Raw genomic sequence first — 922746 nt, 5'->3', positions numbered from 1 at the left:
GCATGCTCCAGCCCGGCCATGATGCGCAACAAGGTGGTCTTGCCAGAGCCGGACGGCCCCAGCAGCGCCAGCAACTCGCCCTGGCGCACGTCCAGGGTGATGTCGTCCAGTGCGGTGAAGCTTGCGAACTGCTTGCGCAGATGGCTGATACGGATGCCCATGATCACCTCAGTGGCGGTGGTTGGCGGCGAGCGCATCGCCATGCCGCCATTCCAGATATGTCTTCACCGCCAGGGTCAGCAGCGCGGTCAATGCCAGCAGCGAGGCGCATGCAAACGCAGCGCTGTAGGCGTATTCGTTGTAGAGAATTTCCACGTGCAGCGGCAGCGTATTGGTGCGCCCACGGATATGCCCGGACACCACCGACACCGCGCCGAATTCGCCCATCGCCCGCGCCGCACACAGCAGCACGCCATACAACAGGCCCCAGCGGATATTGGGCACGGTTACGCGCCAAAACATTTGCCAGCCGTTGGCGCCCAGGCTCAGTGCCGCCAGTTCCTCGTCACTGCCCTGCTGCTCCATCAGCGGCATCAGCTCGCGCGCGATGAAGGGAAAGGTCACAAAGGTTGTCGCCAGCACGATGCCCGGTAGCGCAAACACAATGCGCGGCAGCTGGATCAGCACCACGCCCAGTGCCGGCAATTCCACCCGCCAGCCTTCATAGATCAATGGCCAGGCCCAACCGTTGCGGCCGAAGATCAACACGAAGATCAAGCCCGCCACCACCGGCGACACCGAGAACGGCAGGTCGATGAGGCTGATCAGCAGGCGTTTGCCCGGGAACTGGTGCTTGCTCACCGCCCATGCGGCGGCCACGCCAAACACCAGGTTCAGCGGCAATACCACCGCGGTGACCAGCAAGGTCAGCTTGATCGCCGACAGCGCATCCGGATCGACCAGCGCGTGCAGAAATGTCGCCCAGCCACCACGCAGCGCCTCGGCGAACACCAGCACCAGTGGCAGCAACAGGAAGGCCAGCAAGAATCCCAATGCGCCAAGAATCATCAGCCACTGCACCCAGCGCGGCTCGCTGGTGGCCGACTCGGTGATGCGGCGTGCCTGTCGGGCGGTGGCAGTGCTTTGCAGCATGGTGGGCAGCGGCGAAACGGCGTCGGTCATGCGCTGCTCCGTTGATAGCGCAGCAGGCGTGCCTGCAGTGTATTGACCACCAGCAAGATCACGAACGACAGCAGCAGCATCGCCGCGGCAATCGCAGTGGCGCCGGCGTAGTCGAACTCCTCCAGGCGAATGGTGATCAGCAGCGGCGCGATCTCGGTCGCGTTGGGCAGGTTGCCGGCAATGAAGATCACCGAGCCGTATTCACCCACGCCACGCGCAAACGCCAGCGCAAAGCCGGTCAGCACCGCCGGCCACAGTGCCGGCAACACCACCCGCCAGACCAACTGCCAGCGCGAGGCACCCAGCGTGGCCGCGGCTTCCTCGATTTCGCGCTCGCTCTCGGCCAGCACCGGCTGCACCACCCGCACCACGAACGGCAGCCCCACGAACACCAGCGCAATCACGATGCCGAGCTGCGTATAGGCCACCTTGATGCCAATCGCTTCCAGCCAGCGGCCCACCCAGCCATTGCCCCCATACAGCGCCGTCAGCGCGATACCGGCCACCGCGGTCGGCAAGGCGAACGGCAGGTCGATCAACGCATCGAACAGGCGCTTGCCGGGAAAGCGGTAGCGCACGAACACCCAGGCCACCCAGGTGCCCATCACCGCGTTGAACGCACCGGCCGCGAATGCCGTGCCGAAGCTCACCCGCAGCGCCGACAGCACGCGCGGCTCGCTCCAGACCCGCCACAGGCCATCCCAGCCCAGCCCGCTGGTCTTGATGAAGACACCCAGCAGCGGAATCAACACGATCAGCCCCAGCCAGGTCAGGGTGATGCCCAGGCTCAGTCCAAGACCGGGCATCACGCGTCTGCGCGATGCCCGCGCCGGAGGGGGTGCAACCGACATCTGCATCGCCTACTTGCTGGCCTGGATCTGGTCGAACAACCCACCGTCGGCGAAATGTTCCTGCTGCGCCTTGTCCCAGGAGCCAAATGCCTCCTGGATGGTCACCAGCTTGATGTCCGGGAACCGCGCCAGGTCATTGCGGTCGGCAAATTCCGGATGGCGCGGGCGGTAGAAGTGCTTGGCGGCCAGCTTCTGGCCTTCGGGTGCATAGAGAAACCGCAGATAGGCTTCGGCCACATCGCGGGTGCCATGCTTGTCGACGTTCTTGTCCACCAGCGCCACCGAAGGCTCGGCCAGGATCGACAGCTTCGGCACCACGATCTCGAACTTGTCCTTGCCCAGTTCCTGGCTGGCCAGCAGGGCCTCGTTCTCCCAGGCCAGCAACACATCGCCAATGCCGCGCTGGGCAAAAGTGGTGGTGGCGCCGCGTGCGCCTGTATCCAATACCGGCACGTTGCGGAACAGCGCGCGCATGTAGCGCAGGGTGCGCTCGCGGTCGCCCTTGAAGATGTGGTCCGCGCAGGCCCAGGCCGCCAGATAGTTCCAGCGTGCACCGCCGGAGGTCTTTGGGTTGGGCGTCACCACCGACACGCCGGAGCGCAGCAGGTCCGGCCAGTCCTTGATGTTCTTCGGGTTGCCCTTGCGCACAAGAAACACAATGGTCGAGGTGTACGGCGCACTGTTGTCGGGCAGGCGCTTTTCCCACGCGGTGTCGATCAGCTCGGCCTTCTGCGCGATCGCATCCACGTCGTAGGCCAGCGCCAGCGTGACCACGTCGGCCTCGATGCCATCGATCACCGCGCGCGCCTGCTTGCCGCTGCCGCCGTGCGAGGTCTCCACACTGACGGTGTCTTGCGGATGCTGCTGCTTCCATTGCGCAGCAAAGGCCGTGTTGTACTCGCGATAGAACTCGCGGGTGGGGTCGTAACTGACGTTGAGCAGATTGATCTCACGGGCGGCAGCCGGGCCGGCCAGGGCCAGCAGCGTGCCGAACACCGCGGCAATAAGGCGGAAGCGGGAATGGGTCACAACGATCTCCTGGCCGATGGGGCGCAGCCTGAACAGCAAGCATGCCATGCTGCGCAGCGGCACGCGGCCGGTGAAATGACATCCACGCCGGCGCTTATGCCAATTTTGCATGACGTAGTGGTATGCCACCGTGATCGTTAAAATTGCGCCTCTTCCTGCCACTGCGATCGCCATGACCAACGCTCCCGCCGCGCTGACCGCCCATTACGCCGCCGAACTGGAATCGATCCAGTCCCAGGGGCTGTTCAAGTCCGAGCGCATCATCACCGGCCCGCAGTCGGCACAGATCACGCTGGCCGACGGCCGCAGCGTGCTGAACTTCTGCGCCAACAATTATCTTGGCCTGGCCGACCATCCGGACATCATCCAGGCCGCCAAGGATGCACTGGACACCCACGGCTTCGGCATGGCCTCGGTGCGTTTCATCTGCGGCACCCAGGACCTGCACAAGCAGCTCGAACGCACCATCGCCGACTTCTTCGGCACCGAAGACACCATCCTCTACGCCGCCTGCTTCGATGCCAACGGCGGCCTGTTCGAGCCGCTGCTCGGCGAGCATGACGCCATCATTTCCGATGCGCTCAACCACGCCTCCATCATCGATGGCGTGCGCCTGTGCAAGGCCAAGCGCTTCCGCTACGCCAACTGCGACATGGCCGATCTGGAAACACAGCTGCAGGCCGCCGACGCCGCCGGCTGCAAGACCAAGCTGATCACCAGTGACGGCGTGTTCTCGATGGACGGCTTCATCGCCCCGCTGGATGAAATCACCGCGCTGGCCCGCAAGTACAACGCGCTGGTGCACATCGACGAATGCCACGCCACCGGCTTTTTGGGCGCGACCGGGCGCGGCTCGGCCGAGGTCAAGGGCGTGATGGACCAGATCGATATCTTCACCGGCACGCTGGGCAAGGCAATGGGCGGCGCGTTGGGCGGCTTCACCACCGCCAAGCGCGAAGTCATCGAACTGCTGCGCCAGCGCTCGCGGCCGTACCTGTTCTCCAACTCGCTGCCGCCGCACGTGGTGGCTGCCGGCATCAAGGCCTTCGAGATGCTGGACGCGGCCGGCGAGCTGCGCACGCAGCTGGTGGAAAACACCCGCTACTTCCGCGAGCGCATGACCGCTGCCGGCTTCGACGTGAAGCCCGGCGTGCATCCGATCAGCCCGGTCATGCTGTACGACGCACCGCTGGCGCAGCGCTTTGCCGAGCGCCTGCTCGAAGAAGGCATCTACGCCATCGGCTTCTTCTTCCCGGTGGTGCCCAAGGGGCAGGCGCGCATCCGCACCCAGATCAGCGCCGCGCACACCCGCGAGCAGTTGGATCAGGCGATCGACGCCTTCACCCGGATCGGTCACGAGCTCAAGGTCATCGGCGGCTGAGCATGCGCACGGTGCTGCGCCAGCGCCTGCTGCTGGCTGCGCAGACCGATGCGCAGGCCCAGTTGCAGGCAGGCGGTTGGGAAACCCGCTGCCTGCACTGCCGGCGGCGCCTGTCGGTGCGCGCCGATGGCGAACCGCTCGGGCACACCACGCTGGAACACGTGGTGCCGCAGGCCTGGTTTGGCCGCCGCGCGGCAGCGCCGCTGTGTGCCCAGGTGGGAGACGACCCCAACGACGCACGCAACCTGGCGCTGGCCTGCGCCAGCTGCAATCACGCCAAGGGCCGCCGGCACGATGCCAACGGCGCAGGCGACGCACGGGCCGTTGAGGTGGTGACGGCCTTGCTCAACGCGCGGCTGGCGCGCTGGCGGCCTGTGCCGCCGGTGCCAATGCCCTGACTTCGGCAGCGCTGAGCAGACGCCAGCTGCCCTTGCCCAGCTCGCCCATCGCCAACGGGCCGATCGCCACGCGCACCAGGCGCAAGACACCAATCTCCAGTGCTGCGAGCAAGCGACGGATCTGCCGGTTGCGGCCTTCATCCAGCACGATTTCCAGCCAGGCATTGCGCTCACCTTCGCGCAGCACACGCACCTGCTTGGCGCGCAGCAGGCTGCCATCGCTCTCGGGGTCGGTATCGGCCACGCCGTCGTGCATGCGCGCCAGCTGCAGCGCATCCGGGCGGCAATCCACCTGCACGTGATAGGTCTTGTCCGGGCCGGTCGCCGGGTCGGTCACGGCGGCGGCCCATTGCGGGTCGTTGCTGAAAAGCAGCAGCCCCTCGCTGGCCTTGTCCAGCCGCCCCACCGGTGCCAGCCATGGCAGCCCGGCGCCGTCGAAGCAGCGGTAGACGGTGTCCCTGCCCTGCTCGTCGCGCACCGTGGTGACCACGCCACGCGGCTTGTTGAGCATCAGGTACAGCCGCGCGGGTCCGGCCAGGGGCTGACCATCGATGGCAATGCCGTCGTGTTGATCCGCGCGCAGCGGGAACTCCGGATCGCGCACCACCCGGCCCGCTACGCTGACCCGCCCATCGGCAACCCAGCGCGCAGCCTCGGTCCGCGAACACACGCCCAGCTTGGACAGCACCCGCGCCAGACTATGCCGCGGCGTGGGTGTGGCGCTGCCTGCACCAGCGCGCGCGCCAGCGGGCGCCTTGCCAGCACGGCGTTGCCGGGATGCTGCCGGCGCATGTCGCCGGGGCATCGCGTCCGCTCCGGGGCTTACTTGTTCTCGACCGGCTTGGCGTCGGCCGCCGGGGCCGGCGTCGCTGCTGCAGGCGCTGCGCCGGCAACCGGACGCGCCTTGACCACGCGCACGCCGCGCGCCTTCATCCAGGCGTCGAACTCTTCGGCCGTCATGCGCTTGCCGTTCTGGCTCATGTCGAAGCGCCACGGGGTGTTATCGAACGCGGTGGTGGCCTTGTAGGCCGCCGGATCGTTCGGATTGACGGTGCCGCCCGCCGGCATGGCCTTGGCCAGGTCCTGGCAGCCTTCCACGCGCAGACGCAGCAACACGCGGTCCACCGACTGCTCGCTGGTGTAGGGCTGCGCCAGCACGCCGGTGGGCATGCCCAGCTGCACGCTGCGGGTGTAGAACTCGGCGGCCGCCGGTGCGATCACGGTAGCAGGCAGCGGCAGTGGCTGGGACACCGTGCTGCCAGTGCAGTTCGGAGCGGCGTAGGCGGCGGGAATCAAAGCGAGACAGAACAGTCCTGCCGTAGCGGTACGCAGCATCGTGAATTCTTCCAATGGGTGGTATGTCGACGCGGCGAGTGTAGGCAGCGATGAACGCCGTTTCAACCGGAACCGTGCCTGGATCGCAACACAGACAGGATTTGCGCCGCAGGGCGGCGCGATTGCCGGCCCCACAAAGACAAAACCCGGCACGAGGCCGGGTTCTGTATGAAGCAGCTAGCAGTCCAATTAGTTCTGGACGTTCAGCTCGGTACGACGGTTCTTCGCACGGCCTTCCGGATTGTCGGAACCATCCGGGTTGGCGTTCGGAGCAATCGGACGGCTCTCGCCGTAGCCGATCGGGCCAACCAGACGCGACGCATCAACGCCGTTCTTGGTCAGGTAGTCATACACGGTCGTCGCACGACGCTCGGACAGCTTCTGGTTGTACGCGTCGGTGCCCTTCGAGTCGGTGTGACCGGCAACCTCGACCTTCAGGTCGGGGTAACGCTTCAGGATCTCGGTCGCTTCGCTCAGGATCGACACAGCATCCGGACGCAGGGTCGACTTGTTGAAGTCGAAGTTCACGCCCTTCAGGTCGATCGACACAGGCACCGGGCAGCCGTCCGGACCGATGGTCTGGCCAGGCTGGGAGGTCGGGCACTTGTCGTCGCAGTTGTTGACGCCGTCACCGTCGTCATCCAGATCGGCGCAGCTCGGAGCAACCGGAGCCGGAGCCGGCGGCGGAGCCGTCGACGGAGCAGGTCCCAGCGGGATCACGACGCCGACCGAAGCCAGCACGTCGCCGAACCAGTCTTCCTGCGGAGCAGCAACGCTCTGGTCATTGAAGTCGGCGCGGTAGGCCAGTTCTGCACGCACGGCAACGCGCTTGTCGAAGGTGGTCTGCAGACCGACACCAGCCTTGGCGGCAAAGTTGCCGTCCTTCTGCTGGCCCGGCGAAACCGGGTTCGGGGTGGCGTCGAACTCTTCTTCCGAACGCTGATAGCCCAGACCGAACAGCAGGTAGGGGTTCCAGCCGCGGCCTTCGGCGATGAAGTGGCGACGCAGGTCGAACGAGATGCCGTACTGGCTCCAGTTCTGGTCCTGGTTGGCATCGAAGTTCGGGTTCTGATAGTTCAGCTCGCCGTCGATCGACCAGTTCGGGCTAACGAACTTGCCCAGACCCAGGGTGACGAACGGAGCATCATTGGTCAGACGATCGCTGTCCTGGAAGTTGAAGCCAGCGCTACCGGTCAGGTACCAACGGTCATCGAACTCCTGCGCGGAAGCAGCCTGGGCAACCGCCAGACCGCCGAGCAACGCGGCAGTGAGAATTTTCTTGTTCATGTATACAGCTCCTTCTTTGGGAGATAAACCGATAGAGGCGTTGTTCTTGGTAAAAGATGCTCGTCACATCCAGAGCCATCGGGGCGCAGATTAAGCCGGGCTTAGTGAAGATCGCGTTAACGGTCATATAACATGTGAAAGCAAATGCCGCCCGCCGCAAACGCTGCTAATCCTACGTATACAGCTTTATGAGGAGTGCGACCGGGCGCCCAGTTCGGACATGCAGTGCAGATGAACGCCACCCCAATTTACCCAGTTGAATACGTCGGTTGAACGCCTTGGGCAGGTGCGTGAAGACCGTGTCCAAGTGCACGTTGGTGAACGGAAAGGCCCGCCCGACCTGAATTGTGGGGTTGGTGGTTGCGGGGAACTTCCCACACAACGCACCCTGAACTCCCCACTAGGAGCGCTCCGATGAAAGCCGTCGCCCTCACCCATTACCTCCCGATCGACGACCCCGCGTCCCTGCTTGACATGGACCTGCCAGCGCCATCCGCACCGGCCGGGTATGACTTATTGGTACGTGTCGAAGCGGTGTCGGTGAATCCGGTCGATACCAAGCTGCGCGCGCCCAAGGCGCAAACCCTTGCCGCACCGAAGGTGCTGGGCTTCGACGCCGCTGGCGTGGTTGAAGCCGTGGGCCCGGACGTCACCGCGTTTGCGGTCGGCGACGAGGTCTATTACGCAGGAGATAGCGGGCGCCAGGGCAGCAACGCCGAATATCACTTGGTGGATGCGCGCATCGCCGGCTGCAAGCCGACGTCGCTGAGCTTTGCGCAGGCCGCCGCGATGCCACTGACCACGCTTACTGCGTGGGAGTTGCTGTTCCAGCGCATGCCGTTCGCGTTCGACGGCGCGCGCAACCGTGGCAAACACCTGTTGATCATCGGCGGCGCGGGCGGCGTGGGATCCATCGCCATCCAGTTGGCGCGGCATGCGGGCTTCACCGTCATCGCCACCGCGTCGCGGCCGGAAACCGTTGAGTGGGTCCGGCAGATGGGCGCGCAGCATGTGATCGACCACCACCAGCCACTGCACCCGCAGTTGCAGGCGATCGGCCTGGACCAGGTGGACGCGGCGCTCAACCTGGCCGATACGGACCGCTACTGGGCGCAGCTGGGCGAGCTCCTGGCGCCGCAGGGGCATGTGGGGCTGATCGTGGAGCCACGCGGCCCGTTGCCGATTGGCGACCCGTACAAATCCAAGTGCATCGGCATCCACTGGGAGCTGATGTTCACCCGTGCGCGCTACGCCACGGATGACATGGTTGAGCAGCATCGCATTCTCAATCGCGCGGCCAGCCTGATCGATGCCGGCGAGCTGCGTACCACCCACACCGAGACACTTTCGCCAATCTGTGCGCAGACCCTGCGCGAGGCGCACCGCCGCCTGGAAAGTGGCAGCACCATTGGCAAGCTGGTGGTGGCTGGTTGGTGATGGCTAGTGCGCTTGGTGGGTGGAGCTGCGGCGGCGATATGAGCCTCAGCTACGCGCTTATGGTTGCGGGTTGCGGGTTGCGGGTTGCGGGTTGCGGGTTGCGGCATGAGCGTGCCCTCCCGCCCGACAAAAGAACCGGTATCGCGACCTAATTTTTGCCGGTCATGCGCTGGCTTGTTTCGATCTGTGGCAGCCCCGAGTAAAGGCGTTCGCGCCCAGGTGCGCTCCTACGTGGTCCAGATAGCCTGACGACAGCGAGCGGTGGCCAGGCCTCGACGGAGGACGCGGCGAATGATCGACACCGTAGCGATGTGCGTGCGCTTGGCTGGCTCAACCAGACGCGCTCCACGTCGTAGGAGCGCACCCGGGCGCGACCGGCAGGAATGGCCGGCCAGGTTTGGCTGGATGCACAGCACCCTTCCGCCACCCAACATCTTCACGAGCAACACCAGCAGCGCCGCTCAGACGCAACTTCCGACAACCCGCGCAAGGCATGCAGCCGCACGCTGCCGCGGAAGATCGAGACAAGCCCGCCTAAACCCTGCCCACGCGCCTCTCCGGCACTGCCGACAGCCCCACACCCGCACCCAGGGCTTGCCGACGCGGCCGTTTGCCTGCATCGTGCGCACTCCGTACGCCAGCGTATCCATGTTATGTCGCCCGCCACCGGCCTGTCCGACTCCCCTTTCCCGCACCTGTTCGCCCCGCTCGATCTGGGCTTCACGCAACTGCGTAACCGCGTCCTCATGGGCTCGATGCACACCGGGCTGGAAGACCGTGCGCGCGACTTCCCGAAGCTGGCCGCGTATTTCGCCGAACGTGCGGCCGGCGGCGTCGGGCTGATCGTCACCGGAGGGTTCTCGCCAAATGTCGTGGGGTGGCTCAAGCCGTTCGGCGGCAAGCTGTCCTGGCCGTGGGAAGTACGCCCGCATCGGCAGGTGACCGCGGCGGTGCATGCGCACGGCGCCAAGATCTGCCTGCAGCTGCTGCACGCCGGGCGCTACGCCTACCACCCCTTGTCGGTGGCACCTTCAAAGCTCAAGGCACCGATCAATCCCTTCACGCCGCGGGCGTTGTCGGCTGGTGCGGTGGATCGGCAGATCGGTGCCTATGCACGCGCCGCGCGGCTGGCCCGCGAGGCCGGCTACGACGGCGTGGAAGTGATGGGATCGGAAGGCTATCTGATCAATGAATTCACCGCCACGCGCACCAATCAGCGCAGCGACGCCTGGGGTGGCGATGCCGCCAAGCGCATGCGGTTTGCGGTGGAAATCGTGCGCCGTATCCGCGAGGCCTGCGGGCCGGACTTCATCATCATCTACCGGTTGTCGCTGGTGGATCTGGTGGACGGCGGCAACCAGTGGCAGGAGATCGTGGCGCAGGCGCAGGCGATCGAGGCCGCCGGTGCAACCATCATCAACTCGGGCATCGGCTGGCACGAAGCACGCGTGCCCACCATTGCCACATCGGTACCGCGCGCGGCCTTTGCCGGCGTCACCGCCAAGCTCAAGCCGCACGTCGGCATCCCGGTGGTGGCGACCAACCGCATCAACATGCCCGAAGTGGCAGAGCGCATCCTGGCCGATGGCGCGGCCGATATGGTGTCACTGGCACGCCCGCTGCTGGCCGACCCGCAATGGGCCAACAAGGCCCGCGCCGGGCAGCCGCACACCATCAATACGTGCATCGCCTGCAACCAGGCTTGCCTGGATCACGTGTTCGAAAACAAATTGGCCAGCTGCCTGGTCAACCCGCGTGCCGTGCACGAAACCGAACTGGTCTACACACCGACCACCGCACCCAAGCGCGTGGCCGTGGTCGGTGCGGGCCCTGCGGGTCTTGCCTGCGCAACCGTGGCAGCCGAGCGCGGCCACCAGGTGACCTTGTTCGATGCGGCTGATGAAATCGGCGGGCAGTTCAATGTGGCCAAGCGCATCCCGGGCAAGGAAGAGTTCCAGGAAACCCTGCGCTATTTCGACCATCGCCTGCAGGCCACCGGCGTACAGCTGCGGCTGCGCACGCAGGTGCAGGCAGGCGACCTGCAGGCATTCGACGAGATCGTGCTGGCGACCGGCATCGAGCCGCGCCGCGTGGATTTCCCCGGTGCGGATCATCCGATGGTGGTCAGTTATCTGGACGTGGTGCTGGGCCGGCATGTGGCGGCCGACAAGGTCGCCATCATCGGCGCGGGCGGCATTGGCTTCGATGTCGGCGAGTTTCTGGTGCACAGCGGTGTGTCGCCGTCGCTGGACGTGGCGCGCTGGATGGCCGAATGGGGTGTGGACCCCAGCTTCGAAACGCGTGGTGCACTGGCCAAGCCGCAGCCGGAACCGCCGGCACGCCAGGTCTGGCTGTTGCAACGCAGCCCGGGGCGCCCCGGCGCGCGCCTGGGCAAGACCACCGGCTGGATTCACCGCGCCGCCCTCAAGGGCAAGGGCGTCAAGATGCTCGGCGGGGTCGAGTATCTGGGTGTGGACGACACCGGCTTGCGCATCCGCGTGGATGGTAGCGAGCAAGTGCTCGACGTAGGCACGGTGGTGGTGTGCGCGGGACAGGAGCCACGCCGCGAGCTGCTCGCAGCCCTGCAGGCGCTTGGCAAGCAACCGCATCTGATCGGCGGTGCCGACGTGGCCGCGGAGCTGGATGCCAAGCGCGCGATCAACCAGGCCAGCCGGCTCGCGGCGCAGCTGTAGCGCTGCACGCCCAGTACTTCGCGCTGCCGCGTCGTGCCTCGACGCGGGCGGGCGAGCGGGCATTCATCGGCTGCCGCTAGGACACTGGCGCGGCAAGTCGCGCAGTTCTTCTTCCTGACGCTTCGCTGCGCTATAACGCCGGCATGCACGCGCACCGTCCCCTGCCCTTGCTGCCGGCTCTACCGGCGGCAACACTGCGCGCCTATGCCGGTGCGCACTTCGGCAAGAGCCTGCTCTGGTACACCGGCGAGCTCCTGCTGATCTTCGCGCTCACTGAGCATGCCGGCCTGGATGCAATCGCAGCCGGCTGCGCGGTGGCAGCTGGCCTGCTCCTCAGCGCGGCAATGGGCCTGCTCGCCGCGCGACGTTGGGGCGCGGGCACCAGCCTGGCGTGGGCGGGGCGATCGCAATGGCGCGGCATCGCGCTGGCGGCACTGAGCTTGTTGTTGCTGTTCCTGGTGCCGCTGCTGCCGGCCAGCACGCGCCTGGGCTGCGTGCTGCTGCTCAGCCTGCCCTTCCGTGCTGCCTACGCGGTGGGCGACGTCGCACAGAATGCCTTGTTGGGGCTTGGGCGTTGGCCCTGGCGCGGCGCGCGCGGCGTCAGCGCACTACGGCTGATCGGCAGCGGCCTGGCAGCAGTGTCGATCAGTGCGGCGATCGGGCTGGTGCTGCAGAGCCACCAGCCGTCAGCACCCTGGACCGCGTTGATGGTGGTTGCGGTGGTCAGCAGCATCGCGCTGTTGTCGGCTGCGTGGCTGCGTCAGGCATTGCGTCCTTACACCCAGGCGCTTGCCCCAGCACCACGCACAGTGCCGGTGACAGCTCGGCAGGCCGATCAGCTGTCGACGTTTGCAGTGATGGCGCTGCTGTGCTGTGCCCTGCCCACCTTCACCAAGTTGGCGCCCTATCTCGCGCAATCGCGCATCGGTGCGCCAGGCTGGTGCAGCGCCATTCTGATGGGCTACGCACTGGGAACAGTTGCTGTGCAGCCACTGGCCGCACGCTGGCGCACTAACGCACTGCCGCGTCTTGCAGGCAGCGGCGCGGTGCTGGCGGCTTTGGGGACGAGCTTTGCGGCGGGTGCAGGTCATGCGCTGTGGCTGGACACCGCCATGGCCTTCGGCATGGGGATGGCAGGCGGCAGCGCCGGGCAATGGGTCTGGGCGCGCCATGCCGAACTGTCGTGCCAGCAGCCGGCACAGCATGCCGCCGGCGTCGCGCGACTCACCGCCTGCGCGCAGGTGGCATTGGCAATGGGCAGCATCTTGATCGGGCTGATGCTCAATCTCGGGGACGGCCACGGGCGTGGTCACGTCGACCTGGCCTGGGCCATGGCAGCGGGCCCGATGGTGTGCGGAACCGGCTGTCTGCTGCTGGCGTATGCCAACGGGCTACGCAATCGACTCAACCGAAGACCGCTTGCAAAATCGGGGCTCGCGCCGCGACGTGGTTGGTCGCTGATCGCACTACCCTGTGGCAGGCATTGCATACGAATTCGTAGCTAGCTACTCAGTTTACTGCCATGCGCCTGATTGGTCAGATAGCTCGCTTGGCCTTAGCAAGCGGCATCCATTGCAGCAGCGATCAACGAAACATGCACGCTGGATCTGCGGAGTGATTGCATGGCACGCAACACATGCTCTCTCATCGCTGCGCCGTGCAGCGTAGGCGACATGCCGAGTTCTCCATCGCCGCAACTGCCCAAAGACGAGGAAAACTCTTTACTTCGATTTCGTTCTCGCCAACCGCAACGAGTGCAGCGACCGCACCTTTCGCCCAGCGCAGCGGACTTACATCTACTTGAAGCTGGCTTCTTTGCGTCGAGCGACACGGTGTTGATGCGAACCACTGCCTCTTTGGCTGCTGCATTTTTGAGCACACTACAAAGCGGGCAGTTCGCCTGAGCAATGCGAGCAACCTGCCGAACCAGATTGCGATGTACACGCTGACGGTTTGGACAGACGACTCACCTCGAGCAATGATCCGCGTGCGGCTTCTTCTCACCTGTGTCATGGCATCTCATTGCTTGGTTGCCAATGAGCAAGAACCGTTGTCGACATTCAACGCAGTGCCCATCGCGTGAATTCAGAGCCAGCAATCTGGTTCACCTGGGACCAGATAAAACGATGTCGACTTGCAAGCACCAGCATGCAGAAAGGACGTCGTTTGTCGCCGCACTTCGATCAAGCTTCGATTGAACACGCCGCAAGCGCTGCACGCGCCAGACATTCCAGAGCATAAATCATCATCTGGACACAGCAACCCCGCTCACCATGGGAAGTTGCTAGGCGACTTCGTACGACAACCCAACAACACTGACGAAATCTGCGATCGCGTGATCGGCAACATTCGGTCTGCGCGTGAAGCACGCACCTACGACGCTCATCACTTCGAACGGAAGAACAAGGCCGAAGCGACAACATGCAGCTTCAACATCGCCACGCCAGACCGTCGATATGAGTCAATCAATTGCTCGCTACCAAACAACCCGCACCGCGCCGCATAACGAGAACATGATCGGAGCACACGCAACACACATGCCCGACTAGCCAAGAGATGACGTCCTGCTGCAGTCGTCGCCGCATAACGTACTGGCCACTGAAAGGTGGCAAATCGCTGCGCGCGGTTGCAGACATCTCAATGCACAACGTTCTGCAGAGAACAGGCAAGCTACAGACGACATCAACAGAGACATTGGCTGCACCTGCTGGCAGCAGCGCAACAGCGCACACCCCGCACCACAGTTGCCTTACCGCATAACCTCAGCAAATCACGTCACTACATAGCTCGTAAGCTTCACAGCAAACCACATGTGCAGCCAACGTGAATTCCCGCACGTCATCGGTGTGATTTCGCGAAGACATCTGTGCAACGCCAACAAATTATTTGCATCAGCACCGCGTCGCTACAGCAATGCGACGCGCACTGCGCGCTGCGGTGCAGAGACGGTCATCGCCACATCGCTGATCCAGCAAGCAATGACCGCCGTCAACCCCGCCCATTCAGCCAAGATTGTGTGATCGGCGCCTACCTTGCGCCAACTTTTTGACCCGCCTGATTCGGCGGGCACCTTCGGCAGATTCTTCCTTTCGCCGGAGACCGGGCGGCCCGTGACAGGTCGCCTCCCCATGACGCCAAGCCTCCCGCACTGGTGTGTTCGCATTGGACACCCTGTGGATGGGCCCATACGGAGCAAGGAGTTCTATGAAACTGGCCTGGATACTTTGGCTGTCGCAATTATTGCCGCAGCCTGCAGCAGATTCGTTGTGTTTGAGTACCACCGTGTACCTGGAAGCGCGTGATCAGACCTTGCGTGGTCAGCAGGCGGTTGCGGAAGTTGCACTGCGTCGCCTGGACAGTGGTCTGTGGGGCGATTCGATGTGTCAGGTGGTGACCGCGCGCAAGCAATTCGCGCCGACCATCGTGTCACCCGGCACCCAGCTGAAGAACGACGATGCCTGGAACAAGGCGTTGGACGTGGCGCTGGCTGCGGAACGCAATTGGGCGCTACCGGTAGGCCAGCGCAAAGAAATCGTGCCAGGCGCAAGTCACTTCGCTGCCAGCGCCATTGCTACCCCGAGTTGGCGCAATGCGTATCAGGTGGCCACCATCGGTGACCATACGTTCTACCGCGTGCAGAAACTGCGGCCACGCACCGCGTCCTGACGCGCGCCACGCAGCACGCGATGCCGCTAAGCTTGCGTCTTCGCTCCTGTGTGGACTCTCCATGAAGCTGTATACAAAACCGGGCGCCTGCTCGCTCGCAGATCACATCGTATTGCGCTGGTCCTGCCTGCCGTTCGAGCTCACTGTGGTCGACGCGGCCACGATGAAGTCGCCTGACTATCTACGCCTGAATCCGGCCGGCGCGGTGCCGCTGCTGGTGGTCGACCAATGGGCACTGACCCAGAATGCGGCGATCCTCAACTATATCGCCGACACCGCACCGCTGACCGGCCTGGGTGGCGACGGCACCGCGCGTAGCCGCGCCGAGATCAATCGCTGGATCGCCTTCGTCAACGCCGATCTGCATCCGACCTTCAAGCCGCTCTTCGGCAGCACGGCGTATCTGCAGGAAGACGCGCTGATCCAGCGCAGCCACGAGGATGCGCGCACCAAACTGCGCACGCTCTACACGCGTGTGGATGCGCATCTGCAGGGCCGCAATTGGTTAGCCGGCGACACGCATACCGGCGCCGATGCCTACCTGTTCGTCACCTTGCGCTGGGCGCACAAGGCCGGCGTGGACCTGTCCGGCCTGAGCGCGCTCGATGCGTTCTTCCAGCGCATGTTGGCAGATGCAGACGTACAAGCCGCACTGCAAGCCGAAGGCTTGAACTGATCACGCGTGCAGCAACTGCACGTGATCGTGCACCCAAGGCAGCACGCAGAACGCCGTGAACTAAATGAGGGACAAAAAAAACGCCGGGCAATGCCCGGCGTTTTTCTATCTCATTGCAGCAATCACTCAGCCCAGCAGATGCGACACGCCGCTGCGCTCTTCTTCCAGCTCGGCCAGGGTCTTGTCGATGTACTTCTGGCTGAAGTCGTCGATCGGCAGATCCTTGACCAGGGTGTACTGGCCGTTCTCGGTCGTGACCGGGAAGCCGAAGATCACGCCTTCCGGAATGCCGTAGGAACCGTCGGACGGCACGCCCATGGTGACCCACTTGCCATTGCTGCCCAGCACCCAGTCACGCACGTGATCGATGGCGGCATTGGCAGCCGATGCGGCCGACGACAGCCCGCGCGCTTCGATGATCGCCGCGCCGCGCTTGCCCACGGTCGGGATGAAGGTGCCGGCGTTCCATTCCTGGTCGTTGATCGCATCGCCGATGGACGCGCCATCGGAGGTGGCGAAACGGTAATCCGGGTACATGGTCGGGCTGTGGTTGCCCCACACCACCAGCTTCTCGATGCCGCCGACCGGCTTGCCGAGCTTGAGCGAGAGCTGGCTCAGCGCACGGTTGTGGTCCAGGCGCAGCATGGCGGTGAAGTTCTTCGGGTTCAGATCCGGCGCCGACTTCATCGCGATGTAGGCATTGGTGTTGGCCGGGTTACCGACCACCAGCACCTTGACGTCACGCTTGGCGACCTTGTTCAGGGCAGCGCCCTGCGCGGTGAAGATCTTGGCGTTCTCCAGCAGCAGGTCCTTGCGCTCCATGCCCGGGCCGCGCGGACGCGCACCGACCAGCAGGGCGACGTCGATGTCCTTGAACGCCACTTCGGCGTCGTCGGTGCCGACCATACCGGCCAGCAGCGGGAACGCGCAGTCTTCCAGCTCCATCATCACGCCCTTGAGCGCGGCCTGGGCTTTTTCGTTGGACAGTTCCAGCAACTGCAGGATCACCGGCTGGTCCTTGCCCAGCATTTCGCCGGAGGCAATGCGGAACAGCAGGGCATAGCCGATCTGGCCGGCAGCGCCGGTCACAGCAACACGAACGGGTGCTTTCATGGGGTGTTTCCTCTGCTAAAAAGCGTTGGTGGGGTTGCGCGCTGGCGTTGCACGGGGCCTGGCGGCGCTTTGACAAGCGAACGGCCGCACGTGGCGGCCGTTCGGCGGGGTGAGATCAGGCGGCGAGGATCTTGTTCCACTCCGCAACGCGGTCGGCCTTGGCGGCCAGCACGGCGTCGGTGTCGCCTTCGATGGTGAGCGTGTTGATGGTGTCGCCCTGGGCAACGCTATCCACCACGTCCAGGCCCTGGGTGACCTTGCCGAACACGGTGTGCTTGCCGTCCAGCCACGGGGTGGCGGTGTGGGTGATGAAGAACTGGCTGCCATTGGTGTTCGGGCCGGCATTGGCCATGGACAGCACGCCGCGCTCGTGACCGACGCCATTGTTGGCCTCGTCTTCGAAACGATAGCCCGGGCCGCCGCGGCCGGAACCTTCCGGGCAACCACCCTGGATCATGAAGTCGGCGATGACGCGGTGGAAGCTCAGGCCATTGTAGAAGCCGCGCCTGGCCAGATTGACGAAGTTGGCCACGGTCAGCGGTGCCTTCTCCGGATACAGCTCAACAACGATCGGGCCGCGGGACGTGTCGAAAGTGGCGATCAGGGACATGGAAATCCTTGCAGGTTCTGAGGTGATCAATAGCCCATTAGGATACACCCGGGCGCGTGGACGACCGCGCGGTTACGACCATGGTCCAAGGCCGTCGCCGGGTCGGCAATCGAGCCGCCATCACGCTGCCTGAATGGGTGGTCTGAATCGACTTGCGCCAAACCGCAACGGCACGGCAACGAAACCGCTATAATGTCGGGCTTACCTCATCTCAAGACTGGCGCCAGACAGGGGCCCTTTCCGCATGTCTATCGAAAAACTCCGCAACATCGCCATCGTCGCGCACGTCGACCATGGCAAGACCACTCTCGTCGACTGCCTGCTGAAGCAGTCCGGCACCCTGTCCGAACGCACTGTGTTGGCTGAGCGCGTGATGGACAGCAACGATCAGGAAAAGGAACGTGGCATCACGATCCTGGCCAAGAACACGGCCATCACCTGGAACGGCAACCGCATCAACATCGTCGACACCCCGGGACACGCCGACTTCGGTGGCGAAGTCGAGCGCGTGCTGTCGATGGTGGACTCGGTGCTGATCCTGGTCGACGCGATGGACGGCCCGATGCCGCAGACGCGCTTCGTGACCCAGAAGGCGTTCGCGATGGGCTTCAAGCCGATCGTGGTGGTCAACAAGATCGACCGTCCCGGCGCACGTCCGGACTGGGTGATCGACCAGGTGTTCGACCTGTTCGACAAGCTCGGCGCAACCGACGAGCAGCTGGACTTCCCGATCGTCTACACCTCGGCACTGAACGGCTACGCCAGCCTGGATTCCAACGTGCGCGACGGCGACATGACCCCGCTGTACGAAGCGATCATGCAGCACGTCTCGGCACCGGACGTCGATCCGGACGGCCCGTTCCAAATGCGCATCAGCCAGCTGGACTACAACAACTTCGTCGGCGTGATCGGCATCGGCCGCATCCAGCGCGGCGTGCTGAAGAAAAACATGCCGGTCAGCGTGATCGACCGTGAAGGCAAGAAGCGTCAGGGCAAGGTGCTGCAGGTGCTGGGCTTCCTGGGCCTTGAGCGCATCGAGCAGGACACCGCCGAGGCCGGCGATATCGTCGCCATCTCCGGTGTGGCCGAGCTGACCATTTCCGACACCGTCTGTGCGCTCGACGCGCCGGAAGGCCTGCCGCCGCTGACCGTGGACGAGCCGACCATCTCGATGACCTTCCAGGTCAACAACTCGCCGTTCGCCGGCAACAAGGACCTGTCCGGTGGCAAGTTCCTGACCAGCCGCCAGCTGCGCGACCGTCTGGACCGCGAAAAGGTGCACAACGTTGCACTGAAGGTTGAAGAAGGCTCCGACGCCGACAAATTCCTGGTCTCCGGCCGTGGCGAACTGCATCTGTCGGTGCTGATCGAAAACATGCGTCGTGAAGGCTACGAGCTGGCCGTGTCGCGTCCGGAAGTGATCATCAAGGAAATCGACGGCAAGCAGATGGAGCCGATCGAACAGCTAGTGGTGGACATCGAAGAACAGCACCAGGGCGGCGTGATGGAAAAGCTGGGCACCCGCAAGGGCCAGCTGAAGAACATGGAGCCGGACGGCAAGGGTCGCGTGCGTCTGGATTACATGATCCCGGCGCGTGGCCTGATCGGCTTCCAGAACGAGTTCCGCACCCTGACCCAGGGCTCGGGCCTGCTGTTCCACGTGTTCGACCATTACGGCCCGAAGGAACAGGGCGCCATCGCCAAGCGCCAGAACGGCGTGATGATTGCCAACGCACCGGGCGCAACGCCGGCCTATGCGCTGGGGCCGTTGGAAGAGCGTGGCCGTCTGTTCGCCGCTGAAGGCGACAACGTGTACGAAGGCCAGCTGATCGGTATCCACTCCAAGGACAACGATCTGACCGTCAACGCGATCAAGACCAAGCCGCTGACCAACATGCGCGCTTCGGGCAAGGACGACGCGATCAAGCTGACCCCGGCGATCAAGTACACGCTGGAACAGGCCCTGGACTTCATCGAGGACGACGAGCTGGTGGAAGTCACCCCGAAGGAAATCCGCCTGCGCAAGAAGTTCCTGACCGAAAGCGACCGTAAGCGCGCCGGCCGTTCGGGCTGATCGTTTAGGCCTACGGTCGTGAGCGACACGCCCTACAGCCCGGATCCGCGTGCGCATCCGGGGCTGCACCTGATCGCCTTGCTCGAGGCGGTCAAGGGCATGCTTGCGATCCTGGCGGCGACGGGCCTGGAAATTCTGGGCCCGCTCCCGCTGCAACATGCGGTCAGTACGCTGATCCGCCGTTTCAGTCTGGACCCCGACCACGGCGCACTGCCGTCGTTGCTCAAGACCATCAACCCCGACGCGGTGCATCTGGCCGCCGCCGCCATGCTGGCCTACGGCCTGCTGCATGTGGTGGAAGCCTGGGGGTTGTGGCGTGCCAAGGCCTGGGCCTCCGTGCTCGGCTGCCTGTCTGCCGCCATCTATTTGCCATTCGATATCTACGCCATCGTCCGCCATCCCGGCTGGACCGCCTGGGGCGTGCTGGCGATCAACCTGATCGTGGTCGGCGTGCTGGCGCGCGACCTGGTGCGGCGCCGACGTCGCTGACGCCACCGCTCACTGCGATACCCGTTCGACACGTTGTCACCCCGCCGCAGCGCCGCTAGCCTGCGAAGCTGATCCTTGGGGAAACCGACGATGCGCACACCCATCCTGTCCCTGCTTTCCCTGGCCGCGTTGAGCGGCTGCGCCGTTGCTGCCGACAAGCCCGTTGTCGCCGACGCATCCGTGCCGTCTGCGCCTGTCGAAGTGGTCGAAGCCGATATTGCGGCCCTGCAGGCCCGCATGCAGGCCGGCCGGTCCAGCAGCGCCCAACTCACGTACGCCTACCTGCAACGCATCGCCCGCATCGACCGCAGCGGACCACGCCTAAATGCAGTGATCGAACTGAACCCGCAGGCCGAAGCCGACGCCGCCGCGCTGGATGCCGAACGTCGTGCCGGCCAGGTGCGCGGCCCGCTGCACGGCATCCCGCTCCTGCTCAAGGACAACATCGACGCGCTGCCGATGGTCAACAGCGCCGGGTCGCTGGCGTTGGCCAGCTTCCGTCCCACACAGGATGCGTTCCTGGTGCGGCGCCTGCGCGCGGCGGGCGCGGTGATCCTGGGCAAGACCAACCTCAGCGAATGGGCCAATTTTCGCTCTACCCAATCCAGTTCGGGCTGGAGCGGCCGCGGCGGGCTGACTCGTAATCCGTACGCGCTGGACCGCAACCCATGCGGCTCCAGCGCCGGCACCGGCGCGGCGATTGCCGCCAGCCTGGCGACGGTAGGCATCGGCACCGAGACCGATGGCAGCATCACCTGCCGGGCTGCAGTCAATGGCCTGGTCGGGCTCAAGCCCACGGTGGGTCTGGTCAGCCGTGACGGCATCATTCCCATCTCGGCCAGCCAGGACACCGCCGGGCCGATGACGCGCAGCGTTGCCGATGCGGCCGCGGTACTGCAGGCAATTGCCGCACCCGATCCGCAGGATCCGGCCACGCGCACTGCGCCGTCGTCCACACCGAACTATCTCGCCCACCTCAAACCCGATGGCCTGCGCGGCGCGCGCCTGGGCCTGTTGCGCAATCCACTGCGCGAGGATCCCGCGATCGCCGCCGCGTTGGATCGCGCCGTACAGACCCTGCGCGCGGCAGGCGCCACGGTGATCGAAACCCGCCTGGCCACCGATGGACAGTGGGATGCCGCTGAGCAGACGGTCCTGTTGGTCGAATTTAAGGCCGGCTTGAATGCCTACCTGCGCAGCCACGCCGCGCCGGTCAAAGACCTGGATGCGCTGGTTGCCTTCAATCGCGCCAATGCGCAGCGCGAAATGCCCTACTTCGGCCAGGAGTTGTTCGAGCAGGCGCAGGCTGCGCCGGGCCTGGAGGACCCGGCTTATCTGAGCGCGCGCGCCAGCGCCAGACGGCTCGCCGGCGAACAAGGCATCGACGCCGCACTGAAGGCCGACCGCCTGGACGCGCTGATCGTCCCGACCACCGGCCCTGCCTGGGTTACCACGCTCGGCAAGGGCGACACGTTTCCCGGTGCCGGCTACGGCGCCGCGGCAGTGGCCGGATATCCCAGCCTGAGTGTGCCGATGGGGCAAACCCAGGGCTTGCCGCTCGGATTGCTGTTCATGGGCGCCGCGTGGAGCGAGCCGCGCCTGATCGAACTGGGCTACGCCTACGAGCAACGCAGCCATGCGCGGTTTGCGCCCGGCTACGCGCCAAGCGCACCGCCGGCGGCGACACCGGGCCCATCGCAACCGAAGACGGCCGACTGACCGCACCGCAAGGAAGCGTGGAGGCGATGCAGGCAGCGACATCACCAAACAACATCACCAGGATGTCGCGCTACTTGCAGCCCAGGCAGCTGCGCACTGCCAGCCGTGTCGGTGCACAGCATCGCGAACCGATCGGCCGCCAGCACATACCTCGGCGGCCAAGCGCCTTAGCAGGTAACGCTAGATCGACGCTGCAGGCTCGCCGTCTTCCGCTCCCGGCGAGCGCACGCTTTCCGGCGCGATCGGCTGCGGCGTACGGGACGCGGGCTTTTCTTCGCCGGTAATTTCGGCACGGATCCTCGGCAATGCGTAGGCGTGCTCGCGGGTCAGGAAATCGATCATGCGCTCGCGCACCAGGCAGCGCAGGTCGAACGCGTCGCCGGAATTACGCGCACTCACCAGCAGACGCACCTGGATGGTGTTGTCGCTGGTATCGGTGATCTGGGTGACGCAGACACGCCCGTCCCATAGCGGCTCGCTGTGGCAGATACGCTCCAGCTCTGCGCGTACCGCGGCGATCGGCGTGCGGTAATCCAGCCACAGGAACGCGGTACCCAGCAGGTCGGCGCTGGCACGCGTCCAGTTCTGGAACGGGTTCTCGATGAACCAGGTCAGCGGCACCACCATGCGCCGCTCATCCCAGATGCGCACCACCACATAAGAGCTGCCGATCTCCTCGATCCGCCCCCATTCGCCTTCCACAATCACCACATCGTCCAGGCGGATCGGCTGCGTCAGCGCGATCTGCAAACCGGCGATCAGGTTGCCGAACACCGGCTTGGCGGCGATACCGGCCACCAGGCCGATGATGCCCGCCGAGGCCAATAACGTCTTGCCGATCTGGCGCACCTGCTCAAAGCCCAGCAGCACCACCGAGATACCGAGCAGGATCACTGCACCCATCACCACCCGGCTCAGCACGCGCGTCTGCGTCTGGATGCGTCTGGCGGTGAGGTTATCGGCCACCTCGATCGGGTTGCTGCGCAGGATCGCCGCCTCGCCGGCAGCCACCGCGCGCACCAGCAGCCAGGTCACACAGCCGACGATGCCCACGTGCAGCAGGTGCTGCACAGCGGCCAGCGCCTTTTCCGACAACGGCGTGGCTTCGGTGGCAACGCTGAGAAACAGCAGCGGCAGGATGAAGGCCGCCGGCAAGGTGACCACGCGGATGATGCGTGCGCGGCGATAGTCGCGGCCCTGCATGCGGCGGAACAGCCACAGCAGCAATGACCAGGCCACCAGCCCCGCCAGCAGTGCAGCGCCTAGCGGGATGGCGTATTCGCGAATGACGTTCCAATCGGCAGTCAAACCGTTCCTCCTGTGGGGGGAAAGAGGGATGGCTGCAGGAGCATGCCGCAAGCGGCATGAGCATCACGTCATGCGCACGCGCGTTTAGAGCGGCTAACAAAACGTAGCGAGCAGCCGTCAGGTGGGTGCGGACGGCGCGGAGGAACCGGCGTGTACGGGGTACATGCCGATTCCGAGCACCGGCCGCGCCCGCCTGGCGGCTGCGCAGTCGTTTTGATCGCTGCTCTTAGCCGCCCAGCGGCTGCGCGGCCACCTGTTGCTGTTTGCGTACGATCGCCATGGCGATCTCCAGCGACTGCTCGTAATTCAGGCGCGGATCCACGCTGGACCGGTACGCACGCTCGAGGTCGCGTTCGGTCAGCTCACGCGCGCCACCGGTGCACTCGGTGACATCTTCGCCGGTCAGTTCCAGATGCACCCCGCCAAGACGCGTGCCTGCGGCGGCGTGCAGGTCGAACGACAGTTCCACCTCGCTACGGATGTTGTCGAACCGCCGCGTCTTGTAGCCGTTGCCGGTGCTTTCGGTATTGCCATGCATCGCATCGCACACCCACAGCACGCGCCGGCCGTCGCGCTTGACCGCATCCAGCAGCGGCGGCAATTTCTCGGCAATCTGTGCGGCGCCCATGCGGTGAATGAAGCTCAGGCGGCCTGGCTCGTCTTCGGGATTGAGCACATCCATCAAACGCAGCAACTGATCCGGCTGCACCGACGGCCCCACCTTGATCGCGATCGGGTTACGCACGCCGCGCAGATATTCCACATGCGCGCCATCGAGCGCCGCGGTGCGCATGCCGATCCACGGGTAATGCGTACTGAGGTTGAACCAACCCCATTGGCGCGGCACCTGCCGGGTCAGACCTTCTTCGTAGGGCAGCAGCAAAGCCTCGTGCGAGGTGTAGAAGTCGATGCGATTGAGGTTGTAGACCTCCGCTCCCGACAACGTCTCCATGAAGCGCACCGCATCGCCGATCGAGGACACCATCTTCTGGTAGTCGGCTGCCAGCGGCGAATAACCCACCCACTGCAGATTCCAGTATTCGGGATGATGCAGGTCGGCGAAGCCGCCATCGATCAGCGCCCGCACGAAATTCATCGTCATCGCCGAGCGCGAATGCGCGGTGATCATGCGGCGCGGATCGGGCACGCGCGCGGCTTCGGTGAAGGCCGGCGCGTTGATCACATCACCGCGGTAGCTCGGCAGCGTTACGCCATCGCGCGTCTCGGTATCGGCCGAACGCGGCTTGGCGTACTGGCCTGCAAACCGGCCCACCCGCACCACCGGCAGGCGCAAGCCATGCACCAGCACCAGGCTCATTTGCAGCAGCACCTTCAGGCGATTGGAGATGGTGCCCGATTCGCAATCGCTGAAGTTCTCCGCGCAGTCGCCGCCCTGCAGCAGGAAGCGCTTGCCCTCCTGCGCTTCGGCCAGCTGGCGCTTGAGCGCGAAGATTTCCCACGACGTCACCAACGGCGGCAATTGGCGCAGCTCATCGAGCGTGTGCTCCAACGCCGCCGCATCCGGATAGGTCGGCATCTGCAGCGCCGTGCGTTGGCGCCAGCTTTGCGGCGACCAGGCGTCCGGCTGGTGGTCGGTCGAGTGGGAAGAAGCGGACATCGTGTACTCCAGAAGATCGCAGACGCCGGCCGCAGCCGGACCCATCAGAACAACTTGCGCGGGCCGCGGTGCTTGAAGCCCGCATACAGCGCCCACAGCGCCAGGCCGACAAACCAGACCATGCTCCACATCGGCATGCTCAGCCCCAGAAAGCGCCAGTCGATATTGCCGCAGTCACCGGTGCCCGTCAGCACCGTGCGGAACACTTCGAACGGGCCCATCGTTTCGCTCAGAAAACTCAGCGGCGGCCCACACGAAGACATCATGTCCTTGGGACGGATCTGCACCCACACATGCCGCGCCGCAATGCCCATGCCCACGCCGGCAGCAATGAAGGCCAGCACGCCATACGCCTTGCGCCCACCGGCCCCACGTGGGCCATGTAAGGCGCCCAGCAGGAACAGCAAGGCCAATGTGGCAAACGCGATGCGCTGGAAAATGCACAGCGGGCATGGTTCCAGGCCCAGATGCAGCTGCACGTAGATCGCATAGGCCAGCAAGCCGGCACAGGCCAGAAAGCCCAGCAGGAATTGCGCCCGAAAACCCCAACGGAATGGATTCATCGTTACCGCTTGCCAAGGACCAAGATGCGGATTATCTGCCATCCCCGGCCCGCTGACCACGCATGCTCGGGGCCGCTGCGGCAATCCGTGCCGATGCTGCGCTTAACTGACACCCGCTTCGCTTGATTGCCTGCAACCGCGCGCCGCTTTCGACCAGAGCAGCCTGGCGCAGGAACCGCTGGTGGCGACGCGCGGCAGCATCGCAGCCCGTTGATACAGGCGCTGGGGCACTACCAGAACACAGCTCTACAGCAGACGTGAATGAGGTTATCGGCCCTCGCCGCTTACGTCCTTTCGCATCCGCACCCGAGGCAAGCAGATGGCGTACGCCGGTGGTGTGGACAGCAGCGCCGGGTGCGCGTGAACACGCCAGGACGGCATCGCTACTGCGATGGCATCAGCGCGCTCTTCAAGGGCCGCAGTCCACCGTGGACGTTACCGATGCCCAGCTGCCGCCTCTTCCGCGCACCGGCCGACACCGCTGGTCCAGCGCATGCAAGCCAGCACACACCTCACCGCTGGTCCACAACGAAAAAGCCCGGCATGGGCCGGGCTCCTTCAAGAATCTTTGCGACGAGACGATCCGATTATTCGGACACTTCCTCGGCGACGACCGGACGGTCGACCAGCTCCACATACGCCATCGGCGCATTGTCACCGGCACGGAAGCCAGCCTTCAGGATGCGCAGGTAGCCGCCGGGACGGGTCGCGTAACGCGGGCCCAGCTCGACGAACAGCTTGCCCACGGCTTCCTTGTCGCGCAGGCGGGCGAACGCCAGACGACGGTTTGCAACGCCATCGACCTTGCCGATGGTGATCAGCGGCTCGGCAACACGACGCAGTTCCTTGGCCTTCGGCAAGGTGGTTTTGATCAGCTCGTGCTTGAACAGCGAGGCTGCCATGTTGCGGAACATGGCCTCGCGGTGCGCGCTGGTGCGGTTGAACTTACGACCGGATTTCTGGTGACGCATGAGTGTGATTCCTATGGAATATTGAGACTACTGAGAGACGTTGTCGCCATCCTGGCGCTGTTGAATGGACTGCGGTTGGTCCGAGCCGGTTGTCCTTGACCGGGTGCCACCGCGGGCTTTGGCCCGTCGATGTAAAAAAAGCATGGGCGCCCGAAGACGCCCATGCGGTGTTGCATTAACCAAGCATGCCGTGCTGAGCGACACCGGCCGGCGGCCAGTTCTCCAGCTTCATACCCAGTGCAAGGCCGCGCTGTGCCAGCACTTCCTTGATTTCGGTCAGCGACTTCTTGCCCAGATTCGGGGTCTTGAGCAGCTCGACTTCGGTCTTCTGGATCAGATCGCCGATGTAGTAGATGCTCTCAGCCTTCAGGCAGTTGGCCGAACGCACGGTCAGCTCGAGGTCGTCGATCGGGCGCAGCAGCACCGGATCCACGCCGCTGGCAGCCGGCTTGGCCGCACCGCGATCGCGGTGGGTGAAATCGCCGAACACCGACAGCTGATCGCTGAGGATGTCGGCGGCGGTGCGCACGGCTTCCTCGGCATCGATCGTGCCGTTGGTTTCGATATCGATGACCAGCTTGTCGAGGTCGGTACGCTGTTCGACGCGTGCAGCTTCCACGGCATAGGCAACGCGACGCACGGGCGAGAACGACGCATCCAGCATCAGACGACCGATGGTGCGGGTCTCTTCGTCCGGACGACGACGCGCGGCAGCCGGCTGATAGCCAAAACCACGCTCGATCTTCAGGCGCATGTTCAGCGCCGTGTCCTTGGTCAGGTGGCAGATCACGTGGTCGCCGTTGATGATCTCAACGTTGTGATCGGTCCTGATGTCGGCCGCAGTGACCGTACCCGGACCCTGCTTGGACAACGACAGCGTGGCGCTATCGCCGCTGTGCATCCGGATTGCCACATCCTTCAGGTTGAGCAGGACGTCAAGCACGTCTTCCTGCAGCCCTTCGACCGTGGTGTACTCATGCAGCACGCCGTCGATCTCGACCTCGGTGATCGCAAAACCGGGGATCGACGACAACAGCACACGACGCAGGGCATTGCCCAGCGTGTGCCCGTAACCGCGCTCCAACGGTTCGATTACGACCTTTGCGCGGTTGTCGGTAAGACGTTCGATCTGCGGACCGCGGGGGCGCAGAACCTGGTTGGCGGTAACCGTCATGTTGCGGGGTCTCCTGCGAACCTCCGGCGGTGCCGGAGGCTCTCCAATGTGAATTACTTCGAATACAACTCGACGATCAGCGCTTCGTTGATATCCGAAGGCAGGTCGGCGCGATCCGGAACGGCCTTGAACACGCCGCTGAACTTCTTCGAATCGACTTCGACCCACGACGGTGTCATGTCGTGCTGCTCAGCCACGGTCAGGGCTTCCTGCACGCGGAGCTGCTTCTGTGCCTTTTCCGACAGCGTGATCGCATCGCCAGCCTTGATCTGGTACGAAGCCAGATTCACCGACTTGCCATTGACCAGCACGCCACGGTGCGACACCAGCTGGCGCGCGGCCGGACGGGTGACGGCAAAGCCCATGCGGTAGCAGACGTTGTCCAGACGGGTTTCCAGCAACTGCAGCAGGTTCTCGCCGGTGTTGCCCTTCTTGGTCGAGGCCTTCTTGTAGTAGTTGCGGAACTGACGCTCCAGCAAACCGTAGATGCGCTTGACCTTCTGCTTTTCACGCAGCTGGGTAGCGTAGTCGGAGAGCTTGCCCTTGCGAGCCGCGCCGTGCTGGCCGGGCTTCTGCTCAAGCTTGCACTTGGAGTCCAGCGCACGCGCCGGGCTCTTGAGGGAAAGGTCGGCACCTTCACGGCGCGCGAGCTTACAGGTAGGACCGATATAACGAGCCATTTCTTATCGCTCCCTTTAGACGCGACGCTTCTTCGGCGGACGGCACCCGTTGTGCGGGATTGGCGTCACGTCGATGATGTTGGTGATCTTGTAGCCCACGTTGTTCAACGAACGCACGGCCGACTCACGGCCCGGACCCGGACCCTTGATACGCACTTCCAGCGACTTCACGCCGTAGTCGAGCGCAGCGCGGCCAGCCTTTTCGGCGGCAACCTGAGCAGCGAACGGGGTCGACTTGCGCGAACCACGAAAACCGGCGCCGCCGGACGTAGCCCACGACAGCGCATTACCCTGGCGATCGGTGATGGTGACGATGGTGTTGTTGAACGAAGCGTGGACGTGAGCGACGCCGTCAGTGATGACGCGCTTGATCTTCTTCTTCGTTTTCTTTTCTGCTGGCTTTGCCATGATCTATCCCTTACTTCCTGATCGCCTTGCGCGGACCCTTACGGGTGCGGGCGTTGGTACGGGTACGCTGGCCACGCAGCGGGTGACCACGGCGATGACGCAGACCGCGATAGCAGCCCAGATCCATCAGTCGCTTGATCGCGATACCGATTTCGCGGCGCAGGTCGCCTTCGACGACATACTTGCCGACTTCGGCGCGCAGGCGCTCGATTTCGGGTTCGGACAGATCACGAATCTTCGTGGTCGAGGTGACGCCTGCGGATTCGCAGAGCTTCTTAGAACGGGTACGGCCGATGCCGTAGATGCTTTGCAACCCGACCCAGACGTGCTTCTGGGCTGGCAGGTTGACGCCTGCAATACGCGCCATGACGCGATTCTCCAACTGAGTGATGGCCCGACAGCGCCCAAGCGCCATCCGGCAGGATGGATCAAAAGTGAACTGGGAATTGTAGCAAGGCCTCGGATTGCTTTGAAGCCCGTGGAACCAAAAGTTCCATGGACCCGGCGTGGGGAGTGTGCCCTCGCTCCGGCGCCGGACGGTGTTGATCCAGAAAACTGCTCCGAATCGCCTGTGCTACTCCCGCACAGGACCACCCCGTCACACCCGCGCGCGAGACGTCGCGCGAGCCGCCCTTCTGATCGGAAGATCGTGGCCCGGGAACCAGGCCGTCTTCACGTAATGAAGAACTAGTGTACCACTTAACCGCGCGCCAGACCGCCGCGCGAGCCGCCCTTGAGGTTGGCCTTCTTCAGCAGGCTCTCATACTGGTGCGACATCAGATGCGCCTGGATCTGCGCAATGAAGTCCATCACCACCACCACCGCAATCAACAGCGAGGTGCCACCGAAGTGGAACGAGGTGCCGAGCTGCGTGCGCATGATTTCCGGCAGCAGGCAGACGATCACCAGGTACAGCGAACCGGCAGCAGTCAAGCGGGTCAGCACGCCGTCGACATAGTCGGCAGTGGCCTTGCCCGGCCGGATACCCGGAATCAACGCACCCGACTTCTTGAGGTTGTCGGCGGTTTCCTGCGAGTTGAAGACCAGCGCGGTATAGAAGAATGCGAAACCAATAATCAGCGCCGCAAACACCAGCATATGCACCGGCTCGCCAGGGCCCAGGGCATTGGCAACGCGCTGCAGCCACGAACCCACGCCACTGCCGGAGGCAGCCTGACCCGACCACATCGACAGCGTGGCGGGGAACGCCAGGATGCTGGATGCGAAGATCGGCGGAATCACGCCGGCCATGTTGAGCTTGAGCGGCAGGAACGAAGTCTGATTCATGTACGCGTTACGACCACCCTGGCGACGCGCATAGTTCACCGTAATGCGCCGCTGACCACGCTCGACGAACACCACAAACAGCGTAAACGCCAGGATGGTGATGACGATCAGCAGCAACGAGATGAAGCTCAGATTGCCTTCGCGGAATGCTTCGACAGTCTGGATTGCGCCCGACGGAAGCCCTGCGACGATGCCGGCAAAGATGATCAACGACACACCGTTACCGATGCCGCGCTCAGTCACCTGCTCGCCCACCCACATCAGGAAGATGGTGCCGGCAGTCAGTGCAATTACTGCAGTCAGCACAAAGCCCATGCCCGGCGCGTATACCACCGGAGCGCCACCCGGCGCGGTCTGATTCTGCAGTGCCAGCGCGATACTGCCGCCCTGCACCACCGCCAGAAGCACCGCACCGATGCGCGAATACTGGGTGATCTTGCGTCGGCCGGATTCGCCTTCTTTCTGCATCGCCTTGAGCGCGGGAAAGATGTGCGTGGCCAGCTGGATCACGATCGATGCCGAAATGTACGGCATCACGTTCAACGCAAAAATACTGAAACGGTGCAGGGCGCCGCCCGAGAACATGTTGAACATGTCCACGATGCCGCCACCCTGCGCCTGCATCAACGAAAGCATGGCATCGGGATTCACGCCAGGCACCGGCACGTAGCAGCCGATGCGATAGACGATCAATGCCCCGAGGACGAACAACAGCCGCTGACGAAGTTCCGTGAACTTGCCAAGCCCGCCACCGAGGTTACCAATGCCAGCCTGCGCCATCTGCCGATTACTCCTCTACGCTGCCGCCAGCAGCTTCGATTGCTGCCTTGGCACCTGCGGTTGCCGCAACGCCCTTCAGCACGAACTTCTTGCTCAGCTCGCCCTTCAGCACGATCTTCGCCTTCTTGGCGCGGCTCGGTACCAGATTGGCCGCACGCAACGCTGCAAAGTCGATCTCACCGGCTTCCAGCTTATCCAGCTGATAGGACAACACTTCAGCGCTGTCACGCGCCATCTTGGAGCGGAAACCGATCTTCGGCAGACGACGCTGCATCGGGGTCTGGCCGCCTTCGAAGCCAGCCTTGATCTTGCCGCCGCCCTTACGTGCGAACGAACCCTTGTGGCCGCGGCCGCAGGTCTTGCCCAGGCCGGAGCCGATGCCGCGGCCGACGCGCGTGCGCTCGGTACGGGCGCCGTCAGCGGGCTTGAGGTCATTGAGATGCATAGTCATGGGATTAGTCCTCAACCTTGACGAGGTAGTGAACCGTATTGATCAGGCCACGCACCTGCGGGCTGTCCTTGAGTTCACGCACATCGTTGATCTTATTCAGGCCCAACGCATGCACCGACAGGCGGTGACGCGACTGGGTACCACGCAGGCCACGCACCAGGCGCACCTTCACAGTCTTGCCAGTGTCCTTAGCCATGGTTGAGCTCCTCCACCTTCTTGCCGCGCTTGGCCGCAACACGCGCCGGCGACTGCACTTCCGACAGACCCTTCAGGGTTGCACGGACCAGGTTGATCGGATTACGCGAACCAACCGCCTTGGCCAGCACGTTCTTGACGCCGACCGCCTCCAGCACAGCGCGCATGGCGCCGCCTGCGATGACGCCCGTACCTTCCGACGCCGGCTGCATGTAGACGCGGGCTGCGCCGTGACCGGACTTGACGGCATGCCACAAGGTGCCGTTGTTCAGATCAACCGTAGCCAGGTTCTTGCGCGCCTGCTCCATCGACTTCTGGATAGCGACCGGCACTTCGCGCGCCTTGCCGTAACCAAAACCGACCTTGCCCAGACCATCGCCGACCACGGTCAGCGCGGTGAAGGTGAACTGGCGACCGCCCTTGACGGTCTTGCTGACGCGGTTGACCGCGACCAGCTTCTCGATCATGCCGTCGTCGACTTTCTCTTCGCGGTTACGGTCGCGATCACGACCCCGCGGCGCACGTTCTTCTGCCATCTTGATTCCTTGAGTGATTAAGTATGTACGGCTCGAGGCCGCTTATGGTTGTGGAATACAGCAGTGTTCCCGGCGCCATTGCAGAAGAATGGGACGGCCCGGCAGACCCTGCCGGCGGTGGACGTGGAGACGACGCGAGGCCGCCTCCACAGCAGTGCTTTAGAACTGCAGGCCGCCTTCGCGGGCTGCATCGGCAAGCGCCTTGATGCGGCCGTGGTAGCGGTAGCCCGAGCGGTCGAATGCGACCTTCTCGATACCCGCAGCCTTGGCGCGCTCGGCGATCAGCTTGCCAACCTTGACGGCGGCGTCGCTGTTCTTGCCATTCTTCAGGCCGTCCTTGACGTCGGCCTGCAGGGTGTTCGCGGCTGCGATCACCTTGGAACCGTCGGCAGTGAAGACCTGCGCATACAGGTGCTGACCGGTGCGCAGCACCGACAGACGGGCGACGCCCAGTTCGCGGATGTGCGCACGGGTGGACTTCGCGCGACGCAGACGGGCAATGTTCTTGTTGATGCTCATGGTTTAATCCTATGAAAGCTGAAGGAAACAGGCTTCGGTACGAACCCGACCACGCATGGCCGGACCCGCAGAACGACCTGCATTAAGCCTTCTTGGCTTCCTTGCGAATGATGACTTCACCGGCGTACTTCACACCCTTGCCCTTATAGGGCTCCGGCGGACGGAAACCGCGGATCTTGGCGGCGACTTCGCCGACGCGCTGCTTGTCTGCGCCCTGGACCAGGATTTCGGTCTGGGTCGGGGTCGACAGCGTGATGCCTTCCGGCGCCACGAACACCAGCGGGTGCGAGAAGCCGAGCGCCAGGCTCAGATCCTTGCCCTGCATGGCGGCACGATAACCGACGCCCACCAGCTCGAGCTTGCGCTCGAAACCTTCGGAAACGCCCTTGATCATGTTGGCGAGGATCGCGCGCACGGTGCCGGTGATGGCGATCTGCGACGGATCATTGGCCGACAGGGTTGCAACGTCGCCGTCGATGGCGATTTCAACGCCGACCGGCTTCTGCAGGGTCAGGGTGCCCTTCGGGCCCTTGACGCTGATCAGCTCGGGCTGGACGTTGAGCTCAACACCCTTCGGAAGGGACACAGGCTTCTTGGCTACACGGGACATGTTCGATTCCTTCCCTTAGGCCACGAAGCACAGGACTTCACCACCAACGCCGGCTTCGCGAGCCTGCGCATCGGTCATGATGCCCTTCGACGTGGAGATGATGGCGATACCCAGGCCACCCAGGACCTTGGGCAGTTCGGTCTTGCCACGGTACTGGCGCAGACCCGAGCGCGAGAAACGCTTCAGGGTCTCGATGACCGGACGGCCTTCGAAATACTTCAGCACGATTTCCAGCTCCGACTTGTTGTTCTCGGTCGCTGTCACGCGCAGGTCAGTAATGTAACCCTCGTCCTTCAGGACTTGGGCGATCGCAACCTTGATCTTGGATGACGGCAATTTCACCGTCTGCTTACCAACCGCGGCCGCATTCTTGATGCGAACCAGCAGGTCGGCGATGGGATCAGTCATGCTCATATAAGTACCTTTGAGTGCACCGATATCCGCTTTCGCGAAAATCTTGTGTTTTCCTGGGGATGGGCCAGGACCCTTGAACGCTTCACCCCACCCTCACGGGCAAGACAGAAGCGGAAGTATACGACAAAAGAGCCCGACTTGCGTCGGACTCCCTTGTTGAACAGAACAAACCTGTTCCAACCGGCCGCGAGCGGCCGAATTGTGATTACCAGCTGGCCTTGCGCAGACCCGGAACGTCACCGTTCATGGTTGCCTTGCGCAGCATGTTGCGACCAAGACCGAACTTGCGGTAGACACCGCGCGGACGACCGGACAGCTCGCAACGGTTGCGGTGGCGGCTCGGCGACGAATCGCGCGGCAGCTTCTGCAACTTGGTCGACGCATCGATCTTCTCTTCGTAGGACGCATCCTGACTGGAGAGGATCTTCTTCAGCGCATCACGCTTGCCGGCGAACTTCTTTGCCAGCTTTGCCCGCTTGATGTCGCGGTGGATCATGGAGGTCTTTGCCATTTCGGATGTCCTCGACGGTCAGTTACGGAACGGGAACTTGAACGCTGCCAGCAGCGCCTTCGCTTCCGCATCCGTCTTGGCGGTGGTGGTGATGGCGATATCCATACCGCGAATCGCGTCGACGGCGTCGAAGTCGATTTCCGGGAAGATGATCTGCTCCTTCACACCCATGTTGAAATTGCCACGACCGTCAAAGGAGCGACCCGAGACACCACGGAAGTCGCGCACGCGCGGCAACGAGATGTTGATCAGACGGTCCAGAAACTCGTACATCTTGGCGCGACGCAACGTGGTCTTGCAGCCGATCGGCCAACCGTCGCGGATCTTGAACGATGCGACCGAAACGCGCGACTTGGTGACCACCGGCTTTTGACCGGAAATCTTGGACATGTCGGCGACCGCATTTTCCAGGATCTTCTTGTTGGTTGCCGCTTCGCCCACGCCCATGTTGAGCGTGACCTTGACCAGCTTCGGCACTTCCATCGGATTGGTGTAGCCGAATTCCTTCATCAGGGCCGGCACCACGTTTTCCTTGTAAAACTTTTCGAGACGAGTGTTCATGATCTCATTCCTCAGGCGTCGAGCGCCTCACCGCTGGAGCGGAACACACGCAATTTGCGTCCATCCTCCAGCACCTTGAAGCCAACGCGCTCGCCCTTGCCCGTTGCCGGGTTGACGATATTGACGTTGGAGATATGGATCGACGCTTCACGCTCGACCACGCCGCCGGCGACACCCGCCTGCGGGTTCGGCTTGGTATGGCGCTTGATGACGTTGGCGTTGGAGACGATCACGCGATCGCCCTCCACACGCACCACTTCACCCTGCTTACCCTTGTCCTTGCCGGTGTTGATGACGACCTGGTCGCCCTTCTTGATACGGTTAGCCATGTGTATGTCCTCCGCTCACAGCACTTCGGGAGCGAGCGAGACGATCTTCATGAACTTCTCGGAACGCAGCTCGCGCGTCACCGGCCCGAAGATGCGGGTCCCGATCGGCTCCTGCTTGTTGTTCAACAGCACAGCGGCATTGCCGTCGAAGCGGATCAGCGAACCGTCGGGACGGCGCACACCCTTGCGGGTACGCACCACGACGGCGTCGTAGACTTCGCCCTTCTTGACCTTGCCACGCGGGATGGCGTCCTTGACGGTCACCTTGATGATGTCACCGATGTGTGCGTAGCGGCGCTTAGAGCCGCCCAGCACCTTGATGCACATCACTTCCTTGGCACCCGAATTGTCGGCCACATCGAGGTAGCTCTGCATCTGGATCATGATTCAGATCTCCCTTAGACGGCCGCACGGGTGACGATTTCGACCACCCGCCAGTTCTTGGTCTTGGACATTGGCGCAATTTCAGTCACGCGCACGACATCGCCTTCGTTGCAGGCATTGTCGGCGTCGTGTGCGTGCAGCTTGGACGAGCGCTTGATGTACTTACCGTACAACGGGTGCTTGACCTGGCGCTCCACCAACACGGTGACCGTCTTGTCCATCTTGTTGCTGACGACACGGCCTTCGACCGTGCGCAGCGTTTGCTTTTCGTTGTTGTCGCTCATCGCGGCCATCCTTACTGGGTGCTGCCGAGCAGGTGCTTGACGCGAGCAATCTCGCGGCGCACCCGGCGGGTTTCGTGGGTCTTCGGCAGCTGGCCGGTGACCTGCTGCATGCGGAGCGAGAATTGCTCCTTACGCAGATCGGTCAGGTGGGCCTTCAGTTCGTCAGCCGACTTCTCGCGGAGTTGTTTGATATCCATCAGCGCACCGTCCGGGTCACGAAAGTGGTGGTCACCGAAAGCTTCGCGGCGGCAAGGCGGAACGCCTCACGTGCGATGTCCTCGGGAATACCCTCGATTTCATAGATCATGCGGCCCGGCTGAATCTGCGCGACCCAGTACTCCACGTTGCCCTTACCGGAGCCCATGCGGACTTCGATCGGCTTCTTGGTGATCGGCTTGTCGGGGAACACACGGATCCACATCTTGCCGCCCTTTTTGACGTGGCGGCTGATCGTACGGCGGGCGGCCTCGATCTGACGCGCGGTCAGCTGACCGTGCGCAGTGGCCTTGAGGCCGTATTCGCCGAAGCTGACGGCGTTTCCGCTCCATGCCAGGCCGTCATTGCGGCCCTTGTGCATCTTGCGATATTTGGTTCGCTTGGGTTGCAACATTGCCGTTACCTCGCTTCACGAGCCGGGCGCGAAGGACGGTCACCACGGTCGCCGCGATCGTTACGATCGTTGCGCGGGCTGTCGTCCTGCTTCTCCTGGCCAACCTGGGAGAAGTCAAAGACCTCGCCCTTATAGATCCAGACCTTGATCCCGATGATGCCGTACGTCGTGGACGCCTCGGCAAAACCGTAATCGATGTCGGCACGTAGCGTGTGCAGCGGCACGCGGCCTTCGCGGTACCACTCCGAACGGGCGATTTCTGCACCGTTGAGGCGGCCAGCCACATTGACCTTGATGCCCAGGGCACCCAGGCGCATCGCGTTACCGACCGAGCGCTTCATTGCACGGCGGAACATGATGCGACGCTCCAGCTGCTGCGCGATCGACTCGGCGACCAGCTGCGCGTCCAGCTCCGGCTTGCGCACTTCGGTGACGTTGATGTGGGCAGGAACACCCATCATCTCGCTCACTTCCTTGCGCAGCTTTTCGATGTCCTCACCACGCTTGCCGATCACCACGCCCGGACGGGCAGTGTGGATCGTCACGCGGGCGGTTTTGGCAGGGCGCTCGATCAAGATCTTGCTGATGCCTGCCTGCGCGAGCTTCTTGCGCAGCATTTCACGCACTTTCAGGTCGGCTGCCAGATAAGCGGCGAAGTCGGCCTTGCTTGCGTACCACTTGGAATTCCAGTCCTTGGCGATGCCGAGGCGGATTCCAGTCGGATGAACTTTATGACCCATGGTCTTTTCCTTTCCGCTTACTTGGCGGCGCCCACAACCACAGTGATGTGGCTGGTGCGCTTGAGGATGCGGGTACCGCGGCCTTTCGCCCGCGCCATGAAACGCTTCAGGGAGGGACCTTCATCAACCATGATGGTCTTGACCTTCAGCTCGTCGACATCCGCGCCCTGATTGTTTTCGGCATTGGCAATTGCCGACTCCACGACCTTTTTGATCAGGTGTGCAGCCTTTTTGTCCGAAAACTTCAGCAGATTGACCGCACGTTCGGCGGACAGTCCACGCACCTGGTCAGCGACCAGGCGGGCCTTCTGCGGGGAGATGCGCGCGGTGCGCAGGATTGCTTTCGCTTCCATCGTCATCTCTCCTTACCTGCTCGACTTCTTGTCGCCACCGTGACCCTTGAAGGTCCGGGTGACGGCAAATTCGCCGAGCTTGTGGCCGACCATATTCTCATTGACGAGCACCGGAATGTGGTTCTTACCGTTATGCACGGCGATGGTGATGCCTACCATTTCCGGCAGGATCATCGAACGGCGCGACCAGGTCTTGATCGGCTTCTTGCTACCCGCAGCGGACTCCACCTTCTTTGCAAGGTGGTGATCGACGAACGGGCCCTTCTTAAGTGAACGTGCCATGGTCGATTAGCCCCTACGATCGCGGACGATGAATTGCTGGGTGCGCTTGTTCTTGCGCGTCTTGTAACCCTTGGTCGGAACACCCCACGGGGTGACCGGATGCGGATTACCCTGGCCAGCCTTGGCCTCACCACCACCGTGCGGGTGATCGTTCGCGTTCATGGCCGCACCGCGAACGGTCGGGCGAACACCGCGCCGACGCTTGGCGCCGGCCTTGCCCAGCTTCTCGAGGTTGTGCTCGTCGTTGCCGACTTCGCCGATGGTGGCGCGGCACTCGACCGGCACCTTGCGCATTTCGCCCGAGCGCAGACGCAGCGTGGCATAGATGCCTTCGCGAGCGACCAGCTGGACGGCTGCACCGGCTGCACGTGCGATCTGAGCGCCCTTACCCGGCTTCAGCTCGATACCGTGGACCGTCGTACCGACCGGGATGTTGCGCAGCGGCAGCGCGTTACCGGTCTTGATCGGTGCGTTGGCACCGGCGATGACCTGGTCACCCGCCTTCAGGCCCTTGGGGGCGATGATGTAGCGGCGCTCGCCGTCGACATAGCACAGCAGGGCGATATGAGCGGTACGGTTCGGATCGTATTCAATCCGCTCCACACGCGCCGGAATGCCTTCCTTGTTGCGCTTGAAGTCGATGATGCGGTAGTGCTGCTTGTGGCCACCACCGACGTGACGCACGGTGATGCGGCCATGGTGGTTACGACCACCGGACTTGCTCTGCGAGTCGAGCAGTGCCGCATGCGGCGCGCCCTTGTGCAGATCGGGAGTAACCACGCGCACGGCGGAACGACGGCCGGGAGAGGTGGGTTTGAACTTCATCAATGGCATGGGTTGGACCTCAGGCCTTGGCCGTTACGTCGATGGACTGACCATCAACCAGGCGGACGTATGCCTTGCGCCAATTGCCACGGCTGCCAGCACGGTTACGGAAGGACTTGCTTTTACCCTTCACATTGACCACGTTGACCGCTTTGACCTTGACGTCGAACAGCTGCTCAACCGCGGCCTTTACATCGGCTTTGGTGGCTTCGTTCGAAACTTCGAAGACATACTGGTTGGAGATTTCCTGCAGGCGCGCGGTCTTTTCGGAGACTCGCGGAGCACGCAGCACGCTGAAGATTTTTTCGTTGCTGCTCATGCCAGCCACTCCTCGACCTTCTTGACCGCGTCAGCGGTGATCACGACCGTGTCGGCCCCGACCAGAGCGACCGGATCCAGACCCTGCACATCACGCACCTGCACATACGGCAGATTGCGGGCGGACAGATACAGGTGCTCGGAGGCTTCTTCGGTGACGATCAGCGGGCGCTTGCCCACATCCATCCCCTTCAGCTTCTCGATCAGACCCTTGGTCTTGGTTGCTTCGATGTCGAACGAGTCGACGATCATCAGACGACCCTGACGGTTCAGCTCGGAGAAGATCGCGCAGATGGCCGCACGGTACATCTTGCGGTTGACCTTCTGCTCGAAGCTGCGCGGCTTGGCCGCAAAGGTCACGCCGCCGCCGACGAAGATCGGAGCCGTCAGCGCGCCATGACGCGCACCGCCGCCCTTCTGCTTCTTCGACTTCTTGGTCGTGCCCGCAACTTCCGAACGCGTCTTCTGTGCCTTGGTGCCGGCGCGGCCGGCATTGCGATAAGCGACGACAACCTGGTGAACCAGATCTTCGCTGAATTCGCGACCGAACACGGCATCGGAGACCGAGACCTTGTTGTTGCTACCCGTGATAACGAGTTCCATCGTCATCTCTCCTTATGCCTTGCTCGCCGGACGGACGATCACGTCACCACCAGCTGCGCCAGGCACGGCGCCGCGGATGGCAATCAGACCACGTTCGACGTCGACCTTGACCACTTCCAGGTTCTGCGTGCTTTGCTGCACGGCGCCCATGTGGCCCGACATCTTCTTACCCGGGAAAACGCGACCCGGGGTCTGGCGCTGACCCAACGAACCCGGCGCGCGATGCGACAGCGAGTTACCGTGAGTTGCATCGCCCATACGGAAGTTGTAGCGCTTGATGGTGCCCTGGAAACCCTTACCCTTGGTGACGCCCTGGACGTCGACCTTCTGGCCGACCTCAAAGATGTCCGCCTTGATTTCGCCGCCGACGGCGAAATCGCCGAGCTGCGCATCTTCAACGCGGAATTCCCACAGGCCGCGACCCGCTTCCACCTTCGCCTTGGCGAAGTGACCAGCAGCCGGCTTGTTAACCAGCGCGGCGCGACGGGCACCAACGGTAATCTGCACGGCGCTGTAGCCGTCAACTTCGACGGTCTTGATCTGCGCGATGCGGTTCGGAGTTGCTTCGATCAGCGTGACCGGTACCGAGCGGCCGTCTTCAGTAAAGACGCGGCTCATACCAGCCTTGCGGCCCACGAAGCCCAACGAATATTTCTTCGTCATGGTCGTAGTCCTCAGGTCAGCTTGATCTGGACGTCGACGCCAGCCGCGAGTTCGAGCTTCATCAGCGCGTCCACGGTCTTGTCGTTCGGGTCGACGATATCGAGCACACGCTTGTGCGTGCGGGTTTCGTATTGGTCACGCGCATCCTTGTCGGCATGCGGGGATACGAGGATGGTGTAACGTTCGATCTTGGTCGGCAACGGGATCGGGCCACGCACTTGCGCGCCGGTCCGCTTGGCCGTTTCGACGATCTCGCTGGCCGAACGGTCGATCAAACGATGATCGAACGCCTTCAGCCGAATCCGGATCTTTTGGTCCGCCATGACGGTGGGTTCCTTCGTTAAAAGAGCGACGGGCAAGGCCTCTGGGATACCTGCCCCGATATTCCTGCGTAGATGAAATCGCCGTGCATCCTGCCGACGAGGGCACTTCCTCCGCCCAAAAACTGGGGCAGGCCGGCAAACCGGTCTGCCCAGACGGAAAAGTATAATGCGCAACAAGAGCACGGTCAACAACGTGAGTTGCTGAGTGCTCCATGCGACGCGACCTTCCCGGTCTGGCGAACACGAGCGGCGTCCTGCCGTTCTTTTCGCTGTAACTCAGCGCCCTACCCAGGAACGCCGAGCCGCGCATTATAGCCACGTGATTTGGCCCGCGCAAGCCTTGCAGGATCAATCCCCGCAACGCGCCCCCGCTTCACTGCACAATAAAAAAGGGCCGGCTTGCGCCGACCCTTCTCTCTACTTTCCGGCGACCGAAGTCACCGGATTGCAGGCACTTACTTGACGATCTTGGCGACCACGCCGGCGCCGACGGTGCGGCCACCTTCACGGATTGCGAAGCGCAGACCTTCGTCCATCGCGACCGGGTTGATCAGGGTCACGACCATCTTCACGTTATCGCCCGGCATCACCATTTCCACGCCTTCCGGCAGCTGGCATGCGCCAGTGATGTCGGTGGTGCGGAAGTAGAACTGCGGACGGTAGCCCTTGAAGAACGGGGTGTGACGGCCGCCCTCGTCCTTCGACAGCACGTAGACTTCGGCTTCGAACTCGGTGTGCGGCTTGATCGAACCCGGCTTGCACAGCACTTGGCCGCGCTCCACGTCGTCACGCTTGGTGCCGCGCAGCAGCAGACCGGCGTTGTCGCCTGCCTGGCCCTGGTCCAGCAACTTGCGGAACATTTCAACGCCGGTGACCGTGGTCTTCTGCGTGTCGCGGATACCGACGATTTCGATTTCATCGCCGACCTTGATGATGCCGCGCTCGATACGGCCGGTCACCACGGTGCCACGACCCGAGATCGAGAACACGTCTTCGACCGGCATCAGGAACGGACGGTCGACGTCGCGGGTCGGATCCGGAATAAAGGTATCCAGGGCTTCGACCAGCTTCAGGATCGCCGGCACACCGATGTCGCTCTGATCGCCTTCCAGCGCCAGACGGGCCGAACCGTGGATGATCGGGGTGTCGTCGCCCGGGAAGTCGTACTTGCTCAGGAGCTCACGCACTTCCATCTCGACCAGCTCAAGCAGCTCGGCGTCGTCGACCATGTCGGCCTTGTTCAGGAACACGACGATGTGCGGCACACCGACCTGACGCGAGAGCAGGATGTGCTCACGGGTCTGCGGCATCGGGCCGTCAGCGGCCGAACACACCAGGATCGCGCCATCCATCTGCGCAGCACCTGTGATCATGTTCTTGACGTAGTCGGCGTGGCCGGGGCAATCGACGTGCGCGTAATGGCGCACTGCGGACTCATATTCAACGTGCGCGGTCGAGATCGTGATACCACGCGCCTTCTCTTCCGGCGCTGCGTCGATCGCGTCGTACGCCTTGAACTCGCCACCGAAACGCTCGGCACCGATCTTGGTCAGCGCAGCGGTCAACGTGGTCTTGCCATGGTCGACGTGACCGATGGTGCCGACGTTAACGTGCAGCTTTTCGCGAAGAAATTTAGCTCTTGCCATGACTAACTACCTCTAAATTGGAAAATTTTGTGAAGCGGCTGAGCGAACTCAGCCCTTCTTGGTGACGGCGTCGGCGATGTTGGCCGGTGCCTCTTCGTAGTGGTCGAATTCCATTGAGAACGTCGCGCGACCCTGGCTCATCGAGCGCAGCGAGGTCGCGTAGCCGAACATTTCACCCAGCGGAATCATCGCGTTGATGATCTTGCCCGACGGGCTGTCGTCCTGACCCTGCAACACGCCACGACGGCGGCTCACGTCGCCCATCACGTCACCCAGGTAATCCTCCGGGCTGACGATTTCGACCTTCATGATCGGCTCCAGCAACACCGGGCTGGCTTTCGCGAAGCCCTGCTTGAACGCCATCGACGCGGCCAGCTTGAACGCCATTTCCGAGGAGTCGACGTCGTGGTACGAGCCGAACACCAGCTTGACCTTCACGCCCACCACCGGGAAGCCGGCGATCGGACCACTGGTGATCGTTTCGCGCAGACCCTTTTCAACCGAGGGGATGAATTCCTTCGGGATGATGCCGCCGGTGATGTCGTTGATGAAGAGGAAATCGTCCTTGACGCTATCGTTCTTGCGATCTTCTTCGGTCATCGGCGACAGCTCGATCACCACGTGACCGTACTGACCCTTACCACCGGACTGCTTGGCGTGCTTGTAGTCGGACTTGACGTCCGACTTGCGGATCGTTTCGCGGTAGGCCACCTGCGGCTTGCCGACGTTGGCCTCGACATTGAATTCGCGACGCATGCGGTCGACGATGATGTCCAGGTGCAACTCGCCCATGCCCGAGATGATGGTCTGGCCGGATTCTTCGTCGGTCTTGACGCGGAACGAGGGATCTTCCTGCGCCAGACGGCCCAGGGCCATGCCCATCTTTTCCTGGTCCGACTTGGTCTTCGGCTCCACCGCCATCGAAATCACCGGCTCCGGGAACACCATGCGCTCCAGGGTGATGATCTTGTCCTGCGCACACAGGGTGTCACCGGTGGTGACGTCCTTCAGGCCCACAGCCGCGGCGATGTCGCCCGCACGCACTTCCTTGATCTCTTCGCGATTGTTGGAGTGCATCTGCAGGATGCGGCCCACGCGCTCTTTCTTCGACTTGACCGGGTTGTAGACCTGGTCGCCGGAGTTCAAGGTGCCCGAGTAGACACGGAAGAACGTCAGCGAACCGACGAACGGGTCGGTCATGATCTTGAACGCCAGTGCCGAGAACGGCGCGGTGTCCGTCGCATCACGGGTGTCTTCCTTCTCGTTCTCGTCGATGCCCTGCACCGGCGGACGATCGGCAGGCGACGGCAGCAGGTGCACGACGCCGTCGAGCATGGCCTGCACGCCCTTGTTCTTGAACGCCGAGCCACAGAACACCGGCACGATCTCGACCTTCAGGGTGCGCTCGCGCAGACCCGACAGGATCTCGTCTTCGCTCAGGTCGCCGTCGTTGAGGTACTTGTCCATCAGGGCTTCACTGGCTTCAGCAGCCGCTTCGACCATGAACGAACGCGCCTCGGTCGCCACATCGACCAGATCGGCCGGAATGTCGCGGTATTCGAAGGTGGTGCCCTGCGAAGCGGTGTCCCAATGGATCGCCTTCATCTTGAGCAGATCGACCACGCCCTCAAAGCCGTCTTCGGCGCCGATCGGCACCTGCATCGGCACAGCATAAGCGCCCAGACGGGCCTTCAGCTGCTCGACGACCTTGTCGAAGTTGGCACCGGTACGGTCCATCTTGTTGACGAAGGCCATGCGCGGCACCGAGTACTTGTTGGCCTGACGCCACACGGTCTCGGACTGCGGCTGCACGCCACCCACGGCGCACAGCACGAACACCGCACCGTCGAGCACGCGCAAGGAACGCTCCACTTCGATGGTGAAGTCGACGTGCCCGGGGGTATCGATGATGTTGAAGCGGTGCTGCGGCATGGACTTGTCCATACCCGTCCAGAATGCGGTGGTCGCAGCGGAGGTGATGGTGATGCCACGCTCCTGCTCCTGCTCCATCCAGTCCATCACTGCAGCGCCGTCATGGACTTCGCCGATCTTGTGACTGACGCCGGTGTAGAACAGGATGCGCTCGGACGTGGTGGTCTTGCCGGCGTCGATGTGCGCCATGATGCCGAAGTTGCGGTAACGCTCGATGGGAGTGGTACGGGCCACGGGGAGCCTCTCAATTTCTTGGATTTCGGATGGCCGAACGCCGCCTTTCGGCGGCCTTCGGATTGGATGCGACGCTTTGCGCGTCGCAAACAGCACTCATATGGTGCTGAAGGGCCCCGTTACCAAGGCCCCCGAGGTCACCAGCGGTAATGTGCGAACGCCTTGTTCGCCTCCGCCATACGGTGAGTCTCTTCGCGCTTCTTGATCGCGCCGCCACGGCTTTCCGAGGCGTCCAACAGTTCTGCAGCCAGCTTGCGCGGCATGGTGTTCTCACCACGCTTGCGCGCGGAATCGATCAACCAGCGCATTGCCAGCGCCATACGACGGGAGGAGCGCACTTCGACGGGCACCTGATAGGTAGCACCACCGACGCGACGCGATTTGACTTCGACAGCCGGGGCCACGTTGTCCAGTGCTTTCTGCACCAGCTCGACGGCATTCGGATTCTTTTCGCCAATGACGTCCATTGCGCCATAGACAATTTTCTCAGCAACCGACTTCTTGCCACTTTGCATCACCATATTGATGAAGCGGGCAATGGTTTCGCTGCCATGCTTTGGATCAGGCAGGACGGTGCGCTGCGGAGTAGAACCTTTACGGGACATTGGTGTATTTCCTTAGCTCTTCGGGCGCTTGGCGCCGTACTTGGAACGACCTTGACGGCGCTTTGCGACGCCGGCGGCGTCCAGCGAACCACGGACGGTGTGATAACGCACACCGGGAAGATCCTTGACGCGACCACCACGAATCAGGACCACGGAGTGCTCCTGCAGGTTGTGGCCTTCACCACCGATGTAGCTGATGACCTCTTCCTGGTTCGTCAGGCGCACCTTGGCGACCTTACGAAGGGCCGAGTTCGGCTTCTTCGGGGTTGTGGTATAGACGCGTGTGCAAACGCCACGGCGCTGCGGACACTTGTCCAGTGCCGGGGAGGCACTCTTGTAGGTGGTCGCCTGCCGAGGCTTGCGGACCAGCTGATTAATCGTTGCCATCAGTCGATTCTTCTGATTGGAGGCCAAAAAACGGCCTTGCATGAAAACGAAGGCAGGCCGAATAACGGCCCGCCGAGACAGGGAAGTATAGCTGGCAGGACGAAACTCCGTCAACTTCACGGAAATCTAACCCTGCTGGCCCATCCAAAGGCCGGAAAACGGAGGGCCTCCTGCCCTCCTTTTCGCTTGGCTACCGGCGGCCTTGCGGCCGCCGTCGGAGCGCTTACTCCTCGTCCGCACCAGCGTCGGCCACGGTCGCGACCGGTTCAACCACTGCCGGCTTGCCGGACAGCGTTTCCATTTCCGAGTCGGTCAGACCCGATGCCTTGCGGCGACCGGCGTGATACGCCAGACCGGTACCGGCCGGAATCAGACGACCCACGATGACGTTTTCCTTCAGACCGCGCAGGTTGTCGCGGGTGCCGCGGACGGCAGCCTCGGTCAACACGCGTGTGGTCTCCTGGAACGACGCCGCCGAGATGAACGACTCGGTGGCCAGCGAGGCCTTGGTGATACCCAGCAGCACCGGGTCGTACTTGGCCGGCAGCTCGTTGCGCGTGACCAGGCGTGCATTTTCCTCGATGACGCGCTGGCGCTCGACCTGCTCGCCGTTGAGGAACTTGCTGTTGCCCTGATCGGTGATCTCGACCTTACGCAGCATCTGGCGAGTGATCACCTCGATGTGCTTGTCGTTGATCTTCACGCCCTGCAGGCGGTACACGTCCTGAATTTCCTTGACCAGATACGCGGCCAGCGGCTCGACACCCAGCAGACGCAGGATGTCCTGCGGGCTCGGCTCGCCGTCCACCACGGTCTCGCCCTTGGTCACGTGCTCGCCTTCGAACACGATGATCTGGCGGTACTTGGGGATCAGCTCTTCGTGTTCGCTGCCATCGGTGTCCTTGATGATCAGACGCTGCTTGCCCTTGGTGTCCTTACCGAAGCTGATGATGCCCGAGCGCTCGGCCAGGATCGCAGGATCCTTCGGCTTGCGTGCTTCGAACAGATCGGCCACGCGCGGCAGACCACCGGTGATGTCGCGGGTCTTCGACGCTTCCTGCGGGATCTTCGCCACCACGTCGCCCACGCCGACGGCGGCGCCGTCCTGCAGGTTGACGATCGAGCGCGGCGGCAGCAGGTACTGCGCCGGCAGATCCGTGTTCGGAATGGTCAGATCATTGCCCTTGGCATCAACGATGCGCACGATCGGGCGCAGCTCCTTGGCCTGGGCACCACGACGCTTCGGGTCGGTGATTTCGCGCGACGCCAGACCAGTCAGTTCGTCGGTCTTCTCGATGACGGTGACGCCGTCGACGAAGTCGATGAAGCGAATGAAACCGGCCACTTCCGACACGATCGGGTGGTTATGCGGATCCCAATTGGCCACGGCCTGACCGGCCTTGACTGCATCACCATCCTTGGCGGTGATGGTGGCACCGTAGGGCAGCTTGTAGCGCTCACGCTCACGGCCATGGCCATCGAGCACGGACAGTTCGCCCGAACGCGAGACCGCAACCAGTGCGCCGCTGGCATGCGCCACCGACTTGAGGTTGTTGAACTTCACCGAACCGGTGGTCTTGACGGTGATGTTGTCCACCGCAGCCGCACGCGATGCCGCACCACCGATGTGGAACGTACGCATGGTCAGCTGGGTACCCGGCTCACCGATCGACTGCGCGGCGATGACGCCGACCGCTTCGCCGATGTTGACCTGGTGACCACGTGCGAGATCGCGGCCGTAGCAGCGTGCGCACACGCCGAACGAGGATTCGCAGCTGATGGTCGAACGCACCTTCACCGACTGCACGCTGGCGTCTTCCAGCTTGGCAACCCAGGCTTCGTCGAGCAGCGTGTTGCGGGTGACGATCGGTTCTTCGTCGTTGCCCGGCAGGTACACGTCCTCGGCCACGACACGGCCCAGCACGCGCTCCTTCAACGGCTCCACCACGTCGCCGCCTTCCACGATCGGGGTCATGATCAACCCCTCGGTGGTGCCGCAATCGACTTCGGTGATCACCACGTCCTGCGCCACGTCGACCAGACGACGGGTCAGGTAACCCGAGTTCGCCGTCTTCAACGCGGTATCGGCCAGACCCTTACGGGCACCGTGGGTGGAGTTGAAGTACTCCTGCACGTTCAGGCCTTCGCGGAAGTTCGCCTTGATGGGCGTCTCGATGATCGAGCCGTCCGGACGCGCCATCAGGCCGCGCATACCGGCCAGCTGACGGATCTGCGCCTGGCTACCACGCGCACCGGAGTCGGCCATGATGTAGAGCGAGTTCATCGACTTCTGGTCGATGGTTTCGCCCTTGGCATTTTCGACCTTCTCGGTACCGATGGTGTCCATCATCGCCTTGGCGATGCGCTCGCTGGTACGCGACCAGATGTCCACGACCTTGTTGTAGCGCTCGCCGGCGGTGACCAGACCGGACTGGTACTGCTCCTGGATTTCCAGCACTTCGGCTTCTGCCTCGGTGAGGATGCCCTTCTTCTCGTCCGGAATCAGCATGTCGTCGATGCCGATCGACACGCCTGCGCGGGTTGCGTAGGCATAGCCGGTGTACATCAGCTTGTCGGCGAACACGACCGTGTCCTTCAAGCCCAGCAGACGGTAGCTGGAGTTGATCAGACGCGAGATGTTCTTCTTGGTCATCTCGGTGTTGGCCAGCTGGAACGGCAGGCCTTCGGGCAGGATTTCGCTCAGCAGCGCACGACCGACCGTGGTATCCACGATCGAGGTGCCGCTGGTGCGCTTGCCATCAACGGTGTCGACGTCCACCTGGGTGATGCGGACCTTGACCTTGGCGTGCAGTTCCACCACGCGGTTGTCGTAGGCGCGCTTCACTTCGCTGGTGTTGGCAAACACCATGCCCTCGCCCTTCTTGTTCTCCAGGGCGCGGCTCATGTAGTACAGGCCCAACACCACGTCCTGCGACGGCACGATGATCGGCTCGCCGTTGGCCGGCGACAGGATGTTGTTGGTGGACATCATCAGCGCACGCGCTTCCAGCTGGGCTTCCAGCGAGAGCGGCACGTGGACGGCCATCTGGTCACCGTCGAAGTCGGCGTTGAACGCGGTGCAGACCAGCGGATGCAGCTGGATGGCCTTGCCTTCGATCAACACCGGCTCGAACGCCTGGATGCCCAGACGGTGCAGGGTCGGCGCACGGTTCAGCAGCACCGGATGCTCGCGGATCACCTCTTCCAGGATGTCCCAGACTTCGGCTTCTTCGCGCTCGACCAGCTTCTTGGCGGCCTTGATGGTGGTGGCCAGGCCGCGACGCTGCAGCTTGGCGAACACGAACGGCTTGAACAGCTCCAGCGCCATCTTCTTCGGCAGGCCGCACTGGTGCAGCTTGAGGTACGGACCGACGGTGATGACCGAACGACCAGAGTAGTCCACGCGCTTGCCGAGCAGGTTCTGACGGAACCGGCCCTGCTTGCCCTTGATCATGTCGGCCAGCGACTTCAGCGGACGCTTGTTGGTGCCGGTGATCGCACGACCGCGCCGGCCGTTGTCCAGCAGCGCATCCACCGATTCCTGCAGCATGCGCTTTTCGTTGCGCACGATGATGTCCGGAGCGTTGAGCTCCAGCAGGCGGCGCAGACGGTTGTTGCGGTTGATCACGCGGCGGTACAGATCGTTCAGATCCGAGGTCGCGAAGCGGCCACCATCCAGCGGCACCAGCGGACGCAGGTCCGGCGGCAGCACGGGCAACACGGTCATGACCATCCACTCCGGACGGTTACCCGACTCCAGGAAGGCTTCGATCAGTTTGATGCGCTTGGTGAGACGCTTGAGCTTGGTTTCCGAACCGGTGCTGGCGATTTCTTCGCGCAGACGGGTCATTTCCGACTGCAGGTCGATCGTGCGCAGCAGCTCGTACACGGCCTCGGCGCCCATGGCGGCGTCGAAGTCGTCGTTGTACTCCTGGCGTGCGGTCAGGTACTGCTCTTCGGTCAGCAGCTGGCGGCGCTCGAGCGGGGTCAGGCCCGGCTCGGTGACGACATAGGCTTCGAAGTACAGCACGCGCTCGATGTCACGCAGGGTCATGTCCAGCATCAGGCCGATGCGCGACGGCAGCGACTTGAGGAACCAGATGTGCGCGACCGGCGAGGCCAGGTCGATGTGACCCATGCGCTCGCGACGCACCTTGGCCAGGGTGACTTCGGTGCCGCACTTTTCGCAGACCACGCCACGGTGCTTCATGCGCTTGTACTTGCCGCACAGGCACTCGTAGTCCTTGATCGGTCCGAAGATGGCGGCGCAGAACAGGCCGTCACGCTCGGGCTTGAAGGTCCGGTAGTTGATGGTTTCGGGCTTCTTCACTTCGCCGTAGGACCACGAACGAATCAGGTCCGGCGACGCCAGCGCGATCTTGATCGCGTCGAAATCCAGCGTCTGGCGCTGCTGATTGAAGAGATTGAGCAGGTCTTTCATTTGATATCTCCGGGTCGGAGGAATTTCGTATCTGAGATGAAACAGGCGGTCATGCGGGAGGACACCGGGCGCCGCGTGGCGGCCCCCGGGTCCTGTCCGATCACTCTTCCAGTTCCATGTTGATCGCCAGCGAGCGGATTTCCTTCACCAACACGTTGAAGGATTCCGGCATGCCCGCGACCATCTCGTGCTCACCATCGACGATGTTCTTGTACATCTGGTTGCGGCCCTGCACGTCGTCGGACTTCACCGTCAGCATTTCCTGCAGGGTGTAGGCCGCGCCGTAGGCTTCCAGCGCCCAGACTTCCATCTCACCGAAGCGCTGACCACCGAACTGCGCCTTGCCGCCCAGCGGCTGCTGGGTAACGAGCGAGTACGGGCCGGTCGAGCGGGCATGCATCTTGTCGTCGACCAAGTGGTTCAACTTCAGGTAATGCATGTAGCCAACCGTGGTCTTGCGATCGAACGCTTCGCCTGTACGACCGTCGTACAGCTGGGTCTGACCGCTCTGCGGCAGTTCGGCCAGTTCCAGCATGCGCTTGATTTCCGCTTCGCTGGCACCGTCGAACACCGGGGTGGCCATCGGCACGCCATCGATCAGGTTCTTGCCCAGGTTGAGCAATTCCTCATCGCTGAACTGCGACAGGTCCACGCGCTCGGCATTGATCGCGCTGTCGTGGTTGTAGATGTCATCAAGGAACTTGCGCAGCTCGCTGACCGCGGTCTGGGCTTCCAGCATGCGCTGGATCTTGCGACCCAGGCCCTTGGCTGCCCAGCCCAGATGCACTTCCAGGATCTGGCCGATGTTCATACGCGACGGCACGCCCAGCGGGTTCAGCACGATGTCGACCGGCTCACCGGTGGCCATGTACGGCATGTCTTCGACAGGCACGACGTTGGAGACCACACCCTTGTTGCCGTGGCGGCCTGCCATCTTGTCGCCCGGCTGGATGCGGCGCTTCACCGCCAGGAACACCTTGACCATCTTCAGCACGCCCGGTGCGAGGTCATCGCCCTGGGTGATCTTGCCGCGCTTGTCGGCGAAGCGTGCTTCGAATTCCTTCTCGTGCGCCTGGATCTGCTTCTGCGCGCGTTCGATCGCATCGGCTGCGTCGTCGTCCTTCATGCGCAGCTGGAACCAGTCGGACTTCTTCAGGCCGTCCAGGTACGCGTCGGTGACGTTGTCGCCCTTCTTCAGGTTCGGACCGCCATTGGCGACTTTGCCCACGATCTGGGACCTCAACCGTGCGTAGATGGCCGCTTCAAGGATGCGAAACTGGTCGTCGAAGTCCTTCTTGACGCGCTTGATCTCGGATTCCTCGATCTGGCGCGCACGCTTGTCCTTCTCGATGCCGTCGCGGGTGAAGACCTGCACGTCGATGACGGTGCCGTCCATGCCCGGGGGCACGCGCAGCGAGCTGTCCTTCACGTCGGAGGCCTTCTCACCGAAGATCGCACGCAGCAGCTTTTCTTCCGGGGTCAGCTGGCTCTCGCCCTTCGGCGTGACCTTGCCGACCATGATGTCGCCGGCGCGCACTTCTGCACCGATGTACACAACGCCGCTTTCATCCAGACGGTTCAACGCCTGCTCGGACACGTTCGGGATGTCGGCGGAAATTTCCTCCGGCCCCAGCTTGGTGTCACGCGCAACGCAGGTCAGTTCTTCGATGTGGATCGTGGTGTAACGATCCTCTTCCACCACGCGCTCGGAGAGCAGGATGGAGTCTTCGAAGTTGTAGCCGTTCCAGGGCATGAAGGCGATCAGCATGTTCTGACCCAGCGCCAGTTCACCGATGTCGGTGGACGGGCCGTCGGCCAGCACGTCGCCGCGCGCGATCACGTCACCCACGTTCACCAGCGGACGCTGGTTGATGCAGGTGTTCTGGTTGGAGCGGGTGTACTTGATCAGGTTGTAGATATCCACGCCGGCATCGGTGCCGCCGCCAATTTCTGCCTCGTTGACCTTGACCACGATGCGTGCGGCGTCGATCTGTTCGATCACACCACCACGGCGGGCATTCACGGTCACGCCCGAGTCGCGCGCAACCGCACGCTCGATACCGGTACCCACCAGCGGCTTCTGCGAACGCAGGGTCGGCACGGCCTGGCGCTGCATGTTGGCGCCCATCAGTGCGCGGTTCGCGTCATCGTGCTCCAGGAACGGCACCAACGCCGCGGCGACCGACACGGTCTGCATCGGCGAGACGTCCATGAAGTGCACTTCAGCCGGCGGCTTGAGCAGCGACTCGCCCTGGAACCGGCACGGCACGAACTGCTCGGTGAGCATGTTCTTGGCGTCGGTCAGCGCATTCGCCTGTGCGATCACGTACTCGTTTTCTTCGATCGCCGACAGGTACTCGACGTCGTCGGAGACCTTGCCGTCCAGCACCTTACGGTACGGCGTCTCAAGGAAGCCGTACTGGTTGGTGCGGGCGAACACGGCCAGCGAGTTGATCAGGCCGATGTTCGGGCCTTCCGGTGTTTCGATGGTGCAGACGCGGCCGTAATGGGTCGGATGCACGTCGCGCACTTCGAAGCCGGCGCGCTCGCGGGTCAGACCGCCCGGGCCCAGCGCGGAGACGCGACGCTTGTGCGTCACTTCCGACAGCGGGTTGTTCTGGTCCATGAACTGCGACAGCTGCGAGGAGCCGAAGAACTCCTTGATCGCAGCAGCCACTGGCTTGGCGTTGATCAGTTCCTGCGGGGTCAGACCTTCCGACTCCGCCATCGACAGACGCTCCTTGACCGCGCGCTCGACGCGGACCAGGCCCACGCGGAACACGTTCTCGGCCATTTCGCCGACCGAACGCACGCGACGGTTGCCCAGGTGATCGATGTCATCGACCACGCCGCGACCGTTGCGGATCTCGGTCAGCACCTTGATCACTTCCAGGATGTCGGAGGTGTCGGCGTGCTCGGCGACCAGACGCTTGGATTCTTCGTCGTTACGCTCGGCAAAGTACTTCTTGTCGTACAGCACCGACTCGCCCAGCACTTCCTTGCGGCCGACACGGCGGTTGAACTTCATCCGGCCGACCGTGGACAGGTCATAGCGCTCGAAGGTGAAGAACAGATTGTGGAACAGGTTCTGCGCAGCTTCCTTGGTCGGCGGCTCGCCCGGACGCATCATGCGGTAGATCTCGACCAGCGCTTCCAGCTGCGTCTTGGTCGGGTCGATACGCAAGGTGTTGGACAGGTACGGGCCACGATCCAGGTCGTTCACCCACAAGGTGCCCACGGCATCGACGCCGGCCTTGCGGAACGCAGCCAGCTGGTCTTCGCTGATTTCGTCGTTGGCATTGGCCAGCAGCTCGCCGGTCGAGCCATCGACCACGTCGTGCGACAGGATGCGGCCGACCAGGTAGTCGTCCGGCACGGCCAGCGCGGCAACGCCGGCGGCTTCCAGCTGCTTGACGTGACGCGCGGTGATGCGCTTGCCGGCTTCCACGATGACCTTGTCGCCATCGGCCAGGTCGAAGTTCAGCGTTTCGCCACGCAGACGCTCCGGCACCAGCTCCAGCTGCACGCCTTCATCGGGATTGATGTGGAACGTGTTGATCTCGAAGAACTCGGCCAACATCTCTTCGTTGTTGTAGCCAAGCGCACGCAGCAGGATCGAGACCGGCAGCTTGCGGCGACGGTCGATACGGGTGAACAGCGCATCCTTCGGGTCGAACTCGAAGTCCAGCCAGGAACCGCGGTACGGAATGATGCGGGCGCTGTACAGCAGCTTGCCCGAGCTGTGGGTCTTGCCACGGTCGTGGTCGAAGAACACACCCGGCGAACGGTGCAGCTGCGAGAAGATCACGCGCTCGGTACCGTTGACGATGAAGGTGCCGTTTTCGGTCATCAGCGGAATTTCGCCGAGATAGACCTCCTGCTCCTTCACGTACTTGATGGCCTTGGTCGACGACTCGCGGTCGTAGATCACCAGGCGCACGGTCACGCGCAGCGGCGCGCCATAGCTCATGCCGCGCTGACGGCATTCACGCTCGTCAAACACGGGCTCGCCCAACTTGTAACCAACGTATTCCAGCGCGGCGTTGCCGCTGTAGCTGGAAATCGGGAACACCGACTTCAGAGCCGCGTGCAGACCGAGGTCCTTGCGCTTGTTGGGCTCCACGTCTTCCTGCAGGAATTCGCGGTAGGAATCCACCTGGATGGCAAGCAGGAACGGCACTTCGAGAATCGAGCGCTGCTTGCCGAAGTCCTTGCGGATACGCTTCTTTTCGGTGAACGAATAAGACGTCATGAGGTCTTCCACCCTGGGCTGCGGGGGCCGCGTTGCAGCGGCCCTGAGATAACAAAAGTTGTCAGTTGGAAGTCGCTGGTATTGCCGGCACCAGCACGCCTTCTCCTGCTACTTCCAACTACCAACTCCTTGAGACTGCGAGTTGGATTTGGCCATCCGAAAATGACACCTCTCCGGAACGGCCAAAGGCCGGGGGCTTTACGCCCCCAGCCTTCAGTGCATCACCATGAAACGCGGGCGATGCAAGATGCCGCTTACTTGACTTCGACGGTCGCGCCGGCTTCGGTCATTTCCTTCTTGATCTTCTCGGCTTCATCCTTGCTGACGCCTTCCTTCAGGATGCCGCCGGCTTCGGTCAGATCCTTGGCTTCCTTCAGACCGAGACCGGTCACGCCGCGCACAGCCTTAATCGCGGCAACCTTGTTGGCGCCGGGGCTGGTCAGCACCACGGTGAACTCGGTCTGCTCTTCGACCACGGCAGCCGGGCCGGCAGCAGCTGCTGCGACCGGGGCAGCGGCGGAGACGCCGAACTTCTCTTCGATGGCCTTGACCAGCTCCATCACTTCCATCAGGGACTTCTCGGCGATGGCGTCGACGATCTGTTCGTTGGTAAGGGACATTGTGATTACCTTTAAATGATTTTCTGGATTGGGGTTCTAGCGAACGCTAGGACATCAAGCTTCGGCAGTCTCGGCGACCGGCGCGGCGGCTTCGTCGCCACCACCCTGCTTGTCGCCAACGGCCTTGACGGCACGGGCGAACATGGCAGCCGGTTCGGACAGCACGCGGGCCAACATGGCCAGAGCCTGGTCGAGGGTCGGCAGCGATGCCAACACGTCCACATGACTGGCCGGGAACAGTTCCCCGCCGATGGACACGACCTTGGCCTGCAACTTGTCGTTGCCCTTGGCAAATTCCTTGATCAGGCGACCGGCAGCGCCGGGCTCCTCCATCGAAAACGCATACAGCAAAGGACCGACCAGCTTGTCAGCAGCGACAGCGAAATCAGTACCTTCAACAGCGCGCACGGCCAGGGTGTTCTTGACAACTTTCAAGAACACGCCGGTTTCGCGAGCCTGCTTGCGCATCGCGGTCATCTGAGAGACCGTGATGCCAGCGTATTCGGCGGCGATCAAGGAGTGGGCCTTGGCGGCGATGTCTGCCAGCTCGGCGACTACTTCTTGCTTCTGAGACAGATTGAGAGCCATTGCACTCCTCCGTTAAAGCCGGGACTGGTGATTCGTGACCGGTGATTCGTCGAAAGCCATGAAGCAGCTCCTGCAAATCCCCAACGCTGAATCCCTCATCCCCGCTTCAAACTACTCCGCTCGCGGCTCCTGCCGGTTGCGGTCCAGGGCAGCCTCCTTCCTGGAAGCCGGGAACATCGACCGATGTTCCTTTGGTGGCCGTTCTAGACCTGGAGTGGGCTCGATCCGGGTTGCCCCAGAAGCGCGTTAACCAGAAAACTCCAGAAGGGCGACACCATCTACGCCGGCCGGCTCTGACGAACCAATCAAGCGATCCCGCTGTCTCGACGGCGACTCCATGCCAGTGCGAGCATCCCTGCCCGTCGTCGATCTGCGCTGACCGCGCCTGCGGTCTTTGACGGCTACCGCCGGCAGTACCGGCGATCGCCTTCAAAATGTCCGTTTCCCCAAAGGAGGGAACGGACTCCCAGCACACGGTGACCCGGGCCGGAAAAACAATGCATTACTGCAACACCACGTCAGGCGTGTGACACGCCCGACGTACTGCATTACTTCAGCGACAGGCTCGACTGATCCACGGTCACGCCGGGACCCATGGTCGAGCTGACCGACACCTTCTGCAGGTAGGTACCCTTGGAGGTGGCCGGCTTGGCCTTGACCAGATCCAGCAGCAGCGCCTGCAGATTCGACTTCAGCGCTTCGTCGTCGAAGCTGGCCTTGCCGATGGTGCAGTGGATGATGCCGGCCTTGTCGGTGCGGTAGCGCACCTGACCCGACTTGGCGTTCTTGACCGCTTCACCCGGGTTCGGGGAAACCGTCCCGACCTTCGGGTTTGGCATCAGGCCGCGCGGACCCAACAGGGTGCCGAGCTTACCGACGACGCGCATGGCGTCCGGGGTCGCGATGACCACGTCGTAGTTCAGATCGCCGGCCTGCATCTTCTCGGCCAGGTCGTCCATACCCACGGCTTCGGCGCCTGCAGCCAGGGCTTCGTCAGCCTTGGCGCCAGCCGGTGCGAACACTGCAACGCGCACGCTCTTGCCGGTACCGGCCGGCAGCACGGTGGAACCGCGCACCTGCTGGTCGGACTTCTTGGCGTCCACGCCCAGGCGCACAGCGACGTCGATGGACTCGACGAACTTGGCCTTGGTGGAGGTCTTCAGGATCTTGATTGCGTCTTCGAAGGCATAGGTCTTGCCCGGAACGACAGCGGCCGCAATGGCCTTCACGCGCTTGCTCTGTGCCATGTCTTAGCCCTCCACCGTCAAACCCATGCTGCGGGCAGAACCCGCAATCGTGCGCACTGCCGCTTCCAGCTCGGCCGCCGTGAGATCGGCTTCCTTGACCTTGACGATCTCTTCCAGCTGCTTGCGCGTCACCTTGCCCACCTTGTCGGTGTTCGGGCGCTTGGACCCGGAGCTCACGCCGGCAGCCTTCTTGAGCAGCACGCTGGCCGGGGTGCTCTTGGTGATGAAGGTGAAGGTACGGTCCGAGTACGCGGTGATGATCACCGGCGTCGGCAGGCCCGGCTCCAGCTTGGAGGTCGCGGCATTGAACGCCTTGCAGAACTCCATGATGTTCAGACCGCGCTGACCCAGCGCAGGACCGACCGGCGGCGCAGGATTGGCCTGTCCGGCCTTGACCTGCAACTTGATTAAAGCAACTACTTTCTTAGCCATTTCAATACTCTCCGGGTGCTAGCGCCTGAACAACAGGCTCCCCATCGGACCGGGAGAATCACGCGTCCCGGCTTCGCGTTTTGACAATGCGCAGATGGCCGCCGTACGGCAGCCATTGGTCCCCGGCGGTCGCCAGGTGAGCGAGCCGCGCACTATAGCAGTAATTGGCAAGGGTGCCTAGCAGGCACCCGCCAGGGTCAGCCCTTCTCGACCTGGCCGAACTCGAGCTCGACCGGCGTGGAGCGACCGAAGATCAGCACCGCGACACGCAGCCTGCTCTTCTCGTAGTTGACTTCTTCCACCACGCCGTTGAAGTCGTTGAACGGGCCGTCGGTGACACGCACCATCTGGCCAGGCTCGAACAACACCTTCGGACGCGGCTTTTCGACACCGTCCTGCACACGCTGCAGGATCGCATCGGCTTCTTCATCGCGAATCGGCAACGGACGATCGGCGGTGCCACCGATGAACCCCATGACCTTCGGGGTTTCCTTCACCAGATGCCAGCTTTCGTTATCGATGCGCGGAATACCGGCCTCGTCATGCGTCTCGATCTGCACCAGCACGTAGCCGGGGAAGAACTTGCGCTCGGAGCGGCGCTTCTGCCCGGCGCGCATCTCGATAACCTCTTCGGTCGGCACCAGCACGTCGCCGAAACGCTCTTCCATTTCGGTGCGTGCGATGCGGTCGCGCAGAGCCTGCGCAACGGATTTTTCGAAGCCTGAATAGGCGTGAACGACATACCAACGCTTCACTGCTTGATTCTCCTTAACGAGCCAGGAACCACTGCGTGAGCTTCTGGATGACGAAATCGAAGCCGCCCAACAGCAAACTCAGAATGATTACAACAACAATCACGACCCAGGTAGTACGGATGGCTTCCTGGCGCGTCGGCCAGACCACCTTGCGCAACTCGAACCTGGATTCGGACATGAATTCACGGGTTTCACGGCCTTTGCCGGTCCCCAGAAACACAAACGCACCCGCCGCCAACCCAACGATCACAGCCAGCGCGCGCAATTGCGGCGTCCAGGCTCCAAACTGGGTTGCACGTTCAGGCGCAGAAAACCAGAACCACACAAACAACCCCGCAATCACCAGGAGCGCGGAGAGGACGTATTTCACGATATCAGCGCTTGCAGCAGACGCGCTTTTGGAAGGCTCGATTTTGCTATTCATCCGGCTCTAGTTACCGATCTGACCCGAATTACTGGGCCGGAAAGAGGAGTGGCACGCCAGGAGGGACTCGAACCCCCAACCTGCGGTTTTGGAGACCGCTGCTCTGCCAATTGAGCTACTGGCGTATGTACTCGTTTACCGCACACCCTAAGACAACGAAGGCGGACCGAGGTTCAGCCGGCCCGCCATTCGCTTGAATCCAGCCGCCGCGAGGCGACTGGATGCAGGCACTTACTTGATGATCTTGGCAACCACGCCGGCGCCGACGGTACGACCGCCTTCACGAATCGCGAAGCGCAGACCTTCGTCCATCGCGACCGGGTTGATCAGGGTCACGACCATCTTCACGTTATCGCCCGGCATCACCATTTCCACGCCTTCCGGCAGCTGGCATGCGCCAGTGATGTCGGTGGTGCGGAAGTAGAACTGCGGACGGTAGCCCTTGAAGAACGGGGTGTGACGGCCGCCCTCGTCCTTCGACAGCACGTAGACTTCGGCTTCGAACTCGGTGTGCGGCTTGATCGAACCCGGCTTGCACAGCACTTGGCCGCGCTCCACGTCGTCACGCTTGGTGCCGCGCAGCAGCAGACCGGCGTTGTCGCCTGCCTGGCCCTGGTCCAGCAACTTGCGGAACATTTCAACGCCGGTGACCGTGGTCTTCTGCGTGTCGCGGATACCGACGATTTCGATTTCATCGCCGACCTTGATGATGCCGCGCTCGATACGGCCGGTCACCACGGTGCCACGACCCGAGATCGAGAACACGTCTTCGACCGGCATCAGGAACGGACGGTCGACGTCGCGGGTCGGATCCGGAATAAAGGTATCCAGGGCTTCGACCAGCTTCAGGATCGCCGGCACACCGATGTCGCTCTGATCGCCTTCCAGCGCCAGACGGGCCGAACCGTGGATGATCGGGGTGTCGTCGCCCGGGAAGTCGTACTTGCTCAGGAGCTCACGCACTTCCATCTCGACCAGCTCAAGCAGCTCGGCGTCGTCGACCATGTCGGCCTTGTTCAGGAACACGACGATGTGCGGCACACCGACCTGACGCGAGAGCAGGATGTGCTCACGGGTCTGCGGCATCGGGCCGTCAGCGGCCGAACACACCAGGATCGCGCCATCCATCTGCGCAGCACCTGTGATCATGTTCTTGACGTAGTCGGCGTGGCCGGGGCAATCGACGTGCGCGTAATGGCGCACTGCGGACTCATATTCAACGTGCGCGGTCGAGATCGTGATACCACGCGCCTTCTCTTCCGGCGCTGCGTCGATCGCGTCGTACGCCTTGAACTCGCCACCGAAACGCTCGGCACCGATCTTGGTCAGCGCAGCGGTCAACGTGGTCTTGCCATGGTCGACGTGACCGATGGTGCCGACGTTAACGTGCAGCTTTTCGCGAAGAAATTTAGCTCTTGCCATGGGTGCGTGTCTCGGTAATCGTTTGGAGTTGAAGACGATTGAGTAATGGTGCTCACGAAAGGAATCGAACCTTCGACCTCCTCCTTACCAAGGAGGTGCTCTACCGACTGAGCTACGTGAGCGAGTTTTGCATTATGCCATGCATTTACGTTCAATGGAGCGGGAGACGGGAATCGAACCCGCACCATCAGCTTGGAAGGCTGAGGTTCTACCGTTGAACTACTCCCGCGCCGGGAACTGCAAGACACAACATGAAACTGGTGGAGGGAGGTGGATTCGAACCACCGAAGGCGTAAGCCAGCAGATTTACAGTCTGCCCCCGTTGGCCGCTTGGGTATCCCTCCAGCTTTTACTACCGGACCGGGGCGCGATAAAGCGATTCGGTTCGGGGTGAAGCAGCCCACTATTTTGTTGTGGGACGCATGCGGTGTCAACAAAAATTTGGAGCAATTTCACCGAAGATGGCGCACGCCCCTGCGGGCCGCGCGCATCGCCTCAGACGTTGAAGCGGAAATGCAGCACGTCGCCTTCCTTGACGCGGTATTCCTTGCCTTCCAGACGTAGCCGACCCGCGTCGCGCGCACCGGATTCGCCGCGATACTTGATGAAGTCATCGAAGGCGATCGTCTCGGCGCGAATGAAGCCCTTCTCGAAGTCGGTATGGATCACGGCGGCCGCCTGCGGCGCAGTGGAACCGGCCTTGACCGTCCAGGCACGCACTTCCCTGACGCCCGCAGTGAAGTAGGTCTGCAGCCCGAGCAACTTGTAGGCAGCGCGAATGACGCGATTCAGGCCCGGCTCGTCGAGACCGAGATCGGCCAGGAAGGTGTCGCGGTCGGCATCGTCGAGCTGGGACAACTCTTCTTCGATCGCAGCGGAAACCGGCACGACCTCGGCGCCTTCGGTGGCGGCATGCGCACGCACGGCATCCAGGTGCGGATTGTTCTCGAACCCGTCTTCGAGCACGTTGCAGATGTACATCACCGGCTTGAGCGTGAGCAGGAACAGATCGCGCACCAGCGCCTTCTCTTCCTCGTCCAGACCAGCGGAGCGTCCTGCCTTGCCGTCGGCAAGTGCCGCCTGCAACTTGGCCAGCACCGGCTTGCGTGCTGCCGCTTCCTTATCGCCACCCTTGGCACTGCGCTCGGCACGATTCAGGGCTTTTTCCACGCTATCCAGGTCGGCCAGCGCCAACTCGGTATCGATGGTTTCGATATCGGCGATCGGGTCGACCTTGTTGTTCACGTGGATGATGTCGGCATGCTCGAAGCAACGCACCACGTGGGTGATCGCATCGACCTCGCGGATGTGCGCAAGGAACTTGTTGCCCAGCCCTTCGCCGCTTGCCGCACCCGCCACCAGGCCGGCGATATCGACGAACTCGACCGCAGTCGGAATCAGCTTCTGCGGCTTGACGATCTCGGCCAGCTCATTCAGACGCGGATCCGGAACCGGCACCACGCCCACGTTGGGCTCGATGGTGCAGAACGGAAAATTGGCCGCGGCGATGCCGGCCTTGGTCAAGGCATTGAACAGGGTCGACTTGCCGACGTTGGGCAGGCCGACGATGCCGCATTTGATACCCATGGGTTGTCCAGTGAATGGAGAATCGGGAATGGGGAATGGCAGAGCAGCGCTCCTACCATTCCCCATTCCCCATTCTCTATTTTTTTGGGGTGTGCAACCGCTTCATCGCCTCGTTGAAATTACCGTCCAGTGCCAGCGGCAGCGCATCGATGGCCGCATCCACTGCCTCGCCGATCGCCATGTCGTCGTCGCGCCCGGCACGACCCAGCACCCAGGGCACCACGCGGTCCTTGTGACCAGGGTGACCGATGCCGACCCGCAGCCGGTGGAACTTGCCATGTCCGAGCAGACGGATGGTGTCACGCAGGCCATTCTGGCCGCCATGGCCGCCGTCGAACTTGAGCCGCGCCGTGCCCGGCGCCAGGTCCAGCTCGTCATGCGCAACCAGCAGCTGCTCAGGCTCGATCTTCCAGAACCGCAGCGCAGCAGTGATCGACTTGCCACTTAGGTTCATGAAAGTGGCGGGTTTGAGCAACCACACCGTGTGGCCGGCGATCTCGGCCTTGGCGGTTTCGCCGAACAGCTTGCTGTCCAGGCCCCACCGTGCGCCGGTGCGCTCGGCGAGCGCATCGACGAAACGAAACCCGGCGTTGTGCCGGGTTTGCGCGTGTTCGGGACCGGGATTGCCCAGCCCGACGATCAGACGTAATGCAGACATACGGTATACCGGAGCCGGTGCTGCGCAGTGACGCAGCACCGGCCAGCCGATTACTTGGCGTCGCCTTCAGCGGCTTCGTCAGCCACGTCGTCGGCTTCCACCTGACCGTGCTTGGCGATGACCACTGCCACGTCGTGTTCCTTGCCCAGCTTCAGCTCGGGAATCTCCACGCCGGCCGGCAGGGTAATTTCCGACAAGTGGATCACGGCGCCCACTTCCAGCGTGCTCAGATCGATCTCGATGAACTCCGGCAGGTCCTTCGGCAGGCAGACCACCTGGACTTCGTTGAGCTCATGGGTCACGACCACTTCACTCGACTTGCCAGCCGGCGAGATTGCTTCGTTGATGAAGTGCAGCGGCACCGAAGCGCTGAGCTTCTCGTTGGCACTGACGCGCTGGAAGTCGATGTGCATGATCAGCTGCTTGAACGGATGGCGCTGCATGTCACGCAGCAGTACCTGCTGCACGTCGCCATTGAGGTTCAGGTCGAGGATCGACGAGTAGAACCACTCGTTCTGCTGCGCAAGCCAGATCTGCTCGTGGTTGAGCTGGATGCTGACCGGCTCGAGTTCGCCACCGTAAACGATGGCCGGAATGACGCCAGCGTGACGCAGGCGGCGGCTCGCACCCTTCCCCTCGTCTGCGCGGCGCTCGACCTTGATTTCATGAGTCTTTGCCATTGGATTTCACTACCTAGTTGGAACACCGCCTCGCGGCGATGAAGCGTCTCCCCCGCGACCAGGAGAGACGGATTGCGGCACCCGGACATCCGGATGCCGAAGAACCTGTCAGTCGACGTAGAGCGAGCTGACCGACTCGCCAAAGGCGATGCGGTGGATGGTCTCGGCCAGCAGTTCGGCCACGCTCAGCTGGCGAATCTTGGGGCACGTGCGTGCCGCCGCGCTCAGCGGGATCGTGTCAGTGACCACCAGCTCGTCGAGCTGCGAATTGTTGATATTGTCCACCGCCGGGCCGGACAGCACCGGGTGGGTGATGTAGGCCACGACCTTGAGCGCACCACGCTGCTTGAGTGCAGCAGCAGCCGCGCACAGGGTGCCGGCGGTATCGACCAGGTCGTCCACCAGCACGCAGGTCTTGCCCTGCACGTCACCGATGATGTTCATCACCGTGGCGACGTTGGCGCGCGGGCGACGCTTGTCGATGATGGCCAGGTCCGCATCGTCCAGGCGCTTTGCGACTGCGCGCGCGCGCACCACACCGCCCACGTCCGGCGAGACCACAATCAGGTTGTCGGTGCCGTAGGCGCGCCAGATGTCGGCCAGCAACAGCGGCGAGGCGTACACGTTGTCGATCGGCACATCGAAGAAGCCCTGGATCTGGTCGGCATGCAGGTCGACCGTCAACACCCGGTCGGCCTCCATCGCGCAGATCATCTTGGCGGCGACCTTGGCGGTGATCGGCACGCGCGAGGAGCGCATGCGGCGATCCTGGCGCGAATACCCGAAATACGGGATCACTGCGGTGACGGACGCGGCGCTGGCGCGCTTGAGCGCGTCGATCAGCACCAGCAGTTCCATCAGGTTCTCGGCGCTGGGCGCGCAGGTCGGCTGGATGACGAACACTTCCTGCCGGCGCACGCTCTCTTCGATCTCGACCTGCACTTCGCCATCGGAGAAGCGCGTGACCAGCGCCTTGCCCATGCGCACGCCCAGCTCCTTGCAGATGCTTTGGGCAAGCGGTTTATTGGCATTGCCGGAGAACACCAGCAGATTACGTTGGTCTTGCATGAGATCTCTCGGGCGGCGGCAAAGAGCGTGCGGGTCGATGGCGGAGCGGGACAACGGCGCGCCAAGCCAGGCTTTTTTGGATCCGCACATGCTTTCCCTCACTCCCGCATAAGATGCGCGGGCGATTGCAGAGGGATCTGCAGGTACGGCGCGTGCAGAGGGATCTGCATCGATTCTCAACAACTGGCAGGGGCGGTAGGATTCGAACCTACGAATGCCAGGATCAAAACCTGGTGCCTTGGGCCTCTTGGCGACGCCCCTGCATCAAACCTGTATCGCGTCCAGTGCGTCGAGCAATGGCGAGTGCGCTGCACCCTCCACGACCCACGCCCGCAGGTTGCCCGGCAAATGCGCCATGGCCTGCTCTGCAGCAGCGCGCGTGGCGAATTCGACGAAACAACCGCTCCCCGACCCTGTCAAACGTGGCGTTCCGATCCTGGAAAGCGCCTGGAACACGGCCTCGATGGCAGGTTCCCGGCGCCGCAGGACCGGCTCGAACGCATTGTCGAGCAGAGAACCGGAAGCGAAGTCCGCTATTTTCGCGGGCGCAGCATCCCGCGTCAATTCCTGTGATTGAAACAGGACCGGCGTGGGCACGTGAATACCGGGGTCGACCAGCACGTAGGCCGCCTGCGGCAGGCTGATCGGGGTCAATTTTTCGCCCACACCTTCGGCCCAGGCGTTGTGCCCACGCACGAATACCGGCACATCGGCGCCGAGGCGCAGGCCCAGTTCGGCCAGGGTGTCGACCGGCAAGCCCAGGCCCCACAAGGCATTCAGGGCCACCAGCACGGTGGCGGCATCCGAGGAGCCGCCACCGAAGCCACCGCCGGCGGGGATGCGCTTGTCGACCCGCAACTCAGCCCCGAGCGCGGTGCCGGCATGAATTTGTAGCGCGCGCGCCGCACGCACCATGAGATCGTCGTCTTCGGCGACGCCCGGCAGGCTGGCGCCAATGCGCTGGATCTGGCCGTCGGTGCGCAAACGAACATGAACGGTGTCCCCCCAGTCGAGCAGGCGGAACACGGTCTGCAGCAGGTGATAGCCATCGGCGCGGCGCCCGACGATTTGCAGGAACAAGTTGAGCTTGGCCGGCGCAGGCCAGGCCGACCAGGCAGGGTTCGACGCAGACATCAGGGCGAGAGCGTCCATTGGTCGACCAGCAGGCGCACCTTGGCGTCGCCATTGCGCGCTTCGATCCGACGCGGCAGTTCGGGCTGGGCTGCGCTGGCGGGCGTCCATTCGAGGAAATCGATGGTCCAGCCGTCCTGCTGCACGGTGCGCGGCCGGCCGTGTTCGTCCAGGTCCACGCGCGCGGCGCCGGCGTCGGCGATGCGCAGGGCGCGTACCCAGTCGGGCATCTGATTGACCGGAATGGTCCAGCCAGTGGCCTCCAACAGCACCTGTTCGGCATCGGCGCCAGCGCGCGGCCCGCCGTCCAGGCCTTCCAGGCGACCTGCGCCCGTGGTGGTGTCGCCGGTCAGCACCCAGCTCTGCCGGGTCACCGGCGCACTCAATTGCACGTGGTAGCGCGGGCCATCCTGCTGCCAGTCGAGACGGCCACTGCCGCCATCGCGGCCCTTGCTGATCGCCACCCGGCCCTGGAACGACCATGCCGGATGTGCCTGCAGCCAGGCCTGGCGAGCGGTTTCAGCCTGCTGTGCGGATTCGCTCACCTGCCCCACAACCGCCGGCGCGGCACCGCCCTGCCCGCGCGGCACGCTGACGCACCCCGACAGGCCGGCCAGCGCCAGCCCGGTGAGGGCCAGCGTCCTGATCACCTGACTCATAGACCGAACTTCTCCACCGCACGCTGCAGCGCACGGTTGTCCGGGTCGAGCCGGCGTGCTTCGTCGAAGTAACGCCGCGCTTCGTCCTGCTTGCCGCTGACCCACAGCACTTCACCCACGTGCGCGGCGATTTCCGGGTCCTTGACCAGGGCCCAGGCGCGACGCAGCTGCACCAGCGCTTCCTTGGTGCGGCCCATGCGGTAGAGCACCCAGCCGTAGCTGTCGACGATGGCCGGGTTGTCCGGCGCGGCCGTGCGCGCGCGATCGATCAGCGCCAGCGCTTCCTTGTAGCGGGTGGTGCGGTCGGCCAGGGTGTAGCCGAGCGCATTCAGGGCGGCGACGTTTTCCGGCTCGGCGACCAGGATCTTGCGCAGATCGGCCTCGGCACGCGGCACATCGTCACGGCGTTCCCAGGCCAGGCCACGCGCGTACAGCAACGCGCCGTCGTCCGGGTAGGCCGCCAGCCCGCGGGCAAAGGCGTCCAGTTCGCCCGGTGCATCGTTGGCGCGCTGGTGCAGCTCGGCCTCCAGCACGTAGGCGTCGCGACGGGCGTCGTCGTCGGCACTGGCATCGCCCTGCAAGGCACGGGCTTCCTTGAGCGCTTCGGGTTTGCGGCCGAGTTCGTACAAGGCGCTGGCCGCGCGCAGGCGTGCCTCGCTCAGCTGCGGGCCACCCGGAACGCCGCGGTACCACTCCACTGCCTCGTCGTAGCGCTTGAGGAATTCGGCGATCTTGCCCAGCAACAGGCGGCGGTCCGGATCGGGCTTGGTCGCGTTGCCCTTGAGCTCGTCGTACAGCGCGGCCAGCGCGGTGTTGTCCTTCTCTTTGGCCAGCATCGAGGCACGCAGCCCGTAGGTCTGGGTGTCTTGCGGGCCGGTGGACAGCACCCGTGCCGCCGCTTCGGTCTGGCCCATCGCGTCATAGGCGAACGCCAGCGCGCCGCGCAGTTCGGAGTCCTTCACCGCCTGCGGCTCGACATTCTTCAGCAGCGCCAGCGCTTCGTCGTTCTTGCCTTCCTGCTGCAACTGGGTGGCGTGCAGCAAGGCAACGCGCGGTTCTTCGGGGAAGCGGCGCACCACTTCGTCGACGATGCGCTTGGCCAGCGCCGGGCGCTCCATCCGCAGCGCGAGCCGGCCGAACTCCTGCCAGGCCTCGATCTGATTGGGAATGGCGCCGGCCTTGACCAGGTCTTCGAGCACATCGGCTGAAGCGTCCGGCTCGCGTCCGCCGTTGGCCAGGGCGATCAGCGCGAAGCGCCAGCCGCGCGGGTCGGTCTCCTTGAGCAAGCCGAGCAGATCGCGGCGTGCGGTGCGCAGATCGTTGCGGCGCAAGGCCAACGAGGCTTCGGTGCTACGCATTGCCAGCGACGACGGCGCACGGGCACGCCACAGGGCCAGGGCCTCGATGGCGCGCGCGTCATCGTTGGCCAGCATGGCGATGCGGGCGGCCCGCTCGGCCAGCCCGGCATCGCCGGCTTCGGCCTTGGCGGCATCCAGGTAAGCGCGCGCTGCTTCGTCCAACTGCCCGGCCTGCAAGGCGAATTCGCCTGCCAGGACTGGCTCCAGCGAGGCGCTGCCGGCAGTGGCTGCCGGGGGGGCGGGCGGTGCTTTTTTCGGTGCTGCGATGGCGCTGGTCGACACTGTGGCCAGCAAAAGAACACTCAGGATGCGAATCGGTACAGGCATCGGGGGCAACCGGGCCGTAAAATGGGGCCCTGAATGGCCAGCAGCTTATCGCAAGCAACTGAACAATGACGTTGTGGGTGCTCGGACTGAATCACCAGACCGCACCCGTGGACCTGCGCGAACGCGCGGCGTTCGCGGGTGACGCGTTACCGCGCGCGCTCGATTCGTTGCGCATCCTGCCGCAGGTGCGCGAGGCCGCGCTGCTGTCCACCTGCAACCGCACCGAGCTGTATGCGATGGCCGACGACCCGCAGACGCTGGTGGCCTGGCTGGACATGCACGCGCCCGGGCTGAGCGGTTATCTGTACCAGCACCGCGATGCCGAGGCGGTGCGCCACCTGTTCCGCGTGGCCACCGGGCTGGACTCCATGGTGCTCGGCGAGCCGCAGATCCTGGGCCAGGTGAAGGACGCCTGGGCGGTGGCACGCGCGCACGGCGCGCTGGGCAGTGGCCTGGACCGGCTGTTCCAGCAGACCTTTTCGGTGGCCAAGCGCGCACGCACCGACACCCGCGTGGGCGCCAACCCGGTGTCGGTGGCATCCACCGCGGTGCGGCTGGCGCAGGAATCGTTCGCACGCCTGAATGAATCGACGGTGCTGCTGGTGGGCGCCGGCGAGACCATCGAACTGGCGGCCAAGCATCTGAGCGAAGGCCGCGTGCGGCGGCTGTTGATCGCCAATCGCACCCTGGCCCACGCACAGACGCTGGCGACCCAGCATGGCGGCGTGGCGCTGCCGCTAACCGAGCTGGATCGCCACCTGGCCGAGGCCGATGTGGTGTTTTCCGCCACCGCCGCGCGCGAGCCGGTGGTGACCCGGGTGCAGGTGGAACAGGCGCTGCGCACGCGCAAGCGCAAGCCGATGCTGCTGTTCGACCTGGCGGTGCCGCGCGATATCGAGGCCTCGGTGGCCGAGCTGAGCGACGCCTACCTGTACACGGTGGACGACCTGGAACGCGCGGTGGAAGACAACCGCCGCAGCCGCCGCGAGGCGGCCGACCAGGCCGAAGCCATCATCGACCTGCAGGTGGCGCGCTATGTGGAAACGCTGCAGGCCAATGAGCGCCAGGCGCCACTGAAACGGCTGCGTGCCTTCGGCGACAGCACCCGCGACGAACTGCTGGCCAAGGCGCGGCAGCAATTGAGCAACGGCAAGCCGGCCGATGAAGTGCTGGAACAGTTGGCGCATGCGCTGACCAACCGCCTGCTGCATCCGCCAACCGCCGCACTGCGCGATGCCGCGCTCAACAACGACCTCGACCTGACCAGCGCGGCCGACCGGCTATTCCCCGAGAAACCCGGTTACCGCCATCCCCCTGTAGCTACCCCGATCGTGAGGACTGATGACGCCAACCCTGCGCCGTAAGCTCGAAGCGCTGGCCGAGCGCCGCGAAGAACTGCAACACCTGCTCTCCGATCCGGAGGTGGTCAGCAACAACGACAAGTTCCGCAGCCTGTCGCGCGAACTGTCGCAGCTGGAACCGGTGGCGCTGGCCATGCAGGAAGAGGCGCGCGCCAAAGCCGATCTGAGCGCGGCAGAGGCGATGCGTAACGATCCGGAAATGCGCGAGCTGGCTGAGGAAGAAATCCTCGCCGCACAAGCGCGACTGGACGAACTGGACGCGCAACTGGCGCTGTTGCTGGTGCCGCGCGACCCGCGCGATGAAGGCAACCTGTTCCTGGAAGTGCGTGCCGGCACCGGCGGCGACGAAGCGGCGATTTTCGCCGGCGATCTGTTCCGCATGTACGCGCGCTACGCCGAGCGCCAGGGCTGGAAGGTGGAGATCGAATCCGACAGCCCCGGCGAGCACGGCGGCTACAAGGAAGTGGTGGCGCGGGTGGTCGGGCGCGGCGCGTATTCGCGGCTGAAATTCGAGTCCGGCACCCACCGCGTGCAACGCGTGCCGGCCACCGAATCGCAGGGCCGCATCCACACCTCGGCCGCGACCGTGGCGATCATCCCCGAAGCCGATGACGTGGAAGAGATCGTGATCAATCCGGCCGACCTGAAAGTGGATACGTTCCGCTCCTCCGGCGCCGGCGGGCAGCACGTCAACAAGACCGAATCGGCGATCCGCATCACCCACGTGCCCAGCGGCGTGGTGGTGGAATGCCAGACCGAGCGCAGCCAGCACGCCAATCGCGACAAGGCGATGAAGCGCCTGAAGGCGCAATTGGTGGAAGCAGAACGCAGCAAGGCCGCGGCGGCCGAAGCACAGACGCGCAAGTTGCAGGTAGGCAGCGGCGACCGCAGCCAACGCATCCGCACCTACAGCTTTCCGCAGGGCCGCATCACCGACCACCGCGTCGAAGGGCTGACCTTGTACGACCTGCCCAACATCATCGAAGGCGATCTGGATGCCTTGATCGCCCGCTTGCTGCACGAGCATCAGGCCGACGAACTGGCGCGACTGAGCGAGGGCACGTGACCGCCGACGGCCCGCGCGAGCTGTTGCAGCTGCGCGCGGCCGTGCGCCATCGCCCGCAGGATTTCGTGGCCTGGCTGATGCTGGCCGACGCGGAGCTGGGCATGGGCGACACAACTGCCGGCGAGATGGCGGTACAGCGCGGCCTCGCGCTGCACCCTGGCCATCCGGAGGCGGTGGCGCGGCTGGGCCGCGTACGCTGGACGCAACAGCGCCATGCCGAGGCCGCCGTCCTGCTGCAGCAAGCCTCCGATGCTGCTCCAGAACACCCCGGTATCGCGTTGTGGCTTGGGCATGCGCTGGAAGATGCCGGCCAGGCCGAAGCCGCTGCCGCCGCTTACACGCGTGCGCATCAGTTGTTGCCGGAGGAGCCGTACATCACCGCGCAACTGCTCAACTGGCGGCGCCGGCTGTGTGACTGGCGCGCGCTGGATGTGCTCTCCGCGCAGGTGCGCGCCGCCGTGGCGCAGGGCGTTGGCGCGGTGGAGCCGTTCGCGTTCCTCAGCGAAGATGCCAGCGCCGCCGAGCAACTGGCCTGTGCGCGCACGCGTGCGCAGGCGATCGCCGCCAGCGTGCGGCCGCTTGCGCCCACGCGCGTACGCAGCAAGGGCCCGCTGCGAGTGGGCTTCGTCTCCAATGGCTTTGGCGCGCATCCCACCGGCTTGCTGACCGTAGCCTTGTTCGAAGCGCTGCAGCGGCGCCAGCCGGACCTGCAGATGCATCTGTTTGCGACAAGCGGTGACGATGGCAGCACGCTGCGGACGCGGCTGGCGCAGGCCAGTACCTTGCACGACGTCACCGCACTCGGGCATCTGGCCACCGCAAAGCACATCCGCCACCACGGCATCGATCTGTTGTTCGACCTGCGTGGCTGGGGCGGCGGCGGGCGCCCGGAAGTGTTCGCGTTGCGCCCGGCACCGGTGCAGGTCAACTGGCTGGCGTATCCGGGCACCTCCGGCGCGCCGTGGATGGATTACGTGCTGGGCGATGCGTTCGCGCTGCCGCCTGCGTTGGAGCCGTTCTACAGCGAGCACGTGTTGCGCTTGCAAGGTGCATTTCAGCCGTCGGACACCTCGCGCGTAGTTGCCGAACCGCCTTCGCGTACGCAGTGCGGCTTGCCCGAGCAGGGCGTGGTGCTGTGCTGCTTCAACAACAGCTACAAACTCAACCCGCAAAGCATGGCGCGCATGCTGGCCGTGCTGCGCGAAGTGCCCGACAGCGTGCTGTGGTTGTTGTCCGGGCCGGGCGAGGCCGATGCGCGTCTGCGTGCATTCGCACACGCGCAAGGCGTTGACGCGCAGCGCCTGGTGTTCATGCCGAAGTTGCCGCATCCGCAGTACCTGGCGCGCTACCGGCATGCGGACCTGTTTCTGGATACGCATCCGTACAACGCGCATACCACCGCATCGGACGCGCTATGGACGGGATGCCCGGTATTGACGACGCCTGGGGAGACGTTTGCTGCGCGGGTCGCTGGCAGCTTGAATCATCATCTTGGGTTGGATGAGATGAATGTGGCGGACGACGCCGCGTTTGTTGCCAAGGCGGTGGCGTTGGCGAGTGATCCGGCGGCGCTGACGGCGTTGCATGCGCGGGTGGATGTGCTGCGCCGTGCGTCCGGGGTGTTTCATATGGACGGGTTTGCGGATGATTTTGGTGCGTTGTTGCAGGCACTCGCGCGGCGTCATGGTTGGTTGGGAATTTAGCGCGGACTTTTTGCGTTCAAAATAGATGGCTGTCTTCCGCCGTACCCTCACCCCCAACCCCCGCTCCACGCCCCGGCCCGCGCTTGCGACGCGGGCGCTCCAAGGCACGCGCGCGCATGGCGCGCACGCTGTGCCTGCTCGCCCCAACGGGAGAGGGGCTCCAGACAACTTCCTCACTATCGCGTTCAAACTCCTCGAAGTCACCGTAATGAAGTGCCGAGGCGGCAGCGTGGCCGGGGATTGGCGGAGAGCCGCACAGGGATGTGCCGCGGCGGCGAGTCAGACAGGATGTCTGCCGAGCCGAGGAGCCGATCCCCGGCCGCGCTGCCGCCCCCTCACCGAAGCTAGCGTCTTGCTTCGCCGTACCCTCACCCCAACCCCTCTCCCGGAGGGAGAGGGGCGTCCAACCTTGCGGCGTGGGCGCTCGGCGGCACGCGCGCCCATGGCGCGCAAGCTGTGCCTTCTCGCCCCCAGGGAGAGCGGCTTATCGATTTGCCACGAACTGTCAGTTGCTAATTGCCAGTATCAGCGGACCCTCGACTGCGACTGACGTTGTGCGGCTTCACGCCGTGGTGCTGTACCCGGCCGTCCAGGCTCGCTAGGCTGGCGTCATGCCTTCCAATCTCGAATTCATTCCCTTGCACCTGTGCGTACTGACGGTGTCCGACAGCCGCACCCTGGCCGATGACCGCTCCGGCGATTATCTGGTCGACGCGCTCACCCACGAGGGCCACGTGCTGCATGCGCGTGCGTTGTGCCCGGACGATCGCTATCGCATGCGTGCAATTGTCTCCGCCTGGATCGCCGATGCGCAGGTGGACGGCATCCTGGTGACCGGTGGCACCGGCTTCACCGGGCGCGATTCCACGCCCGAGGCGATCACCCCGCTGCTGGACAAGCTGATGCCGGGCTTTGGCGAGATGTTCCGCGCCATCAGTGTTGCGGAAATCGGCACCTCGTCGCTGCAGTCACGCGCGTTTGCCGGCCTGGCCAACCACAGCTTCGTGTTCTGCCTGCCCGGTTCCACTTCGGCCTGCCGCACCGCGTGGGAAAAGATCGTGCGTGCGCAGCTGGATGCGCGCACCAAGCCCTGCAACCTGGCGACACTGCGTCCACGGCTGAGCGAATAGCCTGCGCGCTCCATCGCTGGCGGAACGCGCATGTCGCACCTCAAACGCAAGGCCTACAAGAAACTGCTGGAACCGCTGCAGCTGGAACTGGTCGGCATGGCACGCTGGCTGCAGCACACCAACCAGCGCGCGCTGGTGCTGGTGGAAGGCCGCGACACCGCCGGCAAGGGTGGCGTGATTCAAACCATCGCCAGCCATCTCAATCCGCGCCAATGCCGCGTGGTGGCGTTGCCCAAGCCCAGCGATCGCGAAAGCACGCAGTGGTATTTCCAGCGTTACGTGACGCATCTGCCGGCGGCCGGCGAGTTGGTGCTGATGGATCGCAGCTGGTACAACCGCGCCGGCGTGGAGCGCGTGATGGGCTATTGCACCGACGCGCAGTACCAGGCGTTTCTGGAGCAGGCACCGCGCTTCGAACAATTGCTGGTCGACGACGGCATCCTGCTGTTCAAGTACTGGCTGTGCGTGGATCAGGCCGAGCAGGAAGAACGCTTTGCCGAGCGCCACGCAGATCCGCTCAAGGGCTGGAAACTGTCGCCGGTGGACCTGCAATCACGCGCCAAGTACGACGACTACACCGCCGCGCGCGAACGCATGCTGCAGGCCACCCACACTGCGCAAGCGCCGTGGACGCTGGTGGATTTCAATGACCAGAAGCGCGGGCGGCTGAGCCTGATCCGTGATCTGCTGGACCGGCTGCCGGATACCTCGGTGCCGCAGGAGCTGCTGCCGCTGCCGCCACTGGACGGCAAGCTGCACAAGGAGCATTACGGCGTGCTGACCCCGATCGACGATTACGCCGGCCAGTCCTGAGAGACTTCATCGCTGGCGGCAGTGGCGCGCGGCAGCGGATGCACGCCCGCCTGGCCTTCGACCTGCTCGGCCTGCACCACCAACTGGCTCAGGCGCTGGGCGAACAACTGCATGAAACCGCGGTGCAGCGGGCGCATGGCCTCAATGTAGTCGACATCGTCGGTCTGCGGCCCGAGCGGGCTGCAGGACGCCAACAGCACTTCGTCCAGGCGCAGCGCGGTGTCGGGCAGGCGCACGGTGGCCGCGCGGCGTAGCCAGTCACGCATGCCCTGGCGGTATTCGGCGGCCAGGATGTAGGCCACTTCCACCTGGTCCAGGTCCACGTCCGGGTTCCAGGCGAGCACCTGGATCACCTGCGAGCGCTCGTCCAGCACGCGGCTTTCGGCGATCAGGGCGTGTAACTGCTGCAACAGCTGCCATTGCGCGAGCGCACCGTCGCGCTGCGGCGAGGGCATCGCCTCGATGGCCAGCACTAGGCGGCGGGCGAACAGGGCCGGCACGTCGGCCAGCACCAGCGGGCCGGCGTCGGCGCCCAGCAACAGGCGTTCGGTCCGCAGCGCGGCGGTGTCGGGCAGATAGCCGTCCTGCAGCGGGCGCATCACGCCGTGATCGAGCAGCGACAGCACCACATCCAGCCAATAACGGCGTTCCTGCTGCTGCGCGCGGTTGGCGCTGGCGTTTTGCCAGGCGGGACGCAGCTCGTCCAGGCGCGCGATGCAGGCCTGGCTGTCCAGCGCATCCCACGGCGCGCGGGTGGCGTCGTTCGGATCGAAGGCGTCGACGTTGAGCATGCCGCCGCCGAAGCGGTGCCAGGCGGCGCCACGCAGCGCGTTGGCCGGATCAGGCTTGGCCGGGGCGAGCGGTGCTGCCGTGGCCGGCCGCAACAGCGCGGCGTAGGCATCGGCCCAGGAATCGGGAAGACGGGCAGACAACGGATAGCTGGCCGACGGCTCGCCCAGGCCGCGCCGCGCCAGGCGCAGGCTCCACAGCACCGCACCCAGCACGATGCCCGCGAAGACCCAGGCCAGCAGCCAGCTGGCGGCGGCCTGCTCGGCGCGCAACACCCGCGTGGCCGGGTGCATGAACAACAGCCAGCCGCTGCCCAGCAGCGCGCCCAGATACAGCCACGGCGCCAGCTGCGCCGATGCACTGCGAGGTTCGGGCAGGTCGCGCCCACTGTTCTGGTCTTGAGATGGAGCTGCCATACATTTCCCCTGCACGCCTGATCGCGTGGACATCCAGGTTATCGGCGAGGAAACGCAAGTCTGTTGCCCTGCTCAGGCAACTTTTGGCTAGCCGGTTACAAATGCTTCAGTCGTCGGAATCGCGCATGGCGTACGCGTGACAGACGCGACCTTGCTCGCTGGCGAGCCCTGCCAGAGCCAGTGTTCAAGTGCCTCCAGTGCTGCAGCGGAACCGGCGGCGACAACCTCCACGCTGCCGTCCGCCTGGTTGCGCGCATGTCCGCGCAGTTGCAGCGCCAGCGCCCGCTCGCGCGTGGAGGCGCGGAAGAACACGCCCTGCACGACGCCGGTGAAGATGAAGCGTGCCGCCTGCATCAGCCGGCCTTGCCGGTGATGCCCACTGCGGTCTCGATGTCGCGCGCGGTGACCGGGCCGAGGAACTGCTTGGCCACCTTGCCATCGGGGCCGATCAGGTAGGTCATCGGCAGCCCGCGCGGGGTGGCGAAGTCCTGCGGCGGCTGATACGGGTCCAGGATGGCCACCGGATACGACACCGGGTGATCCTTGAGGAAGGACTGCATGTCGGCGGTGGTGATGTCCTCGTAGGCCAGGCCGACCACTTCGATGGAGTCGCGCATGGTGTGCAGCGCCGACAGCTCGGGCATCTCCTTCAGGCACGGCGCACACCAGGTGGCCCAGAAGTTCACCACCACCCACTTGCCGCGGTGCGCAGCCAGGTCGTAGGTCTCGCCGGACACGGTGGGCAGCGACAGGGTCGGCATCTCGGCAGTTTTCTGCACCACCGAACTAGTGGTGGACACAGCGGCCGGGTCAGTGCCGGCCGGCGGGGTCGCCGGCGCCTGGTTGGCGGGCGTGGGTGCCGGTGACGCCGTGGTCGATGTGCCCTCGCCGGTGGGCTTGCAGGCGGTGAGCAGGACCAACGGCAACAGCAGCGCGCAGGCGCCGCGCATCAACGAACGCAGGGTCATGGAGGATCTCCCGGAAGGTGGGTATAGAGGTCGCCGACCGGCTGCGCCAGCACGCTGCGCAGCGGTTGACGCAATTGTTCCAGCGCGGCCGCGGCGGCCTGGCCATAGGGGTCGTCGCGGCACGGCAAGGGACGGTCTTCGACCGGCACCCGCAGCTGGCAGCTTTCGTACAGCTCGGCCAGCGGCACCACGTCCAGATCGCGCGCCAGCAGCCAGTTGCCGCGCTCGTCACGGCGCAGCAGGCGGATACGTTTGAGCTCGCACAGCAGCTCCTGCATCAAGGTGTCGGTGAGCATGGGCTCCAGCGCCAGGATGCGGTCTTCGTCCAGCCCGTTGCCGTGCAGGCGGGCCTGGCGGAAGCGCCCGAGCAGGCGCAGCAGGCCGTAGATCTCGAACCCCGGCGGCAGCCGCATGGCCTCGGGCTGGTAGCGGAACGCCGACATCGACGACGCCAGCGAGGCACCCAGCAACACCGACACCCAGCTCAGGTAGATCCACAGCAGCAGGATCGGCAGCGCCGACAATGCGCCATAGATGCGTTGATAGGTCTGGAAATTGCCCAGGTAAAAGCCAAAGCCCCACTTGACGATTTCCATCAGGATCACCGCCAGCAGCGCGCCCGGCAGGGCATGCCGCAGCCGCACCGCATGTTGCGGCACCACGCGGTAGATCAGCACGATGCAGACGAACTCCACCGCCATCGGTGCCAGCCGCCAGGCGAATTCGGCCAGCCATTGGCCTTCGGTGGTGCGGAACAGCGGCAGCGCGAACACATACGCAGCCATGGCCATCGACGCGGCCGCCAGCATCGTGCCCAGCGTCAGCACCGTCCAATAGATCAGAAAGCGCGTCACCTTGGGCCGGGCCGCGGCCACGCGCCAGATGCTGTTGAAGGTCTGCTCGATGCTGTGCAGGGTGATCAGCAACGAGGCCACCAGCGCCACCATGCCGGCCACGGTGAACTTGCCCAGATCCTCGAGCGACCGGTTGAGGTAGTTCTGCACCGAGCGCGCCGCGCCTGGCACAAAGTTATTGAAGATGAAGTCGGTGAGCGCGTCCTTCCACTCGTTGAACGCCGGAAACGCCGACAACACGCCGAACACCACGATCGCCAGCGGCACCAGCGCAAACACCGTGGTGTAGGCCAGCGACGCGGCGGCCTGGAACAGCCGGTCGTCCAGGAAACGGCGCCACAGAAAACGCCCGAAGCTGGCCGTGCGTGCACGGTCCCGCAGGCGTTCCTTCCACTGATGCATGGTGTTCACACGCGACATCGGGCAAGGGTAACCGAAGCGTCGTCATCGCGGCCTTGCCGCACCTGCGGCGTGCAGCCAGGCCACGCCATCGCCGATACTGCGGCCACCTCACACAGGCGGCAGATGCGCGATGACGGAAATTCTGGTGCTGTACTACAGCCGTGGCGGTTCGGTGGCGCGGCTGGCGCGGCAGATCGCGCGCGGCATTGGCGAAGTGCCCGGCATGAGCGCGCGGCTGCGCACGGTCCCGCCGGTGGCGGCGGTCACCCAGACCAGCGCCCCGCCGGTACCCGACGAAGGCGCCCCGTATGTGGACGCTGCAGATCTGGCCGAATGCGCCGGCGTGCTGCTCGGCAGCCCGACGCGCTTCGGCAACATGGCCGCGCCGATGAAGCACTTCCTCGACAGCCTGGGCGCCGAATGGGCCAACGGCACCCTGGCCGGCAAACCGGCGGCGGTGTTCACTTCCACTGCCTCGATGCACGGCGGCCAGGAATCCACGCTGCTGTCGATGCACCTGCCGCTGCTGCACCACGGCTGCCTGATCGTCGGCATCCCGTTTACCGAAACAGCCCTCAGCCACACCACCAGCGGCGGCACGCCCTATGGCGCCAGCCATGTCTCCGGTGCGGGTGGCGACCCGCAGCCCAGCGACGAGGAAGCTGTGCTGGCACGCGCCCTGGGCCGGCGCGTCGCCGATATCGCCCGGCGGCTGGTAACCCCGTGAGCCGGCGCGCCGCGCACTGGCTGCTCACCGCCGCCTTGCTGGCCCTGTCAGCATTGTTCGTGGCGTGGTTTCACGATGACCGCCATCGCGTCGCCGCGTTACTGGTGTTCGCGCTGCCGCCGCTGCTGATGGCCATGGGCGCCGTGCGCAGCGCGCGTGCGCGCTTCTGGGCCGGCGTGTTTGCGCTGGGCTGGTTCAGCCACGGCATCATGGCCGCCTGGAGCGCGCCCGGCGTGCGTGGGCTGGCCTGGCTGGAATTGCTGCTGGCCCTGCTGGTGGTGGCGCTGGTCAGCGGCCATGGCGTGGCCGCGCGGTTCGGCAAGCGCCGCGCTCCTCGCTAACGCGGGTTGCGCAGGCGGCCAGTGGGGCGGACGAACTGCCCGCCCCACTGGCCGTGGACTCACACCGTCACGGCGAGGTCATTGCCGTGGGCAGCGCACTCAATTGCCTGCCACCTTCACCGCAGCACCCGCCTGTCACTGCCCCACCAGCGTGGCGATGCTCTGCGGGTCGATATACAGCGAGGTCTTGCCGCCGCTCACCGTGTACGCACCGGCATAGCCGGCGTTGAGGCTGGATGAGGTGGTGTATTTGACGAACTGCGTGGCCGCGCCGGCCGGCACGGTCAGATCCAGCCGCTGGTGGGCGGTGCCGGTGTTGACCGCCACCACCACGATCTTGTTGTCCGGCGTGCGGTACGCCGTGGTGGACACGTCCGCATACGGGTGCTCGGTGGCACCGATCCGGACCGACCCTGGCCGCACGAACCGCGCGAACTGCGACATCACATACCCGCGCTTGCTGACCGAACCACCTTCGCTGATCAACCCGTAGCTGCGGCGGATGTACCACCAGATGTAGGCGTTGTAGTTGGCGACCATGCTCTGATGCAGCTCGCTCGCAACGCCCAATGCCGACGGCCACGCATTGCCATCGCTGGTGTCGGTGTAGTGCTCGGTCATCCAGACCTGCTTGCCCTTGCTGCGCGCCAGTGCGTAGTCCTTTGGCTGCGCGCCGTACAGATGCCCGGCAACGATGGACGTGGCCTGGCTGGCCTTGGCGTTGTTGAGCACCGGGTCGGTGATGGAAAAGGTGAAGCCAACCGATTCGCCCACGATCACCTTCAATGCGCCGAACTTCCCACCTTCCGCGTTGAGATAGTTGACGAAGTCGCTGCCATTCCAGTCTGCGGATTCATAGTCTGGATGCCAATCCGGCTCGTTCTGCAGCGAGATCGCGTACAGCGGCGCATTGCGCGCCGAGAGGTAGTTGGCGAAATCCAGCAGATGCGTGGTGTAGGCGGCGTACGAGGTGGACAACAACTTGCCGCCCTTGACCAGGCTTTTGTTGGACTTCATGTACGCCGGCGGCGACCACGGCGTGGCGAACAATATGCCACCCAGCGCGCGCACGCGCGCGGCGGTGGGAACCTGCAGGCTCCAGCCACTGCTGGAGGGGTCGATGCGCATGCGCAGGATCGACAGGCCGATCTGTCCGTTGCCGCTGCCATAGGCAAGATCCACCTGCGCGGGGGTCAGATTGTTGATCCATCCCGCACCATTCATCCCGCCGAATCCGCGCACCGTCTGGTACGTCTGGTTCGGGTTGACCGTGACGGTTTGCGCAGCGGCAGTGGCGGTAAGGCACAACCCGATCAACGGCACTACGGCACGCAGCAACACGGAAGGCTTCATGCTTCATCTCAAGAATTGAACGAAGGCGCCAACCCAACGCATCGACGACCGTGCGCGCACAGGCAGCCGTTGCACAGCGCGTTGGCATTGCTGCCTCGCAAGGCCGCGCAACAAAGCGATCGCGACCAGTGAAACGGCGTGTGGAGTGTGCGCGTGGCCGATGACACTTAATGGGCATGGCATCCCAGAACGCGGCACTGTCATGCAGTGGAAGGATGGCGCAGGAAAGCGTGCGTGCGGTGACGCACGCGCCCGCGTCACCGCCGCGGCAGTGCACCACGCCTCACGCTGCCGCGCCCTACATCGGAATGCGCCCTGCCCTGCCCGGCCATCGCCTGCACCGCTGGCGCCAGCGCCGTATCATGGCGACCCTCGCGCGGCCTTGCACCGCGCCGGCCCTACAGGACCCGCAGCAATGGAAGACCTCCTGATCGTCACCACCGGTGGCACGATCGACAAGATCTACTTCGACGACAAATCGGACTACCAGATCGGCGACCCGCAGATCGGCCAGATCCTCAAGGAACTGGGCGTGACCTTCCGCTTCACGGTCATCCCGATCATCCGCAAGGATTCGTTGCACATCACCCAGGAAGACCGCGAGCTGATCCGCGCCACCATCCAGGCGCAGCCCGCCCGACAGGTGCTGATCACCCACGGCACCGATTCGATGGTGGAAACCGGCAAGGTGCTGCAGTCGATCGCCGACAAGACCATCGTGATGACCGGCGCACTCAATCCGGCGCGCTTTCGCGGCTCCGATGCCGAGTTCAACATCGGCTGCGCGGTCGGGGCCGTCCAGACGCTGCCGGCCGGCGTCTACATCGCCATGAACGGAAGGATCTGGAACCCGGAAACGGTGCGCAAGAACGTGGCGGCCAACCGGTTCGAACCGGTCTAAGCGATGAGCAAGGCCACCCGCGCAACCCGTGCACTGGATGCGGCCGGCGTGGCCTATGTGCTGCATCCTTATCAGTACCAGGCCGATGCCGACGCCAAGGGCCTGCAAGCTGCGCAGGCGCTGCAACTGCCGCCGCACCAGGTGCTCAAGACCCTGATGACCTGGGTGGACGAGCACGCGATCTGCGTGGTGATCCCGTGCGACCGCCGCTTGTCGTTGAAGACCCTTGCCAGCGCCTGCGGCGGCAAGTCCGCGCGCATGATGGAGGTGGCCGATGCCGAACGCCGCACCGGCTACAAGGTGGGCGGCATCAGCCCGCTCGGGCAGCAGCGGCCCACGCCGGTGCTGATCGAATCCAGCGTGCTCGACGCACCTGCGTTGTGGATCAACGCCGGCCAGCGTGGCCTGCTGCTGGAACTGGCCGGCGCCGAGATTGTGCATGTCCTCGGCGCGCGCGCTTACCCGCTCTGCGAGTGAGCCTGCCACGCCCGAAATAGCGCAGGTAAGCCAGCCTTGCGTCCGCCATACATAGAAACGCGCTGGCGCCTTGCCTCAGGCACCAGCGCGTCACTGCCTCGCACGGCCAGGCGGCTGCCCTGCTATCAGTACGTCGCCACCAGGTTGACCGCGGAGAACGCCAGCGTTCCTTTCAGTCGCACGTAATACGTGCCTGCCGCAGGTGCGGTCAGTGTGCAGGCTTCGGTGTTGCCGACCAGCATGCTGCGGCAGCCAAAGGCAGCGTCGGTGGGCAGTGCATTGGCGCGCAGTGACAGGTCGGCATTGCCGCTGCCGCCGCTGAGCGTGACCTTGAGCGAGCGCGTGCCTGCCGGCACCTTGACCTGGTAATACAGCGAATCGCCGATCGCCGCGCTCAGGCCAGTGCGTACTGCATTACTGGTCAGCAGCGTGGCATTGATCACCGCCGCCACCGCGCCATCGGCATTGACCAGGCCCGCACCGCAGCCGGGAGCGCACGCCACCGGCAACGGGCGTGCACTGCTCTTCAGCAGCGCCTCCACCGTTGCCGGCGTCAGCGGGTTAAGTGCCACCGACTGCATCAACGCCACCACGCCGGCCACATGCGGCGCCGCCATCGAGGTGCCGCTATACACCGCGTAGGCCGGATTGGCTGGAACCGTGGTGCCGCTATTGAGCGTGGAAATGATCGCCTGGCCGGGCGCGGCGATGTCCACGCCCTTGCCGAAGTTGGAGAAGCTGGCCTTGGCGCCGGCCGAGGTGGTTGCCGCCACCGCAATCACGTTCGCGCAATTGGCCGGCATGCTGGTGGCCACATCCATGTTGCTGTTGCCGGCCGCCACTACCACGGCGGTGCCGCGCGTGACCGCGCCGGTGATGGCATTGCCGATGATCGTCGAGCAGCTGCCATAGCCGCCGAGCGACAAGTTGATCACCGTGGCGGGATTCGGATTGGCCGGCACGCCGGTCACCTTGCCGCCAGATGCCCACACGATGGCATCGGCGATATCGGACATGTAGCCACCGCATTTGCCGAGCACGCGCAACGGCAACAGTTTGGCGTTGAAGGCAGTGCCGACCACCCCGGCCGCGTTGTTGCCAACTGCGGCAACGATGCCGGCGACATGGGTGCCATGCCAGCTGGAATTGGACGCCGACGCGCCCGCACCGCAAGCGTTGGCCGCGGACCAATCGCCCTGATCGGCGGCATTGTTGTCACGCCCGTTGCCGTCGCCTGCGACGGTGGGGTCGGTGATGAAGTCGTAGCCGGGCAACACGTTGGCGGCCAGGTCCGGATGCGCGGTGATGCCGGTATCGATCACCGCCACCACGATGCCCTTGCCGGTGGTGCGGTCCCAGGCCGGGCGGACATTGAGGCTGGCGGTGGTGGTTCCCATCGCCCACTGCTGTGGCAGGCCGGGGTCGTTGGGCGCCAGCAGCGGCCGCATCAGCACGTCCACTTCCACCCGCTTGACGGTCGGGTCGGCGGCAAGCCGGCGCATCAGGCTTTCCGAGTCGACCCGGTCCAGGCGCCGATCGGCCACCAGCAGCATCGGGCCGGCACTGAGCCGACGCATGGCCGACAAGCCCAGCGCGCGCCCTTGCCGCCTAGGGACGGCGCGGGCGATCTCGCCCCACGGAGCCGACAGCCCGGTCGCGCGGGTGCTGCCTACGCGGTCCTTGTAGCTGACGATGAAACGCTGGTGGCTCGAGCCCGATGCCAGGCCCTGCAGGTTGACCTCGCCGGCCGATACCTGAAACACACACGCCATCGCACACACACACGCCGCGTAGCGCACTGCGCCAACCGTTGACTGCCTCATGAATCGCCCTCCCCAGGATATCGGTACTCGGATGACGCGCAGCGCAGGGACTGCAACGCCGCGTCGGATGCGCGGGCATTGCATGACGCAGCCCCCACGTGACGAGGCTATCGGCGAACCCGAATGGCGCTGAAGCCAGGCAGCATCCGCCCACTTGCGTTCGTTCAGCTACCCCTGGCGCACGTCCCGGCCCATGCAGCGCGCGCACAAAAAAGCCCCGCCTGGGCGGGGCACAAGAGAGAGAGACAGGCACCGACAGCCGCGTCGGGAGCGCTCTGACAGACGCCGGCACTGTGCGCTGGGGAAATACGCGTTACGGCGTCGCGTTACGGCGTCTGGCTGACCGCGCCGGCTGCGTTGACGATGCCGGCACCGCAACCGCCCGAGCAGGCGCCCGGCAACGGCCGGGCGGTGTTCTTCAACAGCGTTTCCACCGCCGCCGGGGTCAACGGACGCGACGCTGCCGACTGCACCAGCGCGACCACGCCGGCCACGTGCGGCGCCGCCATCGAGGTGCCATTGTAGGACGCGTAGCTGGCGCTGCCCGGGGTGGTGGTGCCGCTGTTGAGCGTGGACAGGATCGCCGAGCCCGGACCGGAGATATCGATGGTGGTGCCGAAGTTGGAGAAGCTCGAACGCGCGCCGGCCGAGGTGATCGAGGCCACCGAGATCACATTGGCGCAGCTGGCCGGGGTGAAATTGGCCACGTTGGCATTGCTGTTACCTGCCGCCACCACCACCGTGGTGCCGCGCGACACCGCGCCGTTGATGGCGTTCTGGTAGGTATTCGAGCAGGTGCCATTGCCGCCGAGCGACATATTGATCACTTCGGCCGGGTTGGCATTGGCCGGCACGCCGCTGACGGTGCCCCCGGAAGCCCACACAATCGCATCGGCGATGTCCGAGGAGGAGCCGCCGCACAGGCCCAACGCGCGGATCGGCACGATGCGCGCATTGAACGCGGTGCCGGCCACGCCGGTGCTGTTGTTGGTGACCGCGGCAATCGTGCCGGCCACGTGCGTGCCATGCCAGCTGGAATTGGCCGCTGCCACGCCGGTACCGCACTGGTTGGCCGTGCGCCAGTCGCCCTGGTCGGCCGCGTTGCTGTCACGGCCGTTGTTGTCGCGCGCACGCGCCGCATCGCTGATGAAGTCGTAGCCGGGCAGCACGTTGGCGTTGAGGTCCGGATGGCTGGTGATGCCGGTGTCGATCACCGCGACCACCACGCCGGTGCCGGTGGCGGTGTCCCAGGCCGGGCGCACGTTGATGCCCGATGCGGTGGTGCCGAAGCCCCACTGCTCGGACAGACGCGTGTCGTTCGGGGTCAGCGTCGGGTACATGATCTGATCGATTTCCACGTATTCCACGCTCGGGTCGGCGGCGATGTGCGGCGCATCAGCGTCTCGGCTTCGGCGCGGTCCAGACTGCGGTCGGTCTTGAGCACTTCGGAGCCCAGCGCGGTGCGACGCACGTGGTTCAGGCCCAGCGCGCGGCCGGCGCGTGCCGGCACCGCAGTGGCCACCGAATTGAGCGAGGCGCGCATCGAGGTCGGGCTCACCGACGCACTGCTGCCGTCGCGGTATTTGACGATGAAGCGATCCAGCGTCGGCTGCGAATCCAGCCCGGACAGATTCACCTGCCCGGCGAAGGCCGGCACCGCCAGCAGCGAGGTCAGCGCGGACACACCCAGGACTACCAGCGCGCGCGTAGGCGCACGACGTTGCGACACATTGGACATCGATCGTTCCTTTCAGTGATGAGGTGCCGCAGATGCGGCGTGATGGCCGGACCCCATCGCGCGCTGCGATGGCAGGTCTGGAAGTGCACAGGCAGGTGCCTGTCGAAACGACTGACCGGTGTCCGTCCCGGCCACGCGGCAACACATTCCCAGCGCCTGCCGAATCGGCAGGCGTGGAGTGGATTGCAGATGAGGAGCGCGCCCTGGCGCAGTGCCGGGGCGCGCGTGACGCGCGGTTAGTAGCTGGCGCGCAGGGTGACGCCGGAGAACGTGCTGTAGGCCTTCAGACGCACGTAATACGTTCCGGACGGTGCGGTGATGGTGCAGGTCTCGGCATTGCCGCTGCGGTATGGGCGGCAGGTGTAAGCCGAGTCGGTCGGTGCACTGCCGGCGCGCACATACAGGTCGGCATCGCCGCTGCCGCCGCTGGTGGTCACCGTCAAGGTGCCGCTGCCGGCCGGCACGGTGATGGTGTAGTTCAATTCCGCGCCAGTCGCCGCGCCCAGGCCGGTCACCGGAGTGCCGTTGGTCAAGGTGTTTCCACCACCGCCACCGCCGCCGCTCCCGCCATTGATGGCCGCAGTGACCGCGGCATCGGCGTTGACGATGCCGGCACCGCAGCCGCCCGAGCAGGCGCCCGGTAAAGCACGCGCGGTGTTCTTCAACAAGGTTTCCACCGCTGCTGGCGTCAGCGCGGTCGGGGCGACCGACTGCACCAGCGCGACCACGCCGGCCACATGCGGCGACGCCATCGAGGTGCCGTTGTAGGAGGCATAGCTGGCGCTACCCGGCGTGGTGGTGCCGCTGTTGAGCGTGGACAGGATCGACGAGCCGGGCGCCGACACATCGATACCGGTGCCGAAGTTGGAATAGCTGGCCTTCGCGCCCGCCGAGGTGGTGGCGGCCACCGCAATCACGTTCGCGCAGTTGGCCGGCAGCGAACCGGACACATTGGACGCATCGTTGCCGGCCGCGACCACCACCGTGGTGCCGCGCGACACCGCACCGTTGATGGCGTTCTGCATGGTGGTCGAGCAGCTACCGCCGCCGCCGAGCGACATGTTGATCACCTCGGCCGGGTTAGCATTGGCCGGGATGCCGCTGACGGTGCCGCCGGAGGCCCAGACGATGGCGTCGGCGATATCCGACAGCGACCCACCGCACTTGCCGAGCACGCGCACCGGTACGACCTTGGCGCCGTAGGCGGTGCCGGCTACGCCGGTGGTGTTGTTGGTCACTGCCGCGACCGTGCCGGCCACATGGGTGCCGTGCCAGCTGGAGCTGGCGGCGGGAATGCCGGCGCCGCATTCGTTGGCGGCGTACCAGTCGCCTTCGTCGGCGGCGTTGCTGTCACGGCCGTTGCCATCGCGTGCGGTGGTCGCATCGCTGATGAAGTCGTAGCCCGCGAGGATGTTGGCGTTGAGGTCGGCATGACTGGTGATGCCGGTATCAATCACCGCCACGACCGTGCCGCTGCCGGTGGCCTTGTCCCAGGCCGGGCGGATGTTCAGGCCGGCGTTGGTGGTGCCGAACGCCCACTGCTCGGACAACCGGGTGTCGTTGGGGGTGAGCGTGGCATGCAGGATCTGGTCGACTTCAACGCTCTGCACGTTGGGATCAGCGGCCAATTGCCGCATCAGGGTTTCGGCCTCGGCGCGGTCCAGGGCGCGGTCTGCCCTTACCAGTTCCGGCCCCAACGCCAGGCGGCGCACCGAGTTCAGGCCCAGCGCCTTGCCGGCTTTGGCCGGCACCGCGCGCGCAGCAGTGCGCAGCGAGGTGGTCAACGCGGACGGGCTGGCCAGCGCGGTGCTGCCGTCCTTGTAGGTCACGATGAATTTCTGATGGGTCTGTGCGGTGGCCAGGCCATCCAGGTAGACCTCGCCGGCAAAGGCCGGCATCGCGAGCAGCAGCGAGGTCAGGGCGGACGCGCCCAGGATGGTGAGCGAGCCAGTACGCTTGCGGAGAGACGCAGTCGACATCGAATTCCCTTCCATATCAAGAGAACCGCCGGAGCGGTGTTATCCGGCGCCGCCTTCCGTAGGTCAGCGCCGAGGTCCCCGGATCGCCCCTGTTATCGATCCGTTCAGCGAACCTACCGCAATCCAACCGAACTGGACAATAAGAACTTCGCACTTTCAAAAAATTAAATATCAGATTTGTGACACCGTACGGCACCGTTCAGTCTCGCGATGACATGCGGCGACACCAAATGACACGCACTTGCTGCACTGCGCGCAAAAAAAAGCCCCTGCGCTGACGCGCAGGGGCCCTGATTTGGCTTGACGTGTTGGCTTAGGACAGACGCACCAGCCAACCGTGGCGGTCCGGCACGCGCCCGTACTGGATGTCGGTCAGCTCCTGGCGCAGCGACATCGTCACCTCGCCCGCCGGTGCAGACAGGTCGCCGACCGCAAAGCCATCGCCCTTCAGCTCGCCGATCGGGGTAACCACAGCCGCCGTGCCGCAGGCGAACACCTCGCTGATCTCGCCGGAGGCCACGCCGTCCTTCCACTCGTCGATGGACACCTTGCGCTCCACCACCTGCATGCCGCGGTCACGGGCCAGCTGCAGGATGCTGTCGCGGGTGATGCCTTCCAGGATGCTGCCGGACAGCTCTGGGGTCACCAGCGTGCCGTCCTTGTAGACCAGGAACACGTTCATGCCGCCCAGTTCTTCAATGTATTTGCCTTCCACCGGGTCCAGGAACAGCACCTGCGAGCAGCCCTGCGCGTAGGCTTTCTGCTGCGGCAGCAGCGAAGCGGCGTAGTTGCCGCCGCACTTGGCCGCGCCGGTGCCGCCCTTGGCTGCACGTGCGTACTCGGTGGACAACCAGATCGACACCGGCGCCACGCCCTTGGCGAAATACGGACCGGCCGGGCTGGCGATCACGTAGTACGAGGCCTTGTGCGCCGCGCGCACGCCCAGGAACGCCTCGTCGGCGATCATGAACGGGCGGAAATACAGGCTGGTTTCCGGCGCCGACGGCACCCAGCCGGCATCCACGGCCACCAACTGGCGCAGCGACTCCACGAACAGGTCCACCGGCAGTTCCGGCAGCGCCAGGCGGCGCGCGGAGCGCTGCAGGCGCTCGCCATTGGCCTGCGGGCGGAAGGTCCAGATCGAGCCGTCGGCATGCCGGTAGGCCTTGATACCTTCGAAGATCTCCTGGCCGTAATGCAGCACCGAGGCGGCCGGATCCAGCTGCAGCGGGCCGTAGGCACGCACCTGCGCATCGTGCCAACCGAGCTCGTTGGTCCAGGAGATGGCGACCATGTGGTCGGTGAAATGCAGGCCGAACCCCGGCGCAGCCAGGATCACGGACAGTTCGTCGGCGCTGCGCGGCGACGGGGAGCGGGTGGAAGCGAAGGACACGGACACCGAGAGATTCCTGTAGAGCGGAAGGAAAGACGCGGCGCCACGTGCAAGACATGGCGCCTGATGGTCAGAGCATGCCGGTCTCGAGACGGGCCGCTTCGGACATCATATGCCGGCCCCAAGGCGGGTCGAAGACCAGCTCCACGTCGGCCTCGGCAATGGTCGGGATCATTTCCACCTTGCTGCGCACGTCGTCGACCAGGATCTCGCCCATGCCGCAACCGGGCGCGGTGAGGGTCATCTTGACGTCCACCCGGCGCTGGTTGTCTTCCTCACGATGGCTGACCACTGCCTCGTAGACCAGGCCCAGATCCACGATGTTGAACGGAATCTCCGGGTCGAAGCAGGTGCGCAGCTGCTGCCACACCAGCGCTTCCACTTCCTCGTCGCTGGCGTTCTCCGGCAGTTCCAGCCCCGGTGGGGCCTCCTTGCCGATCGCATCGCCGTCCTTGCCGGCAATACGGAACAGGTTGCCTTCGACGAAGACGGTATAGCTGCCACCCAACGCCTGGGTGATATAGCCGTAACTGCCTGCGGGCAGGGTCACCGAATCGCCCTGCGGCACCATGACGGCATCGCAATCGCGTTCGAACTGGACGGGTTCGCTGCTACGGGAATACATGGGCTGGATATGGGGCCGCGACGGGAGCGCGCAAGTCGGCCATTCTAGCCGACCACGGCGGGCAGGCTGCCGATTGCGGCTTGCAGCACGGACGACGCTGCATTCCATCCGCCAGCGCTGCACACCGCAACGGCGGCACGCGCTCTATCATGTGCGCACTGTCAGGAGTTCCAATGCCGCCCACCTCTGCGCCCGCCAGAACCGCTCACTGGCTCTGGCCCCCGCTCCTGCTGCTGGGATGCGTCACCGCCCTCATCGCCTGGATCCTCGTTGCGCTGACCCTGGGCCATCAATCCGGCTGGATGGCGGTGCTGGTCGCGCTGGAAGTGGCGTGGATGCTGCGCCTGGGCACCTTGCCGGCTGGCACGCTGCGCGTGGGCATCACCCTGGTGTCGACCGTGGCGCTCATCGTGGCGGCCAACTGGGGCATTGCGTCGGCACAGCTGGGCGGCGCACTCGGCCTGGATCCGTGGACCTCGTCGCTGAAGATGGGCGCCGGCCTGGCCTGGACCCTGCTGCAGCTGGCCAATACCGGGTTCGACCTGGCCTGCTATGTGGCCGCGCTGGGACTGGGCTGGTGGGCCAGCCGCTAGCTGGCGTTTCCCCGTGCCTACGCGCGGTGTGCTGGCAGTGTGGGCTGTGATGCTTCGCTCGGACCCGCCGGCGTTGGTGCCTACCGCTTGAACGGAGCGGTGGCCGTCTCTTTGGCTTGTTTGCGAAGCAGGCGGATCAGGCTCCAGTTCGGCCAATCGCTGGCGTTGGTTTCGGCGCGTCTAGTCCCGCCGCGGTGACACACATTACAGGCGTCGGGCGCTTGGCGGCAGGCACCCCGCCCGCCGCGATTCTTGCCGACCTCCCGTGCCCTGCCTTGTCCGTGTCATCGCGTGTCAACCCGATGCACGCACGTGCGTTGACGGCATATCGTCTTCGCGGAAGCTACGCTGTGCTGGTGGGAACCCCTTTCGATCCGCAACCTGCTGCACCGGCAACGGCGGCGCCTGTCTCGCTGGACGCGTTCCTGTCCGGGATCGGGCCGCGCGCGTTCCGCTTTGCCGAGACCGGCCTGCGCCATCGCGAGGACGCGCTGGACGCGGTGCAGGACGCCATGGTGCGGCTGCTCGGTTATCGCGATCGTCCTGCGGAAGAATGGACCCCGTTGTTCTGGAGCATCCTGCGCAGCCGCATCATCGACCTGCAGCGGCGGCGCAGCTTCCGGCTGAAGTTCTGGGCCCCGAACGAGCGTGCCGACGACGAGGGCAGCATCGATTGGCTCGATCCGGGCATTGGCCCGGCCGGCGAACAGCAGCAGCAAGAGGCCTATCAACGCCTGGTCGAAGCGCTGCGCACATTGCCGGCACGCCAGCGCGAAGCCTTCACGCTGCGCGTGCTCGAAGACCTGGACGTGGCCACCACCGCCAAAGCGATGGGCTGCTCGGAAGGCTCGGTCAAAACCCATTTGTCGCGTGCGCGCGACGCATTGCAAAAACAGTTCGAGGATTTCCTGTGAACCGCTCCCACGACCCGGCCCAGTTCGATGCGCAGATGCGCCGGCTGCATGCCACCGCACTCACCACCTTGCCGCCGGAGACACTGGCCCAGCTGCGCCAGGCACGCCATGCGGCCACCGCCCAGCGTTCGCGGCGCCTGCATTGGCTGCTGGCCACCGCGTGCTCGGCGCTGCTGGCGGTAGGCATCGGTGTGCAGTTGCGTCCCACCGAGCAAGCACCGGCAACCACGACCACGCAGGTGGCGACCACTACACCGGCCGCCACGAGCACCGACACCGATGACCTGCTGACCCAGAACCCGGACATGTTCGTCTGGCTCGGCTCCGATACCGCCCTGGCCATGGAATGAGCACGATGACCCGCACCACGCGCCTGCTGTTGACTCTGTTGCTGTGCGCCTCGCCTTGCGCGGCGCTGTGGGCACAGGACCGCCCACCCGGCCCGCCGCCGGGACCGCCACCGCACGATGGGCCCGGCCCGCGCGGCGCCGAGACGCCGATGCCCGAATGGGACACGTTGAGCGCGCAGCAACGCCAGGTCTTGATCGATGCCCTGCGCGAGCGCTGGAACGACGCGCCGGACGAGCGCCCACGCATGTTCCGGCACGCACGCCGCTGGCTGGACATGACCCCGGAACAACGCAAGCAGGCCAAGGCCGGGATGGACCGCTTCCGCAACATGAGCCCCGAGCAGCGCCGCGAGGCCAAAGCCCTGTTCGAGCGCATGCGCACACTCAGCCCGCAACAGCGCAACGAACTGCAGCAGCGCTGGCAGAAAATGAGCCCGGCCGAGCGCAGCGCCTGGCTCCGCGCGCATCCGCCGGTCGATGATTGAGCGCATGCGCCGCGTTGGCGCGTGCGCGTAAGCGTTCGCTGGGCTGGCGGTATCGGAACCCGGAGACGCTGCACCTGCACCGTCCATCGCGAAGACGTCCGGCCCTCCCTGCTGCAGCGTCATCGCCTCGCCAGGCAGAGCAACCGCACCTAAAACACGCGCTGAGGATGCTCGATCCAAAGACGCGCATCGAGAGAATCGTCGTTGCCGATGCATGTGCATCCCCTCCTTCCGCGTACGTTGGCAACGCGTGCTGCACTAAACATACGCAGAACACGCTTCGCGCAATGCCTGCACGAGCACTCGGCCAACCCGATCGGCATCCTGGCGAGCGAGTAGTCGCCACCTGCAATGCGGTATCGCACTTAGCGTGTGCCGGCGGCCTATTGCATTAAGAGCAGCTATCAAAACGACTGCGCAGCCGCCAGACGGGCGCGGCCGGTGCTCGGAATCGGCATGTACCCGCATACACTCCGGTTCCTCCGCGCCGTCCGCACCCACCTGACGGCTGCTCGATACGTTTTGTTGGCCGCTCTAAATCAAGTTGATCCCCGCGTTGGTCGCCTGGCGATCGCTGCGACGTCGGCTGTCGTCAAACGACGCAACGAGCGCGATCCCTGCGTCAAACATTGCATCCGGCGCACGCAGTCTCCCACTCCGGTACTGGCTCGCGACACACCACTCTCGCTAGCTGCTGGTGGTGACTCACTGCGACTGCCTATTTTTGCTGCTTGATGTTTGCTGATCGCTGTGTCTGATTGCTACCAGCTGCCTGCTACTTTTTGCCTGCTGTCCGCTGATCACCGCCTGCGCTCCCAGCCGCTAATTGACGATTGCCGCCAACTACCAGCACAGCTCCAAGGCGACCCCGATTGCTGCGTACGTCATTACGCCAGGCTCGCCGCCATGAAGAACAGCCAGCCTGCAATCAGGGCGCCAGCAGCGCCGGGATCAGCGGCGCGAAGATCAGCTCTGGCGGGAATAGCGGCACCGACTGCGCAGGGTGGTCGATCGCCAACGCGGCATACCCATGCGCCGCGCTCCAGGCCAGCAAGGTGCGCTGCTGCAGCAGCTCGGCCGGCGGGGGGCTGCCGTGCTGCGCACTCCAGGCGGTCGACAAGGCATTGCGCAGGCAAGCGCGCGCCGCCTCGCTGGCCTGGGCCAGGCGCGGCAACGGATGTGCGCGCAGATCCAGACTGAGCATCAACCGGAAATGCTGTGGAAATTCGATCGCAAAGCGGATGTAGCCCAGCCCGCAGCCCATCACCGGGTCGCTCACGTCCTGCTGGGTGGCCGCGATGCGCGCGACCATGCGCTCGTAGCCGTCGGCCACCATTTCCGCCACCAGGCCATTGAGCGAGCCGAAGTGGTGCGCCGGCGCGGCATGCGACACGCCGGCCCGGCGGGCGCAAGCGCGCAAGGTCAGCGCGCGGGCGCCCGACTCGGCCACGATCTCCCACGCGGCCCGACGCAATGCAGCGGGTAAATCGCCGTGGTGATACGTGCCGGGCGCATCTGACGGCGTGGCGGTAGCACTCACGGTGCGGTCCTCATGGGGCAATTCTCGTCTGGCGCGCGCATGTGGCATGCGTTTCTCTCGTGGCTCTCATCATGAGACCAGGGCAGTGAACCACTCAATCTTGACGGTGACAAGATGGAGCAGGCAGACTCGGCCATACCGACTCATCGGCACCGCCTGGCTGGATGCCTCCCTTCCGGATTTCTTACATGCGCCCGTCCCGCCCTCCCCTGCGCCTTCGCCTGCTCCGCACCGCCCTGGCCACCGCCAGCCGGCTCGCACCCGGCCCCACCGGCCGCTATCTGGCCAAGCGTTTCGTGACGCCGTTGCCCGCAACGCGCCGTCAGGCCGCTGCGGCGCTCGCCAGCCTGCCGGACACGGCCCGCCACACCCTGCGCATCGCCGACACGGATGTGACTGTCTATTGCTGGGGCGACCCGGCCGAGCATCCGTATGTGCTGCTCTCGCATGGCTGGTCGAGTTTCGGGCTGCGCTTTGCCGCCTGGGTGCCGCGCCTGCAGGCGCTGGGGTATGCCGTGGTGGCCTTCGATCAGGCCGGCCACGGCGCCAGCAGCGGCCGTCGCAGCAATTTCCCGCACTTTGTCGAGGTGCTGCGCCACATCGGCCGCCATTTCGGTCGGCCGGCGGCCTTCATCGGCCATTCGATGGGCGCCTCGTCGGTGGTGTTCGCCGATGAAGCCAGCTGGCGACCGGCGCGCTATGTGCTGATCGCGCCACTGCTCACCCCGGCCAAAAGCGCGGAACGCCAGTTTGCCGCCGCCGGCATCGCCGCACGCACGTTCGCACCATTCGAACAGTGGCTGTCCGAGCTCACCGGCAAGCGTTTCGCCGACTTCGATGCCAGCGAACGTCTGCCGCACTTCGATCGGCCCGCGCTGATCATCCACGACCGCCGCGACCGCGAAACGCCGTGGGAAGAAGGCGCACGCTTCGCCGCACTGTGGCCGCGCGCGCAGCTGGTCAGTACCGAGGGACTGGGCCACAACCGCATGGTCGATCACGCCTCGGTGATCGATCAGGCACTGCACTTTGTCGGCCCGGCGCCTCGCTGAGGCTGGCAACGGGTCGCCGCGCATGCCGCAAGGTCATGGCGACCGTGCGGGTGTGCGTAGAGCCGCGAACACAGCGGAACGGTTAATCGTCAGGTTGGTGCGGACGACGCGGAGGAACCGGAGTGTCCGCGGGCACATGAGGATGCCGAGTACGGGCGGCACGCACTTGGAGGCGACGCAGCCGTTCTGAGAGCGGCGCTTAGAGCGGGTAACACAACGGAGCAAGCAGTCGCCAATGGGTGCGAACGGCGCGGAGGAACCGGAGTGTCCGCCAGTACCTGAGGATTCCGAGCATCGGCCGCGCCCGCCTGGCGGCTGCGCAGCCGTTTTGACAGCGGCGCTTAGTGCACGGTGCCGTTGTTGAGCGGATCCAGGCGGTCAATCACGCCCTGCATCGCGCTGTCGAACGCGCCGTCGTTGATGTGTTCGCGCAGCCGCCCCAGCCGCACCATCACTGCCAGTTCTTCCGGAGAAGCGACGCAGAAGCGCACGCCACGCCGGTTGACGAACAGCAGCCGCGAGGAGATCGGGCTCACCCACGACAGCTTGCCCGCCTGCACCTTGCCGTCCTTGTCGACGAAATCCAGCCAGGTGCCGATGTCCATTGCGCGGAACCGCTCCGCATCGGCGCTGTCGATGCTCTGTGCCACGGCCTCGGCGCCCAGCACCACGCTGACGCTCTCGGCCGCCGGCGGTGGCAGGTTCACCTGCGGCAACTCCGGCAAGGCCTTTTCCAGCTCTGGCCGCGCCTCGGCAATCGCCTGCAAGGTGTCGTGCAGCGCGGTGATCGCCACCACCACGGCATCGCCATGCAATCCCACGCTGGCAAACACGCGGTGCAGCGCCGGTTGCCAGGCCTGCAGCCACGGCTTGCCGGTGATGTGGCGGCGCGCCTCGGCCAGTTCCTCCAGCACGCCGTCGGCCATTGCCAGCGCCTCGACGGTTCCTGGGCCTTCGTCGCCGTCGCGCAGGATCGCCATGGTCAGGTGATGCAGCCACGGCTGGCGCAGGAAATCTTCCACGGCCTTGGGCAATGGCGCGCCGGCCTGCACGCGCTGCTCCAGTTCCGACAGCGCGCGGGTGCGCGCCAGTTCCAGCTTTTCCTGGCCACGCTGGGTTTCGGTAGCGCGGCGTTCGGCAATTTCCACCCGGCGCCGGTGCTGCGACAGGAAGTCGCGGAATTCTTCTTCCAGGGTGAGAAAGATCGCTAGATTCTCGTTGAATTCGGCCACCAGACGGTCGACGATTTCTTCGACCTTGCCCATCAGCACGCGCTCGGCAGCGCTGTCGCCGTTGTTGCCTTCGCAGGCCTCTGCCAGCGAATTGAGCAGGCGCCGCGCCGGATGGGTCTTCTGCACGAACATCTTGCGGTCCAGCAGCGCAACCTTGACGAAGGGCACCACCAGCCGGCCGATCATCTCGCGCGAGCGGTTTTCCAGGTCGCGCTCGTCCAGCATCACGTCGAACAGCATGCCGACCAGATCGATCGCATCCTCGTCCATCGGATCCAGCTTTGCGGTGGCCGGGTCCACACCCAGACGCGTAGCGCTGTTGAGCACTTCGTTTTTCAGACGCTGCGCAAGCGATTCGTCGTCGTCGCCGATCGCCGCCTGCAGCGTGGCACTCGGCGTGGCCTGCAGCAGCGACAGCACCGACATCATCTCGCGCTGGCTCAGCGGGCGTTGCTGCCCCACCGCTACGGATGCGGCGGATGCGGCGTTTTCGCGCACGTTGCGGGTCTGCTGGAGCAGCTCGTGCAGGGCGTCGAGCAGCATGCCCTGGCTGCCGCCCGGGTGATCGGCGTCGCCGTCTCCACCCGCATGGCCATCGGCGCTGCCGCGCTGCGCGGCCGCCTGCATGCGCCCGCGGCTATGCGCCCAGCGATCCAGAAACCGGTTGGCCCAGGCCGGCGCGTACTGCTCGTTGGGGTCTTCGCCAGCGGCCTCGCCATCGAACCCCTGGCCGTCGGCGGCGCTGCGTTCGCCCTGCGCATCGTTGCGCGGCTGCATGCGCGGTGGCGCACGCTTGGGCTGGGAAATCTCGGGCATCACCCCGGCCTTGGCCAGGGTCTCGTCCAGGCGGGCGTATAGCTTGCCGATCGGCTCAGCCAGGTCGCGCTCGCACAGTTTGATCAGCACCAGGCGCACTTCCGGCGCCAGGTCGCAGGTGGCAAAGGCTTCGTGGATGGCTACGCCCAGATGCTCGGGGCCCACCGGGTTGGTATCGGCCACCAGCTCCAGGCCGCCAGCGATCCAGCCCAGGCGACGATCGATGCGCGCCAGCACCTGCTTGAAATCCCGCAGCAGCACGGTGGCCAGATTGCGCACCGCCAGCCGCGATTCCAGCACGTGCTCGGGCACCAGGCTCAGCGGACCGGTACCCATGTCGCCGGCCAGCACCACCTCCGCCGACAGCGGCGTGCCTTGCAGCAAGGCCTGCCAATCGGCCTCGAGCTGCTGGCGGAATTGTGAAGAGACCTCGTCGCGCTTGCGGCGCAGTTCGCGCATACCATCGAGAAACAGCAACTGTGACGCGCCCGCGGATTCGGCGCGGTCGAACAGGACATCATCGAAATGTGCCACTGCAGCTGCAAATACCTGCGCGATCGGCGGCACGAAGACAGCGTGCGCCTGATCGAGCAAGCGTTGGTCACGGCCCGGGTGTCCCGACGGACTGGGCTGGAAGGTCATGCGCAAAGGCTCCCCGCCTTTGCAGGCGTGAAAATTCTCGAACGAGGAAAAACAGACGCGGCCCCAAATTCCGCCCTCGCATGGTAGGCGGTTCGTACGCGCGATAAATGTGACGAAGTTCTCACTTTACTCGTGACCGCCCAGGGTTTGCATGGCAGTCGTACATCGTAGCCCCTGCATTGCAGTGGAGCTTGCCAGAATCGGCCGGGCGGCGGCCAAGGTTAAGCATGCGCGGCGCCGGAACCATCCAGGCGGTCCACCACCCCTTGCATGGCGCTGTAGAAGGCATCGTCCTCGCGGTGCAAGCGCAGCCGGTCCAGCCAGACCATCATGGCCAGTTCTTCGGGCGAGGACACGCACAAGCGCCCGCCACGGCGGTTGACGAACATCAGCCGCCCGGAGATCGGGCTGATCCAGGACAGCTTGCCCGGCTGTACACGCCCGGCGCGGTCGATGAAGTCCAGGCAGGTTCCCAGCGGCAACCTGCGGAAGTAATCGGCGGTGACGCGGTCAAATTCCACCTCGGCAGAGGCGTCCAGCATCGGGGTCAGCGGTTCGGCCACCGCATCGGCGGGGCTGGCGCCAACCCGCAAGGTCGCCAGGATCGGCGCGGCCGCGCCCTGCCCGGCCACCAGCGCGTGCTGCAGTTCCTGCAGCGCCTGCTCGGCTTCGCGCTGGGCCAGCCCGGCCTGGGCAAACGCCTGCAGCAGTGCCGCGCGGTACGGCTCCAGCGCTTCGCCGCCGCCGGCCTGGCTCAGCTGCGCCAGCACCGCGTCGCCGAGCGCCAGCGCCTCTTCGAGCAGCGGGCCGGCGCCATCGTCGCGCAACGCCGCCCGCTGCACCGCCGGGTGCCAGACGCGGCTGAAAAAATGCTCCACCACCGGCGGCAGCGCGCCACGCGCCAGCCGCTCGGCCAAGACCTGTGCGGCGACGCCGCGCGCACGCTCGCGGCGTTCTTCGGCGCGCTGCAGTTCGTTGGCACGGCGCTCGGCGATTTCCACCCGGCGCCGGTATTGCTCGTAGCTGGCGCCGAACTCGGCCTCCAGCGACAGAAACACCGCCGGGTGCTCGTCGAAATCGCGCACCACCTCGTCCACTGCGGCCTGCACCTGCGCCAGCAACGCCTGCTCGGCCGAGGTTTCGCCACCGTTGCCGTCGCAGGCCTCCACCAACAGGTTGAGCAGGCGCCGTGCAGGATGACCATCGCGCACGAACAGGCGGCCGTCGAGCATGGCCATCTTGGCCATCGGCACCAGCAGATGGCCCAGCAAGGCGCGCTGCCAGTCGGACAGATGGCTCTGCACCAGGATCGCTTCGAACAACAGCGCCACCAGATCCAGCGCGTCTTCGTCGTCAGGATTGAGGCGGGCGGTGGCCGGGTCCACGCCCAGCGAGGCCGCCGCACGCATCACCTGCTGGCGCAGCCCGCGCGCCAGGCCCAGCTGCAGCCCGTCGATGGCCTCAAAGCCGGCCTTGGGCATGGTCTGCAGCAATGACAGGGCCGAGACCACTTCGCGCGGCGACAGCAACCGTTGCTCGGTGGAGACAGTTGCCTGGCCCGGCTCGCGTTGCCGGCGGGCATGCTGCAGCAACTGATGCAGCCCGGCCGGCAGCACGTCTCGGCCGGTGCGCAGATGCACGTCGATGACCTCCACTCCGACCAGCGCACTCTGGCCGCCGGACCAGTCGGCGAAGAAGCGTGCGATCCAGTCGGGCGCATCGCCGCTGTCTTCGCCCACTGCCTCGCCCTGGCGCGGAATCCCGCGCCGGCGGCTGCGTGCCTTTGGCAGGTCGCGCAGGCGCGCCACCTGTGCCAGCGCCTGTTCGAGTTCGCTGTAGCGTGTGCCGACGCGGTCCATCAACTGCTGCTCGCACAGTTTGATCACCGCCAGATGCACCTTCGGCGCCAGGCTCACGCCCTGGAAGGCTTCGTACAGCGCCACGCCCAGGTGCTCGGGGCCAAACGGATTGCTGTCGCCGTCAATGCGCAGGCCGCCGGCAATGAAGCCCAGGTAGCGGTTGAGCCGCATCAGCTCCGGGCGCCACTGGTGTTGCAGGGCGCCCGCCAGGTTGCGCACCGCCAGGCGCACCTCCAGGTCGTGTTCGGGCAGCAGGCTCAGGCCCGCGCCGCCGCGCGCCAGGGTGCGGTCGGCCGACAGCGGGCGCCCGGATTCCAGGCCTTGCCAGGCCTGCGCCAGATGCCCACGGAAGCGCGCGGTGATCGGCTCACGTTGCTGGCGCAACGCCTTGATCGCTTCCATGAAATCGTTCTGCGCCGGGCCGGCATCGGCCGCCAGCCGGAACAGCGACTCGGCCAGCACGTCCTGCACGTCCAGGAAGGCGTCGGCCAGCGGCACGAGCACCACCTCGCGCACCTGATCCAACAGTTGCGGGTTGCGGCTGGGAAGCGCATCGGTGGGCAGGAACTGGGTCATCGGACGACGCGAAGGGCACGCATGAAGAAGGATCTGCCATGGCAGGCGGACAGCGCCCGGCCGGCCATGGTGCAACGGGCGTTGGGAAGGGCCCGTCTATAATCGAGCACCCCCGCCGTGATCCGGAATTATGCACGCACCGTATTCGCTCCAGGCGCTGGACGCCCGCCGCTCGGTTCCCTCCAAACAACTCGGCGAGCCCGGCCCGGACGAGGCCACCTTGTTACGCATGCTTACCTCGGCGGTGCGCGTGCCCGACCACGGCAAGCTGGTGCCGTTCCGCTTCCTGCGCATTGCCGGCGATGCACGGCAGGCGCTGGGCGAGTTCCTGGCCGAACGCACCCTGGCAGGCGATCCGTTGACGCCGCCAGCGGCCGTGCAAAAGGACCGCGAACGCTTCAGCCAGGCGCCACTGGTAATTACGGTTATCGCCACGCTGCAGCCGGAGCACAAGGTGCCCGAGCAGGAACAGTTGATGACCGCAGGCTGCGTCTGCTTTGCGCTGCTGCAGGCTGCGCAGGCGCATGGCTTCGGTGCGCAATGGCTGACCGCCTGGATGGCCTACGACCCGGCGGTGGCCGGGTATCTGGGGCTGGGCGAACACGAGCGCGTGGTCGGCTTCATCCACATCGGCACACCGCGCATGCAGGTGCCCGAGCGCGAGCGCCCCGACCCACGCGCACTGCTGCGCGACTGGACGCCGTGACCACGCCCGCGCCCCCGCTTGCCACCGCGCCGCTTGCCGCGGCGCTGCGGACGCCGCGCCCGGTGCCGCTGTATCTGGTTGATGCCAGCCTGTACGTGTTCCGCGCCTGGCATTCGATCCCGGACGAGTTCCAGGACGCGCAGGGCTGGCCCACCAATGCGGTGCATGGCTTTGCCCGCTTCCTGCTGGATCTGCTCGAACGCGAGCGCCCGCAGCACATCACCATCGCGTTCGACGAAGCGCTGGACAGTTGTTTCCGGCATGCGATCTACCCTGCTTACAAGGGCAACCGCGAGCCCGCGCCGGACGCACTGCGCCGCCAGTTCGCGCATTGCAAGGCACTGTGCGCGGCATTGGGGCTGAGCGTGCTGGCCCATCGCGAATACGAAGCCGACGACCTGATTGGCAGCGCGCTGCACAGCGCGCGTGCGCGGGGCCTGCGCGGCATCATCGTCTCGGCCGACAAGGACTTGTCGCAGCTGTTGTTCGAACACGACGAACAGTGGGACTACGCGCGCAATGTGCGCTGGGGCATGGACGGGGTGAAGGCACGTCATGGCGTGCACGCGCACCAGATGGCCGACTACCTGGCGCTGTGCGGCGATGCGATCGACAACATCCCCGGCATCACCGGCATCGGCGCCAAGTCCGCAGCGGTGCTGCTGGCGCACTTCGGCAGCCTGGATGCCCTGCTCGAACGGCTGGACGAGCTGCCGTTCCTGCGCTTGCGCGGCGCTGCGCAAATGGCGCTGCGGTTGCGCGAACAGCGCGAGCACGCCTTGCTGTGGCGTCAGCTCACCACCATCGCGCTCGATGCGCCGCTGGAACTCACCGAGTCCGGCTTCACGCGCGCCCCCGCCGATACCGACATGCTGACCGGCCTGTGCGACAGCCTGCGCTTTGGCCCGCTCACGCGCCGGCGCCTGCTGGCCGCCAGTGGCGGCGCCGTGTTGCCGCCACCTCCCGCTTCCCTGTCCCAAGGTCCCTTTCCATGAATCGACACGACACTCCGCCCACCGTGGTCTACGAAGGCAAGTACCAGCGCATGGTGGTTCGCGGCACCTGGGAATATTCCGAGCGCGTACATGCCGGCGGGCTGGCCGCGATCATCGTGGCGGTGACGCCGGACGATGCAATGCTGTTCGTCGAACAATTCCGCGTGCCGTTGCAGGCGCGCACCATCGAAATGCCCGCCGGGCTGGTGGGCGATATCCATGCCGATGAATCCATCGAGCTATCGGCGATCCGCGAACTGGAAGAAGAAACCGGCTGGACCGCCGACCATGCCGAAGTGCTGATGATCGGCCCCACCTCGGCCGGCGCCAGCAGCGAGAAGATCGCCTTCGTGCGCGCCACCGGCTTGCGCAAGGTCGGCGCAGGCGGCGGCGATGCAAGCGAAGACATCACCGTGCATGAAATCCCGCGCGCACAGGTGGGCGCGTGGCTGGTGCAGAAGATGGCCGAGGGCTACCAGATGGACCCCAAGTTGTGGGCCGGCCTGTACCTGGTCGACCACGCACTGGATGGCACGCCGCGTGGTTGAGGTGGCCGCCCCGCTGCTCGGCCCGGATGACCCCGCGCCGTTCACGGTGCGCAACGCGCAAGGCGCATCGCCGTGGTTGTTGATCGCCGATCACGCCGGGCAACGCGTGCCGGCGCGCTTGCACAACCTCGGCCTGCCGCAGCACGAACTCGACCGGCATATCGGCTGGGACATCGGCATTGCCGAGGTCACGCGCCGGTTGGCCGAGCAGCTGGACGCGTTTTCGATCAGCCAGACCTATTCGCGGCTGGTGATCGACTGCAACCGCCCGCACGCTGCCGCCAGCCTGATGCCGGAGGTCAGCGACAGCACGCCGATTCCAGGCAACGCCGGGCTGACCGCCAGCGCGCGCCAGCAACGTATCGACGCCATCTTTGCGCCGTACCACGCGCGCATTGCCGCCGAACTGGACGCACGCGCGGCACGCACCCAGCCCACGCTGCTGGTCTCGATGCACAGCTTCACCCCGGTGATGGCCGGGATCGCACGGCCCTGGCATGCGGGCGTGCTGTACAACCGCGACACGCGCCTGGCGCATCGGCTGCTGCAGGCTTTGCGCGCGGAACCTGATCTGGTGGTGGGCGACAACCAGCCGTATGCGGTGAGCGATGCCACCGACTACGCGATTCCGGTGTACGGCGAAGGCCGCGGCCTGCCGCATGTGGAGCTGGAAATCCGCCAGGACCTGATCAGCGACGCCGCCGGCCAGGCCGCCTGGGCACAGCGGCTGGCGCGGCTGTTGCCGCCGCTGGCGGAGGGTTTGCCGGGCTAAGTACCGCGCTGGTTTGTTGAGCTAAACGCCGCGATGGTTTGCCGGGCTGCAAGCGACGTAGGAGCGCGCTTGCGCGCGATGGGGCGTTATCGGTAAATCCCCTCGCGCCGCAAGCGCGCTCCTACGTAGTGGTCGTTGCCTTAGCGCATTGCATCGCATTGCATTGGCGCGTTGCATTCGGCAACGCATCTACTGCGGCAGCTTGGTCAGCGGCCGGACATGCCGGCCGCTCACCGCGCGCCTTCTCAGGCGAAGCTGTCGGTCGCACGCACCAGCGCGTCGACAGTCTCCGGCTCGAAGGCCGAGTGACCGGCCGCCGGGCTGATCTTCAACTCGGCCTTCGGCCAGGCCTTGTGCAGCTCCCACGCGCTCTGCATCGGGCACACCACGTCGTAGCGCCCCTGCACGATCACACCGGGAATCTCGGCGATGCGGTGCGCGTCGCGCAGCAGCTTGTCTTCGGCATCGAAGAAGCCGCCGTTGACGAAGTAGTGGTTCTCGATACGTGCAAAGGCCAGCGCGAAATGCGCGTCCTCATGACCGGTGACGAAATCCTCGTCCACATGCAGGAAGCTGGTGGCGCCTTCCCACACGCTCCAGGCCTTGGCGGCGGCCAGGCGGGTGGCTTCATCGGTGCTGGTGAGGCGGCGATGGAAAGCGGAGATCAGGTCGTGCCGTTCCTCTGCGGGAATCGCGGCGATGTAATGCTCCCACGCATCCGGGAACAGCCGGCTCGCGCCTTCCTGGTAGAACCACTCCAGCTCCCAGCGGCGCAGCAGGAAGATGCCGCGCAACACCAGCTCGGTGACCTGCTGCGGATGGGTCTGCGCGTACGTCAGCGCCAGGGTCGAGCCCCAGCTGCCGCCAAACACCTGCCAGCGGTCGATCCCCAGATGCGCACGCAGCCGTTCGATGTCGGCGACCAGATCCCAGGTGGTGTTGTCTGTGAGATCGGCATGCGGCGTGGAGCGGCCGGCGCCACGCTGGTCGAACAGCACGATGCGGTACTTGGCCGGGTCATGGAACCGCCGCATCTTGGTATTGCAGCCGCCGCCCGGGCCACCATGCAGCATCACCACCGGCTTGCCCTGCGGGTTACCGCATTGCTCGAAGTAGAGGGTGTGGCGGTCGTCGACCTGGAGGGTGCCCTGGTCGAAGGGCGTGATCTCGGGATAGAGCGTGCGCATGCGTCGGTCCTGCGGGAAAGCCCGCATTGTATCGGCTGCTGCCAGAGGCACGCCGCGCGGCGATGCGCAGGGACATGGCGCTGCGCGCAGGCACACAGCTTGGTGTGGAATCCGTCCTTCAGGGCAGTTGCTTGCTCGACAGTGCAAACAGAACCGCTGCCGCATGCGCCGGGATCACCCCGCAGCGTGCGGCCACTGCCCCAGCGTGACGCGGTCGCGCTGCTCCAGGTCCTGGTGGGTCGCCACCGCTGCAAACCCACGCGCGATCAACAGCGCGGCCACCGCCTCGCCCTGGTCCCAGCCGTGCTCGAGCAGCAGCCAGCCGCCTGCCAGCAGATGGGCGGGGGTATCAGCCACGATCAAACGGATGTCATCCAGGCCGTCGCTGCCGGAGGCCAGCGCGCTCGCCGGCTCATAGCGCAGATCGCCCTGCTGCAGATGCGGGTCCGCAGCGGCGATGTAGGGCGGATTGCTGGCGATCAGATCGAACCGCTCGCCGGCCAGCGGTTGCAGCCAGTGGCCTAGGCGGCACTCCACGTTGTGCAGCCCATGCGCGTGCGCGTTGTGCCGGGCAATGGCCAGGGCATCGGCACTGGCATCGGTGGCGATCAGTTGCGCCTGCGGCCGCTCGCTGGCAATTGCCAGCGCGATCGCGCCGCTGCCGGTACCCAGATCGACCACCCGGACGCCGGCGGTCAGCTCCAGGCGTTCCAGCGCCAGCTCCACCAGCGTTTCGGTATCGGCGCGCGGGATCAGCGTGGCGGTGGAGACCGCCAGGTCCAGGGTCCAGAACCCGCGCGAGCCGGTCAGGTAGGCCACCGGCTCTCCCTGGTGACGCCGCTCCACCAGCGCGCCGAAGCGCTGCGCCTGCTCAGCCGGCACCGGATCGCGCCCATGCGCGAACAACCAGGCGCGGTCGCGCCCCAGCGCATGCAGCAGCAAGGGCTCCGCGTCGCTGCGCGCAATGCGGATGACCGCCTCGCGCAGCAGCTGTTCGGCGGACATGACGGCGGGAGCCTCAGACATGCGGCAACTTCACTTGTGCGAAACATCGGCCGACCATTATCGGGGATGGCAGCAGGTGCGCACGCCAGAGCCAGTCTGACGTTTTGATAGCCGCAGCCTATCTATGCAATTCCATCAATCGATTTGAGATATCTATTGATCCTACCTACCATGGCGCCTGTTCCGTCCCCCAACCCCCTTCACCGCAAGAGGAAACTCAATGTCTCTCATCAACACCCAGGTCCAGCCCTTCAAGGCGAACGCGTACCACAACGGCAACTTCATTGAGGTCACCGAAGCAAGCCTGAAGGGCAAGTGGTCGGTGCTGATCTTCATGCCGGCCGCCTTCACCTTCAACTGCCCGACCGAAGTGGAAGACGCCGCTGACAACTACGCCGCGTTCCAGAAGGCCGGCGCCGAGGTGTACATCGTCACCACCGACACGCACTTCTCGCACAAGGTGTGGCACGAAACCTCCCCGGCCGTGGGCAAGGCGCAGTTCCCGCTGATCGGCGACCCGGCCCACAAGCTGACCCGCGCGTTCGGCGTGCACATTGAAGAAGAAGGCCTGGCCCTGCGCGGCACCTTCATCATCAATCCGGAAGGCGTGATCAAGACCCTGGAAATCCACGACAACTCCATCGCCCGCGACGTCACCGAGACGCTGCGCAAGCTGACCGCGGCACAGTTCGTGGCCAACAATCCTGGCCAGGTCTGCCCGGCCAAGTGGAAGGAAGGCGCCAAGACCTTGGCTCCGTCGCTGGACCTGGTCGGCAAGATCTAAGCCGCCTCGCATCCCTGGCCCGGTTTCCGGGCCGGGGGTGAACCGGAGCCGGTGCCGGGCTGCCCGCCAGCCACCGCCAGCACGCACCCCGCCTTCGCGCCGGCTGCGGTTCATCCCCTTCCTCCCCAGGCGACCTGCGCATGCGCAGCGACGCCATGCCCTCCCCTTGCCCATTCCCAGGAGTTTTCCATGTTGGATGCCAATCTCAAGACCCAGCTGACCGCCTACCTGGAACGGGTCACGCGGCCGATCCAGATCCATGCTTCGATCGACGACATCCCCAAGGCGCGCGAAATGCTCGAGCTGCTCGAGGATCTGGTGCTGCTCTCGGACAAGATCAGCCTGGACGTGCACCGCGACGACAACCAGCGCAAGCCCTCGTTCGCGCTGACCACGCCGGGCCAGGACATTTCGGTGCGCTTTGCCGGCCTGCCGATGGGGCACGAATTCACCTCGCTGGTGCTGGCGCTGCTGCAGGTTGGCGGCCACCCTTCCAAGGCCACTGCCGAGCTGATCGAGCAGGTGCAGCACCTGGATGGCGACTATCAGTTCGAAACCTATTTCTCGCTGTCGTGCCAGAACTGCCCGGACGTGGTGCAGGCGCTGAACCTGGCCGCGGTGCTGAACCCGCGCATCAAGCACGTGGCCATCGATGGCGCGCTGTTCCAGGACGAGGTGGAAACCCGCCAGATCATGTCGGTGCCCACCGTGTACTTGAACGGTGAACTGTTCGACCAGGGCCGCATGACGCTGGAACAGATCGTCGCCAAGCTCGACACCAATGCCGCCAAGCGCGATGCCGCCAAGATCGCCGCCAAGGACGCCTTCGACGTGTTGGTGGTTGGCGGTGGCCCGGCCGGCTCGGCAGCAGCGGTGTATGCCGCACGCAAGGGCATCCGCACCGGCGTGGCTGCAGAGCGTTTCGGTGGTCAGGTGCTGGACACCATGTCGATCGAAAACTTCATCTCGGTGCCGGAAACTGAAGGCCCGAAGATGGCTGCCGCGCTTGAGCAGCACGTGCGCCAGTACGACGTGGACATCATGAATCTGCAGCGTGCCGAGCAGTTGATCCCGGCCGGTGCCGATGGCCTGGTCGAAATCAAGCTGGCCAATGGCGCATCGCTCAAGAGCAAGACGGTGATCCTGTCCACCGGCGCGCGCTGGAGGCAGATGAATGTGCCCGGCGAAGACCAGTACAGGAACAAGGGCGTGGCCTACTGCCCGCATTGCGATGGCCCGCTGTTCAAGGGCAAGCGCGTGGCGGTGATCGGCGGCGGCAATTCGGGCGTGGAAGCGGCGATCGATCTGGCCGGCATCGTGGCGCATGTCACGCTGGTGGAATTCGACGACAAGCTGCGCGCCGACGAAGTGCTGCAGCGCAAGCTGCGCAGCCTGCACAACGTGCGCATCATCACCAGCGCGCAGACCACCGAAGTGCTGGGCGATGGTCAGAAGGTCACTGGGCTGGTCTACAAGGACCGCACCGGTGGCGACACGCAGCACATCGACCTGGAGGGTGTGTTCGTGCAGATCGGCCTGCTGCCCAACACCGAGTTCCTGCGTGGCACGGTGGAGTTGTCCCCGCGCGGCGAGATCATCGTCGACGACCGCGGCCAGACCAATGTGCCGGGCGTGTTCGCGGCCGGCGACGCGACCACGGTGCCGTACAAGCAGATCGTGATCGCGATGGGCGAAGGTTCCAAGGCTGCATTGAGCGCGTTCGATTACCTGATCCGCTCCAGCGCACCGGTCAGCGCCGACGTAGCCCAGGCTGCGTAAGCGTGAGCTCAGCCAGCGCCCGGCCCGCCCGGGCGCTAAGCTGCGGTTGGTCCAGTCCGTTCCACGTCACAGCCACGAGGGCTGCTGCACATGAATCTGCGTGACCTGAAATACCTGGTAGCCCTGGCCGACCACAAGCATTTTGGCCGTGCCGCCACTGCCTGTTTCGTGAGCCAGCCCACCTTGTCCACCCAGATCAAGAAACTGGAAGACGAGCTCGGTGTGCCGCTGGTCGAACGTGCGCCGCGCAAGGTGATGCTCACCCCGGCTGGCCGCGAAGCCGCCATGCGCGCGCGCAGCATCGTGGCCGAAGTGGAACAGATGAAGGAAGCCGCCCGCCGCAGCCAGGACCCGGAAGCGGGCACCGTGCGCCTGGGCATCTTCCCCACCCTGGCACCGTATCTGCTGCCGCATGTGGTGCCACGCATCCGCGAGCGTTTTCCGCGCCTGGAGCTGTTGCTGATCGAAGAAAAAAGCGACCAGCTCATCCACCAGTTACGCGAAGGCCGCATGGACGCCGCACTGCTGGCCCTGCCCCTGCAGGACGAGCAGTTGCATGCCGAATTCCTGTTCGAAGAACCGTTCGTGCTGGCGGTACCGGAAGGCCACCCGCTGTCGCGGCACGACAGCATGACGCTGGACGATCTCTCCGAGCAGCGCCTGTTGCTGCTGGAAGACGGCCATTGCCTGCGCGAACAGGCGCTGGACGTGTGCCATCTTGCCGGCGCGCTGGAAAAGTCCGAATTCCAGGCGACCAGCCTGGAAACCCTGCGCCAGATGGTGGCGGCCAATGTCGGTGTCACCCTGCTGCCGATGCTGGCGGTCAAGCCGCCGGTGGCACGTTCGGAAAACATTCGCCTGATCCGCTTCCGCGAAGACAAGCAGCCCAACCGGCGCATCGCCATGGCATGGCGGCGCAGCTCGGCAATGACGGCGTTCCTGGAGCAGCTCTCGCAGATCTTCAAGGAATTGCCGGACAGCCTGTTCACGCTGGACCAGCCGGCAAGCGGCCCGAAAGCTGTCGCCGCCTGAAGGCCGTGCACTGCCGCGGTCGCTTCACAACGCAATCTTGTCGACAATGGACGAAGGCGGCACGTAGGTGTCGCCTTTTGCTTGTCCACTCTTTACCGCTGATGCCGGCGCCTACGGGCAACGCGTGATCGGTGCGATGTGCCCGCCTGCATTGTGGTCACGCCGCGCCGCCCTCACCTGTTGTTGGAGGGCGCACCGTGCGTCCGCTGCCCTTGTCAGGAGATTGCCATGACCTCGCAACACCACAGCGGCTTGCCGCCATCCATTCTGGTGTCCAGCCACGACCTTGCCCGCCTTGAAGCGATGCTCGAGTCTTCCGCGTTGAACAACCATCCGGCCGCCGCTGCGCTGGCCGACGAACTGGGCCGCGCACGCGTCGTGCCGCCCGACCAGATTCCCGGCGATGTCGTCACCATGCACTCACGCATCGAATGCGAAGACGAGCTGCACGGCGAACGTCACACGCTCACCCTCGTGTACCCGCACGAAGCCGATGTCCAACACAGCCGCATCTCGGTGCTGGCGCCGGTGGGCACCGCCTTGCTCGGCCTGTCGGTCGGCCAGTCCATCGATTGGCGCGCACCCGGCGGACGCGACCTGCGCTTGCGCGTGACCGCTGTGCACGACCAGCCCGAAGCGGCGGGCGACTTCCGTCGCTGAGCGCGCTAACGTAACGCGCTGCGTCCTATCCCCGACCCGTTCCACGATTCGAGAGAACCCGCATGACTGCATCCCCCTCCAAGCTTGCCCAACTGCGTGACCTGTCCGTTGTCGTTGCCGATACGGGCGACTACGACGCGATCAAGCGGCTCAAGCCGGTCGATTGCACCACCAATCCCACACTGGTCAAGAAAGCCCTGGATCTGCCGGTGTATGCCGACCTGATCGAGCGCGAGCTGGCCTGGGGCCGTGCGCACGGTGGCGAAGACCGCAACAGCACCATCAACGAAGTAGCTGATCGCCTGACCGTCGGCGTGGGCACCATGTTGTCGGAACTGGTACCCGGCCGCGTGTCCACCGAAGTGGACGCGGACCTGGCGCACGACACCCAGGCCACCATCGCCAAGGCACGCAAGTTCATCGCGATGTATGCCGAGCGTGGCGTGTCCAAGGACAAGATCCTGATCAAGATCGCCGCCACCTGGGAAGGCATCGAAGCCGCACGCCAACTGCAGCAGGAAGGCATCGACTGCAACCTGACGCTGATCTTCAACCGCTCGCAGGCGCTGGCCTGTGCCGAGGCCGGTGTGTTCCTGATCTCGCCGTTTGTCGGCCGCATCCTGGATTTCTTTGTCGCCAAGGGCCAGACCCCGGCCAGCATCGACGAAGATCCGGGCGTGGTGTTCGTGCGCGGTGTCTACGACGAGTTCAAGCGCCGCGGCTCCTCCACTGTGGTCATGGGCGCCTCGTTCCGCTCCACTGCGCAGATCGAGGCGCTGGCCGGCTGCGACCGCCTGACCATCTCGCCGGACCTGCTGGAGAAGCTCGACGCCGACCACGGCGACCTGCCGCGCAAACTGTCGCCATTGAATGCGGACAACGCGGCCATCACGCCGATCAACAGCGACAGCTTCGCCACCGACTTGGCCGCTGACGATATGGCCACCGAGAAGCTGGCCAGCGGCATCGACACCTTCGCCAAGGACCTGGAGGCGCTGCGCAAGACCATCGCCGACAAGCTCGCTGGCTGATCGTTCCCGTTGTTGCGTCACCTCCAACGCCTGCGGCATGGCCCGCAGGCGTTTTTGTTTGTGGCATTAGCGGCTGATTCGCAGCGCGCACAGACCGCCACCGACCGATGAGCTGCAGCCCAGCGCGACCTGCCACTGCCGCGTAAGCCTCCAGGCGCGTGCCGCCCCGGCGGCGCGGAACCCCAGCAACCGGCGCGTTGCTGTTTCGACAACACGCTCACAACATCTGACGGGCCGCTGCCTAGAATCCGGATTCCTCAACGGACGAAATGGACAATGGCAAACATCGCAGTGGTGATGGTCGACGGTGTCGCCGACTGGGAAATCGGCGTGGTCCTGCCTGCGGCGCGCGAGTGGTTCGGCGACCAGGTCGCCATCGCCAGCATCGACGGACAGCCGGTGCACTCGATCGGTGGCTTGCGCATCACGCCGGAATTTGCGCTCTCGGATTTGGCACCGCTGGACGCCGATCTGTGGATCCTGCCAGGCAGCGAACGCTGGCAAGCCGGCGAGATCCCCGGGCTGAGCGGCGTGTTATGCGAACGCGTGCAACAGCAGCGCCCGATTGCGGCGATTTGCGGAGCCACCATCGCACTGGCGTATGCGGGTCTGCTCGACGAGCGGCCGCACACCAGCAATTCGCTGGCGTTCTTGCAGGAGCACGTGGTGCCGTACGCCGGCGCTGCGCATTACCGGCACGAGAAAGTGGTCAGCGCCGACGGCGTGATCACCGCACCCGGCACCAGCCCGGTGGGGTTTGCGGTGACCTGCATGCGTACTCTGCATCCGGAGCGCACAGAATTACTGGCACAACTGCGCGGCATGTTCTCGGGCGAATTCGTCTAGCCGAAGCGCTTGTTCGCGTAGCGCAGGACACGCCCTTCTGCGATATACCGGCACCGAGTTTGTGGGCGGCTCGCCAATCAGCGAGCACTGCGCCTTCCCACGGCGGGGGAGGTTTCGTGCCACGCATGTGCGACATGTGCGCACGAGTGGTGGCATACCGGAACGCCGTGGAAACGCAGTTGCTGCTCGCGTGCTGGAGACTTACCAGCACGTCGCACTCAAGCCGCCGCGACTACCACTCAATGGCGTTACCGACCTCTGCGTCCACGCGCCCGACGCCGGTGCGTGACGCATGCGCCTGCAGGCGGCGTCGCGCACCAGCACGGAACCAGTCTTCCGCAACTGCGGTCGGCCACCGCAACTGGCACACAAAAAGATGGCCACGCCGTCTCCGGCGTAGCCATTGCAAGTTGCCTGGCATGCACTCCCATGCGCTGCCTGATAGTGAAAACGCTGCCGGTCACTATGGCCATCGGCACGCCACGATCACATGGCAGCGCTTGGATCCGGCCTCGCCTTTCCGCTCAGGCATCCAGCCCGATCGGGCAGCTCACTCCCGTTCCGCCAAGCCCGCAATAGCCATTGGGGTGCTTGGCGAGATACTGCTGGTGATCGTCCTCGGCGTAATAGAACGTGGGCGCCGGGTAAAGGATCTCCGTGGTGATGTCGCCATAACCGGCTGCGGTCAATTGCTGCTGGTAGGCATCGCGGCTGGCAATGGCCGCGTCGTATTGCGCTTGCGTGCTGCAGTAGATCGCCGAGCGGTATTGCGTACCGACATCGTTGCCCTGCTGCATGCCCTGGGTTGGATCGTGGCTTTCCCAGAACGTGCGCAGCAATTGTTCGAACGACACCGCCTGCGCGTCGTACACCACCAGCACCGCCTCGGTGTGGCCGGTCTGCCCTGAGCAGACTTCCGAATACGTCGCGTTCGGTGTTTTGCCCCCGGCGTAACCCACCGCCGTGGTGTAGACCCCAGGCACGTTCCAGAACTTGCGTTCCGCGCCCCAGAAGCAGCCAAGCCCGAATTGCACCTGGGCCAGGCCGGTGAACTCACCACGCAACGGGTGGCCGTTGATCAGGTGCGTGTTGTGCAGCGGCAACGCCTGGGTACGTCCCGGCAGTGCTTCGCCGGACCGTGGCATGCGTTGTTTGAAGGCGCCGATTCCCAACATGGTGCAACTCCCGCGTGTTTGAGGGTTGCCTGCTGGATGGCGCCGGTGGGAGCGGCTTTCAAGCCGCTCCCGGCGATTGCACCTCACTTCGCCTTGGTGACCGCAGCGGTGGCGGTGGCGGTATCCACTTCCGGCATGGCCGAGCTGTGGTGGTTGATGATCAGCCACTTGCCGTCGCGCTTTTCGTACACGAAGGTGTAGCGGGCCTGCACATCGCTCTTCTTGCCGTTCTTGTCGGTGAGCGTGAAGGTGTACACACCCGCATCCACCGCGCTGTCGTCATCGAGCAGGCGCACGGTGCGGTAGTTGATGACGCCCTTCGGCTTTTTGGTCAGGAACATCTCGAAGTAGTTTTCGATCTGCTCGCGCGAGGCGCGCACTTCGTTGGAAACCGTCGGCAGCAGCACGCCGTCCGGGGCGTACAGGTCGGCCACCTTGTGCGGGTTGCCGGTGGCCAGGGCCGCGTTCCAGGTGTCGAACAGCGCAGCCACTTCGCGCGCTTCGCCATCGGCGGGCAGCGCGGCCTTGTCGGTGTAATGCATCACGCCGCCAGCCAGCGCCGGGGTGGCAGCCAGAGCCAGAACCAGAGAGAACAGGGGGCGACGCATGGGGTATCTCCGTTGAGTGATGGGGGTTGCCTCAGTGGGCGAGCCCAGTATCGAAATCCAGCGAGCCCAACAATTCCGCCGAGTGGCATATACTCAAATATGCTGATCGGCCTAGAGCTCGGATATGGAAACCCCAACCAATGCAGGCGATTGGCGCCTGGCGTTACGTCGCGACGCCTCCGACAGCGCACGCTGGCAGGCGCTGCAGGAGGCCAGTGCGGCGCTGCGCAGTGCCAGTACGCCCGAACAGGCTTGCGATGCAGTGCTGGGCCGCGTGTTGCTGCTGCTGGGGCTGGAAGATGGCGCGGTGCTGGCGCAGCGCGGGCCACGCGCGCAGGTGTTTGCCAGCAGGGGCCGCGCCCTGCCGCCCGGCGCCAGCGCCCCCGGTGACAGCCATGAAGCCACTTGGCTGATGCCGCCCCGCCCGGCCGAAATGCGTGATGCAAGGCTGCCGATCCAGCTGCTCGGCACCACACTGGGCATGGTGTGCGTGGCCTGGAACGACGGCCGCCTGGCGCCGGGCAGCGACGACCTGCAGGCATTGCAGGCCTTTGCGCTGCTGTTGCCGGCGATGGTCGCCGAGCCAGCCAGGCCGGTCGCCACGCGGCGGCGCAAAGCGGTGCAGGACGATCGTCTGAGTGCCCTGAGCAAGCGCGAAAAACAGGTGCTCTCGCTGCTGCCGCGCGGGCTCACCAACGCGACACTGGCAGCTGAACTGGGGATTTCTCCCGGCACGGTCAAAGTGCACGTCGAGCGAATCCTGCAGAAACTTGAGGTAAAAGATCGCACCCAGGCCGCGGTGTACGCGGTCCACGCAGGACTTGCGCAATGAATGCTCTGGCGGTGCGATGGAACGATTGGCCGATCACCCGCAAGAGCCTGGCGGTGGTCACCCTGCCGCTGCTGCTGCTGGCCGTGGCCTTGATGGCGATCTACAGTGTGGAGCGGCAGAACATCGCCGCCGAAAACGATGTGCGGCAGACCCTGGAAGTGCTGAGCGATCTGTACGAAGCGCACGCACTGCTGGCCGAAACCGCCGCCGGTGTGCGCGGATATCGGCTGGTGCGCCGCGATGAATTCCTCACCCCGTACCGCGACGCGGAGCCGCGCCTGCAACGCGTGGCCGAGCGGCTGTCGCAACGCATTACCGACCCGGTGCAGGCGCAGCGTTTTGCGCGCATCAAACCGTTGTTCGCCGAAAAGATGCAGGGCTGGCGTCGTCTGCTTGCGCCGGATCTGAGCCGCGAGGAAGAGATCCGCCAATTGTGGGACGGCAAGTACAAGCTCGACATCCTGCGCGCTGAATTACGCGAACTGCGCAATTACGAAACCGCGCAACTGCAGGTGCGCACCGCCAAGGCGCAGGGGCTGCGCCAGCGCAATCTCATCATCACCCTGAGCGCAGCGATGCTCGGCGGCCTGGGCGCGGTGTTCGCGGTGGCGTGGTTCGCCTCGGCCTTGTCCGGGCGCCTGCGCACGCTGGCCGCCAATGCCGACCGGCTCGGCGAAGGGCTGCCGCTGGCCGCACAGCCGCGTGCCGGCGATGAACTCGGGCAGGTCGGCCAACGCCTGGCACAGGCCAGCGAACTGCTGGCCGCACGCGCCAACGAAGCACAACTGGCCCGCCGAGAGGCCGAGACCGCCAACCGCGCGAAGACCGAATTCCTCTCGCGCAGCAGCCATGAATTGCGTACCCCGCTCAACGCGATCCTGGGCTATGCGCAGGTGCTGGAGATGGATTTGCCCGAGCCGGGCCACCGCCGTCACCTGCAGCACATCCTGGGCGCCGGCCGGCACCTGCTCGGCCTGATCACCGAGCTGCTGGACATCGCCCGCATCGAAGCCGATCAACTGGATCTCAGCCCCGAACCCATCGCGGTGCGCGCCGCCGTGCACGAGGCACTGGGCCTGATCGCGCCGGACGCCGACAAGCACGGCATCAGCCTGCAGCCGCCGGCCATCGATGGCCCCTGGACGGTGCGCGCTGACGCGCAGCGCCTGCGCCAGGTGCTACTCAATCTGTTGTCGAATGCGGTCAAGTTCAATCGCACCGGCGGCCAGGTGCAGGTGAGCGCACAGCCGGATGGCGATCAGGTGCGCATCGTGGTCGCCGACCAGGGCGCCGGGCTCACAGCGGCGCAGATCGAACGGCTGTTCACCCCGTTTGAGCGGCTGGGCGCGGAACGCTCGGCCGTGGAAGGCACCGGGCTGGGGCTGGCGCTGAGCAAGCGCCTGATCGAGGCCATGGGCGGGCAGATCGGCGTGGACAGCAGCCGTGACGGCGCGCGTTTCTGGATTTCCCTGCCGCAAGGCGAGCCGCAGAGCGCCGAACCTGCGCGCACGCTGCTGCCGCTCAGCAACGCTGGCAGCGGTGTCTGCCGCCTGCTGAGCATCGAAGACAACCCCTCCAACCAGGCGCTGATCCGCACGCTCACCGAACGGCGGCCGCAGTGGCAGCTGCTGGAAGCGGCCAGCCTGGCGCAGGCGCGTGCGCTGCTGCAGCACGAGGTGCCGGACCTGATCCTGCTCGACCTGCACCTGAGCGATGGCAATGGCGAAGAACTGCTGCGCGACCTGCAGGCGCAGCCGGCTACTGCCGCGGTGCCGGTGGTGGTGATCAGCGCCGACGCGACCTCTGCCACGCTGGCGCGCGTGGGCAACCAGGGCGTGCGCGCCTATCTGACCAAACCGCTCGATGTGGCGGAATTCTTCGCCGTGATCGACAGGCTACTGGCATGACACGCGACGACATCCTCGCCTCCCGCATCCTCATCGTCGACGACGAGCCGGCCAATGTGCGGCTGCTCGAAGACCTGCTGCAACGCGAAGGCTTCCAGCAGGTGGTCGCCACCACCGACCCGCAACGGGTCATGGGCCTGGTGTCGGCATTCGCGCCGGACCTGATCCTGCTGGATCTGAAGATGCCGGAACTGGACGGCTATGCGTTGCTGGAGCAGCTGGCGCGCCTGTCCGACCCGGGGCAGTTCCTGCCGGTGATCGTGCTCACCGCAGACCCCAGCCGCAGCGCCCGCCATCGCGCGCTCGGGTTGGGTGCCAAGGACTTCCTGACCAAGCCGTTGGACACCTTCGAGGTGGCGTTGCGGGTGTGGAACGTGGCCGAAACCACGGTGTTGTTCAAACGCCTGCGGGCATTGGCCTCGCCCGATGCCGCGCCGCCGGGCTGGCGTCAACCGGAGTAATCGCGCCCCTATTGTTGCGTTCGCGATCGTCGTCGGAGCGCACCTGGGCGCGACCGGCGTTGCCTGGGAAACCTCATCGCGCCCGGGTGCGCTCCTACGAGCAGCACAGGACACGCACAGGGACCGCGCACCGCTACAGCGCGCGCGTGACCTCGCCGCACAGGCCGATCTCGGCCAGCACCGCTTGCGCCTGGCTCAGATGCATGTCTGCCACGCAGACCTGCAACACGCCGAAGGCCGGCAGTTCGCCTGAGCCGCCCAGCAGCGATTCGCCGAACACGAAGGCGGTGATGCCAGCATCTTCCAGCGCGTGCTTGGCCAGATGGGCATCGATGATGTGACTGGCTCGGTAGGCGATCTGCATGTCAGCCGCGCCCCAGCCGTTCGCGTTTGGCATCCAGTTTCCACTCGCGCAGTGCGGGCAGGCTGTCGAGCGCGGCCAGATAATCGCCGGCGGCTTCGAATAGCGGCACACCGTAGCTGGCAAAGCGCAGTGCTACCGGCGCGAACATCGCATCGACGATGCCGAAATCGCCGCACAGGAACGCACCACCCTGCCCGTGTTCGGCGCGCAGGCTGGCCCACAGCGCCTGGATGCGCGCGATGTCGCGCTCGGCGGTGGCATCCCAGTGAGCGGACCCAGGCACACGTGCCAGATCCATCGGCAGCTGGCTGCGCAGCGCGGCAAAGCCACCGTGCATTTCGGCGGCGGCGGCGCGGGCCTGCGCACGCACTGCCGGGTCGGCCGGCCAGCCGCGGCCATCGAGCCAGCGCTCGTTGACGTATTCGCAGATCGCCAGCGAATCCCACACATGCAGCGTGCCATCCCACAGCACCGGCACCAGCCGGGTCGGCGAATAGCCGGCGATACGGGCCTGGAATTCGGGCGTGTTCAACGGCAAGGCGACTTCTTCGAACGGCACCTGGAAATGCCGTAGCAACAGCCACGGCCGCAACGACCAGGAGGACAGGGTCTTGTCGCCGATCACCAGGCGGGGCAGTGACATTGCGCAGCTCGCTCGAAGGAGTGCGCGCAGCGTACGCGTCGGGCGCGACGCCGGCCAGCGGCCGATGGCCGAGCCGATGAGCCGGTTGCGCGCCTGCCCCGGCCACCGCAGGTGCCAAGGCGCTCTGGCACTGCCCCGCACGTGCCACCAGGCCGCCACGTGCGCCGCGCCTACCCCTAAACCGGTGCCACCGCCTAAACTTGCGGTTTATCCGATACCGATGCCCCGCATGTCCGAGATTCCAGCCACCGACGCCACCGCCCCGGCGGAGAAGAAAGACTTCATCCGCCAGATCGTTCGCGAGGACCTGGCCAGCGGCAAGCACACGGCCATCCGCACCCGCTTCCCGCCCGAGCCCAATGGCTACCTGCATATCGGCCATGCCAAGGCGATCTGCCTGGACTTCGGCCTGGCGGCCGAGTTCGGCGGGCTGTGCAACCTGCGCCTGGACGATACCAACCCGGCCAAGGAAGACCCCGAGTTCGTGGTCGCCATCCAGGACGACGTGCGCTGGCTGGGCTTTGAGTGGGCGCAGCTGCGGCATGCCTCCGATTACTTCGAGGTGTACTACCTGGCGGCGGAAAAGCTGATCCGCGACGGCCATGCGTTCGTCTGCGACCTCTCGGCCGAGCAGGTGCGCCAATACCGCGGCACGCTGACCGAGCCAGGCCGCAACTCGCCGTTCCGCGAACGCAGCGTCGACGAAAACCTGGACCTGTTCCGGCGCATGCGGGCCGGCGAATTCCCCGATGGCGCGCGCACGCTGCGCGCCAAGATCGACATGGCCAGCGGCAACATCAACCTGCGCGACCCGGCGCTGTACCGCATCAAGCACGTCGAACACCAGAACACCGGCAACGCCTGGCCGATCTACCCGATGTATGACTTCGCGCATTCGCTGGGCGATGCGGTGGAAGGCATCACCCATTCGCTGTGCACGCTGGAATTTGAAGACCACCGCCCGTTGTACGACTGGTGCGTGGACAAGGTGGACCTGAGCGGCCATCCCGAGCTGCTGGCGCCGCTGCTGGGCAAGGGCTACCCGAAGGAAGCCGCCAAGCCGCGCCAGATCGAGTTCTCGCGCCTGAACATCAACTACACGGTGATGAGCAAGCGCAAGCTCACCGCGCTGGTGGAAGAACAGCTGGTGGACGGCTGGGACGACCCGCGCATGTACACGCTGCAGGGCCTGCGCCGGCGCGGCTATACGCCGGCGGCGATGCGTCTGTTCGTGGACCGCGTGGGTATCAGCAAACAGAACTCGGTGATCGATTTCTCGGTACTGGAAGGCTGCCTGCGCGAAGACCTGGACGCGGCCGCCGCGCGGCGCATGGCAGTCATCGACCCGCTCAAGCTGGTGCTGACCAACCTGCCCGAGGGTCACACCGAGACGCTGCAGTTTTCCAACCACCCTAAGGACGAGAGCTTCGGCACGCGTGAGGTGCCGTTTGCGCGCGAGCTGTGGATCGAGCGCGAGGATTTTGCCGAAGTGCCGCCCAAGGGCTGGAAGCGGCTGGTGCCGGGCGGCGAGATCCGTCTGCGCGGCGCGGGCATTGCGCGCGTGGATGAAGTGATCAAGGACGCCGCCGGCGAGATCGTGGAGCTGCGCGGCTGGCTGGATCCGGAATCGCGCCCGGGCATGATCGGTTCCAACCGCAAGGTCAAGGGGACCATCCATTGGGTCAGCGCCGTCCATGCGGTGGAGGCGGAAATCCGCCTGTACGACCGTCTGTTCTCGGTGGAAAAGCCCGACGACGAGTCCGAAGGCAAGACCTACCGCGACTACCTCAACCCCGAGTCCAAGCGCAGCGTGCGCGGCTATGTGGAGCCGTCGGCGGCGCAGGCCGCACCCGAGCAGGCGTTCCAGTTCGAGCGCACCGGCTATTTCGTGGCCGACCGTCGCGACCACAGTGCCGCCACGCCGGCGTTCAACCGCAGCGTGACCCTGCGCGACACCTGGGCCAAGTGAGGCTCCGCCGCGCCGCTGCTCGCAACGGCGCGGCCCTGCTGCAATGACCGATGGCGCCCTGCATCTACGTCAGTATGGGCGTGACGGGTATCGCCACCGCCACGCCCATGTGCAGGTGGTGCTGCCGGTTCGCGGCACGTTGGAGATCGAGGTTGGTGGACGCGGCGGGCGCGTCGATCACCGGCAGGCGGTGGTCATCGCACCGCACACCGATCACGATCAGGCCGCGCACGACGACAACCGTTTTCTGATCCTGGAATGCAGCGACGCTGACGTGGGCGCCCATCGCGTGGAGCAGCTGCAACAGCGGCCATTTGTGGCCACCACGCCGCGCCTGCTGGCCATTGCCAACTTCATCGACCAGCACTGCCGCACGCGCGATGCCGTACCTGCCCTGCTGCGTGGCCATTGTCTGCCGCCCCTGCTGCACGCCCTGCGCGCCGATCCTGCACCACTGCAGCGCCTGCAGCAGCTGTGCGACACGATTACCGCAACACACGCCGAGCCCTGGCCGGTGCAGCGCATGGCCGCGTACCTGGGCATGGGCGCAGGCCGCGTACACGCGCTGTTTCGCGACACCTTCGATCAAACGCCGCAGCAATGGCTGGGTGCGTTGCGGCTGCAGCGCGTCTGCCTGCAGCTGGCGCATACCGATGTGCCGATCGCGCAGCTGGCACTGGTGCATGGCTGGTCGGACCAGACCGCACTGACGCGTGCGATGCGCCGCATCCTGGGCATGACGCCGGCGGCGTATCGACGCCGCCAGCAGCATGCCGGCACGCGCTGAGCGGCATGCCGTGGGCGGTGTGATCCCCGCACACAGCGGCGGCCAGGCTGAACGCCGCACAAGAGCCCGGGTCAAGCCGCCCCTGCACACACGCGGCATGCTGCACGCCTGGAAGGAGGTGTGCGATGCGTGAGCGGCTGATGGCAGGCGTGGCCAGTGGCATGGGCGCCGGCGCGTTGTGGGGGTTGGTGTTTTTGGCACCACAGTTGCTGGCGGCGTTTTCGCCGTTGCAACTGGCGTTGTCGCGCTACCTGGCCTATGGCGCAGTGGCCGCATTGGTGCTGGCGCCGCGCGCGCGGCGCACCGCCGCCCGGCTGGGCCGCGCCGAGTGGTGGGCGCTGGTGCGCCTGAGCCTGCTGGGCAACCTGATCTACTACGTGCTGCTCGGCAGTGCCGTGCAATGGGCCGGTGGTGCGGCCACCGCGCTGATCATCGGCCTGCTGCCGGTGGTGGTCACGGTGATCGGCACGCGCGCCGCCGGTGCGGTGGGATTACCGCCCCTGGCCGCGCCGTGCGCGCTGTGCGTGGCAGGCGTGGCGCTGGTGGCCGTGGACACCTTGCAGCGCGACGGCGGCGCGCAAGCGTCGGATCTGGGCACCCGCGTCGCCGGGCTGTTGTGCGCGGTGGGCGCGTTGATCAGCTGGTCGGTGTATTCCATCGGCAATGCCCGCTGGCTGCGACGCCGCGCCGACCTGTCCAGCCAGGACTGGTCGCTGCTGACCGGCGTGGTCACCGGGGCACTGGCGCTGCTATTGGCCCCGCTCACATTGCTCGACACCACCGTGCATGCGCCGCTCGACTGGGCCCGCTTCTGGGCCATTGCATTGGTACTGGCGGTGCTCGCCTCGGTGATCGGCAATGGCCTGTGGAACCGCGCCAGCCGGCTGCTGCCGCTGACCCTGGTCGGCCAGATGATCGTGTTCGAAACGGTGTTCGCGCTGCTGTACGGCTTTGCCTGGGAAGCGCGCCTACCCACCGGGCTGGAGCTGGCCGCCATTGCCTGCCTGCTGGTGGGCGTGCTGTGGTGCGCAGCGCTGCATGGCGAAACGAACTGACTCACCGCCGGCACCACACCAGGTGCCTACCCTGCGACATTGACCTCACGCAATGCCCATGCATATTTCCCTATCCCTACGCTGCGCGTTGGCTTGCCTGATGCTTGGTCTGGGCGCCTGCACAACCCAGCCCGCTGGCCCACAGGCGAGCACGCCGCCCAGCGGCCCCTGCGATGTGGTCGCAGTGCCGCCGAACTACGACATCCCGCCGGCACGGCTGGACGAAACCATGCAGCAGCTGGCCCACGCCACCCGCTGCGCGATTCAGTTTTCCCCGCCCACCGACCGCTCCTTCGATGCGGTACCGGTCAATGCGGTGCACGGCCAGGTGAGCATCCGCCAGGCAGTGCGCCAGGCCATCGCCGGCACCGGGATCGTGGTCCAGCAAGAAACCGCCGATTCGATCACGCTGAGCCGCTGACCGGCCACAGCGGCGTGCGGCGTGGGCAGGAGGGCTACCATGGCAGTCCTCCGCCCCTTGCAGGACGCCCGCATGCCCCGTACACATTCCTGGCTCCTGAGCACCGTGCTGCTGATCGCGCAGGCCTTGCTGATCGGCTGTGTTGCTCCCGCACCCACCGAAGCGGCCACACCGCCCGCATCGGCCTCACCCATCAAGCGCATCCAGGTCAACACCACCTGCCGCACCGATGCCGATTGCACGGTGAAAGACGTGGGCAACTGTTGCGGCGCGTTTCCCGCATGCGTCAACGTCAACAGCGCCACCGACCCCAAGGGCGTGCTGGCGCAATGTCAGGCCAGCGGCACGATGAGTGTGTGCGGCTTCCGCGAGATCAGTGCCTGTCAGTGCGTTTCCGGCCAATGTGCCGCAAGCGATGCACAGACCGATACACTGCGCCGCCCCGATTCCTCTCCTGCACCGGTCCAGTGATGCTCTACGCGCAAGTTCACCTCACCCTGCCCGCCTGGATCCACGACCATGTGGACGCTAGCCGCGCCTATCCTGGCGACGCCGAGAAAGTGGCGCTGGCGATCGATCTGTCGCGGATGAACGTGGAAGCACGCAGCGGCGGCCCGTTTGGGGCGGTGGTGTTCGGGCCCGACGACCGCATCATCGCCGCGGCGGTGAACCGCGTGGTGCCACAGAACACTTCGCTGGCACATGCGGAAAACATGGCCTACATGCTGGCCCAGCAGCGCCTGCAGACGCCACGGTTGAACGATGTCCTGTCGCCGGTGACCCTGGCCACCTCTGCGCAGCCGTGCTGCCAGTGCTACGGCGCCACCGTGTGGGCCGGCATCGACCGCCTGCTGATCGGCGCGCGCGCCGAAGACGTGATGGCCTTGACCGAATTCGACGAAGGCCCGCTGCCGGCCGACTGGGTGGGCGAGCTGACCCGTCGCGGCATCGAGGTGGTGCGCGATGTGCAGCGCGAACAGGCCTGCGCGGTGTTGCGCAGCTATGGCGAGGGTGGCGGTGATCATTATTGACCTCCCACGGCAGGCACTGCGATGAGCGGGCTGCTGTGCTATTGCCGGCAGGGCTTCGAGCCGGAACTGGCCGCCGAACTCAGCGCCCGCGCAGCGTTTGTCGGCATTGCCGGCTATGCGCGCACGCAGCGTAACGATGGCTATGTGTTGTTTGTCTGCGACGAGGCCGCGCAGCTGGCCGCCAGGCTGCAGTGGCGCGAGCTGATCTTCGCGCGCCAGAAACTGGTGGTGCTCGCCGAACTCAAGGGCCTCGATCCCAAGGACCGCATCACCCCGATCCTGGCGGCGCTGGACGGCCAACCGCGCTTTGGCGATCTGTGGGTGGAGCATCCGGATTCGGACGCCGGCAAACCACTGGCCGGCCTGGCCCGCAGCTTCGGGAATGCGTTGCGGCCTGCATTGCGCAAGGCCGGCCTGCTGACCGACAAACCACAAGCGCGACTGCCACGCCTGCACATCTGTTTTCTGGATGGCGACCACGCACTGCTGGCAGTGGCCGACAGCAGCGACAGCGCGCCCTGGCCGCTCGGCATTCCGCGCCTGAAATTGCTGCCGGAGGCGCCATCGCGCTCGGCACTCAAGCTCGACGAAGCACTGCTCACGCTGCTGACCCCGGAAGAACGCGAACAGCTGGTCAAACCCGGCATGCGCGCCGCCGATCTGGGCGCCGCACCGGGCGGCTGGACCTGGGTGCTCACCCGCCAGCACGTGCACGTGACCAGTGTCGACAACGGCCCGCTACGCGAGCATGTGCTGGCCACCGGTCTGGTCGAACATCTGCGTGCCGATGGCTTTCACTGGAAGCCCGCGCAACCGCTGGACTGGATGGTCTGCGACATGGTCGAGCAGCCGCGCCGCGTGGCCGAACGCATGGCCACCTGGGTGCGCGAAGGCTGGTGCCGCCACACCATCTTCAATCTCAAGTTGCCAATGAAAAAACGCTGGGACGAGACCCGGCTGTGCCTGGACCTGTTCGAGCAGCAAGCCGAGAAATCACTGACGGTGCGAGCCAAGCAGCTCTATCACGACCGTGAGGAAATCACGGTGCTGGCGATGCGGGGCTAGGCGCTGGGATTCGGGAATCGGGATTGGGGAATCGTAAGAGCGGGGAGTGGTGGTGTTATTGCTACTCGCTGGCGGGCACTCGCTGACCAAGCGTGACGTTTCACTCGCGCGCGTTGGTAGTTTTTGGCGGGCGGTCGCGCTTTCGGTCACCGGTAGTAGTGCTGCTACATGTTTGTTCGCACTGCACGCATCGTTGCAGGCTGGTTTGCGCCAGCCTGCTCGCTTGATTTCAGCGGCCGCTCCGTCGATAAAAAGAGCGGGCTGCGGTTACAGCACGATGCGCTTGCTGCCCTCGCGCGCAGAGCGGTAGATCGCATCCACGATGCGGATGTCGCGCAGGCCTTCTTCGCCCGGTGCACGTAGCGGCGTGCCGTTGAGGATGGCCAAGGCATCTTCGTCCATCTGCAGTGCCTGTTGGTGCGGCACCTTGGCGTCGAACACGCGGCCATCGCTGGCCTTGCCGGTGACGCCCTGGTAGGCCTGAAACGGCGACAACTCGTACCAGCCACGTTCGCACTCGGCACGCAGCACATTCATGTTGGCACCGAAGCTGGTCTTGCATGCGGCACGCACGGAATTGGGAAATTCCAGCGTGAAATCCATATGCTCGTCGACTTCGTCGAACAGCTCCGGGCGATCGGTCCAGCGCTTGGCGGTCACGGCCACCGGCTCGGCACCCACCGTATAGCGCGCGGCATTGAGCGGATACACGCCCATGTCGTACATCGCGCCGCCACCGAATTGCGAACGCAGGCGCCACGGCCGGTCAGCCTTGGTCGCATCGTGATAGCCGTTGTAGCCGGCTTCGGCACGCACGCGCTGCATGGCTCCAAACGGCTTCTCGCTGGCCATCGCAATCAGGCGCCGTGTGTTGGGCTCGTGCTGCATGCGATAGCCAATGGTCAACGCCACCTTGTTGCGTTTGCATGCAGCGATCATCGCCTCGCACTCGCCTGCGTTCATTGCCATCGGTTTTTCGCACCACACGTGCTTGCCGGCCGCGGCCGCGCGCAATGTCAGCGGCGCATGCAGATGGGTGGGCGTGACGATGTAGACCACGTCGATGTCGCTGTTATCGGCGATCTGGTCGAAATTCTCGTAGTTGTAGACGTTGCGATCGGGAATCTTGTACTTGGATTGCCACTGCGGAATCTTCGAGGCCGTACCGGTCACGATGCCGGCGAGCCTGCAGTGCTTGGTCAAGGCCAGGCCCGGTGCGAGCTGTTCGCTGGCATAACTGCCCAGCCCGGCAAGCGCGACATTGAGCGGTTTTCCTGGCGCTTTTTTCGGCAATGCCCAGGCAGGTGCACCGAGCAGGATGCCTGCACCGCCGAGGGCGGCAAGCAAGCGGCGACGCGTTACGGATTCCACAGACATGCAAACCTCCCTCGCAAGACTAGGCCAATACTGCTCGCGCACCTTACTTGATCGGCGGCGATCACCGCCATGGTTGCAACGCACGTTCTGGCACACTGCGGCGCACCCTCTCGGAGCCTGTCGCATGATCGCTGCCGCCTGTGTTCGCTTGTTGCCGTTTGCGCTTGTCTTGTCCAGTTCGCTCGCCATCGCGGCCGATGCGCCCTTCGTTGCACGCGACCTGATCGGCGATGGGGCCTTCACGAGCAATGCAGAGGGCCCGGCCGCCGGGCCGGACGGTGCGATCTACGCGGTGAATCTCGGCAAGGACGGCACCATCGGCCACATCACGCTGCACGCCGATGGCAGTGCCAAGGCCGAGGTCTTCCTGACCTTGCCCGAAGGCAGCCGCGGCAATGGCATCCGTTTCCGCGATGGCGCGATGTTCGTGGCCGACACGCTTGGCCGCAAGATCCTGCGCGTGGATCTGCGCACGCGCGCGGTGAGCACTTTCGCCGCGCTGCCCGCCTCCAACGGCCCCAACGATCTCGCGCTCGCCCCCGATGGCAGCTTCTACACCAGCGATCCCAACTGGACCGACAACAGCGGCCGCCTGTGGCAGGTCAGCCGCGATGGCGCCGTGCAACTGCTCGAAGACGGCATGACCACGCCCAATGGCCTGGATGTGAGCCCGGATGGCAAGCACCTGTACGTCAACGAGAGCATGGCGCGCAAGGTGTGGGTCTATGACCGCGTGGACGGCGGCCTGCGCAATAAGCGCGTATTGATCGAATTCCCCGATTTCGGCCTGGACGGCATGCGCTGCGATGCCGACGGCAATCTCTACATCGGCCGCTACGACGCCGGGCAGATTGCGGTGGTGTCGCCGCAGGGCAAGCTGCTGCGCACCATCGCGCTCAAGGGCCGCAAGGCCAGCAACGTGGCGTTTGGCGGCACCGACGGCAAGCAAGTGTTCGTCACGCTGCAGGACCGGGGCGCAGTTGAAACGTTCAGATCCGACCGCCCCGGCCGCGAAACCGGACGCTGAAACTGCTGCGCACGTCGCAGCGGTTCTCAGGCCACGCAACGGCGTCCTGGCATGCTGCATGTCACCTGTGGAGGACTCCTCATGCAACCGATCGAACTGAAGGACGCGGCCGCCTTTGGCAGCGAATTCCTGCGCCTGACCTTGCTGCAAGGCTTCCAATCGCTCACCAAGCGCGATCTGGAATTGTTGATCTTCGTGTTGCTGGAGCGCGATGGCGCGATCTCCCGCAACAGCTCCAATGCCGCGGTCGCACTGCAGCTGCGGGTGACCTCGGCCAAAGTGAAGGCGCTGCGTCGCGATGGCTACGCACGCTGGCGCGCGTTGGTGCCCGAAGAAGGCGACGCGGCCATGCAGCGCATCGTGGCCAACGTACTCACCGAAGACAATCTGCGATCGGGCGCAAAACATGTCAGCGAACGCAGCCGCAAGGAAGGGTTTCTGGCCGTGCGTATCGAACACCCCGATGATGCACAGCAGTTCGAGCAGGCCATTCTGGATGTCGGCGCGCTGCCGGTGTACGAGCGCAATCGTGAAGTGGTGGCGGTGCGCTTCGACACGCTGCTGAAGATCGCCGAACGCTGGGGCTATCTGCAGCCGGACCCGCAGGCCACCGTGCGCGAACTGCAAAAACTCACGCCTACCGCCGAAGAAGTGTCCGACCTGCTGAAGAAGGACATCACGCAGGTGCGCTGGGAAGATGTGCGGCGCGCGCTCAACAGCCTGGGCGCCAAGGCCGTGACCAGCACCGCCGAAGGCGGCCTGAAGGGCTTGCTGAAGATCGTCTTTCCCTTCATTCCTGGTTGAGTGCACGCACGGCGTTGCAGGCACGCACTCCTGTAATGTCGATGCGCTGGTTGGCGGCTTTGCTGCGACAACCAGGCACCACCGCATGGATGCACAGGCTCAACACGCATGCGGATGCCGCGTCCACCACAGGAATACAGCGCGCCTGACGACTGGCCGCACCAGGAATGGCTCGCAGCCGCCCGCCATCGGCGCTAGGCTTGCCGGCTGTTCCACATCAGGGGGATCTGATGACCACGCTCCGTACCGTTACCTGTTTTTTGCTGCTGCTCGCCAGCGGCACTGCCTGGAGCCAGCAGGCGCCCACGCCCGCCAGCAGCATGCCGTTGATCGATGTGCCTAGCGCCATCCGTACCCAGCCGCTGGCCAGCGGCGAAGTGACCCACCAGGCGCAGCTGGAGCGCCCGCGCGGCGAATCCAGCGTGATCGTGCGCTCCATCCAGCCCACCAGCGTGGTGGGCAGTTACCGCATCGATTTCCAGGCGATGGACACCGATGGCGACGGCCGCATCAGCCGCGCCGAGGCGCAGGCCAACCCGGCACTGGCCGATGAATTCGACGCACTCGATACGCGCCACAGCGGCGCCCTCAGCCGCGAACAGCTGGCTGGCTGGCTGATCCAGTAACTGCCTGCGCTCCTTGCGCAGCGGGCCGTGCGCGCCGCCGCACGGCCACGCGCACAGCCGTTCATGCGGCGGCCGTCTTTACCTATTGCAGGGTCCGCTTGGGTCGGCTAGATTGTATTTCATGGATACAATCTGGACATCCCGATGACCGCTCGCCTGGCCCTTGCTGCCGACCTTGGCTATCAACTGCAACTGGCTGCCCTGGCTTCCGGGCATGCCGCGCGGCAGGAACTGGCCGAACTGCATCTCACCCCGGCGCGGGTCACCGCACTGATCCACATCCGCGACCAACCCGGTTGCGATCAGACCGAACTTGGCCAACGCCTGCTGGTCAATCGCGCCGCCGGCATGAAGATCGCCAACGCGCTCGCCGAGCAGGGCCTGATCGAACGCCTGGCCGGCCGTGACCGGCGCAGCAAGGGGCTCTATCTCACGCAGATGGGCGAACAGACGCTTGTGACCGCGCAGGGCTGCCTGGCGCGCGCCACCGAACGTACCTGCAGCGATCTGCAGGCTGGCGAACGCCAGACCCTGTTGCGCCTGCTGTGCAAATTGAACGCCAGCACTGTCCTGCAACCGGCAGACGCCGAAGACGCGCTGGCCGAATCACTCTGACCCGCTACATCCCTCACTGCTAGGAGAGGCCGCTTGAACGAGCATGACGTGGTATCGGTGCATGTGGAAAACCGCATTGCGTGGGTAAAGTTTGCGCGGCCGGACAAGCGCAACGCGATGAGCCCGGCGCTCAATCGCCGCATGCTGGACGTGCTGGACGAGCTGGAATTCGACGACAACGTCGGCGTGCTGGTGCTTGGTGGCGAAGGTACCGCGTGGTCGGCCGGCATGGACCTGAAGGAATACTTTCGCGAGACCGAAGCACAAGGCCTGCGCGGCGTGCGCCGATCGCAACGCGAATCCTATGGCTGGTTCCGCCGGCTGCGCTGGTACCAAAAACCCACCATCGCCATGGTCAACGGGTGGTGTTTCGGCGGCGGCTTCGGCCCGTTGTTCGCCTGCGACCTGGCCATCGCCGCCGACGAGGCGCAATTCGGCCTGTCGGAAATCAACTGGGGCATCCTGCCCGGTGGCGGCGTCACCAAGGTGGCGGTGGAATTGCTCTCCATGCGCGATGCGATGTGGATGACGCTCACCGGCGAACTGGTCGACGGCAGGAAGGCCGCCGAATGGCGCCTGGTCAACGAAAGCGTGCCGTTGGAACGGTTGGAAACACGTACGCGCGAAGTGGCCGAGTTGCTGCTCAAGAAAAATCCGGTAGCGCTGAAATATGCCAAGGATGCGGTGCGTCGCGTCGGCACCATGACCTACGACGAAGCCGAAGACTATCTGGTACGCATGCAGGAAGCGGCCAACTCGTTCGACAACAACGCGCGCAAGGAAGGCATCCGTCAGTTCATCGATGAAAAGCGTTACAAGCCCGGTCTGGGTGCGTACGAGCCGGACGCCGGCACCAACTGAGCAACGCCTTCGGCGCGTGAGCGGCCCGTGCAACGCACGTGCCGCCCATCGCTGCCGCCAGTGGTCTTCTGCACCGAGGAGGGAGTATGGAAGCCTTAGCCGCGACCCTGCGTGGCATCGCCGCGCGTGGACCGTGGGGTTTATTCATCGATGGTCAGTGGCGCGCCAGCACCGGCAGCCAGACGCTGGATGTCATCGCGCCGCACACCGAAGAACGCCTGCTGCGCTACACCGAACCATCGCATGCCGACACCGAGGCCGCGGTTGCCGCGGCGCGCAGAGCCTTCGATAGTGGCCCCTGGCCGCAGCTGCCGCCGCCAGAACGCGGCGCCGCGCTGAAGCGCATTGCCGAGCATTTGCGGGCGCGCATGCCGGAACTGGCAGATGCATGGACCGCGCAGGTCGGCGCCACCATCGGTTTCAGTCGGCGCGCCTCCAAGCAGGCGCCGGATCTGTTCGACTACTACGGCGACCTGATCACCACCCACCCGTTCGTCGAGCCACGCACGCGCTCCAGCGGCGGGCGCGTGCATGTGGTACAGGAACCGGTCGGCGTGGTCGTCGCCATCACGCCGTGGAATGCGCCGTTGGTGCTGCTCTGCTACAAGGTCGCCGCCGCGCTGGCGGCCGGCTGCACGGTGGTTGCCAAGCCGTCTCCGGAAACGCCGATCGACGCCTATATTCTGGCCGAATGCATCAGCGCCGCCGGGCTGCCGGATGGCGTGTTCAATCTGCTACCGGCCGGGCGCGAGGTGGGTGAACAGCTGATCCGGCACCCTTCGGTGGACAAGGTGAGCTTCACCGGCTCCACCCAGGCAGGGCGATCGATCGGTGTGGCCTGCGCCGAGCGCCTGGCGCGCGTCGGGCTGGAGCTGGGCGGCAAGTCGGCGGCGATCGTGCTGGAGGATGCCGACATCGAGAAAGTGCTGCCCAGCCTGGTGCCCTACTCGATGCCGATCACCGGCCAGGTGTGTTTCGCGCTCACCCGCATACTGGTCCCCGCGCATCGGCGCGAGGCCATCCTGCACGCGTATTGCTCGGCGCTGGCCACGCTCAAACTCGGCGACCCGTTTGCCGCCGACACGGGCATGGGCCCGCTGGCACTCGGCCGCCAGTTGGAACGTGTGCAAGGCTACATCGCCCAGGCAGCGCCGAAGGCGCAAAGCTGGTCATGGGCGGCGGGCGGCCAGAGCACTTGCCACGCGGTTTCTTTCTTGAGCCGACCGTGTTTGCAGGTGTGACGCCGGAGATGACCATTGCCCGCGAAGAAATCTTCGGCCCCGTCGTGAGTTTTATCGACTATCACAACGAAGAAGATCTGATCGCCAAAGTCAACGACAGCGATTACGGCCTGCATGGCACCGTCTATAGCGACGATCCCGAACGCGCCTACGCGATTGCGCGACGCGTGCGGAGCGGCAGCCATTCGATCAACGGCATGTGCGTGGATATCGAGATGCCGTTCGGTGGTGTCAAACACTCCGGCATCGGCCGCGAAGGTGGCATCGAAGGCCTGCACGGGTTTCTCGAAACCAAAACGATCTATCTCGGCTAACACCGTTTAACGCAGTCAAAAGCGTGCAACACCGATCACGTTGCCAACATGCGCAACGCGCTGCGTCATGCGTCGCGTTGCGCTCGCTGCTGCAGCTTGCTTGCCAATGCTGTGGTGAACGCGCACTGCATACAGATGCATGTACTTGAACCTTCTTGCCACCTCCGTCGCACTACACGCCCGTCACTCCCTCATCCGTACCGGAAGACAGCGCCTTGACCATGCCGACCGACTCGATATCGTTCCATGCCCGCCTGACACCGCAGCGGCTTGCTGCCCGCGACCTGCTGCTGCAACAGGAATGGACCTACGCCGAACTGGACGACCTGATCGGTCGCCTGGCTGCCGTGCTGCAGACACGCGGCTGTGTCGACGGCGAACGGCTTGCGGTGCTGGCGCGCAATTCGGTCTGGCAGGTTGCGTTGCATTTTGCCTGTGCGCGGGTTGGTGCAATCTACGTACCGCTCAACTGGCGGCTGAGTGGCACTGAGCTGGATGCCTTGTTGCAGCGTGCAGAGCCTCGCTTGCTGCTGGGCGACGATGTCGCTGCCGGACGCGCGCAGGTGGAAGACTTCGCCCGCTTCATCGACAACGCCAAGCAGCTTGCGCCTGCCGAAACACCCTACATTCCGCCCGATCGGGTCAGCCTGATCCTGTTCACTTCCGGCACGTCCGGCCAGCCCAAGGGCGTGATGTTGAGCGAGCAGAACCTGCAACAGGTCGCGCACAACTTCGGCGTCACCACGCGGGTGGAAGCGCACAGCAGTTTTCTGTGCGAGGCGCCGATGTTTCATATCATCGGCCTGGCCACCAACGTGCGCCCGGTGCTGGCAATGGGCGGCTCGATCCAGGTGTCAAATGGCTTCGAGCCCAAACGCACGCTGGGCTGGCTGGGCAATCCGGCACTGGGCATCACCCATTACGTCGGCGTGCCACAGATGATGCAGGCCTTCCGCAGCCAGCCAGGCTTCGATCCTGCAGCGCTCCGTCATCTCACCGCGTTGGTCAGCGGCGGCGCGCCGCACGCCAGCGAGGACCTGCTTGGCTGGCTGGAGGATGGCATCCCGATGGTCTGCGGCTTCGGCATGAGCGAAGCCGGCACCGTGTTCGGCATGTCGGTGGATTGCGAGGTGATCCGCAGCAAGCTCGGTGCAGCGGGAATCTCATCACCCACCGTGCAGACGCGGGTCGTGGATAACGAGGGCAACGACTGTGAGGTGGGCATGCCGGGCGAGTTGCTGTTGCGCGGGCCCAACCTCAGCCCCGGCTATTGGCGCGACCCGCAGGCCACTGCCGAGATGCGCGATGGCGCGGGCTGGTTCCGCACCGGCGACATCGTCCGACGCGATGCCGATGGGTTTTTCTGGGTAGTCGACCGCAAGAAAGACATGTTCATTTCCGGGGGTGAAAATGTGTATCCCGCAGAGATCGAAGCCGTGCTGGCCGACCATCCAGAAATCCGCGAGTGCGCCGTGGTCGGCATGGCCGACGCGCAATGGGGCGAAGTGGGCTATCTGGCGATCGTGCCAGCCACTGAAACCCCGGACCTGGAGCGGATTCGCAGCTATCTGAGCGAACGCCTGGCCAAGTACAAGGTACCCAAGCACCTGCGCGTGGTCGCGGCGCTGCCACGCACTGCCACGGGCAAACTGCAAAAAGCGCGCTTGAAGGATGCACTGGCGAACGAGGCCTGATGCAGGCCAGCGGGCCATCGAACAGGCGGGCGCGCGTATTGCGGCCCGCTTCGTTCTTGTCATTCCGCACTACCCACGCATGCACGGTACGCGACGCAACAAGACGCATAGATCCAAAGAGAAGACGCAGCTGCGCTCAACCGGCGCAGCGAGCCGCACGCCGGCTCACCACTGTGCAACACCACTTCCGGACAGCACTGCAGCAGATACACGGACACGGACACGACCGCGACGGACACGATCGCGATCGAACGGAGACCGGCACCCAACACGGGCGTGCCCAGCCGTCCCGTTCAACCACGCAGCATCACGCGCGCGCAGCAACCCTCAGCTACGCAGACGCATCCATCAGCACGTCGTATTCACCGGCCTGGTCATCGACCCACACGGCGCCCTGCTCGGCCATGGTCTTCAGCTGACGCTCCAGCTCACGCATCAACAGCCGCACGCCCGGCTTGAGGATCGCGCCGCTGTCGCGGTAGATCACGCCACCGGCGCGCGCCTGCGACGGCTGCTGCAGCTGAAACGCGCGTAGCTCGCCACGTGCGATATCGCCGGAGACCATCATGCTGGGCATTACCGCGATGCAATCGGTGCCGAGCAGGATCTCGCGGGTAAAGCTCGCCGAGCTGGAACGCAGCTGATCGCGCGTGGCCAGCCCGTGCTCGCGCATCACCTGCGCCACATCGCGCTCGACATGCTGGCTTAAAGTTGGCAGTACCTGGCGATACGCCGCGGCCTCGGCGATACGCACCTGGCCATCGGCGAACAACGGATGGTCGCTGCGCGCCACCAGGGCGATCGGGTCCTGATACAGCACCTTGCGCACCAACGCGTCGTAGCGCGCCAGCGGATACAGCCGTCCAACCACCAGATCGATCTCATTGCCGGCCAGCTTGGGCAGCAGCTCGTCGGTGCGCCCATGCAGCAGGCGCACACGCAAAGTCGGCTCAGCGCGGTACAGCGCCGCCAGCACTGCAGGCAGCAGCCCGCTGGCGGCCACGGGCAGCGCGCCGACGGTGATGGTGAGCGCGTCGTCCTGCAGCAGCCCTTCGAACGTATCCTGCGCGCGCCGCAGTTGGCCCAGCACCACGTGCGCGGTCTGTACCAGCACCTCGCCCATCGCATTGGGACGCACCCCGCGCGAGTGGCGCTCGAACAGCGGCGCACCGACGATCTCTTCGATCTCCTGCAATGCGCGCGTCAGCGCGGGCTGGGTAACGTTGAGCACGCGCGATGCGCGCAGCAGGCTCTTTTGCCGGTCCAGCGCTTCGATGACGCGCAGATGCCGGACCTTGATGCGGTGTTCGAAGAACACGGAGGACATGGTCATGGGGACGACCTTCAGTAGGGAAAAACAAAAAGGCCCGCGCAATCGCGTGCCCTGGACGTGCGTGAGGTGGGATCAGCGCGCATCGGGTACGCGTCGCGTCTGCATGAAGGCTTCAAAGGTCTCGCCGCGCATGATGGCGTAGACCTGCAGGTTGGTCATGCGCACCACCCGGGCGAACTTTTCGATCACGAAGAAGTTGGCGCCGTACTGCACCAACCCCAGCCAATCGCGCGCGCGGATCAACTCTTTTTCCTGCTCGCTGAGGTCGGCCTCCTGCATCAACGCCTCGGCATCCTGCAGGAAGCGGTCGCGCCACGGCGCGCGAATCATGTGCCAGAAAAAGCGGTTGATCCGCAGCGCGCGATTGCTGGTGCGCAGATCGAACACATAGGTGCCGCCGAGTTGGTCCATGCCTTGCACTTGTGGATTCATGTCCGATCCTCAGGCTGCATTCGCGTTTGCGTGCCCAAGCCAGTCGGCAGAGCGCGGGGCATCGGCGCGTTCTTCGCCGGGCTCGTACAGCACCACGGTCATTGCGGTGGTGGTCATCAGGTAATAGTTCTGGTGCAGCTTGCGGATCGGCCCACCCATCGCGCCGCGCATCGCCAGCCACATGATCTGCTCCACGCTTTCCGCGCCGCCCAGGCGGACGTAGTCGGTATGCGTCAGGTCGGTCAGCGTTTCCGGTGCGTGCTGGAAGCGGTCCAGAAATTCCATGTCCCACTCGGTGTTGTTGAAGCCGGTGCGCTCGCCATGGATCTGGTGCGACAACCCGCCGGTGCCCACCACCACCACCTTGAGATCTTCCGGATACGACTCGATCGCCCGCCGCAGCGCCTGGCCCAGGCGGTAGCAGCGGCGCGCGGTCGGCAGCGGGTACTGCAGGACATTGATGGCGATCGGTACCACCGTGCCGGGCCAGTCAGGCACGTGCGGCCACAGCAGCGGCAGCGGCGCGGCGCAGCCGTGGTCGATGGGCTTGTCCTGGAATACGGTCAGATCGAATTCGTCATTGACCAGGCATTCGGCGATGTGGGCCTGCAGCTTGACGTCGCCCCGGATGGGCGGCAGGTCCCGCAAGCCGGCGCCCTCGTCGGCGATCGGGAAACGCTCGCCGACGCCCAGTGCGAAGGTCGGGTACAGGTCGAAGAAGAACGTCGTGCAATGGTCGTTGTAGAAGAACACCAGCACGTCCGGCTGCTGTTCGGCCAGCCAGTTGGCCACCGGGGTGTAGCCGTCGAACAACGGCTTCCACAGCGGATCCTGCTGTTTGCCCTTGTCGTAGGCCACGCCGATGGTGGGCACGTGCGAGGTGCCGATCCCGCCAATGATGCTTGCCATGCTGCACTCCTGCGAGGCGAGCGGCCGGACCGCGTCATGCGGAACAGCGCGCGTCAATGTGGGTGGGATCGATGGCGCTTGGGATCCCAAACTCGATCAACCGGGACGGCTTCGCCCCGAAACGGTATCCTTGGGATCCAAATTGCCATCAAGCGACCTCATCCGCAAGGTTTTTGTGCGGGCTGCATCGAGTTTTGCCACTCGGGCGGGCAGGCAGCACGGTTAGGCGCGAGAGAATGGAGCCCATGGCGAACAACCACCGATTGCAAGCGGTCCAGCAGCTACGCGAACTGATCCTGTGCGGCACCTTTGCGCCAGGCGAGCGCATCACCGAGGCCGCCCTGGCCGAGCGCCTGGCGATTTCCCGCACCCCCATCCGTCAGGCGCTGCCTGCGCTTTGCCAGGAGGGTTTGCTGGTGCAGGCGGGCAACCGCGGCTACGCAGTGCGCCGCTTCAGCCAGCAGGAGAGCCTGGACGCGCTGGCGGTCCGGGCCCTGATGGAAGGTATGGCTGCGCGCGCGGTGGCCGAACAAGGCGCCTCCGCCACCCTGCTCGCCGCACTGCATGGCTGCCTGGACGAGGGTGACCGCATCCTGGCCAAGCGCACCCTGGATGCCAGCGACGAACTGGCCTACGGCGATATGAACGCGCGGTTCCACCGGATGATCGTGATGGCGGCCGACAAACCGATCCTGACCGAGACAGTGGACCGCTGCACGCTGGTGCCGTTTGTCAGCCCCACCAACGTGGTGTTCGGGCAACGCTCGCCGACGCTCGCCTACGACGATCTGTTCTACGGCCACCGCCAGCACGGCGCGATCGTCACCGCCATCGAGCAACGCGATGGCGCGCGCGCCGAACTATTGTTCCGCGAGCATGCCAACACGCAACGCCACAGCATGGGGATGTAAGTCTGCGGCTCGGCTGCGTTTGCATCGCAGCCAAACCGCGAAAGTAGCCTGCGTCAATACTCACGCGCGTGTCCACCCTGTCGTTGCGCAAGCGCGCAGTGCGAGTTGCGCCCCTCCTGCACTCCACGTCACGTGCATGCCGGCTTTGCGCCCGCATGCACGCCGTAGCGCACGCTACAACGAATGCACGTACATCAGGTTCACGCTGTTACCGGCGACCGAATTCTCCACGTCCAGCGGGATGTACAGATTGAGGTTGAACAGGTTCTTTGCATCCACGCGCCAGGACAGCCCAGGACCCAGATACAGCTGCATGCGCTTGCTGTCGGCCACGCGCTCACCGTTGGTCCGGTTGTCTTTGAGCTGCTGCAGGAAATAGCCGTTCACACCCACGCGCAGTTGCTCGCTCACTTTCACCGAGCTGGCAAAGTTGACCCAGACCGCATCGCCGGCCTGGCCGTTGCGAAACCGGAACCCCGGGATTGGTGGCACGCCACCGGCGCGATCGGTGCGGAAATTGTAGAGATAGTTGATGCGCGCACTGATTTCCCAATTATCGGTGGGCTGCACCGTGAATGCCCACTGCGGTGCGATCGACCAGAAACCGGTGCCCTGGTTGATGGCGATGTCGCGATCAAACTTACCGACCGGTGCGAACAGATCCAGCGCAAAGCGCTGAAAGAAGAACACACGCCCGTCCCGCATGACCGGCGGCATCTGCAGCGCCGGACCGAACGAAATATCGCCCATGCCAAACCCATTGCTGCGCAAGCGCACCGGGCTGTCGGCTGCGAACGAGGTGTCGTAATTCACCAGCGGGATGATGGTGTTGAAACTCAGCGAGCCGCGCCCCAGCGAATACGGGGTCACGTAGATCAACTGGGTCAGCAACGCACTGACCCCGACCTGCGGGTCGCGAAACGCAGGCGAGTTATCCCCGCGCGCATTCTTGATCGCATCCAGATCGTAGTAGCGCAGGTATTCCAGCACCGTCCAGCCAGGCGTGGTGGAGCCGAAGCCATCCATGAAACTGGTGCCGCCCAGGTTGATGCCCTGCGGCATGGCCACTGTGTCGGGCGCTGCCTGCGCAAGGACGACCGCCGGTGCCAGCGTGCCGAGCAAGAGGGCCAGCCTGCCCGCATGCTGGCGGCGCGACCGGGACGATGAAGGACGACGACCAACAGACAAGCATGCGCGTTCCACCAGGCGATTCTCCGATAAGGATGGGCGATTGAGGCAACGCGACAGGGGGGAGGAGCGGTGGTGCAATGCCGCCCGGGTTCGTCGGCGGCATCGGTGAACAGCGGTGGTAGGTGTCTAGTGCGCTTCCACGCGCACCAGCAATGCGCCGAGGCGTTGCTTGAACAGCCAATGCTCGTCCTGGCGCACTAGCACATCGTCGAACGTGCCAATCAATGCCGGCGCCTGTGCGGTCCACGGCGGCGGCGTGGTGGCCTGTGGTGCGCTGTACAGCACCACGTAGCTATGCGCATGGGCCAATGTGTCAGAGTGCACGCTGACCAGGGTATTGAGCATGAGATGGCAGGTACTACGCGGCGCACGTGCACGGAATGCCTCGCGAATCGCCTCACGCCCATGCACGGGTGTATCTGGCGCGCTCGGCCGTGCAAACACGCCATCGGCGGTGAACAATGCAGCCAGCGCGTCATGTTCATGGCGATCGTTGTGCAAGGCGAATCGGCGGATCAGCTGTTCGCAGGCAACGGTGATCGAAGCGTCTGGGGACACGCGGTGGCCTCACTGGCAATGGGTGCTACGGATAAAAATGCGGCGGGCGACGCTGACGTCAGCGCACGTGCATTGGCGAGCCGATGGGTCTGCCGTCGAACGGGGAGACGGTGGTCATGCAGCCAGCCAATCGCGCAGCGCGGCGCTGACCGCAGCAGGCGCTTCCACCGGCGTCATATGTCCGCTGTATTCGAACACCACCAACTGCGCGTGCGGGATCTGCCGCGCCATATCCTGGTGGCGTTCCAGCGGACTCCAGCTATCTTGCCGGCCAACGCCCAGCAGCGTCGGACACTGCACCTGCGCCAGCACGGGCGTGGCATCGGACCGGTTCAGTAGCGCGGTCACCTGGGCGGCATAGCTCTGCGGGGTCTGCCGCATGACCATGGCCACCAGCGCGTCCATCAGTTCGGCATCGTCGTGGCGGTCGGGGTGCAGCATCGGCGGCAGCCACTGCCGGGCCAGCACCTGCATGCCGGCACGGTGCGCAAGCTCCACCAGCGCACCACGCTGCGCATGCTCCTGCGCGTGCGCCGGATGCACGCCGGTGTCCAGCAGCGCCAGACGCTGCACGCGCTCCGGCGCCTGCCGCACGATCTCCAGCGCCACCCGGCCGCCCATCGAATGACCGGCCAGCGCAAACTGGTCTGGCGCGGCGGCCAATGCCTGTGCAGCCATCTGCTGCACGCTGTCGATGCCGGGAAAATCGAGCACCTGCACCTCGGCGATATCCGCCAGCGCCGCGCGTTGCGCGTCCCAGATGCTGGCATCGCACAGCAGCCCGCTCAGCAGGAGCAGCGGCGGGGTGAGGTGTGCTGAAACGGAAGTCATGGCCCGACTGTAGCCAGCCCGGGCGCATCCGTCGTATGGAACATGCGGCCTTCGCTATTAGCGCTTGAACATAGCGGCCAGCAGAATGTCAGCGCAGTGCGCCTACGCGTTGCCGGACGCGCGCTTCCACAGCAGGTCCACCAGCGGTGGCAGCTTGCCTGCCGCCCCCAGCACCGAGCCGCGCAGCAGGGTTAGATGCATCTCGTCGTTGGAGAACACGCGGTTGATGGCGTCGAACCCATACGCAGCGACGGTATTTTCGCTGCGACGCGTGCGCGCCCAGCGTTGCAGCCGGTGCGGCGCGGCCCAGTCGGCGCGACGCGCCAGAGCGTCGTGCGCCAACGTTCTCAACGCCGCGACATCGCGCAATCCCAGATTCACGCCCTGCCCGGCCAGCGGATGCACCACGTGCGCGGCATCGCCCAGGGTCAGGACGCGGCCGCTGACGTACTGCTGCACCAGTTGCCGCTGTAGCGGGAACGCCGCGCGCGGCGAGCTCACCTTCACCGCGCCCAGACGGCCAGCAAAGGCCTGGGTCAGCTCGCGCGAAAACGCAGCATCGTCCAGATCCAGCACGCGCTCGGCATCGGCATCGGGCAAGGTCCACACGATCGAACTGCGGCCATCGGTGAACGGCAGGAAGGCCAGCGGGCCGGTGGTCAAGAAGCGCTGCCAGGCCGTGGCCTGATGTGCGTGTTCGGTGTCCACGAAGGCGACCACGCCGCGCTGCGCGTAAGGGTGCCGCGCGACCGGCAGCCCAGCCAACTCGCGCAGCGTGGAAGACGCACCGTCGGCGGCGATCGCCACCGCGGCTTCCAGCCGGCTGCCGTCATCCAGGCGTAGACGCACGCCGGTGGCGTCCTGTTCCAGCTCGACCACGCGCGCCGGGCAATGCAGCGCGATGCCTCGGGCATGCACGGCCGCCCACAGGCGATCGACCAGCAGATCGTTCTCGACGATCCAACCCAACTGTTCGCGGCCCAGCGTATCTGCATCGAAGCGCAGTTCACCGCCGCCACCGGCATCCCACACCCGCATGCGGCGATACGGCTGCACGCGCGCGCCGCGCACGTCCTTCCACACGCCAAGGCGCTCCAGCAGCGCGGCGTTGTCGGCGGCAAATGCGTAGACGCGCAGGTCCGCAGAATCGGCACGCCAGCGCGGTGGCTCGCGGCCCTCCACCAACGCGACCTGCAAACCGGCATCGGCCAGCGCCAGTGCGCACGCCGCACCGACCACGCCGCCGCCGACGATCACGGCATCACGTCCCAAGCGCCGGCTCATGCCTGGCTCCGGCAGAGCTGCGGCACGTCGCCACGGAATCCCATCGCCCCACCGACCAGCATCGATTGCAGCGGTGCCGCCTGCGAGGCGGCCAGCAGCCCCAGGCTGCGCAACGGGCGTAGCAGCGGCGCCGGGTTGCCGGTGAGCCGTGCCAAGCCGCTGGAAAAACCGATGGTGTGGTCGCGATCCACCCGCCGCCGCGCCAGATACTCCGCCAGCAACGGCGCTGCGCCGGCATCACTGCGGTCGGGTTCGATCAGTTCGGCCAGCGTGAGCGCATCGCGCAGACCCAGGTTGAAGCCTTGCGCGCCGATCGGGTGCAGCGTTTGCGCGGCGTTGCCCAGCAGCACCACGCGCTCGGCCACCACGGTATTTGCCAATATCTGCACCAGCGGATACGCACTGCGTTCGCCACTGGCAACAAAACGCCCCGCACGCCAACCGGCGGCGCGTTGCAGCCGCGCCAGCCAGCCAGCCTCATCGAGCGCTGCAACCGTCTCGGCCTCGGCCCGCGCCACACAGTGGATTGCACCGTAATGACGGTCGCCACGCGGCAACAGTGCGGTCGGCCCATGCTCGCCGAAGCGCTCCCAGGCCGTGCCATCGGGCGGGCGTGAGGCGCGCACGCGTGCTACGAACAAGGTCTGCAGGAAATCGTGTTGTTCGGTGCCGATATGCAGCAGTTCGCGCACCGCGCTATGGCTGCCATCGGCGCCGACCACCAGCCGCGCACGCACCAGCTGCTCGCCGTCGGCAGTGGCCAGGCGCACCGCGCGAGAGCCGTCCTGCACCGGTTCCACGCCGATACAGCGCGCCGGGCGGTACCGCTGCAAGCTACGCAACTCATCCAGGCGCGCCTGCAGGGCCTCGCCGAAATCCCGTGCCACCACCACCTGCCCGAAGCTGTCGCGCCCGTAGTCGGCAGCGTCCAGCTGCACCCGGCCAAAGTCGCCGGCACGGCTCACATGGATGCGCCGGATCGGGCCCGGCGCGGTGCGCAACTTGGCCATCACACCGAGCGCGCCGAGCGCGTTGACGGTCGCGGCGGCGAAACTGAGGTTGCGTTGATCGAACACCGCCGGGGGTGCGCCGGCCGGCGTGGCCTCCACCAGCCCCACATCCAGGCCGATGCGGTCCAGCGCAATGGCCAGGCTCGAGCCCACCAGCCCGCCGCCAACGATCAAAACGTCATGTGCGTGTATCATCGCCACATGATAAGCCTTCGACCCTGGCCCGTTGCCGCCCCCGGGGTGGGACACGTTGCCGCGTCTGCTGCGGAACCCTGGCCCATGGCCTCGACCGGCGTCCCCGCAGGTGGCGACCACGCGCTCGCCCGGCGCGGGCATGCCGGGTTCCACGCTACACTCGCGAGTCTGTAATCCGGCCACTTCCGCGCATGACGCCTCGTTCGCACGACACCCTGGTCCTGAGCCTGCTCGCCGTCCTGATGGCGGCCACGCGCATCCATCATTTCGGGCAGGTCCCGGACGCCTCCTGGGCCGTGTTCTTCCTGGGCGGATTCCACCTTGCGTCGCGCACCAAACTGGCCTTCCCATTGCTGATGGGATTGGCGGTGGCGATCGACTGGCTGGTGATCACCCAGCAGGGCATGAGCTTCTGGGCGCACTACTGCGTCTCGCCGGCCTACTGGTGCCTGATCCCGGCGTACTTCGCGCTGTGGGCCGGCGGCACATGGCTGCGGCGGCACTACCACGGCGCGCAGTGGAGCGCGCTGGCCAAGCTGGTGCCCGCGCTGCTGATCTCGGTGGCGCTGTGCCAACTGATCGCCCAGGGCAGCTTCTACTGGATCAGCGCCAGCGTGGCCGAGCCAACCCTCGCCGGCTGGTTCAAAAACTACACCGACTGGCTGTGGCCCTACCTGCGCAGCGCAGCGCTCTACGTTGCCGCCGCAGCGGTGATCCAGGTGGTTGCAGAGCGCCTGACCAGCCCACACGGCCAGGCGCAGGCCGGCTGAGATGGGCAACCGGCTCTCCCGCATCTATACGCGCACCGGCGACGATGGCAGTACCGGCCTCGGCGACGGCAGCCGCACCGGCAAGGATGCGCTGCGCGTCAACGCCTACGGCACTGTCGACGAGGCCAATTCGGCAATCGGCGTGCTGCTGGCCGCACCCAACGTGCCTGAGCCTGTCGCCGCCCTGCTGACCACCGTGCAGCACCAGTTGTTCGACCTGGGCGGCGAGTTGTGCATCCCGGGCCATGCGGCCATCGACGCCGACGACATCGCCGCGCTGGAACGGCAGTTGGACCATTTCAATGACGACCTGCCCGCGCTGAAGGAGTTCATCCTGCCAGCCGGGGGCGAAGCTGCCGCGCGCTGCCATCTGGCGCGCACCATCGTGCGCCGCGCCGAACGCGAAACCGTCGCGCTGTCGCGACAGGAGCCGGTGCGCAGCGAGGCGATCGGCTATCTCAACCGCTTGTCGGACCTGCTGTTCGTGCTCGCCCGTGTACTGGCACGCGCCGATGGCCAGCAGGAAGTGCTGTGGCGGCATGACCGCCGGCGTGGCTGACCGTGCGCATTACCGCGCGGACAGGCTAGATTGCTCCCATGTTGGTCTTCACCCATCCCGCCTGCCTGGGCCACGACGCCGGCCCCGAGCATCCCGAAAGCCCCGCACGGCTGACCGCCGTGGTCGAGGCCCTGCGCGACGCGTTTACCGACCTCGACTGGCGCGAAGCGCCGCTGGCCAAGCTCGGCGACCTGTGCCGCGTGCACGAGCGCGAACAGGTCGATGCGGTACTGGAGACCAATTTCCAGGGCTACCACCAGCTGGACGTGGATACCTTGATGTCGCCGGGCTCGCGCGCCGCCGCGCTGCGTGCGGCCGGGGCCGGCATTGCGGCGGTGGATGCGGTGATGCAGGACGGCGCAGGCACGGCCTTCTGCGCGGTGCGCCCGCCCGGCCATCACGCCACCGGCCAGGTCTCGATGGGCTTTTGCCTGTTCAACAACATCGCCGTGGCCGCCGCCCACGCCCGCGACCGGCACGGGCTGGAGCGCATTACGGTGGTGGATTTCGATGTCCACCATGGCAATGGGACCCAGGCGATCTTCGAACGCGACCCAACCGTGCAATACCTCAGCACCCACCAATCGGGCCTGTACCCGCACTCGGGCAGCGTGCATGAGCGCGGTATCGGCAACATCCACAACCTGCTGTTGCCTCCCGGCAGCGACGGCCTGCGCTTTCGCAATGTGTGGGAAGACGAGATGCTGCCGCTGATCGACGCCTTCCGCCCGCAGCTGGTCCTGATTTCCGCCGGCTTCGATGCGCATCTGCGCGACCCGCTGGCCGATCTGATGCTCGACGCCGACGACTTTGCCTGGCTGACCGGTGCGCTCCGCGCGCTGGCGACCCGGCATGCGCGCGGCAGAGTGGTATCGATGCTGGAAGGTGGCTACGACCTGCAGGCACTGCGCGAAAGCAGCGTGGCCCACGTCGGCGCGCTGCGATGAATCCGGCGGCCCAGCGCGGCGCCCGGACACCATGGCGATGAACCTCGCCCCCCTTCCGCAGGGACTCTTCATTGCCCCTATGCGGGCTATACGGCAAGCTAGCCGCCATTTTACTGGTTGAACTTCACGCGTGCGCCGAGCTCTCCGCCTGCTGCCCCTGCCCTTGAGCATTGCCATTTGCCTGCCGGCAATGGCTGCCGACAAGCCGTTGAACTGGGGACTGTGCCCGGCCGTGGACCCGCTGCCAGGCTTCGACGGCGCGCCCGCCGCCGATCCCAAGGCCGCAGAAATACGCCAGCAGTTGCCCACCGACATCGAAGGTGACCAACTTTCCGGCACCAGCACCACCCCGCAGTACCAGGGCAATGTGGCGCTCAAGCGCGGCGACCAGTTCCTGGGCGCGGACAACCTGCGCATGGACACCGAGACCGGCAACTACATCGCCGAGGGTAATGTCCGCTACCAGGACACCTCCTTCCGCATGGTCGCCGACCGTGCCGAGGGCAACCAGGACACCGACAGCCACAAGGTCACCAACATCCAGTATCAACTGGTGGACCGGCGCGGCAACGGCGGCGCCGAATCGGTGGACCTGCAGGGCCAGGTCGGGCAGATGCACCGCTCCACCTACACCACCTGCGACCCGTCGCAGCCGATCTGGCGCGTACGCGCTCCCGAAATCGACGTCGACAACGACGAAGGCTTCGGCACCGCGCGCAACGCCGTGCTGCAGATCGGCAAGGTGCCGGTGCTGTACTTCCCGTGGTTCAAGTTTCCGATCGACGATCGTCGCATGACCGGTCTGCTGTTCCCGCAGTTCGGCCTGTCCGGCCGTAACGGCTTCGACTATCTGCAGCCGATCTACCTGAATCTGGCACCGAATTACGATGCCACCTTGCTGCCGCGCTATATGAGCAGGCGTGGCTTCATGTTCGGCACCGAATTCCGCTATCTATACGACGGCGGCCGCGGTGAGATCACCGGCAACTACCTGCCTAATGACAATCTGCGCAAGAAGGACCGCGGCAGCGTCTTTTACAGTGGCTACCACAACGTCAACAGATATTGGCAAGCGCGTAGCAGCATCTCCTGGGTCAGCGACACGCGCTACGTGGAAGATTTCACCAGCCGCATCAACGGCATGGGCTCGGCGTCAAGCATACAGAGCACCGTGGGCATCTACGGCACCGGCGAGACCTGGACCGCAGGCCTGATGGCCGACCGCTGGCAGCTGACCGACTACACTCTGGACGAGCGATCACTGCCTTACAACCGGCAGCCGCGCGCATATTTCACCTGGGAAAAGCCGTTCGGCATTTTCGAAGCCGGCGTTTATGCCGAGGCGGTGCGCTTTACTCATGACGACTCTTATTTAGTCCAGCCTCCCCGTGACGGGAACACCAACGGCGACGACGGGGACGATTACGTCCGCACCAACATACGCAATCAGGAATACGGCAGCGGCTCGCGTCTGGATCTCAAACCGTATATCTCGATGCCATTGTCCGGCTCAGCCTGGTTTTTGACGCCAACTGTGGCGTGGCGCTATACGGCATATCAGCTGGATTCGACGTTGGCTAACACGGCGCCACTGACCGGTGATCGCTCGCCGACGCGCAGCCTGCCGATCGCCTCGTTAGATGCCGGGCTGTATTTCGACCGCGAGACCTCGCTGTTCGGCACCAAGTATCTCAATACATTGGAGCCGCGCGCGTATTACCTATATGTGCCTTACCGTGAGCAAAACGACTTACCCGTATTCGACACACGCCCGTTCACCTTCAGCTATGGCCAGCTGTTCCGCGACACGCGCTACACCGGTGCCGATCGACAGAATGACGCCAACCAGTTGACCCTGGCTGTGACCTCGCGTTGGTTGCGTCAGGACGATGGCCGCGAAAAACTCTCGTTGAGCGCAGGTCAAATACTGTATTTCAACGATTCGCTGGTAACGATCAATAACAGCACCAATGCCGCCGCTGGCAGCGAGCAGACCATCGAACAAGGAAAGTCTGCGTGGGTAGCCGACGCCAACTACATGATCAACGACCGCTGGTCGATGGGCGCCACCTATCAGTGGAATCCCAACTCGCGCAAGGAAGATCTGGCCAGCCTGCGCACGCGTTATCTGCTCAACAACGACGGCATCATTAATTTGGCGTATCGCTACCGTCGCAACCTCATTGATGAAAGCGACCAGCTCAAGCAGGCCGACTTCTCCTTCCTGTATCCGATCAATCCCACCTGGAGTGCGGTTGGTCGGTATTACTACTCGCTGCTGGACCGCAAGCCGCTGGAAATCATCGGCGGCGTGCAGTGGGACAGCTGCTGCCTGGCGGTGCGCGCCCTGGTGCGCCGGTTCGTGCGCAACCGCGACGGCGAGATGGACAACTCCATCCAGTTTGAGTTCGTGCTCAAGGGCCTGAGCTCGTTTGGCCAGAACACGGACCGCACTTTGCGCCGTGCTATTCTCGGCTATTACCGCGACGACCTCTACCTGGTCCCGCCCAGCAACACCACGACTAATCCGGACGATTACGATCCGAACTTGATTCCATGACCAAGCCTTTCTCTGTACTTCTCGCCTCGCTGCTGGTGATCACCAGCACGGTCTCGCCGCTGGCCTCGGCACAGCAATCCCAGCCGCTGGATCGCATCGCTGCCATCGTGGATGAAGACGTGGTGTTGCAGAGCGAGCTGGATCGCGCTGTGCGCAACGTCAAGTCGCAATACGCCGGACGCGACAACCAGCTGCCGCCGGACGACGTCCTGCAGCGGCAGGTGCTCGAGCGCCTGGTGCTAGTCAAGTTGCAGGTCGGTCGAGCAGAAGGCAGCGGTATCCGCGTCAGCGACGAGGAACTGAACCGCGCCATCGCCAGTATCGCCCAGCAGAACGGCACCTCCGTGGACGGCCTGCGCCAGAAGCTGGCGGCTGACGGCATGGGCTATGCCGATTTCCGCGCCTCGGTGCGCGATGAAATCATCGTGCAGCGCCTGCGCCAGAGCTTTGCGCAGAGCCGCATCAGCGTGAGCGAAGGCGAAGTGGACACCGCACTGGCCCAGCAGGCCACGACCGGTAGCCAGTACCACCTGGCGCATATCCTGGTCGGCCTGCCGGAAGGCGCCACGGCCGAACAGATTGCCACTGGCCAGAAGAAGGTCGACGGCGTCAAGGCCTTGATCGACAAGGGCGAGCTGGACTTCTCCGCAGCTGCAGTGCGTTATTCGGATAGCCCGAATGCACTGGAAGGTGGCGACCTGGGCTGGCGCAGCCTGGACGAGATTCCCAACGCATTCGCCCAGCTGATCCGCGACATGCAGCCTGGCCAGGTTGCCGGGCCGCTGCGTGGCCCCAGCGGTTTCCAGTTGCTCAAGCTGGTGGAAATGCGCGACGCCAATGCAGGCGGCGAAAAGAAGGTCCTCACCGAGTACAACGCACGGCACATCCTGGTGCGTATCGGCGACAACCAGACCGAAGCGCAGGCCAAGGCCAAGATCGACACGCTGCGTGCGCGCATCGTGGGCGGCGCTGATTTCCAGGCAACGGCGAAGGAGTCCTCCGAGGACACCAACAGCCGCGGTCAGGGTGGCGACCTGGGCTGGTTCCCAGCCGATGCGTTCGGCCCGGACTTCGGCAAGCAGGTTGAAGGCCTGACCGATGGCGCGGTGTCCGAGCCGTTCCGCACCCAGGCCGGCTGGCACATCGTGCAGCGTGTTGGTACGCGCCAGACCGATGTCAGTGCGGAAAACCAGCGCGCCCAGATCCGCGAGACGATCGGTCGTCGCAAGCTGGAAGAAGAGTACAACCGCTATCTGCAGGAACTGCGTGGCGAGGCGTTTGTGAGCTTCCGCACCGGCGACCGTGCCGACGCCGATGCCACCGCAGCGCCTGAACCGGCGGCTGCACCTGCTGCACCGACGCCGCCGCCGGCCCAGCCGACGCGCTAAGCCGATGGTCCCCTCGCTCGCGCTGGTGCCAGGCGAGCCGGCCGGGATCGGGCCGGAACTGTGTATCCGGCTCGCCCAGCAGCCGCGCTCGGATGCCCATCTGATCGCGTACGCCGATCCTGACACCCTGCACAGCGCCGCCAAGGCGCTGTGTTTGTCTGTCCGCCTGCTCGATCCCGACCAGCACGCACGCCTGCCCGGCGATCTGCCGCTGCATCCGGTCCGTCAGGCCGCCCCCACCCGCTTCGGCACGCCCGATCCCGCCAATGCGGCCGCAGTGATTGCCGGCTTGCTGGGAGCAGCAGGCGACTGCCTGTCTGGCAAGCTGCAGGGCATCGTCACCGGCCCGGTACACAAGGCCGTGATCAACGCCGGCGGCATTGCCTACACCGGCACCACCGAGTTGCTTGCCGCACAGGCCGGCTGCCCGGTGGTGATGATGCTGGCCAACAGCATCGTGCGGGTGGCGCTGGTGACCACTCACTTGCCACTGCGCGCGGTGCCGGAGGCGATCACCGCCGAGGCGCTGGCGCGCTGCCTGCGCATCACCGCCACTGCCATGCAACGGGACTTCGGCCTGGAACATCCGCGCATCGCCGTGCTCGGTCTCAACCCGCATGCTGGCGAAGACGGGCTGCTCGGCCGCGAAGAACTGGACGTCATCATTCCGGTGCTCGATCAATTGCGTAGCGAAGGCATGCAGCTGATCGGCCCGCTGCCGGCCGACACCGCCTTCCTGCCGCAGAAGCTCACCGACTTCGATGCGGTGGTGGCGATGTACCACGACCAGGGGCTGCCGGTGCTCAAGTACAGCGGATTCGAGCAGGCGGTGAACATCACCCTCGGCCTGCCCTACCCGCGCGTGGCGGTCGATCACGGCACCGCGCTGGAACTGGCCGGGCGTGGGGTGGCCGATCCCTCCAGCCTGCTTGCCGCGACGGCGCTGTGTGCACGCCTGGCAGCACGCAGCTGATTCGAAAGATCGGTGCCGCGCAGCGGCAGACCCGGTTCAGCACGTGAGCGAATGCCGCCGCGTCGGCACCGCGCTTCACCGCCACCACCAGCCATGCGTTTGTTGCTGTGCCACTCCGGCCTGAGGTCAACGTGGCATTAGGGCCGAGGGTCATCGCGTTTGCAGGCGAGGCATCGCCGGCATGTTCAAGGTGATTTCCGTCAGCGGCCTTTACCGTGCGGACACCTGTGCGGAACGTGATGCACTGAATGTCAGGCACAGCCGCGCTCTACTTTCGCGTGTCGCAAACGCCGCACCCAAAGTGGCACACCGCGCCCTCCCGTATTGGATTGGCGATGTGTGCAGCGAACGCTCGCTTGTTAGAGAGCCGATTGCCAGCTGCGCCTATCTACATCGGCCAGTAGTTGGGGGTGGCACGTCTGTCGCCACGGATGCTGCTTTGGCGCTCACCCGCAACTGCGCGAATCAGCGCCAGGCCAAGGCCAACAGCGCCAAATCAATCAGCTCTTCGGTAGACGCACCAGGCGCGTGCCGCGGGCATGCCCGCGCTCCGTTAAACTCTGCGCATGAATTCCTCTTTCAGCGCACCGGCCAAGAAGTCGCTCGGCCAACACTTTCTTGCCGACCGGTATTACATCGACCGGATCGTCCAGGCAGTGGACCCGCGCCCCGGCCAGCATCTGGTCGAAATCGGCCCCGGCCAGGGCGCGATCACCTTTCCGCTGCTGCGCAAGCACGGCGCATTGACCGTGATCGAGTTCGACCGCGACTTGATTGCGCCACTGACCGACGCCGCTGCACCGATCGGCCAGCTGCAGATCATCCACCGCGACGTGCTCGCCGTGGACTTCACCGCAGTGGCCGATGGCACCCCGATCCGCTTGGTCGGCAACCTGCCCTACAACATCTCCTCGCCGATCCTGTTCCATGCGCTGGACCATGCCGGCGCAGTGGCCGACATGCACTTCATGCTGCAAAAGGAAGTGGTCGACCGCATGGCGGCCGGCCCGGGCAGCAAGGTCTATGGCCGGCTGAGCGTGATGCTGCAGGCCTATTGCGAGGTGACCGCGCTGTTCGTGGTGCCGCCGGGCGCGTTCCGCCCGCCGCCCAAGGTGGACTCTGCGGTGGTGCGGCTGGTACCGCGCGATGCGGCCAGCGTGTTGATCAAGGACCGCAAGCGCTTTGCCGATGTAGTGCGCGCCGGCTTCGGGCAGCGCCGCAAGACCTTGCGCAATGCCTTGTCCACGGTCTGCGAGCCAGCGCATTTCGAGGCCGCCGGGGTGCGCCCGGATGCTCGCGCCGAGCAGCTGGAGGTTGCCGATTTCATTCGTCTGGCCAATGTCGAGCTGGCTTGAATCACCACGCCCGACGCGGCGCGAGACAGACCGCACGCACTCACCTCAAAGTACAGAACACCCTCTAAACTTTCCCCATGCAAGATGATCCGCGCTACCGGGTCGAGGTCGAGGTGTCACCACGCTTCCTCGCCCATCAATCGACTCCGGAAGAAGGCCGCTACGCCTTCGCTTACAGCATTCGCATCCAGAACGCCGGCGCCGTGCCAGCGCGACTGATTGCGCGCCACTGGAAAATCACCGACGCCAACGGCCGCACCGAGCAGGTGGACGGCGAAGGTGTGGTCGGCGAGCAGCCGCGGTTGCGTCCGGGCGAGGCCTTCCACTACACCTCCGGTGTGCTGCTGGAAACCGAACAGGGGCAGATGCAGGGCTACTACGACATGGTGGCCGACGATGGCACCGAATTCACCGCGCCAATCGCCGCCTTCGTGCTGAGCGTGCCGAGGACGCTGCACTGATGGATGCTGCATTGAGGGAGCACGCGCGATGAGCGTCTGGGCAATTGGCGATCTGCAGGGGTGCTACGATATCACCCAGCAGCTGCTGGAAAAGATCCGGTTTGACCCGGCCCAGGACACGCTGTGGTTCTGCGGCGATCTGGTCAACCGCGGTGGGCAATCGCTGGAAACGCTGCGCTTGGTGCACTCGTTGCGCGCGCATAGCGTAGTGGTGCTTGGCAATCACGACCTGTCGCTGCTGGCGATCGGCGCGCGCTCGGAAGAAGAACAACGCAAGGTCAACCCGGACCTACAGCGCATCGTGCTGGCAGAAGACCGCGACGTGCTGCTCGACTGGCTGCGCATGCAGAAGCTGGCGCACGTGGACCGCGAGCTGGGCTGGATGATGATCCATGCCGGGCTGGCGCCCAAGTGGACCACGCAGATGGCCGAGAAGCATGCGCGCGAAGTCGAGCAGCAGTTGCAGGGCGGTGGCTATCGCAAGCTGCTGCGCAACATGTACGGCGATCAGCCGGGCTGGTCGCCTGGCCTGAGCGGGTACGACCGCAGCCGCGCGATCATCAACCTGTTCACCCGCATGCGCTATTGCACGCCACGTGGGCGCATCGCCACCGACGACAAGGGCACACCCGGCACCCAGGCCCAGGGCCTGTACCCCTGGTTCGAAGTGCCGGGGCGGGTGGAGCGCGATCTCAAGATCGTCTGCGGCCACTGGTCGGCGCTGGGGCTGACCATCACCCAGGGCGTGCATGCCATCGATACCGGTGCGGTGTGGGGCGGCAAGCTCACCGCCTTGCAACTGGATACCGACGAACTGCGCGTGGTGCAGGTGCCCGGTCGTGAGGTCACTGCGCCGGCAACGGCGCCGCGTGCACCGCGTCGCCCGCGCGAACGCCAGGGCCGGCAACGCGCACGCGGTGGGCGTGGTGGCGGCAATGGCAATGGCAATGGCGGCAATGCTGCTGCACCCGCTGCAGCGCCGGGCGACGCGCCCCAGGAGTGAGCCCATGCGCGCGTCGGTGCCACCGGGCCCGACGCAAGGAGCCCATCAGCGGCGCTGGTAATCCACGAAACTGAAAGCGAAGGCGTGCCGCGCGTCTGCCGCATGCGCGCTGCGCTCTGCGGGCACCCACACCGCCGGGTCGATCGGAGGGAAGTGCGTATCGGCGCCCTCGACGGCCGTGTCCACTTCGGTAACCGCCAGCAGATCGGCGCGCTCCATGGTCAGGCGGTACACCTCGCCTCCCCCGATCACGCACAGCTCCTGCGCACCTTCCTGCGCCGCGCGTTCGATCGCCTCGTCTACCGAAACCACTGCATGCATGCCCTCGAAAGGCACCTGCCCCGAGCGCGTCAGCACCAGATTCAGGCGCCCTGGCAGCGCACGGCCCAGTGACTGCGCGGTCTTGCGCCCCATCAGGATCGGCTTACCCAGTGTCAGCGCCTTGAAGCGCTTCAGGTCATCGGGCAGCTTCCACGGCAGATCGTTGTCGCGGCCGATGGCGTGGTTGCGGTCGAAGGCGACGATGAGCGAGAGTTTCATGAGGGCAAAGACGTCCGTTCAAACAGAGCGTCAGCGTAGCGCAGCGCCTGTCGAGACCCTGCGCTGTCGTGCTCACACCGCCACCGGCGCCTTGATCGCCGGATGCGGGTCGTAGCCGTCGATCGCGATGTCCTCGAAACGGAACGCGAACAGGTCGGTGACATCCGGGTTCAGGCGCAAGGTTGGCAGCGGACGCGGCGTGCGCGTGAGCTGCTCGCGGGCTTGTTCGAAATGGTTTGAATACAGGTGCGCATCGCCCAGTGTGTGTACGAAGTCGCCCACGCCCAGGCCGGTGGCCTGCGCCACCATGTGGGTCAGCAACGCATAGCTGGCGATGTTGAACGGCACCCCCAGGAAGATGTCGCCGCTGCGCTGGTAGAGCTGGCAGCTGAGCTTGCCGTCCACCACGTAGAACTGGAACAGGCTATGGCAGGGCATCAAGGCCATTTGCGGCAACTCGCCGACATTCCAGGCACTGATCACCAGCCGGCGCGAGTCCGGGTTGCGCTTGATCTCGTCCACCAGCCACTGCATCTGATCGATCTCGACGCCGTCCGGACCGGTCCAGCGTCGCCACTGCTTGCCGTAGACCGGGCCGAGGTCGCCGTTGGCATCGGCCCACTCGTCCCAGATGCGGACCTGGTTGTCTTTCAGGTACGCGATGTTGGTATCGCCCTGCAGGAACCACAGCAGCTCATGGATGATCGAGCGCAGGTGCAGCTTCTTGGTGGTGACCAGCGGAAACCCGGCATTGAGGTCGAAGCGCATCTGCCAGCCGAACACGCTGCGCGTGCCGGTGCCGGTGCGATCGGACTTCTCGGCGCCGTACTCGAGCACGTGCTGCAGCAACTCCAGGTACGGCTTCACTTGGCCGCCTCCACACCTGCTGCAGCCGGCACCACCGGCTGCAGGACCGGCGCGCGGCGCGACAGCGCCAGCAGCACCAGGCCCACGCCGATCAACGGCAGGCTCAGGATCTGCCCCATCGTCAGCCAGTTGAAGGCCAGGTAGCCCAGCGGTGCATCCGGGACGCGGACGAACTCCACGATGAAGCGGAACACGCCATACAGCAGCGCGAACAGTCCCGACACCGCATAGCGGGCGCGCGGCTTCATCGAGAAGGTCCACAACACCACGAACATCACCACGCCTTCGAGCGCGGCTTCATACAGCTGCGACGGATGCCGGGCGAAGCGGTCCAGCGCGCCGGCCGCGTACTGGGCCTGGAGTTGCGCGGGCGGCCAGTCAGCCAGCTCCGGCGCATGCGGGAAGATCACGCCCCAGCCGGCCTGGGTGAACTTGCCCCACAACTCGCCGCCGACAAAATTGCCCAGCCTCCCGAAGCCCAGGCCCAACGGCACCAGGGGCGCGACAAAATCCATGACATCGAAGAAATGCAGGCGGTGCCGGCGCGTCCACAGGCCGCAGGCGATCAACACGCCCAGCAGCCCGCCGTGGAAGCTCATGCCGCCTTCCCACACCTTGAACAGGATCAGCGGGTTGGCCAGGAAGGTGTCGAAGGCATAGAACAACATGTAGCCGATGCGCCCGCCGAGCACCACGCCGAGCATGCCGTAGAACAACAGGTCGGAAAATCCGTCCATGTCCACGCCGGGCAGGCGACCGCGCAGGATGCGCGAGCGGCCCAGGGCCCAGGCGGAAAAGAACGCGGCCAAGTACATCAACCCGTACCAGTGCACCTGCACCGGGCCAAGCGAGAAGGCGATGGGGTCGATGGCGTGCAGATAGATCATGCGGACCGCGGATCACGAAAAAGCGAGGCCGCTATTCTGACATCTACGGCGTCCTCAGCCGAGGATGTGCGGCCGATTGGGCAGCTCGTCTTCATGCTGGGCCTGGGCAGCGGCCGGAAAATGCGCGCACAGCAGTTCGGTCACCGCCTCCACCCCGGCCAGCACGGCGGCCTCGTGCTGACCATCGCGCAGGAACTGCTGCATGCGTCGGCAGACCTCGGCCCAGGCCGCGTCCGGCACCAACGCACGCAGCCCACGGTCGGCCACCACTTCAATGGCATGGTCCGCTAATAGCAGATAGATCAGCACACCGTTGTTGGCTTCGGTATCCCAGGTGCGCAGCTGTGCGAACGCCTGCTCGGCACGTTGGCGAGCGCCGTGACCGCGCCAGAGCGCCGCCGCCGACAGATCCGCCTCCACCGCCACCATCACCTGACCGGTGTGCAACTGCTCGCTGGCCGCGATCGCCGCGGCGATGCTGTCCATGCTGCGCGGCGGAAAGCTGCGGTGCGCCGAGGGCGCAAACATGTGTCTGATCCAGCGCATCACCAGCTCCCCGAGGCGCCACCGCCTCCCGACGACCCACCACCCCCGCCCCAGCCGCCACCGAACCCGCCGCCGCCAAAGCCACCGCCGCGCCCGCCGCCACCGAAACCACCAAATCCGCCGCCCCAACCGCCACCACCGATGGAGCGGCCGCCGGAACCGGACGCCAGGCCAACGACCAATCCGGCAACCGCCGCGCCGATGCTGGCAAACACCAGTGAGGTCAGCAGCAACGCGGCCGCGCCGGCCGCTGCACCGCTTAGCACTCCGCGCACCGGCCGCGGCAATGCCCGCAGGAACACCCGCGCGATCAGCGCGACGAACACGCCGATGAACAGCGCCATGACCCAACTACCGCTGTCGCTATCGCTCAGATCCGACGCATGCCCGCTCACCGGCGCGGGCAAGGCCTCGCCTTCGATCAGCCCGGCCAGCGTGGCGGTGGCGTCACGGATGCCGCCGCCGTAATCGCCCTCGCGGAACCGCGGCGCCAGGTACTCCTGGATGATGCGGTTGGCCACGATGTCGGGAATCGCCCCTTCCAGGCCATAGCCCGGTTGAATCCTCACCCGGCGGTCGTCCTTGGCCACCAGCAGCAGCACGCCATCGTCCACGCCCTTGCGGCCAATCTTCCATTGGTCGAACACGCGCTGGGTGTATTGCTCGATCGCCTCCGGCTGGGTGGTCGGTACGATCAGGATCTGCAACTGCGCGCCCTTGCGTTGCTGCAGGGCCAGCGCCTGTTGTTCCAGCTGCTGGAGTTGGGTGGCATCCAGCGTGCCGGTGGTATCCACCACCGGCGAGCGCAACGGCGGGATGGCGGCCAGATCCTGCGCGACCACCGTGGCCGGCAGCAGTGCGCAGAACAGCCACAGCATCCACAGGGCATATCGACGCTGGGGCATTACAGACTCCAAAGGGCGGCATTGCCCATCGACATAACTGCCACGTTTTCAGGCACATGGCGCGTGGGGCCTGGCGCCGCGCTGTCGAACATGGCCGCATGCCACCGCAGGCAATAACGAGACAGAAACGGCGAGCCCTGCGTGGCGGCTGACCTGGTAACAGTGTTTGACCCAGAGCGTTCGTCGATGCAACCACTGCGAAGTCGCGTAGCAGCGCGCGGGGCATTGGCGTCACCGCACACACCTCTGACGCAATGCCTGGCCTCCATCACAGCGACGTGCGCGCCGCCGCCAACGGCCGGCCGCCTCATCGACGGCCAGCCATCTACTCGCTGCCCACCACTGCGCCGCATTACTGCGCAGGCTGCGGTTGCTGCTGCGGTGCCGGCTGCGTGCCGAAATTCACCTCCGGCGCGCGCGAAATCTGCGCCTCGTTTTCCACGCTGAAATTCGGCTTGGGCTGGTAACCGAAGATCTTGGCGGTGATCACCTGCGGGAACGAGCGGATGTAGGTGTTGTAGTCCTGCACGGTCTGGATGTAGCGGCCGCGCGCCACGGTGATGCGGTTTTCGGTGCCTTCCAGCTGCACCTGCAGATCACGGAACGATTGGTCGGACTTGAGCTGCGGGTAGTTTTCGCTGACCACCAGCAAGCGCGACAGCGCACTGCCCAGTTCGCCCTGCGCCTGCTGGAACCGCTTGAGCGAGGCTTCGTCATCGGCATTGACCTGGATCTGGCCCACCCGGGCACGCGCGTTGGTCACTTCGGTCAGCACCTGGCGCTCCTGCTGGGCATAGCCCTGCACGGTACGCACCAGGTTGGGAATCAGATCGGCGCGGCGCTGGTACTGGTTGAGCACCTCCGACCACCCCGCTTTGACGCCTTCTTCCTTCTGCTGGATCGCGTTGTAGCCGCAGCCGGACAGCGAGGCGGTGAGGACCAGCAGCACCAGGGCGCGAATCAGGACGGGCATGCAGGCGATTCCATGACAAGGGACCGCGAGCATGCCACGGCGCCAGTCAAGCCGGCATGCACATCCCGGCATGCGGTGCGGCGAGCCGCTTGACAGCCACCACCGCGCTGCCGCGCTCAGAACAGCCGCGGTAGTAGGACTAGGCCCCAGCACAGCAAAACGTTGATCAGCAGCACGAACACGGCGGCCGAGCCCATGTCCTTGGCGCGCCCGGCCAGCACGTGGTGTTCCGGGCCATACCGCTCGATCACTGCCTCGATGGCCGAGTTCAGCAACTCCGCGGCCAGCACGATCAGCAACGGTGCAATCAGCGCGATGCGTTCCAGCCCCGAATTCCCCAGCCATAGCGCCAGCGGCGTCAGCAGCGCCGCCAGGCAGACTTCCAGGCGGAACGAGGATTCATGCAGCCACGCCGCACGCAGACCCTGCCACGACCAGACCGCCGCCTTGAGCATCCGGCGCGGGCCGCGCGGCACGTGCCCCAGTTGATCGGCCATCCGTCAGCGCATCCGAACGCTGGTGCAGGACAAGGATTGGATCAGGGACATGGGGAGGCCGTAGCAGCGGAAAGTGGGAATCTTGCCACCGCGACGGTTCCGGCCGCCAGTCGCGCCCGGATTTGCCGCTGCAGCCGCGCTGCCGCACCATGCGCAGTCCGCTCCACGTTGACAGGTCTGCCCGATGAAACAACTGCCCTTGCGCGCGCTGTTGTGCGCACTCGCCATTGCGTCCAGCCCCCTGCAGGCCGCCGCGCCGCCTGCCACGCCCCAGGTGCCGGCACAGGTCTCCAATGCGGCATGGGAGCAGGACATGCAGCGCTTCGCGGCCAGCGATGCGCAGCAACCGCCGCCCCAACACGGCATCGTGTTCGTCGGCAGTTCGTCGATCCGTTTCTGGGAAACACTGGCGCAGGATTTCCCCGGCAAGCCGGTGATCAACCGTGGCTTTGGCGGATCGGAAGTGCGCGACAGCACCTGTTACGCCGACCGCATCGTGATTCCCTACGCGCCGCGCCAGGTGGTGTTGTATGCCGGCGACAACGACCTCAACAGCGGGCGCAGCCCGGAGCAGGTGCGCGACGATGTGGTGGCTTTCGTCACACGCATCCGCGCCGCACTTCCCGAGGCACGCATTGGCTACCTGTCGATCAAACCCAGCCCGTCGCGTGCACAGCTGCTGCCGGCGATTGTGCGCGCCAACCAGCTGATCAAGCAGGCATTGGCCAACGTGCCGCGGACCGACTACATCGACATCTATACGCCGATGCTGGATGCCACCGGCAAGCCGCGCCCGGAGCTGTTCCGCGAGGACATGCTGCACATGAAGCCGGAAGGGTACGCACTCTGGCGCAAAGCGGTGGCGCCGGTGCTGGATCGCAAGTAACGCTGGTCCTCAGGCAACGCCCCTTGCGACGGGCGTTGCTGGAACGACTCGCTGGTCCGGTCCGCAATTTGGCGTTGAGAGCATGCACTGTTAACTAGGTACGCCTGAGCCACGCACAGCAATCCTGAGCAAGCACGGCAACCGCTGCTTGCTCAAACGCGCTGCATTTACTTCGTGCTTCGCACTGTCGAGATGCTCACCGGTCAACGCAGGCCAGCACCTTCCTCAGGCTGAGGCACTGACACAGCGAGGATGCGTGCCCCGGGCATCTCGCTTTCTTCTGTAGCCATAGCGCGTTCGCTAAACCACTGCAGCGACGCATACACGGTAGCGATAAGCAGATTTGCCGCTATTTCCTGCGGACCAGCGTCAGACCCACCTACGCCACCACGACTGCAACAGAAGTACCGACACCCGCCTCGCTATGCAACTCGATGCGCCAGCCGAAGCGGTCGCACAGCCGGCGCACGATCGATAGCCCCAGTCCGGTGCCTTGCGGCCGGGTCGGGTCGGCGCGGAAGAACGGATCGAATGCACGCGCCCGCGCCTCCTCGCTCATGCCGATGCCGGTATCGCGCACCACGATGCGGTCCTGGGTGACTTCCACTTCGATGCTGCCGGTATCGGTGTAGGCACAGGCATTGCGCAGCAGGTTGCTGAGCACCACCCGCATCACCCGTGGCGGCGCAAACATCTGCAGGCTGCGGTCGCCCACCATGTGCAGCGAGACCGGCTTGTCGCCCAGCAGTTCGCGCGCATTGTCCACTTCCTCGCTGGCCAGTTCGGCCGCATCGAAACTTTCGCTCTGCGGGTCGATCTCGGCTTCGCGCGCCAGGATCAGGAAGGCATCGATCACCGCTTCCATGTCGCGTCCGGCGCGCTGGATGCGGCGCAGGCTACGTTGCGTGCGCGGTGCCAGTTCTTCATCGGCCAGGGCCATGTCGCTGGCGACCCGGATCACCGTCAGCGGCGTGCGCAATTCATGGCTGGCATCGCGGGTGAAGTTGCGTTCGCGCGCGACGTGGTCGCTGACGCGGCGGCCCAGCTCGTGCAAGGCAGCGGCGAGCTGCCGGGTCTCGCCCTGCATTTCCACCGGCAACCGTTCGGGCGAGAGCTCGTCCACATCGGGTTGGCGCGGATCCCACTGCGCCACGCGGCGCGCCAGCCAGGTCACCGGCGACACCAGCTGTTTGGAAAGACGGTAGGTAAACCACGACACGCCATAGATCGCCAGCAGCACCAGGATCGCCGGCACCACGCCGAACCACAGCGTCAGATGCGCCGCACGCGAGCGTGGAAACACCAGGTACAGCCGTCCTTCCGGGCGCTGGTCGACGTACACAAGCGCATCGGCGGCGGCCACTTCACGGAAGCCCGGCGACAGCAGACGCAGCGACTGCGGCACGTCATCACTCGCAGGGCCGGCAGGATCGAAATAGCCGCGGATGTTGCGTGTATCGGGTGGGCGATGATCGGGCGCGCTGCGGTACATGCGCCAGAAATGCACGGCCTCGTCGGCCAGCACGGTACGCACCAGGCTGTATTTGATGACCAGCGAGATCAGATAGCCGCCCAGCATGATCGCCAGGCTCGCCAGGACGACCTGCAACAAAAATGCGATGCGGATTTTTCGCGGGAGCCCGTGCGGCATTGCGGCATCCAGGAAGATCGCCGAAGTATAGGCAACACTTCCGTGAGCCCGTCGTGCAACCAACCGGCAGCACGCGGTGACGAGCGGCGCGTGGGCGCCTTGAGGAACAGCCGGCTGCCAGGCGGCAGCCGGCCAGCGACATCAGGCCATCGGCTGTGCGATGTCGGCAATGCGATAGCCGGCGCTCTGCACGGTGTGCAGCAGCGGGCGGTCGAACGGCTTGTCGATGATCTTGCGCAGGTTGTACAGATGGCTGCGCAAGGTGTCCGAGTCCGGCAGGCCGTTGCCCCAGATCTCGCGTTCGATTTCCTGACGCGTCACCACACGCGGCGATTCGCGCATCAGGATGGTCCGCAGGCGCAGACCGATCGGCGACAGCTGCAGCTCGGTGCCGGCGCGGGTGGCGCGCATGCTCACCGGATCCAGCACCAGGTCGGCGACCTTGAGCACTTCCGAACCCACCTGGCGGCGCTCACGACGGATCAGGGCACGCAGGCGTGCTTCCAGTTCCTGGATCGCGAACGGCTTGGTCAGGTAGTCGTCGGCGCCGAAGCCCAGACCGGTGAGCTTGTCGTCCAACGTGTCGCGTGCGGTCAGCATCAGCACCGGGGTCGACTTGCGTGCGTCGTTACGCAGGCGGCGGCAGACTTCGATACCGTCCAGCCGCGGCAGCATGAGGTCCAGCACCACCACGTCATAGCTGTTTTCGGCGGCCAGACGGTAGCCGTCCAGTCCGTCCACGGCATAGTCGACCTCGAAGCCGCGGCCTTCCAGGTACTCGCCGATCATTTCTGAGATATTGCGATTGTCTTCGACGACCAGCACGAGGCCGGACGTTTCCTTGGTCTGACGCATGGACTTTCCTCGGTCTTCAGCTTTGTGAAACATGCCGGATTGGCGGTGGAAATGGCGTGAAGACTTCGCGTCGGATTCGGGTCGCTCGAGGCCGCTTACTCAGGGTTTGAGCAGCGGCTGCAGTGCTGGCCAGACCGTTTCCAGCACCTTGGGCTGTGCGGCGGCGGTGGGGTGCAGGCCGTCGGCCTGCATCAGGCCCGGCTGCAGGGCGACCTTCTCGAGAAAGAACGGCACCAGCGCGGTCTGGTATTGCTTGGAGAGGTCGGCATAGGTCGCCTTCAGCCGCTCGCGATAGGCCGGGCCATAGTTGGGCGGCACATCGATGCCCAGCAGCAAGACCTTCGCGCCCGCCTGACGGCTGAACTGGATCATCTTCTCCAGGTTGCCCTTGAGCTGGGCCGGCGTGAGGCCACGCAAGGCATCGTTGCCACCCAGCTCGATGACGACCACGCCGGGGCGGTGCTTTTGCAGCAGCCCAGGCAGCCGGGTCAAGGCGCCGGAGGTGGTTTCGCCGCTGATGCTGGCATTGACGACCGGCGGTGGCGTCGCCATGTCACGCTTCAGGCGCTGGTCCAGCAGGGTGACCCAGCCGGACTGCACCGGGATGTTGTGCGCGGCGCTCAGGCTGTCGCCCACTACCAGGATCGGCGCGGCAGTGGCCGGACTTTTGGCAGAGGCAATCCCCGGCGCAAGCAGGGAGAGTGTCAGCAGCCACAGGCTCATCACGCTGTACCGCAGTGTTCTTTCACGCATTCGGAGATTCCTCATCGACAGTCTGGCCCCCCACTCCAGCACCCGCACCGCCATCGACGTCCGCGAGGTCGGCAAGTCCGTCAGCGGACCGGAGGGAACACTCCACATCCTCGACAACATCAGCTTGACGGTCAGTGAAGGCGACAGTATCGCCATCGTCGGCGCCTCGGGGTCAGGCAAGACCACCCTGCTCGGCCTGCTCGCCGGGCTGGACCTGCCCAGCCGCGGCAGCATCGCGCTGGCCGGGCAGGACCTGGGCCAGCTCGATGAGGAAGCACGCGCGGCCCTGCGCGCCCGCGAGGTGGGCTTCGTGTTCCAGAGCTTCCACCTGCTGCCAGCGCTGACGGCCGAAGAAAACATCGCGCTGCCGCTGGAACTGGCCGGGCGCGAAGATCCGGCGCGGGTGCGCGAGGTGCTGCAGGCGGTTGGCCTGAGCGCGCGTGCGCGGCATTACCCACGCCAGCTCTCCGGCGGCGAGCAGCAACGCGTGGCACTGGCGCGCGCGTTCGTGGCCAAGCCGCGCATTCTGTTTGCCGATGAGCCCACCGGCAGCCTGGACCAGGCCACCGGCGCGCAGATCAGCGACCTGCTGTTCGCGCTCAATGCCACCAGCGAGACCACGCTGGTGCTGGTCACCCACGACATGACCCTGGCGCAGCGCTGCCGCCATATCTACCGCATCGATGGCGGGCGCCTGCACGCACAGCAGCCCGGCGCGGCGGCATGAACGTCCTCAAACAGGCCGCACGTGCGGTGCGCCGCGAGTTCCTGGCCGGCGACCTGCTGACCGTCTTTGCCGCGCTGGTGCTGGGCGTGGCGGTGATGACTGCCGTGGGCACGTTGGTGGACCGCGTCACCCTGGCGCTGACATCCAGCGCGGCCGAGGTGCTGGGCGGCGACCTGGGCGTCACCGGGCGCCAGGAGATTCCCGCCTCCTTTGCCGACGAAGCGCAGCGGCGCGGGCTGCAGACCACCCGCCTGGTCAGTTTCCCCAGCGTGTTGTTCCATGGCGAATCCAGCCAGATGGCCAACATTCGCGGCGTCGGCGCCGGGTATCCCCTGCGCGGCGAGCTGCTGGTATCCAAGGACGCGGCCGGCACGCAAGCGCAGGCATCTTCGGCACCGCCGCCGGGCCAGGCCTATGCCGATCCACGCCTGCTCGACGCGCTGGGCCTGCGCGTTGGCGAACAGCTGGAATTCGGCGCCGGCCATCTCACCATCACCGGCGTGTTGCGTGCCGAACCCGATGCCTCCGGCGAGCTGATGCAGCTGTCGCCGCCGTTGCTGGTCAACCGCGCAGATATCGATCGCGCCGGACTGCTCGGCCCGGGCAGCCGCGCCTCCTACCGGTTGATGTTCGCCGGTACGCCGCAAGCCATTGCCGACCTGCGCGCCTGGCTCAAGCCGCGCGCCAGCGAATACCGGCTGGTGGGCATCGAAGACACCCAGCGCGGCATGCGCGCCGCGTTCGACCGGGCAGGCCGTTTCCTGGCCCTGTCGGCGTTGCTGGCGGTGTTGCTGTCGGGCGTGGCAACCGCGCTGGCAGCGAACCGGTTTGCGATGCGCCGCATCGACACCGTGGCCGTGCTGCGCTGCCTGGGTGCGCGCCAGCGCGACATCCTGGCGATGCTGTCGCTGCAGTTGCTGTTGACCGCGATCCCCGCCTGCCTGGTCGGCATCGGCCTGGGCATGCTGGCGCAGGAAGGCCTGGTGCAGGCACTGGGTAGCCTGATCCCGAACCGGCTGCCACTGCCACAGGCCACCCCGGCCCTGGCGGGCGCCGGCATCGGTTTGGTGCTGCTACTGGGCTTCGGGCTGCCGCCGCTGTTGCGGCTGCGCAATGTGCCGCCGATGCGCGTGCTCAACCGCAGCTTTGCCGCGGTGCCGCCGAGCTCCTTGCTGGTCTACGCCGCTGCGTTGGCGGCGACCCTGGCGCTGACCGTCTATGCCACCGGCAACCTGGTGCTGGCCGGCTGGGTGTTGGGCGGATTGGCGGCACTGGCCGTGGTGGCGATGCTGCTCGGCCTGGGCCTGCTGGCGGCGCTACGGCCGATCCAGCACCGCCTGCGCGGCGCCTGGAAGCTGGGCCTGGCCTCGCTGACCCGGCGCCGTGGGCTGAGCGTGGTGCAGCTGGTGGGGCTTTCGCTGTCGTTGTGCGCGCTGTTGCTGCTGGCCGTCGTCGGCCCCGGCCTGCTCGGGCAATGGCGCGACCGCCTGCCGGTGGACACGCCCAACTACTTCCTGATGAACATCCAGCCCGAACAGACCGAACCGGTGCTGCAAACCTTGCGCAGCCTTGGCGTGGAAGGTGCAGCGGTGGAGCCGTTTTCGACCGGGCGGCTGGTGGCGATCAACGACAAGCCACCGCTGCGCGGCGATCGCGATCCGCAGGACGATGGCGACGGCGACAACCGCCCGGTGAACTTCTCCTGGCGGTATGCCTTTCCGCCGGCAAACACGCTATTGCAGGGGAAATTCTGGAGTGCCGACAGCACGGCGCCGGAAGCCTCGGTGGAAGAAGGCTGGGCGCAGCGCTACCAACTCAAGCTGGGCGACCGCATCACCTTGTTGCTGGGCGAACAACAGCGCAGCTTCACCGTGACCAGCATCCGCAAGGCCGATTGGGATTCGTTCCGGGTCAATTTCTTCCTGCTACTCAACCAGGGCGCCGTGGGCGATGCGCCATACAACCTGATTTCCAGCTTCCACCTGCCGCCGGGCAACGCGCCCAAGCTGGCCACGCTCAGCCGCGATTACCCGAACATCTCGGTGCTGGATATCGACGCCATCCTGGGCCGGGTGCGCGAGGTGATTGATCAGGTGGCGCAGGCGGTGCAGTTGGTGATGGGCTTCAGCCTGCTGGCCGGCGTGCTGGTGCTGCTGGCGGCATTGCAGGCCACCGCAGGCGAACGCCGTTACGACAGCGCCGTGCTGCGCACACTGGGCGCACGGCGCGGCCAGTTGCGTGGTGCGGTGCTGGTGGAATTCGGTGCGTTGGGCCTGCTGGCGGCGCTGTTGGCAGTCACGGCCGCAGCGGTGATCGGTGCAGTGGTCGGGCAGCAGGCGTTCGAGATCGCGCTGACTCCGGATTGGCCACGCCTGCTGATTGGCGGCGCGTTCGGCCTGGCGCTGAGCCTGCTCGCCGGTTGGTCCGGGACGCGGCGCATTTTGTCTACGCCACCGGCGTTGGCCTTACGTACGCAGTAACACTCGGGCGGACACGGCCGCAACGCGTGCGCGTCCGCCGTCGCTGCATATATCCGCAGCGCATGACGAAGTTGCCAATGGTTGGTTCGCAGCCTGGCAACGACTGCCTAGAGTGAGGTGTCTGGTCGCCGGCATGCCGGCGGCCCTTCATTGCCTCCGAGGTGTTCGTCATGGCCAGTGCCACATCCGCAGCGCGCGCGCCCAACCCGCACGGCCACGCGTCCGGCGTGCAGATCGTGCCCTTCGACGCGCCCCTGGGTGCGGAAGTCATCGGCCTGGCGTTGTCGCAGCCGCTGGATGCAGACACGTTCGCGCGCCTTCACCGCGCGCACCTGGACCACCACGTGCTGGTGTTCCGCGATCAACGCATCACCCCGGCGCAGCAGGTCGAATTCAGCCGGCGGTTCGGCCCGTTGCAGATCCATGTGCTGCGCAATTTCCAGCTGCGCGGGCATCCGGAAGTGCTGGTGGTCTCCAACATCAAGGAAAACGGCCAGCCCATCGGGCTCGGTGATGCCGGCCATTACTGGCACTCGGATCTGTCGTACAAGGAAACGCCGAGCCTGGGCTCGCTGCTGCACGCGCAGGAGCTTCCAGCCGAGGGTGGCGACACCTTGTTCGCCAACCAGCATCTGGCCTGGCAGACCCTGCCCGACGCACTCAAACGCGCGGTGGAAGGCCGGCAGGCCGAGCACAGTTATCTCGCCAAGTACGAGGAACTGCGTGCGCGCAACCCGTGGCGCCCAGCGTTGACGGCCGAGCAGATTGCCGAAGTCACACCGGTGCAGCATCCGATCGTGCGCACGCACCCGGCAACCGGCCGCAAGGCGCTGTTCGTCAGCGAACACTTCACCACCCGCATCGTCGGCTTGCCGGACGACGAAAGCCACGCATTGCTGCAGGCGCTGTTTGACCACAGCACGCGCGATGCGCTGGTGTATCGCCACCGCTGGCAGCCGCACGACATGGTGTTCTGGGACAACCGCTCGGTGATGCATCTGGCGGCCGGCACGCCAGACCATCTGCGTCGCCGGCTCAATCGCACCACCATCGAAGGCGACGTGCCGTTCTGACCTGCACGCACGCCGTTTCCCTCTCCTTCCCCACTGGAGCGTCGCATGCGCTTGACCGTTGTTGGTGACGCCATCCCCCATCGCCGCAAGGCGCCCCGCATGGCCTGGTTGTTGCTGGCCGCGTTGCCGCTGCTACACAGCGCGCACGCGCAGGCCGAAGGAAAACTGCGCATCGCCAAGCAATTCGGCATCGTGTATCTGCTGCTGGACGTGGCGCAAGACCAGAAGCTCATCGAGCAGCAGGGCAAGGCCGCCGGCGTGGACATCGATGTGCAGTTCCTGCAGCTGTCTGGCGGTGCCGCCGTGAATGATGCGTTGCTCACCGGGTCGATCGACATTGCCGGTGCCGGCGTCGGCCCGTTGTTCACCATCTGGGACCGCACCCGTGGCCGCCAGAACGTGCGCGGCGTGGCGTCGCTGGGCAACTTTCCGTACTACCTGATCAGCAACAATCCGCGTATCAAGAGTATCGGCGACTTCACGCCACAGGACCGCATCGCGGTGCCGGCCACCGGCGTGTCGGTGCAGTCGCGCTTCCTGCAGCATGCCTCGCAACAGCGCTGGGGCGACAAGGGCACCCATCAGCTCGATCCGCTGCAGGTGGCGTTGCCGCATCCGGATGCGGCGGCGGCCATCATCCGTGGACGGACCGAGATCACCGCGCACTTCGCCAGCCCGCCGTTTCAGGAACAGGAACTGGCGCGCAATCCGGCCGCGCATATCGTGACCAGTTCCTACGACATCGAAGGCGGCCCATCGTCGGCCACGGTGTTGTACGCCACCGAAAAGTTCCGCCGCGACAACCCCAAGACCTATCGCGCTTTTGTCGCTGCGCTGGATCAGGCGGCGAAGTTCGTTACCGCGCACCCGGAACAGGCCACCGATATTTTCCTGCGACGCAACGGCTCGGGCATCGACCGCGCGCTGGTGCTGCAGATCCTCAAGGACCCCAAGGTGCAGTTCACCGTGGTGCCGCAAAACACGCTGAAACTGGGCACCTTCATGCAGCGCAGCGGTGCGATCAAGCAGGCGCCCGCGAAGGTGGGCGACTACTTCTTCGACGACCCGTTGATCGCGGGCGGGAGCTGAGTGATGACCACCGCCGCGCCACTGCTGCAGGTCGATAACGTCAGCCTGGAATACGCCTCCGCGCAGCGCGTGGTCCGTGCCACGCATCGGGTGCGTTTCGACGTGCACGCGGCGGATCGCTTCGTGCTGCTTGGTCCGTCGGGCTGCGGCAAGTCCACCTTGCTCAAGGCGGTGGCCGGTTTCGTGACGCCACGCGAGGGCCAGATCCGGCTGGATGGCGCAGCCGTCACCGGACCGGGGCCGGACCGGGTGGTGGTGTTCCAGGAGTTCGACCAACTGGCTCCCTGGAAGACCGTGCGCGAGAACGTGGTGTTCGGCCTGCGCGCCACCCGCACCCTATCGCGTGCCGAAGCACGGGAGCGCGCCGACGAGAGCCTGGCGCAGGTGGGATTGACCGGTTTTGCCGATGCCTACCCGCACACCTTGTCCGGCGGCATGAAGCAACGCGTGGCCATTGCACGTGCGCTGGCGATGCGCCCGCGCGTGCTGCTGATGGACGAACCGTTCGCCGCACTGGATGCGCTCACCCGTGCACGCATGCAGGAGCAGGTGCTGGAGTTGTGGGAACAACTGCGCTTCACGCTGCTGTTCGTCACCCATTCCATCGAGGAAGCATTGGTGGTGGGCAACCGCGTGCTGCTGTTGTCGCCGCATCCCGGCCAGGTGCGAGCCGAACTCAACGCGCATGCGTTCGGCCCGCAGAGCGCCGGCAGCGTGGCGTTCCAGCAGACCGCGCAGCGCATTCACCGCCTGTTGTTCGACCTACCCGATGCCGCCCTGGACGATGCCAAAGTGGCGCCGCTGCGCAGGCCGGCCGTGCGTCAACGCGAGGCCTTGCCATGAGCACGCGCGGCACGGCGTTGCCGGCAACCCCGCCGGTGCGGCCGGAATACGAGGTCGCGCTGCAGCCGCTGGATCCGGCGCTGCTGCAGGTGCATGCACAGGCGCGTTGGCAGGCGCCTGGCTGGTTGCGCAAGGCGCTGGTGCTGGCGGTGCTGGTGGCCGCCTGGTACGTGGCCGCGCGCGTGGTGGCCGACGATCTGATGCTGCCAAGCCCGTGGCAGACCGCGCAGGCGTTCTACACCGGCCTGCTGTCGGGCGAATTGCTGCGCCGGGTCGGCACCTCGTTGCGGGTGCTGGCACAAGGCTACGTGGTGGGCGTGGTGCTGGCCTTCGTGCTGACCGCGTTGGCCGCCTCCACGCGCTGGGGCCGCGATCTGCTCGGCACGCTGACGGCCATGTTCAATCCGCTGCCGGCGATCGCGCTGCTGCCGCTGGCGCTGCTGTGGTTTGGCCTGGGCACCGGCAGCCTGGTGTTCGTGCTGGTGCACTCGGTGCTGTGGCCGCTGGCGCTGACCACCTACGCCCGGTTCCAGGCGGTGCCGGACACCCTGCGCATGGCTGGCCGCAACTACGGCCTGCGCGGCCCGCGCTACGTGGTGCAGTTGCTGATTCCCGCGGCCCTGCCGGCGATCCTGTCCGGGCTGAAGATCGGCTGGGCATTTGCCTGGCGCACCTTGATCGCCGCCGAGCTGGTATTCGGCGCCACGTCCGGGCAAGGCGGGCTGGGCTGGTACATCTTCCAGAACCGCAACGAGCTGTACACCGACCGCGTATTCGCCGGCCTGGCCATGGTGATCGCGTTGGGGCTGCTGGTGGAAGGCGTGGTGTTCCAGGCGATCGAACGACTGACCGTACGCCGCTGGGGCATGCAACGCTGAACCCTGCTATGGCCTAGGCCGGCATGGTCGCGTGCGCTTAACGAGGCTGGCTTATGCTGCCGGCCCCGTCCTGCCGCCGCCTGCCGTCATGCCTACCGCGCCCTTCACCGCCTACCTGTATCCGATCCTGCTGCTGCTCGCCAGCAACGTCTTCATGACCTTCGCGTGGTACGGGCATCTGAAGTACAAGAGCACGCCGCTGATGATCGCGATCCTGGTCAGCTGGGGCATCGCCTTCTTCGAATACTGCCTGCAGGTGCCGGGTAACCGCCTGGGCAGCGCAGTGTATTCCGCTCCGCAGCTCAAGGGCATGCAGGAAGTGATCACCCTGCTGGTGTTCGCCGGGTTCTCGACGTTCTACCTGGGCCAGTCGTTGAAGTGGAACCACTGGGCCGCGTTCGGGCTGATCCTGGTCGCAGCGTTCTTGATGTTCAAGGAATAAACCCGTCTTGCACGTAGGAGCGCGCTTGCGCGCGAGGGCCATTCTCGGGAATGCCCGTCATGTGTAACCCACAACCTACGACAGCTGCATGCCTGGCTGGCTGATACACGCCTAGTTCGCTGGTTCCACCCCACTGTGTGAGAACCACATCGATGCAGTGAAATTACAGGGCCGCGTTCGGGCTGATCCTGGTCGCGGCGTTCTTGACGTTCAAGGAATACACCTGCCTTGCACGTAGGAGCGCGCTTGCGCGCGAGAGCCGTTATCGGCAATGCCCTTCGCGCGCAAGCGCGCTCCTACGACACCGGCATGTTTGATTCGCGGTGTGCCTAGTTCGCCGGTTCCACCCCACCGTGTGAGAACCACATCGATGCAGTGAAACCACTGGGCCGCGTTCGGGCTGATCCTGGTCGCAGCGTTCTTGATGTTCAAGGAATAAACCCGTCTTGCACGTAGGAGCGCGCTTGCGCGCGAGGGCCGTTCTCGGGAGTGCCCCTCGCGCGCAAGCGCGCTCCTACGACAGCTGCATGCCTGGTTGGCTGATGCACGCTTAGTTCGCCGGTTCCACCCACTGCATGAAGACCGCATCGATCTGCGCATCGGTGACGCGTTTGCCGCCCTGCACCGTCTCGGCCTGTTCGAACATCGGCATGATCATCGCCATGCCGTCCGGCTTGGTTTTCAGATGCAGGCCCGGCGGTGTGTCGAGGAACTTCGCCCAACGCGCACGCACCTTTGCCCAGTAGCCCTGCGTGCCCTTCCAGTATGCATAGGCCGGTGCGAAGTCCACCTCGGTGGTCTTGCGGTACTCGTTGAAACCGAACTCGCGGGCGATGGCGTCCTGGCTGCCGTCTGGCTTGCGCAGCACCTTGGTGTTGAACTGTTCGTGGGTCCAGCCGTTGGGCGTGAGCGTGTGCCGGTTGATGACCGACAATGCGTTGTAGTCGCTGCGTTTGGTGTACTCGCGACGCGGCAACGGGCGCCAGCTCAGGTCGCTGGTCCAGGTGGGATGTCCCTCGGCATAGTCCCAACGGCCAGTGCCGCAGTAGCGCGGGGCATCGCTGACTTCGAACACGCATTGCGTCCACGCTCCCTGTGTCACGGCCGCAGGCAGCGCGCGCACCTGCCAGGTCTGTTCGGCGCTGAACTCGAAACGTTGTGGTGCTTCATAGGTCCAGTCCTGCCGCCAGTGCTTGGTCACATGCTTGGTTTTCTCGTCCACCAGCAGATGCTGCAGCACCACCTTGCGCGGCGAATCTTCCACCACGATGACCACTTCGTTGGCGCCACTGCGCATCGCCGAGGCGCGTTCGTAGCCCGGCTTGAGCAGCACGGTTTCGTCGAAGGCAAAGTCCACGGCGTACTCGCCCTGCATCGCCAGGATGCTGGCACGGTCACGCTGGGCATCGGCGGCAGCCACCAGCGGCAACAGCGCCAAGGCCGCGGCAAGATAACGGGGAAACGCTCGGATCATCGGAAGGCTCATCTGTAAAGGGTGAACGTCAGCGGCGCAGCCGCAACAAGGAGGCCGTCATGGCCTGCGGATCACTGCCGGTGCCCGGCGCAGTGGCGCTGGCAGCAGCATGGCGCAGGGCGGCGGCGCGTGCGCAGCAGCAATCATCCACCGCCACGCGGCCGTCGATGCCTTCTTCGCGCGCCAGGCGTGCGGCCACTTCCGCGCCGAGCGCAGAGACACTGGCCAACGTGGCGCCCAGCGGGCGATCACGGCTACTACCGGCATGCAGCCGCAGCGCGCTCAGCCGCCAGCTGTCGCCACGCATCCGCCCGGCCATGCGCCGCCACAGGCGCTCGCCCACGCCTAGTTCCTGGCCGTCGATCGGCAACGCCGGCAACCGCGAGACCAGGCGATCCCAGGCCAGAAAATCGCTGTCGGGCAGCAGGCACAGGCGCCAGCAGCTGCTGCCGCCAGCATCGAAGAACCAGATGCTTTCGCGCAGGCCATCGCTGTTGACCTGGCGGAACGCTGCCGCCGACACCGCATGCTGCCAGCCATCGCGTTCATCGCCGAGCGAAGGGCGATAGACGCACAGCACTGTGCCCAGGGCCATCAGCTGCCGTGGTTGCGGCAAGGCGCGATGGGCAGTGCGCGCATGCGCGAGCGGCATTGGGTGGGCGATCGGCATGGCCGCTACCAGCTCACAGCGAGGCTGACCGAGGCGGTACGCCCGGCGCCGGTGAAGCGATCGAGCACCGTGCTGCTGTCCAGCGTGCCGTTGGGCAGCGCGTTCCAGTCGACATAGCGGCGATCGGCAAGATTGAAGATGCCGCCGGTGACCTTGGCACCCGGTGCGAATTCCCAGTGGCCCATCAGGTCCAGCGTGGCGTAACCGGCAGGCGTGTAATAGCTGGCCAGTTGCGGGCGGCGCTTGCGCGCCACGAACGTGCCGATCACTTCCGCACCCCAGCGCTCGCTGTCGAACGCCACGCCCAGCGTGCCGCGCAATGGGTCAACCGAATTGAGCGGCGTGTCGTCGGTGAGGTTGTCGCCTTGCGAATACGCCACCGCGCTATTGACCGACCAGCCCTGCCAGCCGGCCAGCGCGCCCAGGTCGACACCGGCACGCGCCTCGGCACCCTTGATCACCACATCGTCCACGTTGCGCGACTGGAACAGCAGCAAGCCTTCGGCGTTGACGCCGGCCGGTGCATACGATTCGATGAAGTTGCGGTAATCGGTGTAATACACATTGACGCCGAGGTAGCCGACGGTGTCATTGAAGCGCAGGCCCAGCTCGCCACCGCGGCTGGTTTCCGATTTCAGGTCCGGATTGGCGATGGCGGTGTAGCGCGCCTGCAGATTGGTGAAGCCGATATTGACGTCGTTGTACGGCGGCGCGCGAAACCCGTGCGCATAGTTGGCATACGCCGACCACGCATCCGAGAACCGCCACACCGCGCCGAACTTGGGTGACACCTGCTGCTCGTCGATGGTTTCGGCGGCCACGCCCGGATTGTCCTGGCGGAAGATGTCATCCACGCGCGGCGACAGCCGGAAATAATCCACGCGCACGCCGGGAATCAGCGACAACCGTCCGTCCAGCAGCCGCATTTCGTCCTGCGCGTACGCGCCCAGCTTGGTGGTCTCGCTCATCGGGAAATCGCGCACCGGGAACACGTCCTGCCCCACCAGCTTGCTCACCGCGCCGTTGGCCAGGTTGAGCGAATACCCATCGCGCTTCTCGCGGGTGTCGGTCCAGGAGCCTTCCAGCCCGTAGGTAATGTCGTGCCGCAGCGTGCCGGTGTCGATCGCCTTGTGCGCATTGACCAACAGGCCGTAGACGCGTTGGTCGAAGTGATGCTCGTTGTGCCGGCGCGTGTTGTTGCCGCGCAACTCGTCGGTGCGCTGCAGGCTTGCGCTGTCCTGGCGGTAGAGCTGCCAGAACAGGTCGTCGGCGAGCGCGGTATCAAGCGCATCCAGTTCGTGGCGCAGCGACACCCGCGCGCGGGTCTGATGGTCGCGGCCGTCCTGCGACAGGATGCGTTGCGATGCGCTGGGGCTGCGCGCATCGATACCGCTCAACGCCTCGATGCGGCCGTCGTCTTCATTGCCCTCCACGGTGAGCTTGAAGCGCTGCTGCGCGTTGGGCGCGTACACCAGCTTGCCCAGCACGCTGCGGCCATCGACCTGCTGCGGATTGGGTGCGGTGCGGGTGTAGTTACGGCTGCGGTTGTCGCCCTGGTTCTGCGCTTCCTGACCCTGGCGATGGCTCACCGCGACCATGCCGCTCCAGCGCTCGCCACCGAATGCGCCGGTGGCGCCGGCGAACAGGCCGTTCCAGTCGCCTTCGTAGCCGAACTTCAATCCCACATAGCTGTGCTTGTCGGCGCTGAGGTAATCCGACGGATCCTTGGTCACGAAGGCCACCACACCGCCCAGTGCATCGGAGCCATACAGCGAACTGGCCGGGCCACGCACCACCTCGACCCGCTTGAGCGTTTCCAGGTCCACGAAATTGCGGTTGGCGTTGAGATAACTGCCGAAATTGAAGGTGTCCGACACCGGCACGTTGTCGACCAGGATCGCCACGCGGTTGCCATCCAGACCGCGGATGCGCACGCCGCTGGCACCGGTGAAGCGCCCGCTGGTGCTGGTGACCGACACGCCGGGCGTGTAACGGAACAGATCCTTGAGCTCGCGCACCAACTGGTTGTCCAGCTGCTCGCGGTCGATCACATCCACGGTGCCCGGCACCTCCACCAAGGCGCGCTGGGTGCGCGTGGCGGTGACCTGCAGACGGTCGAAGTCATGCACGTCGCGCGCCGCGGCAGCGCCGGCATCGGCTTCGGCAGCAATGGCGCACAGGGGAACAACGGGCAGCGCCAGTGACAGCGCAACCACCAGCGGATGCAGGCGGATCATCGGTAACCTTTGGGAGAACCCTCGGCCACGCAGACGGCAATCGCCGCGACCGTTAGCCGAGGGTGGAGAGAGAACGCACGGACGGCGATGGCAACGCCCGTGGCAGGCAGCGGAAGGCGCGCGCAGGCGCGGCCTTCGCCAGGACTTACTTGGTCAGGATCAGCTTGTCGTTGCTGGTGTGGCGCAGGCGATAGATGCGGTCGCCATGCTGGATCAGCACTTCGCGACGGCCCTTGAGCAGCGCCTCGCTGCTGAAGAGGTCTTCGGCAGGAACGGCACGCGGCGCAGCGCGGTCGCGCAGGTTGACCGGTTCGGAGCGGAGCAGCACGGGATGAGCGGTCATGATCTGGATCTCCAGTCGGTTGGCCAGACAAATAATAACCATTCTCATTTATTGATCAAGAGCCATTCTCATTTGGATGGCTGGATCTTTGCATTGGGTCATGTTTTCGATTGGAACTGTCAATCGAAGCTCGGCATTTTGGCGTACGTGTGCGCAATGAAGCGCATCTCGTATGCCCCATCGGGCTTGCGGCGACGAGACCTGGATGGCGGCAGTGCGCAGGCAATGACGCTGCCCCCGGACTTGGCTTCCTTGCGGTCATGGCCACCTAACTGTGGCAACGATGTACGGCTTGTCATCGATGCGGCGCGCAGCGCTCGCACCAGCTGACCGGCACAGCCGCTCAGCGCCGGGTCTGCGGGCGGAATTGGGGACGCGCGCAGGCCGTGCGTGCGTCCAAACCGGCCTGGGCGGCACGATGCGCTCGACGCCAGCGGCCAAGCCGTTCCGGAAACAAACCACCCGCTCGCCAGGACCCCAACACCGCCACCAAGCGCTGCGACGTCTCAGCCGTGCCGCTTCACCGCGTCGCCGCGTCCACCTGCGCCCAGCCGGCGGCATCCACCTGCTCCAGGGTCTGCAATGCAGCCAGGTTTTCTTCCAGTTGCGCGACCCGGCTGGCGCCCAGGATCACCGTGGACACATGCGGGTTGCGCAGGCACCAGGCGATGGCAAGCCGCGCCGGCGACTGCCCCAGCTCGGCCGCCACGGCGCTGAATGCACGCGCGCGCTCGAGCCGTCGGCTTTCCGGCGTGCCCAGCACTTCGTCCTGCAGCCAGGCATTGCCGGGCTGGCCCAGGCGGCTGTCGGCATCCACGCCGGCGTTGTACTTGCCGGTCAACAGGCCAGAGGCCAACGGCGACCAGATCGTGGTGCCCAGGCCGGCCTCGCACAGCGGCGCGTATTCCTGCTCCAGGCGGCTGCGGTGCAGCAGGTTGTACTCCGGCTGCTCCATCGCCGGCGCATGCAGGTGTTCGCGCGCGGCGATCTCCAGCGCAGTGCGCAGCTGCTCGGCGCTCCACTCGGAGGTGCCCCAGTACAGCACCTTGCCCTGGCGGATCAGCGCGTCCATGGCACGTACGGTTTCCTGGATCGGGGTGTCCGGGTCGGGCCGGTGGCAGAAGTACAGGTCCAGGTAATCCACCCGCAGCCGGCGCAACGCGGCATGGCAGGCGTCGGTGACGTGCTTGCGCGACAACCCGCGCTGGGTGGGCCGCGGGTCGTCCACCGCACCGAAGAACACCTTGCTGGACACGCAGTAGCCATCGCGCGGCAGCCGCAGGTCGCCGATCACATCGCCCATGACCTCCTCGGCGCGCCCGCGTGCATAGACCTCGGCGTTGTCGAAGAAATTGATCCCGTTGTCCCACGCTGCGGCGATCAGGTTGCGCGCCTCGCTGCGGCCGATCTGCTTGCCAAAGGTGACCCAGGCACCGAACGACAAGGCCGACAATTGCAGCCCGGTGGATCCCAGACGACGGTAATGCATTGGCAGACTCCAGCAGCCTCCGGCGCACCGCGCCCCGGACCGGCGTGCGCAGTGTAGGAGATGGCGTTGGATTGGGGATTGGGGATTGGGGATTGGGGATTGGGGAATCGGGAATCGGGAATCGGGAATCGGGAATCGGGTGCAGCGTTGCAGCTTGGCTGCGAGCCAGCCAGGCATGTGACGAGGCGGGGCTGCCCGGATGTGTGGGCAGCTTGGTGGCCAGCAGGCGGACGCCGCCTGGATGTGGGTCCGGGTTGCACGCATGCGCGGCTGCCGGCATCCACCTCCACTTCTTCCAGGCGTCACCTCGGCGCTTCAAGGCATTTCGCTTGATTGCACACATGCTCCGCTCACTCGAACGCACGCTCTTGGAGGCCATCAGCGCGCCGCATTCCCCCCTTCACGCCATGCGCCAGCACCCGCAGCGTACCGGCCGATTTGCGCACAGCCGCCGGCACCGCGGCACGGAGCGCGATCGCCCTGCCCGATGCGCCACGCTCTGCGGCCGGCGGCGGCGTCTGAACACCCCTCGCCTTGCCCACCGACACCCCCTGCTCTAGGCTTCCCGTTTTGCCGTCAGCAGCCCGGGGATTGGAATGGTCGAAGGTTTGGGGAGGATCGGGTTCGGCCTGTTCGGTCTGGTGGTGCTTATCGGCATTACCTGGCTGTTTTCGACCAACCGCCGTGCGATCGACTGGAAGCTGGTCGCCACCGGCCTGTTGTTGCAGATCTCGTTCGCCGCGCTGGTGTTGCTGGTGCCGGGTGGACGCGACGTATTCGACTCGCTGGGCAAGGGGTTCGTGAAGGTGCTGAGCTTCGTCAATGAGGGGTCCACCTTCATTTTCGGCAACCTGATGAACATCGACAGCTACGGCTTCATCTTTGCGTTCCAGGTATTGCCCACCATCATCTTTTTCTCCGCGCTGATGGGCGTGCTCTACCACCTGGGTGTGATGCAGGTGATCGTGCGGGCGATGGCGTGGGCGATCACCAAGGTGATGCGCGTGTCCGGCGCCGAAACCACCAGCGTGTGCGCCAGCGTGTTCATCGGCCAGACCGAGGCGCCGCTGACGGTGCGCCCGTATATCCCGAAGATGACCCAGTCCGAGCTGCTGACCATGATGATCGGCGGCATGGCGCACATCGCCGGCGGCGTGTTGGCCGCGTACGTGGGCATGCTCGGTGGCAGCGACCCGGCGCAGCAGGCGTTCTACGCCAAGCATCTGCTGGCTGCCAGCATCATGGCCGCGCCGGCAACGCTGGTGGTGGCCAAGCTGCTGGTGCCGGAAACTGGCACCCCGCTGACCCGCGGCACGGTCAAGATGGAAGTGGAAAAGACCACCAGCAACGTCATCGACGCGGCCGCGGCCGGCGCGGGCGATGGCCTGCGCCTGGCGCTGAACATCGGCGCGATGCTGCTGGCCTTCATTGCGCTGATCGCGCTGATCAACGCACCGCTCACCTGGCTGGGCGAGATCACCGGCGCGGCCGCCGCGCTGGGCCGCCCGACCAACCTGTCGACCATCTTCGGCTACGTGCTCGCACCGGTGGCCTGGGTGATCGGCACGCCGTGGGCGGACGCGACCACGGTCGGTTCGCTGATCGGGCAGAAGGTGGTGATCAATGAGTTCGTCGCCTACACCGAGCTGTCGCAGATCGTGAAGGGCCAGGTACCCGGCGTGCGCCTGAGCGAAGAAGGCCGGCTGATCGCCACCTATGCGCTGTGCGGCTTCGCCAACTTCAGCTCGATCGCGATCCAGATCGGCGGGATCGGCGGCCTGGCACCGGAACGCCGTCACGATCTGGCCAAGTTCGGCCTGCGCGCGGTGCTCGGCGGTTCGATCGCCACGTTCATGACCGCTACCATTGCCGGGGTGCTGTCGCACTTCGGGTGAGGCGGCGCCGGTTCATCGGCGTGCCGGTCTAATCACTGCACGCCACGTGTCATCTTAGTCATTCAAGCAAGCAGGTATTTATGAGTTCGGTCGTCGTTGTCGGGTCCTTCAATGTCGATCACGTGTGGCGCTGTGATGCCCTGCCCGCGCCGGGCGCCACCATCGCCGGTCGCTACAGCACTGGTCCCGGCGGCAAGGGGTTCAACCAGGCCGTTGCAGCCGCACGTGCCGGCGCCAAGACGCACTTCCTGTGCGCGCTGGGCGACGATGCCGGCGGTGCACTGGCGCGTTCGCTGGCCGCGCAAGACGGGTTTGCGCTGATCGCCGAGCCCAGCAATGAGCCCACCGGCACCGGCGGCATCTATGTCGACGCGCATGGCCGCAACACCATCGTGATCGGTGCCGGCGCCAATTCGGTGCTGAGCGCCGGGTTTGTCGACAACCAGCGCGCGCTGGTGACCTCGGCGCGCGTGCTGCTGGCGCAGCTGGAATCGCCGGCCGAAACGGTGGAATCGGCGCTGGCGCTGGCACGCGAATGCGGTGTGCTCACCGTGCTCAACGCCGCGCCGGCCAACGCGCCGACCTCGATCAGCCTGCTCAAGCTCTCCGACGTATTGACGCCGAACGAAACCGAGTTTGCTGCGCTGCTCGGCCGCCACGTTGGCGAGCGCATCAACGCCGACGATGTGGCGGCGCTGGACGGCAATACGCTGCATTCGCTGTGCCGCAAGCTGCTGCCGGGCGGCACCGTGGTGGTGACGCTGGGTGCGGTGGGCGCCTTCATTTCGCACGCCGAAGAACAGCTGCGCGGCGACACCCAGGCGCATTACCGCGTGGGCGCGGAAAGCGCGCAGACGGTGGATACCACCGGTGCTGGCGATGCCTTCAACGGCGCGCTGGTGGCTTCGCTGGCGCACTCGCCCAATGCAAGCTTCATCACCCACGTGCGCTTTGCCACGCGCTACGCCGCACGCTCCACCGAAGTGGAAGGCGCGGCGACCTCAATGCCGCGCATGGTGCCCGAACCGGCGGTGTGAGCCGCACGCTTTACGCGACGACGAAGGCGACCGCAGCGATGCGGTCGCCTTTTGCGTTCAGGGCATTGGCCTGCATGTTAGAGACTGTTTTTGATTGGCGAACGGCATGTTGAGACCTGTCTGCCGACGGATGCTGCGAACCGCGCTCCCAGCGGAACTTCGGTCTTCTTCCTCGGACAGTCGCTCGGGTAAGGAGGCGAGGCATGATGCAGCGTCGGGCGCCCGTACCCTCATCCGGCGCTGACGCGCCAGCTTCTTCCGAGGGGAGAAGGATGGAGAAGTCCCTCTCCCCGCGGGGCGAAAAGGCGCTGCTTTCGCGCCAGTGGCGCGTGTGCCTTGGAGCGCCCGCGCCGCAAGCGCGGGCAGGGGCGCGAAGCGGGGGTTGGGGTGAGGGTACGACGGAAGACAGTCAACTCCACAGCACAGTTGGAGTGAGGTACGGCCAACCAATACTCCCGCCACTGTCGTCCTCTACACGTCGCACTTTGCCAATCACGCCGACATCGCTCGAACGACTCCTAGCAATCGCTCAGGCCGAAGCCCGCAAGCGCTCTTACGATTCCCCAACCCCCATTCCCGACTCCCTTCCCCACCCCAGCTACAATGCCCGCATGCAGATCGGCCCCTACACCATCGCCCCCAAGGTGATCCTCGCCCCCATGGCGGGCGTCACCGACAAGCCGTTCCGCTTGCTGTGCAAGCGGCTGGGTGCGGGCCTGGCGGTGTCGGAGATGACCATCTCCGATCCGCGGTTCTGGGGCACGCGCAAATCGCTGCATCGCATGGACCATGCCGGCGAGCCGGATCCGATCAGCGTGCAGATCGCCGGTACCGAACCGCAGCAGCTGGCCGAAGCGGCGCGCTACAACGTCGACCACGGCGCGCAGCTGATTGATATCAACATGGGCTGCCCGGCCAAGAAGGTCTGCAATGCCTGGGCCGGCTCGGCGCTGATGCGCGATGAAGACCTGGTGGCACGCATCCTGAGCGCGGTGGTGCGTGCGGTGGATGTGCCGGTGACCTTGAAGATCCGTACCGGCTGGGACTGCGACCACCGCAACGGTCCGACCATCGCACGCATCGCGCAGGATTGCGGCATCGCCGCGCTGGCCGTGCATGGGCGCACCCGCGACCAGCATTACACCGGTACGGCCGAGTACGCCACCATCGCGCAGATCAAGGCCGCGCTACAGATTCCGGTGATCGCCAACGGCGATATCGATTCGCCGCAGAAGGCCGCGCAGGTGCTGCGCGACACCGGCGTGGACGCGGTGATGATTGGCCGCGCTGCGCAGGGCCGGCCGTGGATCTTTGGCGAGGTAGCGCATTACCTGGCGACCGGCGCGTTGCTGCCGCCGCCATCGCTGGCCTTCGTGCGCGACACCTTGCTCGGGCATCTGGAAGCGCTGCACGCCTTCTACGGGCAGCCGCAGGGCGTGCGCATCGCGCGCAAGCATCTGGGGTGGTATGCGAAGGATCATCCGCAGAGTGCGGACTTCCGCGCAGTGGTCAATCGCGCCGAAACACCCGAGGCGCAGCTGGCACTGACCCGCGATTACTTCGACGCCTTGATTGCCGGCGTGCCGCCGCCGCTGCACGCTGCTGCCTGAGCCAGTTCACCGTGTTTGCGGTCGCCGCGCGAAGACCACGCGGCGCACACCAGCAGGCTAGTCACCTTTCCGCAAATGCAGCCACACCTGATCGCATCGTCATGCATGGCACATCGCAGATGCGCCGCGCAGCCGCATAAAGCCGTAGCGCGAGACCGGTGTTATTGCACCTTGGCCGAGGCCGGCGCAGCGCTGTCATCCAGATCGCCGGTCAGCGCCTTGCCAGTTGGCGCGTGCCAGATGCGGTACCACATCTGTGCCAGCACCGCGCCGATCTGGTCGCGCGCCACCGGCGCACGGTACGCCGCCTGGACCTGGCGCGGCACGATCGGCTTCCATTGCCCACCATCGCGATGGGCGACCACGAAGTTGAAGTTGTAGTCCGGCTCCAGGCCCATGCGCAGGTCACTGAGCATCAGGTCGTCGTCAACCAGCCGTGCGCGCATGAAGCCGCGATTGAACCAGGTGAGCCGGCGCACCGAGTCGAACGCAGCCACCTCGCCCAGCGCCTGGGTATTGCTGGAAAAACCGCGGAACTGCATCGGGCCGCTATCGGCCACCAGCGAACGCTCGCCAATCACGTAGCCATTCGGGGTCATCGCCACCACCCGCCACAGCAGCGTGTTGAGCGGCATCGGCACCGAGAAGCGCGGCGCATCGCCCAGCCCCAGCGCAGCGAGCGCGCGGTCGGCCTCCTGGTCGACCAGCTGCTTGGCCAGCAGCGACCAGCCCAGGTAGGCCGAGCTCAGCACCAGCCCGGCAACCAACGCACGCTGGGCCAGCGGCCGTGCGCGCGCAAACCAGGCCACCGCGCAGGCCAGCAGCAGCCACAGCGTGTAGGCCGGGTCGATGATGAACACACTCGACCACATGGCCGGATGCGGGTGTAGCGGCCACCACAGCTGGGTGCCGTACACGGTGAAGGCGTCCAGTAGCGGATGGGTGATCAAGGCCAGCTGGATCGCCCAGAACCAACGCTTGGGCGCACCGGCCACGCGGCCGTCGCCATAGCGCCGAAACAGCCACCAGATCAGCCAGCCCACCAGCGGCAGCACGAACAGCGAATGGCTGACACTGCGGTGCACGGTCATCAGGGTGACCGGGTCGTCGGTGAGCGGCAGCAGCGCCAGCGAGTCGAGGTCGGGCAAGGTGCCCAGCGCCGCGCCGGCCAGCAAGGCCGCGCGACGCTGACCGGCCGGCGCGATGGCGGCGGCAATCGCGCCGCCGAGTACGATCTGGGTCAAGGAATCCATCGCCGGATGCTAGCAGGCCGAACCTGCTTGCGCGGTGCCGCCGAGGCCCGACGCGGGGATGTCTGACACCGGCCCCGCATGCAGGTGCAAATCACCTACCCTCGCCCTGGCCGCTGCGGCCAATCGACGTGGCTTAACCCCACCGATGCCCGTTCAGGCGCACAATGCAACGGTCACCGTGGGCGTGTATCATCCGCACCCATCTTTTCATCCGAATTAAGGGATATAAGCCTGATGTCCAGCTACCTGTTCACCTCCGAATCGGTCTCCGAAGGCCATCCGGACAAGATCGCCGACCAGATCTCCGACGCAGTGCTGGATGCCATCCTGGCCCAGGACAAGCGTGCCCGCGTGGCGTGCGAGACGATGGTCAAGACCGGTGTGGCGATCGTTGCCGGCGAAGTGACCACCAGTGCCTGGATCGACCTGGAAGCGCTGACCCGCAAGGTGATCCTGGATATCGGCTACAACAGCTCCGATGTCGGCTTCGACGGCGAGACCTGCGGTGTGCTGAACCTGATCGGCAAGCAGTCCCCGGACATCAACCAGGGCGTGGACCGAAAGAACCCAGAACAGCAGGGTGCCGGCGACCAGGGCCTGATGTTCGGCTATGCCACCAACGAGACCGACAGCTACATGCCGGCGGCGATCCACCTGTCGCACCGCCTGGTCGAGCAGCAGGCCAAGATCCGCAAGAAGAAGAACTCGGCGCTGTCCTGGCTGCGTCCGGATGCCAAGTCGCAGGTCACCCTGCGCTATGAAGACGGCGTTGCGACCGCGATCGATGCGGTGGTGCTGTCGACCCATCACGATCCGGGCGTCAAGCAGAAGGACCTGATCGAAGCGGTGCGCGAGGAAATCCTCAAGCCGGTGCTGCCGGCCAAGTGGCTGCACAAGGGCACCAAGTTCCACATCAACCCGACCGGCAAGTTCGTGATCGGCGGCCCGGTGGGCGATTGTGGCCTGACCGGTCGCAAGATCATCGTGGACACCTACGGCGGCTGGGCCCGTCACGGCGGCGGCGCGTTCTCGGGCAAGGATCCGTCCAAGGTCGACCGTTCGGCAGCCTATGCGGCGCGCTATGTGGCCAAGAACGTCGTGGCGGCCGGCCTGGCCGACCGTTGCGAAGTGCAGGTTTCCTACGCCATCGGCGTGGCCGAGCCCACCTCGATTTCGGTCACCACCTTTGGCACCGGCAAGATCGCCGACGAGCTGATCGAGAAGCTGATCCGCAAGCACTTCGACCTGCGTCCGTTCGGCATCATCCAGATGCTCGACCTGATTCACCCGATGTACCAGCAGACCGCCTCCTACGGTCACTTCGGCCGCAAGCCGAAGGACTTCACCTACACCGACGGCACCGGCGCGCAGCACAGCGCAACGTCGTTCTCGTGGGAAAAGACCGACCGTGCAGAAGCGCTGCGCGCTGCTGCAAAGCTGAAGTAAGCCGGCTGCTTCCTCGGGAGCGTGCTTGGTAATGCAAATGGGCCGCTGATGCGGCCCATTTGCGTTTTGGCGGCATGGACGCCGCTGGTGAACTTGTAGCGATGGAGGCGCGGCGTGTCCCCGTCTTCGGATGCCGTACACCGCACAGTCTTACGCGCGACGCCTGCAAGTGATGTGCGACGGCTTCGGATAGCGAAGGCGCTTGCACGCATGCCGGCATGGGACACGCCGCAAGTACGTCCATGTAGATTCCCATGCGGGACCCATGCCGCATAGGATCCCGCGCCGGCACGCGCACAAGCACCGCCGGTTGTGGTCGATGGCGGAAGGAACGGCGTTGCCGGGTTTCCAGGCGATCGCCAACGTAGCGTCGTCACCGGCCACACATGTCGCGCTAATGGCGGACAGCCTGTTGGCGCAGATCGATCTGTTCCGTATCGGCGTAGCGATGTTCGGACCGTGACCTTCATTGACGATAAAAAATTCGCCTCAATGCCGCCCCTAATAAACGGCGGAATTCGGATATCTCCGCTCGCTTGAAAAAATGCTCGCGGTGCGATCAGCCATGGTACGGCTTGGCAGCGCGGCGTCGCGTCCGGGAGCGGGACCGTGTAGCGGCATGGATGCCGCTACCGAGCCTCCATGGACGGATTCACGGCGTGTCCCGCTCCCGGATGCGGCGCCGCGCGTATCGACCAAAGTCGCGCACGGGAGCTACCGGGGCGCGCGCATCGGTCACTGGGACGCCCGCGCGTGGAAAGGGCTCGATATGCCACGTAAGTCCTTGCAGGCCCCTACGCAGCCCCTACCCAGCAAGAGGTCCGATACCGACACGCGTGCGCGCACCAGTAGCTCTCGTTAGCAGCCGAGGCTAAAAACGCGTACGTCCTCCATTTGCAAAATGCTTGCCACGCAGCACCGCCCCAAGAATGCGACCACACAGCCAACGCAACTCCATCACCTCACGGCGAGGGCTGCAGCTGCCGCTCCAGCGCCTGCGTAAACGCCGGCAACGGGCACGCCATCCGCTGCTCACCAGCGCAAACGCCTAACGCCAACGTCTGCTGCAACGGTGGGTGGTCCAGATCCAGCGGTGCCACTGTGCGCAATTGCTCCAGCGATTGCGCCAGGTACTGCGCGCGCACGCTGCGTTGGCCGTCGGGCGTGCGCCACAAACCCAGCACCAACGCGCCACCCGGCGGTGGGTCGTCTGCGCCATAACCGGGTAAATGAAAATGCACGCCCAACAGACTGCTCAACGCCGCGATATGCGTGTCGCTGCCGACGAAGACAGACACCTTCGGCGCGCCCGCGTCGCCGAAGCGCTGCAGCACCTCGCGCGCCAGCGGCGCACCCGAGCGCGAGGCCATGTAATGCGGCCGCGCATAGATGTCGAACAGCAGCGCGTGCAGGCGCGAAACTTGCGCCAGGCGCTCGGGAGTGGCGCGCCCCCAGCCGACCTGCGACAGCGGCATGCCTTCGGCGTATTGCAGCAGCAGTACTTCACCGGTGCCGGAGGCCAGGTCGATCGGCCCGCCCAGCGCCAGGCCGCGACCGTCCGCCGAAGGTTTCAAAGTGGATGGCATGCGTGCGAATTCACAAGGCGTTTTGGTGCAGCCCAGGATCTGCTGCAAGGCCTGCAATTCCGCGCCATGCCCTTGCAGCAAGGCGGCCGGGCCGCCGGTTTCACGCTGGATCGCTGCAACCGCTGCGTTCGCATCGAAAGGCACGGCACCGGCTTCGATCGGCCGGAACAACGGATCGTTACTCCCGACCGCGCGATGTCCTGCCTGCACGTTGCAGCCAGGCGCCAGGGCGTCGGCCAGCAACGCGCCACTGTCGATGGTGCGTTGGTCGGTATTGGCCCAGACTGTCAGGCTGCCCCGCGCCGGGCAGCCATTGCGGGGCAGCAGCGCCTGTTGCATCAACCACTGCCGCAGATACTCGCCACTCAGCTGCACCGCCTTGCGGCCATGCGGGGTGACCAGGCTCGCTGGCGTGGACCATTGCGGCCAGGGTGCGTCGGCGTAATGCGCCGCGGCCGCTTCCCCTTGCAGCGGCGCACGTACGCCGTGCCGGAACACCACCACCACCCGTTCCAGGGTCGCGCTGGCAGCTGACGCCGCCGGGGTCGGCCGTGGCGTACAGCCCAGCGACAGCGCGGCCACCAGCAGCACGCCGAGCGTTTGCCAGCGCAGAGGAGCTGCAGCTGCCCGCGGCCGCGCTGGCCTGCGCGCGAACGTCTGCAGTGACTTCAACTCTGCAACCACCACTGCAGCGGGATCAGAACACATACTTGGCCGTCACCAGACTGGTCATGCCGGAATCGACGATGTCGGAGATGGCTGTGTTGTCGTGGCCCACGTGCGCCCAGTAGCTGTGCTGCCTGGTGAGGTTGGCCACGGACAGGTCCACGCGCAGATGGTCGGTGGGCGCGTAGCCCACGTGCAGGTCCACGCGGGTGATTGGCTTGATCCACAGGTTGTCCCAACGCGCGCCCTGGTTGAGGTAGTCGTAGACCGACACGTATTCGCCGGAATAGTGGTAACTCAGATTCACCGACCACGGGCCTTTTTCGTAGAACACCTCGGCGTTGGCGAGCAGGTCCGGCGCGTTCTGGATGCGCTCGTGCGCGAAGCCTTCCTCGCCCAGATCCACGCGCGTGGTCTGGCGCGTCACGTTGCCACCGATGCCGAAGCCGTCCAACGGTGCCGGCAGGCCCTGGAAGGTCTGCCGCACCGCCGCTTCCATGCCGAGCACGCGGCCGTCGCCACCGTTTTGCGGGCGCACGAAGCGCGTGCTGGCGGTTCCACTCTCGCCGGCGTTGGCGGCATCCGAACCGCTTTCGTAGATGTAGTCGGTGAGGCGCTTGTAGTAGCCGGCCAGCATGGCGTGGCCGCCCGCATCGTTCTGCCACTCGCCGGACAGATCCACGTTGAGCGACTTGATCGGCTTCAGATCCGGGTTGCCTTCGGTGATGGTGGTCTGGCCATCGGCAGAAATATCGGTGGAGCGGCCCCCGCCGAGTTGTACGAAGGCCGGGCGCGTGTAACTGGTCCACACCGAGCCGCGATAGACCGCGCCATCGCCGTCGGGGCGGTAATTCACGAACACGCTGGGCAGCACCACGTTGTAGCGGGTCTGGTTGTTGGCGAAGGCGCCCACCTGCTCCACGCCGCCCACAGCGGCTGGCTGCGCCCAGAAGGTGTTGTCGATGCTGGTGTGCTCAAAACGCAGGCCGGGGAGGATTTCCCAGTTGCCGGTGCGCAGCGTGGCCATCACATAGGCCGCGCTCACCGCTTCGGTGGCGCGCATGGTGTTGCAGTTGAGATTGTTCACCGCCAGCCGCCCGCAGCTGTCGAAACTCTCCGGCGTGAGCGTGCGCGCGATCAAGGCATTGAGGGCATCGTTGCTCAGGCGCAGCGTGGGCAGCGCGTACTGGCCCGGGTACACCGCATCGTAGCGCTGCGCCACCAGGCCGGTATCGCGCAGCAAGGTGCCATCGGTGTACTTGGCGTTGGTCCAGTCGCGGTCGGTGAAGCTGCGCGAGCTGTCCACATACTTCACGCCGAATGCAATCCGGCTCAGCACGCCGTCGTCGAAGTCGTAGCTCACATCGAGCTTGCCGCCGCCCTTGTCCTGGCCGCTGTATTGCTTGGAGATCTGCCCCGTCCGCCGTGCAAACAGGCTGCCGACATCCGAGGCCTGCGCCTGCATCGCCGGCGTCAGCAACGGAATCGGGAAGCCGTCGCCGTCGTAGCTGATGAAGCGGTTGGCACCGTAGGCAAAGTTGGTGGAGCTGTATTGATCGTTGCGCGCGGAAATTTCCACATGGTCCGGGCGATCGTTATTGCCGGTGCCGTAAAACACATTCGGTGCGAACGTCCAGTGCCCCAGCTGTTTCTCGGCACCGAACTGGATGGTGGCCAGGTCTGCTTCTTCCGGGTTGGTTTCGTACCAGTAGCGCACGGCCACGCGATTGATCTGCGGCTGGTAGATGCCGCTGGTACCGATCTGCGTATAGCTGACATTGGCCGGCACAAATTGCGTGTAGCCGGTGTTCTGTTCGGTCTTGGCAAACGCGTAGGTCATGCGGGCGTACAGATGCAGGCTGGGGTCCACGCGCCAGTCGAATGCAGCGTTGCCACCGTAGCGGCGGGTATCGCCTTGCGAATAACCGATGTTCACGCCGGTGCTCTGCAACGCGTCCTGCGAATCGGTGCCTGCCGCCAGCGCGCCACTGGCATCGGTGCGGGCAAATTCCCAGGAGCCATCGCTGCGCGCGGCAGAGGCGCCGGCCACTTCGCTGTTCACGAAATGGCGCTCGTCGTAGTACGCACTGACGGCCACGCCGAATTGGCCATCGGCGCCGAAGCGCGCATGCCAATCGCCGGCGGCACCACTGCCCAGCCCGGACTCGCCGTAATCACGCGCGCGGCTTTCCATGCGCCCGCTCAGGGTGATGCTGCCGCCCCGGCGGTCTGGCGAATCGAACGCACTGGGGGTGCGGTAATCGATGGTGCCGCCGATCGCATCGCCATCCATGTCGGCGGTGGAGGTCTTGTTCAACACGATGGTCTGCAAGCCGGAGGGCGGCAGCAGGCTCAGTTGCACGCCGCGGCTGTACGGCATGCCTTGCGCGACGTTGACGCCGTTGATCAGGTTGACGTTGTATTCGGCATTGAGGCCGCGTACCGAGGAGAACATGCCCTCGCCACGCGCGGCACCGTCGATGCCGCCGAAATACGATTGCCCGGTGTTGATGACATTGACGCCCGGCATCAGCCCCAGCGCTTCGGCCACGTTGTGCACCGCGGTGGTCTTGAGGTCGTCGGCAGAGAGCACATTGACGGTGTTGGTGGCGGCCATCTGCATGTCGGTCGCGTTGTAACGCGTGGCCGCCACGGTGACCTTGTCCAAGGTGGCCATCTGGCCCTGCGCGGGCGCGTTGGCCTGGGTGTCTTGCGCAGCGGCATGGCCACCCACGATGCACAACGAAAGGCACAGCGCCTGCGACAGGCGCGAGGGACGCAACAACACACAACGACGCATCATGAAAGATCCAAAAGTGCAGCGGCCTGCCATGCCTCTACATGACGACCACCGGGAAGTGGGGGCATTCGACGCGACCGGCTCCTCGGCGCGCCACCTGCAAGCAGGCGCGGCGCATGGTGGCCGGGGCATATTTCAGTGCGGTGACGCGTACGCGATGCGGTGCAAACACGCGCGGGTGATGCGGAATTGCGCATAGTCGAGGGCGCGGCGGGTGGCGTGCGCCGTTGAAGTGCGCGAGCGGTCACGCTGGCATCGCTCCTGCAATGAGAAAGACCGAATCGCCGGTTTGTGTGCATGAATCTTTATGACTACCAGGTCTCTATTTTAGGAATTCGGTGCGGCGACGTGATTCGCAGCTGCATTGCGTAGTGGATGCGCTGACGCACCGCCGCCGCGTGCTGTCTGCTGTCTGCTGTGTGCTGTGTGCTGTGTGCTGTGTGCTGTCTGCTGTCTGCTGTCTGCTGTGTGCTGTGTGCTGTGTGCTGTGTGCTGCTTGCTGCTTGCTGCTTGCTGCTTGCAAGACAGAAGAGCATCACCGCGAGCATGCGCAACGCCGGCAGTGCCTGCAGGATCAGTCGTGAATTCCCATGACAGCGCATGTGTGCGCTTCCGCATCACAGCCGGTCTGATGCAAGTCAGCCTTGGGAACCTGCAATCCGCTGTGATCGCACGCAGTGATGCCACCAGACACGCATCGAAGCCGAGTCAGGCAAAACGTGCCCACCGCTGCCACGCAAGCGATGCGTGGCGTGGCGTAGTCCACTAAGAGTGGCCAACAAAACGTAGCGAGCAGCCGTCAGGTGGGTGCGGACGACGCGGAAGAACCGGAGTGTCCGCCAGTACCTGAGGATTCCGAGCATCGGCCGCGCCCGACTGGCGGCTGCGCAGGCGTTTTGATCGCTGCGCTAAGTGCGCAGGAACAACTCCACGCGCCGATTCAACTGGCGCCCGCCCGGATTGTCCTGCCCTTTGACGGTATTGGGCGCCAACGGCTGCGACTCGCCATAGCCCTTGGCACTGGCAGACTGCGCGGTGCCGCGCGTGCGCAACGCGGCGAGCACCGCGTTGGCGCGGCGCTCGGATAGCGCCTGGTTGTAGTCATCGCCGCCCTTGGCATCGGTATGCCCACGGACTTCCATCTGCGCGACGCTGACCTTGCCGAGTGCAGCCGCCAGCGTGTCCAGCACGCGTGCCGCGTCCGGGCGGATGTCTGCCTTGTCGAAGTCGAAGAGGATGCGGTCGCTCAGGGTGATCACATACCCGCATGGCGCACCGGGCGGCGCGAACTTCTGCAGCAGCGGGAACCGGCCCGCGGGCGGCACCTTGGGCAGCGGCGGCATCCGTACCTGCCGTGGCGGCGTGCCCACCGTGCCGGTGCCATCGCCATGGTTTTGCACCAGGCCATCGGGGCCGTTCCACAGACCCGAACCGTCGGCGTTGATGGTCACCAGGCCACGCGGCCCGTTCCAGGTGCCGCTGCCGTCGCCGTGGTTATCCACCAGGCCGTGCTTGCCGTTCCAGGTGCCGGCGCCCTTGCCGTCCAGGCTGATCAGCCCGGCCGGGCCGTTGTAGGTGCCCGCGCCCGACGCTTCGACCTGGATCAATGCGCCCTCGCTCTGGCCGTCATCGGCGCTGTTGATGGTGCCGCTGCCATCGGCGTTGACCTGGACCAGGCTGCCATCGACGTTGGCGGTGCCACTGCCGTCGGCCTTGAGCGCGAACAGGCCAGCCGCACTGTTGCGCAGCAGATTCCCATCGGCATCCACGCTGGTAATGCCGGCATCGTTGATCAGCGTTCCGCCGGTGTCACAGCGCGCCGGCGCCACGCGCACGCCGTCGATCGGGTCGAGGATGTCCTGCAGCGACGCTTCCAATGCGCGCTGCGCCGGAGTTACGCCGGCGATGTCGGGCACCACGATCTGCGGAATGGCCGGGAACTCGGGAACTGCCGGGCTGCTGGCTGGCTCAGCCGCCGGAGCTGGTGCGGACGCAGACGCTCTCTGCGCCGTTGGTGCAGATTCCGGCACGGCAGCTGCCTGATCCTGCTGCCCCTCCCCGCGGCTGCAGCCCAGCAGCAACATGGGCACCCACAGCACTGCCAACAGCGTCTTGCGCATCGCACCTTCCTTGTTCGAGGAACCGCCTGATAGCACGGGTGCGGTAAACAATGCGCTAAGCCGGGCCTGCGGCCCTGCAGGCATGCACTGAAGCCTGCGTTGCTGGGGCGCCGACGCCGTGCGACCCGTTGCAGCACACCATCACTCAACGACCGCCCAGGCAATTGCGCAGCCGTGACAGATCGTCAGTGCGTGGCCAGATCAGTCGGTGCGTCGGTAGCCAATTGGGCCGAAGCATCGGGCGGTGCATCCGTCGCGGATTGCACCGCCGCGGGCACCGGCGACGATGCCGCACCCTGCAACTCTGCGTGCAGGATGCGGCGGATCTCCAGGATCGCCTGCGGCGTTTCCTGCACGCTATGCCAGGACGTCACCACCAGTTCGGAGGCGGCGCCGTCCAGATGCGCGCTGCGATACGGCACCAGACCGTCGTCGGACATGGGTAGCGGCACCTGCGGTTTTTCGCGGCCGATGATGGTGTGGTAGCGCACCGAGGGCGCGATCGGCAGATCCGCGGCCGCGCGCACGAACGGGTCGGTATCGCGCAGGTTGTCGATGCTGGTCGGCGGCAACAGGCGCCGCTTGCGTTGCGGCTCGCCCGGTGCATCGCGCTCGCTGTTGGCCAGGTCCTGCAGCACATCGCCGAACCGATCCAGCAAGGCGATCGGCAGGCGCACCAGGCGGCCGACGAAGCGCCCCAGCCCGCCTTCGGCCAACGGCGTGCCGCGGTGCGGCGCGGCGATGAAGATCGCGCGGTCGATCTGCGGCATCGGCGAAAAATGCAGCAGCGGCGACAGCTTCTGCCGGATCCGCGCACCGCGCTCGCCTTCCAGCCGGTAGTCGGCCAGCAGGCTGCTCCAGATCTGCTCGCCAGACGAGGACACCAGCAAGCGGCCGATCACCCCGCCCATGCTGTGACCGATCAACACCATGTCGTGCGAGGCCGGCGCATCACCCTGCGGGTCGAAATGCCGCAGGCTGCGTTGCACCAGTTCCTGGATTTCGGCGCGGTTGACCGCCAGCGGCGCGTTGGTGGGGTAATACACCTGCCAGATCTGATAGTGCTGCCGCAGCGTTTCATCGCCCATCACTTCATTGGCGACATTCACCCAGGCCTCCGGGCTGCTGGCCAGGCCGTGCAGCATCAGCAGCACGCGCCGGTTCGGGTCGTAGGGCTGCATCAGGTATAGATGCGGGCGATCGATGCCGCGCGCGCGGCCCAGCATCGAGCGCAGCGATTGCGCGGCAAAGCCCGACTTCGCAAGCCACAGGCCGTACGCCGCAGTGAAGTTGGCCGCCAATGGCACGCGCTGGCCATGCAGCATCACTGCGGTCTGGCGATACGGGTCGTAGGGCGCGACCGTGGCGCTGTCGGTGTGCAGCACCGCATCCAGCGTGTCGCCTGCAAAACGCAGCAGGACCGTGGCCGGTGCATACGGCATCTCGCTGAAGGTGGGCAACGGCCGCTGCGGGTCTTTTGGCGCGGGCAGCGCCTGCTGCACGGCCAGGCCGGCAGGGTCGCCGACCACCGCCGGGTCTACCTCGGCCACCAGATCTGCACCGAAGCCGTCGCGGCGATAGGTGCTACGCAGCCCGCCGAAGCGCAGCGACGATGCCGCGAACAACGCACGCGGCGTATTGCCATCGCCGGGCAACCGGTAGGCGGCCAGATCCACATTTACGCGCCAGCGGCCCACCGTGGTGGCTGCAGGTGCGCTGGCGCCGGCCTGCTGGGCGCGCACGAACAGGCGTTCGACCACCTGCTGTACGGCGTAGTTGTAGTAATCGCGCACCTGGGTCTGGCGGTTTTCGAAGGCCCGCTCGCTGGGCGCGCGCGTGGTGAAGAACAGATACGCGTACGCATGCCGCGCCGCTTCCAGCCATGCTTCCAGTGCCGCGTCGCTCATCTGTGCGGGGGTGCGCCCGCTCAACGCAATGGCCTGCGTGGTCCACAGCTCGGCCTGGGTCGCCAGCCGGCGCTCATCGCCGATGCCGGCCACCGTGCGCAGCTGTTCGATGCAGGGCAGTGGCGTCTTGCGGCAGGTTTGGGGATCCAGCCCGGCCACCTGCAGCGTCTCGCTGCCGGCCTGGCTGAGCGTGCCGGCACTGAGGATGTCGCCGCGGGTCTGGGCGATGTAATCGCCGCTGCTGCGCGCCTTCACCGTGACCATGGCGCAGCCGCTGAGCCACACACAGGCCAGCACGGCCACGCCTGCCACGGCGCGCCGCGCCCAGGTGCTGCGGCTCATCGGTGTGCGCTCGCTGCAGATGCCGGTGCCGGTGCCGGTGCCTGCGGCATGCCTGCACGGATGCGCGCGGAGAAATCTTCGGCGCGGTCTGCGGCGTGCGCACGCGCAGTGAAATGCCCACGTTGCTTCAGCGTGGCGAAGTCATAGCCCGGCATCAGCCCGTGATGGTCGAAGGCGTATTCGTCCGCATAGCCGGACAACAGCAGGCGATGATCCAGCGGCAACGTCGGCCGCAGCTGGCGCACCAGCGCAAACACAATGGTGGTGCAGTTGCTGGTGAGCGTGTTGTAGAACGCCGGCGCGCGGTTCAAGTCGTTGGCCAGCCCCACATAGCCCATGAACATGCGGCGCAGGCCGGCCTTGGGAATGTTCAGGCGATACAGATACATGTCCTCGCCACGCACGTTGGTGCGCACGCGCAGGATGTCGCGCTCGTCGGCGGCCACCAGGGTCTCTTCGAAGCTGCGAAAGAAGCCACCCAGCGCGGAGAACGATTCGCCGCGTTCCTTGCGGATCTCCAGTGAGAACACCACATGCGAGCCATCGTCGAAACCGAACGATACCAGCGTGTGCGCAATCGCCGGGCCCATCCAGTACGACAGCGCCAGATCCGCGCTGACCAGGTGATCCAGATCGTACTGACGCGTTTCCCAGCGCGGCTGGTAGTCGGTTTCGCTATGCCAGTCGAAGTTGCGCACGTTGTGCAGCGTGACCAGGTTGCCGTGCACTTCCGGGCGCAGACGCTGGGCGACATCGTCGGCCCAGTCGCGGTCCTGGCTGGGCTGCATCAGCCACCACGCCGTGCCCAGCGCCACGAAGGCGGTGGCGAAGATCCCCACCAGCGCCCAGTTCTCGCGCCGGCGCCGCAGGCCCCACAGCGCAGCGAGCGCCATCGCGCACCACGAGGCCACCCACCCGGCGCGCACCACGCCATTGCCGCTGAGCGCGAAATAGATCGCCAGCCCGCCCCACGTGGCGGCCACCACCACCGCAAGCCGCAATGCCCAGCGGCCGATGCGCGCACGCGTGGCCGGTGTCATTGCGTGCCGCCAACCGGTACCGGCATGCCCAGCGCGTGCATCAGCAGATCGGCGGAGCGGTGTGCCAGACGCTTGCGCTCGGCTTCGTCGCTGCCACGCAGGCAACTGCCCAGCATGTCCATCACCAGGACCAACTGCTCTTCATCCAGATCCGCGCGGCACAGGCCGGCCTGCTTGGCGCGCTGTACGAACGGTAGAAAAATGCCGACCACGCGCTGGTCGACCGCTTTCACTGACGGATGCGCGCGCTCGATCGAACGCCAGAAATCCACCATCGGTGCGGACTGGGCGATGTGTTCGGCCACATCGTGCAGCAGCACGGCCAGACCGTCCGGGCGATCGCCCAAGTCGGCCGCCAGCCGCTCCAGTCCATCCAGGCCGCGCTCCATCAGCGCGGTCATCAGGGCCAGGCGGTCGGGGAAATTGCGGTACAGCGTGGCGCGGCCAAGGCCGGCACGTTCCACCACCAGTTCTAGCGGAGCGTTGACGCCGTGTTCGCTGAAGACTTCGTCGGCGGCGTCGAGAATCTGCCGGCGGCGGAGCGCGGCATCGGGGCGGGGAGCTGTCATGCCGGCATTATCGGACAGATTTGTCCGGTTGCGCCAGAGCCCGCTTGCCGAATGCACGCACTCTCCGACCAACGGTCGGATCAGCCGGTGTTCTGCACGCCCTGCGCCACTCCGTTGACGCATGCCACCAGCGCACGCAGCAGTTCTTCGTCTTCGCCATCGGTGGCACGCCAGCGCTGCAGCAGATCCACCTGCAACACGCTGATCGGGTCGATGTACGGGTTGCGCAGCCGGATCGACAACGCCAGGCGCGGGTCGTGCTGCAGCAACGAGCGCTGCCCGAGCAAGGTCTTGACCCAGTGCTTGGTCAGCGCGAGTTCGTCGCGAATGCGCGGGAAGAAACGCGCGTGCAGCGGGCCAGCCAGGCGCGAGAACAGCTCGGCGATATTGAGATCGCCCTTGGATAGCACCATGGCGATGTCGTCCAGGAAGGTGCGGAAGAACGGCCAGTCCTGCGCCATCTCGCGCAGGCTGTCTTCGTGCCCGGCCTCCACCGCGGCCTGCAGGCCACTGCCCACGCCGTACCAGCCGGGGATCACCGCACGCGCCTGGCTCCAGGCAAACACCCAGGGAATCGCGCGCAGGTTCGACAACGCCGCGTCCTGGCCCAGCCGGCGCGAGGGGCGCGAGCCCAGCGTCATGCGTTCGATCACATCGATCGGCGTGGCCAGGCGGAAGTACTGCATGAAATCCGGCGCGCCGACAAAACCGCGATACGCCACCGTGCTGCGCTCGGCCACCAGATCCATCACTGGCCGCCAGGCGTCTTCGCGCGGCTCCGGCGCGCGCGGGCGCAGGCTGGACAACAACACCGCGCCGGTCATCTGCTCCAGCGAGCGTAACGCCAGCGCGCGGATGCCGTACTTGCGATGGATCACCTCGCCCTGCTCGGTCACGCGCAGGCGTCCATCCACGCTGCCGCGCGGCGCTGCATCCAGCGCGCGGGTGGTCTTGCCACCGCCCCGCACGATCGAACCACCGCGGCCGTGGAAGAAGGTCAGGCGCACGCCGAGTTCGGCGGCGGCCTCCAGCAGCTCCACCTGGGCGCGTTGCAGGCCCCAGCGCGAGGCCGCAATGCCGCCGTCCTTGCCACTGTCCGAATACCCCAGCATCACCATCTGGGTGTCGCCGCGCGCGCGCAGGTGCTGGCGATACACCGGGTCGGCCAGCAGGTCCTGCACGGTGCCGGTGCCGCCGCGCAGATCGTCCACGGTTTCGAACAGCGGCACGATGTCCAGCGGCACCGCACCGGCGTCATCGACCAGGCCACCACGCCGCGCCAGCGCTAGCACGGTGAGCACGTCGGCGCGATTGTGCGCCATCGAAATGATGTAGCTGCCCAGCGCATCGGCACCATGCCGCGTGCGTGCATCGGCGAGCGCGGCGAACACCGCATCCAGCCGCGCGTTGCCTTCGTCGTCCACCTGCGGCAACGCCTGCTCACCCGAGGCATATGGGCCGAGCAGACCGGCACGGTGGGTGGCGTCCTGGCTGTCCCAATCGGCTTGCCCCAATGCATCGGCCACCGCGCGCGCATGCACGCTGGATTCCTGGCGCACATCCAGCCGCGCCAGATGGAAACCGAAGCTGCGCACGCGCCACAGCAGGCGGCGCACTGCGAACCAGCCCGCGTGCAAGCCCTTGTTGACCTCCAGGCTGTCCAGGATCAGTTGCAGGTCGTGTTCCAGCTCGGCAGGCGCGGCGTAGGCGCCGTCGGCATCGTCCAGGGTGGCCTGCAGGCGCGCGCGCATCAGGTCGTTGAGCAGGCGGTACGGCATGTCGCCGTGGCGCGGCCGCGAGCGTGCGGCGGCGTCGGGCAGCAGCGCCTGGTAGCGTTCCAGCTGCGCGCTCAGCGCCGGGCTCACCGCCACCAGCGTGGTGGATTGGCTGAGCAGGCTCGCCAGCTGCCACAACTCGTTGAGATAACGGTCCAGCACCGCGCGCCGTTGCGCGTCCAGGGTGCCGGCAATGGTGTGCGCATCCACGTTGGGATTGCCGTCCATGTCGCCACCGACCCAGGTGCCGAAGCGCAGCAGGCGCGGCAACGCCAGCGTGCTGCCGTAGGTTTCTTCGATGGCGTGTTCCAGGGTTTCGTACATCACCGGGATGACGCGGTAGAGCACCTGGGTGAGATAGAAGCCCACGTGCTCGCGCTCGTCTTCCACGGTGGGGCGCACCGGCGAGGAATCGGCGGTCTGCCAGGACGCGGTCAACGCCATGCGGAACCGCGCCGCATCGGTGGCGCGCTCATTGGGCGTGCGCATGCCATCCAGGTTGTCGACCAGGCTGGCGACCATCAGCTGTTCTTTTTCGAGCAAGGCGCGGCGCACCGCCTCGGTGGGATGCGCGGTGAACACCGGCTCCACGTCGATGCGCGGCAGCCATTCGCTCAACTCGTCCAACGTCACGCCCTGCGCCTTGAGCCGGCGCAGCGCATCGTGCAGGCCTTCCGGCTGCGGGGTGTCGGTACCGCTGCGCTGGTAGTCGCGCCGGCGCCGGATGCGGTGCACGCGCTCGGCGATGTTGACCACCTGGAAATAGGTACTGAAGGCACGCACCAAGGCCTCGGCGGCGCGCGGTTCGCGGCCTTCCAGCAGCGACAGCAAGCCGGCGGGCGGCGTATCGCTTTCGCGGCGTGCGATCGCGGTGGTGCGGATGCGTTCGATTTCTTCAAGAAAGTCCGCAGACACCTGCTCGGCGAGCAGGTCACCGACCAGGGCACCGAGCCGACGGACATCGTCGCGCAAGGGAACGTCGGGGGTAGCGAAGACAAGACTGCTGCGGTACTCGTTCATCGGAAACGCACACCCTCTTCAAGCGCAAAGTCGTCGAAGACTAACCCAAAAGGATTAGATGATCGCGACAGACGCGACGGTTTCACCTTGAACCATCGCGTTGACGGGCGCTTGATGTCTTCGTCGTAGCAGCGCGCTTGCGCGCGATGGGCGTTATCGGCAATGCCTCATCGCGCGCAAGCGCGCTCCTACGTGGAGCCGCCGTGCGTGTGCGGTGTTGCGCAGCGATTGCGCGGAGTGGCTGGCGCGTTGGCCTCACCCAGCGTCATCTTCAACCACTGTTCGCTCTCGGCCAGCATGTGCAGGATCGACTGCCGCGCACGGTAGGCGTGCGCTTCGTTGGGCAGCATCACCAGCCGCGCGTTGCCGCCCAGACCCTTGATCGCGGTGAACAGGCGCTCGCTCTGGATCGGGAAGGTGCCGCTGTTGTTGTCGTCCTGGCCGTGGATCAACAGCAGCGGATCCTTGATCTTGTCGGCGTAGTTGAACGGCGACATTGCCTGATACACCGGTTGCGCCTGCCAGTAATTGCGTTCCTCGGCCTGGAAGCCGAAAGGCGTGAGGCTGCGGTTGTACGCGCCACTGCGCGCGATGCCGGCCTTGAACAAGCGCGTGTGCGCGAGCAGGTTGGCGGTCATGAACGCGCCATAGGAATGCCCGCCGATGGCGATGTGCTCGCGGTCGGTCACCCCACGCCGCACCACTTCATCCACCGCGGCCTGCGCATCGGCGATGAGCTGCGGCAGGTAGGTGTCGTTGGGTTCGGCATCGCCTTCGCCCACGATCGGCATGGCCGGGTTGTTGAGCACCACGTAGCCGATCGCCAGAAACGCCTGCGGGCCCCAGTAGCTGATGGCATTGAAGCGATACGGCGAGTCGGTGACCTGGCTGGCGGTGTCGGCGCTTTTGAACTCGCCCGGGTAGGCCCACATCAACAGCGGCCGCGGGCCATCGCGTTTGGGGTCGTAGCCGGGCGGCAGCAGCAACGTGGCGGTGAGGTCCACGCCGTCATTGCGCTTGTAGCGGATCTGCTCCTTCTGCACGCCGCGCAATTGCGGCAACGGGTGCGCAAAGCGGGTCAGCGCCCGCGGTGTGGCCGCCGCGTCGCCCAGTGTCTGCACGTAGTAGTTGGCCGGCTCCTCGGGCGATTCGCGGCTGAGCAACAGCTGCGTGCCCTGCGTATCCAGCAGCGCGATCGGTGCGGCATAGGTGGGCGCCTTTGAGTGGAACAGCCGCGTGGTGCGTTTGCTCTGCAGATCGAAGCGGTCCACGAACGGGCGGTCGCCTTCCGGCGAAGCGCCCTTGCCAAGCAGGAACAGGCTGTTGCCATCGGCACCGGTCTGCAGCAGCGCATGGCCGTTGCCGTCGGCGATCAGCGCCGGCGTTCCGGGGTCGTTGTAGCGGTCCTGCGAGGAGCGGTCCCACAGCAGTTCCGGCGCGCGCTGTGGTTGGTCCGGTGCGATGCGCCACTGTTTGGTGCGGCGGGTCTTCCACCAGCTCTCGCTGATGATGGCCAGGTCGCCCCGGCCCCAGTGCACGCCCTCGAACCGGCTGCCGAGCTTGGCCAGGGTGACCGGCGCACGGTTGAAGGGCGCGGCCTGCATCAGCAACGCATCACGCACGGCGCTGGTGCGCGCCGGGTCGCCGCCGTCCTGGGCTTCGGCCCAGACCAGGGTGGCCGGCGCATCGGCGCGCCAGGCGATTTCGCGCACGCCGGTGGGTACGGCGTCATTGCCGGTCGGCAAGCCTTCCACCAGCGGCAGTTGCGCGACCTGGCGGACCAGCTTGCCCTGCAGATCCAGCACCTCGATGCGGCGCGCGAACGCGTCCAGCGGCGCCAGATACGAGAATGGGCGCTCGCTGCGCTCGCTCAGCACGTAGCGGCCATCCGGCGACACCGACAGGTGCAGATAGATCCCGGGCGCGGCAATCGGCCGCACCTGCCCGTTCACCCCAACGATCACCGGCTGCGCGGTGGCGTAGTACTCGAACAGCCGCGCATCGGCTTCGTTGCGGAGCAGATCCTGATAGGTGCGGATCGCGCGCACGCCGGCATCGGCGCTGGTCTGCTGGATTGCCGGGCCCGCCGGCACCGCGTCGCGGGCGGGCGGTGCGGTCTGGTCACGCAGTTGCTGCTGCACCAGCAACCCACTGCTATCGGGCAGCCAGTGCAGTTCGTCGTTGATGCTGGTATTCACGTCGGCCAGCAGGCGACGCGCCTGCCCCGCCGCCACATCCACCACCCACAGCTCGTTGGCACCACTGGCCGCATCCTCGCGGCGGAAGGCCAGAGAGCGCTGGTCGGGCGACCAGGCCAGGTCGGCCAGCGACAACGGCGCCGGCAGGCCTGCGATCTGGCGCTCGCTGCCATCGGCCACCGACAGCAGCCACAGCTTGCTGGCGAAGGAGAACCGGCTGGCGGCGTGGGTCTTGGGATGGATGCGCACGCCGGCCAGCTTGAGCTCGGGCTGCGCCACCTCGGCAATGTCCGGCAGCGCCGGCAGCTGCAGCATGGCCGCCAGGTCGCGCCGTGGCGACAGCTGCAGCAACGGCGCGCGCGGCGCGTCCACCACCGCCTGCAGCGCCTTGGAGGGCAGCTGGTAGCCGGTGGTCGGCAAGGACGTCGGCGGGGCCGCCGGCTGCGCCAGGGCCGGGACGCTCAGCGCCAGCCAGCCCAACACCACCCAGCCCCGTTGCCACCCCTGCCGCCTGGTGCGTCTCGCCTGCATGCCCTTCCCCGGTGTCGAATAAGGCTTGGACCATAGCAGCCGGGCGGCCCGGCTCCCCCTGTCGTTGGTTGGGGTGGGCGGCAATTCATGCCGGACGGGGGTGCTGCCGATATAATCAGACCCTCGTCGAGGGGCGCTGCGACCGGTACGGCAGATTCATCTGCCACCTGCACGAAAAGTGCGGGCAACAACGGCCAGGCTCGACAGGGATTTTTCGTGAAACGGCGCCCGGAATTGCAGACATTCGCCTGCCTACCGGAGCAACTGATGAACGCTGTCGCAAAAACCGTTCCACACACCGATTACAAGATCGCCGACATCTCCCTGGCCGATTGGGGCCGCAAGGAGCTGGACATCGCCGAGCACGAGATGCCGGGCCTGATGTCGATCCGCCGCAAGCATGCGCAGACCAAGCCGCTGAAAGACGTCCGCATCACCGGCTCGCTGCACATGACCATCCAGACCGCCGTGCTGATCGAAACGCTCAAGGACATCGGCGCCAATGTGCGCTGGGCCTCGTGCAACATCTTCTCTACCCAGGACCACGCGGCCGCCGCGATTGCCGCCACCGGCACGCCGGTGTTCGCCTGGAAGGGCGAGACGCTGGAAGAGTACTGGGACTGCACCCTGGACGCGCTGACCTTCACCCTGCCCGACGGCACCCTGACCGGCCCGGAGCTGGTGGTGGACGACGGCGGCGACGTCACCTTGCTCATCCACAAGGGCTATGAGCTCGAAAACGGCAGCACCTGGGTCGATGAACCTGCCTCCTCGCACGAAGAAGGCGTGATCAAGGCGCTGCTCAAGCGCGTGGCCGTCGAGCGTCCGGGGTACTGGGCGCGTGTGGTCAAGGACTGGAAGGGTGTCTCCGAAGAGACCACCACTGGCGTACACCGCCTGTACCAGATTGCCGAAGCCGGCAAACTGCTGATCCCGGCCATCAACGTCAACGACTCCGTCACCAAGAGCAAGTTCGACAACCTCTACGGCTGCCGCGAGTCGCTGGCCGATGGCCTCAAGCGCGCGATGGACGTGATGCTGGCCGGCAAGGTCGCGGTGGTCTGCGGTTACGGCGATGTCGGCAAGGGCAGCGCCGCCTCGCTGCGTGCCTACGGTGCCCGCGTCATCGTCACCGAGATCGACCCGATCTGCGCCCTGCAGGCGTCGATGGAAGGCTTCGAGGTCAACACCATCGAATCCACCCTGGGCCGCGGCGACATCTATGTCACCACCACCGGCAACAAGGACATCATCACCGTCGAGCACCTGCAGGCGATGAAAGACCAGGCCATCGTCTGCAACATCGGCCACTTCGACAACGAGATCCAGGTCGATGCGCTGAATGCACTTAAGGGCGTGGAGAAGATCAACATCAAGCCGCAGGTCGACAAGTATGTGTTCGGCAACGGTAACGCGATCTTCCTGCTGGCCGACGGCCGCCTGGTGAACCTGGGCTGCGCCACCGGCCACCCGAGCTTCGTGATGTCCAACTCGTTCGCCAACCAGACCCTGGCGCAGATCGACCTGTGGGAAAAGCGCGACAGCTACGAGAAGAAGGTCTACATCCTGCCCAAGCACCTGGATGAAGAAGTGGCCCGCCTGCACCTGGAGAAGATCGGCGTCAAGCTGACCACCCTCACCAAGGACCAGGCCGACTACCTCGGCGTGGACGTGGCTGGCCCGTACAAGCCGGATCATTACCGCTACTAATCCATTGGCAAGACATCGCCATGTAGACAAAAACGGGCGCCGCAAGGCGCCCGTTTTTTGTTTGAGGACATTGCCGAGAACAGTGCGCCGCAAAGCGGTTGAGGTTCGGGTCACACACACTTGAACCGCGTGCTTCGCTCGCCTTGCAAGCGTGGCTGCCAACTCAGCACGTTCGATGCTCGACGCATTGCTCAGTCCGTTGCATCTGGACCCTTGCGCTCGACAGGCTGCACACGCCGGCGGTAACGTACCGGCCCGGGCGTCGCCCCTGCCTTGCCTGCACGCGGTTGCGGCAGAACGCGCCGGCTCTTTCAGCCCATCTAAAAAGGACACCGCATGGGTAGCTTCAGCATCTGGCATTGGCTCATCGTTCTTGTGTTTTTCGGCATCATCGCTGCCGTCATCAGCGCGATCGTCTGGCTTGCCAAGCGCGCTTCACGCAAACCCGGTGCATCTGCCGCAGGCACTACAGCGGCACTGAAGACCACCGAATCCCGGCTGGCCGAACTGAATCGGCTCAAGTCTCAGCAGCTGATCACCGACGCCGAGTACACCCAGCGACGCACTCGAATTCTGAGCGATCTTTGAGCGGCTGCACCTGCCGGTGAATCATGTCCGCGCGGTGATGGAACATCAGATCCATGTCACCTGCGCGCCAGGCGCCGCGTATCAAACGCTACTGGCGCAAGGGGCCGCGACAAGCGACGGGATCGTGCTGGACGTCCGCACACCAGAGCGACTGGCCAAGACGTTCAGCCTGGTGCAATCGCTGCAGCTTCCGTTTGCCGATGCGCCTGCAGGCTGGCCGCCCGCCGCGGTCTTTGCGCAGCTCAGGGAGCAAGGGCTGGTGCACGGCGCCATCATCACGGTGACGTGGACGGCCCCCGAGATGCCCGTGCTAGGCGCCGGCTAACGCTGCTTGAGCGCGGTGCGTGAACGCCGGTCGCCTGCAGGCAGTTGACGAAGACGAAGGCGCAGGCCCATGTGCAACCGCTACGCCCAACGCCTCGCGTCAGGGGCGCCAATTCGCGTTGGCATCCCAGAACGCCACCGCGCGGCGGTAGGCATCGCGATCCAGCGGCACGCCGGAACCGCCCTCTTGCACACCCAGCGCATTGCGCAGCATGGTGATGGGGGTCATGGGAATTTCGTCTGGCTCGGCGGTGTACAGGCAACCAACCACGCCCCAGTCCGCGTCGATGGGGCTGCCCTCCTTGGCCAGCTGATCGCGGCTGTAGAGGATGGGCAGCAAGTAGGTAGCCAGCGGCGGCTCCACGCCTTCGAACCAGCGCACCAGGACTGGTAATTCCTGCGAATTGCGTGCCTCGTAGCCGGAGCGCAGCTGATGGCGATTGGCATCGGTGATGGGGACGGTCAGGCAGCGTGTCGAGGTCCAATTGCGATGCGCATGCAGCCGGCAGAATGGCGCGTAGCCTTCGATCACCCGCACTGGCGTTTCATCGTTGAGGCGCTGGATGAACTGCTCGGGCGTGCAGTCCTGGATGGCGTTGCGGCGGCCATCGCGCGGAAACAATCGCGGGCGGGCAAACGGGGTAAGAACAATCGACATGGCGCGTGCTGGCAGCGGTACAGCGTGCAAGGGTAACGCGGGCGCATCGTTCTCACGCAAGCGCTCCTCCCGCGCCTTGGTCTGCGGTGACCCGCCAGATGTGCTGGCAGCAGTACATCGCCCTGCTACCTGTACGCGCGTTGCCCGCCATCGACGCGGCGCGCACGCATCACGGTGCCCGCATCCGGCTTACCAGATCAGATCGTCCGGCACCTTGAACTGGCTGTAATAGTCGTCGTCGCTGTCCGGCGATGGTGGCGCTGCGGCGCGGCCATGATCCAGCACCACCACGGTGGCATCGCGGCTGTAGACCTTCTCGGCCGCGGCACGCGGAATCAGTTCGAAACCCTCGCCGTAGCGCGCGATCACCAACGCGCCACTGGCCAGCTGGCTGCGCAAGAGGGGGCTGACCAGCACGCTGCGAATGACGCTGCCATCGTTGAAGCGGTAATCGATCTCGCCTTCGCGCTTGACGCGGCTGGTCTCGATGATCTGGCGGACCTGCGCCACCAGTTCCTGCTGCCGCAGCTGCGCGTTGCGCTCCTCGGCCAATGCGCGGTCGCGCTCGGCGCGCTCGGCTTGCAGGCGGGCGGCATCCACCTTGTCCGGGTCTGCTGCGGCCGCCGGTGCACCCTTGGCATGGCGCTGCTTGTTCTGCTCGCGCGCCACCTTGTCCACCTGGGCTTTCTTGACCAGGCCTGCCTTGAGCAGTTGTTCTTGAAGAGGATTGCGCATGCGAGAAGACCAACCGGTGACGTGCACACAGTTTAACGCGGCCGGCGTGGTGGCCGCCCTGGTGCACGAGGTGCCGCTGGCCAGGAGGCCTGAACCAGGCTGTTCAGGCTTAGCGCCGCTATCAAAACGCCTGCAGGCGCCAGCCGGGCGCGGCCGGTGCTAGGAATCGGCATGTACCCCCATACACTCCGGGTGCTCCGCGCCGGCCGCACCCACCTGACAACTTGCTCGCTACGTTTCGGTAGCCGCTCTTCATACCGCTGAGCCATTGTGCACGCGCTGCTGCACTGGGCTGCCGTCGTTGCCTGTAGCGCGCAGGTTGCGCACCGAGCCCGGCCTGCTGGACGTCACGGCATCCATACCGGCAACCACCGCCGCCATTCATCAGCACCGCGCGCAGTGCATCGGTGCGAGTGCGACCGTGCACGCCCTCGGCATCGAACCGGCCGCACGTTTCGCGGCTGTTGTGCAGTGAATACGTATGCACAGGGTCAATGCTGCGCCGCGATGCGCGCTTAGCATCACCGCGCGCCGCACGCCGTGGGGCGCGCTTTCCGGAACAGGGGCCGGAGGGCATTGCTGCATGCATCGCTGTGCGGGATGCGTGCGTCCACTGATCAGGAGACACACCCGATGCACGCCACCTCTCGCCCCTGTCCACGCACGTTCTGGCAACGCGCTCACCAGTTGCTGTTGATCGCGCTGACCTTGTTGCTGACCACCGCCAGCGCACAGGCCGACGTCATCCTGCATGCGTTCAACTGGCCCTACGCCACGGTAGAAGCGCGCGCCAAGCAGATCGCCGATGCCGGGTATCGCAAGGTACTGGTCGCACCGGCCTATCGCTCCGAAGGCAGTGCCTGGTGGGCGCGCTACCAGCCGCAGGATATCCGCCTGATCGACAATCCACTCGGCGACACCACCGCGTTCGCGCGCATGGTGCAGGCACTGGCAAACAACGGTGTGGAAACCTATGCCGACGTGGTGTTCAACCACATGGCCAACGAAGCAGCAACGCGCTCGGACCTCAATTACCCCGGCAGCGCGGTGCTGGCGCAGTACGCAGCCAATCCTGGGCGCTACGATGCACTGCGCCTGTTCGGCACGGTGCAGTCCAACTTTTTGAGCGCCAGTGATTTCGGGCCGGCGCAATGCATCAGCAACTACAACGATGCCTTCCAGGTGCGCAATTACCGCATCTGCGGCGGCGGCAGCGATCCGGGCCTGCCGGATCTGCTCGGCAACGATTGGGTGGTGCAGCAGCAGCGCGCCTACCTGCAGGCGCTCAAGGGCCTGGGCGTCACCGGCTTCCGCGTGGACGCGGCCAAGCACATGACCTTCGACCATCTCAACCGCGTTTTCGATGCCGGCATCCGCTCCGGTGTGTACGTGTTTGGTGAAGTGATCACCGGCGGTGGCAGCGGCAATGGCGACTACGACCAGTTCCTGGCGCCGTATCTGCAATCCACCCCGCATGCCGCCTACGATTTCCCGCTGTTCAACGCGGTACGCAATGCCTTCGGTGTGGGTGCGAGCATGCAACAGTTGGTGGACCCGGCGTCCACCGGGCAGGCCTTGCCGGGCAATCGCGCAGTCACCTTTGCCGTAACGCATGACATCCCCAATAACGCGGGCTTCCGCTACGCGATTCTCGACCCGGTCGATGAAACGCTGGCCTATGCGTACTTGCTGGGCCGCAACGGCGGCGTGCCGATGGTCTACACCGACAACAACGAAAGCGGCGACAACCGCTGGGTCAATGCCTATCTGCGCGATGATCTGCGCCGCATGATTGGCTTCCACAACGGCGTGCAGGGCAGCGACATGCAGGTGCTGTCATCCAGTGCCTGCCACATCCTGTTCCGCCGCGGCAGCCTCGGCATCGTGGGCATCAACAAGTGCGGCAACCCGGTCAACACCACCGTCGCCATGAACGGCAGCGTGTTGTTCTGGAATGCGGATTACGTCGATGCACTGGGTTCCGGCACCGTGGTGCGCATCTCCAGTGGCTCGTACACCTTCACCCTGCCGGCGCGGCAGGCGCGTATGTGGCGACGTTGATTTTGCAGACGCGCTGCGTTTGCAGGAGCGCTGCAGCACGGTCTGTTTTCCGTAGGTGCCATCCAGGCGACTAGGTAACATCAGCGGATCCCGCTGAGTAGCAAGACCGACGCCTTCATGGGGGCAGCCCGCATGAAGGCGTCGATGCGTTAGGCAACCGAAAAAATCTACAACGACGCATCTTTTTCATTGCCGGCGGCATCTCAGCACCAAGCGATGACGCGCACGGTTACCAGCAGGCGCCCTCGCGCGCATGCCAACCAAAGATGAACTGTCCGCGCACCGCAACCCATCAATGCAACCCGTTCGCACGGCGCGCGTACCTACGGGCGGTCGCTGCAATTGCTTCCTTCTGCTGCGCGGCGACCATCGTGGCGAGCGCCATGCGAGCACTACACGCATGACATCGCCCTCCCCCCATCGATGGTGCACGCCGGAGCATGCGATGCCTCTCTACTTTGTCCGCCATGGGGAATCGCTCGCCAACGAACAGAACTACTTCGCTGGTTCCCAGAATTCGCCGCTGACCCGGCTGGGCCGGCGTCAGGCGCAGCAGGCCGCGCTACGTGCAGCAACGCGCACTGCACTTCGACCAGGTGCATGTCTCCACGCTGGAGCGCGCGCAGGCAACGGCAGCCATCATCCTGCATGACGTTGCGCCCATGCCCGAGGTCGTTTCCAGCGCGGCACTGGTGGAACGCAACTTCGGCATCTTCGCCGGCAAGAACAAGACCTTGATCAAGAAGTCGGTCGGCCATGCGGTGTTTGAACGCTACTTCCATGATGCCGATGGCGCGCCACCGGACGGCGAACACTGGATGGATATGTACGCCCGCTGCAAGACCTACTACGAGACCGTGCTGGCGCCGCTGGATCAGCAAGCCAAGCACGTGCTGGTCGTCGCGCACAAATACATCGTGGAAGTCTTAGCGCTGATCGCATCCGGGCTGCCGCCAGCGGAGTACATCGACTTCCGCTTGCCCAACTCGCGCCCGCTGTCATGGGACGAACTCAAGCAACTGACCGCGCGCAGTTCGTCACACCTCAATACGCTGGGCGAATTGACGGAAATCCACCTGCTGCGCTGGATGCTGCTCGCCACGCTCGGTGGTTTGCACTGTCGTGCATGGGCGCAGCGCTGCCACCTGCGTTAGCCAGCGTTGCGGTGATCGCCTTGCTGGCAGTGAATGCGTTCTTCCTGTCGCTCCGGATCGAGCCCGGGGCACTGCGCCTGACCAGCGGCCCGGAGAACATCGCATTGGGTGCGCTCAGTGTGGGGCGTGTCTTGCTGGCAATAGCCCTGCTGGTTGGCACGCAGAACGCGTGACTGCATGTCCTGGGCCTGTTGCTCATTGTGCCGCCAGCGTTGTCGGTGCCCACGTTCTCGCTGGCACGTGGGGGCGACTATTTCTTTGCCGCGCGCTACACGCTGGTCTTGTCGATCGTGCTGCCGCTGCTGCTATTGGTACTGTTCCTGGACCATCGCGAAGTGCTGGGCAACGCGCATGCGCTGGAGCGCTTCTTCGTGGTACTGGTGCTTGCCTTGGCGCTGCCTTGCCTGCTTGGCCAGGCCTGGCGCCACGCGCGCCCCATCGCGGCCGGCAAGCTCGCCACCTATTGGAGCTGGGTCGGTGCGCTGGCGATGGTGCCACTGGCATTTCTGGTGTCGCTGCGCGCGGCCGGCGATGCACTGCCGGCCACCCTGCGCCACGGCGGCTGGCATGCGTGGGCCGCGTGGCTGCTCCCGTTCTGCGTCTTTGTGGCCAGCCGCTTCTCCAGCGCGCTGTATCTACGGCTGCACCAACGGATGACCGGCAGGACCATTCATGCCGCGATCGTGGCCGATATCCATCTGCTGCAGACCTCGCCGAATATTTTCCTGTGGCTCAGCCTGCTGTTACCCGGCACGTTCCTGCATGCGCCGACACTGGTGGCCGGCTCCCTGTTGGGCTTCTTCGTCTTCGCCTACCTGGATGAAGCGCTGATCGTCAGGCGCTTCCGCGCACAGATTGCGCCCGCTGTGGCAACGCCGGTGCGTGCTGCGACCGACAGCATCGGTGACGCGCAAGCGGTGGATGCACAGGATCAATGCACTGTGCTCGACACGCGGTAGGTCAAGACGCGCCTGTTCTCAGACGCTCTAGCAATGGCGTCTCGGCGGCGTTCCATGCACTGGAACGCCGTGAACGGGCGCATGGCGAGCCTGCCAACGCTGCGCCTTACGCGCGCACCGTCACCACGCAAACGGCGCAGCCACCTGCCGTTCGCCTAGTAAAAACGCATCAGCCACATGCACGAAGGGCGTGGTGTCCACCTCGGACTCGCCCGCGCGCACCAGTTGCACGAAACGCGCGTACAGCCCGTCGTATTCGCTGGCCGCAGGCACGCTGTGTGCGACGCCATCGATGTGCAGCTTGGCACCGCCCTCGCTCAGCACCAGCGCTCCCTGCGTGGTCTCCACCGCGATGTCCCAGCATTGGTGGCCGGTCTGCAGGAAATCGAATTCCGCAGTCACCGGTACGTCGTCGGTATCGGCGAAGGTAAGCGTGGCCGCCAGCGGCGCCTGCCGATTACTCGGTGTGTGCAACGTGGCTTTGCGCAGCGCGAACGGCCGCGGCAGCAGATGGGTGACGATGGACAACGCATTGATGCCGGGGTCGAACACGCCCATGCCACCGGGCTCCAGGATCCAGTCCTGGCCGGGGTGCCAATGGCGGATGTCTTCCTTCCAGGTGATGTGCACGCGCACCAGCTGCTTGCCGGCCAGCCACTGCCGTGCCGGCTCCACGCCGGCCGCGCAACGCGAGTGCCAGCTGGTGAACAAGCTGCGCTGCGCCTGCCGGGCGATCACGCGCAGGTCGTCGATCTCCGCCAGGGTGGCCGCCGGTGGTTTTTCCAGGAACACATGGCGCCCGGCCGCCAGCGCAGACTGCGCCAGGGCATGCCGCCCCACCGGGGGTGTGCACAAGGCCACCGCCTCGATCTGCGGATGCGCGGCAAACGCCTCCTCCAGCGTCTGGAACGCTGGCACACCATCCACCGTGCCATGCCGGCTCACGGTGGCCACCAGCTGCACGTCGTCGCGCGCGGCGATGGTGGGCACGTGCTGGTCGCGGGCGATCTTGCCGATACCGACAAGGACAATGCGCAATGCGTCTGGATGCTTCATCGAAACCTTCGTGCTCATGAGGAAGTGACGGCCGACAGATGACGCCGGCAACCCTGCGTCGTCGTGCGCACGGCTGCGTGGCGAGAGGTGTCGCAGCCACGGCGGCTACGCGCAACCGGCGCAGTGTACGGTCAGCACAGCGGCCGCTGCGAGACATCGCTACCGCTTGTTTTGCTATACCTCGTGGCAGGCCGCAGCCGCGCGCATCGTGCAAGGTTGGGCGACCGATCTACGGTTGACGGCACGCGGGTCAGCAGCCAGCATCGCGCCGCACACTCCGTGCAGTCATCCCCTCGGGCGCATCGCCATGCTGCATCACCTCTCGCTGGGCGTCAGCGCCATCGACACGTCCGTCACCTTCTACGATGCAGTGCTGGGCGCACTGGGCTATGTGCGGGTGTGGTCGGACCTGGCGCCTGGCACCGATGACCAGGCAGTGGGCTATGGCTGGGCCGGTGGTGGCGACAAGCTCGCCTTGAAGCAAAGCACGGCCGTGCCGCTGGCCGCGGGCGCCGGCTTCCATCTCGCCTTCAGCGCAGCGAGTACCGCTGCGGTGGACGCGTTCTACGCCGCAGCGCTGCAGTACGGCGGCCGCTGCAACGGCGCGCCGGGCCTGCGGCCGGACTATGGCGATGACTACTACGCCGCCTTTGTGATCGATCCCGATGGACACCGCATCGAGGCGGTGCACAACCAGCCTGCCGGCTAAGAGCAGCTTTCAAAACGACTGCACAGCCGCCAGGCGGGCGCGGCCGGTGCTCGGAATCGGCATGTACCCACGTACATTCCGGTTCCTCCGCGCCGTCCGCGCCCACCTGACGGCTGCTCGCTACGGTTTGTTAGCCGCTCTAAGTGTTGCTGCGGGTGATCGCCGGTGGCGCGCTGTCTTCGAGTCGCGCAATGCCACCGATGCGGCCGCACGCGCACCGCTCAAGCAACCGCACAGGCGCGCCCGTGCGACAGGCCCGCAGCCTAAGGTGCAGGCCATGTCCGCACCTGCAGTGCCGCTACATTTCCAGCACCACCTTGCCCAGATGGCTGCCCTGCTCCAGATAGCGATGCGCGGCGGCGGCCTCGGCCAGCGGGAAACATTGATCGATCAACACGCGCACCTTGCCTTGCGCAATCCAGGGCCACACCACGCGTTCCACTTCCGCTGCCAGCCGCGCCTTTTCGTCGGCGTTGCGCGGGCGCAGGGTCGAACCGGTGATGATGGCCTGCTTGCGCATCAGCAGCGGGATCGGCACTTCCAGCGTGGCGCCGGCCTGCGAGGCGATGTAGACGATGCGGCCACCCGGATTCAGTGCTTCCAGCGTATCGGCAAAGACCGAGGCGCCCACCATGTCCAGCGCCACGTCCACCCCGGCGTGCGCCTTGGCGGCGGCCACGAACGACTCGGTGGTGGAGTCGATCGCCACGTCCGCGCCCAGTTCGCGTGCCTGCGCCGCCTTGCCGGCCGAGCGGGCCGTGGCCAGCACATGCGCGCCGGCGGCCTTTGCCAGCTGGATCGCGGTCACGCCGATGCCGGAGGTAGCGCCGTGCAGCAGCAGCCATTCGCCTGCCGCCAGGCGGCCATGTTCGAACAGATTGGCGTAGGCGGTGAAGATGGTTTCCGGCAATGCAGCGGCCTGCACCAGCGTCATGCCTTCAGGAACCGGCAACACATGGCGCGCGTCCACCGCCGCGTACTGCGCGTAGCCACCGCCGCCGAGCAAGGCGCATACACGGTCGCCAACCTTCCAGCGGCCAGCGGCCACCACGACCTCGCCCGCGACCTCCAGGCCCAGCGTCTCCGGTGCACCCGGCGGCGGCGGATAGTGGCCCCCACGCTGCAGCAGGTCCGGCCGATTGATGCCGGCGGCATGCACACGGATCAACACCTGGCCCGGCGCTGGCTGCGGGCGCGCTTGCTCAACCGCATGCAGTGCATCTGCATCGCCCTTGCCGTTGCGGATCGCAATGGCCGTCATCGTGGTCTCGCTCATGGGGACGCTCCGTAGAAAGTGGGCACCAGTGTAGGCGCCGGCCCGTCAACGTTTGGCACAGAAGCGACGTGTGCCCGGCGTAGCGTCGCGAGAAATGCGAACCGTCGTTGGCGTCACCCTACATCCCTGGGCGACGTGACTGCTTTGTGCATTGATCAATGCCTGCATCAAGAATGCCTTGGCCCTCGAGCATGCGCTGAGCGTTCGAACAGCTGCTGACCGAGGCAGTTTCACGCTGGCACTGACGCGAACAGGGACTAGCTGCGCGCTGCTAAGCCTGCGCTGCGAGACATCGTCGCGCGCTCTCGGTGATACCAAATCCATCGTTGAACTCGCGCTTGGCGTGCGTTTGCAGTGTTCACGCTGCTCCTGCCGCCATCCGCGGCACCACACGGCCACACACGTGAGCACTCCGACCACGACCACTTCCCCACACACGCCGCAGACGGTCACCACACGTCGCAGACGCATCATCGTTTCGCTCTGAGCCACCACAGCAGCAGTCACCAACTGCCAGCCACTTGGGCGAAACGATCACCAGCAGTCCATCCCAGCTGTCGCCATGCCGAAAGTTCAACGTGACGGCACCACGCTGCACCGTGACACCTCGCACGCCGCCTAAACGACACCACCACCATCGCCACGCCAACAGCTGCGCGCCCACGTTTCCGCAGGCGCGCAGGCAGCCAGTTACTCGGCGTCGTCTGCCACCGCGTCCTGATCCAGGTACTGGCGGATCGCCTCGAACACCTTCGAGGTCCCGTCATCCTGGCCCGAGGGCAGGCGCGCGGCGAAGTCGCGCAACAACTTGTCGCCGTCCACGCCGGGCTGTTCGGCCATCGCGAGCGCGAGATCGCCCACGCTGCGCGCCAACGCGACCCAGATGCGGCCCAACGACTCAGCGATTACGTCCATTTCCTGCTCTTGCATGTCGCGCTCCGATCAATTGCGTGGGGTAGCGCCCAGCTTACCGCGTGCATCGCGCAATGACTGCGTCACCGGCAAGCAGCCCCAAGCATGCCGCGACCACGATCACATCCAGCGGCCCTGCCACATCTATGATTTGCTGCATTCGGCAGCGGAGGCGGCGCATGCGGTATCGATGGCAGTGGTGTCAGTTGGTGGCGGGCGCCCTGCTGCTGGCCTGCAGCGCAGCGGCATGGGCCGCGCAGGTGCGCATCGAACACCGCGATGACGGCTATCGGCTGCTGGTCGATGGCGCGCCCTTCGTGATCAAGGGCGCGGGCTTGGGCAATGGCAGCATGGAGACGCTGGCAGCACGCGGCGGCAACGCGCTGCGCACCTGGCGCGTGGATCCGGACCCGCAGCGCCAGCGCGCGTTCCTGGACCGTGCGCAACGCAATGGGTTGAAGGTCGCCGTCGGCATCGAGGTCGGCAACGAGCGACACGGCTTCGATTACAACGATGCCGCAGCCGTGCGCCAACAACTGCAGCGCATTCGCACGCAGGTGCAGCAGTCGGCCACACATCCGGCGGTGTTGATGTGGGTGGTCGGCAACGAGCTCAATCTCGACTACACCAACCCCAAGGTCTGGAACGCGGTGGGCGCGATTGCTGATGCCATCCACGCAATCGATCCGGACCATCCGGTCACCACCACCCTGGCCGGCTTCGACAAGCCCTTGATCGACCGCCTCAAGGCACGTGCGCCGTCGCTGGATCTGATCGCCGTGCAGCTGTACGGCGACATCGATGCGTTGCCGCAAAAACTGCACGACAGCGGCTGGCGTGGCCCGTATGTGGTCACCGAATGGGGCCCCACCGGCCACTGGGAATCGCCGACCACCGCCTGGGGTGCGCCCATCGAAGACAACAGCGCGCGCAAGGCGGTGCTGCTGGAGCAGCGTTATCGCCAGCGCATCGCCAGCGATACGCGGCAGGGGCTGGGCTCGTTCGTCTTCCTGTGGGGCAACAAGCAGGAGCGCACGCCCACCTGGTACGGGCTGTTCCTGCCTTCGGGCGCGGCCACGCCCAGCGTGGACACGCTGCAGGCGCTATGGACCGGGCGCTGGCCGGCCACGCGCGCGCCGGCCGTGTCCACGCTGACCCTGGACGGCAAGCAGGCACTGGACAGCGTGACGCTGCGCGCAGGCCACACCGCCACTGCCACGCTCACGGCCAGCGGCGCCACCGCGCTGCGCTACGTCTGGCAGGTACGCACCGAAAGCACGGCGCGCAGCATCGGTGGCGATGCGGAAGCACTGCCAGCGCAGATCGACGTTGAGCTGCGCTCCGATCAAGCGGGCGATGACAGTCGCGTCCGCCTGAGGGCACCGGCGCCGGGCAATTACCGCTTGTTCGTGGAAGTCCATGACCAGCAAGGCCGCGCCGGTTACGCCAACCTGCCGTTCCGGGTAGAAGCGCCTTAGCGCGGCATGCCCCGCGCGGATCGGGACACTCGCAACCAAATATGCATTCATCGCGATGAAGCGATATTATGACCGCACGCTCTGCCGGACCTGCCGCGATGACGCATCTCAGCTTCGAGTTCTACCCGCCCAAAACTGACGACCAACGCGCGCAGCTGGACCGGACTGCGGCCAAGTTGAAGGCCTATGCGCCCGAATACGTGTCGTGCACGTTTGGTGCCGGCGGCTCCACGTTGAGCTACACCTCCGAGACGGTGCGTCACCTCAAGCAGAAGCACGGCTTTGAAGCGGCGCCGCATCTATCCTGCGTGGGCGGCAGCCGCCAGGAAATCCGCGAACTGCTCAAGCTCTATCGCGCCATCGGCTGCACCCGCATCGTGGCGCTGCGTGGCGACTTGCCGTCTGGCATGGGCCACCCAGGCGACCTGCGCTACGCCTCGGATTTGATTGCCTTCATCCGCGCCGAGCATGGCGATGCGTTCCGCATCGAGGTGGGCGCCTACCCGGAGACCCATCCGCAGGCCATCGATGCCGACAGCGACCTGAAGTACTTCAAGGCCAAGGTCGATGCCGGCGCGGATGCGGCGATCACCCAGTACTTCTACAACGCCGATGCGTACTTTCATTTTCGCGACGCAGCGCAGCGGCTGGGCGTGGAGGTGCCGATCATTCCCGGCATCATGCCGATCTCCAACTTCTCCCAGCTGCGCCGGTTCTCCGAGCAATGCGGTGCAGAGATCCCACGCTGGATCGGCAAGAAGATGCAGTCCTACGGCGATGATGCCGATGCGGTGCGCGCGTTCGGCGCCGAGGTGGTCGCCGGGCTGTGCGAACGGCTGATTGCCGGCGGCGTGCCGGCGCTGCACTTCTACACGCTCAATCTGGCCAAGCCGACCACACAGGTGTTGCAGCTGCTCGGGCGCTGAGGCAAGCCGTCCAGGGCATTCTCTCCACAGGCATGCCGTTCCGGATCACATCCCTCGCACGCACGCGGGTGACCGGCGCGCGCGGTGCAGGCCTGTGCGGCATTGCTGTGTTGTTCGCCGGCTCACGCGTACACTGTTACGCTGCGCCGATGCCTCGCCTCCTGCTGCCGTTGCTGCTGTTGTTCTGCCTTTGCCCCGCCACACGCGGGCAGGCGCAGGAAATCCGTCGCTGCGTGTCGCCGGACGGGCAGACCATGTTCACCGACCGCCGCTGCGAAGACGTAGGCGCGGTCAGCCGCCTGCCGCCGGCCACGCGTGCGCAGGGCAATGAAGGGTTGTATCGCTACGGCTGCCCTCGTCGGCTGAGCGAGCTGGTGTCGCTGCTGCAGCTGGCAGTGGACAGCCGCGACGTCAACCGGCTATCCAGCCTGTATCTGTGGAGCGGGCAGTCCGACGCCGCCGCCAATCAGGTGCTGAGCCGGCTCGAAGCCATCGTGCAACGCCCGTTGCTGGAGATCGCCCCGATGTATCCACAAAGCGATCCTCCGGCCTGGGAGGCAGACGCAACAGCCTCTGCGGCCGCACCTGCCAGCGATCCGGATGGCGGCGCGGTCGACGCGCCCCTGCCGCCGCCGGCTACCCGTCCGCGCCCATGGGGACTGCGCCTGGAGCAGGCACTCGCCAGCGGCACGCCGGCGCGCAGCGTGTTGCGCCTGCGCCGGCAATACAACTGTTTTTGGGTGACGTTCTAGCGTCAGCCTCGCCGCCCGCCGTGCAGAGGCGGAAGCCGGCAACCAGCAGCGATCAATTGCACCGGCGTGCGCAACGCTAACGCGCCATGCCGCTTAGCGCGTGCGGCCGGCGAACTGCACGAATCAATGGGTGTGAGGTCGTTCGCACATGGCCCGGGCGACGCACGACTGCTGCTTGCCGTGCCGCCTGCGCACCTCAGCGCACCTCAACAGCGCGACGCTCAACCACCGCATCGCCATCTAGCCAGCCAGGTGTGCAGTGATTGCCGCCACCGCCTGCTCCGGGCTCAGCACTACACTGTCGAGCAGCAGATGCGGCTGCGTCCACGCCGCATAGTCATGCGCCAACACTGACGCCCATTCCGGGCAATCGCAGGCCCGGCACCTCGCTCTGGCGTGTCTCCACCCGCTGCCGATGCAGGTCTTGGTCGCTGCAGATCACTTCGATTTCCAGCACGCGGCTACCGGCATGCGCGGCAACATCGCGCCAGGCCTGGCGCGTGACCGGCAAGGGATTCACGCAATCGGCAACCACCGTCAGGCCGTGGTGCAGATTGCTGCGCGCCAGCGCATAGGCAGCCAGGTAACCGGCCGCGCCAACGTCGCCGGCAAGCATGCCGCTGTCGCGCAGCGCCTGCTCGATCGTATCGATGCGCAAGTCCACCGCCCCGCACTGCGCCACCAACTGCTGCGCAATGGCGCTCTTGCCGACGCCAGGCAATCCACCGAACACCACCAACCAGGGCGACCGCGCAGCAATCGCGCCTGCTGTCACGCTGGCCACAGCCCGCGAATGGCGGCGATGCCCTGCGCGCCATGCGCGCGTGCTTCGCGCACGTCTCCGGGCTGCATGCCGCCCAACGCGTAAATCGGTAGCGAGACCTGCTCGCGCAAGGTCTCAAACCCCTCCCAGCCCAGCGGCGTGGCGCCCGGGTGCGATGCGGTGGCCTGCACCGGCCCAAGCACGGCGAAATCGCAGCCGAGCCGCTGGGCATGGCGCAGGTCCTCCAGCCCGTGGCAGGAGGCGGCAACGGGCTGGTCGGCCGGCAATGGGCGCTCAGTCAATGTGGCCAGCTGCTCCGATCCCAGATGCACGCCGATGCCGAGCTCGCTGGCCAGGCCGATGTCGCGATTGAGCAACCACTGCGCACGCTGACGCCCGCGCAGCCCCATCACTTGATGCACGAGGGCGCGCCAGCGCGCAGGATCCACCGCCGGTGCGCGCAGCTGGATGCGGGCAATTTCTTGCTGCAGCGCCTGCTCCACGCCATCCAGCCACGCGGCATCGTTCTGCGGCTCCGGCGTGATCAGGTAGCGATCCGGCTGGCGCAGCACCCCCACCACCGGCACATCGGCCGGCGGCATCGAATAGCGCGCCAGCTTGTCGGCGGCCACCCAGGTCATGGCCTGGCCCTCGCGCCCGCGCGGGCTGCCCTTCCATCCAGTGATCTCCCGCACTTCCAGCCGCAGCCGCTTGTCCGGGTACAGCTGCGGCACGTCCATCACCCACGCGCCCACGTGCGCATCGATGCCGAGTTCTTCGTTGAGTTCGCGCACCAGCGCCTGTTCGGAGGTTTCGCCAGGCTCGCGCTTGCCGCCGGGGAATTCCCACAGGCCAGGCATGTCACGGGTTTCGGTACGGCGGGTCAGCAGGATGCGGCCGCGGGCGTCGGTGATCACGCCGGCAACGACGTGGATGGATCTGAGGGAATCGGGCATGGCGCAAGAGTGCCGCGAGTGAGCGGTTCAGCGCAATCGACTGGCGGTTCAAACAGAGAACGCCGTGCACCAGCTGCCATCTGCACTGGTCAACGCACAGCATTGGAACAACGAGGCCGGCGGCAACCGGCTACGCAGTCCGCTCCAACCAATCTCCACTTCCCAATCCCGACTCCCGCCCTACAGCGGATGCCCGATGCGCCAGAGCACGCCACTGGGGTCGTGCAGGGTGAAATCGCGCGCCCCCCAGGGGCGGTCTTCCGGCGCGCTGCAGGTCACCTGAAAGTGCATGGTCAGTTCGCTGTCGTGCACGTGCTGCCACCACGCATCGGCATCATCCACCCACAGGTGCAGCATCAGGTTCTCGGCCAGCTCGCGCACGTAGAAGTCCTGCAGCAAAAACGCACACTGCGCCCCATGCCGGAAGCAGGTCACGTGACCGACCTCGTCTTCCTGCAAAAAGCCCAACGCCCGATAGAACTGTTGCGAGACGGCGTAGTCGCGCGCAGGCACGAACACTTTCAGTTGCTGGCTGGCTAGAAGCGACACGACCGCACTCCAGTGAGAACGTAGGTCGAGCATACGCCTCGCAATGGCACGGGCGGGGAAGCCTGCATGCAGCGCGGGCGCAGGGCGCAGTTGGCGCCGGTGCGCAATGGACAAGCGCATGGCGAACCTGCAGGGCCGAGGCTTACCGGGAAAAAAGCGCATCGAGCTGGTCGAGCTCTTCTGGGGGCTATACCGCGATTTCCAGACGCCGTCTGGCAACGAGGCAGGCCACGCCGTTGGCAGAGAGCTGGCACAGACGCGATATCTCGGCTGTGGCATTGCGCCCAGCATTCGGCATTCCATGCCTGAGCCTCAGGAGCCCCAACCACCTCCTCCGTAAGTGCAGCCCCCTTGGTAAGGAGGGTGCGCCAAAGGCGAGGGATCGAAAGCAAGGACCGTGCACCCAGCGTCCTGCGCGGACGTTGGGTTTGCAGCCCGCGTCACGGGCTGCACCACGGTCACCAAAGGATCAGCTGAGCTGACCGTGGCAGTGCTTGTACTTCTTGCCGCTGCCGCACGGGCAGGGATCGTTGCGGCCGACCTTGGGCTCGTCGCGGGTGACCTGCGAGACCGGTACCGGCGCGTTGCCGCCCTGCATCTGCTCCACTTCTTCGTCCGCACCGTAGCCGCCGGCATCCTGGTGCTGGAACTGCGAGGCCAGCAGGCGGGCTTCGGCCTGGCGACGCTCCTGCTCTTCCAGTTCGGCGACTTCTTCTTCGCTGCGGATGCGCACGCGCGCCAGCAGGTTAATCACCTCGCGCTTGACGTTCTCCAGCATCTCGGAGAACAGCTCGAAAGCTTCCTTCTTGTATTCCTGCTTGGGTTGCTTCTGCGCATAGCCGCGCAGATAGATGCCCTGGCGCAGGTAATCCATCTTGGCCAGATGCTCCTTCCAGCCCTGGTCGAGCACGGTCAGCATCACGTGCTTTTCCAGTGCGCGCATGGTGTCTGCGCCCACGGCCGCTTCCTTCTCGGCGAAGTGCGCATCTACCGCGGTCTGCACTTTGGCGGCGATCTGCTCGGCGTCCAGTTCTTCCTGGGTCTTGGCCAGCTCGCGCAGTGCCAGCGGCATGCCCAGTTCCGATTCCAGCGTGGCTTCCAGGCCCTGCAGGTCCCACTGCTCGTCCACCGAGTTGGGTGGCACGAAGCGAGCGACCAGGTCGTAGATCACATCGCCACGGATGCCGTCGACGTTGTCCTTTACCGACTCGGCATCCAGCAAGTCATCGCGCTGTGCGTAGATCACCTTGCGTTGGTCGTTGTTGACGTCGTCGAAATCCAGCAGGTTCTTGCGGATGTCGAAGTTGTGCGCTTCCACCTTGCGCTGCGCCTTTTCGATCTGCCGGCTGACCAGGCGATCTTCGATGACGTCGTCTTCCTTCATGCCCATCATGCGCATCGCCTTCTGGACCCAGTCCGAGGCGAAGATGCGCATCAGGTTGTCTTCCAGCGACAGATAGAAGCGCGAGGAACCCGGGTCACCCTGGCGACCGGCACGGCCACGCAGCTGGTTGTCGATACGCCGCGATTCATGGCGTTCGGTACCAATGATGTGCAGGCCGCCGGCGGCCTTGACCGCATCATGGCGGCGCTGCCAATCGGTCTTGATCTTGAAGCGGGCCTCTTCGGTCGCGTCTTCGCCCAAGGCGTGATATTCCGCTTCCAGCGAGCCACCGAGCACGATGTCGGTACCGCGACCGGCCATGTTGGTGGCGATGGTCACCGCGCCCGGCTGGCCGGCATTGGCCACGATGGTCGCTTCGCGCTCATGCTGCTTGGCGTTGAGCACTTCGTGCTTCACGCCGGCCTTGCGCAGGTGCTCGGAAAGCATCTCGGAGGTTTCGATCGAGGTGGTACCCACCAGCACCGGCTGACCGCGCTTGGCGCAGTCTTCGATATCGGCCAGCACCGCATTGAACTTGCCCTTGCGGTTGAGGAACACCTGGTCCGGATGGTCCTTGCGCACGGTGGGGCGGTTGGTCGGAATCACCACCACTTCCAGGCCGTAGATGCTCTGGAATTCGTAGGCTTCGGTGTCGGCCGTACCGGTCATGCCGGACAGCTTCTTGTACATGCGGAACAGGTTCTGGAAGGTGATGCTGGCCAGCGTCTGGTTCTCGCGCTGCACCGGAACGCCTTCCTTGGCCTCGACTGCCTGATGCAGGCCATCGGACCAGCGACGTCCGGACAGGGTACGGCCAGTGAATTCGTCGACGATCACCACCTCGCCATCGCGCACGATGTAGTCCACATCCCGCTGATAGATCGCATGCGCACGCAGCGCGGCGTTGAGGTGATGCACCACGCTCAGGTTCTGCGCGGCATACAGGCCGTCGTCGGCGTTTTCCAGGATGCCGGCCTGCAGCAGCAGCTCTTCGGCGTGGCCCATGCCCGCCTCGGACAGATGCACCTGCTTGCCCTTCTCGTCGATCCAGTAATCGCCCTCGCCTTCTTCGCTTTCCTGCTTGGTCAGCTGCGGCACGATGCGATTGACGCGGATGTACAGCTCCGGCGATTCGTCGGCCGGGCCGGAAATGATCAGAGGCGTGCGCGCTTCGTCGATCAGGATCGAGTCGACTTCGTCGACGATCGCGTAATGCAGCTTGCGCTGGTAACGGTCGGCCCGCGACAGCGCCATGTTGTCGCGCAGGTAGTCGAAGCCGAATTCGTTATTGGTGCCGTAGGTGATGTCGGCAGCGTAGGCGGCGTGCTTGTCGCTATGCGGCATGCCCGGATACACCACGCCCACGCTCAGGCCCAGCCAGTTGTACAGCTTGCCCATCTGCGCGGCGTCGCGGCGCGCCAGGTAGTCGTTGACCGTCACCACGTGCACGCCCTGGCCTTCCAGAGCGTTGAGGTAGACCGGCAGCGTGGCCACCAGGGTCTTGCCTTCACCGGTGCGCATTTCGGCGATCTTGCCCAGGTGCAGCACCATGCCGCCGATCAGCTGCACGTCGTAGTGGCGCATGCCCAGCACGCGGCGGCTGGCCTCGCGGCAGACCGCAAAGGCTTCGGGAAGGATCTTGTCCAGGGACTCGCCGGCGGCAAGCCGCTGCTTGAACTCCGGGGTCTTGGCTTGCAGCTCGGCGTCGGAGAGCTTCTCGATCGTCGGCTCCAGCGCATTGATCTGGGTGACGAGGCGGTTGAGCTGGCGCAGCTGGCGTTCGTTACGACTGCCAAAGACACGGGTAAGCAGACTGTTGATCATTGAAGAAACCGGTTGAAAAGGAACGGTTTGACCGACGCCGGTCCCCACAGACCCGACCGCCGTAAACGAAACAGGGCGCACTGCGCCCTGTCGATGGCAACACCCTATTGTAGCTTGGGGCGGGGCTTCACGAATCAAGCACCGCCCGCTGCCGCCATTAGCCGCGCCCGCGGCGTCCCACCGGGGTGTTGGTATCGCCCAGGAACTTGCGCGGATTGACCACGCGGCCGTCGGCCCACACCTCGAAGTGCACGTGCGCACCGGTCGAACGGCCGCTGGACCCGGCCTTGGCCACCTGCTGGCCGGCACGGACCAGATCGCCCACCCTCACCACCAGGCGCGAGTTGTGCGCGTAGCGGGTGACGTAGCCATTGCCGTGATCCACTTCCACCACGTTGCCGTAGCCGCCGCGCACACCGGCATAGCTGACCACGCCGTCGGCCACCGACATCACCGGGTCGCCCACATTGGCGTGGAAGTCCACACCCTTGTGGAAGGCGGAGCCACCGTCGAACGGATCGGCGCGGCCACCGAAGCCGGAGGTGATGTAGGTGTTGCGGATCGGCATCCGCGACGGCACGGAATTCTGCTCCAGCTGATGATCGAACATCAGCGAGGCGAGCACGTTCAATTGCTGGCCGGAGGCGGAAAACTGCTGCTCCAGCTGCCCCAGATCCTGCTTGAGCGACTGCACCGGCATGTCGTTGACCGGCTCATCGCCGCCACCGACGCCGACCGGCTCGTCGAAGTCGAACTCGCCGTCCTTCAACTTGCCCATCTGGGTCAGGCGCTCGCCCAGGGCGTTGAGCCGGGTGGCTTGCGCCTGCAACTCACCCAGGCGTGCCGCCAGGGCGTTGACCTGGGCCTGCGAAGCGCGCTGCGCCTGCGCAAGCTCGGTCTGCTGCTGCGCGACCTTGGCCTGCAGCGCGGAATTGGTCACCATGCCGGTGGCGGTGCTCGCACCGACGCCGATCAGCATGCCCAGGCCCAGTACCGCACCCAGCACCACCATCGGTCGATCCGCGGCAAAGCCCTGGAACTGTCGGGCCAACCGCTGGGCCCGGGTCTCGCAAGATTTGATTACGACTTTCTTTAACGCCATATGAGTGTCATGTCCAAGCCCAAGTCCAACGCACGCAGCCCATCCGTTCCGCAGCAAGCCGTCGAGGCCCTGCTCGGGGAAAAGGCTGGCGACCCTCTGCGCCGAGCGTTGTGGCTCGACGCGCTGGATCGGCAGTTGCGCCCCCTGTTACCGCCCCATCTCGCCACCCGTTGCCGGTTGGCCAATGTCCGAGGCGAACAGCTCGTTTTTCTGGTTGATTCGCCGGTCTGGCATGCCAAGGTGCGGCTTGCCGAAACCCAATTGCTCGATGCCGCCCGATCCATCGGACTGAAGGTCACCGCGGTGACCGTCAAGACGGCCTCTGCGCCGCTGCATTCCCCAACACAGCAACACCGCGACCGCCCACACACGCCGGTATCCGAGGCCACGCGTAACGGCTTGCGTGACGCACTTGCGTCCTTGCGCGACGTGCCATCGACCAACAAAAAGTGATGTCCATGCCGCTGCAAGCGGCTGCCGGTGCGTGAAGAAATTGCGAAGTACCGCACACGACCCGACGCATCCTAGCGGTCATGGACGCCGCAGGAGTTAGGGAAAGCTTAAATAAACGTTAAGAATGGACCGGAAATCCGACGCAGTTCACACTTCGCGGCCGTGCCAGGGAAATCCCTGACATCAGGCATAGACGGGGCTGGCGTAGGTCACCGGCGGCTGCTCGGTGCCTTCCGGGAAGCTGACCCATTCCCATGCGGCCTGGTCCGCCAGCAGCGCACGCACCAGCTTGTTGTTGAGCGCATGGCCGGATTTGAAGCCTTCGTAGGCACCCAGGATCGCGCCGCCGGCCAGGTACAGGTCGCCGATGGCGTCGAGGATCTTGTGGCGGACGAATTCGTTGGTGTAGCGCAGGCCGTCTTCGTTGAGCACGCGGAACTCGTCCAGCACGATGGCGTTATCCATCGAGCCGCCCAGTCCCAGGTTGCGCTCGCGCATGTACTCCAGGTCGCGCATGAACCCGAACGTGCGGGCGCGCGAGATTTCCTTGACGTAAGCGGAGGTGGAAAACTCGATCTCCTGGCGTGACTGCTTGGCCGGGATCATCGGGTGATTGAATTCGATGGTGAAACCGAGCTTGTAGCCCTCGTACGGCTCAAAGCGCGCGACCTTGTCGCCCTCGCGCACTTCCACCGGCTGCTTGATGCGGATGAAGCGCTTGGCCTTGTTCTGCTCGACGATGCCAGCCGACTGCAGCAGGAACACGAACGGGCCGGAGGAACCATCCATGATCGGCAATTCGGCCGAAGACAGCTCCACGATCACGTTGTCCACACCCAGGCCGGCCAGTGCCGACATCAGGTGCTCCACGGTCTGGATCTTGGCGCCGTTGCAGGTCAGCCCCGTGCACAGCGTGGTCTCGGTGACCAGCTCGGCATCGGCAGGAACTTCAACTACTGGCTCCAGATCGACGCGACGGAACACGATGCCGTGATCGACCGGTGCAGGGCGCAGGGTCATATAGACCTTGTCGCCGCTATGCAGGCCGACGCCGGTGGCGCGGATGGTGTTCTTGAGAGTGCGTTGCTGGGTCATGGGCGAAGTCTGTATGAGCAATGCAGACAGACGCTGAACCGGCTGTCTAATCGGGGGAGATTAGCCGAATTTTAACAAATCACGCGTGACGGAGACTGTAACGCACCATACACGCCGCTGCAAAAGCTGCCGGGTCGGCACCGACCCGGCAGAAAAGGACAGGACAGGCGCCCCGGCGGCTGCCGGGGCATTGCCGCTGCGCCGAACCGCGCGCAGCGTGGGGCGGTCAGTCGGCCTGGCGGCGCAGGAACGCCGGGATATCCAGGTAGTCGTTCGGCAGATCTGCGGCGGCCGGGGTGGACGCGCCAGCGTTGCTGCTGCCGGCCGAGTCGCTGCTCGGACGACGCAGGCCCAGGCCCATGCTGCCGCCGACGGCCTTGGACACCGCGTCACCGCCAGTCTCGAAGTCGCCAAATTCCGGCTGGCCGGTGGTGGCATTGCGCACCAGCTTGATTGGCGCGCGCTGGTCCGGGCGCTGGGTCTGCCGCGCAACGGCACGGTTGAGGCCCGTGGCCACCACGGTGACGCGTACTTCGTCCTGCATGTCGGGGTCGAGCACGGTGCCGACGACCACGGTCGCATCTTCGGAGGCGAACGCTTCGATGGTGCGACCGATCTCGTCGAACTCGGCCATTGTGAAATCCGGGCCGGCGGTGATGTTGACCAGGATGCCGTTGGCACCGGCCAGGTTGACATCGTCCAGCAGCGGGTTCTGGATGGCGGCTTCGGCCGCGGCCTGCGCGCGGTCATCGCCACGTGCCGACCCGGTGCCCATCATGGCCAGGCCCATTTCCGACATCACGGTGCGCACGTCGGCGAAGTCGACGTTGATCAGGCCCGGACGCACGATCAGATCGGCGATGCCCTGCACGGCGCCCTGCAGCACGTCGTTGGCAGCGCGGAACGCCTGGATCATGGTGGCGTTGCGGCCCAGCACGGTGATCAGCTTTTCATTGGGAATGGTGATCAGCGAGTCGCAATGCTGGCTCAGTTCCTCGATGCCCTTGAGCGCAACCTGCATGCGGCGGCGGCCTTCAAACGGGAACGGCTTGGTGACCACGGCGACGGTCAGGATGCCCATCTCCTTGGCCAGCTGCGCGACCACCGGAGCGGCGCCGGTACCGGTACCGCCACCCATGCCGGCGGTGATAAAAACCATGTCCGCGCCCTGCAGTGCGTCCATGATGCGCTCGCGGTCTTCCAGCGCGGCCTGACGGCCGACTTCCGGATTGGCGCCTGCGCCCAGGCCCTTGGTGACGTTGGTACCCAACTGCAGCTGCAGCTTGGCGCCGCAGTTCTTGATCGCCTGCGAGTCGGTGTTGGCGGTGATGAATTCCACGCCATCGACGTTGGTGTTCACCATGTGCGCAACCGCGTTGCCACCGCCGCCGCCGACGCCGACGACCTTGATCACCGCGTTGGGAGCCATCTTTTCGATCAGTTCAAAATGTGCCATGTCAGTGTCCTCTTTGATGCCGTGAATGGGGAATCGGGAATGGGGAATCGGATTGCTCCGTTCGCCAGCCCGACACCCGCATGTCGGCGAATGTTGTTGTTTGAATGCCGGGAATGGTGAGTTGGGAATGGGAAATCGCAACCGCGACTCACCTTCACGCCAACCACCGCTTCCTCAGCGGAACACAAAAAATTACGCCCTGCCCGCTCTCACCGCTCTCTACTCATACCTTGCCGCAACCGCCTTGCTTTTGCTTTAACCGATTCCCGATTCCCGATTCCCGATTCCCGATTCGTCAGAATTCGCCGCGATACCAGTTCTTCAATTTCTTGAACAAGCTCCCCGCGCGCCCGGTCGGGATCGACGGTCGGCGCGGGTGTTCGATCTGGCTGCCCATCAGCAACAGGCCCACGCCGGAGGCGTGTACCGGGTTGCCCACCACTTCGCCCAGGCCGGTGACGTGCTGCGGAATGCCCACGCGCACCGGCATCTGCAGCATTTCTTCGGCCAGCTCCACCACACCTTCCATCTTCGAGGCGCCACCGGTGAGCACCATGCCGGCGCGCACCATTTCCTCGAAGCCGGAGCGACGCAGTTCGGCCTGCACCATCTCGAAAATTTCTTCGTAGCGGCCCTGCACCGCCTGCGCGAGTGCATGCCGCGGCATGCGACGCGGCGGGCGATCGCCCACCGATGGCACCTGGATGCTTTCTTCGGCGGTGGCCAGCTGCGCCAGCGCGCAGGCGTAGCGCACCTTGATCTGCTCGGCTTCCGGCGTCGGCGTACGCAGCATGTGCGCGATGTCGTTGGTAACGTGGTCGCCGGCGATCGGCAGCGACGCGGTGTGGCAGATCGCGCCCTGCACGTACACGGCCAGGTCAGTGGTGCCGGCGCCGATATCTACCAGCACCACGCCCAGCTCGCGCTCGTCGGCGGTCAGCACCGCGACCGAGGACGCCAGCGAGGACAGCACCAGATCGTCCACCTGCAAGCCGCATTTCTGCACGCACTTGGTGATGTTGGCCGCGGCCGACTGTGCGCACACCACCAGGTGCGCGTGCACCTCCAGGCGCACGCCGGTCATGCCGACCGGGTTACGGATGCCTTCCTGCGAATCGTCCAGCACATACTCGCGCGGAATTGCATGCAGGATGCGTTGATCGGCAGGAATGGCCACGGCCTTGGCGGCGTCGAGCACGCGCTCCAGATCGCTCCAGGTTACCTCGCCATCGCGGATCGGCACGATCCCGGGCGAGTTCTTGCACTGCACGTGGTTACCGGAGATCGAAGCGTACACCGAGCGGATTTCGCAGCCGGCCATCAGCTCGGCTTCTTCGACCGCGCGCTGGATCGACTGCACGGTGGATTCGATATCCACCACCACGCCACGCTTGAGGCCGCGCGACTCGTGCGAACCGATGCCGATCACTTCGATCGGATTGCCGGGCGAGTACTCGCCGACCAGCGCGACCACCTTGGAGGTGCCGATATCCAGTCCAACGATGAGGGATTTGTCGCCTTTGCGGTTCATGTCTTAAAGCCGGGAATAGCGAATGGGGAATGGGGAATGGTCAATAGCGGTGTACGGAGGCGCAGAGAATTAAGGACCAGCGCGTGCGGCGCAGCAGGCGGAACCGGCTTTGGCTTTTTATCCATTCCCGATTCCCCATTCTCCATTCGCCGTTCGACCGTAAAGCCGTTGGTGTAACGCAGGTCGGCGCGCGCGATCGGACGTTGTGGATCAGTCAGCTGCGGCAGTACCCGCGCGAACCGCTGCAGGCGTGCGCGCGCATCGTCGCGGCCGATCACGATCTGCACGCCGTTGCTCAAGCCCAGCGACCAACTGCCGCGCGCATCCATTTCCAGACGCTCCACATCCAGGCCGGTCGGCGCGAACAACGCGCGTGACTCGTTGTACAGCGCCACCACCTCCTGGGTCTTGGCATCCGGGCCACCGAGCTGCGGCAACTTGAAATCCTTCAGCAACGGCGGTGTGCGAAACAGCCGGCCCTGCTCGGACAACATGCGATCGGTGCCCCAGCGGGCGAACGGCTTGTGTTCGACCACATGCACTTCCAGCACATCCGGCCAACGCTTGCGCACCTGCGCACTTTCCACCCACGGCAAGCGCGCGATGGCGTCCTGTGCGTCCTGCAGCTTCACCGCAAAGAATCCCGAGCGCGCATACGGCAACACCACCGCACGCAGCTCCTCGGCCGGCACCCGCTTGAAATCGCCGGAAACACGCAGGCGCGCCAGCGGCCACCGCTCGGCGCCCACCCAGCCATTGAGCACGGCCACCACCGGCAACGCGACCAGCGCCACCGCGATCAACCAGGCCAGGATGCGCAGAGTGGCGTTCATGGGCGCGCTCCGCGCGCGGGAATGGGGAATCGGGAATAGGGAATCGCAACGGCAACAGCGCAGCCGCTGTTACCCATTCCCGATTCCCGATTCCCCATTCCCCGCTTCACAGCGTCTGCTCCAACACGCGCCAGACCAGCGCTTCGAAGTCGATGCCGAGTTGGCGGGCGGCCTTGGGCACCAGCGAGTGGCTGGTCATGCCCGGGGCGGTGTTCACTTCCAGCAGGTACAGCTGGCCGGTGCTGCCATCGCGCATCACGTCCACGCGGCCCCAGCCGCTGCAGCCGGCGGCGCGGAAGGCGTCCAGGGCGAGCTGGCCGATCTGTGCTTCTGCGTCGCCATCAAGTCCCGGGCACAGGTACTGCGTGTCTTCGGCGATGTACTTGGCGTTGTAGTCGTACCACTGGCCCTTGGGCACGATGCGGATCGACGGCAGCGCCACATCGCCGAGCACGGCGACAGTGAGCTCGTCGCCTTCGATCAGTTGTTCCATCAGCAGCGCGCCGTCGTAGCGTGCGGCAAGCGTCACGGCCTCGTCGAGCTGCGCCTGGTCGAACACGCGGCTGACGCCGACGCTGGAGCCTTCGTTGGCCGGCTTCACGATCACCGGCAAGCCGATCTGCTCGGCAGCGGCGTGGATCTGCTGCGCGCTGGCGCCGGCGGCAAGCCGTGCGTAGCGCGGCGTGGACAGGCCCAGCGACAGCCAGACCTGCTTGGTGCGAATCTTGTCCATGCTCAGCGCCGAGCCGAGCACGTTCGAGCCGGTGTACGGCACGCCGAAGGCTTCCATCAACCCCTGCACGATGCCGTCTTCGCCGCCGCCGTTGTGGCCGTGCAGCACGTTGAAGACGCGGTCGAAGCGCTGCGCGACCAATGCCTGCGCCAATGCCGGAATGCCATCGACCGGCTGCGCATCGACGCCGCGCGCGCGCAGGGCGTCGAGCACGTTACTGCCGGAATTGAGCGAAACCTCGCGCTCGGACGAGGTACCGCCCAGCAGCACTGCAACGCGGCCGAAGGCGGCCGGGTCGCTGATGCGCGCGGGAGCGATCTGCGTACTCATGCCGGCGCTCCGACAAAGCCATCGGTGACGATCTGCTGGGCGACATAACCGATGTCGCCGGCGCCCATCATCAGCAGCAGGTCACCGTCCTGCAGAACGTCGGGCAACACTTCGGACAGACCGGCGACCTGGCCGACCACCACCGGCTCGCTACGGCCGCGTGCACGGATGGCACGCGCCAGGGCGCGGGAATCGGCGCCGGGAATCGGCGCTTCGCCGGCCGGGTAGACCTCGCTCAATACCAGGGCGTCGACGGTGCTGAGCACTGCGGCGAACGCGTCGAACTGATCGCGGGTGCGGCTGTAACGGTGCGGCTGGAAGGCCACCACCAGGCGCTTGTCCGGCCAGCCGCCACGGGCCGCGGCGAAGACTGCTTCGAGCTCGCGCGGGTGGTGGCCGTAGTCGTCGACCACGCGCACGCGCGCGCCGCTGGCGGTGGTGACTTCGCCCAGATCGTTGAAGCGACGGCCGATACCGGCAAAGTTTTCCAGCGCGCGCGCGATGGTGTCCGGCGCCACGCCCAGCTGCCAGCCGATGGCCGCAGCAGCCAGTGCATTGAGCACGTTGTGACGGCCCGGCAGGGCCAGCGTCACCGGCGTGGTGGTGCCTTCGGGCAGGCGCAGTGTGAAGCGCATGCGCGGGCCGTCCTGCACCACGTCTTCGGCGCGCACGTCGGCGTTTTCGCTCATGCCGTAGCTCATCACATGGCGCGGCGTCTTGCCGGCCAGCGCTGCCACTTCCGGGTCGTCGATGCACAGCAACGCCAGGCCGTAGAACGGCAGGCGCTGCAGGAACTCGGCAAACGCCGCCTGCACGCGGGCAAAGTCGTTGCCGTAGTTTTCCAGATGATCGGCATCGATGTTGGTGATCACCGCCATCAGCGGATTCAGGCGCAGGAAGCTGCCATCACTTTCATCGGCTTCGGCCACCAACCATTGGCCACCGCCGAGCTTGGCGTTGGCACCGGCGGCCAGCAGTTGGCCACCGATTACGAAGGTCGGATCCAGGCCACCTTCGCTCAGCACGGCCGCGGCCAGGCTGGTGGTGGTGGTCTTGCCGTGCGTGCCGGCCACCGCGATCCCGCGACGGAAGCGCATCAACTCGGCCAGCATCGCCGCCCGCGGCATGATCGGAATGCGCTGGCTGCGCGCTTCCATCAGTTCGGGGTTGTCTTCGCGGATCGCGCTGGACACCACTACGCAATCGGTTCCCAGCACGTTGGCCGCCGAATGGCCGCGCATCACGCGCGCACCCAGCTTGGCCAGGCGCCGCGTGGCCGCGTTGTCGGCATTGTCCGAGCCGGAGACTTCATAGCCCAGGGTCAGCATCACCTCGGCAATACCGCTCATGCCGGTGCCGCCGATACCCACGAAGTGCACACGCGGGAACGCGCGCACCAGATCGCCACTGTCCTGCAGACGGCGGATCACTGGGCACCTCCTGCGGAAGTGCGAATCGGGAATCGAGAATCGGGAATCGGGTGAAGCGAAGCGCTGGCTGCGTCGAGCGCCTGATCGGTGCGCTTGTTTTGGTGAATCACAGTGTGTTCCTGAAGTTGTTCTGCGCTCTGACCATTCCCCATTCCCGATTTACCATTCCCGGCCTCTTGCAGAATGATGTCGGCGATGCGTTCGGCGGCGTCGGGTTTGGCCAGGGTGCGGGCGGCCTGTGCCATGGCAAGGCGGCGGGCGGGGTCGGCGAGCAGGGTCTGCAGCACCTGCTGCAGGCGCACTGCCAGGGTGTCGTCCTGCTTGAGCAGCACGGCGGCCTCGGCACTGACCAGGTATTCGGCGTTACGGGTCTGGTGGTCATCCACGGCGGCGGCGAACGGTACCAGCACGCTGCCGACACCGGCCGCGCACACTTCGGCCAGCGTGCTGGCACCGGCGCGGCACACCACCAAATCGGCCCAGGCGTAGGCCGCGGCCATGTCGGCGATGAAGGGTTCCACGCTGGCGTTCACCGCTGCCTGCGCATAGGCGGCTTCGGCTTCGGCGCGCAGCTTTTCGCCGCACTGGTGACGCACGTCAACGGCCGGGTGGCCAAGCGCAGCCAGTGCGGCCGGCACGGCATTATTGAGTGCGCGAGCGCCCTGGCTGCCGCCGAGCACCAGCAGCCGCACCGGGCCACCACGGCCGACCAGGCGCGTGGCCGGTGCCGGCAGTGCGGCGATTTCCTCGCGCACCGGGTTGCCCACGGCTTCTTCGCCAGCGAAGCTGCCCGGAAAGCCGGTCAGCACGCGGCGCGCAAAACGCGACAGCACCTTGTTGGTCATGCCCGGCGCGCGGTTCTGCTCGTGCACCAGCAGTGGCACGCCCAGCAGACGCGCTGCCAGGCCGCCCGGGCCGGCAGCAAATCCACCGAAGCTGATCACCGCGCGCGGCTGGCGCTTGCGCAGCACGAAGCCGGCCGCGCGTACTGCACGCATCACCCGCACCGGCGCACCGAGCAGTTTCACGATGCCCTTGCCACGCAGGCCACTGATGGCCAGCGTGTCGATCTGGATTGCGTGCTGCGGCACCAGGCGCGTTTCCATCGCGCCGTCGGCGCCCAGCCACGTCACCGGCACGCCACGCGCGCGCAGCACCTTGGCCACGGCCAGGCCCGGAAAAATATGCCCGCCGGTGCCGCCGGCCAGGATCATCACCGGTCGCACTGATGCCGCGGCATGTGCAGGCTGCTGCACCGGAGTCGCATGCTCAACGCTCACGCGATCCTCCCGAACGTGGGTTCGACGCGTGGCTGCATGCGGCTGGTCCCGCGCAGCACGGCAGATGCCGGCGCGACGGAGGCCGGCATGACCGGTGCAGGTGCGGCAGCCGCGGTTTCGCGCTGCGGCTTGCGCACCGGTGCAGGCGCCGGCGCTGGCTCGGCAGACGGCTCGACCGGTGCCATCGGAGCAGGCGCGGCACCGTGCGGCGACAACTTGCTGCGCAGGCGCTCGGCACGGTCCATTTCATAGGACACGCGCAGCAGCAGGCCCATCGCCACGCAGGTCATCAGCACCGACGAACCGCCCGAGGAGATCAGCGGCAAGGTCAGGCCCTTGGTCGGCAGGATGCCCAGGTTCACGCCCACCGAGACGAAGCTCTGCAGGCTGATCCACAAACCGATACCGAAGGCGATGTAGCCGGAGAAATGACGCTTCATTTCCACACAGCGCATGCCCAGCCAGAACGCGCGGCCGACCAGCAGCGCGTACAACGCCACCACGCTGCACACGCCGACAAAGCCGAGTTCCTCGGCGATCACCGAAAAGATGAAGTCGGTATGCGCTTCGGGCAGGTAGTTGAGCTTCTGTACCGAAGCGCCCAGGCCCACACCGGTCCACTGCCCGCGGCCCACCGCCATCAAGGCATTGGACAACTGGTAGCCGGAGCCAAGCTGGTCGGCCCACGGATCCAGGAACGAGGTGATGCGGCGCAAGCGGTACGGTTCCAGGATCGCGATGAACGCAAACACCGGCAGGCCGAACACGATCGGCATCGACATCCGCGGCAGGTTCACTCCGCCCAGCACCAGCATGCCGGCGGTGATCGCCAGCAGCAGCGTGGACGAGCCGAAGTCCGGCTGCATCAGCAACAGGCCAACCAATGCGATCGCCACGCCCAGCGGCTTGAGCATCGCCGGCCAGGTCGCGTTGACCTCGTCGCGGAAACGCACCAGGTAGCTGGACAGCCACACGATGTAGAGCACCTTGACCGCTTCGACGGTCTGGAATTTCGACACGCCCAGGTTGATCCAGCGCTTGGCGCCGTTGACGCTGCTGCCCAGCCCCGGCACGAACACCACCATCAGCAGGCCGAAGCACGCCAGCAGCAACACCTGGTTGTACTGCTCGATGGTCTTGAGCTCGGTGCGCATCGCCCAGAACGCCAGGCCCACGCCGATGCCCAGGAACAGCAGATGGCGGGTCAGGTAATAGAACGGGTTCTCCGACAACTCGATCGAGCTGGAGGCCACCATCACCACGCCCAGCGATGCCAGCGTGGCAGCCGCGCCGAGCAGCCACGGGTCATAGCGGCCGCCGATGGCGTCCAGTCGCGTGGCCTGGCGGGACATGTCGTTCATCAGCGCACCTTCAACGTGGCAAGGCCGATCAGCACCAGCACCACCGAGATGATCCAGAAGCGCACGATCACGCGCGGCTCCGGCCAGCCCTTGAGCTCGAAGTGGTGATGGATGGGCGCCATGCGGAACACGCGCTTGCCGGTCAGCTTGAAGCTGGCGACCTGGATCATCACCGACAGCGTTTCGATGACGAACACGCCGCCCATGATCACCAGCACCAGTTCCTGACGCACGATCACCGCCACGGTGCCGAGCACCGCGCCCAACGACAGCGCGCCGATGTCGCCCATGAACACCATCGCCGGGTAGGTGTTGAACCACAGAAAGCCCAAGCCTGCCCCGGCAATCGCCGAGCAGATGATGATCAGCTCACCGGCGCCGGGAATCAGCGGGATCTTGAGGTATTCGGCGAATACCACGTTGCCCGAGGCATAGGCGAAGACGCCCAGCGCGCAGGCGACCAGCACGGTCGGCATGATCGCCAGGCCGTCCAGGCCGTCGGTCAGGTTGACCGCGTTGGAGAAGCCGACGATCCAGAAATAGGCGATCACCACGAAGCTCACGCCGGCCAGCGGCAAGGCGATGGCCTTGAACATCGGGATGTAGAAGGTGATCGCGGCCGGCACGTCGGCCGTGTAGTACAGGAACAGGCCCGCGGCCAGGCCGAAGATCGACTGCAGCAGATATTTCCAGCGCGACTTCAAGCCGTTCGGGTCGCGCCGCACGATCTTGATCCAGTCGTCGTACCAGCCGATCGCACCGAAGCAGATCATCACCGCCAGCACCAGCCACACATAGCGGTTGCGCAGATCGCCCCACAGCAACACCGACAAGGTGACCGTGAGCAGGATCAGCGAGCCACCCATGGTCGGCGTGCCGGCCTTGGAAAAATGCGTCTGCGGGCCGTCCTGGCGAATCGGCTGGCCGCCCTTGAACTGCGCCAGCTTGCGAATCACCGCCGGGCCCATCCACAACGACAGGAACAGCGCGGTCAGCGCTGCCAGGATGCCGCGGAAGGTCAGATAGTTGAACAGCCCGAACAGGCTCTCCAGTTGCTGTAGCCAACGGGCCAGCTCAAGCAGCATGGGAGGCATCCTCCGACGGTGCGAGCAACGCGGCGACGATGCGGTCCATGGCGCTGCCACGCGAGCCCTTCACCAGCAGCGTGGGCGGCGCGACGGAGGCAGCGGCCCGCGCCACTGCACCGGTGTGTTCGTGCATCAAAGAAGAGTCCTGCGTTTGAGTCTGCGAAGCAGCGGCTGCCAGGTCCGCCTGCAAGGCCGCGGCCAGCGCGGCATGGGTGGCGAACACACGGCCGCCGTCGCCGAACGCCTGTGCGGCGGCGGCGCTGAGCGCGCCCAGTGCATACAGGCGCGCGAGCTTGGCGTTGCGCGCGCGGCGGCCGGCCGCAGCGTGCAATGCCGGCGCTTCGGGGCCGAGTTCGCGCATGTCACCCAGCACCAGCCAGCCCTCGCCCGGTGCGGCGGCCAGTGCATCGATGGCCGCGTCCAGCGAACCGGGATTGGCGTTGTAGCTGTCGTCGATCAGCACCGCGCCGGTCGCCAACGTGTGTGCAATCTGGCGCCCGGCCACCTGCGTGGCCTGGGCCAGACCGGCCGCAATGATCGGCAGCGCAATGCCGGCGCCCAGCGCCAGGCCGGTGGCAGCCAGCGCATTGAGCACGTTGTGGCGGCCCGGCAGCGGTAGCACCACCGGCGCTTCGCCCTGCGGGGTCGCCAGCACGAACTGCGCGCCGGCGGCATGCAGGCGCAGCTGACGCGCGGTGATTTCAGCGCTTGCGTGCAGGCCGTAGCGCAGCACGCGGCGGCCCTGCAGCGGCTGCGCCAGCAGCTGTTGTTCGAACCAGGCACCGAAGGCGTCGTCGGCATTGATCACGGCCACGCCATCGGCCGGCAGCGCGGTGTAGATGGCGCCCTTGGTCTGCGCCACCCCGAGCAGGCTGCCCATGCGCTCCAGATGTGCCGGCGCGATGTTGTTGACCAGGGCCACGTCAGGGCGCGCGATGTCGGTGAGATAGGCGATGTCGCCGGGCTTGCCTGCACCCATTTCGTAGACCGCCAGATCGGCATCGTCCGGCGCGGCGATCACCGCCAGCGGCAGGCCGATCTCGTTATTGCGATTACCCGGGTTGGCGTAGGCGGTGATGCCGTCGACGCGGCCGGCTTCGGCCAGAATCGCCAGCAGCAATGCCTTGACGCTGGTCTTGCCGTTGGAGCCAGTGAGCGCAATCACGCGCGTGGCGCGGTCGCGCTGCATGCCGGCGGCGATGCGCGCCAGGGCGAGTTCGGTATTGGCGACCACTACCTGCGGCACGTGCAGTGCCGGCAGTAGGCGGTCCACCAGCAGGCCGCTGGCGCCGCGCGCCACCGCATCGGCGGCAAAGTCGTGGCCGTCGAAACGCTCGCCGCGCAGCGCCACATACAGGCTGCCGCTGGCCAGCGCACGGGTGTCGTTGCCAACGGCGTCAATCATGGCGTCGTCGCCATGCAATTCGCCGCCAGCAAAGTGGGCAATCAGCGACAGCGGTGTGAGTTTCATACCCGCACCCCCAGCCCGGTGCGCGGCAGCAACGCCTGCGCAGCCACCGCTGCATCGTCGAAGGCATGCCGCACGCCGGCCACTTCCTGATACGGCTCATGGCCCTTGCCGGCGATCAGCACGATGTCGTCCGCGCCGGCCATGCTGATGGCCTGGTGGATGGCGGCAGCACGGTCGCGCTGCACGATCGCCGCATCCGGACGCGCAAACCCGCGCAGGATGTCGGCAACGATCACATCGCCATCTTCGCCGCGCGGATTATCGTCGGTGACGATCGCCACATCGGCGGTGACCTCGGCAATGGCAGCCATCTGTGGGCGCTTGCCGGTGTCGCGTTCGCCGCCGCAGCCGAACACGCAGATCAACCGATCCTGCGCATGCGAACGCAGGCTGGTGAGCGCCTGTTCCAGTGCGTCAGGCGTGTGTGCGTAGTCCACCACCACCAGCGGCGCGCCATGCGCACCACCCAGGCGATTCATGCGGCCGTGGATCGGCTGCAAGCGGCCCAGCACTTCGGCGATCTGCGCCGGTGCGATGTCGAGCGCGTGCAGCGCGCCGGCCACGGCCAGCAGGTTATCCACGTTGAAACGGCCCAGCAGCGGCGAGCGCACCGGGTGCGCCGCTTCGCCGATGTGCAACGTAAACTGGATGCCGTGGTGATCGAGCTGCAAATCCTGCGCCTGCACCGTGGCACCGGCCTGCGCACGCGAGCTCACGCCGATGGCGTGCAGTGCCGGATCCAGCGCCGCAAACAACGTGCGGCCGAAGGCGTCGTCCAGGTTCACGACCGCTGCGCGCAACCCGGCGCGTGCGAACAGCTTGGCCTTGGCCGCACCGTACTGCGCCATGTCGCCGTGATAATCGAGATGGTCGCGAGTGAGATTGGTGAACACCGCCACGTCGAACTGCACCGCATCCACGCGGCCCTGATCGAGTGCATGCGAACTGACTTCCATCGCCACCGCCTGCGCGCCGGCATCGCGCAGTTGCGCGAGCTCGGCGTGGGTCTGCAACACCAGCGGCGTGGTGAACCCGGTCGGCACCGCAGCGCCGTACAGGCCCACGCCCAGCGTGCCAATGGTGCCGGTGGGGGTGCCGAGCAGCGTCAGCGCCTGCGCCAGCAGCTGCACCGTGGAGGTTTTGCCGTTGGTGCCGGTGACACCAATCATGCGCATCGCCTGCGACGGCGCACCGTGGAAGTGGTCGGCCAGCACGCCCAGGCGCGCGCGCAACCCCGGCACGGCGATCGCGTCGGCCGGCACTGGCAGGTCGGCCGGCGCCGGCGGTTCGAACAGGATGGCGGATGCACCGCTGGCCAGCGCCTGTGCGGCAAATCCCAGCCCATGCGCACCGAAGCCGGCGATGGCCACGAAGGCATCGCCCGGGCGCACGGCACGGCTGTCCATCACCAGGCCGGACACCTGCACATCGCGTGCAAGCGCCACGTCCGGGAGCAGCTGCGACAGTGCCATGGCGCGGCTCACTGGCGGCTCTCCTGCAACGGCGCCGGCTGCGCGGGCGTGGCGCCCGATGCCAGTGCGGTCGGGATGCCGGCGGACACTTCGTCCACCGGGTCCGGCACCAACGCCGGGTCGAGATCGGCCGGCTGCGGCTTGACCACCGGCTGGCCGGTCTTGCCGGCCGCCTGCGCGGCCAGCCACGACTGGATGTCGTCCGGCGGCACGTCCATCAGCCGCAGCGCGCCTTCCATCACCCGGTGGAACACCGGCGCAGACACCAGGCCGCCGTAATACACCTTGCCCTGCGGATCGTTGATCACGATGACCGTGGCAAAGCGCGGCCGGGTGGCCGGCACCAGGCCGGCGAACAGCGCGTTGTAGTGCCCGCGCTCGTAGCCGCCAGCGCCGTTCTTGCGCGCGGTACCGGTCTTGCCGGCCACGTGATACCCCAGGATCGCCGCACCCTTCGCGCCGCCCTGGGTGACCACGGTTTCCATCATGTCGATGACCTGGCGCGCCACTTCCGGCGTCACCACCTGGCGTGTTTCGTTGTGCTGGCCGCGCACGAAGGTGGGCGGGGTCAGCTTGCCGCCATTGCCCAACGTCGCGTACGCCTGCGCAATCTGCAGCGGCGTCACCGACAGGCCGTAACCGTAGGACATGGTGGTCTTGGACGGGCCACTCCACTTCTGCGGCTGCAGCACCATGCCGGACGATTCGCCCGGAAATCCGCTCTGCGGCGCGCTGCCGTAACCGAAGTTGCGGATCGACTGGTAGAACGTCTGGTCCGGCACCTTGGCCGCGATCTTCGCCGCGCCGATGTTGGAACTGCGGGTGATCACGCCGGTGACGTTGAGCACGCCGTTGTTGCGCGGCACGTCGCGGATGGTGAAGCGCCCCACGGCCATGTAGCCGGGGTTGGTATCGATGATGGTGTCCTTGGTCACCACGCCGGCAGTCAGCGCGGTGGCCACGGTCAGCGGCTTCATCGTCGAGCCCGGCTCCACCAGGTCGGTGACCGCGCGGTTGCGGCGCGCCGACGGGTTGATGCCGGTGACCGAATTCGGGTTGTAGGTGGGCAGGTTGACCATGGCCAGCACTTCGCCGGTGGCCACGTCCATCACCACCATCGAGCCGCCAGCGGCCTTGTTTTCGACCAGCGCGTTGCGCAGCTCCTTGTAGGCCAGGAACTGGATGCGGCGGTCGATGCTCAGCGTCAGGTCTTTGCCCGGCTGCGCCGGACGCACCAGGTCCACGCTCTCGACAATGGCGCCGCGGGCATCGCGCACCACCTTCTTGGAGCCCGGCTTGCCGCGCAGCCATTCGTCGAAGGCCAGCTCCAGGCCTTCCTGGCCGCGGTCGTCGATATTGGTGAAGCCCAGCACGTGGGCCATCGCTTCGCCTTGCGGATAGAAGCGGCGGAACTCGCGCTGCGAAAACACGCCCGGGATCTTCAGATCCACGATCGCATGCGCCTTGTCCGGGTTGATCCGGCGCTTGAGGTACATGAATTCCTTGCCGGCCTTCTGCGCCAGCTTGGCGTTCAACTCGTCCAGCGGCTGCCCGAGCGCGGTGGCCAGCTCCGGGATGCGGTCCGGGTTACGCAGCAATTCCTGCGGATTGACCCAGATCGATTCCACCGGCGTGGACACCGCCAGCGGCTCGCCGTTGCGGTCGGTGATCATGCCGCGCGAGGTGGCGATCGGCAGCTCGCGCAGATAGCGGGCCTCGCCCTGGCGCTGGTAGAAATCGCGATTGACCAGCTGCACGTAGGCCGCGCGGCCGATCAGCGTCACCGAGCACAGACCCAGCGCCACGCCGACCAGGGTCAGGCGGCCGCGCAGGTTGAAGTTGCTACGGGGGCGGTTGCGGCCGGCTTTCATGGCGCACATCCCTGTGCGCGGCTTGCCAGTGCGAAACGGCTGTCGTGCCAGCTTGTCATGGGCGGATCACCACGATGTCGCTGGTCTCCGGGAACTTCATCCCGATGCGCTCACGCGAGACCTGATCCACGCGATTGCTTTCCGCCCACGTGGCCTGCTCCAGCTGCAGCCGGCCGAATTCGATATTCAATTCATCGCGGCTGTGTTCGAGCTTGGACAACTGCACGAACAACTTGCGATGCATGTGGCGCATGTACACCACACCGATCGCCGAGGCGATGCTGCAGGCGAGCAGCACGATGAGCAGCAGGCGGCTCATGGGGCGTCTCCGTTGGGAGACGTCGGGAATCGGGAATCGGGAGTGGGGAATCGAGAAGCAGCGGCGCCGTGGCCTTTGCCCATTCCCGATTCCCGATTCTCCATTCCCAGCTTTTCAGCCACCCGCAGCACCGCACTGCGGGCGCGCGGGTTGACGGCCAGCTCGCTGTCGTCGGCCTTGATCGCGCCGCTGACCAGTTGCAGGGTCGGCACGAACGGCTGCGCTTCGGGCAGACGGCGGTTGCTTGGCGGGGCCTTGGCGTAGCGGGCCATGAACTGCTTGACGATGCGGTCTTCCAGCGAATGGAAGCTGATCACCGCCAGGCGGCCACCCGGCTTGAGCGCGCCCAGGGCAGCGTCCAGCCCGGCTTCCAGGTCGGCCAGCTCGCGGTTGATATGGATGCGGATCGCCTGAAAGCTGCGCGTGGCCGGATGAGTCTTGCTGTCGCCGCGCGGCATCACCGAGGCAATCAGGTCGGCCAGTTGCGCGGTGCGCAGCAACGGCTGTTCGCCACGGCGCGCCACGATCGCCCGCGCGATGCGCCGGCTCTGGCGTTCTTCGCCGTAGGTCCACAACACATCGGCAATCTCGCGGTCGGTTGCCTGCGCCAGCCAGCCGGCGGCGCTCTGCCCGCTATCGGGGTCCATACGCATGTCCAGCGGGCCGTCCTTGCCGAAACTGAAACCGCGCCCGGCCACGTCCAGTTGCGGCGAAGACACGCCCAGGTCCAGCAGGATGCCGTCGACGGTTGCCGCGGCGACCACCTGGCCGAGCCCGGCGAAACTGCCGCGATGGATGGACACGCGCGCATCGCCACCGAACGTGTGTTCGGCCACGGCAATCGCTTCGGGGTCCTTGTCCATCACCAGCAGTCGACCTCCCGGGCCAAGGTGTTCCAGCACGCCGCGTGCGTGTCCGCCACGCCCGAACGTGCCATCGAGATAGGTTCCGTTTTCGGTCACCTGCAGGCCTTCGAGAACCTGGGTGTACAGCACCGGCACGTGGGCCGCCGGCGGCTGCGACACCGGGTGACCGGGCTGCGCTTCACCGCGCATCCGGGCACCCCGGCTCACAACCTGAGATCGAGCAATTCATCGCCCAGATCCCCGTCAGACAATGTCTGCTGGATCAGTGCGCGATGTGCCTGCTCGCTCCAGAGTTCGAACTTGTCGCCCATGCCCAACAGCACGGCCTTCTTTTCAATGCCGACCGCATTGCGGTGGCTGGCGGGGATGCTCAAACGGCCATTGGCGTCGAGCTCCAGCACCGCCGAAGAACCCACCAGCTTCTGCTGCAGCGTGCGCACCACCCGCTGGGTATTGGGCTTGGACATCACATCGTCACGCACCCGCTCCCACTCCTTTTCTGCATACAGCCACAGGCATCCGGCTTCGAACGGGTTGTAGGTGAGCACCAGGCGATTGCCGCTCACGCGCGCAACCAGGTCGCGATATGCGGTTGGCACCGCCATACGCCCCTTGTCGTCCACCGTGATGGCCGTCTCGCCCTGAAACACCGAATGCAACCTCGAAAATCCGCCTGGGGGATCATTGAACCACGAAAAACCACAAAAAGCCTGGTTTTCCCTCCGTTGCCCACCTTAGCAGTGCGTCAAAGGTTGTCAACAGTTTTCAAAGGCGCAAATCGCTAGTCACATCAATGAGTTGCAGCACTCTTTAGAGACTTGTTCAAAGCTTATCCACAAGTTGCTGTTTCGTCTCAGATTTTGAGATTGAACAAAAATTCAGGGGCGTGAAGGCCATGTAAACCCGACCACTGTCTCACTTCACGCTGCGCCAGCTGCAGACCTCAACTGCGCAAACGGGCGACAATAGAAGGCATGTGCCTGGTCGCTCTTGCCTGGAAAACCCACCCGCGCTGGCGCCTGCTGCTGGCCGGCAACCGCGATGAGTTCCACGAGCGCCCCACCGCGCCACTGGCGCAATGGGCGGCGCCGGCCGAGCGCGTACTGGCCGGCCGCGACCTGCGCTCCGGCGGCAGCTGGGTGGGCCTGGGGCTGGACGGCCGCGCCGCCGTCGTGACCAACGTGCGCGACCCGCTGGCCACTGCCTCCGGCCGTTCGCGTGGCCACCTGATTGCCGATTACCTCTCCGGCAGCGCGGACGCGGCCACCTACGCGCGCGAACTGGCGGCTGCCGGGCAGGAGTTCCCGCCCTTCAATCTGCTGCTGTGCGACGCCGAGCGCTGCGAGCACCTCAGCAACCATCCAGCGCTGGCACGCGCCCTCGCCCCGGGAATCCACGGCATGTCCAACGGCCCGCTGGATGCGCACTGGCCCAAGACCACCGCGCTGACGCACGCACTGGCCGCCTGGTGCGACAGCGGCAGCGACGACCTGCAGCCGTTGTGGACGGCCTTGGCCAACCCCGCTACTGCCGCAGATGCTGACCTCCCGCACACCGGCGTGGACCGCGCCACCGAACGCCTGCTCTCGGCGGCCTTCATCCGCGGCGCCAGCTATGGCACCCGCGCCAGCACCATCGTGGCGGTGGACCACCACGGCCACGGCTTCATCCACGAACGCCGCTTCGGCCCGGATGGTGTCTTTCAGGGCGAGACACGACTGGACGTCGCCGGCATGCATTGACAATGCGCATTCATGCGCATAGCGTGCGCATGAATGACGGGATGCCAATCATGAGCCGTTACTACGACACTTCCGCGCAAAAAAAGCCGCTGAACCTGACCATCAACTCGGACTTGGCCGCGCAGGCACGGGCGATGACCGGCAACCTGTCGGCAAAGGTCGAAGAACTGCTGGCCGACTACGTGACAAAAGAGCGCGACAGCCACAGCGCCAGAGCGATGGAGCTGCAACGCGCCGCAAGCGAATGGAAGACCTTCACCGACGCGCACGGCTCCTTCGCCGACGAGTTCTCCACGCTATGACCGACCAGTTCGATGTCTACGCGAACGTCGGCCAGAACAAGAACATCCCGTACGTGGTGGTCGTCCAGTCAAAGATCTTCGACGCCTCACCTCGCCGCGTCGTCGTGCCCCTGGTCCGAAAGTCCACCCACTCCCCGACCCCATCCCGCTTCACCCCGGAACTCACGGTGTCCGGCCACAGCGTCATCCTGCAGCCCCTGGAAATGACCTCGGTGCCGCTGGCGGCGCTCAGCAAACCTGCCGGCTCCCTGAAAGACCAAGGCCAAACCATCATCGACGCCCTGGACGAACTGTTCACCCGCTCATTCGGCTAAGCGCCAAACACGGCCGCAGGGGAAACACCAACGCGTCGTCGGCCACGAGGGCGAAGCCCAAGCCCCAAAAACGATCAAATAGACCGCGAAGGCGAAGCCCAAGCCACGTAACGATGACCGCAGCAACCAGATCGCATTGATCGCAGCCAAGGCAAAGCGCCCAGCAGTGCACCCAAGTGCAAGCCCCCTTGAGTCAAGGGGGCGCGGCGACAGCCGCGGGGATTTGGCATGCCCGGAGCGGGACCCGCGTTTTGTACTGCCGCAGGCGGTACGAAGCGTGGGCGCCTTAGCTTTGGGCGATGCCCAAAGCAAGGCGGCGGAGCCGGCCGATAAGCCGGGTTCTGTCGTGGACAGTCATTCGTCTAGGCGCTACGTCACCGCAGCGCTCAAGCAACCTACCCGGATCCAGCGCGGGCCACGCCAATGGATCCCTATTTGGTCTTGCTCCAGGTGGGGTTTGCCGTGCCGGTCCGTTACCGGACTCGCGGTGCGCTCTTACCGCACCATTTCACCCTTACCGGCTCCCCGAAGGGAACGTAGGCGGTATCTTTCTGTTGCACTTTCCGTCGGCTTGCGCCGCCCAGGCGTTACCTGGCACCTTGCCCTATGGAGCCCGGACTTTCCTCGGCACTCTTGCGAGTGACGCGACTGTCTGGCCGACTCCGCCGGGGCGCATTCTACGCTATCGCTGCCGTGCAGAACGGCGCGGCAAGTTGGCTGGCCGATGCAGGGAGCGCGACTGCGCGCAATCAGGGCTTGACCGAGAACGCTCCATCGCGCGCAAGCGCGCTCCTGGGACAACGACATCAGCCACCGTATAACGCCTTACGCGGCGCACCAGTCAGCTCAGCGGCCAGCTTGGCGGCGGTGGATGGTGGCAGGTGTTCGGCAAGCTTGGCGTAGACGCGGCGGCCTTCGGCAAGTTGGCCGTCGGCGGCATCGGCGGCGCCCTGCACCATCACCACGAACTCGCCCTTGCGCTGGTTGTCGTCGGCTTCGACCTGGGCCTGCAGGTCGGCCAGGCTGCCATCGAGCACGGTTTCGAACAGCTTGGTCAGCTCGCGGGCGATCACCGCGGGGCGGTCGTCGCCGAAGGCACTGCGCAGGTCGGCCAGCGATTCGACGATGCGGTGCGAGGATTCGTAGAACACCAGCGTGCGCGTCTCGCCGGCCAGGCGTGACAGCCGCTCGCGGCGCGCAGCGGATTTGGCCGGCAGGAAGCCTTCAAAGCCGAACCGGTCGCTCGGCAAGCCGGCAACGCTGAGCGCGGCGATGGCGGCGCAGGCGCCCGGTACCGGGCTGACCCGGATGCCGGCCTCACGGGCGGCACGCACCAGCTTGAAGCCAGGGTCGCTGACCAGCGGGGTGCCGGCGTCGCTGACGATGGCCAGCGATTCGCCCTCGCGCAGGCGGGTCACGATGCGCTCGGACATGGCTTCTTCGTTGTGGTCGTGCAGGGCCAACAGCGGGCGGTCGATGCCGAAATGGCTCAACAACTGGCGGGTATGGCGGGTGTCTTCGGCACAGATGGCGGCCACACCGCGCAGCGTCTCCTGGGCGCGCGGCGACAGGTCGGCCAGGTTGCCGATCGGCGTGGCGACCACGTGCAGGGTTCCGGGGGACGTCATCAGCGGCATTCTCAAGGGCAAAGCGTAGAATCGTAGCGTTTTTAACGGTCCGCCCTGGCGGCCCCTGTCCAATGGATCTGAAATGAACAAGCGTGTTGCAAGGATCTCCGCCCTCTCGCTGATGGTCATGCTGGCCGCCGGTTGCGCGACCAGCAGCGTCACCCAGACCGCTTCGCCGACACAGAGCGCGGCGCTGGCGCTGTTGGACCAGGGCAAGCCGCGCGAGGCCGCGCAGCAACTGGAAGCCGAGGCAGCCAGCGCCAGCGGTGCGCAGCGCAGCCGCCTGCTGGCTGCGGCGGCGTTCGGTTGGCACGATGCCGGCGACGACGCACGCGCCCGTACCTTGCTGGGCCAGGTCACCGCGCGCCACCTCACCGGCGAGGACCGCGCGCGTTTTGACCTGCTCACCGGCGAGCTGGCGGTGATCGACAAGCAGGCCGCGCAGGCACTGCAGGCCTTGGGCGACAGCCCGCAGGGGCTGACCCAGCCGCTGCAGACGCGCTGGCTGGTGGCACGCGCCGCCGCGCTGGAAGCCACCGGCGACCTGTTCGGTGCCGCGGCCGACCGCGCCCGCGCCGACGCCAGCCTGACCGGCACACCGCGTAGCGAGAACCAGCGCGCCATCGTGCGCCTGCTTGCCGCGCTCGACGACGCCACGCTCAAGGGCCGCACCGCCGCGCTGCCGGCCGGCGACCCGCTGTACAACTTCGCCGGCCGCGCGCTGATCAGCCGTGGCCTGCCGCTGCCGCGCGCCTTCGAACGTGACGCGCAGTGGGGCTTCGACACCAGCAAGCGCCCGCCGGCCGAACGCGACGGCTACCGCCCGCCGGTGAAGCTGGGCGTGCTGCTGCCGCTCAGCGGCAACCTGGCCACCGCCTCGGCGCCGGTACGCGACGGCCTGCTGGCCGGCTATTACGCCGAGACCCGCCGCCGCCCGGAACTGCGCTTCTTCGACACCGCCGGCACCGCCGCCGGCGCCAATGCCGCCTACGACAAGGCCGTGGGTGCGGGCGTGGATTACGTGGTCGGCCCGCTGGGCCGCGACGAGGTCAGCGCGCTGTTTGCGCGCGGCCAGCTCGCGGTGCCGGTGCTGGCGCTCAACCGCCCCACCGACAACAAGGCCCCGCCCAGCGGCAGCGCCGGGTTCTCGCTGGCGCCAGAAGACGACGGCATCATGGCTGCCGAATACCTGCTCTCGCGCGAACGCCGCAATGTGCTGATCGTCGGCACCAGCGACGACAACGGCAAGCGCACCATCAAGGCCTTCCGCGACCGTTTCAGCGAACGCGGCGGCACCATCGCCGGCAGCATCAGCGTGGCCGATGTGCCAGGCGACATCGGCGCGCAGTTGCGCAATTACGGCACCGCCGATGCGGTGTTCCTGGCGGTGCGCGGCAACACCGCGCGCGCGTTGGCGCCGCAGTTGGCATTGAGCGGGTTCGCCGGCAAGTCGCGCGTTGGCACCTCGCAGCTGGTGGCCGGCACCGGCAAGGTGGAAGACGACCTGGCGCTGGACGGCATCGTCTACCCCAGCGAGACCTGGACCGCCCTGGGCGTGTCCGGCCTGCCGGCAGCCAGCCAGGTCGCCAGCACCCTGCCCAGCGCACGCGGCCCGGCGGCACGCCTGTTCGCGTTCGGCTACGACGCCTGGAAGATCAGCGCGTACCTGGAAAAGCTCGCCACCGGCAGCGACGGCGGCCTGCGCGGCGCAACCGGCACCCTGCATCTGGATGGGTTCGGCAATGTGCTGCGCACGCCGGCGTGGTCCACCTTCAACGGTGGCCGGCCGGTCCCGATCGCCGACGGCCGCTAAGCCCATGCCGGCGGCCCGCCAGCAGCGTGGTGCAGCGGTGGAAGCCGCCGCACGCGCGCAGCTGGAACAGGCCGGGCTGCGGCTGGTGGCGGGCAACGCCAATTACCGCGGCGGTGAACTCGATCTGGTGATGCGCGACGGCCCGATGCTGGTGTTTGTGGAAGTGCGCTACCGTCGCGACGCACGCTTCGGTGGCGGCGCGGCATCGGTGGATTTCCGTAAACGCCGCAAGCTGGTACTGGCCGCGCAACTGTTCCTTGCCGCCCACCCGGCGCTCGCGGCGCTGCCGTGCCGCTTCGATGTGGTCGAGGCCAGCGGCGAGCCGCCGCTGCTGCACTGGATCCGCGACGCATTCCGTCTCGACGACTGCTGAGCAACGAGCCCGTTCGATGCCAACCATCATGACCCACGCCGCGGTGCCGCTGGCGCTCTGGTGTGCCAGCGAGCGCGGACGCATCAGCCCGCGCCTGCTTGCCGCCGGCGTGGTGGCCGCAATGCTGCCCGATGCCGACGTGGCCGCTTTTGCGCTGCACATCCCGTATGCCGATGCGTTCGGCCACCGCGGCGCCAGTCACTCGCTGCTGTTTGCCATGTTGACGGCCGCGCTGGGTGCCGGCGCGCATCGCCTGCTGCGCGCCGATGCACTGCAGGCCGCAGTATTTCTGTTGATCTGCACCGCTTCGCATCCGCTGCTGGATGCAATGACCTCCGGCGGCCTGGGCGTGGCCCTGGCCTGGCCGTGGAGCGATGCGCGCTGGTTTGCGCCGTGGCGGCCGATTCGGGTCTCCCCGTTTGCCGGCAATTTCTTCAATACGCGTGGCCTCACCGTGCTGCTCTCCGAGCTGCGCTGGGTGTGGTTGCCGCTCACCGTCGCGGCGCTTGGGTGGCGATGCCTCCAACGCGCGACACCACAGGATCACGCGTCATGACTGATGGACTTCCCACCGCGCTGGCCGACCTGCTGGCCGCACGGCTTGGACCGGAAGGCTGGCTGACCGGCGCAGACGCGCGGCGCCGCTATGGCGAGGACGATTCGCGGCGCTGGGCATTGCCGGGTGCGGTGGCGCTGCCGCGCGATACCGATGACGTGGTGGCGATCGTGCAGGCGTGCCGCGCGCATGGCGTGCCGATCGTGGCGCGCGGCGCGGGCACCGGCACCACTGGCGCGGCAGTGCCGTTTTCCGGCGGCGTGGTGGTATCGATGGCGCGCATGAACCGCATCCTGGCGTTGCGCCCGGCCGACCGCTGTGCGGTGGTGCAACCGGGTGTGCTCAATGGCGATTTGCAGCAGGCCTTGCAGCCGCACGGCCTGTTCTGGCCGCCGGATCCATCGAGCGCGGAGATCTGCAGCGTGGGCGGCAACCTGTCGACCAATGCCGGCGGCCCGCGTGCGGTGAAATACGGCGCCACCCGCGACAACGTGCTCGGCTTGGTCGCGGTGACCGGCACCGGCGATGTCATTCACTGCGGTGGCGCGTACACCAAAAATTCCACTGGCTACGACCTCACGCATTTGCTGGTCGGCAGCGAAGGCACGCTGGCGATCATCGTCGAAGCGACGCTGAAGCTGACCCCGCGCGCAGTCGCGCAAGCCGGCGTGCGTGCGCTGTACCGCGATGCCGCCAGCGCGGCGGCGGCGGTGTCGCGCATCATGGCGCAACCCACCACGCCGACGATGCTGGAATTCATGGATGCCAGCGCGATTGCGCTACTGCGCCGCAATGGCAGCGACGTGCCCGATGCCGGCGCGATGCTGTTGATCGAAGCCGATGGCGATCACGACACCCTGCCCTACGCATTGCAGGCCCTGCATGACGCGGCCGATGGCGATGGCGTCCTCAGCCTGGACATCGCCGCCGATGGCAGCGCGCGCGACAAACTATGGGCGGCACGCCGTGCGTTGTCGCCGGCATTGCGCACCATCAAGCCGGGCAAGATCAACGAGGACGTGGTGGTACCGGTCTCGCGCATTCCTGAGCTTGTCGCTGGTGTGGAAGCACTGGCGGTGGAATTCGCGGTGCCAATCGTTGCCTTCGGTCATGCCGGCAATGGCAACCTGCACGTCAACATCATGTATGACCCGGACGACGCCGATGAAACGGCGCGCGCGCAGGCGGCACTGCCGCGCGTGTTTGCGCTGGTACTGGCGCTGGAAGGCACGCTCTCCGGCGAACACGGCATCGGCGTGGCCAAGCGCGATTTCATGACCCAGGCCTTCAGCGCACCCACACTGGCGGCCATGCGCGCGATCAAGGCCGCGCTGGATCCGGATGGCATTTTGAATCCGGGCAAGGTGCTGCCCACATCGCCCGCAGAGTGAAAGTCCGATAGATACTCATTCCATGAACCAATTTCTTCGGAAAGCGCTCGATCCGCACCGCAACCAGGCAATGGAACGGCTGCTCATCGCACGCGATGCGTTTCACTACAGCGCCGCCGGCTATGCGCTGCTGACCTCGCCGGAAACCGGCCCGGAAATAGCGCGGCATTGCATCCATATCACCGAATCGGGCTTCACCATTACCCAAGGCGACACTTCTCCAGAGCCGGAAGGCAACGGTTACCGCGTCACCTTCAACGCCGCCGTACACGCTGGCCTGGCGCGTTCGACGATGGACGCGGCCTATGCGCGCATGCTCTCGGAGAGCGTGGCCGCTACTGGGGGTTACGCTACGGCAAAGCAAGAGTTCAAGAAGTTGCGTGACCAGGACTGGTTCGCCTTCGCGATGCACCTGCGCAACGCCTTCAGCCACAACAATGCATGGAACTTCGGCAACAAAAGCAAGCTTCCTGTCCAATGGCGCAGCTTTACCATCGACGCTGCAATGGCTGGACTTCCACTCAACGATTTCCTTCCCTGGTACCACGGGTTGCAGCTGTGCGCGCAGATGATCCTGTACGTCGAAGGCATCGTCGATTACCGGCAGCAAAGCGTCCCCTGATACAAGCGGTCATCCACATCTGGCGCACCAGACACGCTCAGCGTGTGACCCCAATAAACCGCAGCCCCACACCCGGCTCGGTCACGATGTAATGCGGCGCCGCCGCATCATCGTGCAGCTTCTGGCGCAGCTTGCCGACCAGGATGCGCAGGTAATGCGTGTCTTCTTCATGGGTCGGGCCCCACACCTCGCGCAGCAACTGCGGCTGCGTCACCACGCGGCCTGCGTGCTTGAACAGCAGCGCGAGCAGTGCGTATTCCTTGCGGCTGAGCGGCACTGCTTCGCCATCGAGCGTGACTTCGCGCAGGCCAAGGTGGATATGCAGGCGGCCATCGTCGAACACGCTTTCCTCCACCGTGTTGCCGGCGCCGGCCTGGCGCAGCAGCGCGCGGATGCGGGCCATCAGCTCCTGCACGCCGAAGGGCTTGGTGACGTAGTCATTGGCGCCGGCGTCGAGTGCGGCGACCTTCTCGGTTTCGCCGGCGCGCACGGTGAGCATGATCACCGGCACGCTGGACCACTGGCGAATCTCGCGCAGCACCTCGTGGCCGTCGCGATCAGGCAGGCCGATGTCCAGCACCACCAGCTCGGCGCCCTGCCCGGCCAGCGTGGCCAGGCCTTCTTCGGCGGTGCCGGCCTGCAGCACGCGGTACCCCTGCGCACGCAGGCTGATGTCGAGAAACCGGCGGATCTGCGGCTCGTCGTCGATGATGAGCACGCGCGCGGGGGGAATGGCAGTCGGGTCAGTCGGCATCGGGGCGAGGTGACGCGGCAGGAACGAGCAGCGGCAGCGTAATGCGGATCGTGGTGCCGTGACCATGCGGGCCGGCCAAGGCCTCCACGCTGCCGCCATGCGCACCGATCATGCCCTGGCAGATGGTCAGACCCAGGCCGGTGCCGTGGCGGCCGCGATCGCCGCGCTCCACGCTGTAGAACATGTCGAAGATACGCGCGCGCTCGTCTTCGGGAATGCCCGGGCCCTGGTCGCCGATCTCGATCTGCAAGGCGCCGCTCTGCAGCCGGGCCTGCACCGTCACCGCCACGCCCGGCGGCGAGAATTTCGCTGCGTTTTCCAGCACGTTGAAAATGGCCTGCTCCACCAGCGCCGGATGCACCCAGATCGCCGGCAGCTCCGGCGCCAGGTCCAGCTGCAGGCGCACCTGCGGCTGGTAGCGCTGCAGCCGCCGCGTGGCCGAGCCGATCAACTCGTCCACGCCGATCCAGTCGCGCTTCAAGGTCAGCCCGGTATGGCCGAGCCGGGTCATGTCGAGCAGGTTCTGGATATAGCGGTCCAGCCGCTCGCCTTCGAGCTGGATGGTCTCCAGCAGGCTGCGGCGGTCGGTGGCGTCCATCGCCTCGCCATATTCGGCCAGGCTGCTGGCCGAGCCGATCATCGAGGCCAACGGCGAGCGCAAATCGTGCGAGACCGATGACAACAACGCCGAGCGCAGCCGTTCGGTTTCGCCGCTGACGCGGGCGCCTTCCAGATCGGCAACCAAACGCGTGCGCAGTGCGGCCTGGCCAATGTCTTCCACCATCGCCTCGGCCAGGCGGCGCTGCTCCAGGCCCGGCCGTTGCAGCTGCTGGCGGAAGCGCAACGCCGCCACGCCCAGCGTGCCGCGCTCATGCCGCACCGGCAGGCACCACCACTGCGCGCCGGCCAGGGTGTCGGTGAAGCGGCCGGCCGGCTGGCCGTGGCGCTGGGTCCAGTCGGCGGCGTTGCGGTCCAGTGCACTGAAACTGGTGGGCGCCTCGCTCTCGCACTGTTCCAGCCGCAGCCAGACCTCTGCATCGAGCGCACTGGCCAGCGCACGCCGGCCGGCCTCCAGCACCTGACCCAGATCGGCCGCGGTGCTGAGCTGGCGGGCCAGCGCCTGCAGCGCGTTGGCGTGCGCATTGGCCGCGCGCAGGGCGAGCACCTGGCTGCGCAGGCGCGAGGCCAGGCGCCCGGCCACCAGGGCGGCGATCAGGAACAGGCATACCGTCACCACGCCCTGGCGCGCACTGATGTGCAAGGTGAAACGCGGTTCGATGAAGAAGAAGTTGTAGGCGACAAAACTCAGCAGTGCGGCGATCACCGCCGCGGCCATGCGCGTGCGCGAGGCCACCAGCACCACCGCAACGATGAACACCATCGACAGGTCATCGATGTCGGTCCAGCGCTGGATCACCCAGGCAACCGCCACCGCGGCGGCGGCAGCGATGGCGGCATAGGCCAGGTCGTAACGCTGCAGCCACTGGCCTGGATTACGCCAGCGCTGGCGCGCGCGGGCGCGCGCATCGCCCGAGCTGACGATGACCAGTTCGTAATGTGCGCCGCGCTGTAGCAGTTGCTGGGTCAGCGTTCGGTTGAACATGCGTGCCAGCGGGCGCTCGCGAGTGCGGCCCAACACCAATGTGGAGACGCCGTTTTGCGAGGCGAAATCCAGCAAGGCATCGGCCACGTTGGCGCCATGCAGCAGCGCCGTGTCGCCGCCGAGCCGGCGCGTCAACGCGAACGCGCGGTCGATCTCCAGTTGCCAGGCGGCATCGGCCACGGTGCGTGTCTGCACCGTCACCACAGTCCATGGCGCGTCGCGGCGTTCCGACAGCCGCCGCGCCACCCGTACCAGATAATCCGAGCTGCCGCGCCCGTCGATTGCCACCACCACATGCCGCCGCAACGCCGCCGTGCCCGGCAGACCGCGCGCGGCCTGGGTGTCGCGCAGATCGCTGTCCACGCGGTCGGCGGCGGTCTGCATCGCCAGCTCGCGCAACGCGGTGAGGTTGGAGGGCGAGAAGAACGCCTGCAGCGCCTGGCTGGCCTGCTCGGGCAGATACACCTTCCCCTGCTGCAGCCGCTCGATCAGCTCACGCGGTGGCAGGTCGACCAGCACGATGTCGCGCAGGCGGTCGAACACCGCATCTGGCACGGTCTCGGACACGCGCACGCCGGTGATGCGCAGCACGATGTCGTTGAGGCTTTCCAGGTGCTGGATATTGACGGTGGTGTAGACGTCGATGCCGGCGTCCAGCAACTCCACGGTGTCCTGCCAGCGGCGCTCGTGGCGGCTGCCGGGCACGTTGCGATGTGCCAACTCGTCGATCAACGCCAGCTGCGGCTTGCGCGCCAGCAGCGCATCCAGCGCCAGTTCTTCCAGCGCATGCCCCTGGTAGCTCACCTGCACACGCGGCAGCAGCGGCACGCCATCGAGCAACGCGGCGGTCTCGCTGCGGCCGTGCGTTTCCACCACCCCGGCCACCACATCCACGCCCTGGCGCAGCCGCTCGCGCGCACGCGAGAGCATGGCGTAGGTCTTGCCCACGCCAGGCGCTGCGCCCAGGAACACGGTCAGCCGACCGCCGTGTTCGCGCTGCAGTTCGCCGATGAGGGCATCGGCTTGTTGGGTACGGGCGTCAGACATGCGGGAATCGGGAATCGGGAATCGGGAATCGGGAATCGGGAATCGGGAATCGGGAATCGGGAATCGGGAATCGAAGAGCCTACCCTGGCTTGGTGTACTAGCGCTGTTGCTCTACGCCATTCTCCGTTCCCGGCACTCCATCTCCGGCGCGATCAAGCGCCAGATTCAGCGCGAGCACATTGATTCGCGGCTGCCCAAGCAAGCCGAACTGCGGCTGCTCGGTGGCGGCCTGCAGCAGCGCGGCCACGCGTTGCTCCGGCCAGCCGCGGGCGGCGGCGACGCGGCGCAGTTGCACCTGCGCACCGGCCGGGCTCAGGTGTGGATCCAGGCCGCTGCCGGACTGGGTGAGCAGCTCGCCGGGAACTGCATCCGGCGCAATGCCATCGCGCTGTGCAATCTCCGCACGTGCGGTGGCGATCCGCGCCAGCAGCTCTGGATTGGAGCGCGCCTGGTTGCTGCCGGCCGCAGCGGTGGGGTCGTACTTGGCGGCGGATGGACGCGGCTGAAAGTAGCGCGCGTCGGCAAACGGCTGCGCCACCAGCGACGAGCCGATGACCCGGCCATCCGCCCGCAGCAGTGACCCATGCGCCTGATCCGGCATCAACGCGCTGGTGATGCCGGTGGCCACCAACGAATAGCCCAGGCCCAGCCCGAGCAGCACGAACAACGCGAGGGCGAAGGACGCGCGCACCGCGCCATCGTCGCGCAATGGCAGGGAGGTAGACATGGTCGTGCTCTTGGAAGAAGTGGTCATGACTCAGGCACCCAGGGTGGCGACCAGCGCCAGATCGATCAGTTTGATGGCGGCAAACGGCAGCAACACGCCGCCCAGGCCGTAGATCAGCATGTTCCGGCGCAATAACGCCGTGGCGCTGGAGGGACGGAACCGCACCCCGCGCAGTGCCAGCGGAATCAATGCAGGAATGATCAGCGCATTGAAGATCAGCGCCGCCAGCACCGCATGCCGCGGGCTGGACAGGTGCATCACGTTGAGCGCGGCCATCGAGGGAATGGCCGCAGCGAACAATGCGGGCAGGATCGCGAAATACTTCGACACGTCGTTTGCCAGCGAGAACGTAGTCAATGCGCCGCGGGTGATCAGCTGCTGCTTGCCCACTTCGACCACCGCCAGCAGCTTGGCCGGATCCGAATCCAGATCGACCATGTTGCCGGCTTCCTTGGCGGCCTGAGTGCCGGAGTTCATCGCCAGGCCCACGTCAGCCTGTGCGAGTGCCGGGGCGTCGTTGGTGCCGTCACCCACCATCGCCACCAGTCGCCCGCCGGCCTGCTCGGCGCGGATGCGCGCGAGTTTGTCTTCCGGGCGCGCCTGCGCGATGTAGTCGTCCACGCCGGCTTCGGCGGCAATCGCTGCGGCGGTGAGCGGGTTGTCGCCGGTGATCATCACCGTCTTGATGCCCATCGCACGCAATTGCGCGAACTTTTCCTTGATGCCCTGCTTGACCACGTCGCTGAGTTCAACCACGCCGAGCACGTGGCGGCCTTCCGCCACCACCAGCGGGGTGGCGCCGCCGCGTGCCACTTCTTCGATGCGCCCGTTCAACTCCGGCGACACTGTGGCGCCTTGCGCCTGCACATACGCCACGATCGCATCGCCCGCACCCTTGCGGATGTTGCGCCCGGCAAGGTCCACGCCAGACATGCGCGTTTGTGCGGTGAATGCAATGAAGTGCGCGTCTTCCGGCTCCACTGCCACTGCGCCTTGCTGACGCGCCAGCTTGACGATGGACTTGCCTTCCGGCGTCGGGTCGGCGAGCGAGGCCAGCATGGCGGCATCGCGCAGCTGTGCACGGTCGATACCGGCCAACGGATGAAACACGGTGGCCTGGCGATCGCCGTAGGTGATGGTGCCGGTCTTGTCGAGCAGCAGCACGTCCACGTCGCCGGCCACTTCCACCGCCTTGCCCGACTTGGCCAGCACATTGGCCGACATCGCGCGGTTCATGCCGGCAATGCCGATCGCCGGTAACAGCCCACCGATGGTGGTGGGAATCAGGCACACCAGCAACGCGATCAGCAGCAACGGATCCAGCGTGACGCCGACAAAGCCGGCAATCGCCGGCAGGGACGCCACCACGATCAGGAAGGTCAATGTCATCGCCGCCAGCAGCAGCGTCAGCGCAATTTCGTTCGGCGTCTTCTGCCGGTTGGCGCCTTCCACCAGCGCAATCATGCGATCGAGGAAACTCTGCCCCGGCTCGGCGGTGACCTTGAACACGATCTCGTCGGACAACACGCGCGTGCCGCCGATCACGCCGCTGCGGTCGGTCCCGGCCTCGCGCAGCACCGGCGCGGATTCGCCGGTGACCGCCGCTTCGTTGATGGTGGCCAGGCCACGCACGATCTCGCCGTCGGCAGGCACAAACTCGCCTTCGGACACCAGCACGAAATCGCCCGGGCGCAATTCGGCCGCCGGCACGCGGGTTTCGCGCCCGCCCAATGCGGTTTCCACGCGCCGCGCCACCAGGTCCTTGCGTGCGCGCCGCAGCGACGCGGCCTGGCCGCGACCGCGCGCCTCGGCGATGGCTTCGGCAAAATTGCCGAACAACACGGTGACGAACAGGATCGCCGTCACCGCCCAGCCGAAGCCGGCATTGCCATGCCCGCTGGCGGTGATCACCGCTGCCAGCAAGGTGCCGCCCATCACCACCGCCATCACCGGACTGCGCAGCAGATGCCGCGGCGTCAACTTCAAAAATGCCGCGCGCATCGCCGCCAGCAGCACCGCGCCATCGAACAACTTGGCGTCGGCGCGCTCACGCTTTTCAATCACAGGAATCGTAGACATTGCTCGGGAACTCTCAGGACGCCGCCAGGGCGAGGTGTTCGGCGATGGGGCCCAGCACCAGTGCGGGCATGAACTGCAGCACGGTGAGCACCAGCACGATGGCCATCAGGGTCAATGCAAAGGTGGGGGTTTCGATCTGCAGGCTGCCGGACGATTCCGGTGCACGGCGTTTGGTTGCCATGCGCGCAGCCACCATCAGCGGCAGGATCAGCGCCGGATAACGCCCCAGCGCCAGCACCACCGCGCAACTCAGATTCCACCAGTACGTGGCATCGCCCAGGCCTTCGAAACCGGAACCGTTGTTGGCGAATGCCGAGGTGTACTCATAGAACACCTGGCTGATGCCATGGAAGCCGGGGTTGGAATTGGCCGTCCACGCCGGCACCGACAACGCCACCGCGGTGAAGCCCAGCACCACCAGGGGCTGCAGCAGGATCAACAGCGCCAGCAATTGCACTTCACGCGCTTCGATCTTGCGGCCGAACAATTCCGGTGTGCGCCCGGTCATCAGGCCGGCCAGGAACACGCTCAACAACAGATACACCACGAACTGCTGCAGCCCGCAGCCGACGCCGCCCCAGATGGCGTTGATCAACATGTCCACCAGCGTGACCAGCCCGCTCAACGGGCTGAGCGAATCGTGCATCGCATTGACCGAGCCATTGGACGTCTGCGTGGTCAACGCGGCCCACAACGCCGAGGCGTCGGCACCGATGCGCACTTCCTTGCCTTCCATCAACGCGGGCGATGCGGCGCTGACCGAATGCGCTTCGGACCACAGCAGCAAGCCGGTGGATGCCGCCGACATCAGCAGCATGGTGCCGAACACCAACGCGGTCAGCCGCTTGCGCCGTGTGAGATAGCCGACCATGAACACCACGCTCATCGGCAGCAGCACCAGCGCCAGCGTTTCCAGCAGATTGCTCAGCGGAGTGGGGTTTTCCAGTGCCACCGAACTGTTGGGGCCATACCAGCCACCGCCATTGGTGCCGAGCTGCTTGACCGCCACCATCGCTGCCACCGGCCCGACCGGAATGGTCTGCGTGGCCATGCCGGCACTGCTGTCCAGCGGCGTCGCCGTCGCTGCACCCTGCAAGGTCGACGGCACGCCCTGCCAGCCCAGCAGCAGCGTCCACAGCAGGCACAGCGGCAACAACACCCGCACGCTTGCGCGGATCACATCGGCCCAGTAGTTGCCCACGTCTGCATCGGGCAACGGCGCGCCTGCCGGTATTGACGGCTGCGTCTCGTGCGTAGCCAAGCTCGCTGTCGCGTCCTGCAACGCGGTGGAGTGCGGGCCGCTTGCCGTTGCTGCAACGTCGTTGGCATTCGCAACCGCCCGCCCACCAAACAGCGCGCGCAAGGTTGCTACCGCCAGTGCCAGACCCATCATCGGCGTCACCACCTGCAGGCCGACAATGCCGGTCATCTGCGCCAGGTACGACAACTGCGCCTGGCCGGAGTAATGCTGCTGGTTGGTGTTGGTGAGGAACGACACCATCGTGTGCAACGCGGTGTCCCAACGCATGTTGGGAATGGCATCGGGATTGAACGGCAGCCAGGCCTGGGTCATGAACACGCCCCAGGTCAGCACGCCCACTACCAGATTGCTGAGCAGGAACGCGGCGACGTAGCCGCGCCACGACATGCCTTGCTGCGGGCGCGTGCCAAGCGCTGCGTAGAGCGGCCGTTCGATCCAGCCGAACACGGCGTCGCCGCGCATGGGCGCACCGCGCATCACCGCCGCCAGATAGCGACCCAAGGGCCACGCCAGCACGATGGCCAACGCATAGACAAGCAATGTTTCAGTCATTGGAGCGCACTCGCATCAGAAGTCTTCGGGCCGCAGCACCACGTACAACAAGTACGCGGCCGCCACGAACACGGCCACGCCGCACAGCAGGGACAACCAGGCAGGCATGTCGATTACTCCGTGGGTGCGCAACGCGGCGCAAGCGAGATAACGCCCGCGCTTGCATGCGGCAGGGACGAACCAACAAGACAAGGCGCTGCCGCACCGGGCGCACAGCGCCGATGGGGCAGACAGGAAAGAGCGTGCATCGGGATGTCCACGGCGGAACCGCTCCGCCAATGCGCGCAGTCTCGTCCTGCGCTGCGTAAAGTCGCTATGGACCTGGTGGGGCGGCCGCGTAAATTCCGCATAAAACGCTGAATTGGCTTGCTTGTTTCGGCAGCCGGGCCCAATTGGCTTCAGCGCTATGGCGCTAGGCAGGTGCTGGAGTTCCTGCGAGTCCAAGCAGGGTTGGTCGCGGGCGGCCTGCCCTGACCGCTTTCGGGACACGCTGTGAATCCATCCATGGAGCAACTGTGATGTTGGAGTGGCTACGGCCATTCCGAGGACCGGGCAAGCGCAGACGTGCCGCCTCCAACACCACAGTTGCTACAAGGACGTACTTGCGGCGTGTCCCGCGATGGTGGGCGGGCAAGGGCCCTGCAACGCAATCCCAGTTCGCGCCGTGCAACCAACGCAGACGAAGCGATGAGACACACACTGAAAGCAGGACACGGCATGCGCGAAGACAGCATCAGTCACGAGCACATGCATGCACTCCGACACAAATCCTCCGCAACCCAAAGCACCGATCAATCGACAGCCATCTGCCGGCTTATCGTCTTATGCACGCGAAGCTGCACTTCGCACTGAAGTCCTGCCCACACGCCCAAGCACGCTCCCATCCGACGAGTGTCGGCAGCCTCCTGCCGCCGAGTCTCTTCAGTGTCAAAACAAGCTCACCGCAGCGGCACATTCAACACCGATGGCGTCGCCACCGGCGACGTAAAGGTCAGCGTGCCGCCGCCGCTGGCATCGGTGTAGCGTGCGTCGCGCGTGTCGACCACCAACACCAGGCGCTGCCCGGCCGGGATCTCTGCTGCGGCGGCCTGCAGCGCCCACTCCAGCGTCACCGGCGTGCCGGGCGTTGCGCCGCGCAGCGAATACGGCGCGTGGGTCAGCAGCTGTGCAACGCCCAGCGCATCCATGCGGTACAGATAGGCGAACAGGCTCACCTGCGTCTGGCTGGACACCACGGTGACCCGCAACGATGGACTGCCGGCCAGGCGCCGCACTCCGCTCGACGGTGCACCCACCCACACCGCCGCACCGGCCCGGTTCACCAGCGGGATGGAAGTGGTCACCGGCAGGCCGATTCCCTGCAACAGCCCACTGGCCAGCACCACGCCAGACTCGGCGAGCGTCGGCACGTCGGTACCAATGCGCGACTGCCAGCCGCTGGCAGTGCCGTTGATCAAGCCGCCCGTGGGGCTGAGCAGCCCGCCCGGCGCGGAGAGCCCGAACCGGGTGGCACCCTGTTGCACCGCCGCCCAGTCCGGGTAGTCCAGCCATTGCCCGGCGCGCGGCGACAGCCGCACCGGCGCTTCGTCGTCCACGCCATTGCGCAGCTGCTTGAGGTGGCGGTCGAACCAGCGCGTGGTCGCCGTGTACACCGCGTTGGGCAGCCCGAGCGCGCCCGGCAATTCGGCGGTGGCATGGTCGCCCTGGCTGAGCAGCAGTTGCTTGGGGCCGCGCAGTTGGTTGTAGAACGCGATGGTCTGGTTGGGTGGAAATAGGCCGTCGTTGAAGGCATTGCCCAGCAGCACCGCGGTGCCGCGCGCATTGAGCACCGCCACATCGCTCGCGGGGCTACGCGATGCGGCCTGCGGCAGGAAGCCCTGCACCGCGCCGTCGTAATCGCCAGCCGCCACCCTGGCGCCGATCCTGGCCAAGTCCGGCCCCGGCCGGCCGGTCAACGTACCCGCCCCTACCAGCAGGCCCACGCCCTGCTGGCTCACCGTGCGATTTGAGTACAGCGAGGCTTCCAGATCCGCCCACCCGCTGAGCGCGGCCACCGCCTTGATGCGCGGGTCGCGCTCGGCCGCCAGCAGGCTGATGCCCGCACCATAGGAAATGCCCGAGGCGCCAATCGCATCGGGATTGGCCGGCGTATGCGCCAGCGCCCAGTCGATCACCGCGCTGACGTCTTCCACGGTATCCGGCCCGGCGATGTCGATCTGCCCAGCCGAATCCCAGAACCCGCGTGAGGTGTAGCTGACCACCACATAGCCATCGCTGGCCAACTGGGTGGCGCGCCCGAGGTATTCCAGATTCGGCAGCGACCAGCTGGCCGGCATCACGATCAGCGGAAATGGCCCGCTACCCTGCCCTTGCGGCACCAGCACCAGGGCGCCCATCTGCGCGCCGTCCCAACCCGGAATCCGTTCGTAGGTCTTGCTGAAGGCACCGGCCAGAGCTGACGCCGATGACAGCAACAACGCCATGGCGGCAAGACCGCCCATCCAACGCTTGTCCATCGTGTTCTCCCACGCGAGGCCGGGCCGGGATAGCCCAGCGGCAACTGCGATGCATCCGTGGTTCGGGGGAGAACGTGGTGAACGTACCAGCCGGTACGGTATGGCTCAAGGGTTGGGAATCGGGAATCGGGAATAGGGAGTCGGGACGAGCACCGGTTAAGCCGCAGGCAGGCGGTTAGATTGTTACTTCGGATTGGCCGACGCAGCTGCGCCCGAATACGTCGGATCAATACGTTTGCCGATTCAAAGGCGCTGTAGCACTGCACATTCGAAAATCACGCTCGCTGCGCAACCCGCAATGGTGCTAATCGCATGGTCATTACAGTCGAATGGACCATCAAAGCGAACGCGTAAGACTCACCCTGCGCCTACCCCACCCGCAGTACACAGCGCCAACCGACTCAGCCGACGAAGTGCTGGTAGCCGCGTTGCGGAGGTTGCCATGGGTTGCCGCTGGCATCGTGGACCACCACGCCGGGCGCGGCGACGATGCGCCCGATGCGGGTGGCGGCCACTTGTGCGAATTCCAGTGCCTGCAGCACCGCATCGCGATGCTGCACGGCAGCGGTGAAGCACAGTTCGTAATCGTCGCCGCCGCCCAGTTGCCACGCGCTGTACTGCGTGGCGGTGACGCCGGCGGTGGATGGCATCTGCGGCAAGGCAGCCAGCGCAAGTTCCGCGCCCACGCCGCTGCGTTCGCACAAATGCCCCAGATCGGCCAACAGACCATCGGACACATCGATGCAGGCATGGGCAAGCCCACGTAGGCGCAGTCCGGCCTGTACGCGTGGCTGCGGGCGCAGCAGGTGCTGTCGCCACTGCTCCTGCACGGCGTCAGTGGCCGGCACCGTCACGTCCAGGTCGCCGGCCTGCCACAGCGACAATGCCGCCGCCGCCTCGCCCAGCGCACCGGTCACCCAGATGTCGTCGCCGACGCGTGCGCCATCGCGGCGCAACGCCGCGCCTGGTGGCAGGCTGCCGATCGCGGTGACCGCGCACGACAACGGCCCGCACGTGGTGTCGCCACCGACCAGAGCAATGCCGTGCAGATCGGCCAGCGCAAAAAACCCATCGGCGAACGCATCCACCCACGCGGCATCGTCGTGGGGCAACGACAGCGACAAGGTGCACCAGCGCGGCTGCGCGCCCATCGCGGCCAGATCGGAGAGATTGACCGCCAGCGTCTTCCAGCCGAGGTCGGCGGCGCGTGTTTCCAGCGGGAAATGCACGCCGGCATTGAGCGTATCGGCGGTGATCGCCAACTGCTCGCCAACCGGCGGCTGCAGCAGCGCCGCATCGTCACCGATGCCCAGGGGCACATCGGCCCGCGCAGCAATGCGGGCACGCAGGCGGGCGATCAGATCGAATTCGGGCATGAGGACGGGAATCGGGAGAGGGGAATCGGGAATCGCAAAGGCGCGTCAGGAGATGTCGGAAACGTTGCTCTTCCGATTCTCCATTCCCGACTCCCCATTCCCGCGGCGCCTCACGCGCCGCTGGCGCCCGATTCCATCTTGCGCCACTCCACGGCTGCGCGGTCCAGCACGCCGTTGACATAGGTGTGGCCGTGTTCGGAACCAAAACGCTTGGCGGTTTCGATCGCTTCGTTGATCACCACGCGGTACGGCACGTCCTGGCGATACAACAGCTCGTAGGCGGCCAGGCGCAGCACGGCGCGCTCGATCGCATCGACTTCTTCCACGCCACGGTCCAGGTACGGCGTCAGCGCGGTATCCAGCTCGCTGCGGTTGCTGAGCACGCCTTCCACCAGGCTTTCGAAGTAGGCCAGATCGGCCACTTCATGCGCTTGCTCGTGGGCAAACTGAGCGATCACCTGCTTGGCGAACCCACCGGCGATCTGCCAGGCATACACCGCCTGCAAGGCGCGACGGCGTGCGCGCGAGCGCAGCACCGGGTCGATGCCGTCACGACGTCCGTGGCGGGCGTGTCCACCGGGCTTGCTCATGGCAACAGCTCCATCAAATTGACCAGTTCCAGTGCGGCCAGGGCGCATTCTTCGCCCTTGTTGCCGTGGCTGCCGCCGGCACGTGCCTCGGCATCTTCCACGCGCTCGACCGCCAGCACGCCGTTGAGCACCGGCACGCCGGTCTGCAACTGCACGCTCATCAGGCCTTCGGCGCACAGGTCGGCGACGTGTTCGTAATGGCGGGTATCGCCACGGATGACGCAGCCCAGCGCGATGATCGCCGCATGCTGGCCGCCCTGGGCGACGCGGTTGGCGGCCATCGGGATTTCCCAGGCGCCGGGCACGCGCACCACGTCGATGGCGTCTTCGCCGATGCCGTTGCCGGCCAGGCTCTGACGCGCACCGGTCACCAGGGCGTCGGTGATACGGGCATTCCAGCGGCTGGCGATGATCACAAAGCGCGCGGTGGTGGGGCGAAGATCGCCTTCGTAGTGGGTCATGCGGGTCGGCAACTCGAGGGGGCGGGAAGTTTAACAGCAGCCGGGCAATGCGCCCGGGCTGCACGCCACGGCCGGGCCCGCCTGCGCAGGCCTGGCCGTGGCGGCCGCCGGCTCAGGGCGCGGCGGCCACGCGCGAGGCGGCGCCCGGATGGCATTCCAGAAACTCCACCACCTCCAGGCCGAAGCCGGCCAGGCCGACCTGCCGCCGCGGCGTACCCAGCACGCGCAGCTTGCCCAGGCCCAGGTCGGCCAGGATCTGCGCGCCAGCACCGTTGCGGCGCCACTGGCTCACATCCTTGGCGTTGGCGGCCACCTCCGGCTGTTGGCGCAGGCGTGCCAGCAGCGATTCGCTGTCGCGCGGGGCCGACAGCACCACCATCACGCCCTGCCCTTCGGCAGCAATCGCGCGCAGCGCATCGGTGGCGGCCACGCCGAAATCATCGCGCTGCCAGTGCAGCAGATCGGCCAGCGGGTTTTCCACCTGCACGCGGACCAGGGTTGGCGTGGTCGGATCCGGGGTGCCACGCACCAGCGCGAAATGCAGGTCGTGCGCGATGCGGTCGCGGTAGGTCACCAGATGGAACGGCCCGAACTCGGTTTCGATCTCACGTTCATCCACGCGCTCGACGGTGTGTTCGTTGGCCAGCCGGTAGGCGATCAGATCGGCGATCGAGCCCATCTTCAGCCCATGCTCGCGCGCGAACACCTCCAGCTGCGGGCGGCGCGCCATGCTGCCGTCGGGGTTGAGTACTTCCACCAGTACACCGGCCGGTTCCAGCCCGGCCAGCATCGGCAGATCGCTGGCCGCCTCGGTGTGCCCGGCGCGCGTCAGCACGCCACCCGGCTGCGCAATCAGCGGGAAAATGTGCCCCGGCTGGCTGAGATCGTGCGGTTTGGCATCCGGCCGCACCGCGGTGCGCACGGTATGCGCGCGGTCGTAGGCGGAAATCCCGGTGGTGACCCCTTCGGCCGCCTCAATGCTGACGGTGAAGTTGGTATGGAACTGCGCGGTGTTGTTGCGCACCATCGGTGCCAGACCGAGCTGCGTGCAGCGCTCGCGGGTCAGCGACAGGCACACCAGGCCACGTGCGTGGGTGACCATGAAGTTGATGTCCGACGGCTTGACCAACTCGGCCGCCATGATCAGATCGCCTTCGTTTTCGCGGTCTTCGTCATCGACGATCACCACCATGCGGCCGGCGCGCAGCTCTTCGATCAATTCGGGGACAGGCGCGAAATTCATGCCGCACCTCGCGTGCCAAGCAGGCGTTCGACGTAGCGCGCCACCAGGTCGATCTCCAGATTCACCGCCGCGCCCACCGCCGTTTCCGAAAACGCGGTATTAGCCACGGTATGCGGAATCAACGCGACCTCGAACCCGGCATCGTCCACTTCATTGACGGTGAGGCTGACACCGTCGACGCAGATCGAGCCCTTCTTGGCGACATACCGCAGCACCTGCGGCGGCGCCGCAAAGCGCCAACGTTGCGCGCGTGCATCGCCATGCACCGATTGCACCTGGCCCAGGCCATCCACATGCCCGCTGACCAGGTGGCCACCCAGCCGATCGGTGGGCCGCATCGCGCGTTCCAGGTTCAACACCGCGCCTTCCTGCAAGCTGCCCAGCGTGGTCAGCGACAGGGTTTCGGTGGACGCATCGGCCTGGAAACTGGCCGCATCGAATGCAATCACGGTCAGGCAGACGCCGTTGACTGCGATGCTTTCGCCGAGCTGCACCGCCTCGAACGGCAGGCTGCCGGTGGCGAAGGTAAAACGTACATCGCCGCCCTGCGGCTGGCGCGCGGCCAGGCGGCCAACGCCTTCAATAATGCCGGTGAACATCAGCACGCTCCTGTGGGCAATGGCCGCAAGGCGCGCGTAGAGCGCTGGACTGGCGTGCGGTAGCACGCTGGATGACGCATGGTGGACATAGCCGTTTCTCGCAAAAAAGTTGAGCGAAAAACGCCGCAAGGCAAACAGGCGCGCGCGCAGCCGCAAGGGCTGCGCGTTGGCCGTCTTCTTTCATCCGGACTATACCGTCGGCCCCGGCATCGCACCGGATCTGCTGACCTTCACCGCCGTGCTCTCAGCGAGAGATCGGCAGCGAAGCGCTCGCGGGCTCACACGCTTGCGCATGCATACCGCCGGTGGGGAATCGCACCCCGCCCTGAAGACGTTCGTAAGTACCGGCGAACCGGCGCGTCAATTCTACAGGGCGGCTTCCGGCGATAGCTGACTGCCAAGACATGCCTGGCAGGACGCTGCGTCATGTCGGGAAATTCCCCATAGCCAGAATCGTGAAGGCTTTGTTAAAGTGCGCGCCGCGGCGGGAGACGTCGCTATTTTCGCCCCGCAACGGGACGAAGACACGGACATCAATTCGGAGAGAAACACCCCATGCGTAACACCCTGATTCTGGCCGCCCTGCTGGCAGCCGCACCGTTTGCCGCCTCGGCCGAAGGCCTGAGCTATTCCTACGTGGAAGGTGGCTGGAACCGTACCGAGATCGGCGTCAACGGCGAATCCGACGACATCGACGGCGGCTACGTTCGCGGGTCCTGGCAGATTGCACAGCCGGTGTATGTGTTCGGCGGCTATGAGCGTGCCAACAAGGACTTCAACCTCGGCGGCGGCTTCGTGCTCGAAGGCACCCTGCAGCAAGCCACCCTGGGTATCGGTTACCGCCAGGAAATGACCGAGCGCGTCGACTTCACCGCCGACATCAGCGTGCTGCGCACCAAGGTCGAATCCGACCTGCGCCTGCGTGGCCGCTCGCTCGACGACTCGTCGGACTCGAGCAACCTCGGCTTCGCCAACCTGGGCCTGCGTGGCAAGCCCTCGCCGCGGACCGAAGCCTGGATCAAGGCCGGCTACATCGATGGCAGCGACGTGGACGAAGGCGAGTTCGTCGGCACCCTCGGTGGCCAGGTGAACTTCACCCCCACCTGGGGCCTGGTCGGCGAAGTCCAGTTCATCGACGACGCCAACCAGTACAAGGTCGGCGTGCGCGCAAGCTTCTGATCCAGCGCGCTCAAGACGTAGAGGCCCCGCATGCGGGGCCTTTTTATGCGGCGTCAAACGCACCGCACAGTAACTACGCAGTAGCAACCGGCGCATAGCGCAGTCGCAAATCCTGGCCAATGTGGCGGACATCGAGCAGCTGCAATGCATGCCGCTGCGCCATGGTGTCGATGCCGAGCCCAGCCAGCAGCGGCCGCGCAGTCTCACCCAGCAGCACCGGCGCCATGTAGACCAACAGCTCATCGACCAGGCCGGCCTGCAGCAGTGCGCCGCTCAACGTGGCGCCGGCTTCCACGTGCACCTCGTTGATACCGCGCTCGGCCAGCGATGCCAGCACCGCGGCCAGATCGAAGCGACCCGCATGCAACGGCATCGCGGCAAACTCCGCGCCGTCGAACGCCGGCGCCGTGACATCGGCGCCGTGCAGATACAAGGTGGGCGCATCGCCCTGGCGAATGTTGGCGCACGCCAGCGTGCGCAAGCCGGCATCGAGCACCACCCGCAGCGGCGGCACGCACGGCGTGTCCTCGCCCAGCCGCACCGTCATCGATGGGTCATCGGCCAGCACCGTGCCGGCACCGGTCAGGATCACGCCGGCACGTGCGCGCCAGCGCTGCACATCCGCGCGCGCATCGGCGCCGGTGATCCACTTCGATTCGCCGCTGGCCATCGCGGTGCGCCCATCCAGGCTGGCACCGAGTTTGACCCGCACCCATGGGCGGCCACGCTCCACGCGCGACAGAAAGCCCTGGTTGAGCGCGCGTGCCTGCGCTTCCATCACCCCGCTGTGCACCTGGATCCCTGCATCGCGCAGCAAGGTGAAGCCACCACCATTGACCTGCGGAAACGGGTCCGCCATCGCCGCGACCACGCGTGTGACGCCGGCCGCGATCAAGGCCAGCGCACACGGCGGCGTGCGCCCGTAATGCGCGCAGGGCTCCAGGGTCACATACGCCGTTGCACCCCGCGCCTGTTCGCCCGCCGCACGCAGCGCGAACACTTCTGCATGCGGGCCGCCGGCACGCTGATGAAACCCCTCGCCCACGCACGCGCCATCGCGCACGATCACGCAGCCCACCATCGGATTGGGACGGGTGGTGTAAGCGCCGCGCTCGGCCAGGCGCAGTGCCTGTGCCATCCAGCGGTGGTTGTCTGCGCTCACGCTCACCGCACTACTGCCGGTTCGATCTGCATCACTACGATCTGCAGTGGCCCCAGCAACAATTCGGCATGCGCCTGCCAGCCCAGGCGCTGGTAGTACGGCACCAGTGCGGGCTGGCAGTACAGATACAACGCCGCCACGCCCAGATGCGCGGCGGCCTGCACGCAATGCGTCACCAGTGCCTCACCGATGCCCTGCCCGCGCGCCTGCGGCTGCACGTACAGCGACGCCAGCCACGGCGACCATTGCCGGATGCGCGCATCGTCGTTCTCCAGCAGGCTCACCGAGCCGAGCCACTGCGTGTCATCCAGTGCCACCCACGTGGTGGGAATCACCCCGTCGCGGTCGTGGCTCTGCAGTTCTTCCAATGCCTGATCAAAATTCCAGTCCGGCAGCAAGGCGCCGAAGGCCTGGAGATGTGCCTGCGCAATGACAGGCAGGAGGTCCGGCGTGTCGGCAACGCACGCGATGCGCATCACGCTCAACGCTTGCCGGGCTTGCCGGCGCGTTCCAGGGCTGCTTCCAGCAATGGCAGCTGCTCGCTGCCGACCGGGAGTTCGCGTTCGAGCTTTTCGATCTCTTCGCGGAAATCGGCCACGTCCTGGAAACTGCGGTACACCGAGGCGAAGCGCACATAGCCGACATGGTCGAGCTTGCGCAGCTCCACCATCACGTATTCGCCTACCCGCAGCGAGCCGACTTCGCGCTCGCCGGACATCCGCAGCTGGTGCACCACCGCACGCACCGCCGCTTCGATCTGTTCTTCGGACACCGGCCGCTTTTGCAGCGCGCGGTCGAAGCTGGTGCGCAACTTGCGCGCATCGAATGCCTCGCGCCCGCCATCGCTCTTGACCACCGTCGGCAACTTCAGCTCGATGGTTTCCAGGGTGCTGAAACGCTCGCCGCACGCCTCGCATTCGCGACGCCGACGGATCGTCGTCCCGTCTTCGGACACGCGCGAATCGATCACGCGGGTGTCATTGTGCTGGCAGAAGGGGCAATGCATCAGACGTCCGGGAATAGGGAGAGGGGAATAGGGAATCGGAACAGCGGGGCTATCGCAGCGTTGCTTTTACCATTCCCGTCTCTCCATTCCCGATTTCCGCATCAGCCATACACAGGATATTTCTTGCACTGCGCGGTCACTGCATCGCGCACCTTGGCCAGCACGGCGTCGTCGGCCGGGGCGTCCAGCACGTCGGCGATCCAGTTGGCCAGGTCCACGCAGTCCTGTTCCTGGTAACCGCGGGTGGTAATGGCCGGGGTGCCCAGGCGCAGGCCCGAGGTAACAAAGGGAGAGCGCGGGTCGTTGGGCACCGAGTTCTTGTTGACGGTGATGTGCGCTTTGCCGAGCGCGGCTTCTGCGTCCTTGCCCGAGACATCGCGGCCGATCATGTCCACCAGCATCAGGTGGTTCTCGGTGCCACCGGAGACGATCTTGTAGCCGCGCGCGATCAGCGTGTTCGCCATCGCCTGCGCGTTCTTGACCACCTGCTGCTGGTAGGTCTTGAACTCCGGCTCCAGTGCTTCCTTGAACGCAACCGCCTTGGCCGCGATCACGTGCATCAGCGGGCCACCCTGGATGCCGGGGAACACGATCGACTGCAGCTTCTTGACCAGGTCCTCGCCCGCGCCCTTGGCCAGGATGATGCCGCCACGCGGGCCACGCAGGGTCTTGTGCGTGGTCGAGGTGACCACGTGCGCATGGTCCATCGGGCTGGGGTACACACCGGCGGCCACCAGGCCGGCCACGTGCGCCATGTCCACGAACAGATACGCACCGACGCTGTCGGCAATGGCGCGGAAGCGCGCCCAGTCGATCTTCTGCGAATACGCCGAGAAGCCGGCAATGACCATCTTCGGCTTGTGCTCGGTGGCCAGGCGCTGCACCTCGTCGTAATCGATCAGGCCCTGCTCGTTCACGCCGTACTGCACGGCGTTGAACAGCTTGCCCGAGGCATTGACCTTGGCGCCGTGGGTGAGGTGGCCGCCATGGGCCAGGCTCATGCCCAGGATGGTGTCGCCCGGCTGCAGCAGCGCGAGGTACACCGCCTGGTTGGCCTGCGAGCCACTGTGCGGCTGCACGTTGGCGTAGTCCGCACCGAACACCTGCTTGATGCGGTCAATGGCCAATTGCTCGGCAATGTCGACGAACTCGCAACCGCCGTAGTAGCGCTTGCCCGGGTAGCCTTCGGCGTACTTGTTGGTCAGCTGGCTGCCCTGGGCTTCCATCACCAGCGGGCTGCAGTAGTTCTCGCTGGCGATCAGCTCGACGTGATCCTCCTGGCGGCCGGCTTCAGCGGCAATGGCCTTGGCCAGTTCGGGGTCGTAGGTTTCCAGTCGGACGTCGCGCGAGAACATGCAGAAGCTCCGGGGGGCAGCTGTGGCCAGTAAGACCGCCGATTGTAAGCCTCCGGGGAACGGGTGACCAATCGACCAGACTGGCCTTGCGACGCAGCACACCGGGGCCCAGGAACGGGACCCACAAACGCCATGGGCGCACCGAAGTGCGCCCATGTGATGCCTGTGGCCTGACCGGGCTGCCCGGTCGGGCGCTGCCAGCTAGGGGCTCAGTTGTTGAGCACCAGATCGGCGATCACACCGGTTGCGATCGCCACCAGCAGGAAGTTGCCGGTGTTGTCGCGCTGCCAGCGATAGCCATACGGCGGGCGACGCAGGTGGTGACGGTCGTAATCGTTGATCACATACACCGGGCCGTTGTAATAGCCGCCACGCACATAGCGCGGGCCGCCGTAATAGGCCGGGCGGACGGGCTGGTAGGTGTAGACGCGGCGATCGTTGTAGCGGTCGCGGTAGCGCGCGTCCTGGTAACCCTCGCGGTAGCCATTGTTGTAGACGCGGCGGTCCTGGCGCCACTCGCGGCGGTCATCGCGGCGACGGCGGTCATCCCAGCGCTGCTGGGCCTGCCAGTTGCGGTTGTCGTGACGGTCGTAGTCGCGCCGATGGTCGCGGTCGCGGTCATGCCCACGGCGGTCGTGGTCGCGGTCCCAATCCCCGGCAAATGCGGCCGGTGCAGCGAAGCCCAGCGCCAAGATGGAGGAAAGCACAACGGTGACGATGCGTTTGCGGTTCATGGGATTGCTCCTGTGTGCGATGTCGCAATTGCATTAAGAGGCTGCCCGGCTTAACGCTTTCTTGCTGGAATCGGTTACGAAAACACCCATTCAGGTGGGAAGTAAGCTGCCGTTTAGCCGCATCTGCGGTCCGGCGGAGGTGAATACTTGCCGGTATAATCGGCGCAATCCCTTTTCCGCTGCCTCCGGCCTCGGCCGGCGGGCTGCCTGCGTCCACGGAGTCCCCATGTCGCAATACATTTACACCATGAACCGCGTCAGCAAGGTGGTCCCGCCCAAGCGGCAGATCATCAAGGACATCTCGCTGAGCTTCTTCCCCGGCGCCAAGATCGGCCTGCTCGGCCTGAACGGCGCCGGCAAATCCACGGTGCTGAAGATCATGGCCGGCGTGGATACCGACTTTGAGGGCGAAGCCCGCCCGCAGGCCGGCATCAAGGTCGGCTACCTGGCCCAGGAGCCGCAGCTCAACCCCGAGCACACCGTGCGCGAGGCGGTGGAAGAAGGCGTGGGCGACGTGCTGCAGGCCCAGGCCGCGCTGGATGCGGTCTATCTGGCGTACGCCGAAGAAGGCGCCGATTTCGATGCGCTGGCCAAGGAACAGGAGCGCCTGGAGGCCATCCTGGCCGCCGGCGATGCACACACCCTGGAAAACCAGCTGGACGTGGCCGCCGATGCGCTGCGCCTGCCGCCGTGGGACGCCATCGTCGGCAAGTTGTCCGGTGGTGAAAAGCGCCGCGTGGCGCTGTGCCGCCTGTTGCTGCAGAAGCCGGACATGCTGCTGCTCGACGAACCGACCAACCACTTGGACGCCGAGTCGGTGGAGTGGCTGGAGCAGTTCCTGGCGCGCTACACCGGCACCGTGGTGGCGGTCACGCATGATCGCTACTTCCTCGACAACGCTGCCGAGTGGATCCTGGAACTGGACCGCGGCCGCGGCATTCCGTGGAAGGGCAACTACACCGAGTGGCTGACCCAGAAGGACGAGCGCCTCAAGCAGGAAGACAACCAGGAAAAGTCACGCCAGAAGGCGATCCAGAAGGAACTGGAATGGTCGCGGCAGAACGCCAAGGGTGGCCGCACCAAGGGCAAGGCGCGTCTGGCCCGCCTGGAAGAGCTGCAGTCGGTGGATTACCAGCGCCGTAACGAGACCAATGAAATCTTCATCCCGCCGGGCGAGCGCCTGGGCAACTCGGTGATGGAGTTCAAGAACGTCTCCAAGAAGTTCGGCGACCGCCTGCTGATCGACAACCTGTCGATGATCGTGCCGCCGGGCGCCATCGTGGGCATCATCGGCCCCAACGGTGCCGGTAAGTCGACCCTGTTCAAGATGATCACCGGTGCGGAAAAGCCGGATTCTGGCGAGATCGTGATGGGCCCGACCGTGCAGCTGTCGTACGTGGACCAGAGCCGCGACAAGCTCGAGGGCAACCACAACGTGTTCCAGGAAATCGCTGGCGGCCTGGACATCCTCAACATCAATGGCGTGGAGATCCAGTCGCGCGCCTACATCGGCCGCTTCAACTTCAAGGGGCAGGACCAGCAGAAGATGGTCGGCTCGCTGTCCGGTGGTGAGCGTGGTCGCCTGCACATGGCCAAGACCCTGCTGCAGGGTGGCAACGTGCTGCTGCTCGACGAACCGTCCAACGACCTGGACATCGAAACCTTGCGTGCGCTGGAAGATGCGTTGCTGGAGTTCCCGGGCAACACCTTCGTGATCTCGCATGACCGTTGGTTCCTCGACCGTATCGCCACGCACATCCTGTCGTTCGAAGGCGAGTCGCACGTGGAGTTCTTCCAGGGCAACTACCGTGAGTACGAAGAAGACAAGCGTCGCCGCATGGGCGATGACGCCGGTCCCAAGCGCCTGCGCTTCAAGGCGTTGAAGTAAGCCAACCACGGCGCCCGGATGAGGGCGCTGTCATGAGGCTGGATGAAAAAAGGGCGCCTTGAGGGCGCCCTTTTCCTTATGCGCGTTGCGCCGCGACGCCTGCGCTGTGGGCGTCGCACTACAGGTCGTAGGACAGCACGTCTTCGAAGCCGAAGGTGTCGAAGTTTTCGATGCGCGAGGGATACAGGCGGCCAACCAGATGGTCGTATTCGTGCTGCACCACGCGTGCATGGAAGCCTTCGGCCTCGCGCTCGATGGGCGTGCCGTCCGGGGCAAAGCCGGAATAGCGGATGACGCGGTGGCGAGGAATGACCGCGCGCAGGCCGGGGATCGACAGGCACCCTTCCCAGCCGTTTTCCATCTCATCGGACAGCGGTTCGATCTGCACGTTGGCCAAGGCGGTGCGTGGCACTGCCGGTGCTTCGGGATAGCGCTCGCTGGCCTCGAAACCGAACACCATCAATTGCAGGTCCACCGCGATCTGCGGTGCGGCCAGCCCGACACCGCGCGCGGCATCCATGGTTTCAAACATATCGGCCACCAACGCGTGCAACTCGTCACTGCCCAGGTTGGTGACCGGCGGCGCCACGCGCAGCAGGCGCTTGTCGCCCATGCGGATAATTTCGCGAATCATGCGGGTGCTCCAATCAACGATGCGCCGATGGTAGAGCGTGGCGCGTGGTGTGAGGTGAGCAAACCTAGCCCGACAGACCCACCCCAGCCAGCACCGGTGCGCAGTGGCTGCGCTACTGCGGAACCGGAACGGCTCCCGGAGGCGCAAACCCTGCGCTGTCGGGTGCGTGGCGGCGCCGTTGCGCACGCGGCCACGACCGCAGCGGTGTCATCGGCAGGCGATGCTGCTGGGTCCTAGCGCGTTGCCCGCATGACCTCACTGACTAACGCGGCGCCCGGCCTCGTCGAGCACACGTTCGCCGTCTTCCTTGATGAAGCCGCTGGTCGCCGCCGGCAGCAGTTCCAGCACCTGCTCGGACGGCCGGCACAGCCGCACTCCGCGATCGGTGCGCACGAACGGGCGGTTGATCAGGATCGGATGCGCCAGCATCGCGCTCAGCAAGGCGGCATCGTCCAGCGCGGGGTCATCCAGCCCGAGTTCCAGATAGGGCGTGCCCTTCTGGCGAAGCGCATCGCGCACCGACAGGCCGGCCTCGGCAATCAGTGCCTGCAAGGTCGCGCGCGTTGGCGGGTCGCGCAGGTACTCGATGATCTGCGGTTCGATGCCGACATGGCGGATCAAGGCCAGCGTGTTGCGCGAGGTGCCGCAGGCAGGGTTGTGATAGATGACGGCGTGCATGGGCAACCTGAGGGCGTCACGCCGATGGCGTGGAGGACGGGAGGCCAATGGTAGTGGCGTGCACACTGCAGCACGAGCGGTCTCAGCGCCTGCCATCGAAACGCGAAACGCAAACCGTCTGCCGCGCCTGACCAAGCGACTAACGTTGTGCTGCACGCGCGGCGATGTGGCCCCTGCGGTTTACGCCACGTAGCACCTGCACTCGCTGCACGTCCGCCTGCGAGCTGCGCATCCGCGCGAGGCGCGGTGACTGCAACTCCTTACGAAACCACTCCGCTCTCCAATTTGGTAGCGATGGCAGCAGCGCGCGTTCGCGCCGACCAACCTGCAGCGCATCCGATGGCGTGTGCGATGTCGCCGCGCCTGTCTGGGCGATGCCACGCCAACTCCCGGCAGCACCTGCAACGCGGCATCTCCGTCTGCCGTACGCCCTTCAGGTCAGGCCCGTCGAAAACGCGGAAGCCAACACCTGTGGGGGCATGACAACGCTAAGCACTCGCACCTCGTGCGCCAGCTAGCCCTCTCCACCTGCCGTAAGCAATCCGATCGCATCCCTCGGAGCTCGGAACAGGCAGAGCACTCAGGCCAATTCGGCATCCCGCGCACAATGCAAGCGCAGACATGACTATTTCAGGCAATGACTTCGCATTCATGGGCCCATGTGTCAAAAAGTTGACGCGCATCACGGATTCATGATTCAGTCATGAACAGACTGGAAATGAAGGATTGCCCCGAGCGCCGGTGTCAGTGCGGCGTATTTCCCCTGTTGGACCCAAGGAAACCCCAACGATGATGAGCTTTCGCAAGCCCGGATGGATGCTGTCCGGTGTGTTGTGTCTTGCCTGCCTGCCGGCACTTGCCGCAGCCCAGGATGCAGGAACCAGCAGCTCCAAGGTCGGTATCGACCCGGTCACCGGCAAGTTGCGTGCGCTGACCGCCGAAGAAAGTGCCGCGCTGGACCGGCAGGCCGCCGCAGCCCCGGCTGCGCGCAGCGCCCAACGCAGTGCAGTCCCGCAGACCGAGGCGGCCGCCCTGGCCACCGAGCGTCGCCTGCCCAACGGCACCATCGCGCGCAAGTTGCCGGCCACCCAGATGAGCTCCCTGGTTGCGACCCGGCAGGCCGATGGCCGCCTGGTGATCGAGCACAGCGAGGACGCCACCACCCCACCTGCCCACGCCGAGCACGGAGCGCTGCCGCATGAATAAGCCCCTGTTGCTGTTGTCCCTGGGCATCGCCGCCGCGCTGTCGCCGCTGCACGCCTCGGCCGCCAACGTCACCCTGATCAATGGCGATGCCGGCACCAATGTCGGCTTGAACGACCCCACCGCCGCTGCACCGCTGGGTGGCAACCCCGGCCGGTCGGTGGGTGAGCAGCGACGCATCGCCTACCAGTACGCCATGGACATGTGGGGCGCGGTGCTGCAGAGCAGTGTCGAGATCAAGGTGTACGCCTCGTTCGCGCGGCTGACCTGTACCGCCACCGGCGGCACCCTGGGCCAGGCCGGCCCGAACTGGATCGTCAACAATTTCCCCGGTGCCAAGGCCAATACCTTGTACCCATCCGCGCTGGGCGATGCGATCGCCGGGCAGGATCTGGTACCCGACCCGGCCGATCCGGCCGACGTGTTTTCGCAATTCAACGGCGACCTGGGCAAGGACGACTGCCTGGCCGGGTCGGGCTGGTACCTGGGCCTGGACGGCAAGACGCCCGAGGGCCAGATCAACTTCCTCAACGTGGTGATGCACGAGATCGGCCATGGACTGGGCGCGGCGGGCTTCCTCAACAAGACCACCGGTGTGCTCGGCTCGGGCTCCGGCCTGACCGACGTCTATACCGCGCAGGCCTTCGACAACGTGCAGAACAAGCGTTTCGACGACCCCACCATGACCAATGCGCTGCGTGCCGAAGCCATGCGCACGCCCGGGCGGACGGTGTGGGCCGGTACGCGCGTCAACCGCGAGGCGGCGTTGATCCTGGATCCGCGCACGCTGCTGCAGGTGAGCGCGCCCGCCGGTGCGGCCGGCAAGTTCGAAGTGGGCTTTGCCAGCTTCGGGCCGCTGGCCAGCGCCGGCAATTTCCCGGCGCGTTCGGTGGTGACGGTGGATGACGGCGTGGCCGCTGCCTCGGCCAGCGACGGTTGCGAAACCCCGTTCGTCAATGCGGCGGCCGTGGCCGGCAAGGTGGCCTTGATCGACCGCGGCACCTGCGCCTTCGCCATCAAGGTCAAGAACGCCCAGCTCAATGGCGCGGTGGGCGTGATCGTGGCCAACAACGCGGCCGGCGTGCAGACGATGGGCAATGCCGCACCGCCGATCACCGACATCACCATCCCGGCGATCATGGTCTCGCAAGCCGATGGCGCGCGCCTGAAAGGCAGCGCCGCGGTGGTGGCAGGGCTGTACGAGGACCCGGAACTGCTGCAGGGCACCGACAGCCAGGGCCGCACGCGCTTGTACGCCCCCAGCGTGGTGGCCGGCGGCTCGACCTTCTCGCACTTCGATACCGACCTGCAGCCGAATGCGCTGATGGAACCGTTCGATACGCCGGAAGTGCAGGCGCAGCTCAACATCGACCTGACCCCGGCGATGTTTGCCGATATCGGCTGGACGTTGAATCGCGGCCTCACCAAGCTGGGCAGCTGCAGCACGCTGGTACCAACGGTGGAAACCGGCGGGCTGATTCCCGGCGCCAACATCCAGGCCGAGAGCAGCCTGTGCAAGACGCAGAACGCAGGCAACCGCCTGGGTTACCTGACCTGCATGGACGAGCACGTGCGTGGGCTGCAGGACCAGGGCGCGATCAGCCGCCTGCAGCAGGCGTCGGTGTTCGTGTGTGCCACCAAGATGCGCCCGTAACCCGGACGCACGGCGGTCAGTCATGGTGTGACCGGAACGGCGCCGCAAGGCGCCGTTCTTCATTGCCGCTGCAGCCCAGGCGTGCAACGTGCCCGGCGCGCGCACGCATCACCGCACACCTTGCGCACTGCACTGCGTTGGCTCAGTGATCCGCCGCGTACGGCGAAGTCAGTACCTGCGGCGCGCGGCCCAGCGCGGAACCCAGCCGATCCAGCACGAAACGCAGATAGAGATTGCTGCTGAACTGGTTGTAGTCGCGCGCGTTGTTGAAGGTCATGCGCCCGCCCAGGAACAACTGCGGTGCCACCTGCCATTCGGCCGCGCCACTGAGGTTGTAGGACACGCCGGTGCGGCTTTCGCCCGCGTACACCGGATCGGTATAGCGGTTGACCAGGCCCAGCAACGCCGCGACCGAGGCGGCATCGTAGGCGGCCTGCTGCAAGGTGGGATCGGTCGGGAAATACGGCGTGGCTTCGGTGGTGAAATGCTGCACACCGATGTTGGCGTCCACCTTCCAGTTCACCGTCTGCCCGGCGCTGCGGCCGCTCCAGTGCACCGGGAATCCCAGGTCCACATAGTCCTGCGGGCTGAAGTAGCCACCGTGGCCGTAGGTGAAACCGCTGAGCGTACTGCAGGCGGTCTTCGGTACTCGGGGTGGCGCCGGTGACCAGGCGCTGGGCCAGGGTCAATGCGCGCGGGGTGTTGCCGGCGTCGGCGTGCGCACCGGCCAGCGCTGCCAGCAGTTGCGGGTCGTCGAGCTGATTGCCGAGTGCGGCTTCAGTGCGCGCCAGCAGTTGTTGCGCTTCGCCCGCCCGCCCCTGCTCGACCAGCAAGCGCGCCTGGCGCGCCTGCAGTTCGATCCAGGCGGTGTTGCGCAGTTGGGTCATCTCCTGACAGCAGTGCCCGAGCTCCCGACACCGCCTGCCGCTACACGTCAGTCACTGACGCGCTGGGTCACCCGCTTCCGGCATCGGCGGCAGGCCGAACACATCGCGCAGGTAGCGCAGGTAGCCCAGGTCTTCGCACATGCTCTTGCCCGGCGAATCGCTGAGCTTGGCCACCGGCTGCCCATTGCAGCGGACCATCTTGATGACGATCTGCAAGGGCGTCGGGCCCAGGTCGTTGGTCAGGCTGGTGCCCACGCCGAACGCCAGCCGGCAGCGCGGGCTGAAGTGTTCGTACAGCCGCATCACCTTGTCGATGTTCAGCCCGTCGCTGAAGACCAGCACCTTGGTGCGCGGATCCACGCGGTGCGCTTCCAGATGCGCGATCACCCGCTCGCCCCAGTCGAACGGGTCGCCGGAATCGTGGCGCATGCCGTCGAACAGCTTGCAGAAATACAGATCGAAGTCGCGCAGGAACGCGTCCAGGCCCACCACATCCGACAGCGCAATGCCGAGGTCGCCGCGGTATTCGCGCGCCCACGAGTCCAACGCCGCGACCTGCGAATCCCGCAGCCGCGGGCCCAGCGCCTGGAATGCCTGCAGGTATTCGTGCGCCATGGTGCCCAGTGGGGTCAGCCCGTATTGCTTGGCGAAAAACACATTACTGGTACCGACGAATTGCTCGCCCAAACCATCGCGCAGCAGCGGTAGCAGTTCGCCATGCCATTGCCGCGAATAGCGGCGGCGCGTGCCGTAATCGGCGATCTTGCAACCGGCCGGCATGCTGCGCAGGCTGCGTACCTTCTCGCGCAGGCGGCTGCGGCCTTCTTCAAAATCCGGCTCGGAGGTGTTGCGGAACCACACCTCGTTGATGATCGCCAGCAGCGGCACTTCGAACAGGATGGTGTGCAACCAGGGCCCGCGGATGGTCAGCTCGATCTCGCCCGGGTGGGCGGCCGAGGCGGCCAGGGCCAGGTATTTGCGGTCCAGGTGGAACAACGCGAGAAAGTCGGCGAAGTCCGGCTTGATGAAGCGCAGGCTGCGCAGGTAGTCCACCTCGTCCTCGCGCAGGCGCAGCCGGCACAGCGCGTCGATCTCACGCGAGATCTCGTCGATGAACTGCGCCAGATCCACGCCGGGTGTGCGGCACTTGAAGCGGTAGTCCACCTGCGCGGCCGGGTGCTGATGCAGCACCGCCTGCATCATGGTGAACTTGTACAGATCGGTGTCGAGCAGCGAATGAATGATCATGCTGCCGGATTATGCCCGCAGCGGCGGGGCGGGTGCGTGTCGTGGCATTGAGACACCGGTGAGCGCAGGCAGTGTTCCCCGCTGCAGACGAACGCAACAGCAGACGCATACGGCGCTGCATCCGTCAGGCCGTTCAAGCGGGCTCAGTGCGTACAGGACGCGGATTTGCGATCACGCCGAGGGCTGCGGGCGACGCGTTGTGAGCAGCCGCGAGGTTGGAACGCACTATCCATGTGCTCCGCAGCGGTCACGCCTGTCTGGCGCGTGTCGTTCGAGGACGCGTGACGCAGCACCGACTCAGCTAGCGGGATCGTATCGACGGAAATCCGCGCGCATCTCGACTGCATGTGCGCCGAACTCGCAGCGCACAGTCATCGACTGCCTAAGAAGGCAGCGCACCGCGCGCATTTCGAAGCAGCATATCCACGCGCCCACTTGGAGCTGCTGACAACGCGTAGCGAGCAATCGTCAGGTGGTCGGGGACGGCGCGGAGAAACCGGAGTGTTCGGGGTTAGATGCCGATTCCGAGCACGGCCGCTTTCGCTTGGCGGCTGTGTCGTCGTTCTAATAGCGGCGCTTACTCCGCCAGCACTCGTTGCGCCGGCTTGCCCTGCACGGTGAAGTCGCTATCCCCGGGACCGCCGGCCTTGGGGTCGGTGTACCAGCACCACAGCGCGATGCCTTCCACGCCATGCGCCTGCAACACCGCGCGCCACTGTTGCAGCACCTGCAATTGCAGTTTTGTATCGACCGCCGCGGTGCGCTGTTCCGGGCTCTCCCATGGCGCCGCCAGGCTGCCGCGTGCCGAACGCAGCCCCAGCTCGGCCACCCACACCGGCTTACCGACGCGCTTGCCCAGGTCCTGCAGGCGCTGCGCGGCGGCCTCCATCTCCGGGCGCCGTTTGGCCGCCGCTTCAGACAGACGCGGATACAGGCTGGTGCCCACCGCATCGAACAGCGACCAGTAGCGGAATGTTTCCGCGTGCTCCATGCCGTCGGCAACGTACAGCAGCTTGCCGCCGTAGACAGCGCGCACCGCCGCCACCAGGGCCGGCCATTGCGGTGCGTCCTGCAATTGGCGCAGCTCGGTGCCGATCACCAACGCCTCGGCGTGCTCGTCTTCGGCAAGCCGCGCCAGCGGCAGCAGCGCGCGCTGGTAGGCGGCAAACCACGCTGCCTGATCGGCCGGCGCAGCATCGCCGGCCCAATGCCCCGGAATCCACAGATGCACCTTGAGCGTGGGCTGCAGCCCGGCCGCGTGGCTTTGCCGCAACGCTGCGCGCATCGCGGCCAGGCTGCTGTCGCTGCCCAGCACCGGGTCGTTGGACTGCGGCGTTGCCTGCCACGCGAAGGCGATCAACAAGGCCTTGCTCGCACCGGTGTCAGCCAGCGCATTCAACGATTGCGCTGCCGCGTCGCTTTCCCACGGCGCGTTGGCCGACACCTTGACGTTGGCGCCCATCCAGGTCGATGGCGCCGCGTTGCAGCCGGATGCAAGCATGCAGATCGCCAGCATTAGCCAGGCGTTTAGAACGTGCTTGAGCATGCGGCAGACCCCTGATTCGACGACAGCGCCGACGGTTGCGTGCATGCAGTTGCGCCGGAGGGTGCGGTGCGCCCGTCAGCCGCCGCAACGGGCTTGGCGACCGCGGGCAATGCATCAGCGCCGGCCGGCGGCGCAATGCGCGCTGCCACAGCAGACTGCCCGTCCGTCATCGGCAGCGCCGCCATCGCGGTCACCACGATCGGCTCGCCGTGCGCCTGTGCCTGTTCAGCCGATGGCGCCTGCATCCAGCGGCCCCAGCCCTGCGGCTGCACCCACGCCGCACCCAGCACGCCCAACAGCAGCAGGCCGGCGGCCTGGCCACGTTGATCGGCACGCAGCGCGCGCAGCAACAATGCGGCCGGCACCCACAGCAGCAGCAAGGCATCGAAACCGGCCCAGCCGAACGCGAACGACAGCGCCGCCGCGCAGATCACCGTACCCGCACTGGCGAGCACGCCGCGCGCCAACACGCCGCTGCGGCTGCGCATCACCAACGCCAGCAATGGGAAACACGCCACGGCCGCCACACCCCAACGCAGCGCCGGCAGCCAACCGTCGGCATGCGCCTGCAGCGGCAACGGCAGCGGGTGCGCAATGGCGGCGGTGCTGGACAACGTCGGCCACGGCGCATTGAACATGGTCAGATTGATGTAGGCCCACATGCCGACCAGGAACACGAACGGCAGATAGCACACCAAATAGAACGAGCCCGGTGCCTTGCGCAGCATCTGCGGCGGCATCACCAGCAGCAGCCAGGGCGCGACCATCGTCGATAGCGCCAGGGTCTGCAGATCCAGGCACAACAGGATGCACAGCCAGCCGGCAATACGCAGGTAAGTGAAGGCCTCCACCGGCGCCTGCAGGCGGCGCAGCGTGCGGCACAACCCGTAGAACGCAAGCAGGCCAACTGCCTGGCTGCCACCGGCGGCAATCGGCAGCAGGAACAGCGGGTTGCAGCCCACCAGCAAGGTCAACCCGCTGGCCCAGCCGCGCCCGAACACGCCGGCCAGATCGCGCCATAGCAACGACAGGAACAGCGCATTGGCGGCCACTGCCACGAACGGCCACACCTGGAACGGCAGGTTCCAGCGGTGCGCAGCGACATCGATCAGCCAGGTCAGCAAGCCGGTCGCCGGCAACCCCACCGTGGGCGCCACCGCCGGTGCCGCGCTGCCCAGCGACTGCACCAGCAACGGCTGGCTCAGCAGCGACAACGCCACCACCGCCACCAGGAACGCCGGCAGCCCGCTGTCGCGGCGCACGGCGCCCGGCTCACTCTTCGAGTGCGGCGCGGCGCTCTTGTTCGGAATGCTTGCTGATGCCATGCGTGGTCTTCTCCCAGTAGAACGGATTGCGGATCAACTGCCACAGACCCTTGTAGGCCGCGATCGACTGCAGCAACCAATAGAACGGCACCGTCAGCGCATACGGCGCGAGCTTGAAGTAGTCGCGCTTGAACGCGGCCACCAGCGTGACGTAGATAAAGAACGCGTTGGCCAACAGCAGATTGACCAGCGAGATCGTGGCCAGCCACGGTGGAAAGGTCGCATCAAATATGCGTGCACCGCTCAGCATGCTGATCAGGCACAGCGTCCACATCACCGGCACACCCAGTGCGATGAAAAAATTACCGCCAATGAAGAACTGAAAGCCCCAAAACCCCTTGAACCCGGTGCTGCGGTACAGATGCACCGGGTCGCGCATGTGCACCAGCCAGGTCTGCATGTAGCCCTTGAGCCAGCGCGAACGCTGCCGGATCCAGTTGGGGATGCTGACGTTGGCTTCTTCGAACGTGGTGGAATTGACCACGTTGACGCGGTAGCCGTTCTGGATCAGCCGCACGCCAAGGTCAGCGTCTTCGGTGACGTTGTACGGGTCCCACGCGCGCACCTGCCGCAACACGTCCAGCCGGAAGTGATTGGAGGTGCCGCCCAGCGGAATCGGAATGCGCAGGTATTCCAGCGCCGGCAGGTAGAAGTCGAACCAGAGCGTGTACTCCAGCGTGAACATCCGCGTCAGCCAGTTTTCGTCGGCGTTGTAGTAGTTCAAGCGCGCCTGGATGCACACCACGTCTTTTTCCGCCTTGCGGAACGCAGCCACCACGCGCTTGAGCTGATCCGGCTCGGGCTTGTCTTCGGCGTCGTAGATGGTGAGCAGTTCGCCGCGCGCAAAATGCAGCGCGTAGTTGCAGGCCTTGGGCTTGGTCTTGGGCTGCGACGGCGGCACCCGGATGATTTCGAAGAACGCTTCCAGGCCGAGTTTCTTGGCCGCTTCGATGGTGTCGAAATCGTCGGCTTCCAGCACCAGTTTCACGTCGAGCTTGCTGATCGGGTAATCCAGCTTGCGCAGCGCATTGGCCAGGATCGGCAGGACTTCCGGCTCCTTGTACATCGGCACCAGCACGGTATAGACCGGCAGGTCGTCATCGCGCAGCGCAGCCACTTCGTCTTCGGTGACCTTGATGTCGATGCGGTGGCGCGAGCCGAACCACACCAGCAGCAACTTCAGGCCGAAGGTCGCCAGAAAGCCCAACGCCACCAGCACATTGATGGTGATCAGCGTAATGATGGGGAACGCCGCGATCGCCGCCACCAGCACCGCGGCAATCGCCCACAAGGTGAACTTCTGCCCGCGGGTGACCACCTGGCGTGCGGAATAGGTAGGCGCGTGTGCGGCCAGCAGGTTCAGCGCATTGTCGGTGAGCTGCTCGTCGGCGTAGCGCTGCAGGCTCCAGATGATGTCGAACTTGGCAGTGCCGACGAAGCGCACCTGCGCCCCGTAATGCTCGCGCGCCCAGGCGAACAGCGCCGGGTCCGGGTCGGCCACGGCCAGCACCAGCACACCGTCCTCGCGCCGCCACGGCAGGATCAGCCGCTGCGCATACACATCCAGGTCGGTGGCGGTGAGCAGCTCGGGGTCCGGCGGCTGTTGCACCAGGTCGACGAACTGCAGCCCGAAGTGCGCGGCCACGATGGCGTAGAACCGCTGCGCCGGCACGCCGCGCTGGGCCAGGATCACATCGCCCAGGCGCGAATTCCAGCGTTGCTGCAAGGCAAGCGCGGCGCGCAGTTGCTCGTCGGTGATGACGCCGGCAGACACCAGCGAACGCCCCAACAAGCCGCGTTCGCGGCCGATGTCCGGCGCCCGTCCCAGCGCGTCCATTTCGCAGGTGACCGTCATTGTCGGCCCTACCCTAGAACCGCCACCAGGCGGCCACGAATGGCCCGCCGGCAGCACCGGTATTGCGGCCCATCACTGGCTGCTGGTAGCCCACCTGCCACTGGCTACCACCGGGGGCGGTATACAGCGTGGACAGCTGCAGCTTGGTGAGGTCGTAGTTGGTGCCGGTGGCGACGAAACTGACGCCACCAGCAGAGCCGGGCACGTCGAAGTTGTTACGCCCGTTGCCCAAGCCCTGGATCACGTTGAGTTCGCCAAGCACTAGCCAGCTGGGGGTCAGACTCAGGCCAGTGGAGGCATCCACCCGCAGTTCGTCGGAGGCGGCACTGCCGCGCAGACGCACCGCACCGCCGAGATCAACATAGCCATTGCGCCCACCCAGCGTGTATCCACGCCCGCGGCTGTAGCGCAACTCCAGACCATAGTCACCCAATCCCAAGGCCGGGTCGGAATTCGCACCAGGGGTGTTCGGGTGGTAGGTCTTGCTGCGGCCATAGGCTGGGATGCTCACCAGTGCCTGCACTGAACTGCGCCAGACATCGTCCTGCGCACTCGGCAGCGCGTAGCGCAGGCCGATTTCCTGATCGGCGAAGCCGGTGGTGCTGGCGCGGGTGCGGCCGTCTCCGCCGTGATTGCTGAAACCCACGTCGGTGAAATAGAAGTTGCCGATGACGCTCAGTTGGTCAGTCAGGCCGTGCTCGACGTAGACATTGAGCTGGTCCTGGCGGCTACGCCCGTTGCCATCGAACTGCTGTCCATCACCGAAGGTGGTGCGGTGATGGCTGTCATCGAACCAACCGCGTCCATCGCTATGCAGCGCCTTGACGATCACCAGAGTGTCGCCTTGCGGCTGGGTCCAGGCACCGGCCATGGCAGTGTCGGGCAGCGCGGCGATCAGGCAACCCACCGCAAGCAGTGACATGGCCGCCCGCTGGAGGGGACGCCGTTGGGGCTGGCTGCACGCTGACGCCCGCTCAACCGAGCCGGACCGTGAGGGGGTGGCGCACGGCTGACGTACCCGCGAGCGCGGGTCGTTCTGTAGGGACATTGCAGATTTCCTGGTGGGGGACCCGGAAGGGACAGGAAGCAATCGACTTTGATCACATTTCTAAGAGAACCGTATCACAGTTCCGGACACTATCGCATCACGGATTTATCACAAATTTAACGCGACGAACTAGCGTTGGCGTAGCAGCCGGGGTACCTGCGCCGCCGCATGGGTCCAGATCGCCGCCCAGACCCCGAGCCGCACCAGCAGCCCGCGTTGCGCGGACTCGAATTTGCAAAAATACCGCCACAGACCGCGGTGCTTGTGCCATTCCACAAAAAACGGGCGCGAACGGCTGGAGACCCCACGCACGTGCACCACCTGCAGGTCATTGGCCACCGCCACCAGTGCGCCGGCCTGGCGCGCACGCCGGCACAGGTCCAGGTCCTCGGCATGCAGGCGGTAGCCGCCGTCCCAGCCGTCCAGGCGGTCGAACAGGCTGCGCTGCATCAGCATCAGGGCACCGGAGATGGCGTCCACCGGCTGCAGCGCCAGGGCCGGGTCCGCAGGCACGGCCAGCTGGGCAGCTGCACGGGGCGCACGCAGCATGGCGGCAAAGTCCGGGTCACGCCGGCGTACCGCAGCGTCGGGCTGGCCGTGTTCGTCCACCTGCTCCACCCCCAGCAACACTGCGGCATGGCCGCCAGCGCGCTCGCACAGCCGGCGCAGCGTGTCGTGCTCGACCATCAGGTCGGGATTGATGAAGACCAGCCACGGCGCCTGCGAGTCGCGCGCGCCCTGGTTGCAGGCGGTGGCGAAGCCCGGGTTGTCCGGGTTGGCGATGAACTGCACGCGCGGATCGGCCAGCGCATGCCGCTGCACCACATCCAGGGTGTCGTCGCTGGAGGCGTTGTCGACCACGCGGATCTCGCTGACGCCCTCGGCCGCGCGCAGCCGCGCCAGACACGCGTCGATCGTGCTGCTGCTCTGGTAGGTGACAACGACGGCGGCGATCGAAAGGGAAGTCATCCAGCGATTATCCCGTGCCGCGCGCCCGCAGCGCCATCGCCGCAGCGGCCGGGTGCATGGCGGTCGGCAAACGCAGGGGGCATACTGCGCGCCCGGAACCGCCATGCGGCCTTCCGTGGACGCCGCCCTGCGGCGCACCTCCCACTTTTCAGCTTCGAGATGACGGCCAGCGACCCCACGGTTTCGCGCTGCCCTTTCACTCCCTGCGTCGCGGCTGCCTGATGGCGCCTGCGCTGCAACGACGGCCTGGCAGCGCCGTCTTGGATCTTGCCGGCAGGCACGCCGGGCCCCGACGATCGGCCCCACCCTTCTGGTCTATACCAACCCCGCACGCAAAACCGCGCGCGGTTGCCGGCGGGCAGCCATGAACGGACCGCATCACGTCCATGGCATGGGCCTGGAACTGGCCTTGCCGGATTGGCCGGTGCTGCGCGCCGACGAGATCCACCATGTGCTGCAGCGGTTCGCAGGCAGCGTCGGCACTGAAGCCGTGCGCTGGCATAGCGCGCGCCCGTTTTCCGCGGCGGCGTGCGTGGACACGGCGGCCGGCACGGTCATCGTCAAACGGCATCACCACCGCGTGCGCACGGTGGAGACGCTGCGACAGGAGCATGCCTTCATGGCGCATCTGCGCTGGGCTGGCGCGCCGGTGGTCGAAGTCCTGCACGACGCACAAGGCCGCACTGCGCTGGCCGAGGCGGAGTGGGTCTACGAAGTGCAACGCGTGGGCCGCGGCCAGGACGTGTATCGCGACGCCTTGTCGTGGACCCCGTTCTGCAACGTTGCGCATGCGTTCGCGGCCGGCGCCGCGCTGGCACGCCTGCATGTGTGCGCACAGGGATTCGACGCGCCGCCGCGCCAGACCAGTGTGCTGGTGGCCAATCTGGCGTTGTTCACCCAGCAAGACCCGCTGCATGCCTTGGAACAGGCGCTGGCATCGCGTCCCGCGCTGGCGGCCGATCTGCGCCATCGGCCATGGCGCGCCGACATCGCCACCCACCTGCTGCCCTGGCATGCGCAGGCCTGGCCGTTGCTCTCTGCGCCGGGTGCGCTGCCGCCGTTGTGGACGCACGGCGACTGGCACGCCTCCAATCTGTTGTGGGACACCGATGCGGGCCACACCGAGGTCAGCGCGGTGTTCGACTTCGGCCTGTGCGATCGCAGTTTCGCGTTGTTCGATCTGGCCACGGCGATCGAACGCAATCTGATTCCATGGCTGAACCTGGACACCGCGCAGCGCGCCGAGCCGCAGCTGGAACAGCTCGACGCCTTGCTGGACGGCTACGCGCAGCACTGCCCGCTGGATGCGGCGCAACTGCGCCTGCTCGCGGCGCTGCTGCCGATCGTGCATGCGGATTTTGCGCTCAGCGAGATCGGCTACTTCGCCGGCATCACCCGTTCGGCCGACAACGCCGACATCGCCTATCACCGTTATCTGCTCGGCCACGCGGACTGGTTTGCCAGCCCCGAGGGGCGTCGCCTGCGCGAGCATCTGCACGCGCGTGCGCGCCGGCTGCGCTGAGCGTCTTTCATCCTTTCTTCGAGTCTTGCGCATGTACGCACCCTGCCCTTCCTTGCTGTCCCGTCGTCCGCTCGCCTTGGCGCTGGCGCTGTGCATCACCTTGCCTGCCCTGGCACAGCAACAACCGGACGGCGCGGCCGTCCAACTGGATGCGGTCAACGTGCGGGGTGAGCGCGCCGATGCCGCCACCACGCTGAGCGGCTTCGGCGCCACGTCGCTGCTGGATGCGCCGGCGTCGATTGCGGTGATCGAGCGCCAGCAACTGCTCGACCGCCAGGCGCGCGTGCTCAGCGAGGTATTGCGCGCCGATGCCTCGGCCGGCGATGCGTATGCCCCCATCGGTTATTACGAAAACTTCGTGCTGCGCGGCTACTCGCTCAACGCCGCCAACAGCTACCGCATCAACGGGCTGAGCGCGGTGGGTGAGCAATCGATCGCGCTGGAAAACAAGCAGCAGGTGCAGATCCTCAAGGGACTGGCCGGGCTGCAATCCGGGGTCAACGAACCGGCGGGGCTGATCGACTACCGCACCAAGCGCCCCGAACATGTGCGTAGCGTGACCCTGGGGACCGACGAACAAGGCTCGCGCTACATCGCGGCCGATCTGGGCGACTGGTTCGATGCCGATCGCACGCTGGGCGTGCGCGTGAATGCCGCGCGCGAAGATTTCCGCAGCTATGTCGACCATGCCGATGGCTACCGCAATTTCCTGTCGCTGGCCGGCGACTGGAAACCCACCGCGCAGTCGTTGTTGCAGGTGGATGTGGAATACCAGCATCGGCAGCAGCGCTCGGTGCCCGGGTATCAGTTGCTGGGCGGCACGCAGGTGCCGCGCAACATCGACGTGCATCGCCTGCTCGGGTATCAGCCATGGTCGCGGCCGGTGGAGATGGATTCGCTCAACGCGCAGCTGCGCTATACCTACCAGTTCAACGAGGTGTGGCGCGCCAGCGTGGAAGCCTCGCGCAGCCGCTCAACCATCAATGACTTCTCCGCGTTTGCCTGGGGCTGCTACGGCGCGGCCAGCTGCGCGGACATTGCCACGCCGAATTTTTTCAGTGCGCAGGGCGAATACGACGTTTACGACTACCGCAGCCCGGACGACACTCGCGTGCACGACCAGCTGCGCGCCAGCCTGGATGGCCGCGTGACCACCGGCGCGCTGGACCATCAGCTGAGCATCGGTGCCGATTGGTTGCGCCGGACCATCGACCGCTACGGGTCGGTGAATGAGTTCGTCGGCAGCGGCAGCATCGATCGCGACCCGGAGGTCTTCGCGCAGACCGATGTCGCGCTGGACCCGAAACAGCGCCGCCTGGACAGCCGTCAGCGTGCCCTGGTCGTGGCAGACCGGATTGGCTTCGGTTCGCAATGGGAGCTGTCGCTGGGCGCGCGTTATGTGCGCCTGGACGAGCGCGCCTTCGACCGCGATGGCGTGCTGGAACGCCGCACCCGCAAGGACGCATTGCTGCCACAGGCAGCACTGCTGTTCAAACCGCAGCAGCAGGTCACCGTGTATGCGAGCTACGCCAAGAGCCTGGCTGCCGGTGGCACCGCACCGTGGTTCGCCGACAACGCCGATGAAATCCTGACGCCGACCAATGCCTATCAGCTGGAAACCGGCGCGAAATGGCAGCTGCAGGGTGTGCGCCTGGGCGCTGCCGTCTTCGATATCCGCCAGGCCTATCAGTTCACCCAGCCGCAGGCCGACGGTGGCCTGCTGTACGTGCAGCAGGGGCGGCTGCACAACCGTGGCCTGGAGCTGTCTGCCGATGGCGCGGTGACCGGGCAACTGCAGCTGTTTGCCAGCGTGGCGGCGATTCGTGCGCGTGCCGAAGACACCGGCATCGCCGCCTACGAAGGCCACCAGGCCATCAATGTGCCCAAGCTGCGCGCCAGCGTGCAGGCCGACTACCGCGTGCCCGGCATCGACGGCCTGGCACTGCTGGCGGGCGTGCAATACAGCGGCCGCAAGTTTGCCGACCGCCTCGGCAGCGCCAGCGTCCCGGCCTACGCGGTGGCCAACCTGGGCACGCGTTACGCCACCACGCTGGGCGGGCTGGCCACCACCTGGCGCTTGAACGTGGACAACGTGTTCGACAAACGCTACTGGCGCGATGCGGGCGAATACCAGGGCGATGCCTATCTATTCCCCGGCGCACCGCGCACCGCCCGGCTGACCGTGCAAGTGGATTTCTAACCCGTAATCGCTGCGCTGCGCCGTGTTCAGCGGCGCAGCGCATGAACCTGCAGCGCGCTGCAGGCTCAGCGATCACGCGCAGCGCCATGACGGCACCCGCACCACCGTGCACGTGCGGCTGATCGGCAGCAATCACATAGCGTCCTGCACACCGTCCAGCCACATCGCATCTGCCCTCCAGGCCACCATGTCCTTGCTCGAATCCATCGCCGTTGTGATCAACCTGCTGGGCGTGTGGCTCACGGCGCGGCGCATTCGCTGGTGCTGGCCGGTGGGCATCGTGGCCGTGGCGCTCTACGCCTGGCTGTTCTACCAATGGAAGCTATATTCGGACATGTTGCTGCAGGGCGTGTACGTGCTGACGCAGTTATATGGGTGGTGGCAGTGGCAGCGCGGCACTGCGCTGGAGACGCGCATCCGCCCGCTGCCAATGCCGCAACGTGAGCTGTGGCTGTCGTTGGGTGTTGGCGCCGGCTTCGCTGCCGCGTTGGGCGCCTACATGCACCACCGCACCGATGCGGCGTTGCCGTGGCTGGACGCGGCGCTCGCCAGCTTCAGCCTGGTGGCCAGCGTGTGGGCCGCGCGCAGGCGCATCGCCAACTGGGTGCTGTGGATCGTGCTGGATTGCGTGTATGTGGGCGTGTTCGTCAGCAAGGCGCTGTACCCCACCGCCCTGCTCTACGCCGGCTTCGTGGGCCTTGCCGTGTACGGTTGGCACAGCTGGAATGCCCAACGGCAGCGCACCCCGGCAAACGCACAGTGACCTGAAACAGGTTTGTGGCCGCATTCTTCATTACCATCGGAGCACTCGTCTTTTCGGTCATCTCCCCGCACATGCTGTGTGTCACCCGTCGGCGGATCGCCGCATGAACGTCTCACGCCAGTCCGCCATCACCGATGCCATCAGCGCGCAGATCGCTGCGGGCGAATGGGGCCCGGACCAGCGCCTGCCAGTGGAGCGCGCGTTGGCCGAGCGTTTCGGCTGCACGCGCATCACCCTGCGTGAAGCCCTGCAGCAACTCGAAGCCGAAGGCCGCATCTACCGCGAGAATCGGCGTGGCTGGTTCGTCAGCGCACCGCGCGTGCGCTACGACCCCACCAGCATTGCCGGCTTCATGCAGTACGTGGCCGCGCAAGGGCGCAAGCCGCGCACCGAGCTGTTGAGCGCCACCCTGCAGCCAGCCGGCGCGGCGTATGCCGCCGCGCTGCGCCTGCACCGCCTGCAAGAGCCGGTGTTCGTGCTGCAGCGGCGGCGCTGGATCGATCGCCGCGCGGTGCTGCTGGAAACCAACGTGGTGCTGGCCGCCTGGGCACCCGGCCTGCTCGAGCATGATCTGGCCGGCTCACTGTCGAGCGTGTTCAACCAGAAACTGGGCCTGTTCCTGAGCCGCAGCCAGTTGTCGATGCACCCGGCCGGCCTGGATGCGGCGCAGGCAATCCTGCTGCAGTCCACCACCGGCACGCCGTGCTTTCGCCTGCAGCGGGTGAGCTTTGCCGAGGACGGCAGCGCGGTGGAACTGGATATCGAATCCTGGCGCCACGATGCGCTGGATGTGGTGGTGCGCACCGAGGCGCCGACGCATTCGGCGCTGTAGCGCCGGGAATCGGGAATCGGGAATCGATGGTGAGCATCGCGCGTTGCGCTCTTCGTTGCGTTAGCGAGCCTAAACGCGGCGAACAACGCGTCGCGACCGATTGAGGGTGCAGCACGCTAGAAAAGCGGTTTATTGCGTATTGAATGGCAGCTGCGCTGCGCTCGTCTCGCAACCGCAAAGACGTTCTTGTCAGTGGCTTTTATGCATTCGGTCGCGACTCCCGCCCTGCACACCGGGCAGACTCGGTCGCGATCGAGCTACGCGTCGAACAAGGTGCGCTGCGGGTCCGGCGGCGGCAGGTCGGCCAGCAGGTGCGTCAGCTGCTCGCGCTGCGCACGCAGCGGGTCGTGCATCAGGAAGTTGGCCAGGCGCGCATGCCAGGCGGGCCACCGCGTGGCCAGTGCGTCCATGTCGCCATCGGCCGGGCGGCCTTCGTGCGGGGACGCGACGAACGCGGTGTCGCACAGCACGTTGCGCCAGCCCAACCCGGCCATGCGCAGGCTCAGATCCGTCAGCGCGGCGTACCACGAACCATAACTGCTGGCATCCAGCCCGCCCGCCTTGCGACGTGCGCTGCCGCGCAACAGCACCGCATGGCCGGCGGCCGACGGCAATTCCGGATGCAGCGGCGGCATCGCCGCGCAGGCGGCAGCCAGGCGTTCGGGTGCCTCCGGCAGTGGATTGATTTCGCCCAACCGTGGCCAGGCACAGGCCTCGCCGGCATTGCTCCACGGGGTGGCGGTGGCAATCGCGGCATCGCGCGCAAAGCAGGCCTGCAGTTGCCGCAGCCAGCCTGGCAATGGGCGCGCATCGATGCCGAGCACCACCACATCGGCATCGCCACAGGCGGCGAGCATTTCATCCAGATGTGCCACCTCCCCCAGCATGCGCTGGCGGCGGGTGTGGTGCGCCTGCAGCTGCGTGCGCGCCAGCCAGTGTTCGATTACCGCGCGCCCGCGTTGGCCGGCCTGCGCATCGTCGGCCAGCCACACCCGCGTGCCGGCGGGTGTGGCCGCATCCAGTGCGCCCAGACAGGCATCCAACGCCTCGTCGTCGGTGCCTACAGGAACCAAAATGACAGGATCCATTCATTCCTAAATCGATATTTCAGCCTAAAAAATATAATCCAATCAAATTTTGAGCAACTCAGAGTACATACCAAAGAGCACCCTCATCTCTGAATTACTAAATCTCCCGGGTGCAGGTAACCGTTGCAATAACTGTCAGCCCCCTGACAGGATCCTGCCACCAAGTATAAGATGTCAGCGGACATGTTTCAGCCGACTTTGCCGACTCCCCCCAACCATCCCTGCTGAAGTAGGCATTCATCATTGCATGGCCGGTAGCGATATTAAGCGCGTTTGAAAGCGGTATGCCACTATACTGAGCGCTATACGACACACTAAAAGGAACTGCACTAGCACTCCCCGCTATAAACGGAGCAAGTAAAAAAAGGCGAGAAAGAAATACCTAAATGGTTTTTTGATGCACATTTCATTTTCTCCACCTATTTTAATCTAGCGAATTATTTATGAACATCCATTGGCCTCATAGACTTAAATTTTGAGCCATACTCGTCAGTTAAGTCACGCGCATCTTGAGGATTACGGACTATCGATGGCGTGATGAGAACGATAACCTCTCTGCGATCACTGTTTTGTGTCTTACGTCCGAAAAGTGCGCCAACAACTGGCAACTTACTAAGGAACGGTATGCCATTACTTCCGTCAGTTGTACTGTCGTCGATAAGACCTGCCAGCATGATGGTGTCGCCATTTTGAACAGCCGCCTCCGTTTTAACGCGTCGGGTGTTGATGTCGACATTGCATGCGGCACTGTTAACCGTTGTAGTGGCTGCAGCTGTGCAAGCAGCTGGTCGAGCACCAGGCGTACTAACCTCCTGAACAATATCGAGAAAAACCATGCCATCCTTCGTCACACGCGGACGCACCTTTAGAATCACACCTGTGTCTATGTATTGCACAGATGAGAAGCTGCTATCACTACCCAACCCAGTATTGATTGAAGTGGAATTTATGGGGATCCGCGACCCCACATTAAGCGTCGCCTCCGCGTTGTTACGCACGAAAACAGATGGCGTTTGCAGAAGGCGCAGATTAGTTACCTGATCTAGCGCACTAATAATCGCAGCTGCATTTTTTCCAAGAAATGTCCAAGCGACGCCATTGCTCGTAACGCTACCCGAAACATCCCCCCAAATTCCCCTGCCAGCAGCCGAGGGTAGATTGGGGCCACCGCTTCCATCAGCATTGGATGGCGTGGTGACTGCATTTTCGAAATACCAGTTAACGCCGTACTGCAATCGACCAGTTAGCGTCACTTCTGCAATTTGAGCCTCGATGTGGACCTGCATAGGCATCACATCGAGCTTTTCAATCACATCGCGAATAGATTTCCATGCCTGAGCACTTGTGCGCACAAGTAGTGTGTTGGTCTCAGCAACTGCAGAAACACCAACTTTGTCGCCCTCCACCTCCAGCGTAACGCTACCGTTCTGGTTGGTACTAGGCGGTAGCTGAAGCATGCCGCTGCCGCTACTTCCGCCGAAGCTCCCTGACGTACCCGACTGACTCGAACCATTACTCGTGCCACCTATATCTCCACCAGTGGCGCCACTGCTACTTCCAAGACTTTCATCCCGATCGGCCCCACCGCTATTATTGCCTAACATATTCACAACACCGCCCGGCACCAAAGAAGGACCGCTATTACCGCCATTGCCACGCCCGCCGAACACTTCCGACAGGCGATCGGCCAGGTCCTTGGCCTTGATGTATTTCAGCTCATACGAAAACAAGCGCACGCCGCCACCGGCGCTGTCGATGCGGTCCAGCCACTGCTGGATCTGGTCCAGATAGCGCGGCTGCGGGGTGATCACTAGCACCGCGTTGGCATTTTCCAGCGGCATGAAACGGAACATGCCGGCACTGGGGGTCTTGCTCTGTTCGCCGAAGACCTTTTCCAGATCGGCGCTGATCTTTTCGGCCTTGCCGGACTGGATCGGGAACACGCCCACCGACATGCCCGACAACCAGTCCACGTCGAAAATCTGCACGGTGCGCAGATAGTTTTCCAACTCGGCGCGGGTGCCGCCCAGGGTGATCACGTTGCGCGAGGCATCGGTGCCGACGATGGCGTTCGGGCGCGCGTACGGCTCCAGCACCTTCTTCATTTCGCTGGCGGAGATGTACTTCAGCGGCACCACGCGCACCTCGAAGCCGCGCGCGGCCGATGGCGAGGCCGTGCTGGGCGCGACGGTGCCGGCCAGCGCCTGGTCGGCCGGCACGATGTTGTAGCGGCCACCGCTGAACACCATGCGCGCGTTGTTCCAGCCCAGTACCATCTCCAGCAGGTTCAAGGCCTGCGCGGGCGACACCGGGTTGGGCGTGGCCAGGGTGACGGTGCCTTGCACGCCCGGGGCGATGACGTAGTTCTGGCCGAGCATGTCGCCCAGGATCGCCTTGACCACGGCCTGCACCGATTCGCCTTCGAAGTTGAAGGTGGCACTGCCGCTGCTGGCCATGCCCAGGGTGGGCGATGGGGCCGCGGCGGCGCTCTGGTTGATCATGGTGCCGCTGCCGCGCCGGATCACCGGGGTCGGCTTGGCGCTGGCGTTGCCGTCGGCGCGTTGTTCGGCGGTGGTCTGGGTGGCGCCGGCGGCGCCGACTTGCGGATCCAGGCGCGCGTCGCGGCGCACGTCCGGTGGCGGAGTGGTGGCGCAACCGGCCAGCAGGCCAATCAGCAGGGACACGGGAAACAGGCGCGGCGTCATGCGTTCACTCATTGGGTCTGACCGGGGGTGGAGCCGCCCTGGCGCTGCTGTTGCAGCTGGCGGCGTCGGGCTTCGATACGTTCACGGATGGCGCGCATCTGCTCATCGGAGGGGCGTGGTGCTTCCTGGGCGCCATCGCTGCGCTGCGGCGGCACCGTCGGCGGCGCCTGGCCACCGGGCTGCTGCTGCGGCACCTCGGCTGGCGGCGGCGCGGGTGTTGCAGGTGCCGGCGGGACATTCGGCGGCAATGGCGGGACGGCACCGGGCGCCTGCGGGCGGCCCCCGATGGCGGTTGGCGGCTGCCCGCCCTGGCCGTTGAACACCTGCAGCTCCAGGGTCTGGGTGCCGCCCGGGCCTTCGATGGTTGCACTGCGCGGCTGCAGGGCCAGCAACCGGTATCCCTTCACCGCATCGCCGCCCAGCTGCACCCGCACCGAATCGGCCGGATCCAGCGTCAGCGTGGCCATCTTGAAGGTGGAGGTCAGCAGCACGCCGGTCAGGCGCACCGTGGAGGCGGCGCCGCTGCCGTCGTTGCCGGACAGGAAGAACGGGTGCGGCAGGCGATCTTCGGCAAACGCCGGATGCGCGGCGATCTCGGCGTATTTTTCGAACGGCCCCAGCCGCTCAGGGGCCGGTGCCGGCAACGCCGGCAGGCGCTGCACCAGGGCCGGGTCATCGGGCAGCAATTCCACCCGCTTGCCCAGGCCGGCCACGGCCAGCACGCAGACCAGCAACGCCCAGCCGACCACGGTGGCCAGCAACCAGGTGCGCAGGCCGATCATTTCAAGGCGCATTGCTGGCCTCCCCGGCGGCAGGCGCGGCGCCGGTGTTCACCGGGCCGGCATTGCTGCCTGGCCGCAGGTAGCCGGCCAGTTCGAAGGCGATATCCAGGCCGTTGCCGCTTTCGTTGGGCGAGAGCTGGTAGCGCTGCGCCATCACGTTGAGGTTGTCCACGAACAGCCGCGGCGTGCCGTTTTCCAGGCTGTACAACACCGAGGCCAGTTCCGGCGTGCCGCAGCGCAGGCGCACCTGCACCGCCACGCGGGTGAAGCGCTTGGTTTCCGGCTGCAGCGGCGAGCGGTTGCTGATCGCGCAGCTGCGGTTGCCCGGGCTGGCGTCGACCACGGCACGTTCCAGCCGCTGCACCAGCCCGGCCGAGGCCAGCTCGGCGGAACTCTCCGGCAAGAAGCCGGGGCGGCTTTGCAGCGTCTGCCTGGCCTGCTGCAGGCGCTGGCTGACCTGCGGGGCCTGTTGCAACTGCACGCGCACGCGCAATTCGCGTTCGCGCAGCGATTGCAGGTCGTCCTGCACGGCGAGCATCGGCTGGGTGAACCAGGGGTGCACCAACACCAGATACGCAACGCCCATCACCAGCAGCAACAGGCCCAAGGCGATCCAGCGATCGCGTTTAACGCTGCGCGGCATCGGCGGCCTCCTTGGCATCGGGACCGGCCAGTTCGGCGGTGATGGTGAAGCGGTCCACGTTGCGGCCGGCATCGCTCTGCAGCACGCCGGTCAGCGATGGCGTGTGCCACAACGGCGAACCTTCCAGACGGCGCACCAGCGAGGAGGCCTCCTTGCTCAAACCGATCAACTGCAATTGCCCGCCCTCGACCGAAAACTTTTCCAGATAGGTGCCGCTGGGCAGGCGGCGGCTCAATTCGTCCCAGATTTCCACCGAGGTCGGACGCGTGGCACGTTGCTCCTGGAAGAACGCTGCGCCCTCCACCAGTTCCAGCAACTGCTGGCGCTCGGCGGCCACCTGGCGCGCGCGCCCGGCGTTGGCCTGCACCTGGGCACGCAGGTCGTCGGCGGCCTGGCGACGGTTGTCCAGCAGCAGCCAGCCGGCCACCGCGAGCAACACCAGCGCGGCGACGGCGAGCAGCAGATTCCAGCGTTGCATCGGGTCGCTGCGGCGCAAGCGGCGGGCCGGCGGCAGCAGGTTCACGCCCAACGGCGCGCCGCGCGCATCGGCCACGTCGATCCCGGACAACGCGTTGCTCCAGGCCTCGGGCACGCCGGCCGGGCCGTCGATCATGCGCCGCGGCACCACCACCAGCTCGGCATCGAGCTGGCCGTCTTCGCGCACGTCGAGCACGCGTGCATCGAAGTACACCTGGTCGGCAGTGAACGGGGTCTGCCGGTCGATCTCGAAGCGCGCCACGTCCTGCAGGCGTGCAGCGGCGGCGGCAGGTAGCCGCAACGGGCGGCGCAGCGCATGGCTGGCCGGCAGCAGCCAATGCTGCGGCAAGCCTTCCAGCGCGGTGGGCAGCAGCGCGTTCACTTCCTGCGGTTGCACCGGCCACGGCAGGCTGGCGACGGTGTCGCTGGTCTGGTCGCGCTGACGCAGCAACTGCAGCGCCTCGCCATCCAGCTGCAATAGCAGCCGTGACTGCGACAGGCCAAGCTGCCACTGCCAGCGCTGCGGCAACCACGCCAGCAACGATTGCTGCCACCAACGCCAGAAGCCGCCCGCGCCGGGCATGGCGCGAACGCCAATGCGTCCCAAGGTATCCCGCCACGCGGTCATTGCACTGCTGCTCCCTCTTCCCAACGCAAAACGGTGTAGGCGGACCCGGGCAGGGCCGACGCACCGGTGCGCACGACCGCACGCAGCACGGCCTCGCGTCCCTGACTCAGGCGTGCCCGGCTCTCGATACTATAAGTGTCTGTCCCACCAAGCGTCGCGTCGCTGCCTGGCAAACCCAGCGGCGCGTCACGCTGCGCCAGCAGTTGCTGGGCATCCAGACCCATGGCAGTGAGCACCGGGCCGGTGGCAAAGCGCGCTTCCGGGCGCGAACGGCCGCTGTACAAGGTGACATGCGGCAACAGCTTGCGGTACAGCTCTGCGTCCATGCCCAGCACCAGGCGCAATTCGCCCAGCGTTTCGAACGGACCATCCTTGGCGCCATACGGCAGCCCGGCATCGGCGTAGTCGCGATCTTCCGCACCACCGCCCGGCTGCGTGAGCGTGTCGCCATCGCGCCAATCCACGATTGCGCCAGCCAGGCGCACATCGCGCCCGGCTTCGCCACCCACTGCGCGCACCAGCCCGGCGAGCAGCGTTGGCTCGGCCATGTTCAGATCCACCTTGCCGCTCTCATCGATGATGCGGATCTCCACGTTGGCATCGTCCATCTGCCAACGATAACGGCGCCCGTCCGGACGCCAGCGCGCTTGCGGCTCGCCGCTGCTCAAGCGCGACAGCGCGTATTCCATGCCGGCGCGTGCGTATTCCTGTGCCTGGCCGCCGTTGCGCAGCATGGACCCCTGCAGCGCTTCCACGCGCGCGGTCAACGCAAACGCGCCGATCATCGCGGTAAGCAAGGCGATCAACCACAACACCAGCACCAGCGCTGCACCGCGCATCGTCCTCACTGCGCCAGCGCTCCACCGCCGCCGGACTGCGGCAGCGCCACCACCACCGGCGGCCAGGCCGCGCCGCCGCTGCGGATGTCGATGCGCACCAGCAAGGGCAGGCGATCATGCCATTCCCATTGCGGCAGCCACCCGCTCAGCGCACCGCTTTGTGGATCGAGCCCGCGGTAGCGAAAGCTCACCTGCTGCACGTCATCGGCCAGCGTTTCAGCCGGCAAGGCGTTGCCTTCTTCGATCTCCTTGCCCGACTGCAACATGGTCAGCGCAATGGTGAGCGTGCGCTGCTCGCCATCGCCCACCACCGACACGTCATGCAGATACGGCCCGCCGCGGCCCAGATAATCCGGCACATCGGCGGCAAACCGCATGCGCTGCGGCTCGCCGACGAACAGCATTGGTTGCTGGCTTTGCGTATCGATGCCCATCGCGATCGGCAACGCCGCGGACAACCGGCGACGCAGGAATTCTTCTACCGCGCGCGTGCGTTCGCTGCGTTGCGCAATGGCTTCGCCGCGCTGGCTGATCGCGCTGGCCGAGCGCAACGTGGCAAAGGCCAGCGCCAGCCCGCCGACCAGCAGCATCGTGGCCAGCAGCACTTCGATCAGGGTGAACCCGGCAGCGCGCGGACGCATCACGCGGGGTTGCCCTGTGCGGTGGCCGTCACCAGCCGCAACGTGCGCCATAACAAGCGCTGGTTGGGTTGCTCGCCCCACCGCACCACCAAGGTGAGCTGCAGCAGCGTGGGGGCGCTCGGGTCTACCGGCGCCTGGGCATTGCGACGCGGTTCGTCGTAGGGGCGCACATCCAGTGACCAGCGGAAATGCCCGTCTTCCAGGCTGCCTTGCTGCTGCCCCGGCACCAGCGGTTGTTCCATGCCCTGCACGGCCAGCAACGACTGCGCATGCAAGGTGGCGCGGGTGCTGTCATCGGCCCCACGCACCTGCCGCGCCGCACCGGACAAGGAGCCCAGCAACAGCGTCAGTGCCAAGGCGAGCAACGCAAAGGCCACGATCACTTCGATCAACGAATAGCCGCGCTGATGCTTCATGGCGCTGGCGTCCGCAGCGGGCCGGAACGCACCTCGCCGGTGATCCAGCCCACGTCCACGCGCCAGCGCGCGTCCTTGATAGTCAGGTCGATGCGCCCGCCGGTGGAGGCGCCATCGGCGAAGAACTGGATGGCGCCCTGGTCCTGGCGCGATTGCACCTGCCGCGCACCGGTGAAGCGCACCTCCAGGGCAGCAGGCAGGTCGCCGTGATGGCCGCCGGGCGCTTCCCAACGCCGCTGCTGCGGGTCGATCAGAAAGCGCTGCGGCGTGCCAGTGGCGATGGCCTGGGTGCGCGTGTAGCGCAGTTGCGCGGCGATGGCCTTGCCGGCGCTGCGCAGACGCATGCCGTCGATGCCGCCGGTGAGCGCGGCGGCGGCCAGCACACCGGCCAGCGCGATCAGCGCGATGACCAGCAGCATCTCCAGCAACGAGCTGCCACGCAGCTGCCTGCGCACAACGGGCGCAGCGCGGTGCGGGTGCAGCAACGGCAGACGCGCAACGCGCATGGGCTGCGGCTTACTGGTACTTGATGTCCGAGTCGTAGCTGCTGCCGCCAGGGCGGCCATCCTTGCCGAGGCTGATCAGGTCGAAGGCCTGGCCATCGCCGGGCACGCGGTATTCGATGGTGTGGCCCCACGGGTCGTTGAGTTCGACCGGTTTGGCGTACGGGCCCAGCCAACCGCTGCTGCCGCCGGGCTGGGTGACCAGGTCATCGAGCTTGCTCGGCAACTTACCCGTGTCGAGCTGGAAGTTCTCGATCTTGCCGGCCAGGGTCTGGATCTGCGACTTGGCAAGGTTCGCCTTGCCGCGATCGGCACCACCGAGCACGCGGCTGCCGACCAGGGTGAGCACCGCGCCGATCAGCACGATGACGATGATGATTTCCAGCAAGCTCATGCCGGCCTGGCCTGCGCGCGACGGACTGCGGGTGATGGAACGCTTGATCATGAACGATTTCCTTGCACGTCGATGAAGGATGCTGCCGCCAGAAGATGACACGGCCGGCACTGCAATGGTTCCCGCATGGGTGTCATGCGGTCACCGAAACGTTGTGGTGGATGTGGTGCGTGTACACGGGAGCGCGCGGCAGCATGCGAAGCGATGTCGCCAATTGCACGCAGAGAACCGGCAGGCAGCGCGGCATCAGCGATGCGCATGCCGGTTGCCAGGCGCACATCTACGCCTGCTGCGCGCCGCACGCGGCCACCACGCTCAACCGATGGCATTGGTGAGGTCATACAGCGGTACCAGCACCGAAATGATGACAAGCCCCACCACCGAGGCCAACACCAGGGTGATCAGGGGCACCAGCGCGGCCAGCGCGCGGTCGATGGCCTGCGCAGTTTCCAGCTCGAAGGTGTCGGCGGTCTTGAGCAGCATGGTGTCCAGTGCGCCCGACTCCTCGCCCACCTGGATCATTTGCAGCGCCAGCCGCGGGAATCGCTTGCCGCGCGCCAGCGACATCGACAGACCATGCCCGTTCTTGACGTCGTCGGCCGCGGCGGCCACATCTTCGACCAGCGCGGTATTGGACATCACGTTGCGCGCGATGCCGATCGCGGCGAGCAGCGGCACACCGTTGCGCAACAAGGTGCCCAGCGTGCGCGTGAGCCGCGCGGTTTCCAGCCGTGCGATCAGGCTGCCGATGACTTTCTGGCGCAGCAGCCAGGCATCCAGCGCCGCACGGAACGCGGCATTGCGGCGCTTGCGATCCAGCCATAGACCGAGCACGCCAGGAATCACCACCAGCACGAGCCACCAATCGCGCACCAACAGGCCAACGCTCAGCACCGCCTGGGTGAACCACGGCAATGCCACATCCAGGCTTTCGTACATCTGCGCGAACTGCGGCACCACATAGCCAAGCAGGAACAGCAGCGCGCAGCCGACCACCGCCAGCAGGATCGCCGGGTAGATCAGCGCGTTGATCACCTTGCCCTTGAGTGCGCGGCTGCGTTCCAGGTAGTCGGCCAGGCGCTGCAGGGTGTCCTGCATGCTGCCGCCGGCTTCGCCCGCGCGCACCATGTTGATGTAGAGCTTGGAGAACAGCCCGTGCTGGCGTTCCAGCGCCACCGACAGCGGCGCGCCGCCGCGCACGGTGTCGCGGATGTCGGCGATGACGCGGCGGCTTTTGTCGTCTTCGGGCAGATCCATCAGGATCGACAGCGCGCGGTCCAGCGGTTGCCCGGCGCCGATCAGCGTGGCCAGCTGCTGGGTGAACTGCACCAGCGCGGCATTGTCGAACGGCTTCTTCCGCAACAGCATGCGCAACGACGGCGAACCGTTTTCGCCGGTGGCCAGACGCGTTTCTACCGGCAGGTGGCCTTGCTCCTGCAGACGCAGCGCCACCTCGGCATCGTTGGCCGCTTCCATCTGACCATCGAGCATTTCGCCGTGCGCATCGAGCGCCTTGTAGCGGTACAGGGGCATTAGGCTGGGAGGCCGGGAATTGGGAATTGGGAATCGGGAATGGGGTGAGGCGCTTGGTCTCGGGGATTTTGGGGTCGGGATTTGGGATTTGGGAAACGCGCGGCGCTGCAGTGGGTTGGTGTGAATGCCTTTGCATCACACCGCATGCGTGGGACTACCTGAAAGTCCACGTTAGATCTCGCGCATGCTGCGCGCGTTGCCGCCCTCGCTGCTCTCACGCATCCTCCGTGACGCGCAGGACTTCTTCGATGGTGGTTTCGCCACGCAGGGCCTTGGACAAGCCATCTTCGTACATGGTGCGCATGCCGGACTTGCGCGCCAACTGCTCGATCTCGCCCATGCCGGCGCGGCGCATCACCGCGCGGCGGAGTTCGTCGTTCATGACCAGGAACTCGACGATGGTAGTGCGGCCCAGGTAACCGGTGGGCGCTGCCGCCGTGGCACGCGGGCGATACAGGAAGATCTCGCCGTCTGGCTGCAGCCGGCGCAGGTCGAAGCGTTCGATCTCTTCCGGCGATGCGGCATAGCGTTCGGCGTTGGCCAGGTCGAGTTTGCGCACCAGGCGCTGGGCCAGGATGCCGTTGATGGTGGAGGTCAGCAGATAGTCTTCCACGCCCATGTCGAGCAGGCGGGTGATGCCGCCAGCGGCGTTGTTGGTGTGCAGTGTGGAGAGCACCAGGTGGCCGGTGAGCGCGGACTGGATCGCGATGCGCGCGGTTTCCAGATCGCGCATTTCGCCGATCATGATGATGTCCGGATCCTGGCGCACGATGCTGCGCAGCGCGTTGGCGAAATCCAGCCCGATCTGCGGCTTGGCCTGGATCTGGTTGATGCCTTCGATCTGGTATTCCACCGGGTCTTCGACAGTGATGATCTTGACGTCGGAGGTGTTGAGCTGGCTCAGCGCGGTGTACAGCGTGGTGGTCTTGCCCGAGCCGGTGGGCCCGGTGACCAGCATGATGCCGTGCGGTTGTTCGAGCACCTTGCGAAATTGCGGCAGGAAGTCTTCGGTGAAGCCGAGCTTGTAGAAATCGAACACCACCGTTTCACGATCGAGCAGACGCATCACCACGCTCTCGCCATGCGCGGTGGGCACGGTGCTGACACGCAGATCCAGCTCCTTGCCCTGCACGCGCAGCATGATGCGGCCGTCCTGCGGCAGGCGGCGCTCGGCGATATTGAGCTTGGCCATGATCTTGATGCGGCTGATCACCGCGGCGGTGAGCTTGGCCGGCGGGCTTTCGCCTTCCACCAGCACGCCATCCACGCGGTAACGCACCTTGAGCCGGCTTTCGAACGGTTCGATATGGATGTCCGAGGCGCGCAATTCCACCGCGTGCTGGATCACCAGATTCACCAGGCGGATCACCGGCGCTTCGGAGGCAAGATCGCGCAGCGCTTCGATGTCGTCGGTGCTGCTGGCATCGCCGTCGGCGGTTTCCACGATCGTGCCCATTGCGCTGCGGCCCTGCCCGTACCAGCGCTCGATCAGATCGTCGATTTCCGAGCGCAGGCCTACTTGCAGCAGCAGCGGCAGTCCGGTGGCCAGGCGCACCGCATCGATTGCGTAATCGTCGTAGGGATCGGCAATCCACAGGTCGAGCCGGCCGTCGCGTTCGCCGACCGGGCACAGATGGAATTGCTTGAGAAAGCGCAGCGACAGGCCCTGCACCTCAGGCAGCATTTCCGGCGGGGTGTCGCCGAGCTGGCGTGCATCCACCAGCGGCAGGCCGAGCACCTCGGCGCAGGTCTCGGCATGATCGCGCTCGGACACCAGCCCCAACCGGCCCAGCAGCGCCAACAGGCCCATGCCGGATTCGGCCTGCAACTGGCGCGCGCGCAGCAGGTCGGTGTCCTTCAGACGACGGCGTTCAAGCAGTGCTTCGACGATGCGCGTTTCTGCACTTCGCTGCTCAATTGGATCGACGGCAACCGCGTTCACACTCGTCTCCACAAGTCCGGCGCCGACTGTAGCAGTTTGCCGCGACGATCAACCGCACCACTGCGAAAGGCCCTGAAAAACGAATGCCCCCGGTGATTGGCCGGGGGCATTCGGTCACACTATTGCAGCGATTACTGTCGCGCGACGAGCGTCAGCTTCGCGTAGTCCCCTGCACCCACCAGCTTGATGTAGTAGGTGCCAGCCTTGGGTGCGGTGAAGCGCACCGTTTCGCTGTTGCCCGGACGGGTGGACTTGGCGTCGTAATCGGTTGCGGTGGGTTCGGCTTCGAAGCTCACGTAGACCGACACGTTACCGGTGCCGCCGTAGGTCATGAAGCTCAGCACCGCACCCGCCTTGGCTTCGAAGCTGTACAACGTGGAGCTGTTGTACTCACCGCTCAGGCCGGTCAGCGGCGCCTTGTTGGTCAGGGCAATGGCGGCCGGCGCGCAGGTCTCGGTGTCCGGGTCGCACGGCTCCACCAATACCGCTTCCAGCGCGGCCTTGGCGTCGACGATGCCGCTGCCGATCGGGGTGCTGGTCGGCGGGGTCACCGGGAAGCGGCGGCTGGTCTGCTTGAGCAGGGCTTCCATCGCCGCCGGGGTCAGCGGGCCGTCGCCCAGGCCGATCGACGCGCTCTGCACCAGGGCCACGACGCCGGCCACGTGCGGGGACGCCATCGAGGTGCCACCAATACCCATATAGCTATAGCTACCGGAGGTCGGGGTGGTGGCGCCGTCGTAGCCGGCCTGCCAGATGTAACCACCCGGGTTGCCGTCCACGCTGCCGCCGCCGGGACCGGACAGGTCCACCTTGCTGCCGTAGTTGGAGTAGTAGGTGATGCCGCCGGTGATGCGGGTGGCGCCGACGGTGATGGTGTTGTTGCAGCTGGCTGGCGAATGGTTGGCCGCATCTTCGCCGCTGTTGCCGGCCGCCACCACCACGGTGGTACCGCGCGACACCGCGCCATTGATCGCGACCTGGGTGGCCGGATCGCAGGGCTCGCCGCCGCCCAGGCTCATGTTGATCACTTCGGCCGGGTTGGTGTTGGCGGGGACGCCATCGACCGTACCGCCGGAGGCCCACACGATCGCATCGGCGATGTCGGAGGTGTAGCCGCCGCAGCGGCCGAGCACGCGCACCGGCAGGATGGTGGCCTTCGGCGCCACGCCCGCCATGCCCACACCGTTATGGGTTGCCTCGGCCACGGTGCCCGAGACATGGGTGCCGTGCCAGGAGCTTTCCTGTGCCACCGACCCGTCGTAACAGACGTTATCGGCCTCTTCCCAGTCACCGTAGTCCAGCGCGCCCGGGACGCGGGCGTCGGTGGGGCGACGCGAGACTTCGGCGTCGGTGATGAAGTCATAGCCCTGCAGCAGGTTGCCGGCGAAGTCCGGATGGCCCGGCAGGATGCCGGTATCCAGCACCGCCACCACCACGCCGGCACCCTGCGAGAGATCCCATGCGGCCGGCGCGTTGATGCCGCCGTTGGGGTTGCTCAGGTGCCACTGGTACTGCGCATACAGCGGGTCGTTGGGGACCAGCTGCGGGGTTACGTCGGTCGCGGCAACGCTCTTCTTGATCTCGACCGGACGCAGCATGCGATCGATCTGCACCTCGGCCACGGACGGGTCGTTCTTCAGCTCGACCACCACCTTGTCCACCTGTGCGGCGGTCAGCGTGCCGGACAGTTTGATCAGGTCCGAGCCAATGCCCAGCTTGCGCAGGTAGGTCGCCTTGGCGGCGGTGGCGCCAGCACGCGCACCGGTCACCGGTGCGGCACGGCCCACGGCCGATTGCACCACGCCCAGCTTGCTGCTGCGATCGCTCGCGGCGGCCGTGCCGTCCTTGTAACGCACGATCAACCGGCTGCTGAAATCGCTGGCGGCCGGCGCGGCTTGGGTCGGTTCCTTGACCTGCAACGCGGGGGCAGCAACGAGGGTGCCCGAAGCACCCAGGGCCATCATCAAGATGGCGCCAGTCAGCGGGTTGAGACGGAAATTCTTGTCGATCACGGTGAAGTCCTCTTCAGTTTTTCGTGGATCAGGCGTCAGTACGGCCATCACTCCCTGCGAATCCGTTGGCCGGCCAAGCCACGGTCCTCGCCCGCCCCCTCAGGCCTTGCTCTGTCGCGACGGCGCACGACGGCGCCGTCGCTGTTTTCAACCGTGCGTTACCAACCGAAACCGGCACCTACGCCGATCGAGCTGTCGTCGCCGCTCAATGCGCCACCGATGGTCACCGTGGCGCGTGGGCTGATCGCCCGCTGGTAACCCACCGACAACGCCGACTCGCCGTTCTGGAAACCGACACCGGCACCGATGCGGTTTTGCGAGGCAATACCGGCCACGCTGGCGGACATGTTCAACATCGCCGAGCCCATCGCACCTTGACGATCGAGCCGACGGTTCTGCCGGCGCAGGCGGTCTTCGATATCGCCCTGGTAGGTTTCGAAGCTGTCGGCCATCGCGCTGTAGCGGCTGTCGGTGTAGCTGTTGGCTGCGGCGACGCCGCTGTCCAACTGGCCCTTGTTGACCGCATCGGTGGCGCGCGTACCGGCGGCCACATTGGCCACCTGACGCTCACCGCCCACGCTGCCCACCGAGACCGTGTTGGCGCGGTCGGCAACCGAGCCCTGGCCGAGTGCCACCGCACCCTGTGCACTGGCGCGGGCACCCTGCCCGATCGCCGTGCCCGAGGCCGCACTCACCTGCGCGCCTTCGCCCATCGCAACCGCATTGGTCGCCACCGCAGCAATCTGCGTGTTGGCACCCACCGCGGTGCTGCCATCGGCATTGACGCGTGCATTGCTGCCAATCGCGGTGTCGTTGGGGCCATGCGCATACGCGCTGCCACCAATCGCGGTGCCGGTGATGTGGTTGGCCACAGCGGCGTTGCCAACCGCCGTCGAGGTCGCCGCCGGCGTGGCCGTGCCAACGACCGCAGCGGTCGGCGTGCCCTGCACGCTTGCGCTGCTGTCAGTGACATCGCTGCTCGCGACCGTCGCGGATGCAGCCACCGCCGGAACCGCTGCAGTGCGCAGCGAAACCGTGCGTGCAGCGGTAGCCGTTGCGGTGCCGCCACGTGCATCCAGCTCGGTGACCTTGCTGTCCAACGCGGTCAATGCGGCACCGACGTTGTTGTAGCTGGCACCCTGGATGACGTAGGTCGGCGCAACGAACACACCTTGCGCGCCGATCGCCGCACCACCGCCGAGGAAGCTGGCGGTATTGCTGAGCGACTGGAAGAACTGGCCGCCGTTGATCGCATCGGTGCTGGCATCGGCAATCGCGCCGGCACCCACATTGACGATGCGACGCGTCGCCGGGCCACCGCGGCCGTTGCCGCTGCCCACCGACACCACGTTGGCTTCATAGGTGCGCGAACCGGAACCCAGCGCCACCGAGTCGGCGCCGCTGGCACCCGCATTGGCACCGAGGGCGACGGCGTTGGCGCCGCTCTGGCGCACAAAGGAGTTGTAACCCAGCGCAACGCCGTTCTCGCCAATGGAGTTGGTCTGCCGCCCCATCGCCGTGCTGTTCACGCCGCTGGCGCTACTGTCCACACCCATCGCGCTGGCGCCGGTGGCCGAGGCAGTGCTGCCTGCGGCTACCGCCACGCTGCGTGCACCGCTGGCGGTGGCACCGGCACCGGCGGCGGTGGCGCGATCGCCCGTTGCACGGGCCACGCCCTCGCCGGTGGTCTGCACCATGCCGCTGGTGGTCTGCACATCGGCCGCCAATGCATCCAGCTGGCCCTTGTTGACCGCATCGGTGGCGACTTCGCCGTCGCTGACATTGACGATGCGACGCGTTGCCGGGCCGCCGCGGCCATTGCCGCTACCGACCGACACCGTGTTGGCTTCGTAAGTGCGCGAGCCGGAGCCCAATGCCACCGAATCGGCGCCGGTGGCACCGGCATTGGCACCGAGCGCAACACCGTTGACCGCGCTCTCGCGCACGAACGAGTTGTAGCCCACCGAGACCGCGTTTTCGCCGATTACGTTGACCTGGCGGCCGACGCCGGTGCTGTTGATGCCGGTGGCCGACGCATCCACGCCGACCACGCTTGCACCAATCGCATCGGCGCGGCTGTTGCCGCCGATCGCCAGCGCGTTATCGGCCAATGCGGCGGCGCTCTGGCCCAATGCACTGGCGTTGACGCCGTCGGCATAGGAATTCCAGCCGATCGCGGTGGTGTAATCGGCCGTGGCCCATGCACCGCCACCGAAGGCCGCTGCACCGGTGCCCGACGCACGTGCCGGGATGAAACCGAAGAACGTGCTGCCGCCCACCGCCACGCTTTCATCGCCGGTGGCTTCGCTGAATTCACCCACGGCCACCGCGCTGGCGCCGGAGGCCAGCGACGCGGCACCCACTGCGGTGCTGTAGTCGCTGGACGCCACTGCGCCGTAGCCCAGTGCCGACGACAGGCGGCCGCTGGATTCGCTGTAGCCACCGAAGGCGGCACTGCCCACGTTGGACGCAGCGCTGCGGAAGCCGACCGCCGTGGCCTGGTTGTCCGAGGCCACTGCTTCGCTACCCAGTGCGGTGGCGTAGGTCGAAATGGCCTGCGCGCCGGCACCGTTGGCGGTGGCACCGATATCGCTGGCCAGCGCGTTGCTGCCCACCGCGCTGCTGTTTTCGCCCAATGCCTGGGCGTTGTTACCCAACGCTGCGGCGCCGATGCCGCTGGCCAGCGCATCCATGCCGACTGCGGTTGCGTTCTCGGCAACCGCCTGCGCACCTGCACCCACGGCGGTGCTGTTATCGCTGCTGGCATTGGCACCTTCGCCGGCGGCCAGCGCGTTGTCGCCTTCGATGTAGGCACCGGCGTCGCTGTCGTCGCTGCCGCTGGCCTTGAAGTACTTGCTGGTGCCCTGCGCGGTTTCGGCCACCGCGGTAAGTTGGTCCAGATTCACCGCATCGGTGCCTTGCGTACCGGCCGCGACATTGGTGATCTGGCGCTCGTTGCCGGCACTGCCCACCGACACCGCAAAGTCGCGATCGGCGACCGAATCGGCACCCAGTGCCACGCTGCTTTCGCCGGTGGATTCGGCGAAGTTACCAAGCGCGGTGCTGTTCAAGCCCGGAGCCCACGCCGCGCCGCCCAGCGCGGTGGAGAAGTCGCCGGAGGCCTCGGTCGGCAACAGGCCGAGCAAGGCGCCACCCACCGCCACGCTGTTGTAGCCGCTGGCAACGCTGGCCTGGCCGGCTGCGATGCTGTACGCACCGGAGGCAGTGGCATCGCCACCGACGGCCACGCTGCTGGAGCCGCTGGCGGTGCTGAAGTTACCCAGCGCGGTGCTGTTGAAACCGCTGGCGGTGGAATAGCCACCCAACGCGGTGGAGTAGTTGGAGGTGGCTTCGGCGCCAAAGCCGAATGCGGCCGCGCTGGTGCCATCGGCCACGCTCTCTGCACCGACCGCCGTGGCGGACTCGCCCGTGGCACTGGCGAAATAGCCCAGTGCAGTGCTTTCGGTGCCTTCGGCCACGCTCAGCGCACCACCGGCAAATGCACCATCACCGGACGCCCCTGCCGCTGCGCCCACTGCCGTGCTCTGCGCACCGGAAGCTTCGCTTTCGCCGCCCAGGGCCACGCCGTAATCACCGCTGGCCTGGCTGAAAGCGCCGGTCGACACGCTGCCGTAGCCGCTGGCGGCGGCGTTATAGCCGGACGCATTGGCGTACTGCGCCGTGGCGCTGGCACCGCTGCCGATGGCGACCGCGCCTATCGCAGTTGCCTGGCTGCTGGCGCCGAATGCGCTGCTGTAGTCGGCATCAGCGGTGGCATTGGAGCCGGCAGCCGTGGCGTCTTCGCCCTGTGCGAACGCGGTGCCGTCACCGGTGCCCGCATACAGACGCGCGGTGGTCTCGGCAGTGCCGGCCACGGCGTTGAGCTGGTCCAGGTTCACCGCATCGGTGCCTTCGGTACCGGCGGCCACGTTGGTGATCTGCCGTTCGCTCCCCACGCTGCCTACCGACACCGTGTTGTCGCGATCGGCGATCGAACCTGCACCCAACGCAACGCCGTCGTCGGCAGGCGTATACGCACCGCTGCCGAGGCTGACGCTCCGCGTGCCCGAGGCGTTGGATTGCCAGCCCAAGGCGACGCTCTCGTTACCAGGCGCATAGGACTGGCCGCCAATCGACGTGGCGCTTCCACCCGTCGCAACGGCGTAAGTGCCAAGGGCGACCGAATAGTAGTTGCTTGAGTTCGCATTGGCGCCCAGCGCCACTGACGAATCATAGCTTGCCCGCGCATTTGCGCCCAACGCCGTGCTGTCGCCACCATCGGCCACACTTTCGGTGCCGATCGCGGTGTCGCGATCCATTCGCGCCACACTTTCAGCACCGATCGCCGTTGCTCCGCGCCCACTGGCGACGCTGGCGCCGCCCACGGTCGTGCTGAAATTTCCCGATGCCATGCTGTCGCTACCCAGCGCGGTGGCGTAGCCATCAACGGCACGGCTGTTGTTCCCCACTGCCGTGGCAGAGGCGCCACTGGCGGTGGCGTAGCCGCCGATGGCCGTGGAGTACGCATCGGCTTGGCTGCCCGCGCCCAGCGCAATGCCCTGGTCGCCTTCAGCCTGCGCTTCCCAGCCCAGCGCGATACTCTCATCGCCAGCCGCATTGGATTGGCCACCGAGCGAAATCGCACGTGGGCCGTACGCGTTTGCGTAGGTGCCAACGGCAATCGAGCCAGTGTCGGCTGCATACGCATTCGCGCCCAGCGCGGTGCTGTCGTCACCGTAGGCCACGCTTTCGGTGCCGATGGCGGTACCACCCTCACCCCACGCCACACTGGCAAAACCCAGCGCGGTCGATGCCGCTCCATTGCCGATGCTTTCGTAACCGATCGCCGTTGCACCACGCCCATTGGCGATGCTGGTGCCGCCCACGGCGGTGCTGAAATAGCCGGATGCGTTGCTGTCGCCGCCGAGTGCGGTGGCATAGTCGTCGCCGGCACTGCTGTTGAAACCGACCGCAGTGGCATTGGCAATGCTGGCATTGGCGTTGCTGCCGACCGCCGTGGTGCCCAGCGCAGAGGCCAGGCTGCTCACGCCGAGCGCAATGCTCTCGTCGCCCGATGCATTGCTGGCACCGCCCAGTGCAACGGTGCGCTCGCCGAAGGCATTGCTGTTTGCGCCGATCGCGGTGGATGCAGTGCCACCTGCAGCGGCATTGGCACCGAAAGCAGCGCTGTCGGTACCGAACGCCACGCTTGCACCACCCACAGCGGTGCTGGTGCCGCCGAACGCCACGCTACCCACGCCCAGTGCAGTGGAGTCCGCGCCATTGGCGATGCTCTCGTAACCGAGCGCAGTCGCGCCGCTGGCGGTGGCCCGGGTTGCACCGCCCACGGCGGTGCTGCCATCACCCGAGGCACTGCTGTTGCCGCCGAGCGCGGTGGTGTTTTCCGCGACTGCGGTGCTGTTGAAACCGACTGCCGTGGCGTTATCGGTGGTGGCATTGGCGCCACTGCCAACTGCGGTTGCGCCCTGCGCCGATGCCACGCTGCTGGAACCCAGCGCGGTGCTGTAATCGTTGAACGCTGCAGCGTTGGAACCTGCCGCAACGCTGTCGACGCCTTCTGCAATCGCAGCGCCGTCGCCGGTGGCGACAAACGAACGCGCAGTGGCGGATGCAACGTCGGACACCGCGGTGAGCTGGTTGAGATTCACCGCATCGGTGCCTTCGGTGCCGGCGGCGACGCTGGTGATCTGGCGCTCCGCACCGGCTGCGCCCACTGACACCGTATCGGCGCGCGTGGCCACCGAGTTGGCGCCCAAGGCCACCGAGTTCGCGCCGCGTGCGGTGCTGTAATACCCGAGCGCGGTGCTGAGTTCACCGCTGGCCCACGACTCCGGGCCCACCGCGGTGGCGCCTTCGCCCGGTGCGTAAGCGAAGTAACCCACTGCAGTGGCTTCAGTGCCCGAGGCTTCGCTGAGCGTGCCGACCGCCGTGGTGTAGGTGCCCGAGGCAATTGCGCCGGCGCCAAGCGCGCTGGCGGCTTCGCCACTGGCCTGGGTCTGCACGAAGAACCCTAGCCCCGGAATCAGATCCACCGGGCCGCCGACGGCGGTGCTGCTGGTGCCGCTGGCGCTGGTCTGCGTGCCCACGGCCGTGGAGTAGTCGCCGGTGGCGTTGGACACCACGCCGAATGCCGACGACTGCGCGCCGGCCGCGTAAGCGCCCACGCCATACGACGAGGCGGCGAAACCATCCGCGCTGGCGCTGGCGCCCACCGCGGTGCCGCCCACGCCGGCGCTGGTGGCACCGGTGTCAACCGGCACACCGCCATTGGTGATCAGCGGGTTGCCGTCTTCGTCCACGGCGGCTCCGCCCACCGCCACGCTGCCCGGCCCGTTGGCCTGCGCGTTGTAGCCGAATGCGGCGCTGTTCTGCCCCACCGCAAGCGCGTTCGCACCCATGGCGGTGGCATTGTCGGCCAGTGCATTGGCGCCGCTGCCCACGGCGAGCGCGCCGCTGCCGAAGGCGTTGGCGGCATCGCCGGCAGCCACCGCACCAGCACCATCGGCATATGCGCCGATGCTGTCGTCGCCCGGCTGTGCCTTGAAGAACGTGGCGGTGTCTTCGGCCACCTCGGACACGGCCTGCAGCTGCGCCACGTTGACCGCGTCGTTGGCGTTGACACCGGCGGACACGTTGGTGATGCGGCGCGTGGCCGGGCCGCCGCGGCCATTGCCGCTACCGACCGACACCACGTCGTCTTCGTGGGTGCGCGAACCGGCGCCCAGCGCCACCGAATTGGCGCCGGTCACGCCGGCATTGGCGCCGAGTGCCACCCCGTTTTCGCCGGCCTGGCGCACGAAACTGTTGTAGCCAATGGCCACTGCGTTTTCGCCGATGGCGTTGGTCTGGCGGCCGATCGCGCTGCTGTTGACGCCACTGGCGCTGCTATCGGCGCCGGTGGCCACCGCGCCGGTGGCGCTGGCGTTGCTGCCTGCACCGATCGCGGTGGCATGGGCGGCAGGTGCCGACGCGCCGCGGCCAACTTCAACCGACTGCGCACTGGCGGAAAGGGGAATGGCGATGCCGGCGCTACCCAGCGCCAGGGCGATCGCGGCGGCCAGGGAGAGTCCCTGACGGCGGTCAATCAGCGCGGCCGATGCCACGCTTCCCGGGCTGTCGCCGCTGGCCAATTCCGATGCCACGGCCCACACACCCAACGATTTGTTCCAGACCTTGCGATAAATCCGATTCATCGACGTCCTGCTCCTGAAGTGGACTGGTTTTTAGCGATTCCCCACCACCGCAGAAGCCTTCCAGCCAATGCGATCCCCCTGTGGTTACTGGCGCCATGGGCCGGGTGGCGGTGCGCGGAATTCCCCGCACCTTGGGATAGTCAAAAAATGAACGCTACCCAACCATAGAACTGGGCGAAGTGTTAACAGCGCTCAAATCGGGCGTCAAGTTTTTGACACGCCACGTGCATAAGCGTGATAGACGTCACGCTTCAGGCTGGTTTTATTAGTTTTTCGATAAATCTTTGGAAAACAGCCACCTAGGTCACGCCATGCCGCACGCCGCCACGCTGAATAGGCGTGTCCGGGCAAGACAAAAAAACCCGCTGGCAGGACGCCAGCAGGCTTGGTTGCGCAAAAAATGGGCAGGAAACCGGTCAGGCCGGCGGCCAACGCTCCCCGCGTTGGCCGCTGCCGGAATCAGCCGGGCCCGGATGCGTCGCGGGCGCCAACAAATCGTCGCCGTGCGCGTTGCGCAGCACGGCGTGTCGGATCACTGACGCGCGAGCAGGCTGACCCCGTCGAAGCTGGCGCCATCGAGTTTGACGATGTAGGTGCCGGCACGCGGCGCGCTGAGGCGCACGGTCTGGCTGGTGCCGAGCAACGGTGCCGATCGCCCGCGTATTTTCAACGTGCAGGCATGCGACCCATTCCGCCATAAACGCGCCGCTCACGACCGTCATTCAACTCAGTTTGCTTCATTGAGGCCTGACTGCGATTGGTCCGGCATGAAGAAAACAATCACCACGCCCGTGAGCTCAAGCCGCCCTTAGGGTTTAGTGAAACGCAATCGCCCACCTTTTGTCGACGGAATAGACAGCGCAAAGCAGCAAAAAGATAGATATGCCGAAAAAATATGGCAGAAATTTTATAACTCGCAACGCCGACAGAATCCATTTGAAAGCAAGATCCGGATGAGATTAACTTCACGCATGCAAATATATTATTTTTTGATAAATACCAATCAGCATTTAAGTTAATAGAAAATCAGGTATTTCTTTAGATTCTAGAAACATGCGATGCAGACACGCGACCACCGGCCACGCTGGATTGAGCAGGTGCAGGGCACTGACTCAGCCCCCCCCTGCATCTGCGCAGCTGACGTGCAGCAGCCAAATCGCACCCAATCCTTGGTAGGCGCCGCTCATCCAGCACCGCTGCATCCATGTGAGCCTGATTCGGGCCAACAACATTGCGATGCCACGCTGGGAGAGCCTCCTCTCCCGTGGATGTTGGCGTAGCGTCCGCGTCCAATCGGTGCCCGCCAGCTCGGCGGTACGCGCCCCGCCCCCCCACAGCCGATGCTCGCCAACTGCGGCGGCATCAGCGCGCATTGCAGCGACGGGCGCGCAGCTTTCGTGCGATCCGATCACCCAAACAACAACGGCCGTGTGCATTGCTGCACACGGCCGTTCGTTGACGCTCTCAACGCGGCATCACCCGATGCCGCGTCACATCACTCAACCACACCACACCCGCGCATTGCGGAACATGCGCAGCCACGGCGAGTCCTCGCCCCAGCCCGCCGGATGCCAGCTCAGATTGACCGAGCGCGGCGTGCGCTCCGGATGCGGCATCAAGATGGTGGCGCGCCCATCGGTGCTGGTCAGGCCGGTGATGCCGTCGGGCGACCCGTTCGGATTGAGCGGGTACTGACTAGCCACCGCGCCGTCACCGTCGATGAAGCGCAGTGCCACGCGCGCCGCGGCCTGATCCACCGCCGTGTCGAATTCGGCGCGGCCTTCGCCATGCGCCACTGCCACCGGAATGCGCGAGCCGGCCATGCCCCGCAGCAGGATCGACGGCGACTCCACCACTTCCAGCAGCGCCGTGCGTGCTTCGAACTGCTCGCTGCGGTTGCGCAGGAAGCGCGGCCAGTGCTCGGCACCGGGAATGATGTCCTTGAGCTGGCTCAGCATCTGGCAACCGTTGCACACGCCCAGCGCAAAGGTATCGCTGCGCGCAAAGAATGCGGCAAACGCATCGCGCAGTGCCGCACGCTCCAGGATCGAGGTGGCCCAACCGCGGCCGGCGCCCAGCACATCGCCGTAGCTGAAGCCGCCGCAAGCCGCAAATCCTGCAAACTGCGCCAGGTCCACGCGGCCTTCGATCAGGTCGCTCATGTGCACGTCGAACGCACGGAACCCGGCACGCTCGAAGTTGTAGGCCATCTCGATCTGGCCGTTGACGCCCTGCTCGCGCAGGATCGCCACCTTCGGCCGTGCACCGGTCGCCACGAATGGCGCGGCCACATCCTCGGACGGGTCGAACACCAGCTTCGGGCGCAACCCCGGCGCCTGGAAGTTGCGCGCCACCGCGCGTTCTTCGTCGGCACTGTCCGGGTTGTCGCGCAACTTCTGCATGGCGTGCGTCACCGACCACCAGGCATCGAACAGCGCTTCCCAGCGCCATTCGGCCAACACCCGGCCCTGGCCGCTGACACGCACGCGCGGGGTGCCGGTGGGGCGTGCGATGCGTTGCGCGCATTCGGTCAGTGCATGCCGCTCGACCAGATCGGCAAACGCGGCGCGGTCTTCATTGGCGATCTGCACCACCGCGCCCAATTCTTCGTTGAACAGGCTGCGGAAGGCATCATCGCCCCAGGCGTCGAGCGTGATATCCAGGCCCTGGCGCGAGGCAAACGCCATTTCGCACAGCGCGGCAAACGCACCGCCATCGCTGCGATCGTGATACGCCAGCAACAATCCACCCTCGCGTGCATCGCGGATCAGTTCAAAGAACTGGCGCAGCCGCTGCGGGTCATCCAGGTCCGGTGTTTCACCACCGAAGGCCGGCAACGCACTGTCATCGGCATACACCTGCGCCAGCACCGACCCACCCAGACGCTGCTTGCCGCCACCCAGGCCGATCAACCACAGCTCGCTCTCATCCTCGCGCTGCAGCAACGGAGTGAGCTGCGTACGCACATCGCTGACGGGCGCAAATGCACTGATGATCAACGATACCGGTGAAACGCTTTTCAGCGTTTCACCGGGAATCGGGAGTCGGGAATCGGGAATGGCAGAAGCGGACGGTGCTGGCGTTTCACCATTCCCGATTCCCGATTCTCCATTCCCGACCTGCCACTGCGCCTGCATCGACAGCGAGTCCTTGCCCACCGGGATGCTGAGCTCCAGCGCCGGGCACAGTTCCATGCCGACCGCGCGCACTGCGTCGTACAGCAAGGCGTCTTCGCCGGCGTGTCCGGCGGCAGCCATCCAGTTGGCGGAAAGCTTGATGCTGTCCAGCGTCTGCACCGGCGCCGCACACAGGTTGGTGATCGCCTCGCCTACCGCCATGCGCGCCGAGGCCGCGGCGTTCAGCAGCGCCAGCGGCGTGCGCTCGCCAATCGACATCGCTTCGCCATCGAAGGTCTCGAACCCGGCCAGCGTGATCGCGCAATCGGCCAACGGCAGCTGCCACGGCCCGATCATCTGTTCACGCGCGGTCAGCCCGCCCACGCTGCGATCGCCGATGGTGACCAGAAAGCTCTTGGACGCCACGGTCGGATGCGCCAACACGCGCAACCCGGCCTCCTGCAGATCCAGCGCCCCGGTCTGCAGCACCGGCCACTGCGGCGCCGCCGGATGCACGGCATCGCGGTGCATTTTCGGCGCCTTGCCGAACAGCACGTCCATGGGCAGGTTGATCGGGAGCGGAGAATCGGGAGTGGGGAATAGGGAATGGGCGGAAGCGGCCTCGGCAGCCGGCAACGCGCTGTTGCGATTCCCGATTCCCGATTCCCGATTCGCTGCGTCAAAAACGCCATACCCCACCACCAGCCGTTCCTCGGCCGTGGCCACGCCGACGGCGGCGAACGGGCAGCGTTCGCGTGCGCAGATCGCGGCGAATTCGTCCAGGCGCGCCTGCGGCACGCCGAGCACGTAGCGTTCCTGCGATTCGTTGCACCACAACTCCAGCGGCGACAGCGACGGGTCGTCGCTCGGCACCCTGGCCAGGTCGATCACCCCGCCCACGCCGGAGTCGTGCAGCAACTCGGGGATCGCGTTGGACAGGCCACCGGCGCCCACGTCGTGGAACCAGCGGATCGGGTTATCGGTGCCCAGTGCCACGCAGTGGTCGATGACCTCCTGGCAGCGGCGTTCCATCTCCGGGTTCTCGCGCTGCACGCTGGCAAAGTCCAGCGCCTCGGCGCTGTCACCGGCGGCCACCGAACTGGCGGCGCCGCCGCCCAGACCGATCAGCATCGCCGGGCCACCCAGCACGATCACCGCATCGCCCGGTTGCAGGCGCAGCTTTTCGACCTGGTTGCGGTCGATCGCGCCCAGGCCGCCGGCCAGCATGATCGGCTTGTCGTAGGCGCGGGTCAGGCCCTGGCCTTCGGCCAGCTCAAAACTGCGGAAGTAGCCAAGCAGGTTCGGCCGGCCGAACTCGTTGTTGAATGCCGCGCCGCCGAGCGGGCCGTCGAGCATGATGTCCAGCGCCGGCGCCATGCGCGGATTCAGCGCGCGCGGCGCTTCCCACGGCTGCGGCAAGGTCGGGATGCGCAGATGCGACACCGAAAACCCGGTCAGGCCGGCCTTGGGCTTGCCACCGCGGCCAGTGGCACCTTCGTCGCGGATCTCGCCGCCGGCACCGGTGGCCGCGCCCGGGAACGGCGCAATCGCGGTGGGATGGTTATGGGTTTCCACCTTGATGGCGAAGGCCGAGGGCACCACCGCTTCGCTGCGGTATTCGCCGGTGGCCGGATCGGGGCGGAACCGCGCCGCCGGCACGCCTTCCACCACCGCCGCGTTGTCGCTATAGGCCGACAAGGTGTGCTGCGGGGTCTGCTGGTGGGTGTGCTTGATCATCCGGAACAGCGAGCGCTCCTGCGGCTTGCCGTCGATGGTCCAGCTGGCGTTGAAGATCTTGTGCCGGCAGTGCTCGGAGTTGGCCTGCGCGAACATCATCAGTTCGACGTCGGCCGGGTCGCGGCCGAGCGCGGCAAAGCGCTCGCGCAGGTAGTCGATCTCGTCCTGCGCCAGTGCCAGGCCCAGATCGCCATTGGCCTGTTCCAGCGCATCCAGCGGGATGCGTTCCAGCTGGCCGGGATCGGGCACGTTGAACAGCGCTTCGGCCGCTGCGGCCGAGCCGAGCAACGATTGCGTCATCGGGTCGTGCAACAGCTTGGCCACCGCGGCCTGATCGGCCTCGCCTTCCGGCCACCCGGCCAGATCGATCCGGGTGCCGCGCTCCACGCGCTGGATCGGCTGCCCGGCTCCGCGCATCAGCTCGGTGGCCTTGCTCGACCACGGCGACAGCGTGCCGAGCCGTGGCACCACGTAGCGCGAAGAGGCAGCCTCATCGCGCGGCGCAGGCGCCGGCTCGGCCTGCAGGATGCGCTGCAAGGTGGCCTGGTCGGGCGTGCGCCCGGCATCGGCACGGATGAAGTACACGTGCCAGGCGCCAGTGAGACGCAGCGCGGGGACGAGCGTTTGCAGGCGGGTTTCGAGCCGAGCGCGGCGGAACGGCGAAAGGGCGGAAGCGCCCTCGAGGACCATCATGTCCGGGGAACCGTGTCAGAAACGGGGCCGATTATTGTAACGGAGGTTGGCCGGCCGGCGCCGACCGGGCGCCTTTGCCGCGTTCCGGCCGATCAGGCGGGCTGCGGAGCTTCTGTAGACCCGTCGCTGCGGCCTGCTGTGGCCGGCCAGGCGAGCTTGGTCTCAACCTGGCCTCAGCCCATGCCCTACACAACACGCAGCGGGCAAGTGCGCATGCGTGCAGCCCAGACAGCACAAAGGCCGGGACACTCATGCATCCCGGCCTTCGTTGATGTCCCGCGGCCAGAGACCGCGGTCGTGCGCTACCGGGCTTGGCCCGGCATGACCGCCCTTAGCGGCTGCCGCCCGCCGTGGTGACCGCGCGCTTTTCCAGCGCCTCGCGCAGCTGTGCCGGCGGCAGGTAGCCACCCAGCTGGGTGCCGTCGGGCGCGAAGATCGCCGGGGTGCCGTTCACGCCCAGGCGCTGGCCCAGGGTGTACTCCATCGACACCGGGTTCTTGCAGTCCTTGGCGTTGACCGGCTGGCCGGACTTGGCCGCGGTGAGCGCCTGCTTGCGGTCGGCTGCGCACCACACCGCGATCATTTCCTTGTGGTCCTGGCTGCCCAGGCCCATGCGCGGGAAGGCCAGATATTCCACCGCGATGCCCTGCTTGTTGAGCTCACCGATCTCGCTGTGCAGCTTGCGGCAGTAGCCGCATTCCACATCGGTGAACACCGTCACGGTGTACTTCGGGTTGGCCGGCGCGAACACGATGCGGTCGGCCTTGGGAACGGTCTGCAGCTGCTTGCGGCGGTAGGCCAGCAGGCCCTCGCTGGCGGCGAACTGCTTGTTCTGGATGTCGAACGGCTGCGCCTGGATCAGGTACCGGCCGTCATCGCTGACGTACAGCACCTGCCCGCCGACGACCACTTCGCGGAAGCCCGGGAACGGGGCCGCGCCGATGTAGTCCGGCTTGAAATCCGGGTCCAGCGCCTTGAGCGCGGCGCCCACGCGCTGGTCCACATTGCCCGTGGCCGGTGCGGCGGCAGGCTTGGCGGCGGTGTTGCTCGCGGCCGGCTGCGAAGACTGCGCGCAGGCGGTAAGGCTGATCGCGCCGAGCAATGCGGCGATGGCAAGACGATACATTCACGCATCCAGTGCAGTGGGATGGCGCGATTCTCGCACAGCGCGGATGAAGCTTGGCCGCGTTCGCTGGACCGCTTCGTTGCAGGCGCCGCGCATGCGCCCGATGCAATGGCGGGCGGATCGAAGCGCCCAGAGGCGAACTGCGACGCGGCCGGAGCGAAGCGTAAGTGCCGCACCGGTCGGGAGCATCGGGAAGGCCTAGCTGGCTGCGGCAACCGCTCGCAGCCACCGCACCGCTCGCAATCGCGGCATCAGCCGCGCGGATGATGCCGGGCGTGCAAGGTCTGCAGATGCTGGCGCGCCACCAGCGTGTAGATCTGGGTGGTGGAGAGCGAACTGTGCCCCAGCAGCATCTGCAGCGCGCGCAGGTCGGCGCCGTGATTGAGCAGATGGGTGGCAAAACTGTGCCGCAAACCATGCGGGCTGACCGTGTCCGGGTCGATGCCGGCAACCGCTGCATAGCGTTTGACCAGGCCCCAGAACTGCTGGCGGCTCAGCGGCCGGCGCGCGGCGTCGATGAACAGGGGGACCTGCCCGTCCACCGCTGGCACCGCCTTGCGTTCGGACAACGTGGGCCGCGCGGTCTCCAGATAACGTTCCAGCCAGTGCTGGGACTCCTCGCCCAGCGGCACCAGCCGTTCCTTGCTGCCCTTGCCGGTGACCCGCAGCACGCCCTGGCGCAGGTTGATCGCCACGGCCGGCAGCGTGACCAGCTCGCTGACGCGCAGGCCGGCCGCATACATGAGTTCGAGCATGGCGCGATCGCGCAGGCCCAGCGGCGTGCCGATCTCCGGGGCCGCCAGCAGCGCATCGATCTGGCTTTCGGTCAGGGCCTTGGGCAGCGAGCGCGGCAAGCGCGGCGGATCCAGCAGCGCGGTAGGGTCGTCGCTGCGCACGCCATCGCGCAGGCACAGCGCGTAGAAGCCGCGCAGGGTCGAGAGCAGGCGCGCATTGCTGCGCGGCGCGTAGCGCGCCTCGGTGCGCCAGCGCAGATAGTCGAATAGCGCGCTGCGGTCGGCGCCCTGCAGGCCACCGCCGGCGCCATCGCGCCATCGCGCCAGCCCTTCCAGATCGCGCCGATAGCTGTCCAGGGTCTGGCGCGCCACGCCCTGTTCGGCCCACAACCGATCCAGGAAGCGCTGGATCGCCTGATCGTCCTCCGCCCGCAGGGGCGGCAGTTGCTGGGCACGTTGGCGGCGTTCGGCGGGACTGCTGGCAGACATCGCCCAAGCTTAGGGCCTGCCGCTGCGCTGACGGTAGCCCCGCATCGCCCGCTTGCCCGATCGCCCGCGCCGGCTATGCTCGCGTGCATGACCTCGATCCCTGCCCCGCTGACCGCACGCGCACCTGCTCTGGTGGGCTGGCGACTGCTGGCACTGTGCTACGACGCCTGGCCGGTGCTGGCGCTATGGATGATGCTTTCGGCCGGCTTCACGCTGGGGTTCACCCTGGCCGGGCATCCGGCGCGCGAGAACATCGCCCCTTTCAGCGGCTGGCAGTGGCTGTTGTGGCTGTGCTGCTGGATTGCGGCGGGTGTCTACGCCACGGTGAGTTGGCGCCATGGGGGCCAGACGCTGGGCATGCGCCCGTGGCGACTGTCATTGACCGGCCCGCAAGCCTGCTGGCGCGCGTTGTGGATCCGCTATGCCGTCGGCACGCTGTCGCTGGCCCTGGGCGGCGTGGGATTCTGGTGGGCATGGCTGGATCGCGACCGGCTGACCTGGCATGACCGCGCGAGTGGCACCAGGCTGCAGCGGATCGCAAAAAAACCGACCTGACGTTCCCGGGCAGCGTGAGGTTAGGTGCCGCCTGGACGCCTGCCGTCGCAGCGGGACGCGGCGGCCGCGCAACTATACTTGCCGGTGGCTAAAACCGTGCCAGTTCGACGGCCCAACTACCCGATCAAGGCGCATGGCCGTGCACTGCACCGTGTCACCCAGCGCGTTTGCACGTCTGTCAAACACGGAAACGAGGCGCCCAACTCACTACTTGTCTGCACCGGGGTTGGAAGCATCCTTCCAAAACGGGTGATGACCTCTGATGGTGTCTTCCACCACCTTACCCAACAGGTAGAGCCCCACGAACATGGGCGCCGCCATCAGCACATAGGCCATTGCCCAGGGAAGCCAACCCAGCAGCACTGTCAGGCCCAGGCCTTCTGCGACCATCGACTGCAGCAGCACCGGTAACTGCTTCCACACCAACCGGCTTTTGTAATCGACCTGCGGATCGTGTGCCCAACGCAGGCACTGCACGATCAGGACAGCGTACGGCACGCACAGCACCAGGCCGAAAACACTCAGCCAGCGCTTGCGCATCAGCTGCTGCGCCGCCGGAACAACCACGCCGAGACTCCCAGCATCACCATGGGCGGCAAGGCATAGGCGATGCGGTAGTCGAGCTTGAGCGCACCGGCCATGCGTCCGAAAAACAGCTGCAGCAGCCAGAAGCCCAGCGCGAACAGGATGCCCAGGAACAAGCGCTTGCCCAGGCCGCCGCTGCGCAACGAACCGAACGAGAACGGGATCGCCGCCAGACACAGCGCCAGCACGTTGAGCGGGTAGAACCAGCGGCTCCAGTACTGATCTTCGTAATCGCTGGCATCAAGGCCGTTGCGACGGCGATACTCGATGCTCTGCCCCAGATCATGTACAGACAGGTTGCGCGGCTTGGCCAGGCCGGCCGCCAGCGCCTTGGGGTTGAGCTGCGACTGCCACGGCAATTCGGGGAAGGTCTCGCGCTGCACGGATCGTGCCTGAAAGGTATCACGGCGCACCTGACGCAGCGTCCAGCGGCCCTCACGGTGCTCGGCGACCGCGGCGTAGGTCAGTTGCTGCATCTGCCCGTTTGCATCGAGGTGGTAAAGCCGCACGTCGTGCAGGGTCAACGCAGTTCCGCCATTGTCCAGCAACTGTTCCTCGCCACTGAGTGCATTGAGGAACGTATCGCCTTCGCGCGCCCACAGGCCGGAATACCGTGCCGAGGTCATATCGCTCTGATAGCGGGCGCTGGTCTTGAGCGTATCGGCCTGACTCTGTGCCCACGGGCCCACGGTCTCGCCGCTGATTACCATGGTCGCGGTGAGCAAGGCCATCGCCACCACGACCGAGGCAGACATGCGCTTGCGCGACACGCCCAGCGCCCGCAACGCGGTCAGCTCGGAGGTCGCCGCCAGCTGGCCCAGGCCCATCAGCGCGCCGATCACCGCCGCGGTCGGGAACAAGGTGTAGGCCCGGCGCGGCACCGTGTAGGCGACAAAGGCGATGGCATGGCCAAAGCTGTAACTGCCCTGGCCGATACTCTTGGCCTCGCTGGCAAACGCGTTGACCACGTCCAGGCCCAGCAGCACGGCCCAGGTCAGCAGCACCGTGAACAGCACGGCGCGCCCCACATACCAGTCATGGACCCGCGGCATCAGCTTCATGCGCGCGCCCTCGGCCGCGACAACCGGCCATCGCGGGCATAGGCCCAGATCGATACCGCCAGCAGCGGCAGCGTGAGCCACCACAGCCCAAGCGCGCCCGGCACCTTGCCGTTGGCGATCCACTGGGTGCCGACGATCATCAGGTTGGTGCCGACCAGGTAGGCCAGAAACGCCAGCATGATGCGGCCGTAGCGCTGCTGCCGCGGCGCACTGCGCGACAGCGGCAGGGTCAGCAATGCGAAGGCCAGCGCCAGCAGCGGCGGGGCAAGGCGCCGGTGCAGCTCGGCGCGCGCGATCGGCCGCGCATCCCCGATGAGCTTGAACGTGGACATCACTTCCGGGTCGTTGGCGTCGTGCGCCTTGGTGCGGTCCGGCAGGGCCACATCGTTGCTGGCGAAGGTCATCAAGCGGTAGTCCAGGCCTTGCGCACCAGCCGGGCCTTCGATGCGATGGCCATCTTCCAGGCGCAGGTAGCGGTCGGTCTTGCCCTCGAAGAACATGGCGCCGCGCTCGGCGGTGACCACGTCGATGCGGTCATCCTTCTGGCGCTGCATGAAGACCTTGCCCAGGCCCTTGCCGTCGGGGGAGATGGTGGTCAGGTAGACCACGCCGCCGCCGGACAACGGGGTGAACTTGCCCGATTCCAGGCCGGCCATCACCACGCTGCGGTTGGCGTCTTCCAGCATCAGCTCGGCGGTGCGGCTGGCCCAGGGGCCCAGCCACAACGAGCAGGCGCCAATCACCACCACCACCGGCACCACCAGCCACAGGATCGGGCGCAGCATGCGCCGCGGGCCGATGCCAATCGCCGTGATGACCGCCATTTCTGAATCGCGGTACAGCCGCGCCAGCGCCAGCAGCAGGCCCAGCATCAGCGCCAGCGGCAGGATGATCGGCAGGTAGGCAACGAATTGCAGACCCACCTGGGACAGCAGCAACCGCGCGGGGATACGGCCATCGGCAATATTGCCGAGGATATCCACTAGCACCCCGCCCACGCTCACGACCAGCAGCACGATGAGGGTTGCCAGGAAGCTCTGGGTGAAATCGCTAAGCAGATATCGATCGAGCTTCGGCATAGGGTGGGCTTGTTTTAAACTCTCGGATTCGTTCGCGGCGCCGCCAGCCTAGTCAGGTTGGCGTAAACAGCCCGCGATTGTACGGATTTGCCTACGGAATCTGATCAATGGCCCTGCAATTCACCCTGAACCAAGACGCGCCGGCAAGCGCCCACGTCGACTGCATCGTGGTTGGCGCGTTCGCCGACAAGACCCTCTCGCCCGCTGCCCAGGCGCTGGACAGCGCCAGCCAGGGCCGCCTGACGGCGCTGGTGGCACGGGGCGATGTGGCCACCAAGACCGGCACCACCAGCCTGGTGCATGACCTGCCCGGCGTGCAGGCCCCGCGCGTGCTGGTGGTGGGCCTGGGCGATGCCGCCAAGTTTGGCGTGGCGCCCTACCTCAAGGCCATCGGCGATGCGGCCCGCGCATTGAAGACCGGCCCGATCGGCACCGCCCTGCTCACCCTGACCGAACTGCCCGTCAAGGCACGCGACGCAGCCTGGAACATCCGCCAGGCCGTCATCGTCAGCGACCATGCCGCCTACCGCTACACCGCCACGCTGGGCAAGAAGAAGGTCGACGACACCGGCCTGACCACCCTGGCGATCGCCGGCGACGACGCCCGCGCCCTGGCCGTGGGTATCGCCACCGCCGAAGGCGTGGAGTTCGCCCGCGAGCTGGGCAACCTGCCGCCGAACTACTGCACCCCGGCCTACCTGGCCGAGACCGCGGCCGCCTTCGCCGGCAAGTTCCCCGGCGCCGAGGCCGAGATCCTGGACGAGCAGCAGATGGAAGCGCTGGGCATGGGCTCGCTGTTGTCGGTGGCGCGTGGCTCGGCCAACCGCCCGCGCCTGATCGTGCTGAAGTGGAACGGCGGCGGCGAGGCGCGCCCCTACGTGCTGGTCGGCAAGGGCATCACCTTCGATACCGGTGGCGTCAACCTCAAGACGCAGGGCGGCATCGAGGAAATGAAGTACGACATGTGCGGCGGCGCCAACGTCATCGGCACCTTCGTGGCCACGGTCAAGGCCGAGCTGCCGATCAACCTGGTGGTGGTGGTGCCGGCGGTGGAAAACGCCATCGACGGCAATGCCTATCGTCCCTCGGACGTGATCACCAGCATGTCCGGCAAGACCATCGAGGTCGGCAACACCGACGCCGAAGGCCGCCTGATCCTGTGCGATGCGCTGACCTACGCCGAGCGCTTCAACCCCGAAGCGCTGGTGGACGTGGCCACGCTGACCGGCGCCTGCATGGTGGCCCTGGGCCACCAGACCGCCGGATTGATGAGCAAGCACGACGATCTGGCCAATGAACTGCTGGCCGCCGGCGAGCACGTGTTCGACCGCGCCTGGCGCCTGCCGCTGTGGGACGAATACCAGGGCCTGCTGGATTCCACCTTCGCCGACGTCTACAACATCGGCGGCCGCTGGGGTGGCGCGATCACCGCCGGCTGCTTCCTGTCGCGCTTCACCGAAAACCAGCGCTGGGCGCATCTGGACATCGCCGGCGTGGCCAGCGACGAAGGCAAGCGCGGCATGGCCACCGGCCGCCCGGTCGGCCTGCTGACCCAGTGGTTGCTGGACCGCGCCGAAGGTGGGAATTGAAAATCGGGAATAGGGAATCGTGAAAGCCCTTTCCTTTCAGGCACCGCCGCGACCTTCGAGGTCGCGGCGGTGCCGTGACCATTCCCAACTCTCCTCTCCCGATTCCCTGCCCTGATGCCCCGTGCCGACTTTTACCTGATCGCCAAACCGCGCTTCCTCGACGAACCGCTGCGGCTGGTCTGCGAGCTGGCGCGCAAGGCCAACGATGCCAACCTGTCCACGCTGATCCTGGCGCGCGATGCCGCACAGGCCGAGGCGCTGGATGACCTGTTGTGGGCGTTCGACGACGAAGCCTATGTGCCGCACCAGATCGCCGGCACCGATGAGGAAGACGAACTGGCGCCGGTGCTGATCGCAACGCCCGAGTTCGCCGCGCCCTCGCGCCCGCTGGTGATCAACCTGCGCGACGACCCGTACCTGGGCGCCTGCGACCGCGTGCTGGAAGTGGTGCCCGCCGACCCCGCCGCCCGCGAACCGCTGCGCGAACGCTGGAAGCAGTACAAGGCCCTGGGCCTGGAACTCACGAAATACGACATGTAGGGGAAGGATATGGCATTAATCGAAGGCTTTCGTGTCCGCAACTATCGCGCGCTGCGCGATATCACGCTTGGACGCCTATCTGCTGAACAGCAGGGTGATCCGCTGACTCCTTTCACCGTTGTCATCGGCAAGAACGGTGTCGGAAAAAGCACGCTATTCGATGCCTTCGGCTTTGTCGCCGACTGCTTATCGAAGGACGTGGAATCGGCCTGCGACGATAAACAACGCGGAGGCTTTGAGCGCATGCGCTCCTTGGGAACTGAGGAATCCATACGGTTCGATATCTATTACCGAGAAGCCAAGGGCGAACGCCCCATCACCTACGAGCTGGCCATCAATCTGGACAGCAGCGGGCGACCATTCGTCGAGTCAGAGGTTCTCAAGCAACGTCGCAAAGGACAGAAACACGGCCGCCCCTACCCATTCTTACGCCTGCATCACGGCGTTGGAAAGGTATGGGCTGGCGAAGAAGCGGTGGAAACATCCAGCGGCGAAGAAGATCGCGCTCAAGAGGATGTGGAGCTCACTGATTTGCGCCAGTTGGGAATTGCAACTCTTGGCACATTGAAAGAGCATCCGCGCATCAAGCGTTTCCGCGACTTCCTGAAAGGCTGGCATCTCTCCTATTTCCACCCGGACTCTGCACGCTCCATACCTTCGGCCGGGGCTCAGCGACATCTCGATGTGCATGGCGAAAACATCGGAAACGTCGTTCAATATATGGAACGCGAACATAAAGAACGTTTCAAAACAATCCTTGACCGTATCGCGGCAAAAATTCCTGGCGTGCACAGCATCAGAACAACTGTGACGCAAGACAAACGCGTCCTTCTTCAATTCAACGATGGTGCCTTCAACGATCCCTTCTATGCTGGCCAGATGTCGGATGGAACGCTGAAAATATTTGCATACCTGCTCTTGATGGAAGATCCTGAACCACCACCATTTATCTGCATCGAGGAGCCCGAGAACGGTCTTTACCATCGATTACTCGATTCACTTGCGAGTGAACTGCGAAGCCATGCCACGGGAAAGAAGAACGCCCCACAGATCTTCGTCACCACCCACCAGCCCTATTTCGTAGATGCACTTTCAACCAAGGAAGTCTGGATACTCGAGAAAGGAAAAAATGGATTTTCCACCATTTGCCGGGCGTCCGATATCGATTTGGTGCGTAATCTCGTAGAAGAAGGATTGCCCCTCGGTGGACTTTGGTATGGCGACTACTTGGATACAAAATAAGTATGCATATTGAAGTCCTTGTGGAAGACAGTTCTGGCGCCAAGGTGGTGAGCATGCTGCTGCCAGCCGTCATCGGGCTCCATGGAGAACCGCATACGTGGCGCATCCACCCCTACAAAGGAATCGGACGACTACCAGCCGGCCTTTCGACTACTGCAGACCCTGCGAAGCGCGCATTATTGAACCAGCTTCCCAGACTCCTCAGCGGGTACGGCAGGACGCAAGGCGTAGACGCAGTAGTTGTTGTCTTAGATAGTGATCGACGCGACTGCGCTACTTTCCTGGCCGATTTGAAAGCCGTGCTGCAGCGGTGCAATCCGGCGCCGAAGACTCTTTTTCGCCTCGCGATCGAGGAAATGGAATCCTGGTTCCTGGGTGACAAGCCAGCTGTGCTCGCTGCCTATCCAAAAGCAAGAAAAGAAATACTTTCGGGCTACCAGCAGGACAGCATCTGTGGAACCTGGGAGCTCTTGGCGGACGCAGTTCACCCTGGCGGATCTGCAGCCATCATGAAAGCTGGCTGGCCGCTACCTGGCGAGGTCAAGCATGCATGGGCCGACCATATCTGCCCCAAGATGGATGTAGAGCTCAATCAGTCTCCAAGCTTCTGTAAGTTTCGCGATGGACTGCGTAAGCTGACACAAGCTTATGGCGCAATGAATCACTGACAGATTTTCCAATTACCTTACTTCCCATCTCTGAAAAACGAAAAAAACTGCATTCTGGTGCTAACTAGCGCCGCTTCGATCATTCAAATTTCCAGTCTCCTTTTGATTCCACCATGACACAACTCGCCTCCAGCTACGACCCCTCCTCGTTCGAATCGCGCTTGTACGCACAGTGGGAGTCGGCCGGGCATTTCAAGCCGTCCGGCAGCGGCGAGCCTTACACCGTGTTGCTGCCGCCGCCGAACGTGACCGGCACGCTGCACATGGGGCATGCGTTCCAGCAGACCTTGATGGATGCGCTGGTGCGTTACCACCGCATGCGCGGCTACGACACCTTGTGGCAGGTGGGTACCGACCATGCCGGCATCGCCACGGAAATGGTGGTCTCGCGCAACCTCGCGCTGGAAGGCAAGGGCGAAACGCGCGACACGCTGGGGCGTGAGGGCTTCATCGCCAAGGTGTGGGAATGGAAGGCGCAATCCGGCGACACCATCGAGCGCCAGATGCGCCGGCTGGGCACCTCCAGCGATTGGTCGCGCAGCACCTTCACCATGGACCCGCAGCCCTCGGCCGCGGTCACCGAGGCGTTCGTGCGCTGGTACGAACAGGGCCTGATCTACCGCGGCCAACGCCTGGTCAACTGGGACCCGGTGCTGAAGACCGCCATCTCCGATCTGGAAGTGGAAAACGTCGAAGAAGACGGCTTTTTGTGGTCGATCCGCTACCCGCTCGCCGACGGTGTGACCTACGAACACGTCGAGCATGATGCCGATGGCGTCGAGACCCTGCGCGAAACCCGCGATTACCTGGTGGTGGCCACCACGCGCCCGGAAACCATGCTCGGCGATACCGCGGTGATGGTGCACCCGGACGATGCGCGCTACGCCACCCTGCATGCCGCACAGATCGTGCTGCCGCTGACCGGCCGTCTGGTGCCGGTGATCACCGACGATTACGTGGACCGCGCGTTCGGCACCGGCGTGGTCAAGGTCACGCCGGCGCATGACTTCAACGATTACCAGGTGGGTGTGCGGCATGACTTGCCGCTGATCAACCTGTTCACCGTCACCGCCGCCATCAACGACAACGCACCGGAGCGCTACCGCGGTCTGGATCGTTACGACGCGCGCAAGCTGGTGCTGTCCGAGCTGGAAGACCTGGGGCTGTTGGTGGAAACCAAACCCCACAAGCTGCAGGTGCCGCGCGGCGACCGTACCGGCCAGGTGATCGAGCCGTATCTCACTGACCAGTGGTTCGTGAAGATGGATGCGCTGGCCAAGCGAGGCCTGGAGCTGGTGGAAAGCGGCCAGGTCAAGTTCGTGCCGCCGAACTGGATCAACACCTATCGCCACTGGATGGAAAACATCCAGGATTGGTGCATCAGCCGTCAGCTGTGGTGGGGCCACCGCATTCCGGCGTGGTTCGACGAGGCGGGCAAGTGCTATGTCGGCCACGACGAAGCGCAGGTGCGCGCCACGCATGGTCTGGGTGCAGAGGTTGCCTTGCATCAGGACAGCGACGTGCTGGAAACCTGGTTCTCCTCGCAGCTGTGGCCGTTCTCCACATTGGGCTGGCCGGATGCGCAGGCGATGGATGAGCGCGGTTTCGCCCGCTACTTGCCGTCGTCGGTGCTGGTCACCGGGTTCGACATCATCTTCTTCTGGGTGGCGCGCATGATCATGGCCACCGACAGCTTCACCGGGCAGGTGCCGTTCCGCGATGTCTATATCACCGGCCTGATTCGCGATGCGCAGGGCCAGAAGATGTCCAAGTCCAAGGGCAACGTGCTCGACCCGCTGGACATCATCGACGGCATCAGCATTGAAGATTTGGTGGCCAAGCGCACCAGCGGCCTGATGCAGCCGCGCATGGCCGAAAAGATCGAAAAGGCCACACGCAAGGAATTCCCGGACGGCATCATCGCCCACGGCGCCGACGCGCTGCGCTTCACCATCGCCGCACTCGCCACGCATGGCCGCGACATCAAGTTCGATCTGGGCCGCGCCGAGGGTTACAAGAATTTCTGCAACAAGCTGTGGAATGCCACGCGCTTCGCACTGATGAACACCGAAGGCGCACAGTTCAGCGGCGTGCCGCAACCGCAGACCGAAACCGAACGGTGGATCCTGGCGCGCCTGGACGCGGTGGCCGCCGAAGCACAGGCGCATTACGCCAATTACCGGTTCGACCTGCTCGCGCAAACGCTGTACGAATTCGCCTGGAATGCGTTCTGCGATTGGTTTGTCGAACTCGCCAAGCCTGCGCTCAACGGCGCGGTGCAGGACGCCGCCGACAGCACCCGCCACACGCTGCTCTACGTGCTGGAAGCACTGTTGCGGCTGCTGCATCCGCTCACCCCGTTCGTGACCGAAGAACTGTGGCAGCAGGTGGCGCCGCGCCTGGGCATTACCGGTGACACGATCTCGCTGCAAGCCTTTCCGCAGCGTGGCGATGTCGACACCAGCGGTTACGCCGGTGCAGAAGCCGATATCGAATGGCTCAAGGCGATGGTCTCGGCACTGCGCCGCGTGCGCAGCGAATTGAACGTGCCGCCATCCAAGCAGGTGCGCCTGTGGTTGCAGGCCGGCAGCAGCGACGACCGTGCGCGCGTGGCGCGTTTCGCCTCGCAGCTGGCGTTCCTGCTGAAGTTGGAAGCCATCGACTGGCTGGCCGCCGGCCAGGAGGCTCCGCCGGCCGCCGCTGCCATTGTTGGCGAGCTCACCTTGCTGGTGCCGCTGGAAGGCCTGGTCGACATGGATGCCGAACGCACCCGCCTGGACAAGGAGATCAAGCGCGTGGAGAACGAGATCGGCAAGTGCAACGGCAAGCTCGGCAACGCCACCTTCGTGCAGAACGCACCAGCGGCGGTGGTCGAGCAGGAACGCGCACGCTTGAACGACTGGACCACCCAGCTGACCGGTCTGCGCGAGCAGCGCGCCAAGCTCTGAAGCAACGACGCCTGCGCCAGATGGCGCAGGCGTTTGATGCATGCACTGTCCGCAGCCATTGGGCTGCGGCACTTACCGGTTAAAATCAGCGATCACAACGACTGCGCAGGCGCCAGGCGGACGCGACGTTTTGTTAGCCGGTCTAAGGTCCTCCGGCGCCCCTATACGCCAGCACCGCCGCAGCCACGGCCGTGCTCGGCAACCGACTGTACGCATCACGCGGCTTCCAACCGATCGCGGTAGTGAGCATGCACACCATCCGCGCGCCGTTGATCTGCTCCACGCGATCGAGATCGGTGCGGCCACCGATGCCCTGCACTCCATCCCTGCAACCACGGGTCCCACCGATCCGGAACACGTCGTGCTCCGACAGCAGCGCCGACTGAATCGCCAGGCCGTGCGCGTCGTTAAACGAGCATCCGGGTCGGCCTTGTCACCCACGCTGCGCGGCCTGCCACGCAGGCCATCGGCACAGCACACACGCCATTGCACACAACGCACAACGCCTGCATCGCTGCAGGCGTTGTGTGCTGCGTTCGCACCGCTGCATGACGCAGCGGTGCAGGATGCGCTCGGCGTTACAGCTTGCCGGCGCCAGCCTTGGCCTTGACGTCCGCTGCCACCTTGTTGGCCGGCAGGATGTTGTAGGTATACGGCGGCTTCCAGCCGATGTTGCTGTTCCAGCTGCAGGTCAGTGCCTTGCCGTTGATCAACGAGCCCTGGTCACGGTACACGCTGCCCTTGTAGTCGCCAGCAATCTTGGTGCAGCTGCTCACGCCGCTGATGTCGAAGGCATTGTTCTCGGAGAAGATCTTCGATTCCTTGCCCACGCCATGCGCATGCGAGAACGGGTACACCTTATTGCTGGTGCTGCCGAGGTGGTAGTTGTTGTACAGATGCACCTGGCCGAAGCGTACGCGCGGCGCACGTGCGGCAATGTCCTGGAACAAGGTGTTGTGGATGGTGACCTTGAGCTTGCCGGAGTCGGTGCTCGATGCACTGTCGCTGGAGCCGATCAGGCTGTTCTTCTCGTGCGACTTGAACACCGAATACGAAATGGTCACGTAGTTGGCGCCCTTCTTGACGTCCATCGCACCATCGTGATGCTGCTTGGGGCGGCCGTTGGCGGTGCCGTTCTGATCATCGGTGCGGCGGCCGTCGGTGAAGGTCACATGGTCCACCCACACGTTGCTGGCGCCTTCCACGGTCAACCCGTCGTATTCGGAGTTCCAGTTGCCTGCATCGCCGTCGTCGGCATCCCACACCGGCTCCGGATCCCACGGATTCTCGATGGTGAGATTGCGCACAATGACGTCGTTGGCCTTGACGTAGAAAAAGCCTTCGCGGATTTCGGCATTGGTGCCGACGCCGATCAGGCTGGTCTTGGTCGGCACATCCAGGCGACCACGGCTCTTCATGTCCGAGGTCTTGGTGTAGGCCTTGCCTTCGCTGATGTCGATGACACCCTTGATCTTGATGATGCGGCCGTTGCTGCCGGCCTTGGCCTTCAAGGCCGCCTTGAGCTGGGCCGCGTTGGTGACGGTGTAAATGTCTGCCGCCGCCGCCTTGGAGCCTCCCTTGGTGCCGCCGTTCTGGGTGGCCCAGCCGGTGGTGGCCACTTCCAGTGCAGGGTCTGCCGCATACGCGGTGCCCGACAACAACGCAGCGCCCAGAACGACGCCCACAACCGTACGACCCACAACTGTCGATGCAGTCGACATGGTGTTGAATTCTCTTGAATGAGTGATGCAATGACACGTCGCATGCGCGACGCGCTCCCCGTGACAGCACTGCATCCGCCCAGGCCGAATCGGCCAGTCCCCTAGCGGACACGACCGATGCTATCGGTTATGTAAATTATTTAAAAGTATATTTTCGCTATGCTGCACGTGCACCCTCGGCATAGCTGCAACCCATCACGTGCAGTGCCCGTTGCCGGGCACTGCACGTGGTAACGCTTACAGCTTTCCGGCACCTGCTTTTGCCTTGACGTCGGCGGCGACCTTGTCGGCCGACAGCAGGTTGTAGGTATACGGCGGCGTCCAGCCGATGTTGGTATTCCACGAGCAAGAAAGCGCCTTGCCGTTGAGCAACGAGCCCTGATCGCGGTACACGCTGCCGCCGTAGTCGGCAGCGATCTTGTCGCAGCTGCTCACGCCACTGATCTCGAATGCGTTGCGCTCGGAAAAAATCTTCGATTCCTTGCCGACACCATGCGCATGCGAGAACGGATACACCTTATTGCTGGTGCTGCCGACGTGGTAGTTGTTGTACAGGTGCACCTGACCGAAGCGCACACGCGGCGCACGTGCGGCGATGTCCTGGAACATGGTGTTGTGGATGGTGACCTTGAGCTTGCCGCTGTCGGTGCTGGAGGCGCTGTCGCTGGAGCCGATCAAATCGTTCTTCTCGTGCAGCTTGAACACCGAGTACGAAATGGTCACGTAGTTGGCGCCTTTCTTGACGTCCATCGCGCCATCGTGGTGTTGCTTCGGGCGGCCGTTGGCGGTGCCGTTCTGATCATCGGTACGGCGGCCATCGGTGAAGGTCACGTGGTCCACCCACACGTTGCTGGCGCCTTCCACGGTCAACCCGTCGTATTCGGAGTTCCAGTTGCCCGCGCTGCCATCGTCCGGATCCCAGACCGGCTGCGGATCCCACGGATTTTCGATGGTGATGTTGCGGATGATGACGTCGTTCGCCTTGACGTACATGTAGCCTTCGCGGATTTCCGCGTTGCTGGTGATGCCGATCAAGGTGGTCTTGGTGGGAATGTCCAGACGCGCGCGGCTCTTCATGTCGGCCGTGGTGCTGTAGGCCTTGCCTTCGCTGACGTCGATCACGCCGCTGATCTTGATGATGCGTCCGTTGCTGCCAACACTGGCTTTCAACGCAGCTTTCAGCTCGGCAGCGTTCTTGACCGTGTAGATATTGGCGGCCGCGGCTTTGGAGCCGCCCTTGGTGCCACCGTTCTGCGTGGCCCAGCCTGTCGTGGCAACTTCCAGTGCAGGATCGGCGCTGGCAACGCCAATCACCAGCAACGACCCGACAAACAGCGACGCGGCGGCCGCCGTTGAGAATTTCGGCTTCATCTTGATGTCTCCCTCGGATAAGTTCGACGCACCGCGCAGCGGCACATCGCTCGACTAGAGCGCGCGGAACGTACTTTTCATCTGTGTACTTTTCAGTTTCCGCGACACGGATACTAGGAGCATCGCAATCGGTTGTATCTAGGCGATGTGTCGATGTGCACGCGCTGTCACGCAAACGCTTGCGGGACATTCAAGAGAAGACAAAACGCGATGACGCAGACACGCGGAGACAGCAGCGAGGACACTGCAATGCAACATCACGTGCAGCGCGTGGTGGCGTGCAGCAGCGCAAGCACGATGTGTGATCGCGGATGTGAGAGGGCACATCAAGCAGCGCGATCAGGACACATCACTGAGCGCTGGAGACCGCACAAACGCAGCAAAACGCATTGCCGGTGACGTGCACTTCCGTGCGATGTGCAGCGCAGTGATCGATCATGCGCACACACGTCCAATACCGCGGGGTATCAATCAGCGCGTGCGTCGCATGATGAGCAGAAGTGGCCGCACGCACGTTGCGTTCGCTTCGTCAGCTGTGACGCATGCACACACGCATGCCGTGCAAGCGCGTACACCTGCATGCGCGTTCGATGATGGTGCCGAGCGTCAGCACATACGCGCCCGCCACGCAGCGGCGCGGCCAGCCTTCAATCAGTCAAGTCACACCAGGGCGTCGCAAAGCCTGCGCGCCACACGATCGGTCAGGAGATGCCTTCGAAGAACAACTCGATCGCCATCACCAGGGCATCTTCGCGCCCGGTGTGCGCGGGGTAGTAGCGCGGACGTCGCCCGATCTCGTTGAACCCTTCGGAGTGGTACAAGGCAATCGCCGACGGATTGGACGGGCGCACTTCCAGGAACGCGCGCCGCGCGCCACGGTCGCAGGCCGCCTTGATCAGCGCGCGCAGCAACACACGGCCGTGCCCTTGCGACTGTGCTTCCGGTGCAATGCAGACGTTGAGCACATGCGCCTCGTCGGCAGCAATGCTGATCACGCCGTAGCCAATGATCTGCCCGGCCTGCTCCAGCACCCAGCCCGGATACCCGGCCTGCAGGCAATCGCGAAAAATGCTGCGCGTCCACGGAAACGGATACGCGCGGCGCTCGATGTCCATCACCGCGTCCAGGTCGCTCTCACGCATCGCGCGCAGGGCAGTGGGCATCGGCGCGTTCATGGCGCTCACGCCGGGCCCTGGCGCCGGCGCAGGGCGCGCAGCTGCGGCCACAGCGCGCGCTTGGCGGCCGGGTTGCCGCGCAATTCGGCCAGAGGCCAGGAGGCCATCAACGCCTGGGTCTGCGGATCACCGGGATTGCAGCCGGATGCACGCAACAAGGCAATCTGCAATCTGTCGGGCATGCCCACACGGCCACGCCGCGGTGCGGCAGGCGCGGACGGTCGAACGCTGACATCGGCAGGTGGCTCGGACGGCGCAGCCGGTGCGTTGCGGCGTGCGGCAGGTGCTGCGCTGGGCGCAGGCGCGGCGTGTTGCGGGCGCGTAGGTTCACGCACCGGTGCCGGCGCCTCGGCCACGGCAGGCGCCGGTTCGGGCTCCACCGTGTCGCGGTCCAGATACACGGTGTGGCCCATCGCCTGCAGGCAGCTCACCTGCAGGTCCGACCACACCGGCGCGACGGCCATCTCGCTCATGGCAGCTCGGGCGTCCTGCGTCCGCGCCGCCACAGCCACATCACCGGGCCGGACAAGGCGTACAGCACGCCGATCACCAGCAGCGAGCGTGCCGGGTCGATGACCAGCAGCGCGATGACCACCGCCGCGATCGCCAGCGCCAGGAACGGCACCCGGTCGGCACGCGGGCCGCGTTCGCCGCCCTTGAAGCTCCAGAAACGGATCCGGCTGACCATCAGCAACGCCGACACCACGGTGACGCACAGCGCCACATAGCGCAGCTGCTCGCCATCCAGGCCCAGGCTGTCGTCGGCGAAGGCCCACACGAAGGACATCATCAAGCCGGCCGCGGCCGGGCTGGCCAGGCCGATGAACCAGCGTTTGTCGACCACGCCGACCTGGGTGTTGAAGCGCGCCAGCCGCAGCGCGGCGCAGGCCGCATACAGAAACGCCGCCGACCAGCCGACCCGGCCCATCACGCTGCTGTCGAACTTCAGCGCCGACAGCGACCAGTGATACATCACCAGCGCCGGCGCCATGCCGAAGCTGACCAGGTCGGCCAGCGAGTCGTACTGCACGCCGAATTCGCTGCTGGTGTTGGTCAGGCGCGCCACGCGGCCGTCCAGCCCGTCCATCACCGCGGCCACGAACACCGCCATGCTGGCCTGCACGAACTGGCCGTTGGCGGCAGCAATGATGGCGTAGAAGCCGGAGAACAACCCGGCGGTGGTGAACAGGTTCGGCAGCAGGTAGATCGTGCGCGAACGCGGGGGCGGTCTCATTTCATCCATCCGGCAAGTGTAGGGCCTGAGGTCCGTCCGGCGGTAGCGCGGCCCGGCCTGATGCGCCCTGCCGGCCCATCGATCACTTGCCACGGCGGTCGCTGAATGCTGCAATCGCCGCGGGAATCATCTAGGGGAAGCCTCATGCACCTGTCGTCCGGGCTCTGCGCCCTGTTGATGCTGGTCAGCGCCGCCGCCGGCGCCACCGATCTATACAAGTGGAAGGACGCCAAGGGCGTGACCCACTACACCGAGACCCCGCCCCCGACCGGCCAACGCTACGAGTCGCGCCGGATCGACGCGCGCAGCGGCACCGCCGCCATCGCCGCCCCGGAAACGGCCGCGCCCGAATCGGCCGACTGCCTCACCGCACGCCGCAATCTGGAGCTGCTCAGCGGCAAGGGCGAAGTGACCATGGGCGCCGGCGACGGCAAGCCTGGCACCCCGCTGGACCCGGAAGCGCGCGCCGCGCAGCGCAATCTGGCCGAGGCCGCCGCCAAGGCCTATTGCAAGCCGGCACCGGCCGGCGGCCCAACCACCTGAGCCCTGCGCACCGGCCACGCGCCGGTGCACGCAACGCGCCGCCGAGGCATCGCCGATGACCTGCAGGGCACGACACTGGCAAACTATCGGCTTTCCGCCTCAAGCGAAGCCCGATGCGTCTTTCCCAGTTCCACCTGCACACCACCAAGGAAACCCCGGCCGACGCCGAGCTGGTCAGCCACCGTCTGATGCTGCGCGCGGGCATGATCCGCAAGCTGGCCTCCGGGCTGTACACCTGGTCGCCGCTGGGCTTGCGCGTGCTGCGCAAGGTCGAGGCCATCGTGCGCGAGGAAATGAACCGCGCCGGGGCGGTGGAAGTGCTGTTCCCCACCATCCAGCCGCGCGAGCTGTGGGACGCGACCGGCCGCTGGGAAAAGTTCGGCGGGCAATTGCTGAAGATCAAGGACCGCAAGGAACAGGAGTTCTGCTACACCCCGACCGCCGAAGAAGCCGCGGCCGAGTTCGCGCGCCAGGAAATCAACAGCTACAAGCAGCTGCCGCTGAATTTCTACCAGATCCAGACCAAGTTCCGCGATGAAATCCGCCCGCGTTTCGGCGTGATGCGTGCACGCGAGTTCCTGATGAAGGACGCCTATTCGTTCCATCTCACCGATGCGGACATGGCGCGCGAGTACGACAACATGCGAGCCGCCTATATCCGCATCTTTACCCGGCTGGGGCTGGAGTTCCGCGCGGTGCAGGCCGACTCCGGCGCAATCGGCGGCGATGCCTCGCAGGAATTCCATGTCATCGCCGAATCGGGCGAGGACTCGCTGGCGTTCTCCACCGGCTCGGACTACGCAGCCAATGTGGAAACCGCCAGCGCCGCCCTGCCCGCACCGCGCCCGGCTGCCGGCGAGACCCTGCAGCGCGTGGACACACCTACCCAGAAGACCTGCGAAGACGTGGCCCAGTTGCTGGGCCTGCCGCTGCAGCGCACGGTGAAGTCGATCGCGGTGATGACCACCGCCGGCTTCGTGCTGGTGCTGGTGCGTGGCGATCACGCCGTCAACGAGCTCAAGCTGGCCAAGGTCGCCGGCATGGCCGACTACCGGCTGGCCAATGAAAGCGAGATCCGTCAGCACCTGGGCAGCGAGCCCGGCTTCCTGGGCCCGGTGCAGCCGGCCCAGCCGATTCGCATTATTGCCGATCGCGACGTCGCGGCCATGGCTGATTTCGTGGTCGGTGCCAACGCGGTAGGCGTGCACCTGACCGGGGTCAACTGGGGCCGCGACCTGCCCGAACCGGAGACCGTGGCCGACGTGCGCAATGTCGTGGACGGCGACCGGGCCAGCGACGGCGGCGAGCTGCGCCTGACCCGCGGCATCGAAGTGGGGCATGTGTTCCAGCTCGGCAGTAAATACGCCGAAGCGCTGCAGGCCACCGTGCTGGATGAAAACGGCAAGGCTGCGGTGATGAAGATGGGCTGCTACGGCATTGGCATCTCGCGCATCGTGGCGGCGGCAATCGAACAGAACCACGACGACGCCGGCATTGTCTGGCCCGCGCCGATGGCGCCGTGGAAGGTGGTGGTGTGCGTGATCAACCCCAAGCAGGACGCGCAGGTGGCTGCCGCGGCCGGTGACTTGCTGGAGGAATTGATCGCCGCCGGCATCGACGCGGCGTTGGACGATCGCGGCCTGCGACCGGGCGCCATGTTTGCCGATATGGAACTGCTGGGCGTTCCGCACCGCGTGGTGGTGTCCGAGCGTGGATTGGCGGCCGGGACTTTTGAATATCGCGCCCGCACCGCCGAATCGGCAGAAAACCTGGATAAGGCCGGGTTATTCTCCCGGCTTGGGAACTGATCAAACCCGGGCAATATCCTCCCGCTGGATGAACGCACTGCGCCGAAGTAATTCGGCGCATTTGTCATATGGGTTTTCTGTCATTATGATGGCCGGCGCTGCCACGGAATGGCATTCCGAGAGCAACTAACAAGTCGCCCCTGAAAAACCCCCAATCACCCAACGCCCGCAAGGCCTTGATGTCTGCAGTGGCGTGCCAGAACTACCAGTTTTCGCTACGCTGAAGGCTGGTTTCTGGCAATTTCCACTCATGCATACACGCCGTCCTGCTGCCGAGCACATGCCTGCCGAGGAGTTGTTTCGTTCGCGCCTGGAGAACCAGATCGATCTGCGGCATCCGCTGGCGCAGCTGAGCCAACGGATGCCGTGGACGGCGTTGGAGCAAGCACTTTCATCGCGCTTGCCGGCCACCCAGGCTGGTGGCGGTCGGCCGGCATTGCCGGTGCGGCTGATCGCCGGTTTGCTCTACCTCAAACACGCCTACGACCTGTCCGATGAGGCGGTGTGCGAGCGTTGGCTGGAAAATCCGTATTGGCAGTTTTTCACTGGCGAGGTCGTGTTCCAGACGCGCTTGCCGTGCGATGCCAGCTCGCTGACGCGCTGGCGTCAGCGGCTTGACGAAGCGGGGATGGAAGAGTTGCTGGCACACACCATCAACGCTGCACATGCCATGCAGGCGGTGGACGCACGCGAGTTGTCGCGGGTGATCGTGGACACCACGGTGCAGGAAAAGGCGATTGCCTATCCGACCGATAGTCGGTTGCTGGAGGTGGCACGCAAGAAACTGGTGCTGCTGGCCAAGCGTTACGGCATCGGGTTGCGGCAGAGCTACGCACGGCAAGGTCCGGCCCTGAGCCGCAAGGCGGGCCGCTATGCGCATGCACGCCAGTTCAAGCGCATGCAGCGCGTGCTGCGACGTCAACGCACGGTCTTGGGGCGGGTGTTGCGCGATATCGCGCGCAAGCTGGACCAGGTGGAACCCGGCGTGCGCGAGCGCATCGCGGTCTGGCTGGAACGTGCGCAACGGCTGTACACGCAGCGTCCGAAGGACAAACAAAAACTGTACGCATTGCATGCCCCGGAAGTGGAATGCATCGGTAAGGGCAAGGCGCGTCAAGCGTACGAATTCGGCGTCAAGGTCGGCATTGCGGTCACCGCCTGCAAGGGATTGGTCGTGGGTGCGCGTAGCTTCCCGGGCAACCCGTACGACGGCGACACCTTGGCCGAGCAGCTGGAGCAGACACGCGGGTTGCTGCAGGATCTGAGCGTAGAACCGACGGTGGCGATCGTGGACCTGGGCTATCGCGGGCGCGAGGTCGATGGCGTGCAGGTGCTCCATCGTGGCAAGGCCAAGACGCTGACGCGACGGCAATGGCGCTGGATCAAACGACGGCAGGCGGTGGAACCGGTGATCGGACATCTGAAAGACGACTGCAGGTTGCGTCGCTGCAGGCTGAAAGGTGCACAAGGCGATGCGCTGCACGTACTCGGCTGCGCCGCCGGCTACAACCTGCGCTGGCTGCTGCGCTGGATCGCGTTTTTGCGTGCCTGGATGCGGGCGATGGGATGGCCATCCTTTAGCGCCGTGCCGCTGTCGCCGATGACACTTGGTGCTTGAAGGGGGTTTTTCAGGGGCGACTAACAAAGCGTGACGTGCGGTTTGGGATGGTGCGCAGGATTTCGCATGGACGCGCTCCAGAGAAAACCGATGGCAGGCCGCGCCTGCCATTCGAATATGTCGCCGTTTTGTTAGTTGCTCTTAATTTCCCTCTCAATTTTCCGGAGTAGTGATGTCGATCGATCTCACCGGCCTGTCGGCCAAGCAGTTGGGCGCACTGATCAAGAATGCAAAGAAGCAGCAGACGGTGGTCGCCAAGCGCGCGCCGATTGCCAAGGTGCGGACCCAATTGACCCGCGCCGCGAAAGCCCAGGGTTATTCCATTGAAGAATTGTTCGGCGCCGCCGCCAGTGCCGGCCCGGGCCGTCCGGCCGCCGCCGGCAAGCCGGGTCCGCGTGCCGGACGCAAGCTGGGCAAGGTTGCACCGAAATACCGCAATCCCGCCAATGCCCAGGAAACCTGGACCGGCCGCGGCAAGCAGCCGCGCTGGCTGGCTGAATTGACCGCTGCCGGCAAGAAGGTCGAAGACTTCCTGATCAAGAAGGACGGCGGCGCAAAGCCGGCAAAGAAGGCCACCGCCAAGAAGGCCACGCGCAAAACCGCCACCAAGCGCGCGACCAAGAAAGCCAAGGCTGCGTGATTCAAGGCAAATAAAAAACGCCGGCACTGCCGGCGTTTTTTATTGGGCGCCGTTCGGGCCTGTCATAAATTCTTGCGGGCCGGGATCAGCAGATTGCCAAACAGCAATCCGGCCACCAAAGCCATCACGATATTGGTGACCGCCAATAGTGCAGCTTGGCCGACGGTGACATCCTGCTGCTGCACCAGGGTCAAAAACCCGCGCAAACTGGTGCTACCGGGCACCAGCATGATGATGCCCGGCAACCGGATCAGCGCACCGGGTTTTTGCACCACACGTCCAAACAGATTTCCGGCGGCGGTCAATGCCATCGCCGATGCGAACACGCCGGCCGGCCCGCCCCAGGCATGCCCGGCATAACGTGCGATGACATACCCGGACATGGCCGCCGCCATGATCCACAGATAATCGCGGCGATTGGCCTTGAACAGCACCGCGAACGCATACGCGGCCACCAGCAGCGAGGCCCATTCCACCCAGCCGGCCTGTGGGCGCACCGCGGCGACCTGCGGGTTCAAGCCCACCAACTGGGTCAACGTCACCGCAATCACCGCGCCCACGGTGAGCTTGAGCACCGTGGTGACCGCACCGGCCAGGCGCGCCGTGCCCGACACCCAATGCTGGCTGGCCAACTCGTTGAACGCATTGGTCAGCGACATACCGGGCAGCAGCACCACCAGCGAGGCAATGATCACCGTATTGAGATTGAGCGGGCCGACCAGCGAGGCCACCAGCGCAGCGACCACGCCGGCCAGCAGCCCGGCCAGTGCTTCGCCGGCCTCCTTGGTGGCCGGGCGCTTGTCGGTGTACTGGGTGAGCAGCCCGATCGACATGCCGATCACCCCGGCGGTGGCGATGTCCAGCCACGGCAGCTTCCACAGCCCGGCCACCCCGGCCGCGGCCAGGCCGAACGCCAGCACCTGCAGGGCCTTGCCGCGCCGGTCCGTCTCGCGGTCAAGACGGCGCAGGGCCGTGTGGCCCTGGGCAATACTCATGCGCCCGCTGGCGACGCTGTCGGCCACGTAGTCGGCGACGCTGAGTTTGTAGAGGTCGTTCTCGCCCGGCGCCAGGCGGATCACGCGGGTGATGTCACTGGAGCCGATCGACTTGGTCGGGTCGCTGAAGCTCAGGATGATGCCGGTGGGATTGGACCAGGGCTCGCAATCCAGCCCCAGTTTCTGCGACAGGCCGATCACCGCCGCCTCGAGCCGCTGCGCGGTGGTGCCATAGGAATGCAGGCGCCCGGCGATTTCCGACACGAAGGCGACACGTTGCGCGTAGGTTGCGCCGGCGGACGATGGAACAACGGTGGCAGCAGACATGCGTGGCGGGTCGGATCGAAGCGGCGCCTGGGCGAGGACGCCAGTGTATGCGCAGCACGCCTGGCCCGTGGTCGCCATCGCCGGTCGCTGTCGCCGTGCGCGCAGCTACTCCCCATCATTCGCTCACGCCAGCCACTGTATGCTGACGCCACGGACAGGCCGCCCATGATCAAACCGCAACCGCCACGCATAGAACAAGACTCGCAGGACCATGCCGAGGTACGCCTCGCCGGCAGTTGGGTCCTGGCCACCGCCCTGCCCCAGGCCGAGCTGCTGCAAGCCGTTCCCGACGGGGTGCGCCGCATCGACGCGCGTGGCATCGGGCAACTGGATTCGGCCGGGGTACTGCAGCTGCTGCGCTTTGCCAGCCGCATGGGCCTGAAAGAAGACGCCATCGATTTCCGCGACGAGCACCAGGCACTGGTGTGCACCATCGAGGAACTCAACGACGAGCGCCCCAAGCCCAAGCGCGATTACGGCTTTGTCGCCGCGCTCGACCGTCTGGGCCGCACCACCCACGGCGTGGGCCAGGGCATCCTGGAGCTCAACAGCTTCCTGGGCGAGAACCTGGTCAAGATCGCGCGACTGATCCACGAACCGCGCCGCTTCCGGCTCACCTCCACCGTGCACCACATGGAACAGGTGGGGCTGGATGCGGTGCCGCTGGTGGTGCTGCTGTCGTACCTGGTGGGCGCGGTGATCGCGTTTTTGGGCTCGACGATCCTGCGCGACTTCGGCGCGGAGATCTATGTGGTGGAACTGGTGTCGATCGCGTTCCTGCGCGAATTTGCCGTACTACTCACCGCTATTGTCCTGGCCGGCCGCACCGCCAGCGCGTTTACCGCGCAGATCGGCGCGATGAAATCGCGCGAGGAAGTGGATGCCATCCGCACCCTGGGCCTGGACCCGATCGACCTGCTGGTGATCCCGCGCCTGCTGGCGCTGATCTTCACCCTGCCCTTGCTGACCTTCATCGCGATGATCGCCGGCCTGGCCGGTGGCGTCACCGTGGGCGCGTTCGATCTGGATATTCCGCCGCAGATGTACCTGGCGCGCATGCACGACACCATCCAGCTGCGGCACTTCCTGGTCGGCCTGTCGAAGGCGCCGCTGTTTGCGCTGGTGATCGGCCTGATCGGCTGCCTGGAGGGTTTGAAGGTCAGCGGCACCGCGCAGTCGGTGGGCGAACGCACCACTTCTTCGGTGGTGCAGACGATTTCCTTGGTCATCATCCTCGACGCAATTGCGGCGTTGTGGTTCATGAAGATGGGGTGGTGATGAGGCCGGGATTCGACATTGGGGATTCGGGATTCGTGCAAAGCACACGCGCGGGCGTCTCCGCGCTCGCGAGAGGCCTGCTGTGACCAATCCCGAATCCCAAATCACCACTCCCGAGACTGACGACGACCAGCTGGCAATCTCCGTGCGCGGGCTGACCAACCGGTTCGGCAGCCAGGTCGTCCACGAAGAGCTCGACCTGGACGTGCGCCGCGGCGAGATCCTGGGCGTGGTCGGCGGCTCGGGCACCGGCAAGTCGGTGTTGATGCGCAGCATCCTGGGCCTGCGCGAACCCGATGCCGGCAGCATCCAGGTGCTTGGCGCGGATGCGCGCTCGGGCCGTTTCGTCGATCGCCAGCACATCACCCGCAACACCGGTGTGCTGTTTCAGGACGGCGCGCTGTTTTCCTCGATGACCGTCGGCGAGAACGTGCAGGTGCCGCTGAAGGAGCATCACGGCGAATTCCCCGAGCGCTGGTATTTCGAACTGGCGCTGTTGAAGATCAAGCTGGCCGGTTTGCCCGCCGACGCGCTGGACAAGCTGCCCTCGCAATTGTCCGGCGGCATGCGCAAGCGCGCCGGACTGGCGCGGGCGTTGGCACTGGACCCGCCGCTGCTATTCCTGGACGAGCCCACCGCCGGGCTGGATCCAATCGGCGCGGCCGCCTTCGACCGGCTGATCCGCACATTGCAGCAGGCCCTGGGCCTGACCGTGTTCCTGATCACCCACGACCTGGATACGCTGTACGCCATCTGCGACCGCATCGCGGTGCTGGCCGATCGCAAGGTGATCGCCAACGCCCCGCTGGCCGAAATCGAACAAGTCGATCACCCCTGGATCCAGGAATATTTTCACGGCCCCCGTGCGCGTGCCGCGCGCCAGGCCAAGACCGCCTCCACCGAGACCGCCTGAGCATGGAAACCAAAGCCAATTACGTCCTGATCGGCGCCTTCACCATCGTGGCCGGCCTGGCCTTGCTGCTGTTCGGGCTGTGGGCCGCCAAATACTCCTCCGACCGCACCTGGCAGCAATACCGGGTGGTGTTCCGCGAGGCGGTGACCGGCTTGTCGGTCGGCAGCCCGGTGCAGTACAACGGCATCGCGGTGGGCTCGATCACCGAGCTGACGCTGGCGCCGAACGACCCGCGCCAGGTCGTGGCGCATGTGCGGGTGAACTCCACCACGCCGATCAAGAGCGACACCCGCGCCAAGCTGGCCATCACCAGCCTGACCGGCCCGTCGATCATCCAGCTCTCCGGCGGCACGCCCGAAGCACCGTCGCTGACCACCATCGACAAGAGCGACGCGCCGATCATCCAGACCACGCCGTCGGCGCTGCAGAACATCACCGACACCGCCAATCGCATCGTCGAGCGCATGGACCAGATGCTCTCGGACAAGAACGTGGCCAGCATCACCGCCACACTGCAGAACCTGGAAAAGATCAGCGGCGGCATCGCCGATCGCGACGAAGGCATGCAGGCGCTGATCGTCAGCGCGCGCGACGCCGCGCGCAATCTGGACACCACCCTGACCACCACCAACGGCACCATCAAGCGGCTGGACCAGAACCTAGTGCAGCAGCTGCCCGGCATCCTGGAAAAACTCGACGCCACCCTGGTCAAGCTGGATTCGGCCGCCGGTAACGCCGACAACATCCTTGGCGAGAACCGCGCGGCCATCAATAGTTTTGCCAATGACGGCCTGGGCCAGCTGGGCCCCACGCTCACCGAGTTGCGCGGCCTGATCCGCGATCTGCGCCGGGTCAGCGACAAACTGGATAACAACCCTGCGCGCTACCTGCTCGGCCGCGACGCACCCAAGGAGTTCGAACCGAAATGACTGCCATGCGCCTGTTGCGTCCCCTGCTGTGCGTCTCGTTGCTGGCGCTGGGCGGCTGCTCGGTCCTGACCGGTGGCGACCAGAAACCGGCCACAATCTACGCCCCCACCGTGCGCGTCACGCCAAATCCAGCGTGGCCGCAGGTGAGCTGGCAGCTCTTGGTGGCCAAGCCCAGCGCCGCGCGCATCATCGACAGCCCGCGCATCAATGTGCGGCCGACCCCGGGCGAATTGCAGGTCTATCACGGCGCCGGCTGGGCGCAACCGGCCACCGACATGCTGGAAGACAGCGTGGTCCGCGCCTTCGAAGACTCAGGCAAGATCGCCGCGGTTGCGCGCATCGGCGCCGGGATCCGCTCGGACTACAAACTGGCGATCGACGTGCGCCGCTTCGAGTCCGACTATGCCGGCCAGTCGCTGCCGGCTGCCACCATCGAGCTCAACGCCAAGCTGCTGCATTCCTCCGATCAGCGCGTGGTGGCATCGCGTACGTTCACCGTGGCCCGCCCCTCGAGCAGCACCGACACCGCTGCGGTCGCGGCCGCGTTCGAGCAGGCCCTGACCCAGGTCACCACCGAGCTGGTGGGTTGGACCTTGATCACCGGTCAGCAGGACAGCCAGACCTTGCCGCGTGCGTTGTAAGCGCAAGCGAGCAGCCAGAAAAACGTAGCCAGCGGTCGCCAGGTGGACACGGACGGCGCGCAGGAGCCGGAGCATACGAGTGGTACATGCCGATTCCGAGTACCGGCCGCGCCCGCCTGGGGCTGCCGCAAAGCGGCTGATCTGCTGCATGACTGCGGGGGCCCTTGCCTTCCCACCATCGCGGGACACGCTGCAAGTACGTCCTTGTAAGCTCTTGCGCGGCATCCATGCCGCGTAAGCGCCCGCGACGATGGGCGGGCAAGGACCCGTCGAGATGGTCGGTGTGCATGGCTTTCAGTAAAACAGCCAGCAAACTGTCTGGTGCGGTGTCCTCGCCGCTTGCGGGACCGTGTGGCGGCATGGATGCCGCCACCGAGCCCCCAGGGACGGGTTGACGGCGTGTCCCGCAAGCGGTGAGGACACTGCGCCCTTGAGCGACCCAGCGTTTGACCTGGCTTCTGACTGCATCCAACAAGATGCAGCCAACGAAACCACTGCGCTCACCGCCAGGCGACCGCTCGCGACGTTTTGTTAGCCGCTCTTTTATCGCTGGGACACGCGCACCGCAATCTGGCGAAAGGTCAGATTGATGCGCTCGCCGACCGGTTTTACGGTGCGCGGCAAGGCATGTTTGTAATGGCGCTGGGTATCGCCGCCCATCAGCAACAAGTCGCCATGGCCGAGTTCCAGGGTCTGCTTCAACGCCGCATCGTGCCGATGCTTGAAGGCGAACCGCCGCGCCGCGCCCAGGCTTAGCGATGCGATCACCGGTTGCGCGCCCAGCTCCGGCTCGTCATCGCTATGCCAGCCCATCGCGTCGGCTCCGCTGCGGTAGCGGTTGACCAGCACGCTGTTGAACGGGGAGCCGGTCTCATCCTGCAGACGCGTACGCACTGGCTGTAGCGCCTCCAGCCACGGCTGCGGCGCAAACTGCGTGCCCGAGTAGCGATAGCTGGCATCCGCATCGCCGATCCAGCTGCTCAGACGCGGTGAATCCACCACCCGCCCGAACATGCGGATGCGATGGACCTCCCACTGCACCTGGTCCAGCAGCGCCTGCATCAGCGCATCGGCGTGCGCGGCCTGCAACCAGCCGCGACACCAGTGGACCTGAGCTTGCGGCAGTGCAACGCGTATGTTCATGCGCAAACGCTAGCATGCGCGTGTCCGGGCGCACCGGCAGCGGCGGATGAATCAACGCGATTTGCCGCCATCACATGCAATCCCGGAAAATGCACCCCAGCCATCGAGCCAACGGGAGCGGAGCAATGTCGGAAGCGGGAATCGGCGCGCAAGCGTCAGAGACGGTCGAGCGCGACGTGATGGAGTACGACGTCGTCACCGTCGGTGCCGGTCCGGCCGGGCTGTCGTTCGCGATCCGGCTCAAACAGCTCAACCCCGCGTTGAGCGTGTGCGTGATCGAAAAATCCAGCACCATCGGTGCGCACATCCTCTCCGGCGCGGTGATCGAACCCGGCCCGCTGGATGCCTTGCTGCCGGGCTGGCGCGATCGCCCGCCGCCGATCTGCGTGGCCGCCACCGAAGACGAATTCTGGTTTCTTGGCAAGGACAGTGCGCGCAAATTCCCGGTGGTGCCGCCAGGCATGCGCAACCACGGCAACTTCATCGTCAGCCTGGGCGCCATGTGCGCCTGGCTCGCTCCGCAGGCCGAAGCCCTGGGCGTGGAGATCTACCCCGGCTTTGCCGCCGCCGAAACCCTGCACGACGACAGCGGCCAGGTGGTGGGCGTGCGCATCGGCGACATGGGCGTGGCCAAGGATGGGTCGCACAAGACCGGCTACACCGCCGGTATCGACATCCGCGCCAAGGTCACCGTGCTGGCCGAAGGCGCACGTGGCCATCTCACCAAGCGCCTGCTCAAGCGCTTCGACCTGACTGCCGATGTCGACCCGCAGGGCTATTCGATCGGCATCAAGGAACTGTGGCAGGTGCCCGAGGGCCGCGTCAGCCCCGGCAAGATCGTGCACACGCTCGGCTGGCCGGCCGACAACCGCACCTATGGCGGCAGCTTCCTATATCACCTGGACAACAACCAGATCGCGCTGGGCTACGTCAGCGGGCTGGACTACAGCGACCCCAATTACCAGCCGTGGGAGGCCTTCCAGCAATGGAAGAACCACGCGCTGATCAAGCCCCTGCTGGAAGGCGGCAGCATCCTGTCGGCCGGCGCGCGCGCCATCGTCACCGGCGGCTGGCAATCGCTGCCCAAGGTGGAAATGCCGGGTGCGCTGTTGATCGGCGACACCGCCGGCCTGCTCAACGTGCCCAAGATCAAGGGCACCCATCAGGCGATCCGCAGCGGCATGCTGGCCGCCGAGCACCTGGTGCAATCGCAGCTAGCCCCACAGGGCTTCGACGCCAAGCTGCGCGCCTCCGATGCCATGGCCGAACTCAAGCAGGTGCGCAACATCAAGCCCGGCTTCAAGAAGGGACTGTGGCTGGGCATGCTCAATGCCGCCTGGGAAACCGCGCTCAAAGGCGCCTCGCCGTGGACACTGAAAAACAAGCCGGACTGGTCGGCCATGCACAAACTCGGCGAGTACGAACAGCCCAAACGCGACTACTTCCAGCGCGAGCTCGCCCCACGCGATCGGCTGCAGGCGGTCTACTTCGCCGCCACCGAACACGACGAAGACCAACCGGTGCATCTGCAGGTGCTTGACACCAGCATCTGCGCCACCCGCTGCGTGGAGGAATACAACAACCCCTGCACCCGCTTCTGCCCGGCCAACGTCTACGAAATGGTCGCAGACACCACCAGCCCCTCCGGCAAGCGCCTGCAGATCAACGCCGCCAACTGCGTGCATTGCAAGACCTGCGACATCAAGGACCCCTACGAGATCATCACCTGGGTCACCCCGGAGGGTGGTTCGGGGCCGAACTACCAGAATCTGTGAGCACACTCGATCGCTCGATCCAGGCACGCGCGCGCGCCCACTTATTTGGGCTGCTGCGCGCTGGGTTTCGTGTCATCCCTTTAAGCGATGCAACACGCGACCGGTGGCGTAGCTGGTTTCTGGACCGACATGCCGATTGGGTACCCGAGCCTGTACGTGGCCGCGCAAACCATGCGATTTCGCGGCGCCCCACAGCACGTAGTGATGAAGCGGCGATTGGCCATGTGGCTTATCGCACGATTGCATTACCCGAAACGCTTCCGGCAACCTTGGTTGCGTTCTATCTGCCGCAATTTCATCCTATCCCGGAAAACGATGCATGGTGGGGCAAGGGTTTCACCGAATGGCGCAATGTCTCCCGCACTCTTCCGCAATTTGAGGGACATCAACAGCCCAGACTGCCTGCTGACCTCGGCTTCTACGATCTTCGCACTCCTGATGTCATGCGCGAGCAGGCTCGACTGGCACAGGAGTACGGTCTAGGCGCATTTTGCTTCTATTTCTATTGGTTCGCCGGCAAGACCTTGCTGGAAATGCCGATCACCCAATGGCACGCAGACACCTCGATCACGTTGCCGTTCTGCCTTTGCTGGGCGAACGAGAAATGGGCGCGGCGCTGGGATGGCCGTGGTCACGATGTTTTGATCGATCAGGCTCACAGTGCGGACGACGATCTGGCCTTTATCGCCCACGTCGCAAGGTATATGCGCAATCCTAAATATCTGCGCGTGGGTGACCGCCCCTTGTTGCTGGTTTATCGGCCACATTTACTGCCCGAGCCTGTGCAGACCGCAGCACGCTGGCGCAATTGGTGCCGCGACAATGGCATCGGTGAAATTCATCTTGCCTATGTCCAAGGCTTCGAACGTCCGGATCCGCGCGACATCGGATTTGATGCGGCAGTTGAATTTCCTCCCAATATGAGTACGCCACCTTCGGTCACTGCAAGACAGCGATTGGTGAATCCGGACTTCAGTGGCGACGTGCTCGACTGGAGAGAACTTGCGCGCGACATGGAACAGCGACCGCTACGCGATTACACGCTGTATCCAGGTGTCAACCCGGGCTGGGACAACGAACCGCGCCGTTCGGGGAAAGGACGCATCTATCTGCATGCATCACCGCGTCGCTACCGTGATTGGCTCGCGCGCACCGTGCAACATCGCCTCGCCAATGCGCCGTCCGCGCACCGCATGGTGTTCATCAATGCATGGAACGAGTGGGCTGAGGGTGCAGTACTCGAACCGGATGCGCGCTTGGGATACGCATGGCTGGATGCAACACGACAGGCACTGACGCGTGCACCCGATGTCGCCACCGAGATATGTTCGCCAAGCGCATGCGTGGTCTTGCACGCCTGGTATCTCGATGTACTGGACGAGATGCTCGACGCAATTGTGGAGTGCGGAACTCCGCTGCGCATCATCATCACGACCGACCTCACGAAGGTCATCGAAGTCACTAAGTGCATACAGCGCCGCGGCATCCAGGCCGAGGTGGAAGGCTTTGAAAATCGTGGCCGCGACATCCTGCCTTTCCTACACGTGGCCAATCGGCTACTCGACGAGAACGTGCAGCTGGTTTTGAAGCTGCATACCAAGAAATCGACCCATCGCGATGACGGAAATGCATGGCGGGGCGAGATGCTCACCGCATTGCTAGGGCCGCAGCGGGTCGATGCGATCGTGAACGCGTTCTCTACCGATCCGCTTGCCGGTCTCGCGGCACCTGAAGATCATCTATTACCGGTGACCGAATTTATCGGCGGCAATGCTGACGCACTGGATTATCTTACTGTTCGCACAGGCTCGGATGCGCCGGACACAAATAGCTTGTTTGCTTCCGGCAGCATGTTCTGGGCAAGGCTTGAGGCGCTACGCCCATTGCTGGACGCGCATCTTCATGCGAGCGAATTTGAAAGCGAACAGGGACAGATCGATGGCACCCTTGCGCATGCGATCGAGCGCTTCGTCGGTCTTGCAGTGACCCATTCGGGGCATCGCGTCACCACGGTCGAACAAACACTGGGCATCACCAAAACACCATCCGCCCAGCCTTACCGATATGCACGCAAGGCGCCTTGACGGCGCCCTGCGAATTGCAGCGTAAACATCTAGCCTCTTGTTTGTACAACGAACGCAACACCGGTTTTGGCGCGTAGCTCCTCCAACCCAACGCCCTCTGCAGCCTCCACCAGCACCAGCCCGCCATCGGTCACATCAAACACGGCCAGGTCGGTGATGATGCGATCGACCACGCCCACGCCGGTCAGCGGCAGGTCGCATTGCGGCAGGATCTTGTGCGTGCCGTCCTTGGCCACGTGTTCCATCAGCACGACCACACGCTTGACGCCGGCAACCAGGTCCATCGCGCCGCCCATGCCCTTGACCATCTTGCCCGGCACCATCCAGTTGGCAAGGTCGCCGCGGTCGGTGACCTGCATCGCGCCGAGGATCGCCAGGTCGATGTGTCCACCGCGGATCATGGCGAACGAATCGTGGCTGCCGAAATAGCTGGCACCCGAGCGTGCGGTCACGGTCTGCTTGCCGGCATTGATGAGGTCCGCGTCCACTTCGTCTTCGCCGGGAAACGGGCCGATGCCGAGCAGGCCGTTTTCCGATTGCAGCCACACGTCCACGCCGTCGGGAATGTGGTTGGCCACCAGCGTGGGCAGGCCGATGCCCAGGTTGACGTAGGCGCCGTCGGTGAGTTCGCGCGCGGCGCGTGCCGCCATCTGATCGCGGGTCCAGGCCATTACTTGTCTCCCTGGCGCACGGTGCGCTGTTCGATGCGTTTTTCCGGAGTGGCGTTGAGTACCAGGCGGTCGATATAAATGCCGGGCAGATGCACCTGATCCGGATCGATCGCACCGAGCTCGACAATCTCCTCTACCTCGGCGATGCAGACGCGCCCGGCCATGGCACAGGCCGGATTGAAATTGCGCGCCGTCTTGCGGAACACCAGGTTGCCGGCAGTATCGGCGCGCCACGCCTTGATCAGCGCAACGTCGGCCTGCAACGCGGTTTCCAACACGTAATGCTTGCCATCGAACTCGCGCGTCTCCTTGCCGTAGGCCACGATGGTGCCGTAGCCGGTGGCGGTGTAGAACGCGGGAATGCCCGCACCGCCCGCACGCAGGCGCTCGGCCAGCGTGCCCTGCGGGTTGAATTCCAGCTCGAGTTCGCCGGCCAGATATTGGCGTTCGAATTCCTTGTTCTCGCCCACATAAGACGAAATCATCTTGCGAATCTGGCGGGTCGCCAGCAATTGGCCCAGGCCGAAGCCATCCACGCCTGCGTTGTTGGAAATCACCGTCAGGCCGCTCACCGCGCTGTCGCGCAGCGCAGCGATCAAGGCTTCCGGAATGCCGCACAGCCCGAAGCCGCCAACCGCCAGCGTCTGTCCATCGGCCACCACGCCGGCCAGCGCCGCCTTGGCATCGGCATAGCGCTTGGCGCCCGCCCCCCTTGCAACTTGGTTCATCACCGCTCTCACCTCGCTGATGCGAAGCGGGCATTCTAGCCGCTGACTGTTCCCTGTCCTCGGTCGCAATTCCGCCACACCCAAGACACGGCGCAGCCGCTAAACTCGGCTGTCCCCCACCCGAGGAATTGCCCATGACGCTACCCGCCTTCAAGGCCTACGATATTCGCGGCCGCGTGCCGGATGAACTCAACGAGGACTTGGCCCGCCGCATCGGCGTGGCACTGGCGGCGCAGCTGGATCAAGGGCCCGTGGTCCTGGGCCACGATGTGCGCCTGGCGAGCCCGGCACTGCAGGAAGCCCTGTCTGCCGGCCTGCGTGCCAGCGGCCGCGAGGTGATCGACATTGGCCTGTGTGGCACCGAGGAGGTCTATTTCCAGACCGATCACCTCAAGGCCGCCGGCGGCGTGATGGTCACCGCCAGCCACAACCCGATGGACTACAACGGCATGAAGCTGGTGCGTGAGCAGGCGCGGCCGATCAGCTCCGATACCGGCCTGTTCGCCATCCGCGACACGGTCGCGGCCGACACTGCCGCTGCAGGCGAGCCCACCGCTGCCGAGCACAGCCGCACCGACAAGACCGCGTATCTGGAGCACCTGCTCAGCTACGTAGACCGCAGCACGCTCAAGCCGCTCAAGCTGGTGGTCAACGCCGGCAACGGCGGCGCCGGCCTGATCGTCGACCTGCTGGCACCGCATCTGCCATTCGAATTCGTGCGCGTCTTCCACGAGCCCGATGGCAACTTCCCCAACGGCATCCCCAACCCGCTGCTGCCGGAAAACCGCGACGCCACCGCCAAGGCGGTCAAGGAACACGGCGCCGACTTCGGGATTGCCTGGGATGGCGACTTCGATCGTTGCTTCTTCTTCGATCACACTGGCCGCTTCATCGAGGGCTATTACCTGGTCGGCCTGCTGGCGCAAGCCATCCTGGCCAAGCAGCCCGGCGGCAAGGTCGTGCACGACCCGCGCCTGACCTGGAACACGGTGGAGATGGTGGAAGACGCCGGCGGCATTCCGGTGCTGTGCAAGAGTGGCCACGCCTTCATCAAGGAAAAGATGCGCAGCGAAAATGCCGTCTATGGTGGCGAAATGAGCGCGCACCATTACTTCCGCGAATTCGCCTACGCCGACTCGGGCATGATTCCGTGGCTGCTGATCGCCGAGCTGGTCTCGCAATCGGGCCGTTCGCTGGCGGACCTGGTCGAAGCGCGCATGCAGAAGTTCCCCTGCAGCGGCGAGATCAATTTCAAGGTCGACGACGCGAAGGCCGCGGTTGCACGCGTCATGGCGCATTACGGTGATCAGTCACCGGAGCTGGATTACACCGACGGCATCAGCGCCGACTTCGGGCAATGGCGCTTCAACCTGCGCAGCTCCAACACCGAGCCGCTGCTGCGTCTGAACGTGGAAACGCGCGGCGATGCTGCACTGCTGGAGACGCGTACGCAGGAAATTTCCAACCTGTTACGCGGCTGATTTACCATCTTCCCCCACTTTGACGCACTGGAGTTTCCCCCGCTCATGAGCGATGTCCTTCCGATCATTCTTTCCGGCGGCTCCGGCACGCGCCTGTGGCCGTTGTCGCGCGAATCGTACCCGAAGCAGTTCCTGCCGCTGGTCGGCGAGCACAGCATGCTGCAGGCCACCTGGCTGCGCTCCGCTCCGGTGGCGGCGCACGCACCCATCGTGGTGGCCAACGAAGAGCACCGCTTCATGGCGGCCGAGCAGTTGCAGCAGCTGGGCGTGAAGCCATCGGCCATCCTGCTCGAGCCCAAGGGCCGCAACACCGCCCCGGCGATTGCGGTTGCCGCACTGGAAGCCACCCGCAACGGCGGCGATCCGCTGCTGCTGGTGCTGCCGTCCGATCATGTGATTCGTGACGAGGCCGCCTTCCAGGCTGCCGTGACCGTCGCGGCAGCTGCCGCAGAACAGGGCAAGCTGGTCACCTTCGGCATCAAGCCGACCGCGCCCGAGACAGGCTATGGCTACATCAAGGCCGGTGTCGGCACCGGCGCCACTGCGGTCGAGCGCTTCGTCGAGAAGCCCGATCTGGCCACTGCACAGGGCTATCTGGCCAGCGGCGAGTACTACTGGAACAGCGGCATGTTCCTGTTCCGCGCCTCGCGCTACCTCGAAGAACTGCGCAAATTCCAGCCCGCCATCGCCGATGCGTGCCAGAAAGCCTGGGAAGGCGGCAAGCGCGACGCCGACTTCACCCGTCTGGACAAGGATGCGTTCGCCTCCAGCCCGTCGGATTCGATCGACTATGCGGTGATGGAAAAGACTGCCGATGCGGTCGTGGTGCCGCTGGATGCCGGTTGGAACGATGTCGGTTCATGGTCGTCGCTGCTGGACGTCTCCGAGCAGGATGGTCAGGGCAACGCGCACCACGGCGATGTCATCCAGCTGGACTGCAAGAACACCTACGCGTACGGCTCACGCCTGATCGCCATGGTCGGCCTGGAAAATGTGGTGGTGGTGGAAACCGACGACGCCGTGCTGGTCGGCCACCGCGACCGCATCCAGGAGGTCAAGGAAGTGGTCAGCCAGATCAAGTCGGCCGGCCGCTCCGAGGCGACCTGGCACCGCAAGGTCTATCGTCCGTGGGGCGCTTACGATTCGATCGACATGGGCCAGCGTTTTCAGGTCAAGCGCATCACCGTCAAGCCGGGCGCCACGCTCAGCCTGCAGATGCATCACCACCGCGCCGAGCATTGGATCGTGGTGAGCGGCACCGCCGAGGTCACCCGTGGCGAAGAAGTGCTGCTGCTGACCGAAAACCAGAGTACCTACATCCCGCTGGGCGTCACCCATCGCCTGAAGAACCCGGGCAAATTGCCGCTGGAACTGATCGAAGTGCAGTCCGGCAGCTATCTGGGCGAAGACGATATCGTGCGCTTTGAGGATACCTACGGGCGTACCTGATCGGTCGTTTGCAGGTTTATGCAACACAAAAGCAAACAGCCGGGGATTCCCGGCTGTTTGCTTTTGCGGCTCTCATTTCGTCGGCAGGCAGCGTGGTTGCCACCGATCTGAGCCGCGACTTTTACTGTCTGGCAGCGGCGACTTCGGCAATCACGCGCTGCAAGCCAGGTCGCCATTCCGGCAGCACGATGTCGAAATCGCGCTGCAGTTTCTCGATCGACAACCGCGAATACGCCGGCCGCTTCGCAGGGGTCGGATAGTCTGCGGTGGTGATCGGTACCACGCGCGGCGCACGCGGCAGCAGTCCTGCGCTCACAGCCTCTTCGAAGATCGCCTCGGCAAAGCCATGCCAGCTGGTCTGCCCTGCAGCAGTGAGATGCCAGGTACCCGATGTTTCGGCGGTGCGTTGCCGAAGCAACTGTGCAGTGATATCGGCGATCAACGCCGCCGGCGTCGGCGTTCCGATCTGATCGGCCACCACGCGTAGCTCGTCGCGCTCGGCGCCGACACGCAACATGGTGCGCAGGAAATTCCCGCCGTGCGATGCGTACACCCATGCCGTACGCAGGATCAGATGCTGCGCGCCGGAAGCACGGATGGCGTTCTCACCAGCGAGCTTGGTTTCGCCATACACGCCTAGCGGCGAGGTTTGGGCATCCTCAAGATAGGGGGCGGTGCCCTGGCCGTCGAAGACGTAATCGGTCGAGTAATGCACCAGCGGCACGTCACGGGCGGCACACCATGCCGCAATGGTCAAAGGTGCCTGCGCATTCGCCCGCATCGCGCTGACGCGATCCTGCTCGGCGCGATCCACTGCCGTGTAGGCCGCAGCATTGACGACAAGCGACGGGCCAATCTGGTCCAGCAAGGCTGGCAAAGTTTCCGGTGCGTCGAAGTCTGCGGTCTCGCACGCGCTACCATCAGGCAATCGGCCACTGCGTGTCGTCGCCTGCACCGCGCCATCGGCAGCCAATGCGCGTAGCAGTTCCGCCCCTACCTGCCCGTTCGCACCGAACACCAGCGTGGTCACGGCCTATACACCGGCAAACGATCGACTGGCACCTCATCCAGGAACGGCGCCTTGGCATCCTTGGCGGACAGCGACGGATCGCTGACCGGCCAATCGATCCCGATCGCCGCATCGTCCCAACGCACGCCAGCATCGGCTTCCTTGACGTACACATCGGTGCACAGATAGCTGAACAATGCTTTCTCTGAAAGTACTGCGAAACCATGTGCAAAGCCTTCAGGTATCCAGACTTGGCGTCGATTTTCTGCGCTCAGTAAAACAGCGGTCCAACGCCCGAAGTGGGGAGACCCAGCGCGGATATCCACCGCGACATCGTACACCTCGCCTTCAAGCACGCTCACCAATTTGCCCTGCGGTCGAGGCCACTGATAGTGCAGACCACGTAGCACGCCCCTGGCGGACGTGGAGACGTTACTTTGCACAAAACTCGTCGGCAGGCCGTGCTGCCCAAAGCGCTCCGCATTCCATGTTTCGAAGAACTGACCGCGCTCATCACCGAAGACCGCAGGCTCGATGACGACGCAGCCGGGCAACGTCGTTTCGATCACTTTCAATGGACAGCCCCACGCTTGGCTAATGCAGTCAAATACTTGCCATAGTCATTCTTCAACAACGGCGCCGCCAGACGCTCCAGCTGCTCGGCATCGATCCAGCCTTGACCGAATGCAATCTCCTCCGGACAGCACACCTGCAAGCCCTGTCGCATCTGGATGGTCTCGATGAAATTCGCCGCTTCGTGCAAAGACTGATGCGTGCCGGTATCCAGCCACGCATACCCGCGACCCAGCGGCTCCAGATGCAAGTCGCCAGCATCGAGATAGCAACGATTGAGATCGGTGATTTCCAGCTCGCCGCGCGGCGACGGCTTCAAGGCAGCCGCATAATCGCTGGCCTTGCCATCATAGAAATACAAACCGGTGACCGCATAGTTGGAGCGTGGCTTTTCCGGCTTTTCGGCAATGTCGATGACCTTGCCGTGCTGATCGAATTCGGCAACACCGTAGCGCTCCGGATCGTTGACCCAGTAGCCGAACACCGTCGCACCCTGCTCGCGCGCGTCGGCGCGGCGCAAGGTATCGGTCAAACCGTGGCCATGGAAAATATTGTCGCCCAATACCAGGCAACTCGGCTTGCCGCCTACGAAGTCGCGTCCGATCAGATAGGCCTGCGCCAACCCGTCCGGGCTGGGTTGCACGGCGTACTGGATATTGACGCCCCACTGCGCGCCATCGCCCAACAGCGACTGGAACAGCGCCTGCTCGTGCGGCGTGTTGATGATCAAGATGTCCCGGATACCCGCGAGCATCAGCACGCTCAGCGGGTAGTAGATCATCGGCTTGTCGTACACCGGCAGCAGCTGTTTGCTGACGCCCTTGGTGATGGGGTACAGGCGGGTGCCGGAGCCGCCCGCCAGGATGATGCCTTTACGTTGTGTCATCACAGATATTCCTTTAGGGCAGCCTGCACCAAAACGCGCGGGCTCGTGCCGGGGGTGCGCGCGTTAAACCGTTGCGCCGATGCGTTCCAGTCGATAGCTACCATCCAGCACGCCTTGGACCCAGGTTTGGTTGGTCAGGTACCAATCCACGGTCTGCGCGATGCCCTGCTCGAAGGTGTACGCCGGCTCCCAGCCCAGCTCGTCCTTCAACTTGGAGGCATCGATCGCATACCGACGATCGTGCCCGGGGCGGTCGGTGACGTAGGCGATCTGGCTCTCACGCGGCTTGCCATCTTCGCGCGGGCGATGCTGATCCAGCAGCGCGCAGATCGCCTGCACGACCTCGATGTTCTGCCGCTCCGAATTGCCGCCCACGTTGTAAGTCTCGCCGACCCGGCCCTTGGCCAGCACGGTGCGGATCGCCTCGCAGTGGTCGCTGACGAACAACCAGTCGCGCACCTGCTTGCCATCGCCATAGACCGGCAGCGGCTCGCCAGCCAGCGCCTTGGCAATGACCAACGGAATGAGTTTTTCGGGGAAGTGATACGGACCGTAGTTGTTCGAGCAGTTGGTGGTCAGCACCGGCAGCCCGTAGGTGTGGTGAAACGCGCGCACCAGATGATCCGATGCCGCCTTGGACGCCGAGTACGGCGAATTGGGCGCATACGGCGTGGTTTCGGTGAACTTGCCGGTCTCACCGAGCGTGCCATAGACCTCGTCGGTGGACACATGCAGGAAGCGGAAGGCATCACGGCGCGTGTCCGGCAGTGCTTTCCAATAGTCGCGCACTGCCTCGAGCAGGGCCAAAGTGCCGACCACATTGGTCTGGATGAAGGCGCCAGGGCCTTCGATCGAGCGATCGACATGGCTTTCGGCTGCAAAGTTCAGCACCGCGTCCGGCTGATGTTCCTGCAGCAAGCGAGTCACAAGCGCTCCATCACCGATGTCGCCCTTGACGAAGATATGGTCGGCATTGCCTTCCAGCGACGCCAGCGTATTCAGATTGCCCGCATAAGTGAGCGCGTCCAGATTGACCACGCGGATCCCGCGAGAGACCGCCTCCAGAACAAAATTTCCGCCGATGAAGCCGGCCCTGCCGGTTACTAGCCAAGTCGCCACTATCTACCCTCCTGGTCGCGCGCACCCGCGCTGCATTTTCAAGCCACACAGGATATATGGTCCAGGCAAGACCGAGCTTAAGCATCGCCCACATCGCTGCGTCCGACTGCCGCAGCGCAGCATCCATACGCCATCGCACGGTACGCCGCCCCCGGTTAGAATGGACGCACTCCCGAGCCTGCCGCCGCGGCCGGGCCTTCCCGCAATAGCTGAAGGATCTCGTACACGATGAAAATCCTCGTCGCCTACAAGCGCGTGGTGGACTACAACGTCCGCATTCAGGTCAAGCCGGATGGCTCCGGTGTGGTGACCGACGGTGTCAAGCTCTCGCCGAACCCGTTCGACGAAATCGCCCTGGAAGAGGCGTTGCGCCTGCGCGACGCCGGCATCGCCACCGAGGTGGTGGTCGCCACCCTGGCCCCGGCCGACGCGGCCGCGCATCTGCGCAACGGCCTGGCCATGGGCGCCAACCGCGCCATCCACGTGGTGACCGACGCGGCGATTCAACCGTTGACCGCCGCCCGCACCCTGCTCAAGCTGGTCGAGAAGGAACAGCCGGACCTGGTCATCCTGGGCAAGCAGGCGATCGACGACGACGCCAACCAGACCGGCCAGATGCTCGCCACGTTGTGGGGCCGACCGCAGGCGACCTTCGCCGGCAAGCTGGTCGTGGCCGATGGCAAGGCTACCGTGACCCGTGAGGTCGATGCCGGCCTGGAAACGCTGGAAGTGGACCTGCCGGCCGTCATTACCACCGATCTGCGCCTGAACGAGCCGCGTTTCATCAAGCTGCCGGACATCATGAAGGCCAAGAGCAAGCCGCTGGAAACGCTGGCCTTTGCAGACCTGGCCGTTGACTCCCACGACAGTCTGACCACCACGCACTACGCAGCGCCGGCCAAGCGCAGCCGCGGCGTGATGGTCAAGGATGCCGCCGAACTGGTGGCCGCACTCAAGCAGAAGGGGTTGCTGTAATGGCCAAGGTTCTCATCGTTGCCGAACATCTCAACGGCCAGCTCAACGCGGCCACCGCCAAGACCCTGAGCGCCGCGCTCGCCGTGTCGGCCGAGGCCATCGACGTCGTCGTGCTGGCGGCCGACCCTGCCGCGGTTGCCGCGCAGGCCGCGCAGTTGGCGGGCGTCGCACGCGTGCTGACGGTGGCCAACCCCGCCAACGAACATGCCATCGCGCAGGTGCTGGGGCCGCAGATCGCCCAGCTTGCCGGCCAGGGCTATACGCACGTGTTCGGCCCCTCCACCACCTTCGGCAAGGACCTGATGCCGGTCGTGGCGGCGTTGCTGGGCGTGAACCAGATCTCCGACCTGATGTCGGTCGAAGATGCCTACACCTTCAAGCGCCCGATCTACGCCGGCAACGCGATCATCACCGTGAAAGCGCCGGCCGACCAGATCGTGGTGGCAACCGTGCGAAGCGCCTCGTGGCCGGAAGCGGCCGGCGGCGGAAGCGCGGCGGTCGAGGCGGTCAATGTCGATGCCACACTCCCGACCCACACCCGTTTCATCGGCCTGGCCGCGGGCAGCTCCGACCGCCCCGACCTGCAGAGCGCCAAGCGCGTGGTCTCCGGCGGCCGCGGCGTCGGCTCGGCCGAGAACTTCAAGCACATCTACAGCCTGGCCGACAAACTCGGCGCGGCCGTGGGCGCCTCGCGCGCCGCGGTGGACGCCGGTTACGTGCCCAATGAGCTGCAGGTCGGCCAGACCGGCAAGATCATCGCCCCCGAGCTGTACGTGGCCATCGGCATCAGCGGCGCGATCCAGCATCTGACCGGCATCAAGGACGCCGGCACGATCGTTGCGATCAACAAGGACCCGGAGTCGCCGATCTTCGAGATTGCCGATATCGGGTTGGTGGGAGATTTGTTCTCGCTGCTTCCGGAGCTGGAACAGGCGTTGAGCTGAGCCCGGGGCAAGCACACCGCGTACTCTTCCCGACTACGCGGTTTTCTTGAAGGATCCAGATGCGGTCGACCGGCAGTGGCGCACAAATGATCCGTCCTGGCAGAACGTGTCGCTATAATTTCAGACCGATCTACAATGCCTTCTTTGACTCCCTCCCTGTGCCTCTGACCGCTTTGTGGAGAACCCGGATCTGGCGACAGCTGAGACCTTCACCGCTTCGGAAAGGGACTTCTGGAACAGCGGCGTACTTTCGTTCATGGGCGTTGCGCGGCCCGCAGGGTCTCACGCGCAGCTTGAAGAATCCGGACAACGTTCCGCCAGAACTGTTCGAAATTCAATCCGGTAGCTACCTGGAGCCAGACGATATCGTCTGGTTCAAAGATCAGTACAACCGTGCCCCACACTAGGCGGCACGTCATTCCAACTTCCACATCTACTCAAACTCTGCGGATCCCATGGACGCTCTGATTCCTGTCAACTCGCTTTCCCGCCACATCGCTCCCTTGCAGGACAAGCTGTCCCAGATCGCCGGCGACATCATCGCCAGCGGCTACTACGTCCTCGGCCCGAACGTGAAGGCCTTCGAGCAGGAGTTCGCCGGCTACTGTGGCGCCCGCCACTGCGTCAGCGTCGCCAACGGCACCGACGCCCTGGAACTCTCGCTGAAGGCACTGGGCATTGGCCAGGGCGATCGGGTCGCCGTGGTGGCCAATGCCGCCATGTACGGCACCAGCGCCGTTCTGGCCTGTGGTGCGGCGCCGATCTTCGTCGATACCGGTGCAGGCACGGGATTGATGTCCGTCGCCGCACTGGAGGCTGCGCTCGCGGGCAAGACCACGCCCAAGGCCGTGATCGTGACCCATCTGTACGGTCAGTTGGCCGAGATCGAGGCCATCGTCGCGCTCTGCCACGCACGCGGCATCAAGGTGGTGGAAGATTGCGCACAGGCGCATGGCGCAGAGCGCAATGGCCGACGCGCCGGCAGCTTCGGCGATATTGCCTCTTTCAGTTTCTACCCGACCAAGAATCTGGGCGCACTGGGCGATGGCGGCGCGATCGTGACCGGCGATGATGCCCTGGCCACCCGTGCAGCACAGCTTCGCCAGTACGGATGGACGGCCAAGTACACCAACAGCCTGCGCGGCGGTCGCAACAGCCGCCTCGACGAGCTGCAGGCCGCAATGCTGCGGCATATGCTCACCTCGCTGGATGGCTGGAACCAACGCCGCCGCGACATCGCCAACCGCTACGCGCGGGGGTTGTCCAACCCGAAGATTGCATCCGCTGGCGTGGTCGGTGCCGACAATGTGGCCCATCTGTACGTCGTGCGCTGCGACCAGCGCGATGCACTGCGCGCCCACCTGCAGGCTGCCGGCGTGCAGACCGAGGTCCACTACCCGCTGTGCGATCATCGCCAGCCCTGTCATGAGGGCGCTTTTGATTCTGTGGCGCTCCCCAATACCGAGGCCGATGCGATCTGCGTGATGACGCTGCCGTGCTTCCCGGAGCTGACCGACGAAGAAGTCGACCAGGTCATCGACGCATGCAACCGTTTCTGAGCGAGGTGCAATCGCCCTCCCTGAGCCTGGTTGTCCCGATCTATCGCAATGAAGGATCGATCGACGACCTGCTGCAGGCCGTGGACTTCATCGCACGCAGCGTGGATGGGGATTTCGAAGCGGTTTTCGTCGTCGACGGCAGCCCGGATCGCAGCTACGCCTTGCTGCGCGAAAAATTGCCCGGTTGCGCATTCCGTTCGCAACTGGCAACGCTGACCCGCAACTTCGGCGCGTTTCCGGCAATCCGCACCGGGCTGCAGCTCAGCACCGGGGACCTGACTGCGGTCATGGCCGCCGATCTGCAGGAACCCCCCACGCTGGTGATCGACTTCTGGCAGCGCTATGTCAGCGAACGCTATGACGTGGCGTTCGGCGTACGCGAAGCGCGCAGCGATCCGGCGGCCTCGAAGCTGGCGTCGACCTTGTTCTGGGCAACCTACCGGCGCATGGTCATCAAGGACATTCCCAAGGGTGGCGTGGATATCTTCGCTGTCAACCGTGGTTTCCTCGAGCGGCTGTTGCTGTTGAACGAAGCCCACTCCAGCCTGCTCGCACAGTTGTTCTGGCTGGGCGGCAAGCGCGAATTTGTCAGTTATCAGCGGCGCGAGCGGCAGCACGGCAAGAGCGCCTGGACCCTGAGCAAGAAACTGCGGTATCTGTCCGACAGCGTCTTTGCGTTCACCGACCTGCCGGTCCGCATGCTGACGGCGCTGGGCCTGATCGCGCTGGCATTCACCGCGCTGCTCGGTGCGCTGGTGCTGGCCGCAAAGTTCTCCGGGCTCGTCGCGGTACCTGGCTATACCCTGACCATTTTGACCATTCTCTTTTTCGGCGCACTCAATTCACTGGGCCTGGGTATCGTGGGTACCTATGCCTGGCATGCGTTCGAAAATACCAAGGCACGCCCACTATCGATCATGCAGTCGGTCGAAAACTTCGAAAAGGATACTCCGTGAGTCATTTCGTGCACCCCAATGCCCTTTGCGAAAGCGACACCATCGGCGAGGGCACCCGCGTCTGGGCATTTGCCCACGTATTGCCCGGCGCCCGCCTCGGTCGCGACTGCAACATCTGCGACGGCGTCTTCATTGAATCGGACGTAGTGGTGGGCGACCGTGTGACCGTCAAGTGCGGCGTTCAACTGTGGGACGGCGTGCGCCTGGGCGACGATGTCTTCGTCGGCCCCAATGCCACCTTCACCAACGACCTGTTCCCGCGCAGCCGGGTGTATCCCGAAAAGTTCCTCGGCACCGTCGTGGAATCGGGCGCGTCGATCGGGGCCAATGCGACCATCCTGGCCGGCACCACCATCGGCAGCGGTGCGATGATTGGCGCCGGTGCAGTGGTGACGCGTTCGGTGCCGCCTAATGCGATCGTGGTTGGCAATCCCGCGCGCATCGTTGGTTATGTTTCCGATAAGGACGCAACCGGGTCGGCCCCCTCGCCCACAGGCCAGGGAATTACCGATACCGCTGTTCCTGGGGTCAAGCTTTATCGGATGCCCAGCTTTGCCGATATGCGGGGCTCTCTCTCTGTCGGTGATTTCGAGACGTTCCTTCCCTTCAATGCGAAGCGCTATTTTCTTGTTTATGGCGTTCCAACGCAGGAGACCCGTGGCGAACACGCGCATAAGCGTTGCCATCAGTTTCTGATTTGTGTTTCCGGATCAGTCAGGGTTCTCGCTGACGACGGAACGCGGCGTATCGACGTTGAACTGAATTCACCAAGCCAGGGAATCCATCTGCCACCCATGATCTGGGGCACGCAGTACAAGTACTCCAAGGACGCAGTCTTGCTGGTCTTCGCGTCCGAGTCCTACGACACAGACGAGTACATCCGAGATTATTCCGACTTCAAATCACTTGCCAATGCGGCCCGGTGACTCAAGCCAAGCGCGAGAATTTGTAGATCGGCACCGCCCCCTGCTCGCGGTAGCTTTACGATTCTTACTGGGTGGCGCATTAAATACCGGGACCACCCTCTTATTGTATTGGTCTTTATTGTATTTTATTAAGTACCAATGGGCTTATCTGATAAGCTACTGTGCCGGAATATTACTTAGCTATTTCCTCAATACGCGCTATGTATTCCGAACCCAGCATACATGGTTGCGGTTTGCAATTTTCCCATTGATTTACGTGGTCGTCTATGCATTAGGAGCGCTTACGCTCAAGTTTTGCGTGGACCATCTGCGGGTTCCTGCAACTCTAGGCCCTTTACTTTCTATCGCGGTCACCCTTCCAGTTTCCTTTGTGCTCACAAGGATACTTCTGCGGTCCGACTCCAGCGCCCATAGCCAGTCCAAAACATCTGCCTAGAAGGCATCCAAATGAATTCCAAAACCTTGCTTCCTACCCCTACTTTCGTCAACCGCTGGGGCTTCGTCTTCCTGCCAGCGGCGATCGCCTTGGCACTGCTTTGGTTGCCTTTCGGCTTTAGTATCATCGGCTTGATCGAAGAATGGGATGTCCTAGGTCTATTCACGCTTTACGACCCCTTCTTTTGGGTCACTTCGGACGGTCCATTGGCGGCGCATCGGCTGCGTCCGCTGACGGTCGCCCCACATGCCCTCGCATATATGCTGGATCCCGATTCGTTTATCTGGTGGCATATATTGTTAATGGGATCGCTACTCACAAAAGCCATTGCGGGCGGCCTGATCGGCTGGTGGCTGACTGAATCGAAGCGCTGGTCCACTATTTTAGGCTTGATGGTGGTCTTTTTCCCCGCGGATACGATGCAGTTATCCTTCCGCGCATTCCACATCAATTGGGCTATCTCGCTATCCTTACTCGCGGTGGCACTTGCAGCGTATTCATTCACCCTACCCATCGCTTGGAAGCGTGGGCTGACAATCGTCATTGCCACAGTCTTTGCAATGTTGGCGACCTTCGCATACGAAGCCGCGCTCACCTTTGCAGCCGCTCCTTTTCTCCTGCTATACGCGCGCGTTGGCCTGCGAGCTTCTATCTCAGAGATCAAGAATCATGCAGCTGTAACCGCCATTTGGGTAACTGGTGCTCTGATCAATGTGGCCTACCTCATCTACGCCATTCGCAGCGGCGACACATACCAAGAAGCATTAGTCAGCCCTAACACTCAAAGCCAGGCCCTCGATAAGCTAAAGATGGTTATCGGAGTCGGCTATGGGCGCAGCTTATTTGGAGGATGGATTGATGCTGTGCTTATTGGCTGGTACGAATATCGCAGCCGATTATATCTGGTCGCTTCCGGAACGATCATAGGAGTGGCACTGTGGCAGTGCAGCAAGCATAGGATCGACCTCGATGCAACTTCCGAATCTTCTGCTCCAAAAGTTTCGCTGTATCGTATCGCGCTTGTCGCACTTATATTAATAGCGCTTGGATACCTGCCTTTTGCCGTATCGATGCCCCATCTATACACCTCGCAGCGAACATTTTTAGGAGCTACTGCGGGTGCCGCATTGTTGACAGTCTCCTTCTTCATCGCAGTTTCAAGACGTAGTTCTGGCGTCGCAATCGGCCTAGCTCTGCTAGCCATAACAGTGGCGTTTGCCGGTCAGCTCTTTCAATTCGAGCATTACCGCCGACTATCGCAGCAGCAGCAGACCATTTTGAACGATGTAGTGCGCAGCGTTCCTCCAATGTCGGCTCACCAGACACTTTTGATTATCGATGAGCGAGAGGAGCTGAATGATGTGTGGATGCTGCAAGATCGCCTGACGAGGGCACTCACCTACTTATATGATCGCCCTTTTAATGCGCCAGTAATATGCACTGCAAAAGGCCTCGTGTGGCAGGCCGCAGGAGCCGACGGTCGACTGGGTACCTGCAGTGCCACCGACAATGGTTGGGCATTGTTTAATGCAGGCGCATTCGATGGCGCTAAGGCAACCCCGGCGCGCGTGTTGGAGCGCAGCTCCACCATTGTCCTTACGCTAAGAGCAAATGGCAGTACTACGACTACCGTTTCAGCCCAGAATCTCGCTGACTATCGACGACAACTTATCAACGGGCACTCTGCTCTATCTGAGCGCTACCGCTCAGTAGTCGCTCGTCCCAGCTGGCCGCTGCATCTTGTGCAGTTCAACGAGCCGACTGGAGGAAGTACATTCAACTGGCAATTTGGTCGCTGGTGGGGTTTGGACACTCCAACCCGTGGTGCGGGATGGGGCGTCGGCGGTTGGACCCCTAGCCAGCGAAAATTACCTGTCTGGTACTCCATCGCGTGGAAGATTCAACCAGAAGCTACGCTCGAATTTGAGTTACTTCCTGATGCCCGCCTTTATGAGCTGAGCGCACGCATTCCTTACATGGTACCTCCGACGACATCCAGTACTATCCACATCAATGTCAACGGGCATCCAATCGACCTCCAGTGGTCGGATGGTCAGCACGTACGGGCAGAAGTGCCCGCTGAAGCATTGCGTGTAGGAGTCAATGTAATCACCTTCATAAGCCCGGTCACTAGCACTCCGCCGGCATTGAGCTTCCAGCTTGACTGGATCACGTTGCAGCCCGCTCAGTCCGTTGCTCATTGAAACAAGGTGTAGCCAAGTCGAATAACACGCCGCAAATATCTATTATTCGGTTGATAATCATTGAGGTGCCTGCGGGCACCTCAAACTGAATCGCTACGGGTAGCCGGGCAATCCCCCCGCGGAGTAGCAGACGCCAGAAGTGGAATTTTCTCATCTCCTTTTCCGAGGAGGTTTTATGAAGACATCCCGCTTCACCGACCGCCAGATCATCGCCATACTCAAGCAGGCCGAGGCTGGCACGCCGGTGCCGCAGTTGTGCCGCGAGCACGGAATCAGTTCGGCGACGTTTTACAAATAGCGTAGCAAGTTTGGCGGCATTGATGCTTCGCTGATGTCCCAGCTCAAGGAGCTGCAGGACGAGAACCGGCGCCTGAAAAGATGTACGCCGACGCCCAGCTCAGTGCCGACCTGCTGAAGGAGGCGATGGCAAAAAAATGGTGAGGCCATCTCAACTTCGGGAGATGGCCCGAACAGCGGTCGCAGTCCGACGCACGAACATCCGGCAAGCCTGCCGTGTCAGCCTCCCGTAAAATTGATCCAGCCATAGTTAGAGGTCTCCGGGCACACTAGCCACCAAGGAGACCAACGATGCGCAAGAGCAAGTTCACCGAGAGCCAGATTGTCGCCACGCTGAAGCAGGTGGACGGCTGCCGCCAGGTCAAAGATGTGTGCCGTGAGCTGGGCATTTCCGACGCGACGTACTACGTCTGGAAGTCCAAGTACGGTGGCACGGAGGCAGCTGACGTGCAGCGCCTTCGCGACCTGGAGACCGAGCACAGCAAGCTCAAACGCATGTACGCCGAGCTCGCGATGGAAAACCATGCATTGAAGGATGTCATCGCAAAAAAGCTGTAGACCCGGCGCATAAGCGCCCGCTTCTTGCCTGGCTCATCGAGCAGCATGACTGGAGCGAGCGCCGGGCCTGTTCGGTGGTTTGCGTGGCGCGCTCGACAGTGCGCTATCGGCGTCGTCCAGATCGGGATGAGGAGGTCATTGCGCTGTTGTCCGAATTGGCCGAACGCTTTCCCGAGCGTGGTTTTGGAAAGCTCTTTCAGATCATCCGCCGTCGCGGACATGTGTGGAATCACAAAATGGTGTGGCGCGTGTATTGCCTGATGAAGCTCAATCAACGTCGTCGCAGCAGGCGCCGGGTTCCGGCCCGTCATCCACAACCGTTGGCATGCGGAGCACACCCCAATGCCGGATGGTCGATCGACTTCATGTCCGATGCGCTGTGGGATGGTCGACGCTTCCGCACGTTCAATGTCATCGACGATTTCAGTCGGGAAGCCTTGGCGATCGAAGTGGACTTGAATCTTCCGGCCGACCGCGTCATCCGCACCTTGGAACGCATCGCAGCCTGGCGCGGCTACCCCGGCAAACTTCGCCTGGACAATGGCCCGGAGTTTGTCGCGTTGGCCTTGGCCGAGTGGGCCGAGCGCAAAGGTATCGCATTGGATTTCATCGAGCCGGGACGGCCGATGCAAAACGGTTTCATCGAACGCTTCAACGGCAGCTACCGGCGCGGCGTGCTGGACATGCACATCTTCCGCACGCTGAGCGAGGTTCGCGAACAGACCGAACACTGGCTGGCCGACTACAACCAGCAGATACCGCACGACAGCCTGGGCGGGCTGACGCCCGCAGAGTTCCGTGATCAACATCAACCGCAGACCTCTAGCTTTGGCTGGCATTGAATTACGGGGGGTCGACACGCTGCATGGCAAAGAAGACAGCGGGTTTGGCGACAGCGGCTACACCGGTGCGGACAAACGCGAAGAACTGCAGACCTGCAAGGCAGCATTCTTCATCGCCGTCAGGCCCTCGACGCTGCAAGCCATCGGCAATAAGCGGGAGCGTACTCAGGAACAGCGTTGGGAACACTTCAAGGCCAGCGTGCGCGCGAAGGTGGAGCATCCGTTCCGGGTGATCAAGCGCCAGTTCGGTTACACCAAGGTCCGCCATCGCAGCCTGGCGAAGAACACCGCGCAGGTGCTGACGCTGTTTGCGCTATCGAACCTATGGCTGAAGCGAAAGCAGTTGATGCCTGTCGTGGGGACGGCGTGCCTGTAACCCGGGCAGCACCCCGCAAACGCGCCGGAAACAGCAAAAAATCGAGGATCTGAGCGCCGTCAGCCTGGCCGATTTGGTTAGGCTCATCCTACGACGCCGTTGATCAGACCATCCCTAGGCGGTATCACGCCAGCGATGAAACTGGCGATGGCTGCATAACTCCACTTCTGGAGTCCTCCAAAAGCGGGGATTACCATTACCTGGCAAGGTTTCTTGCGACTGACGGTGCGTCACCTTTTGCGATAACGCTGAACAAGAATACCGCCACCATGCACTAATCGAGCTTCGGCTGAATTTTCCAGCCGAAGCTCGATTGCTCTCAATGCCCTTGGATTGCTCTCACTGCTCAGTGCTTGCAGCTTCAAGCATCCAGCGCAACGTATCCTCCAGCGCAAGACTCTGCCAATCGCCGATCAGCTCCTGCAATCTGGCATTGCTGCCAAGCAACTTCCTGACTTCATTCTGCCGAACGAATGCGGGATTCACCTGGACGTCGATGTCGTGGCCGGTGATTTTCGAGCAGATCCTGATGATGTCGCTCAGCGAACTGGCGACACCCGAACACACGTTGACGATCTGCCCTTCCGCAGCGGGTGCTTGCAGAAGCTTGCGATAAGCCAGCACGACCGATCTGACATCGCCGAAATCCCGCCACACTTCGGTGTTGCCCAACTCGATGGAAGAGGCGCGCGATGCGAAATGCGAAACAATCTTGGGAATCAGGAAATTGGTCGCCTGACCGACCCCCGTGTAGTTGAATGGGCGGGCAATCACCAGGGGCAGGCGCTCGTGCCACAAGCTGGCGACATATTCCATGGCGAGCTTGCTCACCGCGTAGTCGTTCGCGGGCGAAGGCGTGACCGACTCGTCGATCACGCCCTCGGTTGCATTGCCGTAGACATTGGCACTGCTCGCGATCAGCACCCTCTCTGGGCGGTGTTGGCTTGCGGCCAGCGCCTGCAGCAGGTTACGCGTGCCGAGCAGATTGACCCGATAAAAATCGTCGGCATCCCCATGACCGACAAAGGCCACTGCAGCCAGATGCACAACGTAGTCGGCTTGGGCCTGCGCAACGACGCGAGCGACGTCGGCAGCGTCACGCAGATCCATCGGCCAGAACTCGTCGGTTGCGCTTGTACCGGCACCGTCGCAACGGGTCCCAACACCGATCACGGTGCAGCCCTGCTCCTTGAGCTGCTGGGACATGTAGCGTCCGGTGAACCCGGACGCGCCACTGACCAGAACCCGCTTGCCTTTCAGCTCAGAATGAGAAGCCACGCTCGTTCCTCTTGAGATCGGCCTCGACCATCATCTGGCATAACTGCTCCAGCGTGGTTTCAGGCTTCCAGCCGAGGATACGGGTACTAAGGTATCCCCACGTTTTACACCGTAAGCGTCATCTGCTCGCGCACTGCCGCAGGCAGTGCGCGCAAGCGCCCTATCCACCGTGAGACGGGTTCCATCGGCCACTGCCTGACCAGCGCTTCTCGGCCGATGCGTAGCGTGGAGTAAAGCTTGCGTGTGCTGTTGCGAGGAGACAGCCACTGGGCGATACCGGTCGCTTCGCATCCCAGCCCCGCCAACCAGCTGGCGAATGCAGCCAACGTATTGATCAGCAGCAGGATCTGCAGTCGCTCGCCGCGTCGGGTCAAACTGTCTTCCAGCGCCTGGCCGTAGCGATGTGATTTCAGATCGCGAAATGCAAGCTCGATCTGCATCCGTCGTGCGTACACATTGACCAACTGCTTTGCGCTGGGCGCCTGCAGCTGCGGGGATGCAACGATGAGCCAAGGCTCGCGCTCGCGCGCTGCGGCCTTCAGACTCGATGACGCACGCGAGACTTTGGCGGGTGAGCGGCGATTGCACTGTTTGCGCCCTTGCCGTGCCTTGGCGTAAATCACCAACCTGCAATCGAGTGGATCGCTGCGATTGGCCTGCATCGGCGGTAACTCGCATGCACGATTGGACGCCAACACATGCAGTTTCCGGCTGTCGATCCACTGATCTGCTTCATCCCGCACGTCCTGCGGCTTGACTTGCGTGCGCCCGCGCAGTCGCCCAACCCAACACCAGCCCATGGCCGATACAGCGCGGAACCACGGTGTCCGGAAGCCGGCGTCAGTGACCAGGATCGGGCGAACATCGTCCGGAACCAGTGCCCTCAGTTGTTGCAAGAAGCGTCTTTCTGCACCAGGCGATCCCTGCTGCTTTCCTGGCACTACCATGTCCAGCAAGGTAAGCGTGCGGCCGCCCACCGGCACCGCTGCGCGCAGCAGACACCACGATTTGTCTGGCTTCAGATCGCTCCAGTCGATGACGATTACCGGCTGCGCGCCGCGCAGCAGCCAGTGCGCCATCTCGTGGTCGATCACTGATCGCTCGACCTGCAAATTGCGATTACTCAACAGGCGATCAACTGCCTTGAGCGGCGCGCGCACCCGCAGTGCGCTCGGCCACGAACGTGCGATGTCCATCAGTGTCAGCCTGCGTCCGTGCAACAACGCCTCGACCGCATGCAGCAACGCGCGTTCGCGCAACGCATGCATCCCGGACAGTGAGTTGGGCAGGCACTTCTGCAATACTTCGCTGGCGCGCATGGTCGTCAACCTTCTCTGGCTTAGTCACCTTGAAGATTGCGCCATGCGCGCACTTTCTTCCAGGCAATTACGTCGCAAGTGATTGATTTGCCAGGAGGAAATGTGGGGAAACCTCAGATACGGGTAGCCTTTTCTGGATCTCCGATCAACAGCTCCACTTCTGCAGGGCGGTGGAACTTCGGGTTGATACGCATGACCACCTTGCCGGTGGCAGTGTCCACCGCAGTTTCTTCAGCGTCCTTCCCACGGAACTCGACGTCGATGCCCGCACCCTTGAATGCCATGCTCACGAAATCACGCACAGTCTCGGTACGGTTGGTGGCAAGAACGAAGGTGTCAGGCTCGTCGGCCTGCAACATGCGCCACATTCCTTCGACATATTCGCGAGCGAAGCCCCAGTCACGCTTGGCGTCCAGGTTGCCCAATTCCATGCAGTCCAGCAGGCCTAGCTTGATCTTGGCCACCGAGTCGGTGATCTTGCGCGTCACGAATTCACGCCCACGCAATGGGCTTTCGTGATTGAACAGAATTCCGCTGCATCCAAAGATGTCGTAACTTTCGCGGTAGTTCACCGTCATCCAGTGCGCGTAAAGCTTGGCGACCCCGTAGGGGCTGCGTGGATAGAACGGCGTGCTTTCGATCTGAGGGACCGCCTGCACCTTGCCGAACATCTCAGACGTCGAAGCCTGGTAAAAGCGGATATCTCGGTTGACCTGGCGAATTGCCTCCAGCAGGTGGACCGGACCTATACCAGTGATTTGTGCCGTTGTGGTCGGCTGATCAAAAGACACACCGACAAAACTCTGAGCTGCCAGATTGTAGACCTCTGTCGCGCCGGTGCTCTCAAGCATACGGATGCTCGAGCCAAGATCGGTCAGATCGTATTCGATCAAATTAAGATTCGGGTGAGCTGCGATTCCAAGCTCTTCGATCCGCCAGAAATTGACCGAACTCGTACGGCGATACGTGCCGAACACGCGGTAACCTTTGTCCAACAACAACTGGGCGAGGTAGGCGCCATCCTGGCCGGAGATTCCGGTAATCAACGCAGTTTTCATTTCACAAATTCTCTTATGTTTATGTAATATTGCGACTTCAGGTCAGCACAGGACCGGGTGATTCTCGATGTCCTGTGGAGCTCAACGCGCTGACAACGGCTTGCCGCCCGCACCGCAGAACGTCTGCTTGCCCTGATCGGCACACTTGGTGAACGGGCCGTAGTCGAGGGGCTCGATCTTGAAATCGCTGAACCAGGCGACGCTTTCCTGCACCAAGCCAAATCGCAGACTCTTACCGACCACCGCCTCGGCAGGCACCTCGGCGACCACTTCCGCAGACGCACCCGCGGGGATCCCCTCGGGTGGAAGCGGAGCGCGCACGAAATCCTTTGCCGATACAACTCCGGACGCGTCTACCAGAGAGATAGCCAAGTTGACCGGCAATTTACCTTTTGAACTGATGGTGGACTTACCCGCATTGGTAACCGATACCACGGCCCTAATCACCTCACCACTATTGGCAATGACCGGATCTGAAACGATGGCGTACCGCGCCCCCACCTGCTCTTGCGTCAGGGGCATGCTCATGCCGGGCGCATCGGATGCAGATGCAGCCTTTTGCGGCGCGGCGCTCGCGGCCTGACCTACATCTGGCGACTCGGAACAGCCGGTAAAAGTAATCGCAGTTGCAAGCGCGACGACAGTGGCCGAAGAGAGGGGGAATTTCATAAAAATTTTCATGGACGTGGACCTGGTTTGGATGAATGTGACCCGCATTACTGGGGAGCTTCTACGCGTACGAGTAGCCGGGCGGGTACAAACCCCCGACTTTTGAACCAAGAAACTGATTCCTGGACAAGGTCGACCTCCAGGACATAATCGCCCGGCGCGTCTGGCGCTTGAAGTGTTATAAGCTGCTCGCCGGACGATGCCGGCTCAATTACCTCTTCAAGCCACTGGCGCGGCTGTTCGGGTGCCAGCGGGACATTGCTGGAGTGCCAGAAGTAACCAATATATATGCCAAACGGCATTACAGAGTGGTTCGATGGACTCAGCCACTGAACCTTGCTGTCATTGGTCAACACCAGGCGCACGGTCAGCATGCTTGATGGCTGCACCACGCCCAGATGAGTGTTGAGCAATGCAGCACTGCCCTGCCAGGCATCTGGCGGCAGGGCTTGCGTATGAGGGTACGGGCTGACCCTAGCGGAGATCATTCGTCCATAAGAATCGAGCCCTCGCTCAGCCAGTGCTGCCAGCGCAGAATCGACCCAACGATCCCCTCGTAGAGACGCGCGGACATCGATTCGCTGCACTTCCCGAGCCGCCGGGGATTCCAAGTCAATCCTGAGGCTGGCCAATGCATTGGCCACGCGATCTCTAAACGCAGAGAACACACGGTTGGATTTGAGTAGCCTGACATAGCGATCAGTGGCGGCGTATGGATCTAGCTCGGGGCGGCCGGCCTGATCCTTACATTCCTCTGCCCAATACGAATAGGCCGTTGAATCGAGCGCAAGCCGCTGCAACAGACTCCCCAGAACATCGGGACATTCGGGGGTGGGGGGCAATTTCCTCACACAGGACGGCAGTTCCGCATACCATGCCTGATCCGACACCACCACAGGCAGGCCCGCCTGCAACGCCTTGGACACCACTGCGGATGCTTCGCCCATCGTCGGCTGACGAAGCGCGATCATCAGGTCGGCGCGCGCGAACATATCCCGGAATTGCTCGTCGTCGATGCGGCCGTGATTGACCAATCGCACGTTCTGCAAACCCGAAATTCGTTCAAGCTGAAGCTGTACCGCAGGTTCGACATCTCCAGCTATTTCGAGGGTAAGCGGGCGAGTCAACACGGGGTCGATCTGCAATAAGGCCTCAACGATCCAGTCGAACCTGCGATTCGCTTGCCCTCCCCCCATCACCGCAATGGTATTGAGGCAATCACGCACACGATGCCGCGCGGCGACAGGATAGAGCTGCGGAATGACCGTAACAGGCAGCCACGGAAACTCTTTTGCAACTCTCTCAGCCGCGTACCTGGAATGCACGACCACCTCAAGCGCCAACTTCGTCGCCACCTGGTGAAGTGGGTAGTGCACGACTTCGTCACGTCCCCAGATCGGAGTGCCGTATCGCAGTGCAAGCGTTGCGTTCTTCACATCCGCAGCGGAGTGCCATTGCTCCAGCACCCGCGCGTATCCATCGCTGAGAAGACCTTCGTCGCTCAGAACACCCGCAACCATATGGTGCAGCACTAGATCATGCAGATGAACAATGCCGGGCACCTGTGCCATAAGTGGAAGCATCCAACCGTGGAAGGCGGGATGATTTCCCATCTGGTACACGATCGCATCCGCTTGCCCAAGCTCATCGATCACCTGCTGCATGCCCATGCGCTCGACGTCACCGCGCACGACGGTGTGGACCTGTACGCCCCGATCGCGCAGCAGTTCCACCAGCCCGGCCGAATACTCGGCGATACCGGAATGCTCAGGAGGCAATGGCCCGACCATGGCAATTCGGAAGCGCGTGTTCAAATCTTGCCCTCCACAAGATTGCGTATCACAAGATCCCACGTAATCGAAGTACTCAGCCGGTATCCGCCGTCGGCAAGCGCGCGTAATTGCGCATCGGTTCGTGCGTAGCAATCCCCAATGCTCTGCGCTATCTCCTCTGCCGTCGGGCCGCTGATCCACCCCCCTCCCGTGGCCTCCACAATTCTCGCCACTTCGCCACTGTCGTCGACAGTAATGACTGGCTTATGCGCCGCAAATGCCTCCAAGGTCGCAAACCCGTAATCTTCATCCACGGGAGAGTAGAAAACCGCTCTACAGTTAGCGATCAGCGCTAGCAGTTTCTCATCCTCGACAAAGCCCGTCAGCTCTACCCGATCCTCCAGACCGAGCTCGCGTACCAACGGCGCCAGGGAGAGTGCGTAATCACTCGCGCCCGTTCCCGCAATCACGACCCTAGCCTTTGGAGCATGCGCCGCTGCACGGATGAGCAGGTCGGGTCGTTTCATCGACTCTAGTCTGCCGATGCACAAGACGTAGTCGCCGTAATCACCAGATGTAATGAAAGGCGCCAGCTTAGATGGAGGGTATAGAACCTGCGACGACAGGCCGTTGAACCGTTGAAGTCGGTCGGTAACGGTCTGCGATATGGTGTAGCGCGACTCGATGTCCGACAACAATTGCGTATCCGAAGCACGCAATGAATCGCGCAGCGCGCTGTCCTGGGAGGTCAAATGAGGAAAATCAAAACGCGTCCGCTCCAGATCATAAAGAACCCTGTGCTGATGAACGAGCCAAAGCGTCTTGTTCGCATGCGAAGCAGCATACGTCGGAAACTTGGTACAGATGCATAGGTCGATCTTCTGCCCGTTGCTCTCATTTAGATCCAGTAGCCTCCACGCAAGCGTGGACGAGAGGATTTCCGTTTCCGGATACCACCGATAAGGCAGCTGTACCAATTCCGCGACAACCTGGCGTTTTTTTCCCCACAGATTGATCTGGCGGACAAGTTCTTCATTCAGGAACTCTGCTCCTCCTCTGACAAACGGTACCTGCGCACCCAGAACAATGACTCTCTTCACGGCCACAACCTCTTGCATGATGTCCTTACCACAACGATTCCCTCTACCCGGATTATTTAAGCGACTTACGAATCCGGCTACCCAATTGATCGACTGCAGCTAAGCGTTCGTCCATCGCAGCCTCTGCCGGTGTAGGTGTCACACCATCCGTATGGACAGGACTTTCAAGGCGCGCGTCTGAAACCTTGCGGATGGTCGCAGCGTCAGCATTGCCACGCTTCAGTACCCGTGTGGTGAACAGACGCAGAGGTGCCGTAACGCGCCAGGACCGACTTCCGTGGAGGCTGTTGATCTGTCCCTCCAGAGCATCCACCGCCATCTCAAGCTCACGAATGTACTCACGCGCACTTGCAGTACCGTCCATGCTACGCGAGAGATCCACCTGCAACTCCCTCAACCTATTTCTTTCCTGATCGCGCGAACTCTCAAGGCCACTGATCTGTTGCTGCTGAACGGCGACACGCGCCTCCAGCGCTGTAATCGTCGCCTGGTGCTGCTCAACGACGCTTTGGGTGTCGAGGAGATCGGACCTGGCAGCGTCACGCTCCTCGGTCAGCCGTCCCACGTCGGCAGCCAGCAACTCGGCCAACTCACGCGCACGCTGACGCTCTTCCAGCTCCTGGCCAAGTGACGCAATTCGCGTCGCGAGCGCAGCTTTGTCTGATTCCAGTTCTGCATTGAGCGCGGCAAGCGCTTCTTTGTCACGGTTGGACTCGATAGTCTGAGCTTCAAGTCCTTTCGCCCACGCCGCCAGCTTCTCGCTCTCCTCCTCGAGGCGCTTGTACCTTTCCTCGGCAGCGGCAACCCCCTGCTCAAACGCCTGAGTGCGCTCTTGGTCTTGCAATGTACTATCGCGAAGATGCTCAATTGCCGCCCCGCGCGCGGCAAGCTCCACCCGATGATGCTCTGTCTCAATATGCACAGCACTAAGCCGCGCATTATAGCCGAGCAGTGCTTTCTGCAGGCGCTGATAGATGGTCACCCACTCGGGGGCAGAGTGAGGGGTCGCATCTGCCTGCTGAAGACACTGTTGCAGCAAGGCGAATGTCAACGGGGACCGATTCTGACCAAAAAACCCGATGAACGCATTGCGATAACGCGCGGGCAGCGTCATGAAATCCAGAGCGGGCTCCCGGCTCGGACTGGAGGGAACAACCTTGCGCTCAAGAATCTCCTTGACCGTGATCAGGAAGGAAAGCAGAAGATCGTCGAGCCATGAGCAATCGAATGGATTGGCCGATATTGCGCCATAGTCGATCAATACAGCACGCCCTTCAGGCGCGATAAGGATATTCCAGCAGCGCACGTCGTTGTGGTACAGACCAGCACGCTCAAGCAAAACAAGTTGCGCAAGAATCTGTGCAATTATTTCATCAGCATCATAAGCGGCCCCATCATCGATCGCCTGGGAGAGAAGCCGTCCATTCATCATGGACCTTGCAATGAACAGATCCCTGGAATCGTTCAGCGATGCGATCAGGCGCGGTGCCGGGTAGCTCTCCGGTGGATTGCCCAGAAACTCCACCTCATTGACGAACTCCTGCAAATTGATCTCTGCGCGATCTCCCACGCCCAGCGTCATTTTCTTTACGAACGACTGTTCGCTGAAATAATAACGGCGCGATTGCAGATGCGTGCCGCGGCCATGCGCATGTGACTCGGATGACCAAGACGTAAAATTACCAATGGCTCCATCCACGTACCAGAAACGGCTACTGGCAAAATATAGTGGCCTTGAAACCGCCGAAAGATGTGTCTGCTGCTGTGAAAGCAGGCGCAAAAATGCATAACTGGATAGCAACTCGGCCGGGTCCTGCGACAACGATGGCGCCCAGTAGAGCGGCTCCTCACGCAGGGCGAGCTCATAAATGCCCGCGCTGGTCGTTTCTGAAAGCTTCCGACACAGCGCGGATACCTTCAGGATGCCTTTGTCGTGAATTAGATGATGGAAGACGCTCAGGCCGAGGACCAGGTCGCACTCATCGTGCTCAAGGCGATCTATCACATCTTCCACCGTGCCGTGCTCAAAGGTAGCTGCACATGCAGGGTTCTCGGCAGCCAGCGCCTTGCACACATTGACGTTGAGATCGAGAAAATCCACGCCGTGTACCGTGTGACCATCGGCTGCAAGGTTCAGAGAGAAAAACCCCTGGGCACAGCCAAGGTCGAGCACACGCAGCGGGCGGCCAAGCGCATGCTGCAGGCGCTGCGCGCATTGGCGGATCAGCACAAGCCTGTCCTCGCACCCACGCGAGCTGCCGTCGGACAGCTCCGGATGCGCAAAGATCGGCTGGTACTTCTCTGGCAGGGCTGCCACAAGCGCCCCTATATTCAGTGACTCGATCATGGCTGTTCGCTCTCTGCGTTGAGGTGAATTGCTGGCGCCTTCATGACAAGGCCTCCACGATTTCGAAATCGGCCTTCAGATCCATCATCCCCCAGAACTGCATGCCTCGGGCCACGTTCAGCACGATGGCATCGTAGCGCCGATCCAGCGGTGTCAATTCCACCAGCGGATCGCCGCTGGAGATGCCGAGCGAGATCAGATAATTGGCTTCATTGAGGTCAAGAGGCATCGTAAACTTGCAGACGATGACGTCGCCGGCTTTGGCCGCGATTCCGGTACGGCCCTCGCTGGAAAGAAAGGAATTGGTACCGTAGAGGAATAATCCCTCAAGCGTTTTCACCAGAATGCCGGGGACCACGCTATCGAAATCCTGGTCGAATGCGATCTTGACGTAGAACGCCGTCCTTGAGCCACTTTCCACGCGTGCTGGGAATTCCTGGCCGTCACTGACAACCACGTAATCCAAAATCCTTGCGCCCCCCTGACCCCAGCGGTGCTCGCCAGCGTTGTAGTAAGGCCGGGTATGAAACAAGTCTTCCGTGCCGGCGCGTAGATCCTTCGGGGTATCCTTGGCCTCGGCTTGAAGCGACGCGGGTTTCTTGCCAAACAGCTCGTCCAGATAGAGGTTGGATACCTCCCGGGACGGACCATCGGCATAGACGCCGCCATCCTTAATTAATATAGCCCGGTCGCAATGCTTGACGACGTCCCCTACGGAGTGACTCACAAGAATCAGCGTCATGCCCTTTTCCTTGAAGGACAGAATACGCTTGAAACATTTTGCCTGAAAATACACATCTCCGACCGATAATGCTTCATCGACGATCAGCACATCGGGCCGGAATGCGGTAGCGACCGCGAATGCCACGCGTACCTGCATGCCGCTGGAGTAAGTGCGCACCGGCTCATCGAAGTAATCTCCGATCTCAGCAAACTCCTGAATTTCCGGCAGTACGGCCTCAATCTGGTCCAGCGTGTAGCCCATGAGCCCGGCCGAGTGACGGGCATTTTCTCGTCCACTCAGGTCCGGGTTGAACCCCATCCCGAGCTCGAGGATCGCAGCAATGCGCCCGCGCCGGACGATACGCCCTTCAGTGGGCTGCGATGTCCCCGTGATCAGCTTGAGCAGCGTACTCTTGCCAGCGCCATTTCGCCCCATGATTCCAATCGACTCACCAGCAGTGACCGAAAAGCCGACGTTGCGCAGCACCCAATGCTCCTCCCGCGGCTTGACCTTCAGACCAAACCAGCTGGCCGCACGCAGCCACTCGCTACCCCAAACACGATAGGACTTTCCCAATCCCTCGACCGTCAGCATAGCGCTCATAGCGCATCCACCATTTCGGCACTTGCGCGACGAAAGACGACCAGCGATACAAAACCCAGGACGGCCGTGGCGGCGGTCAGAGGCAGCAGACTCATCCAATCCGGTGCACGCCCGTAAAGAAGCACCCCCTGGTAGGCGCTGACGAGCGGGAACAGCGGGTTGAGCTTAAATAAATCCCGCGTCTGCTGCGGAAGGATATCGATGGTGTAGACGATTGGCGTCACCCAGAACATTGCCTGCAGAACGACCGGTACAACCTGCCCGATGTCGCGCACGAAGACATTGAAAATCCCGAGCAGCAGACCGATCGACATCGCGAACGCAAGCGTCAGGAGCATCAGCAGCGGCAGCCAGCCTGCCTGGGGTCCCAGGGAGTGCCCCAAAATCGCGAAAACAACAATGATCGCTAAAAATAACAGCAAGTTATTCACCATGACGGTCCCGCCCGCGATGAGCGGAAGGCATATCCGTGGAAACGCCTGCTTTTTCATCAGATTTCCGTTATCCACAAACAAGGATGCGCATTTGCCGATAGATTCTGCAAACATGCTCCAGCAAAGTGTCCCCGCCATAAGGTAGAGGGCGTAAGCAAACTTGTTGTTGACACCAGGCAACTTTGCTGCCAGGACCTCCGAGAGGATCGTTGCAAAGATCAGCACCTGCATGAGCGGATGAATGATCATCCACAAGGCGCCGAGCTTGCTGCGCAAAAAGCGCAGGCGCAGATCATTCCTGATCGATGAGAGGATGAAGTATCGGAAGGCCCATACGGACCGAATCATGTCCAACGTTGCTACCTCTGAAATAGTCACTACTTGGTAAGCGGCCGGCGTCAACATCAGGAACACGGTATGGCAGCCGCGCCTCAACTTGCCGCTAAGACATTCGCAGTCCTGAACAAAATAGCCTGGGCCGCCCTGTCTGGAGCCAGCTTCAAACCGACGTCTCTTCTTGCAGCCTCGCCAATGGCTCGCGCATATTCCGGGTCATCCGCGAGGCGACGCATGGCGTCGGCTGCCCTTGCAACTTTCGGCTCGGCCCACTGCGCGCCCTCAGATTCGGGGTATCTTCCAGCAACAGGCACCAGATCGTACGGGACAAGCACGGAGTTACTTTCGGTCATGAATTCCATATTGCCCGACCATCCGGTTGCGATAACGGGCTTGCCCAACGACATGCATTCGGCCAGACCCAAACCGAAGCCCTCGGCGCGATGCAGAGAGACATAGACATCGCAGCAACGCTGAAGCGCACGAACATGCATTTTGTCGATCACCTCATCCCGAAGCTGGATACGCGCATCTCCCACCACAAGCGCGAGAAGTTCGCGCATCTGTTCGGGATACATGTGGCCGTTACTGGACTTCAACACAAGGTGCACATCATCGCGCTTGTTCGGAAACGCTTGCTGAAAAGCGTGTACCACGGCTTGCGGATTTTTTCTGGCAGCAACCGAATGGAAATCGAAGCTAAAAAGAAAGGTGAACTTGCCAGCCGGCAGGCCAAAGTCCTCTCGCTGCAGACCGCTGTCCCGCAAGTCCGATACCGGTAGAGGCACTCGCATGATCGGTTTATCCGTCACGTGCCGAAACGCGCTTTCAATGAACTGTGACGCAACCATGATCTCGTCTACAAGCTCAATGGCGCGTAGCCAAGTACTCGGGATTACTTCCAGCTCCCAGAACCAGCAGGCAATCACGTAATGACCAGCCAGTCTGGCGCGACCAACTTGTTCGAAGGCGGCCTCCAGATAGTCAGGATTCACGAACACGATGGTGACGCGATGCGGCATGCGCTGATCGATGAAGGCATCCATACTGCGGTCCCGCCAGGAGTGGGGAAGCCCCATATCCAGGTCATACAGAGACACCGAGGCGCCCGCGTTGATCAGCGCACGAGCGTACATCCTGGCACTTTCTGCCAGCCCGAACTCTCCACGGATGTAGCCAAGAATATTGATTCCTGCCGCAGCCGTAGGCGTCGGAGTTGGCGGAGCATTTTGCATCTCTGCATCCAGGGATGCACGGGCCTCACCGGCCGCACGCTCCCAGGCCGACGTACGCTGGAAACGCGTCTGAATGACCGAGCGGGCGGACAGTGCGGCAGATACCCTGCCGCGCAAGCTGGTCGGAAACATCCGGTAGAAGCGCTGCAGCCATGTCTGCCGACGCACCCACGCCTGCAGATGCAGTCCAGCCAGACCATTCCGCCAGGAGGCGACGATGCCCTGACGTTGCGAAGAATCTGTCATGGAGACTGAGACGCCTCAAGCGCACGCTCCAAATCCCCCCGCAAATCCCCCACATCCTCAACCCCCACACTCAGCCGCACCAGCGCATCGCTGATGCCTAGCTGTTCACGGCGGGCCACAGGGATCGAGGCATGGGTCATGACGGCGGGATGATTGACCAAACTTTCCACACCACCCAACGATTCGGCCAGGGTGAACAGTTCGGTCTTTTCGCAGAAACGCTTGGCTGCCTCGAAGCCGCCCTTGAGGACGATCGAGACGATGCCGCCGAAGCCGGACATCTGCTGCTTGGCGAGTGCGTGCTGCGGGTGCGAGGCCAAGCCGGGGTAGATCACTTTTTCGATCGCCTGGTGGGTCTCCAGCCACTGCGCCAGCGCCAGGGCGTTTTCGCAGTGCGCGCGCATGCGCAGCGGCAGGGTCTTGAGCCCGCGCAGGGCCAGGAAGCTGTCGAACGGGCCTTGTACGCCGCCGATCGAGTTCTGCAGGAAGGCCATCTGTTCGGCGAGTTCGGCGTTGTCGCCGACCACGGCGATGCCGCCCACCATGTCCGAGTGGCCATTGAGGTACTTGGTGGCCGAATGCACCACCAGGTCGGCGCCCAATTCCAGCGGGCGCTGCAGCATCGGCGAGGCGAAGGTGTTGTCCACCACCACCAGCAGGCCGTGCCTACGCGCGATCGCCGCAATGGCGGCGATGTCGACCAGCTTGAGCATCGGGTTGGTCGGGGTTTCGATCCAGACCATCTTGGTGGTCGGGCGGATCGCGGCCTCGAACGCGGCCGGGTCGGTCAGGTCGACGAAACTGAAGTCCAGGCCGGCGGTGCGGCGACGCACACGCTCGAACAGACGGAACGAGCCGCCGTACAGGTCATCGGTCGCTACCACGTGGCTGCCGGCGTCCAACAACTCCATCACTGTGGAGGTCGCGGCCATGCCGGAGGCGAAGGCAAACCCGCGGGTGCCGCCTTCCAGCACGGCAACACAGCGCTCATAGGCAAAACGCGTAGGGTTGTGGGTCCGCGAGTACTCAAAGCCCTGATGCTCGCCCGGGCTGGACTGCGCATAGGTGGACGTCGCGTAGATCGGCGGCATCACCGCCCCGGTGCTGGGGTCCGGCGACTGTCCACCATGGATCGCCAGCGTTGCGAGCGACAGCGCGCGCTCGCCATCGTGGCTGTTTGCGGTGCGGTTGGACATGGAGGTTCCCGGAAAAAGTGGCGGATTGTAGCAAGCAGGCCTGAATGGCCCATGCCGTGCGTCTCATGCGAGCACGCACGGCGGCGGCACGCATTACTGCACGCGGCGGCGCAGGTAGTTGAGCAGGTCGATACGGGTGATCAGGCCCAGGAACTGGTTGCCGTCCATGACGATGGCGACCTGGCCGCGATCGAACACCGGCAGCAGCGCTTCGATCGGCGAGGCCACGTCCAGACGGTCGAGCTTGCTGACCATTGCAGTGGAGATCGGGTCGCGGAACCGTGCTTCGTCGCCATACACATGCAGCAGCACATCGCTCTCATCGACGATGCCGACCAGCTCGCCATTATCGATCACCGGCAACTGCGAGACGTCGTAGAGCTTCATGCGCTGGTAGGCGGTAGTCAGCAGATCTTTCGGCCCGACCACCACGGTGTCGCGCTTGTTGTACGGGCGCAGGATCAGGTCACGCAGGTCGCCGTGCTGTTCGCGCTCCAGGAAGCCGTTGTCCAGCATCCAATAGTCGTTGTACATCTTCGACAGGTACTTGTTGCCGGTATCGCAGACGAACACCAGCACGCGCTTGGGCGTGGTCTGCTCGCGGCAGTACTTCAGCGCTGCGGCCAGCAGCGTGCCGGTGGACGAGCCGCCGAGGATGCCCTCCTTGGCCAGCAGCTCGCGCGCGGTGTGGAAGCTTTCCGCATCGCTGATCGAATAGGCTTTCTTGACCCGCGAGAAATCGGAGATATCCGGCAGGAAATCCTCACCGATGCCTTCGACCAGCCAGCTGCCGGACTTCTCGCTCACCGTACCCTCTTCGATGTACTGGGTGAGGATCGAGCCCACCGGGTCTGCCAGCACCAGTTCGGTCTGCGGCGAAGCGGTGGCGAAGGCGCGCGACAGGCCGGTCATGGTGCCTGAGCTGCCGCAGCCGAACACGATCGCGTCCAGCTGGCCATCCATCTGCGCCAGGATTTCCGGCCCGGTACCGAACTCATGCGCGGCCGGGTTGTCCGGGTTGCCGAACTGGTTGATGAAGTAGGCGCCCGGGGTCTCCGAGGCGATCTTGGCGGCCAGGTCCTGGTAATACTCCGGGTGCCCCTTGGCCACGTCCGAGCGGGTCAGCACCACATCAGCGCCCATCGCCTTGAGATTGAAGATCTTCTCGCGGCTCATCTTGTCCGGCACCACCAGGATCAGGCGGTAGCCCTTCTGCTGCGCGACCAGCGCCAGGCCAAGACCGGTGTTGCCGGCCGTGCCTTCCACCAGGGTGGCGCCGGGCTTCAGGTCGCCGCGCTGCTCGGCCGCTTCGATCATCGACAAGCCGATACGGTCCTTGATCGAGCCGCCCGGATTGGATGCCTCCAGCTTGAGGAACAGTTCGCAGACACCGGTGTCCAGGCGCTGGGCCTTGACGATCGGCGTATTGCCAATCAGTTCGAGTACGGAGGAATGGATCGCCATCGGGATATCGTCGCTGCGCCGCGCGGGCTAGACCGGTCATTATCCGACGAACCGCCGGGGAATGCTCATTCAGGCAGGAAGCGATTGAGCGCGCCGATGAACGCGGATGTACATCAGCCGCCCTGCCCTGCAACGAGCGGCTGCCAGAAAAGGCGACGCGGACGGTGGCAAGCCGACGAGGAGGCCGCCACCGCCCGCGACGGTGAACTTGTTCTTAGCAGTGGGAGAGGATCAGTGCGTGAGTTGGTCGTACATCCGGGTGAGTTTCTCTTTGGCCTGCAATTTCTCGCGTTTCATCTGGCCTAAGGTCACGTCGTCGATCGGGAGCACCCCGAGTTCGGCATCCATGCATTTCTTGTTCAAGAGCTTGTGCCGTTGGTAGAGCTGCTTGAACTCGGGATCGGACTTCATCAATGCGTCGATTTCGGTCTGCGGTTGCCCTTCGAACATGGCGTTACCTCCTTCACTTAAAACAAGAACGCCCCGGCCAGCGAAGGCACGGGGCGCAGCTTGGGGATGGAAGACCAACGCGTTGCAAAGGCCGACACATGGGCGGAACCACCACCAACCATTCCACCGTATTGCGTCACTGCGTGCCTCTGCGTCACTGGCCCGGCCCTCCGTACTTTCCAGGCGGCGGAGTTGCTGCCTGGAGGTACGACCCTACGCCGGTCGCGGGGGGCGTTCAAGGCCGAAACGGCTGCTTTTGCCGTTCCCCGCGTCAATCAGTGACCGCGGTTCAACCGGGCGTCATCCGCCGGTTAAAAGACCTTAACTTCAACCACTTGGCCTACGGCAGCACAACGACCTCAGCCGCACGCGACTTGCTGGCGGTGCCCTTGGTGCCACTGACCTGCAAGCGCGCGGCGGCAACGCCACCGGCGACCAGGGCATCGCGAAGCGCCTCGGCACGCTTCTTGGCCGTGGCCGCGTCGCTGTCGTAGCCGACGATGGTGACCCGGCCCTTCTTGCCGATCTGCAGGTACTCGGCCAGCGCCTTGGCCTGGCCGGAACCGGCACCGGCCAGGGCCGTCTTGCCGGCAAAGGCGTCGCTGCCGAGCGAGAACACTTCGCCGCGGCCATCGACCTTGGACGACGGCAGCTTGGCCCCGGCCACCAGTTCGGCCTCTTCGTGGGCGAGCTGCAGGGCCTTTTGCTGGGCCGCGTTGAGCTTGGCGGTCTGCTTGCCGGCCACGCTGGTCAGGGCCAGCTCGGCATCCTGGCGCGCCAGGGTTTCCTGCTCGGCCGCCTGGCGCATGCGCTCGGCTTCCTCGGCCTGGATCTGCGCCTGCACGCGCAGACGCTCGGCCTCCTGCCGGGCGCGGGAGGCATCGCGACGGCTGGCTTCGATCAGCAAGTCGTTGCGGGTGCCTTCCAGACGGTCCAGCTCGCGCCGGGCCAGCGCGGTGCGGGCGGTGAGCTCGGCAATCTCGACCCGGCGGTCGGCCAGGAACACCAGCTCATCGCGGTCGCGACGCTTGGCTTCGGCCAGGGCCGCCACGGTCTGTTGCGCCTGCAGGCGCTCGTAGCGGGCCAGGTCACTGGTCTGCGGATCGTTCTGCAACAAGGCCAAGCGCCGATTAAGTGCATCGGCCTGCGGGTCGTCCTTGGCCGCCATCGCCAGCGACGGCAGCGTGGCCAGGCTCAGCACACCGATATAGAGGAAGGGGCGCAGTTTCATCGGCCGCCCTCCCCGGTGTTGAGGCTGTTCTGCAGTTGCGCCACTTCCTTGCGGCGTTGCTCCAGCTGGGCGCTGACCACCGCCTCTTCGCTGCGCGCCTTGGCCAGGTCGGCATCGGCAGCGGCGCGCAGGGCGATCTGTGGTACCTGCTTGCGCTGGCGCTTGTCCAGTTGCGCCTGCTGGGCCTGCATCAGTTCCTGGCGGGCCAGATTGACCAGATCAGGGGCGTATTGGTCGGCATCGGCCTGGGTGGCGCGTTGCACGGCCTGTTCGGCGGCAGTGAGCTCCGGCGCCACCTGGGCGGCGGCGGGAGCGGAGAGAACCATGAAACAGGCGATGCCATACAGGGATCGCCGCAAGTATGCGAAGCTAGCCGTCATTAGGGGAGCCGTAGCGAGAAGTCTCGAGCACGGCCATTGTCGGAAGCCTGCGGCGGACTTGCAACGAGACGCTGCTGTTTGTTGGGGAACCATTGCGCATGGATATCGGCTACTTCCTGAAGCTGATGACCGAAAAGAATGCCTCGGACATGTTTTTGACCACCGGCGCGCCGGTGTACATCAAGATCGAAGGCAAGCTTTACCCGCTCGGCAATACGGGGTTGCCGCCGGGGATGGTCAAGAAAATCGCTTACTCATTGATGGACGAAGGCCAGGTGCCGCAGTTCGAGCGCGAGCTGGAACTCAACATGGCCATCGCTCTGTCCGACGCCGGGCGCTTCCGCGTGAACGTGTTCAAGCAGCGCGGCGAAGTGGGCATGGTGATCCGTGCCATCCGCAGCCGGATCCCGAGCATCGAGGAGCTCAACCTGCCGCAGGTGCTCAAGGACGTCATCATGACCCCGCGCGGGCTGGTGCTGGTGGTCGGTTCGACCGGTTCGGGCAAGTCGACCTCGCTGGCCTCGATGATCGACCACCGCAACAGCACCACGACCGGGCACATCCTCACCATCGAGGACCCGATCGAGTACCTGCACAAGCACAAGATGTCGATCGTGAACCAGCGCGAGGTGGGCCTGGACACGCACGCCTTCCAGAGCGCGCTGAAGAACGCGATGCGCGAGGCGCCCGACGTGATCCTGATCGGCGAGATCCTGGACGCCGAGACCATGGAGGCGGCGATCGCCTTCGCTGAAACCGGCCATCTGTGCCTGGCGACGCTGCACTCCAACAACGCCGACCAGACCATCGAGCGCATCCTCAACTTCTTCCCGGAAAGCGCGCACAAGAACGTGCTGATGAACCTGGCACTGAATCTGCGCGCAGTGGTGTCCCAGCGCCTGGTCAAGGGACTGGACGGGCGCCGCCGCCCGGCCACCGAGGTGCTGCTCAACACGCCGATGATCCGCGACCTGCTGCGTCGCGGGCAGGTGCACGAGGTCAAGCAGGCGATGGAGGAGTCGCTGGAAGAAGGCATGCAGACCTTCGACCAGTGCCTGTTCCGGATGGTCAAGACCGGCGAGATCGAGCAGGAGGAAGCGCTGCGCGCGGCCGACTCGCGCGACGGCTTGGCGCTGAAATTCCGTCTTTCCGAAGGCGGCTCCGGCGAGCACGATCCGTATGCCGACTACGAGTCGGCCTCGGCGCCGAAGATCAGCCATGGGTTTATTTAGAACGACCAACAAAATGTAGCGTGCGCCCGCCTGGCGGTGAGCGCAGTGGTTTTGTTGGTCGCATCTTGCTGGATGCAGTGACAAGTCCAGAGCAAAACGCCTGGTCGGTCGAGGGCGCAGTGCCCTCACCGCTTGCGGGACACGCCGTGAATCCTTCCGTGGAGGCTCAGTGGCGGCATCCATGCCGCCACATGGTCCCGCGATCGGCGAGGACACCGCACCAGAAAGTCTGCTGGTTGCTTTGAGGATAGTTACGCGCAACGACCATCTTGACTGGTCCTTGCCCGCCCACCGTCGCGGGACCTGACGCGGCATGGATGCCGCGTCAGCGCTTAGAAGGACGTCCTTGCAGCGTGTCCCGCGAGGGTGGGCGGGCAAGGGCACTGCAGCGCTGGCGCAGATCAGCACCCTGCAGTAGACCGGCGTGAGCATCAGCGGCCGCACGCGCGTCGATCGCTCTGCGCCCCCCGCATTGCGGAAGGCTGCCCGAACGGCAGATGCGGCCGGCATTCTCCGCGTCTAGACTGCCGCGTCAGGCTGCGTTTCCGGCCGTGCCGCATCGAACGCCGGCAGTGCCAGGCAGGCCTGTTCGATCCGCTGCAGCGTCGGATACGGCGCCAACTCCACGGCGAACCGCCGCGCGTTGTAGAGCTGCGGCACCAGCACGCAATCGGCCAGGCCCGGCGTGTCGCCGTGGCAGAACTGCCCGGTCTGTGCGTCGCCCGCCAGGTGGGTTTCCAGCGCTGCCAAGCCTTGCTGCATCCAGTGCGCAGTCCAGTGCGCAGTCCAGTGATGGCGCTGCGCTGGCGAGACGTCCCAGGTGTGCTCCAGGAATTGGGTAACGCGCAGGTTGTTGAGCGGGTGCACATCGCAAGCGATCACCTGTGCCAGCGCCCGCACCCGCGCACGCGCGGCGGGGCCGGTCGGCAACAGCGGCGCGCTGTCCGCAAATGCCTCGTCCAGGTATTCGAGGATGGCCAGGGACTGCGGGATCACCACCTGCCCGTGCCGCAGCGTCGGCACCAGCTCCTGCGGGTTGAGTTGCGCGTAAGCGGCGGCGTGTTGCTCGCCGCCATCGCGCACCAGATGCACCGGGTGCGCGACGTAGGCCAGCGCCTTCAGCTGCAGCCCGATGCGTACGCGATAGGCGGCGCTGGAGCGCCAGTACGAAAACAGCTCCAGGGGCCTGCTCATGCCTGCCCCTGCCCTGCCGCATGCGTGAGCATCGGCATCTGGTTCATGGCAGCGGCTGGCGTTCGACGCGCTGCTCGATCGCCCCGAAGATGCTGTGGCCCTGCGCGTCCATCATCTCGATGCGCACTACATCGCCGAAGGACATGAACGGGGTGCTCGGGCTGCCATCGCGCAGCGTCTCCACCACGCGCTGCTCGGCAAAGCAGGAGGCGCCCAGGGATGTGTCCTGGTTGGCGATGGTGCCGGAGCCGACAATGGTGCCGGCCGACAGCGGCCGGGTCTTGGCGGCATGGGCAATCAGCTGGGCAAAGTCGAACTGCATGTCGTGGCCGGCCTCGGGCGCGCCAAACCAGGCGCCGTTGACGTGCGTCACCAGCGGCAGATGCACCTTGTTGTCGCGCCAGGCATCGCCCAGCTCGTCGGGGGTGACGAACACCGGCGACAACGCCGAGCGCGGCTTGGACTGCACAAAGCCAAAGCCCTTGGCGAGCTCGGCCGGGATCAGGTTGCGCAGCGAAACATCGTTGACCAGGCCGATCAGCTGGATATGCGCAGCCGCCTGCTCAGGCGAGGCGCCCATCGGCACATCGTCGGTGATGACCACCAATTCGGCTTCCAGATCGATGCCATGGTCTTCGCTGATCACCTTGATGGCATCGCGCGGGCCGTAGAAGCCGGCGCTGGTGGCCTGGTACATCAGCGGGTCGGTGTAGAAGCTCTCCGGCACCTCGGCATTGCGCGCGCGGCGCACCCGCTCCACGTGTGGCAGGTAGGCGCTGCCATCGACGAACTCGTAGGCGCGCGGCAGCGGCGCGGCCAGCGCCTGCATGTCCAGCGCAAACACGCCATCGGCGCTGCCATCGTCGAGGGAGTCCGCCAGGGCGTTCAGCCGCGGCGCCACGTTGCTCCAGTCCTCCAGCGCGCGCTGCAGCGTCGGCGCGATGCCGGTAGCGCGCACCGCGCTGGTCAGGTCACGCGAGACCACGATCAAGCAGCCGTCGCGGCCGCCTTCCTTCAGGGAACCTAGCTTCATGACCGTCCTGCGGCTGTGGCTGAAGCGCTGATTGTACGACCTGTCGCGCGAGGTGGTTGCAGCTGAAACAACTGACCCGTTCCCCAACCGCGATCACACAGTTTTGTGCAGCGCGCCAATCGGGCGTACACTTGCCGGGTCTGCATGCGGCCGTCCGTTTCCCTTAGGGACCGCCGGCGAGGCCAGGATCGATCGATCCGCTCGCCCGCCCCACCCGACGCCTTTCGTGGTGCCGACAAACCCATCGCTCTTTGATTGGGTTGTTCCACCATCTCGCAGCGCGGTTCACGGGAACGCTCCGAGCCTCACTTTTTTGCATTTGCAATGCGTCTGCGCTCCGGGCTCTGCCTGGTGGCGACGCTTTACTTGGAGCTTCCTGATGTCTTTTGAATCCTTGGGCCTGGCGCCCTTCCTGCTGCGCGCATTGGCCGAGCAGGGCTATGAAACCCCCACCGCCATCCAGCAGCAGGCGATCCCGCTCGTGCTGGCCGGCCATGACCTGCTGGCTGGCGCACAGACCGGTACCGGCAAGACCGCCGCGTTCGGCCTGCCGCTGCTGCAGCACCTGGGCACCACCCCGCAGCCGGTCAACGGCCCGCGCAAGCCGCGCGCGCTGATCCTGACCCCCACCCGCGAGCTGGCCACCCAGGTGCACGACAGCCTGCGCGGCTACAGCAAGTACCTGCGCATTCCGAGCGCGGTGATCTACGGCGGCGTGGGCATGGGCAACCAGCTCGATGCGCTGCGTCGTGGCGTGGACCTGCTGATCGCCTGCCCGGGCCGGCTGATCGACCATATCGAGCGCCGCAGCGTGGACCTGTCCGGCATCGAAGTACTGATCCTGGACGAAGCCGACCGCATGCTCGACATGGGCTTCTTGCCGTCGATCAAGCGCATCCTGACCAAGCTGCCGCGCCAGGACCGCCAGACCCTGCTGTTCTCGGCCACGTTCGAAGAGAACATCAAGCAGCTGGCGCTGGAATTCATGCGCAACCCGATGCAGATCCAGGTCACCCCGAGCAACACCGTGGCCGAGAGCATCACCCACCGCGTGCACCCGGTCGATGGCGCGCGCAAGCGCGACCTGCTGCTGCACCTGCTGGCGCAGGACAGCCGCGAGCAGACCCTGGTCTTCGCACGCACCAAGCACGGCAGCGACAAGCTGGCGCTGTTCCTGGAGAAGTCCGGCATCAAGACCGCGGCGATCCACGGCAACAAGAGCCAGGGCCAGCGTATGCGTGCACTGAGCGACTTCAAGGCCGGCCGCGTGACCGTGCTGGTGGCCACCGACATCGCCGCGCGTGGTATCGATATCGACCAGTTGCCGAAGGTCATCAACTATGACCTGCCGATGGTGGCCGAGGACTACGTGCACCGCATCGGCCGGACTGGCCGTAACGGTTCGACCGGCGAGGCGATCTCGTTGGTGGCACAGGACGAAGCCAAGCTGCTGCGTCAGATCGTGCGCATGCTGGGCCGCGACGTGGAAATCCGCGACGTGCCGGGCTACGAGCCGCAGACCCCGATCCGCTGGGGCAACAGCGCCCCGGGCCGTGCCGAGCAGCCAGGTGGCGATCGCGCCCCGCGCAAGAGCCACGCCCGTCGCCCGCACGGTGACGCACCGCGCCAGGCACATGCGCATGCCGGCCCGAAGAAGCCGGGTGGCCAGCGCAGCAGCGGGCCGCGTCAGGCCACTGCCGGCGCCGGTGCCGGCCGTCGCGACGGTGGTCGTGGTGGCAGTGGCCGGCCCGCCAGCCGCGGCGCCTAACGCCCGCGACTGACGGTAACGACAAGGGCCGCGATGCGGCCCTTGTCCTGTCAGCCACACCGACGCCGGCGATGTCCGGCCCACCCTTCCTCTGTACCCGCTTGCCGATCAACGCCATGGATATCTTCAAAGTATTTACGCTTGAGGCCGCCCACCGGCTGCCCAACGTTCCGCCGGGCCATAAGTGCGCACGGCTGCACGGGCATTCGTTCCGGGTCGAGCTGCATGTCAGCGGCGAACCGGGTGCCGAGACCGGCTGGATCATGGACTTCGGCGACATCAAGGCTGCCTTCCAGCCGATCTACGACCGGCTCGATCACCACTACCTCAATGACATCGAGGGGCTTGAAAACCCCACCAGCGAACGCCTGGCCATCTGGATCTGGCAGCAGCTCAAGCCGGCCTTGCCGCAGTTGAGCGAAATCGTGGTGCACGAGACCTGCACTTCCGGCTGCCGCTATCGCGGTTGATTGGCGCAAATGGTGACCGAAGGCCGCCCTCCGAGGCGGCCTTTCTCGTTTTGAGCGCAACGCAAGCGGTTGATTGGAAACCACTTTTCAGGTCGGTTGGAAAATTTTCAGGAAACATGTTGCATCGCAACAACATCCGCGTATGCTGCGACGCAACAAACGGTCACAGGCTTCCCCAAGGGGTTCGCGATGTCGGCGCAGTTCGAAAACAGCTTCACCAGTCAGTTTGCTTCAGCGGCAGCCCGTGCCAACCAGTTGGCGTTGGACACGCTGGAACAGAACGTCAACGCGACCACCAGCTTCTTCGGTGAGTTTGCACAGGCGCGCGACCTGGGCGCCTACCAGACGCTCTGGCCGAAAGGGCTGCAACTGGCCCGCGACAACCTGGAACGTCTGGCGTCGGTCAACCAGGAAGTGGTTGGCATGGGGCTGAAGATGTCCAGCGAACTTGGGCAGTTTGCCAAGCAGCAGTTCGAGACCGGCAGCGATCAGACCGGCGCAACAGGCAAGACCCGGCGCAAGTAACGGCCACCAAAATTCAGCGTCTTTGCATGGGTCCCTCCCCCCATGCAACCCGGCCCGACAGATCCCTCCCTCTGTCGGGCTTTTTTATTGTCTGGTGACCGGCGCAGGCGTCGGCCGGCCCTTTCGATGCGGCCGCGCGCAAAGCCGCTGCGCTCACTGCGGCAGGCGGATGTGCTGCGCCAGGGCCTCGGCCTGGGCGTTGGGGCGCCACGGAATGCGCCCCCAGCACGGCATCGCCAGGCGCTGGCCAAGCATGCGGATGTTGTCCTCGATGCGCTCCATCTGCGGGTCGATCTCGTTGGCGATCCAGCCGATGCAGCGCAGGCCATCGGCGGCGATGGCCGCGGCGGTCAGGCGCGCATGGTTGATGCAGCCCAGGCGCACGCCCACCACCAGCACCACCGGCAGCTGCAGTGCGCGCACCAGATCGGCCTGATCCAGCTGCGCACTCAGCGGCGCCGCCCAGCCGCCGACCCCTTCCACCACCACCACCTCGGCCTGCGCGCGCAACTGCGCAAAGGCCAGCTGAAGCGGCACCAGCGACAGGCTCACGCCGACATCGGCGGCAGCCAGTTCCGGGGCCAACGCCGCAGGCAACGCATATGGATTGAGGGTGGCGTAGTCCGGCTGCGGCTGGCTGGCGGCTTGCAGCGCCAGCGCGTCTTCGTTGTGCCAACCCTGCGGGGTTGCGACGCAGCCACTGGCCACCGGCTTCATGCCCACTGCGGTGTGGCCGCGTGCTCGCACCGCATGTAACAAAGCCGTGCTGGCAACGGTCTTGCCGATGCCGGTATCGGTGCCAGTGACGTAGAAGGCGGGAAACTGCATGCACCTGTTCCTGCGGCCGCGCCGCCATTGCCGGAGAGGCCGCGCAGCATACCGTGCGGGCGTTGGCTGCACGCGCCTGCGTGGCATCTGCCATGCCTTCTGAAACGAACCAATGCATCGTGGGCCGCTTGGCTGGCCGGTATATGCGGCGCGCGGCCCGGGATGGTCGTGTGCGCGGCGCGCCCCTTGGGGTCCTGCCGGCCCTGCAGCCCGCGCACCTGCTCCGTGGCGTCGCAACGACGCTGCGGATGGCCGCTGCTAGACTTTGCGCATGTTCGCCACCTCTTCGCTGACCGGCAGCAAGCCGGAACAATATGCCCAGCTCACCGCCCAGGCCCAGGCACTGGTGCACGGCGAGCCGGACCGGATCGCCAACGCTGCCAACCTGGCCGCGCTGATCTTCAATTCACTGCCGTCGCTCAACTGGACAGGGTTCTATTTCTACGACGGCCGCGAGCTGGTCGTCGGGCCCTTCCAGGGGCTGCCCGCCTGCGTGCGCATCCCGTTGGACAAGGGTGTGTGCGGTGCCGCCGCCAGTACCCGGCAGACTCAGCGCATTGCCGATGTGGATGCGTTTCCCGGGCATATCGCCTGTGATTCGGCGTCGCGGTCGGAGCTGGTGATTCCGCTGGTGCAAGGCGACACGCTGATCGGCGTGCTCGACCTGGACAGCCCGGAACTGGACCGTTTCGACGCGGACGACCAGCGCGGACTGGAAGCCATCGCGCAGGTCTTCGTCGGCGCGTTGACGTGACCACCGAACGGCTGCGCAACATCGGCCCCAAGAGCGCGGCTTGGCTACGCCAGGTGGGCCTGCGCACCCAGCAGGACCTGCAGGCCGTGGGCGCGGTGGGCGCGTTTGTAAAAGTGCGTCGTGCCGGATTCAAGCCCAGCCTCAATCTGCTGTATTCGCTGGAAGGTGCGCTTGCCGATTGCCATTGGCAGGAAGTGCCGGAAGCGCGCCGGCATGCCTTGCTGGCCGAATACGAAGCCGCCAGCGCACTGCTGCCGGCCGCACGTGGCCGCCCGGTCGGTGGCCCGGTGGAAACCGTGCATTACGCGCGCGCCGACAGCGATGCGCTGGCAGACGATGCCACCGACGTGGCCGGCGACGACGCGCAGCCCGCCACGCACGACGAGTAACGCGGCCGCACGCAGCGCATATGCGGGTGTGACGGGCCGCTAGCGCGCCGCTGCGGCCTGCAAGGTCGGCACGAGCGAAGCGCTTAACGTTTGCCCGTGGCCCAGTCCTCGAAGCGCCGCTATGAGGCTGGGACTGAGGGTGTTGCCGAACCGGCCGCACTGGTCCAGCCGCACGCCGGGCGTGGGCGTCACCCCTCGGTCACGCATACAGCCTCGCGATCCGCGCATCTACACATATGCGATTCATTGCACACTGCGTCAGCGCGCTGCATGCGTCATGCACCTCGGCAAAGGACGCATCCATTACCGCTGATTTGCCGCGTCACGCGTCACTCACCAACGCGCGTGCTCAGTGCAGCATGAGCAGCGCGCGCATGTCGTCGATCACCGCAACCGCGCCGGCGTGCTCCACATCGAAGCCACGCAGGTAGCCATACCGCACCATCGCCAACGGCATGCCGGCGGCCTGCGCAGCGGCGGCATCGGTGGCCGAGTCGCCCACCATCAGGCACTGCGCGGGCGCATGTTGGAACTGCTGCGCCAGATGCAGCAAGGGCGCTGCACTAGGCTTGCGTTGCGGCAACGAATCGCCGCCGAGCACCGTCGCAAACTGCGCCGCAATGCCCAGGTGTTCGAGCAAGGGCTGGATGAAACGCGCCGGCTTGTTGGTGCATAACGCCAGCGTGGCGCCTGCGCTGCGCAACGCAGGCAAGGCCTCGGCAACGCCTGGATACAAGTGCGGATGATGCAGCAGGCTGGCTTCGTAGTGGCGCATCATCACCGGCATTTCCGCATCCACATCGCGGTCGCTGCCTGCTTCGCGCAAAGCGGTGGCCAACAGTGTGTGTACGCCCTCGCCGATCCAGCTGCGCACGGTGGCTTCGGGAAACTGCTGCAGGCCGAGTTCCTGCAAGGTGCCGTTGAGGGCCTCGGCAATATCCGATGCGCTGTCCACCAGCGTGCCATCCAGGTCGAAGATCACCAGCGGATACGGAAACATCGGGTCGCCTTTGCGTAGGGGAGCGCGCAGTGTACGAAGCGGCTGATTCAGGACGTGTCAGTGCAGTGCTGCAATCAGCGGGGTGAGTGCGGGTGCGTCCGCGGCATCGGTCGTTGCCGCAGGCCGTGTCAGCGCGTTACTGCTGCGGCACCTCGCCGAACAATTCGCCCTGCACCGCGGCCTGCAGCTCGGGGTCGGAAAAACCGCTCAGCCCCACGCCGACCAGGCGGTAACGTGTCTCCGGCGGCAACTCCACGCGCCGGGTCAGCCCCAACGCGATATCGACCAGCCCCTGCAACGACGCCGGCGGCTGCTCGGGCGTATACGAGCGAGTGAGGATGCGAAAGTTGGAGGTCTTCAGCTTGAGCACCACCGTGCGGCCAATCCGCTCGGTGCGCCGCGTCGCATGCCAGGTCTTTTCGGCCAGCCGCTGGATGTGCGGGTCAAGCGCATCAAGTGCCAGATCTTCACTGAAGGTGTCCTCGGAAGACACCGATTGCACTTCCTGGTCCGGCTCCACCGGCCGCTCGTCGATGCCGCGTGCACGCCGGTACAGGCTTTGCCCGAAACTGCCGAAATGCGCCTGCAGTTCTTCCAGTGGCCGCAAGCGCAAGTCACTCACGGTGACGATGCCCAACGCCGCCAGCTTGCCATCCATGACCTTGCCCACGCCGGGAATACGGTTGACCGGCAGCGGCAGCAGGAAGGCATCCACGCGACTGGGCGCGATCACGAACTGGCCATCGGGCTTGCGCCAATCCGAGGCGATCTTGGCCAGGAACTTGTTAGGCGCGATGCCTGCCGACGCGGTGAGCTGGGTTTCTTCGCGGATCTGGGTCCGGATGAGCTGCGCGATTTCCGTGGCCAACTGCATGCCGGTCTTGGCTTCGGTGACGTCCAGATACGCTTCGTCCAGCGATAGCGGCTCGACCAGGTCGGTGTGCCGGTGAAAGATCTCGCGCACCTGCCGCGACACCGCCTTGTAGCGTGCGAAATCCGGCGGCACGAAGACCGCATCCGGGCACAAGCGCTCGGCGCGTACGGCCGGCATCGCCGAGCGGATGCCGAAGGTGCGTGCTTCATACGAGGCAGCGCACACCACCGAGCGCGCGCCGCGCCAGGCCACCACCACCGGCTTGCCGCGCAGCGACGGATCATCACGTTGTTCCACGGACGCGTAGAACGCATCCATGTCCACGTGAACGATCTTGCGCATCAAGCCAGATTCCCCAGCACAGTCTTGCTGCGCATGATAAATCAGCCGCGTCTCATGCCTTGCGCCAGTCGTTGGCCCGCAGTTGCTGCAGTGCGCAATTGCTTGAAAACACTACGCATGCGTACGGATAAAACGTTTGATTGAACCGTACGGGCTCATGCACGCTTGCCGCCCTCGCCTTTTGCTCTTGCAGGAAACCGTTCGTGATGACTCGTCAAAATGCGTACTCGCGTGACCAATTGCTGGCCAGCGCGCGCGGGGAATTGTTCGGCCCCAACAGCGGCCGTCTGCCGAACGACCCGATGCTGATGTTCGACCGCATCACCGAGATCAACGACAACGGCGGCAGCCACGGCAAGGGCCTGATCCGCGCCGAGCTCGATATCCGCCCGGACCTGTGGTTCTTCAATTGCCACTTCATCGGCGACCCGGTGATGCCCGGCTGCCTCGGCCTGGATGCGATGTGGCAACTGACCGGCTTCTTTCTCACCTGGATCGGTGCGCCGGGCCGCGGACGCGCGCTGGGCTGTGGCGAGGTGAAATTCACCGGCCAGGTGCTGCCCACCGCAACGCTGGTGACCTACGAAATCGAGATCAGCCGGGTCATCAACCGCAAGCTGGTGATGGCACAGAGCGATGCGCGCATGTTGGTGGATGGGCGCGAGATCTACGCCGCCAAGGATCTGCGCGTGGGCATGTTCACTTCGACGGAGAATTTCTGATGCGCCGTGTTGTCGTCACCGGAATGGGCATCAATTCGTGCCTGGGCAATGACCTGGACACGGTCTCCAGCGCGCTGCGCGAAAGCCGCTCGGGCATCACCGCATTACCCGACCATGCCGAAGCGGGTCTGCGCAGCCAGGTGGGCGGCGCGGTGGACATCGACCTGGACGGATTGATCGACCGCAAGCTCAAGCGCTTCATGGGCGATGCCTCGGCCTACGCCTACCTGGCGATGCGCGATGCCATTGCCGATGCCGGCCTGTCGCCCGAGCAGGTCAGCGACCTGCGCACCGGCGTGATTGCCGGCTCCGGCGGCGGCTCCAGCCAGTGGCAGGTGGAAACGGCCGATCTGCTGCGCGCACGCGGCGTGCGCAAGGTAGGCCCGTACATGGTGCCGCGCACGATGTGTTCGGCAGTCTCCGCATCGCTTGCCACTGCCTTCAAGATCCGCGGCCTGAGCTATTCGTTGTCGGCCGCCTGCGCGACCTCGGCGCATTGCATTGGCGCGGCCGCGGATCTGATCCGGCATGGTGAGCAGGATGTGATGTTTGCCGGCGGCGGCGAAGAACTGCACTGGACCATGAGCGTGATGTTCGATGCGATGGGCGCGTTGTCCACCGGCTTCAACGATCGCCCGGCGGTGGCCTCGCGTCCCTACGATGCGCAACGCGATGGGTTCGTCATCGGCAGCGGCGGTGGCATGTTGGTGCTGGAAGACTACGACCACGCCATCGCGCGCGGCGCCCGCATCCATGCCGAACTGCTGGGCTACGGCGTGAGCTCCGATGGCGCGGACATGGTCGCGCCCAGTGGCGAGGGCGCGGTGCGCTGCATGCACATGGCGATGCAAGGGCTGGATCGCCCGATCGACTATCTCAACACGCACGGCACCTCCACCCCGCTGGGCGATGCCACCGAGCTGGGCGCGGTGCGCGAGGTGTTCGGCGACAACGTGCCACCGCTGTCCTCGACCAAGGCGTTGTCCGGTCATTCGCTGGGTGCGGCAAGCGTGCACGAGGCGATCTACAGCATGCTGATGCTGCGCGATGGCTTCATGGCCGGCTCGGCGCATATCGACGAACTCGACCCGCGCGCGGAAGGCTTCCCGATCCTGCGCGCTACACGCGAGGCGACGTTGAACACGGTGATGTCCAACAGCTTCGGCTTCGGCGGCACCAACGGCGTGCTGGTGTTCGGCCGGGTGTAATGGCGGCATGCGGACGCGCGTGATCGCGTTGTGCCGATACGCGGAGACGGAGATGCGATCCGTGTCCGCGCGGTGCAAGGGCTTGCCTGTCTTGCATCTGTGCGGGGACGTGTGGTGCAAATGCTTACACCGGGCAGCCCTGCCAGCATGCGTGTTGACGACACGCACCTGTGAGCGCAGTGAGGTGCAATCACGCTTTACCGCCCTGCGCGAAAGCGCAGGTGCAGCACCTTATTCGTCCCGCAATCGGTCGCAATCTTCCACCGCCGTCCCGACGCTGGTGGGCTGCCCATTCGACTCCCTGGAAGCGCTCTGCTCAGCCGCACGCTGCCTGCTGCCGCACGCCATACGGGCCTGATCACGCTTGCGCTGCAAGCGCCTGGCCGCATCGATCTCGGCCCGCTCGCGGTTGGTCCGTTCGATATTTGCGCGTATCTCTTGCTTGACGCGCCTTGCGATGGAGGCCTCGCCGGTTTACGGCACACCCTCTCCGGCCGCAAGCACCTGCAACGCTGGTGCGCTGCCGGGTGATGCGCCATAAAACAAACCACCGCACTCCACGGCGAACGCATGCACTGCGAACGCAGCGCCTGCCAGCGACGGCAGGCGCACGCCTGGCAGGCTCAGCCCGCCATGCCGTTGTGCCGCAGCAGCGCGTCGATCTTGGGCGCGCGTCCACGGAAGGCGCGGAAGTTGTCCGCTGCGCTGCGGCTGCCACCACGCGCCAGCACTTCATGCCGGAACCGCGCGCCGGTGTCGGCCACCTGCTCGGGCGCTTCTTCGAACGCCGCGTAGGCATCGGCGCTGAGGACCTCGGCCCACTTGTAGCTGTAATACCCGGCCGCGTAGCCGCCCGCAAAAATGTGGCTGAACTGATGCGGGAAGCGATTCCACGTCGGCGGGCGATTCACCGCCACTTCGTCGCGCACGCGCTCGATCAACTCCAGCACGCTGTCCTGGGCCGGATCGAAACTGCTGTGCAATTGCATGTCGAACAACGCGAATTCCAGCTGACGCACGGTGAACATGCCGCTCTGGAAATTGCGCGCGGCCAGCAGCCGGTCGAACAGATTGCGCGGCAGCGGCTCGCCGGTTTGCACGTGCGCGGTCATCGCCTGCACACGCTCCCATTCCCAGCAGAAGTTCTCCATGAACTGGCTGGGCAGCTCCACTGCATCCCACTCCACGCCATTGATGCCGGCCACGCCGAGCTCGCCGATACGGGTGAGCAATTGATGCAGGCCGTGGCCCATTTCATGGAACAGCGTGGTGACTTCGCCGTGCCGGAACGTGGCCGGCGCATCGCCACTGCCACGGCCGAAATTGCACACCAGATACACCAGCGGCGTCTGCACACCCTGACTGGTCTCGCGGCGATTGCGGCAGTCGTCCATCCATGCGCCGCCGCGCTTGCCTTCGCGCGCGTACAGATCCAGATAAAACTGCCCCACCAGTGCGCCCTGCGCATCTTCCAGCCGATAGAAGCGCACGTCCGGGTGCCAGACCGGCGCGCTATCGGGTTTGACAGTCAGGCCGTACAGGCTATGGATCACATCGAACAGGCCAGCCAGCACCTTGGGCTCGGTGAAGTACTGCTTCACTTCCTGCTCGGAGAAGCTGTAGCGCGCCTGCTTGAGCTTTTCGCCGGCATACGCCAGGTCCCAGGCTTCCAGCTGTTCCAGGCCGAGTTCGTCGCGCGCAAAGGCTTCCAGTTCGGCACGATCCTGTTGTGCATACGGCTTGGCACGCACGGCCAGATCGCGCAGAAATCCCATCACTTCATCCGGGCTTTGCGCCATCTTGGTGGCGATGGAATAGTCCGCGTAGCTGGCAAAGCCCAGCAGCTGTGCCAGCTCGGCGCGCAGCGCCAGGATGCGCTGGATGGTGGCGCTGTTGTCCAGCGCGACATCGCCGAATTCGGAGGCGCGCTCGGCATTGGCGCGGTACAACCGCGCGCGCAGTTCGCGGCTGTCGGCATCGCTCTGCACCGGCAGGTAGCACGGCATCTGCAAGGTGAATTTCCAGCCGGCAGCCCCATCCTTTTCCGCTGCCGCGCGTGCGGCGGCAACCACTTCGGACGGCAAGCCCGACAACTGGGTCTCGTCCTGCGTCACGTGTGCCCACGCGTCGGTGGCGTCGAGCACGTTCTGCGAAAACCTGGCGGCCAGGCCGGACAACTCTTCCTGGATCTGTGCAAAGCGCGCCTTGGAGGCGTCGTCCAGTTCGGCGCCGCCCAGGCGGAAATCGCGCAGCGCGTTGTCGAGTACCTTGCGCCGGGCTTCGTCGTAATGCGCAGCTTCCGGCGAGGCGGCCAACGCCTTGTATTGCGCGTACAGGGCCAGGTTCTGCGCCAGTGCACTGCCGAAGCGGCTGACCTTGGGCAGATTGCTGTTGTAGGCCTCGCGCAGCTCGGGGGTATTCATCACTGCCTGCAGGTGGCCGACCTGGCCCCAGGCGCGCCACAGGCGCTCGGTGGCGTCATCCAGCGGCACCACGAAGCTGTCCCAGCTGACCGGGCTGACCTGTTCGGCCGCCTTCACCGCTGCCTCGGCATCGGCCAGCAGCTGATCGATCGCCGGGCCCACATGGTCGGGGCGGATCGCATCGAAGGACGGCAGTCCGGAAAAATCGAGCAGCGGGTTGGTCATGGGATCTCCGGCAATTAAGTGAATCAGGCGGCATCGGAGGGCGCACAGGACCGCGCGTGGCCTCGTCAGGATGCGGCTGTTGGGTCGGTCACCACGTGTGCGTGAAGCACCGCCGGTCCCGACACCGAGCGGCGCACGCCTTGTGGCGCGCAGCGCGTTGCGACAGCCGCACCTAGCAGATGGCGATCATTCCAGCGCAGCACAAGGCAGGGCGGGTAACGCGGCGCCGGCCACGGCCGCGGCAATGGCCGCGTCGCTGGCGTCCACGTCGATCTCGCGCGCCACATACCAGGCCGGGTCGTAGTAGCTGTGCGCATAACGCTCGCCGGCATCGCACAGGATGGTGACGATGGAGCCCTGCCGGCCCTCGTCACGCATGCGCTGGGCCGCCTGCAGCACGCCGACGAAGTTGGTGCCGGTGGAGCCGCCGACGCGCTTGCCCAGCGTGGCGCTCACATGCCGCATGGCCGCCAGGCTCAGGGCGTCTGGCACCTTGATCATCACATCCACGCAGCTGGCGATGAAGCTGGACTCCACCCGCGGGCGGCCGATGCCTTCGATGCGCGAGCCGCCGGTGATGGCCAGTTCCTTGGGGCACTGCCCGTCCACGGCGCGGCAATAACCGTCGAAGAACACCGACACCTCCGGGTCCGCGCACAGAATGCGGGTGTCGTGGCGCCGGTAGCGCACATAGCGGCCCAGCGTGGCGCTGGTGCCGCCGGTGCCGGGGCTGCAGACGATCCACTCCGGAATGGGGTGCGGCTCTTCGGAAAGCTGCTTGAAGATCGACTCGGCGATGTTGTTGTTGGCACGCCAGTCGGTGGCGCGCTCGGCGTAGGTGAACTGGTCCATGAAGTGCCCGCCGGTCTCGCGCGCCAGCTGGTGCGAGGCGCTGTCCAGGTCGCAGGCACGCTCGACCAGATGGCAGCGCCCGCCCTGGAATGCGATGGCGGCGATCTTCTCCGGCGAGGTCGAGGCCGGCATCACCGCGATGAAGGGCACCCCGAGCAGGCGCGCGAAATAGGCCTCCGACACTGCGGTGGAGCCGCTGGAGGCCTCGATCACCGGCCGGCCTTCGCGCAGCCAGCCGTTGGCCAGCGCGTACAGGAACAGCGAGCGCGCCAGCCGGTGCTTGAGGCTGCCGGTGGGGTGGCTGGACTCGTCCTTGAAGTACAGGTCGATGCCCGGATACCCCGGCAGGTCCATCGGAATCAGGTGGGTATCGGCCGAGCGGTTGAAATCGGCTTCGATCTTCTGGATGGCGGCGGCCACCCACTGGCGCTGCGACATGGCAAGGCTGTGCTGCGAGAGAGGCGTTGATTCTACCGCCGCCGCGCATGTGCCATGGGCGGGCGGGTCATCCGGGCGGCCACGGCGCCGATGGTATGCTCGGTGTACCTGCCCGCTCGCCCGATTCCCCGTGCCGCATTGCCTGCTTCGCCTGCTGCTGTGCCTGTGCCTGGTTGCCAATACGGCCACCGGCGCGTGGGCGTCGGTGGGCATGGCGATGCCGGCCATGGGCTCGGCCGCGATGGGGTCGGCGGCGCGTGGCATGCACGCGGCCGCGCCGGACGCACTGCCGTGTCATGAAGACATGGCCTCGCCCGCTGCGATGCCGCTGCCCGACCCGGATCACGCGCAGCATGCGGGCAAAGGCGACTGCTGCAAATTGGGCAGCTGCGATTGCCTGCAGCACTGCAGCCTGGCCCTGCTGACGCTGCCGGCGGTGCCTGCGGCGCTGGCCGGCCGCCCCGCAATGCCGGGCGCCCTGGCCGAGGGGCGCGCCAACCCGGCGCCCGAGCAACCGGTCCGACCTCCCATCGCCTGAGCCTCGACGGCAGCAGCCGTCGTCGCCCCTGCGCGCATGCGCAGGGCCCATTGCGATGCGCGTTGCCTGCACCGTGCGGGCCGCGCCTGGAGGCTTCATGTCATTCGATCCCTTGTCCAACGGCGGGCTGGCCCGCCGCCGCTTCGTGCACGGCCTGGCGCTGGGCGGCGTTGCCGCGGCCACCGGCCTGTGGCGCAGCGAGGCACGCGCCACCCCCGCGTACGCCACGCCCGCCGTCCTGCGTGGCGGCGCCGCGGCGCTGCAGATCGGCCGCATGCCGGTCAACCTCACCGGCCGCGCGCGCAGCGCCATCACCGTCAACCAGTCGCTGCCGGCACCCACGCTGCGCTGGCGCGAGGGCGACACCGTCAGCGTGCGGGTGCGTAACGCCCTGGCCGACCAGTTCACCTCCGTGCATTGGCACGGCTTGCTGCTGCCGGCCAACATGGACGGCGTGCCCGGCATGAGCTTCGACGGCATCGCACCGGGCCAGGAGTACCTGTACCGCTTCGCGCTGCGCCAATCCGGCACCTACTGGTATCACAGCCATTCGATGTTCCAGGAGCAGGCGGGGCTATACGGGGCGATCGTGATCGACCCGCTGGCACCGCCGCCCTACCGGTTTGACCGCGAGCACGTGGTGCTGCTGTCGGACTGGACCGATCTGGACCCGGCTGCGCTGTTCCGCCGGCTCAAGCAGATGCCCAGCCACGACAACTACGCCCAGCGCACCGTGGGCGACTTCGTACGTGATGCGCGCGAAGACGGGCTGCGCGCCACGTTGGCCGACCGCGGCATGTGGGGGCGCATGCGCATGACCCCGACCGACCTGTCCGACGTCAACGCCAACACCTATACCTACCTGCTCAACGGCGTGGCGCCGGCCGGCAACTGGACCGGACTATTCAAGCCTGGCGAAAAGGTGCTACTGCGTTTCATCAATGGTTCTTCGATGACGTATTTCGATCTCCGCATCCCCGGGCTGCGCATGACCGTGGTCGCCGCCGACGGCCAATATGTGCATCCGGTCAGCGTGGATGAATTGCGCATTGCCGCCGCCGAAACATTCGATGTCCTCGTCGAACCCATCGGCCAGGATGCCTTTACGCTGTTCGCACAAGACATGGGCCGCACCGGATTTGCCTGCGGCACGCTGGCGGTGCGCCACGGCTTGCAGGCGCCGATTCCGGCACAGGATCCGCGCGCCATCCTCACCATGCAGGATATGGGGCACGGCGATGGCATGGCGCATGGCGCAATGCATGACATGCCGGCACAGCACGGCGCCTCGCCGGCGGATACGCATGCGGGCCACACCGTGCAGCACGATCCATCTGCGCACGCCCTGCAACAGCACGGCCACGCCAGTGCATCCTCGCGCGCGCCACACCACCCCGCCAGCGAAGACCACAACCCGCTGATCGACATGCGCAGCAATGCCAGTGCACCGCGGCTGGACGACCCCGGCGTTGGCCTGCGCAACAACGGCCGCCGCGTGCTCTGTTACGGCGATCTGCACAGCCTGTTCGACGACCCGGACGGCCGTGCACCGGGCCGCGAAATCGAGTTGCACTTAACCGGCCACATGGAAAAGTTCGCCTGGTCCTTCGACGGCATCGCCTTCGCCTCGGCCGAGCCTTTGCGGCTGCAGTACGGCGAGCGGCTGCGTATCGTGCTGGTCAACGACACCATGATGCAGCACCCCATCCACCTGCACGGCATGTGGAGCGACCTGGAAGATGCCGATGGCAACTTCCAGGTGCGCAAGCACACCATCGACATGCCGCCCGGGACACGCCGCAGCTACCGCGTACGCGCCGATGCGCTGGGCCGCTGGGCCTACCACTGCCATCTGCTCTACCACATGGAAGCGGGCATGATGCGCGAAGTGCGGGTGGAGGCATGAACGCCATGCAGACCGCTCATGTTCTATTGGTCGCCATCATCGCCAGCGCGACCGCAACTGCGCAAGACCATGCGCATCACCAGATGCATGCTGCGACAGCGGTGCAGGTGGACAGTGCGCAGGCGGTGGAGAGGCCTGCGCTCAAGCGTATGGATGATGTGGATGAAGCTGCAGTGGGAGCTGCTGCATCCGCGCCCACTCCCACATCAGTCTCTAGCTCCACTTCGGTATCCGCTTCGACGTCGACATCAGCGTCTTCTCTGCAGGCGGCCACGCAGGCCGCGCCGCCAGTGGAAATGGATCACGCGCACATGCAGCACACAGAGCAGGCCGCGCATGTGCACGACATGCAGCATTCCGATGACGCGGCGGCAGTGCATGCACACGCCGCAGCGCCTGCAACCGATGCCGCTTCGACAGTGGACTCGGCACACCAAACGCAAACGCACGTGCACGGTGCCGGCAGCGCACAGCCACACGCCACGCCAGCTACGCAGACAATGGACAACGCCGACAGGCAGCACCACGCCATGCACGACATGCCGCACGCCGATCCAGCAGACTCGGCATCCCCAATGCAAGAGCACGCCCACAGTGCCGGCGGCACGCCGCCACACGCCGCGCCAGCGACGCAGGCGATGGACCACGCCAGCGTGCAGCATCACGACATGCACGACATGCACGACATGTTGCACGCTGATCCAGCATCCACCGCACAGCAAGCAGCACATCAACACACCGCGCCGGCCGCAACCAGATCGCCACGCGAGCCGATCCCTACTCCCACCGCAGACGACATTGCCGCGGCGTTTGCACCGCTGCGCAGTCATGCCATGCATGGAGCAGGCATCAATCACTACGTGTTGCTCGACCGACTGGAGGCCTCCGACAACCACACCGGCAGCGGCCAGGACTGGGAAGCGCGCGCCTGGCTCGGCGGTGACATCGACCGGCTGTGGCTGCGCAGCGAAGGCGAGCGCCGGCGCGACCAGACCCACGACGCCTCGTTGGAAGCCTTCTACGGCCATGCCATCTCGCCGTGGTGGGATGTCCTGCTCGGCGCGCGCCAGGATCTCGCGCCCGGCCAGCGGCAGAGCTGGGCCGCCATCGGCGTGCAGGGGCTGGCCCCGTACAAGTTCGAAACCGAAGCCACGCTCTATCTAGGCAGCGGCGGCCGCGCGGCGTTTCGGCTGGAAGCCGAGTACGACGTGCTGCTCACCAATCGCTTGATCCTGCAGCCGCGCGTGGAAGCCGACGTCGCACTTACCGACGATGACCGGCGCGGCATCGGCAGCGGGCTGGAAGAGGTCGAAGCAGGCCTGCGGCTGCGCTACGAGATCACACGCAAATTCGCGCCATATATCGGCTGGGTGCACAGCCGCCGTTTCGGCGATAGCGCACAACGCGCCGACGGTGATGACACTCCCGCCCGCGAATCGCGCTTCGTCGCCGGCGTGCGGGTGTGGTTCTAGCCGGCGCTGCGGAGGGGCCGGCATGTCTGGCCCCAAAAACATTGGCAGGGCAGTCATGGGCGGCCGCTTCCGTCTGTCGCCCTCATGGCCAGCCTCTGCTTGGCTTTGGCTTTGGCTTTGGCTTTGGCGTTGGCTTTGGCGTTGGCTTTGGCGTTGGCGTTGGCGTTGGCGTTGGCTTTGGCTCCGGCTCCGGCTCCGGCTCTGGTTCTAGCTCTGTCTCTCTGGCTCTGTCTCTAGCTCTCTGGCTCTGGCTCTGGCTTTGGCTTTTGGCCCTGCGCTTGCTGTGGTTTTGGCGGTGGCTGTGCCCGTAGGTATGGGTGTGGGTGTGTAGCTTCGACTTCGGATCCGGCTTTGGGCCGCACGTGACTGTGGCCTCGGTCTCTACCTGCCTGTGCCCTTAGCTTCTGCCGAAAATCCAGCGCGCAGCCAGCAATGAAAACAGACATCCCCGCCACTGCCTGCCCAGTACCATGACAGTCACTGCAGCACCGCTGCCTCCCCCCATCCTTCTCAGGAGAGCCCCATGCCCTTGACCGACCTGCAACACGTCCCCGGCGCCACGGCCGCACCGGCAGACACCCAGGGATTCGTGTTCAACCACACCATGCTGCGCGTCAAGGACGCCCCGCGTTCGCTGGACTTCTACACCCGCGTACTCGGCTTCCGCCTGCTCGATGCACGCGACTTCGCCGAAGCAAAATTCAGCCTGTATTTCCTCGCGCTGCTGCCCGAAGGCACTGCAGTGCCCGACGATGACGCCGCACGCCGCCTGTGGATGGCCGGCATCCCCGGCGTGCTCGAGCTCACCCACAACCACGGCACCGAAACCCAGGACGGTGCGGTCTACCACGACGGCAACAGCGACCCACGCGGCTTCGGCCACATCTGCATCTCGGTGCCGGACATCCACGCCGCCTGCGCACGCTTCGACAGCCTCGGCGTGCCGTACCAGAAACGCCTGGAAGACGGCCGCATGAAGCACCTGGCCTTCATCAAGGACCCGGACGGCTACTGGGTGGAGATCATCTCGAACACGCCGCTGGCATAAGCGCGCAGGCGTTTTGCCGGCGGCTGTCCTGTCGCTGGCAGTGATCGGTTGCAGACATGCCACACCGCACGGTTGCAGACGTTGAAACAAGGGGCAGGAAAGGCCCTGTCCAGCCGCCGCGCCGGGCATGGTTCGGCGGCTGGACAGGCAGCCGGGCTGGAGTAGACTTTCCGCGCCCTCCGCAATGGATGCACCCCAATGCTCGTCAGGAAGATCCCGCTGATCCTCGCGCTAGCAACGATCGCCGCATGCAAGCCGTCGCCACCGGATGCCGCGGCTTCAAAGGCGACTCCCCACGCAGCCAGTACCGCCACAAAGCCTTCAGATAAGGATGCTTCTCCCATGCAGGACGCAACCCAGGGATCCACCCAGCAACTACAGCCGCCCCGTCCGGACAGCGTGCTGTACTTCATCAGCAATGTGGATGGCGACGGTGCCCTTTCCTACGAGGTGGCCAACGGCAGCTGGATTAATTACTGGTACGGCTTTCAGTTCGAACTTGGCGGTACACGTTATTACACCGGCTTCGCATGGGAAACGCCCGAGCTCTTCGGTGCAGAGCGCGAAAACCACTATCCCGCGCCGGGCACCAAGGTGACCTTGGCACACGCCACCTTCGTCACCAGCGAGCCGGGTAGCAAGTCGCCATGGAAGCTTCTTGGCGCAGAGCCCTATATCGGCGAATTCGGTGGAATGGAACAAGGCAACACCGTCGACACGACACGTAAGCCACAGACACTTGTCACCGACGACGGCCGACTGGTCCTGACCGTGCCGACGTGGAGCCTGCAGTCGGGCGTACGGATCCTTTCCTACGAGGCACTCGTGTTCAACCCGAAGGAAACCGATGACGTCAACGACAAGCATTGGACGTATATCGGCAATATCCCGGCCGGGGAGGACAACAGTGCAAATTGCGGCGAGGATGCGCCTGGGAAGATTCCTTGCGTCAAGAACAGCAGCACGCTTGCGTTTGTCCAGCAACAAGGCCTGCCAGCACTACGGGTAACTGTTTCGGCTGACCCGCCGACGAGCGGGGGTGACGAAACGGTTGAATACCGCTACGATGCGGCCCAGAAATCGTATTTGCCGGCCCCTTAATACAGAACCAAAGGAATTGGTTCGGGCGGCGTACCGCTGCAGCCACGTGGCTGCAGCACTCAATCAAGGACCTTGAGCGATGCCGACGAACTACTCACGAGCCCAAGTGCTCGACATCATCGAACGCGAAGCAACCGAGCGGAATATTCCGCTTGACGACTTCATGCGCTTTGCCCACGTAGAGACTGGCGGCAACTTCGACGAGTTGGCCAGTCGCGGAGCCGCTGGTGCGAAGGGGCTCTTTCAGTTCACTCCTCGGACCGCCGAGCAATACGGCATCGCTGGACGTGAGTTGGACGCAGTGGTCAATACCGATGCAGCAGCGCGGCTATATCTGGATAACCGGACGAGCCTGGTTGACCGGCACGAACGCGATGGCCGGCCGTATCTGTCGGGCAAACCGGCGCCTGATGGCCTGGACATGTACATGGCCCATCAGCAGGGCGCTGGCGGTTACCGCTCTCTTCAGACCGCAATCGCCACTGGATCTTTCGGGCTTGAGAGCACGCGCGCCAACATCCTCAACAATGTCGGCGAAAAAGAACTGAAGTCTTTGACGGGCGTGGATGCGGCGACGTTCCAGCGCATGTCGGACAAGGACATGGCACAGACGTTCGTGCAGTACTGGGATACGAAGATGGACCGTATCCGTATCCCTGAAAAAGGTATTGAGCCCGTTTCGGCCACGCAGCAGGCGCCGTCGCAAGCTGCGCCATCGCAGTCCGCACCTGCACAGCCGGAGAAAGCTGCAGCGCACGGCATCGCGCTCCATGCCGCCTATGACCTCACCAACAAATACGACCACGTCAAGTACGGCCTGGGAGCAAAGGATCCGGACAAAGGCAAGGTCGATTGTTCTGGCTGGGTGGTCGAGATGCAGAACGCGACCATGGGTGAAATCAACAAGGGCGCTGGCAAGGCCATCTTCACCAAGGACGAAAAGTTCAGCCCTGGTTTCGACAGTGCATCAGAACTGCTGCGCAAGGCCGAACAACGCTCTGGCGTCCTGATCCAAGGCAAAGACGTCACTGCCCATAACCTCAAAGAGGGCATGATCATTGGCGAGGACAATGGCCCCCAGAGTTGGGACAAGGGGCGCTACAAGGGCATAGACCACATCACCATGGTGGTGCGCGACCCCAAGCATGGCGAACTCAAGATCAGCCAGTCGCGTGGTAGTGAAGGCGTCGAGCTCAGCTCGCTGGATACCTATCTTGAACGCAAGCACGCCAAGGGCGTCAAGCTCTATGCCAGCGACCCGCTATTCGAGGCGCGCGAGTTGCTGCAGGACCGCAGTCAGAGCAAGCAGCAGTCTCACGACGGCAACACGCATAAACCGGCGCATGCGCAAACGGCTGCAGAAACATCCGGCTTGCTGCGCGAGAAGGCGCATGGCGCTGAGGTTCTGAAGTTGCAACAGACCTTGCAGCAGTTGGGCTACAAGGACGCAAAGGGCAATGAGCTCAACGCCGACGGCGCCTACGGCCAGCGAACAGGTGAGGCGGTCAAGGCGTTTCAGCGTGCACACGGACTGCAGGAAGATGGCGTCGTTGGCGGCGATACGCTCAAGGCGCTGAAGCAGGCCGAGAAGACGCCATTGCTGTCGGAAAAAACCAACCCCGATAATCCGTTGTACAACCAGGCCGTGAGCAAGCTGGAACAGTTGGGTCCGACTGCATTCACCGACCGTCGCGCATTGGAAAATGCGGCTGGCTCATTGGCGTTCGAAGCCAAGGTCAGCGGCCTGCAGCGCATCGACGCGGTGATGCAGAGCAAGGACGGCAGTGGACTGTTCGCGGTACAGGGTCAGCCAAGCGACCCCGCGCACCAGCGGATCTACACGGATAAGGCAGCCGCTGCAGAGCGCCCATTAGAACAAAGCAGCAACGCGGTTCGCCAGGAAGCACAATCCCTGCAAACTCTGCAGGTACAGGACCAGCAAGAACAACAGCGTACTCAGTCACGCGCGGCTGTTTAATAGCTCTGTTCTTGATTGTGCAAAACAGAATGGGCGTGGGCCGAATAGGCTTACGCCCATTTTGCTAAGAGCGGCTAACAAAACGTAGCGAGCAGTCGTCAGGTGGGTGCGGACGGCGCGGAGGAACCGGAGTGTACGTGGGTACATGAGGATTCCGAGCACCGGCCGCGTCCGCCTGACGGCTGCGCAGTAGTTTTGATAGCTGCTCTAAGTGGCGCAACTACAAAGCCCTGCGCTCTAGTCGGTGGTGTGGAAGCGCCTAGATGAACCGCGCGACCGCTCGCCGAGCCAGCCACGCCCTGTAGCCTGCCTATGGCGCGTTCTGCGGTGGATACGCACGATCCCGATTACTACGTTGGCTAGTTCGACGCCGCAACCGTCGCGGTGTCCGGAAACCATTGCGGCAGGCGTTCGGCAAACTTGGCTGCGCACTCGTCGGCGTAGGCTTGCGCGGTCTGTTTGACCAACGCGTAGTTGTTGGCCTCCCACTCCTCTAATGAGGCGGTGCGCGGGGTCGGTTGGCAGTTCAGGTTCACCGGGCTGGCCTTGCGCTTGAGCAAGCCGCTGCGTTCCCCACCGATGCTCACGGCATAACGCAGCTCATAAGGCGACTTTTCGTCGCCCAGGCTCTGATAGACCAGCAGCCAGTCGGACATCACGACCTGCAGCGGAAACGGTTCGACCGGAATGGCCGCCGGATGCCCGGTGAAATAACGCTTCAGATGCGTATTGACGGCATCGCGCTGCAGAACATAGCCCGGGTTGCCGATGTCCTTGATCTTTTCGCCTTTGAGCTGGCTTTTATTGAATATGGACGCACCGGCTCCGCCATATTTCAGGGTCAACAGATTGGTGGCAATTTGCACGCCCACCAGTGCGCCGGTATGCCCACGCCGCACCACGCGCAACATCTCGTCGCCGTTGGGTTGGCCGTTGGAACCTACGCTCAGCTGCGCATGCAACGGCAGTTGCAGGGCCCAGTCTGCCGAGGGCGCCAAGGCCATCTCGGTATCGGACAGCGCGGCGCCAGCCGTATGGCCTTCTGCCGCAGCTACAACCAACGTACCGGCAGTGGCTGCCGCGGCGTAGGCGGTTGCCTGCGAAAAATCACCCGCCACAAAGGCGGGCACCACTGCGGTGGCATCTGCACTGCGCGCAGGCGTACAGAACGTGCCAGCGGCACGCATCTGCGCCTCATGGAAGGTGATGCCGTTGATCTGATGCACGTCGGCCGACTGCCCATACTGCTCGACCAGCTTGGCGATCACCGCATCGGTGACCGGTTGCTGCGCACACACCTTGGCGGCGGCCAGACGCGACCAGGCGAACTGCAACGACGGATCCCAGCCCATGGCATCTTCGCCGGTGAATCCATGGTCGTAGTGATACGCGTAGATGGCCGGGTCGATGTCCTGCAGCGTCATCCCGCCCTGACCGGCATAGCCTGGCGGAATGTCCTGCGCCACGGCGGTACCAGCGAGCGCACACAGCAGTGCGGCAATCAACACGTTCATGAGAGTCCTTTCCACGGGAATGAGGGCCGCACTGCGCGCCCCCACGCAGTGCGGCAAGACAGCACCGCACATCTGTGCGGCGGTCGATGGCACAGGATTGATCCGTTGAAGACAACGTGACGTCGCCCGGCGGATCAAGTCTGCAGGGATAGTGTGGGCCGGCGCGAGGCGTTTGGCAGTCAGGGCCGTCCCCACGCCGCTGTCGGGACGTCCCCTGGCGGGCGTGATGGATCAGGCGTGCAGAATGCCGTGTGCACCTTCCTGCCAGGCACGTGGCGACCGCAACGCGGCCAGTGTGCGTACCAGCTCGCGATAGCTGCCGGCCAGTTGCGCGAACAGACTGGCATCGCTGCAGCGCGTGTCGGCCACCTCCGCATAGGCGCCACGCCCCAGCTCGATGAAGTAGTCCACGTTCAAGCGCCGCCGCTGCGCCACGCCGGGAAACAGGCCGGCAATCAGCAGACAGCCGTCGCCGACATCGCGTAATGCGTCCGCACGCAGGCTGCCCGATTGCGACTGCGCATGCAGCCAGGCCAGCGCCTGAGTGCGCGACACCAGGTGCGCATCACGCTGGAAGCGCAGCAAGACAAACACCAGATAGTGCTCGCGCCATTCGTCCAGCGGCTGTGCGATGCGCTGCGCCGCCTCACGTACCAGCGCCTGCCACAGTTCGGCCGGCGCGCCCTGCTTGAAAGACTCGTGCATGTGTCCTCCTGCGTGGTGTGACCCTCGCAGAGACGAAAGCATATTCCGGGCCAAACTGTTGGCAGAGCGGCTGTGCGAGCGCTAATCAGTCGCCCCTGAAAAACCCCCTTCAAGCACCAAGTGTCATCGGCGACAGCGGCACGGCGCTAAAGGATGGCCATCCCATCGCCCGCATCCAGGCACGCAAAAACGCGATCCAGCGCAGCAGCCAGCGCAGGTTGTAGCCGGCGGCGCAGCCGAGTACGTGCAGCGCATCGCCTTGTGCACCTTTCAGCCTGCAGCGACGCAACCTGCAGTCGTCTTTCAGATGTCCGATCACCGGTTCCACCGCCTGCCGTCGTTTGATCCAGCGCCATTGCCGTCGCGTCAGCGTCTTGGCCTTGCCACGATGGAGCACCTGCACGCCATCGACCTCGCGCCCGCGATAGCCCAGGTCCACGATCGCCACCGTCGGTTCTACGCTCAGATCCTGCAGCAACCCGCGTGTCTGCTCCAGCTGCTCGGCCAAGGTGTCGCCGTCGTACGGGTTGCCCGGGAAGCTACGCGCACCCACGACCAATCCCTTGCAGGCGGTGACCGCAATGCCGACCTTGACGCCGAATTCGTACGCTTGACGCGCCTTGCCCTTACCGATGCATTCCACTTCCGGGGCATGCAATGCGTACAGTTTTTGTTTGTCCTTCGGACGCTGCGTGTACAGCCGTTGCGCACGTTCCAGCCAGACCGCGATGCGCTCGCGCACGCCGGGTTCCACCTGGTCCAGCTTGCGCGCGATATCGCGCAACACCCGCCCCAAGACCGTGCGTTGACGTCGCAGCACGCGCTGCATGCGCTTGAACTGGCGTGCATGCGCATAGCGGCCCGCCTTGCGGCTCAGGGCCGGACCTTGCCGTGCGTAGCTCTGCCGCAACCCGATGCCGTAACGCTTGGCCAGCAGCACCAGTTTCTTGCGTGCCACCTCCAGCAACCGACTATCGGTCGGATAGGCAATCGCCTTTTCCTGCACCGTGGTGTCCACGATCACCCGCGACAACTCGCGTGCGTCCACCGCCTGCATGGCATGTGCAGCGTTGATGGTGTGTGCCAGCAACTCTTCCATCCCCGCTTCGTCAAGCCGCTGACGCCAGCGCGTCAGCGAGCTGGCATCGCACGGCAAGCGCGTCTGGAACACGACCTCGCCAGTGAAAAACTGCCAATACGGATTTTCCAGCCAACGCTCGCACACCGCCTCATCGGACAGGTCGTAGGCGTGTTTGAGGTAGAGCAAACCGGCGATCAGCCGCACCGGCAATGCCGGCCGACCGCCACCAGCCTGGGTGGCCGGCAAGCGCGATGAAAGTGCTTGCTCCAACGCCGTCCACGGCATCCGTTGGCTCAGCTGCGCCAGCGGATGCCGCAGATCGATCTGGTTCTCCAGGCGCGAACGAAACAACTCCTCGGCAGGCATGTGCTCGGCAGCAGGACGGCGTGTATGCATGAGTGGAAATTGCCAGAAACCAGCCTTCAGCGTAGCGAAAACTGGTAGTTCTGGCACGCCACTGCAGACATCAAGGCCTTGCGGGCGTTGGGTGATTGGGGGTTTTTCAGGGGCGACTAATCAGTCATCTGCTGCCTCGCGTAGGAGCGGCCCTGGCCGCGAACGCTCGACCGAGAAAGCATCAGCATTATCGGTAACGCGTTCGCGGCCTAGGCCGCTCCTACGGGATGGCTGCGGCTTATGGCTTTGCTAGCGGCGGTGCGGCGCGCTCTTTGAAAAGCCATCAGCCATGCATCAATGTGGCGCCGCGTAGGAGCGGGCTGCGTGCTCACGACGCTGCTAGCAATTGTGCAGTGCGCGATTTCGGCGTTATTCCACCGTCACCGATTTGGCCAGATTCCGTGGCTTGTCCACATCGGTGCCGCGTGCCAGGGCGGTGTGATAGGCCAGCAACTGCACCGGGATGGTGTGGATCACCGGCGACAACACGCCGGCGTGGCGCGGTGTGCGGATCACATGCACGCCGTCGGACTCGCTGAAATGGCTGTCCTGATCGGCGAACACGAACAGTTCGCCCCCCCGCGCGCGCACTTCCTGCATGTTGGATTTAACCTTTTCCAGCAGGCGGTCGTTCGGCGCGATCACCACCACCGGCATGGTGGCATCCACCAACGCCAGCGGGCCGTGCTTCAACTCGCCAGCCGGATACGCCTCGGCGTGGATATAGGAGATTTCCTTGAGCTTGAGCGCGCCTTCCAGCGCGATCGGGTAATGCAGGCCGCGGCCGAGGAACAGCGCATTCTCTTTCGGGGAAAAACGCTCGGCCCAGGCCATGATCTGCGGCTCCAGGTTCAAGGCGTGCTGCACGCTACCTGGCAGGAAGCGCAGCTGCTCCAGGTAGTCGGCTTCTTCGCTGTCGCTGATACGGCCCTGCAGCTTGCCCAGCACCATGGTCAGCTGGAACAACACTGCCAGCTGGGTGGTGAACGCCTTGGTCGAAGCGACGCCGATCTCGGCACCGGCGCGCGTGTAGCAGACCAGCTCGCTGGCGCGCGGGATGGCGCTCTCCGGCACGTTGCAGATCGACAAGGTGTGCAGATGCCCGAGCGACTTGGCGTATTTGAGCGCCTCCATCGTGTCCAACGTTTCGCCGGACTGCGAGATGGTGACGATCAAATGCTTCGGGTTGGCATAGGCGGCGCGGTAGCGGTATTCGCTGGCAATCTCCACGCTGCATGGCAAGCCGGCGATCGCTTCGATCCAGTAGCGCGCCGTCAGGCCGGCGTAGTAACTGGTGCCGCAGGCCAGGATCTGCACGCCTTCGATGTCGCGCAGCACCGCATCGGCAGTGGGCCCGAACAACGATGCGGGGAAGCCCTTGGCATCGATCGCCGCTTCGATGGTGTCGGCCAGCGCACGCGGCTGCTCGTGGATTTCCTTCTGCATGAAGTGGCGGAACGGGCCCAGCTCCAGCGAGGCCAACGAGACATCGGATAAATGAAGCGGGCGCTCCACCGCCGCGTCGCTCGCATCGAACACGCGCACGCCATCGCGGCGCAATTCGGCGGTGTCGCCCTCTTCCAGAAAGATCACTTGCCGGGTGGCCTGCACGATCGCCGAGACATCGGAGGCAACGAAGTTTTCGCCCTCGCCCACGCCGATCAGCAATGGGCAGCCCATGCGCGCGCAGACGAAGCGCTCCTGCTCGGCCTGGCTCATCACCGCCAGCGCGTAGGCGCCAGTGAGTTCCTTCACCGTGCGCTGCAGCGCGCTGAGGAGATCGCCCGCATCGGCCAGATGGTGATGGATCAGATGCGCAATGACTTCGGTGTCGGTCTGCGACTCGAAGGTGTAGCCGAGCGCGCGCAGCTTTTCGCGCTGTTCCTCGTGGTTTTCGATGATGCCGTTGTGCACCAGCGCCACGCCGGCACTGATGTGCGGATGCGCATTGGCTTCGGTGACGCCGCCATGGGTGGCCCAGCGGGTATGGCCGATGCCCAGGGTCGCGCCAAACTGCTCGGCCTGCGCCGCCTGTGCCATTTCCGCCACCCGGCCAGTGCGGCGCACGCGGCGTACCTGCGTGCCGTCCAGCACCGCGATGCCGGAGGAATCATAGCCCCGGTACTCCAGACGCTTGAGCCCTTCGATGAGGACCGGAACCACGTCGCGCCCGGCGATGGCGCCGACAATGCCGCACATAGGACAACCTCTGGAGTGAAGCCGCGCATTTTAGCGTGTCCGCCGATGTCCGCTGCATGACCTCGAGCGGACAGGCTGTCCGCGCCGGTGTCCGCGGACACTGCGGACACTGCTTTTCTTCCAAATAGATCTTTACAAATCAATAGTTTACTGGTTGGCACACGTCCTGCTTCAGGACACCCACGCCACCGAGCAAGCCGATCATGATCCGCGACACCTCCGCACAGGACCAGGTACTCCGCACCTCCTCCCAGAGCGCGCCATGGCGCCGTTGGCTGTGGCCGGGCATTGCCGCGCTGGCGGTCCTCGCCGGCATCAGCTGGGCGGTGAACGCCTGGAGCGCCGGCAGCCGCTCGTTCGACGCCGCCCGCGTGCGCATCGCCACCGTGAGCCAGGGCGATCTGGTGCGCGACATCGCCGCCGACGGCCGCGTGATCGCCGCCAACAGCCCGGTGCTCTACGCCATCTCCGCCGGCACGGTGACGTTGAGCGTGGTGGCCGGCGATGTGGTCAAGCAGGGCCAGGAACTCGCGCGCATCGACAGCCCGGAGCTGCGCAGCAAGCTGGCGCAGGAACAGGCCACGCTCGCCGGCCTGGAGGCCGAGTCCAGCCGCGCCGCCCTGGATGCCACGCTCGCCCGGGCCAGCGCCAGCAAGCTCACCGACGAGGCCAAGATCGACAAGCAGGCCGCTGTGCGCGACCTGGAGCGTTATCAGCGTGGCTACGATGGCGGCGCGGTGCCGCAAGTGGAACTCGCCAAGGCACAGGACACCTTGAAGAAGACCGACATCGACCTGCAACACGCGCAGCGCGATGCCGCCCTGAAGGGCCAGGGCGCGGACCTGGATTCGCGCAACAAGCGGCTGCTGGCCGACCGCCAGCGCGCGGTGGTGGCCGAAGTACAACGCCAGGTCGATGCGCTCACCCTGCTGTCGCCGTTCGATGGCCAGGTCGGCCAGGTGCAGGCGGTGCAGCACACCCAGGTGGCCGCCAATGCGCCCATCCTCGGCGTGGTGGATCTGTCCAAGTTCGAAGTCGAGATCAAGGTGCCGGAAAGCTTTGCGCGTGAGTTGGCGATCGGCATGCCGGCCCAGCTCACCAGCGGCAGTGGCGAACCCTTCGCCGGCGCCATTTCGGCGGTCTCGCCGGAAGTGGTCAATGGTGAAGTCACCGCACGCATCCGTTTCACCGACAAGCAACCGCCCGGCCTGCGCCAGAGCCAGCGCATGAGCGCGCGGGTGGTGATCGACACGCGGCGCAATGTGCTCAAGGTCGAGCGCGGTCCCTTCGTCGAACAATCCGGTGGCAGCTACGCCTATGTGATGGAAGGCAGCACTGCCGCGCGCCGCCCGGTGAAGCTGGGTGTCAGCAGCCTGGGCGAAGTGCAGGTGCTCTCCGGCCTGCAGGCAGGCGACCGCGTGGTGGTTTCCGGCGCCGACAACTTCGGCGACGCCCCGCGCGTCACCGTGCACTGACTCGCACTCTTCTCTTTCTCTTCGCACAAGGATTTCGGCAATGCTCAAGATGCAATCGGTCTCCAAGGTCTTCCGCACCGAACAGGTGGAAACACACGCGCTGCGCTCGCTCGACCTGCATGTGCGCGAAGGCGAATTCGTCGCCGTTACCGGGCCGTCGGGTTCGGGCAAGACCACCTTCCTCAACCTGGCCGGGCTGCTGGAAACCTTCACCAGCGGGCAGTACCTGCTCGACGGCGAAGACGTCAGCCATCTCTCCGATGACGCGCGCTCGCGCCTGCGCAACCAGAAGATCGGTTTCATTTTCCAGGGCTTCAACCTGATTCCCGACCTCAACCTGTTCGACAACGTCGATGTGCCGCTGCGCTATCGCGGCATGGCCGCCGCCGAGCGCAAGCAGCGCATCGAAGAAGCGCTGACCAAGGTCGGCCTGGGCTCGCGCCTGAAGCATTACCCCACCGAACTGTCGGGCGGCCAGCAGCAGCGCGCAGCGATCGCACGCGCACTGGCCGGCAGCCCGCGCCTGCTGCTTGCCGACGAACCCACCGGCAACCTCGACTCGCAGATGGCACGCGGCGTGATGGAGTTACTGGAAGAAATCAACAGCCAGGGCACCACCATCGTGATGGTGACCCATGACCCGGAACTGGCCGCACGCGCGCAGCGCAACGTGCACATCGTCGACGGCCAGGCCACGGATCTGGAACGCAATCCCAGCCTGATGCGTGCGCCCGCCGCCGCATCCACCCTGGCCGACTGAGGAGCACGGCATGTTCGGCTATTACTTCAATCTCGCGGTGCGCAGCTTCCGCCGCAACAAGGTGCTCACCGCACTGATGGTGCTCGCCATCGCGCTGGGCATCGGCGCCAGCATGACCACGTTGACGGTGTTCTACATTCTGTCTGGCGATCCGATCCCCGGAAAAAGTGGCGTGCTGTTCCATCCCCAACTGGATGCGCGCTCATTGGGCTATCAAGACGACGACGCACTGAATCAATTGACGCGTTTCGATGCCGAAGCACTACTCCGCGAGAAACGCGGAGACCGGCAGGCGCTGATGAGCGCCGGCACCGTTCCCTTGGAGCCGGAGAACAAATCGTTGCGTCCAATGATGCTGGACACACGGTACACATCCGTTGATTTCTTTTCGATGTTCAACGTGCCGTTTCTCTATGGCGGCGCTTGGACAACCAATGACGATGGCAGCCGTGCGCGGGTCGTGGTGCTGTCGGAGGCGCTCAACAAAAAGTTGTTCAATGGCGAGAACAGCGTTGGCCGCACGGTCAACGTCAACCGCAACATCATGCGGGTGATAGGCGTTATTCGCGATTGGCGCTTGACGCCGGCGTTCTACAACTTGGGCGGCAGAGCCTACGACAAGCCCGAGCAGCTCTTGCTGCCCTTCAGCACTGCGATGGAGCTGAAGCTTTCAAGCAGTGGTCAGCGTTCGTGCTGGGGCGAGAGCATTTCACCGGAAGACATCAATGCCGCTTGCTCCTGGGTTGAATACTGGGTGCAGCTGGATAGCCCGCAAAAGGTCACGGCCTACCGCCAGTACCTTGAAAACTATTCGGATCAGCAACGTCGTGCCGGGCGCTACGAGCAGCCGACCAACGTCCAGTTGCGTAGTGTGATGGAGTGGCTGGACTTCCAGAAGGTGGTTCCCAGCGATGTCCGTCTACAGACATGGTTGGCCTTCGGATTTCTGTTGGTGTGCCTGGTCAATACGGTTGGCCTGCTGCTCGCCAAGTTCATGCGCCGCAGTGGAGAGATCGGTGTGCGACGGGCACTGGGCGCAACAAAGCGCAGCATCTTCGCGCAGTCGTTGGTCGAGGCCGGAACGATCGGTTTGGCCGGCGGCATCCTGGGGCTGGGCCTCGCCATGCTGGGCCTGTGGGGCGTGCGTCAACAATCCGCTGAATATGCGGATCCGGCAAAGCTTGACCCGGTGATGCTGCTGGCGACATTTGCGCTTGCGCTCTTGGCGAGCGTCGTGGCCGGGATGCTCCCCGCATGGCGCGCTTGCAGCATCCCTCCTGCCATTCAACTCAAAGCGCAGTGAGCTGATCTTTCGAACAGCGCGGCTATCTCGCAGCGTTCGCCAGCCCCCATCAAGGACTCTTTCATGGAAATCCGCCCCATCCTGTCCACCCTGCAGCGTCACAAGACGGCTGCTGCGTTGATCGTGCTCGAAGTGGCCCTCAGCTGCGCCATCATCTCCAATGCGCTGTTCCTGATCGGCGATCGCCTGCAACGCACACAACGCCCCAGCGGGCTGGCAGAGAATGAACTGGTGACGCTCACCATCAGCGGCATCGGACGCGACGAAGATGCGCGTGCACTCACCGATACGGACTTGGCTGCGCTGCGTCGTATTCCCGGCGTCAAATATGCCTCCAGCGTCAGCCAGATTCCTTATGGTGACAGCATGTGGGTCAGCGGCCTCAAACTGACGGCTGACCAGAAAAACTCAACGATCGACGTCAACGACTACACCGGCGACAGTCAGACCCTGGACACGATGGGCTTGACATTGATACAGGGGCGCCGTTTCACGGAAGGCGAATTTACGTGGTCCGACGATAAGACGGCCACCATCCCAAGTGTCATCCTGACCAAAAGCGTGGCCGACAAACTGTTCCCCGGCCAATCAGCCTTGGGGAAGTCGATCTATCGCGGCGACACGCCCATGAAGATCGTCGGCATCGTGGAGCATTTGGCACGCGTCAACAATTACGGCGGCGCCGCTGCTTACGACGATTCGATACTCACTCCGGTCAAGATGACCTACAAGGAGGGCGGCCGCTACCTGCTACGCACCGATCCGGCGCGCCGTGACGAGGTCCTGCGTCAGGCAGTGGCAGCACTGGAGAAGAACAGTGCAAGTCGCATCATCGAGCAACCAAGAGTCTTCGAGCAGATGCGTCGAAATTTCTATCGCCAGGATCGCTCGATGGCCTGGCTGCTGGTCACCATGAGCATCGCGCTACTGATCGTCACCGCACTCGGCATCGTCGGCCTGGCCAGCTTCTGGGTGCAGCAACGGACCAAGCAGATCGGCATCCGCCGCGCACTGGGTGCGACGCGCAGCCAGATCCTGCGCTATTTCCAGGTCGAGAATTTCCTGCTCGCCTCGATCGGCATCGTGCTTGGCATGCTCATGGCGTACTCGATCAATCTGTGGCTGATGGCCCGCTACGAGCTGCCACGCCTGCCGTTGGTCTATTTGCCGATCGGGGCAGTGACCTTGTGGGCACTTGGCCAGATCGCGGTGTTCTGGCCGGCACGCCGCGCGGCTGCGGTACCTCCGGCCGTCGCCACGCGCAGCGCCTGAGGCATTGCATGGGCCGTTGCCTCAAGCAGATCCGCAGGTGTGGCCGGAACCCGTCGCTGCAGGCGTTCTAGCCACAGACCACGGCGACTGCATTACTCAATTCGATGGATAGGATCCCCATGCGCCCTCTCGCCTGTTCCGTTATCGCAGTCAGCGCGCTCGCAATAGGGACCGCGGCAGGTGCGCTGCATGCCGGCAGCGGCACGCCGATGCGGGCCGCCACGCAGACTGCTGGCGACCGATACGGTCATCAGGTGTTGCGCGTCGATAATCACCAACTGCGCTGGCAACACAACGCACAGACGCTGGTCCTGACCAGCGCCGCCGCTGGCCTGCTGGTCGCCGATGCCAGCAACACGCTGCCGCTGCAACTGCGCAAGGGCGACCGTCTGCGTTCGGCCAATGGCCAGGGCATCGCTAGCGTGGCGGATCTACTGCGCGCCTTGCGCGCCGCAGCAGGCACACCGGTGACCGTGGAGGTGGTACGTGCGCAGGCGCCGCTGACGCTGCACTGGGCCGCGTCACTGTATGCCCCGTTGCTGCCGCCCGCGCCACCGCCGCCCCCATCGCCACCACGACCCGTAAGGTAGCCCGCCTTGGTCGCACGCGAGACATCCCACCGGTTCCCTGGGTATGCACGCATCACGCAGGATGCTCTGCCCTGCGGCCCGCAGCCGACATGCCGCCAATGGCATGCGGCAAGGCCGGCTGGCGCCGTATGCTGCGATCATTGACGCGTACCACTTCCCTCCAAGAGACCGCGATGCCGCAGATCCTGATCATCGATGACAACAGCGCGGTTGCCATGGCGCTGGAGGTCCTGTTCTCGCTGCATGACATCGAATCGCGGCATGCGCATGCGCCGCAGGCAGGGCTGGACTTGCTGGAAGAGCAGCAATTCGACCTGGTCATCCAGGACATGAACTTCACCGCCGACACCACCTCCGGCGAGGAGGGCGAGGCGTTGTTCGCACAGATCCGCCAGCGCCACCCCGACCTGCCGGTGATCCTGCTCACCGCCTGGACGCACCTGGGCAGTGCGGTCGGCCTGGTCAAGGCCGGCGCGGCCGACTACATCGCCAAGCCCTGGGACGACACCAAGCTGCTGACCACGGTCAACAACCTGCTGGAACTGTCCGAAACCCGCCGCGAACTGGAGCGCCGTCGCAACCGCGAACGCCGTGGCCGCGAACAGCTGGCCGAGCGCTACGATCTGCGCGGCGCGGTGTTTGCCGACCCCGCCAGCGAACGGGCGATCGCGCTGGCCTGCCAGGTCGCGCGATCGGATTTGCCGGTGCTGATCACCGGGCCCAACGGCAGCGGCAAGGAAAAGATCGCCGAGATCATCCAGGCCAATTCCGCGGTGAAGCGCGGGCCATTCGTCGCGCTGAACTGCGGCGCGCTGCCGGGCGAGTTGATCGAAGCCGAACTGTTCGGCGCCGAGGCCGGTGCCTACACCGGTGCCAACAAGGCACGCGAGGGCAAGTTCGAAGCTGCCGACGGCGGCACACTGTTCCTGGACGAAATCGGCAACCTGCCGCTGGCCGGGCAGATGAAGTTGCTACGCGTGCTGGAAACCGGCCGCTATGAGCGCCTGGGCTCCAATCGCGAGCGTCACGCCAAGGTGCGCGTCATCAGCGCAACCAACGCCGACCTGCCGGCGATGATCCGCGATGGCAGCTTTCGCGAAGACCTGTATTACCGCCTCAACACCGTCGAAATCGCCTTGCCCGCACTGGCCGAACGGCCGGGCGATATCGCACCGCTGGCCGAGCACTTCCTGGCGGGCGAGACCCTGCTTTCGCCGCAAGCGCGCGATGCACTGCAGCGCCACAGCTGGCCGGGCAACGTGCGCGAGTTGCGTAATGTGCTGCAACGCGCGACGTTGCTGGCGCAGGGCGTGCGCATCGAGGCCACCGATCTCAACCTGCCGCGCAGTGCCACTGCACGTCCAGCCCCGCTGCCCGGCGGCGAGCCGGATCGCGCACGCATCGAACAGGCCTTGGCGCGCGCGCAAGGGGTGATCGCACAGGCTGCGGCCGATCTGGGCCTAAGCCGGCAGGCGCTGTACCGGCGCATGGACCGTTACGGCATCAGCCAGGACTAGGCCGATGCTGTCGCGCTCCTTCACCTTCTCGCTGTTTCTGCGCCTGCTCCCGGTGCTGGTACTGGCTGCCGCCTTGCCGTGGGCCATTGCCTACTGGCTGGACCGTGGCTGGCAAGTGGCCGCCGTGTCGGCCGTGGTGGTGCTGCTGACGATGTGGTGGAGCCTGCAGCGCGCCACCGCGCCGATGCGCTCGCTGTTCCGCGCCCTGGCCGGCACCACCAGCAGCTACCGCGATGGCGAATACAACTTCGGTGTGTACTGGCGCGGCAACGACGAGCTGGCGCAGTTGGTACAGGCGCATGCCGAACTGGGCGAGGTCCTGCGTGCACAGCGGCGCGATCTGGTGCAGCGCGAACTGATGCTGGACACCATGTTGCAGAACACGCCGGTGGCCATGTTGCTGGTGGTGCCCGGCGGCGATGGCCTGCGCCGCATCGGGTTTTCCAACAACGCGGCGCGCAAGCTGCTGCATGGCGGCCGCAAGCTCGAGGGGCAGCATCTGGACGACGTGCTGGAACGCATGCCCAACGAACTGCGCGACGCGCTGGCACGTGGTGGCGACTGTCTGTTCGCCGTGCGCGAAGACGGCGACGATGAAGAAGACGAGCAGATCTATCACCTGTCGCGCCGCGCCTTCCATTTGAACGGCCGCGGCCACGAACTGCTGCTGATCCGCACCCTCACCACCGAACTGCGGCGCCAGGAAGTGCAGACCTGGAAGAAAGTGATCCGGGTGATCAGCCACGAATTGAACAACTCGCTCGCGCCGATCGCCTCGCTGGCGCACTCCGGCGCCGAGCTGCTGCGCCGTGAGCGCACCGATCGGCTGGGCACGGTGTTCGAGACCATCGAAGAACGCGCGCGCCACCTGGAGGGCTTCATTCGCGGCTATGCGCGCTTTGCCAAACTGCCGCAGCCACAGTTGCAGACCATCGAATGGGCGCCATTTCTGGAGCGCCTGCGGCAGCAGATTCCGTTCCAGCTGGAGGGCACGCCTGTCGATGTCTCCAGCCGCATCGATGCCGCACAGATCGAACAGGCGCTGCTCAACCTGCTGAAGAACGCACACGAGGCCTGCAGTGAGGCGCAGCCGCCCAACAGCGAGGTGGCGGTGCGCGTCACCCGCTTGCCGCAGTGGCTGCGCATCGAAGTGCTGGACCGCGGCAACGGCATGAACGAGGCCGTATTGCACAACGCACTGATGCCGTTCTATTCGACCAAGCGACGTCCCCCCAATTTTGAGTAGCGCCTCAGTTTGGAGTCCAATTCCCTACCCCGAGGAGATTGGACGTGAAGAAACGTTTTACTGACGAGCAGGTCATCGGCTTTCTGCGCGAAGCCGAAAGCGGCGTCGCCATCAAGGACCTGTGCCGGCGGCATGGCTTCAGCGAGGCCTCGTACTATCTGTGGCGCAGCAAGTTCGGTGGGATGAGCGTGCCCGATGCCAAGCGGCTCAAGGACCTCGAGTCCGAGAACGCGCGGCTGAAGAAGTTGCTGGCCGAGCAGCTGTTCGAGAACGACCTGATCAAGGATGCACTGCGAAAAAAGTGGTAAGCGCACCGGCGCGTCGTACGCTGGTGCGCGAATGGATCGGGCGTGGTGCCAGCGAGCGTCGTGCGTTGGCAGTGATCGGTATGAGCGCCAGTGCACTGCGGTATTGCCCGCGCGAAGATCGCAATGGCGAACTGCGCGAACGCATCTGTGCGTTGGCGCATCGCCATCGCCGCTATGGCGTGGGGATGATCTATCTCAAATTGCGGCAAGAAGGGCGCATCGTGAACTACAAGCGTGTGGAGCGGTTGTACCGCGAGCAGCAGCTGCAAGTGCGCCGCCGCAAGCGCAAGAAGGTCCCAATAGGCGAGCGTCAACCGCTGCTGCGGCCATCGCAGGCCAACCAGGTGTGGTCGATGGACTTCGTGTTCGACCGCACCGCCGAAGGCCGGGTGATCAAGTGTCTGGTGATCGTGGACGATGCAACCCACGAAGCGGTCGCCATCGAAGTGGAGCGCGCGATCTCCGGGCACGGGGTGACGCGCGTGCTGGACCGACTGGCGCACAGTCGCGGTTTGCCGAAGGTGATCCGCACTGACAACGGCAAGGAGTTTTGCGGTAAGGCGATGGTCGCTTGGGCGCATGCCCGTAATGTGCAACTACGGCTCATCCAGCCAGGCAAACCGAACCAGAACGCCTACGTCGAATCCTTCAACGGCCGACTGCGCGACGAATGCCTCAACGAGCACTGGTTCCCGACGTTACTGCACGCGCGCACCGAAATCGAACGCTGGCGACGCGAATACAACGAGGACCGACCCAAGAAAGCAATCGGCGGCATGACCCCGGCTGCTTATGCCCAACATCTGGCAAACACCGATATCATCAACCCCGGACTCTAAACCAGGCCGCTACTCAGGGCGGGGGGACGTCGCAAGCGCAACGGCACCGGCCTGGGCCTGGCGCTGACGCGCGAGATTGCCGAAGCGCATGGTGGCCGTATTTCATTGCACAACCGCGAGCAAGGCGGCCTGTGCGTGACGTTGTTGTTGCCGCTGGATCCGGGCAGCTAAGAGCGGCTAACAAAACGTAGCGAGCAGTCGTCAGGTGGATGCGGACGGCGCGGAGGAACCGGAGTGTACCGGCGTACATGAGGATTCCGAGCACCGGCCGCGCCCGCCTGACGGCTGCGCAGTAGTTTTGATAGCTGCTCTAAGCGCCAAGGCCGCTGCACGCCGTGTTGAGGGGTTGCGCGACCAGCCGGCAGCTGCACGTGGTGCACTCGCGCGCAGCTGGATCATCCCCTGCAATCAACGTCGCAGCGCGTTCAATCATCGCGCAGCGTTGCCCGTGCTTCGATCCGTGGCCGCTGCAAGGGGCCGCAGGCATCATCGGCGCCAGTGGTGCGCGTCGGGGCAACGGGCCCTTGATATCCCTGCCCGACGGTATTGCCAATGAACTGCCCGCCCTGCGACGGGCATTCGCCATCGGTTTTGAACCAGTCGGAGAACGCCGCGTACTTGCCGGTCCTGATGAAGCGGTTGCCCTGCACCAGCGTGGCATCCGAGCGATCGCGGGTGCGAATCGCATCTCCACTGATGTCGATAAAGCTGTTGTCCTCGATGCGATTGCCCGAAGAACTGCGCGCCAGATACAGCGCGTGCACATAGCTCGCCGTCTGGGAATCGTTCTCCACGGCACTGAAGCGATTGTGCTCGATCCGGTTGTTGCGTGAGTTCTGCAGCCGGATCGCCGCATACGCGTAGGCCGCTTCAGGACTGCTGCCGTACACGCCGCCAATCCGTTCGAAGCGCATATCGCGGATCACATTGTCGCTGTTGCCATCGGCGCTGCGCTTGCTGCTGCCCAGATCCAGCGCCATCCAGTAATTGCGGATCGTCAGGCCGGCGAACGTCACACGGGTCGGCGCGTCCTTGCCGCCTCGCAAGGTGAACCAGGTCGCCGCACCGCGCCCGTCGAACACCGGTGACGTCGCGCTGTCGGGTGCGGCGATGAAGCGTAGCGGCGCGCCGGTGATGACGTGCCATTGCACCGACTGCCGCTCATACGTTCCCGCGGCGATGATCACATCTACCGCCGTAGCCGGCCGCTGCGCGATCAACCGCTGTTGTACGGCAGCGAGACTGCGCAGCGCGGTGGCAGCGCTGGTGCCGGCTGCCGTGTCATCGCCGTTAGGGGCGAGATACAGCCGGTAGACCGGTGCGGCGGCTGCATGTGGCGCGACACCCGCAAGTGCCAGCCACACCATCAACCACGCAATGGAGGGTCGCATGCGCATGCAGGAGCTCCTGAGCTTTTCGGCGTGATGCATCGCGTCCGCAGCGCATGTGTCGTGCCGGAAACGCACAGCCCGCTTTCGCGGGAACACAGGCACTTACTTCTTCTTGGGCCGCTCCCAGCCTTCAATCACGGTCTGACGTGGCCGCGCCACACTGAGCTGGTGGGGTGGTGCATCGCGGGTGATCACCGAGCCGGCGCCAATCGTGGCCCCGGTGCCGATCTCGATCGGTGCCACCAACGCACTGTTGGAACCGACAAAGGCGCCGTCGCCGATCGTGGTCTGCGACTTGTTCACCCCGTCGTAGTTGCAGGTGATGGTGCCGGCGCCGATGTTGACCTTGCTGCCGACCACCGCATCCCCCAGGTAGGTCAGATGATTGGCCTTGCTGCCGGCGCCCATCACCACCTTCTTGGTTTCGACGAAGTTGCCGATATGCACGCCATCGGCGAGCACGGTGCCCGGGCGCAACCGCGCAAACGGCCCGATCTGCACCGCGCCTTCGGTCACCACGCCCTCCAGGTCACAGTGCGCACGCACCTGGGTGCCGGCGGCCAGCTGCACATCGCGCAGACGCACGAACGGGCCGATCACCACGCCATCGCCCAGGGTCACCTCGCCTTCGAGGATCACGTCGATATCAAGCTGCACATCGTGTCCCACCTGCACGCGGCCGCGCTGCTCCACGCGCGCCGGATCGGCCATGCGCACGCCCTGCAGGCACAGCGCACGGGCGGCGCGTAGCTGCCAGGCCCGCTCCAGCTGGGCAAGCTGCCACGGGTCGTTTGCGCCTTCCACGTCCTGCGGGTCGGACACCTGCACCATGTCGGCAGGCGTGTAATCGGCCGCGGCGCTGGCGAACACGTCGGTGAGATAGAACTCGCCCTGCGCGTTGTCGTTGGACAGCCCACCCAGCCAACGCCGCAAGGCGGTGGATTCGGCGGTGAGAATGCCGGTGTTGATGGTGCGGATGCGGCGCTGCTCGTCATCGGCATCCTTCTGCTCGACGATTGCCGCAACCTTGCCTTCCGGGTTACGCACGATGCGCCCGTAGCCGCTGGGGTTGGCCAGGTCCGCCACCAGCACCGCGATGCGGCCCGGCGCGTGCAGCAGCTCACGCAGGCTCTCGCTGCGGATCAGCGGCACATCGCCGTACAGCACCAGCACGGTCGCTGCGTCCGGCACGGCATGCAGCGCCTGCTGCACCGCGTGCCCGGTGCCCAGCTGCTGGCGCTGTTCGGCCCATTGCAGATCCGGCTGGCCGGCGAATGCGGCCTGCACCTGCGCGCCACCATGTCCATGCACCACGTGGATGGCCGCCGGCTGCAGTTCCCGCGCGGTGGCGATCACATGCGCGAGCATCGGCTGGCCGGCCAGCGGCTGCAGCACCTTGGGCAGCGCCGAGCGCATGCGCTTGCCCTCGCCAGCGGCCAGGATCACGACGTGCAGAGGCAGGGTCATTGCAGGGTTCCATCGCAAAAGATGGCTTGAATTCTAGTCGCTGGCTGCCGCGCGCGTCGTGACCATTGCGACTGCAACAGGCACCGATGACAGATTTTTAAGCGCCGCTGCCGTTAGGATGAGCGCCCCTCTCGACCTCCCCCAGCACATGAGCCTGTTCCGCCAAGGCGGCCAGTTCGCGATGATCGGCGCCCTGCAATTGGCCGTGGACTGCGGCATTTTCATTGCGTGCACGGCCGCCGGCATGCCGGCAGTGCCCGCCAACCTGCTCGGGCGCATCAGTGGCGCCACGCTGGGGTTCTGGCTCAACGGACGCTTCACCTTCGCCCAGCAGGGCGATGCACGGTTGGGCTGGCAGCGCTTCGCGCGCTTTGCGGTGATGTGGCTGGCGTTGACGGTGATCAGCACCTGGCTACTCTCGGCCACCGTGGATCTGGTCGGCCTGCGCCAGGCCTGGCTGGCCAAGCCGCTGGTGGAAGGCGGGCTTGCGATCGTGTCGTTCTTCGTTGGCCGGCACGTGGTGTATCGCTGATCGCTGCAGGCGCGGACTACGCGATCATGGTGCTACTCCGCGACGCCATGCAGAAGCGCCGGCACGGCTGGCATGCGAACAGATCGACCGGCCTGACTGCGGCGTACGTCGCTTGATTGGAGCGTCCCCCTCCTAAGGGGACGGCGCCGTAATGACGTCCTGCTTGAGGGAACCGCGCCGTAGTGACGTCCCACTTGCACTGCGGTTTGATGACCCGGCCGATTAAGAGCAGCCAACAACACGATTCTGCAGCTGCCATGCGGGCGCGGCCGGTGCTCGAAATCCTCATGTACGCCGGGCACGCCGGTTGCTCTGCGCGTGCGCAACCACCTGACGATTAGCCATTGCGTTCAACCGCTCTCGTGCACGTCAAGCGACGCGCAGCAACGGCGCGTTCACCGCATCAGTCATGGGCGTGAGATCACACAAACAATCGCACACCACACCCCTCAGCCAGATCAGCGGCAGAAATCGCCCAGACCGCGAACCAGCGCGGCGCGGTGTACCGCATCCAGTTGCCATTGCGCGGAATACTGCGCCGCCGCCCGCGCCGTGCTGGCCGGGCAGTTGGGCGCGGCGCGTGCAGCGGCGGCTTCGGCCAGGGCGTCGAGCAGTTCGCCCTGCACCGCATCCAGCCGCTCACGCAAGGTCGACAGGTCTGGCCGCGCGGTGTCCGGCGCACGGCCACGCTCATGCCATCGGTTCAGCAGCGCGTACTGCACCGATTTGTTGGCCTCGATCTGCGCACCGAAGAACCGCGCTGCATCGTCGGGGTCCAGCCCATGCGCCGGCGCCTGGTCGCGCACGTTCTGCAGCACTGCCGCTTCGCGTGCCTGATCCAGCACTGGCTTGCCGCTATCCCATTTACTCAACGCCACCGCGTCGCCAATCGCGTTGCGCTCGGCGATCTTGTCCAGCAACGGTGCGAGGGGTGGCTGGCTGCGCGCCGGCAACGCACAGCCCAGCAACACCACGGCAAGCACGCCGGTCAGCGCGCAACCACGTAGGCCATCGGTCAGGCGGGTCATGGGGGTTGCCTCGTTGAAGGTGAAGGGCATCGCGCTATCGCAGCATCGCCGGTAGCAGTGCGACCCGGGCCGGCAGTGTGCCGCCTGGTTGTGTCCAACGATGCCGACCACCGCAGGCACATCGCCAAAAACGAAAACGCCGGCACAAGGCCGGCGTTTTCGCGTGGTGCGCTGTCTCGCAACTCAATGCTTGAGCGTGCGACGCAGCCGCTCCAGTGCCTGCAACTGCACCGTGGCTTCGGCCAGCTGGCGCTGCGCCTGTTCCACGTCCACCGTGTCGCCACGGTTGGCGAGCAGACGCTCGGCTTCTTCCTTGGCCTTGCGCACAGCCGCTTCGTCGATGTCCTGCGCACGAATGGCAGTGTCGACCAGCACGGTCACCACCTGCGGCTGCACCTCGAGGATGCCGCCGGAGATCGCAAAGTCCAGCTGTTCGCCGCTGGCGGTGGTCACCACCACCTTGCCTGGCTTGAGACGGGTGATCAGCGGCGCGTGCTTGGGCGCGATGCCCAGCTCGCCCAGTTCCCCGGTCGCCACGACCAGGGTCGCCTCACCGCGGAAGATCTCCTGCTCGGCGCTGACGATGTCGCAACGGATAGTGCTCATGGTGCCTCACTGTGTGAGGCGGGAATCGGGAATCGGGAGTGGGGAATCGGAAGAGCGGCATGCTGCGCGCGTTTCCATTCCTCTCAATTCCGATTCACCGATGCACCGCCTTTACGATTCCCGATTCCCGATTCCCGTTTCCCGATTCCAGCCGCGCAGCGGCTGGGATCGCATCAGGCCTTGGCGCTCATCTTGTTGGCCTTCTCGACCGCTTCTTCGATGCTGCCGACCATGTAGAACGCCTGCTCCGGCAGGTGGTCGTATTCACCGTCGCAGATCGCCTTGAAGCCGCGGATCGTGTCCTTCAGCGAGACGTACTTGCCCGGCGAGCCGGTGAACACTTCGGCCACGTGGAACGGCTGGCTGAAGAAGCGCTCGATCTTGCGGGCGCGCGACACCGACTGCTTGTCTTCTTCGCTCAGCTCGTCCATGCCCAGGATCGCGATGATGTCCTTCAGTTCCTTGTACTTCTGCAAGGTCTGCTGGACGCGCTGGGCGGTGTCGTAATGCTCGTGGCCGATCACCAGCGGGTCCATCTGGCGGCTCGTGGAGTCCAGCGGATCCACGGCCGGGTAGATACCCAGCGAGGCGATGTTACGGCTCAGCGTCACCGTCGAGTCCAAGTGGGCGAAGGTGGTCGCCGGCGACGGGTCGGTCAGGTCGTCCGCGGGCACGTACACGGCCTGGATCGAGGTGATCGAACCGCTCTTGGTCGAGGTGATGCGCTCCTGCAACACGCCCATTTCCTCGGCCAGGGTCGGCTGGTAACCCACCGCCGACGGCATGCGGCCAAGCAGCGCGGACACTTCGGTACCGGCCAGCGTGTAGCGGTAGATGTTGTCCACGAACAGCAGCACGTCCTTGCCCTTGCCGTTCTCGTCCTTCTCGTCGCGGAAGTACTCGGCCATGGTCAGGCCGGTCAGCGCAACGCGCAGACGGTTGCCCGGCGGCTCGTTCATCTGGCCGTACACCATCGCGACCTTGTCCAGGACGTTGGAGTCCTTCATCTCGTGGTAGAAGTCGTTGCCCTCACGGGTACGCTCACCCACGCCGGCGAACACGGACAGGCCCGAGTGCGCCTTGGCGATGTTGTTGATCAGTTCCATCATGTTGACGGTCTTGCCGACGCCGGCGCCGCCGAACAGGCCGACCTTGCCGCCCTTGGCGAACGGGCACATCAGGTCGATCACCTTGATGCCGGTTTCCAGCAATTCGGTGCTGGACGACTGGTCTTCGTACGACGGCGCAGCGCGGTGGATTTCCCAATGATCCGAGGCCTGCACGTCGCCGGCTTCGTCGATCGGGCGACCCAGCACATCCATGATGCGGCCCAGCGTCCCGGCGCCAACCGGCACCGAAATCGCACGCTCGGTGTTGGTGGCCAGCAGGTTGCGCTTCAATCCGTCGGTGGAGCCGAGCGCAATCGTGCGCACGACGCCGTCGCCGAGCTGCTGCTGCACTTCCAGGGTGATGGCGGTGCCTTCGACCTTCAGCGCGTGATAGACCTTCGGCACTTCATTGCGCTGGAATTCGACGTCGACGACCGCGCCGATGATCTGAACGATCTTGCCCTGACTCATTTGGATAACTCCACTAATGTCTGTTCGATTCTGGTGTCGGGATTGGGGAAACGGGATTCGGGATTGGGAAGATCAAGCGCTGCTGCCTCGACCATTCCCGATTCTCCATTCCCTATTCCCGGCTATACGGCTGCCGCGCCGCTGACGATTTCCGAAATTTCCTGGGTGATCGCCGCCTGGCGCGCCTTGTTGTAGACCAGTTGCAAGGTGCCGATCATCTTGTTGGCGTTGTCGCTGGCGGCCTTCATGGCCACCATGCGCGCGGCGTGCTCGGAGGCCACGTTTTCCAGCACGGCCTGGTACACCAGCGACTCGATGTAGCGCGTCATCACGTGCTCCAGCACGGTGGCGGCATCGGGTTCGTACAGGTAGTCCCAGTCGTGGTGCGCCACCTTGTGCTCGGCGGCCGGAAGCGGCAGCAACTGCTCGAAGCTGGCCTTCTGCGTCATGGTGTTCACGAAGCGGTTGTAGACCAGATACACGCGGTCCACCTTGCCCTCGGTGAAGGCATCCAGCATCACCTTGATCACGCCCACCAACTGCTCGATGTGCGGGCTGTCGCCAAGATGCGTGACGCTGCCGACCATGTTGACCTTGATCCGGCGGAAGAACGCCGAGGCCTTCTGACCGATGGTGACCACGTCGATCTCGGCACCCTTGTCCTGCCACGGGCGCACTTCGCCCAGCATCTTGCGGAACAGGTTGTTGTTCAGACCGCCGGCCAGGCCGCGGTCGGAAGAGATCACGATGTAGCCGACCCGCTTGACCTGCTCACGCTCCACCAGGAACGGATGCTGGTAGTCGGTGCTGGCCTGCGCCAGATGCCCGATCACCTGCTTCATGGCCTGCGCGTAGGGACGCGAGGTCTTCATGCGTTCCTGCGCCTTGCGGATCTTGGAGGCCGAGACCATTTCGAGCGCGCGCGTCACCTTGCGGGTGTTCTGCACGCTCTTGATCTTGGTTTTGATTTCGCGTCCGCCTGCCATACTCGCTCGCTTCGCTCACTTAGTGGGAATGGGGAATCGTGAGTGGGGAATTGGCACAGCCAACCCGCTTTGACGATTCCCGATTCTCTATTCCCGATTCCCGCAGCTGGACTTACCAGCTGCCCGTGGTCTTGAACTCTTCGATGCCCTTCTTGAACGCGGCTTCGATGTCGTTGTCCCAACCGCCGGTGGTGTTGATCTTGGAGACCAGCTCACCCTGGGTGTTGGCGAAGTGCGCGTGCAGGCCTTCTTCGAACGCCAGCAGCTTGTTGACCGGCACTTCATCGAGGTAGCCCTCGTTGACGGCATAGATCGACAGCGCCTGGTTGGCGATGGACATCGGCGCGTACTGCTTCTGCTTCATCAGCTCGGTGACGCGCTGACCGCGCTCGAGCTGCTTGCGGGTGGCTTCGTCCAGATCCGAGGCGAACTGCGCGAACGCCGCCAGCTCACGGTACTGCGCCAGCGAGATACGGATGCCGCCGGACAGCTTCTTGATGATCTTGGTCTGGGCCGCACCACCGACGCGCGACACCGAGATACCGGCGTTCACGGCCGGACGGATACCGGCGTTGAACAGGTCGGTTTCCAGGAAGATCTGGCCGTCGGTGATCGAGATCACGTTGGTCGGCACGAACGCGGACACGTCACCGGCCTGCGTCTCGATGATCGGCAGCGCGGTCAGCGAACCGGTCTTGCCGGTCACCGCACCGTTGGTGAACTTCTCCACGTACTCCTCGGACACGCGCGCAGCGCGCTCGAGCAGACGGCTATGCAGATAGAACACGTCGCCCGGATAGGCTTCGCGACCCGGCGGGCGCTTGAGCAGCAGCGAGATCTGGCGGTAGGCCACGGCCTGCTTGGACAGATCGTCGTACACGATCAGCGCGTCTTCGCCGCGGTCCATGAAGTATTCGCCCATGGTGCAGCCAGCGTAGGGGCTGATGTACTGCATCGCGGCCGATTCGGACGCGGTCGCAGCCACCACCACGGTGTGCGCCAGCGCGCCGTTTTCTTCGAGCTTGCGCACGATGTTGGCAACGGTCGAGGCCTTCTGGCCGATCGCCACGTACACGCACTTGATGCCGGTGCCCTTCTGGTTGATCACCGCATCGATCGCCAGCGCGGTCTTGCCGGTCTGGCGGTCGCCGATCACCAGCTCGCGCTGGCCACGGCCGATCGGGATCATCGCATCGACCGACTTGTAACCGGTCTGCACCGGCTGGTCGACCGACTTGCGCCAGATCACGCCCGGGGCCACACGCTCCACCGGTGCGGTCTGGGTGGCGCCCAGCGGGCCCTTGCCGTCGATCGGCTCGCCCAGTGCGTTGACCACGCGGCCCAGCAGCTCAGGGCCGACCGGCACTTCCAGGATGCGGCCGGTGGTCTTGGCCACGTCGCCTTCGCGCAGGTTCTCGTAATCGCCCAGCACCACCGCGCCGACCGAATCGCGCTCCAGGTTCAGCGCCAGGGCGAAGGTGTTGTTCGGCAGTTCGATCATTTCGCCCTGCATCACGTCGGCCAGGCCGAAGATGCGCACGATGCCGTCGGACACGCTGGTCACGGAGCCTTCGTTGCGCGACTCGGCGGACAGCTTGACCGCCTCGATGCGGGTCTTGATCAGGTCGCTGATTTCGGAGGGGTTGAGCGTGGTTGCCATCGTTCAGTCCTAGGTGCCGGCCGCGAGGGCCATGCGTTTATGTGAATTCAGTGGGCGAGCGAGTTCTGCAGGCGCGCAAGCTTGCCCTTCAGCGAGCCGTCGATGACCATCTCGCCGGTGTCGATCACCGCGCCGCCGATCAGCGAAGCGTCCACCGCGGTGGTGACATCCACCTCGCGCCCGAAGCGCTTCTTCAACGCGGCAGTGATCGTGGCCAGCTCGGCCGGGCTCATGTCGGTGGCCGAGGTCACCGTCGCTTTCACGACGTGCTCGGCTTCGGCACGCAACTGCTCGTACAACCCTGCAATTTCCGGCAGCAGGGCCAGCCGTTGTGCATCGGCCAACAGGCCGAGAAAACGCTGATAGTCCGCTTCGGCAGCCGGCGGCGCCAGCAGCGTCACCGCCTGATCCTGGTGCAGCGCCGGATTCAGCAACAGCGCAGCCACGCGCGGATCGCCGGCGACCTGCGCCGAGAACGCAAGTGCATCGGACCAGGGCGCGAACTTGCCGCCCTCACGCGCAATCGCGAATGCGGCACGGGCGTAGGGACGGGCAAGTGTGAGGGCCTGGCTCATCGATCAGATCTCCGCTGCCAGTTCGTCGAGCAGTGCCTTGTGGGCAGTGGCATCGATTTCGCGCTTGAGCAGCTTTTCGGCACCGCTGACAGCCAGCGACGACACCTGACGGCGCAGTTCTTCGCGGGCACGGGTGGCCGATGCGTCGATTTCGGCCTGGGCCAGATCCTTCTGACGGTTGGCTTCGGCAATCGCTTCGAGCTTGGCCGCTTCGATGATCTGATTGGCGCGCGCGTGGGCCTGGTCGATGATCTCGTTGGCCTTGGTGCGTGCGTCCTTCAGCGCCTCGTTGACCTTCTCCTGCGCCTGCGCCAGATCCTTCTGGCTCCGGTCGGCCGCAGCCAGACCTTCAGCAATCTTTTGCTGACGCTCTTCGATCGCCTTCAACAGCGGCGGCCAGATTTTGGTCGCGACGATCCAGATCAGACCGGCGAAGGCCAGCGCCTGGGCAAAGATGGTAAGGGTGATGTCCATGGGTCGCTCAATCGCTCTTTAGGGGTGAAAGCGCCACCGCATGGCGACGCTTTCCGACCTTCATCCGCGGACGCAACCACCATGGCTGCGTCCACATCCTGCTACCGCTGGATCAGCCGGCAGCCTGCGACAGACGCTCGATGAACACCTGGGCCAGCGGGTTGGCAAAGGCGAACAGCAGGCCGACAGCGACGCTGATGATGAACGCGGCGTCGATCAAACCGGCGGTGATGAACATGCGGACCTGCAGCACCGGGATCAGTTCCGGCTGGCGAGCGGCAGATTCCAGGAACTTGCCAGCCATGATGGCCAGACCGAGGCCGGCACCAAGCGCGGCCAGGCCGATCATGATGCCGACGGCGAGGACGGTGGAGCTCTGGACTTGGGCGAGGTTGGTCAGGACGGCGAGGTACATGGTGATCTCCGAACGAAAGTTTCTAAGGGTGATGGATGAATCGGGATAAAGCGGATGAAGGGTGAAACGAAACTCAGTGACTGTCTTCCGCAAGGCTCAGGTACACGATCGACAGCATCATGAAAATGAAGGCCTGTAGCGGAATCACCAACAGGTGGAACAGCATCCAGCCGAGGCCGAATACGCCGCCGGCAACCATGCCGGCGATGCCCGCACCGCCCAGCACCCAGATCAGCAGGAAGACGATCTCGCCGCCGAACATGTTGCCGAACAGTCGCATCGCCAGCGAAATCGGCTTGCTCAGCCACTCGACGATGTTCAGGAGCAGGTTGAACGGCATCATCCACTTGCCGAACGGCGCCGTGAGGAATTCCTTGGTCATGCCGCCAACGCCCTTGGAGCGCAGCGAGAAGACGATCATCAGGAAGAACACGCTGATCGACATGCCCAAGGTGGCATTGACGTCGGCGGTGGGGACCGGCTTCCAGGCGTGGATGCCAGCCCAGCCCAGCGGGATGGCGATGAAGTCGGCCGGGATCATCTTGATGAGATTCATCAACAGGATCCAGAAGAAGATCGTGATCGCGATCGGAGTCACCAGCTTGCTGGTGCCGTGATAGGTGTCCTTGGCCTGGCGATCGACAAATTCCAGGCAGATCTCGACAAACGCCTGCCATTTGCCCGGCACGCCGGCAGTGGCATTGCGCGTGGCCATCCAGAATGCGAAGACCATCACCAGGCCCATCAACACGGCCATGACCAGGGTGTCGACGTGGATGGTCCAGAACGTGCCGCCGCCATCCCGCACCGGATAAACCAGGTTCTGCAGGTGGTGCTGGATATAGGAGGTAGGTGTTGCTGCCTCGCCCGCCATGTGTCCGGAGCCCTTTAAGTTCGAATCAACGCCTGGCCAGAGCCAGAACTTGAAAAATCAGCCCGATGGCGATACCCGCCAACAAGGCCAGAGGAGGCAGCCGCCACAGGGCAAAGCCCAGCGCCAGCGCCACGAAAACCAACACCCACTTCAGCACCATCGCCAGAATCAGACGGACCATGGCAATGCCCGCCGCCTGGATGCCGCCCCCCAGCGCCGTCCGCGCCGCCACCCAGCCGCCCAACACCGTCGCAAACCCGGTCAATGCCAGACCGGCAGAGTAACGGGGCCCCATCAGCAGCAAGCCCAGACTGGTTATAGCTACAGCGGCAAGCGGATATACCGCAGCGCGCAGCATCAGCCGCCGACCCGCGTCAACGGAGTTCAGCACTACGGGTACCTTGCGTGTGGATGGGTGGGAAGCGCAGATGCGCCTCGTCGAGCCGCGAAAGTATAGCAATTGGACAAATTGCGAGACAACCGGGAGAAGTCATGAACTTATTGCGACGCACCATGCCGGTGCCACGCAACGGGAGGAACTTTGCCACAAACCGGCTGTCAGAACCTGCGAGGCCTGCACATCCTCGTCGAAAGGTTCCACTGCAGGCTGCGTCTAGGAGCCCTGGGAGACCGGGGCTCCTGCTTTTATGACGCATTTTGTCGCACCCCCACTTTCCCACCTCCGGTCCAATCCGCCGACCTCCGCGGCGGTGTGACAGCACTCAGACACCACAATGGTGCGTATTGACCCGGATGTCGCGGGACAGGCCAAGCGGACCGTTTTGTCCGATTGCTAGGAAGTTCTTCACTTCGGTACCACAACGCTTTCACTTTTGGTGGACGCGCTTTTACCGATAGTGCGCGCCACAGGCCCGATCGCCTGCCTACCAAGAATACGGAGCTCCCCATGAAACACCTGCTCGCACTGGCCATCCCGTGCGTTTTGGCCGCTGCCTATGCAGCGCCTGCCCACGCCGAAGATACCGATGATCGCTTCCAGATCCGTCTTGGCGCGATGAACATCGATAACGACAACACCCTGCGTGGCAACACCGTGGTGGCTGGCAACGAAATCTCCCTGGACCAGGATTTCGATTTCGGTGGCAAGGAATGGGAGCCGCGCATCGATGGCGTGTTCCGCATGAGCACCCGCCAGCGCTTGATCTTTGACTACTTCAAGTACGACAAGGATCGCCGCGAGACCCTGGGCGAAGACGTCAGCGCCGGTGGCTTCACCGTGCCGAGCGGCAGCTTCATCAAGGGCGAGCTCAAGTACCAGGTGGCCAGCCTGGTGTACGACTACTCGGTCGTCGACAGTCCGGAATTCAGCCTGGGCCTGCAGATCGGTGCCGAATACGCCAAGGTCGAGGCCAACGCCTACGCCGACCTGGGTGACGTGTTCACCGGCGACGTGCTCGACGAGAGCGAAGACGGCGTGGCACCGGTGGTGGGTATCCGCTTCACCGCACGTCCGAGCGAGCATTGGCTGTTCAACGTGCAGGGCCAGTACCTCAACACCAGCTGGGGCGATTTTGGCGACTACTCAGGCGACCTGAGCCGTGCCAATGCGATGGCCGAATACCGCTTCACCAAGAACTTCGGCATCTTCGCCGGCTACGACTGGTTCAAGCTCGACGTCGACCAGCGCGGCAGCGATGGCCTGATCGGCCTGAAGCAGGAGTTCAAGGGCCCGGTTGCAGGCGTGACGTTCGCGTTCTGATCTGCGCTGCACCTGTGTGACGCAACGCCCCGCCTTGTGCGGGGCGTTGTGGTTTTGGTGTTTGCATCTGCGCCTGCGTCTGCATCTGCGCGTTACTCCACGCATTGCGTGCAGCATGCGCAATGCGCGATCGCAGCGTAAACCTGGGATGCGCGTCTCACCGCATACCCCCCCTGCTTGCCTGCCGCGTGCTTCATGCGTGATCGCAGCGCCACCGCCAGCGGCTACCTGCTATCCAGGCTGATGAAAAACCGCACCACTGCACGTGCCACACACCGCGTGCTGCGCGATAGATCAATGCTCGCTAGCAGAGCGTGACGCGCTCATGCACTGCACCGCGCTGCCGCACTGCCCCGTAACACCGCAGCGCGGCATCAGTTGCAACGCTTCAATCGGCGACGCGTTCGCCGCCCTTGATCACGCTCTCCACCTGCATCAGCACGCTCACGTCCTGCAGCGGATCGCCGCTCACCGCGATCAGATCGGCATAGCGCCCCGGCGCGATGGCGCCGACGTCGGCACTGCGCCCCAATGCATCGGCGGCGTCTACGGTGGCGGCGCGAATCGCCTCCAGCGGGGTCATGCCCCACTCCACCATCTTGGCGAACTGGCGCGCGTTGTCGCCGTTGGGATACACGCCGGCATCGCTACCGAACACCAGCCGCACGCCCGCCACATGTGCGGCGCGAAAGGTCTCGCGTTGCTTGCGCCCGATCTGGCGCTCCTTCTCCAGCGACTCGGCAAACAAACCGTTCTTTTCGCCCTCGGCCAGGATGTAGTCGTCGTTGTAGATGTCCATCGAAAACCAGGTGCCGTGCGCCTTGGCCAGCTTGAAGGATTCGGCATCGGCCAGGCTGGCGTGCTCGATGGTGTCGGCGCCGGCACGGATCGCATCGTTGATGCCGGCGGTGCCGTGCGCATGCACGGCGACCTTCAAGCCCAGGCGATGCGCCTCGTCCACCAGCGCGCGCATTTCCTCCAGGCTGTATTGCTGCCCGCCAACGCTGTCGGTCTTGGACAGCACGCCGCCGGTGCCGCAGAACTTGATCACTTCGGCGCCGTATTTGCGCAGCGTGCGTACCGCCGCGCGGATCGCATCCGGGCCATCGGCCACACCGGGGCCGGTGACGCGCACCGATGGCGGGAACTCGGTGGCATCGCAGTGCCCTCCGGTCGCGCCGATGCCGTAGGTCGCCGGCACGATACGCGGCCCCGGCACGGTGCCGCGCTCGATCGCCTGCTTGAGCGCGACATCGTCGTAGTTGAGCGAACCAACATTACGCACCGTGGTGAACCCTGCGCGGAGCGTCTTGGCGGCATTGGCCACGCCCACCACGGTCCAGAAATTGTCGGTGTATTCCAGGCCCTTGTAGCCGCCCAATGTGGGATCCACGGTGAGATGCACATGCATGTCGATCAGCCCGGGCAACAGCGTGCGCTCGCCCAGGTCGATGCGCTGCGCCTGTGGTGGCAGCGGGTCGCCCTGGCGACCGACACGCGTGATACGGCCGGCGACGACGTCGATCTGCGGGCGCTCCACATAGCGTCCTGCCTGCACATCCAGCAGGCGGGCGGCGGTGATGACGGTGGTCTGGGCGTGCGCGCTCAGCGATGTGCACGCGCACCCTGCGGCGACCAGCAACGCCGACATCCTTACCTTGACCATCCGTTGTCTCCCCAGGCGCGAACCCGGTGTCCGCGGCTCGATGGTGCAAGCGCGCTGCCTGGCGTGCAAGCTGCGCTGCGGGGTCATGTTGGTGGTTGCAGCATCGCGGTTGCAGTAGCGTCGCACGATGCTGCGGTGATGGAGCCACATTCGCGCACGCAGTGGCGCCAGCGCGTGGCAGCACGCGCCACTGCTCGCGCAGGATGGACAGGACGCGCCCAACGCTGCCCTTGCCGATACCGGCGCACATCACGCGTGCGCTGGCATCCGCCGTCGAGTCGACCTTCGAATCGGTTATGCGCAGGCATGCCTGCCTAACGACAAACGCCCCGCAATGCGGGGCGCTGTCAGCACACAAGACGCGGTGCGGTTTACTTCTTCTTGGGAATGTACAGATCGGTGATGGTGCCGTCGTACACCTCGGCCGCCATGCCGACCGACTCGCTCAGGGTCGGGTGCGCATGGATGGTGTGGCCGATGTCTTCGGCTTCGGCGCCCATCTCGATGGCCAGGCCGATTTCGGCCAGCAGATCACCGGCATGCACGCCGACGATCGCACCACCAATGATGCGGTGAGTCTCTTCGTCGAAGATCAGCTTGGTGAAGCCTTCGGTGCGGCCGATGCCGATCGCACGGCCGCTGGCGGCCCACGGGAACTTGGCCACGCCCACCTTCAAGCCCTTGGCCTTGGCCTCGGTTTCGGTGACGCCCACCCAGGCGATTTCCGGATTGGTATAGGCAACCGACGGAATCACCCGCGCCACCCATTCCTTCTTCTCGCCGGCGGCCACTTCGGCGGCCAACTTGCCCTCGTGGGTGGCCTTGTGCGCCAGCATCGGGTTACCGACGATGTCGCCGATGGCGAAGATGTGCGGCACGTTGGTGCGCATCTGCCGGTCCACCGGGATAAAGCCGCGTTCGGTGACGGTGACGCCGGCCTTGTCAGCGCCGATCTTCTTGCCGTTGGGCGAGCGACCCACCGCGACCAGCACCCGATCGAAGGCGGTGGCCTGCAGGCCAGGCTTTTCGCCTTCGGTGGCCGCTTCGAACGACACCGTGATGCCCTTGGCATCGGCGCTGACGTCGGTGGCCTTGGTCTTGAGATGGACCTCGACGCCCTGCTTCTTCAGGCGGTCGGCCAGTGGCTTGACCAGGTCCTTGTCGGCGCCCGGCATCAGCTGATCCATGAACTCGACCACGGTGACCTTGCTGCCCAGCGCGCTGTACACCGTGGCCATTTCCAGGCCGATGATGCCGCCGCCGACCACGAGCAGGGTCTTGGGGATGTCGTGCAGTTCCAGCGCGTCGGTGGAGTCCATCACGCGCTTGTCGTCCCACGGGAAGTTCGGCAGCTTCACCGCCTGCGAACCGGCGGCAATGATGCAGTGCTCGAAGCGCAGCAACTGGGTCTTGCCGTCGTCGCCGACGATCTCCAGCTCGTTGGGCGAGACGAAGCTGGCCACGCCGGTGACGGTGCGCACCTTGCGCTGCTTGGCCATGCTGGCCAGGCCGCCGGTGAGCTTGCCGACCACTTTTTCCTTGTACTCGCGCAGCTTGTCCAGGGTGATCTTGGGCTGGCCGAAGTCCACGCCGAAGTCGCCGGCGTGGGCCACTTCATCGATCACCGCGGCGGCGTGCAGCAGCGCCTTGGACGGGATGCAGCCGACGTTGAGGCAGACGCCGCCCAGGCTGGCGTAGCGCTCGATCAGCACCGTGTCCAGGCCCAGGTCGGCAGCGCGGAACGCGGCGGTGTAGCCGCCAGGGCCGGCGCCAAGCACCACCATCTTGCATTCGATATCGGCGGCCTTGCCGCTGGCCAGCGCCGGCTTGGACGCGGCCGGTTCGGCCGGGGCGCGGTGCGACGGGGTCACCGGCGGCTTGCTGCCGGGTGCGGCGGCCGCGGGGGCCGCAGCAGGCGCAGCGGCCTTGGTCTCGGCCTTGGTCTCGGCCTTCGGCGCGGCGGGTGCGGCAGCGGCCTCGCCTTCGGTCTCCAGCAGCAACACCACTGCCCCTTCGGACAGGTTGTCGCCAATCTTGACCTTGAGTTCCTTCACCACACCGGCGGCCGAGGACGGCACTTCCAGCGTGGCCTTGTCCGACTCCAGCGTCACCAGGCCCTGGTCCTTGACCACGCTGTCGCCAACGGCGACCAGCACTTCGATGACGGGGACATCGCTGTAATCGCCGATGTCCGGAACCTTGATTTCAATGACCGCCATTTGCTTCTCCTGTGGCTTAACCGGCGGTGCCGGCAAGCGTCTGCTGGAGTTCATCCAGCGACGATTCGATTTGGGTCCAGCGCTTGTCGCGCTTCTTTTCCTTGCCTTCGCTGGCTTCGATCAGCAGCGCGGCCTGCTGCAACAGCAACTCGCCAACGCCGCAGCTCGGGCGCGTGCCGCTGTAGCGCACGCCATCGACCAGGAACGACAGCACTTCGCCCTCGGTGACCGGCGCGGTCTGGCCGCTCGGCGCGAGCTGCGTCAGTGCCGTGGTCCAGCTGCCGACCAGGCGTTGCGCCAGCGCCGCCGGGATCGGGATCTCGACGGTTTCGGGGGTCTGTTCGGTGCGGAACTGCACCGCGCCGCGGTCGGTCTGGCTGACCCAGCTGTAGACCCGCTCGTCGGCGCGGCTGAAGCGCACCGTCCAGTCGCTGCCGGACTTGCCCGGCACCAGCGCGATGCCGCTTTCGACACCACGCGTGGGCAGGGTCAGCAACGACAGCATCGGCTTGGCGCCGCCATCCAGCAGCGTGGTCACCGCGGTGCCGTAGTTGCCCACCGCCGGCGGCCAGCCGCGGCCCAGCGTGCTGGCGCACTCGCGTGCGGCCGCGGACGACCACGGCAGCACACCCAGCAGGGCGAGCGTCAGCAGCGTTGCTCTCACAGCAGGACGCGTCGCATGTCGGCGAGCACCTGGCTGAGATAGGTGGTGAAGCGCGCGGCCAGCGCGCCGTCGATGACGCGGTGGTCGTAGCTCAACGACAATGGCAGCATCAGCTTCGGTGCGAAGTCCTTGCCGTTCCAGACCGGCTGCATCGCCGACTTGGACACGCCCAGGATCGCCACTTCCGGTGCATTGATGATCGGCGTGAACGCGGTGCCGCCAATGCCACCGAGCGAGCTGATCGAGAAGCAGCCGCCGCTCATGTCGGCCGGGCCCAGCTTGCCGTCGCGTGCCTTCTTGGCCAGCTCGCCACTTTCCTGCGCGATCTGCAGCACGCCCTTCTTGTCGACGTCGCGGATCACCGGCACGACCAAGCCGTTCGGGGTGTCAGCGGCAAAGCCGATGTTGATGTACTTCTTCAGCGTGAGGTTTTCGCCGGCCGCGTCGAGCGAGGCGTTGAACTCGGGGAACTTCTTCAGCGCCGCGGCACTGGCCTTGATGAGGAAGGCGAGCATGGTCAGCTTGATGCCGGCCTTTTCGTTTTCCTTGTTCAGCGCCACGCGCAGGGCTTCCAGGTCGGTGATGTCGGCCGATTCGAACTGGGTGACGTGCGGGATCATGGCCCAGTTGCGCGCCAGGTTCGCACCGGAAATCTTCTTGATGCGCGACAGCGGCTGGGTTTCGGTTTCGCCGAACTTGCTGAAGTCCACCTTCGGCCAGGCCAGCAGGTTCAGGCCGTTGCCACCACCGGCCGGTGCGGCACCGGCTGCGGCCGGCGCGCCGCCGCTGAGTGCGGCCTTGACGAAGCGCTGCACGTCTTCACGGGTGATCCGGCCGCCCTTCTCGCTGCCCTTGATCTGGTTCAGATCCACGCCGAGCTCGCGCGCGAACACGCGCACCACCGGGCTGGCATACGGCACCTTGGACGGCAGCACGCTGTCGGCATCGAAGGTCACCGGCGGGCTGCTCGGGGTGCCGGGCGCTGCCTGGGCCGGCTGCGATGCCGCGGTGGACCGTGCCGACTGCACCTGCGCGATCTCGCGCTGGGCCAGCTTGTCCGGCTCGGCCGGGACGGCCACCGGCTCGACCTTGCCGGCGGTTTCAGCGGTGTCGGTGGTGGGCTTGGCCGGGGACTGCGCCGCACCGGCGCCGCCATCGCTGGCAGCGATGATCGCCACCAGATCGCCCTGCGACAGGCTGTCGCCGACCTTGACCTTGAGCTCCTTGATCACGCCGGCCACAGACGAGGGCACTTCCATCGTGGCCTTGTCCGATTCCAGCGTGACCAGGCTCTGGTCCTTGGCGACGGTGTCGCCCACCGCCACCAGCACTTCGATCACCGGCACGCCGCTGTAGTCGCCGATGTCCGGCACACGGGCCTCGACCTGACCGCCGTCGGACGCTGCGGCAGGCGCGGCCTTGGCAGCCGGCGCAGGAGCGGCAGCAGGTGCGGCCTTGGCGGGCGCAGCGGCAGGCGCTGGCGCCGCAGCCGTCTCGGCACCGGCATCGGCATCGGCTACTTCGATCAGCGCGACCAGCGCGCCCTGCGACAGGCTGTCACCGACCTTGACCTTGATCTCCTTGACCACGCCGGCCACCGACGAGGGGACTTCCATCGTGGCCTTGTCCGATTCCAGCGTGACCAGGCTCTGGTCCTTGCTGACCGTATCGCCGACCGACACCAGCACTTCGATCACCGGGACATCGCTGTAGTCACCGATATCGGGGACAAGTGCTTCCTTGATTTCGGCCATACGGGAACTCCGGCAACAGAATGGGGAAACCCCTATTGTGGCCGGCCGGGAGCCGCAGCGCCAACCATTGCCGCGGAAAAAATCGCACGCGTGGCGGGATGCAGCGTCCGCGCAGGGGCTGCACGCTTACTTGGCAGGGCGTCGATCCACCTGCAACAGCTGCAACGGCGCGCCTGACGGCAGACGATACGCCAGCGCATTGTCCAATGCGTCCAGCGCCTCCATCCGCGTGCACAACTGCTGCGCACGCGGCCGCAGCGCGCGCGCCTGCGGCTCGACCAGCCGCTCGATGCGCTGCTCCAGGCCGTCGAGCGAGCGCAGCTGCGCGCCGTTGCCGGTCATCGCCGCCTGCACGGTGCTGGCCACGACATCGCCGATCAGTTGCGGCAGCATCTCCGCCACCAGCGTGCCGATTTCATCGTCGATATCCACCGGCGTCAGCTGGCTTTTGCCGAAGCTCTGCTTCAGGCGCAGGTCGACCTTGTCGCGCACGCTGGCCAGCTGCGTCCGGGTGGCCGACGGATCCCGGCTGAAGCCGGCCGCCACTTCGCCGAGCGCGGTAATGGCGATATCGGCCGCCTCGCGCCCGACCTCCTGCGCCAGCGGCAGCACGGCGCGGGTCTGCTGCTCGAACTGGACCAGACGGTTGCGATCGTCGTCGCTCAACGTCACCCAGCGGTCGTCGACGAACAGCGCGCCCTGGCGCATGACCAGCCGCTGCGGCGTGCCGCTGTCGCGGATCAGGATCAGGCTGCGCGGATTGAGCGTGAGGTCGTAGTCCATGTTGACCTCGCAATGCAGCTCATCGGCGCTGGCCACACCACCAGCTGCGGCCAGGCAGGCGCCCAGTGCAATGGCGAACGTGGTCCGGTACGTGATTGCCATCCAGCTTCTCCCTTATGTGCTGTGGCCGATGATGCGCAGCGCGCCACCGCCGCGCGTGTGCCTAAGGCGGGCATGACTTCTGGCGACGCATGGTGTTGCATGCGCGCGCTGCAACGCGCTGAGAACGTCCGCGTGCGCGATCTGTCATGCTTGGCAGCTAGCGCAGCGCATCGCGCACGGGCTGCCACGCCGCGCACAACCGCGGCAGCGACCACGCAGCATTGGCCGGGCTGGTCGAGGGCACGGCCTGCACCGGTAGGCGCGTCAGCGGCGGCGACAACGCCGGTTGCACGTGGCGGCGCCACGCCTGCGCGGCGGCACTGCCGTTGCACACCACAAGGCGCAGCTGCGGCAGCGTGGCCAACCGCTCGGGCAGCGGATTCACCACGATGCTGCCCGGCACGATCGCCGCATCCAGGCTGCCGCGGCGTGCGCATTCGCCGATTACATCCCAGAGCCCGACGCCGCGCTCGGCCAGTTGCTGCAGGCGTGCGTCATACGGCGCGTCTGCATCGATGCCGAGCAATTGCTGCATCACCGGCCAGAAGCGATTGCGTGGATGTGCATAGTAGGCATGCGCATGCAATGAAGCGCTGCCGGGCATCGATCCCAGCACCAGTACACGGCAATCCGCCGCAATTTCTGCGGGCAATCCACGCAACAGCGGTGTTTGCATCGTCACGGCGAACGCATCTGCGTGAATGCACTTTCAGCATTGAATCCAGCAATCACGGTCTTCTCGGGAAAGTTCCTGAACAAACGAAATTTTAGCGAGCCGCAGGTGGGCGTGGATTCAGATTTTCAGGAATAGCTTTGGCGCGGCCCACTCCAAGGGCCTAACAATAAGACGAGGAGACCCTCATGCGTTCCATTTCCATCCTGAGCCTGGCTGCTGTATCCGCACTTGCGATTGCACCGTCCGCGTTCGCGCAGGAGGCCACCTACACCGGTGACACCTCTTCGACCGCCATGTCCAGCAGCAGCGACACCGCATCCGGCAAGCATTGGGCCGTAGTCGGCGGCGTTGCGCTGATCAAGCCGAAGAACGACCCGGCTCCTGGCCTGGACGTCGACGGTGGCCCGGCGCCGACCCTGAGCGCCAGCTACTACATCAATGACAACTGGGCCGTCGAACTGTGGGGCGCAGCCGACAAGTTCAACCACCGCGTCAACGCCGATGGCGTGGGCAAGGTGGGCACTGTCGAGCAGCAGCCGATCGCCATCAGCGGCCAGTACCACTTCGGCCAGGCCGACAACGTGTTCCGTCCGTTCGTGGGCGTGGGCTACTACGAGTCGAACTTCAGCAACGAGAAGATCGACGCAGCCTCCACCACCGGTCAGCACGTGGGCGTGGATACCGCCAAGGGCGTGATCGGCACCGTGGGCGTGGACATGAACATCAACTCCACCTGGTTCGCACGCGCCGACGCCCGTTACATGCGTTCGCGTCCCGAACTGCGTGTGGGTGGTGCCGGTACCGGCAGCGAGCTGGAACTGGATCCGTGGACCGTCGGCTTCGGCGTCGGCGCTCGCTTCTAAGCACACCGATTGGCTAGGCACCTTAAAAACAGGCCCGCGAGGGCCTGTTTTTTTGATCAAACCCTCAGTCCTAAGGGGCTTCTGCGTTTAGGATTCTGTTGCGGCACATCGCGTAGAAATTGGCGCGATTTCCTCACATATATATGGAGATATTATGCACATAAGATGCCATGCAATGGCGATATTTCTTCTCGCACTCGTATCCTTTGGAACTCAGGCTCAGACAACTGTCCCTACCACAGGACTTGGAACCTGCATTGACTTCATAACTTCCCAATCAACGACACTTACCGGACAAATAAACACCAACACTACTTTTAAGATCGCTTACGGCTCGGCCAGCTATACGGACATGCCAAATAAAATTGTATATATCCGCAATTATAGCTGCGCGAGTCAAGATATGCCGGGCATGTATTTTACAGTCTCAGTCCTAGCCCATGAGTTTGGCCATGTGAAATTCAACTATTCGTTTGCCAAAACGACTCGGCAAGCATATATAGATGAAGCATGCAAGATGGAAGGACTTGCCGTAACAAATAACATAGTTGCAAGGAATGAAATATCGATTTCCACTCAAAATAGCATAGACATTAAGCTTGCAGCATCAAATCCCGATCAGCTTTTCGGGATTTACTCTGCTGGAGGACCTAATGTCGCATCAAATGTTGGAAAATCGTTCTGCGCAAATAACATAACCTCAACCACAGGACAGAACTATAACGTATATTATGGAGAGCAGTATGACAAACTTCCTTAACAGATCATCATATCCCTACTTTATAATAACACTCCTTGCTGCTTTGATTGCACCTTCAGCATATGCAACTAAAATTTCAGCAGCGACAGCAGCGGATGCTGCTCGTGCGTTTGAACTAGCCGAAGAAATTTCGAGAAATCTCAAAAAATCACCCTCTGAATTTATTAATTCATGGCCTGGAGCCAGAATTTCGACGCCAAATTCAGAAAACGAAGGCATGTACAACGTCAGCGGAGGAACATTAAAATTAGGTGATCACCTAACTGCTAAGGACTCTTCCATCTTCATATCGGCCGATAAGAAAAAGATCGAGTCAGTCCTACTCAATCTGGAAGGTTCCTGCGTTTCTCGTCAGGACTTCAAGATTCGATATCCGAATTATCTGATTTCAAATATTCCGAGAGGACAGAGTAGTTCAGAAACATTGACTCTGGCCGTTATTAAAAATCAGGAGAAGATGGAGTTTTCGTTCCCAGAAACCTCCCCAGATTGCCTAAGTGCCATTCGCATAGCGCCAGCAGACGCACAGATGCTTAAAGCTGCGGAAGCATTTAATTAATAAGGCATACTTGAAAATTGTTACTGCCAGCGCCGAGAGGGCTGGCAGTAACAGGATCACCGCCAGTAAACGCTACCGCGCAGGCTCGCGCTGCGCCAACGCCACCACAGCAAGGTGGCATACGCGAGTGCATAACCGAGCAATACGCCGGCCGCGCCCAGCAGGCTGGCATGACTAAGCCAGCCCTCCGTAGGCCACACCACACCTTGCCATGCGCTGCGCCAGCCCTGCACCATGCCGGAGATGACGCGTACCACCACCAACGCCGTCACTGCTAGCACCAGCCACAAATTGGGCCGGTAAAACAGGCCCTGCTGCGTACGTTCGAAGCGGGTCAACCGCAACGCCAGCAGACCCAAGGCCAGCCCGCAGGCCCAGCCGAATGCGGCATGGCTGATCGCGCAGGGCCAGAACGCGGCGGCAACCAGCGCGAAAATGACGAACAACACGTTGGAGAGCGCAGCCGAGGCCAGATTGATCATCAACAACCATCCGCGGGCCTGTCGCCGCGCAGTACCGACACGGAAGCGCTGCACCAGCGACAACGGAAACAGCACCGCGAATACCGCCAGAGCGATGATCACGGCCAGCGGAATAGCGAGGAGAAGTGGCATCAGATACTCAGTTGCGGCGAACAGTGGTTAGTCGCCCCTGAAAAACCCCCAATCACCCAACGCCCGCAAGGCCTTGATGTCTGCAGTGGCGTGCCAGAACTACCAGTTTTCGCTACGCTGAAGGCTGGTTTCTGGCAATTTCCACTCATGCATACACGCCGTCCTGCTGCCGAGCACATGCCTGCCGAGGAGTTGTTTCGTTCGCGCCTGGAGAACCAGATCGATCTGCGGCATCCGCTGGCGCAGCTGAGCCAACGGATGCCGTGGACGGCGTTGGAGCAAGCACTTTCATCGCGCTTGCCGGCCACCCAGGCTGGTGGCGGTCGGCCGGCATTGCCGGTGCGGCTGATCGCCGGTTTGCTCTACCTCAAACACGCCTACGACCTGTCCGATGAGGCGGTGTGCGAGCGTTGGCTGGAAAATCCGTATTGGCAGTTTTTCACTGGCGAGGTCGTGTTCCAGACGCGCTTGCCGTGCGATGCCAGCTCGCTGACGCGCTGGCGTCAGCGGCTTGACGAAGCGGGGATGGAAGAGTTGCTGGCACACACCATCAACGCTGCACATGCCATGCAGGCGGTGGACGCACGCGAGTTGTCGCGGGTGATCGTGGACACCACGGTGCAGGAAAAGGCGATTGCCTATCCGACCGATAGTCGGTTGCTGGAGGTGGCACGCAAGAAACTGGTGCTGCTGGCCAAGCGTTACGGCATCGGGTTGCGGCAGAGCTACGCACGGCAAGGTCCGGCCCTGAGCCGCAAGGCGGGCCGCTATGCGCATGCACGCCAGTTCAAGCGCATGCAGCGCGTGCTGCGACGTCAACGCACGGTCTTGGGGCGGGTGTTGCGCGATATCGCGCGCAAGCTGGACCAGGTGGAACCCGGCGTGCGCGAGCGCATCGCGGTCTGGCTGGAACGTGCGCAACGGCTGTACACGCAGCGTCCGAAGGACAAACAAAAACTGTACGCATTGCATGCCCCGGAAGTGGAATGCATCGGTAAGGGCAAGGCGCGTCAAGCGTACGAATTCGGCGTCAAGGTCGGCATTGCGGTCACCGCCTGCAAGGGATTGGTCGTGGGTGCGCGTAGCTTCCCGGGCAACCCGTACGACGGCGACACCTTGGCCGAGCAGCTGGAGCAGACACGCGGGTTGCTGCAGGATCTGAGCGTAGAACCGACGGTGGCGATCGTGGACCTGGGCTATCGCGGGCGCGAGGTCGATGGCGTGCAGGTGCTCCATCGTGGCAAGGCCAAGACGCTGACGCGACGGCAATGGCGCTGGATCAAACGACGGCAGGCGGTGGAACCGGTGATCGGACATCTGAAAGACGACTGCAGGTTGCGTCGCTGCAGGCTGAAAGGTGCACAAGGCGATGCGCTGCACGTACTCGGCTGCGCCGCCGGCTACAACCTGCGCTGGCTGCTGCGCTGGATCGCGTTTTTGCGTGCCTGGATGCGGGCGATGGGATGGCCATCCTTTAGCGCCGTGCCGCTGTCGCCGATGACACTTGGTGCTTGAAGGGGGTTTTTCAGGGGCGACTGATTACCTCGTTGGGATGCCGCGCTGGCCGTAACGGCTGCCGCTGTGCCGCCGGGAACTTGGCCTTCTTGCGCCGGCGCACGCTCAGCTTCGCCTCGCGGTACAGACGGTAGATCTTCTTATGGTTCACCTGCGGAAACTCCGGGCGCAGCAGGTCGTGCAGGCGGCGATAGCCGAAGCGGCGACGCGCCTGCGCCAGTTCCACCAGTCTGGCCGACAGGGTTTGCGTCGCCGGCGTGGGTGTCGGCGCGTGGCGGAAAGCATCGCGGGAGATCCCCGCAAGGCGACAAGCCCGGCGCTCGCTGATCGACGTCAGCTCGCACATGCGCCGGATTGCCTCGCGCTTGCGTTGCGGGGCTAGCGTTTTACCCCGAACCCGACCTTCAGCGCCTCGATGTCCAGGTGCGCCTCGGCCAGCAACCGCTTCAGGCGGTTGTTCTCCTGCTCCAGCTCCTTCAGGCGCTTCGCGTCTTCGGCCTCCATGCCGCCGTACTTGGCCCGCCACTGGTAGAAGCTGGCCGGGCTGAAACCGTGCTGGCGGCACAGCTCAGCCACCGCCATCCCGGCATCCGCCTGCTTGATGAATCCGATGATCTGCTCGGTGGTGAAACGACTCTTCTTCATGTCCGTCCTCGTGGTTGACGGACTTTACAGCTTCACGTGGTACGGCTCAGCGGGGGCAGGTCACGTAGAATTTCTTACGGCTTAGTATCGTTTCAGACATCGTTTCAAAAGCTGCGTTTCATGCCCCGTATAGCTGTGTGGAGCGCCTGATCACCACGCTGCGCGTCAACGGCCCCATGCGTGGGGCCGAGTTGGCGGTGCGCGTGGGCGTGAGCCGGCCGACTCTGTCTCGCCTAGTCGCAGATGCAGGCCCTGCGGTGCTGCGTTATGGCAGGGCGCGCAGCACCGGCTACGCGGCCACCGGTGAACTGCGGGGCGAGCGTATGTGGCCGCTCTATCGGATTGATCACGATGCCCGCGTCATACCGCTGGGCCAACTATTGGCACTCCACGACGACCACTTCTTTGTCGAACTTTTGCAGGACAACCCCGTTCTATTGCATTCGCCATTGGACACCGGCGTGTTCGCATCGCTGCCCTGGTTTATAGACGACCAAAGGCCGCAGGGATTTCTTGGTCGCAACCTGGCACACCGTATTTCTGCGCCGTTGCGCCTTCCGGACAACTTGGCGCTGTGGTCGCCCAGGGACAACCTTGTGGCCATGCTGTCGGTTGGTCACGACCAGCCTGGCGATCTGCTGATCGGCGAGCGCGCACTGGCTCTGGCTTTGGCGGCGATCGAACACCCTGAAGTTATCGCCACGCAGGCACGCACCGAGGAATATCTCAGTCGCGCCGAAGCTGCATTGCGCGGCGAGGCCGTTGGCTCGTCTGCCGCCGGCAAACAGCCGAAGTTCACCGCAGTGCTGAAGGAACGCGAAGCATACCGACCCGTGATCGTCAAGTTCACCGATCAGATCGATCAACCCACCGGCCGGCGCTGGGCGGATCTTTTACAGATGGAATGGTTGGCCAGCCAGATTCTCGTTGCCGCCGGCATCCCTGCTGCGGCAACACAGGTACTGCAGGCAGGCGGGCGCGTCTTTCTCGAATCGACACGCTTCGATCGGACTGCTGCGTTAGGCCGACGCGGATTCGTCTCGCTGATGTCGCTGTTTGCGTCCTTTTATGGCGACGCAAACGTCAGCACCTGGCGAACACTTGCTCCACTACTCAAACGCGATGGCTGGCTGAGCCCGGAAGACGCCGAGCGCCTGGAAGTGATCAGCTGGTTCGGGACCCTCATCGGCAATACCGACATGCACCTGGGCAATGCCGCACTGGTACTCGCCGATACCCTGCCCCTGCAGCTTGCCCCGGTGTACGACATGTTGCCGATGGCGCTGCGCCCGGCATCCAGTGGCGAAGTCGTGCACAGAGACATCGAGATTCCGCCGCCCACCGTGGATCAATTCGCCCAATGGCGGCGCGCTGCCGGAATGGCCGAGCAGTTCTGGCAACATGCGATCGACGACGACACTCTGAGCGAACAGATGCGCGGCATTGCCACGCGCGCGTTGGCAAGCTTGCGTCGAACCGCATCACGCCTTGCCTGACCATGTGGCATCAACACCGCACCACACGCCGCGGTGCAATACCGTGACGTGCGATGCGGCACCACCTTCACTCAGAACGTAAACACATACTCCGCCGCCACTTCGCGGCCGATCGGGTTGAACAGCGTGGTGTTGTAGAACCCGTAGCCGTAGAAGCGCTCCTTGTTCTCGTAACCCACCTCGTTGAACACATTGTTGACGTAGAAGTTGACCTTGGCGTGGTCGGTGATTTTGTAGCCGGTGCTCAGGTTCCAGTAGATCGCCGGGCCCACGCGGCCAAAGTAGCGCTTGCTGGTCTCGCCCAGATGCACGTTGGCGGTATCGGTCACCAGGCATTCGTCGGCGGCGCTGGGCTGGTAGCCGTCGTCGAAGCGTGCGCAGGTGCCCCAGTTGACCGCACGCATCGAACCGAGCCGGCGGAAATACACCGTCCAGTCCCAGGCGCCGCCGTTGTCCCAATGCACGCTGCCACGCACGCGGCTGCGCACGCGTTCGTCGCGGCGGTTTTCGTCGCTGTCGGTGCGGTAGATCTGCTCGCGGTAGGCGATCAGGGTGTTGTAATCCAGCGACAACTGGAAGTTGCCCCAGCCGGCGGTGCTCAGGCGGTATTTCAGCGATGCGTCGATGCCGGAGGTTTCCATCTGCGCCAGATTGATCGGGCCACGCTCGATGCTGGCGATGGTGCCGTCGGCATTGCGCAGCACGCGCGAGGTGATGGTGTCGCAATAGCCTGCCCCGCCCGGATTGTTCCAGGCGCCGCCGCTGACGGTGGTGCCGGTGCGGCAGCCGGCTTCGGCCGACAGGATCTCGTCGCGATCCAGATCCTTGATCATTTCCTCCAGTTGGATGCGGTAGTAATCCACGCTCAACGACAGGCCTTGCGCGATATCCCACACCACGCCGCCGGTGAACGAACGCCCGGTTTCCGAGCGCAGATCCGGCGTGCCGCGGCGGTTTACATCCACGGTGTAGTAGATGTTGCTGTTCTCGTCATTGCAGCTGCCGGTCAGATACGCGCCGGAGGAAATGCAGCGGTATTGGTCGATCACCGTCTGGTTGGTGGAGCTGGGTTCGCCGAGCACGTAATGCATGTCCGGCGCGCGGAAGCTGGTGGCCAGCGTGCTGCGAAACAGCAGGCTATCGATGGGCCGCCACTCCAGGCCGGCGCTCCAGGTGGTGTCGCTCTGCGTGCCGACTTCGGTCTGCACCGCCGAGGATCGGTAATTGCCATAGCGGTCGTAACGGCCGGCGATATTGGCGCTTAGCGTGGACAATAGCGGGATCTGCAATTCCAGCCCGGCCGAACTGCGCAGGCGTTCGCCGCCGCCGCTGTCGACAACGTCCACCGGGTAACACGCGTTGGCGCACGGGTCTGGCGACAGTTGGTAGCCCTGCTTGGCCACTTCGGCCACGGTGGCAAAGCGGATCGGCCCGGCCCAGCCCTGGAACAGATCGCCACTGAGACTGAAAGCGGCCTGATTCACCCACGAATAGGCCGAGTTGTGCGACTTCACCACCAATGAATCGTATTGCTCCGAGGACAGCGGCGCGTACCAGCGCGCGGTGTTGACCGCATAGATGGCGCTGCCATCGGCGGCGGTGCCCAACGGGCTGCCGAGGAAATAGTCGGTGGCGCGCGCGGTGTCCACGGTGCGCACGTATTCGTCCACGGTGTAGCGCGAGCGGCCCACGCTCAGTTCCCAATCGAAACGGTCGGCCCACACGCCGCGCAGGCCAGCGCTGAGGTCCCAGGATTGTTCCTTGTTGTAGTTGGCCAGGCGGTCCCAGCCACCGGCCTCGCGGCGCGTCATCTGGCGGATCGCATACAACGAGCGGCCGGTGTCGGCATCCTGGAACGGGCCCAGATACGCGTACGGCGGGTTGTAGGTCCAGCGGCCGATGCTGCGGTTGGCCGAGAACGTGGCCCAGGCTTCGGTGTGCTCGCCGAAGCGCCAGGTGCCGTAGAGATACGCCGAATAATCTTCGCTGCCGGTGACCAGGCCCCAGTCCGCGTAATCGCGCGCCATGCCGCAATAATCGCCGGCGTTGGTGAGCGCGCCGTTGTTCTGGTTGTAGCTCAGCCGCGAGGCATCGACGAATTCGCCACCGAAGCGCGCGCAGGTGCCCGCTGGCGGCGCCAGGCGTTCGTTGGTGTTGGCATCGACCAGGCTCAGGCCGGTGAACGGGTTGAACCCGTACAGGCGGTTTTGCCCGGTCCAGTTGGAATAGGACATGTCGTCCGAATCGTCCATCTGTGCGCGGTCGCGCCCACTCAGTGGGTCGCGCCGGGTCGCCTGCAGCGCGTAGGTCAGGCTCCAGTTCTCGCCGGTGCGGCCACCGGCCCAGGACACATCGAAACTGTCGCGGCCGCCCTCGGTGGCGGTGCCGCCGCGCAGGCGCACCTGGTCGCCCTGGTAGTCGCGCTTGAGGATCACGTTGACCACGCCGGCCACGGCATCGGAGCCATAGATCGCCGAGGCGCCGCCGGTGAGGATCTCGATGCGCTCCACCGCGGCGGAGGGAATATTGCTGTAGTTGGAGAAGTTGCTTTCGCCGCCGTAGGGCAGTGGGTAGTCGGCCACGCGGCGGCCGTTGACCAGCAGCAGCGTGCGCCCCGGGCCGAGGTCGCGCAGATTGATCGGCGAGGCATTGGGCGTATGCGATCCCCACTGCGTGTCGGCTTCCACCGAGCCTTGCTGGTTCATGCTGTTGAGCACGTCGTAGACGGTGGCGAAGCCTTCTTGCTGGATCTGCTGCGCGGAAATGGTGACCACCGGTTGCGCACCTTCCACCTGGGCCCGCTTGATGCGCGAACCGGTGACGCTGACGGCGTCCAGGGTGGAGGTGGCACGCGGGCTGTCCGCGTCGGTTTGCTGAGCGCTGGCCGGTTGCACGGCGGCGCCCAGCGCGAGCGAGAGGGAAATCGACAAGGCAAGGCGATGACTGCGGCAGTTCATAAGATCCCCGGGAGAGGCCGGCATGGCCGGCGTGGCGTTCCACTGCAACGACGCCTGCGAGCGATGCACCGCATCGCCGCCCCCCTGTCCGATGGCCCCCCGACCGTTCGGCGCAAGCGCCTGCCCAGCGACGCTAGGGCTGTGATGACATCGGTGTCAACATCCCGGCATAAATATGTGATGCCCGCCTCAAAACAGCCCATTCGATGTTGTGCTGCACGCCTCTGATCGGATCACAGCGTGCCCATCCATGCGCAGCCGGCGGCACAGGAATCACTACGTTGACGCATCGCTACCGTTGTCACCGCCTGGTTGGGCACTTCCGGCGGCAGCGCGCCAGTTCGCATATCAAGTTGAGCCGGGTGCTCGCGCATGGATTATGAAAGAACACCAAACACCGCGATTTGGTGTCCCCACCGAACGGAGATATCCGATGGAGATCAAGAAAGCGCAGTCGGCAGGCCCGTCCTCGCAAACCGAGTTGCAGAACGCACGCGAGCGCGATGAAGGTATCGTGGAACTGCAACCTGCCGCATCACCGACATACTCCCAGGTCAACCCGGCGCTATCGGCACTTGTCCCGCTCAGCCGGTCAAACTCTTCGTCTGGCACATCCGCTGCAGCCAATATTGCCGCGCACGCGAAGTCCGCGCTGGCAAACGGCGTCCGTCACGCATCCACCGCTGTATCGCGAGCCGCGTCCGATCTGTGGTCGCTCTCCGACCTGCGCACGATGCTGCAGATGCACGCAAACGATCCCGCATTTCTGGAGATCCTGCGCGGCAGCGATCCGGAACACGCCACGCAACACACCTTGGCGTCTTGTAGACAGCAAATGGAGGAGCTCGGCGAGCTGATCAAAAATACAGAAGGGCTGGAAACGCATCAGGGTAAGCAGTTGCTGGGCGACATCAAGAAGGTAATGAACGCCCTGCAGCCGCTCGACCACGCCACACCGGCCACCTCACGTGTATTGAAGTCGATCATCAATCTTATCAATTTCTGGCCGGTCGTGGTTCCCAGCCCGCTGATGGGCAAGCAAGCAAAAACCTTCGCCTTCACGATGTCCACGGCCACTAAGGGCGTGCTTGCGATGTCGGCCTCGGCGTTGCGACCCAGCGCCGACGGCTTGCCGTTTCCATTCGCCGGAGGCCAGCTAGGGCGCGACGCGAACGAAATGCATCTCTACAACGTGCTGATCAACACACTGTTCCTCACCACCGAACTTCCAAAGAAATTCGGCGATCAGGCGTTGCGCAAAAACGCCGAGGCGGTCAGCCAAAGTGTGGGATATGCCGCAGGCATTTCAGTGAGCTTCACGGCGATTATGTTGACCCCATTTCTGTGGAGCAGCCTCAGCAAACTCGGCAACACGATGCTGAACAACACGGCGCGCCTGGGCGCGGCCGCAGCACAGGCAGCGGGACTGAACAACCAGGCGCAGCAACTTCGTGCCCGCCTGACGCCTGCCCGGATCAATCAAGAGGTGCGCTTGCAGTTGCAGGAAATCCGCGAACAACTGGACGCCGCCTGCAGCGCCTTCCGGCAGGCCCGCAGCAGCTTCGTCCATCAGGATGGAGGGCAGGAACTCACCAGGACGGTGAATGCACAATGCACACACCTGCTGGAAACCTTGGACATGTGCAGCAAACGACTCGCCAGCGTGCTGCATCTGGATGGCAACCAGACGCAGAGTCTGCCGCGTGAGCTACGCAACCAGGATGTCTCCTCCAAGGTGGCACTGATGATACTGGCCACTGCGGTGACCGGCTCGACGATCTACCTTATCCAACCGGATCGGTTGGGCACGATCAATCTGCTAAGCGACACCTGCATCGTCACGGCCGTGATGGCGCAATCGGTATGGAACAAGCAAGCCACCCGGCAGGACGCAATGGAACGTTTCAAGGGCATGTGCGGCGGCAGCATGGTCATCGCGCTTGCGCTGGGCGCAGAGAAATTGTCCAAGACGTTCGCCGACAATAGCCTGATCGAGTCCTCGCCCAATGCGCAGTTCTATGCCGGCGCCGTCATGTCGCTGATGGCGGTAACGATGCCGGGCCCGATCGCACGCGGCGCTGAGTTGGCGATGAATTTCGCAGGAAGCAGACTTAAGCGCCTGTTCACCGGACCGGAGGGCACTCCGCTGGCAACCAGTGCTCCCTCCTCTGTCGAAGAACTGCAGGAGAGAACGCGGACCACGTTGGCGTATCTGATGAGCCTGACACCGGAAGAGTTGGATCAGTACGAGCAGATCGCGGGGGAATCCATGCTGCAAGCGATCCAGGAAGCCGGCGACGCGGCGCAGGCCGGGCCCAGCAGCAGCGTCACCATCACCGAGATCGATGACAGCCAACCCGCCCCGCGAACAGAGGCCGGGAGCGCGGACCCGCCGCGCTCCGGCTGAGGGCCCCGCGCGGAAGGTCCGGTCCCGGCAATCGCGGCCAAGCCTGTAGCACCAGCCGCGCGGCATGTCGCGGGATGCGTGTCGGTCACTATGATGTCAACACCCCGACATAAATACGTGGCATCCGCCTCAAAATAGCCCATTCGATGCTGTGCTACAGGTGTGTGATCGGATCACAGCGTGCCCATCCATGCGCAGCTGGCGGCACCGGAATCACTACGTTGGAGCGTCGCTACCGTTGTCACCGCCTGGTTGGGCACTTCCGGTGGCAGCGCGCAGTTCGCATATCTGGTTGAGCCGGGTGCTCGCGCGCGGATCATGAAAGAACACCAAACACCGCGATTTGGTGTCCCCCACCGAACGGAGATATCCGATGGAGATCAAGAAAGCGCAGTTGGCAGGCCCGTCCTCGCCAGCCGAGTTGCAGAACGCACGCAAGCACGATGAAGGTATCGTGGAACTGCAACCTGCCGCATCGCCGACACAGCCCCCGGTCAACCCCGCGCTATCGGCACTTGTCCCGCGCAGCCGCTCACGCACTTCGTCTGCCAGTTCCGCGCCAACGTCGCCCGTGGAGCCATCCTCGCCCGCACCGCAGGCGTCACACTCGGCACGGGCGACTGCTCTATCCACTGCCAAAACGCTTACCGCGCGCGCGAACTCCGCGCTGACAAGCGGCGTCCAGCATGCATCCGCTGCAGTGTCCAAGGCCGCTTCTGATCTCTGGTCGCTGGCGGATCTGCGCACCATGCTGCAGATGCATGCAGACGATCCCGCATTTCTGCAAATGGTGCGCCACACCGATCCGGAACAGGTCGCGCCGCACAGCCTGGCCGCGTGCCGCCAGCAGATCACGCAGCTACGCGGCGCCATCGAATCTGCAACCGGTCTGGAAACACGCTTTTGTCAGCAATTGCTCAACGACGCCGAAGCCGTGGAAAATGCGCTGCAGCCGCTGGAGCATGGGACACCTGCAGCAGGGAGGGCGCTGAAGTCGCTGGCCAATCTGGTCAATCTCTGGCCCCTGGTAGTGCCCAGCCCGCTGCTCGCCAACCAAGCCAAGACTTTTGCCTATTCCATTGCTGCAGCAACCAAGGGCGTGATGAGTCTATCGGCATCGGCGCTGCGCCCCACCGCCGATGGGCTTCCGTTCCCGCTGATGGGCGGTCAGCTGGGGCGCGAAGCCAACGAAATGCATTTCTACGCCATCCTGCTCAACGGATTGTTTCTCGCCACCGAACTGCCAAAGAAATTCGGCAACCCGTCCATGCGACAGCAGGCCGAAGCGGTGGAAAACAACCTGGGATTTGCCGCGGCCGCATCCACGGCCTGCACAGCGATGGTGCTGACGCCCTTTCTCTGGAACAGCCTCAACGCGCTCGGCAATCGAATGCAGCATGGCGTCTCCCACCTGGGCGCGGGTATCGCGGACCGTGCCGGCCTTCAGACGCAGGCTCAGCGGTTGCGTGCGCGCCTGACGCCCGGACAGATCAGCCAGGAACTGCGCACGCAACTCAACGAGATCTGCGCCGCTCTGGAGCTTGGCCGCGACGCTTTTCGAAAAGCGCGCCGAGACTTCACCGAACCCGGCACAGGGCACGAACTCACCCGCACGCTCAATGCGCAATGCACGCATCTGCTGGAGACGCTCGATCAGTGCACCAAGCGCCTGAGCACTGCGCTGCAAGTCGACCAGGACCAGCCAGCCACCATCCCGCGCCAACTGACCAACCAGGATTTCTCTTCCAAATTGGCATTGGCATTGCTGGCTGCCGGCGTGACGGGGCTGACCGTCTACCTGATCCAGCCGGATCGGATCGGCACGGTGGACCTGCTGGCCGACACGGCCGTGGTGACGACCGTGATGATGCAGTCGGCGTTGAACAAGCACGCGACCCGCCAGGACACGATGGAGCGCTTCAAGGCCATGTGCTCCGGCAGCATGGTCATGGCGCTGGCGCTGGGTGTGGAAAAACTGTCCAAGACGTTCGCAGACAAGAGTCTGATCGAAGCATCGTCCGCATCGCCCTACTACGCTGGCGCGATCATGTCGCTGATGTCGATGACGATGCCTGGCCCGATGGCGCGCGGCGCGGAACTGGCGATGAACTGGGGCGGGCGTCAGGTCATGCGGGTGTTCAAGGGACCCGATGGGACCCCGCTCGCAACCTGCATGCCGTCCTCGCCCGAAGAGCTGATCCAGACCGTACAAGACACGGCGAAGTATGTGGCAAGTCTGCCGCCGGAACAGGCGCAGAAGTACGCGCAGATAGTTGAAGATAGCGTCCTGCAAGTGATTAAGGGCGCGGGAGCGGGTGCGGAGACCAAGCCCGGCAATAGCGTCACGATCACCGAAATCTCCGAAGTCACCGAGCCGGACGAGGCCGCCGAGGTCGCGGTACAGACCGCCTCCCCGGAACCGGAAGCGATTACGCAACCGTACCCACTCAGCGATGACGCAACACTGCGCACAGCGGGTTCGCCCTGACATTGCAAACAACGGCAATGGGCTGCCAGCACCCGCCTGCGCAGTAGTGGTGTGCACACAAAAGACCCCGCCGAAAGGCGGGGTCTTTTGTGTGCTGCAACAGCCAACACGAGCACTTCGCCACACGCGATCATCCCGACCCCGCTGCGCGCCCCGGCCAGGGCTAGCGTCAGGGCGCACTGAGGCTTGCGCGCCAATGGCGCGCAAGCGGCGACACCACCACGACCGCACCGACCCACTCACACCAGGTGTCGCCGAAACCATTCGATGGTGCGATCCCAGGCCAACGTCGCGGCCGCCTTGTCGTAACGCGATGTGGAATCGTTATGAAAGCCGTGATTGGTGCCCGGATACACATAGGCCTGATAGACGGTGTGCTGCGCCTTGAGCGCGGCCTCATACGCGGGCCAGCCGGCATTGACGCGCTCGTCTTGCGCGGCGTAATGCAGCAGCAGGGGCGCGCGGATGCGGGCGACCTCGGCATCGGTGGGCTGACGGCCATAGAACGGCACCGCCGCTGCAAGCTCGGGATACGCCACCGCCGCCGCATTAGCCACGCCGCCGCCATAGCAGAAGCCGGTGATGCCGACCTTGCCGGTGGTGCGTTCGCGGCTCATCAAAAATTCCACTGCGGCGAAGAAGTCGTTCATCAGCTTGGTCGGGTCGACCTGCGCCTGCAGCGCGCGCCCCTTTTCGTCGTTGCCGGATACCCACCGACCGAACTCAGGCCATCCGGTGCCAACGCGACGAAACCCGCTTTGGCCACGCGCCGCGCCACGTCTTCGATATACGGATTCAAACCACGGTTTTCGTGCGCCACCACCACGCCGGGCACCGCACCGGTGACCTTGGCCGGACGCACCAGATAGCCGCGCACCTGGCCATGGCCGTTGGGCGAGGGATAGGTGATGTACTCGGCCACGATGTCCGGGTCGGTGAACTCCACCTGCGTGGCGAGCGCGTAGTTGGGGCTCAGCGATTCCAGGATCGCCGCCGCACTCAACCCGGCCACCGCGAACGCAGCGGCGCGATCGAGAAAATCGCGCCGACTGAGTTTGCCGTGCACGTACCCGTCGTACAGCGCAAGCAGACCGGGGTGGAAATCCTGAGCGGTCAGACGACGCATCGGTGTTCTCTTTAGAATTACGTGCAGGTTGAAACTTCTATGCGATATTTTCCAAGATCTTCTTGTAACGCATGCGTAGCGCGTTTTCACCGCCTTCCATGATCGTGCAGATCGCCTTGCGGGTGCCAAGTTCAGATACTGCACCCAAGCCAGTCGCATCCACATCGATTTGACCTTTATGGAAATGCATTGGTATTACCCATTCAGCGTCCCCGTTGACCACCACATTTGGATTATGGGTAACAACGATCAACTGCCGATGCGTCTTGTTGGCGCGTATCTGGCTGACGACCAGATCCATCACCATTGCGTTGTCCAGATCGTCTTCAGGCTGATCCACGATCAACGGCTCTCCGCCAAACGCCAGCAGTAGAGACAACACAGCAGCGCTTTTCTGGCCTGCGGAAGCTCCGTCCACTGATCGCGATTTTCCGCTCTGCGTGAACATAAGATCGAGACCGTCATCCGGAAACCACGTCAGCAATTCATCAATCTCCAGCTCACCAAGTCTGGTTTCGATGTGCGTTCGTAGTCGTTTGTTAACTTTTTCGCCGAGCAGGTCCTCATGCTTGGCAGGTTCCTGCCGCATGCGTAGGATCTCTTTCTTCAAAGCAGAGAGCTCGTTCTCGAAGTCCGCGACAGATGCGCTGAACAACCGGTGCAGCACACCGCGTCTGGCGCCGCCCTCCAGCACTTCGTAGATATCCTCGGCGAACGCTGTGGGTTGTTTGATCAACTCACGGAAGCGAGTTTCGGCAATTTCCGGCGTACCGAAACGCGACAGACTCAGACGAATTCTATTCCCTGCCCGCTGGTTGATCTCTGTGATGAAATCTTTCCGGCTTTCGCTAATCTCATGGCGCAGCTGCGTCAATTCCTCAAGCACCTGCTCTGCTTGCTGTATGTAGCCTGCCTGTTCATGAAGACCTGCATCCAGACGCTTTAGCTCCTTCTGCAGTTCGTCCCTCCGGGCGACCAGTGCCGCGTATTGATCGGGCGATTCCACTCCCTGAGACTTCAGTCTCTCCAGCAGCGCCTGATAGTCGGCCTGCGCTTGCGTAATCGCAACCTGCAAGCGTAAGGCGGCGAAACGGGCAGGTGTCGTCGCCAGGGTAGCCTCGATCTGCGACACGGCAGTCCGAATCTGCTCGTAGTGGCCGCGTAGCTCCGACTCAACCTGCTCGACCAATCCTATGAACTCGGCTTCATCGCCAGTGGCCTGATCGAATCCTTCGAACTCGATGCGCCGAAACAGGTCGGAATCCTCAACCACTGGTCGCATGCTTTCGAGGTCGCTCTGCCACTGCGCGAGCAGGTTCTGCTGCGCGCTCAGTTGGCGCCGCGCACGCTGATAGGCCTGCAAGCTGCTTGCATGGTGCGACAGTTCCAGCGCTTTGAGCTTGCGCTCGGTGTCACGCAGTTCGGCTTCAAGCGCAGGCCGCTGGCTCAAGTCGGGCGCCAGTTGCCGCGCTTGTGCACGAAGGCCAAGGAAGCGTTGGCGCATCGCGTCGAATCGACGCTGCCATTGTGCTTTGTCAACCTGCGGTTGCCGGTCGAGCAACTCGAGTAGGTAGCCGCGCTGTTCAGCAAGCGCATAGATCTGCTTCTGGCTCAGTACCGTCACCGGGAAGCGATTGCGCACATAGTCGTCATCAATTTGTTCCGGTACCGGCGACCAGTCGCTACCAGTATGTTCTTCGATCGTTGTCAGGCCGGAACGCTTGTCCCATGCCACGGCCATCGCTTGCCCATCCTTATTCAGTTTGACCTGGATCTTGGTATCGGAACGCAGGGCGCCACGGCCGTCCTTGTCATTGGCAAGCGCGAAATTCCTGAAGACATCATGGATCTGCGCTAGTGGACCACTACGCTCGCCTGCCAGATCGCCATCTCGACGAAGCACGATTCTCAGCAGTTCCACCAACGACGACTTACCAGTGCCACGTCCACCGATGATGCTGTTGAACCATGGGTTGAACTCGACGTTTAGCTGACCCTGCTGCGGATTCTGGCGCAGCTGCAGCGGGCCAGCACTAAGACCGCTCAGCCACAGTGGCGGTGTGCGGTTAGGGTTCGGCAGTGTTGAATCGAAACGCTGGACGCTGCCTTTATGATCAACCAGCGCCATGCGCAATGCCCGCAAGCTAGGACGACTCATCTTGACCCAGGTGCTAGCCGAACCAGCTTCAGCAGGCATGTGCGCATCCGAACCAGCGACAATGGCGACGCGCTCGCGTAGCGCAGGCAGATAGCCAGCGATTGCGGGGTTGCATTCGTTCACCACTTGGGCCGCATCTATTCCGGGCAGGATCTGGACGAGTGTTCTTGATTTCAAGCGTGTTTTATAACACAGCACACCACTGGCGGAACTGGTCGCCTGTGTCTCGTACAGACCGTTGTTGCTGTCTACATGGGCGGCGACAACAATTCCCCCTTCCTTCCGAATTGCCTCGATCGTGTCTAATGCATTCTTGCCGCACTGCTTGTCGTGATTCTTCCCAAGCTTCGGGCAATCGATGCGGATCAATACACGATTGATGGTGCCCGCAGGCTCAGCCTCGTCGAAGATCGCCAGTAGGTGCAGACCTTCAGAAGTAGTAATTTCTACGCCGGGCAAAAGTACCAATGGGCGATAAGCTGGATCAGCCGGCTGTTGGGCGGCAAGAACGGCCAAAGCGCCGCGCAACGCGTCAATGCGGTCGCCACAATTGTGATCGGTTATCGCAACGCAGTCGATCCCGGCACGCATGTAGTCCAGAAGCCAATCACGATCCGAGTATGCGGTGTTGCCGCGGTAGTCGCTGGATGCTGGCGTGTGATTGTGGAAATCGCAACGCCACCAGCGCGCTCCTGGGAAGTCTGTCATATCGGCTCTCCTTGGCTTTTGTGTCAGTTGTTTCGTATTTCAACTTATACCTGCCTATGGCCGCAGGGATAGCTCTTGGTACGAGAGCTAGCGACTCCACCTACTTCTATCAGCAGTAGATCAATTCTTCAGCCATCGTCGCGGGCAAAGCCCGCATGGGGGAGGCCCACACTGCCTCTACCGGCTTCGTTCAATAGCGGGCTCGTTTCAGGATCGGCTGCGTACAACGTCACACGTAATGCATTTTCACCCAGCAACTCGAACTTTGGCCGATGCCCAGATAGGCGCTCGCTGCGATTAAGTATCTGCGGCACGCCCTCGCCACGCTTCTCCATCACGCGGCTCCGGCCGACGCCTTCCATCTCGACCGGACAACGCGCCAGTAGGTTGGTCAACAGTTCATTGCGGGTGGCGGTGCGCAGGGCGATCGACTCCACCGATTGGGAGTTAGGCAACGCGCCGGGCGAGGTGATCTCCAGCCGGTCGGTGAACAGATGCACCTGCACAGGCGCCCCGCTGATCGAGTAGTCGCGATGCGCACCGGCGTTGGCGATGGCCTCGAATACAGCCTCTGGATCGAACTGGGGCACGTCGATCCGGCCCAAATTCTTGCGTGCCGCAGTGCGCATGCCTCGCAGTACGAAGGCGGCAGCCTGACGAATCTGCTGATCCAGCGGACCCTGGATATCCTGCGCATCCAGTTGCTCCTGGGCAGTCTTCTCGGTACCGGCATAGTGCACGCACTGCACATAGGCCTGCGGCAGCCAATCGCTTGGCGTGGCCGTCGCCATCAAGACGCCTGCGACGCTGGCCCACTCCTCGCCAGGCTCTCCCGGAACCAGCAGCTTCAGCTTGCGTAGGCGCAGTTCCTCAGGTTCATCGGTTGTGCCGAGAAAGCGACCGTACAGCGCAGCATCAAAGTTCGCCTGCGTACAGCCCAGCACGGGCATCTCATCGAACCCCAGAGTTCCGGCGCGCTGCCGCGACTGCATGAGACGCAACAATTCGTTTGGCGGCAGTTCGTGCTTGGAACTGCCCTGACGGCGGAAATAACCACCTGGGGCGAGATGGACATAGAGCGAACGCGGTATATCGATCACCAAAACGGCATGCTCGGTACCGGAGCGATCAGGGACCAGCCTGCGCCGCAAATAGATGGTGGGCTCGGGCTTGATGCGGTCATGCACGCAGTTCTCGAGCCAGATGCTGACCGCGTCCAATCGATCCAATGGAATCCCGACCACGTCGCGGGTCTTGTCGTCCACACCCAGGATCAGGCGCCCACCGATGGCATTAGCGAATGCCGCGATTTCCTGGCTAAGGCTATCCCCGTTCGGGCCTTTGATTTTGTCGTTTTCGAACACGACGCGCTTGAATTCCAGCTGCGAGTCTTCGCCCAGCCGAATCTGCTCGAGCAAATCCCCCAATTCACGTGAATTACTCATGGTTCGGGATGCTCCAAGGTCCACTCCACATCAAACAGCACCTGTACGGTGTGCTGCGTGCGCAACGCATTTTCGACCCGCTCCAGCATCACGTCCTGGCTACGCTCGATGCGCTTTCTACCTTCAAAAAAATCCAGCATGGCATCATCACGCTGCTGCTCGATCCGCTTGATCTCGCGTTTGAGCTGGGCTTTCTGCTCCAGGGTCTCGAGCTGACGCAAGGTGCGTTTGGCATCGCGCACCTGCAGGTCGAATTCGTCGATACTCTGCTGCAGCAATAGTCTTTGATCCTCGCCCCAACGATCAAGGCGCTCGGACTCCTGCAAAAACCAACTCTCGTTACGCTTGTTTGCCTCTGCCAGCACGCGCTCAACTGCCGCTTCAAAAGCGGGAAGCGCACGATCTTCGGCGACGCGGTGCCGTGGTACAAAGCGGGCAGGAATTTCCATCAGACGCGCAGCGGTCTCGTCGGGCACGACACGCCCATCACTGCACAGCGCACTGCACACCAGCTCTTCCAGCACTTCCTCCGCGGTCTGGATGGTGACCAACGCTACACGCAGCTGCCCTCTGCTTCCCAGCCACTGGCGCACATCGGCACGCTGCGCATCCACAGCGGCGTAATCGAAATGAAGCGTACCAGGTAGAGTCGGACGTTCTTTGGCCTGGCGGCAAAGCCTTTCCCCCAACCCCTTGTCCGGCCTCAACAGCCCGGCGTTGGCTTCTTCGGCCGGCGGCCAGCTGACGGCGTAATCGCCTTCCTCCAGTTTAACCAGCTTGTCGCTGATGCGCGCTTTAGGACGTTCGGCAGCGATCAGGTGTAGAAACTGACTTTCATACTGATTGATCTTATGAAGCATGCCTGCGCGACGTGAGCGCAAGTTGCGTACGACATCCTCGTCAAAATGCTCCAGCAGCATGCGCCGCGCACTTTCCTCGCGCCGGCCGATGCTCTCGTCCAGCTCAGCCTGCAAGGTAGCGAACTCCGACTCGATCTGCGCGGCGTCGCGACAGTTCTGATAGATGCGCAGGATCCGCTGCTCGATGTCCACACCGGATTCGATCGCACCCAATATCTCATCGCTGGCACCAAATACACCGTCAAACAATTTGAACTTCTTTTCCAGGAGCTCAAACACCAATTGATCCGCACGATTCTTGCGATTGACGAAATTCACCACGACCACATCGCTCTTCTGACCATAGCGATGGATACGCCCGATCCGCTGCTCCACACGCTGCGGATTCCATGGCAGATCGTAGTTGACCAATAACGAGCAGAATTGCAGGTTGATGCCCTCGCCGCCTGCTTCGGTTGTGATGAGAACATCACGATGATCGCGAAAAGCTTCGACCACTGCGGCCTTCATGTCTGCCGTCCTGGAACCTGAAACAAGCGTAGAGCCGGCGTGACGCTCCAGCCAGTCGGCATACAGCTGCCTGGAATCGACGTCGTCGTTGCTTCCATTGAGCAGGACGGTTCGTCCGGCATAGCCATGTTCTTCGAGCAGGACACGCAAGTACTCCTGTGTGCGCCGCGACTCGGTAAAGATCACTGCCTTACGTTGCCCGCCGAGCTTTTCGGCCATCGCAAGCGCTCGCCCGAGGACCAGTAATAGCGCGTCGCCCTTGCGATTGCTTTGAATCTGCTTGGCCAGGTCACGGTAACCGCGCAGACGATCGATTTCCTGCGCGCGGCAGAACAGCTCTGCCTGCAAGGCATCGCTATCCGGCGCATCGCCCTGCCTTTCCATTCCATCGGAATCCAGCTCATCACTGAGTTCGTCGACGGTCTCGAAATCTTCGATCTGCTTGGCGGTGAGCGCCTGGTTGGACTCGAGTCGACCGATGATCGTCTCGAGCGTATCGGCGATGGCGAACGTCGAGGAGGCGAGAATCTTGCGTACCACCAATGTCACCAGATGCCGGGCTGTCGGCTTGATGGCAAGGATGGAAGGATCCTGCAGGTAAGCCGAAACCTTGTCGTAGAGCTCAAGCTCCTCGTCGGAAGGCGTGAAGTCCTGAGTGATGGAAAAGCGCTTGGTGAAATTAATGCCACCTTCGGCCTGGACCTGACGACGCAAGGTACGGTGGCAAATCGGCTTGAGCCGATGCCTCAGGTCGTTAAGACGAGCTTCGGAGCTCCGACCTGAGGCGTACTGCATCTGAAACGCCTTCTGACTACCAAAGAACTCGTCGCTGATGAAGGACACTAGCCCATACAACTCCATCAACGAATTCTGGAACGGCGTGGCGGTCAGCAGGACCTTTCGCCTGCCACGCAGCGCTTCGTTCAAGGCGACAGCACGCTTTGACGCACTCTTGCCCTTGTACAAGTTGCGCAGCTTGTGTGCCTCATCCAGCACGACCAGATCCCAGCTGACCGCAGCGAGCTCTTTTTGCTTGCTTGCGGCAAACTCATAGGACGTCACGATGATCGCGTCTTCGATCTGAAAAGGATTGCTTACGTCGAGCTGACGAAAAGCATTGAACGATTTGCTCTCGAGAATGACGGACGGTAGTTGAAACTTCTCTTCGAGCTCCTGTGTCCACTGCTTGCGCAGCGTTGCAGGGACGATCAACAGCAGACGGCGGCGACGTTGTGCCCAATGCTGGGCCAGCACCAGGCCGGCCTCGATGGTCTTGCCGAGTCCAACCTCGTCGGCAAGCAACACGCCCGCCTCCACAGGCGATTTGAGCGCGAATAAAGCGGCATCCACCTGATGCGGGTTCATATCGACGCGCGCAGCAGACAAGGCACGTGCAACTGCCGATTCGTCACGACTACGCAACGTCAACCAATGAGCGAAGAACTTGCCCTGGTGATGTGAGTACCGATGCGACCCAGGCTGACCACTGGGATAGACACCGCCGCTCGATGGCGCTGGCAGAGTGGACATGGAGAATGCCTTTATGAAAATACGTCGAAACTCTCGTCAGAGTATGCCGAGTGAAGCAAAACTTCGCCAACACGCGCGCGCACATCTACGCAAACGTGTTGTGACAAAAAACCCCGCCTTTCGGCGGGGTCCTTTTTTGAGGCAACAACCGGTGGGGCTGGATCAGAAATCCATGCCGCCCATGCCGCCCATGCCACCGCCGGCCGGCATCGCCGGCTCGTCCTTCTTCGGTGCATCGGCCACCATGGCTTCGGTGGTGATCATCAGGCCGGCGATCGATGCTGCGTTCTGCAGCGCCGAACGGGTGACCTTGGTCGGGTCCAGGATGCCGAATTCGACCATGTCGCCGAACTCGCCGTTGGCTGCGTTGTAGCCGTAGTTGCCGGTGCCTTCCTTGACCTTGTTCAGGATCACGGACGGCTCTTCGCCGGCGTTGGCCACGATTTCGCGCAGCGGGGCTTCCATGGCGCGCAGGGCAATCTGGATGCCGTGGGTCTGGTCTTCGTTGGCACCGGTCAGGTTGCCGACGGCCACCAGCGCACGCACCAGGGCCACACCGCCGCCCGGGACCACGCCTTCTTCGACGGCTGCACGGGTGGCGTGCAGGGCGTCTTCGACGCGGGCCTTCTTTTCCTTCATTTCGATTTCGGTCGACGCGCCGACCTTGATCACTGCAACGCCACCGGCCAGCTTGGCCACGCGTTCCTGCAGCTTCTCACGGTCGTAATCGGACGAGGTGTCTTCGATCTGGGTCTTGATCTGGCCCACGCGGGCTTCGATCGTGGCCGAATCGCCGGCGCCGTCGATGATGGTGGTGTTCTCCTTGGAGACCTGCACCTTCTTCGCGCGGCCGAGATCCTTGATCGTGGCCTTTTCCAGGGCCAGACCCACTTCCTCGGAGATCACGGTGCCGCCGGTCAGCACGGCCATGTCTTCCAGCATCGCCTTGCGACGGTCGCCGAAGCCCGGTGCCTTGACGGCCACGACCTTGACGATGCCGCGGATGGTGTTGACCACCAGCGTCGCCAGGGCTTCGCCTTCGACTTCTTCAGCGACGATCAGCAGCGGCTTGCCGGCCTTGGCCACGCCTTCCAGCACGGGCAGCAGGTCACGCACGTTGGAGATCTTCTTGTCGTGCAGCAGGATGAACGGGTCGTCCAGATCGGCCGACTGGCTCTGCTGGTTGTTGATGAAGTACGGGGAGAGGTAGCCGCGATCGAACTGCATGCCCTCGACCACGTCCAGCTCGTTTTCCAGGCCCGAGCCTTCTTCAACGGTGATCACGCCTTCCTTGCCGACCTTCTGCATCGCTTCGGCAATGATGTTGCCGATCGATTCGTCCGAGTTGGCCGAGATGGTGCCGACCTGGGCAATCGCCTTGTCGTCGGTGGTGGGCTTGGAGATGTTCTTCAGCTCGATGACGGCGGCCTTGACGGCCTGGTCGATACCGCGCTTCAGATCCATCGGGTTCATGCCGGCGGCCACAGCCTTGGCGCCTTCGCGGATCAGGGCCTGGGCCAGCACGGTGGCGGTGGTGGTGCCGTCGCCAGCGTTGTCATTGGTCTTGGAAGCAACTTCCTTGACCATCTGCGCGCCCATGTTCTCGAACTTGTCAGCCAGTTCGATTTCCTTGGCGACGGAGACGCCGTCCTTGGTGATGGTCGGCGCGCCGAAGCTCTTCTCGAGCACGACGTTGCGGCCCTTCGGGCCCAGGGTTGCCTTCACGGCATTGGCGAGAACGTTGACGCCACGCACCATACGGGTACGCGCATCTTCACCGAAACGAATGTCTTTAGCAGCCATTAGTTGAAACTCCGGAAATTGGGAATGGGGAATGGGGAATCGGTCAATCAAAGGCGGATATCGGGGCTGGGTGGGATGGCGAGGGCGTTGGCTGCTCTACCGATTCCCGATTCCCTACTCCCGATTCCCAGCGCATAGCGCCTGATCAGCCGATGACCGCCAGGATGTCGTCTTCGCGCAGCACCTTGTACTCGACGCCTTCGGACTTGTAGCTGCTGCCGGCGTACTGGCCGTAGATGACCTTGTCGCCAACCTTGACCACCGGCGCGCGCAGGCTGCCGTTGTCCAGGGGCTTGCCGGCGCCGATGGCGACGACTTCACCCTTGGTGGACTTTTCCTTGGCGGAGTCCGGGATCACGATGCCGCCGGCGGAAACTTCGTCGGCTTCGATCGGCTTGACTACAACGCGGTCGTGAAGCGGCTTGATGCTCATAGAGAAAGACCCTCTTAAGTGATTGATTGGTCTGGAAATTATCGGCGATTTTAGCACTCGTATGTGACGACTGCCAGCACAGCGCGCGGAAAAAACCCGACAAAGCGGGTGCGGGCCAGAGATTGTGCTGGGCGCGCGGCTTTCAAGGGCCAGGCGCAAAATTTTTTCGCTGACGCACCCATGCGCGGTGACGAAATGGAACCAGGTACCAACGATTGTCATGCGTTGGTTCTACAGTCGGGACCGCATTCCCCGATCACAAGGAGCTGTCGATGAGGTTGCCGTCCCGAGTTGTGTCCCTGCGCTGTGCGCTCCCCCTGGCCTGCGCCGTGGCGCTGGCCGTTCCCTCCGCGCACGCGGCGGTGTTCATCAACGAACTGCACTATGACGACGCGGGCGCCTCCGGCGACAGCGGCGAAGGCGTGGAAGTGGTGGCCACCGCCGGCGAGTCGCTGAGCGGCTACCGCATCTATCTCTACAACGGCAGCGCGCCCAGCGCGGCGGTGAGCTACGCCAACACGGCGGTACCGCCCGGCAGCGTGGTCAGTTGCGGCAGCCAGGTGCGCATTGCCACGGTCAGCTACGCCAGCAACGGCGTGCAGAACGGCCCCAACGACGGCCTGGCACTGGTGGACCCGAGCGGGCAACTGGTGCAGTTCCTCAGCTACGAAGGCGCCATCACCGGCAGCGGTGGCCCCGCCGCCGGCGTCACCAGCCAGAACCTGCCGGTGAGCGAGAGCAACAGCAGCGCGGTGGGCAGCTCGCTGCAATTGACCGGCACCGGCAGCAGCGCGGCCAACTTCAGCTGGGCCGGTTCGTCGGCGCAGACTTTCGGCGCCTGCAACCGCGGCCAGACCTTCAACGGCAGTGGCGGTGGCGGCACCACCGGCGCACCCACCATCACCAGCACCACGCCCACCCAGGGCGCCACCGGTTTCCCGGCGGCGGGCGACCTGGCCGTGGGCTTCAGCGAGGCGGTCACGTTGAGCAGCGGCGCGTTCGCGCTGAGCTGCGCCAGCTCCGGCACGGTGGCGCTGAGCTACCCGACGACTGGCACCCGCTTCACCCTGTCCACCAATACCGCCCTGGTCGGCGGCGAACGCTGCACCCTGGCCATCACCGCCAGCGCCATCCGCGACGCCAGCGGGCTGAGCCCGGCCGGCAATCAGTCGATCGCCTTCACCGTGGCCACGGCCAGCGGCGGCGGCACCGGCTACTACTCGCGGGTGAACACCACCAGCCCCAGCCAGCTGCGCTGCTCGCTCAACGCCACCATCCGCGGCCACACGGTCTACCCCTACAGCGGCACCGGCACCAGCACCTGGACCATCCTGGAGATGGCCGACGAGGACCCCAACAACAGCGGGCGGATCCTGGACGCCTACCGCAACCGCAGCTACGCCAAGGTCAGCGACCGGGCCGGCACCGGCAGCGGGCTCACCTACAACCGCGAGCACACCTGGCCCAACTCGCTGGGTTTCGGCAGCGCCACCGGCGACCGCGGCCTGCCTTACGCGCCCTACACCGATACCCACATGTTGTATCTGACCGACACCACCTTCAATGCCGACCGCGGCAACAAGCCCTATGCCGCCTGCACCAGCAGCTGCGGCGAGCGGGTGACCGAGGTCAACGACGGCAGCGGCGGTGGCAGCGGGCGTTACCCGGGCAATTCCAACTGGGTGCGCACCCCCGACGGCAACGGCGGCACCTTCGAGGTGTGGGGCCGGCGCAAGGCCGACATGGCGCGCGCGGTGATGTACATGGCGATCCGCTATGAAGGCGGCACTGACGCGGCCACCGGGCAGTCCGAGCCGGACCTGGAGCTCACCGACGATCGCAGCCGGATCGTGCAGACCTCGGCCTCGCCGGCCTACATGGGCCTGCTGTCCACGCTGCTGGCCTGGCACCAGGCCGACCCGCCGGACGACGCCGAACGCGCTCGCAACCAGGTGGTTTTCAGCTTCCAGGGCAACCGCAACCCGTTTGTGGATCACCCGGAATGGGCCACCTCCAGCCTGTTCTCCTCGGCCAAGCCGGCCAGCTGCCAGCTGGCCAACTGATCCACCCCGGCCCGGCGCGCACTGCGTCAGGCCGGTGCGGTGTGCGCCCGGCGGCCAGGGTTCCGCCGGGCGCGCCTCACTGGAACATCGGCGGCGGCGTGCCTGGCGTGGCGCCGGTTGGGGTCAAGTAGCCAGTTCGAAGTGCAGTGGTGTTTTTGCTGGGCGATGCAGCCCGCCTTGTCATCGTTGTTGAGCACAGCGGCGGCGGCCTGGTCTTCGGCACACCAAAACACGCGCCCATCCACACGCAATCTCCCTCGACGGTCTGACCACAAGGGCCAGGTCTCGCCAGCAGCGCAATGCCCTGCTTCGGCAGATGACCGAATGTATGCGCCGCCTGAGTTGCGCCCCTAGCCGGCATCGCCGCGCTGACCATCGGGCCGACAATGCCCTGGCGTCCGATGAAGCATCGATCCCGGTTGCCCAGCCAGGACCCCAGGTCGCGTGCCCCCGGCCCCACATCGCCCCGCTCCACTACCAACCTGCCAACGCCCGGGCGTCCCATGCTGAATCAAGCCCCCGATCGTCCACGAAGCGGCGGCGCCGTGCCGGAAGGCGCGGTCGATCCCCCGCAATTGGGGGATTACACTGCCCTGTCTGATGAGCGCCTTCTCTCTCCATTTGTTGTTCAGCACCTGCCCGGATGCCCAAAGCGCCGATCGCATCGCGCGGGCACTGCTGGAGGAACGGCTGGCCGCCTGCGTCACCCAACTGCCCGGCGCACGTTCGCTGTACCACTGGAACGGGGCCATCGAGCAATCCAACGAAGTGCAGTTGCTGATCAAGACCTGGGAAGACCGCCTGCCTGACGCCATCGCGCGGCTGCAGGCGCTGCATCCCTACGACGTGCCCGAAGCCATTGCCGTGCAGGCCAGCGCCGGCCTGCCGGCCTACCTGGACTGGGTGCGTGCCGAAACCCGCAAGGAATCCTGACGTTCATGAAGTCCCTGTCCCGCTGGATCGCCCGCTGCGCCGTACTGGTCGCGCCCCTGTTCGTCGCCTTGCCGCTGCTGCTGACCGCGCCAGCGGCGCAGGCGGTTACCGAGGCAGACCTGCTGCCGGTGGACCAGGCCTTCGCACTGAGCGCCAAGGCCGATGGACGTGACCGCATCGCGCTGACCTGGAAGATCGCCCCGGGTTACTACCTGTACCGGCATCGCATCAGCGTCAAATCCGGCCAGGGCTTCACTGCCGGTGCGCTGGATCTGCCTGAAGGCGAGAGCAAGCACGACGAATTCTTCGGCCAGGTGCAGACCTACCGCACCGCGCTGCAGGCCAGCCTGGCCGGCAAGGCCGCGCCCGGCCAGCGCAGCGCGATCCTGCAGGTGCAATACCAGGGCTGCGCCGATGCCGGCGTGTGCTACCCGCCGCAACGCCGCGAACTGCGCGTGGACCTGCCCGACGCGCCAACCACCGCTCCGCCGCGCGAAAGCCTGGGCGCCCTGGTGCCGCGCGGCCCCAGTGGCGCACGGCTGTTCGGCGCGCCCGGCCAGACTGCCGGCGTGGACGCCCTGCCGCTGCCGGCCGACCAGGCCTTCAACTTCGAGGCGATCGTCGGCGACGGCAACAGCCTGCTGCTGCGTTTCACCCCGGCCCCCGGCTACTACCTCTACCGCGACCGCACCTCGCTGTCGCTGGAAGGCACCAGCGACATCCGCACCGGCCTGCCGCGGTGGCCGCAGGGCCGCACCCACCGCGACGAGCACTTCGGCGATGTGGTGGTGTATTTCGACCAGGCCGAAGTCACCCTGCCGCTGCTGCGCGACCGCCCCGATCCGGCCCGCGTGACGCTGGTGGCCACCTTCCAGGGCTGTCAGTCCGATGGCATCTGCTACCCGCCGATGACCCGGCGCGTGCGCCTGGACCTGCCGGCCGGCACGGTGTCGCCGCACAACCAGGCCACTGCCACCCCGCTGCTGATCTCGCCGCTGTCGGCCGGTGAAGTGGCCGCCGAGCGCGCCGCCCCAGGGCCGCCTGCGGATGCCGCACCCGGCCCCGACGCAACGGCCGGCAACCCGGAGCGCAGCCGCCCACCGCACCTGGAGCGCAACCTGCTCGCCATCCTGCTGCTGGCGCTGGCCGGCGGGCTGGTGTTGAACCTGATGCCCTGCGTGCTGCCGATCCTGTCGCTGAAGGTGCTGGGCCTGGCCCACAGCGGCGAGAGCCGCAACCACGCGCGCAGCCACGCCATCTGGTATTCGCTGGGCGTGCTGGTGTCCTTCGCTGCGATCGGCGGGCTGGTGATCGGCCTGCGCGCTGCCGGCCAGGCTGCCGGCTGGGGCTTCCAGCTGCAGCAGCCGTGGTTCGTGGCCGCGTTGGCCTACCTGATGTTCGCGGTGGGCCTGAGCCTGTCGGGCGTGTTCACGCTGGGCAGCAACCTGGGCGGCATCGGCCAATCGCTGGCTGCGCGCAACGGGCCGCTGGGCGACTTCTTTACCGGCGTGCTGGCCTGCGTGGTCGCCAGCCCGTGCATTGCACCGTTCATGGGCACCGCGCTGGCGTATGCGTTCACCGCGCCTGCGCCGCTGGCGATGCTGGTGTTCCTGACCCTGGGCCTGGGCCTGGCGCTGCCGTTCCTGCTGATCGGCTTCATCCCCTCGCTGGCCCGGCGGCTGCCCACGCCCGGCGCCTGGATGGAGACGCTCAAGCAGGTGCTGGCCTTCCCGATGTACCTCACCGCGATCTGGCTGCTGTGGGTGCTGGGCAAGCAGCGTGGCGTGGATGCGCTGGCGCTGATGCTGGTCGGCGCCACCTTGCTGGCGCTGGGCCTGTGGTGGTTCGAACGCAGCCGCTGGAACAGCCATCGCCTGGGCATGGGCCTGGCCGCGGCGATGCTGGTGCTGGCGATCGTGCCGGTGGTGGCGGTCACCCGCCTCAGCCTGCCGCGTGCCACCGCCACCGAAGGCAGCGTCACCTACACCCCCGAGTTGCTGGACCGCCTGCGCGCAGACAACCGCGTGGTGTTCGTCAACATGACCGCCGACTGGTGCGTGACCTGCAAGGCCAACGAAAAGAACGTGCTGAGCAGCACCGACTTCCGCGACGCGTTGCGCCGCGTGGATGCGGTCTACATGAAGGGCGACTGGACCAACGTCGACCCGAAGATCAGCGCCTTCCTCGACCAGCACCAGGCAGTCGGCGTGCCGCTGTACGTGGTCTACGGCCCGGGCGCACCGCCGGCGGTACTGCCCACCGTGCTCACCGGCGCCATCACCGAAGATGCGCTGCTGCGCGCAGCGCGCTGAGGCCCAGCCAATCAGTACTGACTGCCGCGGCGCGCTGGCATGGCGCGTTCCGGTGACCGGCTGAGGGCAATGGCGTCATTACGTGTGAGCGGCCGCAAGATGGCGGCGCGGCCTGCCGCGCTACTTCGGTCGGCCACGCGCGTTTGAACACCCCGCATCTGCGTTGCTGCCATTGCGCAGTAATTTGCTCGCTGAGTGATGCGCTGCTGCGCGCAGCGCGCTCAGGCTTCAAGCAAACGCACCGCAGCCAACGCGCTCGCGCGGGGCGCACCCTGGAGGGCCATCATTTGTGCGCCTGGGCCACCCATAACTGGCACGCGCGGTCTGTGGCGCACGCTGACGCTGGTCGGCAACAGATTTGATTCTCCCGCCCTGACGCGTGCTGCCATCGGGTCGCGAAACGCTGCCCCAGCGCGCTCGCACTGCGCGTCCTTGGAGGTCATCGCTTCAGCGCCCGGGCTGCCGATAGCTGCCAATGCGGTCTGTGGCGCCAATTCGGTCGGCAACGCGCTTGAATACCCACACGTGCGCTGCTGCCATCGGGCGGCAATCTGCGCACATTCGCACGGTTCGCCGACACGGAAGACTGGATACTCCAGGTGCGGCCTCGGTGCAGCGCCTGAGGCCACATGCGCGTAGCGAACTGCAACGCGCCAACTCCAGCACGCTGTGCACCAGCGCTTCATGCGCGGCACAGCCCGCCAATCCACGCTTGGCGCGGGGGCGGCGCAAGAATCAAACGATTGTTTAAAACATCGATAACTTCGCCCATCTGGACAGCATTGCCTGCATCGCGCAGACTTCCGGCCTTTCCGCTCTTCCGGATGTCATGGCCCACCTGCTGCTGTTGCACGGCCCCAACCTCAACCTGCTCGGCACCCGCGAGCCGGAGGTCTACGGGCGCACCACGCTGGCGCAGATCGATGCGGCGCTGGTGGACCGTGCGCAGGCGGCCGGGCACACGCTGGACTGCCTGCAGTCCAATGCCGAGCACGTGCTGGTGGAGCGCATCCACGCCGCGCGCGAAGACGGCACCGCCTTCATCCTGATCAACCCGGCCGCCTTCACCCACACCTCGGTGTCGCTGCGCGATGCGCTGCTGGGTGTTGGCCTGCCGTTCGTGGAAATCCATCTGTCCAACCCGCACACCCGTGAGCCGTTCCGGCACCACAGCTATCTGAGCGACAAGGCCGCCGGCGTGATCTGCGGCTTCGGCGCCGACAGCTACCGGCTGGCGCTGGAAGCGGTGATCGCGCGCCTGGAGCGCGACAGCTGACACGCACTTCGCGCCACACCCCACCCCATTCCGCCGGCACCCGCCGGCACTCTCCACCGATTCACCTCAAGAGGCCCTTATGGATCTCCGCAAAATCAAGAAACTGATCGACCTGCTCGAAGAATCCAATCTCGCCGAAATCGAGATCAAGGAAGGCGAAGAAAGCGTGCGTCTGGCCCGCGTGCCCAAGGGCACCCAGGTGATGAGCGCCCCGATGCAGCAGTACGCGCCGGCCCCCGCCGCGCCCGCACCGGCGGCCACCATGCCGATGCAGTCGCCCACCGAAGCCTCCACCGGTGGCGCCAAGCAGGGCGCCGCCTTGCCGGAAGGCCACGTGCTGCGCGCGCCGATGGTGGGCACGTTCTACACCTCGCCCTCGCCCGACAAGCCGGCCTTCGTCACCGTCGGCCAGCAGGTCAAGGCCGGCGAGACGCTGGCGATCATCGAAGCGATGAAGATGTTCAACCCGATCGAAGCCGACATCTCCGGCACCATCGTCGCCGTCCTCAGCGACACCGGCCAGCCGGTGGAGTTCGATCAGCCGCTGTTTGTGATTGGCTGATTTGCCGGGAATCGGGAGTGGAGAATCGGGAATCGGCACAGCGGCCTCACGAACGTCTGGACGCCTGGCGTGATTCCATGGAGCTCGTCGAAATGATCTACCGACTGACCGAGGTATTTCCCGACCAGGAGCGTTACGGCCTGACTGCGCAATTGCGCCGCGCAGCCGTCAGCATCCCGTCGAACATCGCCGAAGGTGCGGCACGACGCTCCACTCCCGATTACTCCCGTTTTCTATCCATCGCACGTGGATCGCTTTCCGAACTGGACACGCAAGTCCAGATCGCCGCCCGACTGGGTTACAGCCGCAGTGAAGATGACCAGAGCGTCCGCCGTCAGGTCGACCTGGTGTTCGCCAAGCTCACTGCACTGATGAACGCCCTACGCAGACGTGGAGCCGCCTGATGCCCGCATCTACCCATTCCCCATTCCCGACTCCCTATTCCCATGCTCGATAAAGTCGTCATTGCCAACCGAGGTGAAATCGCGCTGCGCATCCTGCGCGCGTGCCACACGCTCGGCATCCGCACGGTCGCGGTGCACTCCACGGTCGACCGTAACCTCAAGCACGTGGCCATGGCCGACGAGTCGGTGTGTATCGGCCCGGCCGCGTCCAGCGACAGTTACCTCAACATCCCGGCGCTGATCGCCGCGGCCGAGGTCACCGACGCGCAGGCCATCCACCCCGGCTACGGGTTTCTCTCGGAAAACGCCGATTTTGCCGAGCGGGTGGAAGAATCCGGCTTCATCTTCATCGGCCCCAAGGCCGACACCATCCGCCTGATGGGCGACAAGGTCGAGGCGATCCGCGCGATGAAGGCCGCCGGCGTACCGTGCGTGCCCGGCTCGGGCGGCCCGCTGGGCGATGACATCGTGGCCAACACCAAGATCGCGCGCGAAATCGGCTACCCGGTGATCATCAAGGCCGCCGGTGGCGGCGGTGGACGCGGCATGCGCGTGGTGCATTCGGAGGCCGCGCTGAAGGCGGCGATCGAAACCACCAAGTCCGAAGCAAAGGCCGCTTTCAGCAACGATCAGGTCTACATGGAGAAGTTCCTGGAGAACCCACGCCATGTGGAAATCCAGGTGCTTGCCGATGGCCAGGGCAACGCCATCCATCTGGGCGAGCGCGATTGCTCGATGCAGCGCCGTCACCAGAAAGTGGTGGAAGAAGCGCCGGCACCGGGCATCAGCGAAGAACTGCGCGCTGAGATCGGCAAGGTCTGCGTGGATGCGTGCATCCGCATCGGTTACCGCGGCGCGGGCACCTTCGAATTCCTGTTCGAAGGCGGCCGGTTCTACTTCATCGAAATGAACACGCGTATCCAGGTGGAACACCCGGTGACCGAGCGCATCACCGGCATCGACCTGGTGTGCGAGCAGCTGCGCATCGCCGCCGGCCACAAGCTGAGCATCAAGCAGAGCGACATCGTGCTGCGCGGGCATGCGATCGAGTGCCGCATCAACGCCGAAGACCCGGAAACCTTCATGCCCAACCCGGGCCTGATCACCGCCTTCCATCCGCCGGGTGGCCCGGGCGTGCGCGTGGATACGCACATCTATGCCGGCTACAAGGTGCCGCCGAACTACGACTCGATGATCGGCAAGCTGATCGTGCACGGCCCGGACCGCGAGACCGCGATCGCGCGCATGCGCGTGGCGCTGAGCGAGATGGTGGTGGACGGCATCAAGACCAACATCCCGCTGCAGCAGCGCATCATGCGCGACAAGGGCTTCCAGGCCGGTGGGCAGAACATCCACTACCTGGAAAAGCGACTGGCCGAACGCAAGAACAAGTCGATCGCGCTGGTCTGATCGCAGTAGCGCTGGCCAAGAAAAAGGCGGGTAAACCCGCCTTTTTCGTGTCTACGTGTGCGCTGGGAGCGTAGTGTTCAAACTACAGGGCCGCGGCATTGCGCCAGCGTGTTATCTGGCGAACGACTTACGCGTCACGTCTATGCGCCGAACCGTGCGACCGGCTTCATCGCATGGAGCGCTTCGCGTGCGTGGCCATGCGTCAGTACTGCGTGGCGAACCACCTACGCGTCACGCCTGCGCGCCGAACTGCGTGACCGGCTTCATCGCATGGAGCGCATCGCGTGCGTGGCCATGCGTCAGTACTGCGTGGCGAACCACCTGCGCGTCATGCTTGCGCGCCGAACTGCGTGACCGGCTTCATCGCATGGAGCGCTTCGCGTGCGCGACCATGCATCAGTGCTGCGTGGCGAACGATCTGCGCGTTACACCTGCGCGCAAAACTGTGTGACCGGCTTCGACGTGTGGAGCGCATCGCGTGCGCGGCCATGCATCAGTGCTGCGTGGCGAACGATCTGCGCGTTACACCTGCGCGCAAAACTGTGTGACCGGCTTCGACGTGTGGAGCGCATCGCGTGCGCGGCCATTGGCCGCTCGCACGCGCAATCGCGCATCACTGCACATCCGCGGCACTCAACGGCGCTTTGCTGCCGGTTGCTGGCTGCCGGGTACCGGCACCGCGCCGCTGGGCGAGGATGGGTCGACCACGGTCATGGTTTCGGTGGAGCCATCCGGCCACACCACCTGGAACGTGGCGCCGGCCGGCAGCGAGGCGAACGGCATGCCGCTGCTGGCGCGATACACCGCGGCCACCTGGCTGGCGCCGTGCTGGCGCAGCTGCGCGTCGGCACCGACAGTGATGCGCTTGACCGACAGCGGCTGGTAGCGGTGATCGGCGGTGTCGATCATCACGATGCCCACCGCTGCGGCCGAATACGCCACGAACAGCGCCACCCAGAACCAGAACTTGGCGCCGTGCGCCAACCGACGATAGTTCATGACTGTGTCTCCGACCGCGTTACGAGTGTATCGACCATCTCATCCACCTTGTCTGCTCCCTGCCGCGGCACCGCGGCATCGAATACGAACGACACGAAATCCTGTGCGCTATCGCGCGAGCAGATGCCCGCGTTGGCGCAATAACTGGTGACCAGCGTGCTTTGCGCGCTGCAATCCAGACCCAGCCTGCAGGCGGCGACCTGCCAGGCCAGCTCGGCGAACTGATCGCCCGCCACATAGCCGTCCAGGCTGTCATCGCCACTGGCGCGCGCGCCCATCGCCGGCGCCAGCGCCAGATACGCTTCCGGGTCGCGCGAGGCCAGCACGCGCTGAACCAGCGCGCGCTTGTAGCCGGGCGTGGTCTGCAAGGGTTCGCCCAACGCAAGCATGGCCGCTTCGGCAGCGAGGCTGCCGGCACGCGCAGCGGCCTGACGTTGCTGGGCCACCACGCGCGGGCTCAGCCCGTCGCTGGGCGCAAAGCCGGCGCAGCGCTGCGCCACGCGTTCGCGTGCGGCGTGCATGGCGGCCACGCCGGGCGCGGGTTGGCTGGCGATCCAGGCGCTGTCGGCCGCGTAGCCAGCCGGGCTCACCGCATAGGGGGCGCAGTAGTCGTAGACCCGGCTCAAGCGCCAACCGGCCTGCGCATCACCGGCGCGCACTTGTTGCTGCAGTTGCTGCGCGTAGCGGTAGAGATCCTGCGGCGGCTCGCCTGCGGTGCCGCGCGCCAGCTGCAACGCAGCGCTGCGCTCGGGCACCGCGTGCGGCTGGCCGGCTGTGGGTGCGACGTGCGCAGCCGCGGTCTCCACGACGGCCGCGGGCGCGACGCCCGCTGTTTGCGGACGCGCCTGCCACCACGCCGCCGCAAGCGCGGCGGGAGCGAGCAACAGCCAGAGATGGCGGGCACGAACGAGCGGCATGGACGGCAACAGGCCTGGCGCGGGAACGTCCCGCAGCGACGGCGCGGAGTCTATCACCGGCGCTGCTGCGGGTCGGCGTTGAAGCGGGCGCTAGCGCTTTTGTGGGATTCGGGATTCGGGATTCGGGATTCGGGATTCGGGAATTGGGAATTGGGAATTGGGAATTGGGAATCGGGAGTCGGGAATCGGGAATCGGGAGTCGGGAGTCGGGAATCGGGAGTCGGGAGTCGGGAGTCGGGAATCGGGAATCGGGAATCGGGAGTCGGCGATTGGGGATTTGGGATTCGGTGATTCGTTCCATCCACATGATCGGTGCGAAGCACGCCACACACGCAAAAGGCTGCCGCTCTCCTTCCCTCCAACAAACACGTGCAGCCGCAGACAACGCGTTTCCCAGCGTAGGCGATGGGCCGTGCTGCCACGCGCCGCTCAGGGCGTGGCGCGCGAATCGTCTACGATGCACGTTTTACCGCCGCGACCGTCCCGATGCCGTTCCTTGAATTGACCCTGCCCTGCACCCGCGCCACCCAGCCCCGTTTCGAGAACGCGCTGGAAGATGTGGGCGCCTTGGCCGTGACCATGCTCGATGCCCATGCCGGCACCATCAACGAGCGCGCCATCCTTGAGCCGGGCGTGGGCGAGGTGCGGTTGTGGGAGGAGACAGAGCTCACCGCGCTGTTCGACGGCGACAGCGACCCGCTGATGCTGCTGGCCGCGCTGGAAGCCTTCGACCCGAGCCTGGACACGCGCCATGCGACGTTTCGCAGCGTGGAAGACAGCGCCTGGGAACGGGCCTGGATCGACCAGTTCAAGCCGATGCGCTTTGGCGCGCGCACCTTCATCGTGCCGTGGAATCAGGACCTGCCCGAAGAGGCCAACACGCCCGACGCGGCGGTGGTGCGGCTGGATCCGGGCCTGGCGTTCGGCTCGGGCACCCACCAGACCACCGCGCTGTGCCTGCGCTGGCTGGATGCGCTGGCCGGCGAGGGCCAGTTGCAGGGCTGCAGCGTGCTGGATTTCGGCTGCGGATCCGGCATCCTGGCCCTGGCCGCGCTCAAGCTCGGTGCGGCCAACGCGGTGGGCGTGGATTACGACCCGCAAGCGTTGCTGGCCACGGCCGAAAATGCCGAGCGCAATGCGATGGAAGCGCAAATGCAGGTGTACCTGCCGCAGGACGAACCCGTGCAGACCTACCCGGTGGTGCTGGCCAATATCCTGGCCACCGCACTGGACGCGCTGGCCGAGACCCTGGCCGCGCGCGTGGCGCCCGGCGGGCGCATTGCGCTGTCGGGCATCATGCAGGGCCAGGAGCAGGACCTGGTGCAGCGCTACACGCCCTGGTTCGAGCACCTGCACTGCGAATACGACGCGGAATGGGTACGCATCGACGGCGTTCGCCGCCACTGACTCACTCCGGCCGAAGTTCACCGCTGCGGATTCGCGCGGTGGTGACGGCATCCTCGACACTGATGGCGCGCAGCTGGGTCACCGGCTGCCAGCCAGCACGCTGCAGGGCCGCGCACCGCCAGCGGCTGGCCTGCCGCACCGCAGACGCGCGCATACCGAGCTCGACCAGACCCAGCGCCGCCCACGCCAGCAACCAGCCGCCGGCGGATGCACTGGCGAGCCACAGCCCGCCCGCACTGCCCAGCACTCCCATGCCGGCGGCCAGCAGCCGCCAATGGCGATGTCGCCATGCCCACCACCGGGGCGCCAGCGCCGGCCCCCAGTGCAGCCCGTCGATCACCGCGGTCCAGTCCTGGTCGCGGCGCCAGACCAGGTAGCGGGCCGCACCCGCAAAGCGCGCCACGGCTGGATCCAGCGGCGAATAGGCCGGCCAGGGTGTCGGCGGCACAGGTTTTGGGCGCGGCGCCGCACGCCAGCCCCACAGACGTTTGCACATGACGGCTCCTCCTTGAGTTCGCTGTGATGTCGTGATCACCCAGCGAACGCCAGTATCGCAAACATCTGCCGATATGAAAGTCATACGAACTATTCGATTGTGTCGCTGGCGCTATATCTCCCGGCCCGTTCCCGCCACCGGTGTCCGTGTGAGCAAGCTATACGAGCGTGTACGCGAGGCCCGCAGCTTGACCAAGCTGACCCAGGAAGCCCTGGCCGGCGAACTGGGCGTGACCCGCAGCGCGGTGGCGCAATGGGAGATGGCCGAAGGCACCGCGCCGTCGGTGGACAACCTGATCGGCCTGGCCAAGCGCAGCGGCATGACGTTCGAATATCTGGCCACCGGCCGCGGCGAGCGCGTGTTCGGCCCGCCGGTGTCCTCGATTGCCGAAGAACCCGCCCAATACCGCCACCTGGATGAGCAGCAGCGCGTGCTGCTGTCGCGCTTCGACGCATTGGCCCCGCGCCAGCGCACCGGCCTGCTCGATCTGCTGCTGGCCGAAGGCAAGCCGCGCCGGCGGCGCTGAGCTACACGCGGGGCCTTGTTGCTCCGCGGGGCAGTCGCCTGAGCCTGTGCGGCGCGGCGGCACCGCCTAATCCCTTTCATCGCAAGGCAGTGTTCGCTGGAAACAGTGCTTGCGATAAAACGTCGGCCTGTCTGAAGACACCTGCGGCATGGCGGCACGTCCCTGGGGCACCGCGCCGTGGCGCCGCATGCACCAGGTGGGTGCCGCAGTCACTGACAGCGGCAGCGGGTTCGCCATGCGGCGCGCGCGTGGTTGAATAGCGGTCTTCCCGCTGCACGCCTGCCGATGTCCGAGACTCCGCCTCCGCGCCGCCCGCTTGCCACGTTCCTGCGTGCGGCCCCGGCCGCCCCGCCGCTGGTCCCGACCCCGCCCGCGCCTTCGACCGCGCCGGCCGACACCGTAGTGCCTGCCCCCGAGCCCGCGCCGGTGGCAGCGCCGCTGGCCACGCCCGTTCCGGCGCCGGTACGTCCGTTGCCAGCGCCACCACGCAGCACGGAGGCCGCTCCGCCAGACGCCACTGCACGTGCGCCTGACACCCTGATTGCACCCACACGGCGAGACGCGCCGCTGCCGGCGTCGCCCCTGCCGTTGCCTGCCACGCCACCCGCACCGGTGCCGGCGCATTCGTCTGCACAGACTGCGGACCCGGCCATGCGCCGCAGTGCAGACGACCGGCCCACTGCAGCGGCGGCGATCGCTCCGGCAGTTGTAGCAACGTCTACAGCTCCGTTAGCTCCGGCCGCAGCAGCACACGCAACCAACGCCCCCGACCAACCTGCAATTGCAGCGCAGTCCGCTGCGAGCGCGCCAGGCGCCACAGTCACGCAAACGCCGCAGGCGTCCCCCCCGGCCAATCAAGACGGCCAGCCTGCCCCCGCTGCTCCCCAGGCGGCCCCGGAAGCAGAGGCAGGTGCATCGACCGAGGCCGAGCTGGAAGCAGATCCGGACGACACCGCAACCACGCCCGCCCCCACGTCCACATCGGCATCGGCATCGGCATCGGCATCCACATCCACATCCACACCAGCGTCGCCATCCTCCTCCCCAACTCCGGCCCCTACGCTGGAACCCGCCTTCGCCCGCCGCGGCCTGGTCCGGCCGCGGCTGCGCGCCAGCGGCTGGCAATGGGCGGTGCTGGTCGGCCTGGTACTGCTGCTGGGCCTGCAGATCGTGATCGCCGACCGCGCGCGCCTGGCCGGCGACGCGCGCTGGCGGCCGCTGGTGAGTGCGGCCTGTGCCGTTGCGCGCTGCGCGCTGCCGCCGTGGCGCGACCCGGCCACGCTGACCCTGCTGACGCGCGACGTGCGCCCGCTGCCCGCCTACCCGGGCGTGCTGCAGATCCAGGCCAGCTTCCGCAACGATGCACGCTGGGCACAGGCCTGGCCGTGGCTGCAGCTGTCGCTGTCCGATGCCGACGGCCGGGTAATCGGCACGCGGGTGTGCAGCCCGCAGGATTATCTGGGCCAGGCGCCCGCCGCGCAGGACACGCTGGCGCCCGGCCAAGCGGTGCAGGTGGCGTTTCGCGTCCGCGAACCGGCCGCGAGCACGGCCGCCTTCAGTTTTGATTTCCGTTGAGCGGACGCGACCTGAGCGCCACCCCACATGGGCGTGGCGAGCGGTGAGGTCACGCGCTAGACTCACTCCCCCTCGCCGGCCACGCGTCCCGGCTTCGTGACACTGGGAACCTCCTTTGAACGCAGCCCCCTCTCGTCCTGACAGCAGTCGTGGCGCCCCGAAGTCGCCGCTGCGCGAACACGTCGCGCAGTCCGTGCGCCGCTATTTGCGCGACCTCGACGGCAGCGATGCCGACGACGTGTATGAAATCGTGCTGCGCGAGATGGAAATCCCGTTGTTCGTCGAAGTGCTCAACCATTGCGAAGGCAATCAGAGCCGCGCCGCGGCCATGCTGGGCATTCACCGCGCTACGCTGCGCAAGAAGCTCAAAGAGTATGGGCTGACGTAGGTTTGGGAATCGGGAATCGCAAGAGCATTCCTCCCGATACCTACTGTTGCGCGGGCCGGTGCGCGGATGGCCCGGAACAGCAGAAGACTTCGCGTCGCAGCGGTCACGCCAAGCGTTAGTTGCTGGATTGCTGGACCAGCGTACGCGCTGCACTTGCCGGCAATGACGCCATCGACTGCAAGGCGCTCGCATGTGCCGGTCAATCGCGTTACACGGCCGCCTAGCTGCACAACGCGCCCGCTCACCGCATGCCGCGCGCCAGGGCGCCGCAGCGACGAGCGCGTCCCAACCGTCGCCTGACCTGGCTGCATGACATGCCTTGCATACACGCGGTCCAGCTGCCGCCTGCGTGGCAGCTGGCCGATGCCCATCATCCGAAGCGCGGATCGATGAGGTGCTCTTTCCTGCTCCTGCTCAATTGGGCGCCTGCTCCACCAGCGCGTGATCGGCCGCAGAAGCGGGCCCGCCATCATGCCGAAGCACGATGGTGTCGAACGGATCGTCGAATTTTTCGACCACGTTCTTGTCGTCGTCGACCTGATAGGCGATGTCGGCCTCCACGCCCTCCTCTCCGGTCTTGGCAATGATGTTGGTGTAGCGCTTGCCGTCCCAGCATCGGAAGATCAGTACCGAGTCTTCGCCACCGGTGAGGGTGGAGCCCAGGCTACCGATCAACCGGCTGTTGGCGCCCGCGGTCAGGATGCTGTTCTTTCCGGCGGTCAACTTGCTGCGGTCGCCTGCCATCAGCGTGCAATCGTCACCTGCGGTGAGTTTGCTGCGGTCCCCTGCGGTGAGGAAGCTGTTACTGCCGGCCAACAACTTGCTGCGATCGCCGGCGATCTGGGTGCTGTCGGCGCCGGCGATCAACTTGCTGCGATCGCCTGCAGTCTGGATGCTGCCCCTGCCGGCGATCAGCGTGCTGCGCGAACCGGCCGTCTGCGAACTCAGCTTGCCCGCAATCAGCATGCTGCGATGGCCGGCGATCTGGGTGCTTTCGTGCCCGGCGATCAACGAGCTTCCGTAGCTTGCAATCTGGTTGCTGCCATAGCCGGCCGTCAGATAGCTGCGCACGCCACTGGTCAAGTTGCTGCCATAACCTGCGATCAGCGAGCTGTCCTGCCCTGCGGTCTCGGTGCTGCCGTAGCCTGCCGTCAGAGTGCTGTTGTCCAGAGCCATCAGCGTGCTGCCGTAGCCTGCCGTCAGGGTGCTGTCGCCACCGGCGGTCTGGCTGCTGCCATAGCCGGCGATTAGCGTGCTGGAGAACCCGGCGATTTCGGTACTGCCGTAGCCGGCGGTAAGCGAACTGTTTTCCAGCGCAGTCAGCGTGCTGCCGTAACCGGCGGTCAGGGTGCTTTCGTAACCTGCGGTCTGGGTGCTGCCGTAGCCCGCGATCAGGGTACTTTCGTAACCTGCGGTGGAATTGCTGCCGTAACCGGCGGTCAGGATGCTTCCATGGCCGGCCGTTTGCGTGCTGCCATAGCCGGTGGTAAGCCAACTGATTTCCTGCGCCGTCTGGGTGCTGCCGTAGCCGGCGGTCAAGGTACTTTCGTAGCCGGCCGTCTGCGTGCTGCCATAGCCGGCAATCAACGAACTCTGGAAGCTGGCGGTGGACGTACTGCCGTAGCCGGTGATTAGCCAGCTGCTGCTCTGCGCGGTCTGGGTACTGCCGTAACCGGCCGTCAGGAAGCTGTCGTAACCGGCAGTCTGGGTACTGCCATAACCGGCGATCAGCGAGCTGTCCGGGCCGGCCATGGAGGAACTGCCGTAGCCGGCGATCAGCGAACTGCTTTCCTGCGCGGTCTGGGTGCTGCCATAGCCGGTGGTGAGAATGCTCTTGTAGCCGGCCGTCTGCGTGCTGCCATAACCGGCGATCAGCGTACTGTCATGCCCTGCCGTCGATGTACTGCCGTAACCGGTGGTGAGGGTGCTGCGCTCTTGCGCGGTCTGGGTGCTGCCATAGCCTGCGGTGAGGATGCTTTTGAAGCCGGCCGTCTGCGTGCTGCCATAGCCGGCGATCAGCGAACTGTCCGAACCGGCCGTTGAGGAACTGCCATAGCCGGCCGTGAGCAGGCTGCCCTCTTGCGCGGTCTGGGTGCTGCCGTAGCCGGTGGTCAGGATGCTTTTGAAGCCGGCCGTCTGCGTGCTGCCATAGCCGGCGATCAGCGAACTGTCCGAACCTGCGGTGGAGGTGCTGCCGTAACCGGCGGTGAGGTCACTGCCCTTACGCGCGGTCTGCGTGCTGCCATAGCCCGCCGTCAGCGAGCTCTCGCCACCAGCGGTCTGGGTGCTGCCGTAACCGGCAATCAAGGTGCTGTCGGCACCGGCGGTGGAGGTGCTGCCGTAGCCGGTGGTCAGGTCGCTGCCTTTGCGCGCGGTCTGCGTGCTGCCATAGCCTGCAGTGAGCGAACTTTCCCCGCCGGAGGTCTGGGTACTTCCGTAACCGGCAATCAAGGTGCTGTCGGCGCCAGCAGTGGAGGTGCTGCCATAGCCGGTGGTCAGATCGCTGCCGCTGCGTGCTGTCTGCGTGCTGCCGTAGCCGGCAGTGAGCGAACTGGCATTGCCCGATGTCTGCGTGCTGCCATAACCGGCAATCAGCGTGCTCTCGCCACCAGCCGTCGAGGTGCTGCCATAGCCGGTGGTCAGATCGCTGCCGCTACGTGCGGTCTGCGTGCTTCCGTAGCCGGCGGTCAGCGAACTGTCGCCGCCGGAGGTCTGGGTGCTGCCGTAGCCCGCGACCAGCGTGCTGTCACCGCCAGCCGTCGAGGTACTGCCGTAACCGGCGGTTAGGTCGCTGCCCTTGCGTGCGGTCTGCGTACTGCCATAGCCAGCGGTGAGCGAACTCTCGCCACCGGAGGTCTGCGTGCTGCCGTAGCCGGCGATCAAGGTGCTGTCCGCACCGGCGGTCGAGGTGCTGCCGTAGCCGGCGGTGAGGTCACTGCCCTTGCGTGCGGTCTGCGTACTGCCATAGCCAGCCGTGAGCGAACTCTCGCTACCCGAGGTCTGCGTGCTGCCGTAGCCGGCGATCAAGGTGCTGTCCGCGCCGGCGGTCGAGGTGCTGCCGTACCCCGTCGTGAGGTCGCTACCCTTGCGCGCGGTTTGGGTGCTGCCGTAGCCGGCGGTGAGCGAACTGTCCCCGCCGGAAGTCTGGGTGCTGCCATAACCGGCGATCAGCGTGCTGTCCGCACCAGCGGTGGAGGTGCTGCCGTAACCCGCAGTGAGGTCGCTGCCGGTACGGGCGGTTTGGGTGCTGCCGTAGCCCGCCGTCAGCGAGCTGTCGTTGCCGGATGTCTGCGTACTGCCATAACCAGCAATCAGGGAGCTATCTGCACCTGCGGTGCCTGTGCTGCCATAGCCGGCGGTGAGGTCGCTGCCGTCCTGCGCCGTCTGCGTGCTGCCATAGCCGGCAGTGAGCGAGCTCTCTCCGCCCGAGGTCTGGGTGCTGCCGTAGCCGGCGATCAGCGAGCTATCGGTGCCCGCCGTGCTGGTGCTGCCGTAGCCGGCGGTGAGGTCGCTGCCGTTCTGCGCGGTTTGGGTACTGCCATAGCCGGCAGTCAACGAGCTGTCGCCGCCGGAGGTTTGCGTGCTGCCGTAGCCTGCGATCAGCGAGCTGTCTGCACCGGCGGTTTCCGTACTGCCGTAACCGGCCGTCAGCTCGCTGCCATTGCGGGCGGTCTGTGTGCTGCCATACCCGGCAGTCAGCGTGCTTCCGCCTCCGGCCGTTTGAGAGCTGCCATAGCCGGCAACGATGGTGCTGTCGGATCCGGCCACGCCGGTGCTGCCGTAGCCGGCGATCAACTCGCTGCCGTTCCCCGCGGTCTCGGTACTTCCATAGCCTGCGATCAGCTGACTCTGATCGGCGCCAGTGAGCGTGCTGCCATAGGTGGCGATTTCGCGGGTACGCAGGATCGCATTTGACGGCTGCGCGGCTTGTGGGCCGATGCCATTAGGCGGCGATGGCAGTGGCGCGGTGGAATGCGCACCGCTTTCAACGATGGGCGCCGTGAATTGCGCATGCGCCGCCTTGGGAGTGAACTCCGCAGCAATCACACTGTCTGCAGGCGGCTCGGGCTTGGGTGGCGAATGTTGCTCGATGCCGGCGGCGATGCAGCTCATCGCGCCTGCACGGTTGCCGGCGTAGACCACCTCCGCCCTGGGGAACTTGATCATTCCCTCTTCGCCCAGCCAGATGATGTCGGCGGTGTCCACCATGCAGACGACCCAATGCGCGTCGGCATGCATGTTCAGATGCGCATTGGTGCCCTGTCCCCACAACAAGCCGGTCAAGCCGTTTTCCTGTTTGATGCTGGGTTGCCAATGCCGACATTCGACGATGCCGGACAGTGGCCAGATCAGCCCGCAATGATCGGACATGTTGTTCGTGCAAGTGCGTAATGCCAAGACTTTTTCGCGATTCATATGGTTGATCTCATCTGGATGTTCCAGGCAGCTGCGCAAAACCGGCAGGCGTGTCCTGGCCGATGAGGTGGCACGGATCATCCCGCCGTCATGGCGAGACGGATCCTGCCGTCGGCAAGGGCAGTGCCGGCATGCGATGGTGGGTTATCGACGAACGCCCCGAGGCGCACGTGCGCTGCGGCGTCTTGCTTGAATCGCAGGGTCATGGATGGCCGTGACTGCAAGACGCAGCCGGGGTGATGGCAAGGCTGGCTCCTGCGCGACAGCCGTTGCAACAAACAGCGAATGGACGCCTCGCCGAAAGCGTCGTTGCCGTTGAACAAGTCGAGTAAATGGATCGGCGAATCCAGATCGTCGGACAGCCGTGCTCGGCAACGGTCGCCACAGCAGAAGACAGGTGCGCATTACCGAAGATCCGGGGCAGTCCACGCCCCGGAATATCGGCTTTTTTTTTCAATATGCGATCGGTTCCGGATTATGTTCGTCAACGCAGCTTGCAAGAGTAGAACCGTTCGGCGCGCCGCTCGAATCTGGCAACGACCTCGCCTCATACTGAAAACGCGACACCATGACCACGCGCCACTGCGACGTGCAAACTCGTGAATGAGAAGTGCGTTGTTGGATGCCTGTGATCCTTCGTCGTCTTCAGAACGTGCATCGTTCGCACTTCTCATCGTGCCGGGGATGGCGTGATGCGACGACTGACGTTCGGCAACGCGCAGCACTGCGCAGGCAGCGAAGCGGATGGACGGCCTGCCCGATGGTTTCGCCCATTCGCGTGACGATCCAGGCGCTGGCGGCAGCTCCGCCCGGGCCGTGCCTTCATCGGCCCGATGACCGGCGCCGCTGCCAGCCTTGCGTCGCACTCGGTTACACGCTTAGAGCAGCTATCAAAACGACTGCGCAGCCGCCAGGCGGGCACGGCCGGTGCTCGGAATCGGCATGTACCCAAGTACACTCCGGTTCCTCCGCGCCGTCCGCACCCACCTGACGACTGCTCGCTACGTTTTGTTAGCCGCTCTTACGCCCAGCCGTAGCGAATCAGGTGGAAGAACACCGGCGCGGCGAAACACACCGAATCCAGTCGATCGAGCACGCCGCCGTGGCCTTCGATCATGTGGCCCCAATCCTTGATGCCGCGATCGCGCTTGATCGCCGACATCACCAGCCCGCCGAAGAAGCCCATCAGATTGGCCACCAGCGCCAGCCCGAACGCGTGCCACGGTGCGAACGGGGTGATCCACCATAGCGCCATGCCGAGCAGGCTGGCTGAGAGCACGCCACCGATGAAGCCTTCCACGGTCTTGGACGGCGACAGCTTCGGTGCAATCAGATGCCGGCCGGCCAGCTTGCCCCACACGTACTGCAACACGTCCGAGGACTGCACCACGATCACCAGGAAGGCGATCAGCAGCAGATTCCGCCCGGCATAACCGGGGATCTCCAGATTCAGCAGTGCCGGCACGTGCGAGATGCAGAACACGCAGATCATCAAGCCCCACTGCACCTTGGCGGTGCGCTCAAGATAACGCGTGGTGTCGCCGCCGATGGTGGCCAGGATCGGCAGCACCAAAAACGCATAGACCGGGATCAGCAACGTGTACATGCCATACCAACCCGTCCACACCAGCCCGTACTGCCAGGGCAACACGATGTAGAACGCCGCCAGCAGCGCGTAGTAGTCGCCGCGCCGGGTGGGCGTGAGGGTGATGAACTCGCGCAGCGCGAACAACGACACCAGCGCAAACAGCCCGATCACCCCGGCGCGCCCGAACACGAACGCAATGCCTACCACGCCGGCCATCACCCACCAGGCGCGGATGCGGGCCACCAGATTATCGAGCACTGCGCTGGGCTGCGCGCGCGCACGCCAACGCAAGGTTTCGGAAATGAGCGTGGCCACCACCAACACCAGCGCAATGCCGCTGAACAACCATAGCGTCTGCTGGTGCATCGAGGACTGCTGCAACTGCCCACTGAACGCATACGGATTCATGCGCGCGCCTCCAGCTGGTCCGGCGACAACGCCAGCAGCGCCTCACGCGCACGTGCCAGAAACGCCTGCTTGTCTTCGTCGGCCTCCAGCCGCAATGGCGCACCAAAAGTGGTGGTGCACAACAGCGGCAACGGCAGCCACTTGCCCTTGGGCATCACGCGCTTGAGGTTATCGATCCACACCGGCACGAACTCCAGTTCCGGGCGTTGCCGCGCCAGGTGGTACAGCCCACTCTTGAACGGCAACACGCCCTCGTCGGGATTGCGCGTGCCCTCGGGAAACAGGATCAGCGAATCGCCGGCGTCCACCGCATCGCACAGACATTCGACCGGGTCGCGGGTGCGGCGCGCCGCATCGCGTTCGATCAGCACGCCGTTGAACACCGCGTGGATCAGGTAGCGGCGCAATGCGGTGCGTTGCCAGTAATCGGCCGCGGCCACCGGGCGGACTTCATGCCGCAGGCTGGCCGGCAGCGAGGACCAGATCAGCACGAAGTCACCGTGGCTGGCGTGGTTGCCGTAGTACACGCGGCGTTCGTTGGACGGCGCGCAGCCGCGCCACAACGCGCGGGCACCGGTGAGGGTGCGGATGGCGCCACTGCAGGCACGCGCGATCAAACGGGCAATCATGTCCACTCCAATGCGCGCACGATCATGCGCAGCCGCAACACCACCGTCAGCACCGCACCGGCGATCAACACCGCCAGTGCGCCAATCAACACCCACGCCGCCGCACGCGGCTGGCCCATCCATTGCAGCGGCAGCGCCAGCACGGTCATCAACGACAACCAGTGCATGCGCTGCACGCGACTCATCGGCCCCTGCCGCGGCTCGGCGGTGCCACAGGCCAGCCCGAGCATGCGCACGTAGGCGGTGGCCACGCAGCACAATGCCGCGGCCCAGCCCAGTTGCGCGGCCCACTGAACGCTCGCCTGCAGGCCGTATCCCAAGCCGATGCACACCAGGACATTCGACAGGCGATCTGGTGGTTGTTGGGGGACCTCGCCGGCGCGCGACACCANCCGCGCCTGACGCGCCAGCACGCCATCCAGGCGGTTGCACCACAGCCGTCCCTGCAGCCCGAGCAGGGCCAGCAGCAGCGGCGCGGCACCTTCGCGCGCCGGCGCGCTCAAGGCGATGTAGAACATCAGCCCAGCCAGCGCCGCGAAGGCGATGCCCACCCACGACACGCCATTGGGTGTGGCGCCGCGTCCGCGCAAAGCGCGTGCCAGCTGCCGTTGCCGCGCACGCAGCCCGGTTGTCTCGTGTGCCATCAGTCGCCTCCCCCGCCACATCCACCACAGCCGCCGCCACCATCGCCGCCGCTGTCGCCTCCTCCTCCATCGCCGCCGTCACCACCACCGCCGCAGCTGCTACCCGTGCTGTCGTGGTGATGCGTGTTCGGTGCGCGGATCTCGTGGTAACTGGCCCAGGGTGTGCCGACCAACGCCACCGTGCCGTACAGCGCCACGGCCTCGCCCGGATCGGCGCCGGTCCGCGCAGCATCGCGGCGCACTGCCTGGCGGCGCGCCTGCAGACGCGCATCACCGGACAGGGTGCGCCGCACCGGCACCAGCAAAAAGCCCAGGACCAGCACGCTGGTCAGCACCATGCAGCCGAGCAGGTACCCCACCGGAGACCCGCCCTGCACGCCAATCACCAGCTTGCATGCGCCCAGCACCCACACCACTGCCACCGGCACGGTGCTGACAGCGCGCACCCAGCGCGCAGCGCCAGGCGCAAGCCACAGCCCCTTGTCGATCAATTGCTGTCTGACCGGCCCGGCAAGCCCGCGCAGGGCCTGCCAGGCCACGGTGGGATCTTCGGCACTGCGCAGCGCCTGCAGCGCCGGTTCCAGTGCAGGCGGCACCGCAATGCGCGGCTGCCATCGCACCCATCGCCGTGCCTGTGCATCCTCATCGCGGTCCAGGTAAACCGCGTTTCGCACCAGCAACTCGGTGAACAACAGATCGGCAACGCGATCGGCGCCACCGCTCAGGTAGGCGAATTCGCTGGCATCAACGGCATCGACCGCACGTGCGCGGCCACCACGCAATGCCCGCCGCAACCACGCCGAGGTGGACCAGCCCAGCGCGATCAACGTGATGAAAAACGGCAGGAAGTGGACCCCGCGCCATTGCAACGGCTGCGGTACGCCGCCATTGGCCGAGTAGGCAAGCCAGGCGGCGACCGCTGCGGCAAACGCCCAGCCGATGACCGCGCGCGGGAGTCGCCTGACCGACGGCGGCGCTGGCTCGCCGCGCAGCGCACGTAACGCGTCCGATGACGCGTCATCGGACGCATCATCGTGCGCCGCCGGCACGGCTGTGGGAGCCGGCCGCGGGGCCGGCCACAGCAGTGCCGGCGGCGCGCCAAACTGCAGCTCATACCGCTCCAGCGTGGCGCGGTATTGCTGCTGGAAGCGCGCATCCTCGGCGGTGCTGCCGCGGCCGGGTTGATGATGCAGCGTGGCCTGCAACACCTGCGGGCAAAAGCTGTCCCAGTACTCGCGGGTGTCGGTGAGATGGGTGTGCCAGACCTGATCGACCAAGGGGCTGGGCGTGGCCTGCGCGGTGCTGGTGCAGGCCAGAAAACAGAAGCGCCGGTATTCCTCTACCAATTGCTGCGCCACCGCCACGCTGCAGTGCGCCTGCTGGGCGACGCGGCGCTCGAAGGCAGGCAAGGCATCCGCATCTGGGCCGAAGGCATACGCCTGCAGCCGCAGCCATAACGCGCGCTGCTCAGGTGTGGCCTGCAGTGGCACCGCCGGCGAGGTGGTCACAGCATCCCCTTGGCCAGCAGGCCGATCGCCAAGACCAGTACCTGCAACGCGGCGCACAGCAGCTGCCTGCGCAGCAGGCCGCGCATGCCGCGCCACCGCGCAGTCCAATCACGTACGGGCGGGGCATGGCGGAGCAGCCCGATGTCTTGCAAGGCCTGGTCGAGTTGCTGGGCGGCTTGGGTGTCATCGGCATGACCGCGTTCCAGCTGGCCGAGCACCGCGTCGAGCAGGTCGGCGTCCAGGCCCACCCGAAACGCCCAATAGCGCTGCGCGAGGCCGGCCAACGCGCTCAGCGCATAGGCAACTTGCGCAACCGTTGGTGCATCAGTGATGCCCAGCAACAACACCGCAGCAGCCAGCAGCAGCACCGCGCAGCGGTCGATTGCCGCGCCCTGGCGCAACAGCGCGCGCATGCTGGCCAGCGTCATCACCGCGGTCATGCAGGCACCTGCGCGATAAGCGCATCGGCCGCAGCATCATTGGCACACGCAGCGGCAATCGCCGCCTGGTGATGAGGCCCCAGCACGATCGACGGGCGCGCCGCGCGCACGCAGGCCATGGCCTCGCTGATGCTGGCCGCGCGCTGGCTGAGCACCAGCCACGTCACCACGCTGGCCGCACTGCGCGAATAGCCCAGCGCGCAGCACACCAGCACCGGCCCATGCGCGCGCGCGGCCTCGATCGCCTGCGCGGCAGCACGCAGGCTGGCGGGCGCCGGCGCCACCAGATCCAGCATCGGAATGATGCGGTCGTTCGCATGCGCATGGCGCAACGACAGTTCCGCACTGACATCCACCACCGCGAATGCCGCGCGCTGCGCCGGCAACGGAATCCGCCCCAACCACACGTCGTCGCACACCGCACGCGGCAACGGCGCGCGCCGCGTCCACAGCCGCGAGTTGCACCACGCCGCTAGCAGATAGGGGGCATACAACCAGCGCGCGGCCAGGCTCAGTTGCCCATCGCTGCGCTTTTGAAACCCGCCCGGCCCCAGCAGTGCGTAATTGAGCGCCACCAGCAGCAGCGCGCCACTCATCCACAGCAGCCACAGTGCCGCACCGCCCAGCCACAGCGCCATGCCAGCCGTCACGCCTGCGCCACCCAGATACAGCGCCGCGAGCCGCCAGCGCCGCGGGTCGCGCGCGAGGCGTGCATCGGTCCACGGTGCTGCGATGCGCTCGGGCAACAGCCACACGCATAGCCACCCGGCCGCCAGCCCGGTGGGCACATCGATGAAATGATGCTGGTAGGTGGTGAGCACCGAGATGCCGATCAGCGCGAACCACCCATGCAGCAGCCAACGCCACATGCCCTGCAGCTGCGCGCCGTAGCGCACCCACAACACCACCAGCAGCACGATGTGCAGCGATGGCGCCTGGTTGTACGGCTTATCGAAGCCCAGCAGCACCGCAAACAACCACCCGAACACGCCCTCGGTGTCGGGCCGCACGAAGCTGTAGCGCAACGGCCACAGCAGGAAACAGCTCACGCACAGCAGCTGTGCGGTGAACAGGCGCAATGCATGCGTGTCCAGTTGCCGCCGCGTGCGGCAGGTAAAAAACGATACCGCGTAGAACACGTCGATGGACCAGTACGGCACGATGGTCCACGGCCAGAACGGCATGCCGTGTTCCCAGCCGAACACCACCGACGGCACGCTGGCCGCGCGCCCAGCCAAGGTATTGGCCAGCCCGTAGCTGAGGAAGAAGAACGGCCCCAACACCGCCAGCCATAGCGCGGCACGAGCGAACGGGCGCGCGCCTGCATTCATGCGTTGATCCGCTGCGCCAGCGACACGGTGAAGATGCCGAACGCGTCGATGCGCTGGTCCACCTTGCGAAACCCGGCCGCTTCCACCAGGCCGTCCATCTCCTGCTGGCTGCGCCGGCGCATCACCCAGGCCACGCCATCGCGATGACTGGTGAGTGCGCGCGCAATGAATTCCAGCTGCGGATGCCAGGGCTGCCCGGTGTAGAGCAGATAGCCGCCGGGCGGCACCGCCGCGGCCACGCCAGCGAGCGAGCGCGCCACCTGGTCGTTGTCGGCAAACAGTTCGTACAGGCCCGACACCACAGCCAGCGTGGGCGCCGGGTCCACCGCGCCCACCGAGACTGGATCGAACGCATCGCCCTGCTCGAAGCGCGCGATGTCGCCTGCACCCAGCGCCTGGATCAACGCCGCACCCTGGGTGACATTGAGCGGGCTGAAGTCGCGCAGCACGATCGCATCGGCGCGTTGCGCGCCGCTGCCCAGCGCTTCCAGCACGTAGCGGCCATGCCCGGCAGCGATGTCCAACACGCGCACCGGTTGCCCGGCCTGGCGCAGGCGGGTGGCGGTTGCGCGCAGCAATTCGCCCAGATGCGCGCCACGGATGCGGATGCCGCGCCAGCCGATGGCGTTGAGGTAATTGCGGTCGATCATGCGGCCGAGCGGCCCGCGCCCACGCGCCTGGTTGCGATAGATGTAATCCAGCGTGCTGCCGGAATCGAAGCCGGTCTGCAGGCCCAGCGCGATGCCTTCGGACAATGTGCCACCCAGCCGCAGGCCCGCACGCACACCGCGCCAGCGCAGGTCTTGCAGGCTGTTGCGTTGCGACGGCCAGGCCAGGCGTTCGGCTTCTTCGAAACTCGGTCCCGCACGATGCGCGTCGCGCAGGTCCGCGCGCACCGGTGGCTGCGCAAAGCGCTCGCTGACGAACTGACGGATCTGCGCAATCGCTATCGCACGGTCGCGCTCACCCAAGGTGTCGTGGAAGAACCCGGGCAGAAAATGCCGTTGCTTGATCGGCGAGCGCAGGTTCTCATAGAAGCGGTCCTGCGGGCCGCGATGCACAACGAAATCCGCGCCGGAGACCAGCAACTGGGTCGGCACGGTGATCGCCTGCGCATCGGCCACCACGCGGTCGCCCGCCGCATACAGCCCCAGCAGCACACGCACCGAAATCGGCCGGGTGATCAACGGATCGGTACGGTAGCTGTCCACGCGCGCCGGATCATGCGTCAGCCACTGCGGCTTGACATAGCTGTTGACGAAGAAGTTGCCGCGCAGCGCCTGCATCAGCGCCAGCCCCGCGCGTGCAAACGGCACATACAACTTGACCTTGAACGCCGGCGAGGCCAGCACCAGCGCGCGCAGCGGCGGCGCGTAATCGTGCACCCAGGTGGATGCCACCACCGCGCCCACGCTCTGCGCGATCACCACGATGTCCTGCACCGCGATGCCGTGGGTGGCACCGATGTGCGCAATGAAACTGTCCAGGTCGCGCACTAGCGCATCGAAGCCGGGCGCGTCGCCGCGCGCGCCGGGCGAGCGCCCGTTGCCGCGCGCATCCCAGGCAAAGAACTGCGCGTCCGGCAGCTGCAATTCTTCGGCCAGGTGCATCACCCGCCCGGAATGCTCGTGCCCACGGTGCAGCAACACCACGGCCTTGGGCGGCGTTGCGGCATCGGCAGCGGCCTGCACCGGCCAGTGCCGATAAAACAGGGGCGCACCGTCGAAACTGGCGAACTCGCGCTCTACAACTGTGCGCATCGGATCATCCTGAGGGGAAAGAGGTTGGGGATCGAGAAAACCGGTCGCTGCGCGTCAGCGCGCAGCGGCGTCGGCCAGGCCGGCGCGCACGCGCCGCCACACGGTTGCAGCGCAGGCCAGGCACAGCAGCAGCGCGACCCCGGTGACGCCATGCCCACCGAGCAGGCCAAACGCCAGTGCCAGACCGAGCGCACCGATGACGAAGGCGCGGTCGCTCTTGCCCATCGGCCCGTCGTAGCGGCGGCCGGCGCCGACCATCAGCCCGAGCACGCCGGCGTATTCGGTCAGCGCGGCCAGCAGCGCAAAGCTCCACAGCGCACTGGCGTTGACGCCGGGCACGCCGAGCAGGCTCAAGTACAAGGTTGCATCGGCAAACACGTCGCACAGCTCGTTGAGGTAGGCGCCCAGGCGCGATTGCTGGCCGAACTCGCGCGCCAGCATGCCGTCGATGGCATTGAGCGCCATGCGCAGCAGCATCCACACCGGCAGCAACAGATACAGCAGCGGCCAGCTGGTGCCGGCGCGGTACACCACCGCGGCCACCAGCACCGAGATGGCCGCCGCGATCAGGGTGACCTGATTGGCGGTGATGCCGCCGCGGTAGAGCGCGCCAACCATGGGCCGCAGCAGGTCCTGGAAGCGTCCTTTCAGAGCATAGATCGAGGCCATACCGGTGGTTGAGTCCATTCGAGCGCTGGCGCAGCCTACAATATCGGCTGCCCCGCAACGACTGCCCTTTCACCCATGGCCTCTGATTTCCTGCCCGTGCGCCGGGCCCTGCTCTCCGTTTCCGACAAAACCGGCCTGATTGACCTGGCCCGCGCGCTGGTGGCGCGCAATGTCGAGCTGCTGTCCACCGGCGGCACCGCCAAGGCAATCCGCGATGCGGGCCTGCCGGTGAAGGACGTAGCCGAGTTGACCGGTTTCCCGGAAATGATGGACGGCCGCGTCAAGACCCTGCACCCGCTGGTGCACGGCGGCCTGCTCGGCCGCGCCGGTGTCGACGAAGCAGTAATGGCCGAACACGGCATCGCGCCGATCGACCTGCTGGTGCTCAACCTGTATCCGTTCGAGTCGGTCACTGCCAAGGCCGACTGCACGCTGGCCGATGCGGTGGAAAACATCGACATCGGCGGCCCGGCGATGCTGCGCAGCGCGGCGAAGAATTTCGCGCGCGTGGCGGTGGCCACCGACCCGGCGCAATACGCCGACCTGCTGGCCGAGCTGGAGGCCAACAACGGCCAGCTCTCGGCGGCCCAGCGCTTTGCGCTGTCGGTGGCCGCGTTCAACCGCGTGGCGCAGTACGACGCGGCGATCAGCAACTATCTCTCGGCCGTGGCCGACAGTGCGGAGAGCGTGCCCACGCGTAGCCCGTTCCCGGCGCAGATCAATTCCAACTTCATCAAGGTGATGGACCTGCGTTACGGCGAGAACCCGCACCAGTCCGGCGCGTTCTACCGCGACCTGTATCCGGTGCCGGGCACGCTGGCGACCTTCCAGCAGCTGCAGGGCAAGGAACTGAGCTACAACAACCTGGCCGATGCCGATGCGGCGTGGGAATGCGTGCGCCAGTTCGATGCGCCGGCTTGCGTGATCGTCAAGCACGCCAACCCGTGCGGCGTGGCGGTGGGCGTGGCCTGCGGCGATGCCTATGAGCTGGCCTATGCCACCGACCCCACCAGCGCGTTCGGCGGCATCCTGGCGTTCAACCGCACGCTGGATGCGGCCACCGCCAAGGCCATCCTGGACCGCCAGTTCGTCGAAGTGCTGATCGCCCCGGACTACGAGCCCGGCGCGCTCGACTACGCGACCAAGAAGGCCAACGTGCGCGTGCTCAAGATCCCGCACGGCGCGGGCCTCAACAACTACGACACCAAGCGGATCGGCTCTGGCCTGCTGATGCAGTCGGCCGACAACCGCGGCATGTCCCTGGGCGAGCTGAGCGTGGTGACCAAGCGTGCACCCAGCGATGCCGAACTGGCCGATCTGCTGTTTGCCTGGCGCGTGGCCAAGTACGTCAAATCCAACGCGATCGTGTATGCCAAGGACAGCCGCACCATTGGTGTGGGCGCCGGGCAGATGAGCCGCGTGGTCAGCGCCAAGATCGCCGCGCTCAAGGCCGAAGAAGCCAAGCTTACGGTGGCCGGCTCGGTGATGGCATCGGATGCATTCTTCCCGTTCCGCGACGGTATCGATGCCGCAGCGGCGGCCGGCATCCAGGCGGTGATCCAGCCGGGCGGCTCGATGCGCGATGGCGAAGTGATCGCCGCCGCCGACGAACACGGTCTGGCGATGGTGTTCACCGGCGTGCGCCACTTCCGGCATTGAGATTTTTGATGAATAACTCTGCTACGAATCACTTATTAAAGATTGTCATCGCCGCGAGAGACTTGCGATTACATGCAAGCTTCATCGATGGATGGAAAAGAATATTTGGAGAAGCTGAATCACTTGAAATCCATCGAAAAATCGGACTTTTCTACAAACTGATCGATACGGCAGCGCAAGAAGTCCTCGCGGCTGACCCAGAGCAAGCCGACGCAGTCAATCATTGGAGAAGTCAGCTCTATACCGGACTCAGCGCTGCCGCAGCGCGTAACTGGACAGATTTTCACGCTCACATCGACTCTCACACCATCAATTACTTGAAAATGCAATCAAGAGTTGTCCATCTAACAAATGGCGATAAAGCAATTGATTACGAAGAATTGATGCGCGCCAAGTCTCTATTGCTCGAAGCAATCGAGGAAATTAAGAATTCAGATTTATCGGGAAATGCAAAAGTTGCTGTCATTAGGCGAATCCGGACACTTCTGGCTGCTATCGATGATTACTCATTGACTGGGAACGAAGATGTACTTGACCAGTTTAAATCAGGAATTTACGACTTTGCCGCCAACCCGGAAATTCGCGAAAAAGGCCTGGGTGAAAAATTTGCACAGGCAGCTGAAGTGCTAGCAAATATCGTCACCTCAGTAACTGGTTTTCAGCAACTTGCAGCACCTACCTTAAAGCTCCTTGGCTTAGGAAAGTAATTTAATGAAAATCCTCGTCATCGGCTCCGGCGGCCGTGAACATGCCCTGGCCTGGAAGATCGCGCAGTCCGCTCGCGTGAGCGAGGTGCTCGTCGCACCGGGCAATGCCGGCACCGCCACCGAAGCCAAGTGCCGCAACGTGGCGATCAAGGTCGATGACCTGGATGGCCTGCTCGCGCTGGCACAGCGCGAGGCCGTTGCGCTCACCGTGGTCGGCCCGGAAGTGCCGCTGGTGCTGGGCGTGGTCGACCGCTTCCACGCCGCTGGCCTGCGCATCTTCGGGCCCACCGCCAAGGCAGCGCAGCTGGAAGGTAGCAAGGCGTTCGCCAAGGACTTCCTGGCCCGCCACGGCATTCCCACCGCCTACTACGCGGTCCACACCGAGGTGGATGCCGCGCTGGCCTACGTGCGCGAGAAGGGCGCACCGATCGTGGTCAAGGCCGACGGCCTGGCCGCCGGCAAGGGCGTGATCGTGGCGATGACGCTGGGCGAGGCCGAAGACGCGGTGCGCGACATGCTCTCGGGCAATGCGTTCGGCGATGCCGGCGCACGCGTGGTGATCGAAGAATTTCTGGACGGCGAAGAAGCCAGCTTCATCTCGATGGTCGACGGCACACACGCCTTGCCGATGGCCACCAGCCAGGACCACAAGCGCGTGGGCGATGGTGACACCGGCCCGAACACCGGCGGCATGGGCGCGTATTCGCCGGCGCCGGTGGTCACGCCCGAGGTGCATGCGCGGGTGATGCGCGAGGTGGTCGAGCCGACTGTGCAGGGCATGATCGCCGACGGCGTGCCATTCACCGGCTTCCTCTACGCCGGGCTGATGATCGATGCGCACGGCGCGCCCAAGGTGATCGAATTCAACGTGCGCTTCGGCGACCCGGAAACCCAGCCGGTGATGCTGCGCCTGCAATCGGATCTGGTGGATCTGGTGGAAGCGGCCATCGACGGCACCCTCGACGCCGCGCAGGCGCAGTGGGATCCGCGCCCGTCGCTGGGCGTGGTCATCGCCGCAAAGCCCTATCCGGAAACCCCGGTCACCGGCGAGGTCATCACCGGCCTGGACGCGGTGCCGGCCAGCGCCAAGGTCTTCCACGCCGGCACTGCGTTGAATGCCGAAGGGCAGGTGATCAGCGCCGGTGGCCGCGTGCTGTGCGTGGCCGCGCTGGGCGACAGCGTGCTGGACGCGCAACGCACCGCCTATGCCGGCCTGCAGCCGATCCAGTGGGCCAGCGCCTTCCAGCGCAGCGATATCGGCTGGCGCGCGATCGCCCGCGAGCGCGACGCGCAGGCCTGATGCATGGCGTGCAGCGGCGGCGGCCACGCCGCCTACTGACAAAGGACTAGCCGGCCTGCACACCGGCGGCGCGTGCCTGCGGCAATAATGCCCGGGCACGCTTGCCCTTCAGAGACCGTGGCCACCACTTCGTTCGAATCCCGCCTCAGCCGCCTGTGGGCCCATGAAAAGGCCAGCTATGGCCTGCGTGTGTTCATCGCGCTGGCGGTGGCCATGGGCCTGTGCTGGCACTGGCAGCAGCTCACCGCGGTGCCGGCGCTGTTCCTGGGCGCGATCGCCAGCGCCATCGCCGAGACCGACGACAACTGGCTGGGCCGCAGCAAATCGGTACTGCTCTCGCTGTTGTGCTTCGCTGCGGCTGCGGCCGCGGTGGTGGTGCTGTTCCCGTATCCGCTGGCGTTCGTCACCGGCATGGCCGTGGCCACCTTCTCGCTCACCCTGCTGGGCGCGCTGGGCGAGCGCTATGCCTCGATCGCGCAGGCCACGGTGGCCTTGTCGATCTACGCCATGATCGGCATGGACCAGCACGGCAGCCACGATCCGCGCATCGCCTGGCATGGCGCAGCGCTGCTGCTGGCCGGCGCCACCTGGTACGGCGTGCTGTCGATCCTGTGGACCATCCTGTTCGCCAATCGCCCGGTGCGCGAGCGGCTGTCGCGGCTGTTCTTCGAACTGGGCCGCTACCTCACGCTCAAGGCCGACCTGTTCGAACCGGTGCGGCAAAGCGACCTGCATGCACGCCGGCTGGCGCTGGCCGAACAGAACGCCAAGGTGGTGGGCGCGCTCAATGCGGCCAAGACCGCGATCATGAGCCGCTTCGGCCGCTCCGGCCGGCCGGGCGTGCAGTCCGGGCTGTATTTCCGGCTGTACTACATGGCGCAGGAATTCCACGAACGCGCCAGCTCCTCGCACTACCCGTACGAAGCCCTGACCGACGCGTTCTTCCACAGCGATGTGCTGTACCGCTGCCAGCGCCTGCTCGCGCTACAGGGCAAGGCCTGCGCCGCGCTGGGCGAGGCGATCCGGCTGCGCCAGCCGTTCGATTACGGCGATCACAGTCGCCTGGCCACCGACGATCTGCGCCAGTCGCTGGACTACCTGCACGCCCGCGCCGATCCCGCGCTCACCCGCCTGCTCGGCGCACTGGAATTGCTGGTCACCAACCTGCAGACCATCGAGCGGCGGCTGTCGGAAGCGGCGCAATTCGATTCCACCAGCGACAACCTCGACACCCGCCTGCGCGATTCATCGCCGCACACCGTGCGCGAGATGGCCGCACGGCTTGGCCAGCAACTCACGCCCGGCTCGGTGCTGTTCCGCCACGGCCTGCGCATGGCCATCGCGCTGGTGGTGGGCTACGCGGTGATGCAATCGATCCATGCCGACAACGGCTACTGGATCCTGCTCACCACCGCGTTTGTGTGCCGGCCCAACTACGGCGCCACGCGGCTGCGACTGGTGCAGCGCATTGCCGGCACCTTGATCGGCCTGATCGCCACCTGGGCGTTGATGCAGTTGTTCCCCGGCACCGAGGTGCAGTTGCTGCTCGCACTGGCCGCGGCGCTGATCTTCTTCATCACCCGCACCGACCGCTACATGCTGGCCACCGCCGGCATCACGGTGATGGCACTGTTTTGCTTCAACCTGCTCGGCGATGGCTTCGTGCTGATCTGGCCGCGCCTGATCGACACCGTGATCGGCTGCGCCATTGCCGCTGCCGCCTCGTTCCTGATCCTGCCGGACTGGCAAGGCCGCCGCCTCAACCAGGTGATGGCCACCGTGCTGGCCAGCTGCGCGCGCTATCTGGCGCAAGTACTGGAGCAGTACGCCAGCGGCATGCGTGATGATCTGCCGTACCGCATCGCCCGGCGCGACATGCACAACGCCGATGCTGCGCTGTCGGTAGCGCTCTCGAACATGTTGCGCGAACCCGGCCGCTACCGCCGCAACCTGGAGGCGGGCTTCCGCTTTCTGGCGCTGTCCAACACGCTGCTGGGGTATCTGTCGGCGCTAGGCGCGCACCGGGCCGCGCTCGATGGCGAACACGACGCCGGCATTGCCCAGGCCGGCGATTACCTGCAGCGCACACTCGGCGAGATCGCCAACGCACTCAGCCTGCGCCAGGTGCTACCCGTGCACGATGAAACCGAAGAACTGGCCATGGCCGATGCACTCGAACAGCACGCCGTGCAACTACCACCCAAACAACGCCTGGTGCGCGACCAACTCGCGCTGACCTTGCGCCTGCTGCCCAAACTCCGCGCCGCGGCGGTGGCGGTCACCGCTGCCCCGGTCGAGACCACCGCGCCCAAGGCGCTGCAGGGCGCTTAAGCTTTAGGCAGTGCGCGATCGGCACATCGCCGTCCCTGCCATGTCGTCAGCACCTGCAGGTGGCCCCACGAAAGACCTGCGTCGAACAATCACGCGCATTTCAGCGGTGCCCCTCGCGCGCACCGCCGCCATTGCAGACCACACGCATCTGCAACACTCACCAACGTACTGCTGCACTTAGAGCGGCTAACAAAACGTCGCGAGCAGTCGTCAGGTGGGTGCGGAGGAACCGGAGTGTATGGGGGTACATGCCGATTCCGAGCACCGGCCGCGCCCGCCTGGCGGCTGCGCAGTCGTTTTGATCGCTGCGCTTACTTCCAGCTGCCACGCGCCACACTGAGTGCCACCCAGCCCAGCGCCGCCAGCGCCAACACCGCGCCGCCGATCACCACCCCGTTCCAGCCGGCCTGCGCATACGCCGCAGTGCCCAAGGTGGAGCCCACCGCGCCACCGATGAAATAGCAGGTGATATACGCGGAGGTGATGCGGTTGCGTGCATGCGGATTGCGCTGATAGATCACGCTTTGGTTCGCGATATGCACGCCCTGCACCGCGATATCCAGCAACAGCACGCCGATGATCAGCAGCACGATCGAGTGCGGTGCGAAGGCCAGCAGCCCCCACGACAGCAGCAGCATCACCAGCCCGCCCCAGCTGACGCGATCGCCGTGCCCATGGTCGGACCAGTGCCCGGAGCGGTTGGCCGCCAACGCGCCAGCAGCACCGATCAGTCCAAACAAGCCGATCACCGCAGTGCCATAGCCATAGCCCGGCCCGGACAGCAGGAACGCCAGCGTGGTCCAGAACATGCTGAAGCCGGCAAACAGCAGCCCACCCAGCACCGAGCGCGAACGCAGCACCGCATCGTCGCGCAGCAGCGTCAGCACCGAGCCCACCAACTGCGGATACGACAGTTGCGCATTGCCTGGATGGCGCGGCAGCCCGCGCCACAACAGGCCGGCGGTGAGCAGCAGCAGAGCCGCGGCAATCCAGTACACGGTGTGCCAGCCACCGACACCGGCCAGCAGCCCGGCGGCGGTGCGGGCCAGCAGGATGCCCAGCAACAGCCCGCTCATCACCGTGCCGATCACCCGCCCGCGCTCCTGCGGGGCGGCCAGGGTGGCCGCGAACGGCACCAGGATCTGCGCCGCCACCGAGCTGGCGCCGGTGACGATCGTGCCGGCCAGCAACATGCCGAAACTGTGCGAGGCCGCGCTCACCAGCAGGCCCAACGCACTGAGCACAAACAAGCCCACGATCAGCCCGCGCCGCTCCAGCCGGTCGCCCAGCGGCACCAGCAGCAACAGGCCGGCCGCGTAGGCCAGCTGTGCGGCGGTCACCACCGCCCCGGCGGTGCGCACCTGGATCTGGAACGCTTGCGCCAGGGTTTCCAGCAGCGGTTGCGCGTAGTAATTGCTGGCCACGGCCAGGCCGGTGGCCGCGGCCATCAGCAGTACCAGCCGGCGCGGCAGCGGTGGGTGGGAAATCGGTTCCGACGTCATGGCAGCAACCTGTGTGGAGTGGATGGGGCGCAGTGTGGTCGGCACAGACCCATCTTTCCAATGTATTGTTTTCACTGTTCCCATCTTGTTCCGAGATCGCATGTTGACCCTGCGCCAGCTGGAGTTCGCCGTGGCGGTGGCCGACGAAGGCGGCTTCACTGCGGCCGCGCGCCGCTGCAACACCGTGCAATCTGCACTCAGCCACCAGGTCGCCAAGATCGAGGAGCTGCTGGGCGCGCGCCTGTTCGAACGCGGCACCCGCCAGGTACGCCCCACCGCCGCCGGCGAGGTGTTCCTGCACAACGCGCGGCAGACGCTGCGCGCGGCCGAGCGCCTGCATGAAGAAATGGCCCAGGCGCTGGGCACCGTGCGCGGCCGGCTCACGCTGGGGCAGATCTCCTCGCTCACCACGGTGCAGGTGCCGGCGCTGCTGCACCGCTTCCGCAGCGCGCATGCGCACGTGGATGTGCACCTGCGCACGGCCATGAGCGATGCCCTGCTGCACGACCTGCGCGAAGGCCGGCTGGATCTGGCCCTGGTCGGCGTCGGCCCGCAGGTGGTGGTGCCGGAGCAGCGCCTGCTGCTGCACGAAGAAGCACTGGCGCTGATCGTCGCGCCCGGCCACCGCTTCGCCAGCCGCAAGCGCGTGGCATTGGCCGAGCTGGACGACGAGCCGATGGCCGGGCTGATTCCCGGCGCCGGCGTGCGCGGCATCATCGACGCGGCCTTCGACCAGGCCGGCCTGCACCAGCGCCTGCAATACGAAGTCACCCATGCCGATCTGGTACGCGAGCTGGTCGCCGCCGGGCTGGGCGTGGGCATCGTGCCGCAGACCATGGCCGGCGCCATGCGTGGCGTGGTGGCGCTGGCGCTGAAGGAGCACTTCCGCTTCCTCACCTATGCGGTCTGGCGGCCGGACCCGACCCCGGCCACGCGCGCCTTCATCACCCTGCTGCGCGCGCAGGTGGAGCAGCAGCGCCCGGCGCGACGCCCGGTGCGCTGAGCCGCAGCGGGCGCTCCCAGCCCGGCGCTGAAGCCTGCTAGGCTGCGCGCGTCGCGAAGGAGTCCGCATGTCCGGTCACAGTCAGTTCGCCCTGCTCAGGCAGCGCCGCTTTTTGCCGTTTTTTACCGTGCAGGCGCTGGGCGCCTTCAACGACAACGTCTACCGGCAAGCCATCATCGGGCTGCTGTTCTACCTGGGCATCGACGCGGCGCAACGCACGCTCTACACGAATCTGGCGCCGGCGCTGTTCATCCTGCCCTACTTCCTGTTCTCCGCCCTGGCCGGGCAGATCGCCGAGAAACTGGAAAAGCAGAAACTCATCGTGATCACCACCACCATGGAGATCGCGATCATGTCGCTGGCCGCGGTGGGCTTCATCACCGAGAACATGGTGATCCTGCTGATCGCGCTGTTCTGCACCGGCCTGCAATCCACGCTGTTCGGGCCGGTGAAGTATTCGATCCTGCCCTCGGTGCTGAAGCCCGAGGAACTCACCGGCGGCAATGGCCTGGTCGAGATGGGCACCTCGATCTCGATCCTGTGCGGCATGATCTTCGGCGGCTTGATCTTCCAGATCGCCGGCAGCCACGGCCCGGTGGCCGCTGCCACCGCAGTCATTGCCATTGCCGTCACCGGCAACCTGGTCGCGCGGCTGGTGCCCAAGGTCGATGCCGGCGCGCCGGAGTTGAAAATCAACTGGAACCCCATCCCCGAATCGCGCGCGATCATGCGCCTGACCCGGCGCACGCCGGCGGTGCGCAACGCGGTGCTCGGAGTGTCGTGGTTCTGGTTCATCGGCACCGTACTGACCGCGCAGCTGCCCACCTATGCGCAGCTCAATCTCGGCGGCCAGCAGGACCTGTACGTGTTCGCGCTGGCGCTGTTTTCGATCGGCACCGGCGTCGGCTCGCTGCTGTGCGAGCGGCTGTCCGGGCGCACCGTGGAAATCGGCCTGGTGCCGCTGGGCGCGTTCGGCATCAGCGCGTTCCTGCTGGATCTGTATTTCGCGCGTCCGGGTGCAGCACTGGCAAACGACCTGTCGATCGGCCAGTTCGTGCAGCAGGCCGGCAGCGTGCGGCTGATCGTGGACCTGGTCGGCATCGGTCTGTTCACTGGCCTGTTCGTGGTGCCGCTGTTCGCGCTGATCCAGAGCCGCACGCCCAAGGCCGAGCTGTCGCGCGTGATCGCCGGGCTCAACATCCAGAACTCGTTATTCATCGTCGCCGCGGCCATCATCGGTATCGCCCTGCAGCTGCCGCAGCTGGTGCTGTTCGGGGTGCGCATTCCACTGCCCGGGTTGAGCATTCCGCAGGTGTTCCTGGCGCTGGCAATCGCCAACACGCTGGTGGCGCTGTGGATCTTCACCCTGGTGCCCGAATTCCTGATGCGCTTCCTCAGCTGGGTGCTGGTGAGCGTGTTGTACCGGCTGCGTGCGCACGAGATCGATCGCCACGTGCCCGACGAAGGCGCCGCACTGCTGGTGTGCAACCACGTCAGCTACATGGACGCGCTGATCCTCTCGGCGGTGATTCCGCGCCCGGTGCGCTTTGTCATGTACTACAAGATCTTCCGCATCCCGGTGATGCGCTGGATCTTCCGCACCGCCAAGGCCATCCCGATCGCCGGCGCGCGCGAAGACCCGGCACTCATGCAACAGGCTTTCGACCGCATCGATGCGGCGCTGGCCGACGGCGAGCTGGTCTGCATCTTTCCCGAAGGCGCATTGACCAAGGACGGCGAGATCGCGCCGTTCAAATCGGGTGTGGAAAAGATTCTCGAGCGGCGCCAGGTGCCGGTGATCCCGATGGCGCTGCGCGGCATGTGGTCGAGCATGTGGAGTCGGCGCGACACCCGCCTGGGCCGCATGCGCGTGCCGCGGCGGATACGGGCGCAGATTGAAGTGGTGGCCGGCCCGGCAATTGCCGGCGATCAGGCCAGCGCCGCGTTGCTCGAACAGCAGGTACGTGCACTACGCCAGGAGCACGCCTGACGGCCAGGGCGCGTGCGTGCCCTGCACTGGCGGGCGCTGGCTTTGCGTCCGCCGCGCCCGGCGAGTAGCCTGTGCGCCATCGCACGTTTCGCGCCGCTGCCCGCAGCGCGCAGACAGCAGGTCGCAGCAAGGGGGAAGTGCCGTGTGTCCACATGTCATGCCGCAGGCGCAGGTCCTGGCCGGCGGCTGCTGCCTGTGCCAGTCACGGATGGCGCGCATGGTGCCCACGCTCGCGTTCGCTTGACTGCGGCCAGGGACGTCGCTTCGGTGCCGGCCCATTGATCACCGTGTCTTGTTTCACCGCTGGATTCATCACCACCCAAGGAGCTTCACCATGAGTGCCGTCCCACCGCCGATCCACACCCCGTCCACCGCCGCGCCCGGCCCGGTTCCCAATCACCTGATCTGGGCCATCGTGTCCACCGTGATCGGCTTCTGCCTGTGCTGCCCGGCGCTGATCACCGGCATCGTGGCGATCGTGTTCGCCAGCAAGGTCAACAACCTGCTCAACCAGGGCGACATCGACGGCGCGCGTCGTGCCTCCAACACCGCCAAGACCTGGTGCATCGTGACCTCCGTGCTGGCCGGTATCGGCCTGCTGATCAACATCGGCATGGTCGCCACCGGTGGCATGCAGGGCTACATGGACTACATGCAGCAGTTGCAGCACATGCAGTAATGGAGCTGCGTCCACGCCACTGGCTTGGACTGGGGGCGGCCACCAGCGTGGCCGCCGTCGGCGTGTCGCTGCTGTATCGCTTCGACCCGAACGCGAGCAACAGCCCGTTCCCGCCCTGCATGTTCCGCGCCGTCACCGGGTGCTACTGCCCCGGTTGCGGCATGACCCGCGCGTTGTATGCGCTGGTGCATTTCGATCTGCCCGGCGCCTTCGCCATGAACCCCGCCGCAGTGCTTGGGCTGTTCACCCTGCCCGGCCTGATCGCCTGGAAAGCCGGCTGGCGCGCCCGCTGGTTCGCCCCGGTGGTGGCGGTGATGTCCGAACCCAAGTTTTGGCTATGGGCACTTCCCACGTATTGGATTGCACGGAATCTGCCGTGGTACCCGTTTACGCTGCTGGCACCTGGCTAGGACGGAAAGCAAAACGCAGTGACACTTGAAGAAGAAGCAGACCGCGCATCTCGCAGGAAAGATTGTTCAAACGGTCTGGCGCCACCGATCCAGCGAGCTCGTTATCCAGTTTACCGATGGAAGCCGGATCTTCGCTGATGTCAAAGAAGATGCGCTTGAGCTTTCGATTACTGGTTGCAGCAACGACTAACAGATCGCCTCTGATCGGATCGTTGCTCCAACAACTCTGCAAATTGAACGCGATGTTCGAATCGCATGCAGGCCTCGACAGAGAACAGCTGCGTGATCGGTTGATGCTTTATTAAGAGCGGCTAACAAAACGTAGCGAGCAGTTGTCAGGTGGGTGCGCAGTCGTTTTGATAGCTGCTCTAAGTCGCTACGCGCGGATTCTGCAGTGCTCACAAGTGGCAATGCACGCACCGCTTAGCGCACCCAACCGGCAATCACCAACAGCGCCAGTATTACCATCCACAACAGCAACACGCGCCACACCAGGCTCATTGCATCGCGCACTTCGGGCAGGCGGCGCCACACTGGCACCAAGCCCGAGTCCGTGTAGTCGTGCGCTTCTTCGCGCAGCTCGGCACTGACGCTGGCACGCCCCACCGCACCGAGAAAATGCGGCTCCAGCGACCAGCGATTGCCATGCGCTTCGCGCCAGGCGCGGAACACCGTGTCGAAGTTACCCACCAGCGCCATCGACACCGTCATCAACTGCGCCACCGGCCATTCCAGCGCGGCCAGCAACCAGCGCGCGCCGGCCAGGTTGCGGGGCGGCAGCAACACCGACACCGGGCTTTCCACTGCCAACGCAGTGAGCCGATACAGCACCGCGCCGAACGGCCCCAGCAGCAGGAACCACCACAGCACTGCAAACCAGCGGCGCAGGCCGTTCACCACCACCGCTTCCACCAGCGATGGCGCATCTTCATGCACGCTGCCGCCGGCCGCCTGCAGGTGCGAAATGGCCTCGCGCCGCAGCGCCGGCTCATCGGCGTCGATCACCGCTTCCACATCGCGGTCCAGATCGCGCGGGCCCCAGGTCCAGGCCAAGACCGCCACGCCGAACAGCAAGGCCAGAAATCCGTGCCACACATCGTCCAGCAGCCATTGCAGCAGGAGCACCACCGCCAGGGCCGGCAGCAAGGCCAGCAGCACGCCATAGCGGCCCTGCCACGCACCGCGCCCGGCGGCGTAGCTGTCCAGCCGGCGCAGCCACTGCGCAAACCACTCGAAACGGCGCAGCCGCACCACCTGGGCAGGCAGCACATGCCCCAGCGCGAGCGCAACGATGACGGCAACCAGGGTGGTGAACATGGGCGGGCCTCCTCAGCCGAGTCTAGCCGAGCGGGCGCAACCGGCGTGCGTGTGCCGCGCGCCGGCGCTGCACACGTAGCGCCGCGGTGCACCGCAATCGCGGGCATTCACCAACTCGCAGGCGCGGTGGGTGCGCTCAGCCATGCGTGCGGTACCAGTGCTCGATCAACGCACGCGCAATGGAAATAGCCGGCGGCAGGCCAATACCGGTATCGCCCGATTCGCCGGCCAATGCAGTGCCGATCTCCGCGTGCGAAACCCAGCGCGCGTCTTCCAGCTCGCCAGTGACCTGCGGCAGTTCGGTGGGCGCGGCCGTTGCCGCAAAGCCCAGCATCAAGGCACCGGGAAACGGCCACGGTTGCGCGCCCAGATACTGGCAGCCCTGGACCTGCACCCGGGTTTCTTCGAACACTTCGCGCTCCACGGTCTGCTCCAGCGATTCGCCCGGCTCCACGAAGCCGGCAATCACCGAATAGCGCCGCGGTGCCCAGCTGGCCTGCCGCCCGAGCAGCAGGCGCTGCCCGTCGCTGACCGCCACGATGATCGCCGGGTCCACACGGGGGTAGTGTTCGGTCTGGCACTGCGTGCAATGCGCAATGAAGCCGGCACGGCGAAACGCAATCGCTCCGCCGCACACGCCGCAAAAGCGGGTGCGCGATTGCCAATGCAGCATCGCCCGCCCATAGGAAAACGCGGTGGACAGCTCGGCCGGCCAGTCGGCGGCGGCCTGGCGCAGGTCCACGCGGTGCGGCAGCTCCGTGGCCACCTGCTCGGCCGCCAGGGCGAACCAGCCCACCCCATCGCGCAGGCCCAGGAAGATCGCCGCGCCCGGCGTATCGGCCAGTGCGGCGCCGTCGCTGAGCAACGGCTGGCCCTGGGCATCGGCGGCGGCCGTGCCCTTGGCATCGATCAACAGCACGCGGCCCGTGGGCCATAGACGCGCAATCGCGTCGGGATCGTCACGCAACACGTCGCCACGATCGAGCGGCGCATGCGTGAAGGCAAAAGCAGACAACGAAAAAAGAGGCTCTGACATCGGCGCAAGCCTGCCGACAATCGGCAACGCCCGCAACCATCGCACCGACCCAACCCCGGCTAGCGCCGGGATGCGTTCAGACGCTGAAGCTGCTGCCGCAGCCGCAAGTGGTCTTGGCGTTGGGATTGCGGATCACGAACTGCGCACCGGTCAGGCTTTCGGTGTAGTCCACCTCGGCGCCCATCAGGTACTGCAGGCTCAACGGATCCACCAGCAAGGTGACGCCGTCGGTGGCCACGGCCAGGTCATCCTCGGCGCGGTTCTCATCGAACTCGAAGCCGTACTGGAAGCCGGAACACCCGCCACCCTGGATATACACACGCAACGCCAGCTCGGCGTTGCCCTCCTCCTGGATCAGCTCGCGCACCTTGGCGGCGGCGGCATTGGAGAAGTTCAGGGGCCGGTCGATGGACTGGTAGTCCGGCGCCGGGGCGGCAGTGGGAAGCGAAACGAGCGTACTCATGGCGTCAGCATGGGGGCCAACGGCGCCCACTTCAAGCCGGGGCGCCCTGCTCCGGCGCCCGGGGCTGCTGCCGCTGCGCTCAGGCGTCGGCCGCTTCGGCCTGCAGGGCCTTGACCGGCTCGGCGGCGCGACTGGGTTCCGGGGCCGGCAAGGCAGCAGTGGCACCGGCGGCAGCGGCATGGATCAGCCGCCCGGTCAGCTGCGCACCGGCGCTCATTTCCACCACCTGGTAGTGCACATTGCCCTGCACGCGCGCATTGGCGGCCAGTTCGACCCGCTCGGCGGCATGCACATCGCCGGTCAGCTGGCCGTTGATGATCACCACCGGTGCGCGCACCTCGCCTTCGATGCAGCCCTGCTCGGCCACGGTCAGGATGGCGCTGGCGCCGTCCTCGGCAATCACCTTGCCCAGGATGCGGCCTTCCACATACAGGCCACCGCTGAAGGTCAGGTCGCCGCGGATGACCACCTGCGGTCCGATCAAGGTATCGACCACGGTCTGCGCGCCACGGTTGGACTTGTTTCCGAACATGAGCTACTCCCCCGCGCCGTTGCCGGCGACTTTCCAATCGAATGTCTGATTGACCGGCGCCCCATCGCCGCTCAGGGAGATTTTGACACGTTGCGGGGTGAAATCCTTCGGCAGGATCACGCTGCCGTCCAACTGCTGGAAATAGCGGAACGAATACGGCTGGCCGGCCGCATCGGGCTTCTGGTGCAGCTCGTTCCAGCTCACCGTAACCAATTTGCCGGCGCGCACGCCTTCCACCGCAAAGCGCAGCTGTCCCTGGCTGATCGCGCCGCGGTTGAGGTTCTGGGTGAGCACCACGCTGTAGTTCCAGGTGCCGCCGGCTTCGGCGGTGAACTGCACCGAGTGCGCATTGAGCCCCTTGCGCTGCGCGGTGGAGCCCACCAGCCGCTCGTAGAAGGCTACGTCGGCGCGCAGCGCGGCAATCTGCTCGTCGCGCTCGGCCAGCGAGGCCTGCACCTCGGTATTGGCGGCGCGACTGATCTTGTCGGACATCGCCAGATTCACCTGCCGCTGCTGCAGTTGTTCGATCTGGCGGCGCTGCGCGGCCTGCGCACGTTGGGCCTGCTGCAGGCCGGCCTCGGCCTCGACCAGGCGCGGCGCGGCAGTGCGGCTGGCCATCCACCAGACCCCACCCAGCGAGGCCAGCCACACGATCACCAGCACCGCCCACAGCCAGGGCCGGCCGGAGCGGGGGCCGCCGGCATCGCGTGGGACGATTTGAACGCGCGCGGTAGGTCTCATGGGCGTGGCTCCGGACGGGCCGGTCTGTGATCGGCGGCGTAGTGTGCCAGAGCATCGCCGGCCCTCACGCTGGCGCCCGGCCGGCCGTTATCCGATAGTTCCGCATCCTTTGCGTGGAGCAACGCCATGAGCGAGGCCCATCTGTTTGTCATCGGCATCCTGCTGGCCTGGCTGGCGGGCATCCGCGTCTATCTCACCGTGTTCGGGGTCGGGCTGGCCGGCCTGCTCGGCTGGATCGAACTGCCACCGGCCCTGGTGCCGGCGCAATCGTGGTGGGTGCTCGGCACTTCCGGCGCCCTGGCGGTGGCGGAGTTCTTCGCCGACAAGATCCCCGGCGTGGATTCGGGCTGGGATCTGCTGCAGACCCTGGCGCGGGTGCCGGCCGGCGCCTTCCTCGCCGCAGCCACGCTATCGCCAGACGGCGATCTGGCCACCGGCGCATTGGCGGCCGGCGCAGGCGTGGCACTGACCAGCCACACCCTCAAGGCCGGCACGCGGGCCTTGCTCAACACCTCGCCCGAGCCGGCCAGCAACTGGATCGCCTCGCTGGCCGAAGACACCCTCACCGCCGCCGCGCTCGCCCTGGCAGTGGCGCACCCGTGGCTGGCGTTGAGCGTGGCGGTGGGCAGCAGCCTGCTGGCCGCGCTGGTGGTGGTCTGGGTGTGGCGCCTGTTATGGCGTGGCGTGCACCGATTGGTGGCGCCACTGCGCGCCGCCTCGACGTCGGCTGTACGCCGCTCCCCGCTATCGTGAAGTTCATCGCATAATCATCGCGACTGCAGGGAGTATCGATGGCCGCCCGAGATCCGGTTCCTTCCACCCGTGACGACACCGCGACACGTAACCGCGCGCTGCGCGCTGAAACCCCGCCGGCCGACTATTGGCGCCGCTGGGCCGACGACGCCGCATCCGCCGACAACGCCGAGCCAGTGAGCGCCACGATCATTCCCGCACCCGCGCTTGCCGCAGTGGCCAACGTCACGCCACCGGTCCAGCAAGCCGCTGCCGGCCTGCCGCGCAGCGCAGCCTCCAGCGCACCTGCGCCGGCCGCTGCCGCGCAGCCAGCTGGCGGCAATGGCGCTGACAATGTCGCTGCCGACGCGCCCTATCGCGTGCTGATCGTCGAGGACGACCGCTCGCAGGCCTTGTTCGCCCAGAGCGTGCTGCACGGCGCCGGCATGCATGCGCAGGTCGAAATGACCGCTGCCAGCGTGCCGCAGGCGATCCAGGACTATCACCCGGACCTGATCCTGATGGATCTGCACATGCCCGAGCTCGATGGCATCCGGTTGACCACGCTGATCCGCCAGCAACCCGGCCAACAGCTGTTGCCGATCGTCTTCCTCACCGGCGACCCGGATCCGGAGCGCCAGTTCGAAGTGCTCGACAGCGGCGCGGACGATTTCCTGACCAAGCCGATCCGCCCCCGCCACCTGATCGCCGCGGTGTCCAACCGCATCCGGCGCGCGCGCCAGCAGGCGCTGCAGCAGGCCGGCGAACAGGTCAGCGTGCGCAGCAATCCGGAAACCGGGCTACCGACGCGCGGCCACGTCATGGAACTGCTCGCCGATGCACTGGCACGCAAGCAGAGCGGCGGCCTGTTCTTCATCGAAATCGCCAGCGCGCTCGGTTTGCGCGAGCGTTATGGCTACGCCGCCTACGAACGCCTGATGACCCAGGCCGGCCATCGCCTGGCCAGCGTCGCCCAGCCGTATCCGCTGGCGCGCCTCAACGACAACAGCTTCCTGCTGCTGGGCGTGGAGATGGACGAAGCCGGCCTGGAAGCGTACGCGCTGGAGATTCGCCAACGCCTGTCTGCGCATGCCTTCCCGGTGCGCGAAGAAGAATCCGTGCATGTGCGCTGCGCCGTCGGCGCCGCGCCGCTGGGCCTGGGCTTCGACGACACCGGCAGCGCGCTGGAAGCGGTCGAGCGCACCGCACTGCAGGCCCGCCTGCGCAGCGACGGCGTGCAGACCTATCTGGCGCCCAGCCAGGCCGAGCAACAGGAACAACTGCGCCTGGTCGAAGGCCAGCTCGAACTGGCCTACCAGCCGATCGTGGCCGTGGCCGGTGGCGATACCGCGCAATACCAGGTGCTGCTGCGGCTGCGCCAGGCCGATGGCACCTTGCTGTCGGCTGGTCAGGTCATCCCTGCCGCCGAAGCCGCCGGGCGCATCGCCGATCTCGACCAGCAGGTCATGGATCACGCGCTCGGCCTGCTGCATCTGTACCAGCACGCCAGCCCGCCGCTGCGGCTGTTCGTCTCGCAATCGCCGCGCACGCTGGCGCGCGACGCCTTCGCCGACTGGTTGCTCAAGGCCATCACCGAACGTGGCGTGGCCGGGCAGTCGCTGATCGTGGACCTGCGCCTGGACGATGCGCTGATCCACGCCGTGACCGTGCAGCAGTTCTGTGCCCGCCTGATGCCGGCCGGCGTGCAGTTCTGCCTGAGCCAGTTCGAACCCGGCGATGAAGCCAACGCACTGCTCAGCCAGTTGCCGCTGAGCTTCGTGCGCATGGCCAACCGCTTCGCCGATGCACACGGCAACGCGGCCGTGCGCGACGAGTTGCGCGGGGTGATCGACATCGCGCACCAGCGCGGCCTGCTGATCATCGGCCAGCGCATCGAAGACCCGCAGGCTGCGGCCGCCATGTGGATGAGCGGCGTGGACTTCATCCAGGGCAACCTGGTGCAGACGGTCGGCAAGGAGCTGGACTTCGACTTCACGAACGCGGTGCTCTGAGTGGCGGCGCGGGCAGGAGGCCTTCGCGGCTGGAGCACGCTGGTCGCCTTGGCCGCACTGGTTGCAGCATCCGCTGCGGCGTTGCAGTGGCTTGGCGTCGCAGGGCCATGGCGGATCGTCACCACCGCTGCCAGCGTGCTCGCGCTGGTTTGCGGCATCTGTACCGCTGTTGCTGCTTATCGCGCCAGCCGCACGCTGAGCGCACTCACCCGCCAGCTCGACGACACCAACACCGCGCAGGCGCGCATGCAGCAGGAGTTGCAGCGCCACGGCGAACTGGAACAGGAACTGCTGCGCGCCAAGCAGGCCGCCGAAGCCGCCTCGCTGGCCAAGGGCGAATTTCTGGCCACCATGAGCCATGAGATCCGCACCCCGCTCAACGGCATCATCCCGATGCTGGAGCTGATCTCGCGTGGCCAGCTCAGCCTGGACCAACGCGACATGCTGCAGACCGCCACCGGCAGCTCGCTGCAGCTGCTGCGCATCGTCGACGACATCCTGGATTACTCCAAGCTCGAAGCGAACAAGCTCGAACTGGAAATCACCACCTTCAACCTGCGCGAGCTGCTCGACGGTGTCGCCCAGCTGATGCAGCGCACGGCCGAAGGCAAGCAACTGCGCCTGGGCCTGGACATCGAACCGTCGGTGCGCCTGCTGGTGCGCGGCGACCCGATCCGGCTACGCCAGGTGCTGGGCAACCTGATCGGCAACGCCATCAAGTTCACCGAACGCGGCAGCGTGGACATCCAGCTGCGGCGCCTGGGCGAAACCCGCGCCCAGCACCTGCTGCGCTTCCAGGTCCGCGACACCGGCATCGGCATCGCAGCGGACCAGCAGGCGCGCCTGTTCCGCTCCTTCGCCCAGGCCGATGCCTCCACTACCCGCCTGTATGGCGGCACCGGGCTGGGCCTGGCCATCTGCAAACGCATCATCGACCTGATGGGCGGCCGCATCGGCGTGGAATCGGAGCCCGGTCGCGGCGCCACGTTCTGGTTCGAAATCCCGCTGCTCAAGGTCATCGGCGACCTGCAACAGACCACCGGCGCCGACGCCGCACGCGTGATGGTGATCAGTTCCGACGCGCGCCTGTCGCAGCGGCTCAAGCGCCTGCTCGACAGCTGGGGCATCTCGCACGTGCTGATGGAAACCACCCAGGAAGCGCTGGAGCGCGTGCGCCGCCACACCGACGACGAAGGCTTCCGCTGCGTCATCGCCGACCACGAGACGCTGCGCTACAGCGCGCGCGCCGTGCATCGCGCCCTGGCACGGCCGGAAGACCTCAGCGGCTCACGGCTGATCTGGCTCTACGGCGACGAGCCGGTACCCGACGAACTGCAAGCCAACGCCACCCTGGTCCCGCGCCAGAGCCCGGACGAAACCCTGCGCGCGCTGGTACTGCCACCCGAGCCCAAGCCATCTGTGGCGCCCACGCTGGCGTCCGCGATGATCCCCGAGCCACTGCCGCCGCCAGTGGCGCATGCGCGCGACGTGCGCATCCTGTTGGTCGAAGACAACCCGGTCAACCTGCTGGTCGCGCAAAAACTGCTGGGCGTGCTCGGCTTCGAGGCCGACACCGCCACCGATGGCGAAGCCGCGCTGAGCAGCATGGAGTCCACCCGCTACGACATGGTTTTCATGGATTGTCAGATGCCGGTGCTGGATGGCTATGCCGCCACCCGCCGCTGGCGCGCCATGGAAACCGAAAGCGGTGGCCGCCCGATCCCGATCGTGGCGATGACCGCCAACGCCATGGCCGGCGACCGCGAACGCTGTCTGGCCGCGGGCATGGACGACTATCTCTCCAAGCCGGTCGCCCGCGAACAGCTCAATGCCTGCCTGCAGCGCTGGCTGCCGCGCCAGGCCCTGTTGCCAGGCCCAAGCACCGGAGCCCCCAGCGCGGATGCCGAGAGCGCTGCCAGCGCCGCACAGGCGCGCGCGCTGCCGATCCTGGAGAGCGGCGTCATCGACGAGTTGTACGAGGTGGCAGGCGCGGACACCATCCGCATCCTGCAGCTGTTCCTGGAAGACGCCCCCGGCATCATCGAAGGGCTGGAAGCGGCCGCCAGCAATCGCGACAGCATGCATCTGCGCGATCTGGCCCACACCCTGAAGTCCTCCAGCGCCAACGTCGGCGCCCAGGCGCTAGCCAACGCCGCCCGCCGCATCGAATTGGCCGCACGCACCGGCACCATCGAACGCCCCTCGGTCATGGTCGCCCTGGTCATTGCCGAATACGCCCGCGCCCGCCTGGCGCTGCTAGGCCAGGTCACCCGTTTGCAAGCCGCCAGTCGCGCTGCGGGCTGATTGGCGGGTTAGCCGTGTGGCTGAGTGGCGCGGCTCTCTCGCAAGATCGCAGCGTCGTCGTTCTTCAATCGAGCGTCGTGGTTCTCAACGAGCGCCAACCGCGTCTTCGCCTTTGCCAGGCCTTGGCACGCGCGATCGAACGCGCAAGTCAGCCACAGGTTGATAACGATGCGCCCGTGCAGCGGCCATCATCGCGCCCACGGTGCCGACGTTGAGAAGCCGCAACAGCGGGCGGGCGCGGGCAGACGCCACGCGCGCACAAGCGCCTCACCGCAGCAGCCGTAGGAGCTACGGCCGCCCTCAGCGCGTTTAGTCGTCCAGCTTGGTCAGCAGATAATTCGGTTCGCCGATACGCGCCACCAGATCCAGCTGGGTCTCCAGCCAATCGATGTGCTCTTCTTCGGACTCCAGGATGTCCACAAACAGCTGGCGGCTCACGTAGTCCTTGACGGTCTCCGCATAGGCCACCGCTTCGCGCAGCACCACGACCGCCTCGCGCTCAAGCGCCAGATCGCAGCGGAACATCTCGGTCGGGTTCTCGCCGATGCGCAGCTTGCCCAGCGCCTGGAAATTGGGAAGTCCCTCGAGGAACAAGATGCGGTCCGACAGCTTGTCGGCGTGCTTCATCTCGTCGATGGATTCCTTGTACTCATGCTCAGCCAGTTCTTTCAGGCCCCAGTTCTTCAGCATCTTGGCGTGCAGAAAATACTGGTTGATCGCAGTGAGTTCGTTGTAGAGCACCTTGTTGAGGTACTCGATGACTTTGGTATCGCCCTTCATGCGATGTCTCCGAGACAGTGAGCCGGCCGCACTCTAACGCGTTGCCGCCGCGCATGAAGGAACGCGAATCGTGATCAGTTGCGGAACGCGCCGCTGGCGCGTCACTCGCTGGGCCTGCTGTCGCTGCAGCCACCAATGGCATTACCAAGCGCGACGGCCGCAGAGGATTAGACGCTGCTTGCCTCCAAGCGTGGCGCCTCAGCACCTACGCCAACAACCAGACTCAGGCAGCGCTGGCGAATCCCAACATCGGCAAGGGCAATGCGCGGCTGGCATGCGCCTGGCTCAGCAAATCGCCCGCCATTTCCAGGCAGGAACCGCAGTTGGAGCCACAGCCGGTGCGCATGGTCAGCTCGGCAAGGCTGGCGCAGCCGTTCTCGGCCGCTTCGCGGATCTGGTGGTCGGTGACCCCATTACAGATGCAGACGTACACGGTATCGGTCAGGTGCTGGCGGTCCGGAGGAGACCGGGACTGATTGCACCGCAAACGAGAATAGGTGTCAATTCCAACGTTAATCATTATTAATCCGCACGGGCAAAACCCCGCCGCGCTTACGTGGGCGCTTACGCGGCCGGTCGTGGCCGGCTGCGCTGCTGCCCGGCAACCAGGCTTCCAGCGCACGCTGCGGCATCACGCCCACCGCTGCTGGCCCGGCCACGGTCTGGGCGAGCGGCGCGAGATGACGCAATGCGCGTGCATACACGCCGCGCTTGAACATCACCACATGCTCCACCGGATACCAGAAATCCACCCAGCGCCAGTGATCGAACTCCGGGCTGTCGGTATGGTCGAGCTTGAGGTGCGATTCCTGCCCGGTGAACTGCAGCAGGAACCAGACCTGCTTCTGGCCGATGCACACCTGGCGTTCGTTGCGACGCACCGCCCGGCTGGGTAGGCGATAGCGTAGCCAACCAGGGGTGGCGCCGAGCAATTCCACATGCTCGGGCAACAACCCGGTTTCTTCGCGCAACTCGCGGTACATGGCTTCCACCGGAGTCTCATCGGTATTCATGCCGCCTTGCGGGAACTGCCAGCCATCCCTGCGCACACGTCGTGCCCAGAACACCTGACCATCCTCACGCATCAGCACAATGCCGACGTTTGGCCGGAAACCGTCCGGATCGATCACGATGCGGACTCCTGAAAATCTACTGTCACCGACTCTGCCACGGCGACGCCCGGCTCACAAGCTGAAAACGAAATGCTTGACAACATCTCCGCCCATCGTAAAATTGGCGGTTCCCTAGGCTATGTAGCTCAGCCGGTTAGAGCACAGCACTCATAATGCTGGGGTCGGTGGTTCGAGTCCACCCATAGCCACCAAGGTGTTCAGGCCCTCACAGGCGTGCGATACTCTTGGACCAACACGTTTTATATTGCCCCGTCGCCAAGCGGTAAGGCACCTGACTCTGACTCAGGCATTCGGTGGTTCGAATCCATCCGGGGCAGCCAAACACGAGAGGTCCGATCTAACGATCGGGCCTTTTTTGTTGCGCGCCATCTCGTCGTTGCACGTAAACGATAGCGTGCTGGCCTGGAGCGACACCTGCCCTCACCGAGATCGCCTCGCGCGGCAGGCCTGCGTTGCAAGTGTTTACACGCGCGAAAGCACTTCGGAGGAAGCACTTTGTAGGAGCGCGCTCGCGCGCGATGAAGCTTTCCCAGTAAACCCCATCGCGCTCAAGCGCGCTCCTACCGAAGCAAGCGGGCACGGCTGCCACAACACCGGCAACCATAAAACCCGCAGCACGCGGCTAGAGCACCCGGCTCGTGCGCGACGACCGCGCTGCAACGTGCTCCACCACGTTACAGCTGCTACGCGCGGAAGTGCGGGCCAAGCAAGCATCTGTAGGAGCGCGCTAGCGCGCGACGAAGCTTTCCAGGTAACGCCCATCGCAAACATCGCACCCACGCGCGCTCCACAGCGGCGACCTCGTCAAGATTTCCGCAACACCGGCAACCAGAAAGAACCGTTATCCCAGAGCGGCACGCTTCGCCACATGCGATTTGTGACTTGCCTGCATCAGTCTCAAAACGGCGCCGGTGCCGCTACCCCCCAGTCGAACAGAAGGCAAGCCGCAGACAGGTCCAAATGGGCATGACGGAGGCAACCAACGCTCCATCGTTAGGCCAAACCAGCACCACACCGCACGATACAACCGCCACGAGCCATCAGAACAAGAAATGACGTGCCCAAAACGACAAAAGCCCCAGCATTGCCGGGGCTTTTGAAGCATCCCGGCGAACCGGGACGCAGCAAACGCGATGGATCAGCGCTTGGAGAACTGGGTCGCGCGACGCGCCTTGTGCAGACCGACCTTCTTACGCTCGACTTCACGGGCGTCACGGGTCATGAAGCCAGCCTTGCGCAGCTCGGACTTCAGGGTTTCGTCGTACTCGACCAGTGCACGAGCGATGCCCAGACGGATCGCACCGGCCTGGCCGGTGGTGCCGCCGCCGGAGGCGGTGACCAGGATGTCGAAGCTCTCGGTGTTCTTGGTGAGTTCCAGCGGCTGACGCACGATCATGCGCGCAGTCTCACGGCCAAAGAACTCGTCCAGCGGACGGTTGTTGACGGTGATGTTGCCGGTACCCTTGCGCAGGAACACGCGAGCGGTGGAGGACTTGCGGCGGCCAGTGCCGTAGTTTTGCGTGATAGCCATGATTAGATATCCAGAACTTGCGGCTGCTGAGCGGCGTGCGGATGCTCGGCACCCGAATAGACCTTGAGCTTGCGGTACATGGTGCGGCCCAGCGGGCCCTTCGGCAGCATGCCCTTGACGGCGATTTCGATCACGCGCTCCGGGTGGCGCTGCAGCGCCTGCTCCAGGCTCTCGGTCTTCAAGTTACCGATGTAGCCGGTGAAGCGGTGATACTTCTTGTCTTTCAGCTTGTTACCCGTGACCACGATCTTCTCTGCGTTGATTACCACGAGGTAATCGCCGGTATCGACGTGGGGGGTGTAAACAGGCTTGTGCTTGCCGCGCAGGCGGCGAGCCAATTCGGTGGACAGACGGCCGAGCGTCTTGCCGGCGGCGTCAACGAGATACCAGTCGCGCTGGACGGTCTCGGACTTGGCGGTGAACGTAGTCATGAGAAAACTCTTGAGTGTGGTCGGGCGGATTGCAGCGGCAATGACCGCTGGAACTTTGCCACGCGTTGTGAAGGCGAAACAGAAGAGGCGGGATTGTACGGGACGCCCCTCCGCGGCGCAAGTCGAGGCCTCACATGGCCGGCAGTGGTTGGCAGCACGTCGGCCGGGGGCGAGAATCCCCACATGACCCAGATCCCCCCTTCCCGACTGCACAGCCCGCTCGACCGCCTGCTGGTCGAAGCCCAGCGCGCGCTGGACACGGTGTTCGGCAATCCGCCGGCCGAGCGCCCCAATCCCGCCGGCGACACTCCCGATGCCGCCCTGGCGCCTGCGCAACGCCAGCACGCCGCCGGGCTGATGCGGATCAACCACGTCGGAGAGGTCTGCGCGCAAGGCCTGTATTTTGGCCAGGCCGCGGTGGCGCGCGATGACCACACCCGCCAGCATCTGCTCACCGCCGCGCAGGAAGAGACCGACCACCTGGCCTGGTGCGCGGACCGGCTGCGCGAGCTGGAGAGCCGCCCCAGCCTGTTCAACCCGCTCTGGTACGCCGGCAGCTATGCGCTCGGCGCTGTCGCCGGGCTGCGTGGCGACGACTGGAGCCTGGGCTTTGTAGTGGAAACCGAACGGCAGGTGGAAGCCCATCTGGACGAACACCTGGAGACCCTGCCCGAGACCGACCAGCGCAGCCGCGCGATCCTGCGCGTGATGAAGATCGACGAAGCACGCCACGCCGATCACGCCGAGCAGGCCGGCGCACGCATCCTGCCGCCACCGATCCCCAGCGCGATGGCCCTGGCCTCCAAGCTGATGAAGACCATCGCCTACCGTTTCTAGGGGATTGGGGATTGGCGGCTGGCGGCTGGCGGCTGGCGGCTGGCGGCTGGCGATCAGAATCTTGCGTGCATCCCCACGCAGATCGCACAGTGAGACGCGTGCCATGCCGCGTACGCCAACGGCGACTTCGGTATGAGTGTCTGACGACGACTCTGCCGCCTGACCCAATCGCGCTGCATGCCTCGGCGCACGCCACTGAAGCAGAGCCCCCTTTTGTTGGGGAGGCACACCAAAGGCGCGGGGATAGGCTGCGACGGAGTGGGCCCAAGGTTTGCGCAGCAAACCTCGGGAGGCAGGCCTGCGAAGCAGACTGACTACAACTACGACACCAGCTTCAGACCGATCACGCCGGCCACGATCAAGCCAATGCAGGCCAGCCGCGACCACGAGGCGCTGTCGCCAAACAGCGCGATCCCGGCGATGGTCACGCCCAGCGCGCCGATGCCGGTCCAGATGGCGTAGCCGGTGCCCACCGGGATGGTCTTCAGCGCCTGGGTCAGGAACCACAGACTCACGCCGGCCAGGCCGATCGTCAGCACGCTCGGCCACAGGCGGCTGAAGCCGTCGCTGTATTTGAGTCCCAGGGCAAAGCCGATTTCGAACAGGCCGGCCAACACCAGATAGATCCAGGGCATCACATCACTCCTCACAGAAAAAACGGACAAAAAAAAGCGACCCGGTGTCTGCACACCGGGCCGCCGTCGGCTATGGAACGCGAGGTCATCGCGTGGCGGGCCGTCCCGCCGTGTCATGTGGTTGCGCAACTGCAAGCAGGTACGCAACGGTCGAAACTACGCTTATTCGCTCAGATTGCGGCCGTGGAACAGTTCTTCGATCTCGCGCTTGAGCAGCGTTTCGATCTTCATGCGCTCCTTGAACGAAAGGTTCTTCGCACGCTCTTCGAACAGGTACTGATCCAGGTCGAAATCTTTCAGATGCATCTTCGTGTGGAAGATATTTTCCTGGTAGACGTTGACGTCGAACATCTCGTAGCGCGACTTCACGTTCTTGGCGAGGAAGTGCTGGATCGAGTTGATCTTGTGATCGATGTAGTGCTTCTTGCCCTTCACATCGCGGGTAAAGCCACGGACGCGGTAGTCCATGATCACGATGTCGGACTCAAGACTCTCGATCAGGTAGTTCAACGCCTTCAGCGGCGAAATCACGCCGCACGTGGCGACATCGATATCGGCACGGAAGGTGGCGATGCCTTCCTGGGGATGCGTCTCTGGGTATGTATGGACAGTGATATGGCTCTTGTCCATATGCGCAACCACGGCGTCGGAGATGAGCTCCTTGCCGGCCTGCTTCTTGTCGATCACCGGCTCTTCCGAGATCAGGATCGTCACCGACGCACCTTGTGGATCGTAATCCTGACGCGCGATATTGAGGATGTTGGCGCCGATGATTTCGGCCACATCCGTCAGGATCTGGGTCAGACGGTCCGCATCGTACTGCTCGTCGATGTACTCGATGTAGCGCTGACGCTCCTCTTCGGTACGTGCATAGCAGACGTCGTAGATGTTGAAGCTCAACGCCTTGGTGAGGTTATTGAACCCCTGCAGCCTCAGACGAGGCAACGGCTTGACCACGGCGGTCGGTCCTTTGGGAAGACGGGAAAGGGGGCAATTATGGGCCAAAGCTCTCATCAACGAAATGCCGGCGTTGAGAATGGTTTACCTTGCATGACTCATGCCGTTAAGCTTCGGGAATTACACGCGGAACTACCATGAGCCTAGGGAACACGACGGTTGTGACTACGACGGTACGTAACGCTACCCCCTCACTGACGCTGGACGCGGGCACCATTGAGCGATTCCTGGCGCACAGCCACCGCAGGCGCTATCCGACCCGGACCGATGTGTTCCGGCCGGGAGACCCCGCTGGCACCCTCTACTACGTGATCAGCGGCTCGGTGAGCATCATTGCCGAGGAAGATGACGATCGTGAGTTGGTGCTGGGCTACTTCGGTAGCGGCGAGTTCGTTGGTGAGATGGGGTTGTTCATCGAATCCGATACGCGCGAAGTGATCCTGCGCACCCGCACGCAATGCGAGTTGGCTGAAATCAGCTACGAGCGCCTGCAGCAGCTGTTTCAGACGAGTTTGTCGCCGGATGCGCCGCGAATCCTGTACGCCATTGGCGTTCAGCTTTCAAAACGCCTGCTCGATACCACAAGGAAAGCCAGCCGCCTGGCGTTCCTGGATGTGACCGATCGCATCGTGCGCACGCTGCACGATCTGTCGAAGGAGCCGGAGGCGATGAGCCATCCGCAGGGTACGCAGTTGCGCGTCTCGCGGCAGGAACTCGCGCGCCTGGTCGGCTGCTCGCGCGAAATGGCCGGACGCGTCCTGAAGAAATTGCAGGCCGATGGCCTGTTGCATGCACGCGGCAAGACCGTCGTGTTGTACGGCACGCGCTAAGCGTGGGGTGGCGATCGGTGCGCTGGCGCACCGATCGCTTCGCGATACCGGTGGCGCCGGCGCAAAACCGGCCAAACGCTGCGCCAGAGCGCTGCATATCGCCTTAGCGAACCCATCCGTAGCGCGACCCAGTCCACAGATCGCAACATTGCTTTGCAGGAGCTGTGGGTGATGTACGGCAGCTACTGCGCATCGACTGCGTCACGGTTGTTGCGTTATCCGCTTGCAGGGGTTCGAGCGTGATCCATGTTCTCGCGGGCGAGATCACCGAATGACCGCAGCGAATCTTTCCATAGTGATCACCAAGCGCGTACCGGCTGCTGGCGATCGGCGCGGTTAGAGCGCCTTGCCACCGCGATCGCGACAGCCCCAGTTGAGAATCGGGGTGCCGGCGGGCAGTACCTGGCGGAACAGGCTCTCGCGATTGGCCTTGGGGTTGACCACGACCGGTGCGCGCGCGGCCTTGAGCAACGGCAGATCCGCGGTGCTGTCCGAATAGGCAATAGCGATATCGGCATAGCCGCGTTCGCGCAGCATGCGCATCTTTTCTTCGTTGTGGCAGTGGCGGCGTGCGGTCACTGCACCCAGGCGCGGGCCCACCAAGGTGCCGATCACCGGCACGTCCTGATGCGCAACGAATCCCAGGATTGCGCGTGCCAACTCCGGCGGCGCACCGGTCGCCACCACTACCCGGTCGCCTGCGGCGCGGTGTTCGGTGAAGACCTTCAATGCATGCGGCAGCAGCCGCTGCCGGATCTGCGCTTCATGCTTGAGCACGTAGGCGTCGATGAAGCGATTGAACTCGCGTGCACGGTGCAGGCCGAAGGTGGCGATCCAGACATAGCCGGACACGCCGCGCCGACGCATGGGCAGCATCGCCACCATGGGCCCCAGGATCGGCGAGGCCAACAGCGCCACCAGCAGGCGCAACGGGTTGCGGCGGATCAGCCAGGCAAACAGATGGCTGCCGGAATCGCCGTCGTACAGGGTGTGATCGAAGTCGAAGACCACCAGCGGTGCGTCCTCGCGCGGGGCGGGATACGACTCAGTCATGCGCAAAGAATAGCTGACGCAGTGCTTCGCCGGGTTCGGGCGCGCGCATGAAGGTCTCGCCGACCAGAAACGCGTTCACGCCGTTGCTGCGCATCAACTGCACGTCGGATGCGGTGACGATGCCGCTTTCGGTGACCAGGACGCGATCACGCGGCACAGCTGCGCGCATGTCCAGGGTGGTCTGCAACGACACCTCGAAGGTGCGCAGGTTGCGGTTGTTGATGCCCACCAGCGGCACCGGCACCTGCACCGCACGCTCGAGCTCGTCGATGTCGTGCACTTCCACCAGCACATCCAGGCCCAACTGCATCGCCAGACCGGACAGGTCGGCCAGTTGCTGGTCCTCCAGCGCCGAGACGATCAGCAGGATGCAGTCGGCGCCCAGCACGCGCGCCTCGTAGACCTGGTACGGATCGACGGTGAAATCCTTGCGCAGCACCGGCAAGGTGCAGGCCTCGCGTGCCTGCTGCAGATACGCATCGGAGCCCTGGAAGAAATACATGTCGGTCAGCACCGACAGGCAGCTGGCACCACCGAACTCGTAGCTGACCGCGATGTCAGCCGGATGGAAGTCGGGCCGGATCACGCCCTTGGACGGGCTGGCCTTCTTTACTTCGGCAATCACGGCTGGCTCGCCGGCGGCAATGCTGGCCTTCATGGCGGCGGCAAATCCGCGGGTGAGCGGCAGGTCTGCGCTACGCGCGACCAGCTCGGCCAGCGGCACGCGTGCGCTGCGCTCGGCGATTTCGTCGGCCTTGCGGGCAAGGATGGTGTTGAGAATATCGCTCATCGTGTCGGGTCCTGGCGGGCGGGCATTATCGGTCAAGATCATGGCGGCGACCTGACCTGCGCGCGCAGCGCAGCATGCCAGCGCCGCCGTGAGGGTGCCGGCCAGCGTGGCCGGACACGGGAATCAGCCTTGTGCGGTGGCCTGCTGCGTGAAGGCGACATAGGCGTCCAGACAGGCACGTGCCGAGCCATCGGCGAGCACCTGGCGGGCGCGCACGATGCCATCGGCGATGCTGTCGGCCACGCCGGCCACGTACAGCGCCGCGCCGGCGTTGAGCGCCACGATGTCCAGCGCCGGGCCGGGCACGTTGTCGAGCACCTGCAACAGCATGGCGCGCGACTCGGCGGCATCGGCCACCTTGAGGTTGCGGCTGGCCGACATGGCAATGCCGAAATCCTCCGGATGCACCTCGTATTCGTGTACCTGCCCGTCGCGCAACTCGCCAACCAGGGTGCCGGCACCCAGCGAGAGTTCGTCCATGCCATCGCGGCCCCACACCACCAGCGCGCGCTCGGCACCCAGTTCCTGCAGCACGCGCGCCTGGATGCCCACCAGATCCGGATGGAACACGCCCATCAAGATGTTTGGCGAACCGGCGGGATTGGTCAGCGGGCCGAGAATATTGAAGATGGTGCGCACGCCCATCTCGCGGCGCACCGGTGCCACCACTTTCATCGCCGGGTGATGCACGGGTGCGTACATGAAACCGATGCCGGTCTGCGCCAGCGATGCAGCCACCTGCTCGGGCTGCAATTCGATCACCGCGCCCAACGCCTCCAATGCGTCGGCACTGCCCGACTTGGACGACACGCTGCGGTTACCGTGTTTTGCGACTTTTGCGCCGCCGGCAGCGGCCACGAACATGGCGCAGGTTGAAATGTTGAAGGTGTGCGAACCGTCGCCGCCGGTGCCGACGATATCGACCATGTGGCGGCGATCGGTGACCTCCACGCGGCGCGAGAACTCGCGCATCACCGTGGCCGCACCGGCGATCTCGCCAATGGTTTCCTTCTTGACCCGCAAGCCGGTCAGGATGGCAGAGACCATGGCATCGGACACCTCGCCGCGCATGATCTGCCGCATCAGATCGACCATTTCGTCATGGAAGATCTCGCGGTGCTCGATGGTGCGTTGCAGGGCTTGTTGTGGGGTGATGGGCATGGAATCAACCGTGGAGTAAGAAGAAAGACATCAGGCGATGCGCGCAGTGTGCGGGGCCAGCGTGACCGAGCAAGCCGCGTGCGTACGCCTGCATGCACAGGACCGAATCAGTGCCACCCGCTGGTCACTGCCCCGGGCGCCGCATGCGAAACCGCGCCTGCGCCTGCACTTCGAAATAATCGGCCGGGCCACCGGCGCGCAGGATGGTGTGCACCGCGGCCGGATCGTAAATGCCATCGCTCAGCGCCGCGTGCGCCAGATGCACGCCGACCACTTCGCCCAGCACCAGCCAGGTCTGGATGGGCTGCCCATCGGCAGCCTGCAACGGAATCAACTGGCTGAGCCGGCACTCGAAGCTCACCGGGCTGGCCGCCACACGCGGCACGTCGATCAGCCGCGACGGCGCGGCCTGCAGGCCGGCCAACTCGAACTCGTCGACCTCCTGTGGCACCAACGCAGCGCTGGCATTCATCGCCTCGGCCAGCGGACGGGTGGCCAGATTCCAGGTGAACACCCCGGTGGACTCGATGTTGCGCACGCTGTCCTTCCAGCCAATGCTTGCGAAGCCGACGATTGGTGGGGTGTAGTTGAAGGCGTTGAAGAAACTGTACGGCGCCAGGTTGACGATGCCCTCGACGCTGCGCGAGCCGATCCAGCCGATCGGTCGCGGGCCGACGATGGCATTGAACGGATCGTGCGGCAGCCCGTGCCCGTTGGCTGGCTCGTAGAAATGGAAGGTGTCGGCGGGCTGGTTCATCGTGGTCCAGGCATTGCGGTGCTAGTGCGGGAAGTGGATGCGTTGGCGCCGCGATGGGAAGAGCTGTGCGTTGCGGCGCGCATGTGTGCTGCGCTGCATGCGCGTTGGCGCAGGCAGCAGCGCTCAGCGCTCCAGGAAATTCTTCAGCAACGCATGGCCGTGCTGGGTGAGGATCGACTCCGGATGAAACTGCACGCCTTCGACCGGGAACTGGCGATGGCGCAGGCCCATGATCTCTTCCATCGAGCCGTCCGGATTTTCGGTCCACGCGGTGACTTCCAGCGCGTCGGGCAAGGTGGCCTTGTCCACCACCAGCGAGTGGTAGCGCGTGGCCTCGTAGCTGTCCGGCAGACCGGCGAACACGCCCTTGCCGTGGTGGCGGATCGGCGAGGTCTTGCCATGCATGATGTTGCTGGCGCGGATCACATCGCCGCCATAGACCTGACCGATGCTCTGGTGCCCCAGGCAGACACCGAGGATCGGCGTGGTCTGGCCCAGTTGCTCGATCAGCTGCAACGAGATGCCAGCCTCGTTCGGCGTACGCGGACCGGGCGAGATCACGATGCGCTCCGGCTTGAGCGCAGCGATCTGATCGACGCTCATCGCATCGTTGCGCACCACCGTGACCTCCGCGCCCAGGGCCTGCAGGTACTGCACGAGGTTGTAGGTGAAGCTGTCGTAGTTATCTAGCATCAAGAGCACGTCTCTTCACCACGCTGATTTTCAAAAGATATTTCAGGATTTCAACGGCGGATACAGACTTGACTTCACGCCTGGGCAACCGTCGAACGACCTTAAACCGACATTATCCGATGAACTCGGACACTTCGGCAGTCTGGCTAAAATTTCACGGCAGGGGCTTGAGCCCAAGCTCGACAAGAAAGGCATTGTGGCGCTTCTTCGACTCTTCGAGCCTCGATTCGATCGCCGTCAAATCGGCATGCACGGCCTCAAGAACGATCTCCTTGTCGGCTTCTGCGGTGCTGACATAACGCGAAATATTGAGGTTGTAGTCCTTGTCGGCGATCTCTTTCATCGACACGCACCGGGAATAGCGATCCTGCTTGTTCCGGTTCTGGTACGTGTTGACGATCCGCTGAATGTGTTCGTCTGTCAGTTGATTCTGGCGCTTGCCCTTAGCGAAGTGACCGGCTGCGTTGATGAACAGCACGTCATCCGGTTTCTTGCATTTCTTCAGCACCAGAATGCATACCGGAATGCCGGTGGAGTAGAACAGGTTAGCCGGCAGGCCGATCACCGTGTCGATATGGCCGTCGTCCAGTAGCTTGCGGCGGATGTCGGCCTCCTTGCCACCGCGAAACAACACGCCGTGCGGTAGGATGATCGCCATCACGCCATCGTCTTTCAGGTACTGCAGACCGTGCAGAAGGAAGGCGAAATCGGCTGCGCTCTTGGGCGCCACGCCGTGGTTCTTGAAGCGCGCGTCTTGCGCCATCGCTTCGCCCGGCTCCCAGCGATAGCTGAAAGGCGGATTCGCGACCACGGCGTCGAAACGGGGCTTTTTTGCCGGATTGGTTTCGCGCAGCCAGTCCCAGTCGTTCTTCAGCGTGTCGCCGTGATAGATCTCGAACTCGGTGTCCTTTACCCCGTGCAACAGCATGTTCATGCGCGCAAGGTTGTAGGTGGTGACGTTGTATTCCTGCCCGTAGATCTTACCGATGCTGCCGCCACTGTTCGTCATACGATTACGGATATTGAGCAGTAGCGAGCCTGAGCCGCAAGCGAAATCGAACACGCTATCCAACTTGCCGCGCGGGCCGGTTTTCGGCTCCTGGCTGTCGAGGGTGACGATGGCGGACAGGATGTTGGAGATCTCTTGCGGCGTATAGAACTCGCCAGCCTTCTTGCCGGAGCCGGCCGCGAACTGGCCGATCAGGTACTCGTAAGCATCGCCCAGCGAATCCGTCTTGGCAGACAGCGCCATGCCGCGCGCAATTTCGCTGATGATCGAACACAGCTTGGCGTTGCGGTCGTCGTACTTTCTGCCAAGCTTGTCCGAAGCAAGGTTGATCTCCGAGAATAAGCCCTGAAACTCGCTCTCGAACGAATCTTCCTCAATGTGTTTGAAGCCTTGCTGTAAGGTGTCGAGCAGATCGTGGTTTTGTTTCTTCGCCAGATTGACGATATTGCCCCACAAGTACTTAGGTTTGATGACGTAATGCGCCTTGCGCCGCATCTGTTGCTCGAATGCGGCTACATCGCCCGGATTGGACGCGTACCACACCGACAGCGGAGTCTTGTCGCTATTACCGATGGTCTTCGCGTCGGGATAGTCCGAGCCAAGCTCCTTCTTTGCCGCAGCCTCGTAGTTATCCGACAGGTAGCGCAAAAACAAGAAGGACAACATGTAGTCGCGGAAGTCGTCGGCATTCATGCTTCCGCGCAACTGGTCGGCAATCGCCCACAGAGTTTTACCAAGTTCTTTTTGGTCGTCTTTGGTCATGGTTTCAAGCGTCGTTTAATCTTATTTTCGATGGCGGCAAGTTCGGTAGTGTCAGCAGCATCGGCGGCCAGCGCCTCCTGCTGCTTGCGCTGCTCGTCGAAGGCGAAATAGCGCGCGTTGGCTTCCGTCTCCATCCGTGCGTGACTGACAGAACCGGCATTGGCCAGCAAGGGGAAGTCATTGGAACTAATGATCTGGCTGACGTTTTCCCTCCAGAAGCGCATGGGGATCTCCTGGCGATTCTTGGCGCGCAGCTCTGCAGTCTCCAGGAAGATGGTCACCAGACGGTTGAGGGTGTCGATCTCATCCTCACTCAGGTAGTTCTTGGCGATCAGAATGTCCTGCTTGCGCACGCGCCCACCGCTCCATGCGCGCAGGCCGAAATGTGGATCGTCGGGGTTGGCGCGGGCCATGATGAGTTCGGCGGCGGTCTGCCCAGTCACTGCATAGAGCAATTGGTTTTGCACGGTGGCGAAGAAGACCTGCGTTGCGCGGTCGGTCTTGTCGTAGTCAACGCTCAGAGCAAACAGTTCGCGTACTTTTTGATAGAAGCGCTTTTCCGAGGCACGGATGTCGCGGATGCGGGACAGCATCTCGTCGAAGTGATCGGGACGGCCATCCGGGTTCTTCAGGCGCTCATCGTCCATGACGAAGCCCTTGAGCAGATATTCCTTGAGCGCGGTGCTGGCCCAACGGCGGAACTGTACCCCGCGCTTTGATCGCACGCGGTAACCGACCGCCAGAATGGCGTCGAGGTTGTAGAGCGTGACCGGCCGGCGCACCTCGCGCGCACCCTCCCGCTGAACCACCGAGGATTCCTCGGTAGTTCGTTCAGGCTCCAACTCATTGTCTGAAAAGATGTTTTTCAGGTGCAGACTGATGGTGTCGGTAGTGACGTCGAACAGCTCCGCCATCTGCGCCTGCGTCAGCCAAACGGTCTGGCCTTCGGCGCGCAACTGGATGCGGCTCTTGCCATCTTCGCTGGTGTAGAGGATTAGCGCGCTCATGCCTCAGCCTCATGCAACACGAAGTTGTATTTCGTAAGAAGTCCATCCATCACTTCATTGAAAATTTCTAAATTGTCAGAAACAACGATATCCGACTCGAAGTAGTAAACTTTCTTGTGCAATAGAGCATTGACGATATCAGCGACCCTATTAGGTTCATTGATTCCGATCTGATCTAGCACGTATCCGAATTGCCCAACACCAAGAAACGACGCTACGTTTTCCAGAACCTGACGGAGTAAAGCGAAGTGGTAGGCACGAACATCATTGGTACTGCGGGCGCCAGACAGCACTTGAAGCATGCGAAGGTGGTACAGGAACACGTCTTTCCGACAATTTTCTAACTTGAGCTGACCTGACTTCGAGCTTAGAATATTAATATTGTAAAGAGGCTTTCCATTCTTCTTGAATTTATCTTTCCGCTCCCCCTTTGTGAGCCAGTCGCTCAGGATCGAAAAAAGGCCAAGGTGGTGAGTAGTGACAAATATTTTTCGCTTATTGAAATGGCTTTCGATGAGATCAAAAAGCGTAGCCGCCGTAATAAATATATTATGGTCATCCAGGCTTGAAACAGGATCGTCGATGAAAAAATGGCTTGCCTGTTGGTCAGCCCACCCTTCGACTTCAAACAAGGCAAGAAAGAAACACCACACAAATATACGTTCTTCACCGCGAGAAATCTTAATAGGCAGTTGAGTCACATCCGGATTCTGGCTCGGGATGAAGAATATGATTGACTCAACCCCCTTTTCCGGATCATCTTCGTGCAAATTTATAGTAAAGCCGAACTTCGGTTTATACGCCCTAAGTTTTACTCGAATATTATCTTCCGTCAGCAACGCATGAAATCGGCTTAAACTACTGGGCAGCACCCTCAGCCGAATGCCCCCCCCTTCGTTCTGTTCATCGTTATCCCAGACGAAAAGGTCTTCGCTGTACGCGTTGTAATAAACTCCGGAATGCCCCCCATCCTCCTGTTTCGTCGCGTTCTTGTAGGCGACGGAAAGCTGGGTCTTGCCTGTGGCATTGAAGGCATAGACAAGAATGATTCGCGCATCGCTATCGCGCAAAGTGCCGGCAATTTCATTCAGCGTCACAAGCCGACCTCACTCAGAGGGAACAGCTGCTGCATTAGGCCCTTCTTGTGGGTCCTGAGGGCGGCGAGCTGGTCGAATTCGGCGGCGATCTTGGCATCCAGGGAAGAAAGGAAGTCGGCGATACGTTGCTGCTCATCAAATTTTGGATAGCACACGGGAATCTGCTCCATCAATGACTTTTTCACGGCTGGGACCACACCGCCCGCGTACTCGATGAGTGGAATCTGACACCACATGTAGTAGACAAAGCGATCATGTGCCAAGCCTGTGATCGCCTTGACCCCAGCCACGTTGTTGTCAACAAGGCAAGGTCGCGACGTGATCGCACGCTTGTTCGAACGAATCGCCTCACCGATCTTCGCGAACACTGTTGATCCAATTGGCATCAACTTGGCACGAAGTTCCTCAAGAACATCAGCATCAATGTGGTTATTAGCCTTGTCTAGAAGGATGCCCCCGGCATCCACGCATGCCGAGATGTCGCTAACCTTGTAGAACGGAAAATTACCCTCTCGGCCTCCCTGCAGCCTCTCGGGGAAACCGTAACCTTGCAACACGTCAATAATGTCGCTTGCCTTGCCGAGAGTCCACCCTGAGGCATTACTAAACTCGGGAAAACGTAAGCGGGGGCTGGCTTCGCCTTCGCGGGGGAAGAGTTCCTGCATCAAGCCGCGCTTGTGAACCTTCAGCGCCTCCACTTTCAGCACCTGCACGGAAATCAAGTCGTCCAGCGACGTTAGGAAGTCAGCAATTTTTTTCTGCTCTTCAACTTCTGGGGCGAACACTTCTCCAGCGAGCACTGCAGCATTACTTACCTTCATGTCATTTTTTGCACCCTTCCTGACAATAGGCTGCAAGTAACTATTGAGGTTGTAGTCACCAGAGAAATAGTGATCCAAAAACGCGGGATTCCCAAAAACTGTCGTGCGATAGACAGCATAGAGTGTGGATACGACGCCTGGCTTCCCTTTGTTTTCTTTGATGATGCCAAACGGATTTCTCTTAAGCGGGCTTTTTGTATAAACGATGTCACCCGTTTCTACGACGTGGTAGTTTGCAAGAGAGACACCCGCGTATGATCGGCCAAGAAGCTCGATCTGATTGACACACCCATGCTCACCCGAGACGGACAGCACCTCTTGTGGGCCAAAACTCAGGTTTTTGTTCCGCTTCTTCTGTTCGACGAGGAAGCAGCTCAACTTCTTGAGCTCCCAGGCCTCGGAATGCCTAAACTCCGGAAACCGCAACTTCGGCACTGCCGTCTTCACCCCTTGCTTTCCCATGCTCATTTCTCGTACGCCTTCAGACCAGCGATTTCACGCCCACCGGCACGTTTGTGCAGCAGCGGCAGCAGATCGCGCATCAATGCCAGTTCTGCCTGGGTGCGCGCCTTCCAGCCAAGGTCCAGCGGGGCCAGCAGTTCGGTGAGGCGTTCGCCGTCGAAGATGCGACGGGCAAGAACCGCATCGACGAATGCCTGCAGGTCGGCAACCGGCAAGCCGTGCCTGCCGGAGAGCGCGGTCATTTCCTGGGCGGCTTTTTCTGCCTTGAACGCCTCATAGCCGGCGCGGATGGCCTCCTCGCTCAGTCCCTCGCCAGCTTTGAGCCCGCGCACGTACGCGCTGATGTCCTCACGCTCGTCGACAAACTTGGCATCACTGGCAATCAGGCCGATCAACTGCTCGCGGCTCATGCTGGCTTTGCCCGGCGCCTTACCCGAATAATCGGCGATCAACTTCATGATGTAGTCGTAATCGATGGTGCTGGAAGCGAACAGCACGAACTCAAAATCGAGCTGCTCGACGTCGTTGCGTGTAGCGTCATCCAGCCCGCCGGCCTTCTTCTGGTCGGCGCGCAGTTCCTCGGCTTTTTGCAGGTATTGACCGCGAAAGCTACGCAGTTCGTCCTTGGGCAGGATGGCCTCGACCTGCGCCTGTTGCTCGGCGGTCAGATCGGTGTACTGGTCGAGCTGGGTCTGCAGCTTCTGAACGTCCTTGAAGTGCTTGACGAAGGCGACCTTGGCTGCCGTGCCCTTGAGGTTGGCGATGTCTTCGGGTTTGCCGCCCAGCCCTTGCGATGCAAGGAAGCTGTCGAGGCTGGCGCGCGCCTTTTGGAGTTTGTCGATGACTACCGGGGCGGTGTCCACCAGCCAGATTTCACGCGCCTTTTCTGCCTTGGCGCCAGAGAACAGTGCGATGGCGGCATCCACGGCCGATTGCTGGCTACGGAAGTCAAGGATGTTGCCGTAGGGCTTGGTGTCGTTGAGTACGCGATTGGTGCGGCTGAACGCCTGAATCAGGCCGTGGTACTTGAGGTTCTTGTCCACGTACAGGGTGTTCAGATATTTGCTGTCGAAGCCTGTGAGCAGCATGTCCACCACGATTACGATGTCCAACTTTTCGCGGCCTTTCATCGGCAGGTCGGCGTTGGGGAATTGCTGGTCCTTGATGCGCTGCTGCACGTCCTGGTAGTACGCGTCGAATTCCTCGATGCGGTGGTTGGTGCCAAAGCGCACGTTATAGTCGGCGACGATGGCTTTCAATGCGGCCTTCTTGGCATCTGGGTCTGTCCTGTTGTCTGCCTGCTCCTGTGGCAGGTCTTCCTGCAACTGGCGCACGTCGGCGCTGATATCACCGGGAGGCGAGAACACGGCAGCGATGTTGAGCGGCACGTAGCCGGAGTCAGCCTGCTGCTTTTCCAACTGCGCGGCTTTGAACAACCCGACATACTCGATGGCGTCGTTGATCGACGCAGTAGCGAAGAGGGCGTTGAAGCGTCGCCCGCCGGTGGCGGCGTCGTGCTTGCTGAGGATGGCATCGACCACGGCGCGTTTGGCCAGCGTTTCGCCTGGCTTTGGCGCATTCTTGCCATCAGGCTTGTAGTAGTCCACATGGAAACGCAGGACGTTCCTGTCCTCAATGGCGTGGGTGATGGTGTATTCGTGCAGGGACTGTTGGAACAGGTCTTCGGTGGTCTTCAGCGTCTGTTCGTCGCCTTCGATGCGCCTGTAGCTGGCGTTGTCCTCGAAGATCGGCGTACCGGTGAAGCCGAATAGCTGGGCCTTGGGAAAGAACTCCTTGATGGCCTGGTGGTTCTCGCCGAACTGAGAACGGTGGCATTCATCGAAAATGAACACCATGCGCTGGTCGCGCAAGGGCTCCAGGTGCTGACGGTAGTCGGCACGGGCCGGATCCAATGCACGGCCCAGCTTCTGGATGGTGGTGACGATGACCTTGTCTGCGGCATCGTCGGAGACAAGGCGGCGCACCATTGATTCGGTATTGGTATTTTCCTCGACGCAGCCCTCCTGGAAGCGATTGAACTCCTCGCGGGTCTGGCGATCCAAGTCCTTGCGGTCCACCACGAACAGGCATTTCTCGATGGCGGGGTTGGCCTTGAGCAGCGTCGATGCCTTGAAGCTGGTGAGCGTCTTGCCACTACCGGTGGTGTGCCAGATGTAGCCGTTGCCGAGGTTCTTGTCGATGCACTCGACAATGTTCTTCACCGCGTAGATCTGGTAAGGCCGCATCATCAAGAGCTTCTGCTCACTGGCCACCAACACCATGTAGCGACTGATTATCTGCCCCAGCGTGCACTTGGGCAGGAAGGCGTCGGCAAAGGCATCCAAGCCGCTGATCTTGCTATTGTCCGGCGCCGCGTACTGGTAGATGGGCAGAAAACGCTCATCCGCATTGAAAGCGAAATGGCGCGCGTTGTTGTTGGCAAAATAGTAGGTCGCGTCACGATTGCTCACGATGAACAGCTGGATGAAACACAGCAGTGTGCGTGTGTAACCGTTGCCGACATCGTGTTTGTACTCGACGATCTGCTCGATGGCCCTCCGCGGGTTGATACCTAGCGTTTTCAGCTCGATTTGCACCGCCGGCACGCCATTGATGAGCAAGATGACGTCATAACGATGGTGGCTGTCGTCGGTATTGATGCGGAGCTGGCTGGCAACCTCGAAGGTGTTCTTGCACCAGTCGTTGATGTTGACCAAGGTGTAGTTGAGCGGCGTGCCGTCGTCGCGCGTAAAAGCGTTGCGGTGGCGCAAGGTGTGCGCGGCTTTGAATACATCGGCGGTAACGACCTCTTCGAGCAAGCGCTGAAATTCGGCGTTGGTCAAGGCGACCCGGTTCAGCTCTTCGAAATGCTTGCGGAAATTGGCTTCGAGCGCAGCACGGCTGCGAATGTCAGCTCGCAGGGTGTACTTGAGCCCCCCGAGCTTTTCGACAAGCTCCTGCTCGATGGTGCTTTCCCTGACGCGCATATGAAACCTCAATCGCAGATGGTTGCCGCGCCATCAAAACGCTCGGCAGGTGACGGACCATTTTACCGGATGCAGTACCCGACAGACTGCCGCAGATGCCAACGAGCCGAGCAATCGCTATGGCTCAAATTTCGCCGGTGACTCGCCAACGTTGTGCCGAAAAGGCTGCGCAATCTTGATAACGCGATTGCGGCGCGATCGACAACGCGGAGGCGTACAGCGAATCCTTCAGCACATGGTTACGTTGCAATCCGTCCAAGACAACGCGCGCAAGCTCCTTGATGAACTTGCACGCAAGATCAGGCTGCAGTTCGGTCTTGCTGACCCTGAGGTCGATCATGAACCAGTCCGGATCGACGGTGAGGAACGCCTGACCTTTCATCAGCAAATGCGGTCGCGATGGCAAGTTATTGATCTGCGCTGCGACCACAGTCGGCAACATCAGGGCAGCGGAGAGCACCCAACCAGCGATTCTGTTAATCGCTGTCATCCTTGATATCTAGTCATGACTGCACCGCAGGATGCTGCAAAAGGGCCGCAACATACGCGCACAGACGATCAACTGCGGCAGGCGTGGTGGCCCACGAGGTCACGAAGCGAATCACCAGGCGGCCGTCGCTGCGCGTTTCCCAGCGTTCGAAGTCGTAGCGCTGCGCGATCTGCTCGGCCTGCTGCGCGCTCACGGCAATGAATTGCTGGTTGGTCGGCGAGTTGCTGGTGAATTCGGCGCCGGCGGCCAGCAAGCCGGCACGCAGCCGCTGCGCCATTGCATTGGCATGCGCGGCTAACTCAAAGAACAGCCCCTCTTCGAAAAGCGCAGCGAACTGCGCACCCAGCACCATGCCCTTGGCCAGCAGCGCGCCGCGTTGCTTGATCAGGTAGCGGAAATCGGCCTGCAACGCCGGCGTCACGATGATCAGCGCTTCGCCGAGCAAGGCGCCATTCTTGGTGCCGCCGATGTAGAACGCATCGGTGAGCGCGGCAATCGTCGGTAGATCCAGATCGTTGCCATGGGCAGTCAATGCCGCGCCCAGGCGCGCGCCATCCAGATACAGCAGCAAGTCGTGCGCGCGGCAGAACTGCGCGAGCGCCTCAAGTTCGGCACGCGTGTAGATGGTGCCGCTCTCGGTGCTGTTGGAAAGATAAACCAGGCGCGGCTGCACCATGTGCTCGTTGCTGTGCACCGCAAGCAGTGGCGCGATCAATGCAGGCGTCAGCTTGTCGTGCAGCGCGGGGACGGTGAGCACCTTGTGCCCGGTGGCCTCGATCGCGCCGGTTTCGTGCGTGGCGATGTGGCCCGCTTCCACCGCAATCACCGCCTGATGCGGGCGCAAAAACGCGCTGATCGCAATCAGGTTGGTCTGCGTGCCACCGACCAGCAGATGCACGGCGGCCTGCGGTTGCGCGATGGCATTGCGGATCAATGCCGCAGCACGTTCGCTATGCCGATCGGTGCCGTAGCCGCCATTTTGCTCGTCACTGGCCTGCGCCAATGCCTGCAAGACGCGCGGATGTGCGCCCTCGCTGTAATCGTTGCGAAAGCTGATGCGTGCAGCGCTGCCCTGCCCGTCCATCACAACCCCTTGGCGGCCTGGGCAACCGCGCGGAACAGGGCGCGGCCCTTGTTCATGGTTTCCTGCCATTCCAGATCGGGATCGGAGTCGTAGACCACGCCGCCGCCGGCCTGCACATACAGGTAGCCGTCCTGGATCACGGCGGTGCGGATCGCAATCGCGGTATCGGCGTCGCCATGCCAGCCGATGTAGCCCACCGCGCCGGAATACACGTTGCGCTTGACCGGCTCCAGCTCGCGGATGATTTCCAGCGCGCGGATCTTTGGTGCGCCACTGACAGTGCCGGCGGGAAATGTCGCGCGCAGCACATCGCTGTAATTCAGGCCGGCTTTGAGCGTGCCGGTGACTTCGCTGACGATGTGCATGACGTGGCTATAGCGCTCGATCACGAACTGCTCGCCCACCTTGACGGTGCCCGGCTCGGCCACGCGGCCGACATCGTTGCGGCCCAGATCGATCAACATCACATGCTCGGCGCGCTCTTTCGGGTCGGCCAGCAATTCTTCTTCCAGCGCCTTGTCCAGCTCCGGTGTTGCGCCGCGCGGGCGGGTGCCGGCGATGGGACGCACGGTGACCACGCCATCGCGCAGGCGCGCGAGGATTTCCGGCGAGGAGCCGACTACCTGGGTGCCGCCGACATCCAGAAAATACATGTACGGCGAAGGGTTCAACGCACGCAGCGCGCGATACACATCCACCGGACGCGCACGGAATGGCACCCGCAACCGTTGCGACGGCACCACCTGGAAGATGTCGCCGGCGCGCACGTATTCCTGCGCCTTGCGCACCACCGCGTGGTACTCCTCGCGGGTGAACGAAGAATGGAAATCCGATTCGTCGATGGCATCGGAAATTTGCGCCTGCGGATACCCGGCGCCTCCCTGACGCAGGCGATGCGCCAGTTCGTCCAGGCGGCGGTTGGCGCGCACATAGGCCTGCGGCTGGCGCGGGTCGGCATGCACGATCAGGTACAGGCGGCCCTTGAGATTGTCGAACACCGCCAGCTCTTCGGAGAGCATCAGCAGGATGTCCGGCGTGCCCAGTTCGTCGGGCTTCTCGCCGCTACCCAGGCGCGGTTCGATGTACTGGATGCATTCGAAGCCGAACCAACCGACCAGCCCGCCGGTAAACCCGGGCAGGCCATCGAGCTGGGGCACCGAGTGCTCGGCGCGCAAGGCGTCGACTTCGGCCAGCGGATCGGCGACTTCGCGGGTCTCCAGCACTTCGCCGTGTTCGCTGACTTCCAGCGTGTGGCCGCGAAAGCTGTACACGCGTCGCGCCGGCAGGCCGATGATGGAATAGCGCCCGAAGCGCTCACCGCCTTCGACCGATTCGAACAGGTAGGTGTAGGCGCCGTCGGCGAGTTTCAGATAGACCGACAGCGGCGTGTCCAGGTCGGACAGCACTTCACGGACAACGGGGATACGGGTGTGGCCTTCAGCGGCCTGGCGCTGGAACTGCTCTGCAGTGATCAAGACGACTTTCCTTCCGGGACTCTGTGGCGGGGCGGACGACGGCAACGGGCCACCATCGCCACCAGCGGCGAGCGGAAGAGAAGGAGCGTGGGGTCGTCAGGCGGGACACGTGGGTACTGTAGCGCAACTGCCGGTTTAGGGCAGCAGGTGCCAAGGCGAAAACTGCGGGAATTGCGAGGGTGGGTTGTGCCAGGTTGGGCGGTGTTGGTTATGGCGTCTCAGGCTGACCGACATCGGCTCCGGATAGCGCGTCCTTGTTGTGGAGCGCGTTTTTTGCACACGGTGAGACATTGCCGTGCGCCGGTGCAGAGCGAGCTACCTGGTAGCGGCATGTGTGTCGACACAGGCACCCTCACCCCAACCCCTCTCCCAAAGGGAGAGGGGCTTACAGCGGTGCGTTGGCGGTTGCTTCGCTTGAGCCGCAGTTGCTTCGCTTGAATCCCGATTCCCGATTCCCGATTCTCCATTCCCCATTCCCCGCTTCAAGCGCTCCGCAACGGGCAATCGATCGGCAAATGCATGCGCAGGCGGGCCGCCACGCATTCGACGCGGAAATGCCGCGAGGTCTCCGGTTCGCCATCCAGATTCAAGGTGAGCGGTTGCACGGAAGCGATCTCCAGCCAGGGCAGCCGGGTGCGCACCGCGACCCGTTCGAGCGCGGCCTGCTTGCCGCCGGTGACCAGGGTGCCCAGCGTGGCGGCGACCTCGCCATTGAGCGCGGGCACGATGGTGACATCGAGCAGGCCGTCGTCGATCAGTGCCTCCGGGCACAGCGCCTGGCCACCGCCGGCCTGGCGCCCGTTGCCCAGGCCCAGTGCGATGAATTCGCCTTCCCAGCTGAAATCCGGGCCGGTGAAATGGGCACTGATCGGGTCGATCCGCCCCAGCCGCGACATGCCGGTGATCAGGTAGGCCAGCCCGCCGAGCATCTTCTTCAGGCCCGCATCGGTTTCCACGGTGACCTGAGTGCCGAAGCCGCCGCTGGCCACATTGGCGCACCAGTGCGGGCCGTGGTCGGCGTCGATACGCAGCAGGTCGATGGGCTCGGCCGCACGTTCGGCAATCAGGCCCAGGGCGCCGAGCGGTTCGAGCGGGATCATGGCGGCAGTTGCGAAATCGTTGGCGGTGCCCAGCGGCACCAGGCCCAACGATGGCAGCGTGGCGGCGTCGTCCTGGTGGTGGGCCAGTGCGGCGGCCACTTCGCTCAGCGTGCCATCGCCGCCGGCGGCGACCACGGTCTGCACGCCATCGGCGATGGCTTCGGCCACGTAGCGCTCGGCGTCGCCCTCTTCCCAGGTCACGCGCACATCGAGCTGGATGCCGCGCTTGCGCAGCACGCCCACCGCCTCGCGCAGATCCTCGTTGTCGGTGGACTTGCCGTTGAGGATCAGTCGCCAGTGGGACGGGGCCATGCGCGCTGCCGATGGAGGAGGGTGTGGTGCGCGCAGGCTAGCAGCGGCGGAATGCGTGGATCGTGAATACGCAGTGCCCGCACCTGTCATCGGCATGTCATCGATGACCCGGAGGATAGAAGGCCATAGCAGGGACGACGGGCGGAGGCAGGATCAGCCTCCAAATTTTCTTGAAGGCCGCTCCATTGGGGCGGCCTTTTTTATGCGTGTTTCGCAGGGGTGGCGAGGTGACGCGCGGTTGCTTGGCCACAAACTGCATGGTTGAAGCAGGATGCCCTGGGGCAGGCCTGCACTTCGCGCCCCCAAGCGGGCGTCAACTGCCAGGCAAGCCTAGAGCCTGGCTGACGCGCGGCTCACCCCTCGCCGCGCGCCTCAGGTACCTGCAGCAAACGCAGCCAGACGCTCGCCATCGAGCCGGTATACGGTCCAGCCCTCCATGGGGCGGGCACCCACGGCCTGGTAGAACTCGATCGCCGGCTGGTTCCAGTCCAGCACCGACCACTCGAAGCGTCCGCAGCCCTTGTCCACCGCCAGTTGCGCCAGGTGCCGCAGCAGCGCCAGGCCGGCGCCCTGCCCGCGCGCTTGCGGCCGCACGAACAGGTCTTCCAGATACAGGCCGTTGCGGCCCAGCCAGGTGGAGTAATTGAAGAAATACACCGCGAACCCAAGCACCTGGCCGCCCTGCTCGCAGAGCAACGCGTGCGCGGTGGCACCGTCGCCGAACAGGCTGGCGCGCAGATCCTCCGGCGTGGCCTTCACCGCGTCGGGCTCGCGCTCGTACACCGCCAGCGCGGTGACCAGTTCGTGCAGCAGCGCCGCATCGGCGGGCGTGGCGGGGCGGATCTGCAGCGGCGCCTGACTCATCGCGCCGCATCCACCGCCGCGCGCATCTGCGCAATGATCTGCGAGTAATCGGGCGCATTGAAGATGGCCGAGCCGGCCACGAAGGTATCCGCACCGGCGGCAGCGATCGCGCCGATGTTGTCGGCCTTGACGCCGCCATCGATCTCCAGGCGGATCGGCTTGCCCAGCGCATCGATCTTGCTGCGGATGGCGCGCAGCTTGTCCAGCGCCGAGGGAATGAACGCCTGCCCGCCAAAGCCGGGATTGACCGACATCACCAGCACCAGATCCAGCTCGGGCAGCACCCAGTCCAGAATGTCCACCGGCGTGGCCGGATTGAGCACCAGGCCGGCCTGGCAGCCGTGCGACCTGATCAGCTGGATCGTGCGGTGCACGTGGCGGCTGGCTTCGGGATGGAAGCTGATGGTGGTGGCGCCGGCATCGGCGAAGTCCGGCACGAGGCGGTCCACCGGTTCGACCATCAGGTGCACGTCGATCGGTGCAGTGATGCCGTGCTTGCGCAGCGCCTGGCAGACCATCGGGCCGATGGTCAGGTTGGGCACGTAGTGGTTGTCCATCACGTCGAAGTGCACCCAGTCGGCACCGGCCTTCAGGACGTTGTCCACTTCCTCGCCCAGGCGGGCGAAATCGGCAGACAGGATGGACGGGGCGATCGCCGTCGGTTGCATGGGCAGCTCGGGAAAATGCAGGAGCCCCATTGTCGCAACCGTGGCGCGGCGAGGAAAGCCGAGCGCGGCGGCAGCTGCTCTGCAAGCGGGCGTGCGGTGGAGCTTCGGGCCGGCTTGGCGTTGGCTGCCGGCGATGGGCGCCTGGCGCAGCCAACACCGGCGGTATTGCACTCGATCGGCCAGAGCCGCTGCCTGGCAGGTCTTCCAAATCCGCAACCGCTTCCCAAAAAGCGATTGTCAGTGCATCCGCAGCGGACGCCAGCGCGTAGGGTGAAGGACCGGCGCGCCGCGCCAGATGAAGGAAACCGCATGAAAACCACCCCGCTCGCTTCCGCTGCCCTCGTTCTATTTGCCCTGGCCCCCTCGGCCTGGGCGCAATCCGGCCCCGCTGACTGGTCCGGCTTCTCGCTGGGGGCCAATGTGGGCGGCGCCGACCCGGCCGGCGTGTCCGGCGGCCGTTTCGGCTTCGATACCAACCTGGACGGCCGCGACGGCGACCAGGTCAGCACCGCCACCGGGGCGGATGCGTTTTCGCCGGGCTTCTGCGGTGGCGCTGCGGCCGGGCGCACACCGGCGAGCGGGTGCAGCAAGGACAAGGGCGGCGCCGAGTACGGCGTGCGCGCCGGCTACGACTGGCAGGTGGGCGACTGGGTCTACGGCGTGGTGGCCGAATACACCCGTAACGACCTGCGCGACAGCGTCAGCGCCTTCAGCACCACACCGGCGCTGTACACCTTTACCCGCCAGCTCAATCGCACCGCCGCGCTGCGCGGGCGCGTGGGCTATGCGTTCGGCGCACAGGGCGACTACCTGGCGTATGTCACCGCCGGCGTGGCACGCGGCGAGTTCGACCACAGCTTTGCCAGCAGCAACACCGCCAACAGCTTCACCGGCAGCGGTGGCGACAGTGCCAACGGTTACCAGGCCGGCATCGGGCTGCAGCGTCGCTTGAGCGACCATGTCTCGGTGGGCGTGGAATATCTGTTCACCCGCCTGCAGGACGAAGACACCCGCGTGCGTGTCGGCCCGGGCACCGCCCCGGCGACCAACCCGTTCCTGCGCGTGAACCCGGCCGGCACCGACCTGCGCCGTACGGACACGGATTTTTCGTCCAATGCGATCCGCCTGACCGCCAGCTACCGCTTCTGATCCGGCGAAAGGGCCTGGCCTGAGGGCTCGGCCCTGGGTGACATATTCGCCTCATATGCGCCCGGGAATCTCTAGGTTCCTGGGCGTTTATGCAAGACCTCGCCGACTGTTGCGGGGTCGGTTCTGGAACGCGCCTTCGCCAAGCGATGCGCGCATCGGGTTTTCGTTTGATTCGGCGCATTCAAGGCCTAGTCGCGGTCTCTTTCAGGGACTGTTCCAAGGCCTGTTCCTCCATTCCTGCAGTTCTGGCCCGAGAGAGCCAGGCCTATGGGCGAGGCTGTGCCCGCAATGCGCGGCGTCAGATGCTGAGGATGGCTCAGCAACGCACACCCGATGTTGGGCAAATGGGATCAGGCAGCCCCGCATTGATCTGATGATCCTGCTACGGTCCGTTGCCCCGCTCTCCGTCAGAGCTCAGCGCTTGCGCTGCCGCTGGATGCGGTCGTAGGCGGCGTTGATCTGGCTGGCCTTCTTTTCGGCCTGCCGGCGGTCTTCCGGGCTGGCGTTGGCCACCTTGTCGGGGTGGTAGCGCGACATCAGGCGGCGATAGGCCAGGTCGATCTCGGCTTTGGTGGCGTCTGCTTCCAGGCCCAGTGCCTCGTACGGGTTCTCTTCGCGGCGCTTGAACCAGCCCGCATCCACCGCATGCCCGATCGCCAGGCCGATCATCACCCCGATCAGCGGCGCCCCGCGGAACAGCAAGGCGCCGGCAAGTGCGCCGAGCAATTTTCCGTACCAGGACATGGGGGCGATCGGCAGCCAAAGAGGCGGGCCGGCGATTTTACCCGAAGCCCTGTGTGGCTTGGCTGTCGATCGGCGTGCGAGGCGCTCATGGGCGAAGTACCGGGTAGGTTTGCGACGCGCCGCATGCCAGCGGCAGCGTGCCTGACACCCGGGTGCGGCCGTCGGCCCTGCCGGTTGGGCATAGCGGCCATGGCCGCCAGCTGGCAGTGCAACGCCTGCCAGCCACTGCGTGCAGCGGGGCGCCGCGAAGCACCGTACACTACGCGGCCCGCTGCCTACCCGCGGGCCCGCCGGGTCCTGGGGACAGCGTCATTGCGACGTCCTTAGGAGTGCCTGTGTCGACCACGCTGTTGCAATCCGATCTCCCCGGCCTGCCGTTGCGCCACCGTGGCAAGGTCCGCGATGTCTTCGACATTCCCCGCGACCGCCTGCCCGCCGATGCGCCCCCCGGCGACTATCTGTTGATGGTGGCCACCGACCGCCTGTCTGCGTTCGACGTGGTGCTGCCCGACCCGATTCCCGGCAAGGGCGAAATGCTCTGCCAGGTGTCCAACTTCTGGTTCCACAAGACCGAACACCTGATGCCCAACCATCTGGTGGACATCCGCGTCGAGCAGGTGCTGCCTGAGGGCGTGGATCCGGCGCTGTACGCCAAGCGCGCGGTGGTCACGCGCAAGCTCAAGCCGGTGCCGGTGGAAGCGATCGCACGCGGCTATCTGATCGGCAGCGGCTGGAAGGACTATCAGCGCACCGGCAAGATCAGCGGCATCGAATTGCCCGATGGCCTGCGCCAGGCCGAGAAACTACCCGAGCCGATCTTTACCCCTTCGACCAAGGCTGCGGTCGGCGACCATGACGAGAACATCGACTTCGATGCGATGGTCAAGACCGTCGGCGCCGAGCTGGCCGAGCGCGTGCGCGATGCCACCTTGCGCATCTATCGTTTCGCCGCCGATTTTGCCGCCGAACGCGGCATTTTGCTGGCCGACACCAAGTTCGAATTCGGCACCGACGCCGATGGCCGCCTGTACATCATGGACGAGATGCTGACCCCGGATTCGTCGCGCTATTGGCCCGCCGACCAGTACGAGCTGGGCACCAGCCCGCCGAGCTACGACAAGCAGTTCGTGCGCGATTATCTGGAGACGCTGGACTGGGGCAAGACCGCACCGGGCCCGCGCCTGCCGGCGGATGTAATCGAACGCACGCGTGCGAAATATGCCGAGGCGTTGCAGAGGCTGGCGGGTATTTCGGTCGATTGATTCAAGGCCCCACTCCCGAGGCTTTGAGGCTGTACTAAAGCAGCAATGGCGGGCAGCGCTCTTTCTTGAGCGCTGAAGGACGCACCTGACGAGATCTGTTAGCCAAGGAAGTCGCGATGGCACTCTCACATTTTTCATTCCGCAGATTGCCGGCGTTACGCAACGCACTGCTGCCCGGGCTGCTTGCAGTGAGCGCGTGCAGCGCCGGCGAATCAGCCCCCGCTGCCACGCCGCCAGTCACATCGACGGCATCGGCATCGGCGCCTGCAGCAACGCGCGCACCGGCTTCTTCTGGCGCTTCCCTCAATGACCGGCTTGCGACGTTGCTACAGGCAAGCGGCGTGCAGTGTGCCGATGCGAACATGGCAAAAGGCTGCACGGCCGGAAATGTCGATGCCGGCGATTTCTACGACGTGGAGCTCTCGCCTGCGTGTGACGATGCGGGCTTGTTTGCCGGCGTGGCGCAGGCAAGCGGGGTGGATGTACTTGATGCGGTGCCGACCACTGGCAGTAGCGTGGTCGCCAGAGCCAGGCTGGCGCAGGGCCAGCTCGTCTGCATTCAAGCGATCGGCCGCGCCGGACAGAATCCACTGTATTACTACGTCATTGCGATTCCTGCAGACAGTGTTGCCGGATGCAAAAACAACCCGGCATGCCGAACATATGGTGACAGGCCGATCCAACGTTCGAAGAGCGCCACTGGCGGGAGCTGCCATGCCGCTGCCCCAGGCCAGTATGTCGGCGACTGCGCACAGGGATGGGTGGGTGCGGATGCACTCGATGTATTTTCAAACGGGATATAGTCAGCCGCGCCATACCGGATAAATTTCCGGCCAAAACCATGATCAAAGCATGATGATCTTTGCACAGGCTCGATCGAGATAACCTGGCTTTGCTGACAGCAATCAACGGCCGCGGACTCACCCGAGCCCCGGGGCCACCGTCAGGCTGCTTGTTCTGTGAGGACATTGGCCTGCCGCATGCCGGCCAGTTTGTGCAACCCACGCTCCGCAAGCCTTCACACATCGGCAAGCAGCGCGCGTATAACATCCCGCCCGCGCTCCAGCTTGCCCGCTATGATCAGGAGGATCCATTGGCCCTTTTCCGAACGTCCCTGCACGCTCTCGCACTGAGCCTGGCACTGGTTGCCTGCAAGCCGCAGGCTGAGCCAGCCGGCGCTGCGACACCTGCTGCGAATGCAGCACCTGCAGCGTCGGCATCCGCCACCGTTCCGGCAACGCCCGCGCAGGCGACAACCTGTCCCAGCGCCGACTTCTCTGCGTTTCTGAAAAGCTTCAGTGCAGACATTGCGGTACAGGAAAAAGCCACGGCCGATCCGCTGACGATGATCCAACTCGACCCGGACGCACAGCCCGAGCCCACCCCGGTCACCCGCACGGTTCCGCTTGCCAAGGTCGAATGGCCTGTCATCCCGAACCTGGAGGCAGCCCGCAACGGCGGCCGCGAGGTCACGATTTCCGAAGAAGCCGATGGCCGCCAGGTACTGGTCCGCACACCGGACACCGGCGATCAGCAGGTCTACCACTTCGCGCAGCGCCCCTGCTGGATGCTGGTCAAGGTGGACGACCAGTCTTTGTAAACGTCGGTGGGCGCTGGAAGCAGGTTCTGCCGGCTTGGCTATCGTCACCTACAACTCAAACCGTCAAAGAGGCGACTTGATGCGACGCTTCATCTCCGTGCTACCTGCTCTCGGCCTGAGCCTGGTGCTTGCCGCATGCGGTGACAAGCCAGGGCCCGTAGCTGCCACCACCAGCGCGCCTAGTACGCCGCCTGCCACCACCTCATCCCCGACTTCGACAGAAGCAGATACACAAGGACGGAACGACATGATCAAGGAATGCTCCGGCGTGCGCCTGCACCTGAGCGCGTTGCCATCCGAGAGCAGCGGCTCTACCAAGACCCACCTGGAAATGGAGCACGATGGCCAGCGCCAGGAAGTGGCAGCGCCTCCAGAGATGGCGGACTACACCGCAGTAGGCCTGGGTTGCGCGGAAGACGCAAAAGGAGGCACGTACTTTGTCATCCAGTACGGCGAGCTTCCCTACGGCTGCGAATTTTGCGAATGGTTCTTCCTGTATGACATCAAGGGTCAGTTGCTGAATCATGCGACACCACCTCTGCATACGCAGGACGGCCAGCAGAGCCCGAATAACGACGAATACGAACACAAGCTCGAAGAGTTAGGACTGAAGCACCCGGAATTGGAGCCTTTCCAGCCCTGAGCAAAGGAAGTCTATGCGCCGATTGCGGCGCATGGTGAAAGCAGTACGCAGTACATGGAGCAGCACCCGTTACAAGGAAGAATCTGTCTCATAGAAAGGAACGCACGATATGACCGACACCACGATCTATACCGAAATGGTTCAACCACGCGGCGCTGCATACAGCAGTGACCGGATCAAACCCTGGAGCCATTACCGCGAGCCCATCGACAGCGGAGATGGCAGATTGCATGGCGAATCGCGTCGCTGGGGCGATGCCAGTCCACAGACACAATCACGCGTGATCGATAGCCTTATCGATGCCTCGCGAGATGCAGGGCTTTCAGCGCGCGAGACTGCATACGTCCTTGCCATCGCCCGAGTTGAGTCAGGCTTCAACCCGGATGCAGCTGCGGGGACAACGTCTGCCTCTGGGCTAGGTCAATTCATTGACCGTACTGGCGCGCATTATGGCGTCAACGCGTCCAACCGCTTTGACGTGGAAACGCAGTCGCAGGCATTGGTGCAACATTTCGTTGATAACCGGGACCTCGCGCGTAGCCGCGGCCAGGGCGAGGATTACATTTACAAGTATCACCATGATGGTCCTAGCAAGGATTATGGTGGCTTGGCTCTGTCACGGCGCGAGATTGCGCCTCATCTGGACAACTACACCCAGTTTGTCGAGCAGCGTCTTGCACAAACGCAGGGCAATACAGTAGGTCAGCCGACGCCAGTGACGCAGACGGCCGAACCTAGCCATGCCACTCGCAGCAATTTCCGGCAAACGATGGAACGCATGCTGCCCGGTCAAGGCAGCACCGACCCGCACATTACCGGTCATTATGGTGAGCACCGCGGTAGCCACGGGCCGCACGGTGGTACAGATTTCAACTACGAAGGTGGTCAGCAAGGCCGTAACCTGCAGCACCCGACGGTGCATTCGCCGGTCTCCGGAACGGTAACGTTCGCGGGCGGCAACTACGGCACGGTCAAGATTCACGATGCGCAGGGTAACTCGCACGAGATCCTGCACCTGGACGCACTCAAGGTGAAAGAAGGCCAGACGCTGTCCGCGGGCGATGCCATCGGTACGATGGGCGGACTTGGCCCGAACGGTAACAGCCAGTACGCGCAGCATGTGCATTACCAACTGCGCGATGCCAACGGCAAGTTGACCAGTCCAGAGGCATTCTGGAATCAAGGTCACCAGCACGAGTCGGGCGCCCGTCAATCGCAACCATCGGCACCGGCTGGCAATGGCACGCTGCGTCATGGCGAGCAGAGCGGCGATGTCGGCAAGTTGCAGCAGGACCTCAACCGTCTCGGCGTTCGCGATGCACAGGGCAACCGGCTTGCGGAAGATGGTCGTTTTGGGGACAACACACGGGAGGCGGTGATCGCGTTTCAGAAGCAGCATGGGCTGCAGCCCGACGGGGTGGTGGGCCGCAATACGCAGGCCGCGCTGTCCACACAACCGGCACAGACCCAGTCGCAGGCGGGCGAGACGCAGGTTGCTGTGCCCAAGGGTCCGTCGCTCAACGATGCCTCGCATCCGGACCATGCGTTGCACAACGCGATCCGCAGCAAGCTGCCGAGCATGATCTCTAATGAGACCGCTGCCAACGTCACTTTGCAGGCCAAGCACAATGGCATCGACAGCGCAGATAAACTGCAGAACGTGACGGTGCAGGACGGCAAGGCGTTCGTGATGGGCACCACGCCGGGGTTCCGTGCGGCGGTGGATCTAAACCAGCCTGCCCCGTCATTGGAGCAGACCAGCGCGCAGCTTCTGGCTGGGCAGTCGCAACAGCAACAGGCGCACGAAGAGCAGCAAAAGGTCGCCATCGGCGGTCGCTGAGTTCACGATGCACGAAAGAGCCGGCCGGCCTGTCTGGCCGGCTTTTTTGTATCTGCCGTTTACCTGCCGCAGCTTCATGCACTCGGGTAGAAGCGAGACGTCACATATTTGAATCCGTGGAGCGGCGTCATTGACCGTGATTGCCTGCCGCATGACGCGCACGTCGGCGCTCCCAATAAGAGCGGCTAACAAAACGTAGCGAGCAGTCGTCAGGTGGGCGCGGAATGCGCGGAGGAACCGGCGTGTACGTGTGGACATGCCGATTTCAAGCACCGGCCGCGCCCGCCTGGCGGCTGCGCAGTCGTTTTGATCGCTGCTCTAGGTCTGGCTGCGGGCCGTCGTTTGCAGTGGGCGAGGCCGGTGCGCGAGAACCGGCGTGATCAATGGACGACGCCGCTGGCGGCACCACCCTCGCCCGCCTGGCGGGCAATTGCCAGTGCGCGGAGCGTGATACGCAACACAGGCAACCTGCCACGCGCTGGTGCGTGGCAGGTTCTGTTCCCGGCAGCTGCCCCGCAAGCGCCACTGCGGCCATCCGCGCGCGTATGCTTGGGCCATTCCTGGGAGGGAACATGACCGAACGCACCACGACCGCGCGCCCGCTCGAGCGCTATTTCGCCAGTTATTCCGACGACCACCGCAATGCGACCAACCAGCAGATCCACGTGCTGGCGGTGCCGGCGATCCTGTGGTCGGTGGTGGCCTTGCTGTGGTGCATCCCGGTGGGCGGGACCTGGTTCAGCAGCGGCGTGTGGGCGGCGCTGGCAATGTTCGGGGCGTGGTCATATTACAACCGGCTGTCGCGGCCGCTTGGCCTGGGCATGCTGGCGATCTTTTTCTTTTTCGGCTGTCTGTGCCGGCTGATCGAGGGCCGACTGGGCCTGGGCGGCCTGTTCACGCTGGCGGTGACGGTGTTCGTGCTGGCATGGATCGCGCAGTTTGTCGGCCACAAGATCGAAGGCCGCAAGCCGAGCTTTCTGACCGACCTGACCTATCTGCTGATCGGGCCGCTGTGGGTGCTGGCGAAGTTGTATCGCCACCTGGGCTGGCGGTTCTGATCTTCGGGTTCCCCGAGTCAGCGATACCGCGCTGACGCCAACGCAGGCTACTCGCCGATACCCAGCTCTTCCGGCAGCGGGCGAAACGCACGCGGTGCATAGCCGAAGTCGCGCCGCGCCGGCTCCAGGTCGAACACCAGGTCATCGCGCATGCGCTGCAACGCGGCGGTGTTCAAGCTGCGCAGCCGGCCCAGGCGCTGCGCGGTGGTGAGCGCCAGACCGAACAGCGAAGGCGGCACCTGATACAGCCGTGCCGGCCGCGGCAAGGCTTCCAGCACGCGTTCCACCATCTGCGTGTAGGCCAGCACTTCGCCGCCGCCCACCGCGTAGCTGCGCTGATGCGTGGCCGGCTGGGTGACCACCGCCAATGCCGCGCTGGCCAGATCGTCCACATGCACCGGCTGGCGCAGCCCGGTGGCATTGGCCGGCAACACGAAGGCGCCCGTGCGCCTGGCCAGCCCGGCAATCTGGGTCAACGTGCGGTCGCGGCCGGCGCCGTAGACCAGGGTGGGGCGCAGCACCGTGGCCGCGGCGCCACGCGCCTTGGCGGCGGAGAACAGCGCTTGTTCGGCATTGGCCAGCCGCTGGGCGACATCGCGCTCGGCGGCATCGATCGAATGTTCCTTGACCTCCACGCTGGTGGAACCAAACGCGACGATGCGTGGCGTGCTCACGGCGTTGGTTTCGTACCAGTGCGCGAAGTGATCCAGCGGGCCGCAGCTGAAGATCACCTCGAAACTCTCGCCCGCCACCGCCGGTGCCGCCAGGTCACCTTGCCGCCAGATGAGTCCTGCGCGTGCGGCGCGCGGCGCGCGCGACCAGGCGGTGACCTGCCAGCCACGCCCCAGCAGGCGGGTGAGCAAGCGTTCGCCGATCTGGCCACTGCCGCCGAAGACCAGGGCACGGGGTGCAGCGGCGGCGACGGAAGGAGCGGGATTGGCAGCAGTCACAAGGTACGCAGGCGGTGGCGATAGCGTCAGCATACCGAGTGCAACGCGGCGGTGCGACGGCACATCCTGTCGTTTTCCCGACGGGCGCGCACTCACCTTGACGCCGGCGTTAGTCAACGGTTTGTTAAGCTCTCTGGCCTGCTCGCGAATCTCGTGTTCCCTGCATGCCTGCACCGTTGGAAATTCTGCTCGCGCTGCCGTTCCTGATGGCGGCCGCCGTGGCGCTGTCGTGGCGCACCTCCCGTTCGATCACTGCGTGGTTGGCTGCGGCCGCGCCGTTGGCCGGCCTGGGCATCCTGGCACTGCTGACACCGGCGGTGCTGCGCGGGGAAATCATCCGCAGCCAACATGCCTGGTTACCGCAGATCGGGCTGCTGTTCTCGCTGCGCATGGACGGGCTGGCCTGGATGTTCGCGCTGCTGGTGCTGGCGATCGGCGCGCTGGTGGTGATGTATGCGCATTACTACCTGAGTGCACGCGATAGCGCCTCGCGCTTCTTCGCGTATTTGTTGCTGTTCATGGGCGCGATGCTGGGCATGGTGCTGTCGGGCAACCTGCTGCTGCTGATGGTGTTCTGGGAACTCACCAGCCTCAGTTCCTTCCTGCTGATCGGCTTCTGGTCGCATCGCAAGGATGCGCGCGAAGGCGCACGCATGGCGTTGGTGCTCACTGCCGGCGGCGGCCTGGCGTTGCTGGGCGGGGTGCTGCTGATCGGCCGCATCGTTGGCAGTTTTCAGCTGGATGCAGTGCTGGCCTCGGGTGATCTGATCCGTGCAAGCCCGCTGTACCCGTATGCGCTGGTGCTGGTGCTGCTTGGCATCTTTACCAAGAGCGCGCAGTTTCCGTTCCACTTCTGGTTGCCGCATGCGATGGCCGCGCCCACACCGGTGTCGGCGTATCTGCATTCGGCCACGATGGTCAAAGCCGGCGTGTTCCTGCTGGCGCGCCTGCACCCGGCGCTGGCCGGCACCGACCTGTTCCTGTACACGGTGACCAGCATCGGCGCGATCACCGTGCTGCTGGGCGCATGGCATGCGATTTTTCAGCACGATCTCAAGGGCGTGCTGGCATATTCGACCATCTCGCACCTGGGCCTGATCACCATGCTGTTCGGCCTGTCCACGCCGATGGCGGTGGTGGCCGGCGTGTTCCACATCCTCAACCACGCGGTGTTCAAGGCCTCGCTGTTCATGGCCGCCGGCATCATCGACCACGAGACCGGCACGCGCGACATGCGCAAGCTGGGCAACCTGCGCCGCCTGATGCCGTTCACCAGCGCACTGGCGATCACCGCGTCGCTGGCGATGGCCGGCATTCCGCTGCTCAACGGGTTCCTCTCGAAGGAAATGTTCTTCGCCGTGGCGCTGGAGGCCGAAGGCCCGCAGTTGCTGCGCCTGCTCGCCAGCGGCGCGGCGCTGATGGCCGGCCTGCTCGGCGTGGCCTACAGCCTGCGCTTTGTGCACGACACCTTCTTCGGCCAGGGCCCGCGCGACCTGGACCGCACCCCGCACGAGCCGCCGCGCTGGATGAAGATTCCGGTGGAAGTGCTGGTGCTGACCTGCGTGGCGGTGGGCATCGTGCCGGCCTGGACGGTGGCCCCGGTGCTGCGTGCCGGCGCCAGCGCGATCCTGGGCGATCGCCTGCCCGATTACAGCCTGGCGCTGTGGCACGGGTTGAACTGGCCGCTGGCGATGAGCATCGCCGGCGTGGTGGGCGGCGTGCTGCTGTACATGGCACTGCGCAAGCTGCTGGATCTGTACGCGATCGAAAACCGCTCACCGGGCAAGGCCTTGTTCAACTGGAATCTGCGGGCGCTGTTCGCCGCCTCCGCACGCGCCACCGATGCGATCACCAACGGCAACCTGCAGCGCATGTTGATGCTGCTGGTGCTCAGTGCGGTGGTGGTGGCGCTGGTGCCGTTCCTGCAGGGCGGCGCGTTGCGACCGTGGCCGACACCGGCGCCCATGCCGTTGCTGGGCTGGGCGTTGTGGCTGCTGATGCTGGCCTGCGCGCTGGGCAGCCTGTTCCTGTACCGGCAACGCTTGCTGGCAGTGCTGGTGCTGGGCGGCACCGGGTTGGCGGTGAGCCTGACCTTTGTGTTCCTGTCTGCACCGGACCTGGCACTGACGCAGTTGCTGGTGGAGATGGTGACGCTGGTGCTGATGCTGCTGGCGATGAACTACCTGCCGGAAACCTCGCGCCCGGAACGCGCGCCGCTGCGTAAAGTCCGCGATGCCTGCATTGCTGTCGTTGCCGGCGGCGGCCTGGCGGCGCTGGCCTACACGTTGATGACCCAGCCCAGCCCGACCATCGCTGGCGAGATGCTGCAGCGCGCTTTGCCGGAGGCGTACGGGCGCAACGTGGTCAACGTGATCCTGGTGGACTTCCGCGGTTTCGATACGTTTGGCGAGATCACCGTGTTCGCCATCGCCGGGCTGGTGGTGCACGCGCTGCTGCGGCGCTCGCGCATGGCCCCGGAACGCACCATGCCCGGCCCGGCGATCAAGCTGCCGGTGCCGGCGGATCTGGCGCAGATCATGTTCCCGCTGACGCTCACGGTGTCGCTGTTCCTGTTCCTGCGCGGCCACAACGCGCCCGGCGGCGGCTTCATTGCCGGCCTGGTGTTGGCGGTACCGTTGCTGATGCAATACGTGATCCAGGGCGCGGCGTCGGTGGAGTCGCGCTTCGGGTTCGACTACATCCGCCTGATCGGCATCGGGCTGTTGTGCGCACTGCTCAGTGGTGCCGGCTCGCTGCTGTTCGGCCGGCCGTTCCTCACCAGCGGGCACGCCGAGATTCCGCTGGGATGGCTGGGCGAGCTGGAGCTGGCCAGCGCGTTGGGCTTCGACACCGGCGTGTATCTGGTGGTGTTCGGTGCGGCGATGTTGATGCTGTCGATGATGGGCACGATCAAACCCTCGCGCACCCGCGACTCGCATCGCGGCGAGATCGATCCCACCCAGCGTTCGACGCGCACTGCGGAGCAGCATTGATGGAACTGGCACTGGCAAGCGCGATCGGCGTGCTCACCGCTCTGGCGATCTACCTGCTGCTGCGTGCGCGCAGTTTCGATGTGATCCTGGGGCTCACCTTCCTGTCGTATGCGACCAACCTGCTGATCTTCGCCGGTGGGCGCCTGCGCAGCGGGCAGCCGCCCGTGCTACGCGACGGCATTTCCGCCGACCTGAGCCAGCACACCGACCCGCTGCCGCAGGCGCTGGTGCTCACCGCGATCGTGATTGCCTTCGCGATGACCGCGGTAAGCCTGGTGCTGGCGATCCGCAGCCGCAGCGACAACGGCAGCGACCACGTGGATGCGCACGAAGATGCGGATACCGGCGAAGACACGCGTGAGGCGCGCCGATGAACCATCTGCTGATCCTGCCGATCCTGATCCCGATGCTCGGCGCGTCGGCGTCGTTGTTTGTCGAACACCGCCGCTATGGGCCGCGTGTGCAACGCGCCGTGGCCTGGACCAGCATGGCCCTGCTGGCGGTGGCAGTGGTCGCCCTGTTCGCTCGCGCTGCGCACGGCGAGGTACTGGTGTACCTGCTGGGCGACTGGCCGGCGCGGCTGGGCATCGTGCTGATGGGCGACCGGCTGGCCGCGTGGATGCTGATGACCACGCTGGTGCTGGGCGCGGCCTGCCTGCTGCACGCCTGCGCCGGCTGGGACCGCCGCGCGCCACATTTCCATGCGCTGTTCCAGTTCCAGCTGATGGGCTTGAACGGGGCATTTCTGACCGGCGACATCTTCAATCTGTTCGTGTTCTTCGAGGTGATGCTGATCGCCTCCTACGGCCTGCTGCTCAGCGGCGGGCGCGGGTTGCAGATGCGTATCGGCCTGCACTACGTGGTGTTCAACGTCTGCGCCTCGACGCTGTTCCTGATTGCGCTGGGGCTGTTGTTCGGTTTGTTCGGCACGCTCAACATGGCCGAGCTGTCGCAGCGCATCGCCACCCTGCCCGCAGCGGACGTGCCGCTGGCGAAGGCCACCCTGGGATTGTTGTTGCTGGTGTTCTGCAGCAAGGCCGCACTGCTGCCGCTGTACCTGTGGCTGCCGGAAACCTATTCGCGCGCACCGGCCTCGGTGGCGGCCTTGTTCGCCATCATGACCAAGGTGGGCCTGTACGCGGTGCTGCGGGTGTCGTCGTTGTGGTTCGGTGCCGGCGCAGGCGCATTGCACGGCTTCGGCCGGCACGCGCTGTTGTGGCTGGGCATCGGCACGCTGGTGATGGCGGCCTTCGGCGTGATGGCGGCATCGCGGCTGCGGGTGATGGTGTCGTACCTGGTGGTGTTTTCGGCGGCGACGTTGTTCATCGCCTTCTCGCTGGACGATGCACGTGCGCTGGGCGCCGGCCTGTATTACCTGCCGCATAGCTGCTTTGTGGCGGCGGCGTTGTTCATGGTGTCGGACCTGATCCGCCGGCGCCGTGGTCGCGCCAGCGATCGCAAGGAAGTGGTTGCCCCACTGCCTGGGCGGGCGATTCCCGGCGCGATGTTCATGATTGCGGCTGTTGCCGTGGCTGGCCTGCCACCGCTGTCCGGGTTCCTGGCCAAGGCCGCGCTACTGCAGCATGTGCCCGCCGACCTGGTGGCCCCGGTATGGGGTGCGGTGCTGGGCAGCAGTTTGCTGGTGGTGATCGGCCTCACGCGTGCAGGTGTGCGCCTGTTCTGGCGCGTTCCAGAGGCGGTGGAAGAGGCGGTCGAGGACGACGCACCGGAGCGCCTGCCGCAACGGCGCGCGCGCATGCGCCCGGTGGAAACAGCCGCCACGATCATCCTGTTGAGCGGCTTGGTGGCGATGACGATCGGTGCCGGCCCGTTGATGCATTACACCGATGCGGCCGGTGCGCAGCTGCGTGACCCCGGCGCGTATTTGGAACAGGTGCGCGGGACCACGCCGCAACGGAGGCAGCCATGAGCGCACAGGTGTCCTGGCAACGCCGGCTGTTTCCCTCGCGCCCGTTGAGCGTGATGGTGTTTCTGTTCTGGCTGCTGCTCAGCGATAGCTTCGGGCCGCAGCAGTGGGTGCTCGGCCTGCTGCTCGGCTGGGTGGTGCCGATCTTCGCCGCGCGGCTGGACCGCGAGTTCGCGCGCATCGGTTCGTTGCGTTCGGTACCGCGCATGCTGCTGGTGGCCGCTGTCGATATCGTGCGCTCCAACATCAAGGTGGCGCTGCAGGTGCTGGGGCCGGAATCGCGTATCCACCCCGGCTTTATCTGGGTGCCGCTGGACATCGAGAATATCCACGGCATCGCCGCGCTCACCAGCATGATCACGTTGACGCCGGGCACGGTGTCAGCGGCGCTGTCGGACGACCGCAAATACCTGCTCGTGCATGTGCTGCATCTGGATGACCCGGATGCGCTGATCGCCGAGATCAAGTCACGCTATGAAACGCCCCTGATGGAGATCTTTCCATGACCGGCCATACCTTCATCGAAACGACCATCGTTGTCTGCATGCATGCGGTGGCGCTGGCCATGTTGATGTCGCTCTGGCGGCTGCTGCGCGGGCCCACCGTGCCGGACCGCATCCTGGCGCTGGACACGCTCTCCATCACCGCCATTGCCGAGCTGATGTTGCTGGGCATGTACCTGGATTCGCCGATTTATTTCGAGGCCGCCCTGGTGATCGCCATGCTGGGCTTCGGCAGCACGGTGGTGCTCAGCAAGTACGTGCTGCGCCGGGATATCGTCGAATGATCGCGCTCACCGAATATCTGCTCAGCGCATTGCTGCTGGTGGGCACCTTCTTCATCCTGATCGGCGCGTTCGGGCTGGTGAAGTTGTCGGACTTCTTCAAGCGCCTGCATGCACCCACCAAGGCCAGCACGCTGGGCGTGGGTTGCGTACTGCTGGGCTCGGTCGGCTATCACCTGTTCCTGGGTGTGGACCCGCAACCGCGCGAATTGCTGATCACCGTGTTCCTGTTCATCACCGCGCCAATCAGCGCCCACCTGATGGCCAAGGCCGCGCTGTCGCTGATGATGGAAGACCGCCCGGAAGTCCCCAACCACGGCGACATGCAAAAAGAAGGGCTGCCGCCGGCGCAAGGCGATGTGGGCGAGAACATGGAAACCACGCCGGACCGGTCGACGTCGGAGCACAACTCCAGCGGTTGATGGATTGACTGGTCAGCGCACTCCGGTTGTCCCGCGATGCTGCGTTCGATGCGGGTTTACGTCATTGAACGCAGCCGACACTGACGCACAGCACCGCGCGCTGCGCTGCCCGGATCAGCCGCAGCCTTCCACGTAATCCACCTGCGGCGCCACCCCCACGCGCCAGTTGGTCACCTTGCCGTTGGCATCGATGTCGAACACCAGCGCGCTTTGCGATTGGGCGTCGGCATGCCGCAGGCTCAGCGCACCGGGGATGTACTTGTGCGGTTGTTCCGCCAGGCCATCGGGATACAGCGCGCGCACCTCGGCGACGGTCATGCCCACCCGCCCGCCACCGGGCGCCACTTCCTTGGGCTCGTTGGTCTGGTAACGCACCAGCCGGTCGCCCTCGAACATGAAACCGAAGCGGCGCGCGTCGTCGGCCCACTGCGGGCGCAACAGGTAGCAACCGCCGTCGGCCGCTGCATCGCCACGTAAGGCACCGCCCCAAGCCGCACGCGCCTGCGCGGCGTCCATGCCCAGGCGCAGGTCGCCATAGCCATCCAGGCGCGCCAATGCGGCCGGGTCCTGACGCAGGCGTGGCGGCAGGCTGCCCGGCGGCGCGGTGGCCGGCGGAACGTCGCCGCGCGGTTGGTCCGCCTCGGCGGCGGGCGCTGCCGGCGGGCTGGACGCAGCGGCGTCATCCGCGGCCGGGGTTTCAGCGGTGCGGCTGCAGCCGGTGGCCAATGCCGCGAACGCGATCACTGCAATCAGTCTGGATGTCATGCCTGCACTCCCCACCAAGTCGCCATCAGCCTACACAGTGCGCATCGCGGCCATGTGCAGGCGTTGCGTATTCGGGGCGTGGCAGGTGCGCGGCTTGGGGTGTTCACGGCGCCTGCTGTCATGCGGTCGCGCCGATGTCATCGTCGCTTCATTGGCGACAGTCACCCTGGCGGCTTCGCAGGACCGCCGCCATGTACCCACGCAAGACCGATCTCGCCCTGACCGCGCTGCAATCCCATCGCAGCCCGCTGACCTTGCTGCAGCGCCGTGCACTGATCCTGGCCGATGGCCAGCGCGATCTGGACACCCTGGCGGCGCTGCTGGGCGGCGAGGCCGCCACGCTGGTGCAGACCTTGTGCGCGCTGGGCTATCTGCACCTGGGTGCAAACGTGGCGACCAACGCGGCGCCTCCCGCCTCCGCCGCAGCACCTTCAGCACCCAGCGACGCCGAGCCGGCAGCACCCTTGCTGAGCGAAGAAGAACAACAACGGCAGCGGCGGCGCGCGACCACCAACGCACGCCTGTATCTGCTGGATATCCTGCAGTTGCAGCGCAACCCGGTGGCGGTCCTGCTGCACCGTCGCCTGCAGGCCGCACGCAGCGACATCGAGATTCATGCCGCCATCGCTGAGGCGCTGCAGGCCTTGCCGCAATTCACCTCGGCCAGTTATGCCGAACGCGTGCGTACGCGCAGTGCGGAGTTGCTGCCTGACATGTTGGGTGAAGCGACTGCAGCGGCTGCGGAATCAATCGTGCGCCATGCGGATAAGGCATCGGTTTAGTTGACGCGGCGATGGGTAGCACGACGCATGTGCTTGGAAACGAATGCGGTGGCTGCAATCAACTTACGGCATGCCATCAAGATGCTGGCTTGGAGCAGCTAATAAAACGTAGCGAGCAGTTGTTGTCAGGTGGATGCGGCCGGCGGCGCGGAGGAACCGGAGTGTAAGGGGTACATGCCGATTCCGTGCAGCGGCCGCGCCCGCCTGGCGGCCGTGCAGTCGTTTTTGATAGCTGCTCTTAGCTCAACGCCAGCTGGTCACGCGATGCAACTGATGAAACGTAAGCTCCTTATCAGCTGCATTGCTGCCGATGCTGTCGCTATGCAGCTGGCGATGAACCCGATGGGTCCGACGTAAACGTAGCAACCAGGCGTCACCCGCGTTTTGCATTTGGTCGCTGGTTAACCGCCCATATACCTCAGCAAATCGCAAAGGCCATCGAGGATGCTTCGGAACGCTCGTGCTGTTGCGAGGCCTAGGGTTGATGCGCAACAGCATGCAGCGTCATGAGCGGCACCGCTCAACACCACACTATTGCGCCGTCGCTACCGCACTCAGCTAGCCGGCGGCGCCTGAAATGCTTTGCGCAACCCCGCCCAGCACTGCTGATAATCGCCCTGCCGATGCGGTGCGTGCAGCGCTTGCGCGGTGGGGCGCAGCACGGCGCGGGTTTCGAACATGAAGGCCATCGTCTCGGTGATGACGTCCGGCCGCGACAGGTCCGCTTGCGAGGCCTTGTCGAAGGTGGCCGCGTCCGGGCCGTGGCCGCTCATGCAGTTGTGCAGCGACGCACCGCCCGGCGCGAAGCCGTCGGCCTTGGCGTCGTACACGCCGTGCACCAGCCCCATGAACTCGCTGGCCACATTGCGGTGGAACCACGGTGGGCGGAAGGTGTGCTGCGCCACCAGCCAGCGCGGCGGGAAGATCGCGAAATCCATGTTGGCCGTGCCGTGCGTGTCGCTGGGCGAGGTCAGCACCGTAAAAATACTCGGGTCTGGATGATCGAAGCTAATCGAGCCGATGGTGTTGAAGCGGCGCAGGTCGTAGCGGTACGGCGCGTAGTTGCCGTGCCAGGCCACCACGTCCAGTGGCGAATGGCCGATGTCCGCACGCCACAGGTGGCCCTGGAATTTGGCCACCAGTTCAAAGCGGCCTTCGCGTTGCTCGAAGGCCGCACACGGGGTTTCGAAGTCGCGCGGATTCGCCAGGCCATTACTGCCAATCGGCCCCAGGTCGGGCAGGTGCAGCAAACCACCGAAGTTCTCGCAGACATAGCCACGTGCGGTGCCGTCGCGTAGCTCGACCCGGAAGCGCACGCCGCGCGGAATCACCCCGATCTGCTGCGGCTCCAGCTCGAGCATGCCGAGCTCGGTGTGCACGCGCAGGCGCCCGAGTTGCGGCACCAGCAGCAGCTCGCCGTCGGCGTTATAGAAGAAGCGATCCTGCATGGAGGCATTGGCCGCATACAGATGCACGGCCACGCCATTCATTGCTTCGGGGCTACCATTCCCGGCCATGGTGTACAGGCCATCGATGAAATCGGTGGGTGTCTGCGGCAACGGCAGCGGGCTCCAGCGCAACTGGTCCGGCGGCACCGGTCCGTGGCCGAAATCGTTGTGGAACTGCGACTGCTCGATCAGCGAGAACGTCCCGTGCACCGCAGCAGGACGCATGCGGTACAGCCAACTGCGCCGATTTTCGCCGCGCGGCGCGGTGAATGCAGTACCCGACAACTGCTCGGCATACAGCCCGTGCGCCACACGCTGCGGCGAGTTCTGGCCAACCGGCAAGGTATCGGCTACTGCCTCGCTGGCGAATTCATTGCCGAAGCCGGTCATGTAACGCTGGTCGTTGTGCATGGGTGCGTCCGGATGTTGACCCGCCCTCCACGACAGCAGAAGGGTGGGATCGAGTTGGATCAAGCCGCTCTTACCGAAAAAGAGCTCAAGCCTGGCGGATCAAGCCCCTCTCCCACCGGGAGAGGGGTTGGGGTGAGGGTACGGCGTAGCGACCATCTTGAAGATCGTTTCAACCACCGCATCCAGCGAAAACAACACATCGTTATTCCAGAAGCGCAGCACTGTCCATCCCTTCGATTGAAGCCACCGCGTCCTTGCCTGATCGCTGGATGCTTGGTGCTGCGATCCATCCAGCTCAATAATCAATGCTGCATCGATACAACAAAAATCTGCGATGTAGGGCGGAATCGGATGCTGACGTCTGAACTTGAAATCGTGTAGCTGGTTGCTGCGTAGACAGCGCCAAAGTGCGCGTTCTGCGTCTGTCAGCTCTTTGCGTAATGCGCGCGCATGGGTGCGTGTGACAGTGGGTAATGGTGGTTTGATTTTCATCGCTCCACCGTACCCTCACCCCAACCCCTCTCCCGCAGGGAGAGGGGCTTTGACTACGTGCGTCTTCGTTGCTGTGTGTTGTCAGAAAAATGCCTTGACTGGTCGTGCTTGATCGCGACCACTTGCCGCTCGCTTCGTCGGATCCGTACCGGAACCACATCCGACATCACGGGCAGCCAGGCGCGGCACCGCAACAATCTGCACCACTCAAAACCGCACCGAAGCAATTAATGGCAGCAACCACAAATCCCGAGTAGCGAATCACCCATCCCGGCTATCAAAGCACCCCACGCTTCATCTGATCGCGCTCGATGCTTTCGAACAAGGCCTGGAAGTTGCCTTCGCCGAAGCCTTCATTGCCCTTGCGCTGGATGATCTCGAAGAAGATCGGGCCGATGCAGTTGGTGGTGAAGATCTGCAGCAACTTGCGCTGTTTGGTGTCCACGTCGGCGTCGATCAGGATCTTGTTGCGACGCAGGCGCTCGACGTCTTCACCATGATCGGGAATGCGCAGGTCCACCACGTCGAAATAGGTGTCCGGCGTGTCCAGGAATGTGACGCCGGCAGCGCGCATCCGTTCCACCGAGGTGTAGATGTCGTCGGTGAAGCAGGCGATGTGCTGAATGCCTTCGCCCTGATACGCGTCCAGGTATTCGTTGATCTGGCTCTTCGGGTCGGAAGACTCATTGAGCGGAATGCGCACAATGCCGTCCGGGGCAGTCATCGCCTTGGACACCAAACCGGTCTTGGCGCCCTTGATGTCGAAGTAGCGGATCTCGCGGAAGTTGAACAGCCGCTCGTAGTAATCCGACCACTGCTGCATGTTGCCGAAGTACAGGTTGTGGGTCAGGTGGTCGATGAAGGTGAGCCCGAAGCCGGCCGGGTGCTGGTCGGCGCCTTCGATTGCCTCGTAGTCGGCGTCGTAGATGCTCCCCGCCTCGCCGTAGCGGTCCACCAGGTACAGCATGCAATCGCCAATGCCCTTGACCACCGGCGCCGGCACCGCGCGCATGTCGGGCTTCTTCTGCACGGCTTCGCCGCCGTTGCCGAGCACGGTCTGCAGCACGGTGTCGGCCGGGGTGCGGAAGCGGATCGCAAAACCGCAGGCGCACGGGCCGTGGGCGGCGGCGAAATCGGCCGCGAACGAATCCGGGTCTTCGTTGAGCAGAAAGTTCACCCCGCCCTGGCGATACACGGTGATCGGGCGGCTGCGATGGCGCAGCACCGCGGTGAAGCCCATCTTGCGGAAGTAGTCGTGCAACTGCGCGGCCTGGCCGGCGGGGGCGGCGAATTCGACGAATTCGAACCCGTCGATGCCCATCGGATTTTCGAAGGTGGTGACCTGCATGCCCGGGTCCGGGCGCGTTGCAGTGGTGTTCGGTTGTGCGCTCATCGTCGTTTCTCCACGCTAGGGCGCCCGCGGGGCTATGCGGGGTGGCAGAAGACCCGCGAGAATGCGCAGGCCACCCTCCGTTTGTAGTTGCAAATGAAACCAAAATCAAGACACAGTGCAACATGAGCGATCTCGACACCCCCACACCGTCGCCGCATCCCGTCCTGCTCAACCTCGAGCAGTTCCTGCCCTATCGCCTCAGCGTGCTGTCCAACCGCATCAGCGGCAACATCGCCAAGGTCTACGGCGACCGCTATGGCATGGCCATTCCCGAGTGGCGGGTGATCACCATCCTGGCACTGTATCCGGGCTCCTCGGCCAGTGAAGTGTCAGACCGCACGGCGATGGACAAAGTTGCCGTCAGCCGCGCGGTGGCGCGCCTGCTGGAACGGGGCTTCATCCGGCGCGAAACGCACGGCGACGACCGCCGCCGCTCGATGCTGGCGCTGTCGCCGGCCGGGCGCCAGGTGTACGAGACCGTGGCACCGCTGGTCAACGAGATGGAGCAGCGGCTGATGTCGGTGTTCAGCGCCGAAGAACAGCAGACGCTGGAACGGCTGATCGACCGCCTGGCCAAGGACGGGTTGCCGCGGATGGCCAGCAAGGACTGAGTGCGGGTTTGCGGTGCAGCTTCGGGGAGAAGCGCTGGTTCGGTCGTGCGCTGTGCGCCATCCGCGTTCTGGAAGAGCACGCCTGCGGTCTGTTTGATGCGCCGGATGCTGGTGGCGTAAGGCTGGTGCGGCCAGCGTTGCATGTGCTGTGGCGTTGGCCTGCGACGTATGCCGCGACCCGCGGCTATGCAAGCAGAGCCGCGCGGTCTTGCGCGGTCACAGGTTCGCCGCCCACTGCGTCGCTTCCCGCGCGCGCATTCGCAGCCGGCGTCAGCGCGCCATCCGCCCGCAGAGCGCGGTGCCGCGCGCTAGACAGCACGTACCTGCACCACCGCATCGGTTATCTGCGCTGCTGGGCGTCCACTGCCACGCACCTGCACGCCCGGATCGGCTTGGGCACATGCGGCACGCAGCGATCCAGCAAGCCACACCCAACAAAAACCCCCGCACTGGCGGGGGGTTTTGTTGTAACTCCAGCAGGAACCGTGCTCAGGCTTCCGGCGGTGCCCACTGCTTGAGAAAGTCGAACAGCTTCTTGCGGTCGTAGCCATCGCCCTTGCGCAGTTCCGGGCCGGCCTGCAGCGTCAAGGGCTTGCCGTCGTTGTCCAGCACCAGCAGCGAGGGAAAGTCGTTGAGCTGGGCGAACTGCGACAGGAACGCGGCATTCTCGTTGGACGCATCGCGGTTGACCTTGACCACCACGAAATGCGCGTCGCGAAAGCTGCGCAGCTCCGCATCGCCGCCCATCACCTCGTCCAGTGCCTGGCACGGCGCGCACGCGGCATTGCCGACATTGAGCACGATGCGCTTGCCACCGCGCTTGGCTTCGACCTTGGCCGTTTCCAGATCCGCTGCCGGATCGCGCGAGGGGTCGTACTGCGCATTGAGCGCGGCCGCCGCAGCGATATCCGCCGCGGTGGGCGTGTTGCCCGAGGACACCGGCTGGCTGGGATCGGCACTGGGTGGTTTTTGCATGGAAGTGTCCAGCGGCCGTGGCGCCTGTTGCTGGTCGGTGGGCTGCCCGCAGGCGCTCAACAGACCTGCCATCAGCAGGCCACAGACAGTCGCTTTGATCCGCATTGCGGTTCTCCTCACTTCACACCATGCATCAGTTTGTTGATCAACGGCGCGACCAGGAACAGCAACGCGCCAGCGCCCAGCAGGGCCCAGAACCCGAAGGTATACCCGCCCAGGGCCGAGGACACGCTCATGCCTTCGCTACCGCTGACATGGCCGGCAAAAATGCCCGACAGGTTGTTGCCGATGCCGGTAGACAAAAACCAGCCGCCCATCCCGAAACCGACCAGGCGCACCGGGGCCAGCTTGGTCACCATCGACAGGCCGATCGGCGACAGGCACAGCTCACCCACCGACTGAATCACGTAGACCATGAACAAGGTCCAGAACGGGATCTTGCCGGCGTCGCTCACCAGGCTGGAAAGCGCAAACATCAGCAGCAGGAACGCCAGACCGTTGAAGATCAGGCCCAGGCCGAACTTGCGCGGAATGGACGGGTTGAAGCGGCCGGACTTGACCCAGATCCAGGCAATCACTGGCGCCAGGGCGATGATGGCGATGGAGTTCACCGACTGGAACCACGCCGTGGGGAAGGTCCAATTGCCGAAGGTGCGGTTGACGATGTTGTCGGCCAGGAAGGTGAAAGAGCTGCCGGCCTGTTCGAAGAACATCCAGAACAGCACGTTGAAGGCGAAGATGATCAGCATCGCGATCACCTTGTCGCGCTGCACCTTGCCCTCGCGGATGCCTTCGATCAACAGCAGCACCGACAGGCCGATGAACAGCACCGTGAGCACCGCCTGCAACACATCCGCGCCGACTGCCAGCAGGAAATACACCACCGGGATCGACACCAGGCAGCCGCCCAGCACCATCAGCACACGGCCCATGCCCTGCGCGTTGGGCGCCGGTGCGCCGATGCCGGCCAGCTGACGGCGGCCGATCCAGAACCAGACCAGGCTGATCAGCATGCCCACGCCCGAGGCCATGAACACCATCTTGTAGGACGGCATGGCTTCGGTGCCGAAGACCTTTTCGGCCAGCAGCTGGGTCAGCACCGGCGAGATCATCGCGCCGAGGTTGATGCCCATGTAGAAGATGGTGAACCCGCTGTCGCGGCGCGGGTCGGCCACCGAATACAGCTTGCCGACCATGGTGGAGATGTTGGGTTTGAACAGCCCGTTGCCCACCACGACCGTGGCCAGGCCGATCTCGAACACCACATGGTTGGGCACCGCGATCAGGAACAGGCCCGTGGCCATCACCGCCGCGCCCACCAGGATAGAGCGCTGGTAGCCGAGCACGCGGTCGGCCACGTAGCCGCCGAAGATCGCCGCCGCGTACACCAGCGCCAGATAGGCGCCGTAGGTGCGCCCGGCCGGGGCCTGGCCGCTGGCTTCGCCGCCGAAGAACTGCGCCACGATGTACAGCACCAGCGCCCAACGAATGCCGTAGAACGCAAAGCGTTCCCAGAATTCGGTCATGAACAGCATCCACAGCGGCCGGGGGTGGCCGAGCAAGGTGGGGAACTGGGGAGGCGCAGGCGGTTGCGGCGGAGTGGAGGCGGAAGTCGGCGCGGCAGCGTCAACGCTCATGAAGTGTCCCTTGCGTATTCAGTAATGGCTGGGTGCCTGGGGCGAACCCGGGGCGACGCGCGAGGATCACTTAGACGTCATGTACGCGTCAAATTCGCCGGACTCGGCGACCGGATGACGACGGGTGGAAACGCCCGCATCTCCCACCGCCGCATGCCCGCTTCCCCTTCTCCCGCTGGGAGAAGGTGCCCGCAGGGCGGATGAGGGTGCGATGTCGCTGGGTGGTGCCGATCGCCGAAGTACGAGCATCAGCAAGTAGCTGATCCCGGGGATGAGGCCCGTACCCTCACCCCAACCCCTCTCCCGCCGGGAGAGGGGCTTCGAGCAACTTCTCCACTAAGTGCTTTCCCGAGCAAGTGCTCTCCCGAGCTTCAGCGCCCCCCCTGCGTTGCCAAGCTTTTTGCCTCGCTCAGCGCTTCCCAGCGTCCGCACTCCCCTGCGGCGGTCGGTTGTCCACGCCTACGGACGTACGCACGTCGAACAGCTCCGGGAAGAAGGTCAGTGCCAGGGCCTGCTGCAGGAACCCCACGCCACTGGAGCCGCCGGTGCCGCGTTTGAAGCCGATCACCCGCATCACCGTGCGCATGTGCCGGAAGCGCCACAGCTGGAACTGGGTTTCCACATCCACCAGGTCTTCGCACAGCGAATATTCGCGCCAGTAGCGGTCGGTATTTTCGTAGATGCGCTCGAACACCGGCCGCAGCGTGTCGTCGGCCACGTGCGCAGCGGTCCAGTCGCGGGCCTGGTATTGCTGCGGAATCGCATGCCCGAAGCGCGCCAGGTAGCGCAGGAATTCCTCGTACAGGCTCGGGGCTTCCAGTACTTCGCGCAGCCGTGCCTGGCCGGCAGGGTCATAGGCGAACACCTGCAGCATCTGCGGATTCTTGTTGCCCAGCAGGAACTCGATGTAGCGGTATTGCAGCGACTGGAAGCCCGATGAGGGGCCGAGCACATCGCGAAAGCCCATGTACTCGCTGGGGGTCAGCGTTTCCAGCACCGACCATTGCTCGGTCAGCTGGCGCAGCACCTGCTTGCTGCGCGCCAGCACCTTGCGGCATTGCCAGACCTCGTCGCGCTGCAGGTGCACGATGGCCGCGCGCAGCTCGTGGGCCAGCAGTTTCAGCCACAGCTCGGAGGTCTGGTGCTGGATGATGAACAGCATTTCGTCGTGGTGCGCCGGCTCGGACAAGGGCTGCTGCGCACTCAGCAACTGGTCCAGGCGCAGGTAGCCGCCGTAGGTCAGCCGCCCTTCCAGATCGGTGTGGATGCCGGGTTCCAGGTCACGCAGGTTCTTGTCGACGGGCATGGCGATGCAAATGGATCGGGCCGGTCAGGGTAGCTCAGCGGCGGGGATTGGGGATTGGGGATTGGGGATTGGGGATTGGGGATTGGGGATTGGCGGTTGGCGGTTGGCGGTTGGCGGTTGGCGGTTGGCGGTTGAGAGTGGATGGGCGTCGCCGCCGGGATGGAACCGAACTGCGCCGGTGCCGTCCAGGTCGGTAACCATTCGAGGCGTGGCCCCAGTGAATGCGCATCCCGGGTGGCCGGGATGGATGAACCAGGCGTCCGTTGCTCGTCCGCACCCGGTGCGAGGGCGTGGATGCCTGCGGCGTCTGGTTGGCGCCCGTTCCGGGGCTGGGCGAGCACAGCCCGCATTGCCTGGCTACCTGGCTGCTTTCAGCGCTGGGCCGCCGTGCTCGGGCGCAAGCTGGCTGCCCGCACAGCGTGCCGCGCGAGACACGGCCACTCATCGGACGCCGCACGTCCGGGCGTGGCAGACGGGGAGGTGTTTCGCTTCTGAACCACCCGGCCAGCCGCCAGCGCAGTCGCAGCCACTGCGCCGGTGTCACCGTATCGTCAACCTAGGCCTGCAAATTTATGCAGAATCGAACAGCGCTGCCGGCCAGGGACGTGGCCGGACCAGGGGAGCGCTCCACGTCTCAAGGATCAGGGGACTCTCATCTCATGCAAGTGTTGCAGCGTCGTGCAGCCTTATTCGTCTGTGCGCTGGCGTTTGCCGGCCACGCCAGCGCCGAAGTCGTCATCAGCCAGGTCTACGGCGGTGGCGGCAACAGTGGCGCCACCCTCCGCAGCGATTTCATCGAGCTGCACAACACCGGCACCACCACGGTCAGCCTGGACGGCTGGTCGGTGCAATACGCCTCGGCCGCCGGCAGCAGCTGGCAGACCACGCCATTGGCGGGCACGGTGCCGGCCGGTGGCTATTACCTGATCAAACAGGCCGATGGCAGCGGCGGCAGCGTTGCGCTGCCCACGCCCGATGCCACCGGCACGCTGGCCATGAGCGGCACCGCTGGCAAGGTGGCGTTGCGCAACAGCACCGCCGCGCTGAGCGGCACCTGCCCCACCGAATACGCTGATCTGGTCGGCTACGGCAGCAATGCCAGCTGCGCCGAAGGCAACGCGCCCGCCCCGGCACCCAGCAACACGCTGGCGGTGCTGCGTGGCGGCGAAGGCTGCAGCGACACCAACAACAACGCCGCCGACTTCGCCGCTGGCGCCCCGGCCCCACGCAATGCCGCCAGCGGCGCACGGCTGTGCAGCGGTGGCGGCCAGCCGATCGCCACGCTGGCCGATGCCAGCCAGGCCGAAGGCAACGCCGGCAGCCGCAGCGTCGTATTCACGCTGAGCCTGAGCCAGCCGGCCGGTGCCGGTGGCGTGCGCTTCACCGCCGCTACCGCCAATGGCACCGCCGTGGCCGGCAGCGACTACGTGGCCCTGCCGGCCACCGGCGTGCAGATCGCCGCAGGCGAGCGCACTGCGACCGTCGCGGTGGAGGTGCTGGGCGACACCACGCCCGAGCCCGATGAAACCTTCACCCTGCAGATCAGCGGCCTCACCGGCGCGCTGCCGGCTAAGCTGAGCGCCACCGGCACCATCGTCAACGACGATTTCCAGCTGCTGCCGATCCACGCCATCCAGGGCAAGGGCGCACGCTCGCCGCTGGATGGCCAGGTGGTGGCGACCTCCGGGATCGTCACTGCGCGCCGCAGCGCCGGCTTCTTCCTGCAGGCGCCCACGGCCGAAGCCGATGCCGACCCGGCCACCTCCGAAGGCGTCTACGTCTATACCGGCAGCGCCCCGCCGGACACCGCCGCCATCGGCAACCGGGTGCGCGTGCAGGGCACGGTGATCGAATACGTGCCCACCGCCGACCCGACCCAGCCGCCGCTGACCGAAATTGGCGGCGTCCTGACCGTGCTGCTGGATTCCACCGGCAACGCGCTGCCTGAGCCCGTGCTGCTGAGCGCGGCCCTGCCCAACCCGAATGGCGCCTTTGATCAGCTCGAAGCGCTGGAAGGCATGCGCGTGGCGGCGCCCAGCCTCACCGTCAATGCGCCCACCGGTGGCAACGTCAACGAGACCACCGCCACCGCCACCAGCAACGGCGTTTTCCATGCCGTGGTCAGCGAATTGCCGCGCGCCTTCCGCGAGCCCGGCGTGCAACTGCCCGACCCCTTGCCGGCCGGCTCGCCGGCGGGCGTGCCGCGCTGGAACACCAATCCGGAAGTGATCGCCGTTGGCAGTGCCGGGGTGGGCGCCGAGCGCCTGGATCTGGCCGCCGGCTGCCGCGTGTTCAACGTCGTCGGCCCGCTGGATTACAGCTTCCGCCGCTACACGCTGTACCCGGAACGCACCCCGCAGGTGAGCTGCAACGGTGCCGACCAGCCGCGCCCGGCGCCGCGGCCGCAAGCCGACGACGTGGCCGTGGCCACTTACAACATGGAGCGCTTCTTCGACGACCAGAACGACCCGGCGATCGGCGAGCCGGTACTCACCCCGGCCGCGTTCCAGGCCCGCCTCAACAAGGCCTCGCTGGCGATCCGCAACTATCTGCACACGCCCGACATCCTGGGCACGGTGGAAGTGGAAAACATCAGCGTGCTGCAGACCCTGGCTGCCCGCATCAACGCCGACGCCGTGGCCGCCGGCCAGCAGGATCCCAAGTACGTGGCGTATCTGCAGGAAGGCAATGACGTTGGCGGCATCGACGTCGGCTTCCTGGTCAAGACCGCCGACGTCAGCGGCGGTGTACCGCGCGTCGAAGTGGTTTCGGTGGCGCAGGAAGGCAAGGCCACCACCTGGACCGAACCGGGCGGCGCGGTGAGCCTGCTCAACGACCGCCCGCCGCTGGTGCTCAGCACCCGCGTGCATCAGGCCGACGGCCGCGTGCTGCCGCTGACCACCATCGTGGTGCATCAGCGCTCGCTCAACGGCGCCGAAACCGATGACGCCGCCGGCACCCGCATCCGTGCCAAGCGCCAGGCGCAGGCCAGCTACCTGGCGCGTTTGCTGCAGGCGCGCCAGCAGCTGGATCCGGCCGAACGCGTGCTGGTGATGGGCGACTTCAACGCCTTCGAGTTCAACGATGGCTATGTGGATGCAATGGGCACGGTCACCGGCAAGCCGGCAGCGGATGCGCAGACGGTGGTCAGCGGTGATGGCATCGATCTGGTCGACCCGGACTACACGGACCTGACCTGGTTCAACACACCGGACCAGAGTTACTCGTATGCGTTCGATGGCAACGTGCAGTCGCTTGACCACATCCTGGCCAACGACGCCTTGATGCGCGCATCCAACATCGCCTCGTTGTCGGTGGGCCACGCACGCATCAATGCCGACTTCCCCGGCACCGCGCGCAACGATGCCAACACGCCCACGCGTCTTTCGGATCACGATCCCACCGTGGTGCTGTTACGCATGACGCCGCAGGTGAATGCAGACATGCGCGTGGCAGTTACCGCAGCACGTGATCAGGTGCTCGAAGGCGAGCGCATCGACTACACCGTGGATGTGGAAAACGGCGGTCCGAACAGCGCGGCATTCCCCGCTGTGGCATTGGCGTTTGATGCAGCTGTGAGTCCGCGTGTAACCGCGGCGCCGGGCTGGACTTGCAACCCGCCTGAAACCGGTAGCCAGACCGTGCTCACCTGCACCGCGCCGTCGCTGGCCGCCGGCAACGCGCAGAGCTTCACCGTGCAGCTGGACGCCGGTGCGGACCTGGCGGGCCGCACCCTCACCCTGGCCGCCTCGGTCGCCTCGCAATCGCCCGACCCGCAGCCGGACAACAACACCGACACCGCCAAGGTGGCCGTGCAGGCCCGGTTGCGCAGCGATCTGGCGGTGCGTCTGGAAGGTCCCGCCAGCCTGCCGACCACCGCCTTCAACGCGAGCTATCGCGTGCTGCTGGATAATCGCGGCAACGCACCGGCAACCGGCGTCAGCGTGCGCGTGGAGGGCAACACGCTGTCTGCGCTGTCGCTGCTGGTGCCCCCACGCGGCTGGCGCTGCGACAAGCAGCTGCAGTCGCTGCGCAGTGCGGTGTTCGTCTGCACCACTGCGGCTGCGCTGCAGCCCGGTGCGCAGACCGCCTTCCAGCTGACCGTGGCGACCAAGCCGATCCCGGCCGAACGCGCGGTGCAGGTGCAGGCCACGGCCAGCTCCAGTTCACCGGATGCGAACCCGGCCGACAACGCTGCGCGGATCAGCACTCCAATTGGAGGCGGCGCCGGGCGGCGTTGATCGCACTGCAACACGTCGCAGTTTTCAACAGTGGTAAAGGGCGCGGCCTGGTCCGCGCCCTTTTTTTTGTGCAACCCAGCATCATTGTGTGCTGCGGTGCAGGACAGCTTTTTGCTTCGCCGTCCTTAACATCGCAACTCATATCATTTGAAACTTCTTGATGAAGGTGTCGCCGCAATGAGCGTAGCCGCGCAGTTCGAAATCGAATATCTGCAATACATGGACGCGGACGGCCAACTGGTCCGCGACGATCTGCCGGCCGACGCCGCCAACCCGCAACAGTTGCTCGCCCTGTTCAAGCGCATGCTGTTCGTGCGCACCTTCGACAGCAAGTCGATCGCGCTGCAGCGCACCGGCAAGCTCGGCACCTACGCAGCCAGCCTGGGCCACGAGGCCACCCATGTGGGCATCGGTGCCTCGATGCGCAGCGGCGATGTGTTCGCGCCCAGCTACCGTGAATACGGCACCATGTTCGAACGCGGCGTGCGTCCACGCGATGTGCTGCTGTACTGGGGCGGCGACGAGCGCGGCAGCGACTACCCGCGCGATGCCGATGCGGCGATCGACTTCCCGATCTGCGTACCGATCTCCACCCAATGCCTGCACGCGGCCGGCGCGGCGCTGTCGTTCAAGCTGCAGGGCAAGGCGCAGGTGGCAGTGGCGTGCTGCGGCGATGGCGGCAGCTCCAAGACCGACTTCTACGCCGCGCTCAACTCGGCCGGCGCCTACACGCTGCCGCTGATCCTGTGCGTGATCAACAACGGCTGGGCGATCTCGGTGCCGCGCTCGGCGCAGACCGGTGCGCAGACGCTGGCACAGAAGGGCCTGGCCGGCGGCCTGCACTGCCTACAGGTGGACGGTAACGACCTCATCGCCGTGCTCGAAGCCATGCGCCAGGCGCGCGCGCGCGCGCTGGCCGGCGATGGCGGCACCGTGATCGAATTCCTCACCTATCGCCTCACCGACCACACCACCGCCGACGACGCCCGCCGCTACCGTGGCGAGGACGAAGTGAAGCAGGCCTGGACACGCGAACCGATGCTGCGCCTGCGCCGCTATCTCACCGCGCAAGGTCTGTGGGACGAGGCGCAGGAAGAAGCCTGGAAAGCCGAGTGCGGCGCGCGCATCGACGAAGAGGTCAATGCGTACCTCAATACCCCGGTGCAGCCGGTGGAAGCGATGTTCGATTATCTGTACGGCGACCCGCCGGCCGAACTGCTGGCCCAGCGCGCCGAGGTCATCGCCCTGGAGGCCCGTCATGGATGAGCTCAACCACGCACAGCTCGCCGGCTCACAGCAGGCCAGTGCCCCTTACAACGCCGCTGCCACGCGCGGAGAGATCGCCATGAGTTCGCCCATCACCCTGATCGAAGCCATCACCCAGGCGCTGGCCTGGGAGCTGGAACACGACCCCGCGGTGCTGGTGCTGGGCGAGGACGTAGGGGTCAACGGCGGCGTGTTCCGCGCCACCGCCGGCCTGCAGCAACGCTTCGGCAGCGCGCGCGTGCTCGACACCCCGCTGGATGAAACCACCATCGCCGGGCTGAGCGTCGGCCTGGCCGCGCAAGGCATGAAGCCGGTGGCCGAAGCGCAGTTCGACGGCTTCGTGTATCCCATGGTCGATCACCTGATCTGCCACGCCGCACGCCTGCGCAACCGCACCCGTGGCCGCCTGCATTGCCCGATGGTGCTGCGCGTGCCGTGGGGCGGCGGCATCCGCGCACCGGAACATCACAGCGAGGCCAACGAAGCCATCTTCACCAACGTGCCCGGTTTGCGTGTGGTGCTGCCGTCCTCGCCGCAGCGTGCGTATGGCTTGTTGCTGGCCGCAATCCGCGACCCGGATCCGGTGATCTACATGGAGCCCAAGCGCATCTACCGCCAGTACAAGGAAGTGGTGGCCAATGACGGCGAAGCGCTGCCGCTGGATGTCTGCTTCGTGCTGCGCGACGGCACCGATGTGACCCTGGTGACCTGGGGCGCGCAGGTGAAGGAAGCGCTGGAAGCAGCCGACAAACTGGCCAGCGAAGGCATCAGCGCCGAAGTCATCGACGTGGCCACGCTGCGCCCGCTGGATTTCGACACCATTGCCGAATCGGTCGCCAAGACCGGCCGCTGCGTGATCGTGCAGGAAGCCCCGCGCACTGCCGGTTTCGGTGCGGAGATTGCTGCGCAGCTTGCCGAAAAATCGATGTACGACCTGCTCGCTCCGGTGGAACGGGTGACCGGCTATGACACGCATATCCCGCTGTTCCGGCTGGAGATGAAGTTCCTGCCCAGCGTGGAGCGCATCGTCACCGCCGCCCGCCGCGCGGTGGCTGCCGGCTGACATGCGCGCCCGCCTGCTTTGCGACTACCGCGCCGCCTACGCCAACCCGATCCGCTTCCATGCCGGCCAGCAGGTCGCCATTGGGGTGCGCGATGAAGAATGGCCGGCGTTTGCCTGGGTGAACACCGGCGAAGGCCATGCCGGCTGGGCGCCGGCGGCCTGGCTGCGCCCGCTGGGCGACGGCCTGGCTGAAGCGCTGCGTGATTACGATGCACGCGAGCTCGATGCCCACCAGGGCGAGCACGTGCTGCTGCATTACGAACACGGGGGTTGGTGGTGGTCCGAGCGTGCCGATGGCACGCAGGGCTGGCTGCCGGCCGCCGACCTCGAACTCCTCGACGACACCACGCCGCAGCTGCAGACGGCGCAAGAGAACCTGCCATGAGCGAAGCCAAGAATTTCCACCTGCCCGACCTGGGCGAAGGCCTGCCCGACGCCACCATCGTCGAATGGTTCGTCAAGGAGGGCGACCCCGTGCGCCTGGACGACCCGCTAGTATCGATGGAGACCGCCAAGGCGGTGGTCGAAGTGCCCTCGCCGTTCTCCGGCACCGTGGTCAAGCTGGCCGGCGCGGCCGGCGATGTGATCACCACCGGTGCGGTGCTGGCGCAGTTCGCGCTGGATGCCTCGCAACCGCAGCGTGCCGACGGCCAGGACACCGGCCATTCGCATGGACCGGCGCCGACGCACGCACCCACGCCCAGCACCGGCGACAGCGCGGCTGGGCACACCACACGCGTGGTGGCCTCCGATAACGGCGGCGAAATTGCCGATGCCGATGCTGGCGATGGCAGCAGCGATCGCGACGATGCCGGCACCGTGGTGGGCGCGATGCAGAGCTCCAACGCCGTGCAGAGCGAGCAGGCCATTACCGTCGGCGGCGTGCGCGCCATGCCGGTGGTGCGCGCGCTGGCGCGCAAGCTGCGTGTGGACCTGGCACAGGTGCGCGCTACCGGCCCGGACGGCACGGTCACGCTGGCAGACGTAAAGCAGGCAGCAGCCGCCGGTACCGCGCAGCCCTCACCCGGCGCGCAGGGCGCGCCGACCTCTCCTGCCCGCGGGAGAGGTGGTCCGATCGATGACGGTGGGAGAGCTGCTGGGAGCGCTGCCGACGGCAGGGATCGACCCGCAACAGCACCCCTTCTTCCGCCTGCGGGAGAAGGTGCCCGCAGGGCGGACGAAGGCAACGCCCGCTCCACGCTGTCGGCCAGCGGCAAGCCGATGCGCACCCAGTCGCCCGGCATCAGCGCCAAGGGCCAACCCGAGCAACTCAAGGGCGTGCGCCGCAACATGGCACGCGTGATGGCCGATGCGCACAGCAAGGTGGTGCCCACCACGCTCAACGACGACGCCGACCTGCACGCCTGGCAACCCGGCAACGACGTCACAGTGCGCCTGGTGCGCGGCATCGTGCGCGCCTGCGAGGCCGTGCCCGCGCTCAACGCCTGGTTCGACGGCGAGGCGCTGAGCCGCACGCTGCACCCGCAGGTGGACATCGGCATTGCGGTAGACACCGAAGAAGGCCTGTTAGTGCCGGCACTGCGCAACGCCGACATGCTGGATGCGCATGGCATTCGCGAAGGCGTCAACCGGCTGCGCCAGCAGGTGGAAAGCCGCAGCATCGCCGCGTCCGAACTGAGCGGCTACACCATCTCGCTGTCCAACTTCGGCATGTTTGCCGGCCGCTACGCCACGCCGGTGGTGGTGCCGCCCTGCGTGGCGATCGTGGCCGCCGGCCGCGCGCGCTACCAGCTCACCCCGGTGATGGGCGGCGTGGAAACCCACAAGGTGATGCCGCTGTCGCTGACCTTCGATCACCGCGCCGCCACCGGCGGTGAAGCGGCGCGCTTCCTGCGCGCCTTGCTGGACGATCTGGCGTTGGCCAACTGAGCACTGTCTTTTTTGCCATGTAGCACGATGTGCGTCACCGTGACAGCGGCAACATTGGCCGCTGTCCGATGCACATGCTGCACCGGCCCGGAACACTCATTCACGCCGATGTGCGCCTTCATCCCGAGATACCACTGCTTGCCCTCTCGGCGTGATGCATCTCAGGGTCGCGCGCGTGATCGGCGCTTTTGGTCGAACCGGGCGCAGCGATCCGCGTCGCATCGACGATCGTCCCGGGACGTAGACTCTGGCCCTTGCGCGTCAGAGGCGCGTTGACCGCTTCCAGCAACACCATGGGCCTCCAGCAAGCGTCGAAAGTTGAGAATCGTGGTCTCGTCGAGAATGTCGTCCAACCCACCGAGCTGGGCAAATCGCCGCAAGGTCGGAATCTCGTGCAGCGCTTCTTCCCTCGCAGGATCGCTCAACGCATACCCCTGCTGCAGCAGATGATCCGCAATATCGTCGCCAGTGCGTAGGGCTGCCGCCCTGGCCGCCCCGACGCCGGATAGTGCGGCGCGATCAGCCCGAGCAGTTTCTGCCACGCAACGACCTGCTCCATCTCGGCCAGGAAGATCTCGTGCCGGGTCTGCTTGCGCTTGCCCAGGCTCTCGGTGTCACTGAACATCAGTTGCATGGATCACTCATCAACATGAGGCGGGCAATTTCGTGTATCTGTGGCGCCTTGTTCAGAGGCTCCTTAGCCAAACGCCTTATAACTCAGACCGCGCTGCAATATTGGAACGCGTATGCGACCGGGCCGACAATTTGTCGGCCCGGCTAAGACAGGTTTATCTTTAATTTCTAACCTTTATAACCATTATTTTTTAATAAGTCTTTGTATGCAGCATATAGTTTTGGATCTCTCTTAGTAGACCTCTTGACATCGCTGGGAAGACCTCGCGGATACGTAGCGTAGAGCTGGCCTGCTCTGTAACTAAGTGCAGTGTCATCACTCAGCACAATACCAGGCTTTCGATCCTCGCGAGGCAAATCGTGAACAGTGGGCTCCTCTGTCGAGAATCTGACATTTAAGAGCTCTCCACGCCGACGATGGCGACTACTCATGTGTTGCAGACCGCTGAACTGAGCAGACGGAGGTGGATTCGAAGTTTGTCCCTGCTGCGGTGGCGAGCTTTCTGGATTGCTTTCATGGGAGTAGTTATAGCTACTGCTTGATGCGCCACGAATCGGACTTGTCATGTAAAAAAATCTCCACGATTAAGGCTTATTGCAGCGCCAATAAGAAATACAATTTTCACCTCAGTATGACGCCGCAACGTCAATATTCCTCCATGTTTAGATTCTTTTCTTTTTGCACCAGGAATATTTGTTGCGAGAAGCGAAATTTACAGATGATTGCATCAACTTAAGCAAAGGTGATATTGCACTCTTTGCAAATGGCGACCACCGCAAAAGAGTGTGCCACTCGGCGCATACATGCCATTGGCAAGCCGGCAGGCTGCCCACAGCCACGCTGACAAGTCGCGATGGCGACCACACCTTGAACGGATAAAGCGGCCTCGCTACATCCCTTTAACTGGAAAGCGCGTTATGTGCCTGCGTTGTCGCTTCTGCAACAACGCGTTTTTTCGGCGCCGACTGGCAGTAGCACCGTGCCGTCGCCCACGACTCTGCACTGGTGCATTTGCCTCTGCGCGCAGGAAGTCGCCTCTGCGCATGAAGTGGACCCTGCCGTCGGCAATCTTTGCTTCCATAACGTGATACCACCACTTTTAGAAACAAGAATTTCTACCTAGCATTCATCGCCAGTCAAACAACGCGCGCAGTTAGAACGTATTGCCCATAGGCGAAGCATTGCATCGTCCGTGTGCATCTCCGGAAGGTCTTCATCAATTCGGACCGCTTGAGCAACGCTGCGCTAGGGAAGGTCTGAACATTGAGTCCTGAGAGTGCGCGATGTCGCCTCGTTCCGGAGAGTCGCGCGTGGATCTTCAGATTTTTCGCCACTTCTGGCGCTTTCCGTGGGAAACACCCGGGTCACAGGCGCACGCTCGCCATAGCTTGACCCACCCCGGGAGACCGGGCCACGGCCAAGGCGAAGTCGCATTGGGCGCAGCACACCTCGGGTCGACACACCGGTTGTTGCCACTGCCGCTTGGCGGCGCCGTGGAGCGCCATGCGCGGCTAGCGCACCTGCACTTCGTTTCGGCATGCACGCCGTCGACAATGCGCGGATAATCGCGCGATGTCACTGAAAGCAGATTTGCTGTCGCTACAGCTACAGCCCGTGTTCGAGTCCGCGCTCGCCAGGGCCGGTGTGCGTGCGCTCACGCCGATCCAGGTCGCGATGATTCCGCCGATGCTGGCCGCACGCGACCTGATCGCCACCGCGCAGACCGGCTCGGGCAAGACCCTGGCGTATGCCTTGCCGCTGCTGCAGCAGCGCCTGCAGGCGCCGGAACAGGCGCCGCGCGTGCTGGGCGGGCTGATCCTGGTACCGACGCGTGAGCTGGTCGCGCAGGTCGCGCACACCCTGCTGTCGCTGGCCGCCGCCTTGCCGCGACGGCTGAAGATCGTCGCCGCCACCGGCGGTGAAGCCATCAATCCGCAGCTGATGGCCTTGCGCGGTGGCGCCGACATCGTCATCGCCACCCCGGGGCGGCTGCTGGACCTGGTGACGCACAATGCGCTGCGCCTCTCGCAGGTAAGCACGCTGGTGCTGGACGAAGCCGATCGCCTGCTCGACCTGGGCTTTGGCGCCGAGCTCGATCGCATCCTGGCCTTGCTGCCTGCCCAGCGGCAAAGCGTGCTGGTCTCGGCCACCTTCCCAGCCGCCATCGCGTCGCTGGCCAAGCGTCGCCTGCGCGATCCGTTGCGCATCACCCTCGGCGGCACGCCCGAACAGGCACCGGCGATCGCGCAACGCGCCATCGCAGTGGATGCCGGCCAACGTACGCAGCTGCTGCGCCACCTGCTGCTGGAACACGGATGGCCGCAACTGCTGGTCTTCGTCACCAGCCGCCACGGCGCCGACAAGGTTGCCGAGAAACTGAGCAAGACCGGCATCGCCGCCTTGCCGCTGCACGGCGAATTGAGCCAGGGCCGCCGCGAACGCACGCTGCGCGCCTTCAAACAGGCGGACGTGCAGGTGCTGGTGGCCACCGACCTGGCCGGGCGCGGCATCGACATCGACGCCTTGCCGGCCGTGCTCAATTACGACCTGCCCCGCTCCACTGTCGACTACACCCACCGCATCGGCCGCACCGCACGCGCCGGTGCCAGCGGCGTGGCGATCAGCTTCGTCACGGCAGACAGCGCCCAGCAGTGGCGGCTGATCGAAAAACGCCAGGGCCTGCGCGTGCCGACCAGCGTGATCGAAGGGTTCGAGCCAACTCCGGTCCAGGCGCCTGCCCCCGACCATGCGTCCGGCGCAGCGGCGCGTGCAGCGGATGACAACGGCGGCATCAAGGGCAAGCGGCCGAGCAAGAAGGACAAATTACGTGCCGCGGCGCAGGCGCAGGCTGGCAAGCCGGGCTGAAAGTAGCGAACGTACCGGCGCGAGCAGTCCTAGCACCGGTGCGTGATGACTGCGCCCACACCGTCGCACTGCAGCGCGGGCTGGCCTGGCAACCGCCGGCCTTGGTAACCGAACGCGCACAGCATGCGTAAGCCGCAACCGCCCAGCAAAAACGCGCTGGCGCAACAGCGTCGGCCAGCCACGGCCCGCTCGAACCGCTGCGTCCGAGCGGTAAGTGTCCGCTACCAAGCACCAGGAGGGTTGGCCGATGGCAGCGTCCCCGTCGCTTCGCCAATAAGGACGCTCGCCAGCGTCAAGTCACCGCAGGCCTCCTGCACCCTTGCCAGTTGCCATCTGCAACGCGCGAGGCCTGGCTCGTCCATGCGATGCGGTCGACAATCCGCCAGCAACTGCTCGTCCCGCAGCGGTGCGCCGCCGACGGGACGACGATCACACCTCAATCCTGCTCGAAATCCAGTTCGCCATCACCGAACGCATGATCGTTCTGCGCGCGTGGCGTGCGCTTGCCCGGCTTGCGCAGGATTTCGACGAAGAACTGCTCGCCACCGTCGGCGACGAGTGCGTTGATCGAGCGGATCAGCTCGGCCGGCGGCAGCGCCACGGCACTGGCTTCATCCACACCGAAGCGCATCTCGAAGTCCCAGTAGTCCGCGCCGGCCGGCAGCTCCTTGCGGCGCTCGCGGCGGATGTACTTGCGGATATCGTGCTTGCTGGATTCCAGCAGACGATCGCGGTTCTTGCCTTCGAGGTTGAGCTGGTAGGTCTTGCGCATGGCGACATCGGTGCTGGGGACTGGCCGCCTATTGTGAGGCCAAGGCGGCATCCTCGGTGAATCCAGCATCAAGTGGCGCTGCAGAACCGCCAAATGGCGGCATGCGCGCCTGGACTGACGTAATCGCGCCGTACGGCCCAACCCCTGCGTTCCCAGCCGCATCGACGCCCTGACGCATCTCACCGCAGCCCGAGCTGCTTGCGCAGGCTGCCGTCCACCGCGCTGGCGGGCAGGAACCGGCGCAGCTTGCTCAGCAGCGATGCCTGCCCGGCGGGTGTGCGGCGCATGCGCCACCTGCCCAGGGCCGCCTCCACCACGGTGGCGGCCACGCCATGCGGTTCCGGCGCGGTGTCGATACTGTGCGTGACTGCCCGCGCCACCACGCCACGCTCGCGGTCGTAATCGGCAATGGTGGCCTGCACCACCGGCGAATTGCTGCCCAGGCTGGTTTTCGTATACGCAGGCTCCACCAGCGTCACGCGAATGCCGAATTGACGCAGCTCGTGATCCAGCGTTTCCGACAGCCCTTCCACCGCATGTTTGGAGGCGGCATACACGCCCATGTACGGCGCCGGCAGGAACCCCAGCACCGAGCTGACATTGACGATGCGGCCCTGGCCGCGTGCACGCATGTGCGGCAGCACGGCCTGCACGGTGCGTAGGATGCCGAGTAGGTTGATGTCGAATAATGCGGCCGCTTCGTCGACGCTGGTTTCTTCAATGGCACCGACAAGATTGGTGCCTGCGTTGTTGACCAGCACATCGATGCGGCCCGCGCGGGCGATGATGCCATCGACCGCACGCTGCACCGAAGCGGCATCGCGGATATCCATCTCCACCAGCTCCACGGCCGTCAACGGTGTGGCACCGGCCAGGTGACGCACGCTGCCGTAAACGAGGCAGCCGGCTCGGGCGAAGTGTTCTGCGGCGGCACGGCCAATGCCGGACGACACGCCCGTGATCAGCACAACGGTCTGCTGTTGCATTGCGGTTCCTTCAATCAAGAGAAAGACATCGGCGATACGCGTGCGCCTGCATGGCATGCGTTCGGAAGGTGGTGACGATGGCGCACGACATTGCGCTGCGACGGCACCGTGGCCACGGTCGCAGAAGTGCTTCATGCAGGCCGGGCAATGTCCGGTGCGTTATTCCCTTTGCCGGGATCGGGCCGGATCTTGAACCAGATCGAATACATCGCCGGCAGGAACACCAGGGTCAACACGGTGCCGGCCAACGTGCCGCCGATCAGCGTGTAGGCCAAGGTGCCCCAGAACACGGAATGGGTGAGTGGAATGAATGCCAGGATCGCCGCCAGTGCCGTCAGAATCACCGGACGCGCACGCTGCACGGTGGCTCCCACCAACGCATGGAACGGATCCAGACCCTCGGCTTCGTTGTGATGGATCTGTCCGATCAGGATCAGCGTGTTGCGCATCAGGATGCCCGACAGTGCAATCAATCCCACCAGCGCATTGATGCCGAACGGTTGCTGGAACAGGATCAAGGTCGGCACCACACCGATCAGTCCGAGCGGGCTGGTGAGAAACACCATCACCATCGCCGAGATCGAGCGCACCTGCAGGATGATGATGAGCAACGTGGCCGCCAGCATGATGGGGAACAGCGGCAGCATCGCGGCGGTGGCCTTGCCGGACTCCTCGATGGAGCCGGCCTCCTTGATCTGATATCCGCTGGGCAGTTTGTCGATGATCGGCTGCAGCTGCCTGGTGATCGCAGCCGAGACATCCGGCGGCTGCAGCGTGTCGTCGACATCGCCGCCCACCGTGATGGTCGGCACGCGATCGCGGCGCCGCATGACCGGCTCTTCCATGCGCACATCCACCTTACCTACCTGCGACAGCGGGACGCGTTGGCCGTTGCCGCCGGCCAGGGTGAAGTCGGCGATGCGTGCCGGATCCAGACGAGTATCGCCGGCCGACCGCGCCACCACCTGCACACTGCGGATATCCTCGCGCACCAGCGTGATCGGCACGCCGCTGAGCAGGAACTGCAACTGCTGGGCGACCGCGGCCGAGGTCAGCCCCACCGCCTGCAGGCGATCCTGGTCCAGGCTGAAATGCAGGGTCGGTGTGCGCACGCCCCAGTCGGTATTGACGGTGCGCAGCATCGGGCTGTCCTGCATCACCTGCATGACCTGCGCAGCGATGCCGCGCAGCACCGTCGGGTCCGGGCCGCTCACCCGGTAGGCGACCGGAAACTTCGAATACGGGCCGAAGGTCAATTGCGTCGCGCGCACGCGCGCTTCCGGTGCCAGGCCTTGCGCGATCGCCTCACGCAAGCGCAGCTTCAACGCATCGCGCTCGTGCTGGTCGTCGGTACGCACCACGATCTTTGCGAACGAGGGGTCCGGCAGTTCCGGACCCATCGCCAGGAAAAAGCGCGGCGCGCCCTGACCGATGTAGGCGGTCACGATCTTTGCTTCCTTCTGCTTGGACAGCCAGGCTTCCACCTTCGCGGCGGCCGTGCTGGTCTGGTTGATCGAGGTGCCGTACGGCAGCTGCACTTCGACCAGTACTTCGGGGCGGTCGGAGATCGGAAAGAACTGCTTCTTGACGATGCCCATGCCAACGACCGCCAGCACGAACAGCCCCACCACCGAACCTGCGACCAGCCACTTGCGGGCAATGACGCGACCCAGCGCCTGGCGGAAGCGGTTGTAGCGCGGCGTGTTGTAGATCGCGGCGTGGCCGCCTTCGATCTTCTTCATATCCGGCAGCATCTTCACGCCCAGATACGGCGTGAACACCACCGCCACCGCCCACGACACGATCAGCGCGATGCCCACGATCCAGAACATGTTGCTGGTGTATTCGCCGGCCGTGGAAGCAGCAAATCCGTTCGGCATGAAGCCCACCGCGGTCACCAGCGTGCCGGACAACATCGGTGCGGCGGTGTGGCTCCACGCATACGCCGAGGCAGCAACGCGGCCGTAGCCTTCTTCCATCTTCACCACCATCATTTCGATGGCAATGATGGCGTCATCCACCAACAGACCCAGCGCCAGAATCAACGAACCCAGCGTGATGCGGTCGAAATTCTTGCCGGTGGCCAGCATCACCACGAACACTGCCGCCAGCGTCAACGGCACCGCCGCCGCCACCACGATGCCGACGCGCCAGCCCATGCTGACGAAGCACACCAGCATCACCACCAGCAGCGCGACGAAGAACTTGGTCATGAACTCGCCCACCGATGCATCGATGTTCACGGCCTGGTCGGTGACCTTGCTCAGTTGCATGCCCAGCGGCAATTCGGCGTTGATGGCGCCCACTTCGGCATCGAGCGACTTGCCCAGATCCAGGCCATTCCAGCCATCGCGCATGATGATGCCCAGCAACAACGCCGGCTCGCCGCCGCTGCGGATCATGAACGTGGACGGGTCTTCATAGCCACGTTTGACGGTGGCGATATCGGACAACTTCAGGCTGCGGCCCTGCACCACCAGTGGGGTATCACGGATCTTCTGCAGGTTGTCGAGCGCACCGTCCAGGCGAATGAACACATCCGGCCCACGCGTCTCCACCGAGCCGGCCGCCGTCAATGCATTTTGCGCATTGAGCGCGGCAAACACGTCCTGCGGGCTGACGCCCAGCGTGGCCAGGCGATCATGCGAGAACTCGACAAAGATGCGCTCGGGTTGTTCGCCGATGATGTTGACCTTCTTGACGCCGGGCACATGCAACAGGCGTTGGCGCATGGTTTCCGCATCGCGGGCGAGCAGCCGTTGCGGCTCGCCCTTGGCCTTGAGCGCAAACAGCGCGAAGGTGACATCGGCGTATTCGTCGTTGACCATCGGCCCGATCACACCGGCCGGCAGGTTGCCGGCTTCGTCGCCGACTTTCTTGCGCGCCTGGTAGAACTGCTCCTGCACTTCACCGGGCGGCGTGCTGTCCAGCAGCGTCAAGGTGGTGAATGCCAGGCCCGGGCGCGTATAGGTTTCGGTGCGGTCGTACCAGCGCAATTCCTGCATGCGCTTTTCGAGTTTTTCGGCCACCTGCTCCTGCATTTCCTGCGGCGTGGCGCCGGGCCAGGCAGTGATGATGGTCATGACCTTGACGGTGAACGCCGGGTCTTCCGCACGTCCCAGCTTGAGGAAGGCCACCAGGCCCGCCAGCGAGATCAGCACGATCAGGAACAAGGTGATGGAGCGCTCGCGGACCGCCAGCGCGGAGAGATTGAAGCGACCTTCGCTCACGGCTGCGCTCCTGCGGCAGGCGCGGGCTTGGCGGTGACGCCGGCAATGCGTACGTGCTGCCCGTCGCGCAACAGATGCGCACCCAGCGCAACGATGCGCTCACCGCGCGCGAGCGTGCCGGCGACGTTGGCGTGATCGTCATCCAGGCGCAGCACCCGCACCGGCCGCCACGCCACCTTGGCCGGCGTGCCGGCGATCACCCACACGCCCGTGCCCTTGCCGGCATCGAACAGCGCGCCCAGCGGCACCTGCACCCCCGCCTGCGTGGCGGCGGCTTCGGGAATGCGGATGCTCACCGTGGTGCCCAGGGGCGCGTCGGCCAGGGCGCCGCCAAGCACGTAGCGCGCCTCGAAGGTGCGCGTGAGCCGGTCTGCGCTGTCGGACAACTGGCGCAGCGTGGCGGGCTCGGTGACCCCGGCATTGCCGAACAAGGTGGCTTGTGCGGTGGAGCCCACCACCGGCTGCAGCGTCTCCGGCAGCTGGATGATGGCTTCGCGGCGCCCGGCATGCGCCAGCCGCACCACCGGCTGCCCGGCCGCAACCACCTGGCCGGGTTCGACCAGGGTTTCCATGACCACGCCATCGGCGTCGGCCAGCAGGTCGGTGTAACGGTTGGCGTTGCGCGCCACATCGGCCTGCGCCTGCGCTGCGCTCAACTGCGCCTTGGCGGCATCGGCGGCGGCCTTGATCTGGTCGTAGGCCGAGGCCGAAATGGCGCCGGTACCGCGCAGATCGCGGTAGCGCGCTTCGTCCTCGCCTGCCTGCTGCGCACGCGCCCGCGCGGCGGTCACCGCTTCCTGTTGCGCCTGCGCGGCGAGCTTGAGATCGACCGGATCGATCCGCAGCAGCGGCTGGCCGCGGGTCACCCGCTGCCCGGCATCGACCAGGCGCTCGGACACCTTGCCGGAGACGCGGAAACCCAGTTCGCTCTGGACCCGTGCCGCCACCGTGCCGGAAAAGCTGCGCGCCGCCGAACTGGCGTCGCCCACCGTCGCCACCCGCACCAACGGCGTGGCGGTGCGCGGATCAGCCGGGGTCTTGTCGCCACAGCCGGCCAACGCCAGCGGCAGCACACACAGCAGGGATGCAACAACAAGACGGCGCCGACGCATGCGAGTTCCAGTGGAGTTCTAGGATGGCTCGCATCTTGGTACTTGTGACCAAATCAGTCAATAGTCACCAGCGATTAGGGCGACAGGCTGCGCAGCACCAGGCCCGACAACAGCCCGGGAACCTCGTCGATGACGTCCAGGCTGTGCTGCATCAGCACGGGATTGGTGTACGGGCGGATCAGCACGTAGAGCGCCCGGGTGGCTTCGTCCAGCGGGGTCTTGCGCTCGAAATCGCCGCCCTGGCGGCCCTGTTGCAGGATCTCCTGCAGCAGCGCCAGCACCCGTTCCTCGTAGGCCAGCACCGACTGCCAACGCTCGGTGGCCGCCGAGGCGGCAATCTCATACAGCTTGCGATCCTCGAAGAACAACCGAAGGCTCGCGTCCACGATCACCTTGAACATCCGGCGAAATTTCTCGGGCGGCGAGTCGGTTTCGTCCACGGCAGCGCGCACCTCGTCCTCGATCTGGCGCAGGCAGTTAGTGCAGATCATCTCGCCGATGGCCTGCTTGGATTCGAAGAACTTGTAGATGTATGCCTTGGAGAAGCCGATGGATTTGGCCAGGTCGGAGACGGCGGTCTTCTCGTACCCGTAGCGTCTGAAATGCTCGGTGGCGGCGTTGACGATCTGGTCGCGCACGTCATGGTCGGCCGGGCCGCGGCCGGACACGGGGTAACTGGATGCTTTGTTCATGCGCACAGCTTAACGCTCCAACGCGGGACATACAAAAGTGACCAATCCGTATTATAGTCACTGCACTTCCACTGCCAGACCGGCCCTGCCATGCCCTCTTTGCGCACCCTCACCGTGCTGCTCACCGCCAGCCTTGCCAGCTGCGCGGTCGGCCCCGAGTACGCTCGCCCCGACGCCCCACTGCCGGACCGTTACCTGGCCCAGGACGCCGCCGAGCAGCGCAGTGCCGCTGCCCCGGTCGACCTGTCGCGCTGGTGGGCCGGCTTTGGCGACCCGGCCCTGGACCGGTATGTCACAGCGGCGCTGGCGCAGAACCTGGACCTGGCCCAGGCCGCCGCGCGCGTGACCCAGGCGCGCGCAGGGCTGGGCGCGGCCAACGCCGCCCTGCTGCCCTCCGGCAGCATCAATGGCCAGGCCACCCGCACCTACCAATCGCTGGAAACCCCGCTGGGGCAGGTGCTGCGCAACACCCCGGACTTCGACCGCTATGCCAGCGTTTACGACGCCACTGCCAACGCCAGCTGGGAGATCGATGTGTTCGGCGGGCTGCGCCGTGGCCGCCAGGCGGCACTGGCCGATTACCAGGCCAGCGCTGCCGGTGCGGCCGCCACGCGGCTGGCGGTGGCGGCGCAGACCGCCGACACCTACATCAGCATCCGTGGCCTGCAGGCACGGCTGGCGGTGGCCCAGCGCCAGGTCGCCACCCAACAGCAGCTGCTCGCCATGGTGACGCTGCTGCAGGGCAAGGGGCTGGCGGCCGACCTGCAGGTGCATCAGGCGCAGGGCGCGCTGACCCAGGCCCAGGCCGGCGTGCCCGCGCTGGAGACCGCGCTGACCGCAGCGATGAACGCCCTGGACGTGATGCTGGGCGCCACGCCCGGCACCCACCGGGCCGAGCTGGTGGCCAGCACGCCGATCCCGACCGCCCCGCAGGTGACCGGCGCCGCCTCGCCGGGGGACCTGTTGCGGCGGCGGCCGGACCTGATCGTGGCCGAGCGCCGGCTGGCCGTGGCCAACGCGCGCATCGGCGTGGCCATGGCCGAGTACTACCCCAAATTCTCGCTGAGTGGATTGATCGGCAGTGCCACCGCCATCTCCGGCGCCAACCTGTTCACCGGCGACGCCGCGCAGTCGGCCGGCGTGCTCGGGCTGCGTTGGCGGCTGTTCGATTTCGGCCGCATCAACGCGCAGATTGCACAGGCCAAGGGCCAGGAAGCCGAACAGCTGGCCGCCTACCGGCTCGCCGTGCTGCGCGCCACCGAAGATGTGGAAAACGCGCTCACCGCGCTGGTCAAACGCGAGCAGCAGGCCACCGTGCTGGCACAAGGCGTGGACGCGCTGGGCAAGGCACGCGGCGCCTCCGCCGCAGCCTACGAGAAGGGCGTGGTCAGCCTGATCGAAGTCCTCAACGCCGACGACGCCTTGCTGCGCACCTCCGATGCGCAACTGCAGGCGCAGACCGAGGCGGCCCGCAGCGCGGTAGCCGCGTTCAAGGCGCTGGGCGGCGGCTGGGAGAGCACGCCCGCCACCGCAGTGGCGGTGCAGGAACCCGCGCAGCGCTGAGACTGCGCGTACGGTCACGGGCCGTGCAGGGCGATAGCGCTGCCGGTGCCTGTGCTGTGGTTGCGTGCAGGGTGCAGGGTGCAGGGTGGTAGCGGAGCACGCGTTAGCAGCCGTGCTCCGTGCGCGGCGCAAAGGCGCCTGCTTGCAGCAGGTCAACAAACCAGCGCGCCTTTTTAGCAGCACGCGCGAGCGCTTCAATCCGCGTGGAAACGCGCACCCTCATTGAACGCGCACTGATAGGCCAGTACCGGGCCGCGCTGCTGCAAACCGGGCAGGTCGTACATGTAAGTGGTGAAACGCACGCTGCCATCCGGGCGCAGCTGATAACGCATGAACTGCTGAATCGGCTTGCCGTCGTTGGCCACGGTGAAATGCGCGCCGGAGAAGGCCACGTTGCCGTCCTCGGTGATGCGATACGCATCGATATGGCGACCGCCACGCGTACGGCTCACCGGCGTGCCCTCTTCCGGTGTGCAGCGGCTCAGGTCCGTGCTCACGCTGACGTCGTAGCCGGCTTCCAGTGCGGCAAGCACGTCGGTGCGGCTGTTGAGGGTTTCACTGGCGAGGGCGGGCAGCGCGCAGGCGCACAGCGCGGCGGTCACGGCGATAGATGCGGGACGAAACATGGCAAGCTCCAGGCAGACAGGGGAATGAAGCGGCCTGGACTCTAGGCAATCCAGGGCCCACAACGTGACCCAGTGCTGTCTGCAGCAGTGCAGTGCGCTACGCATCACGCGGCATGTTTGCGCTGTTTGGCGACGGCTGCGCAAAAGTGCGCATCCGATCCACATCCGCGGCTATGCCCATGCGCGCAGAGGCTGTACATGGCGTTGCCAGCCAACTGACGAATGCGATGCCCACCCTTGCCGCATCGCACCGCTGTCAGGGCCGCAACATTGATCCGCCTGACATCTCACTGCACGCGCGTGGCGGCAGCCGGCGCAGACCTTACGGTCTTGCGTTGACCTCGCGCGGTGTGACGTCGGGCTGCGGCTGTAACGCAGGCGTTGCGCCCTGCAGCAAACGCTCGGCCAACGCGCGCGTGGCAACACGCAATTCCGGCACCGCCGTGATTTCCCAATAGCGCCCACGCAGCAGCGGCCCCACGCAATACAGCCCCGGCACCACCTGACCGGCGCCATCGCGCACGCGCAGTTGCGCGTCGGTATCCACGCCCAGGCCAAGCGGATCTGCCCGCAGCAAGCCGGCTTCGCGCATGCCGGCGATCAAGGGGTCGCTGGTGCGGTCGATGTCGGTATCCAGCCCGGTGGCGCGCACCACCGCATCGAAACGGCGGGTCTGCGCATCGGCGCCCCCGCGTGGACGGATCACCGCTTCCACACCGTCCGGCACCCAGCGCGCACGCAGCAGCCGCGCCGCCACCACCTGCAGCTGCCCGCTGTCTTGCAGCTGCGCCAATTGATCGGCCGCGCCTGGTGCCACGCGGTGCCGCGCCACTTCCCAATACGGGCGCAAATGGCGTAGAAAGCGCGCGCGTTGGCTTAGCTCCAAACGTTGCCAGAGCGGCTGCAGATGCGGGCGCAGCGCATCCACCACGCGCCGCCAATCGTCCACCACCACGCTCAGTTGGCGCACGCCACGCAACAGGGCGCGCAGATCGGCATCCTTGATGGCTCGTTGCAGATGCGGCGGCAGCTCCAATGCCGCACCTGGCTGGCGTAGATGCGCCTGCGGTGCCAGGCCGCGCCGCGAGATCGCCAGCAGGCGGCCGCGGTGGCCACGTGCGTGCAAGCTCAGCGCCACGTCCACCATGGTCAGGCCGGTACCAACGATCAGCACGTCATCGTCGGGGGACAACCGCGACAACGCATCGCCCTGCCACGGCCAGCCGATGTAGCGCGGGTGCACGCTCAAACGCGGCCCGATGCCGGCCAGTGCCTGCGGCTGCAACGCGCCCACCGCGAGCACCACCTGGTCGGTCTGGAACGCATCGCCATTGGCCAGGAACACACGAAAACCCCGCCGCGCGCGCTCCACTGCCACCGCTTCCTGCGACAACCGCACAATTGACGCCTGCGCCGCGCCGATTGCCGTATCCAGCTCGCTACGCAGATAGTCGCCATAGGCCAGCCGCGGCAGAAATTCCAGCCGTCCCGATTCGCCCAGGTGCAGCGTGTCGGCAAAGGCTGCCGGGGCCTGGGCATCGATGCCCAGGTCCTTGGCACGCACGTTGAGCAGATGCTCCGGCCGTGCAGCGCCGTAGGCGATGCCGCTGCCGAAGGTCTCGGCCACACCCACCAGCGTGATGCGTACCTGCGCGTCGGCGCCCTGCGCCAGTGCGCGCACCAGCACACTGCCGCAGAAGCCGGCGCCGATGACCGTGATGTGGGTTTCCATGTGCAGTTCCCGCTCGAAGACCTGCACGTTGTGCCCGCAGCGCTGCGGCGGTGTGTAAACAAATGGTTAGTGGCGCGCATGCGATTGCGCATGAGCACATGCCGCTTGGTGATGAGGATTGCGCTGCGCGGGTCACGCACGACGGGTTGCAGTCAGATGACAGCGGGCACTGCCTGGGAAAGCTGCTGCGTCATGGCACGCCGATCGCAGTGCAGCGCCGTGCTGCGCAGAATCACTCCGCGCGGTTGCTGCCGGCCGCAGTGGCGTAAGTGCATAGTGGCTGGCAGGGCGGTGATCGATAATGCGGCTTTACCAATGCGAGTGTCGCCATGTCCACACCTCCCCCACAACCGCAACGCGTGCTGATCGCCGGCGGCAGCCGCGGGATCGGGCTGGCGATTGCGCAGGCCTTTGTCCAAAGCGGCGCGCAGGTTTCGCTGTGCGCACGCAATCCCGAAGGCCTGGCAAATGCCGCTGCCCAGCTCGCGGCGGACGGAGCGCCGGTGCATACGTTTGCCTGCGACCTGGCCGACGCCGCGCAGATCGAGCGCTATGTGCATGCCGCTGCGCAGGCGTTTGGCGGCCTGGACGTGGTGGTCAACAACGCCTCCGGCTACGGGCACGGCAATGACGACGAAAGCTGGCAAGCCGGCCTGGATGTCGACCTGATGGCCGCGGTGCGCTGCAACCGCGCCGCAGTGCCGTATCTGCGCCAGAGTGGCAATGCGGTGATTCTCAACATCAGCTCGATCAACGGCCAGCGCCCCACCCCGCGCGCGATCGCCTATTCCACCGCCAAGGCCGCGCTCAACTACTACACCACCACGCTGGCCGCCGAGCTGGCGCGCGAACGTATCCGCGTCAACGCGATCGCACCCGGCTCGATCGAATTCCCCGGCGGGCTGTGGGAACAACGCAGCCGCGACGAACCGGCGTTGTATGCACGCATCCGCGACAGCATTCCGTTCGGCGGCTTCGGGCAGGTGCAGCATATTGCCGACGCCGCGCTATTCCTGGCCTCGCCACAGGCACGCTGGATCACAGGGCAGGTGCTGGCAGTGGATGGCGGGCAGTCGCTGGGGGTGTGAGGGCGTGGTGTGTGGCTGCGTGTTTCGAGCCACGTGTGTTTGATGGCCTGGTAGGAGCGCGCTTGCGCGCGATGAGGCGTTACCGGTGATGCCTCATCGCGCGCAAGCACGCTCCTACAGACAGCGGACTGCGTATGGCTGCAGATCGTGGGCGCTTTGATCTGGCGTGCGATACAGCCTAGGCAGCGCATGCGTGCACGAGATTTCTTCTGCGCGCGGAGTCGTAGGAGCGCGCTTGCGCGCGATGAGGCGTTACCGGTAAAGCCCATCGCGCGCGAGCGCGCTCCTACAGACAGCGGACTGCGTATGGCTGCAGATCGTGGGCGCTTTGATCTGGCCTGCGATACAGCCTAGGCAGCGCATGCGTGCACGAGATTTCTTCTGCGCGCGGAGTCGTAGGAGCGCGCTTGCGCGCGATGAGGCATTACCGGTGATGCCCATCGCGCACGAGCGCGCTCCTACGACGCGCGGGGTTCGCATGCGGCGGATGATGTGCAGCGTGCTGTGTGGCGTGCCATTACAGCGTCGGCAAGGGCCTGCGCGTACTTGCGCTGGAACTGCTCTGCACGAGAATTTGTAGAGCGCGCTTGCGCGCGATGAGGCGTTACCGGTAAAGCCCATCGCGCGCGAGCGCGCTCCTACGACGCGCGGGGTTCGCAATGCGGCGGATGGTGTGCAGCGTGATGTGTGGCGGGCCATTACGGCGTCGGCGAGACTTGCGCGCACTTGCGCTGGAACTGCTCTGCACGAGAATTTGTAGGAGCGTGCTCGCGCGTGATGAGGCTTCACCGGTAACGCTTCATCGCGCGCGAGCGCGCTCCTACGGGTGCTGTCGCTGGCGCCGCCGTTTGCTCAACCAGCCAGGTCCGCGGCGCCAACGCTGTGCTCGCCGCGCGCTGGTGCCAGCGCGGCGCTCACCATGGCGGCGGCGATGCGGTCGGCGGGGTTGATGCGCAAGCGGCGTGGCAGGAGGGGGCCCAGGGCGCCGAGCACCAGGCTGCCGAGGTGCTCGCCAGTGCGGCGCTCTTCGCGTTCGCCGCCGATCAGGCCTGGGCGCACGAAGGTCAGCGAAGGGAATCCCACGGCGCGCAGGTCGCGTTCCAGTTCGCCTTTGACGCGGTTGTAGAAGATCCGCGAATCGGCATTGGCGCCGGCTGCCGAGTTGAGCACGAACACTGAGGTGCCTTGCGCGCAGGCGGCGCGCGCGATCGCCATCGGGTAGTCATGGTCGATGCGATAAAACGCCTCGCGCGAGCCGGCCTGTTTCATGGTGCTGCCCAGCGCGCAGATGGCCGCTTCCATGTGCGGTGCGGTCCAGCTGTCCAGGCGTTCGAAGTCGATGACCTGGTTGCGCAGCTTGGGGTGGATCTGCGTCAACGGCCGGCGCGTGATCGCCACCACGCCGGTGCAACGCGCATCCGCCAGCAATTGCTGCAGGACATGTTTTCCGACCAGACCGGTCGCCCCTGCCAACAACACGTCCATCAGTGCGCCCCCGCCATCAGCGGGCGCCCTCTGACACGATCCGGGCACTGCTGGCGATGCGGTCACGCTCCACCGCCAGCAGGGTGAGCGAATGCGCCGGTGCCTTCCATTCGCTGCCACCGGCGACCACGCGGCCACCATGACGCGCGGTGTCCACCAGCACGCGCCAGTGTTCGTCGTGCATCGCCGGGAGCGTGAAAGCGACGCTGGTGGGCGCGGCATTGATCAGCATCAACAGCGTCACATTGGCGGCGATCTCGCGCAGGCCGGTGGTCGGCGAGCGACCGTCCAGGCGCAGCATCAGCGCGCGGGCTTCGGGGTCGTGCCAGGCGGCTTCGTCCATCTCGTTGCCGTTGGGCGCCAGCCAGGTCAGATCCTTCAGGCCCAGTGCTTCATCGAACTTGCCGTCGAAGAAGCGTGCGCGATGCAGCAACGGGTACCGCTGGCGGATGCGGATCAGGCGGCGAACGAAGGCGGCCTGATCGGCGGCGGCGGCTTTGGTGGCCGCGGTCCAGTCGATCCAGGTCAGCTCGTTGTCCTGGCAATACGCGTTGTTGTTGCCGTTCTGGCTATGCCCGAATTCATCGCCGGCCAGCAGCATGGGCGTGCCTTGCGAGAGCAGCAAGGTGGCCAGCAGGTTGCGCATCTGTTGCCGCCGCAGCTGCTTGATGGCGGGGTTGTCGGTCTCGCCTTCGGCGCCGTAGTTGGCGGAGATATTGTGATCGCTGCCATCGCGGCCGTCTTCGCCGTTGGCGAGGTTGTGTTTGCCTTCGTAGCTGACCAGATCGCGCAAGGTGAAGCCATCATGCGCGGTGACGAAATTCACCGACGCGGTGGGGCGGCGGCCGCTGTGGTTGAACAGGTCTGCCGACCCGGTGAGGCGCGTGGCCAGTTCTGCCAGCTGGCCGCCATCGCCACGCCAGAACGCACGCACGTTGTCGCGGAATTTGTCGTTCCACTCCACCCAACCTGGCGGGAAGTTGCCCACCTGATAACCGCCGGGGCCGATGTCCCACGGCTCGGCGATCAGCTTGGTCTGGCTGAGCACCGGATCCTGGCGTACGGCATCCAGGAAGCTGCCTGAAGGATCGAATCCATAGCGCTCGCGGCCGAGGATGCTGGCCAGGTCGAAGCGGAAGCCGTCGACGTGCATTTCCTGCACCCAGTAACGCAGCGAATCCATCACCATGCGCAGCGCGCCAACGTTGGTGAGGTCGAAGGTATTTCCGGTGCCGGTGTCGTTGATGTAGAAACGGCGATCGTCGGCCAGGCGGTAATAGCTGGCGTTGTCGATGCCCTTGAACGACAGCGTCGGCCCGAGCTCGTTGCCTTCGGCGGTGTGGTTGTAGACCACATCCAGCAGCACTTCGAGCCCGGCGTGGTGCAACCGCGCCACCATCTGCTTGAACTCGGCCACCGTGCGCGTGGACATGTAACGGCCCTGCGGCGCGAAAAAGCCCAGCGTGTTGTAGCCCCAGTAATTGCGCAGGCCTTTTTCCAGCAGGTACTGGTCATCGACAAAGGCGTGCACGGGCAGCAATTCGACCGCAGTGACGCCGAGTGAACTGATGTGATCGATCAGCTCGTCGGTCTTCAGCGCCGAGAACGTGCCGCGGTTTTCCGGTGGCACGGCCGGGTGCAGCATGCTCAGGCCGCGCACGTGCGCCTCGTAGATCACCGTGCGGTTCCACGGGGTCTGCGGCGGGCGGTCCTGGCCCCAGGTAAAGGCCGGGTCGATCACTGCGGACTTGGGCATGAACGCGGCGCTGTCGCGGCGGTCAAAACTCAGGTCCTTGTCGCGATGACCGATGGTGTAGCCGAACAGATGCGGCGCCCATTTGAGCTCGCCCACGATCTGCTTGGCATACGGGTCCAGCAGCAATTTATTGTGGTTGAAGCGGTGGCCGGCATCGGGTGCGTACGGGCCATGCACGCGGTAGCCGTAAAGCTGGCCCGGGCGCGCGTCGGGCAGGTAACCGTGCCAGACCTCGTCGGTGTATTCGGGTAAGGGAATGCGTTCCTGCTCACGGCCACGCTCGTCGAACAGGCACAGCTCCACGCGGGTGGCGTTGCGCGAATACAGCGCGAAATTGACGCCCAGGCCATCCCAGGTGGCACCGAGTGGATTGGGACGGCCTTCGCGAATGCGCGAGCGCTGGGTGAACTTGCGAGTGGCCATCGGTGACTCCTTAGAACGCGGTGAACGAATACGGGAACGCGATTACGACGATGCAACGATACGCGGGCCGGCGGGCGCAGCGGCGCCCTGCTCGGCGGCGCGAATTTCTGCCTCCACCAGGCGCTCGGCCATGGCCCAGTGGCGGTCGGCATGCCCGTCCGGGCGGCCTTCGGCCTCCCATATTTCCTGTGCCAGCTGACGGAGGCGTGCCTGGCGCTGCGTGTCGTTCATCGTGTTTCCTCTGAGGGGGTCAGCAACACTGCCACCGGGGAGCGTGCAAATAGCGTGGACAGCGCAAGACGCCCGCGCTGGGGCTGCAGTGTGCTGCCATCGAGCACATTGCGATACGCCCCATCCGGCACGGCCAGCGCCGCGTTGCCCCATTCCGCCGGCGGCACCAGCAGCGGCAGCTCGCCAGATGCCTGCTCACCGGCACCCAGCCGGGTGACGGCCACGATCAACGCTTGGCCACGATGCTGGCGGCGGAAGGCGATCACTTGCGCCTGCGTGCCGGTGGCTACGTTCAAGGGCTGGTAGTCGCCTTGCGCGAACAGCGCCGGATGCGCGGCGCGCAGTTGCAGCAGCACCGCGGTGAGGCGCGCCTTGACCGCGCCATCGCGCCAGCTGCGCAGCAGCGCATGCCAGTCGCGGCGCAGCGTCAGCCATTGCTGGCGCTGGGCGTAGTCCACCGGGCGGCGGTTGTCCGGGTCCACCAGCGACAGATCCCAGCCTTCGGTGCCCTGGTACAGATCGGGCACGCCGGGCACGGTGAGGCGCAGCGTGGTCTGCGCCAACGCGTTGCGCGCACCAGCGGCGGCGATGTGGTTGCTGGCGCGCAACAGCGCGCGGCGCAGCGGCAGGCCGGCGCGGCTGCACAGCACCTGCTCCACGGTGGCCTGCACGGCCTGTTCGTAATCGGGCGAGCCATCGGTCCAGCTGGTGTGCAGCTTGGCTTCGCGCACGGCCTTGAGCAGCCACTGCGCCACGCGCTCGGCAAACGCGGCCAGCGGCTCGGCCTGGTCGGCGCCCAACCCAATCGGCCAGGCAGCCACCAGGGTCTGCCACAGCATCTGCTGGTCGCCGCCGGCCAGGGCCGGTGCCTCCAGCGACTCGGTCAGCGCATCGAACTGCGTGCTCTGCTCCACCCACCAGCGCGGTTGTTCGGACAACACCGCCATGCGCATGCGCAGGTCTTCGCCGCGCTTGTGGTCATGCGTGGCGGTGGCCAGCAGCGCGCGCGGGTAGTGCTTGGCGCGCTCCTGGTTCTGCGCGTGGAACTGCGCGATGTCATTGGCGAAATGGGTCGGATGGCTGCCGACCTCGTTGCGCGACAACAACACGCCGTGGCGGTAAAACGCGGTGTCTTCCACGGCCTTGGCATTGAGCGGGGCCGACAACTGCTCCACCCGGCGGCGCAGGATGCGGCGCAGCGCGATCTGCGCGCGGTCGGCGCCGTTGTCGTCCAGCAGCCAGCGCTCGATGGCATCCACCGCCGCCACGATCGCCTCGGGCATGCCCTGGCGCGCGCGCGCGGCGGTGCTGCGCAGGCGCTGCGCATCGGCACCGATCAGGCCCTTGGCGCCGGCATAGGTGCGGTACACCGGGAACCAGCGCAGCAGCACGCACAGCCCACGTGCCAGCATCTGCGGGCTGAACTCACGGGTGGGCGGATCCAGCCGCGCCAGGGCCGACAACGCACCCACCGCGCGATTGAACTCGGTCTGCAGCGAGCCGCGCAGCATCTCATCGCGTGCGCTGCGTTCTTCCTGCGCAAAGTCGCCACTGCGCCCGCTCACCTTCTGCCAGGCGCGCGCCAGCGGCTTGAAGCCGGCCGCGTCGTGCAGCACGCCGCCCACCTGGTCCATGAAGTCATAGCCGGTGGTGCCGTCGCACGGCCAGTCGGCCGGCAGGTGCTCGCCGGGGGCGAGGATCTTTTCCAGGTACAGGCCCAGGCTGCCGGGCTTGAGCCCGCGCTGGCGGCCAGCCGCATCCAGCCGGCTGCGCAGCTTGCGCACGTAGCCGGTGGGATCGGTGAGGCCATCGACATGGTCGATGCGCAGGCCGTCCAGATGGCCTTCGGCCACCAGCCGCAGCGGCAGCGCATGCACCGCGTCGAACACTGCCGGCAGCTCCACCCGCAGCGCCACCAGCGAGGTGATGTCGAAGAAGCGGCGGTAGTTGAGCATGTCGTTGCCCACGCGCCACCAGTTCAGGCGGTAAGGCTGGCGTTCGATCAACTTGTGCAGGCGGCCGTCGCCGCGCTTGGCGCCGTCGTTGTAGTCACGCAGCCACTGCGCGCGCGCCGAGGCTTCCGGCACGTCGAGGGCCTGCGGACGGATCGGGTAGCGCTGGTCGTAATGCGCCAGCGCGGGCGTGCCGTCGTCGTCCAGCACCAGCGTGATCAGGCCGTCGGCCAATGCGTTGGCATAGGGCCGGTCGAGCACCGCCAGCCAAAGCTTGCCGTCGCGGCCCGGGGCGCGCCAATCGATGTCGAACCAGTCGGCGTGCTTGGCGCTGCGGCCGTTGCGCAGCACATCCCACCACCACGCGTTCTGCGCGTGCGTGGCCATGTGGTTGGGCACGATGTCGGCGATCAGGCCCATGTCGTGCGCGCGTGCGGCCTGTGACAGCGCCACCAGTGCGTCTTCGCCGCCCAGTTCCGGGTTAACCACCGTGGGGTCGATGTTGTCGTAGCCGTGCGTAGAGCCCGACACCGCAGTGCCGATCGGCGACAGGTACAGATGGCTGATGCCCAGCCCGGCGTAGTACGGCACCTGCGCAAGCGCGTCGTGCAGGGTGAAACCGGCATGCAGCTGCAGGCGGGCGGTGGCGCGAAGGGGAATCATGGATGCGGTTCCGAAACGGCCGAGACGCGGCGCGCCTCGGCAAAACCCTGCAGCGCGGCGGTCAGCTGCGCCTGGGGCAAGGGGTCGGGCAGGCGTCGGCGCCAATTGGGATGGACCTCGACGGTGCCCGGCAGATTGGGTTGTTCGTCCAGCGCCAGCGCGTCTTCCACCGGCAGCAGGGCCAGCGGCGACACACTGCTGGCGGTGAAGCGCAACGCATCCAGCAACGGCGCATCGCTGCCCAGGCCGGCGTCGGCCACGGCCGCGTCCAGACGCGAAGCGTCGCGCGTGCGCGTCTGGTGGTCGGCCTGCGCCTGCGCTGGCTGGATCAGCTCGAGCTTGCGGCGCCAGTCGATGTCGCGGCCGGCGCGCCAGCCGGTCAGGGTGGGCAGATCGTGAGTGGTGGTGGTGGCCACCGCGTCCGCACGCCACAGCGCCGGCGGCACGAAGGCACCCTCCTGGTCGCGGGTGAACATCAGCACGTCGATGCCCATCACGCCGCGGCGCGAGAGCTCTTCGCGGATGCCCGGCGGCACCACGCCCAGGTCTTCGCCGATCACGATGGCGCGATGCCGCCAGGATTCCAGCGCGAGCAGATTGAGCAGGTCCTGCAGCGGATACGCCAGGTAGGCGCCATCGCCGGAGCTGGCGCCATCGGGCACCACCCACAGCCGCAGCAGGCCCAGGATGTGATCGATGCGGATGCCGCCACGGTCGCGCAGCACCGCACGCAGCAGCGCGATATACGGCGCAAATCCGCTACGGCGCAGCGCGGTGGGCGAGTACGCACCGATGCCCCAGTGCTGGCCATCGGCATTGAAGGCGTCCGGGGGCGCGCCCAGCACCAGCCCGCGCAGTACGGTGTCGGCCGCGGCGGCGGCTTCGGCACCATTCGGATCAAAGCCCACCGCCAGATCGGCAATCAGGCCGATCCGCATGCCGCGCTCGTGCGCTTCACGTTGCACGTCGGCCCAGCTGCGGGCGGCCAGCCATTGGGTGAACACATGCAGGTGCGCATCGCCATCGCCGAAGTCGCGCGCGGCGAAGTGCGCAAATGCCTCCAGCGCCGCGCCACCCTGGGCGCGAAACGCCGCCAGCTCCGGGTGGTCTGGCGTCACCTGGGTGGACAGCTGGCGCAGCAGTTCCCACTTGGCAGCGGCCGAGGCCGGCCAGTCGATCAATGCGGTGCCATGCAGCCCGTCCAGGCGCTCGCGCAGGCCGGGCACGGCAGCAATCGCCGTGTGCACGGCATCGCCCAGCACGCGCACCGGTGCGGCGTGCAAGGGGTCCAGGAACCGCCGGTCGCTGGGCGAATACGGGCTGTAGCCGCCGGTGATCGGGCGCGAGGCATGCACCGGGCTCAGCGCCAACGCATCGGCATTGGCGCCGGCGGCCTGCCGCACCCACTCCATGGCTCCGGCCGCATCGCCAATGCCGCCATCGTCGGCGCTGCGGGCCGAATACACCTGCAGCGCCATGCCCCACGCACGCGGCGCCGGCTGGCCACAGGCGTCGGCCACGCTGAAGCAGCGCTGCGGCGCCACGGCCACCTGCTGGGCCGTGGTGCCCAGTTCCAGCGTCCAGTAGCCAAAGCGCGCCGGCGCCAACAGCCGGCCCTGCGCATCGGCACGCGCGGCCTCGCTGCTGCCGTCTTCGGCCTGCCAGCGGCCCTGTGCGTTGGGCGCAACCCGCAACGGCAAGGGCTCGCCCACCTTCACCGTCACCAGCGGCGCCGGCTCGGCGGCAGTGGCGCGGATGCGCTGCAGGCTGTCGGCGCGCTGCGCGGCGTTGGCAGCGGGCAATTCCAGCGCGGTGAGCACGGCATGGATCGACTCCGGCGCCACCTGGCGCGGCTGGTCGCTGGCGTCCACCCAATCCACCATCACCCCGGCCGCGGCGGCCAGGGCATGCAGTTCCTGCGTACTCATGCGTGTTCCTCGTACCAGGCGATGAAGCTGTCGGTGGGCAGCGTCTGCGCATCGGCCGTAACGTTCTCGGCATGCGCCACGCGGCCACGCAGCGGCGGCAACGGCACTGCCTCGGCACCGACATTGAAGGCGATATGCCACAGCCCGCCCGGCAACTCCCAGGTGGCGGTGACTGCACCGTCGGCCAGCACGCTGGCACGCAGCGCGCGCGCCTGCGCCAGGCCGGGCACCAGCCACTGCCGGCGCACGCCCAGCAGCGCCTGGAACCAGGCCGCCCACTGCGCGCCGTCGCCGTGCGCGGCGTCTTCGATCGGCGCACGCGAGGCAGCAAAGGTGGCATGGCTGTTGGGGTCGGGAATGGTTTCGCGCTTGGCCGGGTCGGCGAATGCGGCAAAGTGCGCAAACTCGCGGCGGCGGCCTTCGCGCACCGCATCGTCGAGCGGCGGGCCGAAGTCGGTGAAGAACAGGAACGGCTGCGTTGCGCCCCACGGCTCGCCCATGAAGAACAGCGGGATCATCGGCGTCAATGCGGTCAGCGCCAGCGCCGCACGCAACCGTTGCGGCGACACCAACACGCTCAGCCGCTCACCGCAGGCGCGGTTGCCGATCTGGTCGTGGTTCTGCGCGAAGATCACGAACTTATGCGGCGGCAGCGCCCCGCTCGGCTCGCCCCGCACATGCCCGCGCGGATCGGGCTGGCCCTGATAGGCGAAGCCTTCGCCAAGCACGCGCGCCAGATGCTGGGTGGGCTGGTCGGCAAACGCGGCGTAATAGCCCTCTTCCTCGCCGGTCAGCAGCACGTGCAGCGCATTGTGGAAATCGTCGTCCCATTGCGCGGTGTAGCCACGGTCCAGTTGCGAGGCCTGGTTGGCTTCGTTTTCCAGCACCAGATGCACGTGCCGCCCGGCCGGCAGGCTGGCCTCGATGGTCTCGCGCAAGGTATCCAGGAACGCATTGGGCGTGATCGCATGCACCGCATCCAGGCGCAGCCCGTCGAAGCCGTATTCGTGCAGCCACATCAGCGCGTTGTCGAGGAAGTAGCGCTGCACCGGCGGCTTGCGGAAGTCGATCGCTGCGCCCCACGGCGTGGGCTTGTCTTCGTTGAAGAACGCCGAGGCGTAACTGCCCAGGTAATTACCGTCCGGGCCGAAGTGGTTGTAGACCACATCCAGCAACACCATCAGGCCATGGCCGTGTGCAGCGTCGATCAGTGCCTTGAGCTCGTCCGGCGTGCCGTAGGCCTCGGCCGGCGCATACGGCAGCACGCCGTCGTAGCCCCAGTTGTGCGCACCGGGAAACGCGCTCAGCGGCATCAACTCGATCGCGGTGATGCCCATTGCCGCCAGCTGCGGCAGCTGCGCCTGCACACCGGCGTAGCCGCCGCAGGCACCAACATGCAGTTCGTAGATCACCGCCTCGTCCCACGGCCGGCCCTGCCACTGCGTGTGCGTCCAGTGGTAGCCGTCAACGCGCTGCACCGCACTGGAGCCGTGCACGCCATCGGGCTGCCAGCGCGAGGCCGGGTCCGGCACCGGCGTCTGGCCATCCACGCGGTAGCGGTAGCGCGCATCCAGTGCGCAGGCCACCACACCACTGAAAAACCCATCGTCCTGCCGCTGCAACGCGGCACGCTCGCCGCTGTCGAAGATCACTTCCACGGTGTGGGCATCGGGCGCCCAGAGCGCAAAGCGCACCTGCCCGTCGCCCGCCGGCCATGCACCCCAGGCGGGCGTGGTCACATTGCGCTCGATCATGTCATTTCTCCGCTTGCAGGTAGATCGTGGCCAGCGGCGGCAGCGTCAGGCGCAGGCTTTGCGCGTGGCCATGCATCCCGGTCGGTTCGGTCAGCAGACGACCGCCATTGCCAAGATTGCTGCCGCCGTAATGGGCACTGTCGGTATTGAGGATTTCGCGCCAGCCGCCGGCACGCGGCACGCCGACGCGGTAGTCGTGGTGCGGCTGCGGGGTGAGGTTGCTCACCGCCAGCAGCGGCGCGCCGCCGTCGGGGTCGTGGCGAATGAAGGCCAGCACGCTGTTGCGCGCATCGTCGGCCACGCTCCACTCGAAGCCATCGGCACGGTGGTTGCCGCGGTACAACGCCGGCACGCGGCGCAAGGCGCGGTTGAGATCGCGCACCAGCTGTTGCATGCCGCGATGCGGCGCGTGATCGAGCAGGTGCCAGTCCAGCGAGCGGTCGTGATTCCAGTCCGCCCACTGGCCGAATTCGGCGCCCATGAACAGCAACTTGTCGCCCGGGTGCGCCCACATCAACGCCAGGTAGGCGCGCAGGTTGGCAAAGCGGCGCCAGTCGTCGCCGGGCATCTGGCCAAGCAGGCCGCCGGTGCCGTGCACCACTTCGTCATGCGACAGCGGCAGCACGAAGCGTTCGGAAAACGCGTACACCAGCCCGAAGGTCAGCTGGCTGTGATGCTGGGCGCGCGCGGCCGGGTCGCGCTGCATGTAGTGCAGCGTGTCGTGCATCCAGCCCATGTTCCATTTGTGCGTAAAGCCCAGCCCGCCTTCGCTGATCGGCGCGGTCACGCCCGGCCAGGCGGTGGATTCCTCGGCAATGGTCAGCACGCCGGGGAACTGGCTGGCGATCTCGCCGGTGAGCTGGCGCAGGAACGCCACCGCCTCCAGGTTCTCGCGCCCGCCATGGGCGTTGGGCACCCACTCGCCCTCGGCACGGCCGTAGTCGCGGTAGAGCATCGAGGCCACCGCATCCACGCGCAGGCCATCGAGGTGGTAATGCGCAATCCACTCCATCGCACTGCCGAGCAGGTACGCGGTGACTTCGGGCCGGCCGTAGTTGTAAATCAACGTATTCCAGTCGCGATGCATGCCCTCGCGCGGGTCGGCGTGCTCGTAGGTGGCACTGCCGTCGAACTGGCTCAGCCCATGCGCATCATCGGGGAAGTGCGCGCTGACCCAGTCCAGGATCACGCCGATGCCGGCGCGGTGACACGCATCGACGAACTGGGCAAACCCATCCGGGCTGCCGTGCCGTGCGGTCGGCGCGTATAGCCCCAGCGGCTGATAGCCCCACGAGCCGCCGAACGGGTGCTCGGTGATCGGCAGCAGTTCGATATGGGTGAAGCCCAGCTCCTGCACGTACGGGATCAGCTGCGCCGCCAGCGACACCCAGTCCAGCGGCTGGTCGTGGCCGTCGCGGCGCCAGGAGGCAGCGTGCACTTCATAGATCGACAGCGGCGCCGGCTCGGCAGCGGCGCTGCGGCGTGCCATCCACTCGGCATCGGTCCAGGCAAACGCATCCGCACTGGCCACCACCGAGGCGGTGGCCGGTGGCAACTCGCTTTGGCGGGCCACCGGGTCGGCCTTGAGCAAGACCCGGCCATCGGCGGTGATGATGGCGTACTTGTAGCGCGCGCCGGTCTCCACGCGTGGCAGCACCAGCTCCCAGATGCCGCCGCTGCGCTGGCGCATTGGATGGCGGCGTGGCTCCCAACCGTTGAAGTCGCCCACCACTGCCACGCGCTGGGCATGCGGCGCCCACACCGCGAAACGCACCGCGGGCAACTCGCCAACCTGCACATGCCGCGCGCCCAGGTTGGCGCGCAGCGCCTGGCCGTCGCCGGCACCAATCTGCAGCAATGCCGATTCATCGATCTGCGGCGCAAACGCGTACGGGTCTTCGATCTCCTGCACCACGTCCGGCCAGACGATGCGCAGGCGGTACGCGGCATCTGCCGGCAGTTCGCCTTCGAACACACCGTCGATCGGGCTGGCCTGCATGCGGGCCAGCAACTTGCCGCGGCCATCGATCAGCCCCAAAGCCTCGGCGCCGGGCGCCAGGACCCGCACACGCAAGCGGCCATCGGCCTGCACGTGCGGCCCCAACACCGCAAAGGCGTCGCCGGGGAGCCCGGCGGCGATCGCCTGCAGGTCCTGCAGTGCTACGGCGCTCCCTCCGCCGCCTTCCGCCATCTCCTGCTCCGCGTCCCGGCCGTGCACGCCCAACCGTTCGCTCATGACACCGTCGCAACAGCGGGTGCGGTTGCAGCGGTGCGCTCGTATAGCGAGATGTATTTCTTGCCCGCCACATCCCAGCCGCTGGGCCGCAGCATCGCGGCGCGGCGCATCGCCGACAGCAGGCTGGGCAGGCGGAAGGTGCGGAAGGCGCGCTCCAGGCAGCGCCGCAGCGCTTCGGCGCTGGCCTGCTGGAACAGGAACCCGGTGACACCATCGTCCACGGTGTCGATCAGCCCGCCGGTGGCATGCGCGATCGGCAGGCAGCCGAAGCGCTGCGCGTACATCTGGCTCAGGCCGCACGGCTCGAAGCGCGAGGGCATCAGCAGGAAGTCGGCGCCGGCGAACATGCGCCGCGCCAGGCCTTCCTCAAAACCGATGAACGCACCGACCTGGCCGGGATAGCGCCGGGTCAGCTCGGCCACCTGTTGTTCGATCTCCGGCTCACCGCCGCCGATCACCGCGATCTGGCCGCCAGCGGCCACGATCTGCGGGGCGACCTCGCAAATCAGGTCCAGGCCCTTCTGGTGCACCAGGCGCGACACCACCGCGAACAGCGGGCCGGTGCTCTCACGCAGACCGAAGGCCTTGCGCACCTGCGCGGCGTTGGCCTGGCGGCCCTGCCAGTGGTTCACGCTGAAATGGCTGTCCAGGTATTCGTCGGTGCGCGGGTCCCAGCTGGCGTCGATGCCGTTGACGATGCCGCTCAGCGCGCCCTTGGCGGCGCGGCCGGCCAGCAGGCGGTCCAGCCCGCAGCCCTGCGCCGGGCCGGTGATCTGCTGCGCGTAGCTGACGCTCACCGTGTTGACGTGGTCGGCATGCACGATGCCACCGCGCAGGAACGACATCTGCCCGTAGAACTCCAGCTCCGAGACGCGCTCGGCCGGGATGCCCAGTGCGGCGGCCATCGAATACGGCACCAGGCCCTGGTAGGCCAGGTTATGGATGGTCAGCAGGCACGGCGTGGTGCCGCCGGACCAGCGCACGTAGGCGGCAGCCAGGGCACACGGCCAGTCGTTGAGATGCAGCAGGCGCGGCCGCCAGCCCAGCCCGGCACGGCCGGCGGCGATCTGCGCGGCAGCGTGCGACAAGGTGGCAAAGCGGATTGCGTTGTCTTCGAACTCCGAACCGCTGGTGCTCACATACGGCGAGCCATCGCGTTCGAACAGTTCCTTGGACAGCAGGATGTAGATCGGCAGGCCGTCCGATTGCACGATGCGGCCGATGTCGCAGGCCGGCAGCGCGGCATGCGCCAGCACACGACCCACGATCTCCACCTTGCCCGCGCGCGCCAGCACCGCGCGGTAGCCGGGGATCAACACGCGCACGTCGTAGCGATGGCGCAATGCGCGCGGCAGTGCCGCCGCCACATCACCCAGGCCGCCGGCCTTGATGAAGTCCGCCATCTCCGACACCACGAACAAGGCACCGCGCGTATCGGCCAGTGCAACCGGCAGACGCTCGTGGTGACGGATGAAACGGCCGCGCGCATCACGCGGCCGCACGCTCTTCTTGAGCGAAGTCGGGATCATCGTGCTGCGCTCTAGGCGTGCGGTAGTGGCGTGAAGCGGCATCATGGCAACCATCTAAACGTCCGTCGTAAAGTGGGTGGAGACGGAAAAACAGAGAAGCAAAAACCATCGCCTGCCTGCGTGGCCAGACGACTTGCAACGAAGAGAGGAGCGGGGCCAACGCGCGTACTCCACGTCGTCCTTGTCAGTGAATCTACACCCCGTCTAAATAAAAGATGCGTGAACACGTGCTGACCTTTCCAAGACAGCACACATTCCCTTGCAGTGGTTCTGCTGCGTCGTTCGGCATAAGCGTGAGATTGCAGTGCGATGACATCCCCACATAGGTGCGCGGTGTCTGCGTTGCACCGAAATCGGGAGCCGCTGCCGTGGCTGTCGTCATCTGCGTAACTGGTTCAGATGCGCGCAATCCGCCCCTTGCGTGTGACGGCCGTCGGCGTTACTGCGGTCGCGTCTGCAAACCGCGCACGCGCGTGCTCAAGGGCCCTGCACCAACGCCGATAACGTGGCGTTGGTACTTCACCCTCGAGACCTGGCGCATGGCAGAACAGCCCGAACACCCCAACCGCCCACGTGGCGGGCTGCGCCGTCTGCTGCCATGGGGCGGTGCCGGCACCGCGCGCCCGGCTACCTTGCCCAGCGTGCTGGGCGAGCGCGACGGCGCTGGATTGGCTGCACATCAGCTGGTGCCGGCCAAGGCCAAGTCGGGCGCGCATGACCCCGCCGCTGCCACTGCGCTACTGATCCGCCTGTTTTCGCATGCCGCGCACCCGGAAGCCTTGCTGCTGGCCTTTGCCGAAGGCATTGCCAGCCTGCATGGCGAGCTCGGCGACATGGGCGTACGCCTGAGTACGGCGTATGCCGCCGGCGACTGGCCCGGGTATGGGCGCGCCCTGCGCCAGCTGATCGACAAATACATCCGCACCATCGATACCGGCGATTCGCTGGCCGAAGGCCGTACCGAAGCCGAACAGCTGCGCGACCTGCTGCGGCACGCGCTGGGCAATGCACTGGCCACGCTGCTGCAACGCAGCCCGGAGTTGGCCGAAGAAGCGCAGACGCTGGCCTCGGCACTGCGCCACTGGCGACCCGGCCACGAACTGATCACCCTGGAACAGCGGCTGCGCGAGCTCAGCCACCAGATCGGCTTGCGCGCCGAAGATGCCAGCGAGCAACAGAACCTGTTGCTGGGGTTATTCGACCTATTGTTGGAAAACGTCGGCGAACTCCTGGACGATCGCAGTTGGCTGCAGGGCCAGATCTCGGTGGTGCGGCAGTTGATCGCCGGGCCGATGGACGTGGGTTCGATCGAACAGGCGCGCGGCACCCTGCGCGAGGTGATCTACAAGCAAGGCCTGCTCAAGCAGGGCATTGCCGACTCCAAGACCGCCATGCGCGAGATGATGGTGTCCTTCGTCGACCGGCTCGACGGCATGGCCACCAGCACAGGCGAATACCACGACCGCGTTGCCGGTTATTCGCAGGCGATCGGCGACGCTCGCAGCATTCCCGACCTCAACCGCTTGCTGCAGGACGTGTTGCAGGACACCGCCGGCGTGCAGGCGCAGGCGCTGGCCGCGCGCGACGAGCTACTGTCCGCGCGCCGCCAGGTGGAAGAAGCCGAGCACCGCATCGCCTCGCTGGAGCAGGAGCTCAAGGACGTCGCCGGGCTGGTGCGCGAAGACCAGCTCACCGGCGCCCTCAACCGGCGCGGCTTCGAAGAACTGTTCGAGCGCGAGGCCACCCGCACCCAGCGCAGCGGGCAACCGCTGTGCGTGGCGATGCTGGACCTGGACGACTTCCGCCGCCTCAACGAGACCCATGGGCATGCCGGTGGCGACGCCGCGTTGCGCCACACCGTGGACGTGGCCAAGTCGGTGCTGCGCACCACCGATGCGATTGCGCGCTTCGGTGGCGAGGAATTCGTGTTGCTGTTGCCGGACTCGACCATCTTCGAGGCCAGCGCCGCGGTGATCCGCCTGCAGCGCGCGCTCGCACAGCGCTCGTTGCTGCATGAGGACGTGCGCGTGTTCGTCAGCTTCAGCGGCGGCGTGGCCATGCGCCGCACCGACGAAGCCCAGGACGAGGTGATCCGCCGCGCCGACCGCGCCATGTACGACTCCAAGGCGGCCGGCAAGAACCGGGTGATCAGCGCCGACTAACTCCCCTGCCAACGCAGCTTCAGATAGTCCATGACCTGCCCGGTCTGGGGTTGGGCAATGAACCCTTGGCGAAACAGCATGCATCCACGTATCTGAGGCAGGGCTGCGTTCAAATCCAGTTGGCGGGCGATCTCCGGGACACCGCCGGCAATGGTCCAGTCCGGCTCCAGCGCATTCGCAATCCCTACCTTGTACAACGCCATGCCGATGTACAGGTGGACACGGCCGCTGCCGACGGTGTCGGCCCACCAGCGCGCGATCGTGTCGTAGCGCACTATCTGGCGCGCAAACGGCCAATAGATCTGCGGCACGATGTAATCGACGAGTTCTTCACGCACCCAGCGCCGGGTATCTGCGTAGGCAACGTCGAACGACGGAGCGCCTGCCTGCGTCTGCGATCCCTGCGGATCGTCCTGCACGTTGCGCCATACCCCTGCCGGACTGACGCCGAAGGCCACACTCGGCCGGATCGTGCGAATGGTCGTGCCCACTTCCCGCATCAAGCGATAGGTGTTGTGGCGCCGCCAATCGCCCTTGTCGACGAAGCCTGCACCATGACGGGCATAGGTCTGTGCGTCGTCCAGCGGCGACTGCGCGGTTTCGCTATAGAAATAATCGTCGAACTGCACACCATCCACGTTGTAACGGACAATCAGTTCCGCGACCACGGCGCAGATCCAGCGGCGAACGGCAGGAATACCGGGATCAAGCACCAGCCGGTTGGCGGCCACCCCCACCCACTCGGGATGTTGCACGTACACGCTGGGGGGCGAATCGCGCGATGCAGCGCTCAACGCATCGCGCGTGGCCTGGCTGATGTTGGTCGAGACGCGGTAAGGATTGAGCCAGGCATGGACCTGGATGCCGCGTGCGTGCGCGTGCCGAAGCAGGAAGGCCAATGGATCGAAACCGGGATCCTTGCCATGCACGCCCGTCAACACCGGCGACCATGGCAGAATCCGCGACCGATACAGCGCATCGGCACATGGCTTGACCTGAAAGACCAACGTGTTGAGATGCAGCGCCTGGGCCTGGTCGAGAATCGCCAGCAATTCCTGCTGCTGGAGCATGACACGCGCAACCGGATCGGCCACACGGGCGGACGCCGCACTTGGCCAGTCGAGATTGAGCACACTCGTTACCCAGGTGGCCCGCATCTGGCCGCGCGCAGGAAGCGCTGCGCGTGCCGGCACACCCGCCACACTCGCTGCGATTGCTGCCGACCCCAGCCCCAGGAAGCGTCTGCGCCCGATCGCGTCGGGCCCGCACGCCAGTGCCGCGGGCGCCCCATCGTCCGCCTGCGGCAGGTCTGACTGCGCCGCTGCACGCGTAGATCCACCTGCATGGTCGTACTCGTCCAGCATCTTGTGCATGTTGCGCTCTCGCCTGTTGTCCGCCAGCAAGGCCAGCCAATGCCATCCGCATGCCACCGCAGGCGACTACCTGGCCGCACACCGCACCAGCGGTGTTGCCAGAGGCTAGCAAGCGCAACCCGCAGGCGCGCAACCCATGATCGTTAGCCTGTACGCGATTTCGCTTGTCGCCGAAGCGACTGCACAGAATCAGTGCGCGGCCTGTTCCCGCGCAGCTTCTGAAACCCGGTCACCGCCGCCAGCACCACCGCACCGGCCACCACGCCCACCAGCATGTTGCCCAGTGCCTCCACCAGCCAGCCCAGGCTGCCGGAGGCCTTTGCCAGGTCCACCACCAGGTGGTGCAGGGTCGGGATGTTGTGCACCAGGATGCCGCCGCCGACCAGGAACATCGCCAGCGTGCCAGCCACCGACAGGAACTTCATCAGCCACGGGGCCGCCACCAGGATGCCGCGGCCCAAGGCCGCCAGCGCAGCGCCTTTCTTGCTCAGATACAGGCCCAGGTCGTCGAGCTTCACGATGCCGGCCACCAGGCCGTAGACGCCGATGGTCATGGCCAGCGCAATCGCCACCAGCACGGCCACCTGCTGGCCGAACGACACGCCCGCCACCACTCCCAGCGACAGCACGATGATTTCGGCCGACAGGATGAAGTCGGTGCGGATCGCGCCCTTGACCTTGTCCTTTTCCAGCGCCACCACGTCCACCGCCTCGTCGGCCAGCACCCGGGTGCGCTCGGCATGCCGCTGCGCATCTTCTTCTTCGCTATGCAGGAACTTGTGCGCCAGCTTCTCCACGCCTTCGAAACACAGGTACGCGCCGCCGATCATCATCAACGGCATCACCAGCGGCACGTTGTAGCCGCGCCCGCGCAGCCAGGCCTCCAGGGCGCTGATCGCCAGCGCCGCCGGCACCAGGATCACCTTGTTCACCAGCGAGCCCTTGGCCACCGCCCACACCACCGGCAGCTCTCGGTCGGCGGTGACGCCGGTGACCTGCTGCGCGTTGAGCGCCAGATCGTCGCCCAGCACGCCGGCCGTCTTCTTGGCCGCCACCTTGGTGAGGATGGACACGTCGTCCAGCAGCGTGGCGATGTCGTCGAGCAGGGTAAACAGGCTGGCACCGGCCATGCGGAGGTCCTTCTTGGGTGGGTGTGAATTCTCGCCGATCCTGCGCGCCGATGGGGTGACGGCTGCACCAGGGTGCTGGCGAGACACCGCGGGGCACTGGCAGCACGCGCCAGCAGGCCAGGCCGCGCCGCGCGCGCCGCCGGCAGCAGCGGTACGCCCACCCCGTTCGCAGGCCCGGGCGCGGATTCACCACACGACGACCCGGCGCTGGCCACACTCGGGCGCTCAACACACCCGGAGATGGCCTTGAGCCCCAACGACCCGCACCGCACACCGGCTCAGGCCACGCACCCGGCCGACAACGCCGTGGTCGGCGGCATGAGCCGACGGACGCAGATCCTGCGCCTGTTGCTGCGGTACCGCGGGTCGGGCGTGTTTGCCGGCATGAGCCTGGACCCGGCGGCGGTCAACGAATACGAAGTGCCCGCCGAAGGCACGCCGGACCAGTTCGTTGCCGACCTGGAAGCGCTAGGCCCCACCTTCGTCAAACTCGGCCAGATGCTCTCCACCCGCCCGGACATCGTGCCGCCTGAGTTCGCCACCGCGCTGGAGCGCATGCAGGAGAACACCAGCTCGGTGCCGGTGGAGCGCATCCGCCAGATCATCGAAGAAGAGCTCGGCGTGGCGGTCAACAAGGCGTTCTCGCATTTCGACCCGGTGCCGCTGGGCTGCGCCTCGCTGGCGCAGGTGCATCGCGCCGCCCTGCGTGACGGCACGCCGGTGGCGATCAAGGTGCAAAAACCCGAAGTCGCCGCGCAGGTGCGCTCGGACCTGGACGTGCTCAAAAGCTTCGCCAACGCCGCCGACCGCCTCACCGGCATCGGCCGCCGCGTGCGCTTTGCCGACTGGCTGGGCGAGTTCGGCAAGACCCTGCGCGCCGAACTCAACTACGAGGCCGAGGCCGAGACCCTGGTGCGTTTTGGCGAACACCTCAAGCCGTTCCCCTTGCTATGGGTGCCGCAGCCGGTGTGGGACCTCAGCAGCCGCAAGGTGCTGACCATGCAGCTGGCCGAAGGCGTGCGCGTGGACAAGATCTCCGGCCTGCGCCGCACCGAGCAGCCGATGGACGAGTTGGCCGCGGCCCTGGTCAAGGGCTACCTGGACCAGATGTTCGTGCATGGCGAAATCCATGCCGACCCGCACCCGGGCAACCTGCGGGTGATGCCCGACGGCCGCCTGGCCATCTTCGACCTGGGCATGGTGGCGCACGTGCCACCGCGCCTGCGCGAGCGCCTGCTCAAATTGCTGTTTGCCGCCGTGGACGGCCGTGGCGAAGAAGTCGCCGAGGAAACCATCGCGCTCAGCACGCGCCTGGAGGACTACGACGAGGAGCGCTACCTGCGCGAAACCGGGCAGATGATTGCCCGCTACGCCGCACACGACGCCACCTCCGAGGGCCGCGTGGTGCTGGACCTGGTGCGCATTGCCACCGCCACCGGCCTGCGCACCCCGCCGGAGCTGAGCCTGCTCGGCAAGACCTTGCTGAACCTGGAAGGCGTGTGCCGCGCGCTGTCGCCGGCATTGGACACCCGCCGCATCGTCGAACGCCACCTGCAGCACGTGATGCGCGCACGCCTGAAGAAGTCGATGTCGGCGGCCAACCTGGCCAGCGAAGCCATGGAATTGCAGCACCTGCTGCGCGAAGGCCCGCGCCGCATGTCCGACATCCTCTCGCTGGTGGCCGAAAACCGCATGCAGATGCGTGTGACCGGGCTGGAAGAGTCGCACCTGATGGAAAGCCTGCAGAAGATCGCCAACCGCGTCGCCGCCGGCATCGTCACCGCCGCGCTGATCATGGCGTCCTCGCAGATGATGCGGATCGAGACCGGTCTCAAGCTCTGGGGCTACCCCGCGATTGCGATGGTGCTGTTTCTGCTCGGCGTGTTCCTGGGCCTGGGTATCGTGCTCAGTGCGCTGGTCTTCGACCGCCGCGTGCGCGCACGTGAGGAACGTGGGCACCGGTAACGCGGGATGGTTGGTGCCTGCTGCTTGTGCGCCTGTTCTTCGTTAGGCGTTCGACGCCGCATATGGGCGGTGGCAGTGGCGTTGAAGTCAAAGGTGTCTGCACGCCGGCGTCGTGGTTGCCTGCATGGATCTGGCTTGCGACATCATCGAAGAGCGTAAAGCGGCCGTGGCGCATCTGGTTGGCGAAAAGCGCCGGTGCCAGCCCGATCGCAGGCAGCCCGGCTGATCAGTTGATCGGTTGATCGGTTGATCGGTTGATCGGCACCGCCGATGATTTCTCGCTATCGCGCAACAGCGCAATGAACGCGTGCTTTCAACCGCACGCACCTAGCTTGCGTTCGCCAACGCACCGAACACATGCCGCAGCTGCGCGAGCATTCGAAGATGTCCCTGGGCAGCAGCGCCACAAACGCCATGCGCATTTCCTGCCTGGTGTTTGATGCCCCATAGCAATCCGCGCCGCTATCAGTCGTTCTCCAGACAACGATTCGCTCCCCACGCGTCTTGCACCACACTGCATGTGGCTCTGACGGCCAGCACTGCGCCATTCAATCGTGCAGGTCAGAGCGGGCAGAACCGCGCCAATACGCCGGCATCGCGCAGCGTGCGCAGGGCGCCCCCGCGTCCACACGCGCTTCGGCGAGAAAGCAACCCGCCTGGCAAAGCAGCGCGCACAGTGGCCGCAACACTACATCAGGGCCCTCAACAAACATTTCAGTCAGCTTTGTCGCGGCATAGTCCGTCATCCCGGTGTCACATTTCGCGTGAAAGCCAAGGACACGGCGAGCAAAGCGTGCGGTGCGTGCTCGCCTCTTTCCCCCACGGACGCTGCACATGCATTGGATTTTGGCGCTGTCGTTGTTGCTGTTGCTCTTGTTGCTGGTGGCGTCGCCGCGTCTGGCGTGGCTGAAAGCCGGGCTGCTGTCGTTATTGTTGCTGTTGCTCAGCGCGTGGGGCCTGGTCGATCGGCTCAGTGGCGACGGCGTCAATGCCGCAACGCTCTACCACCTGCGCGCGGACATGGACGGCGCCGGCGTCAGCGATTTTTCCGGCTACATCGCCGTGTTTATCGGCATGGTGCTGCTCTCGCTCAGCCCGCTGGTGCTGTTGCGGGTGCGCCGTTTCCGGCGCCCGCGTGGCGGCGGTGCGGTGTTCGGTGCGTTCGTGGTGATGCTGTTGGTGAGCGTGGCGGTCAGCCCGCTGTATCGCGATGGCAAGCGGCTGTACTACCAGTTGCGCCCGGTCGATTACGCCACCGTGGTGCCGGAATACCAGGTGCCGCAGCAGCCGCTGCAAAAGCGCAAGAACATCGTCTGGATCTATGGCGAAAGCCTGGAGCGCACCTACTTCGACGAAGCGACGTTTCCCGGCTTGATGCCCAATCTGCACCAGCTCGCCACCGAAGCAGTGGACGTGCGCAACCTCACCTCCACCGAAGGCAGCGGCTGGACCATTGCCGGCATGGTCGCTTCGATGTGCGGCGTGCCGCTAACCACTGCCCCAGGCGATGAGAACAGCATGGGGCGCATGGGCCTGTTCCTGCCCGAGGCGCGTTGCCTGGGCGACTATCTCAAGGACCAGGGCTACCGCAATCACTACGTGGGCGGCGCCGATGCCAGCTTCGCCGGCAAGGGCAGCTTTCTGGCCAGCCACGGCTTCGACGTGGTGCACGACGTGAATTACTTCCACGACAAGGGGGTAGCGCCGAAGCATTTCTCCGCATGGGGCGTGCACGACGATGTCTTGCTCGATGATGCCTGGGATAGCTTCCAGACGCTCTCGCGCGCCGGCCAGCCGTTCATGCTCACCACCTTGACCATGGACACCCATCATCCTGCCGGCCACCTGCCGCTGGCGTGCAAGAACCAGCGTTATGAGAGCCCGCTGGGTGACATCGGGCTGCTGCATGCCATCAAGTGCAGCGACCGGCTGATTGGTCGGCTGGTCACGCGCATCCGCAACAGCCGCTACGGCCGCAACACCATCATCGTGATCGCCTCCGATCACCTGGCCATGCCCAACGATCTCAGCGACGTGCTGGCCAAGCAAAAACGCGAAAACCTGTTGCTGTTCCTCGGCAAGGACATTCCGCCGCAACAGGTGGTCACGCGCGCCGGCAGCACCCTGGATTCGGGCGCCACGCTGCTGCAATTGCTGGAACCGGGCATGCGCACGCTGGGCTTCGGCCGCTCGCTGCTGGCCAATGACGCCCCGCCAAGTGCAAGCGTTGCCGCCAGTCGTGACAGCGGCAAAAACTATCCGCGCTATCTGGCCTATGCACGCACGTTATGGACCGGGCGCAGCACGCGCATGTTGCGTGTCAACGGCAATGGCGATGTGGTGGTGGGCGTGCAGCAGGTGCGCCCGCCGGTGCTACTGGAATACGACGACAACACCAACCTCAAGACGGTGTATCTGGAAAACACCTCGCGCCAGTTCGACCGCACCCACAGCGACGGCACGCTGGCCTATGTGGACCGTTGCACCGCCTTCGAAGACGGCTCGGCCGATGGCGACTGGTGTGCGCTGGTGGTGGATCGCAATCAGCACATGAAGCTGTACCGCGACCCCGACCTCACCCGCGGCATCGCCGTGGATGCGCCGCTGGATGTCACCCCGCAAGCGCCGCGCCCGCGCGTGCGTCAGCCGATCATGCTCACCCAGGCCGCGCGCAAGACCGAGGCCGGGCGCTACATGCTCGAGCTTTACGCCAAACGCCGCCCAACCCGCGCGTTCTGGGTCGAAGCCGTGTCGTCCGAACGCAAGGTGGTGCTGGCCCAGCAATGGGTGGTGCCCGACGCCTCCGGCCGCATCCGCATGCCGGTCGGCCTGGAGCATGCAGTGGAGGATCTGGAGATCCGCGCCTGGCTGGACTACACCGAAGAGGTGAGCGTGGACGACCTGGCATTGGTCAAGGACACCGCGGTTGCGGATCGCTCCTGATCGGGTCTCTGCACGGCCAGCAGGCGGGCGTTGCTGTTGTTTGCTGCGGCATGTGGCACATGGATCTGCAGCTTCCGAGGCGGTGTCCTCACGGCGTGCGGGGCATTGAGGCGACACCAGCGCCGGCACCTGGGTTTCCATGGATGCATTCGCGACAAGCCCTTGAAGTGGCAAGCCCGTTGCGCGCTCGACCAAGCTGGCGTTGGCGTGTGTGGCATCGGGGTTGGCGATGCTGTCGGTTTCACTGCGCATTGAACGCCAGCAGCTAAAGGCAGTCGTCCTGGTTTGAAAAAGGCGGTGTGGAAGAGGCAACGCCGGAGCCGGAGCGGACACCAAAGCCAAGCATGTGTTCTGCGCCCTGGCTGCAGGGCCCTCGCCCGCCCACCGGCGCGGGACACGCCGTGAATCCGTCCATGGAGGCTCTTATGCGGCATCCATGCCGCATAAGGTCCCGTGCCGGTGGGCGGTCAAGGACCAGTGGGGATGATCGGTGTGCATGGCACAAGCAGTGTTTGATGCACTCTGTTCGATAGTGGTTAGCCGGCTCAACTTCGGATGCATGTTGCGACCGCCGCTTTTCAGGTGACCACCGACCAACTCTCCGGCGCGGTGTCCTCACCGTTTGCGCGACCCTTGGCATGGATGACGCTAAGGAGCCTCCACGGACAGATTCACGGCGTGTCCCGGAAGCGCTGAGGGCACCGCGCACTCAACAGATCAGACGGTTGATCCAGGCAGTCGACCGCGCCTGGACGCGCGACGATTCAAATCCCGGTCGTCCTATGTGTGAAGCCAGCGGCGATTCGTTATTCCGGCTCGTCGACGGAACGAAGAGACGGTGAGCGACACGCGGCGTGACCGGATAGGGACGATGCGCGGGGGCTGGTCGTCACGTCAGATGCCTCCTGCGCTGAGGCACCGCCTTCCGCCCACCCGGCCTGGAACCATCCAGATGACGCCGTAGCCGACCTACCGCCGCGCTTCCACCGCGCTGACGCATTAACAGCGCACCACACGCGCACGCCAGCTCAGCCTTCCGAAGCAGGCGTGGCATCGCCCGCATCGCGCGCCACCGCCGCACCCGCACGGCTGAAGCGGATTTCCTGCGGCGATTGCAGCGCAATACCGGCAGTGTCCATACGCTGCAGCAACGCAAAGAACAGTTCGCTACGCACGCCGTACGAATCGCGCGGGCTGCGCACATAGGCAAACGAATTGAAGTTGACGTGGCCGCCTGCCAGCGAGTCGATGAACACCTCTGGCGCCGGCTCGGCCAGCACCTTGGTGTGCTCGGCAAACAACTCCAGCAGCATGTCGCGCACCTTGGCCACATCGGTTTCCAGCGGCACCGAGAACTGCAATTGCACCCGGCCCAACGGATTGGACAAGGTCATGTTGCGCACGCTCTTGGTGATCAATTCCGAGTTGGGCACGATCAGTGTGGAGCGGTCGCCGACCTGGATCTCGGTGGCGCGCACGCTGATCTTGCGCACATCGCCTTCCTGGTCGCCAATGCGCACCCAATCGCCAATCTTCACCGGCCGCTCGGCCAGCAGGATCAGGCCCGACACAAAGTTCTGCGTGATCGCCTGCAAGCCAAACCCGATGCCCACCGACAACGCGCTCAGCACCAGCGCCAACCGTTTCAGATCCAGGCCCAGCGCAGTCAGGCCCCACACCACCACGATCAACCAGCCCAGATAGCGCGCCACCGTGCTGATGGAGTTACGTGCGCCGGCATCGAGTTCGGTCTTGGGCAGATAGGTGTTGAGCAACCACTGCTGCACCACATGCACCACCCCCATGCCCAGCAGGAACACGCACAGCGCCCGGAACACATCGCCGGGGGTGATCACCAGCTCTTTGCCGATGTTGATGCCGTGGGTGATGTTCTCCGCCCAGTCGGCCACCACGCTGAGATTTGCGCCATACGGCGTCAGCAGCAACGCGATGCCCAACAGCACCAGCACCACGCGGGCCGCCGCCGAGATCAGCAATCCCAGCTGCACCAGGCGCCCGCTGCCGATGCTGAGCGCGTGCGCGAGCGCGCGGCTGAAACGGCCATCGGGTTTGAACAGCCAGGTCATCAGATCGTCGGCGAACACCACCAGCAAGCCGAGCAGGCTGCAGACCAGGGTGATCCAGATGATCTGCCGCTCCACGAACAAGGCCAGATTGAGATAGCCGAACAAGGCGGCGATCAGCGCAAAGATCACCGCCAGATGTCCCAGCAGGCGGATCAGCACGATGAAGCCGCCGCCGCGCGAGACCACCGGTGGTGGCGCGTCGCTGTCGGGATCGACCACGCCTGCATTGGCCGCGTGCGCGCGCAACGACAGACTCAGACCCGCCAGCGCCGACAGAATCAACCCCGCATACAGCAATGCCGCCACCGCATCGGTGGCTGTATTCAACGCCGGGCTGCTGCCCGCCGCCTCGTTGATCTTGGACCCCATGCCGCTGCACCAGATCACCGCTGCGGTGGCCAGGCAATGCACGCGCAGCCGATCGACGGTGGCGTCATCCAGCGGGAACAACCGCCAGCTGGGTTGATGCTTCATCAGCAGGCTGGCACTGAGCGAGCCCACGAAGGCGGCCACCAGACTGACCGCGACAAACCCGGTCAGCAGCTGGTCCAGATCCTCCGCCACTTGGCCGAGCGAGCGGATACTTTCGACCAGGACAAACGCCGCGACTCCAAGCGTCAGCGTGCCGATCAGCAGAAACCACAATGCCAGCCCCGAGCGTCGCAAGCGCCCGCCCGGCGCGCGCGAGGCGGCATACCGCCGGCCCAGATGGCGCAGAAAGATGCGCAGCGGCAGGGCCAGCAACAGCGCGATCAGCACACCGGTGATCAGCCCGCCGACGCCATTGGCGGCGGTTCCGGCCTGCACCATCTGCACCGTCCTGGCCGACAAGGCCTGCAGGCGCGCGCGATCGTCAGGCCACTGCTGCGCAATCTGGTTCCAGAATGCCGGCGACAACGGCGAGGCCACGCGCGTCGAGAGCTGCACGCTGAAGCGTTGCACGCGTTCGCGCTCGAGCCGATCGGCCAGGTCCTTGGCATCGGAGACCAACAGCATGGCGCGCTTGGATTCGGCATCCAGCCCATCTCGTTCTTTGGCCAGCGAGTCACGTTGCTTGGTCAGGTCTTTTGGCTCGCCTGCTTGCTTGACGCCAAGCGCCTCCAGCCGCACGTTGAGTTCCTTCAGCGGCGGATCCAACGTGCGCACTAGATCCTGCGCCTGCCGCTGCGCGCCGGTGACCTCATCGGTCAGCTTGCCGAGCTGATCCTTATCGGACTTGTCCAGCCCCGCTTCGGCCTGCTTGAGAACCTTCTGCATGCTGTCGAGTTGGGCCTGCGCATTTTCCTGCAGCGTGTCCTCGTCCTGCGCCACCGCAGCACCCACGCAAACCATCCACAGCGCCACCAGCAACAGCAGGCGCCGCACGACGCCGCGATGGGCAGTTGGAACCACTCGAAATTCAGACACGGGCAGGTATCGGGCAGGCGCGGACGATGCGCAGAGCCCGCAATCTTAAGCCACCGCCCGGAGCGGTTCCGGCAATCCGGCTCACCCCGGCCGCGCCGATTCAGCGATGAGTGCGCCCACCAGCGGAGACCATTGGAACCCGCAGTGCACGTAGTGGGCCCATTGGCCGGCGAACCGACCGGGTCGGGAAGCCCAGCGAGCGGTGTGCATGTCGAGACCGTGTCCAGGGCGATGAGCCACGTGAGCCGAAGACAGTCCACGTTCGAGTTGAGCATGTGATCGAAGCCAGACAGGCTCACGTAGGCGAATGCGGAGTGCGCGCAATGGCAAGCAGCTAGGGACAGCCGCAGTCACCCGACAACAGGCGTCCTCGCCAGTCAGCACGCCCTGGCGTGCCTGGGCATCCAGTCCCCCACCACATGGCTCGCCGACGCCAGCCAACCAGCGCATGAACGTCGGCGCCGGGCTGTCACCTCGTGCCAACAGTTGGCTGTCGCAGAATCGAATCACCGCTGCGGCAGACGCAGCGGATGACCGCGAAGGAGACTCCTATGCAGATCCAGATCCAGACCGACAACCACGTGCCGCATGACCCCTCCGTTGTGCAGCACGTCGAGAAGACCTGTTCCGCGCAGTTGGCGCACTTTGCCCACGACATCACCCGCGTGGAAGTGCATTTGCGCGACGAGAACGGCCAGCGTGGCGGTGCGGCGGATCGGACCTGCAGTATCGAGGCCCATGTCGCCGGCCTGCCGCCCATCGCTGCCAGCAACAGCGCCGAAACCACCGCGTCTGCGGTCACCGGTGCGGCCCGCAAGCTGCGCAGCGCCATCGAAAGCGCCCGCGGCAAGCAGCAGGCCAAGGCGACCGCGCCGGCGCCAGACCCCTTGTAAGGTCTGCACTGCGGGGCGGGCACACCCGCCCTGTGGCAGCCCATGGCCCCACGCATCCCTGAAAACGCGATCGGCCCGTTTGCAATGGCAGTGCTATCACAAACGGGCCGACTCATGTCTGGTGCGCCCGAAGGGATTCGGACATTCCGCGTAATCGTTTGTTTAAAATGGATTTAATCAAGTTAGTAGCGGACCGATTCCCCCATGGATGCCCCCAACGTTTTGGGGCTCGATTGGGTGCGGATGGACAGCAGTGGACAGATGAGCCATAGATGAACAGACGAAGACCACTGATATGGAATGTAGGCCAGCGCCACCGATGCGGTAGGGATGGACAGAAGCCCTAATGACTGATGCTCCGCGTCGGCTGCGTCCCGACGTCCCCCCGCCCTGAGTAGCGGCCTGGTTTAGAGTCCGGGGTTGATGATATCGGTGTTTGCCAGATGTTGGGCATACGCAGCCGGCGTCATGCCGCCGATTGCTTTCTTGGGTCGGTCCTCGTGGTATTCGCGTCGCCAGCGTTCGATTTCGGTGCGCGCGTGCAGTAACGTCGGGAACCAGTGCTCGTTGAGGCATTCGTCGCGCAGTCGGCCGTTGAAGGATTCGACGTAGGCGTTCTGGTTCGGTTTGCCTGGCTGGATGAGCAGTAGTTGCACATTACGGGCATGCGCCCAGGCGACCATCGCCTTACCGCAAAACTCCTTGCCGTTGTCAGTGCGGATCACCTTCGGCAAACCGCGACTGTGCGCCAGTCGGTCCAGCACGCGCGTCACCCCGTGCCCGGAGATCGCGCGCTCCACCTCGATGGCGACCACTTCGTGGGTTGCATCGTCCACGATCACCAGACACTTGATCACCCGGCCTTCGGCGGTGCGGTCGAACACAAAGTCCATCGACCACACCTGGTTGGCCTGCGATGGCCGCAGCAGCGGTTGACGCTCGCCTATTGGGACCTTCTTGCGCTTGCGGCGGCGCACTTGCAGCTGCTGCTCGCGGTACAACCGTTCCACACGCTTGTAGTTCACGATGCGCCCTTCTTGCCGCAATTTGAGATAGATCATTCCCACGCCATAGCGGCGATGGCGATGTGCCAACGCACAGATGCGTTCGCGCAGTTCGCCATTGCGATCTTCGCGCGGGCAATACCGCAGTGCACTGGCGCTCATGCCGATCACTGCCAACGCACGACGCTCGCTGGCACCACGCCCGATCCATTCGCGCACCAGCGTCCGACGCGCCGGTGCGCTCACCACTTTTTTCGCAGTGCATCCTTGATCAGGTCGTTCTCGAACAACTGCTCGGCCAGCAACTTCTTCAGCCGCGCGTTCTCGGACTCGAGGTCCTTGAGCCGCTTGGCATCGGGCACGCTCATCCCACCGAACTTGCTGCGCCACAGGTAGTACGAGGCCTCGCTGAAGCCATGCCGCCGGCACAGGTCCTTGATGGCGACGCCGCTTTCGGCTTCGCGCAGAAAGCCGATGACCTGCTCGTCAGTAAAACGTTTCTTCACGTCCAATCTCCTCGGGGTAGGGAATTGGACTCCAAACTGAGGCGCTACTCAAAATTGGGGGGACGTCGGCCCACGGTGCCGCCCTTACCAAGCGGACATTGCTGAGCAGAGGCCAGCTGTCGGACACATTTCAGCAAATTCGGTCAAGCCGGCTTCACTTAGCCGGTAACCGAAATCTCAACGATCGCGTCAGCAAGCGCCTGCACATGCTCAAGCGGAGTAAATACCTGTGGAGTTACCCGGATACAGGCTCCGCTAGCAAGATCGTTTCGAACCACTGTAAAGATGCGGAATTCTGTCTCAAGGCGAGTCTGGAGTGCACTCACTTGCACCTTCGACGTCTGTCCGCGCAGGCGGAATGCCCCCATTCCCGATGCGTTTTTAGATCCGGTCGCGCCTAATACCTCAACCGCCGACGACCCTTCAAGGCTGGCGACCCATGCTTCGCGGAGGTAGTTCAGCCGCGCTTGTTTATTTGCGCCGCCAATAGCGCGGTGAAAAGCGAGAGCATCAGGCACAGTAAGAAATGAAGCGAAGTCAGATGTTGCCAAGTGCACGCGATTGGCCACATCCGTATCACTGCTGTCCTCTCCTGGAAATGGCCTCACAGGCACCAGTGTTCCGTGCCGCATGTAAAGGGCCCCGACACCTACCGGCGAGCCGATCCACTTGTGGAGATTGAAGACAGCCCAGTCAACGTTCAAGTCGTCAAGGGTGAAGTCGAGCAACCCCCAGGATTGTGCGCAATCGCAAATGACGTGGATGCCGCGGCACTTGGCAATAGCCGCGATCTCTCGCACTGGCAGCACTAGACCGTGTTGATTGCTGACATGAGTAAGCAACATCAGCTTGAGATCCGGAAGCGCATCAAAGGCTTCTCGATAGATCCTTATGTAATCCTCATCGGTTCCCGCAGCCGGGAGACTCAGCATCGTTCCCCTTACCTGCCGCGACTCTGCGAGCCAGGACATCATGCGCTTGAACTCGGGGTAGTCGGCATCTGCCCACAGGATCGCGTTACCGGAACTCAATTCGTCATACTGGGTGATCAGATTGACGAACGACTCAGTCGCGTTGCGGGTGAGCATCAGCTCCTCGACGCTGACACCGAGAGCATCGGCAACTGCCGCCCGCGCTTTCAGAAAATCGCGATCGTACTCACGGCGTGCATACCACGACAATTCGCGATTGACTCTGTGCGTGTGGCGAGCCAACGCCTGCTCTACTGGGATGGACATCTGTCCCCAATAGCCGTGCTCAAGGTTGATGATTTCCTCTTGGATTGAATAGAGTCTACCTACCGCGCGCCAGTGGGCTTCGTCGCGTGCAAGCTCATGCGGGCGTTTGTTGGAAACAGGAATGTCTAGTTCATTGCTCACAGCAGACGACTCAGGAATCAGGGGCGCGGCAGCCAGCGAAGCGGACATCTTCAAAAATCCTCTGCGATTGCCCATTCAAGTCGTCCTCTGTCAGGTGTGGAGCTTCAAGCATCGTCGTCGTGTGCTTAAAACGTAAGACCGGCGCGCATAAATAACGCACGACCCGTAAAGCCGAACGGCGATGTGGCGTTATACGGATGCGTGCCTGCGTTGTCCGAGCCATTGGTCCCCACTGCAACACTGGCCGCAGTGGACGCGATATTCTCGTCCGGATACACATCAAGCAGGTTCTGCGCCCCGATGCTCACACGCAGGGCCGGCGTCACCTGTGCTGAGAGTTCCAGATCGGTGATGATCTTTGGCGAAAAGGTCTGGATGATGTCGTAGGTGGTGGCCGAGGCTGGCACCAAGCGCGTGTCGTAGCCCGGCGTGAGCACTGCAACCTGCGCTGCGTTCTTGCCAGTCAGGGCCACGCTGGAGACTTGGCCATAGCGGGTGTTTGTCAGGTTTGCCGAGAAGCGGCCATGCGTATAGTTCAGGTTGAGCATCAGCTTGTCGCGAGGCTGACTGTCTGAGTACCGCAACTGCTGGGTCAGGTCGAACAGCGGCGTGGTGATGCCCAGCGCAGCAATTGGTGCAGGCGTGCCAGCAATCCGATCAAAATCAGTGGTGTTGTAATTGCCAGCAAAGGTGCCGGTCAGTGCTCCGCCAAGTTCAAATTGTCGCCGATAATTGATGACCAGATCCATGCCACGCGTGACGGTGTCCACAGCGTTGGTCAAAAACGAAATCGCCGCGAATCCCGACTGTCCATTGGCCGCAAGGTAGTTGGTCAGGTGCGGGTCCTGGAACGTCGAGGAAATCGCAATGCGGTCGCGGACCTTGATCTGATAAGCATCAAGTGAGGCTGACCAGTTGCCTTCCTGAAATACCGTGCCAAGCGAAATGTTGTTCGACGTTTCAGGCTTGAGATCGGTCGCCCCGGCCAGCTGCGCCGCCTCGGTTCCCACTGCGGCAACACGCACGATCGCCTGCGCCCCATTGAGAATCAACGTATTGGACGCGTTGTAACCAGACTGCGCCAGCGCTGGAGCACGGAAGCCAGTGTTGTACGAGCCCCGTAGCGCCCATTGTTCGCTCAGCTGAAAACGACTCGCGATTTTGACGTTCGTCGTATTGCCGAAATCGGAGTAGCGCTCATGGCGGGCGGCAGCGCTCAGCAGCAGGCGGTCGCTAGGCGATTGCTCGACTTCCACGTAGATCGCCTGACTGTTCCGGTCCAGCAGCGCGTTGTCGTCCGGGCCATTGCTTGGGCCCGGCTGTGAGCCGGGAATCGCAGGCCTTCCCGCGTTGGGCCCGTCCAGGATGGGCACGCCCCCGTTAATGTAGCCAGCCTCGGCGCCGGACAACAGCCGGTACTGCTCGTAGCGATGCTCTGCGCCTAATGCCAAGCGCAGTGGGCTGAAGCTGCCCAGGGCGAGCTCTCGATTCAGATCGAGATTGGTTGTCCATTGATCAAAGTCGGCGCCGCTGCGATAGAAACGTGTTGGCGAACCGGCGCCGAGCGAGACATTGACGCTATTGGCGTAAAACAGGTCCTGCGTATTGCGCCCGTAGACCGTGGATAGGTCCCAACCGAATCCTGCAAGCGCATGGCCTCGCAGACCCAGCGCAACCGATGTGTTGTCGATGCGTGTATCCAGCATCGGGCTGTAGCCATCCGGATAGATGGCACGTACCGTCTCGTCCTGACCCGCACGCCGGAAGAAGTAAGTGATATCCCCATCCAGGCGGCTGTGGCCGCCGAAGGAGTAGAACTCCACCGCATCAGACAGGGGCGTCACTAAGTTGTAGAACAGCTGCCGATTGGTGCTTGGCTGGGTGCCCTGGAAGAACACGTCCCGGTCAAAACCGGCTTCGAGGGGATCAAGCCTGCCATTGGGCGCGGTCAGCCCTGTCCCGGAGCCATAGTTGCCGGAGGGCATCACCGGCGCACCAGCAGCGTTGGCGCCGAAATACTGTTGCCGAGTGTCGGGACGCGCCCGGTTGCTGGCTGCGATGTCTTGCACGGCCGCAGTGAGCCGCACGACGCCTTCCCTGCCGATGGGGAATCCCGTCGCTGCGGCCACCTCATGCGTTTGACCGTCGCCCTTGCTGGTAGCAAGGTAAGTGGCGTGCGCCACGGTCTCCAGCGAGCGGTCCAAGGTGAGGTTGATGACGCCGGAGATTGCATCGGACCCATATTGCGCCGCTGCGCCATCGCGCAGGACTTCCACGCGCGATAAGGCCAGGGACGGGATGGCGTTGAAGTCGATCGAAATATCGCCGCGTCCAACACCATTGCTTGAGTTGAGATCTGCCGACGTGTGGCGACGCTTGCCATTGATCAGCACCAGCACCTCACCCGGCCCCAGGCCCCGTAAAGACGGCGGCATGAGGTAGTCGCCGGCACCCGATGCAATCGGGCGCGGGATGTTGAAGCTGGGCACTTCGACCTTGAGCATCTGCAGCAGATCGACGCGCCCGTTGCGCTCCATCTCCTCTCTGGTAATCAGGTCCACTGGCGTTGGCGACTGCAGCATCGAGCGACCGCCGAAGCGGCTACCCACCGTAATGACCTCGAATTCCTTGTCTACCAGCGTAGACGAGTTCGCTTCCCGATCTTCAGCGAAGGCTGGCAGTGCCACTGCAAGACTCGTTGACAGCATTCCCGTCACCGCAAGAGTTCGACTACGCAACATGCACACTCCCCATCAAGAATTATTGTTACATAGTAACAATTTGTTTCAGTATTTCGAGTGGCGACTGGAAATAGTCGGCGAGAGCAAACGTGCGCTCCTCATATTGGGGACGGATCAACCGCCTCTCCCGGCGCTGCTGCTGAGGGAAATACCTAAAGTCCAGCTCGCCTAACACCGACTGCCTGTTGGACTCTTGTCGTCCATGATCATCCGCCACCAAGCAGCGCCTGGCTGCGGCTTTTTTTGTGATGTTTCGAACAACCAACGGTGCTGGGCACCATCAAGGAAAAATGCTCTTGGGCGTTACCGCAACTCGTCACGTGGGCGATTATCTGCTAACGGCGCACTTCTCACCGGCTGACGGTAAATTCCTACCCGAACTCCTATTTCCAAGCCCGGCGGCATCACACTTCATCGTCAATCCATATCCGGTGTTGCCTTCACTGACCGAAACGCCGCGTACGACTACGCCAAACACTGGTTGGCTACATGCTACGTGTCGAGCAGAGGCTCGGTGAGCGAAGCCTAGCAACACACGCGCTCACCATCGCGCCCTCGTCCGTGGGTTACTCGGCGCATGGAGCATGTGGCATTGGCGTATTCGCTACCTGAAACCTTTGCGAAAGGCAGACAGACCTTGCGGCAGGCGTTGCTCCAACACACATTGCGACACTTTGTCGCAGCCCTTCGACGATCTTGGCCCACAGACCATTCGTCGGCCGCTTCCATTAGAATCGGAATGTGCACCGTTCACGACGCCACCACTGGTTGCTTGCCTGCGCATGGCTCGCCATTCTCTTGATGCTCATTGCGCCGTTGGTAAGTCGCGCCCTGAAGCAGTCCGCAGCATCGGCCTCCTCAGCGCTCAACGTAGTGCATCAGCATGGCTCGCGTTTTAAGCAGACGCCTCGCCACCAGCATCACCACGATGCGGTAGACGTGCTGGAGACGGCTTCAATTTCATCCAACGTCTATCCCCATCACGACGCAGACGATGAGACGGCAAATGCACGCCCAATGCCCGGCCCACATGCCGAGCATGACATGGGCGTCGACTGTGATTACTGCGTGATTGCTGCCCGTTTGATCAGTCTGTTGATTGCAGTGCTACTGCTCCTCACTGGCTACCCTGGCAGCTTCGGGCGATTAGCAAGGCTCGCTAATACGCGCCTATCGCTGCTCTCAAGCACCTTGGGTGCCCGCGGCCCCCCTTCCGTCGTTCTCGCCTGACACAACGTTCCGGTGCGGCATCTTTTCCGTCTTTGCTTTGGGCTGGCGGCTATTGGCTTGTATGGCTGCCAAGTTGAGGTGTAGCGGATCTGCTAGGACGAGACTGAGCCGTCGAGTGCCCGGTTTGAACGATTTGCTCCTGCGCGAGCAAGGGCGAAGCGTCGTCGCACGTTGTGAGGTTGACGCGTGCAAGTGCATGTGCACTGCAGTCCTTACGATTTAGAGCGGCTGACAAAACATAGCGAACAGCCGTCAGGTGGGCGCGGAAGGAGCCTAGGAACCGCAGTGTACGAGTGGTACATGAGGATTCCGAGCACCGGCCGCGCTCGCCTGGCGGCTGCGCAGGAGTTTTGTTAGATGCTCTTAATTGAGGACCAGAGTTCCTGACTCCAACGGACCGACACAGTCCGCCGTGCGCTTGTGCTTTCATGCCAAACGCCTGCTAGCACCCTGTTCGTCCTTCTTGAAATCGGAGCAAAACACCATGAATTGCCGATCCATTAAAGCGTTAGGCCTCAGCGCCCTGCTGGCACTTTCAAATATTGCAGTCGCAGCCGACGCACCTAAAGTCGCCTTCTCGCTACCGGCGCTGCCCTACGCGACCAATGCATTGGAACCGGCCATCGACACGCAAACGATGGAGATCCATCACGCACGCCATCACAAGGCCTACGTCGATAACCTCAACAACAAGGTCGAAGACTACCCAGCGTTGTCGACCACGTCTGTCGAAGACATCCAGGCCCATATCTCTCTGTACGACGCGGCGGTCCGCAACAATGCCGGCGGCCATTACAACCACAGCCTGTTCTGGACGCTGATGGCACCCGCAGGCCAGGGAGGAACGATATCGCCGGCCCTCAAGGCAAAACTGGCACAGTCGTTCGGCTCCGAAGAGGCCTTCAAAACCAAGTTCTCCGAGGCGGCCACAAAAATTTTCGGCTCGGGATGGGCCTGGTTGATCGTCAAACCAGACGGCTCACTGGCGATCACCACCACGTCCAATCAGGACAACCCATTGATGGATGTCGTGTCCGACCGCGGCACGCCACTGCTGGCCCTGGATATGTGGGAACACGCGTATTACCTGCATTACCAAAACAAGCGGGCCGACTACATCAAGGCGTGGTGGTCGGTGGTCAACTGGACCGAGGTCAACGCCCGCTTTGGCGCTGCAGCCAAGCGCTGACCGGCCAATCCTCGCCCACGCCCATGGCTCTTCGAAGATTCCTTGCCCACGCTATCCGCAGCTGGGCCGCCATGGCGGCCTTGCTGCTGGTGGTTGCGCCGGTTGTCAGCCGGTGGGTTGAATCGCTGCCGCAGCAGATGGTCATGGAGGCCATGTGCGAGACGGGCCACCAGCTGGCAACCAAACCGGCCACGCTGGCCCTGGGTAGTCGCGAAGGGCAAATCCAATTAGGCAAGCACGCCCTGCCCCACGACGCTGCTTGCGAGCACTGCCTGCTGGCAGCGCTTCTTCTCACCCCGCATGACTGGACCTGGAGGCGTGCCGCTCCCACTCATGCCTCAGCCGGCAGTGACGTTTGTGCGTCGAATGTCCCGCGGTTCGCCAGCAGCACCGCGCATCGTCCACGTGGCCCTCCGATGGCGGCGTAGTCGTTCTCAAACAACGCCCGCTTGCGCCCACGGCGCTATTCCACCTGGAACCACCCATGCATTCCTTTCCCTCGGTCCTCCGTCCGGGACGCCTAGCCTTGGCTCTCGTTCCATTCCTGCTGCATTCCACTGGAGTCTTGGCACAACAAGGCCCAGCGCCCCGAACGCTCGACACGGTCCGGGTCGTCGACGATCGCGCAGGCACATTGACTGACATCAGTTCGACCGGTTCGGCACTCGGTCTGAGCGTGCTCGATACTCCTGCAAGCCTGACCGTTATCTTGCGTGAGCAACTGAACGCACGCGGCAATGCCAACCTAAACAATGCTATCACCTGGGCCGGTGCCATCAGCGCGATGCCTCATCCAGGCAATGGCCTGAGTGCCCTATCCAGCCGTGGTTTTACCGACAGTGCGTCGGTCATGCGTCTGTATGACGGCATCCGACAGTACGGCGGCGTGGGAGTCACGTTCCCTTTTGACACGTGGTCGATCGAACGCATCGAAGTGTTGCGTGGCCCGGCCTCCGTCATCTATGGCGACGGCGCGATCGGGGGCGTAGTCAACATCGTGCCCAAGAAGCCTCACTTTGGCCCGGTGGAAAACGAGCTTCGAGCTACCGTGGGCAGCCAGGACACGGCACGACTGGGGGTCGGCAGCGGGGGCGCGTTGAGCTCCAACCTCGCCTACCGGCTGGATGTCAGTGGCAATTACAGTAGCGGCTGGGTGGATCGTGGCTACAACGGTGATGCCACCTTCTCGGGCGCATTGCTCTGGCAAGCGCGGCCGGACCTGCAATTCACACTGACGCATGCAGAAGGCTATCAACGCCCCATGCGTTACTTCGGCACGCCATTGGTGGACGGCCAACAGCTGAATGCGTTGCGCCACGAAAACTACAACGTCTCTGACAGCGTCATCCGGTTCCGAGACCGTTGGAGCCAGCTCGACGCGGTGTGGACGCCCAACAATACGGTTGAATGGCGCACGCGCCTTTACCAGGTCGACAGCCAGCGCGATTGGCGCAATGCCGAGGCCTACGTCTATAACGCGACAACCGGGCTGATCGACCGCTCCGACAACACGCAGATCACGCACAACCAGGACCAGACCGGTCTGACCTCCACGCTGCGGTTGCGGGGTGGTCTTGGCCACATGGACAACACCTTTGCCGTTGGCGTAGATGCCAACCGAGCCCACTTCAAGCACACCAATAACACCTACTCGGGAAGTTCCGGGCCGGTGGACCTGTTCAATCCGGTGCCGGGCCGGTTCATTAGCGACGCGCCGAATATCCCCCGGTATCGCAACAGCGCCGAGCAATACTCGCTCTTCCTTGAAGACCGTTTGGCGCTGACCGACCGCTGGTCCATCTTGGCAGGCCTCCGCCATGACCGTGCCATTGTTCAGCGCACCGACCTGATCAGCGGGCAGCGGACGTTCTCAAAGACTTACTCAAATACCGGCTGGCGTACCGGAACGGTGTTTGCACTCCGGCCAACGTCCACGCTTTACGCCCAGTTCTCTCAAGCGTCTGACCCGATCAGTGGTCTGCTAATGATCAGTCCGAACAACGGGGCATTTGATCTATCCAGAGGCAAGCAGGTGGAAGTTGGCTTCAAACAGGGCTTTGATGGCGGCGAGTGGACCTTGGCTGCCTATCGCATTCGCAAGACCGGTTTGCTTAGCCGCGACCCCTTGAACCCGGACCGACGTGTCCAGGTGGGCGCACAAACGTCCAAGGGGGTGGAGGCGTCCTTGGCATGGGTCTTCGCGCCGGCATGGTCGCTGGATCTCAACGCCACCGTGCTGAAGGCAGAGTTCGAAGATTTTCTGGAGACCACTGGTTCGCCGGTCATCGCGGTCTCTCGGGATGGCAACGTGCCGCCCAACGTCGCCGAGCGCTTGGCCAATGCGTGGGTGAGCTGGCAGGTGGCTACAGACTGGACGGTCGCCACGGGTGTTCGGTATGTCGGAAAGCGCTATGCGGACACTGCCAATACGTTGCAACTTCCGGGCTATGCCACCACGGATGTCACGGTCTCCTGGCAGGCCCGCCCAGCCACCCGACTGACCGCCCGCGTCTTCAATGCCTTCGACAAGACGTTCTACGAAACGGCTTATTACACCGATACCCAGTGGCTGCGGGGTGCCGACAGGCGCGTCGAGTTCACCGTGGACCATCGTTTCTGATGGCCAGTCACATCTCGACCTTCCCGCTCATTGTTGGAGTTTCCATGCATCCCTCCAGGGCCACACCGTCCGCTCCCTCCCGCCTGGCGTTCGCGCTTGCGGCTGCTCTCGCTTCGCCCGCACTGCTCGCCGCGCCTTCGCTCAACCAGGACGCAGTGTCAGCACAAGATCCTGCATCACCCCAAACTTCCGAGCCGGCATTCAACAGCTGGACATTGGACACGCTCCAGGTGCGTGCGAAACGCGACAGCTATACCGCTTCCGAATGCAGTGCTGCCACGCACACCGATACCCCTCTGTTACAAGTACCTCAATCGGTCCAGATACTAAGGTATCCCCACGTTTTACACCGTAAGCATCATCTGCCCGCGTACTGCCGCAGGCAGTGCGCGCAAGCGCCCTATCCCCGTGAGACGGGTTCCATCGGCCACTGCCTGACCAGCGCTTCTCGGCCGATGCGTAGCGTGGAGTAAAGCTTGCGTGTGCTGTTGCGAGGAGACAGCCACTGGGCGATACCGGTCGCTTCGCATCCCAGCCCCGCCAACCAGCTGGCGAATGCAGCCAACGTATTGATCAGCAGCAGGATCTGCAGTCGCTCGCCGCGTCGGGTCAAACTGTCTTCCAGCGCCTGGCCGTAGCGATGTGATTTCAGATCGCGAAATGCAAGCTCGATCTGCATCCGTCGTGCGTACACATTGACCAACTGCTTTGCGCTGGGCGCCTGCAGCTGCGGGGATGCAACGATGAGCCAAGGCTCGCGCTCGCGCGCTGCGGCCTTCAGACTCGATGACGCACGCGAGACTTTGGCGGGTGAGCGGCGATTGCACTGTTTGCGCCCTTGCCGTGCCTTGGCGTAAATCACCAACCTGCAATCGAGTGGATCGCTGCGATTGGCCTGCATCGGCGGTAACTCGCATGCACGATTGGACGCCAACACATGCAGTTTCCGGCTGTCGATCCACTGATCTGCTTCATCCCGCACGTCCTGCGGCTTGACTTGCGTGCGCCCGCGCAGTCGCCCAACCCAACACCAGCCCATGGCCGATACAGCGCGGAACCACGGTGTCCGGAAGCCGGCGTCAGTGACCAGGATCGGGCGAACATCGTCCGGAACCAGTGCCCTCAGTTGTTGCAAGAAGCGTCTTTCTGCACCAGGCGATCCCTGCTGCTTTCCTGGCACTACCATGTCCAGCAAGGTAAGCGTGCGGCCGCCCACCGGCACCGCTGCGCGCAGCAGACACCACGATTTGTCTGGCTTCAGATCGCTCCAGTCGATGACGATTACCGGCTGCGCGCCGCGCAGCAGCCAGTGCTGCCATCTCGTGGTCGATCACTGATCGCTCGACCTGCAAATTGCGATTACTCAACAGGCGATCAACTGCCTTGAGCGGCGCGCGCACCCGCAGTGCGCTCGGCCACGAACGTGCGATGTCCATCAGTGTCAGCCTGCGTCCGTGCAACAACGCCTCGACCGCATGCAGCAACGCGCGTTCGCGCAACGCATGCATCCCGGACAGTGAGTTGGGCAGGCACTTCTGCAATACTTCGCTGGCGCGCATGGTCGTCAACCTTCTCTGGCTTAGTCACCTTGAAGATTGCGCCATGCGCGCACTTTCTTCCAGGCAATTACGTCGCAAGTGATTGATTTGCCAGGAGGAAATGTGGGGAAACCTCAGGGTTGAGGTCCTTTTCGACGATCCTGCCATTGCGCTTCATCGTCAGGACGGAATTCTTCTTGCCATGCAGGGCCAGGAGCTCTGCAGCGACAGCTGCAAAGCTGAGCTGGGACCGATCAACGCGCACCAGCCTGTCGACCCTCCTCTTCTCACCTGGGTCAATGCCGGACCGGAGGACTTTGCGTGCTTCCAGATGCTGCGCTCGCACCTCCGCCAGGCTGACCTCTGGGTAGACCCCCAGTGCCAAGCGCTTCTCCTTACCGCCAAAGCGATACTTCCATCGCCATAGCTTGGCGCCTTTCGGCGAGATCTCGACATACAAGCCGCCGCCGTCGAACAGTCTCACGGGCTTGTCAGCGGGCGTTGCGTTACGCACTGCGGCGTCACTCAGGGGCATGGGGGCATCCGCTTTCGCACTGGGGGCTGGTGCCCCCATCTATGCCCCTACGAGCCTGGATTTCAATGGATCATGGTGGACCTAGGAAAACCTCAGGCAACAAAAACCCCCGATTTCTCGGGGGTTTTGGACTTTCTTGGATGTCCCGGAGGGTTCATCTGGTGCGCCCGGAGGGATTCGAACCCCCGACCAATGGCTTCGGAAGCCACTACTCTATCCGGCTGAGCTACGAGCGCCTGGCCGCGCATTATGCCAGAACCGGCGCCATGCGCGTGATCCCTGGGCCGTGGCCCGCTTCCCGGCGCGCATCCCTCCGCGCACACCAGCCGAAGCGCATCCTCATCTATCGGCGCGGTCGCAAAGATGGGGCTATCCCTCCAGCGCTGCAGCGCCCCGCACCTGAAAACCCACTTCAAAAGCGCGCCCAACCGCAGCCAACAGCGACGTCCACACCATCAAGCGCATGACCGCGGCCAAGCGGCGCTGCTACCCTTTGCAGCATGAGCAAGCAAGGTTTCAAGAACGTGCCCATGGCCCCTGCGCTGACGTGGCCAGAGCGCCTGGGACAGTATTGGAAGTTGGTCCGTGGTGACCGCCCGATCGGCAGCCTGCTGCTGCTCTGGCCCACCTGGTGGGCGCTGTGGCTGGCGGCCGGGGGCCTGCCGCCGTTGTGGACCTTGTTCGTGTTCACCGCTGGCGTCTGGCTGACCCGTTCGGCCGGCTGCGTGATCAACGACTACGCCGACCGCTGGCTGGATCCGCACGTAGAGCGCACAAAGTCGCGTCCGCTCGCCACCGGCGCGGTCTCCGGCCGCGAGGCGCTGTGGGTGTTCGTGGTGTTGATGCTGGTCGCCTTCGCGCTGGTGCTCAGCCTCAACTGGCTGACCGTGGCGCTGAGCGTGCCCGGCCTGTTTCTGGCCGCCAGCTATCCCTATCTGAAGCGCCACACCCATCTGCCGCAGGTATACCTGGGCATGGCGTTCGGCTGGGGCATCCCGATGGGCTTCGCCGCCGTGCAGGGCAGCGTGCCGCTGCTGGCCTGGCTGCTATACGCCGCCAACATCCTCTGGGCCACCGCCTACGACACCTGGTATGCCATGGTCGACCGCGAGGACGACCTCCGCATGGGCAGCAAGTCCACCGCCATCCTGTTCGGCCGTTACGACCTGATCGCGCAAGGCGTGCTGTATGCGCTGATGTTCGCGGCCCTGGTGCTGGTGGGCTTGCGCGCCGGCCTCAGCATCGCTTACTGGGCTGGGCTGGGCATCGCAGCGCTGCTGGTGGCCTACGAATTCCACATCGCGCGCCACCGCGAACGCGGCCCCTGCTTCCGCGCCTTCCTGCATAACAACTGGGTAGGCCTGGCGATCTTCGTCGGCATCGCCGCGTCGCTGGCGTTGCGCTAGCGGGTAGATGCGCTAATCGCGCCGCGCGTTAAGCCCGCAGGGGCCGCGAAGACACAGGTTGCCCGCCACTGGTGTGCGCCTTGGAGCGCCCGCGCAGCAACCGCGGGCCGGGGCGCGGAAAGTGGTTTGGTTGCGGCATGGCTCCACCTGTCAGGCGCCGGCTTCGGTGGGCTGCGACAGCGCGCCCGGGGATCGGCTATTCGGCTCGGTCAGACATCCTGCCTGATTCGCCGCAGCGACACATCCATGTGCCGCTCTGCGCCAATCCCCGGGCGCGCTGTCGCCTCGGCGCGTTGTTGTCATGACACCGATAGCGGCGCAACTGGATGACCGTCGCCGACAACGTTGCGGGCCAGGCCTCACGGCGCAACGCTACAACGCGCAAGCCACCATCCCTCACGGCACCCGCGCGCAGACCCAGGCGTCCACGCGCTGCACACCGGCGCGCCGCAGCGCCTGTGCGGCTGCATGCAAGGTGGCGCCCGTGGTCATGACGTCGTCCACCAGCGCCACATGGGTGGGCAGCGGCCCATGCGCCAGAAACGCATCACGCAGATTGCGTCGGCGCTCGTCGGCATCCAGTTCGGACTGTGGCGCGGTGGCGCGTACGCGGCGCAGCAGCGGCAGGCAGGGCAGCTGCAGTGCGCGGCCCAGCGGCCGGGCCAACTCCAGCGCCTGGTCGTAACCGCGCTGGCGTAGCCGATGCCGGTGCAGGCTCACCGGCACCAGTGCCTGTGGCCGCGGCAAGGCGGCACAGCGCGCGGCCATCAGTTCGCTCAGCACCCGGCCGGCCGCCAGATCCTGATGGAACTTGAAGCGTCGCAGCAGCCCGTCCACCGGCCAGCGATAGGTGAAGCAGGCATATGCGCGCTGTAGCGGCGGCGGGTGCTGCAGGCACTGGCCGCACAACGGGAGCCCGGCAGCGGCAAACAACGGCGTGGCACAGCACGCGCAGGCAGTGCCATGGTCTGGCAGCGCCGCCCGGCAGGACGGGCACAGGTCGCAATCGTCGGTGCCCGACTCCGCGCACACCAGGCACAGCGATGGCAGCAGCAATCGCAGCAGCCGTTGTGGCCACCTGTAAACCGAATGCGGATGCGTAAAGTTGACAGCCTCGTCCATGCTCACCAGACTGCCTGGCTTCCAAGCCGCTGACTGTCAGGAAACCCCGATGTCCGTTGTCGTCCGCCATGACTGGGATCGCAAAGAACTGCATGCGCTGTTCGCGCTGCCGTTTCCCGAGCTGCTGCATCGCGCCGCCAGCGTGCACCGTGCCCACTTCGACCCGGCCGAGGTGCAGGTCTCCACGCTGCTGTCGGTCAAGACCGGCGGCTGCCCGGAAGATTGCGCCTACTGCCCGCAGGCGCAGCGCTACGACACCGGGGTGAGCGCACAGAAACTGATGGACACCGAAGACGTGGTGGCCAAGGCCCGCCAGGCAAAGGCCGCCGGCGCCTCGCGCTTCTGCATGGGTGCGGCGTGGCGCTCGCCCAAGGACCGCGACATCCCCAAGGTGGCCGCCATGATCCGCGAGGTGAAGGCGATGGGCCTGGAAACCTGCGCCACCCTGGGCATGCTCGACGCCGGCCAGGCGCGCGCGCTCAAGGACGCCGGGCTGGACTACTACAACCACAATCTGGACACCGCGCCGGATTACTACGACTCGATCATCCACACCCGCCAGTACCAAGACCGCCTGAACACCCTGGAGCACGTGCGCGATGTGGGCTTGAAGACCTGCTGCGGCGGCATCGTCGGCATGGGCGAAACCCGTGAGCACCGCGTCGGCTTGTTGCACGCGCTGGCAACGTTGCCAGCGCACCCGGACTCGGTGCCGATCAACCAGTTGGTGCAGGTTCCCGGCACTCCATTGCACGGCACCGAGCCCCTGGATGCATTCGAGTTCGTGCGCATGATCGCGGTGGCGCGCATCGCCATGCCCAAGTCGATGGTGCGCCTGTCCGCCGGCCGCGAGGCGATGAGCGACGAACTGCAGGCGCTGTGCTTCCTGGCCGGTGCCAACTCGATCTTCTACGGCGAAAAGCTGCTCACCACCGGCAACCCTGATACCGAGCGCGACCAGGGGTTGTTCCAGCGGCTGGGCCTGCGCCCGATGCAGATCACCGTCGACGCCGCCGAGCACGACCACCCCGGCACCGTGCATGCGGACATCACCTGCGGCGCGGCGTGCGAACACGCGGCCTGACCGCATCAGCGCCCAGCTAGCACCGGCCGTCGGTGCCGGCTGGGCGCGCTGGGCCCGGCACGCTACGCTAGCGGCCCTCTTCCGCTGTCGACGAACGCCATGGCTCGCCCCGATCTGCACGAACGGATTTCGTCGCTGCGCAAATTGCGCGTGGCCCAGGAGCGGGTGCGGGTGCGGCGGCAGGTGGGCCGCCGCGACGGCGTGCGCCTGGAAATCGATGGGCGTTGGCTGACCGGTTTCTGCTCCAACGATTACCTGGGGCTGTCGCAGCAGTTCGAAGTGGTGGCCGCGCTGCAGGATGCCGCCGCGCGCGATGGTGCCGGGGCGACTGCTTCGCATCTGATCTGCGGCCATCACACCGCGCACGAAACGCTGGAGCGCGACATCGCCGAATGGCTGGGCTATCCGTCGGCGCTGCTGTTCGGCAGCGGCTTCATCGCCAACCTGGCCGTGCAGCAGGCGCTGCTCAGCGAAGAAGACGATGTCTGCGTGCAGGACCGGCTCAATCACGCCAGCCTGCTGGATGCCACGCGCCTGGCCGGCTGCCGGTTGCGCCGCTACCCGCACCTGGATGTGGAAGGCGCGATGCGCCAGCTCAAGGGCGCGCCGGAGGGCGCGGCAATGCTCGCCAGCGACGGTGTTTTCAGCATGGATGGCGACGTTGCGCCACTGCGTGCGCTGAGCCTGGTCGCGCGCATGCAGGAGGCCTTGTTCTATGTCGACGATGCGCACGGCGTGGGCGTGCTGGGGCCGCAGGGCCGCGGTTGCGTGGCCGATGCCGGGCTCGGCGTGGCCGAAGTGCCGCTGCAACTGGTGACCCTGGGCAAGGCCCTGGGCGGCTATGGCGCGGTGGTGGTGGGCGAAGAAGCGCTGATCCGCCATCTGGCCGAAACCGCGCGCCCGTACATCTACACCACCGCGCTGCCGCCCGCGCAGGTGGCCGCCACCCTGGCTGCGGTGCGCCTGGCGCGTCGCGACGATTGGCGCCGCACGCGGCTGACCGAACTGATCGGCACATTCCGCGATGGCGCGCGCCGGCATGGGTTCGAACTGATGGCCTCGGACACCCCCATCCAGCCGCTGCTGTGCGGCGAGGAACCCACCGTGATGGCGATGTCTGCGGCGCTGGAGCAAGCCGGCTTCATGGTCGGTGCAATCCGCCCGCCCACCGTGCCCGAAGGCAAGGCGCGGCTGCGGGTGACGTTGTCGGCATTGCACACGCCGCAACAGGTGCAGGCCCTGGTCGATGCCATCGTGCAGGCGCGCGATGTGGTCAGCCGCCAGCCGCAGCGCGCGCTGGCCTGAGTATGCACACCCCGACGCCGGCGCAACGCCGCGTGTGGGAGGCAATGGCCGAGCTGTATCTGGACACCGCAGTCGATGCCATGCACGCGCGCATCGTGCGCTGCCTGGCGGAGTCGCCGTTTTCGCTGGAACAGCTGCGCACGATGTTGTTGCACGACGTGCACCCGGTGCTGCGCAGCAATGTGTACAGCGTGGCCGGCGTGTGGGACGGCTTCGATCCGGCGTGGTTGAGCGCGGCCATCGCCGCACACCGTGCGCGCGCGTGGCGCTGGCCCGATCGCTGGTGCTGGCGCGGCTACGCACGTGCGCAGTGGCGTTGGCTTGGCCCACGCGTGGCCGCGTTGCGCGCCGAGGCCGCAGCTACCTGACCCAGCACGCGTGATCGGCGACACTACGCGCATGCATATCGACGTCATCGGCCACGGGCCGGCACTGGTTCTTCTGCACGGCTGGGCACTGCATGGCGGTGTGTTCGCACCCTTGGTGGAGCGCCTGGCACCGCACTACCAACTGCATCTGGTGGACCTGCCCGGGCATGGCTTCAGCCACGACGACACTACGCCGCTGGCCTTGCCGCACGTGGTGGCCGCAATCGCCGCGGCCACGCCGGCGGCGGTCTGGGTGGGCTGGTCGTTGGGCGGCCTGTTCGCACTGCATGCAGCGGCCACCCAACCGCAGGTCCGCGCGCTGGCGATGATCGCCGCCACGCCGCGCTTCGTGCGTGGCAGCGACTGGCCCGATGCGGTGGAACGCGAGGTCTTCGTGCAATTCGGCCAGGATCTTGCGCGCGATTACCGCGGCACGCTCGACCGGTTTCTCGCCCTGGACACGCTGGGCTCGGCGCATGCGCGCAGCGAATTGCGCAGCCTGCGCGAGACGCTCACCGCGCGCGGCGAACCGGCAGCCAGCGCGCTGCAGGATGGCCTGGGCCTGCTCGAACGCACCGACCTGCGCCGCGCGCTGGCAACGCTTGCGCGGCCCAGCCTGTGGATCGCCGGGCAACGCGACCGCCTGGTGCCGGCCGCCGGCATGCATGCCGCGGCTGCGCGCGCGCCACACGCACAGGCACTCACCATCGACGGCGGCGGACATGCACCGTTCCTGGGCCACGCCGACCAGGTGGCCGAGGCGTTGCACCGCTTTGTTGCAGCGCTGCCCTGAGAGATGCACACCGTGTGTGATGCGACGCGGCAGCAAGGTGCATCTGCCCGCGCGCAGGTGCATGGCGAAGGCTTCACGTCGGCCTGCGGCGTGTAGTGAGGATTCACTGGCCGCAAGCAATCGTGAGCTGCGTTGGATGGGGTGCACTTCCGCTGACGCAGGCCTGAGCCTACCCAGTACATCGATAACGCAATGCGCGAACGCTGCAGATGCAACTATCTCGTCAGCCGCTTTCGGTGCCATACCATCCAAGATCGCGCATGGCGCACTCCCGCCTCTCCGCGCCACAGTGCGAATCGCACTGCACGCAGCACACTGTTTTTTTGTTTCCCGTCGCTATCGACGGTCAGTGCAACAGCCCCTCGCGCCTGATCAACGCCAGCTACGTCTGCCGGGCCTGAAGGACACGCGCTTGTACGTCGACAAGCTGCCGTACACCGGGCTGTGCGTACGCGACCCACTCAGGCGTTTCAATCCGCATCGACGAACTGCTGATCCCGGATGAGAAGACGGGTGCGCGCATCCTGCGCAGGATGTGCGCCCGATTAACTACAACGCACACCTGAGATGATGAGCTCATGCCGTCCTGGCGCCACCGCGCCCATGAGCCGCGGCAATCACGCAGCACGCATCGCAGCCACCTCTCACAGCCATTGCAGTCACGGCTGATCGCCACGCAATGCGAGATCACTCCTGGGACCACCGCCAATCAACACACTGTCCGATCCACCACCACACGCCGTGCAGCCGCGATCACCGATCATGCGCATTCGTTGATTGAAGGAGCACCGCATGGATCTGGGAATCGCCGGGCGCTGGGCCTTGGTATGTGCCGCCAGCAAGGGCCTGGGACTGGGCTGCGCACAGGCGCTGGCACGCGAAGGCGCCAATGTCGTGATTGTCGCGCGTGGCCGCGAGGCTTTGGAGCAGTCCGCCAGCAACTTGCGCGCCCTGCCCGGCGCGGGTGAGGTACGCAGCGTCGTCGCCGACATCACCACCAGCGAAGGCCGTGCCGCTGCGCTGGCCGCCTGCCCGCAGGTCGACATCCTGATCAACAACGCCGGCGGGCCGCCGCCGGGCGATTTCCGTCAGTGGGAGCGCGCGGACTGGCTGCGTGCGCTCGACGCCAACATGCTGGCCCCGATCGAACTGATCCGCGCCACGGTCGATGCGATGCGCGCGCGGCGCTTCGGCCGCATCGTCAACATCACCTCCAGCGCGGTGAAGGCGCCGATCGACATCCTGGGCCTGTCCAACGGCGCGCGCGCCGGTCTCACCGGCTTCGTGGCCGGGCTGGCGCGCAGCACCGTGGCCGACAACGTCACCCTCAACAACCTGTTGCCGGGCCAGTTCGCCACCGACCGGCTGCGCGGCAACTTCGCCGCGATCGCCGAGCAACAAGGCACCAGCGCCGAGGCGGTGGCCGCGCACAAACGCGCCGGCATCCCGGCCGGGCGCTTTGGCGAGCCGGACGAGTTCGGCGCGGCCTGCGCATTCCTGTGCAGTGCCCAGGCCGGCTACATCACCGGACAGAACCTGCTGATCGACGGCGGCGCCTACCCGGGCACGTTTTGACGCCACTGGCGCTGCGCATCAACACGCCGCCGCGCATCACACCGTGTCGCTGCGGCAATTCCCTCGGCGGCGTGCAGCGGCGACAATAGCGCGGCAATGAACAGCACTTTCGACCCCCGCCACGTCCGGCGCGCCTTCGCGCGTGCCGCCAGCAGCTATGCCGCCGCCGCCGCCCTGCAACGCGAGGTGGAAACGCGCCTGCTGGAGTCGCTCGACTATCTCGGCGACACCGCGCCCAAGGTGGTGCTGGATGTGGGTGCCGGCCCGGGCCATGCCAGCGCCACGATCAAGAAACGCTGGCCCAAGGCGCAGGTGATCGCGCTCGACCAGGCACTGCCGATGCTGCGCCAGGCGCGCAAGACTGCGGGTTGGTGGAAGCCGTTTGCGCAGGTCTGCGCCGATGCCCGCGCGCTGCCGGTGGCCGATGGCAGCGTGGATGTGATCTTCAGCAATCTGTGCCTGCAGTGGGTGGAAGACCTGCCGGCGGTGTTTGCCGGCTTTCGGCGTGCGTTGCGGCCCGGCGGCCTGCTGCTGTGCTCCACCTTCGGCCCGGAAACGTTGATCGAACTGCGCGAGGCCTTCGCGCAGGCCGACCCGGCCCCGCATGTGAGCCGGTTCCCGCCGATTGCGCAGTTTGGCGATGCGCTGATGATGTCCGGCTTCCGCGACCCGGTGCTGGACCGCGACCTGTTCACCCTCACCTACAACGACCTGCCGGCCTTGATGCGCGAGTTGCGCGCGATGGGCGCCACCAATGCGCTCAGCAACCGCCGCGCCACGCTGACCGGCCGCGGCCGCTTCGCCGCCGCCAGTGCGGCCTACGAACCCCTGCGGCGGCCCGATGGCACCCTGCCCAGTTCGTGGGAAGTCATCTACGCGCACGCCTGGGCACCGGCGCCGGGCGCTCCGATCCGCGAACGCGGGCAGGACATCGCCAGCGTGCCGGTGGGCGCGATCCCGATCCGCCGCCGCCAGGACTAAGCGTGGCGATCACTGCGCGCGCGCAGCCGCCAGGCAGGCGCGGCCGCGGCATGCACCAGTCGCCTGCTTCGGTCCCCGTTGCCTCCGACAGCACCCCGGCGCCCGCGCCACGGTGCGCCAACCGCACGCAAGCGGCGCACACCCTGCCGGCGCATGTCGCCGGTCATCGGTAGGACACAGTATTACCGCCGGGCCCATCCCGATCAGGCAGGCTCGGCGCTTGCAACCGGTAGAATTCACCAGTTAACGGCCCCCGCCCCCAACCGGCCTCCCCAATGTTGAAGTGGCTCATCATCGCGCTGTTCATTGCCTCAGCGCTGTACATCCATTACCGCGGTCGCGTGCGCCACCGGCTCAGCCGGCAGCTGCTGGACCATTCCACCTTCATGGCCCCGATCAACACGCTGATGTATCTGTGTTCGCGGGTGCCGACCACGCCGTTCATCGATCCGGGCAAGGAATTTCCGGAGCTGGCCCCGTTGCGCGCGAACTGGACGCTGATTCGCGACGAGGCAGTGGCGCTGCAGCAGATGCAGAAGATCCGTGCTGCCGACGGCTACACCGACATCGGCTTCAATTCGTTCTTCCGCCGCGGCTGGAAGCGCTTCTACCTGAAGTGGTACGGCACCGCGCACCCGTCGGCGGCCGAGCTGTGCCCGCAGACCACCGCGCTGCTGCGCTCCATTCCCACGGTCAAGGCGGCGATGTTCGCCGAGCTGCCGCCGGGCAGCGAACTGCGTCCGCACCGCGACCCGTTCGCCGGCTCCATGCGGCTGCACCTGGGCCTGGCCACGCCCAATGACGACCGCTGCTTCATCGACGTCGACGGCCAGCGCCACAGCTGGCGCGACGGCGAGTGGACCATGTTCGACGAGACCTACATCCACCACGCGCGCAACGACACCGACCAGGACCGCATCATCCTGTTCTGCGATATCGAGCGCCCGATGCGCTGGCGCTGGGCGGCGGCGGTGAACCGCTTCGTCGGCCGCAGCCTGCTCTCGGCCGGCGCCTCGCCGAACCAGGAAGGCGACAAGACCGGCGGCATCAACCGGGTGTTCCGGTATTTCTACGCCGCCCGGCTCAAGGCCAAGGCGCTGAAGGAGCGCAACAACCCGCTCTACCAGACGCTCAAGTGGGGCATCTTCGTGCTGGTGGTCGTGGGCATCGTGCTGCTGTAACGCAAACCACCACGCCCGTCAGCTACTGCAATGCCCGACCAACCACGTAGGAGCGCGCTCGCGCGCGATGTGGCGTTATCGATAACGCTTCATTGCGCGCGAGCGCGCTCCTACGCAGTCCAGTGCAGATTTAGCCAACCTGCACCGCAACAGCCCTGGCGTCAGCGCGACACCTGCGCAATCCATTCCTGCAGGTTGTAGTAATTGGTCACCCGCGTGATCTGCCCATCGCGCACATCGAAGAACGCGCCGCCGGGCAGCACATAGGTCTGCCCGTTCGCGTCCGGCAGGCCTTCGTCGGTGGTGTGGTAGACGCCATGCACCACGTACTCGGCGCCGACGCGCGTGCCTTCGTCATTGGCAGTCACCACGATGTCGCGCAGCTGCTCGCGGTAGCTGTCATTCATGCGCTGCAGGAAGCTGGCGAAGGCCGCCCGGCCGATCTCGCGTGGACCCTGGTTGAGGTCGTGGGCGACGTCCTCGGCCAGGAACGCCAGCATGGCGTCCCAATCGCCGCGGTTGAATGCCTCGTAGTAGGCCTGGACCAGGCCGGTGGCGCGTTGCCGATTGCTCTCGCTCATGCTCGAACCTGCCGCTGGGAAAGCCGCCATCATAGGCCCGGCATCAGGCGCCCTGCACCACCAGATCGCGGTGGAAGTAATAGACCTCCTGCAACAGGAAGCGCCAGCTGGTGTGGAAGCTGCGGAAGCGCGTGCTCGGGGTGGACGACGCCAGCGCATCCACGCCCAGCTCCTGGCACAGCCGCAGCGCGCGCGCCATGTGCAGCGGGTCGCTGACGATGATCGCCCGGTGCATGCCATGCCGCTCCATCAGCGCGCGCGCCTGCAGCAGGTTCTGCCGGGTGGTACGCGAGCTGGTCTCGATCACGATGGCTTCCGACGGCACGCCGTGCCGCAGCGCGTAGCGCCGCGCCACCTGGGATTCGGCAAAACGCGCCCCGTTGCCGAAGCCGCCGGTGAACAGCAGATGCGGCGCGTAGCCGCGTGCATACAGGTCCAGCGCGTGCCGGATGCGCTCTTCGAACACGGGAGAGGGGCGCGCGTCGTAGGCCGCCGCGCCCAGCACGATGATCACGTCAGCCGGTGCGGCCTGGTCGCGGTCGCCCACCCAGACGATCCAGCCGGCCACGCCCACCAGCCAGATCAGCGCCAGCATGCACAGCCGCCACCCCCAACCCCACAGGCCGAGCCCGCGCGAAGGCCTGCTCACGCGGCGGCCCACGGCAAGGCGTCCAGGTCGACGTTGCCGCCAGACAAGATGACGCCCACCCGCTTCCCGGCAAAGCGCGCCGGGTCGGCCAGCACGGCCGCCAGCGCGATGGCCGACGACGGTTCCACCACCTGTTTCAAGACCTGCCAGAGCAGGCGCATGGCCTGCACCACGGCGGCATCGTCAACGGTGATGACCTGCGCTCCGGCGGCCTGCAGCAGCGCGAAGTTGGGCGCCCCCAGGGTGCCGCGCAGCCCGTCGCACACGGTGTCGGGAACGAAGTCCACCAGCCGCTGCCCTGCCGCCAGCGACCGCGCGGTGTCGGCTGCACCCGCCGGCTCGGCCAGCACCAGCGCGCAACCGGGCGAAGCCTGCAGCGCCAGGGCCGCCCCGGCCGCCAGCCCGCCGCCGCCCACGGGCGCCACCAGCACATCCAGGCCGCCGCTGTCGTGCAACAGCTCCAGCGTTGCGGTGCCCTGGCCGGCAATCACCGCCGGATCGGTATACGGGTGAACCAGGGTCGCACCGCTGCTGGCCTGGACCTCGGCGCATAGCTGCTCGCGCGCAGCGATGGTCGGCGCGCAGCGCCACAAGGTGGCGCCATGCCGGGAAATATTGGCCAGCTTGGCAGCCACCGCGCCTTCGGGCACCACCACATGGCAGCCGATGCCGCGGGTGCGCGCGGCCAGTGCCAGCGCCGCGCCATGGTTGCCGGAAGAGTGCGTCACCACGCCATGTGCGGCGGTCTCGGCCGGCAACGCCCAGACCGCATTGCAGGCGCCGCGGAATTTGAACGCACCGCTGCGCTGCAGGTGCTCGGCCTTGAACATCAGCTGCGCACCGCTGAGCGTGTCCAGCGTGTGCGAGCGCAGCAACGGGGTCGGTGCGGTGTGCGGGGCAATGCGTGCAGCCGCCTGCAGGACGTCGGAATAGGCAGGAAGAAGCGTTTCGATCATGCTCCCAAGATTAACGTATCGCCTCACTCTTCACGGTCGAGGGTCGGCGTCCCGCGCATGCTCGTTCAATGAACATACGCGCCATCACCGCACAGTTAAGGACCGATTCAATGCCGCGGTTCGACAGTGACACCATGGTTGCAGGAGGGCACCATCCATGAAATTCCGTCTGATCCTTGCCGCCGGCCTGCTGGCCTTGAGCGGCTGCGCGACGTACGACTACACCGGCGCCGGGTCGGGTGGGTATTACCGTGGTGCGCCCGCGGTGCAGTACCGCTACCCGCCGGGCTATGCGCCGTATTCCTATGGCAGCCCTTACGGGGCCGGCGGGATCGGTCTGTACGACTATCCGGTGTACCCGGTCTATCGCGGCGGCGGCGGCTATTATTACCGCGAGTACGATCGACGTCCGCAGTACCGTCCCTACAACAACTATGGTCCCCGGCCGAATGGCCCGCGCCCGAATGGCCGGCCCAACGGTCCGCGCCCGCAGCGCCCCAACCCGCCGCCAGCCACCGGCGCGCCACCGCGTCCGGCGCAGCCGCCGCGTATCGGCGCTCCGCCGCGGGTGATCCGCGAGATCCAGCGGCAGACCGCACCACGCAATACGCGCCAGCAGATTCCCTGATCGGCTGACTGCGACGCAGCCCACACTTGGCAATGTTGGGGGCTTGCGTTCAGTCTGCACTTGGCTGCAAGCTAGGTGCACTGTGTGACCCGCCACGTCGTTTTCTGACCTGGCCACTCCACTGACCGACTTATGTCGATGTCCGACAGGGAAATCTGGATCCCCCCTGTTCCGGCCCTGTCGGATATCGGCGCCTCCAATGCACAAAGCCCCGGCATGCCGGGGCTTTGTGCATTGGAGCGTTGCGAAGCAGGCCAGAGCGTGTGCGCTGGCGACGTGCAGATAAAACTAAGGGCCGGCAGTCCCCCGACTACCGGCCCTTACGCTACCCCATCGCACGCGCGGCTGGCCCCTGTTCCAATTCCAGCCTTGCGCCCATGTCGCAATGCCACGACGGGTGCAGTGGGGATATCCGCACGAAACATGCCAACTTGAGTGCCAGTGTTCAATAATGTGACTTTAGTCACATATTTCACGTGTTAATGCCGCAAACCGCCCTTCAGCCGCTACGTTCGCGGCCGCTGGTCTTCCTCCTGCTTCTGGTCCACGCCCATGTCCGACTCCTTCTATCGCTACGACGTCATCGTGATTGGTGGCGGCCACGCCGGCACCGAGGCGGCGCTGGCGGCTGCCCGCGCCGGTGCACGCACGCTGTTGCTGACCCACAACATCGAGACCGTGGGCGCGATGAGCTGCAACCCGGCCATCGGTGGGATCGGCAAGGGGCACCTGGTCAAGGAGATCGACGCACTGGGCGGGGCGATGGCCAAGGCGGCGGACCTGGCCGGCATCCAGTGGCGCACCCTCAATGCCTCCAAGGGGCCGGCGGTGCGGGCCACCCGCTGCCAGGCAGACCGCAACCTGTACCGCAGCGCCATCCGCCGCATCGTCGAAGCGCAGCCCAACCTGACCGTGTTCCAGGCGGCAGTGGACGATCTGATCATCCACAACGGTGCCGCCGAAGGCGACAGCGTGCGTGGGGTGATCACCCAGACCGGGCTGCGCTTCGAGGCCACGGCCGTGGTCCTGACCGCAGGCACCTTCCTGGCCGGCAAGATCCATGTCGGCGAGACCCAATACGCGGCCGGGCGCATGGGCGACCCGCCGGCCACCACGCTGGCAGCGCGTCTGCGCGAGCGCCCGTTCGCCATCGATCGCCTCAAGACCGGAACTCCGCCGCGTATTGATGGGCGTACCCTCGACTACACGATGATGGATGAGCAGCCAGGTGATGACCCGCTGCCGGTGATGTCGTTCATGGGCCAGGTCAGCGACCACCCGACCCAGGTCAGCTGCTGGATCACCCATACCACCGAGCAGACCCACGACATCATCCGTGGCGCGTTGCACCGCTCGCCGCTGTATTCGGGGCAGATCGAGGGCATTGGCCCGCGCTACTGCCCGTCGATCGAAGACAAGGTGGTGCGTTTCGCCGACAAGACCAGCCATCAGATCTTTGTCGAACCGGAAGGCCTGGACGTCACCGAGATCTATCCCAACGGTATTTCCACCTCGCTGCCGTTCGACGTGCAACTGGCGCTGGTGCGCTCGATCCGCGGTTTTGCGCAGGCGCATATCACCCGCCCGGGCTACGCGATCGAGTACGACTTCTTCGACCCGCGCGGGCTCAAAGCCTCGCTGGAAACCAAGGCGGTGGGCGGGCTGTTCTTCGCCGGGCAGATCAACGGCACCACCGGTTACGAAGAAGCCGCCGCGCAGGGCCTGTTGGCCGGGCTCAACGCTGCACGCCAGGCGCAGGCGCTGCCGGCCTGGTCGCCGCGCCGCGACGAAGCCTACCTGGGCGTACTGGTGGACGACCTGATCACCCACGGCACCACCGAGCCGTACCGCATGTTCACCAGCCGCGCCGAATACCGGCTGCAGCTGCGCGAAGACAACGCCGATCTGCGGCTGACCGGCGTGGGCCGCGCCATGGGCCTGGTCGACGATGCGCGCTGGGCACGCTTTTCCAGCAAGCAGGAGGCGGTGCAGCGCGAAACTGCGCGCCTGTCGGCACTCTGGGCCACGCCGGGCAATGCCCTGGGCCGCGAGGTGGTCGACACCCTGGGCGTGCCGATGAGCCGCGAGACCAATGTGCTGGACCTGATCAAGCGCCCGGAACTCAGCTACGCCGCGCTGATGCGGGTGCCGACGCTGGGCCCGGGCGTGGACGATGCGCAGGTCGCCGAACAAGTGGAAATCGGCGTCAAATACGCCGGTTACCTGAATCGTCAGCGCGACGAAATCGCCCGCCAGCAGCGCCACGAAACGACTCCGATCCCGGAAGGCTTCGACTACGCCGGCGTGCGTGGCCTGTCGATGGAAGTGCAGCAGAAACTTGAACGCGTGCGCCCGCAAAGTATCGGCCAGGCACAGCGCATTCCGGGCATGACCCCGGCCGCGATCTCGCTGCTGCTGGTGCACCTGGAACGCGCGCGGCGCAGCCAGGTGGCGTGACGCTAGTGGTCGGTGCGCAGGACAGCGGCGGCGTGACGTCACACGCGCCGCCCCGGTCTTGAAGTCTGCATTGGCGTGAGTGACGGATGTTTCTGGCTGCCGTGCAGTTGGTTACCCGCAGAACCCTCACGTGTCTGCTCGACTCGGCCGATCGTTCGGGAGAGATCGAGGGCACCGATACGCAGGCGCTGATTGCCAACAGATGTCACGCAGCGAGCTCATGTCGCCCGGTGCGAAGTGATCGGGCCGTATCGCACGGCGGATGCCGCGAAGTTTGATGGCGGTCGCGACCGAGTTGGTATGCTCAGGCACCACTGACGACTTCCTGATCATGAACAAACTGCGTGCGCTGCTGACGGCAACCTACCGAATCGCCTGTCCCGCCCTGTTGCTGATGCTGGGCAGCACCTCGCAGGCGGCGGCCCAGACCGAAGAAGACGGGCGTTACTGGCTGAGCGTGTATGCGCAAGGCAAGCTGCCGGTCGAGAATCTTTACTGGAGCATGGACGTGCACCCGCGCTGGCGCGAGGAAGGCGAGCAGTTCGATCAATTGATCCTGCGCCCTGCCGTGTTCTACCGGCTCAATCCCAAAGCCAGTGTCTGGATGGGCTACGACACCATCATCAGCCACCCGGCCGGGCAGTCGTCCAATCGCGAAAATCGCTGGTGGGGGCAGTTCCAGTATCAGTTCGATCCGATCGCCAACATCACCATCACCAGCCGCACGCGTCTGGAGCAACGCCACCGCGAGGGCTTCAGCGATGAAGGCTACCGGGTGCGGCAGATGATCAGGGCCGTGCGTCCGAGCAGCCTGAGCCCGCAGTTGTCGTGGGTGGCATTCAACGAGCTGTTCGTCAATCTGGATCAGACCCAGTGGGGCGCACGCAGCGGCATCGATCAGAACCGGGTGTTCGTGGGCATCAACTGGAAGTTCAATGCAATCTCCAATGTCGATGTCGGGTATTTGAATCAGTTCGTCAATAACCGCACGATCGACCGCGAAAACCACGTCTTGATGACCACCTTCCGCTTCAATTTCTGAGCGCACGCACAGGCCGCGCGACTTGGTCGCGGCCTTTCGGTAATGCGTTGAATGCGCCGCCGGCGCGCCGAGGCACGTGTTGGCTACGCGGCAAAGCGTGGCTGCACTGGCAGCAGCCGTTGCCGCAGCATCAGCGCCGCCAGCTCGATGGTTTCCTCGGCCGCACGGATCACGCCGCCCATGGTGATGAAGCCATGGATCATGCCGACACAGGTGCGCTGGGTGACTTCCACGCCGGCGGTGCGCAGGCGCTCGGCGTATTGCAGTCCCTCGTCGTGCAGGATGTCGCGGTCGGCCAGCACCACCAGTGCCGGCGCCACGCCGGCCACGTCCGGCGCCAGCAGCACGGAGATGTGCCAGTGGTCGGCCAGGCGCATGTCCGGCAGCAACAGGCGATTGAAGAACTGCACCGCGCTGCGGGTCAGCGGCGGGATCTCGGCATTGCGGCCGCGTGAGGGATGCACGCCGGTATCCGGGCGCGCATCCGTCAGCGGGTACAGCAACAGCTGACAGCGCAACGCGATACCTCGCTGCTGTGCAGTGATCGCCGCTACCGCCGCCATGCCACCTCCGATACTGTCACCGCAGATCGCAAGACGCTGCGGATCGGCGCCCACCGCGTCGGCATGCTCGGCCAGCCAGTGCAGTGTGGCGATGACATCCTCCACGCCGGCCGGCGCCGGATGTTTGGGCGCGAGGCGATAGTCCACCGCCAGCACCTGACACGGCGTGCGTGCCGCCAGCTGCCGGCAGACGTCGTCATGCGAGTCCAGATCGCCCACAACACCGCCACCACCGTGCACGAACAGACACGTAGGTGCGGGCGTGTCATTCAGGCCCGGCGGCCGGTACAGACGTAGCGGCACCGTGCCGGCGGCAGTGTCGGCCTGCAGGTCGGTCACCTGCGCCATCGGCAGCCGTGGAAATCCCAGCTGCACTCCCATGCCGCGCATCATGGCGCGTGCTTCCTGCAACGGCAGCGCCTCCATCGGGGGCTGCCCCGCTTGCTGCAGCTGCACGAACAGGCGCACGACATCGGGATCGAATTCCATGACGGACTCCAGCAGCGATGAGAGACGCCGAGCTTGCCAGATCGTTATGGCCTTTAACCATTACGGCTCATCAATTGTTTCGATCATGCGCGTGATGTCGATGCAGATAGGTCACTGCAATGCAGCGTATTGGCCAGGCGCATCACCGGGCATCGTCCATGCTGGCGTAACGTGTGCGTGCCGTTAGACACAGGCAGCCAAGCGCTGTTGCGGATGACCGCAGCAGCTTTAGGCAGCAGCGTTAGCCGCTGGTAACGCCGCAGCCACACCTGCTGCAGCCATCGCGATCAATCGTCTTCGGCGGCCGCCTCGCGGCCCTGCTGACGGATCAGGTTTTCCTGGCGCGCGTCCTCGATCGAGGCGCGGATGGCACGCACGTCGGCGCGCTTGGTGTCGAAGGTGAAACGGCCGGTCAATGCACTGTCCGGGCGCAGCTCGCCCTTTTCGAACAACGCCCACATTTCTTCGCCGTAATAGGTGTCTAGCAACTCGGGGGCGAACCGGCCCAGGCAGTCACGCAGGTTGTGCACGTCGCGCAGCAACATGTCGCGTGCGGCGTTGTTGCCGGCCGCGCTGACCACCTGCGGGAAGTCGATCACCACCGGGCCGTCGGGCGAGACCAGCACGTTGTATTCGGAGAGGTCGCCATGCACCAGGCCCAGGCACAACATCTTGACCACGTCGCCGACCAGGCTGGTGTGGAAGAGGCGCGCCTGTTCCGGCTCCAGTTCCACTTCGCCCAGCCGTGGCGCGCTGTGGCCGGCGTCGTCGGTCACCAGGTCCATCAGCAACACGCCGTGGAAATAGCCGCGCGGCTTGGGCACGTGCACGCCGGCGTCCACCAGTTGGTAGAGCGCGTCGGCCTCGGTGTTCTTCCAGGCGGTCTCGGCTTCCTTGCGGCCGAACTTGGTGGCCTTGCCCATCGCACGGGCCTGGCGGCTGCCGCGCACCTTGCGTCCTTCTTGGTATTGCACGCGCGCCTGGAAGCTGCGCTGCGCCATGTCCTTGTAGACCTTCGCGCACAGGATGTCTTCGCCCGCGCTGACCACGTAGACGGAGGCTTCCTTGCCGCTTTTCAGTGGTCGCAACACTTCGTCGATGACGCCATCGTCGATCAGCGGTTGCAGGCCCTTGGGGGTTTTCATGGAGGAAGGGAACCAACGCAGGAAAAAGACCAGTGACGATTATGCGTCAAGCAGGGTGAAGCGCTCACCCCGTACGGGGCCGAGCTGAGACCGGGGCCATGCATTGGGACGATGCGCTTACCATGCAGGCACCTGCCCCTAGCGCGATGCGATGCCCGAGCCCACCTCTTCCCGCCGCAAACGTCCCGCCGCGCCGGCCATCGCCAGCAGCGAGCGCGGCCTACCGCATGCCTTGATGCAGCAGATTGCCGCTGCCAAAGGTGACCCGGATTTCATGACCTCGCTCGGGCGCGGGCTGGTGGTGTTGAGCGTGTTCGCCCAGCACGCGCGCGAGGTGACGATGTCGCAGATCAGCCTGGAGACCGGCATCTCGCGCGCCGCGGTCAGGCGCGTGCTGCACACCCTGGCGGCCCTGGGTTATGTGGGTGAGCAGGGCCGCGGCTATGTGTTGCTGCCGCGGGTGCTGGGGCTGGGCGGTGCGTACACCGCGTCCTCGTCGATGACCGCTGCGGCGCAGCCAGTGCTGGATGGCCTGCGCGACCAGGTGCACGAGTCGTGCTCGCTGGGGGTGCTGGATGGCGATGACCTGCTGTACGTGGCACGCGCGGAAACCGTGCGCATCATGTCGATCGGGCTGCGGCCCGGCACCCGCCTGCCGGCCTATTGCACGTCGATGGGGCGGGTGCTGCTGGCGGCCCTGCCTGCCGACACGCTGCAGGCCTATCTGGAACGCACCACCTTGCGTCCGCGCACCGACCGCACCGTGACCCAGCCCGCCGCCCTGCTCGAGGTGCTGGCACGGGCGCGCCGCGAGGGCGTCTGCCTGACCGACCAGGAGCTGGAGATCGGCCTGCGCTCGATCGCAGTGCCGGTGCGCAACCTGCGTGGCGAGGTGATTGCCGCGCTCAATATCGGTGCGCAGGCCGGGCGGGTGAGCCTGCAGACGATGCAGACCCAGTGGGTGGAGCCGCTCAAGCAGGCGGCGCAGCGCTTGGGCGCCCTGCTCAGCTGAGCGTGTCCGGCTGGTTCAGCGCGGGCGGCGCAGGAAGGCGACCACCGCGTCCACCCAGGCGGCATGGCTGTCTTCGACATGCGCCACATGGTCGGCGTGCGGCAAGGTGACCCAGCTGCGGTCGGCGCTGCCCAGGCGTGCGAACAGGTGCGCATTCTCTGACTGCGTGGCGAGTGGGTCATCCACACCGCGCAGCAGCAGCACCGGCACGCGCGTCACCTGCTCGGGCTGGTAGGCGAATTGCTCCATCGCGCGCCAGTCGGTGCGCACCGGGTCGGCCGCGAGTGCGGCGGCCACATACGCCTTCTGTACGGCGGCGGGCGCGGCATTGGCAGTGATGAAGTCCGAGCCAGCGGCTTCGGCGGTGGTGCGTTCACGCGGCGGCTGTGCGGGCACGGCGGCGGCCTGCGGCGCGGCATCGACATCGTCCGGAAAGCCATACAGCACCAGCGCCGACAACAGCTCCGGCTGCGTCTGGGCGAGCAGCAAGGCCACCCGTGCGCCATTGGAATACCCCAGCAGTGCGGGCGGCGGCAGACCGGGATGGCGCTTGGCGATCCATGTCAGCGTGGCGCGCACGTCAGCCATGGCGCGTACCGGCGTGTTCCACCCGCTGCCATCGCGCGCGGTGCCGCCATAGCCGCGCAGATCCAGCGCATACACCGCGTGGCCCGCCTGTGCCAACGCCGCCAGCACCGAGCGCGTGTCGGCAGGCTCGCCGGCCACTTGCAGATCGAAGTTGGGCAATGCACTCCAGGTGCGCCCATGCACCAGCAGCAGCGTGCCACGCGGCCGTGCCGGCAGCCGCGACCACACCACCAGTGGCTGGCCATCGTCGGCCTGCACCTGCGCACGCTGCGTGCCCGGGCCGGGCTGTGGTTGCGCCTGCGCGCCGCAGGTAAGGAGCAGCAGCACTGCCAGGCAGGCGAGACGTAGCATCATGTGGAGCCTCGTGGATGGCGGCGCTGCAAGGACGCGGCAGGCCGGCGTATTGGGAGGCTGCATCATCGCCGTAGTGCGGGCGGTGTGTCATGGCCGCTGGCGATCAGGCGATGCGCTGGCGGAACCAGTGCGGGGATGCGCTGCTGTCGGATATGTTTCTTGCGGCGCGCGTGCGGGTGGTTCTCCATCGTTGATCACGGCGTTCTCTCAACGAACCCTCTCCAACGCAGAGCGACTACGGTGCAATTGCATGGTTGGTGCGCGGCCGCCGCCGGTACGACGCATGCGAGGCGCGTCCATGCGCTTGACCATCTTCGATCACAACACGGTCTTGCGCCGTGCACGCGCCCTGCCTCTTTCCTGGCGGAGGAGTGGCATCGGGTGCGATGTCTTTGTGTTGATGTGTGCTGCGGCCGCCGACGCGTCTCATCCGTTACGCGTGCATGGTGTGCCGTGCCATCTGCGATCGCGATCGTGCCGATCAGCTAACCGTCGGTTGCCGGCTCACCTTCGGCCGCCTGTGCGTCCAGGATCGGTTGCGCTAACGCGAAGGCGTGGTTGGCCGCTGGCACGCCGCAGTAGATCGCTGCCTGCAGCAATACTTCCTTGATCTGCGCGGCAGTGACGCCGTTGTTGCGCGCGGCACGCACATGCAGCTTGAATTCCTCATCACACCCCAGCGCCACCATCATCGCCAGGGTCAGCAGCGAGCGAGTGTGGGCGGGCAGGCCGTCACGGGTCCAGATGGTGCCCCAGGCGTGGCGGGTGATCATGTCCTGGAACTCGCCGGTGAACTCGGTGCGCGCGGCCAGCGCGCGGTCGACATGCGCATCGCCCAGCACGCGCCGGCGCTCGCGCAGGCCGGCCTGGTATCGTTCGTCTTCGTGCATCGGGTGTCCTTGCAGTTGGGGGAAAGCTCACTCGGCCTGGAGAAAACCCAGCAGCACGTCGTTGAACGCTGCCGGCGATTCCAGGTTGCAGATGTGGCGGCCGGGCACCTGCGCGTACTGGCCGTCGGGCACCGCATAGGCGATGTCGCGCAGGTCGGTGGGCGGGCAGACCGGATCGTCGTCGCCGGCGATGGCCAGCAATGGCACCTCCAGGGCTTCCAGTGCGCCACGGAAGTCGGCATCGGCTACTGCCTGGCAACAGGCGATGTAGCCGTCGGGGGAGGTGGATACGAACGCGGCGGCGATCATGTCCAGACGCTGCGCATGCGACAGGGCGAAGTGCGGGGTGAACCAGCGCTGCAACGTGGCGTCGATCAACACCGGCAAGCCGTCGTGGCGCACCTGCTCGATCCGTGTGGCCCAGGTGTCGGCGCTGCCGATCTTCTGCGCTGTGGCGCAGACCACCAGCCGCCGCAATCGCTGCGGCACGTTGAGGCCGAGCCATTGGCCGGTGAGCCCGCCGATCGAGAGCCCACAAAAATCACTGCGCGCAATCTGCAGCGCATCCCAGAGCGCAATCACATCCTGGCCCAGGTCGGCCACGCTGTATGGGCCGGGCGGCGACTCGGAGTAGCCGTGACCACGGCGGTCGTAGCGCAGGATGCGGTAGTGCGGCGCAAGCGCCTCCAGCTGCACGTCCCACATGTGCAGGTCGGTGCCAAGCGAGTTGCAGAAGGTCAGCCAGGGGCGTCCTTCAGTGCCATCCAGGCGGTAATGCAGGCGATGTGTCGGCAACTGGAGAAATGCCATGGGCCACCGTCAGGGGGAAGGTGAAGCGGCCAGGACGCGGTCGATCCAGACCGACGCCATGCCACGCCAGCTGTCGGGCGCGAAGATCGCCTCCAGTTGTGCCGGCGAGAGCATTGCCTGCACGTGAGGATCGTCGGCCAGCTCCTCGCGCAGATGACGCCCTGCCGACTGCGCACGCGCCACCGCATGTTCGACCAGCGTATGCGCCTGCGACTTGCCCAGCTGCCGCGCCAGTGCGAACACCGCGGCCTCCGCGTAGAGCACGCCACCGTGGCTGTGCAGATGCGCCTGCATGCGCGTGCGGTCCAGTTCCAGCCCGGCCAGGCAGGCCTGCATCTGCGCAAGGCTGCCGGCGGTCAGGCGCACGATCTCCGGTAGCGTTTCCCATTCGGCATGCCACTGCCCGGCCGCGCGCTCGTGCGGCTGCGCCATCGTGGCGAACAAGGTGGCCACCAGCCCGGGCACGCGCGCGGCGGCGGCGACCGCCACCACGCCGGCCACCGGGTTGCGCTTGTGCGGCATCGCCGAGGAGCCGCCCTTGCCCGCCGCCGCCGGCTCGAACGCCTCGCCCACTTCCGATTGCATCAGCAGCACCACATCGCCGCCGATCTTGCCCAGGCTGCCGGCCAGCAACGCGAATGCGCAACCCACCTCCACCAGGCGGTCGCGCGCGGTGTGCCAGGGCAACGCCGGCAGCGGCAACTGCAGCGTATGCGCCAAGGCCTGCGCCACCTCCAGCCCACGCGTTTCCAGCGCCGCCAGGGTGCCGGCGGCCCCGCCGAATTGCAGCACCAAGGCCTCGGTGCGCGCGGTATGCAGGCGGCGGCGTGCGCGCTGCAAGGCGTCCAGCCAGCCGGCGGCCTTGAGCCCGAAGGTCACGGGTACCGCCTGCTGCAACAGGGTGCGGCCCGGCAGCCCGGTGGCGCGCTCGCGTGCGGCCAGCGTCGCCAGGCAGGCGCACAGTGCGTCCAGGCGCGGCAGCAGCAGGTCGAAGGCCGCGCGCAGTTGCAGCACGCTGCCGGTATCGATCACGTCCTGGCTGGTGGCGCCCCAATGCACCCAGCGCGCGGCATCGACATCGTGCGCGGCCACCTGCCGGGTCAGTTCCTTGATCAACGGAATGGCAGGGTTGCCGGCCAGTGCCGTGGCCTGCGCCAATGCGGCCAGGTCGTAGTGCACTGCGTGGCACTGGGCGGCAATGACCTGCGCGGCCGCCTGCGGAATCACCCCGCATTGCGCCTGCGCCCGGGCCAGCGCGGACTCGAAGTCCAGCATCGCCTGCACGCGCGCGGCATCGTCGAACACTTCATCGCACGCGGGGTCGCCAAACAGGCCGCCCAGCAGGGAAAACGTTGCACTCATGCATTGCATCTCTTGGCGTGGCCGGAGCATGGCACCGATGCGCACAGGTGCCAACCATGCGCGTGCCGGACGCGCGGCTCGCGTGAGCGGCGGCGGTGCACCGGCACCCCGCTTGCGCGGGCGCGATGCCACGCCGATGGCGCGACCTGGAGGCTGTGGTTGCATGCGCCAACACCCTGGCGACCTGTGCAAACAACTACCTCGTCAGGCACGCGTTTCAGTGCACGCGCCCATCAGTAACTGAAGAACACCGTCTCGGCATCGCCCTGCATGTGGATGTCCCACACGTAGTCGCCAGCGCTGCGCGCGCGCGCCAGCAATGTGCCGCGCCGTTCGGGCGGCACCAGCGCGAGGATGGGGTCACCGCTCAGCTGTGGGTCGTCGGCGAAGTACAGCCGCGTTGCCACGCCGCGCAACAGCCCGCGCATGAACACGAGCACGACCAGATGCGCCGCCTGCGGCTGCCCGTTCGGACCGGCCACCGGGCCTGGCCGGATGGTGCTGAGCCGGTAGCGGCCCTGTGCATCGGTGGGCACGCGGCCCCAGCCATCGAAACTGGGGTCGTGCGCGGCGCAGCGCGGATCGTGCGCATGGGCATAGATGCCGGCGGCATCGGCCTGCCATAGCTCCAGCACCGCATCGCTCACCGGCATGCCGGCACCATCGAACACGCATCCGCTGATCTGCACCTGCGTGCCGGCCGCGTGCTCCGGTGCGATCTGTGCGCGATACAAGGGCTCCAGCCCCAGCCGGTAGTACGGGCCAACCGTTTGCGACGGCGTTGCATGCAGGCTCATTGGCTCACTCCCAGACGGTTTGCTTGCGGCCGCGCAGCACGATGTCGAACCGATAGGCCAGCGCGTATTCGCTCACCGCGTGCTCCCAATCGAAACTGGACACCATGCGGTCGCGTGCCAGCGGGTCGTCCACGCAGTTGTAGATCGGGTCGTGCGCGAGCAACGGATCACCGGGGAAATACATCTGCGTGATCAGGCGTTGGCCGATGCCATCGCCGTGTAGCGAAAAATGGATATGCGCCGGCCGCCAGGCGTTGTAGTGATTGCGCCAGGGATAGGCGCCGGGCTTGATGGTCTTGAAGGCGTAGCGCCCGTGCGCGTCGGTCAGCACCTGGCCGGTGCCGCGAAAGTTGGGATCCAGCGGCGCATCGTGGCGGTCGCCCTCGTGTTGGTAGCGCCCGGCCGCATTGCATTGCCAGACCTCCACCACACTATTGCGGACCGGCGCGCCGTTTTCGTCGAGCACACGGCCGGACACGATGATGCGCTCGCCCAGTGGCTCACCGGCAAAGCCGGCGGTGAGGTCGGCCGCATGCGCGCCGAGGGTGATCTGCGAAGGCCGTGGCCCGGTGACTTCCGACAGCGTGACCGGCATGGCGATCGGTGCACGCGTGGGCGCACGCAACGCGGTGGACGCATACGGCGCATGCAGGTAGGCAGGCTGCGTGCCGGCGCGGGGGCGCCGATAGCCGAGCAGGACATCGCCGGGCGGCGTATCAGGGGGAAGGTCGTGCATCGGCATCTCCGTCAGACGCAGGTGTGAGCGTGATCGATGAAGTGGGCATGCAACGGCGCGGGCGCGAGATCATGGCGCTCAAACACGCTCGATCGCCAGCGCTACGCCCTGGCCGACGCCGATACACATGCTGGCCAGCCCGCGGCGGCCATTGCAGGCGTCGAGTTGACGCAGCAGCGTCAGTGCCAGCCGTGCACCGCTCATGCCCAGCGGGTGGCCCAGCGCGATTGCACCGCCATTGGCATTGACGTGCGCGGCATCGTCGGCCAATCCGAACGCGCGCGTGCAGGCCAGCGCCTGCGCGGCGAAGGCTTCGTTGAATTCGATCGCATCGAATTGCGCGATCTGCAGCCCCAGCCGCGCCAGCAGGCGTTGCGTGGCCGGGATCGGGCCGATGCCCATGTAGGTTGGCTCCACGCCCGCCGAGGCAAACCCCAGCACCCGCGCGCGTGGCGTGAGCCCGTGCAGGTGCAGCGCGCGCGCCGAGGCCAGCAACAGGCTGGCGGCACCGTCATTGAGGCCGGCCGCATTGCCGGCCGTGACCGTGCCCGGCTGGCGGAACACCGGCTTGAGCCGCGCCAGGGCCTCGGCACTGGCATCGGCCCGCGGATGTTCGTCGCGCATCACCTGCACGCGCTCGCCGCCCTTGCGCCCGGCCACCGCCACTGCGGTGATCTCGTCGTCGAAGAACCCGGCAGCCTGCGCGGCGGCGGTGCGCTGCTGGCTGCGCAGGGCAAACGCATCCTGGTCGTCGCGGCTGATGGCGTAGCGCTGCGCGACGTTCTCGGCGGTCTCGCCCATCAGCTCCACGCCGTAGGTCGCTTCCAGGCGCGGATTGATGAAGCGCCAGCCCATCGTGGTGTCGTGCAGGTGCTGGTTCCGGGCGAACGCCGATTCCGCCTTGCCCATCACCCACGGCGCGCGCGACATCGACTCCACGCCCCCAGCCAATGCCAGCTCCAGTTCGCCGGCACGGATGCCGCGTGCCGCAATGCCCACCGCTTCCAGTCCCGAGCCGCACAGGCGATTCACCGTGCTGCCCGGCACCGAACTGGGCAAGCCAGCCAGCAACACACTCATCCGCGCGACATTGCGGTTGTCTTCGCCGGCCTGGTTGGCGCAGCCCAGGTAGACATCGTCGATGGCCGCCGGGTCCAGCTGTGGATGCCGCGCCAGCAACGCGGCGATCGGCACCGCGCCCAGATCGTCGGCGCGCACGCTGGACAGTGCGCCGCCGTAACGGCCGATCGGCGTGCGAATGCCATCCACCAGATAGACCTCGCTCATGCCTCGGCTCCCGCCGCTTGCGTTCCGTGGGCTGCGGCGGTGCGTGCCTGCAACGCACGCAAGGCGTGCAACTCGGTGGCGGTGGGTGCGGCAGTTTCGGTCAGCGTTGCGGCAAAGCGCACCGCCCAGCCGGTGGCCGCGGTGACCTGCGCCTGGGTCACGCCAGGATGCAGCGCGGTCACGGTGAGCTCGCGGCTGACCGGGTCGGGTTCCATCACGCATAGATCGGTGACCACCACGGTGGGGCCGGCACCGGGCAGGCCGGCGCGGGTGCGTGCATCACCGCCGTCCAGATGACCGACGGTGGTGATGAAATCCAGCGTCTGCACGAAGCTGCGCGTGGACTGCCGCATGATGATGAAGACCTGCTTGGCGCTGGTGGCGATTTCCGGCGCGCCGCCGGCACCGGGCAGGCGCGTCTTCGGTGCGGCGTAGGGGCCGATCACGGTGGTGTTGAGGTTGGCATGGCGATCGATCTGCGCCGCGCCCAGGAACCCTACATCGACCCGCCCGCCTTGCAGCCAATAGCGAAAGATCTCCGGGGTGGAGACCACGGTGTCGGCGGTCTCGGCCAGTTCGCCATCGCCGATCGACAGCGGCAACACCTGCGGGCGCGCACCGATCGGGCCGGATTCGTAGATCAACGTGACCTCCGGTGCATGCGTCAGCCGCGCCAGGTTTGCCGCGGTGGAGGGCAGGCCGATGCCGACGAAACACACCGCGCCATCGGGCAGGCGACGTGCTGCCGCCACGGTCATCATTTCGTTGGTGCTGTAGTCGCTCATGCCGCCTCCGCGTGCTGGCTGCCGGCATACACGCGCTGGAACCCGGCGAAGTCGTCGGTGTCCAGGATGTGGGCCTGGATCCACGCCTGGAACCGCGCGCGATCGCGGGCCATGGCATCCCAGGCCAGATAGAAGCGGTTGTCGCGCGCGGAGTAGCCATGCGCATACGACGGCGCGGCGCCCCCGGGCACCACGCAGACCGCACTCACCACCCAGCGCGGCAGGATGCAGGCATTGGGCGGCGCATCGAGCGTGTCAACGATCTCCTCCACCGTCACGATCACCTTGCGCGCGGCCAGCGCGGCCTCTTTCTGCACGCCCAGAATGCCCCACAGCAACACATTGCCGCGGCGGTCGGCCTGCTGCGCGTGGATCACGGTGACATCCGGATTGACCGCCGGCGAGGTCGCCAGGGTCTGCCCGGTGTAGGGGCACTGCAGGAAACGGATGCTGTCGTTGACCTTGGGCAGGTCCGAGCCCACATAGCCGCGCAGCACGGCGAACGGCAAGCCCGACGCGCCGGCCACATACGCGTTGGCCATGTCCGCGTGGCTGTGTTCGCGCAGTTGCAGCGGCGCAGGCCAGCCGTGTTCCACCGCATCGCGCAGCCGGTGCAGCGAGCCCACGCCAGGATTGCCGCCCCAGGAAAAGCGCAGCGCCGACGCGCAGCCGGCACCGATCAGTTGGTCGTAAATCAGGTCCGGGGTCATCCGCACCAGCCGCAGGTTGCGTTTGCGCTGGCGGATCACCTCGTGGCCGGCGGCGTGCGGGATCAGGTGGGTAAAGCCTTCCATTGCCACGCAATCGCCATCTGCGATCAGCTGTGCCACGGCCTCGGACAGGGAAACGATGTCGGCCATTCCAGACTCCTGCACACCACGGTGTCGCCACGGTAGGCCCCGGTTTGCGTGCCGGTCAATCCGATTATCGAAATTGTCATTCGATAATCGCACATGAATACCAGCCACTTGTGCCACCAACATTGTCTCCGGTGTATACATAACTTCGCCCGCAAGCGGACGCCAGCGCGGCAGTGCGCGTCAACTTCGGGTTGGGCGCAGTGTCTTGCGCCAGTCCTTACCCAGGTTGCCTAGAAGCCCAGGAGTCACGGTCATGTCACAGTCCAAGCCGCTGTTCCCCCTCAACGCGTGGTACGCCGTCGCCTGGGACCACGAGGTCAAGCACGCGCTCACCCCGCGCAAGCTCTGCAACCTGGACGTGGTGCTCTACCGCACCACCGCCGGGGCCGTGGTGGCGTTGGAAGATGCCTGCTGGCACCGGCTGGTGCCGTTGTCGATGGGCAAGCTGCGCGGCGACGACGTGGTCTGCGGCTACCACGGGCTGGTCTACAACGCGCAGGGCCGCTGCGTGCACATGCCCTCGCAGGAAACCATCAACCCCTCGGCCTGCGTGCGCGGCTTTCCTGTGGCCGAAAAGCACCGCTACGTGTGGGTGTGGCCGGGCGACCCGGCGCAGGCCGATGTGGCGCTGATCCCGGACCTGCACTGGTCGCACGATCCGGCCTGGGCCGGCGACGGCCGCACCATCCACGCCAAATGCGATTACCGGCTGGTGCTGGACAACCTGATGGATCTCACCCACGAAACCTTCGTGCATGGCTCGAGTATCGGCCAGGACGAAGTGGCCGAAGCGCCGTTCGAGGTGGTGCACGGCGACCGCACGGTGACCGTGTCGCGCTGGATGCACAACATCGACCCACCGCCGTTCTGGGCCGGCCAGATCGCGCGGCACCTGAACTACCACGGCAAGGTGGACCGCTGGCAGATCATCCATTTCGAAGCACCGGGCACCATCGCCATCGATGTCGGCGTGGCCATCACCGGCACCGGCGCGCCGCAGGGTGACCGCAGCCAGGGCGTCAACGGGTTCGTGCTCAACACCATCACCCCGGAAACCGACACCACCTGCCATTACTTCTGGGCATTCATGCGCAACTACGCGCTGCATGACCAGTCATTGACCACGCTCACGCGCGAAGGCGTCACCGGCGTATTCGGCGAAGACGAAGCCGTGCTGGAAGCCCAGCAACGCGCGATCGAAGCGCATCCGGACCACGCGTTCTACAACCTCAACGTGGACGCCGGCGGCATGTGGGCGCGGCGCGTCATCGACCGCCTGATCGCGCGCGAACAGCGCGCCGGCGACCTGTCCTTGCGCATGGTGGGGTGATGGCCATGCGCGATGCATCAACACCGCTGCACGTTGCGCGCGTGGCCCGTGCGCTGTCGCCAGTGCCTGCAGCGCATCAACGCCACGCACGTGCTGCACAAGCGCCAGGCGCAGGCCGCATACCGGGATCGAAGCAAGGAGATCAGCATGCGTAAAGACACCCATTGGCACCACGCCCGCGTGGTGAGTGTTGCCGATGCCTGCCAGGGCGTGCGCGAGATCGTGCTCGACCCGGGCGCGAACACGCGCAGTTTCGAGGTGGGCAGCCATCTGGATTTCCGCCTGCAGCTCCACGGGCGCGAGGATGTGCGGTCCTATTCGCTGGTAGGCGAGCCCCGCGCCGATGGCTACTACCAGGTGGCGGTGCGGCAGATGCCCGAAAGCCGCGGCGGCTCGCGGCATATGTGGACCTTGGCACCGGGCGACGTGGTGGAAATTTCGCCACCCAGCAATAACTTCGCGCTGGATGAAGCGGGTGAGGAAATCCTGCTGATTGCCGGCGGTATCGGCGTGACGCCCATCGTGGGCATGGCGCAGCGGCTGGCGCGCCGGCATCAGGCGTTCCGCATGCTGTACGTGGGCCGCGCACGCGACACCATGGCCTATGTGGACACGCTGGAGGCGCTGCTCGGCGCACGCCTGCAAGTGCATTGCGACGACCAGGCCGGCCCGCCGGATCTGGCCGCGGAACTGGCCACCTTGTCGCCCAATGCCGAGGTCTATGTCTGCGGGCCGCTGGGCATGCTCGAAGCAGTGCGCCAGCAGTGGCACGCCGCCGGCCGGCCGCGCGCGCGCCTGCATTTCGAGACCTTCGGCAACAGCGGGCGGGTGCCGGCACAGGCCTTCGTGGTCAAGTTGCCTGGACTGGGCATGGAAGTGCAGGTGGCCGAGAACGTATCGATGCTCGACGCCCTGGCCGACGCCGGTGTGGAGCTGATTGCCGAATGCCGACGCGGCGAATGTGGGTTGTGCGCGGTGGACGTGCTCGACACGGCGGCCGACATCGACCACCGCGACGTGTTCTTCAGCGATGCGCAGCGCAGCGAGAATCGCAAGCTGTGCGCGTGCGTGTCGCGTGCGGTGGGCGGCAGCATCAGCATCGATACCGGCTACCGCGCGGGCTCCGACTGAGCGCGCAGGCATCGTGCTTGGGTCGCGTCATGCGACACCATCGCGGCGGTGTGAGCGACAGACCCCGTCGCCTTTCGGGGCAGCCATAGTCGAGCCGTTTCGCCACCGCACACCATCCATCGACTGGCCGGTGGTGCGTATGACACGCAGTGATCGCAGTGGCCAGGCGGCCACTGCCGTGGTCGCTCTGGCCCAGCGCGGCGCGGCCATGCTCGTGCTTGCATCCTCACGCGCATGGGCGATGATCTGCGCATGGAGTCGACTCATTACAGGACCGTGCCGGCGCCGGCACTCAATCCGCGCCAAGAGCAGTTGGTGGCCTTGGTGCGTCAACAGGGCTTTGCCGATGTCGAAGGGCTGGCGACGCGCTTTGAGGTCACGCCGCAGACCATTCGCCGCGATCTAACCTTGCTCTGCGATGCCGGCGTGCTGCGCCGGTATCACGGCGGCGTCAGCATGCCGTCCAGCGTGGAGAACCTGGCGTATGCGGCGCGCAAGGCGCTGCAGGCGCGCGAGAAGCAGCAGATCGCCACGCAGGTGGCGCGCTTCATTCCCGACGACGCCTCGCTGTTCATCAATCTCGGCACCACCAACGAGGAAGTGGCGCGCGCCTTGCTGCAGCACCGCGGCCTGCGCGTGATCACCAACAACCTCAACGTGGCGGTGATGCTCAGCGCCAATCCCAGCTTCGAGGTGATCGTGGCCGGCGGCGTGGTGCGTGGCCGGGACCAGGGCGTCACCGGCGAGGCGACCGTGGAGCTCATCCGCCAGTTCAAGGTGGACTTCGGGGTGATCGGCATTTCCGGGGTCGACCTGGACGGCACGCTGCTGGATTTCGATTACCAGGAAGTGCGCGTGGCCCAGGCGATCATCGAGCATTCTCGGCAGGTGCTGCTGGCCGCCGACCACAGCAAGTTCGGCCGCAACGCGATGGTGCGGCTGGGGGCGATTGCACAGGTGCACGACTGGTTCACCGACCGGCCGCCGCCGGAGGAGCTGCGCACGGTGCTGGCCGAGGCTGGCACGCGCGTGCATCTGGCCGGCGTCGCGGGCTGACTCCCGCGCTTGAGGGCTGGGCGGCCGGAGCCGCAGGGCTTGTCCCGGCGGTCCAGCAGGCGGCTGATGTACGTGGTGCTGTTCGGCATACAGCGGGGCTCGGGCCGGGGTTACCGACCAAGCCTGGACAATGTTCGTTTGTGTGCGATTGCTGCGATCTGCGGCACACGCGCCATCCATCAATCGCTAATATCTATCGAAATACGCGGATCAATAGTCGCATTGTTACCAGAAGCTGCAGATCAGCCACATACGCCTCTTCACGCCTCCGCAAGGCGTCATGTTCGAATATGTTCGAACATGACAACTTAGGTTCGCGCTTGCGGGCGAGCCGGGACGGAGGCACCGATGGGCGAGACATACGATCTTCTGGTAATCGGCGGCGGCATCAACGGGGTCGGCATTGCCCGTGACGCGGCCGGGCGCGGTCTGTCGGTGTGCCTGTGCGAACAGGACGACCTGGCCGCGCATACCAGCAGCGCCAGCACCAAGCTCATCCACGGTGGCCTGCGCTATCTGGAGCAGTACGAGTTCGCATTGGTCGGCAAGGCGCTGGCCGAACGCGAGGTACTGCTGCGGCTAGCGCCGCACATCATCTGGCCGCTGCGCTTCCTGCTGCCGCATCAGCCGCATCTGCGCCCGGCCTGGATGATTCGCGCCGGGCTGTTCCTGTACGACCATCTTGGCGGCAGCAAGCGCAGCCTGCCGCGCTCGCGCCGGCTGTCGCTGCGCACCCATCCGGTTGGCCAGCCGCTGCAGGAGTCGCTGCGCACCGGCTTTGTGTATTCCGACGCATGGGTGCAGGACGCGCGGTTGGTGGTGCTCAACGCGATGGATGCGGCCAAGCGTGGCGCGCAGATCCATACGCGTACGCGTTGCGTTGGCGCCTGGCGCGATGCCGGGTTCTGGTATGCGGAGCTGGAAGGCTGCGACGGACGCCGCCGCACCGTGCAGTCGCGTGCGCTGGCCAATGCGGCCGGTCCGTGGGCGGTGTCGTTCCTGGACAAGGTGGCCGCGGTGCCGCACCAGCATGCGCTGCGCCTGGTCAAGGGCAGCCACATCGTGGTGCCCAAGCTGTTCGACCACGACCACGCGTACATCTTCCAGCAACCCGACCGGCGCATCGTGTTTGCCATTCCCTACGAGCACGACTTCACCTTGATCGGCACCACCGACGTGGATTACGAGGCCGACCCGTCCGCACCCAAGATCGACGCGGCCGAGGTGCAGTACCTGTGCGATGCGGTGAACTTGTATTTCCAGCAGCAGATCACCCCGCAGGATGTGGTGTGGAACTACAGCGGGGTGCGTCCGCTACTCGACGACGCCGAAGACAACGCCGCCGAAGTGACCCGCGACTATCAGCTGGAAGTGCTCACCGACGGCGCGCCGCTGCTCAACGTGTTCGGCGGCAAGCTCACCACCTACCGCAAGCTCGCCGAAGAAGCCGTCGACCGGCTGACCCAGGCCCTGGGCGCGCGCAAGCCGGCGTGGACCGCGCGTGGCGAAGCCCTGCCCGGCGGCGAACAACGCGACATCGCCAGCCTGCTGGAGCGTGTGCGCACTGCGCGTCCCTGGCTGCCGGCGGCCACCGCACAGCGGCTGGTGCGCAACTACGGTACCTGTGCCGAGCAGCTGCTTGGCGATGCGCAGGACATGGCTGCACTCGGCCAGCATTTTGGTGCGGACCTCTACCAGGCCGAGGTGGATTACCTGTGCGCCCGCGAATGGGCGCAGACCGCCGACGACATCCTGTGGCGCCGCAGCAAACTGGGCCTGCGTGTAGATGCCGAGGCGCGCGCGCGCCTGGAGGCGTATCTGCAGACGCGGCCAGCTGCGCACGCCAACGCGCAGACGCACGTGGTCCCGGCCTGACAGCGTGACTGACGTTGCCAACGAGGAAGGGTCGTTGGCAACGTATCCTGGCGCGCGCGCCGCGCATCATCATGGGTATTTCGTGGAGGGCAACTGAGATGAGCACAACCAGACACACTTGCGCGTCGCCAGACGCGTCGCAACACCACAACGGCCATACACCGCGCAGCGCGCAAGGCCGCCCATGAGCCGTCAACTCGTGGGTGAGTTGATCTCCGAAGCGGTGGCGATGTTCATCATCATCGCGCTGGGCGATTCGGTCGCGGCGATGTACATCCTCTACGACCCCAGCCCGTATCAAAACGCCTACTGGGGCGTGTGCATTGCCTGGGGCCTGGCGGTCACGCTGGCCATCTATGTCACCGGTTCGGTGTCCGGCACGCACGCCAACCCGGCGGTCACGCTGGCGCTGGCGTTGTTCCGCGATTTTTCCTGGAAAAAGGTGCTGCCGTACTGGGGCGCGCAAGTGGTTGGCGCGTTTCTTGGCGCGGCGATTGTCTACCAGCTCTACGGGCCGGTGATCGACCACTACAACCAGGTGCAGCAGCTCACCCGCGAAGCCGGCGGCGCTGCCGGGGTGTTCTTCACCGCGCCGGGCCTTGCGGTCACGCCGATGCATGCGTTGGTGGACCAGATCATCATCACTGCGTTTCTGATCTTCGGTATCTTCGCCATCACCGAGCGCTTCAACGAGGCTGCGCCAACCGCCAACTCGGGCGCGTTGATGATCGGCTTGCTGGTGGCCACGCTGGGCGCCTCGATGGGGTATCTGGAAGCCTGGGCAATGAACCCCGCGCGTGACTTCGGCCCGCGCCTGTTCGCGTATTTCGCCGGCTGGGGCGAAGCCGCACTGCCGGCCAAGGACAACTACTGGTGGATCCCGATCGTCGGGCCATTGATCGGTGGCCCGCTGGGCGCCCTCGCCTACCAGTGGCTGATCCTGCCGTTCCTGCCGGCGCGGGTGTTGCACCTGCAAAAAGCCGCCACGCCGCCACTCGATCCGCCGTGATCGCACCGCTGCACTGACAGTCACGCCGTGCGCGCGGTGCGCCGGCCTTTGTTTCGAGGAATGCACGATGGAAAAGAAATACGTCCTTGCGATCGACCAGGGCACCACCAGCTCGCGCGCGATGTTGTTCGATCGCCAGGGCAAGGTGGCCGGCGTGGCGCAGCGCGAATTCGGCCAGATCTTTCCGCAGCCGGGCTGGGTGGAACACAACCCACGCGAGATCATGACCAGCGTCTACACCACCATTACCGAGCTGCTCAACAACGCGCAGATCGACGCGCGCGAGATCTCAGGCATCGGCATCACCAACCAGCGCGAGACCGCGGTGGTATGGGACAAGGCCACCGGCCAACCGATCTACAACGCCATCGTCTGGCAATCGCGGCAGACCAAGGACATCTGCACCCAGCTCAAAGAGGCCGGCCATGAGCAGATGGTGCGCGACAAGACCGGGCTGCTGATCGATGCGTATTTTTCCGGCACCAAGGTCAAGTGGATTCTCGACCACGTGGACGGCGCACGTGAACGCGCACGCAAGGGCGAGCTCGCCTTCGGCACCATCGATAGCTGGCTGATCTGGAACCTCACCGGCGGCAAGGTGCACGTGACCGACTACACCAATGCCTCGCGCACCATGATGTACAACATCCACACCCTGGAGTGGGATGCCGAGCTGCTGGAGATGCTGGACGTGCCCGCGCAGATGCTGCCGGAAGTGCGCTCGTCCAGCGAGGTCTATGGCATGACCCAGACCCAGTATTTCTACGGGGAACAGGTGCCCATTGCCGGCATTGCCGGCGACCAGCAGGCCGCATTGTTCGGGCAAGCGTGCTTTGAACCGGGCATGGCGAAGAACACCTATGGCACCGGCTGTTTCATGCTGATGAATACCGGCGACAAGGCCGTGGCCTCCAAGGCCGGCTTGCTGACCACCATCGCCTGGGGCATCGACGGCAAGGTGGAATACGCACTGGAAGGCGCCATCTTCGTGGCTGGCTCGGTGGTGCAGTGGCTGCGCGATGGGCTGCGCATGTTCGGCAAGGCGAGCGATTCGCAAGCCTATGCGGAGCGTGCCGGCGACAACGACGGCGTGTATTTCGTCCCGGCCTTCGTGGGCCTGGGCGCACCGTACTGGCGCAGCGATATCCGCGGTGCGGTGTTCGGCCTGACCCGCGGCACCAGCAAGGAACACTTCGTGCGCGCGGCGGTGGAATCGATGGCGTATCAGACCCGCGATGTGCTCACCGCGATGCAGAGCGATTCGGGGATCGAACTGAAGGAGCTGCGCGCCGACGGTGGCGCGATCGCCAACGACTTCATGGCGCAATTCCAGAGCGACATTCTCAACGTGCCGGTGCTGCGTCCGGAGGTGGCCGAAACCACCGCGCTGGGCGCGGCCTACCTGGCGGGCCTGGCCACCGGGTTCTGGAGCAGCCGCGAAGAGATCGCCAAACAATGGGCGGTGGATCGCCGCTTCGAGCCGAACATGCCCGAAGAGCGGCGCGAACAGTTGTATGCCGGCTGGCAGCAGGCAGTGGAAGCCACCATGGGCTTCCGCATCAGCTAAGCACTAACACCGAAAAGACTGCGCCCACCATCCGGTGGGCGCAACGTTAGGTTGGCAACTCGCGTGAGTTACGCACTGCAGTGCTACACGCTGCAGCCCTGCAGTGTCGCAGCAGTTACTGGCCGCCAGTATTGGCGCGCCCGGCAATCGTGTCCGGATCCCAATGTTCCTTGATCAGGCCTTTTTCGATGCGGAACATGTCGAACCAGGTGGTGGTGTAGGTCTTGGACGGATCACGCGGGTCCGGCAAGGTCCGCACCGATACCAGCGTGACCAGATCGCCATCGGCGGTGATCGCCACCAGCGGCAACTGCACGCGCGGCTGCACCGGGGTGGGCGGCACGAACGCGGTGAGGAAGGCAATGAACGCATCGCGGCCATTGGCCACGTTCGGGTTGTGCTGGATGTAGTTCTTGTCCATGTACATCGGTGCGTACTGCACCTGGCCGGCTTCGAACACGATGCGCCAGAAATCGTAGACCAGGCGCTTGTTGGCGGTTTCGGACCAATTGGAGCCGATCAGCAGTTTCTGGTGGTTGGGGTTGGCGGTGACGGCGGTCTGCGCGAAGGCCGCCATGGGCGCCAACAGCATGACCAGCAACAGGGCGCGGGAGAACAGTTGTTTCATGGGGTACTCCTGGGTAGGGAGGCCAGCCTGCCGCTCGCATGCCATCAAGGCGGTCAGTGCCGACGATTGGGGGAATGACGCGTCCTTGCCAACGTTGCGCTCCGCACGCGTCACCGCCACCCTACCGGCCGTGCTCGCTCGCCCGCTAGACGCTTTGACGTGTACCAGGGCACTTTTTGCTTCCCTTTGATCGGCCATCGCGTTGGTGTGCGGGGCTCAATCAGGCAAGGTGACCAGCGGCAAGCCGGCATAATTTTCCGCCACGGTGGTGCGGCCAGCATCGCTTTGCAGCAGATACGCCAGCTCGGCATCGCGGATGCGTGCAGTAAATGCATCTTCGCCCTCGAAGGTGTGCAGCAAACTGGTCATCCACCATGAGAAACGCTCGGCTTTCCACACCCGCTGCAATGCCAGCGCCGAATACTGCTGCAACACCGCCGCATCGCCGCGCTGATGCCAGCGCGCGAACAGCTGCGCCAGCAGGCCCACATCGGCAAGCGCCAGGTTCAAGCCCTTGGCGCCGGTCGGCGGCACGATATGCGCCGCATCGCCGGCCAGGAACAGCCGCCCGTATTGCATGGGCTCGGCAACGAAACTGCGCAGTGGCGCGATGCTCTTTTCGATCGATGCGCCGGTCACCAGCTGCTCGCCGAGCGATGCCGGCAGACGCGCGCGCAACTCCGCCCAGAACGCATGATCGTCCCACTGCGCAAGCTGCGTGCCGGCGGGCACTTGCAGGTAGTAACGGCTGCGGCTGGGCGAGCGCATCGAGCACAGCGCAAAACCATGCGCGTGCCGTGCGTAGATCAGCTCCTCATGCACCGGCGGCACGTCGGCCAGCACCCCCAGCCACCCGAACGGATACACCCGCTCGAAGAGTTGCAGCCGCTCGGGCGGAATCGCCGCACGGCTGATGCCATGGAAGCCGTCGCAGCCAACGATGTAATCGCAGCTCACGCGATGACGCCGCCCGTGCTGGGTGAATTCCACCGCCGGCTGCGCGCTGCTGATGTCGCACAGCGCCACGTCCTGCGCTTGATAGTAGCTGCGCAGCCCAGCGCGCTCGCGTGCCTGCATCAGGTCGAAGGTGATCTCGGTCTGCCCATAGACAGTCACGCTGCGCCCACCTGCGCGCTGCAGGTCGATGCGTTCGCGGCGGCCGTCCACGACCAGTTCGAACCCGCTGTGGCGCAGCCCTTCGCGCTGCAGGCGTGCGTCGACGCCGGCGTGCTGCAACAGCGCCACGCTGCCCTGCTCCAGCACGCCGGCGCGAATGCGTGAGAGCACGTGTTCAGGCGTCTGGCGCTCGATCAACACCGCATCGATGCCGACGTTCGCCAACAGCTGGCCCAGTAGCAGACCGGCAGGGCCGGCGCCGATGATGGCAACCTGGGTGCGCATACGGAGTTCCTACAGCGACGATGCGTTGCAGTGTCGGTAGCCATGCCGCCCGATTGAAGGGATGATTGCCGGCAGTGCTTGGACTTTTCGACGATGCCCACACGCGCGCGTAATGTATCTGCGGCTGTAGCGGTTCCGGCGTTCGGCCTGTATGGCGAACACGGCGTGGCGGTGCCGGATCTGCTGCACTGGGAATCGATCGGTGCGCGCAGCCGGCTGCATGATTGGCGGATTGCGCCACACCGGCACGACGAGCTGGCGCAGTTGCTCTATGTGCAACGTGGCCCGGCCACCGTGCATCTGGATGGCCGCACACAGCGCATCGGCGGTGCCACGGTGATCTGGTTGCCACCGATGTGCGTGCATGGCTTCAACTTCGATCCGCGGGTGCGCGGGCATATCGCCACGCTGTGCATGCCGCTGGTGCACGCCACCGTGCAGGGTGCGCCTGCGTTGCGTCAGGCGTTAGCGTCTCCGCAGCTACTTGCGGCTGGGCGCAGCCGCCAATTGCTCGATCTTGTCTTTGCCAGCCTTGCCGACGACCACGCGCGGCAACGCATCGGCCGCGAGGCGGCGATGCAGGCAGCGGCCGCGCAACTGCTGGTCTGGTGCGCGCGCACGGCGCTGGAAAAAGCCCACGACCACGCAATCACTGCTGCGCATGCGGACCCAGGCCTGCGGCATCTGCGCAGCTTCCAGGCCTTGATCGATGTGCACTACCGCGCGCATTGGTCCATTGCCCGCTATGCCGCGCAGGTGGGGCTCACCCCCGGGCACCTCAACGCGGTGTGCCAGCGCCTGGCCAACGCCTCGGCGCTGCAGTTGCTGCAACGCCGGCTCATGCTGGAAGCCGGGCGCAGCCTGCGCTACACCAGCATGAGCGTGCAGCAGGTGGCTGCCGACCTTGGATTTTTCGACGCTGCGTACTTCAGCCGGTTTTTCGCCCGGCACGCCGGCTGCTCCCCATCGCACTTCCGTGCGGCGGGGTAAGCCACCGGCCGGGCATCAGCCGCACACTCAGAACGGGTACTGCGGCACCGCGTGCTTGATCGTCAGCCATTGCCAGTGCATGTACTGCTCCCAATCGGCCGGCCCACCCACGCTGGTGCCGTTGCCCGAAGCGCCCGTGCCACCGAATGGATTGATGACCTCATCGGCCACGGTCTGGTCGTTGATGTGCAGCAAGCCGGTGTGCAATTGCTCGCCCAGCACCATGGCGCGCGACACCGACGCCGACATGATGCCTGCCACCAGGCCGTATTCGCCGTGATTGGCCAGTACCGCGGCTTCTTCGTCGGTATCGAACACCGTGATGTTGATCACCGGGCCGAACACTTCCTCATCGAACACCCGCATGCCCGGGCGCACGTTCGACAACACGGTCGCTGCATAGAACAGGCCGTCGTGGGTGGCGCCGGCTTCGACCACCGCGCCGGCGTCGATGCTGTCATCGACGATGTCCAGCACGCGCTGCAACTGGCGCTGGCCGATGATCGGGCCCAGCGCCACCGTGCCGCTGACCGGGTCACCCACCGGCAGGTGGCGTGCCTTGTCGGCCAGCAGTTTGGTCAGCGCGTCGGCCACGCCGCGTTGCACCAGCACACGGCCGGTGGCCATGCAGATCTGGCCTTGATGCAGGTATGCACCGAAGGCGATTGCCGATGCGGCGCGCTCCAGGTCGGCGTCGTCGAGCACGATCACTGCATTATTGCCACCGAGTTCCAGCGCCACCTTTTTCAGGTGACGGCCGGCGAGCTCGCCGATCCGGCGCCCGGCAGCGGTGGAGCCGGTGAAGGCAATCATCGGCACGTCCGGCGCTTCGACCAGGGCCTGGCCGATGTCGGCGCCGCCGTGCAGCACGTGCAGCAGCCCCTTGGGTAGTCCGGCTTCTTCGAGCACTTGGGCGATGATCACACCGCCGGTATACGGCGTGCGCGGGTCCGGCTTGAGGATCACCGCATTGCCCATCGCCAGCGCCGGTGCCACCGACCGCAGCGACAGGATCAGCGGGAAGTTGAACGGCGAAATCACCGCAATGATGCCCAGCGGCAAATGCCTGGCCAGGCTGAGCTGGCCTGCGGCGGTTGGCAGCACCTGGCCCATCGCCTGCAGCGGCAGCCCGGCCGCTTGCTGGTAGTAGGCAATCGCCTCGCTCACCTCACGCTCGGCCTTGGGCATGATGCCGCCGGTCTCGCGCGCGATCAGCAAGGTAGCCTCGGCGCGGTGCGCTTCCATCAGTTGCGCAGCGCGGTGGAACACCGCTGCACGCTCGCGCGGCGAGGTGATTGCCCAGGCACGTTGGGCATGCTTGGCCTGCGCAATGGCGGCCTCCACATCGGATAGATCGGCCTTGCCGACCTCGTGCAACAGGCCGCCGGTGGCCGGCTCATGGATCTGCAGCGTGCCGCCGCTACCGGGAACCCAGTCGCCATTGAAGATACAGCCGTGCCACGCCGGTGTGGCGGTCGTGGGTGTCGCAATGCTGGGGAGCGCATGCATGGTCGAGCCTCCTGCTGGTTGGGGGTCCAAGGGGACTTACAAAGTGGTGGATGCCAGGCCGCCATCGACCGGCAAGGTGATGCCATTGATCCAGCGCGCGGCGTCCGATGCCAGGAACACGATCGCCTCGGCCACCTCGTCGGCATACGCGGGGCGTTGCATGCGTTTGGCGTCTTCCTGCACACGCTCGGCGCCAAGCATCGCGGCAAAGTCGCCCAGGATCGGGGTGAACACCGGCCCGGGCGAGACGTTGTTGACGCGTACGCCGTGATCGGCGAACCACGGCCACGATTGCAGCAAGGTCCACACGATCAGGGCTTCCTTGAAATACTGATAGCAGGTGTCGTGCGCAACCGGGTGCGCGGCCAGCCAAGCGCTGCCGTCGGCAAAACTGGCAGCGGCGGCCAGCTGCTTGTGCAGGTCCAGCCGCTGCGGCCATTCGGCGCCGAGAATCGAGGCGACGTTGATGATGGCGCCGCCACGGCTGATGCGCGGCAGCAGCGCGTGGCTGAGGTGACGCAGGCCCAGGTAGTTGACCCGCGCCACCGCCTCCAGCGGCGCGGTGCCGGGGACGCCGGCCACATTGGCCAGCGCGTCGATCCGTTCCGGCAGTGCCTGCACCAGCGCATCGATCGCAGCGGGATCGCCCAAGTCGGCCTGATGGAAGCCGTGCAGGCTCATATGCACCGGCGTGCGATCGATGCCGATCACGGTTGCGCCTTCAAAGCGCGCCAAGCGCGCCACTTCCGCACCGATGCCCGATGCCACGCCGGTCACCACGATGGTCTTGTTCAACAAGCGCATTGCCTTCTCCGAAGTTGCCGGCATCACCGGCGCTAGAACACGTGGACGAACTGCACATTGAGGTTGCTGCCGGAGGCCGCGTTTTTGACCTCCACCTGCAGATAGAGATTGGCGAACAACAGGTTGTTGGCATCCACGCGCCAGGCACCGCCCGGGCCGGCATGGAACGCGGTCGGGCGACTGTTAGCCACGCGTTGGCCATTGCTGCGGTTGTCGCGCAAATGGATGAGGGAGTAGGCGCTGATGCCGACCCACACATCGCGCACCACCTCCCATGAGGTGGCGACGTTGATCCAGGCCGCATCGCCGGCCTGGCCATTGCGGAACGCAACGCCCTCGGAAAGATTGGGCCGGCGGTGGCTGCGCAAGGTGTCGATGTAGTTCAGGCGCGCACTGATCTCCCAATGCGGCGTGGGCAATGCGGTGACAGCGTAGTTGGGCACCAGCGGCCAGTACCCTGCGCCCGGATTGAGAGCGCGACGACCACTGAACGTGGATCGCAGTCTGGACTGGCGGATACGTGGTGTACTGCACGTGCCGTCGCGCGATGCGCGCGCGTGGTCGGTTACAGCGTGTCGAGGCGATCCAGGCGATCGAGCGCGCGCAGCAACGGCGCTTCGCTGGGGCCGAGCACCACACTGAGCTGCTGTTCCATGCCCAGCACCTCCGCTTCGGCCTGCGCCAGCAGGCTGGCCCCGGTGGCGGTCAAGGACAGATGCTGCATGCGACGGTCCTGGCGCCCACGCACCTGCCGCAGCAGGCGCCGCTTCACCAGACGGGCCACCACGATGGCCAGATTCGGCGCCGAGACATGCAGCACGTCGCCGATCTGGCGTTGATTGATGCCCGGGTTGCCGTCCACCAGCATCAGCAGCGAAAAGTCGACCGGCTTGAGGTCGAAGGCTGCCACGCAATCCTGGAACATGCGCCGCACCAGCAGCTCGGTGCGGGTGATGCGGTAGCCCAGCAACCGCAGCAGGCGCGCCTGGTCCACCGTGGCAACAGGATCGGGGAGCAGCACGGCGCTGGACGTGGCAGGCATGAGGATTCTCGCGACAAGGGCCATCACCGAACCAGGGAGCGGCGCGCCAGGCGCCTGCAACGCCGGCCCGCGACGTGAGCCGCATTGTAGACCTGGCGGGGCGTGCCGGTATCGCTTGCGTTGCGCGGTCAGCCTGCTGTGCCGACCACAGCGGCAGCGCGCCGGCCGCTGCAGTGCCCATGCTGGAGACCACGCACCGGCGCCGCACCGGCGGCGGAAAAGCGGAATGGTCCAGGTGCGGGTACGGCATGGGGATCCGGGCGCCAATGATTGCGTCCCGGAATAGTTATGCACCATAACTACATTGCCAAGCTGCAGCGCAGCATGGTCGCGCTCGCTAGGCTCCAAGCTGGCGGCCGCTGGTAGTGGTGAGCGCCCGTCCAGACGAGGCAAAGCCCGTGTCATGGCAACGCTGAGGGTGTGAGATGGCGCTGGGCGGAGAAGACGAGGCGCATCGTGGTCTGCGACGCTAGCGCGGCCGGGCCGCCGGCAGTGCCGGGCTGGTGGCGCAAGGTGGACTCTTGGGACGCGCAGCAGCAGCGTCGCGCCGCTGCAGCATCCGGCCGGCGACGGCCGCAGAGCGCGCTACAGGGCACGTGACGCATTAAGCCCTGGAGGAGGAGCGCGCCTAGGCGCGATGAAGCGCCACGCGGCTACTGGCTGCGCGGAGCGCTGATCCGGCACAAGGTCCGGCGATCATTACCGCGCGAACGCTAGCAGCACCCTGCACAGCGTCAAACGTGCGAGAGGCCTTACGGCAGCCAGAGTTTCTCAAGATCGCGGAAGCCCCAATCAGTGGGGCTTTCCATCTGCACGATGCGGTCCTGGCACTCCGCACGCGACAGATCGATGTCCTGCACCAGCACGTGGCTGCGCAGCTTGGCCGAATAGAACACCCGTACCTTCGGCTTGAGCAAGGACTCGGCGGCCTGTTCGATCACCACCGCCAATTTCTGCGACTCCAGCCGCACCAGCGAGCCCACCGGGTAGATGCCCAGCCGCCGTACGAAGGCCTGGAACACCACCGGGTCGAAGTGACCGGTCCACGAGGCCATCCGCTTGAGCGATTCGGCCGGGTCCCAGCCGCGCTTGTAGGGCCGGTCAGAGCTGATCGCATCGTAGACATCGCACACCGCGCCCATGCGCGACATCAGCGAGATCTCTTCGCCTACCTGGCCCTTCGGGTAGCCACTGCCATCCATCTTTTCGTGGTGATGCATGGCGATTTCCAGCACCACCGCGTTCTGCACGCCGCCGGCCAACAACAGGCGATGGCCATCCAGCGGATGCCGGCGGATGACGTCCATTTCTTCGTCGGTGAGCTTGCCGGGCTTGTTGAGGATATCCAGCGGCGTCACCGCCTTGCCCATGTCGTGCAGCAGGCCGCCCATCGCCGCCTCCACCACCTGCGCATCGGGCAGGCCGAGCTGGCGCGCCAGCCCGCTCATCAGGCCGGCTACCGCCATCGAATGCAGGTAGGTGTAGTCGTCGGCGGTCTTGAGCCGCGCCACGCTGATCAAGGCCTGCGGATGGCGCAGCACTGAATCGTTGATGGCCTCCACCAGCGGCATCGCCGCCTCGGTGTCGACAGTGCGGCCCAGCCGCACGTCGCGAAACATTTCTTCCACCACGCTACGGCCGTCTTCGAAGATGCGGCGCGCGCGCACCACTTCGGCCTCGATGCCCACCTTGGGCGCAACGTTAGCGGCGCGTGCGGCGCGTTCGACAGGCGCAGCCACTGGTGGTTCGGAGGCTGCAGGCGTGGGCGCCGGCGGAGCGGGCTCTTCCACTGCGGCGGGCGCAGCCGCTTCCACGTCCAGCCCACGTGCGGTGTCGATCACCAGCTGCTCGATGCGGCTGTCGTGGATCTTGCCCACATCGTCGGCATCGACCAGGAAGGAGGTCTTCCAGAACGGATGGTGCACCCACGCGCCCAGCAGCTTGTAGACATACATGCCGGGGCGGAGTTGGTCGGAGTCGATGGTTCTGAGCATGCCGGCGCTGGTCTGCAAGTGGTCCGCATAGCGCCCACCACAGGCGTGGCGGGTCTGCGGAGTTATCGGCAGCCGCGCAGGATTCTTTGGGCCGGGCGCAACCGCAGCCGCCTCCCCAACCGGCAATAGGCAATGCCCGCTGAGCGGTTCAGCGCTCCGGCAGGCGCATCGCCACCACCGCGGCAGCAGCGAACAACAACGGCACGCCGCATGCCAGATACAACATGGCCGGCGACCACCCGGCATCCAGCAGCACCCCGGCGCACAGCGGCGAGGCAATCGCGCCCAGCCGCCCGATCCCGATCGACCAGCCCATGCCGGTGGAGCGCACCGCCGCGGTGAACACCACCGGTGCCACCGCATACAGCCCACCCATCGCTGCCGTCAGCGCGGCACCGGTCAGCAACGCGGTGGCAAATGCCCAACTCAGCACCGTGCTGCTCAACCCGAATGCGACCATCCCCACCGCCACCAGCACCAGTGCGCCGGCAGTGAGCCACGACAAGCGACCACGCAGGGCCAACCAACTGAACAGCGTGCCGCCCACAATGCCGCCCAGATTCAACAGCACCCCACCGGTGACACCTTGGCCAGCCGACAGGCCCGCGGTCACCAGCAGCTTGGGAGTCCAGCTGAGCACGAAGTAGAACGCGAACATCAACAAGAAAAATGCCAGCGCGATCAACAGCGATTGCCGCCGCAGCGCACCTACGAACAGGGCCGCATACCCCTGCACCTGCCCGGCCGCCTGCGCAGGCGGCAGCGGCAACTGCGAATGCGGCGGCATCCCCATGCGTGCCAGCACCGCGTTGAAGCGCGCCTGCGCATTGGGCGGCCGGCGGGCGATCAGGAACTCCAGCGATTCGGGCAAACAGGCCAGCACCAGCGGGACGCAGAGCAACGCGCCGAACGCGCCAAGCCAGAACACCGATGGCCAGGACCAATGTTGCAACAGCAGCGCGGCAATCGCGCCCCCAATCGTCGCCCCGACCGGATAACCGGTGGCCTGCAGCACCGTCGCCGTGCTGCGCCAGCGTGCAGTGGAATATTCGGCGGCAGTCACCGCCACGCAGGCCAGCATGCCGCCGATGCCGACACCGGTGAACGCCCGCAGCGCGCCCAGCTGCCAGGCAGTGCCTGCCAGTGCGGAGGCGCCCATGCCGACAGTCAGGATGGCCAGACACACCAGGATCAGCGCACGGCGGCCAATGCGGTCTGCCCACGGCGCCAGCACCAGCGAGCCGACCGCCATGCCGACCAGCCCGGCACTGAACAGCGCTCCCAGCAGCTTGCCCGACAGCTGCCAGTCGGCCGACACGTGCGGGGCGGTGAACGCCATCGCCATCACGTCGAAGCCGTCGAGCATCGTCAGCAGCACGCACACCGCCACGGCCCTCCACTGGAACGGCGTCATGCGCTCCAAAACAAAGTGCGCGGAAGTTGGCGTGCCTTGAAGCATTGGCGTGTCCTGTGAGGGGGGCTGATGTGGCGCAGCGGTGGCACAGGTGCATCCACGCTGCGCGATGGGAAAACGCGCGGACGCACCCTCGAAAACCGTGTGTGTTGCGACAGACGCAACGGATACGTCGCAATGGCCTGCACGCTAGGCCGATTGCGGGTGCCGTTCAAGGCTGATCCCCGCAGTGGTGTGCGCTTATCGGATGCAGACCCAATGAGCTTCGCTTGCGCGGCGCCAGGTTCGGATGTGTTGTCTGCTTGTGTGGTGCGCCTCAAGGCATGGAGCACGACGGGCAACCGGATCCTGCGCGGCAGCATCGTTCGTCGCCGCATCGCTACCGCGTTGGCTGTTCGAGATCGCTCTGACGCACGTGTGGGGTGATTGTCCGCACTGTCGCGCGACCTTGCGCAACGCATACTGGCGAATAGCAACGCGACAAACGATCCATGCGAATAGAGCCGCTGACAAGACGTGGCGAACAGTCGTCAGGTAGTCATGGACTATGTGCCCAGAATCAGAGCGTACGAGCGGCACATGCCGATTCCGCTAACCGGACGCGCCCGCCTGGCGGTCGCGCACTAGTTTTGTCAGCTGTTACTGACCATGCACGCATCGTGGTTAGCGGACGCGCTGCGTCCCCCGTCAGATCGCCGGATACACCGCATACCAAGCAACAGCACCGCATATGACTTCAAACGCGCGACTCACTTGCAGCGATACACACAGCTTCACCCAATACGCGTCGAGATGCACCGCTTCCAAGCATCCAAAACCCGCATCCATGCCATCTGCATCCATCGCGCAGCACCGCCGCAGCAACACACACCGCACAGGTATCATCCACCTGTGCCCGCAGTTGGCGGCACGCTAACTTGCCGGAGAGTGCCGTGACCCCGATTCGCCCGTTTCTGGAACACACCCCGCAGCTGGGCGCGCGCGTCTATGTCGACCCGGCCTGCACCATCATCGGCAAGGTGCAGCTGGGCGACGACGTGTCGGTATGGCCGGGCACGGTGATTCGTGGCGACGTCAACTCTGTGCAGATCGGCGCGCGCACCAACGTGCAGGACGGCACCATCATCCACGTCAGCCACCACAGCCCGTTCAACAAGGGCGGCTACCCGACCGTGATCGGCGAAGACGTCACCGTGGGCCACGGCACCATCCTGCATGCCTGCACCATCGAAGACCTGTGCCTGATCGGCATGGGCGCCTGCGTGCTCGATAACGCCACCATCAAACGCTACGGCTTTGTCGGTGCCGGCGCGGTGGTGGGCCCGGGCAAGGTGGTTGGCGAAGCGGAATTGTGGCTGGGCAATCCGGCCCGGCTGGCGCGCCGCCTCAGCGACCAGGAGATCGAAAGCCTGCATTATTCGGCGCAGCATTATGTGCGGCTCAAGGACCAGTATCTGGGCGCGGCCAGCGCGGGCTGACCCGTTGTCTGCCATGTGAACGCGTGGCAAAGTCGGCGGCCTGCGGCGTGGGGACGCTGCCATCGAATGGATTCGACCTGCATGCACACCACCGTTGTCCTGCGCGGCCTGCTGGCCGCTTGCCTGCTTGTCGCAAGCCCGCTGCTGTTCGCCATCCCGGCCGATGCTGTCGACGAAGCGCAAGTGCTGGCTGCGCTGCAGTACCGCGACGGCCACATCGCCGTGCCGCAGGCCAAGGCGCATTTCGATCTGGACCCGGCCTTCCGCTATCTGGACAAGGCCGACACGCGCCGTGTGCTCGAACAGCTGTGGGGCAACCCGCCCGACGACAGCGTGCTGGGCATGATCGTGCCGCGCACGCCTGCGCTGGATGCACCAGACAGCTGGGCGGTGGTGGTGACCTATAGCGATGAGGGCTATGTGTCCGACGAGGATGCCGCCAAGATCGACTACAGCGAACTGCTGGCCGACATGCAGAAAGGCACCGCCGAAGACAACGCTGCGCGGCGTGAACAGGGCTACGGCACGGTCGACCTGCTCGGCTGGGCGGTACCGCCGCGCTACGACGCCAGCAGCAAGAAGCTCTACTGGGCCAAGGAGCTGCGCTTCGACGGCGCCCAGCAGCACACGCTCAACTACGACATCCGCGTGCTGGGCCGTAGCGGCTATCTCAGCCTCAACGCCGTCGCCGGCATCGGCCAGCTCGACCAGGTGCGCCAGGGCATGCAGCAGCTGTTGCCGATGACCGAGTTCGACCAGGGCGCGCGCTATGCCGACCACAACCCCTCCACCGACAAGATTGCCAGCTATGGCCTGGCCGGCCTGATCGGCGGCGGCCTGGCGGCCAAGGCCGGGCTGTTCGCCAAGCTGGGCCTGCTGCTGGCCAAGGGCTGGAAGCTGGTGTTGTTCGGCGTGCTGGCGCTGGGCGCCGGCATCAGGCGGGTGTTCGCCGGTCGCAAGGCGAACGGCAACGGTTGAACGCGGGGCTGGCGCTGCTTCGCCATTCTCCATCGGCTTTTTGGCTTGGCAGATGTTTCCCGCCTGCCGCGCTGTGAAGCGCGATAGTCGCTGGTGGCACTGCGCTGTGCGGCAATGGTCAGGCTGACCGGCTGGCATCTGTGCAAGTGCAGGCCCAGGAAGGCTGCCTGGTCACCGCACCCGGCTACGGCGAGGATGCAACGCATGCGGCAACAACGCCGCGCTGCATGCGGCGCCTAGGTTGGCATGTCCATCAGAGCCACGCGCCGCTCGATCACATCGCTGCCAGCGTTGCCCGGATTGACATGGAACGCGCAAAGCGGCGCAGCTAAGCCGCAGCGATCCCTGCAGTTCCAGCGCGGCGCTCCAGTCGGCCGTGCGCAATGGCACGACGCGCCTGACATTCAAGGCTGTGTCGCGCGCTCCAGGGCGGCGAGCATCGCCAGCGCCTGCGTCCGCGAGCCGCCGCACATCTCCACTGAAGGACGCAGGCTGGCGCAGACCGCCGGGCGGCTCGGCTGCCCGAACAGGCGGCAGCCCCACTGCGCATCCAGCTGCACGCACGGCACACCGGCCGGCTTGCCGTGCGGCATGCCCGGAATCGGCGAACTGATGGACGGGGCAATGCAGCACGCGGCACAGCCGGAGCGGCACGAAAGGGTGGAGGTCATGCGCACAGTCTAAGAGCAGCTATCAAAAAACTACTGCGCAGCCGCCAGGCGGGCGCGGCCGGTGCTCGGAATCCTCATGTACCCACGTACATTCCGGTTCCTCCGCGCCGTCCGCACCCACCTGACAACTGCTCGCTACGTTTTGTTAGCCACTCTAAACCGCGGCCGCTCGCGTGCAGTTGCGAGTGCCTGCGCTATTGCTGCACATGGATGAACCGTTTGGCGCAGCGGGGTGGCGTGCTCGACGTTTGATGTCATCGCCCCAGTGGCAGTCACGTTTGGCCGTCTGTTCACCCGGCAGCTGCGTGCTACCGTGCGAGATCACCGGAACGCACCGCGACGGTTGCAGCAGCAACAGTCCTGGCGCGGTCTAATTGCCAGCCATCGCTCGCTCACGTTGTCGATCCCGCCATGCCCGAATACCGCTCAAAGACCTCCACCCACGGCCGCAACATGGCGGGCGCCCGCGCACTCTGGCGCGCCACCGGCATGAAGGATGGCGATTTCCACAAGCCGATCATTGCCATCGCCAATTCGTTCACGCAGTTCGTTCCCGGGCATGTGCACCTGAAGGATCTTGGGCAACTCGTGGCACGTGAGATCGAACGTGTCGGCGGCGTAGCCAAGGAGTTCGACACCATCGCCGTGGACGACGGTATCGCGATGGGCCACGACGGCATGCTGTACTCGCTGCCCAGCCGCGAGATCATCGCCGACTCGGTCGAGTACATGGTCAACGCGCATTGCGCCGACGCGCTGGTGTGCATTTCCAACTGCGACAAGATCACCCCCGGCATGTTGATGGCCGCCTTGCGCCTCAACATCCCGACGGTGTTCGTCTCCGGCGGGCCGATGGAAGCCGGCAAGACCAAGCTGGCCGACCATAATCTGGATCTGATCGACGCGATGGTGATCGCCGCCGACGACAGCGCCTCCGATGAAAAGGTCGCCGAGTTCGAACGCAGCGCCTGCCCCACGTGCGGCTCGTGCTCGGGCATGTTCACCGCCAACTCGATGAACTGCCTCACCGAAGCGCTGGGTCTTTCATTGCCCGGCAATGGCACCGTGGTGGCCACGCATGCCGACCGCGAGCAGCTGTTCCTGCGCGCCGGGCGCGTGGCGGTGGAGCTGTGCCATCGCTGGTATGGCGGCGAAGACCCCACCGCACTGCCGCGCGGCATCGCCACCTTCGAAGCGTTCGAAAACGCGATGACGCTGGACATCGCCATGGGCGGCTCCACCAACACCATCCTGCATTTGCTGGCTGCCGCACAGGAAGGCGAAGTGCCGTTCGGCATGCGCGATATCGACCGCCTGTCCAAGCGTGTGCCGCAGCTGTGCAAGGTCGCGCCGAACACGCCCAAGTACCACATCGAAGACGTGCACCGTGCCGGCGGCATCATGTCCATCCTCGGCGAACTGGCACGTGGCGGCTTGCTGCACACCAACGCAGCCACCGTGCACACACGCACGCTGGCCGACGCCATCGCGCAATGGGATGTCACCCAGGTCGACGACGACAAGGTGCATACGTTCTACAAGGCCGGCCCGGCCGGCATTCCCACGCAGATTGCGTTTAGCCAGGCCACGCGCTGGGACACCCTGGATACCGATCGCAGCGAAGGCTGCATCCGCGATGTCGCACACGCGTTCTCGCAGGAAGGCGGCCTGGCGGTGCTGTACGGCAATATCGCGCGCGATGGCTGCGTGGTGAAGACCGCCGGCGTGGACGAATCCATCCATGTCTTCGAAGGCAACACACGCGTCTACGAGAGCCAGGATTCGGCGGTCAAGGGCATCCTCGCCGACGAAGTCAAAGCCGGCGATGTGGTGGTGATCCGCTACGAAGGCCCCAAGGGCGGCCCCGGCATGCAGGAGATGCTCTACCCCACCAGCTACCTGAAATCCAAGGGCCTGGGCAAACACTGCGCACTACTCACCGACGGCCGCTTCTCCGGCGGCACCTCGGGTCTGTCGATCGGCCACGCCTCGCCGGAAGCCGCCGCGGGCGGTGCGATCGGCCTGGTGCGCAACGGCGACAAGATTCTCATCGATATCCCCAAGCGCTCAATCGACCTGCTCGTCTCCGACGAAGAACTGGCCGCACGCCGCACCGAGCAGGACGCCAAGGGCTGGAAGCCGGTGGAAGTGCGCCCACGCAAAGTCACCACCGCGCTGAAGGCGTACGCGTTGCTGGCGACCAGTGCGGACAAGGGCGCGGTACGCGACAAGGCGATGCTGGACGGCTGAGGCATTGCGATGAAGACCGCGGATATTTAGCGGTCTTCGTCGTATCCCGGCATAGGACGATGGAAGGGACTTCCGTCCCGACGCGTGACTGCAAACCCAGCGTGGGGTGGCTTTTTAGAGCCGCTAACAAAACTTAGCGAGCAGCCGTCAGGTGGGAGGACAGCGCTCGGAACCGGCGCGTACGGGGGAATGCCGACTCCGGGCACCGGCCGCGCACGCCTGGCGGCTGCGCAGTCGTTTTGATCGCTGCTCTTATTGGCGGCAACGTCACCCGCCGCTGAGATGCAGCCCATCCAGCGGGCTGCGCACCGCCGACGCACCGCGCCCCAGCACATGCGTGTAGATCTGCGTGGTTGCCACATCCTTGTGGCCCAACAGCTCCTGCACAGTGCGGATATCGTGGCCGGCCTCCAGCGGATGCGTGGCGAACGAATGCCGCAGGGTGTGGCAGGTCGCCGGCTTGTCGATCCCCGCACGGCGCCGTGCCGCATGTACCGCACGCTGCCGGATCTCCTCCGATACGTGATGCAGACCAACTCGGCCACTGCGCGGATCCACCGATCGACGCGCGCCGGGGAACAGATACTGCCAGCCGGGCTCGACATCGGCCGAGGGATACTTGCGCGCCAACGCATGCGGCAGGAACACCTGTCCTGCTCCCTCGGCGAGATCAGCGGCATGCAGCAGCAGCGCCCGCTCGCGCTGCTGCATTAATTCCCCTCGCAGGCTGCGCGGCAGCGGCACCCGCCGATCCTTGCCGCCTTTTCCGTCGCGCACCACGATCTCGCAACGCACCATGTCCACATCCTTGATCCGCAACCGCAGGCATTCCAGCAACCGCATCCCGCTGCCGTAGAGCAGCCCCGCCATCAGCCGACACGCCCCCTCCAGCATCGTCAGCAGGCGCGTCACCTCCTCGACCGAGAGCACCACTGGAATGCGCCGCGGTCGCTTGGCGCGCACCAGGTTCTCCATCCAGGGCAACTCCAGGCCCAGGATCTCGCGATACAGGAACAGCAGTGCCGCCAGCGCCTGATTCTGCGTGCCGGCCGACACCTGGCCCCGCGTCGCCAGGTCGGTGAGAAACGCCTCGACCTCTGCCTGCCCCATCTGCGCTGGATGCCGTTTACCGTTGGCCAGGATGAAGCGTCGGATCCAGCCCACATACGCCTGCTCGGTGCGCAGGCTGTAGTGGCGAAGCCGCAGCCGACCACGGACCTGATCCAACAGCTTGGGGGTCAGACGCGTCATTACGCCTGCATCGTCACGGGTGTAACTCATACGCCGGCTCAAACGTCGGATAACGCAACCAGCATTGACGTCAAGATTGTCGGCTGCTATCCGACAAGTCACTATTACGAAATAGGAATTCCCCCTTCCCAGCCATCCGGCCTTCGTCGATACTTGGCGCAACACCGCTTTTAGGCGGTCCAATATTAGTTAGGCAGACGAACAGAGACAATCGCAACTGAGACTTTTCATGGACAACTATCAGCTTGTTACCTCGCCCCTATGCCGCTCCGTCACGACCGATGGCCGCACTGTTCGCCTAGAGATCTATCGCGGGCTCGACACCGACTGGACCCTTGAGGCTGTTGATGAGTTCAACAACTCCACCGTCTGGGATGACCTATTCGCAACGGACCAGGCCGCACTCGACGAGGCGTTGCGCACTATTCGGGATGAGGGAATTGACTCCCTCATTGGTCCGCCCAGCGGCGTCCATTAATGGATCAGCCGTCTAACAAATCATTCAAGCCGAAGTTGCTTCGCAACTCGGCTTAATTCAGGCGTTAGGCCGTGGTGGAGCAAATGCGTTGGTGGTCGCCGCTTCGATGAGTTCGCGGGCGTGCATGCGGTTGGCTCCGGACAGAGGTCATCACCGTTGCTGGTTGCGGTAAGTTCGGTACTTCGCCTTGGCACGTCGTTCCCGCGCTGCGCTCGTTGCAGTTGGCTTCGGTGGCATCACGCGCCGCTGCATCGCTGAGCAAGCTCCATCCCGCAAGCTGTGGCACACTCGTTCCCGGCGGCAGTGCTGGGGAGCATGGTTGCACCATCCAACCTTCGCGGCCACTCTCTGCCTAACAACTCATTCAAGCCGAAGTTGCTTCGCAACTCGGCTTAACTCAGGCGTTAGGCCGTGGTGGAGCAAATGCGTTGGTGGTTGCTGCTTCGGTGAGTTCGCAGGCGTACATGCGGTTGGCTCCGGACAGCAGTCATCACCGTTGCGGGTTGCGGTAAGTTCGGTGCTTCGCCTTGGCACGTCGTTCCCGCGCTGCGCTCGTTGCAATTGGCTTCGGCGGCATCACGCGCCGCTGCATCGCTGAGGCAAGCTCCATCCCGCAAGCTGTGGCACACTCGGTCAAGGCGGCAGTGCTGGGGAGCAGGGTTGCACCATCCAACCTTCGCGGCCACTCACTGCCTAACAACTCATTCAAGCCGAAGTTGCTTCGCAACTCGGCTTAATTCTGGCGTTATACGGTGCAATCATGCTGGTGACGATACTCACGTGGCTCTCCGTAATTGCAGGCTTCATGTCTGCTGGAGCTTGGCTCTATGCTAGCAACGTGAAAGTGACCCGGGAGGCCGCACTGGAAAAGCGCCGAAAACGTGCCGAGAAGACTGGCGAAAAGCCAAACCTTGGTGGCCTTGAACTCTTCGGTGCTGAGTTGAAAGAGACTATGGAGGCGCAGGTCAGATGGAACTCAGCAGGTGCCGTCTTAGCAGCTATTGCCGTTGCGTCACAGGCAATCACTCAGATGCTACGCGGCGTATAACAATTCATTCAAGCCGAAGTTGCTTCGCAACTCAGCTTAATTCAGGCGTTAGCGCCCTATGGCAATTGATCAGCAAGCTCGAGCAACTTTGGCTGAGTCAACGCGCTGGCTCATTGGCGCTCGTATCACAAATTTCCAGTTCGACGATGGGGTGCCAAAGTCGGCGGATCCGGCGATCCGAGAGATCTACAACCAATTCCTATGGCTGCTCTACTGTGATCTTCGAGAGCACCGCCTGGTCGGTGCCGACAGGCTGTCGCAAGCTCAAAGGGACGCAGCAGTTCGCTGCGTCCTCTTTCTCAAGTCAGGCCTTGCCTACCTTTGGCCGGTTCTCTCCCGCGGCCAGTCTGCGCTTCTCACTATTGGCAACTTGCTGACACTTGGATTAGCAGGACGCATCTACTTCCGTCGCCTACGGTCCGCCGGCGACATGGCGTACTGGCCGTTCTCATCTCAGTCACATTACGCTGCCGCGCTCGGTACGCCTGTGTACTTGCCCGGCGCGGGCGCTAACAATTCATTCAAGCCGAACCCGCTTCGCGGGTCGGCTTAATTCAGGCGTTAGGCCGTGATGGAGCAAATGCGTTGGTGGTCGCCGCTTCGGTGAGTTCGCAGGCCATGCATGCGGTTGGCTCCGGACAGCAGTCATCACGGTTGCTGGTTGCGGTAAGTTCGGTGCTTCGCCTTGGCACGTCGTTCCCGCGCTGCGCTCGGTACAGTTGGCTTCGGTGGCATCACGCGCCGCTGCATCGCTGGGCAAGCTCCATCTCGCAAGCTGTGGCAAACTTGATCCAGGCGGCAGTGCTGGGAGCATGGTTGCACCATCCAACCTTTGCGGCCACTCACTGCCTAACAACTCATTCAAGCCGAAGTTGCTTCGCAACTCGGCTTAATTCAAGCGTTAGGCCATGATCTTTCGGAGTTCCAATGAGTCATGCAGCGACAGTTTATGAAGTGATGATTGCTTCTCCAGGCGACGTCTCAACCGAACGAGCCATCGTCAGAGAGCTTCTAGCCGAATGGAATATTGTCAATTCAAGAAGGTCTCATCGCGTGCTCCTGCCTGCTGGTTGGGAGACGCACGCCGTTCCTGAAATGGGTGACAGGCCTCAAGCGATAATCAACAAGCAGGTTCTTAATAACTGCGACTTGCTTATAGGAGTTTTCTGGACGCGAATCGGCACTCCAACCGGCGACTACGCTAGCGGGAGCGTGGAAGAGATTGAGGAGCACATCAAAGCCGGCAGGCCAACAATGCTCTACTTTTCATCAGCCCCAGTTGTTCCAGAGAGCATCGAGCCAGAGCAGTACGCAAGCCTCCAAGAGTTCAAGCGGTCTTGCCAAACCCGCGGCCTGTACGAGTCATATGCAGACCTCCAAGAATTTCGGACAAAGCTTTACCGGCAGCTCCAGCTCAAGCTAAACAATGATGCGCACTTCCAGAGCGATGCCGGGAACTTCACTGCGGACATTGAACCTGCCACCAACTTAGTGCGCCTATCAAAAGAGGCTTCATATCTGCTTAAAGAATGCGCATCAGATTTGAGTGGTCACATCATGAACCTTTCATACATCGGCGGTCGCGCTATTCAGGTCAATGGGAAGAACGTAATTGAAGAAGGCAGTGACCGCTCGCGCGCTATCTGGACATCCGCGCTCGACGAGCTCGAGAATGCGGGTTACATCAACGCCTTGAACCACAAGCGCGAGATGTTCCAGATCACCAAGGCCGGCTACGAGGCTGCTGACTTGCTCTCGTAGAATGGCGTAACAATTCATTCAAGCCGACGCCGCTTCACGGCGCGGCTTAGTTCAGGCGTTAGGCATCAAAAAGCAAAATGCCGCGGGCATGTACAGTCTTTGCCCGCAGCTTATCTAGCTCAGCCTTCAGGCAAGATCACAATGCCTTGGTCGGTCACTTGTATTCGCGCTTTCTGACCAACCGCGAAGCCAGCTGCGGATAGCCAATCGCCACTCAACCTTAGGAACGGCACTTGTCGTGGTCGGTAGCGGCATTCCCGATCTTTGTGTCGGCTTTCGTAAACCTGGTAGCCAATCGTAAGATAGCGAGGCTTCGGTGACGGGGTCTTCTTGGCAGTCACGGTGTACTCCTACGATTCGTTCTATTTCGCCTCCTGTTCAGAGAGGCGGCCGGGTGCTTGAACACGGTCGTAGGGCCGCCCGCAGTTTTCCCCTTTCGGGTATTGCATAGCTGCGCGCCACCCGGCCATAGAAAAAGGCGGGGCACAAAAAAGCCACTTGGCTAACGGGAGTGGCTTCCGCCTACGAAGGTGTGTTCAGCACCTGCAGCAAATCTAGCGCCGCCAATGGCTTGGGTCAAGCTGAGGGCAAGCTCCAAGTCCGCTCAGCTGTGGCATGCTAGCTCTTCGGCAGAGGCGTCGGGGTTGCGAGCGCATCTGCCTAACAGTTCATTCAAGCCGACGCCGCTTCGCGGCGCGGCTTAATTCAGACGTTAGGCCGCAAGGGAGATCGCGTGGAAGGCCCAACTAACAAGCTCCTCATCGTCGGCGGCGCACTGAGTGGCGTTGCAGCACTGACACATCTTGCGTGCTTGGTAGTGGGCGCGCCGCTCTTCCGCCTCTTGGGCGCCGGAGAGCAGATGGCGCAACTTCACGCTGAAGGCGGCTGGTACCCCACAGTGGTCACGCTCGCGATCGCCACCGTCTTGGCCACCTGGGGTGCGTACGCACTCTCGGCCGCGGGCGTATTCCGGCCGTTTCCGCTACGTCGAACAGTCCTTACAGCGGTCACAGGTGTTTATATCCTTCGCGGTGTGGCGTTCGTCCCGGTCATGACCTACTTCCCTGGCAACAGCCTCACGTTCTGGGTCGTGAGCTCGGCGATCTGTCTCGCCATTGGTCTGGTGCACCTTGTGGGGCTCCGACAGTCGTGGGGCAGGCTGCGTCGGCTTGGGGCCTAACAATTCATTCAAGCCGAAACCGCTACCCGGTTCGGCTTAATTTCGTCGTTAGGCCGTGGTGGAGCAAATGCGTTGGTGGTTACCGCTTCGGTGAGTTCGCAGGCCATGCATGCGGTTGGCTCCGGACAGCAGTCATCACGGTTGCTGGTTGCGGTAAGTTCGGTGCTTCGCCTTGGCACGTCGTTCCCGCGCTGCGCTCGGTGCACTTGGCTTCGGTGGCATCACGCGCCGCTGCATCGCTGGGAAAGCTCCATCCCGCAAGCTGTGGCACACTCTTCCCAGGCGGCAGTCCTGGGGAGCATGGTTGCACCATCCCAACTTCGCGGCCACTCACTGCCTAACAACTCATTCAAGCCGAAGTTGCTTCGCAACTCGGCTTAATTCAAGCGTTAGGCGCTAGGAGGAAAGTGTGCGGTGAGTACGAACTTCGAAACGACGCTAGCGCCTGTCACGCGCCGCATTTCAGAAAGCTACTTAGGTCAGATGCGGAGTGCGGCCATTGGCGGTGGCAGCTTCTCCGCCGCGATTGTCCTGGTTCTTCTTCAGGTCAAGCTGACCTCCGTTGCACTGCATGTCTCGTTTGCTGCAGCTGCTCTGGGCATCCCGATCTGGATAGTTGTCTGGCAGTACGTACAGCCATACTTGCTGTATGGGCCAGACTCCTATGCTCACTTTCGGAAAGTGGGAAGCATTGGGGTAGCTACCGGGCTAGCTATCGCTGGGCTGATTACACTCTTCGTTAGCTTCAGCGCACTTCTGTGGCACATGTCGCTTTGGGTTGCACTAGTCTTTTCGCTTTTCAGCCTCGCTGCGGTCATCGTCATCGCGAGGCATGGCCAATCTGTGCTAGCGGCGGTCAAGCTTGTAGATAACGGGCCTAGCGCCTAACAATTCGTCCAAGCCGACGCCGCTTCGCGGCGCGGCTTAACTCTGGTGTTAGGCAGCGGTGGAGCAAATGCGTTGGTGGTTGCCGCTTCGGTGATTTCGCAGGCGGGCATGCGGTTGGCTCCGGACAGCAGTCATCACCGTTGCGGGTTGCGGTAAGTTCGGTGCTTCGCCTTGGTACGCCGTTCCCGCGCTGCGCTCGTTGCAGTTGGCTTCGGCGGCATCACGCGCCGCTGCATCGCTGGGCAAGCTCCATCCCGCAAGCTGTGGCACACTCGGTCCAGGAGGCAGTGCTGGGGAGCATGGTTGCACCATCCAACCTTCGCGGCCACTCACTGCCTAACAACTCATTCAAGCAGAAGTTGCTTCGCAACTCGGCTCAATTCAAGCGTTAGGCCTAGCTGGAGAGGTTATGGCATCCAAAGTCCTTCTTACCGTCCTTGCGGTCGCCTGCCTTTTCCTCAGTTACCGTGTGCTTCGTCTTGAGACTGAGGTGCATCAGCTCCAACGCAACGCGGCAATTGCGGTACTCTCTGCCGAGATCGCGAACAAGAAGATCGGCGCTATTGCACCGTACTTCCGAGAAGACAAGGCCGCCTTCGCCAGCGCCTGGATTGATGATTCAAACATGCCAGGCGCAGTCTTTCCCGATTCTGTGCTAGTCCCACTCAAGAATGAGCTTGCTCGCAAAAGGTCGGACCCGTCATCGCAACAACTCAAGGCTGAGACCTTCCGATAGGCTAGGCCTAACAATTCATTCAAGCCGAACCTGCTTCGCGGGTCGGCTTAATTCAGGCGTTAGGCATCAGGGGGAAAGTTCATGGCGTGGCTTTTTGCAATCGTTGTCCTCATCCTGCTAATTGTGTCGGCGAGCTTCCGCAAGTTTTCCGGTGTGCTGCTATTGCTAGCCGCAGTGGGTGGCGGAGGCTACTACCTGTATGACCAACATCAGGAGCGTCTCGCCAATTCACGGATCACTGCCGCTCAAGTTAGAGTGACCAACACGAAGATTCTTTCTGAGTACGGTAGCTACCGTTTCAGAGGTCGGGTGACAAATACGTCCCCGCAGCACACCCTTTCGCAAGTCGATTTCGAGATCGCTGTAAGTGAGTGTCCACAACCGCCCGCCGCGTCACCCTGCGTGGTCGTCGCGGAAACGCGGGAAACGCTCTACATAAAGGTTCCTCCTGGCCAAGCCCGGGACTTCAACGAGTATTTGTACTTTGCGGGTGATTCACTAGCTCCGGCGCCGGATCACCGGTGGCGGTTTGATGTGGTGGCCGTACGGGCATCGGAGCCTGATGCCTAACAATTCATTCAAGCTGAACTGGCTTCGCCAGTCGGCTTAATTCAGCCGTTAGGCGGCAGTTCCAGCTTCATCTCGATCCATTACAAACAGAGGAATACACATGTTGAGGGGAAAATTTGTTGCGGTGTTGGCGGCCATTCTGCTGGCTTCCGGTTGCGCTTCGGTTCCTATGGCGCCTGCATCTCAAGATGCAGAGCTAAAGACTTTCGCACCACCGCCTGCGGGAAAGGCTGGCGTTTACATGTACAGGAATAGTTTTATGGGTCAAGCGCTCAAAAAAGACATCTACATGGATGGCAAGCGGCTTGGGGAAAGCGCTAACAAAACCTACTTCTACAATCAGGTCGACCCTGGCGAGCACACAGTGTCAACGGAGTCCGAGTTTAGCGATAATGATTTCAAGTTCACGGTTCAATCAGGAATGAACTACTTCATCCGCCAATACATCAAAATGGGTGTTTTCGTGGGCGGGGCAAATGTCGAGCTGGTTTCCGAAGAAGAGGGGAGAAAAGGTGTTTTAGCGTCTGGCCTCGCTAAATAGAAAATAGAAGGCTGATACATACTGATTACCGCCTAACAATTCATTCAAGCCGAACTTGCTTCGTTACAGCAACAACATGGCAAATAAAGCTTGCCATGTTGTTGCCTCCACTGCGCAACTCGGCTTAATTCAAGCGTTAGGTGCTATGGAAGATACTCATCTCCTCGGAGCTATGTACCTTGGTCACGCTGGAGCCTTTCGACACTGCATCAACGTGCTTCTCGCAGATATGGACAAAGACAAAAATGGCCTACCCGCAAAAATGGCCTGTCTTCCAGTCTATTACCTGGCTTCGCATGTGATTGAGCTTCTTCTAAAGGCTGCTTTGCTCAAACGCGACGTTACTTCGCAGGAACTTAAAGCGGTTGATACTAGGCACAACCTTGCAAAGCTTGCAGAAATGCTTTCCGGCCTCGTCACAATCAGCAACCAAACTCGGGCATTGATTACCAACCTCAGCGATCAGCACAAACGTCATTTTCTACGCTACGGTGGACCCACGGCATTACCTCACCCAGAATGGCTAATGGAGGGTCTAGATGAGATCCTGCAGCTTTGCGCAGTTTCTGGAACTTCTGGGGGCGCGCCTAACAATTCATTCAAGCCGAACCCGCCTCGCGGGTCGGCTTAATTCAGGCGTTAGGCAGATGAACAGAGACAATCGCAACTGAGACTTTTCATGGACAACTATCAGCTTGTTACCTCGCCCCTATGCCGCTCCGTCACGACCGATGGCCGCACTGTTCGCCTAGAGATCTATCGCGGGCTCGACACCGACTGGACCCTTGAGGCTGTTGATGAGTTCAACAACTCCACCGTCTGGGATGACCTATTCGCAACGGACCAGGCCGCACTCGACGAGGCGTTGCGCACTATTCGGGATGAGGGAATTGACTCCCTCATTGGTCCGCCCAGCGGCGTCCATTAATGGATCAGCCGCCTAACAAATCATTCAAGCCGAAGTTGCTTCGCAACTCGGCTTAATTCAGGCGTTAGGCCGTGGTGGAGCAAATGCGTTGGTGGTCGCCGCTTCGGTGAGTTCGCAGGCATGCATGCGGTTGGCTCCGGACAGCAGTCATCACCGCTGCTGGTTGCGGTAAGTTCGGCGCTTCGCCTTAGCACGTCGTTATCGCGCTGCGCTCGGTACAGTTGGCTTCGGTGGCATCACGCGCCGCTGCATCGCTGGGCAAGCTCCCTCCCGCAAGCTGTGGCACACTTGGTCCAGGCGGCAGTGCTGGGGAGCATGGTTGCACCATCCAACCTTTGCGGCCACTCACTGCCTAACAACTCATTCAAGCCGAAGTTGCTTCGCAACTCGGCTTAACTCAGGCGTTAGGCCTCAAAGGGGAAGATCATGAATGATCCAAGGTTCTCACCGATTAGAATCAGAATTGCTACGTTGCTTATTGCGGCCACTATGGTCTATCTGGGGTATAGAGCGATCAATGGCGACAGTAGTCTCCTGCGCTATGCTTTCCCAATATTGCTGTGCGTATGCCTTATCGGCATGAAGTTTGCTGCACCAAAAATTCCGTGGCTGCAGCTCATCCTAGCGATGGGATCCGTTTTCATCATTAACTTAATTTTTTATTTCTTATCAGGGTCGCTTCCGCCGATCGCATTGATAGCAGACAAGATCATCATGTTTGTCTGCGTCTTTGGATTTGGCGCTTCCTGGGTAAGAAATGGCTACATCCCTGCGGCTGCCAATCGGTAACTGGGTTGAGGCCTAACAATTCATTCAAGCCGGGCCCGCATCGTTACGGCAATGAGCGGACAGTTGGTCGGGCGGGCCGGCTTAATTCAGGCGTTAGGCCGTGGTGGAGCAAATGCGTTGGTGGTCGCCGCTTCGGTGAGTTTGCAGGTGTGCATGCGGTTGGCTCCGGACAGCAGTCATCACCGTTGCTGGTTGCGGTAAGTCGGTGCTTCGCCTTGGTACGTCGTTCCCGCGCTGCGCTCGTTGCAGTTGGCTTCGGTGGCGTCACGCGCCACTGCTTCGCTGGGGCAAGCTCCATCCCGCAAGCTGTGGCACACTCTGCCCAGGCGGCAGTGCTGGGGAGCATGGTTGCATCATCCAACCTTTGCGGCCACTCACTGCCTAACAACTCATTCAAGCCGAAGTTGCTTCGCAACTCGGCTTAATTCAAGCATTAGACCGCAGTACAGAATCCCCGTATCGTCCCTCCGCATGGGCCTTCTTTACACTCAGCAGTGGCATTCATATCTTTGGAGGCATCAGTTGTTCGACTTCAGTCCTGTTTCGAATCTCGTCTTTGCCCTTGGGCGCAACGGGCCAGGGGGCGTTCAGCTTTTGGGCACTGCATTTGCTTTAGACAAGCCCGGTCTCTTCGCGACAGCGTCGCACGTGGCGGGGACGGAGGGACAGAACCTTGTCCTCGCCTTCAAGCCGCTCGCAGCACTGCACGACTATCAAGACACCGGAGACACCTCCATCAGGTCGTTTCCTGTGCAGATCCACGCCCTTGACCCGTTTCATGACCTCGCCGTCCTTAAGGCAGATGTAATCTCTACGTCGAGTGTGGTGGTAGGTGGCGCAGATGACGCAACGGTGGGTACGCAGGTCGCCAGTTTTGGTTTCCCACACGCGGATCACTGCCGAATGGTTCTTACGCAACAAGACGCTGAGATTGGGGCGCGAGTTCTAATCGCATCCGGCGGCATCAAGGCAAAACACCTGGTCCTAAATACTCAGGCACGCCCTGGGCAGTCTGGCAGTCCGATCTTCAGAAAGACTGATGGTCGGCTGGTAGGGGTGCTCGTCGGCTCCTATGCCCCCGGGGGCGGCGGCGGCATATCGTTGGGGGGAGTCGACCCGCACACTCTTCATCAGACGACGCACGCGGTATCGTCGGAGTACCTTTCTAAGATGTACTAGCTATGACGGACACCATCGACACATTGCTGCAAGACGACCCGGACAAATGGGTCGGTGAGCTTCCAGAGTTCCAGCGCTCCGCTATCCAGGAGTTGCGGTCAGCCGGCTCATCGTACGAGGATATCGCTCAAGCCTGGATTACAGCCTCTGCTGAAAACACCTACCGCTTCTCTGCGTCGGCTCCCGTCGGCGACAAGGGGGCATTCCTGGATAACTTGCGCTCGGAGATCCGCGCTTTTCTTTGCGGGGACAAGAAATATAAGAAGGAAAGGGATGGGCTTTTCGGCGAAAAGGGTCTTGCCCGTACATACGTAGTGAGCGCGATGGCGGTGGCAATAGCACCGCAGCTAAGCGTTGCCGCAGCCGTCATCGCCCCACTCATTGCGCTCGTCCTCGCCAGTGTCGGCAAAGTGGCCCTGAATGCTTGGTGTGCTTCCCAGCCCGGACCGAAGCCGTGAAGTTATATTGGGGTACGGTTCTTTGAGGTCGGGCCTGCGGTCTAACAGGTCGTTCGACACGGACGCCCAACGGCGGTCCTTCGCTTCGCTACGGTCCTCTCCGCCGGTCGCCGGTCAACTCCGACGTTAGGCACCGCATGAAAGTTCGATGGTTATTTGTTGCATGGGGAATTTTGGCAGCTTGGGTTCTTTTGCTTCGTTTCGGAGTGGTCGGTCCACGAGAGTGGCTAATCACGCTTTATGCCGTGGGTAGTCTTGCACTTGCAGGCGGGGCTGGCGCGCTACTCAACATCCGTTTTCGTCAAGATCTTCTGGCCGTTGATCGAGCTGCCTGGGAACACCTCACGCAATTTCCTGGTCTTGGTCCTGGCTACCACAACAATTTTTGTGAGCTGAGCTGGATCACACAGCCGTCGTCTACTATCCCGCCCCACCTCAAACCGCTGTGGCTTCGGGCACGCAAGCTCGTCTGGCTGCCAGGTGTCTGGTTCCTAACCACACCGGCAATCGGCGTTGTTGTAGGTGTCGGCAGTGCCTAACAATTCATTCAAGCCGAACCCGCTTCGCGGGTCGGCTTAATTCAGGCGTTAGGCCTCTGATGAGACTTCTCGTACTACTTCCTTTGCTCTTGCCACTCACCGCATCCGCGCGTGATATGGCGCCCTTGAATAATCCAGAGCTTGCTACGGTCATTGGCCTTTTCCAAGAACTGGTAACAACACCATCAAATTCAGACCATCCCTAAAGCACTCCCGTCATGCTCTCATCATCCCTGTATCGTGTCGTACATCAAACGCCGACTATCGAAGCGTATCGTCATCTTCGCCAAGCAAGCGGCTTGAGCCCGAAAGCGTTGGAAGCGGCCGAGCGCGGGTTGCCCAACTCGCTGTTCAGCGTGCAGGTGCTTTGCGATGGCGAGCCGGTAGCGATGGGGCGCGTCATCGGCGATGGCGGCTGTTTTTATCAGGTGGTGGACATTGCGGTTTTGCCAGCACATCAGGGCCGTGGTCTGGGCAAGACTGTCATGGGTGAGATCGCAAGCTACATAGAACGCGAAGTACCTGCGTCTGCGTATGTCAGCCTGATTGCGGATGGTGCGGCGTATAAGCTCTACCAGCAGTTCGGTTTTGCGTTGACTGCGCCTGCCAGTGTAGGTATGGCCTTCAAGAGGAAAACGTCGAGGGCAAGCGCGGCGTCTGACGTTTTGAAGAGCTAAAATTGTTCTGCTGCGCTCGCGCCAGCGCTCCAATCTGTCATTCCAGCATTACCGTCAAGGAACGCATGTTCTCCATCTTCAAGAAGCAAGCCGCTCCATTACTGATTGTTCGTGCCGATGGGCGGGAGTTGTGTCGCATTAGCCAGAGTGATGTCCCGTGTGAGATCAAGCCTTCCGCATGGTTGAAAGCCGATAGCGTCCTGGAATTTACCGACTCGGCGGGAGGTGTGCATCGGCATGAACTTGGTGCTGCAACAGGATGGTTCCACTTCTCCATTCGCGTACATCCCAACCTGGGGTGCCAGGCAGACTGTGTCATTTCCCAGACCGAGCAGCTCGATCCAGACGCGTTTGCGAATGGGCACGCAGACGGGATCAGATTTCAGCCGTTCTTCCTGCCGGGCGCCAGCGTCAGCAGTACCGCACTTGCAGGCAAGGGGCTTTTTGCCAGGGGTCTGCACTTCAGTGGACTAGTCACCGGCGGCAACGTACTGCTTTCCTGTGAATGCGACCACTGCAAACGTTCTTTCCTGATCCGTTCCTACCACGCCGGCTTCAGCAACGCGGGCTATTTCTACTCGGAATCCGGCAGGTACACCATCACGGTGGAGGACCACATTGCCGGCAGTCCGGCCGCATTGACAGAGCCGGACCCCGAGCAGCTGCATGCACTGGAAGAACGGCTTCCGCTGGCACCGGATGGGTCGGCCTATCGCTATATGAATCCGTTCCGCTGCCCACACTGCGCTGCGCCCTATATCGACTTTGCAGCACACCCCGGCCTTCGAAAGAACGAGTACTACGGCAACTACTTTGTCGGCAGCGATCTGCTGCGATATACGCCAGCCGATCCCTGAGCCGCATCTGCTTACGGCGTCTCTGCTGTCGCGGTAGGCAAAGCTATTAGCGGGCTGAGGCTTGAATTTTGCGTAGCTTTGCCTGGTAATCAGAGCAGCTGTCAAAACTGCTGCGCAGCCGTCAGGCGGGCGCGGCCGGCGCTCGGAATCCGCATGTACCCCCGTACACTGCGGTTCCTCCGCGCCGTCCGCACCCACCTGACGGCTGCTCGCTACGTTTTGTTAGCCGCTCTTAGTTCTTGCCTGGAGCATTGTTGGGGCAGACTAGGCGCTGCCAACCAGACCCGAGGTCATGCCATGTCACAAGCTGCCAGCTCCGGCCTGTTTATCTATGCCAAGGATCTTGAGCGTGTGGCGGCTTTTTACCAGCGCGTGCTGGGTATGCAGGCGATCCATTCCAGCAAGGAATTGGTTGTGCTGAACGCAGCCGCGCTGCAACTTGTCATCCATGCCGTACCTGAGGCAATCGCCGCCTCCATCACCATCGCCGATCCGCCCAACCGGCGTGAGAACACCGCGCTCAAGTTCTTTTTCACCGTCCCGAGCATCGCGCAGCTCGTCGAGCTTGCAGCTGCGCTTGGCGGCGAAATTCTGCCAGCGCAGTGGCGCGGCCCTGGCTTCGTTGCCTGTAATGCCGTTGACCCGGAAGGCAATGTCTCCCAGCTGCGCGAACGCGCTGCCTAGAGAACGGTCGAGCGGCGCATCAGAGCGGCGAAGCTTCGGTCGCGCCGAGGCGCAGTGCTGCAGGGTGTTGTGAGCCTTCGCCCATGCGACGCCGTGGCTCTGGGCGCACGCAATCATTCAGCCGTCCACGCGCCAGATCCCGCTGCACGGCAGCGGCTGCAAAGCGATACTGGCACTGCTGATCTGGCCTATGCTTCGCATCTTCCGAAACAACGCTTGGCGAATGGATTCACGATGAAGAATAAAGTGTGGCTCATCTGCTTGCTGGTGTCGGGATCGGCGTTTGCGCAGGGCGTAGCTCCTGCCACGACACGGGAGATCAACCAACTGTTCGCAGCGTTGAAGAACTCCAACTGCGAGTTCTCGCGCAACGGGTCGTGGTATTCGGCGCCCAAGGCCAGCGAGCATTTGCAACGCAAGTACGACTACCTGCAGAAGAAGGGCCTGGTCACCAGCACCGAATCCTTTATCGAACTTGCTGCGACCAAGAGCAGCATGTCGGGCAAGCCGTACGAGGTGCGATGTGGCGGGGCAGCGGCGGTACCGAGCCAATCCTGGTTCACCGGCAAGCTGCGCGCATTACGCAAGGGCACGCCGGCCTCCGGCAGTTGATACCTCGGCCGAGCGATGACGCGCAAGATTGCAGGCATGTCACCGCCGGCTTCCCTGCGGCACTGAGCACGGTAGAGCGTCTGGATGCTGCAACGGCTAGAAACACGCGTTCCACCGCCTGTGCTGCTAGTGCTGCTGGGCGTGATCGCCGCCGGCACGGCAGCGCTGTTACCGGGCATCGCGCTCCCGCTGCCGGGCCGGATGTTGATGGCCGGCACCTGTGTGCTCGGGGGCATCGCGTTGAATGTGCTTCCAAAGCTGACATTTGCCAGCGCCGGGACCACGATCAACCCGCTCGCGCCGCAGCGTGCAACACAGCTGGTAACCACGGCCTGCATCGCTACACCCGCAACCCGATGTATCTCGGCCATGCGCTGCTGCTGGGCGGCTGGATCGTGTCGCTGCAGCAGGACGCCGCCCTGGTTCTGGTGGGTGCCTACGTGCTGGCAATCACGCGGCTCCAGGTCCTGCCGGAGGAGCGCGCATTGGCGGCGCAGTTTGGCCCCGCCTACGCCGCGTATTGCCGGGTGACGCCGCGTTGGTGATAGACCACCACAGCGTTGCTCACGCGGCATGGCGTGCCTGTCTTGCAGCACTCTGCGCTGTGGGCGCTGCGTCTTCCACAAAAAGGCTCACTGCATCTTCCAGCTGTGCGGCATGGTCGCCCATGGCACGCGCGGCGGTGCTGGCCTCCTGCATGCGTAGCACGCCGTCGCGCATGTCGATATCCACGCGACTCAAGGTCTGATGCACCTGCGCGATGCTGCCGGCCTCTTGCTCGGAGGCGACCGCAATCGTGCTCAGCGTGCTGCTCACCTGGCCAATGGTGGTCACGATGTGCTGCATGCCGGCACCAGCGCTGCGTACTTGCTGCACACCTGCTTCAACGTGCGCCACCGACTCGCCGATCAACGCCTTGATCTGGCTGGCGGCGGTGGAGGAGCGTAGTGCCAGCGCGCGTACTTCGCTGGCCACCACCGCAAAGCCACGACCTTCGTCGCCTGCACGCGCCGCTTCCACGGCAGCGTTGAGCGCCAGGATGTTGGTCTGGAAGGCCAACCCATCGATGACGGCGATGATGTCCTGGATACGCCGCGAGGCGGCTTCCATCTGTTGCATGGTGCCCATCGCCTTGCCCATGGTGTCGCCGCCTGCACGTGCCGCTTCCGATGCGGCGGCAGCCAGCACATCGGCATCGGCTGCCTGCGCACTGTGCTGCTGCATGGTGCCAAGCACGGCCTGCATCTGTTGCGCCGCCTCGCCCAGCGTGATCGATTGGCGCCGCACCTGCTGCTCCAGTGCGTCGTTGCCGTGCAGGATGTGGCCGGTGGCCGCATTGATGGCGCCGCTGGAACTGCGGATCTGCACGATGATGCGGGCAAGCGCATCGGCCGTGGCATTGGCATCGCGCTTCATGTGGTCGAACACGCCCTCGCAGGGGCGATCGATGCGTTGCGACAGGTCGCCGTGCGCCAGTGCCGCCAGCATGCGCCGCATGTCCTGCAAGCTGTCTTCGGTAACCGCGAGAAAGCGATTGATGCCTTCGGCCAGCTGGCCCAAGGTGCTGTCGTGCGCATGCCCATGCAGCCGCGCGCCGAGCTCGCCGCGGGTGGCTTGCGCAATCACGGTGGTCAGTTGCGCTTCGAGCAACAAGGACTGGGTGCGGTCCTGCCATTCCACCACCACGCCCAGTGGCGTGCCGTCGTGATCGTGCACGGGCGTGACGCTCTCCTGCAGCTGCAGTGCGCCCAGCGCGCGCGCACCTGCGCCACTTTCGACAGCACGCCGCTGTGCGGCCTCGGCAAGCGCCTGCTGCACGGTGTGTGCATCGCTGCGCGCGCTCAATTGTGCGAAGGAGTGATTGCGGTAGATCGCATCGCCCTGCGTGTCGACAATGGCCACAGCCATGGCCGAGGCATCCAGTGCCAGGCGAATCCGGCGGTTTTCCTGCAGCAGCTGCTGTTGCGTGGTGATGCGTTCCTGCACCTGCGCGCTCATGCGCACCAGCGCCTGCGCCAGCGAACCGGCACGAAAGTGCTGCTGCATGATGGCAGGCGGCAAGGCGTCGCCCTTGGCCAGCGTGTCGGCAAGCTGCGCCAGCGCCTCTGCTTCGTGGTCCAGCGCGTCCAGCTGGCGTCGCAGTTGCACGGCCATGACGCAGACGAAGGCGGTTTCCACAATCACGTAGCCGGCGTGCAGCACGACGATGCCGAACCCGCTGCCGGCACTGAAGGCCTGCACCGGCAGACCACGCGCCTGCAGCCAGTAAAACGCGAGGTGGTGCACGGCAATCGCAGCGGCGGCTACCACCACCGGCAGCCAGTCGCGGTAATACAACAGCAGCGCCAGGATCACGAAGACGCCGAAGTGCATTTCCACCAGCCCGTGTGCCTGCTGGATGGTGGCAGCCACCAAGGCCATCAGCACCAGCGCGGTGGTCACACTGGTCAGCCGCGTGCCGGGATTGAAGCGCGCCTGCCACAGCATCAGCAGCAGGCTGGGCAGCGTGACCGCCAGGAAGGGCGTCCACTGCCCCTGATACCAGGCCAGCGCCAGCGAGCCAGCGCTCTGTAAGGTGGCGAGCCAGAGAAAGAGACGGTCGGCCTTGATCGCCAGCCGGTTGGCGTAGCCCGAGGCCAGCTGCGCGGTGGGTGCGTGCGTTGCGGTGCTGCTCATGCCGACACCCCCGCAGCACAGGCGCACGGTGCCACCAGCGCGACATCCGCCGGGCGTGCCAGGACCTGCGGTAGCCAACGCGGCCACTCTGCCGCACCGGCACGCCCGCATACCGCGCTGCCCTGCGCGGGGCCCGCATAGCGCGGCTGGCCATCGGCGCCGAGCAGCCACACCGCATAGCCGCTGCCATGCAGGGCCGGCACATCGATCTGCTGGACGCGCCCGCCGCGCGCGCGAACCGCCTGGCTCAATAACGCCCAGGCACGTGCATCGGCGGCGCCGTCGCAGGTGCAGGCACCCACGACGCCGACCAGCATTGGTGCGGTCGACAGCGCCGGCAGGCTGGCCTGCACGCGCGCCCAGGCGCTGGCGGCGTCGCCGGCAGCAGCAGCCTGCGGCGTGGTCCAGGCAACGGCGATCCAACCGCACCACAGCGCCAGCAAGGCGACGCCGGCGGTACGCCGGGCGGCGGGTGAGGAGGAACCGACTAAGGACATGTGCGCTGAATCCGACGGGCTGGTGTCGCCTTATCGGACTTGGGCGCTTACGCTTGAGTCGGCTTCGATTGGTATTTCTGATCGCTGCGATAGCGGATGACGCTGCACGTTGCAGCGCAACGGTTTGTGGTGATGGCCGGTGTGCAAGCCAGAACATGATGTTTAGTCGCCGCGCGCCTTTGTGAGTGTGTTTTCACGGGCCGATGGCAGCGCGTGCGGCAACGCTGCTGCCGACGCGTGCAACGGTGGTGGGCCCGACTGGATTGCCTGGGCCGTGCCTGTAGTGGGCCAACAACCATCCGCTCAGGTGTCGCGGCCGCGCCAATACGCCACCGCATAGGATTGCGCGCCAGGACGAGCACTCGGCGCGCAGCAGCAACGACAAGGCATCACACGGTCAGAGCGGTGTGAGCGGTATGAGCGGCATGCAGAACGATGCGCGAAGCCGACTGACTGCGGCGTTGCCGCAGGCGACCAAACGAGCGCTGAGGCATACACGCCCAGCAGCCCACTATCGAAGGACCAACACCTAAGTCACCCAGTCCAACGTTCGCCTTGCATGCCGGTGCATCGCAGGAGCGACCTGACGCGTGCACCAGCGTCGCGCGCATACGCTGCCGCGGTCACCGCGGTCACCGCGATCGCCGTGACCGCGGCAACGCGCAGCGTCAGGCGATCGGGTCGTTGGCTTCCATCAGGCCGGCGGTCTGCGCCCGGTCGAAACGCTCACGTGCGGTGCGGATGTCGGCGTGGTGTTCGCCGGCCCAGTTGAGCAGCTGCGAGACCGGGCCGAGCAGCGCCACGCCCAGCTTGGCCAACGCATACTCCACGCTCGGCGGCTTGGTCGCGTAGACCTTGCGGGTGATCATGCCGTTGCGCTCGAGGTTGCGCAGGGTCTGGGTGAGCATGCGTTTGGAGATATCCGGCACGGCGCGCTGGATGGCGCTGAAACGGGACGGGCCAGGGATCAGCGTGAGCAGGATCAACAAGGTCCACTTGTCGCCGATCTGGTCGAGCACATCGCGCACCGGGCACTTGGTGGCGTCGAACGGCCCTTCCAGGGACGGCGGCGGCGGAAACAGGGCAATCGCATTCACAGGGGCATCTCACGGTAACCAGGGGGAGAAAAAACTGCCTCCTTGCGGAGGATGGGACGACCCCGACAATAGGCTCGCTGGACTTCCGGTCTAAATACTAGACCAAACCTCTTATCGATACCTGACGGAGCGCATCATGGCACACACCTCCCCCCTGATTCTTGTCACCGGCGCCAGCGGACACCTGGGAGCGCTGATCGTCGATGCGTTGCTTGAGCGTGTGCCTGCCGGCCGCATCGTAGCAACCGCGCGCGAGACCGCGTCACTGTCGGCATTCGCAAAACGCGACATCAGCGTACGTCGCGCCGATTACGCCGACCCGGCCTCGCTGGACGCCGCTTTCGCCGGGGTCGGCACGGTCCTGCTGGTGTCCTCCAACGCGGTGGGCGCGCGCGTGGAGCAGCACCGCAACGTGATCGAGGCCGCCAAGCGTGCCGGCGTGGGCCTGCTCGCCTACACCAGCGTGCTGCGTGCGGACACCAGCACGCTCTCGCTGGCCGGCGAGCACGTGACCACCGAAGCACTGCTGCGCGACAGCGGCGTGCCGCACGTGCTGCTGCGTAACGGTTGGTACACCGAGAACTACACCGGCTCGATCGGCCCGGAACTGGCGCACGGCGCGGTAATCGGCAGCTCTGGCGATGGCAGGATCAGCGCGGCAACCCGTGCCGACTACGCGGCCGCCGCGGCGGCAGTACTGGCCTCCGCCGAACCGCAGGCCGGACGCATCTACGAGCTGGCAGGCGATCAAGCCTTCAGCATGGCCGACTACGCCGCCGAGCTGGCGCAGCAGGCGGGCAAGCCGGTGGCCTACCACGACATGCCGGAGGCGGACTATGCCGCGGCCCTGGTCCAGGCCGGGCTGCCGGCCGGCTTCGCCCAGGTACTGGCGCAGTGCTCGGCGTCCGCAGGCGGCGGCAGCCTGTTCGACGACAGCCACACCTTGAGCAAGCTGATCGGCCGCCCCACCACCCCGCTGCGCGCCACCATTGCCGCTGCGTTGGCGGCGCAGCCGGCGGGCTGATCCCGGCGCCGTTCGCAGGCAGGTCCTGCGAACGGTGAGTGGGCCCGGCGGAGATCTGTTGCCGCCAACGCAGCCGGAGCGAACGCGCCGGTCACTCGGCCAGAAGGGCGCCAGGCAGGCGGCGCCCAGCTGCCGGCATGACGGCATGCCTGGGCCGCGCCTGTCGCGCCGACTGAAAGCGAATGTGGCTTGAGTCGCTGCTGCGCCCGATGCGCAAGGAACACAACTCCGGTCGCTGCCGATGGCGTGCAGGCTTGGTCGCCATGGTGTCGTGCGGGGATCCTTGGCTCCGAGACGCAGAACGCCAACCCCGATGATCCCCCAGAACAAAGGCCCTGCATCCGATAGCCGCGCGGTATCGGACGGGCATCCCTGCGCCCTCCGCGCTCTACCGACCACACAGGCGACACCAAAGCGCTGTATCTCCGCACCGCCTGGCCGTGGTCACGCATCCCGCAGCGCTAGCCGCATGCGCCATCGCGCCAAGGAAGTAGACGCCCGGCCTGGGCAGGCGCGCACTGCGCCGCGCCTGCCGCCGCACTGACATCTGCCGGAAATGCAGCTGACACAGTCATCCGTCGGATGGCGCTGCCGATGTCACCAAACTGACATCAAACATAAATATAACTGCACCCCATCGCTGCTACGGCAGCACTGCGGAGCGCCATGACGGTGCCCGGCATCTGGCCGCACGCGCCCTTCTTGCAGGAGCGCCTGGGCCGGCCACGCCACCGCCGCCCAGTTCCCCTTGCCGAGCCGGATCCATGAAAAAACGCAATCTCGCCACCGTCCTGTGCGCCCTCAGCGCGACCGCCAGCGGCAGCACGCTGGCCGCCGAGCTGGAGCTGTACGTCGACCGCAAGACCAAGCAGATCTTTGCCGAGCCAGCACCCGGGCGCGACAAGCTGGGCAAGTTCGTGCAGGTGGACGAGAACGGCAAGCTGCCGGCATCCGCCTTGCCTGAAGCGCCCGCGGCACCAGTCACGGCCACCGCGCCCAGCACCGGCGTGGCCCAGGCAGCGCCGCCTGCTCCGGCGGCCGCGCCCGTGCCGACCGCCGCCAGCGACGCGCCCAAGAAGTGGTACGACAAGTTGAGCCTGCGCGGCTACACCCAGATCCGCTACAACCAGGGCATCGGTGGCGATGCGCAGGACCTGCGTGCGCCCGGCGACCGCTTCATCGGCAATGACCAGAGCCTGGGCATCCGCCGTGCACGCCTGGTGCTGAGCGGCGATCTCAACGAGCACGTGTCGCTGTACTTCCAGCCCGATTTCGCCAGCACCCCGACAGGTTCGACCACCTCCAACTTCGCGCAGCTGCGCGATGCCTACGCCGACATCTTCTTCGACAAGAAGCGCGAATACCGCGTGCGCGTGGGCCAGTCGAAGATGCCCTACGGCTGGGAAAACCTGCAGTCCAGCCAGAACCGCTTGACGCTGGACCGAGCCGACGCGCTCAATTCCGGCCTGCGCGACGAACGCGACATCGGCGCGGTGTTCTACTACAGCCCCACGGTGGCCAAGGGACGCTTCCAGGACCTGGTCAAATCCGGCCTGAAGGGCTCGGGCGACTACGGCGTGCTCGGTGCCGGTGTGTACAACGGCCAGGGCGCCAACCGCGCCGAGCGCAACGACGGCATGCATGCGGTGGTGCACGCCACCTACCCGTTCAAGCTCGCCAACGGCCAGTACCTGGAAGTGGGCGCCGATGCCTACGCCGGCAAGTTCGTGCCGACGGCGGCAGCGGTGAACATCGGTGGCCGCAGCTTCACCCCGACCATCACCGAGCCGAACGGCTACACCGATCAACGCGTGGCCGCGCACATCATCTATTACCCGCAGCCGTTTGGCCTGCAGGCCGAGTGGACCGTGGGCCGCGGCCCGGAGCTGGACGTGGCGCAGCGGCGTATCCGCACGCGTTCGTTGAGCGGCGGTTACGTGCAGGCGATGTTCAAGCACGACTTCAACTACGGCACGCTGCTGCCTTACCTCAAGTGGCAGACCTACCGTGGCGGTTCCAAGTTCGATACCAATGCGCCGCGCATGCGCCTGGACGAAGTGGAAGCCGGCGTCGAATGGCAGCCGATGGATGCGCTGGAACTGGTCTTCGCCTATTCGAAGATGAAGCGCACCGACGTCACCACTGCGCCGTATCCGGTAGTCGAAGGCGATCTGCTGCGGCTGCAGCTGCAGGTCAATTACTGATTCACTGAGCTGATGTAACTACCCTGAACCTGGTACTACGGAAGTTCCCTGTTTTGGTGGCATTGCGTGTAAGACATCGAGTTGCGCGGTCGCGCGCAGCGCGCAACTCGACAACCGGGGCTACACACACACTTCAAACGCGCTATCGGGCGGCCGTTGCCAACATGCCCGCGCGCCAACCGCTTGGCAGCTCATTGCTCATCTCCACAGCGCGTGCGTCTCCCAGTTGTCCGGGGCTCCCATGCCGGCTCTATGCGACGCGTCGACCAGAAGAGGGCGCAGGTGATTGCTGACAGTCGTCCGCCAGTGCGTAACATTGGCCGCAGTGCTTTTGAGCAGGTGATGCAACACGCACAGCACAAAAAATAGGCGATTTGCTGGAACCACCGACGACGCGCTCGCCCAGATCCCGTGCCTGGGAATCATCGGCGACACGCCAAGAACTCGATTCCACAACCGACCATGGTGCGCCGCCATGTTGCGAACCACGGAGACGGCATGAAGCCAACTGACCAAAACCGGTCCAGCCGTCTGAAATTCAGCGGCAATTGCGGTTTGATCCACGCCATGCATGGCACGCACCAATTTGGACAGCGTGCCAAGTGATATCACCTCACTGGCCATATAAATGGGCACTTCAGGGAAAGGTGGGGTGGTGTATCGCTGTCTGTAGTGTTCTATGAACGTCTCCCGGGCACGGCTGACCTCGTCGTCGACCTTTCTTAGCCAGATTACGTGCCAATTACCCAAACTGCGCCGGTCCCCACCGTCTGCCCTGAAATTAGCCGCGTTGCGATGGCCAAAGCTGCCGTAGGCGTGAGCCAGCTTATAGGTCACTGCCGTCCTAGTGGCCACTTCAATATGTCCAATGGCTTCGCCTACAAGATGGCGCAGAAGACGATCAAACTCGTAAAGTCCGAGCGCGATGTCCATGCTCGCGCCCGGCAGATAGGTATCGCTGCCTGCAACTCGCAAAGGAAACAGATAGCCCATCAGGCGGTAGTAACCAACCCTCCGCAGATAGAGTTCTGCTGTGACGGGATCGGCGATTGCGAGACCTCGGTCCTGCAACTGCTGAATCTGCTGGGCGTAGTCCAACGCCTCCTTCATGTACTGCATTGTCCCCACCTCCCTGTGCCAAAGGCAAAAAAAACCCGCCAAATTGCGCTTTCAGCAGAAGCTGTAGAGGCGTGGCGGGTGTGTTGGCGAAATTCTGCACCATTTGGTACCGCACATCAACCAAATGTTAGCCACATGTAACGCGTTCAATTCGCAGCTTTTTCACTTGCGGGGTTACGTAGCCGCCCCGCGCGTGCAGTTCCTAACAAGGCCAGTGATGGCGCTGACGAGCAAGTCCTCGCAGCAAGGGTTTAACCAGGCCACACCCACTATCGGCCTACCATCTTCCCGGACTGGGAGCCAACCATGGGCCCTGATCGACGTTGCACATGGCAGCCGAGCATCACATGCGGTGTTAGCTACCATGCCTCAGCCTAGGTACGCGCGCGGCACACTCGACACGCAAACGACCTGATTCCACCTCATGAGGCTGAGCGCGCGGCACATGCGACGGCAGCCAATCCATCGAAATCACCAGTGCGCTACTGCGCCGACAGTTCTGCGCGAATGATGTCTGCACCCGCACTGAGGGCACTGAGTTTGCCGCGTGCGACGTGCCGGGCGAGCGGCGCCATGCCGCAGTTGGTGGACGGGTAGAGCTTGTCGGCATCCACAAACCGAAGCGCCTTGCGTAGCGTGTCGGCCACCTCCTGCGGTGTTTCGATCGTGTTGCTTGCCACGTCGATGGCGCCGACCATGACCTTCTTGCCGCGCACCAGTTCGATCAGATCGATCGGCACATGCGAGTTGTGGCACTCCAGCGAGACGATGTCGATAGTGGATGCCTGCAGCTTGGGGAACGACTCTTCGTATTGACGCCACTCCGAGCCCAGCGTCTGCTTCCAATCGGTATTGGCCTTGATGCCGTAGCCATAGCAGATGTGGACGGCGGTCTCGCAGTTGAGCCCTTCGATCGCGCGTTCAAGCGTGGCAACGCCCCAGTCGTTGACTTCATCGAAGAAGACATTGAAGGCCGGCTCGTCGAACTGGATGATATCCACGCCAGCAGCTTCGAGTTCTTTGGCTTCCTGATTGAGGATCTTCGCAAATTCCCAGGCCAGCTTTTCGCGGCTTTTGTAGTGCGCATCAAAAAGGGTATCGATCATCGTCATCGGGCCGGGCAGCGCCCATTTGATCGGCTGCCGGGTTTGCTGGCGGAGGAACTTGGCATCGTCCACGAAGACGGGCTTGGGCCGGCTCACCGCGCCAACAACGGTCGGGACGCTGGCGTCATAGCGATTGCGAATGCGCACGGTCTCACGCTTTTCGAAATCGACGCCGCTGAGGTGTTCGATGAAGGTGGTGACGAAATGCTGGCGGGTCTGTTCACCGTCGCTGACGATATCGATACCGGCGTGCTGCTGTTCCTGCAGCGACAGGCGCAACGCGTCCTGCTTGCCTTCGGTCAGTTCCTCGTCCTGCAGCTTCCAGGGCGACCAGAGTTTCTCGGGCTGCGCGAGCCAGGACGGCTTGGGCAAACTACCGGCGGTGGAGGTGGGGAGCAGCTTATTCATGATGGGCAATGTCTTGCGTTGGTGTTGACGAGAAAGCGTGGCTGGAGGCCCACTGCTCAAGAATGTCCCCGTAGGGCTTGATGAAATGCTCCTGGGTAAATTTGCCCTGCGTCACCGCGAGCTGACTGCGCTCTTGCCGGTCGTAGACGATCTGGGTCGCGGAGTAATCCTGATGCTTCAGGCTCGGCTGGTAGATGGTCCCCGCGGCGGAATTGGCGTTGTAGATTTCCGGCCGGTAGATCTTCTGGAAGGTCTCCATGGTGCTGATGGTGCCGATCAACTCCAGATTGGTGTAGTCGTTCAGCAGGTCGCCGAGGAAGTAAAACGCCAAGGGAGCGACACTGTTCGGCGGCATGAAATAACGCACCTGCAGGCCCATTTTTTCGAAGTACTGATCCGTCAACGAAAATGCGTCCTGCCTGTATTCAACGCCCAGGATGGGGTGGCGGTTTCCGGTGCGGTGATAGACCTTGCTGCTGGAGACGCTGATGCAGATGACCGGCGGCTTGGCGAACCGCGCCGTGTAGGTATCCGAGTTCACGAACTGCTTGAACAGCGTGCCATGCAGGCTGCCGAACCCCTCCGGCAGGCTGAAGCTGGATGTGTCCTGATTGTGCGCTGGCAGCAGCACGCTGAAATCGTAGTCGCGCACATAGGAGGAGAAATTATTCCCTGCAATGCCGTCGATACGCGCGCCGGTTGTTTGATCGAGGATGCTGGGCTGCAATATCTCGATCAACGGGAATGCATCGCCTGTGTCGCGCTCACCGATCTTCATCTCGACAGAGATGATGTCGAGTTCGACAGCGTAGCGGTCACGCTTGGGGTTATCCCAATGCGCCAGGTCGTTGAAGCGGTTGTTGATCATCGCCAGCGTGTTGCGCAAATTCTCCTGGCGACGCTGCCCTCTGGCCAGGTTGGCAAAGTTCGTCGTGTTGCGTGTATTGGCCGCGGGACGGTAGTCCTCATCGAAGCGGAGGCTCTTGATGCTGAAGGTCAATTCTTGAGTCATTGCACACTGACGCCTTGTTCTCGAAATCAATACGAACGCAGTTTTCAGCGCAGCGGTTGATGCTGGCTGGATGGAGGCAGGGACGCTGGACCGGCAAGCAATTCGCCAACGGACCCGGTGGCCCGCCAGCGGCGTGGTGGCAAGCCAGGCGCCCGTGGGCAAGTGGCCCTCAAGCCGCGGCCACGTTTTCTTTTGCGATGGCGCTGGCCTGCCGCGTCACTGCGATCAGCGGCAATGCCCGCTGCACCGCTAGCCTGGCGCGTTCGGCCAGGGCCTCGTTGTGCACGCGGTAGTCCAGAAAATCCCGGTCGGTTGCATAGACGCCCAGCGGCAACGTGCGGGCCTGGAAAAAACTGAAGAGCGGCCGCAGCTGGTGGTCGATCACCAACGCATGCCGCTCGCTGCCACCGGTGGCCGCCAACAGGACGGGCGTGTCGATCAAGGCATCTTGATGGACGAAGTCGAAGAAGTGCTTGAACAACCCGGTGAAGGAGCCGCGATACACCGGCGTGGTCACCACCAGCACATCGGCCTGCTCCACCGCGACCAGTTCCTGCTCCACCGTTGCGGACAGCTGGGAGCGCCAGAGCGCACCCGCGAACTGCGGTGCCAATGCCCCGAGTTCCACCAGATGCTGTTCGCACGGCACCTGCGCGGCGATCAATGCCAGCAGGTGCTCGGCCAGAGCGGCCGCCTTGGAGGGGCGTTGCATCCCGCCGGACACCGCAACGATGCGGAGTGGGTGTGGCACGTTGACAGTCATGCAGATGGCCTTAAAACGACGAACCCCGATGCTAGGGCGCGCATTCGATGAAGTAAAATGGTGTTATTTCAACAATCCATGAATTCGGATCATCTGAATGCTTGAGCGCATCCATCTTTCCATCGTCCAGCAGGTCGAGCAGCAGGGCTCGCTGACGGCCGCCGCAGGCGTGTTGAACCTGACCCAGTCGGCGCTGAGCCACAGCATGAAAAAGCTGGAGCAGCAGCTGGGCACCGATGTCTGGCTGCGCGAGGGGCGCAGCTTGCGGCTGACCCAGGCTGGCCAGTATTTGCTGGCGGTGGCCAACCGGGTGCTGCCGCAGCTGGATCTGGCCGAAGAGCGCCTGGGGCAGTTCGCGCAGGGCGAACGCGGTGCGCTGCGCATCGGCATGGAATGCCATCCCTGCTACCAGTGGCTGCTCAAACTGGTGGCGCCCTATCTGGCCACGTGGCCGGATGTGGATGTGGACGTCAAACAAAAGTTCCAGTTCGGCGGCATTGGTGCCCTGTTCGGCTACGAGATCGATCTGCTGGTCACGCCCGACCCGCTGTACAAGCCCGGGCTGCGCTTCGAGCCGGTGTTCGACTACGAGCAGGTGCTTGTGGTGGCCAGCGGTCATGCGCTGGCGTCGGCCGCCTACGTCACGCCGCCGCAGCTGACACGCGAGGTGCTCATCAGCTATCCGGTGGACCTGGAGCGGTTGGATATCTATAGCCAGTTCCTGCTGCCGGCCGGTGTCACGCCCAGGCGCCACAAAGCTATCGAAACCACCGACATCATGATGCAGATGGTGGCCAGTGGCCGCGGTGTGGCCGCCATGCCGCGCTGGCTGGTGGAGGAATATGCCGCCAGGATGGACGTGGTGCCGGTTCGGCTGGGTGCACGTGGCATCGCCAAGCAAATTTTTCTGGGGGCGCGCGAGGCAGATATCGCCATCGACTACCTGCGCGCCTTTATCGAACTGGCACGCCAGCCTGGCAATGGCAGCGGCACTGCGCCGTGACTCCACCGACGGACACCACCGCACAGGCGCGCGTGTTGCATGGCTGCCCTCCCGCACGATCAACGCTGATGTGCGCGAGCCAACCACTCATCACCACAGGACGGCGCCGCCGTTGATGTCCCCGGATCCCCCCAGCCGCGCCGCCACCATCACCGATGCTTATTCATTGGAGGTCGGCGCACACGACATGCCGGCGCTGACTGCAGCAGCGCCGCAGATCATGCGCGGCTCAAGCATGTTCATTCCCTACCTGCCCAGCCAGAACGACGATGCGCGACTGGCCGCCGCACAGAGGGTGCGCGCCCTCGGCTTCGCGCCTATGCCGCACCTGTCTGCGCGGCGCATCGCCTCGCGCTACGCGCTACAGGCGTTCGTCAGGCGCGCCGTCGATGAGGCCGGCGTTGAACGTTGCCTGGTGATCGCGGGTGATGCGCCGTCTGCGGTTGGGCCGTTTTCCGATAGCGTGTCGCTGATCGAGACAGGCGTGTTTGAGCGCTCGGGCATCAAGGCCATCGGCGTGGCCGGACATCCGGAAGGCCATCCGAGCATGCCTGCAAGCGCGCAGTGGGATGTGCTTGAACGCAAGTGCCGCAGCATTGCCGAGCGCGGCATGGCGCCGCTGATCGTCACCCAATTCGCGTTCGATGCCGACACTGTGCTGACGTGGTTGGAGGCGCTGCGCGCGCGTGGCATTGCCCATCCCGTGCATGTGGGCGTGCCGGGTCCTGCGGGCGTCGCAGTGCTCGCACGCTATGCCGCACGGTGCGGTGTTGGCGCATGTGCATCGATGCTCTCCAAGTACGGCATCTCGCTCGGCAAGCTGTTCGGGACTGCGGGGCCGGATCGCTTTGTGGATCGCCTCACCGCCGGCCTCAGCGAAGCGCATGGAGACGTCAGCCTGCACTTCTATCCATTCGGCGGCATCGCACAGTCTGTCGCGTGGGTTGAGCAGTACCGCTCCCGCCACGCGCGTCCATTGGCGGACTGACACCCGCCAAGTTTCGGGGTTCGCCATCAACCGCAGACCTCTGGTTTTCTGCGGCCTGCAGGTGCGAAGAATCGGCAGGTCCACGACCTGGATCACACTCTGTACTATTTATTTCTGCAGGGTTGTTTGTTGCGCGTGAGGTGTTGCAGCGCACAGCGGCACTGTCATGCATGCGGGGTATAACCGACTGCGAATCGCAGCGAGGGGGCGCTGCATCCGGTGCCGCTGTGTTCGATCGCAGTGCATCACTTTGCAACTCCAAGGAGCGCTGTTGCCATGCATACGCCGTCGCTGTTGTCGTTGTCGTGCGCCCTCTCGCTCATCGCCGCGCCCCTGGGCGCGGCCGAGCTACAGCCCAAACAATTGGCCGGCCCGCCAGAAGAGTTCGCGCAGATGCGCGCACCCGAACCGGCGGAATCAGCCATCCTTTCGAAAAGCGCATTACTGCCGGTGGAGCTCGCACCGGCCGGTGCCAGTGCACGCTGGCAGGGCAGCCTGCCGGTGGAAAACGGCCACCTGCGTTTCATGGTGCTGGCCGGTGACCAGCAGTGGGACGCGGCCGTGGCCGCACCGCGCGTTGCCGGCGCGCGCGCCGCAGCAGCGCCGCAACTGCAAGCACAACGCACACGGCTCGGCAGTGCCGACAGCGGCACCAGCGGCATGCGCTATGCAGTGGACGCTGCGCAGAACGGTGTGTGGTCGCTGACGCTGCAGTCGGCCTCGCCCACGGCGCAACGTGGCTATGTGTTGATGGAAGGCGACCCGCGCACGCAGCTGGCCTCCTATCCACGGCATCGCCACCAGCAGGTGGGCCAGTCGCTGACGCTCAATGCGCTGCTCAGCGGCAGCGATGCACAAGGCGCGGGCTTATTGGCTGGCCAGGCCGGGCAGATCGATCAGGCCAGCCTGCGCGTGCTCGATCCACAGGGCACGGCGCGCACGTTTGCGATGGCCGATGACGGCAAGCACGACGACGGCGCTGCCGGCGATGGCGTGTATGGCGGCAGCTTTCAGCCGACCAGTGCCGGCACCTGGATCGCACAGGTGATCGTGCATGGCCGCGACCAGGCCGGGCAGCCGTTCGTGCGTACCAGCGAGCACGTATTACCCGTGCTGGACACCTCTGTGCGTCTACTCGGCAACGCGCTCAGCGCACGCGCGGCGGACGGCACGCGCCTGAGTATCGGGCTGCCGATCGCCGCACGCGGGCAGGCGCCCACGCATTACCGCGTGTTCGGTCAGGTGTGGGGCACCGACGCCAAGGGCAAGCAGATTCCGGTGGCCTGGATCGGCGGCATGCTCACACCGCAGCAAGGCCAGCTGCCGTTGAGCCTGGACGAGCGCTGGGTGGCGCGTGCCGGTGCGCGTGCACCGTTCACGCTGCGCGGCCTGCGCATCGAAGACCCGGACCATTACATCCCGTTGGCACAGGCCGACACGCTGCCGCTGCCGCTGCAGCTGCAGCTGCCTGCACTGCGCCGGGCGAGTATTGCGCGCGCCACGGCCGGCATCGATGAAAGCATGCGCATGGGGCCGCGCCCACGCACGCTGGCCACTGCCAGTGCACTGGCGCAACCGCAGGCGGCCGGATCGCGGCTGGTGCTGGTGCATGGGTACTGCTCCAACGGCGTGTGGCCGGAAGCGCAGTTCAGCAACGCCTCGTCGTTTATCGATGCCAAGCAGAACCGCAGCAACGATCAATTCGCACAGCGTTTGGCGCAGTTCGCCAGCCAGTGGTCCTCGTTCGCCACGGTGGCGCACAGCCAGGGCGGCATGGCCGCGCTGCATCTGTACACCTACTACTGGAGCGGGCTGGATAACGCCACCGGTGGGCGCGTGATGCAGTCGGTAGGCACGCCGTACCAGGGCACCAACCTGTCCGGCATTCTGGCTGCAGTGGGTTCGTGGTTCGGCGTTGGGTGCGGCAGCAACACCGACCTCACCTACGACGGCGCCAAGGCCTGGCTGGCCGGCATTCCCGCCGATGCGCGCGCCAAGGTCAACTACTACACGACCTCGTTCGCCAAGACCAACTGGTACACCAACGACTACTGCAACGCCGCCTCGGACCTGGTCTTGAACGACCCCGAAGACGGCACCGTGGAGCAGGCCAATGCGCAGCTGCCGGGCGGCGTAAACCGGGGCCACACCACCGGGCAATGCCACACCACCGGCATGCGCGACCCGGCGCAATACCTGGACGCCAGCCGCAACGCGGTGATGAACGCCAACGCGGCGAAGTGATGCGGGCTTAGCGGTGTGCACTGCGATGGCCGGCGTTTGTGTCGGCCATCGCAGCATGCGTGGGACCACCTAGCGTTTTACTTGCAGGCAGTGCTCTTGCTCAAGCACTGCTAATACAACGCTTGCGTTCTCGGCTCTTGATTGCCTTGAGAGGTGATTGAACGGTGTGGATTGGTTGGTTTTTTGAGCGAATGATCTGCGGGTTTGCTGGAGGGCCCTTGCCCGCTCACCGTCGCGGGACACGCTGCAAGTACGTCCTTGTAAGCTCTTACGCGGCATCCATGCCGCGTAAGGTCCCGCGACGGTGAGCGGGCAAGGACCAGTCGAGGGTGTCGGTGCACATGGTGCTAGAAGCGCACGCCGTTCTTCTGATTCGCTGGCTCTCGTGTAGTTGTGACGCACATCGGCAGGCCAATGTAACTAGCGCGATGGCCCGCTGTGACCTAGCTGCGGACTCCTTTTTGGTGCGGCGCCCTCACGCTTGCGGGACCACGTGGTTGCATGGATGCCGCCACCGAGCCTCCACAGCTGGATTCATGGCGTGTCGCGCGATCAGTTAGGCACCGCGCTAGGCCGACTCAGCGTTTGGTTTTCGCATGACGTACAAGAGATTTATTAGCCACGCTCGGCAGCTTCGGCAGCCCACAGTTCTGCATCTGCGCCTGCAGGAATAAACATCGGCGCAGCCGGGTCGGTGGCTGCGCGCCAGACGGCCTGCGCGACGTCGATCGACCGCGTCCCTGGGCCGGTAGATGCGCTCATGCGCGCCAGCGTCTGTTGCATAAACGCACCATAGATCTCGTCATCAGCGCCGCGTAGACCCGCGCGGGCGGTGGCACGAAAGTCCGTCTCACCGCAGGAGCCTGGCGAGATAACCCGCACGCGGATACCGAACGCCTCCAGCTCGGCGGCCAGCGATTCGCTCAGCGCATTCACCGCCGCCTTCGCCGCACGGTAGGCGCCGATCAGCGGAAGTGGCTTGAGCGTTGCGCTCGACGACACATTGACGATGACCCCGGCGCGGCGCGCGCGCATCTGCGGCAAGACCGCCTGCGTAACAGCCAGCGTGCCGAAGGTGTTGGTTTCGAACAGGTCGCGTACCGCCTGCAGGCTTGTCAGTTCCAGCGGTGCGGGCGCACCGAAGCCTGCGTTATTGACGAGCGTGTCCACCGTGCCGGCCGCAGCAATCGCGGCCTGGATGCTCGCGGCGTCGGTGACGTCGAGCTGCAGCACCTTCAACCTTGGCGATACAGGAAACAGGTCCTCACGTGGAGTGCGCATGGTGGCAACCACGTTCCAGTCGCGTTCGAGAAAGTAATGTGCGGTTGCCAGGCCAAAGCCCGACGAACAGCCGGTGATGAGTACGGTTTGCATGAAGCGCCCTCGGTGACGGTGTGAGGATCTACGTTAGGCTGCCCAGGTCGCACTTTCGATATTCCAGAGTGCTTAATCCATTAGCGAGAGTCCAATATGCTCGACCCGCTTGCTGAGGTCGTCCTGCTGCTGAGGCCGGCACCAGGGTTCTCCAAACTTGTCCTTGGCGCTGGTGTGTGGTCGGCGTACCGCTCCGATGCGCCCGGCCCGTTTTACTGCGCGGTGATCGAGGGAAAGTGCCGGCTGGCGCTTGAAGGTGGCCAGGCGCATGTGCTGGAAGCAGGCGACTTTGTGCTGGCACCCGCCATGCTTGCTGTCACGCTCTCCAGCGCGCAGGCGTCGACCGGGCAAGCCCACACCGTGCCGACCCAGGCGGACGATGGCAGTTTCCGCATCGGCGCGCAGGACGGCCCGGCGGATGTTCGCATCGTGATTGGGCATTGCAGCTTCGGCTCGCCGGATGCGGCGCTGCTGGTGTCGCTGCTGCCACGGTTGGTGCATGTGCGCGGTGAGCTGCGGCTCACCACGCTGGTGAATCTGGTTGGTGAGGAGGCGCGCACAAACCGACCCGCCCGTGCGGTGGTGCTTGCACGACTGTTGGAAGTGCTGTTGATCGAAGCATTACGCTCGCTGACGGCGAGCGACACCACTCCAGGACTGGTGCGGGCGTTATCCGATGCACGCCTGGCGGCGGCGCTGCGCGCCATGCACGGCGCACCGGCGCATGCCTGGACGATCGACGCATTGGCCAAGGAAGCGGCGCTGTCGAGGTCATCGTTCTTTGCGCGCTTCAACCGTGCGATGGGTGTGACGCCGATGGAGTATCTGCTGGCATGGCGCATGGCGCTGGCAAAGACGCTGCTGTCAGAACAGGGGCTTGGCGTGGCGCAGGCGGCGCAGCGGGTGGGGTACGGCTCGGCCAGCAGTTTCAGCGTTGCCTTCACTCGCCACACTGGCAGCCCACCATCGCAGTACGCCCGCGTGCGCACTGCAACCTCGTTAGACGCTGTGTAACGGCACCCAATGCCGACAGGCCCGCGCGCGCGGTGACGCGCCTGCAGCTGCGGTGAGAGACAGCTGCAGTTGCGAGCTTGCAGCGCTCCGCTAGCGAAACACCACCGTACGGTGCCCGTTGAGCACGATGCGGTGTTCGACATGGCGGCGTACCGCGCGTGCCAGCACCAGCGATTCGGTGTCGCTGCCCAGGCGCACCAGGTCGCGCGGGGTCATGGCGTGGTCCACGCGGGCGACGTCCTGTTCGATGATCGGGCCTTCGTCCAGGTCTTCGGTGACGTAGTGCGCGGTGGCGCCGATGATCTTGACCCCGCGCGCGTGCGCCTGGTGATACGGCTGGGCGCCCTTGAAACTGGGCAGGAAGCTGTGGTGGATGTTGATCGCACGCCCGGCCAATGCGCGGCACAGTGCAGGCGAAAGGATCTGCATGTAGCGCGCCAGCACTACCAGGTCCACCTGCAGGCGCTCGACCAGCGCGAGCAGCTGCGTTTCCTGTTCGGCGCGCGTGTCTGCGCTCACCGGCAGGTGGTGGAAGGCGATGCCGTAGGACGCCGCCAGCGGTGCGAAGTCGGTGTGGTTGGAGACCACCGCCACGATATCCACCGGCAACTGCCGGCTATGCATGCGGAACAGCAGATCGTTGAGGCAGTGGCCCTGCTTGCTCACCAGCACCAGCAGCCGCGCGCGGCGGCGCGCATCGTGCAGCTGCCAGGTCATTTCAAAACCGGCGGCCAGCTGTGAGAACTGTTGCTCCAGCTGCGCGATGTCAGTTCGCGGCGGCTTGTCGAAATGCACGCGCAGGAAAAACCGCCCGCTCTCGTCGTCGCCAAATTGCTGGGCGTCGAGAATATTGCAGGCAAGATCGAACAACAGACCGGTCACGCGATAGACGATGCCGGTACGGTCGGGGCAGGACAGGGTGAGGATGTAGTCAGAGCGCATCGGCGAGATGATAGCCAATGGATGACACCGCTGGCGCAGTGCTTGCGTCGGTAACTTTTACGTTGCGCCGCGGCGCAACGTTTGGGCCAGCCGCACGGCAGCTCTGCACCGGGGCACTGTGCTCGGCGTGCATGCAGATCCGCTGACCAACGCATCGCAGTTGTTGCGCTAGTGGCATGCATCGCAGGACGCGGTGCGCATGCCACTGACGATGAGGATCAGCGCGGCGGCAGGCGCAGCATCAGCCGCCGGTTGATTTCGTCCAGCTGCGCAAGCGAGGCGTCGACCGAGGTCTCCATCGCTTCCTGGGTGGTGATGTGGGCGCGCAAATGCGCCGGGTCGTCCAGCGCGCCACGCACCAGAAACACGTTCTCGCCCACCTCGCCGAGATGGCGGCTGAGCACCACCAGATCCACCTGGTCGAAGCCGTGCTGCTTGGCCAGCGGCAGCAGCCGCGCGGCCATGCGCATGCTGGCCTCGTCGGTAGGCTTGCCTAGTTCTGTGTCGAGCACGCTCACCGCTTCCTGGATCTGTGAGAACAGGTGATGGTCCGGATGCTCGGGATGGTCCGGGCCGACCGGGCCCTGATGGATGACCGGTGCGCTGGTCATCGTGCGCCACCACCGGCGTGGGCCGATGTGCGCGTGGCGTGCACGGTCGAACCGGGCCTGATGTTGGGGTGTCGCATCGCATCCTCCCTGGAGCGGCGGCTGTTACGAGCAGGCACCTTAGCCGCTTGCCTGCCAGGCCTCAAGCCAGCCACGTCGCACCAGGCGTCATGCCTGCGGGACACACCGCAAGATGCGCAACGCGGGCGATTGATGCGCATGTCGTTGACGGCGGTTGGCGCAGCGCGTGTGCTTGAGCGGCGTGCCATCGTAGCCACACCGTGCTGCACGGCACCGCTCGCACACGATGCCACTGCGAACAGCGCGCGCGACTGCATCAGTCGCACGCGCTGGCGGTGCTAGGCCTGCCCTGCACGGCGTGCGGAGACCTCGGCCAGCACCGCCCAGTCGGCGTTGCCATCGCCGTGCGCAATTGCCTCGTCCAGGCCGCTGCGCAGCAGCTCGCCCAGCGGCATCGGCACCTGCCGCGCCGCGCCGGCCTGGATTGCCAGATCCACATCCTTGCGGCCCAGGGTGGCAGTGAAGCCGGCAGGCGTGTACTGGCGCTGCATGATCAGCCGGCCATAGCCTTGATACGCGGGCGCAGCGAACAAGGTGCTGGTGAGCATGCCTAAAAACTGCGTGGCATCCACGCCATGCCCACGCGCCAGCGCGCTGGCTTCGGCCATCGCGCCGATCGCACTGGCCAGGCAGAAGTTGGCGGCCAGTTTCACCGCGTTGGCCTGCTCGGGCGCGCTGCCAATCTGCCAGGTCTGCTGGCCCAGCACATCGAACATCGGCTGCACGCGGGCAAGCGCGGCATCGTCGCCAGCGGCCAGGATGTTGAGCTTGCCGGCTTCGGCCACCTCCACGCGGCCAAGCACCGGGGCGGCGACGTAGGCAATACCCCGCTCGGCATGCAGTGCGGTCAACTCGTGCGCCAGCGCCACCGAGATGGTGGCCATGTTGACGTGCACGCTGCCGGCCGGCAGCGCATCCAGCACGCCGCCGTCGAGCACCGTCTGCCGCACCGCGGCGTCGTCGGCCAGCATCGAAAACAGCAGCGGGCCGTGCGCGGCCTGCTGCGGCTGCTCCACCACGTGTGCGCCGGCCTCACGCAGCGGCTGCGCACGTGCCGGCGAGCGGTTCCATACGGTCAGTTCAAAGCCGCCGCGCAGCAGGTTGTGCGCCATCGGCAGGCCCATCGTGCCCAGCCCCAGAAATCCTATTGGCATGCATGCCCTCTGCTTGGTCGAGATGATCGGTCCATGGTCGGTTGTGCGCGCGTCAGCTGGCGAACACGCCACGCGCTTCGCGCGGTTCGCAGCGCTGGTACTGCGGCGCCGGGGTGACCGATGCGCCCAGCGCGGCGGCGGCGTGCCACGGCCAGCGCGGGTCGTAGAGGATGCCGCGCGCCAGCGCGATCGCATCGGCCTGGCCATCGCGCAGGATCGCTTCGGCCTGTTGCGGTTCGGTGATCAGGCCCACGCCGATCACCGGCGTGTCCACCTGCGCGCGGATCGCCTCGGCAAACGGTATCTGGTAGCTGGCCTGCACCGGAATCTGCTGGCGCGGGTCCAGCCCGCCACTGGACACGTGGATGTAGTGCGCGCCGCGCGCATCCAGCGCCTTGGACAACGCAATGCTCTGCGGCAGGTCCCAGCCGCCATCCACCCAGTCGGTGGCCGAGATGCGCACGCCGATGGCCATCTGGTCAGACACCGCCGCGCGTACCGCATCGAAGATGCGCAGCGTCAGCCGCATGCGGTTGTCCAGCGAGCCGCCGTACGCATCGCTGCGCTGGTTGCTCAGCGGCGACAGGAACTGATGCATCAGGTACCCGTGCGCGGCATGCAGTTCGATCAGCTGCAGCTCCAGGCGTTCGGCGCGCTTGGCCGCGGTCACGAAGGCCTCCACCACCGCATCGATGCCAGCGGCGTCCAGCGCCTGCGGCAGCGGTTGGCCATCGCGGAACGGCAGTGCCGAGGCGGACACGGTCTGCCAACCATTGGCATGGTCGGGAGCAATCGCCTCGCCGCCCTTCCACGGCAGATCGGTGGAGGCCTTGCGCCCGGCATGTGCCAGCTGGATGCCGATCGGCATCGGCGACCAACGCCGTACCGATGCCAGCACCTCGCCCAGCGCCTGCTCGGTGGCGTCGTCGTACAGGCCCAGGTCGGCGTAGGAGATACGGCCCTGCGGCTGCACCGCGGCCGCTTCCAGGATCAACAGCGCGGCACCGGATTGCGACAGCGTGCCCAGGTGGATGCGATGCCAGTCGGTGGCGCGGCCGTCCTGTGCGGAGTACTGGCACATCGGCGCGATCACAATGCGGTTGGCGAGCGCAAGCGGACCAAAATTGATGGGGGTGAACAACTGGCTCAAGGCGACATCCACACGCGACGTAGGGATGCCCATTGCACTGCGCCACGCGCGTGGGCACAACCGCTGCGATGGATCACTGCGTCATGCCGAACGCGCACTGTGGTACCTGGCGGTGGCCGTGTGCAGGGGGTCCGGCGGCTGTTGCAGGAACGCCAGCGCCTGCGCGCAGGATTGCTCCACCTTCAGGCTGAGCAGGTCGTCGGCACGGGTGCGCCCGAAGTTGAGCGCGGCGATCGGCAGGCCTGCACGTGCGGCGGCCTGCACGAAGCGGAAGCCGGAATACACCATCAACGAAGACCCCACCACCAGCACCGCATCGGCGGCCTGCAGATGCGCAAAGGCGCGCTCCACGCGCTCGCGCGGCACGTTCTCGCCGAAGAACACCACATCCGGCTTGAGCACGCCGCCGCACGCCGGGCAGGCCGGCACCACGAAGTTGTCGAAGGCCACGTTGTCCAGATCGGCATCGCCATCGGGCGCCTGGGCGGCCTCCAGGTCGGCCCAGCCGGGGTTGTCGCGCTCCAGCAGCAACTGGAACTCGGTGCGCGGCATGCGTTGTTCGCAGCCCATGCAACGCACCACATCGAGCCGGCCGTGCAGATCGATCACCGCCTGGCTGCCGGCGGCCTGATGCAGGCGGTCCACGTTCTGGGTGAGCAGCAACTCCAGTTGCCCGCGCGCCTCCAACGCGGCCAGGGCGTGATGGGTGGCGTTGGGCCGCGCCAGGCCGAAGCGCGGCCAGCCCACCAGGCTGCGCGCCCAATAGCGCTGGCGCGTGGACAGCTCGCCCATGAACGCCTGGAAGGTCACCGGTTGCGGGCGCTTCCAGCCGCCCTGCAGATCGCGGTAATCGGGAATGCCCGAATCGGTGCTGCAGCCCGCGCCGCTGAGTACGAACAAGCGCTGATGGCGCTCGACGAACTCCTGCAGCGCCGGGCCGGTCTGCGTGATCGCAACAGTCATCGTGCAACTCCGGTCATGGTGTGGTCACTGTGCAACAACACCCGCGCGCGTGCCTGTAGCGGTGCAACACGTTCAGGCGCTGCGGTGAGCGCTGGCCGGTGCGGCGGCAGTGGGCTACACGCGGCGCGCAGGCGCTGGTTGCGCACCCTGGCAGGCCGATCCTTCATGCCCACGTTGCCACGGACGCGCGCAGTGGCGAGGTGTATGGGACGGGAGATGACGCAAAGCGATTCACGATGCAAAGACGCCACGGGAGATGGCTTTTCAATTGGGGTGCGCGGTGCGATTCCAAGCACAGGCGCATCTGCCTGCATCACGGTTGCGCTCGTCTCCTGGCTGCACGCTGCGCGCGTTAGGCGCGGCGTTCACCTCCACCTGCACGCTGAATCTTGCGTTTCAACCGTCTTGGCGAACGCCACCATCACTGATGCAAAGTGCAACGCCGCAGCCGATGCGAGCGCCAGCGCAGGACGCGCCGATGACAGAGCGAAGTAAAGCCTGCATACGTCACAGTTCCAGGCACTGCACCGGCTTTTTTGCGTGATCTGCCGCACACGCAACGCATCTGCAATATGACATCGCGAAAGTGACGCGCTCCCCCGCTTGCCCATGCCCGCCATGCCAACCACCGACATCCGGATCGCCTCCGGACTGCGTCGCGCCCCGCTGTGTCTTTGCCTGTCCCTCGCACTTGCCTCCACGCTTGCCGGCCCGGCGCTGGCGCAGCAGACCACCGCGTCACCGCCGGCACGTGCGGCCGACGACGGCATCTTTTCGCTCGACCGCATGATCGTCACCGGTGCCGGCCAGGCACAGAGCCAGTTCGAAGCGTCCTATGCGATCACCTCGATGACCGCCGAACAGATCGACAAACTGGCGCCGCTCAACCTCACCAGCCTGATCGGTTCGATGCCGGGCATTTACGCCGAATCCACCGGCGGCGAAGTGCAGAACGTGTACCGCATCCGCGGCATCCCCGATGAAGGCTCGTTCGCGGTGATCCAGGAAGACGGTATCAGCCCGTATCCGGACAACAACGGCTACTTCTACAAGACCGAAGGGCTAGTGCGGCCAGACGTGATGGTCGAATCGGTGGAGACCGTGCGCGGCGGGCCCTCGCCGATCTTCGCCTCCAATGCCGCGGCCATCGTCAACTTCGTCACCCGCCAGGGCGGCGACACGCCCGAAGGCGCAGTGCGCACCACCGTGGGCGATACCGGCCTGTACCGGCTCGATGGCTACTGGTCGGGCAAGCTGGCGCAGGACTGGTACTTGGCCGCCGGCGGCTTCGTGCGCCGCAACGATGGTTACCGGGATGTGGGCTTTCCTGCCGATGAGGGCGGCCAGTTCCGCATGAACCTCACGCACACGCTGGACCACGGCAAGATCACCTTCACCGCCAAGCATCTGGACGACAAGAACGCGTTCTACATGCCGATCCCGCTGTATGACCCGCGCGACACCACGCGGTCGCTGGACCCGTTGATCGACCGCTTCACCGGCACCTTGAGCGCGCCGCAACTGCAGCACGCCACGCTCATTTCCAGCGATGCCAATGGCCAGCCGCAACGCGAGGCGCGCGATCTCTCCGATGGCCGCCACATGAAATTCAACCATCTGGGCGCGAACCTGGACCTGGCCTTCGACAACGGCTGGAGCCTGTCCAACAAGGCGGTGGTCAATCGCCTGGACATGACCTTCGACGCGCTGTATTCCAGCAACGCGCCGCAGGATGCCACCGCCTATGCAAACAGCCGCCGTGCGGCCGCAAGCGCAGCGTTTCCGGGCCTGTCGCGGTTGGGCTACGTGTACACCGACGATGGCAGCCGCTTCGATCCGGCCAGCACCGACGGGCTGGTGATCCAGGGCCAGTACCGTGCGATGGATGTGCGCGCCGATTCCATCGCCGACGATCTGCGCCTGCACCGCAGCTTCGACTGGGGCGGCGACACCCACGACATCACGCTGGGCCTGTATGGCGCCTATTACGCGCGTTCCTACAATTCGCGCTACCAGAGCTATCTGTTTGAAATGCGCCAGAACCCGCGCAGCATCGACCTGCTCGGCTATGACGCCAATGGTGCGGTTGTCGGCGGCGTCACCCAGGACGGCGTGGTGATCTACGGCGCCGACCGCACCCAGGGCAAGGCCTACACCAGCATGCTGGCGCCCTACATCGCCGATACCTGGCAGGTGACCGACAAGCTGCGCCTGGAAGGCGGCGTGCGCCACGAGCGCTATCGCTACCGCGCCTGAGCCATGGCCCGCACCACCGGCACGTTGGGCATGCCAGACACCCTGGCCGACGATGCCGCACGGCTGTTCACCGGTGCCCGCACGCAGACCGCGCTGGATGTGGGCGTGACCAACTGGACCGCCGGCTTCAACTACGACCTCACCCCGATTGTCGGTGTCTACGGCCGCGCCTCGCGTGCGCACCGCGCGCCCAGCGAGGGCGCCAACGAAGGCAACGTCAACATTCCCACCGCCGAGCAGTACGAGCTGGGCACCAAGCTCAACTTCGCCACGCTGGATGTGTTCGCCACGGCCTTCTACACCAAGTACGACCCGTACAACATCGGCACCAGCGCGGTGAATCCGTTGACTGGTGCGGCCGAGTCCAAGGATTACCGTGGCAGCGTCACCAACCCGGGCGTGGAAGTGGCCGCGGTGTGGACGCCAGCGCAGTGGCTGCGCCTGGATGCCAATGTCACCTACAACGACACCAAGGTCTCCGACCTGACCGAAGTGGTGGCCAACGGCGCGGTGGCGGTGGTCGATGTGGACGGCAACATGCCCAACCGCCAGCCCAAGCTCTATGGCAACGTCGGGCCCACGCTGCTGTTCAGCACCGGCGCATTCGATTGGGATACCTCGCTGCGCTACGCCTACGTGGGCAAGCGCTACGCCGACCTGGAAAACACCACCGAACTGGCCGCCTATCACACGCTGGCGGCCAACATCCTGGTGCGCAACGGGCCGTGGGATGTGCAGCTGGCGGTGGACAATCTCACCAACGCCTTTGCGCTGACCGAAGGCAACCCGCGCACCGATACCATCTCCGGGCAAGGCACGCGCGAACCCATCTACGGGCGGCCGATCTACGAGCGCAACACCCGGCTGGTGGTGACCTACCACTTCTGAGCACGCCGGCCACCGCCGCTTTCGCGTGCGCCGCGGCCCTGCCCGGCGCGCGCCCGACCAGGATTCTTATGAAGCCTTCCCTGCTTGCTGCGGCCGTCCTGCTGACGGCCTGCTTCGCCCCCACGGCTGCGCTGGCCTGGGGAAAACGCGCTCACGCGGCGATCGATAGCGCCGCCCTCCAGGCACTGCCGGATGACGGGCCGGTGTTTCTCAAGCGCCATGTGCAGGTGATTGCCGATGGTGCGGTGCTGCCCGATGGCTGGCGTAGTGAAAGCGAGCCGTTCCTCAAGATCGAAGAAGATCCCAACCACGGCTGGTTCCGCGAGCAGTTCGCATTCATGGCCAACCCGCCGCGCTCGCGCTATGCCTTCGTGCTGGCCTTGTACGACGAACAGCGGCGCCTTGCACAACGCGACCCGGCCGCCGCCGAGCGCATGAATGTGCGCTGGGCCGGCACCTTGCCGTATGCAGCCACCGAAGGCTACGAACGCATCGTTGCCACCATGCGCCAGATCCGCGCGTTGCGTGCGGCCGGTGAGGACACGCGCGAACTGGAGCGCACCTGCGCGTTCCTGGTGAGCTGGTTTGCGCACTACATCGGCGACGGCGCGCAGCCGCAGCACGACAGCATCCACCACGATGGCTGGCAGGGACCCAATCCCCACGGCTACAGCACCGACCCGAAGGTGCACGGCAAGTTCGAGAGCGACTACATCGACAAGATCGCGCTCACTCCGCAGGACTTGCTGACCCGCATGCCGGCCTTGGCGCATCAGGACGGCGATGTGTTCGAGCAGTTGCTGGGTTTTCTCGCCATCGGCACCGGCCGCGTCGAGCAGGTGTATCGCCTGGAAAAAGCCGGTGCGTTCGACGATGCCTCCCGCACCGACGGCCGCGCGATGGTCTACCTCACCGCCGGCGACGGCGCGGCAATGCTGCGCGATCTGCTGGTGCGCGCCTGGCGCGAAAGCGCGCTGCAGCCGGTTCCCGTGCGCGGGCCGCGCAGCATGGATCCGGCGCATCCGCAGTACGACCCCAGCACCGGCAGCGCGCCTGCGCCGCGCTCACCAGCATTGCCTTCAACGCAAACGCAGTAACGCAGGCGCGATCTAGCGGTGCGCGCGTGATGCGGCACGCACGGTTGCCGTTGTTGCACGTCGCGCGACGCGCGGATGCAATGGCGCGCGTAACCGGTGCGCGCGCAATCACAGGCCGCGAGGACTTGAGTGCCGACCTTGCGACAGAGCGCACGCAAGCACCCCGACCAACCGTACAGCGATCGCAGATAGCGCGGCGCTTACTCCCCGCGCGGTGGATGTGGCGCAAAGCGCCCATACGGGCGCGAGTCGTCCGCACTGCGGCGTAGTACCTGCGCCGCCAGCAAGGCCAGGGCGAGCAAGCTGCCGCAGAACGCCACCAGCGCACCCCAACCGCCGTGCTGCCAGAACCAGCCGCTGACCGCGCCGACCAGGCTGGCACCGCTGTAGTAGGCCAGCAGATACAACGACGCTGCATGGCTACGCGCCGCACCGCCCAGCCGGCCCACCCAGGCGCTGGCCGACGAATGCGCAATGAAAAACCCGATCGTCAGCAGCACTACCCCGGCAATCACCACCGGCAAGGCATGCGCCAGCGTCAACGCCACACCGGCCGCGGCGGTGAGCGTGCCGGCCAGCACCACCGGGCCCCGGCCGTAGCGGTCCGAAGCCGCACCGGCCACTGATGAAGACACGATGCCGAACACGTACGCGCTAAAGATCATGCCGATCTGGCTCTGGCTCAGGCCGTATTCCGCGCCGCCCAGGCGGAACCCGGCGTAGTTGTAGACGCTGACGAACACGCCCATCAACAGGAACGGGATCGAGAACAGCCACAACAACTGGCGGTTACGCAGATGCCCGCCCCAGGCGCGCAGGTGGTAGTGCAGGTTGACGCCGTGCCGGCGCACGAAGTGACGCGAGGGCGGCAGCAGCCACACGAACGCCACCGCGCACAGCAGGTCGAACACGCTCAACACTGCCAGCGCGGTACGCCAGTCGTAGTGGTCGGTGAGCAGGCTCATCACGATGCGCCCGCTCATGCCGCCAAACGCGTTACCGGCCACGTACAGCCCGGTGGCCGCGCCCAGTTTGCTGGCCGGCAGCTCTTCGGCCAGATAGACCATGGCCACCGCCGGCACCCCGCCCAGCGCGATGCCGGACAAGGTGCGCACCGCCACCAGCGCGCCCCAGTGCGGCAGGAAGGCGGCGATCAGGTTGAGCACTGCGGCCAGCGCGATGGAGACAAACATCAGCCCGCGCCGGCCCAGATTCTCCGACACCGCACCGGCACAGAAGATCGCAATCGCCAGCGCACCGGTCGCCAGCGACAACGGCAACGAGGCCGTGGCCGCATCCACACCGAAGGTGCGGGCAAATTCCGGCAGCACCGGCTGCACGCTGTACAGCAGCGAGAAGGTGGCAAAGCCGGCCAGGAACAACGCCAGGCGGATGCGGCCGGTTGCCGGCGTGTCTGCGGGCAGGGCGGCGGCGGACAGGGCGCCGGGGCGGCAATCGGAGGAAGACACAGGAGCGCAACCGAGACGTGGGACGGCCAGAATGTCCCCCGGCCCACCCCCTGTCCAATATATGATTGTCGCAGCGTCCATATGCGAAACAGATACCTTGGAACTTCGCCACCTGCGCTATTTCCTGGCCGTTGCCGAAGAAGGCAACTTCACCCGCGGCGCCGCACGCGTGGGCATCGGGCAACCGCCGTTGAGCCAGCAGATCCAGGCACTGGAACGCGACCTGGGCACGCCGTTGTTCCGTCGCACCCATGCCGGCGCCGAGCTCACCGCGGCCGGCGAGGCGTTCCTGGGCGAGGTGCGCCGGGTGTTGGTCGATGTGGAACGGGCTGCCGAAACCGCACGCCGCGTGGCGCGTGGCGAATCCGGCCGGCTGCGGCTGGGCTTCACCGCCTCGGCCGCGTTCAACCCGGTGGTGCCACGGCTGATCCGCGATTTCCGCCGGCAGTGGCCACAGGTGGAGCTCCTGCTGGAAGAAACCAACACCGCCGGCTTGCTGGTGGCCCTGGCCGAAGGAAAGCTGGATGCGGCGTTCGTGCGTTACGGCCTGAGCACGCCGCCGGACCTGCAGTTGCTGCGCTTTGCCGACGAACCGATGAAGATTGCCGTACCCGCCGCGCACCGGCTTGCCGCGTTGGACAGTGCACCGTTGGCGGCCCTGGCCGGCGAGCCGTTCATCCTGTTTCCGCGCAGCTTCGGCTCCAGCCTGTACGACGAGATCCTGGCGGCCTGCCGCGCCTCCGGCGTGACCTTGCGCATCACCCAGGAAGCGCCGCAGATGTCATCGATCGTCAACCTGGTGGCCGCCGAATTGGGCGTCTCGGTGGTGCCCGCCTCCACGGCGCAGCTGCAGCTGCCCGGCGTGCGCTATCTGGACATCGAAGGCCAGATGCCGCTGGCCCGCCTGGCCTTGGCGGTCTCGCCCGGAGCGCTGGAGAACGCGCCATTGGTGCGGCATTTGTGGACGTTGGCGGAGTTGATTTGAGAGTAGGTGAGTGGCTGCAGACGGTTGCAGTGTCATTGACCAGGTAGGAGCGCGCTTGCGCGCGAGGTGGCTTTACCGGTAACGCGTTCGCGCACGAGTGCGCTCCTACAAGGGCACGTGCCTATGTGCGCTCCACGCGTGCGGGCTGCATACGCAGCAGCTGCGCCGTGCACACCCAACGTAGGAGCACGCTTGCGCGCGATGTGGCTTTCCCGGTAACGCGTTCGCGCACAAGTGCGCTCCTACATGGGCACGTGCCTATGTGCGCTCCACGCGTGCTGGCTGCATACGCAGCAGCTGCGCTGTGCACAGCCACGTAGGAGCGCGCTTGCGCGCGACGTGGCATTCCCGGTAACGCGTTCGCGCACGAGTGCGCTCCTACAAGGGCACGTGCCTATGTGCATTCCACGCGTGCGGGCTAGCTGCGCTGTGCACAGCCAACGTAGGAGCGCGCTTGCGCGCGATGTGGCATTCCCGGTAATGCGTTCGCGCACAAGTGCGCTCCTACAGGGGCACGTGCCTGTGTGCATTCCATGCGTGCGGAGATTGCAGACAAACCGCTTGACCTCAACCATGCTTTAGGTCGTTGAATGGGCGCTCCTTCTGACTGGTGTGCTTGCCATGCGTCTGCGTCATCTGCTGTTGCCGTGTCTGGACCCGGATCTCACCCTGCGCTTCTATCGTGATGTGCTGCAGCTGCCGCTCGCCGGCAACAGCGTGCGCATTGGCTGGAGCACGTTGGAATGCGTGCAGGCGCAGCAGCCGGTGGGTAGCGTGCATCTGGCCTTCAATGTGGCACCTGCGCGCTTCGATGCGGCAGCTGCCTGGGTCGGCGCACGTGCCGCGCTGCTCACCGACCCACATGGCCAGGAGCGCTTCCAGCTCGATGGCGTGTGGCAATCGCAGTCGGTGTATTTCGCCGGCCCCGATGGCGCCGTGCTCGAACTGATCGCCCGCAATGCGCTGCAGGACGCACCCACCGGCCAGGGTGCGTTTCACGGTAGCGAACTGCTGTGCCTGAGCGAGATCGGGCTGCCCAGCAGCAATGTGGCTGCGGTAACCAGCAGCGTGGGCCATCACTTCGGCGTGCAGCCGTTTGCACCGACGCTGGAAGGGTTTGCCGCGCTTGGCGACGACCACGGGCTGTTGATCGTGGTGGACCAGGCGCGGCGCTGGTTTCCGCAACAACGCCAACTGCCGTGGGCCAGCGGCCTACGCGTCAGCGTGGACGCGCCGCAGCCAGGCCTGCGATTGCGCGATGCACAGGGCTGGGAATTGCTGGCGGCGTAAACACCGCCGCCGCACTCACGCGGCGGTGGCGGGCACCGGCAGCCGGAAGAATGCGCGCGCGGCGGCCGTGCTGTTTTCGGCGGTCACCGCGACATCTTCGCCGCGGTCGCGCGCCAGCTCTTCGACAATGTGCGAGAGAAACATCGGTTCGTTGCGGCGCTCCTTGGGCAGCGGCTTGAGCGTGCGTGGCAGCAAGTAGGGCGCATCGGTTTCGATCATCAACCGGTTGGCCGGGATGTTGCGTACCAGCTCGCGCAGATGCGCGCCGCGGCGCTCGTCGCACAACCAGCCGGTGATGCCGATGTAGTAATCGCGGTCCAGGTAATCGAACAGTTCTTCGCGCGTGCCGGTGAAGCAGTGCACCACCGCCGCGCCCAGGCGGCCGTCGAACGCGCGCATGATCGAGAGGAAATCGTCATGCGCATCGCGCTGATGCAGGAACAGCGGTTTGCCGTTATCGGCGGCCAGCTGCAGCTGCCGTTCGAAGGCCTTGTGCTGGGCCGGGCGCGGCGCGAAATCGCGGTAATAATCCAGCCCGCATTCGCCCACCGCCACCACCTGCGGCTGGGCCTGCAGCGCGCGCATTTCCCGCTCGCATTCGGCGGTGAATTCCACTGCATGGTGCGGATGCACGCCGGCGGTGGCGTAGAGAAATCCAGGATGCTGCTGCGCCAGCTGCAGGGCCAGCGGCGAATGCTCGCGGCTGGCACCGGTGATCACCAGCTGCGCCACACCGGCATCGCGCGCACGTTGCAACACGGCATCGCGGTCGCGGTCGAAGGAATCATGGGTGAGGTTGGCGCCGATATCGATCAACTGCATGTGCGGGTGTCGTGTGGGGAAGCCTGGCAAGTTTAACTAACGGAAGTTGTATGCGCTTGGCGTCCCGTCTCCCATCGGGAGAAGGTGGCGCGCAGCGCCGGATGGCGCCTCCTGCATCTGTCAGTGCCTGCAGTGACAAACGCGTCGCCACGCGCCTTCAGAAGTGCTGCACCGACTGCTGCGCCGCCGTACCCTCACCCCAACCCCCGCTGCGCGCCCCGGCCCGCGTTTGCGACGCGGGCGCTCCAAGGCACGCGCGCCAGTGGCGCGCAAACTGTGCCCTCTCGCCCCGCGGGAGAGGGGCTTTGCTCCCTTCTTCCAAGAGGGAGAGGGGTTCAACCAACCGCCGGCACCGCCATCGCGTCGATCTTCGCCGCCAGCGCCTGGATCGCCAGCTGTGCCGAACGCGAGAGCTGGCGCTGCGGGGCCACGCACAGGGCCAGGGTCATCGGTTTGGTCAGGTGCTGGCGGAACGGCACGAAGGCCAGGCGGCCGTCGGCCACGTCGGGGGCGGCGTCCAGCCACGACATCAGGCCCACGCCGGCGCCAGCCCGCACCAGCCCACGCAGCGTGCGTACGTCGTTGCAGTGGGTGAGCCGCTTCACGTCGATGTGCTGGCGCTGGTACAGCACCTTGGCGTGCTCGCCCACGATCAACGGCGCGGCCGGCAGCAGCAGGCGGTGCTCCAGCGTTTCGCTCAGCTGCAGCTCGCTGCGGCTGCTCAACGGGTGACCCACCGGCATCGCAATGCCGAGCGGGATGTCGGCGAACGCGCGTACCTCCAGGTCCACGCTGCTCACTGGGTCCAGCAGCAGGCCGATATCCACATCCGCCGAGGTCACCATCTCCATCACCCGCTGGTTGCGCGCGGTGGACAGGTTGAAGGTGATGCCGGGGTATTCCTGCACCAGCGCCGCCACCGCAGCCGGCACCACGCCCTCGCTGAGCGCGTCGATCATTGCGATCTCCACGTGCCCGCGGCGCAGCCCCTTGAGCTCGTCGAAGCGCTCCAGGGTGCGCGCATAGGCCTTCTCCCACTGGCGCACGTCCACCAGCAGCAGCTCGCCGGCGGCAGTGAGCCGCAGGCGGCCGGGCAGGCGTTCGAACAGCTGCGCGCCCAGCTCTTCCTCGGCCTTGAGGATCTGCCGGTCGATCGCCGAGGCGGACACGTGCAGCACGTCCGATGCCTTGCGGATGCTGCCGCAGCGGGCCACTTCGATGAAGTAGCGGGTGAAGCGCGAGAAGGTCAGCATGGGGCGGGGCTCGGTTGGCCGTTGCATTTTTTGCAATGGCTTGGCGGAAAAACGATGTTTGATCACACACCCCCGGCTTCCTAGAGTCAATCCGGCACCGCTCCCGCCTTACGCCAGAGACCGCCCCATGGATGTCGCCGTCCCCGCCCTGCCGCTGCACTGCACCTTTGAGGCCGCCGACTGGCAGCGCCTGGCCCAGCACTGGCACGCGGTGGCGCTGAGCAGCGAGGTGAGCGAGGCGCCGTTCAAGGCCATGCTGCTGGACGAGCCGTTGGTGCTGTACCGGCTGGGCGCCGAGCTGGTGGCCGCGCGCGATGTCTGCCCGCATCGCGGCGTGCCGCTGAGCATGGGCAGCGCCGATGGCGCCGGGGTGGTGTGCGCCTATCACGGGCTGCGCTTCGGCGCGGGCGGGCGCTGCAACCACATCCCGGCCAGCCCGAATCAGAACATCCCCGCCAAGATGCGCCTGCACACCTATGCGGTGGCCGAGCGCTACGGGCTGATCTGGGTGTGCCTGGCCAAGCCGGCCGGGGTGAGCGCGGCCGAGGTGCAGATCCCGCCGATGCCGGGCTGGGACGAGGACGGCTTCCAGCAGATTGTGTGCCCGGGCTTCGACATCGCCGGCAGTGCCGCGCGGCAGCTGGAAGGCTTTATCGACGTGGCGCATTTCGCCTTCGTGCACACCGCCACCTTCGCCCAGCCAGACAAGCGCGAAGTGCCGGCCTACACCACCACCGAAACGCCGACCGGTTTCAACGCCGATTACCTCAGCAGCGTGGCCAACTATTCGGTGGACATGCCGCTGCCCGACGTTGACCCCGGCTTCCAGTGGCTGCGCCATTTCGAAGTGCACCTGCCGTTCACCGCCACGCTCACCATCCACTTCCCGGTGCCGGGCAAGCGGCTGGTGATCATGAACGCGGCCAGCCCGGTGTCCAAGCACAAGACCCGGCTGCTGGTGCCGATTGCGCGCAACTTCGACACCCATCTGCCGGTGGAGGACGTCCATGCCTTCAACCTGCGCGTGTTCGAGGAAGACCGCGCGATGGTGGAAGCGCAGCGCCCGGAATACCTGCCGCTGGACCCGCTGCTGGAAGTGCACATCCCCGCCGATCGCAGTTCGATCGCCTATCGCCGTGGCCTGCGCAGCCAGGGCTATAGCGACTTTTTCCTGCGTTGACCGGCGAGGATGACGGCATGAGCCTGCATGAGGTGCGTGTGGCGGAAGTCGTCGACCAGGGACATCGCCAGCGGGCGATCCGGTTGGAGCCGATCGGCGCGGAGTTGCCGGCCTTTGAAGCCGGCGCGCATGTGGACCTGCACCTGCCCGATGGTTTGATCCGCCAGTACTCCATCGCCAGCGCGCCGCATGCGCGCGACCATTACCTGTTGTGCGTGAAGCTGGCCGACGCCTCGCGCGGCGGCTCGCGGCATCTGTGCGAACAACTCGCGGCCGGCGACCGGCTGCAGATCTCCACGCCGCGCAACCTGTTCCCGTTACACCCGGGCGAACGCCATGTGCTGCTGGCGGCCGGGATCGGCATCACTCCGCTGCTGTCGATGGTCGAGGCGCTGGAAGCGCGCGGCGAGGCCTTCGTGCTGCACTACTACGCACGCCGGCAGGCGGATGTGGCCTTCGGGCAGCGCCTGCAGCAGGGCTTCCAGCACGGCCAGGTGCAGGTGCACCTGAGCGATGGGGGCGAGAGCCCGCGTGTGCACATCCCCACCGAACTGCGCAAGGCACACGCGCGCGACCAGCTGTATCTGTGCGGGCCGGCCGCGTTCATGGATCACTTCAGCGCGCTGGCCCTGGCGCAGGGCTGGGCGCCGGCGCAGCTGCATCGCGAACACTTCGCCGCGGTCGCGCCGGCCGTGCCGCACGCCGCCGACGACGCCTTCGAAGTTGAGCTGGCCGCCAGCGGGCGCGTGGTGCAGGTGGCGGCCGAGTGCAGTATCGCCAGTGCGCTGATGGCCGCAGGCGTGGAGGTGCCGCTGTCGTGCGAGCAAGGCATGTGCGGGGCCTGCCTGACCGGCGTGCTCGATGGCGTGCCCGATCACCGCGACAGCGTGCTCAGCGACAGCGAACACGCGCAGAACACGCAGATCACCCTGTGCTGTTCGCGCAGCCGCACGCCACGGCTGGTGCTGGAACTTTGAGCACCGCGGCAAGGCCGACACGTGATGCGACCGACGCGGCAACGATCAAGCGCGGGCGCGTTGGCGATGCTCGAACACGCTGTGATCCATGTCCCCGCTAGCGACCCCTGCCATCACTGGCGCCGCTGCGTCACGTTCTGCCATCCATCGCGAGGATGAGTCAGCTGTTGCGGTTGCCGGGTGCCGTGTGCGATGCAGACATCAGCACGCTCGGCTTGCCGCCCAGGCACACGCGTGGCGCAACGGCGCGCTGCAACCTTCTCATCAGGCGTTGCCAACCAACGCCATCCACAGGCCACTGCGCATTTCGGGCAACACGTCCACGGCATGCCACCGCGCACAGTGCAAGATACGCAGCCCGCGCTTACGCGCCGGTGCCTGTGTTCGATGAGATGTTGCCGATGACACTGTTCTGCTGTGCCGCCGCTTGCCGGCCGCTGGGGCGCGCCTGATGCGCTGGCCCAACTTTGCGCTTGCCGCCAACGGCAGCAACGTGCGCACCGAGCTGCTGGCCGGCGCCACCACCTTCCTCACGATGGCCTACATCGTGTTCGTCAACCCGGACATCCTGGCCACTACCGGCATGGATCACGGCGCGGTGTTTGTGGCCACCTGCCTGGCCGCGGCATTCGGCTCGGCGGTGATGGGCCTGCTGGCCAATTACCCGATCGGCATGGCGCCCGGCATGGGCTTGAACGCCTTCTTCGCCTTCAGCGTGGTGGGCACCCTGGGCTACAGCTGGCAACAGACGCTGGGCCTGGTGTTCGTGTCCGGCTGCGTGTTCCTGCTGCTCACCCTCACCGGCGCGCGCCGGTGGCTGGTGGACGGCATCCCCACCACGTTACGCAGCGCAATCGCCGCCGGTATCGGCCTGTTCCTGGCGGTGATCGGCCTGCAGAAAGCCGGGCTGGTGGTGGCCCACCCGCAGACCTTGATCACCCTGGGCGACCTGCACCGGCCCGAGCCCTTGCTGGCGTTGGCCGGGTTGCTGCTGATCGGCGTGCTGGAGCTGCGGCGCGTGCGCGGGGCGATGCTGCTCGGCATCCTGGCGGTCACCGCTGCGGCACTCGCACTCGGGCTGGTGCAGTACCGGGGCGTGATCGCGCTGCCGCCGAGTCTGGCACCCACCTTGCTGAAACTGGATATTGCCGGTGCCCTGCAGGGCCACGCTGGCGAAGGCGCATTGACCGCGGTACTGCACGTGGTGCTGGTGTTCGTGCTGGTGGAGATGTTCGATGCCACCGGCACCTTGATGGGGGTGGCGCAGCGCGCCGGCTTGCTGCGCACCACAGCCCAGCGCCGCCAGTTCGACCGCGCTCTGCTCGCCGACAGCAGCGCCATCCTGGCCGGCTCGCTGCTTGGCACCTCCAGCACCACGGCCTATGTGGAAAGCGCCGCTGGCGTGCAGGTGGGTGGGCGCACCGGGCTGACCGCGCTGGTGGTGGCCGCGCTGTTCCTGCTGGCCCTGCTGTTCTCGCCGCTGGCAGCCATGGTGCCGGCCTACGCCACCGCACCGGCGTTGCTGTATCTGGCGGCAGTGATGCTGCGCGAGTGCGCGCATCTGCAGTGGGACGATGTCGGCGAAGCGTTGCCGGCCGCCATGTGCATGCTGGCGATGCCCTTCACCTATTCGATCGCCAATGGGTTGGCGTTGGGCTTCATCACCTATGCGGTGCTCCGGCTAGGCAGCGGGCGTTGGCGTGAGGTGCATCCAGCCACCTGGGCCATCGCCGGCCTGTTCGTGCTGCGCTATGCGCTGGAGTGACGCGCCTGCACCGCGCTGCCTGCAGGCACGCAGCGCGCTGGCCGTGCAACACACTGCAAGGCAAGCTACCCCTCCGCTGGGCGCGCATGCGCGCCGGCACACCTTCTTGCGAGTTTTTTCTGTATGCCCATGCTGCGTCGTTGTCTGATCCTCACCGTGTGCGCGCTGCTGCCCGCACTTGCGCAGGCGCGCCAAACGCCTGCGCCCGCACAATCGCGCGAGCAGCAGGTTGCGCAGTTGTTTCGCGATACGGCCGGCCAATCGGCGCAACTGCGCAGTTGGTTGCAGGCCATGCCCAAAGGCGGCGACCTGCATAACCATCTCTCCGGCTCGGTGTATGCCGAGGACTACCTGCAGTGGGCCAGCGAAGACGGCGCCTGCGTGCAGCTGGACGACCTGAGCCTGCGCGCACCGCCGTGCGTGGCCGGCCAGGTGCCCGCACGCGGGCTGTCCACGCGCGATGTCGCGCTGTATGGCCGGGTGGTGGATGCCTTGTCGATGCGCAACCACCTGGCCAGCCCATCCCAACCCACCGGGCACGGGCAGTTCTTCAGCACCTTCGGCAAGTTCGATGCGGTGGTGCGCGCACGCGTGGCCGACACCGTGGCCGCCGTGCTGGAGCAGGCCGCGCGCGACCGCGTGCCGTACGTGGAAATCATCGCCAACCCACCACAGATGGACGACGCTGCGCAGCGCATGCAGGCGCTGCCCTGGCATGGCACCGACGATGCCGCAAACCTGCGCGAACTGCAGGACGCGCTGCCACCGCTGGTGCAGGCCGCACAGCGCAACCTTGCCGACCTCGACGCGCAGGTGCGCCACGTCCTGCAGTGTGACCAGGCGCAGCCACGCGCGGCCTGCCAGGTGCAGTACCGCTATGTGCCGTATGTGTTGCGTGTGCTGCCTGCGCCGCAGGTGTTCGGGCAGATGGCGCTCGCCCATGCGCTCGTGGCCGCCGGCGGCAGCCGCGCGGTGGCGGTGAACATCGTCGCGCCCGAGGACAACCCGGTGGCAGTGGCCGATTACGCGCGCCACATGGCGATGTTCCGGTTCTTCGCACAGCGCTACCCCGGCGTGCCGTTGTCCTTGCATGCCGGCGAGCTGACCCTGGGCCTGGTGCCACCGGCGCAGCTGCGCTCGCATATCCGCCAGGCGGTGGATGCCGGTGCGCGGCGCATCGGTCATGGCGTGGATCTGCCTTACGAAGACGACGCGCAAGAGCTGCTGCAGCGCATGCGCCGCGACCAGGTAGCGGTGGAGATCAACCTCACCAGTAACGATGTGATCCTGGGCGTCACCGGGGCCGCGCATCCGTTGGCCATGTATCTGCGCGCGGGTGTGCCGGTGGTGCTCTCCACCGACGATGCCGGCGTGTCGCGCGCGGACATGACCCACGAATATCAACGCGCCGTGCAGGAGCAGGGCATCGAGTACCCCACGCTCAAGCAACTCGCCCGCAACGGGCTGACGTACAGCTTCCTGCCGGGCGCGAGCCTGTGGAGCGCCAACGGTAAAGCTGCGCAGGCCTGCGCCACTGCATTACAGCGCGAAACCGATGATGCTGGGTGCCAAGCATTTCGCCAGAGCAGCGAGAAGGCACGGCTGCAATGGCAGCTTGAAACCGATCTGGCGCAGTACGAGCGCATGCTGATGGAGCAGCGCAAAGTGCAGACAACACCAGCTGACGCATAACCCATAGGAGCGCGCTTGCGCGCGAAGAGGCTTCACCGATAACGCCTCATCGCGCGCAAGCGCGCTCCTACAACGCGACTTCCGCTGCATCGCCGCTGCAATACATTTCCCCTCCATGACGACAGCGCAATGACCCACTCGCACGCCGCCCCATCCAAACGCCGCGTCATCCTCGAAGACGACATCGACGGCTTCACGCCCGCGCAGTTGCTGTTGCTGCAGTCGCCGGAGGTCGAGGTGCTCGGCATCAGCGCGGTCAGCGGCAACATCTGGCGCGATGAGGTGATCGCACACAGCTGCCGCCTGCTGGAACTGGCCGGGCAGCCGCAGATTCTGGTGCATCCCGGCCCGGTGCACCCGCTGCTCAACAGCGAGCTGGCCACCGAACGGTGGGAAGCGCTGTACGGCAAGCTGGTGTGGAAAGGTGCATGGACCAAACACTGGGTGGATGGCGACACCGTGCAGAGTGCGCCGCGTTATCACGCGCACGACGTGGTGCCCGATCTGCCACTGGGCAACCCCAGCGTGGTGCGCGCATCCGACGAACCGGCGGCGCTGTTCATGCTGCGCATGGTGCGCCAGTACCCCGGCGAGGTGAGCATCATTGCCACTGGCCCATTGACCAACCTGGCCCTCGCGCAGGCCCTGGACCCGGCCTTCGCCACGCTGGCGCGCGAACTGGTCTACATGGGCGGCAGCCTCAATCCACGCCAGCAGCGCGACAGCGTGAGCGCGCGCCAATTCGCGCGCGAGTTCGTCAATTCGCCACGCCGCGAATTCAACATCCGCTGGGACCCGGAAGCCGCCAGCATCGTCATGCGCGCACCGTGGCGGAAGATCACCATGGTGCCGGTGGATCCCTCCACCGCCACCGAACTCACCCCGGAGCTATTGGCGCGCATGAGCGCGGCCGACACCCCCATCGGCCACGCATTGCGTCGCCGCGAAACCGGCTTTCCGATGTGGGACGAGCTGGCCACTGCGGTGTGGCTGCGCCCCGAGTTGGCGACGCACACCGAAACGCTCTACATCGACACCAACACCGCGTTCGACGCAGGCTATGGCGACATTTTGTCGTGGGCGCCGGGCTATCAGCCTGGACTGGGCGAACAGGCACAGACGGTGGTGCATGCTGTGAATGTGCAGGCGTTTGAGCAGCTATTGGTCGATCACCTCACTGCACCGCAATCACCAGCAGTCGGACTGCCGCTCTCCCTTCTCCCATCGGGAGAAGTTGCCCGAAGGGCGGATGAGGGTACGTCACCCGATAAAGACGCCGCGCCAGTTGAGTAGGTGGCAAGCAAGGTAAACGCATACCTGATACATCTCCAACTAGCGGGGCACCCTCACCCCAACCCCTCTCCCGGCGGGAGAGGGGCTCGAGCGACACCACGCACCCGCACCACTCCCAGCAACCCAAGGTGACCCCATGCAACTCCCCGCGCAGTGGCAGGCCGGCATCGATCGCAACACCGAGGTCCTGCGTGGTCACGCGCAGCTGCTCGCCAGCTTCAACGCACCGCGCCCCGCATCACCGGACACAAGCACTTCGCGCGGGCAGATCGCCTCCATCGTCGGCAGCACGCGCAGCCAGCCCGCACAGGCGGCGCGCCTGGCCACCCAGACACTGGGCCGCATCAATCAGGCCAACGATGGCCTGCATGCCATCACCCGCTTGTTGCCGGCGCGCGCCGCGGCCGATGCCGCGCGCGTGCAGGCCGCGCTGGCCGGCGGCAGCGATGGCGGCGCGCTGGCCGGCGTGCCGTTCGTGGTCAAGGATCTGTTCGATGTGGCCGGGCAGGTCACCACCGCCGGTGCTGCGCTGCGCGCACAAAGCGCGCCGGCCACGCGCGATGCGGCCGTGGTGCAGCGCCTGAGCGATGCCGGTGCAGTGCTGGTGGGCACCGCCAACATGGACGAATTTGCCTACGGCTTTGCCACCGTCAACGCGCATTACGGCACCACCGCCAATCCGCACGACCATCGCCATCTGGCCGGCGGCTCGTCCGGTGGCTCGGCCGCCGCAGTGGCGGCTGGATGGGTGCCGTTTGCACTGGGCTCGGACACCAATGGCTCGATCCGCGTGCCGGCTGCCCTGTGCGGCGTGTACGGGTTGCGACCGACCCACGGCACGCTGCCGTTGCAGGGCGTGTTCCCGTTCGTGGATGCGCTGGATGTGGTGGGCCCGTTCGCGACCTCGGTTGCCGACCTGCGCCGCGTCTACGAAGTGATGCACGGGCACCCGGTACCCGCTTGCAGCGTGGAGACGCTGCGCATCGCGCAATTGGGCGGCTGGTTCCAACGCAACCTCGATCCCGAGCTGGAGGCCGGCCTCGGCACGCTGCTCACTGCGATCGGCAGCACCACCATCATGGAGTTACCGGACGCCGAACGCGCGCGCGCCGCCGCGTTCGTGCTCACCGCCGCCGAGGGCGGGCACCGCCATCGCAACGCCCTCAGCACACAGGCCGCCCAATTCGACCCAGCCACCCGCGACCGCCTGTTGGCCGGCTTGCAATTGCCGGCCAGCGCGGTGGCCGATGCACAGCAGTTCGCGCACTGGTTCGCGCGGGCCATGCGCACGCTGTGGGACCGCGTGGATGTGTTGATCGCGCCGGCCACACCTGGCGTGGCGCCGCGCATCGACCAAGAGAGCATCATCATCGATGGCCTGCCGGTCTCGGCGCGCGCCAACCTGGGCATCTTCACCCAGCCGCTTGGGCTGGCCGCCTGCCCGGTGCTGGCCGCGCCGCTACCGCGCCCGGGTCGCTTGCCGCTGGGCGTGCAGCTGATTGCCGCGCCAGGCCGCGAAGACCGCCTGTTCGCTCTGGCCGCGCAACTCGAACGCGATGGGCTGCTCGCGTTCAGCGCACCGGCGGAGACACGCTGATGCTGCACACCTTGCGCGCACGCCGCGGCATGGTGGTCGCGCCTCACCATCTGGCCGCGCAGGCCGGGCGCGACATCCTGCGCGCCGGCGGCAACGCCATCGAAGCAGCGGTGGCCACCGCCGCCTGTCTGGCCGTGGTGTATCCGCACATGACCGGCATCGGCGGCGATGGCTTCTGGCTGATCCACGAACCCGATGGCCGCGTACACGCCATCGACGCCTGCGGCCGTGCCGCACAGGCGGCCACGCTGGACTTCTATCGCGGCCACACCCACATCCCCTGGCGCGGCCCGGGCGCCGCCAATACCGTGGCCGGCACCGTCTCCGGCTGGGCGCTTGCGCTCCAGCACGGTGGTGGCACGCTCCCGCTGCAGCAGCTGCTGGAAGAGGCCATCCACCATGCCGAGGTGGGCGTGCCGATCACGCTCGGCGGTGCGCACATCGCCGCCAGCAAGGGCGATGAACTGCGTTGCCTGCCGGGCGCCTATGCGCGCATCTTCGAGCCGCGCGGCGCGCCCCTGCACGAGGGCGCCGTGCTGCAGCAACCCCAGCTCGCGCGCACCCTGCAACGGCTGGCGCACGATGGCCTGGACAGTTTCTACCGCGGCGCGCTCGCCGATGACATCGCCGCCGACCTACGCGTACTCGGCAGCCCGTTGCATGCGGATGACCTGGCCACACACACCGCCGAGGCCAGCGTGCCGCTCTCAGTCGCCATCGCCGGTGCACGTTTGTATAACCACGCACCGCCCACGCAAGGGCTGGCCTCGCTGTTGATCCTGGCGCTGTTCGACCGCCTGCCGGCCACGCAGGCAGACAGTTTCGCGCACCTGCATGGCCTGATCGAAGCCACCAAACAGGCCTTCCTGATTCGCGACGCCCACATCGGCGACAGCGCCTGGATGACGCTCGACGCACAAGCCCTGCTCGACGACAGCGCTGCGCTGGACGCACTGGCCGCCCGCATCGACCTGCACGCGGCCCTGCCCTGGCCGCAGCCCTCGCAGGCCGGCGACACCGTCTGGTTCGGCGCCATCGACGCGCAGGGCCGCGCGGTGAGCTGCATCCAGTCCACCTATTTCGAATTCGGCTCCGGCCTGGTGCTGCCGCATACCGGCATCACCTGGCAGAATCGCGGCTGCAGCTTTCGCCTCGCCACCGACGGCTGGAATGCACTCGCCCCAGGGCGTAAACCGTTCCACACCCTCAACCCCGCCCTGGCCACCTTCGACGATGGCCGCGTCATGGCCTACGGCACCATGGGCGGCGAAGGCCAACCGCAGACCCAGGCCGCGCTGTTCTCGCGCTACGCCCACTTCGGCATGCCGTTGCAACAGGCCATCACCGCACCGCGCTGGCTGCTCGGCCGCACCTGGGGCGACGACAGCACCACGTTGAAGCTGGAAGACCGCTTCGACCCGGCCGTGGTGCAAGCACTGCGCGACGCCGGCCACGCCGTCGAACTGTTACCGGCCTATAGCTCGGTGATGGGGCATGCTGGCGCCCTGGTGCGTGAGGTCACCGGCGTGGTGAGTGGTGCGAGCGACCCAAGATCGGATGGTGCGGTGGCTGGGTGGTGAGGGTTGGGTGCGACCTCTCGTGCCTGCGTCATCAAACGTTACAAGCGCTCACGCAAGACCTCTGCGAAGGCATGGTTGCGTACCAGCACGTTCGCCTCCAGGTTCAGTGCCAGGCTGAGTGGGTCCAGGTTGCTGGAACCGACCGTGCTCCAATACCCATCGATCACCGCAACCTTGCCATGGAACGGTCGCTCGCAGTACTCGAAGATCTGCACCCCGGCAGCGAGCAACTGGCGGTACAGCAAACGCGCTGCCAACAAGGCAAGCGGGGTGTCGGGTTGTCCCTGCACGATGAGGCGCACGTGGACGCCGCGCCGCGCGGCCGCACACAGATCACGCAGACATCCGTAGCCCGGGAAGAAGTACGCGTTGGCGATGATGATTTCCTGCCGCGCATCGGCAAATGCCTGCCGGTACGCCTGTTCGATGCTGCGCGAGCGTGAGCCGTTGTCACGCGCGATAAAGCAAACCTCGCCGCTCTCGGCAGCTGTTGATGCGGGTGATGACGGATCCGGCGTCCAGCCCTCGCCGGCCCCGCTGCCACGCGCGGCCTGCTGCATGAAGGCAGCGATATCACACACCACCGGCCCCTGCAGCTCGATGGCGTAATCCTGTTTGCCCTGCGGCCCTGACCCGGCCAGTTGATCGGCCGAATAATTGATGCCGCCGACGAAGGCAATGGCCTGATCGACGACGAGCAGCTTGCGATGCAGGCGGCGGAACATATTGATGCGCCTGCGCAGCGGTGTGGGCTCCGGGTCGAACAGGCGCAGCTGCACGCCCGCCTCGGCAAGGTCGCGTGCGTACCGCGGGGACAATGCGCACGAGCCGAATGCATCCACCAGCAGGTGTACCCGCACGCCGCGTTGTGCCGCGTCGATCAGGTGCTGCTGCAATTGCAGGCCCACCGCATCCTCGAACAGGATGAACGTTTCCAGCAGAATCTCGTCTTGCGCGGCGGCGATCATCTGGTAAAAGCGTGCGAAGTAGTTCTCGCCATTTTCCAGCAGACGCATGCGATGCCCTTGGCGCCAGCAGAGCGCGGGCTGCCGGCTCATGGCGCGATACTCGCCAATAACGGCAGATGATCGGAGAGCCGCGACCACGGCAGACCGGACAGGACGCGCGCCTGCACCACCCGCAGATTGCGCAGATAGATGCGGTCCAGCGGCAAGACCGGAAAGCGCGAGGGAAAGCTGCGCGCCACGCGCCCGTGCATGCATTCGACGGCCTCGACCAGACCACAGCGCGTGAGCAGCGGATGGCCGCGCGCCCGCCAGTCGTTGAAGTCGCCCGCCACCACGACCGGCGCATCGGCCGAGAGCGCAGCCACCCGCGCGCACAGCAGGCCGATCTGCTGCTGCCGGTGCGCTTCGTGCAAGCCGAGGTGCACGCAGAACACCTGTAGCTCCTCCGACCAGCCCGGCACCTGCAGCACCGCGTGCAGTACCCCCCGTGGCTCGTGGCCGGGCACGGACACATCGTGATTGGCGAAACTTGAGATAGGAAACTTCGACAACACCGCATTGCCATGGTGCCCGTGCGGATACACCGCATTGCGCCCATAGGAGAACTGCGGCCACAGCATTTCCGCGAGATATTCGTAATGCGCCACGGCAGGCCACTGCGCGTGTCGCCGGGCGTGCAGCGCGTGTTCGCCCAGGACTTCCTGCAGGCACACGATCTCGGCGCAGACCTCGCGAATGGCCTCACGCAACGCGGCAAGAATGAAGCGCCGCTTGAGCAGGTCAAAGCCCATGTGGGCATTGAGGGTCAGGACATTGATCAACGTGTGACTGTCATGAGGGGCTGACAATCGATTGTGCCGATGGCGTGTTCAGTGCATGTGTGAGGGCACGGTTGGCAGTTGCGCCAGCGACCGCTCGGCCTCCTTTGAGTCAGCACCTGTGCGGATGAGATGGATCGGCTCGCTTGCTCGATCTGTCTGCTGTTTGGCGGTGATTTAGACGCAGCCGATCTACCTAGCGCAGCACGGATCAAGTCTTGTAGCAGCAGCAAACCGGGCGCCTGAGCAGCGACCAGGCTGCATGCGTTGCACCGTGGACCCTATCGCGCTCCCAAGCTCCGCATGTCCTCTCGCAGCCGCTGAGCACGTACATCGCACACGCAAACGAGTCGCTGGGAACACCAGCCAGATCAGGCGTAAGTGGCTCACCAAAGCAGGCGGCCTAAACCCTAAAACCATCTCGCCGCGCGGGCCGAAATTGAGGAGGATTTCACGGTCAAGGCTGCAACCGCGCGCCATTACCGGCCACCAGCGATGCAGCCAGCAGCAGCACGCTGGCACCGATGAAGGTGGCGGCGATGGAGACGTGATCCAGCAGCACGCCGCCCAGTGCACCACCGAGCATGATGGCCAGCTGGATGGCGGCCACCATCAGGCCGCCACCGGCTTCCGGTGCGTCCTTGATGCAGCGGCTCAGCCAGGTGGACCACGCCACCGGCAATGCCGAATTGAGTGTGCCCCACGCAATCATCGCGATTGCCACGCCCCACAGCAGATGGCTGGTCAGCAGCATCGCCAGGGTGGCCACGCCCAACGCCACCGGCAGCACCGTGAGCAGACTGAACAAGCGCTTCGGCAGCAGGGCCGTGGCGGCATAGGTGCCGGCAAAACCGGCCAGGCCCAGCCCGAGCAGCAGCAACGACAAGTGCGATACATCCACGTGCGCGGCGTTCTCCAGGAACGGACGGAAATAGGTAAACGCAGAGAACGCACCGGCAAAGCCCAACATGATCGCCAGCATCGCGCGCGCCACGTAGCGACGCTTGAGCAATGCGGCGATGCTGCCCAGCGAGGTGCCGCCCTGCGCAGGCAAGGATGGCAGGCTGTGCCACTGCCAGGCGATGGTCAGCGCCACCAACGGCACCATGCCCCAGAACACGCCACGCCAGCCGATCACCGCGCCCAGATAGCTACCCAACGGAGCGGCAAATGCGGTCGCCACCGCGTTGCCGATGTAGACGATGCCCAGCGCCTTGGGTACCGCCTCTTCCGGCATCATGCGCATCACCGTGGCGGTGGCCAGCGCCCAGAACCCACCAATGGTGATCCCCAGCAGCGCACGCGCCGCCATCAACATGCCGAACGAATGCGCATTGGCGATCAGCAACAATGACAGCAACATCACCGCGCTCAGGCTGATCAGCACATGCCGGCGATTGAAGCGCGACGTAAGTGGCGCGATGAGCAGGCTGGCCAGCACCGCAAACAACCCCGAGATGGAGATCGCCTGCCCGGCCATGCCGGCGGTGGCATGCAGATCGGCCGCGATCGGCGTGAGCAGGCTGACCGGCATGAACTCGGAGGCGATCAACAACGCTACGCACAACGACAACGAGCCCACCGCACTCCAGGTCTGGCGGCTGGCGCTGGGCGCAGCGCGCACGGCGGCGGAAGCAGTGGATGCGGAAGACATGCAGGATCCTTTGAAGACTGGAACGGGAGAGCGCCACTGCGCTTTAGCACCGCACATCGACGGCGTGGGAGCACCGAGCTGTGGCATGCGCACACGCTGCGCTGTGAGGCATTGTTCTGAAGAAGTCACGGTTGGCGCATAGCGCCCACGCCGCAACGCACGCAGCGTTGCAAGCCTCAACAAGGGCAACGCCAGGCTGCGCAGCGTACGCAGGATGGCCAGTGCGATAAAGCTGGCCAAAGCGCATGGGCTTATGAGCGCTGTTCATTGGATCGGGTGCGTTTCCGCTGCCTGGCCGTCTGCGCAACCTGTCTACTCAGGCTTGGGCGGAGGTCATGCGCCCGGTGCTGAACGCGGCACCGGCTGGCCACGCACATGGCCTCGGTAGGCGCGCGCTTGCGCGCGATGGGGCGTTACCGGGACAGCTTCATCGCGCGCGAGCGCGCTCCTACCTGATGCGCGCCGCCATCACGGATGGCGGTCACAGTCACGCATGAAACACGTCCATCAAACAGGCGAATCTGCCGTGCTTGGGCTGATGTCACGATACTCACGCACGTATCGGCGGTCGTAGGAGCGCGCTTGCGCGCGATGGGGCGTCACCGAGACAGCTTCATCGCGCGCAAGCGCGCTCCTACGTGGTGTCTGCCGCCATCACGGATGGCGGCTACAGTCACGCATACGACACCTCTGCCAAACAGGCGAATCCTCTGTGTCTGGTCTGATCTCACGGCACTCCCGCACGCATCGGCGGCCGTAGGAGCGCGCTTGCGCGCGATGGGACGTCACCGCGACAGCTTCATCGCGCGCAAGCGCGCTCTTACATGATGTGCGCCGCCGTCACGGATGGCAGTCACAGTCACGCGTGCAACGCCTCTGCCAAACAGGCGAATCTGTTGTGGCTGGTCTGATGTCACGACACTTCCGCACGCATCGGCGGTCGTAGGCGCGCGCTTGCGCGCGATGGGGTGTTACCGGAACAGCTTCGTCGCGCGCAAACGCGCTCCTACGTGCTGTGTGCCGCCGTCACGGATGGCGGTCACAATCACGCATACGACACCTCTGCCAAACAGGCGAATCTGTTGTGGCTGGTCTGATGTCACGACACTTCCGCACGCATCGGCGGTCTTAGGAGCGCGCTTGCGCGCGATCGGGCGTTACCGGGACAGCTTCATCGCGCGCGAGCGCGCTCCTACGTGGTGTGCGCCGCCGTCACGGATGGCGGTCACAATCACGCATACGACACACCTCTGCCAAACAGGCGAATCTGTTGTGGCTGGTCTGATGTCACGACACTCCCACACGCGTCGGCGGTCGTAGGAGCGCGCTTACGCGCGATGGGGCGTTACCGGGACAGCTTCATCGCGCGCAAGCGCGCTCTACGTGGTGTGCGATGACGTCAGCGATTGCGATTGCATTCGGATACGCCGACTACAATTTCCGGGGTTGCAGACCCGCGCAGTGCGCGGGCTTCACGCACTATCGCGCTCGTGCGCGGCGCTTCCCATCGAAACGACTGGCGAGCACCAACGAAACAGTCGAACAAACACATGCTGATTCCACCGCCTCAGCCAGCTCAGATCGTCTGGCCGCCAGACACCTCGATCCGCTGCCCGGTGACCCAGCGGTTGTCCTCGCTCAACAGGCTGGCGACCATCGGGCCGATGTCGTCCGGCACGCCCACCCGGCCCAACGCGGTCATGTCGGCAAAGGCCTTGGTGTAGGCCGGCGTATCGCGCACCGCACCTCCGGGAAAGCCAGTGGCAATGGCACCGCGCGCCACCGTGTTGGCCGTGATACTGCGCGGTTCCAGCTCCCTGGCCAGATACACGCTCAGGATTTCGACCGCGTCCCAACACCAGCGCAACCCTCAGCCCTTATGCCGCAGCGCCTCCAGCACCAGGTTGAACGCGGGCGAGGAATGCCGGCGGCTGGGGTAGAACGCATGCAGGCCGGGCCAGGTGGGTGACCAGTCCTTCATCACCCAACGCAGCCGCCCGGCCTTGATGTGCGGCCGGGCGAGGTCTTCCTGCACGAAGGCGATGCCGAACCCCTGCAGCGCCGCATCCAATGCTTCATAGATGCTGTTGAAGGTGAGCTGGCCCTCCACACGCACTGCGATCTCGCGGCCGTCCTTTTCCAGTTCCCAGGCGTAGATGCCGCCGGCGGTGGTCATGCGCAGGTTGATGCACAGGTGCGCGGTGAGGTCTTGCGGGGTCTTGGGCAGCGGCCGGCGTTCCAGGTAGGCGGGCGAGGCGATCAATGCCATGCGCATGTCCGGCGCGATGCGCGCGGCGATCATGTCTTTTTCCACCTGGTCGCCCAGGCGCACGCCGAGATCGTAACGGTCGGCCACGATGTCGGTCAGGCCGTTGTCCACCACCAGTTCCACCTTGATGTCCGGGTACTGGCGCAGCAGCACCGCCAGCTTGGGCCACAGGATTTCGCGCGCGGCATAGTCGGTGGCGGTGATGCGCACGCTGCCAGCCGGGGTGTCGCGCATCTCGCTCAGCGCCGACAGCGCCTCTTCGATCTCGGCAAAGCGCGGCGCCACCGTCTGGATCAGGCGCTCGCCGGCCTCGGTCGGCGCCACGCTGCGGGTGGTGCGGGTGAGCAGGCGCAGGCCGAGCGTCGCTTCCAGCCCGCGGATGGTGTGGCTGAGCGCCGACTGCGACACCCCCAGCTTTGCCGCGGCCCGGGTGAAGCTGCCTTCCCGCACGATGGCGATCAGCGCCAGCAGGTCCTTGAAATTATCGCGCGCCATTGGTGAATCCGATTCATGCCCCGCACCGACTGTAACAGTCCGGCAATGGGCCTGGCACGTCCGGTCGGCGATGCGCGCAGCACGGGATTCGGCTACTGCATGCCCCGCGCTCCTCTGTGCAGGTGCTCGCTCCAGGCCCGTCGCATTTTTTGCAACGGCAACCTCGAAAAAAACCGCTTTGGGGCGACACGACGACGTTCGTATAGTCGAGACGCCCCTCCCGCCCCGCAACACGGGCCACGACATCGAGCACGCAGACATGCCCCAGCCCACCGCTGCGTTTGCCCTGTCCCACCACTGCCGGATCACCGCATGCTGAGTGCGGTAGCCAGCAACGCCCCCGTTGCCTCCGGCGCACGGGCCGTGGCGCGCTGTGATGCGCTGGGCGTGGCGCCCTTCAGCGACACCCCCACCGGTCTGTTCCGCAGCTGGCTCAGCCCGGCGCATCGCGCCACCACCGAGCAGGTGGGCGCGTGGATGCGCCAGGCCGGCATGCAGGTGCGCCTGGATGCGGCCGCCAATCTGGTCGGGCGCTACGAAGGCGCGCATGCGCACGCACCGGCGCTGTTGATCGGCAGCCACCTGGACAGCGTGCGCGCGGCCGGGCGCTATGACGGCCCGCTGGGCGTGCTGCTCGGCATCGAATGCGTGGCCGCGCTGCACGCACAAGGGCGCCGGCTGCCGTTTGCGATCGAAGTCGTTGGGTTCGGCGATGAAGAAGGCTCGCGCTTTCCGGCATCGATGTTCTGTAGCCGCGCGGTGGCCGGCACGCTGGATGCGGCCGCCCTGGCCGTGCGCGATCCAGACGGCGTCGACGTGGCCACCGCGCTGGCCGCGTGGGGCCTGGACGCCGCACGTCTACATGAAGCCGCGCGCGTGCCGGGCAGCGTGCTGGCGTATCTGGAAACGCATATCGAACAAGGCCCGGTGCTGGAAGTCGCGCAGCTGCCGGTTGGCATCGTCACCGGCATCGCCGCGCAACGGCGCTTTCGGCTGCGCTTCGACGGCCGCGCCGGCCACGCCGGCACCACCACCATGGCGCTGCGCCGCGATGCCTTGAGCGCGGCCGCCGAAGCGCTGCTGATGATCGAGCAGATTGCGCGCAGTGGCGGCGACGATCTGGTTGCCACCGTTGGCAAGCTGGAGGTCGCCCCCGGCGCCATCAACGTGGTGCCCGGCCGCGTGGACTGCACGCTGGACGTGCGCGCCGGCGATGACCACCGCCGCGACGCTGCAGTGGCGCAGATCGAACGCGCCCTGGAGCAGGTGGTTGCCGCGCGCGGGGTTGCCATCGCCGTCGAGCCGCTGCAGGCGCTGGCGGCCAGCCCCTGCGCGCCGGCATTGATCGCCCGCCTGACGCAAGCGGTCGCCGCGCAAGGCATCACACCACGGCCGCTGGTCTCCGGCGCCGGGCACGACGCCATGGTGATGGCGGCGCTCTGCCCCACCGCGATGCTGTTCGTGCGCTGCGCCGGCGGCATCAGCCATCATCCGGACGAACACGTCGACCCGGCCGATGCCGAGGTCGCCCTGGCGGTGATGCGCCATTTCATCGAACACTTCGGAGCTCCCATTGGCACCTGACCTGCGCCACCTGCACACCTTCGGCGAACTGGATCCGCCGCAACGCCTGTTGATGGGCCCCGGCCCGGTCAATGCGCATCCACGCGTGCTGCGTGCGATGGCGGCCGACCTGCTTGGCCAGTTCGACCCGGAAATGACCACCTACATGAACGAGGTGATGGCGCTGTACCGCCCCTTGTTCGGCACCCAGAACCGCTGGACCTTTCTGGTCGATGGCACGGCGCGCGCCGGCATCGAAGCCGCGCTGGTGTCGCTGGTGCAGCCGGGCGACCGTGTGCTGGTGATCAACTTCGGCCGCTTCGGTTTGTTGCTGACCGAAATCCTTGGCCGGCTCGGCGCCGACGTCCACACCGTGGATGCGCCGTGGGGCGAGGTGGTGCCGCTGGCGGCGATTGCCGAGGCGATCGCAAGCGTGGCACCCAAGCTGGTGGCCACCGTGCACGGCGACACCTCCACCACCATGGCGCAGCCGCTCGATGGCCTAGGCGCGCTATGCCGGGCGGCCGGCGCGCTGAGTTACGTAGACGCCACAGCCACCATCGGCGGCATGGACATCGCCAGCGACCGCTGGGAGGTGGACGTGGTCACCGCGGGGCTGCAGAAATGCCTGGGCGGGCCGTCCGGCTCGGCGCCGATCACTGTCTCTGCCGCGGCAGCGGAGGCGATCTTTGCGCGGCGGCATGTCGAACGCGGCATCGTGCGCGAGGACATCGCCAACGGCAGCGGCCCACGCATCGCCTCGAATTATTTCGACCTGGCGATGATCATGGATTACTGGTCCGACAAGCGCCTCAATCACCACACCGAAGCCACCACCATGCTGTACGGCGCGCGCGAATGCGCACGCGTGGCCTTGCAGGAAGGCCTGGAGGCGCGCTACGCCCGGCATGCGGCTGCCGGCCGCGCGGTCAGCGCCGGCGTGCGCGCACTGGGGCTGGAGGTGTTCGGCGACGATGCGCACCGCATGAGCAATGTCACCGGCGTGGTGATCCCGCACGGCGTCGACAGTGAAGCAGTGCGGCGGCGCATGCGCGAGGATTTCGAAATCGAGATCGGCACCGCGTTCGGCCCGCTGCAAGGCAGGATCTGGCGCATCGGTGCGATGGGCTACAACGCGATGAAGCACAAGGTGCTGCTCACCCTGGCCGCACTGGAAGCGGTGCTGCGCGCCGAGGGCTACGCGTGCACCCAAGGCCTGGCGGTCGAAGCCGCACGCGCCGCCTGGCATGCGGAGCCGGCTGCATGAGTACGGCGCGCGACCTGGTCGGTTATGGCGCCACGCCGCCGCCGGCGCAATGGCCAGGTGGCGCGCGCATCGCGGTGCAGTTCGTCATCAACTACGAAGAGGGCGCGGAAAACTGCGTGCTCAACGGCGATGCCGGTTCGGAAGCGTTCCTGTCGGAAATGGTCGGCGCGCCGTCGCATCCGGGCGCACGCGCCATGGCGATGGAAAGCCTGTACGAATACGGCAGCCGCGCCGGGTTCTGGCGGCTGCATCGGCTGTTCAGCGCGCGCGGCGTGCCGGTCACCGTGTTCGGTGTCGCCACCGCGCTCGCCGCCAATCCCGAGGCGGTGGCGGCGATGCAATCGGCCGACTGGGAAATCGCCAGCCATGGGTTGCGCTGGATCGACTACCAGCACGTGGATGCAGCCACCGAACGCGCGCATCTGGCCGAGGCCATCGCCCTGCATACGCAAGTCACCGGCAGCCGCCCGCTTGGTTGGTATCAAGGCCGCACCAGCCCCAATACCGCGCGTCTGGTGGCCGAGGAAGGCGGCTTCGTCTACGACGCCGACAGCTATGCCGACGACGTGCCGTACTACGACCGGCGCCACGGCCGTGCGCAGCTGATCGTGCCGTACACGCTCGATGTCAACGACATGAAATTCGTCGCCTACAATGGTTTTGCCGATGGCGAGCCGTTCTTCCGCTATCTGCACGACAGCTTCGAACAGCTGCGCAGCGAAGGCGGGCGCATGCTCTCCATCGGCCTGCACGGGCGCATCGTCGGCAAGCCGGCGCGTGCCGCAGCGCTGGCACGTTTTGTCGATCACGTGCTGGCCAGTGGCGATGCCTGGGTTGCACGCCGCATCGACATCGCGCGTCACTGGCTACAGGTGCACCCGGCATGAGCATCGACACGGCCAGCATCGATCTGCCGGAGGTGATCGCCGAGGTCACCGCGGCATTCCATGCGTATGAGCACGCCTTGATGCACGACGATATCGCCGCGATGGATGCGCTGTTCCATGCCGCGCCAAGCACAGTGCGCTATGGCGTGGGCGAAGTGCTGTACGGCAGCGAGGCGATCCGTGCATTTCGCATCGGTCGTGGCGGCTCGCCGCAGCGCCAGCTCGTGCACGTTGCGGTGCACGGCTTCGGCCAGGATCTTGCCACCACGCATGCGGAATTCGTGCGCGAGGGCAGCACCGCGCACGGCCGCCAGAGCCAGACCTGGGTGCGCTTTACCGATGGCTGGAAAGTGGTGGCTGCGCACGTCTCGCTGCAAGGCAGCCACGCATGAGCGTGATCGATGCCAACGCGCTGGACACCGCCGCCTTCGTGGCGCGCTACCGCGCGCTGTTCGAGCATTCGCCGTGGGTGGTCGAACGCGCTGCGCGCCGCCGCCCGTTCGACGATGTGTTTGGCGGATTGATGCAGGTGGTGTACGACGCCTCACCCGACGATCAGCTGGCGCTGATCCGCGCGCATCCGGAACTGGCCGGCAAGGCCGCAATCGACCGCACCCTCACCGCCGCCTCCGCCGCCGAGCAGGCCTCGGCCGGCCTGGACCGGCTCGACGAAGACGAATTCCACCGCTTTCACGCACTCAACCATGCCTACCGGCAGCGCTTTGGATTCCCCTTCGTGATCTGCGTGCGCTTGCAGGACAAGGCCGGGATCCTGGCCGAACTGCAGCGTCGCCTGGACGCACCACGCAACGACGAAATCGCCACCGCCCTCGCCGAGATCGGCAAGATCGTGCACCTGCGCCTGGAGGCATTGCCATGAGCCTGGCTCAACTCGAACACGCGCTGCAACACGACCTGCAACGCCTCGCCCACGGCGGCGAACCCTGGGTGCGCCCGCGCGTGCATCCGGCCGGCCATGTGTACGACGTGGTCATCGTCGGCGCCGGGCAGAGCGGCCTGGGCGCGGCCTTCGCCCTGCAACGCGAGCGCGTGCATAACGTGTTGGTGATCGACGAAAACCCGCCCGGGCAGGAGGGCCCCTGGGTCACCTACGCACGCATGCAGACGCTGCGCACGCCCAAGCAGATCACTTCGATCGACCTGGGCGTGCCCACGCTCACCTTCCGCGCCTGGTGGGAGGCGCAGCACGGCGCCGCCGGCTGGGACGCGCTGGACAAGATTCCGCGCGGCACCTGGATGGACTACCTGCGCTGGTACCGCGCGGCGCTGCGGCTGCCGGTGCGCAATGCCACCCAGCTGGTGCGCATCGAGCCAGACGCCGCGCCCGGCATCCATCGCCTGCACCTGGCGATGGGCGCGCCGCTGATGGCGCGCAAGATCATCCTGGCCACCGGCATCCAGGGCGGCGGCCAATGGCAGGTGCCTGAGTGGATCACCCAGGCCCTGCCGGCGCAGCGCTACGCGCATACTTCCGGCCCCATCGATTACGCCGCATTGGCCGGCAAGCGCGTGGGCATCCTGGGCGGCGGCGCCTCGGCGTTCGACAACGCCTGCTTCGCGCTGGACCAGGGCGTGGCGCGTGCGGAGGTGTTCGTGCGCCGCGCCGCGCTGCCGCGGGTCAACCCGATCCGCCACATGGAACAGGCCGGCATCATTCCACGCTTCGCCGCCCTGCCCGACGCCGACAAGTACCGCATGATGGCCAGCTTCTTCGGCCGCAACCAACCGCCCACCAACGACACCTTCCAGCGTGCCTGCGCGCATGCCGGTTTTGCGCTGCACCTGGACGCGCCATGGCTGGGCGTGGAAGAACACAATGACGTGGTGGTGGTGCGCACCCCGCAGGGCGAGCACCGTTTCGACTTCCTGGCCATCGCCACCGGCCTGGTCACCGACCCGCGGCTGCGCCCGGAGCTGGCCGCGCTGTCCGGGCGCATCGCCTGCTGGGCCGACCGCTACCAGGCCCCGCCCGGCCAGGCCAATCCGGTGCTGGACGCGCACCCCTACCTGGGCCCTGGATTCGAGCTACTGCCCCGCACGCCCGACGATGCCGCCGCGGTGGACGGGCTGTTCGCCTTCAACTATTCGGCGCTGATCAACCACGGCTTGTCTGCAGCGGCGTTATCGGGGCTGAAAGTGGCGCTGCCGCGGCTGGCACGGGCGGTGGCCGATCAGCTGTTCCTGGACGACCGCCAGGCCATGGTCGAGGCCTACCTGGGCTACGACCAGGCCGAATTCGTCGGCCAATGGCCACAGCCCACGCAGGCGGTGGCATGAGCACGCTCTCCACCCATGTGCTCGACACCGCCGCCGGCCGCCCGGCTGCGGGCGTCACGCTGCGCCTGTTCGCCGGCGACACCCTGTGCCTGGAGGCGGCCACCGATGCCGACGGGCGCTGCCCGGCCCTGGCCACGTTGCATCTGGCAAGGGGCCGCTACCGGCTGGAGTTCGACGTGGCCGGCTACTGGCAGGCCAGCGGCACCGCGCTGGCCGACCCGCCGTTCCTGGAGATGGTGCCGATCGTCTTCAACCTAGGCGAGCATGGCCATTACCACGTGCCGCTGCTGCTGTCGCCGTACGGCTATTCCACCTATCGCGGCAGCTGATCTGCGCCGGTGTGGGCCGCGTCACCGGCGCAAGCGGCACCGACCACACGCCCGGTTTCACCGCGCGCCCGTAGAATGGCCGCTTTCCGGCACCGCGCCGGAGCTCCGGAACCGCCATGATTCACAACGATGTACTGCGCAGCATCCGCTACATGCTCGACCTCAGCGACGACAAGGTGGTGGAGATCGCCCAGCTGGCCGACCCCGCATTCGCGCTCGACAAGCCGCAGGTGCAGGCCTGGCTGAAGAAGGAAGACGAGCCCGGTTTCGAGCCCTGCACCGATGCGATGCTGGCGCGCTTTCTGGATGGCCTGGTGCTGCGCTTCCGCGGCCGCGACGAAAGCCAGCCGCCGCGCCCGCTGGAAACCCCCGTCGGCAACAACCTGGTGCTGAAGAAGCTGCGCGTGGCCTTCGAACTGAAGGACGTGGACATGCACTCCATTTTCGCCAACGCCGGTTTCCCGCTGTCCAAGCCGGAACTGTCGGCGCTGTTCCGCCAACCCGGCCACAAGAACTTCCGCCCCTGCGGCGACCAACTGCTACGCGCCTTCCTCAAGGGCCTCACCGCCCGCATGCGCGAAGCCGGGTAAGCCCGCGACCAGCAGACGCCTGCTCAACCGGCAGGCGGCCATGTGCGTGGAACCGGCATGGACGACGCGTACGTTCCGGTTCCTTTGCAGCAGTTGCCCCCTCTGACCGCCGCTGACGGCGTCTCGCGGCCGCCCCAACGCGACCTGCCGTGCAACGGCCGTTGCGGGTGATGAAGCTCGGCACGCCAGTGCGCCGCCCCTGCACGCATCGCAGTGTGCGAGAAGAGAGCAATGCACCCACGCTGCGACACGCATGACCTCGATGCAGCCTGATGACACGGCCACATCGCCAGGTCGATGCGCTTGCTCAGGCAGCCGCCACCAGACGCGGGCGACGTGCATCCAGGCGGAACACCGAGACCGCTTCGCTCAGTTCCACGGCCTGTTCTTCCATCGCACGTGCCGCGGCCGAGGCTTCTTCCACCAGCGCGGCGTTGCGCTGGGTGGTTTCGTCCATGTCGTTGACCGTGCGTGCCACCTGTTCGATGCCGGACGACTGCTCGCGCGACGCCGCAGAAATCTCCGCGATCAAGGTGGTGACCTGCTGCACCGACTGCACGATCTGCTGCATGGTCTGCCCGGCCTGCTCCACCCGTGCACTGCCGCGTTCGACGCTGTCGACCGAGGCGTCGATCAAGTGCTTGACCTCCTTGGCGGCACCGGCCGAGCGCTGCGCCAGCGCACGCACTTCCGAGGCCACTACCGCAAATCCACGGCCCTGCTCGCCGGCGCGCGCAGCTTCTACCGCGGCGTTCAGGGCCAGGATATTGGTCTGGAACGCGATGCCGTCGATGACGCTGATGATCTCGGCGATCTTCTTTGACGACACTTCGATCTCGCCCATCGTCTCCACCACGCTGCCCACCATGTCGCCGCCACGGCCGGCGATGTCGGCTGCCGCCTGCGCGCCGCGACTGGCCTGCTGCGCGGTGTCGGCGTTCTGCCGCACGGTCGAGGTAAGTTCCTCCATCGAGGCGGCCGTTTCTTCCAGGTTGGCTGCCTGTTGTTCGGTGCGTTGGGCCAGGTCGGCATTGCCGGCGGCAATTTCCGCCGAAGCAGTGCGGATGGTCTGCGCCGCCAGCGTGATGTCGCCGACGATGTCGGTGAGCCGCTGCACGGTGGCGTTGGCATCGTCACGCATGCGCGCGAACACGCCTTGCTGGTTGCCGTGCATGCGCGCGGTCAGGTCGCCGTCGGCAATGGCCTTGAGCAACTGCGACAGCTCGCCCAGGTTGTGGTCCACGTTGTGCATCAAACCATTGAGGCCGTCCACCATGCCGCGGAATTCGAACTGATACGCCTGCGCATTGCCGCGCGTGGCGAAGTCGCCGGCTGCCGCGGCCTCGACCAGCCCGCGGATTTCGCCGTTGATGGCGGCCAGGTTGTGCTTGGTGGTGTCCATGGCTTCGGTGATGCGCGCCTTTTCGCCCGGCAAACGCGGCATGTCCACCGACATGTCGCCCACCGCGTAATGCTGCATCACCTGCAACATGTCGCCGATCAGGCCCACCTGCGCACCCACCAGGCCGTTGGTGTCGCCCACCATGCGGCCGTAGGCGCCCGGGAATGCGTCGGCGTCCATCCGGTAGCTCATTTCGCCGGCTTCATGCCGCTGCGCCATGTCGGCCTGCGCGCTGGAAACATCGGCGAGCGTGCTGACCACCTGGGTCATGGCCTGGCCCAGCAGGCCGATTTCATCGCGGTTGCCGATCACCGCACGTGCGGCCAGATCGCCGGCCGCCACCGAACGCGCCGCGCGCGCCACGATTTCGATCGGGCGCACGATGGAGCGGCGGATCCACCAACCCAGCACCACCACCAGGCACAGCGCCGCGGCAATCGTCGCCACGCCGGCATACACCAGCTTCTGCTGCGCTGCCTGGGCACTGGCGAGCACCGCGGCGTCGGCCAGCGTCTTGGCGCGGGTCACCAGTGCCTCCAGGGCCTGGCTGGGCGCGCGGTCCTGCCCCTTCACCAGCGCATCGCCCACTTGGGTGTCATAGCCGGCATCGGCGAACTTGCCCAAAGCGGCTTCGTAATGCGCCTGCAGAGTCAGATGCGCCTTGGCGAATTCCTGCGCCAGCGCGCGTGCCTGCGCATCCGACAGGGTCTTGGTCAGCGCTTCGGTACCGGCCTGCACCTTGCTGCCCTGCGCGCGGAAGGCACTCAAGTGCTTGTCCAGCTGCGCCGGGTCGCGGCCGCGGATCAGCACATTTTTCCATTCCTGCACCTGCATGCGGAAATCGCGGGTGACCTCTTCGCTCGCCGATGCCTGCGCCACTTCCAGCGGCACCTTGCCGGACAGGCTCAACCACGCGGTTCCCAGCCCCCCGAGCGCGCACAGCAGGATGATCGATAGACCCAGCGCGAGCGCGCCAAGCAATTTGCTTTGCAGACTGATGAAGCGGGGGGACGGGGAGGACATATCGGAGATTCACTGGAGGATGTCCTATTGATATCGACGCGCCTGCCTGGCACTGAAGTCTGCGGCAGGCCACGGCGGACGGGCCACGGACACCGTGCGGGTCGGTCCCGGACACGGCCGGTCATCGCCCGCGCCACCCGCCCCCAGTATCCTTGCCGCGCATGAGTGACCCCGCCTTTCCGATTTCCCCGCTGCTGCCGCAGATCCGCGACAGCCTCGCCGCCCATCCGCGTCTGGTGCTGGAAGCGCCGCCCGGCGCCGGCAAGACCACCCAGGTGCCGTTGGCGCTGCTGGATGCGCCCTGGCTGGCGGGCCGCAGCATCGTGATGCTGGAACCGCGCCGGGTGGCCGCGCGCAGCGCCGCGCTGTTCATGGCGCGCCAGCTGGGCGAGCCGGTCGGCGAGACCGTGGGCTACCGCATCCGCTTTGAGAACAAGACCTCCGCGCGCACGCGGATCGAGGTGGTCACCGAGGGCATCCTGACCCGCATGCTGCAGGACGACCCGATGCTGGAACGCGTGGGTGCGTTGCTCTTCGACGAATTCCACGAACGGCACCTGGCCGGCGACCTGGGCCTGGCGTTGGCGCTGGATGTGCAGAGCCAGGTGCGCGAGGACCTGCGCATCGTGGCAATGTCGGCCACGCTGGATGGCGAGCGCCTGGCCAGTTTTCTCGATGCCCCGCGGCTGAGCAGTGCCGGGCGCAGCTACCCGGTGGAAGTGGCGCATTTTCCAGCGCGCCGCGACGAAGCGCTGGAGCCGCAGACCCGCCGCGCGGTGGAACATGCGCTGGCCACGCATCCTGGCGACGTGCTGGTGTTCCTGCCCGGTCAACGCGAGATCGCACGCGTGCAGGCGGCCTTGCAGGACGCTCTGGATCCAGCAATGCAACTGCTGCCGCTGCACGGCGAGCTGCCGGTGGAGGCACAAAGCCAGGTGCTGCAGCCCGACCCGCAGGGCCGGCGCCGCGTAGTGCTGGCCACCAACGTGGCCGAGTCGTCGGTGACGTTGCCGGGCGTGCGCGTGGTGATCGACAGCGGGCTGGCGCGCGAGCCGCATTACGACCCCAACAGCGGCTTTTCGCGGCTGGATGTGACCAGCATCGCGCAGGCCTCGGCCGATCAACGCGCCGGCCGCGCCGGGCGCGTGGCCAGCGGCTGGGCCTACCGGCTGTGGCCGCAATCGCAGCGGCTGGAGCCGCAGCGCCGCGCCGAGATCACCCAGGTGGAACTGACCGGCCTGGCGCTGGAACTGGCCGCCTGGGGCAGCGATGCGCTGCGCTTCGTCGATGCCCCGCCCGGCGGCGCACTGGCCGCCGCGCGCGAGCTGTTGCAGCGGCTGGGCGGTTTGAACGCAGAGGGCGGTATCACCGCGTTGGGACGGCGGATGCTGGCCCTGGCCACGCACCCGCGCCTGGCCGCACTGCTGGCACAGGCCGGCACGCCGGCGCGACTGGCGCTGGCCTGTGACCTGGCCGCACTGCTGGAAGCCCGCCACCCCCTCCGCCAGGGCGGCGACGGGCTGGCTGCGCGCTGGCGGGCGCTGGCCGCGTTCCGCCAGGGCCGCACTGGCGCGGATGCCAACCGCGGTGCGCTGGCCGCGATCGATGCCGCCGCCAAACAGTGGCGCCGCCGCCTGCGCTGCGATGCCACCCCACCCACCAGCGTGGAGGCGCATGCGCTGGGCGATTTGCTCTCGCATGCGTTTCCGGACCGCATCGCCGCACGTCATCCCACTGACCCGCTGCGCTACCTGCTGGCCAATGGCCGCAGCGCGCGCCTGTTCGACCACAGCGACCTGCGTGGCGAGCCGTGGCTGGTCGCCAGCGAATTGCGTTACGAAGCCAAGGACGCCCTGTTGCTGCGCGCCGCACCGGTGGACGAAGGCTATCTGCGCCAGAGCGTGCCCGAGCGCTTCGTGCAGCAGGACGTGGTGCAGTGGGATGCCGACAAACGCGCACTGGTTGCACGGCGGCAGTCCAGCTTCGACCGCATCGTGCTGGATAGCCGCCCGGCCGGCCGCGTCGACCCGGCCCAGGCCGCCGCCGCGCTCACCGAGGCGGTCCGCCAGCTCGGGCTGGATGCCTTGCCGTGGACAGAGGGGCTGCGCCAGTGGCGCGCGCGGGTGGTCTCGCTGCGCGCCTGGATGCCGGAACTCGGCCTGCCGGACCTCTCCGACACCGCACTGCTGGCCTCGCTCGACCACTGGCTGCGCCCGGCGTTTGCCGGCAAGACGCGGCTGGATGCCCTGGACGAAGCAAGCCTGGGCGATGCACTCAAGGCCGCGCTGCCCTGGGAGCGCCGCCAGGCCATCGACCGCCACGCGCCCACCCGCATCAGCGTGCCCTCGGGCATGGAGCGTGCCATCACCTACGCGCTGGATCACGACCAGCAGCCGCTGCCGCCGGTGCTGGCGGTCAAGCTGCAGGAGCTGTTCGGCCTGGCCGAAACCCCACGCGTGGCCGATGGCCGCATCCCGCTCACCCTGCACCTGCTCTCCCCGGGCGGCCGGCCGTTGCAGGTGACCCAGGACCTGAAGAGCTGCTGGGCCACCACCTACCCGGACGTCAAAAAGGAAATGAAAGGCCGCTACCCGCGGCACCCCTGGCCAGACGATCCCTGGACCGCCAACGCCACGCATCGGGCCAAACCCAGGGGCACCTGAGGCAATCGTGCGGCTGCATGGGCGCAGGGATTGCGTGCTGGGCGATGCACGCGCGAACCTCGGCAAAACTGTGGGCTTGGCACCGGGCCATGCGGCACGCAGGACAAGTCCCGGGATTTGCCTGTGCGCGAAAGCCTCGGTTTTGTTTTGGCACGCGCCACGCGGATAGCGCCACGTACGCGTGTGCAGCTGCAGAGCGCTGCGCTTGCCCAGACAAAACTGCGGTCCGCAGCGTGCTCTGCCCCACGCCAACCGCCGTGCCCGGCCAGCGCTGCCGAGCAGCCCGCCGTGCGCCAATCCTAACCGCGAGCAAAACGCGCGCGGCCGCGCTAACACTGCCTATACGCGCCAGCGCACAGACTGCGCCCCACGATACTCAGAAAGGAAACGCCCCCAATGAGCAAGCTGACAGTGATCACCGAACGCGCCCTGGAGCGTGCCCTGGAACTGGCAGGCAATGCCGGCGACCACCTGCGTCACGCGGCTTCCAATGCGGGCGACCAGGCACGTCATGCCGGCAGCAGCCTGCGCCACTTCGGCCCTGGTGCCAGCGAGTGGTTGAAGACGGGCGCAGCGCTCGGTGCCGTGCGCACCGGTGGCAAGGTTGCCACGCGGCTGGTCAAGCGCAATCCGGCCGTCACGGTCGCCGCAGCGGTCGCCGGCCTCGGCCTGATCGGTTATGCGGTGTATCGCAAGCGCAAGCGCGATCAGGAAGTGCTGGGCGGCAACGTGCATCGTCTGGACCGTGAGCACGCGAGCAACGCCAATGCCCGTCGCGCCGCATACCAGCGCCGCGGTGCAGTGACACCGAGCGACGGCATCGAATAAGCAGCCGCGCTGTAACACCCTTTGACGCCACGGCTGACACCGTGGCGTTTTTCGTTGTGGAACCGGATGTTTCTGGGCGATGTCCGGATGCACATGCGGCTTGGTTCTTGGTTCTTGGTTCGTGCGTCATGCGTCATGCGTCTTCAACTCAGCAGTGAGTCGCTAGACACTGCATGCAAGCTGGCAGCCATTTGCGCGACCGAGCGTCATCCGGTGACCGTATGGCAGTGGCACCGCGGAGCAGCGTCGTGCATCGATGGCGCAATCAGCACTGTTCGCGCCTGTACGCCCGGCCGCCTTCTCAGCGCAGCGGCTGGACGTGACCAGCATGACCCAGGCCTCGGCCGATCAACGCGCCGGCCGCACCGCACGCGCGTCGTCCACACGCCATTGCCCGGGCTGTAGCGACGCCAGCGACCACGCACCGATAGCCACCCGCACCAGGCGCAAGGTGGGCAGGCCCACCGATGCCGTCATGCGGCGCACCTGGCGGTTACGTCCTTCGGTGATCTGCACTTCCAGCCAGGCATCGGGCACGGTCTTGCGCACACGCACCGGCGGATCGCGCGGCCACAACGTCGGTGCGCACTCCAGCCTGCGTACGTTGGCCGGGCGCGTCGGGCCGTCGTTGAGCAGCACCCCATCGCACAGCGCCTGCAGCTGTGACGTATCCGGGTCGCCTTCCACCTGCACCCAATAGGTCTTGGGCTGCTTGTGGCGCGGGTCGGTCAGCCGATGCGCCAGCGGGCCGTCGTCGGTGAGCAGCAGCAGGCCTTCGCTGTCGTGGTCCAGGCGCCCGGCCGCATACACCTGCGGCGGTAGGCCGAACTCGGCCAGCGTGCGCTTGGGTGGCGTGGAGCGGTCGCTGAATTGCGACAGCACACCGTACGGCTTGTTCAACAGCACCAACATCAGGAGCCCATCCAGGCAGATCGCGGAAGGCAACATGATCGGGCAATCGGCAGCGCGTGGGAAATCGCGGTCAGCACATGGAGCTGCGGTGCGCACTCCACATTCCATGGCACACGCTGACGACGGCGATGAAGCGCTATTGCCTGGTTCCCGAAGGCACCACTCCCTCTGGGAGGTCGCACAGCATGTGCGATCGCTTCAACCAAGCACTCATGCTCGCGGCTGCTGATCCGCCGTTACCCCGCATCGCCGATCCTTAGCGAAGTGTCGGTGATACATGTACGGCGTAGCTCAGCGGCTCTGCACGTGCACGTGCACTGCACCCAGTATCTACGGCTCATACGGTTTGCGGTTTGCGGTTTGCGGTTTGCGGTTTGCGAATTACGACTCACGAATTAAATCAGTGAGCAATTCGTCGATCTCATTGCAAGACGCCTTACATCGGCGCACTGATGCGTCAAAAAGTACACCGCAATGCGCAGCACTCACCACGCCCTGAGCCAATTCAAAGCAACAAAAAAATGGCGCAGACACGCAGAGTGCCGCGCCACTTACCAACTGCCATCAACCCAGCAGAAGCTGCGCCAGCCCATTGACCGGCGCAGCCACCGCATCGCCGCGATCAGCGCTTGACGAACTTCAGGGTCATGCGGTCGCTCTCACCGATCGCCTTGTACTTGGCAGCGTCGGCTGCGTCGTGGCTGTTGCTCGGCGGCAATGTCCACACGCCCCCCGGGTAGTCCTTGGTGTCGCGCGGGTTGGCATTGAGCTCGCTCTTGCCGGCCAGGGTGAAGCCGGCCGCCTCGGCCATGGCGATCACCTGCGCCTGGCCCACGTAGCCGCTATTGTCATCGGCCGGCACATCGGTCTTGGCACGGTGCTCGACCACACCGAGCACGCCGCCGGGCTTGAGCACCTTGTAGAAGCTCTTGAACATCGACTCGGCCTGGCCCGCCATGCGCCAGTTGTGCACGTTGCGGAAGGTCAGCACCAGGTCTGCAGAATTGTCCGCACCAAAGCTGGGCGCGGTCGGGTTGTACGCCACCAGGGTGGGCTTGCCGTAGATGTCCGGCTTTGCCGTGAACTTCTTTTCCAAGCCGTCGCGTGCACGCTGCGCGTAGTCGCGGCTGCGCCCTTCCGGCACCGCGGCCGGGTCGACCACCGCACCCACGTACTTGCCCTTCTCGCGCAGGTACGGCGCCAGGATTTCCGAATACCAGCCACCACCGGGGGTGATCTCGATAACGGTCTGGGTGGGCTTGATGCCGAAGAAGGCCAGCGTCTGGCCCGGGTGGCGGTACACGTCGCGCTGCACGTACACGCGGTCGCGCCACGTGCCATCAATAGCCGCCTGCAACGCCGCGTCGGGAGCGGGAAGCGTGGCGGTGTCCGCCGGCTTCATCGCCATCACCAACGGCGCGCTCATCGCCAATGTCACACCTACCACGCATGCACAGGCCAGTTTGTTGCGGATCATCGCAGCGCCCTCCTCCGGGAAAAGTAGCGCGAGCCTAGCATGCAGGCTGCACCGCACCACGCACGCCTGGCGCGGTGTGTTCAATTTCCGTGAGCGCGGCAGCGCGGTGTGCGGAACGCTGAATCCACACCGATGTCACACGCAACAGCACCGGGCATGACTATCCTGTGGTCAGTTCGAAACAGGAGCCCTGTGATGCCCCACTCCCGTGCGCTTGGCCGCTCCGGCCTGCAAGTCCAGCCGATCGTGTTCGGTGGCAACGTGTTTGGCTGGAGCGCCGACGAGGCCACCTCGTTCGCGTTGCTCGACGCCTTCGTCGATGCCGGCTTCAACATGATCGATACCGCCGACGCGTACTCCGGTTGGGTGCCCGGCAATCGCGGTGGCGAATCGGAAACCATCATCGGCCGCTGGCTGGCCCGCAGCGGCAAACGCGACAAGGTGCTGATCGCCACCAAGGTCGCCAAGTGGAGCGAACACCCGGGCCTGTCGCCGGACAACATCGCAGCGGCGGTGGAAGATTCGCTGTCGCGCCTGCAGACCGATGTGATCGATCTGTACCAGGCACACGAAGACGACGAATCGATTCCGCTGGAAGCCACGCTGGCGGCATTCGGCCGGCTGATCGAACAGGGCAAGGTGCGTGCGATCGGCGCCTCCAACTACACGGCAGCGCGCCTGCGCGATGCGCTGGATGTGTCGGCGCAATACAACCTGCCGCGCTATGAAAGCCTGCAGCCCGAATACAACCTCTACGACCGCGCCGGCTTCGAAGAGGAATTGGAACCGCTGGTGCAGGAACGCGGCCTGGGCGTGATCAGTTACTACTCGCTGGCCAGCGGTTTTCTCACCGGCAAGTACCGCAGCGCCGATGACGCCGGCAAGAGCAGCGCGCGTGGTGCCTCGGTGGTCAAGCAATACGTCAATCCGCGTGGCTTGCGCATCCTGCAGGCGCTGGATGATCTGGCCGCCACCCACACCGCCACGCCTGCACAGATTGCGCTGGCGTGGTTGATCGCGCGCCCCAGTGTCACCGCGCCGATCGTCAGCGCCACCAGCGTGACCCAGTTGCAGGACGTGCTGGCGGCCGGGCAGATCACGCTCAGCGATGCGCAGATCGCGCAGCTCGACGAGGCCAGCGCAGCGGAACCAGCCGGCGCCTGATCCGCATCAGCCACTGCGCCACCGCGCTCGCCATTCACTCACCTCGCGCAGCCGCACGGCGGCTGTGCCCCCACGACCGCGCCTTGCGCGGTCCCTTCCGCGAGGAATTCGCATGACATCGCTCACCAACCGCCGCATCGTGCTGGCCTCACGCCCGCACGGCGAACCCGGCACCGACAACTTCCGCATCGAAGACGCCCCGGTGCCGCCAACCGGGCACAACCAGATCCTGGTCCGCAATCGCTTTTTGTCACTGGACCCGTACATGCGCGGTCGCATGGACGAAGGCCCCTCGTACGCCGCGCCGGTCGCCATCGATGCGGTCATGGAAGGCGGCACCGTGGGCGAGGTGCTGGAATCGAACCATCCCGATTACCACCCAGGCGAGCTCCTGGTGCTGGGCGGCGGCTGGCAGACCCACACCGTGCTGGAGCCCACCGCGCCGCTGCGCAAGCTGCCCAAGGACGATGCGCTGCCGTTGAGCACCGCGCTCGGTGTGTACGGCATGCCCGGCTTCACCGCTTACGCCGGCCTGCACGAGATCGGCAAGCCGCAAGCCGGCGAAACCCTGGTGGTGGCGGCGGCCAGCGGGCCGGTCGGTGCCACCGTGGCCCAGCTGGCGCGCCTGCAAGGGCTGCGCGTGGTGGCCATCGCCGGTGGCGAAGAAAAAGTCCGCTACCTGCGCGACACGCTGCGTGTCGACGTGGCGCTGGATCACCGCGCCGAGGATTTTGCCGCGCAATTGCGCGCCGCCACGCCGGACGGCATCGACGTCTATTTCGAAAACGTCGGCGGCAAGGTGTTCGATGCGGTGATGCCGCAGCTCAACGATTTCGCGCGCATCCCGGTGTGCGGCGTGGTGGCCACCTACAACAGCCGCGGCCAGGTCGCGCCCGGGCCGGATCGGCTGCCTGATTTCATCGGCCAGGTGCTGCGCAAGCGCCTGACCGTGCGCGGCTTCATCCAGCACGATTTCATCCGCCTGATGCCGGCGTTTTTACGCGAAATGGGCCAGTGGCTGCGCGAGGACAAGATCCAGTACCGCGAGCACGTGCTGCACGGCCTGGACAGCGCACCACAAGGGCTGATCAGCCTGCTGCGCGGCGAAAACTTCGGCAAGGCCGTGGTCGCACTCGACTGAGTCGCGCTGCCATACCTGCATCCGTATCACTGCTTCATTTACCACCTCCCAACACGCAAGGAACCTCATGACTGTCCCCGCATTTGGCCTCGGTACGTTTCGCCTCAAGGACCAGGTTGTCATCGACTCGGTGCGCAACGCACTGGCGCTGGGGTATCGCGCCATCGATACCGCACAGATCTACGACAACGAAGCGCAGGTTGGCCAGGCCATTGCCGATGCCGGCGTGCCGCGCGATCAGCTGTTTGTGACCACCAAGATCTGGGTGGACCGGTTCAGCCGCGACACGCTGCAACCCAGCCTGCAGGAAAGCCTGCGCAAGCTCGGCACCGATTATGTCGACCTCACCCTGATCCACTGGCCCTCGCCCAAGGACCAGGTGCCGATGCGCGAGTATCTGGAGGCGCTGGCCGATGCCAAGGCGCAGGGGCTGACCCGCGCGATCGGTGTCTCCAACTTCACCATTGCGCTCACGCGCCAGGCAATCGAGATCCTCGGCGCCGATGCGATCGCCACCAACCAGATCGAAGTGCATCCGTACCTGCAGAACCGCACGCTGATCGCGTTCCTGCGCGAGCAGGGCATCCATGTCACCTCGTACATGACCCTGGCCGTGGGCGAAGTGCTCAAGGATCCGGTAATCCAGGCGATCGCCAGGCGCCACGACGCCACGCCGGCGCAGGTCACGCTGGCCTGGGCCCTGCAGCAGGGCTATTCGGTAATTCCGTCCTCGACCAAGCGGGCGAATCTGGAAAGCAACCTCAAGGCGCAGAGCCTGCACCTGAGTGAGCAGGACATGGCCGAGATCGCCGCGCTGGACCGTGGCGAACGCCTGGCCAACCCGAAAGCGATTGCGCCCGACTGGGACTGAGCCTGACTGCGACACACGCGAGGGTTTGCATCCGTACCGGCACGCTGCCGGTGCGGGTTTTGCGGTACTGCTGCACCGCTCGTCGCCATGCGCTGGCTGCGCGGCCAAGGCGCTGCTAGGGTGCAAAAACAGGGGGGGTAGTCTCGACCACGGAGTCCTACCCATGCACACCGCATCTGTTTCGACCCAGCGCGTCGTCAATGTCGACGCCGAGATTTCCTACTGGCGCGGCATCCACGCCGAGGGTCATCTGGGCGGCTATGACTTCGCCGATTACGCACGCGTGCTCACGCTCGGCTACGACATCTACCTGGCCTACCCACGCGCCACCGAGGCGCAGCTGTATCGAGTTCTTCAGGATGGCTACTACCGGTATCAGCCCACGTTATCGGTGCCCTGGGATCAGGCGCGCTGGATCGTGCGGCAGGCATGGCGGCATATGGAAGACGCTGCGGTGCGTCACTAGGCGCATTGCGCGCGTCACTCACCTCAAGCGCGTCGCGCTTGGACGTTGCAGGGTGCGCTAGTGCGCAGGCTGCGCACTGCGTTGTGCTCTAGCGACTTGCGCGTGCGTTTGACGCGCACCAACTTGCGTATCACTTGGAAAACAGCTGTCGGCGCAGCGCGCCGACCGTTACTGCTGCGAATCAATTCAACTGGCTGATCGCCATCGCTTGGCGATCGATGCGGTGCTTTTCGGCCAGCGCCTGCATGCCTTGCAGCGTGGAGGCGATCAGGCTGGCGTAGCGTAGCCGCCACAGGCTGGCGCGGTCAGCGTCGTCCTGGGTGCTGCCCAAGCCATCGAGCACCTGCGGCAGGCGCCGGTCGGCCAGTGCCGACGGCGCCAGGTAGGGCTTTGCGGGTGCGATCACATCCACCGGGGCGCGCCAGTCGTTGGCCACGTGCCGTGCAATGCCGGCCAGATGCGAGAGCTGGTGCATGCCGATCAGCGTCTCATGCAGCATTTCGCGGCAGGCCCATTGCCACAGTGCCACCTTCTCCGATGGGTCCTGGGCGATCTCGGTCAGTGCCAGGTCAACCTTTTCGATGCGTGAGTCGAGCATTGCGGGGCTCCGATGCTGCTGTGCAACATAATTCACACCATACGCCGTGAGAATCCAGTGATCCAGTCGTTTGCACGATGTCATGACGCAGATGCTCGACCCGGTTCACGCTTTAGAGCAGCTGACAAAACATGGGGCGCGTCATCGGTACAGGCGCCGCGGAGCAACGGGTCCATGCGGGTCCAGGCGCCGGCCGCGCCCGCCTTGCGGCTGCCCGGTCGCCTTGATCGCTGGTCTCACACCCACCATTGGCCGGATCCCCCCTGTCGGCACCCTGACTTTCTGTCCATGGCGCAGCGGCGCCCACTGCCCGATGCTGCAATCCCCGACCCGAAGCGCGTGCGATACGTCCCAGCGTTTTCCTGCTCCCGCTGCTGTGGCTGGTGGCCTGCGCCGCGCAGGCAGACACGCCCACGCCGCAGCTATCGGCCCAGCAGTGCGGCATTAGAGCAGCTATCAAAACTGCTGCGCAGCCGCCAGGCGGGCGCGGCCGGTGCTCGGAATCGGCATGTACCCACGGACACTCCGGTTCCTCCGCGCCGTCCGCACCCACCTGACGACTGCTCGCTACGTTTTGTTAGCCGCCCTTACTTGGCCAGGTGCTGCTGCAACGCGTCGCCGGCCTGACGGATCGCGGTACGGACGGCCGGCACATCGCTGAGTGCGTTGAGCAAGCCGTAGTCGTGAATCAGGCCGTTGTAGCGGATCACGGTGACCTCCACGCCGGCCTGGTCGAGCTTGCGGCCGTAGGCTTCGCCTTCGTCGCGCAAGACATCCAGTTCGGCGGTCTGGATCAAGGTCGGCGGCAAGCCCTTGAGCTGTTCTACGCTGGCCTGCAATGGCGAGGCGTAGATCTCGCGGCGCTGCGCCGGGTCGGTGGTGTAGCTGTCCCAGAACCAGCGCATCATGTTGCGGCTGAGGAAATAACCCTGCTGAAACTGCTGGTAAGAGCCGTTATCGAACGCGGCATCGGTTACCGGCCACAGCAACACTTCATAGCGGATGGCCGGGGTGCCCGCCGCCTTGGCCTGCAGGGCGACCGAGGCCGCCATGTTGCCGCCGACGCTGTTGCCCACCAGCGCCAACCGCGTGCCGTCCACGCCGATCTCGGCACCGTGCGCAGCCACCCATTTGGTCGCGGCATAGGCCTGGTGGATCGCCACCGGATAGCGCGCCTCCGGCGAAGGGCTGTAGTCCACATACACCGCCGCCGCACCCGAGGCCCGCGCCAGGTCGCGAATCAGCCGCTAATGGGTCGGGAAATCGCCCAGCACCCAACCGCCGCCGTGGAAAAACATGTACACCGGCTACGTCTTGCCGGCACTGCCCGGCGGCTTGACCACCACCAGCCCGAGCGGCTTGCCATCGACGGTGATCGTCTTGCGGGTCACCTCGGCGGCCGGCAGGGTTGCGCCGGCCTGCGCGTCCACCAGCACCTTGCGGGCCTGCTGCGGGGTGAGTTGCTCCATCGGCTTGCCGCCGGCGGAGTTGAGGACGTCCAGGAAGGCCTGGACTTTCGGGGAAGCGGCCGGTGCGGCAGGACCGGTCGGCGCGGCAAGCGCGCCGCCGATTGCCGACGCCAACGTGCCAAACAGCAGCAACGATGGGTAGCGTTTCATGGGGGATATCCGGGAAAGGATCAGGCCAGCGTCAGGGTGACGTCGATGTTGCCGCGGGTGGCATTGGAGTACGGGCACACCTGGTGGGCCTTGTCGACCAGCGCCTGCAGCTCGGCCGGCTCCATGCCCGGCACGGCGATCTTCAGTTCCACTGCAATACCGAAACCGCCCGGAATCTGGCCGATACCGACGCTGCCGTCGATGCTGATCTCGCCCGGCAATTTGAGCTTGTCCTGCGCGGCCACGGCCTTCATCGCGCCGATGAAGCAGGCCGAATAACCGGCTGCGAACAGCTGCTCCGGGTTGGTGCCATCGCCGCCGGCGCCGCCGAGCTCACGCGGGGTGGAGAGCTTGACGTCCAGGGCGCTGTCGGACGACACGGCGCGGCCTTCGCGGCCACCGGTGGCAGTGGCGTGGGCGGTGTAGAGGACTTTTTCGGGTGAGGCCATGGTGGTTCTCCTGAGTGAGCGCGGATTGCGCATTGAATAGCGAGTTATTAAATCGTGCCCTACATGTTTGGCAGAACAATGAATGACGTGGCTTGGTCAGGCGGCGCCCAGGCTGGTACGCAGCTTTTCCAGTTCCTGCTTGAGCTGACGCAGTTCCTCCAGCGAACAGGCCGACGCGCAGAAGACTTGTTCCGGCACCGCACCCGCCTTGCTGCGCAGCGCGCGGCCGGCATCGGCAAGCCCGATGATCACCTGGCGCTCGTCGTGCGCGGCCCGGGTCCGGGTCAGCAGACCGGCGCTTTCCAGCCGCTTGAGCAGCGGGGTCAGCGTGGCCGAATCCAGATACAGCCGCTCGCCGATCTCCGAGACGCTGCGGCCATCGTTCTCCCACAACACCAGCATCACCAGGTACTGCGGATAGGTCAGGTCCAGAGTCTTCAGCAGCCCGCGGTAGAGCTTGTGCATCGCCAGGTTGGCCGAATACAGCGCGAAGCAGAGCTGGTTGTCCAGCTGCAGCAGGGCGTTGGTGCGATCGGTGGTGGGCGTTGCGGTGTCCATGGGCTGCAATTTACATAGCGTGCGATTTAATTGCAAGCGACTCTTATGAATGAAGGATTGGGCTCGTGGCAGCTACCGGGGGCGTGGCTGGAAGCGAACTGGACCTGTGTCTGTGTTCGGGAAAACTCGGGGCAGTGGATCGGTACACAGCACCCACCTGCCCTCCGTTATCCAGTTGCAGTGCGTCTGCGCACCTGCGTCTTTCGCAGGATGCCGGTGCGGTTGGACGTCACCGCATTCGCCGAGCAGCGCTCGCCCGCCCGAGTGCCCGGGCTTGGCTGGGCTCAGGTGAACTGGATGAAGAAATAGCCAGCCGTATCGCCTTCGCGCAGTACTTTGGCGCGCTGTTCCGCAAACAGGTAACCCGTCCCGTCGGCGAACAGGCCATCGTAGGCGGGGTCCTGCTGACGCAGGTCCGACTCGACGAACTGGGAAAGGAAGTAATGACGCGGATGCGCATGGATGGGGTCCTGCAGCCAGTACGGGCGGCCCAGCTGCTTGCTCATGCCCGCACCGTTGTCGGCATCTTCGGCCTCTTCCTCAGCATCGCGTTCGTCGAAGGGCTGCAGTCCCACAAAATGCCGCGGGAGCATCACCGTCTCGCGCACCATTTCGCGCGCGGCACGTCGGTGCAACACCACCTTGCTGTGGCCAGCATCGATCTTTTCGAGCTCGCTCTGCTGGTGGATGGTGAACGTGCGCAGCGCTGTCCGGTTGTACGCGTCGCTTTCGCGGCCCAGTGCCGCGAAGACCGTCACAGCCATGTCGTCGGCCAACCAGACGCTGGGCAGGAACAGATCGGTCAGCATGACAATCGGCGTCATGGGCCGGCCGGTCGACGGATCGCTGGGCCACAACGCCGCATCGCTCAACCACGCGCCACCGCCAAACTGGCCCAACCCGCAGTCGTCTTCGCTGACGCGGATCGTGTGGCGACCCGGCGCAGGGCGCGTCTGCGCACTCATGCGCGATGCGCGGTTGCCAGATAGTCGGCGCTCTGCATTTCGATCAGGCGCGAAGCGGTACGCTCGAATGCGCCGGCCAGGCGCTGGCCGCTGTACAACGCCGGCGGTGCGTCCTGCGCAGTGCAGACCAGATTGACGTGGCGGTCGTACAACTCGTCGATCAGGTTGACGAAGCGGCGGGCGGCGTCTTCGTTCATGCGGTCAAAATGGGGGATGCCGCCCAACAGCACGGTGGTGAATTCGCGGGCGATCTCGATGTAGTCGGCCGGCCCGCGCGGGCCTTCGCACAACGCGGCAAAATCGAACCAGGCGATGCTCTTGCCACGCGCACGCACGGCGATCTTGCGCGCTTCGATCTCGATGTTGCCGCTGCGCGCCTCGGCATTGCCGCTCAACTCCGCCCAGCGCTGCGCCAGCCAGCCATCGGCCTGCGCATCCAGCGGCGCGCGGTACACCGGGGACCGCGTCAGCGCGCGCATGCGGTAGTCCTCGGTGCCCTCGGCGTAGAGCTCCACGCAGAACTTCTGCAGCAAGCCGATCGCCGGCAGGAAGCTGTCGCGCTGCAAGCCGTTGGCGTACAGGTTTTCCGGTGCGGTGTTGGAGGTGGTCACCAAGGTCACGCCTTCGGCGAACAGGCGCTCGAGCAGGCGCGCCAGCAGCATCGCATCGCCAATGTCGGTGACGAAGAATTCGTCCAGCACCAGCACGCGCAGGTTTTCGCGCCATTCCTGGGCAATCTTGGCCAGCGGGTCGCTCTGCCCGGCATGCTCGCGCAGGCGCTCATGCACGCCGCGCATGAAGCGATGGAAGTGGGTGCGGTACTTCTGCTTGATCGGCAGGCCGTCGTAGAACAGGTCGACCAGGAAGGTCTTGCCGCGCCCCACACCACCCCAGAAATACAGCCCGCGCACCGGCTCGGGTTTTTTCCAGAACGCCGACAGCCGATCCAGCCAGCCGTCCTGCGCACTGTCCACCAGTGCTTCGTGGATCCGGTCCAGCTCGGCCAGGGCCGCCTGCTGCGCAGGATCGGCGCGCCAGTCGCCACGTTGTACGCCGGCGGCGTAGCGCTGCGACGGGGTCATCTCACTCATCGTGTTTCTCCGCGGGCCGGCCGTGGCCGGCGCCGTTCAACGGCGCATCGTCTGGCAATGCACCTGCAAGCTGTCGCACTCAGGGCGTGGCCGGTAGCCAGCGCCGCACACCGTGCTGAAGCGCACCGCGCAGGTCGATCAATTTGCGGTGGAAGAAGTGGCTGGTGTCGGGCATGCGCACCAGCGTGGGCTGCTGGTCCAGCGTCTCCAGCCAGTCGTAGACCGCCTGCGGGTCGACGATCTCGTCGGCATCGCCCTGGATCACCAGCCAGTGTGCCGGCGGCTGCACGTCGCTGAAATCCCAGCGCCCGGCCGGCGGCGCGATCGAGATGAGCACCTGCGGTGCGAGCGAGCCGGCGGCGCGCAACGACACATACGCCCCGAAGCTGAAACCGGCCAGCCACAGCGTGTCGCCCGGGCGCTGGCTGCGCACCCATGCGGCGATCGCACGCAGGTCGTCCTGCTCGCCTTCGCCATGATCGAACGCACCGGCCGAGTTGCCGACACTGCGGAAATTGAAGCGCACTACGGTGATCCCCAACTCGCGCAGCGCGCGCGCAGCCATGGTGACGACCTTGTTGTGCATGCTGCCGCCCTCGGTGGAGAGCGGGTGGCAGACGATGGCGGTGACCGGTTGCACGGCAACGTCCGGCTCGGGCAGATCGACCGCGACATCGAGCGGGCCGACCGGCCCGTCCAACGTCAGTGCAGCCGATTCGGTGGGGAATAAGGGATTGGACATACCGTCATAATAGCCGCCCCGCCGGCCGCGTTCATCGCCCTGCCTGCACACTTCGTTGCGTTGCCCATGCATTTTCTGCTGTTTGCCGTCGTTTGCAGTGTCCTGGTGTCGGTGGTTCTCAAGCTGCTGCCGCGCTATCGCCTGGACGCTGCGCAGGCGATCACCTGGAACTACGCCACTGCCGCGCTGCTTGCGTGGCTGACCCTGCATCCGTCACTGGACACGCTGCGCGCGCCGACCACGCCCTGGCTGGCACTGTTTGCATTGGCGGTGGCGCTGCCGTCGATCTTCATGCTGCTGGCACGCGCGGTCGCCACCGCCGGCATCGTCCGTACCGACATTGCCCAACGCCTGTCGCTCCTGCTCTCGCTGGCGGCGGCGTTCACGCTCTTTGGTGAACCGGTCAATGCCTGGAAGCTGGCGGGACTGGGTCTGGGTCTGCTGGCCATCGTCTGCATCCTGCAACGGCCACGTCAGGCCGCCGGTGCGGATTCAGCGCCGGCCTCGATCGGCTGGCCATGGCTGGCAGGCGTGTGGCTGGGCTTTGCCCTGATCGATCTGTTGCTCAAGCACATCGCACAGGCCGGTACGCCGTCGCTGACGTCGTTGACGCTGTGCTTTGCGCTGGCAGGTGTGCTGATGCTTGGCCTGCAGGTTGTTCGCCGGGGCGGTGTTGCGCGCCTGAGCTTTCGCAACCTGCTCGCCGGCGTGCTGCTTGGCGCGCTCAATTTCGGCAACATCCTGTGTTACGTGCGCGCCCATCAGCTACTGCCGCATAGCCCGGCCACCGTCTTCGCCAGCATGAACCTGGGCGTGGTCATCCTGGGAGCACTCGTCGGCAAGCTGGCATTTGGCGAGCGCATCGGCCGCCGCGGCTGGTTGGGGCTGTTGCTGGCGGCGCCGGCAATCGCAGCGATCGCCTGGGGCATGCGGTTGGGCTGATGGCGGCATTCGGCCGGCGCGACGCCGGTTCGCAACTCGCCTTGAGGGGGATGCAGCGCTGGCTATCATGCGTGCAAACGACCCAAGGGAGTGTGTGATGCGCCTGAGTCAGTTGTTTAACAGCCGCCATCGCGTCGCCCCGGAACCGCACGGCGCCAATCCGAACAAGACGACGCCGTTGATTCCAGGTGCGTCACCGCAGCACCCGCTCTCTCAGGCTCCCAAGTCAACAACATCACAGGGCGCGTCGAAATCCCATCGCGGCATGCTCGCCTCGGCGCGTAAATCGCTGGCATCGTTACGCAAGCAGTTGCCGTTGACGTGCATGGGCTCTTCTCCAACGCTTGAAACAGTGGAAAGCCCACCTGCGCACACGGCAGCCGTGACGCCCGGTCGCACGCAACAACAGCACGGAACGCAGGCCCGCGTCGATCAGCGTTGGCAGCCACCGGTGCCCAACGCAACGGATCATGAGCGGGTGCAGCGACCGCAACCGCAACCGCAACAGACCCCGCCCACAAGACAGTCGATGTCGGTTCCGCCCAAGCCAGCGCGTGCGCAGCAACTGCACGGGCCGCAACGCCCCGTCGATCCGAGAATGCAACCGCCCATTCCCGAAAGAATGCGCCGTGACGAGGGCCAGCCGCCGCAGCACGACAAGCCGGCATCGCCCCCGGTGCCGATCACGCCCGCGCAATCGTCGCTGCCCTCCCCACGTCCCCAGCCCGGACGGCAGCCCTCGTTGCGCCGCCTGGATCTGCAACTGGAAGAGATCACCAGGCAGTGCAGCGATATTCAAAAGCAGCTGTTCATGGAGGACCGCGAGGCAACTCCACAGGAGCAACACCTGCTCAAGACACGGGCGGCCCTGATCGCGTGGCGCAACGAGGTCCGCGATAGTCAGCTCGAGGCACTGCTGGTCGCACTGGCACCGATGGAAGACATCCGCGCACCGCGCACCACGAGCAGCGGCCTGGCCATGGTGCAGATGGACGCCATGCAGCACAACCGGCGCGAAGTACTCAAGGCACGGCGTAAATCCGTCGACAGAGCCGCCCTGGCCAGAAACTACGCACGCGCGCAGCGGCGCCTGGAGTCATTGAAGCAAGGCGACGCACCCAAGGAGCAGATACGGCGCCTGCAACGCATGATGCAGGGCTACCAGAACATGCTTGCGTTGGAACAGATCGTCAGAAGCACCGACGACCAGCTGGAAAGGTTGGGAGCGCCGCGCCTGATGTCAGGCATCCCCACCACCGCCGAACAGCGTCGACAGTCTTTCGAAAAAGAAAGAGATGCCCATCAAGAGGCAATCGACAACGGCTACTACTGAAGATCCGGACAGCGCAGCTTGCAGGTGCACGCCGCGCGCAGCCGCAGGTGAAACATGCGACGCCACCCAGTGCGGCACATCCGCACGCCGTACTGGGGATGCAGCCTGCTGCCGATTGCATCCGGTACCAGGCGAACGGATGTCGACAGCGTGATGCAATCCACCATCAACGCTGCCAGTGCGGAAACGGATCGTCCAGCAGTTGCCATTGCGCCGGGCCCTGGCGCAGTTCGTGATCGCTGAGCAGGCAGGCATCCAGCGCAGCGCGCGTGCGCGGCGCATCCATGTCCACGCCGATCACCGCCAGCTCCTGGCGACGGTCGCCCCATAGCGGGTGCCACAGCCGCTGCATCGCGGCGTACTCGCTGGCATCGCCAACCTCGTGCAGTTGCGGCAGCGGCGCGGTCCAGCATTGCGTCTGCTGACGCTGCCAGCCGATATCGGTATACGGCAATGGCGTGATGCTGGTCTGCAGCGGCTCGCCGATGGCATGCGCATCCACGCGATGGCGTGCGGCAAACCAGAAGCCCGCTGCATTGGTCTGGGTCGCGCCACCCACGCTGGACAATTCGCCAACCCAATCCATGCGGCTGGCCAACCAGAAAAATCCCTTGCTGCGAATCACCTGCGGCAGCCCACCTTGCACCATGCGCGCAAAACGCTGCGGATGAAACGGCCGGCGCGCACGATAGACGAAACTGGTGATGCCATATTCCTCGGTCTCCGGCGTGTGCTGGCCGCGCAACTCCTGCATCCAGCCCGGCGCCAGCTGCGCGCGGGTGAAGTCGAAGCGCCCGGTGTCCAGCAGCTGCCGCAGCGGCACCTCGCCATGCGCGGCATCGACGATCGCCGCATCGCGATTGAGCGCACGCAACACGGCATGCAGGCGGTGCAGACGCGGCGTGTCGATCTGGTCGCACTTGCTGATCACCAGCACGTCGGCGAACTCCACCTGGTCGCCAAGCAATTGCACCAGCCCGCGCGTATCGTCCGGGCCGGCTTGCTGGCCGAGCTCGGCCAGCGTGGCCGCAGAGCCGAAATCCTCGAGAAAACGGCTGCCGTCCACCACCGTCACCATGGTGTCGAGCCGGGCGATATCCGACAGGCTGAAACCATCGGCATCGCGCACCGCAAAGGTGGCCGCCACCGGCATCGGCTCGGCGATGCCGGTGGATTCGATCAACAGATAGTCGTAGCGGCGCTCGCTGGCCAGGCGCTTCACTTCCTGCAGCAGGTCGTCGCGCAGCGTGCAGCAGATGCAGCCATTGCTGAATTCCACCAGCGTCTCGTCGGTGCGCCGCAGCGCCGCCCCACCCTCGCGTAGCAGCTGCGCATCGATGTTGATCTCGCTCATGTCGTTGACGATCACCGCCACCCGCAGCCCCTCGCGGTTGTGCAGGATGCGGTTGAGCAAGGTGGTCTTGCCGGCGCCCAGGAAGCCGGACAACACGGTGACGGGCAGGCGCGAATCGCGGGGAGCGAGGACAGGCATGGCGAACTCTCGTGGCTAGAAATGTTACTGTATAACAACTCGCCATTTCAGAGAACGATCGATGCGCGCCTCTGCGTCTGCGCTGGACAGCTCGGCCATTGCCCTGTCCAGCCTGTGCCTGCTGCACTGCCTGGCCTTGCCGCTGCTGGCGGCGGCGCTGCCGCTGTTGGGGCGCTGGGAGCAAGCCGAATGGGTGCATGTAGTCTTCGCCACCGCCGCGGTGCCGCTCAGTGGCTACGCACTCTGGAGCAGCCATCGCCGCCACCGGTTGCCAGCACCGCTCTGGGGGCTGGCGGTGTTCGGGCTGGCCGGGCTGGTGCTGGGCGCCAGCGGGCTACTGGGTGCCGCGCTGGAGACGCCGGTCACGGTCGCCAGCAGCCTGCTGCTGGCCGGCGCCCATCTGGTCAACCTGCGCTTGCGCCGCCATGTGCATTGCGCTCGCTAAGCGCCGCACGCCCCGGGCGATCGGCTCGCCGCGGCTCGGCAAGGCAGGGCCGGCGACACCCCGCTCCCCGCCCGCACACGCAGGTCCACTGGGCAAGCCTGCACGCGTGCCGGCCGCGGCGCACCGCCGGCTGGCCTGACCCAGCCGGCGGGTGATCGGCCAGCAGCGCGCGCTGCTGCCGCGCGTGGAAGTGCGCTCAGAGCGCGAATCCCAAGAGCACCGGGTCGTGGTCGGAGCTGCGCCACGGGCCTGGCAGGTTGCGCTTGGCATAGCCGGCATCGTCCATCGCGTCGGCGTTGATGTGCCATTCCGCTGCGCCACGCAGCTGCTTGGCCATCGCCGGACTCAGCAGGGCGTGGTCCAAGCGGCCGCTCATGCCGTCGTAGACGTAGCTGTAAGGCTGCTTCACGCCGACCACGGCAAAGGCGTCCTGCCAGCCGCTGGCGCGCAGGCTGCGCATCGGCGTTTCCATCGCATAGGCGTTGAAGTCGCCCAGCAACACGGCCAGCTTGGTCTGCGCGCCGGTGGGGTCGCTCTGCAGCCACTGGTGCAGGCGCTTGGCCGACTCGGTGCGGGTGGCATTCCAGCAGGCCTGGCCATCGTGCTGATCGGCATCGGCGCCACTGGCGTTGCCGCAGCCCTTGGACTTGAAGTGGTTGGCCACCACCACGAAGGTCGCGCCGCGGCTGCTGCGGAACGCTTGCGCCAATGGCACCCGGCTATGGCTGTCGAACGGCCCGCCGGTCAGCGTGGCCGGTTTGCCGACCGGGGTGACCTGGGTGCTGCGGTACACGATGCCGACGCGGATCGCGTCGTCGCCCGGGCCGCTGCCGCTGTCCACGAAACGCCAATCCTTGTCCTTACCGGCGGCGTTGAGCGCAGCCACCAGCTGCGCCACGGCGGTGTCGCCGTCGTTGCCGTCGTTTTCCAGTTCCATCAGCGCGGCCACATCGGCCTGCAGCGGCACGATGGTGGCCACCAGCTTGGCCAGCTGCGCCTGGAACTGTTCGTGCGTGCGCGCCCCGCGCTTGGTCGGGAAGCCGCCGCCGCGCCCGTTGCCGTTGAAGAAGTTCTCCAGGTTGAACGAGGCGATGCGCAGATCGCCGCCCACCTGCGGTGCCACCGGCGCAGGCAGTGCGGGCAGCGTCAGCGGCGCCAGCACCTGGATGCGGTACTGGCCGTCGTAGCGCTGATCGACAATGCCATCGACCTGCCTGAGCAGGCTGCCCACACGTAAGTTCGCCTCGGCCGGCAGGTAGGACACGGCCTTTGGCGTGCGGCCGTTGCGCGCGTCGTCCAGCAACACCCGGCGGCGCGCGTTGTCGGCTTCGGTCTGCGCGAAGGCGGGCGTGCCGGCCGCGGCCACTTCGCTGGGCTGCCACAACCGGCCACCAAAGGCGGCGATCAGCTCGCCGTTGCTGGCCAGGCGGTCGCTGCCATTGAGCGTGACCGCGGCCAGGCGAACGTGTTCGCCTTCCAGTGCTTCCCAGTTGGCCGGCGGCCCGCTGAGCATGCGCACCGGCACCGGCTGGTTGCTGGCCAGCACCTCGAGCGTGGTGGCCTGCAGCGTGGTCAGGCTGGCGTCGCCGCCAGCACCGACCTCGCGCACCGTGCCCACGATCCGCACGCGGTCGCCCACCGCCACCTGCGCCTCGCCGGCGCCGGTCACGAACACCCCGTGCGAGCGCCGCGGCTCGGTGCCGGGCTGTTGCACGAACAGGCCCGCCAGACCCAAGCGCGTATCGGCGGTGACGATGCCTTCCACCTCGACCAGGCGGCCGTCGAACGGGCTGCGGGTGTCCTCGCCCTGCACGTCGGCAATGGTCAGGCGCTGCGGCGCGCCTTCGGCGGCGCGGCACAACACGGGCGCCAACAGGCCGATCAGGCCCAGCACGACAAACGGACAATGCAGCATCGAGACACTCCACACGTTCAAGGGAAGACAAACACAAACGCCGCCAGGACGGCGGCGCAGGCAGGACACGGCAGTCGCAGGATGACGCAGTGCGCCGGCCATCGCTGCGGACGCATACCGCCGCAGCGAATGTTACGCACCCGCTGTCGTTAGCCCAAGCATGCAAAGCGCGATGACACGTGGCGCTTTGGCGCGGACAGCCCCTATTTCAGGTTGGACAGCATCCAGTCCACGGTGGCGCGCACTTGTTCTTCGGTAAGCGCGGGGTTGCCGCCCTTGGCCGGCATGATGCCGCCATCCGGGCCGGTATAGCCCTCGATCGCGTGCTTGTAGAGCGTGTCCTTGCCCTGCGCAATGCGCGCGTCCCAATGCGAGTGGTCCAGCGTCGGCGCCTTGCCCACGCCGGTGGTGTGGCAGGCGGTGCACAGGTTGTCGAAGATGGTCTTGCCGTCGGTGCTGCCACCGTAGGCGGATTGCGACGAGGCCTTGGCCAGTGCCGCAGCCTGGGCGGCGGCCTGCGCCGCGGCGCCGGTGGTGCCTGCATAGACCGCGCCGGCCGGCGCAATGCGTTGCTGCAGGCGCTTGGCGGCTGTGGGCGACACTTCATCGGGGACCGCACGTTGCAGATAGGCCGCCAGGGCGATCAAGCCCAGAGTGATCACTACCAGCAAGCCAATCACCATCGAGAATTTTTTCAGGAACTCGAGGTCGTAATTCCGCACGCGCTCACCCCTGGCTGTTGGTCGAAGACCTCTGCTAGCGCCGGAGTATAGAGCACAGTTCGCGCCGCTCTGCGCGCCCGGCGTCGCGCTCTGTGCAACACCCCTTGCAATGACTGGGCACGCGTTGCATCCAAGGTTGCGACACGCTCGCGGCCGCTCGAAAAATGCCGCAGCGCCGCATGTGCGTTGGTCTCGGTTGCGGGAATTGCGTATCATTACCATCCACTGATGGCGCGTTTAGCGCGCTCACTCCCGCGTTCGACGAGGTGTCCGATGAAATCCTTCCTGCTGTCCTGCCTGGCCGCGGCCAGCCTCAGCCTGTCCTCCGCGCAGGCCCACGAGATCTGGATCGAGCGCGACGGCAGCGGCCCGGTCCGCATCTATTTCGGTGAGCCGGCGCAGGAAACCCTCGACCACGGCCAGGACGAAATCAAGCGCGTGGTCAAGCCGACCGTGTTCGGCGCCGCCGGCGAGGCCGGTGCCCTGCAGCGCGGCAGCGAGTACCTGACAGCGCCACTGTCCGGCGCCGGCGATGCCTGGCTCAAGGACGATGCGGTGTTCGAGCCGTGGAAGGGCGAAGGCGAGACCTTCGAGACGGTGAGCTACTACGCGCGCGCCGGCCGCAGCAGCACCAGCGCCAAGCTCGACTTCGAGCCGGTGCCCACCACCGCCAACGGCAAGACGTTCACGGTGATGTATCGCAACAAGCCGCTGCCCAAGGCCGAGGTCACCCTGATCGACCCGCAGAAGTGGCAGAAGACGCTGACCTCCGATGCACAGGGCCAGGTGACGCTGCCAACACTGCGTGCTGGCCGCCACATCATGGTGGTGACCAACAAGGAGCCGGTGACGCGTGAGATCGCCGGCAAGCCGGTGTCGGTGGTGCACCACATCACCACGCTGACCTTCCTGGCCGAGTAAGCCGCCACCGTCCTGCGCATGTCCATGGCTTCGCCCCTGCCCGCTCCCTGGTTCAAGCGCCCCTGGCTGGGTGTGCTTGGGCGCAGCGTGGCCGCGATCGGCGGTGGCTATGCGCTGGCCAGCGCGACCAACCTGCTGCTCGCAGTGGTGCTGCCGATGCCGCGCAGCGAGGCGGTGCTGACCAGCATGCTGGTGGGCATCGTGGTGTGTGCCTGCGCGCCGCTGTGGGCGTTTGCCACTGCCAGCGTGCTGCGCGCCTGGGTCGGCATCGGCGTGCCGGCCGTGGCCATGTTCGCAGCCGCTGCGTGGCTGCAACGGGGCGCGGCATGAAGCAGGGGTTTCGCCAATCGATGGCATGGCTGCACACCTGGACCGGGCTGCTGGTGGGCTGGGTGTTGCTGCTGATCTTCATGGGCGGTACCGCGAGTTATTACCGCGACGAACTCAGCCGCTGGATGCGCCCGGAACTGCCCACCACCACGGTGAGCAGCGCGGTGGCAATGCGCAGCGCCGAGCGCTATCTGCAAACGCACGCGCCCGATGCGCAAAGCTGGAACATCACGCTGCCGGATGCGCGCACGCCGGTGGTGACCATGTATTGGCAGAATCCCGCGCCGCCGCCGGGCAAGACGCTCAGCCGACGCGAGCTGTATGGCAACGCCATCATCGACCCGGCCACCGGCAACCCGATCAGCGCGCGCGACACGCTGGGCGGGGATTTCTTCTACCGGCTGCATTTCGACCTGCATTACCTGCCGGTGGTGTGGGCGCGTTACATCGTCGGCTTCTGCGCGATGTTCATGCTGGTGGCGATCATCAGCGGCGTGATCACCCACAAAAAGATCTTCAAGGATTTCTTTACGTTCCGCCCGGGCAAAGGCCTGCGTTCGTGGCTGGATTTTCATAACGTCAGCGCGGTGACCGCGTTGCCGTACCACGCGATGATCACCTATACCGGCATCGTGACCTTGATGTTCATGTACCTGCCGTGGGGCATCAAGGCGCAGTACCCCGACAACGAAATGCGGTTCTACGAAGAGTCCGCCAATCGCGTCGCGGACACGCGCACCGCGGCAGGCACGCCGGCGCGCATGCGGCCGCTGGAGGAGTTTGTGGCGCGCGCGCGCAGCGACTGGCGTGGCGACGATGTTGGCACGGTGGCGGTATCGCTGCCCAACGATGCGCATGCGGCGGTGGGCGTAACCCAGCGGGCGGACGACCTATCCAACGATGCGCCGTCCATCCTCTATGACGCCGTCAGCGGGCAACGCCTGCAGTACAGCGGCGCGCCCGGCGGCGCCAGCCAGACCCGCGGGGTGATGGTGGGCCTGCATATCGCTCATTTCGCCGGTGGCTGGATGCGCGCGCTGTTCTTCGGTTCCGGTCTGCTCGGCTGCCTGATGGTGGCCAGCGGCGTGGTGATGTGGGCCGTGAAAGAACGCCCCAAGCATGCCAAGGCTGGACGCATCGGGTTCGGGCTGCGCCTGGTGGACGCGCTCAACATCGGCACGGTGGCCGGCCTGCCAATCGCGTTCGCCGCGTTTTTCTGGGCCAACCGGCTGGTGCCGGTGGCGCTGGAAGCGCGTGCGGCGATGGAAGCACATCTGTTCTTCGCCGCCTGGGGTGGCGCCTTGCTCGCCGCCTTCGTGTGGCCGCGGCGTGCGATGTGGAGCTGGCAGCTGTACCTGGGCGCAGGCTTGTTCGCGTTGGTGCCGCTGCTCAACGCGCTGACCACCGACCTGCACCTCGGCGTGACCGTGCCGGCAGGCCAATGGGCATTGGCCGGCGTGGATCTGGTGTGCCTGGGCCTGGGCGTGTGCCTGGGCATCGCGGGCTGGCGCCTGCAGCACTGGAAGGCGCCGCAATCCGCCGCGGCACGCAAGGCCCGCGCGCAAGCCACGCCTGCGCCGCAAAACGCGCTGCCTGTGCAGGAAGGCGCATGAGCGTAGTGCTGTTGCTGGCCTTGAATTTTTCCGGCTTCGCGGCCTTGTGCCTGGCGATGGAAAAACACCAGCACGAGGTGCGTGGGCGCGCGCTGGGCATGACCCGCTCACGTCAGTTGCGCGCGCTGGGATGGCTGCTGTTGCTGGTCACCTTTGCGCTGGCGGTGTCGGCGCAAGGCTGGGGCATCGGCAGCGTACTGTGGCTGGGCACGCTGAGCGCAGGCGCGGCGGTGTTGTCGCTGTGGTTGCTGCCGTACCGGCGCGGCCTGATCTTGCCGGCAGCCATTGCTGCACCTGTCGTCGCCGGGATGGCGTTCGCGCTGCTGCACTGACGCGTGGCGTTGCTGCCGACCGCGGCGCGACGGTTGCGAAAGCCTGAGTGACTTCCGATGGCACAGGCGGCACAGCCATGGCGATCGTGCAGGCCACACCTTGGCTGGGTAAAGGCGCGTAGTGGTTAGGCCATGGCGCACTGCATGCAGTGCCGCGTCTCAGCGCAACGTCGCCGGGCGGTACGGCAATGCCGAATTGCCGAGAGGTTGATCGACCCACACCAGGCTCATGTCGCCGAAACAATCCATGACCTGTTTCGCACACGGTGTCGATCAGCGGGTGGGCCGAGCGCCGGGTTATTCCGGGGGACGTTCCGCCGCCGGGTCTGCCCAGCTGCGCCCATCACGCGGCAGCCGGCCATCGTCGAGCACGTGCAACACCTGCTCGGGCTGCAGCATGTCCAGGAACAGCGCCACGTTGACGCCACCAGGCTGCGCCATGCTGGGAAAGATCACCCCGGGAATCGCCGCCTCGCGCAGCAGGTCGCCAAGCACCCAGCTGACCGGTTCGACCTTGTTGACCAGCGCCTTGCGCCAGTCATCGGTCCAGTCGGCCCACAGCGCATCCCAGCTCGCGTCGAGCAGCCGCACATCGGCCAGTGCCGGCAGGTCGGCGCGATAGCTCACCAGGGTGAAGGGCGGCAGGAACGGCGCGGCCTGGGCGTACTCGGCAGCGGCGGTGTCCAGGTGCAGCGACAGATACAGCGCCGGCTGCCCAAAGCGGTTGAAGCGTCCACCCGAGCGCGCCGCGCCGGCGCCGCTCAGCGGCTCGGCCGCCCAGCGTGGGGTGAACGCGCGATACAAGGTGCACTGCGCCGGGGCGCTCAGCTTCAACCAGCCGCTCCGGCGGCCACGGTGCGCAGATAGGTCAGCGCATCGTCGGTGCGGCCCTGCTTGACCACCTCCAGCAAGGTGGCGAATTCGAACGCCGGGATCGGGGTGTTTTTCAAATGAAACACCAGTTGGCGCTCATCCGGCTGGATCTGCGCCATTGCCACCAGCAGGCGCGAAAGATTGCGTAGCAAGTCCTGCACGCGCGGGCTTTCCGGGTGCACCCGCAGGCTGTTGCGGTGCACGCCAGCGAGTTCGGCCAGTTCCTGTTGGGAGAGATCCAGCAGGCCGGCCATCGCCGATGGCGAGAGGATGGTCCGGTCCGGCACGCGTAGGCGTTCGGTCAGGGCCAGGGGGTTGAGGACAGCAACCATCGCGCGGCTCCGGCAAGGTGAGTGCACAGTATATGCACAGCAAATCGCACTGGTGAAGCACAGCCGCGGCACAGTCAGCGCGCTGTCAGCCCGGCCCGCGCGCTCCCGCCGCCCGCAGGCAGAAACCGCAGATGGCTTCCACCAGCTGCTCGCCCTGTTGCGGGTCGTGCCGGCTGGGCGCCACCGGGCCGACCAGCGCCTCGGTGAAGGCGCCGACGATGCAGGCCGCGGCGGCGTCCAGTGATTGCTCGGGAAACTCGCCGGCCGCCACGCCTTCGGCCAGCAACTGGCGAAAGACCTCGCCGAACAGGCGCCGACCGCGGATGCGTTCGGCATCCACTTCGCCCTCCACCGGCTCGGCGATGAAGGCATAGGCCAGCGCCGGGCCAGCCAGCGCGCGCCGCACGAAGGCGGCAATCGCCTTGCGCAGGCGCTCGGCCGCACTCACCGGCTCGGCGCTGATGGCGCGCAGGATGCCCATTTCATGCTGGACGGCGGCATTCAAAACTTCCACGAACAAGTCGGCTTTGGAGGGGAAATGCCGGTAAATCTGCCCGGTAGAAACCCCGGCAGCCGCGGCCACGGCGGTGACCGGCGCATTGCGGTAACCACCCTCGGCGATCAGGGCACGGGCCGCGTGCAGGATGCGTTCGCGGTTGCCGGCCAGGCGTTCTTCCATCAGGGCGGAGCGTCGATAAGCCATGAGATGAGTTCGGGTTCAATAGTTGAATTTTAGTTCACTTCTTCGATCAGGACCGCTACGCTGGTCACCACGCCGCGCGGCCCTGCCCGCTCCCACCGGCACGTCCCGATCCTTAGCGGAGCCGTTTCATGCATGTGCCGTCCTTGAATTTCGAGCTTGGCGAAGACATCGATCTGCTGCGCGAAAGCGTGGCCGCCTTCGCCAGCCACCATATCGCCCCGCTTGCCGCGGCGGCCGATCACGACAACGTCTTCCCCGCGCAGTTGTGGCGGCTGTTCGGTGAGCAGGGCCTGCTGGGCCTGACCGTGGAAGAAGCATACGGCGGCAGCGGCATGGGCTACCTGGCGCACGTGGTGGCGATGGAAGAAATTTCGCGTGCCGGCGGTGCGATCGGGCTGTCCTACGGCGCGCACTCCAACCTGTGCCTCAACCAGCTGCGCAAGAACGCCACCCACGAACAGAAGCAGCGCTACCTGCCCAAGCTGTGCACCGGTGAGCACGTCGGCGCACTGGCGATGAGCGAGGCCGGTTCGGGCTCGGACGTGGTGTCGATGAAGCTGCGCGCCGAGGCACGCGGCGACCGCTTTGTACTCAACGGCAGCAAGATGTGGATCACCAATGGCCCCGATGCCGACGTGCTGGTGGTGTACGCCAAGACCGACCCCAGCGCCGGTGCGCGCGGCATCACTGCCTTCATCGTCGAAAAGGGCATGCCCGGGTTTTCCACCGCGCAGAAGCTCGACAAGCTCGGCATGCGCGGCTCCAACACCTGCGAACTGGTGTTCACCGATTGCGAAGTGCCGGCCGAAAACGTGCTGGGCACGCTCAACGGCGGCGTGCGCGTGTTGATGTCCGGGCTGGATTTCGAACGCGTGGTGCTGGCGGGTGGACCACTCGGCTTGATGGCCGCGGCCATGGACGTGGTGCTGCCGTACGTGCACGAGCGCAAGCAGTTTGGCGAGCCGATCGGCACCTTCCAGCTGATGCAGGCCAAGCTGGCCGACATGTACGTGGGGCTCAACGCGTGCCGTGCGTACGTCTATGCCGTGGCACGCGCCTGCGATGCCGGCCGCACCACGCGCCAGGATGCGGCTGGCGCGATTCTGTATGCCGCCGAGAAGGCCACCTGGCTCACCGGCCAAGCGATCCAGGTGCTGGGCGGCAACGGCTACATCAACGAGTACCCCACCGGGCGGTTGTGGCGCGATGCCAAGCTGTACGAGATTGGCGCCGGCACGTCTGAAATCCGGCGCATGCTGATCGGCCGCGAGTTGTTCGAACGCACTGCCTGACGGAGCCATCATGAGCGTGATCAACAGCCAGCTGCAGGTGGGCGGCGAGAGCTTCCAGCACAACGCGGCAGCGATGCGCGCGGTGGTCGAGGACTTGCGTGCCACGCTGGCGCGCACCGCGCTGGGTGGCAGCGAGGCGGCCCGTGCCAAGCACACCGCGCGCGGTAAATTGCTGGTGCGTGCGCGCATCGATGCACTGCTGGACCCGGGCGGTGCGCTGCTGGAAATTGCGCCGCTGGCTGCGCATGGCATGTACGACGATCAGGTGCCCTGCGCCGGCGTGGTGGCCGGGATCGGCCGCGTGTCCGGGGTGGAATGCGTGATCGTGGCCAACGATGCCACCGTCAAGGGCGGCACCTATTACCCGATGACGGTGAAGAAGCATCTGCGCGCGCAAGAAATCGCGCAGCAGAACCGGCTGCCGTGCATCTATCTGGTCGACTCCGGCGGTGCGTTCCTGCCGCTGCAGGACGAGGTCTTCCCGGACCGCGATCACTTCGGCCGCATCTTCTACAACCAGGCCAATCTATCTGCGCAAGGCATCCCGCAGATCGCCTGCGTGATGGGCTCGTGCACCGCGGGCGGCGCGTACGTGCCGGCGATGAGCGATGAAACGGTGATCGTGCGCGAGCAGGGCACCATCTTCCTCGGCGGCCCGCCCCTGGTCAAAGCCGCCACCGGTGAAGAAGTCAGCGCTGAAGAATTGGGCGGTGCGGATGTGCACACGCGCATTTCCGGGGTGGCCGATCATTTCGCCGACAACGATCTACAGGCGCTGGCACGGGTGCGCGCGATCATTGCGCAACTCAACTGGCGCAAGCCTGCGCTCTCCATGGCGGTGCAGGCACCGCTGCCGCCGCGGCATGCCGCCGACGAATTGTATGGCGTGATTCCGGCTGATACGCGCAGGCCCTACGACGTGCGCGAAGTGATCGCGCGTATCGTGGACGACTCGCGCCTGGACGAATTCAAGCCGCGCTACGGCAGCACCCTGGTGACCGGGTTTGCGCACCTGCATGGATACCCGGTTGGCATCATCGCCAACAACGGCATCCTGTTTTCCGAGTCCGCGCTCAAGGGTGCGCATTTCATCGAACTATGCACGCAGCGCGGCATTCCGCTGGTGTTCCTGCAGAACATCACCGGCTTCATGGTGGGCCGTAAATACGAGCACGGCGGCATCGCCAAGGACGGCGCCAAGCTGGTGATGGCCGTGGCCTGCGCCAAGGTGCCCAAGTTCACCGTGGTGATTGGCGGCTCGTTCGGCGCCGGCAATTACGGCATGTGCGGCCGCGCGTATTCGCCCAACTTTTTATGGATGTGGCCGAATGCGCGGATCGGCGTGATGGGCGGCGAACAGGCTGCCAGCGTGTTGGCAACCGTGCGGCGCGATGGCATCGAAGCCAAGGGCGGCGCGTGGTCGGGCGACGACGAAGAAGCCTTCAAATCGCCAATCCGTGCGCAGTTCGAACAGCAAGGCCACCCGTATTACGCCAGCGCGCGCCTGTGGGACGACGGCATCATCGACCCGGCCGATACCCGCCGCGTGCTGGGCCTGGGGTTGTCGGCCGCCTTGAATGCGCCGATCGACGCCACGCGCTTCGGCGTGTTCCGGATGTGATGCAGATGCGGCGTGCCGGCTCGCCGAAACGACACGATGCGCGTGGATACACGCAGGAGTGTTTTCGGCTGCGGGGCCGCAGCGCGCCACGTGCGTACGCACCACAGCGCCGTGCCGGCGCAGTGCAATGCAATGCAATGCAATGCAATGCAATGCAACGCAATGCAACGCAATGCAACGCAATGCAACGATGCAGCTTTGGAGTGCGCCGTGATGGGCAGTGACCTGCCGCAGCGGTTGTTTCTTCTTCGACCTTCCACCCGCCACCACGGCGGCGTGCAGAGAGCTTTGCCATGACCCAGCACGACATGCCCCAGCACGCCTCCATCACTGGCAAAGGCCAGCCGTATTTCGACAAGGTGCTGATCGCCAACCGCGGCGAAATCGCCTGCCGCGTCATCGCCACCTGCCGCCGGCTGGGCATCGCCACCGTGGCGGTGTATTCGGATGCCGACCGCGACGCGCGCCACGTGCGTCTGGCAGATGAAGCGATCCATATTGGTGCGTCACCGGCGCAGCAAAGCTACCTGCGCGGCGACGCCATCCTTGCCGCGGCACGCGCCAGCGATGCACAGGCGATCCATCCCGGCTACGGGTTTTTATCGGAAAACGCCGGGTTTGCCGACGCCTGCGCGCAGGCAGGGGTGGTATTCATCGGCCCGCCCGCGCAAGCGATCCGCGCGATGGGCGACAAGAGTGCTGCCAAGGCGCTGATGCAGCGCGCCGGCGTGCCGCTGACGCCGGGCTACCACGGCGACGAGCAGGCACCTGCGTTTCTGCGCGCACAGGCCGATGCGATCGGCTACCCGGTGCTGATCAAGGCCAGCGCCGGCGGCGGCGGCAAGGGCATGCGCCGCGTGGATGCCAGCGCAGCATTCGAAGACGCGTTGGCCAGCTGTCAGCGCGAAGCGCAATCGGCGTTCGGCAATGCGCATGTGCTGGTGGAAAAATACGTCGAGCGCCCACGGCACATCGAGATCCAGGTGTTCGCCGATACCCATGGCGCGGTGGTGCATCTGTTCGAACGCGACTGCTCGGTGCAACGCCGCCATCAGAAAGTGCTGGACGAAGCCCCCGCACCCGGCATGACCGAACAGCGCCGCGCGGCGATGGGCAAGGCGGCAGTGGATGCCGCACGGGCGGTGGGCTACGTGGGCGCCGGCACGGTGGAATTCATCGCCGGGCCGGACGGCGATTTTTATTTCATGGAAATGAACACCCGGCTGCAGGTGGAGCACCCTGTCACCGAGCTGATCACCGGCACCGATTTGGTGGACTGGCAGCTGCGCGTGGCCGCCGGCCTGCCGCTGCCCAAGCGCCAGGACGAATTGCGCATCCATGGCCATGCCCTGGAAGCGCGCCTGTACGCAGAAGATGCCGACCGCGGCTTCCTGCCTTCCACCGGCACCTTGCGGCAACTGCGCCTGCCGGCCGCGAGCGCGCACGTGCGCATCGATGCCGGTGTGGAACAGGGCGACACCATCAGCCCGTATTACGACCCGATGATCGCCAAGCTGATCGTCTGGGATCACGACCGCCCCGCCGCGCTGGCGCGCATGCGCGACGCATTGGCACACTGCCATGCGATCGGGGTGACCACCAACAGCGCGTTCCTGGCGCGGCTGGTCAGCACGCAGGCGTTTGCGACTGCCGACCTGGACACTGGCCTGATCGAACGCGAGCAGGCGGCGCTGTTTCCCGCGCCGCAGCCGCCGCCCATGGCATGGTGGTGCCTGGCCGCGGTGCTGGTGGCCGAAGCCGCACCGCACGCCGCCGCCGACCCGGCCGACCCGTTCTCGCCATGGCAACTCGCCGATGGCTGGCGCATCGGCGCACATGCCGCGCGTACGCTGGTGCTGGAGGCCGCAGGCGAGCGCCGCACACTGGCGGTGCGGCCCACCGCCGATGGCTGGCAGGTGGACAGTGCCGATCAAACCCACACGCTGCGCTATCACGCACACGGCGAGCACCTGCGTGTGGACATGGATGGCCGCCAATGGCGCGCGCAGATACTGCGCGATGGCACTGCCATCACCGTGCTCAGTGGCGCGCAGCGCGCGCATTTCCAACATCACGATGCCCTGGTCGAAGCCGAGCAACCGGCGCAGGCCGAAGGTGGCCTCACCGCACCCATGCCAGGCCGCGTGGTCGCGCTGGTTGCGCCGCTCGGCGAACCGGTCCGCCGTGGCCAGGCCCTGGTGGTGCTGGAAGCCATGAAGATGGAGCACACCCTGCATGCGCCTGCCGACGGCACCGTGCAGGCCTATCTGGTGGCCGAAGGCGACCTGGTCGCAGACGGTGTCGCGTTAGTGGAATTCGTGTCCGCGTCTGCGTAGTTGCATCCGCCAGCGTGACCAACGGCACGTTCCCCGGGGCGGCCGCTGCCTCTAGCGTGGCTGCTTCGGCTGGATTGGCCGAGGTTCCCTCCGGAGGCTTTCATGCAACGCCTGCTTCTCGCATCCAGCCTGCTCCTGGCGCTCAGCGCCTGCAGCGACAAATCCGCGCCCGCCAACACCGCTGACGCCGCCGCCCCCGCTGCGGCACCGGCAGCGACTGCGCCGGCCACAGCGCCCGAATTGATCCCGCGCGACGCCCTGTTCGGCAATCCCGAGCGCGCCAGCGTGCGCATCAGCCCCGATGGCAAATATCTCAGCTGGGTCGCGCCACTGGATGGCGTGCTCAACGTGTGGGTGGCGCCGGTCGACGCGCCGGACAAGGCGCGCGCCATCACCAAGGACACCGCACGCGGCATCCGCAGTTATTACTGGACCTATCACAGCGACACCTTGCTCTATCTGCGCGACACCGGCGGCGATGAGGACTTCCACCTCTATGCCGTCAACCTCAGCGATGGCAGCAGCAAGGACCTCACCCCGTTCAAGAAGACCAACGCCGAGGTGTACGGCATCAGCGACCAGCATCCGGACGCGATCATGGTCGGCATGAACGATCGGGATGCCAAATGGCACGACCTGTACAAGGTCGAACTGGCCTCGGGCACACGCACCCTGGTGCAGAAGAACACCGACAGCCTGGACAGCTACCTGCTCGATGGCAATTACCAGCTGCGCTACGCCACCCGCGCCACCGATGACGCCGGCCGCGAGTTACTGGTGCCCGAGGGCAAGGGTTGGAAGAGCGTGGACCGCATCCCGTTCGAGGATGTCACCAATACCGCGCCGGCCGGCCTCACCGATGACGGCAAGACGCTCTACATGCTGGACTCGCGTAACCGCGATACCGCCGCGCTGTACGCGATCGACACCGCCAGCAATGCACGCACGCTGCTGTTCGAAGACGCGCGCGCCGATGCCGGCAGCACCTTGAACGACCCCAAGACCGGCGTGGTGCAGGCCGTGTCCACCGACTATCTGCGCGAAGAGTGGAAGACGCTGGACACCAGCATCGCCGCCGACCTGCAGAAGCTCAAATCCCTCGGCCCAGGCGATGCCGGCATTGCCGCACGCACGCTCGATGACCGCACCTGGATCGTCGCCTATTCGGCCGCCGAAACCCCGCTGACCTACTACCGCTACGACCGTGCCGATGGCGGCAAGCTCACCAAGCTGTTCTCCGCACGCCCGGCGCTGGAGGGCAAACCGTTGGTGCCGATGTGGCCGCAGGAGATTGCCGCACGCGACGGCCTAAAACTGGTCAGCTACCTGTCGCTACCGGCCGAGGCCGACAGCAACCATGATGGCAAGGCCGATAAAGCAGTGCCGTTGGTGCTGTTCGTGCACGGCGGCCCGTGGGCGCGCGACAGTTATGGCTATGGCGCGTACGAGCAATGGCTGGCCAACCGCGGCTACGCAGTGCTGTCGGTGAACTTCCGCGGCTCCACCGGCTTCGGCAAGGCGTTCACCAACGCCGGCAACGGCGAGTGGGCCGGCAAGATGCACTACGACCTGCTCGACGCGGTGCAATGGGCGGTCAAGCAGGGCGTCACCACGCCGCAGGACGTCGCCATCATGGGCGGTAGCTACGGCGGGTACGCGACGCTGGTGGGCATGACCTTCACCCCGGACGCGTTCAAGTGCGGCGTGGACATCGTGGGCCCGGCCAACCTCAACACCTTGCTCGGCACCGTGCCGCCCTATTGGGCCAGCTTCTACAAGCAACTGACCAAGCGCATGGGTGACCCGGCCACCGCCGCCGGCAAGCAGTGGCTCACCGAGCGCTCGCCGCTCAGCCACGTCGACAAGATCAGCAAACCGCTGCTGATTGGCCAGGGCGCCAACGACCCGCGCGTCAAACAGGCCGAAAGCGACCAGATCGTCAACGCGATGAAGGCCAAGAACATCCCGGTGACCTACGTGCTGTTCCCCGATGAAGGCCACGGCTTCCAGCGCCCGGAGAACAGCAAGGCGTTCAACGCAGTGACCGAAGGGTTCCTGAGCCAATGCCTGGGCGGCCGCGCACAACCCATCGGCGCGGACTTCGAAGGCTCCAGCATCACCGTGCCCGAGGGCGCAGACCGCATCACTGGCCTGGCCGATGCATTGAAGACGCATACGCAGGCGATTCGGAAGTAGGCCTGGCGATGCGGTTCGTCGCCAGTGGACGCTGGCGACGAACCGCTCTACGTGGTTATTTCTGCAGCGCGAAAATTCAGGCCGTATCGTTGGGGCCAGCCAGTGTTTTATCTATTCTGGAACCGATGTCTGGCGCACGCGCTGCGTGTGGCGCGCCTCGCTCTCGCCTCTCGGATCGTTGGCGCGGACAGCTTGAAATTGGCCTTACACGTGGTTACCAGCCTGCGCTGGATTACCTGCTTGGGACCAGATCGCACCGCCAGGGTCCAGCTCCGTGTTGCGCATCTGCTCGGCACGCCAGCCAAATCCGCAGATGGCCAATGGCCCGTCCTGCAGCCCGTCGAGTCCGAGCACTTGTTCGATGTCGACCTCATTGATGGCAGAGGTGACAAACGCGCCCAAACCCAGATCGGTCGCACTGAGATAGACGGTCTGTGCGATATGCCCTACGTCCAGGATCATCGCGCGATAGGCCTTGGCGTGATTGCGATACTTCCAGAAGCTACGCAAGAAGCGTGGCGCCAGGATCATCAGCACCGGCGCATCGGCAAACCAGTGCTGCCCTGACAGGGCATTGCGCGCAACAGCAGCAAGCGGCTGCGCAGGCGATGGCAACCGTTGAAGCGCGTGCTCCAGCGGGCGATAGTGGTACAGCCCACTGTCCACTCCCTGCACACGCTGCACCAGCAGATAGGTTTCCGTGGGATGCAGACTCCCCCCGGAGGGAACCGGCTTCTTTAGAAACGCCGTGTCATGCCCCACCTCGACGCGCGCACGCGCCATGACGCTGCGCTCCAACATCTGCCCCAACAATTCGGCAGAGAGCAAACGTTGCGGGTCGAAATTGCGGCAGGTCACGCGGCGGGCCAACAGCGCATCAAAAGGCCCTGGCGTGGCACGCGGCAACGGGATTCGCTGGCCAGCGTCGCCACGGTCCACCACCTCTGGCGGAGGTGCGCCGAGACGCTCCACCATGCCTTCGGCCGTTGTCATGCCCTGTGCTTCCATCGTTGCCACGCTGTCTTCGCCTCGCCAGCGTGCAAAGCGATGCCACAGCGCGGCCAGAGGCCACCAGCGCTGCTGCTGGACCTGTTCGTCGTTGCTGCGGTGCTGTGCGTGCTCTGGCTGATCACTGATCACCAGGCCTTGCTTGATCAACTGATCAAGCGACTCGGGCAAGGATGGCAGCTGATCCACAGCGCACCAGCGCACGCTGCTCAATGTACTCAGCCACTCGCGATCGGCTGCGGCGATTTCGACCTCTGCATCCAGATGCGGCGCCAACGCAAAGCAACGGATGCGCCGACGCAGACCATCGCCTCCTGCGAGCAGCTGCGAGAGATCAAACACCGCAGCGTCGCGAAGTTCAAAAAATAGCGTGGCACAGCGACGTAGTTGCATGGGGATCTCTCAAGGACGCATGAGCACGGTCGATATTGTGTCAGCTCACTGGCGTTGCACCCACCCTCACCCTTCAGAACAGACCGATGACCGACCCAGCCAACAACGTCCATGCCCCGTTAGACGCAACCACCGCTGACAAGCTGCTTGAACTGCTTTCCAGTGACGACACCTTCCGTGACTGCTTTCGCTGCAATCCGGCACAAGCACTGGCCAAGATCGGCGCGTGTGGCGCGAGCGCGAACGACAGCGCACCGGTCGCAGGCGAGCCCTATTTCTGCATGACCACTCAACAGCTTGCATCGAAGGAAGACATCGCCCAGGCGCGTGCGGAACTGCAAAGCTACCTGACCGAAAAGACCAATCACACGGTCATCTTTGCCTTCGAATCGGAAAGTATCCGCTCCACCCTGCTGCGCAGGTAAGCAGGCAGACGCGTGACGGGCCAGGCGCGAACAAACGCCAGCGCCTGCTCGCGCGCCGCCTGGTTGCGGCCAAGCGCGTACAACGACTCGGCAACCCACAACTGGGCAAGACGCGCATCCGCAACGTTGAGCGGCTGCAATGTCTGCGATGCGTTGGCTTCGATGTAAGCGCGCCCGCGCTGTTGCGTGAGCCAACGCGCCTGAGCCAACGCCTCGGCATGCCGCCCCGCATCGCTCAAAAGCTTGTAGAGCGCAACACGGGACTGAAACAGATCGTCCTCGCGCGGCCGCAACTGTGCGATTGCCCCGTTGGTGTCGCCCGCAAGCGCGAGGTGCTGCGCTTCGACGATGGTACGCAGCTCGGCAAGCATCGGTGTCTCGTGTGCGAGTGCCGGTTCGATCGTTGCAAGCGCACGCGCGGTCAGGCCATCGTCGCCATGGCGCTGCGCCTGACTGGCAACGATCAGCACCATGGCTGCACTGTCCTGCAGGTTGGCCGCTGCCCAATCCTCGTTGACGACCGCAGTGGCCAGGCGATCGAGTGTTGGCCTCAACAGCGTCGCTGTTGCGCTGGAAGGCGTGGTCAACGCCTCGGTGGTCGCTGCGATGACCGAGAACTGGCGATGGTTGAAGTCATCGTGTTGTTGACTGTGCTGCAAGCCGCGCGCGATCGCCTTGCGTGCCGCGTCCCAATCCGCCTGATCGATCGCCACGCTGGTGCGGTCGATCAACGGGACCACATCATCATTGCTGTAGCCATTGCCCACGATCTGGTCGAGCACGCGCTGCGCGTCTGGGTAGCGTTCCAGCACCGCCAACGCGTTGGCTTGCCGCCGCAGCGGACCAGCGCGATCGGCGTCACCGGAGGTGGCAAAACGTTGCAGCGCCGCCTCCGGCTTTCCCTGGGCCAGCAAAATTCGGCCTACGCGGTCGGCGGCAATCGAACGCAACGGATCCTGCGGTACATCGGCAGCCTGCGCGTACGGCAGCGCTTCGGCAAAACGGTTGGCCTCGAAGAGATGCCACGATGCATTTGCAGTCCCGGCGAAGTTGTCCGGATACAGTGATGCCAGGGTTCTCCACAACGACAGCGCCTTGTCCGGCGCACGTAACTCTGCCGCCCAGGCGTCCAGATACAGCTGATCACGTTGCGGCAGGCGCTGTCGAAAGCGAATGGCCTTGTCGAGGTAGGGAAGCGCTCCCGTGCGGTCTGATATCGCCACCTTGATCCGGGCGGCGCCGAGATACGCCAATGCAAATTCCGGATCGATGGCGACGGCGCGATTGAACAGCTCCAGACCTTCGCGCCATTGACCTTTGACCGTGGCATCCACACCCAGTGCATAGGCGCGCAGCGCATCAAGACTTGCCGTGGTAACCGCCGGTAGCGGGACGGAGGTCTTGTCGATCGAGGCTACTACTTCGCCCAGGCCCTGACGCAATTTTCGCGTGAGCTGATCAACCGAAGAGAGCGCAGACGGCAGCCCATTTCCCTGCACGAATTCCGAGTACACCGTGGTCTGCGTGCGCGGGTCCACCAGCTCCACGCTCAGGCGCAGCTTGCCGCCGATCTCGGCAACGGTGGGCAGGATGACGGCGCTGGCGCCATCACGTATCGCAATCTCCGAGGCGATGGCGCGATCGACAACCACACGGTCCGGGTCGCGCTTCATGCGCGTCACCGTGTCACGCATTTTCATGTCGCTCAGCACATTGACGTAGCGCGACTGCTCCAGACTGATCCGCAGTGCCTGCTCCAATGAGTTGTCAAGCACCGTGTTGCCAGTCAGGTTCCGCAGATCCCCCACCACCACCCAGTCACGTTCGGCGAACGCAATTGCGGGCTCGGCGCGGGTGAAGAACCAGATCGCAACACACACCGTGGTCACCAATAGCGCCTCGGCAAGCAACGCCGCCGGCCGCCGCCACAACGGAATATCCCGCCATGCCTTGGCAGAACTCTTTGGCGCGCGCAGCGGCGTGAGGCCGACTTCGCCGACTTCGTAGATCTCCATCGGCGTGGGCATGCCTTTGAAGCGCCAGCGACCGTGGGATTTCCACAGCAGGCGCTCGCTGGGTGTGCCGAGTTCGCGGGCGGCGCGGTGGGTGAGTGATTCGGCCACCGCCGAGAGCAGGATTTGCCCGGGCCGGGCCATCGACATCAGGCGGGCCGCGGTGGGCTTGGCCAGGCCTTCCACTTCCAGCGGTTTGGCGCCGATGCTCACCGCTTCATCGCTGTTGCGCCAGGTGAGCACTTCGCCCACATGCAGGCCCTGGCGCGCACGCACGACCAGGTCGCGCGTCTCGCCCAGCAGCTTGAGGCCGCGCGCGTAGTCCAGCGCAAAGCCCAGGCCGTCGATCGGGCGATCGAACAACAGCAGCAAGCCGTCGGAGCGGTCGATCAATCGCCCGCGCCAATGCTGCTGCAGCTTGACCACCAGATGGTCGTGCTCGCGGAACAGTGCGGCGGCGGCGTTGTCGCCAATGCGTTCGACCAGCGCGGTGGAATCGCACAGGTCGGTCAACAACAGGGTGCGTAGACGCGGTGCCTGGATCGCTTCCGACGACGCCTCCTTGCGTGCGTGGCTGCGGATGGTCATCGTTTAGCTGTTGTCCAACGGCAATGCTTCATAGACGCACAGGCTGTTGCCGCCCTGGCGCTTGGCCTGGTACAGCGCAGTGTCCGCGCGCGTATACCAGTCGTTATAGGAGGTGCTGGCGTCGATGCTGCAGACGCCCACGCTCACCGAGCAACTGTGGCAGCCATCCGGGCTGCTGGCCTGGCGCGCCTGCACTGCGTTGACGATGCATTCGCCCATGTGCTGCACCAGCTCGATCGAACCTTGCGCCACCAGCACGCAGAATTCGTCGCCGCCGAGGCGGCAGACCAGGTCGCCTTCGGCGATCACCGAGCGCAGCGCGTGGGCAACGTTCTGCAGCACGCGGTCGCCGGCCAGGTGGCCGTACTCGTCGTTGATGTGCTTGAAGCGGTCGCAGTCGATCAGGATCAGGCCCACGCCCGGCGCGCCGCCACCGCGGCGACATTCCTGCAAATGCAGCGCAAGGCCGCGGCGGTTGTGCAGGCCGGTGAGCTCGTCGGTGCGGCTGAGTTCTTCGGTGTGGTTGAGCTGATGCGAGGTGACGTAGAGATTGTCCAGCGCCGCTTCCAGGTCGTGGTTGCGGCGGCGCAGCTGGCGGATCAGCAATTGCTCGTTATTGACCACGCGCACGATGGAGCGGCGCAGGAAATGCGCCACCATCGACGGGTCGTGATCGACCAGGCGCTGGAAATCGTCGTGTGCCAGTTCGATCAGGCGGCTGTCGACCGAAGCGCTGGCGCCGGCACTGCGGGCGTGGTCGCCGATCAGCAGGCCGAGCTCGCCAAAGAACTCGCCCGGGCCCAGATGCTTGAGCATCAGGTCTTCGCCGAAATCCAGGTCGATCTGGCCGGTGACCACGATGAACATCTGCGTGCCCACCGCGCCGCGTTCGAACAAGGCCTGGCCTGCGGCGATCTCGCGCATACGGCCGAAACGCGCGAAAAACGCGAGTTCTTCGGCGGTCATCAAGGCATGCAGCCCATCGGAGAGTGTTTTGGCAACGCTTCCAGTCGGTTCGACGGCGCCGTTGGAGGTATGGCAGGTCATCCAGATCCCTTAGGCCGACCTGCAGCGCCGGCCCGTCGTCGAATCGTACATGAGGGCTTTGTTCAGCACCAGATCACACTTGTTCTCACAGACAAAGAGACGAAATGACGGGTTTTCAGCGCAAAAAAAGGGTCCGGTTTCCCGGACCCTTCCCCCTCCCGGGGTCGGCACGCTGGCGGCCCGCTGCAGGCTAAGCCGCCTTCTCGCCGTGAAACTGTGCTTCTTCGGTGGAGCCACGCAATGCGGTGGTCGAGGACTGCCCCTGCTGAATCGCCTGCGTCACTGCATCGAAGTAGCCGGTGCCCACTTCGCGCTGGTGCTTGACCGCAGTAAAGCCACGCTCTGCGGCCGCGAACTCGGCTTGCTGCAGCTCGACAAAGGCACTCATCTGGCTGCGCGCATAGCCGTGGGCGAGGTGGAACATACCGTAATTCAGCGCGTGGAAGCCGGCCAGGGTGATGAACTGGAACTTGTAGCCATAGCTGGCCAGTTCGGTCTGGAACCTGGCGATGGTGGCGTCGTCCAGATTCTTCTTCCAGTTGAAGCTGGGCGAGCAGTTATAGGCCAGCAGCTTGCCGGGGAACTTGGCATGGATGGCCTGCGCAAAGGCGCGGGCAAACTCCAGGTCCGGCTTGCCGGTTTCGCACCAGATCACATCCGCGTACGGCGCATAGGCCAGGCCGCGACTGATGGCCTGGTCCAGGCCGTTGCGGGTCTTGAAAAAGCCTTCCACAGTGCGCTCGCCGGTGGTGAAACCGCGGTCGTTGTCGTCCACGTCGCTGGTGATCAGGTCGGCGGCTTCGGCGTCGGTGCGTGCGATCAAGACGGTGGGCACGCCCAGCACATCGGCGGCCAGCCGCGCGGCATTCAATTTCTCGATCGCTTCGCGGGTCGGCACCAACACCTTGCCACCCATGTGTCCGCATTTTTTCACCGAGGCCAGCTGGTCCTCGAAATGCACGCCGGCTGCGCCAGCTTCGATCATCGCCTTCATCAGTTCGAAGGCATTGAGCACGCCACCGAAACCGGCTTCGGCATCGGCCACGATCGGCTGCAGGAAGTCGATCGCATCATCGCCTTCGGCATGGTGCAACTGATCGGCGCGCAGCAAGGTATTGTTGATGCGCTTGACCACCGCCGGCACCGAATCGGCCGGGTACAGCGATTGGTCCGGATACATCTGCCCGGCCAGATTGGCGTCGGCCGCCACCTGCCAACCGGAGAGATAGATCGCCTTCAAGCCGGCCTTGACCTGCTGCATCGCCTGGTTGCCGGTGAGCGCGCCCAAGGCGTTGACGAAGGGCGTGGCATGCAGCGATGTCCAGAGTTTGTCCGCGCCCAGCCGTGCCAGCGAATGCTCGACGTGCACGGTGCCGCGCAGGCGCACCACATCGGCGGCGGTGTAATTGCGGGTGATGCCGGCCCAGCGCGGGTGGGTGGCCCAGTCATGCTGAATCTGTTCGGCGGTCTGCAGCGGTGTGCTCATCGTGCGTCTCCTCGGGCAGGGATGGGGCAAATGCAGCGGTGTTGGGCGGTGTGATGTGGTGCGGTGCTGCGTGATTGCAGGCAAGGCGTTGCCATTGCGCGCAGCACGCAGCTGCAACGCGGGTGTTCTGGGGTGCATCGGTATGCGCGCATGCGCCTGCCGTAGCCGGCGCATGCGCGCGGCGGTCAGTCGATCAGGCGATACGCAGGCACCGTGAGGAAGTCGGCCAGTTCCTCGGCGCGGCTCAGTTGGTCGAGCAAGCCGATGGCCTCGGCGATACGTGCGCCGCCCGGCACGCCAGCAGTGGTGCCCAGGCGCGCCGGCAACTGCCGCAGAGTGGTGTCGAGCAGGTGCTGGTCGATGGCGGTGCCGTCATCGAGATGGCGGCCGTGATGCAGCCACTGCCACAGCTGCGCGCGGCTGATTTCCGCAGTGGCCGCATCTTCCATCAGGTTATGGATGGGCACGCAGCCATTGCCGTCCAGCCACGCGGCCAGGTAACGCACGCAGACCTCGACATTGCCCTCGAAACCGGCGCGGGTGATGCCGCCGGGCGGTGTGGCAATCAACATGTCGGAGGTGATGTGCACATCGTTGCGCAGCACATGGTGTTGATGCGCGGTGGGCATGTGCTCGTCGAACACCGCCATCGCCACCGGAATCAGTGCCGGGTGCGCCACCCAGGTGCCGTCATGGCCGGCGCTGACTTCGCGCAGCTTGTCGGCACGCACGCGCGCCATGGCCTGTTCGTTGGCGGCCTCGTCGTGGTTGATTGGAATCTGCGCGGCCATGCCGCCCATCGCATGCGCGCCGCGACGATGGCAGGTCTTGATCAGCAGTTCCGAATACGCCTTGAGAAACGGCTGGGTCATGGTGACCTGGCCACGCTCGGGCAACACGCGGTCCGGATGTGCGCGAAAGGTTTTCAGGTACGAAAAGATGTAGTCCCAACGGCCGCAATTGAGCCCGACGATGCGTGCGCGCAAGGCGTGCAGGATCTCGTCCATCTCGAACACCGCAGGCAGCGTTTCGATCAGCACGGTGACCTTGATCTGCCCGTGCGGCAGGCCGAGCATCGCTTCGATATGCGCCAGCGCGGTCTCCCACAGCGCGGCTTCTTCCATGCTCTGCAACTTGGGCAGATACAGGTACGGGCCGCGGTCCTTGGCCATCAGCGTGCGTGCGTTGTGGAAGGCGAACAGCGCCGCATCGAACAGGCCGCCGGCCATCGGCTGGCCATCGATCAACACGTGCTTCTCGTCCAGGTGCCAGCCACGCGGGCGCACGATCAGTACCGCACGTTCGTGTTCCGGACGCAGCGCGTAGTGCTTGCCGTTGGGCGCATCGAATGTGAGCTCGCCGCGCACCGCGGCCGCCAACGTGCGCTGCCCGGCCAGCAGGTTGCGCCAGGTAGGCGCGGTGGAATCTTCGAAGTCGGCCATGAACACCTTGGCGCCGGAGTTCAGCGCGTTGATGACCATCTTCGGATCGGTAGGGCCGGTGATCTCGATCCGGCGGTCCTGCAGGGCGGCCGGCAGTTCGGCTACGCGCCAGTCGCTGGCGCGGATGGCACGGGTGTCGGTGCGGAAGTCGGGCAACTGGCCGGCGTCGAACGCGGCCTGGCGGCTGCGACGCTGCGCCAGCCGCTGCTGGCGGCCAGGCTCGATCGCCCGGTGCAGCGACACCAGCAGGGCCAGCGCGGCAGCGGGGAGCAGCTCGGCCTGGCCCGCCAGCTGGGTGGTCAGCGACACGCCGGGAGTGGCACGGTCAGCGGCGACGGGACGGGCGGAAGCGGCGGTGGCAGACATTGGGGGAATCCTGGTGTGATCCGGAGCTCCAACCTGCGCCTCGGCAATCTATTTGACAAAGCAGTTTTATCAATGCTGTAAATAAGCCTGACTTATAGTTAGGCGCAAACCCCTAAAGCCATGGCGCCAACCCCTCGGTTTTCCTACAAATCCGACCGCCTCAAGCCGCTGCGCGCGTTCTGCCAGACGGTGCGACTGGGCTCTGTCTCACGCGCCGCTGAGGCACTATATGTGAGCCAGCCGGCGGTGACCCTGCAGTTGCAGGCGCTGGAGCGTGACCTGGGGGTGGCGCTGTTCGAACGCTCCGGCCGGCGGTTGGCGCCCAGCCGCGAGGGCCAGCTGCTGTACGACATGGCGCTGCCGCTGGTGGAAAGCCTGGACGGCCTGGAGGCCGCCTTCCGCGAGAAAGTGCGCGGGCTGGACGCCGGCGAGCTCAATATCGCCGCCAACAGCTCCACCATCCTGTACCTGCTGCCGCGCATCGTGGCCAACTTCCGCGCGCGCCATCCGGACGTGCGCCTGACACTGCACAACGCCATCAGCGCCGATGGCACCGATCTGCTGCGCGAGGATGCGGTGGACCTGGCAGTCGGCTCGATGCTGGACGTGCCGGCCGACCTCAACTACGCGCCGGTATATCGCTTCGAACAGTTATTGATCACCCCGCCCGATCACCCGCTGGCAAGCAAGCCGATAGTTACGCTGCAGAATCTGTCGCCGTATCCGCTGATCCTGCCGCCGCGTAGGCAAGTGACCTATCGGCTGGTCGATCTGATCTTCCAACAGGCACGCGTGCCCTACACCGTGGCCTTGGAAGTGGGCGGTTGGGAGGTGATCAAGCAATACGTGGCGATGGGCATGGGCATTTCCATCGTCACCGCGATCTGCGTCACCGACGCCGACCGCGACAAACTCGCCACACGCTCGCTCAAGGATTATTTCCCCACCCGCAGCTACGGCGTGGTGGTGCGCAAGGGCAAATACCTCTCGCCGCAGGCACGCGCCTTTATCGAACTGATCCAGCCGGACCTGTTCACCCCGCGCGGCTACGACGAGAGTGGTCACTCCGAGCGCTGAGCGCGCGCTACGCTGAGCTCTACGTCCACGCGCCATGCCCGCTACGATGACCGACCTTGTGAGCCGTTATGCCGAACGCGCCGCACCTGCCGCGTTGCGCGGACAACTGCTGTGCAGCTGGCGATTTCGCCAGGGTGCGGCGGCGGACGCGCCGGTGCGGGTGCTGCCTGACGCGCATGTCGACCTGATCTGGGATGGTGCGCAGCTGTTCGTGGCCGGGCCGGATCGCGCGGCCAACCTGGCCTGCGTGCCGGCCGGGCGCGTGCTCAGCGGTGTGCGCCTGGCGCCCGGGGCGGCCACGGCGGTGCTGGGCACCGCATTGCACACGCTCACCGACCAGCGCGTGGCATTGGACGCGTTGTGGGGCACCGCCGGGCTGGCCTGGCAGCACCGGCTCGAAGACGGCGCCGACCCCGTGCTGACGCTGCAGGCACTGTGTCAGCAGCACGCTGGCCGCAGCGACCCGACCATGGCCTGGCTGTTCGCACAGCTGGCGGCCGGCATGCCGATGCAGCTGGCCGCGCTCACCGCCACGCTGGGCATCAGCGAGCGTGCGCTGCGGCGGCGCTGCCAGACCGCCTTCGGTTATGGCGCCAAGACCCTGGAGCGGATTCTGCGGCTGCAGCGCTTTTTGGCCATTGCACACCGGCACCGCACCCTGACCGACGCCGCGCTGGCCGCAGGTTACGGCGATGCGCCGCACCTGGTACGCGATGCCCGCCAGTTGGCCGGGCTGGCGCCGCGCGAGCTGGTGCAGCAACACGCGCGGTGAGTTGGCCGTTTTCGCCAAGCCACAGGTGCGCGCGGCCGGCATGCTGGGGCCCTCGCCTTCGCAAGGACCCGCCGTGGACACCCAGCACCGTATCGACTATCTCGAATTCGCCGTCACCTCGATCGCCGCCGCCAAGGCCTTTTACGGCGAGGCCTTCGCGTGGACCTTTCAGGACTACGGCCCCGACTACTGCGAGTTCCGCGATGGCCGGCTCAGCGGTGGATTCTTCCACGGCACGCCGCAGCCCGGCGGCGCCCTGGTGGTGCTGGCCTCCGATGACCTGGCACAGAGCCAGGCGCGCATCGAAGCCGCCGGCGGGCAGATCACCCGGCCGGTGTTCGCCTTTCCCGGCGGGCGGCGCTTCCACTTCACCGATCCGCACGGTTATGCGCTGGCGGTGTGGTCGAAGGACTAGCGGCGACTGCGGGGCCGCTCGGCCTGCAGGCCGCTTCGCTGGAAGCGCGTGACCCGCAGGTCGTGGGCGGCACAGCTGGGCGTCTCCAGGAGTTGGGGCGCCAACCCGACGGCAGGCAGCACGGCTTGCATGCGTACGTGCCGACTGACGCAGGTCATCTGTAGCGGCTTGCGCGCGTGCCCGCCATCCAAGAGCCAACGCCCGGCACGCGCAATGCGCACTCACTGACGCGCGTACACGCCCAGGAACATGTCCACCGCCGACGCCGCGACCTGCGCCTGTTCTTCCGGCGACAGGGCCGGCTGGCCCAGGGCCAGCTGCGGCCAGAACGCAAAGCCCTTCACCAGGGCCTGCAATTGCTGTGCGGCAAAGGCCGGGTCCACTGCCACCAGCCGGCCGTCGGCCAGCGCGGCGCGCACCCAGGTGGTGGTGCCTTCCTCCTTGCTGCCCAGCTGCGCGAGCAGTTCGCGTGCCCGCGCCGGCGAGTGGATGCCCTCGGCAATCGCCACGCGGGAGAGGTCGATGAAGGCCGGGTCTTCCAGCAGCCGCAGCTTCTGCTGCAGCAACTCCAGCAGCTGCGGCCGCAATGGCTGGCCGGGCTGATACGCCAGGCTCACCGCCTCGGCACTGCGCTGCCATAGCCCGCGCAGGATCTCGCCGAACAGCGTGTCCTTGCTGGGGAAATGGTTGTAAACCGTGCGCTTGGAGACGCCAGCGGTGGCCGCGATGCGGTCCATGCTGGTCGCCTCGAAGCCCTGCTGGCGGAACTCGGCGATCGCCGCTTCCAGGATCGCGTGACGCTTGCGGTCGGTCAGCCGCTGCGGCGCAGCGAAAGTGGACGAGTGAATGGACATGCGCTGATTTTACACCGGGCAGTTTACTTTCACGTCGCGGAAACTACACTGTGCAGTGTAATCACTTCCCCGCCGACGGATTCCGCCCGTGCCCCCCCCTTCTTCCGCTTATGCCGCTTCGCCGCAGTTCCGCAATGGCCGGTTTCGCAACGCCCAGCCCACGCTGACCACCTCGCTGCGCCTGGGCGAGCAGCTGCGGTTGCTGTGGACGTTCTTCTTCGACAAGCCACGCGACACCGTACCGTCCACACCACCGCCGGTGTTGCCGCTGACTCGCGCGCAGCTGCTCGCCGCGCCGGACCGCAGCCTGTACCGGCTTGGCCACTCCACCGTGTTGCTGAAGCTGGCCGGCGGTTTCTGGCTCACCGACCCGGTGTTCGCCAAGCGCGCCTCGCCGTTTTCCTTCGCCGGCCCCAAACGCTTCCATGCCCCGCCGATTGCACTGGCCGACCTGCCGCCGCTGGCCGGGGTGATCCTGTCGCACAACCACTACGACCACCTGGACCGCGCCACCATCCGCGCACTGGCCGACCGCGTTGGCGTTTTCGTCGCGCCGCTGGGCGTGGGCGATTTACTGGTACGTTGGGGCGTGGACCCGGCCAAGGTGCGGCAGCTGGACTGGTGGGACTCGCTCAACGTGGACGGTGTGCAGCTCACCGCCACGCCATCGCAGCACTTTTCCGGGCGCGGGTTGTTCGATAGCGGCCGCTCGCTGTGGTGCTCGTGGGTGATCCAGCACGAGGAGCTGCGGGTGTTCTTCAGCGGCGACGGTGGCTACGCGCCGCACTTCAAGACCATCGGTGAGCAGCTCGGCCCGTTCGATGTGGCGCTGATCGAAAACGGCGCCTACGACCAGCAATGGCCGCATGTGCACATGCAACCGGAGCAGAGCCTGCAGGCATATCTGGACGTGGGCGGGCAGACGCTGCTGCCGATCCACAACGGCACCTTCGATCTGGCCATGCACGCCTGGCAGGAGCCGCTGGACCGGATCGTGGCGTTGGCCGATAGCGCCGGCGTTGCGCTGGTCACGCCGTGCATGGGCGAGCGGGTGGATCTGCAGGCGCCGGCCAATCGCGTGCGTTGGTGGCGGCAGGATGCGGCGGCAGCGGCGTCGGATGGAATGGTGGTGACGCGGTAACTGGCCTGAGGCATGCCGACGCGTTGCCATGACGTTTTGATGGCACACCTCGCACGCGGATGCGCGCGGCACCCGTCGCCGCGTGACGCTTCACCAACCCTGCCATGGGAAGCAGCGCACCCGACCTTGGCGCCCACACCTACAGGGGGATTCGGGTGCAGCGACATCGGTTCTGCTATCCGGCAAAGATGCACACTGTAGAGTGGTTCAATCTCTGAGCAATGCGATCCGCAGTTTGATCTTTCATCGGCAACGGTTTCGTCGCGTGCTTGAACTCAGTGCTCTTTTCGAGCCATGGCGACCACGCCGCCCCTCGACAATGCGCCCAGCTCAGGGCTGCGAGGCGATCGCATTCCTCGGCACCGGCCATTGATCGATGCCGCCACTGCATCAAGCGCCAGGAGAAATCTGATGAAACCTGCTGCATCTGCCAATCCGCCCAGTCGCACTGTGTCAGCGTCGAGTGCTCACATCCATGAGATCGAAGAAGAAGCGTCCCAGGATGCCTCGCCCAGCCATTCGGATGCCCAGCCCGGTGGCCCATTGACCAAGCTATCCAGCCGCCCGAACAAGCGCGGCAAGGAGACCGCAGACGCCACTGCGGACGCATTTCATACGGCTAGCCACCTGCACACGGTTGGTCTGCAGATTTCGCAGCCTGTAATGCCGTCGCATCCTGGCAAAGCGTCGCTGGTGCGACTCAAAGAGAAACTGGCTGACGACAACAACCGTGCCGTCGAGCCGCAACTGGCCGCCGAATTGATCAACAAGGTCAGGCCGATGAAACTGCCGGACACCACCGGCGTGCAGGAACGCGCAGCGACACACACAGATTTGTTGAGCCGCATCCACGAAACGGATGCGATGGCTTGGTACCAGGCGCAGGGATTGAGCGACGTCGAGGTTTCCGACTTACGACGCACCGCGCTGTTGTCCGGCATGCCCAATCCCACCGGTAGTTTTCTAAACAATGCGATGCAGTTCATCGTTTCGCCGTGGATCAACTACGCAACCCGTCAGCCATGGGCAGGCGCAGGATTGGGCTTTGCAACAGCGGCCGTCGCCGCACCGATGAATGCGGCCCAGCAGTCGGCAGTGGTCAGCCTGTGCGAATCCATCCGCGAGCATGGCGGTCACGTCATCGTGCCGGACAAGAATCAGATCAACGACAAGCATTGGCTACCGGACCTTGCGAAGGCGCTGGAAAGGCATATTGTCGAATTCAGCGGGTGCTTAGAAAATTTCAGACAACTCAAGCGCGCCGCAGACCAGACTCCCGCCGCACCGCCAACTGACGCCCTCATCGCCGCTGCCCACCAATTGCTGCAAGCCGAAAAGCGCCTGCATCAGGCGCAGCACGACTTTGTCATGACCCAGGGCGCGCACGACCGGCAATGGATGGGCAATCGCTGGCAGGCCGTCCCGCGCATCCTGCGTTCGCCATTGGCGGGCATGCTGGGCCTGCTGAGCAAAACCGGCGCAATGCGGGCGCTGTCGCCGACCGCGCAGACCGTCGGTGCCCTGTTGATGACAGCTGCGCAGCATGTGGCCGCCGGCTTCGACGAACAGGCAAAACAGGACTACAACAACAAGCTCAATCTGCTGTACGCCGATGTATTGACCGAGACGGGTAAATTGAAACTTGCACGTGGCGAGCCGGTTGCGGCAGAGGAGATCGATCAGATCAAACTGCGCAAACTGATCCAGTCTCCCACGCAGGCTCTGGTGAAACGCGTCATCAACGGACTGGTGTCGATGGAAAAAGCGCTCAAGGCGGAACTGGCCGCGTCGCCCTCGCCGCAGGGGACGGCGGACGCCGACAACCTGGATCTGCAAGCGGGCCACGGCGCCGGCCCGGCGAAGGCACTGAAACTGCTGAGCCAGGATCTACAAGCCTTGCGCGAAGGCAAGTTGGACGAACTCGATCCAGACGGTGTCGCTGCAGCGGTGCTGCTCGGCGCCGAGAAGTCGGTGGTGTCGGAGCAACTGATCAACGATATCGCCAAGAAGTACACCTCGCGCGAGTTCTCCGCACAGACCGCCCAACGCATTGGCCAGATGTTCCATCTCGGCGTGCTGGGCAGCGCGGCATCCTCGGTGATCGGCAAGGCCAGCTCTGCGGCGCAGGGTGGAACGCGCAACGTGCCGACCGCACAGACCCTGGCGATCTCTGCCCTGTCCGGAACCATGGCTACGGTCGGCGCGCTGAATCAGCACACCGCCATCACCGTCAAGAACAATCGCCGTGAGGGCGACACCGACATCGGATTGAAGCAGCAAGTCTTACGTGGCGTGATGGGGGGGGCCAACGAAGCGCTGTCCCAGCGTCGGGCGACCAAGGCGAGCCGAGCGATCAACGCGCTACTGCAAGGCAACGATGTGGAACAGCTGTTGGGTCAGGCCAAAGCGCTCACCCAACCGCACGGTGCCACGTCCTCCGCAGCGCAGGCCGCGCCGTCGCTGACCCTGCCGCAGGCAGTGGAGCGGCTGCGTCCGGGAACAGCGCCCACATCGCAGTCGCACGAAGTGATCGTGCAGATCGAGGATGATCAGGCGCCGCAACCGGCATGATGCGGCGCCGACCGCGGCGCATCAAAAGCGACGCAACAAAAACGGGATGGCCTTGCGGCCATCCCGTTTCGATTGCTAACCGCATGCACTACACGCGCATACGTCAACGACCCACGCGCATCACTTACTCCGTCAAACCACGGTTTTCCAACAGCGCCTTGACGCTGGGATCCTTGCCACGGAAATCGCGGTACAGCGTCGCCAGATCCACGGTATTGCCGCGCGAAAGGATCTTGGCGCGGAAGGTGTCGCCGTTCTTGCGGGTCAGGCCGCCATTTTCCTTGAACCACTCGAACGCGTCGTCATCGAGCACTTCCGACCAGAAATAGGCGTAGTAGCCGGCCGAATAACCGCCGCCCCAGATGTGGTCGAAATAGGTGCTGCGGTAGCGCGGCGGGACTTCGGCCAGATCGACCTTGAAGCGCTTCAACGCATCGACCTCGAACTTGCTCACGTCCTGCAGCGGTGCATCGGCCGGCTGGGTGTGCCAGGCCAGGTCGAGCAATGCCGCCGACAAGTACTCGGTGGTGGCGTAGCCGCTGTTGAAGGTCTTGGCCTTCTTGATCTTCTCCACCAGGGCATCGGGCATCGCTGCACCGGTCTGGTAGTGCTTGGCGTAGTTGGCGAAGACCTTCGGGTCGGACGCCCAGTGCTCGTTGAACTGCGAGGGGAACTCGACAAAGTCACGCGAGGTGCTGGTGCCGGCGATCGAGGGGTACTTCACCTTGGAGAACATGCCATGCAGTGCGTGACCGAACTCATGGAACAAGGTGGTGACGTCATCAAAGCTCAGCAGCGCCGGCTGGCCCGCGGCGGGCTTGGTGAAGTTGCACACGTTGTAGACCACCGGCTTGGTGCCGGTCAGCCCGTCCTGCTCCACGAACACATCCATCCAGGCGCCACCGGACTTGCTGTCGCGCTTGAAGTAGTCGGTGTAGAACAGCGCCATCGAGGTGCCGTCCGCATCGAACACTTCGTACACCTTCATGTCCGCGTGATAGGTCGGGATGTCGGTGCGCTGCTTGAAGGTGATGCCATACAGCTGCGTGGCCGCGTAGAAAACGCCGTTCTGCAGCACGTTGTCCAGTTCGAAATACGGCTTGATCTGCGATTCGTCCAGGTCGTACTTGGCCTTGCGCACCTGCTCGGCGTAGAAGTCCCAATCCGCCGCAGCGAGCTTGAAGCCGCCCTGCTGCGCATCGATGACCTTCTGCATCTCGCCCACTTCGCTGCGCGCCTTGGCGGTCGCCGCCGGCACGGTGTCGGTCAACAGCTTGAGCGCGGCCTCCGGCGTCTTGGCCATCTGGTCGCCCAGGCTGTAGGCGGCGTAGCTGTCGAAGCCGAGCAGCTTGGCTTTTTGCGCGCGCAGCTGCGCCAGCCGCTGGATGGTCTGGCGGGTGTCGTTGGCGTCGCCCTGTTCGGCACGGGTTTGCGAGGCTTTCATCACCTGCGCGCGCAGGTCATGGTCCTTCAGCGAAGCCAGCACCGGCTGCTGGGTGGTGTTCTGCAGGGTCAGCAGATACTTGCCATCGAGCTTGCGCGCCTTGGCGGCATCGGCGGCGGCGGCGATGTCGCCCTCGCTCAAGCCATCGAGCTTGGCCTTGTCGTCGACCACCACGGCGGCAGCAGCCGAGGCAGCCACCAGCTTGGTATGGAACTGCGTGGAGAGCGTGGTCTCCTCCACGTTGAGCTTGCGCAAGGTGGTCTTGTCGGCGTCGGACAGCTGCGCACCGGCGCGCACCAGCTCTTCGTAATGGCGTTCGACCAGGCGCTTTTGCTCCGGCTCCAGGCTGAGCGTGTCGCGTTGGTCGTAGATCGCCTTGACGCGTGCGAACAGCTTGGGATCCAGATTGATCTCGTCCTGGTGCGCGGCCAACTTGGGCGCCACCTCTTCCTGGATTTTCTGGCGGGCGTCGCTGGTATCGGCCTGCACCAGGCCAAAGAAAATGCGCGAGACGCGGGTGAGCGTTTCGCCGCTGCGCTCCATCGCCTCGATGGTGTTGTCGAAGTTGGCCGGCTCGGGGTTGTCGGCAATCTTGCGCACGTCCGCCAGATGCTGGCGCATGCCTTCTTCGAACGCAGGCAGGTAATCGCTGTCCTGGATCTTGTCGAACGGCGGCGCCTGGAACGGCAGCGTGCTGGCGGTCAGCAGCGGGTTCGGCGCGGCATCCGGGGTCTGGGTGGTAGCGGTCTTCTCGGGCACGGTGGTGGACTCCTTACCGGACGAATCTTTTCCAGAACAAGCAGCCAGTGCCAGGGTGATGGCAGCGGCCAGAACGACGGTACGCGACATGGCGTGTAATTCCTGAGTGGGTAACAGCAGCCGGCCACGCTAGCGGGTTTCGTCGCGTGTGGCATGTGCCGTTGGATTGGATGGATGAACGCAGTGGGGCTGCGAGATCGCGTGCCGTCCAGGCGCCATCGCCTGGGCCGCCGCTGCGTCGTCATGCGCGCCGGATGTGGTAGTGGGCTGGCACGCGCCAGTCTTCAACGCGCTACCGGGCAAGCGCAGCAGCGTTACAGCGCCTCGTCCTTGAAGATCGCCACATGCGCAGTGCCATCGGCACCGATCCAGCCGCGGTACATGCCCTCGGTATTGAACGGAAATGCGGCATTGCCCTGCGCATCCAGCGCAATTGCGCCACCGTCGCCGCCGGCCTTGGGAATCTGCTGATCGATGACTGCCTCGGCCGCCTGTTGCAGCGATTGCCCGGCATATTTCATACGCGCGCAGATGTCGTAGGCGGCCACCGCACGTATATAGAACTCGCCCCAGCCGGTGCCGGACACCGCGCACTGGGTGTTGGCATAGGTACCGGCGCCGATGATCGGCGCGTCGCCCACGCGGCCGTAGCGCTTGTTGGTCATGCCGCCGGTGGAGGTACCGGCGGCCAGATGGCCGTCGCGGTCCAGCGCCAACGCGCCCACGGTACCGAAGTGCTTGGCGGTTTCCAGATCCAGTTCGGCTTGGGCCTGGCGGTCACCGGCCTCGGCCTTGAGCGCTTTTTGCAGTTGCTGCCAACGCTTGTCGGTACGGAAATAGCTGGGATCGACCAACGCGATGCCCTGCTCGCGCGCGAACTGCTCGGCGCCGTCGCCGACCAGCATCACATGCTTGGAGCGGTCCATGACACTGCGCGCCAACAGGATCGGGTTCTTGACCGTGTGCACGCCAGCGATCGCGCCGGCCTTGCCGCTGGCACCATCCATGATGGCGGCATCGAGTTCGTTCTTGCCATCGTGGGTGAACACCGCACCGCGCCCGGCGTTGAATTGCGGCGCATCCTCCAGCACGGTGATGGTGGCGGCCACCGCATCCACCGCGCTACCGCCGCGCGTCAACACCGCATGGCCAGCACGCAGCGCGCGCTGCATCGCCTCGCGTGCCTGCGCTTGTTCCTCCGGCGACAGGCTGGATTTCTCCACACCGGCGCCGCCGTGGATCACCAGCATGGGTGTCGCGGCCCACACCGGGCCGGTGGCCCACAGCAGCAACGACAGGCACAACACGCGGGCAGATGACATTGGCGTTCCTCGCAAGGCGTGGCCGGCGCTCGCCACCACGCAAACAGGGGATGGTGGGCTCAAAGCGTATCGCGGTGCTTGCCGCGCCACGGGCGGTACCAGGTGCGCACGGCGGCGATATCGGCGGCCATGTCGGTGCCGGTCCAGAACGGCTCGCCGATGCCCACGGTCTTGCTGGGGTAATCGAAATACACCGGCAGGATCGGCACCTTGGCATCGGAGGCGATCTTCCAGAACCCCGCCTTCCAGTTTTCGACGCGCTTGCGCGTGCCTTCCGGGGTGATCACGTACCACATCTGCTCGGAGTTGCGGATCAACCGCACCGCCTGGCCAATGGTGCCTTGCGGCGAGCTGCGGTCCAGCGGGATGGCGCCGAGCTTGCGCAGCAGCGGCCCCAGCGGCCACCAGAACAGCTGCGCCTTGCCCAGCACGCGCACATCGAAGCCGAGCGCGAACTTGGCCGCAAAGCCGAGAAAACCGTCCCAGTTGGAGGAGTGCGGGGCGACGATCATCACCAGCTTGGGCTCGTCGGGCAGCCGGCCGACCAGCCGCCAGCCGGTCAACCGCAGCGCGGTGCGGCCGAGCCAACGGCCGAAGCGGCCATGCGCACGCGGCATGCGTGGTGGTGAGGGTTGCAACAGGATGTTGGCCTGCGTTACCGGCGGCAACGACGGGTCAGTGTCACTCACGCTTACTCCCAGTGGGACGCAGAGCGTCCACGTTTGATCTGGCTACGCTCACGCTTGGCATCCAGCCGCCGTAGCTTGGCACCATGGCTCGGTTTGGTGGCCACGCGGCGCTTGGGCACCGACAGGCATGCATTGATGATCTCGGCCAGCCGCTCGCGCGCATCTTCGCGGTTGCGGTCCTGGGTGCGGAACCGCTGCGCATCGATCACCAGCACGCCGTCGGCGGTCATGCGGCGATCACGCCGCGACAGCAGACGCGCACGCAACGGTTCCGGCAGCGACGGCGAGCCGGCCACATCGAAGCGCAGTTCCACCGCCGTCGACACCTTGTTGACGTTCTGCCCGCCGGCGCCGCTCGCGCGCACGAAGCGCTCGACGATCTCGCCGGGCGGGATCGCCAGGTTGGGGGTGATCTGGATGGGTTCACTGGCCATGCGCCGGATTGTATCGGGACGGGCGTGGACGCGCGCGCGAACGCCAGCGTCATCCCGTATGCTGCGGCCGGTCCCCCGACTGCAGGATGCTCCGATGACACCCACCGCTTTCATTTCGGCCCGCCGCCATGCCCGTCGCCTGCTGGTGCTGCTGGCGCTGGCACTTGCCGCGCCGGTGGCCTGCGCCCAGGCGCCCAGCGATGCCGACGTCAACCGGCTGCTGGCCGCTTCGCGCGCACAGACCATGCTCGACACCATGCTGCCGCAGATCGAAGCGATGCAGCAGCAGCAGTTCGCCCAGCTCACCGCGCAGCGCCAGCTCGATGCCGACCAGCAGGCGCTGCTGCAGCGCATCCAGGACCGCACCCGCCAGACCGTGCGCAAGGCGCTGTCGTGGTCGGAGCTGCGCCCGATGTACGTGGACCTGTACAAGCGCTCTTTCTCGCGCGAGGACGTGATTGCCATGGCCGAGTTCTACGAGAGTTCGGCCGGCCAAAGCCTGCTGGACAAGACCCCGGCACTGACCCAGAACCTGATGGGCGCCATCCAGCAGAAGATGCTGCCGCTGTTTACCGACCTGCAGAAGGATCTGGAACAGATCGTCAACACTCCGGCGGCGCCTGCGGCGAAGCCGTGAGGGGCAGGGATTGGGGAATCGGGATTGGGGATTCGTAACCGCGTGATCGCTGCGGCGAATGCGGATGCGGATGAGCATGCGGATGCGGATGCCAGGTCGATCGCATTGACGATTCCGGCGGTGCCCCAGCTTTCCTCCAGTGAGAGAAGCCTGCTCCAACTCCCTCTCCGCCGGGAGAGAGAGTTGGGTTGAAGGCGGTAAGCGGCGAAGCAGCACGTGCATCCAAACTCCACCAGGCTTCGCTCGCACCCTCATCCGCCCCTACGGGCACCTTCTCCCGAGGGGAGAAGCAACAGTCAAGCCCCTCTCCGCCGGGAGAGGGAGTTGGGGTGAAGGCGGTAAGCGACGAAGCAGCACGTGTATCCAAACTTCACCAGGCTTCGCTCGCACCCTCATCCGCCCCTACGGGGCACCTTCTCCCGAGGGGAGAAGGAACAGTCAAGCACCTCTCCGCCGGGAGAGGGAGTTGGGGTGAAGGCGGTAAGCGGCGAAGCAGCACGTGCATCCAAACTCCGCCAGGCTTCGCTCGCGCCCTCATCCGCCCCCGGGGCACCTTCTCCCGAGGGGAAAAGGAACAGTCAAGCTCCTCTCCGCCGGGAGAGGGAGTTGGGGTGAAGGCGGTAAGCGGCGAAGCAGCACGTGTATCCAAACTTCACCAGGCTTCGCTCGCACCCTCATCCGCCCCTACGGGGCACCTTCTCCCGAGGGGGAGAAGCAACAGTCAAGCCCCTCTCCCGTCGGGAGAGGGGTTGGGGTGAGGGTACGGCTGCCTAGAGACGTTGCCGTTCGACGTTAAGGCACGGACAGATCAATGACCACGCCGCATCACTGCACGTGTGTCGTGCCTTGCAACCCCGCCACGTCCCACCCGAACAACGCACACGCTTTCGCAAACTCCACATCCAGCGGCGCCACCACGCTGATGCGCCTGCCATCGGCAGGATGCGGGAAGCCCAGGCGTTCGGCATGCAGCAACATGCGGTGGATGCCGAGCATGCGGAAGCTGCGGTTGTGGCGGCCATCGCCATGGCTGGTGTCGCCGATCATGTGATGCGACAGGTGCTTGAGATGCCGGCGGATCTGCCGAAACCGCCCGGTCTGCGGCTGGCAGCGCAGCAAGGCATAGCGCGAGGTGGCAAAGCCGGTGGACGGGATCTCCAGCTCGCCGGTGGCCAGGCGCTGGAAGTGGGTCACCGCCGGCTTCTTGATCGGTTTGCCCGGGCCGCCATCCAGATCGTGGTCGACGATGAAGCGCTCCTCGGCGGGCCAGCCGCGGCAGATGGCCAGATAATCCTTCTCTACCTCGCCGGCCATCAAGGCCTTGCCTAGCGCGCTGGCGGTGTCGCGATCGAAGGCCAGCAACAGGCAGCCGCTGGTGGCGCGGTCGAGCCGGTGCACCAGAAAGATCGGGCGGCCCAGCTGCACGCGCAGACGGTCCGCAAGAAAATCGTCTTCCCCGCGCGCCAGCTTGCTGTCGTGGACCATCAGGCCCGCGGGTTTGTCGACAACGGCCAGGACGGCGTCCTGGTAGAGAATCTGCAATGGATCAGGGGATGTGCTCACCGGCGGATTATCCGCGTCGCCGACAGCGCATGCCACTGCGTTGCCGCGCCACGACTCAAGGGCCGCGCTGGGGCTCCGCTGCAGGCACTGCCTAAATGCAGCCGAATGCAGCGGGCCACCTATCGCAATGTGTCAGCGGCGCAGCCAGGCGATCAGCAAGGCTGCCGAGCCGGCGCCGCCGCTGATCCAGCTCCACACCGGCACCGTGCCCAGATACCAGCCGTCCGGATGCAGGCCATACAACACGGCGGCGACCACCAGCAGCCCGCTGCCGGTGATGGCGGTGACCACGCGGGTCTGCAGCTTGCGTAGGCTCAGGTCCAGCGCACGCAATTCGCTCGAGCGGATGTCCAGCTGGTGCCGGCCTTCCACCTGCTGCTTCAACCAGCTATGCACCAGGCGCGGCATGTCCGGCGCGTGGGTCATGATCTCCGGCAGGCGCTTGCGCAGCTCGCCCAGCACGCGGCGCGGGCTGTAACGCTCGCGCAGGATGCGTTCGAGCACCGGCCGCGCCACGGCCCAGATGTCGAGTTTGGGATCGAGCTGGCGGCCCACGCCTTCGATGTTGAGCAGCGTCTTCTGCAGCAGGATCAGCTGCGGCTGCAGCGTCAATTCATAGCGCTGCGCCACGCGGAACAACTTGATCAATACCTCGGCCAGCGAGATCTCCGACAACGGCCGGGTGAAGTACGGCTCGCACACCGAACGCGCGGCCGCTTCCAGCTCGTCGATACGCACGTTGGACGGCATCCAGCCCGCCTCCACGTGCAGCTCGGCCATGCGGCGGTAATCCTTGTGGAAGATCGCCATGAAGTTCTCGGCCAGGTAGTACTGATCTTCTTGCGAGAGCTGGCCCATGATGCCGAAATCCAGCGCAATGAAGCGCGGATTGAGGCGCCGCTCCGGGTCCGAATCGACCCAGATGTTGCCGGCGTGCGCATCGGCGTGGAAGAAGTTGTCGCGGAAGACCTGCGTGTAGAACACGCGCACGCCCTTGGCGGCCAGCGCCTTGCGGTCGATGCCGGCGGCGTCGAGCTTGGCCACGTCATCGGACGGGATGCCGTACACGCGCTCCAGCGTGAGCGCGCGCTCGGCGGTGTGCGACCAGATCACCTCCGGCACGTACAGATCGTCCGAGCCTTCCCAGAACCGCCGCAATACACTGGCGTTGGCGCCTTCGCGCTGCAGATCCAGTTCGGCCGACAACGTGCCTTCGATCTCGGCCACCACTTCGCGCGGGCGGATCTTGTCGGCGCGCGGATGGGTGCGCTCGACCAGCGTGGCCAGCGAATGCAGCAGCGCGATGTCGGCGTCGATCTGGCGCTCGATGTCCGGGCGCAGCACCTTGACCACCACTTCGCGGCGCAGGCCATTGGCATCGGGCGGCAAGGTGGCCGCGTGCACCTGCGCGATCGAGGCCGAGGCCAGCGGCGTGGTGTCGAAGGCGGCAAACGCCACGCTCACCGGCAGGCCCAGCGCGCGCTCCACGATCAGGCGCGCGGCCTCGCCGTCGAACGGCTTGACCCGGTCCTGCAGCAAGGTGAGTTCTTCGGCCACGTCCGGCGGAATCAGGTCGCGGCGGGTGGACAAAATCTGCCCGAACTTGACGAAGATCGGGCCCAGTTCCTGCAGCGCCAGACGCAGCCGCGCACCGCGCGATTGCGCAGCGATTTCGGCACTGGCACGCGGCACGAACGGCTTGGCCAGGCGCAACCAGCGCTCGGCCGGGGTGCCTTCCAGCAATGCGTCCAGCCGATACCGCAGGATCACCCGGCCAATGCGGCTTGCCCGCAGGATTGCCTTCATGGCGTGCCTCCGGCCGCAGACAGGCGATTGATGCGCGCAGCCAGGCGTTCGACAGCGTCGCGCAGCTCATCCACGTCGTCGTGGAAGGCCTCCAGTTCGGCGCGCGGCACCACGTCGCGCGATTCCTCGGTGACGAATTCGGCTGCGCTCTGCGCCAGGTCGGTGGCGCTGCGGCGGGCCTGCTGCAAGGCGCTGCGCACGGCGCTGGCGATCTGCACGCCCAGGATCTCGCCGAACACCGCCACGAACGGCAGCTGCCAGTCCGGATCGAAACGCCCGGCCAGTTGTTGCAGCTGGCGCGCCAGCTCGGCATCGCCGGAGACCTTGAGCCGGCCGGCCGGCGCCCCGCTGCGGCGGGCATTGGCCAGAAACGGCAGCTGCCCGAGCAAGCCGGCCAGGCTGCTGCGCACCGCCAGATCCGGCTCCTGGCTGGCATCCACCGGGCCCACCAGCAGCCGCCGCTCGTGCACGCGGATCTGCAGCGCCAGCGCCGGCGCCTCCAGGGTCAGTGCGATGCGCTGGCCTTCCAGCGGCAGCAGGGCGTCGCGGGTATCCGGGTCCAGCGCCAGCGCGCGGTTGAGCGCGGCCTGCAGGGCCTGGCCGGCGAGCGGCTTGAGTGAGTTGAAGAGTGATCCGGGCATGGGCGCATTCTACCGTCCCCGCATGTCGCAACCGCTTGACGGGCGCGGGCCGGGCCATTGCATCGGTGGGCCGGTGCATGTGCCACGGCTCGGGCAGGCACCCGGCGCCTCCGTTCGGCACCGCGCCGGCGGCATCCTGTGCCGCTTCCGTGGAGCAATGACAGGAGCAGGCATGCGCAGGATTCGGGTCGGACTCATCTTTGGCGGCAAGTCGGCCGAGCACGAGGTCTCGCTGCAATCGGCGCGCAATATCCTGCAGGCGCTGGACCCGCAGCGGTTCGAGCCGGTGCTGATCGGCATCGACAAACAGGGCCAGTGGCACCTCAGCGCACAAGAGAGTTTCCTGCTCGATGCCGACGACCCCAGCCGCATTGCGCTGCGCCACAGCGGCCGCGGGCTGGCCGTGCTGCCCGGTGCCGCCAGTGCGCAGCTGCGCGCGGTGGATGCCGAACAGGCGTTGGCGCAGATCGATGTGGTGTTCCCGATCGTGCACGGCACGCTGGGCGAAGACGGCTCGCTGCAGGGGCTGCTGCGCATGGCCAACCTGCCGTTCGTCGGTTCCGGCGTGCTGGGGTCGGCCGTGGCGATGGACAAGGACATGGCCAAGCGGGTGCTGCGCGATGCCGGCCTGGAGGTGGCGCCGTTCGCATGCTTCACGCGCCACACCGCTGCGCAGGCCGACGTGCAGACGCTGATTGCCCAATTCGGGCTGCCGTTGTTCGTCAAGCCGGCCAACCAGGGCTCGTCGGTCGGCGTCAGCCAGGTCCGCAGCGCTGAGGAGTTCAGCGCTGCATTGGAGCTCGCGCTGCGCTACGACCACAAGGTGCTGGTGGAAGCGGCGATCGCCGGGCGCGAGATCGAATGCGCGGTGCTGGGCAATGCCACGCCGCAGGCCAGCGTGTGCGGCGAGGTGGTGGTGCACGACGCGTTCTATTCGTACCAGACCAAGTACATCCGCGACGATGGCGCAGCGACGGTGATTCCCGCCGATATCGATGCCCACACCCAGCACCGTATCCAGCAGTGCGCACTACAGGCCTATCAGGCGCTGGACTGCGCCGGCATGGCGCGCGTGGATGTGTTCCTGTGCGCGGATGGGCGCATCGTCATCAACGAGGTCAACACCTTGCCCGGCTTCACCCGCATCAGCATGTATCCCAAGTTGTGGGAGGCAAGCGGGCTGGACTATCGCAGCCTGGTTACGCGCTTGATCGAGCTGGCACTGGAGCGGCATGCCGACGATGGGCGCCTGTACAGCAGCGTGGTCACGCACGCGTGACCGCGGCACAGTTGCGTGCAGTGCATCCGTACGATCACGCAGCACTGTTGGCACTCAACAACGCCGATGCCAGCGCCTTGTCGTGGCTCACGCCTGATGCGCTCGCCAGCCTGTTGCAGCAGTCCTGGCATGCACGGGTGGTGGATCCGGCCGACGCCTTACTCATCGCGCTGGATCAGCACGCCATCTACACCAATGCGAACTTCGCCTGGATGGCCGCACGCTTCGCGCGCTTTGTCTATGTCGACCGCATCGTGGTTGCCGCGCACGCACGTCGACGCGGCTTGGCAACACAGCTGTATGACGAACTCATCCGTGACGCACGCGCCGCAGGCCATGCGCGCCTGGTCTGCGAAGTCAACCTATTGCCTGCCAATCCACCCTCGTTGGCGCTGCACCGGCAGTTGGGCTTTCAGCCGATCGGCGAGTCCGTGTTGGAAAGCGGAAAACGCGTGCAATACCTGGAAAGATCGCTGTAATTGGCAAATTCTGCGTGCCGCAAAAGCGCACGGCCCGCCTCCTTGCGGAAGCGGGCCGTGTGATCGTCAACCGGCAGCGCCGCTGCCGTGACGTGCCGCGGACTAGACCTTGCCGCGACGGAACATCGAGATCACGGCCAGGATCAGGAACACCACGAACAGGATCCAGGCGATGTTGGTCGCCGCACCGGCGATACCGCTGAAGCCCAGCACGGCGGCGATGATGGCGATGACGAAAAAGATGATGGCGTAATGCAGCATGGCAATGTGTCCAGAAGTTGTCGTGCCGAATCGGCGCAGGCGTATCTTGTGGATGTGCCAGTCTTTATCGAGTGATGGAGATGTCGCGGGAAGATGAGGATCGCAGCCGTTGCAGGCCCTCTTCGATGCTGATCTGCGGCACATAGCCAAAGTCACGCCGCGCCGGTTCCATGCTGTACCAATGCGGCGTGCATAGCTGCTCGACCAGAAACCGCGTCAGCGGCACTTCGCCTGGCAGACGCAACAGTGGCCACAATGTTTCGCACACCGCACCGATGCGGTACGCCGTCTTGAACGACAGCGAGCGCGTCACCGCTGGTGCATCCACCGCCGCCAGCAAACGGTTGAGTAGCTCGCGCATCGGCAACGGTTCGCCGTTGGAGATGAAGTACGCCTTGCCTGCGCACGCAGCGCCCGGCGCCAGATGCGCGAACGCATCGAAGTGCGCCTGCGCCGCATTGTCGATGTAGGTGCTGTCCACCAGGTTGCTGCCATCGCCCACCATCCGCAGCCGCCCGGCGCGCGCACGTGCCGCCAGACGCGGCAGCAGGTGGTTGTCGCCCGGCCCCCAGATCAAGCGCGGGCGCAACGCAACGGTGGCCAGCTGTGCATCGTTGGCTGCCAGCACCGCGCGTTCGGCAATTGCCTTGGTCGCCGCATACGGCGCGCGCAGGTCTTCGCCATACGGCACTTCGTCCGCGCCCAAGCCTTCCACCGGATTGGTGGCGCGATGGGTCACGCTGGGCGTGGAGGTGTAGATCAAGCGCGGTACGCCATTGGCACGGCATGCATCGAGCACGTTCTGCGTGCCCACCACGTTGGCCTGGTGATAGCTGTCGTAGCTGCCCCACGCCCCGGCCTTGGCCGCGTTGTGGAACACCGCATCGATGCCGGCAAGCGCATGCCGCACCGCCTGCGGGTCAGCCAGATCGCCACGGATCTGGCCCACACCCAAGGTGTGCAGCACCGGATAGTCACCACGCTGAAAGCTCACCACCTCGTGTCCACGCGCCACCAATCCACGGCACAGCGCCTGCCCGAGAAAGCCGCCACCACCCGTTACCAGAATCTTCATCACATCACACCGATTGCAGAAGGAAACACACGACAGCGGCAGACACTTGCGCTGGCGATACGCCTGCGCCTGACAGCATCGCCCTGCTGCCTGCACTTACACACGTTGTTGCGCCGCCCAGATCGCAAGCTTTTCGCGGCCGATCTTGGCGTTGTGGCGAATATCCACCGGAAAGCCGGAATGGCGCAGAAAACGCGCAATTCCTGCGGTGTGCGGGTGCGCAGCGCCCACTGCGCGCAGTGCAGTTTCCACTTCGGCAAAGGCCGATGCCGCAACGCCTGGCTGCAACTCCACGCACAGCACCGGTTGCTGCTGACCGGGCGTGCCGACACCCACCAACGCGGTGCGCCGCACCTGCGGATGCACGTTGAAGATCGGCTCTACCTGTTCGGTGTAGAGCGGGCCGGTGGCGGTTTCCACGCGGTGGGTCTTGCGGCCGCAGAACCACAAGCGCCCCTCGGCATCGAAATAGCCAACGTCGCCCATGCGGTGCACGACGCGCTCGCTGCCGTCGCTGCAGCGCTCGCGGATCTTGGCGTTGCGCGTGGCCGCATCGCGGTTGAAGTAGGTGTCGGTAGTGGTGGGGCCCGCCACGGTGATCTCGCCCACCTCGCCCGCTGCCAGCACGCGCACGCCGCTCCACTCGGGAATCGCCGCGTCGTCGATGGCGATGATGCGCACCTCGTTGGGTGCAACCACCTGGCCGACACAGGTGCCGGCACCGGCCTCGGTGGCCGTGCGCGTGGCATCCAGGGTGCGGCCTTCGATCGCTGCCACCGGCAGGCATTCGGTGGCGCCATACGGCGTCCAGAACTGCGCATCGGCCGGCAGCAACGCGCGGATCTTGGCCACCACATCCGGCGGCACCGGTGCGCCGGCCGAGGTGGCCAGGCGCACGTTCGGCAATGGCTGGCCGTAATCAGCCAACACGCGCATCAATGCCGGCGAGCCGAACAGCTGCGTCACACCAAAGCGCGTCATCGCATCGTGCAGCTTGCGCGGATCGGCGGTGGCCGGACGGGTCGGGTCCATGTCCGGGATCACCGAGGTCAGGCCCAACGCGGGATCGAACAACGCGAACGGCGGAAAGGTCGGCAGGTCCACGCCGCCCGGCTGCATGTCGAACGCGTTGCGCAGCAGCTCGATCTGCCCGACAAAATGCCGGTGCCGATACACCACGCCCTTGGGCACGCCAGTCGAGCCACTGGTGAACAGGATCGCCGCCACGTCATCGGCCGCGGTATCGGCCAGCTGGCTGCCGGCACCGGCGCCATCGCGCTCCACGCGTGCCAGCGTCACCCCACCCCAGCAATAGCGGCCGCCCACGGTGACGATCTGCGTGGCCGACGGTGCCCAGCGCAACAAGCGCCGTGCCAGCTGTGCGAGCGGAATGCCGATGAAGGCCTGCGGCTGCGCTTCGTCCAGGCATTGCTTGAGTGCGCGCTTGTCGATGCCCGGATCCACCAGCACCGGCACCGCACCGGCCTTGAACAAGGCGAACATCAGCAGGAAGAACTCCGGCGATGGCCGCACCATTACCACTGCACGCACGCCACGACCGATGCCGTGCAAGGCCAGACCGGCGGCAATCGCATCGCTGCGCGCATCCAGCTCGGCATAGCTCAGGGTCACATCGTAGGCGGCCATTCCATTGGCACCGCGTCCGCCCGGGCAGCGGATGGCGATCTGATCGGGGCGCTCGCGCGCCAGTCGCGGCAGCGAGGCGGCGATATTGCAGAGAGTTGTCATGCGTCCATTATCACCCATGCGTGCCTATGGCACCGGTCGCTTGCGCTTGCAACGTTCGGTCGCATGCATTGGCTGGCTCGCAATGCTGCAGACAGGCCGCTCGCAGCGTGCCTGCATGCACAGCTGCAGATGCGTCAACACGCTGGAAATATCGACTGGAACAGCGCGCGCTATCGCCAGCAAACGCGGCGCACCACCGCGCGTTTTCTGGCAAGTCCGGTGATCCGCCGGCCACCAGCAACCGCCACCGCATGAACCGCTAACCCGCCTGCACGCGTGCCCCTTGTATCGCGCCGTGATTCGGTCAGAATGCCGCGCTCTCCACGCTATTTCGCCGCGCAAGGCCCGGCATCCATGGCACACCCCTGCCTTACCTGCGGCGCCTGCTGCGCCTACTTCCGCGTCAGTTTCCACTGGAGCGAAGCCGATCCCGCGCTGGGCGGCAGGGTACCGATTGCGTTGACGGATGCACTGCGTACGCACGAACGGGTGATGCGTGGCACCTCGCAAGCGCAGCCACGCTGCATTGCGCTGGACGCAGACATCGGCCGCTACAGCCGTTGCAGCATCCACGACCGCCGCCCGTCATCGTGTGCCGCGGTGCCGGCATCGCTGGAGTTCGGCGAGCGCAGCACGCAATGCGACAAGTCGCGGCTGGCACATGGCCTGCACGCGCTCACTGAAGCCGACTGGGTTGGCGTGGACGACGCGCAACGCAACCCGCTGCCTACGCTGTAAGGCCTGGCCACAGCAGCGCATACGGCGCAGCCGCAGTGCGATCCAATCCGGACCTGCGCGATGCACGCATTACCCGGTGCATCCACTTCGCACACGGCGCGCGCACGCACGGATGCGAAACTTGTCCTACAGCGGGTTGCGCTCCAGGAACGCGCGGATTGCCGGCACCAGCACCTCGTGCTTGTCTTCGAGCACGTAGTGGTTGGCATCGTCGAACGCCATCACCTCGGCCTGCGGCAGCGCGCGGCGGAAACCGGCCAGAAAGTGCTTGTCGAAACAGATGTCGCGCAGGCCCCAGGCGATGAAGGCCGGGCGGTCGGCAAACGACGGCAACGCTTGCGCCGAGCGCTCCAGCAGCGACCAGGCCTGATCGGCCGGCGACAGCGGGATGTCCTGCATGAAGCGGATCGTGGAAATGCGGTTCTTCCAGTTGTCGTACGGGGCGACATAGGCACGGCGCACAGCCGCCGGCATCCGCCGCGACACGCCCAGCCACGAGGCGCCGGAGGAGAACGCATTGAAGGTGCGGATGAACCACTCGCCCAACCGCCAATGCCGGCCCATCGCGATCTGCCATGGCATCGGCTTTTCCGGCGGTAGCGGGAATGCGGCGGTGTTGGTGATCACCAGGCGCTTGACCTGCGCGTGGTGCGAAAGCGCCCAGCCAAAACCGATCATGCCGCCCCAATCGTGCACCGCCAGCGTGATCGGCCCGGTGATGCCCAGGTGCTGCAGCAGGCGGTCCAGATCGTCCACGCGCGATTGCAACGTGTAGTCGTAACGCGGCTGCGCATCGGGCGCGTCGTCGGGCTTGTCGGACAGGCCCATGCCGATGTGGTCGGGCACGATGCAGCGGTAGCGATCAGACAGACCGCTCACCAGATGCCGCCACAGATAGCCCCACGACGGATTGCCGTGCAGCATGACCACCACCTCGCCATCGCTCGGACCTTCGTCCAGATACGACATCGCAATGCCGGGGCGCACATCCAGGCGCTTGGGGGTGAAGGAATAGCCGGGGTAGGTCATGTAAATCGCATCCGATCCAAATCAAAGGAACCCGCGCGTTGTAGGCGTCCACCCAACTCGCGTAGATAGAAGAAATCACGCTCGCCGCGCTTACGGCCGACCGTGAAAACAGCACCGTAATCGGGATGGATTGCCGCACTCTTGTCCACTTCACTGGGCTTGCCCCACAAGTGCTCGCCCTTCAACTCCAGCAGCGCAATACCTGGAGCGGAACGTTCTGCGACAGACACCACGAAATCAGGGTAGAAGCCGTCTCCCTCATCCCAGCGATAGAGACCGATGCCTGATTTGGGTTGATTGCGATGCCACCAGCGCACTTGGGCACTCGCATCCAGGCGCTCCGCAATGGCTAGCTCATCCTGGTTCAAACCAGCTGGAAAGACGCCATAAAGCCCGCGATTGGCTGAGCGCAGCGGTTGATCGCTGAACAACTCGGCCGGTAGTAGCACATCGACATCGAGCACTTGGCCCTGACGCAGGCTTTTGAATGCCTCTCGCAGCAGCCGAGGGCGTCTAACCAGCAAGAGGTCCAACTGGCGCATTTGCAGCTCTTCGTCTTCAGGCACTTCTGCGCCTGACGCTTCGATCGCACGAACGAAACGCTCCAATAGTCTGCGGTATAGCTCGCGGTCGTTGGCTTCTACGAGCCGCAATCGGATCTGTTCGGCTTTTTCGGCGACAGCTTCCGGCGAAAGATTGGCCCAAAGGTCGCTTCCATCTTCTGTGACCCGATGACCAGCAAACAGGTCTGTGTCCAAGCGCTGGACCTGCACCTTGCCACGTAGGCGATCGGCCAGCACTTCTGGTGAGAAATCGACATGCGCAGCCAGGCCTGCCTCGAAATCAGCTGACACCGGCGGTAACTGTTCTCCACGCAAGCGATCCGGAGCATCGGGACGACGCGGATACCGATACATGCTCTCTTGAGCCAACACAAATGCACCAGCGACACTTGTGGCCCGAGCAGGCCAAGCACCCTCGCCCCCGAACATTTCCAGCGCGGCTTGGGTCGCATTCGCCATCCCAGCGAACGGGGTCCCCACCAGCGCATCAGCCACATCACTCGTAGTGCCCGCCGAGGAGACAGCATCTCTCTCTGCTTCGGCGTCCAACACGTGCACCCCTGCGCGCGATACCAGCAGGCTCAGAGGCTCTCCGCTGCGCACGACCTGCAGCGAGGCACCATCGCCGATCATGGTGACAACCGTCTGCGTCCCCAGCTCGGGTGCTTGCGTGGTGAGTGTGTTGATCTGGGCGCCGGCTAGCAGCAAACCTTCTTGTGACTCAGAATTAGCAAGAAATACATATCCGTGATCCAGAACAGGCGGTACAACCGCCTGCGCCTGTAGAAGGGCGTGGCGGCGCATGATGCGGCCGATCACTTGCACCCCGAAGCTCGGGTCGCGCGCGCCGCGCAATGCTGCCAGGGTGAATGCACGTGGCGCATCGAACCCCAGCGCCACGGCCATCTTGAAGATCAGCACTTCCACCGTTGGATCCTGCGCCAACGACAGTAGATCCGGATCAGGTTCGGCAGCGGTATGTACACGAACGGCGGTCGCATCGAATCCCAGCTGCTCCACCAGATACGTCCGTGCCGCCTCCTGCGCAACCTTGCCATCCGGCACCTGCACCAGCATCAATGGCGTCAGTGCGATATCCGCATCTGCCAAGTTCTTGCGAATGGTCCGATGCATCTGTGTGCACTCGCGCAATGCGAGATGTTCGAAATCCACCAACTGCGCGGTATCGCCATCGCGGGCGATAAAACGCACCATCCGCACGCCGCGCTTGAGCAGGCCCGCATCGACTGCGTCGGCACGGCTGACCGAAGCCCATTCCGCAGGCTCTCCGACGGAATAGCCAGTCGTGCGTTCGAAGGCCTTCATGTCAGCGTCGCGTGGCGTGGCGGTCATCAGGAGTGCGTAATCGGGCTTCAGCACATCGCAGAAGAACGCCCGTGCCAGAGTCTCACGCTGAAATCCGTGATGCGCCTCGTCCACTACGCAGCCGATACGCAGGCCTTGCTCGCGCGCCATTGCGATCACGTCATCGATTGCCATGCCGGCATCGCCGCGCTGGCGCGCGCGCCGGCTCTCGGCCTTGCGTGCCGCCAACGACGCCCAGGTGACCACGAACACGCCGCCGCCGCGCACGGCGTCCAGCTGCCGGTCCGCATCCAGATCCAGCAGCGCCAGCTCTGGCGCTTGATTGCTCAAGACCTTGCGCGATTGCTCGACCAGCCCGGTGAAGGGCGCGAACCAGAACCACAACACCCGTTCCTCGATCGACACGCGGCGCATCACCTCGATCGCCATGCGCGTCTTGCCAGCGCCAGTCGGTGCCTGCAATACGATGGCAGCGTCCTTGCGACGCGCCTCGTCAATGCGTTCCGGTGCTGCGGCGGCGATCTGTCGGTATAGCGCGCGCACCTCACCGAACTGGGCGACGATCCCGTCGCAGATGACGGTTTGGAACTCTTTCAGTGGCATGGGCATATCAACGTCCGAAGCGTTCGCGCAGGTGGTGCGGCAAGGGCAACAAAGACAAGTCGGCCGCTGGCTCTCCCAGCAATCCGTTCAGCCGTTCCGTCGACCAGGTATAGACGGCAGCGACTGCCGATGTGCGGGTCCGCAGCCACTCACGTAACTGTTCTACATGTGCGGCCTGGAAATCCGCCAGATAGGCCAGTTCGCCATCACTGGCAAAACCGCCGCCAGGCCAGAACGACAACGGCCGCTGATGCAATAGCTGCAGCGCATGCCAAACCTCCGCGTGGTCCAGCTTGAGCGCCAACCGATGCTTCGGAATACGACGGGTACGCAAGTAGGCGAAGCCGCCACCCAGGCCCTCAACCGGTTGCCCCTTGGCATTGGTGTAGCCACCCAACACACGACGCACGCGCTCGGCGCAAACATCGCGGCAGAGGTTCTTGTCAGGCGTATCCTCGGTGGCTTCGGTGCTGCTGACCAGGATGAACTTACGATTGCCGCCATCTTCAGCATTTAGTTTGGCAACTGCCTGAGCAAACGTTCCCGAGCCTGCAAAGAAATCAAGGACAGTGTCACCCGGCTTGCTGGCGATGCTTAGTATTCGCTCCATCAATTGGATGGGCTTAGGGGTAGAGAAAACATCATTTGTAGAATTAAAATTGAGGACTTCAAGTAGCTGCTTCTTTGCATCTTGCGTGTGACCGACTTCGCCGTAAGTCCAAAGTGTTTGTGGAACCGTGCCTTGCTGGACATCTGCTAGAAACCGCTTGAGTCGAGGCATATTATCGCCACTTTTGCCCCACCAAATACGATTGTCCGCATCCAGCTCTTTAAATCTTTCTTCGGAGAAACGCCAATACGTTCCTGCAGGCGGGCCTGCGATGACTCGGCCAGTTGGGCCGACAATCGAATAGACTCCCTTGGAATAGTAATTTCTAGCTGAAAGATCTCCCGAAGTCCAAAGGCCGCGGGGATCATCATCAGGATTTTTATAGGCGCGATCTTGAGCAGCCGTTCTTGCAAGCAAGTTAGGTCGCCATTTATTTTTGTCACGCCCGTAAATAATCACATACTCGTGATCGTCAGAGAAATGTTGTGCTGTCCCTTTTGGGGAAAAGACTTTTTGCCAAATAACATTGGCAATAAAATTATTCTCTCCAAATACACGGTCCATCAACATTCCAAGTCGAAACACCTCATTGTCATCAATACTGACAAAAATAACTCCATCATCAGCCAACAACTCTTTAGCCAGCTGCAGGCGCCGATACATGAACTCCAGCCACAGCGAATGACGGAACCGGTGAGTCTTGTCGACGAAACGGTCGTTGTAGACGAAGTCCTTATTACCGGTGTTGTAAGGCGGGTCGATATAAATGCAGCGGATCGCGCCTTTGTGAGTCATCCGCAGCGCACGCAGCGCGTCGTAGTTGTCGCCTTCGATGATCAGGTTGTCCCACGGTGCCTCACCATGGCTTAAACCAGCGTCCAATGACAACGCGACAAAATCGTCGTTGAGTGCCTGGTCGGCCTCGATCTCGTCGCGCTCCCATACCAAACCCAGCTGCCGCTCGGCATCGCGCCGCTGCAGTAGACCGATCAAGGTTTGACGGTCGAGATGATCGTATTTGTTGGTCATGTGTTCGGTTCCACGTTCCGCGCAGGCACGCGGTAGGCGGGTAACTGGTTGTCGTCATTTGTCAGCAAGCGCAGAAACGCCGGGTGTAGAAATAGCTTCTCCTTGCCCTGGCGCTGGTCGTGCAGCACACCAATATCCGCAAGCTCTTTGAGATGCCGTGCGGCGGTCTGGCGCGTGACCCCCACCATGTCGACGACATTCTGAATACGGCAGTAAGGCTGGTTGAAAATCACGTCCACCAACTCCCGGCTATATGCCTTGGGAGCGTGGTCACGAATGTGGTCGCGGGCCTGCGCCTCCAGTCCTCGAATCGCCTGGATCTTCGCTGTCGTCCATGCAGCGGTTTCGGCAACGGCAGCCAGCATGTAGTGAATCCATTCGGCCCAATGCCCATGCCGCGTCACATCCAGTAGCAGGCGATAGTAGTCGCTGCGGTTGCGGATGATGTAACGGGACAGATAGAGCACTGGCAGATCAAGCAAGCCCTGCTCGATGAGCATCAGCAAGTTCAGTACCCGCCCGGTGCGGCCATTGCCATCCGTGAACGGGTGGATCGCTTCGAATTGATAGTGCGCGACAGCCATGCGAATCAATGGATCGATGTCGGTGTTTTCATGGATGAAGCGTTCCCAGTTGGCCAGTTTGTCGCGCAGCAGCGTTTCGCCAACCGGCGGTGTGTAGATGATCTGCTGAGTTTGGTCGTTGGCCAGAGCAGTTCCGGGCACGCGACGGATCTGCATTTGCACCGCCTTGATACGGCTGCAGACGACAACTGAGGTGTCTGTACACAAAGGCCGCTGCTTTAGCGACTGAAATCCTTCGTAGAGCGCACTGCGGTAACGCAACGCTTCCTTGGTAGCAGGCTTTTGTGCCTTGCCCTGATCTTCGGCGTATCGGAAAAGTTCGTCCGTCGTCGTCACGATGTTCTCGATCTCAGAACTGGCCTGAGCCTCAAGCATCGGAATTGTATTGATCAGCACCGTAGGATTTGGCAGCAACGCTGTTGCCTGTTTTAGCTCCGCCAACGCAGTTCGCGCATTGATGCAAGCCTTGAGCAGGCTCCGCGTCTCGATATCTCCCGCTGGTGGAAGCAGCGGGAGATCGTTGTAGGGGAGCTCAGCGATGAACTTCGACACGCTTTCCATGCCTGCCTCACTCATGTTCTTAGAACGAACATGATGATGGAACGTGTTCTAAAAATCCAATTTTCTTAACACGTCATCAGCGACGGATCACCAAACCACTTCGGCCATCGAGCAGTTCAGGCCCGAACCGATGCCGAGCAGCGCGATGCGATCGCCCTTCTTCAACCGGCCCAGCTCCTTGAGCTTGCTCAACACGATCGGCACCGAGGCCGGGCCGATGTTGCCGTGCTCACCGAAGATGGTCATGACCTTGGCCGGGTCGATGCCGAAGGACTTCACGAACGCCGCAGTGTGCGGGCGGCTGACCTGGTGGATGACGAACTGGTCCAGCTCCTCCACGGCCCAGCCCAGCACCTGCTTGGCGGCCACGAAGGTTTTCTGCGCCAGCTTGATGCCTTCGATCAGCAGCAGGCGGGTGTCGGTGACCATGCGGTCCAGGTTGCCCCGGCACAGCTTGTTCCACTCGGTGGCCGAGCGCGTCACGCCGCCCTTGTAGCGCGGCGCGTCGGGGACCAGCTCCGAACGTGCCATCACCATCGCGGCCGCACCGCAGCCCAGCGTCAATGCAGCGAGTTCGTTGCGGAACTCTTCTTCGGTGACGTCCGGCGAGGTCATGCGCTCGAGGGTTTTTTCGTAAACAAGATTAGCGGTTTCGCCATCCACGACCAGGGCGTAGTCGATCTCGCCGCGTTCGAGCATGCGCGCAGCGATGTCCATGCCATTGATGAAGGCAAGACAGGCGTTGGCCACGTCGAAGGTCATGCAGTGGTCGCTGACACCCAGGTTGCCGGACACGATGGAGGCCGTGGACGGCTCCAGGTAATCACGGCTCACCGAGGTATTGATCAGCAAGCCGATCTTCTCGATGCCGATGTTGGCATCGATCAGGGCCTTGCGGGCAGCCTGGGTGGCGGCGTCCGATGCCTGGACATCCTGGTCCCACAAGCGCCGTGCATGGATACCGGCAACATCGCCCAATACGTCGGTCTTGATCCCAAGACGGTCGTAGGTCGGTTGCAGGCGCTCGTTGATTTCCTTGGAAGTCAGCGTGTGCGGCGCATCAATATGCGCCAGTCCCGCGATGGAGACATTCTGGAAGAGCATCGAAGTAGCGCCATGGCGTCAGGCGAGGGGGCGCCATTCTATCTGCTGGCCGCTTTTACCGCATCTTTACATTTGCCCCGCGCTCGCCCCAGCCCAACGGTTCAGCGCGGCGGGCACCGGAACGCGTTGAAACGCTGGCTGCCATCAAGCGGCTGGCCTTGCGCCTGCACGGTGTTGGCATTGGCGCCGGGCGCCTCGTTACGCGCAAGGGTTTCCAGTTCTTCCTGCACCCGCAACGGGTTGCGATTGTAGAAACCGACCTTGCTCTTGACCGTCACCACCACTTCGCCCTGCTGCTGACAGCCAGCTGGCACAGGGCCTGCGGGCAGGACCTGCACGCCTTTGCCGCTCTGTTCGATGGGAACCCAGGTGCAGGCCGCGGTGGTGGCGGCAACCAGAACAGACAGCAGGATCACGCGCATAAGACAGACACCTGAGGGCAAAGCCGGATTGTGCCGTAGCTGCCTGAATTGGCAATAAGGCGCGCTACCGAGAGGCGACCGGCGGCCCCCGGTGTGCGCTGCGCTCCCGCCCAGGCCTTGGTCCGGCGCGTCCGCCCGACCGAGGCGGTGTCCGGTTGTCCGGATGCGGACAGCCCCATGCGGCACCGCCGCCTTCAAAAACAACGACTTAAAGATGGCACGGCGATTGCTCTGGTTATCGCAGCCATCCAACGCCCCGTGCGCTGCCAGAAAATATGACTGCACGCTGAACAAAATAAAAACAGCACCGAAAGTTCTTGCAGCTACCGAAACGGTGTACTACCTTACTACCACACCACTGATCACCCACACCAAGAGACCTCGCCATGACCACCAAGACCCTGCGCATCGCCCTCGCCGCCGCCCTGATTGCCGGCGCCTCCTTTGCCAACGCGCATGCCGCTTCCCTCACCACGCTGGACACCGTGCAGGTCCGCCCGGCCGTCGACCAGATCGCCCAGCAGACGCTGGAGCGCAGCAGCGGCATCCGCACCTTGAACGCAGTGCAGGTGCGCCCTTCGACCGAGCAACTGGCTGCCCTGGCCGCCGAACAGGCCGGCCCGCGCATCGTGACCCTGGCCACCGTGCAGGTGCGTCCGACCGCCGAACAGCGCGCCGACCTGCTGGTGCATACCGCTGCCGCCACCGCGCAGGCTGCCACCGGCCACGCCGCTGCTGCACTGGGTGCGCTGGTCGGCCAGGTCATCGTCAACCTGCCGGTGCCGCAGCTGCAGCCCACCCCGGTCGAGCTGGAAGCACTGGTCAGCGCCACCCTGGGCCAGTAACTGCCGGCCGGTCATTACCGGCCGGCCCATGCGCGGCGCAGCTACACTGCGCGCATGTCAGCCCCCGTCCTCGATGTCATCCTGTTCCAACCCGAAATTCCGCCCAACACGGGCAATGTGATCCGCTTGTGCGCCAATACCGGCGCGCGCCTGCACCTGATCGAGCCCCTGGGCTTTGACCTCAGCGACAAGCAGCTCAAGCGCGCCGGCCTGGACTATCACGAATACGCGCGTCTGCAGGTGCATCCGGACCTGCCCACTGCGCTGGCCACGCTCGCACCCAAGCGCGTGTTTGCGCTGAGTACCCGCAGCACCGTGCGCTATGACACACCGCAGTTTGCCGATGGCGATGCCTTTCTGTTTGGCCCCGAAACACGCGGCCTGCCGGCAGAGGTGCTGGAGTCCATCCCGCCGCAGCACCGGCTTCGCCTGCCGATGCGCCCGGACAATCGCAGCCTCAATCTGTCCAACACCGTGGCGGTGATGGTGTTCGAGGCGTGGCGACAATGGAACTTCACAGGCGGGCAGTAGCCAGGCGCATCACCTCGCCGCGCCGGCAGCCACTGCCTGTTTGAGCACCGTGTGGCAGCTCGCCCAGAGCGCAACCGCGAGCAGCGCGATAGCGCCCAGCACCAGAAACGCGGTGCGGTAGCCGAAGGCGGCGCTGAGCCAGCCGCCCAATGCCGGGCTCAATGCAGCACCGATCCCTTGCACGGTCATCACCGCGCCCTGGCCCACGTTGACCCGGCCGGTGCCATGCAGCAGCCGCGCGACCAATGCGGGGACCGCCACGCTCTGCAAGCCGGCGCCCAGGCCATCGAGCATCTGCACTGGAAACACGCCCCAGCCTTCGATCAGCGAAGCGGCCACCAGCGCACCACCACCGCGGCCAGCCCCGCGCCGTTATCGCCCGCGCGGGCGGCCTCGCTGGCACCGGTGTAGCGCTGCACGATGCGCCCGCACTGCGCCTGCAGTTGCTGGCGTGCCTGGTCCAGGCGCACGCCTTCGGTCTGCTGATACAGCCCATAGAGCATGCTGGCCACGTCGATGCAGGCGGCCACGATCACGATCCAGATCAGCAACAGTTGCCGCAACAACGAACGGGGCATGGGTGCGATCCGAGAGGAGACGTGCAGTGTGCGCGCAGCGCGGTGTCAGCGCAGGTTGGTCTTGGCCAGCGCCAGCACCTCATCGCCCCGCCCGCTCATCACCGCCTTGAGCAGATACAAGCCCATGCCCTTGGCCTGTTCCAGCTTGATCGCCGGTGGCACCACCAGCTCCTGCGTGGCAATGCGCACGTCGACCAAGGCCGGGCCCGAATGCGCGAACGCCTGGCGCAGTGCCCGCTCCAGCTGCGAGGAGGTCTCCACGCGCAGCCCCAGGATGCCCATCGCATTGCTCATCGCAGCGAAATCCGGATTGCGCAGCTCGGTACCGGTATCCAGATACCCGGCCGCCTTCATTTCCATCGCCACAAATCCCAGCGATGCGTTGTTGAACACCACCACCTTCACCGGCAGGTTCAATTGCGCCAGCGAGATGAAGTCGCCCATCAACATCGCAAACCCGCCATCGCCGGAGAGCGAAATCACCTGTCGCCCCGGGCAGGCCGCCTGCACACCCAGCGCCTGCGGCATCGCATTGGCCATCGAGCCGTGGTTGAAGGAGCCCAGCAGGCGGCGCTGTCCGTTCATGCGCAGATAACGCGCGGCCCACACCGTCGGCGTGCCCACGTCGCAAGTGAACACCGCATCTTCGTCGGCAATCTGGCTGATCAGGCGGGTGACGAATTGCGGATGCAGGGGCTCGCCTTCGTCCGCCGGCACCGCCAATTCGTCCAGCCCCTCGCGCGCCTTGCGGTAGTGCGCAAGCGACTTGTCCAGAAAGCCGCGCTCCTCGCGCCGCTCCAGCTGCGGCAACAGCGCAGCGATGGTTTCGCCCACATCGGCGGCAATGCCCAGCTGCAAGGGCGTGCGACGCCCAAGTGCAGCCGGGTCACGGTCCACCTGCACAATGGTGGCGTCCTTCGGATAGAACTGGCGATACGGGAAGTCCGTACCCAGCATGATCAAGGTGTCGCAATTGAGCATGGCGTGATAGCCGGAGCTGAAGCCGATCAAGCCGGTCATGCCGACATCGAACGGGTTGCTCCACTCCACATGCTCCTTGCCGCGCAGCGCATGCACGATCGGCGCGCCCAGCGTGTCGGCCAGCGCCACCACCGCATCGTGCGCCCCGGCACAGCCGCTGCCGCAGAGCAACGTCACCGCCTTGCTCTGCTGCAGGATCTCCGCCAGTTGCTGCACGTCCTCGGCCGCCGGCAGCAGCCGCGGTGCACGTAGCACGGGCCACGCGGCAGAGAGGTGTTTGTCGACCTCCATCAGCGCGATGTCGCCGGGAATCACCACCACGGCCACGCCTTGCTGCAGGATCGCTGTGCGCATCGCACGGTGCAGCACCTCCGGCAACTGCGCCGGGTTGGTCACCAGCTCGACGAAGTGGCTGCATTCGCGGAACAGCTCCTGCGGATGCGTCTCCTGGAAATAGCTCAAGCCGATCTCGGACGAGGGGATATGCGCGGCGATGGCAAGCACCGGCTGCCGGCTGCGGTGGCAATCGAACAGCCCATTGATCAAATGCAGATTGCCCGGCCCGCAACTGCCGGCGCACACCGCCAGCTTGCCGGTCACCGCGGCCTCTGCGCCGGCCGCGAATGCCGCCACCTCTTCGTGGCGCACATGCATCCATTCGATGCTATGCATCTCGCGCAATGCGTCGGTCAGCCCGTTGAGACTATCGCCGGTCACCCCCCAGATTCGCTCCACCCCGGCACTTTCCAGCGTTTCGGCCATGAACCGCGCCACCGTCTTCTTCTTCGCCACGATGCTGCTCCGCTTCTTCTGGGGACACCTATGCTCCCAGTGCGCGCGTATCGGCGATGTGCTCGCTTGCAACAGCGCGATGCAGGATTTGCAGTGTTTTTGTGCGAAACCTACACGCCATCATCACATCGCTAGGATGCACGTAACGCTGCGTCACGCTTTGCACGTGCGCTACTCGCATACGCTGACAGCCACAAGAAAGCGCAGCTGAACTTGGCGCGATGATTCATCAACCGGTCAGTTCCAAATTCATGTCGCGTTCCATCGAATAACGGAGAATTTACATCTCGGCAGCGAACGGCATTCGCCTCAGCGCCGGCCCAAACCATAAGTACAGGTATCTCGACCATGAAGACTTCTCTGCTGGCCCTCGGCCTTCTCGCTGCCCTGCCGTTTGCGGCCTCCGCTGCCGAAAACCTCTCCTACAACTTCGTCGAAGGCGACTACGTGCGCACCCCGACCGAAGGTCGCGATGCAGATGGTTGGGGCGTGAAGGCGTCCTATGCCTTCGCTCCGAACTTCCATGTGTTCGGCGATTACAGCAAGCAGAACGCTGACGACAACGACAGTGTGTTCGAGAGCTCGAACTCCGACTTCCAGCAGTGGGGCGTCGGTGTGGGCTACAACCACGAGATCGCAACGAGCACCGATTTCGTTGCCCGCGTTGCCTACCGCAAGCTGGACCTGGACACCCCGAACATTAGCTTCGATGGCTACAGCGTTGAAGCCGGTCTGCGTAACGCCTTCGGTGAGCACTTCGAAGTCTATGCCCTGGCTGGCTACGAAGACTTCTCCAAGAAGCGTGGCGTCGACCTCGGCGACAACTTCTACGGCCGCCTTGGCGCCCAGGTGAAGTTGAACCAGAACTGGGGCATCAACGGCGACATCCGTATGGATGGCGACGGCAACAAGGAATGGTCGGTCGGCCCGCGCTTCAGCTGGTAAGCCGCACGTTTGACTGCAGCGCGACTCTCTCCCGCGCTGCATCGGAAGCCCGGTCCCCCGACCGGGCTTCTTTCTTTTGTGCGGTCGGAGTTGCATGCGCATGCATGCGCCTGTGCAAGCCGGCGCGTTTCGCAGACTCGGCTTCCCAGCGCCGAAGCTGACACGTGTGCACACGACAGCTTCTGCCGCGTCACCCTGGCGCACTGGTCGAAAGCACGGTGTTGCTGATACGCCTCCCTAATCTTGGCGCGCAATGCGCAGCACGGAGATTCTGCGATGGACACGCGTCGCCAATCCGGCGTACGGCCCTAAGAGCATGTAGAACCCGAGACTGCTCAGCACACGATTGCACAGTCAGCGCTGGTAGCAGCCTGGCCTCGTTTGCACTGCAGCGGCAGCATGAAACGCGCCGCACCAACAAAAAGCCCGGCAATGCCGGGCTTTTTTGTTGTCTTGGATCACGTACGCAACGCACGCAGGGCTCAGGTAAACAAGGTCTGCGGATACTCGGGCTTGCGCTCGCGTGCCAGCAATTCCTTCAATCCCGCTTCCGGGGTGATCTCGCCATGCAGGACTGCACGCACTGCGTTGGAGATCGGCAGCTCGATGCCATGCTGCTCTGCCTGACGCATGACCTCGTCGGCGGTCTGCACCGATTCAACCACCTGGCCGATCTCACGGATGGCATCGCTCAAGCTCTGCCCGCGTCCCAGCGCCAGACCCAGCCGCCGATTGCGTGACAGATCGCCGGTGCAGGTCAGCACCAGATCGCCCAGGCCAGCCAGGCCCATCAATGTTTCCGGCCGTGCGCCGATGACCGCGGCCAGGCGCAGCATCTCGTTCAAGCCGCGCGTGATCAGGCCGGCACGGGCGTTGAGGCCCAGCTGCATGCCATCGGCCACGCCGGTGGCAACCGCCAGCACATTCTTCATGGCGCCGCCCAGTTCGGCACCGACCATGTCATCGCCGGTGTAAGCGCGGAAAGTGGGCCCGTGCATGGCATCGGCCACCACCTGCGCAAACGCGGCGTCATCGCCGTGCACGGTGATCGCGGTCGGCAGGCCCAGGGTGACTTCCTTGGCGAACGAGGGCCCGGTCACCACGGCCAGCGGCACGCTGGGGCCAAGGATGTCGCGCGCCACTTCATGCAGGAAGCGCCCGGATCCCGGCTCGAAGCCCTTGGTGGCCCAGGCGATGCCCGCGCCAGCTGGGCGCAGCGGCGCGAGCAGCTTGATTGTTTCGGTAAACGCGTGCGACGGCACCACCACCAGGATCCAGCTGGCGCCGGCGATGGTCTGCTGCAGGTCGGTGGTCGCGCGCAGGCTGTCCGGCAGGGCAATGCCTGGCAGATAGCGAGGGTTCTCGTGGGTGCGGTCGATGGCATCCACCATCGCCGCATCGCGGCCCCAGAGCACGGTCGGGTGACCGTGCCGGGCAACCAGCGCCGCCAGGGCCGTGCCCCAGGAACCGGCGCCGAGAACGGCGATTTTCTGTGTCGGATCGCTCATCCGGTGCGCAACAACGCTTACGCGTTGCCGGCCGGCTCGGAATCGGCCAGCGAGGTTTCGCCCTGCGAACGCTGGCGCAGGGTTTCGGCGTACAGCGCTTCGAAGTTGATCGGCTGCAGGTAGAACGGCGGGAAGCCGCCGGCCTGAATCAGATCGCTGACCAGGGTGCGCACGTATGGGAACAGGATGTTCGGGCACTGGGTGCCGAGCAGCACGTCGATCGCCTGCGGCTCCAGGCCGACCAGGCCGAACACGCCAGCCTGCTGCACTTCGGCCACGTAGGCGGTCTTGCCACCGGCGGTGCAGGTCAGGGTCACAGCCAGCACGACTTCGAACGCGTTGTCGTTGAGGCGCTGCACCTTCTGGTTGAGGTTCAACTGCAGCTCGGGCTGGTTGGCGTCATTGAAGACGGCCGGGGCGTTCGGCGATTCGAAAGAAACGTCCTTGACGTAAATCTTTTCGATGGTGAAAGCGGGGCCAGCAGCGGCGTCGGCCGGCGCAGCGGCGCCGTTGAGGATTTCGTCGGACATTCCTAACTCCAGAAAACAGTTCGATGGATGCAACGTTGAGTGATGCAGACGTGAAAACGCAGTATCTCACGCAAGCAATGGGGGCTTGCGCGGCGCCTCACAAGGCAGATCAGGCGCGGCCCTTGACCAGCGGCAGCTCGGCCATCTGCCAGGCGGCAATGCCACCCTCCAGCCAGTAGACCTGCTCGAAGCCGGCCTTCTTCAGCGTCTTGGCAGCGCCGGCAGAGGCGTTGCCGCTGCGGCAGACCACCACCACCGGCGAGGACTTGGCATTGGCGAGCAACTTGCCGGCTGGGTCGAACTTGGCCAGCGCCACGTTGCGGCTGCCGGCGATGTGGCCTTTTTCGAAATCGGCAGTGGGCGACAGATCAATCACCAGCGCATTTTCGCTGTTGATCAGGCGGGTCAGCTCGGCCGGCTTGAGCGCGCGATAGCCGCGGAACAGGCGCGCGATCTCGGTGACGATGATGGCGATGGTCAGGCCCACCAGGGCCAGCGACAGCATGGGGTTGCGGCCCACAAAGGCCTGCAGCTCTTCGAAATTCACTGAGATCACGGTCGATGAAGCGGGCGGGAATTGTCGCACAGCTGGCGTACGCGACGGCCACTGCCACGCTGGGTGGACAGGCGGAAGGCTATTGGCCCTGCCACAGGTCCGGCAGGCCGGTGGTCAGCCACCAGCGTTTGCGCTCGGCATCCCAGTGCCACACCTCGATGCTGCGGACCAGCCGCTCGGCCTGGGTATTGCGGTTGATCACCCGCAGCTCGACCTCCCGGCGCAGATCGCCGGTGTCGGTCTCGCCAACGCGCAGTTCGCGGTAGCCGGAAATCTGCACCTGCTCGTAGCGCGAACGTTCCAGCTCGCTGAGCGGGTGGGCCTGCGCATAGGTCGGCTCGATGAAGCCCTGCGCGGCATCGAAATCGCTCCAGCGCACCGCCGCCGTGTAGGCGGCCTGAGTGGTTTCCAGCGCACGCGCCTGCGCCCGGCTGCCGGCGGTGGCCAGGCCGCTGACCAAGGCCAACCCCAGCAGGACCACCATTCCCATCACTGCACGCATGCGCCTTCCCCAAGGACCAGGCCCGCATCCTACCGTTTTGGAAAGGCCACGAACCGCCCGCTCAGCGTCGCCGCCGCCGCACCCGACTCCAACGCCACCTGCGCGCGCATGTCGATGCGTGCCTTGCCGCGCTGGCGGAAGGTGGCCAGAAACACCTCCCAGTTGCCGGCCGCCGATGGCGCCGCGTCTGCCACCAGCTCTTCGTACACCGGTGCGACATAGCGCAGCTGGCTGTCGGCCACGTACACATCGGCATCGTGCCCGGCCAACTGCAGCTGCAAGGTCAACCATCCCCACCCGGCCAGTATCATCAGCGAGGCCAGACTGCCGCCGAAGGCGTTGGCCTTGTCGTTGACGTTGGCCTGCAGCGGCGCGCGCAGTCGCAAGGCCCCGTCATGCAGCCCGTCCACGGCAATGCCCATCGACAGCACCGGTGGCATGGCGACGAACTGCTGCTGCAACGAGTGCAGGGCGGATGCGAGCGTGCACGGAAGGGTCATCGGCAAAGGCTGCAAGACGGCGAAGGGTTGGCATCATGCCGCAATGTCCTGCGAGCGTCTTGTGCACCTAAATGACATGCGGTACCGCATGGTAAAACTGCTCTCATGCAGTACCGCACTCAGGGTACGAAGGTGACCTTCCGATAGCCTTGCGCTACACGGAGCAATGCGGTCGCCTTGGCCTTCCATTGCGCGCTGCGCTGCTTCTGTGCCTGTGTCAGCGGTGCATCGATGGTGCTGGTGAACACGATCTGTTCGGGCGCCGTGTGGAAGAACTTGTCCTGGATGCAGGCCGCCGGCGAAAGCTGGTAAGTCGACAATTGCTGCGCCACCGGTGACTCGTTCCAGCCAAACATAAAGATGTCGGCCATCGTGTGCCAGCGCGCTTCTGCAGCCAGCAGCAGCCGTGCCGCATCGCGGCTGATGATCAGCGCGCCGGCGCAGACCGGCCAGCAATGCTGGTACGTCGACGGACGCACCCGCCGCAACTGGCGGCCCGCCACGGCGGTGACCTTGCCTTCGAGCTTGATGCGGTTGTAGGAGGGTTCCAGCCGCACGATGCTGCTGCCGCCAGGCAACCAATCGGTCGTGCGCAATAAAGCCGGCAACGCGTCGGACAGATGCATGTCGTCTTCGAACACCGCGGTGTAGGCGTCGTCGGAGTTGGCCGCAATGCGCCACGCTGCCTGATGGCTCAGGAAACAGCCGATATTGGACGCGGTCCACGTACGCGGGCCGGTGCTGAAGGCATCGCCGGAACCTTCCAGCGGCCGCTGGCGCGCGAAGTCGGCAATTTGCTCGGGTGTGAGGGTGCGTCCATCGACCGCCGCAATGCGTTCGAAGGGCACACCCAACGCCTGGAAGCGGGCCGACATGGCGCGCAATCGGTCGTCGCACCGCTGCATGTTGATGAAGTAGGACTTGATCACGGCACCGTTCCGGGTTTTTGGTGCCCCAAAGCGTGTCGTGATTCACAGTATTTGCAAGTAGTTACGAAATGAGACTGATGTCTTACTTGGGAGTGCGCGGCGGACTCGCACTGCATCGGCGGAAGGCCCGCTGGTTCCATACGCAAAGGACGACATCGACAGCAGCCGACCCGACCCGGTCTACGTGCTGCTCTCGCATAATCCCGAGATGACCCACACGCGCACAACTGCCACGTCCTGGACCCTGCTGTCGCTGCGTCCCAGCGGCGAGCACGCGCCACTGCGGCGTGCGGTGGCCCGGCATGGCGGCCAGTTGCTGGCGGTGTCGCCATGGCGCCTGCAGATCAACGACACGCTGCAGGCACGCGATGCGCTGCGGCAGGCACTGGGCGCGCCGATTGTCGTGTTCACCAGCCCGGCCGCCGTGCACGCGGCGCACCGGCTGCTGCCCTTGCAGCGGCCTGGACCGGCCCAGTGGGCAAGCGTGGGCGAAGGCACGGCGCGGGCGCTGCAGGCCTGCGGGATCGACGCGGTGGTGCGCCCGGCGCGCATGGACAGCGAAGGCCTGCTGGCACTGCCGGTGTTCGATGCCCCGCTACACGCCGTGGGCCTGATCACCGCGCCCGGCGGCCGCGGCACGCTGTCGCCGGCGCTGGAGCAGCGCGGTGCGCAGATCCTGCGCGCAGATGTGTATCAGCGTGTTGCGCTCCGGCTGCGTGCGTCGACGCTGCATGCGCTGGAGAGCGCGCTGCCACGCAGCGTGATGGCCTTGAGCAGCAGTGAAGCGCTGACGTTGATCGTGCAGCAGCTGCCGCCGTCATTGGCCACTGCATTGAAGACCCGCCCGGTGGTCGCCTCCAGCGACCGCATGCTGGAGGCTGCGCGCGCTGCGGGCTTCGTGCAGGTCCATCGCTCCGAAGGCCCACTGCCTGCGCAGTTGGCGGCCGCCGCCGCTGCGATCATGACGCCGCCGCCACCTTGCTGAACTGCGGACTCAAGCACAGCTTGCAGGTGTCTGTGGCCACACGCCATGCTGTGGCGGATGACTGCGGCGCCTGCGCCTGTCGTGACCGCCCGAGGATGCCCGAATGACCGACATGCCCGCTCCTGCGCGACGTTTCCCCCTGGCCTGGCTGCTGCTCGTCGTGGCGATCGTGGCCGTGGGCGTGGCGCTGTTTCTCGGGTGGCGCGCATGGCAGAGCTACCAGGACACCCAGATCCAGGCCGCCCAGGCGCAGCAGCAACGCTGGGACGGGACCCAGCAACTGCTCGACACCCTGCGCCGCGACCAGCGCCTGGCCAACGAACGCCTGCAGGATGCCGCCGCCACCAACCGCGTGCTGCGCGATGAAATGCTTGGGCTGAGCCAGCGCAGCGCATTGCTCGAAGACACTGTGCAGAAGTTGGCCGATCCCAACCGGCATGGCGCCCAGGCGCTGCGGCTGGACGAGGTGGAATTGCTGCTGCGGCTTGGCCAGCAGCGGCTGAGCATCGCCGGCGATGCCGATGGCGCACGACGCGCTTACGCCCTGGCCAATGGCGCGCTCAACGGCATCGACGACCCGGGCTATCTCAATCTGCGCCAGGCGCTGGTGCAGGAGCGCGACGCCCTTGATCGCCTGGGTCCCGGCCCGCAGGCGCAGGTTGGTGAAGGGCTGGATCGCCTGGCAACGGACCTGCAGCGCCTGCCCGAGCAGAGCGCGCAGGACAGCGAGGCCGCACTGCCCTGGTGGCAGAAGGCCCTCTCGCCCCTGGTGGAAATCCGTCCGAGCCGTGGCGATGCCTTGATCACCGGCGGCGAGCGCACAGCCGCGTGCGATGCGCTGCAGATCGAAGTCAGCCTGGCGCGTGCAGCAGCCGAGCGCGGTGATGCGCAAGGGTTCGCGCACGCCTTACGGCGCGTGGACACCTGGACCACGCGGCTGTGGCCAGACTCGCCGCAACGCCGCCAGGCACGCACGCGCCTGCGCGAACTGCAACAAGCGCCACTGCGTCCGCGCCTGCCGGAACTGGGCACCACCCTGCTGCAACTGCAGGCCATGCGTGAAGGGAGATCCACACAATGAAAGTGCTGCGTACCGTCTTGATCCTGCTGGTTGCCGTGGCGCTGGGCGTGCTGGGCGCGCAATGGCTGTCGCACCAGAACAGCTACGACCTGGGCAATGTGGTGGTCAGCGTGGGCGGCAACGATTACCGCGCCGCCATGCCGCAGGCGGTGCTGATCCTGGTCATCGCGCTGCTGGTGCTCTGGCTGTTGTGGACGCTGATCAGCCTGCCGTTCCGGGTGTGGGGCAAGTACCGCCGCAAGAAGGGCCGTGCGCGCCTGATCGAAGGCCTGCGCGCTGCCGATCACGGCCAGTGGCAGCGTGCCGAGCGCCTGCTGGTCAACGCCAGCGAGGACGAAGAAGTCAGCGGCATTGCCTTGGCCAGCGCCGTGCGCGTGGCCGATGCGCGCGGTGACGTGGCCTCGGCCACGGCGCTGGCGCAGCAGCTGGCCGAGCGCGACCCCACCGCACACGCACTGCTGCAGGGCGAGCGGCATCTGGCGCAGCAGCGCCCGGTGGATGCGATCAATGCGCTCGACAGCGCCGCCGCCCAGCCGCTGCCGGCCCGCGGCCTGCTGTTACGCACGCATGCACTGGCGCAGATCGGACGCGCCGACGAGGCCTATGGCCAACTCGGCGCCCTGCGTCAGCAGGCGGTGTTGGCGCCGGAGGCCTACAGTGCACTGGAGGCCACATTGGCCGAGCAGACCTTGCTGCAGGCCGGCGATGCCAACGCCCTGGCCGAACGCTGGGAAGCCTTGCCGAAAGCGCTGCGCACCTACCCGGCCGTCGTTGGCGCCTATGCCCAACGCGCAGCCGTGCTGCACTGGGACGATGCTGCGGTGCACAGCCTGGAACAGGCGCTGGATACGCAGTGGGACGAATCGCTGGTGCGCCTGTACGGCGTGTTGCCGCTGGAAAAATACGATTCGCGGCGTGCCAGTGCCCAGCGCTGGCTGACCCAGCATCCGGACAGCCCCGGACTGCTGCTCACCCTGGCCCGCCTGTCGCGCCATCAGCAACAATGGTCGCAGGCCGAAGAATTCCTGCACCGCGCACTGGCCAATGGCGCCGGTGCCGATGCCTGGGAAGAACTGGGCCACGGGTTTGCGGCGGCCGGTGACCTGCTCTCCGCGCAGCACTGCTACGCCAACGCACTGCGCGCCGCGCGCGGCGAACCGGTGCTGGAGATCATGCCGCAGCAATCCATCCGCGGCCCGATCGTGGTGGCCCATGAAACCCCACCATCCGGCCCGATCACGCCGGATGATCGCCTCGTGTAATCGATGCAATTGTTCGGCCTTGCAGCCGCGCACGCCACGGCTGCGCCACGTTGCATCAACGCTGGCGCTTTGCCTGCGGCAGTGGCGGCAGATCGCTCAGGAATGCATCGCAGGCACCCAGATACCGTGCCTGCACGTGGTCGACCTGCGTCGGCGACAACACGCGCGACCCCAGGCGGCCGATCAACAGCATCACCGCCATCACGCCGGCACCGATCAGCCACCGGAACTGGCTATCGATCGAGAGCCCGCACACCAGCAATGCCAACACCGATGCCATCGCCACCGCGACATAACGCACGCGGCGGCGCTCGTGTTGCGCGCACAGGGTGAGCACGTGCGCGCTGCGCTTGCGTAGCGCGATGGCCAGGATCACGTACGGCAGCACGCCCAGCAGCAGCGCCGCATAGATCACCGGATGGTGCCAATGAAAGATGTAGCGGCGCGGCGGCATGTCGGCCGGCGCGTTGCACTTGACGCATCGTGGCGGCAGATTGGCGCCCGCCGTACACACCAGCACGTCGCCCTCGCGCCACACATCGCCGTTCGCCCGCGGCAGGTACAGGCTGGGTGGCTCGCGGAACTCGTCCGTCGACATCCATGCGTCCTTGCAGGTTTGGGATTGGAGATTGGGCATTGGGGATTCGTAAAATCAGGAGTCCGCGTCTGCTTTTGCGAAATCCCCAATCCCGAATGCCCACTCCCACGCTGCACAGCAGCGTCAGCGTTCCACGATCGCCACCACGCCCATGCCGCCGGCGGTGCAGATCGAAATCAGGGCACGTCCGCCGCCGCGTTCTTCCAGCTGCTTGGCTGCGGTAGCCACGACGCGTGCGCCGGTCGCGGCAAACGGGTGGCCGGTGGCCAGCGAGGAGCCCAGCGGGTTGATCTTGTCCGGGTCGATGCGGCCCAGCGGCGCGTCCAGTCCCAGGCGATTGCGGCAGTAATCCTCGCTCTCCCAGGCGCGCAGCGTGCACAGCACCTGCGCGGCGAAGGCTTCGTGGATCTCGTAGATGTCGAAGTCCTGCAAGGTCAGCCCGTGCCGCGCCAGCATCTGCGGCACTGCAACCGTAGGCGCCATCAGCAGGCCCTCGCCATGCACGAAATCCACCGCCGAGACCTGTGCATCGCGCAGGTAGGCCATCGGCGTGTGGCCGTGGGCCAGCGCCCAGGCTTCGCTGGACAACAGCACCGCGGCGGCGCCATCGGTGAGCGGGGTGGAATTGGCGGCGGTGAGCGTGCCGCGGCCGGAGGTCTTGTCGAACGCCGGGCGCAACGTGGCCAGCTTTTCCAGCGAGGTGTCGGCGCGCAGGATGTTGTCGCGCGACACGCCACGGAACGGGGCAATCAGCGAATCGAAAAACCCGCGCTCATACGCGGCGGCCAACTTGTGGTGCGAAGCCACTGCCCATTCGTCCTGCGAATCACGCGAGATGTTCCATTCCTTGGCCATGTCTTCGCAGTGTTCGCCCATGCTCTTGCCGGTGCGCGGCTCGGCCACGCCGGGGAACTCGGGCTTGAGCTCGCCCAGCTTGAAACCGCGCAGCAGCGCCTTGAGCTTGTCGCCGGTGGCCTTGGCGCGGTTGGCGGCCAGCAGGCGCGCCCGCAGCTTCTTGCCGTAGACGATCGGCACCTCGGAGGTGGTGTCCGAGCCGCCGCCGATGCCCGAGTCGATCTGCCCCAGCGCGATCTTGTTGGCGATGGTGATCACCGAGTCCAGGCTGGTGCCACAGGCGCGCTGCAGGGTGATGCCCGGCGTGAGCGGCGACAGGCCCGACGACAGCGCGGCTTCGCGGGCCAGGTTCCAGTCGGAGGAATGCTTGATCACCGCCCCCATCACCACCTCGCCCAGTTGCTGGCCATGCAGCCCGAAGCGTTCGACCAGCGCGCCCAGGGTGCGCACCGACATGCCCAGGTTGCCCACGTCCGCGTATGCGGTGTTCTGGCGACAGAACGGGATACGAACGCCGCCCAGGATGGCGACGGGACGGGCTGCGGGCATCGGCTGACCTTGCATGAGGGACTCGGGGACATGGCCTGCACAGGGCCGGCAGGCATAATGGCCGCAGTGTAGCTTCGACCCTGTGATGGGCCAACCGCGAATCATGAGTACGACCGAACACGGCATGACCGCCATGGGTGTCCTGGCGCTGGAACTGACGGGCGGGACCGCCCCCACGCGTGGGGCGCTGGCGCCTGCGCAGGCCGGCATGCTGGCCGAGCGCATCGGCCGCGACCTGGCCCAGTGGATCCCTGAAGTGCGCGCGCTGGAGCTCAGCGTGGCGATGGCGCATTTCGATCCCGCCGAAGTGCTGCGGCCGGGCTGGCCGCTGCACCGCCGCCTGGAAGAACTGCATGCACGCGCCCCGGGCCGCGATGAAGGCCCGCGCGTGCTGGCATTCGGTGCCGATGCGCACGGCGAGATTCCGCTGCCGTTTCAGGCCGATGCGCAGCTCACCGGCGGCGGCCTGCGGGTGCTGCCGTTCCTGTTCTCCGGTGATCCGCAGACGCTGGCGACCGTGGCCGATGCCATGGAAGAAGTGCTGCTGGCGCAGGGCATGGCCCAGGCCGATACCGCGTTGTTGGCACAGGAAAGCTTCGGTGCGCGTATCGAGCACGCGCGTTATCTCACCGGGCACGACCTGGCGGCGATGATGTCGATGCAGTACGACAACCAGGGCCTGGCGCCGCTGTGGCCGCTGATCGAAGCGGCGCTTCTCGCCCCGCAAACTGAAGAGTGGCTGGATCAGGCACCCGAGCCGGTGCTGCGCTATGTCGGCGGCGAAGTGCGCATTGCCCTGTTCGACCCGGCTGGCTGGTGCGACCACTACGCGCACGAACGCGAAAATTGCGAACGCCTGCGCGGCGTCTATGAGCAATACCTCGCCCGTCAGCGGCAGATGGCTGCCGTGCTGGAAGCCCACGGCTTGCCGGTGCTGTACGTGCATGTGGAGCCTGGCCAGGATCCGCGGCAGGCGCTCGCCGCATGACCTCGGCGCCGGCCTCCACCGCACCCGCCCTGCGCGGGATGCTGGAGACCGGAGTATACGTGGCTGATCTCGACCGCGCCTGTGCGTTCTACGCGCAGGTGCTGGGCTTGCAGCCGATGCACCGCGATGCACGCATGGCTGCCTATGCGATTGCGCCTGCGCAGGTGTTGCTGCTGTTTCTGCAAGGCAGCACGACCACCACCGTCCGCCTGCCAGGCGGCACCATTCCGCCGCACGACGGCCACGGGCACACCCATTACGCGTTGGCGATCGCCACCGAGTCGCTGGCGGCCTGGGAAGCGCATTTGCACGCGTGCGATGTCGCCATCGAAGGCCGCACGCAATGGCCGGGCGGTGGCCAGAGCATGTATTTCCGCGATCCCGACGACCATCTGGTCGAATTGGCGACACCGGGGCTTTGGCCTAATTATTGAGGCGTTTTTAATTGGTGCGGTGCGCCTATCGCGGCGTGCTGTGTGCTGTGTGCTGCGCATGGGATCAAGAACGCGCGTCATCAGACCGATTCAACTGGCTTGGTGAGCAGGCGGCAGTCACGTTACGCGCCAGCCGTTTGAATGCATCTCGGTCTTCGGCGCGCGAGTCAACATTGCACGCGTAGGAGCGCGCTTGCGCGCGATGGGGCGTTATCGGCGAGGTGCGTCTTCGGTAAAGCTTCATCGCGCGCGAGCGCGCTCCTACGGTGCTATGTGTTCTGCAGGCATCGCGTTACACCCATGGTGTGCGATAGCAAGCGGTCGCCCTGTCGATGCGCAGGTTGCTGAGTGCATCGCCGCCGTGGGCTCGTGAGCCGCCAAGACACTGGTAGGAGCGCGCTTGCGCGCGATGAAGCGTTACCGGGAGGCTGCGCCTTCGGTGAAGCTTCATCGCGCGCTAGCGCGCTCCTACGGTGCTACGTGTTCTGCAGGCATCGCGTTACACCCATGGTGTGCGATAGCAAGCGGTCGCCCTGTTGATGCGCAGGTTGCTGAGTGCATCGCCGCCGTCGGCTCGTGAGCCGCCAAGACACTGGTAGGAGCGCGCTCGCCCCATGAGGCGTTATCGGTCAGGCGGCGTCCCCGGTAAAAGATATTNGAGNGNGAGNNNNGTTCCCTTCACGTGTGCGTGTTCTGTGGGCATCGCTGTGTGGTCACGCCGTGGCATCCACCGCGGCGTGACCATTGACCATTACTTGGTCGGTGCGGGCGCGTTGTCGGTGGTGATCACGCCGCAAGCCAGGCGGCCGCCGGCGTTGCCGGTGGGCTGGGTCTTGTAGTCGTCCGGGTCGGCGTGGACGATCACGGCGTGGCCGGCGATGTCGGACTGGTCGGCCTTGCCCAGGTTGACGTTGCTCGCCACCGGGCCGTCGATGCTGGCATTGCCCTGCGCATCGGCCTTGATGTTGGGCATGTCGCCACCGTGATGCGGGTCGGCGCCGACCATGCCGTGGTCGGTCTGGGCGGGGTTGAAGTGGCCGCCGGCGCTGCTGCCGTCCGGCGCACTGCAATCGCCCTTCTCGTGGATGTGGAAGCCGTGCTCACTGTTGGGCTTGAGCCCACTCAGTTGGCCGGTGACCCGCAGCGCGCCGTCCACGGTCTTGAAGGTGACTGTGCCCTTGACCTCATTGCCCTTGGTCGGCTTGAGCTCGGCGGTAGCGGTGGTGGTGGCCGCTGCTTCGGTGACCATCGAGGCGGCATGCTCGCCGCCGTGGGCGGCTTCGGCCGGGGTGCCGGCCTGCGGGGCGGGCGCTGGTTCGGCCGGGGCGGGCTCGTCGCGTTTGCAGGCCGTCAGGACCAGCGCGGTGGCCAGGAACAGGGTGGTGGGAAGAATACGCATGAATCACTCCTCAAAAGACGCCGCGGGGGCGGCATGGGTGCCCACGGCTCAGGGCTGCGAAGGCGGTGTCTGCCACTTGGTGGCACGGATGACGCCACAGGCCAGCCGCGCACCGGCGTTGCCGCTGGGCTGGCTGCGGTAGTCGTCGGCATCGGCATGCACGATCAGCGCCTTGCCGAGTACGTCGCTGGGCGCGGCATCGCCCAGGGTGATATCGCTCAGGATCATGTCCAGATGCGCCACGCCTTCCGCGTCGGCGCGCAGGTTGTCCATGTCGCCCAGATGGTGGCTACCGTTGCCGGCACGGCCGTGCGCTGCGCCGGTGGGATTGAAATGCCCACCGGCGCTGCTGGCATCGGCCGCGCTGCAATCACCACGCTCATGCACATGGAAGCCGGCGACCGCACCGGGCCGCAGACCACCGACGGTGCCGGTGAGGCGAATGCCGCGCAGCGCGGGCACCAACACCACCCGGCCACTCACCAGGCTGCCCGAGGCCGATGCCAGCGGCGCTTCGGCCTGCTGCACCGCGCGCACGGGGACTACCCGCGCAGGCACCGGCGGCGGCGTCGGGGGCGCAGGTGGCGTGCTGCTGCAGGCAGCCAGTGCCAAAGCGGTAAGGGCAACGACGGTGGACGACCGGTAACGCATCGAGCTGTTCTCCTGATCAGGCTGAAACCTATGCGGGCGCATGTTCACGTGTCATGAAATGCGCCGTGCGGCAGGCCGGCAGTGTACGGGTGACGGACGCGGATGGAGTCACCGATGACGGGGGCGCCGGTGTTGACTGACGAACGCGCGACGGGCAGTTCGTGATGCGGCATGCGCGCGGCATCGGTTCTGCAGGCAGCAGGGATTGGTGCAACCCGAAGCGCCGTGACCACGCAATCGACACACCCGGCGGCAGCGCCACATCGCGTGCCTGCGCCAGCGCATCGAAGCGCTGCAAGGCCTTGGCATAGAAGGCCGCCTCGCCGGCATCGGCGGGCAATGGGCCAGCGGGATAGGCCTCAAGCGCATCGCGCACCGCGCCGATCAGGTGCTGACGTACGCGCGTCATGCGAGAAACCGGTGCGGCACGGCGCTACAGGCAAGCGGCGTGCGCGGGTTGTGCGCAGGCAGCGGTTTCCAGCGTTTTGAGCAGTGCAGCTGCAGCGTGATCGACTGACAACCCACTCATCTGCAGATGAGCAATTCCACCGACTGCCTGTCGCCGCCGTGTCCAGCGCCCGTACGATCAGTGAGTTGGACTTCTCACGGCGCAATCAACGCGAGCGTCTGACTCGCGTTAGCCAGATACGACTATAGGCGCAGCGCGTCTAGCGACTGCTGCGGGCTCGCCGCAAACAGCTGCAACGCGCGGAAGTGACATGATGCTCACGTGGTTGCCGTCGCCGATGTCGCGCACGCGTACGATCAGCGGGCGGGACTTTCCACGGCGCATTCAACGCGAATGCCGCATGCGCACTAGCCCGATACGACTGCATGCCTCGCGCGTCTAGCGCCTGCTGGCGCACGCCGCAAGTCGCTGCAGCACGCGGGGCTGACATACTTCCTCCTCTGCGCAGATTGATGCAGCACCTGGCCTGCTTGGCCGTGGCGTTGTTGTGTGCGCGCCGTTGGTGAGCAGGACACTCAATGGCGCACAGCAGGCTCGCGTGAGCGATGAGAACCTCCTCTTCCAACCACGCAATCCGCTCGCCCTGCTGGCGGATGGACGTGTGGAGACACGTACGCAGGACACGAGGACTTGCGGGCATCACAGCGACAGCACGCCGCACCCCCACGCGGCGCGCGACGTACCTCAGCGCCGCTTGCGCCCCGGCCCCAGCTTGCGGGTCACGGTGTTGCGGCCCAGGCCCAGGCGAGCGGCGGCTTCGGCGCGGCGGCCCTGGGTGAGTTGCAGTGCGGCTTCGAGCAGGGTTTTGTCCAGGCGTTCGCGGGCTTCGGCGTGCAGGCCCTGCGCACCTTCGCTCAGGCGCTGCGCCGCCCAGCTGGAAAGCATCTCGTCCCACTGCCCATCGCTGCGTCCGGCGCGCACGCGGCGCCCACCGCGCGCGAGTGCGGCATCGACATCCACCACATCGATGGTGTCTGCGGTGGCCAGCGCGGCCAAGCGCCAGCACACGTTTTCCAGTTCGCGCACGTTGCCGGGCCAGTCGTACTGACGTAGCGCCTCCAACGCGGCAGACGACAAGCGCTTGGGTAGCATGTCGAGCTTGCGCCCGGCCATGGCCAGGAAGTTTTCCGCCAGCTGCGCGATGTCGCCGCGGCGTTCGCGCAGCGGTGGCAGCTGCAGCCGCACCACGTCCAGGCGGTGCAGCAGGTCGGCGCGGAAGCGGCCCTGTTCGACCAGGGCTTCCAAGTCCTGGTGGGTGGCGGCGATCACGCGCACATCCACGCGGATCAGCTCGCGCCCGCCGACACGGAAGAATTCGTTCTCGGCCAGCACGCGCAGCAATCGGGTCTGCAGCGGCAGCGGCATATCGCCGATTTCATCCAGAAACAGCGTGCCGCCGTCGGCCTGTTCGAAGCGGCCTATGTGCCGCTTGGTGGCGCCGGTGAAGGCGCCGGTTTCGTGGCCGAACAACTCGCTTTCCAGCAGCTCGGCCGGAATGGCGGCGGTGTTGAGCGCAACGAACGGTTTGCGTGAACGCGGCGATTCGTTGTGCAGCGCGCGCGCCACCAGCTCCTTGCCGGTGCCGGTCTCGCCATTGATCAGCACCGACAACGGCGCCTGCGCCAGCCGGCCGATTGCACGGAACAAGGCCTGCATCGCCGGGGTGTCGCCGATCAGTGCGGCCGAGCCTTCGGCCACGGGCGTGCCGAGCGTGTCTTCAACCGCCGCATCGGCGTCGGGCAGTGCACGCGCGGCCAGCGCTACCGCATCGTCCAGGTCGAACGGCTTGGACAGGAATTCGTGCGCGCCGCCACGGAAGGCACCGGCGGTGCTGGCGACGTCGGTGTAGGCCGACATCACGATGACCGGCAGCTGCGGGTGCTTGGACTTGAGCTTGTCGAGCAGGGTCAGGCCGTCTTCGCCGGGCATGCGCACGTCGGTGAACAGCAGGTCCGGTGTGGGCCGCATTGCCAGGGCCTGCAGCGCGGCGGCGGCGCTGTCGAAACCGTCCACCGCGTAGCCGGCATCGCGCAAGGCGGTGGACAACACGAAGCGGACCGAACGGTCGTCGTCGACCACCCAGATGCGGTGGGATACGGCGGCGGCCTCAGCCATGCAGATGCTCCTTGTCGTGATCGCCGGCCAGCTCGGGCAGCAGCAGGGTGAAAACGGTATGGCCCGGCCGCGAGCGATAGGTCAGCGTGCCGTGGTGTTCGCGCGAGACCTGCTGCGCCAGCGCCAGGCCCAGCCCGCTGCCTTCGGCGCGGCCGCTGACCAGCGGCAGGAACAGGTGCTCGGCCAGTTCTTCGGGCACACCGCCGCCGTCGTCGATGATTTCCAGCCGCAGCGACATGGCGTGCACGCGGTCGCGGATGCGCTGGCCATGCTCGACGCGGGTGCGCAGGGTCACCCGGGTGGCGCCGGCCTGGAAGGCGTTGCGCACCAGGTTCCACACCGCCTGGGTGAGCCGGTCCACGTCGCCGAGGATGTCGGGGATGCTGGGGTCGTAATCACGCTGCACCTGCACCGACCAGCCGCCTTCGGCCTCGGCCAGGCGAAGCACGCGTTCGAGCACCACATGGATGTTGAGGCGCTCGTGCGGGCGTAGGGGTGAGGGCGAGAGCAGGCGTTCGAGCAGGGTGTTGAGGCGCTCGATTTCGGTGCCGATCAACTCGATCAGCTCGCGCTCGTCCTCGTCGCGCCCGGCAGCGCGGCGCGCCAGCAACTGGGCGGCGCCCTTGAGCCCGGCCAGCGGGTTGCGCAGCTCGTGGGCCAAGCCCTTCAGCGCCGCGCTCAATGCGTTGGGCAACGCGTGGGTGGGGTCCAGCGCGGGGAATTCGTCGACCGGATGGGTTTCCAGCAGCCAGCCGCCGTCGTCCAGCCGCGACAGCCAACCTTCGGCAAAGCGCGGCGCGTCATTGGGCAGGCCCAGCGCCAGCCGGTGCAGCCGCAGGATGTCGCGCTCGTCGTTGAGCAGAAAGCGCGCCAGCGCGTCGCCCTGCACTTCCAACGCGGCCAGCGGCTGGTCCACCAACCGGCGCGCACTCACGCCGAGCCAGCGCGCGAACGCGGGATTGACCCCCAGCACGCGCCCGTCGCGGTCGGCCCAGGCCACCGGCGTACCAAGGCTGTCGAGGGAAGGCGTGGATGACGACATCAGCATTGCACCAATTTAGTGCAAGCACCGCCCGACCGGCGCAGCACAGCTGCCGACGGGGCAATACCCGGAGATGAGGGAACTGGGGCGAGGACGTGCAGCGGGCCAGCGCGCAACCACTCGGGGCTGAGGGGCGTGGGGCGGGTCATGCAGGCACCTCGGCAACGTGGCCCGGCGCTTGGTGCCGGGCCGGGGGACAGCAGACCCGGCGCGGGCACTCCCGGCCGGGTCGTCGTGCGGCCCGCGGCACGCTGGCCGCGGGCGGTCATGCTCAGGACTCGTAAGCAGCTTCGCCGTGCGAGGTGATGTCCAACCCCTCACGCTCGGCTTCTTCGGTGACGCGCAGGCCGAACACCAGCTTGGCGACCACAAAGCCCACCACCGACACCACGCCGATCCAGCCCACCGTGATGCCCACGCCCAGCGCCTGGATACCGACTTGATGCAGCATGTCGTAGTCGCCGCCCTTCTGGCCGCCGAGCGAGGCCGCCGAGAACACGCCGGTGAGGATCGCGCCGATGATGCCGCCCAGGCCATGCACGCCGAACACGTCCAGGCTGTCGTCGGCACCAAGCAGGCGCTTGAGGCCAGTGACGCCCCACACGCACAGCACGCCGGCCGCCAGGCCAATGATGATCGCGCCGAACGGGCCCACCGTGCCGCAGGCCGGGGTGATGCCGACCAGGCCGGCGACCATGCCCGAGGCCACGCCCAGGGCGGAGGACTTGCCCTTGATGATCTTCTCGGTGAGCGACCAGCCCAGGACCGCGGCTGCGGTGGCCAGCAAGGTGTTGAGGAAGGCCAGCGCCGCACCGGCATTGGCTTCCAGGTTGGAACCGGCGTTGAAGCCGAACCAGCCCACCCACAGCAGCGAAGCACCGACGAAGGTCAGGGTCACGTTGTGCGGCTTGATCGCCTCACGCCCGAGCCCGGCCCGCTTGCCCACGAAGTAGGCGCCCACCAGACCGGCGACACCGGCATTGATGTGCACCACCGTGCCACCGGCGAAATCCAGCGCACCCAAGCCGAACAGATAGCCGCCGGTGGCCCAGACCATGTGCGCCAGCGGCAGATAGCCGAAGGTGAACCAGATCACCGAGAACAGCAGCACCGCAGCGAACTTGGCGCGTTCGGCAAACGCACCGACGATCAGCGCACCGGTGATGCCGGCGAAGGTGGCCTGGAACGCCACGAACACGTATTCCGGCAGGCTGACGCCCTTGGTGAAGGTGGCCGACAACGTTTCGATGGTCACGCCCTTGAGCAAGGCCTTGTCCAGATTGCCGATCCACGGGCCTTCGCCGGAGAACGCCAGGCTGTAGCCGTAGAACACCCACAGCACCACCAGCAGCGAGAACACCACCGCCACCTGGATCAGCACCGACAACACGTTCTTGGCGCGCACCATGCCGCCGTAGAACAGCGCCAGGCCCGGCACCACCATCAGCAGCACCAGCAACGTGGAGGTCAGCATCCAGGCGACGTCACCCTTCTCCACCACTGGCGCCGCCTCGGCCGCCGCAACCGGCGCGGCGGCCGGCTGTGCGGTGGGGAGCGGTTCGGTGGTGACCGGCTCGGTCGGCAATGGGGTGACCTGCGCGCCGGACTGAGCCTGCGCGTTGCCCAAGCCGCCAACCACCAGCGCACTGAACAGCATCAGCATGCAGACGCTGTAGAACCGGGCTTTCCACCCGGCAACAAGACCTGTCTTCATAGGGACTCCGGGGTGGGTGGGGTCAGAGCGCATCGGCGCCGATCTCGCCGGTGCGGATACGCACGACTTGCTCGATCGCGGTCACGAAGATCTTGCCGTCGCCGATCTTGCCGGTGCCGGCGGCGTTCTGGATGGCCTCGACCACCGCATCCAGCCGGTCGTCGGTCACCACCGTCTCGATTTTGATCTTGGGCAGGAAATCCACGACGTACTCGGCGCCGCGGTACAACTCGGTATGGCCCTTCTGCCGGCCGAAGCCTTTGACCTCGGTAACGGTGATACCCGACACGCCAGCTGCGGACAGGGCCTCGCGGACCTCGTCGAGCTTGAACGGCCGGATGATGGCGGTGATCAATTTCATGCGCATACCCCGAATGGTGGAAAGAACCGGCCGGCATTGCGCCGACCGGCGGTGTCATTCACCTGGATGCCAACCCCGGCATCCCCGATTCCTGATGAATCGTCACACGGTGGCGCAGACCCCAGCGGATGCGATGCATCCGCCTCGTGGGAGAGGTCAGGCCCGCGCACCGCGTGCTGTGTACTCTCTCGTCCCCTAGCGGCCCACGGCACCTGCCATGGACCCTCGAACATGTGCGGCGATGGCGGAGGTGGGAGGGGGGGCCTCCGCCATCACCGCGGTGGAACTCAGTTGCCGTAGTACAGCTGGTACTCCAGCGGATGCGTTGCGGCGCGGAACTTGGTGACTTCCTGCATCTTCAATGCGATGTAGCCGTCGATGAAGTCGTCGCTCATCACGCCGCCGGCCTTGAGGAACTCGCGATCCTTGTCCAGCGCCTCCAGGGCCTGGTCCAGGCTGGAGCAGACCTGCGGGATCAGCTTCTCTTCTTCCGGCGGCAGGTCGTACAGATCCTTGTCGCTCGGTGCGCCCGGGTCGATCTGGTTCTTGATGCCGTCCAGGCCGGCCATCATCAGCGCGGTGAAGGTCAGGTAGCCGGACTGCAACGGATCGGGGAAGCGCATTTCGATGCGGCGCGCCTTCGGGTTGGTCACCCACGGAATGCGGCACGAGGCCGATCGGTTACGCGCCGAATAGGCCAGCATCACCGGAGCTTCGTAACCAGGAACCAAACGCTTGTAGCTGTTGGTACCGGAGTTGGCGAAGGCATTGATGGCGCGGGCGTGCTTGAAGATGCCGCCGATGTACCACAGCGCCATCTGCGACAGGCCGCCGTAGCCGTCGCCGGAGAACAGGTTCACGCCGCCCTTGGTCAGCGACTGGTGCACGTGCATGCCCGAGCCGTTGTCGCCGACGATCGGCTTCGGCATGAAGGTGGCGGTCTTGCCGTTGCGGTAGGCGACGTTCTTGATGATGTACTTCATCGTCAGCAGTTCGTCGGCTTTTTGCACCAGCGAGCTGAACTTGGTGCCGATCTCGCACTGGCCGGCGGTCGCCACCTCGTGGTGGTGCACCTCGGTCTCGATGCCGACCTGCTCCAGCGTCTTGATCATTTCCGCACGGAGGTCATGCAGGGTGTCGGTCGGCGGCACCGGGAAGTAGCCACCCTTCACGCCGGGACGGTAACCGCTGTTGCCGCCGTCGTACTTGGCGCCGGTGTTCCAGGCCGCCTCTTCCGAACCCACCTGGAAGAAGGTGTGGCCCATGTCATTGGCGAAGCGCACCGAATCGAAGATGAAGAATTCCGGCTCCGGGCCAAAGAACGCCTGATCGGCGGTGCCGGACGACTTCAGATAGGCCTCGGCACGCTTTGCAATGCCGCGCGGATCGCGCTCGTAGCTCTGCATGGTGGCCGGGTCGAGGATGTCGCAGGTCAGCACGATGGTCGGATCGGCGAAGAACGGATCCAGGTAAGCGGTGCCCGCGTCCGGGAGCAGGACCATGTCCGACTCGTTGATGCCCTTCCAACCCGCGATGGAGCTGCCGTCGAACATCTTGCCTTCTTCGAACAACGCCGGCTCGATGATGCTGGCCGGAAAGGTGATGTGCTGCTGCACGCCACGCATATCGACGAAGCGCAGGTCGACAAACTCGACCTTGTTGTCCTTGATCAGCTTTTCAACATTTTCCACGGACATCGGAAGAAACCTCGGCAGGAGTTAAGTGGCTCGTGGGCGGTACTACAGCAGGGACCATGCCAAGCTGCGCCGCTTCACAAGTTGTTGATTTTGCTGACCTCATTCGAGATCGCCCAACCAAGCTCAACACCACCTTGGTGCTAAGCGAATCCATCGTGCACCAAAATGGTGCATGCCGCAATGCACTATCCTTTCACCTCCCCCCGCACTCCTCTCCCGCCCGATGTCCGACCTCATTTCCGCCCTGTTGCTGGGCATTCTCGAAGGCCTCACCGAATTTCTGCCGATCTCCAGCACCGGCCACCTACTGATCGCCGAACAATGGCTCGGACGCCGCTCGGATTTCTTCAATATCGTCATCCAGGCCGGCGCGATCCTGGCGATCTGCCTGGCGCTGCGGCAAAAGCTGTGGACCCTGGCCACCGGCCTGGGCGAGCGCGCCAATCGCGACTACGTGCTCAAGATCGGCGTGGCCTTCCTGGTCACGGCGGTGGTCGGCCTGATCGTGCGCAAAGCCGGCTGGCAATTGCCGGAAACCATCCAGCCGGTGGCCTGGGCGCTGCTGATCGGCGGCGTGTGGATGCTGGTGGCCGAACACTTTGCCGGCAAGCTGCCCGAGCGCGACGTGGTCACCTGGAAGGTGGCGATCGCAGTTGGCCTGGCCCAGGTGGTGGCCGGCGTGTTTCCGGGCACCTCGCGCTCGGCCTCGGCGATTTTCCTGGCCATGCTGCTGGGCCTGAGCAAGCGCTCGGCGGCGGCGGATTTTGTGTTCATGGTCGGCATTCCCACCATGTTTGCTGCCAGCGGTTACGCGCTGCTGGAGATGTACAAGGAAGGCGGCTTTGGCAGCGAGAACTGGACCGATGTGTCGGTGGCGTTCATTGCGGCCACCCTCACCGGTTTCGTAGTGGTGAAGTGGCTGCTGGGCTACATCAAGAAGCACCGCTTCACGGTATTTGCGGTGTACCGCATCCTGCTCGGCGCCGCGCTGCTGCTGTGGTTGCCGGCCGCCTGAGCCGGCCGATGCCGGGGCAGTGACGGCCGTCATTGCCCCGGCAGCCCGCTGGCGGTATCACTGAGCGGGTCCGCCGCCCGGGAGCCATCGATGCGTGCCGTGTTGCTAGCGCCAGCCCTGCTGGCCATCGGTGCAACTGCCTGCGGGCGCGATGTGCCACCTGCCGCGCCGGCGGGTGGGCCAGCGCCAGCGACTCCTGCCGCAACCGCGATGCCCGAACGCTCTTCCCAGGACGCACCGCTGCGCGCCGCCCTACAGATCCATCACTGGCAGCTGCAACGCGCCCACGATGCGCACGGCACTGCCCTGCGCAGCCTGTTTGTCGATGGCATGCCACCGCTGCAGCTGGACTTCACCGCGCAACGCCTGCAGGTCAGCCAGACCTGCAATGCGCTCGGCGCGGCGTACACCGTGGAAGCCGCGCACCTGCAGATCGGCCGGGTGGTGTCGAGCAAACGGCTGTGCGCGCAATCGCGGCGGATGGCACAGGAACGCGCCGCAAGCGACTTGCTCTCGGGACGCTTTGCGGTTGCGTTGGACAGCGCAGCCCCCCTGCCGACCCTGCGCCTGACCCGCACCGACGGCACACGCCTGGAGTTCGCCGGCCAGCCCACCGCCGACACCCGCTTCGGTGGGCCCGGGCAAACCATGTGGCTGGAGGTAGCCGGCGACACCGCGCCCTGCACCACGGCGCCCACCCGCCAGTGCCTGCAGGTGCGCGAGCACTTGCAGGCGACGCAGGCGGTGCTGCAGGACAGCGCCGATGGCTGGCAACCGCTCGATCAGCCAATCGAGGGCTTCACCCACGAACCCGGCATTCGCACCTTGCTGCGCGTGACGCGCTATCCGGCCAGCGGCGACGAACGCGAAGCGCCGGTTTACGTGCTGGAGCAGCTGCTGGAAGCGCGCGGCTAAGCCGTGTGGCTAAGACGTAGGAGCGCGCTTGCGCGCGAGGGGCGTTCCCGGGGTTGCTGCCTATGCGCGCGATGTGGTCGGTGAGCTGCGCGGCAGATTCGCGTGTAGGCGTTCCCATGGATGCGCTGCCGAGATCACGCGCTGCGGCTGAGGGATCCACCAAGCGAATTGCTACATCATTCAGGGCCACGGACCGCTGAATTAACGGCCATTCGCAGCATCGGCTACTGGCCCGCCGATGCTGCTGGAGCCAACCAGCACGATGGCTGTTGCAGCGCGATTGCAGCGCGGCACCATTGCTGGGAATGCCCTCGCGCGCAAGCGCGCTCCTACGAGAGAGCTAGAGTCGTCCAAGCGACTTGCGTCTCGGCGCCGGAGCGACGCTGACCGCCGCTTCCGGCGGTCAAGCAGAAGTTGCTGCACGTAGTTGAGAGTGCTGTTCCGAGGCTCAGCGCAGCGCAGGATTCGGTGGGAGCGCGCTTGCGCGAGAGGGCATTCGCGATATTGCTGACTAAGATTGCGATATGGGTGGTGAGCTGCGCGGTGCTTCGCGTGGCAGGCTTTTCCAGGATGCTTTGCCACAATCACGCGCCGTGGCTCAGGGATCCGCCAAGCGAATTGCTACGTCATCCAGGGCCACGCACCGCTGACGTAATGGCCATTTGCAGCAGCATCGGCTACTGCCCGCCGATGCTGCTGGAGCCAACCAGCACGATGGCTGTTGCAGCGCGATTGCAGCGCGGCACCATTGCTGGGAATGCCCTCGCGCGCAAGCGCGCTCCTACGTAAGGCGACGGGCCGCCCGAGTGACGCGCGTCTCGGCGCAGGAGCGATGCTGACCACCGCTTGCGGCCGCCGAGCAGAAGTTGCTGCACGTGATTCAGAGCGCTGCCTCCGGGCTTAGCGCAGCGCAGGATTCAGCGTGTAGGTGCCGTGCAACGCCGCCTCGGCCAGTACGTGGCCCTGCATCGCTGACAGTACATCGGCGGCGGTGAACAGCGTCGGCAGTTCGAGTTGCGCCACGTCCAGCGCGAACACACGGAAGAAATAGCGGTGCATGCGCAGATCGTTGAACGGCGGATACGGGCCGTCGTAGCCCAGGTAGTTGCCGGCCATGTCGGGATTGCCGGCAAACCACTGGGTGTAGGAGTTCAGGCCCTGGCGCGCGCCGGCCGGGCCCGCCGGCTGCTGCTTGCCCTTGGCCACAAAGCCATCGCTGCAGCTGCCGGCCGCAATCTCACGCACGCTTGCGGGGATATCGGCCATGGCCCAATGCACGAAATCGGTGCGTGGCTGATCCACCGGGATCTGTACATCGTCGCGGCCCACCGTTTCCGGCACGGAGGGCACATCCGGGTCCAGGCACAGCAGCGCGAAGCCGCGCGTGCCTTCGGGCACCTCGCTCCAGGCCAGATGCGGGTTGCGGTTGGGCGCAAAGCCCTCCGGCGTGCCGGCGGCAAACTCGGTGGGGATCGGCTTGCCGTTGTCGATGCTGTGGCTGGTCAGACGCATACAGGGTCTCCGTGGAATCGGGGTCACCAGGGTGCCTGGCTCGGCGCGGCAGCGAAAGCCATCGCGGTGGAACCTTCTGTGGCGCAGCCGGGTGGGGTGTGACGGCCAGGGCCTGTTTGGCTCAGTGCGCGTGTGATCCGGTCACAGCACTTCGGAAGCGAGCGAGACGATCTTCATGCATTTCCCGGAACGCAGCTCGCGCGTAGGAGCGGCCTTGGCCGCGAGGGGCTTGATCGGTAACGCTGCATCGCGGCCAAGGCCGCTCCTACGAAAGCGGTAGTGCTTGCGGGACCGGTCGTGTATGGCTGTCAGGTCATGCCGAAAGCAGCTGCACAGCGCTCACCATGAGCACTGTGCGAAACCGGCTCCCGACGCGTCTCGCTTCCAACTCGCATCAATGGCGGCACGTCGAAGATGCTAGGCCGCTTGATGTGGACGCATGACCGATCGCCGCAGTGAGAGATTGCAAGCGACGCAACTCGTAGGAGCGGCCTTGGCCGCGAGGGGCTTTATCGGTAACGCCTCATCGCGGCCAAGGCCGCTCCTACGAAAGCGGTAGTGCTTGCGGGACTGGTCGTGTGCAGCTGTCAGGTCATGCCGGAAGCAGCTGCGAAGCGCTCACCATGAGCACTGTGCGAAGCGGGCTCCCGACGCGTCTCGCTTCCAGTGCGCATCAATGGCGACACGTCCAACGACGCCACGCCGTGTGATGTGGACCTATGTCCAATCGCCACGGCGAGAGATCGCAAGCGACGCAACTCGTAGGAGCGGCCTTGGCCGCGCGGGGCTTTATCGGTAACGCCCCATCGCGGCCAAGGCCGCTCCTACGAAAGCGGGGGTGCGTGCTTGGCGTGCCGTGTCATGCACCACTCTCCCAAGCACCGGCCGCATCCATCGCGGAGCGGCGGCAGGACGGCGGGCGGGCGGGCGGGCGGGCAGGCAAGCGGCAAGCGGCAAGCGGCAAGCGGCAAGCGGCAAGCGGAGCCAGTCTAGGCCCGGCCCGGCGCCGCGCTCAGTCCTGCGGGTACCCGAAGCGCACCGCGATCAGGGTGAGCAGATCGAATTGCGCGCCCAGCACGCCGCGGTAATCGCGCCAGCGGCCGGCGGCCAGCCGGGCCGGGCCGCGTGGTTCGATCAGCGGGAAGGTCAGGCCGAACGCCTGTTCCAGCGCGGTCGAAATGCCCTGCGGGTCGCTTTCGATGCCGTCCAGGCGAATGATGCGATGCGGGTACAGGTCGCGTTCGTGCAGCACCGCCACCTGTTCCAGCATGGTCAGCAGCCAGTCGGTAGCCTGCTGTGGCGACTGCAGCGCCAGCGGCGCGGGCGCGCCGGCCGAGAGCCAGTCCAGCAACATGTCGCGCGGGTCGCGCAGCGCGATTGCCAGGCGGCCCTCGGGCAGGTGCGGGCGCAGCGCGGTCAGCAAGGTGTTGTCCCACCACAGCAGCCAGTCGATGACGTTGCCGTCGTCGATGCCACGGCGCGGCAGCTGCGCCTTCCAGCCTTCCACCAGCGCCAGCGGCGCCAGTTCGCCATTGCCCAGCTGCTCGACGGTGCGGTAGCTCTGCAGCGCATCGGACGGTGGCGTGTTGCCGTAGCGGTCGCCACGCACCAGCGGGGTGGCGGCGTCCATGACCGCGATCAAGCGTTCGACATGCGAGCCGGGCGGCCCCCAGACAAACAGCGGGCGCGCGCTCACCGTGTCCGGAATGCTGCCCACCGGTGGCCACTGCATCGACGGCTTGGCGGCCTGCGGCGGCAACGGCAGGCGGTGCTGGGCCTGTTCGCGGTGGAACTGCATCCAGGTGGCCAGCGCGGCGTCGGGCTGGCCGGCGCGGTCCTGCACATTGCCCAGCCACGGCCGCAGCACGGTCTGCTGCGGGGCGGGCAACGATTCGATCAAGGATTCGACACAGGCGATCGCCGCCGGCGGGTCGCGCTGCAGCAGGGCTTCGACAATGCGCTGCTCGCCGCTGATGCGGCCCGGCTCCACCGCCACGATCTGCCGCGCCACCATTTCTGCCTCGTCGGCATGGCCTTGCATGTCGTGCACGCGCATCAGTGCCTCCAGCGCCGGCAGGTGCTCGGGCATGCCCAGCAGCCAGCGCTCGATCACCGCCTGCGCCTGCGGCCCACCCACCGGCTCCACCGCCAGGCGGGCCAGCCACAGGTCGTGCGCATTGCTGGAGGTGGCCAGCGCCGCGTCCAGGGTGTCGCGGGCATCGTCCACCGCGCCCAGCCGCTCCCAGGCACTCAGCAGCGCGTGCAGGGTGCGGCGATCGGCCGGCCAATGGGCCAGCGCCAGGCGCAGGTGCGCCACCGCCTGGTCCGGACGGCCGGCCTGCAATTCCATCTCACCGGCCAGCCGGCGCATCGCCGGGATGTCGCCACCGGGCTGGGCCAGTACGCCCTGCATTGCACTCAGCGCATCGTCCAGCCGGCCCTGGCGCTGTGCCAGCTGGGCGATGAAGGCACGCAATGCGGTGCCCGGCGGATTCAATTCGACCACCCGCTCGAACGCGCGCTCGGCAAAGGCAAAGTGTTCTTTTTGCAGATACGCAAAACCCAGCGCGAACATCACCCGTGCATCGTCGGGCAGCTGCTCGGCCGCACGGGTCAGCAGCGACAGCGCGCGATCGCTCTGGCCGCGGCGCATCTCCACCACGCCATCGACCGCCAGTAACTGCGGATGCTCCGGCGCCAGGCGTGCGGCGGTGCGGCTGAGCCGCTCGGCCTCGTCCAGGTCGCCACGCGCCACGGCCAGATGCGCCTGCATCACGTAGGCATTGAACTGGTTGGGGTCCAGCGTGGTGCTGCGCGACAGCGCGGCATCGGCACCAGGCACATCGCGCACGGCCAGCAACAGCCCGGCGCGCAACAGGTGCAGGTCGGCGTCTTCCGGGGTGAGTTCCAGCGCGGCCTCGATGCTGGCCAGGGCCAGCACCGGCTGCCCCTGCTGCTGCAACGACAGCCCCAGCCAGCGGTGCGCGGCCGACAGGTCCGGTGCACTGGTCACCCACTCGCGGGCCAGCGCCACGGCATCATCGGCTGCATTGCGGCGCAGGGCTTGGAGAATGGCGTCTTGCATGGCGGCGGGGTGTCCAGGACAAACCGCTATTGTAGCGATGCGCGCTGCGCTGCCGACCTAGGCGATGCCGCTCAAGCGTTCGGCCACCCAGCGCTCGGCAAAGCCGTCGCCGCGGGCATTTTCCAGGAAGCCGCAATGCCCGCCCCAGCGCGCGATTTCCAGGTGCGCGTGGGCCGGCAATTGCCAACCGGCGAAATCGGCGAACGGAATCACCGGGTCGTCTTCGGCCATCAGGATGTCGGCCGGCACCTGCAGCCCGGCCAGGCGGTCGCCGGCAATGGAATAACTGTCGAAATACGCTTCCAGCGAGCCGTGCCCGGTGTGTTGCACCGCCAGCCACGCCATCAGGCCGCGCATGTCCAGCGCCAGGGTGGCGTCGTCGTAGCCGTGTTGTTCGGGAAACAGCTTGCGCTTGCGTAGCAGCGATTCACGCCATTTGCGGCGGAAATACCAATCGTAGAACTGCGGGCCATCTTCCAGCGCCTGCATGGTCGCGGCCGGATCCAGCAGCGGGCACACCGCCGCCACCCGCACCAGCGGCAGGCCCGCCGCTGGCGCGCGCAGGCCCAGCCGCAGCGCGAAATTGCCGCCCAGCGAATAGCCGGCCGCCAGCAGCTGCTGCGATGGAAAGCGCCGCCACAGATCGGCGGCCGCGTTGACCACTTCGTCCACCCGGTCCGAATGGAACAGGTCCACGTTGAGGTGGTGGGTGCCGCCGTGGTCGCGGAAGTTCAGCCGGAACACCTGGTAGCCGAGCCCGAGCAGGCGCGCGGCGGTGAGCCGCATGTAGTTGGATTCGGCGCTGCCTTCCCAGCCATGCAGCAGCAACACGGTACCACGCACCGGCGCATCGCCCGGCGGCACGCTCATCCAGCCCTGCAAGCGCACGCCGTCGCCGCCATCGAGGATGTGCTCGCTGGTGCGCGCGCCGGCGGCGGCCAGCAACTGGCGGCTGCGGATGCGGCGCAATGCACTGCTGCCCAGCACCGATTGCACATGCGGATTACGCAGCCAGCGCGGCGGCTGGTAGTCGGAGGCGTTCATGCGCGCGTTGGCGCAGCTGGCGCGACGGCTGGCAGCGGCAGGCGCATGGCCGCCTCAGGACTCCATCGCGGCAAGGATGCGCTGGCGCGAGGTGTCGGCCAGACGGCGCCGCCCGTCGATATCCAGCGCGCCGATCGGCTCGAGAAAATGCACTTCCGCCAGCCGTGAGCGCTCGCCGAGCAGCCGCACGATATTGGCAAAGAAACTCTCGCGCTCGCCGAACGCCACAACGGCCTGTGCATTGCCGCGCTCGCCGTAGCGCAACGCCACCGGCTGCACCGGCACACCGGCTTCGACCGCCGCCTGAAAGATGCGTGCATGGAACGGGCCCACCTCGGTACCGCCGCGGGTGCGCCCTTCCGGGAACACACCCACCGGCTTGCCGCTGCGCAGGCGCAGCAGCATTTCCTGCAGCACCCCGCCCAGCGACTCGGTGTTGCCGCGCTGATGGAAGATGGTTTGCCCCTTGGTGGCCAGCCAGCCCACCAGCGGCCAGCCGGCGATTTCGCGCTTGGCCACAAAGCCCATCACCCGCTGGCTGTGCAGCATCGAGATGTCGACCCAGCTGACGTGATTGGCCACGAACAAGGTGGCGCCGGGCAACGGGGTGCCGAAACGGCGCAGGCGAAACCCGAAGATGCGCATCAGCGTGCCCTGCCACCAGCGGATCATGCGCTCGTCCAGGGTGTCGTCGCGGCCGGTACGGATGCGCGCCAGCGGCGGCGCCACGACACACAGCATGGTGATCGGCAGGCAGACCGTCAGGTGCACGAGCAGCAATGGCACCCGATACAGATAACGGAACCAACGCAGCGCGCCGCCGGCATCGCGCGTGGCGGGCAGGGATGACTCGCTCATTCGAGGAACAGGACCGGAACGGGGAAGGAAGGCGCCACTATTGTGACAGCAGCACGGCCGACGCGCAGTGCCGGGAGCGGGCGGCGCTGTTCCACCCATGCGCACGCCGGGCGCGCTCAGCCATTGGTGCGCGCCACCACCGCCAGGGTCAGGCGCGAGACGCACACGCGTTTGCCGGCCGGGTTATCGATGGTGATGTCCCAGACGTGGGTGCTGCGGCCCACATGCACCGGGCGCGCGGTGCCGATCACCACGTCCTGATAGGCCGCACGCAGGTGGTTGGCATTGATTTCCAGGCCCACGCACATCTGGGTGGTCATATCCACGCACAGGTTGCCGGCACTGCTGCCCAGGGTTTCGGCCAGCACCACCGAGGCGCCGCCGTGCAGCAGGCCATACGGCTGCTTGGTGCGCGTATCCACCGGCATGGTGGCGCGCAACCAGTCGTCGCCGGCTTCGGTGAACACGATGCCCAACTGCGCGATCAAGGTGTCGCGGCTGGAGGCGTTGAGGGCAGCGAGGTCGACGGGTTCACGAAAGCGCATGGGCATGGGATCGAGTTGGGGAATCGGGAATCGGGAATCGGGAATCGGGAATCGGGAATCGGGAATCGGGAATCGGGAATCGGGAATCGGGAATCGGGAATCGGGAATCGGGAATCGTAAGAGCATCCGGGAGCCCGCGCGATGATTCAACTGCCTGGTCGTTTGGGCCACACGGTGCGATGCGATTGCCTGCACGCCCATGTGCGCTGCGTTTTTTCAGCACATGCGGCGCTGCTGCGTGATGCACGCGCGGTACGCCTGCACGCGCAGCTCTACGCACTGCAGCGGGTAATGCCGATCAGAGGATCGGCACCAGCCCGGCGCCGAAGGCGGTCAGCATCCGCACCAGCAGCCACTTCGGGCCAACATTGACCTCGGGGAAATCGCCCACCGCCACGTAGCACTGGCGGAACTGCGGGTCCTGGCGCTTGAGCGGGAACGGGCAGCCCGGGCCCGGCTGGAATTCGTAGTTGGTGGCGTAGCGCCACGGCCAGAAATCCAGCACCGGCAACGCTTCGGACACCTTGCCCACGCTGTAGTTCAAGCCGCTGAGCACCGGCGGCTTTTCCCGCGGCGCCACCGTCCAGGCGTTGTCGGGGGCGATGTCGCGCTCGATGCTGGCGGCCAGCGCCTGTGCAAAGCGCGGATCGTCGATCACCACCGCCGCCTCGGTGTTGTAGTTCTCGCTGCGCGGATCGAAGTTGTGCGTGCCGATCACGCCGATGCGGCGGTCCACCACCAGCGATTTGGCGTGCAGCCCCATGCGCGCACCGGCGCGCGTCACCGGCAACGGCTTGTTGACCGCGCGGGTGCCCAGGAACGAGGGCCGGGTTTCGGTGCGCAGCACGCGGCGGTCGACATCGCTGCCGCCGGGCGTACGCCCGCCGCCACCACTACCACCGCTGCTACCACGCACCGCATTGCCGGCCGCGCTGCCGCCGATCAGGCGATTGCTGCGGTCGTTCTCGGCGGCCTCGCCCGCGGCGGCCGTCAGCGGGTCGGGCAGCAGGTTGGCGTAGTCCACCGGCGCATCCAGCGGGAACGGTTTGAACTCATACACGTTGAAGCCCAACTCGCGCATGTTGCGGCGTTTGAACTTGTACGACAGCGCATACACGATGGGGTTATCGGTGGCCGCCAGGCTGTTGGTGGACACCACGATGCGCGGCGGCTGCGCGCGCTTGCGCAAGGTGCGGAAGATTTCCTGCGCGGGATCGGACAACACCAGATACGGCGTCTGCAGCAGCACTTCCTGCTGCGCTCCGGCGATCAGGCTGTCCAGCTCCGGCGCGGTGGATACCGCCTTGGCGCCATGTTCCTTGCGGTGTTTCTGCGGCAGGTCGGCCACGTACAGCACACGCTGTACCGGCATTGCCGGGGCCACGAAGGCAGCCTGCACGAACTGCGGGTCATTGGCTTCGCGGTCCACCCGCGCCACCCGCTCGGGCCGGCGGAACTTGGCCGGCGGCATGGTCTGTGGGCCGTCGTCCAGCAACAACCGCCCGACATCGTTGAGCCGCTCGGCCGGGACACTGCGGCGCGCGTTCCAGAACGCATCGAAGTTGACCGCCATCGCGCGCACTTCCGGCCCGGCCAGAATCACATCGCGGTCGCGAAAGTTGTACTCGCTGTCCCAGTCGAAGTAGTCGTCCTGGTAGTTGCGCCCACCAACCACGCCGAGCACATCGTCCACCACCAGCAGCTTGTTGTGCATGCGCTGATTGAAGCGGCGGAAACAGCACACCACGCTGCCGGCGTAGTCGAAGTAGTTGAGCTTCACCTTGCCGAAGGTGGGGTTGTAGATGCGCAGCTGCAGGTTTTCGTGGCTGCTGGCCAGCGCGCCCAGGATCTGCAGATCGGCGATCGCCGAGAGCTGATCGATCAGGATCCGCACCTTGACCCCACGTTGCGCGGCGGCGGTCAGCGCGTCCAGCACCATGCGGGCGCTGTCGTCCTTGTCGAAGATGTAGGTCTGCAGGTCGATGCTGCGGGTGGCGCTGCGGATCAGGTTCAACCGCGCAACCAGCGATTCCTCGCCGTGGTCCACGATGGTGGCGTAGTGGCGTGGCGCTGCAGCGGTGGAGGCGGCGATGGCGTCGCCGCCCAGCGCACGCAGCGGCGAGGGCTGGGCGCAGCGATCGGCCTGGGTGCAGGTCACCACGGTGCTGCGCGCGGCCACGGCAATGCCGGCGGCGCGGTGACGTTCGGTTTGCGACAGGCCGGCGCATCCGGTGCCGAGCAACAAGGTTGCCAGCACAAGAATCCTCAACAAGGACGTCACGGGCGCCGGACCTCCTGCAGCCGCCCACGGAGAATGAACGTCACCCTGTCGCCCAGGGCCATCTGCCACGCATTCATTCCGTAACGTCCACGCAGGACCGTACCTCGACTGATCACATCGCAATCATAGCCCGGCCGCGCGCATTCAGCCGGCACCACATGCAGGGTCTCCACATGGGTGATTCCGCGGATGGTCAGGTTGCCGGTAATCTCGCCGCCTTGCTTCACCACCTCGGCGGAGTACGGAAACGACTCGAATTCCACCACCGGATACTGCGCCACGTTGAAGAAATCCTCGCCGCGCATCCACGCGGTGTAGCGGTCCTTGCCCGGGATTTCCACCTGTGCGGCATCCAGACGGAAGCGCACCTGCTGGTGCCCGTCCGCCGATTCGGTCAGCTCACCCCGGAACCGCGGGAACAGCCCCTCGATCTTCATCCCGAAGCGGGTTCTGATCTCGAACCCGAAGCGCGACTGCACCGGGTCGATGGCATGCACCTTCTGCTGGGCCACGCAGGGCAACGCGACCCACAGCGCGAGCCAGGCTACCCAGCGCAGCGACAGTGGCACGGATCAAGGCCACCAGAAGGCGGTCAGCCGGGCGATGCCGGGTTCGATGGCCGCATCCAGCGGCAACGCCAGCAGGGCGATCGAGGCGGTGGGCATGCCGCGGTAGTCGCCGGTCTGGCCACTGTGCATCAGCGCGGCCAGGCGTTCCAGGCCCGGGTTGTGGCCCACCAGCAGTAGCCGTTCGGCCTCGCGGTGCTCGTCCAGCACGCTGGCCAGGGTGCCCGGGGTGGCCTCGTAGATGCGCTCGTCCAGGCGTTGTTCGATGTAGCCGGTGAGCTCGAGCACCGCCTCCAGGGTTTCGCGGGAACGCCGGGCCGGCGAGCAGAGCACGCGGTCGGGTACCAGGTGTTGTTCGCGCAGCCAGCGGCCGGCGGCTTCGGCCTCGGCAATGCCGTGCGGCGACAAGGGGCGGTCGAAATCGGCCTGGCCGGTGTCGGCCGGTTCGGCGTGGGCGTGTCGGAGCAAGATCAGTTCGCGCATAAGGGCTTTCCGGTCCTAGGCTTTCTTGAGCCACTTCAACAGCGGCTCCCAGTCCTGTTGATGGTCGCGCACCTGCGCAGAGCGGTAGTCGAACAAGCTGCGCCCCAGCCCGGCCATCACCACATAGGCCTGGGTGTCGCGCAGTTGGGTCACCAGCGGATACGGCCAGCTGCCGATCATCTCGGCGGCCTGTTGCGAGGTCTGGGTCCACGGCCGGGCGCGGTTGAGCACCAGGCCCACCGGCAGCTTGCGCTGGTGCACGCGCGGCACCTTGGCCAGGGTGTTGAGGAAGCCGACCACCGCTTCGATATCCAGCGCCGAGGACAGCACCGGCACCACGATGGCGTCGACATGGTCCAGGAAGCCGCTCAGGTCATCGGCCATCGCGCCGGCCGGCGCATCGATGATCAGCTGGTCGGTGCCATCGGGCACGGCGGCCTGCCAGTTGCGGCGCCGGGTAGCGTCGATCGGCAGGACCGCGCTTTCCAGACTGGCGCGGCGTTCCGCCCAACGGGTGGACGAGCCCTGTGGATCGGCATCTGCCAGCACGGTGCGCTGGCCTTGCAATGCCGCGTGTGCGGCGAGGTTGGTGGCGATCGTGGTCTTGCCAACGCCGCCTTTGGAGCCGGCCACCAGGACTGTCTTCATGCACGCCTCGCTTCCGGGAGCAAGCCGGCAGCGTACACCGCGGCCGGGTGAGGAAGTAGTCGAAACACGTTAAACGCACTACGGCATTGCCTATCGCAGTGCAGCATCGTGTGCGTGCGGGAACGCAGGCGTTGGCACCAGCCATCATGCGTAGCGCTTTGCCAGCGCTGTGGTGATACCTCCAAAACGCAACGCCCGAGCCAGCAAGATCAGCGGACACGGGACCAAGCGTGATGGGTGTGGCCGATCGGCAGCGCGCACCAACCAGGCGCCTTGTCGATCAGTCTGCAGTTGAAGACCTGCTCATCCGCAAGACAACCGCGCTGCCTGCTGCTCCGACGCGCGTGCTGCCCGCAGCCTTACTGCACCGAAGCGCTCGGCTGCCAGCCGGCCGGCGGTTGCGTGGCAATGCCCTGGCGCTGCAGCAGCGCACGCAAGGCCGGCACTTCACCGTGAGCCAGCACCGCATCCCCATCGGACACCAGGCCTCTACCAGCGCCGGCAAGGCCCTGCTGTTGCTGCTGCAGCCATGCCAGCTCGCGTACCCGGGCCTGCCACCGCGTTGTATCGGCGCCACTGCTGAGGCTGGCCATGCGCTTTGCACCGATCAGGGCGGTGGCCAGCGTGGACTCGTCCTTGGCCACATTGCCCAGCACCGCCATGCATTCGTCGCGCAGCGCTGGAGTTACCGTGGCCGGATCGCAACGGCGTACCAGCGGGCTCAATGCCGGCAATGCGTGCGCGGACCACGCCGCCATTGCAAACAGCATCGCGGTGTCTGCGCCGGTGGAGGGCAGGCCACGTGCATCGAGCTGCGCGCGCAGGCTGACCGAGGTCAGCACCGGCCATTGCACATCGGCATAAGCAGCGTGCAAGGCCTGGCCCAGGGCCAACGCGCCACTGTCGAAATGGTCTGCCTGCACCGCGGCCTGCCAGGCGCGCTCGGCAGCGGCGGCATCGCCACGCCGTTGCGCCGATGCGTAGGCGCGTAGATGCACATCGGCGTTGCCGGCATCGGCCTGCTCCAGGAAGGCGAGCGCGGCGAGCGGGTCGCAGCGCAAGCCAGCGGGGCAGCCCAACGCTTCCATCCGCGCCACCAGCAGGTCGCGCGGCCGCGCGTCCAGCGCGCGTTGCAGCCAGGCGCGCTGGAGCGGCGCGTAGCCGGCGCGCGCAGCGTCGGACTCGGCATCAGTTTCGGTGTCGATCCACAACAGGCCGGCCAGATACAGCGGCCCGGGCTTGCCGCTGTCAGCCATGCTGCGCAGACGTGCCTGCAGCGTCTCGCCGACCTGCTGTCCCCACTGCTGCACCAGCGGATCGTTGGTGGGATCAGCCGTGGGAGCAGCGGCGGGCGCGGCGGAGGCCATGCACGCGCTGCCCAGCCAGAGCAGCACCGTGCTGCCGATCAATCGTGAAGTCCGCATCCGTGTGCCTTGTCCTGTGAGGGCGCGCATGCGCCGCCGGCCAGCATTTCATGCACGGGCACGCGCATCAAGCCGCCAGGCGCGCCAGCAGCCATGCCCAGGCCGGCAGGGTGAGCAGCGACAACAGGATGCTGTAGCCCACCATCGCCGCCGCCAGACGTGGCGCCAGGCGGTGCGAAATCGCCAGCGCCGCGGCGGTGATCATGGTCGGCATTGCCGATTCGAGCACATTGGTCTGCAGCATCTGGCCCTGCAGGCCGAGCGCCCACGACAGCGGCAATGCCAGCACCGGCATGACCGCCAACTTGAACAGCAAGCCCAGCGCCAGTGGCTTGAGTTCCTGCGCCGGCAAGCGCAATTGCAGCGAGAACCCGACGGCCAGCATCACCAGCGGCAACATCGCATCGGCCAGGCTCTTCAACCCCGAACCGATCCAGGCCGGCGGCTGTTCGGGCATCAGCGTCAACGCAAATACCAGCGCCCACAGCGGCGGAAACCGCAGTACCCGCGCCAGGATCATCCGCGCGGTGGGCGGGGTGTCGCCGCTGTAGCGTGCCAACACGTACAAGCCGAAGGTGGACAGCAGCACGAAGGTGCCGAACTGGTCGTAGACCACCGCATACGGCAAGGCGTGGTCGCCGATCAGCGCGCGCACCATCGGAAAGCCGATGAAACTGGAGTTGGTGAACACCACGCACATCAGCAGCGCGGCGTATTCGTCGCGGGGCACGCCGAGCAGACGGCTGCAGCCCCACAGCATCGGCACGATCAGGGCGGTGAGCAGCCAGGGCGTGGCGATGACGCCGCCCAGCGAGGCATCCAGGTGCAGCCGCGGGACATAGGTCAGCACCGAGGCCGGCAGGCAGATGTACAACACGATGCGGTTGAGCACATCGGCGCTGTTGTCCGGCAGCACGCGCAGCCGTGCAAACACCAACCCGAGCCCCAGCATCGCCAGGATCAACGCAAATGCATCCACCGCCATGGCGTGGTCATGTCTTCGAAACGGGTGTGCAGGATCGCATAGCGTGCGTGCCGGGCTTGCGACCGACTGCAGCGCGGGACGACGCACTTCACCTGGTCTGCGCGTTACTCAGCACAGATCGCCGATGACACCGCCTGGATGACAACGCTGGCTTGCGCAAGCCGCCTGCCCGGCGAGTGATGGCGCAACGAACGCCACCATGGCCTGCACGAATGCGGACGACGCACAGCGCGATTTCAGCGCCGGACTGCAGCGCCACGCTGTATCGCCAATGCGGCGTTACCCGCGCGCTGCAGATTCACTGCCGCGCGCGGTTGGCTTACGGGAACGCGGGCGGGTTGGCCTGCCAGGCGGCGAAGACTTCGGCCAGGCTGGCGCGGTCTGCCTCGCGCCACTCCGGCAGCAGGCTGGCGTAGTTGGCGGTGCTGCCCCAACGGTCCGGCCAGGTGCGCACGGCGGCGGCGTACCACTCGACTGCTTCCTGCTTGCGTCCGGCGCGCCACAGCCCCAATGCCAGCGTGGTGGGCAACCATGCCGGCGTGGCCGGGCGGCCGTTGGCCAGGTTGGCCCAGTGCTGCAGGGCCTTGTCGGCCTTGTCGGCGCGCAACAGGTCCCAGCCGTAGTTCCAGCTGATGGCGCGGTATTGCTGGCTGCCGTTGGACACCAGTGCCAGCGCGCCCTGGTAGAGCTCGTCGCCTAACTGTGTGCGGCCACCGGCATAGGCCAGCGCGGCAAGCTGTGCACGTGGCTCGGCGGCGCGTGCGTCACGCTGCACCATGCCGGCCAGCCGATCCACGACCGCATCGCCCTGCCCCTGCACGGCCACCACCGGTTTGGTCGTGGCACGGTCTTCGTCGAAATAGAACTCCTTGGGCTTGGGCAGGCTCTGCGCCTGCGCCATCGACCACACGCCCCCGAGCAGGGCCAACGCGGCGACCCATGCGTATTGCTTCTTCACTGGCTTTATCCCCTGACAGCAAACGACCCCTTCCCGTCCCCATCCTAACCGCAGCGCGGCGGCTGTGCATCCGCAGGCGGACGGGCGCGTGAAAGGCGACTGTTACAATTTGCACGCCGTTTTGGAATCCCCAGGTTCCAGCCACCCTTTCCGGGCACGCCATGACCAGTACCGCTGCACTTTCATCCCCCGCCTCTGCCAACACGCCGGAGATCGGCCGTGTGGATGCGGACTACACGCTGGAACACAAATACACGCGTGCCGACGGCCGCATTTATTTGTCCGGTGTGCAGGCGCTGGTGCGGCTGCCGCTGATGCAACACCTGCGCGATGTGGCCGCCGGGCTGGATACCGCCGGGTTCGTCAGCGGCTACCGCGGCAGCCCGCTGGGCGGGCTGGACCTGGAACTGTGGCGGGCGCGTGCGCATCTGGAGGCGGCCAAGGTCACCTTCACCCCGGGCCTCAACGAGGACCTGGCCGCCACCATGGTGTGGGGCACGCAGCAGACCAACCTGTTCCCGGGCGCCACCGTCCAGGGCGTGTATGGCATGTGGTACGGCAAGGGCCCGGGCGTGGACCGCAGCGGCGACGTGTTCAAGCACGCCAATGCCGCCGGCACCTCACCGTTTGGTGGCGTGCTGGCCCTGGCCGCCGACGACCATGCCTGCCGCAGCTCCACCTTGCCGCATGGGTCCGAAGACGAATTCGTCAGCGCGATGATGCCCATCCTCAACCCGGCCGGCGTGCAGGACATCCTGGACATGGGCCTGCTCGGTTGGGCGATGAGCCGCTATACCGGGCGCTGGGTGGGCTTCAAGACCATCGCCGAAACGGTGGAATCCTCTGCCTCGGTGGACGTGGACCCGTTCGCACGCCAGATCGTGCTGCCGGACGACTTCGCACTGCCGCCGGGCGGGCTGAGCATCCGCTGGCCGGATCCGCCGGTGGATCAGGAGATGCGCCTGCACCGCTATGCGGTGGCCGCCGCGCAGGCATTCGCGCGTGCCAACGGCATCGACAAGCTGGTGCTGGATTCGCCGCAGGCACGGCTGGGCATCGTCACCACCGGCAAAAGCTATCTGGACGTGTTGCAGGCGCTGGAATACCTGGGCCTGGATGCGCAGGCCTGCGCGCAGATCGGCATCCGCGTCTACAAGGTGGGCATGACCTGGCCGCTGGAGCCGGTGGGGATCACCGCGTTCGCGCGCGGGCTGGACGACATCGTGGTGGTGGAAGAAAAGAAAGCCTTCATCGAGCGCCAGATGAAAGAGCTGTTCTACAACTGGCCGGCCAGCGCCGGCGCGCGGCCGAGCATCGTGGGCAAGTACAACGAACACGGCGCGTGGATCCTGCCCTCCACCGGTGAGCTCACCCCGGCCACCATCGCCGCGGTGATCGGCAAGCGCATCCAGCGCTTCCCGCTGCCGTCGGCGGCCATTGCTGCATCGATCGAACAGCGCCTGCGCTGGATGGAGGCCAAGGAAGCGGAGATGGCGCTGCCGCGCGCGCTGTTCCCGCGCGTGCCGCACTACTGCTCCGGCTGCCCGCACAACACCTCCACGGTGGTACCGGAGGGCTCGCGCGCGCTCGGCGGAATCGGTTGCCACTACATGGTGACCTGGATGAACCGCTCGACCGACACCTTCACCCACATGGGCGGCGAAGGCGTCACCTGGTCGGGGCAGGCGCCGTTCACCGCCACGCCGCACGTGTTCCAGAACCTGGGCGATGGCACCTATTTCCACAGTGGCTCGCTGGCGATCCGCCAGTCGGTGGCCACCGGCGTCAACATCACCTACAAGATCCTCTACAACGACGCGGTGGCGATGACCGGCGGGCAGCCGGTGGACGGCACGCTCACTGTGCCGGACATCGCGCACCAGCTGCGTGCCGAAGGCATCCACGAGATCGTGGTGGTGAGCGATGACATCGGCAAATGGACGCGCCGGCGCGAGCGGTTCCCCAGCGACGTGGCATTTCACGATCGCAGCGAACTGGATGCGGTGCAGCAGCGGCTGCGCACCATCAAGGGCGTGTCGATCCTGATCTTCGACCAGACCTGCGCCACCGAAAAACGTCGCCGTCGCAAGCGCGGCAAGCTGATCGACCCGCCCAAGCGGGTGATGATCAATTCGTTGGTCTGCGAAGGCTGTGGCGATTGCGGCGAGAAGAGTTTCTGCGTGTCGGTGCTGCCGAAGGACACCGAGTTCGGGCGCAAGCGCGAGATCGACCAGTCCAACTGCAACAAGGATTATTCCTGCGTGTCGGGCTTCTGCCCGAGCTTTGTCACCGTGCATGGCGGCGCGCCGCGCAAGGGCAAGAAGCGCGATGCCAGTGCATTGCTGGACGCCCTGCCCGAACCGCCACAACGCACCACGCTGGAGCAGCCCTGGAACATCCTGATCACCGGCGTCGGCGGCACCGGCGTGGTGACCATCGGCGCGTTGCTGGGCATGGCCGGCCATCTCGAAGGCAAGGGCGCCACGGTGCTGGACCAGACCGGCCTGGCGCAAAAGGGTGGCGCGGTCACCACGCATATCCGCATCGCGCGCCAGCCCGCCGACATCCACGCCGTGCGTATCGCCGCCGGCGAAGCAGACCTGGTGCTGGGCTGCGACATGGTGGTGGTCAACGATTACTGGGCCTTGTCCAAGGTGCGCGACGGCCGCACCCAGGTGGTGCTCAACACCTACGAAGCGATGCCGGGCAGTTTCACCACGCAGCCGGATCTGCAGTTCCCGGCAGCCGAGATCATTGCGGGGGTACGCACTGCTCTCGGCGGGCAGGAGCCCTTGCTGCTGGACGCCACGCAATTGGCCACCGCGCTGCTGGGCGATGCCATCGCCAGCAATCTGTTCGTGCTCGGCTATGCCTGGCAGCACGGCCTGGTGCCGTTGTCGCACGCGGCGTTGATGCGCGCGATCGAGCTCAATGGCGCGGCGGTGGCGATGAATCAGCAGGCCTTCGCCTGGGGGCGTTTGGCGGCGGTCGATCTGCCGGCCGTACAACGCGCCGCAGGCCTGGCACCTGCGCTGGACACGGCCGCCCACGCGCATGCCGCCACACCGCCATCGCGCGGGCCGGGCAGCTGGGAAGACCACGACATGAGCGGCCAGAGTGCGCCGCGCGCGCTGGCGCAAACCGATGCCGACACGCTGCACGCTGACGGCGATGCTCCGGTGCATCCATTGGATGACGAGCAGCTGGCGCAGTCCCTGGACGAGGCGATCGCGCGGCGCGTGCACTTCCTCACCGACTACCAGGATGCCGCCTACGCCCAGCAATACCGTGCGCTGGTGGAGCGCGTGCGCACGCACGAAGCGCAACGCGCACCGGGCAGCACCGCGCTAAGCGCTGCGGTGGCGCGCTACGCCTTCAAGCTGATGGCCTACAAGGACGAGTACGAGGTGGCGCGGCTGTATACGCGCGGCGACTTCCAGCGCCGTGTGCAGCAGCAGTTCGAGGGCGACTACCAGCTGCGCTTCCATCTGGCGCCGCCGTTGTTCGCCAAGAAGGATGCAAACGGGCAGCCCATCAAACGCGAATATGGGCCGTGGATGTTCAGTGCCTTCAAATTGCTGGCACGGTTGAAGTTCCTGCGCGGCGGCAAACTGGACGTGTTCGGCTACACCGCCGAACGTCGCGGCGAGCGTCAGTTGATTGCCGATTATTTGGCAACGGTGAACACGCTGCTGCAGCGCCTGGACAACGACAACGTGGGCCTGGCCGCGCAGATCGCCAGCATCCCCGAACACATCCGCGGCTACGGGCACGTCAAGGACGCGCACCTGCACGAGGCCAAGGCGCGCGAAGCCGCCCTGTTGGCGCAATGGCGCAACCCCAAGGCGCTGCATGTGGTGCAGGCGGCATAAGCTGCCAGTGCGTTACGGATGAGGGATGCGTGGCGTCGATCGTGCGCCACAGGCAGTGGCGGTTTGGCTGCGCGGTCAGCGGGTTTGCGTGACCGATGCGAGGTCTTAGGTTTGAGGTCGCGTTGGATCACGTGCTGGCTCCCAGACCGTGCGTGTACTGCCTGCACGCGATCGCAAGCGCAGCAGTTATCGCGGGAAGCGTGGCCCGCGCATCAAACGGATCGGGCCGCGTACCGTGCCCAGCTCCACAGGCTGGCCACGCTGCGTGATGCGCACCACACCCTCGCCCACCAGTGCGGCCGCGGTGGCGCGCACCTGCGGCATCAGCGCGCGCCAGATCGCGGCATCCTCGCTGAGTGCGCGTGCCACCTCCGACGGGCAGATCGAGTGCTGCGGCTCACGCCGTGCGAGCAGGTCGACGATCAGCGCCGCCATCTGCGCGGCGTCAGGTACCTGCATCGCGTGCGGCCTGCGTCAGAGCGGGCGTAGCAACCGCAGACCGAACCAATCCTTGGCATCGTTCCAGCCATGCGTCACCTTGAGGCCGGCCGCGGCGGCCAGTTCGGCGAAGCGGGCGTCGGTGTACTTGTAGCTGTATTCGACCTGCATCGCCTCGCCTTCGGTGAAGGTGAATTCCTGCCCACCCACGTGCACACGTTGCGCGCGCTGGCTGACCAGGAAGGTTTCGATGCGGCCGCGTTCGCGCGCATACACCGCGCGATGGCGGAAACCCTCCAGGTCGAAATCGCTGCCGATCTCGCGGTTGAGGCGTGCCAGCAGATTCACCGTGAATTCCGCGGTGACCCCGGCGGCATCGTTGTACGCCGCCTCGATCAGCGCGGCATCCTTGTCCAGATCGATGCCGATCAAGGCGCAGCCGTCGGCGCCCATGGTCTGGCGCATCGCATCCAGCAATTCAATCGCAGCGGTGTCGGTGAAATTTCCCAGCGTCGAGCCGGGGAAGAACACCACGTGCCGGCGTGCCGGGCGTTGCGCGGCCGGCAGCTGCAGCGGCCGGGTGAAGTCGGTGCACACCGGCAACATCTGGATCTGCGGAAATTGCTCGGCCAGGCGTGCGGTGCTTTCCAGCAGCGCGGTCCGCGAGATTTCCAGCGGCGTATAGGCCACCACATCGCGCAGGCCCTGCAGCAGCAATTCGGTCTTGCGGCCACTGCCACTGCCGTACTCCACCACATGCACGCCCGCGCCGATCGCCTGCGCGATCGAGCTCATGCTGGCCTCGAGCAGGCTCAGTTCGGTGGTGGTGAGGTAGTACTCGGGCTGACGGGTGATCGCTTCGAACAACTGCGAGCCGCGCGCATCGTAGAAATATTTCGACGGCAGCGTCTTGGGCGTCGGCGATAGGCCGGCCAGGGCATCGGCGGTGATGTCGTCCGGCTGCGGGCGCAGATCGGTCAGCGCGGCATGCGCGCGTTGGGTGGCGTGGGCGGCGGCGTTCACAGCAAATCCTTGGCTAGGCGCACGCCGGCAAATTGCCAACGCGCATCGGAGGGGAAAAAGTTGCGGTAGCTGGCGCGCACATGGCTGGCAGGCGTGGCACAACTGCCGCCGCGCAAGACCCATTGCGCGTTCATGAATTTGCCGTTGTATTCGCCCAGCGACCCGGGCCAGGGCGCGAAGCCGGGATACGGCAGATACGCGCTGCCGGTCCATTCCCACACATCGCCAAACAGCTGCTGCAGACCGGTGTCCACCGCGTCGGCCGCGCGCGGATGCAGGGCATCGCTGTCGACGAAATTGCCGTGCACGGCAATGCCGGTGGCGGCCTGTTCCCATTCGGCCTCGGTGGGCAGGCGTGCACCGGCCCAGCGCGCGAACGCGTCGGCTTCGAACAGGCTCAGATGGCACACCGGCGCATGCGCATCGCGCACGCGCCAGCCTTCGAGGGTGAACTCGCGCCCGTCCGCATCCCAGTACAGCGGATGCTGCCAGCCCTGCGCCTGCACCATTGCCCAGCCATCGCTAAGCCAGGCGCCTGCGCTGCGGTAGCCACCGTCATCGATGAACTGCTGGTATTCGGAATTACTGACCACACGGTGCGCCAGTGCATGCGCACCGACCAGCACGCGGTGGCGCGGCGATTCGTTGTCGTAGGCGAAGGCCTCGGCCTGTGGCCACGACGCTGCGCCAATCTCCACGATCTGCTCGTCGCGCGCATGCCAGCGCAAGGCGCTAGACGCCGCCGCCGGCACGGGCTGGGCCTCCCGGTAGGCCGGCTGCAGCGGATTGCTCCACAGGGCGTGCTTGATGTCGGTCAACAGCAGTTCCTGGTGCTGCTGCTCGTGCTGGATGCCCAGCTGCACGATGGTGCAGGTGGCCTCGTCCAGCAGGCCATCGCGCAGGCGGCGCTGCATCTGCGCATCGACGGCCGCACGGTAGTCACGCACCTGTTGCAGCGATGGCCGCGACAACACGCCACGGCGCGCGCGCGCATGCATCGGGCCTACGCTTTGGTAGTAGCTGTTGAACAGGAAATCCCACGCCGGGTCGAACACCACGTACTGCGGGTCGGCCTGCAACACGAAGCGTTCGAAGAACCAGGTGGTGTGTGCCAGGTGCCATTTGCTGGGGCTGGCGTCGGGCATGCTCTGCACCATGGCGTCTTCCGCGCTCAAGGGTGCGGCAAGACGATCGCTTAGCGCACGGGTCTGCGCGTAGCGTTCCAACAGCGTCAGCTGCTGTTGCTGGTGGTCGACCAGCAGGGGTGATTGTGCAGACATCGCCATATGCTTGGGGAGCGACCGTGAACGCGCCGTGTGGGTGGCATGTCGCTGCGCGTTAAGCTGTGCGCATGAGCGCCGCACCGTTGTTCCGTTCGCTACCCACACCCCTGGATTGGTCGCAGCGGGAGCAGGCATTTGTGCTGCCCCCGGCCGTGACCTATATGGATGCCGCCGCACGCGGGCCCATGCTGCGGGCCGTGCAAACGGTGGCGCACCAGGCCATCGATGCGCTGGCCACGCCATGGCAGTTGTCGTTCGCTGCATGGGTGGAGCAGATCGAGCAACTGCGTGCGTTGGCCGCGGGCCTGTTCGATGGCGATACCGATGCGGTGGCGCTGGTGCCCTCGGCCGCACACGGGCTGGCCACTGCCGCGCGCAACCTGCACCTGCAACGCGGCGAGGCCGTGTTGGTGCTGGAAGGACAGTTCCCCTCCAACCTGTTGATCTGGCAGCGCCGCTGCGCCGAGGTGGGCGCGCAGATCGTCGCGGTGCCGATGGCAGCGGGGGGGGCTTTGACCGAGGCGGTGCTGCGGGCGATCACCGAGACGGCGGCGCTGCGCGTGGTGAGCCTGCCGCACGCCTATTGGCTGGATGGCCGGCAACTGGACCTGGACCGCATCAGTGACGCCGTGCACGCGCGCGGTGCGGCGCTGGTGCTGGACCTGAGCCAGAGCCTGGGCGTGTTGCCGACCGATCTGCCGCGCTGGCGGCCGGATTTTGTGGTCAGCGTGGGCCATAAATGGTTGCTGGGCCCGATGGGCCTGGCGTGGCTCTGGGTGGCCCCACGCTGGCGCACACGTGGTGTGCCGATCGAAGAACACTGGAGTGGCCGCGATGCGGGTAGCAGTTGGGAATTCCCCATTGCCGCAGCGCCCGACTACCGCACCGGCGCGCGCCGCTACGACGCCGGTGGCGTGGCCGACCCGCTGCGCCTGGCCATGGCGACCGCCGCCTTGCAGCAGATCACCGCCTGGCAACCGGCACGGATCGCGCACGCATTGGGCGCGCTCACCGCGCAGTGGGACGCCGCGCTGCAAGCGCAGGGGCTCGCCCGCTGGTGCACGCCAGGCCATGCGCCGCATCTGACCGCGCTGCAACCGCCGGCTGCGCAGCTGGAGTCGGTGGCCACCACGCTGCGTGCGCTGGGCGCGGTGTGCACGCAGCGACACGGACGGTTGCGCATTGCCCCGCACCTGAGCGTGACCGGGCAGGCGCTTGCAGAGCTGGTGGCTGCGCTGCCACGTGGGTGATGGTGGGTTGCCGATGTGCGGCGCGGTGACCCAGGTGCCTGTAGGAGCGCGCTGGCGCGCGATGGGCGTTGTCGGTAACGCCTCATCGCGCGCCAGCGCGCTCCTACGTGGTTCATGCGGTGGCTCGGGTTTGCTGAGTAGCGCACGCGGTGAGCGTTTTCTGCGGGTGCTTCTGTCTGTCATCAACCGCTGAGCTTTGATCGTGCCGGCATCCTGCCTTTGTAGGAGCGCGCCTGACCGCGATGAGGCTTGCCCTGCAAACCGCTCCTGGGCGACTCATGCCCGGATGCGCGTAGGAGCGCGCTGGCGCGCGATGGGCGTTGCCGGCACAGCCGCGTCGCGCGCAAGCGCGCTCCTACGGGTCATGAGGTGGTTGGGGGTCTGCGTGGCGCAAGGCGTGCATGGATCGCGCTGCTTTGCGGCGCTCAATCATCGGACGTGCTGACACCCGCTCTTGTAGGAGCGCGCTTGCGCGCGATGGGCGTTCCCGGCACAGCCGCATCGCGCGCAAGCGCGCTCCTACCTTTGCAGTTGCTCAACCGCGCTGACTCAGGCGTAGCCCACGCGGGGTGGCCCAGCGCTCCAGGCCTTCGAACAGCGCCTGCACCAGCAAGGCCAGCACGGCGGCGGGAATGGCGCCTTCCAGGATCAGGCCGATATCGTCCAGGCGGATGCCGGTGAGGATCGGCTGGCCGTAGCCGCCTGCGCCGATCAATGCGCCCAGGGTGGCGGTGCCCACATTGATCACCGCCGCGGTCTGGATGCCGGCCACGATCGTGCGGCGCGCGAGCGGCAGTTCGATACGCCACAAGCGCGTCCATGCCGGCAGCCCGATGGCTTCGGCGGTCTGGCGCAACTCGCGCGGAATCGAGGTCAGCCCGGCATGCGTGTTACGCACGATCGGCAGCAAGCTGTAGAGAAACAGCGCCGCAATCGCCGGTTTGGCGCCGATGCCGAACAACGGGATCATGAACACGAACACCGCCAGCGACGGCAAGGTCTGCAGCACGCCGGTCAGCGACAGCACCACTTGACCAAGCCGCGGCCGGCGCGCGGCCAGCACGCCGAGCGGCAATGCCATCACCAAGGCCAGCCCCAGCGAGATGCCCACCAGGGCCAGGTGCTCCCAGGTGTGCTGCAGCAAGCGCGCAACGCGGCCATCGGTGGCCGATGCCGGCGCCACGCCCAGCCATTGCGCGGCCACGGCGGCTTCGCTCTTGCGCTCCAGCTTCACCTGCGCGTTGAGCCGCTGCATGGTGGCTTCATCGATGCGCCCCTGCAGCCCTTGCAGCGTGGCTACCATCGTCGGCGCACGCTGCGCCAGATCCTTGCGATACAGGAATACCGCCTGGTACTCGGAGAAGTAATGGCGGTCGTCCTGCAACACCTGCAGCTGGTAGTACGGAATTTCCGCATCGGTGCTGTACAGATCGGTGACCTCGATGGCCCCGCTCTGCAGCGCGCGGTAGGCCAGGTCGTGATCCAGCCCGGTGGCGCGCTGCGGCAATGCATAGGCGCCGCGCACGCCGGGCCAGCCATCGGCACGCTGCATGAATTCATTGCTCAGGCCGATCTTCAGGTCCGGATGCCGGGCCAGATCGGACAGGCTGCGGATGCCCAATGCCTGCGCACGCTCCCGGCGCATGCCGAACGCATAGGTATTTTCGAAGCCCAGCGAGTCGGTCATTGCCAGGCCGCGTGCATCCAGTGCGGCGCGTAGTTCGGCGTGGCTGGCCTTGGGCAGCTGCAGCAATTCCTGCGCCAGCGTGCCGGTGTAATCGGCGTACGCATCGATCTGCCCGGTCTCCAGTGCGCGCCAGAGAATGCGCGTGCCACCGAGCTGGGCGCGGTGCTGCACCTGCACGCCATCGCGCTGGCCGGCAGCGGTGGCGATCTCGCCCAGGATCACCGCTTCGGTGAAGTTCTTCGAGCCGATGGTGACCTGCGCGGCTTGCGCCACACCGCTGCAGATCAACAATGCAAAAGCCATCAACGGCGCGCGCATCATGCGGCATCACCGATGCTGCGCTGCGCGGTGAGAAAGCGCTGCACGAACGCATCGGCCGGCTGTTCCAGCAGCGTGCGCGCACTGCCCTGCTGCACCACTTGGCCGGCGCGCATCAGCACCAGCGTGTCGGCCAGATACGCGGCTTCGGCCACGTCGTGGGTGACCAGCACCACGGTCTTGCCGAGCTGCGCGAACAGCTCGCGCATCTGCGCCTGCAGGTCGTAGCGCACGATCGGATCCAGTGCACCCAGTGGTTCGTCCAGCAGCAGCGCCGGCGGGTCCAGCATCAGGGCGCGGATCAGGCCCACGCGCTGGCGCTGACCACCGGACAACTCGGCCGGGTAGCGCGCCAGCAGCGCGGGCGGCAGCTGGCACAGCGCGCACAAGGTCTCCAGGCGTTGCGCGATACGTTGCGGCGTCCAACCCAGCGTCTGCGCCAGCAGCACCACATTGCTGCGTGCATCCAGGTGCGGGAACAGGCCGCCCTCCTGGATCACGTAACCAATGCGCTGCCGCTGCGCCTGCAGCGCATCACGCCGCAATGGCGCGCCATCGAAGGTGACGCTGCCACTGTCCGGCCATTCCAGGCCCACCAGCATGCGCAGCACGGTGGACTTGCCGGCGCCACTGGGGCCGATCAACGCAGTGGTGACACCGCTGGCGAACGACAGGCTGACCTGGTCGAGGGCGATGGCCTGGCCGTAGCGACGGCTGACCTGGTCGAGAGTGAACATGCGGCCGAGCTTGCCGGGCGCCGCGTCAGACGGGCGCGAAGGCGCACCTGCGTGCAGGTCTCACCGCGGTGGTGCCAGCAGTTCGCGCGCGCTCAAATAGCCATCGCCATTGGCATCCTGGCGTGCGAAACGCTCCACCAGCGTTGCGCGGTGCGCGGCGCGGGTGATCGGCTTGCCGCGCCGGCCCGGCAGTTCTTCGCCTTGCAGCACGCCGTCGTGATCCAGGTCGCGCTGATCGAAGGCGTAGCTCATCCAGGCCAGATATTCATCGCGGCTGACCCGGCCATCGCCATCGGTGTCCATGCGTTGCAGATACTGCTGGCTGTCCTGCACCTGGGCCTGCGCGGCCACCGCCACTGCGCACAGTGCCCCACAGGCCAGCACACGAGGCAGCGCGTGCAGCAGCGCAGGCACGCAAACGCCCGCGCGCGCAACGCTCGCGTTACGTGCCACTCAGCGCATAACCCTTGAGCCGTGCCGCATACGCCTGCAATGCCGCGTTGCCGCTGGCTTCGGCTTCATGGCACCACTGCTGCAGCTGCTTGAGCCGCTCGGACGCATCGTGGCTGCGCGCTTCCAGCACGGCGGTGAGGCGCGCGCGGTATTCCACCAGCGTGCGCATGCGCGGGCGTTGCGCCACCCAGTGTTGCAACTGTTCGCGCGCATCGGGCTTGAGCCAGCGGCCATCGTCCACCAGGCCCTTGCGCAGGCGGCGCGGTAGCAGCTGGCGCAGCTTGGCACCGGTGGCGGCGGCCTCTTCGCGCAGGGCCGGCTTGAGCACGTTGCGCTGGTAGTCGGTCATGGCCTGGAAGCGGTGCGACAACAGTGCCTTGAGCGTGTCGGCATCGGGCACGGCGATGTTGGGGCGAATGTCCAGCGACGGCGCCACCCGCAGCACCTTGGCCAGGCCCAGCGCCTGCAGGCAGCGGATCGCGATCCAGCCGATGTCCAGCTCCCAGCGCCGCATCGAAAACCGCGCCGAACTCGGGAAGGCATGGTGATTGTTGTGCAGTTCTTCGCCACCGATCCACAGCGCCCACGGGGTCAGGTTGGTGGAGGTGTCGGCGGACTCGAAATTGCGATAGCCCCACCAATGCCCCAGGCCATTGACCACGCCGGCGGCCCAGAACGGAATCCACGCCATCTGGATCGCCCACAGTGCGATACCGGGCAGCCCGAACAGCACGCTGTTGACCACCAACAGCGCGATCGGGCCGGCGTTGGCGTGCGGCGTGTACAGATGCCGCTCGATCCAGTCATTGGGCGCGCCCTTGCCGTACTGCTCGATGTCGGCCCGCTGCGCGCGTGCTTCGCGGTACAGCTCCACGCCGCGCCAGAACACCTGGCCGATGCCCTTGGTCTGCGGGCTGTGCGGGTCTTCCTCGGTTTCCACCTTGGCGTGATGCTTGCGATGGATCGCCACCCACTCGCGGGTGATCATCGAGGTGGTGAGCCAGGTCCAGAAACGGAAGAAATGCGCGATGACCGGATGGAAATCCACACCGCGGTGCGCCTGGCTGCGATGCAGGTACAAGGTCACCGCGAAGATGGTGAGTTGGGTGAACACCAGCAGCACGGCCAGCATCCCCCACACGCCCAGGCCGGCGATGCCGGAGGTCAGAACGTCGATGATCGAATCGGACAACATCGGCATCTCCAGGCAGTGCGCCATCGTGTCGGTGGATACAGACATGATGGGGGCGATGGCGGCAAACTTCACCCTTCGGATGCGTAGGGTGCCTCCTACATTCCTAAAGCGGTTCACACGTCTCGTTTCCTTCCCGTTACCCGATCCCACCTGCATGTCTGTTGCCGTCGACTCCTCCGCCACACCCGATGCCCCGCCACTGATCGAGCTCGACCAGGCCAGCGTGATCCGCGGCCAGGTGCGCGTGCTGCACGCCTTGCGCATGCGCATTGCGCTGGGCCAGCACACCGCCATCCTGGGCCCGAACGGCTGCGGCAAATCCTCCTTCATCAAATTGATCACGCGCGAGCTGTATCCGCTGGCGCGTGGCGATGGCCAGCCCGCGGTGAAAGTGCTGGGGCAGACGCGCTGGCAGGTGGACCGCCTGCGCGCGCATCTGGGTATCGTCAGCGGCGATCTCAGCGGCAACCTGGCGCAGATGCCCGAGCTGGATGTGGAAAGCGCGGTGCTCTCCGGGTTTTTCGCCAGCTACGTGGTGCCGCCGCACCGCGAAATCAGCGACGACATGCGCGCCCGTGCACGCGAAGCACTGGCACTGGTGCGTGCATTGCCGTTGCTGGAGCGCCCGTATGCAGAGCTGTCGGCCGGCGAGACACGGCGCGTACTGATCGCGCGTGCGCTGGTCAATCGCCCACAGGCGCTGTTGCTGGACGAACCCTCCACCGGCCTGGATCTGGTGGCGCGGCAGCACCTGCTCGACAGCATGCGTCACCTCGCCCAGCAAGGCATCACGTTGGTGCTGGTGACCCATCACATCGAGGAAATCGTGCCGGAGATCGACCGGGTGATCCTGCTGCGCGGTGGCAGTGTCCTGGCCGATGGCAGCCGCGCGGACATGCTCACCGACGACCGTTTGTCTGCAGCGTTCGATGGCCCGGTGCGGGTGCAACGCGATGGCGAGCGCTACTGGGCGACGGTGGGCGCTGGCTAAGCGCAGCGATCAAAACGACTGCGCAGCCGCCAGGCGGGCGTTACGTTTTGTTAGCCGCTCTAAGGTTTGCGGTGCAGTGCGATGCGCGGGCTGAGCTGGCGGCCGTGCCATGCGCATTGGCGGCGGCAATGTGCACGCGGCGGGTCGTGCATGTCTGCGCGAAAGCGGCGCCCCACCCCTGCCCAACCGGTGCGCCGCGCCATGACGTTGGGCAGGGGACAGCGGGCCGGCCACTGCGCTTAGACTCGGCGCACCGCAGACAGGAGTCGTCCCGATGGCACAGTGGTATTTCCATATTCCCGGACAGGCCGACCGGATCGGCCCGCTTGATGACGCCAGCGCCCGCGCGCATGCGCAGCGCCAGCCCGACGCGCTGGCCTGGCGCGACGGCCTCGACGGCTGGACACCCGCCCGCCAGCTGGCCGAATTGCAGGGCGCCGGCAGCCTGCCGCCGCAGTTGAGCGGCACAGGCGCCGCACGCGCGGACGAGATCGATTACCGCATCGTCGGCAACGACATGCAGTTCGTCGAGGTCGAACTGGACCCGGGCGAGAGCGCCATCGCCGAAGCCGGTGCGCTGATGTACAAGGACGCCGCGGTGCAGATGGACACCGTGTTCGGCGATGGCTCGCACGATGGCCAGGGCGGCAGCAGCGGCGGGCTGATGGGCAAGTTGCTCTCGGCCGGCAAGCGCGTGGTGACCGGCGAAAGCATGTTCACCACCGTGTTCACGCACGCCGGCAGCGGCAAGGCCAAGGTGGCGTTCGCCGCGCCCTACCCCGGCACCGTGCTGGCGTTGCGGCTGTCCGAACACGGCGGCCGCCTGATCTGCCAGAAGGACAGCTTCCTGGCGGGTGCGCGCGGCGTATCGCTGGGTATCGCCTTCCAGCGCAAGATCCTCACCGGCCTGTTCGGCGGCGAGGGATTCATCATGCAGAAGCTCGAAGGCGACGGCTGGGTGTTCGTGCATGCCGGCGGCACCGTGGTGGAACGCGACCTGGCGCCGGGCGAACGCATCGACGTGGACACCGGCTGCGTGGTCGCCTACCACGCCAGCGTGGACATGGACGTGCGCCGCATCGCCGGCCTGAAGAGCATGTTCTTCGGCGGCGAAGGCGTGTTCCTGGCCACCCTCACCGGCCCGGGCAAGGTGTGGATGCAATCGCTGCCGTTCTCGCGCATGGCCGGCCGCATGCTGCAGGCCGCCCCGCAGGCCGGTGGCCAACAACGCGGCGAAGGGTCGGTGCTGGGTGGACTGGGGCGCTTGCTGGATGGCGACAACCGGTTCTGATCGAAGCAGACTGGTTGACCGCGGCTGGTGCGACGCGTTGCCGTAAACGCACCAGCCGCGGTTAACCGAAGCGCTTTACTGCGGCGCTGATGCGGCGCGGTCTACGCACCGGCGGCATGTGCACTCCAGAGCGCCTGCAGCGCACGCGCAGGCACGCACGCGACGCCGCGGGCGGGTGAAGGTACGCGGCGACACAGTGATTGCTCCCGAAGGCGTATGCCCGCAGGTGGCAGCGCGCGCCGTGCTGATCCCTGACGCAGCCCGGCTGCCGAGGCGACCAATGGGACGCGCGGCGTTAGGGGGTGCGCGTGTATTCTCCCTCGCCTTTCCAACTACGTTTCCGTCGCCATGACTGCGCTCCGTCGCCCACGCTCCCTTGCCTTGCTGTCGCTGATCGGCCTGCTTTCGGCCTGTGGGGGCGAACCGCGTCCCGCCACGCCCGCGCCGGTGGTGCAGGCGCCGTCTGCCACTGCGCCCAAGCCGGTGAAGATCGGCGTCGCGCTCGGCGGCGGTGCGGCCAAGGGCTTTGCACATATCGGCGTGATCAAGATGCTGGAAGCCAACGGGTTTGCACCGGTGGTGGTGTCGGGCACCAGCGCCGGTAGCGTGGTGGGCGCGCTGTACGCCAGCGGCATGGACGCGTTCCAGATGCAGGAAAAGGCCGTGGCGCTGGACCAGACCAGCATCCGCGACGTGCGCTTGTTCTCCGGTGGCCTGGTGCAGGGGCAGAAGCTGCAGGACTACGTCAACGAACAGCTCGGCGGCAAGCCGATCGACAAACTGCGCAAACCATTCGCCGCGGTCGCCACACGGCTGGAAGACGGTGAGCGCACGGTGTTCGTGCGTGGCAATGCCGGCCAGGCGGTGCGCGCCTCCAGCAGCATTCCCGGCGTGTTCGAGCCGGTGACCATCGGCCAGTACCACTACGTGGACGGCGGCGTGGTCAGCCCGGTGCCGGTGGATGCGGCGCGCCAGCTCGGCGCCGAATTCGTGGTGGCGGTGGATATTTCCAGCAAGGCCAGCGGCAAGAATCCCGGCGACCTGCTGGGCACGGTCAATCAGTCGATCTCGATCATGGGCCAGCGCCTGGGCGAGGCCGAACTCAAGCGTGCCGACGTGGTGATCCGCCCCAAGGTCAACGACATCGGCTCGGCCGATTTCAACCAGCGCGGCGCCGCAATCCTGGAAGGCGAACGCGCGGCAATGGCGGTGATGCCGCAGATCCGCGCCAAGATCGCGCAACTGCAGGCGCAGCGCAGCAGCGCCACCCGCAGTGCGGCCGAACAGGCCAAGGCGGCAAAGCAGGAGGCGTACAAGCGCTGCCTGGAAGAACGCTCGCGCTGGCAGAAGTTGCGCGGCAAGGATGAGGAATGCGTGGCGCCCTGATGCGCGTGTTGGTGCGGATGTAGATGCGCGTGAGCCGTACGTCGCAGGCCGATCAACGAAGTACGCGCAAGGTTGATGTGGGCGTTTTTGGCGACAGGCGATAGACGGCTGTGAGTGATGTGAAGTGCGTGTGTGGAAATGCGCGTTGAAGAACAGCACGTGTGGCGGAACGTGGTCGCGGCCAAGGCCGCTCCTACAACGGCACGGCGGTTCCGGGTGTGGTGATGGTGTGTCGGGATGGCTTCGCGGCCTAGGCCGCTCCTACGACAGCCGGCGCGTTCTTAGGGCAATGCGCGCCGTTGGCACCCTGCAACAGCCGCAAGGCCGCCCCTGTAGGAGCGGCCTTGGCCGCGATGCGTTACCGATGACCCCGCAACATCAACCGCAACACCTCAATACCGCCAACGCAGCGACACGCTGACAAACCGCGGCTCGCCGTAGTTCTGGTAATCCAGGTTGGCCCAGTAGGTCTTGTCGAAGGCGTTGCGCACCGCCAGCGTGGCGGTCCATTGCTCGCTGATGCGGTAGTTGGCGTTGAAATGCACCAGCGCATACGGGTTCTGCACCACGGTCACCGGGGTGGTGGCGCCGCTGCCATCGCCGGTGGGGCGCGCGATGTTGAAGCCGCGCACTGCGCTCTGCCAGCTCACCCCGCCGCCGATGCTCAGGCGCTCCCAGGCGCCGGGCAAGCGCAACTGCGTGGACAGCTGCAGATAATCCTCGGGCAGGTTGGCGTAGATCGCATCGGTGGGCGGGCGCGTCACCTTGACGTGGGTGAAGCCGGCATTGACGGTCCAACCGGGCAGGATCTCGCCGTTGATATCCATTTCCCAGCCACGGCTCTTGGTGCCGTTGATGCCGATGTAGGCCGAATTGCCGTCCGGCAGCGAGGATTCCGGCTGGGTCATGTCGCGCACGGCAAAGTTGTCCTGCTTGGCCTCGAACACGGCGGCAGTGGCCATCGCATGGCCGTCGAGCAATTGCGCCTTGATGCCGGCTTCCAGGTTGGAGCCTTCCACTGGCGCGAGCAGGTTGTTGTCCTTGTCGCGGTAGTTCTGCGGATTGAAGATTTCGGTGTAGCTGGCGTACACCGACACGTCCGGCACGATGTCGTAGACCAGGCCCACGTAAGGGGTGACTTCGTCGCTCACTTCATAGCGACCGCTGGTGCCGGTGTAGGCGCCGCTGGCATCGAAGGCCTGGGTGCGGGTTTCCCACGAACTCAGGCGTGCGCCGGCGATCAACGACAGCGGGTCGGCCAGGCGGAACCGCGTGGAGGCATACACGCCGCGCTGGGTGGTGCGCCCCTCGCTCCGCCGGCCGTTGCGTGCGTAGGTCACTTCGGACGCATTACCGTCCCAGTTGCGGATGTTGGGAATGAAATAGCAGCGTTCGGGCGGACCAAAGGCGTTGGGGCAGGTGGCCCAGTCGTCCGGATAGGTCTGCGCCAACCCGTACGAGGTGGATTGCAGATCCTGCCAGCTGCCGCCCACCACCACATCGTGCTGGCGGCCGAACAGCGAGAAACCGCCGGACAGATACACATCCACGCTGTCGCGAGTGTCTTCGGTTTCGCCCACACCGGTGCGCAGGAACATGCCGCTACCGTCGGCGGCCGGATACCCGGTGCCGTACACACGCAGGCTCTGCACGTTGCCCTTGGTGTGCGCGGCGTTGACGCGCAGCAACCAGTCCTCGCCGATGCGTTGTTCCAGGTTGGCGAACGCGGTGCTGGTTTCGCGCTGCCAGCGCGTCCACTCCGGTGCCAGATTCGTTGAGCGGGATAGATTGGCCAGCGTGCCATCGGCGGCGAAGAACGGCACCGTGCCCCAGGTCGAACCGACCGGGGTGTTGTCCTGGCGCTGATAGCCGACGGTGAGGGTGGTGCTCTCGGTCAGGTCGCCTTCCAGCACCGCCATGCCGGACATTTTGGTGTCGTGGTAGCGGTCGTAGTAGTAATCGCGGTCCTGCCAGGCCGCCACCACGCGGCTGCGCCAGCGCCCGTCGCTGGTCAGCGGCGCGTTGACGTCGGCCTGCATGCGGCGGAAATCCCAGGTGCCCGCGCTCACCGCAAACGAGGCATCGAACTCCTTGCCGGGCCGCTTGCGCAGCAGGTTGACCGTGGCAGAGGGAATGCCCGCGCCGGTGAGCAGGCCATTGGCGCCGCGGATCACTTCGATGCGGTCGTAGAAGACGGTGTCGTATTCCTGATTGGTCGCGCCGCTATAGGTGGGCAGGCCGTCGACCTGGAAGTCGGTGATCTGGAAGCCGCGCGCGAAATACAGCGGGCGCTGGGTGTCGTAAAAGGACACGTTGACGCCGGTGACGTTGCGCATCACGTCGTCGATGCTGAAAAGCGACTCGTCTTCCAGCCGCTGCAGCCCGATCACGCTCACCGACTGCGGGGTTTCCTGCAGGGTCAGCGGCAGGCGCGTGGTGGTGGCCGGCTGCGCGCGGCTCACCGTGCCGTTGACGCTCACCGCGTCCAGCGTCTTGGCGTTGGCATCGGCATCGGCATTGGCGTCGGCCAGGTCGGCGGCACGCGCGGCGGCGGGCGTCATCGTCAATGCGCACAGCAGCGCAGCGGACAGCGTGGCCAGAGGAAGGGTCTTGGCAGGCATCGGGGGTCTCATCGATCGGGCAGACGCGGCGCGTCAGTGACAGGAAGCGGCGGGCACGCGTCGGCATCCACCCGGACGACAAGCTGGCTGGCCCGGTGGGCTGGCGGTTCGACGGGGGACACGGCTGGACGCTGCCAGTGTTATGCAAATGTAAATCGTTATCGTTTGTTGGGCAAGCGCACGGCGCTGTCCCGCGCTCGCTGGCGCGAGGACGCCCCCGGCAACCCCGGCGGTCTAAGCCCCCACGCGCTTACGCCAGATGCGAGAGCGGCAAGCCTTCCGGGGCCTTCACCGTGCGCAGCACGAAGCTGGAATTCACATCCGATACGCCGGTGGCGTTGAGCAGGCGATCCAGCAAAAACCGCGAGAAATGCTCCAGGTCGCGCACCTGCACCTGCAGCAGGTAATCCATGTCGCCGGTGAGCGCCCAGCAGGCCACGACCTCGTCCCAGCCGCGCACGCCGGCGGCGAAGTGCTCGATGTCCGGCTGGCCGTGCTGTTCCAGCTGCACCCGCACGAAGGCCTGCAGGCCCAGGCCCAGCGCGCGCGCATCCAGGCGCGCGCCATAGCCGGCGATGATGCCGGCCGCTTCCAGCCGTTGGGTACGCCGCAGGCAGGCCGAGGCCGAGAGATTGACCTGCGCGGCGAGCTCGGCGTTGCTGCTGCGCCCTTGCGTCTGCAGCAGCGCGAGCAGGCGCAAATCGGTGCGGTCCAGGGCGATTGGTTGATCCATATGTTGCGCAGCAGCAAGCGATGACGCACGAATCTTGCGTCTAACGGCCGCCGGTGCGCAACATTCGCAATCCCGTTGCGTGGCCATTTGGCTAAGGTGAAGCCATCCGTTTCGGGAACCACACCGCATGAACACAGCGCCGCGCCGCGTCGAGAACCAGCTCACCGACAAGGGCTATGTGCCGGTCTACACCACCGCGGTGGTGGAGCAGCCGTGGGATGGTTACAGCGCCGACGACCATGCCACCTGGGGCACGCTGTACCGGCGGCAGCGCGCGCTGCTGGTCGGGCGGGCCTGCGATGAGTTCCTGCAGGCGCAGGACGCAATGGGCATGGACGACACCCAGATTCCGCGCTTCGACGCGCTCAACGCGGTGCTGCAGGCGACCACCGGCTGGACGCTGGTCGGTGTGGAAGGGCTGCTGCCGGAGCTGGATTTCTTCGATCATCTGGCCAACCGGCGCTTCCCGGTGACCTGGTGGATCCGCCGCCCGGACCAGATCGACTACATCGCCGAACCGGACCTGTTCCATGATCTGTTCGGGCACGTGCCGCTGCTGATGAATCCGCTGTTTGCCGACTTCATGCAGGCCTATGGGCGCGGTGGCGTCAAGGCGCACGGAATTGGCCCGGACGCGTTGCAAAATCTCACCCGGCTGTACTGGTACACGGTGGAATTCGGCCTGATTGCCACGCCGCAGGGGTTGCGCATCTACGGTGCGGGCATCGTCTCGTCCAAGGGCGAATCGCTGCATTCGCTGGAATCGGCGGCGCCGAACCGGGTGGGCTTCGATCTGCAGCGGGTGATGCGCACGCGCTACCGCATCGACAGTTTCCAAAAGACCTACTTCGTCATCGACAGCTTTACGCAGCTGATGGACGCCACCGCCCCGGATTTCACCCCGATCTATGCCGCGCTGGCGCAACAGCCGCAGGTGCCGGCCGGCGAGGTGCTGGCAACCGACCACGTCCTGCAGCGCGGCAGCGGCGAAGGCTGGAGCCGCGACGGCGACGTGTGAGGGGTTGGCTGGCGCCGGTGTGTTCGGCCTGGCGTGGCGTGTTGGCGTCGGCGCCGCTTCGTCGACGATGACATGACGATGGCGCGCTAGCGCCTGCACTCTGGTGCGAGAAGCGCCTACCTGAGGCGAGCTAGACGCACGGCATGCGTCGCCGGTACAACCGCATCGCTGCAAGCGCTGCCAGCTGCCAGAAGTGCTTCGGTGTCGATAGGAGTCGGCACGTGCACCAATGTTGGTGTTTTCCCCTGTACCACGCGCCCACTCCACATTCCCTGCACGGGTCGACCGGTGGCGGATCGCCTGCTAACCACAGCATTGTTCAAGCAGGTCGAAACACCGCAAGCGCGCTCGACCTCGGCGCACCGACTCGACAGCATCCCCGGCCCGCACTAAGGTCGGGATTCCCCACACCGTTGCTGCCCATGGACCTGACGCACTTCCGCATCCGGCGCTTGGAGCTGGACGACACGCGCCTGCTGTTTACGCTGGACAACGGCATGCGCATCGACGAGCCGATCCAGGCGCAGCGGCTGCTGGCCAAGGCCACGCCAGCGCAGCGCGCGCAGTGGCAACTCACCGACGACAGCCATGGCGTGAACTGGCCGGCCGTGGCGCCGCCCAGTGCGCAGGGGCTGCTCAACATGCCGATGCTGTTGTGGCACCGACGCACCGCACGCGCACAGGCGCGGCTGGTGGCGGTGCGCGGCCGCTTCGATGCGCTGACGCCGGGCGAGCGCGAGCTGGTGGCATTGGCCCGCCTGGACGCGGACATGAGCGACAGCGGCTACGCGCGCTACTTCGACCACTGGGATGCGCTGACCCGCAGCTGTGCGCTGCAGGCGCTCACCGCGATGGGTGCAAGCCAGGTGCGCCAGGCGATCGATGGCCTGGGCGCGGTGTTCGAGCGGCTCGAAGAAGACCCGGACCTGCTCAGCATCGAAGACATTCTCGATGCGATGAGCGAAACCGACCGTCAGCGCGTGGATGGCTGGGAAGAGGTGTATTACCGCCAGTCCAGCGCGCTGGCGCGATTGGGGTTGATCCACTACGGGGTGGACAAGGCCTGAGGCAGTTGCGTTGGTGGTTGAGCCGCGCCGCAGACCACTTCGATGTGGCAGTCCTGCGGCCGCACTGCACCGGACAGCCTGCGGTTGATGCGCTCGGCTGCACGACATGCAACGCCACAACGCGGTAACGCCACAACGCGTAACGCGGTAACGCGGTAACGCGGTAACGCGGTAACAACGTTAAACGCGCTGCGTGCTCGGCGAGCGGCGCATTCTTTTCAGCAGCGCATCGCGTTATCGAGCCGTGCACCGCACTGCACAGTGCCTCAGGATCTGGCAGCCAGATACGTCAGCAGGATCACCAGATCTTCCTCGCCCACTTGCTGCAGCGCATGCGTGCTGCCGGGGCGGGTGAGCAGTGCATCGCCGGCGGCCACTTCGTACTGTTTGCCATCCAGCGCGTACAGGCCGCGACCGCTGACGACGTAGTAGATCTCGTCCTTGTCGTGCAGATGCAGGCCGATGCCGGCGCCCTTGTGCAGCACGCGCTTGCGCAGCACGAACTTCAACTCCGGCGCGTCGGCAAAGAACGGATAGGCGGTAGTCGGGCCGGCACCGCCATGTGGGCCGGGCTGGCTGCGCGGCAGGTCGCGCTCATGCACGACCAGCGAGGGATGCGCCTGCGCGGCACGGCGTGCGGCGGTGTCCGGCGCAGCGCCGCAATCGGCATCGCGGCGTAGCTGGGGTTTCAGCGCCGGCTGCAGTTGCACCCAACCATGCACGACCAGGCACGCAATGGCGGTGGCGCCGGCCTGGCTGAAGTGGGTGCCATCGGCCTTGGTTTGTTCGGGCACGAACAGGAAATACGGTTTGGCCGCCTGTTCGCCGAGCGCGCGGATCCAGTCGCTGGAGCTGGCGTTGAGATCGATCAGGCCCACCTGCTCCTGCGCGGCCAGTTGCTGCATGGCCAGGGTGTAGCGGCCATGCGTGTCGGGCAGCGCGCCGAAGTCGTAGAGCAAGCGCGCGGCCGGGGTGATCAGGATCGGCGTGGCGCCTTTGTCGCGCGCGATGGCAATAAAGCGGCGCAGGAACTGCTGGTAGTCACCTTGCGGATCGGTGTAACGCGTGGCGTCTTCGCGCTTGGCGTCGTTGTGGCCGAACTGGATCAGCAGCACGTCGCCGGCACGGATGTCCTTGGCGATGGCATCCAGCCGCCCTTCGGCGATGAAGCTGCGTGTGCTGCGCCCACCCTTGGCGTGGCTGTGGACCTGCCACTGCGCCGGGTCGAACCAGCCTTGCAGCATCTGGCCCCAGCCAGCTTGCGGTGCGCGGTCCGAGCCGTACTCGGCGGCGGTGGAATCGCCGGCGATGAAAATGCGATGGGGCGCGGCGTGGGCAACGTGCGCGCAGAGCAGCAGCATGGCGATGAGCAGTCGACGCATGAGGGGCTCCGTGGTGGGTTCTGTGTTCGATGTTGTTGCTGCTGTTGCTTTTTGGATCTGGTTTTGCCGCTCTCTGCAGTGCGGTAATGACGCATGCATGCATGCTTGATGCGTACTTCGATTTGGCAATTAACCGTCCTTCGCGCGTCGGCTAGATCACTAACGAACGCCGTGATGCTCCGCGGGGTCAGCGACACCACCGGCGCTGGTTGTTGATCGAGTGGATCCGATCCCTGCGCTTGCCTGCCGGTTGGCTGTCTTGCGCCGTACACGCGCCCCGGACCCGCGCGTGCGGCGTGCTCACTCCAAAGCACGCGCGCTTGTCAGCGCCTGCATCGGAGTCATTCAACGCAGGACATTCACTGACTGCCGCATCCTGCGCGTGTCACCACCGGATGCAGGTGATGCATCCGGTGGTGAAGGATCGCGCTGCCTGAAGCGTCATCGACGTCTCACGCACTCGCCTTGCTGGCGCATGCCTGCTCCCGCGACAGGAACACCGGCATGCGCATGCAACTGCACTCAGGCAGCAGCGGCTTCGCTCTTGCCGAGCAGGCCGGCGACGAAGCTGCGGATCTCCGCGTCCTGGGCGTTGTCGAAGAAGCACTGCTGGAAGCGCGCACCGCCGATCGCCTGCTTGATCAGCTCCGGGTCGATCGCGCGCAGGCCGTCCAGGTAAGACTTGGCGGTGGCCTGCTTGACCTGGGTCAGGATGCCGGCGTTGGCGGCCTGCGATTCGCGACGCTCGGCCGGGTAGCCCAGGCCACGCTCGCCGCTGAAGGCCTTTTCGAAGATGTAGCGCACGTTGATTTCCGCGCCCCAGCCGTAGCCCTTCGCGAATGCCAGCGACAGCGCATTGCCGTTGTTGACCTGCGCGAACAGGTAGGCGTCGGTCGGCTCGATGCAGTAGCCGCAGAACACGCCCGGGTGGGCGTTGAGCGACATCATCGCGCCCTGGCCGGTGCCGCAACCAGCGACCACGAAGTCCACGGCCTTGGCGTTGAGCAACAGGCTGGCGACGATGCCCAGGTGGATGTAGGTCAGGCGGTGGTCGTTGTCGCCGTCCATGCCGACGTTGAACACGTCATGGCCCTGCTCGCTGGCGACGTCGTTGAGCTGCTGCAGGATCACCGGGTTCTTGGCGGCCTGGCTAAACTCATTCATGAGTGCAATTTTCATGGGAATGCTCCGATTTCGTTGGGGAAGTTGGTTGGAATGTGGTTGATGCGTGCTTGCGTGGCGGACGTCATGCATGTCGGGGTTGTGCGCGTGCATACCGACCCTCATCCGCCCTGCGGGCACCTTCTCCCGGTGGGAGAAGGAAACGACGCATTTTTCTCAGCGCGCCAGCCAGCCGCCGTCGACCGGGATGATGGCGCCGTTGACGTAGTCCGAGGCGCTGCTGGCCAGGAACACCGCCGCGCCGCCGAGGTCGGCCGGCACACCCCAGCGCGCGGCCGGGATGCGGTCCAGGATGGACTTGTTGCGGTCCTGGTCGGCACGCAGCTGCGCGGTGTTGTCGGTGGCCATGTAGCCGGGGGCGATGGCGTTGGCGGTCACGCCCTTGCTGCCCCACTCGTTGGCCAGCAGGCGGGTGATGCCGGCGATGCCGGACTTGCTGGCGGTGTAGGACGGCACGCGGATGCCGCCCTGGAACGACAGCATCGAGGCGATGTTGATGATCTTGCCGCTGCCCTGCGTGATGAAGTGGCGGCCGGCGGCCTGCGACATGAAGAACGCCGATTTCAGGTTGACGTTCATCACGTCGTCCCAATCCTGCTCGCTGAAATCCACCGCATCGGTGCGGCGGATCAGGCCAGCATTGTTGACCAGGATGTCCAGGCGGCCCAGGCCGGCGAGGGTTTCATCGAGGATGCGCTGCACCGGCTCGATGCTGATCAGGTTGGCTTCGATGGCGACGAAGCGGCGGCCCATCGCCTTGACCTTTTCTTCGGTCTCGGTCGGTGCCTGGATGCCGGCGGCGGCGATGTCGGCGCCCGCCTCTGCCAGTGCCAGCGCGATGCCCTGGCCCAGGCCAGTGTTGGCACCGGTGACCAGTGCGACCTTGCCTTCGAGACTGAACGGATTGCTCATTACCTTATCGCTCCAGATGCGGCATGCCGCGTTCGATGATGGGGCCGCCGCACCCGTTGGCGCGACGGCGGGGCATTACTTGAGCTGGCAGATATCCAGCACGTGCATGTCGGTGTAATCGAGGTTTTCGCCACCCATCGCCCAGATGAAGGCGTAGTTGCTGGTGCCGGCGCCCATGTGGATCGACCACGGCGGCGACACCACCGCTTCGTTGTTCTGCATCACGATGTGGCGCTGCGCGTCGGGCTCGCCCATGAAGTGATACACGCGGTCGTTGGCGCCCAGATCGAAGTAGAAATACACCTCGCTGCGGCGGTCGTGCAGATGCGGCGGCATGGTGTTCCAGACGCTGCCCGGCTTGAGCACGGTCAGGCCCAGCAGCAGCTGCGAAGACTGGCAGGTGGCCGGCACGATGTACTGGTAGATGGTGCGCTCGTTGCTGGTTTCCAGCGCGCCGCGCTCCAGTGCCACCGCGTCCTTGATCGACAGCTGCTTGGTCTCGAAGCGCGCATGCGCCGGGGTCGAGGCCAGATAGAACTGCGCCGGGTTGGCGGCATCGGCGGACGCAAAGCTCACCTCGGTGCTGCCCATCGCCACATACAGGCCGTCCTTGGGCCCGAGCGTATAGGCGGTGCCATCCACGGTGACGGTGCCGGTGCCGGCGCCAACATTGATGACGCCCAGCTCGCGCCGCTCCAGGAACGGGTGGCCGGCCGCCGAGGCGGGCTCGGTCTGCTTGGGCAGTTCCAGCGTCTTGCCGACCGGGGCGGCGCCACCGAGCACGAAGCGCTCGTAGTGGGTGTATTTGAGGGTCACCGCATCGGCGACGAACAGGCCGTCGAGCAGGTAGAGCTCGCGCAGGGTGTCGTTGCTGGCGCCCTTGAGGGCGTCCGGATGGGTGGCGTAATGGGTCTTGCAATAGAGGGACATGCGCATCTCCGGTGGCAAGCGAGGGGGAATGAAAGCCCGCACCACGCCATTCTACCGGCTCTGGTAAACCGGTGTCATTGCGCAGTGCACGAAAGCGGAGCGTGGGTGGGGGCTGCTGGCTGCCTGCTTCCTTCTCCCCTCGGGAGAAGGTGGCGCGTAGCGCCGGATGAGGGTGCAAGGCGGCGCGCTATGTCGGGGGCACGGCTTGGTTTGGTCAGGGGAGGCTTCTGCGCCTCCTACCTGAGCTCATGGCTGAGCTTTCTCAGATGGCGGTCTGCCACCGTACCCTCACCCCAACCCCCGCTCCGCACCCCGGCCCGCGCTTGCGCCGCGGGCGCTCCAAGGCACGCGCGCCCATGGCGCGTAAGCCGTGCCTTCTCGCCCCGAAGGGAGAGGGGCTCACTACCTTCTCCCCTCGGGAGAAGGTGGCGCGTAGCGCCGGATGAGGGTGCGAGGCGGCGCGCTATATCGGGGGCACGGCTTGGTTTGGTCGGGGGGAGGCTTATGCGCCTCCTACCTGAACTCATGGCTGAGCTTCCTCAGATGGCGGTCTGCCGCCGTACCCTCACCCCAACCCCTCTCCCAAAGGGAGAGGGGCCCACTCCCTTCTCCCATCGGGAGAAGGTGGCGCGTAGCGCCGGATGAGGGTACGAAGCTGCGCGCTATGTCGGGGGCACGGCTTGGTTTGGTCAGGGGAGGCTTATGCGCCTCCTACCTAAGCTCATGGCTGAGCTTTCGCAGATGGCGGTCTGCCGCCGTACCCTCACCCCAACCCCTCTCCCGGAGGGAGAGGGGCCCACTCCCTTCTCCCATCGGGAGAAGGTGGCGCGTAGCGCCGGATGAGGGTGCGAGGCAACGCGCGCTCCCGAATGGGAGGGGCGTTACGTGCTCAATCTTCCGGCGGTTGGCAGGAGTCGCGCACGATCAGGTGCGGGCGCACGCTGGCGGTGGGTAGCTGCGGGGCGTTGTCGGGCTGGATCAGCATGGCGGCGGCGGTGCGGCCGGTGTCGCGGGTGTGGCGGCGCACCGAAGTCAGCGGCGGCCACAGGCGCGAGGCCAGCGAGCTGTCGTCATAGCCAATCACCGACAGCTGGCGCGGGATGTTGATGCCGGCGCGCAGGGCGACCTTGTAGATACCGGCAGCCATTTCGTCGTTACCGGTGAAGATGGCGGTGGGGCGCTTCTTGCCCAGCAGCAGCTTTTCGGCCGCGGCCACGCCCGATTCGAAGGTGTAGCCGGCCTCCACGATGCGCTCGGGCGGCAGTTCGATGCCACGCCGGGTCAAGGCGTCGGCAAAGCCGGCGGTGCGCTCGATCGAGGAGCGGTAGGCGCTGGGGCCGGTGACCAGGGCGATGTCGCGGTGGCCGAGCGAGAGCAGGTAGTCGGCCGCCTCGGCCGCGCCGTCGCGGTCGTGGGTGATCACCGTCTGCGAGGTGGTGTCCAGCGCGATCGAGGCGATGCGGGTGTAGCGGCAACCGATCTCGGCCAGCATGTCGGCCAGCGCCTGGTCCTCGGAGGCACGCGGCACCAGGATCACCCCGTGCAGCTTCTGCGCCTGGGCAAACCGGCGCACACCTTCGATATAGCCCGGGCTGCGGCTGTCGCAGGGGTGCACCACCAGCTCGAAGCTGGAGCCACGCAAGGCGTCCAGCGCGCCGTACTGCATGTCCACGATGTACTGCGCGGTGGGGTTGTCGTAGACCATGCCGATCAGGAACGAGCGCCGGAACGCCAGCCCGCGGGCGAGCGGGTCGGGCGCGTAGCCCACCTCGCGCATCAGCGCCTCGACCTTCTCGCGGGTGTCCTGCCGCACCAGCGGCGAGTTGTTGATGATCCGCGAGACGGTCTTCTTGGACACGCCCGACATCCGCGCGATGTCGTTGATCGTTGCTACCTTGCCCTTCGGCAGGCCGGGCATTCCCTCTTCGGGATTCTTGCGGGCGGGCATAGCGGTCAACCGTTCGAGTTGATTGGATTCTACCGGCCAGCGGGCCAGCAGGCCCTAGCGGAGCCTGCCGATGTCCCGTTTCGCACCCTGTGGCGGGCCGCGGCCAGTGGCGCCGCGGCATGCCTGGCGATGCAGAACGGTCAGTCCAGAGCGCGGTAGCGGAAGTTGCGGAACTCAACCTGGCCCTGCCCGGCGGCGTACAACGCCGGTTTCAGTGCCAGGAACTTGCCGGCCACGTTGTGGTGGTAGCCGGACACTTCCATCTGCACCGGGTACTTGGTCCAGGTGGTGCCGTCGGTGCTGGTGTGGATGGTGACGATGTGGCGGTTATTGGTGACGCGCAGCCACAGCGCGCCGCCCTTGCTGCTGGGCGCCAGCTTGGCCGGGCGTTCTTCGCCGTAGCGGTGCATGACGAAGTGTTCGCCATTGCTGCCCACCCCGGCGTAGAGCTTGTCGCTGTAGAACAGCAGCGCCCCGCCCTGCCCGCCCGGTGCCACGGTCATCTGCACCTCGAACTGATAGGCCTGGTCGGTGGCGATCACCGTCAGCGGCGAGGCATCGCGCGGTGCGCTGCCCTTGCCCTGCAGGCGCAGCACGCCATCGCCCACCTGCAGGCGCTTGGCTTCATCGGCGGCCGGGTTGAAGAACGACCACTGCGGGCCCAGCGTTGCGGCGCGGAAGTCGTCCGACAATGCCAGGCCGTGCGGCAGGGCCTGGCCGCTGGGCTTCTTCAACGGGGTGCCCAGGTCGCCGCCCTTGGCCACGAACCAGCCATCGGGCGTCCACTCGATGGGGTCGAGCAAGGCCTGCCGGCCCAGCGTCCAGAAGCCGTGCTCGTAGCCGTGGTAGAGCATCCACCAACGCTGGTCGGTGCCTTCCACCAGGGTGGCGTGGCCACGCGACCACCACGGCTCGTCGGCGCTCTTGGTGCGGGTGATCGGGTTGTTGGGCGCGTTCTGCCAGGGGCCGTGGATCGAGCGCGAGCGCGCGGTGATCACCATGTGCCCGGTCGGCGGGCCGGCGGTGCCGCCCACCGCGGTGGTCATGTAGTACCAGCCGTTGTGGCGGGTGATCTTGGGGCCTTCCTGGGCATAGCCTTCCACATCCCAGCTTTCCGGGTATTTCCAGCCGTCGTAGACGTGCTTGGGCGTGCCGACCACCTTCAGGCCGTCGTCGGACAGCTGCACATAGTCGCCGCCGCTCAGGAACAGGTAGCGCTTGCCATCTTCGCCCACTGCGTGACCGGGGTCGATGTACTTGCCCAGGCCGATGTCGATCGGCTTGCTCCACGGGCCCTTGATGTCGTCGGCCCACACCACGAAATTGCTGCGCTCGCCCTGGTCGCCACGCCGCGCCGGGAAATAGATGTAGTAGCGCTTGCCGTGCTTGATCAGGTCCGGTGCCCAGATCGCGCCGACGTTCTGGGTGATGGCATGGCCCAGCGGCTGCCAGTTGACCAGATCGCGCGAATGCCAGATCGGCAGGCCGGGGTAGGCGTCGAACGAAGACAGCGTGAGGTAGTAGTCCTGCCCGTCCTTGAGCACCGACGGGTCGGGATGGTCGCCGGCCAAGACCGGGTTGAGGAAGGTGCCATTGCCTTGATCGGCGATGCGCTGGTGCTCGATGCCGCGCTTCCAGTCGGCGGCGGTGGCCAGGCTGGCGCACAGCAGCAGCCCGGTGGTCAGCCAACGCAGGGCCAGGGGGGTGGTTCGAAACCGCATGCTCTCTCCTTGTCCCCGGTGTGCGGGGCGATGCAGCGGCCGGCACCTGGAGCGCCGGCCGCTGGATGAAGGCGGGAGACTCCCGCCGGCACTGGCGCTTACGCGCGCAGTGCCCTGGGCAACCAGAGCGACAGCTCCGGGAAGAACGCCACGATCAGCAACACGCACAACGCCGCCAGCCAGAACGGCCAGATGGTGCGCATGCTTTGGGCCACGGTGATTTCGCCGATCGAGGTACCAATGAACAACACCGAGCCGATCGGCGGCGTGATCAAGCCGATACCGCCGGCCAGCACCATCACCAAGCCGAAGTGGATCGGGTCGATGCCGTAGGCCTTGACCACCGGCAGGAAGATCGGCGTGCAGATCAGGATCTTCGGTGCCAGGTCCATGAACATGCCCAGCAGCAGCAGCATCACCACGATCATCAGCAACACGGTGTTCTTGCTGTCGGCAATGGCCTGCAGGAACTTCACCGCCGCCGCCGGCACTTGCAGGTACGCAAGCAACCAGCCGAATACTGCCGCAGTGGCGATCACGAACAGGATCACGCCGGTGGTGCGCGCGGCATGCGTCACCGCAGCGAAGAACTCGGCCCAGCGCAGCTGCCGATACAGCAATGCGGTGACGATCAACGCATACACCACCGCGATGGCCGCACTCTCCACCGCGGTAAAGATGCCGGCGCGGATACCGATGAAGATCAGCGCCACCAGGCCCAGGCCCGGCAGTGCGCCGAACAGGCGCAAGGCCACCGCACGCCAGCCCGGGAACGGCTCGGTGCCGTAGCCGCGATGGCGCGCCACCGCATAGCCGGTGACCATCATGGCGGCGGTCATCAGCAACGCAGGCACGATGCCGGCCGCGAACAGATCGGCGATCGACAAGCCACCGCCGGCCGCGGCCGAGAACAGGATCAGGTTGTGCGAAGGCGGCACCAGCAACGCCACCAGCGCGGCGGTCATGCTCACGTTCACCGCGTAATCGCGGTCGTAGCCGCGCTTGATCATCTGCGGAATCATCGTGCCGCCAACCGCCGAGACATCGGCAATCGCTGAGCCGGACACGCCGCCGAAGAACAGCGACGACAGCACGCTGACCTGGCCCAGGCCACCGCGCACACGCCCCACCAGCGATGACGCCAGCGCGATCAGGCGTTCGGAAATGCCACCACGCAGCATCAGCTCGCCGGCAAAGATAAACAACGGAATCGCGATCAACGACGCCGAGCCGCTACCGGCGGAAATCTGCTGCACCAGCACCACCGTGGGCAGGTCCAGATACAGCAACGTGGCCAGTGCGGCCGCGCCCAGGGCGTAGGCCACCGGCACGCCGATCAGCAGCAGCACCACAAAGGTTCCCAACAACATGGCGATGCCCATCAGCGCACTCCTCCGGTGTGGATCGGGCGCAGCACACGCCACAACTTGTACAAGGCAAACACCACCATCAGCGCGCCGCCAATGGACAGCGGCAGATAGTTGATGCTCTGCGGCATCTGCGCGCCGGCCATCTTGATGTCCAGCCCGTCCAGCAACAGGACCGCACTCCACCAGGCCAGCACCGCGCCGATGGCAATGATCATCACCGGGCGAATCACGTCGAACACGCGGCGCACCAGCGGCGGCATGTGTTCGCCGAGCAGATAGAAGCCGAAATGGCGGTTGGTATGCACGCCGGCGGCGGCGGCCAGGCTCAGCGCGGTGCTGAGCAACAGCAGGGTCACCGGCTCGGTCCAGCTGGGCGAGTCGTTGAGCACGTAGCGGGTGAACACCTGCCAGCCCTGCACGACCACCAGGCCAAGCAGCGCAATGGCTGCCACGCTGATGGCGACGTTGGAAACGCGGTCCAGCGCGCGCTGCAATGGCGCGACCGGCACGTTGACGGATGCGGGTTCGGTCATCGGGTCACCTCTATGCAAAATCGCGGATGCGGCGGTACAGCGCTTCGATCTCCGGCTGGCGCCGGTACTCGGCCAGCAGCGGCGCGGCGGCGGCGCGGAACGCCGGCATGTCGACCTGATTGAGCTTGACGCCGTAATCGATCACCTGCTGCCGCGCGGTGGCCTCGGAGGCATCCCACAGCGTGCGCATCACCGGCACCGACGCACGCGCCAGTTCCACCACCAGGCCACGATCGGCCGGACTCAGCGATTCGAAGCTCTTGCGCGACATCACCAGGATGTCCGGCGCGTAGGAATGCTCGCTCTGCGACCAGTAGCGCGCCGCTTCGAAATGGCGGCTGGACTGGAAGCTGCGCATGTTGTTTTCCGCACCGTCGATCATGTGCGTTTCCATCGCCGAGAACGTCTCGCCCAGCGACATCGGCGTGGGGTTGGCGCCCAGCATGCGCATCAGCTTGAGGAAGATGTCCGAAGAGGCCACGCGCAGTTTCAGGCCCTTGAGATCTTCCGGGCGGTGCAGCGGATGCTTGGTGTTGTAGAAGCAGCGCGCGCCGGAATCGTAGATGGCCAGGCCGACCAGATCGCGCTGTTCGAAGCTGCGCAACACGCTGTCGCCGACATGGCCGTCGATGGCGCGGCGCAGATGGGGCACCGAGTCGAACACGTATGGCAAGCACAGTGCCTGGGTCAGCGGAAAGGTGTTGTTCAACGCACCGGAGTAGACGCGGGTGATGTCGATGGCACCGAAGCGCGCCATGTCGATCGCCTCGGACTCGCGGCCCAGCTGGCCGGAGTGGTACTGGCGCAGCTTCAGCCGGCCATTGGTGCGTGCTTCGAGCTGCTTGCCGAACCAGCGCACCGCTTCCACGGTGGGGTAGTCGCCCACGTGCACGTCGGTGGCGGTGAGCAGCTGCCCGCCGGGAATCGGTGTGGTGGCACCGGCGCCCAGCCAGGGACTGGCGGCGGCGGCGCCGAGCCCGGCACCGAGGAAATGTCTGCGAGTGATCATTGGCGCCCTCCCAAGCGTCTGGTCACTGCATCCGCGTTATTTGGCGGACACAGCCGTACAGGAAATGTCGCCGAAGCCGGCAAAGCGAATCAGGGCGCGCTGTCCCACTTCGATATCATGGATACCGGTGGCATTGCCCGTGGCGATGAGATCACCGCGCTTGAGCGGGCGCCCGCGCTGAGCCGAACGGCTGAGCGCAAAAGCGTAGGCCGCACGCAACCCGCCGGGCAGCGTGGTGGCGCCGCCCGTGCCTACCACCTGGTCGTCGATCAGGGTCTGCGCGGTCAGTGAGGCCTCGTCGCGGCCCAGCCAGTCGGTGATTTCCGGCCCCAGGATCAGCCCGTTGTTATTGCCGAAATCCGAGACCACCACGCGCGGGCCCAGCTTGTTGATGGTGGCCAGCGGGCTGCTGGCGATCTCCACGCCAATGAACAATGTGGCCGGCACCTGGGCGGCCTGCTCCGGGGTGAAGTGGGTCTGCTCTGCCGGGGCATCGGCGTCGAGCATCAGCACGTACTCCGCTTCCACCGCGCCAAAGCCGCCTTCGTAGATCGGGAACTCGGTTGTACCACCGGTGGCATTCCACAGCTTGTTGGCGAAGATCGGCCCCAGCAGGCGCTCGTCGCCGGAGTGGTCGCGGCGCTCGGCGGCGATGTAGCCCACCTTCCAGCCGACCACCTGGTCGTCCCACTGGCTGATGGCGATGTCCTGCACCTGGTAGGCAGTCACCAGATCGTCGGGGATTTCCCCTGGAAAGTCGGGCAGCGACGCGCCTGCGCGGCGGGCCTCCACGAAGCGCTGGGCAATCTTGGACAGCGTGGACGTGGACGAAGGCGGGGTGGCGGCGTCGTTGCTCAAGGGTGTCTCCCTGATGGATGTTTTGTTGCACTGCCAATCGACAGCGGCACGGTGTGCTGTATATGGTAAACCGGTGTCATTGGCAATGTGCAGTGCGGCAAACATGTGCGCCGCAGCGAAGCAAACCCTGGGAGGGGTCGATGCAATACACCGATCGCAGGCACGCCCGGCGTGCCGTTTCCGTTGTCGTACAAGGCTGCCGGGGCATGCTTCTCAGCCTGGCCTTGCTCAGCGCTGGCGCCGCCGCCGCGGCCCCCGACGAGCGCCCCAGTGCGGACACCGCCGCCGAGCAGGCCAGCCGTATTCCGTTGTGGCCGGCCGGAATGGCACCGGGGGACACCGCGCTGCCGCAACCGCAGCGCATCGTGGAGCGCAGCAGCGATGCGGCCGTGCCGGACCGCTATATCCAGTCGATCAGCGCGCCGTACATGGTGGTGTACCGCCCTGCCCGGCCCAACGGCACCGCGCTGCTGGTCACGCCCGGCGGCGGCTATCAGCGCATCGTGCTGGACAACGAAGGCACCTCGCTGGTGCCGGGGTTTGTTGACCAGGCAGGCATCACCCTGTTCGTGCTGCGTTACCGCCTGCCCGGCGATGGCCACCCCAACGGCGCCGACGTACCGCTGGCCGACGCGCAGCGCGCGCTCCGGCTGATCCGCGCCAATGCCACGCGCTATGGCATCGATGCGCAGCGTGTGGGCGTGATGGGCTTCTCCGCCGGCGGGCATGTGGCCGCCAGCCTGGGCACCCGCTATGCCGCGCAGGTGTATCCGGCGGTGGACCGCGCCGACACGCTGAGCGCACGCCCAGATTTCCAGCTCTTGATCTACCCGGTGATCGACATGGACGCCGCCAACGCGCACATGGGCTCGCGCGAGCGCCTGCTCGGCAATGCCCCCAGCGAGGCCAAGGTGCGCGCGTATTCGCCGCAATGGCACGTGGATGCACGCACGCCGCCCACCTTCCTGCTGCATGCCCAGGACGACACCGTTGTTTCGGTACGCAACAGCCTGCTCCTGCACGATGCGCTGCTGCGCGCCGGCGTGCCGAGCGAGCTGCATGTGTTCCCGCAGGGCGGCCATGGCTTCGGCACCCGCGGCACCACCGGGCTGACCCTGGCTGCATGGCCGCAACTGGCCCAGGCCTGGATCCAGCAGGTCAGCGCACCCGCCGCGCCGCAGGATGCGCCGCGGTGACGCGCGCCAACCGCGTTGATCCGCGCCGCCGCCTGCTGGTGTGTGGCGGCCTGCTGGCCGGCGCTGCCGCCGCAGTGCCCAGCCTGAGCGCCGCCGCCGCACCGGCACCGCCGCGCGACACCAGCACACCGGTGGCACGCGTGCGCAGCGGCCAGGTGCGCGGTGTCCGTAGCCAGGGCATCTGCGTGTTCAAGGGAATTCCCTATGGGGGCGACACCGGGCCACGGCGCTTTCAGGCGCCGGTGCTGGAAACGCCATGGGACGGCATCCGCGATGCCAGTGCGTACAGTGCGGCCGCGCCGCAGCCAAAGGCCAGCGAACCCACCAGCGAAGACTGCCTGTTCCTCAACGTGTGGACGCCGGCGCTGCGCGATGGTGGCAAGCGGCCGATCCTGGTCTACATCCACGGCGGCGGCTATACCACCGGCTCCGGCAGCGACCCGCTGTACGACGGCACCCGTCTGTGCACGCGCGGCGATGTGGTGGTGATCACCGTCAATCACCGCCTCAATGTGTTTGGGTACCTGTACCTGGCGCAGCTCGGCGATGCGACGTTTGCCGACTCCGGCAATGCCGGCCAGCTCGACCTCATCCAGGCCTTGCAGTGGGTGCGCGCGCATGCAGCGGAATTTGGCGGCGATGCGGGCAATGTCACCGTGTTCGGCCAGTCCGGCGGCGGTGCCAAGATCGCCACGCTGATGGCGATGCCGGCCGCGCGCGGGCTGTTCCACCGCGCCTGGACCATGAGCGGCCAGCAGGTCACCGCCGCCGGCCCGCGTGCGGCCACCCAGCGCGCGCAGCTGTTGCTGGATGCGCTGAAACTGTCACCCGACACGCTGGCGCGCATTCGCACCCTGCCGGCGGCACAGCTGCTGGCCGCCGCGCAGGTGCGCGACCCCTCGCGGGTGGAAAACAGCGCGCTGTATCTGGGTCCGGTGCTGGACGCACGCGCGTTGCCGGTGCATCCGTTCTGGCCCACCGCACCGGTGCAGTCGGCGCGCATCCCGATGGTGATTGGCAATACACGCGATGAAACGCGTGCATTTCTTGGAAACGATGCAGGCAACTTCGCGCTGACCTGGGACACGTTGCCGGCCAAGCTGGAAGCCCAGCAATACGTGGACCTGCTGCCGCAGGTGGTGATTGCGCACTACCGCCGGCTGTATCCGCATTACACGCCGTCGCAGGTGTTTTTCGCGGCCACCACGGCGGGGCGCTCCTGGCGCGGCGCCATCGAAGAAGCCGAGGCACGCGCACGCCAGGGCGCACCGACCTGGGCGTATCAACTCGACTGGGGCTCGCCACTGGACGGCGGCAAGTTCGGCGCCTTCCACACGCTGGATATTCCGCTGGTCTTCGACACCATTACCCAGCCAGGATCGCGTACCGGCGATAGCCCTGCCGCGCAGCAGATGGCCGACCAGATGAGCACGGCCCTGCTCGCGTTCGCGCGTCACGGCGACCCCAATCATCGCAGCCTGCCGCGCTGGAAACAGTACTCGCTGGAACGCCGCGAGACGCTGCTGTTCGATGTGCCCAGCCAGCTGGCGAACGACCCGCGCGGCGGCGAGCGGCAGCTGTATCAACAAGCCCCCTTCATTCAACGCGGCACGTTCTGACCGCCCTGCTCTACGGTGATCCATGCGTATGTTTTCTTTCGCGGCGTTGACACTATTGGCCATGTGCACGGCGTTGTCGGCGCAGGCGGCCGCTGCTGCAACGGCCGCTGCAGCAGCGCCAGCGGCGTCTGCGTCCACCATGCCCGTGTCCGCGACATCCACCACACCGTTGGCCGCCAGCAAGATCGTGTTGGTCGGCGATTCGACCACCGCCGTGCAAGGCGGCTGGGGACCGAGTTTCTGCGCCCAGCATGTCACCTCGTTTCTGAGCTGCCTCAACCTGGCACGCGGTGGCCGCAGTACGTCCAACTACCGCGCCGAAGGTTCGTGGGAGATCGCGCTGAAGGAACTGCGCAGCGGCGGCTATCGACAGGTGGTGGTGCTGATCCAGTTCGGCCATAACGATCAACCCGGCAAACCGGGGCGCTCCACCGATCTGGCCACTGAATTCCCGGCCAACCTGCGTCGCTACGTCAACGACGCGCGTGCGGCCGGGGCGCTGCCGGTGCTGGTGACGCCGCTGACGCGGCGGCAGTTCGAACGCGGCCAGTTGATCGACGACCTGGCGCCGTGGGCAGCGGCCACGCGTGCGGTGGCACGCGAGCTGCAGGTGCCACTCATCGACCTGCACGCGCGCAGCCGGGCGCTGGTGCAAGGCATGGGCCCGGTGCTGGCAATGCGGCTGGCGCAGCAGCCGGCCGAGCCGGCGCAACTGGTTGCCGCGCAATCGGGCACCACCATCGGCAAGACACCGGCGCAGACGGTGGCGCCCTCTTCGGCGCCTGCGTCAGTGGCGAAGACCACCACCGCCGTTGCCACGGCGCAGGACAACGCCAGCGCAGAACCGATGGGCCAGGCCAAGCTCGCGTTCGACTACACGCATCTCGGCGCCGATGGTGCAGACCTGTTTGCGGCGATCGTCGCCGATGAGTTGGCGCAGCACGTGCCTGCATTGCGGCCGTTGTTGATTCCGTGATGTTCTGCGTTGGTGCTGCTGTCGTGCAACAGCTCACTGCACAGGCACGCGCTGCCATGACTGCGGGCACGCCGCCTGCTGTTCGATTGCTTCTTGCAGTGCTGCGACGACCTAGTCAGCACTGCAATGGAGACAGCGCGCTACATCTCACAGCGCGCCGCTAACCTTCTCCAAACCACCTCGCAGCAGCAGCGGGCAGTCAGATCATCCAGCCGCCGGCACCGGCGCATCCGCTTCGATCACCTGCGCGCGCTTGAGGTCGTCCCAGAGCGCGGCAGGAATCGCCACCCGCATCGAGGCCGCATTGGCCTGCGCCTGTTCGGCCGTGCGTGCGCCGGGAATCACCGCCGACACCACCTCCGGTGCGGCAGCAAATTGCAGCGACACCGTACGCAGATCCACGCCGTGTTTGTCGCAGATTGCCAGGGCCTTCTGGCGTTTGCCCGGCGCCCACTCCGGCACCGTGCCCTCGTACAGATAACGGTCGCGCCCGGCCAGATAACCGGCCAGCAGCGGCGCGCCCACCACCACCGAGGCGCCGTGTCTGGCGATCTTCGGGAAGGTGTCATGCAAGGCCTGCGCGTGGTCGAGCAACGAGTACTGGCAGGCCAGCAAGAAGATATCCGGGTCGGCTTCTTCAATCGCACGCAAGGCCGGTTCCGGGCGATTGACGCCAAAGCCCCAGGCCTTGATCAGGCCCTCCTTGCGCATCTTGGTCAGCTCCGGCATCGCGCCCTTGGCGGCCTCGGCAAAGCGCTGTTCCCAGGGCATGCCGAGGTCTTTTTCGTTCTCCGGCGAGAGGTCGTGGATGTACACGATGTCGATCTGCGACACGCCCAGCCGTTGCAGGCTGTCTTCGATCGAGCGGCGCACGCCGGCGGCGCTGTAGTCGTAGCGGTAATCGAACGGGGACGGTTGCTGCCACATGGTCTTCGGCGGCTTGTCGGTCGCGGTCAGCAAGCGCCCCACCTTGGTCGAGAGCACGTAGCTATCGGCGGCATGGTTATGCAGATGATGGCCGGTGCGGCGTTCGGACAGGCCCAGCCCGTACCACGGCGAGGTATCGAAATAGCGCACGCCCGAGGCCCACACCGCCGCCAGCGTCTGCTCGCTTTGCGCATCGGTGGCTGGCGCAAACCCATTGCCGATTGCAACACCGCCAAAGCCCAACCGCGTGGTCGGCCGATAACGTGCGCCCTTGGCCGGCGCGCTAGTTTGCACGGCAGAGGCCGCCGTGCGGCCGCGCGTGGGCATCACGCTTCCGGGTGCGGACGACTGTGCCAGCAATGGCGATGCGGCCAGCGCCGTGGTGCCGGCCGCGGCAGCAGACAGGAATTGGCGACGTGTATTCATGCTGAGGTCCTCGCAACGAATCAGCGCACGAGGATGGGCGCGCCGGTGTGCAGGCCAGGTCATCGTTGCCGTGATTGCTGCGCGTGTGCGGCCGCGCGCGTGGTGCACGTCACACACGCGGCAACTGCGTCAGCGCACGTCCAGCACGCATAGCTCCGCACGCGGTGCGCCATCGCCCAGCCACAACGTGCCCACGCTGATCGGCAGGCTGAAGCGGCGGCGCCCGGCACTGCCGGGATTGACGTACAGCACGCCAGCGCGCGTGTGCACCAGCGGCTTGTGCGAATGCCCGCTGACAATGACATCAGCCTGCACATCAGGCGCCAGCGTTTTCAGATCGTGCAGCATGTGGATGCGCACGCCGGCGATCACCAGATCACGCGTGGGCGGCAGCGCGGCTGCCCAGGGCGCGATATCGATATTGCCGGCGATCGCGTGCAGCGGCGCCAGCGCGGCCAGTGCCTGCAGAATCTCCGGCGCGCCCACATCGCCGGCATGCAGGATCGCACTGCATCCCTGCAGTGCGGCCACCGCTTCGGGCCGCAACAGACCGTGCGTGTCGGAGATCAAACCAATGCGTTGGGCAGCGGGCATCGTCTTAAGGCAAGCGTTGCAAACAATGCCGCACAGCATGCGCCCTGTGACGTCCAGCAGGTGTCAGTGTGCAACGCGATGACTGTTGCCGTTGACTGCTGCGCCCCCATCCAACGGCACTACAGCCGTTGGCGAAGTCGCAAAGGCCGCACGCTGCACGACGCCACGGCCATCACCATGCCCACACACTGTTCGGGTCGCCCTGCGCGCCACGCCGCTTGCTGGCGCGCGCCAGTTGCCAGTAACTCCACGCCATGACCAGGGCGACCACGTCGACGGTCAACACCAGGGTGTCGTGCCAGGGCAGCACCGGTCCCGCTGCGGAAAAACAGCTGGCCAGCGGAATTGCCGCGGTCAACGCCGCGCAGGCAAGCAGCACTTCATACGCGCCGCGTGCGGTGGGGCGCAGCGCCGCCCACAGCACGCAAGCGGCGAACACCGCGTAATAGACCACGCGCTCCTGACCCGGCGGCAGCACCCGTGCGGCACTGAACAACGCCGAGATCCCGGCCACGCTGCCCAGACAGACACCGACGGTGAGCCGTGCCATCGCATGGGTGCGACGCGGCTGCGCAAGCTGACGGCGCTTGCGGCGTGTCTCGATCCACAGCAGGTTGCCGCTGTAGAACAGGAAGGCGCCGCCCAGGCCGAGCAGGAAATACAGCCACTGCAGCGGCGCATGCCCGAAGTTGCCGAAGTGCAGCCCCTGCAGGCCACGCAAGGCCGCGGTACCGGCGCGCATCGTGCGCGGCGAGAGCACGCGCAGCACCTTGCCGGTGGCGCCTTCCAATGCCACACCGCCCAACGTGTTGAGCTGGCGCTGATCGTGATGGCCATAGACTTCCACGCGCGCGTTGGCATCGCCTGCGTCGTGGTAACTCACGCTTTCCGGCACGAAGCCGGGGCTGGCGGCGCGCGCCTTTTCCAGCAAGGTCGCCATCGGTAACACCGGCGCTGCGCGGTTGGCCGGTGCCACATGCGGGGTGAGTTCGAAGTCCGGCTCCAGGATCTGCAACAACTTGCCGTCGAAGACCAGAAACTGGAACGGCGCCAGCAGCAGCACACCCAGGCACAACACCGCACCGGACCAGGCGAAGATCACATGGAACGGCAGCGACAGCATGCCCACCACATTGTGCGCGTCCTGCCAGAGGCGCTTGAGGTTGGCACCGATGCGCAGCGCGAACAGGTCCTTGAAGAACACCGGCGCGTACAGCAACACACCACTGACCAGGGCCAGCCCGTACAGCACGCTCACCACGCCGAACAGATACGTGCCGAAGATGCGTGGCAAGCCGGCAGTGAAATGCAGGTCGTAGAGAAAATCGGCAAAGCCCACGCGCTGCGGCAGTTCCAGCAGCGCACCGCTGCTGCTGAGCTGGTATTGGCGCATGCCACCGCTGGCATCGGCCTGCGGGCCGTACCAATACACCCGTGCCAGCGGCCCATGCTCGCCGGGCAGCAGCACCAGGAACGACTCGGCCACCTGCGGGTGCGCGGCAATCACGGTATCCAGCAAGGTTTGCGCGGCGGCCACCGGGTCCGCCGGTGCAGCCTGCGTGGCAGACGGCGTGGTCTGCCAGCTGCTCAATGCGTGCGTGAACACGGTGATGGCGCCAGCATAGAACGCGATGAACAAGGCCATGCCCGCCAGCAGGCCCATCCAGCTGTGCACGGACAGAAACGCGCGCAAGGTTGCAACCTTCATGCAATCACCTCCACCCAGCCCAGCGCCTTGATCGCTGCCAGCGCGAGATAGCACAGCACGGTCACCCCGCCCAACCACAGCCAGGCGCGCGCAGCGCTGCGAAACACGAACGGCAAGGCCATGGCGCCAATCCACACCGGGAACATCAGCAACAGCCAAGCCAGCGTATAGCTACGCTGCGGGCCGGGCAGCACCACCGCGCACAGACCGACCACGCCCACTGCCAGCGGCAACCCGAGCAGCACCGCCGCCGCCCATCTACTCCACATGGCGCACCTGCCGGCGTTGCATGCGTGCCTGTTGCCAGGCGTCCAGAAATGGCAGGGCCACTGCGGCCAGCATCGCTGCCGTCAGTGCCGAGAAGACGCCGGCCCAGGTACCTGATGCGGCGATGGCGCAGGCAACCGCCAGCACCAGCAGCACACTGGCGCCTGCACGCAGCACGCGGGCGCGCGGGCGGCCGCGCAGCCACAGGCACTGATGCGCGGTGGCGAGATAAAAACCGCACGCCGCAGCGCCCGCGCACAACAGGTAAAGGCACGTCATCAGGCTATGCATCTGCGCGGCCTTGCAGTCCACCGCAGACGCGACTACGCACATACGCCGTAGCGCCATGCCATGCAGCTGAAGTCTCGACACGGCGCTTGCGCCGTTGCATGCCGGCGCGCTGGATCGGCAATACCCGCAGCAGTTCGCCGCGGCACCCACACAGACGCGCACGCGCTGGCCAATCGGCTCCACGCGGCCGCACACACCAAGTTCGACCCACCCTTTGTAAAACGCGCACGCACAGCTCTCCCGCGAAGACGGTCGACAAGAGGCATGGCGGCGGCTGTGCCCGGCAGCTCTCCCCGGGCTGCCTGTTCAACGATGACCAGCACGACTGCCTCCAACGGAGGCGTGGCCGGTGTCACCCGCTAAGAGCGGCTGACAAAACGTAGCGAGCAGTCGTCAGCTGGGTGCGGACGGCGCGGAGGAACCGCAGTGTACGTCGGTACATGCCGATTCCGAGCACCGGCCGCGCCCGCCTGGCGGCTGCTCGCTACGTGTTATCAGCCGCTCTAAGAACCTGTTCACGATCTTTCCTGATCAGTGCAGACTATGCGGATGCGCCAAAAGATCTATCCGAGTGACATGAGCCGGGAGCAGTTCGAACACGTGCTGCCGATCCTGGAACAAGCGCGTAAGCGCACCAAGCCACGCCGTGTGGATGTGTATGAGGTGTGGTGCGCAGTGTTGTACGTGCTGCGAACCGGTTGCCAATGGCGAGCGCTCACCAGCGACTTTCCGAAGTGGCGGACCGTGCCCTCGTACTTTGCCAAGTGAGCGAGTGCGACGATGAGGGAGTGAGCCTGCTGGAGCAGGCACTTAAAAAATCAGGTTGGCGTGGTCCGCGCCAGACAGGAGCGCAACGCTTGCACCAGGTTCTTGATCGTGGACGCGCAGAGCGTAAAGAACACCGACACAGCAGGGCAAAAGGGATATGACGCGGGCAAGAAGGTGTCGGGCATCAAGCGGCATATCGCTGTTGATACTCAGGGATTGCCCCATGCAATCGCGGTGACGACGGCGGAGGTGACCGACCGCAAAGGTGCGCTGCAAGCGTTGGAGCGCTGCCAGTCAAACTTGACGCATGTACAAAGCTTACTGTGCGACAGCGGTTACGCCGGAGTACGGTTTGCCGACGGCGTGCGAGAGATTTTAGGCGAACAGCTCACGGTGCAGATTGCCAAGCGCAGCGAACTGCATACCTTCAAGGTCATGCCCAAGCGATGGATCGTCGAGCGTAGTTTTGCTTGGCTGGAGAAGAACCGAAGGCTATGGAAGAACTGCGAGCGCAAACTAAACACCAGCCTGCAGTTCATCCATTTGGCCTTCTTGGCACTATTACTCAGAAGATCGTGAACAGGTTCTAAGGCGCGCAATCTAGCAGCTGCCACCGCGCCGGGCCAGCAGGCCGGGCGCGGTGACGGTCGATCAGCCCTGCGGGGCCAGCACGATGACGCCCAGCGGCGGCAGCAGCAACGGTAGCGACTGCGCGTGGCCATGCATGGACTGCGGCTCGGCAGTCACCGCACCGCCGTTACCCAGGTTGGCACCGCCGTAGATGCCGGCATCGCTGTTGAACACTTCGCGCCACAGGCCGCCCTGCGGCACCCCGAGGCGATACCCCTGCTGCACCACCGGGGTGTAGTTGATCACCACCAGCACCGGTGCATCGCCGCGTTTGCCCTTGCGCAGGAACGCCACCACGCTGTTGGCCGCGTCATCGCCTACCAGCCACGCGAAGCCCGATGGGTCGTCGTCGTGCGCGTGCAAGGCGGGGTATTGCGCGTACAGGTGGTTGAGGTCGCGCACCAGCGTCTGCACGCCGCGGTGGCGTGCGTCGTCGAGCAGATGCCACGGCAAGCCGGCGTCGTGGTTCCACTCGGTGGGCTGGCCGAACTCGCAGCCCATGAACAGCAACTTGCGCCCCGGGTGGGTGAACATGAAACCGAGATAGGCGCGCAGGTTGGCGAAACGCTGCCAATCGTCACCGGGCATGCGGCCCAGCAACGAGCCCTTGCCGTGCACCACTTCGTCGTGCGAGATCGGCAGCACGAAGCGCTCCGAGTACGCGTACACCATGCTGAAAGTCAGCTCGCCATGGTGGTAGCGGCGATAGATCGGGTCCAGCCCGATGTAATGCAACGTGTCGTGCATCCAGCCCATGTTCCACTTGTAGTGGAAGCCCAGGCCGCCATGCGACACATCCGCGGTCACGCCCGGCCAGGCGGTGGATTCTTCGGCAATGGTCACCGCACCCGGCGCGTGCTCGCGCACCACCTCGTTGAGCCGGCGCAGGAAGGCGATGGTTTCGTAGTTTTCGCGGCCGCCATGGATGTTGGGCACCCACTCACCGGCATTGCGGCTGTAGTCGCGGTAGAGCATCGAGGCCACCGCATCCACGCGCAGGCCATCGACGTGATAGCGCTGCAGGAACTCCAGCGCGCTGGCGATCAGAAAGCCAGACACCTCGCGGCGGCCATGGTTGTAGATCAGCGTATTCCAGTCGCGGTGGAAGCCCTCGCGCGGGTCGGCGTGTTCATACAGCGCGGTGCCGTCGAAGTGGGCCAGGCCGTGCGCGTCGGTGGGAAAGTGTGCCGGCACCCAGTCCACGATCACGCCGATGCCTTCGCGGTGGCAGCGGTCGACAAAGCGCGCAAAGCCATCCGGGCTGCCGAAGCGCGCGGTGGGCGCGAACAGGCCCAACGGCTGGTAGCCCCACGAGCCACCGAACGGATGCTCGGTCACCGGCATCAGCTCCACATGGGTGAAGCCCATGTCGGCCACGTACGGAATCAGGCGATCGGCCAGGCCATCCCAATCCAGATCCAGGCCTTCCTCGCGCAGCCAGGAGCCGGCATGGATCTCGTAGATGCTCATCGGTGCGTCGTGCGCCTGGCGGCGCGCACGCGTGGCCATCCAGCCGTCGTCGCTCCACTGGTGCGGCGTGGGGTCGGCCACGATCGAGGCAGTGCCCGGCGCCAGTTCGGCGCGGCGTGCCACCGGGTCGGCCTTGGCCGGCAGTTCATGCCCATGCGGACCACGCAGCTGATATTTGTAGTGCGCGCCGGGGCCCACGTCGGGCACGAACAGCTCCCACACGCCGGCCTGGTGGCGCAGCCGCATCGGGTGCCGGCGCGCGTCCCAGCTATTGAAGTCGCCTACCACCGCCACGCGCGAGGCGTTCGGTGCCCACACCGCAAAGCGCGTACCGCGCACGCCGTCCACTTCCACCGCATTGGCGCCCAGCGCATCGGCCAGCTGCAGATGGTGGCCTTCGCTGATCAGGTGCAGGTCGAAGTCGCTGAGCAGCGGCCCGAACGCGTACGGGTCTGCGGTGTCCTGGGTGCCGCCCGGCCAGCCGATCCGCAGGCGGTAGCGCCCCTCCGCCGGCAATTCACCGGCAAACAGGCCCGGTTCCGGGCCGGCTTCCAGCGGTACCTCGCGCCCATCCGCCAGCACGGCGGTGACGTGCTCGGCGCCGGGGTGATAGGTGCGCAGCAGGCGGCCGTTGGTGCTGGGATGTGCGCCCAGCACGGCGAATGCATCGCCGTGCCGCGCTTCGGCCAGGGCGCGGGTCACGCCGGGGTCCCATCGATTCGTCACTGCAGTCATTACTCCACTCATCATGTGTCTCCCGCACCAGCGCGCGCGCGTTGCAGGATGCGTCGCAAGCCCTGGATGGGCACCATCAACCAGCCCGGCCGGTTCGCCGCTTCGTAGCGCACCTCGTAGCAGGCCTTCTCCACCAGGAACAGCAAGGTGGCCGCATTGAACGCCGCCGGCGCGATCCACGGATGCGCGCTGGCGTCGAGCACGGCATGGTAAGCGTCCAGGAACGATTGCGTGGAGCGGCGGCGGAATTCCACCAGGAAGTCATCCAGGTGCGCATCCACCCCCACACCGGCACGTGCGGCGGTGCCCTCTTCGCCACGCGCAGACACTTCGCTGGCGTAATCGAGCGAGCGCAGGAAACCGGCCACATCGCGCAACGGGCTGGCCTTGGCGCGGCGCTCGGCCAGCGGCTTGGCGGGCTCGCCTTCGAAGTCGATCAGCACCACGTCGTCGAACGCCACCAGGATCTGGCCCAGGTGGAAGTCGCCATGCACGCGGGTCAACAGCGATTCGGCCAGCACGCTTGGCGCCTTGGCCAGCAGCGCATCCAGCTGCGGGCGTTCGGCCAGCACCGATTCCAGCGCCTCGCGTTCGGCCGCATCGTCGGTGGCGCCCAGGCGGGCGTGCACTGTTTCCCACATTTCCTCCACCTGGCGTGCCACGCCGCCCACCACATCGTTGGCTGTGGGCAGGTCGATACGCTGTGGTGCGAAGTCGGCATCGTCGGTGCTGCGCGAGAGTGCCTCGTGCAACTCGGCCAGGCGCTTGCCCACCACTGCGGCAAACGCGTCGTAGCCGGCCACCGCTTCGTTGCGGGCTTCGTCGGTCTGCGCGGTGGCGTATTCGTCGAAACTGCGCGCCAGGTGATCGAGCGTCCAACGCCAGGCATCGCCCTGGTTGCGGATGAAGCCCTGCAACAGTGCGATGGTGGTGATGGTGCCCTGCGCGTCCACCCGGCTCACGCTGCCCAGCAGCGGCGCCGCATTGGCGTAGCCCATCTCGGTGAGGCGGCGGCCGATCTCGATTTCCGGATTGGCACCGGTGGCCACGTGGCGCAGCAGCTTGAACACCGCCTTGTCCGCAACGACCAGCGAGCTGTTGCTCTGTTCGGCCGACAACCAGCGGATCTCCGGGTCGTCCGGAATCTCCAGCGCGGCCAGCGCCGGGGTCGATTCGAAACGCACCTGGCCTTGTTGCGAGGCATCGTCGCCGTCGTGGAAATCCAGCGCCGCGTCGTGGCGCAGTGCATCGATCACGCCGCGCACCATCGGCTTGAGCGCGAACGCGTCGGTGAGATACCCCACCTCGCGGCCCTGGCGCACGCGCGCCAGCGCCAGCTGCTCGGCCAGCGTGCTCGGGTGCTCGCGCTCCCAGACGATGCCCACCGGCAGCATGTAGCACTCGTGGTGGCCGTCTTCCAGCTCCACATCCAGCTCCAGCAGGCTCATCGGCTCATCGCCCGGCAACGGTGTGCGCCGAGAAATGCGCACGCTCTTGAGCGCCTGGTCCTTGGCCGAGAACCAGCGGCGTGCCGATAACCACGCCGGCAGGATCTCGCCTTCCAGCGTGGCCAGATGCGGCAGCAGTGCGGCGCTCTCTTCGGTGTCGCTGCGCAGCACCAGCGTGCGGTAATCCGGCAACGGCACCGGGCTGGGCACATGCCAGTCCGGCAGCGTGCCTTCGCTGACCAGCTGGAACGCATAGAAACCAAATGGCGGCACGGTCAGCAGATAGGTCAGCCGGCCAATCGGCGGGAAGCTGCCACCGCCGATGATGTCCACCGGCACGCGGCCTTCGAACTCGGACAGGTCCAACTCCACCGCCTGCAAGGTGTGCGAGAGGTTGGCCACGCACAGCACGGTTTCGTCCTGATAGCAGCGCAGGTAGGCCAGCATGCGGCGGTTGCCCGGGTACAAAAAGCGCAGCGTGCCGCGGCCGAACGCCTGGTAGCGCTTGCGCACGCTGAGCACGCGGCGGGTCCAGGTCAGCAGCGAATGCTGGTCGCGGATCTGCGCTTCCACGTTCACCGCCTGGAAGCCGTACAGCGGGTCCATGACCGGCGGCAGCACCAGTGCAGCCGGGTCGGCACGCGAGAAGCCACCGTTGCGGTCGATCGACCACTGCATCGGGGTACGCACACCATCACGGTCGCCCAGATGGATGTTGTCGCCCATGCCGATCTCATCGCCGTAATACAGCACCGGCGTGCCGGGCATGGTCAGCAGCAACGAGGTCATCAATTCGATGCGGCGGCGGTCGCGCTCCAGCAGCGGCGCCAGGCGGCGGCGGATGCCTAAGTTGATGCGCGCGCGGCGGTCCGAGGCATAGGTCTGCCACAGGTAATCGCGCTCCGAATCGGTGACCATTTCCAGCGTCAACTCGTCATGGTTGCGCAGGAAGATCGCCCACTGGCAGGTCTCCGGGATCTCCGGTGTCTGCCGCATGATGTCGGTGATGGGGAAGCGGTCTTCGCGCGCGATCGCCATGTACATGCGCGGCATCAGCGGGAAGTGGAACGCCATGTGGCATTCGTCGGCGTTTTGGCCGAAGTATTGCTGGGTGTCTTCCGGCCACATGTTGGCCTCGGCCAGCAGCATGCGGTCCGGGTATTCGGCATCCAGCGTGGCGCGGATCTTGCGCAGGATGGCGTGGGTTTCCGGCAGGTTTTCATTCGAGGTGCCCGAGCGCTCGATCAAATACGGCACCGCATCCAGGCGCAGGCCGTCCACGCCGCGGTCCAGCCAGAAGCGCATCACTTCCAGCACCGATTCCAGCACCGCCGGGTTGTCGAAGTTGAGATCGGGCTGGTGCGAATAGAACCGGTGCCAGAAGTACTGGCCGGCCACCGGGTCCCAGGTCCAGTTGGACTTTTCGGTATCGCAGAAAATGATGCGCGTGCCTTCGTATTCCTGGTCGGTGTCCGACCAGACGTAGAAGTCGCGCTCCGGCGAACCAGCCGGCGCGTTGCGGGCGCGCTGAAACCACGGATGCTGATCGGAGGTGTGGTTGATCACCAACTCGGTGACGATGCGGATGCCGCGCGCATGCGCCTGCGCCACCAGCTGCTCGAAGTCGGCGATGGTGCCGTAGTCCGGATGCACCGCCATGTATTCGGCGATGTCGTAGCCGTCGTCGCGGCGCGGGCTGGGGTAGAACGGCAGCAACCAGATCGTGTCCACGCCCAGTTCGGCGATGTAGTCGAGCTTGGAAATCAGGCCGGGGAAATCGCCGATGCCATCGTCATTGGAGTCGAAGAACGACTTGACGTGCACCTGGTAGATGATCGCGTCCTTGTACCAAAGCTGGTCGGCAACCACTGCCGATTGTTCTGCGTCAGCCTGAAGGGCTGGAACTGCATTCATGCGACCTCTCCTGCGCGGATGCGCCATAACGCGAACGGCCGCGTCGCCTCTAACCGGATGTGTTGCGTCTTGCCATGCCACGTGAAGCGATGGCCGTCCCACAGGTCTTCCACCGCCACGCTGGCGTGATCGGGCAGGCCCAACTCCCACAGCGGAATTTCAACCTCGGCATCCTGGCCCGCCTGCGGGTCCAGGTTGATCGCCACCAGCACCATGCTGCGGCTGCGCGACAGGTAGCCGGCATCCAGAAATTTGCCGAAGTACAGCACCTGATCGTTGTGCGCCTGGTAGAAGCGCGTGCCCAGATGCGACTGCAATTCCGGGTGCATGCGGCGCAGCTGGTTGAAGCGGGTGATCTCATCGACGATGTCGCCCGGTGCCCGCTCGGGCCAGGCACGCAGCTGGTATTTCTCCGAGTCCAGATACTCTTCCTTGCCCGGCGCCAACGGGGTGGCTTCGCACAGTTCAAAGCCCTGGTACATGCCCCACAACCCGGAGAGCGTGGTGGCGAGCGCGGCGCGGATCAGGTGCCCGTTGCGCCCGCTGGTCTGCAGGAACAGCGGGTTGATGTCTGGCGTATTGACGAAGAAATGCGGGCGGAAACACTCGCGCGGCACGCCGTCGTTGAGCTCTTCGATGTACTCGCGCAGCTCGTGCTTGTGGTTGCGCCAGGTGAAGTAGGTGTACGACTGCGAGAAGCCGCACTTGGCCAGGCGGTACATCATCTTCGGCCGGGTAAAGGCTTCGGACAGGAACACCACGTCCGGGCGGCGCCCGCGCACATCGGCAATCAACCATTCCCAGAACGGGAACGGCTTGGTGTGCGGGTTGTCCACGCGGAACAGGGTGACGCCTTCGTTGACCCAGAACAGCACCGCGTCGCGCAGCGTGTTCCACAAATCCGGCACCGCACCGCTGGCGTAAAAATCAACGTTGACGATGTCCTGGTATTTCTTCGGCGGGTTCTCCGCGTACGGGATCGAGCCATCCGCGCGCCAGGTGAACCAGTCCTTGTGCTCCTGCAGCCACGGGTGGTCGGGCGCGCACTGGATTGCAAAATCCAACGCCACTTCCAGGCCATGCGCGCGTGCGGCCTGGATCAGCCGGCGGAAGCCCTCCAGCCCGCCGAGTTCGGCATGCACTTCGGTGTGCCCGCCATCGGCGGCACCAATGGCGTACGGGCTGCCGGGTTCGCCATCCTGCGCGGTGACCGCATTGTTGCGGCCCTTGCGGTTCTTGGCGCCAATCGGGTGGATTGGCGGCATGTACAGCACGTCGAAGTTCATCGCGCGGATATGCGCCAGCCGCCCGATCACATCGTCGAAGGTGCCGTGGCGCTGCCCGTCACCACTCTGCGAGCGCGGGAACAATTCATACCAGCTGGAGAAATGCGCCGCGCGGCGCTCGGATTCCACCCGGAACGTCACCGGGTATTCGGAGCGGAACGGCTTGTCGTCGGCCAGCGCCATCGCTTGCGCGGTGTCGGGCTCCAGCACGATCGCCAATTGCTGCAACGGCTCGCTCTGTGCGCCGATGCGGGTGAGGATGTCCTGCAACTGGGTGGCCAGCGCGCCTTCGCTGCGTGCATGCGCAGCCTGCACCACCGCCACCGCTTCCTGCACGTCCACCGGCAGCACGGTGCTGGCGGCGCGCTTCTTTTCCAGATCCGCATGCAAGGTAGCGAACACGTCGCGCCACCCTTCCACGCGGAATTCGTAGGTGCCGATGCGCTCGAGCGGGAACTCCGCGCGCCAGCGGTCGTTGCCCAGCGCACGCATCGGCGCACTGGCCCAGGTCTTGGCATCGGCCGGGCGCCACAGCACCGCTACCGCAATGCGGTCATGCCCGTCGCAAAAGGCATCGGCCTCCACGCAGATGCGGTCGCCGACGGTGCGCTTCACTGGGAAGCGCCCGTTGTCCACCGATGGCGTCACCGACTCGATGCACACCCGTGGCCACGCCGCCGCCGTCTGCACACGCGGGCGCATGCGCGGGACTGCCAGCACGTGCCGCGCCGGCACGCTGCGGTACACACGCACTTCGCCGGGTTCCAGCGCCTCCAGCGTGGAGCCGGAGAGCGTACGCCCGTCTTCGGCCACCAATGCCTCGGCGTCGCCGAGCAGGCGCAACAGATCCGGTGCGGGCACCGGCACCACATGATCGGGGTCGCCGTTGATCAGCAAGAGCGAGGGCAGCCCGCCAAGCGGCTCCACCGCCACCGCCGTCAGGCCGGTGCCTTCGCGCAACAGCGGCCGCAGCCGCAGGCCGGCGTTGTCCGGCTGCGGGCCATCGGTGGCGCGCACGCGCAACGGCAACGACTCCAGCTGATGGTCTTCCAGCACCCAGGCGCCACCGAGTGCGCTCGCCAGCTGCCAATGCTGCGCGCGGCGTGCGGCGCTGCTGCCGTCGGCAGCCTCGACAATCGCCACCACCCGCTTGGCCAGCGCACGCAGCGCGGCGTCTTCATCGAAGAACCAGCTGCCACGGCCATCCCACCAGGCCAACGAGGAGAACGCCGCATCGAAGCCGGCACCGGCAAGCTGCTGCAGCGCTTCGCTACCCAACCCGGGTGTCCACGCCGCGAAGATCACCTCCGGCGCCTGTGCATGCACACGGGTGATCAGCTCACGCCAGCGCTGTGCGGGGATCTGCTGGGGCTGTAGCAAACAGAAGCCGCCCACGCCCTGGTTGACCCACTCCAGCAAGCGCGCACTCCACCACTCCACCAGCGCCGCACCTTCCTGCGCATAGGCAAAGCGCGCCTCAGCCACCTCGGGCGTGGCACGCGGCTGGCGCGGATCCGGTACTGCGGTGCTGCGGGCGCGGAACCACTGCGGGTTATCGCGCACCACCGCACTGGAGCCGCCCACCTCGTCCAGGCGCACATCCAGCAGCAGCTTGACGCCCGCCCGTTGCGCGGCCTCCACGCAGGTCTGCAGTTGCTGCGCCTGGGCATCGCCGGCGTTGGGTTCCACCAGGCGCCCTTGCGCGTCATGCGCAAACGGCGGCGCCACCACTACATAGTCACAACCGGCTTCACGCGCCGCCACGCAGCGCGCTTCCAGCCTGGATGGATCGGCAACCGCCGCTTCATTCACTACACACATCCGCATGGCGCGCCCCTTCAGCAGGCAGCGGTGCGCGAACGCACCGCGTTGCAGGGAACGACCTGGCCTGCGCAGCGCTTGGCGCCTGCAACGACCCGCCCTGGACGCACCAGGCCCACTCCCGCCGAAACCGGCCCCTGGCCGATCATGCCTACCGTGACTGCACTCATGCGCAACTCCGCAACGATTCTTGACCCCTACACCTAAACACTCCGCCTGCGAATACCGTGTGTCGGTCGTATTGACGAAAAACAAACAAGCGCGACGGTGGCGGCCGGCCACCCATTCTGGGCATCGCTGATCGAACACATCTTCGTGGCGCACCTGCCGGAGCGCCTGACCGATCACCGGCAGATTCCGATGGTGTCCGGGCCCAGGGGGCTCACCAACTTCTACCTCTCACGCGAGTGCGGTTTTCAAGGCATCCACTGTCCTGCACGCGACGCCTTCCATCCGGACCGCACCTGGTTCGGGCTGGGACATCGCGGCGGCCAGATCGCCGTGGGCTCGCACCTGTGCTGGGCCTCGTGGCGCGGCAAATCCACGCGGCGCGCCATCACCAACTACCTGCGCCGCAAGTCGAGCGCGTTGCCGATCTGAGCTGCCCTAGTCTGAGCTGCACTGGGTAGCGGTGACTGCATGCGATAACCCAGCTGTCCTCCGGCAACGCACGCGCGCATGGCGCCCATCGTGGCCGAAGAAGACACCGGTTCACGTCATGCGCGCTGATGCACAACGCACGCCACGTTAGGCCACACTAGTGCCTTGCCCGTGGAGTGATCGAGATGCACAAGGCCTGCTTGCTGTTCCTGTTGTCGGTGTCAGCCATGGCGCATGCCGCGCCACACGATGACGAAGCGGCCGACTGCCGCAACGGGTCATTCACCAATAGCCCGTCAGGATTTACGCTGGCGCGC

General features: G+C 65.3%; 788 protein-coding genes, 8 tRNA genes, 24 other RNA genes, 18 pseudogenes and 2 riboswitches (2 of these 840 cut by a window edge). Of the genes and pseudogenes, 347 read left to right on the top strand and 491 right to left on the bottom strand.

Annotation, left to right across the window (positions count from 1 at the left end):
• The 4 genes in view from XCC_RS04880 to XCC_RS04865 are tightly spaced (at most 7 nt apart) and all read right to left on the bottom strand, a layout consistent with a single transcriptional unit that may run on beyond the window.
• Nucleotides 1-161, bottom strand: partial view of a sulfate/molybdate ABC transporter ATP-binding protein gene (locus tag XCC_RS04880; protein ID WP_011036157.1) — the 5' end (the start) only. Its footprint begins 871 nt before the window's first position; only the first 161 of its 1032 coding nucleotides appear in the window; the start codon lies at nucleotides 159-161; its stop codon lies off the left edge, out of view.
• Between the two features lie 7 nt (nucleotides 162-168).
• Entirely contained in the window at nucleotides 169-1122 is a 954-nt protein-coding gene (gene cysW, locus XCC_RS04875; protein WP_011036156.1) for a sulfate ABC transporter permease subunit CysW, read from the bottom strand.
• A complete protein-coding gene (cysT, locus tag XCC_RS04870) occupies nucleotides 1119-1979 on the bottom strand; it encodes a sulfate ABC transporter permease subunit CysT (protein WP_011036155.1) in 861 nt (286 codons plus the stop codon). The genes cysW and cysT overlap by 4 nt, the downstream gene beginning before the upstream one ends.
• 3 nt (nucleotides 1980-1982) lie before the next feature.
• Entirely contained in the window at nucleotides 1983-3002 is a 1020-nt protein-coding gene (locus XCC_RS04865) for a sulfate ABC transporter substrate-binding protein (RefSeq protein ID WP_011036154.1), read from the bottom strand.
• 172 nt (nucleotides 3003-3174) lie between these two features.
• Here XCC_RS04865 and kbl point away from each other — a divergent pair, with 172 nt between their 5' ends.
• The gene (gene kbl, locus XCC_RS04860) at nucleotides 3175-4383 is read left to right on the top strand and encodes a glycine C-acetyltransferase (protein WP_011036153.1); all 1209 of its coding nucleotides are present in this window, start codon (nucleotides 3175-3177) and stop codon (nucleotides 4381-4383) included.
• Between the two features lie 2 nt (nucleotides 4384-4385).
• Complete coding sequence (locus tag XCC_RS04855; RefSeq protein WP_011036152.1) at nucleotides 4386-4781, top strand: HNH endonuclease; 396 nt, start codon at nucleotides 4386-4388, stop codon at nucleotides 4779-4781.
• Here the strand turns inward: XCC_RS04855 and XCC_RS04850 are convergent.
• The 3 genes from XCC_RS04850 to XCC_RS04840 form a co-directional block, all read right to left on the bottom strand.
• Nucleotides 4729-5586 (bottom strand): pseudouridine synthase, encoded by an 858-nt coding sequence (locus XCC_RS04850; RefSeq protein WP_011036151.1) that lies wholly within the window; start codon nucleotides 5584-5586, stop codon nucleotides 4729-4731. The genes XCC_RS04855 and XCC_RS04850 overlap by 53 nt on opposite strands.
• Nucleotides 5587-5603: 17 nt before the next feature.
• Nucleotides 5604-6116: a hypothetical protein gene (locus XCC_RS04845; RefSeq protein WP_011036150.1), complete on the bottom strand. Its 513-nt coding sequence runs from the start codon at nucleotides 6114-6116 to the stop codon at nucleotides 5604-5606.
• Between the two features lie 189 nt (nucleotides 6117-6305).
• Nucleotides 6306-7403: an OmpA family protein gene (locus XCC_RS04840; protein WP_011036149.1), complete on the bottom strand. Its 1098-nt coding sequence runs from the start codon at nucleotides 7401-7403 to the stop codon at nucleotides 6306-6308.
• A gap of 414 nt (nucleotides 7404-7817) precedes the next feature.
• Between XCC_RS04840 and XCC_RS04835 the strand changes: the two genes are divergently transcribed.
• The 6 genes from XCC_RS04835 (at nucleotide 7818) to XCC_RS04810 (ending at nucleotide 15875) form a co-directional block, all read left to right on the top strand.
• A complete protein-coding gene (locus XCC_RS04835) occupies nucleotides 7818-8840 on the top strand; it encodes a zinc-binding alcohol dehydrogenase family protein (protein ID WP_011036148.1) in 1023 nt (340 codons plus the stop codon).
• Nucleotides 8841-9493: 653 nt separating this feature from the next.
• Nucleotides 9494-11533: an FAD-dependent oxidoreductase gene (locus XCC_RS04830; protein ID WP_011036147.1), complete on the top strand. Its 2040-nt coding sequence runs from the start codon at nucleotides 9494-9496 to the stop codon at nucleotides 11531-11533.
• A gap of 143 nt (nucleotides 11534-11676) precedes the next feature.
• Nucleotides 11677-13038, top strand: a complete 1362-nt coding sequence (locus XCC_RS04825; protein WP_019237913.1) for a hypothetical protein — start codon at nucleotides 11677-11679, stop codon at nucleotides 13036-13038.
• Nucleotides 13039-14343: 1305 nt separating this feature from the next.
• A complete protein-coding gene (locus tag XCC_RS04820) occupies nucleotides 14344-14553 on the top strand; it encodes a hypothetical protein (protein ID WP_019237914.1) in 210 nt (69 codons plus the stop codon).
• A gap of 184 nt (nucleotides 14554-14737) precedes the next feature.
• The gene (locus XCC_RS04815) at nucleotides 14738-15199 is read left to right on the top strand and encodes a cell wall hydrolase (RefSeq protein WP_016944794.1); all 462 of its coding nucleotides are present in this window, start codon (nucleotides 14738-14740) and stop codon (nucleotides 15197-15199) included.
• 61 nt (nucleotides 15200-15260) lie between these two features.
• Nucleotides 15261-15875, top strand: coding sequence for a glutathione binding-like protein (locus tag XCC_RS04810; RefSeq protein WP_011036143.1), 615 nt, complete (start codon nucleotides 15261-15263; stop codon nucleotides 15873-15875).
• Between the two features lie 126 nt (nucleotides 15876-16001).
• Here the strand turns inward: XCC_RS04810 and XCC_RS04805 are convergent, their stop codons facing one another.
• Nucleotides 16002-16988 (bottom strand): malate dehydrogenase, encoded by a 987-nt coding sequence (locus XCC_RS04805; RefSeq protein ID WP_011036142.1) that lies wholly within the window; start codon nucleotides 16986-16988, stop codon nucleotides 16002-16004.
• 115 nt (nucleotides 16989-17103) lie between these two features.
• Nucleotides 17104-17598: a peptidylprolyl isomerase gene (locus XCC_RS04800; protein WP_011036141.1), complete on the bottom strand. Its 495-nt coding sequence runs from the start codon at nucleotides 17596-17598 to the stop codon at nucleotides 17104-17106.
• 244 nt (nucleotides 17599-17842) lie between these two features.
• Between XCC_RS04800 and typA the strand changes: the two genes are divergently transcribed.
• The 3 genes from typA to XCC_RS04785 all read left to right on the top strand — a co-directional run bounded on the left by typA (nucleotide 17843) and on the right by XCC_RS04785 (nucleotide 21880).
• Entirely contained in the window at nucleotides 17843-19672 is a 1830-nt protein-coding gene (gene typA, locus XCC_RS04795; protein WP_011036140.1) for a translational GTPase TypA, read from the top strand.
• A gap of 69 nt (nucleotides 19673-19741) precedes the next feature.
• On the top strand, nucleotides 19742-20161 hold the full coding sequence (locus XCC_RS04790) for a DUF2127 domain-containing protein (RefSeq protein ID WP_029629030.1): 420 nt from the start codon (nucleotides 19742-19744) through the stop codon (nucleotides 20159-20161).
• Between the two features lie 105 nt (nucleotides 20162-20266).
• Nucleotides 20267-21880: an amidase gene (locus tag XCC_RS04785; protein WP_029629031.1), complete on the top strand. Its 1614-nt coding sequence runs from the start codon at nucleotides 20267-20269 to the stop codon at nucleotides 21878-21880.
• 180 nt (nucleotides 21881-22060) lie between these two features.
• Here the strand turns inward: XCC_RS04785 and XCC_RS04780 are convergent, their stop codons facing one another.
• The 56 genes from XCC_RS04780 to XCC_RS04505 all read right to left on the bottom strand — a co-directional run bounded on the left by XCC_RS04780 (nucleotide 22061) and on the right by XCC_RS04505 (nucleotide 66633).
• Nucleotides 22061-23188 carry a mechanosensitive ion channel family protein gene (locus tag XCC_RS04780; protein ID WP_011036137.1) on the bottom strand — a complete coding sequence of 376 codons (1128 nt, stop codon included), beginning with the start codon at nucleotides 23186-23188 and terminating at the stop codon, nucleotides 22061-22063.
• A 91-nt stretch (nucleotides 23189-23279) separates the two neighbouring features.
• Nucleotides 23280-23353, bottom strand: a non-coding RNA gene (locus XCC_RS04775) — sX9 sRNA.
• Nucleotides 23354-23414: 61 nt separating this feature from the next.
• Nucleotides 23415-24806 carry a class II 3-deoxy-7-phosphoheptulonate synthase gene (locus tag XCC_RS04770; protein ID WP_011036136.1) on the bottom strand — a complete coding sequence of 464 codons (1392 nt, stop codon included), beginning with the start codon at nucleotides 24804-24806 and terminating at the stop codon, nucleotides 23415-23417.
• 44 nt (nucleotides 24807-24850) lie between these two features.
• Entirely contained in the window at nucleotides 24851-25369 is a 519-nt protein-coding gene (locus XCC_RS04765; RefSeq protein ID WP_011036135.1) for a disulfide bond formation protein B, read from the bottom strand.
• A gap of 587 nt (nucleotides 25370-25956) precedes the next feature.
• Entirely contained in the window at nucleotides 25957-26340 is a 384-nt protein-coding gene (rplQ, locus tag XCC_RS04760) for a 50S ribosomal protein L17 (RefSeq protein WP_011036134.1), read from the bottom strand.
• 175 nt (nucleotides 26341-26515) lie between these two features.
• Entirely contained in the window at nucleotides 26516-27514 is a 999-nt protein-coding gene (locus XCC_RS04755; protein ID WP_002811635.1) for a DNA-directed RNA polymerase subunit alpha, read from the bottom strand.
• Nucleotides 27515-27567: 53 nt separating this feature from the next.
• Nucleotides 27568-28194, bottom strand: coding sequence for a 30S ribosomal protein S4 (gene rpsD / locus XCC_RS04750; RefSeq protein ID WP_002811641.1), 627 nt, complete (start codon nucleotides 28192-28194; stop codon nucleotides 27568-27570).
• A 15-nt stretch (nucleotides 28195-28209) separates the two neighbouring features.
• Complete coding sequence (gene rpsK / locus XCC_RS04745) at nucleotides 28210-28602, bottom strand: 30S ribosomal protein S11 (RefSeq protein ID WP_003486671.1); 393 nt, start codon at nucleotides 28600-28602, stop codon at nucleotides 28210-28212.
• Nucleotides 28603-28612: 10 nt separating this feature from the next.
• A complete protein-coding gene (gene rpsM / locus XCC_RS04740; RefSeq protein ID WP_011036133.1) occupies nucleotides 28613-28969 on the bottom strand; it encodes a 30S ribosomal protein S13 in 357 nt (118 codons plus the stop codon).
• Between the two features lie 332 nt (nucleotides 28970-29301).
• Nucleotides 29302-30669, bottom strand: coding sequence for a preprotein translocase subunit SecY (gene secY / locus XCC_RS04735; protein ID WP_011036132.1), 1368 nt, complete (start codon nucleotides 30667-30669; stop codon nucleotides 29302-29304).
• 7 nt (nucleotides 30670-30676) lie between these two features.
• Nucleotides 30677-31120: a 50S ribosomal protein L15 gene (rplO, locus tag XCC_RS04730; RefSeq protein WP_012439114.1), complete on the bottom strand. Its 444-nt coding sequence runs from the start codon at nucleotides 31118-31120 to the stop codon at nucleotides 30677-30679.
• Nucleotides 31121-31124: 4 nt separating this feature from the next.
• Complete coding sequence (gene rpmD, locus XCC_RS04725; RefSeq protein ID WP_006450646.1) at nucleotides 31125-31316, bottom strand: 50S ribosomal protein L30; 192 nt, start codon at nucleotides 31314-31316, stop codon at nucleotides 31125-31127.
• Entirely contained in the window at nucleotides 31309-31851 is a 543-nt protein-coding gene (gene rpsE / locus XCC_RS04720; protein WP_003486682.1) for a 30S ribosomal protein S5, read from the bottom strand. The genes rpmD and rpsE overlap by 8 nt, the downstream gene beginning before the upstream one ends.
• 159 nt (nucleotides 31852-32010) lie before the next feature.
• The gene (gene rplR / locus XCC_RS04715; RefSeq protein WP_005993383.1) at nucleotides 32011-32370 is read right to left on the bottom strand and encodes a 50S ribosomal protein L18; all 360 of its coding nucleotides are present in this window, start codon (nucleotides 32368-32370) and stop codon (nucleotides 32011-32013) included.
• An 82-nt stretch (nucleotides 32371-32452) separates the two neighbouring features.
• Nucleotides 32453-32980: a 50S ribosomal protein L6 gene (gene rplF, locus XCC_RS04710; protein WP_011036130.1), complete on the bottom strand. Its 528-nt coding sequence runs from the start codon at nucleotides 32978-32980 to the stop codon at nucleotides 32453-32455.
• A gap of 15 nt (nucleotides 32981-32995) precedes the next feature.
• Complete coding sequence (gene rpsH / locus XCC_RS04705; protein WP_010371096.1) at nucleotides 32996-33394, bottom strand: 30S ribosomal protein S8; 399 nt, start codon at nucleotides 33392-33394, stop codon at nucleotides 32996-32998.
• Nucleotides 33395-33599: 205 nt separating this feature from the next.
• Nucleotides 33600-33905, bottom strand: coding sequence for a 30S ribosomal protein S14 (rpsN, locus tag XCC_RS04700; RefSeq protein ID WP_005917137.1), 306 nt, complete (start codon nucleotides 33903-33905; stop codon nucleotides 33600-33602).
• An 18-nt stretch (nucleotides 33906-33923) separates the two neighbouring features.
• Nucleotides 33924-34466, bottom strand: coding sequence for a 50S ribosomal protein L5 (gene rplE / locus XCC_RS04695; protein WP_010371090.1), 543 nt, complete (start codon nucleotides 34464-34466; stop codon nucleotides 33924-33926).
• 11 nt (nucleotides 34467-34477) lie between these two features.
• On the bottom strand, nucleotides 34478-34795 hold the full coding sequence (gene rplX / locus XCC_RS04690) for a 50S ribosomal protein L24 (protein ID WP_008571669.1): 318 nt from the start codon (nucleotides 34793-34795) through the stop codon (nucleotides 34478-34480).
• Nucleotides 34796-34810: 15 nt separating this feature from the next.
• Entirely contained in the window at nucleotides 34811-35179 is a 369-nt protein-coding gene (gene rplN, locus XCC_RS04685) for a 50S ribosomal protein L14 (protein ID WP_003486699.1), read from the bottom strand.
• A 14-nt stretch (nucleotides 35180-35193) separates the two neighbouring features.
• Nucleotides 35194-35463: a 30S ribosomal protein S17 gene (rpsQ, locus tag XCC_RS04680; protein ID WP_011036129.1), complete on the bottom strand. Its 270-nt coding sequence runs from the start codon at nucleotides 35461-35463 to the stop codon at nucleotides 35194-35196.
• Between the two features lie 11 nt (nucleotides 35464-35474).
• Nucleotides 35475-35660 (bottom strand): 50S ribosomal protein L29, encoded by a 186-nt coding sequence (gene rpmC / locus XCC_RS04675; RefSeq protein WP_011036128.1) that lies wholly within the window; start codon nucleotides 35658-35660, stop codon nucleotides 35475-35477.
• On the bottom strand, nucleotides 35660-36073 hold the full coding sequence (gene rplP, locus XCC_RS04670; protein ID WP_011036127.1) for a 50S ribosomal protein L16: 414 nt from the start codon (nucleotides 36071-36073) through the stop codon (nucleotides 35660-35662). Before rplP ends, rpmC begins: the two co-directional genes overlap by 1 nt.
• A gap of 5 nt (nucleotides 36074-36078) precedes the next feature.
• Nucleotides 36079-36813, bottom strand: a complete 735-nt coding sequence (rpsC, locus tag XCC_RS04665) for a 30S ribosomal protein S3 (protein ID WP_011036126.1) — start codon at nucleotides 36811-36813, stop codon at nucleotides 36079-36081.
• A gap of 17 nt (nucleotides 36814-36830) precedes the next feature.
• Entirely contained in the window at nucleotides 36831-37166 is a 336-nt protein-coding gene (gene rplV / locus XCC_RS04660; RefSeq protein WP_003486710.1) for a 50S ribosomal protein L22, read from the bottom strand.
• A gap of 12 nt (nucleotides 37167-37178) precedes the next feature.
• Nucleotides 37179-37448 carry a 30S ribosomal protein S19 gene (gene rpsS / locus XCC_RS04655; RefSeq protein WP_005993369.1) on the bottom strand — a complete coding sequence of 90 codons (270 nt, stop codon included), beginning with the start codon at nucleotides 37446-37448 and terminating at the stop codon, nucleotides 37179-37181.
• Nucleotides 37449-37454: 6 nt separating this feature from the next.
• Nucleotides 37455-38282, bottom strand: coding sequence for a 50S ribosomal protein L2 (gene rplB, locus XCC_RS04650; RefSeq protein ID WP_011036125.1), 828 nt, complete (start codon nucleotides 38280-38282; stop codon nucleotides 37455-37457).
• Nucleotides 38283-38292: 10 nt separating this feature from the next.
• Nucleotides 38293-38592 (bottom strand): 50S ribosomal protein L23, encoded by a 300-nt coding sequence (gene rplW, locus XCC_RS04645; RefSeq protein ID WP_002811694.1) that lies wholly within the window; start codon nucleotides 38590-38592, stop codon nucleotides 38293-38295.
• Nucleotides 38589-39194: a 50S ribosomal protein L4 gene (gene rplD, locus XCC_RS04640; protein ID WP_011036124.1), complete on the bottom strand. Its 606-nt coding sequence runs from the start codon at nucleotides 39192-39194 to the stop codon at nucleotides 38589-38591. The genes rplW and rplD overlap by 4 nt, the downstream gene beginning before the upstream one ends.
• A gap of 12 nt (nucleotides 39195-39206) precedes the next feature.
• Nucleotides 39207-39857 carry a 50S ribosomal protein L3 gene (rplC, locus tag XCC_RS04635; RefSeq protein WP_011036123.1) on the bottom strand — a complete coding sequence of 217 codons (651 nt, stop codon included), beginning with the start codon at nucleotides 39855-39857 and terminating at the stop codon, nucleotides 39207-39209.
• An 11-nt stretch (nucleotides 39858-39868) separates the two neighbouring features.
• A complete protein-coding gene (gene rpsJ / locus XCC_RS04630) occupies nucleotides 39869-40180 on the bottom strand; it encodes a 30S ribosomal protein S10 (RefSeq protein WP_011036122.1) in 312 nt (103 codons plus the stop codon).
• A 455-nt stretch (nucleotides 40181-40635) separates the two neighbouring features.
• Nucleotides 40636-41826 (bottom strand): elongation factor Tu, encoded by a 1191-nt coding sequence (tuf, locus tag XCC_RS04625; RefSeq protein ID WP_011036121.1) that lies wholly within the window; start codon nucleotides 41824-41826, stop codon nucleotides 40636-40638.
• Between the two features lie 48 nt (nucleotides 41827-41874).
• Nucleotides 41875-43992: an elongation factor G gene (fusA, locus tag XCC_RS04620; protein WP_011036120.1), complete on the bottom strand. Its 2118-nt coding sequence runs from the start codon at nucleotides 43990-43992 to the stop codon at nucleotides 41875-41877.
• A gap of 137 nt (nucleotides 43993-44129) precedes the next feature.
• Nucleotides 44130-44597 (bottom strand): 30S ribosomal protein S7, encoded by a 468-nt coding sequence (gene rpsG / locus XCC_RS04615; protein ID WP_005993356.1) that lies wholly within the window; start codon nucleotides 44595-44597, stop codon nucleotides 44130-44132.
• A gap of 12 nt (nucleotides 44598-44609) precedes the next feature.
• Complete coding sequence (gene rpsL, locus XCC_RS04610) at nucleotides 44610-44984, bottom strand: 30S ribosomal protein S12 (RefSeq protein WP_003469157.1); 375 nt, start codon at nucleotides 44982-44984, stop codon at nucleotides 44610-44612.
• Nucleotides 44985-45207: 223 nt separating this feature from the next.
• On the bottom strand, nucleotides 45208-49425 hold the full coding sequence (rpoC, locus tag XCC_RS04605) for a DNA-directed RNA polymerase subunit beta' (RefSeq protein ID WP_011036119.1): 4218 nt from the start codon (nucleotides 49423-49425) through the stop codon (nucleotides 45208-45210).
• A 100-nt stretch (nucleotides 49426-49525) separates the two neighbouring features.
• Nucleotides 49526-53677, bottom strand: a complete 4152-nt coding sequence (gene rpoB, locus XCC_RS04600) for a DNA-directed RNA polymerase subunit beta (protein ID WP_164923324.1) — start codon at nucleotides 53675-53677, stop codon at nucleotides 49526-49528.
• Between the two features lie 254 nt (nucleotides 53678-53931).
• Nucleotides 53932-54297 carry a 50S ribosomal protein L7/L12 gene (gene rplL / locus XCC_RS04595; RefSeq protein ID WP_011036117.1) on the bottom strand — a complete coding sequence of 122 codons (366 nt, stop codon included), beginning with the start codon at nucleotides 54295-54297 and terminating at the stop codon, nucleotides 53932-53934.
• A gap of 54 nt (nucleotides 54298-54351) precedes the next feature.
• Nucleotides 54352-54885: a 50S ribosomal protein L10 gene (rplJ, locus tag XCC_RS04590; protein WP_011036116.1), complete on the bottom strand. Its 534-nt coding sequence runs from the start codon at nucleotides 54883-54885 to the stop codon at nucleotides 54352-54354.
• Nucleotides 54886-55433: 548 nt separating this feature from the next.
• Nucleotides 55434-56132, bottom strand: a complete 699-nt coding sequence (rplA, locus tag XCC_RS04585) for a 50S ribosomal protein L1 (RefSeq protein WP_011036115.1) — start codon at nucleotides 56130-56132, stop codon at nucleotides 55434-55436.
• A 3-nt stretch (nucleotides 56133-56135) separates the two neighbouring features.
• Nucleotides 56136-56564: a 50S ribosomal protein L11 gene (gene rplK, locus XCC_RS04580; RefSeq protein WP_011036114.1), complete on the bottom strand. Its 429-nt coding sequence runs from the start codon at nucleotides 56562-56564 to the stop codon at nucleotides 56136-56138.
• A 197-nt stretch (nucleotides 56565-56761) separates the two neighbouring features.
• Nucleotides 56762-57319, bottom strand: coding sequence for a transcription termination/antitermination protein NusG (gene nusG / locus XCC_RS04575; RefSeq protein WP_011036113.1), 558 nt, complete (start codon nucleotides 57317-57319; stop codon nucleotides 56762-56764).
• 13 nt (nucleotides 57320-57332) lie between these two features.
• Nucleotides 57333-57743, bottom strand: coding sequence for a preprotein translocase subunit SecE (gene secE / locus XCC_RS04570; RefSeq protein WP_006450619.1), 411 nt, complete (start codon nucleotides 57741-57743; stop codon nucleotides 57333-57335).
• A gap of 49 nt (nucleotides 57744-57792) precedes the next feature.
• A tRNA-Trp gene (locus tag XCC_RS04565) sits at nucleotides 57793-57868 on the bottom strand.
• A gap of 106 nt (nucleotides 57869-57974) precedes the next feature.
• Complete coding sequence (gene tuf / locus XCC_RS04560; RefSeq protein ID WP_011036112.1) at nucleotides 57975-59165, bottom strand: elongation factor Tu; 1191 nt, start codon at nucleotides 59163-59165, stop codon at nucleotides 57975-57977.
• Between the two features lie 46 nt (nucleotides 59166-59211).
• Nucleotides 59212-59287, bottom strand: a tRNA-Thr gene (locus XCC_RS04555).
• A 33-nt stretch (nucleotides 59288-59320) separates the two neighbouring features.
• Nucleotides 59321-59394 (bottom strand) — tRNA-Gly (locus XCC_RS04550).
• Nucleotides 59395-59423: 29 nt separating this feature from the next.
• A tRNA-Tyr gene (locus XCC_RS04545) sits at nucleotides 59424-59509 on the bottom strand.
• Nucleotides 59510-59660: 151 nt separating this feature from the next.
• The gene (ychF, locus tag XCC_RS04540) at nucleotides 59661-60752 is read right to left on the bottom strand and encodes a redox-regulated ATPase YchF (RefSeq protein ID WP_011036111.1); all 1092 of its coding nucleotides are present in this window, start codon (nucleotides 60750-60752) and stop codon (nucleotides 59661-59663) included.
• 76 nt (nucleotides 60753-60828) lie between these two features.
• Nucleotides 60829-61410, bottom strand: a complete 582-nt coding sequence (pth, locus tag XCC_RS04535) for an aminoacyl-tRNA hydrolase (protein WP_011036110.1) — start codon at nucleotides 61408-61410, stop codon at nucleotides 60829-60831.
• A gap of 50 nt (nucleotides 61411-61460) precedes the next feature.
• Nucleotides 61461-62090, bottom strand: a complete 630-nt coding sequence (locus XCC_RS04530; protein ID WP_011036109.1) for a 50S ribosomal protein L25/general stress protein Ctc — start codon at nucleotides 62088-62090, stop codon at nucleotides 61461-61463.
• A gap of 108 nt (nucleotides 62091-62198) precedes the next feature.
• Entirely contained in the window at nucleotides 62199-63158 is a 960-nt protein-coding gene (locus XCC_RS04525) for a ribose-phosphate diphosphokinase (RefSeq protein ID WP_011036108.1), read from the bottom strand.
• Nucleotides 63159-63342: 184 nt separating this feature from the next.
• Nucleotides 63343-63419: transfer RNA gene (locus tag XCC_RS04520), tRNA-Gln, on the bottom strand.
• A gap of 3 nt (nucleotides 63420-63422) precedes the next feature.
• On the bottom strand, nucleotides 63423-64310 hold the full coding sequence (gene ispE, locus XCC_RS04515; protein WP_011036107.1) for a 4-(cytidine 5'-diphospho)-2-C-methyl-D-erythritol kinase: 888 nt from the start codon (nucleotides 64308-64310) through the stop codon (nucleotides 63423-63425).
• Entirely contained in the window at nucleotides 64292-64948 is a 657-nt protein-coding gene (lolB, locus tag XCC_RS04510; protein WP_011036106.1) for a lipoprotein insertase outer membrane protein LolB, read from the bottom strand. The genes ispE and lolB overlap by 19 nt, the downstream gene beginning before the upstream one ends.
• Complete coding sequence (locus tag XCC_RS04505) at nucleotides 64945-66633, bottom strand: tetratricopeptide repeat protein (RefSeq protein WP_011036105.1); 1689 nt, start codon at nucleotides 66631-66633, stop codon at nucleotides 64945-64947. Before XCC_RS04505 ends, lolB begins: the two co-directional genes overlap by 4 nt.
• Nucleotides 66634-66698: 65 nt before the next feature.
• On the opposite strand from XCC_RS04505, the gene hemA reads away from it, so the two are divergent.
• From hemA to ppk2, 5 genes are all read left to right on the top strand, one after another.
• Nucleotides 66699-67997, top strand: coding sequence for a glutamyl-tRNA reductase (gene hemA / locus XCC_RS04500; protein WP_011036104.1), 1299 nt, complete (start codon nucleotides 66699-66701; stop codon nucleotides 67995-67997).
• Nucleotides 67975-69060 (top strand): peptide chain release factor 1, encoded by a 1086-nt coding sequence (prfA, locus tag XCC_RS04495; protein ID WP_011036103.1) that lies wholly within the window; start codon nucleotides 67975-67977, stop codon nucleotides 69058-69060. Before hemA ends, prfA begins: the two co-directional genes overlap by 23 nt.
• Nucleotides 69057-70763: a tetratricopeptide repeat protein gene (locus XCC_RS04490; RefSeq protein ID WP_011036102.1), complete on the top strand. Its 1707-nt coding sequence runs from the start codon at nucleotides 69057-69059 to the stop codon at nucleotides 70761-70763. The genes prfA and XCC_RS04490 overlap by 4 nt, the downstream gene beginning before the upstream one ends.
• 611 nt (nucleotides 70764-71374) lie before the next feature.
• Nucleotides 71375-71893 (top strand): molybdenum cofactor biosynthesis protein B, encoded by a 519-nt coding sequence (gene moaB, locus XCC_RS04485; protein WP_011036101.1) that lies wholly within the window; start codon nucleotides 71375-71377, stop codon nucleotides 71891-71893.
• A gap of 30 nt (nucleotides 71894-71923) precedes the next feature.
• Nucleotides 71924-72706: a polyphosphate kinase 2 gene (gene ppk2 / locus XCC_RS04480; protein ID WP_011036100.1), complete on the top strand. Its 783-nt coding sequence runs from the start codon at nucleotides 71924-71926 to the stop codon at nucleotides 72704-72706.
• On the opposite strand, the gene XCC_RS04475 is transcribed toward ppk2, so the two are convergent.
• The 4 genes from XCC_RS04475 to XCC_RS04460 all read right to left on the bottom strand — a co-directional run bounded on the left by XCC_RS04475 (nucleotide 72688) and on the right by XCC_RS04460 (nucleotide 76153).
• Nucleotides 72688-73911, bottom strand: a complete 1224-nt coding sequence (locus tag XCC_RS04475) for a hypothetical protein (protein ID WP_011036099.1) — start codon at nucleotides 73909-73911, stop codon at nucleotides 72688-72690. The two genes, ppk2 and XCC_RS04475, sit on opposite strands and share 19 nt — an antisense overlap.
• An 87-nt stretch (nucleotides 73912-73998) precedes the next feature.
• Entirely contained in the window at nucleotides 73999-74265 is a 267-nt protein-coding gene (locus XCC_RS04470; RefSeq protein ID WP_011036098.1) for an acylphosphatase, read from the bottom strand.
• Complete coding sequence (locus XCC_RS04465; RefSeq protein ID WP_011036097.1) at nucleotides 74265-74879, bottom strand: TlpA family protein disulfide reductase; 615 nt, start codon at nucleotides 74877-74879, stop codon at nucleotides 74265-74267. The genes XCC_RS04470 and XCC_RS04465 overlap by 1 nt, the downstream gene beginning before the upstream one ends.
• The gene (locus XCC_RS04460; protein WP_011036096.1) at nucleotides 74876-76153 is read right to left on the bottom strand and encodes a YihY family inner membrane protein; all 1278 of its coding nucleotides are present in this window, start codon (nucleotides 76151-76153) and stop codon (nucleotides 74876-74878) included. Before XCC_RS04460 ends, XCC_RS04465 begins: the two co-directional genes overlap by 4 nt.
• Before the next feature lie 112 nt (nucleotides 76154-76265).
• Between XCC_RS04460 and wrbA the strand changes: the two genes are divergently transcribed.
• Together wrbA and XCC_RS04450 are read left to right on the top strand one after the other, a co-directional pair.
• On the top strand, nucleotides 76266-76862 hold the full coding sequence (gene wrbA, locus XCC_RS04455) for an NAD(P)H:quinone oxidoreductase (RefSeq protein ID WP_011036095.1): 597 nt from the start codon (nucleotides 76266-76268) through the stop codon (nucleotides 76860-76862).
• Entirely contained in the window at nucleotides 76859-77203 is a 345-nt protein-coding gene (locus XCC_RS04450) for a DUF2069 domain-containing protein (protein WP_011036094.1), read from the top strand. The genes wrbA and XCC_RS04450 overlap by 4 nt, the downstream gene beginning before the upstream one ends.
• A 135-nt stretch (nucleotides 77204-77338) precedes the next feature.
• On the opposite strand, the gene XCC_RS04445 is transcribed toward XCC_RS04450, so the two are convergent.
• Nucleotides 77339-78556 carry a glycoside hydrolase family 30 beta sandwich domain-containing protein gene (locus tag XCC_RS04445; RefSeq protein WP_011036093.1) on the bottom strand — a complete coding sequence of 406 codons (1218 nt, stop codon included), beginning with the start codon at nucleotides 78554-78556 and terminating at the stop codon, nucleotides 77339-77341.
• Nucleotides 78557-78971: 415 nt separating this feature from the next.
• On the opposite strand from XCC_RS04445, the gene XCC_RS04440 reads away from it, so the two are divergent.
• Entirely contained in the window at nucleotides 78972-79457 is a 486-nt protein-coding gene (locus XCC_RS04440) for an asparaginase domain-containing protein (protein ID WP_011036092.1), read from the top strand.
• A gap of 3 nt (nucleotides 79458-79460) precedes the next feature.
• A complete protein-coding gene (gene ybaK, locus XCC_RS04435) occupies nucleotides 79461-79934 on the top strand; it encodes a Cys-tRNA(Pro) deacylase (RefSeq protein WP_011036091.1) in 474 nt (157 codons plus the stop codon).
• 125 nt (nucleotides 79935-80059) lie between these two features.
• On the opposite strand, the gene XCC_RS04430 is transcribed toward ybaK, so the two are convergent.
• From XCC_RS04430 to sufT, 5 genes and pseudogenes are all read right to left on the bottom strand, one after another.
• The gene (locus tag XCC_RS04430; protein ID WP_011036090.1) at nucleotides 80060-81757 is read right to left on the bottom strand and encodes a S8 family peptidase; all 1698 of its coding nucleotides are present in this window, start codon (nucleotides 81755-81757) and stop codon (nucleotides 80060-80062) included.
• 338 nt (nucleotides 81758-82095) lie between these two features.
• Nucleotides 82096-83495: pseudogene (locus XCC_RS04425) on the bottom strand (S8 family peptidase); the annotation flags it as partial.
• A 236-nt stretch (nucleotides 83496-83731) separates the two neighbouring features.
• Complete coding sequence (locus tag XCC_RS04420; protein ID WP_011036087.1) at nucleotides 83732-85474, bottom strand: S8 family peptidase; 1743 nt, start codon at nucleotides 85472-85474, stop codon at nucleotides 83732-83734.
• Between the two features lie 313 nt (nucleotides 85475-85787).
• Nucleotides 85788-86873 carry a branched-chain amino acid aminotransferase gene (locus tag XCC_RS04415; protein ID WP_011036086.1) on the bottom strand — a complete coding sequence of 362 codons (1086 nt, stop codon included), beginning with the start codon at nucleotides 86871-86873 and terminating at the stop codon, nucleotides 85788-85790.
• Nucleotides 86874-86937: 64 nt separating this feature from the next.
• Nucleotides 86938-87492 carry a putative Fe-S cluster assembly protein SufT gene (gene sufT / locus XCC_RS04410; protein ID WP_011036085.1) on the bottom strand — a complete coding sequence of 185 codons (555 nt, stop codon included), beginning with the start codon at nucleotides 87490-87492 and terminating at the stop codon, nucleotides 86938-86940.
• Nucleotides 87493-87665: 173 nt separating this feature from the next.
• Between sufT and XCC_RS04405 the strand changes: the two genes are divergently transcribed.
• The 5 genes from XCC_RS04405 to XCC_RS04385 all read left to right on the top strand — a co-directional run bounded on the left by XCC_RS04405 (nucleotide 87666) and on the right by XCC_RS04385 (nucleotide 90365).
• On the top strand, nucleotides 87666-88085 hold the full coding sequence (locus tag XCC_RS04405) for a hypothetical protein (protein WP_011036084.1): 420 nt from the start codon (nucleotides 87666-87668) through the stop codon (nucleotides 88083-88085).
• Nucleotides 88086-88435: 350 nt separating this feature from the next.
• Nucleotides 88436-88999: an RNA polymerase sigma factor gene (locus XCC_RS04400; protein WP_029216817.1), complete on the top strand. Its 564-nt coding sequence runs from the start codon at nucleotides 88436-88438 to the stop codon at nucleotides 88997-88999.
• Nucleotides 88996-89349, top strand: coding sequence for a hypothetical protein (locus XCC_RS04395; RefSeq protein ID WP_011036082.1), 354 nt, complete (start codon nucleotides 88996-88998; stop codon nucleotides 89347-89349). The genes XCC_RS04400 and XCC_RS04395 overlap by 4 nt, the downstream gene beginning before the upstream one ends.
• Before the next feature lie 5 nt (nucleotides 89350-89354).
• Nucleotides 89355-89834: a DUF3106 domain-containing protein gene (locus XCC_RS04390; protein WP_011036081.1), complete on the top strand. Its 480-nt coding sequence runs from the start codon at nucleotides 89355-89357 to the stop codon at nucleotides 89832-89834.
• Nucleotides 89835-90290: 456 nt separating this feature from the next.
• Nucleotides 90291-90365, top strand: a non-coding RNA gene (locus XCC_RS04385) — sX9 sRNA.
• A 397-nt stretch (nucleotides 90366-90762) separates the two neighbouring features.
• Here XCC_RS04385 and XCC_RS04380 read toward each other — a convergent pair.
• On the bottom strand, nucleotides 90763-91422 hold the full coding sequence (locus tag XCC_RS04380; RefSeq protein ID WP_011036080.1) for a TetR/AcrR family transcriptional regulator: 660 nt from the start codon (nucleotides 91420-91422) through the stop codon (nucleotides 90763-90765).
• Between the two features lie 140 nt (nucleotides 91423-91562).
• On the opposite strand from XCC_RS04380, the gene XCC_RS04375 reads away from it, so the two are divergent.
• Complete coding sequence (locus XCC_RS04375; protein WP_011036079.1) at nucleotides 91563-92426, top strand: alpha/beta hydrolase; 864 nt, start codon at nucleotides 91563-91565, stop codon at nucleotides 92424-92426.
• Nucleotides 92427-92489: 63 nt separating this feature from the next.
• Here XCC_RS04375 and XCC_RS04370 read toward each other — a convergent pair.
• The 4 genes from XCC_RS04370 to XCC_RS04355 form a co-directional block, all read right to left on the bottom strand.
• Nucleotides 92490-92564: non-coding RNA, sX9 sRNA (locus tag XCC_RS04370), on the bottom strand.
• Nucleotides 92565-92632: 68 nt separating this feature from the next.
• A non-coding RNA gene (locus XCC_RS04365) (sX9 sRNA) lies at nucleotides 92633-92706 on the bottom strand.
• A 61-nt stretch (nucleotides 92707-92767) separates the two neighbouring features.
• Nucleotides 92768-95116, bottom strand: coding sequence for a DUF1631 domain-containing protein (locus tag XCC_RS04360; protein ID WP_011036078.1), 2349 nt, complete (start codon nucleotides 95114-95116; stop codon nucleotides 92768-92770).
• Nucleotides 95117-95337: 221 nt separating this feature from the next.
• The gene (locus XCC_RS04355) at nucleotides 95338-97551 is read right to left on the bottom strand and encodes a DUF1631 domain-containing protein (protein WP_011036077.1); all 2214 of its coding nucleotides are present in this window, start codon (nucleotides 97549-97551) and stop codon (nucleotides 95338-95340) included.
• A 130-nt stretch (nucleotides 97552-97681) separates the two neighbouring features.
• On the opposite strand from XCC_RS04355, the gene XCC_RS04350 reads away from it, so the two are divergent.
• From XCC_RS04350 to XCC_RS04335, 4 genes are read left to right on the top strand one after another with little or no spacing between them, the layout of a single operon-like run.
• Entirely contained in the window at nucleotides 97682-98257 is a 576-nt protein-coding gene (locus tag XCC_RS04350) for a nitroreductase family protein (RefSeq protein WP_011036076.1), read from the top strand.
• Complete coding sequence (locus tag XCC_RS04345; protein ID WP_011036075.1) at nucleotides 98254-99252, top strand: 5'-3' exonuclease; 999 nt, start codon at nucleotides 98254-98256, stop codon at nucleotides 99250-99252. Before XCC_RS04350 ends, XCC_RS04345 begins: the two co-directional genes overlap by 4 nt.
• The gene (locus XCC_RS04340) at nucleotides 99249-99800 is read left to right on the top strand and encodes an NUDIX hydrolase (RefSeq protein ID WP_012439149.1); all 552 of its coding nucleotides are present in this window, start codon (nucleotides 99249-99251) and stop codon (nucleotides 99798-99800) included. The genes XCC_RS04345 and XCC_RS04340 overlap by 4 nt, the downstream gene beginning before the upstream one ends.
• Entirely contained in the window at nucleotides 99781-100572 is a 792-nt protein-coding gene (locus XCC_RS04335; RefSeq protein ID WP_011036073.1) for an N-formylglutamate amidohydrolase, read from the top strand. The genes XCC_RS04340 and XCC_RS04335 overlap by 20 nt, the downstream gene beginning before the upstream one ends.
• A 245-nt stretch (nucleotides 100573-100817) precedes the next feature.
• On the opposite strand, the gene pip is transcribed toward XCC_RS04335, so the two are convergent.
• A complete protein-coding gene (gene pip / locus XCC_RS04330) occupies nucleotides 100818-101759 on the bottom strand; it encodes a prolyl aminopeptidase (protein WP_011036072.1) in 942 nt (313 codons plus the stop codon).
• 174 nt (nucleotides 101760-101933) lie between these two features.
• Nucleotides 101934-102785, bottom strand: coding sequence for a peptide chain release factor N(5)-glutamine methyltransferase (gene prmC, locus XCC_RS04325; protein WP_011036071.1), 852 nt, complete (start codon nucleotides 102783-102785; stop codon nucleotides 101934-101936).
• 199 nt (nucleotides 102786-102984) lie between these two features.
• Between prmC and ahpC the strand changes: the two genes are divergently transcribed.
• From ahpC to XCC_RS04295, 6 genes are all read left to right on the top strand, one after another.
• Nucleotides 102985-103548 carry an alkyl hydroperoxide reductase subunit C gene (ahpC, locus tag XCC_RS04320; RefSeq protein WP_011036070.1) on the top strand — a complete coding sequence of 188 codons (564 nt, stop codon included), beginning with the start codon at nucleotides 102985-102987 and terminating at the stop codon, nucleotides 103546-103548.
• Nucleotides 103549-103737: 189 nt separating this feature from the next.
• Nucleotides 103738-105327, top strand: coding sequence for an alkyl hydroperoxide reductase subunit F (gene ahpF / locus XCC_RS04315; RefSeq protein WP_011036069.1), 1590 nt, complete (start codon nucleotides 103738-103740; stop codon nucleotides 105325-105327).
• Nucleotides 105328-105417: 90 nt separating this feature from the next.
• On the top strand, nucleotides 105418-106359 hold the full coding sequence (locus XCC_RS04310; protein WP_011036068.1) for a LysR substrate-binding domain-containing protein: 942 nt from the start codon (nucleotides 105418-105420) through the stop codon (nucleotides 106357-106359).
• A 228-nt stretch (nucleotides 106360-106587) separates the two neighbouring features.
• Complete coding sequence (rnk, locus tag XCC_RS04305) at nucleotides 106588-107019, top strand: nucleoside diphosphate kinase regulator (protein ID WP_011036067.1); 432 nt, start codon at nucleotides 106588-106590, stop codon at nucleotides 107017-107019.
• A 62-nt stretch (nucleotides 107020-107081) separates the two neighbouring features.
• The gene (locus XCC_RS04300; protein ID WP_011036066.1) at nucleotides 107082-108050 is read left to right on the top strand and encodes a transaldolase; all 969 of its coding nucleotides are present in this window, start codon (nucleotides 107082-107084) and stop codon (nucleotides 108048-108050) included.
• 276 nt (nucleotides 108051-108326) lie between these two features.
• Nucleotides 108327-108896, top strand: a complete 570-nt coding sequence (locus tag XCC_RS04295) for a type 1 glutamine amidotransferase family protein (RefSeq protein ID WP_011036065.1) — start codon at nucleotides 108327-108329, stop codon at nucleotides 108894-108896.
• Nucleotides 108897-109420: 524 nt separating this feature from the next.
• Here the strand turns inward: XCC_RS04295 and msrA are convergent.
• The gene (msrA, locus tag XCC_RS04290; protein ID WP_011036064.1) at nucleotides 109421-110071 is read right to left on the bottom strand and encodes a peptide-methionine (S)-S-oxide reductase MsrA; all 651 of its coding nucleotides are present in this window, start codon (nucleotides 110069-110071) and stop codon (nucleotides 109421-109423) included.
• Nucleotides 110072-110154: 83 nt separating this feature from the next.
• The gene (locus XCC_RS04285) at nucleotides 110155-110679 is read right to left on the bottom strand and encodes an SgcJ/EcaC family oxidoreductase (protein WP_011036063.1); all 525 of its coding nucleotides are present in this window, start codon (nucleotides 110677-110679) and stop codon (nucleotides 110155-110157) included.
• Between the two features lie 124 nt (nucleotides 110680-110803).
• Between XCC_RS04285 and XCC_RS04280 the strand changes: the two genes are divergently transcribed.
• From XCC_RS04280 to XCC_RS04270, 3 genes are read left to right on the top strand one after another with little or no spacing between them, the layout of a single operon-like run.
• Entirely contained in the window at nucleotides 110804-111511 is a 708-nt protein-coding gene (locus XCC_RS04280) for a helix-turn-helix transcriptional regulator (RefSeq protein WP_011036062.1), read from the top strand.
• The gene (locus XCC_RS04275) at nucleotides 111508-113418 is read left to right on the top strand and encodes an ATP-binding protein (protein WP_011036061.1); all 1911 of its coding nucleotides are present in this window, start codon (nucleotides 111508-111510) and stop codon (nucleotides 113416-113418) included. Before XCC_RS04280 ends, XCC_RS04275 begins: the two co-directional genes overlap by 4 nt.
• A complete protein-coding gene (locus XCC_RS04270) occupies nucleotides 113415-113879 on the top strand; it encodes a response regulator (RefSeq protein WP_011036060.1) in 465 nt (154 codons plus the stop codon). Before XCC_RS04275 ends, XCC_RS04270 begins: the two co-directional genes overlap by 4 nt.
• Nucleotides 113880-114012: 133 nt before the next feature.
• Here the strand turns inward: XCC_RS04270 and XCC_RS04265 are convergent, their stop codons facing one another.
• Nucleotides 114013-114243, bottom strand: a complete 231-nt coding sequence (locus tag XCC_RS04265) for a DUF2007 domain-containing protein (RefSeq protein WP_019237927.1) — start codon at nucleotides 114241-114243, stop codon at nucleotides 114013-114015.
• Between the two features lies 1 nt (nucleotide 114244).
• The gene (locus XCC_RS04260; RefSeq protein ID WP_011036058.1) at nucleotides 114245-114886 is read right to left on the bottom strand and encodes a glutathione S-transferase family protein; all 642 of its coding nucleotides are present in this window, start codon (nucleotides 114884-114886) and stop codon (nucleotides 114245-114247) included.
• A gap of 229 nt (nucleotides 114887-115115) precedes the next feature.
• On the opposite strand from XCC_RS04260, the gene XCC_RS04255 reads away from it, so the two are divergent.
• From XCC_RS04255 to rlmM, 7 genes are all read left to right on the top strand, one after another.
• Nucleotides 115116-116855, top strand: coding sequence for a glutamine--tRNA ligase/YqeY domain fusion protein (locus XCC_RS04255; protein WP_011036057.1), 1740 nt, complete (start codon nucleotides 115116-115118; stop codon nucleotides 116853-116855).
• A 43-nt stretch (nucleotides 116856-116898) separates the two neighbouring features.
• A complete protein-coding gene (locus tag XCC_RS04250) occupies nucleotides 116899-117642 on the top strand; it encodes a helix-turn-helix transcriptional regulator (RefSeq protein ID WP_011036056.1) in 744 nt (247 codons plus the stop codon).
• A 125-nt stretch (nucleotides 117643-117767) separates the two neighbouring features.
• Nucleotides 117768-118697 carry a DMT family transporter gene (locus XCC_RS04245; RefSeq protein WP_011036055.1) on the top strand — a complete coding sequence of 310 codons (930 nt, stop codon included), beginning with the start codon at nucleotides 117768-117770 and terminating at the stop codon, nucleotides 118695-118697.
• Between the two features lie 100 nt (nucleotides 118698-118797).
• On the top strand, nucleotides 118798-119118 hold the full coding sequence (locus tag XCC_RS04240; protein WP_016945075.1) for an STN domain-containing protein: 321 nt from the start codon (nucleotides 118798-118800) through the stop codon (nucleotides 119116-119118).
• Between the two features lie 72 nt (nucleotides 119119-119190).
• Nucleotides 119191-119589, top strand: coding sequence for a hypothetical protein (locus tag XCC_RS04235; protein WP_012439161.1), 399 nt, complete (start codon nucleotides 119191-119193; stop codon nucleotides 119587-119589).
• Complete coding sequence (locus tag XCC_RS04230) at nucleotides 119589-120149, top strand: nucleoside deaminase (protein ID WP_011036053.1); 561 nt, start codon at nucleotides 119589-119591, stop codon at nucleotides 120147-120149. Before XCC_RS04235 ends, XCC_RS04230 begins: the two co-directional genes overlap by 1 nt.
• Nucleotides 120150-120170: 21 nt before the next feature.
• A complete protein-coding gene (gene rlmM / locus XCC_RS04225) occupies nucleotides 120171-121214 on the top strand; it encodes a 23S rRNA (cytidine(2498)-2'-O)-methyltransferase RlmM (protein ID WP_011036052.1) in 1044 nt (347 codons plus the stop codon).
• Between the two features lie 267 nt (nucleotides 121215-121481).
• Here the strand turns inward: rlmM and XCC_RS04220 are convergent, their stop codons facing one another.
• Nucleotides 121482-122591 carry a Gfo/Idh/MocA family protein gene (locus tag XCC_RS04220; RefSeq protein WP_019237928.1) on the bottom strand — a complete coding sequence of 370 codons (1110 nt, stop codon included), beginning with the start codon at nucleotides 122589-122591 and terminating at the stop codon, nucleotides 121482-121484.
• A 124-nt stretch (nucleotides 122592-122715) separates the two neighbouring features.
• On the opposite strand from XCC_RS04220, the gene XCC_RS04215 reads away from it, so the two are divergent.
• The 7 genes and pseudogenes from XCC_RS04215 (at nucleotide 122716) to XCC_RS04185 (ending at nucleotide 129773) form a co-directional block, all read left to right on the top strand.
• Nucleotides 122716-123618 (top strand): SMP-30/gluconolactonase/LRE family protein, encoded by a 903-nt coding sequence (locus XCC_RS04215; protein WP_019237929.1) that lies wholly within the window; start codon nucleotides 122716-122718, stop codon nucleotides 123616-123618.
• 81 nt (nucleotides 123619-123699) lie between these two features.
• A complete protein-coding gene (locus tag XCC_RS04210) occupies nucleotides 123700-124422 on the top strand; it encodes a hypothetical protein (RefSeq protein ID WP_012439164.1) in 723 nt (240 codons plus the stop codon).
• A 230-nt stretch (nucleotides 124423-124652) separates the two neighbouring features.
• On the top strand, nucleotides 124653-125048 hold the full coding sequence (locus XCC_RS04205) for a hypothetical protein (RefSeq protein WP_019237930.1): 396 nt from the start codon (nucleotides 124653-124655) through the stop codon (nucleotides 125046-125048).
• 144 nt (nucleotides 125049-125192) lie between these two features.
• Entirely contained in the window at nucleotides 125193-125663 is a 471-nt protein-coding gene (locus XCC_RS04200) for a MarR family winged helix-turn-helix transcriptional regulator (protein ID WP_011036047.1), read from the top strand.
• A gap of 33 nt (nucleotides 125664-125696) precedes the next feature.
• Nucleotides 125697-126524, top strand: a complete 828-nt coding sequence (locus XCC_RS04195) for a p-hydroxycinnamoyl CoA hydratase/lyase (protein WP_011036046.1) — start codon at nucleotides 125697-125699, stop codon at nucleotides 126522-126524.
• A gap of 86 nt (nucleotides 126525-126610) precedes the next feature.
• Nucleotides 126611-128079 (top strand): annotated as a pseudogene (locus XCC_RS04190) (aldehyde dehydrogenase).
• Nucleotides 128080-128294: 215 nt separating this feature from the next.
• Entirely contained in the window at nucleotides 128295-129773 is a 1479-nt protein-coding gene (locus XCC_RS04185) for an AMP-binding protein (protein WP_011036043.1), read from the top strand.
• 331 nt (nucleotides 129774-130104) lie between these two features.
• Here XCC_RS04185 and XCC_RS04180 read toward each other — a convergent pair whose 3' ends face one another.
• From XCC_RS04180 to XCC_RS04170, 3 genes are all read right to left on the bottom strand, one after another.
• Nucleotides 130105-131106, bottom strand: a complete 1002-nt coding sequence (locus tag XCC_RS04180) for a LysR substrate-binding domain-containing protein (RefSeq protein WP_011036042.1) — start codon at nucleotides 131104-131106, stop codon at nucleotides 130105-130107.
• Nucleotides 131107-131178: 72 nt separating this feature from the next.
• On the bottom strand, nucleotides 131179-131538 hold the full coding sequence (locus tag XCC_RS04175) for a protocatechuate 4,5-dioxygenase subunit alpha (RefSeq protein WP_011036041.1): 360 nt from the start codon (nucleotides 131536-131538) through the stop codon (nucleotides 131179-131181).
• Between the two features lie 9 nt (nucleotides 131539-131547).
• Nucleotides 131548-132447 (bottom strand): gallate dioxygenase, encoded by a 900-nt coding sequence (locus tag XCC_RS04170; protein ID WP_011036040.1) that lies wholly within the window; start codon nucleotides 132445-132447, stop codon nucleotides 131548-131550.
• A 236-nt stretch (nucleotides 132448-132683) separates the two neighbouring features.
• Here XCC_RS04170 and XCC_RS04165 point away from each other — a divergent pair, with 236 nt between their 5' ends.
• Entirely contained in the window at nucleotides 132684-133358 is a 675-nt protein-coding gene (locus XCC_RS04165) for a GntR family transcriptional regulator (RefSeq protein WP_011036039.1), read from the top strand.
• A 174-nt stretch (nucleotides 133359-133532) separates the two neighbouring features.
• On the opposite strand, the gene XCC_RS04160 is transcribed toward XCC_RS04165, so the two are convergent.
• The 5 genes from XCC_RS04160 to ubiH all read right to left on the bottom strand — a co-directional run bounded on the left by XCC_RS04160 (nucleotide 133533) and on the right by ubiH (nucleotide 138427).
• Nucleotides 133533-134480 (bottom strand): SphA family protein, encoded by a 948-nt coding sequence (locus XCC_RS04160; protein WP_014506747.1) that lies wholly within the window; start codon nucleotides 134478-134480, stop codon nucleotides 133533-133535.
• A gap of 195 nt (nucleotides 134481-134675) precedes the next feature.
• The gene (locus tag XCC_RS04155) at nucleotides 134676-135107 is read right to left on the bottom strand and encodes a nuclear transport factor 2 family protein (RefSeq protein WP_011036037.1); all 432 of its coding nucleotides are present in this window, start codon (nucleotides 135105-135107) and stop codon (nucleotides 134676-134678) included.
• Nucleotides 135108-135221: 114 nt separating this feature from the next.
• A complete protein-coding gene (locus XCC_RS04150) occupies nucleotides 135222-135938 on the bottom strand; it encodes an alpha/beta fold hydrolase (RefSeq protein WP_011036036.1) in 717 nt (238 codons plus the stop codon).
• Nucleotides 135939-136040: 102 nt separating this feature from the next.
• Nucleotides 136041-137222: a UbiH/UbiF family hydroxylase gene (locus XCC_RS04145; protein WP_011036035.1), complete on the bottom strand. Its 1182-nt coding sequence runs from the start codon at nucleotides 137220-137222 to the stop codon at nucleotides 136041-136043.
• Nucleotides 137219-138427, bottom strand: coding sequence for a 2-octaprenyl-6-methoxyphenyl hydroxylase (gene ubiH, locus XCC_RS04140; protein ID WP_011036034.1), 1209 nt, complete (start codon nucleotides 138425-138427; stop codon nucleotides 137219-137221). Before ubiH ends, XCC_RS04145 begins: the two co-directional genes overlap by 4 nt.
• 191 nt (nucleotides 138428-138618) lie before the next feature.
• Between ubiH and XCC_RS04135 the strand changes: the two genes are divergently transcribed.
• From XCC_RS04135 to XCC_RS04095, 9 genes are all read left to right on the top strand, one after another.
• Entirely contained in the window at nucleotides 138619-139197 is a 579-nt protein-coding gene (locus tag XCC_RS04135) for a hypothetical protein (protein WP_011036033.1), read from the top strand.
• Nucleotide 139198: 1 nt separating this feature from the next.
• Nucleotides 139199-139756 (top strand): cob(I)yrinic acid a,c-diamide adenosyltransferase, encoded by a 558-nt coding sequence (locus XCC_RS04130; protein ID WP_011036032.1) that lies wholly within the window; start codon nucleotides 139199-139201, stop codon nucleotides 139754-139756.
• Between the two features lie 38 nt (nucleotides 139757-139794).
• Nucleotides 139795-140703 carry a histone deacetylase family protein gene (locus tag XCC_RS04125; RefSeq protein WP_011036031.1) on the top strand — a complete coding sequence of 303 codons (909 nt, stop codon included), beginning with the start codon at nucleotides 139795-139797 and terminating at the stop codon, nucleotides 140701-140703.
• Nucleotides 140704-140833: 130 nt separating this feature from the next.
• Nucleotides 140834-143263, top strand: a complete 2430-nt coding sequence (gene lptD, locus XCC_RS04120) for an LPS-assembly protein LptD (protein WP_011036030.1) — start codon at nucleotides 140834-140836, stop codon at nucleotides 143261-143263.
• Nucleotides 143260-144651 carry a peptidylprolyl isomerase gene (locus tag XCC_RS04115; RefSeq protein WP_011036029.1) on the top strand — a complete coding sequence of 464 codons (1392 nt, stop codon included), beginning with the start codon at nucleotides 143260-143262 and terminating at the stop codon, nucleotides 144649-144651. Before lptD ends, XCC_RS04115 begins: the two co-directional genes overlap by 4 nt.
• A gap of 4 nt (nucleotides 144652-144655) precedes the next feature.
• Nucleotides 144656-145624 (top strand): 4-hydroxythreonine-4-phosphate dehydrogenase PdxA, encoded by a 969-nt coding sequence (gene pdxA, locus XCC_RS04110; protein ID WP_011036028.1) that lies wholly within the window; start codon nucleotides 144656-144658, stop codon nucleotides 145622-145624.
• A 566-nt stretch (nucleotides 145625-146190) separates the two neighbouring features.
• On the top strand, nucleotides 146191-146979 hold the full coding sequence (gene rsmA, locus XCC_RS04105; RefSeq protein ID WP_011036027.1) for a 16S rRNA (adenine(1518)-N(6)/adenine(1519)-N(6))-dimethyltransferase RsmA: 789 nt from the start codon (nucleotides 146191-146193) through the stop codon (nucleotides 146977-146979).
• Between the two features lie 77 nt (nucleotides 146980-147056).
• Nucleotides 147057-147440, top strand: a complete 384-nt coding sequence (apaG, locus tag XCC_RS04100) for a Co2+/Mg2+ efflux protein ApaG (protein ID WP_011036026.1) — start codon at nucleotides 147057-147059, stop codon at nucleotides 147438-147440.
• A gap of 28 nt (nucleotides 147441-147468) precedes the next feature.
• Nucleotides 147469-148443, top strand: coding sequence for a symmetrical bis(5'-nucleosyl)-tetraphosphatase (locus XCC_RS04095; protein ID WP_011036025.1), 975 nt, complete (start codon nucleotides 147469-147471; stop codon nucleotides 148441-148443).
• Between the two features lie 45 nt (nucleotides 148444-148488).
• On the opposite strand, the gene XCC_RS04090 is transcribed toward XCC_RS04095, so the two are convergent.
• The 7 genes from XCC_RS04090 to XCC_RS04060 all read right to left on the bottom strand — a co-directional run bounded on the left by XCC_RS04090 (nucleotide 148489) and on the right by XCC_RS04060 (nucleotide 153658).
• Complete coding sequence (locus tag XCC_RS04090) at nucleotides 148489-148983, bottom strand: dihydrofolate reductase (protein ID WP_011036024.1); 495 nt, start codon at nucleotides 148981-148983, stop codon at nucleotides 148489-148491.
• A 72-nt stretch (nucleotides 148984-149055) separates the two neighbouring features.
• Entirely contained in the window at nucleotides 149056-149850 is a 795-nt protein-coding gene (locus XCC_RS04085) for a thymidylate synthase (RefSeq protein ID WP_011036023.1), read from the bottom strand.
• A complete protein-coding gene (lgt, locus tag XCC_RS04080) occupies nucleotides 149847-150737 on the bottom strand; it encodes a prolipoprotein diacylglyceryl transferase (RefSeq protein WP_011036022.1) in 891 nt (296 codons plus the stop codon). Before lgt ends, XCC_RS04085 begins: the two co-directional genes overlap by 4 nt.
• Before the next feature lie 54 nt (nucleotides 150738-150791).
• On the bottom strand, nucleotides 150792-151283 hold the full coding sequence (locus XCC_RS04075; RefSeq protein ID WP_029217141.1) for a TPM domain-containing protein: 492 nt from the start codon (nucleotides 151281-151283) through the stop codon (nucleotides 150792-150794).
• Nucleotides 151283-152188, bottom strand: coding sequence for a TPM domain-containing protein (locus tag XCC_RS04070; protein WP_012439177.1), 906 nt, complete (start codon nucleotides 152186-152188; stop codon nucleotides 151283-151285). Before XCC_RS04070 ends, XCC_RS04075 begins: the two co-directional genes overlap by 1 nt.
• A gap of 352 nt (nucleotides 152189-152540) precedes the next feature.
• Nucleotides 152541-153161, bottom strand: coding sequence for a LemA family protein (locus XCC_RS04065; protein ID WP_011036019.1), 621 nt, complete (start codon nucleotides 153159-153161; stop codon nucleotides 152541-152543).
• A 116-nt stretch (nucleotides 153162-153277) separates the two neighbouring features.
• Nucleotides 153278-153658, bottom strand: coding sequence for a diacylglycerol kinase (locus tag XCC_RS04060; RefSeq protein WP_011036018.1), 381 nt, complete (start codon nucleotides 153656-153658; stop codon nucleotides 153278-153280).
• A 184-nt stretch (nucleotides 153659-153842) separates the two neighbouring features.
• On the opposite strand from XCC_RS04060, the gene XCC_RS04055 reads away from it, so the two are divergent.
• Entirely contained in the window at nucleotides 153843-154544 is a 702-nt protein-coding gene (locus XCC_RS04055; RefSeq protein WP_011036017.1) for an SGNH/GDSL hydrolase family protein, read from the top strand.
• A 379-nt stretch (nucleotides 154545-154923) separates the two neighbouring features.
• Here the strand turns inward: XCC_RS04055 and XCC_RS04050 are convergent, their stop codons facing one another.
• The 3 genes from XCC_RS04050 to XCC_RS04040 form a co-directional block, all read right to left on the bottom strand.
• A complete protein-coding gene (locus XCC_RS04050; protein WP_011036016.1) occupies nucleotides 154924-156195 on the bottom strand; it encodes a sensor histidine kinase in 1272 nt (423 codons plus the stop codon).
• Nucleotides 156196-156336: 141 nt separating this feature from the next.
• The gene (locus tag XCC_RS04045; RefSeq protein ID WP_164923323.1) at nucleotides 156337-157050 is read right to left on the bottom strand and encodes a response regulator transcription factor; all 714 of its coding nucleotides are present in this window, start codon (nucleotides 157048-157050) and stop codon (nucleotides 156337-156339) included.
• Nucleotides 157051-157149: 99 nt separating this feature from the next.
• Entirely contained in the window at nucleotides 157150-157818 is a 669-nt protein-coding gene (locus XCC_RS04040) for an arylesterase (protein WP_029629036.1), read from the bottom strand.
• A 109-nt stretch (nucleotides 157819-157927) separates the two neighbouring features.
• On the opposite strand from XCC_RS04040, the gene XCC_RS04035 reads away from it, so the two are divergent.
• The 7 genes from XCC_RS04035 to XCC_RS04005 all read left to right on the top strand — a co-directional run bounded on the left by XCC_RS04035 (nucleotide 157928) and on the right by XCC_RS04005 (nucleotide 165335).
• The gene (locus XCC_RS04035; RefSeq protein WP_011036013.1) at nucleotides 157928-158530 is read left to right on the top strand and encodes an ABC transporter ATP-binding protein; all 603 of its coding nucleotides are present in this window, start codon (nucleotides 157928-157930) and stop codon (nucleotides 158528-158530) included.
• Complete coding sequence (locus XCC_RS04030) at nucleotides 158527-161010, top strand: ABC transporter permease (RefSeq protein ID WP_011036012.1); 2484 nt, start codon at nucleotides 158527-158529, stop codon at nucleotides 161008-161010. The genes XCC_RS04035 and XCC_RS04030 overlap by 4 nt, the downstream gene beginning before the upstream one ends.
• 170 nt (nucleotides 161011-161180) lie before the next feature.
• Nucleotides 161181-162083: a TauD/TfdA dioxygenase family protein gene (locus XCC_RS04025; protein ID WP_011036011.1), complete on the top strand. Its 903-nt coding sequence runs from the start codon at nucleotides 161181-161183 to the stop codon at nucleotides 162081-162083.
• 45 nt (nucleotides 162084-162128) lie between these two features.
• Nucleotides 162129-163172 (top strand): ABC transporter substrate-binding protein, encoded by a 1044-nt coding sequence (locus tag XCC_RS04020; protein ID WP_011036010.1) that lies wholly within the window; start codon nucleotides 162129-162131, stop codon nucleotides 163170-163172.
• A gap of 3 nt (nucleotides 163173-163175) precedes the next feature.
• Nucleotides 163176-164015, top strand: a complete 840-nt coding sequence (locus XCC_RS04015) for an ABC transporter ATP-binding protein (RefSeq protein WP_011036009.1) — start codon at nucleotides 163176-163178, stop codon at nucleotides 164013-164015.
• Entirely contained in the window at nucleotides 164012-164893 is an 882-nt protein-coding gene (locus XCC_RS04010; RefSeq protein ID WP_011036008.1) for an ABC transporter permease, read from the top strand. The genes XCC_RS04015 and XCC_RS04010 overlap by 4 nt, the downstream gene beginning before the upstream one ends.
• A gap of 88 nt (nucleotides 164894-164981) precedes the next feature.
• On the top strand, nucleotides 164982-165335 hold the full coding sequence (locus XCC_RS04005; protein ID WP_011036007.1) for a DMT family protein: 354 nt from the start codon (nucleotides 164982-164984) through the stop codon (nucleotides 165333-165335).
• A 550-nt stretch (nucleotides 165336-165885) separates the two neighbouring features.
• On the opposite strand, the gene XCC_RS04000 is transcribed toward XCC_RS04005, so the two are convergent.
• From XCC_RS04000 to hemP, 4 genes are all read right to left on the bottom strand, one after another.
• Complete coding sequence (locus XCC_RS04000; RefSeq protein ID WP_011036006.1) at nucleotides 165886-166809, bottom strand: DUF6607 family protein; 924 nt, start codon at nucleotides 166807-166809, stop codon at nucleotides 165886-165888.
• A 28-nt stretch (nucleotides 166810-166837) separates the two neighbouring features.
• Entirely contained in the window at nucleotides 166838-167479 is a 642-nt protein-coding gene (locus tag XCC_RS03995; protein WP_011036005.1) for a hypothetical protein, read from the bottom strand.
• Nucleotides 167480-167484: 5 nt separating this feature from the next.
• Nucleotides 167485-169716 (bottom strand): TonB-dependent hemoglobin/transferrin/lactoferrin family receptor, encoded by a 2232-nt coding sequence (locus XCC_RS03990; RefSeq protein WP_011036004.1) that lies wholly within the window; start codon nucleotides 169714-169716, stop codon nucleotides 167485-167487.
• A gap of 145 nt (nucleotides 169717-169861) precedes the next feature.
• A complete protein-coding gene (hemP, locus tag XCC_RS03985; protein ID WP_011269995.1) occupies nucleotides 169862-170101 on the bottom strand; it encodes a hemin uptake protein HemP in 240 nt (79 codons plus the stop codon).
• Between hemP and XCC_RS03980 the strand changes: the two genes are divergently transcribed.
• Complete coding sequence (locus tag XCC_RS03980; protein ID WP_162098100.1) at nucleotides 170048-170389, top strand: hypothetical protein; 342 nt, start codon at nucleotides 170048-170050, stop codon at nucleotides 170387-170389. The genes hemP and XCC_RS03980 overlap by 54 nt on opposite strands.
• A gap of 190 nt (nucleotides 170390-170579) precedes the next feature.
• Here XCC_RS03980 and XCC_RS03975 read toward each other — a convergent pair whose 3' ends face one another.
• Nucleotides 170580-171548, bottom strand: coding sequence for a potassium channel beta subunit family protein (locus XCC_RS03975; RefSeq protein WP_011036002.1), 969 nt, complete (start codon nucleotides 171546-171548; stop codon nucleotides 170580-170582).
• Nucleotides 171549-172144: 596 nt separating this feature from the next.
• On the opposite strand from XCC_RS03975, the gene XCC_RS03970 reads away from it, so the two are divergent.
• The 3 genes from XCC_RS03970 to dusB all read left to right on the top strand — a co-directional run bounded on the left by XCC_RS03970 (nucleotide 172145) and on the right by dusB (nucleotide 176090).
• Complete coding sequence (locus tag XCC_RS03970; protein WP_011036001.1) at nucleotides 172145-173443, top strand: NupC/NupG family nucleoside CNT transporter; 1299 nt, start codon at nucleotides 172145-172147, stop codon at nucleotides 173441-173443.
• Nucleotides 173444-173523: 80 nt separating this feature from the next.
• Nucleotides 173524-174480, top strand: a complete 957-nt coding sequence (locus XCC_RS03965; protein ID WP_011036000.1) for a ribokinase — start codon at nucleotides 173524-173526, stop codon at nucleotides 174478-174480.
• Nucleotides 174481-175091: 611 nt separating this feature from the next.
• A complete protein-coding gene (gene dusB / locus XCC_RS03960) occupies nucleotides 175092-176090 on the top strand; it encodes a tRNA dihydrouridine synthase DusB (RefSeq protein ID WP_011035999.1) in 999 nt (332 codons plus the stop codon).
• 161 nt (nucleotides 176091-176251) lie between these two features.
• Here the strand turns inward: dusB and XCC_RS03955 are convergent, their stop codons facing one another.
• Complete coding sequence (locus XCC_RS03955) at nucleotides 176252-177343, bottom strand: metal-dependent hydrolase (protein WP_011035998.1); 1092 nt, start codon at nucleotides 177341-177343, stop codon at nucleotides 176252-176254.
• A gap of 234 nt (nucleotides 177344-177577) precedes the next feature.
• Here XCC_RS03955 and metK point away from each other — a divergent pair, with 234 nt between their 5' ends.
• Nucleotides 177578-178789, top strand: a complete 1212-nt coding sequence (gene metK, locus XCC_RS03950) for a methionine adenosyltransferase (protein WP_011035997.1) — start codon at nucleotides 177578-177580, stop codon at nucleotides 178787-178789.
• A gap of 319 nt (nucleotides 178790-179108) precedes the next feature.
• A complete protein-coding gene (locus tag XCC_RS03945) occupies nucleotides 179109-179252 on the top strand; it encodes a hypothetical protein (RefSeq protein WP_228442152.1) in 144 nt (47 codons plus the stop codon).
• Between the two features lie 499 nt (nucleotides 179253-179751).
• Here the strand turns inward: XCC_RS03945 and XCC_RS03940 are convergent, their stop codons facing one another.
• The 9 genes from XCC_RS03940 to XCC_RS03900 form a co-directional block, all read right to left on the bottom strand.
• Entirely contained in the window at nucleotides 179752-181083 is a 1332-nt protein-coding gene (locus XCC_RS03940; RefSeq protein WP_011035996.1) for a histidine-type phosphatase, read from the bottom strand.
• On the bottom strand, nucleotides 181073-183844 hold the full coding sequence (locus XCC_RS03935) for a TonB-dependent receptor (RefSeq protein ID WP_011035995.1): 2772 nt from the start codon (nucleotides 183842-183844) through the stop codon (nucleotides 181073-181075). The genes XCC_RS03940 and XCC_RS03935 overlap by 11 nt, the downstream gene beginning before the upstream one ends.
• Nucleotides 183845-184614: 770 nt before the next feature.
• A non-coding RNA gene (locus XCC_RS03930) (sX9 sRNA) lies at nucleotides 184615-184689 on the bottom strand.
• 60 nt (nucleotides 184690-184749) lie between these two features.
• On the bottom strand, nucleotides 184750-186012 hold the full coding sequence (locus XCC_RS03925) for an OmpA family protein (protein ID WP_029629037.1): 1263 nt from the start codon (nucleotides 186010-186012) through the stop codon (nucleotides 184750-184752).
• Nucleotides 186013-186146: 134 nt separating this feature from the next.
• The gene (locus XCC_RS03920; protein WP_011035993.1) at nucleotides 186147-188210 is read right to left on the bottom strand and encodes an esterase/lipase family protein; all 2064 of its coding nucleotides are present in this window, start codon (nucleotides 188208-188210) and stop codon (nucleotides 186147-186149) included.
• On the bottom strand, nucleotides 188207-189250 hold the full coding sequence (locus XCC_RS03915) for a DUF4105 domain-containing protein (protein WP_011035992.1): 1044 nt from the start codon (nucleotides 189248-189250) through the stop codon (nucleotides 188207-188209). The genes XCC_RS03920 and XCC_RS03915 overlap by 4 nt, the downstream gene beginning before the upstream one ends.
• Nucleotides 189247-189819, bottom strand: coding sequence for a TetR/AcrR family transcriptional regulator (locus XCC_RS03910; protein WP_014506704.1), 573 nt, complete (start codon nucleotides 189817-189819; stop codon nucleotides 189247-189249). Before XCC_RS03910 ends, XCC_RS03915 begins: the two co-directional genes overlap by 4 nt.
• Nucleotides 189820-189899: 80 nt before the next feature.
• Nucleotides 189900-192614, bottom strand: coding sequence for a phosphoenolpyruvate carboxylase (ppc, locus tag XCC_RS03905; protein ID WP_011035990.1), 2715 nt, complete (start codon nucleotides 192612-192614; stop codon nucleotides 189900-189902).
• A 188-nt stretch (nucleotides 192615-192802) separates the two neighbouring features.
• Nucleotides 192803-195343 carry a S9 family peptidase gene (locus XCC_RS03900; protein ID WP_011035989.1) on the bottom strand — a complete coding sequence of 847 codons (2541 nt, stop codon included), beginning with the start codon at nucleotides 195341-195343 and terminating at the stop codon, nucleotides 192803-192805.
• A 122-nt stretch (nucleotides 195344-195465) separates the two neighbouring features.
• A riboswitch (S-adenosyl-L-homocysteine riboswitch) is annotated at nucleotides 195466-195580 on the top strand.
• 30 nt (nucleotides 195581-195610) lie between these two features.
• Between XCC_RS03900 and ahcY the strand changes: the two genes are divergently transcribed.
• From ahcY to XCC_RS03885, 3 genes are all read left to right on the top strand, one after another.
• Nucleotides 195611-197053, top strand: a complete 1443-nt coding sequence (gene ahcY / locus XCC_RS03895; RefSeq protein WP_011035988.1) for an adenosylhomocysteinase — start codon at nucleotides 195611-195613, stop codon at nucleotides 197051-197053.
• Between the two features lie 336 nt (nucleotides 197054-197389).
• Complete coding sequence (locus XCC_RS03890; protein ID WP_012439201.1) at nucleotides 197390-197641, top strand: hypothetical protein; 252 nt, start codon at nucleotides 197390-197392, stop codon at nucleotides 197639-197641.
• Between the two features lie 16 nt (nucleotides 197642-197657).
• The gene (locus XCC_RS03885) at nucleotides 197658-197966 is read left to right on the top strand and encodes a hypothetical protein (RefSeq protein WP_228422058.1); all 309 of its coding nucleotides are present in this window, start codon (nucleotides 197658-197660) and stop codon (nucleotides 197964-197966) included.
• A 99-nt stretch (nucleotides 197967-198065) separates the two neighbouring features.
• Here the strand turns inward: XCC_RS03885 and XCC_RS03880 are convergent, their stop codons facing one another.
• Nucleotides 198066-198623, bottom strand: coding sequence for a DUF3228 family protein (locus XCC_RS03880; protein ID WP_029217144.1), 558 nt, complete (start codon nucleotides 198621-198623; stop codon nucleotides 198066-198068).
• 189 nt (nucleotides 198624-198812) lie between these two features.
• Nucleotides 198813-199358, bottom strand: coding sequence for a DUF2058 domain-containing protein (locus XCC_RS03875; RefSeq protein WP_011035985.1), 546 nt, complete (start codon nucleotides 199356-199358; stop codon nucleotides 198813-198815).
• A 171-nt stretch (nucleotides 199359-199529) separates the two neighbouring features.
• On the opposite strand from XCC_RS03875, the gene XCC_RS03870 reads away from it, so the two are divergent.
• From XCC_RS03870 to XCC_RS03845, 6 genes are all read left to right on the top strand, one after another.
• Nucleotides 199530-199605: non-coding RNA, sX9 sRNA (locus tag XCC_RS03870), on the top strand.
• A gap of 443 nt (nucleotides 199606-200048) precedes the next feature.
• Nucleotides 200049-201419, top strand: a complete 1371-nt coding sequence (locus XCC_RS03865; RefSeq protein WP_040942384.1) for an alpha-amylase family protein — start codon at nucleotides 200049-200051, stop codon at nucleotides 201417-201419.
• A 253-nt stretch (nucleotides 201420-201672) separates the two neighbouring features.
• Nucleotides 201673-202071 (top strand): histidine phosphatase family protein, encoded by a 399-nt coding sequence (locus XCC_RS22740; RefSeq protein ID WP_080506198.1) that lies wholly within the window; start codon nucleotides 201673-201675, stop codon nucleotides 202069-202071.
• On the top strand, nucleotides 201986-202573 hold the full coding sequence (locus XCC_RS03855; protein ID WP_011035983.1) for a histidine phosphatase family protein: 588 nt from the start codon (nucleotides 201986-201988) through the stop codon (nucleotides 202571-202573). The genes XCC_RS22740 and XCC_RS03855 overlap by 86 nt, the downstream gene beginning before the upstream one ends.
• A gap of 11 nt (nucleotides 202574-202584) precedes the next feature.
• On the top strand, nucleotides 202585-202746 hold the full coding sequence (locus tag XCC_RS03850; RefSeq protein WP_228422057.1) for a hypothetical protein: 162 nt from the start codon (nucleotides 202585-202587) through the stop codon (nucleotides 202744-202746).
• Nucleotides 202747-202791: 45 nt separating this feature from the next.
• Nucleotides 202792-203532, top strand: coding sequence for a hypothetical protein (locus XCC_RS03845; RefSeq protein ID WP_228442150.1), 741 nt, complete (start codon nucleotides 202792-202794; stop codon nucleotides 203530-203532).
• Nucleotides 203533-203652: 120 nt separating this feature from the next.
• On the opposite strand, the gene XCC_RS03840 is transcribed toward XCC_RS03845, so the two are convergent.
• Nucleotides 203653-204588 (bottom strand): Gfo/Idh/MocA family protein, encoded by a 936-nt coding sequence (locus tag XCC_RS03840; protein WP_011035980.1) that lies wholly within the window; start codon nucleotides 204586-204588, stop codon nucleotides 203653-203655.
• A 307-nt stretch (nucleotides 204589-204895) separates the two neighbouring features.
• Between XCC_RS03840 and XCC_RS03835 the strand changes: the two genes are divergently transcribed.
• Together XCC_RS03835 and XCC_RS03830 are read left to right on the top strand one after the other, a co-directional pair.
• Nucleotides 204896-205297: a VOC family protein gene (locus tag XCC_RS03835; protein ID WP_019237965.1), complete on the top strand. Its 402-nt coding sequence runs from the start codon at nucleotides 204896-204898 to the stop codon at nucleotides 205295-205297.
• 61 nt (nucleotides 205298-205358) lie between these two features.
• A non-coding RNA gene (locus XCC_RS03830) (sX9 sRNA) lies at nucleotides 205359-205433 on the top strand.
• A gap of 162 nt (nucleotides 205434-205595) precedes the next feature.
• Here the strand turns inward: XCC_RS03830 and XCC_RS03825 are convergent.
• The gene (locus XCC_RS03825) at nucleotides 205596-206573 is read right to left on the bottom strand and encodes an NAD(P)H-quinone oxidoreductase (protein WP_011035978.1); all 978 of its coding nucleotides are present in this window, start codon (nucleotides 206571-206573) and stop codon (nucleotides 205596-205598) included.
• 690 nt (nucleotides 206574-207263) lie between these two features.
• A complete protein-coding gene (locus XCC_RS03820; RefSeq protein WP_011035977.1) occupies nucleotides 207264-207503 on the bottom strand; it encodes a hypothetical protein in 240 nt (79 codons plus the stop codon).
• Between the two features lie 161 nt (nucleotides 207504-207664).
• Here XCC_RS03820 and XCC_RS03815 point away from each other — a divergent pair, with 161 nt between their 5' ends.
• The 3 genes from XCC_RS03815 to XCC_RS03805 all read left to right on the top strand — a co-directional run bounded on the left by XCC_RS03815 (nucleotide 207665) and on the right by XCC_RS03805 (nucleotide 210641).
• Complete coding sequence (locus tag XCC_RS03815; protein ID WP_011035976.1) at nucleotides 207665-208963, top strand: glycoside hydrolase family 2 TIM barrel-domain containing protein; 1299 nt, start codon at nucleotides 207665-207667, stop codon at nucleotides 208961-208963.
• A gap of 98 nt (nucleotides 208964-209061) precedes the next feature.
• Nucleotides 209062-209889, top strand: coding sequence for a methylenetetrahydrofolate reductase [NAD(P)H] (gene metF / locus XCC_RS03810; protein WP_011035975.1), 828 nt, complete (start codon nucleotides 209062-209064; stop codon nucleotides 209887-209889).
• 149 nt (nucleotides 209890-210038) lie between these two features.
• Nucleotides 210039-210641 (top strand): hypothetical protein, encoded by a 603-nt coding sequence (locus XCC_RS03805; protein ID WP_043877935.1) that lies wholly within the window; start codon nucleotides 210039-210041, stop codon nucleotides 210639-210641.
• A 240-nt stretch (nucleotides 210642-210881) separates the two neighbouring features.
• Here XCC_RS03805 and XCC_RS03800 read toward each other — a convergent pair.
• The 5 genes and pseudogenes from XCC_RS03800 to XCC_RS03780 all read right to left on the bottom strand — a co-directional run bounded on the left by XCC_RS03800 (nucleotide 210882) and on the right by XCC_RS03780 (nucleotide 217219).
• A pseudogene (locus XCC_RS03800) lies at nucleotides 210882-211416 on the bottom strand (AAA family ATPase).
• Complete coding sequence (locus XCC_RS03795; RefSeq protein ID WP_011035972.1) at nucleotides 211413-212360, bottom strand: Nudix family hydrolase; 948 nt, start codon at nucleotides 212358-212360, stop codon at nucleotides 211413-211415. Before XCC_RS03795 ends, XCC_RS03800 begins: the two are co-directional and overlap by 4 nt.
• 180 nt (nucleotides 212361-212540) lie before the next feature.
• Nucleotides 212541-212909: a VOC family protein gene (locus XCC_RS03790; protein WP_011035971.1), complete on the bottom strand. Its 369-nt coding sequence runs from the start codon at nucleotides 212907-212909 to the stop codon at nucleotides 212541-212543.
• Between the two features lie 469 nt (nucleotides 212910-213378).
• Nucleotides 213379-216117, bottom strand: a complete 2739-nt coding sequence (gene secA, locus XCC_RS03785; RefSeq protein WP_011035970.1) for a preprotein translocase subunit SecA — start codon at nucleotides 216115-216117, stop codon at nucleotides 213379-213381.
• Nucleotides 216118-216274: 157 nt separating this feature from the next.
• Nucleotides 216275-217219, bottom strand: a complete 945-nt coding sequence (locus XCC_RS03780; RefSeq protein WP_011035969.1) for a M23 family metallopeptidase — start codon at nucleotides 217217-217219, stop codon at nucleotides 216275-216277.
• On the opposite strand from XCC_RS03780, the gene XCC_RS03775 reads away from it, so the two are divergent.
• Nucleotides 217220-217672 (top strand): DUF721 domain-containing protein, encoded by a 453-nt coding sequence (locus XCC_RS03775; protein WP_011035968.1) that lies wholly within the window; start codon nucleotides 217220-217222, stop codon nucleotides 217670-217672.
• A 183-nt stretch (nucleotides 217673-217855) separates the two neighbouring features.
• On the opposite strand, the gene lpxC is transcribed toward XCC_RS03775, so the two are convergent.
• From lpxC to mraZ, 15 genes are all read right to left on the bottom strand, one after another.
• Nucleotides 217856-218767, bottom strand: coding sequence for a UDP-3-O-acyl-N-acetylglucosamine deacetylase (lpxC, locus tag XCC_RS03770; protein ID WP_011035967.1), 912 nt, complete (start codon nucleotides 218765-218767; stop codon nucleotides 217856-217858).
• A gap of 226 nt (nucleotides 218768-218993) precedes the next feature.
• The gene (gene ftsZ, locus XCC_RS03765) at nucleotides 218994-220223 is read right to left on the bottom strand and encodes a cell division protein FtsZ (protein ID WP_011035966.1); all 1230 of its coding nucleotides are present in this window, start codon (nucleotides 220221-220223) and stop codon (nucleotides 218994-218996) included.
• Nucleotides 220224-220518: 295 nt separating this feature from the next.
• A complete protein-coding gene (gene ftsA, locus XCC_RS03760; RefSeq protein ID WP_003485272.1) occupies nucleotides 220519-221754 on the bottom strand; it encodes a cell division protein FtsA in 1236 nt (411 codons plus the stop codon).
• A complete protein-coding gene (locus tag XCC_RS03755) occupies nucleotides 221751-222587 on the bottom strand; it encodes a cell division protein FtsQ/DivIB (protein ID WP_011035965.1) in 837 nt (278 codons plus the stop codon). Before XCC_RS03755 ends, ftsA begins: the two co-directional genes overlap by 4 nt.
• 106 nt (nucleotides 222588-222693) lie before the next feature.
• Nucleotides 222694-223650 (bottom strand): D-alanine--D-alanine ligase, encoded by a 957-nt coding sequence (locus XCC_RS03750; protein ID WP_011035964.1) that lies wholly within the window; start codon nucleotides 223648-223650, stop codon nucleotides 222694-222696.
• Nucleotides 223647-225080: a UDP-N-acetylmuramate--L-alanine ligase gene (murC, locus tag XCC_RS03745; RefSeq protein ID WP_011035963.1), complete on the bottom strand. Its 1434-nt coding sequence runs from the start codon at nucleotides 225078-225080 to the stop codon at nucleotides 223647-223649. The genes XCC_RS03750 and murC overlap by 4 nt, the downstream gene beginning before the upstream one ends.
• The gene (murG, locus tag XCC_RS03740) at nucleotides 225077-226294 is read right to left on the bottom strand and encodes an undecaprenyldiphospho-muramoylpentapeptide beta-N-acetylglucosaminyltransferase (protein ID WP_194734196.1); all 1218 of its coding nucleotides are present in this window, start codon (nucleotides 226292-226294) and stop codon (nucleotides 225077-225079) included. Before murG ends, murC begins: the two co-directional genes overlap by 4 nt.
• A gap of 62 nt (nucleotides 226295-226356) precedes the next feature.
• Nucleotides 226357-227721 (bottom strand): putative lipid II flippase FtsW, encoded by a 1365-nt coding sequence (ftsW, locus tag XCC_RS03735; RefSeq protein WP_011035961.1) that lies wholly within the window; start codon nucleotides 227719-227721, stop codon nucleotides 226357-226359.
• A complete protein-coding gene (gene mraY / locus XCC_RS03730) occupies nucleotides 227721-228806 on the bottom strand; it encodes a phospho-N-acetylmuramoyl-pentapeptide-transferase (RefSeq protein WP_011035960.1) in 1086 nt (361 codons plus the stop codon). Before mraY ends, ftsW begins: the two co-directional genes overlap by 1 nt.
• Nucleotides 228796-230280, bottom strand: a complete 1485-nt coding sequence (locus XCC_RS03725) for a UDP-N-acetylmuramoyl-tripeptide--D-alanyl-D-alanine ligase (RefSeq protein ID WP_011035959.1) — start codon at nucleotides 230278-230280, stop codon at nucleotides 228796-228798. Before XCC_RS03725 ends, mraY begins: the two co-directional genes overlap by 11 nt.
• The gene (locus XCC_RS03720; protein ID WP_029217147.1) at nucleotides 230277-231752 is read right to left on the bottom strand and encodes a UDP-N-acetylmuramoyl-L-alanyl-D-glutamate--2,6-diaminopimelate ligase; all 1476 of its coding nucleotides are present in this window, start codon (nucleotides 231750-231752) and stop codon (nucleotides 230277-230279) included. Before XCC_RS03720 ends, XCC_RS03725 begins: the two co-directional genes overlap by 4 nt.
• 8 nt (nucleotides 231753-231760) lie before the next feature.
• On the bottom strand, nucleotides 231761-233623 hold the full coding sequence (locus tag XCC_RS03715; RefSeq protein WP_016945098.1) for a peptidoglycan D,D-transpeptidase FtsI family protein: 1863 nt from the start codon (nucleotides 233621-233623) through the stop codon (nucleotides 231761-231763).
• A 55-nt stretch (nucleotides 233624-233678) separates the two neighbouring features.
• Nucleotides 233679-233942: a cell division protein FtsL gene (gene ftsL, locus XCC_RS03710; protein WP_011035956.1), complete on the bottom strand. Its 264-nt coding sequence runs from the start codon at nucleotides 233940-233942 to the stop codon at nucleotides 233679-233681.
• Nucleotides 233939-234997 (bottom strand): 16S rRNA (cytosine(1402)-N(4))-methyltransferase RsmH, encoded by a 1059-nt coding sequence (gene rsmH / locus XCC_RS03705; RefSeq protein WP_016945099.1) that lies wholly within the window; start codon nucleotides 234995-234997, stop codon nucleotides 233939-233941. Before rsmH ends, ftsL begins: the two co-directional genes overlap by 4 nt.
• 14 nt (nucleotides 234998-235011) lie before the next feature.
• Nucleotides 235012-235467, bottom strand: a complete 456-nt coding sequence (gene mraZ, locus XCC_RS03700; RefSeq protein WP_005910933.1) for a division/cell wall cluster transcriptional repressor MraZ — start codon at nucleotides 235465-235467, stop codon at nucleotides 235012-235014.
• Nucleotides 235468-235782: 315 nt separating this feature from the next.
• On the opposite strand from mraZ, the gene XCC_RS03695 reads away from it, so the two are divergent.
• Genes XCC_RS03695 through XCC_RS03685 form a run of 3 tightly spaced genes read left to right on the top strand, consistent with a single transcriptional unit; the run spans nucleotide 235783 to nucleotide 237166 of the window.
• Nucleotides 235783-236550 carry an NRDE family protein gene (locus XCC_RS03695; protein ID WP_011035954.1) on the top strand — a complete coding sequence of 256 codons (768 nt, stop codon included), beginning with the start codon at nucleotides 235783-235785 and terminating at the stop codon, nucleotides 236548-236550.
• 50 nt (nucleotides 236551-236600) lie between these two features.
• Nucleotides 236601-236852, top strand: coding sequence for a type II toxin-antitoxin system CcdA family antitoxin (locus XCC_RS03690; protein WP_029217148.1), 252 nt, complete (start codon nucleotides 236601-236603; stop codon nucleotides 236850-236852).
• Nucleotides 236849-237166, top strand: a complete 318-nt coding sequence (locus XCC_RS03685; RefSeq protein WP_011035952.1) for a CcdB family protein — start codon at nucleotides 236849-236851, stop codon at nucleotides 237164-237166. Before XCC_RS03690 ends, XCC_RS03685 begins: the two co-directional genes overlap by 4 nt.
• 314 nt (nucleotides 237167-237480) lie before the next feature.
• Here XCC_RS03685 and rnpB read toward each other — a convergent pair.
• Nucleotides 237481-237830, bottom strand: an RNA gene (rnpB, locus tag XCC_RS03680) — RNase P RNA component class A.
• A gap of 142 nt (nucleotides 237831-237972) precedes the next feature.
• Nucleotides 237973-238794 carry a 16S rRNA (cytidine(1402)-2'-O)-methyltransferase gene (rsmI, locus tag XCC_RS03675; RefSeq protein ID WP_011035951.1) on the bottom strand — a complete coding sequence of 274 codons (822 nt, stop codon included), beginning with the start codon at nucleotides 238792-238794 and terminating at the stop codon, nucleotides 237973-237975.
• 82 nt (nucleotides 238795-238876) lie between these two features.
• Here rsmI and XCC_RS03670 point away from each other — a divergent pair, with 82 nt between their 5' ends.
• The 5 genes from XCC_RS03670 (at nucleotide 238877) to XCC_RS03650 (ending at nucleotide 243549) form a co-directional block, all read left to right on the top strand.
• Nucleotides 238877-240607: a penicillin-binding protein activator gene (locus XCC_RS03670; RefSeq protein ID WP_011035950.1), complete on the top strand. Its 1731-nt coding sequence runs from the start codon at nucleotides 238877-238879 to the stop codon at nucleotides 240605-240607.
• Between the two features lie 4 nt (nucleotides 240608-240611).
• The gene (locus XCC_RS03665) at nucleotides 240612-240980 is read left to right on the top strand and encodes a YraN family protein (protein ID WP_011035949.1); all 369 of its coding nucleotides are present in this window, start codon (nucleotides 240612-240614) and stop codon (nucleotides 240978-240980) included.
• Nucleotides 240981-240996: 16 nt separating this feature from the next.
• Nucleotides 240997-241536: a metal-dependent hydrolase gene (locus XCC_RS03660; protein WP_011035948.1), complete on the top strand. Its 540-nt coding sequence runs from the start codon at nucleotides 240997-240999 to the stop codon at nucleotides 241534-241536.
• On the top strand, nucleotides 241533-242927 hold the full coding sequence (locus XCC_RS03655; protein ID WP_011035947.1) for an FAD-binding oxidoreductase: 1395 nt from the start codon (nucleotides 241533-241535) through the stop codon (nucleotides 242925-242927). The genes XCC_RS03660 and XCC_RS03655 overlap by 4 nt, the downstream gene beginning before the upstream one ends.
• Nucleotides 242928-242997: 70 nt before the next feature.
• Nucleotides 242998-243549: a hypothetical protein gene (locus tag XCC_RS03650; protein WP_011035946.1), complete on the top strand. Its 552-nt coding sequence runs from the start codon at nucleotides 242998-243000 to the stop codon at nucleotides 243547-243549.
• Nucleotides 243550-243586: 37 nt separating this feature from the next.
• Here the strand turns inward: XCC_RS03650 and XCC_RS03645 are convergent, their stop codons facing one another.
• The 12 genes from XCC_RS03645 to XCC_RS03590 all read right to left on the bottom strand — a co-directional run bounded on the left by XCC_RS03645 (nucleotide 243587) and on the right by XCC_RS03590 (nucleotide 258357).
• On the bottom strand, nucleotides 243587-244303 hold the full coding sequence (locus tag XCC_RS03645; RefSeq protein ID WP_011035945.1) for a response regulator: 717 nt from the start codon (nucleotides 244301-244303) through the stop codon (nucleotides 243587-243589).
• Nucleotides 244293-246953, bottom strand: a complete 2661-nt coding sequence (locus tag XCC_RS03640; protein WP_011035944.1) for a sensor histidine kinase — start codon at nucleotides 246951-246953, stop codon at nucleotides 244293-244295. The genes XCC_RS03645 and XCC_RS03640 overlap by 11 nt, the downstream gene beginning before the upstream one ends.
• 97 nt (nucleotides 246954-247050) lie before the next feature.
• Nucleotides 247051-247680 (bottom strand): potassium-transporting ATPase subunit KdpC, encoded by a 630-nt coding sequence (kdpC, locus tag XCC_RS03635; RefSeq protein WP_011035943.1) that lies wholly within the window; start codon nucleotides 247678-247680, stop codon nucleotides 247051-247053.
• Between the two features lie 30 nt (nucleotides 247681-247710).
• Nucleotides 247711-249759: a potassium-transporting ATPase subunit KdpB gene (gene kdpB / locus XCC_RS03630; RefSeq protein ID WP_011035942.1), complete on the bottom strand. Its 2049-nt coding sequence runs from the start codon at nucleotides 249757-249759 to the stop codon at nucleotides 247711-247713.
• A 13-nt stretch (nucleotides 249760-249772) separates the two neighbouring features.
• Entirely contained in the window at nucleotides 249773-251572 is a 1800-nt protein-coding gene (gene kdpA, locus XCC_RS03625) for a potassium-transporting ATPase subunit KdpA (RefSeq protein WP_011035941.1), read from the bottom strand.
• 15 nt (nucleotides 251573-251587) lie between these two features.
• Complete coding sequence (locus tag XCC_RS03620; protein WP_011035940.1) at nucleotides 251588-251680, bottom strand: potassium-transporting ATPase subunit F; 93 nt, start codon at nucleotides 251678-251680, stop codon at nucleotides 251588-251590.
• An 830-nt stretch (nucleotides 251681-252510) separates the two neighbouring features.
• Complete coding sequence (locus tag XCC_RS03615; RefSeq protein ID WP_011035939.1) at nucleotides 252511-254088, bottom strand: CocE/NonD family hydrolase; 1578 nt, start codon at nucleotides 254086-254088, stop codon at nucleotides 252511-252513.
• Between the two features lie 401 nt (nucleotides 254089-254489).
• On the bottom strand, nucleotides 254490-255464 hold the full coding sequence (gene thiL / locus XCC_RS03610) for a thiamine-phosphate kinase (protein ID WP_011035938.1): 975 nt from the start codon (nucleotides 255462-255464) through the stop codon (nucleotides 254490-254492).
• 110 nt (nucleotides 255465-255574) lie between these two features.
• A complete protein-coding gene (gene nusB, locus XCC_RS03605; protein ID WP_011035937.1) occupies nucleotides 255575-256054 on the bottom strand; it encodes a transcription antitermination factor NusB in 480 nt (159 codons plus the stop codon).
• On the bottom strand, nucleotides 256051-256515 hold the full coding sequence (gene ribH, locus XCC_RS03600; RefSeq protein ID WP_011035936.1) for a 6,7-dimethyl-8-ribityllumazine synthase: 465 nt from the start codon (nucleotides 256513-256515) through the stop codon (nucleotides 256051-256053). The genes nusB and ribH overlap by 4 nt, the downstream gene beginning before the upstream one ends.
• A gap of 112 nt (nucleotides 256516-256627) precedes the next feature.
• Complete coding sequence (ribB, locus tag XCC_RS03595) at nucleotides 256628-257758, bottom strand: 3,4-dihydroxy-2-butanone-4-phosphate synthase (RefSeq protein WP_011035935.1); 1131 nt, start codon at nucleotides 257756-257758, stop codon at nucleotides 256628-256630.
• Nucleotides 257755-258357 (bottom strand): riboflavin synthase, encoded by a 603-nt coding sequence (locus tag XCC_RS03590; RefSeq protein ID WP_011035934.1) that lies wholly within the window; start codon nucleotides 258355-258357, stop codon nucleotides 257755-257757. Before XCC_RS03590 ends, ribB begins: the two co-directional genes overlap by 4 nt.
• A gap of 168 nt (nucleotides 258358-258525) precedes the next feature.
• A riboswitch (FMN riboswitch) is annotated at nucleotides 258526-258694 on the bottom strand.
• Nucleotides 258695-258912: 218 nt separating this feature from the next.
• Between XCC_RS03590 and XCC_RS03585 the strand changes: the two genes are divergently transcribed.
• Nucleotides 258913-259536, top strand: a complete 624-nt coding sequence (locus tag XCC_RS03585) for a hypothetical protein (RefSeq protein WP_011035933.1) — start codon at nucleotides 258913-258915, stop codon at nucleotides 259534-259536.
• 73 nt (nucleotides 259537-259609) lie between these two features.
• On the opposite strand, the gene ribD is transcribed toward XCC_RS03585, so the two are convergent.
• The 5 genes from ribD to XCC_RS03560 all read right to left on the bottom strand — a co-directional run bounded on the left by ribD (nucleotide 259610) and on the right by XCC_RS03560 (nucleotide 263793).
• A complete protein-coding gene (ribD, locus tag XCC_RS03580) occupies nucleotides 259610-260674 on the bottom strand; it encodes a bifunctional diaminohydroxyphosphoribosylaminopyrimidine deaminase/5-amino-6-(5-phosphoribosylamino)uracil reductase RibD (RefSeq protein ID WP_043877936.1) in 1065 nt (354 codons plus the stop codon).
• A 26-nt stretch (nucleotides 260675-260700) separates the two neighbouring features.
• Entirely contained in the window at nucleotides 260701-261183 is a 483-nt protein-coding gene (locus XCC_RS03575) for a GNAT family N-acetyltransferase (RefSeq protein ID WP_016945106.1), read from the bottom strand.
• Entirely contained in the window at nucleotides 261180-261704 is a 525-nt protein-coding gene (gene nrdR / locus XCC_RS03570; protein WP_005997276.1) for a transcriptional regulator NrdR, read from the bottom strand. The genes XCC_RS03575 and nrdR overlap by 4 nt, the downstream gene beginning before the upstream one ends.
• A gap of 101 nt (nucleotides 261705-261805) precedes the next feature.
• Nucleotides 261806-263059, bottom strand: a complete 1254-nt coding sequence (gene glyA / locus XCC_RS03565; RefSeq protein ID WP_011035930.1) for a serine hydroxymethyltransferase — start codon at nucleotides 263057-263059, stop codon at nucleotides 261806-261808.
• A 209-nt stretch (nucleotides 263060-263268) separates the two neighbouring features.
• Nucleotides 263269-263793 (bottom strand): RcnB family protein, encoded by a 525-nt coding sequence (locus XCC_RS03560; RefSeq protein ID WP_011035929.1) that lies wholly within the window; start codon nucleotides 263791-263793, stop codon nucleotides 263269-263271.
• A gap of 226 nt (nucleotides 263794-264019) precedes the next feature.
• Between XCC_RS03560 and ettA the strand changes: the two genes are divergently transcribed.
• Nucleotides 264020-265681, top strand: coding sequence for an energy-dependent translational throttle protein EttA (gene ettA / locus XCC_RS03555; RefSeq protein ID WP_011035928.1), 1662 nt, complete (start codon nucleotides 264020-264022; stop codon nucleotides 265679-265681).
• A 118-nt stretch (nucleotides 265682-265799) separates the two neighbouring features.
• On the opposite strand, the gene def is transcribed toward ettA, so the two are convergent.
• Together def and arsC are read right to left on the bottom strand one after the other, a co-directional pair.
• Nucleotides 265800-266315: a peptide deformylase gene (gene def / locus XCC_RS03550; protein WP_011035927.1), complete on the bottom strand. Its 516-nt coding sequence runs from the start codon at nucleotides 266313-266315 to the stop codon at nucleotides 265800-265802.
• Nucleotides 266316-266570: 255 nt separating this feature from the next.
• The gene (arsC, locus tag XCC_RS03545; protein WP_011035926.1) at nucleotides 266571-266993 is read right to left on the bottom strand and encodes an arsenate reductase (glutaredoxin); all 423 of its coding nucleotides are present in this window, start codon (nucleotides 266991-266993) and stop codon (nucleotides 266571-266573) included.
• Between the two features lie 789 nt (nucleotides 266994-267782).
• On the opposite strand from arsC, the gene XCC_RS03540 reads away from it, so the two are divergent.
• A complete protein-coding gene (locus XCC_RS03540) occupies nucleotides 267783-268199 on the top strand; it encodes a post-PEP-CTERM-1 domain-containing protein (RefSeq protein WP_019237955.1) in 417 nt (138 codons plus the stop codon).
• Nucleotides 268192-269850, top strand: a complete 1659-nt coding sequence (locus tag XCC_RS03535) for a PA domain-containing protein (protein ID WP_011035924.1) — start codon at nucleotides 268192-268194, stop codon at nucleotides 269848-269850. The genes XCC_RS03540 and XCC_RS03535 overlap by 8 nt, the downstream gene beginning before the upstream one ends.
• Before the next feature lie 142 nt (nucleotides 269851-269992).
• Here the strand turns inward: XCC_RS03535 and XCC_RS03530 are convergent.
• The 8 genes and pseudogenes from XCC_RS03530 to XCC_RS03495 all read right to left on the bottom strand — a co-directional run.
• Nucleotides 269993-270475: pseudogene (locus XCC_RS03530) on the bottom strand (cellulose synthase subunit BcsC-related outer membrane protein); the annotation flags it as partial.
• A 313-nt stretch (nucleotides 270476-270788) separates the two neighbouring features.
• Nucleotides 270789-271985 carry a nicotinate phosphoribosyltransferase gene (pncB, locus tag XCC_RS03525; RefSeq protein ID WP_011035921.1) on the bottom strand — a complete coding sequence of 399 codons (1197 nt, stop codon included), beginning with the start codon at nucleotides 271983-271985 and terminating at the stop codon, nucleotides 270789-270791.
• A 442-nt stretch (nucleotides 271986-272427) separates the two neighbouring features.
• Nucleotides 272428-272502: non-coding RNA, sX9 sRNA (locus XCC_RS03520), on the bottom strand.
• A gap of 60 nt (nucleotides 272503-272562) precedes the next feature.
• Nucleotides 272563-273531, bottom strand: a complete 969-nt coding sequence (locus tag XCC_RS03515) for a glycoside hydrolase family 113 (RefSeq protein ID WP_019237951.1) — start codon at nucleotides 273529-273531, stop codon at nucleotides 272563-272565.
• On the bottom strand, nucleotides 273513-274754 hold the full coding sequence (locus tag XCC_RS03510; protein ID WP_170873808.1) for a hypothetical protein: 1242 nt from the start codon (nucleotides 274752-274754) through the stop codon (nucleotides 273513-273515). Before XCC_RS03510 ends, XCC_RS03515 begins: the two co-directional genes overlap by 19 nt.
• A gap of 49 nt (nucleotides 274755-274803) precedes the next feature.
• Entirely contained in the window at nucleotides 274804-276711 is a 1908-nt protein-coding gene (locus tag XCC_RS03505) for a glycosyltransferase family 2 protein (RefSeq protein ID WP_011035918.1), read from the bottom strand.
• A 13-nt stretch (nucleotides 276712-276724) separates the two neighbouring features.
• Complete coding sequence (locus XCC_RS03500) at nucleotides 276725-277633, bottom strand: hypothetical protein (RefSeq protein ID WP_011035917.1); 909 nt, start codon at nucleotides 277631-277633, stop codon at nucleotides 276725-276727.
• A 255-nt stretch (nucleotides 277634-277888) separates the two neighbouring features.
• Nucleotides 277889-278728, bottom strand: coding sequence for a glycosyltransferase family 2 protein (locus tag XCC_RS03495; protein ID WP_011035916.1), 840 nt, complete (start codon nucleotides 278726-278728; stop codon nucleotides 277889-277891).
• A gap of 364 nt (nucleotides 278729-279092) precedes the next feature.
• Here XCC_RS03495 and XCC_RS03490 point away from each other — a divergent pair, with 364 nt between their 5' ends.
• The 4 genes from XCC_RS03490 to XCC_RS03475 all read left to right on the top strand — a co-directional run bounded on the left by XCC_RS03490 (nucleotide 279093) and on the right by XCC_RS03475 (nucleotide 284045).
• A complete protein-coding gene (locus tag XCC_RS03490; protein ID WP_011035915.1) occupies nucleotides 279093-280250 on the top strand; it encodes a phosphotransferase enzyme family protein in 1158 nt (385 codons plus the stop codon).
• 31 nt (nucleotides 280251-280281) lie between these two features.
• The gene (locus XCC_RS03485; RefSeq protein ID WP_011035914.1) at nucleotides 280282-282450 is read left to right on the top strand and encodes a TonB-dependent receptor; all 2169 of its coding nucleotides are present in this window, start codon (nucleotides 280282-280284) and stop codon (nucleotides 282448-282450) included.
• A gap of 187 nt (nucleotides 282451-282637) precedes the next feature.
• On the top strand, nucleotides 282638-283213 hold the full coding sequence (gene pnuC / locus XCC_RS03480) for a nicotinamide riboside transporter PnuC (RefSeq protein WP_011035913.1): 576 nt from the start codon (nucleotides 282638-282640) through the stop codon (nucleotides 283211-283213).
• 103 nt (nucleotides 283214-283316) lie between these two features.
• Nucleotides 283317-284045 (top strand): UTRA domain-containing protein, encoded by a 729-nt coding sequence (locus tag XCC_RS03475; RefSeq protein ID WP_011035912.1) that lies wholly within the window; start codon nucleotides 283317-283319, stop codon nucleotides 284043-284045.
• 257 nt (nucleotides 284046-284302) lie between these two features.
• Here XCC_RS03475 and XCC_RS03470 read toward each other — a convergent pair whose 3' ends face one another.
• From XCC_RS03470 to xerD, 18 genes and pseudogenes are all read right to left on the bottom strand, one after another.
• Nucleotides 284303-285133 (bottom strand): glycosyltransferase family 2 protein, encoded by an 831-nt coding sequence (locus XCC_RS03470; protein ID WP_011035911.1) that lies wholly within the window; start codon nucleotides 285131-285133, stop codon nucleotides 284303-284305.
• A gap of 437 nt (nucleotides 285134-285570) precedes the next feature.
• Nucleotides 285571-287850, bottom strand: a complete 2280-nt coding sequence (gene gspD / locus XCC_RS03465; protein WP_011035910.1) for a type II secretion system secretin GspD — start codon at nucleotides 287848-287850, stop codon at nucleotides 285571-285573.
• Complete coding sequence (gene xpsN, locus XCC_RS03460) at nucleotides 287847-288632, bottom strand: type II secretion system protein XpsN (protein WP_011035909.1); 786 nt, start codon at nucleotides 288630-288632, stop codon at nucleotides 287847-287849. The genes gspD and xpsN overlap by 4 nt, the downstream gene beginning before the upstream one ends.
• A complete protein-coding gene (gene gspM / locus XCC_RS03455) occupies nucleotides 288622-289263 on the bottom strand; it encodes a type II secretion system protein GspM (RefSeq protein ID WP_011035908.1) in 642 nt (213 codons plus the stop codon). The genes xpsN and gspM overlap by 11 nt, the downstream gene beginning before the upstream one ends.
• Nucleotides 289247-290368, bottom strand: a complete 1122-nt coding sequence (locus tag XCC_RS03450; protein ID WP_011035907.1) for a PilN domain-containing protein — start codon at nucleotides 290366-290368, stop codon at nucleotides 289247-289249. The genes gspM and XCC_RS03450 overlap by 17 nt, the downstream gene beginning before the upstream one ends.
• The gene (locus XCC_RS03445; protein ID WP_011035906.1) at nucleotides 290365-291216 is read right to left on the bottom strand and encodes a general secretion pathway protein GspK; all 852 of its coding nucleotides are present in this window, start codon (nucleotides 291214-291216) and stop codon (nucleotides 290365-290367) included. Before XCC_RS03445 ends, XCC_RS03450 begins: the two co-directional genes overlap by 4 nt.
• A complete protein-coding gene (locus tag XCC_RS03440) occupies nucleotides 291213-291851 on the bottom strand; it encodes a type II secretion system protein J (protein WP_011035905.1) in 639 nt (212 codons plus the stop codon). Before XCC_RS03440 ends, XCC_RS03445 begins: the two co-directional genes overlap by 4 nt.
• Complete coding sequence (xpsI, locus tag XCC_RS03435; RefSeq protein ID WP_011035904.1) at nucleotides 291848-292264, bottom strand: type II secretion system protein XpsI; 417 nt, start codon at nucleotides 292262-292264, stop codon at nucleotides 291848-291850. Before xpsI ends, XCC_RS03440 begins: the two co-directional genes overlap by 4 nt.
• Entirely contained in the window at nucleotides 292261-292770 is a 510-nt protein-coding gene (xpsH, locus tag XCC_RS03430; protein ID WP_011035903.1) for a type II secretion system protein XpsH, read from the bottom strand. Before xpsH ends, xpsI begins: the two co-directional genes overlap by 4 nt.
• Nucleotides 292771-292780: 10 nt before the next feature.
• Nucleotides 292781-293212 (bottom strand): type II secretion system major pseudopilin GspG, encoded by a 432-nt coding sequence (gene gspG, locus XCC_RS03425; protein ID WP_011035902.1) that lies wholly within the window; start codon nucleotides 293210-293212, stop codon nucleotides 292781-292783.
• Nucleotides 293213-293476: 264 nt separating this feature from the next.
• A complete protein-coding gene (xpsF, locus tag XCC_RS03420; protein ID WP_011035901.1) occupies nucleotides 293477-294694 on the bottom strand; it encodes a type II secretion system protein XpsF in 1218 nt (405 codons plus the stop codon).
• Between the two features lie 214 nt (nucleotides 294695-294908).
• Nucleotides 294909-296636: a type II secretion system ATPase GspE gene (gene gspE, locus XCC_RS03415; RefSeq protein WP_019237945.1), complete on the bottom strand. Its 1728-nt coding sequence runs from the start codon at nucleotides 296634-296636 to the stop codon at nucleotides 294909-294911.
• 131 nt (nucleotides 296637-296767) lie between these two features.
• The gene (locus XCC_RS03410) at nucleotides 296768-298648 is read right to left on the bottom strand and encodes a S8 family peptidase (protein ID WP_011035899.1); all 1881 of its coding nucleotides are present in this window, start codon (nucleotides 298646-298648) and stop codon (nucleotides 296768-296770) included.
• 158 nt (nucleotides 298649-298806) lie between these two features.
• A complete protein-coding gene (locus XCC_RS03405; protein WP_011035898.1) occupies nucleotides 298807-305862 on the bottom strand; it encodes an ESPR-type extended signal peptide-containing protein in 7056 nt (2351 codons plus the stop codon).
• A 532-nt stretch (nucleotides 305863-306394) separates the two neighbouring features.
• Nucleotides 306395-306499, bottom strand: a pseudogene (locus XCC_RS03400) (serine protease); the annotation flags it as partial.
• 862 nt (nucleotides 306500-307361) lie between these two features.
• On the bottom strand, nucleotides 307362-311408 hold the full coding sequence (gene purL / locus XCC_RS03395; protein ID WP_011035897.1) for a phosphoribosylformylglycinamidine synthase: 4047 nt from the start codon (nucleotides 311406-311408) through the stop codon (nucleotides 307362-307364).
• Nucleotides 311409-311739: 331 nt separating this feature from the next.
• Nucleotides 311740-312534: a DsbC family protein gene (locus XCC_RS03390; protein ID WP_011035896.1), complete on the bottom strand. Its 795-nt coding sequence runs from the start codon at nucleotides 312532-312534 to the stop codon at nucleotides 311740-311742.
• 251 nt (nucleotides 312535-312785) lie between these two features.
• On the bottom strand, nucleotides 312786-313757 hold the full coding sequence (gene xerD, locus XCC_RS03385) for a site-specific tyrosine recombinase XerD (RefSeq protein WP_011035895.1): 972 nt from the start codon (nucleotides 313755-313757) through the stop codon (nucleotides 312786-312788).
• Between the two features lie 87 nt (nucleotides 313758-313844).
• On the opposite strand from xerD, the gene XCC_RS03380 reads away from it, so the two are divergent.
• On the top strand, nucleotides 313845-314312 hold the full coding sequence (locus XCC_RS03380; protein WP_011035894.1) for an RDD family protein: 468 nt from the start codon (nucleotides 313845-313847) through the stop codon (nucleotides 314310-314312).
• Nucleotides 314313-314519: 207 nt separating this feature from the next.
• On the opposite strand, the gene XCC_RS03375 is transcribed toward XCC_RS03380, so the two are convergent.
• Genes XCC_RS03375 through lptF form a run of 3 tightly spaced genes read right to left on the bottom strand, consistent with a single transcriptional unit; the run spans nucleotide 314520 to nucleotide 317037 of the window.
• The gene (locus XCC_RS03375) at nucleotides 314520-314852 is read right to left on the bottom strand and encodes a hypothetical protein (RefSeq protein WP_194734184.1); all 333 of its coding nucleotides are present in this window, start codon (nucleotides 314850-314852) and stop codon (nucleotides 314520-314522) included.
• Nucleotides 314852-315958 (bottom strand): LPS export ABC transporter permease LptG, encoded by a 1107-nt coding sequence (lptG, locus tag XCC_RS03370; RefSeq protein WP_011035892.1) that lies wholly within the window; start codon nucleotides 315956-315958, stop codon nucleotides 314852-314854. Before lptG ends, XCC_RS03375 begins: the two co-directional genes overlap by 1 nt.
• Nucleotides 315955-317037, bottom strand: a complete 1083-nt coding sequence (gene lptF, locus XCC_RS03365) for an LPS export ABC transporter permease LptF (protein WP_011035891.1) — start codon at nucleotides 317035-317037, stop codon at nucleotides 315955-315957. Before lptF ends, lptG begins: the two co-directional genes overlap by 4 nt.
• Before the next feature lie 107 nt (nucleotides 317038-317144).
• On the opposite strand from lptF, the gene XCC_RS03360 reads away from it, so the two are divergent.
• From XCC_RS03360 to XCC_RS03340, 5 genes are all read left to right on the top strand, one after another.
• Nucleotides 317145-318626 (top strand): leucyl aminopeptidase, encoded by a 1482-nt coding sequence (locus tag XCC_RS03360; protein WP_011035890.1) that lies wholly within the window; start codon nucleotides 317145-317147, stop codon nucleotides 318624-318626.
• A gap of 114 nt (nucleotides 318627-318740) precedes the next feature.
• Entirely contained in the window at nucleotides 318741-319166 is a 426-nt protein-coding gene (locus tag XCC_RS03355) for a DNA polymerase III subunit chi (RefSeq protein WP_005995970.1), read from the top strand.
• A 9-nt stretch (nucleotides 319167-319175) separates the two neighbouring features.
• Nucleotides 319176-320408: an AAA family ATPase gene (locus XCC_RS03350; RefSeq protein ID WP_011035889.1), complete on the top strand. Its 1233-nt coding sequence runs from the start codon at nucleotides 319176-319178 to the stop codon at nucleotides 320406-320408.
• A 2-nt stretch (nucleotides 320409-320410) separates the two neighbouring features.
• Nucleotides 320411-321076, top strand: a complete 666-nt coding sequence (locus XCC_RS03345) for a hypothetical protein (protein ID WP_043921595.1) — start codon at nucleotides 320411-320413, stop codon at nucleotides 321074-321076.
• Nucleotides 321077-321189: 113 nt separating this feature from the next.
• Nucleotides 321190-324024, top strand: coding sequence for a valine--tRNA ligase (locus XCC_RS03340; RefSeq protein WP_011035888.1), 2835 nt, complete (start codon nucleotides 321190-321192; stop codon nucleotides 324022-324024).
• Nucleotides 324025-324602: 578 nt separating this feature from the next.
• On the opposite strand, the gene XCC_RS03335 is transcribed toward XCC_RS03340, so the two are convergent.
• The 5 genes from XCC_RS03335 to pssA all read right to left on the bottom strand — a co-directional run bounded on the left by XCC_RS03335 (nucleotide 324603) and on the right by pssA (nucleotide 329534).
• Nucleotides 324603-325745, bottom strand: coding sequence for a pectate lyase family protein (locus XCC_RS03335; protein ID WP_011035887.1), 1143 nt, complete (start codon nucleotides 325743-325745; stop codon nucleotides 324603-324605).
• A 237-nt stretch (nucleotides 325746-325982) separates the two neighbouring features.
• Nucleotides 325983-327116 carry a pectate lyase family protein gene (locus tag XCC_RS03330; protein ID WP_011035886.1) on the bottom strand — a complete coding sequence of 378 codons (1134 nt, stop codon included), beginning with the start codon at nucleotides 327114-327116 and terminating at the stop codon, nucleotides 325983-325985.
• A gap of 701 nt (nucleotides 327117-327817) precedes the next feature.
• Entirely contained in the window at nucleotides 327818-328300 is a 483-nt protein-coding gene (rimI, locus tag XCC_RS03325; protein WP_012439259.1) for a ribosomal protein S18-alanine N-acetyltransferase, read from the bottom strand.
• Nucleotides 328297-328764, bottom strand: coding sequence for an alanine acetyltransferase (locus tag XCC_RS03320; protein WP_011035884.1), 468 nt, complete (start codon nucleotides 328762-328764; stop codon nucleotides 328297-328299). The genes rimI and XCC_RS03320 overlap by 4 nt, the downstream gene beginning before the upstream one ends.
• Nucleotides 328761-329534, bottom strand: coding sequence for a CDP-diacylglycerol--serine O-phosphatidyltransferase (pssA, locus tag XCC_RS03315; protein WP_011035883.1), 774 nt, complete (start codon nucleotides 329532-329534; stop codon nucleotides 328761-328763). Before pssA ends, XCC_RS03320 begins: the two co-directional genes overlap by 4 nt.
• 135 nt (nucleotides 329535-329669) lie before the next feature.
• Between pssA and XCC_RS03310 the strand changes: the two genes are divergently transcribed.
• The 4 genes from XCC_RS03310 to XCC_RS03295 all read left to right on the top strand — a co-directional run bounded on the left by XCC_RS03310 (nucleotide 329670) and on the right by XCC_RS03295 (nucleotide 334134).
• The gene (locus tag XCC_RS03310) at nucleotides 329670-330068 is read left to right on the top strand and encodes a DUF4124 domain-containing protein (RefSeq protein WP_012439261.1); all 399 of its coding nucleotides are present in this window, start codon (nucleotides 329670-329672) and stop codon (nucleotides 330066-330068) included.
• 113 nt (nucleotides 330069-330181) lie between these two features.
• The gene (locus XCC_RS03305) at nucleotides 330182-331876 is read left to right on the top strand and encodes a proline--tRNA ligase (RefSeq protein WP_011035881.1); all 1695 of its coding nucleotides are present in this window, start codon (nucleotides 330182-330184) and stop codon (nucleotides 331874-331876) included.
• A gap of 250 nt (nucleotides 331877-332126) precedes the next feature.
• Nucleotides 332127-333494 carry an IS5-like element IS1478 family transposase gene (locus XCC_RS03300; RefSeq protein ID WP_011035783.1) on the top strand — a complete coding sequence of 456 codons (1368 nt, stop codon included), beginning with the start codon at nucleotides 332127-332129 and terminating at the stop codon, nucleotides 333492-333494.
• Nucleotides 333495-333666: 172 nt separating this feature from the next.
• Nucleotides 333667-334134 (top strand): H-NS family nucleoid-associated regulatory protein, encoded by a 468-nt coding sequence (locus XCC_RS03295; protein WP_011035880.1) that lies wholly within the window; start codon nucleotides 333667-333669, stop codon nucleotides 334132-334134.
• A 62-nt stretch (nucleotides 334135-334196) separates the two neighbouring features.
• Here the strand turns inward: XCC_RS03295 and XCC_RS03290 are convergent, their stop codons facing one another.
• On the bottom strand, nucleotides 334197-335456 hold the full coding sequence (locus XCC_RS03290; RefSeq protein ID WP_011035879.1) for a threonine/serine ThrE exporter family protein: 1260 nt from the start codon (nucleotides 335454-335456) through the stop codon (nucleotides 334197-334199).
• Between the two features lie 165 nt (nucleotides 335457-335621).
• Here XCC_RS03290 and XCC_RS03285 point away from each other — a divergent pair, with 165 nt between their 5' ends.
• The 4 genes from XCC_RS03285 (at nucleotide 335622) to XCC_RS03270 (ending at nucleotide 339217) form a co-directional block, all read left to right on the top strand.
• Nucleotides 335622-336734: an MlaE family ABC transporter permease gene (locus XCC_RS03285; RefSeq protein ID WP_011035878.1), complete on the top strand. Its 1113-nt coding sequence runs from the start codon at nucleotides 335622-335624 to the stop codon at nucleotides 336732-336734.
• 82 nt (nucleotides 336735-336816) lie between these two features.
• Complete coding sequence (locus XCC_RS03280) at nucleotides 336817-337647, top strand: ABC transporter ATP-binding protein (protein ID WP_011035877.1); 831 nt, start codon at nucleotides 336817-336819, stop codon at nucleotides 337645-337647.
• 2 nt (nucleotides 337648-337649) lie between these two features.
• Nucleotides 337650-338576 carry an MlaD family protein gene (locus XCC_RS03275; RefSeq protein ID WP_011035876.1) on the top strand — a complete coding sequence of 309 codons (927 nt, stop codon included), beginning with the start codon at nucleotides 337650-337652 and terminating at the stop codon, nucleotides 338574-338576.
• A complete protein-coding gene (locus tag XCC_RS03270) occupies nucleotides 338573-339217 on the top strand; it encodes an ABC-type transport auxiliary lipoprotein family protein (protein ID WP_011035875.1) in 645 nt (214 codons plus the stop codon). The genes XCC_RS03275 and XCC_RS03270 overlap by 4 nt, the downstream gene beginning before the upstream one ends.
• A gap of 12 nt (nucleotides 339218-339229) precedes the next feature.
• On the opposite strand, the gene XCC_RS03265 is transcribed toward XCC_RS03270, so the two are convergent.
• Together XCC_RS03265 and XCC_RS03260 are read right to left on the bottom strand one after the other, a co-directional pair.
• Nucleotides 339230-339305: non-coding RNA, sX9 sRNA (locus XCC_RS03265), on the bottom strand.
• A gap of 455 nt (nucleotides 339306-339760) precedes the next feature.
• Nucleotides 339761-340360 (bottom strand): alpha-ketoglutarate-dependent dioxygenase AlkB family protein, encoded by a 600-nt coding sequence (locus tag XCC_RS03260; protein ID WP_029629047.1) that lies wholly within the window; start codon nucleotides 340358-340360, stop codon nucleotides 339761-339763.
• Nucleotides 340361-340485: 125 nt separating this feature from the next.
• Here XCC_RS03260 and XCC_RS03255 point away from each other — a divergent pair, with 125 nt between their 5' ends.
• Both XCC_RS03255 and XCC_RS03250 read left to right on the top strand, forming a co-directional pair.
• Nucleotides 340486-342135, top strand: a complete 1650-nt coding sequence (locus XCC_RS03255; RefSeq protein ID WP_011035873.1) for an electron transfer flavoprotein-ubiquinone oxidoreductase — start codon at nucleotides 340486-340488, stop codon at nucleotides 342133-342135.
• Nucleotides 342132-344219 (top strand): glycoside hydrolase family 99-like domain-containing protein, encoded by a 2088-nt coding sequence (locus tag XCC_RS03250; RefSeq protein WP_019237970.1) that lies wholly within the window; start codon nucleotides 342132-342134, stop codon nucleotides 344217-344219. The genes XCC_RS03255 and XCC_RS03250 overlap by 4 nt, the downstream gene beginning before the upstream one ends.
• 29 nt (nucleotides 344220-344248) lie before the next feature.
• Here the strand turns inward: XCC_RS03250 and XCC_RS03245 are convergent, their stop codons facing one another.
• Together XCC_RS03245 and XCC_RS03240 are read right to left on the bottom strand one after the other, a co-directional pair.
• Nucleotides 344249-344890: a succinyl-CoA--3-ketoacid CoA transferase subunit B gene (locus XCC_RS03245; protein WP_011035871.1), complete on the bottom strand. Its 642-nt coding sequence runs from the start codon at nucleotides 344888-344890 to the stop codon at nucleotides 344249-344251.
• Nucleotides 344890-345618 carry a CoA transferase subunit A gene (locus XCC_RS03240; protein ID WP_011035870.1) on the bottom strand — a complete coding sequence of 243 codons (729 nt, stop codon included), beginning with the start codon at nucleotides 345616-345618 and terminating at the stop codon, nucleotides 344890-344892. Before XCC_RS03240 ends, XCC_RS03245 begins: the two co-directional genes overlap by 1 nt.
• A 134-nt stretch (nucleotides 345619-345752) precedes the next feature.
• Here XCC_RS03240 and XCC_RS03235 point away from each other — a divergent pair, with 134 nt between their 5' ends.
• Both XCC_RS03235 and XCC_RS03230 read left to right on the top strand, forming a co-directional pair.
• Nucleotides 345753-347099, top strand: a complete 1347-nt coding sequence (locus XCC_RS03235) for a phosphohexose mutase (protein ID WP_014506571.1) — start codon at nucleotides 345753-345755, stop codon at nucleotides 347097-347099.
• 45 nt (nucleotides 347100-347144) lie between these two features.
• Nucleotides 347145-348548: a mannose-1-phosphate guanylyltransferase/mannose-6-phosphate isomerase gene (locus XCC_RS03230; protein WP_011035868.1), complete on the top strand. Its 1404-nt coding sequence runs from the start codon at nucleotides 347145-347147 to the stop codon at nucleotides 348546-348548.
• Between the two features lie 121 nt (nucleotides 348549-348669).
• Here the strand turns inward: XCC_RS03230 and rfbD are convergent, their stop codons facing one another.
• The 4 genes from rfbD to rfbB form a co-directional block, all read right to left on the bottom strand.
• Nucleotides 348670-349578 carry a dTDP-4-dehydrorhamnose reductase gene (rfbD, locus tag XCC_RS03225; RefSeq protein ID WP_011035867.1) on the bottom strand — a complete coding sequence of 303 codons (909 nt, stop codon included), beginning with the start codon at nucleotides 349576-349578 and terminating at the stop codon, nucleotides 348670-348672.
• Nucleotides 349575-350132: a dTDP-4-dehydrorhamnose 3,5-epimerase gene (gene rfbC, locus XCC_RS03220; RefSeq protein WP_011035866.1), complete on the bottom strand. Its 558-nt coding sequence runs from the start codon at nucleotides 350130-350132 to the stop codon at nucleotides 349575-349577. The genes rfbD and rfbC overlap by 4 nt, the downstream gene beginning before the upstream one ends.
• Nucleotides 350129-351016, bottom strand: a complete 888-nt coding sequence (gene rfbA / locus XCC_RS03215; protein WP_012439277.1) for a glucose-1-phosphate thymidylyltransferase RfbA — start codon at nucleotides 351014-351016, stop codon at nucleotides 350129-350131. Before rfbA ends, rfbC begins: the two co-directional genes overlap by 4 nt.
• 63 nt (nucleotides 351017-351079) lie before the next feature.
• Nucleotides 351080-352135 (bottom strand): dTDP-glucose 4,6-dehydratase, encoded by a 1056-nt coding sequence (rfbB, locus tag XCC_RS03210; RefSeq protein ID WP_011035864.1) that lies wholly within the window; start codon nucleotides 352133-352135, stop codon nucleotides 351080-351082.
• 228 nt (nucleotides 352136-352363) lie between these two features.
• Between rfbB and XCC_RS03205 the strand changes: the two genes are divergently transcribed.
• The 11 genes and pseudogenes from XCC_RS03205 to XCC_RS03155 all read left to right on the top strand — a co-directional run.
• Entirely contained in the window at nucleotides 352364-353110 is a 747-nt protein-coding gene (locus XCC_RS03205) for an electron transfer flavoprotein subunit beta/FixA family protein (protein ID WP_011035863.1), read from the top strand.
• A complete protein-coding gene (locus tag XCC_RS03200) occupies nucleotides 353110-354054 on the top strand; it encodes an electron transfer flavoprotein subunit alpha/FixB family protein (protein WP_011035862.1) in 945 nt (314 codons plus the stop codon). Before XCC_RS03205 ends, XCC_RS03200 begins: the two co-directional genes overlap by 1 nt.
• 59 nt (nucleotides 354055-354113) lie before the next feature.
• Nucleotides 354114-354461, top strand: coding sequence for a WxcH protein (locus XCC_RS22735; protein ID WP_011035861.1), 348 nt, complete (start codon nucleotides 354114-354116; stop codon nucleotides 354459-354461).
• Nucleotides 354462-354509: 48 nt separating this feature from the next.
• Nucleotides 354510-355613 (top strand): DegT/DnrJ/EryC1/StrS family aminotransferase, encoded by a 1104-nt coding sequence (locus tag XCC_RS03190; protein ID WP_011035860.1) that lies wholly within the window; start codon nucleotides 354510-354512, stop codon nucleotides 355611-355613.
• The gene (locus XCC_RS03185) at nucleotides 355598-356569 is read left to right on the top strand and encodes a glycosyltransferase family 2 protein (protein ID WP_011035859.1); all 972 of its coding nucleotides are present in this window, start codon (nucleotides 355598-355600) and stop codon (nucleotides 356567-356569) included. The genes XCC_RS03190 and XCC_RS03185 overlap by 16 nt, the downstream gene beginning before the upstream one ends.
• Nucleotides 356566-357495: a WxcM-like domain-containing protein gene (locus tag XCC_RS03180; protein WP_011035858.1), complete on the top strand. Its 930-nt coding sequence runs from the start codon at nucleotides 356566-356568 to the stop codon at nucleotides 357493-357495. Before XCC_RS03185 ends, XCC_RS03180 begins: the two co-directional genes overlap by 4 nt.
• A complete protein-coding gene (locus XCC_RS03175) occupies nucleotides 357482-357931 on the top strand; it encodes a GtrA family protein (RefSeq protein WP_043877828.1) in 450 nt (149 codons plus the stop codon). The genes XCC_RS03180 and XCC_RS03175 overlap by 14 nt, the downstream gene beginning before the upstream one ends.
• 11 nt (nucleotides 357932-357942) lie before the next feature.
• Complete coding sequence (locus XCC_RS03170) at nucleotides 357943-360135, top strand: hypothetical protein (protein ID WP_011035856.1); 2193 nt, start codon at nucleotides 357943-357945, stop codon at nucleotides 360133-360135.
• 175 nt (nucleotides 360136-360310) lie between these two features.
• Nucleotides 360311-360650, top strand: a pseudogene (locus XCC_RS03165) (transposase); the annotation flags it as partial.
• 73 nt (nucleotides 360651-360723) lie between these two features.
• Nucleotides 360724-361832, top strand: a protein-coding gene (locus XCC_RS03160; RefSeq protein ID WP_087942921.1) for an IS3 family transposase whose coding sequence is annotated in 2 segments (ribosomal slippage) — nucleotides 360724-360985 and nucleotides 360985-361832 — 1110 coding nt in all. Because the reading frame shifts where the segments join, the coding sequence is not laid out codon by codon here.
• Between the two features lie 19 nt (nucleotides 361833-361851).
• Nucleotides 361852-362208: pseudogene (locus XCC_RS03155) on the top strand (IS5/IS1182 family transposase); the annotation flags it as partial.
• A gap of 339 nt (nucleotides 362209-362547) precedes the next feature.
• Here XCC_RS03155 and XCC_RS03150 read toward each other — a convergent pair.
• The 15 genes from XCC_RS03150 to XCC_RS03080 all read right to left on the bottom strand — a co-directional run bounded on the left by XCC_RS03150 (nucleotide 362548) and on the right by XCC_RS03080 (nucleotide 380050).
• Complete coding sequence (locus tag XCC_RS03150) at nucleotides 362548-363486, bottom strand: NAD-dependent epimerase/dehydratase family protein (RefSeq protein WP_011035851.1); 939 nt, start codon at nucleotides 363484-363486, stop codon at nucleotides 362548-362550.
• A 104-nt stretch (nucleotides 363487-363590) separates the two neighbouring features.
• On the bottom strand, nucleotides 363591-364805 hold the full coding sequence (locus XCC_RS03145; RefSeq protein WP_011035386.1) for an IS4-like element IS1481A family transposase: 1215 nt from the start codon (nucleotides 364803-364805) through the stop codon (nucleotides 363591-363593).
• A gap of 113 nt (nucleotides 364806-364918) precedes the next feature.
• On the bottom strand, nucleotides 364919-365863 hold the full coding sequence (gmd, locus tag XCC_RS03140) for a GDP-mannose 4,6-dehydratase (protein ID WP_011035850.1): 945 nt from the start codon (nucleotides 365861-365863) through the stop codon (nucleotides 364919-364921).
• 81 nt (nucleotides 365864-365944) lie between these two features.
• Nucleotides 365945-366544: a glycosyltransferase gene (locus tag XCC_RS03135; RefSeq protein ID WP_228442148.1), complete on the bottom strand. Its 600-nt coding sequence runs from the start codon at nucleotides 366542-366544 to the stop codon at nucleotides 365945-365947.
• A gap of 35 nt (nucleotides 366545-366579) precedes the next feature.
• Entirely contained in the window at nucleotides 366580-368322 is a 1743-nt protein-coding gene (locus tag XCC_RS03130) for a glycosyltransferase (RefSeq protein ID WP_011035848.1), read from the bottom strand.
• A gap of 20 nt (nucleotides 368323-368342) precedes the next feature.
• Nucleotides 368343-369422, bottom strand: a complete 1080-nt coding sequence (locus XCC_RS03125) for a glycosyltransferase family 4 protein (RefSeq protein WP_011035847.1) — start codon at nucleotides 369420-369422, stop codon at nucleotides 368343-368345.
• A gap of 34 nt (nucleotides 369423-369456) precedes the next feature.
• Nucleotides 369457-371751, bottom strand: coding sequence for a methyltransferase domain-containing protein (locus tag XCC_RS03120; protein WP_011035846.1), 2295 nt, complete (start codon nucleotides 371749-371751; stop codon nucleotides 369457-369459).
• Between the two features lie 40 nt (nucleotides 371752-371791).
• Nucleotides 371792-373078 carry an ABC transporter ATP-binding protein gene (locus tag XCC_RS03115; RefSeq protein WP_011035845.1) on the bottom strand — a complete coding sequence of 429 codons (1287 nt, stop codon included), beginning with the start codon at nucleotides 373076-373078 and terminating at the stop codon, nucleotides 371792-371794.
• Nucleotides 373075-373860 carry an ABC transporter permease gene (locus tag XCC_RS03110; RefSeq protein ID WP_040942391.1) on the bottom strand — a complete coding sequence of 262 codons (786 nt, stop codon included), beginning with the start codon at nucleotides 373858-373860 and terminating at the stop codon, nucleotides 373075-373077. The genes XCC_RS03115 and XCC_RS03110 overlap by 4 nt, the downstream gene beginning before the upstream one ends.
• An 83-nt stretch (nucleotides 373861-373943) precedes the next feature.
• Complete coding sequence (locus XCC_RS03105; RefSeq protein WP_011035843.1) at nucleotides 373944-375329, bottom strand: glycosyltransferase family 4 protein; 1386 nt, start codon at nucleotides 375327-375329, stop codon at nucleotides 373944-373946.
• A complete protein-coding gene (locus XCC_RS03100) occupies nucleotides 375326-376525 on the bottom strand; it encodes a cystathionine gamma-synthase (protein ID WP_011035842.1) in 1200 nt (399 codons plus the stop codon). Before XCC_RS03100 ends, XCC_RS03105 begins: the two co-directional genes overlap by 4 nt.
• Before the next feature lie 93 nt (nucleotides 376526-376618).
• Complete coding sequence (locus XCC_RS03095; protein ID WP_011035841.1) at nucleotides 376619-377989, bottom strand: pyridoxal-phosphate dependent enzyme; 1371 nt, start codon at nucleotides 377987-377989, stop codon at nucleotides 376619-376621.
• Between the two features lie 231 nt (nucleotides 377990-378220).
• On the bottom strand, nucleotides 378221-378439 hold the full coding sequence (locus XCC_RS03090) for a YdcH family protein (RefSeq protein WP_019237985.1): 219 nt from the start codon (nucleotides 378437-378439) through the stop codon (nucleotides 378221-378223).
• A gap of 340 nt (nucleotides 378440-378779) precedes the next feature.
• Nucleotides 378780-379670 (bottom strand): membrane protein, encoded by an 891-nt coding sequence (locus tag XCC_RS03085; protein WP_011035839.1) that lies wholly within the window; start codon nucleotides 379668-379670, stop codon nucleotides 378780-378782.
• A complete protein-coding gene (locus tag XCC_RS03080; RefSeq protein ID WP_011035838.1) occupies nucleotides 379667-380050 on the bottom strand; it encodes a DUF4398 domain-containing protein in 384 nt (127 codons plus the stop codon). The genes XCC_RS03085 and XCC_RS03080 overlap by 4 nt, the downstream gene beginning before the upstream one ends.
• Nucleotides 380051-380148: 98 nt before the next feature.
• Between XCC_RS03080 and XCC_RS03075 the strand changes: the two genes are divergently transcribed.
• Nucleotides 380149-381282: a PilT/PilU family type 4a pilus ATPase gene (locus XCC_RS03075; RefSeq protein ID WP_012439300.1), complete on the top strand. Its 1134-nt coding sequence runs from the start codon at nucleotides 380149-380151 to the stop codon at nucleotides 381280-381282.
• A 519-nt stretch (nucleotides 381283-381801) separates the two neighbouring features.
• Here the strand turns inward: XCC_RS03075 and maiA are convergent.
• Together maiA and XCC_RS03065 are read right to left on the bottom strand one after the other, a co-directional pair.
• Nucleotides 381802-382476: a maleylacetoacetate isomerase gene (gene maiA, locus XCC_RS03070; protein WP_011035836.1), complete on the bottom strand. Its 675-nt coding sequence runs from the start codon at nucleotides 382474-382476 to the stop codon at nucleotides 381802-381804.
• A gap of 43 nt (nucleotides 382477-382519) precedes the next feature.
• Entirely contained in the window at nucleotides 382520-383509 is a 990-nt protein-coding gene (locus tag XCC_RS03065; RefSeq protein WP_011035835.1) for a fumarylacetoacetate hydrolase family protein, read from the bottom strand.
• 379 nt (nucleotides 383510-383888) lie between these two features.
• Between XCC_RS03065 and XCC_RS03055 the strand changes: the two genes are divergently transcribed.
• The 3 genes from XCC_RS03055 (at nucleotide 383889) to XCC_RS03045 (ending at nucleotide 386272) form a co-directional block, all read left to right on the top strand.
• Entirely contained in the window at nucleotides 383889-385277 is a 1389-nt protein-coding gene (locus XCC_RS03055) for a DEAD/DEAH box helicase (protein WP_011035834.1), read from the top strand.
• Nucleotides 385278-385393: 116 nt separating this feature from the next.
• Complete coding sequence (gene queD, locus XCC_RS03050) at nucleotides 385394-385747, top strand: 6-carboxytetrahydropterin synthase QueD (RefSeq protein WP_008576903.1); 354 nt, start codon at nucleotides 385394-385396, stop codon at nucleotides 385745-385747.
• Nucleotides 385748-385936: 189 nt separating this feature from the next.
• Complete coding sequence (locus XCC_RS03045; RefSeq protein WP_011035833.1) at nucleotides 385937-386272, top strand: phasin family protein; 336 nt, start codon at nucleotides 385937-385939, stop codon at nucleotides 386270-386272.
• A gap of 153 nt (nucleotides 386273-386425) precedes the next feature.
• Here the strand turns inward: XCC_RS03045 and bioD are convergent, their stop codons facing one another.
• Nucleotides 386426-387100 carry a dethiobiotin synthase gene (bioD, locus tag XCC_RS03040; RefSeq protein WP_011035832.1) on the bottom strand — a complete coding sequence of 225 codons (675 nt, stop codon included), beginning with the start codon at nucleotides 387098-387100 and terminating at the stop codon, nucleotides 386426-386428.
• 271 nt (nucleotides 387101-387371) lie between these two features.
• Here bioD and XCC_RS03035 point away from each other — a divergent pair, with 271 nt between their 5' ends.
• Nucleotides 387372-387854, top strand: a complete 483-nt coding sequence (locus XCC_RS03035; RefSeq protein WP_016945126.1) for a GAF domain-containing protein — start codon at nucleotides 387372-387374, stop codon at nucleotides 387852-387854.
• Entirely contained in the window at nucleotides 387851-388243 is a 393-nt protein-coding gene (locus XCC_RS03030) for a TfoX/Sxy family protein (protein WP_011035830.1), read from the top strand. Before XCC_RS03035 ends, XCC_RS03030 begins: the two co-directional genes overlap by 4 nt.
• Nucleotides 388244-388592: 349 nt before the next feature.
• On the opposite strand, the gene XCC_RS03025 is transcribed toward XCC_RS03030, so the two are convergent.
• A complete protein-coding gene (locus XCC_RS03025; protein ID WP_011035829.1) occupies nucleotides 388593-389243 on the bottom strand; it encodes a phosphoglycolate phosphatase in 651 nt (216 codons plus the stop codon).
• A 136-nt stretch (nucleotides 389244-389379) separates the two neighbouring features.
• The gene (gene dinB / locus XCC_RS03020) at nucleotides 389380-390459 is read right to left on the bottom strand and encodes a DNA polymerase IV (RefSeq protein WP_011035828.1); all 1080 of its coding nucleotides are present in this window, start codon (nucleotides 390457-390459) and stop codon (nucleotides 389380-389382) included.
• Nucleotides 390460-390665: 206 nt separating this feature from the next.
• Here dinB and fabA point away from each other — a divergent pair, with 206 nt between their 5' ends.
• Both fabA and fabB read left to right on the top strand, forming a co-directional pair.
• Entirely contained in the window at nucleotides 390666-391181 is a 516-nt protein-coding gene (fabA, locus tag XCC_RS03015) for a 3-hydroxyacyl-[acyl-carrier-protein] dehydratase FabA (RefSeq protein ID WP_011035827.1), read from the top strand.
• Complete coding sequence (gene fabB / locus XCC_RS03010; RefSeq protein ID WP_011035826.1) at nucleotides 391181-392389, top strand: beta-ketoacyl-ACP synthase I; 1209 nt, start codon at nucleotides 391181-391183, stop codon at nucleotides 392387-392389. Before fabA ends, fabB begins: the two co-directional genes overlap by 1 nt.
• Before the next feature lie 623 nt (nucleotides 392390-393012).
• Here the strand turns inward: fabB and XCC_RS03005 are convergent.
• Entirely contained in the window at nucleotides 393013-395037 is a 2025-nt protein-coding gene (locus XCC_RS03005; protein ID WP_011035825.1) for a M3 family metallopeptidase, read from the bottom strand.
• A 186-nt stretch (nucleotides 395038-395223) separates the two neighbouring features.
• A complete protein-coding gene (locus tag XCC_RS03000) occupies nucleotides 395224-396327 on the bottom strand; it encodes a PLP-dependent cysteine synthase family protein (RefSeq protein WP_011035824.1) in 1104 nt (367 codons plus the stop codon).
• 130 nt (nucleotides 396328-396457) lie between these two features.
• On the opposite strand from XCC_RS03000, the gene XCC_RS02995 reads away from it, so the two are divergent.
• From XCC_RS02995 to XCC_RS02970, 6 genes are all read left to right on the top strand, one after another.
• Nucleotides 396458-396865, top strand: coding sequence for a CopL family metal-binding regulatory protein (locus XCC_RS02995; protein WP_011035823.1), 408 nt, complete (start codon nucleotides 396458-396460; stop codon nucleotides 396863-396865).
• Between the two features lie 55 nt (nucleotides 396866-396920).
• Nucleotides 396921-398771 carry a copper resistance system multicopper oxidase gene (locus XCC_RS02990; protein WP_372363201.1) on the top strand — a complete coding sequence of 617 codons (1851 nt, stop codon included), beginning with the start codon at nucleotides 396921-396923 and terminating at the stop codon, nucleotides 398769-398771.
• 347 nt (nucleotides 398772-399118) lie between these two features.
• The gene (locus XCC_RS02985; RefSeq protein WP_372363208.1) at nucleotides 399119-400243 is read left to right on the top strand and encodes a copper resistance protein B; all 1125 of its coding nucleotides are present in this window, start codon (nucleotides 399119-399121) and stop codon (nucleotides 400241-400243) included.
• A gap of 523 nt (nucleotides 400244-400766) precedes the next feature.
• On the top strand, nucleotides 400767-401291 hold the full coding sequence (gene gloA / locus XCC_RS02980) for a lactoylglutathione lyase (protein WP_011035820.1): 525 nt from the start codon (nucleotides 400767-400769) through the stop codon (nucleotides 401289-401291).
• 342 nt (nucleotides 401292-401633) lie between these two features.
• The gene (locus XCC_RS02975) at nucleotides 401634-402392 is read left to right on the top strand and encodes a hypothetical protein (RefSeq protein WP_011035819.1); all 759 of its coding nucleotides are present in this window, start codon (nucleotides 401634-401636) and stop codon (nucleotides 402390-402392) included.
• A 106-nt stretch (nucleotides 402393-402498) separates the two neighbouring features.
• Nucleotides 402499-404370: an XVIPCD domain-containing protein gene (locus XCC_RS02970; protein WP_019237992.1), complete on the top strand. Its 1872-nt coding sequence runs from the start codon at nucleotides 402499-402501 to the stop codon at nucleotides 404368-404370.
• Between the two features lie 72 nt (nucleotides 404371-404442).
• On the opposite strand, the gene XCC_RS02965 is transcribed toward XCC_RS02970, so the two are convergent.
• The 5 genes from XCC_RS02965 to glmS form a co-directional block, all read right to left on the bottom strand.
• Nucleotides 404443-404517, bottom strand: a non-coding RNA gene (locus tag XCC_RS02965) — sX9 sRNA.
• A gap of 212 nt (nucleotides 404518-404729) precedes the next feature.
• Nucleotides 404730-405884 (bottom strand): hypothetical protein, encoded by a 1155-nt coding sequence (locus XCC_RS02960; protein ID WP_011035817.1) that lies wholly within the window; start codon nucleotides 405882-405884, stop codon nucleotides 404730-404732.
• 231 nt (nucleotides 405885-406115) lie between these two features.
• A complete protein-coding gene (locus XCC_RS02955; RefSeq protein WP_016945130.1) occupies nucleotides 406116-406589 on the bottom strand; it encodes a hypothetical protein in 474 nt (157 codons plus the stop codon).
• A 109-nt stretch (nucleotides 406590-406698) separates the two neighbouring features.
• Nucleotides 406699-408066 (bottom strand): IS5-like element IS1478 family transposase, encoded by a 1368-nt coding sequence (locus XCC_RS02950; protein WP_011035783.1) that lies wholly within the window; start codon nucleotides 408064-408066, stop codon nucleotides 406699-406701.
• Between the two features lie 369 nt (nucleotides 408067-408435).
• Entirely contained in the window at nucleotides 408436-410265 is a 1830-nt protein-coding gene (glmS, locus tag XCC_RS02945) for a glutamine--fructose-6-phosphate transaminase (isomerizing) (RefSeq protein WP_011035815.1), read from the bottom strand.
• A gap of 203 nt (nucleotides 410266-410468) precedes the next feature.
• On the opposite strand from glmS, the gene XCC_RS02940 reads away from it, so the two are divergent.
• The 9 genes and pseudogenes from XCC_RS02940 to XCC_RS02900 form a co-directional block, all read left to right on the top strand.
• Nucleotides 410469-411740 carry an efflux RND transporter periplasmic adaptor subunit gene (locus XCC_RS02940; RefSeq protein ID WP_011035814.1) on the top strand — a complete coding sequence of 424 codons (1272 nt, stop codon included), beginning with the start codon at nucleotides 410469-410471 and terminating at the stop codon, nucleotides 411738-411740.
• 40 nt (nucleotides 411741-411780) lie between these two features.
• On the top strand, nucleotides 411781-412500 hold the full coding sequence (locus tag XCC_RS02935) for an ABC transporter ATP-binding protein (protein ID WP_011035813.1): 720 nt from the start codon (nucleotides 411781-411783) through the stop codon (nucleotides 412498-412500).
• Nucleotides 412501-412510: 10 nt separating this feature from the next.
• The gene (locus XCC_RS02930; RefSeq protein WP_011035812.1) at nucleotides 412511-413803 is read left to right on the top strand and encodes an ABC transporter permease; all 1293 of its coding nucleotides are present in this window, start codon (nucleotides 412511-412513) and stop codon (nucleotides 413801-413803) included.
• Between the two features lie 63 nt (nucleotides 413804-413866).
• Nucleotides 413867-415075: an ABC transporter permease gene (locus tag XCC_RS02925; RefSeq protein WP_011035811.1), complete on the top strand. Its 1209-nt coding sequence runs from the start codon at nucleotides 413867-413869 to the stop codon at nucleotides 415073-415075.
• 119 nt (nucleotides 415076-415194) lie between these two features.
• Nucleotides 415195-415665, top strand: coding sequence for a PDZ domain-containing protein (locus tag XCC_RS02920; protein ID WP_012439309.1), 471 nt, complete (start codon nucleotides 415195-415197; stop codon nucleotides 415663-415665).
• A 173-nt stretch (nucleotides 415666-415838) separates the two neighbouring features.
• Nucleotides 415839-417182: a sigma-54-dependent transcriptional regulator gene (locus tag XCC_RS02915; protein WP_011035809.1), complete on the top strand. Its 1344-nt coding sequence runs from the start codon at nucleotides 415839-415841 to the stop codon at nucleotides 417180-417182.
• Between the two features lie 4 nt (nucleotides 417183-417186).
• Nucleotides 417187-418428: a sensor histidine kinase gene (locus tag XCC_RS02910; protein ID WP_011035808.1), complete on the top strand. Its 1242-nt coding sequence runs from the start codon at nucleotides 417187-417189 to the stop codon at nucleotides 418426-418428.
• Between the two features lie 44 nt (nucleotides 418429-418472).
• A protein-coding gene (locus tag XCC_RS02905; protein WP_100101058.1) for an IS3-like element IS1404 family transposase occupies nucleotides 418473-419575 on the top strand; the annotation gives its coding sequence in 2 pieces (ribosomal slippage) (nucleotides 418473-418731 and nucleotides 418731-419575; 1104 coding nt in all).
• Nucleotides 419576-419608: 33 nt separating this feature from the next.
• Nucleotides 419609-419746: pseudogene (locus tag XCC_RS02900) on the top strand (ATP-binding protein); the annotation flags it as partial.
• Nucleotides 419747-419750: 4 nt separating this feature from the next.
• On the opposite strand, the gene XCC_RS02895 reads toward XCC_RS02900, so the two are convergent.
• From XCC_RS02895 to glmU, 3 genes are all read right to left on the bottom strand, one after another.
• Nucleotides 419751-419825, bottom strand: a non-coding RNA gene (locus tag XCC_RS02895) — sX9 sRNA.
• A gap of 175 nt (nucleotides 419826-420000) precedes the next feature.
• Nucleotides 420001-420972 (bottom strand): right-handed parallel beta-helix repeat-containing protein, encoded by a 972-nt coding sequence (locus XCC_RS02890; RefSeq protein ID WP_019237998.1) that lies wholly within the window; start codon nucleotides 420970-420972, stop codon nucleotides 420001-420003.
• A gap of 96 nt (nucleotides 420973-421068) precedes the next feature.
• Nucleotides 421069-422433: a bifunctional UDP-N-acetylglucosamine diphosphorylase/glucosamine-1-phosphate N-acetyltransferase GlmU gene (gene glmU / locus XCC_RS02885; RefSeq protein WP_011035805.1), complete on the bottom strand. Its 1365-nt coding sequence runs from the start codon at nucleotides 422431-422433 to the stop codon at nucleotides 421069-421071.
• Nucleotides 422434-422581: 148 nt separating this feature from the next.
• Here glmU and XCC_RS02880 point away from each other — a divergent pair, with 148 nt between their 5' ends.
• On the top strand, nucleotides 422582-422965 hold the full coding sequence (locus XCC_RS02880) for a GtrA family protein (RefSeq protein WP_012439314.1): 384 nt from the start codon (nucleotides 422582-422584) through the stop codon (nucleotides 422963-422965).
• 458 nt (nucleotides 422966-423423) lie between these two features.
• Here the strand turns inward: XCC_RS02880 and XCC_RS02875 are convergent, their stop codons facing one another.
• From XCC_RS02875 to XCC_RS02830, 10 genes are all read right to left on the bottom strand, one after another.
• Nucleotides 423424-423993 (bottom strand): chorismate mutase, encoded by a 570-nt coding sequence (locus XCC_RS02875; protein WP_011035803.1) that lies wholly within the window; start codon nucleotides 423991-423993, stop codon nucleotides 423424-423426.
• Nucleotides 423994-424176: 183 nt separating this feature from the next.
• Entirely contained in the window at nucleotides 424177-424599 is a 423-nt protein-coding gene (locus XCC_RS02870; RefSeq protein ID WP_011035802.1) for a F0F1 ATP synthase subunit epsilon, read from the bottom strand.
• A 173-nt stretch (nucleotides 424600-424772) separates the two neighbouring features.
• Nucleotides 424773-426179 (bottom strand): F0F1 ATP synthase subunit beta, encoded by a 1407-nt coding sequence (atpD, locus tag XCC_RS02865; RefSeq protein WP_011035801.1) that lies wholly within the window; start codon nucleotides 426177-426179, stop codon nucleotides 424773-424775.
• A 122-nt stretch (nucleotides 426180-426301) separates the two neighbouring features.
• Nucleotides 426302-427165 (bottom strand): F0F1 ATP synthase subunit gamma, encoded by an 864-nt coding sequence (gene atpG / locus XCC_RS02860; RefSeq protein WP_011035800.1) that lies wholly within the window; start codon nucleotides 427163-427165, stop codon nucleotides 426302-426304.
• Between the two features lie 112 nt (nucleotides 427166-427277).
• Nucleotides 427278-428825, bottom strand: a complete 1548-nt coding sequence (atpA, locus tag XCC_RS02855) for a F0F1 ATP synthase subunit alpha (RefSeq protein WP_011035799.1) — start codon at nucleotides 428823-428825, stop codon at nucleotides 427278-427280.
• Between the two features lie 47 nt (nucleotides 428826-428872).
• Entirely contained in the window at nucleotides 428873-429400 is a 528-nt protein-coding gene (locus tag XCC_RS02850) for a F0F1 ATP synthase subunit delta (protein WP_011035798.1), read from the bottom strand.
• A gap of 3 nt (nucleotides 429401-429403) precedes the next feature.
• Nucleotides 429404-429874 (bottom strand): F0F1 ATP synthase subunit B, encoded by a 471-nt coding sequence (locus XCC_RS02845; RefSeq protein ID WP_011035797.1) that lies wholly within the window; start codon nucleotides 429872-429874, stop codon nucleotides 429404-429406.
• 112 nt (nucleotides 429875-429986) lie between these two features.
• Nucleotides 429987-430289, bottom strand: coding sequence for a F0F1 ATP synthase subunit C (gene atpE / locus XCC_RS02840; RefSeq protein ID WP_002814105.1), 303 nt, complete (start codon nucleotides 430287-430289; stop codon nucleotides 429987-429989).
• Between the two features lie 73 nt (nucleotides 430290-430362).
• On the bottom strand, nucleotides 430363-431163 hold the full coding sequence (atpB, locus tag XCC_RS02835) for a F0F1 ATP synthase subunit A (RefSeq protein ID WP_011035796.1): 801 nt from the start codon (nucleotides 431161-431163) through the stop codon (nucleotides 430363-430365).
• 25 nt (nucleotides 431164-431188) lie between these two features.
• The gene (locus tag XCC_RS02830; protein ID WP_011035795.1) at nucleotides 431189-431554 is read right to left on the bottom strand and encodes a hypothetical protein; all 366 of its coding nucleotides are present in this window, start codon (nucleotides 431552-431554) and stop codon (nucleotides 431189-431191) included.
• 516 nt (nucleotides 431555-432070) lie between these two features.
• Between XCC_RS02830 and XCC_RS02825 the strand changes: the two genes are divergently transcribed.
• Nucleotides 432071-432883, top strand: a complete 813-nt coding sequence (locus XCC_RS02825) for a hypothetical protein (protein WP_012439318.1) — start codon at nucleotides 432071-432073, stop codon at nucleotides 432881-432883.
• Between the two features lie 388 nt (nucleotides 432884-433271).
• Here the strand turns inward: XCC_RS02825 and XCC_RS02820 are convergent, their stop codons facing one another.
• The 6 genes from XCC_RS02820 to XCC_RS02795 all read right to left on the bottom strand — a co-directional run bounded on the left by XCC_RS02820 (nucleotide 433272) and on the right by XCC_RS02795 (nucleotide 440747).
• Nucleotides 433272-434549: a metal-dependent hydrolase family protein gene (locus tag XCC_RS02820; RefSeq protein WP_043877940.1), complete on the bottom strand. Its 1278-nt coding sequence runs from the start codon at nucleotides 434547-434549 to the stop codon at nucleotides 433272-433274.
• Nucleotides 434550-434920: 371 nt separating this feature from the next.
• Nucleotides 434921-436768, bottom strand: coding sequence for a dihydrolipoyl dehydrogenase (gene lpdA / locus XCC_RS02815; protein WP_011035792.1), 1848 nt, complete (start codon nucleotides 436766-436768; stop codon nucleotides 434921-434923).
• Between the two features lie 16 nt (nucleotides 436769-436784).
• Nucleotides 436785-437432 (bottom strand): hypothetical protein, encoded by a 648-nt coding sequence (locus XCC_RS02810; protein WP_011035791.1) that lies wholly within the window; start codon nucleotides 437430-437432, stop codon nucleotides 436785-436787.
• Entirely contained in the window at nucleotides 437429-439186 is a 1758-nt protein-coding gene (gene aceF, locus XCC_RS02805) for a dihydrolipoyllysine-residue acetyltransferase (RefSeq protein WP_011035790.1), read from the bottom strand. The genes XCC_RS02810 and aceF overlap by 4 nt, the downstream gene beginning before the upstream one ends.
• Nucleotides 439187-439312: 126 nt before the next feature.
• The gene (locus tag XCC_RS02800) at nucleotides 439313-440071 is read right to left on the bottom strand and encodes a YggN family protein (RefSeq protein WP_011035789.1); all 759 of its coding nucleotides are present in this window, start codon (nucleotides 440069-440071) and stop codon (nucleotides 439313-439315) included.
• Nucleotides 440072-440228: 157 nt separating this feature from the next.
• Complete coding sequence (locus XCC_RS02795; RefSeq protein ID WP_044474938.1) at nucleotides 440229-440747, bottom strand: DNA-deoxyinosine glycosylase; 519 nt, start codon at nucleotides 440745-440747, stop codon at nucleotides 440229-440231.
• A gap of 185 nt (nucleotides 440748-440932) precedes the next feature.
• Between XCC_RS02795 and XCC_RS02790 the strand changes: the two genes are divergently transcribed.
• The 3 genes from XCC_RS02790 (at nucleotide 440933) to XCC_RS02780 (ending at nucleotide 442929) form a co-directional block, all read left to right on the top strand.
• Nucleotides 440933-441610, top strand: coding sequence for an OmpW/AlkL family protein (locus XCC_RS02790; RefSeq protein ID WP_011035787.1), 678 nt, complete (start codon nucleotides 440933-440935; stop codon nucleotides 441608-441610).
• A 175-nt stretch (nucleotides 441611-441785) separates the two neighbouring features.
• Nucleotides 441786-442370 (top strand): hypothetical protein, encoded by a 585-nt coding sequence (locus tag XCC_RS02785; protein ID WP_225443837.1) that lies wholly within the window; start codon nucleotides 441786-441788, stop codon nucleotides 442368-442370.
• Entirely contained in the window at nucleotides 442354-442929 is a 576-nt protein-coding gene (locus XCC_RS02780; protein ID WP_225443838.1) for a hypothetical protein, read from the top strand. The genes XCC_RS02785 and XCC_RS02780 overlap by 17 nt, the downstream gene beginning before the upstream one ends.
• Before the next feature lie 56 nt (nucleotides 442930-442985).
• On the opposite strand, the gene XCC_RS02775 is transcribed toward XCC_RS02780, so the two are convergent.
• Nucleotides 442986-443543, bottom strand: coding sequence for a hypothetical protein (locus XCC_RS02775; protein ID WP_011035784.1), 558 nt, complete (start codon nucleotides 443541-443543; stop codon nucleotides 442986-442988).
• Between the two features lie 147 nt (nucleotides 443544-443690).
• On the opposite strand from XCC_RS02775, the gene XCC_RS02770 reads away from it, so the two are divergent.
• Nucleotides 443691-445058, top strand: a complete 1368-nt coding sequence (locus XCC_RS02770; protein WP_011035783.1) for an IS5-like element IS1478 family transposase — start codon at nucleotides 443691-443693, stop codon at nucleotides 445056-445058.
• Between the two features lie 19 nt (nucleotides 445059-445077).
• Here XCC_RS02770 and XCC_RS02765 read toward each other — a convergent pair.
• Nucleotides 445078-445703 (bottom strand): annotated as a pseudogene (locus XCC_RS02765) (IS3-like element ISXca1 family transposase); the annotation flags it as partial.
• Nucleotides 445704-445879: 176 nt separating this feature from the next.
• Between XCC_RS02765 and yjjJ the strand changes: the two are divergent.
• Complete coding sequence (gene yjjJ, locus XCC_RS02760) at nucleotides 445880-447199, top strand: type II toxin-antitoxin system HipA family toxin YjjJ (protein WP_230309669.1); 1320 nt, start codon at nucleotides 445880-445882, stop codon at nucleotides 447197-447199.
• Nucleotides 447200-447270: 71 nt separating this feature from the next.
• On the opposite strand, the gene XCC_RS02755 is transcribed toward yjjJ, so the two are convergent.
• The gene (locus XCC_RS02755; RefSeq protein ID WP_011035779.1) at nucleotides 447271-450156 is read right to left on the bottom strand and encodes a TonB-dependent receptor plug domain-containing protein; all 2886 of its coding nucleotides are present in this window, start codon (nucleotides 450154-450156) and stop codon (nucleotides 447271-447273) included.
• A 433-nt stretch (nucleotides 450157-450589) separates the two neighbouring features.
• On the opposite strand from XCC_RS02755, the gene xopX (XCC_RS02750) reads away from it, so the two are divergent.
• Both xopX (XCC_RS02750) and xopX (XCC_RS02745) read left to right on the top strand, forming a co-directional pair.
• Nucleotides 450590-452563: a XopX family type III secretion system effector gene (xopX, locus tag XCC_RS02750; protein WP_011035778.1), complete on the top strand. Its 1974-nt coding sequence runs from the start codon at nucleotides 450590-450592 to the stop codon at nucleotides 452561-452563.
• 373 nt (nucleotides 452564-452936) lie between these two features.
• A complete protein-coding gene (xopX, locus tag XCC_RS02745) occupies nucleotides 452937-455051 on the top strand; it encodes a XopX family type III secretion system effector (RefSeq protein WP_011035777.1) in 2115 nt (704 codons plus the stop codon).
• Nucleotides 455052-455290: 239 nt separating this feature from the next.
• Here xopX (XCC_RS02745) and XCC_RS22535 read toward each other — a convergent pair whose 3' ends face one another.
• The 7 genes from XCC_RS22535 to XCC_RS02715 all read right to left on the bottom strand — a co-directional run bounded on the left by XCC_RS22535 (nucleotide 455291) and on the right by XCC_RS02715 (nucleotide 465624).
• Nucleotides 455291-455701, bottom strand: coding sequence for a dienelactone hydrolase family protein (locus tag XCC_RS22535; protein ID WP_011035776.1), 411 nt, complete (start codon nucleotides 455699-455701; stop codon nucleotides 455291-455293).
• Nucleotides 455701-456177, bottom strand: coding sequence for a dienelactone hydrolase family protein (locus tag XCC_RS22530; protein WP_011035775.1), 477 nt, complete (start codon nucleotides 456175-456177; stop codon nucleotides 455701-455703). Before XCC_RS22530 ends, XCC_RS22535 begins: the two co-directional genes overlap by 1 nt.
• Nucleotides 456178-456214: 37 nt before the next feature.
• Nucleotides 456215-459043, bottom strand: a complete 2829-nt coding sequence (locus tag XCC_RS02735) for a TrlF family AAA-like ATPase (protein ID WP_228442204.1) — start codon at nucleotides 459041-459043, stop codon at nucleotides 456215-456217.
• A gap of 128 nt (nucleotides 459044-459171) precedes the next feature.
• Nucleotides 459172-460488 carry an ATP-binding protein gene (locus XCC_RS02730; protein ID WP_011035773.1) on the bottom strand — a complete coding sequence of 439 codons (1317 nt, stop codon included), beginning with the start codon at nucleotides 460486-460488 and terminating at the stop codon, nucleotides 459172-459174.
• Nucleotides 460485-463388, bottom strand: coding sequence for an SNF2-related protein (locus XCC_RS02725; protein WP_011035772.1), 2904 nt, complete (start codon nucleotides 463386-463388; stop codon nucleotides 460485-460487). Before XCC_RS02725 ends, XCC_RS02730 begins: the two co-directional genes overlap by 4 nt.
• A gap of 162 nt (nucleotides 463389-463550) precedes the next feature.
• Entirely contained in the window at nucleotides 463551-465191 is a 1641-nt protein-coding gene (gene groL / locus XCC_RS02720) for a chaperonin GroEL (protein ID WP_011035771.1), read from the bottom strand.
• A 145-nt stretch (nucleotides 465192-465336) separates the two neighbouring features.
• Nucleotides 465337-465624: a co-chaperone GroES gene (locus tag XCC_RS02715; protein ID WP_003483210.1), complete on the bottom strand. Its 288-nt coding sequence runs from the start codon at nucleotides 465622-465624 to the stop codon at nucleotides 465337-465339.
• A gap of 272 nt (nucleotides 465625-465896) precedes the next feature.
• On the opposite strand from XCC_RS02715, the gene XCC_RS02710 reads away from it, so the two are divergent.
• From XCC_RS02710 to accC, 7 genes are all read left to right on the top strand, one after another.
• Entirely contained in the window at nucleotides 465897-467687 is a 1791-nt protein-coding gene (locus tag XCC_RS02710; RefSeq protein WP_011035770.1) for an endonuclease, read from the top strand.
• Between the two features lie 600 nt (nucleotides 467688-468287).
• A complete protein-coding gene (gene cutA, locus XCC_RS02705; protein WP_011035769.1) occupies nucleotides 468288-468620 on the top strand; it encodes a divalent-cation tolerance protein CutA in 333 nt (110 codons plus the stop codon).
• Nucleotides 468621-468625: 5 nt separating this feature from the next.
• Nucleotides 468626-470932, top strand: coding sequence for a protein-disulfide reductase DsbD family protein (locus XCC_RS02700; RefSeq protein WP_011035768.1), 2307 nt, complete (start codon nucleotides 468626-468628; stop codon nucleotides 470930-470932).
• A gap of 829 nt (nucleotides 470933-471761) precedes the next feature.
• Complete coding sequence (aroQ, locus tag XCC_RS02695) at nucleotides 471762-472208, top strand: type II 3-dehydroquinate dehydratase (RefSeq protein ID WP_011035767.1); 447 nt, start codon at nucleotides 471762-471764, stop codon at nucleotides 472206-472208.
• Between the two features lie 79 nt (nucleotides 472209-472287).
• Complete coding sequence (gene accB / locus XCC_RS02690) at nucleotides 472288-472770, top strand: acetyl-CoA carboxylase biotin carboxyl carrier protein (protein ID WP_011035766.1); 483 nt, start codon at nucleotides 472288-472290, stop codon at nucleotides 472768-472770.
• A 77-nt stretch (nucleotides 472771-472847) separates the two neighbouring features.
• Nucleotides 472848-473174: a four helix bundle protein gene (locus XCC_RS02685; protein WP_194734332.1), complete on the top strand. Its 327-nt coding sequence runs from the start codon at nucleotides 472848-472850 to the stop codon at nucleotides 473172-473174.
• A gap of 42 nt (nucleotides 473175-473216) precedes the next feature.
• Complete coding sequence (gene accC / locus XCC_RS02680) at nucleotides 473217-474584, top strand: acetyl-CoA carboxylase biotin carboxylase subunit (protein WP_011035764.1); 1368 nt, start codon at nucleotides 473217-473219, stop codon at nucleotides 474582-474584.
• Between the two features lie 633 nt (nucleotides 474585-475217).
• On the opposite strand, the gene XCC_RS02675 is transcribed toward accC, so the two are convergent.
• Together XCC_RS02675 and XCC_RS02670 are read right to left on the bottom strand one after the other, a co-directional pair.
• A complete protein-coding gene (locus tag XCC_RS02675) occupies nucleotides 475218-475583 on the bottom strand; it encodes a hypothetical protein (protein WP_011035763.1) in 366 nt (121 codons plus the stop codon).
• Nucleotides 475580-476500 carry a hypothetical protein gene (locus tag XCC_RS02670; RefSeq protein WP_011035762.1) on the bottom strand — a complete coding sequence of 307 codons (921 nt, stop codon included), beginning with the start codon at nucleotides 476498-476500 and terminating at the stop codon, nucleotides 475580-475582. Before XCC_RS02670 ends, XCC_RS02675 begins: the two co-directional genes overlap by 4 nt.
• Before the next feature lie 486 nt (nucleotides 476501-476986).
• Here XCC_RS02670 and prmA point away from each other — a divergent pair, with 486 nt between their 5' ends.
• Nucleotides 476987-477907: a 50S ribosomal protein L11 methyltransferase gene (gene prmA / locus XCC_RS02665; protein WP_011035761.1), complete on the top strand. Its 921-nt coding sequence runs from the start codon at nucleotides 476987-476989 to the stop codon at nucleotides 477905-477907.
• A gap of 1 nt (nucleotide 477908) precedes the next feature.
• Here the strand turns inward: prmA and XCC_RS02660 are convergent, their stop codons facing one another.
• Nucleotides 477909-478403, bottom strand: coding sequence for a hypothetical protein (locus XCC_RS02660; RefSeq protein ID WP_012437220.1), 495 nt, complete (start codon nucleotides 478401-478403; stop codon nucleotides 477909-477911).
• A 148-nt stretch (nucleotides 478404-478551) separates the two neighbouring features.
• Between XCC_RS02660 and XCC_RS02655 the strand changes: the two genes are divergently transcribed.
• From XCC_RS02655 to fis, 3 genes are all read left to right on the top strand, one after another.
• Entirely contained in the window at nucleotides 478552-478929 is a 378-nt protein-coding gene (locus XCC_RS02655) for a helix-turn-helix domain-containing protein (protein ID WP_011035759.1), read from the top strand.
• 285 nt (nucleotides 478930-479214) lie between these two features.
• Nucleotides 479215-480504: a DUF3426 domain-containing protein gene (locus XCC_RS22730; RefSeq protein WP_011035758.1), complete on the top strand. Its 1290-nt coding sequence runs from the start codon at nucleotides 479215-479217 to the stop codon at nucleotides 480502-480504.
• A 115-nt stretch (nucleotides 480505-480619) separates the two neighbouring features.
• Nucleotides 480620-480892 (top strand): DNA-binding transcriptional regulator Fis, encoded by a 273-nt coding sequence (gene fis, locus XCC_RS02645; protein ID WP_011035757.1) that lies wholly within the window; start codon nucleotides 480620-480622, stop codon nucleotides 480890-480892.
• A gap of 414 nt (nucleotides 480893-481306) precedes the next feature.
• Here fis and XCC_RS02640 read toward each other — a convergent pair whose 3' ends face one another.
• Nucleotides 481307-485308, bottom strand: a complete 4002-nt coding sequence (locus XCC_RS02640) for an ice nucleation protein (RefSeq protein WP_011035756.1) — start codon at nucleotides 485306-485308, stop codon at nucleotides 481307-481309.
• Between the two features lie 942 nt (nucleotides 485309-486250).
• Here XCC_RS02640 and XCC_RS02635 point away from each other — a divergent pair.
• Nucleotides 486251-486325: non-coding RNA, sX9 sRNA (locus XCC_RS02635), on the top strand.
• A gap of 4 nt (nucleotides 486326-486329) precedes the next feature.
• Here the strand turns inward: XCC_RS02635 and XCC_RS02630 are convergent.
• The 8 genes from XCC_RS02630 to XCC_RS02595 form a co-directional block, all read right to left on the bottom strand.
• The gene (locus tag XCC_RS02630) at nucleotides 486330-487304 is read right to left on the bottom strand and encodes a phosphatidate cytidylyltransferase (RefSeq protein WP_012437216.1); all 975 of its coding nucleotides are present in this window, start codon (nucleotides 487302-487304) and stop codon (nucleotides 486330-486332) included.
• The gene (locus tag XCC_RS02625; protein ID WP_011035754.1) at nucleotides 487301-487933 is read right to left on the bottom strand and encodes a lysophospholipid acyltransferase family protein; all 633 of its coding nucleotides are present in this window, start codon (nucleotides 487931-487933) and stop codon (nucleotides 487301-487303) included. Before XCC_RS02625 ends, XCC_RS02630 begins: the two co-directional genes overlap by 4 nt.
• Nucleotides 487930-488577: a CDP-alcohol phosphatidyltransferase family protein gene (locus tag XCC_RS02620; protein ID WP_165442006.1), complete on the bottom strand. Its 648-nt coding sequence runs from the start codon at nucleotides 488575-488577 to the stop codon at nucleotides 487930-487932. Before XCC_RS02620 ends, XCC_RS02625 begins: the two co-directional genes overlap by 4 nt.
• Nucleotides 488577-490085: a TIGR04222 domain-containing membrane protein gene (locus tag XCC_RS02615; protein ID WP_019237208.1), complete on the bottom strand. Its 1509-nt coding sequence runs from the start codon at nucleotides 490083-490085 to the stop codon at nucleotides 488577-488579. The genes XCC_RS02620 and XCC_RS02615 overlap by 1 nt, the downstream gene beginning before the upstream one ends.
• Complete coding sequence (locus tag XCC_RS02610; protein WP_011035751.1) at nucleotides 490082-490525, bottom strand: hypothetical protein; 444 nt, start codon at nucleotides 490523-490525, stop codon at nucleotides 490082-490084. The genes XCC_RS02615 and XCC_RS02610 overlap by 4 nt, the downstream gene beginning before the upstream one ends.
• Nucleotides 490522-491856, bottom strand: a complete 1335-nt coding sequence (locus tag XCC_RS02605) for a phosphatase PAP2/dual specificity phosphatase family protein (protein ID WP_011035750.1) — start codon at nucleotides 491854-491856, stop codon at nucleotides 490522-490524. Before XCC_RS02605 ends, XCC_RS02610 begins: the two co-directional genes overlap by 4 nt.
• Nucleotides 491853-493616, bottom strand: a complete 1764-nt coding sequence (locus XCC_RS02600) for a bifunctional alpha/beta hydrolase/class I SAM-dependent methyltransferase (RefSeq protein WP_011035749.1) — start codon at nucleotides 493614-493616, stop codon at nucleotides 491853-491855. The genes XCC_RS02605 and XCC_RS02600 overlap by 4 nt, the downstream gene beginning before the upstream one ends.
• Nucleotides 493617-493670: 54 nt before the next feature.
• The gene (locus XCC_RS02595; RefSeq protein ID WP_011035748.1) at nucleotides 493671-494285 is read right to left on the bottom strand and encodes a CDP-alcohol phosphatidyltransferase family protein; all 615 of its coding nucleotides are present in this window, start codon (nucleotides 494283-494285) and stop codon (nucleotides 493671-493673) included.
• Nucleotides 494286-494360: 75 nt separating this feature from the next.
• On the opposite strand from XCC_RS02595, the gene purH reads away from it, so the two are divergent.
• The 4 genes from purH (at nucleotide 494361) to yccS (ending at nucleotide 500282) form a co-directional block, all read left to right on the top strand.
• Nucleotides 494361-495944 (top strand): bifunctional phosphoribosylaminoimidazolecarboxamide formyltransferase/IMP cyclohydrolase, encoded by a 1584-nt coding sequence (gene purH, locus XCC_RS02590; protein WP_011035747.1) that lies wholly within the window; start codon nucleotides 494361-494363, stop codon nucleotides 495942-495944.
• Nucleotides 495945-495952: 8 nt separating this feature from the next.
• A complete protein-coding gene (locus XCC_RS02585; RefSeq protein ID WP_138922023.1) occupies nucleotides 495953-496651 on the top strand; it encodes a hypothetical protein in 699 nt (232 codons plus the stop codon).
• Between the two features lie 4 nt (nucleotides 496652-496655).
• Complete coding sequence (purD, locus tag XCC_RS02580; protein WP_011035746.1) at nucleotides 496656-497951, top strand: phosphoribosylamine--glycine ligase; 1296 nt, start codon at nucleotides 496656-496658, stop codon at nucleotides 497949-497951.
• Nucleotides 497952-498068: 117 nt separating this feature from the next.
• Nucleotides 498069-500282: a YccS family putative transporter gene (gene yccS, locus XCC_RS02575; protein WP_019237206.1), complete on the top strand. Its 2214-nt coding sequence runs from the start codon at nucleotides 498069-498071 to the stop codon at nucleotides 500280-500282.
• A gap of 184 nt (nucleotides 500283-500466) precedes the next feature.
• Here the strand turns inward: yccS and XCC_RS02570 are convergent.
• Together XCC_RS02570 and XCC_RS02565 are read right to left on the bottom strand one after the other, a co-directional pair.
• Nucleotides 500467-500532, bottom strand: a non-coding RNA gene (locus XCC_RS02570) — sX9 sRNA.
• Between the two features lie 61 nt (nucleotides 500533-500593).
• A complete protein-coding gene (locus XCC_RS02565) occupies nucleotides 500594-501784 on the bottom strand; it encodes an MFS transporter (RefSeq protein ID WP_011035744.1) in 1191 nt (396 codons plus the stop codon).
• A gap of 100 nt (nucleotides 501785-501884) precedes the next feature.
• On the opposite strand from XCC_RS02565, the gene XCC_RS02560 reads away from it, so the two are divergent.
• The 5 genes from XCC_RS02560 (at nucleotide 501885) to XCC_RS22045 (ending at nucleotide 506056) form a co-directional block, all read left to right on the top strand.
• Complete coding sequence (locus XCC_RS02560) at nucleotides 501885-502787, top strand: LysR family transcriptional regulator (RefSeq protein WP_011035743.1); 903 nt, start codon at nucleotides 501885-501887, stop codon at nucleotides 502785-502787.
• 67 nt (nucleotides 502788-502854) lie between these two features.
• Nucleotides 502855-504777, top strand: coding sequence for an MFS transporter (locus XCC_RS02555; RefSeq protein ID WP_011035742.1), 1923 nt, complete (start codon nucleotides 502855-502857; stop codon nucleotides 504775-504777).
• 334 nt (nucleotides 504778-505111) lie between these two features.
• Nucleotides 505112-505456 carry a CD225/dispanin family protein gene (locus XCC_RS02550; RefSeq protein WP_011035741.1) on the top strand — a complete coding sequence of 115 codons (345 nt, stop codon included), beginning with the start codon at nucleotides 505112-505114 and terminating at the stop codon, nucleotides 505454-505456.
• Complete coding sequence (locus XCC_RS02545; RefSeq protein ID WP_011035740.1) at nucleotides 505456-505866, top strand: DUF2752 domain-containing protein; 411 nt, start codon at nucleotides 505456-505458, stop codon at nucleotides 505864-505866. The genes XCC_RS02550 and XCC_RS02545 overlap by 1 nt, the downstream gene beginning before the upstream one ends.
• A gap of 25 nt (nucleotides 505867-505891) precedes the next feature.
• A complete protein-coding gene (locus tag XCC_RS22045; protein WP_165349427.1) occupies nucleotides 505892-506056 on the top strand; it encodes a hypothetical protein in 165 nt (54 codons plus the stop codon).
• A 233-nt stretch (nucleotides 506057-506289) separates the two neighbouring features.
• Here XCC_RS22045 and XCC_RS02540 read toward each other — a convergent pair whose 3' ends face one another.
• The 5 genes from XCC_RS02540 to XCC_RS02520 all read right to left on the bottom strand — a co-directional run bounded on the left by XCC_RS02540 (nucleotide 506290) and on the right by XCC_RS02520 (nucleotide 509955).
• Nucleotides 506290-507183: a membrane protein gene (locus XCC_RS02540; protein ID WP_011035739.1), complete on the bottom strand. Its 894-nt coding sequence runs from the start codon at nucleotides 507181-507183 to the stop codon at nucleotides 506290-506292.
• A 136-nt stretch (nucleotides 507184-507319) separates the two neighbouring features.
• Entirely contained in the window at nucleotides 507320-508219 is a 900-nt protein-coding gene (nudC, locus tag XCC_RS02535) for an NAD(+) diphosphatase (RefSeq protein WP_011035738.1), read from the bottom strand.
• A gap of 76 nt (nucleotides 508220-508295) precedes the next feature.
• Nucleotides 508296-508682 carry an iron-sulfur cluster insertion protein ErpA gene (erpA, locus tag XCC_RS02530; RefSeq protein WP_011035737.1) on the bottom strand — a complete coding sequence of 129 codons (387 nt, stop codon included), beginning with the start codon at nucleotides 508680-508682 and terminating at the stop codon, nucleotides 508296-508298.
• A 79-nt stretch (nucleotides 508683-508761) separates the two neighbouring features.
• Nucleotides 508762-509214 (bottom strand): bactofilin family protein, encoded by a 453-nt coding sequence (locus XCC_RS02525; RefSeq protein WP_011035736.1) that lies wholly within the window; start codon nucleotides 509212-509214, stop codon nucleotides 508762-508764.
• Nucleotides 509215-509217: 3 nt separating this feature from the next.
• Nucleotides 509218-509955 carry a DUF6776 family protein gene (locus tag XCC_RS02520; protein WP_011035735.1) on the bottom strand — a complete coding sequence of 246 codons (738 nt, stop codon included), beginning with the start codon at nucleotides 509953-509955 and terminating at the stop codon, nucleotides 509218-509220.
• A gap of 126 nt (nucleotides 509956-510081) precedes the next feature.
• On the opposite strand from XCC_RS02520, the gene XCC_RS02515 reads away from it, so the two are divergent.
• Genes XCC_RS02515 through XCC_RS02505 form a run of 3 tightly spaced genes read left to right on the top strand, consistent with a single transcriptional unit; the run spans nucleotide 510082 to nucleotide 515003 of the window.
• Nucleotides 510082-510708, top strand: coding sequence for a DUF4126 domain-containing protein (locus XCC_RS02515; RefSeq protein WP_011035734.1), 627 nt, complete (start codon nucleotides 510082-510084; stop codon nucleotides 510706-510708).
• A 38-nt stretch (nucleotides 510709-510746) separates the two neighbouring features.
• On the top strand, nucleotides 510747-512699 hold the full coding sequence (locus XCC_RS02510; RefSeq protein WP_019237202.1) for an EAL domain-containing protein: 1953 nt from the start codon (nucleotides 510747-510749) through the stop codon (nucleotides 512697-512699).
• A gap of 39 nt (nucleotides 512700-512738) precedes the next feature.
• Nucleotides 512739-515003, top strand: coding sequence for an ATP-binding protein (locus XCC_RS02505; RefSeq protein ID WP_170873878.1), 2265 nt, complete (start codon nucleotides 512739-512741; stop codon nucleotides 515001-515003).
• A 309-nt stretch (nucleotides 515004-515312) separates the two neighbouring features.
• On the opposite strand, the gene bfr is transcribed toward XCC_RS02505, so the two are convergent.
• The 3 genes from bfr to XCC_RS02490 all read right to left on the bottom strand — a co-directional run bounded on the left by bfr (nucleotide 515313) and on the right by XCC_RS02490 (nucleotide 516913).
• A complete protein-coding gene (gene bfr, locus XCC_RS02500) occupies nucleotides 515313-515783 on the bottom strand; it encodes a bacterioferritin (RefSeq protein ID WP_011035731.1) in 471 nt (156 codons plus the stop codon).
• Between the two features lie 223 nt (nucleotides 515784-516006).
• The gene (locus tag XCC_RS02495) at nucleotides 516007-516216 is read right to left on the bottom strand and encodes a (2Fe-2S)-binding protein (RefSeq protein ID WP_011035730.1); all 210 of its coding nucleotides are present in this window, start codon (nucleotides 516214-516216) and stop codon (nucleotides 516007-516009) included.
• Between the two features lie 79 nt (nucleotides 516217-516295).
• A complete protein-coding gene (locus XCC_RS02490) occupies nucleotides 516296-516913 on the bottom strand; it encodes an RNA pyrophosphohydrolase (protein WP_011035729.1) in 618 nt (205 codons plus the stop codon).
• 117 nt (nucleotides 516914-517030) lie between these two features.
• On the opposite strand from XCC_RS02490, the gene XCC_RS02485 reads away from it, so the two are divergent.
• Nucleotides 517031-517107 (top strand) — tRNA-Met (locus XCC_RS02485).
• Nucleotides 517108-517161: 54 nt separating this feature from the next.
• Nucleotides 517162-517236, top strand: a tRNA-Gln gene (locus XCC_RS02480).
• Nucleotides 517237-518054: 818 nt separating this feature from the next.
• On the opposite strand, the gene rpsI is transcribed toward XCC_RS02480, so the two are convergent.
• Both rpsI and rplM read right to left on the bottom strand, forming a co-directional pair.
• Entirely contained in the window at nucleotides 518055-518447 is a 393-nt protein-coding gene (rpsI, locus tag XCC_RS02475; protein WP_011035728.1) for a 30S ribosomal protein S9, read from the bottom strand.
• Nucleotides 518448-518449: 2 nt separating this feature from the next.
• The gene (rplM, locus tag XCC_RS02470; protein WP_003483082.1) at nucleotides 518450-518878 is read right to left on the bottom strand and encodes a 50S ribosomal protein L13; all 429 of its coding nucleotides are present in this window, start codon (nucleotides 518876-518878) and stop codon (nucleotides 518450-518452) included.
• Nucleotides 518879-519061: 183 nt separating this feature from the next.
• On the opposite strand from rplM, the gene coq7 reads away from it, so the two are divergent.
• Complete coding sequence (coq7, locus tag XCC_RS02465) at nucleotides 519062-519715, top strand: 2-polyprenyl-3-methyl-6-methoxy-1,4-benzoquinone monooxygenase (RefSeq protein WP_011035727.1); 654 nt, start codon at nucleotides 519062-519064, stop codon at nucleotides 519713-519715.
• Between the two features lie 320 nt (nucleotides 519716-520035).
• On the opposite strand, the gene XCC_RS02460 is transcribed toward coq7, so the two are convergent.
• Together XCC_RS02460 and speD are read right to left on the bottom strand one after the other, a co-directional pair.
• A complete protein-coding gene (locus XCC_RS02460; RefSeq protein WP_011035726.1) occupies nucleotides 520036-520350 on the bottom strand; it encodes a DMT family transporter in 315 nt (104 codons plus the stop codon).
• A 162-nt stretch (nucleotides 520351-520512) separates the two neighbouring features.
• Nucleotides 520513-521307 (bottom strand): adenosylmethionine decarboxylase, encoded by a 795-nt coding sequence (speD, locus tag XCC_RS02455; RefSeq protein ID WP_005990692.1) that lies wholly within the window; start codon nucleotides 521305-521307, stop codon nucleotides 520513-520515.
• A gap of 137 nt (nucleotides 521308-521444) precedes the next feature.
• Here speD and crp point away from each other — a divergent pair, with 137 nt between their 5' ends.
• Nucleotides 521445-522137, top strand: a complete 693-nt coding sequence (crp, locus tag XCC_RS02450; RefSeq protein WP_011035725.1) for a cAMP-activated global transcriptional regulator CRP — start codon at nucleotides 521445-521447, stop codon at nucleotides 522135-522137.
• Nucleotides 522138-522473: 336 nt separating this feature from the next.
• On the opposite strand, the gene XCC_RS02445 is transcribed toward crp, so the two are convergent.
• The 16 genes and pseudogenes from XCC_RS02445 to rpe form a co-directional block, all read right to left on the bottom strand.
• Nucleotides 522474-523190: an HAD family hydrolase gene (locus tag XCC_RS02445; protein ID WP_011035724.1), complete on the bottom strand. Its 717-nt coding sequence runs from the start codon at nucleotides 523188-523190 to the stop codon at nucleotides 522474-522476.
• Nucleotides 523183-523980 carry an indole-3-glycerol phosphate synthase TrpC gene (trpC, locus tag XCC_RS02440; protein ID WP_011035723.1) on the bottom strand — a complete coding sequence of 266 codons (798 nt, stop codon included), beginning with the start codon at nucleotides 523978-523980 and terminating at the stop codon, nucleotides 523183-523185. Before trpC ends, XCC_RS02445 begins: the two co-directional genes overlap by 8 nt.
• A 123-nt stretch (nucleotides 523981-524103) precedes the next feature.
• Nucleotides 524104-525141, bottom strand: a complete 1038-nt coding sequence (gene trpD, locus XCC_RS02435) for an anthranilate phosphoribosyltransferase (RefSeq protein ID WP_011035722.1) — start codon at nucleotides 525139-525141, stop codon at nucleotides 524104-524106.
• 124 nt (nucleotides 525142-525265) lie between these two features.
• The gene (locus XCC_RS02430; RefSeq protein ID WP_011035721.1) at nucleotides 525266-525898 is read right to left on the bottom strand and encodes a flavin reductase family protein; all 633 of its coding nucleotides are present in this window, start codon (nucleotides 525896-525898) and stop codon (nucleotides 525266-525268) included.
• Nucleotides 525899-526021: 123 nt separating this feature from the next.
• The gene (locus XCC_RS02425) at nucleotides 526022-526600 is read right to left on the bottom strand and encodes an anthranilate synthase component II (RefSeq protein WP_011035720.1); all 579 of its coding nucleotides are present in this window, start codon (nucleotides 526598-526600) and stop codon (nucleotides 526022-526024) included.
• 145 nt (nucleotides 526601-526745) lie between these two features.
• Complete coding sequence (locus XCC_RS02420) at nucleotides 526746-528362, bottom strand: type I restriction-modification system subunit M (protein ID WP_011035719.1); 1617 nt, start codon at nucleotides 528360-528362, stop codon at nucleotides 526746-526748.
• Complete coding sequence (locus XCC_RS02415; protein WP_011035718.1) at nucleotides 528359-529369, bottom strand: virulence RhuM family protein; 1011 nt, start codon at nucleotides 529367-529369, stop codon at nucleotides 528359-528361. Before XCC_RS02415 ends, XCC_RS02420 begins: the two co-directional genes overlap by 4 nt.
• A complete protein-coding gene (locus tag XCC_RS02410) occupies nucleotides 529366-530466 on the bottom strand; it encodes an AAA family ATPase (protein WP_011035717.1) in 1101 nt (366 codons plus the stop codon). Before XCC_RS02410 ends, XCC_RS02415 begins: the two co-directional genes overlap by 4 nt.
• Complete coding sequence (locus tag XCC_RS02405) at nucleotides 530463-531755, bottom strand: restriction endonuclease subunit S (RefSeq protein ID WP_011035716.1); 1293 nt, start codon at nucleotides 531753-531755, stop codon at nucleotides 530463-530465. Before XCC_RS02405 ends, XCC_RS02410 begins: the two co-directional genes overlap by 4 nt.
• Nucleotides 531752-534736 carry a type I restriction endonuclease subunit R gene (locus tag XCC_RS02400; RefSeq protein ID WP_011035715.1) on the bottom strand — a complete coding sequence of 995 codons (2985 nt, stop codon included), beginning with the start codon at nucleotides 534734-534736 and terminating at the stop codon, nucleotides 531752-531754. Before XCC_RS02400 ends, XCC_RS02405 begins: the two co-directional genes overlap by 4 nt.
• Nucleotides 534737-534911: 175 nt before the next feature.
• Nucleotides 534912-535226 (bottom strand): annotated as a pseudogene (locus XCC_RS02395) (hypothetical protein); the annotation flags it as partial.
• 13 nt (nucleotides 535227-535239) lie between these two features.
• Entirely contained in the window at nucleotides 535240-536310 is a 1071-nt protein-coding gene (locus tag XCC_RS02390; protein ID WP_011035713.1) for a threonine aldolase family protein, read from the bottom strand.
• Complete coding sequence (gene trpE / locus XCC_RS02385) at nucleotides 536310-537785, bottom strand: anthranilate synthase component I (protein ID WP_011035712.1); 1476 nt, start codon at nucleotides 537783-537785, stop codon at nucleotides 536310-536312. Before trpE ends, XCC_RS02390 begins: the two co-directional genes overlap by 1 nt.
• Nucleotides 537786-538267: 482 nt before the next feature.
• Nucleotides 538268-539197: a lipid kinase YegS gene (gene yegS, locus XCC_RS02380; protein ID WP_011035711.1), complete on the bottom strand. Its 930-nt coding sequence runs from the start codon at nucleotides 539195-539197 to the stop codon at nucleotides 538268-538270.
• Between the two features lie 372 nt (nucleotides 539198-539569).
• On the bottom strand, nucleotides 539570-540061 hold the full coding sequence (locus XCC_RS02375; RefSeq protein WP_011035710.1) for a GNAT family N-acetyltransferase: 492 nt from the start codon (nucleotides 540059-540061) through the stop codon (nucleotides 539570-539572).
• Nucleotides 540058-540759 (bottom strand): ribulose-phosphate 3-epimerase, encoded by a 702-nt coding sequence (rpe, locus tag XCC_RS02370; RefSeq protein ID WP_019237199.1) that lies wholly within the window; start codon nucleotides 540757-540759, stop codon nucleotides 540058-540060. Before rpe ends, XCC_RS02375 begins: the two co-directional genes overlap by 4 nt.
• Nucleotides 540760-541038: 279 nt before the next feature.
• Here rpe and XCC_RS02365 point away from each other — a divergent pair, with 279 nt between their 5' ends.
• Nucleotides 541039-541878 carry an outer membrane protein gene (locus tag XCC_RS02365; RefSeq protein WP_011035708.1) on the top strand — a complete coding sequence of 280 codons (840 nt, stop codon included), beginning with the start codon at nucleotides 541039-541041 and terminating at the stop codon, nucleotides 541876-541878.
• 414 nt (nucleotides 541879-542292) lie between these two features.
• Here the strand turns inward: XCC_RS02365 and XCC_RS02360 are convergent, their stop codons facing one another.
• Nucleotides 542293-542622: a J domain-containing protein gene (locus XCC_RS02360; protein ID WP_011035707.1), complete on the bottom strand. Its 330-nt coding sequence runs from the start codon at nucleotides 542620-542622 to the stop codon at nucleotides 542293-542295.
• 335 nt (nucleotides 542623-542957) lie between these two features.
• On the opposite strand from XCC_RS02360, the gene XCC_RS02355 reads away from it, so the two are divergent.
• The 5 genes from XCC_RS02355 to XCC_RS02335 all read left to right on the top strand — a co-directional run bounded on the left by XCC_RS02355 (nucleotide 542958) and on the right by XCC_RS02335 (nucleotide 547967).
• Nucleotides 542958-543884, top strand: coding sequence for a phosphoribosylaminoimidazolesuccinocarboxamide synthase (locus XCC_RS02355; RefSeq protein ID WP_016945172.1), 927 nt, complete (start codon nucleotides 542958-542960; stop codon nucleotides 543882-543884).
• 116 nt (nucleotides 543885-544000) lie between these two features.
• On the top strand, nucleotides 544001-544687 hold the full coding sequence (locus XCC_RS22325; RefSeq protein WP_012437186.1) for a hypothetical protein: 687 nt from the start codon (nucleotides 544001-544003) through the stop codon (nucleotides 544685-544687).
• Between the two features lie 290 nt (nucleotides 544688-544977).
• Nucleotides 544978-545484, top strand: coding sequence for a hypothetical protein (locus tag XCC_RS02345; protein WP_011035704.1), 507 nt, complete (start codon nucleotides 544978-544980; stop codon nucleotides 545482-545484).
• Nucleotides 545485-545518: 34 nt separating this feature from the next.
• Complete coding sequence (locus XCC_RS02340) at nucleotides 545519-546127, top strand: LptM family lipoprotein (protein WP_230428422.1); 609 nt, start codon at nucleotides 545519-545521, stop codon at nucleotides 546125-546127.
• A gap of 109 nt (nucleotides 546128-546236) precedes the next feature.
• On the top strand, nucleotides 546237-547967 hold the full coding sequence (locus XCC_RS02335; protein ID WP_011035702.1) for a peptidoglycan-binding protein: 1731 nt from the start codon (nucleotides 546237-546239) through the stop codon (nucleotides 547965-547967).
• 183 nt (nucleotides 547968-548150) lie between these two features.
• Here XCC_RS02335 and XCC_RS02330 read toward each other — a convergent pair.
• Nucleotides 548151-548225, bottom strand: a non-coding RNA gene (locus XCC_RS02330) — sX9 sRNA.
• A 314-nt stretch (nucleotides 548226-548539) separates the two neighbouring features.
• Here XCC_RS02330 and XCC_RS02325 point away from each other — a divergent pair.
• Nucleotides 548540-549025, top strand: coding sequence for a DUF962 domain-containing protein (locus XCC_RS02325; RefSeq protein ID WP_011035701.1), 486 nt, complete (start codon nucleotides 548540-548542; stop codon nucleotides 549023-549025).
• A 47-nt stretch (nucleotides 549026-549072) separates the two neighbouring features.
• On the opposite strand, the gene XCC_RS02320 is transcribed toward XCC_RS02325, so the two are convergent.
• Complete coding sequence (locus XCC_RS02320) at nucleotides 549073-549975, bottom strand: NAD-dependent epimerase/dehydratase family protein (protein ID WP_029217172.1); 903 nt, start codon at nucleotides 549973-549975, stop codon at nucleotides 549073-549075.
• A 164-nt stretch (nucleotides 549976-550139) separates the two neighbouring features.
• Here XCC_RS02320 and XCC_RS02315 point away from each other — a divergent pair, with 164 nt between their 5' ends.
• From XCC_RS02315 to XCC_RS02290, 6 genes are read left to right on the top strand one after another with little or no spacing between them, the layout of a single operon-like run.
• Nucleotides 550140-552968, top strand: coding sequence for a monovalent cation/H+ antiporter subunit A (locus XCC_RS02315; protein WP_011035699.1), 2829 nt, complete (start codon nucleotides 550140-550142; stop codon nucleotides 552966-552968).
• Nucleotides 552968-553342: a Na+/H+ antiporter subunit C gene (locus XCC_RS02310; RefSeq protein ID WP_016945167.1), complete on the top strand. Its 375-nt coding sequence runs from the start codon at nucleotides 552968-552970 to the stop codon at nucleotides 553340-553342. The genes XCC_RS02315 and XCC_RS02310 overlap by 1 nt, the downstream gene beginning before the upstream one ends.
• Nucleotides 553339-554898 carry a monovalent cation/H+ antiporter subunit D gene (locus XCC_RS02305; protein WP_011035697.1) on the top strand — a complete coding sequence of 520 codons (1560 nt, stop codon included), beginning with the start codon at nucleotides 553339-553341 and terminating at the stop codon, nucleotides 554896-554898. The genes XCC_RS02310 and XCC_RS02305 overlap by 4 nt, the downstream gene beginning before the upstream one ends.
• Entirely contained in the window at nucleotides 554895-555401 is a 507-nt protein-coding gene (locus tag XCC_RS02300) for a Na+/H+ antiporter subunit E (protein ID WP_011035696.1), read from the top strand. Before XCC_RS02305 ends, XCC_RS02300 begins: the two co-directional genes overlap by 4 nt.
• Complete coding sequence (locus XCC_RS02295) at nucleotides 555398-555682, top strand: K+/H+ antiporter subunit F (protein WP_011035695.1); 285 nt, start codon at nucleotides 555398-555400, stop codon at nucleotides 555680-555682. The genes XCC_RS02300 and XCC_RS02295 overlap by 4 nt, the downstream gene beginning before the upstream one ends.
• Nucleotides 555679-556101, top strand: a complete 423-nt coding sequence (locus XCC_RS02290) for a Na+/H+ antiporter subunit G (protein ID WP_011035694.1) — start codon at nucleotides 555679-555681, stop codon at nucleotides 556099-556101. Before XCC_RS02295 ends, XCC_RS02290 begins: the two co-directional genes overlap by 4 nt.
• A gap of 114 nt (nucleotides 556102-556215) precedes the next feature.
• On the opposite strand, the gene XCC_RS02285 is transcribed toward XCC_RS02290, so the two are convergent.
• Nucleotides 556216-556866 carry a hypothetical protein gene (locus XCC_RS02285; protein WP_019237195.1) on the bottom strand — a complete coding sequence of 217 codons (651 nt, stop codon included), beginning with the start codon at nucleotides 556864-556866 and terminating at the stop codon, nucleotides 556216-556218.
• Nucleotides 556867-557057: 191 nt separating this feature from the next.
• Here XCC_RS02285 and XCC_RS02280 point away from each other — a divergent pair, with 191 nt between their 5' ends.
• Nucleotides 557058-557648 (top strand): hypothetical protein, encoded by a 591-nt coding sequence (locus XCC_RS02280; RefSeq protein WP_019237194.1) that lies wholly within the window; start codon nucleotides 557058-557060, stop codon nucleotides 557646-557648.
• A 96-nt stretch (nucleotides 557649-557744) separates the two neighbouring features.
• Here XCC_RS02280 and XCC_RS02275 read toward each other — a convergent pair.
• From XCC_RS02275 to hppD, 4 genes are all read right to left on the bottom strand, one after another.
• A non-coding RNA gene (locus XCC_RS02275) (sX9 sRNA) lies at nucleotides 557745-557824 on the bottom strand.
• Between the two features lie 378 nt (nucleotides 557825-558202).
• Nucleotides 558203-559507 carry a homogentisate 1,2-dioxygenase gene (hmgA, locus tag XCC_RS02270; RefSeq protein WP_019237192.1) on the bottom strand — a complete coding sequence of 435 codons (1305 nt, stop codon included), beginning with the start codon at nucleotides 559505-559507 and terminating at the stop codon, nucleotides 558203-558205.
• A gap of 99 nt (nucleotides 559508-559606) precedes the next feature.
• Nucleotides 559607-559999, bottom strand: a complete 393-nt coding sequence (locus tag XCC_RS02265; RefSeq protein WP_011035690.1) for an endonuclease domain-containing protein — start codon at nucleotides 559997-559999, stop codon at nucleotides 559607-559609.
• Nucleotides 560000-560276: 277 nt separating this feature from the next.
• Complete coding sequence (gene hppD, locus XCC_RS02260) at nucleotides 560277-561392, bottom strand: 4-hydroxyphenylpyruvate dioxygenase (protein WP_019237191.1); 1116 nt, start codon at nucleotides 561390-561392, stop codon at nucleotides 560277-560279.
• Nucleotides 561393-561514: 122 nt separating this feature from the next.
• Here hppD and XCC_RS02255 point away from each other — a divergent pair, with 122 nt between their 5' ends.
• The gene (locus tag XCC_RS02255) at nucleotides 561515-562003 is read left to right on the top strand and encodes a MarR family winged helix-turn-helix transcriptional regulator (protein ID WP_011035688.1); all 489 of its coding nucleotides are present in this window, start codon (nucleotides 561515-561517) and stop codon (nucleotides 562001-562003) included.
• Between the two features lie 489 nt (nucleotides 562004-562492).
• On the opposite strand, the gene XCC_RS02250 is transcribed toward XCC_RS02255, so the two are convergent.
• The 3 genes from XCC_RS02250 to XCC_RS02240 all read right to left on the bottom strand — a co-directional run bounded on the left by XCC_RS02250 (nucleotide 562493) and on the right by XCC_RS02240 (nucleotide 565921).
• Nucleotides 562493-563083, bottom strand: coding sequence for a thioredoxin family protein (locus XCC_RS02250; protein ID WP_011035687.1), 591 nt, complete (start codon nucleotides 563081-563083; stop codon nucleotides 562493-562495).
• An 11-nt stretch (nucleotides 563084-563094) separates the two neighbouring features.
• Nucleotides 563095-564615 (bottom strand): peptide MFS transporter, encoded by a 1521-nt coding sequence (locus XCC_RS02245; RefSeq protein ID WP_011035686.1) that lies wholly within the window; start codon nucleotides 564613-564615, stop codon nucleotides 563095-563097.
• Nucleotides 564616-565024: 409 nt separating this feature from the next.
• Nucleotides 565025-565921, bottom strand: a complete 897-nt coding sequence (locus tag XCC_RS02240) for a tryptophan 2,3-dioxygenase (protein WP_011035685.1) — start codon at nucleotides 565919-565921, stop codon at nucleotides 565025-565027.
• Between the two features lie 659 nt (nucleotides 565922-566580).
• Between XCC_RS02240 and XCC_RS02235 the strand changes: the two genes are divergently transcribed.
• From XCC_RS02235 to XCC_RS02215, 5 genes are all read left to right on the top strand, one after another.
• Nucleotides 566581-570162, top strand: a complete 3582-nt coding sequence (locus tag XCC_RS02235) for a lamin tail domain-containing protein (RefSeq protein ID WP_011035684.1) — start codon at nucleotides 566581-566583, stop codon at nucleotides 570160-570162.
• A gap of 177 nt (nucleotides 570163-570339) precedes the next feature.
• Nucleotides 570340-571428, top strand: coding sequence for a pyruvate dehydrogenase (acetyl-transferring) E1 component subunit alpha (gene pdhA / locus XCC_RS02230; protein WP_011035683.1), 1089 nt, complete (start codon nucleotides 570340-570342; stop codon nucleotides 571426-571428).
• Nucleotides 571421-572491: an alpha-ketoacid dehydrogenase subunit beta gene (locus XCC_RS02225; protein ID WP_012437174.1), complete on the top strand. Its 1071-nt coding sequence runs from the start codon at nucleotides 571421-571423 to the stop codon at nucleotides 572489-572491. Before pdhA ends, XCC_RS02225 begins: the two co-directional genes overlap by 8 nt.
• A 1-nt stretch (nucleotide 572492) precedes the next feature.
• Nucleotides 572493-572876 (top strand): SH3 domain-containing protein, encoded by a 384-nt coding sequence (locus XCC_RS02220; RefSeq protein WP_011035681.1) that lies wholly within the window; start codon nucleotides 572493-572495, stop codon nucleotides 572874-572876.
• Nucleotides 572873-574381: a dihydrolipoamide acetyltransferase family protein gene (locus tag XCC_RS02215; protein WP_011035680.1), complete on the top strand. Its 1509-nt coding sequence runs from the start codon at nucleotides 572873-572875 to the stop codon at nucleotides 574379-574381. Before XCC_RS02220 ends, XCC_RS02215 begins: the two co-directional genes overlap by 4 nt.
• Before the next feature lie 2 nt (nucleotides 574382-574383).
• Here XCC_RS02215 and XCC_RS02210 read toward each other — a convergent pair.
• Nucleotides 574384-575015 (bottom strand): annotated as a pseudogene (locus tag XCC_RS02210) (IS5 family transposase); the annotation flags it as partial.
• A gap of 1572 nt (nucleotides 575016-576587) precedes the next feature.
• Between XCC_RS02210 and XCC_RS02205 the strand changes: the two are divergent.
• Nucleotides 576588-577880: a DEAD/DEAH box helicase gene (locus XCC_RS02205; RefSeq protein ID WP_011035678.1), complete on the top strand. Its 1293-nt coding sequence runs from the start codon at nucleotides 576588-576590 to the stop codon at nucleotides 577878-577880.
• 436 nt (nucleotides 577881-578316) lie between these two features.
• Here XCC_RS02205 and XCC_RS02200 read toward each other — a convergent pair whose 3' ends face one another.
• The 5 genes from XCC_RS02200 to XCC_RS02180 all read right to left on the bottom strand — a co-directional run bounded on the left by XCC_RS02200 (nucleotide 578317) and on the right by XCC_RS02180 (nucleotide 584672).
• Nucleotides 578317-578652 carry a DUF6172 family protein gene (locus XCC_RS02200; protein WP_014509250.1) on the bottom strand — a complete coding sequence of 112 codons (336 nt, stop codon included), beginning with the start codon at nucleotides 578650-578652 and terminating at the stop codon, nucleotides 578317-578319.
• Nucleotides 578653-578831: 179 nt separating this feature from the next.
• Entirely contained in the window at nucleotides 578832-579638 is an 807-nt protein-coding gene (locus XCC_RS02195; RefSeq protein ID WP_011035676.1) for an oxidoreductase, read from the bottom strand.
• Nucleotides 579639-579769: 131 nt separating this feature from the next.
• Nucleotides 579770-582868: an efflux RND transporter permease subunit gene (locus tag XCC_RS02190; protein ID WP_011035675.1), complete on the bottom strand. Its 3099-nt coding sequence runs from the start codon at nucleotides 582866-582868 to the stop codon at nucleotides 579770-579772.
• Nucleotides 582865-583980: an efflux RND transporter periplasmic adaptor subunit gene (locus tag XCC_RS02185; RefSeq protein ID WP_011035674.1), complete on the bottom strand. Its 1116-nt coding sequence runs from the start codon at nucleotides 583978-583980 to the stop codon at nucleotides 582865-582867. The genes XCC_RS02190 and XCC_RS02185 overlap by 4 nt, the downstream gene beginning before the upstream one ends.
• A gap of 74 nt (nucleotides 583981-584054) precedes the next feature.
• The gene (locus XCC_RS02180; RefSeq protein ID WP_043877699.1) at nucleotides 584055-584672 is read right to left on the bottom strand and encodes a TetR/AcrR family transcriptional regulator; all 618 of its coding nucleotides are present in this window, start codon (nucleotides 584670-584672) and stop codon (nucleotides 584055-584057) included.
• A gap of 90 nt (nucleotides 584673-584762) precedes the next feature.
• Between XCC_RS02180 and XCC_RS02175 the strand changes: the two genes are divergently transcribed.
• Nucleotides 584763-586235, top strand: a complete 1473-nt coding sequence (locus XCC_RS02175; RefSeq protein ID WP_011035672.1) for an efflux transporter outer membrane subunit — start codon at nucleotides 584763-584765, stop codon at nucleotides 586233-586235.
• Between the two features lie 194 nt (nucleotides 586236-586429).
• Here the strand turns inward: XCC_RS02175 and XCC_RS02170 are convergent, their stop codons facing one another.
• A complete protein-coding gene (locus XCC_RS02170; RefSeq protein WP_011035671.1) occupies nucleotides 586430-586861 on the bottom strand; it encodes a VirK family protein in 432 nt (143 codons plus the stop codon).
• A gap of 322 nt (nucleotides 586862-587183) precedes the next feature.
• Complete coding sequence (locus XCC_RS02165) at nucleotides 587184-588593, bottom strand: FAD/NAD(P)-binding protein (RefSeq protein WP_012437166.1); 1410 nt, start codon at nucleotides 588591-588593, stop codon at nucleotides 587184-587186.
• Between the two features lie 329 nt (nucleotides 588594-588922).
• Here XCC_RS02165 and XCC_RS02160 point away from each other — a divergent pair, with 329 nt between their 5' ends.
• Nucleotides 588923-589681, top strand: a complete 759-nt coding sequence (locus tag XCC_RS02160) for an SDR family NAD(P)-dependent oxidoreductase (protein WP_011035669.1) — start codon at nucleotides 588923-588925, stop codon at nucleotides 589679-589681.
• Between the two features lie 852 nt (nucleotides 589682-590533).
• On the opposite strand, the gene XCC_RS02155 is transcribed toward XCC_RS02160, so the two are convergent.
• From XCC_RS02155 to glgA, 8 genes are read right to left on the bottom strand one after another with little or no spacing between them, the layout of a single operon-like run.
• A complete protein-coding gene (locus XCC_RS02155; protein WP_019237186.1) occupies nucleotides 590534-591166 on the bottom strand; it encodes an NAD(P)H-binding protein in 633 nt (210 codons plus the stop codon).
• Nucleotides 591167-591182: 16 nt separating this feature from the next.
• Nucleotides 591183-593345, bottom strand: coding sequence for a glycogen debranching protein GlgX (gene glgX / locus XCC_RS02150; RefSeq protein ID WP_011035667.1), 2163 nt, complete (start codon nucleotides 593343-593345; stop codon nucleotides 591183-591185).
• Between the two features lie 42 nt (nucleotides 593346-593387).
• Nucleotides 593388-593576: a DUF2934 domain-containing protein gene (locus XCC_RS02145; RefSeq protein ID WP_011035666.1), complete on the bottom strand. Its 189-nt coding sequence runs from the start codon at nucleotides 593574-593576 to the stop codon at nucleotides 593388-593390.
• Nucleotides 593573-596191 (bottom strand): malto-oligosyltrehalose synthase, encoded by a 2619-nt coding sequence (gene treY / locus XCC_RS02140; RefSeq protein ID WP_011035665.1) that lies wholly within the window; start codon nucleotides 596189-596191, stop codon nucleotides 593573-593575. Before treY ends, XCC_RS02145 begins: the two co-directional genes overlap by 4 nt.
• Complete coding sequence (locus tag XCC_RS02135; RefSeq protein WP_011035664.1) at nucleotides 596188-598119, bottom strand: 4-alpha-glucanotransferase; 1932 nt, start codon at nucleotides 598117-598119, stop codon at nucleotides 596188-596190. The genes treY and XCC_RS02135 overlap by 4 nt, the downstream gene beginning before the upstream one ends.
• Nucleotides 598116-599873 carry a malto-oligosyltrehalose trehalohydrolase gene (gene treZ / locus XCC_RS02130; protein WP_011035663.1) on the bottom strand — a complete coding sequence of 586 codons (1758 nt, stop codon included), beginning with the start codon at nucleotides 599871-599873 and terminating at the stop codon, nucleotides 598116-598118. The genes XCC_RS02135 and treZ overlap by 4 nt, the downstream gene beginning before the upstream one ends.
• A gap of 1 nt (nucleotide 599874) precedes the next feature.
• On the bottom strand, nucleotides 599875-602064 hold the full coding sequence (locus XCC_RS02125; protein ID WP_011035662.1) for a 1,4-alpha-glucan branching enzyme: 2190 nt from the start codon (nucleotides 602062-602064) through the stop codon (nucleotides 599875-599877).
• A gap of 41 nt (nucleotides 602065-602105) precedes the next feature.
• Nucleotides 602106-603692, bottom strand: coding sequence for a glycogen synthase GlgA (gene glgA, locus XCC_RS02120; RefSeq protein ID WP_012437158.1), 1587 nt, complete (start codon nucleotides 603690-603692; stop codon nucleotides 602106-602108).
• 485 nt (nucleotides 603693-604177) lie between these two features.
• Here glgA and XCC_RS02115 point away from each other — a divergent pair, with 485 nt between their 5' ends.
• On the top strand, nucleotides 604178-605800 hold the full coding sequence (locus XCC_RS02115; RefSeq protein ID WP_011035660.1) for a GGDEF domain-containing protein: 1623 nt from the start codon (nucleotides 604178-604180) through the stop codon (nucleotides 605798-605800).
• On the opposite strand, the gene XCC_RS02110 is transcribed toward XCC_RS02115, so the two are convergent.
• Together XCC_RS02110 and XCC_RS02105 are read right to left on the bottom strand one after the other, a co-directional pair.
• Nucleotides 605797-607173, bottom strand: a complete 1377-nt coding sequence (locus XCC_RS02110) for a glycoside hydrolase family 10 protein (protein ID WP_019237184.1) — start codon at nucleotides 607171-607173, stop codon at nucleotides 605797-605799. The genes XCC_RS02115 and XCC_RS02110 overlap by 4 nt on opposite strands.
• Nucleotides 607174-607316: 143 nt before the next feature.
• Nucleotides 607317-608303 (bottom strand): DUF808 domain-containing protein, encoded by a 987-nt coding sequence (locus XCC_RS02105; RefSeq protein WP_011035658.1) that lies wholly within the window; start codon nucleotides 608301-608303, stop codon nucleotides 607317-607319.
• 240 nt (nucleotides 608304-608543) lie between these two features.
• Between XCC_RS02105 and XCC_RS02100 the strand changes: the two genes are divergently transcribed.
• Together XCC_RS02100 and XCC_RS02095 are read left to right on the top strand one after the other, a co-directional pair.
• The gene (locus XCC_RS02100; RefSeq protein WP_011035657.1) at nucleotides 608544-610268 is read left to right on the top strand and encodes an ABC1 kinase family protein; all 1725 of its coding nucleotides are present in this window, start codon (nucleotides 608544-608546) and stop codon (nucleotides 610266-610268) included.
• 834 nt (nucleotides 610269-611102) lie between these two features.
• Complete coding sequence (locus tag XCC_RS02095) at nucleotides 611103-613211, top strand: phosphoglycerol transferase I (protein WP_011035656.1); 2109 nt, start codon at nucleotides 611103-611105, stop codon at nucleotides 613209-613211.
• Nucleotides 613212-614239: 1028 nt separating this feature from the next.
• Here the strand turns inward: XCC_RS02095 and XCC_RS02090 are convergent.
• Entirely contained in the window at nucleotides 614240-616663 is a 2424-nt protein-coding gene (locus XCC_RS02090) for a DUF3772 domain-containing protein (protein ID WP_016945157.1), read from the bottom strand.
• Between the two features lie 593 nt (nucleotides 616664-617256).
• Between XCC_RS02090 and XCC_RS02085 the strand changes: the two genes are divergently transcribed.
• Nucleotides 617257-617598, top strand: coding sequence for an HPF/RaiA family ribosome-associated protein (locus tag XCC_RS02085; RefSeq protein ID WP_012437150.1), 342 nt, complete (start codon nucleotides 617257-617259; stop codon nucleotides 617596-617598).
• Nucleotides 617599-618005: 407 nt separating this feature from the next.
• On the opposite strand, the pseudogene XCC_RS02080 reads toward XCC_RS02085, so the two are convergent.
• From XCC_RS02080 to XCC_RS02070, 3 genes and pseudogenes are all read right to left on the bottom strand, one after another.
• Nucleotides 618006-619108 (bottom strand): annotated as a pseudogene (locus XCC_RS02080) (IS3-like element IS1404 family transposase).
• 158 nt (nucleotides 619109-619266) lie between these two features.
• Nucleotides 619267-620535: an aminotransferase class V-fold PLP-dependent enzyme gene (locus tag XCC_RS02075; protein ID WP_228442280.1), complete on the bottom strand. Its 1269-nt coding sequence runs from the start codon at nucleotides 620533-620535 to the stop codon at nucleotides 619267-619269.
• 77 nt (nucleotides 620536-620612) lie between these two features.
• Nucleotides 620613-623228: a TonB-dependent receptor plug domain-containing protein gene (locus XCC_RS02070; protein WP_012437148.1), complete on the bottom strand. Its 2616-nt coding sequence runs from the start codon at nucleotides 623226-623228 to the stop codon at nucleotides 620613-620615.
• A gap of 801 nt (nucleotides 623229-624029) precedes the next feature.
• Between XCC_RS02070 and XCC_RS02065 the strand changes: the two genes are divergently transcribed.
• The gene (locus XCC_RS02065; protein ID WP_080506175.1) at nucleotides 624030-624458 is read left to right on the top strand and encodes a DUF2946 family protein; all 429 of its coding nucleotides are present in this window, start codon (nucleotides 624030-624032) and stop codon (nucleotides 624456-624458) included.
• 226 nt (nucleotides 624459-624684) lie between these two features.
• On the opposite strand, the gene XCC_RS02060 is transcribed toward XCC_RS02065, so the two are convergent.
• Nucleotides 624685-624760, bottom strand: a non-coding RNA gene (locus tag XCC_RS02060) — sX9 sRNA.
• 182 nt (nucleotides 624761-624942) lie between these two features.
• Here XCC_RS02060 and XCC_RS02055 point away from each other — a divergent pair.
• A complete protein-coding gene (locus tag XCC_RS02055; RefSeq protein WP_011035648.1) occupies nucleotides 624943-625647 on the top strand; it encodes a superoxide dismutase in 705 nt (234 codons plus the stop codon).
• Between the two features lie 484 nt (nucleotides 625648-626131).
• Nucleotides 626132-628267, top strand: coding sequence for a TonB-dependent receptor (locus XCC_RS02050; RefSeq protein WP_011035647.1), 2136 nt, complete (start codon nucleotides 626132-626134; stop codon nucleotides 628265-628267).
• 344 nt (nucleotides 628268-628611) lie between these two features.
• Here XCC_RS02050 and XCC_RS02045 read toward each other — a convergent pair.
• From XCC_RS02045 to XCC_RS02035, 3 genes and pseudogenes are all read right to left on the bottom strand, one after another.
• A pseudogene (locus XCC_RS02045) lies at nucleotides 628612-629826 on the bottom strand (IS4-like element IS1481A family transposase).
• 67 nt (nucleotides 629827-629893) lie between these two features.
• On the bottom strand, nucleotides 629894-630289 hold the full coding sequence (locus tag XCC_RS02040) for an Arm DNA-binding domain-containing protein (protein ID WP_230309688.1): 396 nt from the start codon (nucleotides 630287-630289) through the stop codon (nucleotides 629894-629896).
• A gap of 210 nt (nucleotides 630290-630499) precedes the next feature.
• Nucleotides 630500-630576 (bottom strand) — tRNA-Arg (locus tag XCC_RS02035).
• A gap of 264 nt (nucleotides 630577-630840) precedes the next feature.
• On the opposite strand from XCC_RS02035, the gene ubiA reads away from it, so the two are divergent.
• Complete coding sequence (gene ubiA, locus XCC_RS02030; protein ID WP_011035644.1) at nucleotides 630841-631746, top strand: 4-hydroxybenzoate octaprenyltransferase; 906 nt, start codon at nucleotides 630841-630843, stop codon at nucleotides 631744-631746.
• A gap of 396 nt (nucleotides 631747-632142) precedes the next feature.
• Here the strand turns inward: ubiA and XCC_RS02025 are convergent, their stop codons facing one another.
• Entirely contained in the window at nucleotides 632143-632868 is a 726-nt protein-coding gene (locus XCC_RS02025) for a ComF family protein (protein WP_016944939.1), read from the bottom strand.
• Between the two features lie 49 nt (nucleotides 632869-632917).
• Here XCC_RS02025 and bioB point away from each other — a divergent pair, with 49 nt between their 5' ends.
• The 7 genes from bioB to lpxO all read left to right on the top strand — a co-directional run bounded on the left by bioB (nucleotide 632918) and on the right by lpxO (nucleotide 640155).
• Nucleotides 632918-633952 carry a biotin synthase BioB gene (gene bioB, locus XCC_RS02020; protein ID WP_011035642.1) on the top strand — a complete coding sequence of 345 codons (1035 nt, stop codon included), beginning with the start codon at nucleotides 632918-632920 and terminating at the stop codon, nucleotides 633950-633952.
• Between the two features lie 99 nt (nucleotides 633953-634051).
• The gene (bioF, locus tag XCC_RS02015; protein WP_011035641.1) at nucleotides 634052-635257 is read left to right on the top strand and encodes an 8-amino-7-oxononanoate synthase; all 1206 of its coding nucleotides are present in this window, start codon (nucleotides 634052-634054) and stop codon (nucleotides 635255-635257) included.
• A 2-nt stretch (nucleotides 635258-635259) separates the two neighbouring features.
• A complete protein-coding gene (locus XCC_RS02010) occupies nucleotides 635260-635625 on the top strand; it encodes a DUF7079 family protein (protein ID WP_016944938.1) in 366 nt (121 codons plus the stop codon).
• 31 nt (nucleotides 635626-635656) lie between these two features.
• On the top strand, nucleotides 635657-636418 hold the full coding sequence (bioH, locus tag XCC_RS02005; protein WP_011035639.1) for a pimeloyl-ACP methyl ester esterase BioH: 762 nt from the start codon (nucleotides 635657-635659) through the stop codon (nucleotides 636416-636418).
• A 792-nt stretch (nucleotides 636419-637210) separates the two neighbouring features.
• Complete coding sequence (locus XCC_RS02000) at nucleotides 637211-637993, top strand: SDR family oxidoreductase (RefSeq protein WP_016944935.1); 783 nt, start codon at nucleotides 637211-637213, stop codon at nucleotides 637991-637993.
• Between the two features lie 96 nt (nucleotides 637994-638089).
• The gene (bioC, locus tag XCC_RS01995) at nucleotides 638090-638974 is read left to right on the top strand and encodes a malonyl-ACP O-methyltransferase BioC (RefSeq protein WP_011035637.1); all 885 of its coding nucleotides are present in this window, start codon (nucleotides 638090-638092) and stop codon (nucleotides 638972-638974) included.
• Nucleotides 638975-639249: 275 nt separating this feature from the next.
• Entirely contained in the window at nucleotides 639250-640155 is a 906-nt protein-coding gene (gene lpxO, locus XCC_RS01990; RefSeq protein ID WP_011035636.1) for a lipid A hydroxylase LpxO, read from the top strand.
• Between the two features lie 161 nt (nucleotides 640156-640316).
• On the opposite strand, the gene XCC_RS01985 is transcribed toward lpxO, so the two are convergent.
• The 3 genes from XCC_RS01985 to XCC_RS01975 are packed head-to-tail and all read right to left on the bottom strand — an operon-like array spanning nucleotide 640317 to nucleotide 642341.
• Nucleotides 640317-640736 (bottom strand): nuclear transport factor 2 family protein, encoded by a 420-nt coding sequence (locus XCC_RS01985; protein WP_011035635.1) that lies wholly within the window; start codon nucleotides 640734-640736, stop codon nucleotides 640317-640319.
• A gap of 43 nt (nucleotides 640737-640779) precedes the next feature.
• On the bottom strand, nucleotides 640780-641397 hold the full coding sequence (locus XCC_RS01980) for a YdcF family protein (RefSeq protein WP_011035634.1): 618 nt from the start codon (nucleotides 641395-641397) through the stop codon (nucleotides 640780-640782).
• Nucleotides 641382-642341 (bottom strand): pyridoxal-phosphate dependent enzyme, encoded by a 960-nt coding sequence (locus tag XCC_RS01975; RefSeq protein ID WP_011035633.1) that lies wholly within the window; start codon nucleotides 642339-642341, stop codon nucleotides 641382-641384. Before XCC_RS01975 ends, XCC_RS01980 begins: the two co-directional genes overlap by 16 nt.
• Nucleotides 642342-642498: 157 nt before the next feature.
• Here XCC_RS01975 and XCC_RS01970 point away from each other — a divergent pair, with 157 nt between their 5' ends.
• From XCC_RS01970 to XCC_RS01960, 3 genes are all read left to right on the top strand, one after another.
• On the top strand, nucleotides 642499-642969 hold the full coding sequence (locus tag XCC_RS01970; RefSeq protein WP_011035632.1) for a hypothetical protein: 471 nt from the start codon (nucleotides 642499-642501) through the stop codon (nucleotides 642967-642969).
• Between the two features lie 552 nt (nucleotides 642970-643521).
• On the top strand, nucleotides 643522-645426 hold the full coding sequence (mnmG, locus tag XCC_RS01965; RefSeq protein ID WP_011035631.1) for a tRNA uridine-5-carboxymethylaminomethyl(34) synthesis enzyme MnmG: 1905 nt from the start codon (nucleotides 643522-643524) through the stop codon (nucleotides 645424-645426).
• Between the two features lie 331 nt (nucleotides 645427-645757).
• The gene (locus XCC_RS01960; RefSeq protein WP_011035630.1) at nucleotides 645758-646468 is read left to right on the top strand and encodes a DUF2490 domain-containing protein; all 711 of its coding nucleotides are present in this window, start codon (nucleotides 645758-645760) and stop codon (nucleotides 646466-646468) included.
• Between the two features lie 83 nt (nucleotides 646469-646551).
• Here the strand turns inward: XCC_RS01960 and XCC_RS01955 are convergent, their stop codons facing one another.
• Both XCC_RS01955 and XCC_RS01950 read right to left on the bottom strand, forming a co-directional pair.
• A complete protein-coding gene (locus tag XCC_RS01955; protein WP_011035629.1) occupies nucleotides 646552-647520 on the bottom strand; it encodes an alpha/beta hydrolase in 969 nt (322 codons plus the stop codon).
• Nucleotides 647521-647807: 287 nt separating this feature from the next.
• Entirely contained in the window at nucleotides 647808-648665 is an 858-nt protein-coding gene (locus tag XCC_RS01950) for a PA4780 family RIO1-like protein kinase (protein WP_011035628.1), read from the bottom strand.
• Between the two features lie 151 nt (nucleotides 648666-648816).
• On the opposite strand from XCC_RS01950, the gene XCC_RS01945 reads away from it, so the two are divergent.
• Complete coding sequence (locus XCC_RS01945) at nucleotides 648817-649677, top strand: IclR family transcriptional regulator domain-containing protein (protein ID WP_011035627.1); 861 nt, start codon at nucleotides 648817-648819, stop codon at nucleotides 649675-649677.
• A 15-nt stretch (nucleotides 649678-649692) separates the two neighbouring features.
• Here the strand turns inward: XCC_RS01945 and XCC_RS01940 are convergent, their stop codons facing one another.
• The 9 genes from XCC_RS01940 to XCC_RS01900 all read right to left on the bottom strand — a co-directional run bounded on the left by XCC_RS01940 (nucleotide 649693) and on the right by XCC_RS01900 (nucleotide 658146).
• Nucleotides 649693-650619, bottom strand: a complete 927-nt coding sequence (locus XCC_RS01940; RefSeq protein WP_012437134.1) for an alpha/beta hydrolase — start codon at nucleotides 650617-650619, stop codon at nucleotides 649693-649695.
• A 485-nt stretch (nucleotides 650620-651104) separates the two neighbouring features.
• A complete protein-coding gene (gene pcaC / locus XCC_RS01935; protein ID WP_011035625.1) occupies nucleotides 651105-651509 on the bottom strand; it encodes a 4-carboxymuconolactone decarboxylase in 405 nt (134 codons plus the stop codon).
• A 27-nt stretch (nucleotides 651510-651536) separates the two neighbouring features.
• A complete protein-coding gene (gene pcaD / locus XCC_RS01930; protein WP_011035624.1) occupies nucleotides 651537-652319 on the bottom strand; it encodes a 3-oxoadipate enol-lactonase in 783 nt (260 codons plus the stop codon).
• A 9-nt stretch (nucleotides 652320-652328) separates the two neighbouring features.
• The gene (locus XCC_RS01925) at nucleotides 652329-653711 is read right to left on the bottom strand and encodes a 3-carboxy-cis,cis-muconate cycloisomerase (RefSeq protein ID WP_029217100.1); all 1383 of its coding nucleotides are present in this window, start codon (nucleotides 653709-653711) and stop codon (nucleotides 652329-652331) included.
• Nucleotides 653712-653914: 203 nt separating this feature from the next.
• Entirely contained in the window at nucleotides 653915-654478 is a 564-nt protein-coding gene (gene pcaG / locus XCC_RS01920) for a protocatechuate 3,4-dioxygenase subunit alpha (RefSeq protein ID WP_011035622.1), read from the bottom strand.
• Nucleotides 654479-654482: 4 nt separating this feature from the next.
• The gene (gene pcaH / locus XCC_RS01915; protein ID WP_011035621.1) at nucleotides 654483-655220 is read right to left on the bottom strand and encodes a protocatechuate 3,4-dioxygenase subunit beta; all 738 of its coding nucleotides are present in this window, start codon (nucleotides 655218-655220) and stop codon (nucleotides 654483-654485) included.
• Between the two features lie 72 nt (nucleotides 655221-655292).
• The gene (gene pcaF, locus XCC_RS01910; RefSeq protein ID WP_011035620.1) at nucleotides 655293-656501 is read right to left on the bottom strand and encodes a 3-oxoadipyl-CoA thiolase; all 1209 of its coding nucleotides are present in this window, start codon (nucleotides 656499-656501) and stop codon (nucleotides 655293-655295) included.
• Entirely contained in the window at nucleotides 656498-657286 is a 789-nt protein-coding gene (locus XCC_RS01905; protein WP_011035619.1) for a CoA-transferase subunit beta, read from the bottom strand. The genes pcaF and XCC_RS01905 overlap by 4 nt, the downstream gene beginning before the upstream one ends.
• Nucleotides 657283-658146, bottom strand: coding sequence for a CoA transferase subunit A (locus tag XCC_RS01900; protein WP_011035618.1), 864 nt, complete (start codon nucleotides 658144-658146; stop codon nucleotides 657283-657285). Before XCC_RS01900 ends, XCC_RS01905 begins: the two co-directional genes overlap by 4 nt.
• 253 nt (nucleotides 658147-658399) lie before the next feature.
• Here XCC_RS01900 and XCC_RS01895 point away from each other — a divergent pair, with 253 nt between their 5' ends.
• The 6 genes from XCC_RS01895 (at nucleotide 658400) to glpK (ending at nucleotide 666114) form a co-directional block, all read left to right on the top strand.
• Nucleotides 658400-659476: an aromatic ring-hydroxylating dioxygenase subunit alpha gene (locus XCC_RS01895; RefSeq protein WP_011035617.1), complete on the top strand. Its 1077-nt coding sequence runs from the start codon at nucleotides 658400-658402 to the stop codon at nucleotides 659474-659476.
• A gap of 147 nt (nucleotides 659477-659623) precedes the next feature.
• A complete protein-coding gene (locus tag XCC_RS01890) occupies nucleotides 659624-660607 on the top strand; it encodes a PDR/VanB family oxidoreductase (RefSeq protein ID WP_011035616.1) in 984 nt (327 codons plus the stop codon).
• A gap of 234 nt (nucleotides 660608-660841) precedes the next feature.
• Nucleotides 660842-661663 (top strand): DeoR/GlpR family DNA-binding transcription regulator, encoded by an 822-nt coding sequence (locus tag XCC_RS01885; protein WP_040940441.1) that lies wholly within the window; start codon nucleotides 660842-660844, stop codon nucleotides 661661-661663.
• Between the two features lie 348 nt (nucleotides 661664-662011).
• Nucleotides 662012-663538, top strand: coding sequence for a glycerol-3-phosphate dehydrogenase (gene glpD / locus XCC_RS01880; RefSeq protein WP_011035614.1), 1527 nt, complete (start codon nucleotides 662012-662014; stop codon nucleotides 663536-663538).
• A gap of 184 nt (nucleotides 663539-663722) precedes the next feature.
• Nucleotides 663723-664547 carry an MIP/aquaporin family protein gene (locus XCC_RS01875; protein ID WP_011035613.1) on the top strand — a complete coding sequence of 275 codons (825 nt, stop codon included), beginning with the start codon at nucleotides 663723-663725 and terminating at the stop codon, nucleotides 664545-664547.
• A gap of 67 nt (nucleotides 664548-664614) precedes the next feature.
• Nucleotides 664615-666114: a glycerol kinase GlpK gene (glpK, locus tag XCC_RS01870; protein WP_011035612.1), complete on the top strand. Its 1500-nt coding sequence runs from the start codon at nucleotides 664615-664617 to the stop codon at nucleotides 666112-666114.
• Between the two features lie 115 nt (nucleotides 666115-666229).
• Here glpK and XCC_RS01865 read toward each other — a convergent pair whose 3' ends face one another.
• Nucleotides 666230-666742, bottom strand: coding sequence for a nuclear transport factor 2 family protein (locus tag XCC_RS01865; RefSeq protein WP_014509305.1), 513 nt, complete (start codon nucleotides 666740-666742; stop codon nucleotides 666230-666232).
• A 216-nt stretch (nucleotides 666743-666958) separates the two neighbouring features.
• A complete protein-coding gene (gene pobA / locus XCC_RS01860) occupies nucleotides 666959-668143 on the bottom strand; it encodes a 4-hydroxybenzoate 3-monooxygenase (protein ID WP_011035610.1) in 1185 nt (394 codons plus the stop codon).
• A 93-nt stretch (nucleotides 668144-668236) separates the two neighbouring features.
• Here pobA and XCC_RS01855 point away from each other — a divergent pair, with 93 nt between their 5' ends.
• Nucleotides 668237-669133 (top strand): helix-turn-helix domain-containing protein, encoded by an 897-nt coding sequence (locus XCC_RS01855; protein ID WP_011035609.1) that lies wholly within the window; start codon nucleotides 668237-668239, stop codon nucleotides 669131-669133.
• Nucleotides 669134-669160: 27 nt separating this feature from the next.
• Here XCC_RS01855 and XCC_RS01850 read toward each other — a convergent pair whose 3' ends face one another.
• From XCC_RS01850 to XCC_RS01820, 7 genes and pseudogenes are all read right to left on the bottom strand, one after another.
• Nucleotides 669161-670642: a benzaldehyde dehydrogenase gene (locus XCC_RS01850; RefSeq protein WP_012437122.1), complete on the bottom strand. Its 1482-nt coding sequence runs from the start codon at nucleotides 670640-670642 to the stop codon at nucleotides 669161-669163.
• A gap of 36 nt (nucleotides 670643-670678) precedes the next feature.
• A complete protein-coding gene (locus XCC_RS01845; protein WP_011035607.1) occupies nucleotides 670679-671446 on the bottom strand; it encodes a coniferyl-alcohol dehydrogenase in 768 nt (255 codons plus the stop codon).
• Between the two features lie 32 nt (nucleotides 671447-671478).
• Nucleotides 671479-671937 (bottom strand): annotated as a pseudogene (locus tag XCC_RS01840) (transporter); the annotation flags it as partial.
• A 74-nt stretch (nucleotides 671938-672011) separates the two neighbouring features.
• Nucleotides 672012-672488, bottom strand: coding sequence for a MarR family winged helix-turn-helix transcriptional regulator (locus XCC_RS01835; protein ID WP_011035605.1), 477 nt, complete (start codon nucleotides 672486-672488; stop codon nucleotides 672012-672014).
• Between the two features lie 752 nt (nucleotides 672489-673240).
• The gene (locus tag XCC_RS01830; protein WP_011035604.1) at nucleotides 673241-674482 is read right to left on the bottom strand and encodes an HD-GYP domain-containing protein; all 1242 of its coding nucleotides are present in this window, start codon (nucleotides 674480-674482) and stop codon (nucleotides 673241-673243) included.
• A gap of 148 nt (nucleotides 674483-674630) precedes the next feature.
• Entirely contained in the window at nucleotides 674631-675941 is a 1311-nt protein-coding gene (locus XCC_RS01825; protein ID WP_011035603.1) for an MFS transporter, read from the bottom strand.
• Between the two features lie 459 nt (nucleotides 675942-676400).
• A non-coding RNA gene (locus XCC_RS01820) (sX9 sRNA) lies at nucleotides 676401-676477 on the bottom strand.
• A 351-nt stretch (nucleotides 676478-676828) separates the two neighbouring features.
• Between XCC_RS01820 and XCC_RS01815 the strand changes: the two genes are divergently transcribed.
• Together XCC_RS01815 and XCC_RS01810 are read left to right on the top strand one after the other, a co-directional pair.
• The gene (locus XCC_RS01815) at nucleotides 676829-677374 is read left to right on the top strand and encodes a gamma carbonic anhydrase family protein (protein WP_019237180.1); all 546 of its coding nucleotides are present in this window, start codon (nucleotides 676829-676831) and stop codon (nucleotides 677372-677374) included.
• Between the two features lie 81 nt (nucleotides 677375-677455).
• Nucleotides 677456-678352 carry a DUF2167 domain-containing protein gene (locus XCC_RS01810; protein ID WP_011035601.1) on the top strand — a complete coding sequence of 299 codons (897 nt, stop codon included), beginning with the start codon at nucleotides 677456-677458 and terminating at the stop codon, nucleotides 678350-678352.
• A 404-nt stretch (nucleotides 678353-678756) separates the two neighbouring features.
• On the opposite strand, the gene XCC_RS01800 is transcribed toward XCC_RS01810, so the two are convergent.
• Nucleotides 678757-679023, bottom strand: a complete 267-nt coding sequence (locus XCC_RS01800) for a YkgJ family cysteine cluster protein (protein WP_011035600.1) — start codon at nucleotides 679021-679023, stop codon at nucleotides 678757-678759.
• A gap of 76 nt (nucleotides 679024-679099) precedes the next feature.
• On the opposite strand from XCC_RS01800, the gene XCC_RS01795 reads away from it, so the two are divergent.
• A non-coding RNA gene (locus XCC_RS01795) (sX9 sRNA) lies at nucleotides 679100-679174 on the top strand.
• A gap of 260 nt (nucleotides 679175-679434) precedes the next feature.
• Nucleotides 679435-681273 (top strand): dihydroxy-acid dehydratase, encoded by a 1839-nt coding sequence (gene ilvD / locus XCC_RS01790; RefSeq protein ID WP_011035599.1) that lies wholly within the window; start codon nucleotides 679435-679437, stop codon nucleotides 681271-681273.
• A 121-nt stretch (nucleotides 681274-681394) separates the two neighbouring features.
• Here ilvD and XCC_RS01785 read toward each other — a convergent pair.
• Nucleotides 681395-681466, bottom strand: a non-coding RNA gene (locus tag XCC_RS01785) — sX9 sRNA.
• Nucleotides 681467-681540: 74 nt separating this feature from the next.
• Entirely contained in the window at nucleotides 681541-682524 is a 984-nt protein-coding gene (locus XCC_RS01780; protein ID WP_011035598.1) for an integron integrase, read from the bottom strand.
• Between the two features lie 229 nt (nucleotides 682525-682753).
• Here XCC_RS01780 and XCC_RS01775 point away from each other — a divergent pair, with 229 nt between their 5' ends.
• From XCC_RS01775 to XCC_RS01765, 3 genes are all read left to right on the top strand, one after another.
• Nucleotides 682754-683002 carry a hypothetical protein gene (locus tag XCC_RS01775; protein ID WP_011035590.1) on the top strand — a complete coding sequence of 83 codons (249 nt, stop codon included), beginning with the start codon at nucleotides 682754-682756 and terminating at the stop codon, nucleotides 683000-683002.
• A gap of 760 nt (nucleotides 683003-683762) precedes the next feature.
• Nucleotides 683763-684050, top strand: a complete 288-nt coding sequence (locus XCC_RS01770) for a hypothetical protein (RefSeq protein ID WP_019237168.1) — start codon at nucleotides 683763-683765, stop codon at nucleotides 684048-684050.
• 927 nt (nucleotides 684051-684977) lie between these two features.
• Nucleotides 684978-685811, top strand: coding sequence for a hypothetical protein (locus XCC_RS01765; protein ID WP_011035595.1), 834 nt, complete (start codon nucleotides 684978-684980; stop codon nucleotides 685809-685811).
• Nucleotides 685812-685930: 119 nt separating this feature from the next.
• On the opposite strand, the gene XCC_RS01760 is transcribed toward XCC_RS01765, so the two are convergent.
• On the bottom strand, nucleotides 685931-686152 hold the full coding sequence (locus XCC_RS01760; protein WP_075287590.1) for a SymE family type I addiction module toxin: 222 nt from the start codon (nucleotides 686150-686152) through the stop codon (nucleotides 685931-685933).
• A 1253-nt stretch (nucleotides 686153-687405) separates the two neighbouring features.
• On the opposite strand from XCC_RS01760, the gene XCC_RS01755 reads away from it, so the two are divergent.
• The 16 genes from XCC_RS01755 (at nucleotide 687406) to XCC_RS22320 (ending at nucleotide 696994) form a co-directional block, all read left to right on the top strand.
• Nucleotides 687406-687879 (top strand): hypothetical protein, encoded by a 474-nt coding sequence (locus XCC_RS01755; protein ID WP_138922020.1) that lies wholly within the window; start codon nucleotides 687406-687408, stop codon nucleotides 687877-687879.
• A gap of 409 nt (nucleotides 687880-688288) precedes the next feature.
• Entirely contained in the window at nucleotides 688289-688615 is a 327-nt protein-coding gene (locus tag XCC_RS01750) for a hypothetical protein (protein WP_019237172.1), read from the top strand.
• A gap of 81 nt (nucleotides 688616-688696) precedes the next feature.
• Complete coding sequence (locus XCC_RS01745; protein WP_019237173.1) at nucleotides 688697-689185, top strand: hypothetical protein; 489 nt, start codon at nucleotides 688697-688699, stop codon at nucleotides 689183-689185.
• A gap of 100 nt (nucleotides 689186-689285) precedes the next feature.
• Complete coding sequence (locus tag XCC_RS01740; protein WP_011035591.1) at nucleotides 689286-689726, top strand: DUF2846 domain-containing protein; 441 nt, start codon at nucleotides 689286-689288, stop codon at nucleotides 689724-689726.
• Nucleotides 689727-689802: 76 nt separating this feature from the next.
• Entirely contained in the window at nucleotides 689803-690357 is a 555-nt protein-coding gene (locus XCC_RS01735; RefSeq protein WP_139115400.1) for a hypothetical protein, read from the top strand.
• Nucleotides 690358-690405: 48 nt separating this feature from the next.
• The gene (locus XCC_RS01730; RefSeq protein WP_011035590.1) at nucleotides 690406-690654 is read left to right on the top strand and encodes a hypothetical protein; all 249 of its coding nucleotides are present in this window, start codon (nucleotides 690406-690408) and stop codon (nucleotides 690652-690654) included.
• A 426-nt stretch (nucleotides 690655-691080) separates the two neighbouring features.
• A complete protein-coding gene (locus tag XCC_RS01725) occupies nucleotides 691081-691443 on the top strand; it encodes a hypothetical protein (RefSeq protein ID WP_138922018.1) in 363 nt (120 codons plus the stop codon).
• Between the two features lie 471 nt (nucleotides 691444-691914).
• A complete protein-coding gene (locus tag XCC_RS01720; protein ID WP_019237166.1) occupies nucleotides 691915-692622 on the top strand; it encodes a S1 family peptidase in 708 nt (235 codons plus the stop codon).
• Between the two features lie 2 nt (nucleotides 692623-692624).
• The gene (locus tag XCC_RS01715; protein ID WP_011035586.1) at nucleotides 692625-693080 is read left to right on the top strand and encodes a hypothetical protein; all 456 of its coding nucleotides are present in this window, start codon (nucleotides 692625-692627) and stop codon (nucleotides 693078-693080) included.
• Between the two features lie 137 nt (nucleotides 693081-693217).
• The gene (locus tag XCC_RS01710; protein ID WP_011035585.1) at nucleotides 693218-693619 is read left to right on the top strand and encodes a hypothetical protein; all 402 of its coding nucleotides are present in this window, start codon (nucleotides 693218-693220) and stop codon (nucleotides 693617-693619) included.
• Between the two features lie 218 nt (nucleotides 693620-693837).
• Nucleotides 693838-694296 carry a GNAT family N-acetyltransferase gene (locus tag XCC_RS01705; protein WP_011035584.1) on the top strand — a complete coding sequence of 153 codons (459 nt, stop codon included), beginning with the start codon at nucleotides 693838-693840 and terminating at the stop codon, nucleotides 694294-694296.
• 65 nt (nucleotides 694297-694361) lie between these two features.
• Nucleotides 694362-695153 carry a hypothetical protein gene (locus XCC_RS01700; RefSeq protein ID WP_011035583.1) on the top strand — a complete coding sequence of 264 codons (792 nt, stop codon included), beginning with the start codon at nucleotides 694362-694364 and terminating at the stop codon, nucleotides 695151-695153.
• 153 nt (nucleotides 695154-695306) lie between these two features.
• Nucleotides 695307-695381, top strand: a non-coding RNA gene (locus tag XCC_RS01695) — sX9 sRNA.
• A gap of 69 nt (nucleotides 695382-695450) precedes the next feature.
• Entirely contained in the window at nucleotides 695451-695837 is a 387-nt protein-coding gene (locus tag XCC_RS01690; protein ID WP_011035582.1) for a glyoxalase/bleomycin resistance/dioxygenase family protein, read from the top strand.
• 234 nt (nucleotides 695838-696071) lie between these two features.
• A complete protein-coding gene (locus XCC_RS01685) occupies nucleotides 696072-696449 on the top strand; it encodes a YfeK family protein (protein ID WP_011035581.1) in 378 nt (125 codons plus the stop codon).
• Between the two features lie 356 nt (nucleotides 696450-696805).
• Nucleotides 696806-696994: a methyltransferase family protein gene (locus tag XCC_RS22320; RefSeq protein ID WP_230309655.1), complete on the top strand. Its 189-nt coding sequence runs from the start codon at nucleotides 696806-696808 to the stop codon at nucleotides 696992-696994.
• A gap of 19 nt (nucleotides 696995-697013) precedes the next feature.
• Here the strand turns inward: XCC_RS22320 and XCC_RS01675 are convergent, their stop codons facing one another.
• From XCC_RS01675 to XCC_RS01665, 3 genes are all read right to left on the bottom strand, one after another.
• Nucleotides 697014-699125, bottom strand: coding sequence for a methyl-accepting chemotaxis protein (locus XCC_RS01675; RefSeq protein ID WP_019237165.1), 2112 nt, complete (start codon nucleotides 699123-699125; stop codon nucleotides 697014-697016).
• The gene (locus XCC_RS01670) at nucleotides 699122-699622 is read right to left on the bottom strand and encodes a hypothetical protein (RefSeq protein ID WP_011035578.1); all 501 of its coding nucleotides are present in this window, start codon (nucleotides 699620-699622) and stop codon (nucleotides 699122-699124) included. The genes XCC_RS01675 and XCC_RS01670 overlap by 4 nt, the downstream gene beginning before the upstream one ends.
• Nucleotides 699623-700290: 668 nt before the next feature.
• On the bottom strand, nucleotides 700291-700719 hold the full coding sequence (locus XCC_RS01665) for a winged helix-turn-helix transcriptional regulator (RefSeq protein ID WP_011035577.1): 429 nt from the start codon (nucleotides 700717-700719) through the stop codon (nucleotides 700291-700293).
• A gap of 136 nt (nucleotides 700720-700855) precedes the next feature.
• On the opposite strand from XCC_RS01665, the gene XCC_RS01660 reads away from it, so the two are divergent.
• Nucleotides 700856-701743 carry an SDR family oxidoreductase gene (locus XCC_RS01660; RefSeq protein WP_011035576.1) on the top strand — a complete coding sequence of 296 codons (888 nt, stop codon included), beginning with the start codon at nucleotides 700856-700858 and terminating at the stop codon, nucleotides 701741-701743.
• A 764-nt stretch (nucleotides 701744-702507) separates the two neighbouring features.
• Nucleotides 702508-703947: an OprO/OprP family phosphate-selective porin gene (locus tag XCC_RS01655; protein WP_011035575.1), complete on the top strand. Its 1440-nt coding sequence runs from the start codon at nucleotides 702508-702510 to the stop codon at nucleotides 703945-703947.
• 198 nt (nucleotides 703948-704145) lie between these two features.
• On the opposite strand, the gene XCC_RS01650 is transcribed toward XCC_RS01655, so the two are convergent.
• The 4 genes from XCC_RS01650 to msuE form a co-directional block, all read right to left on the bottom strand.
• Nucleotides 704146-705066 carry an Abi family protein gene (locus tag XCC_RS01650; protein WP_014509335.1) on the bottom strand — a complete coding sequence of 307 codons (921 nt, stop codon included), beginning with the start codon at nucleotides 705064-705066 and terminating at the stop codon, nucleotides 704146-704148.
• Between the two features lie 482 nt (nucleotides 705067-705548).
• The gene (locus XCC_RS01645; RefSeq protein ID WP_011035573.1) at nucleotides 705549-706580 is read right to left on the bottom strand and encodes a methionine synthase; all 1032 of its coding nucleotides are present in this window, start codon (nucleotides 706578-706580) and stop codon (nucleotides 705549-705551) included.
• Nucleotides 706573-707592 (bottom strand): DUF1852 domain-containing protein, encoded by a 1020-nt coding sequence (locus XCC_RS01640; RefSeq protein WP_011035572.1) that lies wholly within the window; start codon nucleotides 707590-707592, stop codon nucleotides 706573-706575. Before XCC_RS01640 ends, XCC_RS01645 begins: the two co-directional genes overlap by 8 nt.
• A 169-nt stretch (nucleotides 707593-707761) precedes the next feature.
• A complete protein-coding gene (gene msuE, locus XCC_RS01635) occupies nucleotides 707762-708355 on the bottom strand; it encodes an FMN reductase (RefSeq protein WP_012437092.1) in 594 nt (197 codons plus the stop codon).
• Nucleotides 708356-708452: 97 nt separating this feature from the next.
• On the opposite strand from msuE, the gene XCC_RS01630 reads away from it, so the two are divergent.
• From XCC_RS01630 to XCC_RS01620, 3 genes are all read left to right on the top strand, one after another.
• Nucleotides 708453-709358, top strand: coding sequence for a LysR family transcriptional regulator (locus XCC_RS01630; RefSeq protein WP_011035570.1), 906 nt, complete (start codon nucleotides 708453-708455; stop codon nucleotides 709356-709358).
• 112 nt (nucleotides 709359-709470) lie between these two features.
• Nucleotides 709471-710346: a methylenetetrahydrofolate reductase gene (locus XCC_RS01625; protein ID WP_029216870.1), complete on the top strand. Its 876-nt coding sequence runs from the start codon at nucleotides 709471-709473 to the stop codon at nucleotides 710344-710346.
• A gap of 276 nt (nucleotides 710347-710622) precedes the next feature.
• Entirely contained in the window at nucleotides 710623-712590 is a 1968-nt protein-coding gene (locus tag XCC_RS01620; RefSeq protein ID WP_164923322.1) for a choice-of-anchor X domain-containing protein, read from the top strand.
• A 615-nt stretch (nucleotides 712591-713205) separates the two neighbouring features.
• Here XCC_RS01620 and XCC_RS01615 read toward each other — a convergent pair.
• Nucleotides 713206-713964: an SDR family oxidoreductase gene (locus tag XCC_RS01615; RefSeq protein WP_011035567.1), complete on the bottom strand. Its 759-nt coding sequence runs from the start codon at nucleotides 713962-713964 to the stop codon at nucleotides 713206-713208.
• 96 nt (nucleotides 713965-714060) lie between these two features.
• Between XCC_RS01615 and XCC_RS01610 the strand changes: the two genes are divergently transcribed.
• Nucleotides 714061-714978, top strand: coding sequence for an AraC family transcriptional regulator (locus XCC_RS01610; RefSeq protein ID WP_011035566.1), 918 nt, complete (start codon nucleotides 714061-714063; stop codon nucleotides 714976-714978).
• A gap of 90 nt (nucleotides 714979-715068) precedes the next feature.
• Here XCC_RS01610 and purU read toward each other — a convergent pair whose 3' ends face one another.
• From purU to XCC_RS01585, 5 genes are all read right to left on the bottom strand, one after another.
• Nucleotides 715069-715920: a formyltetrahydrofolate deformylase gene (purU, locus tag XCC_RS01605; RefSeq protein WP_019237160.1), complete on the bottom strand. Its 852-nt coding sequence runs from the start codon at nucleotides 715918-715920 to the stop codon at nucleotides 715069-715071.
• Between the two features lie 218 nt (nucleotides 715921-716138).
• On the bottom strand, nucleotides 716139-716531 hold the full coding sequence (locus XCC_RS01600; RefSeq protein WP_011035564.1) for an XVIPCD domain-containing protein: 393 nt from the start codon (nucleotides 716529-716531) through the stop codon (nucleotides 716139-716141).
• Nucleotides 716532-716887: 356 nt separating this feature from the next.
• Entirely contained in the window at nucleotides 716888-717763 is an 876-nt protein-coding gene (locus XCC_RS01595; RefSeq protein WP_011035563.1) for an NAD(P)-dependent oxidoreductase, read from the bottom strand.
• Between the two features lie 52 nt (nucleotides 717764-717815).
• The gene (locus XCC_RS01590; protein WP_019237159.1) at nucleotides 717816-718946 is read right to left on the bottom strand and encodes an NADH:flavin oxidoreductase/NADH oxidase; all 1131 of its coding nucleotides are present in this window, start codon (nucleotides 718944-718946) and stop codon (nucleotides 717816-717818) included.
• 48 nt (nucleotides 718947-718994) lie between these two features.
• The gene (locus tag XCC_RS01585; RefSeq protein ID WP_011035561.1) at nucleotides 718995-719876 is read right to left on the bottom strand and encodes an NAD-dependent protein deacetylase; all 882 of its coding nucleotides are present in this window, start codon (nucleotides 719874-719876) and stop codon (nucleotides 718995-718997) included.
• Between the two features lie 618 nt (nucleotides 719877-720494).
• Between XCC_RS01585 and XCC_RS22315 the strand changes: the two genes are divergently transcribed.
• From XCC_RS22315 to XCC_RS01575, 3 genes are all read left to right on the top strand, one after another.
• Nucleotides 720495-722132, top strand: coding sequence for a TonB-dependent receptor plug domain-containing protein (locus XCC_RS22315; RefSeq protein ID WP_228442170.1), 1638 nt, complete (start codon nucleotides 720495-720497; stop codon nucleotides 722130-722132).
• A gap of 3 nt (nucleotides 722133-722135) precedes the next feature.
• The gene (locus XCC_RS22310) at nucleotides 722136-723020 is read left to right on the top strand and encodes a TonB-dependent receptor domain-containing protein (protein WP_011035559.1); all 885 of its coding nucleotides are present in this window, start codon (nucleotides 722136-722138) and stop codon (nucleotides 723018-723020) included.
• A 68-nt stretch (nucleotides 723021-723088) separates the two neighbouring features.
• Nucleotides 723089-724117: a nuclease gene (locus tag XCC_RS01575; protein WP_011035558.1), complete on the top strand. Its 1029-nt coding sequence runs from the start codon at nucleotides 723089-723091 to the stop codon at nucleotides 724115-724117.
• Nucleotides 724118-724317: 200 nt separating this feature from the next.
• Here XCC_RS01575 and XCC_RS01570 read toward each other — a convergent pair whose 3' ends face one another.
• Nucleotides 724318-725586 (bottom strand): MFS transporter, encoded by a 1269-nt coding sequence (locus XCC_RS01570; protein WP_016944215.1) that lies wholly within the window; start codon nucleotides 725584-725586, stop codon nucleotides 724318-724320.
• A 97-nt stretch (nucleotides 725587-725683) separates the two neighbouring features.
• Between XCC_RS01570 and XCC_RS01565 the strand changes: the two genes are divergently transcribed.
• Nucleotides 725684-726571, top strand: a complete 888-nt coding sequence (locus tag XCC_RS01565) for a LysR family transcriptional regulator (RefSeq protein ID WP_011035556.1) — start codon at nucleotides 725684-725686, stop codon at nucleotides 726569-726571.
• A 621-nt stretch (nucleotides 726572-727192) separates the two neighbouring features.
• Complete coding sequence (locus tag XCC_RS01560; protein ID WP_016944216.1) at nucleotides 727193-727861, top strand: hypothetical protein; 669 nt, start codon at nucleotides 727193-727195, stop codon at nucleotides 727859-727861.
• A 15-nt stretch (nucleotides 727862-727876) separates the two neighbouring features.
• On the opposite strand, the gene XCC_RS01555 is transcribed toward XCC_RS01560, so the two are convergent.
• Both XCC_RS01555 and XCC_RS01550 read right to left on the bottom strand, forming a co-directional pair.
• The gene (locus XCC_RS01555) at nucleotides 727877-728683 is read right to left on the bottom strand and encodes a TatD family hydrolase (RefSeq protein WP_011035554.1); all 807 of its coding nucleotides are present in this window, start codon (nucleotides 728681-728683) and stop codon (nucleotides 727877-727879) included.
• 335 nt (nucleotides 728684-729018) lie between these two features.
• Entirely contained in the window at nucleotides 729019-729936 is a 918-nt protein-coding gene (locus XCC_RS01550; protein ID WP_011035553.1) for a LysR family transcriptional regulator, read from the bottom strand.
• 127 nt (nucleotides 729937-730063) lie between these two features.
• Here XCC_RS01550 and XCC_RS01545 point away from each other — a divergent pair, with 127 nt between their 5' ends.
• The 7 genes from XCC_RS01545 (at nucleotide 730064) to XCC_RS01515 (ending at nucleotide 740020) form a co-directional block, all read left to right on the top strand.
• Complete coding sequence (locus XCC_RS01545) at nucleotides 730064-731116, top strand: aromatic ring-hydroxylating oxygenase subunit alpha (protein WP_011035552.1); 1053 nt, start codon at nucleotides 730064-730066, stop codon at nucleotides 731114-731116.
• 17 nt (nucleotides 731117-731133) lie between these two features.
• The gene (locus XCC_RS01540; RefSeq protein ID WP_043877862.1) at nucleotides 731134-732093 is read left to right on the top strand and encodes a PDR/VanB family oxidoreductase; all 960 of its coding nucleotides are present in this window, start codon (nucleotides 731134-731136) and stop codon (nucleotides 732091-732093) included.
• 451 nt (nucleotides 732094-732544) lie between these two features.
• Nucleotides 732545-733858 (top strand): NCS2 family permease, encoded by a 1314-nt coding sequence (locus tag XCC_RS01535; RefSeq protein ID WP_011035550.1) that lies wholly within the window; start codon nucleotides 732545-732547, stop codon nucleotides 733856-733858.
• A gap of 123 nt (nucleotides 733859-733981) precedes the next feature.
• Nucleotides 733982-735550 carry an adenosine deaminase family protein gene (locus XCC_RS01530; protein WP_043877696.1) on the top strand — a complete coding sequence of 523 codons (1569 nt, stop codon included), beginning with the start codon at nucleotides 733982-733984 and terminating at the stop codon, nucleotides 735548-735550.
• A gap of 129 nt (nucleotides 735551-735679) precedes the next feature.
• On the top strand, nucleotides 735680-736843 hold the full coding sequence (locus XCC_RS01525; RefSeq protein ID WP_011035548.1) for a nucleoside hydrolase: 1164 nt from the start codon (nucleotides 735680-735682) through the stop codon (nucleotides 736841-736843).
• A 136-nt stretch (nucleotides 736844-736979) separates the two neighbouring features.
• Complete coding sequence (locus tag XCC_RS01520) at nucleotides 736980-738440, top strand: AtzE family amidohydrolase (RefSeq protein WP_011035547.1); 1461 nt, start codon at nucleotides 736980-736982, stop codon at nucleotides 738438-738440.
• Nucleotides 738440-740020, top strand: coding sequence for a gamma-glutamyltransferase family protein (locus XCC_RS01515; protein WP_011035546.1), 1581 nt, complete (start codon nucleotides 738440-738442; stop codon nucleotides 740018-740020). The genes XCC_RS01520 and XCC_RS01515 overlap by 1 nt, the downstream gene beginning before the upstream one ends.
• A gap of 38 nt (nucleotides 740021-740058) precedes the next feature.
• On the opposite strand, the gene clsB is transcribed toward XCC_RS01515, so the two are convergent.
• The 5 genes from clsB to XCC_RS01490 all read right to left on the bottom strand — a co-directional run bounded on the left by clsB (nucleotide 740059) and on the right by XCC_RS01490 (nucleotide 746224).
• Entirely contained in the window at nucleotides 740059-741078 is a 1020-nt protein-coding gene (clsB, locus tag XCC_RS01510; protein WP_011035545.1) for a cardiolipin synthase ClsB, read from the bottom strand.
• On the bottom strand, nucleotides 741075-741809 hold the full coding sequence (locus XCC_RS01505; RefSeq protein ID WP_040940399.1) for an endonuclease/exonuclease/phosphatase family protein: 735 nt from the start codon (nucleotides 741807-741809) through the stop codon (nucleotides 741075-741077). Before XCC_RS01505 ends, clsB begins: the two co-directional genes overlap by 4 nt.
• A gap of 454 nt (nucleotides 741810-742263) precedes the next feature.
• A complete protein-coding gene (locus XCC_RS01500; protein ID WP_011035543.1) occupies nucleotides 742264-743460 on the bottom strand; it encodes an MFS transporter in 1197 nt (398 codons plus the stop codon).
• A 1576-nt stretch (nucleotides 743461-745036) separates the two neighbouring features.
• Nucleotides 745037-745327, bottom strand: a complete 291-nt coding sequence (locus XCC_RS01495; RefSeq protein WP_019237151.1) for an SDR family oxidoreductase — start codon at nucleotides 745325-745327, stop codon at nucleotides 745037-745039.
• 3 nt (nucleotides 745328-745330) lie between these two features.
• Nucleotides 745331-746224 carry a LysR family transcriptional regulator gene (locus XCC_RS01490; protein WP_011035540.1) on the bottom strand — a complete coding sequence of 298 codons (894 nt, stop codon included), beginning with the start codon at nucleotides 746222-746224 and terminating at the stop codon, nucleotides 745331-745333.
• 312 nt (nucleotides 746225-746536) lie between these two features.
• On the opposite strand from XCC_RS01490, the gene XCC_RS01485 reads away from it, so the two are divergent.
• The 8 genes from XCC_RS01485 (at nucleotide 746537) to XCC_RS01450 (ending at nucleotide 753158) form a co-directional block, all read left to right on the top strand.
• Nucleotides 746537-747808, top strand: a complete 1272-nt coding sequence (locus tag XCC_RS01485) for an allantoate amidohydrolase (RefSeq protein ID WP_011035539.1) — start codon at nucleotides 746537-746539, stop codon at nucleotides 747806-747808.
• Entirely contained in the window at nucleotides 747798-749054 is a 1257-nt protein-coding gene (locus XCC_RS01480; protein WP_011035538.1) for a pyridoxal-phosphate-dependent aminotransferase family protein, read from the top strand. The genes XCC_RS01485 and XCC_RS01480 overlap by 11 nt, the downstream gene beginning before the upstream one ends.
• On the top strand, nucleotides 749051-749941 hold the full coding sequence (gene puuE, locus XCC_RS01475; RefSeq protein WP_011035537.1) for an allantoinase PuuE: 891 nt from the start codon (nucleotides 749051-749053) through the stop codon (nucleotides 749939-749941). The genes XCC_RS01480 and puuE overlap by 4 nt, the downstream gene beginning before the upstream one ends.
• Nucleotides 749938-750333, top strand: coding sequence for an oxalurate catabolism protein HpxZ (hpxZ, locus tag XCC_RS01470; protein WP_011035536.1), 396 nt, complete (start codon nucleotides 749938-749940; stop codon nucleotides 750331-750333). The genes puuE and hpxZ overlap by 4 nt, the downstream gene beginning before the upstream one ends.
• Nucleotides 750330-750821, top strand: coding sequence for a 2-oxo-4-hydroxy-4-carboxy-5-ureidoimidazoline decarboxylase (uraD, locus tag XCC_RS01465; protein ID WP_011035535.1), 492 nt, complete (start codon nucleotides 750330-750332; stop codon nucleotides 750819-750821). Before hpxZ ends, uraD begins: the two co-directional genes overlap by 4 nt.
• On the top strand, nucleotides 750818-752239 hold the full coding sequence (gene hpyO / locus XCC_RS01460; RefSeq protein WP_011035534.1) for an FAD-dependent urate hydroxylase HpyO: 1422 nt from the start codon (nucleotides 750818-750820) through the stop codon (nucleotides 752237-752239). The genes uraD and hpyO overlap by 4 nt, the downstream gene beginning before the upstream one ends.
• The gene (gene uraH, locus XCC_RS01455) at nucleotides 752209-752568 is read left to right on the top strand and encodes a hydroxyisourate hydrolase (protein ID WP_011035533.1); all 360 of its coding nucleotides are present in this window, start codon (nucleotides 752209-752211) and stop codon (nucleotides 752566-752568) included. The genes hpyO and uraH overlap by 31 nt, the downstream gene beginning before the upstream one ends.
• 116 nt (nucleotides 752569-752684) lie before the next feature.
• Nucleotides 752685-753158, top strand: a complete 474-nt coding sequence (locus XCC_RS01450) for a DUF1456 family protein (protein WP_011035532.1) — start codon at nucleotides 752685-752687, stop codon at nucleotides 753156-753158.
• Nucleotides 753159-753465: 307 nt separating this feature from the next.
• Here XCC_RS01450 and XCC_RS01445 read toward each other — a convergent pair whose 3' ends face one another.
• On the bottom strand, nucleotides 753466-755583 hold the full coding sequence (locus tag XCC_RS01445; protein WP_043877694.1) for a methyl-accepting chemotaxis protein: 2118 nt from the start codon (nucleotides 755581-755583) through the stop codon (nucleotides 753466-753468).
• Nucleotides 755584-755744: 161 nt separating this feature from the next.
• Here XCC_RS01445 and hrpB point away from each other — a divergent pair, with 161 nt between their 5' ends.
• On the top strand, nucleotides 755745-758246 hold the full coding sequence (gene hrpB, locus XCC_RS01440) for an ATP-dependent helicase HrpB (protein WP_043877693.1): 2502 nt from the start codon (nucleotides 755745-755747) through the stop codon (nucleotides 758244-758246).
• A 396-nt stretch (nucleotides 758247-758642) separates the two neighbouring features.
• Entirely contained in the window at nucleotides 758643-759074 is a 432-nt protein-coding gene (locus XCC_RS01435; RefSeq protein ID WP_011035529.1) for a hypothetical protein, read from the top strand.
• A 348-nt stretch (nucleotides 759075-759422) separates the two neighbouring features.
• Here XCC_RS01435 and XCC_RS01430 read toward each other — a convergent pair whose 3' ends face one another.
• Nucleotides 759423-759986 carry a pseudouridine synthase gene (locus XCC_RS01430; protein WP_011035528.1) on the bottom strand — a complete coding sequence of 188 codons (564 nt, stop codon included), beginning with the start codon at nucleotides 759984-759986 and terminating at the stop codon, nucleotides 759423-759425.
• Nucleotides 759987-760608: 622 nt separating this feature from the next.
• Nucleotides 760609-761463 carry a class I SAM-dependent methyltransferase gene (locus XCC_RS01425; protein ID WP_012437062.1) on the bottom strand — a complete coding sequence of 285 codons (855 nt, stop codon included), beginning with the start codon at nucleotides 761461-761463 and terminating at the stop codon, nucleotides 760609-760611.
• A 195-nt stretch (nucleotides 761464-761658) separates the two neighbouring features.
• Here XCC_RS01425 and XCC_RS01420 point away from each other — a divergent pair, with 195 nt between their 5' ends.
• The 4 genes from XCC_RS01420 to XCC_RS01405 all read left to right on the top strand — a co-directional run bounded on the left by XCC_RS01420 (nucleotide 761659) and on the right by XCC_RS01405 (nucleotide 765105).
• The gene (locus tag XCC_RS01420; protein ID WP_011035526.1) at nucleotides 761659-762627 is read left to right on the top strand and encodes an aldo/keto reductase; all 969 of its coding nucleotides are present in this window, start codon (nucleotides 761659-761661) and stop codon (nucleotides 762625-762627) included.
• Nucleotides 762628-762739: 112 nt separating this feature from the next.
• Nucleotides 762740-763768, top strand: coding sequence for an NADP-dependent oxidoreductase (locus XCC_RS01415; protein WP_011035525.1), 1029 nt, complete (start codon nucleotides 762740-762742; stop codon nucleotides 763766-763768).
• 67 nt (nucleotides 763769-763835) lie between these two features.
• Nucleotides 763836-764639, top strand: a complete 804-nt coding sequence (dkgB, locus tag XCC_RS01410) for a 2,5-didehydrogluconate reductase DkgB (protein ID WP_011035524.1) — start codon at nucleotides 763836-763838, stop codon at nucleotides 764637-764639.
• 163 nt (nucleotides 764640-764802) lie between these two features.
• The gene (locus tag XCC_RS01405; protein WP_011035523.1) at nucleotides 764803-765105 is read left to right on the top strand and encodes a hypothetical protein; all 303 of its coding nucleotides are present in this window, start codon (nucleotides 764803-764805) and stop codon (nucleotides 765103-765105) included.
• A gap of 181 nt (nucleotides 765106-765286) precedes the next feature.
• On the opposite strand, the gene XCC_RS01400 is transcribed toward XCC_RS01405, so the two are convergent.
• Nucleotides 765287-765703: a hypothetical protein gene (locus XCC_RS01400; RefSeq protein WP_012437060.1), complete on the bottom strand. Its 417-nt coding sequence runs from the start codon at nucleotides 765701-765703 to the stop codon at nucleotides 765287-765289.
• A 508-nt stretch (nucleotides 765704-766211) separates the two neighbouring features.
• Here XCC_RS01400 and XCC_RS01395 point away from each other — a divergent pair.
• Nucleotides 766212-766286, top strand: a non-coding RNA gene (locus XCC_RS01395) — sX9 sRNA.
• Between the two features lie 4 nt (nucleotides 766287-766290).
• On the opposite strand, the gene XCC_RS01390 is transcribed toward XCC_RS01395, so the two are convergent.
• The 7 genes from XCC_RS01390 to XCC_RS01360 all read right to left on the bottom strand — a co-directional run bounded on the left by XCC_RS01390 (nucleotide 766291) and on the right by XCC_RS01360 (nucleotide 771127).
• Entirely contained in the window at nucleotides 766291-766902 is a 612-nt protein-coding gene (locus tag XCC_RS01390) for an alpha/beta hydrolase (RefSeq protein ID WP_230309682.1), read from the bottom strand.
• Between the two features lie 108 nt (nucleotides 766903-767010).
• Complete coding sequence (locus tag XCC_RS01385) at nucleotides 767011-767322, bottom strand: hypothetical protein (RefSeq protein ID WP_019237149.1); 312 nt, start codon at nucleotides 767320-767322, stop codon at nucleotides 767011-767013.
• A 20-nt stretch (nucleotides 767323-767342) separates the two neighbouring features.
• Nucleotides 767343-767771, bottom strand: coding sequence for an organic hydroperoxide resistance protein (locus XCC_RS01380; RefSeq protein WP_011035519.1), 429 nt, complete (start codon nucleotides 767769-767771; stop codon nucleotides 767343-767345).
• Between the two features lie 96 nt (nucleotides 767772-767867).
• Complete coding sequence (locus XCC_RS01375) at nucleotides 767868-768329, bottom strand: MarR family winged helix-turn-helix transcriptional regulator (protein ID WP_011035518.1); 462 nt, start codon at nucleotides 768327-768329, stop codon at nucleotides 767868-767870.
• A gap of 284 nt (nucleotides 768330-768613) precedes the next feature.
• On the bottom strand, nucleotides 768614-769294 hold the full coding sequence (locus XCC_RS01370; RefSeq protein ID WP_011035517.1) for a hypothetical protein: 681 nt from the start codon (nucleotides 769292-769294) through the stop codon (nucleotides 768614-768616).
• The gene (gene zapE, locus XCC_RS01365; RefSeq protein ID WP_011035516.1) at nucleotides 769291-770385 is read right to left on the bottom strand and encodes a cell division protein ZapE; all 1095 of its coding nucleotides are present in this window, start codon (nucleotides 770383-770385) and stop codon (nucleotides 769291-769293) included. The genes XCC_RS01370 and zapE overlap by 4 nt, the downstream gene beginning before the upstream one ends.
• 79 nt (nucleotides 770386-770464) lie before the next feature.
• Nucleotides 770465-771127 (bottom strand): alpha/beta hydrolase, encoded by a 663-nt coding sequence (locus XCC_RS01360; RefSeq protein ID WP_011035515.1) that lies wholly within the window; start codon nucleotides 771125-771127, stop codon nucleotides 770465-770467.
• A gap of 66 nt (nucleotides 771128-771193) precedes the next feature.
• On the opposite strand from XCC_RS01360, the gene XCC_RS01355 reads away from it, so the two are divergent.
• Entirely contained in the window at nucleotides 771194-772069 is an 876-nt protein-coding gene (locus XCC_RS01355) for an EamA family transporter (protein ID WP_014509391.1), read from the top strand.
• A gap of 97 nt (nucleotides 772070-772166) precedes the next feature.
• Nucleotides 772167-773402, top strand: a complete 1236-nt coding sequence (gene xopR / locus XCC_RS22305) for a type III secretion system effector protein XopR (protein WP_011035513.1) — start codon at nucleotides 772167-772169, stop codon at nucleotides 773400-773402.
• Between the two features lie 166 nt (nucleotides 773403-773568).
• Here xopR and XCC_RS01345 read toward each other — a convergent pair whose 3' ends face one another.
• Nucleotides 773569-774894: a GTP-binding protein gene (locus XCC_RS01345; protein WP_011035512.1), complete on the bottom strand. Its 1326-nt coding sequence runs from the start codon at nucleotides 774892-774894 to the stop codon at nucleotides 773569-773571.
• A gap of 61 nt (nucleotides 774895-774955) precedes the next feature.
• On the opposite strand from XCC_RS01345, the gene XCC_RS01340 reads away from it, so the two are divergent.
• A complete protein-coding gene (locus XCC_RS01340) occupies nucleotides 774956-775339 on the top strand; it encodes a MerC domain-containing protein (RefSeq protein WP_011035511.1) in 384 nt (127 codons plus the stop codon).
• 196 nt (nucleotides 775340-775535) lie between these two features.
• Here XCC_RS01340 and XCC_RS01335 read toward each other — a convergent pair whose 3' ends face one another.
• Together XCC_RS01335 and XCC_RS01330 are read right to left on the bottom strand one after the other, a co-directional pair.
• Complete coding sequence (locus XCC_RS01335; RefSeq protein ID WP_012437054.1) at nucleotides 775536-777254, bottom strand: ExeM/NucH family extracellular endonuclease; 1719 nt, start codon at nucleotides 777252-777254, stop codon at nucleotides 775536-775538.
• A 203-nt stretch (nucleotides 777255-777457) separates the two neighbouring features.
• On the bottom strand, nucleotides 777458-777976 hold the full coding sequence (locus tag XCC_RS01330) for a c-type cytochrome (protein WP_011035509.1): 519 nt from the start codon (nucleotides 777974-777976) through the stop codon (nucleotides 777458-777460).
• A gap of 273 nt (nucleotides 777977-778249) precedes the next feature.
• Here XCC_RS01330 and XCC_RS01325 point away from each other — a divergent pair, with 273 nt between their 5' ends.
• From XCC_RS01325 to XCC_RS01310, 4 genes are read left to right on the top strand one after another with little or no spacing between them, the layout of a single operon-like run.
• A complete protein-coding gene (locus tag XCC_RS01325; protein WP_011035508.1) occupies nucleotides 778250-778897 on the top strand; it encodes a hypothetical protein in 648 nt (215 codons plus the stop codon).
• Nucleotides 778898-778915: 18 nt separating this feature from the next.
• Nucleotides 778916-779227 (top strand): DUF3649 domain-containing protein, encoded by a 312-nt coding sequence (locus XCC_RS01320; RefSeq protein WP_011035507.1) that lies wholly within the window; start codon nucleotides 778916-778918, stop codon nucleotides 779225-779227.
• A complete protein-coding gene (locus XCC_RS01315) occupies nucleotides 779224-780840 on the top strand; it encodes a PepSY-associated TM helix domain-containing protein (protein WP_011035506.1) in 1617 nt (538 codons plus the stop codon). Before XCC_RS01320 ends, XCC_RS01315 begins: the two co-directional genes overlap by 4 nt.
• On the top strand, nucleotides 780837-781172 hold the full coding sequence (locus XCC_RS01310; protein ID WP_011035505.1) for a DUF3325 domain-containing protein: 336 nt from the start codon (nucleotides 780837-780839) through the stop codon (nucleotides 781170-781172). The genes XCC_RS01315 and XCC_RS01310 overlap by 4 nt, the downstream gene beginning before the upstream one ends.
• A gap of 297 nt (nucleotides 781173-781469) precedes the next feature.
• On the opposite strand, the gene XCC_RS01305 is transcribed toward XCC_RS01310, so the two are convergent.
• From XCC_RS01305 to XCC_RS01295, 3 genes are all read right to left on the bottom strand, one after another.
• Nucleotides 781470-782006: an RES family NAD+ phosphorylase gene (locus tag XCC_RS01305; protein ID WP_011035504.1), complete on the bottom strand. Its 537-nt coding sequence runs from the start codon at nucleotides 782004-782006 to the stop codon at nucleotides 781470-781472.
• Nucleotides 782003-782377, bottom strand: a complete 375-nt coding sequence (locus tag XCC_RS01300; RefSeq protein ID WP_014509401.1) for a hypothetical protein — start codon at nucleotides 782375-782377, stop codon at nucleotides 782003-782005. The genes XCC_RS01305 and XCC_RS01300 overlap by 4 nt, the downstream gene beginning before the upstream one ends.
• 85 nt (nucleotides 782378-782462) lie before the next feature.
• On the bottom strand, nucleotides 782463-783080 hold the full coding sequence (locus tag XCC_RS01295; protein WP_011035502.1) for a TetR/AcrR family transcriptional regulator: 618 nt from the start codon (nucleotides 783078-783080) through the stop codon (nucleotides 782463-782465).
• 128 nt (nucleotides 783081-783208) lie between these two features.
• Between XCC_RS01295 and XCC_RS01290 the strand changes: the two genes are divergently transcribed.
• The 4 genes from XCC_RS01290 (at nucleotide 783209) to XCC_RS01275 (ending at nucleotide 790525) form a co-directional block, all read left to right on the top strand.
• The gene (locus XCC_RS01290; RefSeq protein WP_011035501.1) at nucleotides 783209-784372 is read left to right on the top strand and encodes an isovaleryl-CoA dehydrogenase; all 1164 of its coding nucleotides are present in this window, start codon (nucleotides 783209-783211) and stop codon (nucleotides 784370-784372) included.
• Nucleotides 784373-784382: 10 nt separating this feature from the next.
• Nucleotides 784383-785993, top strand: coding sequence for a carboxyl transferase domain-containing protein (locus XCC_RS01285; protein WP_011035500.1), 1611 nt, complete (start codon nucleotides 784383-784385; stop codon nucleotides 785991-785993).
• A 308-nt stretch (nucleotides 785994-786301) separates the two neighbouring features.
• Nucleotides 786302-788329, top strand: a complete 2028-nt coding sequence (locus XCC_RS01280) for an acetyl/propionyl/methylcrotonyl-CoA carboxylase subunit alpha (RefSeq protein WP_011035499.1) — start codon at nucleotides 786302-786304, stop codon at nucleotides 788327-788329.
• A 102-nt stretch (nucleotides 788330-788431) separates the two neighbouring features.
• Nucleotides 788432-790525, top strand: a complete 2094-nt coding sequence (locus XCC_RS01275) for a S9 family peptidase (RefSeq protein ID WP_011035498.1) — start codon at nucleotides 788432-788434, stop codon at nucleotides 790523-790525.
• A 204-nt stretch (nucleotides 790526-790729) separates the two neighbouring features.
• Here XCC_RS01275 and XCC_RS01270 read toward each other — a convergent pair whose 3' ends face one another.
• Entirely contained in the window at nucleotides 790730-791926 is a 1197-nt protein-coding gene (locus XCC_RS01270; RefSeq protein WP_019237145.1) for a putative peptide maturation dehydrogenase, read from the bottom strand.
• Between the two features lie 86 nt (nucleotides 791927-792012).
• Between XCC_RS01270 and XCC_RS01265 the strand changes: the two genes are divergently transcribed.
• Entirely contained in the window at nucleotides 792013-792351 is a 339-nt protein-coding gene (locus tag XCC_RS01265; RefSeq protein ID WP_016944685.1) for an NHLP-related RiPP peptide, read from the top strand.
• Here the strand turns inward: XCC_RS01265 and XCC_RS01260 are convergent.
• From XCC_RS01260 to aceB, 4 genes are all read right to left on the bottom strand, one after another.
• Complete coding sequence (locus tag XCC_RS01260; RefSeq protein WP_011035495.1) at nucleotides 792291-794951, bottom strand: putative peptide modification system cyclase; 2661 nt, start codon at nucleotides 794949-794951, stop codon at nucleotides 792291-792293. The genes XCC_RS01265 and XCC_RS01260 overlap by 61 nt on opposite strands.
• Before the next feature lie 3 nt (nucleotides 794952-794954).
• Nucleotides 794955-795998, bottom strand: coding sequence for a GGDEF domain-containing protein (locus XCC_RS01255; protein ID WP_011035494.1), 1044 nt, complete (start codon nucleotides 795996-795998; stop codon nucleotides 794955-794957).
• A 190-nt stretch (nucleotides 795999-796188) separates the two neighbouring features.
• Nucleotides 796189-797484 carry an isocitrate lyase gene (aceA, locus tag XCC_RS01250; protein ID WP_019237144.1) on the bottom strand — a complete coding sequence of 432 codons (1296 nt, stop codon included), beginning with the start codon at nucleotides 797482-797484 and terminating at the stop codon, nucleotides 796189-796191.
• A gap of 185 nt (nucleotides 797485-797669) precedes the next feature.
• A complete protein-coding gene (gene aceB, locus XCC_RS01245; protein ID WP_011035492.1) occupies nucleotides 797670-799292 on the bottom strand; it encodes a malate synthase A in 1623 nt (540 codons plus the stop codon).
• Between the two features lie 120 nt (nucleotides 799293-799412).
• Between aceB and XCC_RS01240 the strand changes: the two genes are divergently transcribed.
• The 3 genes from XCC_RS01240 to XCC_RS01230 are packed head-to-tail and all read left to right on the top strand — an operon-like array spanning nucleotide 799413 to nucleotide 801556.
• Nucleotides 799413-800369: a LysR family transcriptional regulator gene (locus XCC_RS01240; protein ID WP_011035491.1), complete on the top strand. Its 957-nt coding sequence runs from the start codon at nucleotides 799413-799415 to the stop codon at nucleotides 800367-800369.
• Between the two features lie 46 nt (nucleotides 800370-800415).
• Entirely contained in the window at nucleotides 800416-801141 is a 726-nt protein-coding gene (locus XCC_RS01235) for a helix-turn-helix domain-containing protein (protein ID WP_016944687.1), read from the top strand.
• A 40-nt stretch (nucleotides 801142-801181) separates the two neighbouring features.
• Entirely contained in the window at nucleotides 801182-801556 is a 375-nt protein-coding gene (locus XCC_RS01230) for a VOC family protein (protein ID WP_043877860.1), read from the top strand.
• A gap of 221 nt (nucleotides 801557-801777) precedes the next feature.
• On the opposite strand, the gene XCC_RS01225 is transcribed toward XCC_RS01230, so the two are convergent.
• Entirely contained in the window at nucleotides 801778-802410 is a 633-nt protein-coding gene (locus XCC_RS01225; protein WP_011035488.1) for a TetR/AcrR family transcriptional regulator, read from the bottom strand.
• Nucleotides 802411-802498: 88 nt separating this feature from the next.
• Here XCC_RS01225 and XCC_RS01220 point away from each other — a divergent pair, with 88 nt between their 5' ends.
• Together XCC_RS01220 and xopN are read left to right on the top strand one after the other, a co-directional pair.
• Nucleotides 802499-803551, top strand: a complete 1053-nt coding sequence (locus tag XCC_RS01220) for an MBL fold metallo-hydrolase (protein ID WP_011035487.1) — start codon at nucleotides 802499-802501, stop codon at nucleotides 803549-803551.
• Between the two features lie 411 nt (nucleotides 803552-803962).
• The gene (gene xopN, locus XCC_RS01215) at nucleotides 803963-806122 is read left to right on the top strand and encodes a type III secretion system effector XopN (RefSeq protein WP_011035486.1); all 2160 of its coding nucleotides are present in this window, start codon (nucleotides 803963-803965) and stop codon (nucleotides 806120-806122) included.
• A 124-nt stretch (nucleotides 806123-806246) separates the two neighbouring features.
• On the opposite strand, the gene dcp is transcribed toward xopN, so the two are convergent.
• The 4 genes from dcp to arfB all read right to left on the bottom strand — a co-directional run bounded on the left by dcp (nucleotide 806247) and on the right by arfB (nucleotide 810770).
• Nucleotides 806247-808415 (bottom strand): peptidyl-dipeptidase Dcp, encoded by a 2169-nt coding sequence (dcp, locus tag XCC_RS01210; RefSeq protein WP_164923321.1) that lies wholly within the window; start codon nucleotides 808413-808415, stop codon nucleotides 806247-806249.
• A 224-nt stretch (nucleotides 808416-808639) separates the two neighbouring features.
• A complete protein-coding gene (locus XCC_RS01205) occupies nucleotides 808640-809647 on the bottom strand; it encodes an isoaspartyl peptidase/L-asparaginase family protein (protein WP_016944691.1) in 1008 nt (335 codons plus the stop codon).
• Between the two features lie 59 nt (nucleotides 809648-809706).
• On the bottom strand, nucleotides 809707-810336 hold the full coding sequence (locus XCC_RS01200) for a lysophosphatidylcholine acyltransferase (protein ID WP_011035483.1): 630 nt from the start codon (nucleotides 810334-810336) through the stop codon (nucleotides 809707-809709).
• Nucleotides 810337-810338: 2 nt separating this feature from the next.
• Complete coding sequence (gene arfB / locus XCC_RS01195; protein ID WP_011035482.1) at nucleotides 810339-810770, bottom strand: alternative ribosome rescue aminoacyl-tRNA hydrolase ArfB; 432 nt, start codon at nucleotides 810768-810770, stop codon at nucleotides 810339-810341.
• Between the two features lie 58 nt (nucleotides 810771-810828).
• On the opposite strand from arfB, the gene XCC_RS01190 reads away from it, so the two are divergent.
• Nucleotides 810829-811407, top strand: a complete 579-nt coding sequence (locus XCC_RS01190; protein ID WP_029628835.1) for a DUF2059 domain-containing protein — start codon at nucleotides 810829-810831, stop codon at nucleotides 811405-811407.
• 825 nt (nucleotides 811408-812232) lie between these two features.
• On the opposite strand, the gene XCC_RS01185 is transcribed toward XCC_RS01190, so the two are convergent.
• The 3 genes from XCC_RS01185 to XCC_RS01175 are packed head-to-tail and all read right to left on the bottom strand — an operon-like array spanning nucleotide 812233 to nucleotide 815417.
• Complete coding sequence (locus XCC_RS01185) at nucleotides 812233-813054, bottom strand: pseudouridine synthase (protein ID WP_228442172.1); 822 nt, start codon at nucleotides 813052-813054, stop codon at nucleotides 812233-812235.
• 48 nt (nucleotides 813055-813102) lie between these two features.
• Nucleotides 813103-814776, bottom strand: a complete 1674-nt coding sequence (gene ubiB / locus XCC_RS01180) for a ubiquinone biosynthesis regulatory protein kinase UbiB (protein WP_011035479.1) — start codon at nucleotides 814774-814776, stop codon at nucleotides 813103-813105.
• Nucleotides 814773-815417: a ubiquinone biosynthesis accessory factor UbiJ gene (locus XCC_RS01175; protein ID WP_011035478.1), complete on the bottom strand. Its 645-nt coding sequence runs from the start codon at nucleotides 815415-815417 to the stop codon at nucleotides 814773-814775. Before XCC_RS01175 ends, ubiB begins: the two co-directional genes overlap by 4 nt.
• A 172-nt stretch (nucleotides 815418-815589) precedes the next feature.
• Here XCC_RS01175 and ddlA point away from each other — a divergent pair, with 172 nt between their 5' ends.
• Nucleotides 815590-816696, top strand: coding sequence for a D-alanine--D-alanine ligase (gene ddlA, locus XCC_RS01170; RefSeq protein WP_011035477.1), 1107 nt, complete (start codon nucleotides 815590-815592; stop codon nucleotides 816694-816696).
• Nucleotides 816693-817175, top strand: coding sequence for a GNAT family N-acetyltransferase (locus XCC_RS01165; protein ID WP_011035476.1), 483 nt, complete (start codon nucleotides 816693-816695; stop codon nucleotides 817173-817175). Before ddlA ends, XCC_RS01165 begins: the two co-directional genes overlap by 4 nt.
• Before the next feature lie 102 nt (nucleotides 817176-817277).
• Here the strand turns inward: XCC_RS01165 and XCC_RS01160 are convergent, their stop codons facing one another.
• The 3 genes from XCC_RS01160 to oleC form a co-directional block, all read right to left on the bottom strand.
• Nucleotides 817278-817436 carry a DUF1328 domain-containing protein gene (locus XCC_RS01160; RefSeq protein ID WP_003468167.1) on the bottom strand — a complete coding sequence of 53 codons (159 nt, stop codon included), beginning with the start codon at nucleotides 817434-817436 and terminating at the stop codon, nucleotides 817278-817280.
• Nucleotides 817437-817500: 64 nt separating this feature from the next.
• Nucleotides 817501-818511, bottom strand: coding sequence for a 2-alkyl-3-oxoalkanoate reductase (gene oleD / locus XCC_RS01155; RefSeq protein WP_029628834.1), 1011 nt, complete (start codon nucleotides 818509-818511; stop codon nucleotides 817501-817503).
• Between the two features lie 96 nt (nucleotides 818512-818607).
• Complete coding sequence (oleC, locus tag XCC_RS01150) at nucleotides 818608-820260, bottom strand: olefin beta-lactone synthetase (protein WP_011035474.1); 1653 nt, start codon at nucleotides 820258-820260, stop codon at nucleotides 818608-818610.
• A gap of 354 nt (nucleotides 820261-820614) precedes the next feature.
• On the opposite strand from oleC, the gene XCC_RS01145 reads away from it, so the two are divergent.
• Nucleotides 820615-820998, top strand: a complete 384-nt coding sequence (locus XCC_RS01145; RefSeq protein ID WP_011035473.1) for a YkgJ family cysteine cluster protein — start codon at nucleotides 820615-820617, stop codon at nucleotides 820996-820998.
• A 126-nt stretch (nucleotides 820999-821124) separates the two neighbouring features.
• Here XCC_RS01145 and XCC_RS01140 read toward each other — a convergent pair whose 3' ends face one another.
• From XCC_RS01140 to XCC_RS01115, 6 genes are all read right to left on the bottom strand, one after another.
• Nucleotides 821125-822027, bottom strand: coding sequence for an alpha/beta fold hydrolase (locus XCC_RS01140; protein ID WP_011035472.1), 903 nt, complete (start codon nucleotides 822025-822027; stop codon nucleotides 821125-821127).
• Complete coding sequence (locus XCC_RS01135) at nucleotides 822024-824519, bottom strand: DEAD/DEAH box helicase (protein ID WP_019237138.1); 2496 nt, start codon at nucleotides 824517-824519, stop codon at nucleotides 822024-822026. Before XCC_RS01135 ends, XCC_RS01140 begins: the two co-directional genes overlap by 4 nt.
• Before the next feature lie 7 nt (nucleotides 824520-824526).
• Complete coding sequence (locus tag XCC_RS01130) at nucleotides 824527-826158, bottom strand: site-specific DNA-methyltransferase (RefSeq protein ID WP_011035470.1); 1632 nt, start codon at nucleotides 826156-826158, stop codon at nucleotides 824527-824529.
• Entirely contained in the window at nucleotides 826155-827318 is a 1164-nt protein-coding gene (gene fic / locus XCC_RS01125) for a protein adenylyltransferase Fic (protein WP_011035469.1), read from the bottom strand. Before fic ends, XCC_RS01130 begins: the two co-directional genes overlap by 4 nt.
• Nucleotides 827319-827390: 72 nt before the next feature.
• A complete protein-coding gene (locus tag XCC_RS01120; RefSeq protein WP_011035468.1) occupies nucleotides 827391-828407 on the bottom strand; it encodes a 3-oxoacyl-ACP synthase III in 1017 nt (338 codons plus the stop codon).
• Nucleotides 828408-828508: 101 nt separating this feature from the next.
• Entirely contained in the window at nucleotides 828509-828829 is a 321-nt protein-coding gene (locus XCC_RS01115; RefSeq protein ID WP_014509441.1) for a DUF4156 domain-containing protein, read from the bottom strand.
• Between the two features lie 386 nt (nucleotides 828830-829215).
• On the opposite strand from XCC_RS01115, the gene XCC_RS01110 reads away from it, so the two are divergent.
• Nucleotides 829216-829674 carry a hypothetical protein gene (locus XCC_RS01110; protein WP_011035466.1) on the top strand — a complete coding sequence of 153 codons (459 nt, stop codon included), beginning with the start codon at nucleotides 829216-829218 and terminating at the stop codon, nucleotides 829672-829674.
• Nucleotides 829675-829728: 54 nt separating this feature from the next.
• Entirely contained in the window at nucleotides 829729-830205 is a 477-nt protein-coding gene (locus tag XCC_RS01105) for a tRNA (cytidine(34)-2'-O)-methyltransferase (protein ID WP_011035465.1), read from the top strand.
• A 9-nt stretch (nucleotides 830206-830214) separates the two neighbouring features.
• Here XCC_RS01105 and XCC_RS01100 read toward each other — a convergent pair.
• The 3 genes and pseudogenes from XCC_RS01100 to poxB all read right to left on the bottom strand — a co-directional run.
• Nucleotides 830215-830550, bottom strand: a pseudogene (locus tag XCC_RS01100) (MFS transporter); the annotation flags it as partial.
• Nucleotides 830547-830783: pseudogene (locus XCC_RS01095) on the bottom strand (hypothetical protein); the annotation flags it as partial. The pseudogenes XCC_RS01095 and XCC_RS01100, both read right to left, overlap by 4 nt.
• 45 nt (nucleotides 830784-830828) lie before the next feature.
• On the bottom strand, nucleotides 830829-832538 hold the full coding sequence (gene poxB, locus XCC_RS01090) for a ubiquinone-dependent pyruvate dehydrogenase (protein WP_029217034.1): 1710 nt from the start codon (nucleotides 832536-832538) through the stop codon (nucleotides 830829-830831).
• 366 nt (nucleotides 832539-832904) lie between these two features.
• Between poxB and XCC_RS01085 the strand changes: the two genes are divergently transcribed.
• A complete protein-coding gene (locus tag XCC_RS01085; protein WP_011035461.1) occupies nucleotides 832905-833501 on the top strand; it encodes an OmpO family porin in 597 nt (198 codons plus the stop codon).
• 482 nt (nucleotides 833502-833983) lie between these two features.
• On the opposite strand, the gene XCC_RS01080 is transcribed toward XCC_RS01085, so the two are convergent.
• From XCC_RS01080 to XCC_RS01055, 6 genes are all read right to left on the bottom strand, one after another.
• Nucleotides 833984-835009, bottom strand: a complete 1026-nt coding sequence (locus tag XCC_RS01080; protein ID WP_011035460.1) for an NAD(P)H-dependent glycerol-3-phosphate dehydrogenase — start codon at nucleotides 835007-835009, stop codon at nucleotides 833984-833986.
• Nucleotides 835010-835026: 17 nt separating this feature from the next.
• Nucleotides 835027-835539: a protein-export chaperone SecB gene (secB, locus tag XCC_RS01075; RefSeq protein ID WP_011035459.1), complete on the bottom strand. Its 513-nt coding sequence runs from the start codon at nucleotides 835537-835539 to the stop codon at nucleotides 835027-835029.
• 109 nt (nucleotides 835540-835648) lie between these two features.
• Nucleotides 835649-836086: a rhodanese-like domain-containing protein gene (locus tag XCC_RS01070; RefSeq protein ID WP_012437015.1), complete on the bottom strand. Its 438-nt coding sequence runs from the start codon at nucleotides 836084-836086 to the stop codon at nucleotides 835649-835651.
• Between the two features lie 88 nt (nucleotides 836087-836174).
• Nucleotides 836175-836597, bottom strand: a complete 423-nt coding sequence (locus XCC_RS01065; RefSeq protein ID WP_011035457.1) for a hypothetical protein — start codon at nucleotides 836595-836597, stop codon at nucleotides 836175-836177.
• A gap of 29 nt (nucleotides 836598-836626) precedes the next feature.
• On the bottom strand, nucleotides 836627-837097 hold the full coding sequence (locus XCC_RS01060; RefSeq protein ID WP_043877691.1) for a YiiD C-terminal domain-containing protein: 471 nt from the start codon (nucleotides 837095-837097) through the stop codon (nucleotides 836627-836629).
• A 119-nt stretch (nucleotides 837098-837216) separates the two neighbouring features.
• The gene (locus tag XCC_RS01055; protein WP_011035455.1) at nucleotides 837217-838026 is read right to left on the bottom strand and encodes a glycosyltransferase family 25 protein; all 810 of its coding nucleotides are present in this window, start codon (nucleotides 838024-838026) and stop codon (nucleotides 837217-837219) included.
• A 208-nt stretch (nucleotides 838027-838234) separates the two neighbouring features.
• Here XCC_RS01055 and XCC_RS01050 point away from each other — a divergent pair, with 208 nt between their 5' ends.
• The 3 genes from XCC_RS01050 to XCC_RS01040 all read left to right on the top strand — a co-directional run bounded on the left by XCC_RS01050 (nucleotide 838235) and on the right by XCC_RS01040 (nucleotide 841354).
• On the top strand, nucleotides 838235-839011 hold the full coding sequence (locus XCC_RS01050; RefSeq protein ID WP_040940352.1) for a uroporphyrinogen-III synthase: 777 nt from the start codon (nucleotides 838235-838237) through the stop codon (nucleotides 839009-839011).
• 103 nt (nucleotides 839012-839114) lie between these two features.
• A complete protein-coding gene (locus tag XCC_RS01045) occupies nucleotides 839115-840092 on the top strand; it encodes a uroporphyrinogen-III C-methyltransferase (protein WP_011035453.1) in 978 nt (325 codons plus the stop codon).
• Nucleotides 840089-841354, top strand: a complete 1266-nt coding sequence (locus XCC_RS01040; protein WP_011035452.1) for a heme biosynthesis protein HemY — start codon at nucleotides 840089-840091, stop codon at nucleotides 841352-841354. The genes XCC_RS01045 and XCC_RS01040 overlap by 4 nt, the downstream gene beginning before the upstream one ends.
• 55 nt (nucleotides 841355-841409) lie before the next feature.
• Here XCC_RS01040 and XCC_RS01035 read toward each other — a convergent pair whose 3' ends face one another.
• Together XCC_RS01035 and XCC_RS01030 are read right to left on the bottom strand one after the other, a co-directional pair.
• Nucleotides 841410-841952 (bottom strand): hypothetical protein, encoded by a 543-nt coding sequence (locus tag XCC_RS01035; protein WP_012437009.1) that lies wholly within the window; start codon nucleotides 841950-841952, stop codon nucleotides 841410-841412.
• A gap of 123 nt (nucleotides 841953-842075) precedes the next feature.
• The gene (locus tag XCC_RS01030) at nucleotides 842076-843371 is read right to left on the bottom strand and encodes an acetyl-CoA C-acetyltransferase (protein WP_011035450.1); all 1296 of its coding nucleotides are present in this window, start codon (nucleotides 843369-843371) and stop codon (nucleotides 842076-842078) included.
• Nucleotides 843372-843459: 88 nt separating this feature from the next.
• Between XCC_RS01030 and XCC_RS01025 the strand changes: the two genes are divergently transcribed.
• On the top strand, nucleotides 843460-844344 hold the full coding sequence (locus tag XCC_RS01025; protein ID WP_019237130.1) for a hypothetical protein: 885 nt from the start codon (nucleotides 843460-843462) through the stop codon (nucleotides 844342-844344).
• Complete coding sequence (locus tag XCC_RS01020; RefSeq protein WP_019237129.1) at nucleotides 844341-844778, top strand: VOC family protein; 438 nt, start codon at nucleotides 844341-844343, stop codon at nucleotides 844776-844778. The genes XCC_RS01025 and XCC_RS01020 overlap by 4 nt, the downstream gene beginning before the upstream one ends.
• A gap of 751 nt (nucleotides 844779-845529) precedes the next feature.
• Here XCC_RS01020 and XCC_RS01015 read toward each other — a convergent pair.
• The 8 genes from XCC_RS01015 to glnA form a co-directional block, all read right to left on the bottom strand.
• Nucleotides 845530-846177: a superoxide dismutase family protein gene (locus tag XCC_RS01015; protein WP_019237109.1), complete on the bottom strand. Its 648-nt coding sequence runs from the start codon at nucleotides 846175-846177 to the stop codon at nucleotides 845530-845532.
• A gap of 48 nt (nucleotides 846178-846225) precedes the next feature.
• Nucleotides 846226-846828 (bottom strand): superoxide dismutase family protein, encoded by a 603-nt coding sequence (locus tag XCC_RS01010; RefSeq protein WP_019237110.1) that lies wholly within the window; start codon nucleotides 846826-846828, stop codon nucleotides 846226-846228.
• Between the two features lie 28 nt (nucleotides 846829-846856).
• On the bottom strand, nucleotides 846857-847237 hold the full coding sequence (locus XCC_RS22725; protein WP_019237111.1) for a hypothetical protein: 381 nt from the start codon (nucleotides 847235-847237) through the stop codon (nucleotides 846857-846859).
• 744 nt (nucleotides 847238-847981) lie between these two features.
• Nucleotides 847982-849412 carry a nitrogen regulation protein NR(I) gene (ntrC, locus tag XCC_RS01000; RefSeq protein ID WP_011035445.1) on the bottom strand — a complete coding sequence of 477 codons (1431 nt, stop codon included), beginning with the start codon at nucleotides 849410-849412 and terminating at the stop codon, nucleotides 847982-847984.
• A complete protein-coding gene (locus XCC_RS00995; RefSeq protein ID WP_014509462.1) occupies nucleotides 849405-850460 on the bottom strand; it encodes a two-component system sensor histidine kinase NtrB in 1056 nt (351 codons plus the stop codon). Before XCC_RS00995 ends, ntrC begins: the two co-directional genes overlap by 8 nt.
• A gap of 265 nt (nucleotides 850461-850725) precedes the next feature.
• On the bottom strand, nucleotides 850726-852168 hold the full coding sequence (locus XCC_RS00990; RefSeq protein ID WP_043877690.1) for an ammonium transporter: 1443 nt from the start codon (nucleotides 852166-852168) through the stop codon (nucleotides 850726-850728).
• A 22-nt stretch (nucleotides 852169-852190) separates the two neighbouring features.
• Nucleotides 852191-852529 carry a P-II family nitrogen regulator gene (locus XCC_RS00985; RefSeq protein ID WP_002808480.1) on the bottom strand — a complete coding sequence of 113 codons (339 nt, stop codon included), beginning with the start codon at nucleotides 852527-852529 and terminating at the stop codon, nucleotides 852191-852193.
• 287 nt (nucleotides 852530-852816) lie between these two features.
• Nucleotides 852817-854226, bottom strand: coding sequence for a type I glutamate--ammonia ligase (glnA, locus tag XCC_RS00980; RefSeq protein WP_011035442.1), 1410 nt, complete (start codon nucleotides 854224-854226; stop codon nucleotides 852817-852819).
• A gap of 223 nt (nucleotides 854227-854449) precedes the next feature.
• Here glnA and XCC_RS00975 point away from each other — a divergent pair, with 223 nt between their 5' ends.
• Nucleotides 854450-855241, top strand: coding sequence for an undecaprenyl-diphosphate phosphatase (locus XCC_RS00975; protein ID WP_011035441.1), 792 nt, complete (start codon nucleotides 854450-854452; stop codon nucleotides 855239-855241).
• Nucleotides 855242-855331: 90 nt separating this feature from the next.
• Complete coding sequence (locus tag XCC_RS00970) at nucleotides 855332-856156, top strand: META domain-containing protein (RefSeq protein WP_011035440.1); 825 nt, start codon at nucleotides 855332-855334, stop codon at nucleotides 856154-856156.
• 900 nt (nucleotides 856157-857056) lie between these two features.
• Here the strand turns inward: XCC_RS00970 and XCC_RS00965 are convergent.
• The 12 genes from XCC_RS00965 to XCC_RS00910 form a co-directional block, all read right to left on the bottom strand.
• Nucleotides 857057-857668 carry a YbhB/YbcL family Raf kinase inhibitor-like protein gene (locus tag XCC_RS00965; protein ID WP_011035439.1) on the bottom strand — a complete coding sequence of 204 codons (612 nt, stop codon included), beginning with the start codon at nucleotides 857666-857668 and terminating at the stop codon, nucleotides 857057-857059.
• A gap of 1012 nt (nucleotides 857669-858680) precedes the next feature.
• Nucleotides 858681-860753: a tetratricopeptide repeat protein gene (locus XCC_RS00960; RefSeq protein WP_011035438.1), complete on the bottom strand. Its 2073-nt coding sequence runs from the start codon at nucleotides 860751-860753 to the stop codon at nucleotides 858681-858683.
• Nucleotides 860754-860810: 57 nt separating this feature from the next.
• Nucleotides 860811-861797: a YheT family hydrolase gene (locus XCC_RS00955; RefSeq protein ID WP_011035437.1), complete on the bottom strand. Its 987-nt coding sequence runs from the start codon at nucleotides 861795-861797 to the stop codon at nucleotides 860811-860813.
• Nucleotides 861798-861851: 54 nt separating this feature from the next.
• Entirely contained in the window at nucleotides 861852-862655 is an 804-nt protein-coding gene (locus XCC_RS00950; protein WP_011035436.1) for a lysophospholipid acyltransferase family protein, read from the bottom strand.
• 116 nt (nucleotides 862656-862771) lie between these two features.
• Nucleotides 862772-863200, bottom strand: a complete 429-nt coding sequence (locus XCC_RS00945) for a hotdog fold thioesterase (RefSeq protein ID WP_011035435.1) — start codon at nucleotides 863198-863200, stop codon at nucleotides 862772-862774.
• A gap of 298 nt (nucleotides 863201-863498) precedes the next feature.
• Nucleotides 863499-865481, bottom strand: a complete 1983-nt coding sequence (locus XCC_RS00940; RefSeq protein ID WP_011035434.1) for a phospholipase D family protein — start codon at nucleotides 865479-865481, stop codon at nucleotides 863499-863501.
• Nucleotides 865478-866050: a YceI family protein gene (locus tag XCC_RS00935; protein WP_011035433.1), complete on the bottom strand. Its 573-nt coding sequence runs from the start codon at nucleotides 866048-866050 to the stop codon at nucleotides 865478-865480. The genes XCC_RS00940 and XCC_RS00935 overlap by 4 nt, the downstream gene beginning before the upstream one ends.
• Before the next feature lie 3 nt (nucleotides 866051-866053).
• Nucleotides 866054-866530, bottom strand: coding sequence for a SixA phosphatase family protein (locus XCC_RS00930; RefSeq protein ID WP_011035432.1), 477 nt, complete (start codon nucleotides 866528-866530; stop codon nucleotides 866054-866056).
• Between the two features lie 15 nt (nucleotides 866531-866545).
• Complete coding sequence (locus XCC_RS00925) at nucleotides 866546-867178, bottom strand: ParA family protein (protein ID WP_011035431.1); 633 nt, start codon at nucleotides 867176-867178, stop codon at nucleotides 866546-866548.
• Between the two features lie 359 nt (nucleotides 867179-867537).
• Nucleotides 867538-868602 carry a hypothetical protein gene (locus XCC_RS00920; protein WP_228442263.1) on the bottom strand — a complete coding sequence of 355 codons (1065 nt, stop codon included), beginning with the start codon at nucleotides 868600-868602 and terminating at the stop codon, nucleotides 867538-867540.
• Nucleotides 868603-868669: 67 nt separating this feature from the next.
• Nucleotides 868670-869587, bottom strand: a complete 918-nt coding sequence (locus XCC_RS00915; RefSeq protein WP_011035429.1) for an AEC family transporter — start codon at nucleotides 869585-869587, stop codon at nucleotides 868670-868672.
• 319 nt (nucleotides 869588-869906) lie between these two features.
• Complete coding sequence (locus tag XCC_RS00910) at nucleotides 869907-870545, bottom strand: hypothetical protein (protein ID WP_011035428.1); 639 nt, start codon at nucleotides 870543-870545, stop codon at nucleotides 869907-869909.
• A 161-nt stretch (nucleotides 870546-870706) separates the two neighbouring features.
• Here XCC_RS00910 and XCC_RS00905 point away from each other — a divergent pair, with 161 nt between their 5' ends.
• Nucleotides 870707-874417: an indolepyruvate ferredoxin oxidoreductase family protein gene (locus XCC_RS00905; protein ID WP_011035427.1), complete on the top strand. Its 3711-nt coding sequence runs from the start codon at nucleotides 870707-870709 to the stop codon at nucleotides 874415-874417.
• 186 nt (nucleotides 874418-874603) lie between these two features.
• Here the strand turns inward: XCC_RS00905 and XCC_RS00900 are convergent, their stop codons facing one another.
• The 3 genes from XCC_RS00900 to egtB are packed head-to-tail and all read right to left on the bottom strand — an operon-like array spanning nucleotide 874604 to nucleotide 877164.
• Entirely contained in the window at nucleotides 874604-874876 is a 273-nt protein-coding gene (locus XCC_RS00900; RefSeq protein WP_011035426.1) for a DUF3253 domain-containing protein, read from the bottom strand.
• A 15-nt stretch (nucleotides 874877-874891) separates the two neighbouring features.
• Nucleotides 874892-875878, bottom strand: coding sequence for an L-histidine N(alpha)-methyltransferase (gene egtD / locus XCC_RS00895; protein WP_011035425.1), 987 nt, complete (start codon nucleotides 875876-875878; stop codon nucleotides 874892-874894).
• A complete protein-coding gene (egtB, locus tag XCC_RS00890; RefSeq protein ID WP_019237120.1) occupies nucleotides 875875-877164 on the bottom strand; it encodes an ergothioneine biosynthesis protein EgtB in 1290 nt (429 codons plus the stop codon). Before egtB ends, egtD begins: the two co-directional genes overlap by 4 nt.
• 65 nt (nucleotides 877165-877229) lie before the next feature.
• On the opposite strand from egtB, the gene XCC_RS00885 reads away from it, so the two are divergent.
• Complete coding sequence (locus XCC_RS00885; RefSeq protein ID WP_057671054.1) at nucleotides 877230-878411, top strand: aminotransferase class V-fold PLP-dependent enzyme; 1182 nt, start codon at nucleotides 877230-877232, stop codon at nucleotides 878409-878411.
• A gap of 535 nt (nucleotides 878412-878946) precedes the next feature.
• On the opposite strand, the gene XCC_RS00880 is transcribed toward XCC_RS00885, so the two are convergent.
• The 4 genes from XCC_RS00880 to XCC_RS00865 are packed head-to-tail and all read right to left on the bottom strand — an operon-like array spanning nucleotide 878947 to nucleotide 882801.
• Complete coding sequence (locus XCC_RS00880; RefSeq protein ID WP_011035422.1) at nucleotides 878947-880419, bottom strand: glycine betaine ABC transporter substrate-binding protein; 1473 nt, start codon at nucleotides 880417-880419, stop codon at nucleotides 878947-878949.
• The gene (locus XCC_RS00875; protein ID WP_011035421.1) at nucleotides 880416-881153 is read right to left on the bottom strand and encodes an ATP-binding cassette domain-containing protein; all 738 of its coding nucleotides are present in this window, start codon (nucleotides 881151-881153) and stop codon (nucleotides 880416-880418) included. Before XCC_RS00875 ends, XCC_RS00880 begins: the two co-directional genes overlap by 4 nt.
• Nucleotides 881154-881213: 60 nt before the next feature.
• Nucleotides 881214-881567: an EF-hand domain-containing protein gene (locus XCC_RS00870; RefSeq protein WP_011035420.1), complete on the bottom strand. Its 354-nt coding sequence runs from the start codon at nucleotides 881565-881567 to the stop codon at nucleotides 881214-881216.
• 28 nt (nucleotides 881568-881595) lie between these two features.
• Nucleotides 881596-882801 (bottom strand): DesA family fatty acid desaturase, encoded by a 1206-nt coding sequence (locus XCC_RS00865; RefSeq protein ID WP_011035419.1) that lies wholly within the window; start codon nucleotides 882799-882801, stop codon nucleotides 881596-881598.
• 154 nt (nucleotides 882802-882955) lie between these two features.
• Between XCC_RS00865 and XCC_RS00860 the strand changes: the two genes are divergently transcribed.
• The 3 genes from XCC_RS00860 (at nucleotide 882956) to XCC_RS00850 (ending at nucleotide 886469) form a co-directional block, all read left to right on the top strand.
• Nucleotides 882956-883792, top strand: a complete 837-nt coding sequence (locus XCC_RS00860) for an ABC transporter ATP-binding protein (protein ID WP_011035418.1) — start codon at nucleotides 882956-882958, stop codon at nucleotides 883790-883792.
• 274 nt (nucleotides 883793-884066) lie between these two features.
• Nucleotides 884067-885083, top strand: coding sequence for a TIGR00266 family protein (locus tag XCC_RS00855; protein ID WP_011035417.1), 1017 nt, complete (start codon nucleotides 884067-884069; stop codon nucleotides 885081-885083).
• A gap of 348 nt (nucleotides 885084-885431) precedes the next feature.
• On the top strand, nucleotides 885432-886469 hold the full coding sequence (locus XCC_RS00850; protein ID WP_011035416.1) for a patatin-like phospholipase family protein: 1038 nt from the start codon (nucleotides 885432-885434) through the stop codon (nucleotides 886467-886469).
• A 392-nt stretch (nucleotides 886470-886861) separates the two neighbouring features.
• Here the strand turns inward: XCC_RS00850 and XCC_RS00845 are convergent, their stop codons facing one another.
• Entirely contained in the window at nucleotides 886862-889090 is a 2229-nt protein-coding gene (locus XCC_RS00845) for a TonB-dependent siderophore receptor (RefSeq protein ID WP_011035415.1), read from the bottom strand.
• 250 nt (nucleotides 889091-889340) lie between these two features.
• Nucleotides 889341-889823 (bottom strand): Lrp/AsnC family transcriptional regulator, encoded by a 483-nt coding sequence (locus XCC_RS00840; RefSeq protein ID WP_011035414.1) that lies wholly within the window; start codon nucleotides 889821-889823, stop codon nucleotides 889341-889343.
• Nucleotides 889824-889950: 127 nt separating this feature from the next.
• Here XCC_RS00840 and phhA point away from each other — a divergent pair, with 127 nt between their 5' ends.
• Complete coding sequence (gene phhA / locus XCC_RS00835) at nucleotides 889951-890841, top strand: phenylalanine 4-monooxygenase (protein ID WP_011035413.1); 891 nt, start codon at nucleotides 889951-889953, stop codon at nucleotides 890839-890841.
• Nucleotides 890842-891263: 422 nt separating this feature from the next.
• The gene (locus XCC_RS00830) at nucleotides 891264-891908 is read left to right on the top strand and encodes a DMP19 family protein (protein ID WP_043877689.1); all 645 of its coding nucleotides are present in this window, start codon (nucleotides 891264-891266) and stop codon (nucleotides 891906-891908) included.
• Nucleotides 891909-892174: 266 nt separating this feature from the next.
• Here XCC_RS00830 and XCC_RS00825 read toward each other — a convergent pair whose 3' ends face one another.
• The 10 genes from XCC_RS00825 to XCC_RS00780 form a co-directional block, all read right to left on the bottom strand.
• Complete coding sequence (locus XCC_RS00825) at nucleotides 892175-893290, bottom strand: GDSL-type esterase/lipase family protein (RefSeq protein WP_043877688.1); 1116 nt, start codon at nucleotides 893288-893290, stop codon at nucleotides 892175-892177.
• 522 nt (nucleotides 893291-893812) lie between these two features.
• On the bottom strand, nucleotides 893813-894469 hold the full coding sequence (locus tag XCC_RS00820; protein ID WP_011035410.1) for an RpiB/LacA/LacB family sugar-phosphate isomerase: 657 nt from the start codon (nucleotides 894467-894469) through the stop codon (nucleotides 893813-893815).
• A 159-nt stretch (nucleotides 894470-894628) separates the two neighbouring features.
• Entirely contained in the window at nucleotides 894629-895384 is a 756-nt protein-coding gene (kduD, locus tag XCC_RS00815) for a 2-dehydro-3-deoxy-D-gluconate 5-dehydrogenase KduD (RefSeq protein WP_011035409.1), read from the bottom strand.
• 75 nt (nucleotides 895385-895459) lie between these two features.
• The gene (gene kduI, locus XCC_RS00810; protein ID WP_011035408.1) at nucleotides 895460-896314 is read right to left on the bottom strand and encodes a 5-dehydro-4-deoxy-D-glucuronate isomerase; all 855 of its coding nucleotides are present in this window, start codon (nucleotides 896312-896314) and stop codon (nucleotides 895460-895462) included.
• Nucleotides 896315-897203: 889 nt separating this feature from the next.
• Nucleotides 897204-898262, bottom strand: a complete 1059-nt coding sequence (locus tag XCC_RS00805) for a LacI family DNA-binding transcriptional regulator (RefSeq protein WP_014509500.1) — start codon at nucleotides 898260-898262, stop codon at nucleotides 897204-897206.
• Nucleotides 898263-898402: 140 nt separating this feature from the next.
• Nucleotides 898403-899983 carry a family 43 glycosylhydrolase gene (locus tag XCC_RS00800; RefSeq protein ID WP_011035406.1) on the bottom strand — a complete coding sequence of 527 codons (1581 nt, stop codon included), beginning with the start codon at nucleotides 899981-899983 and terminating at the stop codon, nucleotides 898403-898405.
• Between the two features lie 98 nt (nucleotides 899984-900081).
• On the bottom strand, nucleotides 900082-901365 hold the full coding sequence (locus tag XCC_RS00795; protein WP_005989684.1) for a TRAP transporter large permease: 1284 nt from the start codon (nucleotides 901363-901365) through the stop codon (nucleotides 900082-900084).
• On the bottom strand, nucleotides 901365-901886 hold the full coding sequence (locus XCC_RS00790) for a TRAP transporter small permease (RefSeq protein ID WP_043877687.1): 522 nt from the start codon (nucleotides 901884-901886) through the stop codon (nucleotides 901365-901367). The genes XCC_RS00795 and XCC_RS00790 overlap by 1 nt, the downstream gene beginning before the upstream one ends.
• A gap of 10 nt (nucleotides 901887-901896) precedes the next feature.
• A complete protein-coding gene (locus XCC_RS00785; protein ID WP_011035404.1) occupies nucleotides 901897-902895 on the bottom strand; it encodes a TRAP transporter substrate-binding protein in 999 nt (332 codons plus the stop codon).
• 36 nt (nucleotides 902896-902931) lie between these two features.
• A complete protein-coding gene (locus tag XCC_RS00780) occupies nucleotides 902932-903753 on the bottom strand; it encodes a 2-keto-4-pentenoate hydratase (protein ID WP_011035403.1) in 822 nt (273 codons plus the stop codon).
• Nucleotides 903754-903959: 206 nt separating this feature from the next.
• On the opposite strand from XCC_RS00780, the gene XCC_RS00775 reads away from it, so the two are divergent.
• The 3 genes from XCC_RS00775 to XCC_RS00765 are packed head-to-tail and all read left to right on the top strand — an operon-like array spanning nucleotide 903960 to nucleotide 907544.
• Complete coding sequence (locus tag XCC_RS00775; protein WP_011035402.1) at nucleotides 903960-904949, top strand: alpha/beta hydrolase; 990 nt, start codon at nucleotides 903960-903962, stop codon at nucleotides 904947-904949.
• Entirely contained in the window at nucleotides 904946-906568 is a 1623-nt protein-coding gene (locus XCC_RS00770) for a carboxylesterase/lipase family protein (RefSeq protein ID WP_019237105.1), read from the top strand. Before XCC_RS00775 ends, XCC_RS00770 begins: the two co-directional genes overlap by 4 nt.
• Before the next feature lie 22 nt (nucleotides 906569-906590).
• A complete protein-coding gene (locus XCC_RS00765) occupies nucleotides 906591-907544 on the top strand; it encodes a rhamnogalacturonan acetylesterase (protein ID WP_238378001.1) in 954 nt (317 codons plus the stop codon).
• A 204-nt stretch (nucleotides 907545-907748) separates the two neighbouring features.
• On the opposite strand, the gene XCC_RS00760 is transcribed toward XCC_RS00765, so the two are convergent.
• The 6 genes from XCC_RS00760 to XCC_RS00735 all read right to left on the bottom strand — a co-directional run bounded on the left by XCC_RS00760 (nucleotide 907749) and on the right by XCC_RS00735 (nucleotide 912199).
• Entirely contained in the window at nucleotides 907749-908897 is a 1149-nt protein-coding gene (locus XCC_RS00760; RefSeq protein ID WP_012436968.1) for an aldo/keto reductase, read from the bottom strand.
• A gap of 129 nt (nucleotides 908898-909026) precedes the next feature.
• Nucleotides 909027-909491 carry a metallophosphoesterase family protein gene (locus tag XCC_RS00755; protein WP_019237107.1) on the bottom strand — a complete coding sequence of 155 codons (465 nt, stop codon included), beginning with the start codon at nucleotides 909489-909491 and terminating at the stop codon, nucleotides 909027-909029.
• A gap of 172 nt (nucleotides 909492-909663) precedes the next feature.
• Nucleotides 909664-911199, bottom strand: a complete 1536-nt coding sequence (locus XCC_RS00750) for a PepSY-associated TM helix domain-containing protein (protein ID WP_011035397.1) — start codon at nucleotides 911197-911199, stop codon at nucleotides 909664-909666.
• Nucleotides 911196-911468: a hypothetical protein gene (locus XCC_RS00745; RefSeq protein ID WP_011035396.1), complete on the bottom strand. Its 273-nt coding sequence runs from the start codon at nucleotides 911466-911468 to the stop codon at nucleotides 911196-911198. Before XCC_RS00745 ends, XCC_RS00750 begins: the two co-directional genes overlap by 4 nt.
• A complete protein-coding gene (locus XCC_RS00740; protein ID WP_016945327.1) occupies nucleotides 911458-911799 on the bottom strand; it encodes a hypothetical protein in 342 nt (113 codons plus the stop codon). Before XCC_RS00740 ends, XCC_RS00745 begins: the two co-directional genes overlap by 11 nt.
• Nucleotides 911800-912124: 325 nt before the next feature.
• A non-coding RNA gene (locus XCC_RS00735) (sX9 sRNA) lies at nucleotides 912125-912199 on the bottom strand.
• On the opposite strand from XCC_RS00735, the gene XCC_RS00730 reads away from it, so the two are divergent.
• Both XCC_RS00730 and XCC_RS00725 read left to right on the top strand, forming a co-directional pair.
• A non-coding RNA gene (locus tag XCC_RS00730) (sX9 sRNA) lies at nucleotides 912184-912257 on the top strand. The two genes, XCC_RS00735 and XCC_RS00730, sit on opposite strands and share 16 nt — an antisense overlap.
• 49 nt (nucleotides 912258-912306) lie before the next feature.
• Nucleotides 912307-913104: pseudogene (locus XCC_RS00725) on the top strand (IS5 family transposase).
• Nucleotides 913105-913176: 72 nt separating this feature from the next.
• Here the strand turns inward: XCC_RS00725 and glgB are convergent.
• From glgB to XCC_RS00710, 3 genes are read right to left on the bottom strand one after another with little or no spacing between them, the layout of a single operon-like run.
• Nucleotides 913177-915375 (bottom strand): 1,4-alpha-glucan branching protein GlgB, encoded by a 2199-nt coding sequence (glgB, locus tag XCC_RS00720; RefSeq protein ID WP_162274429.1) that lies wholly within the window; start codon nucleotides 915373-915375, stop codon nucleotides 913177-913179.
• A complete protein-coding gene (gene treS, locus XCC_RS00715) occupies nucleotides 915372-918722 on the bottom strand; it encodes a maltose alpha-D-glucosyltransferase (RefSeq protein ID WP_011035392.1) in 3351 nt (1116 codons plus the stop codon). Before treS ends, glgB begins: the two co-directional genes overlap by 4 nt.
• The gene (locus tag XCC_RS00710; RefSeq protein ID WP_011035391.1) at nucleotides 918719-921835 is read right to left on the bottom strand and encodes an alpha-1,4-glucan--maltose-1-phosphate maltosyltransferase; all 3117 of its coding nucleotides are present in this window, start codon (nucleotides 921833-921835) and stop codon (nucleotides 918719-918721) included. The genes treS and XCC_RS00710 overlap by 4 nt, the downstream gene beginning before the upstream one ends.
• 267 nt (nucleotides 921836-922102) lie before the next feature.
• Between XCC_RS00710 and XCC_RS00705 the strand changes: the two are divergent.
• Nucleotides 922103-922429, top strand: a pseudogene (locus tag XCC_RS00705) (hypothetical protein); the annotation flags it as partial.
• Between the two features lie 185 nt (nucleotides 922430-922614).
• Nucleotides 922615-922746, top strand: partial view of a hypothetical protein gene (locus XCC_RS00700; RefSeq protein WP_011035389.1) — the 5' portion only. It continues 540 nt past the right edge of the window; only the first 132 of its 672 coding nucleotides appear in the window; its start codon is at nucleotides 922615-922617; its stop codon lies off the right edge, out of view.

The sequence above is a fragment of the Xanthomonas campestris pv. campestris str. ATCC 33913 genome, assembly GCF_000007145.1.
GTDB classification, from domain to species: Bacteria; Pseudomonadota; Gammaproteobacteria; order Xanthomonadales; family Xanthomonadaceae; genus Xanthomonas; species Xanthomonas campestris.
Note: the sequence above shows the minus strand (reverse complement) of the source record. Positions and strands in the feature narration are given on the sequence as shown.

Coding starts and splice junctions, on each gene's coding strand:
- XCC_RS02940 (WP_011035814.1), top strand. CDS start 410,469: ATGATCCGCGACACCTCCGCACAGGACCAGGTACTCCGCACCTCCTCC.
- xopX (WP_011035777.1), top strand. CDS start 452,937: ATGGAGATCAAGAAAGCGCAGTTGGCAGGCCCGTCCTCGCCAGCCGAG.
- kdpB (WP_011035942.1), bottom strand. CDS start 249,759: ATGTCTACGATTCCTGTGATTGAAAAGCGTGAGCGCGCCGACGCCAAG.
- XCC_RS01750 (WP_019237172.1), top strand. CDS start 688,289: ATGGCATCCAAAGTCCTTCTTACCGTCCTTGCGGTCGCCTGCCTTTTC.
- XCC_RS04300 (WP_011036066.1), top strand. CDS start 107,082: ATGACTGCATCCCCCTCCAAGCTTGCCCAACTGCGTGACCTGTCCGTT.
- purU (WP_019237160.1), bottom strand. CDS start 715,920: ATGCGCTCTGACTACATCCTCACCCTGTCCTGCCCCGACCGTACCGGC.
- XCC_RS04390 (WP_011036081.1), top strand. CDS start 89,355: ATGACCCGCACCACGCGCCTGCTGTTGACTCTGTTGCTGTGCGCCTCG.
- XCC_RS03835 (WP_019237965.1), top strand. CDS start 204,896: ATGCTGCATCACCTCTCGCTGGGCGTCAGCGCCATCGACACGTCCGTC.
- XCC_RS01555 (WP_011035554.1), bottom strand. CDS start 728,683: ATGCAGTTGATCGATATCGGCGCCAACCTCACCCATGATTCCTTCGAC.
- XCC_RS01660 (WP_011035576.1), top strand. CDS start 700,856: ATGGCACACACCTCCCCCCTGATTCTTGTCACCGGCGCCAGCGGACAC.
- XCC_RS01850 (WP_012437122.1), bottom strand. CDS start 670,642: ATGCATGCGCTCCCCAGCATTGCGACACCCACGACCGCCACACCGGCG.
- XCC_RS03590 (WP_011035934.1), bottom strand. CDS start 258,357: ATGTTCACCGGCATTATTGAAGGCGTTGGCCGCCTGGCCGCGCGCCAG.
- XCC_RS03305 (WP_011035881.1), top strand. CDS start 330,182: ATGCGTCTTTCCCAGTTCCACCTGCACACCACCAAGGAAACCCCGGCC.
- XCC_RS04525 (WP_011036108.1), bottom strand. CDS start 63,158: ATGCAAGACCAACGTAATCTGCTGGTGTTCTCCGGCAATGCCAATAAA.
- XCC_RS22735 (WP_011035861.1), top strand. CDS start 354,114: ATGCGGTCGACCGGCAGTGGCGCACAAATGATCCGTCCTGGCAGAACG.
- zapE (WP_011035516.1), bottom strand. CDS start 770,385: ATGAGTGAGATGACCCCGTCGCAGCGCTACGCCGCCGGCGTACAACGT.
- XCC_RS02065 (WP_080506175.1), top strand. CDS start 624,030: ATGCTCATTGCGCCGTTGGTAAGTCGCGCCCTGAAGCAGTCCGCAGCA.
- xpsF (WP_011035901.1), bottom strand. CDS start 294,694: ATGCCCCTGTACCGCTACAAGGCGCTCGATGCGCACGGCGAAATGCTC.
- queD (WP_008576903.1), top strand. CDS start 385,394: ATGGATATCTTCAAAGTATTTACGCTTGAGGCCGCCCACCGGCTGCCC.
- XCC_RS04265 (WP_019237927.1), bottom strand. CDS start 114,243: ATGCAGATCGCCTACCGAGCCAGTCACATCATCGATGCCCATCTGGCC.
- XCC_RS01620 (WP_164923322.1), top strand. CDS start 710,623: ATGCATACGCCGTCGCTGTTGTCGTTGTCGTGCGCCCTCTCGCTCATC.
- ettA (WP_011035928.1), top strand. CDS start 264,020: ATGTCGCAATACATTTACACCATGAACCGCGTCAGCAAGGTGGTCCCG.
- XCC_RS03560 (WP_011035929.1), bottom strand. CDS start 263,793: ATGAACCGCAAACGCATCGTCACCGTTGTGCTTTCCTCCATCTTGGCG.
- XCC_RS01735 (WP_139115400.1), top strand. CDS start 689,803: ATGGCAAATAAAGCTTGCCATGTTGTTGCCTCCACTGCGCAACTCGGC.
- XCC_RS02155 (WP_019237186.1), bottom strand. CDS start 591,166: ATGGACGTGTTGTTGGCAGGGGCGACCGGTCTGGTCGGAAAACATGTC.
- XCC_RS01825 (WP_011035603.1), bottom strand. CDS start 675,941: ATGCTTCAAGGCACGCCAACTTCCGCGCACTTTGTTTTGGAGCGCATG.
- typA (WP_011036140.1), top strand. CDS start 17,843: ATGTCTATCGAAAAACTCCGCAACATCGCCATCGTCGCGCACGTCGAC.
- XCC_RS03955 (WP_011035998.1), bottom strand. CDS start 177,343: ATGGATTCCTTGACCCAGATCGTACTCGGCGGCGCGATTGCCGCCGCC.
- XCC_RS03320 (WP_011035884.1), bottom strand. CDS start 328,764: ATGAGCGAGATGGCCGTCGCGCCGGTGTGGTCGGACCTGCAGGTGAGC.
- XCC_RS01710 (WP_011035585.1), top strand. CDS start 693,218: ATGAAAGTTCGATGGTTATTTGTTGCATGGGGAATTTTGGCAGCTTGG.
- rplW (WP_002811694.1), bottom strand. CDS start 38,592: ATGAGCAGCAACGAAAAAATCTTCAGCGTGCTGCGTGCTCCGCGAGTC.
- XCC_RS03025 (WP_011035829.1), bottom strand. CDS start 389,243: ATGTTTCCGTATCCGCTGGTGATCTTCGACCTGGATGGCACGCTGGTG.
- kduD (WP_011035409.1), bottom strand. CDS start 895,384: ATGAGCAATCCGTTCAGTCTCGAAGGCAAGGTCGCACTGGTCACCGGT.
- XCC_RS01060 (WP_043877691.1), bottom strand. CDS start 837,097: ATGACCCTTCCGTGCACGCTCGCATCCGCCCTGCACTCGTTGCAGCAG.
- XCC_RS00790 (WP_043877687.1), bottom strand. CDS start 901,886: ATGACCGAACCCGCATCCGTCAACGTGCCGGTCGCGCCATTGCAGCGC.
- XCC_RS02025 (WP_016944939.1), bottom strand. CDS start 632,868: ATGGACGAGGCTGTCAACTTTACGCATCCGCATTCGGTTTACAGGTGG.
- sufT (WP_011036085.1), bottom strand. CDS start 87,492: ATGTATTCCCGTAGCAGCGAACCCGTCCAGTTCGAACGCGATTGCGAT.
- rpsS (WP_005993369.1), bottom strand. CDS start 37,448: ATGGCACGTTCACTTAAGAAGGGCCCGTTCGTCGATCACCACCTTGCA.
- XCC_RS03695 (WP_011035954.1), top strand. CDS start 235,783: ATGTGCCTGGTCGCTCTTGCCTGGAAAACCCACCCGCGCTGGCGCCTG.
- ftsW (WP_011035961.1), bottom strand. CDS start 227,721: ATGAACGACATGTCCCGCCAGGCCACGCGACTGGACGCCATCGGCGGC.
- ispE (WP_011036107.1), bottom strand. CDS start 64,310: ATGGACGCTCTCGCCCTGATGTCTGCGTCGAACCCTGCCTGGTCGGCC.
- rplR (WP_005993383.1), bottom strand. CDS start 32,370: ATGAGCATCAACAAGAACATTGCCCGTCTGCGTCGCGCGAAGTCCACC.
- apaG (WP_011036026.1), top strand. CDS start 147,057: ATGCAAGATGATCCGCGCTACCGGGTCGAGGTCGAGGTGTCACCACGC.
- XCC_RS01290 (WP_011035501.1), top strand. CDS start 783,209: ATGCATGTGCCGTCCTTGAATTTCGAGCTTGGCGAAGACATCGATCTG.
- ilvD (WP_011035599.1), top strand. CDS start 679,435: ATGCCCGAATACCGCTCAAAGACCTCCACCCACGGCCGCAACATGGCG.
- XCC_RS03485 (WP_011035914.1), top strand. CDS start 280,282: ATGTACGCACCCTGCCCTTCCTTGCTGTCCCGTCGTCCGCTCGCCTTG.
- XCC_RS02245 (WP_011035686.1), bottom strand. CDS start 564,615: ATGAGCGTTGACGCTGCCGCGCCGACTTCCGCCTCCACTCCGCCGCAA.
- XCC_RS02145 (WP_011035666.1), bottom strand. CDS start 593,576: ATGAACGACACGCAGCGCCAGGCACGCCTCCGTCAGCTGGCACAGGAA.
- XCC_RS02845 (WP_011035797.1), bottom strand. CDS start 429,874: ATGGACATCACCCTTACCATCTTTGCCCAGGCGCTGGCCTTCGCCGGT.
- ubiA (WP_011035644.1), top strand. CDS start 630,841: ATGAGCAAGCAAGGTTTCAAGAACGTGCCCATGGCCCCTGCGCTGACG.
- lolB (WP_011036106.1), bottom strand. CDS start 64,948: ATGAGTCAGGTGATCAGGACGCTGGCCCTCACCGGGCTGGCGCTGGCC.
- XCC_RS00900 (WP_011035426.1), bottom strand. CDS start 874,876: ATGCAGGTACCTGACGCCGCGCAGATGGCGGCGCTGATCGTCGACCTG.
- XCC_RS01145 (WP_011035473.1), top strand. CDS start 820,615: ATGGCACACCCCTGCCTTACCTGCGGCGCCTGCTGCGCCTACTTCCGC.
- XCC_RS02100 (WP_011035657.1), top strand. CDS start 608,544: ATGGCCTTGAGCCCCAACGACCCGCACCGCACACCGGCTCAGGCCACG.
- ahpC (WP_011036070.1), top strand. CDS start 102,985: ATGTCTCTCATCAACACCCAGGTCCAGCCCTTCAAGGCGAACGCGTAC.
- XCC_RS03345 (WP_043921595.1), top strand. CDS start 320,411: ATGCATATTGAAGTCCTTGTGGAAGACAGTTCTGGCGCCAAGGTGGTG.
- XCC_RS03815 (WP_011035976.1), top strand. CDS start 207,665: ATGCGGTATCGATGGCAGTGGTGTCAGTTGGTGGCGGGCGCCCTGCTG.
- metF (WP_011035975.1), top strand. CDS start 209,062: ATGACGCATCTCAGCTTCGAGTTCTACCCGCCCAAAACTGACGACCAA.
- groL (WP_011035771.1), bottom strand. CDS start 465,191: ATGGCTGCTAAAGACATTCGTTTCGGTGAAGATGCGCGTACCCGTATG.
- XCC_RS01370 (WP_011035517.1), bottom strand. CDS start 769,294: ATGAGTGCGCAGACGCGCCCTGCGCCGGGTCGCCACACGATCCGCGTC.
- rpsC (WP_011036126.1), bottom strand. CDS start 36,813: ATGGGTCATAAAGTTCATCCGACTGGAATCCGCCTCGGCATCGCCAAG.
- XCC_RS01340 (WP_011035511.1), top strand. CDS start 774,956: ATGCGCGCCTCTGCGTCTGCGCTGGACAGCTCGGCCATTGCCCTGTCC.
- XCC_RS03135 (WP_228442148.1), bottom strand. CDS start 366,544: ATGAAAATTTTTATGAAATTCCCCCTCTCTTCGGCCACTGTCGTCGCG.
- XCC_RS01925 (WP_029217100.1), bottom strand. CDS start 653,711: ATGCTCCGGCCACGCCAAGAGATGCAATGCATGAGTGCAACGTTTTCC.
- XCC_RS04465 (WP_011036097.1), bottom strand. CDS start 74,879: ATGACCCTGCGTTCGTTGATGCGCGGCGCCTGCGCGCTGCTGTTGCCG.
- dcp (WP_164923321.1), bottom strand. CDS start 808,415: ATGTCGCGTACCGTCGTTCTGGCCGCTGCCATCACCCTGGCACTGGCT.
- tuf (WP_011036121.1), bottom strand. CDS start 41,826: ATGGCAAGAGCTAAATTTCTTCGCGAAAAGCTGCACGTTAACGTCGGC.
- nudC (WP_011035738.1), bottom strand. CDS start 508,219: ATGTCAGAGCCTCTTTTTTCGTTGTCTGCTTTTGCCTTCACGCATGCG.
- XCC_RS02085 (WP_012437150.1), top strand. CDS start 617,257: ATGCAGATCCAGATCCAGACCGACAACCACGTGCCGCATGACCCCTCC.
- XCC_RS04130 (WP_011036032.1), top strand. CDS start 139,199: ATGGGCAACCGGCTCTCCCGCATCTATACGCGCACCGGCGACGATGGC.
- XCC_RS01345 (WP_011035512.1), bottom strand. CDS start 774,894: ATGCCTGTCCTCGCTCCCCGCGATTCGCGCCTGCCCGTCACCGTGTTG.
- hrpB (WP_043877693.1), top strand. CDS start 755,745: ATGAGTGACCCCGCCTTTCCGATTTCCCCGCTGCTGCCGCAGATCCGC.
- XCC_RS01970 (WP_011035632.1), top strand. CDS start 642,499: ATGAAATTCCGTCTGATCCTTGCCGCCGGCCTGCTGGCCTTGAGCGGC.
- pcaC (WP_011035625.1), bottom strand. CDS start 651,509: ATGCACGAAGACGAACGATACCAGGCCGGCCTGCGCGAGCGCCGGCGC.
- XCC_RS03715 (WP_016945098.1), bottom strand. CDS start 233,623: ATGAAAGCCGGCCGCAACCGCCCCCGTAGCAACTTCAACCTGCGCGGC.
- kbl (WP_011036153.1), top strand. CDS start 3,175: ATGACCAACGCTCCCGCCGCGCTGACCGCCCATTACGCCGCCGAACTG.
- XCC_RS01615 (WP_011035567.1), bottom strand. CDS start 713,964: ATGCAAACCGTACTCATCACCGGCTGTTCGTCGGGCTTTGGCCTGGCA.
- XCC_RS03640 (WP_011035944.1), bottom strand. CDS start 246,953: ATGTCTGACGCCCGTACCCAACAAGCCGATGCCCTCATCGGCGAACTG.
- XCC_RS02715 (WP_003483210.1), bottom strand. CDS start 465,624: ATGAGCATCAAGCCGCTTCACGACCGCGTTGTAGTCAAGCCGATCGAA.
- XCC_RS03820 (WP_011035977.1), bottom strand. CDS start 207,503: ATGCAAGAGCAGGAAATGGACGTAATCGCTGAGTCGTTGGGCCGCATC.
- XCC_RS03065 (WP_011035835.1), bottom strand. CDS start 383,509: ATGAAGCTAGGTTCCCTGAAGGAAGGCGGCCGCGACGGCTGCTTGATC.
- XCC_RS22740 (WP_080506198.1), top strand. CDS start 201,673: ATGCCAACCAAAGATGAACTGTCCGCGCACCGCAACCCATCAATGCAA.
- XCC_RS03945 (WP_228442152.1), top strand. CDS start 179,109: ATGGCGGAAGGAACGGCGTTGCCGGGTTTCCAGGCGATCGCCAACGTA.
- secY (WP_011036132.1), bottom strand. CDS start 30,669: ATGGCGCAGGCTGGCATTGGTAACCTCGGTGGCGGGCTTGGCAAGTTC.
- kdpA (WP_011035941.1), bottom strand. CDS start 251,572: ATGACTGAAACATTGCTTGTCTATGCGTTGGCCATCGTGCTGGCGTGG.
- XCC_RS02800 (WP_011035789.1), bottom strand. CDS start 440,071: ATGGCAATCACGTACCGGACCACGTTCGCCATTGCACTGGGCGCCTGC.
- glpD (WP_011035614.1), top strand. CDS start 662,012: ATGGGCGAGACATACGATCTTCTGGTAATCGGCGGCGGCATCAACGGG.
- XCC_RS01835 (WP_011035605.1), bottom strand. CDS start 672,488: ATGCCTGCCACGTCCAGCGCCGTGCTGCTCCCCGATCCTGTTGCCACG.
- XCC_RS00750 (WP_011035397.1), bottom strand. CDS start 911,199: ATGAAGGTTGCAACCTTGCGCGCGTTTCTGTCCGTGCACAGCTGGATG.
- rpsL (WP_003469157.1), bottom strand. CDS start 44,984: ATGGCAACGATTAATCAGCTGGTCCGCAAGCCTCGGCAGGCGACCACC.
- XCC_RS01360 (WP_011035515.1), bottom strand. CDS start 771,127: ATGTCCAATCCCTTATTCCCCACCGAATCGGCTGCACTGACGTTGGAC.
- XCC_RS04355 (WP_011036077.1), bottom strand. CDS start 97,551: ATGACCCAGTTCCTGCCCACCGATGCGCTTCCCAGCCGCAACCCGCAA.
- XCC_RS02660 (WP_012437220.1), bottom strand. CDS start 478,403: ATGTGCAAACGTCTGTGGGGCTGGCGTGCGGCGCCGCGCCCAAAACCT.
- XCC_RS01080 (WP_011035460.1), bottom strand. CDS start 835,009: ATGAGCGATCCGACACAGAAAATCGCCGTTCTCGGCGCCGGTTCCTGG.
- XCC_RS02160 (WP_011035669.1), top strand. CDS start 588,923: ATGTCCACACCTCCCCCACAACCGCAACGCGTGCTGATCGCCGGCGGC.
- rpsN (WP_005917137.1), bottom strand. CDS start 33,905: ATGGCAAAGACCTCCATGATCCACCGCGACATCAAGCGGGCAAAGCTG.
- XCC_RS04340 (WP_012439149.1), top strand. CDS start 99,249: ATGAATCGACACGACACTCCGCCCACCGTGGTCTACGAAGGCAAGTAC.
- XCC_RS03260 (WP_029629047.1), bottom strand. CDS start 340,360: ATGAACATACGCGTTGCACTGCCGCAAGCTCAGGTCCACTGGTGTCGC.
- XCC_RS00855 (WP_011035417.1), top strand. CDS start 884,067: ATGGCACAGTGGTATTTCCATATTCCCGGACAGGCCGACCGGATCGGC.
- XCC_RS02515 (WP_011035734.1), top strand. CDS start 510,082: ATGAGCGAGGCCCATCTGTTTGTCATCGGCATCCTGCTGGCCTGGCTG.
- XCC_RS01770 (WP_019237168.1), top strand. CDS start 683,763: ATGCTGGTGACGATACTCACGTGGCTCTCCGTAATTGCAGGCTTCATG.
- XCC_RS01765 (WP_011035595.1), top strand. CDS start 684,978: ATGAGTCATGCAGCGACAGTTTATGAAGTGATGATTGCTTCTCCAGGC.
- XCC_RS04840 (WP_011036149.1), bottom strand. CDS start 7,403: ATGAACAAGAAAATTCTCACTGCCGCGTTGCTCGGCGGTCTGGCGGTT.
- XCC_RS01445 (WP_043877694.1), bottom strand. CDS start 755,583: ATGTCCTCCCCGTCCCCCCGCTTCATCAGTCTGCAAAGCAAATTGCTT.
- XCC_RS02335 (WP_011035702.1), top strand. CDS start 546,237: ATGACCGACACCACGATCTATACCGAAATGGTTCAACCACGCGGCGCT.
- XCC_RS04295 (WP_011036065.1), top strand. CDS start 108,327: ATGGCAAACATCGCAGTGGTGATGGTCGACGGTGTCGCCGACTGGGAA.
- XCC_RS02265 (WP_011035690.1), bottom strand. CDS start 559,999: ATGAAAATCAAACCACCATTACCCACTGTCACACGCACCCATGCGCGC.
- pobA (WP_011035610.1), bottom strand. CDS start 668,143: ATGCGCACCCAGGTTGCCATCATCGGCGCCGGCCCTGCCGGTCTGCTA.
- rpsH (WP_010371096.1), bottom strand. CDS start 33,394: ATGAGCATGACTGATCCCATCGCCGACCTGCTGGTTCGCATCAAGAAT.
- XCC_RS01405 (WP_011035523.1), top strand. CDS start 764,803: ATGCACACCGCATCTGTTTCGACCCAGCGCGTCGTCAATGTCGACGCC.
- XCC_RS01670 (WP_011035578.1), bottom strand. CDS start 699,622: ATGTCCTTAGTCGGTTCCTCCTCACCCGCCGCCCGGCGTACCGCCGGC.
- XCC_RS01435 (WP_011035529.1), top strand. CDS start 758,643: ATGAGCAAGCTGACAGTGATCACCGAACGCGCCCTGGAGCGTGCCCTG.
- XCC_RS01535 (WP_011035550.1), top strand. CDS start 732,545: ATGCGCTGGCCCAACTTTGCGCTTGCCGCCAACGGCAGCAACGTGCGC.
- XCC_RS03340 (WP_011035888.1), top strand. CDS start 321,190: ATGACACAACTCGCCTCCAGCTACGACCCCTCCTCGTTCGAATCGCGC.
- XCC_RS03795 (WP_011035972.1), bottom strand. CDS start 212,360: ATGCCCGATTCCCTCAGATCCATCCACGTCGTTGCCGGCGTGATCACC.
- XCC_RS01740 (WP_011035591.1), top strand. CDS start 689,286: ATGTTGAGGGGAAAATTTGTTGCGGTGTTGGCGGCCATTCTGCTGGCT.
- XCC_RS01135 (WP_019237138.1), bottom strand. CDS start 824,519: ATGCCACTGAAAGAGTTCCAAACCGTCATCTGCGACGGGATCGTCGCC.
- atpD (WP_011035801.1), bottom strand. CDS start 426,179: ATGAGTCAGGGCAAGATCGTTCAGATCATCGGCGCGGTCGTCGACGTC.
- XCC_RS02735 (WP_228442204.1), bottom strand. CDS start 459,043: ATGACAGACTTCCCAGGAGCGCGCTGGTGGCGTTGCGATTTCCACAAT.
- XCC_RS04380 (WP_011036080.1), bottom strand. CDS start 91,422: ATGCCACATGCGCGCGCCAGACGAGAATTGCCCCATGAGGACCGCACC.
- XCC_RS04280 (WP_011036062.1), top strand. CDS start 110,804: ATGGAAACCCCAACCAATGCAGGCGATTGGCGCCTGGCGTTACGTCGC.
- rpsK (WP_003486671.1), bottom strand. CDS start 28,602: ATGGCAAAGCCAGCAGAAAAGAAAACGAAGAAGAAGATCAAGCGCGTC.
- XCC_RS02685 (WP_194734332.1), top strand. CDS start 472,848: ATGGAGCTCGTCGAAATGATCTACCGACTGACCGAGGTATTTCCCGAC.
- XCC_RS01420 (WP_011035526.1), top strand. CDS start 761,659: ATGCCCCACTCCCGTGCGCTTGGCCGCTCCGGCCTGCAAGTCCAGCCG.
- XCC_RS22530 (WP_011035775.1), bottom strand. CDS start 456,177: ATGCGTCGTCTGACCGCTCAGGATTTCCACCCCGGTCTGCTTGCGCTG.
- XCC_RS01885 (WP_040940441.1), top strand. CDS start 660,842: ATGGGCGATGATCTGCGCATGGAGTCGACTCATTACAGGACCGTGCCG.
- tuf (WP_011036112.1), bottom strand. CDS start 59,165: ATGGCAAGAGCTAAATTTCTTCGCGAAAAGCTGCACGTTAACGTCGGC.
- XCC_RS04430 (WP_011036090.1), bottom strand. CDS start 81,757: ATGAGGCAGTCAACGGTTGGCGCAGTGCGCTACGCGGCGTGTGTGTGT.
- xopR (WP_011035513.1), top strand. CDS start 772,167: ATGCGCCTGAGTCAGTTGTTTAACAGCCGCCATCGCGTCGCCCCGGAA.
- phhA (WP_011035413.1), top strand. CDS start 889,951: ATGAACACAGCGCCGCGCCGCGTCGAGAACCAGCTCACCGACAAGGGC.
- rplP (WP_011036127.1), bottom strand. CDS start 36,073: ATGTTGCAACCCAAGCGAACCAAATATCGCAAGATGCACAAGGGCCGC.
- XCC_RS03055 (WP_011035834.1), top strand. CDS start 383,889: ATGTCTTTTGAATCCTTGGGCCTGGCGCCCTTCCTGCTGCGCGCATTG.
- XCC_RS02565 (WP_011035744.1), bottom strand. CDS start 501,784: ATGACGTCGGAACCGATTTCCCACCCACCGCTGCCGCGCCGGCTGGTA.
- erpA (WP_011035737.1), bottom strand. CDS start 508,682: ATGAGTACGCTCGTTTCGCTTCCCACTGCCGCCCCGGCGCCGGACTAC.
- coq7 (WP_011035727.1), top strand. CDS start 519,062: ATGACCCAGATCCCCCCTTCCCGACTGCACAGCCCGCTCGACCGCCTG.
- XCC_RS02625 (WP_011035754.1), bottom strand. CDS start 487,933: ATGATTGCCCGTTTGATCGCGCGTGCCTGCAGTGGCGCCATCCGCACC.
- XCC_RS02010 (WP_016944938.1), top strand. CDS start 635,260: ATGCACACCCCGACGCCGGCGCAACGCCGCGTGTGGGAGGCAATGGCC.
- pcaF (WP_011035620.1), bottom strand. CDS start 656,501: ATGAGCGAGGTCTATCTGGTGGATGGCATTCGCACGCCGATCGGCCGT.
- XCC_RS01160 (WP_003468167.1), bottom strand. CDS start 817,436: ATGCTGCATTACGCCATCATCTTTTTCGTCATCGCCATCATCGCCGCC.
- ribB (WP_011035935.1), bottom strand. CDS start 257,758: ATGAATTTCGCGCCTGTCCCCGAATTGATCGAAGAGCTGCGCGCCGGC.
- XCC_RS02770 (WP_011035783.1), top strand. CDS start 443,691: ATGCATACACGCCGTCCTGCTGCCGAGCACATGCCTGCCGAGGAGTTG.
- XCC_RS04145 (WP_011036035.1), bottom strand. CDS start 137,222: ATGAGCCGGCGCTTGGGACGTGATGCCGTGATCGTCGGCGGCGGCGTG.
- glpK (WP_011035612.1), top strand. CDS start 664,615: ATGGAAAAGAAATACGTCCTTGCGATCGACCAGGGCACCACCAGCTCG.
- XCC_RS02675 (WP_011035763.1), bottom strand. CDS start 475,583: ATGAACTATCGTCGGTTGGCGCACGGCGCCAAGTTCTGGTTCTGGGTG.
- thiL (WP_011035938.1), bottom strand. CDS start 255,464: ATGCCCGAATTCGATCTGATCGCCCGCCTGCGTGCCCGCATTGCTGCG.
- XCC_RS03360 (WP_011035890.1), top strand. CDS start 317,145: ATGGCCCTGCAATTCACCCTGAACCAAGACGCGCCGGCAAGCGCCCAC.
- XCC_RS02670 (WP_011035762.1), bottom strand. CDS start 476,500: ATGCCGCTCGTTCGTGCCCGCCATCTCTGGCTGTTGCTCGCTCCCGCC.
- XCC_RS00950 (WP_011035436.1), bottom strand. CDS start 862,655: ATGAGCGAGTCATCCCTGCCCGCCACGCGCGATGCCGGCGGCGCGCTG.
- XCC_RS01540 (WP_043877862.1), top strand. CDS start 731,134: ATGAGCCTGCATGAGGTGCGTGTGGCGGAAGTCGTCGACCAGGGACAT.
- XCC_RS03035 (WP_016945126.1), top strand. CDS start 387,372: ATGTTCGCCACCTCTTCGCTGACCGGCAGCAAGCCGGAACAATATGCC.
- bioF (WP_011035641.1), top strand. CDS start 634,052: ATGGCTCGCCCCGATCTGCACGAACGGATTTCGTCGCTGCGCAAATTG.
- XCC_RS01950 (WP_011035628.1), bottom strand. CDS start 648,665: ATGAAAACCCCCAAGGGCCTGCAACCGCTGATCGACGATGGCGTCATC.
- XCC_RS02225 (WP_012437174.1), top strand. CDS start 571,421: ATGGATGAGCTCAACCACGCACAGCTCGCCGGCTCACAGCAGGCCAGT.
- atpB (WP_011035796.1), bottom strand. CDS start 431,163: ATGGCGGGCGAGGCAGCAACACCTACCTCCTATATCCAGCACCACCTG.
- pth (WP_011036110.1), bottom strand. CDS start 61,410: ATGTCTGCATTACGTCTGATCGTCGGGCTGGGCAATCCCGGTCCCGAA.
- XCC_RS01905 (WP_011035619.1), bottom strand. CDS start 657,286: ATGAGCGACTACAGCACCAACGAAATGATGACCGTGGCGGCAGCACGT.
- secE (WP_006450619.1), bottom strand. CDS start 57,743: ATGAATAGCAAAATCGAGCCTTCCAAAAGCGCGTCTGCTGCAAGCGCT.
- lpxC (WP_011035967.1), bottom strand. CDS start 218,767: ATGACCCAGCAACGCACTCTCAAGAACACCATCCGCGCCACCGGCGTC.
- oleD (WP_029628834.1), bottom strand. CDS start 818,511: ATGAAGATTCTGGTAACGGGTGGTGGCGGCTTTCTCGGGCAGGCGCTG.
- XCC_RS03130 (WP_011035848.1), bottom strand. CDS start 368,322: ATGGTCGGGCCATTGCCTCCTGAGCATTCCGGTATCGCCGAGTATTCG.
- XCC_RS02930 (WP_011035812.1), top strand. CDS start 412,511: ATGTTCGGCTATTACTTCAATCTCGCGGTGCGCAGCTTCCGCCGCAAC.
- XCC_RS03935 (WP_011035995.1), bottom strand. CDS start 183,844: ATGATGCGTCGTTGTGTGTTGTTGCGTCCCTCGCGCCTGTCGCAGGCG.
- XCC_RS04250 (WP_011036056.1), top strand. CDS start 116,899: ATGACCGATGGCGCCCTGCATCTACGTCAGTATGGGCGTGACGGGTAT.
- XCC_RS02725 (WP_011035772.1), bottom strand. CDS start 463,388: ATGTCCACTCTGCCAGCGCCATCGAGCGGCGGTGTCTATCCCAGTGGT.
- XCC_RS01035 (WP_012437009.1), bottom strand. CDS start 841,952: ATGTCGACGGACGAGTTCCGCGAGCCACCCAGCCTGTACCTGCCGCGG.
- XCC_RS01275 (WP_011035498.1), top strand. CDS start 788,432: ATGCAACGCCTGCTTCTCGCATCCAGCCTGCTCCTGGCGCTCAGCGCC.
- XCC_RS01590 (WP_019237159.1), bottom strand. CDS start 718,946: ATGGGCATCCCTACGTCGCGTGTGGATGTCGCCTTGAGCCAGTTGTTC.
- XCC_RS00775 (WP_011035402.1), top strand. CDS start 903,960: ATGCTTCTCAGCCTGGCCTTGCTCAGCGCTGGCGCCGCCGCCGCGGCC.
- XCC_RS01010 (WP_019237110.1), bottom strand. CDS start 846,828: ATGCGTTACCGGTCGTCCACCGTCGTTGCCCTTACCGCTTTGGCACTG.
- XCC_RS03290 (WP_011035879.1), bottom strand. CDS start 335,456: ATGTCTGCTGCCACCGTTGTTCCATCGTCCGCCGGCGCAACCTACGCG.
- XCC_RS03000 (WP_011035824.1), bottom strand. CDS start 396,327: ATGTCGCAGCGCCAGTGGGTGGCCGCCGCCATCCAGAAGATCGAAGCC.
- aceB (WP_011035492.1), bottom strand. CDS start 799,292: ATGTCTGCCACCGCCGCTTCCGCCCGTCCCGTCGCCGCTGACCGTGCC.
- bioH (WP_011035639.1), top strand. CDS start 635,657: ATGCATATCGACGTCATCGGCCACGGGCCGGCACTGGTTCTTCTGCAC.
- XCC_RS03295 (WP_011035880.1), top strand. CDS start 333,667: ATGTCGATCGATCTCACCGGCCTGTCGGCCAAGCAGTTGGGCGCACTG.
- XCC_RS02630 (WP_012437216.1), bottom strand. CDS start 487,304: ATGAATCCGTATGCGTTCAGTGGGCAGTTGCAGCAGTCCTCGATGCAC.
- ribH (WP_011035936.1), bottom strand. CDS start 256,515: ATGACCCACTACGAAGGCGATCTTCGCCCCACCACCGCGCGCTTTGTG.
- XCC_RS01235 (WP_016944687.1), top strand. CDS start 800,416: ATGACCGACCTTGTGAGCCGTTATGCCGAACGCGCCGCACCTGCCGCG.
- lgt (WP_011036022.1), bottom strand. CDS start 150,737: ATGATCTATCTGCACGCCATCGACCCCATCGCCTTCTCGCTTGGCCCG.
- XCC_RS01745 (WP_019237173.1), top strand. CDS start 688,697: ATGGCGTGGCTTTTTGCAATCGTTGTCCTCATCCTGCTAATTGTGTCG.
- purD (WP_011035746.1), top strand. CDS start 496,656: ATGAAAATCCTCGTCATCGGCTCCGGCGGCCGTGAACATGCCCTGGCC.
- XCC_RS04165 (WP_011036039.1), top strand. CDS start 132,684: ATGGAGCCCATGGCGAACAACCACCGATTGCAAGCGGTCCAGCAGCTA.
- XCC_RS02975 (WP_011035819.1), top strand. CDS start 401,634: ATGCAGGACGCAACCCAGGGATCCACCCAGCAACTACAGCCGCCCCGT.
- XCC_RS00740 (WP_016945327.1), bottom strand. CDS start 911,799: ATGTGCGTAGTCGCGTCTGCGGTGGACTGCAAGGCCGCGCAGATGCAT.
- prmA (WP_011035761.1), top strand. CDS start 476,987: ATGCCGTTCCTTGAATTGACCCTGCCCTGCACCCGCGCCACCCAGCCC.
- XCC_RS02305 (WP_011035697.1), top strand. CDS start 553,339: ATGAACCATCTGCTGATCCTGCCGATCCTGATCCCGATGCTCGGCGCG.
- XCC_RS00885 (WP_057671054.1), top strand. CDS start 877,230: ATGAGCGCCGCACCGTTGTTCCGTTCGCTACCCACACCCCTGGATTGG.
- XCC_RS01585 (WP_011035561.1), bottom strand. CDS start 719,876: ATGACTGTTGCGATCACGCAGACCGGCCCGGCGCTGCAGGAGTTCGTC.
- XCC_RS04050 (WP_011036016.1), bottom strand. CDS start 156,195: ATGCCGCACGGGCTCCCGCGAAAAATCCGCATCGCATTTTTGTTGCAG.
- XCC_RS03890 (WP_012439201.1), top strand. CDS start 197,390: ATGGGTAGCTTCAGCATCTGGCATTGGCTCATCGTTCTTGTGTTTTTC.
- egtB (WP_019237120.1), bottom strand. CDS start 877,164: ATGGCGATGTCTGCACAATCACCCCTGCTGGTCGACCACCAGCAACAG.
- XCC_RS02235 (WP_011035684.1), top strand. CDS start 566,581: ATGCAAGTGTTGCAGCGTCGTGCAGCCTTATTCGTCTGTGCGCTGGCG.
- XCC_RS04255 (WP_011036057.1), top strand. CDS start 115,116: ATGTCCGAGATTCCAGCCACCGACGCCACCGCCCCGGCGGAGAAGAAA.
- XCC_RS00800 (WP_011035406.1), bottom strand. CDS start 899,983: ATGCGGTTTCGAACCACCCCCCTGGCCCTGCGTTGGCTGACCACCGGG.
- XCC_RS03170 (WP_011035856.1), top strand. CDS start 357,943: ATGAATTCCAAAACCTTGCTTCCTACCCCTACTTTCGTCAACCGCTGG.
- fabB (WP_011035826.1), top strand. CDS start 391,181: ATGCGCCGTGTTGTCGTCACCGGAATGGGCATCAATTCGTGCCTGGGC.
- XCC_RS00840 (WP_011035414.1), bottom strand. CDS start 889,823: ATGGATCAACCAATCGCCCTGGACCGCACCGATTTGCGCCTGCTCGCG.
- XCC_RS01845 (WP_011035607.1), bottom strand. CDS start 671,446: ATGCGCTTGTTGAACAAGACCATCGTGGTGACCGGCGTGGCATCGGGC.
- gmd (WP_011035850.1), bottom strand. CDS start 365,863: ATGAAAACTGCGTTGATTACCGGAATCTCCGGCCAGGATGGCGCCTAC.
- rplC (WP_011036123.1), bottom strand. CDS start 39,857: ATGACGAAGAAATATTCGTTGGGCTTCGTGGGCCGCAAGGCTGGTATG.
- XCC_RS02545 (WP_011035740.1), top strand. CDS start 505,456: ATGGAGCTGCGTCCACGCCACTGGCTTGGACTGGGGGCGGCCACCAGC.
- murG (WP_194734196.1), bottom strand. CDS start 226,294: ATGATCCTGGCCGGCGGCACCGGCGGGCATATTTTTCCGGGCCTGGCC.
- rlmM (WP_011036052.1), top strand. CDS start 120,171: ATGAGCGGGCTGCTGTGCTATTGCCGGCAGGGCTTCGAGCCGGAACTG.
- XCC_RS02825 (WP_012439318.1), top strand. CDS start 432,071: ATGAAACACCTGCTCGCACTGGCCATCCCGTGCGTTTTGGCCGCTGCC.
- XCC_RS03375 (WP_194734184.1), bottom strand. CDS start 314,852: ATGCGCAAGCGCTGGCTGAGTGTTTTCGGCCTGGTGCTGTGCGTGCCG.
- rplQ (WP_011036134.1), bottom strand. CDS start 26,340: ATGCGTCACCAGAAATCCGGTCGTAAGTTCAACCGCACCAGCGCGCAC.
- XCC_RS01190 (WP_029628835.1), top strand. CDS start 810,829: ATGCTGCGGCCGGTCCCCCGACTGCAGGATGCTCCGATGACACCCACC.
- XCC_RS00975 (WP_011035441.1), top strand. CDS start 854,450: ATGTCCGACCTCATTTCCGCCCTGTTGCTGGGCATTCTCGAAGGCCTC.
- XCC_RS01140 (WP_011035472.1), bottom strand. CDS start 822,027: ATGACCTACCCCGGCTATTCCTTCACCCCCAAGCGCCTGGATGTGCGC.
- uraH (WP_011035533.1), top strand. CDS start 752,209: ATGGCCACAGCCCACGCAGGCGGTGGCATGAGCACGCTCTCCACCCAT.
- yegS (WP_011035711.1), bottom strand. CDS start 539,197: ATGGCCCCGTCCCACTGGCGACTGATCCTCAACGGCAAGTCCACCGAC.
- XCC_RS03920 (WP_011035993.1), bottom strand. CDS start 188,210: ATGAGCCGCAGCACCTGGGCGCGGCGCGCCGTGGCAGGCGTGGCCGTG.
- rsmH (WP_016945099.1), bottom strand. CDS start 234,997: ATGCGCGGTGAAGCGCAGCCCGGTCACCCGGTGTCGCAGCCGCCGGCG.
- XCC_RS01065 (WP_011035457.1), bottom strand. CDS start 836,597: ATGCGTGCAGTGATGGGAATGGTGGTCCTGCTGGGGTTGGCCTTGGTC.
- XCC_RS02460 (WP_011035726.1), bottom strand. CDS start 520,350: ATGCCCTGGATCTATCTGGTGTTGGCCGGCCTGTTCGAAATCGGCTTT.
- glgX (WP_011035667.1), bottom strand. CDS start 593,345: ATGGCCACTCGCAAGTTCACCCAGCGCTCGCGCATTCGCGAAGGCCGT.
- rpoB (WP_164923324.1), bottom strand. CDS start 53,677: ATGACGTCTTATTCGTTCACCGAAAAGAAGCGTATCCGCAAGGACTTC.
- XCC_RS00875 (WP_011035421.1), bottom strand. CDS start 881,153: ATGTTCACTCTCGACCAGGTCAGCCGTCGCTACGGCCAGGCCATCGCC.
- glyA (WP_011035930.1), bottom strand. CDS start 263,059: ATGTTCTCGCGCGACGTCCGACTGGAAACCTACGACCCCGAACTGGCC.
- hemA (WP_011036104.1), top strand. CDS start 66,699: ATGACGTTGTGGGTGCTCGGACTGAATCACCAGACCGCACCCGTGGAC.
- XCC_RS03205 (WP_011035863.1), top strand. CDS start 352,364: ATGAAAATCCTCGTCGCCTACAAGCGCGTGGTGGACTACAACGTCCGC.
- XCC_RS00755 (WP_019237107.1), bottom strand. CDS start 909,491: ATGCCCGCTGCCCAACGCATTGGTTTGATCTCCGACACGCACGGTCTG.
- XCC_RS01285 (WP_011035500.1), top strand. CDS start 784,383: ATGAGCGTGATCAACAGCCAGCTGCAGGTGGGCGGCGAGAGCTTCCAG.
- XCC_RS02415 (WP_011035718.1), bottom strand. CDS start 529,369: ATGAGCGCGCTAATCCTCTACACCAGCGAAGATGGCAAGAGCCGCATC.
- XCC_RS03660 (WP_011035948.1), top strand. CDS start 240,997: ATGCCAACCATCATGACCCACGCCGCGGTGCCGCTGGCGCTCTGGTGT.
- XCC_RS01265 (WP_016944685.1), top strand. CDS start 792,013: ATGACCGACCCAGCCAACAACGTCCATGCCCCGTTAGACGCAACCACC.
- XCC_RS01630 (WP_011035570.1), top strand. CDS start 708,453: ATGCTTGAGCGCATCCATCTTTCCATCGTCCAGCAGGTCGAGCAGCAG.
- ychF (WP_011036111.1), bottom strand. CDS start 60,752: ATGGGTATCAAATGCGGCATCGTCGGCCTGCCCAACGTCGGCAAGTCG.
- XCC_RS04420 (WP_011036087.1), bottom strand. CDS start 85,474: ATGTCGACTGCGTCTCTCCGCAAGCGTACTGGCTCGCTCACCATCCTG.
- XCC_RS01865 (WP_014509305.1), bottom strand. CDS start 666,742: ATGAAACAACTGTTCTCCCGCGCCCTGTTGCTGGTCATGCTGTTGGCG.
- XCC_RS02850 (WP_011035798.1), bottom strand. CDS start 429,400: ATGAGCCAGGCCCTCACACTTGCCCGTCCCTACGCCCGTGCCGCATTC.
- XCC_RS00795 (WP_005989684.1), bottom strand. CDS start 901,365: ATGGGCATCGCCATGTTGTTGGGAACCTTTGTGGTGCTGCTGCTGATC.
- rfbA (WP_012439277.1), bottom strand. CDS start 351,016: ATGACACAACGTAAAGGCATCATCCTGGCGGGCGGCTCCGGCACCCGC.
- XCC_RS22315 (WP_228442170.1), top strand. CDS start 720,495: ATGCCAACCACCGACATCCGGATCGCCTCCGGACTGCGTCGCGCCCCG.
- XCC_RS03175 (WP_043877828.1), top strand. CDS start 357,482: ATGCGGCCCGGTGACTCAAGCCAAGCGCGAGAATTTGTAGATCGGCAC.
- xpsI (WP_011035904.1), bottom strand. CDS start 292,264: ATGAAGCATCAGCGCGGCTATTCGTTGATCGAAGTGATCGTGGCCTTT.
- XCC_RS22535 (WP_011035776.1), bottom strand. CDS start 455,701: ATGAACGACTTCTTCGCCGCAGTGGAATTTTTGATGAGCCGCGAACGC.
- XCC_RS04025 (WP_011036011.1), top strand. CDS start 161,181: ATGGCCAGTGCCACATCCGCAGCGCGCGCGCCCAACCCGCACGGCCAC.
- XCC_RS04245 (WP_011036055.1), top strand. CDS start 117,768: ATGCGTGAGCGGCTGATGGCAGGCGTGGCCAGTGGCATGGGCGCCGGC.
- XCC_RS03515 (WP_019237951.1), bottom strand. CDS start 273,531: ATGCTCAAGCACGTTCTAAACGCCTGGCTAATGCTGGCGATCTGCATG.
- rplD (WP_011036124.1), bottom strand. CDS start 39,194: ATGGAACTCGTTATCACGGGTAGCAACAACAAGGTCTCGGTCTCCGAT.
- XCC_RS02555 (WP_011035742.1), top strand. CDS start 502,855: ATGTCCGGTCACAGTCAGTTCGCCCTGCTCAGGCAGCGCCGCTTTTTG.
- XCC_RS03235 (WP_014506571.1), top strand. CDS start 345,753: ATGACGCTACCCGCCTTCAAGGCCTACGATATTCGCGGCCGCGTGCCG.
- XCC_RS01655 (WP_011035575.1), top strand. CDS start 702,508: ATGAAAAAACGCAATCTCGCCACCGTCCTGTGCGCCCTCAGCGCGACC.
- XCC_RS02990 (WP_372363201.1), top strand. CDS start 396,921: ATGCGCGTTGCCTGCACCGTGCGGGCCGCGCCTGGAGGCTTCATGTCA.
- XCC_RS01890 (WP_011035616.1), top strand. CDS start 659,624: ATGCGTAAAGACACCCATTGGCACCACGCCCGCGTGGTGAGTGTTGCC.
- XCC_RS04095 (WP_011036025.1), top strand. CDS start 147,469: ATGAGCGTCTGGGCAATTGGCGATCTGCAGGGGTGCTACGATATCACC.
- XCC_RS04040 (WP_029629036.1), bottom strand. CDS start 157,818: ATGAGGAATCTCCGAATGCGTGAAAGAACACTGCGGTACAGCGTGATG.
- XCC_RS01575 (WP_011035558.1), top strand. CDS start 723,089: ATGAAGCCTTCCCTGCTTGCTGCGGCCGTCCTGCTGACGGCCTGCTTC.
- XCC_RS01830 (WP_011035604.1), bottom strand. CDS start 674,482: ATGCTCAGAACCATCGACTCCGACCAACTCCGCCCCGGCATGTATGTC.
- XCC_RS00845 (WP_011035415.1), bottom strand. CDS start 889,090: ATGCCTGCCAAGACCCTTCCTCTGGCCACGCTGTCCGCTGCGCTGCTG.
- XCC_RS03535 (WP_011035924.1), top strand. CDS start 268,192: ATGAATAAGCCCCTGTTGCTGTTGTCCCTGGGCATCGCCGCCGCGCTG.
- XCC_RS02640 (WP_011035756.1), bottom strand. CDS start 485,308: ATGAATCGCGAAAAAGTCTTGGCATTACGCACTTGCACGAACAACATG.
- oleC (WP_011035474.1), bottom strand. CDS start 820,260: ATGACAACTCTCTGCAATATCGCCGCCTCGCTGCCGCGACTGGCGCGC.
- XCC_RS00830 (WP_043877689.1), top strand. CDS start 891,264: ATGGACCTGACGCACTTCCGCATCCGGCGCTTGGAGCTGGACGACACG.
- XCC_RS04205 (WP_019237930.1), top strand. CDS start 124,653: ATGACCACGCTCCGTACCGTTACCTGTTTTTTGCTGCTGCTCGCCAGC.
- rplJ (WP_011036116.1), bottom strand. CDS start 54,885: ATGGCTCTCAATCTGTCTCAGAAGCAAGAAGTAGTCGCCGAGCTGGCA.
- metK (WP_011035997.1), top strand. CDS start 177,578: ATGTCCAGCTACCTGTTCACCTCCGAATCGGTCTCCGAAGGCCATCCG.
- wrbA (WP_011036095.1), top strand. CDS start 76,266: ATGACGGAAATTCTGGTGCTGTACTACAGCCGTGGCGGTTCGGTGGCG.
- XCC_RS03190 (WP_011035860.1), top strand. CDS start 354,510: ATGGACGCTCTGATTCCTGTCAACTCGCTTTCCCGCCACATCGCTCCC.
- XCC_RS04135 (WP_011036033.1), top strand. CDS start 138,619: ATGACGCCTCGTTCGCACGACACCCTGGTCCTGAGCCTGCTCGCCGTC.
- XCC_RS04115 (WP_011036029.1), top strand. CDS start 143,260: ATGACCAAGCCTTTCTCTGTACTTCTCGCCTCGCTGCTGGTGATCACC.
- XCC_RS02880 (WP_012439314.1), top strand. CDS start 422,582: ATGAGCCTGTTCCGCCAAGGCGGCCAGTTCGCGATGATCGGCGCCCTG.
- treS (WP_011035392.1), bottom strand. CDS start 918,722: ATGAATGCAGTTCCAGCCCTTCAGGCTGACGCAGAACAATCGGCAGTG.
- XCC_RS04800 (WP_011036141.1), bottom strand. CDS start 17,598: ATGTCCCTGATCGCCACTTTCGACACGTCCCGCGGCCCGATCGTTGTT.
- XCC_RS02405 (WP_011035716.1), bottom strand. CDS start 531,755: ATGAGCATGGGAAAGCAAGGGGTGAAGACGGCAGTGCCGAAGTTGCGG.
- XCC_RS00850 (WP_011035416.1), top strand. CDS start 885,432: ATGACTGCGCTCCGTCGCCCACGCTCCCTTGCCTTGCTGTCGCTGATC.
- XCC_RS02295 (WP_011035695.1), top strand. CDS start 555,398: ATGACCGGCCATACCTTCATCGAAACGACCATCGTTGTCTGCATGCAT.
- XCC_RS01975 (WP_011035633.1), bottom strand. CDS start 642,341: ATGATCGAAACGCTTCTTCCTGCCTATTCCGACGTCCTGCAGGCGGCT.
- XCC_RS02730 (WP_011035773.1), bottom strand. CDS start 460,488: ATGAGTAATTCACGTGAATTGGGGGATTTGCTCGAGCAGATTCGGCTG.
- XCC_RS02710 (WP_011035770.1), top strand. CDS start 465,897: ATGAGGTTGCCGTCCCGAGTTGTGTCCCTGCGCTGTGCGCTCCCCCTG.
- XCC_RS01450 (WP_011035532.1), top strand. CDS start 752,685: ATGATTCACAACGATGTACTGCGCAGCATCCGCTACATGCTCGACCTC.
- aroQ (WP_011035767.1), top strand. CDS start 471,762: ATGGCCCACCTGCTGCTGTTGCACGGCCCCAACCTCAACCTGCTCGGC.
- XCC_RS03750 (WP_011035964.1), bottom strand. CDS start 223,650: ATGAGTACGCAGATCGCTCCCGCGCGCATCAGCGACCCGGCCGCCTTC.
- XCC_RS01595 (WP_011035563.1), bottom strand. CDS start 717,763: ATGCCAATAGGATTTCTGGGGCTGGGCACGATGGGCCTGCCGATGGCG.
- XCC_RS03335 (WP_011035887.1), bottom strand. CDS start 325,745: ATGTCGACTGCATCGACAGTTGTGGGTCGTACGGTTGTGGGCGTCGTT.
- XCC_RS03125 (WP_011035847.1), bottom strand. CDS start 369,422: ATGCAAGAGGTTGTGGCCGTGAAGAGAGTCATTGTTCTGGGTGCGCAG.
- XCC_RS04240 (WP_016945075.1), top strand. CDS start 118,798: ATGCTTGGTCTGGGCGCCTGCACAACCCAGCCCGCTGGCCCACAGGCG.
- XCC_RS04845 (WP_011036150.1), bottom strand. CDS start 6,116: ATGCTGCGTACCGCTACGGCAGGACTGTTCTGTCTCGCTTTGATTCCC.
- XCC_RS02285 (WP_019237195.1), bottom strand. CDS start 556,866: ATGACATCCAGACTGATTGCAGTGATCGCGTTCGCGGCATTGGCCACC.
- XCC_RS03910 (WP_014506704.1), bottom strand. CDS start 189,819: ATGACAGCTCCCCGCCCCGATGCCGCGCTCCGCCGCCGGCAGATTCTC.
- XCC_RS01610 (WP_011035566.1), top strand. CDS start 714,061: ATGCTCGACCCGCTTGCTGAGGTCGTCCTGCTGCTGAGGCCGGCACCA.
- XCC_RS02920 (WP_012439309.1), top strand. CDS start 415,195: ATGCGCCCTCTCGCCTGTTCCGTTATCGCAGTCAGCGCGCTCGCAATA.
- lptF (WP_011035891.1), bottom strand. CDS start 317,037: ATGCCGAAGCTCGATCGATATCTGCTTAGCGATTTCACCCAGAGCTTC.
- XCC_RS01545 (WP_011035552.1), top strand. CDS start 730,064: ATGGATGTCGCCGTCCCCGCCCTGCCGCTGCACTGCACCTTTGAGGCC.
- XCC_RS04075 (WP_029217141.1), bottom strand. CDS start 151,283: ATGCGCTGGATCAGACACATGTTTGCGCCCTCGGCGCACCGCAGCTTT.
- XCC_RS01130 (WP_011035470.1), bottom strand. CDS start 826,158: ATGACCAACAAATACGATCATCTCGACCGTCAAACCTTGATCGGTCTA.
- XCC_RS04005 (WP_011036007.1), top strand. CDS start 164,982: ATGCCTACCGCGCCCTTCACCGCCTACCTGTATCCGATCCTGCTGCTG.
- XCC_RS02185 (WP_011035674.1), bottom strand. CDS start 583,980: ATGCGTCGGCGCCGTCTTGTTGTTGCATCCCTGCTGTGTGTGCTGCCG.
- XCC_RS01240 (WP_011035491.1), top strand. CDS start 799,413: ATGGCGCCAACCCCTCGGTTTTCCTACAAATCCGACCGCCTCAAGCCG.
- XCC_RS02310 (WP_016945167.1), top strand. CDS start 552,968: ATGGAACTGGCACTGGCAAGCGCGATCGGCGTGCTCACCGCTCTGGCG.
- XCC_RS00945 (WP_011035435.1), bottom strand. CDS start 863,200: ATGCGCTTTCGTGAACCCGTCGACCTCGCTGCCCTCAACGCCTCCAGC.
- rpsG (WP_005993356.1), bottom strand. CDS start 44,597: ATGTCCCGTAAAGGTTCTACTCCGCAGCGCACCGTCCTGCCTGATCCA.
- XCC_RS22320 (WP_230309655.1), top strand. CDS start 696,806: ATGTATCTCGGCCATGCGCTGCTGCTGGGCGGCTGGATCGTGTCGCTG.
- nusB (WP_011035937.1), bottom strand. CDS start 256,054: ATGAGCAAGCCCGGTGGACACGCCCGCCACGGACGTCGTGACGGCATC.
- XCC_RS01985 (WP_011035635.1), bottom strand. CDS start 640,736: ATGAGCGAGAGCAATCGGCAACGCGCCACCGGCCTGGTCCAGGCCTAC.
- XCC_RS01675 (WP_019237165.1), bottom strand. CDS start 699,125: ATGAGCAGCACCGCAACGCACGCACCCACCGCGCAGCTGGCCTCGGGC.
- XCC_RS03005 (WP_011035825.1), bottom strand. CDS start 395,037: ATGACCAACCCGCTGCTCGATTTTTCCGGACTGCCGTCCTTCGATGCG.
- ftsL (WP_011035956.1), bottom strand. CDS start 233,942: ATGAGCCGCCTGCTGCTCATCGTGCTGCTCGCCTGCAGCATCGCCTCG.
- gspM (WP_011035908.1), bottom strand. CDS start 289,263: ATGCCGCGCAGCGTTAAACGCGATCGCTGGATCGCCTTGGGCCTGTTG.
- rpmD (WP_006450646.1), bottom strand. CDS start 31,316: ATGGCTAAGGACACTGGCAAGACTGTGAAGGTGCGCCTGGTGCGTGGC.
- ahpF (WP_011036069.1), top strand. CDS start 103,738: ATGTTGGATGCCAATCTCAAGACCCAGCTGACCGCCTACCTGGAACGG.
- XCC_RS04015 (WP_011036009.1), top strand. CDS start 163,176: ATGACCACCGCCGCGCCACTGCTGCAGGTCGATAACGTCAGCCTGGAA.
- ahcY (WP_011035988.1), top strand. CDS start 195,611: ATGAACGCTGTCGCAAAAACCGTTCCACACACCGATTACAAGATCGCC.
- XCC_RS04375 (WP_011036079.1), top strand. CDS start 91,563: ATGCGCCCGTCCCGCCCTCCCCTGCGCCTTCGCCTGCTCCGCACCGCC.
- bioD (WP_011035832.1), bottom strand. CDS start 387,100: ATGCAGTTTCCCGCCTTCTACGTCACTGGCACCGATACCGGCATCGGC.
- XCC_RS03285 (WP_011035878.1), top strand. CDS start 335,622: ATGATCAAACCGCAACCGCCACGCATAGAACAAGACTCGCAGGACCAT.
- accB (WP_011035766.1), top strand. CDS start 472,288: ATGGATCTCCGCAAAATCAAGAAACTGATCGACCTGCTCGAAGAATCC.
- XCC_RS01050 (WP_040940352.1), top strand. CDS start 838,235: ATGACCCACACGCGCACAACTGCCACGTCCTGGACCCTGCTGTCGCTG.
- rpmC (WP_011036128.1), bottom strand. CDS start 35,660: ATGGATATCAAACAACTCCGCGAGAAGTCGGCTGACGAACTGAAGGCC.
- XCC_RS00965 (WP_011035439.1), bottom strand. CDS start 857,668: ATGCGTCTGACCAGCCACAGCATCGACAACGGCAAGCCGATCCCCACC.
- XCC_RS04350 (WP_011036076.1), top strand. CDS start 97,682: ATGCACGCACCGTATTCGCTCCAGGCGCTGGACGCCCGCCGCTCGGTT.
- prfA (WP_011036103.1), top strand. CDS start 67,975: ATGACGCCAACCCTGCGCCGTAAGCTCGAAGCGCTGGCCGAGCGCCGC.
- rplO (WP_012439114.1), bottom strand. CDS start 31,120: ATGACTATGCATCTCAATGACCTCAAGCCCGCTGACGGCGCCCGTACC.
- XCC_RS01030 (WP_011035450.1), bottom strand. CDS start 843,371: ATGCAAGGTCAGCCGATGCCCGCAGCCCGTCCCGTCGCCATCCTGGGC.
- maiA (WP_011035836.1), bottom strand. CDS start 382,476: ATGAGCAGGCCCCTGGAGCTGTTTTCGTACTGGCGCTCCAGCGCCGCC.
- XCC_RS01270 (WP_019237145.1), bottom strand. CDS start 791,926: ATGCAACTACGTCGCTGTGCCACGCTATTTTTTGAACTTCGCGACGCT.
- XCC_RS01415 (WP_011035525.1), top strand. CDS start 762,740: ATGACATCGCTCACCAACCGCCGCATCGTGCTGGCCTCACGCCCGCAC.
- XCC_RS04505 (WP_011036105.1), bottom strand. CDS start 66,633: ATGCCTGTACCGATTCGCATCCTGAGTGTTCTTTTGCTGGCCACAGTG.
- XCC_RS04215 (WP_019237929.1), top strand. CDS start 122,716: ATGATCGCTGCCGCCTGTGTTCGCTTGTTGCCGTTTGCGCTTGTCTTG.
- bioC (WP_011035637.1), top strand. CDS start 638,090: ATGAACAGCACTTTCGACCCCCGCCACGTCCGGCGCGCCTTCGCGCGT.
- XCC_RS03245 (WP_011035871.1), bottom strand. CDS start 344,890: ATGGCCTGGACCCGCGATCAGATGGCGGCACGCGCCGCGCGCGAACTC.
- rplE (WP_010371090.1), bottom strand. CDS start 34,466: ATGAACACTCGTCTCGAAAAGTTTTACAAGGAAAACGTGGTGCCGGCC.
- XCC_RS02055 (WP_011035648.1), top strand. CDS start 624,943: ATGAATTGCCGATCCATTAAAGCGTTAGGCCTCAGCGCCCTGCTGGCA.
- XCC_RS03390 (WP_011035896.1), bottom strand. CDS start 312,534: ATGTATCGTCTTGCCATCGCCGCATTGCTCGGCGCGATCAGCCTTACC.
- glmS (WP_011035815.1), bottom strand. CDS start 410,265: ATGTGCGGCATTGTCGGCGCCATCGCCGGGCGCGACGTGGTTCCGGTC.
- pcaD (WP_011035624.1), bottom strand. CDS start 652,319: ATGGCATTTCTCCAGTTGCCGACACATCGCCTGCATTACCGCCTGGAT.
- XCC_RS03350 (WP_011035889.1), top strand. CDS start 319,176: ATGGCATTAATCGAAGGCTTTCGTGTCCGCAACTATCGCGCGCTGCGC.
- ribD (WP_043877936.1), bottom strand. CDS start 260,674: ATGGCACAGGCACTGCGCCTGGCCGAGCGCGGCGCTTACACCACCCGT.
- XCC_RS02390 (WP_011035713.1), bottom strand. CDS start 536,310: ATGGACGGGCAGGGCAGCGCTGCACGCATCAGCTTTCGCAACGATTAC.
- ftsZ (WP_011035966.1), bottom strand. CDS start 220,223: ATGGCACATTTTGAACTGATCGAAAAGATGGCTCCCAACGCGGTGATC.
- XCC_RS04220 (WP_019237928.1), bottom strand. CDS start 122,591: ATGTCTGTGGAATCCGTAACGCGTCGCCGCTTGCTTGCCGCCCTCGGC.
- XCC_RS04445 (WP_011036093.1), bottom strand. CDS start 78,556: ATGAAGCCTTCCGTGTTGCTGCGTGCCGTAGTGCCGTTGATCGGGTTG.
- XCC_RS03185 (WP_011035859.1), top strand. CDS start 355,598: ATGCAACCGTTTCTGAGCGAGGTGCAATCGCCCTCCCTGAGCCTGGTT.
- XCC_RS01230 (WP_043877860.1), top strand. CDS start 801,182: ATGCTGGGGCCCTCGCCTTCGCAAGGACCCGCCGTGGACACCCAGCAC.
- XCC_RS03780 (WP_011035969.1), bottom strand. CDS start 217,219: ATGGCGTTAAAGAAAGTCGTAATCAAATCTTGCGAGACCCGGGCCCAG.
- XCC_RS03720 (WP_029217147.1), bottom strand. CDS start 231,752: ATGGCACTGTCGCAGCTGCTCCCGGACGTGGCGCTTGCACGCGATGTG.
- XCC_RS02280 (WP_019237194.1), top strand. CDS start 557,058: ATGTACCCACGCAAGACCGATCTCGCCCTGACCGCGCTGCAATCCCAT.
- XCC_RS02175 (WP_011035672.1), top strand. CDS start 584,763: ATGCCCTCTTTGCGCACCCTCACCGTGCTGCTCACCGCCAGCCTTGCC.
- XCC_RS04805 (WP_011036142.1), bottom strand. CDS start 16,988: ATGAAAGCACCCGTTCGTGTTGCTGTGACCGGCGCTGCCGGCCAGATC.
- moaB (WP_011036101.1), top strand. CDS start 71,375: ATGCCTTCCAATCTCGAATTCATTCCCTTGCACCTGTGCGTACTGACG.
- fic (WP_011035469.1), bottom strand. CDS start 827,318: ATGAGTGAGGCAGGCATGGAAAGCGTGTCGAAGTTCATCGCTGAGCTC.
- XCC_RS04850 (WP_011036151.1), bottom strand. CDS start 5,586: ATGCCCCGGCGACATGCGCCGGCAGCATCCCGGCAACGCCGTGCTGGC.
- XCC_RS03490 (WP_011035915.1), top strand. CDS start 279,093: ATGAACGGACCGCATCACGTCCATGGCATGGGCCTGGAACTGGCCTTG.
- XCC_RS03755 (WP_011035965.1), bottom strand. CDS start 222,587: ATGAACGCCACTCTGCGCATCCTGGCCTGGTTGATCGCGGTGGCGCTG.
- XCC_RS01380 (WP_011035519.1), bottom strand. CDS start 767,771: ATGGCCTCACCCGAAAAAGTCCTCTACACCGCCCACGCCACTGCCACC.
- atpA (WP_011035799.1), bottom strand. CDS start 428,825: ATGGCAACCACGCTCAACCCCTCCGAAATCAGCGACCTGATCAAGACC.
- XCC_RS04335 (WP_011036073.1), top strand. CDS start 99,781: ATGGCACGCCGCGTGGTTGAGGTGGCCGCCCCGCTGCTCGGCCCGGAT.
- XCC_RS02115 (WP_011035660.1), top strand. CDS start 604,178: ATGGCAGAACAGCCCGAACACCCCAACCGCCCACGTGGCGGGCTGCGC.
- XCC_RS02125 (WP_011035662.1), bottom strand. CDS start 602,064: ATGGCGGAAGGCGGCGGAGGGAGCGCCGTAGCACTGCAGGACCTGCAG.
- XCC_RS04815 (WP_016944794.1), top strand. CDS start 14,738: ATGAAACTGGCCTGGATACTTTGGCTGTCGCAATTATTGCCGCAGCCT.
- XCC_RS04210 (WP_012439164.1), top strand. CDS start 123,700: ATGCAACCGATCGAACTGAAGGACGCGGCCGCCTTTGGCAGCGAATTC.
- hpxZ (WP_011035536.1), top strand. CDS start 749,938: ATGAGCATCGACACGGCCAGCATCGATCTGCCGGAGGTGATCGCCGAG.
- XCC_RS02180 (WP_043877699.1), bottom strand. CDS start 584,672: ATGAACAAAGCATCCAGTTACCCCGTGTCCGGCCGCGGCCCGGCCGAC.
- mraY (WP_011035960.1), bottom strand. CDS start 228,806: ATGCTGCTTGAGCTGGCCCGTTGGCTACAGCAACTGGAGAGCCTGTTC.
- XCC_RS01645 (WP_011035573.1), bottom strand. CDS start 706,580: ATGAATAAGCTGCTCCCCACCTCCACCGCCGGTAGTTTGCCCAAGCCG.
- XCC_RS01400 (WP_012437060.1), bottom strand. CDS start 765,703: ATGCTCGACTCACGCATCGAAAAGGTTGACCTGGCACTGACCGAGATC.
- XCC_RS02205 (WP_011035678.1), top strand. CDS start 576,588: ATGTCACTGAAAGCAGATTTGCTGTCGCTACAGCTACAGCCCGTGTTC.
- XCC_RS03115 (WP_011035845.1), bottom strand. CDS start 373,078: ATGAGCGCTATGCTGACGGTCGAGGGATTGGGAAAGTCCTATCGTGTT.
- XCC_RS02375 (WP_011035710.1), bottom strand. CDS start 540,061: ATGAGTCAGGCGCCGCTGCAGATCCGCCCCGCCACGCCCGCCGATGCG.
- glmU (WP_011035805.1), bottom strand. CDS start 422,433: ATGACCCTGCCTCTGCACGTCGTGATCCTGGCCGCTGGCGAGGGCAAG.
- XCC_RS03775 (WP_011035968.1), top strand. CDS start 217,220: ATGAGTGTCATGTCCAAGCCCAAGTCCAACGCACGCAGCCCATCCGTT.
- XCC_RS01700 (WP_011035583.1), top strand. CDS start 694,362: ATGTTCTCCATCTTCAAGAAGCAAGCCGCTCCATTACTGATTGTTCGT.
- XCC_RS02610 (WP_011035751.1), bottom strand. CDS start 490,525: ATGACCGCGGTGATGACGCTGGCCAGCATGCGCGCGCTGTTGCGCCAG.
- dinB (WP_011035828.1), bottom strand. CDS start 390,459: ATGCGCAAGATCGTTCACGTGGACATGGATGCGTTCTACGCGTCCGTG.
- XCC_RS03310 (WP_012439261.1), top strand. CDS start 329,670: ATGCACCTGTCGTCCGGGCTCTGCGCCCTGTTGATGCTGGTCAGCGCC.
- XCC_RS01115 (WP_014509441.1), bottom strand. CDS start 828,829: ATGCGCGTGATCCTGCTGTCTGTTCTGGTTGCCGCCACCACCGCGGCC.
- XCC_RS00970 (WP_011035440.1), top strand. CDS start 855,332: ATGCGTGCCGTGTTGCTAGCGCCAGCCCTGCTGGCCATCGGTGCAACT.
- rpsQ (WP_011036129.1), bottom strand. CDS start 35,463: ATGAGCGACAACAACGAAAAGCAAACGCTGCGCACGGTCGAAGGCCGT.
- rpe (WP_019237199.1), bottom strand. CDS start 540,759: ATGGGGCTCCTGCATTTTCCCGAGCTGCCCATGCAACCGACGGCGATC.
- gspD (WP_011035910.1), bottom strand. CDS start 287,850: ATGAGTGAACGCATGACGCCGCGCCTGTTTCCCGTGTCCCTGCTGATT.
- XCC_RS00960 (WP_011035438.1), bottom strand. CDS start 860,753: ATGCAAGACGCCATTCTCCAAGCCCTGCGCCGCAATGCAGCCGATGAT.
- XCC_RS04260 (WP_011036058.1), bottom strand. CDS start 114,886: ATGTCACTGCCCCGCCTGGTGATCGGCGACAAGACCCTGTCCTCCTGG.
- XCC_RS04310 (WP_011036068.1), top strand. CDS start 105,418: ATGAATCTGCGTGACCTGAAATACCTGGTAGCCCTGGCCGACCACAAG.
- dkgB (WP_011035524.1), top strand. CDS start 763,836: ATGACTGTCCCCGCATTTGGCCTCGGTACGTTTCGCCTCAAGGACCAG.
- XCC_RS02890 (WP_019237998.1), bottom strand. CDS start 420,972: ATGCGCATGCGACCCTCCATTGCGTGGTTGATGGTGTGGCTGGCACTT.
- XCC_RS04055 (WP_011036017.1), top strand. CDS start 153,843: ATGAAACAACTGCCCTTGCGCGCGCTGTTGTGCGCACTCGCCATTGCG.
- XCC_RS02785 (WP_225443837.1), top strand. CDS start 441,786: ATGGCGATATTTCTTCTCGCACTCGTATCCTTTGGAACTCAGGCTCAG.
- pdhA (WP_011035683.1), top strand. CDS start 570,340: ATGAGCGTAGCCGCGCAGTTCGAAATCGAATATCTGCAATACATGGAC.
- XCC_RS02325 (WP_011035701.1), top strand. CDS start 548,540: ATGACCGAACGCACCACGACCGCGCGCCCGCTCGAGCGCTATTTCGCC.
- XCC_RS01725 (WP_138922018.1), top strand. CDS start 691,081: ATGAATGATCCAAGGTTCTCACCGATTAGAATCAGAATTGCTACGTTG.
- XCC_RS02910 (WP_011035808.1), top strand. CDS start 417,187: ATGCTGTCGCGCTCCTTCACCTTCTCGCTGTTTCTGCGCCTGCTCCCG.
- XCC_RS02290 (WP_011035694.1), top strand. CDS start 555,679: ATGATCGCGCTCACCGAATATCTGCTCAGCGCATTGCTGCTGGTGGGC.
- clsB (WP_011035545.1), bottom strand. CDS start 741,078: ATGAGCCGGCAGCCCGCGCTCTGCTGGCGCCAAGGGCATCGCATGCGT.
- cysT (WP_011036155.1), bottom strand. CDS start 1,979: ATGCAGATGTCGGTTGCACCCCCTCCGGCGCGGGCATCGCGCAGACGC.
- XCC_RS02050 (WP_011035647.1), top strand. CDS start 626,132: ATGCATTCCTTTCCCTCGGTCCTCCGTCCGGGACGCCTAGCCTTGGCT.
- msrA (WP_011036064.1), bottom strand. CDS start 110,071: ATGTTGGGAATCGGCGCCTTCAAACAACGCATGCCACGGTCCGGCGAA.
- XCC_RS00745 (WP_011035396.1), bottom strand. CDS start 911,468: ATGTGGAGTAGATGGGCGGCGGCGGTGCTGCTCGGGTTGCCGCTGGCA.
- XCC_RS02775 (WP_011035784.1), bottom strand. CDS start 443,543: ATGCCACTTCTCCTCGCTATTCCGCTGGCCGTGATCATCGCTCTGGCG.
- XCC_RS01530 (WP_043877696.1), top strand. CDS start 733,982: ATGCCCATGCTGCGTCGTTGTCTGATCCTCACCGTGTGCGCGCTGCTG.
- trpC (WP_011035723.1), bottom strand. CDS start 523,980: ATGAGCGATATTCTCAACACCATCCTTGCCCGCAAGGCCGACGAAATC.
- pcaH (WP_011035621.1), bottom strand. CDS start 655,220: ATGCCGATGCACGACCTTCCCCCTGATACGCCGCCCGGCGATGTCCTG.
- XCC_RS03080 (WP_011035838.1), bottom strand. CDS start 380,050: ATGACGGCTAGCTTCGCATACTTGCGGCGATCCCTGTATGGCATCGCC.
- XCC_RS03615 (WP_011035939.1), bottom strand. CDS start 254,088: ATGGACAAGCGTTGGATGGGCGGTCTTGCCGCCATGGCGTTGTTGCTG.
- XCC_RS03655 (WP_011035947.1), top strand. CDS start 241,533: ATGACTGATGGACTTCCCACCGCGCTGGCCGACCTGCTGGCCGCACGG.
- XCC_RS01550 (WP_011035553.1), bottom strand. CDS start 729,936: ATGCTGACCTTCTCGCGCTTCACCCGCTACTTCATCGAAGTGGCCCGC.
- XCC_RS03085 (WP_011035839.1), bottom strand. CDS start 379,670: ATGAAACTGCGCCCCTTCCTCTATATCGGTGTGCTGAGCCTGGCCACG.
- ntrC (WP_011035445.1), bottom strand. CDS start 849,412: ATGGCTGAGGCCGCCGCCGTATCCCACCGCATCTGGGTGGTCGACGAC.
- ppc (WP_011035990.1), bottom strand. CDS start 192,614: ATGAACGAGTACCGCAGCAGTCTTGTCTTCGCTACCCCCGACGTTCCC.
- rplV (WP_003486710.1), bottom strand. CDS start 37,166: ATGGAAGCGAAAGCAATCCTGCGCACCGCGCGCATCTCCCCGCAGAAG.
- XCC_RS01720 (WP_019237166.1), top strand. CDS start 691,915: ATGGGCCTTCTTTACACTCAGCAGTGGCATTCATATCTTTGGAGGCAT.
- nrdR (WP_005997276.1), bottom strand. CDS start 261,704: ATGCATTGCCCCTTCTGCCAGCACAATGACACCCGCGTGATCGATTCG.
- XCC_RS00955 (WP_011035437.1), bottom strand. CDS start 861,797: ATGAACGCCTCCGACTACCAGCCGCCGCGCTGGCTGCGTAATCCGCAT.
- XCC_RS01715 (WP_011035586.1), top strand. CDS start 692,625: ATGACGGACACCATCGACACATTGCTGCAAGACGACCCGGACAAATGG.
- XCC_RS02420 (WP_011035719.1), bottom strand. CDS start 528,362: ATGACCAAAGACGACCAAAAAGAACTTGGTAAAACTCTGTGGGCGATT.
- XCC_RS01855 (WP_011035609.1), top strand. CDS start 668,237: ATGCCCACACGCGCGCGTAATGTATCTGCGGCTGTAGCGGTTCCGGCG.
- ppk2 (WP_011036100.1), top strand. CDS start 71,924: ATGTCGCACCTCAAACGCAAGGCCTACAAGAAACTGCTGGAACCGCTG.
- XCC_RS01875 (WP_011035613.1), top strand. CDS start 663,723: ATGAGCCGTCAACTCGTGGGTGAGTTGATCTCCGAAGCGGTGGCGATG.
- rplF (WP_011036130.1), bottom strand. CDS start 32,980: ATGTCCCGTGTAGCCAAGAAGCCTGTGTCCCTTCCGAAGGGTGTTGAG.
- XCC_RS03670 (WP_011035950.1), top strand. CDS start 238,877: ATGAACAAGCGTGTTGCAAGGATCTCCGCCCTCTCGCTGATGGTCATG.
- XCC_RS03105 (WP_011035843.1), bottom strand. CDS start 375,329: ATGACAGATTCTTCGCAACGTCAGGGCATCGTCGCCTCCTGGCGGAAT.
- XCC_RS03650 (WP_011035946.1), top strand. CDS start 242,998: ATGGAACGGCTGCTCATCGCACGCGATGCGTTTCACTACAGCGCCGCC.
- xerD (WP_011035895.1), bottom strand. CDS start 313,757: ATGTCTGCCAGCAGTCCCGCCGAACGCCGCCAACGTGCCCAGCAACTG.
- XCC_RS01690 (WP_011035582.1), top strand. CDS start 695,451: ATGTCACAAGCTGCCAGCTCCGGCCTGTTTATCTATGCCAAGGATCTT.
- XCC_RS04855 (WP_011036152.1), top strand. CDS start 4,386: ATGCGCACGGTGCTGCGCCAGCGCCTGCTGCTGGCTGCGCAGACCGAT.
- XCC_RS03475 (WP_011035912.1), top strand. CDS start 283,317: ATGAACGTCTCACGCCAGTCCGCCATCACCGATGCCATCAGCGCGCAG.
- XCC_RS04835 (WP_011036148.1), top strand. CDS start 7,818: ATGAAAGCCGTCGCCCTCACCCATTACCTCCCGATCGACGACCCCGCG.
- XCC_RS00765 (WP_238378001.1), top strand. CDS start 906,591: ATGCGTATGTTTTCTTTCGCGGCGTTGACACTATTGGCCATGTGCACG.
- XCC_RS01085 (WP_011035461.1), top strand. CDS start 832,905: ATGAAGACTTCTCTGCTGGCCCTCGGCCTTCTCGCTGCCCTGCCGTTT.
- XCC_RS03505 (WP_011035918.1), bottom strand. CDS start 276,711: ATGACGGTCACCTGCGAAATGGACGCGCTGGGACGGGCGCCGGACATC.
- XCC_RS02300 (WP_011035696.1), top strand. CDS start 554,895: ATGAGCGCACAGGTGTCCTGGCAACGCCGGCTGTTTCCCTCGCGCCCG.
- secB (WP_011035459.1), bottom strand. CDS start 835,539: ATGTCCGACGAAATCCTCAACGGCGCCGCTGCGCCGGCCGACGCCGCT.
- XCC_RS04285 (WP_011036063.1), bottom strand. CDS start 110,679: ATGCGTCGCCCCCTGTTCTCTCTGGTTCTGGCTCTGGCTGCCACCCCG.
- XCC_RS02365 (WP_011035708.1), top strand. CDS start 541,039: ATGAAAACCACCCCGCTCGCTTCCGCTGCCCTCGTTCTATTTGCCCTG.
- XCC_RS04200 (WP_011036047.1), top strand. CDS start 125,193: ATGACCGCTCGCCTGGCCCTTGCTGCCGACCTTGGCTATCAACTGCAA.
- XCC_RS04010 (WP_011036008.1), top strand. CDS start 164,012: ATGAGCACGCGCGGCACGGCGTTGCCGGCAACCCCGCCGGTGCGGCCG.
- XCC_RS01205 (WP_016944691.1), bottom strand. CDS start 809,647: ATGTCATCTGCCCGCGTGTTGTGCCTGTCGTTGCTGCTGTGGGCCACC.
- XCC_RS03300 (WP_011035783.1), top strand. CDS start 332,127: ATGCATACACGCCGTCCTGCTGCCGAGCACATGCCTGCCGAGGAGTTG.
- XCC_RS04810 (WP_011036143.1), top strand. CDS start 15,261: ATGAAGCTGTATACAAAACCGGGCGCCTGCTCGCTCGCAGATCACATC.
- XCC_RS02000 (WP_016944935.1), top strand. CDS start 637,211: ATGGATCTGGGAATCGCCGGGCGCTGGGCCTTGGTATGTGCCGCCAGC.
- XCC_RS01775 (WP_011035590.1), top strand. CDS start 682,754: ATGGACAACTATCAGCTTGTTACCTCGCCCCTATGCCGCTCCGTCACG.
- pdxA (WP_011036028.1), top strand. CDS start 144,656: ATGGTCCCCTCGCTCGCGCTGGTGCCAGGCGAGCCGGCCGGGATCGGG.
- XCC_RS02110 (WP_019237184.1), bottom strand. CDS start 607,173: ATGCACAAGATGCTGGACGAGTACGACCATGCAGGTGGATCTACGCGT.
- XCC_RS03840 (WP_011035980.1), bottom strand. CDS start 204,588: ATGAAGCATCCAGACGCATTGCGCATTGTCCTTGTCGGTATCGGCAAG.
- XCC_RS02510 (WP_019237202.1), top strand. CDS start 510,747: ATGGCCGCCCGAGATCCGGTTCCTTCCACCCGTGACGACACCGCGACA.
- XCC_RS01315 (WP_011035506.1), top strand. CDS start 779,224: ATGAAGCAGGGGTTTCGCCAATCGATGGCATGGCTGCACACCTGGACC.
- XCC_RS01780 (WP_011035598.1), bottom strand. CDS start 682,524: ATGACGCGTCTGACCCCCAAGCTGTTGGATCAGGTCCGTGGTCGGCTG.
- XCC_RS02445 (WP_011035724.1), bottom strand. CDS start 523,190: ATGACTGAGTCGTATCCCGCCCCGCGCGAGGACGCACCGCTGGTGGTC.
- XCC_RS00860 (WP_011035418.1), top strand. CDS start 882,956: ATGTCTGTTGCCGTCGACTCCTCCGCCACACCCGATGCCCCGCCACTG.
- XCC_RS03120 (WP_011035846.1), bottom strand. CDS start 371,751: ATGATCGAGTCACTGAATATAGGGGCGCTTGTGGCAGCCCTGCCAGAG.
- XCC_RS04275 (WP_011036061.1), top strand. CDS start 111,508: ATGAATGCTCTGGCGGTGCGATGGAACGATTGGCCGATCACCCGCAAG.
- XCC_RS01105 (WP_011035465.1), top strand. CDS start 829,729: ATGTCAGCCCCCGTCCTCGATGTCATCCTGTTCCAACCCGAAATTCCG.
- XCC_RS02315 (WP_011035699.1), top strand. CDS start 550,140: ATGCCTGCACCGTTGGAAATTCTGCTCGCGCTGCCGTTCCTGATGGCG.
- XCC_RS02255 (WP_011035688.1), top strand. CDS start 561,515: ATGAGCGATCTCGACACCCCCACACCGTCGCCGCATCCCGTCCTGCTC.
- XCC_RS04820 (WP_019237914.1), top strand. CDS start 14,344: ATGTGCAGCCAACGTGAATTCCCGCACGTCATCGGTGTGATTTCGCGA.
- XCC_RS04235 (WP_012439161.1), top strand. CDS start 119,191: ATGCCCCGTACACATTCCTGGCTCCTGAGCACCGTGCTGCTGATCGCG.
- XCC_RS04150 (WP_011036036.1), bottom strand. CDS start 135,938: ATGACTTCCGTTTCAGCACACCTCACCCCGCCGCTGCTCCTGCTGAGC.
- lptG (WP_011035892.1), bottom strand. CDS start 315,958: ATGAAGCTGATGCCGCGGGTCCATGACTGGTATGTGGGGCGCGCCGTG.
- XCC_RS00985 (WP_002808480.1), bottom strand. CDS start 852,529: ATGAAATTGATCACCGCCATCATCCGGCCGTTCAAGCTCGACGAGGTC.
- XCC_RS01650 (WP_014509335.1), bottom strand. CDS start 705,066: ATGCAGTACATGAAGGAGGCGTTGGACTACGCCCAGCAGATTCAGCAG.
- purH (WP_011035747.1), top strand. CDS start 494,361: ATGGCCTCTGATTTCCTGCCCGTGCGCCGGGCCCTGCTCTCCGTTTCC.
- uraD (WP_011035535.1), top strand. CDS start 750,330: ATGAGCGTGATCGATGCCAACGCGCTGGACACCGCCGCCTTCGTGGCG.
- XCC_RS02200 (WP_014509250.1), bottom strand. CDS start 578,652: ATGCGCAAGACCTACCAGCTCAACCTCGAAGGCAAGAACCGCGATCGT.
- cysW (WP_011036156.1), bottom strand. CDS start 1,122: ATGACCGACGCCGTTTCGCCGCTGCCCACCATGCTGCAAAGCACTGCC.
- XCC_RS04770 (WP_011036136.1), bottom strand. CDS start 24,806: ATGTCCGCTTCTTCCCACTCGACCGACCACCAGCCGGACGCCTGGTCG.
- XCC_RS00880 (WP_011035422.1), bottom strand. CDS start 880,419: ATGATGCGCGCGCCGTTGATGGCTTTTGCATTGTTGATCTGCAGCGGT.
- XCC_RS01900 (WP_011035618.1), bottom strand. CDS start 658,146: ATGGCCGACATCGTTTCCCTGTCCGAGGCCGTGGCACAGCTGATCGCA.
- XCC_RS02240 (WP_011035685.1), bottom strand. CDS start 565,921: ATGCCCGTCGACAAGAACCTGCGTGACCTGGAACCCGGCATCCACACC.
- XCC_RS03230 (WP_011035868.1), top strand. CDS start 347,145: ATGAGCGATGTCCTTCCGATCATTCTTTCCGGCGGCTCCGGCACGCGC.
- XCC_RS04405 (WP_011036084.1), top strand. CDS start 87,666: ATGCCGCCCACCTCTGCGCCCGCCAGAACCGCTCACTGGCTCTGGCCC.
- crp (WP_011035725.1), top strand. CDS start 521,445: ATGAGCCTAGGGAACACGACGGTTGTGACTACGACGGTACGTAACGCT.
- XCC_RS02605 (WP_011035750.1), bottom strand. CDS start 491,856: ATGAATGCAGGCGCGCGCCCGTTCGCTCGTGCCGCGCTATGGCTGGCG.
- glgA (WP_012437158.1), bottom strand. CDS start 603,692: ATGGTTGCCATGATGCCGCTTCACGCCACTACCGCACGCCTAGAGCGC.
- XCC_RS03110 (WP_040942391.1), bottom strand. CDS start 373,860: ATGATTCGGTCCGTATGGGCCTTCCGATACTTCATCCTCTCATCGATC.
- XCC_RS01800 (WP_011035600.1), bottom strand. CDS start 679,023: ATGACCTCCACCCTTTCGTGCCGCTCCGGCTGTGCCGCGTGCTGCATT.
- kdpC (WP_011035943.1), bottom strand. CDS start 247,680: ATGTCTACCTCCCTGCCATTGCGCGACGATGGCGCGGTGCGCGCGTCC.
- XCC_RS03805 (WP_043877935.1), top strand. CDS start 210,039: ATGCCTCGCCTCCTGCTGCCGTTGCTGCTGTTGTTCTGCCTTTGCCCC.
- gloA (WP_011035820.1), top strand. CDS start 400,767: ATGCCCTTGACCGACCTGCAACACGTCCCCGGCGCCACGGCCGCACCG.
- XCC_RS01955 (WP_011035629.1), bottom strand. CDS start 647,520: ATGGAATTCGATCCCGATGTCGTGCGCCTGTTCGTGCAGCTGCAGCAA.
- XCC_RS01045 (WP_011035453.1), top strand. CDS start 839,115: ATGACCGACATGCCCGCTCCTGCGCGACGTTTCCCCCTGGCCTGGCTG.
- XCC_RS03915 (WP_011035992.1), bottom strand. CDS start 189,250: ATGACACCGGCCACGCGTGCGCGCATCGGCCGCTGGGCATTGCGGCTT.
- XCC_RS01025 (WP_019237130.1), top strand. CDS start 843,460: ATGAGTACGACCGAACACGGCATGACCGCCATGGGTGTCCTGGCGCTG.
- XCC_RS03995 (WP_011036005.1), bottom strand. CDS start 167,479: ATGCCGATCGCCCACCCAATGCCGCTCGCGCATGCGCGCACTGCCCAT.
- prmC (WP_011036071.1), bottom strand. CDS start 102,785: ATGTCTGAGGCTCCCGCCGTCATGTCCGCCGAACAGCTGCTGCGCGAG.
- fabA (WP_011035827.1), top strand. CDS start 390,666: ATGACTCGTCAAAATGCGTACTCGCGTGACCAATTGCTGGCCAGCGCG.
- XCC_RS02075 (WP_228442280.1), bottom strand. CDS start 620,535: ATGTCCGCTTCGCTGGCTGCCGCGCCCCTGATTCCTGAGTCGTCTGCT.
- XCC_RS02985 (WP_372363208.1), top strand. CDS start 399,119: ATGCAGCATTCCGATGACGCGGCGGCAGTGCATGCACACGCCGCAGCG.
- gspG (WP_011035902.1), bottom strand. CDS start 293,212: ATGATCAAGCGTTCCATCACCCGCAGTCCGTCGCGCGCAGGCCAGGCC.
- XCC_RS02070 (WP_012437148.1), bottom strand. CDS start 623,228: ATGTTGCGTAGTCGAACTCTTGCGGTGACGGGAATGCTGTCAACGAGT.
- XCC_RS03990 (WP_011036004.1), bottom strand. CDS start 169,716: ATGATCCGCCTGCATCCGCTGGTGGTTGCGCTGTCACTGGCGCTGCCC.
- treY (WP_011035665.1), bottom strand. CDS start 596,191: ATGATTCCCCTTCGCGCCACCGCCCGCCTGCAGCTGCATGCCGGTTTC.
- accC (WP_011035764.1), top strand. CDS start 473,217: ATGCTCGATAAAGTCGTCATTGCCAACCGAGGTGAAATCGCGCTGCGC.
- pcaG (WP_011035622.1), bottom strand. CDS start 654,478: ATGAGCCTGCATGCAACGCCGTCGCAAACGGTTGGCCCGTACTACCGG.
- XCC_RS03725 (WP_011035959.1), bottom strand. CDS start 230,280: ATGAAACTCACACCGCTGTCGCTGATTGCCCACTTTGCTGGCGGCGAA.
- XCC_RS03900 (WP_011035989.1), bottom strand. CDS start 195,343: ATGCAGGCGAGACGCACCAGGCGGCAGGGGTGGCAACGGGGCTGGGTG.
- XCC_RS00785 (WP_011035404.1), bottom strand. CDS start 902,895: ATGATCACTCGCAGACATTTCCTCGGTGCCGGGCTCGGCGCCGCCGCC.
- rplB (WP_011036125.1), bottom strand. CDS start 38,282: ATGCCATTGATGAAGTTCAAACCCACCTCTCCCGGCCGTCGTTCCGCC.
- XCC_RS03880 (WP_029217144.1), bottom strand. CDS start 198,623: ATGTCGATTGTTCTTACCCCGTTTGCCCGCCCGCGATTGTTTCCGCGC.
- atpE (WP_002814105.1), bottom strand. CDS start 430,289: ATGTACCTCGCCGTCCTGACCAACCTCGCCCAAGTCCAGAGCTCCACC.
- rsmI (WP_011035951.1), bottom strand. CDS start 238,794: ATGACGTCCCCCGGAACCCTGCACGTGGTCGCCACGCCGATCGGCAAC.
- XCC_RS02875 (WP_011035803.1), bottom strand. CDS start 423,993: ATGACCCGCCTGACCGATGGCCTACGTGGTTGCGCGCTGACCGGCGTG.
- XCC_RS02780 (WP_225443838.1), top strand. CDS start 442,354: ATGACAAACTTCCTTAACAGATCATCATATCCCTACTTTATAATAACA.
- XCC_RS00995 (WP_014509462.1), bottom strand. CDS start 850,460: ATGCTGATGTCGTCATCCACGCCTTCCCTCGACAGCCTTGGTACGCCG.
- XCC_RS03940 (WP_011035996.1), bottom strand. CDS start 181,083: ATGTGTTCTGATCCCGCTGCAGTGGTGGTTGCAGAGTTGAAGTCACTG.
- XCC_RS03975 (WP_011036002.1), bottom strand. CDS start 171,548: ATGCATTACCGTCGTCTGGGATCCACCGGGCTGCAATTGTCGGCCTTG.
- XCC_RS01515 (WP_011035546.1), top strand. CDS start 738,440: ATGCTGCACACCTTGCGCGCACGCCGCGGCATGGTGGTCGCGCCTCAC.
- XCC_RS03470 (WP_011035911.1), bottom strand. CDS start 285,133: ATGGATCCTGTCATTTTGGTTCCTGTAGGCACCGACGACGAGGCGTTG.
- XCC_RS01335 (WP_012437054.1), bottom strand. CDS start 777,254: ATGCTGCATTGTCCGTTTGTCGTGCTGGGCCTGATCGGCCTGTTGGCG.
- XCC_RS04825 (WP_019237913.1), top strand. CDS start 11,677: ATGCACGCGCACCGTCCCCTGCCCTTGCTGCCGGCTCTACCGGCGGCA.
- XCC_RS03665 (WP_011035949.1), top strand. CDS start 240,612: ATGCCGGCGGCCCGCCAGCAGCGTGGTGCAGCGGTGGAAGCCGCCGCA.
- XCC_RS03380 (WP_011035894.1), top strand. CDS start 313,845: ATGACCTCGATCCCTGCCCCGCTGACCGCACGCGCACCTGCTCTGGTG.
- kduI (WP_011035408.1), bottom strand. CDS start 896,314: ATGTCCCTCTATTGCAAGACCCATTACGCCACCCATCCGGACGCCCTC.
- lpxO (WP_011035636.1), top strand. CDS start 639,250: ATGTTGAAGTGGCTCATCATCGCGCTGTTCATTGCCTCAGCGCTGTAC.
- XCC_RS00915 (WP_011035429.1), bottom strand. CDS start 869,587: ATGGCGGTGGATGCATTTGCGTTGATCCTGGCGATGCTGGGGCTCGGG.
- xpsH (WP_011035903.1), bottom strand. CDS start 292,770: ATGCGCGTTGCGCGTCTGCCGTTGCTGCACCCGCACCGCGCTGCGCCC.
- XCC_RS04475 (WP_011036099.1), bottom strand. CDS start 73,911: ATGGCAGCTCCATCTCAAGACCAGAACAGTGGGCGCGACCTGCCCGAA.
- XCC_RS03270 (WP_011035875.1), top strand. CDS start 338,573: ATGACTGCCATGCGCCTGTTGCGTCCCCTGCTGTGCGTCTCGTTGCTG.
- rplL (WP_011036117.1), bottom strand. CDS start 54,297: ATGTCCCTTACCAACGAACAGATCGTCGACGCCATCGCCGAGAAGTCC.
- XCC_RS01385 (WP_019237149.1), bottom strand. CDS start 767,322: ATGAAACGCTACCCATCGTTGCTGCTGTTTGGCACGTTGGCGTCGGCA.
- XCC_RS22730 (WP_011035758.1), top strand. CDS start 479,215: ATGTCCGAGACTCCGCCTCCGCGCCGCCCGCTTGCCACGTTCCTGCGT.
- XCC_RS02400 (WP_011035715.1), bottom strand. CDS start 534,736: ATGCGCGTCAGGGAAAGCACCATCGAGCAGGAGCTTGTCGAAAAGCTC.
- XCC_RS03405 (WP_011035898.1), bottom strand. CDS start 305,862: ATGAATCGGATTTATCGCAAGGTCTGGAACAAATCGTTGGGTGTGTGG.
- XCC_RS04440 (WP_011036092.1), top strand. CDS start 78,972: ATGGAAGACCTCCTGATCGTCACCACCGGTGGCACGATCGACAAGATC.
- XCC_RS03540 (WP_019237955.1), top strand. CDS start 267,783: ATGATGAGCTTTCGCAAGCCCGGATGGATGCTGTCCGGTGTGTTGTGT.
- XCC_RS00905 (WP_011035427.1), top strand. CDS start 870,707: ATGACCAGTACCGCTGCACTTTCATCCCCCGCCTCTGCCAACACGCCG.
- XCC_RS22310 (WP_011035559.1), top strand. CDS start 722,136: ATGGCCCGCACCACCGGCACGTTGGGCATGCCAGACACCCTGGCCGAC.
- XCC_RS04230 (WP_011036053.1), top strand. CDS start 119,589: ATGCTCTACGCGCAAGTTCACCTCACCCTGCCCGCCTGGATCCACGAC.
- ybaK (WP_011036091.1), top strand. CDS start 79,461: ATGAGCAAGGCCACCCGCGCAACCCGTGCACTGGATGCGGCCGGCGTG.
- rplK (WP_011036114.1), bottom strand. CDS start 56,564: ATGGCTAAGAAAGTAGTTGCTTTAATCAAGTTGCAGGTCAAGGCCGGA.
- XCC_RS02525 (WP_011035736.1), bottom strand. CDS start 509,214: ATGTTCGGAAACAAGTCCAACCGTGGCGCGCAGACCGTGGTCGATACC.
- XCC_RS03690 (WP_029217148.1), top strand. CDS start 236,601: ATGAGCCGTTACTACGACACTTCCGCGCAAAAAAAGCCGCTGAACCTG.
- XCC_RS01485 (WP_011035539.1), top strand. CDS start 746,537: ATGCTGAGTGCGGTAGCCAGCAACGCCCCCGTTGCCTCCGGCGCACGG.
- XCC_RS03450 (WP_011035907.1), bottom strand. CDS start 290,368: ATGACCGCGTGGCGGGATACCTTGGGACGCATTGGCGTTCGCGCCATG.
- XCC_RS01520 (WP_011035547.1), top strand. CDS start 736,980: ATGCAACTCCCCGCGCAGTGGCAGGCCGGCATCGATCGCAACACCGAG.
- XCC_RS02430 (WP_011035721.1), bottom strand. CDS start 525,898: ATGAACCAGCCCGCCGACACCTTCCATTTCTACGAGCCAGCCAACGGG.
- XCC_RS01430 (WP_011035528.1), bottom strand. CDS start 759,986: ATGTTGGTGCTGTTGAACAAGCCGTACGGTGTGCTGTCGCAATTCAGC.
- rpsD (WP_002811641.1), bottom strand. CDS start 28,194: ATGGCTCGTTATATCGGTCCTACCTGTAAGCTCGCGCGCCGTGAAGGT.
- XCC_RS01355 (WP_014509391.1), top strand. CDS start 771,194: ATGCATTTTCTGCTGTTTGCCGTCGTTTGCAGTGTCCTGGTGTCGGTG.
- rnk (WP_011036067.1), top strand. CDS start 106,588: ATGACCTCGCAACACCACAGCGGCTTGCCGCCATCCATTCTGGTGTCC.
- XCC_RS01300 (WP_014509401.1), bottom strand. CDS start 782,377: ATGGTTGCTGTCCTCAACCCCCTGGCCCTGACCGAACGCCTACGCGTG.
- XCC_RS01685 (WP_011035581.1), top strand. CDS start 696,072: ATGAAGAATAAAGTGTGGCTCATCTGCTTGCTGGTGTCGGGATCGGCG.
- XCC_RS03275 (WP_011035876.1), top strand. CDS start 337,650: ATGGAAACCAAAGCCAATTACGTCCTGATCGGCGCCTTCACCATCGTG.
- XCC_RS02950 (WP_011035783.1), bottom strand. CDS start 408,066: ATGCATACACGCCGTCCTGCTGCCGAGCACATGCCTGCCGAGGAGTTG.
- XCC_RS02870 (WP_011035802.1), bottom strand. CDS start 424,599: ATGAGCACTATCCGTTGCGACATCGTCAGCGCCGAGCAGGAGATCTTC.
- XCC_RS04090 (WP_011036024.1), bottom strand. CDS start 148,983: ATGAAACTCTCGCTCATCGTCGCCTTCGACCGCAACCACGCCATCGGC.
- XCC_RS03875 (WP_011035985.1), bottom strand. CDS start 199,358: ATGCGCAATCCTCTTCAAGAACAACTGCTCAAGGCAGGCCTGGTCAAG.
- XCC_RS01120 (WP_011035468.1), bottom strand. CDS start 828,407: ATGCTCTTCCAGAATGTCTCCATCGCGGGACTGGCGCATATTGATGCG.
- XCC_RS04070 (WP_012439177.1), bottom strand. CDS start 152,188: ATGCCCCAGCGTCGATATGCCCTGTGGATGCTGTGGCTGTTCTGCGCA.
- XCC_RS03045 (WP_011035833.1), top strand. CDS start 385,937: ATGTCGGCGCAGTTCGAAAACAGCTTCACCAGTCAGTTTGCTTCAGCG.
- XCC_RS01280 (WP_011035499.1), top strand. CDS start 786,302: ATGCCCCAGCACGCCTCCATCACTGGCAAAGGCCAGCCGTATTTCGAC.
- XCC_RS03075 (WP_012439300.1), top strand. CDS start 380,149: ATGGATATCGGCTACTTCCTGAAGCTGATGACCGAAAAGAATGCCTCG.
- XCC_RS04270 (WP_011036060.1), top strand. CDS start 113,415: ATGACACGCGACGACATCCTCGCCTCCCGCATCCTCATCGTCGACGAC.
- def (WP_011035927.1), bottom strand. CDS start 266,315: ATGATTCGCGAAATTATCCGCATGGGCGACAAGCGCCTGCTGCGCGTG.
- XCC_RS01255 (WP_011035494.1), bottom strand. CDS start 795,998: ATGACCTGCCATACCTCCAACGGCGCCGTCGAACCGACTGGAAGCGTT.
- XCC_RS00760 (WP_012436968.1), bottom strand. CDS start 908,897: ATGAATACACGTCGCCAATTCCTGTCTGCTGCCGCGGCCGGCACCACG.
- XCC_RS01225 (WP_011035488.1), bottom strand. CDS start 802,410: ATGTCCATTCACTCGTCCACTTTCGCTGCGCCGCAGCGGCTGACCGAC.
- XCC_RS00825 (WP_043877688.1), bottom strand. CDS start 893,290: ATGCGTCGACTGCTCATCGCCATGCTGCTGCTCTGCGCGCACGTTGCC.
- XCC_RS01500 (WP_011035543.1), bottom strand. CDS start 743,460: ATGTCTTCCGCATCCACTGCTTCCGCCGCCGTGCGCGCTGCGCCCAGC.
- XCC_RS00805 (WP_014509500.1), bottom strand. CDS start 898,262: ATGCCCGCCCGCAAGAATCCCGAAGAGGGAATGCCCGGCCTGCCGAAG.
- pssA (WP_011035883.1), bottom strand. CDS start 329,534: ATGGATGAAATGAGACCGCCCCCGCGTTCGCGCACGATCTACCTGCTG.
- XCC_RS01600 (WP_011035564.1), bottom strand. CDS start 716,531: ATGACCAGCGCACCGGTCATCCATCAGGGCCCGGTCGGCCCGGACCAT.
- XCC_RS01260 (WP_011035495.1), bottom strand. CDS start 794,951: ATGACCATCCGCAGCCACGCACGCAAGGAGGCGTCGTCGGAAGCGATC.
- arfB (WP_011035482.1), bottom strand. CDS start 810,770: ATGGCCAGTGAACCCATCCAGATCACCCCCAACCTGGCGATCCCGCCC.
- XCC_RS01560 (WP_016944216.1), top strand. CDS start 727,193: ATGCGTCTGCGTCATCTGCTGTTGCCGTGTCTGGACCCGGATCTCACC.
- XCC_RS03980 (WP_162098100.1), top strand. CDS start 170,048: ATGAGCGGTCATGATCTGGATCTCCAGTCGGTTGGCCAGACAAATAAT.
- XCC_RS02915 (WP_011035809.1), top strand. CDS start 415,839: ATGCCGCAGATCCTGATCATCGATGACAACAGCGCGGTTGCCATGGCG.
- pnuC (WP_011035913.1), top strand. CDS start 282,638: ATGTCCTTGCTCGAATCCATCGCCGTTGTGATCAACCTGCTGGGCGTG.
- XCC_RS01040 (WP_011035452.1), top strand. CDS start 840,089: ATGAAAGTGCTGCGTACCGTCTTGATCCTGCTGGTTGCCGTGGCGCTG.
- rpoC (WP_011036119.1), bottom strand. CDS start 49,425: ATGAAAGACCTGCTCAATCTCTTCAATCAGCAGCGCCAGACGCTGGAT.
- XCC_RS04755 (WP_002811635.1), bottom strand. CDS start 27,514: ATGACGGTTACCGCCAACCAGGTTCTGCGCCCCCGCGGTCCGCAGATC.
- XCC_RS04020 (WP_011036010.1), top strand. CDS start 162,129: ATGCGCTTGACCGTTGTTGGTGACGCCATCCCCCATCGCCGCAAGGCG.
- XCC_RS22325 (WP_012437186.1), top strand. CDS start 544,001: ATGGCACTCTCACATTTTTCATTCCGCAGATTGCCGGCGTTACGCAAC.
- xopX (WP_011035778.1), top strand. CDS start 450,590: ATGGAGATCAAGAAAGCGCAGTCGGCAGGCCCGTCCTCGCAAACCGAG.
- XCC_RS01640 (WP_011035572.1), bottom strand. CDS start 707,592: ATGACTCAAGAATTGACCTTCAGCATCAAGAGCCTCCGCTTCGATGAG.
- secA (WP_011035970.1), bottom strand. CDS start 216,117: ATGATCAACAGTCTGCTTACCCGTGTCTTTGGCAGTCGTAACGAACGC.
- rpsE (WP_003486682.1), bottom strand. CDS start 31,851: ATGGCAGAAGAACGTGCGCCGCGGGGTCGTGATCGCGACCGTAACCGC.
- pncB (WP_011035921.1), bottom strand. CDS start 271,985: ATGATCATTCATTCGCTGCTCGACACCGATCTGTACAAGTTCACCATG.
- yjjJ (WP_230309669.1), top strand. CDS start 445,880: ATGCGTGGGGCCGAGTTGGCGGTGCGCGTGGGCGTGAGCCGGCCGACT.
- puuE (WP_011035537.1), top strand. CDS start 749,051: ATGAGTACGGCGCGCGACCTGGTCGGTTATGGCGCCACGCCGCCGCCG.
- mnmG (WP_011035631.1), top strand. CDS start 643,522: ATGTCCGACTCCTTCTATCGCTACGACGTCATCGTGATTGGTGGCGGC.
- XCC_RS04180 (WP_011036042.1), bottom strand. CDS start 131,106: ATGACCATGTCCTCCGTGTTCTTCGAACACCGCATCAAGGTCCGGCAT.
- XCC_RS03240 (WP_011035870.1), bottom strand. CDS start 345,618: ATGAACCAAGTTGCAAGGGGGGCGGGCGCCAAGCGCTATGCCGATGCC.
- hpyO (WP_011035534.1), top strand. CDS start 750,818: ATGAGCCTGGCTCAACTCGAACACGCGCTGCAACACGACCTGCAACGC.
- XCC_RS01375 (WP_011035518.1), bottom strand. CDS start 768,329: ATGGACACCGCAACGCCCACCACCGATCGCACCAACGCCCTGCTGCAG.
- XCC_RS02585 (WP_138922023.1), top strand. CDS start 495,953: ATGAATAACTCTGCTACGAATCACTTATTAAAGATTGTCATCGCCGCG.
- XCC_RS03355 (WP_005995970.1), top strand. CDS start 318,741: ATGCCCCGTGCCGACTTTTACCTGATCGCCAAACCGCGCTTCCTCGAC.
- XCC_RS02925 (WP_011035811.1), top strand. CDS start 413,867: ATGGAAATCCGCCCCATCCTGTCCACCCTGCAGCGTCACAAGACGGCT.
- XCC_RS02960 (WP_011035817.1), bottom strand. CDS start 405,884: ATGAACGTGTTGATTGCCGCACTGCTGTGTGCGCTCGCTGGTACCGCC.
- xpsN (WP_011035909.1), bottom strand. CDS start 288,632: ATGCGCCTTGAAATGATCGGCCTGCGCACCTGGTTGCTGGCCACCGTG.
- XCC_RS02755 (WP_011035779.1), bottom strand. CDS start 450,156: ATGAACTGCCGCAGTCATCGCCTTGCCTTGTCGATTTCCCTCTCGCTC.
- XCC_RS02955 (WP_016945130.1), bottom strand. CDS start 406,589: ATGCACGAGTCTTTCAAGCAGGGCGCGCCGGCCGAACTGTGGCAGGCG.
- XCC_RS01110 (WP_011035466.1), top strand. CDS start 829,216: ATGACCACCAAGACCCTGCGCATCGCCCTCGCCGCCGCCCTGATTGCC.
- XCC_RS01525 (WP_011035548.1), top strand. CDS start 735,680: ATGACCCACTCGCACGCCGCCCCATCCAAACGCCGCGTCATCCTCGAA.
- XCC_RS03200 (WP_011035862.1), top strand. CDS start 353,110: ATGGCCAAGGTTCTCATCGTTGCCGAACATCTCAACGGCCAGCTCAAC.
- XCC_RS01325 (WP_011035508.1), top strand. CDS start 778,250: ATGAAATCCTTCCTGCTGTCCTGCCTGGCCGCGGCCAGCCTCAGCCTG.
- XCC_RS02095 (WP_011035656.1), top strand. CDS start 611,103: ATGCATTGGATTTTGGCGCTGTCGTTGTTGCTGTTGCTCTTGTTGCTG.
- XCC_RS01295 (WP_011035502.1), bottom strand. CDS start 783,080: ATGGCTTATCGACGCTCCGCCCTGATGGAAGAACGCCTGGCCGGCAAC.
- glnA (WP_011035442.1), bottom strand. CDS start 854,226: ATGTCCGTGGAAAATGTTGAAAAGCTGATCAAGGACAACAAGGTCGAG.
- XCC_RS03100 (WP_011035842.1), bottom strand. CDS start 376,525: ATGTCCAACCGCACCGCAAACAGCCACGATGGCGAGCGCGCGCTGTCG.
- hppD (WP_019237191.1), bottom strand. CDS start 561,392: ATGAGCGCACAACCGAACACCACTGCAACGCGCCCGGACCCGGGCATG.
- XCC_RS04030 (WP_011036012.1), top strand. CDS start 158,527: ATGAACGTCCTCAAACAGGCCGCACGTGCGGTGCGCCGCGAGTTCCTG.
- XCC_RS02220 (WP_011035681.1), top strand. CDS start 572,493: ATGCGCGCCCGCCTGCTTTGCGACTACCGCGCCGCCTACGCCAACCCG.
- XCC_RS00930 (WP_011035432.1), bottom strand. CDS start 866,530: ATGCGCGAACTGATCTTGCTCCGACACGCCCACGCCGAACCGGCCGAC.
- XCC_RS01425 (WP_012437062.1), bottom strand. CDS start 761,463: ATGATCCGCAACAAACTGGCCTGTGCATGCGTGGTAGGTGTGACATTG.
- XCC_RS00990 (WP_043877690.1), bottom strand. CDS start 852,168: ATGAAGACAGGTCTTGTTGCCGGGTGGAAAGCCCGGTTCTACAGCGTC.
- purL (WP_011035897.1), bottom strand. CDS start 311,408: ATGATGGTCCTCGAGGGCGCTTCCGCCCTTTCGCCGTTCCGCCGCGCT.
- rplX (WP_008571669.1), bottom strand. CDS start 34,795: ATGGCTAACCGTATCAAGAAGGGCGACCAGGTCGTCATCAACACCGGC.
- XCC_RS01730 (WP_011035590.1), top strand. CDS start 690,406: ATGGACAACTATCAGCTTGTTACCTCGCCCCTATGCCGCTCCGTCACG.
- XCC_RS03685 (WP_011035952.1), top strand. CDS start 236,849: ATGACCGACCAGTTCGATGTCTACGCGAACGTCGGCCAGAACAAGAAC.
- XCC_RS00920 (WP_228442263.1), bottom strand. CDS start 868,602: ATGCGGACTTCACGATTGATCGGCAGCACGGTGCTGCTCTGGCTGGGC.
- treZ (WP_011035663.1), bottom strand. CDS start 599,873: ATGATCGAGCGCAATGTGACCACGCCCGCCTGGGGTGCATGGCCGGCG.
- XCC_RS02550 (WP_011035741.1), top strand. CDS start 505,112: ATGAGTGCCGTCCCACCGCCGATCCACACCCCGTCCACCGCCGCGCCC.
- XCC_RS04830 (WP_011036147.1), top strand. CDS start 9,494: ATGTCGCCCGCCACCGGCCTGTCCGACTCCCCTTTCCCGCACCTGTTC.
- rsmA (WP_011036027.1), top strand. CDS start 146,191: ATGAATTCCTCTTTCAGCGCACCGGCCAAGAAGTCGCTCGGCCAACAC.
- XCC_RS04460 (WP_011036096.1), bottom strand. CDS start 76,153: ATGTCGCGTGTGAACACCATGCATCAGTGGAAGGAACGCCTGCGGGAC.
- XCC_RS02520 (WP_011035735.1), bottom strand. CDS start 509,955: ATGAGACCTACCGCGCGCGTTCAAATCGTCCCACGCGATGCCGGCGGC.
- XCC_RS01175 (WP_011035478.1), bottom strand. CDS start 815,417: ATGCCCGGATCACTCTTCAACTCACTCAAGCCGCTCGCCGGCCAGGCC.
- hmgA (WP_019237192.1), bottom strand. CDS start 559,507: ATGCACAACGACCAGCGTTACATGACCGGCTTCGGCAATGAATTCGCC.
- XCC_RS01490 (WP_011035540.1), bottom strand. CDS start 746,224: ATGGCGCGCGATAATTTCAAGGACCTGCTGGCGCTGATCGCCATCGTG.
- XCC_RS03620 (WP_011035940.1), bottom strand. CDS start 251,680: ATGCCTGCCTGGTTGTCCCTGCTGTGCGGCGTGGCCGTGTTCGTGGCG.
- XCC_RS00865 (WP_011035419.1), bottom strand. CDS start 882,801: ATGTTGTCCGATTCGATCATCGACGTTCTGACCTCCGGCATCGCCGGC.
- XCC_RS02820 (WP_043877940.1), bottom strand. CDS start 434,549: ATGGTCAAGGTAAGGATGTCGGCGTTGCTGGTCGCCGCAGGGTGCGCG.
- XCC_RS03090 (WP_019237985.1), bottom strand. CDS start 378,439: ATGTTCGAAGGGCAACCGCAGACCGAAATCGACGCATTGATGAAGTCC.
- XCC_RS02195 (WP_011035676.1), bottom strand. CDS start 579,638: ATGCAACAGCAGACCGTTGTGCTGATCACGGGCGTGTCGTCCGGCATT.
- XCC_RS03145 (WP_011035386.1), bottom strand. CDS start 364,805: ATGCGCGCCAGCGAAGTATTGCAGAAGTGCCTGCCCAACTCACTGTCC.
- XCC_RS22725 (WP_019237111.1), bottom strand. CDS start 847,237: ATGACGCGCGTACGTCAGCACCTGATCGGCGCGGTGCGCGATGCGCTT.
- XCC_RS04175 (WP_011036041.1), bottom strand. CDS start 131,538: ATGAATCCACAAGTGCAAGGCATGGACCAACTCGGCGGCACCTATGTG.
- ftsA (WP_003485272.1), bottom strand. CDS start 221,754: ATGAACCGCAAAGGCGACAAATCCCTCATCGTTGGACTGGATATCGGC.
- XCC_RS04530 (WP_011036109.1), bottom strand. CDS start 62,090: ATGGCAAAGACTCATGAAATCAAGGTCGAGCGCCGCGCAGACGAGGGG.
- glgB (WP_162274429.1), bottom strand. CDS start 915,375: ATGATGAGTGGAGTAATGACTGCAGTGACGAATCGATGGGACCCCGGC.
- xopN (WP_011035486.1), top strand. CDS start 803,963: ATGAAACCTGCTGCATCTGCCAATCCGCCCAGTCGCACTGTGTCAGCG.
- XCC_RS02600 (WP_011035749.1), bottom strand. CDS start 493,616: ATGCGCACAGTTGTAGAGCGCGAGTTCGCCAGTTTCGACGGTGCGCCC.
- XCC_RS01020 (WP_019237129.1), top strand. CDS start 844,341: ATGACCTCGGCGCCGGCCTCCACCGCACCCGCCCTGCGCGGGATGCTG.
- XCC_RS01960 (WP_011035630.1), top strand. CDS start 645,758: ATGAACAAACTGCGTGCGCTGCTGACGGCAACCTACCGAATCGCCTGT.
- XCC_RS02560 (WP_011035743.1), top strand. CDS start 501,885: ATGTTGACCCTGCGCCAGCTGGAGTTCGCCGTGGCGGTGGCCGACGAA.
- aceA (WP_019237144.1), bottom strand. CDS start 797,484: ATGAGCACACCGCTGCAGACCGCCGAACAGATTCAGCATGACTGGGCC.
- cutA (WP_011035769.1), top strand. CDS start 468,288: ATGAGCGCCTTCTCTCTCCATTTGTTGTTCAGCACCTGCCCGGATGCC.
- hemP (WP_011269995.1), bottom strand. CDS start 170,101: ATGGTTATTATTTGTCTGGCCAACCGACTGGAGATCCAGATCATGACC.
- XCC_RS03970 (WP_011036001.1), top strand. CDS start 172,145: ATGGTCGAAGGTTTGGGGAGGATCGGGTTCGGCCTGTTCGGTCTGGTG.
- XCC_RS02795 (WP_044474938.1), bottom strand. CDS start 440,747: ATGCAAACACCGCTGTTGCGTGGATTGCCCGCAGAAATTGCGGCGGAT.
- XCC_RS03585 (WP_011035933.1), top strand. CDS start 258,913: ATGCGTAACACCCTGATTCTGGCCGCCCTGCTGGCAGCCGCACCGTTT.
- XCC_RS03255 (WP_011035873.1), top strand. CDS start 340,486: ATGTCGGAAGCGGGAATCGGCGCGCAAGCGTCAGAGACGGTCGAGCGC.
- XCC_RS02540 (WP_011035739.1), bottom strand. CDS start 507,183: ATGTTCACCACCCTGGTTGCCGTCATCGTTGCGCTCGCGCTGGGGCAT.
- rplA (WP_011036115.1), bottom strand. CDS start 56,132: ATGGCACAGAGCAAGCGCGTGAAGGCCATTGCGGCCGCTGTCGTTCCG.
- XCC_RS00925 (WP_011035431.1), bottom strand. CDS start 867,178: ATGAAGACAGTCCTGGTGGCCGGCTCCAAAGGCGGCGTTGGCAAGACC.
- trpD (WP_011035722.1), bottom strand. CDS start 525,141: ATGCCCATCACCCCACAACAAGCCCTGCAACGCACCATCGAGCACCGC.
- XCC_RS02700 (WP_011035768.1), top strand. CDS start 468,626: ATGAAGTCCCTGTCCCGCTGGATCGCCCGCTGCGCCGTACTGGTCGCG.
- XCC_RS03095 (WP_011035841.1), bottom strand. CDS start 377,989: ATGGCGATCCATTCCTCCGTACTCGAACTGATTGGCAATACGCCGATC.
- XCC_RS01895 (WP_011035617.1), top strand. CDS start 658,400: ATGTCACAGTCCAAGCCGCTGTTCCCCCTCAACGCGTGGTACGCCGTC.
- ddlA (WP_011035477.1), top strand. CDS start 815,590: ATGCGCAGGATTCGGGTCGGACTCATCTTTGGCGGCAAGTCGGCCGAG.
- XCC_RS04045 (WP_164923323.1), bottom strand. CDS start 157,050: ATGCGTCAGACCAAGGAAACGTCCGGCCTCGTGCTGGTCGTCGAAGAC.
- XCC_RS02170 (WP_011035671.1), bottom strand. CDS start 586,861: ATGTTTCGTCCCGCATCTATCGCCGTGACCGCCGCGCTGTGCGCCTGC.
- rpsM (WP_011036133.1), bottom strand. CDS start 28,969: ATGGCGCGTATTGCAGGCGTCAACCTGCCAGCCCAGAAGCACGTCTGG.
- bfr (WP_011035731.1), bottom strand. CDS start 515,783: ATGAAGGGCGATACCAAAGTCATCGAGTACCTCAACAAGGTGCTCTAC.
- rpsI (WP_011035728.1), bottom strand. CDS start 518,447: ATGGCTATCACGCAAAACTACGGCACTGGCCGCCGCAAGTCCTCCACC.
- XCC_RS04065 (WP_011036019.1), bottom strand. CDS start 153,161: ATGCCCGTCCTGATTCGCGCCCTGGTGCTGCTGGTCCTCACCGCCTCG.
- XCC_RS04170 (WP_011036040.1), bottom strand. CDS start 132,447: ATGGCAAGCATCATTGGCGGGATCGGCACCTCGCACGTGCCCACCATC.
- XCC_RS02105 (WP_011035658.1), bottom strand. CDS start 608,303: ATGGCCGGTGCCAGCCTGTTTACCCTGCTCGACGACATCGCCACGCTG.
- XCC_RS02215 (WP_011035680.1), top strand. CDS start 572,873: ATGAGCGAAGCCAAGAATTTCCACCTGCCCGACCTGGGCGAAGGCCTG.
- pip (WP_011036072.1), bottom strand. CDS start 101,759: ATGCGCACGCTCTATCCCGAGATCACGCCCTTCGACCAGGGCACCCTC.
- XCC_RS02790 (WP_011035787.1), top strand. CDS start 440,933: ATGCGTTCCATTTCCATCCTGAGCCTGGCTGCTGTATCCGCACTTGCG.
- XCC_RS02935 (WP_011035813.1), top strand. CDS start 411,781: ATGCTCAAGATGCAATCGGTCTCCAAGGTCTTCCGCACCGAACAGGTG.
- dusB (WP_011035999.1), top strand. CDS start 175,092: ATGCAGATCGGCCCCTACACCATCGCCCCCAAGGTGATCCTCGCCCCC.
- XCC_RS04470 (WP_011036098.1), bottom strand. CDS start 74,265: ATGCAGGCGGCACGCTTCATCTTCACCGGCGTCGTGCAGGGCGTGTTC.
- XCC_RS00710 (WP_011035391.1), bottom strand. CDS start 921,835: ATGCGGATGTGTGTAGTGAATGAAGCGGCGGTTGCCGATCCATCCAGG.
- XCC_RS02135 (WP_011035664.1), bottom strand. CDS start 598,119: ATGAGTACGCAGGAACTGCATGCCCTGGCCGCCGCGGCCGGGGTGATG.
- XCC_RS02165 (WP_012437166.1), bottom strand. CDS start 588,593: ATGGAAACCCACATCACGGTCATCGGCGCCGGCTTCTGCGGCAGTGTG.
- rplM (WP_003483082.1), bottom strand. CDS start 518,878: ATGACTACGTTCACCGCCAAGTCCGAGACCGTCCAGCGCGACTGGTAT.
- atpG (WP_011035800.1), bottom strand. CDS start 427,165: ATGGCAGGCGGACGCGAAATCAAAACCAAGATCAAGAGCGTGCAGAAC.
- XCC_RS04360 (WP_011036078.1), bottom strand. CDS start 95,116: ATGACCTTCCAGCCCAGTCCGTCGGGACACCCGGGCCGTGACCAACGC.
- ubiB (WP_011035479.1), bottom strand. CDS start 814,776: ATGAAGGCAATCCTGCGGGCAAGCCGCATTGGCCGGGTGATCCTGCGG.
- XCC_RS00820 (WP_011035410.1), bottom strand. CDS start 894,469: ATGAAAATTGCACTCATGAATGAGTTTAGCCAGGCCGCCAAGAACCCG.
- bioB (WP_011035642.1), top strand. CDS start 632,918: ATGTCCGTTGTCGTCCGCCATGACTGGGATCGCAAAGAACTGCATGCG.
- XCC_RS01320 (WP_011035507.1), top strand. CDS start 778,916: ATGTCCATGGCTTCGCCCCTGCCCGCTCCCTGGTTCAAGCGCCCCTGG.
- XCC_RS02595 (WP_011035748.1), bottom strand. CDS start 494,285: ATGGCCTCGATCTATGCTCTGAAAGGACGCTTCCAGGACCTGCTGCGG.
- aceF (WP_011035790.1), bottom strand. CDS start 439,186: ATGGCCGAAATCAAGGAAGCACTTGTCCCCGATATCGGTGACTACAGC.
- XCC_RS03825 (WP_011035978.1), bottom strand. CDS start 206,573: ATGAGCGAGACCACGATGACGGCCATTGCGATCCGCAACGGCAAGGGC.
- rplN (WP_003486699.1), bottom strand. CDS start 35,179: ATGATCCAGATGCAGAGCTACCTCGATGTGGCCGACAATTCGGGTGCC.
- XCC_RS01945 (WP_011035627.1), top strand. CDS start 648,817: ATGCCCGAGCCCACCTCTTCCCGCCGCAAACGTCCCGCCGCGCCGGCC.
- XCC_RS03500 (WP_011035917.1), bottom strand. CDS start 277,633: ATGTCACTGCTTGCGGTGGGTTGCCTGATCGCCGCGCTGCCCGACACT.
- ubiH (WP_011036034.1), bottom strand. CDS start 138,427: ATGATACACGCACATGACGTTTTGATCGTTGGCGGCGGGCTGGTGGGC.
- XCC_RS01705 (WP_011035584.1), top strand. CDS start 693,838: ATGCTCTCATCATCCCTGTATCGTGTCGTACATCAAACGCCGACTATC.
- XCC_RS02250 (WP_011035687.1), bottom strand. CDS start 563,083: ATGCGGATCAAAGCGACTGTCTGTGGCCTGCTGATGGCAGGTCTGTTG.
- XCC_RS01310 (WP_011035505.1), top strand. CDS start 780,837: ATGAGCGTAGTGCTGTTGCTGGCCTTGAATTTTTCCGGCTTCGCGGCC.
- arsC (WP_011035926.1), bottom strand. CDS start 266,993: ATGCACGCCGTCATCTATCACAACCCTGCCTGCGGCACCTCGCGCAAC.
- XCC_RS03330 (WP_011035886.1), bottom strand. CDS start 327,116: ATGAAGCCGAAATTCTCAACGGCGGCCGCCGCGTCGCTGTTTGTCGGG.
- XCC_RS03965 (WP_011036000.1), top strand. CDS start 173,524: ATGAGTTCGGTCGTCGTTGTCGGGTCCTTCAATGTCGATCACGTGTGG.
- XCC_RS04125 (WP_011036031.1), top strand. CDS start 139,795: ATGTTGGTCTTCACCCATCCCGCCTGCCTGGGCCACGACGCCGGCCCC.
- XCC_RS01940 (WP_012437134.1), bottom strand. CDS start 650,619: ATGATGCTACGTCTCGCCTGCCTGGCAGTGCTGCTGCTCCTTACCTGC.
- XCC_RS01015 (WP_019237109.1), bottom strand. CDS start 846,177: ATGCGTATTCTTCCCACCACCCTGTTCCTGGCCACCGCGCTGGTCCTG.
- XCC_RS03495 (WP_011035916.1), bottom strand. CDS start 278,728: ATGACTTCCCTTTCGATCGCCGCCGTCGTTGTCACCTACCAGAGCAGC.
- XCC_RS04060 (WP_011036018.1), bottom strand. CDS start 153,658: ATGGCCGATCAACTGGGGCACGTGCCGCGCGGCCCGCGCCGGATGCTC.
- XCC_RS04765 (WP_011036135.1), bottom strand. CDS start 25,369: ATGAATCCATTCCGTTGGGGTTTTCGGGCGCAATTCCTGCTGGGCTTT.
- XCC_RS03645 (WP_011035945.1), bottom strand. CDS start 244,303: ATGCCGACTGACCCGACTGCCATTCCCCCCGCGCGCGTGCTCATCATC.
- XCC_RS04000 (WP_011036006.1), bottom strand. CDS start 166,809: ATGATCCGAGCGTTTCCCCGTTATCTTGCCGCGGCCTTGGCGCTGTTG.
- XCC_RS02360 (WP_011035707.1), bottom strand. CDS start 542,622: ATGTCCTGGTACGGAAAATTGCTCGGCGCACTTGCCGGCGCCTTGCTG.
- XCC_RS01810 (WP_011035601.1), top strand. CDS start 677,456: ATGCACACCACCGTTGTCCTGCGCGGCCTGCTGGCCGCTTGCCTGCTT.
- rpsJ (WP_011036122.1), bottom strand. CDS start 40,180: ATGGCGGACCAAAAGATCCGGATTCGGCTGAAGGCGTTCGATCATCGT.
- msuE (WP_012437092.1), bottom strand. CDS start 708,355: ATGACTGTCAACGTGCCACACCCACTCCGCATCGTTGCGGTGTCCGGC.
- lpdA (WP_011035792.1), bottom strand. CDS start 436,768: ATGGCGGTCATTGAAATCAAGGTTCCGGACATCGGCGATTACAGCGAT.